790 protein-coding genes, 15 tRNA genes, 2 other RNA genes and 65 pseudogenes (2 of these 872 cut by a window edge) are annotated in these 922,746 nt (G+C 34.1%); 452 read left to right on the forward strand and 420 right to left on the reverse strand.

The features are described 5' to 3' along the window. The 9 genes from ABWU33_RS00650 to ABWU33_RS00690 form a co-directional block, all read right to left on the reverse strand. Window positions 1–1,117 carry the 5' portion of an MFS transporter gene (locus ABWU33_RS00650; RefSeq protein WP_250126895.1) on the reverse strand. Its footprint begins 80 nt before the window's first position, so 1,117 of the gene's 1,197 nt are visible here — the first part of the coding sequence; its start codon is at window positions 1,115–1,117; its stop codon lies beyond the left edge, outside the window. A gap of 305 nt (window positions 1,118–1,422) precedes the next feature. Next, a complete protein-coding gene (gene uvrB / locus ABWU33_RS00655; protein ID WP_211907502.1) occupies window positions 1,423–3,357 on the reverse strand; it encodes an excinuclease ABC subunit UvrB in 1,935 nt (644 codons plus the stop codon). An 86-nt stretch (window positions 3,358–3,443) separates the two neighbouring features. After that, entirely contained in the window at window positions 3,444–4,205 is a 762-nt protein-coding gene (locus ABWU33_RS00660) for a cytochrome c1 (protein ID WP_211907501.1), read from the reverse strand. Continuing rightward, window positions 4,205–5,431 carry a cytochrome b gene (locus ABWU33_RS00665; protein ID WP_211907500.1) on the reverse strand — a complete coding sequence of 409 codons (1,227 nt, stop codon included), beginning with the start codon at window positions 5,429–5,431 and terminating at the stop codon, window positions 4,205–4,207. The genes ABWU33_RS00660 and ABWU33_RS00665 overlap by 1 nt, the downstream gene beginning before the upstream one ends. Before the next feature lie 130 nt (window positions 5,432–5,561). Beyond that, window positions 5,562–6,734, reverse strand: a complete 1,173-nt coding sequence (locus ABWU33_RS00670) for an ankyrin repeat domain-containing protein (RefSeq protein WP_353280817.1) — start codon at window positions 6,732–6,734, stop codon at window positions 5,562–5,564. 275 nt (window positions 6,735–7,009) lie between these two features. Beyond that, on the reverse strand, window positions 7,010–8,179 hold the full coding sequence (locus ABWU33_RS00675) for an ankyrin repeat domain-containing protein (RefSeq protein WP_353280818.1): 1,170 nt from the start codon (window positions 8,177–8,179) through the stop codon (window positions 7,010–7,012). A 259-nt stretch (window positions 8,180–8,438) separates the two neighbouring features. After that, the gene (locus ABWU33_RS00680) at window positions 8,439–9,479 is read right to left on the reverse strand and encodes an ankyrin repeat domain-containing protein (RefSeq protein ID WP_353280820.1); all 1,041 of its coding nucleotides are present in this window, start codon (window positions 9,477–9,479) and stop codon (window positions 8,439–8,441) included. 257 nt (window positions 9,480–9,736) lie between these two features. Beyond that, a complete protein-coding gene (locus ABWU33_RS00685) occupies window positions 9,737–10,816 on the reverse strand; it encodes an ankyrin repeat domain-containing protein (RefSeq protein WP_353280821.1) in 1,080 nt (359 codons plus the stop codon). A gap of 90 nt (window positions 10,817–10,906) precedes the next feature. After that, on the reverse strand, window positions 10,907–11,185 hold the full coding sequence (locus tag ABWU33_RS00690) for a J domain-containing protein (RefSeq protein ID WP_353280823.1): 279 nt from the start codon (window positions 11,183–11,185) through the stop codon (window positions 10,907–10,909). A 142-nt stretch (window positions 11,186–11,327) separates the two neighbouring features. On the opposite strand from ABWU33_RS00690, the gene ABWU33_RS00695 reads away from it, so the two are divergent. Then, window positions 11,328–11,900, forward strand: a complete 573-nt coding sequence (locus ABWU33_RS00695; protein WP_211907497.1) for a NifU family protein — start codon at window positions 11,328–11,330, stop codon at window positions 11,898–11,900. After that, window positions 11,897–13,120: a histidine--tRNA ligase gene (hisS, locus tag ABWU33_RS00700; RefSeq protein WP_211907496.1), complete on the forward strand. Its 1,224-nt coding sequence runs from the start codon at window positions 11,897–11,899 to the stop codon at window positions 13,118–13,120. The genes ABWU33_RS00695 and hisS overlap by 4 nt, the downstream gene beginning before the upstream one ends. Here hisS and surE read toward each other — a convergent pair. Together surE and ABWU33_RS00710 are read right to left on the reverse strand one after the other, a co-directional pair. Continuing rightward, window positions 13,117–13,887 (reverse strand): 5'/3'-nucleotidase SurE, encoded by a 771-nt coding sequence (gene surE / locus ABWU33_RS00705; RefSeq protein ID WP_250120102.1) that lies wholly within the window; start codon window positions 13,885–13,887, stop codon window positions 13,117–13,119. The two genes, hisS and surE, sit on opposite strands and share 4 nt — an antisense overlap. A 202-nt stretch (window positions 13,888–14,089) precedes the next feature. Continuing rightward, window positions 14,090–15,499 (reverse strand): hypothetical protein, encoded by a 1,410-nt coding sequence (locus ABWU33_RS00710; protein ID WP_353280826.1) that lies wholly within the window; start codon window positions 15,497–15,499, stop codon window positions 14,090–14,092. Between the two features lie 145 nt (window positions 15,500–15,644). On the opposite strand from ABWU33_RS00710, the gene ABWU33_RS00715 reads away from it, so the two are divergent. After that, a complete protein-coding gene (locus ABWU33_RS00715) occupies window positions 15,645–16,919 on the forward strand; it encodes an APC family permease (protein WP_353280828.1) in 1,275 nt (424 codons plus the stop codon). A 70-nt stretch (window positions 16,920–16,989) separates the two neighbouring features. Next, a complete protein-coding gene (locus ABWU33_RS00720; protein WP_211907492.1) occupies window positions 16,990–18,276 on the forward strand; it encodes an APC family permease in 1,287 nt (428 codons plus the stop codon). A 28-nt stretch (window positions 18,277–18,304) separates the two neighbouring features. On the opposite strand, the gene ABWU33_RS00725 is transcribed toward ABWU33_RS00720, so the two are convergent. Beyond that, entirely contained in the window at window positions 18,305–18,730 is a 426-nt protein-coding gene (locus ABWU33_RS00725) for a hypothetical protein (protein WP_353280830.1), read from the reverse strand. A 137-nt stretch (window positions 18,731–18,867) separates the two neighbouring features. On the opposite strand from ABWU33_RS00725, the gene ABWU33_RS00730 reads away from it, so the two are divergent. Continuing rightward, window positions 18,868–19,896, forward strand: a complete 1,029-nt coding sequence (locus ABWU33_RS00730) for an aspartate-semialdehyde dehydrogenase (protein WP_211907490.1) — start codon at window positions 18,868–18,870, stop codon at window positions 19,894–19,896. A 1-nt stretch (window position 19,897) separates the two neighbouring features. On the opposite strand, the gene ABWU33_RS00735 is transcribed toward ABWU33_RS00730, so the two are convergent. Continuing rightward, window positions 19,898–20,974, reverse strand: a complete 1,077-nt coding sequence (locus ABWU33_RS00735) for a 5-(carboxyamino)imidazole ribonucleotide synthase (protein ID WP_211908734.1) — start codon at window positions 20,972–20,974, stop codon at window positions 19,898–19,900. Between the two features lie 106 nt (window positions 20,975–21,080). Between ABWU33_RS00735 and apaG the strand changes: the two genes are divergently transcribed. Next, window positions 21,081–21,485, forward strand: coding sequence for a Co2+/Mg2+ efflux protein ApaG (gene apaG / locus ABWU33_RS00740; RefSeq protein WP_211907489.1), 405 nt, complete (start codon window positions 21,081–21,083; stop codon window positions 21,483–21,485). 202 nt (window positions 21,486–21,687) lie between these two features. Here the strand turns inward: apaG and ABWU33_RS00745 are convergent, their stop codons facing one another. Continuing rightward, on the reverse strand, window positions 21,688–23,286 hold the full coding sequence (locus tag ABWU33_RS00745; RefSeq protein WP_353280831.1) for an ABC transporter permease: 1,599 nt from the start codon (window positions 23,284–23,286) through the stop codon (window positions 21,688–21,690). 130 nt (window positions 23,287–23,416) lie between these two features. Between ABWU33_RS00745 and ABWU33_RS00750 the strand changes: the two genes are divergently transcribed. Then, the gene (locus ABWU33_RS00750) at window positions 23,417–24,262 is read left to right on the forward strand and encodes a rhodanese-related sulfurtransferase (protein ID WP_211907487.1); all 846 of its coding nucleotides are present in this window, start codon (window positions 23,417–23,419) and stop codon (window positions 24,260–24,262) included. Here the strand turns inward: ABWU33_RS00750 and ABWU33_RS00755 are convergent. Further along, window positions 24,259–24,659, reverse strand: a pseudogene (locus ABWU33_RS00755) (hypothetical protein). The gene ABWU33_RS00750 and the pseudogene ABWU33_RS00755 overlap by 4 nt on opposite strands. 138 nt (window positions 24,660–24,797) lie before the next feature. Between ABWU33_RS00755 and ABWU33_RS00760 the strand changes: the two are divergent. After that, window positions 24,798–24,956 (forward strand): type II toxin-antitoxin system RelE family toxin, encoded by a 159-nt coding sequence (locus ABWU33_RS00760; RefSeq protein WP_019236727.1) that lies wholly within the window; start codon window positions 24,798–24,800, stop codon window positions 24,954–24,956. Between the two features lie 319 nt (window positions 24,957–25,275). Here the strand turns inward: ABWU33_RS00760 and ABWU33_RS00765 are convergent, their stop codons facing one another. Beyond that, complete coding sequence (locus tag ABWU33_RS00765) at window positions 25,276–25,575, reverse strand: type II toxin-antitoxin system RelE family toxin (protein ID WP_250120098.1); 300 nt, start codon at window positions 25,573–25,575, stop codon at window positions 25,276–25,278. Next, entirely contained in the window at window positions 25,551–25,781 is a 231-nt protein-coding gene (locus tag ABWU33_RS00770) for a hypothetical protein (protein ID WP_250120097.1), read from the reverse strand. Before ABWU33_RS00770 ends, ABWU33_RS00765 begins: the two co-directional genes overlap by 25 nt. 156 nt (window positions 25,782–25,937) lie before the next feature. Here ABWU33_RS00770 and ABWU33_RS00775 point away from each other — a divergent pair, with 156 nt between their 5' ends. Further along, a complete protein-coding gene (locus ABWU33_RS00775; protein ID WP_211907484.1) occupies window positions 25,938–26,312 on the forward strand; it encodes a hypothetical protein in 375 nt (124 codons plus the stop codon). Between the two features lie 320 nt (window positions 26,313–26,632). Here ABWU33_RS00775 and ABWU33_RS00780 read toward each other — a convergent pair. After that, window positions 26,633–26,719, reverse strand: a tRNA-Ser gene (locus ABWU33_RS00780). Window positions 26,720–26,750: 31 nt separating this feature from the next. Then, a complete protein-coding gene (locus ABWU33_RS00785; protein WP_211908670.1) occupies window positions 26,751–27,548 on the reverse strand; it encodes a DUF2163 domain-containing protein in 798 nt (265 codons plus the stop codon). A gap of 85 nt (window positions 27,549–27,633) precedes the next feature. On the opposite strand from ABWU33_RS00785, the gene ABWU33_RS00790 reads away from it, so the two are divergent. Further along, the gene (locus ABWU33_RS00790) at window positions 27,634–27,819 is read left to right on the forward strand and encodes a hypothetical protein (RefSeq protein WP_211908668.1); all 186 of its coding nucleotides are present in this window, start codon (window positions 27,634–27,636) and stop codon (window positions 27,817–27,819) included. A 120-nt stretch (window positions 27,820–27,939) separates the two neighbouring features. On the opposite strand, the gene ABWU33_RS00795 is transcribed toward ABWU33_RS00790, so the two are convergent. Beyond that, window positions 27,940–29,982 carry a porin gene (locus ABWU33_RS00795; protein WP_211908666.1) on the reverse strand — a complete coding sequence of 681 codons (2,043 nt, stop codon included), beginning with the start codon at window positions 29,980–29,982 and terminating at the stop codon, window positions 27,940–27,942. 331 nt (window positions 29,983–30,313) lie between these two features. Here ABWU33_RS00795 and ABWU33_RS00800 point away from each other — a divergent pair, with 331 nt between their 5' ends. Next, window positions 30,314–31,627, forward strand: coding sequence for a lipase family protein (locus ABWU33_RS00800; RefSeq protein WP_353280835.1), 1,314 nt, complete (start codon window positions 30,314–30,316; stop codon window positions 31,625–31,627). Between the two features lie 42 nt (window positions 31,628–31,669). On the opposite strand, the gene ABWU33_RS00805 is transcribed toward ABWU33_RS00800, so the two are convergent. The 4 genes from ABWU33_RS00805 to ABWU33_RS00820 form a co-directional block, all read right to left on the reverse strand. Next, complete coding sequence (locus ABWU33_RS00805) at window positions 31,670–32,497, reverse strand: 3'-5' exonuclease (RefSeq protein WP_211908662.1); 828 nt, start codon at window positions 32,495–32,497, stop codon at window positions 31,670–31,672. Next, a complete protein-coding gene (gene era / locus ABWU33_RS00810) occupies window positions 32,490–33,374 on the reverse strand; it encodes a GTPase Era (RefSeq protein ID WP_353280836.1) in 885 nt (294 codons plus the stop codon). The genes ABWU33_RS00805 and era overlap by 8 nt, the downstream gene beginning before the upstream one ends. 51 nt (window positions 33,375–33,425) lie before the next feature. Further along, entirely contained in the window at window positions 33,426–33,899 is a 474-nt protein-coding gene (locus ABWU33_RS00815) for a hypothetical protein (RefSeq protein WP_353280837.1), read from the reverse strand. Window positions 33,900–34,004: 105 nt separating this feature from the next. Further along, a tRNA-Gly gene (locus ABWU33_RS00820) sits at window positions 34,005–34,077 on the reverse strand. 151 nt (window positions 34,078–34,228) lie between these two features. Here ABWU33_RS00820 and ABWU33_RS00825 point away from each other — a divergent pair. From ABWU33_RS00825 to ABWU33_RS00840, 4 genes are all read left to right on the forward strand, one after another. Next, window positions 34,229–34,849: a ribonuclease D gene (locus tag ABWU33_RS00825; RefSeq protein ID WP_250120026.1), complete on the forward strand. Its 621-nt coding sequence runs from the start codon at window positions 34,229–34,231 to the stop codon at window positions 34,847–34,849. 79 nt (window positions 34,850–34,928) lie between these two features. Further along, on the forward strand, window positions 34,929–35,255 hold the full coding sequence (trxA, locus tag ABWU33_RS00830) for a thioredoxin (RefSeq protein WP_064085368.1): 327 nt from the start codon (window positions 34,929–34,931) through the stop codon (window positions 35,253–35,255). 39 nt (window positions 35,256–35,294) lie between these two features. Continuing rightward, a tRNA-Ile gene (locus tag ABWU33_RS00835) sits at window positions 35,295–35,368 on the forward strand. Window positions 35,369–35,842: 474 nt separating this feature from the next. After that, window positions 35,843–36,088 (forward strand): hypothetical protein, encoded by a 246-nt coding sequence (locus tag ABWU33_RS00840; protein WP_246433250.1) that lies wholly within the window; start codon window positions 35,843–35,845, stop codon window positions 36,086–36,088. 15 nt (window positions 36,089–36,103) lie between these two features. Here the strand turns inward: ABWU33_RS00840 and ABWU33_RS00845 are convergent, their stop codons facing one another. After that, window positions 36,104–37,237: an alpha/beta hydrolase gene (locus tag ABWU33_RS00845; RefSeq protein WP_211908652.1), complete on the reverse strand. Its 1,134-nt coding sequence runs from the start codon at window positions 37,235–37,237 to the stop codon at window positions 36,104–36,106. Between the two features lie 180 nt (window positions 37,238–37,417). On the opposite strand from ABWU33_RS00845, the gene ABWU33_RS00850 reads away from it, so the two are divergent. From ABWU33_RS00850 to ABWU33_RS00865, 4 genes are read left to right on the forward strand one after another with little or no spacing between them, the layout of a single operon-like run. Continuing rightward, complete coding sequence (locus tag ABWU33_RS00850; protein ID WP_250120027.1) at window positions 37,418–38,077, forward strand: CADD family putative folate metabolism protein; 660 nt, start codon at window positions 37,418–37,420, stop codon at window positions 38,075–38,077. A gap of 22 nt (window positions 38,078–38,099) precedes the next feature. Further along, the gene (locus tag ABWU33_RS00855) at window positions 38,100–38,486 is read left to right on the forward strand and encodes a dihydroneopterin aldolase (RefSeq protein ID WP_052264775.1); all 387 of its coding nucleotides are present in this window, start codon (window positions 38,100–38,102) and stop codon (window positions 38,484–38,486) included. Continuing rightward, a complete protein-coding gene (folP, locus tag ABWU33_RS00860; RefSeq protein ID WP_250120028.1) occupies window positions 38,483–39,736 on the forward strand; it encodes a dihydropteroate synthase in 1,254 nt (417 codons plus the stop codon). Before ABWU33_RS00855 ends, folP begins: the two co-directional genes overlap by 4 nt. Continuing rightward, window positions 39,733–40,212: a dihydrofolate reductase gene (locus ABWU33_RS00865; protein ID WP_064085991.1), complete on the forward strand. Its 480-nt coding sequence runs from the start codon at window positions 39,733–39,735 to the stop codon at window positions 40,210–40,212. Before folP ends, ABWU33_RS00865 begins: the two co-directional genes overlap by 4 nt. 184 nt (window positions 40,213–40,396) lie before the next feature. On the opposite strand, the gene ABWU33_RS00870 is transcribed toward ABWU33_RS00865, so the two are convergent. From ABWU33_RS00870 to ABWU33_RS00900, 7 genes are all read right to left on the reverse strand, one after another. Then, entirely contained in the window at window positions 40,397–40,885 is a 489-nt protein-coding gene (locus ABWU33_RS00870; RefSeq protein WP_246433088.1) for a transposase, read from the reverse strand. Window positions 40,886–40,961: 76 nt separating this feature from the next. Beyond that, window positions 40,962–41,429 carry a transposase gene (locus tag ABWU33_RS00875; RefSeq protein ID WP_353280801.1) on the reverse strand — a complete coding sequence of 156 codons (468 nt, stop codon included), beginning with the start codon at window positions 41,427–41,429 and terminating at the stop codon, window positions 40,962–40,964. Window positions 41,430–41,682: 253 nt separating this feature from the next. Further along, a complete protein-coding gene (ppa, locus tag ABWU33_RS00880) occupies window positions 41,683–42,189 on the reverse strand; it encodes an inorganic diphosphatase (RefSeq protein WP_211907522.1) in 507 nt (168 codons plus the stop codon). An 80-nt stretch (window positions 42,190–42,269) separates the two neighbouring features. Continuing rightward, window positions 42,270–43,568: a hypothetical protein gene (locus ABWU33_RS00885; protein ID WP_353280841.1), complete on the reverse strand. Its 1,299-nt coding sequence runs from the start codon at window positions 43,566–43,568 to the stop codon at window positions 42,270–42,272. A gap of 112 nt (window positions 43,569–43,680) precedes the next feature. After that, window positions 43,681–44,787 carry a tRNA 2-thiouridine(34) synthase MnmA gene (gene mnmA, locus ABWU33_RS00890; RefSeq protein ID WP_019236778.1) on the reverse strand — a complete coding sequence of 369 codons (1,107 nt, stop codon included), beginning with the start codon at window positions 44,785–44,787 and terminating at the stop codon, window positions 43,681–43,683. 226 nt (window positions 44,788–45,013) lie between these two features. Then, on the reverse strand, window positions 45,014–46,081 hold the full coding sequence (locus tag ABWU33_RS00895; RefSeq protein WP_007302210.1) for a rod shape-determining protein: 1,068 nt from the start codon (window positions 46,079–46,081) through the stop codon (window positions 45,014–45,016). Window positions 46,082–46,101: 20 nt separating this feature from the next. Further along, window positions 46,102–47,520 carry a carboxypeptidase gene (locus tag ABWU33_RS00900; protein WP_211907524.1) on the reverse strand — a complete coding sequence of 473 codons (1,419 nt, stop codon included), beginning with the start codon at window positions 47,518–47,520 and terminating at the stop codon, window positions 46,102–46,104. Between the two features lie 274 nt (window positions 47,521–47,794). Between ABWU33_RS00900 and ABWU33_RS00905 the strand changes: the two genes are divergently transcribed. The 3 genes from ABWU33_RS00905 to ftsH all read left to right on the forward strand — a co-directional run bounded on the left by ABWU33_RS00905 (window position 47,795) and on the right by ftsH (window position 51,551). Beyond that, on the forward strand, window positions 47,795–48,274 hold the full coding sequence (locus tag ABWU33_RS00905) for an OmpA family protein (RefSeq protein ID WP_007302208.1): 480 nt from the start codon (window positions 47,795–47,797) through the stop codon (window positions 48,272–48,274). A gap of 142 nt (window positions 48,275–48,416) precedes the next feature. After that, window positions 48,417–49,709 (forward strand): tRNA lysidine(34) synthetase TilS, encoded by a 1,293-nt coding sequence (gene tilS / locus ABWU33_RS00910; protein WP_250120119.1) that lies wholly within the window; start codon window positions 48,417–48,419, stop codon window positions 49,707–49,709. A 12-nt stretch (window positions 49,710–49,721) separates the two neighbouring features. Beyond that, a complete protein-coding gene (ftsH, locus tag ABWU33_RS00915) occupies window positions 49,722–51,551 on the forward strand; it encodes an ATP-dependent zinc metalloprotease FtsH (protein WP_250120120.1) in 1,830 nt (609 codons plus the stop codon). 124 nt (window positions 51,552–51,675) lie between these two features. On the opposite strand, the pseudogene ABWU33_RS08145 reads toward ftsH, so the two are convergent. Continuing rightward, window positions 51,676–52,547, reverse strand: a pseudogene (locus tag ABWU33_RS08145) (hypothetical protein). A 263-nt stretch (window positions 52,548–52,810) separates the two neighbouring features. Here ABWU33_RS08145 and ABWU33_RS00930 point away from each other — a divergent pair. The 3 genes from ABWU33_RS00930 (at window position 52,811) to ABWU33_RS00940 (ending at window position 55,644) form a co-directional block, all read left to right on the forward strand. Continuing rightward, window positions 52,811–53,278 (forward strand): hypothetical protein, encoded by a 468-nt coding sequence (locus ABWU33_RS00930; protein ID WP_246433093.1) that lies wholly within the window; start codon window positions 52,811–52,813, stop codon window positions 53,276–53,278. Between the two features lie 284 nt (window positions 53,279–53,562). Further along, window positions 53,563–54,825: a pyruvate dehydrogenase complex dihydrolipoamide acetyltransferase gene (locus ABWU33_RS00935; protein WP_211907528.1), complete on the forward strand. Its 1,263-nt coding sequence runs from the start codon at window positions 53,563–53,565 to the stop codon at window positions 54,823–54,825. A 57-nt stretch (window positions 54,826–54,882) separates the two neighbouring features. After that, window positions 54,883–55,644, forward strand: coding sequence for a hypothetical protein (locus ABWU33_RS00940; RefSeq protein ID WP_211907529.1), 762 nt, complete (start codon window positions 54,883–54,885; stop codon window positions 55,642–55,644). Window positions 55,645–55,743: 99 nt separating this feature from the next. Here the strand turns inward: ABWU33_RS00940 and ABWU33_RS00945 are convergent, their stop codons facing one another. From ABWU33_RS00945 to ABWU33_RS00965, 5 genes are all read right to left on the reverse strand, one after another. Next, window positions 55,744–57,489 carry a type I secretion system permease/ATPase gene (locus ABWU33_RS00945; protein ID WP_211907530.1) on the reverse strand — a complete coding sequence of 582 codons (1,746 nt, stop codon included), beginning with the start codon at window positions 57,487–57,489 and terminating at the stop codon, window positions 55,744–55,746. Between the two features lie 205 nt (window positions 57,490–57,694). Continuing rightward, entirely contained in the window at window positions 57,695–61,411 is a 3,717-nt protein-coding gene (locus ABWU33_RS00950) for an ankyrin repeat domain-containing protein (RefSeq protein ID WP_353280843.1), read from the reverse strand. A 118-nt stretch (window positions 61,412–61,529) separates the two neighbouring features. Then, window positions 61,530–62,540, reverse strand: coding sequence for a tRNA (adenosine(37)-N6)-threonylcarbamoyltransferase complex transferase subunit TsaD (tsaD, locus tag ABWU33_RS00955; protein ID WP_211907531.1), 1,011 nt, complete (start codon window positions 62,538–62,540; stop codon window positions 61,530–61,532). 71 nt (window positions 62,541–62,611) lie between these two features. After that, the gene (locus tag ABWU33_RS00960; RefSeq protein WP_353280844.1) at window positions 62,612–63,349 is read right to left on the reverse strand and encodes a hypothetical protein; all 738 of its coding nucleotides are present in this window, start codon (window positions 63,347–63,349) and stop codon (window positions 62,612–62,614) included. Window positions 63,350–63,525: 176 nt separating this feature from the next. After that, the gene (locus ABWU33_RS00965; RefSeq protein WP_211907533.1) at window positions 63,526–64,953 is read right to left on the reverse strand and encodes a sensor histidine kinase; all 1,428 of its coding nucleotides are present in this window, start codon (window positions 64,951–64,953) and stop codon (window positions 63,526–63,528) included. Between the two features lie 64 nt (window positions 64,954–65,017). Here ABWU33_RS00965 and ABWU33_RS00970 point away from each other — a divergent pair, with 64 nt between their 5' ends. Then, window positions 65,018–66,187 (forward strand): aspartate aminotransferase family protein, encoded by a 1,170-nt coding sequence (locus ABWU33_RS00970; protein WP_353280846.1) that lies wholly within the window; start codon window positions 65,018–65,020, stop codon window positions 66,185–66,187. Here ABWU33_RS00970 and ABWU33_RS00975 read toward each other — a convergent pair. From ABWU33_RS00975 to ABWU33_RS00985, 3 genes are all read right to left on the reverse strand, one after another. Next, the gene (locus tag ABWU33_RS00975) at window positions 66,184–66,561 is read right to left on the reverse strand and encodes a hypothetical protein (RefSeq protein ID WP_353280848.1); all 378 of its coding nucleotides are present in this window, start codon (window positions 66,559–66,561) and stop codon (window positions 66,184–66,186) included. The genes ABWU33_RS00970 and ABWU33_RS00975 overlap by 4 nt on opposite strands. Before the next feature lie 568 nt (window positions 66,562–67,129). Further along, a complete protein-coding gene (locus ABWU33_RS00980) occupies window positions 67,130–68,083 on the reverse strand; it encodes a hypothetical protein (RefSeq protein WP_353280849.1) in 954 nt (317 codons plus the stop codon). After that, the gene (locus tag ABWU33_RS00985) at window positions 68,017–69,639 is read right to left on the reverse strand and encodes a DEAD/DEAH box helicase (RefSeq protein ID WP_353280851.1); all 1,623 of its coding nucleotides are present in this window, start codon (window positions 69,637–69,639) and stop codon (window positions 68,017–68,019) included. Before ABWU33_RS00985 ends, ABWU33_RS00980 begins: the two co-directional genes overlap by 67 nt. Before the next feature lie 83 nt (window positions 69,640–69,722). Between ABWU33_RS00985 and ABWU33_RS00990 the strand changes: the two genes are divergently transcribed. Next, a complete protein-coding gene (locus ABWU33_RS00990) occupies window positions 69,723–70,022 on the forward strand; it encodes a transposase (RefSeq protein ID WP_353280344.1) in 300 nt (99 codons plus the stop codon). Further along, window positions 69,998–70,876: an IS3 family transposase gene (locus tag ABWU33_RS00995; protein ID WP_353273672.1), complete on the forward strand. Its 879-nt coding sequence runs from the start codon at window positions 69,998–70,000 to the stop codon at window positions 70,874–70,876. Before ABWU33_RS00990 ends, ABWU33_RS00995 begins: the two co-directional genes overlap by 25 nt. On the opposite strand, the gene ABWU33_RS01000 is transcribed toward ABWU33_RS00995, so the two are convergent. Further along, a complete protein-coding gene (locus tag ABWU33_RS01000; protein WP_353280853.1) occupies window positions 70,871–71,107 on the reverse strand; it encodes a hypothetical protein in 237 nt (78 codons plus the stop codon). The two genes, ABWU33_RS00995 and ABWU33_RS01000, sit on opposite strands and share 6 nt — an antisense overlap. Window positions 71,108–71,204: 97 nt before the next feature. Here ABWU33_RS01000 and rimM point away from each other — a divergent pair, with 97 nt between their 5' ends. Genes rimM through ABWU33_RS01015 form a run of 3 tightly spaced genes read left to right on the forward strand, consistent with a single transcriptional unit; the run spans window position 71,205 to window position 73,024 of the window. After that, on the forward strand, window positions 71,205–71,705 hold the full coding sequence (gene rimM / locus ABWU33_RS01005) for a ribosome maturation factor RimM (RefSeq protein ID WP_006014540.1): 501 nt from the start codon (window positions 71,205–71,207) through the stop codon (window positions 71,703–71,705). Window positions 71,706–71,764: 59 nt separating this feature from the next. Further along, entirely contained in the window at window positions 71,765–72,331 is a 567-nt protein-coding gene (gene efp, locus ABWU33_RS01010) for an elongation factor P (RefSeq protein WP_211907535.1), read from the forward strand. Continuing rightward, complete coding sequence (locus ABWU33_RS01015; RefSeq protein WP_211907536.1) at window positions 72,332–73,024, forward strand: inositol monophosphatase family protein; 693 nt, start codon at window positions 72,332–72,334, stop codon at window positions 73,022–73,024. It abuts the gene before it with no gap. Between the two features lie 321 nt (window positions 73,025–73,345). On the opposite strand, the gene hemA is transcribed toward ABWU33_RS01015, so the two are convergent. The 5 genes from hemA to ABWU33_RS01040 all read right to left on the reverse strand — a co-directional run bounded on the left by hemA (window position 73,346) and on the right by ABWU33_RS01040 (window position 78,012). Then, window positions 73,346–74,542: a 5-aminolevulinate synthase gene (hemA, locus tag ABWU33_RS01020; RefSeq protein WP_211908736.1), complete on the reverse strand. Its 1,197-nt coding sequence runs from the start codon at window positions 74,540–74,542 to the stop codon at window positions 73,346–73,348. Between the two features lie 64 nt (window positions 74,543–74,606). Further along, a complete protein-coding gene (locus ABWU33_RS01025; RefSeq protein ID WP_264337737.1) occupies window positions 74,607–76,439 on the reverse strand; it encodes an ankyrin repeat domain-containing protein in 1,833 nt (610 codons plus the stop codon). 152 nt (window positions 76,440–76,591) lie between these two features. Then, window positions 76,592–76,753, reverse strand: a complete 162-nt coding sequence (locus tag ABWU33_RS01030; RefSeq protein WP_353280856.1) for a hypothetical protein — start codon at window positions 76,751–76,753, stop codon at window positions 76,592–76,594. A gap of 105 nt (window positions 76,754–76,858) precedes the next feature. After that, complete coding sequence (locus ABWU33_RS01035) at window positions 76,859–77,737, reverse strand: IS3 family transposase (RefSeq protein ID WP_353273672.1); 879 nt, start codon at window positions 77,735–77,737, stop codon at window positions 76,859–76,861. Further along, a complete protein-coding gene (locus ABWU33_RS01040) occupies window positions 77,713–78,012 on the reverse strand; it encodes a transposase (protein WP_353280344.1) in 300 nt (99 codons plus the stop codon). The genes ABWU33_RS01035 and ABWU33_RS01040 overlap by 25 nt, the downstream gene beginning before the upstream one ends. Window positions 78,013–78,095: 83 nt before the next feature. On the opposite strand from ABWU33_RS01040, the pseudogene ABWU33_RS01045 reads away from it, so the two are divergent. The 3 genes and pseudogenes from ABWU33_RS01045 to ABWU33_RS01055 form a co-directional block, all read left to right on the forward strand. Continuing rightward, window positions 78,096–78,848 (forward strand): annotated as a pseudogene (locus tag ABWU33_RS01045) (phage portal protein); the annotation flags it as partial. Window positions 78,849–78,899: 51 nt separating this feature from the next. Next, entirely contained in the window at window positions 78,900–79,892 is a 993-nt protein-coding gene (locus ABWU33_RS01050) for an ankyrin repeat domain-containing protein (RefSeq protein WP_211908623.1), read from the forward strand. Between the two features lie 129 nt (window positions 79,893–80,021). Beyond that, a complete protein-coding gene (locus ABWU33_RS01055; RefSeq protein ID WP_211908622.1) occupies window positions 80,022–80,471 on the forward strand; it encodes an ankyrin repeat domain-containing protein in 450 nt (149 codons plus the stop codon). 69 nt (window positions 80,472–80,540) lie between these two features. On the opposite strand, the gene ABWU33_RS01060 is transcribed toward ABWU33_RS01055, so the two are convergent. Together ABWU33_RS01060 and murJ are read right to left on the reverse strand one after the other, a co-directional pair. Next, window positions 80,541–83,039 (reverse strand): AsmA-like C-terminal region-containing protein, encoded by a 2,499-nt coding sequence (locus tag ABWU33_RS01060; RefSeq protein ID WP_264337694.1) that lies wholly within the window; start codon window positions 83,037–83,039, stop codon window positions 80,541–80,543. A 383-nt stretch (window positions 83,040–83,422) separates the two neighbouring features. Further along, complete coding sequence (gene murJ, locus ABWU33_RS01065) at window positions 83,423–84,919, reverse strand: murein biosynthesis integral membrane protein MurJ (protein ID WP_211908620.1); 1,497 nt, start codon at window positions 84,917–84,919, stop codon at window positions 83,423–83,425. 131 nt (window positions 84,920–85,050) lie between these two features. On the opposite strand from murJ, the gene ABWU33_RS01070 reads away from it, so the two are divergent. From ABWU33_RS01070 to ABWU33_RS01110, 9 genes are all read left to right on the forward strand, one after another. After that, window positions 85,051–85,126: transfer RNA gene (locus ABWU33_RS01070), tRNA-His, on the forward strand. 147 nt (window positions 85,127–85,273) lie between these two features. After that, window positions 85,274–85,804 (forward strand): hypothetical protein, encoded by a 531-nt coding sequence (locus ABWU33_RS01075; RefSeq protein WP_211908619.1) that lies wholly within the window; start codon window positions 85,274–85,276, stop codon window positions 85,802–85,804. 89 nt (window positions 85,805–85,893) lie between these two features. Further along, window positions 85,894–87,942 (forward strand): tRNA uridine-5-carboxymethylaminomethyl(34) synthesis enzyme MnmG, encoded by a 2,049-nt coding sequence (mnmG, locus tag ABWU33_RS01080; protein WP_250120039.1) that lies wholly within the window; start codon window positions 85,894–85,896, stop codon window positions 87,940–87,942. Between the two features lie 8 nt (window positions 87,943–87,950). Then, on the forward strand, window positions 87,951–89,747 hold the full coding sequence (locus tag ABWU33_RS01085) for an aminopeptidase P family protein (protein WP_211908617.1): 1,797 nt from the start codon (window positions 87,951–87,953) through the stop codon (window positions 89,745–89,747). A 94-nt stretch (window positions 89,748–89,841) separates the two neighbouring features. After that, on the forward strand, window positions 89,842–90,207 hold the full coding sequence (locus tag ABWU33_RS01090) for an arsenical pump-driving ATPase GET3 (RefSeq protein WP_250120040.1): 366 nt from the start codon (window positions 89,842–89,844) through the stop codon (window positions 90,205–90,207). 162 nt (window positions 90,208–90,369) lie between these two features. Continuing rightward, window positions 90,370–91,695 (forward strand): ankyrin repeat domain-containing protein, encoded by a 1,326-nt coding sequence (locus ABWU33_RS01095; protein WP_353280860.1) that lies wholly within the window; start codon window positions 90,370–90,372, stop codon window positions 91,693–91,695. A gap of 208 nt (window positions 91,696–91,903) precedes the next feature. Beyond that, window positions 91,904–92,548 carry an alpha/beta hydrolase gene (locus ABWU33_RS01100; protein WP_353281075.1) on the forward strand — a complete coding sequence of 215 codons (645 nt, stop codon included), beginning with the start codon at window positions 91,904–91,906 and terminating at the stop codon, window positions 92,546–92,548. Window positions 92,549–92,553: 5 nt separating this feature from the next. After that, window positions 92,554–93,333 (forward strand): SDR family oxidoreductase, encoded by a 780-nt coding sequence (locus ABWU33_RS01105; protein ID WP_007302062.1) that lies wholly within the window; start codon window positions 92,554–92,556, stop codon window positions 93,331–93,333. A gap of 90 nt (window positions 93,334–93,423) precedes the next feature. After that, window positions 93,424–94,497, forward strand: coding sequence for an ankyrin repeat domain-containing protein (locus ABWU33_RS01110; protein WP_211908612.1), 1,074 nt, complete (start codon window positions 93,424–93,426; stop codon window positions 94,495–94,497). A 231-nt stretch (window positions 94,498–94,728) separates the two neighbouring features. Here ABWU33_RS01110 and ABWU33_RS01115 read toward each other — a convergent pair whose 3' ends face one another. From ABWU33_RS01115 to ABWU33_RS01150, 8 genes are all read right to left on the reverse strand, one after another. Continuing rightward, the gene (locus ABWU33_RS01115) at window positions 94,729–97,548 is read right to left on the reverse strand and encodes a hypothetical protein (protein ID WP_353280862.1); all 2,820 of its coding nucleotides are present in this window, start codon (window positions 97,546–97,548) and stop codon (window positions 94,729–94,731) included. Beyond that, window positions 97,529–99,883, reverse strand: coding sequence for a type VI secretion protein (locus tag ABWU33_RS01120; RefSeq protein WP_353280863.1), 2,355 nt, complete (start codon window positions 99,881–99,883; stop codon window positions 97,529–97,531). Before ABWU33_RS01120 ends, ABWU33_RS01115 begins: the two co-directional genes overlap by 20 nt. A gap of 51 nt (window positions 99,884–99,934) precedes the next feature. Further along, window positions 99,935–100,300: a hypothetical protein gene (locus tag ABWU33_RS01125; protein WP_211908607.1), complete on the reverse strand. Its 366-nt coding sequence runs from the start codon at window positions 100,298–100,300 to the stop codon at window positions 99,935–99,937. Window positions 100,301–100,504: 204 nt separating this feature from the next. After that, window positions 100,505–101,383, reverse strand: coding sequence for an IS3 family transposase (locus ABWU33_RS01130; protein WP_353273672.1), 879 nt, complete (start codon window positions 101,381–101,383; stop codon window positions 100,505–100,507). Continuing rightward, window positions 101,359–101,658, reverse strand: coding sequence for a transposase (locus tag ABWU33_RS01135; protein ID WP_353280344.1), 300 nt, complete (start codon window positions 101,656–101,658; stop codon window positions 101,359–101,361). The genes ABWU33_RS01130 and ABWU33_RS01135 overlap by 25 nt, the downstream gene beginning before the upstream one ends. 57 nt (window positions 101,659–101,715) lie before the next feature. Then, window positions 101,716–102,924: a DUF350 domain-containing protein gene (locus ABWU33_RS01140; RefSeq protein ID WP_353280866.1), complete on the reverse strand. Its 1,209-nt coding sequence runs from the start codon at window positions 102,922–102,924 to the stop codon at window positions 101,716–101,718. 132 nt (window positions 102,925–103,056) lie between these two features. Next, window positions 103,057–104,052 carry an NAD(P)H-dependent flavin oxidoreductase gene (locus ABWU33_RS01145; protein WP_353280867.1) on the reverse strand — a complete coding sequence of 332 codons (996 nt, stop codon included), beginning with the start codon at window positions 104,050–104,052 and terminating at the stop codon, window positions 103,057–103,059. A gap of 5 nt (window positions 104,053–104,057) precedes the next feature. Then, window positions 104,058–104,579, reverse strand: coding sequence for a cytochrome b (locus tag ABWU33_RS01150; RefSeq protein WP_211908601.1), 522 nt, complete (start codon window positions 104,577–104,579; stop codon window positions 104,058–104,060). Window positions 104,580–104,843: 264 nt separating this feature from the next. Here ABWU33_RS01150 and ABWU33_RS01155 point away from each other — a divergent pair, with 264 nt between their 5' ends. Next, window positions 104,844–106,016, forward strand: coding sequence for an NADH-quinone oxidoreductase subunit D (locus ABWU33_RS01155; RefSeq protein WP_211908599.1), 1,173 nt, complete (start codon window positions 104,844–104,846; stop codon window positions 106,014–106,016). Window positions 106,017–106,034: 18 nt separating this feature from the next. On the opposite strand, the gene recJ is transcribed toward ABWU33_RS01155, so the two are convergent. After that, on the reverse strand, window positions 106,035–107,774 hold the full coding sequence (gene recJ, locus ABWU33_RS01160; RefSeq protein ID WP_353280870.1) for a single-stranded-DNA-specific exonuclease RecJ: 1,740 nt from the start codon (window positions 107,772–107,774) through the stop codon (window positions 106,035–106,037). Window positions 107,775–108,433: 659 nt separating this feature from the next. On the opposite strand from recJ, the gene miaB reads away from it, so the two are divergent. Then, the gene (gene miaB, locus ABWU33_RS01165) at window positions 108,434–109,750 is read left to right on the forward strand and encodes a tRNA (N6-isopentenyl adenosine(37)-C2)-methylthiotransferase MiaB (protein ID WP_211908595.1); all 1,317 of its coding nucleotides are present in this window, start codon (window positions 108,434–108,436) and stop codon (window positions 109,748–109,750) included. Window positions 109,751–109,813: 63 nt separating this feature from the next. On the opposite strand, the gene ABWU33_RS01170 is transcribed toward miaB, so the two are convergent. After that, entirely contained in the window at window positions 109,814–110,047 is a 234-nt protein-coding gene (locus tag ABWU33_RS01170) for a hypothetical protein (RefSeq protein ID WP_246433244.1), read from the reverse strand. A gap of 138 nt (window positions 110,048–110,185) precedes the next feature. Between ABWU33_RS01170 and ileS the strand changes: the two genes are divergently transcribed. Then, window positions 110,186–113,356 carry an isoleucine--tRNA ligase gene (ileS, locus tag ABWU33_RS01175; RefSeq protein WP_353280871.1) on the forward strand — a complete coding sequence of 1,057 codons (3,171 nt, stop codon included), beginning with the start codon at window positions 110,186–110,188 and terminating at the stop codon, window positions 113,354–113,356. A 44-nt stretch (window positions 113,357–113,400) separates the two neighbouring features. Beyond that, window positions 113,401–116,166: a hypothetical protein gene (locus ABWU33_RS01180; RefSeq protein WP_353280872.1), complete on the forward strand. Its 2,766-nt coding sequence runs from the start codon at window positions 113,401–113,403 to the stop codon at window positions 116,164–116,166. On the opposite strand, the gene pheT is transcribed toward ABWU33_RS01180, so the two are convergent. Beyond that, a complete protein-coding gene (gene pheT, locus ABWU33_RS01185; protein ID WP_250120049.1) occupies window positions 116,163–118,502 on the reverse strand; it encodes a phenylalanine--tRNA ligase subunit beta in 2,340 nt (779 codons plus the stop codon). The genes ABWU33_RS01180 and pheT overlap by 4 nt on opposite strands. Window positions 118,503–118,613: 111 nt before the next feature. Next, entirely contained in the window at window positions 118,614–118,895 is a 282-nt protein-coding gene (locus ABWU33_RS01190) for a hypothetical protein (protein ID WP_250120050.1), read from the reverse strand. Window positions 118,896–119,134: 239 nt separating this feature from the next. Between ABWU33_RS01190 and ABWU33_RS01195 the strand changes: the two genes are divergently transcribed. Genes ABWU33_RS01195 through ABWU33_RS01220 form a run of 6 tightly spaced genes read left to right on the forward strand, consistent with a single transcriptional unit; the run spans window position 119,135 to window position 123,688 of the window. Next, the gene (locus ABWU33_RS01195; protein WP_211908586.1) at window positions 119,135–119,860 is read left to right on the forward strand and encodes a F0F1 ATP synthase subunit A; all 726 of its coding nucleotides are present in this window, start codon (window positions 119,135–119,137) and stop codon (window positions 119,858–119,860) included. Window positions 119,861–119,920: 60 nt separating this feature from the next. Beyond that, on the forward strand, window positions 119,921–120,142 hold the full coding sequence (locus ABWU33_RS01200) for a F0F1 ATP synthase subunit C (protein ID WP_143689781.1): 222 nt from the start codon (window positions 119,921–119,923) through the stop codon (window positions 120,140–120,142). A 10-nt stretch (window positions 120,143–120,152) separates the two neighbouring features. Continuing rightward, window positions 120,153–120,632, forward strand: coding sequence for a hypothetical protein (locus ABWU33_RS01205; RefSeq protein ID WP_250120051.1), 480 nt, complete (start codon window positions 120,153–120,155; stop codon window positions 120,630–120,632). Window positions 120,633–120,639: 7 nt separating this feature from the next. Further along, on the forward strand, window positions 120,640–121,116 hold the full coding sequence (locus tag ABWU33_RS01210) for a hypothetical protein (RefSeq protein WP_211908584.1): 477 nt from the start codon (window positions 120,640–120,642) through the stop codon (window positions 121,114–121,116). A 5-nt stretch (window positions 121,117–121,121) separates the two neighbouring features. Beyond that, complete coding sequence (locus tag ABWU33_RS01215; RefSeq protein ID WP_211908583.1) at window positions 121,122–122,711, forward strand: glycosyltransferase family 2 protein; 1,590 nt, start codon at window positions 121,122–121,124, stop codon at window positions 122,709–122,711. Next, entirely contained in the window at window positions 122,693–123,688 is a 996-nt protein-coding gene (locus tag ABWU33_RS01220) for a COX15/CtaA family protein (RefSeq protein ID WP_353280874.1), read from the forward strand. The genes ABWU33_RS01215 and ABWU33_RS01220 overlap by 19 nt, the downstream gene beginning before the upstream one ends. Here ABWU33_RS01220 and ABWU33_RS01225 read toward each other — a convergent pair. Both ABWU33_RS01225 and ABWU33_RS01230 read right to left on the reverse strand, forming a co-directional pair. Further along, window positions 123,671–125,650: a biotin carboxylase N-terminal domain-containing protein gene (locus ABWU33_RS01225; RefSeq protein ID WP_250120054.1), complete on the reverse strand. Its 1,980-nt coding sequence runs from the start codon at window positions 125,648–125,650 to the stop codon at window positions 123,671–123,673. The two genes, ABWU33_RS01220 and ABWU33_RS01225, sit on opposite strands and share 18 nt — an antisense overlap. Before the next feature lie 61 nt (window positions 125,651–125,711). Continuing rightward, entirely contained in the window at window positions 125,712–126,380 is a 669-nt protein-coding gene (locus tag ABWU33_RS01230) for an ankyrin repeat domain-containing protein (RefSeq protein ID WP_353280875.1), read from the reverse strand. A 151-nt stretch (window positions 126,381–126,531) separates the two neighbouring features. Here ABWU33_RS01230 and gltX (ABWU33_RS01235) point away from each other — a divergent pair, with 151 nt between their 5' ends. After that, window positions 126,532–127,884 carry a glutamate--tRNA ligase gene (gene gltX, locus ABWU33_RS01235; protein ID WP_250120055.1) on the forward strand — a complete coding sequence of 451 codons (1,353 nt, stop codon included), beginning with the start codon at window positions 126,532–126,534 and terminating at the stop codon, window positions 127,882–127,884. An 864-nt stretch (window positions 127,885–128,748) separates the two neighbouring features. On the opposite strand, the gene ABWU33_RS01240 is transcribed toward gltX (ABWU33_RS01235), so the two are convergent. Next, the gene (locus ABWU33_RS01240) at window positions 128,749–129,204 is read right to left on the reverse strand and encodes an Hsp20/alpha crystallin family protein (RefSeq protein ID WP_211908576.1); all 456 of its coding nucleotides are present in this window, start codon (window positions 129,202–129,204) and stop codon (window positions 128,749–128,751) included. A gap of 372 nt (window positions 129,205–129,576) precedes the next feature. Between ABWU33_RS01240 and ABWU33_RS01245 the strand changes: the two genes are divergently transcribed. Continuing rightward, window positions 129,577–130,284 (forward strand): pyridoxine 5'-phosphate synthase, encoded by a 708-nt coding sequence (locus ABWU33_RS01245; RefSeq protein WP_211908572.1) that lies wholly within the window; start codon window positions 129,577–129,579, stop codon window positions 130,282–130,284. Here the strand turns inward: ABWU33_RS01245 and ABWU33_RS01250 are convergent. The 3 genes from ABWU33_RS01250 to rplM all read right to left on the reverse strand — a co-directional run bounded on the left by ABWU33_RS01250 (window position 130,277) and on the right by rplM (window position 131,641). After that, window positions 130,277–130,588, reverse strand: a complete 312-nt coding sequence (locus ABWU33_RS01250; RefSeq protein WP_353280877.1) for an HU family DNA-binding protein — start codon at window positions 130,586–130,588, stop codon at window positions 130,277–130,279. The genes ABWU33_RS01245 and ABWU33_RS01250 overlap by 8 nt on opposite strands. 145 nt (window positions 130,589–130,733) lie before the next feature. Beyond that, on the reverse strand, window positions 130,734–131,135 hold the full coding sequence (gene rpsI / locus ABWU33_RS01255) for a 30S ribosomal protein S9 (protein WP_172793449.1): 402 nt from the start codon (window positions 131,133–131,135) through the stop codon (window positions 130,734–130,736). A 47-nt stretch (window positions 131,136–131,182) separates the two neighbouring features. Then, window positions 131,183–131,641: a 50S ribosomal protein L13 gene (rplM, locus tag ABWU33_RS01260; protein ID WP_211908568.1), complete on the reverse strand. Its 459-nt coding sequence runs from the start codon at window positions 131,639–131,641 to the stop codon at window positions 131,183–131,185. A 104-nt stretch (window positions 131,642–131,745) separates the two neighbouring features. On the opposite strand from rplM, the gene ABWU33_RS01265 reads away from it, so the two are divergent. The 4 genes from ABWU33_RS01265 (at window position 131,746) to ABWU33_RS01280 (ending at window position 135,285) form a co-directional block, all read left to right on the forward strand. Then, on the forward strand, window positions 131,746–132,996 hold the full coding sequence (locus ABWU33_RS01265) for a TolC family protein (RefSeq protein WP_353280880.1): 1,251 nt from the start codon (window positions 131,746–131,748) through the stop codon (window positions 132,994–132,996). Window positions 132,997–133,006: 10 nt separating this feature from the next. Then, window positions 133,007–133,522 (forward strand): PopZ family protein, encoded by a 516-nt coding sequence (locus ABWU33_RS01270; protein ID WP_211908566.1) that lies wholly within the window; start codon window positions 133,007–133,009, stop codon window positions 133,520–133,522. A 75-nt stretch (window positions 133,523–133,597) separates the two neighbouring features. Next, entirely contained in the window at window positions 133,598–134,176 is a 579-nt protein-coding gene (locus ABWU33_RS01275) for an RlmE family RNA methyltransferase (RefSeq protein ID WP_353280882.1), read from the forward strand. Between the two features lie 179 nt (window positions 134,177–134,355). Further along, a complete protein-coding gene (locus ABWU33_RS01280) occupies window positions 134,356–135,285 on the forward strand; it encodes an ankyrin repeat domain-containing protein (RefSeq protein ID WP_353280883.1) in 930 nt (309 codons plus the stop codon). A 568-nt stretch (window positions 135,286–135,853) separates the two neighbouring features. On the opposite strand, the gene ABWU33_RS01285 is transcribed toward ABWU33_RS01280, so the two are convergent. Then, window positions 135,854–137,431 (reverse strand): lysine--tRNA ligase, encoded by a 1,578-nt coding sequence (locus tag ABWU33_RS01285; RefSeq protein WP_264337677.1) that lies wholly within the window; start codon window positions 137,429–137,431, stop codon window positions 135,854–135,856. 64 nt (window positions 137,432–137,495) lie between these two features. Here ABWU33_RS01285 and ABWU33_RS01290 point away from each other — a divergent pair, with 64 nt between their 5' ends. From ABWU33_RS01290 to ABWU33_RS01330, 9 genes are all read left to right on the forward strand, one after another. Then, window positions 137,496–137,792, forward strand: coding sequence for a type IV secretion system protein VirB3 (locus ABWU33_RS01290; protein ID WP_211908558.1), 297 nt, complete (start codon window positions 137,496–137,498; stop codon window positions 137,790–137,792). A 9-nt stretch (window positions 137,793–137,801) separates the two neighbouring features. After that, complete coding sequence (locus ABWU33_RS01295) at window positions 137,802–140,207, forward strand: VirB4 family type IV secretion/conjugal transfer ATPase (protein WP_250120002.1); 2,406 nt, start codon at window positions 137,802–137,804, stop codon at window positions 140,205–140,207. Then, the gene (locus ABWU33_RS01300; RefSeq protein ID WP_353280886.1) at window positions 140,200–142,785 is read left to right on the forward strand and encodes a type IV secretion system protein; all 2,586 of its coding nucleotides are present in this window, start codon (window positions 140,200–140,202) and stop codon (window positions 142,783–142,785) included. The genes ABWU33_RS01295 and ABWU33_RS01300 overlap by 8 nt, the downstream gene beginning before the upstream one ends. 17 nt (window positions 142,786–142,802) lie before the next feature. Continuing rightward, complete coding sequence (locus ABWU33_RS01305) at window positions 142,803–145,175, forward strand: type IV secretion system protein (protein WP_250120001.1); 2,373 nt, start codon at window positions 142,803–142,805, stop codon at window positions 145,173–145,175. After that, complete coding sequence (locus ABWU33_RS01310; RefSeq protein ID WP_353280888.1) at window positions 145,172–148,045, forward strand: type IV secretion system protein; 2,874 nt, start codon at window positions 145,172–145,174, stop codon at window positions 148,043–148,045. Before ABWU33_RS01305 ends, ABWU33_RS01310 begins: the two co-directional genes overlap by 4 nt. Before the next feature lie 81 nt (window positions 148,046–148,126). Further along, on the forward strand, window positions 148,127–151,369 hold the full coding sequence (locus ABWU33_RS01315; RefSeq protein ID WP_353280890.1) for a type IV secretion system protein: 3,243 nt from the start codon (window positions 148,127–148,129) through the stop codon (window positions 151,367–151,369). Beyond that, the gene (locus ABWU33_RS01320) at window positions 151,353–151,982 is read left to right on the forward strand and encodes a hypothetical protein (RefSeq protein ID WP_250119998.1); all 630 of its coding nucleotides are present in this window, start codon (window positions 151,353–151,355) and stop codon (window positions 151,980–151,982) included. Before ABWU33_RS01315 ends, ABWU33_RS01320 begins: the two co-directional genes overlap by 17 nt. A gap of 104 nt (window positions 151,983–152,086) precedes the next feature. Further along, window positions 152,087–152,635: a 16S rRNA (guanine(966)-N(2))-methyltransferase RsmD gene (rsmD, locus tag ABWU33_RS01325; RefSeq protein ID WP_068652427.1), complete on the forward strand. Its 549-nt coding sequence runs from the start codon at window positions 152,087–152,089 to the stop codon at window positions 152,633–152,635. An 87-nt stretch (window positions 152,636–152,722) separates the two neighbouring features. Further along, complete coding sequence (locus ABWU33_RS01330) at window positions 152,723–153,040, forward strand: hypothetical protein (protein WP_211908544.1); 318 nt, start codon at window positions 152,723–152,725, stop codon at window positions 153,038–153,040. 302 nt (window positions 153,041–153,342) lie between these two features. Here ABWU33_RS01330 and ABWU33_RS01335 read toward each other — a convergent pair whose 3' ends face one another. Continuing rightward, the gene (locus ABWU33_RS01335; protein WP_211908543.1) at window positions 153,343–153,876 is read right to left on the reverse strand and encodes a hypothetical protein; all 534 of its coding nucleotides are present in this window, start codon (window positions 153,874–153,876) and stop codon (window positions 153,343–153,345) included. A 135-nt stretch (window positions 153,877–154,011) separates the two neighbouring features. Here ABWU33_RS01335 and ABWU33_RS01340 point away from each other — a divergent pair, with 135 nt between their 5' ends. Continuing rightward, window positions 154,012–154,620, forward strand: a complete 609-nt coding sequence (locus ABWU33_RS01340; RefSeq protein WP_353280893.1) for a superoxide dismutase — start codon at window positions 154,012–154,014, stop codon at window positions 154,618–154,620. Window position 154,621: 1 nt separating this feature from the next. After that, entirely contained in the window at window positions 154,622–155,896 is a 1,275-nt protein-coding gene (locus ABWU33_RS01345) for a M16 family metallopeptidase (RefSeq protein WP_211908541.1), read from the forward strand. A gap of 309 nt (window positions 155,897–156,205) precedes the next feature. On the opposite strand, the gene tgt is transcribed toward ABWU33_RS01345, so the two are convergent. Together tgt and nuoE are read right to left on the reverse strand one after the other, a co-directional pair. Further along, window positions 156,206–157,417 (reverse strand): tRNA guanosine(34) transglycosylase Tgt, encoded by a 1,212-nt coding sequence (gene tgt / locus ABWU33_RS01350; protein WP_211908539.1) that lies wholly within the window; start codon window positions 157,415–157,417, stop codon window positions 156,206–156,208. Continuing rightward, window positions 157,418–157,918: an NADH-quinone oxidoreductase subunit NuoE gene (gene nuoE, locus ABWU33_RS01355; RefSeq protein ID WP_211908538.1), complete on the reverse strand. Its 501-nt coding sequence runs from the start codon at window positions 157,916–157,918 to the stop codon at window positions 157,418–157,420. A gap of 257 nt (window positions 157,919–158,175) precedes the next feature. Here nuoE and ABWU33_RS01360 point away from each other — a divergent pair, with 257 nt between their 5' ends. The 3 genes from ABWU33_RS01360 (at window position 158,176) to rnpB (ending at window position 160,820) form a co-directional block, all read left to right on the forward strand. Further along, a complete protein-coding gene (locus ABWU33_RS01360) occupies window positions 158,176–158,856 on the forward strand; it encodes a hypothetical protein (RefSeq protein WP_250119996.1) in 681 nt (226 codons plus the stop codon). A 99-nt stretch (window positions 158,857–158,955) separates the two neighbouring features. Then, window positions 158,956–160,314, forward strand: coding sequence for a hypothetical protein (locus ABWU33_RS01365; protein WP_353280895.1), 1,359 nt, complete (start codon window positions 158,956–158,958; stop codon window positions 160,312–160,314). 157 nt (window positions 160,315–160,471) lie between these two features. After that, an RNA gene (gene rnpB / locus ABWU33_RS01370) (RNase P RNA component class A) lies at window positions 160,472–160,820 on the forward strand. Here the strand turns inward: rnpB and ABWU33_RS01375 are convergent. After that, on the reverse strand, window positions 160,809–160,949 hold the full coding sequence (locus ABWU33_RS01375; protein ID WP_250119994.1) for a hypothetical protein: 141 nt from the start codon (window positions 160,947–160,949) through the stop codon (window positions 160,809–160,811). The genes rnpB and ABWU33_RS01375 overlap by 12 nt on opposite strands. Before the next feature lie 225 nt (window positions 160,950–161,174). Then, window positions 161,175–161,945, reverse strand: a complete 771-nt coding sequence (locus ABWU33_RS01380; protein ID WP_250119993.1) for a response regulator transcription factor — start codon at window positions 161,943–161,945, stop codon at window positions 161,175–161,177. 323 nt (window positions 161,946–162,268) lie between these two features. Between ABWU33_RS01380 and ABWU33_RS01385 the strand changes: the two genes are divergently transcribed. From ABWU33_RS01385 to ABWU33_RS01400, 4 genes are read left to right on the forward strand one after another with little or no spacing between them, the layout of a single operon-like run. Beyond that, window positions 162,269–163,246, forward strand: coding sequence for an NAD(P)H-dependent glycerol-3-phosphate dehydrogenase (locus ABWU33_RS01385; RefSeq protein ID WP_211908535.1), 978 nt, complete (start codon window positions 162,269–162,271; stop codon window positions 163,244–163,246). A 19-nt stretch (window positions 163,247–163,265) separates the two neighbouring features. Continuing rightward, window positions 163,266–163,748, forward strand: coding sequence for a phosphatidylglycerophosphatase A (locus ABWU33_RS01390; RefSeq protein ID WP_012481861.1), 483 nt, complete (start codon window positions 163,266–163,268; stop codon window positions 163,746–163,748). After that, a complete protein-coding gene (locus ABWU33_RS01395) occupies window positions 163,738–164,529 on the forward strand; it encodes a GNAT family N-acetyltransferase (protein WP_211908531.1) in 792 nt (263 codons plus the stop codon). Before ABWU33_RS01390 ends, ABWU33_RS01395 begins: the two co-directional genes overlap by 11 nt. A 35-nt stretch (window positions 164,530–164,564) precedes the next feature. Then, complete coding sequence (locus ABWU33_RS01400; RefSeq protein WP_052264787.1) at window positions 164,565–165,701, forward strand: hypothetical protein; 1,137 nt, start codon at window positions 164,565–164,567, stop codon at window positions 165,699–165,701. 3 nt (window positions 165,702–165,704) lie between these two features. On the opposite strand, the gene ABWU33_RS01405 is transcribed toward ABWU33_RS01400, so the two are convergent. The 7 genes and pseudogenes from ABWU33_RS01405 to ABWU33_RS01445 all read right to left on the reverse strand — a co-directional run bounded on the left by ABWU33_RS01405 (window position 165,705) and on the right by ABWU33_RS01445 (window position 172,668). After that, the gene (locus tag ABWU33_RS01405) at window positions 165,705–166,493 is read right to left on the reverse strand and encodes a succinate dehydrogenase iron-sulfur subunit (protein WP_353280898.1); all 789 of its coding nucleotides are present in this window, start codon (window positions 166,491–166,493) and stop codon (window positions 165,705–165,707) included. 54 nt (window positions 166,494–166,547) lie between these two features. Further along, on the reverse strand, window positions 166,548–167,006 hold the full coding sequence (gene ybeY, locus ABWU33_RS01410; protein WP_015587883.1) for an rRNA maturation RNase YbeY: 459 nt from the start codon (window positions 167,004–167,006) through the stop codon (window positions 166,548–166,550). Between the two features lie 339 nt (window positions 167,007–167,345). After that, window positions 167,346–167,744 carry an EVE domain-containing protein gene (locus ABWU33_RS01420; RefSeq protein WP_211908525.1) on the reverse strand — a complete coding sequence of 133 codons (399 nt, stop codon included), beginning with the start codon at window positions 167,742–167,744 and terminating at the stop codon, window positions 167,346–167,348. Then, window positions 167,744–168,928 (reverse strand): cell division protein FtsZ, encoded by a 1,185-nt coding sequence (ftsZ, locus tag ABWU33_RS01425; protein ID WP_211908523.1) that lies wholly within the window; start codon window positions 168,926–168,928, stop codon window positions 167,744–167,746. Before ftsZ ends, ABWU33_RS01420 begins: the two co-directional genes overlap by 1 nt. A gap of 207 nt (window positions 168,929–169,135) precedes the next feature. Continuing rightward, window positions 169,136–169,582: a hypothetical protein gene (locus ABWU33_RS01430; protein ID WP_353280902.1), complete on the reverse strand. Its 447-nt coding sequence runs from the start codon at window positions 169,580–169,582 to the stop codon at window positions 169,136–169,138. 77 nt (window positions 169,583–169,659) lie between these two features. Continuing rightward, window positions 169,660–171,116, reverse strand: a pseudogene (locus ABWU33_RS01435) (YifB family Mg chelatase-like AAA ATPase). After that, entirely contained in the window at window positions 171,037–172,668 is a 1,632-nt protein-coding gene (locus ABWU33_RS01445) for a recombinase family protein (protein WP_353280904.1), read from the reverse strand. The pseudogene ABWU33_RS01435 and the gene ABWU33_RS01445 overlap by 80 nt, the downstream one beginning before the upstream one ends. A 318-nt stretch (window positions 172,669–172,986) precedes the next feature. Here ABWU33_RS01445 and ABWU33_RS01450 point away from each other — a divergent pair, with 318 nt between their 5' ends. Together ABWU33_RS01450 and ABWU33_RS01455 are read left to right on the forward strand one after the other, a co-directional pair. Beyond that, on the forward strand, window positions 172,987–174,183 hold the full coding sequence (locus tag ABWU33_RS01450) for a hypothetical protein (protein ID WP_226079480.1): 1,197 nt from the start codon (window positions 172,987–172,989) through the stop codon (window positions 174,181–174,183). Next, window positions 174,149–175,258, forward strand: coding sequence for a hypothetical protein (locus ABWU33_RS01455; protein WP_264377340.1), 1,110 nt, complete (start codon window positions 174,149–174,151; stop codon window positions 175,256–175,258). The genes ABWU33_RS01450 and ABWU33_RS01455 overlap by 35 nt, the downstream gene beginning before the upstream one ends. Before the next feature lie 12 nt (window positions 175,259–175,270). On the opposite strand, the gene ABWU33_RS01460 is transcribed toward ABWU33_RS01455, so the two are convergent. The 5 genes from ABWU33_RS01460 to ABWU33_RS01480 are packed head-to-tail and all read right to left on the reverse strand — an operon-like array spanning window position 175,271 to window position 180,390. Then, the gene (locus ABWU33_RS01460; protein ID WP_264377341.1) at window positions 175,271–177,292 is read right to left on the reverse strand and encodes an AAA family ATPase; all 2,022 of its coding nucleotides are present in this window, start codon (window positions 177,290–177,292) and stop codon (window positions 175,271–175,273) included. Window positions 177,293–177,314: 22 nt separating this feature from the next. Beyond that, window positions 177,315–178,541 carry an AAA family ATPase gene (locus tag ABWU33_RS01465; protein WP_264377342.1) on the reverse strand — a complete coding sequence of 409 codons (1,227 nt, stop codon included), beginning with the start codon at window positions 178,539–178,541 and terminating at the stop codon, window positions 177,315–177,317. Next, entirely contained in the window at window positions 178,538–179,026 is a 489-nt protein-coding gene (locus tag ABWU33_RS01470) for a hypothetical protein (protein WP_015587751.1), read from the reverse strand. The genes ABWU33_RS01465 and ABWU33_RS01470 overlap by 4 nt, the downstream gene beginning before the upstream one ends. A gap of 23 nt (window positions 179,027–179,049) precedes the next feature. After that, window positions 179,050–179,847: an ATP-binding protein gene (locus ABWU33_RS01475; RefSeq protein WP_265014483.1), complete on the reverse strand. Its 798-nt coding sequence runs from the start codon at window positions 179,845–179,847 to the stop codon at window positions 179,050–179,052. A gap of 51 nt (window positions 179,848–179,898) precedes the next feature. Beyond that, window positions 179,899–180,390, reverse strand: coding sequence for a sigma-70 family RNA polymerase sigma factor (locus ABWU33_RS01480; RefSeq protein ID WP_264377344.1), 492 nt, complete (start codon window positions 180,388–180,390; stop codon window positions 179,899–179,901). Between the two features lie 872 nt (window positions 180,391–181,262). On the opposite strand from ABWU33_RS01480, the gene ABWU33_RS01485 reads away from it, so the two are divergent. The 25 genes and pseudogenes from ABWU33_RS01485 to ABWU33_RS01605 form a co-directional block, all read left to right on the forward strand. Next, on the forward strand, window positions 181,263–181,733 hold the full coding sequence (locus ABWU33_RS01485) for a Holliday junction resolvase (RefSeq protein ID WP_264377345.1): 471 nt from the start codon (window positions 181,263–181,265) through the stop codon (window positions 181,731–181,733). 133 nt (window positions 181,734–181,866) lie between these two features. Then, the gene (locus ABWU33_RS01490) at window positions 181,867–182,337 is read left to right on the forward strand and encodes a hypothetical protein (RefSeq protein WP_226079475.1); all 471 of its coding nucleotides are present in this window, start codon (window positions 181,867–181,869) and stop codon (window positions 182,335–182,337) included. 19 nt (window positions 182,338–182,356) lie between these two features. Next, window positions 182,357–183,850 carry an ankyrin repeat domain-containing protein gene (locus ABWU33_RS01495; protein WP_264377346.1) on the forward strand — a complete coding sequence of 498 codons (1,494 nt, stop codon included), beginning with the start codon at window positions 182,357–182,359 and terminating at the stop codon, window positions 183,848–183,850. Further along, a complete protein-coding gene (locus ABWU33_RS01500) occupies window positions 183,847–185,676 on the forward strand; it encodes a phage terminase large subunit family protein (RefSeq protein ID WP_265014498.1) in 1,830 nt (609 codons plus the stop codon). Before ABWU33_RS01495 ends, ABWU33_RS01500 begins: the two co-directional genes overlap by 4 nt. Then, entirely contained in the window at window positions 185,669–185,893 is a 225-nt protein-coding gene (locus tag ABWU33_RS01505; protein WP_143689022.1) for a gpW family head-tail joining protein, read from the forward strand. Before ABWU33_RS01500 ends, ABWU33_RS01505 begins: the two co-directional genes overlap by 8 nt. Beyond that, the gene (locus tag ABWU33_RS01510; RefSeq protein ID WP_208571635.1) at window positions 185,894–187,321 is read left to right on the forward strand and encodes a phage portal protein; all 1,428 of its coding nucleotides are present in this window, start codon (window positions 185,894–185,896) and stop codon (window positions 187,319–187,321) included. Further along, window positions 187,318–188,424, forward strand: a complete 1,107-nt coding sequence (locus ABWU33_RS01515) for a S49 family peptidase (RefSeq protein WP_264377348.1) — start codon at window positions 187,318–187,320, stop codon at window positions 188,422–188,424. Before ABWU33_RS01510 ends, ABWU33_RS01515 begins: the two co-directional genes overlap by 4 nt. After that, window positions 188,399–188,770: a head decoration protein gene (locus ABWU33_RS01520; protein WP_264377349.1), complete on the forward strand. Its 372-nt coding sequence runs from the start codon at window positions 188,399–188,401 to the stop codon at window positions 188,768–188,770. Before ABWU33_RS01515 ends, ABWU33_RS01520 begins: the two co-directional genes overlap by 26 nt. Before the next feature lie 33 nt (window positions 188,771–188,803). Beyond that, a complete protein-coding gene (locus tag ABWU33_RS01525) occupies window positions 188,804–189,808 on the forward strand; it encodes a major capsid protein (RefSeq protein ID WP_264377372.1) in 1,005 nt (334 codons plus the stop codon). 91 nt (window positions 189,809–189,899) lie between these two features. Then, a complete protein-coding gene (locus ABWU33_RS01530; protein ID WP_264377373.1) occupies window positions 189,900–190,220 on the forward strand; it encodes a hypothetical protein in 321 nt (106 codons plus the stop codon). Further along, the gene (locus ABWU33_RS01535) at window positions 190,213–190,701 is read left to right on the forward strand and encodes a phage tail protein (RefSeq protein WP_264377374.1); all 489 of its coding nucleotides are present in this window, start codon (window positions 190,213–190,215) and stop codon (window positions 190,699–190,701) included. The genes ABWU33_RS01530 and ABWU33_RS01535 overlap by 8 nt, the downstream gene beginning before the upstream one ends. Next, the gene (locus ABWU33_RS01540; protein ID WP_065094331.1) at window positions 190,682–191,155 is read left to right on the forward strand and encodes a hypothetical protein; all 474 of its coding nucleotides are present in this window, start codon (window positions 190,682–190,684) and stop codon (window positions 191,153–191,155) included. The genes ABWU33_RS01535 and ABWU33_RS01540 overlap by 20 nt, the downstream gene beginning before the upstream one ends. Then, window positions 191,142–191,597, forward strand: a complete 456-nt coding sequence (locus tag ABWU33_RS01545; protein WP_264683012.1) for a phage baseplate assembly protein V — start codon at window positions 191,142–191,144, stop codon at window positions 191,595–191,597. Before ABWU33_RS01540 ends, ABWU33_RS01545 begins: the two co-directional genes overlap by 14 nt. An 8-nt stretch (window positions 191,598–191,605) precedes the next feature. Continuing rightward, window positions 191,606–191,860 (forward strand): PAAR domain-containing protein, encoded by a 255-nt coding sequence (locus tag ABWU33_RS01550; protein ID WP_065094333.1) that lies wholly within the window; start codon window positions 191,606–191,608, stop codon window positions 191,858–191,860. Between the two features lie 5 nt (window positions 191,861–191,865). After that, window positions 191,866–192,201, forward strand: coding sequence for a GPW/gp25 family protein (locus tag ABWU33_RS01555; RefSeq protein ID WP_264683014.1), 336 nt, complete (start codon window positions 191,866–191,868; stop codon window positions 192,199–192,201). 9 nt (window positions 192,202–192,210) lie between these two features. Beyond that, window positions 192,211–193,008, forward strand: a complete 798-nt coding sequence (locus ABWU33_RS01560; protein ID WP_264683015.1) for a baseplate J/gp47 family protein — start codon at window positions 192,211–192,213, stop codon at window positions 193,006–193,008. A gap of 6 nt (window positions 193,009–193,014) precedes the next feature. Next, the gene (locus tag ABWU33_RS01565) at window positions 193,015–194,232 is read left to right on the forward strand and encodes a phage tail protein (protein WP_264683017.1); all 1,218 of its coding nucleotides are present in this window, start codon (window positions 193,015–193,017) and stop codon (window positions 194,230–194,232) included. A 20-nt stretch (window positions 194,233–194,252) separates the two neighbouring features. Next, entirely contained in the window at window positions 194,253–194,939 is a 687-nt protein-coding gene (locus tag ABWU33_RS01570) for a hypothetical protein (protein WP_265014484.1), read from the forward strand. Window positions 194,940–194,955: 16 nt separating this feature from the next. Further along, complete coding sequence (locus tag ABWU33_RS01575; protein WP_265014485.1) at window positions 194,956–196,893, forward strand: DUF4815 domain-containing protein; 1,938 nt, start codon at window positions 194,956–194,958, stop codon at window positions 196,891–196,893. 11 nt (window positions 196,894–196,904) lie between these two features. Beyond that, complete coding sequence (locus ABWU33_RS01580; protein ID WP_265014486.1) at window positions 196,905–198,095, forward strand: hypothetical protein; 1,191 nt, start codon at window positions 196,905–196,907, stop codon at window positions 198,093–198,095. Further along, on the forward strand, window positions 198,095–198,289 hold the full coding sequence (locus tag ABWU33_RS01585) for a hypothetical protein (RefSeq protein ID WP_265014487.1): 195 nt from the start codon (window positions 198,095–198,097) through the stop codon (window positions 198,287–198,289). The genes ABWU33_RS01580 and ABWU33_RS01585 overlap by 1 nt, the downstream gene beginning before the upstream one ends. After that, complete coding sequence (locus ABWU33_RS01590) at window positions 198,286–199,707, forward strand: hypothetical protein (RefSeq protein ID WP_264683024.1); 1,422 nt, start codon at window positions 198,286–198,288, stop codon at window positions 199,705–199,707. The genes ABWU33_RS01585 and ABWU33_RS01590 overlap by 4 nt, the downstream gene beginning before the upstream one ends. Window positions 199,708–199,713: 6 nt before the next feature. After that, window positions 199,714–200,271: a hypothetical protein gene (locus tag ABWU33_RS01595; protein WP_264683025.1), complete on the forward strand. Its 558-nt coding sequence runs from the start codon at window positions 199,714–199,716 to the stop codon at window positions 200,269–200,271. A gap of 15 nt (window positions 200,272–200,286) precedes the next feature. After that, complete coding sequence (locus ABWU33_RS01600) at window positions 200,287–201,447, forward strand: phage tail sheath subtilisin-like domain-containing protein (RefSeq protein WP_264683027.1); 1,161 nt, start codon at window positions 200,287–200,289, stop codon at window positions 201,445–201,447. A 14-nt stretch (window positions 201,448–201,461) separates the two neighbouring features. Continuing rightward, window positions 201,462–201,611 (forward strand): annotated as a pseudogene (locus ABWU33_RS01605) (phage major tail tube protein); the annotation flags it as partial. 6 nt (window positions 201,612–201,617) lie between these two features. Here ABWU33_RS01605 and ABWU33_RS01610 read toward each other — a convergent pair. After that, a complete protein-coding gene (locus ABWU33_RS01610; RefSeq protein ID WP_264686125.1) occupies window positions 201,618–203,030 on the reverse strand; it encodes an IS4-like element ISWosp2 family transposase in 1,413 nt (470 codons plus the stop codon). Between the two features lie 12 nt (window positions 203,031–203,042). Here ABWU33_RS01610 and ABWU33_RS01615 point away from each other — a divergent pair, with 12 nt between their 5' ends. The 6 genes from ABWU33_RS01615 to ABWU33_RS01640 all read left to right on the forward strand — a co-directional run bounded on the left by ABWU33_RS01615 (window position 203,043) and on the right by ABWU33_RS01640 (window position 207,609). After that, window positions 203,043–203,471 (forward strand): phage major tail tube protein, encoded by a 429-nt coding sequence (locus ABWU33_RS01615; protein ID WP_353272078.1) that lies wholly within the window; start codon window positions 203,043–203,045, stop codon window positions 203,469–203,471. A 16-nt stretch (window positions 203,472–203,487) separates the two neighbouring features. After that, entirely contained in the window at window positions 203,488–203,739 is a 252-nt protein-coding gene (locus ABWU33_RS01620) for a phage tail assembly protein (RefSeq protein ID WP_015588509.1), read from the forward strand. Between the two features lie 112 nt (window positions 203,740–203,851). Further along, window positions 203,852–206,023, forward strand: coding sequence for a phage tail tape measure protein (locus tag ABWU33_RS01625; RefSeq protein WP_226079606.1), 2,172 nt, complete (start codon window positions 203,852–203,854; stop codon window positions 206,021–206,023). A gap of 3 nt (window positions 206,024–206,026) precedes the next feature. After that, window positions 206,027–206,443, forward strand: coding sequence for a phage tail protein (locus ABWU33_RS01630; protein WP_191110947.1), 417 nt, complete (start codon window positions 206,027–206,029; stop codon window positions 206,441–206,443). 10 nt (window positions 206,444–206,453) lie between these two features. Then, complete coding sequence (locus tag ABWU33_RS01635; RefSeq protein ID WP_255586148.1) at window positions 206,454–206,627, forward strand: tail protein X; 174 nt, start codon at window positions 206,454–206,456, stop codon at window positions 206,625–206,627. 1 nt (window position 206,628) lies between these two features. After that, window positions 206,629–207,609 (forward strand): phage late control D family protein, encoded by a 981-nt coding sequence (locus tag ABWU33_RS01640; protein ID WP_226079607.1) that lies wholly within the window; start codon window positions 206,629–206,631, stop codon window positions 207,607–207,609. Here ABWU33_RS01640 and ABWU33_RS01645 read toward each other — a convergent pair. Next, window positions 207,575–208,111 (reverse strand): ankyrin repeat domain-containing protein, encoded by a 537-nt coding sequence (locus tag ABWU33_RS01645; RefSeq protein ID WP_208571646.1) that lies wholly within the window; start codon window positions 208,109–208,111, stop codon window positions 207,575–207,577. The genes ABWU33_RS01640 and ABWU33_RS01645 overlap by 35 nt on opposite strands. A gap of 124 nt (window positions 208,112–208,235) precedes the next feature. Between ABWU33_RS01645 and ABWU33_RS01650 the strand changes: the two genes are divergently transcribed. Continuing rightward, a complete protein-coding gene (locus ABWU33_RS01650; RefSeq protein ID WP_012673232.1) occupies window positions 208,236–208,454 on the forward strand; it encodes a hypothetical protein in 219 nt (72 codons plus the stop codon). Window positions 208,455–208,458: 4 nt separating this feature from the next. Next, a complete protein-coding gene (locus tag ABWU33_RS01655; protein ID WP_226079692.1) occupies window positions 208,459–209,379 on the forward strand; it encodes a patatin-like phospholipase family protein in 921 nt (306 codons plus the stop codon). 201 nt (window positions 209,380–209,580) lie between these two features. On the opposite strand, the gene ABWU33_RS01660 is transcribed toward ABWU33_RS01655, so the two are convergent. Further along, window positions 209,581–209,724: a hypothetical protein gene (locus ABWU33_RS01660; RefSeq protein WP_226079608.1), complete on the reverse strand. Its 144-nt coding sequence runs from the start codon at window positions 209,722–209,724 to the stop codon at window positions 209,581–209,583. A 530-nt stretch (window positions 209,725–210,254) separates the two neighbouring features. Between ABWU33_RS01660 and ABWU33_RS01665 the strand changes: the two genes are divergently transcribed. From ABWU33_RS01665 to ABWU33_RS01720, 12 genes are all read left to right on the forward strand, one after another. Then, on the forward strand, window positions 210,255–212,855 hold the full coding sequence (locus tag ABWU33_RS01665) for an ankyrin repeat domain-containing protein (protein WP_226079609.1): 2,601 nt from the start codon (window positions 210,255–210,257) through the stop codon (window positions 212,853–212,855). A gap of 95 nt (window positions 212,856–212,950) precedes the next feature. Further along, window positions 212,951–214,030 carry an ankyrin repeat domain-containing protein gene (locus ABWU33_RS01670; RefSeq protein ID WP_174516910.1) on the forward strand — a complete coding sequence of 360 codons (1,080 nt, stop codon included), beginning with the start codon at window positions 212,951–212,953 and terminating at the stop codon, window positions 214,028–214,030. 372 nt (window positions 214,031–214,402) lie between these two features. Continuing rightward, a complete protein-coding gene (locus tag ABWU33_RS01675; RefSeq protein ID WP_265014488.1) occupies window positions 214,403–221,827 on the forward strand; it encodes an ankyrin repeat domain-containing protein in 7,425 nt (2,474 codons plus the stop codon). Between the two features lie 121 nt (window positions 221,828–221,948). Then, a complete protein-coding gene (locus ABWU33_RS01680) occupies window positions 221,949–222,698 on the forward strand; it encodes an NTP transferase domain-containing protein (RefSeq protein WP_226079610.1) in 750 nt (249 codons plus the stop codon). A gap of 125 nt (window positions 222,699–222,823) precedes the next feature. Continuing rightward, window positions 222,824–223,777 (forward strand): NAD-dependent epimerase/dehydratase family protein, encoded by a 954-nt coding sequence (locus ABWU33_RS01685; RefSeq protein ID WP_353280908.1) that lies wholly within the window; start codon window positions 222,824–222,826, stop codon window positions 223,775–223,777. Continuing rightward, entirely contained in the window at window positions 223,734–226,061 is a 2,328-nt protein-coding gene (locus ABWU33_RS01690) for a glycosyltransferase (RefSeq protein WP_353280909.1), read from the forward strand. Before ABWU33_RS01685 ends, ABWU33_RS01690 begins: the two co-directional genes overlap by 44 nt. Then, complete coding sequence (locus ABWU33_RS01695; protein WP_353280911.1) at window positions 226,022–227,689, forward strand: WG repeat-containing protein; 1,668 nt, start codon at window positions 226,022–226,024, stop codon at window positions 227,687–227,689. The genes ABWU33_RS01690 and ABWU33_RS01695 overlap by 40 nt, the downstream gene beginning before the upstream one ends. Before the next feature lie 4 nt (window positions 227,690–227,693). Further along, a complete protein-coding gene (locus ABWU33_RS01700; RefSeq protein ID WP_026097217.1) occupies window positions 227,694–228,683 on the forward strand; it encodes a phytanoyl-CoA dioxygenase family protein in 990 nt (329 codons plus the stop codon). Next, on the forward strand, window positions 228,684–230,459 hold the full coding sequence (locus ABWU33_RS01705; protein ID WP_019236560.1) for an ABC transporter ATP-binding protein: 1,776 nt from the start codon (window positions 228,684–228,686) through the stop codon (window positions 230,457–230,459). It abuts the gene before it with no gap. A gap of 1 nt (window position 230,460) precedes the next feature. Then, entirely contained in the window at window positions 230,461–231,510 is a 1,050-nt protein-coding gene (locus tag ABWU33_RS01710; protein WP_026097216.1) for a threonine aldolase family protein, read from the forward strand. Further along, window positions 231,507–232,550, forward strand: a complete 1,044-nt coding sequence (locus tag ABWU33_RS01715) for a threonine aldolase family protein (protein ID WP_019236558.1) — start codon at window positions 231,507–231,509, stop codon at window positions 232,548–232,550. Before ABWU33_RS01710 ends, ABWU33_RS01715 begins: the two co-directional genes overlap by 4 nt. Before the next feature lie 140 nt (window positions 232,551–232,690). Next, window positions 232,691–233,836, forward strand: a complete 1,146-nt coding sequence (locus ABWU33_RS01720) for an MFS transporter (RefSeq protein WP_019236557.1) — start codon at window positions 232,691–232,693, stop codon at window positions 233,834–233,836. 17 nt (window positions 233,837–233,853) lie between these two features. On the opposite strand, the gene ABWU33_RS01725 is transcribed toward ABWU33_RS01720, so the two are convergent. Together ABWU33_RS01725 and ABWU33_RS01730 are read right to left on the reverse strand one after the other, a co-directional pair. Beyond that, window positions 233,854–235,161 carry a UDP-glucose dehydrogenase family protein gene (locus ABWU33_RS01725; protein ID WP_019236556.1) on the reverse strand — a complete coding sequence of 436 codons (1,308 nt, stop codon included), beginning with the start codon at window positions 235,159–235,161 and terminating at the stop codon, window positions 233,854–233,856. A gap of 47 nt (window positions 235,162–235,208) precedes the next feature. Further along, window positions 235,209–236,108: a DMT family transporter gene (locus ABWU33_RS01730; RefSeq protein ID WP_226079616.1), complete on the reverse strand. Its 900-nt coding sequence runs from the start codon at window positions 236,106–236,108 to the stop codon at window positions 235,209–235,211. A gap of 408 nt (window positions 236,109–236,516) precedes the next feature. Here ABWU33_RS01730 and ABWU33_RS01735 point away from each other — a divergent pair, with 408 nt between their 5' ends. Continuing rightward, entirely contained in the window at window positions 236,517–237,989 is a 1,473-nt protein-coding gene (locus tag ABWU33_RS01735; protein ID WP_077188281.1) for a hypothetical protein, read from the forward strand. 8 nt (window positions 237,990–237,997) lie between these two features. After that, a complete protein-coding gene (locus ABWU33_RS01740; protein ID WP_226079617.1) occupies window positions 237,998–240,088 on the forward strand; it encodes a PD-(D/E)XK nuclease domain-containing protein in 2,091 nt (696 codons plus the stop codon). A 667-nt stretch (window positions 240,089–240,755) separates the two neighbouring features. On the opposite strand, the pseudogene ABWU33_RS01745 reads toward ABWU33_RS01740, so the two are convergent. The 4 genes and pseudogenes from ABWU33_RS01745 to ABWU33_RS01760 all read right to left on the reverse strand — a co-directional run bounded on the left by ABWU33_RS01745 (window position 240,756) and on the right by ABWU33_RS01760 (window position 243,934). Beyond that, window positions 240,756–241,855: pseudogene (locus ABWU33_RS01745) on the reverse strand (IS3 family transposase). Between the two features lie 377 nt (window positions 241,856–242,232). After that, window positions 242,233–242,607: a helix-turn-helix domain-containing protein gene (locus ABWU33_RS01750; protein WP_007549999.1), complete on the reverse strand. Its 375-nt coding sequence runs from the start codon at window positions 242,605–242,607 to the stop codon at window positions 242,233–242,235. A gap of 22 nt (window positions 242,608–242,629) precedes the next feature. After that, window positions 242,630–242,959: a helix-turn-helix domain-containing protein gene (locus tag ABWU33_RS01755; RefSeq protein WP_007549995.1), complete on the reverse strand. Its 330-nt coding sequence runs from the start codon at window positions 242,957–242,959 to the stop codon at window positions 242,630–242,632. 51 nt (window positions 242,960–243,010) lie between these two features. Further along, on the reverse strand, window positions 243,011–243,934 hold the full coding sequence (locus ABWU33_RS01760) for a hypothetical protein (protein ID WP_012673225.1): 924 nt from the start codon (window positions 243,932–243,934) through the stop codon (window positions 243,011–243,013). Window positions 243,935–244,338: 404 nt separating this feature from the next. Between ABWU33_RS01760 and ABWU33_RS01765 the strand changes: the two genes are divergently transcribed. Beyond that, on the forward strand, window positions 244,339–245,214 hold the full coding sequence (locus ABWU33_RS01765) for a hypothetical protein (RefSeq protein ID WP_353280914.1): 876 nt from the start codon (window positions 244,339–244,341) through the stop codon (window positions 245,212–245,214). 136 nt (window positions 245,215–245,350) lie between these two features. On the opposite strand, the gene ABWU33_RS01770 is transcribed toward ABWU33_RS01765, so the two are convergent. The 4 genes from ABWU33_RS01770 to ABWU33_RS01785 all read right to left on the reverse strand — a co-directional run bounded on the left by ABWU33_RS01770 (window position 245,351) and on the right by ABWU33_RS01785 (window position 247,059). Next, complete coding sequence (locus ABWU33_RS01770) at window positions 245,351–245,722, reverse strand: helix-turn-helix domain-containing protein (RefSeq protein WP_041582616.1); 372 nt, start codon at window positions 245,720–245,722, stop codon at window positions 245,351–245,353. 34 nt (window positions 245,723–245,756) lie between these two features. Next, window positions 245,757–246,089, reverse strand: a complete 333-nt coding sequence (locus tag ABWU33_RS01775; protein ID WP_041582615.1) for a helix-turn-helix domain-containing protein — start codon at window positions 246,087–246,089, stop codon at window positions 245,757–245,759. Window positions 246,090–246,192: 103 nt separating this feature from the next. Continuing rightward, window positions 246,193–246,852, reverse strand: a complete 660-nt coding sequence (locus tag ABWU33_RS01780; protein WP_012673223.1) for a RadC family protein — start codon at window positions 246,850–246,852, stop codon at window positions 246,193–246,195. An 84-nt stretch (window positions 246,853–246,936) separates the two neighbouring features. Continuing rightward, window positions 246,937–247,059, reverse strand: a complete 123-nt coding sequence (locus ABWU33_RS01785) for a hypothetical protein (RefSeq protein WP_264337643.1) — start codon at window positions 247,057–247,059, stop codon at window positions 246,937–246,939. A 120-nt stretch (window positions 247,060–247,179) separates the two neighbouring features. On the opposite strand from ABWU33_RS01785, the gene ABWU33_RS01790 reads away from it, so the two are divergent. Together ABWU33_RS01790 and ABWU33_RS01795 are read left to right on the forward strand one after the other, a co-directional pair. After that, the gene (locus tag ABWU33_RS01790; protein WP_211908517.1) at window positions 247,180–248,016 is read left to right on the forward strand and encodes a polysaccharide deacetylase family protein; all 837 of its coding nucleotides are present in this window, start codon (window positions 247,180–247,182) and stop codon (window positions 248,014–248,016) included. After that, window positions 247,971–249,527, forward strand: a complete 1,557-nt coding sequence (locus tag ABWU33_RS01795; RefSeq protein WP_211908515.1) for a penicillin-binding transpeptidase domain-containing protein — start codon at window positions 247,971–247,973, stop codon at window positions 249,525–249,527. Before ABWU33_RS01790 ends, ABWU33_RS01795 begins: the two co-directional genes overlap by 46 nt. 100 nt (window positions 249,528–249,627) lie before the next feature. Here ABWU33_RS01795 and lon read toward each other — a convergent pair whose 3' ends face one another. The 5 genes from lon to ABWU33_RS01820 form a co-directional block, all read right to left on the reverse strand. After that, a complete protein-coding gene (gene lon / locus ABWU33_RS01800; protein ID WP_353280916.1) occupies window positions 249,628–252,081 on the reverse strand; it encodes an endopeptidase La in 2,454 nt (817 codons plus the stop codon). Window positions 252,082–252,096: 15 nt separating this feature from the next. Then, the gene (gene clpX / locus ABWU33_RS01805) at window positions 252,097–253,374 is read right to left on the reverse strand and encodes an ATP-dependent Clp protease ATP-binding subunit ClpX (protein ID WP_353280917.1); all 1,278 of its coding nucleotides are present in this window, start codon (window positions 253,372–253,374) and stop codon (window positions 252,097–252,099) included. Further along, on the reverse strand, window positions 253,374–254,000 hold the full coding sequence (clpP, locus tag ABWU33_RS01810) for an ATP-dependent Clp endopeptidase proteolytic subunit ClpP (protein WP_007301999.1): 627 nt from the start codon (window positions 253,998–254,000) through the stop codon (window positions 253,374–253,376). The genes clpX and clpP overlap by 1 nt, the downstream gene beginning before the upstream one ends. Before the next feature lie 11 nt (window positions 254,001–254,011). Further along, a complete protein-coding gene (gene tig / locus ABWU33_RS01815; protein WP_353280918.1) occupies window positions 254,012–255,355 on the reverse strand; it encodes a trigger factor in 1,344 nt (447 codons plus the stop codon). Between the two features lie 155 nt (window positions 255,356–255,510). Beyond that, window positions 255,511–255,592 (reverse strand) — tRNA-Leu (locus ABWU33_RS01820). 256 nt (window positions 255,593–255,848) lie between these two features. On the opposite strand from ABWU33_RS01820, the gene ABWU33_RS01825 reads away from it, so the two are divergent. Then, complete coding sequence (locus ABWU33_RS01825; RefSeq protein WP_211908509.1) at window positions 255,849–256,448, forward strand: BON domain-containing protein; 600 nt, start codon at window positions 255,849–255,851, stop codon at window positions 256,446–256,448. Window positions 256,449–256,654: 206 nt separating this feature from the next. On the opposite strand, the pseudogene ABWU33_RS01830 reads toward ABWU33_RS01825, so the two are convergent. Continuing rightward, window positions 256,655–257,007, reverse strand: a pseudogene (locus tag ABWU33_RS01830) (transposase); the annotation flags it as partial. An 81-nt stretch (window positions 257,008–257,088) separates the two neighbouring features. Further along, window positions 257,089–257,940 carry a peptide chain release factor N(5)-glutamine methyltransferase gene (prmC, locus tag ABWU33_RS01835; RefSeq protein WP_353280920.1) on the reverse strand — a complete coding sequence of 284 codons (852 nt, stop codon included), beginning with the start codon at window positions 257,938–257,940 and terminating at the stop codon, window positions 257,089–257,091. Window positions 257,941–258,373: 433 nt separating this feature from the next. Here prmC and rpsL point away from each other — a divergent pair, with 433 nt between their 5' ends. The 12 genes from rpsL (at window position 258,374) to ABWU33_RS01895 (ending at window position 274,281) form a co-directional block, all read left to right on the forward strand. Continuing rightward, complete coding sequence (gene rpsL, locus ABWU33_RS01840) at window positions 258,374–258,748, forward strand: 30S ribosomal protein S12 (RefSeq protein ID WP_010406837.1); 375 nt, start codon at window positions 258,374–258,376, stop codon at window positions 258,746–258,748. Window positions 258,749–258,753: 5 nt separating this feature from the next. Continuing rightward, window positions 258,754–259,230, forward strand: a complete 477-nt coding sequence (gene rpsG, locus ABWU33_RS01845; RefSeq protein ID WP_211908503.1) for a 30S ribosomal protein S7 — start codon at window positions 258,754–258,756, stop codon at window positions 259,228–259,230. A 21-nt stretch (window positions 259,231–259,251) separates the two neighbouring features. Next, a complete protein-coding gene (gene fusA, locus ABWU33_RS01850; protein ID WP_211908501.1) occupies window positions 259,252–261,327 on the forward strand; it encodes an elongation factor G in 2,076 nt (691 codons plus the stop codon). A gap of 12 nt (window positions 261,328–261,339) precedes the next feature. After that, a complete protein-coding gene (tuf, locus tag ABWU33_RS01855; RefSeq protein WP_211907845.1) occupies window positions 261,340–262,512 on the forward strand; it encodes an elongation factor Tu in 1,173 nt (390 codons plus the stop codon). Between the two features lie 12 nt (window positions 262,513–262,524). Then, window positions 262,525–262,597 (forward strand) — tRNA-Trp (locus ABWU33_RS01860). Window positions 262,598–262,649: 52 nt separating this feature from the next. Further along, the gene (gene secE / locus ABWU33_RS01865) at window positions 262,650–262,817 is read left to right on the forward strand and encodes a preprotein translocase subunit SecE (protein WP_246433261.1); all 168 of its coding nucleotides are present in this window, start codon (window positions 262,650–262,652) and stop codon (window positions 262,815–262,817) included. Continuing rightward, window positions 262,807–263,643 (forward strand): transcription termination/antitermination protein NusG, encoded by an 837-nt coding sequence (nusG, locus tag ABWU33_RS01870; protein WP_353280922.1) that lies wholly within the window; start codon window positions 262,807–262,809, stop codon window positions 263,641–263,643. The genes secE and nusG overlap by 11 nt, the downstream gene beginning before the upstream one ends. Before the next feature lie 2 nt (window positions 263,644–263,645). Next, window positions 263,646–264,086 (forward strand): 50S ribosomal protein L11, encoded by a 441-nt coding sequence (locus ABWU33_RS01875; RefSeq protein WP_250120083.1) that lies wholly within the window; start codon window positions 263,646–263,648, stop codon window positions 264,084–264,086. A gap of 4 nt (window positions 264,087–264,090) precedes the next feature. Further along, on the forward strand, window positions 264,091–264,744 hold the full coding sequence (gene rplA / locus ABWU33_RS01880) for a 50S ribosomal protein L1 (RefSeq protein WP_250120082.1): 654 nt from the start codon (window positions 264,091–264,093) through the stop codon (window positions 264,742–264,744). A 12-nt stretch (window positions 264,745–264,756) separates the two neighbouring features. Further along, complete coding sequence (gene rplJ / locus ABWU33_RS01885; RefSeq protein ID WP_007301987.1) at window positions 264,757–265,275, forward strand: 50S ribosomal protein L10; 519 nt, start codon at window positions 264,757–264,759, stop codon at window positions 265,273–265,275. A gap of 26 nt (window positions 265,276–265,301) precedes the next feature. Next, the gene (gene rplL / locus ABWU33_RS01890) at window positions 265,302–265,703 is read left to right on the forward strand and encodes a 50S ribosomal protein L7/L12 (protein WP_007301986.1); all 402 of its coding nucleotides are present in this window, start codon (window positions 265,302–265,304) and stop codon (window positions 265,701–265,703) included. A gap of 58 nt (window positions 265,704–265,761) precedes the next feature. Further along, complete coding sequence (locus ABWU33_RS01895) at window positions 265,762–274,281, forward strand: DNA-directed RNA polymerase subunit beta/beta' (RefSeq protein WP_353280925.1); 8,520 nt, start codon at window positions 265,762–265,764, stop codon at window positions 274,279–274,281. A 34-nt stretch (window positions 274,282–274,315) separates the two neighbouring features. Here ABWU33_RS01895 and dusB read toward each other — a convergent pair whose 3' ends face one another. After that, window positions 274,316–275,293, reverse strand: a complete 978-nt coding sequence (gene dusB, locus ABWU33_RS01900; RefSeq protein WP_410542181.1) for a tRNA dihydrouridine synthase DusB — start codon at window positions 275,291–275,293, stop codon at window positions 274,316–274,318. Beyond that, window positions 275,274–276,782: a hypothetical protein gene (locus tag ABWU33_RS01905; protein ID WP_353280927.1), complete on the reverse strand. Its 1,509-nt coding sequence runs from the start codon at window positions 276,780–276,782 to the stop codon at window positions 275,274–275,276. The genes dusB and ABWU33_RS01905 overlap by 20 nt, the downstream gene beginning before the upstream one ends. Before the next feature lie 127 nt (window positions 276,783–276,909). On the opposite strand from ABWU33_RS01905, the gene serS reads away from it, so the two are divergent. Together serS and purD are read left to right on the forward strand one after the other, a co-directional pair. Continuing rightward, the gene (gene serS, locus ABWU33_RS01910) at window positions 276,910–278,190 is read left to right on the forward strand and encodes a serine--tRNA ligase (RefSeq protein WP_264337884.1); all 1,281 of its coding nucleotides are present in this window, start codon (window positions 276,910–276,912) and stop codon (window positions 278,188–278,190) included. Between the two features lie 31 nt (window positions 278,191–278,221). Beyond that, complete coding sequence (gene purD, locus ABWU33_RS01915) at window positions 278,222–279,493, forward strand: phosphoribosylamine--glycine ligase (RefSeq protein WP_250120079.1); 1,272 nt, start codon at window positions 278,222–278,224, stop codon at window positions 279,491–279,493. 323 nt (window positions 279,494–279,816) lie between these two features. Here purD and ABWU33_RS01920 read toward each other — a convergent pair whose 3' ends face one another. Then, window positions 279,817–280,374 (reverse strand): RDD family protein, encoded by a 558-nt coding sequence (locus ABWU33_RS01920; protein WP_250120078.1) that lies wholly within the window; start codon window positions 280,372–280,374, stop codon window positions 279,817–279,819. A gap of 89 nt (window positions 280,375–280,463) precedes the next feature. Between ABWU33_RS01920 and icd the strand changes: the two genes are divergently transcribed. From icd to ABWU33_RS01935, 3 genes and pseudogenes are all read left to right on the forward strand, one after another. Continuing rightward, window positions 280,464–281,882 carry an isocitrate dehydrogenase gene (gene icd / locus ABWU33_RS01925; RefSeq protein WP_353280930.1) on the forward strand — a complete coding sequence of 473 codons (1,419 nt, stop codon included), beginning with the start codon at window positions 280,464–280,466 and terminating at the stop codon, window positions 281,880–281,882. A gap of 82 nt (window positions 281,883–281,964) precedes the next feature. Further along, window positions 281,965–283,266 (forward strand): molecular chaperone DnaJ, encoded by a 1,302-nt coding sequence (locus ABWU33_RS01930; RefSeq protein ID WP_211908487.1) that lies wholly within the window; start codon window positions 281,965–281,967, stop codon window positions 283,264–283,266. 21 nt (window positions 283,267–283,287) lie between these two features. Further along, window positions 283,288–283,524, forward strand: a pseudogene (locus ABWU33_RS01935) (endonuclease III domain-containing protein); the annotation flags it as partial. Between the two features lie 198 nt (window positions 283,525–283,722). Here ABWU33_RS01935 and ABWU33_RS01940 read toward each other — a convergent pair. Beyond that, window positions 283,723–284,671: pseudogene (locus tag ABWU33_RS01940) on the reverse strand (IS110 family transposase). Window positions 284,672–284,890: 219 nt separating this feature from the next. Between ABWU33_RS01940 and ABWU33_RS01945 the strand changes: the two are divergent. From ABWU33_RS01945 to tnpA (ABWU33_RS01970), 6 genes and pseudogenes are all read left to right on the forward strand, one after another. Continuing rightward, window positions 284,891–285,307 (forward strand): annotated as a pseudogene (locus ABWU33_RS01945) (endonuclease III domain-containing protein); the annotation flags it as partial. Window positions 285,308–285,586: 279 nt separating this feature from the next. After that, window positions 285,587–285,701: pseudogene (locus ABWU33_RS01950) on the forward strand (IS5/IS1182 family transposase); the annotation flags it as partial. A gap of 114 nt (window positions 285,702–285,815) precedes the next feature. Further along, a complete protein-coding gene (locus tag ABWU33_RS01955) occupies window positions 285,816–286,421 on the forward strand; it encodes a cell cycle transcriptional regulator TrcR (RefSeq protein ID WP_264337633.1) in 606 nt (201 codons plus the stop codon). A gap of 194 nt (window positions 286,422–286,615) precedes the next feature. Next, complete coding sequence (gene rho / locus ABWU33_RS01960; RefSeq protein ID WP_250120075.1) at window positions 286,616–288,022, forward strand: transcription termination factor Rho; 1,407 nt, start codon at window positions 286,616–286,618, stop codon at window positions 288,020–288,022. Window positions 288,023–288,312: 290 nt separating this feature from the next. Beyond that, on the forward strand, window positions 288,313–288,750 hold the full coding sequence (gene tnpA / locus ABWU33_RS01965) for an IS200/IS605 family transposase (protein WP_265024376.1): 438 nt from the start codon (window positions 288,313–288,315) through the stop codon (window positions 288,748–288,750). Window positions 288,751–288,904: 154 nt separating this feature from the next. Then, window positions 288,905–289,342 (forward strand): IS200/IS605 family transposase, encoded by a 438-nt coding sequence (gene tnpA / locus ABWU33_RS01970; RefSeq protein ID WP_265024376.1) that lies wholly within the window; start codon window positions 288,905–288,907, stop codon window positions 289,340–289,342. Between the two features lie 136 nt (window positions 289,343–289,478). Here tnpA (ABWU33_RS01970) and guaB read toward each other — a convergent pair whose 3' ends face one another. Continuing rightward, window positions 289,479–290,966: an IMP dehydrogenase gene (gene guaB, locus ABWU33_RS01975; protein ID WP_353280933.1), complete on the reverse strand. Its 1,488-nt coding sequence runs from the start codon at window positions 290,964–290,966 to the stop codon at window positions 289,479–289,481. Between the two features lie 123 nt (window positions 290,967–291,089). Then, window positions 291,090–291,884, reverse strand: a complete 795-nt coding sequence (rsmA, locus tag ABWU33_RS01980; protein ID WP_211908479.1) for a 16S rRNA (adenine(1518)-N(6)/adenine(1519)-N(6))-dimethyltransferase RsmA — start codon at window positions 291,882–291,884, stop codon at window positions 291,090–291,092. A 77-nt stretch (window positions 291,885–291,961) separates the two neighbouring features. Between rsmA and ABWU33_RS01985 the strand changes: the two genes are divergently transcribed. From ABWU33_RS01985 to ABWU33_RS02000, 4 genes are all read left to right on the forward strand, one after another. Then, a tRNA-Thr gene (locus ABWU33_RS01985) sits at window positions 291,962–292,034 on the forward strand. 24 nt (window positions 292,035–292,058) lie between these two features. Further along, window positions 292,059–292,769, forward strand: coding sequence for a triosephosphate isomerase (locus ABWU33_RS01990; protein WP_264337631.1), 711 nt, complete (start codon window positions 292,059–292,061; stop codon window positions 292,767–292,769). Window positions 292,770–292,919: 150 nt separating this feature from the next. Then, entirely contained in the window at window positions 292,920–294,452 is a 1,533-nt protein-coding gene (murD, locus tag ABWU33_RS01995) for a UDP-N-acetylmuramoyl-L-alanine--D-glutamate ligase (RefSeq protein WP_353280934.1), read from the forward strand. Between the two features lie 18 nt (window positions 294,453–294,470). Beyond that, on the forward strand, window positions 294,471–295,061 hold the full coding sequence (locus tag ABWU33_RS02000) for a COQ9 family protein (protein WP_250120073.1): 591 nt from the start codon (window positions 294,471–294,473) through the stop codon (window positions 295,059–295,061). A 357-nt stretch (window positions 295,062–295,418) separates the two neighbouring features. Here ABWU33_RS02000 and ABWU33_RS02005 read toward each other — a convergent pair whose 3' ends face one another. Beyond that, window positions 295,419–295,604, reverse strand: a complete 186-nt coding sequence (locus tag ABWU33_RS02005; protein ID WP_006013526.1) for an ankyrin repeat domain-containing protein — start codon at window positions 295,602–295,604, stop codon at window positions 295,419–295,421. A gap of 421 nt (window positions 295,605–296,025) precedes the next feature. Between ABWU33_RS02005 and ABWU33_RS02010 the strand changes: the two genes are divergently transcribed. Continuing rightward, window positions 296,026–297,366, forward strand: coding sequence for an ankyrin repeat domain-containing protein (locus ABWU33_RS02010; RefSeq protein WP_264337630.1), 1,341 nt, complete (start codon window positions 296,026–296,028; stop codon window positions 297,364–297,366). Between the two features lie 938 nt (window positions 297,367–298,304). Here ABWU33_RS02010 and ABWU33_RS02015 read toward each other — a convergent pair. Then, a complete protein-coding gene (locus ABWU33_RS02015) occupies window positions 298,305–299,333 on the reverse strand; it encodes a class I SAM-dependent methyltransferase (protein WP_211908473.1) in 1,029 nt (342 codons plus the stop codon). A gap of 95 nt (window positions 299,334–299,428) precedes the next feature. Between ABWU33_RS02015 and ABWU33_RS02020 the strand changes: the two genes are divergently transcribed. Then, window positions 299,429–299,800 carry a hypothetical protein gene (locus tag ABWU33_RS02020; RefSeq protein WP_211908472.1) on the forward strand — a complete coding sequence of 124 codons (372 nt, stop codon included), beginning with the start codon at window positions 299,429–299,431 and terminating at the stop codon, window positions 299,798–299,800. Continuing rightward, window positions 299,801–300,082: a DUF2610 domain-containing protein gene (locus ABWU33_RS02025; RefSeq protein WP_010406917.1), complete on the forward strand. Its 282-nt coding sequence runs from the start codon at window positions 299,801–299,803 to the stop codon at window positions 300,080–300,082. Here ABWU33_RS02025 and dapD read toward each other — a convergent pair whose 3' ends face one another. Further along, entirely contained in the window at window positions 300,083–300,925 is an 843-nt protein-coding gene (dapD, locus tag ABWU33_RS02030) for a 2,3,4,5-tetrahydropyridine-2,6-dicarboxylate N-succinyltransferase (RefSeq protein WP_264337629.1), read from the reverse strand. It lies immediately after the preceding gene. Between the two features lie 38 nt (window positions 300,926–300,963). Between dapD and ABWU33_RS02035 the strand changes: the two genes are divergently transcribed. Further along, window positions 300,964–301,374, forward strand: coding sequence for a zinc-ribbon domain-containing protein (locus tag ABWU33_RS02035; RefSeq protein ID WP_010406912.1), 411 nt, complete (start codon window positions 300,964–300,966; stop codon window positions 301,372–301,374). Between the two features lie 208 nt (window positions 301,375–301,582). Next, window positions 301,583–303,382 carry a succinate dehydrogenase flavoprotein subunit gene (gene sdhA / locus ABWU33_RS02040; protein ID WP_353280937.1) on the forward strand — a complete coding sequence of 600 codons (1,800 nt, stop codon included), beginning with the start codon at window positions 301,583–301,585 and terminating at the stop codon, window positions 303,380–303,382. On the opposite strand, the gene ABWU33_RS02045 is transcribed toward sdhA, so the two are convergent. The 9 genes from ABWU33_RS02045 to rpmE all read right to left on the reverse strand — a co-directional run bounded on the left by ABWU33_RS02045 (window position 303,354) and on the right by rpmE (window position 314,233). Continuing rightward, window positions 303,354–305,390 carry an ankyrin repeat domain-containing protein gene (locus ABWU33_RS02045; protein ID WP_250120068.1) on the reverse strand — a complete coding sequence of 679 codons (2,037 nt, stop codon included), beginning with the start codon at window positions 305,388–305,390 and terminating at the stop codon, window positions 303,354–303,356. The two genes, sdhA and ABWU33_RS02045, sit on opposite strands and share 29 nt — an antisense overlap. Before the next feature lie 244 nt (window positions 305,391–305,634). Beyond that, entirely contained in the window at window positions 305,635–306,243 is a 609-nt protein-coding gene (gmk, locus tag ABWU33_RS02050) for a guanylate kinase (protein WP_211908465.1), read from the reverse strand. A gap of 35 nt (window positions 306,244–306,278) precedes the next feature. Continuing rightward, window positions 306,279–308,066 carry a pentapeptide repeat-containing protein gene (locus ABWU33_RS02055; RefSeq protein WP_211908463.1) on the reverse strand — a complete coding sequence of 596 codons (1,788 nt, stop codon included), beginning with the start codon at window positions 308,064–308,066 and terminating at the stop codon, window positions 306,279–306,281. Further along, window positions 308,050–309,084 (reverse strand): ankyrin repeat domain-containing protein, encoded by a 1,035-nt coding sequence (locus ABWU33_RS02060; protein WP_353280940.1) that lies wholly within the window; start codon window positions 309,082–309,084, stop codon window positions 308,050–308,052. Before ABWU33_RS02060 ends, ABWU33_RS02055 begins: the two co-directional genes overlap by 17 nt. A gap of 688 nt (window positions 309,085–309,772) precedes the next feature. Next, entirely contained in the window at window positions 309,773–310,660 is an 888-nt protein-coding gene (locus ABWU33_RS02065; RefSeq protein WP_264337625.1) for an aspartate carbamoyltransferase catalytic subunit, read from the reverse strand. 80 nt (window positions 310,661–310,740) lie between these two features. Continuing rightward, entirely contained in the window at window positions 310,741–311,757 is a 1,017-nt protein-coding gene (locus ABWU33_RS02070; protein ID WP_250120066.1) for an extracellular solute-binding protein, read from the reverse strand. A 123-nt stretch (window positions 311,758–311,880) separates the two neighbouring features. Next, window positions 311,881–313,131, reverse strand: a complete 1,251-nt coding sequence (locus ABWU33_RS02075; RefSeq protein ID WP_211908459.1) for a hypothetical protein — start codon at window positions 313,129–313,131, stop codon at window positions 311,881–311,883. Between the two features lie 83 nt (window positions 313,132–313,214). After that, window positions 313,215–314,000 carry an NAD kinase gene (locus tag ABWU33_RS02080; RefSeq protein WP_211908458.1) on the reverse strand — a complete coding sequence of 262 codons (786 nt, stop codon included), beginning with the start codon at window positions 313,998–314,000 and terminating at the stop codon, window positions 313,215–313,217. A gap of 20 nt (window positions 314,001–314,020) precedes the next feature. Beyond that, window positions 314,021–314,233 (reverse strand): 50S ribosomal protein L31, encoded by a 213-nt coding sequence (gene rpmE / locus ABWU33_RS02085; RefSeq protein ID WP_068651074.1) that lies wholly within the window; start codon window positions 314,231–314,233, stop codon window positions 314,021–314,023. 125 nt (window positions 314,234–314,358) lie between these two features. Between rpmE and fabD the strand changes: the two genes are divergently transcribed. Next, complete coding sequence (gene fabD, locus ABWU33_RS02090) at window positions 314,359–315,324, forward strand: ACP S-malonyltransferase (RefSeq protein WP_211908720.1); 966 nt, start codon at window positions 314,359–314,361, stop codon at window positions 315,322–315,324. A gap of 439 nt (window positions 315,325–315,763) precedes the next feature. On the opposite strand, the gene gpmI is transcribed toward fabD, so the two are convergent. Beyond that, window positions 315,764–317,260, reverse strand: a complete 1,497-nt coding sequence (gpmI, locus tag ABWU33_RS02095) for a 2,3-bisphosphoglycerate-independent phosphoglycerate mutase (RefSeq protein ID WP_353280944.1) — start codon at window positions 317,258–317,260, stop codon at window positions 315,764–315,766. Window positions 317,261–317,456: 196 nt separating this feature from the next. Here gpmI and ABWU33_RS02100 point away from each other — a divergent pair, with 196 nt between their 5' ends. Continuing rightward, a complete protein-coding gene (locus ABWU33_RS02100; RefSeq protein ID WP_211908456.1) occupies window positions 317,457–318,191 on the forward strand; it encodes a hypothetical protein in 735 nt (244 codons plus the stop codon). An 86-nt stretch (window positions 318,192–318,277) separates the two neighbouring features. On the opposite strand, the gene ABWU33_RS02105 is transcribed toward ABWU33_RS02100, so the two are convergent. After that, a tRNA-Asn gene (locus ABWU33_RS02105) sits at window positions 318,278–318,349 on the reverse strand. A gap of 211 nt (window positions 318,350–318,560) precedes the next feature. Beyond that, window positions 318,561–321,134, reverse strand: coding sequence for an alanine--tRNA ligase (alaS, locus tag ABWU33_RS02110; protein ID WP_250120434.1), 2,574 nt, complete (start codon window positions 321,132–321,134; stop codon window positions 318,561–318,563). 218 nt (window positions 321,135–321,352) lie between these two features. Here alaS and ABWU33_RS02115 point away from each other — a divergent pair, with 218 nt between their 5' ends. The 6 genes from ABWU33_RS02115 to fmt all read left to right on the forward strand — a co-directional run bounded on the left by ABWU33_RS02115 (window position 321,353) and on the right by fmt (window position 325,628). Further along, window positions 321,353–322,309, forward strand: coding sequence for a hypothetical protein (locus tag ABWU33_RS02115; protein ID WP_211908452.1), 957 nt, complete (start codon window positions 321,353–321,355; stop codon window positions 322,307–322,309). 288 nt (window positions 322,310–322,597) lie between these two features. Further along, the gene (locus ABWU33_RS02120; RefSeq protein WP_264331294.1) at window positions 322,598–323,362 is read left to right on the forward strand and encodes a hypothetical protein; all 765 of its coding nucleotides are present in this window, start codon (window positions 322,598–322,600) and stop codon (window positions 323,360–323,362) included. 211 nt (window positions 323,363–323,573) lie between these two features. Next, on the forward strand, window positions 323,574–324,017 hold the full coding sequence (locus ABWU33_RS02125) for a PAS domain-containing protein (RefSeq protein WP_019236701.1): 444 nt from the start codon (window positions 323,574–323,576) through the stop codon (window positions 324,015–324,017). A 98-nt stretch (window positions 324,018–324,115) separates the two neighbouring features. Next, window positions 324,116–324,322 carry a 50S ribosomal protein L35 gene (gene rpmI, locus ABWU33_RS02130; RefSeq protein ID WP_006013548.1) on the forward strand — a complete coding sequence of 69 codons (207 nt, stop codon included), beginning with the start codon at window positions 324,116–324,118 and terminating at the stop codon, window positions 324,320–324,322. 21 nt (window positions 324,323–324,343) lie between these two features. Next, window positions 324,344–324,709, forward strand: coding sequence for a 50S ribosomal protein L20 (gene rplT / locus ABWU33_RS02135; protein WP_211908450.1), 366 nt, complete (start codon window positions 324,344–324,346; stop codon window positions 324,707–324,709). A gap of 19 nt (window positions 324,710–324,728) precedes the next feature. Next, window positions 324,729–325,628, forward strand: coding sequence for a methionyl-tRNA formyltransferase (gene fmt / locus ABWU33_RS02140; RefSeq protein WP_211908448.1), 900 nt, complete (start codon window positions 324,729–324,731; stop codon window positions 325,626–325,628). A gap of 141 nt (window positions 325,629–325,769) precedes the next feature. Here fmt and ABWU33_RS08150 read toward each other — a convergent pair. Continuing rightward, a pseudogene (locus ABWU33_RS08150) lies at window positions 325,770–325,922 on the reverse strand (WPE palindromic element domain-containing protein); the annotation flags it as partial. 76 nt (window positions 325,923–325,998) lie between these two features. On the opposite strand from ABWU33_RS08150, the gene purH reads away from it, so the two are divergent. The 3 genes from purH (at window position 325,999) to ABWU33_RS02160 (ending at window position 328,892) form a co-directional block, all read left to right on the forward strand. Beyond that, the gene (gene purH / locus ABWU33_RS02150) at window positions 325,999–327,519 is read left to right on the forward strand and encodes a bifunctional phosphoribosylaminoimidazolecarboxamide formyltransferase/IMP cyclohydrolase (protein WP_211908446.1); all 1,521 of its coding nucleotides are present in this window, start codon (window positions 325,999–326,001) and stop codon (window positions 327,517–327,519) included. Window positions 327,520–327,877: 358 nt separating this feature from the next. Next, on the forward strand, window positions 327,878–328,195 hold the full coding sequence (locus tag ABWU33_RS02155) for a hypothetical protein (RefSeq protein ID WP_264337618.1): 318 nt from the start codon (window positions 327,878–327,880) through the stop codon (window positions 328,193–328,195). A gap of 349 nt (window positions 328,196–328,544) precedes the next feature. Further along, window positions 328,545–328,892 (forward strand): transposase, encoded by a 348-nt coding sequence (locus ABWU33_RS02160; RefSeq protein ID WP_353280949.1) that lies wholly within the window; start codon window positions 328,545–328,547, stop codon window positions 328,890–328,892. 129 nt (window positions 328,893–329,021) lie between these two features. Here the strand turns inward: ABWU33_RS02160 and nth are convergent, their stop codons facing one another. The 3 genes and pseudogenes from nth to ABWU33_RS02175 form a co-directional block, all read right to left on the reverse strand. Then, window positions 329,022–329,660 (reverse strand): endonuclease III, encoded by a 639-nt coding sequence (nth, locus tag ABWU33_RS02165; RefSeq protein ID WP_211908444.1) that lies wholly within the window; start codon window positions 329,658–329,660, stop codon window positions 329,022–329,024. Between the two features lie 21 nt (window positions 329,661–329,681). Further along, window positions 329,682–330,080 (reverse strand): hypothetical protein, encoded by a 399-nt coding sequence (locus ABWU33_RS02170; RefSeq protein WP_353280951.1) that lies wholly within the window; start codon window positions 330,078–330,080, stop codon window positions 329,682–329,684. After that, window positions 330,077–330,846: pseudogene (locus tag ABWU33_RS02175) on the reverse strand (IS5 family transposase). The gene ABWU33_RS02170 and the pseudogene ABWU33_RS02175 overlap by 4 nt, the downstream one beginning before the upstream one ends. Window positions 330,847–331,035: 189 nt before the next feature. On the opposite strand from ABWU33_RS02175, the gene ABWU33_RS02180 reads away from it, so the two are divergent. From ABWU33_RS02180 to trpS, 5 genes are all read left to right on the forward strand, one after another. Further along, on the forward strand, window positions 331,036–332,835 hold the full coding sequence (locus tag ABWU33_RS02180) for a peptidylprolyl isomerase (RefSeq protein WP_250120095.1): 1,800 nt from the start codon (window positions 331,036–331,038) through the stop codon (window positions 332,833–332,835). 134 nt (window positions 332,836–332,969) lie between these two features. Continuing rightward, window positions 332,970–333,284, forward strand: a complete 315-nt coding sequence (gene rpsP / locus ABWU33_RS02185; RefSeq protein ID WP_006015540.1) for a 30S ribosomal protein S16 — start codon at window positions 332,970–332,972, stop codon at window positions 333,282–333,284. Window positions 333,285–333,294: 10 nt separating this feature from the next. Then, complete coding sequence (locus tag ABWU33_RS02190) at window positions 333,295–334,281, forward strand: polyprenyl synthetase family protein (RefSeq protein ID WP_353280952.1); 987 nt, start codon at window positions 333,295–333,297, stop codon at window positions 334,279–334,281. A gap of 62 nt (window positions 334,282–334,343) precedes the next feature. Next, window positions 334,344–334,904 carry a nucleotide exchange factor GrpE gene (locus tag ABWU33_RS02195; RefSeq protein ID WP_010402249.1) on the forward strand — a complete coding sequence of 187 codons (561 nt, stop codon included), beginning with the start codon at window positions 334,344–334,346 and terminating at the stop codon, window positions 334,902–334,904. A 15-nt stretch (window positions 334,905–334,919) separates the two neighbouring features. Continuing rightward, the gene (gene trpS, locus ABWU33_RS02200) at window positions 334,920–335,918 is read left to right on the forward strand and encodes a tryptophan--tRNA ligase (RefSeq protein ID WP_353280954.1); all 999 of its coding nucleotides are present in this window, start codon (window positions 334,920–334,922) and stop codon (window positions 335,916–335,918) included. Between the two features lie 7 nt (window positions 335,919–335,925). On the opposite strand, the gene ABWU33_RS02205 is transcribed toward trpS, so the two are convergent. Beyond that, complete coding sequence (locus ABWU33_RS02205) at window positions 335,926–337,293, reverse strand: hypothetical protein (RefSeq protein ID WP_211908438.1); 1,368 nt, start codon at window positions 337,291–337,293, stop codon at window positions 335,926–335,928. A 392-nt stretch (window positions 337,294–337,685) separates the two neighbouring features. Here ABWU33_RS02205 and ABWU33_RS02210 point away from each other — a divergent pair, with 392 nt between their 5' ends. Beyond that, entirely contained in the window at window positions 337,686–340,352 is a 2,667-nt protein-coding gene (locus tag ABWU33_RS02210; RefSeq protein ID WP_211908437.1) for a 2-oxoglutarate dehydrogenase E1 component, read from the forward strand. Between the two features lie 221 nt (window positions 340,353–340,573). Then, window positions 340,574–341,335, forward strand: coding sequence for a hypothetical protein (locus tag ABWU33_RS02215; protein ID WP_250120094.1), 762 nt, complete (start codon window positions 340,574–340,576; stop codon window positions 341,333–341,335). A 73-nt stretch (window positions 341,336–341,408) separates the two neighbouring features. Here the strand turns inward: ABWU33_RS02215 and ABWU33_RS02220 are convergent, their stop codons facing one another. From ABWU33_RS02220 to ABWU33_RS02235, 4 genes are all read right to left on the reverse strand, one after another. Next, on the reverse strand, window positions 341,409–342,002 hold the full coding sequence (locus ABWU33_RS02220; RefSeq protein ID WP_010405410.1) for a TIGR02217 family protein: 594 nt from the start codon (window positions 342,000–342,002) through the stop codon (window positions 341,409–341,411). Between the two features lie 53 nt (window positions 342,003–342,055). Beyond that, window positions 342,056–342,934, reverse strand: coding sequence for a hypothetical protein (locus ABWU33_RS02225; protein WP_246433235.1), 879 nt, complete (start codon window positions 342,932–342,934; stop codon window positions 342,056–342,058). Window positions 342,935–343,120: 186 nt separating this feature from the next. After that, window positions 343,121–343,300: a hypothetical protein gene (locus tag ABWU33_RS02230; protein ID WP_246433234.1), complete on the reverse strand. Its 180-nt coding sequence runs from the start codon at window positions 343,298–343,300 to the stop codon at window positions 343,121–343,123. A 191-nt stretch (window positions 343,301–343,491) separates the two neighbouring features. Next, a complete protein-coding gene (locus ABWU33_RS02235) occupies window positions 343,492–344,232 on the reverse strand; it encodes a DsbA family protein (RefSeq protein WP_250120091.1) in 741 nt (246 codons plus the stop codon). A gap of 378 nt (window positions 344,233–344,610) precedes the next feature. Here ABWU33_RS02235 and ABWU33_RS02240 point away from each other — a divergent pair, with 378 nt between their 5' ends. The 4 genes and pseudogenes from ABWU33_RS02240 to ABWU33_RS02255 all read left to right on the forward strand — a co-directional run bounded on the left by ABWU33_RS02240 (window position 344,611) and on the right by ABWU33_RS02255 (window position 349,225). Beyond that, window positions 344,611–346,494, forward strand: a complete 1,884-nt coding sequence (locus tag ABWU33_RS02240; protein ID WP_353280956.1) for a DUF3857 domain-containing protein — start codon at window positions 344,611–344,613, stop codon at window positions 346,492–346,494. Between the two features lie 47 nt (window positions 346,495–346,541). Beyond that, on the forward strand, window positions 346,542–348,029 hold the full coding sequence (locus ABWU33_RS02245; RefSeq protein WP_211908430.1) for a UbiD family decarboxylase: 1,488 nt from the start codon (window positions 346,542–346,544) through the stop codon (window positions 348,027–348,029). Between the two features lie 40 nt (window positions 348,030–348,069). Continuing rightward, window positions 348,070–348,598, forward strand: a pseudogene (locus ABWU33_RS02250) (phospholipase D family protein). A gap of 84 nt (window positions 348,599–348,682) precedes the next feature. Beyond that, the gene (locus tag ABWU33_RS02255; RefSeq protein ID WP_211908426.1) at window positions 348,683–349,225 is read left to right on the forward strand and encodes a hypothetical protein; all 543 of its coding nucleotides are present in this window, start codon (window positions 348,683–348,685) and stop codon (window positions 349,223–349,225) included. 214 nt (window positions 349,226–349,439) lie between these two features. Here the strand turns inward: ABWU33_RS02255 and lgt are convergent, their stop codons facing one another. From lgt to ABWU33_RS02270, 3 genes are all read right to left on the reverse strand, one after another. Further along, on the reverse strand, window positions 349,440–350,231 hold the full coding sequence (gene lgt, locus ABWU33_RS02260) for a prolipoprotein diacylglyceryl transferase (RefSeq protein WP_114517403.1): 792 nt from the start codon (window positions 350,229–350,231) through the stop codon (window positions 349,440–349,442). Between the two features lie 6 nt (window positions 350,232–350,237). Beyond that, the gene (gene smpB, locus ABWU33_RS02265) at window positions 350,238–350,687 is read right to left on the reverse strand and encodes an SsrA-binding protein SmpB (RefSeq protein WP_007301946.1); all 450 of its coding nucleotides are present in this window, start codon (window positions 350,685–350,687) and stop codon (window positions 350,238–350,240) included. A gap of 88 nt (window positions 350,688–350,775) precedes the next feature. Continuing rightward, the gene (locus ABWU33_RS02270; RefSeq protein ID WP_211908425.1) at window positions 350,776–351,687 is read right to left on the reverse strand and encodes an ankyrin repeat domain-containing protein; all 912 of its coding nucleotides are present in this window, start codon (window positions 351,685–351,687) and stop codon (window positions 350,776–350,778) included. A 103-nt stretch (window positions 351,688–351,790) separates the two neighbouring features. On the opposite strand from ABWU33_RS02270, the gene ABWU33_RS02275 reads away from it, so the two are divergent. Further along, on the forward strand, window positions 351,791–352,312 hold the full coding sequence (locus ABWU33_RS02275; protein WP_006015458.1) for a Na+/H+ antiporter subunit E: 522 nt from the start codon (window positions 351,791–351,793) through the stop codon (window positions 352,310–352,312). On the opposite strand, the gene ABWU33_RS02280 is transcribed toward ABWU33_RS02275, so the two are convergent. Continuing rightward, window positions 352,305–352,721 carry a hypothetical protein gene (locus ABWU33_RS02280; RefSeq protein WP_007301944.1) on the reverse strand — a complete coding sequence of 139 codons (417 nt, stop codon included), beginning with the start codon at window positions 352,719–352,721 and terminating at the stop codon, window positions 352,305–352,307. The two genes, ABWU33_RS02275 and ABWU33_RS02280, sit on opposite strands and share 8 nt — an antisense overlap. Before the next feature lie 266 nt (window positions 352,722–352,987). Here ABWU33_RS02280 and purN point away from each other — a divergent pair, with 266 nt between their 5' ends. Continuing rightward, window positions 352,988–353,554, forward strand: a complete 567-nt coding sequence (gene purN / locus ABWU33_RS02285; RefSeq protein ID WP_010402201.1) for a phosphoribosylglycinamide formyltransferase — start codon at window positions 352,988–352,990, stop codon at window positions 353,552–353,554. Here the strand turns inward: purN and ABWU33_RS02290 are convergent. The 4 genes from ABWU33_RS02290 to ribF are packed head-to-tail and all read right to left on the reverse strand — an operon-like array spanning window position 353,548 to window position 357,598. Then, complete coding sequence (locus ABWU33_RS02290) at window positions 353,548–354,870, reverse strand: M16 family metallopeptidase (protein WP_250120438.1); 1,323 nt, start codon at window positions 354,868–354,870, stop codon at window positions 353,548–353,550. The genes purN and ABWU33_RS02290 overlap by 7 nt on opposite strands. Beyond that, complete coding sequence (locus ABWU33_RS02295) at window positions 354,857–356,188, reverse strand: M16 family metallopeptidase (RefSeq protein WP_264337881.1); 1,332 nt, start codon at window positions 356,186–356,188, stop codon at window positions 354,857–354,859. Before ABWU33_RS02295 ends, ABWU33_RS02290 begins: the two co-directional genes overlap by 14 nt. A 4-nt stretch (window positions 356,189–356,192) precedes the next feature. Further along, window positions 356,193–356,669: a signal peptidase II gene (gene lspA / locus ABWU33_RS02300; RefSeq protein WP_007301940.1), complete on the reverse strand. Its 477-nt coding sequence runs from the start codon at window positions 356,667–356,669 to the stop codon at window positions 356,193–356,195. After that, window positions 356,666–357,598, reverse strand: coding sequence for a riboflavin biosynthesis protein RibF (ribF, locus tag ABWU33_RS02305; RefSeq protein ID WP_063630547.1), 933 nt, complete (start codon window positions 357,596–357,598; stop codon window positions 356,666–356,668). Before ribF ends, lspA begins: the two co-directional genes overlap by 4 nt. Window positions 357,599–357,666: 68 nt before the next feature. On the opposite strand from ribF, the gene ABWU33_RS02310 reads away from it, so the two are divergent. Together ABWU33_RS02310 and ABWU33_RS02315 are read left to right on the forward strand one after the other, a co-directional pair. Further along, window positions 357,667–358,038: a glutaredoxin gene (locus ABWU33_RS02310; protein ID WP_006015443.1), complete on the forward strand. Its 372-nt coding sequence runs from the start codon at window positions 357,667–357,669 to the stop codon at window positions 358,036–358,038. A 95-nt stretch (window positions 358,039–358,133) separates the two neighbouring features. Then, window positions 358,134–359,006: a hypothetical protein gene (locus tag ABWU33_RS02315; protein ID WP_353280957.1), complete on the forward strand. Its 873-nt coding sequence runs from the start codon at window positions 358,134–358,136 to the stop codon at window positions 359,004–359,006. Between the two features lie 239 nt (window positions 359,007–359,245). Here the strand turns inward: ABWU33_RS02315 and lepA are convergent, their stop codons facing one another. The 4 genes from lepA to ABWU33_RS02335 form a co-directional block, all read right to left on the reverse strand. After that, window positions 359,246–361,042 (reverse strand): translation elongation factor 4, encoded by a 1,797-nt coding sequence (lepA, locus tag ABWU33_RS02320; protein ID WP_211908422.1) that lies wholly within the window; start codon window positions 361,040–361,042, stop codon window positions 359,246–359,248. 81 nt (window positions 361,043–361,123) lie between these two features. After that, window positions 361,124–361,972, reverse strand: a complete 849-nt coding sequence (locus ABWU33_RS02325; protein ID WP_353280958.1) for a hypothetical protein — start codon at window positions 361,970–361,972, stop codon at window positions 361,124–361,126. Window positions 361,973–361,981: 9 nt separating this feature from the next. Beyond that, entirely contained in the window at window positions 361,982–362,134 is a 153-nt protein-coding gene (locus ABWU33_RS02330; protein WP_353280960.1) for a hypothetical protein, read from the reverse strand. Between the two features lie 85 nt (window positions 362,135–362,219). Beyond that, entirely contained in the window at window positions 362,220–363,596 is a 1,377-nt protein-coding gene (locus tag ABWU33_RS02335) for a malonyl-CoA decarboxylase (protein ID WP_250119982.1), read from the reverse strand. A gap of 283 nt (window positions 363,597–363,879) precedes the next feature. Between ABWU33_RS02335 and ABWU33_RS02340 the strand changes: the two genes are divergently transcribed. Next, window positions 363,880–364,572 (forward strand): TerC family protein, encoded by a 693-nt coding sequence (locus ABWU33_RS02340; protein ID WP_211908418.1) that lies wholly within the window; start codon window positions 363,880–363,882, stop codon window positions 364,570–364,572. A gap of 229 nt (window positions 364,573–364,801) precedes the next feature. On the opposite strand, the gene guaA is transcribed toward ABWU33_RS02340, so the two are convergent. The 4 genes from guaA to ccmC form a co-directional block, all read right to left on the reverse strand. Further along, window positions 364,802–366,364: a glutamine-hydrolyzing GMP synthase gene (gene guaA / locus ABWU33_RS02345; protein ID WP_211908416.1), complete on the reverse strand. Its 1,563-nt coding sequence runs from the start codon at window positions 366,362–366,364 to the stop codon at window positions 364,802–364,804. 227 nt (window positions 366,365–366,591) lie between these two features. Next, window positions 366,592–368,067 carry a type II secretion system protein GspD gene (locus ABWU33_RS02350; protein WP_353280963.1) on the reverse strand — a complete coding sequence of 492 codons (1,476 nt, stop codon included), beginning with the start codon at window positions 368,065–368,067 and terminating at the stop codon, window positions 366,592–366,594. 564 nt (window positions 368,068–368,631) lie between these two features. Next, a complete protein-coding gene (locus ABWU33_RS02355) occupies window positions 368,632–369,672 on the reverse strand; it encodes a hypothetical protein (RefSeq protein WP_211908412.1) in 1,041 nt (346 codons plus the stop codon). 384 nt (window positions 369,673–370,056) lie between these two features. Next, window positions 370,057–370,767, reverse strand: a complete 711-nt coding sequence (ccmC, locus tag ABWU33_RS02360) for a heme ABC transporter permease CcmC (RefSeq protein WP_211908410.1) — start codon at window positions 370,765–370,767, stop codon at window positions 370,057–370,059. A gap of 142 nt (window positions 370,768–370,909) precedes the next feature. On the opposite strand from ccmC, the gene ABWU33_RS02365 reads away from it, so the two are divergent. Together ABWU33_RS02365 and ykgO are read left to right on the forward strand one after the other, a co-directional pair. Next, window positions 370,910–371,728, forward strand: a complete 819-nt coding sequence (locus ABWU33_RS02365; RefSeq protein ID WP_010402159.1) for a pyruvate, water dikinase regulatory protein — start codon at window positions 370,910–370,912, stop codon at window positions 371,726–371,728. 69 nt (window positions 371,729–371,797) lie between these two features. Then, window positions 371,798–371,926 carry a type B 50S ribosomal protein L36 gene (gene ykgO, locus ABWU33_RS02370; protein ID WP_006015378.1) on the forward strand — a complete coding sequence of 43 codons (129 nt, stop codon included), beginning with the start codon at window positions 371,798–371,800 and terminating at the stop codon, window positions 371,924–371,926. Between the two features lie 220 nt (window positions 371,927–372,146). On the opposite strand, the gene ABWU33_RS02375 is transcribed toward ykgO, so the two are convergent. Further along, entirely contained in the window at window positions 372,147–372,341 is a 195-nt protein-coding gene (locus ABWU33_RS02375; protein WP_010402151.1) for a hypothetical protein, read from the reverse strand. A gap of 329 nt (window positions 372,342–372,670) precedes the next feature. Next, window positions 372,671–374,710 (reverse strand): ATP-dependent DNA helicase RecG, encoded by a 2,040-nt coding sequence (recG, locus tag ABWU33_RS02380; RefSeq protein ID WP_211908408.1) that lies wholly within the window; start codon window positions 374,708–374,710, stop codon window positions 372,671–372,673. A gap of 144 nt (window positions 374,711–374,854) precedes the next feature. On the opposite strand from recG, the pseudogene ABWU33_RS02390 reads away from it, so the two are divergent. From ABWU33_RS02390 to ABWU33_RS02410, 5 genes and pseudogenes are all read left to right on the forward strand, one after another. After that, window positions 374,855–375,872: pseudogene (locus ABWU33_RS02390) on the forward strand (hypothetical protein). Window positions 375,873–376,074: 202 nt separating this feature from the next. Next, the gene (locus ABWU33_RS02395) at window positions 376,075–376,290 is read left to right on the forward strand and encodes a hypothetical protein (protein ID WP_211908407.1); all 216 of its coding nucleotides are present in this window, start codon (window positions 376,075–376,077) and stop codon (window positions 376,288–376,290) included. Window positions 376,291–376,402: 112 nt separating this feature from the next. Continuing rightward, window positions 376,403–377,629 (forward strand): tRNA (N(6)-L-threonylcarbamoyladenosine(37)-C(2))-methylthiotransferase MtaB, encoded by a 1,227-nt coding sequence (gene mtaB / locus ABWU33_RS02400; protein WP_211908406.1) that lies wholly within the window; start codon window positions 376,403–376,405, stop codon window positions 377,627–377,629. A gap of 59 nt (window positions 377,630–377,688) precedes the next feature. Beyond that, window positions 377,689–378,630 carry an outer membrane protein gene (locus ABWU33_RS02405; protein WP_211908405.1) on the forward strand — a complete coding sequence of 314 codons (942 nt, stop codon included), beginning with the start codon at window positions 377,689–377,691 and terminating at the stop codon, window positions 378,628–378,630. Window positions 378,631–378,744: 114 nt separating this feature from the next. Further along, window positions 378,745–378,981, forward strand: a pseudogene (locus tag ABWU33_RS02410) (transposase family protein); the annotation flags it as partial. A gap of 199 nt (window positions 378,982–379,180) precedes the next feature. On the opposite strand, the gene ABWU33_RS02415 reads toward ABWU33_RS02410, so the two are convergent. The 3 genes from ABWU33_RS02415 to ABWU33_RS02425 form a co-directional block, all read right to left on the reverse strand. Next, window positions 379,181–379,432 carry a transposase gene (locus ABWU33_RS02415; RefSeq protein WP_211908401.1) on the reverse strand — a complete coding sequence of 84 codons (252 nt, stop codon included), beginning with the start codon at window positions 379,430–379,432 and terminating at the stop codon, window positions 379,181–379,183. A gap of 537 nt (window positions 379,433–379,969) precedes the next feature. After that, window positions 379,970–381,484 (reverse strand): protein translocase subunit SecD, encoded by a 1,515-nt coding sequence (gene secD, locus ABWU33_RS02420; protein ID WP_211908399.1) that lies wholly within the window; start codon window positions 381,482–381,484, stop codon window positions 379,970–379,972. A 184-nt stretch (window positions 381,485–381,668) separates the two neighbouring features. Continuing rightward, window positions 381,669–381,953 (reverse strand): hypothetical protein, encoded by a 285-nt coding sequence (locus tag ABWU33_RS02425; protein ID WP_246433229.1) that lies wholly within the window; start codon window positions 381,951–381,953, stop codon window positions 381,669–381,671. A gap of 119 nt (window positions 381,954–382,072) precedes the next feature. On the opposite strand from ABWU33_RS02425, the gene hemC reads away from it, so the two are divergent. From hemC to pyrE, 4 genes are all read left to right on the forward strand, one after another. Further along, entirely contained in the window at window positions 382,073–382,951 is an 879-nt protein-coding gene (hemC, locus tag ABWU33_RS02430) for a hydroxymethylbilane synthase (RefSeq protein ID WP_211908397.1), read from the forward strand. Continuing rightward, complete coding sequence (murB, locus tag ABWU33_RS02435) at window positions 382,942–383,826, forward strand: UDP-N-acetylmuramate dehydrogenase (RefSeq protein ID WP_211908394.1); 885 nt, start codon at window positions 382,942–382,944, stop codon at window positions 383,824–383,826. Before hemC ends, murB begins: the two co-directional genes overlap by 10 nt. Window positions 383,827–383,894: 68 nt before the next feature. Then, the gene (locus ABWU33_RS02440; RefSeq protein WP_353280967.1) at window positions 383,895–385,079 is read left to right on the forward strand and encodes a dicarboxylate/amino acid:cation symporter; all 1,185 of its coding nucleotides are present in this window, start codon (window positions 383,895–383,897) and stop codon (window positions 385,077–385,079) included. Beyond that, window positions 385,076–385,666, forward strand: a complete 591-nt coding sequence (gene pyrE, locus ABWU33_RS02445) for an orotate phosphoribosyltransferase (RefSeq protein WP_211908390.1) — start codon at window positions 385,076–385,078, stop codon at window positions 385,664–385,666. Before ABWU33_RS02440 ends, pyrE begins: the two co-directional genes overlap by 4 nt. 520 nt (window positions 385,667–386,186) lie before the next feature. On the opposite strand, the gene ABWU33_RS02450 is transcribed toward pyrE, so the two are convergent. Beyond that, window positions 386,187–386,687, reverse strand: coding sequence for a hypothetical protein (locus ABWU33_RS02450; RefSeq protein ID WP_264337609.1), 501 nt, complete (start codon window positions 386,685–386,687; stop codon window positions 386,187–386,189). Between the two features lie 8 nt (window positions 386,688–386,695). Then, a complete protein-coding gene (locus ABWU33_RS02455) occupies window positions 386,696–386,890 on the reverse strand; it encodes a hypothetical protein (protein ID WP_246433227.1) in 195 nt (64 codons plus the stop codon). 154 nt (window positions 386,891–387,044) lie between these two features. Here ABWU33_RS02455 and ligA point away from each other — a divergent pair, with 154 nt between their 5' ends. After that, window positions 387,045–389,000 carry an NAD-dependent DNA ligase LigA gene (gene ligA / locus ABWU33_RS02460; protein WP_353280970.1) on the forward strand — a complete coding sequence of 652 codons (1,956 nt, stop codon included), beginning with the start codon at window positions 387,045–387,047 and terminating at the stop codon, window positions 388,998–389,000. 231 nt (window positions 389,001–389,231) lie between these two features. Then, window positions 389,232–390,181 (forward strand): annotated as a pseudogene (locus tag ABWU33_RS02465) (helix-turn-helix domain-containing protein); the annotation flags it as partial. Window positions 390,182–390,265: 84 nt separating this feature from the next. Here ABWU33_RS02465 and ABWU33_RS02470 read toward each other — a convergent pair. Then, complete coding sequence (locus tag ABWU33_RS02470; RefSeq protein ID WP_353280971.1) at window positions 390,266–392,467, reverse strand: coiled-coil domain-containing protein; 2,202 nt, start codon at window positions 392,465–392,467, stop codon at window positions 390,266–390,268. 790 nt (window positions 392,468–393,257) lie between these two features. Between ABWU33_RS02470 and ABWU33_RS02475 the strand changes: the two genes are divergently transcribed. Further along, window positions 393,258–394,505, forward strand: coding sequence for a hypothetical protein (locus ABWU33_RS02475; protein ID WP_264686106.1), 1,248 nt, complete (start codon window positions 393,258–393,260; stop codon window positions 394,503–394,505). A 202-nt stretch (window positions 394,506–394,707) separates the two neighbouring features. After that, a complete protein-coding gene (locus ABWU33_RS02480) occupies window positions 394,708–403,938 on the forward strand; it encodes an ankyrin repeat domain-containing protein (protein WP_341814053.1) in 9,231 nt (3,076 codons plus the stop codon). Window positions 403,939–404,294: 356 nt separating this feature from the next. On the opposite strand, the gene ABWU33_RS02485 is transcribed toward ABWU33_RS02480, so the two are convergent. Then, entirely contained in the window at window positions 404,295–405,188 is an 894-nt protein-coding gene (locus ABWU33_RS02485; RefSeq protein ID WP_264686103.1) for an Rpn family recombination-promoting nuclease/putative transposase, read from the reverse strand. 416 nt (window positions 405,189–405,604) lie between these two features. Here ABWU33_RS02485 and rnhA (ABWU33_RS02490) point away from each other — a divergent pair. The 7 genes and pseudogenes from rnhA (ABWU33_RS02490) to ABWU33_RS02520 all read left to right on the forward strand — a co-directional run. After that, window positions 405,605–406,028 (forward strand): annotated as a pseudogene (gene rnhA, locus ABWU33_RS02490) (ribonuclease HI); the annotation flags it as partial. A 92-nt stretch (window positions 406,029–406,120) separates the two neighbouring features. Then, window positions 406,121–407,911: a DNA mismatch repair endonuclease MutL gene (mutL, locus tag ABWU33_RS02495; RefSeq protein ID WP_264377091.1), complete on the forward strand. Its 1,791-nt coding sequence runs from the start codon at window positions 406,121–406,123 to the stop codon at window positions 407,909–407,911. Window positions 407,912–407,979: 68 nt separating this feature from the next. After that, a complete protein-coding gene (locus ABWU33_RS02500) occupies window positions 407,980–408,918 on the forward strand; it encodes a helix-turn-helix domain-containing protein (protein ID WP_264377092.1) in 939 nt (312 codons plus the stop codon). 169 nt (window positions 408,919–409,087) lie between these two features. Continuing rightward, window positions 409,088–409,753: a RadC family protein gene (locus ABWU33_RS02505; RefSeq protein WP_264377377.1), complete on the forward strand. Its 666-nt coding sequence runs from the start codon at window positions 409,088–409,090 to the stop codon at window positions 409,751–409,753. A 186-nt stretch (window positions 409,754–409,939) separates the two neighbouring features. Beyond that, window positions 409,940–411,142, forward strand: a complete 1,203-nt coding sequence (locus tag ABWU33_RS02510) for a hypothetical protein (RefSeq protein WP_264377094.1) — start codon at window positions 409,940–409,942, stop codon at window positions 411,140–411,142. Window positions 411,143–411,207: 65 nt separating this feature from the next. Then, window positions 411,208–412,128 (forward strand): helix-turn-helix domain-containing protein, encoded by a 921-nt coding sequence (locus ABWU33_RS02515; protein WP_264686027.1) that lies wholly within the window; start codon window positions 411,208–411,210, stop codon window positions 412,126–412,128. A 46-nt stretch (window positions 412,129–412,174) separates the two neighbouring features. Continuing rightward, entirely contained in the window at window positions 412,175–413,152 is a 978-nt protein-coding gene (locus tag ABWU33_RS02520; RefSeq protein WP_264686056.1) for a helix-turn-helix domain-containing protein, read from the forward strand. A gap of 39 nt (window positions 413,153–413,191) precedes the next feature. Here ABWU33_RS02520 and ABWU33_RS02525 read toward each other — a convergent pair whose 3' ends face one another. After that, entirely contained in the window at window positions 413,192–414,121 is a 930-nt protein-coding gene (locus ABWU33_RS02525) for a patatin-like phospholipase family protein (protein ID WP_264377097.1), read from the reverse strand. Between ABWU33_RS02525 and ABWU33_RS02530 the strand changes: the two genes are divergently transcribed. Beyond that, entirely contained in the window at window positions 414,108–414,641 is a 534-nt protein-coding gene (locus tag ABWU33_RS02530) for a phospholipase D family protein (RefSeq protein WP_353280975.1), read from the forward strand. The genes ABWU33_RS02525 and ABWU33_RS02530 overlap by 14 nt on opposite strands. Here ABWU33_RS02530 and ABWU33_RS02535 read toward each other — a convergent pair whose 3' ends face one another. The 15 genes from ABWU33_RS02535 to ABWU33_RS02605 form a co-directional block, all read right to left on the reverse strand. Further along, window positions 414,642–414,851 carry a hypothetical protein gene (locus ABWU33_RS02535; protein ID WP_262986488.1) on the reverse strand — a complete coding sequence of 70 codons (210 nt, stop codon included), beginning with the start codon at window positions 414,849–414,851 and terminating at the stop codon, window positions 414,642–414,644. Window positions 414,852–414,918: 67 nt separating this feature from the next. Continuing rightward, a complete protein-coding gene (locus ABWU33_RS02540) occupies window positions 414,919–415,437 on the reverse strand; it encodes an ankyrin repeat domain-containing protein (protein WP_262986489.1) in 519 nt (172 codons plus the stop codon). 48 nt (window positions 415,438–415,485) lie between these two features. After that, a complete protein-coding gene (locus ABWU33_RS02545; RefSeq protein WP_264377099.1) occupies window positions 415,486–416,451 on the reverse strand; it encodes a phage late control D family protein in 966 nt (321 codons plus the stop codon). After that, window positions 416,448–416,627, reverse strand: coding sequence for a tail protein X (locus ABWU33_RS02550; RefSeq protein WP_214303299.1), 180 nt, complete (start codon window positions 416,625–416,627; stop codon window positions 416,448–416,450). Before ABWU33_RS02550 ends, ABWU33_RS02545 begins: the two co-directional genes overlap by 4 nt. A gap of 26 nt (window positions 416,628–416,653) precedes the next feature. After that, window positions 416,654–417,001, reverse strand: coding sequence for a phage tail protein (locus ABWU33_RS02555; protein ID WP_262986492.1), 348 nt, complete (start codon window positions 416,999–417,001; stop codon window positions 416,654–416,656). Beyond that, window positions 417,001–419,292 (reverse strand): phage tail tape measure protein, encoded by a 2,292-nt coding sequence (locus tag ABWU33_RS02560; protein WP_262986493.1) that lies wholly within the window; start codon window positions 419,290–419,292, stop codon window positions 417,001–417,003. Before ABWU33_RS02560 ends, ABWU33_RS02555 begins: the two co-directional genes overlap by 1 nt. 109 nt (window positions 419,293–419,401) lie before the next feature. After that, entirely contained in the window at window positions 419,402–419,659 is a 258-nt protein-coding gene (locus ABWU33_RS02565; protein ID WP_264686026.1) for a phage tail assembly protein, read from the reverse strand. 83 nt (window positions 419,660–419,742) lie between these two features. Further along, a complete protein-coding gene (locus ABWU33_RS02570; RefSeq protein ID WP_265028097.1) occupies window positions 419,743–420,249 on the reverse strand; it encodes a phage major tail tube protein in 507 nt (168 codons plus the stop codon). A 15-nt stretch (window positions 420,250–420,264) separates the two neighbouring features. Then, window positions 420,265–421,440, reverse strand: coding sequence for a phage tail sheath subtilisin-like domain-containing protein (locus ABWU33_RS02575; RefSeq protein WP_264686023.1), 1,176 nt, complete (start codon window positions 421,438–421,440; stop codon window positions 420,265–420,267). Between the two features lie 33 nt (window positions 421,441–421,473). Next, a complete protein-coding gene (locus ABWU33_RS02580; RefSeq protein ID WP_264377284.1) occupies window positions 421,474–422,028 on the reverse strand; it encodes a hypothetical protein in 555 nt (184 codons plus the stop codon). A gap of 6 nt (window positions 422,029–422,034) precedes the next feature. Next, on the reverse strand, window positions 422,035–423,306 hold the full coding sequence (locus ABWU33_RS02585; protein ID WP_230609034.1) for a hypothetical protein: 1,272 nt from the start codon (window positions 423,304–423,306) through the stop codon (window positions 422,035–422,037). Further along, entirely contained in the window at window positions 423,303–423,503 is a 201-nt protein-coding gene (locus tag ABWU33_RS02590) for a hypothetical protein (RefSeq protein WP_353280977.1), read from the reverse strand. Before ABWU33_RS02590 ends, ABWU33_RS02585 begins: the two co-directional genes overlap by 4 nt. 4 nt (window positions 423,504–423,507) lie before the next feature. Further along, window positions 423,508–424,692 (reverse strand): hypothetical protein, encoded by a 1,185-nt coding sequence (locus tag ABWU33_RS02595; RefSeq protein ID WP_264377286.1) that lies wholly within the window; start codon window positions 424,690–424,692, stop codon window positions 423,508–423,510. 11 nt (window positions 424,693–424,703) lie between these two features. Next, window positions 424,704–426,641 (reverse strand): DUF4815 domain-containing protein, encoded by a 1,938-nt coding sequence (locus ABWU33_RS02600; protein WP_264377287.1) that lies wholly within the window; start codon window positions 426,639–426,641, stop codon window positions 424,704–424,706. A gap of 6 nt (window positions 426,642–426,647) precedes the next feature. Then, entirely contained in the window at window positions 426,648–427,331 is a 684-nt protein-coding gene (locus ABWU33_RS02605) for a hypothetical protein (protein WP_264377288.1), read from the reverse strand. Window positions 427,332–427,471: 140 nt separating this feature from the next. Here ABWU33_RS02605 and ABWU33_RS02610 point away from each other — a divergent pair, with 140 nt between their 5' ends. Together ABWU33_RS02610 and ABWU33_RS02615 are read left to right on the forward strand one after the other, a co-directional pair. Continuing rightward, on the forward strand, window positions 427,472–428,683 hold the full coding sequence (locus tag ABWU33_RS02610) for a hypothetical protein (protein WP_007301877.1): 1,212 nt from the start codon (window positions 427,472–427,474) through the stop codon (window positions 428,681–428,683). Then, window positions 428,625–429,761 carry a hypothetical protein gene (locus ABWU33_RS02615; RefSeq protein WP_007303017.1) on the forward strand — a complete coding sequence of 379 codons (1,137 nt, stop codon included), beginning with the start codon at window positions 428,625–428,627 and terminating at the stop codon, window positions 429,759–429,761. Before ABWU33_RS02610 ends, ABWU33_RS02615 begins: the two co-directional genes overlap by 59 nt. Window positions 429,762–429,767: 6 nt before the next feature. Here the strand turns inward: ABWU33_RS02615 and ABWU33_RS02620 are convergent, their stop codons facing one another. From ABWU33_RS02620 to ABWU33_RS02645, 6 genes are all read right to left on the reverse strand, one after another. Further along, window positions 429,768–431,516 carry an AAA family ATPase gene (locus ABWU33_RS02620; protein ID WP_012482040.1) on the reverse strand — a complete coding sequence of 583 codons (1,749 nt, stop codon included), beginning with the start codon at window positions 431,514–431,516 and terminating at the stop codon, window positions 429,768–429,770. A gap of 42 nt (window positions 431,517–431,558) precedes the next feature. Further along, on the reverse strand, window positions 431,559–432,059 hold the full coding sequence (locus ABWU33_RS02625) for a hypothetical protein (RefSeq protein WP_007301871.1): 501 nt from the start codon (window positions 432,057–432,059) through the stop codon (window positions 431,559–431,561). 39 nt (window positions 432,060–432,098) lie between these two features. Further along, window positions 432,099–432,905 carry an AAA family ATPase gene (locus tag ABWU33_RS02630; protein WP_264377289.1) on the reverse strand — a complete coding sequence of 269 codons (807 nt, stop codon included), beginning with the start codon at window positions 432,903–432,905 and terminating at the stop codon, window positions 432,099–432,101. A gap of 16 nt (window positions 432,906–432,921) precedes the next feature. Further along, a complete protein-coding gene (locus ABWU33_RS02635) occupies window positions 432,922–433,746 on the reverse strand; it encodes an ATP-binding protein (RefSeq protein WP_012482039.1) in 825 nt (274 codons plus the stop codon). 60 nt (window positions 433,747–433,806) lie between these two features. Next, complete coding sequence (locus ABWU33_RS02640) at window positions 433,807–434,331, reverse strand: sigma-70 family RNA polymerase sigma factor (RefSeq protein WP_007301868.1); 525 nt, start codon at window positions 434,329–434,331, stop codon at window positions 433,807–433,809. A gap of 1,361 nt (window positions 434,332–435,692) precedes the next feature. Beyond that, the gene (locus tag ABWU33_RS02645; protein WP_264377290.1) at window positions 435,693–437,807 is read right to left on the reverse strand and encodes an AAA family ATPase; all 2,115 of its coding nucleotides are present in this window, start codon (window positions 437,805–437,807) and stop codon (window positions 435,693–435,695) included. Between the two features lie 263 nt (window positions 437,808–438,070). Between ABWU33_RS02645 and ABWU33_RS02650 the strand changes: the two genes are divergently transcribed. From ABWU33_RS02650 to ABWU33_RS02700, 11 genes are all read left to right on the forward strand, one after another. Beyond that, window positions 438,071–438,520 carry a crossover junction endodeoxyribonuclease RuvC gene (locus ABWU33_RS02650; RefSeq protein WP_264377085.1) on the forward strand — a complete coding sequence of 150 codons (450 nt, stop codon included), beginning with the start codon at window positions 438,071–438,073 and terminating at the stop codon, window positions 438,518–438,520. A 120-nt stretch (window positions 438,521–438,640) separates the two neighbouring features. Beyond that, complete coding sequence (locus ABWU33_RS02655; protein ID WP_264686022.1) at window positions 438,641–439,867, forward strand: DNA modification methylase; 1,227 nt, start codon at window positions 438,641–438,643, stop codon at window positions 439,865–439,867. Continuing rightward, window positions 439,864–440,340: a hypothetical protein gene (locus ABWU33_RS02660; protein WP_264374889.1), complete on the forward strand. Its 477-nt coding sequence runs from the start codon at window positions 439,864–439,866 to the stop codon at window positions 440,338–440,340. Before ABWU33_RS02655 ends, ABWU33_RS02660 begins: the two co-directional genes overlap by 4 nt. 7 nt (window positions 440,341–440,347) lie before the next feature. Further along, on the forward strand, window positions 440,348–441,838 hold the full coding sequence (locus ABWU33_RS02665) for an ankyrin repeat domain-containing protein (protein ID WP_264685685.1): 1,491 nt from the start codon (window positions 440,348–440,350) through the stop codon (window positions 441,836–441,838). Beyond that, window positions 441,835–443,664: a phage terminase large subunit family protein gene (locus ABWU33_RS02670; RefSeq protein ID WP_264686021.1), complete on the forward strand. Its 1,830-nt coding sequence runs from the start codon at window positions 441,835–441,837 to the stop codon at window positions 443,662–443,664. Before ABWU33_RS02665 ends, ABWU33_RS02670 begins: the two co-directional genes overlap by 4 nt. Beyond that, on the forward strand, window positions 443,657–443,881 hold the full coding sequence (locus ABWU33_RS02675) for a gpW family protein (RefSeq protein WP_230609214.1): 225 nt from the start codon (window positions 443,657–443,659) through the stop codon (window positions 443,879–443,881). Before ABWU33_RS02670 ends, ABWU33_RS02675 begins: the two co-directional genes overlap by 8 nt. After that, window positions 443,878–444,576 (forward strand): glycoside hydrolase family 25 protein, encoded by a 699-nt coding sequence (locus ABWU33_RS02680; protein ID WP_230609216.1) that lies wholly within the window; start codon window positions 443,878–443,880, stop codon window positions 444,574–444,576. Before ABWU33_RS02675 ends, ABWU33_RS02680 begins: the two co-directional genes overlap by 4 nt. Then, window positions 444,570–445,979, forward strand: coding sequence for a phage portal protein (locus tag ABWU33_RS02685; protein ID WP_230609218.1), 1,410 nt, complete (start codon window positions 444,570–444,572; stop codon window positions 445,977–445,979). The genes ABWU33_RS02680 and ABWU33_RS02685 overlap by 7 nt, the downstream gene beginning before the upstream one ends. A 14-nt stretch (window positions 445,980–445,993) precedes the next feature. Further along, complete coding sequence (locus ABWU33_RS02690) at window positions 445,994–447,070, forward strand: S49 family peptidase (protein WP_264377306.1); 1,077 nt, start codon at window positions 445,994–445,996, stop codon at window positions 447,068–447,070. Between the two features lie 45 nt (window positions 447,071–447,115). Then, window positions 447,116–447,487: a head decoration protein gene (locus ABWU33_RS02695; protein ID WP_230609220.1), complete on the forward strand. Its 372-nt coding sequence runs from the start codon at window positions 447,116–447,118 to the stop codon at window positions 447,485–447,487. Window positions 447,488–447,518: 31 nt separating this feature from the next. Further along, window positions 447,519–448,523 carry a major capsid protein gene (locus tag ABWU33_RS02700; protein WP_264376214.1) on the forward strand — a complete coding sequence of 335 codons (1,005 nt, stop codon included), beginning with the start codon at window positions 447,519–447,521 and terminating at the stop codon, window positions 448,521–448,523. A 259-nt stretch (window positions 448,524–448,782) separates the two neighbouring features. Here the strand turns inward: ABWU33_RS02700 and tnpA (ABWU33_RS02705) are convergent, their stop codons facing one another. Continuing rightward, entirely contained in the window at window positions 448,783–449,220 is a 438-nt protein-coding gene (gene tnpA / locus ABWU33_RS02705; protein WP_265024376.1) for an IS200/IS605 family transposase, read from the reverse strand. 106 nt (window positions 449,221–449,326) lie between these two features. Between tnpA (ABWU33_RS02705) and ABWU33_RS02710 the strand changes: the two genes are divergently transcribed. The 13 genes and pseudogenes from ABWU33_RS02710 to ABWU33_RS02770 all read left to right on the forward strand — a co-directional run bounded on the left by ABWU33_RS02710 (window position 449,327) and on the right by ABWU33_RS02770 (window position 457,044). Beyond that, the gene (locus ABWU33_RS02710) at window positions 449,327–449,545 is read left to right on the forward strand and encodes a hypothetical protein (RefSeq protein WP_353280981.1); all 219 of its coding nucleotides are present in this window, start codon (window positions 449,327–449,329) and stop codon (window positions 449,543–449,545) included. Then, entirely contained in the window at window positions 449,546–450,043 is a 498-nt protein-coding gene (locus ABWU33_RS02715) for a phage tail protein (protein ID WP_230609226.1), read from the forward strand. Continuing rightward, entirely contained in the window at window positions 450,040–450,513 is a 474-nt protein-coding gene (locus ABWU33_RS02720) for a hypothetical protein (protein ID WP_230609227.1), read from the forward strand. Before ABWU33_RS02715 ends, ABWU33_RS02720 begins: the two co-directional genes overlap by 4 nt. After that, a complete protein-coding gene (locus ABWU33_RS02725) occupies window positions 450,500–450,964 on the forward strand; it encodes a phage baseplate assembly protein V (protein ID WP_230609229.1) in 465 nt (154 codons plus the stop codon). The genes ABWU33_RS02720 and ABWU33_RS02725 overlap by 14 nt, the downstream gene beginning before the upstream one ends. Beyond that, window positions 450,961–451,207 (forward strand): annotated as a pseudogene (locus tag ABWU33_RS02730) (PAAR domain-containing protein). The gene ABWU33_RS02725 and the pseudogene ABWU33_RS02730 overlap by 4 nt, the downstream one beginning before the upstream one ends. A 2-nt stretch (window positions 451,208–451,209) precedes the next feature. Next, window positions 451,210–451,545 (forward strand): GPW/gp25 family protein, encoded by a 336-nt coding sequence (locus tag ABWU33_RS02735; protein WP_264374884.1) that lies wholly within the window; start codon window positions 451,210–451,212, stop codon window positions 451,543–451,545. A gap of 2 nt (window positions 451,546–451,547) precedes the next feature. Further along, entirely contained in the window at window positions 451,548–452,339 is a 792-nt protein-coding gene (locus ABWU33_RS02740; RefSeq protein WP_230609231.1) for a baseplate J/gp47 family protein, read from the forward strand. Next, on the forward strand, window positions 452,339–453,499 hold the full coding sequence (locus ABWU33_RS02745) for a phage tail protein (RefSeq protein ID WP_353280983.1): 1,161 nt from the start codon (window positions 452,339–452,341) through the stop codon (window positions 453,497–453,499). The genes ABWU33_RS02740 and ABWU33_RS02745 overlap by 1 nt, the downstream gene beginning before the upstream one ends. A 168-nt stretch (window positions 453,500–453,667) precedes the next feature. Further along, window positions 453,668–454,381: an ankyrin repeat domain-containing protein gene (locus tag ABWU33_RS02750; RefSeq protein ID WP_353280638.1), complete on the forward strand. Its 714-nt coding sequence runs from the start codon at window positions 453,668–453,670 to the stop codon at window positions 454,379–454,381. Between the two features lie 38 nt (window positions 454,382–454,419). Beyond that, window positions 454,420–454,884 (forward strand): ankyrin repeat domain-containing protein, encoded by a 465-nt coding sequence (locus tag ABWU33_RS02755; protein WP_353280636.1) that lies wholly within the window; start codon window positions 454,420–454,422, stop codon window positions 454,882–454,884. 4 nt (window positions 454,885–454,888) lie between these two features. Continuing rightward, a complete protein-coding gene (locus ABWU33_RS02760; RefSeq protein ID WP_230609237.1) occupies window positions 454,889–455,323 on the forward strand; it encodes a DUF2924 domain-containing protein in 435 nt (144 codons plus the stop codon). Further along, the gene (locus ABWU33_RS02765; protein WP_230609239.1) at window positions 455,317–456,807 is read left to right on the forward strand and encodes a recombinase family protein; all 1,491 of its coding nucleotides are present in this window, start codon (window positions 455,317–455,319) and stop codon (window positions 456,805–456,807) included. The genes ABWU33_RS02760 and ABWU33_RS02765 overlap by 7 nt, the downstream gene beginning before the upstream one ends. Window positions 456,808–456,900: 93 nt before the next feature. Beyond that, entirely contained in the window at window positions 456,901–457,044 is a 144-nt protein-coding gene (locus ABWU33_RS02770; protein ID WP_230609241.1) for a hypothetical protein, read from the forward strand. 297 nt (window positions 457,045–457,341) lie between these two features. Here ABWU33_RS02770 and ABWU33_RS02775 read toward each other — a convergent pair whose 3' ends face one another. Beyond that, complete coding sequence (locus ABWU33_RS02775) at window positions 457,342–459,348, reverse strand: ankyrin repeat domain-containing protein (RefSeq protein ID WP_353280634.1); 2,007 nt, start codon at window positions 459,346–459,348, stop codon at window positions 457,342–457,344. Between the two features lie 147 nt (window positions 459,349–459,495). After that, on the reverse strand, window positions 459,496–460,935 hold the full coding sequence (locus ABWU33_RS02780) for a hypothetical protein (protein WP_353280632.1): 1,440 nt from the start codon (window positions 460,933–460,935) through the stop codon (window positions 459,496–459,498). 966 nt (window positions 460,936–461,901) lie between these two features. On the opposite strand from ABWU33_RS02780, the gene ABWU33_RS02785 reads away from it, so the two are divergent. Both ABWU33_RS02785 and ABWU33_RS02790 read left to right on the forward strand, forming a co-directional pair. Next, on the forward strand, window positions 461,902–463,149 hold the full coding sequence (locus ABWU33_RS02785) for a hypothetical protein (RefSeq protein ID WP_264686106.1): 1,248 nt from the start codon (window positions 461,902–461,904) through the stop codon (window positions 463,147–463,149). Window positions 463,150–463,351: 202 nt separating this feature from the next. Then, window positions 463,352–472,582 (forward strand): ankyrin repeat domain-containing protein, encoded by a 9,231-nt coding sequence (locus tag ABWU33_RS02790; RefSeq protein ID WP_341814053.1) that lies wholly within the window; start codon window positions 463,352–463,354, stop codon window positions 472,580–472,582. 356 nt (window positions 472,583–472,938) lie between these two features. Here the strand turns inward: ABWU33_RS02790 and ABWU33_RS02795 are convergent, their stop codons facing one another. Continuing rightward, window positions 472,939–473,832: an Rpn family recombination-promoting nuclease/putative transposase gene (locus tag ABWU33_RS02795; protein ID WP_264686103.1), complete on the reverse strand. Its 894-nt coding sequence runs from the start codon at window positions 473,830–473,832 to the stop codon at window positions 472,939–472,941. A gap of 416 nt (window positions 473,833–474,248) precedes the next feature. Between ABWU33_RS02795 and rnhA (ABWU33_RS02800) the strand changes: the two are divergent. The 7 genes and pseudogenes from rnhA (ABWU33_RS02800) to ABWU33_RS02830 form a co-directional block, all read left to right on the forward strand. Next, window positions 474,249–474,672 (forward strand): annotated as a pseudogene (gene rnhA, locus ABWU33_RS02800) (ribonuclease HI); the annotation flags it as partial. 92 nt (window positions 474,673–474,764) lie between these two features. Next, window positions 474,765–476,555, forward strand: coding sequence for a DNA mismatch repair endonuclease MutL (gene mutL / locus ABWU33_RS02805; protein ID WP_264377091.1), 1,791 nt, complete (start codon window positions 474,765–474,767; stop codon window positions 476,553–476,555). Window positions 476,556–476,623: 68 nt separating this feature from the next. Then, window positions 476,624–477,562 carry a helix-turn-helix domain-containing protein gene (locus tag ABWU33_RS02810; protein ID WP_264377092.1) on the forward strand — a complete coding sequence of 313 codons (939 nt, stop codon included), beginning with the start codon at window positions 476,624–476,626 and terminating at the stop codon, window positions 477,560–477,562. A 169-nt stretch (window positions 477,563–477,731) separates the two neighbouring features. Then, on the forward strand, window positions 477,732–478,397 hold the full coding sequence (locus tag ABWU33_RS02815; RefSeq protein ID WP_264377377.1) for a RadC family protein: 666 nt from the start codon (window positions 477,732–477,734) through the stop codon (window positions 478,395–478,397). 186 nt (window positions 478,398–478,583) lie between these two features. Further along, window positions 478,584–479,786, forward strand: a complete 1,203-nt coding sequence (locus ABWU33_RS02820) for a hypothetical protein (protein WP_264377094.1) — start codon at window positions 478,584–478,586, stop codon at window positions 479,784–479,786. A 65-nt stretch (window positions 479,787–479,851) separates the two neighbouring features. Beyond that, window positions 479,852–480,772 (forward strand): helix-turn-helix domain-containing protein, encoded by a 921-nt coding sequence (locus ABWU33_RS02825; protein ID WP_264686027.1) that lies wholly within the window; start codon window positions 479,852–479,854, stop codon window positions 480,770–480,772. 46 nt (window positions 480,773–480,818) lie between these two features. Next, window positions 480,819–481,796 carry a helix-turn-helix domain-containing protein gene (locus ABWU33_RS02830; RefSeq protein ID WP_264686056.1) on the forward strand — a complete coding sequence of 326 codons (978 nt, stop codon included), beginning with the start codon at window positions 480,819–480,821 and terminating at the stop codon, window positions 481,794–481,796. A gap of 39 nt (window positions 481,797–481,835) precedes the next feature. On the opposite strand, the gene ABWU33_RS02835 is transcribed toward ABWU33_RS02830, so the two are convergent. After that, window positions 481,836–482,765 (reverse strand): patatin-like phospholipase family protein, encoded by a 930-nt coding sequence (locus tag ABWU33_RS02835; RefSeq protein ID WP_264377097.1) that lies wholly within the window; start codon window positions 482,763–482,765, stop codon window positions 481,836–481,838. Between ABWU33_RS02835 and ABWU33_RS02840 the strand changes: the two genes are divergently transcribed. Continuing rightward, window positions 482,752–483,285: a phospholipase D family protein gene (locus ABWU33_RS02840; RefSeq protein ID WP_353280975.1), complete on the forward strand. Its 534-nt coding sequence runs from the start codon at window positions 482,752–482,754 to the stop codon at window positions 483,283–483,285. The two genes, ABWU33_RS02835 and ABWU33_RS02840, sit on opposite strands and share 14 nt — an antisense overlap. On the opposite strand, the gene ABWU33_RS02845 is transcribed toward ABWU33_RS02840, so the two are convergent. From ABWU33_RS02845 to ABWU33_RS02915, 15 genes are all read right to left on the reverse strand, one after another. Next, window positions 483,286–483,495, reverse strand: coding sequence for a hypothetical protein (locus ABWU33_RS02845; protein ID WP_262986488.1), 210 nt, complete (start codon window positions 483,493–483,495; stop codon window positions 483,286–483,288). 67 nt (window positions 483,496–483,562) lie between these two features. Then, window positions 483,563–484,081: an ankyrin repeat domain-containing protein gene (locus ABWU33_RS02850; RefSeq protein WP_262986489.1), complete on the reverse strand. Its 519-nt coding sequence runs from the start codon at window positions 484,079–484,081 to the stop codon at window positions 483,563–483,565. A 48-nt stretch (window positions 484,082–484,129) separates the two neighbouring features. After that, window positions 484,130–485,095 (reverse strand): phage late control D family protein, encoded by a 966-nt coding sequence (locus ABWU33_RS02855; protein WP_264377099.1) that lies wholly within the window; start codon window positions 485,093–485,095, stop codon window positions 484,130–484,132. Beyond that, window positions 485,092–485,271: a tail protein X gene (locus ABWU33_RS02860; RefSeq protein WP_214303299.1), complete on the reverse strand. Its 180-nt coding sequence runs from the start codon at window positions 485,269–485,271 to the stop codon at window positions 485,092–485,094. Before ABWU33_RS02860 ends, ABWU33_RS02855 begins: the two co-directional genes overlap by 4 nt. A 26-nt stretch (window positions 485,272–485,297) precedes the next feature. Further along, window positions 485,298–485,645, reverse strand: coding sequence for a phage tail protein (locus ABWU33_RS02865; protein WP_262986492.1), 348 nt, complete (start codon window positions 485,643–485,645; stop codon window positions 485,298–485,300). Then, window positions 485,645–487,936, reverse strand: coding sequence for a phage tail tape measure protein (locus tag ABWU33_RS02870; RefSeq protein ID WP_262986493.1), 2,292 nt, complete (start codon window positions 487,934–487,936; stop codon window positions 485,645–485,647). Before ABWU33_RS02870 ends, ABWU33_RS02865 begins: the two co-directional genes overlap by 1 nt. A gap of 109 nt (window positions 487,937–488,045) precedes the next feature. Continuing rightward, window positions 488,046–488,303, reverse strand: a complete 258-nt coding sequence (locus tag ABWU33_RS02875) for a phage tail assembly protein (RefSeq protein ID WP_264686026.1) — start codon at window positions 488,301–488,303, stop codon at window positions 488,046–488,048. An 83-nt stretch (window positions 488,304–488,386) separates the two neighbouring features. Further along, complete coding sequence (locus ABWU33_RS02880; RefSeq protein WP_265028097.1) at window positions 488,387–488,893, reverse strand: phage major tail tube protein; 507 nt, start codon at window positions 488,891–488,893, stop codon at window positions 488,387–488,389. A gap of 15 nt (window positions 488,894–488,908) precedes the next feature. Then, window positions 488,909–490,084: a phage tail sheath subtilisin-like domain-containing protein gene (locus ABWU33_RS02885; RefSeq protein WP_264686023.1), complete on the reverse strand. Its 1,176-nt coding sequence runs from the start codon at window positions 490,082–490,084 to the stop codon at window positions 488,909–488,911. Window positions 490,085–490,117: 33 nt separating this feature from the next. Then, window positions 490,118–490,672, reverse strand: coding sequence for a hypothetical protein (locus tag ABWU33_RS02890; RefSeq protein WP_264377284.1), 555 nt, complete (start codon window positions 490,670–490,672; stop codon window positions 490,118–490,120). A 6-nt stretch (window positions 490,673–490,678) separates the two neighbouring features. Then, the gene (locus tag ABWU33_RS02895) at window positions 490,679–491,950 is read right to left on the reverse strand and encodes a hypothetical protein (RefSeq protein WP_230609034.1); all 1,272 of its coding nucleotides are present in this window, start codon (window positions 491,948–491,950) and stop codon (window positions 490,679–490,681) included. After that, a complete protein-coding gene (locus ABWU33_RS02900) occupies window positions 491,947–492,147 on the reverse strand; it encodes a hypothetical protein (protein ID WP_353280977.1) in 201 nt (66 codons plus the stop codon). The genes ABWU33_RS02895 and ABWU33_RS02900 overlap by 4 nt, the downstream gene beginning before the upstream one ends. Before the next feature lie 4 nt (window positions 492,148–492,151). After that, on the reverse strand, window positions 492,152–493,336 hold the full coding sequence (locus ABWU33_RS02905; RefSeq protein ID WP_264377286.1) for a hypothetical protein: 1,185 nt from the start codon (window positions 493,334–493,336) through the stop codon (window positions 492,152–492,154). Between the two features lie 11 nt (window positions 493,337–493,347). Next, window positions 493,348–495,285, reverse strand: a complete 1,938-nt coding sequence (locus tag ABWU33_RS02910; protein WP_264377287.1) for a DUF4815 domain-containing protein — start codon at window positions 495,283–495,285, stop codon at window positions 493,348–493,350. A gap of 6 nt (window positions 495,286–495,291) precedes the next feature. Next, window positions 495,292–495,975, reverse strand: a complete 684-nt coding sequence (locus ABWU33_RS02915) for a hypothetical protein (protein ID WP_264377288.1) — start codon at window positions 495,973–495,975, stop codon at window positions 495,292–495,294. Between the two features lie 140 nt (window positions 495,976–496,115). Between ABWU33_RS02915 and ABWU33_RS02920 the strand changes: the two genes are divergently transcribed. Next, complete coding sequence (locus ABWU33_RS02920) at window positions 496,116–497,327, forward strand: hypothetical protein (protein WP_007301877.1); 1,212 nt, start codon at window positions 496,116–496,118, stop codon at window positions 497,325–497,327. Beyond that, window positions 497,269–498,405: a hypothetical protein gene (locus ABWU33_RS02925; RefSeq protein WP_007303017.1), complete on the forward strand. Its 1,137-nt coding sequence runs from the start codon at window positions 497,269–497,271 to the stop codon at window positions 498,403–498,405. The genes ABWU33_RS02920 and ABWU33_RS02925 overlap by 59 nt, the downstream gene beginning before the upstream one ends. A 6-nt stretch (window positions 498,406–498,411) precedes the next feature. On the opposite strand, the gene ABWU33_RS02930 is transcribed toward ABWU33_RS02925, so the two are convergent. From ABWU33_RS02930 to ABWU33_RS02955, 6 genes are all read right to left on the reverse strand, one after another. Continuing rightward, window positions 498,412–500,160, reverse strand: coding sequence for an AAA family ATPase (locus tag ABWU33_RS02930; protein ID WP_012482040.1), 1,749 nt, complete (start codon window positions 500,158–500,160; stop codon window positions 498,412–498,414). A gap of 42 nt (window positions 500,161–500,202) precedes the next feature. Further along, complete coding sequence (locus ABWU33_RS02935) at window positions 500,203–500,703, reverse strand: hypothetical protein (protein ID WP_007301871.1); 501 nt, start codon at window positions 500,701–500,703, stop codon at window positions 500,203–500,205. 39 nt (window positions 500,704–500,742) lie between these two features. Next, window positions 500,743–501,549, reverse strand: a complete 807-nt coding sequence (locus ABWU33_RS02940) for an AAA family ATPase (protein ID WP_264377289.1) — start codon at window positions 501,547–501,549, stop codon at window positions 500,743–500,745. Between the two features lie 16 nt (window positions 501,550–501,565). Next, window positions 501,566–502,390, reverse strand: coding sequence for an ATP-binding protein (locus tag ABWU33_RS02945; protein ID WP_012482039.1), 825 nt, complete (start codon window positions 502,388–502,390; stop codon window positions 501,566–501,568). 60 nt (window positions 502,391–502,450) lie between these two features. Then, window positions 502,451–502,975 (reverse strand): sigma-70 family RNA polymerase sigma factor, encoded by a 525-nt coding sequence (locus ABWU33_RS02950; protein ID WP_007301868.1) that lies wholly within the window; start codon window positions 502,973–502,975, stop codon window positions 502,451–502,453. Between the two features lie 1,361 nt (window positions 502,976–504,336). After that, complete coding sequence (locus ABWU33_RS02955) at window positions 504,337–506,451, reverse strand: AAA family ATPase (protein WP_264377290.1); 2,115 nt, start codon at window positions 506,449–506,451, stop codon at window positions 504,337–504,339. 263 nt (window positions 506,452–506,714) lie between these two features. On the opposite strand from ABWU33_RS02955, the gene ABWU33_RS02960 reads away from it, so the two are divergent. The 11 genes from ABWU33_RS02960 to ABWU33_RS03010 all read left to right on the forward strand — a co-directional run bounded on the left by ABWU33_RS02960 (window position 506,715) and on the right by ABWU33_RS03010 (window position 517,167). Next, the gene (locus ABWU33_RS02960) at window positions 506,715–507,164 is read left to right on the forward strand and encodes a crossover junction endodeoxyribonuclease RuvC (protein ID WP_264377085.1); all 450 of its coding nucleotides are present in this window, start codon (window positions 506,715–506,717) and stop codon (window positions 507,162–507,164) included. A gap of 120 nt (window positions 507,165–507,284) precedes the next feature. After that, entirely contained in the window at window positions 507,285–508,511 is a 1,227-nt protein-coding gene (locus tag ABWU33_RS02965) for a DNA modification methylase (RefSeq protein WP_264686022.1), read from the forward strand. Further along, a complete protein-coding gene (locus ABWU33_RS02970; protein ID WP_264374889.1) occupies window positions 508,508–508,984 on the forward strand; it encodes a hypothetical protein in 477 nt (158 codons plus the stop codon). Before ABWU33_RS02965 ends, ABWU33_RS02970 begins: the two co-directional genes overlap by 4 nt. Window positions 508,985–508,991: 7 nt before the next feature. Then, window positions 508,992–510,482: an ankyrin repeat domain-containing protein gene (locus ABWU33_RS02975; protein ID WP_264685685.1), complete on the forward strand. Its 1,491-nt coding sequence runs from the start codon at window positions 508,992–508,994 to the stop codon at window positions 510,480–510,482. Beyond that, window positions 510,479–512,308 (forward strand): phage terminase large subunit family protein, encoded by a 1,830-nt coding sequence (locus ABWU33_RS02980; RefSeq protein WP_264686021.1) that lies wholly within the window; start codon window positions 510,479–510,481, stop codon window positions 512,306–512,308. Before ABWU33_RS02975 ends, ABWU33_RS02980 begins: the two co-directional genes overlap by 4 nt. Then, window positions 512,301–512,525, forward strand: a complete 225-nt coding sequence (locus tag ABWU33_RS02985; protein WP_230609214.1) for a gpW family protein — start codon at window positions 512,301–512,303, stop codon at window positions 512,523–512,525. Before ABWU33_RS02980 ends, ABWU33_RS02985 begins: the two co-directional genes overlap by 8 nt. Beyond that, the gene (locus tag ABWU33_RS02990) at window positions 512,522–513,220 is read left to right on the forward strand and encodes a glycoside hydrolase family 25 protein (protein WP_230609216.1); all 699 of its coding nucleotides are present in this window, start codon (window positions 512,522–512,524) and stop codon (window positions 513,218–513,220) included. Before ABWU33_RS02985 ends, ABWU33_RS02990 begins: the two co-directional genes overlap by 4 nt. After that, entirely contained in the window at window positions 513,214–514,623 is a 1,410-nt protein-coding gene (locus ABWU33_RS02995; protein ID WP_230609218.1) for a phage portal protein, read from the forward strand. The genes ABWU33_RS02990 and ABWU33_RS02995 overlap by 7 nt, the downstream gene beginning before the upstream one ends. Before the next feature lie 14 nt (window positions 514,624–514,637). After that, a complete protein-coding gene (locus ABWU33_RS03000; RefSeq protein ID WP_264377306.1) occupies window positions 514,638–515,714 on the forward strand; it encodes a S49 family peptidase in 1,077 nt (358 codons plus the stop codon). A gap of 45 nt (window positions 515,715–515,759) precedes the next feature. After that, a complete protein-coding gene (locus ABWU33_RS03005) occupies window positions 515,760–516,131 on the forward strand; it encodes a head decoration protein (protein WP_230609220.1) in 372 nt (123 codons plus the stop codon). A 31-nt stretch (window positions 516,132–516,162) separates the two neighbouring features. Continuing rightward, complete coding sequence (locus ABWU33_RS03010; protein WP_264376214.1) at window positions 516,163–517,167, forward strand: major capsid protein; 1,005 nt, start codon at window positions 516,163–516,165, stop codon at window positions 517,165–517,167. A gap of 259 nt (window positions 517,168–517,426) precedes the next feature. On the opposite strand, the gene tnpA (ABWU33_RS03015) is transcribed toward ABWU33_RS03010, so the two are convergent. Next, a complete protein-coding gene (gene tnpA, locus ABWU33_RS03015) occupies window positions 517,427–517,864 on the reverse strand; it encodes an IS200/IS605 family transposase (protein ID WP_265024376.1) in 438 nt (145 codons plus the stop codon). Between the two features lie 106 nt (window positions 517,865–517,970). Between tnpA (ABWU33_RS03015) and ABWU33_RS03020 the strand changes: the two genes are divergently transcribed. The 13 genes and pseudogenes from ABWU33_RS03020 to ABWU33_RS03080 all read left to right on the forward strand — a co-directional run bounded on the left by ABWU33_RS03020 (window position 517,971) and on the right by ABWU33_RS03080 (window position 525,688). Further along, window positions 517,971–518,189 (forward strand): hypothetical protein, encoded by a 219-nt coding sequence (locus tag ABWU33_RS03020; RefSeq protein ID WP_353280981.1) that lies wholly within the window; start codon window positions 517,971–517,973, stop codon window positions 518,187–518,189. Next, a complete protein-coding gene (locus ABWU33_RS03025; RefSeq protein ID WP_230609226.1) occupies window positions 518,190–518,687 on the forward strand; it encodes a phage tail protein in 498 nt (165 codons plus the stop codon). Beyond that, window positions 518,684–519,157, forward strand: a complete 474-nt coding sequence (locus ABWU33_RS03030; RefSeq protein WP_230609227.1) for a hypothetical protein — start codon at window positions 518,684–518,686, stop codon at window positions 519,155–519,157. The genes ABWU33_RS03025 and ABWU33_RS03030 overlap by 4 nt, the downstream gene beginning before the upstream one ends. Beyond that, window positions 519,144–519,608, forward strand: coding sequence for a phage baseplate assembly protein V (locus ABWU33_RS03035; RefSeq protein ID WP_230609229.1), 465 nt, complete (start codon window positions 519,144–519,146; stop codon window positions 519,606–519,608). Before ABWU33_RS03030 ends, ABWU33_RS03035 begins: the two co-directional genes overlap by 14 nt. After that, a pseudogene (locus ABWU33_RS03040) lies at window positions 519,605–519,851 on the forward strand (PAAR domain-containing protein). Before ABWU33_RS03035 ends, ABWU33_RS03040 begins: the two are co-directional and overlap by 4 nt. Before the next feature lie 2 nt (window positions 519,852–519,853). Then, window positions 519,854–520,189, forward strand: coding sequence for a GPW/gp25 family protein (locus ABWU33_RS03045; protein ID WP_264374884.1), 336 nt, complete (start codon window positions 519,854–519,856; stop codon window positions 520,187–520,189). Window positions 520,190–520,191: 2 nt separating this feature from the next. Continuing rightward, the gene (locus tag ABWU33_RS03050; protein ID WP_230609231.1) at window positions 520,192–520,983 is read left to right on the forward strand and encodes a baseplate J/gp47 family protein; all 792 of its coding nucleotides are present in this window, start codon (window positions 520,192–520,194) and stop codon (window positions 520,981–520,983) included. Next, window positions 520,983–522,143, forward strand: coding sequence for a phage tail protein (locus tag ABWU33_RS03055; RefSeq protein WP_353280983.1), 1,161 nt, complete (start codon window positions 520,983–520,985; stop codon window positions 522,141–522,143). The genes ABWU33_RS03050 and ABWU33_RS03055 overlap by 1 nt, the downstream gene beginning before the upstream one ends. Window positions 522,144–522,311: 168 nt before the next feature. Next, a complete protein-coding gene (locus tag ABWU33_RS03060) occupies window positions 522,312–523,025 on the forward strand; it encodes an ankyrin repeat domain-containing protein (protein ID WP_353280638.1) in 714 nt (237 codons plus the stop codon). A gap of 38 nt (window positions 523,026–523,063) precedes the next feature. Then, on the forward strand, window positions 523,064–523,528 hold the full coding sequence (locus ABWU33_RS03065) for an ankyrin repeat domain-containing protein (RefSeq protein ID WP_353280636.1): 465 nt from the start codon (window positions 523,064–523,066) through the stop codon (window positions 523,526–523,528). A gap of 4 nt (window positions 523,529–523,532) precedes the next feature. Continuing rightward, the gene (locus ABWU33_RS03070; protein WP_230609237.1) at window positions 523,533–523,967 is read left to right on the forward strand and encodes a DUF2924 domain-containing protein; all 435 of its coding nucleotides are present in this window, start codon (window positions 523,533–523,535) and stop codon (window positions 523,965–523,967) included. After that, window positions 523,961–525,451 carry a recombinase family protein gene (locus tag ABWU33_RS03075; protein WP_230609239.1) on the forward strand — a complete coding sequence of 497 codons (1,491 nt, stop codon included), beginning with the start codon at window positions 523,961–523,963 and terminating at the stop codon, window positions 525,449–525,451. Before ABWU33_RS03070 ends, ABWU33_RS03075 begins: the two co-directional genes overlap by 7 nt. A 93-nt stretch (window positions 525,452–525,544) precedes the next feature. Further along, complete coding sequence (locus ABWU33_RS03080; protein WP_230609241.1) at window positions 525,545–525,688, forward strand: hypothetical protein; 144 nt, start codon at window positions 525,545–525,547, stop codon at window positions 525,686–525,688. A gap of 297 nt (window positions 525,689–525,985) precedes the next feature. Here ABWU33_RS03080 and ABWU33_RS03085 read toward each other — a convergent pair whose 3' ends face one another. Both ABWU33_RS03085 and ABWU33_RS03090 read right to left on the reverse strand, forming a co-directional pair. Continuing rightward, complete coding sequence (locus ABWU33_RS03085) at window positions 525,986–527,992, reverse strand: ankyrin repeat domain-containing protein (protein WP_353280634.1); 2,007 nt, start codon at window positions 527,990–527,992, stop codon at window positions 525,986–525,988. A 147-nt stretch (window positions 527,993–528,139) separates the two neighbouring features. Then, window positions 528,140–529,579: a hypothetical protein gene (locus tag ABWU33_RS03090; RefSeq protein ID WP_353280632.1), complete on the reverse strand. Its 1,440-nt coding sequence runs from the start codon at window positions 529,577–529,579 to the stop codon at window positions 528,140–528,142. Between the two features lie 930 nt (window positions 529,580–530,509). Here ABWU33_RS03090 and ABWU33_RS03095 point away from each other — a divergent pair. After that, a complete protein-coding gene (locus ABWU33_RS03095) occupies window positions 530,510–531,766 on the forward strand; it encodes a hypothetical protein (RefSeq protein WP_264376371.1) in 1,257 nt (418 codons plus the stop codon). 188 nt (window positions 531,767–531,954) lie between these two features. Then, window positions 531,955–540,993 (forward strand): ankyrin repeat domain-containing protein, encoded by a 9,039-nt coding sequence (locus ABWU33_RS03100; protein WP_353280986.1) that lies wholly within the window; start codon window positions 531,955–531,957, stop codon window positions 540,991–540,993. A gap of 347 nt (window positions 540,994–541,340) precedes the next feature. On the opposite strand, the gene ABWU33_RS03105 is transcribed toward ABWU33_RS03100, so the two are convergent. Continuing rightward, window positions 541,341–542,270 (reverse strand): Rpn family recombination-promoting nuclease/putative transposase, encoded by a 930-nt coding sequence (locus ABWU33_RS03105; RefSeq protein WP_262986565.1) that lies wholly within the window; start codon window positions 542,268–542,270, stop codon window positions 541,341–541,343. 129 nt (window positions 542,271–542,399) lie between these two features. Here ABWU33_RS03105 and ABWU33_RS03110 point away from each other — a divergent pair, with 129 nt between their 5' ends. The 7 genes and pseudogenes from ABWU33_RS03110 to ABWU33_RS03140 all read left to right on the forward strand — a co-directional run bounded on the left by ABWU33_RS03110 (window position 542,400) and on the right by ABWU33_RS03140 (window position 548,844). Beyond that, window positions 542,400–543,311 (forward strand): helix-turn-helix domain-containing protein, encoded by a 912-nt coding sequence (locus ABWU33_RS03110; RefSeq protein WP_264376373.1) that lies wholly within the window; start codon window positions 542,400–542,402, stop codon window positions 543,309–543,311. A gap of 164 nt (window positions 543,312–543,475) precedes the next feature. Beyond that, window positions 543,476–544,138, forward strand: a complete 663-nt coding sequence (locus ABWU33_RS03115; protein WP_230609182.1) for a RadC family protein — start codon at window positions 543,476–543,478, stop codon at window positions 544,136–544,138. A gap of 107 nt (window positions 544,139–544,245) precedes the next feature. After that, window positions 544,246–544,704, forward strand: a pseudogene (locus tag ABWU33_RS03120) (hypothetical protein); the annotation flags it as partial. A gap of 113 nt (window positions 544,705–544,817) precedes the next feature. Continuing rightward, window positions 544,818–545,786 carry a transposase gene (locus ABWU33_RS03125; protein ID WP_141456909.1) on the forward strand — a complete coding sequence of 323 codons (969 nt, stop codon included), beginning with the start codon at window positions 544,818–544,820 and terminating at the stop codon, window positions 545,784–545,786. Window positions 545,787–546,151: 365 nt separating this feature from the next. Then, a pseudogene (locus ABWU33_RS03130) lies at window positions 546,152–546,898 on the forward strand (hypothetical protein); the annotation flags it as partial. Window positions 546,899–546,983: 85 nt separating this feature from the next. Beyond that, entirely contained in the window at window positions 546,984–547,901 is a 918-nt protein-coding gene (locus ABWU33_RS03135; RefSeq protein WP_141456911.1) for a helix-turn-helix domain-containing protein, read from the forward strand. A gap of 49 nt (window positions 547,902–547,950) precedes the next feature. Beyond that, a complete protein-coding gene (locus ABWU33_RS03140; protein ID WP_141456913.1) occupies window positions 547,951–548,844 on the forward strand; it encodes a helix-turn-helix domain-containing protein in 894 nt (297 codons plus the stop codon). Between the two features lie 92 nt (window positions 548,845–548,936). Here ABWU33_RS03140 and ABWU33_RS03145 read toward each other — a convergent pair whose 3' ends face one another. Next, window positions 548,937–549,854: a patatin-like phospholipase family protein gene (locus ABWU33_RS03145; RefSeq protein ID WP_264374795.1), complete on the reverse strand. Its 918-nt coding sequence runs from the start codon at window positions 549,852–549,854 to the stop codon at window positions 548,937–548,939. A gap of 114 nt (window positions 549,855–549,968) precedes the next feature. Here ABWU33_RS03145 and tnpA (ABWU33_RS03150) point away from each other — a divergent pair, with 114 nt between their 5' ends. Both tnpA (ABWU33_RS03150) and ABWU33_RS03155 read left to right on the forward strand, forming a co-directional pair. Then, window positions 549,969–550,406 (forward strand): IS200/IS605 family transposase, encoded by a 438-nt coding sequence (gene tnpA / locus ABWU33_RS03150; RefSeq protein ID WP_265024376.1) that lies wholly within the window; start codon window positions 549,969–549,971, stop codon window positions 550,404–550,406. A 62-nt stretch (window positions 550,407–550,468) separates the two neighbouring features. After that, a complete protein-coding gene (locus ABWU33_RS03155; protein WP_265024111.1) occupies window positions 550,469–550,966 on the forward strand; it encodes a phospholipase D family protein in 498 nt (165 codons plus the stop codon). Here ABWU33_RS03155 and ABWU33_RS03160 read toward each other — a convergent pair whose 3' ends face one another. From ABWU33_RS03160 to ABWU33_RS03200, 9 genes are all read right to left on the reverse strand, one after another. Beyond that, window positions 550,967–551,176, reverse strand: a complete 210-nt coding sequence (locus ABWU33_RS03160) for a hypothetical protein (RefSeq protein WP_264374793.1) — start codon at window positions 551,174–551,176, stop codon at window positions 550,967–550,969. A 67-nt stretch (window positions 551,177–551,243) separates the two neighbouring features. Next, window positions 551,244–551,774, reverse strand: a complete 531-nt coding sequence (locus ABWU33_RS03165; RefSeq protein WP_230609188.1) for an ankyrin repeat domain-containing protein — start codon at window positions 551,772–551,774, stop codon at window positions 551,244–551,246. Window positions 551,775–551,807: 33 nt separating this feature from the next. Then, entirely contained in the window at window positions 551,808–552,758 is a 951-nt protein-coding gene (locus tag ABWU33_RS03170) for a contractile injection system protein, VgrG/Pvc8 family (RefSeq protein ID WP_264374792.1), read from the reverse strand. After that, complete coding sequence (locus ABWU33_RS03175) at window positions 552,759–552,968, reverse strand: tail protein X (protein ID WP_064085527.1); 210 nt, start codon at window positions 552,966–552,968, stop codon at window positions 552,759–552,761. It abuts the gene before it with no gap. Then, on the reverse strand, window positions 552,965–553,312 hold the full coding sequence (locus ABWU33_RS03180) for a phage tail protein (protein WP_230609191.1): 348 nt from the start codon (window positions 553,310–553,312) through the stop codon (window positions 552,965–552,967). Before ABWU33_RS03180 ends, ABWU33_RS03175 begins: the two co-directional genes overlap by 4 nt. Window positions 553,313–553,341: 29 nt before the next feature. After that, complete coding sequence (locus ABWU33_RS03185) at window positions 553,342–555,645, reverse strand: phage tail tape measure protein (protein WP_353280989.1); 2,304 nt, start codon at window positions 555,643–555,645, stop codon at window positions 553,342–553,344. A gap of 109 nt (window positions 555,646–555,754) precedes the next feature. Next, window positions 555,755–556,012 carry a phage tail assembly protein gene (locus tag ABWU33_RS03190; protein ID WP_353280990.1) on the reverse strand — a complete coding sequence of 86 codons (258 nt, stop codon included), beginning with the start codon at window positions 556,010–556,012 and terminating at the stop codon, window positions 555,755–555,757. A 46-nt stretch (window positions 556,013–556,058) separates the two neighbouring features. Continuing rightward, window positions 556,059–556,565: a phage major tail tube protein gene (locus ABWU33_RS03195; RefSeq protein WP_262986552.1), complete on the reverse strand. Its 507-nt coding sequence runs from the start codon at window positions 556,563–556,565 to the stop codon at window positions 556,059–556,061. A 17-nt stretch (window positions 556,566–556,582) separates the two neighbouring features. Further along, on the reverse strand, window positions 556,583–557,743 hold the full coding sequence (locus tag ABWU33_RS03200) for a phage tail sheath subtilisin-like domain-containing protein (protein ID WP_353280992.1): 1,161 nt from the start codon (window positions 557,741–557,743) through the stop codon (window positions 556,583–556,585). A 210-nt stretch (window positions 557,744–557,953) separates the two neighbouring features. Here ABWU33_RS03200 and ABWU33_RS03205 point away from each other — a divergent pair. From ABWU33_RS03205 to ABWU33_RS03215, 3 genes and pseudogenes are all read left to right on the forward strand, one after another. Continuing rightward, window positions 557,954–558,460 (forward strand): annotated as a pseudogene (locus tag ABWU33_RS03205) (IS110 family transposase); the annotation flags it as partial. Between the two features lie 84 nt (window positions 558,461–558,544). Continuing rightward, window positions 558,545–558,982 carry an IS200/IS605 family transposase gene (gene tnpA / locus ABWU33_RS03210; protein ID WP_265024376.1) on the forward strand — a complete coding sequence of 146 codons (438 nt, stop codon included), beginning with the start codon at window positions 558,545–558,547 and terminating at the stop codon, window positions 558,980–558,982. 61 nt (window positions 558,983–559,043) lie between these two features. Then, window positions 559,044–559,493: pseudogene (locus ABWU33_RS03215) on the forward strand (transposase); the annotation flags it as partial. A 561-nt stretch (window positions 559,494–560,054) separates the two neighbouring features. Here ABWU33_RS03215 and ABWU33_RS03220 read toward each other — a convergent pair. Then, on the reverse strand, window positions 560,055–561,074 hold the full coding sequence (locus ABWU33_RS03220; protein ID WP_214303242.1) for an IS110 family transposase: 1,020 nt from the start codon (window positions 561,072–561,074) through the stop codon (window positions 560,055–560,057). A gap of 393 nt (window positions 561,075–561,467) precedes the next feature. On the opposite strand from ABWU33_RS03220, the gene ABWU33_RS03225 reads away from it, so the two are divergent. Both ABWU33_RS03225 and ABWU33_RS03230 read left to right on the forward strand, forming a co-directional pair. Continuing rightward, complete coding sequence (locus ABWU33_RS03225) at window positions 561,468–562,988, forward strand: hypothetical protein (RefSeq protein WP_353280994.1); 1,521 nt, start codon at window positions 561,468–561,470, stop codon at window positions 562,986–562,988. A gap of 8 nt (window positions 562,989–562,996) precedes the next feature. Beyond that, window positions 562,997–569,839 carry a latrotoxin-related protein gene (locus tag ABWU33_RS03230; protein WP_353280996.1) on the forward strand — a complete coding sequence of 2,281 codons (6,843 nt, stop codon included), beginning with the start codon at window positions 562,997–562,999 and terminating at the stop codon, window positions 569,837–569,839. Window positions 569,840–570,113: 274 nt separating this feature from the next. Here ABWU33_RS03230 and ABWU33_RS03235 read toward each other — a convergent pair whose 3' ends face one another. After that, entirely contained in the window at window positions 570,114–571,043 is a 930-nt protein-coding gene (locus tag ABWU33_RS03235) for an Rpn family recombination-promoting nuclease/putative transposase (RefSeq protein ID WP_353280998.1), read from the reverse strand. 318 nt (window positions 571,044–571,361) lie between these two features. Here ABWU33_RS03235 and rnhA (ABWU33_RS03240) point away from each other — a divergent pair, with 318 nt between their 5' ends. Together rnhA (ABWU33_RS03240) and mutL (ABWU33_RS03245) are read left to right on the forward strand one after the other, a co-directional pair. Beyond that, on the forward strand, window positions 571,362–571,898 hold the full coding sequence (gene rnhA, locus ABWU33_RS03240; RefSeq protein ID WP_406719608.1) for a ribonuclease HI: 537 nt from the start codon (window positions 571,362–571,364) through the stop codon (window positions 571,896–571,898). Further along, window positions 571,889–573,688: a DNA mismatch repair endonuclease MutL gene (mutL, locus tag ABWU33_RS03245; RefSeq protein ID WP_253309277.1), complete on the forward strand. Its 1,800-nt coding sequence runs from the start codon at window positions 571,889–571,891 to the stop codon at window positions 573,686–573,688. The genes rnhA (ABWU33_RS03240) and mutL (ABWU33_RS03245) overlap by 10 nt, the downstream gene beginning before the upstream one ends. Window positions 573,689–573,726: 38 nt before the next feature. Here the strand turns inward: mutL (ABWU33_RS03245) and ABWU33_RS03250 are convergent. Then, window positions 573,727–573,963: pseudogene (locus tag ABWU33_RS03250) on the reverse strand (PD-(D/E)XK nuclease family transposase); the annotation flags it as partial. A 129-nt stretch (window positions 573,964–574,092) separates the two neighbouring features. Between ABWU33_RS03250 and ABWU33_RS03255 the strand changes: the two are divergent. From ABWU33_RS03255 to ABWU33_RS03285, 7 genes and pseudogenes are all read left to right on the forward strand, one after another. Beyond that, window positions 574,093–575,004, forward strand: a complete 912-nt coding sequence (locus ABWU33_RS03255) for a helix-turn-helix domain-containing protein (RefSeq protein WP_264376373.1) — start codon at window positions 574,093–574,095, stop codon at window positions 575,002–575,004. A 164-nt stretch (window positions 575,005–575,168) separates the two neighbouring features. Beyond that, window positions 575,169–575,831 (forward strand): RadC family protein, encoded by a 663-nt coding sequence (locus ABWU33_RS03260; RefSeq protein ID WP_230609182.1) that lies wholly within the window; start codon window positions 575,169–575,171, stop codon window positions 575,829–575,831. A 107-nt stretch (window positions 575,832–575,938) separates the two neighbouring features. Next, window positions 575,939–576,397, forward strand: a pseudogene (locus tag ABWU33_RS03265) (hypothetical protein); the annotation flags it as partial. Between the two features lie 113 nt (window positions 576,398–576,510). Then, the gene (locus ABWU33_RS03270) at window positions 576,511–577,479 is read left to right on the forward strand and encodes a transposase (RefSeq protein ID WP_141456909.1); all 969 of its coding nucleotides are present in this window, start codon (window positions 576,511–576,513) and stop codon (window positions 577,477–577,479) included. 365 nt (window positions 577,480–577,844) lie between these two features. Then, a pseudogene (locus ABWU33_RS03275) lies at window positions 577,845–578,591 on the forward strand (hypothetical protein); the annotation flags it as partial. 85 nt (window positions 578,592–578,676) lie between these two features. Further along, entirely contained in the window at window positions 578,677–579,594 is a 918-nt protein-coding gene (locus ABWU33_RS03280; RefSeq protein ID WP_141456911.1) for a helix-turn-helix domain-containing protein, read from the forward strand. 49 nt (window positions 579,595–579,643) lie between these two features. After that, window positions 579,644–580,537, forward strand: coding sequence for a helix-turn-helix domain-containing protein (locus tag ABWU33_RS03285; protein ID WP_141456913.1), 894 nt, complete (start codon window positions 579,644–579,646; stop codon window positions 580,535–580,537). Window positions 580,538–580,629: 92 nt separating this feature from the next. On the opposite strand, the gene ABWU33_RS03290 is transcribed toward ABWU33_RS03285, so the two are convergent. Then, the gene (locus ABWU33_RS03290) at window positions 580,630–581,547 is read right to left on the reverse strand and encodes a patatin-like phospholipase family protein (RefSeq protein WP_264374795.1); all 918 of its coding nucleotides are present in this window, start codon (window positions 581,545–581,547) and stop codon (window positions 580,630–580,632) included. Window positions 581,548–581,661: 114 nt separating this feature from the next. Between ABWU33_RS03290 and tnpA (ABWU33_RS03295) the strand changes: the two genes are divergently transcribed. Next, the gene (tnpA, locus tag ABWU33_RS03295) at window positions 581,662–582,099 is read left to right on the forward strand and encodes an IS200/IS605 family transposase (RefSeq protein WP_265024376.1); all 438 of its coding nucleotides are present in this window, start codon (window positions 581,662–581,664) and stop codon (window positions 582,097–582,099) included. A 62-nt stretch (window positions 582,100–582,161) separates the two neighbouring features. Next, window positions 582,162–582,659 carry a phospholipase D family protein gene (locus ABWU33_RS03300; RefSeq protein WP_265024111.1) on the forward strand — a complete coding sequence of 166 codons (498 nt, stop codon included), beginning with the start codon at window positions 582,162–582,164 and terminating at the stop codon, window positions 582,657–582,659. On the opposite strand, the gene ABWU33_RS03305 is transcribed toward ABWU33_RS03300, so the two are convergent. From ABWU33_RS03305 to ABWU33_RS03360, 12 genes are all read right to left on the reverse strand, one after another. Further along, complete coding sequence (locus ABWU33_RS03305) at window positions 582,660–582,869, reverse strand: hypothetical protein (RefSeq protein ID WP_264374793.1); 210 nt, start codon at window positions 582,867–582,869, stop codon at window positions 582,660–582,662. A 67-nt stretch (window positions 582,870–582,936) separates the two neighbouring features. After that, window positions 582,937–583,467: an ankyrin repeat domain-containing protein gene (locus ABWU33_RS03310; protein WP_230609188.1), complete on the reverse strand. Its 531-nt coding sequence runs from the start codon at window positions 583,465–583,467 to the stop codon at window positions 582,937–582,939. A 33-nt stretch (window positions 583,468–583,500) separates the two neighbouring features. Continuing rightward, on the reverse strand, window positions 583,501–584,451 hold the full coding sequence (locus ABWU33_RS03315) for a contractile injection system protein, VgrG/Pvc8 family (protein ID WP_264374792.1): 951 nt from the start codon (window positions 584,449–584,451) through the stop codon (window positions 583,501–583,503). Beyond that, entirely contained in the window at window positions 584,452–584,661 is a 210-nt protein-coding gene (locus tag ABWU33_RS03320; RefSeq protein ID WP_064085527.1) for a tail protein X, read from the reverse strand. After that, on the reverse strand, window positions 584,658–585,005 hold the full coding sequence (locus ABWU33_RS03325) for a phage tail protein (protein ID WP_230609191.1): 348 nt from the start codon (window positions 585,003–585,005) through the stop codon (window positions 584,658–584,660). Before ABWU33_RS03325 ends, ABWU33_RS03320 begins: the two co-directional genes overlap by 4 nt. 29 nt (window positions 585,006–585,034) lie before the next feature. After that, window positions 585,035–587,338, reverse strand: coding sequence for a phage tail tape measure protein (locus ABWU33_RS03330; RefSeq protein ID WP_353280989.1), 2,304 nt, complete (start codon window positions 587,336–587,338; stop codon window positions 585,035–585,037). A 109-nt stretch (window positions 587,339–587,447) separates the two neighbouring features. After that, window positions 587,448–587,705 (reverse strand): phage tail assembly protein, encoded by a 258-nt coding sequence (locus ABWU33_RS03335; RefSeq protein ID WP_264374790.1) that lies wholly within the window; start codon window positions 587,703–587,705, stop codon window positions 587,448–587,450. A 121-nt stretch (window positions 587,706–587,826) separates the two neighbouring features. Further along, window positions 587,827–588,687 carry an Rpn family recombination-promoting nuclease/putative transposase gene (locus ABWU33_RS03340; RefSeq protein WP_264374813.1) on the reverse strand — a complete coding sequence of 287 codons (861 nt, stop codon included), beginning with the start codon at window positions 588,685–588,687 and terminating at the stop codon, window positions 587,827–587,829. A gap of 603 nt (window positions 588,688–589,290) precedes the next feature. Then, window positions 589,291–590,169 carry an IS3 family transposase gene (locus tag ABWU33_RS03345; protein ID WP_353273672.1) on the reverse strand — a complete coding sequence of 293 codons (879 nt, stop codon included), beginning with the start codon at window positions 590,167–590,169 and terminating at the stop codon, window positions 589,291–589,293. Next, a complete protein-coding gene (locus ABWU33_RS03350) occupies window positions 590,145–590,444 on the reverse strand; it encodes a transposase (RefSeq protein ID WP_353280344.1) in 300 nt (99 codons plus the stop codon). Before ABWU33_RS03350 ends, ABWU33_RS03345 begins: the two co-directional genes overlap by 25 nt. Before the next feature lie 57 nt (window positions 590,445–590,501). Then, a complete protein-coding gene (locus tag ABWU33_RS03355; RefSeq protein ID WP_353281000.1) occupies window positions 590,502–590,678 on the reverse strand; it encodes a hypothetical protein in 177 nt (58 codons plus the stop codon). 281 nt (window positions 590,679–590,959) lie between these two features. Then, window positions 590,960–591,736, reverse strand: coding sequence for an enoyl-ACP reductase (locus ABWU33_RS03360; RefSeq protein ID WP_063630452.1), 777 nt, complete (start codon window positions 591,734–591,736; stop codon window positions 590,960–590,962). Window positions 591,737–591,931: 195 nt separating this feature from the next. On the opposite strand from ABWU33_RS03360, the gene ABWU33_RS03365 reads away from it, so the two are divergent. The 4 genes and pseudogenes from ABWU33_RS03365 (at window position 591,932) to ABWU33_RS03380 (ending at window position 595,754) form a co-directional block, all read left to right on the forward strand. Beyond that, complete coding sequence (locus ABWU33_RS03365; RefSeq protein WP_264686125.1) at window positions 591,932–593,344, forward strand: IS4-like element ISWosp2 family transposase; 1,413 nt, start codon at window positions 591,932–591,934, stop codon at window positions 593,342–593,344. A 524-nt stretch (window positions 593,345–593,868) separates the two neighbouring features. Further along, a pseudogene (locus tag ABWU33_RS03370) lies at window positions 593,869–594,523 on the forward strand (helix-turn-helix domain-containing protein); the annotation flags it as partial. 77 nt (window positions 594,524–594,600) lie between these two features. Continuing rightward, window positions 594,601–594,900 (forward strand): transposase, encoded by a 300-nt coding sequence (locus ABWU33_RS03375; protein WP_353280344.1) that lies wholly within the window; start codon window positions 594,601–594,603, stop codon window positions 594,898–594,900. Continuing rightward, window positions 594,876–595,754 (forward strand): IS3 family transposase, encoded by an 879-nt coding sequence (locus tag ABWU33_RS03380; protein WP_353273672.1) that lies wholly within the window; start codon window positions 594,876–594,878, stop codon window positions 595,752–595,754. The genes ABWU33_RS03375 and ABWU33_RS03380 overlap by 25 nt, the downstream gene beginning before the upstream one ends. 40 nt (window positions 595,755–595,794) lie before the next feature. Here the strand turns inward: ABWU33_RS03380 and ABWU33_RS03385 are convergent. From ABWU33_RS03385 to ABWU33_RS03435, 11 genes and pseudogenes are all read right to left on the reverse strand, one after another. Next, a pseudogene (locus ABWU33_RS03385) lies at window positions 595,795–596,370 on the reverse strand (major capsid protein); the annotation flags it as partial. 25 nt (window positions 596,371–596,395) lie between these two features. Next, on the reverse strand, window positions 596,396–596,767 hold the full coding sequence (locus tag ABWU33_RS03390; RefSeq protein WP_214303461.1) for a head decoration protein: 372 nt from the start codon (window positions 596,765–596,767) through the stop codon (window positions 596,396–596,398). A gap of 142 nt (window positions 596,768–596,909) precedes the next feature. Further along, window positions 596,910–597,941, reverse strand: coding sequence for a S49 family peptidase (locus tag ABWU33_RS03395; protein ID WP_353281002.1), 1,032 nt, complete (start codon window positions 597,939–597,941; stop codon window positions 596,910–596,912). Next, window positions 597,941–599,350, reverse strand: a complete 1,410-nt coding sequence (locus ABWU33_RS03400; protein ID WP_226080683.1) for a phage portal protein — start codon at window positions 599,348–599,350, stop codon at window positions 597,941–597,943. The genes ABWU33_RS03395 and ABWU33_RS03400 overlap by 1 nt, the downstream gene beginning before the upstream one ends. Beyond that, entirely contained in the window at window positions 599,350–600,381 is a 1,032-nt protein-coding gene (locus ABWU33_RS03405; RefSeq protein ID WP_096097252.1) for a YhcG family protein, read from the reverse strand. Before ABWU33_RS03405 ends, ABWU33_RS03400 begins: the two co-directional genes overlap by 1 nt. Window positions 600,382–600,407: 26 nt before the next feature. Next, window positions 600,408–600,632, reverse strand: coding sequence for a gpW family head-tail joining protein (locus ABWU33_RS03410; RefSeq protein WP_007302777.1), 225 nt, complete (start codon window positions 600,630–600,632; stop codon window positions 600,408–600,410). Further along, window positions 600,625–602,457 (reverse strand): phage terminase large subunit family protein, encoded by a 1,833-nt coding sequence (locus ABWU33_RS03415; protein WP_353281005.1) that lies wholly within the window; start codon window positions 602,455–602,457, stop codon window positions 600,625–600,627. The genes ABWU33_RS03410 and ABWU33_RS03415 overlap by 8 nt, the downstream gene beginning before the upstream one ends. Next, entirely contained in the window at window positions 602,454–603,950 is a 1,497-nt protein-coding gene (locus ABWU33_RS03420; protein WP_353281007.1) for an ankyrin repeat domain-containing protein, read from the reverse strand. The genes ABWU33_RS03415 and ABWU33_RS03420 overlap by 4 nt, the downstream gene beginning before the upstream one ends. A gap of 7 nt (window positions 603,951–603,957) precedes the next feature. Beyond that, complete coding sequence (locus ABWU33_RS03425; RefSeq protein ID WP_353280166.1) at window positions 603,958–604,437, reverse strand: hypothetical protein; 480 nt, start codon at window positions 604,435–604,437, stop codon at window positions 603,958–603,960. Window positions 604,438–604,460: 23 nt separating this feature from the next. Continuing rightward, window positions 604,461–605,675 carry a DNA modification methylase gene (locus ABWU33_RS03430; RefSeq protein WP_353280168.1) on the reverse strand — a complete coding sequence of 405 codons (1,215 nt, stop codon included), beginning with the start codon at window positions 605,673–605,675 and terminating at the stop codon, window positions 604,461–604,463. 103 nt (window positions 605,676–605,778) lie between these two features. Beyond that, complete coding sequence (locus ABWU33_RS03435; RefSeq protein WP_353280169.1) at window positions 605,779–606,234, reverse strand: Holliday junction resolvase; 456 nt, start codon at window positions 606,232–606,234, stop codon at window positions 605,779–605,781. A 133-nt stretch (window positions 606,235–606,367) separates the two neighbouring features. Here ABWU33_RS03435 and ABWU33_RS03440 point away from each other — a divergent pair, with 133 nt between their 5' ends. Beyond that, window positions 606,368–606,817, forward strand: coding sequence for a hypothetical protein (locus ABWU33_RS03440; protein WP_211908246.1), 450 nt, complete (start codon window positions 606,368–606,370; stop codon window positions 606,815–606,817). A 1,085-nt stretch (window positions 606,818–607,902) separates the two neighbouring features. Here ABWU33_RS03440 and ABWU33_RS03445 read toward each other — a convergent pair. From ABWU33_RS03445 to ABWU33_RS03460, 4 genes and pseudogenes are all read right to left on the reverse strand, one after another. After that, window positions 607,903–609,999 (reverse strand): annotated as a pseudogene (locus ABWU33_RS03445) (AAA family ATPase). 35 nt (window positions 610,000–610,034) lie between these two features. Then, a complete protein-coding gene (locus ABWU33_RS03450; RefSeq protein ID WP_353281010.1) occupies window positions 610,035–611,219 on the reverse strand; it encodes an AAA family ATPase in 1,185 nt (394 codons plus the stop codon). After that, window positions 611,216–611,707 carry a hypothetical protein gene (locus ABWU33_RS03455; RefSeq protein WP_353281012.1) on the reverse strand — a complete coding sequence of 164 codons (492 nt, stop codon included), beginning with the start codon at window positions 611,705–611,707 and terminating at the stop codon, window positions 611,216–611,218. The genes ABWU33_RS03450 and ABWU33_RS03455 overlap by 4 nt, the downstream gene beginning before the upstream one ends. A 32-nt stretch (window positions 611,708–611,739) precedes the next feature. Further along, on the reverse strand, window positions 611,740–612,546 hold the full coding sequence (locus ABWU33_RS03460) for a helicase RepA family protein (protein WP_262986572.1): 807 nt from the start codon (window positions 612,544–612,546) through the stop codon (window positions 611,740–611,742). A gap of 239 nt (window positions 612,547–612,785) precedes the next feature. Here ABWU33_RS03460 and ABWU33_RS03465 point away from each other — a divergent pair, with 239 nt between their 5' ends. Then, window positions 612,786–613,085, forward strand: coding sequence for a transposase (locus ABWU33_RS03465; RefSeq protein WP_353280344.1), 300 nt, complete (start codon window positions 612,786–612,788; stop codon window positions 613,083–613,085). Further along, a complete protein-coding gene (locus tag ABWU33_RS03470) occupies window positions 613,061–613,939 on the forward strand; it encodes an IS3 family transposase (RefSeq protein ID WP_353273672.1) in 879 nt (292 codons plus the stop codon). The genes ABWU33_RS03465 and ABWU33_RS03470 overlap by 25 nt, the downstream gene beginning before the upstream one ends. Before the next feature lie 41 nt (window positions 613,940–613,980). Here ABWU33_RS03470 and ABWU33_RS03475 read toward each other — a convergent pair whose 3' ends face one another. Beyond that, entirely contained in the window at window positions 613,981–614,679 is a 699-nt protein-coding gene (locus tag ABWU33_RS03475) for a glycoside hydrolase family 113 (RefSeq protein ID WP_353281014.1), read from the reverse strand. A gap of 268 nt (window positions 614,680–614,947) precedes the next feature. Here ABWU33_RS03475 and ABWU33_RS03480 point away from each other — a divergent pair. Continuing rightward, window positions 614,948–615,687: pseudogene (locus tag ABWU33_RS03480) on the forward strand (IS982 family transposase). 264 nt (window positions 615,688–615,951) lie between these two features. On the opposite strand, the gene ABWU33_RS03485 reads toward ABWU33_RS03480, so the two are convergent. From ABWU33_RS03485 to ABWU33_RS03505, 5 genes are all read right to left on the reverse strand, one after another. After that, entirely contained in the window at window positions 615,952–616,209 is a 258-nt protein-coding gene (locus ABWU33_RS03485) for a hypothetical protein (RefSeq protein WP_250120408.1), read from the reverse strand. A 425-nt stretch (window positions 616,210–616,634) separates the two neighbouring features. After that, on the reverse strand, window positions 616,635–617,123 hold the full coding sequence (locus ABWU33_RS03490; protein ID WP_246433088.1) for a transposase: 489 nt from the start codon (window positions 617,121–617,123) through the stop codon (window positions 616,635–616,637). Window positions 617,124–617,199: 76 nt separating this feature from the next. After that, a complete protein-coding gene (locus ABWU33_RS03495) occupies window positions 617,200–617,688 on the reverse strand; it encodes a transposase (protein ID WP_246433222.1) in 489 nt (162 codons plus the stop codon). A 58-nt stretch (window positions 617,689–617,746) separates the two neighbouring features. Further along, on the reverse strand, window positions 617,747–618,685 hold the full coding sequence (locus tag ABWU33_RS03500; protein WP_211908358.1) for a gamma-glutamyl-gamma-aminobutyrate hydrolase family protein: 939 nt from the start codon (window positions 618,683–618,685) through the stop codon (window positions 617,747–617,749). A gap of 60 nt (window positions 618,686–618,745) precedes the next feature. Then, window positions 618,746–618,818: transfer RNA gene (locus tag ABWU33_RS03505), tRNA-Phe, on the reverse strand. Between the two features lie 74 nt (window positions 618,819–618,892). Between ABWU33_RS03505 and coaD the strand changes: the two genes are divergently transcribed. Next, a complete protein-coding gene (gene coaD, locus ABWU33_RS03510; RefSeq protein ID WP_015587724.1) occupies window positions 618,893–619,399 on the forward strand; it encodes a pantetheine-phosphate adenylyltransferase in 507 nt (168 codons plus the stop codon). A 71-nt stretch (window positions 619,400–619,470) separates the two neighbouring features. Next, window positions 619,471–619,680, forward strand: a complete 210-nt coding sequence (locus ABWU33_RS03515; RefSeq protein WP_211908360.1) for a zinc-finger domain-containing protein — start codon at window positions 619,471–619,473, stop codon at window positions 619,678–619,680. A 14-nt stretch (window positions 619,681–619,694) separates the two neighbouring features. Here the strand turns inward: ABWU33_RS03515 and ABWU33_RS03520 are convergent, their stop codons facing one another. From ABWU33_RS03520 to ABWU33_RS03530, 3 genes are all read right to left on the reverse strand, one after another. Further along, window positions 619,695–620,321 carry a phosphatidate cytidylyltransferase gene (locus tag ABWU33_RS03520; RefSeq protein WP_250120409.1) on the reverse strand — a complete coding sequence of 209 codons (627 nt, stop codon included), beginning with the start codon at window positions 620,319–620,321 and terminating at the stop codon, window positions 619,695–619,697. Then, window positions 620,311–621,006, reverse strand: coding sequence for a polyprenyl diphosphate synthase (gene uppS / locus ABWU33_RS03525; RefSeq protein WP_211908364.1), 696 nt, complete (start codon window positions 621,004–621,006; stop codon window positions 620,311–620,313). The genes ABWU33_RS03520 and uppS overlap by 11 nt, the downstream gene beginning before the upstream one ends. A gap of 235 nt (window positions 621,007–621,241) precedes the next feature. After that, window positions 621,242–623,284, reverse strand: coding sequence for a hypothetical protein (locus tag ABWU33_RS03530; RefSeq protein ID WP_353281018.1), 2,043 nt, complete (start codon window positions 623,282–623,284; stop codon window positions 621,242–621,244). A 151-nt stretch (window positions 623,285–623,435) separates the two neighbouring features. Here ABWU33_RS03530 and odhB point away from each other — a divergent pair, with 151 nt between their 5' ends. Both odhB and ABWU33_RS03540 read left to right on the forward strand, forming a co-directional pair. After that, window positions 623,436–624,608, forward strand: a complete 1,173-nt coding sequence (gene odhB, locus ABWU33_RS03535; protein WP_211908367.1) for a 2-oxoglutarate dehydrogenase complex dihydrolipoyllysine-residue succinyltransferase — start codon at window positions 623,436–623,438, stop codon at window positions 624,606–624,608. 627 nt (window positions 624,609–625,235) lie between these two features. Beyond that, a complete protein-coding gene (locus tag ABWU33_RS03540; RefSeq protein WP_353281019.1) occupies window positions 625,236–625,790 on the forward strand; it encodes a hypothetical protein in 555 nt (184 codons plus the stop codon). 29 nt (window positions 625,791–625,819) lie between these two features. Here ABWU33_RS03540 and ABWU33_RS03545 read toward each other — a convergent pair. The 3 genes and pseudogenes from ABWU33_RS03545 to ABWU33_RS03555 all read right to left on the reverse strand — a co-directional run. Beyond that, window positions 625,820–626,252: pseudogene (locus ABWU33_RS03545) on the reverse strand (integrase core domain-containing protein); the annotation flags it as partial. A 43-nt stretch (window positions 626,253–626,295) separates the two neighbouring features. After that, on the reverse strand, window positions 626,296–627,174 hold the full coding sequence (locus ABWU33_RS03550) for an IS3 family transposase (protein ID WP_353273672.1): 879 nt from the start codon (window positions 627,172–627,174) through the stop codon (window positions 626,296–626,298). Then, window positions 627,150–627,449, reverse strand: coding sequence for a transposase (locus tag ABWU33_RS03555; RefSeq protein WP_353280344.1), 300 nt, complete (start codon window positions 627,447–627,449; stop codon window positions 627,150–627,152). Before ABWU33_RS03555 ends, ABWU33_RS03550 begins: the two co-directional genes overlap by 25 nt. Window positions 627,450–627,527: 78 nt before the next feature. On the opposite strand from ABWU33_RS03555, the pseudogene ABWU33_RS03560 reads away from it, so the two are divergent. Continuing rightward, window positions 627,528–627,668 (forward strand): annotated as a pseudogene (locus ABWU33_RS03560) (gamma carbonic anhydrase family protein); the annotation flags it as partial. Here ABWU33_RS03560 and ABWU33_RS03565 read toward each other — a convergent pair. Both ABWU33_RS03565 and ABWU33_RS03570 read right to left on the reverse strand, forming a co-directional pair. Beyond that, a complete protein-coding gene (locus tag ABWU33_RS03565) occupies window positions 627,658–628,698 on the reverse strand; it encodes a hypothetical protein (RefSeq protein WP_250120327.1) in 1,041 nt (346 codons plus the stop codon). The pseudogene ABWU33_RS03560 and the gene ABWU33_RS03565 sit on opposite strands and share 11 nt — an antisense overlap. Before the next feature lie 227 nt (window positions 628,699–628,925). Further along, window positions 628,926–629,675 carry a hypothetical protein gene (locus ABWU33_RS03570; RefSeq protein ID WP_211907927.1) on the reverse strand — a complete coding sequence of 250 codons (750 nt, stop codon included), beginning with the start codon at window positions 629,673–629,675 and terminating at the stop codon, window positions 628,926–628,928. Window positions 629,676–629,888: 213 nt separating this feature from the next. On the opposite strand from ABWU33_RS03570, the pseudogene ABWU33_RS03575 reads away from it, so the two are divergent. Then, window positions 629,889–630,042, forward strand: a pseudogene (locus ABWU33_RS03575) (IS481 family transposase); the annotation flags it as partial. Window positions 630,043–630,308: 266 nt separating this feature from the next. Here the strand turns inward: ABWU33_RS03575 and glmS are convergent. The 3 genes from glmS to ABWU33_RS03590 all read right to left on the reverse strand — a co-directional run bounded on the left by glmS (window position 630,309) and on the right by ABWU33_RS03590 (window position 632,749). Beyond that, window positions 630,309–632,120: a glutamine--fructose-6-phosphate transaminase (isomerizing) gene (gene glmS / locus ABWU33_RS03580; protein ID WP_211907929.1), complete on the reverse strand. Its 1,812-nt coding sequence runs from the start codon at window positions 632,118–632,120 to the stop codon at window positions 630,309–630,311. Between the two features lie 8 nt (window positions 632,121–632,128). Further along, the gene (gene yajC, locus ABWU33_RS03585) at window positions 632,129–632,542 is read right to left on the reverse strand and encodes a preprotein translocase subunit YajC (protein WP_006012489.1); all 414 of its coding nucleotides are present in this window, start codon (window positions 632,540–632,542) and stop codon (window positions 632,129–632,131) included. Between the two features lie 130 nt (window positions 632,543–632,672). After that, window positions 632,673–632,749 (reverse strand) — tRNA-Asp (locus ABWU33_RS03590). Window positions 632,750–632,930: 181 nt separating this feature from the next. Here ABWU33_RS03590 and rpsB point away from each other — a divergent pair. The 5 genes from rpsB to ABWU33_RS03615 all read left to right on the forward strand — a co-directional run bounded on the left by rpsB (window position 632,931) and on the right by ABWU33_RS03615 (window position 637,089). Further along, on the forward strand, window positions 632,931–633,746 hold the full coding sequence (gene rpsB, locus ABWU33_RS03595; protein WP_211908765.1) for a 30S ribosomal protein S2: 816 nt from the start codon (window positions 632,931–632,933) through the stop codon (window positions 633,744–633,746). After that, window positions 633,743–634,588: a translation elongation factor Ts gene (gene tsf, locus ABWU33_RS03600; RefSeq protein ID WP_250120328.1), complete on the forward strand. Its 846-nt coding sequence runs from the start codon at window positions 633,743–633,745 to the stop codon at window positions 634,586–634,588. The genes rpsB and tsf overlap by 4 nt, the downstream gene beginning before the upstream one ends. Continuing rightward, entirely contained in the window at window positions 634,572–635,315 is a 744-nt protein-coding gene (gene pyrH, locus ABWU33_RS03605) for a UMP kinase (RefSeq protein WP_015588403.1), read from the forward strand. Before tsf ends, pyrH begins: the two co-directional genes overlap by 17 nt. Before the next feature lie 7 nt (window positions 635,316–635,322). Then, the gene (gene frr / locus ABWU33_RS03610) at window positions 635,323–635,880 is read left to right on the forward strand and encodes a ribosome recycling factor (RefSeq protein WP_211907935.1); all 558 of its coding nucleotides are present in this window, start codon (window positions 635,323–635,325) and stop codon (window positions 635,878–635,880) included. 192 nt (window positions 635,881–636,072) lie between these two features. Next, complete coding sequence (locus ABWU33_RS03615; protein WP_135352867.1) at window positions 636,073–637,089, forward strand: substrate-binding domain-containing protein; 1,017 nt, start codon at window positions 636,073–636,075, stop codon at window positions 637,087–637,089. Window positions 637,090–637,204: 115 nt separating this feature from the next. Here ABWU33_RS03615 and ABWU33_RS03620 read toward each other — a convergent pair whose 3' ends face one another. Together ABWU33_RS03620 and tnpA (ABWU33_RS03625) are read right to left on the reverse strand one after the other, a co-directional pair. Continuing rightward, entirely contained in the window at window positions 637,205–638,068 is an 864-nt protein-coding gene (locus ABWU33_RS03620) for a hypothetical protein (protein WP_353281023.1), read from the reverse strand. Window positions 638,069–638,305: 237 nt separating this feature from the next. Continuing rightward, window positions 638,306–638,743: an IS200/IS605 family transposase gene (gene tnpA / locus ABWU33_RS03625; RefSeq protein ID WP_265024376.1), complete on the reverse strand. Its 438-nt coding sequence runs from the start codon at window positions 638,741–638,743 to the stop codon at window positions 638,306–638,308. Between the two features lie 152 nt (window positions 638,744–638,895). Between tnpA (ABWU33_RS03625) and ABWU33_RS03630 the strand changes: the two genes are divergently transcribed. After that, window positions 638,896–640,353, forward strand: coding sequence for a TrkH family potassium uptake protein (locus ABWU33_RS03630; RefSeq protein ID WP_250120329.1), 1,458 nt, complete (start codon window positions 638,896–638,898; stop codon window positions 640,351–640,353). A gap of 71 nt (window positions 640,354–640,424) precedes the next feature. Beyond that, complete coding sequence (dcd, locus tag ABWU33_RS03635; RefSeq protein WP_006012513.1) at window positions 640,425–640,982, forward strand: dCTP deaminase; 558 nt, start codon at window positions 640,425–640,427, stop codon at window positions 640,980–640,982. Between the two features lie 5 nt (window positions 640,983–640,987). Here dcd and ABWU33_RS03640 read toward each other — a convergent pair whose 3' ends face one another. The 3 genes and pseudogenes from ABWU33_RS03640 to ABWU33_RS03650 all read right to left on the reverse strand — a co-directional run bounded on the left by ABWU33_RS03640 (window position 640,988) and on the right by ABWU33_RS03650 (window position 643,847). Further along, window positions 640,988–642,001 carry a hypothetical protein gene (locus ABWU33_RS03640; protein WP_250120331.1) on the reverse strand — a complete coding sequence of 338 codons (1,014 nt, stop codon included), beginning with the start codon at window positions 641,999–642,001 and terminating at the stop codon, window positions 640,988–640,990. A 253-nt stretch (window positions 642,002–642,254) separates the two neighbouring features. Further along, a pseudogene (locus ABWU33_RS03645) lies at window positions 642,255–642,596 on the reverse strand (transposase); the annotation flags it as partial. Between the two features lie 15 nt (window positions 642,597–642,611). Further along, window positions 642,612–643,847 (reverse strand): metallophosphoesterase family protein, encoded by a 1,236-nt coding sequence (locus tag ABWU33_RS03650; RefSeq protein ID WP_353281026.1) that lies wholly within the window; start codon window positions 643,845–643,847, stop codon window positions 642,612–642,614. Between the two features lie 190 nt (window positions 643,848–644,037). On the opposite strand from ABWU33_RS03650, the gene ABWU33_RS03655 reads away from it, so the two are divergent. From ABWU33_RS03655 to ABWU33_RS03690, 8 genes are all read left to right on the forward strand, one after another. Further along, window positions 644,038–644,125 (forward strand) — tRNA-Leu (locus ABWU33_RS03655). Window positions 644,126–644,145: 20 nt separating this feature from the next. Continuing rightward, on the forward strand, window positions 644,146–645,231 hold the full coding sequence (locus ABWU33_RS03660; RefSeq protein ID WP_353281027.1) for a GTP cyclohydrolase II: 1,086 nt from the start codon (window positions 644,146–644,148) through the stop codon (window positions 645,229–645,231). Window positions 645,232–645,303: 72 nt separating this feature from the next. Next, window positions 645,304–645,984, forward strand: a complete 681-nt coding sequence (locus tag ABWU33_RS03665) for a virB8 family protein (RefSeq protein WP_211907953.1) — start codon at window positions 645,304–645,306, stop codon at window positions 645,982–645,984. Further along, on the forward strand, window positions 645,971–646,762 hold the full coding sequence (virB9, locus tag ABWU33_RS03670; RefSeq protein ID WP_019236950.1) for a P-type conjugative transfer protein VirB9: 792 nt from the start codon (window positions 645,971–645,973) through the stop codon (window positions 646,760–646,762). The genes ABWU33_RS03665 and virB9 overlap by 14 nt, the downstream gene beginning before the upstream one ends. Window positions 646,763–646,778: 16 nt before the next feature. Then, window positions 646,779–648,290 carry a TrbI/VirB10 family protein gene (locus ABWU33_RS03675; protein ID WP_211907955.1) on the forward strand — a complete coding sequence of 504 codons (1,512 nt, stop codon included), beginning with the start codon at window positions 646,779–646,781 and terminating at the stop codon, window positions 648,288–648,290. Between the two features lies 1 nt (window position 648,291). Then, window positions 648,292–649,284, forward strand: a complete 993-nt coding sequence (gene virB11 / locus ABWU33_RS03680; protein WP_019236952.1) for a P-type DNA transfer ATPase VirB11 — start codon at window positions 648,292–648,294, stop codon at window positions 649,282–649,284. Between the two features lie 30 nt (window positions 649,285–649,314). Beyond that, window positions 649,315–651,333, forward strand: coding sequence for a type IV secretory system conjugative DNA transfer family protein (locus ABWU33_RS03685; protein WP_211907957.1), 2,019 nt, complete (start codon window positions 649,315–649,317; stop codon window positions 651,331–651,333). 100 nt (window positions 651,334–651,433) lie between these two features. Further along, on the forward strand, window positions 651,434–652,267 hold the full coding sequence (locus ABWU33_RS03690; protein WP_353281029.1) for a P44/Msp2 family outer membrane protein: 834 nt from the start codon (window positions 651,434–651,436) through the stop codon (window positions 652,265–652,267). Between the two features lie 2 nt (window positions 652,268–652,269). Here the strand turns inward: ABWU33_RS03690 and tnpA (ABWU33_RS03695) are convergent, their stop codons facing one another. Then, window positions 652,270–652,707: an IS200/IS605 family transposase gene (tnpA, locus tag ABWU33_RS03695; protein WP_265024376.1), complete on the reverse strand. Its 438-nt coding sequence runs from the start codon at window positions 652,705–652,707 to the stop codon at window positions 652,270–652,272. A gap of 80 nt (window positions 652,708–652,787) precedes the next feature. On the opposite strand from tnpA (ABWU33_RS03695), the gene ABWU33_RS03700 reads away from it, so the two are divergent. After that, window positions 652,788–652,910 carry a hypothetical protein gene (locus ABWU33_RS03700; protein ID WP_353281031.1) on the forward strand — a complete coding sequence of 41 codons (123 nt, stop codon included), beginning with the start codon at window positions 652,788–652,790 and terminating at the stop codon, window positions 652,908–652,910. Between the two features lie 184 nt (window positions 652,911–653,094). Here the strand turns inward: ABWU33_RS03700 and topA are convergent, their stop codons facing one another. The 3 genes from topA to ABWU33_RS03715 form a co-directional block, all read right to left on the reverse strand. Then, window positions 653,095–655,545 (reverse strand): type I DNA topoisomerase, encoded by a 2,451-nt coding sequence (gene topA, locus ABWU33_RS03705; protein WP_211907961.1) that lies wholly within the window; start codon window positions 655,543–655,545, stop codon window positions 653,095–653,097. A 397-nt stretch (window positions 655,546–655,942) separates the two neighbouring features. Then, a complete protein-coding gene (locus ABWU33_RS03710) occupies window positions 655,943–656,821 on the reverse strand; it encodes an IS3 family transposase (RefSeq protein ID WP_353273672.1) in 879 nt (292 codons plus the stop codon). Then, window positions 656,797–657,096, reverse strand: a complete 300-nt coding sequence (locus ABWU33_RS03715) for a transposase (protein WP_353280344.1) — start codon at window positions 657,094–657,096, stop codon at window positions 656,797–656,799. The genes ABWU33_RS03710 and ABWU33_RS03715 overlap by 25 nt, the downstream gene beginning before the upstream one ends. 164 nt (window positions 657,097–657,260) lie before the next feature. Here ABWU33_RS03715 and ABWU33_RS03720 point away from each other — a divergent pair, with 164 nt between their 5' ends. Continuing rightward, a complete protein-coding gene (locus ABWU33_RS03720; protein ID WP_353281033.1) occupies window positions 657,261–658,535 on the forward strand; it encodes a hypothetical protein in 1,275 nt (424 codons plus the stop codon). Between the two features lie 73 nt (window positions 658,536–658,608). Further along, window positions 658,609–658,896 carry a hypothetical protein gene (locus ABWU33_RS03725; protein WP_353281034.1) on the forward strand — a complete coding sequence of 96 codons (288 nt, stop codon included), beginning with the start codon at window positions 658,609–658,611 and terminating at the stop codon, window positions 658,894–658,896. Window positions 658,897–659,428: 532 nt separating this feature from the next. On the opposite strand, the gene ABWU33_RS03730 is transcribed toward ABWU33_RS03725, so the two are convergent. The 6 genes and pseudogenes from ABWU33_RS03730 to ABWU33_RS03755 form a co-directional block, all read right to left on the reverse strand. After that, window positions 659,429–660,493, reverse strand: a complete 1,065-nt coding sequence (locus ABWU33_RS03730; protein WP_353281035.1) for a hypothetical protein — start codon at window positions 660,491–660,493, stop codon at window positions 659,429–659,431. Window positions 660,494–660,666: 173 nt separating this feature from the next. Next, on the reverse strand, window positions 660,667–661,557 hold the full coding sequence (locus ABWU33_RS03735; protein WP_264337318.1) for an Rpn family recombination-promoting nuclease/putative transposase: 891 nt from the start codon (window positions 661,555–661,557) through the stop codon (window positions 660,667–660,669). A 165-nt stretch (window positions 661,558–661,722) separates the two neighbouring features. Then, a pseudogene (gene tnpC / locus ABWU33_RS03740) lies at window positions 661,723–663,067 on the reverse strand (IS66 family transposase). Window positions 663,068–663,197: 130 nt separating this feature from the next. Further along, window positions 663,198–663,842, reverse strand: a complete 645-nt coding sequence (locus ABWU33_RS03745; RefSeq protein ID WP_353281037.1) for a DnaB-like helicase C-terminal domain-containing protein — start codon at window positions 663,840–663,842, stop codon at window positions 663,198–663,200. A 340-nt stretch (window positions 663,843–664,182) separates the two neighbouring features. After that, window positions 664,183–664,458: a type II toxin-antitoxin system RelE family toxin gene (locus tag ABWU33_RS03750; protein WP_353281039.1), complete on the reverse strand. Its 276-nt coding sequence runs from the start codon at window positions 664,456–664,458 to the stop codon at window positions 664,183–664,185. Then, entirely contained in the window at window positions 664,449–664,664 is a 216-nt protein-coding gene (locus tag ABWU33_RS03755) for a hypothetical protein (protein WP_108784357.1), read from the reverse strand. Before ABWU33_RS03755 ends, ABWU33_RS03750 begins: the two co-directional genes overlap by 10 nt. Before the next feature lie 130 nt (window positions 664,665–664,794). On the opposite strand from ABWU33_RS03755, the gene ABWU33_RS03760 reads away from it, so the two are divergent. Genes ABWU33_RS03760 through ABWU33_RS03770 form a run of 3 tightly spaced genes read left to right on the forward strand, consistent with a single transcriptional unit; the run spans window position 664,795 to window position 668,136 of the window. Beyond that, complete coding sequence (locus tag ABWU33_RS03760; protein ID WP_353281040.1) at window positions 664,795–667,311, forward strand: hypothetical protein; 2,517 nt, start codon at window positions 664,795–664,797, stop codon at window positions 667,309–667,311. A 31-nt stretch (window positions 667,312–667,342) separates the two neighbouring features. Beyond that, window positions 667,343–667,843 (forward strand): hypothetical protein, encoded by a 501-nt coding sequence (locus ABWU33_RS03765; protein WP_264337314.1) that lies wholly within the window; start codon window positions 667,343–667,345, stop codon window positions 667,841–667,843. After that, a complete protein-coding gene (locus tag ABWU33_RS03770) occupies window positions 667,843–668,136 on the forward strand; it encodes a hypothetical protein (RefSeq protein WP_353281042.1) in 294 nt (97 codons plus the stop codon). Before ABWU33_RS03765 ends, ABWU33_RS03770 begins: the two co-directional genes overlap by 1 nt. A 22-nt stretch (window positions 668,137–668,158) precedes the next feature. Here the strand turns inward: ABWU33_RS03770 and ABWU33_RS03775 are convergent, their stop codons facing one another. Together ABWU33_RS03775 and ABWU33_RS03780 are read right to left on the reverse strand one after the other, a co-directional pair. Next, window positions 668,159–669,037 carry an IS3 family transposase gene (locus tag ABWU33_RS03775; RefSeq protein WP_353273672.1) on the reverse strand — a complete coding sequence of 293 codons (879 nt, stop codon included), beginning with the start codon at window positions 669,035–669,037 and terminating at the stop codon, window positions 668,159–668,161. Continuing rightward, entirely contained in the window at window positions 669,013–669,312 is a 300-nt protein-coding gene (locus tag ABWU33_RS03780) for a transposase (RefSeq protein WP_353280344.1), read from the reverse strand. The genes ABWU33_RS03775 and ABWU33_RS03780 overlap by 25 nt, the downstream gene beginning before the upstream one ends. A 463-nt stretch (window positions 669,313–669,775) precedes the next feature. On the opposite strand from ABWU33_RS03780, the gene ABWU33_RS03785 reads away from it, so the two are divergent. After that, window positions 669,776–671,047 (forward strand): MFS transporter, encoded by a 1,272-nt coding sequence (locus ABWU33_RS03785; RefSeq protein ID WP_353281044.1) that lies wholly within the window; start codon window positions 669,776–669,778, stop codon window positions 671,045–671,047. A gap of 66 nt (window positions 671,048–671,113) precedes the next feature. Continuing rightward, window positions 671,114–672,457, forward strand: a complete 1,344-nt coding sequence (gene radA / locus ABWU33_RS03790; RefSeq protein ID WP_250120339.1) for a DNA repair protein RadA — start codon at window positions 671,114–671,116, stop codon at window positions 672,455–672,457. 1,079 nt (window positions 672,458–673,536) lie between these two features. Here the strand turns inward: radA and ftsY are convergent. After that, entirely contained in the window at window positions 673,537–674,448 is a 912-nt protein-coding gene (ftsY, locus tag ABWU33_RS03795; protein ID WP_211907967.1) for a signal recognition particle-docking protein FtsY, read from the reverse strand. Window positions 674,449–674,624: 176 nt separating this feature from the next. On the opposite strand from ftsY, the gene iscU reads away from it, so the two are divergent. From iscU to ABWU33_RS03815, 4 genes are read left to right on the forward strand one after another with little or no spacing between them, the layout of a single operon-like run. Beyond that, a complete protein-coding gene (iscU, locus tag ABWU33_RS03800; protein WP_007302620.1) occupies window positions 674,625–675,008 on the forward strand; it encodes a Fe-S cluster assembly scaffold IscU in 384 nt (127 codons plus the stop codon). 5 nt (window positions 675,009–675,013) lie between these two features. After that, window positions 675,014–675,400 carry a HesB/IscA family protein gene (locus ABWU33_RS03805; RefSeq protein WP_006012614.1) on the forward strand — a complete coding sequence of 129 codons (387 nt, stop codon included), beginning with the start codon at window positions 675,014–675,016 and terminating at the stop codon, window positions 675,398–675,400. Beyond that, window positions 675,393–675,851, forward strand: coding sequence for an iron-sulfur cluster co-chaperone HscB C-terminal domain-containing protein (locus ABWU33_RS03810; protein WP_250120340.1), 459 nt, complete (start codon window positions 675,393–675,395; stop codon window positions 675,849–675,851). Before ABWU33_RS03805 ends, ABWU33_RS03810 begins: the two co-directional genes overlap by 8 nt. After that, on the forward strand, window positions 675,829–677,730 hold the full coding sequence (locus ABWU33_RS03815; protein ID WP_353281046.1) for an Hsp70 family protein: 1,902 nt from the start codon (window positions 675,829–675,831) through the stop codon (window positions 677,728–677,730). Before ABWU33_RS03810 ends, ABWU33_RS03815 begins: the two co-directional genes overlap by 23 nt. Window positions 677,731–677,733: 3 nt before the next feature. Here the strand turns inward: ABWU33_RS03815 and lepB are convergent, their stop codons facing one another. After that, window positions 677,734–678,519 (reverse strand): signal peptidase I, encoded by a 786-nt coding sequence (gene lepB, locus ABWU33_RS03820; protein WP_064085447.1) that lies wholly within the window; start codon window positions 678,517–678,519, stop codon window positions 677,734–677,736. Window positions 678,520–678,717: 198 nt separating this feature from the next. Between lepB and ABWU33_RS03825 the strand changes: the two genes are divergently transcribed. Then, window positions 678,718–679,074 carry a TrbC/VirB2 family protein gene (locus tag ABWU33_RS03825; protein ID WP_007302624.1) on the forward strand — a complete coding sequence of 119 codons (357 nt, stop codon included), beginning with the start codon at window positions 678,718–678,720 and terminating at the stop codon, window positions 679,072–679,074. A gap of 2 nt (window positions 679,075–679,076) precedes the next feature. Here ABWU33_RS03825 and ABWU33_RS03830 read toward each other — a convergent pair whose 3' ends face one another. Together ABWU33_RS03830 and ABWU33_RS03835 are read right to left on the reverse strand one after the other, a co-directional pair. After that, window positions 679,077–680,075, reverse strand: a complete 999-nt coding sequence (locus tag ABWU33_RS03830) for a pyruvate dehydrogenase complex E1 component subunit beta (protein WP_211907975.1) — start codon at window positions 680,073–680,075, stop codon at window positions 679,077–679,079. Between the two features lie 60 nt (window positions 680,076–680,135). Beyond that, the gene (locus ABWU33_RS03835) at window positions 680,136–681,473 is read right to left on the reverse strand and encodes an ankyrin repeat domain-containing protein (RefSeq protein ID WP_211907977.1); all 1,338 of its coding nucleotides are present in this window, start codon (window positions 681,471–681,473) and stop codon (window positions 680,136–680,138) included. Between the two features lie 325 nt (window positions 681,474–681,798). On the opposite strand from ABWU33_RS03835, the gene uvrA reads away from it, so the two are divergent. Both uvrA and ABWU33_RS03845 read left to right on the forward strand, forming a co-directional pair. Beyond that, window positions 681,799–684,612, forward strand: a complete 2,814-nt coding sequence (gene uvrA, locus ABWU33_RS03840; protein ID WP_211907979.1) for an excinuclease ABC subunit UvrA — start codon at window positions 681,799–681,801, stop codon at window positions 684,610–684,612. A 51-nt stretch (window positions 684,613–684,663) separates the two neighbouring features. Continuing rightward, on the forward strand, window positions 684,664–685,368 hold the full coding sequence (locus ABWU33_RS03845) for a ComF family protein (RefSeq protein WP_211907982.1): 705 nt from the start codon (window positions 684,664–684,666) through the stop codon (window positions 685,366–685,368). 165 nt (window positions 685,369–685,533) lie between these two features. Here the strand turns inward: ABWU33_RS03845 and ABWU33_RS03850 are convergent. Then, window positions 685,534–685,765, reverse strand: a pseudogene (locus tag ABWU33_RS03850) (transposase); the annotation flags it as partial. Between the two features lie 483 nt (window positions 685,766–686,248). Between ABWU33_RS03850 and ABWU33_RS03855 the strand changes: the two are divergent. From ABWU33_RS03855 to ABWU33_RS03870, 4 genes are all read left to right on the forward strand, one after another. Then, window positions 686,249–687,307 carry an ankyrin repeat domain-containing protein gene (locus tag ABWU33_RS03855; protein WP_264337363.1) on the forward strand — a complete coding sequence of 353 codons (1,059 nt, stop codon included), beginning with the start codon at window positions 686,249–686,251 and terminating at the stop codon, window positions 687,305–687,307. Window positions 687,308–687,624: 317 nt separating this feature from the next. Continuing rightward, on the forward strand, window positions 687,625–688,932 hold the full coding sequence (locus ABWU33_RS03860; RefSeq protein WP_353281050.1) for an AAA family ATPase: 1,308 nt from the start codon (window positions 687,625–687,627) through the stop codon (window positions 688,930–688,932). A gap of 65 nt (window positions 688,933–688,997) precedes the next feature. Next, a complete protein-coding gene (locus ABWU33_RS03865; RefSeq protein WP_264337361.1) occupies window positions 688,998–689,486 on the forward strand; it encodes a transposase in 489 nt (162 codons plus the stop codon). Window positions 689,487–689,562: 76 nt separating this feature from the next. After that, window positions 689,563–690,051, forward strand: a complete 489-nt coding sequence (locus tag ABWU33_RS03870) for a transposase (RefSeq protein WP_246433088.1) — start codon at window positions 689,563–689,565, stop codon at window positions 690,049–690,051. Window positions 690,052–690,262: 211 nt separating this feature from the next. Here the strand turns inward: ABWU33_RS03870 and ubiH are convergent, their stop codons facing one another. Then, window positions 690,263–691,411, reverse strand: a complete 1,149-nt coding sequence (ubiH, locus tag ABWU33_RS03875) for a 2-octaprenyl-6-methoxyphenyl hydroxylase (RefSeq protein WP_264337540.1) — start codon at window positions 691,409–691,411, stop codon at window positions 690,263–690,265. A gap of 161 nt (window positions 691,412–691,572) precedes the next feature. Here ubiH and ABWU33_RS03880 point away from each other — a divergent pair, with 161 nt between their 5' ends. Next, window positions 691,573–692,208 (forward strand): hypothetical protein, encoded by a 636-nt coding sequence (locus tag ABWU33_RS03880; RefSeq protein WP_250120345.1) that lies wholly within the window; start codon window positions 691,573–691,575, stop codon window positions 692,206–692,208. 224 nt (window positions 692,209–692,432) lie between these two features. Here ABWU33_RS03880 and ABWU33_RS03885 read toward each other — a convergent pair whose 3' ends face one another. Beyond that, complete coding sequence (locus ABWU33_RS03885) at window positions 692,433–693,101, reverse strand: septal ring lytic transglycosylase RlpA family protein (protein ID WP_012481726.1); 669 nt, start codon at window positions 693,099–693,101, stop codon at window positions 692,433–692,435. Window positions 693,102–693,127: 26 nt separating this feature from the next. On the opposite strand from ABWU33_RS03885, the pseudogene ABWU33_RS03890 reads away from it, so the two are divergent. Next, window positions 693,128–693,956 (forward strand): annotated as a pseudogene (locus ABWU33_RS03890) (Mur ligase domain-containing protein); the annotation flags it as partial. Between the two features lie 440 nt (window positions 693,957–694,396). Here ABWU33_RS03890 and ABWU33_RS03895 read toward each other — a convergent pair. Then, window positions 694,397–695,557 carry a multidrug effflux MFS transporter gene (locus ABWU33_RS03895; protein ID WP_211908350.1) on the reverse strand — a complete coding sequence of 387 codons (1,161 nt, stop codon included), beginning with the start codon at window positions 695,555–695,557 and terminating at the stop codon, window positions 694,397–694,399. A 16-nt stretch (window positions 695,558–695,573) separates the two neighbouring features. Here ABWU33_RS03895 and ABWU33_RS03900 point away from each other — a divergent pair, with 16 nt between their 5' ends. Together ABWU33_RS03900 and ABWU33_RS03905 are read left to right on the forward strand one after the other, a co-directional pair. Beyond that, the gene (locus ABWU33_RS03900; protein WP_211908348.1) at window positions 695,574–696,131 is read left to right on the forward strand and encodes a GNAT family N-acetyltransferase; all 558 of its coding nucleotides are present in this window, start codon (window positions 695,574–695,576) and stop codon (window positions 696,129–696,131) included. 253 nt (window positions 696,132–696,384) lie between these two features. Next, on the forward strand, window positions 696,385–697,314 hold the full coding sequence (locus ABWU33_RS03905) for an AEC family transporter (protein WP_353281054.1): 930 nt from the start codon (window positions 696,385–696,387) through the stop codon (window positions 697,312–697,314). A gap of 363 nt (window positions 697,315–697,677) precedes the next feature. On the opposite strand, the gene ABWU33_RS03910 is transcribed toward ABWU33_RS03905, so the two are convergent. From ABWU33_RS03910 to prfA, 3 genes are all read right to left on the reverse strand, one after another. Then, complete coding sequence (locus ABWU33_RS03910) at window positions 697,678–697,854, reverse strand: hypothetical protein (protein ID WP_246433220.1); 177 nt, start codon at window positions 697,852–697,854, stop codon at window positions 697,678–697,680. Continuing rightward, the gene (locus tag ABWU33_RS03915; RefSeq protein ID WP_246433219.1) at window positions 697,847–698,122 is read right to left on the reverse strand and encodes a hypothetical protein; all 276 of its coding nucleotides are present in this window, start codon (window positions 698,120–698,122) and stop codon (window positions 697,847–697,849) included. Before ABWU33_RS03915 ends, ABWU33_RS03910 begins: the two co-directional genes overlap by 8 nt. A 118-nt stretch (window positions 698,123–698,240) precedes the next feature. After that, window positions 698,241–699,332: a peptide chain release factor 1 gene (prfA, locus tag ABWU33_RS03920; RefSeq protein WP_010401258.1), complete on the reverse strand. Its 1,092-nt coding sequence runs from the start codon at window positions 699,330–699,332 to the stop codon at window positions 698,241–698,243. A 110-nt stretch (window positions 699,333–699,442) separates the two neighbouring features. On the opposite strand from prfA, the gene yihA reads away from it, so the two are divergent. Together yihA and argB are read left to right on the forward strand one after the other, a co-directional pair. Then, window positions 699,443–700,039, forward strand: coding sequence for a ribosome biogenesis GTP-binding protein YihA/YsxC (gene yihA / locus ABWU33_RS03925; protein WP_369800778.1), 597 nt, complete (start codon window positions 699,443–699,445; stop codon window positions 700,037–700,039). After that, window positions 700,014–700,952 carry an acetylglutamate kinase gene (gene argB, locus ABWU33_RS03930; protein WP_353281055.1) on the forward strand — a complete coding sequence of 313 codons (939 nt, stop codon included), beginning with the start codon at window positions 700,014–700,016 and terminating at the stop codon, window positions 700,950–700,952. Before yihA ends, argB begins: the two co-directional genes overlap by 26 nt. Before the next feature lie 371 nt (window positions 700,953–701,323). Here the strand turns inward: argB and ABWU33_RS03935 are convergent, their stop codons facing one another. Further along, on the reverse strand, window positions 701,324–702,856 hold the full coding sequence (locus ABWU33_RS03935; protein WP_250120348.1) for a hypothetical protein: 1,533 nt from the start codon (window positions 702,854–702,856) through the stop codon (window positions 701,324–701,326). Window positions 702,857–703,036: 180 nt separating this feature from the next. Between ABWU33_RS03935 and ABWU33_RS03940 the strand changes: the two genes are divergently transcribed. From ABWU33_RS03940 to ABWU33_RS03965, 4 genes and pseudogenes are all read left to right on the forward strand, one after another. After that, window positions 703,037–704,314: an adenylosuccinate synthase gene (locus ABWU33_RS03940; RefSeq protein WP_353281056.1), complete on the forward strand. Its 1,278-nt coding sequence runs from the start codon at window positions 703,037–703,039 to the stop codon at window positions 704,312–704,314. 218 nt (window positions 704,315–704,532) lie between these two features. Beyond that, window positions 704,533–706,603: pseudogene (locus tag ABWU33_RS08155) on the forward strand (hypothetical protein). A 71-nt stretch (window positions 706,604–706,674) separates the two neighbouring features. After that, window positions 706,675–706,911, forward strand: a complete 237-nt coding sequence (gene infA / locus ABWU33_RS03960) for a translation initiation factor IF-1 (protein WP_007302820.1) — start codon at window positions 706,675–706,677, stop codon at window positions 706,909–706,911. Then, window positions 706,908–707,498, forward strand: a complete 591-nt coding sequence (locus tag ABWU33_RS03965) for a Maf family nucleotide pyrophosphatase (RefSeq protein WP_211908342.1) — start codon at window positions 706,908–706,910, stop codon at window positions 707,496–707,498. The genes infA and ABWU33_RS03965 overlap by 4 nt, the downstream gene beginning before the upstream one ends. Here the strand turns inward: ABWU33_RS03965 and ABWU33_RS03970 are convergent. The 7 genes from ABWU33_RS03970 to ABWU33_RS04000 form a co-directional block, all read right to left on the reverse strand. Further along, window positions 707,485–709,725, reverse strand: coding sequence for a hypothetical protein (locus ABWU33_RS03970; RefSeq protein WP_250120352.1), 2,241 nt, complete (start codon window positions 709,723–709,725; stop codon window positions 707,485–707,487). The genes ABWU33_RS03965 and ABWU33_RS03970 overlap by 14 nt on opposite strands. A gap of 392 nt (window positions 709,726–710,117) precedes the next feature. Continuing rightward, a complete protein-coding gene (locus tag ABWU33_RS03975; RefSeq protein WP_264337546.1) occupies window positions 710,118–711,443 on the reverse strand; it encodes an alanine:cation symporter family protein in 1,326 nt (441 codons plus the stop codon). A gap of 108 nt (window positions 711,444–711,551) precedes the next feature. After that, window positions 711,552–711,824 (reverse strand): protein-disulfide reductase DsbD domain-containing protein, encoded by a 273-nt coding sequence (locus tag ABWU33_RS03980; protein WP_353281062.1) that lies wholly within the window; start codon window positions 711,822–711,824, stop codon window positions 711,552–711,554. A 131-nt stretch (window positions 711,825–711,955) separates the two neighbouring features. Continuing rightward, window positions 711,956–712,903 (reverse strand): hypothetical protein, encoded by a 948-nt coding sequence (locus ABWU33_RS03985; protein ID WP_353281057.1) that lies wholly within the window; start codon window positions 712,901–712,903, stop codon window positions 711,956–711,958. A gap of 127 nt (window positions 712,904–713,030) precedes the next feature. After that, entirely contained in the window at window positions 713,031–713,534 is a 504-nt protein-coding gene (locus tag ABWU33_RS03990; protein ID WP_353281058.1) for a protein-disulfide reductase DsbD domain-containing protein, read from the reverse strand. Window positions 713,535–713,820: 286 nt separating this feature from the next. Then, window positions 713,821–715,479: a chaperonin GroEL gene (gene groL, locus ABWU33_RS03995; RefSeq protein ID WP_007302814.1), complete on the reverse strand. Its 1,659-nt coding sequence runs from the start codon at window positions 715,477–715,479 to the stop codon at window positions 713,821–713,823. 89 nt (window positions 715,480–715,568) lie between these two features. Continuing rightward, window positions 715,569–715,859, reverse strand: coding sequence for a co-chaperone GroES (locus ABWU33_RS04000; RefSeq protein ID WP_007302813.1), 291 nt, complete (start codon window positions 715,857–715,859; stop codon window positions 715,569–715,571). Window positions 715,860–715,971: 112 nt separating this feature from the next. Between ABWU33_RS04000 and ABWU33_RS04005 the strand changes: the two genes are divergently transcribed. Beyond that, window positions 715,972–716,769, forward strand: coding sequence for a YgfZ/GcvT domain-containing protein (locus tag ABWU33_RS04005; protein ID WP_353281059.1), 798 nt, complete (start codon window positions 715,972–715,974; stop codon window positions 716,767–716,769). A 711-nt stretch (window positions 716,770–717,480) separates the two neighbouring features. Here the strand turns inward: ABWU33_RS04005 and ABWU33_RS04010 are convergent. Then, entirely contained in the window at window positions 717,481–717,876 is a 396-nt protein-coding gene (locus tag ABWU33_RS04010) for an ankyrin repeat domain-containing protein (protein WP_211908336.1), read from the reverse strand. A 131-nt stretch (window positions 717,877–718,007) separates the two neighbouring features. Then, window positions 718,008–718,997 (reverse strand): ribonucleotide-diphosphate reductase subunit beta, encoded by a 990-nt coding sequence (locus tag ABWU33_RS04015; protein ID WP_250120355.1) that lies wholly within the window; start codon window positions 718,995–718,997, stop codon window positions 718,008–718,010. A 129-nt stretch (window positions 718,998–719,126) separates the two neighbouring features. Here ABWU33_RS04015 and ABWU33_RS04020 point away from each other — a divergent pair, with 129 nt between their 5' ends. Continuing rightward, complete coding sequence (locus ABWU33_RS04020; protein WP_250120356.1) at window positions 719,127–719,465, forward strand: outer membrane protein assembly factor BamE; 339 nt, start codon at window positions 719,127–719,129, stop codon at window positions 719,463–719,465. A gap of 56 nt (window positions 719,466–719,521) precedes the next feature. Here the strand turns inward: ABWU33_RS04020 and tnpA (ABWU33_RS04025) are convergent. Continuing rightward, window positions 719,522–719,968 (reverse strand): annotated as a pseudogene (tnpA, locus tag ABWU33_RS04025) (IS200/IS605 family transposase). Between the two features lie 219 nt (window positions 719,969–720,187). On the opposite strand from tnpA (ABWU33_RS04025), the gene ABWU33_RS04030 reads away from it, so the two are divergent. From ABWU33_RS04030 to tnpA (ABWU33_RS04050), 5 genes are all read left to right on the forward strand, one after another. After that, entirely contained in the window at window positions 720,188–720,595 is a 408-nt protein-coding gene (locus ABWU33_RS04030) for a hypothetical protein (RefSeq protein WP_353281060.1), read from the forward strand. A gap of 194 nt (window positions 720,596–720,789) precedes the next feature. Beyond that, window positions 720,790–720,987: a hypothetical protein gene (locus ABWU33_RS04035; RefSeq protein WP_211908331.1), complete on the forward strand. Its 198-nt coding sequence runs from the start codon at window positions 720,790–720,792 to the stop codon at window positions 720,985–720,987. 1 nt (window position 720,988) lies between these two features. Beyond that, a complete protein-coding gene (locus ABWU33_RS04040; protein WP_246433213.1) occupies window positions 720,989–721,177 on the forward strand; it encodes a hypothetical protein in 189 nt (62 codons plus the stop codon). Window positions 721,178–721,267: 90 nt separating this feature from the next. Beyond that, entirely contained in the window at window positions 721,268–721,501 is a 234-nt protein-coding gene (locus ABWU33_RS04045; protein ID WP_246433212.1) for a hypothetical protein, read from the forward strand. A 131-nt stretch (window positions 721,502–721,632) separates the two neighbouring features. Next, the gene (gene tnpA / locus ABWU33_RS04050) at window positions 721,633–721,983 is read left to right on the forward strand and encodes an IS200/IS605 family transposase (RefSeq protein ID WP_353280351.1); all 351 of its coding nucleotides are present in this window, start codon (window positions 721,633–721,635) and stop codon (window positions 721,981–721,983) included. Here tnpA (ABWU33_RS04050) and ABWU33_RS04055 read toward each other — a convergent pair. Continuing rightward, on the reverse strand, window positions 721,936–723,348 hold the full coding sequence (locus ABWU33_RS04055) for an IS4-like element ISWosp2 family transposase (RefSeq protein ID WP_264686125.1): 1,413 nt from the start codon (window positions 723,346–723,348) through the stop codon (window positions 721,936–721,938). The genes tnpA (ABWU33_RS04050) and ABWU33_RS04055 overlap by 48 nt on opposite strands. Before the next feature lie 12 nt (window positions 723,349–723,360). Here ABWU33_RS04055 and ABWU33_RS04060 point away from each other — a divergent pair, with 12 nt between their 5' ends. Beyond that, on the forward strand, window positions 723,361–723,579 hold the full coding sequence (locus ABWU33_RS04060; RefSeq protein ID WP_353280353.1) for a transposase: 219 nt from the start codon (window positions 723,361–723,363) through the stop codon (window positions 723,577–723,579). A gap of 140 nt (window positions 723,580–723,719) precedes the next feature. Here the strand turns inward: ABWU33_RS04060 and metG are convergent, their stop codons facing one another. The 3 genes from metG to ABWU33_RS04075 all read right to left on the reverse strand — a co-directional run bounded on the left by metG (window position 723,720) and on the right by ABWU33_RS04075 (window position 727,766). Further along, the gene (gene metG, locus ABWU33_RS04065) at window positions 723,720–725,249 is read right to left on the reverse strand and encodes a methionine--tRNA ligase (RefSeq protein ID WP_250120358.1); all 1,530 of its coding nucleotides are present in this window, start codon (window positions 725,247–725,249) and stop codon (window positions 723,720–723,722) included. A gap of 123 nt (window positions 725,250–725,372) precedes the next feature. Beyond that, complete coding sequence (locus ABWU33_RS04070) at window positions 725,373–726,281, reverse strand: hypothetical protein (RefSeq protein WP_353280338.1); 909 nt, start codon at window positions 726,279–726,281, stop codon at window positions 725,373–725,375. A gap of 81 nt (window positions 726,282–726,362) precedes the next feature. Further along, window positions 726,363–727,766: an NAD(P)H-dependent flavin oxidoreductase gene (locus ABWU33_RS04075; RefSeq protein ID WP_250120360.1), complete on the reverse strand. Its 1,404-nt coding sequence runs from the start codon at window positions 727,764–727,766 to the stop codon at window positions 726,363–726,365. A gap of 135 nt (window positions 727,767–727,901) precedes the next feature. On the opposite strand from ABWU33_RS04075, the gene coaE reads away from it, so the two are divergent. Next, window positions 727,902–728,480 carry a dephospho-CoA kinase gene (coaE, locus tag ABWU33_RS04080; RefSeq protein WP_353280341.1) on the forward strand — a complete coding sequence of 193 codons (579 nt, stop codon included), beginning with the start codon at window positions 727,902–727,904 and terminating at the stop codon, window positions 728,478–728,480. On the opposite strand, the gene ABWU33_RS04085 is transcribed toward coaE, so the two are convergent. The 8 genes from ABWU33_RS04085 to ABWU33_RS04120 all read right to left on the reverse strand — a co-directional run bounded on the left by ABWU33_RS04085 (window position 728,470) and on the right by ABWU33_RS04120 (window position 735,703). Next, a complete protein-coding gene (locus ABWU33_RS04085; protein ID WP_211908325.1) occupies window positions 728,470–729,654 on the reverse strand; it encodes a ribonuclease D in 1,185 nt (394 codons plus the stop codon). The genes coaE and ABWU33_RS04085 overlap by 11 nt on opposite strands. A gap of 84 nt (window positions 729,655–729,738) precedes the next feature. Further along, entirely contained in the window at window positions 729,739–731,064 is a 1,326-nt protein-coding gene (locus ABWU33_RS04090) for a dihydroorotase (RefSeq protein ID WP_211908323.1), read from the reverse strand. Between the two features lie 127 nt (window positions 731,065–731,191). Beyond that, window positions 731,192–731,632 (reverse strand): hypothetical protein, encoded by a 441-nt coding sequence (locus ABWU33_RS04095; RefSeq protein WP_410542178.1) that lies wholly within the window; start codon window positions 731,630–731,632, stop codon window positions 731,192–731,194. 114 nt (window positions 731,633–731,746) lie between these two features. Continuing rightward, on the reverse strand, window positions 731,747–732,625 hold the full coding sequence (locus ABWU33_RS04100) for an IS3 family transposase (RefSeq protein WP_353273672.1): 879 nt from the start codon (window positions 732,623–732,625) through the stop codon (window positions 731,747–731,749). After that, window positions 732,601–732,900: a transposase gene (locus ABWU33_RS04105; RefSeq protein WP_353280344.1), complete on the reverse strand. Its 300-nt coding sequence runs from the start codon at window positions 732,898–732,900 to the stop codon at window positions 732,601–732,603. Before ABWU33_RS04105 ends, ABWU33_RS04100 begins: the two co-directional genes overlap by 25 nt. 57 nt (window positions 732,901–732,957) lie before the next feature. Next, the gene (locus ABWU33_RS04110) at window positions 732,958–734,982 is read right to left on the reverse strand and encodes a lipase family protein (RefSeq protein WP_353280346.1); all 2,025 of its coding nucleotides are present in this window, start codon (window positions 734,980–734,982) and stop codon (window positions 732,958–732,960) included. Between the two features lie 12 nt (window positions 734,983–734,994). Continuing rightward, window positions 734,995–735,597, reverse strand: a complete 603-nt coding sequence (locus tag ABWU33_RS04115) for an RDD family protein (RefSeq protein ID WP_211908320.1) — start codon at window positions 735,595–735,597, stop codon at window positions 734,995–734,997. A gap of 23 nt (window positions 735,598–735,620) precedes the next feature. After that, window positions 735,621–735,703: transfer RNA gene (locus ABWU33_RS04120), tRNA-Leu, on the reverse strand. A gap of 102 nt (window positions 735,704–735,805) precedes the next feature. On the opposite strand from ABWU33_RS04120, the gene ABWU33_RS04125 reads away from it, so the two are divergent. Next, entirely contained in the window at window positions 735,806–737,248 is a 1,443-nt protein-coding gene (locus ABWU33_RS04125) for a replicative DNA helicase (RefSeq protein ID WP_211908318.1), read from the forward strand. Between the two features lie 335 nt (window positions 737,249–737,583). Then, on the forward strand, window positions 737,584–739,083 hold the full coding sequence (locus ABWU33_RS04130; protein ID WP_410542179.1) for a proton-conducting transporter membrane subunit: 1,500 nt from the start codon (window positions 737,584–737,586) through the stop codon (window positions 739,081–739,083). A gap of 14 nt (window positions 739,084–739,097) precedes the next feature. On the opposite strand, the gene ABWU33_RS04135 is transcribed toward ABWU33_RS04130, so the two are convergent. The 7 genes from ABWU33_RS04135 to ABWU33_RS04165 all read right to left on the reverse strand — a co-directional run bounded on the left by ABWU33_RS04135 (window position 739,098) and on the right by ABWU33_RS04165 (window position 744,447). After that, window positions 739,098–739,757, reverse strand: coding sequence for a VirB8/TrbF family protein (locus tag ABWU33_RS04135; protein ID WP_211908314.1), 660 nt, complete (start codon window positions 739,755–739,757; stop codon window positions 739,098–739,100). A gap of 44 nt (window positions 739,758–739,801) precedes the next feature. Beyond that, the gene (locus ABWU33_RS04140) at window positions 739,802–740,596 is read right to left on the reverse strand and encodes a hypothetical protein (RefSeq protein ID WP_010407430.1); all 795 of its coding nucleotides are present in this window, start codon (window positions 740,594–740,596) and stop codon (window positions 739,802–739,804) included. 36 nt (window positions 740,597–740,632) lie between these two features. Then, window positions 740,633–741,484, reverse strand: a complete 852-nt coding sequence (locus ABWU33_RS04145; protein WP_211908312.1) for a DNA polymerase III subunit delta' — start codon at window positions 741,482–741,484, stop codon at window positions 740,633–740,635. A 17-nt stretch (window positions 741,485–741,501) separates the two neighbouring features. Continuing rightward, window positions 741,502–742,089 carry an L-threonylcarbamoyladenylate synthase gene (locus ABWU33_RS04150; protein ID WP_006013379.1) on the reverse strand — a complete coding sequence of 196 codons (588 nt, stop codon included), beginning with the start codon at window positions 742,087–742,089 and terminating at the stop codon, window positions 741,502–741,504. Between the two features lie 48 nt (window positions 742,090–742,137). Beyond that, entirely contained in the window at window positions 742,138–742,959 is an 822-nt protein-coding gene (locus ABWU33_RS04155; protein ID WP_353280349.1) for a zinc ribbon domain-containing protein, read from the reverse strand. Between the two features lie 334 nt (window positions 742,960–743,293). Beyond that, window positions 743,294–744,172 (reverse strand): IS3 family transposase, encoded by an 879-nt coding sequence (locus ABWU33_RS04160; RefSeq protein ID WP_353273672.1) that lies wholly within the window; start codon window positions 744,170–744,172, stop codon window positions 743,294–743,296. Next, complete coding sequence (locus ABWU33_RS04165) at window positions 744,148–744,447, reverse strand: transposase (protein ID WP_353280344.1); 300 nt, start codon at window positions 744,445–744,447, stop codon at window positions 744,148–744,150. The genes ABWU33_RS04160 and ABWU33_RS04165 overlap by 25 nt, the downstream gene beginning before the upstream one ends. Window positions 744,448–744,632: 185 nt before the next feature. Between ABWU33_RS04165 and ABWU33_RS04170 the strand changes: the two genes are divergently transcribed. The 4 genes and pseudogenes from ABWU33_RS04170 to tnpA (ABWU33_RS04185) all read left to right on the forward strand — a co-directional run bounded on the left by ABWU33_RS04170 (window position 744,633) and on the right by tnpA (ABWU33_RS04185) (window position 748,477). Next, window positions 744,633–745,850: a phage tail protein gene (locus tag ABWU33_RS04170; protein ID WP_353281064.1), complete on the forward strand. Its 1,218-nt coding sequence runs from the start codon at window positions 744,633–744,635 to the stop codon at window positions 745,848–745,850. Window positions 745,851–745,870: 20 nt separating this feature from the next. After that, window positions 745,871–746,557, forward strand: coding sequence for a hypothetical protein (locus tag ABWU33_RS04175; protein WP_264378050.1), 687 nt, complete (start codon window positions 745,871–745,873; stop codon window positions 746,555–746,557). Between the two features lie 6 nt (window positions 746,558–746,563). Further along, a pseudogene (locus ABWU33_RS04180) lies at window positions 746,564–748,039 on the forward strand (DUF4815 domain-containing protein); the annotation flags it as partial. An 87-nt stretch (window positions 748,040–748,126) separates the two neighbouring features. Beyond that, the gene (gene tnpA / locus ABWU33_RS04185; RefSeq protein ID WP_353280351.1) at window positions 748,127–748,477 is read left to right on the forward strand and encodes an IS200/IS605 family transposase; all 351 of its coding nucleotides are present in this window, start codon (window positions 748,127–748,129) and stop codon (window positions 748,475–748,477) included. Here the strand turns inward: tnpA (ABWU33_RS04185) and ABWU33_RS04190 are convergent. After that, window positions 748,430–749,842 (reverse strand): IS4-like element ISWosp2 family transposase, encoded by a 1,413-nt coding sequence (locus ABWU33_RS04190; RefSeq protein ID WP_264686125.1) that lies wholly within the window; start codon window positions 749,840–749,842, stop codon window positions 748,430–748,432. The two genes, tnpA (ABWU33_RS04185) and ABWU33_RS04190, sit on opposite strands and share 48 nt — an antisense overlap. 12 nt (window positions 749,843–749,854) lie before the next feature. Here ABWU33_RS04190 and ABWU33_RS04195 point away from each other — a divergent pair, with 12 nt between their 5' ends. The 6 genes and pseudogenes from ABWU33_RS04195 to ABWU33_RS04220 form a co-directional block, all read left to right on the forward strand. Continuing rightward, a complete protein-coding gene (locus tag ABWU33_RS04195) occupies window positions 749,855–750,073 on the forward strand; it encodes a transposase (protein ID WP_353280353.1) in 219 nt (72 codons plus the stop codon). A 61-nt stretch (window positions 750,074–750,134) separates the two neighbouring features. After that, window positions 750,135–750,593, forward strand: a pseudogene (locus ABWU33_RS04200) (DUF4815 domain-containing protein); the annotation flags it as partial. Between the two features lie 7 nt (window positions 750,594–750,600). Further along, window positions 750,601–751,131 (forward strand): annotated as a pseudogene (locus ABWU33_RS04205) (hypothetical protein); the annotation flags it as partial. Between the two features lie 78 nt (window positions 751,132–751,209). Next, entirely contained in the window at window positions 751,210–751,509 is a 300-nt protein-coding gene (locus tag ABWU33_RS04210) for a transposase (protein ID WP_353280344.1), read from the forward strand. Next, window positions 751,485–752,363, forward strand: coding sequence for an IS3 family transposase (locus ABWU33_RS04215; RefSeq protein ID WP_353273672.1), 879 nt, complete (start codon window positions 751,485–751,487; stop codon window positions 752,361–752,363). The genes ABWU33_RS04210 and ABWU33_RS04215 overlap by 25 nt, the downstream gene beginning before the upstream one ends. A gap of 42 nt (window positions 752,364–752,405) precedes the next feature. Further along, a pseudogene (locus ABWU33_RS04220) lies at window positions 752,406–752,618 on the forward strand (hypothetical protein); the annotation flags it as partial. 23 nt (window positions 752,619–752,641) lie between these two features. On the opposite strand, the pseudogene ABWU33_RS04225 reads toward ABWU33_RS04220, so the two are convergent. Further along, window positions 752,642–753,484 (reverse strand): annotated as a pseudogene (locus tag ABWU33_RS04225) (UDP-glucose dehydrogenase family protein); the annotation flags it as partial. Between the two features lie 47 nt (window positions 753,485–753,531). Continuing rightward, window positions 753,532–754,431 carry a DMT family transporter gene (locus ABWU33_RS04230; protein WP_226079616.1) on the reverse strand — a complete coding sequence of 300 codons (900 nt, stop codon included), beginning with the start codon at window positions 754,429–754,431 and terminating at the stop codon, window positions 753,532–753,534. Between the two features lie 408 nt (window positions 754,432–754,839). Here ABWU33_RS04230 and ABWU33_RS04235 point away from each other — a divergent pair, with 408 nt between their 5' ends. Both ABWU33_RS04235 and ABWU33_RS04240 read left to right on the forward strand, forming a co-directional pair. Beyond that, window positions 754,840–756,312, forward strand: a complete 1,473-nt coding sequence (locus ABWU33_RS04235) for a hypothetical protein (protein ID WP_077188281.1) — start codon at window positions 754,840–754,842, stop codon at window positions 756,310–756,312. Between the two features lie 8 nt (window positions 756,313–756,320). Further along, window positions 756,321–758,411, forward strand: a complete 2,091-nt coding sequence (locus ABWU33_RS04240) for a PD-(D/E)XK nuclease domain-containing protein (protein ID WP_226079617.1) — start codon at window positions 756,321–756,323, stop codon at window positions 758,409–758,411. A 667-nt stretch (window positions 758,412–759,078) separates the two neighbouring features. Here ABWU33_RS04240 and ABWU33_RS04245 read toward each other — a convergent pair. Then, a pseudogene (locus tag ABWU33_RS04245) lies at window positions 759,079–759,565 on the reverse strand (transposase); the annotation flags it as partial. Between the two features lie 66 nt (window positions 759,566–759,631). Then, window positions 759,632–759,850: a transposase gene (locus ABWU33_RS04250; RefSeq protein ID WP_353280353.1), complete on the reverse strand. Its 219-nt coding sequence runs from the start codon at window positions 759,848–759,850 to the stop codon at window positions 759,632–759,634. A 12-nt stretch (window positions 759,851–759,862) separates the two neighbouring features. Here ABWU33_RS04250 and ABWU33_RS04255 point away from each other — a divergent pair, with 12 nt between their 5' ends. After that, window positions 759,863–761,275 carry an IS4-like element ISWosp2 family transposase gene (locus ABWU33_RS04255; protein WP_264686125.1) on the forward strand — a complete coding sequence of 471 codons (1,413 nt, stop codon included), beginning with the start codon at window positions 759,863–759,865 and terminating at the stop codon, window positions 761,273–761,275. On the opposite strand, the gene tnpA (ABWU33_RS04260) is transcribed toward ABWU33_RS04255, so the two are convergent. The 7 genes and pseudogenes from tnpA (ABWU33_RS04260) to ABWU33_RS04290 form a co-directional block, all read right to left on the reverse strand. Beyond that, window positions 761,228–761,578 (reverse strand): IS200/IS605 family transposase, encoded by a 351-nt coding sequence (tnpA, locus tag ABWU33_RS04260; protein WP_353280351.1) that lies wholly within the window; start codon window positions 761,576–761,578, stop codon window positions 761,228–761,230. The genes ABWU33_RS04255 and tnpA (ABWU33_RS04260) overlap by 48 nt on opposite strands. An 85-nt stretch (window positions 761,579–761,663) precedes the next feature. Next, window positions 761,664–762,280: pseudogene (locus ABWU33_RS04265) on the reverse strand (IS3 family transposase); the annotation flags it as partial. An 84-nt stretch (window positions 762,281–762,364) separates the two neighbouring features. After that, window positions 762,365–762,592: an ankyrin repeat domain-containing protein gene (locus tag ABWU33_RS04270; protein ID WP_082246108.1), complete on the reverse strand. Its 228-nt coding sequence runs from the start codon at window positions 762,590–762,592 to the stop codon at window positions 762,365–762,367. 3 nt (window positions 762,593–762,595) lie between these two features. Continuing rightward, the gene (locus tag ABWU33_RS04275; protein WP_007551899.1) at window positions 762,596–762,727 is read right to left on the reverse strand and encodes an ankyrin repeat domain-containing protein; all 132 of its coding nucleotides are present in this window, start codon (window positions 762,725–762,727) and stop codon (window positions 762,596–762,598) included. 297 nt (window positions 762,728–763,024) lie between these two features. Beyond that, window positions 763,025–763,399 (reverse strand): helix-turn-helix domain-containing protein, encoded by a 375-nt coding sequence (locus ABWU33_RS04280; protein ID WP_007549999.1) that lies wholly within the window; start codon window positions 763,397–763,399, stop codon window positions 763,025–763,027. Window positions 763,400–763,421: 22 nt separating this feature from the next. Then, a complete protein-coding gene (locus ABWU33_RS04285) occupies window positions 763,422–763,751 on the reverse strand; it encodes a helix-turn-helix domain-containing protein (RefSeq protein WP_007549995.1) in 330 nt (109 codons plus the stop codon). Between the two features lie 51 nt (window positions 763,752–763,802). Next, entirely contained in the window at window positions 763,803–764,726 is a 924-nt protein-coding gene (locus ABWU33_RS04290) for a hypothetical protein (RefSeq protein ID WP_012673225.1), read from the reverse strand. A gap of 404 nt (window positions 764,727–765,130) precedes the next feature. Here ABWU33_RS04290 and ABWU33_RS04295 point away from each other — a divergent pair, with 404 nt between their 5' ends. Then, window positions 765,131–765,736: a hypothetical protein gene (locus ABWU33_RS04295; protein ID WP_353280355.1), complete on the forward strand. Its 606-nt coding sequence runs from the start codon at window positions 765,131–765,133 to the stop codon at window positions 765,734–765,736. Window positions 765,737–766,025: 289 nt separating this feature from the next. Continuing rightward, complete coding sequence (locus ABWU33_RS04300; RefSeq protein ID WP_353280357.1) at window positions 766,026–767,687, forward strand: recombinase family protein; 1,662 nt, start codon at window positions 766,026–766,028, stop codon at window positions 767,685–767,687. On the opposite strand, the gene ABWU33_RS04305 is transcribed toward ABWU33_RS04300, so the two are convergent. Together ABWU33_RS04305 and ABWU33_RS04310 are read right to left on the reverse strand one after the other, a co-directional pair. After that, on the reverse strand, window positions 767,604–768,218 hold the full coding sequence (locus tag ABWU33_RS04305; protein WP_353280359.1) for a RadC family protein: 615 nt from the start codon (window positions 768,216–768,218) through the stop codon (window positions 767,604–767,606). The two genes, ABWU33_RS04300 and ABWU33_RS04305, sit on opposite strands and share 84 nt — an antisense overlap. A gap of 127 nt (window positions 768,219–768,345) precedes the next feature. After that, the gene (locus ABWU33_RS04310; protein WP_250120365.1) at window positions 768,346–768,816 is read right to left on the reverse strand and encodes a hypothetical protein; all 471 of its coding nucleotides are present in this window, start codon (window positions 768,814–768,816) and stop codon (window positions 768,346–768,348) included. A 75-nt stretch (window positions 768,817–768,891) separates the two neighbouring features. On the opposite strand from ABWU33_RS04310, the gene miaA reads away from it, so the two are divergent. Next, window positions 768,892–769,776 (forward strand): tRNA (adenosine(37)-N6)-dimethylallyltransferase MiaA, encoded by an 885-nt coding sequence (gene miaA / locus ABWU33_RS04315; protein ID WP_353280361.1) that lies wholly within the window; start codon window positions 768,892–768,894, stop codon window positions 769,774–769,776. A gap of 367 nt (window positions 769,777–770,143) precedes the next feature. Here miaA and ABWU33_RS04320 read toward each other — a convergent pair whose 3' ends face one another. The 5 genes from ABWU33_RS04320 to ABWU33_RS04340 form a co-directional block, all read right to left on the reverse strand. Continuing rightward, on the reverse strand, window positions 770,144–771,706 hold the full coding sequence (locus ABWU33_RS04320) for a Mur ligase family protein (RefSeq protein WP_264337328.1): 1,563 nt from the start codon (window positions 771,704–771,706) through the stop codon (window positions 770,144–770,146). After that, the gene (gene metC / locus ABWU33_RS04325; RefSeq protein ID WP_353280363.1) at window positions 771,675–772,907 is read right to left on the reverse strand and encodes a cystathionine beta-lyase; all 1,233 of its coding nucleotides are present in this window, start codon (window positions 772,905–772,907) and stop codon (window positions 771,675–771,677) included. The genes ABWU33_RS04320 and metC overlap by 32 nt, the downstream gene beginning before the upstream one ends. 7 nt (window positions 772,908–772,914) lie before the next feature. Continuing rightward, the gene (locus tag ABWU33_RS04330; protein ID WP_064085813.1) at window positions 772,915–773,199 is read right to left on the reverse strand and encodes a BolA family protein; all 285 of its coding nucleotides are present in this window, start codon (window positions 773,197–773,199) and stop codon (window positions 772,915–772,917) included. A 72-nt stretch (window positions 773,200–773,271) separates the two neighbouring features. Further along, window positions 773,272–775,185, reverse strand: coding sequence for a molecular chaperone DnaK (gene dnaK, locus ABWU33_RS04335; RefSeq protein WP_353280365.1), 1,914 nt, complete (start codon window positions 775,183–775,185; stop codon window positions 773,272–773,274). A 73-nt stretch (window positions 775,186–775,258) separates the two neighbouring features. Next, the gene (locus ABWU33_RS04340) at window positions 775,259–777,016 is read right to left on the reverse strand and encodes an Rne/Rng family ribonuclease (RefSeq protein ID WP_211908302.1); all 1,758 of its coding nucleotides are present in this window, start codon (window positions 777,014–777,016) and stop codon (window positions 775,259–775,261) included. Between the two features lie 148 nt (window positions 777,017–777,164). On the opposite strand from ABWU33_RS04340, the gene rpmG reads away from it, so the two are divergent. Both rpmG and ABWU33_RS04350 read left to right on the forward strand, forming a co-directional pair. Continuing rightward, window positions 777,165–777,365 carry a 50S ribosomal protein L33 gene (gene rpmG, locus ABWU33_RS04345; protein WP_012481745.1) on the forward strand — a complete coding sequence of 67 codons (201 nt, stop codon included), beginning with the start codon at window positions 777,165–777,167 and terminating at the stop codon, window positions 777,363–777,365. 957 nt (window positions 777,366–778,322) lie between these two features. Further along, a complete protein-coding gene (locus ABWU33_RS04350) occupies window positions 778,323–778,619 on the forward strand; it encodes a hypothetical protein (protein WP_211908300.1) in 297 nt (98 codons plus the stop codon). Window positions 778,620–778,986: 367 nt separating this feature from the next. On the opposite strand, the gene ABWU33_RS04355 is transcribed toward ABWU33_RS04350, so the two are convergent. Then, window positions 778,987–779,862 carry a zinc ABC transporter substrate-binding protein gene (locus ABWU33_RS04355; protein WP_211908298.1) on the reverse strand — a complete coding sequence of 292 codons (876 nt, stop codon included), beginning with the start codon at window positions 779,860–779,862 and terminating at the stop codon, window positions 778,987–778,989. On the opposite strand from ABWU33_RS04355, the gene ABWU33_RS04360 reads away from it, so the two are divergent. Both ABWU33_RS04360 and ubiB read left to right on the forward strand, forming a co-directional pair. Further along, window positions 779,854–780,585, forward strand: coding sequence for a metal ABC transporter ATP-binding protein (locus ABWU33_RS04360; protein WP_211908296.1), 732 nt, complete (start codon window positions 779,854–779,856; stop codon window positions 780,583–780,585). The two genes, ABWU33_RS04355 and ABWU33_RS04360, sit on opposite strands and share 9 nt — an antisense overlap. Then, the gene (gene ubiB, locus ABWU33_RS04365) at window positions 780,582–782,003 is read left to right on the forward strand and encodes a 2-polyprenylphenol 6-hydroxylase (RefSeq protein WP_353280368.1); all 1,422 of its coding nucleotides are present in this window, start codon (window positions 780,582–780,584) and stop codon (window positions 782,001–782,003) included. The genes ABWU33_RS04360 and ubiB overlap by 4 nt, the downstream gene beginning before the upstream one ends. 142 nt (window positions 782,004–782,145) lie before the next feature. Here the strand turns inward: ubiB and ABWU33_RS04370 are convergent, their stop codons facing one another. The 12 genes and pseudogenes from ABWU33_RS04370 to gap form a co-directional block, all read right to left on the reverse strand. Further along, window positions 782,146–782,976, reverse strand: a complete 831-nt coding sequence (locus ABWU33_RS04370; RefSeq protein ID WP_353280370.1) for a hypothetical protein — start codon at window positions 782,974–782,976, stop codon at window positions 782,146–782,148. Window positions 782,977–783,038: 62 nt separating this feature from the next. Continuing rightward, on the reverse strand, window positions 783,039–783,476 hold the full coding sequence (gene tnpA / locus ABWU33_RS04375) for an IS200/IS605 family transposase (protein ID WP_265024376.1): 438 nt from the start codon (window positions 783,474–783,476) through the stop codon (window positions 783,039–783,041). Between the two features lie 53 nt (window positions 783,477–783,529). Beyond that, window positions 783,530–784,240, reverse strand: coding sequence for an ankyrin repeat domain-containing protein (locus ABWU33_RS04380; protein WP_353280373.1), 711 nt, complete (start codon window positions 784,238–784,240; stop codon window positions 783,530–783,532). A gap of 90 nt (window positions 784,241–784,330) precedes the next feature. Further along, window positions 784,331–785,278: a thioredoxin-disulfide reductase gene (gene trxB / locus ABWU33_RS04385; RefSeq protein WP_211908290.1), complete on the reverse strand. Its 948-nt coding sequence runs from the start codon at window positions 785,276–785,278 to the stop codon at window positions 784,331–784,333. Further along, window positions 785,265–785,864: a peroxiredoxin gene (locus tag ABWU33_RS04390; protein WP_010401485.1), complete on the reverse strand. Its 600-nt coding sequence runs from the start codon at window positions 785,862–785,864 to the stop codon at window positions 785,265–785,267. Before ABWU33_RS04390 ends, trxB begins: the two co-directional genes overlap by 14 nt. Window positions 785,865–786,021: 157 nt before the next feature. Continuing rightward, window positions 786,022–786,402: a hypothetical protein gene (locus ABWU33_RS04395; protein ID WP_246433210.1), complete on the reverse strand. Its 381-nt coding sequence runs from the start codon at window positions 786,400–786,402 to the stop codon at window positions 786,022–786,024. A gap of 81 nt (window positions 786,403–786,483) precedes the next feature. Continuing rightward, the gene (locus ABWU33_RS04400) at window positions 786,484–787,029 is read right to left on the reverse strand and encodes a hypothetical protein (RefSeq protein WP_246433209.1); all 546 of its coding nucleotides are present in this window, start codon (window positions 787,027–787,029) and stop codon (window positions 786,484–786,486) included. A 323-nt stretch (window positions 787,030–787,352) separates the two neighbouring features. Continuing rightward, the gene (locus ABWU33_RS04405; protein WP_246433208.1) at window positions 787,353–787,718 is read right to left on the reverse strand and encodes a hypothetical protein; all 366 of its coding nucleotides are present in this window, start codon (window positions 787,716–787,718) and stop codon (window positions 787,353–787,355) included. 57 nt (window positions 787,719–787,775) lie between these two features. Beyond that, a pseudogene (locus tag ABWU33_RS08160) lies at window positions 787,776–787,928 on the reverse strand (IS630 family transposase); the annotation flags it as partial. A gap of 63 nt (window positions 787,929–787,991) precedes the next feature. Beyond that, the gene (locus tag ABWU33_RS04415; RefSeq protein WP_353280376.1) at window positions 787,992–788,804 is read right to left on the reverse strand and encodes an AAA family ATPase; all 813 of its coding nucleotides are present in this window, start codon (window positions 788,802–788,804) and stop codon (window positions 787,992–787,994) included. 134 nt (window positions 788,805–788,938) lie between these two features. Next, window positions 788,939–789,697 (reverse strand): twin-arginine translocase subunit TatC, encoded by a 759-nt coding sequence (tatC, locus tag ABWU33_RS04420; RefSeq protein ID WP_211908050.1) that lies wholly within the window; start codon window positions 789,695–789,697, stop codon window positions 788,939–788,941. 3 nt (window positions 789,698–789,700) lie between these two features. Beyond that, window positions 789,701–790,672 carry a type I glyceraldehyde-3-phosphate dehydrogenase gene (gap, locus tag ABWU33_RS04425; protein WP_211908049.1) on the reverse strand — a complete coding sequence of 324 codons (972 nt, stop codon included), beginning with the start codon at window positions 790,670–790,672 and terminating at the stop codon, window positions 789,701–789,703. Between the two features lie 159 nt (window positions 790,673–790,831). Between gap and ABWU33_RS04430 the strand changes: the two genes are divergently transcribed. The 6 genes from ABWU33_RS04430 to ABWU33_RS04455 all read left to right on the forward strand — a co-directional run bounded on the left by ABWU33_RS04430 (window position 790,832) and on the right by ABWU33_RS04455 (window position 795,960). Next, a complete protein-coding gene (locus ABWU33_RS04430; protein WP_211908048.1) occupies window positions 790,832–791,191 on the forward strand; it encodes a hypothetical protein in 360 nt (119 codons plus the stop codon). 241 nt (window positions 791,192–791,432) lie between these two features. Next, on the forward strand, window positions 791,433–792,281 hold the full coding sequence (locus tag ABWU33_RS04435) for a hypothetical protein (protein ID WP_264337335.1): 849 nt from the start codon (window positions 791,433–791,435) through the stop codon (window positions 792,279–792,281). Between the two features lie 264 nt (window positions 792,282–792,545). After that, window positions 792,546–792,674: a hypothetical protein gene (locus ABWU33_RS04440; protein WP_256438227.1), complete on the forward strand. Its 129-nt coding sequence runs from the start codon at window positions 792,546–792,548 to the stop codon at window positions 792,672–792,674. Then, window positions 792,661–792,867, forward strand: coding sequence for a hypothetical protein (locus tag ABWU33_RS04445; protein ID WP_211908044.1), 207 nt, complete (start codon window positions 792,661–792,663; stop codon window positions 792,865–792,867). Before ABWU33_RS04440 ends, ABWU33_RS04445 begins: the two co-directional genes overlap by 14 nt. 175 nt (window positions 792,868–793,042) lie before the next feature. Next, on the forward strand, window positions 793,043–793,576 hold the full coding sequence (locus ABWU33_RS04450) for an HK97 family phage prohead protease (RefSeq protein WP_264337336.1): 534 nt from the start codon (window positions 793,043–793,045) through the stop codon (window positions 793,574–793,576). 101 nt (window positions 793,577–793,677) lie between these two features. After that, entirely contained in the window at window positions 793,678–795,960 is a 2,283-nt protein-coding gene (locus ABWU33_RS04455; RefSeq protein WP_353280380.1) for a hypothetical protein, read from the forward strand. Here the strand turns inward: ABWU33_RS04455 and ABWU33_RS04460 are convergent. Both ABWU33_RS04460 and typA read right to left on the reverse strand, forming a co-directional pair. After that, window positions 795,953–797,179 (reverse strand): CCA tRNA nucleotidyltransferase, encoded by a 1,227-nt coding sequence (locus tag ABWU33_RS04460; protein ID WP_250120383.1) that lies wholly within the window; start codon window positions 797,177–797,179, stop codon window positions 795,953–795,955. The two genes, ABWU33_RS04455 and ABWU33_RS04460, sit on opposite strands and share 8 nt — an antisense overlap. Window positions 797,180–797,519: 340 nt before the next feature. Continuing rightward, window positions 797,520–799,349, reverse strand: coding sequence for a translational GTPase TypA (gene typA, locus ABWU33_RS04465; RefSeq protein WP_211908041.1), 1,830 nt, complete (start codon window positions 799,347–799,349; stop codon window positions 797,520–797,522). Window positions 799,350–799,571: 222 nt separating this feature from the next. Here typA and gltX (ABWU33_RS04470) point away from each other — a divergent pair, with 222 nt between their 5' ends. Next, window positions 799,572–800,921, forward strand: coding sequence for a glutamate--tRNA ligase (gene gltX, locus ABWU33_RS04470; RefSeq protein WP_353280382.1), 1,350 nt, complete (start codon window positions 799,572–799,574; stop codon window positions 800,919–800,921). 207 nt (window positions 800,922–801,128) lie between these two features. Here gltX (ABWU33_RS04470) and holA read toward each other — a convergent pair whose 3' ends face one another. The 5 genes from holA to ABWU33_RS04495 all read right to left on the reverse strand — a co-directional run bounded on the left by holA (window position 801,129) and on the right by ABWU33_RS04495 (window position 804,471). Next, window positions 801,129–802,148, reverse strand: coding sequence for a DNA polymerase III subunit delta (gene holA / locus ABWU33_RS04475; RefSeq protein WP_211908039.1), 1,020 nt, complete (start codon window positions 802,146–802,148; stop codon window positions 801,129–801,131). A gap of 5 nt (window positions 802,149–802,153) precedes the next feature. Beyond that, window positions 802,154–802,336, reverse strand: a complete 183-nt coding sequence (locus ABWU33_RS04480; protein ID WP_015588477.1) for a hypothetical protein — start codon at window positions 802,334–802,336, stop codon at window positions 802,154–802,156. Between the two features lie 114 nt (window positions 802,337–802,450). Beyond that, window positions 802,451–803,260 (reverse strand): metal ABC transporter permease, encoded by an 810-nt coding sequence (locus tag ABWU33_RS04485; protein ID WP_015588476.1) that lies wholly within the window; start codon window positions 803,258–803,260, stop codon window positions 802,451–802,453. Then, window positions 803,254–803,601: an Mth938-like domain-containing protein gene (locus ABWU33_RS04490; RefSeq protein WP_211908037.1), complete on the reverse strand. Its 348-nt coding sequence runs from the start codon at window positions 803,599–803,601 to the stop codon at window positions 803,254–803,256. Before ABWU33_RS04490 ends, ABWU33_RS04485 begins: the two co-directional genes overlap by 7 nt. 3 nt (window positions 803,602–803,604) lie before the next feature. Further along, the gene (locus ABWU33_RS04495) at window positions 803,605–804,471 is read right to left on the reverse strand and encodes a 4-(cytidine 5'-diphospho)-2-C-methyl-D-erythritol kinase (RefSeq protein ID WP_353280384.1); all 867 of its coding nucleotides are present in this window, start codon (window positions 804,469–804,471) and stop codon (window positions 803,605–803,607) included. A 74-nt stretch (window positions 804,472–804,545) separates the two neighbouring features. On the opposite strand from ABWU33_RS04495, the gene ABWU33_RS04500 reads away from it, so the two are divergent. After that, window positions 804,546–807,815, forward strand: a complete 3,270-nt coding sequence (locus ABWU33_RS04500) for a UvrD-helicase domain-containing protein (RefSeq protein ID WP_353280386.1) — start codon at window positions 804,546–804,548, stop codon at window positions 807,813–807,815. Between the two features lie 59 nt (window positions 807,816–807,874). Here the strand turns inward: ABWU33_RS04500 and ABWU33_RS04505 are convergent, their stop codons facing one another. The 5 genes from ABWU33_RS04505 to dnaG all read right to left on the reverse strand — a co-directional run bounded on the left by ABWU33_RS04505 (window position 807,875) and on the right by dnaG (window position 813,121). After that, a complete protein-coding gene (locus tag ABWU33_RS04505) occupies window positions 807,875–808,276 on the reverse strand; it encodes a cytochrome c-type biogenesis protein CcmH (RefSeq protein ID WP_010401557.1) in 402 nt (133 codons plus the stop codon). Next, the gene (locus ABWU33_RS04510) at window positions 808,260–809,273 is read right to left on the reverse strand and encodes a hypothetical protein (protein WP_353280388.1); all 1,014 of its coding nucleotides are present in this window, start codon (window positions 809,271–809,273) and stop codon (window positions 808,260–808,262) included. The genes ABWU33_RS04505 and ABWU33_RS04510 overlap by 17 nt, the downstream gene beginning before the upstream one ends. Window positions 809,274–809,280: 7 nt before the next feature. Next, window positions 809,281–809,628 carry a ferredoxin family 2Fe-2S iron-sulfur cluster binding protein gene (locus tag ABWU33_RS04515; RefSeq protein ID WP_211908032.1) on the reverse strand — a complete coding sequence of 116 codons (348 nt, stop codon included), beginning with the start codon at window positions 809,626–809,628 and terminating at the stop codon, window positions 809,281–809,283. 362 nt (window positions 809,629–809,990) lie between these two features. Next, on the reverse strand, window positions 809,991–811,289 hold the full coding sequence (locus tag ABWU33_RS04520) for a Na+/H+ antiporter NhaC family protein (RefSeq protein WP_353280390.1): 1,299 nt from the start codon (window positions 811,287–811,289) through the stop codon (window positions 809,991–809,993). A 98-nt stretch (window positions 811,290–811,387) separates the two neighbouring features. Further along, complete coding sequence (gene dnaG, locus ABWU33_RS04525) at window positions 811,388–813,121, reverse strand: DNA primase (protein WP_211908030.1); 1,734 nt, start codon at window positions 813,119–813,121, stop codon at window positions 811,388–811,390. A gap of 145 nt (window positions 813,122–813,266) precedes the next feature. Here dnaG and ubiG point away from each other — a divergent pair, with 145 nt between their 5' ends. From ubiG to tsaB, 3 genes are all read left to right on the forward strand, one after another. After that, window positions 813,267–814,433: a bifunctional 2-polyprenyl-6-hydroxyphenol methylase/3-demethylubiquinol 3-O-methyltransferase UbiG gene (gene ubiG / locus ABWU33_RS04530; protein WP_353280392.1), complete on the forward strand. Its 1,167-nt coding sequence runs from the start codon at window positions 813,267–813,269 to the stop codon at window positions 814,431–814,433. A 107-nt stretch (window positions 814,434–814,540) separates the two neighbouring features. Beyond that, window positions 814,541–815,671: a cation:dicarboxylate symporter family transporter gene (locus ABWU33_RS04535; RefSeq protein WP_211908028.1), complete on the forward strand. Its 1,131-nt coding sequence runs from the start codon at window positions 814,541–814,543 to the stop codon at window positions 815,669–815,671. Further along, the gene (gene tsaB / locus ABWU33_RS04540) at window positions 815,671–816,276 is read left to right on the forward strand and encodes a tRNA (adenosine(37)-N6)-threonylcarbamoyltransferase complex dimerization subunit type 1 TsaB (RefSeq protein WP_007302675.1); all 606 of its coding nucleotides are present in this window, start codon (window positions 815,671–815,673) and stop codon (window positions 816,274–816,276) included. Before ABWU33_RS04535 ends, tsaB begins: the two co-directional genes overlap by 1 nt. Here tsaB and ABWU33_RS04545 read toward each other — a convergent pair. Continuing rightward, window positions 816,246–816,830 (reverse strand): AAA family ATPase, encoded by a 585-nt coding sequence (locus ABWU33_RS04545; protein WP_250120390.1) that lies wholly within the window; start codon window positions 816,828–816,830, stop codon window positions 816,246–816,248. The genes tsaB and ABWU33_RS04545 overlap by 31 nt on opposite strands. Window positions 816,831–817,053: 223 nt before the next feature. Here ABWU33_RS04545 and ABWU33_RS04550 point away from each other — a divergent pair, with 223 nt between their 5' ends. Next, window positions 817,054–817,764, forward strand: a complete 711-nt coding sequence (locus ABWU33_RS04550; RefSeq protein ID WP_353280395.1) for a class II aldolase/adducin family protein — start codon at window positions 817,054–817,056, stop codon at window positions 817,762–817,764. 176 nt (window positions 817,765–817,940) lie between these two features. On the opposite strand, the gene ABWU33_RS04555 is transcribed toward ABWU33_RS04550, so the two are convergent. After that, window positions 817,941–818,588, reverse strand: a complete 648-nt coding sequence (locus ABWU33_RS04555; RefSeq protein ID WP_353280397.1) for a heme exporter protein CcmB — start codon at window positions 818,586–818,588, stop codon at window positions 817,941–817,943. A 108-nt stretch (window positions 818,589–818,696) separates the two neighbouring features. Here ABWU33_RS04555 and ABWU33_RS04560 point away from each other — a divergent pair, with 108 nt between their 5' ends. Further along, window positions 818,697–819,074, forward strand: a complete 378-nt coding sequence (locus ABWU33_RS04560; protein WP_007302671.1) for a TraR/DksA family transcriptional regulator — start codon at window positions 818,697–818,699, stop codon at window positions 819,072–819,074. A 6-nt stretch (window positions 819,075–819,080) separates the two neighbouring features. Here ABWU33_RS04560 and ABWU33_RS04565 read toward each other — a convergent pair. The 21 genes and pseudogenes from ABWU33_RS04565 to ABWU33_RS04665 all read right to left on the reverse strand — a co-directional run. Further along, a pseudogene (locus ABWU33_RS04565) lies at window positions 819,081–819,407 on the reverse strand (IS5 family transposase); the annotation flags it as partial. A 111-nt stretch (window positions 819,408–819,518) separates the two neighbouring features. After that, a complete protein-coding gene (locus tag ABWU33_RS04570) occupies window positions 819,519–819,662 on the reverse strand; it encodes a hypothetical protein (protein WP_353280399.1) in 144 nt (47 codons plus the stop codon). A 13-nt stretch (window positions 819,663–819,675) separates the two neighbouring features. Continuing rightward, window positions 819,676–820,725, reverse strand: a complete 1,050-nt coding sequence (locus ABWU33_RS04575) for an ankyrin repeat domain-containing protein (RefSeq protein ID WP_370107311.1) — start codon at window positions 820,723–820,725, stop codon at window positions 819,676–819,678. A gap of 250 nt (window positions 820,726–820,975) precedes the next feature. Next, window positions 820,976–822,256, reverse strand: a complete 1,281-nt coding sequence (gene ispG / locus ABWU33_RS04580) for a flavodoxin-dependent (E)-4-hydroxy-3-methylbut-2-enyl-diphosphate synthase (protein WP_250120392.1) — start codon at window positions 822,254–822,256, stop codon at window positions 820,976–820,978. Window positions 822,257–822,272: 16 nt separating this feature from the next. After that, complete coding sequence (locus ABWU33_RS04585; protein WP_353280402.1) at window positions 822,273–822,899, reverse strand: TRP75-related protein; 627 nt, start codon at window positions 822,897–822,899, stop codon at window positions 822,273–822,275. Window positions 822,900–823,075: 176 nt separating this feature from the next. After that, complete coding sequence (locus ABWU33_RS04590) at window positions 823,076–823,624, reverse strand: hypothetical protein (protein WP_250120393.1); 549 nt, start codon at window positions 823,622–823,624, stop codon at window positions 823,076–823,078. Between the two features lie 119 nt (window positions 823,625–823,743). Continuing rightward, window positions 823,744–825,852, reverse strand: coding sequence for an FtsK/SpoIIIE family DNA translocase (locus ABWU33_RS04595; RefSeq protein ID WP_264337346.1), 2,109 nt, complete (start codon window positions 825,850–825,852; stop codon window positions 823,744–823,746). Beyond that, on the reverse strand, window positions 825,853–826,131 hold the full coding sequence (locus ABWU33_RS04600; RefSeq protein ID WP_250120395.1) for a YggT family protein: 279 nt from the start codon (window positions 826,129–826,131) through the stop codon (window positions 825,853–825,855). 48 nt (window positions 826,132–826,179) lie between these two features. Then, the gene (locus tag ABWU33_RS04605) at window positions 826,180–827,379 is read right to left on the reverse strand and encodes a hypothetical protein (RefSeq protein ID WP_211908012.1); all 1,200 of its coding nucleotides are present in this window, start codon (window positions 827,377–827,379) and stop codon (window positions 826,180–826,182) included. A 513-nt stretch (window positions 827,380–827,892) separates the two neighbouring features. Continuing rightward, a pseudogene (locus tag ABWU33_RS04610) lies at window positions 827,893–828,210 on the reverse strand (ClpXP protease specificity-enhancing factor SspB); the annotation flags it as partial. A 59-nt stretch (window positions 828,211–828,269) separates the two neighbouring features. Next, window positions 828,270–828,707 carry an IS200/IS605 family transposase gene (gene tnpA / locus ABWU33_RS04615; protein WP_265024376.1) on the reverse strand — a complete coding sequence of 146 codons (438 nt, stop codon included), beginning with the start codon at window positions 828,705–828,707 and terminating at the stop codon, window positions 828,270–828,272. Between the two features lie 86 nt (window positions 828,708–828,793). Continuing rightward, window positions 828,794–828,913, reverse strand: a pseudogene (locus tag ABWU33_RS04620) (stringent starvation protein B domain protein); the annotation flags it as partial. Between the two features lie 16 nt (window positions 828,914–828,929). Next, window positions 828,930–829,265: a transfer-messenger RNA gene (gene ssrA / locus ABWU33_RS04625) on the reverse strand. Window positions 829,266–829,713: 448 nt separating this feature from the next. After that, the gene (gene cgtA / locus ABWU33_RS04630) at window positions 829,714–830,727 is read right to left on the reverse strand and encodes an Obg family GTPase CgtA (RefSeq protein WP_211908008.1); all 1,014 of its coding nucleotides are present in this window, start codon (window positions 830,725–830,727) and stop codon (window positions 829,714–829,716) included. Then, on the reverse strand, window positions 830,715–831,989 hold the full coding sequence (gene eno, locus ABWU33_RS04635) for a phosphopyruvate hydratase (RefSeq protein ID WP_211908007.1): 1,275 nt from the start codon (window positions 831,987–831,989) through the stop codon (window positions 830,715–830,717). Before eno ends, cgtA begins: the two co-directional genes overlap by 13 nt. Further along, window positions 831,986–832,237: a WPE palindromic element domain-containing protein gene (locus tag ABWU33_RS04640; protein WP_246433163.1), complete on the reverse strand. Its 252-nt coding sequence runs from the start codon at window positions 832,235–832,237 to the stop codon at window positions 831,986–831,988. The genes eno and ABWU33_RS04640 overlap by 4 nt, the downstream gene beginning before the upstream one ends. Window positions 832,238–832,324: 87 nt before the next feature. Beyond that, complete coding sequence (locus ABWU33_RS04645; protein WP_211908005.1) at window positions 832,325–833,323, reverse strand: glutamate ligase domain-containing protein; 999 nt, start codon at window positions 833,321–833,323, stop codon at window positions 832,325–832,327. A gap of 9 nt (window positions 833,324–833,332) precedes the next feature. Next, complete coding sequence (locus ABWU33_RS04650) at window positions 833,333–833,944, reverse strand: SURF1 family protein (RefSeq protein ID WP_052264983.1); 612 nt, start codon at window positions 833,942–833,944, stop codon at window positions 833,333–833,335. Between the two features lies 1 nt (window position 833,945). Continuing rightward, window positions 833,946–834,422, reverse strand: a complete 477-nt coding sequence (gene bfr / locus ABWU33_RS04655) for a bacterioferritin (RefSeq protein WP_010406741.1) — start codon at window positions 834,420–834,422, stop codon at window positions 833,946–833,948. 53 nt (window positions 834,423–834,475) lie between these two features. Next, a complete protein-coding gene (locus ABWU33_RS04660) occupies window positions 834,476–834,949 on the reverse strand; it encodes an RDD family protein (RefSeq protein WP_064085312.1) in 474 nt (157 codons plus the stop codon). Next, a complete protein-coding gene (locus tag ABWU33_RS04665) occupies window positions 834,949–835,590 on the reverse strand; it encodes an HAD family hydrolase (protein ID WP_211908004.1) in 642 nt (213 codons plus the stop codon). The genes ABWU33_RS04660 and ABWU33_RS04665 overlap by 1 nt, the downstream gene beginning before the upstream one ends. A 142-nt stretch (window positions 835,591–835,732) precedes the next feature. On the opposite strand from ABWU33_RS04665, the gene ABWU33_RS04670 reads away from it, so the two are divergent. The 3 genes from ABWU33_RS04670 (at window position 835,733) to ABWU33_RS04680 (ending at window position 838,612) form a co-directional block, all read left to right on the forward strand. Further along, window positions 835,733–836,917, forward strand: coding sequence for a hypothetical protein (locus ABWU33_RS04670; protein ID WP_264337350.1), 1,185 nt, complete (start codon window positions 835,733–835,735; stop codon window positions 836,915–836,917). Window positions 836,918–837,371: 454 nt separating this feature from the next. Next, window positions 837,372–837,950, forward strand: a complete 579-nt coding sequence (locus ABWU33_RS04675; protein ID WP_264337351.1) for a hypothetical protein — start codon at window positions 837,372–837,374, stop codon at window positions 837,948–837,950. Window positions 837,951–837,991: 41 nt separating this feature from the next. Next, the gene (locus tag ABWU33_RS04680; protein ID WP_353280406.1) at window positions 837,992–838,612 is read left to right on the forward strand and encodes a hypothetical protein; all 621 of its coding nucleotides are present in this window, start codon (window positions 837,992–837,994) and stop codon (window positions 838,610–838,612) included. 20 nt (window positions 838,613–838,632) lie between these two features. On the opposite strand, the gene fumC is transcribed toward ABWU33_RS04680, so the two are convergent. Continuing rightward, the gene (gene fumC, locus ABWU33_RS04685; protein ID WP_211908003.1) at window positions 838,633–840,021 is read right to left on the reverse strand and encodes a class II fumarate hydratase; all 1,389 of its coding nucleotides are present in this window, start codon (window positions 840,019–840,021) and stop codon (window positions 838,633–838,635) included. Window positions 840,022–840,302: 281 nt separating this feature from the next. Between fumC and ABWU33_RS04690 the strand changes: the two genes are divergently transcribed. Both ABWU33_RS04690 and ABWU33_RS04695 read left to right on the forward strand, forming a co-directional pair. Next, window positions 840,303–840,602 carry a transposase gene (locus tag ABWU33_RS04690; RefSeq protein WP_353280344.1) on the forward strand — a complete coding sequence of 100 codons (300 nt, stop codon included), beginning with the start codon at window positions 840,303–840,305 and terminating at the stop codon, window positions 840,600–840,602. Continuing rightward, complete coding sequence (locus ABWU33_RS04695; protein WP_353273672.1) at window positions 840,578–841,456, forward strand: IS3 family transposase; 879 nt, start codon at window positions 840,578–840,580, stop codon at window positions 841,454–841,456. Before ABWU33_RS04690 ends, ABWU33_RS04695 begins: the two co-directional genes overlap by 25 nt. 41 nt (window positions 841,457–841,497) lie before the next feature. On the opposite strand, the gene ABWU33_RS04700 is transcribed toward ABWU33_RS04695, so the two are convergent. Together ABWU33_RS04700 and ABWU33_RS04705 are read right to left on the reverse strand one after the other, a co-directional pair. Further along, window positions 841,498–842,424 (reverse strand): ankyrin repeat domain-containing protein, encoded by a 927-nt coding sequence (locus ABWU33_RS04700; RefSeq protein ID WP_353280409.1) that lies wholly within the window; start codon window positions 842,422–842,424, stop codon window positions 841,498–841,500. A gap of 214 nt (window positions 842,425–842,638) precedes the next feature. Further along, window positions 842,639–845,557 (reverse strand): PD-(D/E)XK nuclease family protein, encoded by a 2,919-nt coding sequence (locus tag ABWU33_RS04705; protein WP_353280411.1) that lies wholly within the window; start codon window positions 845,555–845,557, stop codon window positions 842,639–842,641. A 108-nt stretch (window positions 845,558–845,665) separates the two neighbouring features. Between ABWU33_RS04705 and ABWU33_RS04710 the strand changes: the two genes are divergently transcribed. The 6 genes from ABWU33_RS04710 (at window position 845,666) to ABWU33_RS04735 (ending at window position 854,390) form a co-directional block, all read left to right on the forward strand. Next, window positions 845,666–848,752 (forward strand): phosphoribosylformylglycinamidine synthase subunit PurL, encoded by a 3,087-nt coding sequence (locus tag ABWU33_RS04710; protein ID WP_211907998.1) that lies wholly within the window; start codon window positions 845,666–845,668, stop codon window positions 848,750–848,752. A gap of 281 nt (window positions 848,753–849,033) precedes the next feature. Further along, a complete protein-coding gene (locus ABWU33_RS04715) occupies window positions 849,034–849,342 on the forward strand; it encodes a hypothetical protein (RefSeq protein WP_264337356.1) in 309 nt (102 codons plus the stop codon). Between the two features lie 262 nt (window positions 849,343–849,604). Next, a tRNA-Arg gene (locus ABWU33_RS04720) sits at window positions 849,605–849,682 on the forward strand. Window positions 849,683–849,764: 82 nt separating this feature from the next. After that, complete coding sequence (gene dnaJ / locus ABWU33_RS04725) at window positions 849,765–850,883, forward strand: molecular chaperone DnaJ (RefSeq protein WP_006012700.1); 1,119 nt, start codon at window positions 849,765–849,767, stop codon at window positions 850,881–850,883. A gap of 169 nt (window positions 850,884–851,052) precedes the next feature. Further along, on the forward strand, window positions 851,053–852,687 hold the full coding sequence (locus ABWU33_RS04730; protein WP_211907995.1) for a ribonuclease J: 1,635 nt from the start codon (window positions 851,053–851,055) through the stop codon (window positions 852,685–852,687). A gap of 446 nt (window positions 852,688–853,133) precedes the next feature. Continuing rightward, window positions 853,134–854,390 carry a protein TolB gene (locus tag ABWU33_RS04735; RefSeq protein WP_353281065.1) on the forward strand — a complete coding sequence of 419 codons (1,257 nt, stop codon included), beginning with the start codon at window positions 853,134–853,136 and terminating at the stop codon, window positions 854,388–854,390. Between the two features lie 38 nt (window positions 854,391–854,428). On the opposite strand, the gene gatC is transcribed toward ABWU33_RS04735, so the two are convergent. Both gatC and ABWU33_RS04745 read right to left on the reverse strand, forming a co-directional pair. Further along, entirely contained in the window at window positions 854,429–854,782 is a 354-nt protein-coding gene (gene gatC, locus ABWU33_RS04740) for an Asp-tRNA(Asn)/Glu-tRNA(Gln) amidotransferase subunit GatC (RefSeq protein WP_211907994.1), read from the reverse strand. Next, on the reverse strand, window positions 854,772–855,692 hold the full coding sequence (locus ABWU33_RS04745; RefSeq protein WP_353280415.1) for a ribose-phosphate diphosphokinase: 921 nt from the start codon (window positions 855,690–855,692) through the stop codon (window positions 854,772–854,774). Before ABWU33_RS04745 ends, gatC begins: the two co-directional genes overlap by 11 nt. A gap of 286 nt (window positions 855,693–855,978) precedes the next feature. Here ABWU33_RS04745 and ABWU33_RS04750 point away from each other — a divergent pair, with 286 nt between their 5' ends. The 4 genes and pseudogenes from ABWU33_RS04750 to ABWU33_RS04765 form a co-directional block, all read left to right on the forward strand. Continuing rightward, window positions 855,979–856,173, forward strand: a complete 195-nt coding sequence (locus tag ABWU33_RS04750) for a leucine-rich repeat domain-containing protein (RefSeq protein ID WP_246433159.1) — start codon at window positions 855,979–855,981, stop codon at window positions 856,171–856,173. Window positions 856,174–856,175: 2 nt separating this feature from the next. Further along, the gene (locus tag ABWU33_RS04755) at window positions 856,176–857,021 is read left to right on the forward strand and encodes an ATP-binding protein (protein WP_246433158.1); all 846 of its coding nucleotides are present in this window, start codon (window positions 856,176–856,178) and stop codon (window positions 857,019–857,021) included. Between the two features lie 206 nt (window positions 857,022–857,227). Further along, a pseudogene (locus ABWU33_RS04760) lies at window positions 857,228–858,176 on the forward strand (IS110 family transposase). A gap of 201 nt (window positions 858,177–858,377) precedes the next feature. Then, window positions 858,378–859,223 (forward strand): annotated as a pseudogene (locus ABWU33_RS04765) (AAA family ATPase); the annotation flags it as partial. Between the two features lie 354 nt (window positions 859,224–859,577). Here ABWU33_RS04765 and tkt read toward each other — a convergent pair. After that, a complete protein-coding gene (gene tkt, locus ABWU33_RS04770) occupies window positions 859,578–861,542 on the reverse strand; it encodes a transketolase (protein ID WP_353280417.1) in 1,965 nt (654 codons plus the stop codon). A gap of 113 nt (window positions 861,543–861,655) precedes the next feature. Here tkt and rpsD point away from each other — a divergent pair, with 113 nt between their 5' ends. The 6 genes from rpsD (at window position 861,656) to lipA (ending at window position 864,402) form a co-directional block, all read left to right on the forward strand. Next, window positions 861,656–862,270, forward strand: a complete 615-nt coding sequence (rpsD, locus tag ABWU33_RS04775) for a 30S ribosomal protein S4 (protein ID WP_006012690.1) — start codon at window positions 861,656–861,658, stop codon at window positions 862,268–862,270. A gap of 5 nt (window positions 862,271–862,275) precedes the next feature. Then, window positions 862,276–862,362 (forward strand) — tRNA-Leu (locus ABWU33_RS04780). Between the two features lie 20 nt (window positions 862,363–862,382). Continuing rightward, window positions 862,383–862,577, forward strand: a complete 195-nt coding sequence (gene iscX, locus ABWU33_RS04785; RefSeq protein ID WP_007302643.1) for a Fe-S cluster assembly protein IscX — start codon at window positions 862,383–862,385, stop codon at window positions 862,575–862,577. A 267-nt stretch (window positions 862,578–862,844) separates the two neighbouring features. Next, window positions 862,845–863,168 (forward strand): DUF721 domain-containing protein, encoded by a 324-nt coding sequence (locus tag ABWU33_RS04790; protein ID WP_143689050.1) that lies wholly within the window; start codon window positions 862,845–862,847, stop codon window positions 863,166–863,168. Between the two features lie 54 nt (window positions 863,169–863,222). Beyond that, window positions 863,223–863,537, forward strand: coding sequence for a 50S ribosomal protein L28 (gene rpmB / locus ABWU33_RS04795; protein ID WP_015588578.1), 315 nt, complete (start codon window positions 863,223–863,225; stop codon window positions 863,535–863,537). Beyond that, a complete protein-coding gene (gene lipA / locus ABWU33_RS04800; protein ID WP_250120402.1) occupies window positions 863,530–864,402 on the forward strand; it encodes a lipoyl synthase in 873 nt (290 codons plus the stop codon). The genes rpmB and lipA overlap by 8 nt, the downstream gene beginning before the upstream one ends. Window positions 864,403–864,788: 386 nt before the next feature. Here lipA and ABWU33_RS04805 read toward each other — a convergent pair whose 3' ends face one another. From ABWU33_RS04805 to ABWU33_RS08175, 4 genes and pseudogenes are all read right to left on the reverse strand, one after another. Continuing rightward, complete coding sequence (locus ABWU33_RS04805) at window positions 864,789–865,607, reverse strand: hypothetical protein (RefSeq protein ID WP_264337359.1); 819 nt, start codon at window positions 865,605–865,607, stop codon at window positions 864,789–864,791. A 120-nt stretch (window positions 865,608–865,727) separates the two neighbouring features. Then, window positions 865,728–866,524, reverse strand: a pseudogene (locus tag ABWU33_RS08165) (hypothetical protein). Between the two features lie 119 nt (window positions 866,525–866,643). After that, window positions 866,644–867,788, reverse strand: a pseudogene (locus tag ABWU33_RS08170) (hypothetical protein). Window positions 867,789–867,864: 76 nt separating this feature from the next. Beyond that, window positions 867,865–869,637, reverse strand: a pseudogene (locus ABWU33_RS08175) (glycoside hydrolase TIM-barrel-like domain-containing protein); the annotation flags it as partial. An 81-nt stretch (window positions 869,638–869,718) separates the two neighbouring features. Between ABWU33_RS08175 and ABWU33_RS04835 the strand changes: the two are divergent. The 4 genes and pseudogenes from ABWU33_RS04835 (at window position 869,719) to ABWU33_RS04850 (ending at window position 873,301) form a co-directional block, all read left to right on the forward strand. After that, window positions 869,719–870,018: a transposase gene (locus tag ABWU33_RS04835; protein ID WP_353280344.1), complete on the forward strand. Its 300-nt coding sequence runs from the start codon at window positions 869,719–869,721 to the stop codon at window positions 870,016–870,018. Next, window positions 869,994–870,872: an IS3 family transposase gene (locus ABWU33_RS04840; protein ID WP_353273672.1), complete on the forward strand. Its 879-nt coding sequence runs from the start codon at window positions 869,994–869,996 to the stop codon at window positions 870,870–870,872. Before ABWU33_RS04835 ends, ABWU33_RS04840 begins: the two co-directional genes overlap by 25 nt. 43 nt (window positions 870,873–870,915) lie before the next feature. Then, window positions 870,916–871,989 (forward strand): annotated as a pseudogene (locus ABWU33_RS04845) (recombinase family protein); the annotation flags it as partial. Between the two features lie 310 nt (window positions 871,990–872,299). After that, window positions 872,300–873,301: a hypothetical protein gene (locus ABWU33_RS04850; protein WP_353280425.1), complete on the forward strand. Its 1,002-nt coding sequence runs from the start codon at window positions 872,300–872,302 to the stop codon at window positions 873,299–873,301. Window positions 873,302–873,631: 330 nt separating this feature from the next. Here the strand turns inward: ABWU33_RS04850 and ABWU33_RS04855 are convergent, their stop codons facing one another. From ABWU33_RS04855 to ABWU33_RS04875, 5 genes are read right to left on the reverse strand one after another with little or no spacing between them, the layout of a single operon-like run. Continuing rightward, entirely contained in the window at window positions 873,632–873,859 is a 228-nt protein-coding gene (locus ABWU33_RS04855; RefSeq protein WP_353280427.1) for a hypothetical protein, read from the reverse strand. Window positions 873,860–873,904: 45 nt separating this feature from the next. After that, window positions 873,905–874,582 carry a hypothetical protein gene (locus tag ABWU33_RS04860; RefSeq protein ID WP_353280429.1) on the reverse strand — a complete coding sequence of 226 codons (678 nt, stop codon included), beginning with the start codon at window positions 874,580–874,582 and terminating at the stop codon, window positions 873,905–873,907. Further along, on the reverse strand, window positions 874,555–874,875 hold the full coding sequence (locus ABWU33_RS04865; RefSeq protein WP_353280431.1) for a hypothetical protein: 321 nt from the start codon (window positions 874,873–874,875) through the stop codon (window positions 874,555–874,557). Before ABWU33_RS04865 ends, ABWU33_RS04860 begins: the two co-directional genes overlap by 28 nt. Window positions 874,876–874,879: 4 nt before the next feature. After that, window positions 874,880–878,632, reverse strand: a complete 3,753-nt coding sequence (locus tag ABWU33_RS04870; protein WP_353280433.1) for a collagen-like protein — start codon at window positions 878,630–878,632, stop codon at window positions 874,880–874,882. A 41-nt stretch (window positions 878,633–878,673) separates the two neighbouring features. Further along, window positions 878,674–880,926 (reverse strand): coiled-coil domain-containing protein, encoded by a 2,253-nt coding sequence (locus ABWU33_RS04875; protein WP_353280435.1) that lies wholly within the window; start codon window positions 880,924–880,926, stop codon window positions 878,674–878,676. Between the two features lie 305 nt (window positions 880,927–881,231). On the opposite strand from ABWU33_RS04875, the pseudogene ABWU33_RS04880 reads away from it, so the two are divergent. The 11 genes and pseudogenes from ABWU33_RS04880 to ABWU33_RS04930 form a co-directional block, all read left to right on the forward strand. Then, window positions 881,232–881,750, forward strand: a pseudogene (locus tag ABWU33_RS04880) (baseplate J/gp47 family protein); the annotation flags it as partial. Window positions 881,751–882,021: 271 nt separating this feature from the next. Further along, window positions 882,022–883,047 (forward strand): annotated as a pseudogene (locus ABWU33_RS04885) (phage tail protein). Window positions 883,048–883,130: 83 nt separating this feature from the next. Beyond that, window positions 883,131–887,927, forward strand: a complete 4,797-nt coding sequence (locus ABWU33_RS04890) for an ankyrin repeat domain-containing protein (protein ID WP_353280437.1) — start codon at window positions 883,131–883,133, stop codon at window positions 887,925–887,927. Between the two features lie 532 nt (window positions 887,928–888,459). Then, window positions 888,460–889,408: pseudogene (locus tag ABWU33_RS04895) on the forward strand (IS110 family transposase). A 200-nt stretch (window positions 889,409–889,608) separates the two neighbouring features. Next, window positions 889,609–889,743: pseudogene (locus tag ABWU33_RS04900) on the forward strand (phage baseplate assembly protein V); the annotation flags it as partial. Continuing rightward, window positions 889,744–889,998, forward strand: a complete 255-nt coding sequence (locus ABWU33_RS04905; protein ID WP_353280439.1) for a PAAR domain-containing protein — start codon at window positions 889,744–889,746, stop codon at window positions 889,996–889,998. 921 nt (window positions 889,999–890,919) lie between these two features. Then, window positions 890,920–891,981 carry a hypothetical protein gene (locus ABWU33_RS04910; RefSeq protein WP_353280441.1) on the forward strand — a complete coding sequence of 354 codons (1,062 nt, stop codon included), beginning with the start codon at window positions 890,920–890,922 and terminating at the stop codon, window positions 891,979–891,981. 383 nt (window positions 891,982–892,364) lie between these two features. After that, the gene (locus ABWU33_RS04915; protein WP_353280443.1) at window positions 892,365–892,709 is read left to right on the forward strand and encodes a hypothetical protein; all 345 of its coding nucleotides are present in this window, start codon (window positions 892,365–892,367) and stop codon (window positions 892,707–892,709) included. Between the two features lie 307 nt (window positions 892,710–893,016). After that, window positions 893,017–893,842 (forward strand): annotated as a pseudogene (locus ABWU33_RS04920) (transposase family protein). Window positions 893,843–893,981: 139 nt separating this feature from the next. After that, window positions 893,982–894,107: a hypothetical protein gene (locus tag ABWU33_RS04925; protein ID WP_255702879.1), complete on the forward strand. Its 126-nt coding sequence runs from the start codon at window positions 893,982–893,984 to the stop codon at window positions 894,105–894,107. A gap of 14 nt (window positions 894,108–894,121) precedes the next feature. Continuing rightward, a complete protein-coding gene (locus ABWU33_RS04930; RefSeq protein WP_264690065.1) occupies window positions 894,122–894,331 on the forward strand; it encodes an ankyrin repeat domain-containing protein in 210 nt (69 codons plus the stop codon). On the opposite strand, the gene ABWU33_RS04935 is transcribed toward ABWU33_RS04930, so the two are convergent. Further along, window positions 894,297–894,890: an IS5 family transposase gene (locus tag ABWU33_RS04935; protein WP_230609172.1), complete on the reverse strand. Its 594-nt coding sequence runs from the start codon at window positions 894,888–894,890 to the stop codon at window positions 894,297–894,299. The two genes, ABWU33_RS04930 and ABWU33_RS04935, sit on opposite strands and share 35 nt — an antisense overlap. Before the next feature lie 473 nt (window positions 894,891–895,363). Further along, window positions 895,364–896,752, reverse strand: a complete 1,389-nt coding sequence (locus ABWU33_RS04940; RefSeq protein ID WP_353280444.1) for a hypothetical protein — start codon at window positions 896,750–896,752, stop codon at window positions 895,364–895,366. A gap of 237 nt (window positions 896,753–896,989) precedes the next feature. On the opposite strand from ABWU33_RS04940, the pseudogene ABWU33_RS04945 reads away from it, so the two are divergent. The 3 genes and pseudogenes from ABWU33_RS04945 to ABWU33_RS04955 form a co-directional block, all read left to right on the forward strand. Then, window positions 896,990–897,067, forward strand: a pseudogene (locus tag ABWU33_RS04945) (hypothetical protein); the annotation flags it as partial. A gap of 155 nt (window positions 897,068–897,222) precedes the next feature. Next, window positions 897,223–897,770, forward strand: a pseudogene (locus ABWU33_RS04950) (IS630 family transposase); the annotation flags it as partial. A gap of 330 nt (window positions 897,771–898,100) precedes the next feature. Further along, window positions 898,101–899,048: an IS110 family transposase gene (locus ABWU33_RS04955; RefSeq protein WP_214303303.1), complete on the forward strand. Its 948-nt coding sequence runs from the start codon at window positions 898,101–898,103 to the stop codon at window positions 899,046–899,048. A 561-nt stretch (window positions 899,049–899,609) separates the two neighbouring features. On the opposite strand, the gene ABWU33_RS04960 is transcribed toward ABWU33_RS04955, so the two are convergent. The 3 genes from ABWU33_RS04960 to ABWU33_RS04970 all read right to left on the reverse strand — a co-directional run bounded on the left by ABWU33_RS04960 (window position 899,610) and on the right by ABWU33_RS04970 (window position 902,901). Further along, on the reverse strand, window positions 899,610–900,629 hold the full coding sequence (locus tag ABWU33_RS04960) for an IS110 family transposase (RefSeq protein ID WP_214303242.1): 1,020 nt from the start codon (window positions 900,627–900,629) through the stop codon (window positions 899,610–899,612). Window positions 900,630–900,966: 337 nt separating this feature from the next. Further along, entirely contained in the window at window positions 900,967–901,521 is a 555-nt protein-coding gene (locus tag ABWU33_RS04965; RefSeq protein WP_353280447.1) for a hypothetical protein, read from the reverse strand. A 15-nt stretch (window positions 901,522–901,536) separates the two neighbouring features. Continuing rightward, complete coding sequence (locus ABWU33_RS04970) at window positions 901,537–902,901, reverse strand: hypothetical protein (RefSeq protein ID WP_353280449.1); 1,365 nt, start codon at window positions 902,899–902,901, stop codon at window positions 901,537–901,539. A gap of 83 nt (window positions 902,902–902,984) precedes the next feature. On the opposite strand from ABWU33_RS04970, the gene ABWU33_RS04975 reads away from it, so the two are divergent. From ABWU33_RS04975 to ABWU33_RS04995, 5 genes are all read left to right on the forward strand, one after another. Next, the gene (locus tag ABWU33_RS04975; protein WP_353280344.1) at window positions 902,985–903,284 is read left to right on the forward strand and encodes a transposase; all 300 of its coding nucleotides are present in this window, start codon (window positions 902,985–902,987) and stop codon (window positions 903,282–903,284) included. After that, entirely contained in the window at window positions 903,260–904,138 is an 879-nt protein-coding gene (locus tag ABWU33_RS04980) for an IS3 family transposase (protein ID WP_353273672.1), read from the forward strand. The genes ABWU33_RS04975 and ABWU33_RS04980 overlap by 25 nt, the downstream gene beginning before the upstream one ends. 56 nt (window positions 904,139–904,194) lie before the next feature. Beyond that, the gene (gene ltrA / locus ABWU33_RS04985) at window positions 904,195–905,430 is read left to right on the forward strand and encodes a group II intron reverse transcriptase/maturase (protein ID WP_353280450.1); all 1,236 of its coding nucleotides are present in this window, start codon (window positions 904,195–904,197) and stop codon (window positions 905,428–905,430) included. Window positions 905,431–905,750: 320 nt separating this feature from the next. Beyond that, the gene (locus tag ABWU33_RS04990) at window positions 905,751–906,125 is read left to right on the forward strand and encodes a helix-turn-helix domain-containing protein (RefSeq protein ID WP_353280452.1); all 375 of its coding nucleotides are present in this window, start codon (window positions 905,751–905,753) and stop codon (window positions 906,123–906,125) included. Between the two features lie 811 nt (window positions 906,126–906,936). Next, the gene (locus tag ABWU33_RS04995) at window positions 906,937–912,846 is read left to right on the forward strand and encodes an ankyrin repeat domain-containing protein (protein WP_353280453.1); all 5,910 of its coding nucleotides are present in this window, start codon (window positions 906,937–906,939) and stop codon (window positions 912,844–912,846) included. A 116-nt stretch (window positions 912,847–912,962) separates the two neighbouring features. Here ABWU33_RS04995 and ABWU33_RS05000 read toward each other — a convergent pair whose 3' ends face one another. Both ABWU33_RS05000 and ABWU33_RS05005 read right to left on the reverse strand, forming a co-directional pair. After that, a complete protein-coding gene (locus tag ABWU33_RS05000; protein ID WP_211908242.1) occupies window positions 912,963–913,109 on the reverse strand; it encodes a hypothetical protein in 147 nt (48 codons plus the stop codon). 424 nt (window positions 913,110–913,533) lie between these two features. Beyond that, complete coding sequence (locus tag ABWU33_RS05005) at window positions 913,534–914,985, reverse strand: hypothetical protein (protein ID WP_353280455.1); 1,452 nt, start codon at window positions 914,983–914,985, stop codon at window positions 913,534–913,536. Between the two features lie 102 nt (window positions 914,986–915,087). Between ABWU33_RS05005 and ychF the strand changes: the two genes are divergently transcribed. Then, window positions 915,088–916,182: a redox-regulated ATPase YchF gene (gene ychF, locus ABWU33_RS05010; RefSeq protein WP_250120377.1), complete on the forward strand. Its 1,095-nt coding sequence runs from the start codon at window positions 915,088–915,090 to the stop codon at window positions 916,180–916,182. 5 nt (window positions 916,183–916,187) lie between these two features. Here the strand turns inward: ychF and ABWU33_RS05015 are convergent, their stop codons facing one another. Then, window positions 916,188–917,441, reverse strand: coding sequence for a hypothetical protein (locus ABWU33_RS05015; RefSeq protein WP_246433197.1), 1,254 nt, complete (start codon window positions 917,439–917,441; stop codon window positions 916,188–916,190). Between the two features lie 331 nt (window positions 917,442–917,772). Continuing rightward, window positions 917,773–918,696, reverse strand: a complete 924-nt coding sequence (gene glpX / locus ABWU33_RS05020; protein ID WP_250120430.1) for a class II fructose-bisphosphatase — start codon at window positions 918,694–918,696, stop codon at window positions 917,773–917,775. Window positions 918,697–918,815: 119 nt separating this feature from the next. On the opposite strand from glpX, the gene ABWU33_RS05025 reads away from it, so the two are divergent. Continuing rightward, complete coding sequence (locus ABWU33_RS05025; protein WP_353280458.1) at window positions 918,816–920,636, forward strand: ankyrin repeat domain-containing protein; 1,821 nt, start codon at window positions 918,816–918,818, stop codon at window positions 920,634–920,636. Window positions 920,637–920,713: 77 nt separating this feature from the next. Here ABWU33_RS05025 and ABWU33_RS05030 read toward each other — a convergent pair. Next, window positions 920,714–920,787: transfer RNA gene (locus tag ABWU33_RS05030), tRNA-Arg, on the reverse strand. A 151-nt stretch (window positions 920,788–920,938) separates the two neighbouring features. Between ABWU33_RS05030 and ABWU33_RS05035 the strand changes: the two genes are divergently transcribed. From ABWU33_RS05035 to ABWU33_RS05045, 3 genes are all read left to right on the forward strand, one after another. Further along, window positions 920,939–921,676, forward strand: coding sequence for an ABC transporter ATP-binding protein (locus ABWU33_RS05035; protein ID WP_211908236.1), 738 nt, complete (start codon window positions 920,939–920,941; stop codon window positions 921,674–921,676). 140 nt (window positions 921,677–921,816) lie between these two features. After that, the gene (locus ABWU33_RS05040) at window positions 921,817–921,984 is read left to right on the forward strand and encodes a twin-arginine translocase TatA/TatE family subunit (protein ID WP_006013840.1); all 168 of its coding nucleotides are present in this window, start codon (window positions 921,817–921,819) and stop codon (window positions 921,982–921,984) included. 126 nt (window positions 921,985–922,110) lie between these two features. Next, window positions 922,111–922,746 carry the 5' portion of an exopolysaccharide biosynthesis protein gene (locus ABWU33_RS05045; RefSeq protein ID WP_353280460.1) on the forward strand. Its footprint extends 18 nt past the window's final position, so only the first 636 of its 654 coding nucleotides appear in the window; the start codon lies at window positions 922,111–922,113; its stop codon lies off the right edge, out of view.

The raw sequence follows: 922,746 nt of genomic DNA on the forward strand, positions 1-922,746 counted from the left end.
ATATTGTGAAAAGCGCCATTTGATGATCTGAAAAAAGTGCTAAAATTGACACTAAAATTCCACTCATAACAAACATAAATCCATTGATAATGGATGATGATGTGCTAATATACTTCTGCTCAACAACCTCACTACCAACAGTAAAATTAAGCATATGTCCTCCTGCAAAAAAACCAAACATTAACATACAAAAGTATATAATATGAACTGTTAAATTGCCGCACAGTAAAATAATAGCTGAAATACTTTGCAATGTGGCAAAAGCAGAGATTACGTGCCTTCTATTTTTAAATAGATTTGAGATTAGATCTGCAATTGGAGCACCAACTGCAAGACCAAGCCACAATATTGCAGTTGCCACACCTAACTCCATTGTATTGAGTTCTAAGTTGCTTAGTAACCTTGGTGCCCACAGCATATTAAGCGCTAAAAATGTTCCAAAAGTAATAGCACCCACTATTGAGGTTATCCAGATATCTCTTAATTTTAGCACTGTTAGTACAGAACATATTACTGTTTTTATAGAGCTCTTTATTGTGTACTCCCCCAAATTTTTTTTTGAAAGTCCTTTCGGATAAAAAAACATAAGTACAAATATCGATACGCCAAATAATATTACGCATACAATAAGATTTTTCCAATCTGCACCTTCGGCAAGCAAGCTAGAGAAGCACATTTGAATCATCAAAGCAGAAAGACTTGAAATTGTCTGCACTAGTGAGAACATCAGTCCAAATTGAGTAAGGGGAAAATATGTGCTACTTACATGAGCAGCGCCAATAAAACCAAACGATGCTCCAATTGCGATCAAAAATTGAGATAAAATTAAATGGGCAAAATTGTCACTCTTGATAAGGACAAAAAAACCAAAGAGCATGATTGACAATGAGAAAAAATAAATTTTTTTGCTGGAAAAAACATTAAACATTGCCCCACTAAAAAATTGTGAGATAGCAAAAGTCCAAGTATATGCTGAATTAGCTAGTGCAACTTGCGCGATTGTGAGCTCAAGTTCTTTTTCAAGATTCACGCTTATAAAGGTGTAGATTATCTGCATATTGCTGAATACAACAATCAAGTTACTGATGAGCCAAATGAACCAAGCTTTATTTTCCATAAGATTTTTTATAAATAGTCCATTGATAATAAACCTCTTTTAGGCTCTGATTATTGTTAAAACAATTGCAATTATAGTATGATATAAAAGCTATGAAACAACAAATTTGTTGTGAGATTTAATTTGTTAGAGTTTGTACATAATCTCGAGAAAGAAATAAGTTCAACAATCATTACCTATAAGATAAAAGGTGAAAATTTGAAATTATCATGAACTGGCTCATTTTTCTGCCACTCGAATGATGTTCTTTCAATTGTTGGTAAATCAAAGTCAGTTTAACTATTAATTATTTATCTTTTTTCTAGTTATGCAACGGGCCTATTATTAAATCTTTCAATAATACCTTTTATTTTTGCCGCCTCTTCAAACTCTAAATTTTCAGCATGCTTCAACATTTGCTTTTTCAGACTATTTAGATCATCCTGACTAAAATTCTCAACTACCACTTTTTCCTGTAAAGTATTTGATATAGGCTTTATTATAGTTTTTGGTACAATATTATGCAGTGTATTATGCTCTGTCTGTTTCTTTCTTCTCCTTTCAGTTTCTTTCAGTGCACGATCCATAGAATTAGTAATTTTGTCTGCATATAAAATTACTCTGCCCTCAACATTTCGTGCAGCACGACCTATCGTTTGAATGAGCGAAGTCTCTGATCGTAAAAACCCTTCTTTGTCAGCATCTAAAATTGCAACTAATCCACACTCGGGAATATCAAGACCTTCCCGCAACAAGTTAACGCCAACAAGAACATCTATTTCTTTAGATCTTAATTTGCATATAATTTCAATTCTTTCCAGTGCACCAATATCTGAATGTAGGTAAGTTACTTTCATACTGAGCTCACTCATATGCTCAGCTAGTTTTTCAGCCATTTTTTTTGTCAATGTGGTAATTAGAATACAAAACCCTTTTTTTATCGTCACTTGTGCCTCATGAATCACATCATCAACCTGACTCCCTGTTGGTTTTATGATGCAGATGGGATCTGTCAGTCCTGTTGGGCGGATAACTTGCTCTATAAATGCGTGATTAGTCTTTTCTAATTCATATTTTCCTGGAGTAGCCGAAACGTAAATAGTCTGTGGCCGTATTGCCTCCCACTCTTCCAATTTTAATGGACGGTTATCAAAAGCAGAAGGTAGCCTAAAACCATAATCTATCAATTTCTTTTTACGTGCTTCATTACCGCTATACATTGCACCTATCTGGGGAACGGTTACATGGCTTTCATCAACAAATAAAATTACATCTTTAGGTAAATACTCAAACAATGTAGGCGGTGGATCTCCAGCTTTCATTCCGTAAAGATAACGCGAATAATTTTCAATACCTTTACACACTCCCGTTGCCATCATCATTTCAATATCAAAATTAGTACGCTGCTCAAGGCGTTTTGCTTCAACAATTTTGTTCTGTGAATAGTAATAATCCAGGCGTTCATGTAGTTCTTTTTTAATCAATTGAACTGCTTGCAAAAGAGTCTCACGTGATGTAGTGTAATAGCTATTTGGAAAAATGGTGACTGTATCTATGCGTCTGATAATATTGCCGTTCATGGCATCAATCTCAGAAATTTCCTCTATTTCATCACCAAACAATGATAAACGCCAAGCTTTATTTTCATAATAGGCAGGAAATATATCAATAATATCGCCGCGCACTCTGAAATATCCTCGCTCAAATCTGACATCAGAACGTTTATATTGGAGATTAACTAAATTATTCAGAAAGTCATTAACATGAATCTTATCTCCAGCACTTAAAGTCAAGGTCATGCTGAGATAGCTCTCAGGCGAACCAAGACCGTATATACAAGAAACACTCGCAACTACAATCGTGTCCCTACGCTCCAAAAGAGAGCATATAGCAGAATAGCGTAGCATATCAATTCTTTCATTTATTAAAGAGTCTTTTTCAATATAAGTGTCTGTTTGTGGCGAATAAGCCTCAGGCTGATAATAATCATAATAAGAAATGAAGTATCCAACAGCATTGTGGGGGAAAAATCCTCTCATCTCCTCGTAAAGCTGTGCCGCTAAAGTTTTATTATGCGCCATAATTAACGCAGGCCTGTTTGTTCTTGCAATAACATTTGCCATAGTAAAAGTTTTTCCAGAGCCAGTTACTCCAAGTAAAACCTGATCTCTTTTTTTGTTATTTAGTCCTTCAACTAAACTATCTATTGCTTGTGGTTGATCCCCAGCTGGCTGAAAATTTGTAACTATTTGAAATGCCATAATCCCTATACTTTCATAATATATTTATCATTACATAATACACATGATATTATGAGTAAGGTATAAAAACGAGCGTAAATGAAGTTCTATTTTCCTTTTTTATAGAGTTGGCTCCAAACTCTATTGTTAGTGAGAACAAAAAATACCGTCAAAGTTATAAAATATGTCACTATTTTTAGCCCAAGTTTATGTCGGCGCTCCAGTTCTGGCTCTGCTGCCCATTGTAAGAAATTTACCACATCATATGCCATATTTTCAACTGTGGCTTGCCTTGTACCATCATATTCTACCATTCCTTCAGAGAGTGGTGGTGCCATAGCTAACCTGCCTGTTGAAAAATATGGATTAAAATATAAACCGTTCTCATCATGTTCACCGTTTTGATAACCAATTAGTAGTGAATAGACATAATTTGCACCATCATGTCTTGCTTTGACAATTAATGATAAGTCCGGTGGAATTGCTCCATTGTTGCTTGCTGCAGCTGCTTCTTTTGTATCAAAAGGTGCAATAAAATAATCCGAAGACACTCCCGGTCTATCAAACATTTCACCCAAATCATTCGGACCATCTTTAACTTGGTAAGAGGCTGCAATTTGTTTTACATCCTCTTCAGAAAAACCAACATCTTGCAAATTACGAAACGCTATTCTATTCATTGAATGGCAAGCAGCACAGACTTCCTTGTATACTTTATAGCCACGCTGAATTGACTCTCTATCGAAAGATCCAGTAATTCCATCAAAACTCCAGTCGATTTTCTTATTTGGTAAAGGTTTAAACTCCTCTGCAGACAAAGAATTAGTGAGAAATAATATACAAAATACAGCAACTTTAACCAACAGCATCACTTCATCTCCGGAACGGAATCGCTTATTGTTTTTGGTAATTTTTTTGGTTTCTCATACTTACTAAGTAAAGGTAAAACTATCACAAAATATGAAAAATAATAAAGAGTTGAGAGCCTACTTAAAGTAATATAAGGCTCTTTAACTTCCTGCCCCCCAAGCCAAGCAAGAAATGCAAAATTTATTGCAAAAACCCAAAAAAATTTCTTAAATAATGGGCGATAAGCACCACTTTTAACCTTTGATTTATCAAGCCAAGGCAAAAGAAACCAAACTAAAATAGATCCAAACATGGTAAGTACACCAATAAGCTTATTTGGAATTGAGCGCAACATCGCATAAAAAGGTAGGAAATACCACTCTGGTACTATGTGTACTGGAGTTACCATAGGATCAGCTTCTATATAATTATCAGGATGACCAAGATAATTAGGGGCATAAAAAACAAATCCAAACAAAATTATAAAAAATAAACCAAAAGTTATGCAGTCCTTTGCTATATAATAAGGATAAAAAGGAATAGTGTCCTTACCTGACCTTACTTCTATTCCACTTGGGTTATTAGAGCCAAATCTATGCAGAGCAACAACATGCAACATAGCTAAAGCAATAATAATGAAGGGCAGAAGATAATGAAGGGCAAAAAAACGATTAAGTGTTGGGTTATCAACGGAAAAACCACCCCACAACCATATAACTATTTTATTGCCAATTAAAGGTATGGCTGAAAATAAGTTAGTTATAACTGTTGCACCCCAAAAGCTCATTTGTCCCCATGGAAGAACATACCCCATAAAGGCAGTTGCCATCATTGCAAAAAATATAAATATGCCAATAAACCACACCATTTCTCGCGGTCTCTTATAAGATCCGTAATATAATCCACGCATGATATGAACATAGACCACCATAAAGAAGAGTGACGCCCCAACAGCATGAGTATAACGTATCAGCCATCCATAACTTACGTCACGCATTATACGCTCCACACTATTAAATGCATGATCAACATGCGGAGTGTAGTGCATGGCAAGAAATATACCTGTTATTATCTGCAAAATTAGTGCTATACCAGCCAAAGAACCAAAATTCCAAGCATAATTTAAATTTTTTGGTACTTGATAAGAAGCGGTATGTTTTAGAAAAGAAAATATAGGCAGTCTATACTCTATCCAACCTAATATACCTTTTTCTTCTGTTATTTCTTTCTTGCTATCATCTTCCATAACTTAAAGTTTTTTCATCTTAACTCATTTTATTGTAACAACTTACCTACAACGCACAATAAAAAGTTTAATTTAAATAATAGATTTCACGAAAACAAGCACTAAGACTTGAGTGCTTGTTTTAACTGATTTAGAGGGATTTTTGATGACATACACCTTTAGATATTGTTGAATTGCTTAATAAACTTCGAGGACATTGATCAAGTTTTTCAAACTCACTAATTACCATCTTAATATCCCTTTCTATAGCACTAACCTTTCTTTCTCTAATTTGCTCCAATGTCAAAAGTGAATCATCCAATGGTCTTGAATATTTCCTCCCGATAAACTTTCTGATTACCACGTCAGCTAGCAGAGCTGTTCCATTAAAATCAACTTGCGAAAAATCAATTGGGCTTCCAGTCAAATGTGCAACAGATTGCTGTGCGGGAGGTAAAGCAGGGGCACTCTGAAATAAGCTACTGAGTGCAGCAGTTGTTGAAGTTCCCATCCAACTAAATACACTATTAATAAAAGAAGAAGGCCTTACTGCACTGCTTGGTGCAGGATCTGGATTTACATTGATACTCTCTGCCTCTGCAGCAATTTCTTTTATCGTTTTACCTGGATAAAATAACTTAACATAATCTGATGGTGTCTCGTTCCTTATATTCTTAACATTATCAATATCAGCACCATTATCGTATAATAGCTTAATTATTTTTGGACGTTTTGAACTAATAGCCAAATATATAGGTGTTTGTCCCTGTTCGTTTTGAACATTGACATTAGCACGATATTCAATAAGAAGCTCAACTATTCTTGAGTAGTTTTTTTCAATAGCAGCATGTAGGCATGAATTTTGTGAATAAGCAAGAAGATCAAATTTGCCGTTTGGGCTAGCACCATGTTTAAGTAAGACCTCCACTTTTTCCGGACTATTCTTGTCTATAACCCAACCTACAAGAGTGCGTTTTTTATCAGCATATGAAAAATAACCACTAATGCTTGCTCCTTTATCGATTAGAAGCTCTATCATTTCTGTGGTGCCCTTTGTAACAGCATAGTATATAGGAGGCAAACGAAAAAAGTCCTCAATATTAACATCTGCGCCATTCTCAATTAAAAACCTCATCATTTCTAAATCTTGTTTACTAACAGCAATCGATAAAGGTGAGTTACCATTTCTATCTTTAGAGTTAATAACATTAGTAGTATGTGTCTTTCCTTCTCTAATATACTTCTCAGCTTTTTGAAAATCATGTTCCTTTACTGCAGAACGTAGCCCGTCTCTCCATTTTTCAACTTCTGTTTTTGTAACCATAACCCCTCCTAAAGAGTAAAACTTTTGATTGTATATCACATAATTTATGCATATACTAGTAAAATTTATATGTAAAGCTAAAGAAATTCCACAACGCAAGAGATTATTTATTTCATTGTGTATACCGTGCTACATTTAGTTTTTGTACAAAACGCTATAAGTTTCCTTAATTTACTTAAATTTCGTAGCAGCTTATTCCCAACATATAAGAGCTTAAACTTAAAGAGGATTATACGAAAATAAGCACTCGAATTAGAGTGCTTAGTTTAACTGATTTAAAGGGACTTTTGATGCATACCTTTAGATATCGTAAAATTGCTTAATGAACTTTCAGGACATTGATAAAGTTTTTTACACTTACTAAGTGCTGTCTCGAAGTTTTTTTCTATAGTGTTAAGCTTTCTTTCTCTAATTTCTTCTATTGTGAGAAGTGAATTGTCCAGTGTCCTTGAATATTTTTTTCCTGTGAACTTATTTATTGCTGCGGCAGTTAGCAGAATTATTCCATTACAATCAACTTGTGAAGAACTAATTGGGCTACCATCTAAGTGGTCAACAGATTGCTGTGCAGGAGGTAAAGCAGGAGCACTGCTGAATAAGTCGCTGAGTGTGTCAGTGGTTACCCAACTAAATATACTATTGATAAAAGAAGAAGGTTTTACTGCGCCGCTTGTGATGCTGCTAGCTTCTTTAAAATCTGCTCTGGTAGGAGTGGAGGAAGAGTTCACTGTGCTACTTGCCAAGTTTTTGGTATTACTAACTTCCAATGCTATCTTAATTGCTTTGGTAGGGGATAATTGAATACTCGCTGCACTACTTACCGAATCTGTGCCCTTGTTAGCGTCTAACCCTACCTTAATACCTGCTTTTATAGAAGTTAATTTTGCTTCACAGTCAGCTTCAGTAGCACTGCTCAATACAGATTCTATTTTTTGAATTTCACTACTACTACATTCATCTTTTCTAGCATTTCCAACAACATCTAATGCTGTTTTGCCGTAACGACTTTGAATACTAGCATCAGCACCTCTACAGAGTAGGAGTTTTACCATATCTAAATGACAATCATTAGATGCTAAGTACAAAGGTGTAAAGCCTTTATAATTTGTAGCATTGATGTTAGCATCACGATCAAGTAAAAACTTTGCTATTTCTAGTTTGTCATGTCTAGCAGCAATGTGCAAGGGAGTACTCAAATATCGATTACTAATAGTAGTATTAACATCAGCACCGCTGTTACATAAAAACTCTAATATCTTTAAATTACCCAAGAGAGTAGCATGATGTATAGGTTTCATATAGTATCTTTCATAATTCAAAACTTCATTTTTTATTTGTTTATACTCTATCTCTTTAATACATTCTTTAACTTTCTGAAAATCACCTCTGCTTATAGCAGAAACTAATTTTCTTCCTAAAATCTCAATTATTTTTTGTTTTTCCATCAAATACCTCCTAAAAGAGAATGCTCCCGGCTTTATATCATGCAACTTAATATGTGCAAGCAAAATTTACAGAGAAAAATTTCAATAATTAAAAATTAGGTCTTCAGCAATCTACCACGTTAACTTTTGTACAAAATATGCTGAGCTTCATTATTCAAATTTTTTTGCTCTTAATGAGAAGCAATCTGCTTTAGAAAAGGAAATAAGGGATAAGTTTTGTAAACTAAGCACTCGAATTAGAGTGCTTAGTTTAACTGATTTAAAGGGACTTTTGATGCATACCTTTAGATATCGTTAAATTACTTAATGAACTTTCAGGACATTGATAAAGTTTTTCACACTTACTAAGTGCTGTCTCGAAGTTTTTTTCTATAGTGTTAAGCTTTCTTTCTCTAACTTCTTCTATTGTGAGAAGTGAATCTTCTAGTAGGCTTGAGTATTTTTTCCCTGTGAACTTTCTGATCATTACATCAGTTAGTAGAGCTGTTCCATTAAAATCAACTTGTGAAGAACCAATTGGGCTACCATCTAAGTGGTCAACAGATTGCTGTGCAGAAGGTAAAGCAGGAGCACTGCTGAATAAGCTGCTGAGTGTGGCAGTGGTTACCCAACTAAGTATATTATTAATAAAAGAAGAAGGTTTTACTGTGCCGCTTAACACACTTGTACTATTATGATAGCTAGAGTGATTACTCGCTTCTATTACCTTAGGATTTGCTCTAGAAGCTAATGTCTGACAATTAACTTCTTTATCAGCGCATTCTAATATAAATATTATTTTTTGCCTTGTATTACTAATACATATAGATTTTGGATCATCTCCCACAACATCTAGTGGTATTCTACCACCCGCATCTCTTATATAAATATTAGCATCATGCTTGATAAGAAGTTCCACCATTGCCACTTGGCAATGGAAAGACGCTAAGTGCAAAGGCACCTTACCCATTATATCTTGCAAATTGATCTGAGCATAACGACTAAGTAGAAGCTGTCCTGCATCTTCTCTGCCATATTCAGCAGCGACGTGCAATGCAACTCTCAAACTTTCACTACTAGCAGCATTAACATCGGCGCCGTTATTAACCAAAAACCTCAATATCTTGAAGCTATTTTCTTTCACAGCAAAACTTATAGGTTTCATACCGTATTTTTCACCAATAAAAATCTGCTTTCTTAGGTTCATGTACGCTGCACTTCTGATACATATGTTAGCTTTTAGAAGACTATGCTCTTTTATGGCAATAAATAACTCATCTATGAAGTTCTCAGTTTTTATCTTTCCTTGCATCTCTTTCATCAAATACCTCCTAAAAGACAACGTTCCCGATTTTGTATCACACAATTTGATATATACAAGTGAAATTTATAGAAAAATTTCAATAATTAAAAATTAGGTCTTCAGCAACCTACCACGTTAACTTTTGTACAAAATATGCTGAGCTTCATTATTCAAATTTTTTTGCTCTTAATGAGAAGCAATCTGCTTTAGAAAAGGAAATAAGGGATAAGTTTTGTAAACTAAGCACTCGAATTAGAGTGCTTAGTTTAACTGATTTAAAGGGACTTTTGATGCATACCTTTAGATATCGTAAAATTGCTTAATGAACTTTCAGGACATTGATAAAGTTTTTCACAACTACTAATTGCCGTCTCGAGTTTTTTTTCTATAATAGAAAGTCTTGTCAGAGGTGGATTGTCCAGTAGCCTTGAATACTTTTTCCCTGTGAACTTTTTGACCACTACATCAACTAGTAGAGCTATTGCATTAAAATCAACTTGTGAAGAACCAATTGGGCTACCAGCCAAGTGATCAACAGATTGCTGTGCAGGAAGTAAAGTAGGAGCACTGCTGAATAAGCCATTGAGTGTGGCAGTGGTTACCCAACTAAATATACTATTAATAAAAGAAAAAGGTTTTACTGCACTGCTTGGTGCAGGATCTGGAGTATCAACAGCTTCCAATCCTATCTTAGTATTTGCCCTGGTGGAGGCTGAGAAAGGGTTCGCTGTACTACTTGCTGCATCTGGAGTATCAACAGCTTCTAATTCTAACTTAGTATTTATTCTAGCAGAGAGTAATAGTTCTGTACAATTATTTTTATGAAATTTTGATAAATCTAAGTATATTTTGCTCATGTCACAGCCATCACTGCAAAAACTTTCATAACCTGGTATAACCTCAAATGCCGTTTTGCCATTTGCATTTCTAATATTAACATTAATAATGTTATTATTGAGCAGAAGATTCGCGATATCTAATCGACAATAAAAAAAGGCTAAGTGTAAAGCTGTAAAACCTTGTATTACTTGGGAAGTGGTACTACTAGTACAATGATATATCATTTCTTTTATTTCTGTTTTGCTACTCATGGTAGTAACGTACGAGTAAGGAACAAGACATCCATCACTAACAGCATTAATATTAGCATTATTTTTAAGCAAAAACCGCACTATCTCTAAGCTACCTTTATAAACAGCAAGATGTATAGGTGCCATACCATCTTTTTTACCATTAATAATCTCTTTTTCTTTATTTATATATCTTGCCTTTTTAACATATCTTTTAACTTTCTTAATATTAAGCTCATCTATAGCCGCAAATAAATTCTTTCTCAATCTCTCAAGTTTTTTCATCAAATACCTCCTAAAGAATAATGTTTCCGGCTTTATATCATGCAACTTAATATGTACAAGCAAAATTTACAGAGAAAACAATGGTTAAAATTAGGTCTTCATCAACCTATCACGTGCTGCGTTTAACTTTTGTGCAAAATATTCCGATCCTCCCTTGTCTGGATGGACCAGTTTCATTAAATTTTGGTATGCCTTATTGATTTCATTTTGGCTTGCCTCGGAATTCAGCCCCAGTATTTTTAATGCTTCATCTTTGGACATATTATCACCAGTGTAATTTTTGGTGTAACTTTTACTGCTGTTAAATTCGTTCAAAAACTTACTTAATATAGAGTTCATCATAAAACTTATGTTATTTCTCTTTGCCAAAAAGAGAAAAAATACAACAACGCTAGGTAAAACAAACGTGATTATTGTGAATATCAAAAAAAGGAAGAAGATGAATGACATGTATATTTTTTTATCATTTTATGATTAAATAGTAACAATTATAATTGTCATGGTAAATAACATGTTTATCCAGATTGAAGAAACACCAAACCCAAACACGCTGAAATTTCTTCCTGGTTTTGAAATTCTGAGCGAAGGAGAAACAGCTGATTTTTCAAATGCAGATGAAATAAAGAACTCCAAACTAGCAGTAAATCTTTTTCAAATAGAACATGTTGTAAGAGTATTTTTTGGTCATGATTTTATTTCGGTAACAAAATCAGATAGAATGAATTGGGATATAGTAAAGGTGGAAATTTTAACTACAATTATGGATCACTTTACTTCTGGTGGAAAAGCATTTGATAAAGAAGGAGTAAGTGATAATAAAATGCTAGAGGAAGAATTCTTTAATGAAAATGATATAGAAATTGTAAATAGAATAAAAGAATTGATGGAAAGTTATATTAAACCTGCAGTTGCTCAAGATGGTGGTGATATCAAGTTCCGTGGCTATAAATACGGAATAGTTTACGTTGAACTGCAAGGAGCTTGCTCTGGGTGCCCAAGTGCTGCAATTACCTTAAAACAAGGAGTGCAGAATATGCTAAGCTATCACATACCAGAAGTTTCAGGTATAGAGACTATGCTATGACTAATCAAACAGTTAGAGGAACGAAAGATCTTCTGTTTGATGAATGGTATAAATTTAAATACATAGAGCAAACAGCAAATAGAATCTCAAGTTTATACGGCTTTTTAACTGTTCAAACTCCGATATTTGAATACACAGAAGTCTTTACAAAGACTTTAGGTGATAGCTCAGATATTATCACTAAAGAGATGTATACTTTTATTGATAAAGGGGGAAAGAGCATAACTCTGCGTCCTGAGTTCACTGCAGCTATTGTTAGGTTACTCATTGAAAAAAAACTGCAAACACCAATAAAATTATTCTCAACAGGACCTACATTCCGCTATGAAAGACCACAAAAAGGACGACAAAGACAATTTCATCAGATAAATTTTGAGGTTTTTGGTATAGAAGATCTAAGAGTTGATATTGAATTGATATCACTTGCTCAGCACCTACTAACTGAATTTGGCATCAATAGGAATGTAAAACTAGAAATTAATTCTTTGGGCGATGGTGAAACAATAACTAAATATAGAGAAGCTTTGATATCGTATTTAAAAAAGTTTCAAAATGACCTATCAGAAGATAGTCAAAATAGATTGATTAAAAATCCACTCAGAATATTAGACTCTAAGGATAAGACAGATAAAGAAATAATCTCTGACGCACCAAAAATCAGTGATTATTATACAAAAGAATCTTCATATTTCTTTGACCAGGTGTTAAATGGACTGCAAGCTCTTGGCATACCTTACACTGTAGATAGCAAATTAGTTCGAGGTCTAGACTATTATTGTCACACAGTATTTGAATTTGTCACAGAAGATTTAGGTGCACAAGGGGCAGTTTTTGCCGGTGGAAGATACGATAATCTAGTATCTTCAGTAGGTGGAAAACACACTCCAGCGATAGGATTTGCAGGAGGTATTGAACGCATAATGGAGTTAATCAATTATTCTCCGAAAGAAGAGCGACCTATTTACCTAATTCCAATTGGTAGAGAGGCTGGAGAACATGCTCTAACACTTGCAAATGAATTACGCAGGAATGGTTTATACGTAGCTTATGAACATAGTGGAACTCTAAAAACCCGAATGAAAAAAGCAAATCAAGCAAATGCAAAAGTTGTATTAATCTTTGGTGATGAAGAGCTAAGCAGTAAAACTTTAAAAATTAAAAACATGGACACGGGTGAAGAAAAAATGATTGCTCGCGATAAAATCGTAGAAAATATCTAATCAGAAGCAATAGGAGTGTTAGCTATAGAAGAAAATTCCTCTGCATAAGAATTTTTCATAGCATTTAATATATCATAATCTGTAAAATCTAATTTTATTGGTGTAATAGTAATAAAACCTCCTTTTATTTTATTTATACTACCATTGCCTGAGTGCTCTCGAGACCAATTTAAGCTCAAAGAACCATTCAAGTTTTCAGTAAAAGTTAAATCACCATCAATGTTATATTCACCTTGTTCAGCAAATTCGACCCCTTTCACTTTTTCTGTAGCAGGAAAATTTATACTCATCACTATATCTTTAGGCCAACCAACTTTCATTAGCTTGGCAATAACCTTTGGTGCAAAAATCTTTGTATTGTTCCAGTCTATTTTACCATGATAAACTTGGCTCAGCGCAATAGAAGGTATAGATCTTGCAGCACCTTCCATTGCAGCACCAATTGTGCCTGAATAACAAATATCATCTCCGACATTTGATCCAATATTTACTCCAGATAATATTAAGTCTGGTTTCTTATTCATAATTTTATTTAACGCGATAATAACACAATCTGCGGGAGTACCAGACACACTAAACTCCCTTTCACTATGTTGGTTTATTCTAATAGATTGTTTCACTGGGTAATCAAGAGATCTTGCAGATCCACTCCTGTCAGTATCTGGTGCCACTATCCATACTTCCGATGCAAAATTGTGTGCAATTTCTTTAAGTAGTCTTATTCCTTCACTGTCAAAACCATCATCATTTGTTATCAATATTATCATATTTAACACTCACCTATCAAAGTATACTAATGAGGTTTGAAGTTTCTTTTCATAACCATAACAAAGAACCTGCTACAAATCAATAAGGAAAAATTAGAAGGCGGCCAGATTGCCATCACCTAGGTTGCTGTGAGTTAATTGTAAATATCAATTTTAGCTTCACGCCTAACTCACAATCAAAATTTAGACAAGTCTTAGAGCTTTAAGCAGCAGAGAATCTTGTATGCCCTGCAAAAAATGCTTTCATCTTTTCAAGATAAGTAGATGGTTTTTCAGGGATTTCTATATTATCTATTACAGCACTTACTGCTTCCTTGATATCCTCATCTGTAATTAGTTCTTTCAATTTCTGCTTTATAGGACCCCTTCCAACTTCTTGGCCATATCTATTATAGTAATCGACATACAACTTATTAAAGACAAATTGCTTTGCCTCTTCCATCAACTTACCCATACTATCTTTTACTTCAGGATCCATACCATTCTCAAAGTAGAAATTGTTAAAATTATTCTTTAAAATCTTCATCTTTTTGCTTTCATAATGGTTGAGAAACTCTTCCGTAATGCTTGGCATTCTTTCGTATACTTGAGCATTTACCTCAACTGTAAAGTTATTTTTTGCTTCAAGGCAACTAAGCGAATAAATAATACGATTAAACATTCCAAGATGACATGCACCACTTCCTTCTTGTAAACGCATGAGTAACATGCATTTTAGTAAATCTACATCTAACTTTTGATTCTTGGCTGCAGCTAAAACTAAGTTTGCAGTTTGTGTTAGCGTTAATTCAGTTCTTGATTCTCTATAAGTTGCTCCATTGGAACCATTAAAGTTAAGATAAAGTTTTAATTGTTCTTTTTGATTCCCTGTCAACTCATCTGAATTATTTATGTAATCTTCAAACTCTTTATTGAGTACATTTGATTGATTCCCAAATTTCTGCTTTAAATCTTGAGCGCATTGGAGAATGCTATACTCAAAACTACTAGTATGGACGCTCTGACTGCCAGTACCTACATCACTTACATTAAACAAAAAGCTCATTTGCTTTACACTTAAACCCAGAGGCGAGAAGAGCTTTATTAATGGATACTTTATTAACTCAAGAAGTGCTACTGGGATCAATAATATAGTATTAATAAGCACTAAACATATTCTAAGACCCAACGCTCTACTATTTGATAATGTTCTGCTAAGCTCTGATATCTTCGATGAACAATACAAAAATGGTAATTGGATACAATATATTAAGTATATAGAAAAAAATAAAATCTTATCTTTCAACCCTATTGTCGGGTCATTATATACTTCAGAAAAAATGTTATCATCACTATTTTCATTTTTGAAAGATTGATAGCTACTTGTAATCTTTTCTGTAAAAATAGAACAGAGCTTATGCAGTCCGTAGCACAAAACACAAGTGGCAAGTAAAACTGCAAGTGTTCCAAAAGCAGCTAACACCTCACTTGAAGTTTTGGCAAGAAGGAATGCATAAAGCGCATCAATAAAGATCTCAAGTAAGTAGTCAAATAAAAAAATTGCTCCAATAGCAGCACCAACTAATAGAACATACCCACAAACAACCAAAAATGTTTTTAACCTCGGATTCATAAACCACTTCTTAATAACCTATTAATATACTCGTCATTATATGCTTAAATTAAAAAAATGCAAATTTTTATACAAAAAAGATCAATTGAAATTTTCGAGCTTCAGCTATATTGTTAATATATTCAGATAAAAATTAAACATTGTCGTGTCAAATAAAATAGGCTTTTTGGCTATTTTCGCCTTGGTGATCAGTAGCCAAATCGGCTCTGGAATTTTTATGCTCCCAATTAGCCTTGCACCATACGGCGCTTATAGCCTCATAAGCTGGGTTATATCAGGATTTGGTGCTATATCTCTTGCTTTAGTTTTTGCTTCACTCTGCGCAAAATTTCCAGAAACGGGTGGTCCTCATATTTATGTGAAACATGCCTTTGGCTCTACAGCAGCTTTTTTTGTTGGCTGGACATATTGGGTAAGCTCGTGGGTAAGCTCAACAGCTGTGACAATTGCAAGTATCGGTTATTTAGCCCCACTTTTTCATAATGATATACAAGATATACGTTTGCTTTTAGAAATAACATTGATTTTAGCTATTATGCTAATAAACTTAAGGGGAGTAACTACTGCTGGGCATGTTGAGCTTCTGCTGACCATTGTTAAAATTATTGCACTTCTCGCAATACCTATCGCAGGGTTGTTTTTCTTTGATAAAAATAATTTTATTGTAAGCGAGGAAGTATCAAACTTTACAATATCACAAACTCTTGCTCGTTCTACACTCCTTACTCTATGGTGTTTTATTGGACTTGAATCAGCAACAGCACCTGCAGGATCCGTCAATAATCCAGCTAAGACAATACCAAGAGCTATAGTGCTTGGAACAGTCTGTGTTGCTGTGATATATTTCATCAATAGTCTTTCAATTATGGGATTGATAAGTGGTAATGAACTAGCTAGTTCAAAAGCACCATATGTTGATGCGATAAAAATTATGTTTTCTGGTAATTGGCATTTAATTATTTCTGTTGTTGCCTTTATCGTTTCTGTAAGTAATTTAAATGCTTGGTTTTTAGCTGATGGACAGGTCACCTTAGGCCTTGCAAAAGACAAGTTAATGCCGCAATTTTTTGGCAAAAAAAATAAGCATGATGCTCCATTATGGGGAATAATACTCAGTACTTTGGGGGTGTTAGTTTTACTTATCCTAACGTCAAACAAAAGTTTTGCTGAGCAAGTAACTTCAATAATTGATATCTCTGTGGTGTCATTTTTGTTTATCTACTTAGCATGTAGCCTTGCTTTTCTCAAAGTTAATATACAAGACAAAAGCTACAGCAAATTTTTAATTGGAGGTGTGGCTGTATCTTTTTGCTGTTGGATAATATACGAGACTTCTATAAAAACATTGTTAATATCAAGTCTATTCCCTTTAAGCGGAACACTTATTTATCTACTTTGGTATCATAAACTAAAAACTTAACTTAAATTTTTTATTTGCTAAAATTCTTAAGCTATACTACTGGCTTACATTAATAGAATTAAGAGGTATTGTGTCAAATAAAATAGGTTTTTGGGCTGTTTTTGCTTTAGTCATTAGTAGTCAGATCGGCTCTGGGGTTTTTATGCTTCCAATTAGCCTTGCTCCATATGGCGCTTATAGCCTTATAAGTTGGATGATATCAGGAGCTGGTGCTGTGTCTCTTGCGCTAGTTTTTGCTACGCTATGTGCAAAGTTTCCAGAAACAGGAGGTCCTCACGTTTATGTGAAACATACTTTTGGTCCTGCTGCAGCGTTCTTTGTTGGTTGGACATATTGGGTAATCTCATGGGTTAGTACAACAGCTTTAATAGTTGTGGGTGTTGGCTATCTTACACCATTTTTCCATGAAGATATCAAAAGTATACGTTTATTTTTAGAGCTGTTGTTATTTACAATCATTACATTAATAAATTTAAGGGGAATAGCTACTGCAGGGCACGTTGAGTTTCTGCTCACGGTTGTGAAGGTTGCTGTATTGCTTGCAATACCTGTAGCAGCGTTGTTTTTTTTCGATAGAAATAATTTTATCATAAGTGAAGAAATATTAAGTCTTACAACATCGCAAATTCTTGCCCGCTCTACACTCCTTACTTTATGGTGTTTTATTGGACTTGAATTGGCAACAGCACCTGCAGGGTCAGTTGATAATCCAGCTAAAACTATACCAAAAGCTGTGGTGCTTGGCACAGTTTGTGTTGCTGTTATATATTTTATCAACAATTTTGCAATTATGGGATTGATCAATGGCAACAATTTAGCAAGTTCAAGAGCACCATATGTTGATGCGATAAAAATTATGTTTTCTGGTAATTGGCATTTAATTGTTTCTATAGTTGCATTCATTTTTTGTGTTGGCAGTCTAAACGCTTGGGTTTTATCTAGTGGACAAGTTGCTTTTGGTCTTGCAGAAGATAGACTAATGCCAAAATTCTTTGCTAAAAGGAACAAGCATGGCTCTCCTTTTTGGGGAATAACAGTTAGTTCAATTGGAACTGCAATTTTACTAATTCTCACTTCAAACAACAATTTTGCCCAGCAGATTACGTCGATTATTGACTTTTCTGTAATTTCATTTTTGTTCGTTTATCTTGCGTGCTGTTTTGCCTTTCTAAAGGTTATTATACAGGAGAGGAGTTGTTATAAGCTTTTAATTGGTAGCATAGCAACAACCTTTTGTTGTTGGGTGATATTAGAAACCCCTGTAGGTACTCTGCTGATTTCGAGCCTGTTCACTGCAAGTGGCATACCCATTTATTTATTTTGGTACTGCAAAACTTCTGTGCAACAAATTCAGTAGTGAGAGATACACTGTAAATGGTTAATATTTATGGGCCAAGATTTTTTTTCTCTTTATCTACTTGTTCAATATTACCATTCTCAAGTTTGCTACCTACTTCTTCTGTGCGTTTATTATCTATGTAGATCTCATTTTTTGCTTTATTAGAAAGACCTATTTGCGATTGCAGTTTTTTATACTCTTCTTTTTCAGGCGTGAAAATTTTCACTAAAAATCTTCCCATTATTGGTATTGAACTTAAAAAATCTCTTAATCCAAAAGATTCTTGCTTCTTGTTTGAAAGATGCTGGTCTATCTTAGAAATTTTCACACCATACTTTTTATCATCAAAATTTATCGCTGTCTTGCTTTTTTTCGAAAGAACATTTTGAATCTCTAATCTATTGACTTTTTCAGGCTTTTGAAATTCAGATACTGCAGGTTTGACCTTAGTGTCATCATGTTTTTTACTCATTTCATTCTACCATGCAATATTACTAGTATCTTATAATTATAACTAAATTATGGTTAATTGCAAGGGAAAAATATTAAAGTAATTGTAAATTTTATCAGTAAAAATATAATATAGCTTTAAAGTCAGAGGTTTATCTAATGGGATATAAAATTGCTGTTATTGGAGCAACAGGAAGAGTAGGGCGTGAGGTATTAAGCGCGCTTGCCGAGTTTCAAGACGAAGGAAAAATTTCAATAGATTCTGTTATTGTATTTGCATCAAAAAAATCAGAGGGAAAAAAGGTAAGTTTCGGCGATGAAGAATTAACTGTCTTAGACCTTGAGAACTACGATTTTGTTGGAATTAATATAGCAATTTTCTGTGCTGGGTCTCATGTTTCCGAGAGATACGTACCGATTGCAACTGAAGCTGGATGTATTGTCGTAGATAATACCTCTCGTTTTAGGATGAAAGAAGGCGTGCCACTAGTTATTCCAGAGATCAATAAAGATAAAATTACGGAATATAAGAATCACAACATAATATCTAACCCAAATTGTACTACAATACAGATGTTGTTGGCATTGCATTTATTGCACCAAAAAGCAAAAATAAAGAGAATCGTTGCTTCAACTTATCAATCAACTTCTGGTGCAGGTAAAGCAGCAATGGATGAACTCTACAACCAGACAAAAAAAATATTCATGAACGAAGCTAAAAAATCTGAAATATTTCCTAAGCAAATAGCATTTAATTGCATTCCCCATATAGGAGGGTTCATGGAAGATGGCTCTACAGAAGAGGAATGGAAAATGCAAGAGGAAACAAAAAAAATTTTAGGAGAGAATATAAAAGTGACTACAACTTGTGTAAGAGTGCCTGTCTTTATTGGACACGCTATTGCGGTAAATGTAGAATTTGATCAGCATATAACTGAAAAGGAAGCTCGTGAAATGCTCAGTGAAGCCGAAGATAGTGGAATTTTAGTGTACGATAGGCGTGAAGACGGTGAATATACGACTCAGATTGATACTGTACAGGAGGATGCTGTATATGTATCGCGTATCAGACAAGACAGTACCATAAAATATGGACTCAATATGTGGATAGTAGCTGATAATCTACGCAAAGGTGCAGCACTAAATATAGTGCAGATCTTGGAGATCTTGATCAAAGAGCATTTATAGCTCAATAACTTAAATCTATATTGACATGTCCCATTTTACGCTTGTCCCTAACCTCTTTTTTCCCATATATGGTTAAACTAGCTTTTTCGTTGCTCAAATATTTGTGAGAATTATATATATCATTACCTATTATATTTTTTGTCATGCAAGGAAAGCGTAATACTACTTCCTGCATAGATAGCCCGCATATTATCCTAACTAGCTGCTCGAATTGACTAACGTTGCATGCATCCAAGCTCCAGTGGCAAGAATTGTGGGGTCTTGGGGCCAGTTCATTAACTAGTAATTCATGATTTTGAGTGATGAAAAATTCAATAGCTAGAATTCCTACTACATCAAGCGCAGTTACTATTTTCTCTGCAGTTTTTTGTACCTCTTGGGCTAATTTATTATCTATTTTAGCTGGTGCTATTGAAGTATTAAGTATTCCGTCAACGTGGTGATTCTCTGCTATGGGAAAAAAAGCTACTTTACCGTTTTTATCTCTTGCAACGACTATTGAAACCTCTTTCAGTAAATCAACACTTGCTTCAAGAATGTACTCTTTATTCCAATCGAAGGAAGCAAATTGCTTCAGTTCAGAATCATTTTCAATCACATATTGTCCTTTTCCATCATAACCCATTTCTGTTGTTTTTAGCCTCACTGGATAGCTAAAAGTTTCACTACTTTCTAGTAGCTGATTATAATTTTGTATACTTTTGTAATCAGCAGTTTTTATGCTTAAATCTCTAATAAAATCTTTCTCTCTCAGCCTATTTTGCGAAATGTGTAATGCCTTTTTGCCTGGATAAAAATCTGTATGCTGCGACACAATATCAATTGCACTACATGGAATATTTTCAGACTCAATAGTGACTAAATCCACACTCTGTGCAAAAGATTCAAGTGCTCTCTTATCACAGAAGTCTGCTATTGTTAAGTCATCAGCAACAGAACAAGCTGGATCGTTTTTAGCACTGGCAAAAATATGCGTTTTGTGCCCAAGTTTTATTGCAGCGATAGCAGTCATTTTACCCAATTGCCCACTTCCTATTATTCCTATCACTTTTTTATCCAGTGGATCTGTTTTGTTCATCATGTAAATTAATACTTCCTAGTTAGAGTACGATAATATGCTTGGAAAATCCATGAAAAAAGTGTATAATTGAAGTGTGTTAAATTTTTATCATGAACACTTTACGATGACCATGAAATACACACTTATTACTAATTCTGTTGAAGTTACAGTTTTGCCAATTTACATTGAAGAGCAATCCATTCCTTATGAAAATTGTTACGTATGGATGTATAATGTTAAGATAAAAAATAAAAGCTCATCAACCATTCAATTATTAAGTCGCTATTGGCGAATAATAGATCATAAGGGCAAAATAAATGAAATTGCCGGATTTGGTGTTATTGGAGAACAACCTGTAATAAAATCTGGAGAGGTATTCAAATATACAAGTGGAACATACTTAAATACACCATCAGGAATAATGCAGGGTAAATATGAATTTCTGAACGAAGAGAGCATAAAAACCTTTGATGTTATGGTACCACCCTTTTCCTTAGATAGTCCATACGTTAACACTAGACCTCATTGATCATCAAGATAGTGTATTTGTTTAAGTGCATCTGAAACCAGTGCTTCTTGTTTTGTCATTTGAACTTCCATAATGTCATCCGAGTAGCTGATACTGAGATCCAACTAAGTTGATAAACACGAAAGCACTGACCATTTGCTTCTATAGTTGTCTTTTTTCGTCTATCTTATTTTGTTACTCTGCTGAACAGATGCAAAATAGTTTATTTTTGATTCTTATCATCAAGTGTGAATAAGATTATTGTAGAGGTTAAACCTATAATAACTATCATTAACGAAAATGGGGCAGCTTCTCTGTAACGCTCATCGCTGACAAGTTCATATACTCTAGTTGATATAGTTTCAAAATTAAATGGTCTGATAATTAGTGTTGCCGTGAGTTCTTTTACCGTATCCATAAACACGAGCAGAAATCCCGATAGTATGCTTTTCTTGATAAGGGGAATATGAATATTCAGGCACGTGGAAATAGGCCCATGACCCATAGTATATGCAGTCCATTCAATTTCATTTGGTGTTTTTTTGAGTCCCGACTCTATCGCCTTGAAAGATATAGCAAAAAAACGAAATAAATATGAGTAAACTAATGCGCCAATAGTTCCTACCAAGCTAATTTCTACAATATATTGAGTAATGAAAGAAGATATTCTGCTTAAAAATATTATTATGCTAATCGCAATAATTGCATTTGGAATTGCATATCCAAGAGAAATGAGACGTGCTATATTGCTTATTACCTTATTTTTACGTGCTGTATATCCAATAATTATTGCAATGCTGATCGAGATTAGCGCGGTAATAAATGATAAACTAATACTGTTTGTTATTATATTGTAAAATCTTGCTTCGTATATGAAAAAGCCTTTCTCTATGCTCCAATATATAAGTGGAATCATTGGTAAAATAAAGCCTATTAATATCGGCAATAAACACATAAGATAAGAAAAGATCAACGATATAGAACCGTTTATACTACGTTTATTGTGATAATCTGCATTAGTATTGATTGAAGAGTAAGATATTTCTCTTTTTTGTAGTTTTTTCTCGATAACTATTAGTGTTGCAACGAAAATCAGTTCTGCAACTGCCAAAACAGTAGTTGAATATTTGTCATGCAATAAAAACCAAGTACGGTATATTCCTGTCGTGAAAGTATCGATAGCAAGAAACTGTGGTGTGCCGAAATCTGTAATTACTTCCATTAGTACCAAGGATAACCCAGCTATAATTGATGGACGTATGGAGGGTATGATGACAGAAAACAGACTCTGTAATGAGGAGAACCCAAGTGTTGATGCAATAGTGACTGAGTTACTAACGCTCTTTAGACTTGAGCGGACCAACATATAAACGTATGGATATAGACTAAATCCCATTACTAATATTCCACCACCTAGGGATTTGATCTCGGGAAACCAATAGTCACCTTTGCCCAATTGAAAAGTATCTCTTAACAAGCTCTGAATCGGACCTGAAAACTCTAGCGTATTTACATAAACAAACGATACTATATATCCAGGAATTGATATCGGAAAGAATAAGGCAATCTCAAAAATTCTACTTCCGGGAAACGAAAAAAATGTAGTAAGCCAAGCTGGAATTACTCCAAATATAAAGGATATTAACCCTACTCCTACCATCAAAATTAACGTATTGAGTATATATTCAGTAAAAAGTCTACTAATTACCCATCCAGAGTTTGCTGATTCTGTAAATAGAATCGATATTAACGATAGTATAGGGCAGACAAATAATACACTTACTAAAAACAAGAATATATTTTTAAATACTCTCAGAAACATTAACTTGAATCTATATTTGATATTAAAATGTTATATGCAAAAACTAAAGATATCCAGTAATTAACAGCCGTCCTATTGAATATCTTCATAATTTTATATATTATGTTTTAAATCGATAAACTAATTAATTATGAGTTTTGTCATTGCAACTTTCTATCATTTTGTAAAACTCTCTAATTATTATGACATGAAAGATGAAATAAAAGTTGCATGCGACAATGTCGAATTAAAGGGTACTATACTCCTTGCAGAAGAGGGTATTAATGCAACCGTATCTGGTGAAAGAAACGCGATTGATAAAATATTAGATTTTCTATGTTCTGATTATAGACTAAGGGACCTTACATGGAAAGAGAGTGCAGCAGAATATCAACCATTTAGTAAGATGAAAGTGAGATTAAAAAGAGAAATTGTGAATCTTGGTGTAAGTAATCTCGATACTTCCGTTAGAGGTCAGTACATTGATCCAGATTATTGGGATGATTTTATCTCTCAACCTGATGTTTTAGTGATAGACACACGAAATGATTACGAAGTAAAACTAGGCAAGTTTAAAAATGCAATCAATCCACATACTCAGCGTTTTCGAGATTTTCCTCAGTGGGCAGAGTCATTTTCTGAGAGTAAAGACCTGAAAGTGGCTATGTACTGCACTGGTGGAATCAGATGTGAGAAATCTACAGCATATATGAAAAGCCTTGGATTTAACGATGTTTATCACCTTAAAGGCGGTATTCTTTCCTACCTTGAAAAAACTCACAACAAAAGTGGTAGTTGGGAGGGCGAGTGTTTTGTTTTTGATGATAGAATTGCTGTTGATCATTCACTCGCCCCAAGTGATAAAATAAAATGCATATTCTGCTCAAGTAAAGTTTCAACTGATGAGCTGAAATCAGTTCCACGTGGCCAGGTAGTTTGCTCTGATTGTAAATCTTTAAGTATTGAAAGAAATTCAGAATACAACACGAACCTTTAATAATTTATTTCTCTTTGCATATTTGTAACCTTAATTTTATCAAGGCATTTACCTACAACATAGCCCGCTCCAGCTCCAAGTAACGCACCAACTATAGCAAATGCAATCAACACTACACCAGAACCGCCAATAAGAGCTAAAGTTTCTTGCACTAAACAACATGCTGCAACTAGACCAGCAACTAAACCAATTCCTACACCTATGCACCTAAGTTTCATGTTATTACTAATATTGTAACCTCTTCTATGCTTTAGGCTATGACTAGTATTGTTACTTATCCAATCAAAGATTTCGACATTTGGGTTTTTGTCCAAAAAATCGAAAGCTCACCTATTGTTTTGTTACGCAAACTATCTAAAAATATAACTTTATCTTTTACATTTTGTTTACGTGTCATTTTATTTTTCCATACTATTAGAATATATTTTTACTACACTTAATGTCTTAATAATTGGTAAATTCCCATACAAGAATAAGTAGATAATCTTACCACTATAGGTGGGACTAAAGCGGTATAAGATTAAATTCCTGAAAAATGTTGGTAAGAAGAGCTTTTCCAAAAACAATAAAGTTAAGAGTTGAAGAGATAGTAAAAGAGCGACTTACAGTTAATCCAATTGATTTTGGTGAATCGTTTTGTTACAAACTCAAAGGATACAGAAGATTGAGAACTGGTGATTATCGTATCATGTAAATGCTGCAAAGTATGAAGTAACCATTGTTTCAATAAAACACAGAAAAGACATTTACGAGTCTGAGGCTTCATACTAATATCCTTCCAGTATTAACTTACTGTAACCTTTCCGGTTGAGCCACTGCGATTCTTTGCAACGTTTATCTCTAATCCGTTATTAGCATCGATTTTATAGTCTGTAGAGTAGTAAAATTATAGGGGGTAGCGAAAAAAATGAGTTATTTTTGAGCTGAGCAAAGCCACCTAAGGTGAAGAATGGATCAGGAAGGAGGGCTGTATAATAATATATTTATAATTTCCTTACTTAACGAAACAGAGTTTATTGAAAAACATAGTTATTTAGTACTTTAAGAGCCTTCTCGTAAATAGTGTCTCTATGTCCTATTGTAACGATAGTTACTTCATGTTTTTTGGTGTCTGTATAATACATGATACGATAGTCGCCAACCCTTAGTCTTCTGAACCCTTTGAGTTTGTAACAAAACGATTCACCAAAATCAATTGGATTAACTGTAAGTCGCTCTTTTATTGCATCTATAGCTCTTGACCGTACTTTTTTTGGAAGATTTGGAAGATCTTCTTCAAGAACACTGTCTAGGAAGATAATAGTGTATTCCAATCCACGTCCTCACTTTTAGTTTTTTTTTCATTTTCAATATCATATTGATCAGCAACTACAGATAGTAAAAAATCTTCCATTTCACGATCTATTGCTTCTTTAAATAGCCTGTCTGCTAATTCTTGAGTGGGCTGCTTAGTGAGCTCAACTAGCTTAGCAAAATGCTGTAAAGTTTCTTTACTGAAAGCTAAATTAGCGTTTGCCATAAGTTTTACCGAAATCTACTAATAATTATAAAACATTTTTCTGAAATTTTCAATAAAGAATTGTTAAGGTGAAGAGGAAGAAGGGGTGTATAATATATATTACTTGTTTTAGCTTTTGTAAAAAACTATATTACAAAGTTGTTGTTCTATGGAGTTATGAAGTTGTTTGAGGATACAGAAAAAGAGTATTTCGGATTAGGTAGGAAAAGAAGAATGCTCTTTAGAAAACTGGATAAAGCAAAAAACATAGTTCTTAAAGAGAGTAAAAACGTTTTTTTGCTAGAAGATTATAAAAAGAGTGGAATTCCTGTATTGTTAAATCACGAAACGTTTGGTCCTATAATTGGAATTTTCATTGTACTTGATGGAGATTGCAAAGAACAATATGAGCTGATTTTAATCGCCCACGATTGTATTTCTAAGTCAGGTATAGAATATTCTAGTGTAACTACGATATATGAAGGAAATTTAATTCTGTTTATGCATAGAAATATAGAGAGGTGGTTTTTAGAAATGGAGGAAAAATACTAAAATAAAAGTTTGACAGTTAATTCTCGAGCTAGTACATACCAGTTTGCTGATGCTCGTGAGAAATGACACAGACTAAGTATAGTATTGCAAGAGATTATTAGGAATAGGGAAGGTATGCTGGCTACTGGATGTATTTCTATGATAACAACTACTCTTCGTCATCAAAAATCAAGAAGGCTCTGCAACTTGATGAACATCAACTCTATTCTTTTATTGACGTAGATGACTCTGAAAAATTGCGGAGCTGAAGTGCTAATGCTATATGGTTATTACGTTCAAGAACAAAACGGAAAATCCTATGTTACACTAGAAATAATGTGCGGAAAAGGGGGGATTCGAACCCCCGACATATTTTCATATGTGCACGCTTTCCAAGCGTGTGCTTTAGACCGCTCAGCCACCTTTCCATACTTATTCATAATATTAAAAATTATGCTGCTAAACAACTGGTATATATGGTTCGCCACGGAAATTCACAGTATTGTTAAACTTGTTTTTGCACGTTAAAAACGCTTTATCACAACCTGCAAGTATCGAATATTTATCTCCGGTAGAAATTTGATATGGAGGAGAAGCAAATAATGTAACTACTTTATTTTTGTATTCTTTAACTACAACTTCAAATGTTGCTGAACTAAAGAATTTTACCACTCCGTGCTTATAATATCCATCGCTTTCGATTAAATTAGTGTCTTCAAATCTTCTTTCATCTATCACTTTAGTAATTGTGCTCATTCTACTAAACTTTTTAGCATCAGCTTTACATCTATCATCGCAAAATTGTGCCCTGCATACAGGAGAATATAGCTCTGTTATGCTTCTCTCAAGCTTTGTCGCAAGACCTCTAATTTCAGCGATAAACCTCCCACTATTTAATGTTACTTTACCAAAAGTTCCTGCATGCAAATTCATAATTCCCTGACTCAAATCTTTATAATTCACAAGAAATATTTCAATATTTGCAAAGTCATGCCTTCCTGATAAAACATCTTTTTCTTTAATATCAGCACTATTTAATATTCCTTCAATTTCTATATTATCAGTTCTCAAATCGCTATTTAATATTATACTGCTGGCTATAAAACCGCTTGAAGATTTATAGAGTATATTATTGAGATTTAAATCTTCATCATAGTCAGTGAATCCCATTACCTCCCCACTTACAAGTGTTAATTTCCAGCAAGTAGCGATGGTAAGTAATTCTCCAGTTAAATGGTTTTTTAGTTTGGTTTGCATACTGCTTAATTGATTGAATTTGAAAACGTTCGATAGGTAAGGGATTATGATAATTTATCCATTATCTGAGTAGCCATAGGGTGTCATGCCAGCTCCCATACATTGGCATCCAGTTAAATTTACGAGTATAAAAGTAATGTTAAAATACAACGTTTCTGATGATGATGGAAAAATGGATCCTAGTGTCAAGCACTGGGATGACACCATTTACTATGCAAATTGCCACAATTTTCGTACAGCTGTGACTGGGATGACATTACTTATTGTGTGAATAGAATAAATACCCGTAGAGTTTGTTACGCACTGGCTTATGTTTATTTGATCGACAAATAAACACTAACAGACAAGACACACACCACATTCAAGTTGTGGTGTGTATTACTAGAACAAATTAGAAAGAAAACTTCACACCAGTTAGTAGAAGAATTCCTTGGTTAGAAGGTACATCAGTACCTTTTTGGTCTTTCAGCGCACCTTTTTCATCAGTCATAAAATAATGTAAGGCTGCATAAGGAACAAACTTGCTCTTATTGCAAGAAGATAGATCATACTGAACACCAAGTGCAACATCATGAAGCATATCTTTATCATTCATTGTACTGCCAAAGTATGTCAAGCTTGTATAAACATTCTCATATTGATAACCAGCACCTGCAGTCCAATACATGGTGTCCTTGTCATTAAATTGCTTTAAGCCATTTTTTCTAGCAATATCAGTAGTCTCTTTATATTCTTTTGAAGCAGGGTCGAGTTCCTTGATACTCTTCGGTTGACCAGATTTGCCTAAATATGCAAAAGAAGCAGCGAATTTTATATTTTGACCTTCATCAATCTTATAATCAGCGCTTACACCCAAATTAACACCCATCAGGTCATTGTACTCTACAAATTCCTTATAAAGATGCTTATCTTTACTCGGTTGCTTTGAAACCCCATATTCACCAACTACGGAAGTTTTAACTTTTACATTATGTTTACTAAAGTCATATTCATATGATGCACCAGCACTTATTATATGCTGGTAATCTGGTCCAACATGTCTTAACGTTTCCTCATTCTTTACCCCTGTTACCTTATTATTTGAATCTTTGAGGAAATCTGGAGCTATTTCTTTTACAACGGATAAACCACTATCGTAGCGAGGTGAGTAGCTAAGACCAAATCTTGCACCCATATAATTCGGCGAGTAGTAAGCAGCTCTAAATGGCAATGTGGTCATAACCTCTTTGTTGTATTTTCCTGCCATACGGAAGGAGAGTTTTTCGCTCTCGCTCGAGAAGCTTTCAGTGTAAAGACGTGGTGTTACGTAAAATGGAAAGTTTGCAGCACTTCCTTCTAAGTTTACTTTTCTGAACCAGTCACTATCTGCAGCTCCATCAACAGTTGCAATTCTTGTTGCATCAAGTCTCATCAGAGACTCAGGACCAAACTGATAGCCAAGTTTCAGATCACCATATTGTGAATTTAAGAATACATGCGCACTTCTACCTCTTGCAGCATTTACGCCTTGTGAAGCTCCTTTACCTTCAGTAACTGGAACATGGAATTGTACATCGGCACCATAACGAAGACCAATATCCTCATTTTTATTTTCAGCTCTTAAGTGCAATATTGCATCTGAAATCATGCCCATGTTTTCACTGTAATCACCAATATTCCCTATCCCTTTAGGAAATATTGGATTTGCTCCTTTTATACTATCTGGAGTATTGTTAAAATAATCTGTAGATTTACCTGGCATAATATTATAATGGTTATAGCCACTTAGCCCATGGTTACCATAACCTTGAGAATCAACAACGCCACCGAAAGTTATTCTTAAACCATCCCCTTGATTGGTATTGATAATATCAACCCCACCAACTGAAACAACAGGACTTGCCTTACCTTTTTCCTCTGTATTGCTGTTAACAACTTTTACATCCTTTTTTATATCTTTAGCTTCAATTTTAGCATTCTTAGTTTTAGAACCCTTAATTTTTGACTTTTCTACATTAGAATTTTTAGTGCTTAGAGCTTTCGCCTTTGAATCCTCTATAAACTTTGCTTTTTTCTCTTTTGCTAGCCTAATTTCATCTTTTTTCTTTTGTTTTGCTACTAATTTTAACTCTTCTTTTTTCTTCTTTTGTTCAGCTGCTAATTTTAACTCCTCTTTTTTCTTCTGCTCAGCTGCTAATCTTAGTTCTTCTTTTTTCTTAAGCTCCTCGGCTTTTTTTCTTGGATCAGCATTACATATCCTGTCCATTTTTTCTTTTAGTTTCTTATTTGACGTCTTCATCACTTCCATCTTTCCAGAAGTTTTGATTGACTCGTTACTCTCTTGCTTTTTTACTTCCTTCATACTCTCGTCAGAAAAGTCAGCAGCAAAGCCACTGAAAGAACATAAAGTCAATAGAGAAGCTAGAGCAGTTCTAGTATAAATAGATTTTTTCATGAAGTGCCCCCAAAAAATTTTAAAATCATAACATAAATAGTATAAAGGTGTTGAAAATCCAACTTAAAGCAACCTTATAGCGAAAATAAAAGTAAAATGCAATACTTTAAAAGCAACTTTCTTAATACGCTCAACGCTTATATTAACCAAAATTTAGTACAGAGGTTTGCTTGTTAGTGTATTATAACTCTATACTTATTCTATGGAAGTAAAATTTACTCAAAGTAAAAGCATAAAAAGATTAAATTATTAATATAAATTGTTGACAATAATATTAATTTGTATTATAGTTGGTAGATTATTGTTTTATTTTTGACAGATTGGGGTACTTATGGATTTTAGTTTTTTACGCAATTGGTTTAGCACTACAGGTGCTGCTACAGGCTCAGAGCCAGGTAATACTGAACAGCCAGACTCTATTTCAGTAGATGATGGCAAATACGAGATGAAAGAATATGACGATGAATTTGAGATCATTGAAGATTATGAATTTATAAATCGTGCTGATCCAAATGAGCCATGTTCTTTACCTTCTGACTATAAAATAGATGAAAGTATTGTAAAAATTGCAGGATTTGATAGAGAGAAATTATTAGAAATGGGTAATTTCTGCAAGATAAGCTATGGCGATGATGATGGTAAATTAAGTAAAAAAAGATGTAACAACCTAGCTCAAAGAGTATACAAAACTGAATTTGAAATTGTAGAAGATTTTGAAATTGTTCCATCTACTGAAAAAATGTATAAAACTAGAGCTGAACTCATCAGCGAAGGTTATGAAATTATTCCATTTGGTAATAGCTTTGAAAAAGATGCTGGTCACGTTTTTATAAAAGGTAAAGAAATAACAATAGCCTACCATGGTACTCGTCTGAGCCAGAGTTTTAATGATGGAATTACTGATATAAATGTACTTTTTGCTACTTCGGAATTTTTACCTGAAGGTGGAAGAATTCATTGTGGTTTCTATAATTCATTTATGGATTCATGGCCTAATCTGTATGGCATTTTAAAATCTCATGCTGAAAAACAGGGATCAGAAATCAAGGATTTTAAAATTAATCTCACAGGTCACAGTATGGGAGGAGCTATTGCTAAGATAGCTGCTTTATGCCTCAATAAAACAGAAGGAGCTGAAGATGTTCATGTTGCAACTTTTGGTGATCCACGAGTTTTTGATCTTACTGCTAGTGAATTTTATAATGATGTTCTTCAAGAAAAAACCATTAGAGTAACTCAACATAGACAAGACCCAGTACCAGCGGTATCACCTGGTATTTGTGGTTATGCTCATGTAGGTGCACAATTGAGAATATCAGTACCTGAAGGATATTTTGTTCATCAAATAGATGGTTATCATGAAGCCATTAAAATAATGGATGAAGAGGATTTCCGATCGAACAATAACGTTTCTCTCTTTTATTACCCTTCGAGAATATTAAGTCGAATTAACTGTGCAGTTTTAGGTAATGCTCAATATTATGCTGCTAATTTAGGTAATTATATTCTTGGTGGACAAAATTTTTTCGAGAAAGTAAAAAAGGAATACCAAGATAAAAACTTAGAAAATTTTTCTAAGCTTGAACAAGCAGAAGTTAAGCAAAGGGTACATCAAAATGTCTTTTCTACTACAAGGAGTTTATAACTACTATACAGAGCAATCATTAGATTGCTCTGTAGCATCTACTCATTTAAATTCAATATAAAAATTTTCACCAGAAGTTATTTTCCATTCTTCTTTAAATTTCTTTAGGTGTTCTTTTTTTTCGCATTCTAAAAGCAGTTCTTCTATGCTCTTATTATAGCTTTCTGTAGTAATTCTTCCTTGATGATGCATGAACTTCAAGTAAATCAAATAGGTGTTAATCACATCTGTTTCGCAATAATCGCGAATCTCTTGTATTTTTCCACTATCGTATAAATCCATAACTTGTGAACCATCAACTCCAATCTTACCGGGAAGATTAAGTGCTGCGCAAACTTCGTTCATCTTCATTCTTGCAGAAGCTCCAAAATCAGAGAGAGATTCAAGCAAATCACAATGCCAATCACTACTGTACCTCTGATTGTAACTATTCCACTTATCGCCAGCTTTGTGAAAATATTCTGCTTGAGTGCCATGAACCATAGCACGGTACTTCAGTACCGGTATATCAAAAGTGCGCCCATTGAACGAAACTAGTCTTGGCTTTTTCTCTGATATGTAGTTAAAAAATCCCTTTACTAGCTCTTTTTCATTGGAGTTTACTGTGCCTCCAGATCTTATTTCTTGTAGTGTGAACATTTCATAACCGCTCTGGCGTGTTATATTACAAAGTAAAAAACTAATAACTACAACAAGGTGGAAGGGCTGACGCAGAAAAGAGTTTTGCCCGTTTGTTATTTCAAGATGATATTTTGTTAATGCGTTCCTCTTTTCTTCTACACTGCTATCATCACTAATATTTAGTAAATTCTTGCAGGAATTTACATCTGGTATAGTTTCAATATCAAATACCAACAAAGAATTAAGCATTACTTATATATTCCTCAGGGCGATCAGTCCAAGGTCGCACTTTTACGAACAAAAAGAGATGAACTTTACACTCAAATAACTTTTCCAATTCTGTACGCGCCTCGATATTAATTTTTTTTATGCTACTGCCGTCTTTTCCTAGCACTATTTTCTTATGATTATCTTTCAATACAAATATGATCTGTTTTATGACTAAACTCTTATCTTTTTTTTCCTCAAATTGTTCAGTTATAACAGCTGTAGAGTATGGCAATTCTTCACGTAGGTTCAAGAATAACTTCTCTCTTGTAATTTCTGCTGATAAAAAATCAGCTGAGGAATCGGTTACTTGATCTTCTTCATAGAACCAAGGGCTTATCGGTGCAATTTCAGATAAGTAATTCATCAAATTAGAAAGTCCATCATTCTTCAGTGCCGATATCGTAAAAATTTTTTCAAACTTATAAAGCAAATTTAGGTGCTCATGTGCCATCTTGAGCTCTGATTTCTTTACTAAATCAGTTTTATTGATAACCAAAATGCATCTGCCTTTTGTGCGCTCCAGTCGTGCAAATATCGTTTTTATTCTTTCTATATTTTTTAGGTAATTGTTTACATCAATAAGCAACAAAGTAATGTCACTATCCTTAACTGCTCCCCATGCAGATTTGACTAAAGCTTTTTCAAGATTTGTTTCTGCTGAAAACACTCCTGGAGAGTCAGTAAAAACAATTTGCGCATTGTTGCATATAGCAACACCCCTTACCTGCGTCCTTGTTGTCTGCACTTTAGGGGTGACAATTGCAATTTTCTTGCCTACGATGCTGTTAATTAGCGTTGACTTTCCAGCATTTGGCAAACCAGCTATCGTTACAAATAAGCATCTTTCTTCTTTCACAAAGGAAATTATAAAGAAAACTAAACGTTAACGTCAAACAACTTTTTTTAATTATTCTTTAACTAGCCCGTTTTCTTCCTCTTTTGAAGAAAAACATTTTCCAACTTTTTCAACTATACGTGATATAATATAATCATTCACTTTTTCAGCTATTGATTCAATAACACGTGTTACAAGTAACCCTGCGATTAATGCTATGGGTGCTATCACCGCACCTGCTAAAGCTGCCGATCCCATTCCAAGCATTGCACCAGGGAAAACAGCAGTTGCAGCAAGACTAACTCCAGTTGCAAAGCTTGCAGCACATAAACAAGCACCAATAAAAAAAACTTCTTTGGAAAAATTGTCATTATAAATTATTATACATGAAAGTAAGGCTACCGGAATTGCAGCAATAATTCCACCCATTACCAATGGTGATAAAGCTGTAAAACTGAGTCCTAAACCTGTAAGTGCTCCTATTGTTGTTGCTCCTATGCCTAAAACTGTTAAACGGGCTATAGCATCAGCATCATCTTTTTTCATATAATCTCCTTAAATATAAATTTCTAAAAAACTTTTCTAGTAGAGCTAAATTTCTTAGATAAATCAATTCATTTTTTTATGATTAAGTGTGATTAAAACTCAAAGAGCGGGAGAAGGGGTTCGAACCCTCGACCTCAACCTTGGCAAGGTTGCGCTCTACCAACTGAGCTACTCCCGCAGTTAAATTCTGCTTATTCTTATTATAGGTGCGTATCATAATTTGTAAACCCTACATGCATGAAAATCATGAGAGCCAATTTTCTATGATCTTTTCGTATACTTAAAGCTCATTTTTGATTATTATATGTGTCATAAAACATATTAAATTTATGAGAATATTTGTATATAAAGACGACCTGCCAGCCAGTGCAATACCAAGTGATATAAAATCTATAGCTGTTGATACAGAGGCAATGGGGCTACTGCATAGCAGAGATAGATTATGCCTTGTGCAGCTTTCTTTTGGTGATGGCAACGCTCATTTGATTCAATTCAAAAACGATTATACAGCTCCAAATTTGAGAAAAATATTAGAGGATAAAAATATAACCAAAATATTTCACTTTGCGCGATTTGATGTAAGCATAATACATTATTATTTAAAAACCTGGGCACTGCCTTGCTATTGCACGAAAATAGCCTCACGTTTAGTTCGCACTTATACAGATAGTCATAGCTTAAAAGAGTTGTGCTTAGAACTACTTGATATAAAACTAAACAAGCAACAACAATCTTCTGATTGGGGAAATGAAAATTTAACAGACAAGCAAAAAAGTTATGCTGCATCTGATGTTTTATATCTTCATAGAATAAAGGAAAAGCTAGATTTAATGCTAGAACGTGAAAATAGAAAAGAATTAGCCGAAAAGTGCTTTGCATTTCTTCCTACTCGTATTGAGCTAGATTCAATGGGTTGGGGGAGTGTAGATATCTTTAATCATCAGATGTAATCACTTCACTTGAATCCAGAAAAATTTAGTTGATCAGCTGTTAATTGATACGCTATATTTATAAAAATTTAGGTATTTTATGAGTGATGATATTAAAGCGGTAAATGATCAAAATTTCGAATCTGAAGTTGCTAACCACAAAGGATTTGTGCTGGTAGATTTTTGGGCAGAATGGTGTGGACCATGCAAAAGTCTGATGCCACGTATCGAGCAGTTAGCCAAGGATAGAAAAGACAAGATCAAAATCTGTAAGTTTGACATAGATGGAGAAACTGAAGTGCCAAGTAAGTATGGAGTTCAATCTATACCTACTTTAATCATATTTCAAGATGGTAAGGAAATTGCACGCAAAATTGGCGCAATAAATGATTTACACAGTTGGGTTGATAGTGAAATAAGCGAGTAGACAAATTTCCTTTTGCGTGTATTATAAGTGTTAATAAAAGGGATTGTAGCTCAGTCGGTTAGAGCAGTTCGCTCATAACGAATTGGTCGTAGGTTCGAGTCCTACCAATCCCACCGCTATTGATACAATTGCAAGGCCTACTCTCTTAGATAAGCTTTTTGCCTTATTAAAGTACTTGGTTGTTAGTGTTTGAAAATTCCATTATATAAAAATTACTTCCGCATATTTTCAATCTAATTATAATTGCGATTAGAGATATTTTAAGAGCTCAAAAATTTATCTTTGTCTGCAGACTTTCAATTAACTTTTCAATAAAAAACGTAGCGTATACACACGTCTGTCATATGTGCGCTGCATTTTTTTCTAATTTATACAGGAGGATTTTATGTCCAGAATTCCAGATATTTGACCTTTACCTTAGCTAATAAAAACCAACTGGCGCCTTTGGTTTTTATAAAGAAAATCTAGGAAATAACCAAAAACTGTTTCCAGGCATAAATTTGCCGTGTATACCTAAAAAGTAATGATATTAGCATAATGTTCATATTTGTATGCTAATATTAATATCATTTAAATTGAAGAGTATTATGGAACAACAAGCATCAAACAAAGAGAAAGGGATTGAATTTAGATATAATCAATGTAAGCAGAAATGCCATTCCTACAAAACAAAACGGACAGACCAAGAATGCCTAGATAAATGCTATGAGAAGTACGTTTCTAAACTTTATCCACAAATTAGTGAGAAATTATTAGCTAGTGAAAACAATCTCTATGATGAAAGCACAAAATTATCACTTATGGCAGATACTCTAGATGCAATGTTTTTTTAATCACAAAAGAAACACTTATTTCAATATTTGCAGAGATGTTAGCTTTTTAGATATACTTTGACTTATTGAATAATTCTTTAAATTGGTAAAATACTGTTTCTTTTCCTCTATTTCTTTTTCACTATTCTTTCCACATATCGCTTCTGTTTTTATCTCTGGTTGTTTCTCTTGATTGAGAGAGCCCTTCTTTTCAAAATAATTATCTGTGAATTCTAAAAAGAGTGAAATCAGCTCAGGAATAGTGTATTTGTGTTCACTTGATGAGCACAATTCTGTAATCGAAGAAAAGTGAATATCATCTGCCTTAATAGGTAGTAACGATAGAAACTTATTCCAGCATTTTTTCATTATTCCAACTTCAGGTTCAAGGTTTTTTATTTTAGCTAAGTTGGCATGCTCCATAAAAAACTCTTTATATTGCTCAAAACCTTCAAAAGTTTCTTTTTTTTGGTAGTTTTTTTTCCTATGACTTTTTTCTATGTCAGCAATTTTAGTACCTATATTTGCCTGCTTACTAATAAAGCCATCGTTCTCTAAGTTAAAACAAATTGTGTATGGAGTAATGTCGTTTACTATTGTGTGTGGCTTAAAGTGCCAACCAAAGCATTTGAGTATGAATTTTATTATAGGAGGAAATAGCCATTTAGGTTTTGATATGTGTAGTAATTTCACTACAAGTTTTTTGAATGAGCTAAAGGATTTATTGATAATGCATCTTAAATGAATATTGTCATCTTTTTTAAACTTTTTATAAACCTCCGCAGCTATTGGTCCTCCAGCACAGCTTCCATACAGTACTATATTGTCTGGGTGAATGCCTTGCTTTAGAAGATCTGAAATGACTCCAATTCCTGCATTTACTCGATTTCGACCGTTTAAAGAATGGCCTTTGCTTTTTCCAGAACCAGGAAAATTAATAAGGTGAACATCCATACCTGCTTCAGCTGCCCAATTCCATTCACTTTTGTCTTCATTTGGCTCTTTTTCAAAAGTATATGTAAGCCCTGGAAAGTAAACTATATGCTTTTTCTTTCTGCTATCTGCACTGCTCTTCGAGTTTGACATCACTATCTTTTGAATTCGCATTCCATTTTGAACTTCTACGAACTCTTCCCTAATTTTTATTGTATTTTCTTCTGTTACTTTCATTTTGCGTTTTTCATTATATTGATTTAATAATACATAAAATTTTAGAAAAAATCAATTTTACTAAAAAATTAACTTATAGCATATCTATCTTTATATTTATTGGAATTAAAGTAGTAGTGAGAAATGCCTCTTGACATTTGATAAACCTAAACGTAGCCTAAAACAATTTACTATTTATTTATGACATTTGTTCAATCACTTAATAATCAATTAGATAGTTTACACTTATTAAAGCACCCGTTTTACGAGTCATGGAATGAAGGTAGCTTAAGCCTGCAGGCTCTGCAAACCTACGCTAAGGAATATTATCACCATGTTGCTGCTTTTCCTCGTTATATCAGCGGTATACATTCCTTGTGTCCAAATTTGAAAATGCGGCAAGTTTTACTTGGTAATTTAATAGAGGAAGAACAAGGCGACGAGAATCACCCAGAATTATGGCAGCGTTTTGCTGAAGGACTGGGAGTAGCACGATCTCAACTTCTTGAGGATGCACAGGTTAAGGAGACACGAGAATTAGTTGACGGTTACTTTGATATTGTAAGATCAGGTTTTGTAGAAGGTCTTGGAGCTCTGTACGCTTATGAACGTCAAACTCCAGAGGTTTCTAAATCTAAAATTGAAGGTCTGAAAAAACACTATTCAATAAATGATGAGCGTTCTCTCAAATTTTTTACCGTTCATATGGAAGCTGATGAGTGGCATTCTGAAGAATGTGCAAACCTTATTGCAGATTTAAACGAAGAAGAACAAGAGAAAGTTATGCAAGGCGCTGAAAAAGGAGCAAAACTCTTATGGGGTTTTCTTGATGGCATGATGAATGTTGATGTTTGTCATTAATTATAAGTAGATACTAAATTCAGTGGTAGCATGTAATCTTCTTATATCTGATTTACGGCTTTGGGTTCATTTGGGATGTAGTGCAGAAGAGAAGTCTTCTCCCCAATTGGTGAGTATTGACGTTGATTTCACTTTTAAATCTCCTCCTTCAGGGCTTACAACTGATCAACTTAAAGATACTATCTGCTATTTGGAAGTAGTGCAAAATATTCAATCTCTTGTTCAGGGCAAGCAATTTAATTTAATCGAGCATTTAACTCATGAGATATACAGAGCCATTAATAACCTTTTGCTGCGAAAGAAGCATATTATTTCTTCTGTCAGGGTGACTACTCACAAAATCGCACCACCAGTTCCTGGTGTGCATGGGGGCGTTTTTTTTACTTACTGTAATGAATTGCAAGAATGATCTATATTTCTATTGGATCAAATATAGGGAATCGCCTTTCCCATTTACAAAGAGCTACTGAGTTAATAAAGAAGCGCTATTTAAAAGACTTAAAGTCTTCGATCATTCTAGAAACTAAGGCTATTTTACCAAATGGTGCTCCACCTGATTGGAACAAGCCATTTCTCAACATGATTGTCTATGGAAGTTGTTCTTCTTCTCCTGAGGAGCTACTAAAAGGCTTAAAACAAATCGAATGTGATATTGGTCGTCCACAAGTCTACGAAAAATGGGCACCTCGTGTTATTGATTTAGATATTTTGTTATGGGATGATCTAACGCTTGATATACCTGACCTTAAAATTCCTCACCCAGAATTAGTAAATAGACCATTTTTGCTCCACTTGATGGCAATGGTTAACAAAACCTTTGCTTTCAATGTTCAAGACTGTTTTTCAAAGAGTTTTACGCTTTCACCAAAGCTTATGGGTATCGTCAATATTACCCCTGATTCATTTTCAGATGGTGGTCTTTATTATGATGCGAATCGAGCAACCAAGCAGGCATTGCAGCTGGTATCAGATGGTGCAAGCATAGTTGATCTTGGAGCTCAATCAACAAGGCCTGGAGCTTCAATAAAGACGCCAGAGGAAGAGTATGAACGTCTAAAACCAGTACTTGATAATCTTAGCGACTATATGAAAAATGGTGATATTGAAGTCAGCATTGATAGTTTTTTGCCAGACGTTATTTTAAACGTTTTGAAGCACTACAATATTGCCTGGGTAAATGATCAGAAGGGAGATCTGAGTAGTAATACCTTAAAAGAAGTTGCTAGTAGTGGGTGTAGTGTCGTTATTATGCATTCACTTTCGATACCACCACATAAGGACAATATTATTCCACATGACACTGACCCAATTGATATCATAAATAATTGGGCAGAGAAGAGCATTAACAAACTACTAGGCCTGGGTTTTGATGAAAATTCAATAATTATTGACCCTGGTATTGGTTTTGGCAAATCTATGTATCAGAATATTCAGATTTTACGCAGTATAGAAACTTTACAAAATTTTGGCTGCAAGGTTTTAGTTGGCCATTCCAGAAAGTCATTTATTTCCTCTTTTTCCATAGAATCTCCCTCTAATAGAGATTTAGAAACAATTGCTACATCTGCTGTACTGCAAAATAAGGTTGATTTCCTTAGAGTGCATAATGTACGCGACCACATGAGATTTTTTGTAGCCCAAGCTGTCTTAAAAGGATGAAGATTATTGGAATTATGGCTGTTGACCCTAATGGGGTAATTGGAATAAATAATGATTTGCCCTGGCGTTATCCAAGTGAGTTTAAACATTTTTGTCAAGTGACCGACAAACAAATTATTGTGATGGGAAGAAAGACATTTGAAACCGTGCCTCAAAGCATACTAAAGAATCGTACACCTATTGTTTTCTCCCGTAACAAGTGTTTTAATAGAGGTCCAAAATGTACTGTTGTCTCTTCCATGCAAGAATTTCTGTCAATTCAAAGTAGTTCTCAAGTCTTTGTGATTGGTGGGGCACAAATAGCACACCTTTTTTTAGAGCATAACCTAATCTCAGAATTTATTATAACTGAAATTCACAAGCCCTATAAGGGTGATACATACCTCAATTTAGCATTTTTTGATGGATGGAATAAAACTATTCTCGTCAGAACAGAAGACTATACTATATTCAATTGTATCCGTTCGGCAGAGTAGTAAAATAAGAAAAAGAGAAAAGACGACTAGAGGAATAAATGATGTCATTCAAGTAGCTGACACTGATTCCTTTATGGTGATGTCATGCCATTGTCAGCTACTTGGATAACATTCCACTCCAGCACTTGATTCTGGAATGGCTTTGTTGCATCACTCTTCGGATAATAGGTAACGTGGAATAAATTCATGAAGCTATCTCAAATTTAGCCATGCCTATATCAGTAAATTTGTTAAGCAAATAACACTTGAGTAGCAGTTCTCTCTCACGATTAACCTCAGATTTGTTTCTAAAACTAAACCCAAATGTTTGCTTCAGTCGCGAGAAAAAACTTTCTATATAAGATCTCTTCCCATAATTTATCTCTTTTTTCCACCTCTTCATACCATCTTCATCATATGACTTTATGAGCTTGATTGTAGAATTTCTCTCATCCATATAATCCAACTTTGGATGCTCTATTGCATTATTTTGCGGAGGAATCCTTGTCTTTATGTCAAGCTCATCGCACAGTTTGTATAACTTCTTTCGATTATATGCCCTGTCTGCATATAGTGTGCTTATATTATATTTAACATCAATCCTTGCAATAAGATCACATGCTCCATAGTGGTCAGAATAAACTCCGCCACTGTATTTTGCTGCTATAACTTTTTTGCTACCTATCTCTAGCATTACATGCAGTTTTCTTGTTTGCTCATAGCAGCGATACTTTCTATCTGTACCATTTGCCTTGCTATGACCTGGAATATTATTGTAGATCAGTACTATCTATGGCAATCTCAATATCTTCTGTATTATTTTTATCATGTCTTCGATCATTAATTTTGATGTTAAGTTTTTTAAGCCTTCTTGAGGCCTGGGAATAGCTAATAACTTGCAAGTTTTTCCTTACTTGCTCAAGGTACCCTGCTATAAATCCCGCTGTTTGTCTCAGATCTATTCTAAATAAATAAGTTATTATGTGAACCAGAATCACGACCTTATCGCTATAAATATAGTTGCCACCAGCCATTTTTGGACCTTTTTCGTACCAATTTTCTATGGCATCATTGACGTAATAAAAAATATTTCCCCTCTCTTGGAGAAATTTGTTATATTCATGGCAGTTACTGACTCTCATTTTTTGTGGCATATTTTTCTTTAGTAGGTTAAATGCTTGTCTTATAGTGAATTTTGTCAGTAACTGCCAGTTCTTTTTATTTGACCTATGCAACAAAGCCCACTGGAATCCAGGAATTTTGATTCTAAATTAGGTATTGGTCTTAAATTAAAATAAACGTTTGTGATGAGATTATATGAAAAACTGGATCCCAGTGTCGGAGCACTGGGATGACACCATTTGTTGTAAACTCACTTTTACTCTATGGTTATACTACCTTGCCGCTATCCTGAACGGATACCAATATTTACCCATTAAAAACAACAACATTTTTCCGAATAACTGTAATTTAAGGCTAAATCAACGCAAACTAATTTCTACTTTTTTCAATGATTTTTTTTGCTTCTTCTACATCAGCCCATTCTCCAACTGTCACCGTTTTTCCCTTTTCTAAATCTTTATAATGAGAAAAGAAATGAGCTATTTTATCTAGTAAGCTTTTAGGTAGGTCAGAATAGTTGTTTATATTGTCATAATAGCTATCAACACTAGAGATAGGTACGGCTAATATTTTTTCATCCTCTCCTTTCTCGTCTTTGGTAAGTAATGCACCTACTGGACGCACTGATATCAAAACTCCAGACGCTAAAGGAAATTGAGTGAGCACCAAAACATCCACAGGATCACCATCACCTGCACATGTATTTGGTACAAATCCATAATTGCAAGGATAAGTCATTGAAGTAGACAAAAATCTGTCAACTTGTAATAATCCGAGCTCTTTATTAAATTCATACTTTACGGGTTCAGCATTTGCGCCTATTTCAATTACTACATTTATTTCATCTGGTTTTGTTGTTACTTTGCTTAAATCCATGGATTACCTCGTTATTCAAGAGAAGATATTATATAGCATACACTTTAAAAGTGCTACATTTATCATTCATAAGTAGAGATTCATGATTGCATAGGACCATTTGCAAAACTGTTAATAGTTGTATCATTGATCGTTGAATGTGGCGGTTCTTGAGGTGATTTTAGTAGTTGAAATAAAGCATATACTATTACGATAGTAAGTACTGCAGCAACTATGAAATTGATGAGATTATTTTGTGGCAAAATATTTGTTATTGAGTTGAATAACTTTTGCTCCATAAAGAAATAATCAGCAGTATATAATCCAATAGACAATATAAACATACCTAAAGCTAATTTACAAAATGTGTTTTTATGATTTTTGTTTTTTTTGTTACTGATAGTAGAGTTTAGTCTGCATTCACTTTGTGGCACTGAGTAATACGTATTCTCAGGGTTTGTTACTAATTGTTCAAATGCATCACTATTTTGGTTTTTTAGTAGTTGCTCTAGAGTACGTTTGATATTTTTAGGATATAGAGAATCTTGACTGTCTTGCTCTCTTGCAGCTGTAAATGTCCCGTTCAATTCACTTATACCTCTATAATTAAGTGTATACTTGGTGAATCCATTTCTATACGGTAACTCAATTTTGCTTAATACGTTTATTAACTGTAAGATGTAACTGTAATATAGTGGTGTGTTGATTACTCTAGCTTTCTCATTAATATATTGATTGAGTGATAAAATATCTCCATTTCCAGTACATGTAGAAAATATACCATAACTAGAAAATAGTAATGCTATGTCTTTATCTATTTTTATACTGTGAATCGAGTAATAATGATTTATTACCTCTTTACATAAGCTAAACTCTTTATCAAATTCATTTGCATAGCTTATTTTGAGTAACTTTTTAACATTATTGAGTACTTGTTTCTCAAAGTCATCATTATTGTTAAATAGAGCTTCACCTTTCGGATTTGCTAGAATATTAAAAAGCTTTAGTTTTTTTTGATCTTCTGTCAATTCTACTTGATCTACAATTTCCCTTAGCAGTTTCTTCGAAGTGTCACAAAGAGTAGGTATTTTTTTACTTTCAACTGCAGCATATATTTTATCAATTACTTCTTGAGTATTGAACTGAGCATTTTCTGCAAGAACTCTATAAGCTTGAACATAAATTAAAAACAATCCTTGTAGACTAAATTTTAAGTTAAAATATTTATCTAATGGCTCTTGTTCTTTTTTATTAATGAATTCGGATAGACCTATATGATTTCTGCAATCCATGCAATGATGTAAGTCAGCATGTTGAAAACTGCCCAAACGAATAAATGCGGCCTCTAGTAAATTGCCCTTACCAACAATTTTTATTAACTCTTCAACTTCTTTAACCATCCCTCTAGTCCACAATATAATAATTATCTTTATAGTATAAAGAATATAGGATAAAACAGCAATAAATTTTATTGTATGTTTACATTCTGCATTAAAAAATTAAACCACCAAGTTAGGAGCATATCCAACCTCCACCTATAACTTGTTCGCCCTTATATGCTACACAGGCTTGACCTGGACTGATGCCAAAGTAATCGTCGTTTAAAATTACACAGGCTTTGTTCTTTTCGTCAGTTGAATATATTGTCGCTAAGCTTCCTGCATGTGATGACCTAAGCTTCACAGTTACTTCCATGCCTTCTTTTGGTTGTTCTAACCAATTTAACTCTTTGACCAATATCTTTTTTTGCATTAGAGCATTGATCGGGCCTACTACAACTTCATTATTTTCTGTATTAATTTTTATCACGTAAAGAGGCTCATTGTGTGCGATGCAGAGGCCTCTTCTCTGTCCCACTGTAAAATTTACTATGCCGCTGTGCTCACCTAGCACTTTTCCATGAATATCTACTATTTTACCTTTCTGTACAGATTGTGGAGCTAATTTAGCTATTGTTTTACTATAGCTTTCGGAAACAAAGCATATATCTTGACTATCCGGCTTTTCAGAAATTTGTAAGCCAAAATACTTTGCTAATTTTCTTATATCACTTTTATAGAACCCACCTAATGGAAATCGCAAAAGCTTTAACTGCTCCTCAGTAGTTGCAAACAAAAAATAACTTTGATCTTTACTTTTATCGATGCTTCTACACAATTTTACCTCACCATTTTCTTCTAATCTTCTTACGTAATGTCCTGTTACGAGCACATCCGCACCAAGATTTTTTGTAACTTGCAATAGATCGCGAAATTTTACTGTTTGGTTACACCTTACGCACGGTATGGGAGTTTCTCCACGCATATAGGTATTTGCAAAATCCTCTATTACTTCCTTTTTGAATATTTCCTCGTAGTTTAAAATATAGTGGGGAAAGCCAACACTTTCAGCCACGTATTTGGCATCATAAATATCCTGTCCAGCGCAGCATGCACCCTTTCTCGCATTACCATCACTGCCATAGAGCTGAAGAGTCACACCTATCACTTCGTACCCAAGGTTATACAGCAGTGCTGCAGCAACGGAGCTATCAACTCCCCCGGACATTGCAACAATAGCCTTAGTTTGATGCGGAGCTTTATCTTTTAATAAAGGTTCAATTTCAAATTCTTTTAGCATATAATTTATAAACACAAACCTGTGTCAAGCACTGGAATCCAGTTTCTATTACACAATTTCATCGAAACAGCATACTTATTTGTAGTCAAGTTCCAGTGTCAAGCGCTGGGATGACACCCCTTCCTGCTGGAAGTTGCCTTTAAATTACTTGGTGCGTGACACTGGGATCTCATTTATATTACATAATTCCATCAAAACAATTCGATAAACTGCCTTCAAAAACAATTTAATCTTGCTTGAATAAAACATGGCCAAAATAGTCCATGTTTTCAAGTACTTTTCCGCTACCCAGGGCAACACAACAAAGTGGATCATCTGCAACACGAACTGGTAATTTTGTTGTTTCACTAATAACTTTACTCAAGTTGCGCAATAACCCACCTCCACCAGATAAAATTATTCCTCTATCAACTATATCAGAAGAAAGTTCGGGTGGAGTACTCTCCAGTGCAGTTCTAATAGCAGAAATTATCTGATGTACAGGCTCTATTAGGCTCTCTGCAACTTGATATTCTGATAAAAGCATTTCTTTTGGCATACCACTCACTAAATCCCTGCCTTTAATTATCATTCCCTCTTTGTTGTTTTCAACTGGCAGACTGGCTGAACCGACGTTTTTCTTAATTTTTTCAGCAGTTGTTTCGCCAATCAATAACTTATGATTTTCACGAATGTATGACTTTATTGCCTCATCCATAATATCACCACCTACTCTGGCAGAACGTGAATAAACAATTCCACCTAAAGAAATAATTGCAACTTCAGTTGTACCACCTCCTATGTCAACAATCATAGAACCTTCAGGTTCGGTAACTGGAAGTCCAGCCCCAATTGCTGCAGCCATTGGTTCTTCAATTAAGAATACTTCATTTGCACCAGCACTTTCTGCTGCATCTTGTATAGCACGCCTTTCAACTGGTGTAGATCCAGATGGAACACATATGATAATACTAGGCTTATTAACAGTGAATCTTGTGTTTGCGCTGCGTATGAAATATTTTAACATTTCTTCCGCGCTTTTAAAATCAGCAATAACTCCGTCTTTCAAGGGTCTTATCGCTTCTATTTCTCCAGGTGTTTTTCCGAGCATCATCTTAGCTTTTTTGCCAAAAGCATAAGGAACGTAACTTCCTTTTTCTTTTACTCTTGCTACAACTGAGGGTTCATCAAGCACTATCCCCTGACTTTTCTGATAAACTAAAGTATTTGCAGTACCAAGATCTATAGCAATATCGCTAGCAAATAAACCTTTGAAAGTAAAAAAATTTCTGATTAAATTCTGAACAAAACTCATACACAACTCAAGAAAACCATTTATTGAGACAAATTATACTTTTCAGATAAGTAACTAGTGTAGCACTCAATATCTAAATCCCTACCTGTTACCTTTTTTAGCTGTTCCAAAAAGCCATAATTTGCACTATATACATTTTTAGAGAACCAATCGATAAGTAAACTGAAATCTCCTTTTACTATAGAATCTAAAAATCCGTAATGATTTTTCTTAATGAAAGAAAAAAACTGCACAGCAGCGATTAACGCTATGACTTTAATAGGAAAGTAGCCTATAACACCACTTATCCAATACTCATCTTGAAAATAAGTGTCTAGCTCATTTTTAGCTTTTACTGAAATCTTGTAATGCTTCATACCTTCCAACCATTTATCGTGTAGATCTTTAACTTCTAACGTACCATTTATTAGATCTTGTTCTAATTTAGTTCTTAGCATAATGTGAGCCAATAAACTAAATTCATCCGCATTCTTCAAAAAAGATGAAAGATTTACTTTATTGAAAATCAAATACAAATTTTCAACACTACTATTAATTTTGCCTTTTGTAGAAAGTTTCTCCTTTATGTGTGGTTGAATGAACTCAATAAATTCTCTGGATGTTCCAATGATCCTTTCCATGAATAACCCTTGAGTTTCATACATAATATGTTTTGTAATTGAGCTCTTTATAGAATTTTGCGCTAAACATTTTTGATGAATTGCATAACCAGTATGCCGTAAAAGTAAAAATAAACCATAACAAAGGTCAGATTCATCATAATCGATAGGATCGTAATAAGAAATGGAAATCTCATTTGGTGTAACACTCATTTGCTGTAAGAATAAGGAACCAAGTTCAATCTGTCTCTGAACCGTAACTTTTTGTATATTAGTAACCTTATCCTTCTTCTGCTTTTGAGTTACTTTCTCTACATTTTCACTAAAAAATTTACCTAGCTTAGGAAATATTTCCTTTATGTTCTTTTCTGTGATATTAGAGTCATAGTCAGCAAGCAATGACTCATAGTTTGAGCGCTTTAATTGCTGCGATTTTATAGAAGCTGCTTCACGAGTAAGCTTAATTAGGTTAGTAAAGCATTCTTTCAGCTTTTCTAAGTTACTAATTTCAGAATTAGTTAGCCTCCATAAGTTTTGGCATTCAATCTTAGCTTTGGACAAAGATTTTACTAAATCAACAGGAATAGCACTGCTGCTTTTGTGTATCCCCTCTATTAACTTTAGCTGCTGAATATTCGCACTCTTTTTATTCTTAAGAGCATTCGCTAATGATTCCTTTATTGCATCATGAGAGATAATTTCATGTCTGATTTCCTCTAGAAGACACATTTGCTCGATCTTATCCTCTATATCCAGTTGGCTTTTGCTTAGTAGTTTTAGTATGTTTTCGATATTCCTTACCTTATGTAATACTTCCTCTAGAAACTTATAAGATCTCATTTTTATTCATTGCTTTGAAACATCCGCTTAATATCGTAATAGATTAATAATAAAGTTAAAAGTATATTTGCTTAAAGTACAATAAAAAATTGTATTTTTATTCTTTTATTGTACTTCATTGCTAAGAATTGAGCATCTTATCAGAAAATTAATTATAAGATTGTAAAGAAAACATTTAGTATTTTATTTCCCTTGACTCTATTCTAGTATAGAGGGATTATTAGTACTAAAATTAAAATTACGCACTATATTTTAAATTTATGGAGGTTTAGTGATGTGGAGTAGACTGATTATAATGTGTTGTTTTTGTTTACTGCTTACTGGTGTAAGTTCTTGCCCTAAAAAAGGAGTAAATACGACAAATAAAATGAATGCTGTTGTTAAGCAGATAGGTGATAAAAGAGTTTTCTTTGGTTATGATGAATCTAGTATCAGTGAAGTGAGTGCAGATGCATTACTTGACGTGATGGAAGTGTTACAAAATAATCCTGACGCAAAGGTCACTTTAACTGGTCATACTGACAATCGTGGTTCTCACGAGTATAATCTTGCACTAGGAGCTAGAAGAGCAGATGCAGCTAAAAAATTTATGGTCAGCTGTACACCTTATCTAGAAAATAGAATAAAAACTGCTTCTAAAGGTGAAACTGAGCCTTTGGTTAATGTAAAAGATGATTCTAGAAATTCTAAATATGAAAAAGAGCATGCTAAAAATCGTAGAGTGGAATTTTCATTTTCTGGAATAAAGAAGTAGTTTCTTGCATTAAAACCTGGATCCCAGTGTCAAGCACTGGGATGACAAAAGAGAGCAATTCCGCTACTTGTTAGCGGGATCTATATATACCACAAATAAGTCGCTGTATGACGTAGAGACTATCTGGCCATCAAGAAACATAATGAAATTAGAGTTATTATTTCAAAATATAGCTAATAGCTTTGCTTTCCATAACCAAATCGCAGTCGCAGTATCAGGTGGTGTAGATAGTATAGTCTTACTGCACTTAATGACTAACTGGGCAAAAAAAAACAAGCTTTCACTTCCTATAGCATTAACAGTAAATCATGGGTTACGTTCAGAGTCCCAAAAAGAAGCTGATTTTGTTATAAGTTATGCAAAAGAACTTGGAGCAAAGGAATCGTTCATATTAAATTGGGAGAAGCAAAATATTAAAGGTAATATTCAGTTACAGGCACGAAAAGCACGATATAAGTTACTAGAAGAGTGGTGTAAAAACAATAATGTTAAATGTTTGCTCGTTGCTCATCACAAAGATGATCAAGCAGAAACGTTCTTATTAAGATTGGAGCGAGGTAGTGGCGTAGATGGATTATCATCAATGGATTACAAATCTTTCTTAAATGGTATTTATATATTTAGGCCGTTATTAAATTTTAGTCGTAGTGAAATAGAAAAGTACGCTAATCTTCACCGGTTAAAATGGATCGAAGATAGAAGCAATTATGACTTAAAATACAGACGAACTTTATACCGTAACTTACTTAAAGCAAGTGACAATCAAGAGATTTTAACAGAGCGAATATGCCTCACAGCCCTTCATATGAAAAGAGCTGCAAAAGCGTTGATGCACTACACACGCCTTGCACTTAATGACTGCGTTAATATTCATGATCTTGGTTATATTGAAATTAAACTAGATGAACTTTATAAACTGCCAGAGGAAATAGCTTTAAGGCTTCTTCTTTATTCTATAATGGCAATTGTCAACAAGCACTATAAGCCAAGGTACCGTAGCCTTATCGCAATATTTAACAAAATATCGCAAAAAGATAGTGATATTAACTGTACACTCTCTGGGTGCAAAATAAGAAAATATGGAGGGAGCATCTTGATAATGAGAGAATCATCAAAGATACAGGAAATTACTGTACACCTAACATTAAATGTCCCTATTGAATGGGACAATAGATTTAGCTGTACAATACTTAGCAATCAGAAGTGTTCAGTAACTATTGCTCCGCTAAAAAAAACACAAAAAGTTCCTGAATTTCTGAAGGATTACAACTGCTGCCCTGAAGTTTTCTACTCTTTGCCTACAGTACAAAAAGATGGAAAGGTGCTTGCTTATCCTGATATAAATTATAACGGAAAAAATACCAATGACGATAAAGTTCAATGCATTATTAATAGCACAATAAAGCAAAATTTGGTAAGCTTGATTAGTATTTAATTAGAAATGTAAATGAAAAAATTTTTAGAAGGCTTATTGATCTGGTTAGTGATTATTGTTCTTATTTCAGTTGCTTATATTCAATTTAGCGGAAGTATAAGTAAGAGTAAAACAACCATACCTTTTTCAGAATTTTTAACTAGACTAGAAGATAATGATATAGAAAATATTACAATAAGAAACCAAAGCATCGAAGGGAAGTTTAGGGATGGGTCAGCCTTTAACTCAAGTGGTGTTATATATAGTGACTTAATAAAAAGTTTGCATGATAGGAAAGTGAAGTTCTCCTTTTCAATTGGAGACTCTGCAATAGGTATAATTGGTGGATTACTTATTCAATGGGTTCCGACGCTTATCTTTATCGGTTTATTACTTTTCCTTTTTAAACAAATGCAAGCAGGAGGTAATAGAACTATAAGCTTTGGCAAATCAAAAGCTAGGCTTATGACTACTGGAAAAAAAGTGACATTTGATGATGTTGCTGGGATTGATGAAGCAAAAGAAGAGTTGGTTGAAATTGTTGATTTTCTTAAACAAAGGCAAAAATTTCAAGTGTTAGGTGGGAAGATACCAAAAGGATGTCTTTTAATTGGTTCCCCTGGAACTGGTAAAACTCTACTTGCTCGTGCAATTGCAGGTGAAGCTAATGTACCGTTTTTTAGTATTTCTGGATCTGATTTCGTTGAAATGTTTGTCGGTGTTGGTGCAAGCCGTGTCCGGGATATGTTTGATCAAGGCAAGAAAAATGCTCCTTGTATAATTTTCATAGACGAAATAGATGCAGTAGGTAGGCATCGCGGCATCGGTCTTGGTGGCGGTAACGACGAAAGGGAACAAACATTAAACCAGTTACTGGTTGAGATGGATGGTTTCGAGTCTAATGAAGGTGTGATAATAGTTGCTGCAACTAACCGTCCAGACGTCCTAGATCCAGCACTACTTAGACCTGGTCGTTTCGATCGACAGATTACTATTTCTTTACCTGATATAAATGGGCGTGAGAGAATATTAAATACGCATATAAAGAAAATATCGATAGCACCAGATGTAAACGTAAAAACAGTTGCGAGGGGAACGCCAGGTTTTTCAGGGGCTGATCTAGCAAATTTAGTGAATGAGTCTGCGCTTATTGCTGCAAGAAGAAATAAGAAAATTGTTACCATGGATGATTTTGAGTATGCACGTGATAAAGTGATGATGGGCATGGAAAGAAGGTCCTTAGTCATTACAGAAGAAGAAAAAAAGCTTACTGCTTACCATGAAGCTGGTCATGCAGTAGTTGCAGTTAATATGCCTGCTTCTGATCCTATACACAAAGCAACAATTATTCCACGTGGTAGAGCACTCGGTTTAGTTATGAGACTACCAGAAACAGATAGAGTGTCCCTCACAAGAGAAAAGATGCTAGCAGATATAACTGTTGCAATGGGTGGACGTGTGGCAGAAGAGCTAATTTTTGGCTATGATAAAGTCACAAGCGGTGCATCTTCAGATATAAAACTAGCATCAGATTTATCACGTTCTATGGTGACAAAATGGGGAATGAGCGACAAAATAGGTCCGATCTATCATAATCGCGAACAAATCACACATGATTCTGAGACAATTTCTGAAGATACGTTAAGACTTATAGATGAGGAAGTAAAGAAAGTCGTATTTTCTTGCTATGAAAAAGCAAAAGACATTTTAACCAAGCGTAGGAAAGACTTGGAGCTCATTGCTGAAAATCTACTGGAGTTTGAAACTTTAACAGGAGATGAAATAAGAGACATATTAAGTGGAAAAAAAATTGTTAGAAATGAAAATGAAGGTAAAGAAGAGATAAGAAGATCCTCTCTCTAATAAGATCTGGCTTTATTTAACCGCTAAAACAAAAATTTTTAATTAATTAGCTTAAGTTGTAAGATCATAGTTAAGCCGATGTATTTTATAAATGGACTTTTTTGAACATTCTTCCAATTTTTTTCTAAATAACTCTTTGCCTATTTAAATAAGCATATTCAGTATTAGAGCTTTCCAGACCGCTACTAGGAGAAAGATTAGGTTCTTGACCTTTAAACATCTCTATTAGCTTTAATACAGGAGCAGTTCCTGCTACAATAGCTCCTATAACAGCAGTAGCACCCATGATGAGAAGAATCGGTTCTGCAGTGGTGATTACACAAAGCTCAATACATAAACCAGCAATGACCATACCAACCATTATACCAATGAAAGCACCTACAATTATGGATGAAACTACACCAATTAATTGTCCTATTTTTGAACTAAGTGGTACTTCTCTTTCACGTCTAATACGCCTAATATAGCGTGACCTCATTTGTCCTCTCATTATTACATTTTCATCCCTGTTTCCAAAGAGATTCAATGACGCTTCTCTTTCTCTAATAAAATTTGGCCACATTTGTTGTTCTCTTGCCCTTCTTCGCTCTCTCATTATTATGTTTTCCTCAAAGAGGTTTAGTGGTACTTCTCTCTCTCACCTCTAATTCTAACATGATTTAGCTGTGCTTGTTCTACTAATAATCTTATTGTACTTTTTATTTCATTTAGCGGTGCTCTTCCTCCAATATCCTTAATTGCCTTCTCAAATTTTAATAGCGACTTGTTATTTAGTCTGACATTATTCTGAGAATCACAAACAATAACCCAATCTAAAATTGGCTTTTTTTAACCACCATACTCTATATCATCATTAATGTGTTCCTTTAGTTTTTTAATTATCTCTACTGCTCTTGTTTCCATAGCTTCCATGGCGCTATCTTCACTTTCTATGAGTATATTGAAAACAATTCCTAATAACTCCTGTTGTAAATCCTTTCGTTCTTTAATATTCATAATTAGCCTCAACTTTTATATGCTATTTTGCCAAAATAATTTTACCAAATAAGTAATATATATACAATAATTCTCATTTAAAAATTTTTTTACATTGGCCTATCTAAGTTATGTTTTAGGATGTAAAAGATTCTTACTTTAATACTTTATTAAAGTAAACCATATATGGATTGCTATTTAGGAGCAGCTGTTGTACTTTAATCATAAGGTACAGTAATGTAAGAAGGAGGTACTTTATGTCTTTAAAAAATGAAATTTCTTAGTTGATAGAGCAACAGCTTGGCATTAAATATCATGACAATTGCTTAGCTTACACTATACATAATTCGGCTGCAGGTGAAATATCCGATTCTATTGCTCTTTGCATAGTTGGCTGTGGCGATTGTGAGATTAAGTATCAAGGTATTGCTAATTCATTTAACATAACGAAAGAAGAAATTAACCAAAGTAATATAGAAAGCATAAAAAATAAGATAGAAAGTGAAGCTAGAAAAGAAGGTAGTGAATTTTCCGAGTTGATTTCTAGAATGGATCAATCGCTGAAAGAACAAAGTGAAAAGTCTATTATACAGATTTTAAATTCATCTGCTGAAGAGATGTTAAGGAGTTTTTGTGGTAGTTCTATACAGAGAACAGAGGATAAAGAAGTTAGTCTGTCCTCTGCTTCACATGAAGAGCCTGCTACAGAAGATTCGGAAACTACTATTAATTCTGATCTTTTATCAATTTAACCAGCTCCTCATATAAATTTTTTCTGTACCTAAGCTATATGTTTGTGAGAGGATAGTAAGCACTACATTTTTCTATTTCCATTATAACAGATTCGTCTATTTTCATGATGATCTTACTATTTGTACTCTTTCTAGGACTAAGCAATAGAAATAGTAGGATAACAGTAGTCAACCAAGATTCCAGCATCACGTACTAGGATGATATAAGTATCATAATTTACGATTAGATTGACATAGGGTAAAGAGTAAATTAAAAATTAAATAGATCTTTTAATGCAGAATAAATGCCTATAGAAATATTGATGCCCGCTCTTTCCCCAACAATGAGTAAAACTGGAGGAAAAATTGTAAAGTGGTGTAAAAAAGAACAAGATAAAGTTGAAATAGGTGATGTAATCGCTGAAATTGAGACTGATAAAGCCATAATGGAGTTTGAATCTGTCGATGAAGGAGTTTTAGCAAAAATTTTAGTGTCGGAAGGAACAAGTGGTGTGCCTGTAAATCAACTGATAGCTCTAATGTTAGAGGAAGGGGAAGATAAAAGCGCACTTGATTTAGCTTCTGCCATCAATACCAAGGTTGAGAAGGAGGTTGAAGCCGATTTTTCAGTATCATCCAACCCTTCGATTTCATCTAGCTCTTCAATGTCATCCCAGTGCGTGACACTGGGATCTAAAAAAGAGGATAGAGCAACAGAAAATAGAATAAAAGTAAGCCCCTTAGCTAAAAAAATAGCTCAAAATGAAGGTGTTGATATAAAGCGATTAAAAGGTACAGGTCCATATGGTCGTATCATCAAAGCTGATGTATTAGAATTTTTAGATCAAACTAAAAGCTATGAGAGATTTGAGGAAAATACAACAGTTGAAGTAAGTAATATGCGCCAAGTGATAGCGCAGCGCCTAGTTGAATCTAAGCAAAATATTCCACACTTTTATTTAACTATAGACTGCCACTTTGATAAGCTAATATCGCTCAAAAATGAGGTTAATTCAGCAAATGAGAACAATAAAGTAACAATTAATGACTTAATTATAAAAGCTGTGGCTTTCAGCATGAAAAAATTTCCTGATATAAACTCATCGTGGATAGATACTAAAATAGTAAGATACTCAAATATAGATATCTCAATTGCTGTAGCGCTTGAGGATGGACTGATTACTCCTATAGTAAAAAATGCTGATGAAAAAAGTGTTTTATCTATATCAAAAGAAGTGAAAGATTTAGTAAATAGGGCAAGATCTGGAAAACTAAAGCCTGAAGAATTTCAAGGAGGAGGATTTACTATCTCCAACTTAGGCATGTTTGGTATAAAAACTTTCAGCGCTATAATCAATCCACCGCAATCTTGCATTATGGCTGTTGGTGAATCTAAAAAACAGCCGGTTGTCATAGGTGAAAAAATAGAGATAGCAGAGATAATGACAGTTACTCTCTCTGTTGACCACAGAGCAGTTGATGGAGCACTCGGAGCAAAATTTTTAAATGCCTTTAAGTACTATATAGAAAACCCTACGGTGATGCTTCTTGAGCCTTTATTATTATAATAAAATTAATACCTCTTAGTTTATACTTTTGTTAGTTAATAGGTTTAGAGGTAAAATATGACTGATAAAAAGATAGAAAAACGTAGTATATCTTTTGATGCTACAAAATCAAAATTTTCAAACGATAGGTTTCAAATAGATTCCTCATCTAATGAGTCAATAGATACCATTGGTAAAAAATTTAAGTATGAAGTGAAACTTCCAGGTGTTATTCACACTACAACAAGAAAAAATAATGTTGGAAGCGGATTAAATGAGTTAGATCTAAGAAAGAAAAATGAAAACTCTTTCAAGACACCAATAAAGAATATTGAAGAATCAGATAGTAAGAGAAACCAAAGTCATTTGCTGTTTCAGGAGGACTCATTTCCAGAACTACCAGCATGTGCATATAAGCCAGCACTGCTGCCAAAACCATCAAAAGAAAAAATAAAGGAAGCTGTAGATAAAATGCGCAATAATAGAAAAGCTCATAATTCTGCAAGTGTTGAAAATGGTGTTAGTTCAGACAGGTTCAAAGTGCGCCCGTTCTTATGTAGTGATATAGATGGATATGTAGCTCCTGGCAAACGTGACCGTAATCTAGAAAGGTGTAGGGTTACACATGATAGCAGTAAGCTTGAAGCACAAATGGAAAGAAAGCATGGGTTTCAATCAGATCCAAGTGTTAAGCATGTAAAGGCTGATACTGTAGTATGTTCTATTACTAAAGGTCATGACAAAAAAGGCGTTAAATCTGATGTCTCATATACACAAGAGCCTACATCAGAAATGTCTAAGGTCAATGTGAGAGAATTAGCAAATAGGTTCCGCGGCTAATCATTATTGGATTTTTCGAATAACAATTGCTTAAGATTTTATAAACTGTGCATATAGTACTCTATAAGAGAAAGAGAAGTGTGACAGCTTCTCTCTTTCTTAACCACTTGCTGAAGAACGTTTATCTTCTGTGGCATCTGGTGATGGAGCAACTAATCTGCTCAAAATCTCATCTTTTGGTCCCATATCATAAATAACACCATCTGACATGATAATCACTTTATCAACTACGGATAGTAACGGTAGCTTATGAGTGATGATAACAGTGGTAGTATTTTGCTCTCTCGCAACATTGATTGCATTAATCAAGCGCGCCTCTCCATTACTGTCTAAGTTAGCATTCGGTTCATCAAGCACTAAAAGCTTAGTATTACCATAAAAAGCCCTTGCAAGTCCAAGAAGCTGTTTTTGGCCACCAGAGAGTATTACTCCTCCAGGTCCTCCTATTGTTGTATCATACCCATTTGGTAAGCTCAGTATTAATTCATGTATTCCTGCAATTTTTGCTGCTTTGATTATTTCTTCAGGATTTGGATCTGGTCTCATGCGGGCAATATTAGCTTTAACGCTCGTGTTAAATAACTCAATATCTTGAGGTAAGTAACCAACATAATTACCAAAGTTTTCTCGATTCCAAGTATATACATCAGCACCATCTAGTCTGACTACACCTGATATGGGTTTCCAAACACCAACGGTTAGTTTTGCAATGGTCGACTTACCAGAAGCACTTGCACCAATAACACCAACAACATCCCCTGGTTCTATTACAAATGAGATTCCTTTTACTGTTGGCTTATTGCTCCCATAAGGAGTAAAAAATACCCTATCAAATTCCAACTTCCCTTCAGGCTCTGGTAGAGCCATAGTTTGCTCTCTTTTTGGAGATGTTAGGATAAGCCTTTGCAGCCTGCCATATGACATCTTGGCTTGATTTAAAAATTTCCAAGTATGAACTGCTGCATCAAATGGAGCCAATACTCTACCCATCAAAATCGAGGCAGCAATAATGCTACCGGCAGTTTTGTGAGCTGTGATTGCAAGTAATGCACCTGTTCCAATTACTGAAATTTGGAGAGTTGAACGTAAAAATTTAGTAATACCAGTAATTACATTAGAACGATTCTGTGCTGTGACTTGCATTGCACGATTTTGATCATTCCGTTTACACCAATCAGAAACTATAAATTCTGACATACCCATAGCCTCAACCACCTCTGCATTTCTTGTTGCAACATCTATAGCATTAATATTACGTATAGTTTCTTCATTGGTTTCTCGCAATATACGCTTAGTGGCAAGTTCATTCCATACTGCCATTGAAACTAATATAATGATCCCGGCAATAGCTATAAACCCTGTAGAGGTATGTATCATAAAGATCACAACAAGGTAAATTAGCGACCATGGAGTATCGAACAGTGAAAATATACCATTTCCTGTAATGAAATTTTTTATTACTCCAAGATCTCGTATTGCTTCACCACTTGAAGTTGAGCTTTGTACTGATGTTAACCTGATTGACCTTACTATTAGATCTGGTGTTGCAGTTTTATCAATCCAATCACCAATTTTAGCCATAGCTAAATATCGACAAGTTTCAAGCATTGCAGAACATGCAAACGCAGATAAAGTAATAATCGTCAGCATAACTAGTGTTGACACACTCTCGCTCGATATCACTCGATCAAGTACCTGAGAGGTATAAAGTGGCAAAAATAACATTAACGCATTAATCCCTGAGCTAAACCAGAAAATAAACCAAAACGCACTCTTGCACTTCTCTAGACAAGTATATAGTATACTTTGCTTTAATTCCTTTTTTATTGACGGAGTGATTTCCACAATCTTCCTTTTTATTTAATTATATTTACCATATATAGTTTTTATTTCAAAAGTATTAACAGTTATTGCCTTGCCATATCATTAATGTAATAAAATATTAATGATATGCAAATATAAACTTTTTCATGGAAATTTAGCAAGGCGATCTAATTTCTTCTCTACTATAACCTTATACGATAGCCTTGCCAATTGTTCTACGTTTTTCTTATCTACTACTAAATGACAGTTTACTAGAATGCTTACTATCACTCCTCTGAAAGTTGATGCTATCAGAGTCAGTGACTACAATCTGCATCTCTTTTCTTCTTTCTATATGATCAGGAAGTATTATATATTCCAATGATCTAGCTGTAATTGCTCTTTTTCTCACACAAGATGGACTTGAATATACCCTTGGTCTATATCTTTCGAATTTAAAACAGTCAACAGTAATTCCCTCCTCAAAGTTAGAAAGTATTAGAGATGGAGATTTACTAACTTCCTTATCACTCACAGAATTATTTGCACTACCATAACTCACATGACGCGCTGCACTATGATTGTTACCACACTCTTCTCTTGAGGTTGAACCGCTTGGATTAAAAGGAGTCGAAAATATTGAATACCCATTGGTATCACCAAATCGTTTTATCAACCCACAGTTTTCTTCATTCATTTTTGTAATATTCTCGTGATTAGCACCTTCTGATAAGCTTGATGAAGCAATAAGATCTTCTTTTTTCTTACTAAAGATATTGCCTATTTTTAGCTTAGTTGCAACATTCTTGAATTTGTTTTTCGGAGCTTTTGGTTTAATTTCTGGATGCTCATTTATAGTAATTACACATGATGGATTATCTAACTTGTCCATTGTATTTTGTACTCTACTGTTGCGTCTTGAATACAGACTAAGTTTTGTTGTTAAATCATTCAAAACAGGTGAACTTTTTCTACCTTCTAAAGACTTATTCGAACATAGTACTACACTACCACCCCTACTCATTTTCTGAGGAGAAATATTGAGTTTGTCTTTACTCTCTAATCTAGTCTCATGCGTAAACTTGTAAAGTTCATTTTCCAATCGTGAAATATCTTCTGCATTCTTTATTAATAGTTCCAATATTGAGTTGTATTCCTCCAAATCATGATCTCCTACTTTTGTCTTAGCTAACTTTCCTGTAGCCTCTTCAATTCTGTTCATTTTTTCAGTATAGTTTTCTATCTTACGTTTAACAGGTTCTTTTTGAAGGCCAATCACTAAGTTGTATAAGATAAGTAAAAATGATATCGAAGAAAATGCAATGGAAATCCAGGTAGGAATTTCTTCCTTTTCAGATTCTGCATTATTATACTTAACGCAAACAGAAATAATCACACTTGATATTGACATGGCCAGATTATAGTAGTCTAGAAGCTTTTTGCTTCTTTCTTGATCTTCCATATTAAGTTTATCATATTTCCTTTTTTTGTTTTCCCTTATTTCATAAAAGAAATCTAAAAATAACCTCAAGATATTTGTGTCACCATATTTAAAAGCATAATCTAAAGCTGTTTTTTTTGCATTATCCTTTATATCAAAATTTATCTTCTTATTTACAGTTTTCTCTCCGGTGCTGATTGTTAGGTAGAATAAGGCTTTAATAGCTTTTTCCCTTAAGTGCTCATTTTGTTTACGCTTTTCTAAAACCAACTTTTTCAAAAATTGACCTTGCTTAAAATCCTCATTTATAGTTTTTTCAAAATCATTATCACTCATTACAAGATAGTGTAATGCTGTTCTTCCAGATTTAGATACAACATTTAACATTTTCTTATTATAGGGGTAATGATTATCTGTCATAAAATATTCTATTAACTCAGCATTAAGGCTCATGGCAGCTAAATGTAGAGGTATAAGCCCTTGACTGTTTGTGTTAAAAAGTGGTACTGTATTCCTAATAGTTGACTTGGCAATACTTTCAATAACATACTGAGAGAATTCTATGTCGTCGGCAAGAGCAGCCATGTGTAACGGTGTATTGTCATTTTCATCATATAACACTTTGATGCTAGCAGCCACCTTTTTACCTACAAGTTCTTTTGACACAAATTCAAGACATTCCTTATTGCTGCTCAAAATAGCTGCAAATAACAACCTTTTTTGTGTATTTTGTTCTAAAAAAATACCCTTTGGGCTTTTTTTTACCAAATACTTAACGCATTCTACTCTTCCACTGAGAATAGATAAGTGTAGTAAAGTTTGTCCATCCTTATTTTTCTTACTTAATATTTCTCCCACTCTCTCTTTTTTAAAAAGGTGCTCAAGGCATGATTTATTACCAACACGTGCTGCCATATGAAAGACGGTGTCACCGTTGCTATTCTCACGCAAAACCTCTTGATAAACGTCAAATTTCTTCTCTTCCAACTTTTTTTCTATCATGCTTAAAAACGATAAATCAAGTTGGGCAGCAAAATGTAAAGGGGTGTTTCCTTCATTATTACTCTTATTTACTTGCATGCTTCTGTCTACTAATAGACTCACACATTTTTTTCTTAGTTCTGTTTCTGTATTACTCGATAGAGCTAAGTGTAGGGCCATATTTCCTTTGCGTGTTTCTGTGCTTAAATCGTAATCAGGAAATTTCTTGAGTAAAGATGTTAGACAATCATACTTCCCGTACATTGCAGCTAAATGTACAAGATCTCTTCCATAATCACCTTTGGATTGAAGTATGCTATTTCCTATATTTTCATAAAATAGCTCTATACAATATGAATTACCATGTATAATAGCAATATGTAAGGGGGTGTTACCTTGTTTATTCTGAACAATTTTTGCACCTGATTTAATAAACAATTTCATTAGCTGGTTATTTCCATGTTTTGCAGCTATATGCAATGGGGTGTTACCATCTACATTTTCTTGATTAATTTCACTTTTTAGTCTACCTAAAAATTTTAGATGCTCTATAAGAAAATTTATGGCATTTTCTTGAGTTTCTGAGTTACCTACAACCTTATGAAAAGGATTCTCATTATATTTATTTTTTAAAAATTGTACTTGATTATCAATGAAGAATTCTATGCACTCAGCATTTCCAGATTGCACAGCATAGTGTAATGCGTTATTTCCATATTTATCTGTTTTAATTTTCTCTCTATCAAAAATTCCTTTTGCTGTCAATATTTCTTTTAAATATTCTAGGAGGTTAGGACTTCCGCTTCTGGCAGCATAGTGTAACTCGGTTTTATTATTGGCAGTGCAACTAAAATCTGCTTCATTTTCTATGAGAATTTTCAAGCATTCTTTATTGCCAGATTTAGCCGCATAGTGTAGTGGTGTTTTACCATCTCTATCTTTATTCCTTACTGCTTCTTTAATGTTAAAATTAGAATTTTCTATCACAAAACATAAAATATCTTCTTTACCCGACTCAGCTAAATAATGTAGAAGTGTTTTATCATTACTATCTGCAAAATTCTCCAATTTTATAATCAATTCTCTGCCCATACCAAGAATTAGAGATACAGCTATTTCAACATGAATATCATAATTCCTATTTTTCTTTTGTTCTTTCCCAATTCTTTCAATAGCCACTGTTAATAGCGAAGAACCATCATTACTTGTTATATTCCATCCATCTTGACGAAATTTTTCAGCTAATGAATCACTTATATTTTCTGCTAAAATCCTGCTTTTTATACAATCAAGATTATTAGTACATATATTATAGTTTTCTTCTTGAGTTACTTTATTAATATAATCATATATGATTATTAGGTCTTGCTTATTGACTTTATCTTCTGAATTGCCTTGTAATGAAGAGAGGTCTATCTTACTAATTGCTCTGACCATACCAACGTTTCCCGCAACAAATAAACCTGAACTGAGTGTCTTTGCGCTTGTACTAGATTTAGCTTTGAAAACACTAGTAACTGTGTCAAATTTATTTTTGAACATACTGTACCTCATAAATAATAATGCCGGTAGTGAATAAGGCTTTAGTAGATACCACTGTAATTTTTAAGCCTACAAAAATTCACCAGCGGCCGCATTATATAGTAGATAATTTTTTGTGCTAGTAATATTTTTCTAATTCCCACTTTTGCCTTGGTGCAAAGTCAAGAGAGTCTACATAGTTTCTCTGTAACCTTTCAATTCCTGTCCATCCAACCATCACTGCATTGTCTGTACATAAATTGCTTGGAGGAGAAAGCACGTTCAAGTCTATGTGCTTTTTTAATCTCTCTTTCAGGAAATTATTTGCTGCAACTCCACCAGTAATTACAAAATCATTGATTTTAATATTTAAAGATACAGCGATACCAATAGCATTTCTGACTCTATCAAGTAATATGTCGCTAATACACTCTTGAAACGAAGCACACATATCACACACATCCTGTTCACTCATTACAAATTCTCGTGCTAAGTTTTTTACCGCTGTTTTAATTCCAGAAAATGAAAAGTCACATCCAGAACGTTTTATCATTGCTCTTGGCAGCTTAAATCTCATACCATCACCTTTTTTAGCTAACTCTTCAATTAATGGACCTCCTGGATAGCTTAGACCCAGCATCTTAGCGACTTTGTCAAATGCTTCTCCTAATGAGTCATCAAGCGTTTCTCCAAGTTTGATGTATTTACCTACATCCTGTGCAATTAAAAATTGGCAGTGACCACCTGATATCAGCAGGACTAAAAACGGAAATTTAACCTCATATAGTAGCCTAACAACTAACGCATGTGCTTCTAAGTGATTAACTGCAATAAACGGTTTTTGTGTTACGTGTGCAATTGCTTTAGCTATCATTGTACCAACTATTAATCCACCTATGAGTCCTGGTCCTGATGTTGCTGCAATTGCATCCAAATCACAAAAATTAAGGTTATATTTTTCCATAGCACTTTTTATTAAACCACTTAAATGCTTCATATGAGCACGTGAAGCTATTTCAGGTATTACCCCACCGCGTTTTTTGTGCTCCTCCTGAGAAAGAATTTCGTGAGCAAGGACTTGCTTATTACTATTTACAATTGCTGCTGCAGTTTCATCACAGCTTGTTTCAACAGCTAATATAGTTTTCATATATATTTGAACTCTTTAATTGTGAGAACTATAACTTGAAATGTTGAAGAAGTGAACTTTGTTCTGTTAAGCTAATTATCATCTCCAAATATAGAACCAATTTTTTTACTCCCAGAGGAAAATTTATTAGTCCAACTGCTTTGTACTTTGTTTATATCTTTAAAGGCAGTTTTATCGCTATATTCCTTTACTTCTTTATCTATTCTCTCCATTATTTGTAGATCCAGGTAGCTCTTTTTCCATTGGTTAGTAGCAAGAAATACTTTATTTAAATCTTGAGTGCGAATTAGATATTCTTTATCTTTAGGATAAACTTCCTGAGCCCAAGCAAACAGCTCAAAATAGCGTGCGAATAACTCAGACGCACGTGATTTTGGAGTTTGATAAGCTTGTATCTCTTCAAATATAATTTGACCAATAATTTTTTGTACCAGAATATTTGACTGCTTTAAGTTCTGCTCAATATCCTGATAAACTTTATAGAGAAATTCTTGCTCTAAGCTTAAGTTCAGTTCATTTTCAACCATATGTGAAAGTTCATGTACTATGATGTAAGGATTTGACCTTCTTAGCACAATAACATACTTATTTAAACCAGAAGAACGAATTGTCTTACACACTCCCTCTTCCATATCCAATAATCCTTCTTGATATATTTCAAACGAGAGTCTATTTTGCTTTATTAGTGACAAAGTGAGGTTTAATGTATTTCTAAACTTCTCAAATTGATAGAGATATTTGACATATTGTATTACGTTTTCACTATTTCCTACTTGAGTTGCTTGTTTTATTAAGTTCCTGATTAGCATGCTTCATTATTAAAGGAATTTTCTTTATGCTCAAGAATTATAAAGTGTTTTCAGGAAGTATAGCTAAAAAAGTTTAATTTACTTACATTCCGCTACTTATTATTAGCCAAGAGGTATCACGTCAGTATGACTTAGGAATGTGCTAGATATAAAAGTGTAATATCAAATATATTTTACTAAAAATCAATCAACTTTTCACATGTTTGCTCTTCATAAAAGAAGCTCAATGTTATCGTAGTACCAAGTTTTGCTTCACTTTGAATGTTGAAAGTCCCACCCATTAACTCTACTAATTTCTTGCTTAGAGGTAATCCGATACCTGTGCCTTCGTTTCTATATCCCGAATCTGCTTGGCCAAAAACGGACATAACTTTATATATGTCCTGCTGCATTATCCCTATTCCATTATCATGAAACTCAATAGTTAATAAATTTTTTTCTATATTCTCTTTAATAATCATTCTTATTAAACCACCTTGAGGAGTGAACTTGATTGCATTTGATAACAAATTTATTATAACTTGCTTCATTCTTTTGGGATCGGCGATAACTAATAATTGTTTATCAGATATCTCTTTCTTTAAACTAATACCTGTTTCTTTTAGTTTAGGTGATAACATTTTTAAGCACGAATCTATTATCTTATTCAGATTAAACTTCACTTTCTCTACTGTTAAACTACTTGATTCAGCTTTAGAAAAATCGAGCACATCATTAATCAAAGCAAGTAAATGTGTACCAGCATTATATATATCGTCTACGTATTCCTTGTATTCAGAGTGATCTACCGAACCTAAAGTTTCATTTTTGATCAACTTTGCAAATCCAATAATAGCATTAAGAGGTGTACGCAACTCATGTGTAACACTTGCAAAAAATTTTATCTTATTTGCATTTTCTTGCTCTAATGCCTCTTTAACCCTTTGTAATTCAATATTAGTTTTATGCTGCTTGGCTAGCATTTGGGTGTTGGAAAAGTGCAAATAAAGCATTATTAGTATTAAGATAACCAGTAATAAGCCAATTAATATTGAAAATAGACTATATACCATAATATAAGAGTCATTATAGCTTTGAATGATCTTCAAAAAAAATGAAGGCTTAATGTCATCTTCATGAAATATAGGGAAAGTAGAAGTTAATGTATTTCCTGTAGCGTAAAATATTTCTTGATTGCTTAGCAATTTATCAATTTCATCATTTGTAAGCAACTGCTCATAGTCATGACCTTGAGTATTAAAATTACTGAAAATTACTCTGGCATTTTGATCATACAGTATTAAGCTAAAATTTCTTACTTTGCTTACTGATTGTAACAATTCAGCACGCAATTTTACCAACTGGTTTATGTAATCAAAACTGTTATATTTAATATGATGTTTTTCTATTAGTAAATAATGATATTTTTTTATTATACTATTTTCCAATAGATCTTTTAAGTTTGCATTTGAATTACGGTAAAAAGAAAGAAAATTATTCTTTAATGAATAATTGCGATATATTGTGCCCAATAAAACCACAAAAATTAATAAGAATAGCGAGATAATTTTTGTATATCTATTTGTTTTTAGTGTAGTAAACATTAATTTACTTAATTTATACATATTCTTCTCATTGTGAAATAACGTCTTTTATGGTATTAATAAAAAATTAGCATATCATACTTTTATGACAATTTCTCCTATCTTGCCAGTTTATTCTCCTACTAACATAAATTTTTCTTATGGCAAAGGTATTTACTTGTATGATATCGATAATAAGCGCTATATAGATTTTCACTCTGGAATAGCTGTTAGCAGTTTAGGTCATGCCAACCCACGATTAACTGATGTCCTAAAATTACAAGGAGAAAAACTATGGCATATATCAAATACCTATAATATATCTACTGCCAACAAATTTGCAGAAAATTTAATAAACAACAGCTTTGCTAATACTGTATTTTTTGCAAATTCTGGATCAGAAGCAGTGGAATGTGGACTTAAAATCGCTAGGGCCTATCAAAATGGAAAAGGTAATAAAAATCGCTATAGAATTCTAACATTTCATGGTGCATTTCATGGAAGGACATTTTTAACTTGTGCAACAAACGATAGACAGAAATTTTCTGAATTACTGAATCCTTATATTGACTGGTGTGATAACATAGAGCCCAATATTGAGAGTGTAAAGAAAGCAATTTCTAATGGCATAGGTGTTATATTAATAGAACCAATACAGGGACAAGGTGGTATTAAAGTAATGAGTGAAGTCTTCATGAAAGAGCTAAGAGAACTATGTAACGAAAACGACATACTGCTATTTTTTGATTGCGTTCAGTGCGGTGCTGGCAGGACAGGAAAGTTATTTGCATATGAACACATAGGAATTAAGCCTGACATATGTGCTCTTGCAAAAGGAATAGGAGGAGGTTTCCCTCTGGGGGCTTGTCTTGCAACTGAAAAGGTTGCTAAGTACATGGCGGTCGGTATGCATGGTTCTACTTTTGGTGGTAATCCACTTGCAACTTCAGTAGGTAATGCTGTATTGGATGAATTGCTCAGCCCTGGCTTCTTAGAAAATGTTGAAGTTAGAGGTAAGTCTTTAAAAAACAAACTAGAGGACTTAGCAAGCAAGTTTCCAATGATAGAAGAAGTGAGAGGGAAAGGGTTGATGCTAGGAATAAAAGTAAAAATGAATAACCAAAAATTTGCAGAAGAGCTAAGTCAACGTGGTTTACTTACTGTTGGAGTAACATCAGATAATGTTCTGAGAATCTTGCCTCCACTCATTATCACTGAAAAAGAGATTGATGAAGGCATTGAAATCCTCACTCAGTATTTATCTGAAAAGTTCTAGTTAAAAATTAAACCTTCCTGCTCACTAGTTGTTGGCTGTATCAAAATTGCAGATAAAGCAGTAGCTACAACTTTATCAGCTACTTCATTTGTACACTTTGCCTTTTCCTGTTCTCTTATCAGTGTAAGCTCATTTATATCACTTAGTGAGTCAAATTTTGTTATATCCTCAAATATAAACGATTGCACGATGTCTTTCGGAATATTGAAAAAAGCCGAGTTACCAAGCGATAATGTCATATCTAACAAACTTTTCATTGAGCCGTTTCTCAAAACACATTTAGACAGTTCTCCTAAAAGAATTGGCACTCCAAAAATAAAAAATGCTCCTCTCACTAAATAGGTCGTTATTTCATATAACAATGCACCACACAAGAGTGACAGTGGTCCAAATACTATAAAACCGCAAAGTAAAGGCAATGGTCTGACCTGATGATATTCTACCTATAAGCTCCATTGAAATTATGGACCCAATAAGTAACATAGCTCTACCTAGATATGTCCTTTCTTTAGAGCGTTTGTTAAAGTTTTTCTCACGTAACTTAGAAAAATCATTGTTAACTCTGACTTCAAAAATATTATGGTTGATTTTTAATTTTAGCTCTAAGTCCTCTATTCCATGATGCCACTTATGACACCTTACAATTTCATCAATTATCGTACTAACTTGATTATTGATTTTGTATAATTTGCTTTCTTAATATAAGTTGCCTTGATAATATTTTTCTCTCAAGTCTACACAATTTAAATTCTTTAAATCACATAAAAAATCTTCGATTTCTTGTGCCATTTTATTAGCATCATCTTTGTAGCCTACAGCTTTCAAAATTGTTACCAAGTGTTTATTTTCAATTTGAGCAATTGTTCTATCTAATGCACGTATATATTGCTTGGATTGAAAATATGAGATGATTTTTTCTTTACATCTATCCTCATTGCCTTCTTACAAACTATTTCTTTTGAAACTGCTGTCATGTTCTTTGGCAATTTCTAATGCATGAACCAATACATTTTGCGCCTTCACACTACTTTCACAGTGACAGTTTCTGATTATGTGTACATACGCTCTTGCACTGGTATCTCCAGATTTATCTATATTGTACGCTTTAGCCAAAAAGACTAAATAGTCAAACCCTGCCCAAAGATAATACATTACCTTTGTTATAGCACTCCCCACAGAAAATAAAGCTGAGCGTGTGCAAGATAATTTACCGTTGTTTTTAATTCTGTTCTCATATGAACGAAGGTATGCCTCTGTACTTTTTAAAATCCTATGTGAATCTTGTTCTGTCTTTTTGACATCAAAATCATTTATATCATGAACTTTTTCATACATTTCTTTTATCAAATCACTAGAAAACTTCTTCAGAGCTGAATCATCAATATTTCCTAATGCATCAATATTTTTACTAATATAGATTTCTATTTTTCTTCCAAGTTCTTCTCCCATTCTATTTTTTAGCAACTTATTGTATTTATTAGTAGCTGGAAACAAAACTTTCTGACAAAATTTCTGTGGTTCGTTTTTAAAATTTGCTAAGATCTTATTCACAAATAGCTCAACTTTTTCACCTGCAGCAGCGAAAAACCATGATTGTCTGCTCTCATTACGCTCTCTATTTCTTCCAAGATTCTGTAGGGCTTCAGATGGATTATTGAACTGACTAACCGAATCTGCAAATATTGATGCAACATGATTATATTCACTATCAAATCCACGACCTTTCGATCCATCTATAACCGTTGTCAACGCATATTTAGCCAATGAATCAAAATCTCTTTTTTCATAATCACAATAAAGAGCTCGATATTTACCTATTTGATTACGTATTATCGCTGAAAAGGGTCTATTTTCTCCAATACCAAGATCATTTTCCCAATTCCTGCAAAGATACATTTATTTTGTTTGCAGAAATCAATGAGACTATGTAGTATACCTTCCTCTTTTTCCATGAGGTCATGGAGCTCTTTGCTTAAGCGCCAATTATCAACTATTAAGCTGCATTGCTCATTATCACTTTTACTCAGTGCTTCAATTACTGTCTTTATTTGCAGTAAGAGCTCATCTCTAGCAAATTGCTCACTAAAGCCTTTTCTCTCTAGGTAGCTTATAATATTGTTATCATTAGTGGTGCTAACATTCTTTTTAACATCTTCTATCAATTCACTCAAACCTTCTCTTCTTTTTTTATCTAAGGTAATATTATCACACTTCATTAAATATAAGAGAGTAAGATCGATCATTGAATGCATTACTCTATATTTTAGATATTCAGCAGTACTACTGAAATCCACCTTTTCTTTTAATTCAGATATCTGCTCTTCTGTCAAACTAGGATGTTGCTTTTTAACGCAGTTTATAAAGTTTAATTGACGTAATTGGAGCCTGTAGTCTTGATATGACATTCCTTCAGGCTGAAATTTATTATACACTTTATAACGTGTACTACCTTCATATACTAAATTATCTCTACCCTGCAACGCAAAGTTAAGGTTAACTATACTATTTACATCATCAACTAAAAGCAGAGCACTTTCTCCAATTGGGCTTTGCACATTCCATCTTATAGAAGTTAATAAATCATTGTTATCGACAAGTTTACTGTAATTAAAAACTTCTTCGCTTTCTTCAACATACTCATGAGCTGGACTGGATTTTTCTCTAGTAAATAAGCTACGCACGTTAGCAAGAAATCTAGAGAGCAGTTCTCTTGATTCCACTCCAGTTGATTTAGTTAGCACCCACCAAACTGGCAACACTACCATACCAAATATAAACATAGAAATTGTATAGTATAGCTGCCCAATCAAAGCAGAATACAGCCAATAATCTGAAGTGAAACCAATTACGGCAGCAACATTACTATTTATAATAGGAAACAATATAGCTAAAGATATGATGGAGGTAGCAATGTTCACTACAAGTGCTTGATTGAAATTTGTTATCCTATTGGTTTTTGCAATAACACTTGCTGTTTCGATGGCGTTTGCAATACAACGTCTACTCAATCTTGTCGGGCTGATAACTTTTCCGCATCTATTTAAAATCCTTCTCTTTGGTGTTGCAGTGAGGTAAGTCGTAGGATATTTCTCATCAAGCTTGCACATGTTCTCAAAATCCTGCTGCTTGTTAATACTGTCTGCTTCATCAACACTAATCCACAACTTGGTATTTTGGTCTTTAAATTTACGATCATTTTCTTGCTGTAATAACAGGTCATGTGTCACTATAATTGTTGTAGGTTTAGTTGCCTTCAGTGCATTTTTAATTTCCTCAGCAGTTTTAGGTGTCCTAATGTTTACAGTAAATGCACTGCTCATCATTTTTTTAGCTTGATTCACTAGGTCACTACTTGGTACTGCAACCAGATGATGAAATCCTGCTTGGGCTAGTACATGACTCAGTATTCCAATGTCGTAAGTCTTACCAAATCCAGTTTCTGCATCGATCATACATTGACCTTACCCAGAAAAAGTAGACAGAAAGTTAAGACGTTTTTGAAGTAAAATAAAACGTTTTTTCAAAGAGGTGTGGTATGACAAAAAGAAAAGAATATACAGCAGAATTCAAAATTGAAGCTATAAGACTAGTAAAAGAAACAGGTCAATCATCAGCAAAAATAGCAAGAGATTTGGGTATTAGCGGTGATTCATTAAGCAGATGGGTAAAAACATACAATGATAGAATGTCTGGAGTAGATGCGTTTCCAGGAAAAGGGAAAGTAGCTCATTGTGACAAAGAAAAGTTTTATTTAAAGAAAGAGCTGGCAAGAGTAACGAGGGAAAGAGACATTTTAAAAAAAGCCCTGGGATATTTTGCAAACCAAAAAGAGTAAAATATTCTTTTATAAAAGAACATGAAAACTGCTATAAAATACGGGAATTATGCAGATTTTTGAACGTATCTGCTTGTGGTTATTATAAATGGATTACTAAGGAAAAAAACAACAAAAAATCAATAAGAGAAGAGCTCATACAAGATATTCAGAAGGTATATCGAGCATCACAATGCAGATACGGAGCTCCTAAAATTCACGCTGAATTAAAGGCTTTAGGTAAAAATTATAACATCAAAACAGTGCAAAATGTTATGCAGAAAAATGGCATTCAAGCTAAGCTTAGACGAAAGTTTAAAAGTAAAAAACCACAAATAGACAATAGAGTTATAACTCCTAACATATTAAATCAGAATTTCATCGCTGATCAACCTAACAAGATATGGGTAACTGATATTACGTACATAAAAACTAATGAAGGATGGTTATATTTGGCAGCAATAATAGATTTATATTCACGCATGGTGATTGGCTGGTCAATGAGTAATGCAGTAAATAGGCAATTAGTTATAGATGCGTTATTCATGGCTATTGGTAGGCGCAAATCTGCTAAAAATCTACTATTTCATAGCGATCAAGGATCGCAATACACCTCTAAAAATTATCAATTTTTACTAAGTACAAAAAATATTACTTCTAGTATGAGTCACAAAGGTTGTTGTTATGATAATGCTGTTTCAGAGAGCTTTTTTAGTTCACTTAAGAGAGAGTTACTCATTGATACTTCACAACACTCTGCACAACAAGCTAAAACCGCAATATTTGAATATATAGAAATTTTTTACAATAAACAGCGTAGACATTCTACTATTAACTATTGCATTCCTGAGCTTTTTGATTCATCATTCTCATAGCAAAAACGTCTTAACTTTCTGTCTACTTTTTCTGGGTAAGGTCACATTACAGTTAGCAATGGAAGGGTTTTTGAGATGTTCCAATATCCCTTTAACAACAGATTTACGACGTGCTACTATTATAGATTCCTTTGTATCATCAAGTTTTATAGATTCACCTTTTAGCTTGCAGTTGATTTTTTCTAAGCTACTTATAATACTTTGCCTTTCTTGATTACTGATAGAACTCACACATTACCCGCTATAATTATTACAATATTAATTGTATGTTAATTCAATAAATTGCCAATTCTATGGACAAAAAGCTGATTTCAACTATCATATTAATATGAATATATGCCTCGGAATAATTACTTCTCCCCATGGAATCAAAGGAGCTGTCAAAATAAAAACCTTTACTGAAAAGCCCGAAAATATTTTCCTATATGGTGAACTAATAATCGGAAGTGAAAATTATAAAATAAGCTTGGTGTCTGTTGTCAGTAATAATTTAGTAATAGCAACAATTAGCGGTGTGAATTCCCGTAATGAAGCAGAGCTTTTAAGAAATAAAAAGTTATATATAGAAAGAGATAAGCTACCACAGTTAAATGATGAGGATGAATTTTACCAAGATGATCTTGTGAATATGGAAGTAAGACTAGAGAGTAATGAATTATATGGCTATGTGAAGTCTGTGAATAATTTCGGCTCGGGGGATATATTAGAAATTTTGGTTATCAGCACAAAAAAAAACATTATGTTATCTTTTACTAAAGAAGTATTTCCATACATCAACATGAAGGAAAGGTATATAGTAATCAACATGCCAGAATTCATTGGCCAATAAAAATTTTGATATTTGTATAAAGTGATTTATAATAATCAGACCAAATTAAAAGTGTAATTATGGCAGAAAGGGCTAATGATATCAGGCCAGGTCAGGTACTAGAACATAACGGTGGATTGTTTTTGGTTGTAAGTATTATGCATACTCAACCTGGTAAAGGTGGTGCATATATACAAGCTGAAATGAAAAATATCCAAACAGGAGCAAAGTACTATGAGAGGTTTCGCTCTGATGCAACAATCAGAAGGGCAATTTTAGATGAAGAGGAATATGTTTATCTCTTTACTGAAGGGAATATCGTAAATCTTATGCATCCAAGTAGTTACGAGCAGATTGTTATAAATTTAGACTTATTAGGGGAAAAGAAGGCTTATTTGCAAGATAATATGAAAATTAAAGTAGTAACTTATCAAGATAAAATAATTTCTGCACATGTGCCTGATCACGTTACACTAACTGTAAAAGAGACAGAGTCTGTTATCAAAGGTCAGACTGTTACTGCTTCTTATAAGCCTGCAATTTTGGAAAACGGAATACGTGTTAACGTGCCTCAATTTATAAAAGAAGGGGATAAAATTGTATTACATACTCTTGATAACAGCTATTACGAAAGAGTAAAAGAGTAAATGGCCATTTCATCACCACGAATCAATGTGATGCTTGATTCTGTACGCAGTGCCTCCAAGCAGCTTATACGTGATTTTAATGAATTGCAAATTTCAAGCGTTAAGTCAGCAGACTTTATCAATAAAACTTATTCGAAATCCAAGCAACTTATGTACGATTGCTTGAAAAACTACAACCAGAACTATGACTTTATTTTTGAAGACAATGTAGGCCAAGATCTAAAAGAAGGCAGTTATACTTGGTTTATTATGCCTATAGAAGGCAAGGAAAACCTTTTTAGTTGTATGGTTTATTTTGCAGTATCAGTTTGTCTCATTCATAAAAACAGAGTTGTAGCAGCTGTGATTGATGCTCCAGCCCTTAGAGAAACTTTCTGGGCAGAGGAAAAGAAAGGAGCTTTTCTTGAAGATTTCAAATCTCGCCATGTAAAAATGCGGATGAAAGCTCGTGAAGGGGGAATAATAGACATAAGTGGTAATTTGTTAAATAAATTACCACTTGACAATAATAATCTACGCTCCCTTGGCTCAACGGTACTAGGTTTTGCATATCTTGCTGCCGGAAGATACAATGGAATAATTTACTCTGGAATTAATAAATATAAAACTTCACTCGGTAGGCTTTTTCTGCAAGAAAGCGGTGGGAGATTAAGGGAAGATAACGCGCTTGTCATTGCTGGAGATATAAACTAAAGTTCATTCAAAAGAGCAAAAGTCACGTAGTGAAAATAATAAATGGTCTTACCTACCCCTCATTGCAGCAGGGTGGCAAAATAAGATAGACGAGAAAAGACAACTATAGGAACAAATAGGTGTCATTCCAGCACGTGACACTAGAATCCAGATTGTTTAGACTGGATCCTATGGTCAAGCCATAGGATGACAAAAGAGTAAACTTTACCTGTGTGAGCTATAGATCCCAGTGTTAGCTACTTTCATGATAAGAAATAAAGCACTGATTTTGTACATTAACTATGCTTTTAAATAGATACCTTATTCTTGGCAACTTTAAACTCAACAACAGACACAAACAGATAATTTCTCAAAAACTTTTACAAGAGATTTTGTTAAATGCTCTATCATTTCATTTGTATGGTAAGGCGTAGGAGTAATACGGAAGCGCTCAGTCCCCTTTGAAACTGTTGGGTAATTTATATGTTGTACATATATTCCATACTCATCAAATAACAATTTTGATGCTTTTTTGGACAACTCAGGATCGCCAATTATGATTGGAATTATATGAGTTTCTGTTTGCATAAAATTCACTCCTGCGTTTCTCAGTGAGTCTTTTACCTTTTCAACAGACTGCTTTTGCTTCTCTCTTTCAACATTGCTCGATTTTAAATGCTCAACGCTTGCCTTTGCTGCTGCTGCTAAAACGGGTGACATAGCAGTAGTAAAAATAAATCCTGGGGCTGAACTTCTTATTACATCCACCAAGCTCTTTGAAGACGCTATATATCCACCCATCACTCCAAAAGCCTTTGATAATGTACCCTGAATAACAGTTATTCTATCCATCAAACCTTCTCTTTCTGCAATTCCGCCACCGCGCGGTCCATACATGCCAACTGCGTGTACCTCATCCAAATAGGTAATTGCATTATACTGATCTGCTAGATCACATATCGCTTCAAGCGGTGCTACATCACCATCCATTGAGTATACAGATTCAAGTGCTATTATTTTCGGCGTTTTTATATCTATAGACTTTAGCAACTGCTCTAAGTGATCAACATCATTATGCCTAAATATGTGCTTCGGTCTTTTTCCTGATTTTATACCTTCTATCATTGAAGAATGGTTTTTCTCATCTGAAAAAATTACCACGCCCGGAATAACAGACGATAAAGTACTAAGTGTAGTTTGGTTGGCAAGATAGCCACAAGCAAAAGTTAAAGCAGCTTCTTTTTGATGCAAGTCAGCCAAAGACTTCTCGAGCTCAACAACTTCCTTTGTTGTACCTGATATATTTCTTGTTCCTCCAGCACCAACAGATGAATTTTGAATAGCAGCAATGACACTATCGTTTTGTGACATTCCCAGATAATTATTACTGCACCAGACAATAACCTCTCTATTTCTTTCATAATCCATAATATAGGGAAGTTTGCCAGGTAATGACGCAAAATGCGTGAATTCACGATAGCGCCCTTCTTCTTTTATATCTTTGATTTTATTTAAGAATATTTCTTCGTAGTCTACCAAGTTTTTATCTATTAACAACCAATATAATTATAATAAATTATTAAATGATAGACTACTATATTTATTACTTAGACTGACATTCTTCTGTCTGCATAACCTTTTTGACCTGATTATCCTCAACTAAGCTTTTAGGCCTATAGCAGTACGTAATTGTAGCTGCAATAAGACAACAAACTGCAACTGCTATTCCTATTGCTAACATTTCCAAGTAAACTGCAACAGCTGCTCCTAAGGCAATAACAGTTATTGCAAGCGCAGAAGCAGCTACGACATACTTTTTTGTGTTTTGTGGATCATTCTTTAAATTTCTTGGTACGGTTGCTGAATAGCCTAAAAATGACATAAATTCCAAAAATCCCTTATTTCCTCGTTTTTTTGCCATATCTAAAGAGCTTTCTTTCAAAAGAGTATCTAATGGTGTATTAATAATTGGATCATTTTCTAAATACGGGCTTGCACCATTGTCTAGTAGCAATTTTGCAGATTTTTTACGCCCTTCATTTATTTCTCGATTATAAGCTATAACATGCAACGCAGTACCAATATTATTGCTTTGCATATTAACATACCTTTCTTTATCTTCTGCTGCACTTATTAAAATAGCAACTACATCAGGATGGCCATTATCAGCAGCTAAGTGCAGTGCAGTTTCATCATTATTATTCTGTAAATAAAGATCTGCATTGTTTTGTAAAAGTAATTCCACCATTGCCGAATTACCTTCTGCAGAAGCGTACATCAAAGGAGTAAAGTTATACCGATCTTTAGCATCAACTGTTGCGCCACGATCTATTAGCAATTCCGCAACATCTAAATGTCCATAATACACTGCTTCATATAAAGGAGTTACTCCGCTGCCTGTACTACTCACTGAATTAACATTTGCACCGTTATCAAGTAAAAGCTTCACAAAATCTTTATGACCATTTCTAGCAGCTAAATGAAGTGCAGTGTCACCACCTACTTTTGTTTTTGATTTAATCTCAATATTTGCACCACATTCTAGTAAACGCCTGCCAAGCTCAACATTACCTTTTTGTGCTGCAACGTGTAAACGAATAAATCCATCATTATCATAATCTGTGAAACGTTCATTAATATCGTCTAGTAAACTTTCCCTACCAGCTTTTAATTCCTCAGGAATGATAAGTGTTACTTTACCATTTTCATACTCTACTTCACCGTTATGAAATTTAAGTGTGAACTCTAAAATAGCATCAACCCTGCATATTTCCCTATTTGTATCAAGTTCCCTGACAGGCATACTTGGACAATACTGAATATTGAGAGAACCTTGGCTATTATATACAATACTTATCTTTCTATCGTTGGCATGAGGCAAGCTTAGTTTATGCTTAGAGAATATAGGAGAGAGCTGCATTAACAAAGAACCATCATACCCAGCCTGATTGCAACTAGTAATTAACTCTTCCAGTATATAGTCATTTGGAACTTCTGCTTTAGCATATTTAAAAATTTCCGTAAAAACATACTTTGCAAACAGACGTTTATCATCTCCCTCATTATATTTATCATATAACCCTTTAATGAAACTATTATCTATAGTGCGATCATTGATTACAAAAAAATCCGTTCTATATAGGTCTTGATAAGCTGTGTTACCAGACTTTACATCTTCATCATTCTCATTTGCCTTTACTTGACCCAGCAGAGATTGTGTTAGCTGAAATTCTAACGTAGTTACTGCACTAGATTTAGTATCAGAATTATTAACGCCAGATTCCTCTTGACTTTCATTACCTGAATCCTCAGAACGACGGCGCTCTTTTTCCTCTCGTTCTAAAATTTCAAACCCTTCTTCAGTTCCCGAATCCCTAGAATCTGATTTCTTTAAAATTTTGTTTGATTCCTGTGATACAAAATCTGAACCTAACATGTTTTTCCTCCTAATTAGTAGCTAAGCTAAGTGTAGCATTAAATGGCAATTTTGTCAACTTAGCAAGCATCTCTTCGTAGTCCACCAAGTTTTTATCTATTAACAATCAATATAATTATAATAAATTATTAAATGATAGACTACTATATTTATTACTTAGACTGACATTCTTCTGTCTGCATAACCTTTTTGACCTGATTATCCTCAATTAAGCTTTTAGGTCTACAGCAGTATGTAACTGTAGCTGCAATAAGACAACAAGCTGCAACTGCTATTCCTACCGCTAACATTTCCAAGTAAACTGCAACAGCCACCCCTGAAACAATACCGGCTATTGCAAGCGCAGAAGCAGCTACAACATACTTCTTTGTATTTTGACCTTACCCAGAAAAAGTAGACAGAAAGTTAAGACGTTTTTGCTATGAGAATGATGAATCAAAAAGCTCAGGAATGCAATAGTTAATAGTAGAATGTCTACGCTGTTTATTGTAAAAAATTTCTATATATTCAAATATTGCGGTTTTAGCTTGTTGTGCAGAGTGTTGTGAAGTATCAATGAGTAACTCTCTCTTAAGTGAACTAAAAAAGCTCTCTGAAACAGCATTATCATAACAACAACCTTTGTGACTCATACTAGAAGTAATATTTTTTGTACTTAGTAAAAATTGATAATTTTTAGAGGTGTATTGCGATCCTTGATCGCTATGAAATAGTAGATTTTTAGCAGATTTGCGCCTACCAATAGCCATGAATAACGCATCTATAACTAATTGCCTATTTACTGCATTACTCATTGACCAGCCAATCACCATGCGTGAATATAAATCTATTATTGCTGCCAAATATAACCATCCTTCATTAGTTTTTATGTACGTAATATCAGTTACCCATATCTTGTTAGGTTGATCAGCGATGAAATTCTGATTTAATATGTTAGGAGTTATAACTCTATTGTCTATTTGTGGTTTTTTACTTTTAAACTTTCGTCTAAGCTTAGCTTGAATGCCATTTTTCTGCATAACATTTTGCACTGTTTTGATGTTATAATTTTTACCTAAAGCCTTTAATTCAGCGTGAATTTTAGGAGCTCCGTATCTGCATTGTGATGCTCGATATACCTTCTGAATATCTTGTATGAGCTCTTCTCTTATTGATTTTTTGTTGTTTTTTTCCTTAGTAATCCATTTATAATAACCACAAGCAGATACGTTCAAAAATCTGCATAATTCCCGTATTTTATAGCAGTTTTCATGTTCTTTTATAAAAGAATATTTTACTCTTTTTGGTTTGCAAAATATCCCAGGGCTTTTTTTAAAATGTCTCTTTCCCTCGTTACTCTTGCCAGCTCTTTCTTTAAATAAAACTTTTCTTTGTCACAATGAGCTACTTTCCCTTTTCCTGGAAACGCATCTACTCCAGACATTCTATCATTGTATGTTTTTACCCATCTGCTTAATGAATCACCGCTAATACCCAAATCTCTTGCTATTTTTGCTGATGATTGACCTGTTTCTTTTACTAGTCTTATAGCTTCAATTTTGAATTCTGCTGTATATTCTTTTCTTTTTGTCATACCACACCTCTTTGAAAAAACGTTTTATTTTACTTCAAAAACGTCTTAACTTTCTGTCTACTTTTTCTGGGTAAGGTCATTCTGCCTATCGTTATACCGTAAATAACAACAGTTATGACTTTAAAGTTGATAAATTGACTGGGCGTTCAACAGTACTGCATCTTAAAACCTTTAACCCTTTGAATGATTGGTATGGACTATCACCAATTGAGGCAGCTGCATATAGTATAGATCAGCATAACCAAGCGGGAGCTTGGAATCAGGCAATGCTGCAAAATGGAGCAAGACCAAGTGGTGCAATAGTTGTAAAATCAGAAAAGGATGGAAGTGGTGGAAACTTAAGTCAAGAGCAGTACCAACGCTTAAAAGGACAGATAAATGATCATTACTCAGGTCCTGTCAATGCTGGAAGACCTATATTGCTTGAAGGGGGCCTAGAGTGGAAGGAAATGAGCTTATCACCGAGGGATATGGATTTTATTGAGTCAAAACATAGCTCAGCTCGTGATATTGCTCTAGCTTTTGGCGTTCCGCCGCAGTTGCTTGGCATACCAGGTGATAATACTTATAGCAATTTGATCGAAGCACATCTTTCCCTTTGGGAACAGACGATTTTACCAACACTAGAAAATATTATTTGTCACTTAAATTCTTGGCTAGTGCCCAAGTTTGGCAAAGATTTATGTTTGTCATATGATAAAGACGCGATAGAAATTCTAATGGAGAAAAGACAAAAGATGTGGAAATACGTGCAAAACGCAAGCTTCATGACGCTTAATGAAAAAAGAGAAGCTTTTGGCTTGCAACCGTTACCCGGTGGTGATAAATTGGGTTGATATTATTTTTTTGCATATTAAATTAACTACAATGAAATTGTGGGGTAAATTATGAATGAAAGGGAACAAAGAGAATTGGATGAACTATTAATGAATTCTTCTAAAGGAGAGAATATACAGCAGATTACGGAGTTGATAGAAGCTGGAGCAAATATTAATGCAGTAACAACTGTGCAAAAGGAGACTCCTTTACATATTGCAGTTAGGTATGGTCATAAGGAAGTAGAAGAATTGCTGCTTAATAAAGGGGCAAATGTTAATGCAATAGAAAGGCGAAAGTGGACTCCTTTACATACTGCAGTTAGGTATGGTCATAAGGAAGTAGCAGAATTGCTGCTTGATAGAGGAGCAAATGTTAATGCAGTAGATAATCTGGATATGACTCCTTTACATTTTGCACTTAAGTATGATCGGGAGGAATTAGTAAGGTTGCTGCTTGATAGAGGAGCAAATGTTAATGCAGTAGACAAGACAGGAAGGACCCCTTTATCTATTGTAGCTAGTGATGATTACAAAATAGGGTATTGCGATAAACCGATGGTAGTAAGAACTATAATTGCATATGCTGTGGTACATAGTGGTATCACAACGAAACCAGAGTGTATTGTCAAAAATATTGAATTGTCCAAATTTTGGGATGATTATCAGAATGAGATGATGAACGTCAGGCTTAGTAACAGCAATATATCGTTATATCAGTTTCTGCGAGAGACTGATGAGAATAAATTAGCAGGTTATTTGTCTGATAGAGAATATGATGAAATAAGGTGTTCTGACGCATTGGAATATATATCAGAATTTCCTGAACACGTTGATACAATAGTAAGCCAATTTGATAAGGCATCGGACAGAAGGGATTTATTAGATAAAAGTAAAGCAGCTATAGAGAATTCTAATTTGCGGGTGTTACATCAAGTTTTTGACGAAATAACTTATCACTTAACAGATAAAGAGTTAAAGAACATTATAGAGGCATTTCCAAGTCAGAATTTGGATAATCCAAGTGCTGAACAACTTCAAGCAGCTGCTCAAGCTCATAATTAGAGTAATGTACACAGGCCTATGCTCATTATAAAAGGAGAAACTTTTACCGTTACCCGGTGGTGATGCGTTGAATTGATATTTATATAGTGTAGATATTTATACTAAGCTGTAAGAAATTAGAGGTATTTTATGTATCAAGAACAAGAAAATTCAGTAGGTAATTCTCGATTTATTCTTCCTCATATAGAATTGTCATCGAGACGCAAAGCAAATATTAATGCAGCAGATCGTAATGGTGAAACTCCTTTACATTACGCTGCTAAAAGAAATCGCTTAGAGCAAGTGAAATTATTGCTTAAAAAAGGAGCAGTTATTGATATAAAAAATCGTTTCGGTTATACTCCTTTATACCATGCTGTTCGTGAAGGCCACACAAGTATGGTAAAATTATTGCTTGAAAAAGGAGCAGATATTAATATATCAAGTAATTCTTGTATTACTGTTTTACATTTATCTGTTCTCAAAGACTATAGGGAGATAACACGTTTATTGCTTGGAGAGACAGAGAGTCCAAGCACAAGCTGCAGCGACGCAAACATTGAGAAGGTACAAACAATCAATCAGTTTTATCATTGGTGAGAGTGGAACATCTTTTACTAAGGTCTAACTTAAAGACAGATGGTCCCTTAAATCCTACATCTAAATGAGTTAACTATTTTTCTTGCTAACTAAGGTGTTGTAAATTTGGTCTACATCAAAACTCATCTTAGGGCACCAAATAGGGCCATCTAAGTGTGCCTCGATATAAAGAGGACTATTATGATTTGGTAGTATGAAAAAGAGTCTGAATATAGAAGTTAAGGAGAAATTAGATAAGATTAAATTAGAAGAGATAGAACCTGATGCTTGATCGGTACTAAACTGTGAACTAGTTGAACATACACCACTGTTAATACTTACTTTTCCATTAATATTTTCAAAAAGCGTACTGCCATTATATATATCAACGTAAGCAAGCTTGGAAATTTCAGGTTTATTCTTACTACTTAACAACTTAGTGATGAATGAATTAAAATCCACATTTGTAAACTCTATTTTCTGTGCTTGAAAGTTTACATTTCCTGATAAGTTACTAGCCCAATCATCAAAGCTTGTTCCTTGAGTTTTGATTTCACCACTTAAGCTTATCTTGCCATTTATGTTATTAACTCCTATAACTTCCTTGGTGTCCAAATTTGCAATAGAAAATTTTGTGTGAATTGAGCCTGCTTTTAGATAACCCTGAAAAAACATTTGTCCATGTTCTAGTATGTAACTTATCTGTTTGATAGTGATAGTGTTGTTTCTTATCACTGTATCCAAGTTAAAATCTTTTAAGACGTTTTGCCCAATTTTAAATTCTGTAGTTTTGATTTGCACGTTTGCATCAAAATCTCCTTTCTCATCTAAAAAATTAAGCTGCTTTGTTGACCATTGAATTTGATTTATTTCATTTCTTGAGTTTCTTTTTACCTCTAATAGTTTTGGTAATTTAAAGATATTTCCATTAAATTTATTACCTGTAAGGTTTACGTCTAATAAAGGCTTAGTGTATTTTTGATCCACTAATATTTTTACACTACCGGTAATGTCGAAATCTTCTCCGAATAACTTTATTTTATCTGCAAATAGCTTGTTCTCTTGTATTTTTAATGAAAAATCCAAATCTTCAATTTTTGTACCATTGAATATAGAATCTTTAACACTAGTTCTTATATTTACATCATATTTAAGATTTTTCAGCCATTGCACTTTGCTGAATAATGAATAATCATATTTATCTATATTAATGTTATGCATGCTAAATTTGCTATCGATCATATTGTGTTTTTTTGTGTGATTTACCTTAATTGATCCTTGCCAAGATTCTTTGTTATTTAGCAATCTGATATCTGAAAGAGATAATATTCTAGGTGCTAAATATAGTTTAGAACTTGCTGTAAATTGACTTTTCTCTCTTTCTTGCATCTTGATAGAAGGTAAAATATGTGAAATGAACGACTCACCCTTTATCAATATATCACCATTAAATTCAGACAAGTTGCCATTGTTTGAAACTCTTCCTGATAAGCGAGATATATTATTGGTTCCAGGAAATTGAAGAAGAGTATCAACGTTTATTTCGCCATTAGCAAATTTTAGCGTAGCATGAAATTTGTCCAATATCCTGTTTTGATATTGAATATTTGAAGCTTCCATATTAAAATCCAAGCTCAGGTTCTTTGGCACAACCTCTCTAAAAGATTCTAAAAGACCCTTCATATCTGTTGTTTTGTGTGAGCCGTTTTTTAGGTCGACTTTACTAAAACTAATATTGATATTAGTATGATCACTTTTTCTATCATTTTGTATTATACCAGTGCCTTGCATGCTTTTGGACTCAATTTTTAAATCAGTTGCCGTAAATTCGCTTTCATTGAGATTGATATTGGATGATATCTCAATATTTTCGCTGGGAATCACATAAGAAAGGAAGCTAAGATTAATGATTTTTGCCAAGTCGCTCATAGAATCAGAATTATTATTAATCGTCAATACTAAATTGCCCTTGAGCTCTTCTTGATTTCTATTACCTTTAAATAGCAAATTTGCAAAATTTGAATCAACACTAATGTGTACATTATTTTTTGTGACATTAACCTTTCCAGAAAAATCGTAATTGTTGTCACCAATCTGTACTTCACCAAAAAACTTCTTATTTTTTTTTATAGCAACTTCCTTGATGTTAATAGTATCGGCGTTAAAACTTATTTGGCTGTCCTTTATTAATATATCAACTATATTATCATTGGCTTTCGTATTTATAATATTAAGTAAATTTTCTTTGTTGCTTTTCATGCCCAAAAATGAGATTGACTTTGGTTGCAATGAAAATGAAAACAACGATAATAGCGATGGCCTTATTTCAATTTTTTTTGCACTAATTAAATCTGATAATTTTTGTTCCTTGTTTTTGTTATATTGTACATATACATTGTAAATAGTAAGTTTTGGAGTAATGAGCGAAACTTCAATTTTTCCTCCAACATGTACTTTAGCATCATACGTCTTCTCTAACTCTTTTACGATATATTCTCTGTAGCCACTCCAATCCTTAAAAGTTGCAGCAACGTGCATGAGAATTAATAGCAACGAGATTGATAATATGGCGTATAAAGAAAGTTTCATAATAGACCTCTCATTCCAGCATCCCTTCTCTTCTTGTCATCCCAGTGCTTGACACTGGGATCCAGGAAATTTGATTAGACATTAAGTTAATTAGCAAAAAAGTAGCTATTCTTATGTTAAAACACAGCATTTTTACATGAGAAGCTGGTCTGATGAGCACTGGGTTCCCAGTGGAAATTGCTCTCAAACCACAACACTCATACAGTTGTGTGTGTGACACTGTGATCCAGTGTGACTTAAATAAGGTTTTCCAGATTATATAATCAACAAAATTTCTGGATCCCAGTGCTTGACACTGGGATGAAAGGAATAGGTTATGGGATGAAAGGAGTGGATATTGGAATAGTAGCTGAAATGACATATAGCAATACAAAGGGTGTAATTTATACATATTTCAAATTATTCAAATTTCCTCTAAAAATTAGGTAAAGAGTGCTAGAATAAATAATAACACTCAAAGCTATTAAAGTTACTAAATAAACAATACGAGCTAGCCCTCTATCGCAAAACAACCCTGCTGATAAGTAATTAGAGAGATAAAGAACTATTGACATAACCAATGTTGCAGTGAGAATTTTTACAATATTTAGTAATAATGCTTGGCTAATCTTATACATCTTATTTATTGTTAAATAATTAATCAATAAAATAGAATTTATCCAAGTGGAAATGGAAGTAGCAATAGCAATTCCTATATGTTGGTATTTGTTCATTAATATGAGATTTAGTATTACATTAATTCCAAGGCACGTTAATGAGAACATAGTTGGTATTTTTAGCTTTCCCCTAGCAAAGAATGTGGGTAGCAATACTTTATTTATAATAAATGCGGGTAAAGAAAGAGAAAATGCTACTAATGTAGGAACAGTTTGCTGCACTGCATAATAATCAAATCGGCCGTAAGAAAAAAGCGTAAGTAAAATTATGTCAGGAATAATGATAAAAGCAGCAGTTATTGGCATAATTAATATTAACCCTATATTAAGGGCCTTGTTCTGTATTTTGACTATATTCTCAGTATCATTTATTCGTTTTGAAATCAGAGGAAGAAGTACTGTACCAATTGCAGTGCCAATTACTCCTTGCGGTAGTTGATTTAGTCTATCGGCATAATATATATAAGAAACTGCATTTGGTATAAAACTTGCCATGATTGTGTCAATCCATACACTTATTTGTATTACACAATTGTTGATAATTGCAGGTATCACACGTTTAAAAAATAATTTTACTTCGTTACTTAATTCTAAACTAAAAGAAAAGAAAGCCTTTAATTTGTATGCACTAAATATTATTAAAAGTAGCTGCAAAATCCCTCCAATCAGGACGGCTATAGAAAGGTTATGAGCCGGTGTTTCAATGTAAGGTAAAAACAAACTGATGATTAAACAGAGGTTCAAAATGATTGGTGAAATAGCTGTTGAAGCAAAATGCTGTTTTACTTGCAACATTCCACCAATAAGTGATGCGATTGACACGAAGATTATGTAGGGCATCATAATTTTCGACAAAGTTACAGTAAAGGTAAATTTATTTTGGTCAAATCCAGGAGTGAAGATTTTGATCATGTAGGGGAAGAAGGTTTGTGTGATAAGGCAAAAAATTACTAGAATAATAAACGTAATGGATATTACACTACTTGCGAAATTAAATGCCTTTTTATTATCATATGACTCTGCAGAGTATAATGGTATGAATGAGGTAGTAAATGCCCCCTCTGCAAAAAACGATCGAAATAAATTAGCAAAGCGAAACGAGGAAAAGAATATATCTGCAAGAGAGGTTGCACCAATAACCGTAGCAATCAATACATCTCTTATTAGCCCTGAGATTCTTGAAATAGCTGTAAAAAAACTAAATGTGAAAATACTTTTAAACATATCACGGTGTCAATACGATTGAGTATAATGATAAAAGCATGAATGAAAATATTTAAAACCCTCTGCAAAAGGAGGTAGCTTAAATAATCAATTGACTATTTGTGCTCGTATGTTAAAAATTTTATATCTTGGCGGGCGTAGCTCAGTTGGTAGAGCGTCAGTTTGTGGTACTGAATGTCGCCAGTTCAATCCTGGTCGCTCGCCCCACTCAAAATTTCCACTTTACATAAATATAAACATTAGATATTTTTGCACGGCCGTTAGCATTCCTTGTTGCTCTAGTATTTAGATGGCGGAGGGAAAGTTTGCAATTTAGAGTAAAAATGATGCCTATTAATTAGTGAGAGGGATTGTATGTATATTTGTTTGTTAGCTTATAGTATAGTGTCAGCACTAGGAGTATTAGCTTGTTGGTTAAGTTTTGACACTTCATCACCTTTAGCCATGGGTGCAATTGCTGGTTCTATGGCTCTAGTATTGATTGCGGTTTTGCACGTAGGATGTTTGCTATATAGGTTTTGCAAAAGAGATCCTATTGAGGAAGATCATGGAAAAATAGCAATTTTTTTGGGTATGGCTATACCTATAAGTACTATGATTGGGGCAGTGCTTAATGCAAGTGTGATTGCTGTTCTTCCTAATCCAGTAGTAACAGTGATTATCTTAGTAAGTGCAATAACAGGGCTAATAGCAACAATTATGGGGGTTTATGTAGCCACATCTTTAGTGCATTGTGCAGATGAAGCAGCAATTACATTTGCAGCAAGTGCAACTTCGATTACAGATTCTAAATATGTTGGAATATCTCAGGAAGAAGAAGTGGATGAGTGTATTACCTCTCCTACAGTTGAAAGATTTTCTTCTGTAAAAGAGACGATAATTTGAGCTAAGTTAGTGTGTAACACTGGAATCTGTAAAATTTGACATCAATCACTGATAGTTGGAATATTATAGAGTAGGAATTACTCAAGAAGATGCATAAGTACGACGTAGTGGTAGTAGGTGGCGGTCATGCCGGGTGTGAAGCAGCTACAGCTGCAGCACGCCTTGGTGCAAGCACGCTACTTATAACTCACAAAATTTCAACTATAGGAGAAATGTCTTGTAATCCAGCAATTGGAGGAGTTGCAAAGGGTGTTGTAGTTAGGGAAGTGGATGCCCTTGATGGAATAATGGGAAGAGCTATCGACCGAGCAAGCATACACTCGGTCGTTTTAAATGGCAGCAGAGGCGCAGCGGTATGGGGCCCACGTGCACAGGCAGACCGAAAATTATACAAAAAAGCAATACAGGAAATTATTCTAAATTATCACAACTTGAAAGTAAAAGAAGAGTCAGTTGACGATTTTCTTATCGAAAGTGATAGCAATGGAGAATCTTATATAAAAGCTGTAATAACAGACTCAGGTGAACGTATACTGACAAGCAGAGTTGTTTTGACTACAGGGACTTTTTTACGTGGTGTGATTCATATAGGAGAGCAAACAACTCCTTCTGGAAGAATGGGAGATAAACCTGCAATAGAGCTTGCAAACACGCTAAAGAAGTATGATTTTAAACTGGGCAGATTACGTACCGGAACTCCACCGAGGCTTGATCGTGGCACTATAAACTGGTCGGTATTACAAGAACAAGTGGGTGACAATCCACCTACACCATTTTCTTATCTTACAGAGAAAATTAACCAGCCTCAGGTTTCATGTTTTATTACTCATACTAATGAACATACACACAGAGTAATTCGAGAGAATCTTCACAGATCAGCTTCTTCATATTTAGATAACGTTATTGCACCAAGATACTGCCCATCAATTGAAACTAAAGTTAAAAAATTTGCAGAAAAAAATAATCACCAAATATTTCTAGAACCAGAAGGGATTGATGATAACACTATATATCCAAATGGAATTTCAAATTCATTGCCCATCGAAGTGCAGTATGAAATGATAAAGAGTATAAAAGGGCTTGAAAATGCAGAAATATTAAGACCTGGATATGCAGTTGAATACGATTATATCGATCCACGAGAGCTATTTCATACTCTCGAAACTAAGAAAGTTAAAGGACTATATTTTGCTGGTCAAATTAATGGTACCACTGGATATGAAGAAGCAGCTGGGCAGGGAATTATTGCCGGAATCAATGCAGCACTCTCTTTATCTCAAAAAAGTTTTGTTCTTCATCGTACAGACTCATATATCGGTGTAATGATAGACGACTTGGTCACTAAGGGAATTGCTGAGCCTTACAGATTATTCACCTCGCGTGCAGAATATAGACTGGCAATCAGGTCAGATAATGCAGATAGAAGATTGACACAAAAAGGTTATGACATCTCTCTTGTGTCGCATGAGAGATACTCTGTTTTGCAGGGTAAACTTAAATCCATTAAGCAACTTGAGGAGAAATTAGAGAGCCTAACAATTACTCCTGAGCAGCTCAGGTCCTATGGCATTAAAATATCTTATGATGGAATAAGAAAAACAGCATTAGATTTGCTCGGTTATCCAAATATTGACTGGAATAAATTACGAGAAATATGGCCAGAGTTAAACATGGATTCCAGTGTCAGCTACTTGCATAACACCAAAGCACCTCTTCCTGTCATCCCAGTGCTTGACACTGGGATCCAGTACTTGAATGATGATAGAATGGATGCAGTTGACACTGAAAAAAATGTAGATTCCAGCGTCATGTGGTGGAATAACACTATAACTGATAGCATAGCCAAGAATGAAATATATGAAGCAGTTGCAATTGAAGCAAAATACAAGCCTTATTTAGTAAGACAAGAAGCCGATATGAAGTTTCTACAAGAGGAAGTTAATACTCAAATTCCAACTAATTTCAACTACTCACAGATTAAAGGCTTGTCAACTGAAGTGATAGAGAAGTTGCAATCAATAAAACCAGCAACAATTGGCATTGCAAAGCAAATACAGGGCATCACTCCAGCAGCAATAGTTAGCATATTAGTGTACCTTAGGAATAAGAAAACGAAAATAGCTGCTAATTCTGCGTAAGGTATTCCATGTCAAAAATCGAAGAATTTCGCTCTTTTATGCACGAAATAAATGTTGATGCATTTATGTTGCATACTAAAGACGAGTATTTAAATGAATATTCAAAAGAGTTAGCAGAGTTATGTGGCTTCACGGGAACAAATGGGCTACTTATCGTTACAAAGAGTAATAAGTGCCCATTTTTTACAGATGGACGCTATATCACACAAGCTCGCAGTCAGCTCGATCAGGGCAGTTTTCGAGTATATAATATACAAGAAGAGGATCCACACAAATGGGTAAAAGCAAACTTAACATTGACTACCTCACTGGGTTACTATCCGCAATATTTTACTATGAAGGACATAAGAAAATATGAAGGCATTTGTAAACTAGTACCATACTTAATTAAAAAAGATAGTAGTCATAAAGCACAAACAATAGTCTCACATGTATCTGGTGAGAGTAGTAAGGATAAATGTGAAAGAGTAGCTAAAAACATAGAGGCTGAAGCAGTTCTTCTGACTGATCCAAATTCAATTTCGTGGTTATTAAATTTAAGAAATGAAAGTGCGGAATATACTCCTTGTATATTGGGTCGTGCTATATTGTATAAAAATGCCAATGTTGATTTATTTATTCAAGATAAAAAACATTCAACTATAGAAGCAAATTTTGATAACCATATAAATGTTTTTGATATTAGTGAGCTAGAAAATTCACTACATAAGTTAAATTTGGTGGTGATAGATCCAAGCACGACTCCAATGAGCATTATGAATGCAATAGATTCCTTGTATAACCATTATTTAAATGAAAAATCAGCTTCGGTGTCATTCCAGTGCTTGACCAGAAATAAAAAAGCATGGATCCCAGTGTCAAGCACTGAGATGACAATAAGTAATGAAAGAGGTCTAATAGAAAATAAGCAGATAATTGAGAAGGAGGATCCTTGTTTGATTCACAAAGCAGTAAAAAATCAAACTGAAATAACTGGAGCTATAAGTGCGCACATCAAAGATGGAGTAGCAGTTACAAATTTTCTATATTGGCTTGAAAACAATATTGACAGTGAAATTACTGAGCTTGAAGCTGAAGAAAAAGTTTTAGAATACAGAAAAGAGCAGAATTTGTTTAAGCAATCGAGTTTTCCAACAATTTCAGCATTTAACGAGAATGGAGCAATCATTCATTACCGTGCAAGCAATAAGACAAATAAAGTCATTCAAGAAGATGGGCTGTATTTAATTGACTCTGGTGGTCAGTACCTTGATGGCACAACCGATGTTACAAGAACTATAGCAATTGGTAGTCCAACCAATGAGCAACGAGCTCACTACACAATAGTATTAAAAGCTCACATTGCGATAGCAAGTGCGGTCTTTCCTTCTGGCACCACTGGTGGGGAATTGGACATATTAGCGCGTATACATTTATGGAAATTTGGAATGGATTACATGCACGGTACAGGACATGGAGTAGGAAGTTACCTTTCGGTACACGAAGGACCGCAGGCAATATCAAGAGGAAATAAAGTGGAACTCATTCCAGGCATGATACTTTCTAACGAGCCTGGTTATTATATTCCAGGAAAGTATGGAATAAGAATTGAGAATCTGATGTATATTGAAAGGCGAGAAAACGTCTTTTTAAGCTTTAAACAATTGACCTCTGTTCCTTATGATAAAAAGCTAATAGATATACAAATGCTTACTGAAGATGAAGTTAAATGGATAAATAGCTATCACCAATTTGTTTATAAAAATATAGAAAATGGCATAAAAGATAAGGAATGGTTAAAGAGAGTATGTGAACCTTTAAAATAGTTAATTTGTCATTTAATCAAGTATTAATATAGTTGTTCTTGTATTGTTTTTAATTAAAAACAATATATAATATTAGTTTCAAATAGGTGTAATTATGACAGATAAAGTGCAAGATGATGAATTTATGAAGCAGTACATGGATACTTGCAAAGAGCAAATAGAAAAATTGGCAAGCGACCCTAATTTGCTTCAACAGACCTTAAAGCCATTCATGCAAATGTCTCAGCAACTTATGGCTGGTGGTATGCTAGAAGGAAATATGCCTAGCATGATACCTGATATGGGTGGTATGGATATCAACAAGATGATTGCTCAGATGAAGGAGATGTATGATTACATAAAGAGTAATCACAAAGAGCTCATGGGAAAAGATCCTTCACAAATTCAAGAGCTTGATGATTCCAGCAGAAGATTGAGAGGCTTGGTCAAGAAATTGATAGAGAAAGTTGAAGCTAAGTAGTTTTTATTACAAGTAGTATTCAAAGAGCTATGGCAGTAGTGAGGTTGCTCTCATTCCAATTTTAAATAAAAGGCATAAGTATTAAAAGAAAAAGTCTACAAAATGCTTTCATTCCTTAATAGGGGTTAAGATGGTTTCGAAGTTTATTCAGGGGGCTAGTAAATGGTGTATAATTTTAACAATAAAGCAATACTTGATGCTTTGTTAGAATATTATGGTATAAATAGAGAAATTGAAGAAAGTGACAAATCTAATACTGTAAAAAATTTATTGAATTGTTTCACAAAAGAGAATCTTAATTATTTCACACATGTAGCTCCTTGGCTAAAAAATCTTGTACCAAAATTAGAAGGTGATACTCAAGAATTGAGACAACCTTCTACGTTACAAGCATTATCAATTGCACGAATAGTTAGAAGTCGTACTGAGCTACTTTCTAAATTATTTTCATCTGCCAAAAATGGTGATTTAGAGGCAGTGAAATACCTGGTAGAAAGAGCAGAAGTGGATGTTAATGCACAAGATATGTTTGAATTCACTTCTCTAATGTTTGCTGCTGAAAGTGGTCATTTGGATGTAGTAAAGTATCTAGTAAAAGAAGCAAAAGTAGATGTTAATGCAGGAAATGAATTTGGAAACACTCCTCTAATATTTGCTGCTGAAGATGGTCATTTGGATGTAGTAAAGTATCTAGTAAAAGAAGCGAAAGCAAATGTTAATGCAAAAAATGAATTTGGGGAAACTGCTCTAATGTTTGCTGCTAAAAATGGTCATTTGGATGTAGTAAAGTATCTAGTAAAAGAAGCGAAAGCAAATGTTAATGCAAGAAATGACTGTGAAGATACTCCTCTAATATTTGCTGCTGAAAAGGGTCATTTAGGTATAGTAAAGTGCCTGGTAGAGGCAAAAGCAGATGTTAATGCAAGAAGTAATGGTAGACGCTTTGAAGAAACAACTGCTCTAATATCAGCTATATATAAGGTTCATTTGGATGTAGTAAAGTATCTAGTAAAAGAAGGAAATACAGATGTTAATACGCAAGATAGAAAAGGAAACACTCCTCTAATGCTAGCTGCTCAGAGAAGTGATTTAGGTATAGTAAAGTGCCTGGTAGAAGCAAAAGCAGATGCTAACACAAAAAACTACTATGGAGCAACTGCTCTAACACGTACTACTCAAGATGTAAGAAAGTACTTGAAAAATCATGTACGAAAAATTAATGAAATAGAACTTCGGAAGGAGCGTGTCTGCATTAGCGTTTGTGGTGCAGTAGGTTTTATTACAGGTTTTGCGGTAGCATATAATACACAAGCAGCTATTGCAACGTGTGCAACATCAGCTGTTACTGGTTTATTATTGGGTGCAGTAGTTGGTTATTTAGCTATAAAAGTAAAAAGAGAAAAACGTGAAGATCCAGATATAGCAGTAGTTACTGCACTTAAAAATATCCTTACTATTCAATGGAGTACCTGGCCGACAGTATGCTAAGGACGAGAAGCTCGGATTTAAATAACAATAAAAAAGTATTTGAAAAGATATAGCTCTTTTGAGATACTGCTTTGTTTTTAAATAGGATTTTTATCTTTAAAATAGTATTTTACCTTTTTGGGTGATGTGGAAATTCTTGAATTTTATAGAATTTTGTTTAATATTAATGCATGAGTCAGTTTTACAAAAAAACATAAACACAAAAGAGATGATTAAACTACAAAGCCAAGAAATTTGCCCAAATGAAAATAAGAAAAATTTGATTATTTTTTTTCATGGTTGGGGCTCAAGTGGCGATAATTTCATGCATCTTGCTAAAGTTATGAGCAAGTTTTTGCCTGATTCATATTTAGTAGTTCCCAATGCTCCATTTGAAAGAGAAATAGGTGATGGTTATCAGTGGTTTAGTTTAGAGGATCGTAGTGAGGAAGCACTATATAATGGGGTGAAAAATGCTGCATCAATTGTAAATCATTTTATTGGTACAAAATTAAAGGAGCTTAATTTAAAAGATACTCAGCTTTCTTTAGTTGGATTTTCTCAAGGGGCAATGCTTGCAATGCATGTAGCTCTTACCCGGCTTCAGTCTTGTGCATCGGTTGTTGCATATTCTGGTAGGTTTCTTTCACCTTCAAAAATTGCACCGGAGATCAAATCAAAACCCAGCATATGTGTTATTCATGGTGACGCTGATGATGTGGTACCTTTTTCTTCCCTTGATTTAGCGGTTAAAGCTCTGAAAGAAAATGGAGTAAACGCTCAAGGATACCCAATTCATGGATTAGGCCATATTATTAATGAAGAAGGAATAAGGTTAGGGGTTGAGTTTATCAAGAAGAATTTTGGAAATTAATTTCCATGCACTTGTTTTGCTTTGGTTACGGATATGTAGCTAAATTTCTATCGAAAAAATTGCTAAACTTAGGCTGGAAAGTTAACGGTACATCAAGAAATAAAGATATACAACTTTTTGATTATGAAAAGGTTGATCAAGATCTGCTTAAAAGCGTAACGCATGTTTTAGTTTCTATTCCTCCAGACGGCGATGATGTTATGGAGAGATACGGTCATTGTCTGGAGAATATTAAATGGCTTGGTTATCTGTCTGCAACTAATGTTTATGGTGACCACTGTGGTAATTGGGTGAATGAGGAATCTGAAACAAAGCCTATAGAAATTAGAGGAGAAAAGCGCCTTGAGTCTGAAAAGAAGTGGCTAAGTAGCAAATTGCCTGTACATATTTTTCGTTTGGCTGGGATATATGGTCCTGGTAGAAATGCGCTAATTGACCTGCAGCTTGGCAAAGCAAGAAATGTGAAAAAAATTTTTTCTCGTGTTCATGTTGAAGATATATCGAATATTTTATTTTCTTCCATGCAAAATATAAAGCCTTATGAGATATACAATTGTGCAGATGATTTACCTGCTACGCAATCTGAAGTGGTCACGTATGCAGCCGAGCTTCTCAATATTAGCCCTCCAGAGCCAGTTGAGATTTCTTCCGTACCAAATTACGCACGGGGTTTTTATTTAGGGTCAAAAAAAGTAAGCAATACTAAAATTAAAAAAGATCTTGGTGTCTCTCTAGTTTATCCTGATTACAAGGTGGGTTTAAAGAGTTTGTATATATTAGAATAGAGAAAATAGATTGCCAGATGCAAAAATTTTTCTTGAATGTTCCTTGTTTTGATGTAGTACCACTAGGCATACTATTATATAGAGGTAAATATGTTCAGCACTCAATCGCTTCCGGTTGAAAATATTCTATTACATCAAGCCGCTTATAACGGTAACATAAATGAAGTTAGGTTATTACTTAATGTAAAAACTGATATCAATATCAAGGATAAAAAAGGATTTACAGCCTTGCATTTTGCTGTTTATTCAGGACATTTAGACGTAGTAAAGTTACTAATCAGTAAAGAAGCTAATATTCATGCAAGAACTACTAAAGGCAGTACAGTTTTACACTTTGCTGTTGTAGCTAAAAGCAAAGCTATAGTAGAGGAGTTAATTAAAGCGGGAGCTGATCCCAATATAAAAGACTGTACTGATGGTAAGACACCTTTACATATTGCTGCTCAAAATGGACTTGTAGAAGTTGTAAAGGTGTTACTTAATACTCAAGAAATTAAGATTGATGCTAAAGACAATGAATTTGGTATAACAGCTCTGTACTTAGCCTCTCAGAACGGACATACTGAAATAGTTGAACTATTAATTAGCACAAAAAATGCTGATGTTAACATAGTAGATAAAAAAAATAATGTCACACCCTTGTATCTAGCTGCTCAGAATGGGCATGCAGCAGTAGTTAAGTTGCTTCTTGATAATGGTGCTAAAGTCAATGGCTGTGATACCAGTATGAATCCTTTGTGTGTAGCTATTAATAATGGCCATGACGAGGTAGCTCAATTATTACTTAGTGTAGGAGGGGTGAATGTCAATATTGGCAATCAGCTTGGCAATACACCTCTACATATAGCAGCTATGAAAGGTAATGAAAAAATGGCAAGATTACTGCTAGAAAAAGGTGCTGATCCTAATATTAAAAACCTTTCAGGAGATACTTCCTTACAAGCTGCTGAATACGTAAGAAACATTAGCTGGCATGATAATCCTCCAAATGTACAAGGAGGATTCTTCGTGTTAGTTGGCTCGAATGGAATATATTCATTTCAGCAATTTTATGAGCAAAAAAAAATTATGGAGCTTTTGGTACAACATATAAAGGACAGCAGACCTAGCTCATCAGTAGATGAAATTGACGTATCTGTTCAGCAGAGTAGCAAAATAAGATAGATGGGAAAACTAGTTTGTGACATTGGCGTCCAGTTAAATTTACATGGATTCCAGTGTCACGCACTGGAATGACATCTTCAATGTTCTGTACAGCTGTGCATTATGCACTGGGATGACATTATGAGAACTGAGATACAAAAAAAGAAACACTGGTTTCACATGCATCTGAACAGATACTCTCAGTGATGTAAATTCAACTTTACCCCATTTGCAACCATCAGGGTTCTTTGACTATAGACCTAACAATTCTTTTCTAATTTCTTCTTTAATTGTATCAATAATCTTTTTATCAAGTTTATTTATTAAGGAATCATCAATACCTGTGATGTCATCTGGATTTTGTATCATTTTTTCAATAGCATCATCTATTTTTTTTACTCTTTCTTTATTAATTTCATCAAATATAGGTTTAATTTTCACATAACCAGGAGCGCCCTTGCTATAACTTTTGCTGTTTTCGTTGATACAACCACCAGCACCATATGTTTTATTCACGTAGTTTTTACTACATTTTGTTACATCTTTATACCCAATCTCACCATTTTCTATATATGCTATTTTATTATCTTTACTAGAGTTTAGCTTGTCCCCTTTCTTAATTTCTTCTTTTAATTTTAAACTTTGTTCATGAATTATTGTATCTTTGTAATTCTTTCCCCCATAGGTTCTGTATGTACCTCCACCTGCAACAGTAATTAAATCTTTACAAATTGTTTCTGAAAGGTCTCTGCACATTTTTACTAAAGTAGGTCCCCCATCCTTGTTAGATTTATCATTTTCTTGTCCACCACCTCCTTCTGTTACTTTTACTTTAATATATGGATAACTAGGGTTGACTCTCAGTTTAGCTTTAATGTAATCACCTGGCATTCCTGGTCTATTTTCTGTAGACTGAGCTTTATCAGCTATATGACCAGCTTCACCACCTCCCCATGCTTCTATTTCAACGTAATCATACATTGACAGATCATCTGTATAGCCATCTCCAAGCTCATAAAGTTTTTGATCCCTGTCTTCAATAATCTGCTTCTTATGTTTCAATTGTGCTATTATTATTTCACGCAATCTCTTTTTTAAACCATCTAAATCGAATCTGCATAATTTATCAGCAAAAAAGACTTCTGTTCTATTTGCTTTAATTGGATGATCTAACTTCTTTACAACTCCATTTTCATCCTGTGAAACTCTTAAGTAAAAAGGCTTGTTGTCCTTGTTCACATGCTGTGTTGAGCGACTACACACTCCATCAAAGCAGAGGCAACCATCATCACCGTGATTACAGTTTTTTTCTTCATACTTTCCATCTGTTAACTCATATACTATTTTGCATTTGTCACAATTTTGTTTTGTATCTACCTCTTTATCCTCTTTTGCCATGCAATTATCTCTAGGCTTATTTTCTTCAGGAATAGAAATATATCCTTTCTTATTGAATATTATTTCATCTAGTGCATCTTGTGGCTTTGCTAAAACATCAACTAATTCAATAATTTCCCCTTTTTTGCAAGGAAAATAATAAGATTGATTTGATTCTTTCGAGTAAACAGTATTGTGTTTAGCATAGCTTGCTCTCATTGACTTCAGTGATATTAGCTCACTTCCTTTTTCAAGAACGAATTCCTCCGGTTCTGGCTGCCAACCAGAAAGGCATAGCATTTTGCTTTTAGGATTTTCTTTATATTTTACTTCTATTTTAGGATATCCTAAATTATCCAGTTTGCACTTATTTCCCTGAAACTCTTTACATTCTGCTTCGATATCGGGAACATACCCATATTTTTCTAGAACTTCAAATTGCGAATTATTTTTTAATATACCTTCTATTATGTTATCGATATCGCTTTTTATGTTACCGGTACCAGTTGTTTTTTCTACTATTGCCGGCTTTACTACTTTTAAGAATAGAGGGCCGACTTCTATAGAGCGACTGGTGTCAGCATTAACATTAAAAGTACAGACTCCATTATTGTGAGTTCCACGTGCCCTCTCAGTACAAACTCTCTCATCCATCTTCATTTTTACCTCTAGCGTATTTTCATTTACTACCTTTATTTCCTCAGGCTTTGGAGCAGTTGGTGATGGAAAACAACGGGCAGGAAATTGTAATTTTCTTTTTGATTCTTCTTTTTCAGTGCCATAATATTCAGCGCAGAGCTGATCTTTCTTTCTATAGGTTTTGAAATAATGGATAGTATCTTTATCTGGAATAGTATATGCCCAACTTGGAATATTCTTGTGATTTGAAACAGCAGATGGAACATATATCTCCCTTCTTTCTTTCAGCTTACCAATAATGACTCCAACTCTTGGATGGAAATAATCATTTTCTTCATTTGTTATAGGAACAATTTTAACTTGTGGTGGTGACATCGCAAGTTGTTCACAAAATGCAGGTGGGCCAGGTGCAAGTTGCACAGGGGCACACTTTACTTTTGTTTGATAGCATGTATCACAAGCTTTTTCCATCTCTCCAGGACGAAAAATATTTTCCCCAGAAAATACTCTAGAGTCCCATGAAGAAATTCCTGACATACAAGCCCCCTTTTGACTACAAGCGCATATTTTAGGGGCATTAGCAAATTTTACTTTTTCTTCATCAGTAACACCATCTGCCCATTCCCATCCAAGACCTTGGGCAATTTCTCCTCCAGCTTTTGTTTTATCTCCTTCCCAATCGATAAAAGCTGCTGCAGAAACTCCAGCTCCTGTACTCTGCGTTCCATATATCTGGCGGCAGAATGTTCCACTGGATAATATATAACAGTTGTCGTTCCCTTCGTAATCGCAGACCTTAATCTTTGGATCGAAGTAACCTTCTGGTCCCTGATTATTTACTGCTGTAACTTTAATAAATTGCAATAATTTTTCGTCAAAATCTAAATCGCTCCACTTGCCTTTAAAAAAATTCGCAATACCTTTTCCTGCTTTACTTCCTGTAGCTTCAATTTCAGTATTACTTTTTACAAATGTTGGACAATCAGCATATCCTTGATAAGAAAGACAAAATATCAAGGAGAATATCAATAAAAAATTAAGCTTTACATTTTTCATAGAACGCCGGTAACCACTTACTCACTTTTTCGCCTTTTTCCTTTATTGCTTCATACATATACTTTATAGTCTCTTTATTAGCTGAAAGTACATGTATTTCTTTCATATTCTTCAAATCTAGATTTAAAGTTACTAAACCTTTGTATTGCTTTATCAAAAATAAACCTTCCTGTGTTGGTGTTTGCAAAATGACATTCAGTTCCTCTTTCGACAGAGAAAATGCTTTCATGTATAACCTGTTTGCATTTATGTTCGGCATCAGGATTCTCGTATCGACATGCTTATCTAAATATTGAGTAAACTTGCTAGCAAATGCTAGGTTTAAGTTTTCAGTACTTAGAATTACTACAACATTTAACTTTGTCATTCTTTGCATCCAGTCGTCAAACTCTCCCTCTGTAGGAAAAATATTACTTATCTCCCATGCTTCATCCAAAACAAGTATTGCAGGTGAGCCATCACATTTTGCTTCGAAAGAGTATAAGAAATAGTAAAGTATCACGGACATACATTCTTTTTGCTTAGTGAGATTTGCAGTATTGAGGGATATAGTTTTTGTTCCCCAGTCAATGTCTGACTCATCACCATCTTGGAATAAGTAAGCAAATTCACCATCACCACACCATTTACTTATTTTACCCCCAAGAAGTAAAAGCACTTCAGAAATTTGAGAAATAGATCGCGATTCTCTTGGTATAGCAAATATAGAATCTACAATTTTTTTTGTCTTTTCTTCTACGTCTACCAAACTTGCATCTGCAACCATCCTTTTGATCAATTCAACAAGCATATTGCGATTAGAAGCACTATTTTCAATGTTCAGTGGGTTGAATTTTAGACTTTTATCTTTATATTTTGGATCAATTATGTAATATTGACCGCTTACTGCTTTAGTAAATATTATTGATTTTCCAGTATTATCCAATATAACAATCCTAGGGTTAAATTTTCTTGATTCCGAAAGTAAGAAATTGATCAGTGAGGTTCTACCTGAATTTGGAGCTCCAAGTATTGTGGTATGACCATTATTTTTCTTTCCATGAAAGTTAAAAAAGTAAGGACTGCCTTTTTTTGAAAAAAAAACTGTTACTGCTTCTTTCCATCTTCCTCCTTTTAACGTACCTGATGTAAAATCATGCAACATAGCAAAGCTGCAAGCATATTTTTCTAATATATTTTTTGGTTGTGTAACAAAAGCAAAGTTTCCAGGAAGCTGTGCCCAAAAATGATTTTCCATGTGCAGATCAGTTCTAAACATCATCAACCCGATTAACGACATTACAGAGGATAAATCGCTGATATTTTTAGCTAACCTATTCTTATCATCTGCAAAGATTGTAACAATAATTTTCTGTTGACAAAAATCCATAGCAGAAATTTTTTCAAGCTCTATTATTTCATTTATTCCTGAGTTTTGAAGTAAGGTATTGTCCTCACTGATTTGCAGTATATTAATTTGTTTTTTAAATTCTTTTACTGCTTTATTATTACTAGTAAATATTATTATTTCTGTGATGATAAGCTCAGAGTCAAGTTGCAAACACCTATCTATATTTTCTAAGGGGATTTCTCGATATTCCTTTATGCAAAAAATAGAACCAAACTTCTGTTGACCTTCAAACGATGTTTGAAATTTATTGAAACCAAAAGCTACTTTTAAATTTTTAACATGCTGCGATAGATCCCTTTCACATATTGGATAATCTTTGTGCGTTAATGTAATAATGTAATGGAGAAATTCCATCATTTGAGAATATATTTTGCCTTCACTAGACCTAAGGCCCAGTTTTTTAGCTCCAAAAGGTTCTAAATCTTTTTGAATCAGGTCAGTTATTTTTTGTAATTCTTGATGATTTTTTTGTAAAAATAACTTGTGCCTATTCTTTATCCCGCCAAAAAAAAATGCATTATTAATATGTTTGCCAAAATCACTAAGTAACACCACAATGTACAATTCATTTATATACTGTAGTTTACTATCAACTAGTTTATTAAACCACGTTGAGTGTAGCTGATCGGAAAAGTCTGCAGTTTTATTCCACTGTAAGCTCAGTTTATTGCGCTTACGGACAGTGTGAATCCAAACGGTAAAATATAAACTCTTGATATTTTTTGATATACTTTTTCTAATTTCAGTTCTAAGATCACCATAGTTATCAACTGAAGAATAGTCTTCTAATTTGATTATTTTTAATAATTCCCCCTGTTTTGTTAGTATAGTTTCTTCATCGTATTGGCAAGCATAAGGGATAAAATCTAAATTAATACTTTCTAGTAACGCTAAATTGTTCTTTTTTTCAGAATTAGAGCTAGTGGCTGGTACTTTTGGTTGCATATAATATCATGCGTATTCAATAAAAAGATAATAAAGAATCATCTATCTTACTTAATCCTTATCTTCTTTTTTGTTATTGGATTGTAACTGTATGTCCTTTGCAAAGTTGAATTTTTCTTTCAGGTAATCTGTTGCCTTTTCTGTGCTTCCAAACATCATGATCAGTACGCCAAATATTATCATGAAAAGAATTAGGCCTCTGAACACTACTGCAAGTATCACTGTAGCTATACATAAACCTATAATTGTTGAGGGACTCATATTTTCTACAGTATCTTTAACTGAAAATGAAGAAATAAGTTCTTTCAACGTTCCTGGTATATTTTTCAATTCATCACTTGCTTTGCTAGAACATGACATGAAGATAAAACTTAACAGGGCTACAATAGCAAAAACTCTACCCAATTGAATATGCATCAGCTAAATACCTTTAAGATACTCCTCAAATGTAACAATTTTTACATCAATAGGCAAGAACCGAATTCACTTGCTCACCATAAGTAACTCATATTTAACTTTTATCACCGTGTTAGCTCTTTATTATCAACAAGAGGACTCACACTAATGGATGTCAATTTGACCTTACCCAGAAAAAGTAGACAGAAAGTTAAGACGTTTTTGCTATGAGAATGATGAATCAAAAAGCTCAGGAATGCAATAGTTAATAGTAGAATGTCTACGCTGTTTATTATAAAAAATTTCTATATATTCAAATATTGCGGTTTTAGCTTGTTGTGCAGAGTGTTGTGAAGTATCAATGAGTAACTCTCTCTTAAGTGAACTAAAAAAGCTCTCTGAAACAGCATTATCATAACAACAACCTTTGTGACTCATACTAGAAGTAATATTTTTTGTACTTAGTAAAAATTGATAATTTTTAGAGGTGTATTGCGATCCTTGATCGCTATGAAATAGTAGATTTTTAGCAGATTTGCGCCTACCAATAGCCATGAATAACGCATCTATAACTAATTGCCTATTTACTGCATTACTCATTGACCAGCCAATCACCATGCGTGAATATAAATCTATTATTGCTGCCAAATATAACCATCCTTCATTAGTTTTTATGTACGTAATATCAGTTACCCATATCTTGTTAGGTTGATCAGCGATGAAATTCTGATTTAATATGTTAGGAGTTATAACTCTATTGTCTATTTGTGGTTTTTTACTTTTAAACTTTCGTCTAAGCTTAGCTTGAATGCCATTTTTCTGCATAACATTTTGCACTGTTTTGATGTTATAATTTTTACCTAAAGCCTTTAATTCAGCGTGAATTTTAGGAGCTCCGTATCTGCATTGTGATGCTCGATATACCTTCTGAATATCTTGTATGAGCTCTTCTCTTATTGATTTTTTGTTGTTTTTTTCCTTAGTAATCCATTTATAATAACCACAAGCAGATACGTTCAAAAATCTGCATAATTCCCGTATTTTATAGCAGTTTTCATGTTCTTTTATAAAAGAATATTTTACTCTTTTTGGTTTGCAAAATATCCCAGGGCTTTTTTTAAAATGTCTCTTTCCCTCGTTACTCTTGCCAGCTCTTTCTTTAAATAAAACTTTTCTTTGTCACAATGAGCTACTTTCCCTTTTCCTGGAAACGCATCTACTCCAGACATTCTATCATTGTATGTTTTTACCCATCTGCTTAATGAATCACCGCTAATACCCAAATCTCTTGCTATTTTTGCTGATGATTGACCTGTTTCTTTTACTAGTCTTATAGCTTCAATTTTGAATTCTGCTGTATATTCTTTTCTTTTTGTCATACCACACCTCTTTGAAAAAACGTTTTATTTTACTTCAAAAACGTCTTAACTTTCTGTCTACTTTTTCTGGGTAAGGTCAATTTTACTTGACAGAATATTTGAACAAAATTCAGCAGCAGCTGCTGTAGCAAACACTGCAGCCACCACAAACAGTCCTGCTCCTACTAATCCTGATGTCATTGCTCCTGCAACAATGCACCCTATTGCTAAGAGAGCAGAACTTGTTACAAGTGCGACGTGAAGATTTTTGTTTTTACTACTATTTTTATAATTATTGGATTGCATTGTATCTTTTACCTTACTGCCTGTCACTGAGATCACACAATGAGGCCCTTCTTCAGTCTTCTTATAATGTTTAGAAGGGGATATTCTGCCGCTTGGGCCTTTGGGCCTTGTTTTGTTCGGATGTGCTAATTTTGTTTTTCCTTCATCTTCTAGTTGCAAACTATTATCTTCCTCAGCAGGGTTTAATTTTAAGTGTACACTTTCCTCAGATGAAATGCTTGTTACTGAAGTTAAGCTGTTCCTTCTGCTACTTGATGCCAAGCTAGATGAATTTATTCCACTATCTAAATCACTACTACTACTGAGTTTAGAAGTATTTGCACCGCTTGGCACTTCTACAGGACCTCTTGCTTGCAATTGTTCTGATGTAGGAGTTGTTAAAGCACCATAACAACCTGAACTTCTCAAGGGATTATATATTCCAGGGGTTCCTTTTCCACTTACACCCTTAGCTAAAGAATCCTTTTCCAGAGGATTAATACCTGAATTTTTGGGAATTTCAACTTCACCAGAAAGACTTTGTTTGTTAAATAGTTCCATAGCATTACCTTGTCTATCTTTTTGATTTTGAATAACGCTACTAGAATGATTTTTGTCACTACTTTTATTAGTAATCCTTGAAATTATTCCTAATATTTTTCCTCTTCTTGTTGGTGATCCTTGTGATTGTTCTATTTCATTCTTAAATACTGGAAGTCCGACTTCTGATCCCATTACTTCTTTTTCCAATTCTGGAAGAAATTTCTCGGTGTAATAATTATAATATTTTTCTTGTTTTCTCAATGACTTTTCTAATTCAATTAATACGTTGGGAGCAGCTCCTTTGTTGAACAACTCTATGCATTTTGCGATAGTTCCATCTCCCTTTTTTGGACTTTCATTATTATGTGTTTTTTTTGTGACCTTTTTGTATATAGCATTGTACAATTGTTGATTAATATCTTCTTTACTCTTCTGATGTTTTGCAAAACGACTTAGCATAACATTTCTCCATACATAACAAAATGTATGAATACCTCTTTAGCGTTAATTTTACATTAAAACTGGGCAGTTATGCCTTATTGCAGATAATTATAGCAATTTGCTAACTATTTTCTTTGCTGATTACTGATTTTACATTTCAACATAATTGCTTGCCTGTTGAACTAGTATATCTATTACTTCTTTTACAGGCTTTTCTCTATCAACCATGCCAACACTTTGACCAGCCATTAAAGATCCTGTTTCAACATCTCCATCAATTACTGCTCTTCTTAAAGCTCCAGCCCAGAACTTTTCTATTTCAAGTTGCCCCTCTTCTTTTGAGATTTCTCCATTCTGATATTTATCGATAATGTCTCTTTGATGCTTCATAAAATCATCACTTGCTTTGTTGGCTATAGCTCTTACTGGAATTACAGGGAAATCAGCACTAATCTGCACAGAAGATACAGCATTACGCGCAGCTGATTTGATGAATACTTCTTTAAAATTTTTGTGAGCGATTGACTCATTCGTGCAGACAAATAATGTACCTATTTGACAGCCACTTGCTCCCATTTCTAGGTAGTTCACTATCATTTCGCCTCTTCCTATTCCACCTGCAACAAACACCGGTGTTTTCTCATTTTTAAAATGAGGTAATATCTCTTGTGCGAGAACAGAAGTGCTAACAGGACCGATATGTCCTCCTGCTTCCATACCTTCTATTATTAACGCATCTACTCCCATGTTTACTAACCTTTTCGCAAGGCTTAATGCTGGTGCAAAGCACATAACTTTAATGCCTGCATTCTTGATTTTTGCTATATTAGGTTTTGTTGGTAATCCGCCAGCAAGAACTACATGGCTTACTTTTGTTTCAATGCATATATCTATTAACTCACTCAAATTTGGGTGCATAGTAATTAGATTGACACCAAATGGCTTATGAGTTAATTTCTGTGTCTCTATGATTTCTTTTTTCAGTAAGTCTGGAAACATTGCACCACATGCAATTACACCAAAACCACCGGCATTTGAGATTGCTGAAACTAAATTTCTCTCTGAAACCCAGCTCATAGCACCACCCATTACTGCAAACTCACTACCGAGAAAATTCGTTCCTTTCTTCCAAAGGTTGCTCAACATATAGCCTATATCATACGTTTAAAAATGTTTTGTTTATCTATAAATGTGTGTTTTAAAGCACCAAGTATATGCAAGGTTATAAAGACTATCATAAGATATGCAAGCATCGAATGTAGCTGATTAGCTGCACTAGCTAGCTCTTTGTTTTCATTGATTAACAAAGGGATATGAACAAAATATTTGATCTCTTTACTAGAAGCAGAAGACATGACATAACCAGATAATGGCATTAGCACCATCAAAAAATACAAACCAAAGTGTATCGTTTTGCTCGCATTAATTACGAACCGAGAAAAACTTGCCGGTAATTGAGGAACATAAGTAAAGACACGAAAAAATATACGTACTATAATTAATCCAAAAACGGTGATACCACAAGCCTTATGAATAGCGTATATGCTGAATTTAATTTCACTGCTAATCGGCAAACTTTTCATGTACAGTCCAGAATAAAGCATACCAATAATAAGAGCAGACATTAACCAATGAATGATCCTTAAGCCTAAACTATATTTATTGTTTTTCATTAATTTTGATTACTCTAAAGTAGAATTTATATAGTAGAAAAACTATTTCTCAATCAAAATTATCTATACATAATTTCGCTGCCTTGATCAACATAAGTGCAATAATTGTATGTGACACATAAACATTGTCTATCAGATCATGAAGAAGTGGTGAAGTTTTTGAGAGTTTTTCTATTGTAACGATGAGTTATAGCTTGTACAAGAAGCCTATTGACTTTAAGCACATTTTACCCTATACAATTTTAATATCTTAAACTTCCAAACATGCCAGATCTAAAGACAATGATGCTAAACTTTGGCCCTCAGCACCCAGCTGCACATGGGGTGCTACGTCTTGTTTTAGAAATGGATGGTGAAGTGATCGAGAGGGCAGATCCCCACATTGGACTTTTGCATCGCGGCACTGAGAAGTTAATAGAACATAAAACGTATCTTCAAGCTCTGCCTTATTTTGACCGCCTTGATTATGTGTCACCAATGTCACAAGAGCATGCATATTCGTTATGTGTAGAAAAATTATTGCAGTGCGAAGTTCCGATTAGGGCAAAATATTTGCGTGTTCTATTTTGTGAGCTGACAAGAATACTAAATCATTTACTAAATATCTCTTCCCAAGCACTTGATGTTGGGGCGATGACTCCTCTTTTATGGCTCTTTGAAGAGAGAGAAAAAATACTCGAGTTCTATGAAAGGGCCTCAGGTGCAAGATTTCACGCAGCTTATATAAGGCCAGGTGGACTTGCAGCAGATATCCCAGAAGGTTTGATTGAAGATATTGCAAAATTTATAGAGCAATTTCCAAGGTATATAGATGATGTTGATGAGCTTCTAACAGAAAATAGGATATGGAAGCAACGCACTGTAGGAATTAGTGAAATATCAATAAAACAGGCGCTTGATTGGGGCTTTACTGGACCAATGCTCCGTGCTGCTGGACTTGCTTGGGACTTGCGAAAAAGCCAGCCATATGAGATATATGATCAGTTAGATTTTGATATACCAATCGGTCAAAATGGTGACTGTTATGACCGTTATTTAGTAAGAATGGCGGAGATTAGGCAATCTATCAGCTTGGTGAAGCAATGCATAGAGAAGATACCTGAAGGGCCAATAAAAACTGAAGATAGAAAAATTTCTCCACCGCCAAGAGCGGAAATGAAAGAATCCATGGAAGCTATGATTCATCATTTTAAGCTTTATTCAGAAGGATATCACGTGCCAGAGGGTGAGGCTTACGTAGCTGTTGAAGCGCCAAAAGGTGAGTTTGGAGTATATATAGTTTCAGATGGTACCAATAGACCTTATAGATGTCGAATAAGAGCACCTGGCTTTGCGCATTTACAGGCCTTAGATTTCATGGCAAAAGGACACATGCTTGCTGACATTGCAGCAATTATCGGTTCACTCGACATAGTCTTTGGTGAGATTGATAGGTAATTATTGTAAAATAGTAACTTAACTAATGGTTAAGACATCTTCTATCATAAATTGTATAAATTCATTGCCATTCCAGTAATTCATAGAGATTTTACCCAAAATGGCTTTAACATTACCCTGCATAATAGCAGAGCCAAGCTCAGTATTTGCACAGCGAAACGCAATAGCTTTGACCATAACATTATCGTCAGCAATAAAACATTTTATATGGTCAACTCCTATAACTTCCGGCTTTCTTATCTTTGCTCCTTGAATGATGAATCTCGGTTCAGGATTGCCAACACCAAATGGCTCTAAGCGTTGCAATTGATTCCAAAGGGATAAGTTTATTGCTTTAGCTGTTACTATGCCATCGGCTTTTATGATTTTGTCATTTGTAGAGTTTGCAAATCTTTCAGTAAAAAAATCATGTAGATCACTTATTTTATCTTCTTCAATCGAAAATCCTGCTGCCATACTGTGACCACCACCTTCAATGATTAGGTTGGTAAATTTTGCAGAAAGAACCGCAGCACCAATATCTACTCCAGAAATTGACCTACAGCTTGCTTTTCCTATTCCATTGTTTAAAGATATCACTATCGTTGGTAAGTGAAACTGCTCTTTTAGTCTTGATGCAATGATACCAATTATTCCCTGGTGCCAATTACCACTTACCATTATAAAATTTACACCTAAGTGGGCAAAATTTTCCGCTTGTGTTGTAGCTTCCAAAATAGCCTCATTTTCTAGCATTTTTCTTGCATTATTCAAATCTATTAGTTTTAGCGCGATTGAATGCGCCTTTTCTTCATCATCAGTGGAAAGCAACCTTGCACCGAGCGATGCTTCTCCAATTCTTCCTCCGGCATTTATACATGGCCCAATACTAAACCCTAATCGTGAAACACTTGGTTTTTCAAGGATTCCCAAAGCGTCAAACAAAACACGTAAGCCAACATTTTTTCTTGCTGACATAACTTTTAATCCTTGTAAAACAAAAGCCCTATTTAGGCCTGTAATCTGCATAACATCGCAAACAGTTCCAAGAGCAACCAAATCCAGTAGATCAAATAAATCTGGTTCTTTTTTGTTGGTAAAAAATCCTTGCTCACGTAGGCTTCTGTTAAGAGCAACAATTAGCAGAAATGACACTCCAACTGCTGCTAAGTTATTATAAGGAGAGCTCTCATCAAGGCGGTTGGGATTAACAACTGCTACAGCACTTGGTAATTTTTCTATACCAAGGTGATGATCGATAACTATAATATCAAGTCCAAAAACCCTTGCCTCTTCTATTGGTTGATATGCAAGCGTACCGCAATCAACAGAAATACATAAATCAATACCATTCTTTTTAAGTTGTAATAAAGCATCTGTGTTCAATCCATAGCCCTCATCAACACGATCTGGAATATAGATTATAGAGTGTGTCCCAATCGCTCTTAGGTATCTATTAATCAATGCTGATGACGTTGCACCATCAACATCGTAATCACCAAATATTGCAATATTCTCATTATTGTTTATTGCTTTTATTATGCGAGAAACAGCTTTATCCATATCAAGGAGGTGAAAGGGATCTGGTAATAGCGATCTGATTAGTGGGTGTAAGAAGTCATGTGCATTTTCTATGTTAACACCACGAGCAACTAATATTCTTGCTAATATTTCTGGCAACTCAAATCTCTGTATAAGAGTAAAAATCTCCCTTTGATCTGCTTCTTGTAACTTCCACAGTGCATTTGTTATGCTGCGTTTTTCAATATCAAGTAGCATGCTCTTTATAAATAAAACTACTTTACCAGAACTTTTAAGCTTGTTCTATAATTGTGTTAGACTTCTGTATAACCTAAAGAAGGATATAAGAGAGTGTCACTCGAAAGGAATCACATTTATTTTGACAAAGAGCATCTGTAAAATCTAATACTTCTTCTTGCATAACATGCTCTTTAATTAGTATTATATCTATATTGGCATATAAGTGTGAACATTATATTAATGTAATTACTTTTTAAGTATGCATCGCAAATTTATGCCTGGAAACAGTTTTTGGTTACTCAAACCTTTTCTACCTTTATTTCATATTCTTTAAAGTATTTTTTGCACTTTCTTTATAAAAACCATAGGTACCAATCGGTTTTTAGCTTAAGAATAAAGGTCAAGTATCTGGAATTCTGGACATAAAATCCCCCTGAAAGATTAGAAAAAAAATACAGCGCACATACTACAGTATACACTGAAGAAGATACGCTACACTTTTTATTGAGAAATTGACTGAAAAGCCTGCAGACGGAGATAGATTTTTGAGCTCTTAAAATACCTCTACTGTTAGGGTAAGGAAAGCGAGAAGGTTTGTCAAGCAATCTTTATTGGCTGTTGTACTAGAATTCAGTTTTTCGTATAATTTGCTAGAATTTGTGTGAAGAATTTTAAATATGAAAGGCCTATACATTAAAACTTACGGCTGTCAGATGAACGTTTATGACTCCATTTTAATGGAGAATATAGTTAAGCCTCTAGGATTCAACGTTGTTAGTGATGTAGAACAAGCTGATTTGGTGATATTGAATACTTGTCATATTAGAGAAAAGGCAGCAGAAAAGCTTTATTCAGAGCTTGGAAGAATTCATTCGTCAAGAAAAGAAAGGACCATAGTAGTGGCTGGATGTGTAGCGCAAGCAGAAGGGGAAGAGGTATTCAAAAGAGCTCCTTTTGTTGATATTGTTGTTGGTCCACAGAGTATCGCTGCTTTACCGGAATTGATAGTCAAAGCAAGTAGAAGTAAAGGTCATATAATAAATACTGACTTTCTTGAAGTTGCAAAGTTTGATAAATTGCCGGATGAATGTTATGGCAATAGCCAGGGGTCTTCTGCGTTTCTTGCCATACAAGAAGGTTGTGATAAATTTTGTACGTTTTGTGTGGTGCCTTACACTCGCGGGGCTGAGTATTCACGACCAGTAAATGAAATATTCCGTGAAATATTGAAGTTAGTTGCAAATGGGGCAAGGGAAATCAATTTGCTCGGTCAAAATGTTAATGCTTATCATGGAGAGTGCGAAGAAGAGGTCTGGGATTTAGGAAAATTAATTAGTCACATTGCTAAAATTGAAAACCTAGAAAGAATCCGCTACACAACTTCTCATCCAAGAGATATGCACGAATCTCTCTACTTGGTGCATGCGGAAGAGCCAAAACTCATGCCGTTTGTTCACCTACCTGTGCAGTCAGGTTCGAATAAAATATTGCATGCAATGAACAGGAAACACACTGCAGAGGAGTATTTGGAAATAATAGACAGATTTCGCAAATTGAAACCTGAAATCGAATTTTCTTCTGATTTTATTGTTGGTTTTCCTGGAGAAACTGAAAAAGATTTTGAGGAAACTATGAAGTTAGTAGAAAAAGTAAAGTACGCTCAGGCTTATAGTTTTAAATATAGCCCAAGGCCAGGAACGCCAGGGGCGGAAAGAAAAGATCAAGTACCAGAAGAGGTTAAAACAGAGCGTCTTCTTCGGTTACAGGAATTAATTAGCAAGCAACAACTTGAATTTAATCAGAGTATGATAGGAAAAACTATTCCTGTTCTATTCAGTGATAAAAAAGGTAAACACCAAAATCAAATTATTGGTAAAAGCCCATACATGCAATCAGTATGCGTTGATGATCCTGACGATAAATACAAAGATAAAATAGTAAATGTAAGGATATTGGAAGCTCGGCAAAATAGTTTGTTGGGATGCGCTGCCTAATTAGAGAAAAGTGCTCCCATGGTCTCATGTAGAAGTACTTTGTGTGTTTTATAAGTTTATAAGCTATCTAGATTTAATCCTTAAAGGACTACAGCTCTCTGTTACGCAATCATATGAGACTTGATATAATAGATTCGCGGGATTTTTTTTCTTTTCCCACTGATAGCGTATTCTCTCAATCTCTCCAGAATTGTTGTATTCATAAGAAAGCGATTTCCAAATAAAGCTACTTTTACTATTATTTTTGTTAGCATCATGAAATTTATGATAAGGCCAACTTCTATTGTCTTTATTCATCTTCAACCTCAATAAATAAGTCTAATGAATTAATATGTTGTATAATGATGTCAATACCTATCTATGTTTATAGAAACAGAGTTTTTGAATTTGTAATTTTCCAGAAAGCTCTATATTCTTTGATTTTATCCAGTTAAAATGAATATGAAGTATTATCCTGATACAAGCAGCAGTCCTGATTTTTCATTGCTAGAAAAGGAAATCATAAAATTTTGGCAGGAAAATAAAATTTTTGAGCAGTCAGTCAAGAAACGTTCCAAGGGTCATTGTTTTGTATTTTATGATGGGCCTCCGTTTGCAAATGGACTTCCGCATTACGGACACTTGCTTACTGGTTTTATAAAAGATGCATTTGCAAGATATCAAACTATGCTGCAAAAAAGGGTTGAACGTAGATTTGGTTGGGATTGCCATGGCTTACCAGCTGAGATGGGTGCAGAAAAGGAACTTGGAATATCTGGTAGAACTGAGATAGAGAAGTTTGGCATTGAAAAATTCAATAATCATTGCCGTACTTCTGTGATGAAATTTTCATCAGAATGGGAGAAGTATGTAAATAGACAAGCAAGATGGGTAGATTTTCACAATGACTATAAGACTATGGATAAGTCATTCATGGAGTCGGTCATGTGGGCATTTAAGCAGCTTTATGATAAAGGTCTGGTGTATGAATCAATACGCGTTGTTCCCTATAGCTGGGCGTGCGAAACTCCACTCTCTAATTTTGAAACAAGACTAGATAATGCTTATAGAGAAAAAGCTAGCAAGGCTGTAACTGTTGCGTTTGAACTTTTAGAAAACCCAAAGCAATTTAAACAAAAATGTAAGTTGCTTGCTTGGACTACAACCCCTTGGACGTTGCCAAGCAACCTCGCACTGGCAGTAGGGGAGGATATTGAGTATTGTATGGTGTTAGTAAATGGTGAAGTTTGCATCTTTGCTGAAAGTTATTTAGAGAAATTTGTCAGCCACTGTGAACAAAGCAATATTCAATATGAAAACTGTAATATAAAACTTAAAGCAAGTGATCTTGCAGGTCTTCCTTATAGACCACTGTTTGATTACTTTAAAGATACAAAGAATGCGTTCCGTGTTTTCATTGCCGATTATGTTACAGCAGAAGATGGTACTGGTGTTGTGCACACTGCTCCTGGATTTGGTGAAGAAGATTTTTACCTTTGCCAAAGCCATGATATTCGAGCTGTTTGTCCAGTTGATAACGCTGGAAAATTTACTACTGAAGTTTCAGATTTGGCAGGAGTTCATGTTTTTGATGCCAATGATACAGTAATCAAGAAATTAAAAAGGCAGGGGAGCTGGTTTAAAACTGAGCAATATATTCACAATTATCCACACTGCTGGAGAACTGACACTCCTTTAATCTACCGCACTATGCCTTCTTGGTATGTTGCTGTGACAAAATTTAAGGGAAGAATGACAGAGCTAAATAAGAGAGTTAATTGGATGCCAAATCATATAAGAGATGGTCAATTTGGAAAATGGCTTGAAGGAGCGCACGACTGGTCTATTTCACGCAATCGATTCTGGGGTACTCCAATTCCTGTGTGGAAATCAGACGATGCAAAATATCCAAGAGTGGATGTGTATGGCTCAATAGCAGAACTAGAGCGAGACTTTAATGTTAAGATAGATGACTTGCACAGACCGTTTATCGATACTTTGACGAGACCAAATCCTGATGATCCAACAGGAAAATCAGTTATGCGTCGTGTGCCTGATGTGTTTGATTGTTGGTTTGAGTCTGGCTCGATGCCGTTCGCGCAAGTTCACTATCCGTTTGAAAATAAAGAATGGTTCGAGAAAAATTTCCCTGCGGATTTTATCACTGAATATATAGCACAAACAAGAGGATGGTTCTATACGCTTTTTGTGCTTTCCACTGCTTTATTTGACAGTGAGCCATTTAAGAACTGCATATGCCACGGTGTGGTTCTTGATGTGAAAGGGCAGAAATTATCCAAACGTCTGAATAATTATGCGGACCCAATGGAAGTGTTTGACAAATATGGTTCTGATGCGCTGCGTTTTCTTATGCTGTCTGGTTCCATTGTCTGCGGTGGTAATTTACTACTCGACAAAGAAGGAAATTTAGTGCGTGATGTTCTGAAAAACGTAATAAAACCTATTTGGAACAGTTATCACTTTTTTACTATGTATGCAAATGCAGATGGAATTAAAGCTGAGATTTGTAGGGATTATCAGAATACTATTGATTGCTACATGATTTCAAAATGTTTTGAAGCTGTGGAAGGTATGCGAGCTTCTATGAACAACTATAACTCTCAGGAAGCTTGCAAAATCTTGACAGATTTTTTTGAAGTGCTAAATAATTGGTATATTCGTCGCAGTCGCGAGCGTTTTTGGAAAAGTGACTTAGATCAAGATAAAACCGACGCTTATAATGTTCTGTACACAGTTTTTTATTACATACTACGGGCTGCAGCTCCTTTGTTGCCACTTATAACAGAGACTATATGGCAGGGGCTGAAGTATAAAGAAACATCTGTTCATTTGGCTGATTTTCCACAATTAGATAGATATAATAGTGAACTCATTGCCAATATGGATTTGGTAAGGGAAATATGTAATGCTGCACTCTCTATTAGAAACATGTTTAACATACGTATAAGGCAGCCACTTGGTAGCATGACTATTTATCATAAGTCTTCCTGCAATTTTCTTGAAGATGAATATCAAGAGATGGTAAGAGATGAGGTGAATGTAAAAGAACTAGAAATAGTAAGTGAATTGAAAGAGGTTGCATCACTAGAGTTAAAATTAAATTTTCCTGTGCTTGGAAGAAAAGTTCCAGACAAAATCAAGAAACTAGTTCAATACGTTAAGGAAGGAAAGTGGAAGCAAGTTGAGAATGAGCAAATATTTCTGGGGGATGAAACAGAGAGCTATACTATGGAAAAAGGTGAATATGAACTATTATTAAAAGCAAACAGTGAATATTCTGCTGTGTTTGATAATAACAAAGGAGTTGTTATTCTAAATACTGAATTAAATAATGAACTAATTCTAGAAGGGCTGGCAAGAGATATTGTGAGGCTTATTCAAGAAACTAGAAAACAGGCTGATTTTTATATATCAGATAGAATCAGAGTAATAATCAAAGCAGAAGATGAGAAAGTTAAAGAGGCAATAAACAGGTGGGATGAGTATATAAAAGAGCAGACCCTTGCCTTATCTTTGGACACTAATAAAGAGATCGAGGCCGATTTCTATTCTAAGGAATACCAAGGTTTGACAGTTGGTATTAAGTTAATAAAGTTGCGAAGTTAGTAATGTTTATGCTATACTTAAATTACTTTAAGTAGGGTGGTGATATGAATCAAGTTGTTGCAGATGGTCATAGAGAAGTTATTGATTTAAATAACAACAGTGATGGTTCAGGTGAAGTAAAATCTACTTCCGATGTTACTTCGGAAGAAGAAGAGGAGTTTTTTGATGCTATGGAAGATGTTTCTAATGTAGAAGAAGGGAATGATTTAGGTCTTGCTAATTCAGAAGAGGAAGAAGAGTTTTTTGATGCTGTAAGTAAGCAGGATTGGTTAATTAAACAAATAGCTGCTTTTAATGTTCCACTCAGTATATTTCATTATAAAGATTATAATTCTGAGTTTTTTACTTCCTGGTATAATATGTCAAGTGAAATATTTAAGGAAATAAACAGAGCTTGTCCAGAGAAGAAAGTATTAAATTTAGCTCTGTCAGTTTTAATGCTTCCTTATATTGCTTTTACTGCGCTGGGATTGGTCATATACAATAGATTGAGAATAAACAGTAAGACACAAGAAGGTGTAGGAGAAGATAAGACACAAAAGAGTGAGGCAAGTGTACCAAAAAGACTGGCATATGGCGTTCTTGCTGCAATAGCAATTTTTGTTAATGTGGCTGTGCTAACAGCCTTAGTTATTCCTGCAACAGTTGCTTTGGCTACTTTTTATCTTTTAAATAGAGATTTACCTCACTCTTTAGTTACTGCTCTTAAAATAACTATGGGGCAGTATTCTAATAAGCACCAAAATATAGAGGTATCTTTTCATGAAATGGAGGTTTCTGAGTCAAGCATTGCATATGATATGAAAATAAAGTTTCCACCGCAATTTAAACAATTACTTAGAGATTTATGCGATAATGAAAATAATCAGTGGTTTAGTGTAACGCGGGATTCAGAGCGCAATATCATACTGAAATTGTCAACTAACATCAATTTAAAAAATGGTCTTAAGCCCTTACATAGTGAAATCAAGAATGTGCTTGCAACTTCGATTCAAGAATGCGCAAGAACTATGGAAGAGCTGATGAAGCTAAAAAAGAAAGATATTACACATGATAAACTGAAGGAATTATTGAGTGAATTCAGGCTGAAAGTGGTGAGTAGCATAGATTCTAAGTTGACAACTCACTTAATAGAAAATGCTTATCAAGTTGCTTTTATACAAGCAATTAAGTTTCAGCAAAATAGACGGGGAGAAGATTTTTCACTGGAGGATGAGCTAAAAAATACTTTAGTGAAACAGAAATTAGAAAGTCAAGGTAAGGAATTACCGAATGAGAAAGAGATGATAATAAAAGATCTGAGAGAAGCAGGAGCAAAAGTACCAGATATCTTAGAAGATAGTGAATTTCCTGTATTTAAAGCAGAATGGGAACGGCTTAAAGAAGAAGGGAAAATAGCTAAGAGGACAATCATTGATGTTTATAAAGAGAAGTATCATGAAGAAACAGGAACAGCCCTAAATAGTGCTAAAAAAGAGATTGAGAATTTAAGAAAGGCAGGGCATGAAAGGTATCAAAGTGTACGTCAAGAATTAGAAAAAATGTATGATGATAAAGAGGGAAATAACTCAATAAATGATGATTTAAAAAGGAAATCAGAGGATCTTTTTAAGTTCGAGTATAATGATCAAGAAGTTGAGCAAAAGCTAATAAAATCAGTAATGAAAAAAGCAAAGAGTGAGTTAGATCGATTAGTCATGCTTAGCTTAATAGATCAGTTTCAAAGTTTAGAAAAGAAGATAAAACATCCTTCTAGCAAGAAAAGTTTAAAAGAAGCTTTAGATGAAGTGAATGATTTTATAGCAAAGATGTATTTAGAAATAACGAAACGTAAAACGCAAGATTTGTTTAAAAGTCAAGCAAAGGGTATAGAGAATTCATGTAAGCTGTTAGAGGAAAAGGAGCCGGATTTAGTACAGAGGATTAATGTGCACCGAGTGAAAATTGCAGAATGCTTAGATCAACCTATATCGTTAAGAGAAGTAATAGAAGAAAGTGAGGATTTAAATAAGTACTTAGAAGATGAGCGAAAGAGAAAAGGAGAAAAGCATCCAAGTACAAAATTAATAGAGAAGCACTTGCAAAATAACCAAGAAATTCTAAAAGCATTAAAACAGTTAGAATTAGAAAAAGAAGGATTGTTGATAAATAAAAAAACAAAAAATGATTATAGAGAAGAACTAGAATCTCGTGAAAAAATAAAATTTGCAATAATAGAAGATGCTTTACTGAAAGCATTCGAGCATGAAACTTTTGATGAAGAAGCAATTAAGAAGTTATTAGAAGAAGCGGAACTTGAGTACTACTTGGCAGAAAAGTGCATAAAAACTCCTATTATTAAAATAAAAAATAATATCAAACACTTTTGTCAAGATTTATTGTCTCCTCTAGTAGATAGATTAGCAAATCTTATAATAAATAATGTACCAAAAGATAATGAGAGTGGTTTGTGGAGGATTTGGAACTCTCTCAAAGTTGGTTTTAATTATAATGTGATTGGATGGTCAGCTACTGTAAACAAAGATAATAGCACAGAAGGGAAAGCATTGAGTGTGGCACATGATACTCATAAGGAAGTAGAGACATTTCTTCAACATTTTCAATCAAGTTATGAAGAAATTGGAGTTTTTTTAGGTAATTTATTTTCTGATGATGGAACGACATTTAAAAATGATGTCTGGCCTAAAGTAGAAGAGCATTTGCATGGAATGTGGGATAGGTTTTTCAAGGATATTGGATTCAAGATAGAAAATAAATTGGATGAAGTAAACGTGACACAGCAAAATCAGGAAACGGCGATTACGGCTTAATAATGAGCTCTCAAAGTTCCTTCAGTATTTTTACACACTAAGTTGACTATCATATTTGATTCTTTTTGGATTTCCTCTTCAGTTAAAGTGTGAGTTGGAGAGCAGAAAGTAACTGAAAATGCTATAGACATCTTATTCGATTCTATATTGTTTCCATGATATACATCAAATATCAAAACTTCTGTGATGAGCTCTGAGCTTTTTTTCACCATATTGATTATACTACCTGCTTCTATATCTTTATTTACAATAAACGCAAAATCGCGTTTTACACTTTGATATTTATAATTGATAAATTTTTTTCTACTTATAGGTAAATTTTCGATATTTTCTAATATCAACTCAAAGCCTACAATTTTTTGTTTGATGTTAAAAAAATCCAATATACTCGGATGCAATTCTCCAAAATAACCAACTATTTTACTTCTAAAAGATAAGGAGCCTGATTTTCCTGGGTGATAATATTCTTTTTCTGCTCTCTTTATTGCTAAATTATCACAATTGATATTAAAAAGTTCCAAAGCTGTTATGAGGTCAGCCTTTGCGTCAAAAACATCTATTTTCCTGTCAGTGTTATAATGGTTTCGTGGTAGATTATTTCCTGACCTGATTCCGCTTAAAACATACTTAGACTGAGCTTCATCATTATAAATTGGCCCAATTTCAAAAATTGCACAATCAGGTGTACCATGGGCAGTATTATCTGCAGTAACTTTTAACAAATTTGGTATGATGCTTGGTCTCATTATGTTAAAGTCATTATTAAATGGGTTGTCGATAATAAATAATTTATTCAAGTAACCAAACTTTTCAGCTATTGATTCACTCATAAAAGACCAAGTTATCACTTCATGAAACCCTCTGCTTGTCATTAAAATGCGTAAATCATCTTGTGTCTCTTCTTCTACTGTAACGTCTTCTGCTAGTTGCTCTTCCTTTATTTTATCATAGCCGTATATTCTTACTGCCTCTTCAACTAAGTCAGCAGGTATGGTTACGTCCGGTCTCCAGCTTGGTACTTGTATATTCCAATTACCTTCGGTTTTTTTATCGATACTAAACCCTAGCTTTGTTAAAATATCGAATACCTCATTAGGTGATGCAGATACACTTCCAAGTTTGTTTGCATTCTGATAATCAAAATTTATCTTGGTATCAGCCTTATTCAAATTGCCAGCAGACACTATGCTTGACACTTCTCCGCCACATAAATCTAAAATCATCTGGGCTGCAAGATTGAGTCCATCAAGGGTAAAACTAGGGTCAACTGAACGTGCAAACCTGTAACTTGAGTCTGTGGAGATGCCTAGTTGCCTTGAAGATTTAGTGATAGAGATAGGATCAAACCAAGTAGACTCTAAAAAAATATCAGTAGTCTCAAGAGTGCATTCACTGTACTTACTACCTATAATTCCAGCAATTGCATGAACATTTTTATCATCAGAAATAACACTTATGTCTTTATTTAATGAGTATTCTTTATCATTTAAACCAATAAATTTTTCTCCATCGTTTGCTTTACGTACTGTGAGCTCTCCTTCTATTTTTTTTGCATTATATGCATGCATTGGGCGATTAAAGGATATCATGATGTAATTAGTAATATCAACTATTGCAGAAATGGAGCGCATTCCTATAGATTCCAATTTATCTTTTAACCATTTTGGGCTCTCTCTATTTTTTACATTGGTGATGTATATTCCACTAATAAAGCTCTCCCCGTCGGTAACTTTGACGTTTACTGGTGAATTTATAGAGCAGGTAAGTTGTGGAATGATTAAAGTCTTTAACGTTCCAATTCCAGTTGCTGCTAGATCACGTGCTATTCCATAAACACCTAGGCAATCTCCACGATTTGGAGTGACATTTATATCAATTACAGGATCGCAATTAAAAAATTTATCCCCTACTTTATAATCGTCAGAAAGCTCAATTATTCCTTCACTTTCATTTTGAGTCAACGCAAGTTCGAAAGCAGAGCAGAGCATCCCTTCACTTAGCACTCCTCTTATTTTTTTAGGCTTAATTGTAAAGTTGCTTTCTGGCAATGTGCTACCAAGAGGTGCAAGTACAGTCTTCATGCCTTCTTTAACATTTTTTACTCCGCAGACTATCTGCAGAACTTTACTTCCATCATTTACTTTACATAATTTTAATTTATCAGCATTTGGATGAGGTGTGACTTCTAATACTTTTGCAATAACAAACTCGGCCAATTTGGTATTGTTGACCACATCTTCTACTTCCAATCCTATGTGAGTTAGCTTATCAGTAATTTCTTCTAAACTGGCATTGGTTTCTAAGTACTCTAATAACCAAGATAATGTGAATTTCATCTATCTAACAAGAAACAAAAATTTATTGTAATGTAAAATGTGATGCTTTTAAAGTTTGTTGTAGTGGAATACCTCTACATCACGAGCAGTGATGTAGAAGCTATTGTAATTTTATATATTTTTGTGAAGAAAGCTTATCTTCTCTATATCACCTTTTAAATCTACTTCCATAGAAAATTTGAGATTCATATTGTGATTATCTTCATAGAAATTACAAATGTAACCATCAATAGTTAAGTTTCCTATCATATTATGACTTTCATCTAGTATTTCGCTTCCTATTTGATAATGGCCAGTGTATTCGTTAAAGGAACCATCTGTCAATTTGATATATCCGTTACCAAACTCCTGTTCTAAATTTAAAGGCTGATTAATAAAATCTATTCCATCCATAATAATACCTCAACTAAAAGTTAAATTATAATTAAAATAAGATGTTAAGTCAAGGTATTAAGTAACTTAATAAGATTAGTGAATTTTTAAATGGAACGCTGGCTATAATTAGCATTCTAATCACATACTTTGTTGATATATTTATGCCATAATGGTATGGATCTTCTATCTTAATTCTTGACTTTACCCTATAAAATCTATATTTTACTTACTATTATAGTTTAATTATATAAATCAAGATGGCGTTAAATCCGCTAGAACAATTTAAAGTATATACAATAATAGAACTACCAAAATTATTTGGGTATGACATAAACTTTACCAACTCATCTCTTTTTATGATGATCTCGGTGATATTAATGGTACTGTTTTTGCTCCTTGGAATAAGAAAAGGTGCAGTAATACCAGGATATTTGCAAGCTGCAGTTGAATATGTATATGATTTTGTTATTTCAATAATAGAAAGTAACACTGGAAGCAAAGGTTTGGAGCACATTCCTTTGATATTTACAGTATTTATTTTCATTTTATCGTGTAATTTAGTTGGTGTTCTTCCTTATAGTTTCACGGTCACAAGTCATGTGATAGTTACCTTCGCTTTATCAATGGTGGTTTTTACTTATATAACGATTGTTGGTTTTAAAGAAAGAGGAGTAGAATTTTTACGCATATTGCTACCAAAAGGAACTCCTTCGTGGCTTGCACCTATAATCATCATTATTAAATTATTTGCTTATTTAGTAAGACCGATTAGTTTATCAATAAGGCTTGCAGCAAATATGATTGCAGGTCATACAATTATCAAAGTGATAGCAGGATTCGTCATAAATATGAACATATTTCTTACTCCTGCACCTTTTTTGTTTATAATTGCACTAATAGGATTTGAAGTTTTTGTTGCAGTTTTACAAGCTTATATATTTACTATATTAACGTGCGTATATTTGTCAGATACAGTAAAGTGAGTGCTTGACTTACCTGTAGAACATTTTATAATATTATTAAGGAATAGTTAAAGGTAGTATATGGATTTAGTAGCTTTAAAATTTGTAGCGGTTGGTTTGATGGCGTTTGCTATGTTAGGTGCTGGTTTGGGTGTAGCTAATATTTTCTCTACTATGCTAAGTGGGATTGCGAGAAACCCTGAATCGGAAGGTCAAATGAAAACTTACGTTTATGTTGGTGCTGCTATGGTTGAGATTATGGGATTTCTTGCGTTTGTAATTGCGATGATATTAATATTGTAGTGTTTGACACATGCCGCAGCTTGATGTTTCCACTTTCTTTTCTCAAGTTTTTTGGTTTTTAATTTTTTTCTCTTCACTTTTTTTTGTAGTAAGTTGTTTGTTCTTACCAAGGTTAGATGAAATAATAAACACTAGGAGTAAGGGGATATTAGATTCTTTTAATAGTTCTGTTCACCTTTTAAGACTTACAGAAGAGCAAATTGCCAAGTATAATGCAGCTTTAAATCAAGCTAGAGTACGGGCAAAAAAAATCATAGATGATGCATTTGCTCAAGTAGAAGAAATGAGAGCGAATGTTAAGGATATATTGGAAGAGGAAGACAAGAAGATGATTAAACTTGTTGAAGAAAAGGTAGTACAATTTAAATCTAAGTATATTAGTGAATTAAAACAAATGGCTACTAGTATTGCTTTGATTTACTATACTAAGTTAACTAATTCTGAGATTGAAGAGGAATTTGTTGCTGATTTGGTATCCAAAGAATTTTAGGGTTTTTATGTCTACATTACTAGTTATAAGCCTTGCTTTTTTAGTAGGTTTTATCCTCTCGTATAAATTGCTAAGGAAGGTAATAAAAAACGCGCTTAACAATAAACGTAACAAAAGCAAGTTTTCAAGTGAAGAAACTGAAAAATTCAGAAAAGATATGTTGGAGTATTACAAAAAATCTTCTGAAAAATACAAAAAATTAGATGTAGAAGTTAACAAAATGATGAATGAAGCACTTGATAAGGCTAATAGTATTATTAAGCATAATAGACAGCAACTCGATCAAACGTTAGATGAAAATGCCCATTCTAATTTGAAGAAAGTTACTGACCAAGTTGAAAAAGCTCTTGGGGATTTACAAGCTAACACAGCGAGTATAGCTGCTGATGCTGTAAAAAAAATAATGCATGAACGTAAAGATGATAAGCGTAGTAGTGAGGTTATATCTTCGTTTTCACGTGACTTGAGCAAAAAGTTGCATTAAGTTTAATGCCTGTACTTCAAACTGATAATGTAGAAAAAATTAAATTTGATTCTAGTTTATGCAAAGAACAAGAGAAACTTTTCTACTATAGGTTTAATATAATTCCTTGGCAAAATTTAAATGATACTACTTTTTTTATGGTTGAAGACATAAGCCAAGATATCAATCTTTGGGTCGAATCTCATTACGGTATTGAATATGTATTGATAAAAGTAGATAGCAAACAGATTTTAAATCTTCTTAACTCACACTTTGGTATTTCAGAATTTGCAAGTAACTACTTATATTATAAGAATCCTAATTTTTCAGCTAAAAGCATTAGGCTCAGTTCAATCTTTTTTTCCTCTTTCTTTGTTATGATTTCAACTTTAACACTGACAAAAAAATATGCATATTTTGCTTTGATGTTGATATTTATAATCGGATGTTCTAGTTCTTTATTCAAATTTGTAACTAAAATTTTTGGCTTGCGTAAAATTTCTAACCAAAAAGCAGATTATGATAAGATGAATGAACCTATATATACTATTTTATTGCCTGCTTTTAAAGAGAATGCGGTTATAAAGCAATTGATTAAGAGCATTGAAAGTTTGGATTATCCAAAATCAAAATTAGATGTAAAGCTTGTGATAGATAGCGATGACCAAGAAATGTTGGCAGCTATAGAAAAGTGCACTTTACCACAGTATTTTGAAGTAATAAAAGTGCCTCATTCTCTGCCTAGAACAAAAGCTAAGTCATGCAATTATGCTATGAGCTTTGCTAGAGGAAAGTATGTGGTAATATATGATGCAGATGACAAGCCAGATCCGTTGCAGTTAAAAAAAGCACTAATTGAATTTAATAAGGGCGACGAAAAGTTGGCTTGTGTACAGGCGAAATTAAATTACTATAACTTTGGTTGCAATTTTCTTACAAAATTCTTTTCTCTCGAGTATATGAACTGGTTTCAATATTTTTTGCCTGGATTTCAAAAAATGAACATGCCAATACCTTTGGGTGGTAGCAGTAACCATTTTTCAGTGGAAATTTTAAAGAAAGTGCTTTTTTGGGATGCTTACAATGTCACTGAAGACGCTGACCTTGGTTTGAGACTTGCGCAAATGGGATATAAAACCAGGATTATTGATTCAGAAACATTGGAAGAATCACCAACTACTGTGTTTGCTTGGATCAAACAAAGAGCACGCTGGATTAAAGGTTATATGCAAACTTATATCGTTCATTTAAAAAATATAAAATTACTTTTTAAGCACACTGGGCTTAAGGGAGTTTTGCTATTAAACCTTTTTGTTGGTTCCTCAGCTTTTATATTTTTCACGACTCCTTTTTTGTTACTTTCATTGGTGCTGACTCAAATTTTGAATGAATTATTCTTATATTATTTTATAATAGTATACGGTATTAACTTGATTTTTTTGATAATAGCTATCAGACAACAAAAAATGCCTTTTTATTTTTATATAGTATCAATATTTTTTCCCGTCTATAGTCTACTACATAGCGTTGCAGCTTTTCTAGCTTTGTGGGAATTTGTTATTCACCCTCAGCAATGGAATAAAACTCAGCATGGATTATGGAAGCAAAACCTGTAGCTATTTGGCTTTTTCTCTGCTCTCTCATGGTGATTTGCATGGTGGGAATTGGTGGATTTACCAGACTTTCAAAAGCAGGATTGTCAATCACGGAATGGAAACCAATTACCGGAACATTGCCACCGCTGAGTGAACAAGACTGGCTAAAAGAAAAATCAAAATATGAAGCTACACCTGAATATAAAGCATTTAATTATGGTATGAGTATGGAAGAGTTTCGCACCATATACTTAATAGAATATGTGCACAGGTTAATTGCAAGGCTGACAGGTTTAGTTTTTATTTTACCATTTATATACTTTACACTAAAAAAAAGAATACCTAAAAATGCAGTAATAAGGTTATCTACAGTACTATTATTTGGAATTTTACAAGCTTTTGCCGGTTGGTATATGGTTAAAAGCGGTTTGGTATCTAATCCTCATGTTAGTCACTATAAGCTCGCACTTCACTTACTGCTTGCATTGGTTATCTTTGCATTATTGTCATATCAATTTTTTGATTACCAAATCAAACCAAAACAGATAATTAAAATTAATAGCAACATTACATGTTACATATGGATAATTTTAATCCTAGTTACAATACAAATAATCTTCGGTGCATTTGTTGCAGGGCTAAATGCTGGTTTAATTTATAATACCTTTCCACTAATGGATGGACAAATTGTTCCAGAAGATTTATTTTACTTACAGCCTGCTTGGCTAAATATCTTTGAAAATAGAGTAACAGTGCAATTCATACACCGGGCATTGGCATTGCTGATATTAGTTCTGACAGCAATACTCACAATAAAAAATGCCAGTATAAAGCCATTATATGTTATGCTATTCTCTGTCATCATTCAGGTAATTCTAGGAGTAGTCACTTTGTTGCTGCATATACCAATGGCCATTGCTATAGCCCATCAAATGTTTTCATTTATCTTATTTGGATCAGGTTTATACTGCTTGCGTTATTTAAGAAATCAGATCTAATACCAAATCACCAGCATGTATATTTTTTCCTTCTTTAACAGGGATATTTTTTATCACCATTTCTGATTCAGCACATATTATATTTTCCATTTTCATTGCCTCTACAACAAATAGAGGTTGTCCTACCTCTACCTGATCTCCAGCATTGACGTGTAATTTAACCAATAAACCTGATATTGGAGATTTTACAGCATCTACTGAAATCCCTTCTGTTTTGTTGTTTAGCATTAATTTGCTTAGTTCAGCTACATGAGGTTTCAATACACAACATTTAGCTTTCATACCTGCGTGTCTTATAAAGTATTTGCTGCCTTGCCTTTCTATTTTAAGTGCTATATTGGTATCATCATTAATTGTTATATATAACAACCTGTAACTTGGTTTCCACTTACCTACCACGGAGTATTTATTGTGGTTATATACTGTTGTTAATGTGTTATCTTGATATTTTGCATTTACGGAGTACTCATTATCGTCTATTTTCACTATGAATGCTTCATCTATTGACTTACTGTAATACTTTCCCTCATTTTCTAAGTGAACATACAGTGCAATAAAAATAAATATTTTAATATATTCCTCTGTAATAAAATCACCTTGAAACCCGCTAGGGTAATGATCTGGAATGAATCTCGTGTGGAGCTTTGCTGCAATAAAATTTGGATTATGGAAGATGGATTCTAGAAATTCTATGTTGTTTATTACTTCCCCTATATAGCACTCAGACAAAGCTTTTTGCATTCTGCTGATCGCCTCTATTCTATCTTTTCCATAGGTTATAATTTTTGCAATCATTGAGTCGTAGAACATGCTGATTTCTGAACCGCTAGCTACTCCATCATCTATTCTTACATGACCATTTTCATCTGGTTTGTCGTAATATTTGATTCTTCCGCTGGAAGGAAAAAATCTCTTTGATGGATCTTCAGCGCAAATTCTGCTTTCTATTGCAGAGCCAATAAGTTTAATATCATTCTGACCAAATCTTAATTTTTCTCCGCAAGAAATTCTGATCATCTCTTCCACTATATCTATTCCAGTGACAAATTCTGTTACTGGATGCTCAACTTGTAATCTCGTATTTACCTCAAGAAAATAGAAGTTTTGGTTCTTATCTACAACAAACTCGACAGTACCTGCTGAAAAATAATCAACTTGCTTTGCCAAAGAAACACATTGAGCATACATTTTTTGTCTTACTTCTTCACTAATAAATGGGCTTGGTGTTTCTTCTATTATTTTCTGGTTATTCCTCTGTACCGAGCACTCTCTCTCCCCAAGACACACTATATTGCCGTATTTATCTGCAATAATTTGTATTTCGATGTGTCTTGGTAGTTCTATATATTTTTCTATGAAAATACTACCATCTTTAAAACTTTTCTCTGCTTCATTTGTTGCTGATGTAAATGCTAGTTCAATTTCTTTTTTGGAATATACAATTCGCATTCCTTTGCCACCACCACCTGATGCAGCTTTGAGCATAACGGGAAAACCAATCTCTTCAGCAACGATGGCTGCGTGGGCAGCATCTTCGATCTTACCCATATATCCTGGCACTACATTTACTCCAGCTTTTCTTGCCTCTTCTTTTGCTGTTATTTTATTGGCTGTAACTTCTATTGTTTCTGCACTTGGACCAATGAAATCTATGTTATGTTTTTCCAGAGCACGGGGAAAATCTGGATTTTCTGCTAAAAACCCATAGCCAGGATGAACCGCCTCGGCACCTGTTTCAACTGCTACTTCGCATATTTTTTCGATATTTAAGTAACTAAGATAAGCAGGCGAAGGGCCAATGTGCCTTGACTCATCTGCTTGCTTTACATGCACAGAATTTGCATCTGCATCTGAGTACACAGACACACAAGATATGCCCATCTTGTGCGCAGTTTTGATTATCCTGCAGGTAATCTCCCCTCTGTTCGCTACTAAAATCTTACTATACTTCTTTCTTATCATCTTATCAGTATACTTTCTTAAGTTAAGAAAGTAAATTTCTATATTACTACCTGCAAATACTTCACACTGGGGCTAAACCACTATCTAAAAGTTGCATAACATCAGGATCTGTCACTATAGTACTTTCGTTATAGAGGCCATATACTTCATTACATGCCTTAAATAACAGATATGAAGATCCTCCAGAAGCTATTGTTGCTATTGAAGCCAATGCAAGAGATTGAGAAGCCGAAAATAGAAGATACAAAGATACACACATAGTGATAGCACACACTATAGCTCCTACTATATATAAGCATATATGAAACTTCTTATTACATATAAAGCCACATTTTATATCTGCAATTTGCTTAACTTCCTTCCGCTCTGCAGGGTCCAAGAAATAAAGGGGTGATACTGCCTTCTTCCCGTCATCCTTAATATAGCTTTTATCGAGGAGTGCTTCCTTAATATATTTCTTATTATTCTTAAGTTCCTTTTCTAATCTTTTTACTTCTTCCCAATCTTTAGCTTTCTTGACTTTGTTCTCAGTATCTTCTTCTAAATACTTTATGATCTCCTGTAACGCAGATAATAGAAACCCTTTACTTGCTGCTATATGAAATGGGTTTCCATTTTCATCAATTCTATGCTTAGCTACACAAGCAACTCTTTTCTTGCAAGCTTCAATAAATTTATTTTCATCCTCTTTTGTGACAACTCCTCTTGCAATTTTAAATAAATTATCCATATATACACCTCACTGCATTCACTAATATTAAATTATACAATGCAGTTTGTTAAAAATAAATGTAAATTGATCTTTCAAATTTACTATAGTTCCACGTTGTTGCAAGTGCAAATTTTAGTTATCATCGGTTACGTTATCACAATAGACAAATATGCCAGGTATAGTCACTAGATTCGCTCCATCACCAACAGGATTTTTACATATTGGAGGAGCTCGCACAGCTTTATTTAATTGGCTCTATGCGCAGCGTCATGGTGGCCAGTTTTTACTAAGGATTGAGGATACCGACAGAAAACGTTCAACACAGGAAGCAATTGATGCAATAATAGATGGGTTAAAATGGCTTGGAATAAACTATGATGGGGAAATAATATATCAATCAAAAAAAATAGAGCAGCACATTGAGGTTGCAAATCTTTTAGTTGAAAAGGGTAGGGCGTATCATTGTTACTGCCCCGAGAATGAAGTTGCGGAGAAGAAAATAAGAGCAAGAGAAGAAGGAAAAATATATAAGCATAAGTGTACTCATTCGACATCAAATGCAGAGCCTGTTGTTCGCTTTAAAGTGCCAGACTCAGAAAATATTGTTGTTGACGATAAAATATACGGCCAAGTTACAATAAGTAGCGATCAGCTTGATGACATAGTAATCTTGCGCTCTGACAATACTCCAACATATATTTTTGCTGTAGTGGTTGATGACCATGATGCCGGAATAACCGATATTATACGTGGCTCTGATCATCTCACTAATACCTTCAAACAATTACTAATATATCAGGCTCTTGATTTTGATGTTCCACGCTTTGCACATGTACCGCTAATTCATGGAGAAGACGGGAATAAGCTATCTAAAAGGCATGGGGCTACAAGTGTTTGCGATTATGAAAAGATGGGAATATTGCCACAGGCAATGCGTAATTACTTGCTAAGACTTGGCTGGAGTCATGGCAACGATGAGATTATTAGCGATGAGCAAGCAATAGAGTGGTTTAATTTAGAAAGCATCGGTCGTTCACCTGCACGGCTCGATTTCAAAAAACTGGAGCATTTGAATAACCACTATATTAGTAATATGAGCAATGAAGATATTCTGACTCTAATGCTTAGAGAAAATACTCTAACTGACAAAAAAAAGGGCTATTTACTGCAGGGACTGACAGAGCTGAAAAAAAGAGCAAACTATCTGACCGAATTATTGGATTTAGCAAAATTTTATATTCAAGTTGATTTTAGTGAAGAAGCTGAGAGAATTGTCAAGTCTAACCTCAATATAATTAAGTTACTTGCAGCATTTTTCTCGAGTATAGGAGATGAAGATTGGAATAAGAATTTTTTATCTTCTCAGATTAAGGAATTTTCAAAATTACATAATATAAAAATGAGCGATATATACCACTCATTACGCGCCCCAATAACTGGAATAATGGATGCGCCTGGAATCATCGATATCATGGTAATTCTTGGTAAAGATGAGTGTATAAAAAGATTGCGAGCAGTTTAAATAAAAAATTACTTGACAGACTCTGGTGGCTTTATTATAGTGGAGAATGAAGGTTTTTTAGGATCCAAAGTCTACCTTCACCTGCAGGTTTTTTCACCAAATAATCAAATTTCAGCAAAAAATATATAAGTTTATTTTTGCTAGCTCTTTATTCATATAGGAGGGTTTATGTCTAGAATTCCTGATACTTGACTTTTATTTTTAAGTTAAAAAAACAATTGGCGCCTATGGTTTTCACATTAAATCATTTTAAATTGTTAAAGTTAATACGGGCTTTTTTTGCCTTTTTTTATTGGTATTTTTTTCATATTTTATTATATCATTATACTGTGGTACCATATAGACTTCAGTTTCATGATAAGGGGAGCAGGCAGAGTAGCTCCGCCTCAGCTATGGAATTAAAAAATGACTATGCATAAGATCTAATGGTGTGTCTAATCTATAGATAATTTTTTGTATTGCTAAGTTAATATTTTGCATATCTGTTCAGCAAAGTGGCAAAAAAGACAAGTAAATGAGTATCATGAAAGTAGCTTACACATAGCTGTAGGAATATTCATTTTTTAAGGTAAATTACACAGCAAATATTGTCATTCAAGTAGCTGACACTGTAATTCCAGCTTCTATAATGTCATGCCAGTGCTCGACACTGGCATCGAGCAAAATTTATCACAAACAAGACAACATTTTCAATTAAAAAATCAGTGTCTGGGTGCTAAGATGACACCTTCATAAGGGAGCCAGCATCAGCTACTTTCATGACACTCATTTAGTTGTCTTTCTCGTTTACCTTATTTTGCCACTTTGCTGAACAGATATTAAAATAGCAAGCCTCAAGGTCAGAAGCCTGCTATTACTTACTGGTTACTTTACATCAATTTTCTTGATGTGTTTCTCTGACTTAGGTATGGTTACATGCAATACCCCATCTAAAAAGTTGGCAGATACCTTATCTTGCTCTACATTCGTTGGAAGTTGAATAGATCTATAGAAAGAACCATAGTACCTTTCTTTATGGTAAAACTGCTTATCTTTTGATTCATTATCACATGTTTTTTCACCCTTCACTATTAAGCTATCGCCAGATATACTAATATCTATGCTTTCTTTAGGAATACCTGGTAATTCTAATGATAGGCAATAGCTTTCCTTTGTTTCATAAAAATCACAAACTGGTAGTAGACTACTGCCTCTTTTGGAAAGCTCTGGGTTCCATCCTGTAAAAAAGCTATCAAATATGTCATCAACGGCTCTTTGTAACCCTCTTACACTAAAATTATCACGATTATTGTTTTTATTTAAATGAACTATATTACTCATGTTGTACCTCCTTTTACTAATACATGAACTACATAATCATTCCACTTATTAATTTCAATCCTAAATCTAAAATTTTTTAGATGCGAAAAATTTTCCCCGTTTACTATAACTTGATTATGAGAAAAAATCTTATTTGGATTACCACGAGTAGTTCTATAAACTAGATTAACTGTAAAAAAGGGCAAGTGTATGCAAATTTATTACTTCTCTTTCCACTTCCACAATCAAACAATTTTGAATGTTTCTTATTTGACTTGTCAACAATGAGAATTGGTATAACTGCTAGCTCCGTCTTTCAGCTATGGCATTAAACAATGACATGCATAAGATCTAATAATATGTATAATTTATAAATAATTTTTGAGGTAAATTGTGAAATTGGGCGTTAATATTGATCACGTTGCAACCCTTCGCAACGCACGTGGAGCTTCTTATCCAGATCCATTAAAAGCAGCAAAAATAGCTATTGATGCTGGAGCAGATTTTATCACCGTACACTTACGAGAAGACAGAAGGCATATCAGGGATGAGGATGTATTCAATCTAAAACAAAACATTAGCACTGAGTTAAATCTTGAAATCGCAGCTACGGAAGAAATGCTCAACATAGCAAAAGAAGTAAAACCCTATTCGATTTGTATAGTACCAGAAAAAAGAGAAGAATTAACAACCGAAGGTGGCCTGGATATCGTGAATATGCACAGTAAACTTTCTGGTATAATAGAGGAAATGAACAGCTTTGACATAAAAGTCTCACTGTTTATTGATCCAAATATTAATCAACTAAAATATCTTGAGAAGCTAGAAAGAAAGCCTGACATAATAGAAATTCACACAGGGGATTACTGTGATAATCCATCAGAAGAAAAATTGAAACTTATTACTAACTCTGCAGAATACATTAATAAGCTAGGAATAGAATGCCAGGTAGGGCATGGCATAAATTATAAACATGCTAAAAGAATAAAAGAGATACCTCACATCTCAGCTCTTAATATAGGCCATTCTTTAATCAGCGAGGCTGTATTTCATGGCTTACACAGTGTAACTAAAAAGATGAAAATGACTATATCTAAATAGCTGATGCTTTCTCTTTGTTATTTAAAGTACTTGAAAGAGCTTGACTTGCTGTAAACTTTACCCTTTTCTTTTCAGGAACGGTCATAATCTCACCATTTTGAGGATTACGGCATTGTCTTTCCTTACTTATAGCAGTAGAGAATGTCCCTATTCCATGTAAACGTATTTCACCTTTACGATTTAGATCGTTCTTGATTGTTTCCATAAAAATATCATGAAGCTTACCCAAACTAGCTTTTGTTATATCTATACCTTGACTAGAGCACTCTTTACTCAGTTGGTTTACTATATCTTCTTTACTCATAAATTACCTTAATATTGAAAAATTACATAAACAGCATATTATGCTAATGCCAATAGTCAACTAAATTCGTCATAAAAAGAGAAAATGTCATAAACCCTTGTAAGAACTTGTATAATATTTACAAAAAAATACCATTATGAAACAATTATCTCTTAGAAAACTGACATTTTTTCCGAGCTTTATGTTGACCATATTTCTTACGCTCAACAACACGTGAATCTCTAGTTAGGAATCCACCTTTACGTAATATAGAGTGTAGATCTTGACTTATACTACTTAAAGCTCTGCTTATTCCATGAGCTAAGGCACCTGCTTGGCCAGATAGTCCTCCACCTTTTACAGTTGCAAACACATCATACCTATCTAACATAGAAGTTACTATGAATGGCGCTTTAATCATTTGACACACTGATTCTCTTTTAAAATAAGAAATTAAATCATCTTTTTTATTAACACTAAATTTTCCACTTCCTGGCTTCATCCATACTCTTGCTACAGATTCTTTCCTTCGACCTGTGGCATATGAACGACCAAGTGAGTCAATCATTGCCTTTTTTGGCTGATCATTATTGTTTATTTTCACTTTTTACTCCATTATTTCTTATTTTTACGATTTAAAGAGGCAAAATCTATTTTTTCAGGTTGCTGTCCTTGATGCTTATGTTCTGAACCAGAATAAACATACAAATTTTCAAACCTTCTACGTGCCATAGGACCATCATCAAGCATTCTTTTTACTGCCATTTTTATCACACGCTCAGGGAATTTGCCATTTAAAATATTATCTGGAGTAGTTTTCTTTAAACCACCAGAATAACCTGTATGCCTATAGTAGATTTTATCTTTAAGTTTCTTTCCGGTAAAATGTACCTTTTCTGCATTAACAATGATTACATTATCACCACAGTCCATATGAGGTGTATATTCAGGTTTATGTTTTCCACGCAATAACATTGCTACAAATGCTGCAAGCCTTCCTACTACTAATCCTTCTGCATCTATAACAAGCCATTTTTTATTAATTTGTTTCTCTTTTAAGAAAAAAGTTTTCATATATCAATACATAACAGTAGGTTATGATATACTAAGTTGCTTGATAGTGTCAACAACATTAGTTATTGATTATTAAAGTAATTTATGCTAATAACTTAAACAACATGCTAGAAAGCAAAATGTTTCGATTGATTATTATATTTGTAATTGCTTTTTGTACCATAGGTTGCTATGCAATTGATTTGGAGGAAGCTATAAGCAAAGCTATCAAAAACAGCTCAAAAATAAAGTCTCGATTTTACCAATATAAGAGTGCTGAAAAACAACTAAAATCTTCTGGATTGGCTGGGTTTTTACCTGACATCAATTTACAATATAATTTCGATAGTAATTTTAATATTATTAACGGTCTACAAAACTCTGGAAAACGTCTAACATTAAGTCAAAGAATAATAGATGGTGGTGGCACTTTTGCTACATTCAGCCGATCAAATCATCTTCTCAAAGCAGCAAAAATTAGATTTCAGCAATCTAAGCAAGAAGTTGCACTCAGGGCTGTGAAAGCATATGTTAACGTTTTACAAAAGGCAGAAATATTAAAATTGGGGGAACATAAAGAACGTGTTTCTTTAGAACACTTGTCAGCTATGAAAAAACGCTTTTCTCTTGGAGAAGTTACTAATGCTGAAGTTTTGTTCGCAAAAGCAAAATTTTCATCTTCTATATCCAAAAGAGTTGATGCTGAAGGTGAATTAAAGCTCGCTAATATTGCTTACTATCATTTAATTGGTGAAGATGCTGATAATCTTCACGAGACTAATGGTAAACTACCTTCTATACCAGAATTAAATGAATGTTTACAGTTAGCAAAAACCAACAACTTGTCCCTAAAAGCAGCTATTTATAAAAAAAGAGCTGCTGGAATGGAAGTGATTGCTGAAAGTTCCAAGTGGCTTCCTTCTTTGAATCTAAGCGCAAGTAAAAATTTTGGAAAGGACAATATAAAATTAGACACGTTACTAGAAAATGTGAATGTTGTCTTTACTCTTGATATTCCGATCTTTAAAAGAGGAGTTAATGTTTTTGGTGTTAGTAGAGCTAAAATGGATGCAAAACAATCCACTTACGATTATTACGAAGCAGTAAAAAATATAGAACAAGCAGTTATAAATGCTTGGAATAACGTGCTGACAGCAAAAGCTATTATTAAAGCAAGTCAAGAAGCAGAAAAAGCGGCAGCTTTAGCATTAGAAGGAGTTGAGCAAGAAGTAAACTTGCATTTAAAGAGTACAACTGATCTTTTGGATACTGAAGATGAATTATTTAAAGCACGTTCCGATCTAATTCAGGCAAAAAGCAATTATGTAATTAGTGTTTACAATTTGCTTTTTATGATAAATAGTATAAACCTTTAAATTTAATGGTATGAGCGATAATCAATCTGTAAAAGATATACTAGAAGATATAAAAAAAGCTATATCGGGTAAAAATCCAAGCGGCGATAGAGCAGAAATAATAGATGAAGATGATGACGTATTATGCCTTGAAGAGGAGTACCCAGAAGACATCGAAGAAAAAGAAAATAGTGAAGAAGAGAATAATTGCCAAAGTGAGAAAATGAATAACCAATTTAATAGTTACAACTCAGAAGAGAAAAATTTGTATAATAATATCCAAATGAGTAGTAACAAAGTGAGCTATCAAGAACAAAGTAACGAGCATTTAGTTTTAAAAGAAAATATGGAGGAAATTAAAACATTGCTTGAAAAGATGCAAAGCGAACTACGGCATAAACAACAAAAAAGAGCGGATCTTACTGTTGAAGAATTAGTTGTATCTCTTTTAAAACCTCAGCTTTCAGAGTGGCTGAATAAGTATCTACATGCATTGGTAAAAGAAGTAGTTGAAAAAGAGCTCAAAGATATAATCAATAATAAGTAGGTTATTAGTATAAAGACCAGAGTAAAAACAGCTAGAGGTAGAAAATTATCTTCAACAAGATGGCTACATCGCCATTTGAATGATCAGTATGTGCAAAAAACCAATAAGGACGGTTATAGATCGCGCTCGGCATATAAGTTAATAGAAATAGACGATAAATTTAAACTACTCCAACAAGGGCAAAAAATTATTGATCTTGGCGCTTTTCCTGGTGGATGGTCACAAGTTGCATCTAAGAAAGAAGCGAGTGTGATTGCTGTTGACATAAAACCAATAAACGCAATTAGTGGAGTAGAGTGTATACAGTGTGATATTATCAGCGAACTTGAAATTTTAAGAGAAAAATTCAAGGATCACAAATTTGATGTAATTTTATCTGATATGGCACCAGAATCTTGCGGTTTAAAATCGTTAGATCATATCAGAATTATGCTTTTATGCGAAGCAGCGCTCAATTTTGCAAAGCATTTTTTGAATCATGATGGCAAATTTGTAGTAAAAATTTTTCAAGGAGAATCTGATAAAGATTTCTGCAATGAGCTAAAAAAAATGTTCAAAACAGTAAGATACTTCAAACCAAAATCAAGTAGATCTGAATCTACAGAAATGTATTTAGTAAGTTTAGGCTTTATTGGTGGCAACTATTCTGTATAGCAGGTACTTACAGAAATGTTGACGAATCTTATCCTATTAAACTGAAGATTAATAACGCTCGCACAAAAGCCCCTTTTTCTTGTTTAAATATTTATGATAGTTAATTAAATTCTTGACTTTATTGCTTAGATATATAATAATTAAAGTATATTATTATTATTTTTATAGGAGAGTTTGATGTGTATTTAGAATTGTTGAAACAGATATTAAGTATAGTAAATCGTGAAAATGATTTGAATGGTAATAACATAGTTGAAAAAATAGGAAAGCAACTACAAGAAAGAGAACTATCTACTTATAAAGAATGGGAGAAGAAAAATTGTGATATAAATTATAAATTTAGTAATAATAATTATTATGGCAAAGAAGAATTAACATTATTACGTGTAGCATTTCTAGATAATCAAGAAAATGTAGTAAAAGCTCTATTAGCAGTAAAAGGTATAGATGTTAATTTGCAAGATGTATATGGAAAAGCTCCTTTACATTTGGCTATTGAAAAAGGTAATGAAAATATAGTAAAAGCTCTATTAAATAAGGGGGCTAGTTTGAATTTGCGAGATAAAAGTGAAAGCACCCCTTTATCTCGTGCTGCTGAGAAAGGCAAAATGGAGATAGTAGAGGCTATATTAGCTAATGGGCCTAACGATATTAATTTGCCAGATACATGTGGATACACTCCTTTGTGTATTGCTGCTTATAAGAGTCATCACAAGATAGTAAGAGCTCTATTAAAAGCAGGTGCTGATCCTTTAGTAAAAGGTCGTTGTAACAAAGATCTAGCAGAAATGGTTACTGAAGACGCGATTATGAGAGGAATAGTCTGTGGTGTTGGTATATTTATTATTACATCTATTGTAGCTGCTATAGTAGTTACTTCTGCATATTTTATTGGTGTGTCATTATCAGTAGGTGCTATGGCTGGGATAGCTGTGGCTGCTGCTGTACTCACAGGACTTGTTGCTGGTGGTATTACGTATGAAGTGTATAAGCCTTGTGATGAGTTAAAGGAGGCTATTGCTGAAAAAAAACGTCAAGTCTTAGTCAGCCAGCTAAATGTAGTTAATGTACAATCAGAAGTTTCTTCAGAGTTAGGCGCAACAGTGTAGTTAAGTAGAAGGAAGAAGTCCCTTCTTCCTTTTCAAGTAGCTGACACTGGTTTCTTACCAAGAAAAACTTAGCATAACTTTTGTGCTCAAAAAAACTTCTGGATTCCAGCATCAAGTGCTGGAATGACATGGTGAAATATTATTAAAGTAGCCTCTGTCCCAGTGTCCATTTGGTGTCATTCAAGTCAGCTCTCTTCTTGTCATCCCAGTACTGGGATTCAGAAAACTGACCAGGTTGGTCACGCGCTGGCTCTCTAAAATTACTTTAGTTGTAAATATTAAGAAATTTACTAAATAAAAAAAGACAAAAGAATCCTCGTATAGCGAGTTTTAATAATGTAAATTGATAATGTGCTAACAAGCGCGATTTGGCTGAATGTAGAAAAATAAAAAAAGCCGCTATAATTTTATGTAATTTGCCAATAAATATCTGAGTTTTTTACTGAATTTTGTCGTTGAGACCGCGTGTATCAAAAACAAGGATAAATACTCTTGTTGATATGATAAGAAAAGTGGGAAAGTTTGTCAAGTAATAACACTAGAGAGCTCAAATGGAAGAAGGTAAACTCTAAAGTGTACGTTCAGTAGCACTTTCTATAAGAGAGATTGTATTATCTATCCCATAAAGCTTGATAAAAGATCCCATCCTAGGACCGGTTTTTTGTCCAAGTAATGTTTCATACAAAAACTGAAACCAATCGCGTAAGTTATTGTAATTATGTTTTTTTCCGATGGAGAAAACCTGAGATTGAATCTCTTCAGCAGTGGCTGTAATAGGCAGGGAATGTAGGTTGTTCTTTAAATCTAGTAACGCTTCTTTCTCTTTTTCGTTTGAAGCTTTATACGCTTTTGTTGGCTTGATAAAGTCGTGATAATACCTAACTGCAAAATCCGAAAGCCTATCTAGCATTTTGTTGCTTTCTGGTGTAACGTTTGGTGCATAAGTTGATATAAAACCCCAAAGAATCTCTTTATTTTCAGCATTACAAGCTGCTGCCAGGTTTAAAAGTAACGAAAAATTTATGCCTGAAGTTTCTACGTTTGGAACTTTACCCTGGTGGATGTGCCATACAGGGCTATTTACATCCTTTTCTTCACTCTCATTGTAACGCTTAGCAAACTCTAAATATTCATCAGTTGATTTTGGTATCACATCAAAATATAAACGTTTAGCTTTTTTAGGACTCTGAAAGATGTATAACGCTAAACTCTCTGTGGGTGAATAAGTTAGCCACTCCTCAATTGAAATACCATTTCCTTTTGATTTTGATATCTTCTTTCCTTCTTTATCAAGAAATAACTCATAGCAAAACAAAAGCGGTGGCTTTTCTCCAAGTATTTTACATATTTGACTTGAAAGCACAGCAGATGGAGTCAAATCCTTTCCATGAGCTTCGTAATTAACTCCGAATGCAGCCCACCTCATCCCCCAATCAGGTTTCCATTGCAGTTTACATTTTCCTTTTGTCACTGGAACTTCTATTTTTTCCCCGTTTCGGTCTTCATACGTGATTGTTCCTTTATCTGTATTTGTTTCAACTACTGGAACTTGTAAAACTTGGGAAGTTTTTGGGCATATCGGCAAGAATGGACTGTAAGTCTGCTGCCTTTCTTCCCGAAATGATGGAAGCATTACGTCCATCACTTTATCATAATTTTTCAGCAGGAGTAAAAGTTTTTCATCGTAAACGCCAGATTTATAACACTCTGTTGCACTCCTAAATTCGTATTCAAATCCAAACAAATCAAGAAATTTACACAACAACGAATTCATGTGATGACCATAACTCTCATGAGTGCCAAATGGGTCAGGTATCATGGTTAATGGCTTGTTCAGATTCTCTCTTAGCATTTCCTGATTTGGTACATTATCTGGTATTTTTCGCAAACCATCCATATCGTCGGAAACTGCAATGATTTTGGTTTTTATACTAGGAGCTATTTTTTTTAGAGCGTTTGCAATAACTGTGGTACGAAAAACTTCCCCAAAAGTACCAATATGTGGTAAACCCGAGGGACCATAACCAGTCTCAAATATTATCTCTTTTTTATTAGGGAATTCTTGTAGTATTTTTTCTGCTTCTTGAAATGGCCAGCTTATAATCATTGAATTTAAATTAATTATCTTACCTAAAGTGCTATTCATTTCAATAGATTTTTAATTAATGATGTAGTATTAGTGTTAGAGCTCTTATTAGAAGGTTAAAGATATGTCTACTGGCAGCGTACAAACGAATCAATTATTTAAAGGTCTTACAAGACCTGCAATGCTCTTTGGTGTGAGTTATATGTTTGCAATATTAAACGTTCTAATTTGCATGCTAATTTTCATTAATACAAATGATCTTAGAGTAATTCTCCTGATGTTACCAGGTATACATGGACTTGGCTATATAGCTTCTGCAAAGGAACCGTTGTTTATTGAGTTATTTATGGTAAAGTTGGGAAAATGCTCCAAATGTTTAAATCGATTTTATCATGGAGCCAATTCTTATGACATTACTTGATGTTATGCAATGTTGAGATTTAGAGCTATTCAATCAAAGAATAAATCTATTCTAAGTAGAGAGGTTCACGCTGCCGAATTTATACCTTATTCTTGCTATTGGAATAGTACAACCTTGATAACAAAGCAGAATTGGTTAGTTAAATTTATAAAATTAAATGGCTTTGCGTTTGAAACGGCCGATGATGAAGACTTGGTGATACAAAATAATATCAGAAATCAGATGCTAAGAAGCATTTCATCTCCAGCATTTAGTTTGTACTTTCATACCATCAGACGTAAGAAAAATATTTTTTCTGATGAATTTGCAAATCAGAGTTTACCAAATTTTTTTGCTAACCATGTAAATCTAAAATGGAGAGAAAAACACGCAACTAGGCAATCTTTTATTAATGATTTATACATTACGATTATTCGTAGGGCAGATACAAAGGGAGTAGAATTTTTATCACATCTACTGAAAAAATTTGGGCATGTAACTTCAAAACATGCTTGGGAAAGTGATATGCGTGATACCTATGAAGATTTAGAGGAAACGACAAATCGTATAGTAACAAGCCTTAGGAATTATTCGCCTAAAGTCCTTGGAGTAAAAGAAACTCCAAACGGACTGTTTTGTGAAATAATGGAGTTTCTGTCTAGAATTGTAAATTGTGGCTTTGTTACAAATACGCTTTTTCCACTAAAAACTGAAATATCAAGATACTTACCAGTTCATAGGTTATTTTTTGGCCATAAGATGATACAGGTTGTGACTCATAATGAAAGTAAATATGCTGGAATAGTTAGTATCAAAGAATATGGAAATAATACTTCTGCAGGAATGCTTGATTCTTTTTTACAACTTCCTTATGAATTTATTATCACGCAGTCTTTTCAATTTACAAATAGGCAAATGGCAATTGCGAAAATGCAGATACAGCAAAATCGTATGATACAATCTGCAGATAAAGCTATTTCTCAAATAGCAGAAATTTCTCATGCGCTTGATGATGCAATGAGTGGTAAAATTGCTTTTGGTGAACACCATTTAACTATCTTATGTATAGAAAAAAGTCCTAAATCATTGGACAATGCTTTATCATTGGTTGAATCGGAGCTTTCTAATTGTGGTGTTTATCCTGTTCGTGAGAGGGTTAATCTAGAACCAGCATTTTGGGCGCAAATTCCTGGTAATTTTGATTATATAGTAAGAAAAGGTACAATAAGTAGTCTTAATTTGGCCGGTTTTGCATCTCAACATAATTATCCTACTGGTAAAAAATTCAATAACCACTGGGGAGATGCTGTTACAGTTTTTGATACAACATCTGGCACTCCATTTTTCTTCAACTTTCATATAAGGGATGTTGGACATACTATGATAATTGGGCCAACAGGTGCTGGCAAAACTGTTTTAATGAATTTTTTATGTGCTCAAGCAATGAAATTTTCTCCAAGAATATTCTTTTTTGATAAAGATCGCGGTGCAGAAATTTTTTTAAGAGCACTTGGTGGTATCTATACTATAATAGAACCAAGAACTAAGACAAATTTTAATCCTCTGCAACTTGACGATACTCCTGATAATAAAACATTTTTGATGGAATGGATAAAATCTTTAATTTTAGTGTACAACGATAAATTCACTTCAGAAGATATTGCTAGAATTAATGATGCAATTGAGGGAAATTTTAAATTAAAAAAAGAAGACAGATTTTTGAGAAATCTTGTACCATTTTTAGGACTTGCGGGCCCTGATACTCTAGCTGGAGCAATATCTATGTGGCATGATGATGGCTCTCATGCTGCAATATTTGACAATAAAGAAGATTTGCTAGATTTTTCAAAAGCAAGAGTGTTTGGCTTTGAAATGGCTAGCTTGCTAAAAGATCCTGTTGCTCTTGGGCCGGTCTTGATTTATTTGTTTCATAGGATTAGTATATCGCTTGATGGCACTCCATCTATTATTGTTCTTGATGAAGCATGGGCGTTAATAGATAATCCAGTTTTTGCACCTAAGATAAAAGACTGGTTGAAAGTGCTGAGAAAGTTAAATGCTTTTGTGATTTTTGCTACTCAGAGTGTTGAAGATGCAAGTAAAAGTGCTATTAGTGATACGCTTGTACAGCAGACAGCAACACAAATTTTTTTGCCAAATCTGAAAGCTACTAGTGTCTATCGAGATGTTTTTATGTTAACTGAACGTGAGTATATACTGATCAAACACACAGATCCAAGTACTAGATTCTTTTTAGTAAAGCAGGGAGTTAATGCTGTAGTAGCTAGAATAGATCTGAAAGATTTGGATGATGTGGTCAACGTGTTATCTGGACGTGCAGAAAGTGTCCTATTGTTACATGATATATTGAAAGAACTCGGAGATGATCCAAAGATGTGGTTGCCTGTGTTTTATCAAAAGGTGAAAAATGTTTAAAACTAAACTGTCATTACTGTTAGTTGCGATATTTTTATTAAATATAGATTTTTTACTCTCATATCCAGTATTTGCAGATGTAGTAAGTGGTACTGAAAAGACAGAATTTGTTAGCAGGTTTAATTCTAATGGTAGTTTTAGCCGTGCCTCTGATCCTGACTGTAAGGCGTTTGAAACAGCTGCAGCAGTTGCTGGGATAGCAATTGCTATTGGTGCAATATTTACTGGTATTGTTTTGATTGTCTCTTCTGCTGGTTTATTTACTGCTCTTGTTATCGTTGGAATGATAGCTGCAATTGTTGGAGTCTGGAAGGCAGTTGGGGGACTTATTGTTTGTCAGCATAGTTTTGTTAGGCATCCAGTTGCATACGATAATGATGGGAGATATAAAAATTTTAAACTAAAAGATACAGGTTATAGTGGTGATACAGATAAAAATTATCGAACAGAAGATGAATATTTTTCTGCATTACAGAAAAGATCAGGAAAAGATGGAAAACAAACAGAGAAAGATATTTTAAACTTTACTGATTGGGATGTTGTGAATGTTGATAGGGAACACTACTACTGGCCAAAAAATGGGGTGCAATATAGTGAATACATAGAAGTATGTCATCGCAATCCTTTAACATTTGGCAACCTTTTCAAGACGAATGACTTTAATTTCAGAGGGGAAGATGGATACATAGACTTTGATATCAGAGAGAAAGATACTGGATATGAAAGTGGGTCATGGTCTCCGAAGGTTGATGGCGATCTAGAATGTAAAGTGCTTAAATCTGGACAGAGCGAAGAAATATATGGATCAACGTTCAGGGCACTGAGAAAAATGGGTAGGTTATGTGTGGAATTGGCTGAAGTTAGGGCAGCTGGAACTGCTTGGCCGCAAGGAATTGATATAGGATGCACGGAATTACCGCCTGATCGGATTGCTCCTATGTGTGAACAATCTGTGATATTATTCAAAAATAAAGATGGTACAGGTGGTGAAGAAAGGAGTTTTATCAACAGGGATGACGATTATAAAACTCTTATCAGGAAAAAAGAAAAAGAAGGAAAAATTTTTGTAGGTTATGACAATAAAAGCTGTTTTAGCTCGTATGTCTCTGAAGCTTGCTACAATCAAGCGGGAAGTAAGTCATTATCTCCTATTCCTATAACTTCTATGATAGTGCAATGCATTAAGGAATCGTTAGATAATTTAGTTGCAGGTATTGACTCAAATGGTGATAAGCTAAAATATGAAGATGGAGAAAAAAAAGGACAGGAGAAGGGTAGTTTTTTATCTGTAGCACAAGGAAGGTTGAAAAATACTGTAACTGCTGTTCTAGTTTTAGCTTTAATACTGTTCTCTATAAAAGTTATGTCTGGTGGAGTGCGTAGTCCGCAAGAAATGTACATGTTGATCATTAAATTCGCTTTAGTGATTTACTTTACGACAGGTAGCACTATGTCTCATTATTACGGGGAATTAACAAAGCTTTCAAATGGTTTGTCAGAGATAGTGCTTAAAGCGTCATCTGAAAGTAAAAATATATGTAATTATGAGTCAGGTACAGATTATGAATACGATCGCGCAGGAAAGAGGGTATCTTACAGTTATCTTGCACCTTGGGATAGGCTTGATTGCAGAATTTTATTTTATTTAGGTGCCCCTTTAGATGGAATTGGTGGCAAAATTGGTACTGGAGGTGTTGCAACGTTAGCGGTTTTGCTTGGCGCTGCTCCTGTCTTGTTAGTTGCAGGTTCGGTGATTGGTATTATTTTCGCTGGTGGACAGATCTTAGTAGCTCTTGTCTGTATATTTATGGCCATTTTGATGATGATGGTTATTTTGTGGATGTGCTATGTATTTATCTTATCTTTAGTTGCGCTTAGTGTAATTATCATCTTATCGCCTTTATTCATTCCTATGGTTTTGTTTCAACATACTAAGGGATATTTTGATGGTTGGCTAAAAGAGTTAATTACCTACAGTTTATACCCAGTTATCCTTTTTGCATTTCTATCTTTTATGTTCATAGCATGTGATAAAATCTATTTTAAAAATTTAAATTTTAAACTGGACGAGTCATATAAAAATGAACAACCAGACAAGTCATATGAAAAGAAACAAGCAGAAATCTCATATAGTAAGAAAAAACAGTGGTTTAAATTGAAAGATGGGGAATGTGATAAAAATGAAACTACTCTCGCATGTATGATGCAAAATTATAGCTTTAAAAAGAGCAGCATACTTGGTCTATTCGACTTTACATACATGGAGTTTGGCAGCTCTCTAATCGGAGAATTATTAAAATTGTGTTTAGTATTATTCCTCTTTTACCACTTTTTAAACGTTCTTCCCGGCATGGCTGCTGAGCTTGCTGGTAATCACAGAGCAGCACTTGGTTCAGGTAGCACTCCTGCACAAATGGTGAATAAAGCTTTATCTGCTGCCAAAGCTGCTGCTGGAGGTGCTGGTCAAGTTGCTGCTGCGGCTGTAAATAAGGCAAGAGGGGCTATTGGAGGAGGTGGAGATGATAATAAGGGATCGGGATCTTCCTCTAGTGAATCTATAAAACCAGGTGGAGAGTGAGCGCAGGTGAGTAACAGATGTTTGAACATTTGAGCAACCAAAACTTGGTTAAGCTATGCATAAGTTTTGTGATACTCTTTTTATTATCTGGGTGCGGGTGTATTAAGCCAGAAGATTCATCAGGCTTGCGTGAGAAATTGGATATAGTGTCAACAGAGCAGAAATGGGTTGATTCTGGAGTCTATATTTCGGATAAAATAAAAGTAACAGAGATTAATATAGTACCTAATAAGGTTAATTTTTGTTCGCAATATAAAGATTTTGCAATTGAACCTGGAGTAAGAAACGTTACATTACCGTTTGCGCTTAAAGCTGGTGATGCGATAAGCTTTAGTGTTGTTGGAAGTAAAATGTGTAAAAACAATAATGGCATGGTCACCTACAAAAAAATTGACGAAAATTGCGGTGAAGGGGAAAAGGAGTATTTTTCACATGTTTTAAATCAAGAGAAGTGTCAAGGTGAAATATGTCCTAATAAATATGAAATAGGCAATGCACAATGGTTAAATGGAAAAGAGTACTGGTCTTCAGAATTAGATCAAAGTGAAAGAGAGGAAATTAGAAATGTCATCGACTCTATAAAACAGCAAGGGGAAAATGTAGACTGTAGCAAGCTTTCAGAGAGCAGTGCAAGTAAGATAGATACGCGCATTTTAAATTTACTCTGTGGACGTATATGTAAATTTTCTTTCGGCAGCGGAGAAAAAGGTTGCTTATATATTGAATACAATAGTATAGAAGGTGAGATATTCAATACTTTAAATTCTAGAGGTGAATCTGTTATTGCTGAAATTATTGATAACGTATTAAAGGAAAAACGGGTAAAAACTGACATTACACTATTACGTGTTCACATGGATAATGAGGAATTTGAACACATTCCAGGAGGCGGTATATGTATTAACTGTGATCATAAGATAGATCGTAACCATCCAAAACCAGAGTTAACTTTTAGTTTAGGTGATGGTAAGGGCAAGGGTGGTTTCAACATAAGAGTAACAAGAATCCCTAATTTAGAAAAAAGCTTATATATAAGCGTTTCTGACAAATTTCCTGAGCGTGAGCCCGATGAAACTCAGGGAGATATACTTTTAGACATTAGCAAAGTTTATAATACTCAATATATGGAAGGCTTAAAAGAAAAGCTAAAGGACAAGAGTGGCACTATATATTACGGAATAAGAGATCATGGCTGTGATTATAAGAAAAATGAGGGTCAGTTTAGCATTAACCTTACAACTAAAGAGCCACCTGTAAGAACTTTTAGTGCGATATATAATTTTTTTGATGAAAAAGTAAAAACTGCATTTTTCGGTTCTAGCTACAAAGACACTAATGCGATTCACTCTGATACTAGCCCTGTGAAGTCTCTTTATCAAAGTTTTGTAGCATCAAATAGAACAAATACCATCAGATCTACAATAGTGTCGTTATTAGTATTATATATAGTTTTATACACCCTTTATTACTTTTTTGGATTGTCTCATGCTTCTATATATGAATTTTTAATTATATGTGTAAAGATAGGAGTTATTACCCAATTGCTGAACGATAACAGTTGGAGTTTTTTTTATAACAATGCATTTTCTATTTTTGTTAATGCTCCAAAACAGTTAATAGAAATAGCAAATTTCAGAGGTACAACATCAAATGTTTTTGAATTTCTTGATTTACCGCTCAATAGGTTTTTATCAGCACACTCAGTGTTACTAATAGTATCTCTTATATTCTCCGGTCCTTTGGGTATTGTATCGTTTTGCTTGGTGATTTGGGGTTTGATAACAGTGAGCTTATCGATGTTTAACGCCTTATTTTCTTTTATCACATCTATAGCAATAGTTGCATTATTGCTTTCTTTGGCGCCTCTTTTTATTATTTGCCTTCTATTTGGATATACTAGACAGATGTTTCACAATTGGGTCAAAAATTTAGCAAGATTTGCAATTCATCCGGTAGTGCTTTTAATTTTTATATCATTAATAAGCCAGGTTATGGATTATATTGTGTATTCGGTCTTTAATTTTGAGGTCTGCCCTACATGTATACTTAATCTTAACTTAAAGATTTTTAATCCTTGTATTATTTATGGTTATGCTTCCAAACATGCACCTGACATCACAGCTATGATGGCTTTTGTGATTTTGGGACATGCTATGAAAGCTTTAGTTGAGGCATCTTCAACAATATCTGATTCGTTGTTTGGTGTTTATGTGGCAAGCGAACCAGGAAGGCAATATCAGCAAAGCTTAATGGGAACAGTAGGTTTAGATGAACAAAGTATCCAAAGAAGAGCAGGTCAGCAATCTGGTACACCAAGTCGAAGACCTCAAATACCACAATCAGCTCAAAGATCAGCACCTAAAATACCGACAAACACAGGAAATCAATGATGAGCAGAAAATCATTATTATTGATACTATGTCTTGTAATTACTGGCTGCACAATGGATTGTGTTGAACCTGGGCTGCAGAGCAGAAATACTAGTGTCAGTATAGATGTTCCAGTTCGTGAAGCTGGCGAAGGAGTTAAAATTCATTGGGTTGATTCTGGTCAAGTAATTAGCAAGGATGAAAAAATCAAATTTACTCTTGGTGGGTCAGTAAATTTTTGTCCTCTTAAAGAAGGGAAAAATCCAAAGAGAGTACTTGTGCCCGCTGTATTTTGTGCTAATGATTTAATACCAAATTACAGTAATAAGTTAATTGATAATGCTAGTCTTGATGAACGAGAAATATGTGGGAATATAGGCTTTGGAAATAATGAATTCTATAGCAATAGACGTTATGTAGATACCGGAATTAAAGCAAATCCTGGTGATAAGTTAAGCTTTAGCTTAGTTCCCAGAGAGATAACGATTCATTATGACAATCCGGAAGGGAAAGGTATCAGCTTTGATGACAATTGCTATAGAGCTGAAGAAAATGATAAAAAAGACAAAGCTACAATAAAAGACATGCTCAATGGAGGAACGTTCTTTTGTGGAGAAAGTGGTAAGAGGACTAAAGTAGAATTTCCTAAGATTAATAAAGAGAACATAGAAGAAAGAAGAGTGCTAGTTGGTAATGGCTACACTCCATATGATAATAAGGTACATTTTAATAAGGATTATATTCAAAATTCATGGATAAATGGTGCATTGTTAGATTTACGACGAACTAAAATAGGACTGGATAAATTATGTAATGGGAAAAAATGTGATTTTAATGAGATAAGCAAGTACAGCTCTTATGAGCTTAATTGTTACTATCAGAAGATATGTTATGCTAAACAAGGTATAGATTTTAATGGAAATTGTGTTTCTTCTGTAAGGTACAAAAATTATGATAAGAACAACAAATGTGATATGTATTCTCATCTTAAAGGAGTTGAAGATAAACTTAAAAAGATTGAAGAAAATAAAGATAACACTGATTTTATATCAAACATTGAAGAAGAAACTGAAGATATCTCCTGGGCCGAAGCTCTTGTTGCAAAAATTGGCGATCTTGATGATCAGAATACTGTTCAATGTTTTCCAAAAAGAAAAGAAACAAGTGATGGCCTAGTATGCTCAAAAATAAGTGATAATTTTAGGGATTTTTCCTTAAAGTTAAATCATGACTATGGGATAAATAAAAAGGTGAAACCTGGTAGTAGTGTAATGCTTGCTATAGCAAGCAATGGCAATTACTTTCTTCATAGAGGTGGATATCATGTTGAAGTAACTAGATCATGTAACTTCGATAGTGGCAAAAAATTGTATATGTACTTGGGTGATAGCCCGCCAGAAGATCCATCTGCTCGAAAGACTAATAATTTCAAAAAAGTAAAGAAATTAGATAAAATAACAGAGGATAATGTAGACTATTACATAATAGATGGAAGTCATTTAAAGGATAAAGAGTCTAAAAAGATATACTTTGGTATTAATGTAGAAAACGTAAAGAAAGATGATATTACGGACAAAGAAGGCAAATATTATGAAGATAACAAATACACAGTAAATTTATTTTTAAAAAGAAAAATAAACGATTTTATTTCATCAACTGTAAACAAGATTTTTGATTTCATAACAGACGGGGGTGAAGACGGAATTAAAATTCCATATGAAGGATATAGAAAGGGGCTTCTACAAGGAATAAGAGCTTTGCTTATTCTATACGTTACATTTACTGTTGTTGGCTATATGCTTGGAACAATACAATTAAGTAAATTCGATTTTATTATAAGAATATTCAAAATAGCATTTATAGCTTTTGCTTTTAGTGATAGAAGTTGGGAATTCTTTGGTACAACTTTGTCTGGGCTTTTTGTTGATGGTAGCATTTATTTAGTTGATAGTTTTTCTGGCTATATAGGAGAAGGAGGTAAAAAATTTGCATTCTTAGATTTAACAGCGGGAGTATTATTTACAGGAGAAACATGGCTGAAATTTTTGTCTTTAATGCTATCAGGATCTTTTGGCTTTATTGCATTTTTGGCAATACTTTATGCTACTTTTGTGTTTTTAAGATGCATTATTAGTGCTACGTTTAAGTATGTAATATCTACTGTTTTAGTGGCATTTTTATTGTCATTAGCACCTTTATTTATCGTATTTATTCTATTTCAACAAACTAAAACATTATTTGATAATTGGATAAAAACGCTGGCTCATGTTTCATTGCAACCAGTCATTTTATTTTCATCCTTGTCTCTTTTAAACCAGTTAATGTATTCAGTTCTATACAACCTCACAAATTTTTCTGCATGCTATCAATGCTTAATTAGTGTAAATTTTTTATCGTATGATCTGTGTCTTATGAAATCAATATTACCTCTTGGGTATAGTCCTGGTACTAGTGTTGATGTTGCGCTCAGTACTGGAGAAAGGGCTGGTGGGCACTTTGCAGCATTACCTATAGATCTAATCCAGGCATTTATATATCTCATCATTGCTAGTGCAATGGAAGCTTTTGTTTCTATATCAGAAACTATGGCGCAGGCGTTGTTCAGCTCTGGTTATGGAGTTGCTCAAAGTGTTAGTCATATTTCTAGGAGCGCATCACAAGCTATGCTGTCAACTGTTGGCCTTGATGATAGAACCCAAAATATGATACATAACATCAAGCAGGGAATGAGTAAAGATCGTAGCAAAATTGAAGCTAAATTGCCTGATACACCAAAGCAAGCAGATGGGAAAGCGAGTACTGGCAGAGAAATGAGCAAATCTGAAACACTAAGCCAGCCAGATAAGCAAAAGGATTCTGATAAAACAAAAGGACAAGTCAAGGAAGATTGATGAGATATATGGAGTAACTAATTAAAAAGATATTTGAAGTAAGGTTTTAGAAATTTATTCTGTATTGGAAAAAGTTTAGGTATGCAATCACGCTTAGGCAAATGTTGGTTTAGGTTATTAATTTTGGTAATCTGTGTGCTGGTTACAGGTTGTAGTAAGAATGATATGCCTTTTCCAAGATGTATATCTGCTGATTATTTTGGTCCTGAACCGGTTGCAGTTGGTGCTCATTTTTCAAGAGATCACGATGCCTTTGTTCCCGAAGATCAGGAAATTATTGACTATGATACTGGTGAAGTCAATTATGGTTTTCACTCTAATCAAGTGGTGAAGTGGAAAGATACTGGATTTGAAACCAATGGAGATAGTTTAGTAGTACGAGTAAATGGTGCATGGACATCTTGGAGTAATAGTAATAAGAAAGAATCTAAAGGTAGTTATAATTTGCAAAGCTTGGAACAGCTAAAATATGCGACTAAGTTTGAAGGTAAACAAGGCGATAATAGTTTGCCTGACTTTCGCTTAATTTGTAATGATTACAAATCTAGTACACAAAAAATTTCAAGTAATCCTAATGCAAGTTGTACTGTAAATTGCAAGTGTATTAGTGAAGATGATAACAGAGAAAAACGCGGTGTTCCATGTTGGTTTACTAACGGACATGGTGCTTATCTTTTATTTAAAAGGCCTAGCGATTCTAGTCCTAACGAAAATTTAAAATCCATGCGTAACCCTGAGTCTCCTACTGTACATCTAGGTTACAATTCCGTAGCGGAAGATGGAAGTGGGCTTTTTACTTTAGACAGAGATAACACCACATTACAGGACAGGAATTGTAATACGGTGAGGTTAGAAAAAGGATGGAAAATATATGTAAAGATATTAGATAGATATTATCTAGATAATGCAGGTGGCTACTCTTTTGAATTTTTGAGCGGAGTGCAGAAACCAAGTAACTTTGGATTTTTTGATTACGTTTATAACTATCTAAAATGTGTATTATTGATTAACGAAAATTGTAAAAAGCATTTTGATAGCAATGATCCTGCAGCTGCACAAGCGATGTTTCAAAATATAGCTGAAAAAAGTACGAGCTTTCACAATTTTGTTCTTTCCTTGCTTGTTCTATTTATAGTGATTTCATCGCTTCTTTATCTTTTTGGAATGATAAGAGAAACTAAGCATGATATGCTCATCAGAATGATGAAAATCACCCTAGTAATAGTGCTTATATCTCCTGGAAGTTTTAGATTTTTCTATGATCATTTTCTTGTTTTATTTGTTAAAGGTCTTGAACAATTGATAAGCATAATTACTAATTTTGCTCCCAACATGAACACCGGAGGTAATTCAAACGTTGCTCAAGGAAATGAAGCTAAATTGTTTAGCTTCATGGAGGATATGTTTAATAAGTTTTTTGCTTACTCTGTTTGGAAAAAGTTTGCAGCATTTTTACATTATCAAATGTGGGCAAGTCTCCTTATGATACCGGCAATTTTTATAGGGATTGTCTTATATTTCCTGCTGTGTATGTATGCTTACATAATATTCCTTTCTGGTTTTATGGGTATAGCTTTTCTTGTAGCTATAATGCCGCTATTCCTAATCTCTATTTTATTTTCACCACTGAAAAGTCTATTTGAGGGTTGGATAAAATTCTGTATTAGTTTCTGTTTGCAATCAATTATGATATTTACCCTGCTGTCATTACTTGCTGCGATGATAATGAATACCTTTTATAAACAGTTAGGCTTTACTGTGTGCTATAATAAATGGCTTGAAATAAAGTTATGTGCTCCAAAATGGGTATTTGGTGGTTTTTGTATAATTGATAAAGAATACTTTAGCTGGACTCCAGGGCAAATTTTTGTACCTTATGCTATTGGAGAGGCTTCTCCATTGAACGTAGATAAGAATATAGAAGGTATAGAAAAACTAAGCAGAATAGGTGGTACAGTAAAGTTTACTGGTGGAGCTGGATATATCCCTCTTCCACCAGATTACATTAATAAAGGTTTTCGTTATATAGATTATCCTTTCTTTAATCCAATTCCTGGAACTAAAGATAATCCAGCAGACCACTATATTGCGGAAAGTGATATGATAGTTAGTAATGGCTGTAGTGCAAAAGATCTAGTACGCTTAACAAATAGTTTATCTCATGCATCAGAGAGGGCAGACATTATATTACTGATCAACAATATAGAGAAAAGGATAGGTGATGTTAGTGAAATAATAAAACGCTACTGTCAAGATATAAATAAATGCAATAGTTATAGGGAAATAATTAATGAAATAAGATCTTTAGTGCGGAGTGCGATAAAAAAACAAGGTTGTAGAATACTGAAACTTCATGATTTATATAAGGATCCCAACAGTGAATACTGTCAGAAATGTAAAGATTGTGAGGATTGCAAAAATTATAAAGAAAATAGTGATTACCAAAGGGTGCAAGACATACAGAGAGGTTATTTAATCAACGCAGGAGAGATCTTTGTATTGTTCTTGCTTTCGTTTTTGATGTTTTCTTTGAAGGAGTTTGTACAGCAGATGGGCTCAAGCATTGCCGGTGGTGGGTTTGGTGTTTACAATATATCTAGTATGTATCAAGCATCACCTGTGACTGGTTTAATGCAGGGATTAAAACAACAGATGCAAGATAAAATTGGTGGAGGGCTAGAGTCTTTAGGTAATTGGGCTACTCATGTACCGGACAGATTAGCTGGAGGTACAGCTAATTTGCTAGATAGAATACCAGGAGTTGGGGGTGTGCTGAAATATGCTATTAATGTGCCACGTAAGCTTGTAGGTGCTACTATTGAAGCAACAAAATTTGCAACATCACCTAAAGATGATGTTGATAAGCTTGAGGAAAAAATCTACAGGGCGTTTGGAATTGATAAAGAAGATATTGCACATAGAAGAATTGATAAATATTTAGAATATTATAAAGGATATGTAGGATCACATTTGGGATATACAATAGAAGATGCTATGAAGTTTACTTGGGAACATGGTCTCGACTCTATAGGAATTAACCCTGCTACAGGAGAAAAGGATGGTTACCAGCATAATCTACTCTATAGAGCAAAAACATATAGACGGGAATTTCTTGAGAAGCTTCATGACTACACTATTGGCCGCAAGAGAGAACCAGAAGAAGATGAATCATCAAAAGAAAATAAGCCTAATCAATCAAATCGAAAATTAGGTACGGAACCAGAAACCCTAAAAAACACTACAGAAGCTATACGTGCCGGAGAAGATAGAGAGCGTCAAGATAATGAAAGGAATGAGAACATAGAGAATGATGAAGAATCGTAATTTCAAAGGGCTAAATTATTATGGTCTTCAGCAAGACGAAGATGGTAATATCAAGTTAAACGATTACAATGATGTTTTAAATGCGCGCAGAGCGAGGGTAGATTTGTTACTAGATAGCACTAAGCAAGGTGATGTTAGTCTTTCAAAGCTAAATAAAGCTCTGAATGAGAGACTTATAGATGATAAAGGGCTATCGTCAGAATTTGACAAAGAAGACAAAGAAATTGCACAGAAGGAGCTTAAGATGTTCTCTATTTTAGACGATCTTGATAATCTTGCAAACATTGAAAGTGAAGATCTATTAGAGGTTAGTTTGTTACTATCAGATCTTAGTTTTATAGAGAGAAATATTGTGTTGAATGCCGATCAGAGTTCTGATCTAATAGGGTTCAAAAGTCTATTTATAGAAAAAAAAGCATCTGGTGAGGAATATAGTGATGAAGAGTGTCACAATTTCCTCGATAGTATAGAGAAAATCAATACTTTAATTAAGTTAGAGTTAGAAAGTAGAATTGAAGGGATGGGTCATGATGAAAAAAACAACCATGATGATTTACAAGACGAGATTGGTCGTGCAATCAGTATAGAAAATAAATCAAAGAAAAGCGATTGATCTTGCGTTCCTCCACAAGCAACCTTCTTTCTATTAGACTGCTGAAGCTATGTTGACATTAAATGTGTATTATAAATAATTAGTTAACTTCGAACTTGTTTTATATGTTACGTGTTATTGCGGGTAAATATCGTGGAAGAAAAATAACTACAGGCAAGAATTTATCTGCACGGCCCACTATGAGTAGTGTCCGAGAAGCAATATTTAGTATACTTTCTTCAAGAAAACCTATTTATAACCTAAATGTACTTGATTTGTTCTGCGGAAGTGGCTCTTTTTCATTTGAAGCACTTTCTCGAGGTGCTAAACATGCATTCATGGTAGATTCAGATTATTACAATTTGCAACTGCCTAAAAAAACAGCAGAAGATCTTGGAATTACGAACGATATCACGTTAATTTGTTGCAATGCTAACGGATTACCAAGACCTATTTCAAAGTGCGATATAGTTTTTATGGACCCACCTTATAATATCAATCTGGTTAACTCAACTTTAGACGAGTTAGCTCACTCAGGCTGGTTAAATGATAATGCGTTAATAATTCTAGAAATGAGGAAAAATGAAGGTTTTGAGTGCAATAAAAACTTCAATATAGTTGTGGAGCGTACCTACGGTATTGCAAAAATAATTTTTCTTTCTTCACTCACTTGAATTTCTTTTGTAAACATCTATAGCTAAGCTAAGTAAGATTTTTCCGAGGACTGAAAGAAAAAATCAATTCGTTTTGGTGGGAATAGGGTGTGTAACAGCAAATCAATACGAGTTGATATACTAGAAGAAGCAGTATGGAAAGAAATGAAGATGGTACTCAAAGAACCAGAGGCAATGACAAAGGTTAGACTTTTAAAATATGAAAATAAGCAGGCAAAGGATGAGATTGAAAAAAGCGCAGATAAAATAGAACAAGGTATAGAAAGATTAGCTTATGTATATGCAAGGGGTCATATAACGAAGGAAAAGTATGACTTAGAAGTTGAGAGCATGGAAAAGGAGTTAAAGGAATCAGAGATCAAAGGGAAGAAGCTATCGATGAAAAGAGGCTACAGAGAGAATTAGATTTTATCACAAACAGTGTAGAAAGTTTTTCCTCTGAGAGAGCTTAATCAGGCAGATTGGGAAACTAAACTTGAGATAATAAGAAAATTAGTTCAACGCATTGAAATTGATGATGATAACGTGCATGTAGTGTTTCGGTTGAAAGAACTCGCTCTCGAAAGGCAAAAAAATGTTCAACATTCTATCGGGATGCCAGTGTCACGCACTGGCATGACATCCTCTTGCTTCTATAGGTGTCTTTATCTCGTCTACTTTATTTTGCCACACAGATACAATGGTTTCACATGTACTTGGTAGGCTATCTATTTTGAAAAAGAAGGACTACCAACACCTTCACTTTTTGCATCACTAAACTTACTTGCTACTTTATCAATAGTCCAAACTAGTGGTGTAATAACAAGCGCAGCAGCCCAAATGACAGTACTAACAGCATAACTCAAAACTGCGTTAACAAATGTAGCTAATGTATCACTGTGATTCCGTGCCTTATTTGATAACATAGATGAATAATCTATCAATGATCTTGTATTGCACTTAAGATCATAACTATCTGTTACTTTCGCTAACCCTTTTGCCGTCCAGTATGACAAATACGCCAATGCTAGATATAAAGGTTGCAGAATTACACTAGCTAACGCAAAAGTAATAATCCAAATCATAGGAGGATTTTTTTTGTAACTACCAAGAGCTACATTCTTCACTGGCCCAATAACACTATTAATATAATGAACGGATTTATAGAAATTATTTTGTGGAACTTCGTTACCTCGAACGCTTTTGGTAGGAACATCTCCGAATTTAACATATTTCTTAAAATTACTATATGAACTTGACATATTACCCCTATAAAATAAAAACATAATTATCTTACTAATATCGCTTGTTTTAGAATAAATGCAATCACTACCTAACTAAATTATCTGTTGCGCAAAAGCACATATTACTATACCATCGAAAATAAAGAGGTCAGCATGAGTTTTACTTTACCTGAGTTGCCGTATGATAAAACAGCTTTAGAGCCTTATATATCTGTAAAGACATTAGATTTTCATTATGATAAGCACCATAAGGGATATTTAAATAAACTCAACGAACTGGTTGAAAACACAGATTATCAACATATGGAAATTGAGGAATTAGTAACGAAAGTTCATGGAAATAATAATACAGTTCCTATTTTTAACAATGCAGCACAAGTTTGGAATCACACTTTTTATTGGAATTCAATGAAAAAGAATGGTGGTGGTAAGCCTCAAGATGATGGTCTTCTAGCAAAAAAAATTCAAGATGATATTGGTGGCTTTGACAAATTTTGTGAAGAATTTTCACATTATGGAGTAAGCCAATTTGGTAGTGGATGGGTGTGGTTAGTGCTTGAAAAAGGAAAACTCAAAATCACTAAAACTCCAAATGCGGATCTACCGCTAATTTATGGCCAGGTGCCACTACTTACTATGGATGTATGGGAGCATGCATACTATTTGGATTGCCAAAATCGCAGAATTGACTACATAAAAGTTTTTCTTGATCATTTGATCAATTGGGATTTTGTAGAAGAGAATTTAAAGAAGAATATATAAGATGAATATACCACAAGTAACAAAACTAGATAATGGTCTGCGCATAATAACTGAGCGAGTGCATGAAGTTGATTCCGTAGCTTTAAATATACGAGTTGGTGTTGGCAGTAGAGCTGAAAGTGCAAGTCAAAATGGAATATCTCATTTCCTAGAGCACATGGCTTTCAAAGGAACAAAGACAAGAACTGCATTTGAAATTGCGAAAGCTTTTGATGATATAGGTGGAGTTTTCAATGCCTGCACCGGTAGAGAAAGCACCAGTTATTACGCAAAGGTTCTTAGAAAAGATATAAAAACTGGCATTGATATATTAATAGATATATTAATGAATTCTACATTTCCAGAGGATGAATTGGAACGCGAAAAGGGTGTTGTAATACAAGAGATTTTTCAAACTAATGATTCACCGAGCGATATCATTTTTGATAAGTATTTTGAAGCAGCTTATAAAGATCAACCATTTGGTAGGTCAATCTTGGGTACGCAAGATACTGTCAAATCTTTTACTCGAGCTAATCTAGATAACTACATAAATGAGCATTACTTTAGCGAGAACATTATATTTGCTGTTGCAGGAAATGTTGAACATGAGGAAGTTGTTCAATTAATCAAAGACTTTCTCTCAAAGATTCATTCAAAAGAGCTGAAAAAAAGCGAGAATGCAAGTTATACCGGTGGTGAGTATTTAGAACATCGTAAATTAGATCAAGTACATTTATTAATTGGTCTACCTAGTGTTTCTCGTGATGATAATAGATATCACACATTCAAAGTTCTTGATGCCATACTGGGAAGTGGCATGTCATCACGCCTGTTTCAGGAAGTAAGAGAAAAGCAGGGGCTTGCTTATTCCATTTACTCATTCAACTCTAGCTATGCTGATACAGGAATGCTTTCGATTTTTGCTGGTACAGATAGCAATAATCTAGATAAGCTTTTGAAAGCCATAACGACAGAGTTGAAGAAATTGTCTACAGATGATTTAAAGGAAGAAGAAGTAAATAGAGTAAAAGAACGAGTAAAATCTCAAATTTTAATGTCACGCGAAAGTGTTAGCTCGCGTGCTGAAACGTTAGGACACTACTACGGTAACTATAATAAATACATCAGTAAAAACGAATTAATAGAAAAAATTAGTGCTGTTACTATTTACGATATAAAAAAAGCAGCAGAAGAATTGCTATCTCAGCATGAAAGAATTACTTTAGCTGCGATTGGAGAAATTAATTCATTGCCAAGTTACGATAAAGTGGTTTCTATGCTCAGTGTACTTTAGTTATGTTGCTTATGCTCACTAAAAAGTTCAATGAATGGTTGCAAAATCCTTTCTATAAAAAGTTTGCTTTCTGGTTCATCGCGTATACCACTAATCATTTTATTGAAAGTTTTTTCGCTGTTTTGTAAAAATAAATAGCTTTCTACTAAGAGTGTAAAGGCTGAAACGCAAAACGCTATTTAATGTTTTTCTTTATTTTTAACCATAAATGCCTCACAAAATTATATTTCTAGTATACCCGTATATATACGGTACTGTCAAGTTTTTAAAGAAGATTAAAAAATGCAACGCACATGTACAAAATATGAACTAGGTATATAATTCACAATGCAGCGGTATTTCACTAATCCAATTGTTTTTTTCCTGATCTAGCCTATCATTCAATATTGCTTGTCTTATTGATTCCATCAACTTATTCATGAAGAAAACATTGTGAATGGTAACGAGTGTGTAAGCCAGCAATTCCTTCGCTTTTAGTAAATGGTGTATATAGGCTCTTGAATGTTTTCTGCAAGTAAAGCACAAACAGTCATTTTCAATTGGGTTATCATCTAGTTCGAATCGTTGATTTCGCAAATTAATATGCTCTTTACACTTTGAAGAAATAGAATCTCTGTTTTTTACTTTAACAAGTGCGCCACCATGTCTTGCGAGGCGAGTTGGATGCACACAATCAAATGTGTCAACACCAAGCTCTACTCCACGAAAAATGTCCACAATTCCACCAATACCAAGCAAATGAGTAGGCCTCTCTTTTTTTAAACGTTCCATAGTAAAGGAAACTACGTCATACATCTGCTCTTTACTCTGACCAAGCGATCCACCTATTGCTTGACCAAAAAATGGCAAATTGTTGATAAAGTCACAACTTTCCCCACGTAAATCTTGATACACTCCGCCTTGGCTAATTCCATACAGCGCCTGTTTGCCATCATTATTTTTTTCAAACTCATTTAAAGAACGTTCAGCCCATCTATGGCTCATGAGCATTGATTTTCTTGTGTATTCTTTACTGACATGGAATGGAGTACATTCATCTAAAACTAGGATTAAATCTGCACCTAATTTTTGTTGAATTTGTATAGACTTTTCAGGAGTTAGACAATAAGTTTTACCATTTATGTAAGAACGAAAAATTGCCCCATCTTCGTTAATTTTGATCAGAGTTTTTTGCTTCTGTCTTATTCCCTTTATTTCTTCCGAAACTGACCCGTGCCCTAAACTAAATATCTGGTATCCACCAGAATCAGTGAGCATTGGTCCACTCCATCCCATCATCTTGTGCAAGCCACCAAGTTTTGCCACAGTATCCTCTCCAGGTTGAAGCATTAGGTGATAAGTGTTGGAAAGTATTATCTGAGTACCTGCTTCTCTGATTCTTTCGATATCTGCAGCTTTAATGGCAGCTTTGGTTGCACAAAATATAAATGCTGGTGTTTCTATGTTTCCATTTGGAGTTTTAATTGTACCAACTCTTGCAGAACCTGATTGCTTGGTTATCCTAAACGAAAACTTTTCCATCTATTTGCTTGAAAGCTCTGCTATGATATTTTCCACTTTTTCAGGAGTGAGGTTTTCATAAAAGTCATTATTGATCTGCACCACAGGGGCATTAACGCATGCACCAAGACATTCAACTTCCTTTAAAGTAAATAGATTATCTTTAGTAGTTTCACCGATATTGATTCCTAGTTTCTTTTTAAAGGTATTTAACACTTCTTCACTATTGCACAACCAGCAAGGAGTTGTTCTACAAATTTGTATGAGATATTTACCTACTGGTTTTAAATTATACATGGTGTAAAAATTTGCCACTTCATATACACGAATATGTGGAATATGAAGCATGTCAGCAACGCAGCGCATGGCAGATTCAGGAACCCATCCGCATTGTTCTTGAACCAGGTATAGTAAAGGCATGACGGCACTACCTTCTCTGCCTTTAGGATACATCTCTATAGACTTTTTCGCTTTTCTGAGGTTGTCTGATGTAAAACTAAACTGTTCTTCTTTCTCTTTCATCTAATAAGGTTCGTGTAAATCTCAACAAATTATACTTGAAGAGTTAACAATTGCAATTGTTGGTTTTTTGAGCTCTACAATATTATATTTGTAGAGTGGGTGCATTCAATTTGTGAATTCTTTACTGCTACTCATTTTCCATATTTCGCTTTGCAGATTATAAAGGTATTAATTTCTTAACTTTAGTTAAAATTTTCATTGACATTAACACATAGGAGTAATCATAATGATATTTTATTAAAATTTTAAATAAAATTATGTCTATATTAAGTAGATTATTTGGAGTTAATACAACTATACTAAAAGTTAAAGAAGCGATAGGTTTTAACCCAAAAAACGTAGGGTTGATTGAAGGAAATGGAGTTACTTATGGACTCAGCTATCAAGATAACGGCAATGGAAGCAGTAGAGTAAAGTTACTTATTAGCTCACTATATCAATCAAAAACATACGAGTGTGATACAGGTGTCAACGTAGCAAATGAATTTAAGGGCCAATTATCTCCCACACTAATAGAAAATTCAGCTGAAGTAGATAAAGTTGGAGTTATCTTTCCTACAGAAGAAATTAACCAAGAAGGAAAAAAATACATAAAAAGTTTAATATTTAACACTTATAAAATTCAACATTCAACTAATGCACCCTCAGTTGAGCATTCAGGAAAAGTAAAATTACAAAAAAACATTAATAACCATAATGATGCAAATAAAGGCAATAGCTACTTTCAACCAAAAGCAGTAAAAGTTAGTACTGGTAATGTCATTGTAATCGCTCATAACTTAAAGGATCAAGCTTTAGTTTCTTGGTATTTACAATCAGACACGAATGGAAAGTTCAGAGCTTTACCTGGAGCAAAACACACCATAGAAAGAAAATTATTCAAGTTTAATAATCCAGGGCAATTAGTATTGGATGAAAATACGATGCTTTATACGTAGATAAAGACTACTAAAAACCAAGAAGTAAGAACAAATATCTTTAAATTCGACTTGATTGACGTGGCTCAGAAGCTGAAAGATAGAAAAGAAGATGAATGTTTGCTTAAGAAAGAATGCCAATTAAATATAGCACCATCTACTATCTATAATCCAGGAAAAATAAACTTTTTACAGTATGTAAGACGAACTGAAGGTGATGATTTAGTTGCTTTTCTTGCGAAAAAACAATCTTCTAATACGCAAGAATTGCATTTAGCAAGGCTTGCTAAGAGAGTACCAAAATCAAATTTTACTGTTTGTGAATGTGAAGATCCTATAGAACAATTGTATGTTAAAGACAATGGCCAAGGAGGTTTTATCGTCACTGCGGTAAGTGGAGAGAGTATTATAACTTTTAATAGAGAGAGCTCTGGAAAATCTTCTGAAGCAACGATAATATCGACAAGCAGTATCAAAGCTCTCAGTGATTTTGTTAATATCATTAACGGCCAATTGATGCCTAGTATTATTTCCAGCAGTACTGTATCTCCTATAACTGTTACAGAGACGGTTGTGACTTCTAAGAAAACGACGACTGCTGCAATTACTAGCACAACAGAAACCGACACTGTAAAGACTACCAAGTTAACAACAGAAGCATCAACTATCATTGTACCAACTTCCACAATGAGTAAATCTTCAACAGAGTCAACAATTCAAACAAGTACAGTAACAGTGGGGCCAACAACAGTAGCAAAAACAACTACTACTCCACAAGCGACCACAGTTGCTACAACGTCAACTAGTGCACCGATAGTAACTTCAGAAACTGAGACAAGTACTGTAAAATCTACAGCAGCGACTGTTGAGTCAACTTTTACAGCAAGCAGTACTACGATGAGTAAGCCTTTAACAGAATTAACAACTAAAATAAGTACGGCATCAGAATCAACAACAGTAGCTGAAACTATTACAACCTCACAATCGACTATGATCACTATAATGCCAACTAATGTGCCAACAACAAACTCAGAGGCAACTATACAAACAGTGTCCACTATATCAAATACTGGAACAAAGGTAACAACTCCTTTGTTCACTACAACTTTACTTCCTCAAACTACTCCTTCACCACAGCCCACTCAGCTTGCTATAGAGTCTAATAGGGCAGGAATGATAGGTGGGTCTTTGGTTGGAGCGATAATAAGTATTGCTGGAATTATAGGATTCATAGCATACAAATATGTTAAGGGTCGTAATTCTGCCCCTGTGTTAGAACTAACTAATTTCAATGATAGAAGGCGATCATCTTCAAGTGGCAATAGCGATGAAGAAATTTTTATCGCTAATAACAGAATGAGACATATATCTATGCGAACTATGGATCAATCTGAAACAGTGCTAAACAGTATATCGGTGGAGAGTAGTAGTCGGTCAAGAAGTAGCTCATCGTCTTCAAGCGGTGGACCAGGATCTTGACTGACTGAGCTAGAGTCTAAAAGTGAAAAAAGCTTATCTTGGGATAGTGATGATGTACCGGAATATCACCTTTAGCTATTTGTCTGAATGTTTTTAGTATGTAGACTGTTAGGAAATTTTCTTTTGCTTTTGTGATTTTAATGTTAAAGTATAATTTCTAGGTGAAATAAGTAGCTGCTGTTGTGTGATAAACACAGCAGAGGAAAGTCCGAGCTCCAAGAAAAGGTAGTGACGGGTAACGCCCGCCGGAGGTAACTCCAGTTATAGGGCTACAGAAAATTACCGCCTAAATATTATTAGGCAAGGGTGAAAAGGTGTGGTAAGAGCACACCATAACAATGGCAACATTGGTAGTCAAGTAACCAACACTAGGAGCAAGATTAAATAGAAGTAGATTTTATGTTTTTCTCATATCTACTCGGGTAAATCGCATGAAGTAAATGGTAACATTTACTCCAGATAAATAGCTACATAAACAGAACTCGGCTTATATTTCACCTAGGCAATGCATGAATGTCAGCCATACTATGTAAATGTATCAAACATTTCACATACCCTGTACGCTCAATTTGACCACCTATATTCATTTTACTTCTTGGCTTATCTCTTTTCTTATTTCCTTTTGAACTTAACAAAGCTTGAATTTTAACCGAGCTTTTCCTTTAACTCGTCATTCTCTATCTCTAAAGCCTTACTTTCTTACCTATAACTTTTTAGCTCCGCTTCCAACTTTTCTATCTTTTGTTGTAAATCTTTGTAAAGTTCTAAAAGACTGACCACGTTACCTCACTTTTAGGATTAGTTTTTATCTTACTAAATCTACCTTTTTGCTTCTTCAATCAACAAGTAAATAAAGCATTTCATGCGCTGTCCTTCACTTGTTCTGCTTGATAGTCACTACTGCTTTCGCTTATATTAGCACTAGAGTATTCTTCATCGTCAACATACTCTTTTAGAACATATCCTCTACCCCAAACGGTTTCTATGTGGCTTATTCCATCATTTGCACTTTCAAGTTTTTTACGTAATTTACACATAAAAACATCAACTATTTTGTTGTCTGAAGGTTCGTCCAAGCCATTGTAAAGATGGTTTAAAAACATTTCTTTTGTCAACACTGCTCCTTTACGCAATGCCAGCAATTCTATCATGGAATACTCTTTGTTAGTAAGGTGAACTGTTTTGCCTTTTACCTCAACAATCCTGTGATCAAAATTGATATTCATATTACCAATTTTTATCACTGATTCGGGATGACCTTTAGTACGTCGGACTATGGCCTTAATTCGAGCTAATAATTCGCTCTTGTGAAATGGCTTGGTTAAGTAATCGTCGGCACCATACCCAAGTCCTTTAGCTTTATGGTTGGCAGCGGAGATACACGAAAGTATTAAAACAGGAACTTTGATTTTTGCACTTCTTAATCTTAACAGTATATCATATCCATCAATATCACCAGGCAGGTGTATATCTAGAATAACTAGATCGTAATAGTCTCCACCCGAGGAAACCATATTATTGTTATAATCTTGTGCAGAAGTAACAACGTCGCAAAAATGTCCATCAGAAGTTAAGGCATTAACTACAGTCCTTGCACTTACTTGATCATCTTCAATTAATAATATACGCATATTTTACACCCCATAAATAATTTATAATTTTAGTAATATATATAACCAAGGAAAGTAACAAATCAAATTTTTATTAATGAATAATAGAAATTACACTTATTAATTAATAGTTAATGTGTCGTTCCAAAATTATACAAATAGATCTAAAATACAATAGATATACTATAATAATACTATTTTTAGTAAATATTGAATAGAAGCTATTTTTATTAAAAGAATACTTAGGTTAATAGATATTTAAACTATTTTATACTTTTATGTTATATTTTTAATTTACTTATTCTACAGTTTTAAATTATAAGTAATACTTTCAGGAATATTGAGTGGTAATATCAGTTTTAGGTGCTGGCGCATGGGGTACAGCAATTGCGATTTCATTAAGTAGTAAGAAAAATGTAATTTTGTGGACTCGCAATAAGGCCATGTTTGAATCAATTAAAGAGAAAAGAGAAAGTGACAAGCTACCTGATTGTCCAATTTCTGATAATGTATCAGTAAAATTAGCTATTGAAGATGCAGTGAATGCTTCAGTAATAATTTTAGCTGTTCCCACTCAGTCTCTAAGGGAGATATGTCATCAATTGAATGATTGTAACCTAAAAAAAAATGTAGCAATAATTTTGGCTTGTAAGGGAATAGAAAAATCTACATTAAAATTACCTAGTGAAGTAGTCAATGAAGTTTTACCTAATAATCCTCTTGCTGTTTTTTCTGGTCCTAGCTTTGCTATAGAAGTTGCAAGAAAATTACCATATTCGATGGTTCTTGCATGTCAAAATGAAGTATTAGGTTTAAAATTAATATCAGAGCTACAGCAAGAAAATATTAAATTGTACCTTAGTAGCGATGTTATAGGAATACAGGTTTGTGCAGCGTTAAAGAATGTTTTTGCTATAGCATGTGGGGTTGTTCTAGGTAGGTTTGGGTTTAATGCTCATGCAGCATTAATTACGAAAAGTATGAGTGAAATTAAGGCTTTATACTCAGCAAAAGTTGGTGACGGCAATGTAGATATAAATACACTACTTGGACCAGCATGCTTAGGCGATTTGGTTGTGACATGCACATCATTAAATTCAAGAAATCTATCTTTTGGATCTAAAGTAGCTAATAGTAATGGTTCTAGTGCTCAGCAGATTTTATCAGAAGGTAAGTCGGTAATTGAAGGTTTTAACACTGCTAAGTCTGCATTTGATTTAGCAGAAAAGCTAAAGATAAAAATGCCCATATGTGAAGCGATCTATAGATTGCTATATGAAAATACTTCTATAGAAGATACTATTTCTGTTCTTGTAAATTAGTTTTATATTTCGGTATATTGTGAAATTTTTATATAAATTAATATCAACATGGTGGCTATCTGGCACGGTAAAACACATGCCAGGTACTATAGGCAGCTTGGCTGCTTACCCAATTGTTCCTATATTACTCAATGACAGAATTTTAGGTACAGCAATTATTTTTTTTTTATTCTTAGTTGGATTATGGTCTACAGGCAATTATATACAACATTACAAAGCTCCGCATGATCCAAAAGAGGTAGTAATTGATGAAGTAGTTGGTCAATTGCTGACAGTACTTCTAGTTTCAATATTATTAGAACAAGAAATGAATAGCTCTGTATTGTTGGTGTGCTTTTTCTCCTTTAGGTTTTTTGATATAATAAAAGTGTGGCCTATAAATTTGATTGATAAAAATACAAAAGGTCCTTTAGGTATTATGCTAGATGATGTTGTAGCTGCAATTTTAGCCTTTGTTTTTATAGGAGCCTTTTATTGTTTATTGTTGATTTATGCAGAATAAAAAAATTTGTTATTCACGCTTAATTATTCAGAACCTAAAGGATTATATACTTTATGCAACGAATTTGTCCAAGTGGGAAATACATGACGAATTTGATAATGTTATATTTACAGTAAATGGTACCAGAGAATCGTTATTTAATTTTGTGTTTTGTGAAGATCAATGTACTGAGCTTTCCATATGCAGAACTCTAGATTATCTCAAAGCACGAAATATAGAAGCAACATGGATAATAAGTCCACGTATAAAAATAGGGGGTATTTTAGAAAAATGCGAAATAAAACACGTTAGCACACCAAAAAAAGTTTTACTCAATATAAAAGATTATTTTTTGCCTGATGATGCTGTTCCAAATTTGAAGTTCAATGTTGTAAATAGTAGTGAGCTCTTAGAGCAATTAGATTTACACACTTCTAAAATTTTTTATCACAGAATTAGTATTGTTAGCACATTTTTTCGCCAATTATCGAATTATGATGATAAGAGCTCAAGGTTAAGATTTTTTCTTGTAATGCTAAATAACGAAATTGTTGGAACATGCGGTCTTTATATTCAAGACAGCATAGCTGGTTTTTATAGCGATGGAGTTTTACCAATTTACAGAGGTCGTGGAATAGGAACTCAAATGGTTCTAGAAAGAATAAAGATAGCTAGGCAATTTGAATGCAAATACATAGTAGCACATTGCATGAAACCTTCTGTAAACCTTTATAAGAGATTAGGCTTTAGGGTATTGGGCAATCTTCACTTATATACCTCTTCAGTACAATCTCTTTGCTGAGAGGTTACAAATTTTTATATTTGTTTTAGAATACTATGTTTTTTTTGTATGAAATAGTTTTACTACTAATTCTAGTATTCTTCTTTTTCTCATATTCTAAATTAAAAATTAGTAATAAAATTAAGGACTTACAACATCAAAATGTTATCATAAATAATTTAATAGATACTGTGAATGATGGATTTTATATTTGGGACGCAAAAAAACGTATAGAAAAATTTTCTCCCAATTTACTAATTTTGCTTAATACTGTTTTTTATTCATTTAATGAGTTTGTAAATTTTTTTGAGCAATCAGAAAGCTTAATTAAAAGTTTTGCTGAGGCAAAGGAAATAAATAAATCTTTTACTCTAGATTTAAAGTCAAAAGACAGTGAGGTTTATTGCACATGTTATGGTAAAAGCATAATAGATTATTCTAATAATGTGATTGGTGTGTTGTTATGGATAAGGAATATCTCCGATTATAAGATAAAAGCTAATGAACTTGAGTTAGAAAATAGTAAGCTTATGCGAGAATTGGAGAACTATAAAAAAATTTTTGACTCTTTACCATTTCCAATACTGAAGTACAATAAGAATAAAAAAGTAAGGTTTTATAACTTATTTTATGATAAATATATAGGCAGCTCTAAAAAATTTACTGTTGCAAGTGGCTCCTATAACGTAAAACCAGGAGAGTGTGTAATAACTTACAAGAATGAACCTAAGGTTTTTAATTTTGTTGAAGTTCCAATGCAAAATTCTAATAGCATAGTAATGTATGGAAAAGATATTAGTGATGAAAAAAAATTACATACTGAGCTAAGCAATTGTTTAGCTGCACAAGAAAGTTTGCTTGAGAAGCTATCGATTGCTGTAGCGATATATAGTAAGAATCAAAAGCTAAAATTTTATAATAATGCTTTTATAAAAACTTTTCAGTTTGATCCAAAATTTTTGGAGTCTTATCCAACTTATCACGAGATTATGCTTCACCTATTTGAATCTAAAAAGCTTTTAGGAAAAAAGGATTTTCAAACTATTAATAATCAAAGACATGAATTGTTTAAAAGATTACTGGAATCATATGGTGAAACAATACATTTCATGAATGGAAGAACGTTTAGAGTATTAACAATACCCTATGCTTCAGAGGGTCTACTATTTTCTTACGAAGAGTGCCAGAAATAACACTCAAATTCCTTCTCTCTCTACCATGAGCTGTTTTACTTTTGCTATCGCTTTTGCTGGGTTAAGACCTTTCGGACAGGTTTTTGTACAATTCATTATTGTATGACAGCGATACAACTTAAATGGGTCGTTTAAAGAAGCAAGTCTTTCTTCTTTCTTATTATCACGACTGTCAGCAATCCATCTATAAGCTTGCAGTAATACCGCTGGCCCTAAAAATTTATCACCATTCCACCAATAGCTTGGGCAACCAGTCGAACAGCAAGCACATAGTATACAATCAGACAGACCATCCAATTTTTTTCTATCTTCAGGAGATTGAAAGTATTCTTTATTTTGTAAGGCAGATTTATCTGTTTGTAACCAAGGTTTAATCGATTTGTATTGCTCATAAAATTGGCTTAGATCTGGAACTAGATCCTTTACTATATACATATGAGGTAGTGGATATATTTTTACTTCACCTTTTATATCATGTATAGATTTAGTGCATGCAACAGTGTTGGTACCATCAATATTCATTGCACAAGATCCGCATATTCCTTCTCTGCAAGAGCGTCTAAAAGTTAAGGTTGAATCTATTTCATCCTTTATTTTTATTAATACATCAAGTACCATAGGGCCACAATTATCCATATCGATAAAAAATGTGTCTATTCTTGGATTTTTATCATCATCAGCAGACCAACGATAAATTTGAAATCTTCTAATATTTTTTGCTCCAGTAGGAGTAGGATAAACCTTGCCCTTTTTATTAACTTTAGAATTTTTTGGTAAAGAAAACTGAACCATATTGCTTACCTTTTACAGCTAAAACCCCTTTTTTGTAAATAACATATTTTGGTATTATCTACCATACTTTTCCTTTTCAAATTCAAGCAAAGCTAAAATCTTGCTCTCTAAACTTTTCATTATAATTTCTTCATCTTCTTTTTGATGATCATAGCCAAGTAAATGCAGCAATCCATGAACTAACATGTGTGCAGTGTGAGTGAGGATAGATATACAGTACTCATGAGACTCTCTTTCTATTGTATCTACTGCAATTGCTATGTCTCCTAGATCACATTCACTAGATAACTGTTCGCATGGAAATGATAGTACATTAGTTGGCTTATCTATTTCTCTAAACTTGAGATTAAGTTGATGTAGCAAGTTATCATCAGCGAGAGCTATTGATATATTTGGTTTATAATGATCTATTTTTAATTCTTTTAGAGAAGCGTTAATAATATTTAATACAAAACTCTGTGGGTCCTTCGTAATACTATGCCACCTCTTATCAAGAATATTTACTTCTAACATGAATAAAGCACCAGAAAGGACATTATCCCATCACTTGACATTGGAACCCAAAAAAGAAGAATTATAGACCATCGTATCATACACACAACTATACGAATATTGTACACTAGAAGTATGTCATCCCAGTGCTCCAACATTGGGATCCAGGAATTCTGATTAGACATTAGGTGAGTGAATATAAAAGCTATATTAAAACACAACATTTTTAATGTGGTTGCATTACAGCTGGATTCCAGTGTCAAGCACTGCTTTGTGTTTGATGAAAAATCGGCTACTTCGAAACAAACACTCATACAGCTGTATGTTGTGTGCTGAGGTAATATTGTTTGGCAACAGGTATTACACATCACTCATCCTTATTATTTCATTCCACTCAGTCTCTAAAACTGGAGAAACTGATAAACGTGATTGTTTTAATATAACCATATTTTTCAAAAGTGGGTTTTGTTTTATACTGTTTAACGTCACTTGGTTACTTAAAGGTTTCAAAAGTTTTACATTCACTAGTCCAAATTTGGAATTATAAACATGATAATACTCCTTTAATACTTCAACTATTCCAAGTATAACTCTCTCTTTACCTGTATGATAAAAAAATGCAAGATCACCTAATTTCATAGCTCTCATGTAATTTTGAGCTTGATAATTGCATACACCATTCCACTGCGTCACCTGCTCCTTTCTCATTTTTTGCCACGAGTATTCACTTGGCTCTGACTTGAGTAGCCAAAATTGCATTATTTTTTTCTTCTTAAATAAGCTGGTATATCATAAACATTGCTGCCCCACTTAACTCTTTCGTTTGTTTGCTCAGTTGAAGCATATTCTTTTGTTTCTAATATTGGAATTTGATTATAAGGCCATTTAAAATTTTTTTCCTCTGCTGGGATCTTGTTTTGATTAACAGATGAATTGTCGTTACAGCTATCAATGCCAGTTGCAAGAACAGAAACTCTAACTCTTCCCTCCATCGCCTGATCAAAAGTGGCACCAAATATTATATTTGCATTTTCATCCACTTCTTCACGCACTCTATTGGCTGCAGCATCAACTTCAAATAGAGTCATATCTCCACCACCAGTAATATTAATCAATATTCCTTGTGCACCTTTCATTGATACATTATCAAGTAATGGATTAGATATCGCAGCCTCTGCAGCACTAATTGCCCTATCTTCTCCTTCTGCCTCTCCAGTACCAATCATTGCTTTACCCATCTCACTCATGACTGTTTCTATATCAGCAAAATCAAGATTAATCAGTCCTGGCATGATCATCAAATCAGTTACTCCTCTTATGCCAATATGCAGAACATTATCGGCGAGTTGAAATGCGTCAGCAAATGTAGTTTTCTCGTTAGCAATTCTAAATAAATTTTGATTGGGAATGACAATAAGTGTATCTACGTATTTTTGCAACTCTTCAAGTCCAAGCTCTGCAATGCGCATACGCCGCACACCTTCAAAACCGAACGGCTTAGTTACGACTCCAACAGTCAGTATCTTTTTTTCTTTTGCTCCTTTATCTTTAACTACCGCTCTTGCTTCTCTGGCTGCTTTTGCAATTACCGGTGCAGCACCTGTTCCAGTACCACCACCCATCCCTGCTGTGATAAAGAGCATATGGCTATCTTTTATATGCTCCATAATTTCGTCAATTGATTCTTCTGCTGCACCTTTACCAACATCAGGCAAAGCACCAGCACCAAGGCCCTTAGTTAAGTTAATACCAAGCTGAATTTTTTTATCACATAATGACTTCTCTAACGCTTGAGCATCGGTATTTGCTACAACAAAATTTACTCCTTGTAAATTGGATTGAATCATGTTGTTCACAGCATTTCCACCAGCACCACCCACTCCCACAACGGTAATCCTTGGGTGCAATATGGGTAATTCTGGTAAACTAAGGTCAATTGACATTTAAATTACTCAAATATTAGTGAATTCACTTGATAACAAGTTACTGCTTTTTTAACAATATGCAAACATTTTTCATTTTGATATATGCAAATAGTGAACAAGATTTACTTATTCTTAACATTATTAACCAGTAGATATAATGATTAAGATGCAAAAAAAAACTGTAAAAAGGGACAGAAGCCTATCCCTTTTTATTGGAAGTTGCTACTAATTAAACAGTAGATGTTGATTGCTGGACCCAAGTATTTTTTGAATTTCACCTACTTTTATCTCGCTGCTTGGTTCTTGATTCTCAACTAATTCACTTACTTTTTCAATTTGAGCTGCCTTATTACTGTTTTTATATGCATACACAGGTGCAGTTATTAAAGCTGCTACTGCAGCAAGAACTACCAAACTAGCAACAAGTGGATGAGCAACTGCAAATGCAGACATTGTAGTAATAGCAGGACTAACAAGTGTTGCAGCTTTTGTTCCAACTGTACCAACAAAAGTTGCATAAGCTGGACTTAAGAAATAAGCAGCCGTAAGCGAAGCTACTGTTGCAATTGCTACAAAAGTGGCAGCTGTTTTATACGGATGTTTTGTTACAAAACCATAACCCTGATTATAAACTTCTTTAACTTTATCTTTGATTGTTTTTACTGTCGGCATAACTGTACTCCTAAAATATTAAAATTTCACTAATGGTAGTATATGGCAAAAAAAAGTTTTCTGTCAAGCAGATTAATTTATTTATACATTCTTATTCTGTAATTCAGCGCTTCTGCAATGTGTGCTTTCTTTACCTCTTCACTTTTTACAAGATCTGCAATGGTTCTTGCGACTCTTAATACGCGTGTGTAGCCTCGATTGGAAATGTAATTTTCTTTCAGTACGTATTTTAGCAATTCTAACCCTTCCTGATCTGGTTCAGTGAATTTATTTAATGCTTCACCACTGACTTCTGCATTGCAACGAATATTAAATTTACTATAACGCTCAGTTTGAATTTTTCTCGCTGCTATCACCCTTCCTCTTATAACCTCGGTACTTTCTCCCTCCACAGAGATTTCAGGAGAAAGTATTCTAACGTTTGGCATTTCAATGCATATGTCTATTCTATCAAGCAAAGGTCCTGATATTTTATTTCTATAATCTGTGCCGCATTTTGGAGCTTTGTTGCACGATCTACTTGCATCACCTAAGTAACCGCACCTGCAGGGATTCATTGCAGCTATAAGTTGAAAATTAGCTGGATAAGTAATGTGAGCATTTGCACGTGCAATAGTAACTTTTCTATCTTCAAGTGGTTGGCATAGAGAATCAAGCACAAGCCTTGGAAATTCAGGTAGCTCATCAAGAAATAACACACCATTGTGAGCCATGGTGATTTCCCCAGGCTTTGCATTTTTCCCTCCTCCTATCATCGCTGACATCGAGCATGAGTGATGAGGTTCACGAAAGGGACGAGTTACTTTAAATGTTTCGTTACCGGCTTTTGTTATGCTAGAGATGATATTAACATCAATCATCTCTTGTTCAGTCAAATCGGGTAATAGCCCTATAAATCGCTTAGCAAGCATTGACTTTCCAGTACCAGGAGGTCCAACAAGAAGCATATTGTGTCCACCTGCTGCTGCAATTTCAGCTGCTCTTTTTGCAACAACTTGACCTTTAATATCCTTTATATCTGGAACTGAATTTTTTTCTTTGGGTGCAGCGCTATAGTTAAAAGTTACCGGCTGAATTAACTGCTCACCCTTAAAATGTCTGATAATATCCGTTAATTTCTCTATAGCCAGAATAGGAACATTCTTTACCCATAAAGCTTCTACTCCATTTCCCCTTGGGCAAATTACTCCTTTATTTACCTGTTTTGCACTCCTGAGATTGGTATGACTCTGCTGTCTAGTGCAAGCTCACCCATAATGATATAAGACTGAACTTTTTCAACTGGTATCACATTCATTACAACAAGTAATCCAACAGCAATAGCTAAGTCATAATGACTACCTTCTTTAAGCAAATCCGCAGGGGAAAGATTAACCGTAATCCTTTTTGGAGGTAACAGAAGATTGATTGAATTTAACGCTGCTCTGATACGCTCTCTGGATTCTGCAACAGTTTTATCCGGCAAGCCAACAATATTGACTGCCAGTACAACATTGCATAATTCTATTATGGCTATTTTGATCAAAATTTGCAAGACTTTTTATGCGAAATACTATATACAAGTGATTGTGATTGATTTCAATTTGATGAATTAACATTCTAATAATATTTTGCTTAGTCTGCCAATCCACTTGATCAAGCTTTGATTCAACACTTGAGGAAAAGTTTTTCAAGCTATCTGTAACAAGGCTCAATTCTTGTTGTAGTTTTTTTTGATCAAGCGTTCTTTCTTTCTCTTCTTCAATTTCTTTCAAATGCTGTTTCATTGTTGTGATTCTTGGTTCAAATTCTTCTTGGCTTATAAACCCTTTAGCATAGCTATCAATAAATTTTTTGATACTTAATCTTAACTTACTTTCTTGCTTTTCACGTGTTTGATTATGTAAAGGTTTTTTGTTCTCTGATAATCTACGTTGATATTCATTTGCAATCCTATCTGGCTCTTTCAAGATACTCTTGACTTCTTCCCATATAACTCCATCTAATATATCAGTGCGTATTGATTTATTATCGCAGATTTTATTGCCATTGAATTTGCTAGAGTTTGTACCAGAGCAACGATAGTAATAATATGTCGACTTTTTATGAACGTGGTTTGTACCACAATAAGTATATTGACAACGTTGACATACCATTAAACCTTGCAATAAATATGTTTCTCTTCTTTGTCGTACTCTTGCTCTTTGCCTATTTTCAGTTAGTTGTGCCTGCACTGAATCAAATAAATGCTCATTGATTATTTTTGGTACTGGAATATAAGTCCAATTCTCTTTATCACTATTAAAGCGACCACTTTTAAGTTTACCACAAGTTCCTTTTTTTGATTTTTTTACTTGTGGTTTTGAGCATGTCCTAGTTTTACCATAAGCTGCTTGTCCTATATAAGCAGGATTTTTTAACATGTTCCAAATAGTGCTCCTTTTCCAATACCTTTTTCCTGTTCGTGTTATTACCGGTATCTTATTCAGTTCATGTACAACTTCTCCTATACTTGCTCTTTCTTGGCCAACCCGACTAAATATTTTACGCACTATATTTGCCTCTTCTTCATCAACCTCAAATTGAGCACTTCCTTCACCTACATGTTTTGCTATGTAGCGATAACCGTAAGGCGCCCTACCCATCACACTTATACACCCAGCTTTGGCCGCATGAAGTTTACCTCTACGGTTTCGTTCCATAATCTTTGCACGTTCATACTCTGCTATTGCTCCCTGAATCTGTAGAAATAAATGGGAATCCGGATTATCATCAAACTTATGATTCAAAAATACTATTTCAGATCCAGCCTTTTTAAACTCTTCGAGTAAGATCATTTGATATGAAAATTTACGTGATAGCCGATCAGGTGAATGAATATATATCTTATCAATCTTACCTTCTGCTACTCTATCACGTAAATTTTCTAAGCCAGGACGTTCTAAATTTGATCCACTATAACCATTATCGACAAACTTATGCTCATCTAATAACTCATGTCCATCGCTACTAATGCGACGCTCCAATTCTACAATCTGACTCTCTATCGTATTCTCCTGTGCTTGTTGTCTTGATGAAACTCTTGCATATAAGCTTACTGTTGTCATTTTCTTTCACCTCCTTTATTTTACATTTCAATAATTGTTCATAAGCATCTGCTAGATATGTATCTGCCAATCGATTAGGCTTATAACCCCAATAAATAGCCAACTCTCCTTTTTGCATGTTTTTCTTCCTGTGAATTTTTTTATAGGTTAGGAGACTTCTATTAAACTAAACCAATGCACACCTTATGTCTCGTTTAAGAAAGCTATCTAGTTCACACAAATTCTCCCTAATAAATATACAAGATTTGAAGAAATTATGTCCAAAAAATCTTTGCCTAAATCATCATATTATGTATAACATGGCTTATTTAATATGTTATGGAGATTTATCCAAGTCATAAATTCTGGGAGAGCGACTTAGAAGTTCCTGTTAACCTTTTATTAGATCGTTTTCAGGATTCTAATATACGTCAGTCTTGGTTAGATTCCCTTTCTGGTAAACAACTGAGCATTATTTTTCAGCATTGCTTTAAAAATCATTTAAATGGACAACTTTTTCAAGACGGAGACTACGATGATAGATCCACTCAACAAAAACGTAAGATACTTGCCAGTTACTCTGACTCTCTTTTTAACTATTATCTCATTAGCTACTTTGATCGTACGAAACTTGAAGCTACAGTCAGTGAAGTAGCAAGATTTGCCCTCACTCAAGAGTTAATGAGATCGTACCTGATAAAAAATAATACTAAGTATGATAAAAGATCCTTGTTATTTTTACTGTTTCACATAAATTGTGAACTTCTAAAATCTGTCTATCACTTTGATAAAGTACAAAAGAGAGGTTTCGTATCATTTGCTCTACAGAAATCACCAAGACAAATAAACACTTCATTCAAGGAATTTATGTCACAAGAAGCTGTAGAGCAGATACTGAAGTTTGAAAACCAATTGCAGGGTTTTTTCCATCATCAAGATCGGATATATATGTTTGTACGTCGAGGAAGTGACATGGATTTACTGCTTAATTCAAACAAAGTTGTTCATGGCCATAAACCTGAGTGGATGATTTTAGATTTTTCGATTGATGGTACAAAGGTTAATCTCTGTGCTAAAAATACCAATAAAGCTGTGGAAATAGCAAATAGTATTGTAAGTGGTTATTTTAACTGCGAATGTACTTTTGTAAATATACAGGATAAGAACTTTCTACTACAAGTGCATAAATTCCTTCAAGCATGTATAGAGGGTTCTGACCCTAATATTTGTATATTTGAGTTAAATTTTAAGTCAGATTATTTTAAAAATAGTAATACATATCTTACTTTAAGTGTAAAGCCGTACGATCCTATTGCACCAGAGTTACATATTTTAAAGCCGTCTATTGGCAACATACTACAATCTATTCAATCAGCTAAAGTAATGTTCCAAAACAAAAAGGTAACATTTTCTTTCAAATCAAGTGGGGAAATTTATTATTCAGAGCATCCGCTCAATAAAAAAGAAAGAGAGGACCTGAAGAAACATATGGAACAATCTTATGGTCTTAAAATCCTTTCACGAGCAAATTGCTGATCTTTTAAGTTCAAATAGTTCTTGGGTTAATCCAAGTCAAAATCACATTAAAGCAGCAAGATACTTATTTGATCTTGGATTGATAAAAATGCAAGAAAGGTACTATATTGTTTGCTCTCGTGAAGAAGATCATCTTGATTGGCCAAATGTAATTGATCCAAGTTGTAGCAATGAGATTTTTATCGATCCAGACTTTGATGAAGCATGTGATGACGCTATTTGTGAAAACTGTTCTCGTCATATTTTGCCTAATACTTATAAAAAACAGAGATTTCATCTCTTATCCATATACTTAAATATAGAGAAAATCATAGACTGGTTTGAAACAAAGTTGAATGATTCAAGACTTATGTGGGAAAAAGTGGAAAAAGGAGTTTATTATATTTGTAATCAAGGTCGTATTGTAAATCTAATAATCCTTGATTTTTGTACTGATGCGATATTTTTAACTATAGATAAACTTAGAGTCCATCCGACAGTTCTCATCACTCTAAAAAAAGATATACCAAATCTATTGCTGAATCTATATGTAGTGCCAATGGTGAAACTGTTTTGTCAGCTTAAGACTGTAACTGAGATATTCCAAGAGGCAGATAAAAGAGGAGTACCAGAGGTGGTAGAAAATACTTCTTTGCAAGTTTTACCAGCTTCATATATTTCGCTTAAACGTGTTGAACCAATTATACCAACAAAACTTTTGGAGTTACAAGTAGTTAAAGGTATGGTATATGTTAATAGTATTGAAGTTATAAATAAAAAAGCTGCATCATGCCTTAATATTTTTCGAATATTGTTCAAGCAATTTTTACATGACTGTGAGAAAGAATTACCACCTGAAAAACATACACTTCTCAATATTAATCAGTTAGAAAAACTCTTGGGACTTAGTTTAGAAGCAGATTTAGAACATCAAATCAGAAAACCATTAAACAAGATGCAAAAAACGATCAAAGCTACATTGGCTGAGAAATTAGGATTAAGTATTGAACGTGATGATGTAATACAAACCCTTGGTTGGCAAAGATCATCACATGGTTATCGTATTAACCCTTTTACTTTGACTATAAAAAAATAGAGTTTTTTGTTATCAAAAATAGTTTTTTTCAGCTCCATGAATAAATTTTCCCACTCCACGTGCAAATGGTCCTGTTTTAATATCGAGCCATTTATCCTCTTTTGAACCATTAGCCATTCCTTTAACTATTTGCTTTGCCTGTAAAAGCTCTTGCACTATACGCTCTAATCTATCTCTTCCCATACTATGAAAAACTTCAGGCAGTCTATGTCGTTGTTTATGTATTCCTGCACTTCCTGTGTGAGTAAATGGATGTCCTGAAATAGCAGCTCGCGCAATTGAATCAATAAGATATATTTTAAGATCTTTATCGCTAATATTTTGAGCTTTTAATTGTTCAGTGATGTCTTCCAATAGCCCTGTTTCTTCATTTCTTAGGTAAGTGCGTATGGTACGATCAGCCAGGCCATTTGCTTTAACAACAGCTCCATAAAATAGTGCATTTTGTCTTGGGATTTTTCTAATTGACCTAAAAATCATTGGTTTAGTCATATCTTCAACAGGCCAAAAAGCAAAAGAACACCTGACTCCATTTACGAGAGCAGAAGTGCCTCGAATAGCATCTCGTGCTTGCTCTACTGTTGATATAGGCTTTTCTCCCTTCAGCTTTCTCATATGATGTGCAGTAATTATTGAAGCTCCAGTGCTACATGCTAAATCAGATAATAAACACATGAGATAATCCCCTACTGCTGGATCAGCATTTAAATCTGCATGAATGAAAGAAGCAAGGGGATCAAATATAATGAGCTTTAAATCCTTTATCCTGCTCAGCTGCTTCATTACCGACTCAAATTCTGGAGAGATTTCTACAACTTTACCGCGAACGTTCTTAAGTATGGTAAGAGATCCTCCGATGTTTGGTAATGGTACAATAAATAGCCTACCTTTATATTTCAATCTCTCGCATTTTGGATCAAGTCGTTCTAAGCGACGATGTATTTCATTTGTATCATCCTCCGCAGAAAATACCACCACAGATCCATGTTCAGTAACAAGTGGACCAAATCCGCATACCTGATCTATGCTACCTGCAACCTTGAGGGCTAGGTCAAGAAGTAGCATACCTTTGCCTGTATCTCCCATTGCAGCCAAAATGGAGGTTACACCCAAAGGAAATAATCCTTCAACCAAGAATCTTTGCTTTGGTACTGGGCCTACAAAACGCTCTACGCTCCAGCTAAAAATATCAAGTGGTGGTTTAATAATTATTTTTCTTGAGTTTTTTTCGATAAATTCTTCAATATTTATTCCCTCTAACACACAATCAGCAGCATCCCAACTCTTTGGTTTATTCGGTGGAATCTTAAGCGTAGCAAGTGATGCAACACCAAGTTCTAAAAGTCTCTTTTCAGCGTTTTTGGTATATTTATTACCTGCTTCATCGTTGTCTGGCCAAATAATAATATGCTTGCCCTTAAGCGGAGTCCAATCTGTTTTATCAATAGGCGCATTTGCTCCAAACATTGCTGTTGTTGCAGTTATTCCTTTCTCTATAAGTGCTTCTGCGCATTTTTCTCCTTCAACCAGAACAACCTTATCAGATTTTAAAATACCTGGAATGTTGTAGAGTGGCCTTATTTCTGGCTCTTTGAATCTTTGTTTTTTAACATCAAATGGTTTAAACTGTTTTTTCTCTAAAGGAGGATCATAACGGTAGACTATTACAATCAATTGGTTATTTTCATCGTAGTAGTTCCAACTACAAGTTAAGTATTGTTCTAAATTTCTCTGTTCTTTGAAGTTGGTTTTTCCAAGCCATTCACTTATTGAGAGCATTACTTCAGGAAACTCTATTCTCGCATTCTTCCCGTGTACCGTTGCCCAAAGATCAATAATGTCACCACCTTCTCCAGTTGCAAAATCTTTCCATAATCCGGCTCTTTCGCCTGTTAACTCTATTACAGTACTTTTGCCCTTGTTACCCTGTACATCACCTACATAAAACTTATCACCACGAAATGTCCCTCTTGGTAAAAGATGAAAAAGACAAGATCTGATGTTTTGCAAAAGCTGAGTTTTTAGCTCTAGCATAGTGTCGGTTTTTGTGGATAAATTAAGCCGTAGCTATAACTTTAGAGTTCTGCCAACGCCCATTTACTCTGCTAATGAATTTTGCTGGTATTGATTTACCGTTTCTTAGCTCATATACTACTTGCAAGACATTTGTACGTTTATTTGGTTGAAACATTACCATACCAGATGTATAAAAACTTCTTAAAGCATTAGCACCAATTAAAGCTTGAAAAGGACTTTTTGCGAGTGTAGCTGTGGATACTTTTCTGGTATGACGTGTAATAATGATTCCAGCCATAGGATTAATTACAGAACGTAGTTTTTCTACTCTGCTTTGCAGGCCAGAAAACATATTTTCATAGTCAAGAGAATCCAAAACGATAAGATCTATCGTTTTAAATTTTTCTCCTATTATATCTTTTATTCTCTCTATACCTTCATCATTTAAAGTTAATCTCATCTTTGTAGTAACAATCAAGTTTTCCTCTGCTAGATTTGGCAGCCTTTGATTAGTTATGATTTGTTGTATGCGTTCCCTGATATAATTGTACTCCATCTCATTTTGCAGATAGATTATTTTTAGTGGCCTTGCTGACTTCATCTTAAGAAACGACACTCCTGCTGCAAGATGTGCAAGCAAAGAGAGAAGAAAATAACTTTTGCCAACCTTTGGCGTACCACCAATGACTAAAAGACCACCTGGAGTGAGAATTCGTGGAGCTATTATATCTTCTGGTATTGGTGATTGATCACTTAAGTACTGCTTTACAGAAAATATTTTTTCTTCTCTTTTCCGCCCTTTTTTTTCTCCACTCTTTGATTTTTTATTGAGCCACTTTCTAGCAGAATATATATCACCCTTAATTAAAATCCAAAGATCAATAATATCACCACCAGTTCCTTCAGTAAAATTACGCCAATCACCAGCTTCCTTACCTACTATTTTAACTGTAATTGTATTTCCATTTAAGTCTCCAATATAAGTTTTTTCTCGGTAAAACTCACCATTTGGAAGTAGGTAAGAAACACACTCCTTGATATTATCAATCAATAACATCTTTAACTCTTTTTGCTTTTTAGACATAAAATTCCCATACATATTTTTCATACGTGTAAAGTTGAGATTAGCTAGCTCACAAACAGTTTCAAAAGATTTTGAATTCAGCCAATTAATTGCTTCTTCTCTTAGCTTTGGGTTTTTTCCTACTGCGTCCTGAATACCTCTAGTAACGACAGCAGACCAAAGCTTTTCCTCGTCGTACTTCAAAATGGTACTCTGTCAATTTCATAATTTTTGCGGTATTCTGGAGTAACTACCGAGGCAATTTTGTTCTTCTCTCCATATTCATCAGTTATAACACCTACCTTTACTGTAAACTCTAAGCCATTTAATTCTGCAACTGAATTTAACTTACGAGCAAGGATTGCATTTTCTGAGTTATCATGTGGATGAATGTCACGTGCCGATTCCAAGATACTGCGAAGCATAGAACGACCCATTTCTCCCCAAGTATCTTCTGCTTTACTACTTTTAATACCAATTATTTGATAAATTTTGTGCTTTGCGTATGGGCCTTCAATAACGGTAAATTCTGTATTTAAATAAATGCTACCGGTAGTGGGGCTTTTAGTAAACCAATGCTCATAACCTCCAGGCTTGATTGTCATTTTTACTTTTACTATTGTCCCTTTAGGTATCAATCTACTTTGCGGTTTTACAGTGTTAAAATCAGTTAATAGGTTTTGTAACATATATCACTCTCCATGTTTAAATTTTAAAACTTGCTTTTAATCTTTGTAAGCAGCTTACCTAAGTGTGGTTCTTCAACCATACTCAGGCGTCCACTACGGTCCTTAGCTGGGTATCCCCAAGGGTTTAAAGTGTGGCAAACAAAAGAGCGCTTCTCCGTTCCATCATCTTTCTTGATTCCAATCATACTGATTACTTCGTCAACTATCCCAGGAATTTCACTAGCAGTTTTAGCCCCTTCGCATTGAGGTAGCCAAATTGGACGATTGAAATCATCGAGATATTGACCTAAAGTGCCAACTATGATGATGTCTTTGTCTCTGATGTGTTGAAATTGATTGAGCCAAGCCATCATTTCCTGAGCAAGTAATCCATATGCAGCTCTCATGTCCTGTTTTCCCGATCTCTCAGAAAAAGCCTCAGGTTGCATTTTTGCCCATAATAGACATAAACGTGAAGCAACGGTTATACTATCTACAAAGATGCATCGGTATTTAGAAAACTCAGGGAAAAGATCTTTGTACTTACCAGATACATGTTCATGGTGTCTTTGGCTATATGCTTGATCAGACTTCAGCGCAGGATTAGGCCCCCCTATAAGACAAGCAATATCTCTAGCTTCATTCCAAGTGCGAAGACTAATTGAATCTCCTTGCCAATCTTGAACAGCAAGAAGCCCTGCTTCAAAATCAAGGCAAAGTGTTGGTTCATCTACGGTCTTTAGGAGACTTGTTTTACCAATACCATAAGGACCAAAGATGACCATTTTTACAGTTGATATTGTTTGCAATCTTTCATTATTATTCAAAATTTTAAGAACCATTATTTATCCATGCTACGATGTATATATATACAAGAAAGGCAAAAATTTTGTTCAATTTTTCTTTTTGCCTTCGTAGTAAATAGGAGAAAGTTTGGCACGTATCTTCTTGATAATATTGTTTAAAGTGGTTCTTGAAACGTTGTTCATTTTGGCAACTTCATGTAAGTTAAAAAATTTAAGTTGCTCACATATATTTTGCCATTCCTTTGGTAAAACCGAGATCATATAGTCTACATCAATGCGTTTTGTTATTTCACCCTCAAGTAGCTCTGTTACATCAATGCTAATATAGTTATTGATATTACGTTTTGCACATTGCTGTTTCTTTAACATGTTAATAGCTTTATTTTCAGTTAATCTTGCTACAAAGGTGTTAAAACTACTTTTATCTTCATCATACTGATCAAGACATGGCCAAATTTCACAGAAGAGTTCTTGCTCAAGGTCTTCGTTATTCTCATCAATAAAGCACTTGGCAAGTTTTAGTCTATAGGCTTGGTATTTTACGTTTTTAACAATTATAGCTATATTTTTTAATTTCATGGTTTTCCCTAAAACAAATTAATGCTTTAAGGATGGAAGTTATTAATGCCCTTATGTAGGACAGGAGCAAAAATAAATAATACTGATGCAATTTTTAATCTATTGATATTCTATTGTTTTTTTTTGAGAATAATACTGATACAATTTAAAATAATACAGTTCAGGTTTTTGGAACCTATTTTGAATGGATTTCAATATTTTTAAGAATGGGTAGCTCAGGCTTCCTAAAGTTATATTAAAAACATATAAGAATTTCATATTTTGAAATTCAATATCACCTAAAGAGCTAAAAATGTGGATTTCGCTATTAAAAGAATAGCTTAAATTTTTAAGAGGAAAATAGTTGAAAAGTATGCTCTCTATAACCTTAAGTTCCGTTCCTAATTACTGGCTTCCTAAATCAGGAATTAGGAAGCAGGAATCTAGAATTAGCCTGTATGGCGGGTTTTCACCATGCGTTCCTAAAACCGTTCCTAGGAACGGCATATCTGAAGTCCGCCAATATGGAGGATTCTAGCTTCCTGAAACCCTTATATATAATATATATATAATACATATATAAAAATATACACATATATAAAAACATATAAAATATAAGAGTAGAATAATAAAAACCTCTAAAAGTAGAGAAACCCGTTTGAAAGGTCTTCAAATTCAAGAATTATAAAAAAAAATTCCTAAAAATTTGAAGATTTTTTGGACGAAAATTTTTCAAATCTTGTATATATATGTACACAACAATTGAAAGGCTTGGTAAACAAACTGGCTGTAAAAGAGTTTTTATGTTAGTTGTTAAATTTCGAAAATTAAAGATTTTTTGGACGTAATTTTTTCAAATCTTGTATATATATGTACTCGGCAATTGAAAGGAAATGCTCACCCTAGATCTTGGCAAACAAACCGGCTGGACTATTTTAAATGATGGAATAGTGCAAAGTGGAAGTAAGAGTTTTCATGTTAGCAGGTTTAGTGGTGGTGGAATGCAGTTTTTAAATTTTCGTAATTGGCTTAATTCACTTAAGTATAAATTTCCAGGCATTGAAGTTGTATACTTTGAAGAAGTGAGAAGACACTTGGGAACTGATGCTGCACATATCTATGGAGGGTTTTTAGCACACCTTTCTGCTTGGTGTGAAGAAAGTAATATTCCCTATCAAGGTGTTTCGGTTAAGACTATTAAACGTTTTATAACTGGCAAGGGCAATGCAAGTAAAGCTGATGTAATTGAAGCAGTGCAGGAAAAGGGTTTTTGTCCAACAGATGATAATGAAGCAGATTCTTTAGCATTAATGTTCTATGTTATGAATTTTAGTAAAGATTTTAATATGTTGGAAATATCATAAAAAGTGGGTCCTTTTGGCCAAGCTGGAGGGTTTGGTGGTCCCGACCTCGGGCCTTCTTTAGCGTTAGATATATTTCAAATGTTAACTACTTACGAAATTATAGCTGAGCAGTGCTAAAAAAGGAGAAAAAAAGGTGAGAATTACGCAAGCAGAATGGGCAAGGGAAAAAGGGTTTTCGAGGCAATATGTCTGTTCTTTAGTAAAAAAAGGAATAGTTGAGCTGGAAGATGGACTTATTGACCGAGAACAAGCAAATGAAGCGGTAGCAGCAATAAGAGATCCAAGTCAACCACTTAGGAGAAAAGAGCGCGGAGAAACACTTTCAACGATATTGCTAAAAACGCGAATAAAAAATGAAACCGAGCGTGGTAAACTTTTGGAAGCTAAAGTGAAAGCTGAAATAGGCAAATTTGTGTCAATTGAAGAGGTAAAAACTGAAGCATTTAACGTAGCAAGAGTTGTCCGTAATAATTTGCTTAATATTCCAAATAGAGTTTCAGCACTGCTTGCATCACTGAGTGACACTGAAAAGATTCATATGGCGCTAACTGAAGAGATTACAAACTCATTACAAGAATTATCTAATACTAAATTTCAAATATAAAAAAGATTTTGAATATAAAATGACTGATAACTTAAGTTTGGAGTTAATAAAGTGTCTCATTAATCAACCTGGATTAGATGTTAATGTCAGAGGATTAAATGGAAAGACACCACTACATTGTGCTATAGAATTTGATGAATTAAGCATGGTGGATTTATTACTCACGAAGAAGAATATTAATCCTTTTGTGGAGGATAATGAAGGTAAAACATCTCTTGATTACGCCAAAGAAGGGAAAAAAGCAGAAATATTACAAGCGCTAATTAATAACAAGTACGGGTCAGAACAAGATAGCTTACTTCATTTAGCTGCAATGATAGGTGAAGTTAATGCAGTTAGATATTTGATCAGAAAAGGTATTGACGTTAATGTACGAAATGCTCTGCATCATACTCCATTACATCTAGCAGCAGGCATAGGACATGAAAATGTTGTCAAAATTTTAGTGAAAGAAGGAAATGCTGAAATAGATGTCTTTGATGCACGAAATCAGACACCAATGCACTATGCAGTTAATAACAAAAAGCTGGAGATAGTAAAGTTACTACTGAGACTAGGAGCAGATGTGAATAGCGCGCGCATGGGACAAAACTCAATGAAATTGTCACCTGTTCATATAGCTGTAAGTAATACTAATTACGATGAAAGAGACTTATGTCTTGATATCCTCAAATGCTTAATAAAGGAGCCTAATGCTCAAGTAAATTTGCAGGACTACGAAAATAAAACACCACTACATTATGCTGAAAGACTGAAAACAATAGAAGTTTTACTAACGCGAGAAGATATAGACCCTCTGGTAAAAGACGATAGCGGTAAAACACCATTTGATTACGCTAAACCTGAGATAAAGAAGGCTTTGATGAGTAATAAATACGGTTCTGAAAAGAATAGTCTACTCCATTTAGCTGCACAAAGAGGAGAAATTGAGATTGTAGATGCAATTTTAAAAGAAGAAATCAATATTGATATTGTAAATAATAAAGGTCACTCTCCGATTTACCTTGCTGCAGAAAGAGGACATTTACATGTAGTAAAATTACTACTGAAAAAAGGAGCAAATTATACACCTGTTCTGCACTTAGCAATCAAATCAAATAATTTGGAGTTACTTAAAGTTTTATTTACTGAAAAAAATGGGTCATTGCTCTGCAGAGATACCGTTATTAATTTTCCAACCCTTCATAATAAATATATAGCACAGAGAGAAATAGCAGATAAAAGGACGAAAAAACATAATAATATTATCTGCATCTATACTACATTCAGCGCAATAGCAGTAGCAGTATATATAGGGTTGATAACAACAACAATAAGCAGTGCAATCATTTTTGCAACAATAACAGGGATATTTGCTTTTGTTATAGCAATAATGGTAAGTGAGATGAGCAAAAGATATATAGAAAACGAATTTCAGAAAAAGATGTTTATGGAATTGGAGGAGTGTGGAGGAATAAACTCTACTGTTAACAATATTGAGATAGAACCAATTATGAGTAGATGCAGACAATGATATACGCCACATCTTTTTCTGAAGGTTTAAAACCAGATCCAGAGCTTAAAGTATCAGAGTGGGCGAATGAGTATCGAGTTTTAGCGCCAACTGCAGCATCAGAGCCAGGTAAATGGAGAACAGAAAGAACTCCTTATTTAAAAGAAATCATGGATTCACTATCTCCTTCTTCACAGGCTGAAAAAGTAGTATTCATGAAAGGAGCGCAGATTGGAGGAACAGAAGCTGGTAACAATTGGATTGGCTATATTATCGATCAAACACCAGGACCAATGCTAGTAGTACAGCCAACAGTTGAAATGGGAAAGCGTTGGTCAAAGGGAAGATTTGCACCGTTAATAGAGAGTACGCCATGTTTAAAGAGTAAAGTAAAAGACCCAAGATCAAGAGATTCAGGGAATACTGTACAAAGTAAGGAATTTCCAGGTGGAATAGTTGTGATTACTGGAGCAAACAGCAGTGTAGGTCTCAGGTCTATGCCAGTAAAGTATCTCTTTCTTGATGAGATTGATGCTTATCCAGGAGATTCAGGAGGAGAAGGAGATCCAGTACTGCTTAGTATTGCTCGAACTAATACCTTTGCAAGGCGAAAGATTTTTTTAGTGTCAACACCAACGATTCATGGAATAAGCAGAATTGAGAAAGAATTTGAAGTAACAGATAAGAGATATTTTTTTGTACCATGTCCGCATTGTAATTACTATCAAGTTCTAAAATGGTCACAAATAAAATGGGAAGATAAAAATCCAAATACAGCACACTATATATGTATAGAATGTGGTAAAAAGATAGAAAATCATCAAAAGACAGGAATTCTTGAGCGTGGAGAATGGAGAGCTACAAATCCAATAAAAGGTGAGAAAAAAGGATTTCATCTTTCAAGTCTTTATAGCCCAGTTGGCTGGTATAGTTGGACTCAAGCAGTAGAGGATTTTCTCCATGCGAAAGAAAGTGAACAATTACTGAAAGTTTGGATAAATACTACGCTTGGAGAAACCTGGGTAGATAAAGGAGAAGTACCGGACTGGAAGCAATTATTTAACAGGAGAGAATTTTTTCAGATTGGCACAGTACCAAAAGGCGAAGTAGTTCTCACAGCAGGAGTAGATGTTCAAAAAGATCGCTTGGAAGTAGAAGTTGTAGCCTGGGGAAAAGGCAGAGAAAATTGGTCAATAGACTACCGAGTATTTGAAGGAGATACAGGAGGTAGGGAAGTATGGGGAAAACTCTCTGAGCTCTTAAATCATCATTTTATCGGTGAAAATGGGCTTGAGTATATGATAAGCATGATGGCAGTAGATGCAGGATATGCGACACAAGAAGTATACAATTGGGTGAGAAGTCATCAAGGCTGTGGAAGAGTAATGGCAGTCAAAGGTGTAAATAAAGCACTAGTACCACTTAGCAGCCCAAGTAGAGTAGATATAACAGTTGGTGGTCAAAAGCTAAAGAGAGGAATAAAGCTCTGGCCAGTAGGAGTATCGATATTAAAATCAGAGCTTTTTCAATTACTTAATATTTTAAAAGAAGAAGAGGGAAAAGCTCTACCTGGATACTGTCATTTTCCTGAGTACGCACCTGAATATTTTAAGCAGCTAACAGCAGAGCAGTTAGTCAGCAAGGTAGTAAAGGGATACACCAAACAGGAGTGGCAAAAGGTAAGAGAAAGAAACGAAGTGCTAGATTGCCGAATTTATGCGAGAGCTGCATCTATTGCGCTTGGAATTGATAGGTGGCAAGAAAATAAATGGAATAGTTTGAGTGGAAAAATGGAAAGTAAAAAACCTAAAAAAGTGAGACAGAGTAAGTGGTTGGAAAATGTATAACGAAGAGTATTTAGTTCAAATTGAAGAAGCGATAAAGAAGCTTCAGAGTGGCGAAAGAGTAGTATCAATTGCATATGGTGATCATGTGGTGAGATATGCTGAAGTTCAGATAAATGATTTACTAAACTTAAGACAACGTATTAAAGCTGAGCTAAAGATTGTTGGAATGAAACCGAAGAGAAAGATTGTTTTTTCAACGAGTAAAGGAATTTTATAAATGCTGCTAAAAACCTTCAAGCAATTATTTAACAAACCAAAGATAAAAAGCTCAGCATGGGATGCAGCAGGCTCAGGAAGAAGATTTTTTCACTTTCAACCAGAGTTAGGAAGTATAAACAATTTGCTGTCTCAAAACCTTGAAACTTTACGTAGTCGATCACGTGATATGGTGAGAAAAAATCCATATGCAGCAAATATCATTGATACGATAGTGAGTAACTCTATTGGGACAGGAATAAAACCGCAATCAAAAGCAAGAGATGGAGAATTTCGAAAGAAAGTACAAGAATTATGGCTAAGATGGACAGATGAAGCAGATAGTAACGGAGTAAGTGATTTTTATGGATTACAAGCTCTAGTATGCAGAAGTATGATAGAGGGAGGAGAATGTTTTGTACGCCTCCGAAATCGTAAACTCGAAGATGGATTTTCTGTACCATTACAACTGCAAGTACTTGAGTCTGAACATTTAGATAATAAAACAAATCAAACTTTAGGAAATGGTAATGTAATAAGAAACGGGATTGAGTTTAACAGGCTTGGGCAAAGAGAAGCATACTACCTATTTAAAGAACACCCTGGTGAAAGTATGTTTGGAGAATCAGTGAGAGTGCCAGCAAATGATGTTTTACATATTTATAGACCATTAAGACCTGGGCAAATCAGAGGGGAGCCTTGGCTTTCTAATATACTGCTGAAGCTTTATGAGCTTGATCAATATGATGATGCAGAGCTGGTGAGAAAGAAAACTGCAGCAATGTTTGCAGGGTTTATTACAAGACTTGATCCTGAAGCAAATATTTTAGGAGAAAGTGAAAGTAATGAGCAAGGAGTAGCACTATCTGGTTTAGAGCCAGGAACAATGCAGCTTTTAGACCCAGGAGAAGACATAAAATTTTCAGAGCCGTCAGATGTAGGAGGAAGTTATGAAGCGTTTATGAAACAGCAACTCAGGGCAATAGCGATTGGTACAGGGATAACATATGAGCAACTAACAGGAGATTTAACCGGTGTTAATTATTCATCAATTAGAGCAGGATTAATAGAGTTTCGTAGGAGATGTACAATGTTACAGCATAACATAATGGTATTTCAGTTTTGCCGTCCTGTATGGGATAGGTGGTTAGAGTTAGCACTACTTTCTGGAGAGCTAGACATAGGTGAAGAATGGACAAAGGGAAAAGAAGGAGCAAAAAAAGAAGTAAAATGGATACCACAGGGATTTGATTGGGTCGATCCGCTAAAAGATCAGCAAGCACAGCAAATGGCAGTAAGAAATGGATTCAAGAGTCGAGCGGAAGTAGTATCAGAAATGGGTTATGATGTAGAAGAAATTGACCAAGAAATAGCAGAAGATCAAAGACGTGCAAGTGAACTGGGCTTAAGTTTTGATTCTGACGTTACGGCCAATCAAGAGGTGATATGAAACAACAATGGCTAAACAGATGTGTAATGGTAGAACCAAGGAGTTTTGAGTTACTGTCACTACAAACAGGAAAGCAGCCTATCTTTAAAAATATAAAACATGCAGTAAGAAATAGTGAAAGAGGAATAATACCGATACATGGCATTTTAACTAAAAAACCTGGTGCATTTGATGAAATGCTCGGAATGACATCATATGAGCAAATAGAAGAACAAATTACACAAGCATTAGCAGATAGTAGCATAGAGACAATTATACTGGAAATAGATAGCCCCGGAGGAGAGGTAAACGGTATATTTGACCTAGCTGACTTTATTTATGAATCAAGAGGAAAAAAGAGGATAATAGCGATAGCAAATGATGATGCATATTCTGCTGCGTACGCTATAGCTTCTAGCGCTGAAAAGATTTTTCTCACCCGCACTTCAGGAGTTGGGAGTATAGGAGTAATAGCAAGTCATATAGATCAAAGTGGATTTGATGAAAAATGTGGAATAAAATATACCACAGTGTTTGCAGGAAGTAGAAAAAATGATTTAAATCCACATGAGCCAATAACTTCTGAGAGTTTAGAAAATCTAAAAAGCGAAGTGAATCGTTTATATGAAATGCTGGTTGAGCTAATAGCACGCAATAGAAACCTTTCTGTAGAGGCAATCAAATCAACAGAAGCAGGGCTATATTTTGGCGAGAAAGCAGTAGAAATAGGTCTTGCAGATGGAATTACAATTCTTTCAGAGTTTAAATATATTAATAAAAACAGGAGTATTACTATGAACGAACAAACTATAACTGACCTAAAAGAAGAAACTAATAATTTAACTAAGTATCGTACTGAAGTTCTTGAATTAATACGTTTATGTAATATATCAAAGATGCCAGAAAAGATAGGAGAATTTATTGAGCAGGGCGTAAGTGTTGAGCAAGCAAGGGAGGTTTTAATGGAATTACTTGCAGAGCAAACGAAAAAGACAGAGATACTGAGTGCAATACCACAGAATTCAGGAGAAGAGTTGATGATGCAGGTAGCGAAAAGTCGTAGGCATTTAAAATATATAACAAAAGGAGAAAAGCAAAATGAGTACTATAACCGAACAAAATAATCTAGGTGACTTATTAAAGTATGAGGCATCAAGCCTGTATTCAAGAGACTCAATAGCAGTAGCTAAAGGTCAAAATCTTAAACTTGGTACAGTTGTTGGTCGTGATAAAGACAACATGATTAAGGTAATAAATCCAACTGCCACAGATGGCACACAAACAGCGATAGGTGTAATAACAAGCGATGTAAATAGCAAAGATGGAGATACTAAAGCAGTAATAATTACTCGTATTGCTCTTCTTGCCGATCATGCAATTGTATGGCCAGCAAATATCACTGAAGAACAGAAAGCTGAAGCAATAAAGCAACTTGAAGTACGAGGGATCATTATCCGCAAGGGAGTTTAACTAAAATTAATAAGAAAAAAAGGAGAGAAAGAAATGCAAAATCCATTTACAAATACAGCATTTAGTATGACGGCACTAACAAATGCGATGAATATATTGCCGATAAATTATGGACGTGTTGAAAATTTAAATTTATTTCCAAGTAGGTCAGTAAGATTTCGACATATTACTATAGAAGAACACAACGGAGTATTGAGTTTACTGCCAACACAAGTACCCGGAGCACCAGCAACAGTAGGAAAAAGAGGAAAAAGAAAGGTAAGAACATTTACGATTCCACATATTCCACATGATGATGTAGTGTTACCAGAGGAAGTACAGGGAATAAGGGCATTTGGATCAGAGAGTGAACTTAAAGCGCTGGCAGATGTAATAACGGACCATTTGCAATTGATGAGAAACAAACATGCGATAACGTTGGAACATTTGCGGATGGGAGCGCTGAAGGGAATAATTTTAGATGCTGATGGGTCAGAATTATTAAATTTGTACAACGAATTTGAAATAACACCAAAAGTAGTAAATTTTGCACTGGGAACAGCAACAACAGATGTAAAACGTAAGTGTCTGGAAGTATTGCGGCACATAGAAGATAATCTAAGTGGTGAATATATGACAGGAATTCATGCTTTGGTAAGCCCTGAGTTTTTTGATGCACTTACTTCTCATACTAAAGTGAAAGAAGCATATGAGAGATGGCAAGAAGGAGCAGCGCTAAGGAATGATATGAGGTCAGGATTTACGTTCTGTGGCATAACATTTGAGGAATATAGAGGGCAAGCAACTGACCCTGAAGGAACGGTGAGAAGATTTATTGACAAAGATACAGGGCACTGTTTTCCAGTAGGAACAGCAAGCACATTTACAACATACTTTGCACCAGCAGATTTTAATGAGACAGTGAATACTCTTGGACAGCCACTATATGCAAAGCAAGAACCAAGGAGGTTTGATAGAGGGACTGATTTACATACGCAGTCAAACCCTCTGCCAATGTGTCACAGACCTGGGGTATTAGTCAGGGTTGTTGCAACATAACAACACAGGTAGAGCAATTATAAAGCAGTGTGAGGTAGAAGAATGCTTTACCTCTTCTTAGCATGTAAATGTTAGTATATAACGGAGAAATGTGCAAGAAAATATTAAGCGATTATTTAAAGATTGTTTTGCCCATTTAGGAGAAGTGGCTTTATATAAATCAAAGGATAAGTCATATATTGTACAGGTATTAAAGCAACAGCCAGATAAATTATACGAGATTGGTGAAGGACAATTTGTGGGAGAGATGCTTTTTCTTGAGGTAAATGTTTTTGATGTACTGAGGCCAATGGTGGGAGATATTTTTGTTATTGATGGCCGTAAATATAAAGTATATTCTCCACCACTGCGAGATAATTCAGGAATAGTATGGAATATAAAATGTACAGTACTTGGAGAGAAGGATGTTTAACATTGAGGTTAATGAAAATATTGAGAGAATTATTCACAACATTGATGCTAACAAAGCCAAAATAGAATTGGCAGCGGTAAGAGCGCTAAACAAAACGGCATTATGGTTAAAATCTCAGGCTGTCCGAGAAATCAGTGAAGAAAAGCAAATTAGGCTAAAAGTAATTAGAAAAAGACTAAGAATTATCAAGGCAAGGAAAAGCACTTTGAAGGTTTTAATTAGAGCATATCTGTATGATATAAATATAAAACAAGCAAAAATAAGAACAGCATTTAATGATGCATTTATGGCAACGATGCCAAGAGGCTATCGTGGTATTTTTAAACGTGTAGGAAGAACAGCACTACCGATACAGGAGGTTAAACTACCACTTGAACCTGAGGCTTCAAGGATAATAGAAAATCTTGTTAATTATGAAGTTGAAAGGATATTTGAAAAATATTTTACACATAAGTTATTTTATGACGGCATTTTGGACTAATTTACATGAGGCAATCTGTAATACGCTAAAGGCAGAGATACCAGCAATTCAAACTTGTGAGGTTTATCCAGCAATAAGGAAAGAGTTAGCAGCTCCAGCGGTATTTATAGAATTGTCAAGTCTAGAGCAAGGAAAAGATCCAGGAACAGAGGAGCTAGCGCTGAGAGCAAAATTTGAGGCACGAATAGTGATCGATAGCACAATAGAAAATGCCCCTATTATTGTCAGATCATTAGCTGCTGAGGTTGCCAGAGTAGTAAATAAAAATACTTGGAACGTGAAAAATGTTTCACCAGGAGAATTTATATCAGGAGGAGGAGATGATTTTAGGCCAGAGCTCGATGCATATTTAGTGTGGATGGTAGACTGGGCGCACGAATTGCATGTAGGGCGATCGATTTGGGAAGTGAGTAAAATAAAACCTCATTTAATCGATGTGAATGTTGGAAAGTAATTTTGCAATTTCAGAATTGCGGAGGAAATTGGCCAACATTGTCCGTATAGGCATTGTCGAAAAAATAGATTATGAAAAAGCTAAAGTAAAAGTTAAAATAGGTGAACTTGTAACAGATTTTCTTCCATGGATAACAAATAGAGCTGAAAGTTGGTCACCACCAAATATTGATGAACAGGTAATAGTATTATCACCATTGGGAGAATTGTCTTTGGGGGTGGTGTTACCGGCAATATATCAGGAAAAATACCCTCCTCCAGAGAATAAAAAGGAAGTAAATAATGTAAAATTTCAAGATGGGACAAGATTTACATATGATAAAGAGAAACATCATTTAGAGATTGAAGTAGTAGACAAGATAACACTGAATGTTGGGGAATCAAGTGTAGAGATAACAAAGAGCGAAATAAAACTAAAAGCAAAAAGAGTAAATCTAAATTAGGGAAAGGAATGAATAAATCAGTTATACGCCTAGGAGATCACTGTGAAGGAGCGTTGCTGCATTTTTGTATAAGTGGAAGCAGAGATGTATTTATAAACGGAAGACCTGTCTGTAGGCAAGGAGATAATTTTAGTGAAGGAAAAGTAATGACACAAGGGTCGAAAGCAGTGTTTGTAAATGGCAAAGCCATTGCTCGTACTGGTGACCTAATTTCCTGTGGAGCAATAGCAGAAGAAGGGAGTGATAACGTTTTTGCAGGGTAAATAATATGCGTGGTATGAGTTCTGAAACTGGTAAAACAATAAGTGGTATAGAGCATTTAAAACAATCAATAGTTGATATTTTAACTACGCCAATTGGCACTCGTGTTATGCGCCGAGATTACGGATCAAGGTTATTTGAGCTGATTGATCATCCAATTGTACCTGGTTTTGCACAAGAACTTTATGCAGCAGTTGCAGAAGCATTAGAAAAGTGGGAGCGTCGATTTAAGCTTAAACGTGTACAAATAACAGAAATAAAAGAAGGTAAAGTAACTCTCATTTTAGAGGGAACCTATCTACCAAATGGAGAGCCGATCCGCCTTGATGGTATTATAGTATAAGGTAGTAGGATGAAAACACCAAATATTGTCGAAACATTAAAATTTGAGGAAATCTTTTCGCGAATGAAAGAAGAGTTAGTGCGTCGGAATGCAAGTTTTTCTGCACTAACTGAGAGTGATCCAGCAATAAAGATACTGGAAGTAGCAGCCTGGCGTGAACTTTTGCTTAGGCAAAGGATTGATGATGCAGCACAGGCAAATTTACTTGCTTTTGCAAGAGGTAATGACCTTGATCACTTGGCTGAATTTTATGGTGTGCTGAGAAAGGAGTCAGAGAATGATGAATCCTTAAGGAAGCGGGTAAAAGCCAAAATTGTTGGTTGGTCAACAGCAGGGAGTAAGGAGCATTATCGCTATCATGCATTATCTGCTGACACGAGAGTAAAAGATGCGCAAGTGGTATCACCTATACCAGGAAGTGTACAGATTTCAATACTTTCCACAGAAAATGGTGGAGTACCTTCAGAAGAATTGCTAGAGATCGTCAGAAATCACGTTATTCGCGATGATATTCGTGTATTAACAGATACGCTTACAGTTATTGGCTGTGGTATTATTCCCATTACTATTCATGCTAAAGTGCATATTTACCCTACTGCATCCAAAGATGTTATCGAAGCTGCAAAGGAACAATTTATCAAAGATCTTGAATCTGCTAAAGGTTTAGGGTGGAATGTTACCAGATCATGGATTATTGCCCACCTCTTTATAGAAGGTATGCAGAATATAGAGCTTACAGAGCCGATAGAAGACATCGTCGTGCAAGATAATGAATGCGTTACTTTAAATAATTTAAGTGTTAGGTAAAAATTGGTGATACTTCCTCCAAATGCTTCAAAGCAAGAGCAAATACTTACAGACATAATTAATTATTCTTTTGATGCAAATTCTCTACGGGGATTTAAATTTAACCCACAGACTGAAATGTTGCCGTGGCTAGTAGCGGAATACGGCTTGGGAGAAATTTTATCCTGGGGTAAGAAAGCTACTAAGAGTGTATTAAAAGAATGGGTCTTAGCTAAGCAAAACGGAATAAGATTTCAACGTTTGCGCGGTACACCACAGTCACTGAAGATGGCGCTGAAGTGGGCAAACATTGATAATATTACCATTCAAGAAGAACCACCAGGAGAGCATTTTGCTGAATTTCAAATTGGCATCTCTGATGTTCCTAATGACTTTTTTGTCGATAGTGTAATTGCTCTGGCAAAACTTTCTGCACCGGTAAGATCTCGATTAATGCGAATATTCAATGACTATTACAATGCTCAGCGGTTTATGTTAGATGAAAGTATTTTTGGAGATCTTCTTTCAGACTACTCAGGTGTAAAAATAGCAAAAGAAGGACCAGTATTATCGTTTGGAAGAAAAAACTCATTTGAGCTGAAAATAGGAAATCCAAGATTTAAATTTGGCACTTTTAGATCACATTATGATAGAAGTTACAGTAATGATTTATATAGGTTAGATGTTGCAACATTAGGAGAGACAGAGCCTCACACGAAGAATTACAACGGTACATATGAAAGAAATCATGAGTGGTACAACTTAGAAGCACTATATCCTCTACCACAGAGTTTATTGCCAGAAATTAAGTTTGCTAAAGCATTGATAGTATTGTCAGATAGTTGGAATTTAGGGGATATCAATGCTTGTTTTGCATCAACTACTTATGAAGAAATAGAGCATACATTTCACTTAAGTGAAGATAAACTTTCTGAGCAGATTTGGAATTTTCAACGTACACCAATTTTAGAGCGATTTAGTATAACTTATTACTATGAAGCGAAGAATTTTACTGATCAAAAAATAATAGAGTCTAATTTAGTGGAATATCACGTTGATTGTAAAAATGATTCAGATTCAAAACAGAAAGATCCCATTCATGAGCTAGAAAATTACGTAGCAGCATTCTATCTAGGTATGGTTACTTGGCATGAACATCGCCACTTACATCGCCCTTGGAAAGATTTTGATCCTATTATTGCAAAAAAATTGGACGTTTTTTCTACGGATCTTGTATATACATAATATCAACTGCACAATCAACTATGTCAGTACTCACACAATCAGGCAGAGCAGCTATTGCTGCGAGCATAAAAGAGCAACCGATACATCTTGCTTGGGGATCTGGAGATTCTACCTGGGAAAGCAGCTACAAAGTTGAAAAAACTTTTGCAGCAGGCGGCAAGATAAGTTTAGATCACCACACTATTAAAGATGTAAAAGTTTATACAGGGCAAACAATTTATCAGTCAAGCATAGATTATATAGTTGATAGTAGCTCAGGCACTATTGAGCGTGTAGAAAATGGTGCAATTATAGCAGATAGCGTAATCACTATAGAGTACACTCAAGACACACCACCGGAACTAATTACTTCTGCAACATTAATTAAGGAAGTTGGACGTCGTGTTGTTGATGAGATACTCTTTTGTACTGGTGATGATGATGGAGAGCTTCTAACTCCCACAGGTAGGTTTAAACCCTCAAATGTACCAACCAATAATTTGTACCTTAAATTTACTTTCGATTTCACGGATGCAGCAAATCAAGTTATCAGGGAGCTTGGGGTTATGGTTGGTACTAAAGTAAAAAAAGAATTACCTAGAGGACAGAGATATTTTGAACCTCAAGATATAGAAGACCTTGGAATTTTGTTAGTTTTAGAACACACCGTACCACTTATCAGAACAGCTGCAACCCGGGAAACTTTTTCATTTGTTGTAACCTTTTGAATTTTTCTAGCATAAAATGACTTTAAACGCCTATTATAACCGCTTTAATCCTGACAAAGAATACGAAAAAAGCTTGTTCCTGGCAGGAAGAGGTTTACAGTCTGCAGAATTAAACGAAACTCAGGAGTATGCTCTCTCTAAGCTTAAAGGCATAGGCGATGCAATATTTCGTGATGGTGATGTTATAACAGGAAGCAATTGTATTATAGATAGAGAAACTGGTAAAGTTACGCTTGAATCAGGAAAAATCTATCTTCGTGGAGCAGTTAGAAAAGTCGAAAAAGAAGAATTTGTTATTCCACTGAGTACCACAGTTCGCATAGGTGTTTATTATGTAGAATCTACGATTACAGAACTTGAGGATGAAAACCTTCGTGATCCTGCTGTTGGTACAAGAAACTATCAGGAAGTAGGAGCTGCAAGGCTTAAAGTTTCTACCATTTGGGGTTATCAATCTGAAGGTGTTTCTTCCCCTTTTTCTGTAAATGGAGAATTTTACCCAATTTACAATATTGAAAATGGAGTATTGATAGAACATTCACCACCACCACAAGCAAATATAGTAACTACTGCGCTTGCTCGTTATGATAAAGAAGCAAATGGTTCCTACGTCGTAAATGGTCTTGAAGTAATGTTCCTGCAAAAGGAAGAGGGAGAAGGAGGAAAAAAAATATTTGTGATTAATGAGGGCAAAGCTCATGTTGATGGCTATGAAATTGAGTTACCTCACAGTATTCGTGTTTCTTTTGATGAAGATCCGGATATAAAATCAGTTGAATCAGAGCCACATACTTTTCAGCCAAATAGCCAAAGAGTAATGGAACTGAAGGTTAATGATTTTCCAATAAGTGAAATCAAAAAAGTAGATATAACTGTTCAAAAAACTATTACCATTACTCACGGTTCATATTCAGGAGCCATTGATCCGATACCTGACTCTGCAGTACTTGAAATTATTCAAATTAAACAAGGCAATGTTATTTATGAAAATAGTATAGATTACAAATTAAACGCAGGAAACGTTGATTGGTCATTACCTGGTAAAGAGCCAGCTCCTGGAAGTAGTTATCAAATAACTTACCGCTGTCGTACTCATGTAAGCCCTGAAGATATAAGTGAAGAGGGATGTAAAGTAAGAGGTGCCGTTGATAACAGCTTGGTTTTGATTGATTACACCTGGAAAATGCCCCGCTATGATTTAATTACTATCGATAGCAAAGGAGCAGTAAGGAGAATAAAAGGTATAGCTCACCCTTGGCGACCATCAATGCCTAAAGCACCTAGCGGACAACTTTTGCTCTGCTACATTCATCAGACATGGAAAAACGGAGAAAAAGAAGGGGTAAAAATAGTGAATAATGCTATTCATGCTGTACCGATGAATGAGCTTGAAGCAATGAAAAAAGGAATAAATGATCTTTATGCTCTTGTTGCACAGGAACGTCTACGCAATGATGCAAATTCAAGAGAGCCAACCACGAAAAAAGGAGTATTTGTTGATTCGTTTTTTGACGATGATATGCGTGATCAAGGAATTTCGCAGTCTGCAGCGATAGTAAACAAGGAACTAATTTTACCAATAGATGTAACTATTGCTGATATTGATGGAGGAGAAAAAACTTATTTGTTGCCGTATGAACTTGAACCGGTACTGGAGCAGCTTTTACAGACCAAAGGAGAAAAGATCAATCCATATCAAGCTTTTGATCCAGTACCGGCACAAATTACTCTAAATAAAAATATAGATCACTGGACGGAGGTAAAAACAAATTGGAAAAGTCCAGTAACAAGAGTATTTAATGTTAAAGAAACGACAGAGCTGCTGTCAAGTACTTCATACGAAACTGAATTTATGAGAGAAGCAGTACAGAATTTTGAAATTGAAGGTTTTGAGCCAGATGAAAAGCTTAAGGAAATAAAATTTGATGGCATTTCTATTATACCTATGGCATAGAGGAAAAAAAAGTGGAAAAAAGAGCTAACAACCAGGGAAAATTAAAGGGAAAGGTGAAAGTACCAGCAAATATTCCAGCAGGTACTAAATTAGTACAGTTTTATGGGGATAAAGGAAGCTATGGAGAGGCAACTTATACTGGTAAAAAAACTATTACCATAGAAGAGAGAAGAAGAGTTATCGCAGCAAGAAGAGTTGATCCTTTAGCGCAAACATTTACTCTGAATGAGAGTAGGCACATAGGAGGTCTAGATTTATGGTTCACAAATAGCGGCAAAAAACGTGTTGTTGTGCAGATTAGAGAAACAGCAGTGGGAATGCCCTCACAAACTGTCATTGCTGAAAGTTATATTGAGCCAAAAGATATAAAGATAGATGGCACAGCAACACGTATTACTTGGTCACCAGTGTTTTGCCATGCAGGACAAGAATATGCAATAGTTTTACTTACCGATGATTCAGAGACAACAGTCAAAATAGCAGAACTTGGCAAATATGATGCAGTAAATAGCCGTTGGGTAACAAGTCAGCCATATCAAGTAGGAGTATTACTCTCATCTAGTAACGCAAGTACTTGGACTCCACATCAGAACTTAGACTTAACGTTTCGGCTTTTGGCTGCAAAATTTAGCGAAGTTTCTCACATTATTGATCTTGGCAAGGTTACTGCAAATAACGTATCAGATTTAATTGTTTTGACGAACGTCGAAAAAGTAGCATTTGATACCAATGTGGAATTTATCTTAACAGATGAAGAGGGAAAAGAGAACTTTTTGTCTGATAATTTGCCACTTGCACTGCGTGAAAGATTATCTGGAGAGCTAACAGTAAAGGCAAATTTAAAAGGGTCAAAAGAAAAAAGTCCAGTGCTATATCCTGGGTTACAGCTAGTTATGGGTAATATAGGGGAAAAAGGAGATTATGTTACAAGAAGCATTACAGCAGGAGCTAACACTAAAATTACCATAACATATGATGCGCTAATACCTGGCACTGCAGACATTAAAACTTATGTAGAGAAAAACGTGGGAGAATGGCAATTAGTAAATTTAACATCAGGAAAACCAATTGGAGAAAATTTGGTAGAGAGAACTCATGTGCTGACAAACTTTAATGGCAATGAGACAAGGATAAAATTAGTTTTAAGTGGAACAGTTGTTTATCGCCCTAAGGTAAAAAATCTCAGAGTGATTGTCACATAATGACTGTTGACCAAGCCAAACGAGGATATCCACTGCCTCATCCAGAAAATATTGCAGTTCAAGATGTGGTACGTATTCGAAGAGCTATAGAAAAAATAGATGAAGATATTACCGAAAGAGAAGATGAGCATAATCAACTAAAAAATAATTTTAAACGATTTAGATTTGAAACTTTTTTGAATTTTTGGGAATGAAAGAAGCAATATACCAAAGGATAAAGGATTTAGCAGCAAACAGTACACCTGATCAACTGGCATATCTTGCAAAATCGCTGGAATTGATAGCAGATAAAAAAGCTATTTCCAACGTTGTGCAGATGACTGAAGTAAAAGGAATAATTGATGCACTACAAAAGAGGCTTAAGGATTTAGCAGCAAACAGTACACCAGATCAATTAGCATATCTTGCTAAAGCATTGGAATCAATAGTCGACAAAAGTGCAGTTTCTGAAATTGTACAGATGACTGATGGTAAGCTAAAAGAGCTTCTTGATAGTGCAAAAAAACACTTAACTGATCTGGATAATAAAAAAGCTAGTTCTTTAGCAGTGATCTCTGAATCAGAGAAGCAGTTATTAAAGAGAATTGATGAAAAAGGAACAACAAATTTATCGCTACTTGATACGAGAAAGAATGCCAATATTGCAGCAATAAATAGCATTAGTAATAGTCATAAAGATGGTCTTAAAGGTTTAGTAGAAGATTTTCGTGCTGTTAATAATGTACCACCTGGCTCATCAATTATAGGAGAAATAGAAACTCGAATTGAAAACATCTCTAATGAGGTAAAAACTCGGGATGAACAGTTAAAAGTGTCTCTTATAAATGAAATAAGAAAGCGCAACATGGTTGAACCAGGGTCATTACCTTTCTTATTTGGTGTACTTGGCAGAAAAAATAATTATTTTGGCCACGGAACTTTTACGACAGAGCTTGGAAAGTGGAGTAGTGATATAACAAAAACTGACTATATGTTACAACTACTAGCAGGTAGCCATACGTACAATACAGATTACGTTAGTTTTTATCGGCCAAGACAACTAAGTTTTATAGAGGGAAGTAAAGGAACATTTATTTACGGAGAGTTATGCACAAAAAGTTTTTCTGGTAGTTATGATGAGATATACTATTATCCGTATGCTGCACTTGGAGTAGTATTTGTAAAAAATACAACCAATGTGAACATAAATAAGACAATAGAATTTGTTGGATCATCGTATTCGAGTACGGAGTATGGGGGAGCAGGATTATTTGTGGGAACTCCTGATAACACTAATTCTAATAAATCAAGTATTTCAAAAATAGTATGGAAAAATGTTTACCAATACATGAGTTCTGATAGCAAGTTAGCTGGATCTGGTAATGTGGAGATTCCAGCAGGAAAAACAGTTGCAATATTACTTTACACATCATCTTACCTGTATTCCAGGACACAAGTTAGTCAAGGTATGCTTGCATCAAATTATGTACACAACTATGGTCAATTTATTCAGTGGGGGATTTATAACATACGTAGCAATGTTCTAACTACAGGACTTGAAGTAGATGTGGAGAGAACGCTAAAAGCTTGGCAATGTCCAGGATTATCTAACACGTATGAGATTTGGAGGTAACAAACAATGTCTATCTACATTAGATTTGAAAATGATAAACAAGTAGAAACAACAACACTTGAAAGCAAGCCAACTGAAAATGATTGGTATGAAGCACCAGAAGATTTTGATTGGCAAAAAAGCTATTGTTTAACAGAAGGAGGCAAAATTGCTCAGCGGAATCAAGAAGATATTGAATTGGAGTTACTACAAAATGCGAAGTTTTCTGCACTTTCTAATCTTCATGCTTATTATGATAACTATACTCACCAATACTCAGGATATTCTCATCAGAAGTCTAAGTCGTACGAAATACAAGCAAAAGCCGCAGAGAACATTTTAGCAGCACCAGAATCTATAGACAAAAAAGATGCAGAAATTATAGAGCCATTAGCAAAAGTCCGAGGAATTTCAGTAGTAGAAATGGCAAGAATAATTCAGGAAAAAGCAAAAAGAGCGAAAAAAGCAATAATCAAGTGCGAAGAATTGGTGGATATAGCTGAAAGGGAAATCGGTGAAGCTAAAAGTAAGGAAGAGCTGCAAACTTTGCTAGATGATTGTAAACAAAAAATGCAAGAAAGTTGAAAAGGGGAAAAAGAAATGACAGAACAGTTTCTACATGGAGTAAATGTTATCGAGGTTACCTCAGGAGCGAGGACAGTACGAACAGCTAAATCATCGGTAATTGGAGTAATTGGTACTGCACCTGATGCTGACGGGCAAAAGTTTCCACTAAATAAACCAATATTAATAGCAGGAAGCTTAAAAGAAGCAGCAAAACTTGGTCAATCTGGGACTTTGCCTTCAGCTATTAATGCAATTTTTTCCCAAATTGGTGCAACAGTAGTAGTTATTCGAGTTGAGGAGAAAGTAGAAGAGACGCTCAGCAATGTCATTGGTGGAGTTAACGAAGAAACTGGAGAATATCAGGGAATTCAAGCGTTCTTAAGCAGTGAAAGCATAGTTCATGTTGCTCCAAGAATATTAATTGCACCTCAGTTTACTCATCAGTTACCTGAAATAGATGGAGTAAATCCAGTAGTGAGTGCTTTAATTTCCATAGCAGAAAAATTAAGAGCAATTATTGTTGCAGACGGACCAAATACTAATGATGAAGAAGCAATAAAATGGAGAAAAAGTGTAGGCAGCTCAAGAGTTTACGTAGTTGACCCATGGATTAAGTTATTTATTGAAGGAAAAGAAAAAATCTTGCCATCGAGTCCATTTGTAGCTGGTTTAATAGCTAAGATAGACAGCGAGCAAGGCTTCTGGCACTCACCTTCAAATAAAGAAATAAATGGTATTGTTGGAACAAGCAGGCCTATTGATTTTACGCTCGGTAATACAAATTGTAGAGCAAACCATTTAAATGAAAATGAAGTAACAACGATAATTCATCAAAATGGCTATAGGCTTTGGGGAAATAGAACATGTTCAAATGACTCAAAATGGGCTTTTTTGTCAGTGAGAAGGACTGCAGATTTAATCAACGATAGTCTACTTCGAGCTCATTTATGGGCAGTTGATCGCAATATTACCAAAACTTATATAGATGATGTGATTGAGGGGGTAAATTCTTATCTTGCAAATTTAAAAGCGCAAGGGGCGATTATTAGCGGAAAATGTTATGCAACTCCAGAGCTCAATACACCAACAAATATTGCAAGCGGAAAAGTGTCTTTTGATTTTGAGTTCACGCCACCATATCCAGCTGAACAGATTACTTTCAGGTCACACCTTGTGAGTGGCGCAATATTGTAAAAGGAGAAAGAGAGATGTTACCAAAGATCCTAAAGAATTTTAACGTATTTGTTGATGGTCGTGGCTATGCAGGAAAAATAGATGAAGTAACCTTGCCAAAACTTACCATAAAAACAGAAGAATACAGAGCTGGTGGTATGGATATTCCAATAAATATTGATATCTTACTATTACCCACAAATATAAAGTTCGTGAGCAAGTCGCCATCCTTCTGCTAGATCAAAGAGACGTCTCCATCCTTTCCAAATAGTAATGGGTCCTGGTTCTAGATCATTTTTTCTAGCCAAATGTCCTCCAAGTTGAGCAACCCATGAAACAGCTTCTTTTATAGTAGGAGTTGCATTTGAACATGGTTTTCTATGTATTTTTACATATAGAACTTTCCATTCTTCTTCGGCTAATAAGGTAGTACACGGTAATGTTGGATCAGTTCTTGCAATTGTTGTAATAAAGAAAATTCTCCAAGCAATAATACTCATTACTGTTAAATATCGCATCAACCTTTCTGCTGTTCCAAGCCTACATTCTTCAACTTTGAGACCAGATTTTAAAATTTTATGTAATATTTCTATTTTCCATCTAAGACAATACCACCTAACTTTTTCAACAGCTTCATCAAAGGTATTGACTGGAAGATTTGTTAAAAGCATCCACTCTAGCGGACTTGTTTCAGAAGGAAAGTCTTTTTCAACAACGTAAACTGCATAGTGTGGTAATTTAAGTAATTCTTCTTTCTTATGCCTAATACTATTCTTAGATGGATGCATAATAAACTTTCCGAATCTAACTTCCAAATGTGCTGTTCTTTTTGGCTTATTATCTTTTGCAGGAACTTCAACTTTTACCGTACCTGCACAATGAGAGGATTTAATAAATTCCCATAACTTCTGCTCACCTTTTTCAGGATATCGAGATTTTCTATTTACTGCCCTATCTTTGGAAGCTCTAACTAACACTGCCGAATTAAGATTATGTGCAAGCTCAAAAAACTCATATATATCTGCTTCTCTATCGCATATAGTTATAGTCTCAGTTTGAGTTGAATCAATAATGTTGTTTGTGTTGCTTAAAGTTTCTAACCATTTTATACTCTCTTTATCTTCAATGCGGATACTGTCATTGTTCTTTTTTTTTATGTTTTCAGATTCTTCAGGTCTTGAATAAATTTTTTGATCTAGTATCCCTAGTACCAAACCTTCTATACTAACAGCTAGAGCTGTATGCATTATAATACCTTGACTATGTTTTCTTGTAATAACTCCCAATCCACTTGTTTTTTCATGGTCTGTGTATGAAATATAACTTGTATCTTGGATCACAAAAATTTTTTTATGGGCTTTTGTTCTTTCAACTGTTTTAGCAACGTGTGAAGCTAGAATATCGCCTTCTTTCACGTTCTCATTTTGAAAAAAACGATATGCTGCTTTTGCTTCTGACCAACTTCCACACGCCTGATTGATTGAGCTTTCAGGTAAACTTGTAAAACTATCAGCAATATTTACTAATCGGTCAGTTAACCTTTTATCTCCAAGTACAGCATCTCCAAATTCATTTTCAGCCCATTCATTATTCCTGTTTGCCATTTTTTACCCTCAATGTTTGCAAACTTTAATGTTGTAATACTTTATTTTTATGTCCATTTATATTTGTGGGTAATAGTAAGTATTGATATGGGCATGGAAAAGCTTGAAGCAGATTTCACTTTTTCTGAATATGACTCTGAGCTCTTTAGACTTTTCGGATTGATAAACAATAATGCTGTTTCTCTTACTTTAAGAGGAGGTTTGCAGGGAAGTAGTGATGCCGAATCAGTAGTAATTAACTTAAGAGGGCTCTTTAAGGAACTTGATTTTGGTAACTGGAAGGCTGCTGAAAAAGCAACACTAAAATGTATAATTGCTGCCAACTATTATAAGCTTACCATTGATGGCAGAGAATTGATTGAAATTGACGCTGAGAATATGATTCGCAAGATCGATGGTGTTGATCAAATGACTTCTATGCGCACAGCTTTAGGAATTTAACTAAAAGGGTAAAACAATGCAAAAAATTAAATTAACTGAACCAATAAAAATCGATGGAATTTTAGTTTCAGAGCTAACTCTACGCCGTCCAAAAGTTCGAGATCGTTTAGCTGTTGAACGTATGGGTAATAGCGATGCAGAGAAAGAAGTAGCACTGATTGCAAATCTTGCAAGTATTTCAAGAGAAGCAGTAGAAGAATTTGATTTAGCAGACTACAATAAGATTCAAGAAACGTTACAAGGTTTTTTGTCTCAGCAGAAGAATTGAGGTTGAGCATATTATCACTTAGCTCAATGGTTGGTGGTGGAATCAATCAGTGGCTTGATATGGATATTGAAGAATTTATTACTTGGTTTGAAAGTAGCGGAAAATTATACAAATGAAGGCAATTTCTATAGTAATTGGAGCAACACTGCAAAGCAGTTTTAATAGTACGATAGCAGGTAGCACGAAGCAACTTTCTCGTATTGGTAGTACGATAAAACAACTTGAATCATCAAGTAAATCAGTATTCAAGTTTAAACAATTAAGCCACGATGCTCTGCTTGCTAGGCGTTCTTGGAATGAACTAGAAATAAAAACAAAATCTCTTGCTCAGCAGATAAAAAATACAGGAGCACCAAGTAAGAGCCTGCAAAACGAGTTTACAAGGTCTAAAACTGCAGCGCTGAAAGCTAAAACAGCTTATTTACAAAAAAGAAGTGCTCTCCACCATTTACGCACGGAGTTCAGTAAAAGTGGTAGAGATATAAAATCTCTTATTGGAGATCAAGTTAAACTTGGCTCTTCTATTGAAAAGCTTAAAAATAACTATACAGCTTTAAATTCCGTAATGCAAAAACGTAAAGGAGTTTTAGCACAAAGAGCAAATTTCAAAGCTCAAATGATGGATGCTGTGGCACTTGGCCTCACCCTTGCAGCACCACTTAAGGCTGCAATTAGTTTTGAGAGTGCCATGGCTGATGTAAAGAAAGTTGTAAAGTTTGAAGATACAGATGTAAATGGCTTAACAAAACTTGGGGAAACATTAAAGGAAATGTCGCGTACAATTCCGCTATCTGCGGCAGAACTTGCGCAAATTACTGCAAGTGGTGGTCAACTTGGTATTAAAGCTAAAGATCTTACGACTTTTACAGACACTGTGGCCAAAATGGCAACTGCATTTGATATGTCAGCAGAAGAAGCAGGAGACGCTATTGCTAAACTTTCTAATATTTATCAAATTGAAATTGGTGAAATGAAAGGCATTGGTGATGCAATAAACCATATCTCTGATAACACTGCAGCAAAAGCTAAAGACATTGTTCCTGCATTAAACAGAATCGGTGGTACAGCAAGGCAATTTGGCTTAACTGCAGTAGAAGCGGGAGCTTTAGCAAGTAGCTTCATTAGTCTTGGTAAGACCCCCGAAAAAGCAGGTACAGCAATTAATGCGATGCTCAGTAAGTTGCAAACAGCAAGTAAGCAAGGTGGCAATTTTCAAAAAGCTTTTCAGCAGCTAAAAATAAATGCTAAGGAATTTGAAAAAGCAATTGGCAAGAATGCACAAGGCACATTAGTTAAGTTTTTAGAAACAATTGCAAAACTAGGTAAGCAAGAACGTTCTAGCGTTCTTTTTGATCTCTTTGGTCTTGAATATCAAGACGATATAGCACTACTCATTGGTAGTCTTGACGAGTACAAAAAATCTTTACGATTAATAAACGGGGAATATAAGGGCTCAATGCAAAGAGAGTTTGAAAATAGAGCAAATACTACAGCAAATAATCTTCAGCTACTTAAGAATTCAATAGCAGAAGTAGGAATGAATCTTGGTTCTGTATTATTACCACCTTTAAATTTTACTGTTAATCTTCTGAGGTCAGCAACTACACAAGTAGCACTTTATGCCAAGGAATATCCAGTATTGACTACAGTAATCATGAGTACTACTACAGCGTTGATTAGCATTAAAATAGCAGCTATATCTCTTGGCTATGCTTGGACTTTTGTAAAAGGTTCCTTATTCGCTTTTTTGTCTACTTGGAAAATGTTTGGATCTGTTATTACTTTAGTAAAAATAGGTCTTTCTGCAGTTTTTCCAGCAATTATTGTTGGATTTAAAGCATTGACAATTGCTTTAATGAGTAATCCTATGGGACTCGTTATTGGCGGTCTTGCTGTTGCTGCAACTTTGATAATTACCAAATGGCAAGTGGTAAAGAACTTTTTTGTTACTATCTGGGAATCAGTGAAAATTGTATGGAAATCTTTTTCTGATTGGGTAGGAAAATTTTGGAATAATATTACTCAGCCCTTTAGAACAATCAGTAATCTGTGGAATAAAAGAAATGAGTCTAAACTAGAAGTTAAGTCTGTAAATAACGTTATAAGTGATTCTCTTAAGTACCCCATTGCGGCACACAGTAAAGCTGTAGAGAATAAAACTCAAAATAATCACTTCAGTATTAATATTCATTCAACCCCTGGGCAAGATACACGTAGCATTGCTGATGAAGTAATGGAGCGAATTAGAGAGCAATTTAGTGGCGCACTTTATGATATAAATTAAATTATGCTGTCTCTTGGTCCATATAGATTTTCATTAACTGAGCGAGGTTTCACACGCAGGAATGAATATCGCTGGCCTGCACTTGAGCGTATTGGAGAAAAGCCATTACTTCAAAGTATTGGTCCTGGAGAGGACGTTATTGAGCTTGCGGGAGTAATCTATTCAGGAGGACTGGGGCAAATAAATAATATGCGAAATTTATCGAAACCTCTTTTACTCATTGATGGCCAAGGTAACATTTTAGGCCATTTTGTTATTGTGAAAATAGAAGAAACGCAGAGATATTTTTTTCCAAATGGTGAAGCAAGAAAGATTGAGTTTCACTTAAGTTTGAAGCACTATGATAACGTGTTGTCAGACGGATCACTAAATAATCCAGTTGATGATATACAACTTGATAATGATATATTACAAAACTAAGGAAAATGATATGTTAGATTTAATCTGCTGGAACTACTATGGATTCAGCTCAGGAGCAGTTGAGATTGTGTTAAGAGCTAATCCTGGGCTTTCAGAGTACGAACTTCTTCCTGCAGGATTAATCATTAAACTTCCTGTTATTCAAAAAGAGACACAAAAGCAAGTAGTAAAACTATGGGATTAAAATGACACCAGACTTTAGTATTTCAGTAGAGGGAATTTTAATCACTGAGTTGATAAAAAGTCGGTTAGTATCAATGCATATTACTGATGAAGCTGGAGTAATAAGTGATACTGCTGTAATTCATCTTGATGACCGTGATTCATTATTTGAAATTCCTAGAACTGGGGCAAAGCTAAATATTTTACTTGGGTATAAAGAAACTGGCATTGTGCCGATGGGAGATTACATAGTGAATGAAATTACGCTACAAGGCCCGCCACAAGGACTAAAAATCAAGAGTCATGCAGCGGATCTAAAAGAGTCATTAAAGGAACAAGTGTTTAATGAGTGGCATCAAATCACCTTAAATGATTTGGTAAAAAAGATTGCAGACAAACATGGCTATCAAGCTAAGGTTGCTGCAGAGTTTGTAAATATCATGATATCACATATTGATCAAACTGCAGAGAGCGATATGCATTTTTTAACCAGGCTTGCTCAAATTTATGGAGCAATAGCAAAACCTGCAGGAGGATATTTACTGTTTGTTTCAAAAGGAAAAGCAAAATCAGTTACCGGAAAAACTTTAAGCACTATTACTTTAACACCTAGAGATATTACAAATTGGAAAGTAAAATTTAATGAGCGTAATCAATATGGCTCGGTTATTGCTTACTGGTATGATTATGAAAAAGCAGAGACAATAACGGAAAAAGTAGGTGATCAAGAACCAAGCTATATTTTGCGAGATATTTATGCAAGTAGTGATTTGGCACAAAGTGCAGCATCTGCGAAGTTGAATCAGCTGATGAGTAATGCAGCAACACTCAATGTCACAATGCCAGGAAATCCTGAATTATTTGCTGAAGCAAAGATTAATCTTTCTGGATTTCGCAAAGGAGTTTATGGTAAATGGATAATAAATAGGGCTGAGCATGTAATTGATAACCTTGGCTATCGTACTATTGTTACGGGAATAATTGATAGTTGGAAAGTAAATTGATAATTTCCTCATAGATATCTTCTTTATTATTGTTTAATTCCTCTACAGCAAGATCTAAAGGAGTTTTTTTATCTTTGTTTTTAGCAGAAGGATTTGCTCCATTTTTCAGTAGAAATTTAGCAATTTCCAGATGTCCTTTTCGTACAGCATAGTGCAGAGCTGTCCAGCTAAAAGCATCAGTAGTATTTACATCAATGCCTTCTTCAATTAGAAATTTTACGACTTCTAAACAGCCTCCGCTTGTAGCATAGTGTAATGATGTTGCACCAAAATGATGAGTAGCATTGATATCTACTACATTTTTTATTAAGGATCTTACAGTATCTAAATTACATTTTTCAGCTGCAGTAGATAATGTTTCCAGATCATTGCCACTTGCCTTACTTTTTATTGGCACATCTTTTGATAATTGGTCTGTACTAAAGTGCTGATACAGAACAATAACGCATATTATCGGTATTATTGAACTTGTTAACAATTTCCAAAAAAGGCTAGATTTCATGTTGATTATATTATTTACATCGCTTGTTTAGTGCAACTAATTAACTTTATTTTAGAAAAGATTTTTTGGACGTATTTTTGATGAATCTTGTATATGTATATATACAACTTTTCCTTTAAAAAAGATGACAAACACAGGAAAGATCCCTGTAGCAGTAATTGCTACTATGGTGATACAAACAATAGCATTGATCTGGTGGCTAGCTAAGCTCGACTTAAGAGTGCATATGCATGATAAATTTATAGAGCAAAATCAAAGGACTACAGAAATCATCTATCGCCTTGAAGAAAGGGTCAAAAACCTTGCTGAGGAAGTTAATGAACTTGAGCAGAGACAAAAATAAAAAAGTGGCAAAGTATATTTTATCTGTTGATGGAGGTGGAATCAGAGGAATAATTCCTGCCATTATTCTAGCAGAAATTGAATCTAGGACAAAAAAGCCAATTTCCCAGATTTTTGATTTAATGGCAGGCACCTCAACCGGTGGGATTATTGTTGCTGGACTTTGTAAAAGCAATAAACCTCAATACTCTGCCAATGATTTAGTTGGACTTTACCAAGAGTATGGAGCTTATATCTTTCAATCATCATTTTGGAGAAAATCAATTGCTTCTTGGCTGAGTGGTTCTCAGTACTCGTATAGAAATATGGAATTTATTCTCAACAAATACTTTGGTGAAAGTACTATGGCCGATGTTGCAAGTAATCTACTGCTCACCAGTTATGACATTCACAATAGTTGTGAATTTTTCTTCAAAAGTTGGAAAGAAAAAAACATTAAGTTGAAAGATGCACTCAGAGCTACAACAGCTGCTCCAACGTACTTCACACCAAAACGTCTGAAAATTAGCCAAACAGAGAGAGTGTTGATAGATGGCGGAGTGTTTGCTAATAATCCAGCAGCTTGTGCATATGCAAGTGGCAAGAGATTATTTCCAAATGATGAGATTATACTGCTATCAATAGGCACTGGTGGAACAAATAGAAGTATAAAGTATGCTAACTCAAGGAGATTTGGCAAAATAGGGTGGATCAAGCCACTACTGAATGTGATGTTTGCTTCTGGATTGGATTGCGTTGATTATCAACTAGAACAAGTAATAGATGATAAATACATAAGAATACAATCGCAATTGAAAGTAGCATCGACTGAGATGGACAATATTACACTCAAAAATATCAAATTTCTTCAGCAAGAGGCAAGTAAAATGATAGAGGATAACCAGAAAGTGATAGACAAATTCTGCAAGCAAAATCCAAAACTATAACTGAGCTAGAAAAACGAAATAAGCGAGTTTCTAGTATCTACTTTAATAAATTTACTAAAATATTTTTTTAATATTATATATTGAATACAGAAGCACAAGAATTTCATTCAGCAATGCAGATAATTAATTATGTAATTACCTTTGTTGATATTTTAATATATTGTATAGAAATCAGTAAACTAATGTTGCTTTTAATTCAGGTTAAGTTTTGGAAGCGTGATTTTCAAGTTCCTCAATAGATAAATCTGTTATTTTAGAAATAGCATCAACAGAAACGTCCAACATACGTAGATTATTTGCAACCTTTATTGACTCTGCTTTGTAAATCGGGAATGTTGCTACCAAATGTTGACATTAAACTTTATGATATGAGGTATCTTTGATGTTTTTACGCTACTAAATTCATGATATCCATCTCTTGGCGATTTAAGCCTATTTTTAGAGTATTGATAAAAAGACGATAAGACCCCTTCTACATCTAAAGCCTAAAATGCAATTCTCAGATGATCTCTGACAGACGTTTTTTTCATCAACACATTCAAAACAATAAAAAGATTGAATATTTCTTCACAATTGTGTATAATTATTAATGCTTTGGTGCACGTAACGATTATACTTTAAAAAGAATGTTGGCTACTGAGAAGAATGAAGACATCATCATCAGCGAAAAAAAAGGGGCAAAAACAGAGAAAATTGACGTAGCTACTTAAGGCAGGTGTCTCTATTGCAGCTGAGACAACTGATCTACTCATGATCAAATGAAGAAGTTATAAGCATACAGATTGGATTACAGTATCTTTTTTAAGAAGAAGATTTATCTTGCTTAAAAACTTGTAGATACTATATTTTATATAAATTCTTCATGCGAGGCCTTTATGTTTACTAATAGAATATCTAATAATCTGGATCAGCTGCAATTTTTTGTAGAGTTTTTAAATGAAAATTATGAAATTCAGAAACATCTTAGTCTTACACCACTACATTTAGCAGCAGGAAATGGTCAGTTGGATTTAGTCAACACTTTATTAGGAGAAGGTTTAGATATTAATTCAGAGATTAAGTACGATGGCTTTACGCCACTGTATTTTTCAATTGCAAAAAATCGCTTAGAGATGGTTAACTTTCTTATTGCTCATGGAGCAGATGTAAACCATAAGACCATTCTAGGCTTTACACCTTTAAGTTTTGCATCCCAGCAAGGATATTTAGATATAGTCAACACCTTGATTGCAAATGGAGCAGATCTTAGTACTAAAACAGATAAACTTAATACACCTTTACACCTAGCAGCAGAGAATGGTCATCTAGATATAGTAAATGTTTTTATTGAAAAGGGATTAGATGTTAATGCTGTAAATAATGATCGAGCAAGACCTTTGCATTCTGCAGTACAAAATGGTAACCTCGAAGTAGTTAAAGCTCTTATTTCACAAGGGTCTAATATTAACGCTGGATCTTCAGGCATAGGTAATCATAAAGTTGATGCAAACATTACACCCTTACATCTGGGAACACAAACTGGTAGGTTAGATATAGTTAAAGTTCTGCTTGAAGCGGGAGCAAACGTTAATGCAAAAACAGATGATAAGATTACACCTCTACATTTAGCGTCTCAAAATGGCTTTTTAGAGTTAGTAGACATTTTACTAAAAGCAAAATCTAATGTTAATGCTAAGGATTATGAGAATCTTACACCTCTACATTTAGCAGCAGAACGTAATCACTTTGGAGTAGTTAAGTCTCTTCTTCTCGTAAGGGGAATTGATGTTAATGCTAAGGACCACGATAATTCCACAGCTTTACATATAGGATCTCAGAATGGTCACTTAGAAGTAGTGAAGCTACTAATAGAGAAAAAAGCCAATGTTAATGCTAAAAAAAACGAAGGTTTTACACCTTTGCATCTAGCAATTCAGCAAAGTCATTTCGAGGTGAGTGATTTTTTAATTAAAAATGGAGCAAACATTAACACCGTGGATGATCAGAATTGGACTCCTTTACATAATGCAGCATATAATGGTTTTTCTTTAAAAATAGTAGAGAGCTTAATTGCAAAAGGAGCAAATATAAATGCAAAGATGGATGATGGTAGAAGAGCTCTACATTTGGCAGCAGAACATAATCACTTGGAAATAATGAATTTCTTGATTGAAAATGGAGCAGATATTAATGCTCTAGATAACAGAAGTTGGACTCCTCTACATTGTGCAGCATATGATGGTAATTTAGAAGTTGCTAAATCTTTGCTTGATAAAGGAGCAGACATTAATGCTAAAACAGTTAAAAGTACTACACCTCTACACTTTGCAGTAGACCATGATCATTTAGAGGTGGTTGAATTGCTCTTAGAAAAGGAAGCAGATATTAATGCTTTAGATCACACAAATTGGACTCCTTTACATTTTGCAGCAGAAAAAGGTTATGATCAGATAGCAACCGTTCTATTGAAACATGGTGCTGATGTAAATGTAAAAGAAAATCAAAATAAAGGCACAGCCCTACATCTTGCAGCTCAATATGGTCATCCTAAGGTAGTTAAAACTCTTATTATAAATGGAGCGGATGTTAATGCAAAAATGGATAAAAATGCTACGCCTTTACACTTAGGGGCACAAATTGGTAATTTAGATATAGTTAGGTCTCTACTTATGAGCGGAGCATACTTTAATGCTAGAGCTGAAGGAGGTAGATATGTTTTACCATTACACTTTGCGGAAAGAAGAGGAAACCCAGAAGTAATAAAATTACTAAAATTGGTTGAGAAGTTATTTAAGGCTATAGAAGATAATAATTATTTAGGAATTGAGAGTTCCATTAGAGATGGAGCAATCATTGATTCGAAGAACGTGGATGGAAGAACGCCATTACATTATGCTGTTAATAATGGGCACATAAAAGTTGTAAATATCTTGCTAGCAAATGGAGCTGATGCTACTCAAGTTACTAACAAGGGTAATACACCATTACACACTGCTGCTTCCAAAGGTCATAAAGAAATTATTGAAGCTTTGTTACAACGTGTAAGCCACAATAAATTGAGTGATTTTATTAATGCTAAAACTACTTCTAGTGGTACTACATCACTTCATGTTGCAGCTAAAGGTGGCTCCTTGGAAGTTGTAAAATCTTTATTAAAACATGGTGCAATTTATAACATCAAGAATAAAGAAGGTAAAGCACCACTTGATCTTTCTCGAGACCAAAATATTACTAACCTATTGAAATTAGTAGAAGAGCTGTTTGAGAATGCAAAAAATGGTAATGTTGAAATTATCAGTAAGCTGAAAGCAATAAAACCTGATGAGCGCGTAGCTGTAACAAATGCTCGTAATGATCAAGACAAGTCATTAATCCAGGTTGCAGTAATCAATAAACACTCAAACCTTGCAAGTAGATTATTAGAAATATTAAAAAGTCCAGATCAGAGTTTACAAGATGTCAGCGTAGAAAATCGAGTAAAGAGTTTAAAGTTATAGCTCTCTTAAATGAAACTCTAATGAGGGTGCCAAGATCTAGAAAATATACAAAAATTTTGTTACAAAATAGTGAAATTTAGGAGGATTTTAAAAATATGCTAAATAATAATATTAACAAAGAATTAGAAAAAGCAGTCTATGAACGAAACTTAGAAAAAGTTAAAGCTCTTTTGTCTGCAGGTGCTAATGCTAACCTTAGAGTAGAAAGGAATAGAGATACGTTACTTCATACTACTAGTAGTGTAGAAATTACTAAAGAGCTTTTGTTAGGTGGTGCCGAAGTCAATTCAAGAAACATGTATAGTGAAACTCCACTACATTCTGCTATAACACTGGGGAAGGAATTAGAATTAGTTAGAGAACTTCTGAAACATGGTGCTGATGTAAATGCAACAAACCGTAAAGGCAATACTGCACTGAACCATGCTGTAAAAAAAAGTGGTAAAAATCTGGAAGTAGTTAAAGAACTATTAGAATATGGAGCTGATATTAATATAAGAAATCGTGAACGACGGCTTTATGATAATTGTTCCACATCTTTAGATAACGCTGTAAGTGATCTAGCATGCGCTAAATTGTTGATTAAATTTACTTTAGTAAGGAACTTCAATAAGGATTACGGAAAAATTATTGACTTATCTCCTTATAAAGGATGCAGTAATTACAGTAAATTATCAAGTTATCTAGATGACTGTGTTTGTGAAATTCTTCAAATGAAAACAGATGAAATAAAAGATAGCCTTCCACTATATGAATTTGTTACAAATAACTTCAACATACATGTACTATATAATAATCAATTATCTGTAAGACTAGCAAAAATTGATTATTCCATACGCTATCCTATATATAATGATATCATATTAGATAAGGTAAAACCTTTTTTAGAAAGAGCAGATTTGTTAAATAAGTTAAGTAAGATACAATTTTATACTAAATTAGATGTGGCAGATCAAGATGCCAAAGAAAAGAAAATTATTCTGGATCATGATTCTACATATAATATAACTGAATATCTATCTAATGATAACTTGTTAAACTTTATAGTAGCGTTTGATGATTCCAATAAACGTACTTTTCAATCTTTAAGTTCCTTAAATAATCTCGTAGAGCCTGGTACAAGACTTTATGAAACTTCTATAAGTAATGATACCAAACGTGCAAGATTAGAATAAATACATTTTTTGTCAGTACTAGAGTTTTTTATGAACAACAATTAGTCGTATGGTTCCAGAGAGGTGATACATAAGAGATTGCTATAATGCCAAAACACTAAACTTAGTGCTTTTTTATGTAAGTTGATCATCATTTCTCTTTGTTGTTTTCAAACGGGTTATTATTAGTAGGTGTTACTAATAATTTAAACAACCAACACATTTCCCACACCCAAAATCAAATGTTGTGAAGGCTTTTCGTCCTGAAATTGCAGGATTAGTAGATATTCTCTCAAAAATATTTTATTAACAAAAGATGCTATTTTAATTTTTGCCATATTAAGTAAACTTTGCTATTCTAATACTGGTGTAAATATATCTCAGAGAGGGTTTATGCATGTACCTAAACAACAAACCAGTTTTTATCAAGAAGATAAACAGTTTTTATCACGTTCTTACACATCAAAAGAGGAGTTTATTAGAGAATATAAAAAGCTCTACCGCAGAAAAGCAAAAGCTGAAGAACTTTATCTCCTGGTTTTAACTGAACTCGAAGAGGCAATATCAGATGGTAATGTCGACAGCTTAAAAAAATTAAGCAATTTTATTGATTACATAAGTGATGCAGAAGATCAAGTAACTTTGAGAGACTATTATGATAATGCTAACAATCCTGTTAAGAGTACTAACTTAGTTATCTTAGCTTGTAAACACAATAAGGTAAAGATTTTAGAATACCTACTTGGCAATAATAGTAAAATTCTCAGTAATTTATCTGTTGGCATCAGAGAAACTACTATATTACCAGATGATGAGGATGAAACATGCCATAATGCGTTTTATTATGCTATACGTTCAGGTAATGTTGAACTTCTTGATACACTCATTAATAAATGGCCAGGTAATTATTTTGCTGTTCATTTCAGGGAATTAGATGAAATTCTTTCACGAGCTTATGAGGAATTAAAACTAAAGAACGTATTCTTGTCAGAAGAGATAGAAATTTTTGTTGAAAATAAGTTGATAAACCTCCGTTTTTTCTCTAGTGCTTCTGGACAAGATCAGAATGTGAAGAGTTATCTTAATAACATAAGAGAGCGGATTGAGTTAGTACTTCAAAATATTAGCCTGTTAAAGGCAGAGTATTCAAACACAGAAAAAGTAGATGAAAAGTTTTTATTCATAGCAAAATTTATTGCACAAAATATTCATATATTAAAGCGGCAGTTGAAATCAACCTACGATAGACTACCTTGGGAAGAAATGGAATTTTGTTTGATCAGTTTTGTTTCTTCTCACATAAAACGACAGGAAATGAATCTATTCTATAATGCCACATTGAATAAAAGTAAAATACTAGACCACTTGGAAAATTTTGCAAAGAAACTTAAAGAAGAAAAAGATATTATAGAAGGTGTGGACATTGGTAAATTTGCTGATCTCCCGAAGTTAAAACGTGAGAGGGTTGTTGCAGAGATCGTTAGCAATTATCCTCAATTTGGAGAGTTGTATAGCGATTATCAACAAATTAGGGATATTCATTCTTTAGAGAAAATAAGTGATTATATAAAGTTGGCATTATCAGCTAATCCTAAAGAAAGGGAAGGACAGTTAATTATTACAAGGGTTTTACAGGTTATTGGTGAATATTTAAAAAACACTCTAGAATCTCCCAAGTTATCTAGCACTACAAGCGAGCTTCTTCTACTATCATTACCAAAGAACACAAGAGAAGTCATTATAGATTTACGTAACTCACTATCACATGCTTACTCGCTCTCTAAAAGAACAGAGATTGAGGAAAATACAGATGTTAACTTTTTTATTGGTGTTCAAAATGATACTAAAAGAATCGATAATGTAATTACTGATATTCTTTACAATAACAAGATTAAAATAGTCATAATATTGCTAAAGAAAATTACCAGTAGTGAAAACTTAGACGAGATAAAAGAAGTTGCTGGAATATTTAGTAACGTTGAATTAGATGAAATGATTACAGAGAGTTTTAAAGTGATGGAACATGATAAGCTTGAAAAACTCATAAAAGAATTAAGCAATAATATAACTGAAAAGACGAATTATGAAAAGGAGCTGTTTAATAAAATTGATAACATAATCAATTTTGCAAAAACTAAATCAAAAAATATCAGAACTGATTATGTTACGGCGTTTATATCATTAAAGAGCTTAGATGTTGGTTTGAATGACAATAAGATTGACCATAATGTTATTAGAGGAATAAAATTCTTTGCTAATAAAACACTAGAGAATATTCCTTCCCAAATAGAGTCTCACAATCTTAAAGAAATAGCCGAACTATCAATGAAAATTTCTCATAGTGTTAGGTCAAGAATACAGGATGACAACCTTGATAAAGTAAATAGATTAACTTGTGAGATTTTTTACATTGCTGAACTTGGAACAGGTGACCTTAAATGGATTGAGGAATTAAGAAACAAGTTGAATGAGAAAGGTTCGTTTATTCCTATACATAAACAAAGGAAGGCTTACAACATAACAGAAGAAAAATACAATAACCAGCTTGAACTGAAGTTATCTGAACTGAAAAGTATTTTGAGGAATAACGCATTAAGTGGCAAGTTAACTGAAAAGCTTCCTTCCTACAAGAGGAATAAAAAGTTGCAAGCAGTAGTAGAAATGCTTGTTCTGGATATAATGTCAATTTTAGGTAGATCAGAGAAGCATCTAGAAAACAATCTACTTTTTTTAGATGATAACACTCCTTTATTAACTGGAAAATGTTTGCGTAATCATTTAGCACACGATAATACCTTAGTTGATGTATTGTTATCTGATCCCTCAATAGCAGTTATCTTGAACGCTAAAAAACTTATTTCAGAAAATGTAATAAAAAGTAAGAAGAAAATTGGCAAGTCGGTAAGAGATGATCCTTCCAAGCTGAAAGATAAATACGATCAAAACCTTATCACTATTACTAATCAGGAAAAAATGTTTGCTGCGTTGGAAGAAGGAAATCTTGAAGACTTAAAGAGTTATCTCAAAAAAGGAGCAGACATCAATGCTAGAAGTATTAACTCATGGACTACATTACATTTTGCTGCTAAGGGACCTAGTCTTGAAATTATAAAATTTGTTCTTAATCAAAATTTAGACGTTAATGTTAAAGATATTAATGGTCAAAGCCCACTACATATTGCTGCTGCATATGGAAGGAAAAATATTGTGGAATTTTTTATAGGAAAAACAGGTGTATATGTTGATGATCTAGATAATAGTGGCAAAACATCACTACATATTGCAGCTAAAAATGGTCACAAAGATGCTGTTGAAATTCTACTAAAAAATAATGCTAATACTAATACCAAAGATATAGCTGGTTTTTCACCTTTACACTATGCAATAAAAAACAATCATATTGATGTTGCTAAGATTATGCTGGAAAAAGAAGCGAATGTTGACATCAACGAAACTATGGGTGGCTTTACTTCACTACATATAGCTGCAGAAAGTGGTTATCTAGGGCTAGTTAATTTTTTACTGAAAAATGAGGCAAATGTTAATGCAAGAAACGATAAGGAGGGAATACCATTACATACAGCAGCACTAAATGGCCACCTAGAAGTAGTGAATGCTTTAATTCTCAAAGGAGCCGATGTTAACTCCAGAGTTATAGATGGTTGTACACCATTACACTATGCAATAGAAAACGGTCATGAAAAGATAGCTAATATTTTATTGAAGCATGGAGCTAATGTTAATGTTGTTGACAAAACCTATAATAACACACCTTTGCACTACGCAGCAAAAGATGGACATGAGAAAATTGTTAAGGCTTTACTGACAAATAAGGCAAATGCTAGTATTGCCACTGTGGAAGGTATAACCCCACTACATTTTGCAGTGCAGAGTGGCCACTTGAAGATAGTTGTTGCTCTTCTCGAGCATGGGGTTAACATTCGCGCTAAAGATAAAAATAATGCTACGCCATTACACTATGCAGCAGAGAGTGGTCATAAGGCAGTTGCTGAGCTTTTAATAAAAAATGGAGTAGAAATCAATGATAAAGCCAATAATAATCTAACACCATTACATGTAGCTGCTCTGAAAGGTCACAAAGATATTATTGAACTCCTAATAAGAAATAAAGCTGAAGTTAGAGCTCAAGATATTAAGGGTAGTACACCATTACATGCAGCTGCGATGAATGGTAGCAAAGATATTATTGATCTTCTAATAAAAAATAAAGCTGAAGTTGATGCTAGAACTAATGATGGCATGACGCCATTGCATGTAGCTGCTCTAAGTGGACATAAAGACGCTATTGCTTTTCTAATCAAAAGTAAAGCTGAAGTCAATACTAGTGCTAATTATGGCCTTACACCTTTACATGCAGCTATTGTGGGAGGTCACAAAGATATTGTGAATCTTTTAATAAAAAATAAAGCTAAAGTTAACACAGAAGGTATTGCAGGTAGTACACCATTACATGTAGCTGTGGAAGGAGGTCATAAGGAAATCGTTGGAATTTTGGTAGCAAATAGAGCCAGTGTTAATGTTAAGAGTAACAACCTAACACCATTGCTTTCTGCTATTAAGCATAATCATAAGGAGATCGTTGAAGTTCTTGTAGAAAATGGAGCTAGTGTTAATGCAGAAGGTGGTGAACCTTTATCATTAGCAGTACTCGCTGGTTATAGGGATATTGTAGAGATTTTGCTAAAAGACAAGGCCCATATTGATATAAAAGGTCCTGAAGATGCTACACTATTACATTTGGCTGCTAAAAGAGGACATAAGGGGATAGTAAATGCTCTGATAGAAAGGGGAGCCAATGTTGATGCTATGACTATTAATAGTATAACACCATTATATCTTGCGGCACAAGAAGGCCATGAAGAAATTGCTGAAGTTTTGATAGCAAACAAGGCTAATGTTAACTTTGTAAATGTTGAAGGTACTCCACTACATATAGCTGCAGGACACGGCCATGTTAATGTTGTTGAAGTCCTATTAAGTAATGGAGCAAAAGTTAATGTTAAGGATAATAAGAGCAGAACACCTTTAGAATTAGCAGTTGCACATGGTCATTTGCAAGTGGTTAAAATGTTACTGCAGTATAAAAAAGTAGATATGAATGCTAAAGGCAATGATGATTGGACTATACTGCACATTGCTTCACAGGAAAGTAACTTGGAAATGGTAAAATGTCTAGTAGATGAAGGGTCTAATATTAATGCTAAAAATGCCTCTGGATCAAAGCCTATACACATTGCAGCTAGAGAAGGTTATAAAGATACCGTAGAGTTTTTCCTTAGCAAGGGGTTGAGTATTAATGAGCTTGGTACAGCTAACCAGACATTACTACACTATGCTGCAATGAAAGGTCGGTTAGAAGTTGTAAAGTATTTGATAGCACAAGGTGCTGACGTTAATGCTAAAGATACTAATGGCTTAACCCCTATGCATATTGCTGCTAATTTTGGTTATAAAGACGTTATTGAAGTTTTATTAAAAAATGGTGCAGTTTATAACGCTGTTGACAAGCTTTGTAGAAGACCATTAGAAATGACTAACGATAAAGACGTTATCAATCTATTAGCATCAACTGAGAAATTATTTGAGGCTGTAAAACGTAATAGCTCTTCAGAGGTTGAGAATTACATTAAAGCAGGAGCGTTTGTTAATGCCAAAAATGCTGATAGTGTAACACCATTATATTATGCTGCATGGAAGGGCTATGATGGAGTTGTCAATATTCTATTACAAAATAAAGCTAATCCTAATGTGGTTGGTAACAAGGGGTTTACTCCTCTGCATTATGCTGCTAAGTTCTCTCACTTAAAAGTTGTAAAGGCCCTATTATCTAATGGTGCAGTATACAATGCTGTCTCTGACAGTGGGAAAACACCATCAGATTTTACTGTGGATAAAAGTATAACTAGCTTATTTAAACTAGTCAGTGAATCATTTAAAAAGGTTAAAGATGGTAATGCTCAAGTTATTAATGACCTAAATAAGATAAAGGATATTGATACAGTAAAAGCAGTGATGAGTGCTCGTAATAGAGAGAACAAAACGTTAGTAGTTGCTGCAGTACATAGTAACTTTTCAAAAGTCGAGCAGTTGAAGCAGATATCGCAAAGTGACGTATCCGCTCAGATTGATACAGCTTTAGTGCTCTTGAATCAAGGCAATTACCAAAAAGCCTTAAGTATTTTCAGAAGCGCATTTGAAAGAAGAAAAGAAATACTAGGACCAGACAATCCTGGTACTTTAGATATTCAGACATATATAGCCAAAGTGCTATATAAGCAAGGAATTTACCAAGAAGCTTTAAATATGCTTAAAGAGATTTTTCAGAAACAAAAAGAAATGCTGGGTTTAAACGATAAGGATACTTTAAGTACAAGAAGTACAATCGCTTTAGTGCTGCATAGACAGGGGAAAGATGAAGAAGCTTTTAATATTTATCAAGAAGTCTATCAGAGACAAAAGGAAATACTAGGGTCAAATCATTCAGATACCTTAAATACTCAGTTTCACATGGCATTAGTATTAGATAAACAGGGAAAATATGAAGAAGCGTTAAATATCAATAGGGCAGTTTTTGAAAAGAGGAAAGAAACACTAGGTACACATGATCTAGCCACTGTGAGTGCCAAAAATAATATAGCAATGGTACTAGCTAACCAAGGTAAATACGAAGAGTCCTTAAAAATCTATAAAGAGGTTTTTGAAAAGAAGAAAATAATTTTAGGTATTAATCATGCTGATACCTTGAGAACGTTACATAACATTGCTGGGGTACTCTTCAATCAAAATAAATATCATGAAGCCTTGAAAGCTTTTCAAGAGGTTTTAAATATCCAGAAAAAAGCTTTACAACAAAATCACCCAGAAACCTTGAATACTCAATACAACATAGCAAATGTACTTTTTGCTCAAGGGAAATGGATCAGCGCACTTAAAGTCTACAGAGAAAGTTTAGATCAAAGAAAAGCTGTTTTTGGACCAAGTCATCCGAGTGTTTTAGATATTTTAAAAAAGATAGAGATGATTAATTTTAGATTTAAGCTTGAGGGTAGCGAAGCATCAGAGGTTCTCCAGCATCTGCAGAAAGATATCAACATTGCTGCTAGTAAAGGTGATATACGAACTGTTCAGCGTCTGTTAAAAGATGGAGCTGATGCCAACGATAAAGATATTGATGGAAGAACACCGTTGCATTACGCTGTTAGCAATGGACACATAGATATTGTAAACATCTTACTAACAAATGGAGCTAACGTTAGTCAAGTTACTAATAAAGGTAATACACCATTACACACTGCTACTTCCAAATGTTACAAAGAAATTGTTGAGGTTCTGTTACAACATATCAGTCGTGATAAATTAAATGACTTTGTTAATGCTAAAACTACTTCTAGTGGTACTACATCACTTCATGTTGCAGCTAAAGGTGGCTCCTTGGAAGTTGTAAAATCTTTATTAAAACATGGTGCAATTTATAACATCAAGAATAAAGAAGGTAAAGCACCACTTGATCTTTCTCGAGACCAAAATATTACTAACCTATTGAAATTAGTAGAAGAGCTGTTTGAGAATGCAAAAAATGGTAATGTTGAAATTATCAGTAAGCTGAAAGCAATAAAACCTGATGAGCGCGTAGCTGTAACAAATGCTCGTAATGATCAAGACAAGTCATTAATCCAGGTTGCAGTAATCAATAAACACTCAAACCTTGCAAGTAGATTATTAGAAATATTAAAAAGTCCAGATCAGAGTTTACAAGATGTCAGCGTAGAAAATCGAGTAAAGAGTTTAAAGTTATAGCTCTCTTAAATGAAACTCTAATGAGGGTGCCAAGATCTAGAAAATATATAAAAATTACAGTGGACTTTACATCTTACTAATTATAAATTAACTTACTACCTAATCAATTCCTGAGTTATGTATGAGTAACATTTTGATAATATTAGCAGCAGGAAAGAGCAGTAGAATGAATTCTGAATATTCAAAAGCGTTGCACCAAGTGGGAAATCTTACTCTTTTAGAACATATAATTTCTAATGCAAAATCGCTGAGTCTAAAAAGCTTATCAATTGTTGTTAACAACTCCCTTCTAAAAGATTTAGAAAACTTTGATACTCTAAAAAGTATAATCGATCAATACAATATAAAACTAATAATTCAAGAAGATATTACAGGCACTGGCACTGCAGTTAAAATTGCTCTAGAAAATCTGGAGGAGTTATCTGATCAAGACATAGTTTTAATACAGTATGGAGACACTCCTTTTATATCTAGCGATACAGTTATGAAAATGACTGATTGTTTAAAGTATAATAATTTAGTTCTTCTTGGATTCAATAGTCAAGATGAACAATATGGAAGATTAGTAATTGATAATTACGGCAATGTTCAAAAAATCCTAAAAAATGGAGATAAAATGCTTCTTGCAAACTCTGGAATAATAGCTTCATATGCTAAAGATCTCTTTACCTTAGTAAAAGAAATAAAATTTAATAATTCGACCAATGAATATTGTCTTAATGATATAGTACCCATTGCAGCAAACAATAACTTGAGTGTAGGTTATGTAGTTTCTGATGAAAGAGAAGCAATGGGAGTAAATAATAAAGAGGATTTGATTAAAGCCGAACACTATTTTCAAAAAAAAAGGCAGCCAACTTTTCTTTCATAACTACATTTTTTTATTCATTAATTTAAGTTGACATTTATTTTATACTTGTTTTATAATACCTTTTAATTCTTACTTGTAAGATAATTGGTACGACAAATTTTCCTATTTGTAGTGAGAGGGTATACATGGGGATATTAATAACAGGTGCTGCAGGTTTGATAGGGTCAACCTTGGTGAAAAAGTTAGAAAACCAAGGCCATGAAGTAATAAGCTGCGATATTAGGTTTCGCGATAATCCACTCAGTTTTTTTTCAGAAGATATAGTACCACTACTTGCTCAGTGTACAGGAATCATTCATCTGGCTGCAATTTCTAGAGTTATACATGGTGAACTTTATCCTACACTGTGTCAAAAAATTAATGTTGATGGTACAATGCGGTTTTTAGGGTTATGTAAGTCACTTCCAAATAAACCGTGGTTTATATATGCAAGTAGTAGGGAAGTTTATGGAGAGCAGAAGGAACTGCCAGTTACAGAATCTGCTAGTATCGATCCAATAAATAATTATGCCAAAGGTAAAGCATTTATTGAGGAACAAATAACAAGTTCAAAAGATTTTAATGTAGCAATATTACGCTTTTCAAATGTATACGGTGGTTTACTAGATCATAACAGTAGAGTAATTCCTGCACTCTGTATTAATGCATTAAGAGGTGATCCAATTAAAATAGAAGGTAAAGAATGTGTTTTTGATTTTACCTATTTGGATGATGTTATAGAGGGTATATGCTTAACTGTTAAATATTTACAAAGCGAAAAATCTTCCCTTCCTGCTATTCATCTTACTACTAATAGCCCATGTACTTTAGAAAACTTAGCAAAAACAATATTAAAAGTCACGAAAAGTGATTCTAGAATTGATTTTTATCCTCCAAGAAATTTTGATGTAACTAAGTTCCATGGTGATTTTACTAGAGCTAAAGAGCTACTTGGTTGGTCTCCAAAACATTCATTAGAAGTAGGATTAAGTAAATTTATAAAAAGTCTACAAAACAATACACAACAATATCCTAACAATATAGATATGGTAATATATGAAAATATTAAAAGTTATTCATGGTTACCCTCCTTATTATAGTGCTGGTTCAGAGGTTTATAGCCAAACTCTTGCTCATGAACTAGCAAATAACAATGAGGTACAAGTATTTACTAGGTATGAAAATAGCTTTTTACCTGATTTTTATTACACTACAGTCCTAGATCGTAGTGATTCCAGAATCTTACTGCATTTAATTAATATACCCATAGCTAAATATCGTTACAAATTTATCAATGAAGAAGTAGATATACAATTTAAAAGAGTAATAGATAACTTTCAGCCAGATCTTATACATTTTGGTCATCTTAATCATCTATCAATTACTTTACCAGAAATTGCTTTTAAAGAAAATATACCTACAATTTTTACGCTACATGACTTTTGGTTAATGTGTCCAAGAGGAAGGTTTATTCAACGTAATTCTGAAGATTTATTACAGCTTTGTGATGGACAAAAGGATCAAAAATGTGCAACCCAATGTTACAAGGGATATTTTACAGGAGATGAAGAATTCCTGAATTCAGACATAAATTATTGGGAACAATGGGTTGCAACTAGAATGAAGCACACAAGGAAAATAATAGACTATATAGATTACTTTATTTCCCCATCGAAATTCTTGATGGACAAATTTACTCAGGATTTTAATGTTCCGATAAACAAAATTTCTTATCTTGATTATGGTTTTGATCTCAATCGTCTTAAGAATAGAAATAGAGCACAAGAAAAAGAGTTTATTTTCGGTTATATTGGTACTCATACTCCCGAAAAAGGTATTGATCTATTATTGAAAGCTTTTTCTCACTTATCATCTAAAGTAAAACTTAGAATTTGGGGAGCAGCAAGAGAAGAAACTAAAGCCTTAAAAGCGATTGCCAATCAGTTTTCACCTGTTGTTAAAGAAAGAATAGAATGGATGGGAAGTTATGATAATAAGAATATAGTTACTGACGTATTTAATAAAGTCGATGCAATAGTCGTTCCTTCAATTTGGGGTGAAAATTCACCGTTAGTAATACATGAAGCACAGCAACTTAGAATACCAGTTATAACAGCCGATTATGGTGGCATGGCAGAATATGTAAGAGATGGACTATTATTTAAGCACAGAGATGCAAGTAGTTTGTCAGAAAAAATGCAAGTCCTATCTACAGATCAGGAGTTATATAATAAACTTACCCAAAAAGGCTATCCTTATACTGAAAATGGAAATATACCTTCTATAGGTGAGCATACTGAGAAACTTAACAAGATTTACCGTAATGCTATTGAAAAGAAAGGCAAATCAGTAGCTGTGAAACCTGGTCCTTGGAGAATTACTTTTGATACTAATCCAGATTACTGCAATTTTGCTTGTATAATGTGCGAATGTTTTTCACCATACAGCAAAGTTAAAGAAGAGAAGAAAGCTAAAGGAATAAAACCTAAGATACTGTCGATAGAAACTATCAGAAAAGTAATTAAGGAAGCAGCTGGCACACCTTTAAGGGAAATCATTCCTTCTACTATGGGTGAGCCTTTAATGTATAAAAGCTTTGATGAAATAATCAATTTGTGCCATGAGTTCGGCCTTAAGCTTAACCTCACAACCAATGGTTCTTTTCCCATTAAAGGAGCTAGAAAATGGGCTGAACTATTGGTACCAATTTTATCTGATGTTAAGATTTCCTGGAATGGGGCAACTAAAGAAACTCATGAAAGAATCATGAAAGGTTCAAAATGGGAAGTAGTGACAGAAAATTTAAAAACTTTCCTTGAAGTTAGAGATAAATACTTTAGCGATACAGGTGAAAGGTGTACCGTTACTTTACAATTAACATTTTTGGAAAGTAATTTACATGAACTCTATGACATAGTTAAGATGGCCATAAAAAATGGCATAGATAGAGTTAAAGGACATCATCTTTGGGCACATTTTGAGGAAATTAAGGATCTATCTATGAGAAGAGATGAGTTAGCAATTAGTAGATGGAATACAGAGGTGAGAAGGTTATATGAGCTTAGAGATAATATGCTATTACCAAATGGTAAAAAGATAAAATTAGAAAATTTTACAATTCTTTCTCAAGAAGGTATTAAGGATTTGGCTCCAGGTGGTCAATGCCCATTTTTAGGTAAAGAAGCATGGATAAACAATGAAGGAAAGTTTAGTCCTTGCTGTGCTCCAGATGAACTCCGTAAGACATTAGGAAATTTTGGTAATGTTAATGAGGTTAAACTCGAGGAAATATGGCAGAGTAGTGAGTACCTAAGCTTACAAAAGAATTATTTAAATTACAAATTATGCAAAACATGCAACATGAGAAAACCTTTGATCAATTAATCAAAGATAATCTTAGATCTATTAAAATTTCACCGTGTGAGAGCTTTCACGAATTACTAGGAAATCCTTTGTATGAAAATAGGTTTATAAAGGTTGGTAAATTTCATGAGCCCGGTCTTGCACCGGTTTATGATCAGACAGGTGCTTATCATATCAATGTAAGAGGAGAAGCAGTTTATCATAATAGATTTCTAAAAACTTTTGGATTCTACTTTAATAGAGCAGCCGTAGAAGATGATACAGGGTGTTACCATATTGATTCATTTGGATGTAGAGTATACAAACAGTCTTATCAATGGATTGGAAATTATCAGGAAGATGCTTGTGTAGTTAGAAGACATGATAAATGTTTTCATATTAATTTAAATGGCAACAGGATTTATCAGGAGGAATATGATTATGTTGGAGATTTTAAGGATGGTATCGCTGTAGTCTATAAGGATGGTAAAGCTACACATATTAATCATCATGGAAAGTTAGTACATAATAAATGGTATAAAAAACTTAATGTTTTTCATAAAGGTTATTCTATTGCAGAAGATCAACATGGTTGGTTTCATATAGATATTAATGGTGATCCTGTTTACCAGCAGAGATTTAAAATGGTAGAAGCATTCTATAATGGGATGGCAAAAGTTGAAACTTTTGAAGGTGTGTTAGGACAAATCGATATTACCGGAAATGTAAAGTTTAATATTTTTGATTTAGGTAAAGAATCTCAAGTGCATAGGATTTCTGCAGAACTTTCAGCCTTTTGGAAAACGTACCTAACAAACGTTGCTATTGAACTTGATTTGTTAAATATTTTACCTGCAACTGTGCCGTTTTTATCTAAAAAGTTAAACATTATCGTACCAAATCTAGAAAGGCTGTTAAGGGCGTTGTGGGAAATAGGGTTTATTGATTATGATAAGGACGAGGACTTATGGAAACTATCATCAAAAGGTAAGTGTTTTAAGGAAATACCATTTTTGCCAAAAGCAGCAACAATGTGGGCAAGAGTTGCCGCTGAAAAGAATTGGTTAAATATTGCCGATATACTAAAACAGAAGTCAATCTCTTCATTTGAATCTTTTAAGGAAAGAGAATCATCAGAAGATAAGAAAATAGCGTTTTACCAAGCATTGCTAGGATATTCTAGGTTTGATACTAAAGAGTTTAATTCTAGGATTAATATAGATGGTGCTAAGAATATATTGCTATTTGGTGTACACTCTTTATTTCTTGCTTATTCTGATATACACAATAAAGGTTCCATAGGCCTATATAACGAACATAAAGTGCCAAGACAGTTAGTAGAAAATTTAAAAGTCAAACTTATAACTCAGGAAGAACTATCAGCTACAAATTATGAATTAGGTGTCTTTTGCCGCTTTCTACAGCATTATGATGATGTATCTTATTTAAAATTGGTCAAAGGAATATCTCGTATTTTATTGATAGAAACTATTTTAGATTACCGCTCTCCAGATGGAGGCTCTGTAGATATTAATGTAATGGTTGAAACAGGAGGTAAACTAAGAACATTAAGCAATTGGGAAAAAATACTCAAACAAGTAAAAGGATTCAAAATTTTTGCTGTTATACCTTTAACAGATTACTTATCAGTTATTGATGTCAGGTGTTAATCATATGGAAACATTACAAAAAAATGGTTTTTTTATTATCAAAAATCTGGTTCCTTTAGAGCTAATAACTCAGTCTTTAAGTGATATAACAAATAAGATATCAAAGCTATCCCAAGAACTAAGTGTTTCAACTTCTGACTACTTAAACTGTACCGGCAGATGGGGCACGTCATCTCAAGTAACTAGAATTATCTCTCAAGCATTAGATGAAATTATTAAAAATTACCTTGAAAAGTCACTTCAGTGTCAGATACTGCAGAAAAAATCAAATGTTATATGTAAAACTGCTGATTTAATAGATGCAGTTCCCTTCCATCAAGACATCTCCTATAGTTTCAATGATCCTTACCACTTTTCTGTTTGGTTAGCTTTGAATAATGTAAGTGAAACTTCAGGTGCACTGCAAATTATAGAAAACAGTCATAAATGGGAAATACAGCCTTTAGTTGATTTTTGGTACCCATATTTTTTTGATCAGTACTCAAGTAATCGGGAAAATTACAAAATTAAGTCACTACCTATTTCAGCAGGAGATGCGATAGTTTTTGATTCACGGTTATGGCATGGTAGTGATAAGAATACAGATGCTAAAGATAGATTTGCTTATGTAACAAGGTGGATTGTAAAAGATCAAGATCTTCCCTATGTGCCAAAACCTCAGCCTTCAGTTTTTGGTATACTCAATTGTGGTGGGTTAACAGAATCTATACTGAGAGAATGCTTGTCATTATTTTGCTACCAGGAAAGTATAAAAGTAAAAAACATGGAAGAACTTATCAAGAGCTGGTTAGCCTTTATTACAGACACAACTACAAATATTTCTGAGATCGACACTACTGAGGCTAAGCGAGATTTATATAAGCTACTTATTCTGAATCGAGCATCAGCACTACATGATGCTGGAGACATCTCAGGAAAAATATACAAAAATTTATGGTTTTCACTACTTGTATTTCTCAATAAAAAAGTCAACGTAGTGGAGCTAGCATTATAAATGAACAGAAGTAGAGTTGATAGCTTCAAATGTGTATTGATGTTCATCTTGAATATAGCATCTAAATTCAAACTTAATGTACTTATAATGTCTTTAGTTGCCCTGGTGGTAGCTGTTGATTTGTCTTTTAGAAAGTATTTAGTAAAAAATATTCTAGATACAGCTGTAAAATATCAGGAAGGTAATGTAATTGAAAATCTTTTATTACCTGTAAGCGCTTATCTTGGTATGGCATTACTTATCACTACTGCTTTTAGATTCTATGGCTATTTTGTTGACATTCAAATGTTTACCTTAATGCGTCAAAAGATAGCTGATATATCTTTTTGTAGGCTACTCCAACAAGACCATTCCTATTATCAGAACAATTTATCTGGAAGCTTAGTACATAAGGTCAGTAGCTTAATGGATAGTGTGATAGAGTTAATAAGATTGCTTATAGATTGTTTTTTCGGTTACAGTATAGCATTAGTCTTAGCTATTTATACCTTATCATTAGTAAACATAAAGTTTGCAATCGCTACATTCACTTGGGTAAGCATTTTTATTTTAGTCTCGATTTTCAGCTTTCGTGTGCTTACTGAATTAGCTGATAATTACTCTAAACAAAATTCACAGGTAATAGCTAGTATAGCAGATAGTATTTTAAATGTTATATCAGTAAGGTTATTTTCTCAGCAAGCACATGAGAGACACAAATTTTTTCAAATATGCAAGAAAAGAACTATTGCAGAGAGAAAATTACAATGGGCATACTTTTGGCTTTGGTTTATATACGGCTATTCATTTGATATACTCCAAGCAGTAAACTTGTATTTTTTAATTCATGATTATCAATTGAACAAAATCGCAATAGGAGATATTGTTCTTGTACTTGGAATTAATATATCGATTATAGAGTTTCTTAACCATCTAACTAGGAATCTTACCCAATTTTCTACTCATTTCGGCAAAGTTTCAGATGCATTGCCAATCTTGACTACCGTACCAGAAATTCAAGATAAGGAAAATGCTAAAGAATTAAATTTATTAAGTGGAAGAATAACGTTTAACAATGTTTCTTTTTCTTATGAAGGTCAGGAGCCATTATTTCAAGATTTCTCAGTTACCATTAATCCTTGCGAAAAGGTAGGTCTAGTTGGTTATTCTGGAGGTGGTAAATCTACTTTTATAAACTTAATTCTAAGGCTATTTGATGTTAAAAAAGGTAATATACAGATTGATAATCAAATAGTATCAGAAGTTACACAGAGTTCTTTGAGGCAACAAATATCTGTAATACCTCAAGACCCATTGTTATTTCATGATACTATTTTAGCAAACATCATATATGGTAAACTTCAATCTACTATCGAAGAAATAATGAGAGCTGCAAAGCTGGCTGGTATTCACGATTTCATTATGACTCTACCAGATCAATATGGAACTACAGTTGGAGAAAAAGGCATCAAGCTATCTGGAGGAGAAAGACAAAGAATAATAATAGCAAGGGCATTTTTAAAAAACGCTCCAATATTATTTCTCGATGAACCAACTAGTCAGTTAGATTCTATAACAGAAAAAACAATTCAAATGAGTTTATTCAAATTGATGAAAAATAAAACTACGATTACTATAGCACACCGTATTTCTACACTTTTACACATGGACCGAATTATAGTATTTAACAAAGGAAAAATTGTCCAAGATGGTAAACACGCTGAATTAGTTTCTAAGCAAGGTCTTTACAAGGAACTTTGGAATGCTCAAATTGGTTGTTTGAATGGCAAGAAATAAGATGGAAAAAATTATTGATCTGAGAAGTGACACTACAACTCTGCAGAGCTCCAACGTTATACATGCAATAAGTAATGCAACTGTTGGAGATTTTGCTTATGGTGAAGACAAAAGCTGTAATGACTTATCAGAATATTGCAAACAATTATTCAAAGTAGAAGAAGCATTATTTGTAACCAGCGGTATGCTTGCAAATAGATTAGCCATTGCCATTCAAACAAGTCCTGGTGATGAACTAATAACTAATTATAATTATCACATTAATTTTTTCGATAGTGCAGGCAATGCAAAAGTAAATAATATCGTATTTAATTGTATTAGAAATAATAGCGGAATCTTAGATGTTGATGAAGTAGAATATGCTATTAATTCTAAGCCGAGGTATAAAATTTTTGCTCAGGTGAGTCTTGTTTCTATAGAAAATAGTATAAATGGGTTTAATGGTAAAATTTATCCTTTTGAAAAACAAGTCGAGTTATATCACTTTTTAAAAGCTCACAATGTAAATCTTCATTTAGACGGTGCAAGAATATTTAATGCTCATATCGAAACAAATATTGCTTTAGCAGATTATGCTAAATATGTGGATACAATGAGCTTTTCTTTTACTAAAGGACTTGGCGCTCCTTTTGGTTCAATGCTTATGGGTAAAAGAGAGATAATTGAAAGGGCTAAAAAGCTACAGGTTTGGCTAGGTAGTGGTTATCATCAGATAGGGTATTGTGCTAATGCAGCAAAATACGTACTACAGAATAATATCTCTAGGCTTAAAGAAGATAATAAGCTCGCTAAATTGTTTGCAGATAAGATTAAAGAAATTCCACACATAAAACTGGTACTACCTTATCCAGAAACTAATATAGTAAGCTTTAGTATAAAAGCACTAAATGTAACTAATGAGGTTTTCTTGAGTAAGTGCCAAGCTTATGGTTTATTGCTTTTTCCTTGGCTCGAGTCTCATATAAGAGCAGTTACCCATCTTGGCACAAAGGAAACAGACATCATGAAAGCTGCTGAAATTATAAAGGAAGTTGTGTTAAATTTAATATGAGAATAAAAATAGATTTCTTTAGCGATTCAAACACTGACCCTTCAGCTAAAATGAGGGAAGCGATGGCTAAAGCAAAAGTTGGAAACGAAGCTGCATGTGAAGATCCAACTGTGAACGAATTAGTGGCAACCGCATGTAAAATATTAGGTAAACCTGCAGGAATCTTTTTGATTTCAGGAACGATGTCCAATGTAATTGCTTATAAAGTACACATTCAAAGACCTGGTGATTACTTGCTGCTTGATGAAACTTCACATCCGCTCATAGTACAATCTGGCTTGATCGCAGCCCAGGCACATGCCACTCCTTTGCCCATCAAAGGTACGAGAGGAATATTTACTGGAGAACAAATTGTTGAGTTTATTACTCGTCCTAGTTTAAGAAATATTCCGAGAGTTGGGCTTGTTTCTATCGAACAAACGACAAATTTTGGTGGTGGAGCTGTGTGGCCTTTAGAATATATTCAAGAGATCTCAAGTCTCTGCAAAGAGAATGACGTATTCACTCATTTAGATGGAGCAAGACTGTTCAACGCTTGTGCTCATACTAAAATATCTCCAAAAGAGTATGCAAGTTATTTTGATTCGGTATTCATTGATTTTAGTAAAGGATTAGGTGCTCCAATGGGCGCAATATTGCTTGGAAGTGAAGAGTTTATTGAAAAAGCTTGGTACTATAAGTTTCAAATTGGCGGAGGTATGCACCAAGCTGGCATTATTTCAGCTGCATGTTTATATGCTTTACATAATAATATAAATTGTTTAGAGGAAGATCATAAAAAGATGCAGCACCTTATAGAAGGCCTAGACTCCATAGATCAAGTTATAATTGATATCGACCTATACAAAACTAATATAGCGTATTTTTCATTACGTACTAATTGTATATCTACTCAAGAATTAATAAACGTACTAGTTACAAATTATGGAATTAGAATGGCTAACATAAGAGGTAAAATCAGAGCTATAACACATAGAGATATAAGCTATGAAGATATTAATACTACTGTATCTGCTATAAGAAAGATACTAAGTAAGTAATTTTCTGCACTAATTGTTTGCAAACTTCTTGTCAAACAATATTATACCAATATAGTATTATGCTAGCATCTGCATAGAGCTATTTGGGAATAGGTGTGAACTTTGTCTTCTTTCAATATTTGCTATTCTTCTGTGGATATATGCTGCTTTATTTATCAAGACAAAGTATACCAATTGCTCTACCACTGTTAATAGATACTGACCATGTAAAATTAAGCTATTTTTTTGCCTGCTTTTCTTTTTTTTATGGAGTATCAAAATTCGTTAATGGAATAATCATGGACTCCAAAAATAATCCATTATTTATGTTTGGGCTATGCAATATTGCAACTGGATTATTAACCATTGGTATAACTTTATCATATAATAATCTAACTTTATTACTGTTAACATTAATATTATTAGCTTGGACACAAGGGTTAGGTTGGCCAGCTATTACCAAGTTTATGGTTACAAACTCTAGCATCTCTTCAATTGCATCATCATGGGGAGTTATGAGCGCATCTCAGCAACTTGGTTCTTGTATTACTTTAATTGTATTACCAAGTATAATTAAAATATATGATGCAAAAAGTGCATTTTTGTACTCTGGTCTCTTATGCTTACTTTTTGGAATTTATATAATATTAAAAGCATATTACAAAGAAAGTGCCAACTTTACTACCTATTATAAGGTGCAGAAATCTCAGATAGGTGTCAAAGTGAAAAGTTCCATATGGTTTCTATGTTGTGCTACTTTTTGTGCTTATATTATAAAAATGGGAATCTTCTTTTGGTTTCCTATAATTTTAAGGGATAAATTACAAATTTCTCTTGTACAATCCTCACTAATAACAGGCGTATATGATTTAGGTGGAATCCTTGGAACTTTAATCACAGGAAGAATTAGTGATATGTACTTTTTTCAAAATAGAAGCTTGCTGGCATTACTTTACATGTTGGGTATAGCACTCACTTTTATTGCAATGAACTTTGGCCAAAACATAATTCTTATGAACCTTGGTGCAATCTTATCAGGATTCTTTATATTTGGAGTTCAAGTACTGACAGGTGTTATAGCTGTAGAAATTGCTCCACAAAATAATGTATGTGCAATTGTAAGCTTAACAGGATTATTTGGGTATATTGCAAGTTCAATATTTTCATGTCTGCTCTTAGGAGTACTTGTTAAGCACTGTGGTAACAGTATTATGTTTTCATTTTTTTCCATTTGCTCTGTTGTTGCACTCGTTTGCTTTTCCATACTATCAAGCAAAGATCTTAAAAAACTAAGTAAAGCGGTGTAAAAAAAATTTCTCAACAGTTAAACTTTGTAGATAGATTTTTTACCCAAGGAATAAATATGGTAACCATATCTTAGTAATAGCTCGCTATCTAATAAATTACGGAAATCAAAAATATTAGGTGCAGCCATAATACTCTTTAAACTTGCAAAATCTTGATTTTTAAATTCTTTCCACTCCGTTAATAATAATAAGGCTTCCGCGTCTCTTGCAGCTCCTATAGCGCTGTCCGCGTACTCTATATCCTTTAGAACTTGCCTAGCATTATCCATCCCCATTGGATCATATGCAGTAATTTTAGCCTTGTTATTCACTAGCAATTTTGCAACGTCTATAGCTGGGCTATTTCTTACATCATCAGTACCAGACTTAAAAGTTAGCCCCCATATCGCTATTTTTTTATTTTGGACTCCATTTAATACATATTCTACCTTTTTAGCAATGTTTGTTATATGATTATAGTTAGATTCCTTAACTGAATTTAAAATTTGTAGCTTGACATTGTGATCTTCAGCAAGCCTTATTAAAGCTGACAAATCTTTAGGAAAACATGATCCTCCAAATCCTGGACCAGCTTTGAGAAATTCCTTACCTATTCTATGGTCCATTCCCATACTGTTAGCTAAAAGGTCAATGTCTGCTCCTAATAGCTCACATAAACCTGCCATCTCATTGATAAAAGCAACCTTTGTTGCTAGAAAAGCATTAGAAGCATATTTAATCATTTCAGCAGTAACTGTATCAGTGACTATTAACGGAATATTCTTATCTATAAATGATCTATATATAACTTCTAGTTTTGCCCTAGCTAGCTTAGTTTTTACTCCTATTATTATCCTATCTGGGTATAAAAAATCTGATACTGCAGAGCCTTGCTTGAGAAACTCTGGATTAACTCCCAAATCAAAGTTATAGCCCTTATTAGATAAATAATTATGTATATTTTCTGCAGTACCAGGAGGAATAGTTGACTTTATCACTATTAAGCAATCTTGATTAACCCTCTCAGAAACTTCACTTACTGCATTATATACATTCTTTAAATTTGCATTTCCTAGGGAGTCTGATGGAGTATCTACAGTTACAAATACTACTTCTGTATTGGGATTTATTTGAGAATACGAATCAAAAAATCTTATCCTTTGTGACTTTATATTATTCTCTAAATAATCTGCTAATCCAGGTTCATATAGAGGAATTTTCCCTGATTTCAAAAGTTCAATCTTCTCAGTATTTATGTCAATGCAATCAACTTTATGGCCCTGCTCCGATAACATTGTACCAGATACTAAGCCTACATACCCTACTCCTATAATAGTTATGTGCATTTTACTATCACCTTAAAAATGTAGCTTAGCATCTAAAATAAATACCATTAACAATTATAAACTTTTGTTGTTACATTATTTTTCTTAATTGCCTTACCTTCCGAATAAGCTATAAATAAGGTTGATGGTATTAATATCAAAGTACCATATAAAGCACTTTTATCAGGTAATTCATTAAATATAACGTATGTTACTATTGCAGAAATTATTAGCTCTATGTATCTATACGGTGCAAGTGCAGTAGCATCAGTAAGAGCAAAAGCTTTTAACATGAAGAACAGAATTAGGTTTGAACTTATTCCTAAAATCAGCAGTAATACTAACTCCAACAAGGAAGGCATATGCCAATAAAATAACAAAGGTGGAGTAGAAAAAATAGTTGTCGTTAGAGCTGAATAAAATAACATACTTATTACTGACTCTTTTATCACAAGTTTCTTATTAAGTATGTCTAATATAGCAAAGATTAACGCAGATACAATAAAAATAAGAATTTTAGGATTAAAGTCTTCACTATGAGCTTTGGTGGTAATAGCAATACCAACAAAACCAATAATAGTTACTATCCATCTTTGCCAAATTATATTTTCGTTTAGTAAAGGGATTGCAAGAAGTATAACAAATAATGGTATAGAAAAACTTATAATCGTTGCAGTTACTATGGGGAAAACAGTCAACCCGTAAGTCCATAAGGTCATTCCACAAAACAACAACCCACCCCTGGTTATTTGAGTAGATATTTGACTTGTTTTAAAAGTTTCTATTCCATAGTAAAACATAAAAGGTACAAGGGTAATAGTGGTAAACAGAAAGCGGAAAAAAATTATTTCAAAACTCTGAAGATGTAAACTTAGATATTTTGATATAGTATCATTAGCTACACTACTAAGTAAGCTAAGTATAAACCAGATAACCCCAAACAAATAAGCTCTCAATCTGTAATCCATAAAGCTTCTGATTTAATAGATACGATGTACTCATATAATTTTACTACAAAACTAATAATATAAAAGTTTTCTGATGTACGTCCCCAGAATGTGATCGTAAGGGTTCATTATAAATAATTCGGGAAATTTCGTCTCTTTAGACATATTAAGAGCTATGTAACGAACGTTTATATTTGTGAGTAATAGTAAGGCTCAAGGTAAGGAAAATGCTAGTGAGGTAAAGTAGAATAACGTTAATTTGATAATTTAAGCTCATTCCCTCTTGCTACATCTCTCTTTAATATCTCCTCTTTTGCAGCAGGTCTATAATTACTGCTTAAATTTAGGTGCACACTAATTTTTCGATTTATATATTATTCTAATGCTTGTATAATACCTTCATTGAATATTTGATTTTGAGGTAATTAGATGCCAAAAAGTAAAACTAAACGTGGAACGGAAGATTTGAAGGGTAATGCAGGCCCAAGCAAAAGATCTCGTCTCAGTTCTGATCCTAAAAAAAATAAAGAGATTATCTCTAGCAAAGTAATAAGTAAGCTGAAGGATGTTGTTAAAGGTGATAGAACTTCAGCTATTGAGGAATGGGTCAAGGCTCACCCTGTAACAGTAGAGGGTCTAACCGTTGAGCAATCGGACCTCTTATGTAATGCGTTTCGTGATGAATCTTGTTGGTCAGGTGCGACACTAGATGTTGCTAAATTGGTAGGAGAATTAGCTAAATCAGGTGTGTTGAATCCATTTGCTATATATAAAATAGCATGTATTGAGTGTGTAGAGAGTGAAATTAAGCAATTATTTGACAAGGCGTTAGAGTCTTTTAGATCTGACTTATCTCATAAAGGTGCATGTGAGGAAGATAGGAATTTAGCTTGCAGTGATAAGCTTGCAAGAGTTGAATTGTTAAGTTCCATGGGAAGACGTGATCCTGTTTTCAATTTCTGGATTGATCAAGAATCAGGTAACCTTAGAGAAAATATAGAAGCAGAAGATGGATTTAATAAGGCTGTAGATTTCAAGTGGAGTAAGGGAGTGGAACACTTCTATAATCGTCTGTGTTCTGAAGAAAAATTAGTGAAAGAAGAGAGAGAAAAATTGCTAGTTTCTGCTATTGCAAAATTATCTCCATTGCAATCTAGCTATAAACTTGCTTCTACCTTAAGTTCCCTTCTAGGTAAAGTCATAAGCGCAAAAGTAGATCATAAGTCACTACTTGGGCTACCGAATAAGAAAGATAGGGGTGTGATCTATCGTCCTCTTAGTTACTTAGTAGAGCACGGTTTTCTTTGCACAACTAAGTATGTTATCCAGTACTTGAGCGAGGGATGTTCAAGATCTGAAGTAGAGAAAATGCTTTCACCTAGAGGATATGCACATCTTCTCTCATCGCTTTCATTTGTTGTAGTTTCTAAAGATTATGACTTGGATAACAGGAATGAAGCAAGGTCAGCTATTAGCAGTCTTTGGGAATCTAGTGTATTTAACCAAAATAAAATAAATGTTGTCGATCCTTTTAAAGATAGGATTGCTTTTGTTGCAATGGAAAATGCAATTTCAAATTTGATTGTAGATCAGGAGAACAGCAAGGATACTCAAAGTGCTGGCGATGGTGAAAAAGTTGATTTGGTCTTGAGTATTTTAAAGTTTGCTAAAGATTGTTGTTCAGACAAAAGCTTTAAATCATTAAAAGAGAGGATAGCAAATAGTTTAGATAAAACAAGGAATTCTAAGATGATAGATGCAACTAGCTCCTGCAATTTAATAGAAGAGTTGTGTAAGTCAGCGAGAAATTTGAATTTATTCTCTGCTAGCACTGAAGGTCCTCAATCTACGTTAGTGGGTACTAATGTTAGTATTTCGCCTGCTGCAGTTGTTAACAAATAGGAGTATTTATGCATGGTAATAATGAAGATCGTGAATTAGTTAGGGCTTTATTAAGTGGAGGTTGTGATGAGTTTAGTAGACAATTTGTAGGTTTTTTAAACAACTGTCCATCTTTTTTGCATTCGGCTAATAAGCCTGGCTTTTTTCCTACATTCTTTTTTGGTATGTTTTCTACTGCACATGATGCAGGTATATTAGTTGAAGATGAAAGAGTCTATTTTCGTTTTGACAATTATGGAAATCTAAAAGTTGCTGTTCTCACTAATAAAGAAAATAGAAGAATAGTCAGGTGTTATACTGTTGCTGATAATGAGAACAGCCCTGGGTCAAGGTTTAGTGCAGAAGAGAAGCAGCAGGTAGAAGAGAATCTTCCACAAGAATTACAGGAAGATAAGGATCTGGATTGGGAAGAGTATAAAATATTTCGGTTTGGAGAAGAATGTAGGTTTATTCATGAAATAGATAGATTTCCTCAACGTGATGAACCTGGAGCTCCAATTTTTCATGAAATTAACCCAATCAGAGAACAAGGTGAATTGTTAGACCTGATGAGTGAGTTGGCAAATGATGATACAGGAGAAGTGCGTACTAATGTTAAAAGAATTTTGGAATATGTTATTGATATCCATGATGAACATGAAGATAGCTTAGTGTTTCGTGCAGAGTCTGATTACCACGGTTTTCTGTGTGGGTTTTTAGTAAATTTTAGATACCGAGCTGTGGCTGATTTCTACCCAGAGCTACTTATAGGAAAAGGTTATGCAGATGTTGTTTTGCTTGTTCGTGGTGTTGATCAGACAAATGATTCGGTTCCAATTATAATTGAGTTGAAGGTTGGTGATGAGGAAGGATTAGAGCAAGCTAAAGATTATGCTAAAAGTTGTTCTGTTTCGTCTTTGCCTATTCATACCTCATCACCAAGTGCTGTTTGTGTAGCGTTAAATTTTCAATTACGTGGAGGTGCTGGTCTCCGAACTTCTGTGCAGGCCTTTTCAGAAGGTGGTCTTTCCTTAATACCGGGTTTACTACATCCTCATGGAAATGGAGTTAGGGGAAATGTAAAACGTTTTTTACAACCCATAGCATCAGAGTTCACTCAATCGCCTCATTGTAACACTTTTTCCTGTACGTCATCGTTTGTTTTTGGAAATGTTTTATCTACAAGGAGGGACTTAGAAACAAATGATGGGCGGGAGGTAAGGGTTACCAAGTATCTATTTAACCACTCTCAGGGAGAGAAAATGAAACGTACAGGTGGTAGGGGAGATGCAGCAGATATTGTAAGCCATGCGTTAACTTTAGCTCTATTTTTATCAAATATTGGTTTTGTTGTGCTTCACATTTTTCGTCGTTTAAAGTGGCAGACTTTACCAGACAAAGCATTGAACCTGTCGTTACTGCCTCAAGCCACAGATGATGCTAAGGTGCGTCAAGTACTTTGTGAAGTAGATGTCCAGGGTCATCTGGAAGTGGCTTCTGCAAAGAAATTCGAATCACTACGTGCTTACTCACGTTCTCATAGTGAAGGTTATTTCGAGGGAAGGTTTTCAGAACAAATGGGTAATGTTAGGAATTTACATCAACTTGCAGATCAGTTGATGAGTGCTGAGCCTAATTTTGGTAATGATGGTAATGTTAATGGTGAGTACAGGGCTAGGTATGAAGTTTTATTTAATGAGATTTCTCGTCTGTTGTCTCCGTTATTAAATGGAAACCGTCTACTCGTGAACAATGAAGCTAAATTTCAGGCTTTGTTGCGTGGGATATTTCAAAGTTGCGATAATCCTGCCAAGGTAATTATTGAGTTCCAGCTACAGAGAGGAAGGAAAATAGACCTAGTATTATCAAAATCTGCGGAAAATGATGATACTCATCCAATTGGAATAGAGTTGAAGTATGCTAACACCGCAGAACAAGTTGAACGAAAAAGGGTGGAGGCAAATCGACAGTTAAGTGAATACGAATTTTGTGGAGGATGCAAGCGTATTACTGGGGGAGATGCGATGGTTTTGTTATACGCTATATTAAATGCTGTAGGACAAGAGCAGGATCTGATATTGATTGGTGGGCTTCGTAGAGCATCTGGGTTTTCTAGATGACTTGTAACTAATAAAAGTACCAAAGATAAGGTTGTTTATGGGTAAAATTATGCATTAAGCTAGAGTACGTTTGAGTAAGGTTGGAGAAAAAGCAAGGTCTTTGAGCAAGAAAATTTGATTTATGTTTTCTTAAGTTAAAGTTAACCTGATGAAGTTTGCATAATTTATTGTTGGAGTTTTTTTGTTCTATTTTTACTGTAAGTTCAATCTGCTCTATCTTTGGTCTTTTTTTCTTAGTTTTGCGGCAAGTCTAATATTTTTACTACTTAATGGAATAACTTGCAGAAAGTGGAGATATAATGCTAAGGCAGAGGAGCTCAGACAGTTATCTTAAACAATAAAGAAATACTAAAGGCAAAAGATACGCTTGCGTAGTTCGAAAGCTTTCTATAGGATAAGCCTCACCTGATTTACAAATAGAATTGTTATGTTAGATGTTTGCTATTTATTCTTAAGCTCATTTTAACAGCATTTTGCTTTTTTTAGTATGTAGGGGTTTTCTAGGAATTATCCTACTGAATTCTATGATATTATTTTTTGTAACATTGTTATACATTATAATGCACCCATTTGTCTAGACCATTTTTTTCAAAGTGATCCGATTTTTAAAATGAATATGTTGATAAATACGTCGACACACATTTAAAGTATTTATCAATATATTCATTTACTGTTTATGATAATAAAGATCAGCAGGAACTTTATAATGTAGAGTCTGATGTCGCCTTCTATAGTTATACCAAGAAACAAAATCATTTATTATAAGATTTAAATCTCTGATACTATTTGGTCTATAATAATATATAGCTTCTTGCTTTAAAGTTCTCCATAAGCGCTCAACAAATATATTGTCGAAGCAACGTCCTTTATGGTCCATACTGATTTTAATATTAGCACGCTCTAATTCCATAATAAAGTTGTAGCTAGTAAACTGCACCCCCTGATCACTATTAAAAATCTCAGGTTTACCTTGTTTTAGAGCTTCTTTGAGAGTATAAAGGCAAAATCCAGCATCGAGATATGGTGATAATGAATGAGCAATAATATAGCGACTATACAAGTCCATTATTGCCACAAAATAGATAAACTTACCTTCTACCATAATATATAGTAGCCCATACCTGATTAACTCTACAAATAATCAAATCTTTGAGTAAATAAGGATATATTTTATGCTTTTTTTCTTTAATACTTGTATTACATCTTTTTCTACAATACAGCCCACTAATCTTCATTTTTTTCATAATTCTTAAGATTTTTTTGTGATTGACTACTACTCCACTCGCTATGATCTCAGCAGTAATTTTACGATATCCATAACGGCAATCAGAAGCCAAATATACTTCTTGAATCAAATTTCACTTTCGTTATTAATTATAGGCCTATAATATAGGCTAGATCTGCAAATCCCCAGTAAATCAGCCTGTTTCCTAATTGACAGATCAGAATCTTTTTCTATAAATCTTACTCTATCTTTTTTGCTTATTTCAGTAATTTTTTTTTCAAATAACTATTTTCCACTGTCAATTCTCCTATTACTTTATGTAAACTTTCTATTTCTTGCGCTAAGATTCTTTGTTTTCTCGCACTTTCACTTTCTTCAACAAATAGGTCTTTTAACCTTGCCAATACTCTATCACGCCAATCATATAGATTTGTTGATGGTATTTTATATTCACTACATATCTCAGCTGTGCTTCTTTGATTTTTTATTGCTTCCAAAGCTATCTTTGCTTTTAACTCTGGTTCATATTTTTTTGTTGCCATACTTTTACCCCTTTACTTTCCTACTCGGATCAACCATTTTTTTTTGGTCTAGTTTATGGGGTGCATTATAGCACAGCCACCTTGACCAAAAAATCATCCCCCTATCGCGTTCTTATCATTATGCCTTATACGCTGTATTACACCTTCAGATATAGTCATTGCTAACCTCCAACATCCTTGCTAATAAACCCTCGCTAAAACTGCCGAAAAGACTTTATAAGTTAATATTCTAAATCTCAATATTTTATGGTGCAGGTTTTTATTTTTAAAACATTATACTTTGTGTAGGGTATAACTACACGCATCAAAGTGAAAGAAAAGCAAAATGATGAAGAAAATGAAAGTTTAAGTTTTCTTCAACGACTCAAGGAGAGAATTTATGCTTTAAAGCCTGTATTAGCAAGAGCCTTAATCACTAAATGAACAATGTCACGCAGAGTTTCATCCTCAATTTTTCTATATTCCCTCACTAGCCTTGATATTTCTTCGCTGCCTACATCGCTATGGAAGGCCTTATCATGTAAGTCTTCAGAGGCTTTGGTAAAAAAATACGACATATCAACCGATAGTACTTCTGCTAATTTATATAACCTATCAACTACAAGCCTAATCTCTCCGCTTTCATATCCTTGTACATGCTGAAATGAAATTTCAAGCTTTTTTCCTAAGTCTCTTTGACTAAAACCACACATTAGCCTTCTTTTCCTTATTCTTTCCCCTATTTGTTTATCGATAGGATGTTGTATAGTCATTTTACGTATCAGGTAATATTAACTATGTATTATCACTTTGAGAAAAAGATTTTACCAATATATAAACTGCACTACGTAACCTTTTGCTCTTAATTTCGTTATATCCTTTGACTAACTTTAGTATTTCTTCATCATAAGCTTCATGTGAGTCAGTGTGCATATCAGTAAAAAAGTTAGCAACATCTATCGATAGTGCTTTTGCTAAATCATATAATCTACTGGCCAAAACACAATTTGAACCATTTTCGTACTTTTGTATCTGTCTATACGAAACACCTATTCTCTTTCCCAATTCGGTCTGTGTCAAAGCACGATCTAACCTAAGTTGTTTTATTTTTTTACCTAATTGCACTTTTCACCTCTTATTCAAATTTACAACAAATTTTATGAAGTGGAAAAAAAGCTAGCAAAGTAATTGCTTTAATAATTTCTGCCTCTCGCTAATTAAATCGTTTGGCCTTACGTATTTTTTCTCAATTTCCCTCATCTCTTTTTCTCGTTCTGCAATGCTATTTCGTATTACTTCAGCCGAGTATCTGCTTTTGCCACTTGCAAACTCTGATCTTAATCTTCTAACCTTGTATTCGAGCTCAGCAAATCTTTCGTGTTGCTCAAGAAGTTCTATCATATGACTAATTTCAGAGTTTAGCTTTTTTTCCTCAACATCTCTTACAATAAAAGAAAGTAGAAGCTTATCTATTTGGTAATCAATATTTGGTTGAGCAGCAAATAGATCAATTATGGCTTTTACGTCAGTAGGATTTGTAACTAGTAAGTTAAAATTACTACATAAAAAACTATAGAACTTTATCGTCTTCTCAAGATAATTTTTCATATCTTGTGATAATTGCAATTCTTTGTGAATTCCTGACAGCAATATTTTCAATTCTTCCAAGTATTTCGTGTCAAAATTACTTACTTCTGTAGGTGAAAGGATCATTAGCAGCTTTTTTACAAGCTCAACATCATTTAACTTTACTGCATTATAAAGAGCTTTTTCTTTATCTTCTTTTAAATCATAAAGCTCTGATGAGTTATCTATGCTGAATAGATATTCAGTATTTCCTTGAGGAGAGTAGATTAAAATGTCCACTTCTCTTAGCGGGTGATCATCATTAAACTTTTCTAGTAACTGCTTATCGGTAGTTTCCTCTATTGCTACAACTGCTTTGCTTACCTCTTTCAACTTTGCAATATCATCTCTTGAGTTTTCAAGTATATCTTTAGCCTTGTCTAGCAGCTGCTCATATAGAACTATTTTTTCTTCATCATCAAGTAGCTGACAATGCTTTTTCAGCTTTTCAGTAGAGTAAGATAGGATATCCATTTTTTTCAATTTTACGATTACGATACCCCATTTTTGTTGAAACTGAAATAATTTTTATAGGATGTGTTTTTCTAGTGTAGATGCCCGCAAAACTTGTTATTATAATATACAGTAAATCAATAAGTCGTATAATATTAACAATTAAATAATATTTATCACGATATGATCGAATAGTAATGAAATTAAGTGAGGGTTACAATGAAAAAAATAAATGGTAAAAAATTGTCTAGTAAAATGTTAAAAGCGGTAGAGCGAATAGCAAAAGAAGGGTTATACCTAATTTTATAAAAGCTGCTCCAACAGCAAATAAAAAGATTAGTAAATTACCTGTCTTAACATATCCTGAGGAGCTCAATCCATTTCGATCAGCTTTATGCAAGATAAGGCTAAGTGAATATGAAAATGTGAAATTAAATGAATTCTTGGAAAAAGCTATTGCAGCTGAAAATCTAGACAAATTAAGTAAAATCGTCGATGAAGCTTTGGATTTAGGAATAAGAGTAAACGCTCGCAACGAAGATGGCTTTAGCTTCACTAACGTTACAATGTTTAAGATGTATCGTGATGAATTCAAAGAAAATAAACAAGAAGATATAATCAGAAAGTTAGCCTTACATGGAGCAGATTTTAATGTACAAGTTGATAAGAAAATAGCTGAAATGTATCAAAAAGTGCAAAAAGAAATTGAGCCACAAATATATAGTAGGCTCAAGAAACTTAGGGAAGTTGGAGAAGACGCTACTATAGAAGGAACTGTTGAAGATGTAGAAATCGATAATAAGACCTTCTATATTGAATTTTCACATAGCTGCATAGTTGATGTTGCCAAAGTTGTAGAAGGTGCAAAAAATTTGGGCTTAAGTAAAGGAGACTTAAACCTTGGCGGTAGTATCATAAAAATAGGTGATGGTGAAGTTGAGGTCAAAACTGGGAAAGACGGTAAAAGAAATTACGTAGATATATCCGATAACAGCGCTTTTACAGTAACACTTTGCACTAGCCTAGGAGAGCTAAATTTAATGGTATATCATGACACAGAAGACTATCATCAAGTACAAGTTGAGGTAGAAGATGAAGAAATGTGGAACGAGTTGCAAGAAATAGGAGAAATCGTAGGAAAGGGTTGTTTATTTGGTGGAATGTCTGTTAAAGAAGTAGTGGAAAAAGGCAGCTTTACTAGATGTGGAAGGTGGGGCGACCAAAATTCTAAAAGTAGTGAGACCTTTTCTTGGGTGAGCAAATTAAAAGATACCAAAACGACATCTTTAGGACGTTCTTGATTGGTGGCTATGTTTTTACATAGCCATAATTATTGCAAAGTAAAGTAGTTCTTGAAATTTAATCAAAATTACCATAAAAAATTTACCTTAACTAGCATTGCTTGTAGAAGTGGATTGAAGATATATTCAGGCAATATTATTTATTGGCAAGCGCTTTTATCACTGAATGCACAATATCACGCAACGTTTCATCCTTAATTTTCCTGTATTCCCTCACTAGCCTTGATATTTCTTCACTACCCACATCGCTACAAAAGGCCTTATCGTGTAAGTCTTCAGAAGCTTTGGTAAAAAAATATGACATATCAACGGACAAAGCTTCTGCCAAATTATACAATCTATCAATTACAAGCCTTACCTCTCCAGTTTCATATCCTTGTATATGCTGAAATGAAATTCCGAGCTTTTTTCCTAAGTCTCTTTGGCTAAAACCGCATATTAACCTTCTCTTCCTTATTCTTTCACCTATTTGTTTATCAATAGGATGTTGTTCATCTTGTACAATCATTTATTAATATATTAACTGAGGTATTGAAGCAATACTAACTCTCATTGTAACTTTGAGAAAAAGATTTTACCAATATATAAACTACGCTACGTAACCTTTTGCTTTTAATTTCATTATATCCTTTGACTAATTTTAGTATTTCTTCATCATAAGTTTCATGTGAGTCGACATGCACATCAGTAAAAAAATCAGCCACATTAATCGATAGTGCTTTTGCTAAGTCGTATAGCCTACTGGCCAAAATTTGGTTTGAACTATTTTCGTACCTTTGTATTTGTCTATACGAAACGCCTATTTTCTTTCCCAACTCAGTTTGTGTTAAACCACAGTATAATCTAAGTTCTTTTATTTTTTTGCCTAATTCCACCTTTCATTACTAATTTTAGCTGCTCAAGCTTATATTGAATTTTTTAATTTATGAAGTAGAAAAAAAGAAGGAAAGTTGGAGAACTTTCCTTCCGGTCTACAGATTACAATAAACCACTATCATAAAAACTAAAGTGGCTCTTCTGTGTTACGATTATGTGATCTATTAATTTCATTCCTACATTTTCGCAGGTTGCAGCTAATGTAAGTGTGTTATCCTCATCCTCCTTTGATGGTTCTGTATCTCCACTTGGATGATTATGTGAAATTGCAATAGATGATGCATCGATCAGTAATCCCTGTTTGATTATTTCTCTCACATATAGAGGTACTCTGTCTATAGTTCCACAGTCTTGAATATACTCGTATATCAAATGACCACTTCGATCTAAGTATATTACTCGCAAGCTTTCCTTTCGTGACTGCCCTATTGCTGTTTTAAAGTATTTTAGTAGCTCTTCTCTGTTATCAAGAATCGACAGCTTTTTTAACTTACCTTTCAGTATCCTATCGAAAATCTCTTTCAGACAAAAGATACTTGCTATTGCTCCATCATTCATTCCTGTAACATTTTTTAGCTCATGAAAGTCAGCGTTAATTACCCTTCCTAAACTACTAAAGAGCTCTATTAGCTTTTTGGCCACTTCTCTTCCTTCTTCACATTCAGATAGAGTACGTTCCAGTAGCTCATGGTCAAGTAAAGACCTGCCTCTACTTGATAAAATGCGAGTTTCCAATTTTTCTTTTCTCTCACTATTATTCATAAAAACCTCCAAGGTCAACATTATATACAAATTCAACGCCAACTTTCTGACGCAGTAGTTCTCGAGGAATAACCCTTTTGAACTCTAAATTTGCAATGTTGTCCTTGTTGCTTTAAAAGCTGGAATACCATTTGCCATGTGAATTTGTGCATTAACATTTACTGTGCTGGTTCCCTGAAGTGCAACGGTATTTATATTTGCAATCATACTATATTATATAAAGTTATTAATATAATATATTGATAAAGTAACGAAGTAAACAGTAGCTGTTAAAAGTGGTTTAATTTAGCAAAAAAGTGTAGTACTCTATCACTTTGCTGATTATATATGTTTATAAGAATAATCGCTTTTCTTTTGCTATATTCAAGCGCAGTTTTCTGTAGTGATTGTAACTTTAACTTACCATATCGTGGGCTCAGTTGTGATTTGGATCTATCATATAGAAATTTAAGTAATATAAAGAAATTATTGAATAACAAAGATAAGTTCGTTGCACTTACGTTTGATGATGGACCGTCTTATAATAGAGCAGGAGATATTATTAATATTCTAGAGAGCAATGAAACAAAAGCGACATTTTTTGTGCTTGGTGAGCGTATAAATAAAAAAACATCTGAAATAGTAAACAAAATCCATAAAGCAGGTCATGAATTAGGTAATCATTCTTGGTCGCATAGGAAGTTGACATCACTTTCAAGTGAGGAGCAATTGCAAGAACTGGAAAAGACAAATGTGGCAATTAAAAATGCAACAGAACAGAATGTAAAATGGTTTCGTCCACCATATGGATGTCACAATGATAATTTGATCGAAAATACTAATCGATTAAATATGTGTTCCATACTATGGACAGTTGATTCTCTGGACTGGCAAGGCGATAAATCAGAGATTCTGGTTGAAAGAGTTTTAAGCAATGTACATAATGGAGCGATTATATTGTTCCATGATCACGATAACAAATCAAATACAGTTGAAGCTTTACCTCAGATTATTAAAATACTAAAAAAATGGGGTTATGAGCTTGTTACCTTAAGTGATTGGGAAAAGAGGATTTGTGATGTGGTGAAAGCTAGAAATATGCCAATAAAAGGAGAAGGAGTGCATTCTAAAGGAATTCTATGTGGACAAAAAACAAGGTCTTCAACCGCAGGGCATTCATATTAGGTGGTATTCAGCTTACTATTTCTGCTATTTTTAGTTATAGGTTGTATACTTTACAAGTACGAGATAGACAAAAATATGAAGTGCTATCCAATAATAATAGGACAAAAGTTGTTACTATTGTGCCTAAACGAGGCAGGATTTTGGATAGGAATAGCGTTGAACTCGCAGTAAACAAAATTTCGTATATTGTTTTATTTGATGGGCAAAAAACCTTTACTAGGGAAGTTGATTTGCAGATGTTATCAGAAATTAAACCTGATACAACAAAATCATCAGATACAAAAATAACTGCTCTTTATAAACGTTATTACCCGTTTGGTTCGATATGTTCTCATATAATCGGATATACAAAAAAACAGCAAGACATAAATGAAGCAGGGGTTAGTGGAATTGAATATACATATGATCATGTATTAAAAGGCAAGACCGGAAAATCTGAGCAGGAAATAAATTCTAAGAAGCGTATCATGAGAGAGTTATCTAGCATACCGCAGCAAGATGGACAAGATATACAGCTAACAATTGATGTTGATTTACAGAAGAAAATTGCAGAGATATTTAAAGACCACCAAGGTTCCACAGTGGTAATTGATGTAAATAACGGAGAAATTTTAGCATTATATAATTCACCTTCTTACGATAATAATCTTTTCACTAGCAGATTATCAAATGAAACTTGGAAAAATTTAAACAATCCTTCATTACCGCTTGTAAACCGTGCATTATCATATCAAATTCCACCTGGTTCAATATTTAAAATAATAGATGCGCTTGCGGGTTTAAAAGATGGAATAATAACACCAGAAGAAAAGTTCTCGTGTAGGGGATATATGAAAATAGGTGAACGAAAATTTCGTTGCCTAAAAAGCAAAGTCCATGGATATGTATCTTTAAACGAGGCAATGGCCTTCTCATGCAACACTTACTTTTATAATATAGGAAAAAAAATAAATGTAGATTCTCTACTAGAAATGGCTAGCAAATTTGGTATAGGAAGTGGACCATTAATTGGAATGTTTAAGGAAGAAGCTCCGGGATTGTTGCCTGATGTGGATTGGCGTGCACGCAAGCTATATTCAGAGTGGTATTTAGGTGATACCATTAACTTAGTTATAGGACAAGGGTATTTACTTACAACGCCATTACAGCTTGCGGTTCTTGCAGCGAGGGTTGCAACAGGAAAGGAGGTAATTCCCCACATTGAGATGAGTAAACCAGGGCAAGACTTTCTTGATATTGATGTGAATCATGAGCATCTTAGTGTGGTTCGAAAAGCTATGTTTGACGTGGTGAATTCTAACTATAGAAAAGGACTAGGCAGTATACAAATTGCTGGCAAAACCGGTACACCAGAGATAAACTCTAAAGGTGAAAGTCATAAATTGTTTATCGCTTATGGCCCCTACCATGATCCGCGCTATGCAATCTCAGTGTTTATAGAACATGGCAAAACTCCACGCCAAGATGTTGCAATTGCTAGTGAGATATTGCAATATATGCTTGAAAAATGAACTTATGAAATTGCCATATATGTTACTTGTAATTTATGTATTCAAATCAGAGCTTTGAGGTTAAAAAAAAAGAAACGAAAATTGCATAAACCTTTTCAATTTAGTGCTTTAATGTTTCTAACGCAGAGAAGGTACTATCTTTATTTTCTATGGAGGAAGGTAGACTATTTTGACTATCACCATCAATTGAAGTAATAGGGCGAGTTAAAGCAATTTTTATAACTTCATCAATATTCTTAACAAAAATTACGTTGATCCCTTCTTTAATATTTGCGGGAATCTCCTGCATATCTTTCTCATTTTCACTTGGTATAATCACAGTTTTGATTGATCCTCTTAGCGCAGCAAGCAATTTTTCTCTCAAGCCCCCGATAGCCAAAACTCTACCGCGCAATGTTACTTCGCCTGTCATAGCAACACTTTTGTTAACTGATATATTTGTCATGAGAGAAACAATAGACGTACATACTGCACTGCCAGCAGAGGGACCATCTTTTGGCACAGCACCTTCAGGTACATGCAAATGTATATCATTATTTTGAAATTTTTCGGGCTTTATACCGAAAAATAAACAATTTGATCGCACATAACTATACGCAGCTTTTATAGACTCTTGCATAACTTCTCCAAGCTTTCCTGTATATTTTATCTCCCCTTTACCAGGAATTAGGACTGACTCTATCATCAAAATATCACCACCTGTTTCAGTATAGGCAAGACCAGTTACTATCCCTACCAAACTCTCATTTTCTGCAATGCCAAAGGTATACTTACGTACCCCTAGATAATCTTGTAAATTACCAATCTCTACAGATATTTTCTTATTTTTATCAGTTAATATTGCTTTAACTGCTTTTCTCATGAGTTTTGCAAGTTCCCTTTCCATGCTTCGCACGCCGCTTTCACGTGTATATAAACGTATCAACTCGTATAATGCTTCATTGGTTATTTCCCACTCCTTCTGATGCAAACCATGCTCTTTTTTTAATTTTGGAATAAGGTGATGTGTAGCAATACTGATCTTCTCGTCTTCGGTATACCCAGATAATTGTATAATTTCCATCCTATCACGCAAAGGATGCGGTAAATTTAAGCTATTTGCTGTGGCTACAAACATTACACTTGAAAGATCAAACTCAACTTCCAAGTAATGATCTGTAAAATGTTTATTGTGCTCAGTATCCAAAACCTCAAGTAATGCAGATGCAGGATCACCACGCGAATCAGAACCCATCTTATCTATTTCATCAAGAAGGAAAAGCGGGTTGCATGAATTAGCTTTTTTCATGTGTTGAATGATTTTACCAGGCATTGAGCCAATATAAGTTTTCCTGTGTCCTCGTATTTCAGACTCATCACGTATACCACCAAGAGATATGCGAACAAAATCTCTTCCTACTGCTTTTGCCATAGACTTAGCTAAAGAAGTTTTACCAACACCAGGTGGTCCAACTAAGCAAAGTATAGGACCCTTTATCTCTTTTACTCTCTTTAATACTGCTAAAAATTCTATTATTCTATCTTTTACTTTCTCTATGCCATAATGATTTTCATCTAAGATTTTTTTAGCCGCATTTAAGTTAATTTTTGCATCTTTGTACTTTCTCCATGGTAAATCAAGCAACCAATGCAAGTAACTAGATATAACTGTTGCTTCAGGAGAAATGGGATTCATTTTCTTATATCTCTTTAAGTCAGTTATGGCTTTCTCTTTTGCTTCTTCAGAAAGCTTTGTTTCATTTATCTTTTTTTCAAATTCATTGAGTATATTCCCTTCATCTCCATTTTCAAACTCACCTAATTCTTTCTGTATAGCTTTTAATTGCTCATTAAGGTAAACTCTTTGAGTACTTTCAACCTGTGATTTAATTGTCTTATACAAGCGGTTTTGTGCACTCAAAATACTTATTTCTCTCTCAATAAGAGCAAAAACTTTTTTTAAACGCTCTTTTGGGTTATAAACTTCAAGTATGTTTTGCTTATCTGATACCTTTATATTTAAGTGCGAAGCTATCATATCTACAATTTGATTAACCTCTTTAACTTGATCAATGGGGTCAATAATAATCTCGGGCCGACTTTTCTTGCTTAGTTTACACCAATTGTCGAATGCATCTATAACAGAACGCCTTAAAGCTTCTAAATCAATATTGTCTTCATTTTCTCCATACTCATAATGACCATCCAACGCTACTCTGGCCTCTAACAAAGTGTGAGAGCTAATATATTCTATAACTCTTCCCCTTCTTACCCCATGAATCATGACTTTTACTGCATTGTCAGGCAGTTTTATTAATGGTTGTATAATATTTGCTAACACGCCTACTTCATAAAGATTCTCTGGCTCTGGATTATCAATAGAACCATCTTTTTGTGCTATGAGAAAAATCTCGTTTTGGTGACTACTGCTACTTATTGCATACTCTAGTGCATGAACAGATTTTTCTCTACCTACGAATAAAGGCAGCATTATATTTGGAAAAATTACTACATCTCTTAGAGGTAATACTGGTAATACAGTAGAATTAAAGTTTACAGCATGTCCAATATTCATAATATATGCCTCAAATTAATCATTAACCGTTATAACACTACCCTTATTATTATGATTAATCGTCGCTTTGCCTAATTCTACCATTTTCTTAGTAACCGTTATAGTTCTACCTTCAAAACCTCCGTTGCCGGATATATACATAACATCAAGCAAAAGTGACTCTAAGATAGCACGTAACATCCTTGCACCTGTTTTATAGCTTATAGCTTTTTTAGCAATAGCTGATATTGCTTCATCTGAAAACTCAAGGTTTACTTTACTAAATGCAAGCAATGCTTTATATTGTTTTACTAGCGCATTTCTTGGCTCTGTCAACACATGTATTAAATCCTCGTGATCAAGCTCATCTAGAACGGCAGTTATTGGAACCCGTCCTACAAATTCGGGTATCAAACCGAATTTGATTAAGTCCTCAGGTTGAGCATCGCGTAAAGCATTTTTTTTCTTTTGTGCTTTAGACTGACTTATATCCGCTCCAAAGCCAACTGATGTTCCCTTTTTTCTTGCCTCAATAATTTTATTTAGGCCTTCAAAAGCTCCTCCACAAATAAATAGTATGTTACTAGTGTCTACTTGTATAAACTCTTGTTGCGGGTGTTTTCGCCCTCCTTGTGGAGGAACATAAGCAACCGTACCTTCCATGATTTTTAGTAGAGCTTGTTGGACCCCTTCACCTGAAACATCACGGGTTATTGAAGCGCTTTCAGACTTTCTTGTGATCTTGTCTATTTCATCGATAAACACTATACCATGCTGTGCCTTTGCAACATCATAATTTGCAGCTTGTAATAGACGTGACAACACGCTTTCTACATCATCACCTACATAACCTGCCTCAGTCAAAGTTGTCGCATCGGCCATAGCAAATGGCACATCTGAAACTTTAGCAAGTGTTTTTGCTAGCAAAGTCTTACCAGAACCAGTAGGGCCAATAAGCATTATATTTGACTTCTCAATTTCAATATCACTTATAGAATGAAGTTGCACCATGGATTGACAATGGTTATACATAGCCACAGATAAAACGTGTTGCGCATGTTCCTGACCTACAACATGCTTACTAAGAAAATTTTTTATATCTTCAGGTTTCTTTAGTAATAGCTTCATATCAGATATATGATCTGAATTAAAAGCTCTCTCTTTCTTTTGACTTATTGCTTTATGGGATAACTCTATGCATTCATTACAAATGAACACCTTTAAACCATCTGAAGAGTTAGTAATCAATTTATCTACTTCGTTTTGTGCCTTGTTACAAAAAGAACAGTAGTGTAAATCATTATTGTTATCCATTAAACTACCTTTTGTTTAACTTTAATATTTTCAATCTTCATATCTTTACGCTCAGCTATTACTCTGTCAATTAAGCCAGTTTTCATTGCTTCTTCAGGATCCATGAATTTATCTCTTTCCATCATTTCTTCAATTTTCTTTAGTGAATTTCCAGTATGTTTTTCATAAATTTGATTTAATTTTTTCTTAACTCGCAAAATTTCATTAGCATGTATTTCTATATCAGTTGCTTGCCCATGATAACCACCAGATGGCTGATGTATCATAATTCTTGAATGAGGTAGCGAGTAACGTTTACCCTCTGCACCAGCTGTAAGCAACAAAGAACCCATAGATGCAGCTTGACCTATACACAAAGTTGAAACGTCTGGATTTATATACTGCATTGTATCGTAGATCGACAAACCAGCAGTTACAACACCACCTGGTGAGTTAATATACATACAAATGTCTTTATCGGGATTTTCCGATTCTAAAAATAAAAGCTGTGCTACTATTACGCTGGCCATGTTGTCTTCAATAGGGCCAGTTACGAAAATTATTCTTTCTTTTACTAGCCTTGAATATATGTCATAAGCCCGCTCACCGCGACTAGTTTGTTCAACTACAATTGGTATAAGAGTCATACCTTTTCCTATCAAATATTATCAAATAATTCCTTTAATTCTTTCACAGAAACAATCTGTTCTTCTTTACTAGCTTTTTCTATCATATAATCTGTCACTTTATACTCAAGCGCTTGCCCTCTAACTAATTCCTGAAATTGTCCGTCTGATTTAAAATGTTTAAATACTCTGTCAAATGATACATCTTTACTGACATATTGATTTACAATAACATTCATAATATCACTTTGAGTTAATGATATTTCATGTTCTTTACTGAACTCCATAAATAGCATTGCAAGCTTTACGCGTCTTTCAGCTTCTTTACAAGAATCATCTTTAGCATTCAACTCTCTTTCCACTCTCTGCTGTTCCTGTTTTACTACTTCTATAGGCAAATCAAAACTATAACTAGCATCCAAACAATCAAATAGCTCTTTCTTAATTAAGAGATCTCCCATTTCTTTACACTGATTATCAATTACTTCTTTTACATGATTTATTAGCGAAGAATGATCTTCAAAACCAATTCTCCTAGCTATTTCATTATCACTTTGCAAATCTTTGGCAATCTGAATATCATTAACTCGAACAGAAAAAGCAGCCTCCTGCCCCGCAAGGGAAATTACCTGATAATCTTCAGGAAATCTCAACTTAAAGCTTTTTGTTTCCCCTTTTTTCATGCCAATTAATTGATCTTCAAAACCATTTATAAATGTTCCAGATCCTAAATTAACAGTAAAATTTTTGCCACTTCCACCTTGAAAGAGCTTATTTCTAATTCGCCCTTCAAAGTCAATTATCAGTTTATCCTCGTTTTTTGCTTGATAAGAAGCATCATTAACAGAGACAAGGTTAGGAAATTTTGTTTTTATAGAATCAATAAATTCTTTTATGTCTCCTTCTTTGATTTTTGCCTTAACTTTCTTCAAATTTATTTTATCAAGATCTATTACTGGCACTTTTGGCATCGATTCAAAAGATAATTTGTACAGAAAGTCGCCTTTTTCATCCTTTTTATCCAGGTTTGGTAATGACATAATATCAACCTTAGGATGGATGTTAGACTTAACTTCGATTTTTTTCATTAAATCACTTGAGCAATAGTCAATCGTATCTTGTATCACATATTCCAAAGCTTCGTTTTTATAATTTGTAACAACAAGATCGTAAGGCATCTTTCCAGATCTAAATCCAGGCAGTTTTGCATCCTTCGCTATTTCTTGTAATCTAGAGTTTATCTTTTGTTCTATATAATCACTACTAACTGTGATTTCATACTCATACTTTAGTTTATCTACACTAAGTTCCTTATAGGTATATATATTACTTAATGTATCTGCTTCGACTGCATTTTGAGTTATATTACTAGACATTACAACCTGTTATCAATATTTTATTTATGTTTTAATAAAGCCATTTTACCAGAATTTAAGTTAAATACAATCCTTAAGAACAGGTTCTTATACAAACAAAAGTGTACTTAGTAATTATAAATTTTCTCTTAAAACCTGAGTTACATGACTTTAAGTGCGGATAGAGGGACTTGAACCCCCACGAGCAAGCTCACCAGGACCTAAACCTGGCGCGTCTACCAATTTCGCCATATCCGCAAGAACCCTTCATTAACTTATAGATAACCACTTCTGTCATCTTATGCAATTTAAAGATTAGATTTTAATACTACAGACTGAACTTATAATACTGGTTAACTCCACTATGAATCTAAGCCTGAATTACTTTAACTAACATTATTAAGATAAGTACTGTCTTAGAAATATTCAAGGCTTATTCAATTTATAGTATTTACACAATAAAAAAAGCTTATTAATATTCTTTAATTAAAGCTCTAAACTCTGGAGATTAATAATGAGATTAATAGCAAGCTTCTTACTCGCAATTTTTCTGATTACACAGAGTGGCTGTACGACTCTTGTGAGTGGTATAGTGGTAACAGCAACTGCAGCGGCTACAGCAATAACAATGCAAGATAAATCCTTGGGAAACATTATTGATGATACAACTATAGTAATAAGAATCAATAAGGGACTCTTAAAACACGGACTATTCTCATCTATAAAAGTTAAAGTGAGTGAAGGAAGAGTATTACTCATTGGAAATGTTGATAATCATGAAAAGCAACTCACGGCAGAGAAAATAGCTTGGCAGCAAAAAGAGATTAAAGAAGTGATAAATGAAATAAGAGTTACACCAATTAAAATGTCTTCTATGCTAGATGTTACTGTCGATGGTATGATAACAGCAGAGATAAGCACGAGGCTTCTGGGAAAAAGAAATATTAAATCAATTAATTATAGCGTTAATACAGTTGATAGAGTCGTTTATTTGATGGGTATAGCTCAAAATAAGGCGGAATTAAAAGCTGTAATAGCAATTGCAAGAAAAGTAAAAGGAGTAAAGCAAGTTGTAAGCTATGTGAGATATAGACATAGCAAATTGCGTCATTGATGAAAATTTACTTGAGTGTCAGTATCATGTAGCTAAGCCATAAAACTCCTTTAGAAATTTCGTCAGTTCACTCTTATGGTATGTATAACAATGTTACAAAAAATAATATCATAGAATTCAATAGAATAATTCCTAGAAAATCTCTACATACTAAAAAAAGTAAAATGCTATTTAAATAAGCTTAAGAATAAATAGCAAACATCTATATCTTGTGCGATATGGCGTTTTATTCCTGAGATTTTTTTACCAGAGTCATAGCCTTTTTCTTCATCAGTGTCTGCGTTCTTTACACTCTGAGCGTCAATTATGCAAAAGCTGGTTTTTTCTTTCCTTTTACTTTTTCACTCCATTTTTGAAATAATCATAACAATTGCGCCGTCTTGGAAACTCTTTTGGTAGCATCCTCCATTGATAACCACTTTTTAGGGTGTACAATACTCCGCAAAATATATCATACAAATCAAGTTTTCTTGGTTTTGTTTTTTCCACAAGACTCCAGATCTGGTGAAATAATCTCAAACTTCTCTCGACTTATGTCACTTGGGTATACACTCCTCATATATCCTAATTTATACACTCTATTTCTTACTTTATGCCTTTCTTGAGATTATGAACAGGTTCTTAGAAAGCTAGCGTTCTACTAGTCATGTTCTTTATCTTGCTTTACAACAATGCATCTTTTCATTCCAGCCAAGTCGTATACGTATTCCTGAAAAGCCAGTCCATATAAGGGTATTATTTTGTCAATATTGCTTTGATCTTCGCCTATTTCCAGTATCGCAAACCCATCTTTTTTAAGGCACTTTTTCAATATTGGAAAAATACTCAGGTAACAGCTCAATCCATCGATACCACCATCAAGAGCAATTCTTGGCTCTTTTTGTACTTCAGCTTGCAGATCTTTTAACTTACTTCTTTTGATATATGGAGGATTGCTTATTATGAGATCAAATAAATCTCTACATTCTGTCCACGAATTTGGAAATATTTTAGCTCTGTTGAGAAGATTATGTTTCTTTGTGTTCTGGCAGGTAATTTTGTATGCTTCCAGGCTTTTTTCAAAACCAACTCCAATAGCATATTCATACTCACTAAGTATGGAGATCAACAAACAGCCTGTGCCTGTGCCAAAATCTGCAATTTTTATTTTTTGCTTCTTATTTTGGTAATATTTTAACACTGTTGAAATTACTGTTTCACTATCTGGTCTTGGATCTAGAACATGTTGGTTAACTATAAAATTTTTACTCCAGAATTCACGATTACCTATTATTTGCGATATTGGATATCTTTCTGCTCTTTTTTTTGTTAATTGCCAGAATAGAAGTTCTTTGTTTCTTGGTACCTGATTGGTGTGATTCATGATTGTGAATGATCTTTCTACTCCAAGTACGTACTGCATGATGATTTCACAATCCAAATGTGGTGATTCAATTCTATGTGATGATAGTAGCTTTGACCCTTCTTTAATTAAAGCGCTGATTGTTTTCATTATTCTAAAAACGTGTTCCTTGTATACAAGAACAGCAAAATTGAGTATAGAATTTTGAACTTAGGGTAGCTGCATTAAATCTAAGTGTCAAGAGTAGGATTGTAAAAATCATCTGGCTTTACTGGTAATTCGGTTAGTATTTTTGCATTAATGTTAGAAGCTCTTGGCTCTATTATAAGGATTATTTTCTGCATATTCTTTGATAGCTATCACAGTATATTACTTGTTCCATATCTATATTAATTCGACCACAGCAAGTGATAATTTCTTAATATTAAAACCAATATGCGCTTTAGCATATAATTATCGGTAGCTTTCAAAGCAATTAGGCTGAGATTATTAGAGTAGTAATGTTTATTTTTATATTGACTATTGAGGTTTATTATTTTATAACTAAGACTTAGTTGTTTTCAGAGTTTTAAATTTACAGTATATGCCTACGATAAATCAATTAATATGTAAAGGTAGATCAGGGTTAACTCGCAAGAAGAAGGTGCCAGCTTTGGGAAAATGCAATCCTCAAAGAAGGGGTGTTTGCACTAAGGTATATACTACAACTCCTAGAAAGCCTAATTCAGCACTACGTAAGGTAGCTAGAGTAAAGATTAGTGGATACGGTGAAGTGACGGCTTATATACCTGGCGAAGGTCATAATTTACAAGAGCATTCCGTTGTTTTAATACGTGGTGGGCGAGTTAAGGATTTGCCGGGTGTACGTTATCACATAATAAGAGGTGCTCTTGATCTGCGTGGTGTGCAAAATCGAAAGAAAGCTCGTTCAAAATATGGTGTAAAGAAATCTGGTTAAAATTTATGGCACGTCGTAATAAAGCAAAAAAAAGAACAAGCCCTGACTCTCGTTATGGTAGTGTCTTGCTTATGCGTTTTATTAATATAATTATGAAATGTGGTAAAAAATCTATTGCAGAAAAGATTGCTTATAGTGCTTTGTCCTTAGCTGAAAAGAAAATAGGCAAAGATGCCTTATCAATTTTTGAAACAGCAGTAGAAAATGTTACCCCTTCTATAGAAGTACGCTCTCGGCGTATTGGTGGTGCAACTTATCAAGTCCCTGTTGAAATTCGTCAAGATAGAGCAATTTCTTTGGCATTAAGGTGGATTGCTAGAGCAACTTCTGCTGCTCGAAAAAAGAGCGGTAGAACTACTATTTATTGTTTGCAGTCTGAAATATTAGATGCTTATAATAAATGTGGTGGTGCATTTAAGATGTGTGAAGAAAAGTATAAAATGGCTGAAGCTAATAAGGCATTTTCTCATCTTCGTTTTTAATATTAGCTGATTGATTGTGGTATGGAAGTTTTAATATCTAGGTATAGAAATATAGGAATAATGGCTCATATAGATGCTGGCAAGACCACCACAACAGAGCGTATTTTATTTTATACTGGTAAACAAAATAGGATTGGTGAAGTGCACGATGGTGCGGCTTCTATGGATTGGATGGAGCAAGAGAAGGAGCGTGGCATTACAATTACCTCTGCTGCAACAACATGTTTTTGGAATGATCATAGGATTAATATAATAGATACTCCTGGTCATGTTGATTTCACTATTGAGGTTGAGAGATCTTTGAGGGTTTTGGATGGTGCAGTTGCTGTATTTGATGGAGTTGCTGGAGTTGAGCCTCAGTCTGAGACAGTTTGGCGTCAAGCTGATAAATATACCGTTCCTCGTATCTGCTTTGTTAATAAAATGGATAGAATCGGGGCAAATTTTTATCGATGTGTCGATATGATAAAAACAAAGCTTGGCGCATCACCTTTAGTTATTCAGTTGCCAATAGGAAGTGAGAAAGATTTTAAAGGCATAATCGATCTTATTTCTATGAAAGCTATTATATGGCAAGAAGAAACATTGGGCGCTAAATTTTCTTATGAAGATATTCCTTCCGATTTGCTTGATAAGGCTCAAGAGTATCGAAATCTTTTATTAGATGCTGCAGCTGAAATGGATGATGAGGCGATAAATACTTACTTTGAATCTAACGATCTGCCAATTGATTTATTGAAAAAGTGTGTGAGAAATGGGACCATTAAAAGAAAATTTGTCCCTGTATTATGTGGGTCAGCTTTTAAAAACAAAGGCGTGCAATCACTTTTAGATGGTGTGGTTGATTTTTTACCCTCTCCTATTGATATTGATGTAATTATTGGAACTGATCCTAAAGATTCAGAAAAGAAAATTGAGATCAAACCTTCAGAAAAAGAGAAATTCGTTGCTCTTGCGTTTAAAGTGATGACGGATAAATTTGTAGGTAGCTTGACGTTTATTCGTATTTATTCTGGTAAGTTAAAATCTAAATCTGCTGTGTTAAATGCTGGAAAGAATGAGACTGAAGGAATTGGTAGAATGTTGCTTATGCATGCAAATAACAGAGAAGATATAAACGAAGCTAAAGTTGGCGATATAGTTGCCTTAGTTGGATTAAAGAAAACAATTACTGGTGATACTTTATGTTCATCTGATTTTCCTATACTATTAGAGCGTATGGAATTTCCTGATCCTGTTATTGAAACTGCTATAGAACCGAAAACTACCTCAGATCAGGAAAAATTAGGTGTTGCTTTGAATAGATTGGTTGCAGAAGATCCTTCTTTAAGGATGTCAGTAAATGCGGAGAGTGGGCAGACTATATTGAAAGGTATGGGTGAGCTGCATCTTGAGATTATTATTGATAGAATGAAGCGCGAGTTTAATGTTGAAGCTAACGTTGGTGCGCCTCAAGTTGCATATCGTGAAACTATCACTAAATCTGTTGAAATTGATTATACTCATAAAAAACAATCAGGTGGTGCTGGTCAGTTTGCTAAAGTTAAAATAAAATTCGAACCTCTTGAGCCTGGTTTTGGCTTTCAGTTTGAAAGTAAAATTGTAGGCGGTGCTATTCCAAAAGAGTATATACCTGGAGTGCAAAATGGCTTAGAGTTGATAAAAGAAGGTGGTATAATTTCTGGCTTTCCATTGATTGATTTTAAGGCTACTCTTCTTGATGGTGCTTTTCATGATGTTGATTCTAGTCCTTTGGCTTTTGAACTTGCTGCTAAAGGTGCTTTTAAGGAAATGGCAAATAAAGCTGGTCCAAAAATGCTAGAACCTATAATGAAAGTGGAAATCATTACTCCTGAAGAATATATGGGTGATGTTATGGGTGATATAAATAGTAGAAGAGGCAGTGTTGTTGATATGCTGGATTTAGGTAATAATAGCAAAATAATTACTGCTTCGGTTCCTCTTGCCAATATGTTTGGTTATATAAATGTTTTGCGTTCTATATCTCAGGGAAGAGCTCAGTATAGTATGCATTTTTCTTGTTATGAACAAGTGCCACAATATGTGGTTGATGAGTTAAAGTTAAAGTATAATTAAAGGTTAGTAATTATGACAGCGATAGTAGAAGCATTTGGAAAGCCGCATGTAAACGTGGGAACGATAGGACATGTGGATCATGGGAAGACAACGTTAACAGCGGCGATAACAAAGCATTATGGTAATTTTGTAGCATATGATCAAATAGATAAAGCGCCAGAAGAGAGAAAGAGAGGTATAACAATAGCAACAGCGCATGTTGAATATCAAACAGAAAAGAGACACTATGCACACGTTGATTGCCCTGGACATGCTGATTATGTAAAGAATATGATAGTAGGTGCAGCACAGATGGATGCAGCGATATTGGTAGTGTCAGGGGTTGATGGGCCGATGCCACAAACGAGAGAGCATATATTGCTGGCAAAACAGGTGGGTGTTGGATATATCGTGGTATATATAAATAAAGCTGATGTTGCTGATGCTGATATGATAGATTTGGTAGAAATGGAAGTGAGAGAGTTGCTGAGTAAGTATGGATTTCCAGGTGATGAAGTGCCTATGATAGTTGGGTCTGCGTTAAAAGCATTAGAGGATGATAGTAGTGAGTATGGAAAGAAATCAATAGATAAATTGATGGAGAAGTTAGATGAGTATGTGGCAGTACCTCCAAGGCCTATAGATTTGCCGTTTTTGTTGCCAATAGAAGATGTATTTTCAATATCGGGCCGAGGGACGGTAGTAACAGGAAGAATAGAGAAGGGGGAGATAAAGACAGGGGACGAGATAGAGATAATAGGTCTGAAAGGGACGCAAAAGACGATATGTACTGGTGTTGAGATGTTTAAGAAGTTGCTAGATAAGGGAAGTGCAGGACTCAATGTAGGAATACTACTAAGAGGAACAAAGAGAGAAGAAGTGGAGAGAGGGCAAGTATTGGCAAAACCAGGGACAATAACCCCGCATAAGAAATTTAATGCGGAGGTGTATATATTGAAGAAAGAAGAAGGAGGAAGGCATACACCATTTTTTGGAAATTATCAGCCACAGTTTTATTTAAGGACAACGGATGTAACTGGGAGCATAAAATTGCTAGATGGAAAGGAGATGGTAATGCCAGGGGACAATGTAAGTATAGAAGTGGAGTTGCAAGTACCAATAGCAATGGATAAAGGATTGCGTTTTGCGATAAGAGAAGGTGGTAGAACTGTTGGTTCTGGGGTTGTTTCGGAAATTTTAGAGTAAACTTTGAATTATAGGAGTGTAGCTCAATCGGTAGAGCGCTGGTCTCCAAAACCAGAGGTTGTAGGTTCAATTCCTATCGCTCCTGCATTAATATTATGGTAGAAATGTTAAAAAACCTGTATGTTTTTTTTTGCGATATGAAGCAAGAAATAAGGAGAATTGCTTGGATAAAAAAACAGCAAGTATTGTCATCTTTGTTTATTGTAATAATTGTTATATTATGCTTTTCGATTTTCTTTTGCTTCGTAGATTTTATGTCTCTTTACATAATTAAGACTTTATTTGGAATTATTTATGGAATATAAGTATAAATGGTATATCATTAAAGTCGATTACGGGTATGAGAAGGATATATGCGAGTTGGCAATCAATACTGTTTACTTTAAGGAGGTGTTTATTCCTTATCAGACAGTATGTGATGTAAAATCTGATATAAAAGAGTTATGTGAAGTATATATATGTATGCATCTGTGTGATGAAAGCAAAAATATTTTGAATCAAATGACTGGGTTTTGTGGTGATGAGTCTGGTCATTTTGAGATGATTTCAGATGATGAAGTAATTTTAAAACGTAAGGAATTTAATAGGTATAAGTGGTACATTTTAAGAGTTGCCTCTAATTATGAAGAGAAAGTGCGCCAATATATATTAGAAAATTCTATGAGATTGAATATTAATAATTATTTTAATAGGGTTTTTATTCCTTGTGAAGAATTAAGTGAGATGGATTTAAAATTTAAAAAAAATGCTAAACGAAGGAAGTCCTTTCCTGGTTATGTCTTTTTATACATGAATTTATGCGATGAGGTATTAAATTTTATTAATAATATACCAAAATCTCTTAAGGTTTATGGATTTTTGAAAAATGGTAATGTTCCAAAGGTGATTGAGGATAATGAGATTCGCTCAATGTGTAGTGCGCTTTACAATGCTCAAGAAACGAAAAAGTTGAGTTATGGTTATGAGAAAGGTGAAAAAGTAAAAATTAATGATGGTCTTTTTCAAAATTTTACTGGTAAGGTAGATATGGTAAATGACGAGAAAAAAATTATTAATGTTGAAGTATCAATCTTAGGTAAGCCAACAATAATAGAGCTTGATTTGGCTCAAGTAGAGAAAATAGAGGATTAATTATGAGTAATATAGTTGCTAAGATTAACTTACTTATGGAAGCTGGGAAAGCAGTTCCAGGACCGAAAATTGCTTCAGTACTTGGCCCGCGTGGTATACCTGTTCCTAAATTTTGTGAAGCTTTTAATAAAGCTACTAGCGCTGCTAACGCTAGTCATAAAGTAGGTGATTTAGTAACAGTGAGAATTTCCATAAAGGATGATCGCTCTCATGATTTTACTGTCAGCGGTCCACCTGTGGCTTATTTGCTTAAGCAGGAAGCTAAATTAAGTAAAGGTTCTGGTAATTCTGGTAAAGAATTAGTGGCTAAATTATCTATGTCTGCTATCATTAAAGTGGCAAAGTGTAAGATGGTTGATATGAAAGTGGATAATGAAGATTCAGCAGTGAAGATGGTTATAGGCACTGCAAAATCTATGGGTATAGAAGTTGTGGAAGGTTAGGTAAATGAGTACATATAATGATAATTCTAAGCAGTGTTTGGAGAAGATTGTTGAGTCTGCTTCAGCAAAATTTAATGAATCAGTTGATATCGCAGTCAATTTAGGTGTAGATTCACGTAAATCTGAAGAGCAGGTGCGTGGTACAGTAGTTTTGCCTAAAGGTATCGGGAAGAATATTAAAGTAGCTGTTTTTGCTCAAGATAAACATTTATTAGAAGCTGAAAAAGCTGGTGCTGATATTACAGGAGGAGAAGATTTGGTTGAAGAGATAAAAAAAGGTAGAAAGTTGAATGTTGATTGGTGCATCACTACTCCTGATTTCATGGCAAAAATCACTTCTATTGCAAAAATATTGGGTGCTAAAGGGCTGATGCCTAACCCTAAATTTGGTACTGTGACTTCTAACATTGCGGAAGCTACTAAAACCATTAAGTCTGGTCAAATAAAATTCAGGACGGATAAAAATGGTGTTATTCATGGTAAATTAGGAAGTATTAAATTTGATATTGATGATTTGCTGGAAAATTTAAAAGCCTTTCTTAAAGTAATTAGAGACAATAAACCTGCTTCTGTGAAAGGAGTTTACTTTAAAAGCGTTTTTTTAAATTCAACTATGGGTAAAGCTCATAAAATAAACAAAGTAGAAGATATAATTTAAGGGAGCGAAATTGTGAAGCGTAAAGATAAGGATGAATTTATACAAAACATAATGAATGTGTTTGTAAATAATGATTTCTTAATATTGGTAAATTTCAAGTCTATGAATGTTAGCAATTCATTAATTCTTAGGAATAGTCTAAAATCTGTAATGGGTGGGATGTTAGTAGTTAAAAATACTCTAGCTTGCTTGGCTTTGGAAAGGACTGGTAAATTTTCTTATTTATCAGGTAAATTTTCTGGTTCTGTTGCTATTATATACTCTAGCGCTATAGTAGAAGCTGCAAAGTTAATAGTTGATTTTATTAATGCTAACAAAGAAAAAATGTCTGTGATTTGTGCGGCTCATATAAATGAATTATTAACAGTGGAAGATGTTAATAAATTGGCTAAGCTTCCCTCTCTGGATGAATTACGTGTTAAAATTATGCGTTTAATATCTTATGATATTCCTGCTCGGTTAGCATTGTCTATTAATTCATCTTCTATGAGGCTTATGAGAGTTTTGGATTACTATAGTTCTAAAAAATAAATTTGTTGTTAAATAAGGTGGTCAGTATGAATAATGTAACAAGTGATTTGGTTGATAAAATATTATCTTTAAATCTATTAGAAGCTTCTGAACTTGTAAAAGTTCTAGAAGAAAAAATAGGGTTGCCTAGTGGTTCTTTTCTTGGTGGAGCTGTTGGTGCTGGGGTGCCTATTAGTGATAATGCTAATGCTCCTGTTGCTCAAGAAAAAGCTGAATATAAAGTTGTAATCAAAGAGATTGATGCAAGCAAAAAAATAGGAGTGATTAAAGCTATTAGAGAAGTTAATTCTACATTGAATTTAAAAGAAGCGAAAGAATTAGTTGAGTCTTTACCCAAAGATTTGACTGCTAATGTTTCTAAAGACGAAGCAGAAAAAATAAAGCAAAAACTTATTGAAGCAGGAGCAACTAAAGTTGAGCTTGAATAAAATGTTAGTATATTAATTTTATGTTGATATAGCTCTTTTAATTAGTGAAGGTATTTTAATGGTTGATTCTTCTTATATGTGTGCTTCTAGTGCTTTTGTTCCTAGAGTTTCTTATTCCAGGTCGATTGATTTAAAAGATTCTTTGTTGGATTTGGTTAAAGTCCAAAAGGGGTCATATAATTCCTTTACTCCTAATGATGAGAGTAATGAAAGACTTGAAGCTATCTTTCATACAATTTTTCCAATATCTGATCCTTTGCATAGGGCTACTATCGAATTTTTGAATTGTAGGGTAGATGATCTTAAGTATAGTGAATCTGAATGTATAAAACGTGGTATAACTTTTTCTGCTCAGGTTATTGCTTCTATACGTCTTGTTATTATGCAGGATGGTGTTTCTCTTGAAAAATATCAAGAGATTAAAGAAGATGATGATCATTCTAAGCTTGCAACTGTTATAAAATCTGCTGAAGAGCAGGAGGTTCGCTTTTGTGAACTGCCTATGATGACTGATAAAGGTACTTTCATCATCAATGGCGTAGAGAAAGTTATCGTTTCACAAATGCATAGATCTCCTGGAGTGTTTTTTGATAGTGATAAGGGAAAAACTTACAATTCTGGCAAATTAATCTATTCTGCTAGAGTTATTCCTTATAGAGGTTCTTGGCTTGATATTGAGTTTGATGTTAAAGATCATTTGTATTTTCGTATTGATAGAAAGAGAAAGTTGCCAATATCAGTTTTATTAAAGGCTTTGGGCTTATCAAACAATGACATACTTAATAAATTTTATGAAAAAATAGAGTATATAAAACATAAAAGTGGCTGGAGAGTACCTTTTTCCCCTGATAAATTCAAGGGAGTGAGGCTTCCTTTTGATTTAAAGAATGTTGAAGGCAATGTGTTACTTAAAGCTAATGTTCGTATTACTTCAAAATTAGCTAAAAATCTATATGATAACGGATTGAAAGAGTATCTAATTACTTATGATTCTATATGTGGTTTATTTCTTGCAGAAGATTTAATAGATAGTGCTAGTTCTACAAAAGTCTTATCTGCTGGTGAATCTATAAAATTAGAGGATATAAAAAAGCTTGAATTATTATCTATAGATAAAATATCAGTGTTGAACATAGATAATGTTTCTGTTGGACCTTACATATTAAACACACTTTTCTTAGATGAAAACATGTCTTATGAGAACGCTCTATATGAAATATATAAGGTTTTGCGTCCTGGTGAAGTTCCTGTTTTAAAGATAGTAGAGGAGTTTTTTCGTAATCTTTTCTTCAGTTCGGAATATTATGATTTGTCTAACATTGGTAGATTAAAACTTAACTCTTGCCTTGGGTTAAATTATGAGGAAAATTTAACTACTTTAACACATGAAGACATTATTGAAATTATAAGAAAAATAGTATTGTTACGTGATGGTCAAGGATCTGTAGATGATATTGATCATTTAGCAAATAGAAGAGTCCGTTCAGTTGGAGAGTTTATAGAAAATCAATTTAGAACTGGATTATTAAAATTGGGACGGGCAGTAGTTGATTCTATGTCTACTTCTAGTTTAGATAAAGTCTCTCCATCTGATTTTATAAATCCAAAAGTGTTAACCAATGTCTTAAGAGATTTTTTCAACTCTTCCCAATTATCTCAATTTATGGATCAGACTAATCCATTATCTGAAATAACACATAAAAGAAGGTTGTCAGCGTTAGGTCCTGGTGGTTTAACAAGAGAGAGGGCGGGATTTGAAGTGCGTGATGTTCATCCAACTCATTACGGAAGAATTTGCCCTATTGAAACTCCTGAGGGGCAGAATATAGGCTTAATTAACAGCTTAGCTATATACGCTCGTATTAATAAATATGGGTTCATTGAAAGTCCTTATAGGAAAGTAGTTAATAAGGTTGTTACTGATCAAATTGAGTATCTGTCTGCTATAGATGAAGGTTTATATTATATAGCCGATACCAGCGCAAAGCTTGATGAGAACAACTGCTTTGTTGATGATATGTTATACTGTAGGTATGCTGGTACCTTTGTAATGGTAAATAGTAGTCAAGTAAGTTACATTGATTTATCTCCTAAGCAGGTAATATCGGTTGCTGCTTCTTTAATTCCATTTTTAGAAAATGATGATGCTAATAGAGCGTTAATGGGTTCAAATATGCAGCGTCAAGCTGTACCTTTATTGAAGCCTACTGCTCCTTTGGTTGCTACTGGCATGGAATCTTTCGTAGCTTCTGGCTCTGGTGCTGTAGTTTTAGCAAAACGTGGTGGCATAGTTGACAGCTCAGATAGTAACTCTATAGTTATACGTGCTTTTGACAAAGGAGGAATTAACTACTTGGATGTAGATATTTATCATCTAAGAAAATTTCAGCGTTCTAACCATAATACTTGTATTAACCAGAAACCACTGGTGCATGTAGGTGATTGTGTTAAGGAAGGTGATGTGATAGCTGATGGTCCTGCTATTAATAACGGTGAATTGGCACTTGGCCAAAACTTGCTAGTCGCTTTTATGTCTTGGCAAGGTTATAATTTTGAAGACTCAATCATTATTTCTAGTGAAGTTGTTAAAAAAGATCTATTTACTTCTATTCATATAGAAGAATTTGAATGTGTTGTACATGACACTCCTTTAGGGTCGGAAAAAATAACTCGTGCCATACCCGGTGTTAATGAAGAAAATCTTTATCACTTGGATGATAGTGGTATAGTAAAGGTTGGTACAAGAGTTGGTCCAGGTTATATTTTGGTGGGGAAAGTTACACCTAAGCATTCTCTTTCATTGCCTCCTGAGACAAAATTGTTAATGACAATTTTTGGTGAAAAGTCATTTGATTGTGTGGATTCCTCTTTATATACATCTCCAGATATTGAAGGGATAGTAATTGATGTGCAGGTCTTTACACGCAGAGGGGAAGAAGAAAACGAAAGGGCATTTCTTATTAAACAAAAAGAGGCAAACGACTTTGAGAAAGAACGAGACCATATAATCAATGTTATTAATCAATATTTCTATGATGAATTAAGAAAAATTCTTATTAATTCTGGCTCTCAAGATCGAGAAAGTATTAATTTTATTGAACGTGAGGGATGGTGGGATATAGGATTGAAAAACCAATCTATTTCTAAGCAAGTTGAGAGCTTAAAAAAAGATTTTGATGAAAAAGTATCACATGCGATAGCAAACTTTAAGCGAAAAGTAGAAAAATTGCATGAAGGCTATGATCTGCCTCAAGGTGTGTCGATGTCAGTAAAAGTTTTTATTGCTGTAAAACATAGTTTGCAGCCAGGGGATAAAATGGCTGGTAGACATGGAAATAAAGGTGTGATTTCTCGAGTTGTTCCAGTAGAAGATATGCCTTATTTAGAAGATGGTACTCCTATTGATATTATTCTTAACCCTCTTGGCGTTCCTTCGCGAATGAATGTAGGTCAAATATTGGAAACGCATGTAGGTTGGGCTTGTAAAAAATTAGGAGAAAAAGTAGGCAATATTCTTGATGAGATCAATAAAATCAAACGTGCTTTTTGTGAGGCAATTAGATCTCTCAGTGATGATGATTTTGAAAAATTTGCAGCATTATATCTTGATAATAAAAAATTTGAGGATATTAATGATGATGAAATAACGGCTTCTATTTTAGATACGCCTAATAAGGATGAATTAAATAATGAATTGACTACATTAGTAGAGAATTATTTCAACTCTTGTAAAGATGCACACAGTAGTTTACGTCACTTCCTGATTGAGGTTTATAGTTGTGGCAGTAATTTATCTATTTGTAATAACATTCGCGATATTAATGATAATCACCTCATTGAATTTGCGTATAAGTTGCGTGATGGCATTCCTGTTACTGCACCTGTATTTGAAGGTCCAAAAGATGAACAAATAGTAAAGCTATTTGAACTTGCTGGATTGGATAACTCTGGGCAAGTTGTATTATATGATGGTTGCTCGGGTGAGAAGTTTGATCGCAAAGTTACAGTTGGTTACATGTACATGCTTAAGTTGCATCACTTAGTAGATGGTAAAATTCATGCGCGTTCAGTAGGACCTTATAGTTTGGTTACTCAACAACCTCTTGGAGGAAAGTCTCATTTTGGTGGTCAGCGTTTTGGTGAAATGGAATGTTGGGCATTGCAAGCCTATGGTGCTGCTTACACTTTGCAGGAAATGTTAACTGTGAAGTCTGATGATATTAATGGCAGGGTTAAGATTTATGAATCGGTAATAAAAGGTGACAGTAACTTTGAATGTGGAATTCCTGAATCCTTTAATGTCATGATAAAAGAGTTGCGTTCCTTGTGTTTTAATGTGGATTTGAAGCAAAATGACATAGTAATTGAAGATATATCTCACACTAATATCGCACAATCTTTTAATGAGGTTAGCATTTCCATTGCTAGCCCTGAAAGTATTAAACGTATGTCTTATGGAGAGATAACAGATGTTTCAACTGCAAACTACCGTACATTCAAAGTTGAGAAAGGTGGATTATTTTGTCCTAAAATTTTTGGTCCTGTCAATGATGATGAATGTTTATGTGGAAAGTACAAAAAAAGAAGACATAGGGGCCGTATATGCGAAAAATGTGGAGTAGAAGTTACATCTTCTAAAGTAAGAAGAGAAAGAATGGGTCATATAGAGCTTGCATCTCCTGTTGCTCATATATGGTTTTTGAAGTCACTTCCTTCAAGAATTGGAGCATTATTAGATATGTCTCTTAGAGATATCGAAAGTATTTTGTATAGTGATAATTATGTTGTAATAGATCCTCTTGTTTCCTCTTTTGAAAAAGGTGAAATTATTAGTGAGAAAGCTTATAATGAAGCTAAAGATAGCTATGGGGTCGATAGCTTTATAGCTATGCAAGGTGTTGAAGCTATAAGAGAATTGCTAATACGCCTTGATTTACATGAAATTAGGAAGAATTTAAGACAGGAGTTAGAGTCTGTTGCTTCTGAAATGAGAAGAAAGAAAATTATAAAGAGATTACGTATTGTTGAAAATTTTATCAAGTCTGGAAACAGACCTGAGTGGATGATACTTACAGCTATACCTATTTTACCACCTGACTTGCGTCCCTTGGTATCCCTTGAAAGTGGTCGACCTGCAGTTTCTGATTTAAATCATCATTATAGAACTATTATTAATAGAAATAATAGATTGAGAAAATTGTTAAGTTTAAATCCTCCTGAGATTATGATTCGTAATGAGAAAAGAATGTTACAAGAGGCAGTTGATTCTCTTTTTGATAATAGTCGTCGTAATGCTCTGGTAAATAAAGCTGGCGCTACTGGATATAAAAAGTCTATTAGCGATATGCTGAAAGGAAAGCAAGGTCGTTTCCGTCAGAATCTTTTAGGAAAAAGGGTAGATTACTCTGGACGTTCTGTAATAGTTGTTGGTCCAACTTTGAAACTAAATCAGTGTGGATTACCGAAAAGAATGGCTCTTGAGTTATTCAAACCTTTTGTTTACTCAAGGCTTAAAATATATGGAATGGCTCCAACTATTAAATTTGCTAGTAAGTTAATAAGAGCAGAAAAGCCAGAAGTCTGGGATATGCTTGAAGAAGTAATAAAAGAGCATCCTGTTTTGCTAAATAGAGCGCCTACGCTACATAGGCTTGGTATTCAGGCTTTTGAGCCAGTCCTTATTGAAGGTAAAGCAATACAGCTTCATCCACTTGTTTGTACAGCATTTAACGCTGACTTTGATGGTGATCAAATGGCGGTACATGTGCCAATTTCATTGGAAGCTCAACTTGAAGCTAGAGTGTTGATGATGTCAATTAATAACGTTTTAAGTCCTTCTAATGGAAGACCGATTATAGTTCCTAGTAAAGATATAGTGCTTGGTATATACTACCTAACTTTACAGCAACTTAAGGAGGATGATTTACCACTTTTCTGTGCCTTTTGTGAAGTTGAGCATTCCTTAAACAACGGTACTCTACATATTCATTCTCATATAAAGTACAAAATGGAATACATCAATAGCGATGGAAACATTCAGTATAAAACTATTTTTACAACTCCTGGACGTTTAATATTATGGCAGATTTTTCCTAAACATAAGAATCTAAGCTTCGATTTAATAAATCAGGTATTAACAGTTAAGGAAATAACTAGCATTGTTGATTTAGTATATCGTAGCTGCGGTCAAAGTGCTACAGTGGTATTTTCTGATAAATTGATGACACTTGGCTTTGAGTATGCTACATTTTCCGGTACTTCTTTTAGTCGTTGCGATATGGTCATACCTGAAACTAAAGCTACACACGTTGATTATACAAGGGGTGAAATTAAGAAATTTTCTGCACAGTATCAAGACGGACTAATCACTAAAAGTGAGAGGTATAATAAAGTTATAGATGAGTGGTCTAAGTGCACAGATATAATAGCGAATGATATGTTAAAAGCGATATCTCTGTATGATGAAAATAGTAAGTACAATTCAATATATATGATGGTTAGCTCCGGTGCAAGAGGTTCTACTTCCCAGATGAAGCAGTTAGCAGGAATGCGAGGGTTAATGACCAAACCTTCTGGTGAAATTATAGAAACACCTATAATTTCTAATTTTCGCGAAGGATTAAATGTATTTGAATACTTTAATTCTACTCACGGTGCGCGTAAAGGTTTAGCTGATACTGCACTTAAAACTGCAAACTCTGGATACTTAACTCGTCGCTTGGTTGATGTATCTCAAAATTGCATAGTTACAAAACATGACTGTAAAACGAAAAATGGCCTTATTGTAAGAGCTATAGTTGAAGGTAGTACTATAGTTGCATCTCTAGAGAGTGTTGTACTGGGTAGAACAGCTGCAAATGATATATATAACCCAGTAACCAAAGAGTTATTATTAAAAGCAGGAGAACTAATTGATGAAGATAAAGTAAAGCAAATCAACATTGCAGGTCTTGATGCTATAAAAATTAGATCGCCTTTAACTTGTGAAATAAGTCCTGGTGTGTGTTCTTTGTGTTATGGAAGAGACCTTGCAACTGGTAAAATTGTTTCAATAGGTGAAGCAGTTGGTGTTATCGCTGCTCAATCTGTTGGAGAGCCAGGTACTCAGTTAACGATGCGTACTTTCCATATAGGTGGGGTAATGACTAGAGGTGTTGAATCCTCAAATATTATAGCTTCTATTAATGCTAGAATAAAACTAAACAATAGTAATATAATTATAGATAAAAACGGAAATAAAATTGTGATAAGCCGTTCCTGTGAAGTCGTTTTAATTGATAGCCTTGGTAGTGAAAAATTGAAGCACAGTGTGCCTTATGGTGCTAAACTTTATGTAAATGAGGGTGAGTTAGTAAAAATTGGTGATAAAGTTGCGGAATGGGATCCGTATACACTACCTATTATTACGGAAAAGAGTGGTACAATATCTTACCAGGATTTAAAAGATGGAATTTCAATCACTGAAGTGATGGATGAATCTACAGGAATATCAAATAGAGTAGTAAAAGATTGGAAATTGCACTCTGGTGTAGCTAATTTACGTCCTCGTATTGCACTGCTTGATGATAATGAAAAAGTAATAACACTTTCAAGTGGTGTGGAAGCATGTTACTTTATACCAGTTGGTGCAGTGCTTAATGTACAGGATGGCCAAAAGGTTCATGTAGGTGATGTTATCACAAGAACGCCGAGAGAGTCAGTTAGAACTCGTGATATTACTGGTGGCTTGCCTAAGGTTATAGAATTATTTGAAGCACGTCGTCCTAAAGAGCATGCTATCGTTAGTGAAATAGATGGCTATGTAACGTTCTCTGAAAAAGACCGTAGAGGAAAACGCAGTATAGTAATTAAACCTTTAGATGAGCAAGCTTCTCCAGTTGAGTATTTAGTATCAAGAAGTAAGCATGTAATAGTCAATGAAGGTGATTTTGTGCGTAAAGGTGATTTATTGATGGATGGCGATCCTGATCTTCATGATATTCTACGTGTGCTTGGGTTAGAAGCGTTAGCACACTATATGATTTCTGAAATACAGCAAGTTTATAGATTGCAAGGTGTGCGCATAGATAACAAGCATTTAGAAGTGATCTTAAAGCAAATGCTACAAAAAGTAGAAATTACCGATCCTGGTGATACTATGTACTTAATTGGAGAAAATATCGACAGGCTGGAAATTGATAGAGAAAATGATGCTATGAATAACTCTGGAAAACGACCTGCTCATTATCTTCCTATTCTGCAGGGAATTACTAGAGCAAGCCTTGAAACTAATTCCTTTATTTCTGCTGCCTCTTTCCAAGAAACAACAAAAGTACTTACGGAAGCAGCATTTTGTGGAAAGAGTGATCCTTTGAGTGGGTTAAAAGAAAATGTTATAGTAGGAAGATTAATTCCTGCTGGTACGGGTTTGGTTATGAATAAGGTGAAAGCACTTTCGCTTTGTGAAAATATAGATAAATATGAAAAATATTTTGATATTGAGACTTATGACGAAAAATTGCTGAGTGATAATAGTTATCAATTACATTCTGATGAAGAAGAGAGTGTGGTGGTATCGCACTATGATCAGTCAAGTTGAATATAGCTAATGAGGTAGTATGTTTAATCTGTTTTTAACTAAAAAAATCAATTATATTTTCTTTCACCTCTGTGCTGTCTATTATGTTATTTACTCTTACACGAAATTCAGATGAGTTTTGAAGCCCGCTACTGTACCATCCTATATGTTTGCGGGCCATCTTTATTCCTGTATCGCTTCCATAGTACTCAAGAATACTGTCATAATGCTTGAGTATTATGCTTAATCTCTCTGAGGCTGTTGGCTCAGAAACTTTATTTCCACTCAAAAAGTTTATTGCTTGATTAATCAGCCAAGGTTTGCCGTAAGCACCACGACCTATCATTACTCCATCTGCTCCAGATTCTTTAAGTGCACTTTGAACATCATTCAAACTCTTAATATCTCCATTTACTATAACTGGAATTTTTACCTGCTCTTTAACATTTCTAACGAATTTCCAATCTGCTTGACCATTATAAAGCTGTGCCCTTGTCCTTCCATGTACAGTAATCATCTTTGCTCCCAAATCTTCTGCAATTTTTGCCAAGCGCGGAGCATTACGATTTTCGTCATTCCATCCAGTACGCATTTTTACTGTAACTGGCACACTCACTGCCTTGACTACAGCTTCTATTATCTCAGCAGCCTTTTTTTCATCACGCATAAGTGCTGACCCTGCGTAACCGTTTACAACTTTTTTAACTGGACAACCAAAATTTATATCTATGATTTTTGCACCCATGCCCTCATTTAACTTTGCAGCTTCCGCCATAACATCAGGCTCACAACCAGCAAGTTGTACAGCGGTTAGTTCATCGACTTTTGCTTTTTGCATGCTCTGGCGAGTTTGCATGATCATAGCTCTGCTTGCAATCATTTCTGAGACTAGCAAACTTGCACCAAGTTTCTTTACAATACTCCTAAATGGATAGTCAGTCACTCCAGACATTGGCGCTAAAATAACTGGAGAATCAATAGTTAGATTTCCTACTTGGAGAGACACAGGCTTTCTAGTTGCTAAAAAATGCATTTTTGACACTGTTATAAGCTGTTATTATAACATCTTGCACAAATGAACTTGTGGTAGGTTGTGTTTCCTCTTTCTTACTATCTTCAAGACTAAGCTGCTGTAGAGCATCATGTAAAATTCCACCTTCAGCAATAGCTTCTTTCCACTCTTCGTCCTCCATAAGTGCTTTTGTAAACTCTCTTCTTTTCTTTTGCAATTGTTCTGAACTAGGTTTGTATTTTGATAACTCTCTGTCAATTTCATCAAATGATTTATCCTCGTTGAACATTTGCGTAATCCTATGAGCATTTTCTAAAGCAAACACTCCACAATTACAGCCATCTTTTTGCTGCTTAGTTGGTGAGCTTCTTATGTTGTCATCATTTCCTATCTCCAACGTTTCCTGCAATATACTCACTATATAATTGCCATCAATTTGCTTACTAACTAATTTGTTTTTGTGTTTTCTTGCGCAATTTAATGTTTCTTGAACATCATCTTTTTTTTCCTTAAGGATGACATTGTCTGGATTATTTTCTTTTTCCCTTATCAAATCTCCGATTTCATTGTCTAAAGGCTCCACACATTCCGCAGTAATCTCATTAGCAAGACTTATATTATCTTTTATTGTTCCATCAATCTTATTTGGTAATTGAGTGCCAAATGAGTCACAATAGTAAGCTCTAAATTGTTTATTTGTTGATTCATATGTACCGACTAATGTTACCCAATGATAATTTCCTATATTAACAACTGCAGTAAATGTTTTTTTTGAGTTTTCCCGCTTTACTTCATTTTTGTACTCTTTTAACCTTTCATTTAATGAGTTTACATCTCCAGGAATAGAGAAAAATACATTATTCGTGGAGGATTCTGAATATCCATATTTCACTCTTGCAATATGCGCAATATCATGCTGCCGCAACAAGTAATCATATTTTTTGAGATTTGTCTGATGCATAAGAGTTTGTAAATCTCCATGAAACTCTTTGCCACCCAAACCACTATCTCCTGAAGCATTAGAATTTCTACGACTATTGTTACTTGAGGCAGGTTCACTTCCTGGTGCAATACCACTATCTGTAGATGGAGAATAGGAATTTCTACGTACCCTCTTATCCGAATCATTTGTTTGTCTTGATATAGTATCTAGTCCACTATCCAGTGATTTACTTCTTGTGAATTTTTGCTCTTTTGGACTCTTTTCTTCCTTTACAGTTCCTTTTTCATCAACATAACCTTTTACCAAGTAAAATAAAGGTTCAATAACCATCTTGTATGTCGCTGCAAGCACTATTCCCATTAAGATCCAAGCTATAGGGTTGGAGATGAGCATAGCAAGTGGTAAGGTTAAGAGGAAAGATCCCATTATCAATCCCAAACAGCCAATGGTAAATGTAGTCGCCAAATATATACAAAAAGCGTAGACAGCAAATCTTCCACTAGCCTTAAGTTTAGTGAAGTGAGTACTCTCTTTAGATTTATTGTATCTTTCTATGATGGCTAACATATTATATTTCAAGTTTATCAATTCTAGCAAATTATGAAGGTAAAATCAATATTAGCATTTATATGTAAAAATATTGAGCATTCAAAGCTTTTGAAGTAGAGTAATGATGTTAGTAATAGCACAACATATGCATGATATAGAACATATACGCAAAAACCCTAAAGGATTTGAAAAAGCAATAAAAAGCAGAGGGGTGAAAGAATTTACTACAGAAGAAATATTAGAGATAGACCATAAAAAAAGATTACTGACTACTAAATTGCAAGCTTTAAATAAGCAACGAAACGAGGTCACGGAAGAAATAAAGAGGCTTAAAATGAACAAAAGCCCATGTGAAGAACAAGTAAAGTTATCAAAAAGCATCACAAGTGAGATAGAGACAATCAGCCTCAAGGAGCAAACAGAAAAAAATAAGTTAGTGGATATTTTATCTAACTTACCAAATATTTCTGCACAAAATGTACCAATAGGTGAAGATGAGAGCTCCAACGTAGAAATCAGAAAATATGGAGAAAAAAGGCAATTTAGTTTTATGCCAAAATTTCATTATGAACTCGGAGAAAGGTTAGGCTTGATGGATTTTGAGCAAGCAGCAAAAATTTCTGGATCAAGGTTTACAATATTAAAAGGACAGTTAGCTAAGCTTGGACGAGCATTAATAAATTTTATGCTGGAAACACATGTTAATGAATTTGCCTATACTGAGGTTTATCACCCAGCCTTGGTGAAAAACGAGGCGATGTATAACGTTGGTCAGCTACCAAAATTTTCTGATGACTCATATTTAACTACCGATAAATTAAGATTAATTCCCACAAGTGAAGTAGTTTTAACAAATTTAGTTGCTGACAAAATAATAGAAGAAAAAGAACTGCCTATTCGTTTTACTGCATATTCAGAATGTTTTCGTAAAGAAGCTGGCAGTGCAGGACGAGATACAAGAGGTATGATAAGGCAACACCAATTTGGTAAAGTAGAATTAGTAAGCATCACAACTGAAGACCAGTCAAATGATGAGCTTGAACGCATGACAAATGCTGCTGAGGAAATATTAAAAAAATTAGAACTACCGTATAGAATAATGCTGCTTTGTAGTGGTGATATGGGCTTTGCTGCACAAAAGACTTATGATATAGAGGTATGGTTACCTGAGCAAAATAAGTACAGAGAAATATCAAGCTGCTCAAATTGCGGTACGTTCCAGGCAAGAAGAATGAACACTAAATACTTCTTAGAAACTGACAGAAAAACAAAAAAATACGTTCACACTTTAAACGGCTCAGCTTTAGCCATAGGAAGAACAATTGTTGCCATAATGGAGAACTATCAAAATTCCGATGGGTCAGTTACAATACCAAACGTGTTGCAAAGATACATGAGTAATGATACTGTTATAAGCAAACAATAATTTTGACATATAGAAAAGCGAGGAAATAAAGATGAAGGTTTTGGTTATAGGTTCTGGTGGGCGTGAGCATGCTTTACTTTGGGCTTTAAAGAAGTCTCCTACCTTGACTAAGTTATATGTTACTCCTGGTCGCCCGGCCATGGAGAATTTTGGAGTTCTTGTGAATATAGATATTCAAGATTCAGTGGATGTTACACAATTTTGCAAGAAAGAAAATATAGAGCTAGTGATTATTGGTCCAGAGCAGCCGATAATTAATGGCCTTGCTGATGATTTAACTGCGGAGGGGATAAACGTTTTTGCTCCAAGTCAAGCAGCTGCAAAACTTGAGGCATCAAAGTCTTTTACGAAGGAACTATGTAAACAATATGGTATACCGACCGCCAAGTATGAACGTTTTATTGATGAAAGGTTAGCTAAAAATTTTGTCCGTAGTAATAAAATAAAATTTCCGCTTGTAATTAAAGCAAATGGAATTGCAGCAGGGAAAGGCGTCATAATATGCCACACAGAAAATGAAGCTTTTTCAGCAATAGATTCAATGCTAGTGGAGAAAAATCTTGGTGAGTCAGGTGAAGAAATAATCATAGAAGAGTTTTTAATTGGAGAGGAAGTAAGTTTTTTTGCTCTTATTGATGGGTTGAAGGTAGTAACCCTTGGGTGTGCAAAAGATTACAAGAGAGTTGGTGAAAATAACGAGGGACAAAATACTGGAGGCATGGGGTCATACTCATCACCTTCGATTATAAGTAAGGAGATGGAGCAAAAAATTATTCAAAAAATAATATATCCTACAATTCAAGCACTGACTAACATGGGAACATCCTATAAAGGCGTACTCTTTGCTGGTTTAATGATTTGCAAAGATAGTCCAAAGCTTCTTGAGTATAATGTTAGGTTTGGGGATCCGGAAATACAATCTATTTTACCTAGACTTGATCCAAATTGTGATTTGTTAAAGTTGATGTTGTCAGTTGCAGAAGGCAAGTTAAATACAAAAATGGTGGAGTTTAATCACAAAACTACAGTTTGTGTAGTTGTTGCAAGTAAAGGCTATCCTGGTGATTATCAAAAAGGAGAGGTAATTAAAGGATTGGATAAAATTGAAAACATTCCTGGTGTGCTAGTTTTTCATGCTGGTACTAAGTTGGATGAAAGTGGTAATTGGATTTCCGATGGCGGAAGAGTGCTAAATATAGTAGGAGAAGGAAACACTGTGGAAGAAGCTAAAAGTAAAGTGTACTCAGCGTTAAATTTTCTAGAATGGTCAGGTGGGTTCTTCAGGTATGATATTGGTAGTTAATTTAGCTCATGCAGAAACAAAAAAAGTCACTTTGTAAGCAGTAAACTAAAGAAAAACATGATATCTGTTCAGATTCATGTGAAACCAGTGCTTCTTTTCTTGTCATGAAAGTAGCTGACACTGGGATCCAGGTTGATGAAAGCACACTAGCATAGAAAGTGGTTACAACGTTTTCGATGAGATTATATGGAAAACTGGATTCCAGTGTCAAGCACTGGAATGACACCCTCTATTATGCAAATTACCTGCTAATTGCAATGTTCGTACAGATGTGGGTCACGCGCTAGAATAACACCCTTGGTGGTAACAACTAAAGAAAAATATCAACTAGGTTTATAGTATACCACTACTGTTTTTGCAATTTTGTCATAAAATGTTTGTTTGTGCTGGTCGAATATTGTAAACATTAAAACTGAGGTTAGTACAATAAAAAAACATCCAGAAACATAATCAGGCAGAGGATAAGATAGCAAATTACAAATAGTCCACATGCCGTCCTTAAAAAAATATCTTCTTATTGCTTGTTTTAGAGTAACATTTTTAAATGTGTTTGAATCTTTTATATATATTCCGCACAGTAATTTCCCTGGAGTGCCACCAAATCTTATTGTCATTAGCATATTAAAAATTATATATATTGGTAGTATCACCATAAAAACTGTCATGCGGATAACTATCTTGTAAGTATTGTCTGCATCGTTGTATGATGTAGATGAATGATGTAGAGAATATAGAAAAAATAATATAATAAAGGCTATTATTACCCATAAAACACAATCAATTACAGATGCGAAGTCTCGCCTAAACATCCCTGCATAACTTATTTTAGTATCCATACACTTTCCATATTTTGCAATGCTATAACCAGTATAAAAGTTCATTATTAAATAACCGTAAATATGCTATTTTAGCAACATTGACCCACTTTATTATTTGAATTAACATTAAATCATTTACAATTAAGGAAGTTATGTCAACATCAGTCACAGTTGCGTATGGTGATGGTATCGGACCAGAAATTATGGAAGCGGTGCTGTCGATATTGCGTGAAGCGAAAGCAAAGATCTCAATAGATATTATTGAAATAGGGGAGCGTGTTTATAGTAAGGAATGGTCTCATGGAATTTCTCCGAGTGGTTGGGAATCTATCGAAAGGACAAAGATATTACTCAAATCTCCAACAACAACCCCTCAAGGTAAAGGGCACAAAAGCTTAAACGTTGCACTCAGAAAGAACTTAGGGCTGTATGCAAACATTAGACCATGCATTTCGTATCACCCTGTTATAGAAAATAAATTCGATAAATTTGATGTTGTTGTAATACGTGAAAATGAAGAGGACGTTTATACGGGAATAGAGCATAGGCTCACTGGTGACTCGTACCAATGCACTAAAATTATTACTAGATCTGGTTCAGAAAAAATATGCAGGTACGCTTTTGAATATGCGAAAAAACATAACAGAAAAAAAGTAACTTGCCTGACTAAAGACAACATAATGAAAATGACTGACGGCGCTTTTCATGCAGCGTTTGATCGTATTGCAAAAGAATACCCAAATATAAAGATAGAACATTATATAGTTGATATTGGAATGGCAAAAGTTGCTACAGAGCCCGAGAATTTCGATGTTATAGTAACTGAAAATCTATATGGCGACATATTATCAGACATAGTGGCACAAACCTCAGGTTCTGTAGGGCTTGCAGGAAGTAGCAATATAGGTAATGAATATGCAATGTTTGAAGCAGTGCACGGTTCTGCTCCTGATATTGCAGGAAAAAACATGGCTAATCCTTCTGGTCTTTTAAATGCCGCAGTACATATGTTGGTCTATATTGGTCAAGTGAGTACTGCAAAACTAATCTATGATGCATGGCTGAAGACTTTGGAGGATGGAATACACACTGCCGATTTATATAAGAAGAAAAGGAGTAAGCAGAAAGTTGGTACCAAAGAATTTGCAAAAGCTGTTATAGATAATCTAGGGAAAAAACCCACAACGTTATCTGAGCTTATAATTAGCAGTGATTCGGATAGTAAAATAAATAAAGTACAAGACAATTACGAACAAGATTACAAAGTTAAAAAGCTAGTGGGTAGTGATATAACGCTTGCCTGGGATAAATCCAACAATTTTGATCAAATAGTTAGGTTATTTGAATCGAGTAATCTGAAAATGATAGCAATATACTCAAAAGGACTTGCAATTTGGCCAGGAGGATCAAAGTCTTCAAGTGACCAAATAACCTGCAGGTTCATTGCAAATAATGAAATTACAAATAGTGATGTGAATAACTTGCTAGTCAAATTTGAGGAACATAATTTTGATGTGGTGAGAATGGATAAGTTGTATTTGTATGATGGGAAAGGGGGTTTCTTCTCTTAGTGGTTGCTTGATATTTTTATGCTTTTGTGAAACATTAAATATATTATACTAATAGTATCGTGTATTTATGTGAGGTGTAGTAATGAGTCAACATTTTAAGTTAACTGGTCAGGAGTTTTATGATAATAATGATCTGTTTAACGTACTAGAGATAAAAGCTGAACAAATTGTAGGTAAGGATTATCAAGCTCTTAGCAAGTTTCTGGAAAAACAATATAATAAATTGATACTTGTAAACCATCCTGACAAAGGTGGAGACAAAAATAGATTTGATCAGATTTATAAAGCTTATCAAGATCTAAAAAAGTACATTGAACCTTTGGAGTCAGGAAATCCTTGTGTTAAAGTCAGTGTTGTTGCTGAAAGTAATGGACGTTTAACGGCAAGAGAGTTTCACTATAGGAGAAAGTTGTTTAACGAGCTAAAAATCAGTGAGGAAGAAGCTGTAGGTAAAGATTTTGATGGGTTGATTGCTATACTAAAAAGAAATGATTGTTCGTTTGGAGAAGACCTAAAAAGCTATAATGAACTTCAAGCTCAAATAGAGAGGATTTTGCTAAATCCAAATTTAGATAATTCTCAGAAGAGTGTACAAAGTGCAAAGTTAATGCAAGAGTTATATCAATATATAGCAAAGCCAAGCATACAATTATTCAATTATATTACTCCTCTAAAAGAAAAGAGAAGCCTAATTGAAGAAGATAAAAAGACATTAGCATTGAAATTTATAGAGCGCAAAAATGCTCTAATGTTAGTACCAAAAATAAGTTTTCTGCCTTTAGCTATATTAACTACAATTACTATAGGTTGCTATTTTTCATGGTGGATCATAGCACTTAATATCATTATTAATAACGCCTCTCGTTTATTAGTAGGTCATTATATGAAAAAGTATGCCAATTCAGAAATTTCTATTGATGAATTCATAAGTAAGATGAGCTATATCGAGCTAAGCAGTAAATTTCTTATCAACTATCCTTTAGCTGCTTTTTCTGTTTATTTAGTTACAATAAATTTCATTGCTAATGGATTAACTGTTGGTGGAGCTGTACTTGGTTCACTATTGTTATTGGCAGTATTAATTGAAATGTTAGCTCCTGTTTTCTCAAAAGGCTGTGAAATATATGCTGAAAAGCACGCAAAAGATTTATTAGAGGAAGATCCAAGAGATAGAGTACAAAAGGAAACTAATCTGTTAGGACGGTATGATCCACGAAGGCTATTAATGCCGATAATTATGCCTCTTGTTAGAAAGTGTTTTGCAGAAGTGGCAAGCGAATTTGCTGAAAGGAATTTTGATGAGGTAAAAACTGATATGTCTGATGTTAATACTGAAGGACTATCTAATCCTCAAGCAATTGAATTTGCACAGCAAACAGTATAGTATAAGCTTTTAGCTCTATGCATGGACTCAAAAAAAGTAGAATTAATATTTGAAAAATTTCAACAGTCAAATCCTGCGCCAAAAATAGAGCTAAATTATACCAATCATTTTACGTTATTAGTTGCAATAGTTCTGTCAGCACGGACGACCGATATAAGTGTTAATAAAATTACAAAGGAGCTATTTAGTATCGCTGATACGCCAGAAAAAATGTTGAATCTTGGGCAAAGTGAGCTGAGAAAATACATAAGCAGTATCAACTATGTTTTTTAAAAAGTTTTTTATTGTGTAATTTTGCAACTTGATCCAATCATGTAGGTAATAAAAATCCATTCGTCATAGGAATAGAATTTTATGTCAAACAGCTATTGCCTGCTTAAGCCAATGAATATGTGAATAAGCACTTTAAGTTTGTGTGGACGCACAATATTCATTTCAATTACTGCTATGTAAATTTTAAACATTCAAATTAATTGCCTCTTTAAGCCTTGCATTAGCAATTACTATAATTTTACGCATTAGAGCTGTTATAGCTACCATCTTCTTCTTACCACTTTCAACAAGCTTAGAATAAAAGGTGCCAAGTGCAGATTTGGACCTTGCAGCAGACATGGCAGATGTAAAGAGCTTTGAACGAACATTACTTCTACCTCCTATAATCCTTCGGTAACCAACAGTTTTACCACTTTCCCTAGGATGAGGTGCTACTCCGGCAAGACTTGCTACTTCTTTTCTACTTAAGTAGCCAAGCTCTGGCATTAAACACAAAAAATCTTGTGATAACTTTTTGCCTATTCCAGGAACTGTTTTAAGGATTTTTTGACGTTGTTGTAGCTCATGGCTTTCATCAATAATTTTTTGTATAGTGTCATTGAGTTCGTTTATTTGATTATTGAAAAATTCAATGGTCTTCTGGCAACTTTCCTTTATATGGTCATTTTCAGGAGCTTCCAGTCTACACTTTTCCTGAGCTCTCATTTGCGTAATGTCATCACGACGTTGACAAAGTGCAACCAGGGTTGATTGTTCTTTTGATTGTAGGTACAAATAGAGAGAGAGTTCTATGGCGTTCAAATCCATATTGAGCAAGAGCCCTCGCATCTGATTTATCAGACTTTGCTACAGTTCCGTGAGACAAGATAAAGCTTTTTACTTTACGAGTATTAGCTCGATGTACTGCAATATTCTTGTCAATAAGAAAATGTGACAAACCAAGCTCATATTTTCCTGTGTTTTCCAAAGTTACTAAAGAATTAGGTAGAATATCTGAAAACTTTTGAAATAATTGTTGCCAAACATCAGAATCATTGTCAAATTTGACAGCGTTCTTCTGTTTGTGAATTGCAACGACATTTTTAAATTTTCCGATATCAATGCCAATAAAATTTTGATAAGATGTAACCATAACAAACCTCGATAGTTTTAGTTAATTTAAGATTGTAAACGGGTGCATATATATGTCCCAAGCAACTATTCAAACGTATCGAGAGATGGGCTAGTGTACCTTGATTTAAACGGTTGTAATACCAATTGGTTTTCGGTCGCACACGCCCGTGATAACTCTATTCCTATAGTGAGTAGAGTTATCTTCCCTCTTACTTCATTTATATCATGTTTTTAACTTACAATTGGTTTATATAATTCCAAAGCAAAAAATATAATCGGGCTCAGCAAAATATTGATTGAGAGGTACAATAGCAAAGTGCCTACTAATTTCGATGATTTGGTATCTTTACCAGGGGTTGGGAGAAAGAGCGCTAATGTGTTCTTAAATTCAGGGCTTGGTATTCCAACATTGGCAATTGATACTCATGTTTTTAGAGTAAGCAATAGAGTTGGGCTTGTGAAAGAAAAAGATATATTTAAAACAGAGCAATCTCTTTTGAATGTGGTTCCAAAAAAATACCTGCTTTATGCTCATCATTGGCTAGTTTTACACGGTAGATACATTTGCAAGGCACAAAAACCTTTGTGTGAAACATGCATAATTCATGATTTATGTGAGTTTGAATGCAAGAGGTTAGTATCTCTTCTTTTTTAATTCAAGTAGCTCACAGAGGTGAAAAAGATTACTTTACACATTTTTCCATTTTCCTTATCATAAGACTGAAGGTATTTTATTATCTTCAATCTGTGCAGATTAAACGACAAAAGTATTATACAGTTGGCGTCTTATTTTTAATTTTTTGCACTACGTGCACCTTATGTCTTCACAATATTTCTAGGTTTTTACCTACATAAGCTGAAACGAGCTTATAAAACGTTTAAGACAGTATAGAACGCCAATTTTCAGGATTAGAGAGTAACAACTAGCTAACGTGAGAGATCTTTTGCCTGGTTGGAAAAATGTAGGCGACTTTGGAAAAATTGCGAGCGTAAACTTAATACTAGCCTACAAATTTGCTTTTACTTCTTTCCTCCTCAAAAGATTATGAACAGGTTCTAAGAGATAAGAAATATAAACCAAAAAGCCATTGGATGACAAAGTTAATGCTTTTTTAGTTTTAATGGTTTATATTTTATTTCTATAACAGTAAAGGAATATTAAAATGGGAGATGTTTTTTCGATGTCAATGGAATCTTCTAAAGACAATAAAGATAGAAATGAACAATTTCTCATGCAAGTAGCCGCTTGGTTGGTTGATAACACTAGCTTAACTTTTGATCAAATAGCACAATGTTGCAAGTTATCCCTTGAAAAAGTACAAGACATAGCTGATGAGGAAATAGAAGTTGAAAAGTATGACCCTATTATTTCTGAAATAATTACTGAAAAAGAAATCGATAATTGCAAAAAAAATCCAAATCGTGTACCAAATTTGATTATAAAAAATATGAAAAAAAGTGCAAAGACGATTAGCTTTCTTGCCTTTGCTTCCACAGCAAGGCGTAGAGATAAACCTAATGCGATTTATTATTTGGTAAAAAAATTTCCTATCTTGAACAATAATGTGATAGCTAAGCTAGTTGGTACAACAAATTACACAGTTGAGCAGGTAAGAAATAGATCTCATCATAACATACTCAATATCAAACCTCAAGATCCTGTACTACTTGGTTTATGTAGCCAGGAAAATTTAGAAGCGGAAGTAGAAAAAGCGAAAGTAGAAGAAGAGAAGAAACAAAGATTAAAAAATATAAATAATAGCTATTGATGATTCTCAAATTCTTGTACTTTGTTAATATTAAATTGACTTGACTTGTTAGTTTTTATCAGTATAATATGAGTAAAGTATCTAGTTTAATAATAATTAAGTCTAAATACGCACTAAAAACTAGCTCAGCCTAATTTATTGTTTTATACTCACATTTTAGGTTAGTAAGCATCAATTAAAATTTTTGGAGGATTATGACAACAATCAATGAAGATGTCTTAGCAAAAGGAGAGGTTGTAGGTCAACCTGAAAAAAGCGAACAAATTCATAATGCTGACGCAGTAAAACAAATTACCAGTGAAGGTGCTGAAAAAAACAAGAAAACGTTGGACCTGAGCGAATTGAAAGAGAAAACAGCAGAAGAATTGTTAGAGCTAGCTGAAGAAAGAAAAATTTCAACTAGTGGTAAAGGCAATGGCAGGATGCTAAAACAGGAAATGATATTCAGTTTAATGAAGAAAATGAGTGAAGAAGGAGGCATAACCACAGGAAGTGGAGTAGTGGAAATATTGCCTGATGGTTTTGGTTTCTTACGTTCATCAAGTGCAAATTATGCTCCAAGTACCGATGATGTTTATATTTCCAATGGCCAAATAAAGAAGTTTAATTTACGTACAGGAGATATGGCATGTGGAGAAATAAGGCCACCTGGTGATAAGGAAAGATATTTTACTTTAACTAAGGTTCACAGTATAAACTCTACTGAAATCAGTGAATTAAGAAAGTACGTACATTTTGATAATTTGCTTCCACTTTATCCTGAAAAAAGCCTCATCCTTGAAAACAACAGTAGCGGAGATAATAAAAAAGATATAAACATGCGTGCTGTAGATATAGTTACACCTCTTGGAAAAGGACAAAGAGCATTGATAGTTGCTCCACCTCGTACAGGAAAAACGATATTGCTTCAGCAAATGGCTCACTCTATAGCTACAAATCATCCTGAAATAGAACTAATAGTATTACTTATAGATGAAAGACCCGAAGAGGTGACAGATATGATACGCTCTGTAAAGGGTGAAGTGGTAAGCTCTACATTTGATGAGCCTGCCTACCGTCATGTCCAACTTGCTGAAATAGTAATAGAAAAAGCTAAAAGAATGGTTGAACACAAAAAAGATGTAGTGATTTTGCTTGATTCTATAACTCGCCTTGCACGTGCTTATAATGCAGTTATTCCTTCGTCTGGAAAGGTTCTAACCGGTGGTGTAGATTCAAATGCGCTGCAAAGACCAAAACGCTTTTTTGGAGCAGCTCGTAATATTGAAAATGGTGGTTCTTTGACAATCATCGCTACAGCCCTTATAGAAACTGGTTCAAAAATGGATGATGTTATTTTTGAAGAGTTTAAAGGCACAGGTAATGCTGAAATTATACTAGATAGAAAACTTGCTGATAAACGTATATTCCCTGCTATTGATATTACCAAATCCGGAACAAGGAAGGAAGAGCTATTAGTTGATAAGGCCATACTAAATAAAATATGGGTATTGCGTAGGATACTTAACCCTATGGGATCTGTTGAAGCAATGGAGTTTTTACGTGACAAATTACTTTTAACAAAGAGCAATGCTGACTTTTTTAACTCCATGAATCACTAAAAGTAAGCCAATTCTAATAGAGCAAAAAAGCAAAGCTCTCTTATAGCTAAAATAATTTGGATTCATTAAAATATATTAAGCTGGCAATCTGCCTTAAGTTGCTATTCCAACTTATAGCACTGATTTTGATCAAAAATTTTATGTAGTCAGTTTATTTACAATCGATTTTCCAGTGTCAGCCACTTAGATGACATCTTTTTGACTTTCCATAAGATGGTACAAGCCTCCACCTTCTAGGTGGAGAAACTTTAGTTTGTCAATGTCATAACTGTACTTTATAAAGTATAGTTATGACGGAATATGACAAAGGAAAACACACTGTATTTTATCATAGGTACCATATAGTCTGGATTACAAAATATCGGTACAGAGTATTAACTAAGGCTATGAAGGAGAGAATACGAACAATCATAGCAGAAGTATCTGAAGAAATGGGGATTAAGATAGAAAACGGAGTAATATCATCAGATCATTTACATTTATTCGTAGTAATACCTCCTCATATAGCTGTGAGTGATTTTGTTCAAAGAGCCAAAGGCAGGTCTTCACGCAAAATTCAACAAGAATTTCCAGAGCTAAATAAAATGTACTGGGGAAAGCGTTTTTGGGGAAGAGGATACTTTAGTGCTACCAGCGGACATATCACAGATGAAGTCATTAATGAGTACATCAATAAACATACAGATGCACATCAGCCTCATTCTATATCTAGTATAAGATTGGAGTAGCTTTAGCTTCTCACCGCGCTTCCAGCGCTATATCCAACCTTTCGGCTCTCAGCCGATAGTGGTTGAGTTTCCATAAGATGGTACAAGCCTCCACCTTCTAGGTGGAGAAACTTTAGTTTGTCAATGTCATAACTGTACTTTATAAAGTATAGTTATGACGGAATATGACAAAGGAAAACACACTGTATTTTATCATAGGTACCATATAGTCTGGATTACAAAATATCGGTACAGAGTATTAACTAAGGCTATGAAGGAGAGAATACGAACAATCATAGCAGAAGTATCTGAAGAAATGGGGATTAAGATAGAAAACGGAGTAATATCATCAGATCATTTACATTTATTCGTAGTAATACCTCCTCATATAGCTGTGAGTGATTTTGTTCAAAGAGCCAAAGGCAGGTCTTCACGCAAAATTCAACAAGAATTTCCAGAGCTAAATAAAATGTACTGGGGAAAGCGTTTTTGGGGAAGAGGATACTTTAGTGCTACCAGCGGACATATCACAGATGAAGTCATTAATGAGTACATCAATAAACATACAGATGCACATCAGCCTCATTCTATATCTAGTATAAGATTGGAGTAGCTTTAGCTTCTCACCGCGCTTCCAGCGCTATATCCAACCTTTCGGCTCTCAGCCGATAGTGGTTGAGTCTTAATATTAATATGTTTATACAATTGTGTACCAGTGTTGAAATGACACACTCAAAAGGGGATTGTATTTACTCTGAATCAGATGATAAATTAGATGCTTGGTAAGCGTAATTTGGAGCTTCCTGTGTAATGATTATATCATGAGCATGACTTTCTCTTAACCCTGATGAAGTAATAGTGACAAATTTGCAGTTTTTTTTCATCTCTTCTATATTACGGTTGCCAGTGTAACCCATTGCAGCTTGCAACCCACCAATTAACTGACAGATCACTCCTGAAGCTGGACCTTTAAAAGGAACTCTTGCTTCTACTCCTTGTGGGACTAAATCGAGTTTTGAATCTTGAAAATAACGGCTAGCTGACCCTCGTTTCATTGCACTAATAGATCCCATTCCTCGATATTCCTTATATGCTCTACCCTTATACATGATAATCTCACCTGGGCTTTCCTCAGTACCAGCAAAGATTGAACCTATCATCACAGTATCAGCACCAGCTGCAATAGCTTTTGCAACATCTCCCGAATATTTTATTCCACCATCAGCAATTAGTCTGACGTTTTTTGTTTTACAAACCTCTGCAATATTCTTGATCGCAGAGAATTGTGGCATACCAACGCCTGTAACTATTCTGGTAGTACAAATTGATCCTGGCCCTATTCCAACTTTCACTGTATCAACACCAGCATCAATCAACGCTTCAGCAGCCTCTGTTGTTGTGATATTTCCGCCGATTAATTGAGTATTCGGATACATCTTTTTTATTTCCTTAATAGTACTGATAACGTTCTGGGAATGACCGTGAGCGGTATCTACAATAACCGCATCAACTTCTTCTTCGATCAAAGCTTCACATCTTTCTATACCGTCTTTTTTACCAGTACCAATTGCAGCGGCAACTCTGAGTCGACCTTTACTGTCTTTACATGAATTTGGATATCTATTGTATTTTTCGATGTCTTTAACTGTGATTAGACCTATGCAACAAGAATTTTCATCAACAACCAAAAGCTTCTCTATTCTATTTGCATGCAACAATTTCATTGCTGAGGCGCTGTTTACTGCCTGCTCTCGAACTGTTACTAACTTATCTTTTGTCATTACCTCGGAAACTTTTATATTCATGTTCTGGTCTTCAATAAACCTCACATCTCGATTAGTTAAAATTCCCACTAACTTGCGTTGATCAACTACAGGAATGCCGGAATAATTATACTCTCTCATTAATGAAACTGCTTCTGCAACTGTTTTATCTGGGGAAATTGTAATTGGGTTATACACGATCCAGCTTTCATATTTTTTCACCCTTCTTACTTCTAACACTTGTTCATCTATTGATAAATTCTTATGTATGCAACCTATTCCACCATGTTGGGCAATAGCTATTGCAAAGCCTGATTCAGTGACAGTGTCCATTGCAGAGGATATGAGAGGGATATTTAGTTCTATATTATTTGTTAGATAAGTTCTTGTGTCTGCATCACGAGGCAATACATCAGAATAGGCCGGTAAGAGAAGTACATCGTCAAACGAATAACAAGCTTCCATTTTTTTCATATGCTTTATTTAAAGCTTATACGCCAATTAATGAAATTGCAATAGAGCTTTTGCAAAATTAGCCTGGATCCAGCTATTTTTAGATCAAAATAGGATAGAAGAGGTATGTAGCTCCTAATATATTTATCGCAAAATTACATTATTTGCTAGCAAACAGAACTGCTCAATAGTTAAGCTTTCTGGACGTTCGTCTCCACTCAGTTTAGCATTCTCAAGAGTAGTTGAGACATCACTAGTTATACTTTGCAAGCTATTTCTCAGCATCTTTCTTCTTTGAGCGAACACAGCACGTGTTAGCTTTGTTAAGGTTTCTAAATTTACTGCAAATCTTGGAGTGGGTAAAGGTTTTACTGTAATTACTGAAGAATATACTTTTGGTCTTGGAAAAAATTCCTTAGGTTCAATATCAAATTCCTTTTTTATGTCGCATAGTAACTGGCTTAGCACTGATAGGGAACCATAATCTTTAGAATTAGGTTCTGCTGTAATACGCTCTGCTACCTCCTTTTGGAACATTAACGTCAAATTCGTAAAAAATTTTATATTATTTAACCACTTTAAAAATAACGCTACTGAGATATTGTAAGGCAAGTTAGCAATGACTTTGACTGGACATTCTACCAGCTCTTTTTCTACAACATTAAGTGCATCTGCTTCTATAATTCTATATTTTCCCTGATGCTCATTTAGCAATTGTTCGTGATGTTTCACTAAACTACTATCTTTTTCTATAGAAAGTAGAAACTTTGGATTATACGCCAATATTTCTCTTGTTAACGCACCATACCCAGGACCAATTTCAATAACATTAAAATCTTTCAGGCTACCAGCTAAAGCAACTATTCTTTTTGTTATCTCATTCGATAAAATAAAATTTTGTCCTAGACTCTTTTTTGGCTTCAGTGAAAATTTTTTCATATGATCTTAGTATGCAGTATTTTAAAAATTAGTTGACGAAAATTCATCAATAATTGTATATTGTCAGTGTATTTAATGCCGGCTTAGCTCAATTGGTAGAGCAACTGACTTGTAATCAGTAGGTTGTCAGTTCAAGTCCGACAGCCGGCACTCTTATCCATACAAGTAAAGTTGATGTCCTTTTTAATAGTAGCAAATTGGAAAATGAATGGAACACGTTCTTCATTTGTTAACTTTATAGGCAAACTTAACAACAAGAGCAACGAAATTACCTCTAAATTAGTAATTTGCCCTCCTTTTACATCATTTCCAAGCAGTATAGAGTTGAACAATAATATTAAAATAGGAGGACAGAATTGTCATCATAAAGAGTTCGGTTCTTACACAGGTGAAATTAGTGCAGGAATGTTGAAGGAACTAGGATGTAGTTACGTAATACTTGGACATTCTGAAAGGGCTCATGAAAAAGATAGTGAAATAAAACTTAAATCGAAAACAGCAATAGAATCAGGATTACACCCAATCATCTGTGTAGGTGAAAACTCAGAAGATTATAAAAATAAAAAAACAAAAGAAGTAATAGAATATCAATGCAAAAACCGTTTGCCAACACAAGGTGAATATACCATAGCATACGAACCGATATGGGCAATAGGAACAGGAAATGTGCCAAATAATGACGCAATTGCTGAGGTGATAGAGATAATAAAATTGTGTACTGGTAAAAAACACATTATATATGGTGGCTCAGTCAGCTCAGAAAATATAGGAAACTTGCTCAGTATTCCAAATCTATTAGGAGTTTTAATTGGTAGTGCAAGCTTAGATTTTGATCACTTTTATCAAATTATACAACAAGTCGAGAAAAAACTTTCTCTTAATTAATTCTAAAGGATAAATACTCTTATTGTCATGGTAAGGGAGTTGGCAAAATGTGTCAAGGAGTTTTCTATTGGCTAAGGTTGTGACAATAAAGTTAAGCACTGCCAAAAACTATGGAAGAAGTCATTATAATTTGTATTATATCTTTATAAAATGGTTCGCATAAGTTATCTAGAAGTGCAACTAAACAAATACAAAAATCAAAGTGTTGCGGTTTTCGGCCTTGGTAAAACTGGTTTGTCCGTTATTAATGCTCTAACAAAAAGCAGTGCAAAAATATATGCATGGGATGATAATAAAGAGCAAATAGCAAATGCAAAAAAGATATATAAAGAGTGTAACTATACTCATCCCAATGAGTATAATTGGCATGAGATAAGCACACTAATTTTGAGCCCTGGAGTGCCAATACCAACGCATTGGGTAGTAAAACTTGCAAGAAGCTTTGACTGCAAAATAAAATCAGACATTGAGCTATTTCTCGAAACTAAAACTACAAGCCAGAAGGTTGTAGGCATCACCGGAACAAATGGCAAATCAACCACCACGTCACTAATAGGGCACATATTAAAATCCACAGGGAAAAAAGTAGCTATTGGCGGGAATTTAGGTGTGCCTATTTTGGATTTAGAAAGAGATGCAGAAATTTATGTAATTGAATTCTCCTCTTTTCAATTGGAGCTAATAAATAAAATTAATGTAGACATTTCTGTATTGCTCAACATCACACCAGACCACATAGATAGACATGGAAGTATGAATAACTACATAGCAACTAAATTAAAACTGATAAACAGTAGCAAGATTGCCGTGATAGGATGTGATAACAAAATTACCGCTGATGTATTCAATAAATTCACTGGGAACAAAATTCCAATTTCAGTAACATATTCCCTGGTGTCATTCCAGCGCATGACCAGAAAAGAAAAACCATTGCCAACTACTCAGATGATAGAGGGTAGTGCAAGAGATCTAATATCATTGGCAGATAACAATTTGCTTGATTATAGTGAACAGATTACTGGTATAGATCGAAATTATCTGGATCCCAGTTTCAGCTACTTGGATGACAAAAGGAGTGCTGAGATTCAGGAGATCTCGATAAAATTAGAGAATCACAACTTATCAATGAGTGATATGAAAGTAAACCTAGTATCCAATGTAGAAAATATAGTAGCTGCACACGCTGTGTGCAAGTTACTTGGAGTAGATAGCAGCACTATTGTCAATGAAATCAAATCCTTTCCAGGGCTAAGACACAGAAATGAATTTCTTGGCAAAATACATAATGTACTTTTTATCAACGATAGCAAAGCAACCAATGCAGAATCGACCGAAAAGGCAATTTTATCTTATAAAAACATATATTGGATTGTTGGCGGAAAAAGCAAAAAAGGCGGAATAGAATCATTAAGCAAGCATTTCACCAAGATTAGAAAAGCTTTTCTTATTGGAGAATCAACTGAAGTTTTTGCAAACATTATGGAGAACAAAATAGATTATATGAAGTGCTATAATCTAGAAAACGCATTTAAACTGGCTTTTGAAGAGGCCATAAATAGCAAAGAAGAAGTAGCGATATTACTTTCTCCTGCATGTTCTTCTTTTGATCAGTGGAAAAATTTTGAAGAGCGCGGTGAAGCATTTTGCAGAATGTTTGAAAATCTCAGGTACAATTATATGTGATGTTTAGTATAGTATTGTATGGAACAAAAGTTAATAGTAGATGAGCTGATTAAGGTTATTCCATTTGAAGGAATAAGTGATGCAACCTTATTGAAAGTGTGCACGAACCTTAACCTAGCCAATAGTTTTTGTAAATTTCAAAATGGAATATATAGTGCTTTGGAGTACATAGCAGAGGACTTAAATAGCTCAATAGAAACTGAACTTTGGAATTCCAATTTAGAAGATATGAAGGTAAGAGAGCGGATAAAGTTAGCTGTCCAAATACGCCTTTCAAACTATGCTAAGTTACAAAATTACAGAGAGTTTTTAAAAAATGTTTTATCATTCTCTATATTACCCCAAAATACATATTTTTCTAGTAAACTCTTGTACAGAACTGTTAGCGCGATTTGGTATGGCATTCATGATCAATCAACAGATTTTAACTACTATACAAAAAGAGCAATATTAGCTGGAGTGTACTTAAGTACGATACTTTTTTTTATCAATGATTATTCAGAAGATTTTGCAGATACCCTGTCGTTTCTTGACAAACGTATCAACAATGTCATGACATTTCAAAAGTTTAAAACCCGTTTGAATAGAATGGTAAGAAACTTCTTATAGCCTCTTTACTTATACGAGTTACTCGTATTTATACCTAAAGCTGCCTTGATTTTTATGTTAAGATAATTGAACATCCACTAACAGTGAGCTTAACAAAGAACTTGATTGAAAGCAATACATTAGAAAGTAGTTTTGCTGGAAACTTGAAGTAGACAGAGTTGATACACATAAAGCTGATTCATGTACAAAAGTATCTGTTCAGATACACGACTAATGCTGTGTGATCCATAGAGGTTATTACAATAAGAATGTAAGATCAAATAGAAATTTGGATTTGCAGTAGTTTATAGACCTTATTACAATTGCAAAGGATAAATTAGTTAATCTAGGGTTAAACTACGTCTGAGTTGGATAAAACTATACAAAATGACTACTTTTAGCAGCAAACATTAGAGCAGTTTTTTCATAGTCAAAATGAGGTAGACTAAGAGTACTAACTACATAATTAACACCTGCGTTTGCTATTTCTACTAAGTATTTTACTACATCCAAGTGACCTGCTTGAGCAGCATCAAGTAAAAAGAGTGGAGCAACTATCTCCATGAGGCTTCTTTTGCCTTTTTTTGCTTGCTTAATATTTATAGCTAAAGCTTCAGGGTGTCATTTCAGTGCGTGACGCAGAGATGTACGGAGATTGAAGATCAGTGCTTGACACTGGAATCCAGAAATTTTTTGAGAACAAAAGTTATGCTAAGTTTTTGTTGGTAAGAAAGGCTGGTGTCTGGGCACTGGGATGAAAGTAGTGTGAAATGGGGCTACTTGGGGATGACAAAAAAGAATGTACTGGGATGACAAGAAATAGGGCAAATGTATAAAAATAAATATTTCTATATTCAGGAAATTGTGGACTTTAATATATCGGAATTTAGTAACTTCAATAAATTGTGATATATCTTTTACAGATTCATTCAAACTTAATTAAGTGGGAGTATTGTTAATGCGAAAAGGGTTTAATTAAAATGGTATGGCGTGTGAGGAAGACATACATCAATTGGTAGAAAGTGGATTTGATATTAACTCAAAAGATGTAAGCGGAGTCACTCTCTTGCATAAGTTTACAAAAGAAGGCGATTTAGTTGGAGTAAAATCATTATTAGAGCACGAAGCTGACTTTAATGTTGTGGACAACGAAAATAGAAATCCACTGCATTATGCTATTATGCATGGACACAAAAAAATTGCTAAACTTCTTGTTAATCAACTGACAATTAATTCTAGAGATAAAAATGGATTTACTCCACTTCACCTTGCTACACTACAAGATGACACAGAATTAATGGATTTTTTAATAACAAAAGGCGCAAAAATTAATGAAAAAGATGCTGAGAAAGGCTATACTCCTCTTCACATAGCTTCATTATACGGTTCTAAAAAGAGCGTCCAGATTTTAATTGATAGCGGAGCAAATCTTGAATGTGAAGATAACAACTTTCGTACTCCTTTATTTTTGACCATTTATCAATGTACTACACATTATGAAAGTAGAGCAGAGATTATAGAATATCTGATAAAGAAAGGTGCAAACATAGAAGCAAAAGATGCAGAAAATAATACTACGCTTTTTCTAGCAGCATATAACAACAAAATGCAACTGGTAAAGCTTATTGTAAAGCAAGCAAAAGCTAAGTTAAAAGAGTTTATTTGCACAAAAAATAAACATGGTTTTGATGCACTGGATTGCGCTATTAAGAATAATAATAGGCAAATGGTAACATTTCTTGTTTCAAAGGGAATAGAAGCAGATGACCAAGATTGTAGCGGTAACACCAGGTTACATAAAGCTAGCTATAATGGTGATACTAAAGCAGTTAAGTTCTTATTGGAGCTTAAGGTAAACGTTAATGCCGTCACTAGATGCAACAGAACTCCTCTGCTACTTGCAGCTAAAAAAGGCCATGTAGAAATTGTAAGAATGTTGTTAGCAGTAAAAGCCAATATGAATATTTGTGATCAACAAGGTTTTACACCTCTGCATCTTACTATTCAAAAGGATTATTTTGATATAGCTCAGCTATTAATAGAAAAAGGGGCAATTAATTGTAGTAATGATTATACTGCAATAGATATGTTTATTGACAAGGCTCATAGCAAAAAAAATATTGAAGAAAATTACAAAAAATTTTGTAGGTTTTTGATGCTTTACTTGAAAGAGCTACATAGTAAACACAAAGCCTTTTGTGTACTTTCAATCCTAGCTCTAAGCTTAACAATTATAGGTTTACCATTTATTTTCAAGCCTATTATTAAATATAGAGAAAGAAGTAAAATATATAAAAAAATTAGGGCTATGCTGATTTATATTTAAGTATAACAGGAGAACTAAGCTAATATATGACAATTATCTGCTCGATAAAAATGGAATTAAATGTATCCGTTTAGCAGAGTGGCAAAATAAAATAGACAAAACCATAAAAATAAATGGTGTCATGCAATTTGAGCTTCGGCATAGATCCCACATAAATTTTTTGGTACATATTTTTTCAACATTAATTTCGTATTCCATTCAAAGAATATTAATATTGGCATATAAGTATGAATATTATGCTAATATAATTACTTTTTAGGTATACATGGCAAATTTATGCCTGGAAACAGTTTTTAGTTATTTCCTAGACTTTCTTTATAAAAATCACAGGCGCCTGTTATTAGCTAAAGTAAAGGTCAAGTATCTGGAATTCTGGACATAAAATCCTCCTGTATAAAAAGATTAGAAAAAAATGCAGCGCACATATGACAGACGTGTGTATACGCTGAAAAAGATACGCTACGTTTTTTATTGAAAAGTTAACTGAAAGTCTGCAGACAAAGATAGATTTTGAGCTCTTAAAATATCTCTAATTGTCATTATAATCAGATTCAAAATATGCGGAAGTAATTTTTTTGACAATAGATTTCTTGCATAACCAAGTGTTATTCCAGCTGGGATCCAGCTAAGTTGGTAAACACTTTACAACGTTTTTTGCGCGAAAAGGCTGGATGCCAGTGTCAGCTACTTGCATGACATCGTCTTGGATGAAAATCAGTACGTGATGCACCAAAAATTGTGCATCAAAAGGGTGTCATTTGAGTAACTTTTTTGTTGTCATGCCAGTGTCAGCTACTTGCATGACACCTATTTGTTCCTATGATAGTCTTATCTGTCTATCTTATTTTGCTACTCTGCTGAACAGATACGTTTCTTTTACCTTTTTTATTCTGTAAATTTTTTAGTATTTGTATGTTTAACATAAGAACTACACAAGACTACAAATGGTGAATCAGCATTACCTTAAAGAGAGTACCCATATTTTCAGTTAACCTTAAAAATTCACTGAAGATCTTATTCTTCTGTTCATTACTTGCATTTTTCATTAAAGCTTGCGCTCTTTCCTTTATACCAAACAAATATAAAAATTCTCTTTGAGTTAAAATCTCACAATTTAAGTATTTTAATGAATCTTTTAACGCTTGAAAGTTTACAAGTGCAGTAATATCACTGTTACCAATATTTTCAAGAAAATTAGCATACTGATGCTGCCTTATCGATTGCAAAGTGCTCTTGTATGAAGGATATAAATAACCATAATCTATAATCAGGGCAGCTCCTCCGTTATTGACTATCTTATTCTCAAGTTTCTTTAATATTTCGATTCCGGCTAGGCATACTTCCACTACTGCACCATTGAAACCCCCTGTCATTCCAGTCTGGAGTCCAGTTTTTGGTCTGGTTAAGCACTGGAGTGACAATGAAAGACTGCCATCATCTTGTTTTATTACTCTATTTTCATACCACTGCCCATCACGATAAACAAACTGATCAATTGGAAGAGCATCAAAGAACTCATTTGAAAAAAAAATAGTTGGCTGATTTGGTAAGTTGTCGACATCTGTGTGCCAATTAATATCTAATCCCTTTAATTTTTCCTTTTGTATTTTCTGTAAAATAGGGCTTATCTCAACTAGATGAATGTCCATTGAGCTAAAAAAACAGCTATATTTTTTGGTGACTCTTATTACATCATGAATGAGTGTTCCTTTACCTGGCCCAAGTTCAGCTAGAGAAAATTTTGATGGCTTTCCTAATTTTTCCCATGTATCCATTATCCAAACTGCAGTTGTTTCACCAAACAGCTGACTAATTTCAGGTGCAGTAATGAAATCACCATCTTTGCCAAGTGGTAATTTATTCATGTAATAGCCGTACTCTTTATGATATAGAGCAGCATTCATAAAATTACTGATGGATATTGATCCTTGGCTTTTATCAATTAATTCGTGTATATAAGTAAGCATATTATTAATAAATGTTTAACTATAGCGTGCCATACTATAAAATAGTGGAGTATTTATATATATAATATAAGTTTAAAGGCGATAGTGCTTTGGTTATGAATAGTCAAGATACGGATTATGTTACCCTTATACCTCAAGATGATGGTGTTGAATATAAATTTGAAGAAATTGTCAATTTTGTAGAAAATAAGGTTGTAGGTGCTGATGGATTAACTTTAGCGGAGGTATTTCAAGCATTAGTTAAAATGCTGAATGGTGACCTAGAGTTAGTAAAAAAAGTGTTAGCATATGCTAATATTATGGTAAAGTATGGAATGAGGTTAGCAAAAGAGTCACAATTGAGCAGAGCTGATATTCGCAGAGCTTTAGAAGGGGAAGAAAGTGTTTTCAATAGGCAAGATTTTATCAAAAAACCACCTCTTGTACCTTCTATAAAATCGGTTAAAAAGAAAAGCAGAGGTCTTTAAATGGTTGAGTCTATAAAAAAATTTACTGTACAGTGTGATTTCAAAGGGCAAAGTTCACCTTTTGCAATATACATAGGAGATCCAAAGAGTGATACTCATCCAATTCACTATCAAGATTCCTGGCTTGCAAAGGAGCGTGGAGGAAACATACCTAATAGAGTCAAAGAAAGTCTGCAAAAATTATATAAGTTATCTAAAGAAAATGGAATCTCTTTCTCAGAATTATGTGCATATGCTATTACTGTAGTTAGTAATAATGATAAAAAAAATGACTGCAAGTAGTTAGGTTCTCAATATTTCATTTATAAAAGTTTTTGATCTCGTCTTCTCGTCCACTTTTTTTACTATAACTGCACAATAGGTTGAAATGTTATTTTTAGGTGGAGTAGATCCTGGTACAACTACAGAGTAAGGTGGTACTTCACCATAAAATACCTTGCTTGTTTCTCTGTCAATAATTTTTGTTGATGCTCCAATAAACACACCCATGCCAAGGACTGATCCTTCTCTTATTATAACACCTTCGGCTACCTCACTACGCGCTCCAATGAAGCAATTATCTTCTATAATGACTGGAGAAGCTTGAATGGGCTCAAGAACTCCGCCTATTCCCACTCCACCGGAAATATGGCAATTTTTCCCTATTTGTGCACAACTACCAACTGTTGACCAAGTGTCTATCATTGTGCCAGAATCAATGTATGCACCAACGTTGATAAAGCTTGGCATTAGAACAACATTTTTACCTATGTAAGCAGATTGGCGGACAAAACACCCAGGAACTGCTCTAATTTTTGAATGGTAAAATTTTTCTTCATTCCATTCACTAAACTTACTACCGATTTTGTCAAACCAGCAATTGGTGTTGTCTATTATTTTGCTTTCCTCAGTGAGGAAATGTAATAATATTGACTGCTTTATCCACTTATGTACTATCCATTCTCCACTTGATAGCTTTTCTGCTACTCTAATTTTACCACTGTCAAGTAACTCAATTACCTCTTTGATTATTAATCTTGCTTCGTGTTTTAGATTATAGTCGTTAAGTTTTTCTTTATCTTTCCAAATATTTTCTATCTCATCTTGTAATTTTTTAGTTGCAAATTTTTCATTTATTATATACATATTGATATCAAATTTATATTATTTTATACGTAAGCACTATGAAAATACAATGTCATAATTGTACTAAAACTTACTTAGTATCTCGTGGGCAAATAGGTGAATCTGGAAGAAAAGTGAAATGTACAAACTGCAATCACATGTGGCATGAGTATCTAAAAGAAATGTCAAGTGAATTGTGCCCTGCTGGTATACAAGAAAAAAAAGCTAACTGGAGGCAAAGTTTAACTCTAGCTTTTGCAACAGTTGCAGGGTTATGCGTTATAATTGTTGGTGGTATCTTTCCAGGAGAGGTAAGTAAGATATATAAAGCAGTTAGTGCATATAAAGATTCAATAAGCCATAAATTAGGATACAAAAAAGTGCAAACGGAAAATTCAAGTGCGAGAGAACTTGTTGTAAATGAGTTTTATCAAGATTACCTTTTTCTATCTAATTTTAGATCTAATTAAATAGGCATAAGTCATCAATGTTATGCAAATAACTACACTTATTCCTTTATGATAGTGTCATTCCAATTTCAGCTACCTTCATGACGCCCTATGATTGTTATTACATCGTTTACTATAGATTTGTTTCAGAAGCTTACATCCAGAAAACTTGTATAGATTTTTTCTACTTCTGTGATATTATAAGCCTGTGATGATAAAATAAGTGGATATGGATAAGTCAGCGTATGAAATCATAGAGCATGAGTATGATGTGGTGATAGTAGGTGCAGGTGGAGCAGGGCTTAGAGCAACACTTGGAATGGCTGCAACTAATTTTTCAGTTGCCTGCATTTCTAAAATTTTCCCTACACGAAGTCATACAGTTGCAGCGCAAGGAGGAATTAGTGCAGCTTTGAGTAATATTGCTGAAGATGACTGGCGCTGGCATGCATATGATACAATAAAAGGTTCAGACTGGCTTGGCGATCAAGATGCAATAGAGTATATGTGTAAAAATGCTGCCAAAGCTGTGATTGAACTTGAAAATTTTGGTGTACCCTTTTCTCGTACGGAAGATGGAAAAATATATCAGCGTGCCTTTGGTGGAATGACAACTCACTTTGGTAAAGGAAAATCGGCTCAGCGTACTTGTGCAGCAGCAGATAAAACTGGGCATGCAATTCTTCATACTCTATATCAGCAATGTCTTAAATTTAACGCTGAATTTTTTGTCGAATATTTTGTAATCGATTTGATTATGGACAAAGGTACATGCTGTGGGGTGATAGCTTGGTCGCTGTGTGATGGTACGTTGCATAGATTTCGTGCACATTCTGTGGTAATAGCAACAGGTGGTTATGGACGTGTTTATTTTTCTGCAACAAGTGCACACACCTGCACAGGTGATGGTAATGGCATGGTGGTAAGAGCTGGGTTGCCACTTGAAGATATGGAGTTTGTGCAATTTCATCCAACAGGAATATATGGCTCAGGGTGCTTGATGACGGAAGGATGCCGCGGTGAAGGTGGGTACCTCGTTAATTCTCAGGGTGAGAAGTTTATGGAACGTTATGCGCCAAAGGCAAAAGATTTGGCTTCTCGTGATGTAGTAAGTCGAGCAATGACAATTGAAATTAGAGAGGGAAGGGGAGTTGGGCCAAAGAAAGATCACATGTACTTGAATATAGCTCATCTTGATCCGGAAGTAATAAAGCTCAGATTGCCAGGTATTAGTGAAACAGCAAAGACCTTTGCAGGAGTTGATGTTACTAAAGATCCGATACCTGTTATTCCAACTGTTCACTATAACATGGGAGGTATTCCAACCAACTATCATGGAGAAGTGATCACGTTGCAAAAAGGTGAAGAAGAAGTGGTAGAAGGATTATTTGCAATAGGAGAAGCAGCATGTGTTTCTGTACATGGTGCAAATCGACTAGGTTCCAACTCGCTTCTTGATCTTGTGGTTTTTGGTAGAGCTGCCGCGCTTAGGGCAAAAGAAAAATTGAAACCTGATACACCACATAAAAAATTGCATTCAGACTGCACAGACTTGATAGTAGATAGATTTAATAAAATGCGATTTGCTTCTGGAGAGTTCAAAGTAGCAAAAATACGAAGTGAAATGCAGCACACTATGCAGAAATATGCATCGGTATTCCGTGTTGCTGAAGTTTTAGAGGAAGGTAAAAAAGCTATAAAAGAAGTAGCAAAAATGATGCCTAACATTGCAGTTGAAGATCGCAGTATGATATGGAATAGTGATTTGGTTGAAGCGCTGGAGCTTGCCAATATGATTCCACAAGCAGTTATTACCATGGAATGCGCAGCTAATCGCGAGGAAAGCAGGGGTGCTCATGCTCGTGAAGATTTCCCTGAACGTGATGATAAAAACTGGATGAAGCATACTATAGCATGGCTTAAAGAAAAGAAAAACCAAGTCAGTGTAGAGATTGACTATAAAAAAGTTGCTGAAAAAACTTTGAGCGATGAGATTGATTTCATCGCCCCGGAAAAGAGAATTTATTAGTCAATTCATCTAGTTTATTTATAAATCGTAGTATTGATATATCGCTCATTTTAGTAGCTGGGCTCTCTGTATGTTCTGACTGCTCTTGTGCTGCTGAGTTGTTAGCTAAATTTTGTTGTTCAGTAACATTTTCAGGTTGTGTTGCAGTTTGGAGATTATCTTTACTGGTTTGCTGATCATTGGTTAATTCTTTAACATGTTTCCTAATGCCGCTAAGTCCCAAAGTGAATATCAGACAGACCACTCCTGTTATAGCTATGATGGGTAACGCTGCTCCAATTGCAATTTGTCCTTGAAAGCAAGAAAGTGTTACCATTGTAATAATAGTAGTTGCTACTGTGATTGCTAACAATACACTAGCTCTCCTACCCGGATCAATGCATTTCCATACAGCAGATGCTCCTTTTTTTACACCAGAACCTAGCTTTTTAATGCCTGATTGACATTTTTTCGAAGCAGTTCCACAGTGGTATTTTTCCTCAAGCTTCTCTTTTAGTTCTTTAGCTTTCTCCTGTGCTTTCTGTGGAGTACTTGAACAATCTTTTAGATCTCGTAAAGTTAAATAGTACTTTTTAGTATGGAGTTCTGGATCTTCTAACCATAAAGAATCAGGGTTAGCACCGTTTTGTAATAATGCTGCACAAAACTTTGTTGTATTATCATAATTAGTGGCTAAATCAAAAATTGTTTCTTGCAATAGGTATTCGATACTTTTTTTTTCTGCTTTTTTCTTTAGTGCTAATTCTAGAGGTGTATTGCCTTGCCTGTTAGTTGCTTTTATAGCTTCATCTAATTTATCTTCAGATATTTTTCTTTCTTTTACTAAGGCTGATATTAATTTCAAGCATGTAACTTTTTGCTTCCCTGTCAGCAAGGCAATATGGTGTAAAGCATTATTGCCATTTGCATCTTTAAGGTTAATATCTGCTCCTTTTTTCAATAATTCCTTAAAAGATTTTTTATCTTTATCTTTAATTGCTAAATGTAGTTGATAATTATCATTACTATCTGGAGTATTTATGGTATGTGGTATAATTTCTTTAATTTTTGTTCTTATTTCTGATTTTAACTCAGGTTTCTTTACTGACTTTGCTAATTTTTCTAAGAAATCACAATAGTATGTCTTTTGCTCTTCTTTTAAGTATTGTAATTCTTTTGTAGATAATCCTAAATTGTCAGAGCTGGCTCCATACTCTAGCAATTTTGTAAGAAACTTAAGTGTTTTATCGTTATCTTGGATTGTGTGAGAATCATGTTTCCCTTTTATTATCTTGTTAATTAGTGCTACCTGAAAAGGAGTCTTTCCTTCTTGATTTTCACTATCAACAAGTTGTGCTAGATCTTCCTTGGTGACCGTTTTTATTAGGGTACCTAGAAACTTGCATTTCTGTTCCTTTTCGAGCGATGCAATAAGATGTAAAATATTATTTCCTTTTTCATCTTTTATGCTGTTAACATTTGTGCAATCTTTTAGATATTTTCTAAATTTCCTGCTATTTCCATTTTTGATTGCTTTTAGTAATTGAACATCATTATCAGAATCTGATATTCCGTTTACTTCATTTTCAAAATTGCTACAGTAACCACTTTCTGACTCATTGTCCTTGCGATTTTTATTAGAGTGACTTTTAGTGACTTCAGAAATTGCTTGCCTTACTTGGTTTTTTGTTTCATCTGATATTTTTTTTAATTGTTCGATTACTTCACCTAGCACTGGAAGGAAACATTGGACATAATATCTGTGATATTTTCCCTGTTCTCTAAGAGATTCTTCTAATTTAGTTAATACTTCAGGACTAGCGCCTTCCTTAAATAACCTTTTACATTCCTTGAGTGTTCCATCTCGACTTCTTGGTTTTTCATGCTTATGTTTTTCTTTTTTTACCTTTCTCTCTATAATATTATACAATTGCTTGTCTTTTTTATCTTGCTCTTGTTTTTCATTTTTGTTTATATATTTATCTAGTTTGTTTGCATTAGTAACTAATACACTTAGATCTATACTCATATTAAAACCTCAATATTAAAAGCTATTTGGCGTTAACGAATTGGATTAAACTTTTAAATTGAGCTAGATGTTATCGAAATATAGGTGAAAAGGCAGAAAACTAGTTTCTATTAGAAAATCTATTGTCATATTCAAATCCCCACTTTAGCACTTGTCTACTATTTTAACTATTTTATCTTAAAAAATAATAAATGTGGCTAAACTGTGAAGCATGAGTGCTACTGAAAGAGGTAAACCAATGTTTTTATAGATCTTTCAAACTTGGTTTTTCTTCTAATTTTTTAAGCATTCCTTTACTTAGTATTGATTTTATCTCTTCTACGCTTTTATCAAGATCATCATTAATTATTACGTAATCATATTTATTACTTTTACTTATCTCTTTTTGCGCTTCGGCTAATCTCCGCTCTATTTCAATTTCATCATCACTATTACGCCTTTGTAGACGCAGTCTAAGCTCTTCCATTGAGGGAGGTAGTATAAAAACACTTACAACTTTTTCTCTTAAGATTTCAAATAAATGAAATGCTCCTTGCCAATCTATATTCAGTAAAACACTTATGCCACTACTCAGGTTTTGTTCTATAAAATCTTTTGGTATACCGTAAAAATTTTCAAAAACTTTAGCATATTCAAGCATTTGACCAGCCTTACATAGTTCATGAAACTTTTCTTCAGTAACGAAAAAATAGTCTTTTCCATTTACTTCACCGGGACGAGGTTTGCGTGTAGTCATAGAAACAGACATAACTAAATCGGTTGATTGCTCAAGTAATTTTTCTGATATAGTAGTTTTTCCAGCTCCAGAAGGAGAGGATAGAATCAGTAGTATGCCCTCATTTTTTACGGTCATTTTTCTTTATTTAACAAGTACATTATAGAGCTTTTTTAAGACTTTGTATTTTTTGAATCAAAGTTTAAAAGACTAGAGCCCTCTAAATTAGAATTTGATAAATTGGTATCAATAAGAGAGGAATTATCAAAGACAGTATAACGTAAATCGGCTTTTTCAAGATTTGCCTTATTCAAATTAACGTTTACAAACTTTGCTCTACTTAATATTGAATTAGAAAAATTAGCATTTTCTAAATTCATGTCTTTAAACTCAAAGTAAGAATAATTTACATCAAATTTTTCACCCTGCGATATTTTCTCTTGCAGATCTTTAATTGAAGTTATAGCACTCTCTAGACCTGTAATTTTGCTCTGTCCCTGATTGTCAATCAAAATTGAATTATCAAATTTGCAATCTGTTAAATGAATATCAGCAATTGAACTTTTATATATGCTTGAAGAGAGAAAAGACATATCACTTATTGTCGAATCACTCAAATTGCTAAGAAAAAAACTAGTCTTTCTAAAGGTATTATCATAAAACACGGAGGATTTGAAATCACTTTCAATAAAATTTGAATTAGTGACTTTTAAGTTAGACCAGCTCGAATTATCAGCTAATAATTTGAAGAATATTGAATTTTTTATCTCACTGAAGTCAATACTATGGTGGGAAAGAGTACTATTATAAATTTGAGAGTCTTGAATTTTTGTCTTATACATTGAAGTTGTGCAAAGATCTGAATCTTCTATTTTTGCAGAGGTAAACAATGAATGGTCAAAGAACGAACCATTCATGTCAGAATTCACAACTTTAGTATTATGAAACTTTCCGTGACAAATGTTAGCATCATAGGCGTTAACTTTATACAATTCACTAAAACTAAAATCAATATTAGATAAGTCAGCATCCTGAAGGTCTGATTCAAAAACATATGCATGTTTTATCTTGGAACCATTTAGTATAGATTTAATGAAGTTTGAATTATCCCCTTTCACATAGGAAATTTGTGAATTGCTTAAATTGGCTTTTTCAAAGTTACTATCAACTATAATAGAAGCATTAAAATAGGCGTTCGAAAGATTGCTACCTGTAAAATCCAATTTTTTTATTTTAGCACCGTATATATTAGCGTTTTTTAGTGAAGAGAATTGTATCTTGAGCTTGTGTGCATCCACTCCAAAGAAACTTGCATTGTCGAAATTATTCTTCTGCATAACAGTGTCGTTTATTTCACTATCACTAAAATTTATGTAGCTAGCATTTGAGTTTGATAAATCGGATAAATTCATTTTTACATTCAAAAATTTGGTATGCAAACCAATTATATTACGCATACTTACTTTGTTGAGATTAGAATTGACAAAATCAGCATAACTGATATTAGATTGATCAAATATGATATCTGTTAGATTTGTAGAAGCAAATTTTGAAAAACTTAAATTTGTGCCTTGTATTTTAACACCATGTAAATTAGCATTGGAAAAATTAGCACCACGTAAATCAACATCGATAAAAGACACATCTGATAAATCGGTGTTAGAAAAATCAGCACCAATTAAACTTACTCCCTCAAAAATAGATTTATTTAAATATAATTGACTAAAATTAGCCCCATTCAAATTAGAGCCAAAACCTTTCTTAAAATCTTGTGGTATTCCTGCTTTATTACAATGTACTAAAAATTTAGCGAAATCTTTTTTATTGTAAGATACGTATTTTACATCGTGCAGAGCGCTTAAAAAATCATTGATTGGATTTTTTTCATCATCTATTTCATTTCCATAGCATAAATGACCAACTAGAAAAGTTAATATCAAAAGTCTAATTATCTTTTGCATCGCAGGTACTTTCTTTTGTTTTTATAGCAAAGTTATACATCTCTGAGTCTTCTTCATTGTTTATTTCTTTATCCTCTAAAAGGTATGGCATCATTTCGGCAATTGCGTTTATTATGTTGATCTGCTTCCTTTCGATTGCTATTTCAATAGGGGACTTAAAATTATTATCAACTACTCTAGGATCAGCACCTTGTAATAAGAGAAAGCGAACTGTGTCTATTTCACCTTGTTTCACTGCATAAATTAGAGGAGTATCACCCAATTTATTTCTAAATCTTAGTATTTCTTGAATTGTTAATCCAATTTTTTCTAGCTTATTTATTACTCCTCTTAGACAAATTAAGTTGCCCTTCTTTATGCAGTAAAAAAATTGCTTACTGTAATCATCAGTAAATATAGTTTTAGGAAGGTGCTCATTTAGGCTATCATATTGTCTTTTATATATAGACTTGCTTTTATGGTTCCATTCTTTTTTTATTTCTTTGTTTAGCTTTGTCCATTTTTCGCTTTTTTCATTTTCTTTGTTCACAGGTGTTATATTGTCAGGCTGTTCTTCTTTCTTTTTCTCTGTTAATTGGCTTGTTGAAAGTTCGGTGTCTTTTTTGCTAATCTCCTCTTCAGGCTGTAGGTTTGTTTGATTATTGTGACTGATTTTCTTCTCTTCAGGTTCTTCTTTTTTTTCTTCTGATAAAGGACTTGTTAGAGCTTTGGTATCTTTTATATTATTCCCCTCTTCAGGCTGTAGGTTTGTTTGTATATTTTCATTACTTGAAGGTACTTCTTCATTGATTACATTTTGGGTTGTGCTTTCTTTTGGCTCGCTGGAAGGTATTTCGACTACATTTGTTGAGTCTGTGCTTTCTTTTAGTTCGCTCAGAAGCGGAGAAGTTTTTTCAGCATCAGTATTGCTTTTCGATACGTCTTCTTGATTTATATTTTCTTCAGACTGCTCTACAGCAAACAAGTTGGATGATAAAAATATAGCAACTAATAGTATCAAATATAAAGTGTTCTTCATAGATATTGCAGTCATAAGCTTAATTAGAATGATACTATAATCAAATGATTAATCTACAGTAAAAAATGCCTTAAGGTTTTATTTATAAAAAACATTTGTATTACCTTTTCTATACGAGTAGAATTTTGCAAAGACTGAATATCAAAGTTTTTCCCATTTATTTAGATTTTACCTTAAATTGTCATTGGAGTAGCTGACACTGTTTTTTTCTCGATTCCAGCGTCACGCGCTGGAATGACTACCTTCATAATGTTATTCCATTTCTCTTGTCATCCCAGTACTTGATACTGGGATCCAGAGGACTGACCAGATAATAAGAACTGGTCACGCGCTGGAATGATAAAGGAGGAAGTGCTGGTTTGAAATTAAATTTTCTGGACTTTAGTGTCACGCATTGACCCTATAGTTTTCTTTTCTCGTCTACCTGATTCTATCACTCTCCTGAACGGATATAAATTACTTGACACATTTGGTAGTTTGATTATTATTAGTGAAAATGAGGGTATTTTAGAGCTCGAAATTCACCTTATTCAAGTCTGCAGACTTTTCAACTAATCTCTCAATAAAAAAATATAGCACAGTCTACTTCAGTACATACTTAATTTCTGTCATGAGGTGTGTTATATTTTTCTAAATCGTTTTTTATAGGAGGATCATTACGTCTAAAATTCCTTAAAATTAATTAAAGTTAAACATTAATTAAATAGTGCAGTACTGCCTTACGAGTTGCTAATCCAAACTTTACTTGCTGTAAAATAACACAATCTGCTACATCATTGCTAATCTCAATACCTCTGTTTATTGGTCCTGGGTGCATAACAATTGCATCGGGTTTTGCATGCGATAGTTTTTGTTCATCAAGTCCATACAAATGAAAATATTCTTTTTCTGAAGAATTATTATTCATGCGCTCTTTCTGCAACCTCAAGAGCATAATTACATCAGCATCCTTTATACCTTCAGTTAATGAATAGTGAAGTGAATCTACTTCAGAAAAATGCTTACAAATCAAAGCTGGTGGTGCAACTAAGCTTATTTTTGCTCCAAACATTTTTAGCAATCTTATATTTGATCTTGCAACTCTACCGTGCAAAATATCTCCACATATCACAATTTTGAGGTTTTTTATTTGCTTTTTATGACTGATAATTACGAGATAATCTGCAAGAGCTTGAGTTGGGTGTTCACTGCTTCCATCGCCTGCGTTGATTAGCGAGCAGTTGACATGCTTTGCCAATGTATTAATAATACCACTACTTTTATGCCTGATTATCATATAGTCAGGATTCATTGCATTTAGTGTTTTTATCATATCTTTTAGATCTTCCCCTTTGTTAATAGAAGAAGATTTTATTGGTAAAGTTATAACATTTGCTCCAAGGCTTTTTGCTGCTATTTCAAAAGATGCGAGCGTACGTGTTGAATCTTCAAAGAATAGGTTTATGACTATTTTATTTTTCAGAACATGACTATTTTCAACTTTTTCTTCAAGGTATTGGTTGGCTAATTTAGTTATATTTTCTACATCACCGATTGTGAGGTCTGAGATATTTAATAAATTCCTTCTCTTGTCCATAGCTCCTTTTTTGAGCTTATTCTACTTTCTTAATTTCAATTACACAACTGTAAAGTAAAGTAGAAGGAAGCTATAAAATTTTATTTCCACTTACATTCATCTGCTATCATAACAGCCTCAAAGAGATGCTTCTCAAGCTCACTTATAGGCAGAGTACTTTGTAGGTAATTTCCCCAAGATTTTAACACATCAGAAGTTTCAATACCTTCAACAATAGGATATTCTTGATTTTTTTTAGCATATAGCTCTTGAGCCTGTTTGCTTACAAAAAACTCCAATAAAGCTATGGCATTTTCTCTGTGTTTTGCGTTTTTTGTTACTGCTGCACCACTAAGATTCACCATTACACCATCATTAGGAAAGAAAGCTCCTAACTTTTCTGTGGTATTCTTTTTATTTTCTGATGAAAGGATTCTTGCAAAGTAGTAGCTATTTACTATTGCAATATCTCCTTCACCAGCGGCTACAGCATAAATTTGATCTGTGTCACCACCGCTTGGTTTTCTTGCCATGTTGCTTACAATTCCACTCACCCATTCTTTTGTTTTTTCAAAACCATTTTTTGCAATCATAAAAGCGATCAATGATCGGTTATATGGACTTGTGGAAGAGCGTACTAATATTTTCCCTTTCCATTTTTCATTCGCTAAATCTTCATAGGTACTTAATTCCTTAGGATCTACTGATTCTTTATTGTAAACCAATATTCTAGCTCTTTTTGTGAGACCAAACCAATAATCTTCATTATCTCTAAATTTTGCAGGTATGGCATTTTTTAGAGTCTCTGAATCCACTTGAGATAAGAGCCCTCTTTTTTTGGCTAAAATCAAATTCACTGCATCTGCAGTTAAAAACAAATCAGCTTCACCACCATTTTCCATACGTGAAAGCAATTGGGAATAATCGTCAATGATATAACGTACCTTGATGCCAGTGGTTTTTGTAAAATCATCAAACAAACTATGTACTAATTCTTCTTTACGAGATGAATAAACGTTTACTACTTGTGAATCATCAATTCCGCTATTTTTATATAAAAAATTAACGACTATCAATAAAGCCGCTACTAAAGATATAAATATTAAACCTTTTTTCATAAACAAAACCCTTCCTTGTCATCATCTCAAGCTATCAAAATAGCAAGGTCTTAGCAAGTGTAAATCTTCAAAACGTTGCAGTTACAGTACTGGAATAGCGATAAAAAGAAGTACGAGCCAGATTTAATTAATAATATAAGTAATATCTGGATGGCCACATCGTTCAGCAACTACTTGTAACAATTTTGAACTAATCTTTTCTTGACTGCTTTTTACAGTTTTAATAGCTGTTTCATTAGGATTTTCACTATTAGCATCTTTTGTATCTAATAACAAGTAATCTTTAAAATCAGTTTTGCTCCAATGATGAATTGTGCAAGCTAAAGTGAAAAGCAGTAGAGTGCCTGAAATTGCAACGATTGGCCAGTAAATAGTAGGATTTGTGTATGAACTTACTATGTTGCTCAAACCACCTGTTGAATAAAGTGCTAAAGGGAAGGTTATGTTTCCAGTAATAAGAACTGTTCCTAAGATAGGAAGCCATATTCTATCATTGATTAATGAATTTACTTTACTCTTGTAATAGATTGGCTGGCCTGTAAGTTCTACGATCTTCGGATCACTTTTTGCTTCTTCTGGAAGAGAATGAAATGTAAAGTAAACGCGATTACCGTTGCTATATTTTAATACCAAAGACTTGATGCATTTCTTGTCTTTTGAAAGTGTATTTGATATCTCATCTAAAACTTCTTGAGTATCTCTTTTTGTGATCTTGTGCTCCTTAGTACGGACTGCTTGCATAAGTTCCCACATAATTCCCAAGGCTAAACAAGACGCTAATACTCCGCCAAATATAGTTACAGGATTTATGCTGCCGATGAATCCAATGAATTCTCTTTGCTTCACAGCTAAAACGATTGACGTAATACAACATGCCGTAACAAGACCTACGAAAGGCATTGTAACTTTCTTCTTTTGCATCGTATACTTTACTTTCTGTAAAAATCTGTTTGTCTTTTTATTATCTTCAAGCAAGGAGTTTTCAGAGTCATCTGTTTTATATGATGGTGGAGGAGTTGTATGTGCCTTCATTAATTTTTCTAAAGTTTCTGATGTTTTTTGACTATTCCAAGGTTCGCTATATACTGTTTTTTGAGAAGGTGATCTGCTTAGAGTTGGATGTTGACTATCTATTTGATTATCACGACTCTTTTTTGGAGATTTTGTATTTGGATCTATGGATGCATAAATAGGTTCTATATTTGCACCATTCGATTCTTCTTGCCTTTCTTCATAAGAACTTGATTCGCTAGCCGAACTTGTTTGTAACGCTGTGTTTCTAGGTGCTGGTGTTGGTGAAGTTGCTGCACTATTTTCACTCACCGTTGTATGAGAAACCAGTGTGACGTTATCTTTATTTCCTGATCCAGGCATATTCGCTCCAAAATTAATTACAATGTTATGTTGATTACGCTATAGTTATTAAGATATAGTGAATACTAATTTAAGAATAAATATTAGTATAAGAACTGCTGATCAAAGATCCTTTCATTCAAAGGGCAATCTTTGTCAAAAAGTAGAGTGACTGTATTTTCGTGATCTTTCTGTATTTTTACCTGCGATATGTCGTGAAATTCCTTGTAATCTGATACTACAAGTGCTGGACGATTTTTCACATCATTGATATCAATTTGCACTATTGTATCATTTGAGATTAGCGCTCCATTCCAACGCCTTGGGTAGTAGCTATTAATGGAAGTCAGTGCAAGTAAATTTGAATTAAGTGGTAAGATTGGCCCACCGGCAGAGAAGTTATATGCAGTGCTACCTGTTGGGGTAGACAATATAATTCCATCTCCTCTGAATTTTTCTACTTTTAGCTTATCATTAATGGTAATATTCATCTCCACTATTTGATTTGCATTTCTAAAGACATACACTTCATTTACTGCGATGTAATGGTGTTTTTTGCCACTTATGTCTGTGGCTTCCATTTTTAGTAAAGTTAGCTGAGTAGGAACTGCATGTTCTATATGATCAATTAGATCTTTAAAACATTTATTCATTAAAAACCCGACATTACCGGTATTTATTCCATACACATGTATATCTTTATTTCCTATGACGTGGTTGTGTAGGGTGCGTAGCATAAAACCATCGCCACCAACAACTATCAGCAGATCAACTTCATGCTTACCTGCTTCTGCTATATTGATAAAATTGAGTTTCTGTAGTAGTTTAGATACTTCCTGAGACTTGGGTAGCGAAGAAGCAATATAGCCTACATTTTTATATTTATACATGTAAATAAAGAGGGGAGGAACTAAAAAAGACTCCCGTATTTATCATTAAACTTAGCTATTTTACTATCCTTCTCCCCTGAACCGCTTGTCAAACTTCCAGTCCATGCAGGATGAGTAAGAGGATCTCTATCAAGCTTTATTTTTTGACCTTCTTTTCCATAAGTGGAATAAGTTTCAAACTCTTGACCATCTGTCATAACTATAGTAACTTTGTGATAATCGATTTCTGCCATTGTTCTTACAAATTTCTTACCAGCTAAGATTTTAGTGAATCTGGTTCATTTGGTCAATCATTATTGTGAAATATTGACAAAAAATAAATAAAGTAGTATTCTCAATGAAGAATGAAAAATTTTTTATGATTTTTGCTTTTCCTGGTCAGGGCTCCCAATTTGTAGGAATGGGAAAGAGCTTATATGATGAATTTTCAGTTGCAAGGAACGTATTTGATGAAGTAGATGACAGATTGGGTAGAAAGCTGTCTCATTTGATTTTCAATGGCCCTATTGAGAAATTAACCATCACGGAAAACGCTCAGCCAGCTATAATGGCAGTGTCAATTGCAACGCTACGTGTTATGAAGCACGTATTTGGTGAATCTCTTTACAGCGTTCAGTATGTTTGTGGGCATTCAGTTGGCGAGTATACAGCGCTGTGTGCTGCAGGGGCATTGACGCTTGAGTCTGCAGTCAAATTGCTAAAAGTTCGTAGCGAAGCAATGCATGAAGCTTCACTAAAATGCAAAGGTGGAATGTTTGCTCTACTTGGAGCAGAAATAAGTGAAGTAGAAGGTATATTAAAATCAGCTCAAATTGATTGTGAAATTGCAAACGATAATGGTGGTGGGCAGGTAGTGGTGAGTGGTACTGCAGAGGCTCTTGAGGTCTTACCTGATTTATTCAAAAACTCAAGTGTCAAGAAAATGATAAAATTACAAGTTAGTGGGCCTTTTCACTCATCTTTTATGAAACCTGCTGATGAAAAACTTCTGGAATTTTTAAAAAGCATCAACATAACTCGCCCTTCGATTCCTTTTGTATCAAACGTTACAGTTAAGGAAGAAAGTGATCCAGAGATCATAAGAGCTTTGCTCGCTAAGCAAGTTGTAAGTAGAGTAAGATGGAGAGAGATGGTTTTATATATGACAAGCCATGGCACTAATAAGTTTGTTGAAGTTGGCCCTAACAAAGTTTTATCTAATCTAGTTAAAAGAATTGACCAATCTATCAGTGTGAAAAATATAGATAGTATTGGTGATATTAATAGCTTCTTTGATGAATCATTAGTACTAACAGCGAAAAATTTAAAAGTTGGGTTAAGTTAAAGCATATCTATTTAATATCATTCAAGTAGCTAACACTAGTTCCTTTATGATGGTGTCATCCCAGTGCTTGGCACTGGGATCCAGATTGGGCATTAAGTTGGTAAACACTTTACAACGTTTTTTGTATAAAAGGACTGGATGCCAGTGTCAAGCACTGGGATGACACCGAATAGGCTACTTGAATAATACCGAAAGAGCTACTGGAACGACAAGGTGCTACTGAATGACACCTCTGGGCACTGCCATCATAAAGTTGCTACTTTTTAGATGAACAAAGATGGTCAGCGCGTGACTCTGGAATCCAGGAGTCAAGAAGAATGGGATCCCAGCACTGGGATGACACTGAAGGGGCTACTGAAATAACACCGGTACTACTTTGAGTGACACCCTTACGATGTTTCAAACTACAACAGCTGTGCATAGAGAGTAATGCGAAAAATTATACAATCAACGAACTACCTGTCATTTCATTTGGCTTTTTGAGCCCAAGTAGCTGTAAAATAGTGGGGGCAATATCAGATAATTTTCCATCTCTTAGTTTTAGATTGTTACAAGATATAATGAATGGAACTTTGTTTAGAGTGTGTGCTGTATGAGGTGTGTTATTTTCTTCATCGAACATACATTCTACATTGCCATGGTCTGCTGTAATAATGAGTGCGGTGTTACCAACTTCTTCAGCAGCACTTAGCACTTTTGCAAGGCAATCGTCTACAGCGAGTACTGCTTTCTCAGCTGTTTTTATATTACCTGTGTGTCCCACCATATCAGGATTAGCATAGTTTGCAACTATCAGCGCAAATTCTTGAGAATGAATTTTTTTTACAAGTTCTTCTGTGAGCTCAAAGGCTGACATTTTAGGCTGCAAATCATAAGTTTTAACTTTTGGTGAAGGAATTAGTATTCTTTCTTCACCAGAAAAAGGTTCTTCTCTTCCACAATTAAAAAAGAAAGTCACATGAGCATATTTCTCAGTTTCTGCAATGCGCAGTTGCCGTAATTTATTGTCTTCTATTATCTGTCCCAAAGTGTTGGCAAAAGATTCAGGAGGAAAGAGATAAGGGATTTTTAAGTCCGCTTTATATTGCATCATACTTAAAATTGAAGAGAATTTTGCCACTTCAGTATAGCCTGCTTTACCAAGACAAATACTTGCCAATTGTATCATTCGATCAGCACGAAAGTTAGCCAATAGCAATCCATCTTCTGGTTTTATACCTTGATAATCGCCTATTACTGCGGGCCTGATAAATTCATCGGTTATATTATTTTGATAATTTTCATCAATAAGCGATACTGCATCATCATAACGAGGCGCCTTTGCAAATGCGATGGCTTCATAAGCTTCAATTGTTCTTTCCCACCTACTATCACGGTCCATAGCATAATAACGTCCAGAGACAGTGGCAATTTTTATATCATTGTCTTTTATACTCTCTGTAAATTCTTGAATGCATCTTTTCCCTGAATTTGGAAATGTGTCTCTGCCATCTAAAAATGCGTGTATTACAACTTTAATTCCGCGCTGTGATATTTTGTTTGCTAAAGATGAAATGTGCTTTTGATGCGAATGAACACCGCCATCTGATATCAATCCCATTATATGGCATATGCCATTCTTACTTTTTAGATCATTAATAAAATTCTGTAGATTTGCATTATTTTCTATCGTTTCGATTTCTTGATTAATACGCTGAAGGCTTTGCATTACCACTCTACCACTGCCAATATTCATATGGCCAACTTCTGAATTGCCTATTTGACCATCTGGTAATCCAACATCAGTGCCACAGGCAGATAGACTGCATTTTGGATAATTAGAGCTAATATATTGCCAGCAAGGGAGATTTGCATTGCTAATAGCGTTGTATTTATTATTTTCTATTCCATTACCCCAGCCATCTAATATACATAAAACGACTGATTTAAAGTTCATATAAAAGTTATCATCGAGAACCTCCGATGATACCAAAAACAAACTCTTCTCACAACTTTTGTGTTAAAATAAGAGATATAAAAAGCTGCTTGGAGGCAATGGTATATGAAGTTTTTCATAAAATATTTTATTAAAGTGATTGACAGTTGCTGAAGTGTTTACTAAAACACTTGCATAGCTTTAATAGTGAGGTCAAATGAGTTATAGCCAATATATAAAGGATAATACTTTAGCAACATCAGGTGCTATAATTAATGTTGATAGATTAGTAAACTTTTTAAAAAGCAATACAAAGATTACAAGACTTATTTTACGATGTTCAAAAATTAATTATGAGGTTATAAAAGAATTAGCTCAGCTTTCTCATCTTACTTCACTTGATCTAAGTTGCAGTTATGTTGGTACAGAAGGTGCAAAGATTTTAGCAAGCGGGAATCTTATAAATCTTACTTCGCTTGATTTAGGAGGAAACGAAATTGGTGATGAAGGTGTAGAGGCTTTAGCAAGTGGAAATCTTACAAGTCTTACTGAGCTTAAATTATATGATAATAAAATTGGCGATAGGGGGGCAAAAGCTTTAGCGAGTGGAAATCTTACAAATCTTACGTTGCTTAGTTTAGGATGGAATGAAATCAGTGAAAAAGGTGCAGAGGCTTTAGCGAGTGGGAATCTTATAAATCTTATTACACTTAAAGTATATGATAACAGCATTAATTACAGAGGTTCACAGACTTTGGCGAGTGGAAATTTGGTGCATCTTACTTCAATTATTTTTAATTATTGTTATATTGATAGCACGTTCCCTAAAAATGTCCTGCCTTCACTGCAAAGTAGGTGTAATAGAAGAAAAATAGGGGAAGAATCAGGTAGTAAGCTAAGTGAGGTACAGGCATCTTTGCATTTTGAAAGTAAAGGTTTTAAAGCTATATAACTCCACAGTTTTGTCTGTTTAAGAGACAGAGAAAAGTTAGTGAATTCTGGGCTAAAAATGAAATGTACAGATTGTATAAAACAATGCTCCCCGGGCCGGATTCGAACCAGCGACCAATTGGTTAACAGCCAACTGCTCTACCACTGAGCTACCGAGGAATAAACTGTTTTTAATTTATCATATTGAACGTAGATTGTAAATGATTTTTATGTAGACTTTAAACCTAGATATCATTCCAGAGCATGGAGCTGTAATCCAGTTCTTATTACCTGATATGCTCATTTGACAGTTAAGTCTTCTCTACCCTTATTTGCATAATACCTTGACGATTCCGTTCACGGTTAAAAGATACCGAGGTAGTAGGGTGTATTAGTTTTTGCAAGCTGTTATTTTGCTATGGATTGCTGTAATGGCATCATCTATTTTATTGTTATCACAGCCTGTTTGGGCAAGTTCGGCATTTCCACCGCAATCCCTTCTGGTTACAGTAGATACTAGCTCTTTTGCATTGATCTTATTAGTTAAATCTTTACTTACTTTGACAATCAAAACTGTTTTATCTTTTTCTGTTACCATGAAAGCTATTACAGTTTTCGGTTTTTGTTGCTGTAGAGCAAATTCCCTTATTATACTTCCTGGAACGTTATTGAAAGTGTGGCTTACGAAATTTATTCCATTTATTTCGGTACTTTTTACAGTTTCTACACTGATAAGCTTTTTATAAAGATTTTTTATTTTGACTTCAAATTCTTTGCGCTCCTGGCTTAAAATACTGAGTCGACTTATTATTTCATTTACTGGTGCTTTTACGCATTCTGCAACTTTTTTTAAGCTAATTTCGTTATTGCGTACATAATTAATTGCTTCTTGACCGGTTAAAGCTTCAATTCTTCTTACTCGAGATGCAACGGAACATTCTGCTGCTATCTTAAACAAACCAATTTCTCCGGTACGCTCCACGTGTGTACCACCACATAATTCTTTTGAATCTCCAATTTTTACAACCCTAACATTATCACCATATTTTTCACCAAATAAGGCCATCGCTCCTTCGTCTATTGCCTCATCCATACCTTGAACTTTTGTGGACGTAGAAAGATTTTCTCTGATTAGAGAGTTTACTATATCTTCTACTGAAGACAGCTGATCCTGAGTGACTGGCTTATTGTGACTAAAGTCAAATCTTAGTCTATTTGGTGCGACTAGAGAACCTTTTTGAGTAACGTGATCACCTAAGATTTTTCTGAGTGCAAAGTGTAGAAGATGTGTAGCTGAATGATTTCTTCTTAAGTCTTGTCTTCTTTTTTTGTTAATACTAGCTGTAACTGTGTTACCTTTACAAATTGAGCCGACGCACCTGTGCAAATACAAGTCATTAATCTTGTTGGTATTTTCGACTGTTACCATACTTCCATCAGACTGTATAAGATTTCCAATATCTCCCACTTGTCCACCTGACTCTCCATAAAAAGGTGTTTTATCAAGTATAATAGTTATCTTTTCTCCTTCTTTTGCAGAATCAATTACTTCATTTTTAGAGGAAATTATTGCGAGTACTGTTGCATCTTTTACTTCATCACGTTCATAACCAACAAATTCCGTTTTGCCAAACTGATCGATTAAATTAAACCATACTTGTTCAACAGACTTTTCACCAGATCCAGTCCAATTAGCACGTGCTCTTTCTTTTTGCTCTTTCATTGCATTATCAAAACCTTTTTGGTCAAAATTTATTTTTCTTTCTTTCAAAATATCAAGTGTGATATCCAAAGGAAATCCATAAGTGTCATATAGTTTGAATGCTGATTCTCCAGATAGAGTGTCACCTGATTTTAAATCTGCAGTGAATTTGTCCAAGAGATTAATGCCTTTCATTAAAGTGTCTTTAAAGTTTTCTTCCTCTGATTTTAACGTTGTTTCTATTAAGCTTTTAGCTCTGATTAGCTCTGGATAAGCATCTCCCATATAAGCCAAACTTGTGCCATCTATGAGTGCAGGAAAAACAAGGTTCAATAGAGAATCATTATATCCAAGTAGGTGGATATAACGTACTGCTCTCCTGATCAATCTGCGTAGTACATAATTTCTTCCTTCATTTCCAGGAAGCACTCCTTCTGCGATAAGAAATGCAGCTGCACGAAGGTGATCTGCGATAATCTTATGAGCTACTTTATTTTCCGTATTTCCACAGTACTCTTGCGATTTACTTACCAGAGCAGAAAATAAGTCAATATCATAGTTATCATGAACGTTCTGCATAACAGCTGCTATTCTTTCAAGGCCCATTCCGGTATCGATGCATTTTTTTGGTAATTTTTGTAAATTACCTTCTTCATCTTTATTAAATTCCATGAACACCAGGTTCCAAATTTCAACAATTCTGTCGTCTTCATGCAAATCCTGATTTGCATGATCGTAAAAGATTTCAGAACATGGGCCACATGGACCAGTATTGCCCATGCTCCAAAAGTTATCATCTGTTGTAATTCTTATGATTTTATCATCTGAAAAGCCACTTATCTTACGCCAAATTTCATATGCTTCATCATCAGTGTGGTAAACAGTTATGGATAGTCTGTTTTTATCAAGAGACAATTCTTCAGTAATAAATTTCCACGCAAATTCTATCGCAGTTTCTTTAAAGTAATCACCAAAGCTAAAATTTCCGAGCATTTCAAAAAATGTGTGATGCCGAGATGTATAGCCAACATTTTCAAGATCATTGTGTTTACCACCTGCTCTGAGACACTTTTGACTTGAGACGGCACGTTTCATTTCAGTTTTTTGCGTGCCGGTAAAGATGTTTTTGAACTGTACCATACCAGCATTTGTAAACATGAGTGTTGGATCGTTCTCTGGAATCAAAGGAGAAGAAGGAACTTGCTCATGATTATTATTTACAAAAAATTTTATAAATCTTTCTCTAATTTCGTTTAGCTTCATCGTTTTTACTGAGGTTATCTATGCATAATAAGTTGTAACAGAAGTAAAATCAATTTATCAATCTAAATATTAATATATACATTACTTAGTATAATAAAAGTAACTTTTACATAAAAATTTTAATAAAAAGATATAGGTTTAAATATTTTATCCACTAACATAGAGAAGTATTTATTAATTCAAATAATACTTTTATTAATTAATTTAAGGAGTGTGAAATGCCAAAAAAATTCCAAAACACTAAGAATAGCATGCGAAAGAGAGAAACAAAAAATAAGCAGGAGATGGATGGTCCAACAATTAGAATTGTATCTGACTTGGAAAGTATAAAACAAAACAGAAGGGTAGAATTTTTAATTAAAGGAGAGAATTTAACAGTAAAAGACCTCTCTATATCTTCTAGAGCAGCTGAGATAGGCTTGGTTACAGGAATAGTAAATTCAATAGACATTCCTCAAGCAATTCGTGAATCGACAATAGATAGAATTATTTTAGGTCTTAAGAGTGGAGAAATAGAAAAAGGTAAAGAATATAATTATAGAGAATTTAAGAAAATATATCTACAAAACCTTGTAGATGAATTGGGTAAGGATAGTTCAAAAAAGCTAAAAGAAAGAACTGATGAAAATAGCCAATTGAGAGGATCTACTACTGAAGAAATTGATTATCAGATGAAGGAAGGTGTAACTATCGAATCAGCTTCTTTAACAAAACAAGAATTCGATTTTGCATCAAGCAAAGTAACTACTAAAGAGATTAATGACGTAATAAATGAAATAGAAGAATCAAACGCTAGTTATGGAATGACACCTGAAGGTATAAGTAGTGTTTCCCGTTTTGATAGTAATTCACAAGAAGTATTAGATCATTCTATATTTAATAGCACAGATGTGGAAGGGCCTAAATTACCCGAAATAAATGGAGGACAGTATATAGGAATAGCAGGGATTGCTGGTGGTATATTGGGTGGAGTGCTAGCAGTAGCTTTTGCAGGATTAGGATACTTTGTATGGCATAGAAAAAATAGGGAAGGTAGCTACGATGTTGAAAAAGCTATGAAAAACCTTCCTGAACAAACTCAACTTGAGCATTCCGGATCTACATCAGAAATAGAATCTTTGCTCAGCAATGCTACATCGGTAGCACATCTATCTTCTCAGATTAGTGTTGAGTAAAATTCCAGAGTTTGATGGCACAACAGTGCCATCAACTTAGCGCTTACAGCACTTATATGCTCTGGAACCAAAGGAGAAGAAATTTTCCTGTCTTACACAAAATTTATAATTCTTTCTCTAATTTTATATCATTTTTACTAAGGTATAATAAATTGCAATGAGAAATTCAGATATTAATATATGTATTATTTAGTATAATAAAAATATAAAAATCTTAGTGAAAAGATGTGGACTTAAATAATTTATCTTTTATACATAAGGAAATATTGGTCAGCTTGGGGGTCATATATGTCAAGAAGATTTAAAAATACTGTAGGAAAAAAAAGATCAATCAATAAGGAAAAAAGGAATAGATGGATTAGTATTGAATCAGAATTGCGAGATGTAGAACAAAACAGAACAATATATTTTCTATTGGGAGGAGGTGATTTAAAACTTAAGTATGTATGTATGCTTGACGATACATCTTATCGTATTCTTGTTGCTGAAGGAGAAATAGTGCATGCAGAAAATCCAAAAGTGATGATTGATGATATTGTTTCTGATCTCAAGAGTGGAAAAATACGAAGTTATAAAAGATATAATGCCAAAGAGTTTTATGAAAAGTATCTCAAAGAGTTTTTGAGTAATGAGAATTTGCAAAAGCTGGAAGCTGTTGATATTGAAAGTACAACAACAGAACTACCAAACTTAAAACAAGTAATGGAAGAAATGAAAAAATCAAACGCTAGTAATGGAATTACAATTCAAAATATAGGAAATGTTAAAAATACGACAAATATTTTGGGTAATCCTATGATTCATGATAGGAACTTGAGAAGATTTAAATTATTGGAAACATCTCGATCAAATAAGGAAAATATGGGAGTGTTAACAGTAGATATGTTAGCAATGGGAGTAGTCTTGTTAGCAGCTATCGCAGCAGCTGTACCATTTAAATGTTGGTTTTATAATAGAAAAAATAAAAGCCATAGTAGTTCTAAGGAAGAAACTTCATCTAGTAATTTATTAAGTGCAATAACCTTAGAAAGTAGAGGTAATAGTATTATTTAGTCACAATATTGCAAAAATAGAATTTTTTTATTATTTTTTTACAGTTTCCTCATTTAATAATTTTTATGCTCTAATTATTATACTTAATTTATCATTACCTGTTGTGTAAACAGGATGAGAATTTTCAATAATCTACATCCTTTAGTAAGAAAAAATCAATACATTCACGATAAATTTACCTCATATCTGTGTTTTATATGTGGAATTTCGAATGGAAAATTATGCAGGCAAAGAAAGAAGAATAGTGAATATAGTTACTCAACATTGGAGTGATATAAAAGGATCAGATAGAGAATGGCCAGAAAGACATGAAATAGACACTGCAGAAATCATGGAGTCATGGCAGCATTGTTTTATCATTGAAGTTAAAGATCGAGGTTATATTTGTGAAAATGCAGGAGAAAAAGCTATTGAATTCTATGGTTTTGAAAAAAAGATGTACATCGATGATAAGTATGCAATTGATGCACCATTTTTGCGGTTATATAAAATAGATGCAGTTATTGATAAACTTGAGACTGTAATAGAGAGTAAATGCTCAATTAACGAAGAGGAAGAAAGTGAAAGTGTTAAAATAAGGCAAGTATTGCTACCAATTGGGAATGAAGAAGGTATAACACATATACTGGGTGTGATTACATTCAAGCTGCTTTAAAATACAATTTTAATTTGATTCTTTAATAAAATTATCTATACTCATACTTAATTACTAATAAAGAACTAAATAGTGGTGTTTGTAAATTTGTTTAGAATATGACGAAAATAAAATTAAAAACCAAATCTTCTGTCAAAAAGCGCTTTCACCTTACAGCTAAGGGTAAAGTCATCTCTACTCAGTCAGGTAAGAGACATGGCATGGTAAAGAGAAGTAAATCTAATATTCGTAATCAACGCGGTACAACGATTCTCAATAAATCTGACTCGCGTATAGTTAAACTTTATATGCCTTATGGTATTTAATAAAATGGAGGTAAGATAAAAATGGCTCGGATAAAGCGTGGAGTCGCTACTCATGCTCGTCATAAAAAGGTATTAAAATTAGCAAAGGGTTATAGAGGACGGGCAAAGAATTGTTATAGAATTGCATTACAAAGGGTTGAAAAAGCACTACAGTATGCTTATAGAGACAGAAGAAATCGCAAGCGTGATTTTCGTGGTTTGTGGATAATACGTATTAATGCAGCGGCAAGAGAACATGGACTTACTTATGGTAGGTTTATGTATGGTCTTAAACTTGTTGGAGTTGATTTGAATAGAAAAATTCTTGCTGAGATGGCTGTTAATCATAAGGATGATTTTGCTAAATTAATAGAAACTGTAAATATTAAGTTAGCAGAAAATTCCTAAAGCAAACACACCTGAAAACATGAGAATTATTTTCATGGGGTCACCGGGGTTTGCTGTTGGTGCGTTAAACTTACTATTGAAATTACAGAGTGAAATAGTAGCAGTATATACTAAAGCTCCAAAGCCTTCTGGACGTGGGCAGAGGTTAACAAAATCGCCAGTACACATCGTTGCTGAAAAAAGTGACATAGAGGTATGTACTCCTACCTCTTTAAAATCTTCGATAGAGCAAGAAAAGTTTGGAAATTTTAAGCCAGACGTTGCAGTTGTTGCTGCGTATGGATTGATACTTCCAAAAGAAATTTTAAATATTCCCAAATATGGTTGTATTAATATTCATCCATCATTGCTGCCTAGGTGGCGCGGTGCAGCTCCGATACAGCACACAATTTTAGCCGGAGATCAAGAAACCGGAGTTAGCATTATGCAGCTAGATGAAGGATTAGATTCTGGCCCTATTTTAAAACAGAAAAAATTTCTTATTGAAAAAAGCGATAATTATAAGACGTTGTATGATAAATTGTCTGAATTAGGTAGTGATTTACTGCTGAAAGTACTAAACGAAATTGAAAAGCAAGTTCCCTTAAAACAGAGCGATAACGATGCGTGCTATGCTGACAAAGTAAAAGACTATAAAATTTACGCAAGTGACGCCTGTGAAATTGCTTATAGAAAGGTTAAAGCATTTTATCCAAAAGCATTCATTAAGGTAGAGAATAAACGTATCAAGATACTTGATGCTGAATTTGAAGCCTTCACTTCAGGACAAGGTGAGATCATTAATGATAATATGCATATAAGTTTAAAAGGTGGTACTTTAATTCCTAAAGTTGTACAAATGGAAGGAAGAAATCCTTGCGATATTAAAGATTTTGTTCGTGGCTTAAAATCAAGTTTAACAAAAAAATTTATAGAATAGACTACTTTGAAGGGAGGGTGAGAAGAGCTAAAGCAACTTCTACAATTTGGTATTCCGCTGCTTGTTAGCGGAATCTACAACAAGATAACGCGTTTTGGTGTACGAACATTGCAATTTGCAGGTAATTTGAGTAGTAGATGGTGTCATTCCAGTGCTTGACAATGGAATCCAGTTTCTATTGTACAGCCACCTGGTGCGTTCATTTAAAGTGAAGTTTTCTGGATCCCAGTGTCTGGGCACTGGGATGACATCTTTTTTGGTCTCTTGTATCACAATGTTCGTACAGTTGTGGATAACGTGGCGGTATGACGTAGTAGCTATATATAGACAAATTTTCTTTTCTTAGATATAATCTTAAGAAACCTTCCATATGAAAATTAAAAGAGCTTTAATATCAGTATACGATAAGACAAATATAATTGAACTTGCATCGTTTTTGATGCAGCAACAAATAGAAATTCTCTCAACAGGGAATACTTATAAAGTGCTATCAGATGCGGGAATAAAAACGCAAGAAGTTTCAGATTACACACAATTTCCAGAAATACTAGATGGCAGAGTGAAAACTTTACATCCTAAAATTCATGGAGGAATACTCTGTGATCGAAAAAGGCACGAAAAGGAAATGCAGAATCTAGAAATTAAGCCGATAGATCTGCTTATAACTAACTTATATCCATTTTGGAAAACGGTTAATAGCAACTCAAGTGAGAAGCAAATCATAGAACAAATAGATATAGGTGGAGTAGCATTAATTAGAGCTACAGCAAAAAACTTTCATTTCACTTCAGTGATTTCTAGCATTCAAGATTACGAAACACTGAAAGCTGAGATGATCAAAAATAACAATCAGACAACATTAGAATATAGAAAACATCTAGCAACTAAAGCATTTGCTCTGACTGCACAGTATGATTCTAATATTTACAATTGGTTTTTATCACAGGGTAAAAGCAATGAGTTACCAGAGTTTTTTACTTTATATGGATGTAAAGCACAAGGACTCAGGTATGGTGAAAATCCTCATCAAAAAGCTGCATTTTATAGCAATCAATTTAGCAAGTATCCACTGGAGAAAATACATGGAAAAGAGTTGAGCTATAATAATATAGTCGACATAGAGTCTTCACTTAACATAATTTCTGAGTTTCAAGAACCTGCAGCAGTGATAATAAAGCACAATAATCCATGTGGCGCTGCTGTTAGTGATAGTGCTTTAAAAGCATATGAAAAAGCTCTATCATGTGATGAAATAAGCAGTTTTGGTGGAATAGTTGCTTTCAATCGGGAGATAGATTTAAAGCTAGCAGAGAAATTAAACGAGATATTTTTGGAAGTGGTGATAGCACCATCGGTAAACAATGAGGCACTAAAAATTTTACAAAAAAAGAAAAATTTAAGAGTGATTATTCATCAATCTCTTCAGCAAAATGCAAAATATCAAATCAAAAATGTTGTTGGCGGGTTCTTAGTGCAAGAAAATAATAACCATACAGTAAAAGTAGAAGAAATAAACCGAGTGACAGAATGCACTACAACAAAAAAAGAGAAGGAAGATCTTATTTTTGCTTGGAAAATATGTAAACATGTAAAATCCAATGCAATAGTGATAGCAAAAGACGGTTGTGCTATTGGCATCGGTGCAGGACAAACAAGCAGAATAGATAGTGTGAATATTGCAGTAAAAAAAGCAGGTGAAAAATGTAAAGGCGCAGCGCTTGCTTCAGATGCATTTTTTCCATTTCCAGATAGTATAGTAGAGAGTGCAAAGCATGGAATTACAGCTATAATTCAGCCAGGTGGCTCATTGAAAGATCAAGACGTGATAGCAGCTGCAAATGAGAATAAAATTGCCATGTTTTTCACTGATGTTCGTAACTTTCTCCATTAAGCTTTGTATCCTGTCAAAATTATACCCACACAGGGCTTTGTTGCATAGCAGCTTATAGGTTTGAAAATTGTAGTAAATTGATGTAGTTACTTTAAACTCAACTATACCTATCTGTAATTGTAAGCTGTACTCTTGAGCTCCTGATGCGATTATAGCAAATCCTAAAATGCCTTGCTGTTTTTCCTTATAGACATTCAGCTTACCTTGTATATTAGTCTATCTGGATGATATTTTACTTTTTCTAGAATATAATAATTCCCTAGAAATTACCCTACTCAATTCTATTGTACCTTGTTTAACATTGAAACATGAGTCTGGAATCTAGAAATTTTTTAAGAACAAAAGTTATTCTAAGTTTTTGTTGGTAAGAAAGACTGGATTCCAGTGGGCTTTGTTGCATAGCTCAGATAAAAAGAACTGGAAGTTACTGACGAAATTCACTATAAAACAGGCATTTAACCTACGAAAGAAAAATATGCCAACTAAAATGAAGGTCAGTAACTGCCATGGATATAACAGATTTCTACAAGAAAGAGGAAATATTTTTCATTTTATTAATGAGGCAATAGAAAGTTGGTACGAAAATAGCCCCAAAATGCGAGGTGGAAATTATATTTATAGTAATAAAGTTGTGATTTTAGTGCATATGTCGCTAGTCTCTTTAGAATTGGCTTAAGACAAACGGTAGGGTTTATAAAAGGATATTTGCAGCAAGTAGTTAGCAGTCATTAGCTATTCGCAGGCTTCAAGAAGGTTTCAATATTAAGATCAATGATTGCAGAGTTGATAAAAACAATATGGAAGATATTGAAATTGCCATAGACAGTACAAGTATCAGATAATACCCCTGGTCACAGTAAGGAAAATAGCGAAGTATCGCAGTTATAAACAGGTAAGAAAGCTACACGTAATATTGAGTATAAATAGTAAAAAAGCTATAGCTGCACAATATAGCAATGGTGCCTACTCCGACCATTATAGTGCTTGTGACTTGCTCAGCTTTCAGCATGCTATAAAAGCATTATATGCAGACAGAGCCTATCAAGCTTTATAAATTGTGCAAAAAATATGATATAAAGACAAAAATTTTACCGAAAAATCGTGCAGCGGAGCATACAAAATTGGATTATATGGCTGAAAGGAATGTTGCCATTAGATTATGTGTTAAAGACGGTGTGAAAGAGTGGAAGGAGGAAGCGGTTTATGGAAAAAGGTCATATATTGAAGGATTTTTTTCAAGATTAAAGCAAATATTTGGGTTTAGTTTTAGAAATAGATCTGAAGTAAATCGAGAAAAAGAGTTGCTAATAAAATGTTACTTACTCAATAAATTTACTGATATTGGCATGGCTAAATTTGAGGTAGTTTCATGAATTTTTTATGCTTTACCCACTATCCGATAAGCGATGCAACAAAGCTATCCCAGTGTCAGCTACTCGGTTGACACCATCATAGAGATCAGCTACTTGGATGATAAAAGTAAGAAATATCGAAGTGTTGTGCTAGACTTTATACCTCTTGCATTCAAACTCACATAAATCATGAATTATGCATGTTTCACACAAAGGTTTTTGTGCCTTGCAAATGTATCTACCGTGTAAAACTAGCCAATGATGAGCATAAAGCAGGTATTTTTTTGGAACCACATTCAAAAGAGATTGCTCTGTTTTAAATATATCTTTTTCTTTCACAAGCCCAACTCTATTGCTTACTCTAAAAACATGAGTATCAATTGCCAATGTTGGAATACCAAGCCCTGAATTTAAGAACACATTAGCGCTCTTTCTCCCAACCCCTGGTAAAGATACCAAATCATCGAAATTAGTAGGCACTTTGCTATTGTACCTCTCAATCAATATTTTGCTGAGCCCGATTATATTTTTTGCTTTGGAATTATATAAACCAATACTGCTTATGCATTTTCTCAGCTCACTTTGCCCAAGATTCAACATTTTTTCTGGCGTATCAGCAATACTAAATAGCTCCTTTGTAATTTTATTAACACTTATATCGGTCGTCCGCGCTGACAGAACTATTGCAACTAATAACGTAAAATGATTGGTATAATTTAGCTCTATTTTTGGCGCAGGATTTGACTGTTGAAATTTTTCAAATATTAATTCTACTTTTTTTGAGTCCATGCATAGAGCTAAAAGCTTATACTATACTGTTTGCTGTGCAAATTCAATTGCTTGAGGATTAGATAGTCCTTCAGTATTAACATCAGACATATCAGTTTTTACCTCATCAAAATTCCTTTCAGCAAATTCGCTTGCCACTTCTGCAAAACACTTTCTAACAAGAGGCATAATTATCGGCATTAATAGCCTTCGTGGATCATACCGTCCTAACAGATTAGTTTCCTTTTTTACTCTATCTCTTGGATCTTCCTCAAGTAAATCTTTCATGTGTTTTTCAGTGTATATTTCACAACCTTTTGAAAATGTAGGACTAAATATCTCAGTAGCTAGCAGTGCTAACAATGACAAAGTACCAAATATTGTCACATCAACATAAAGACTATTAGAAATAAACCCTCTATCATCAAAGAACCTGTTCATAATCTTTTGAGGAGGAAAGAAGTAAAAGCAAATTTGTAGGCTAGTATTAAGTTTACGCTCGCAATTTTTCCAAAGTCGCCTACATTTTTCCAACCAGGCAAAAGAAGATCTCTCAACAACCCATCTTTTTGGCAATACAGCAAAGGTGTGTAATTCGCTTCACCTCAACAGTTGCACCAATAGTTACTTTTATCTGTGTTGCAAAATTTTCTCCAGTGTAGCCTGCATCAACCAGTATGTTTTTAACTTCAGAGAGACTTTCTTTAGCATTTTTAACCATTGTCAAAGCACTGCTACGATCAGTTATTTCTGCCGTTGTTATATGAATTGCGTGTGTCAAACCTTGTGTATCAACTGCGATATGACGCTTTATTACTGAAATTTTCTTGCCAGCATCATAACCTTTTTCTTCAGCATTATCGGTATTTTTTACACTTTGGGCATCAATGATGCAGAAGCTTGTTTTGGTATTCCGACCACTGTTCTCTCCAACCAATTTTTTTAAGACAATTTCTAGAACACTTTCTCTATCTTCATTCGTTTTTTTACTCCATTTCTTAAAGTAATCGTAACAATTTCGCCATCTTGGAAACTCTTTTGGAAGCATTCGCCATTGACAGCCACTTTTTAGTACATAAAGCACACCACAAAATAACTCATATAAACCTAATCTTCTTGGCTTTGTTTTCTTTCGCACACTTTCTAAAATTAGTCTAATCTTTTCGAATTTTTCACAACTTATGTCACTTGGATATGTATTCCTCATACTTTACCTCATGTCAACTATACCTCATCTTACCATATTCAGAGATCACTTACAGGCTCTTAGGTTAATATAAGCTTCCATTCAATTTAATACACTACAATATTACATATATTAGCTAATTTGTTAATAGATTTACAAAGATTAAATTATTGCTATTCTAAATTTAAGTGTTAGTTAACTGAGTTTACAATGAGTATTAGAAATTTTTTTACCAAGGCAATCGTTCTCCTTTTAGTTTGCTTATTAATCTTTATGGGGATTGGCAATTTTTTATCAAATGATGATGAAAGGAAAGAATTAGCTAAAGTAGGAAAGGAAGTTATAACATCAGATGAATATAAATTACTATATCAAAATTATGAAAAGCAAATTTCTGGATCTGATGTAAGTAAAGAACAAGTAAAAAAGCTGAAATATGATTTACTTAACGCACTTATAGAGCAAAAACTATTGTTTAACCTAATTAGCGAACTTGGATTAAAAGTTGGAGAAGAATCTATCAAAAGCCATATAAAAAATACCAAGTACTTTCAGGACGATAAAGGAGAATTTGACCATAATAAATTCCATCAAACTCTAAATAGCCTGCATATAACAGAAAAGGAATATATAGAAAAACTAGAGAAAATCCTGCCTGCAATGATGTTCATGACTTCGTTATTTAAAGATAATTATCCGGTAACTTTTGGTGAGGGTGTTGATGAGCAGATATACAAAAATCGCTACCAAACTAGAGTAGTTGATATTGTTAAAATAACTGAGGATGCAATTACAGACGTTCCTGAACCAGATGATCAAGCCTTACTTGATTTGTATGAAAGAAATAAGTCCAATTTTTATTACCCTGAGTATCGAACTGCGCAATACATTTCTCTGGATCAAAAATATTTTGAAGATCAAATCAGAATTTCAGATGAAGAGGTTGATAGTATAATAGAACATCAGGAACTTAAAAATCAAAGAGACATATTCAATGTGATATTTCCTACCAAAGAAAAAGCTGAAATAGCAAGAAGAGCACTTGAAGAAAGTAAAGCAAGCTTTGAACAAATAATAGAAGAGTTTAATAAAGTGAAACTCGATGAAACCAGAGTAAATAATATAACTAAGGATTTCTTACCTGAAAATATGAGAGAAAAGGTATTTGCTCTCAAAACAGGTGAAGTAAGTGAAGTTTTAACAAGCAATTTTGGATGGCACGTAATAAAGGTAGAAAGCATACATCAAATCTCTGATGAAGACTTGGTTGATTTAAAAAAAGACATAAGGTCAGTTTTAACCAATCAAAAGTCTTTTGAAAAAGTCAATGATTTCATAAATCAAGTGAATTATAAGATATACAATGGTGCAACGATTGAAGAAATCTCCAATAATTACAATTTACCTATACAAACCATTGGTCCAGTAGATGCTAGTGGAAAAGACCAAAGTGGTAATGAAGTAGGAAATTCCAGTGATTTCATTTCTTTCATTTTTTCACGCGAGAAAGATCAGAAGAATTATTTTAAGGGTGTTGGAGATACTGTTGTTAGTGTAAAAATCAGTGATATCGTTCCTCCTAAATTACAAAATTTTGAAGAAAGTAGGGAATCAGCCATAAAGCTTTGGCGTAGTGAATTTATAAAAGAAAGAATGTTTAAAATGGGACAAGAAGTAGCAGTTCAACTAAGAGAAAAGACAGATTTGGAAGAAATGCAAGGTATAAAATTGGTTAAAGGCCAGCAAATACAACGCAATGAACAAAACTACCCTTTTTCTTTCATAGAAGAGATTTTCAATATGAAAACAACTAATTCGGTAACAGATCCTATTCAATACAATAATGAAATTATAATAGGCGTTCTAAAACAAATGCATTCATCAAATGGTAAATTAAACATGCTTGACACCGGAAAACGTGTGATGATATCGCTAAAGGAACAGTTAATTAGCTATCTAAAATCAAAGTATAGAGTAGAAGTTAATCATGCTATGATTGATGATATATAAAAAAGTTTATTATCTTCCTTTTATGAGTGATTGGAGGGGGCTATATTGTATTTTTAGGTAAAAGAGGTACAATTAGTTTGACTTGAGCTGTTTATTGTATTTAAATTGTAATTAATATATGAATAAAGGTTGACATGGCAGTTAAAATAAGGTTAGCAAGGTTTGGGGCAAAGAAACGTCCTTTTTATAGGATAGTTGTAGCCGACTCACGAGCACCAAGAGATGGGCGCTTTATTGAGAGAATAGGACAATATGATCCAATGTTGCCAAAAGACAATAAAAATCGTGTTGTGGTAAAAGCTGATAGATTAAAACATTGGCTAAGTGTAGGAGCGCAAGCAACTGAAAGGGTAATGTGGTTCATTAAAAAAGGCATAGTAGATTTAGAAACAGAATCGAAAAAAATAGAAAAGAAAAAAGTTGAGAAAGTACAAGGGCAAGAAGCATAAGTCCTCTTAAATGCTAAACACTGATTTAACAAAAAGTAGTAAATTAGATGATATTTTATCTTCTGACTTATTGGCTATGAATGACTTTATCTTCAAAAATGTCAATGATGAAGGTACTAAGCTTGCTACCGATATTACATCTCATCTTATTAATTCAGGAGGAAAAAAGATAAGGCCTAAGCTCATTTTTATTATGTGTAAAATGCTGAATTACTCTGGAGAGAGTAGGGTCAACATTGCTGCATCGGTAGAATTTATACACAACGCTACTTTACTTCATGATGATGTGCTTGATGAAAGTAAGGCACGCCATGGAGTTGCAACAGCAAATAAAATTTGGGGAAATAAATCAAGCATTTTAGTTGGTGATCTATTATTGACCTTAGCATTTAGATGGCTTATAGAATGTGGGAATTTAAGTGTTCTCTCTATTTTATCTAAGGCATCTAATTTGCTTGTCAAGGGTGAGATAAAGCAGATGACAACGCGTTTTGACCCTAACACAATTAGGAAAAATTATTTTAATATCATTGGAGAAAAGACAGCATCTTTATTTTCTGCATGCTGCGAGGCTGCATCAGTATTATCTGGAGCCACAAGTGACGAAACAGAGAGGCTAAGGAATTTCGGGTTTAATTTTGGTATGGCATTCCAAATAATTGATGACGTGCTAGATTATACTGCTAATCAAGGCACTTTAGGAAAGCAACTTGGAAAAGATTTCTTTGAAGGTAAAGTTACTTTACCTTCTATTATAGCATATGAAAAAGGCAGCCCATCAGAACAAAAATTCTGGGAGAAATCTTTTTCTTCAGCTAGACACAATTTTGACCAAGCATTACAATATATTAATCATCATAATGCCATTCATGTTTCTATAGAAGAAGCTAAACACTATATTAATATGGCGCAAAGTAATATTGATACTTTTTCTGATTCTCTTTATAAAACTGCTTTGATTGACTTTTTAAATGCAAGCATAGAAAGACAAGGATAGCTAACGCTTGATATTTTTAGATTGATTGTTATATATTTATTAAGTTTGTAAGGGTGAATGATATGTCAGATAGTAATAAAGAGAAAAAAAAGAAATTTGCAGATATGGTCAGTAAACGAAAAGGGGATGATCAAGAAGATCAGCAAACAGGTGATTTAAGTGAAGAGCTTAATATATTAAAAGAACGTGCAGTTCAGCTTGAAGATCATTTACGTCGCGCTGTTGCGGATAATGAAAACGTTAAACGTATAATGCAAAAGCAAATTAGCGATGCAAGTGATTATGCAGTCACAAAATTTGCACGTGATATGATCGACTCTTGTGACAATTTAAAAAAAGCAATGGAAAACTTGAAAGATGATGATCCTATTCATGAAGGAATAAAAGTGGCGCACCAAAAGATTGTGAGTGATCTAAAAAAACATGGAATAGAAGAAATAGATCCAATAGGTAACTCTTTTGACAGCAATTTACATCAAGCTGTTGTGGAAAGAGAAGATAATGAAAAAGAGCCTGGCACTATTGTAGAAGTACTACAAACTGGTTATACAATTAAAAATAGGTTGCTTCGTCCTGCAATGGTTATTCTTTCTAAAAAATCTGCTGATTGCGAAAGTAACTAATAAAACACTCAAGGTATGGAAGAAGTTATCTTCTCAGGTATTCAGCCAAGTGGAGTATTACATTTGGGCAATTATCTTGGTGCAATTAAGCAGTGGATAGGGTTGCAGGATAAATATAAATCTCTTTTTTGTGTTGTTGATCTGCATGCAATCACAGCAAATAAGCTTCCCGCAAATGAATTAAAAAATAATATTTTTAAAGCAGCAGCAACTTATATTGCATGTGGAATAGATCCGGAAAAGTCGATTATTTTCAATCAATCCGCAGTTAGTGGTCATGCAGAATTGGGCTGGCTGCTAGGGTGCTATACACCAATTGGTTGGCTTAATCGTATGACTCAATTTAAAGATAAGGCTGGAAGCGATAGACAAAAAGCTTCTCTTGGGTTATATAGCTACCCAGTACTTATGGCTGCGGATATATTGCTGTATCAAACTAAATATGTTCCTGTTGGCGATGATCAAAAACAGCATTTAGAACTTGCACGTGATATTGCATCAGCTTTTAACAATCATTATAAATGTAGTCATTTCATCATACCTGAAATCTTAACTTTGGATTGTACATCAAGGATAATGAGCTTAAGAGATGGAGCAAGCAAGATGAGCAAATCTGATTCTTCAGAATACTCATGCATTAACCTTGACGATACAAATGACTTGATTGTCAAGAAAATAGAAAAAGCAAAAACAGATTCAATTCCAGGCTTTGATTTTGCTACTTTAAAGTGCCGTCCAGAAGTAAACAATTTGGTAAACATTTATTCAGTGCTTAGTGATTTAAATGTGGAAAAAGTGTGTGAAGAAGTGAATAAACATGATATGAAACACTTTAAAAAAGAGTTAGCTGGCTTAATCATCAGTGTTATATCACCCATACGTGAGAAGTTGAAAGGTCTTTTGAAGGATCAGCTCCATTTACATAAAATATTAAAAGAAGGTACAGAAAAAGCAGCAGAGATTGCAAATAACAATATAAAAAAGATCAAGGATATTATAGGGTTTGTTCAATAGGTTACAACTATTTCTTTCCATGGCTTTCAAATCGTGCAGCTATTTTCTTTACACTAACATGAGTGAGAAGAGGTTTTTTACTAACCGGAAGTTTAGAATCGGACTTTGCTGTTATGGGGTTCATTTTAGATCTTTTATTTCCTACCGGAAATGAGTGAGATTGGGAGGCAGTTTTTTGCGATGGTGCAGGATCTTTCTTCATACCGATATCTGCTTGTGTTGCAGGGGTGGCTTTGCTCTTAGCAACTTGGTTTTGCTCAAATTTTCCTACTATTGACTTTACTCTACCGTCCTTCTTGCTATTTACTTTTTCTTTTATAATAACCGCTTTTACTTCTGATGCTGCTTTATCAGCAGATTTTTTGAGGATTGGTTTACTTTCAGCTGATTTTTGCGAAGTCACTTCTACTATTATTGGTTTCGTGCTCACTTGTTGATCAACAATATCTAGCCTTTTAGGATTTGACAGTATTTCAGATTTATCTTCTTTAGTTTCTTGCCTAATTTCTTGATTGGTAGCGTTTAGCGCTAGTGGCTCTGGAGCCTGTCTCTTTTTATATCCTCTTCTTGTTCCTGCATTTTTCTTAGGTTTCGTTTTGTGAGTTGGCTCCTTTTTAGCTAACTTTGAGTCTTCCGAATCTTTTGTTGAAGATTTACTACTTTTCTCTTGATAATTTGATATTTCCTCATGTCCAGACTCTTCACTTAATGAACTTTCATAGCCTGAATCTTCAGGAGATACGTTCTCTATTTCTGGTTTAAAGTGTACCTTTTTTGAGGCAGTAGGAGGTGGCGGAGGTGCTGTTGTTGGCCGTTTTATTCTCTTCATAACTAATTTTCCTACCGGCTGTTTTCCTTCTTGCAGCTTAGGAGTATCTTCCTTCTGCTTTGATGTCGTTTTATTTTCCGTGCTTACTTCGTATGATTTATGTTCTTTATTGCCTTTTCCACTCTGTTTCGAATCTAAAATTTCTTTAAGTCCTTTCTTGAATAGATTAATTGTACTTAAAATATTTGTGTATTCGGCTGCTTTTTCTATAGTGAAACCTGATAATTCATCACCAACAAAATTTTTTATGTCATTATCATTAGTTGGAATATCTTTTCCCAAGACTCTATCTAATATCCCTTTTAATGTTCCAATAAAACCGAGTGGCTTTGTGATCAAAGGTTCTACATAATTATTCAAGTCGCTATATATAACAAATTTGGCTACATCTTTTGCGTTGTTTGTAAAATTCTTCAGAGCTTGAGATAAATCTTTCAGTGTTTCATCATATTGTTCATTAATTTTTTTTGTATCCTTCAGCTTTATGACTCTTATCAAAGAATTGAGATTTTTATCATAACTGTCACTTTTAAATAGATCACTCATACCAATTACTGTTTATCGTTTACTTAAATATAAATTCAAAGTCTTAAGATCGAGTAAATGTTATATGACTTATCCTCTGACTCATAAACGCTTGCGTTCCTTAATGTGCAAAAAAATTTCAATAATCTTCAATCAGCAATAGTATAGAAATCCAAAAAACAAGTAGCTAACACTGGAACCTAGGAATTATGATTTGGCACAAGTTGATGAGTATAGTTGTTTTATGTTGAAATACAGCATTTATGGAAAGATTAGATGTCAGTCTAGAATGACACCCTTTCTGGAAAACTCGGATTACAGTGTTTGTATAACTTAATAATTAGAAACTAAAGGAGTTCTTTTTTAAAAAACTTAAGTTATACTCATAAGTATTTGATACTTTTGTAGTGATTATGTCCAGTTTTAAAAATAACTCCTGTTTTTATGGCGATAATGTCGAATTTGTGGAAGAAATTTATAGCCGTTACTTGCAAGGCGATAAATCAATTGGAGAAGATTGGTACAGAATTTTTTCGAGCAATTTAGAAGTTAATAAAGCAGAACCCTGCAGAGCACAGAATGAAGCTAAGGTAGATGCTGATGATTTAGCAAATTTTTTCAGATTTTATGGTCACTTTTTTGCAGACTTAAATCCATTATCACCGAATGTAAATAAGGAAATAGATTATCAAAAATACTTGAATCTTTCTCCTACAAGTGACACTAGAATCTACAGAGATATTTACTGCAAGAATATCGGTTTTGAATTTATGCATATTTCCTCTTATGAGGAAAGAGTTTGGCTGCAGGAGAAAATTGAAAATCAGGTCTATACGCTAAGCCCTCAGGATAAAAAAGAAATACTAAGGCACTTGATTGAATCTGAGATGTTCGAGCAATTTCTCCATATGAAATTTCCTGGATATAAGCGTTTTTCTATCGAAGGTGGGGAGTCAGCCATTGTTGCAATTGAAAGAGTTATTAGTGATTCTGCAGCTTTTGGTATTGAAGAAATAGTTCTTGGTATGGCCCACCGAGGACGGCTCAATGTTCTAACCAAAGTGATGGGAAAAGATTATGCGGCAATGCTGTCTGAATTTCAAGGCAACCTTGCATATCCAAGTGGTCTTGAGGTGTCTGGTGATGTCAAATATCACCTTGGTTACTCTTCTGATCGAGCACTTGCTGGTGGTAAAAAAATACACTTAAGTTTATGTCCTAACCCATCTCACCTTGAGGCGGTAAATCCGGTTCTAGCTGGAAGAGTAAGGGCAAAACAAAATACGAGATCTGTGCTTGGAATATCAATTCATGGTGATGCAGCTTTTATCGGGCAGGGAGTGGTTGCTGAAACCCTGACTTTGAGCAACATTGAAGGTTATAAAGTTGGTGGTATCGTGCATATTGTCATCAATAACCAAGTTGGTTTTACTGCGAATCCTCGTTGTGCACGCTCTTCTTTTTATTGTACTGATGTAGCAAAATCAATAGAAGCTCCAATATTTCATGTTAATGGAGATAATCCAGAAGCCGTGAGTTTTGCCGCGAGTTTGGCAATGGAGTATGTGCAGAAATTTAAAAAGGATGTGGTGATTGACATAATATGCTACCGCAAATATGGCCATAATGAAGGTGATGAACCAAATTTTACTCAGCCACTTATGTATAAAGCAATATCAAGGCATAAAACTCCGGGAACAATTTACGAAGAGAAGCTGGCTGCAGAGAAAGTCCTAATTAGTGATGAAGTAAGTAAATTGCGCAGCGAATTTAGGGTAAGGTTGGATAAAAGTCTTGCTGAGTCAGTGACTTACACTCCAAAAAAAGCTGATTGGTTTGATGGAGTGTGGTCGAAATTGAGAAGAGCAAAGTTGAACGATTTGAGTGAATATTATACGGAATCTGGTGTTTCACCAGATGAGCTAAAAAAATTAGGTGTACACATAAATAGCAATATTCCAAGTAGTTTTAATCTCAATAATAAAGTGAGGAAAATACTTGATGGCAGAATAGAAAGTATAAATTCCGGTAGCAATATAGACTGGGCCACTGGTGAAAGTCTTGCATTTGCGTCATTGCTTAAAGAAGAAATAGGAGTGCGCTTGTCAGGACAAGATTCTGGTCGTGGTACCTTCTCGCACCGTCATTCAAGGCTTGTTGATCAAGTAACGGAAGAAGATTTTATTCCACTAAACAACATAAGTGAGAAGCAAGCTCGCTTTGAAGTTATAGATAGCGCACTATCTGAGTATGCTGTGATGGGTTTTGAATATGGATATAGCCTTGACTCTCCATATTCACTGGTGCTCTGGGAAGGGCAATTTGGTGATTTTGCAAATGGTGCGCAAATCATGATCGACCAGTTTATTGCATCAGCAGAAACAAAGTGGTTGCGATCAAGTGGTCTAGTTTTACTTTTGCCTCATGGTTATGAAGGGCAGGGGCCTGAGCATAGTTCTGCTCGTATAGAGAGGTTTTTGCAACTCTGTGCAGAGGATAATATGCAGGTGGTTAATTGTTCTACTCCTGCGAATTATTTTCATGTTTTACGCCGACAAATTAATCGAGATTTTCGTAAGCCTTTAGTGGTGTTTACACCTAAATCACTATTGCGTCATAAAAGCGCAGTTTCTAACCTTTCTGACTTTGAAGGAAAATTTCTTACGGTAATTCGAGAGTGTAGAACAGGTTTAGTTGCAAGTGATAAAATACGTAAAGTTGTAATATGTAGTGGTAAAGTTTATTACGACATAATTGAAATGCTTGAAGCACAAAAAATAAACGATATAGCAGTAGTGCGTTTAGAACAATTTTATCCATTCCCGGCTGATAAACTAAACAATGAACTCGAAAAATATAAGAACGCTGAAATTATATGGTGTCAAGAGGAACCAAAAAATATGGGAGGATGGTTTTTTGTTAATCCGTTAATAGAAGAGGTTCTATCTAATCTAGACACTCAAGCAAAAAGGCCTAAGTGTGTTGCAAGACCTGCTGCTGCATCTCCTGCATGCGGTTATGCTAATGTCCATGCTCAACAACAAGCAGAAATTTTGAAGCAAGTTGTGCAGGGTATCTAGCACAATCTTGCAGATATTGAAGCGAAAGCTAGCAAGCGAACATTGTTCTTAATATTTGGCACTGCAGCCGGGTGCGATAGAAAATATATCACAACAATCAAACTGCTTGTATACTCATACAAATATAAAAAGACTTTACTTTTTTAATAAAAGCTTAATATTTATTAACATTTTCATTTATTTTTCTTAATATAGTTAATATTAACTATATTAAGATATATATGAATACAGAAGTATTTGAGAGGTTAATAGGGCAAACTAGGCTACGCAGCAATAGTAAGGCTGAAATCATACAATTAAATAGAAGCGAGAAGGCTTTTATAGATGAGGATAAAAAGTCTATCGAATTGGCTAAGGCTATTTTTGCAGAAAATAATATGTTTCGTTTTCGCAAACCAGGTTCTGCTACAGATTACATTTTGCACAAACTAATAAATGATAAAAAGCTTCTAGAGGAAATGAAAGATAGAGGTACAAGTATAATACGTCTTTTTTCTTTGCTATCAATGTATCGTAATCTTCCCGATTGCTATGTTGTGAGAAAAGAAGGGTGTATTACTGAGTTTGGAATACTTACTGATGTTAACGAATGTTTAGAATCAGTACCTTTAGAAGACTTTATACTTATTGAGTCTGCTTCGTACCTAGAGTACATTTTGTTTGAGAATGATGATATTAGAAATAGGTTAGCTGAAGATAAAACAAAATTAGATATTTTCGTAAATGGAATTTTAGCAATAAGTAGCTCGGATTTAGTATTATCTTGTATCAACACAATCGAGGCTTTTAATGAGGAAGCTAGAAATTTTGTCAATCACATACAGAAAACCAATAGGATGGACTACCTCTTTAAGGAAAATGGTACAACACTTGTAAAGTTAGTTCTAAAAGAATTATTAAAACTTTCTATTTTACAAGAAAGAGAAAACACTACATTAGAATTTCCTCAAATTTCGAGTGTGGAACATTGTAATGGGCGATAGACTTTAAAATGTGCAAGGCTCATTTAAATATGAGCCTCAGTATCGCTTAACTTTTATGGAGCATACTTTAACTTTATTTCACTTCCACCAAGGGAATATTGTTCCAGCTATTGCTGCCATAGTTATCAATAGAAGCGTTTAGGTAATCTGTATCAAATCGTACTGGCACATCAAATTCGAAGCTTGCGGTGATTATTGTGCCTTTTGCTGGTGGTTTCATAAATGCTATTTCTCCAGTTGAATAATTCACTGAATATTTTTCTGTCTTTTCACCATCTAGGTAAATTTTTATTGTATCATGCACTGGCTTTTTAATAGTTCGTGTATGCTTGTCTTTTCCACTTATGTAAGTTTTCATCAGTTGAAAGATCGTTTTTTTATCGTCTCCTATGCCAATTTCTTGATTGATAACTGTAAAGTCTGACCAATCCTTAAAACGAAACCCTATTGCTTTACCTTTTCGTGCCTGAAAAAATGTTATGAGTTCTGTTAGCTGCTCGTTTGACCTGACTCCATAAGCTATGTTATACCTGGCACGTGCACGAGACCAATTAATATTGCGCTGCTCACAACCATTATGAGTTGTTACAACGTCAGTGGAAAATTCAGGTCCTCCAGTGGAACCATAAGATATATTTTCTGGAAATCTAATTTCTGTAAATGACATATGCCCTCCTGTAAAAATAAAATTGAGTTGATATAGATGAAGTAGGAAAGATCTTAAATTTTTGAAGCTGCTTTATCAATCAGGCTATAAATTTTAAATCCCGTTTCTTCTAAAAAAGTAAAGGTGTTGTTTTCTCCTACCTTACCTTTCAGTTCGTTAATGTCTTGATGACTCTGCGTTAACTGATATACACAAACACATGCAATGGCTAAAGCAACTCCAGCAAGACATGCTAAAGGAATTGGTTGGGTAAAAATAGCAACTGTAGCAAATGCTGTGAATGCTATAGCTGTTATTACAGCAGCTATGCTATAAATAGCTTCTCTTCTGTAACTATTGATTAATTTCTTTTCTATTGCCTCTTGTTGTGTTTCTTGCCCTTGTTGATGAGAAATAGTAATTACTGTATCTGTATGAATTGGCTCACTAGCGCTGGTATCAATTCTCTCTTTTTGTGTTTTTTGTTCTTTATGATCTTGCGCAATTGCTGCTTTGCTAGTTCTGATATTATATTGTTCTTCTTGCTCTGATTGATCAGAAGCAGGAACTTCTGTCACTTCACCAAAGATTTCTTCATTAGAAACTGGTTGACTTTCTGTTATATCTTCAGAAATTTCACTTAGGAGTGGCACAAAATGCCTCATGTAATTCACTACTCCTACAGTTTTTTTGCTACTATCTATCTCTAGTTGATTGAGATTTATATCTTGTATAAAAACTTCTGGATCATCATCATGTGCTGTAATTTTAGTTACTGTAATTTTTTGACTATCTTCCTCTATTGAATAAACACGGAGCTCCACTTTGTACTTGTCGCATATCATTCTGCCTTCAATGTTTGAACGACCCCATATAGGTGAAGAATCAGTTTCTGTAACCGTATTTTCAATGTCTTTTAAGTATTTACGAAAAGTCTTCTCTTCATCTATCATATTTATTTTAGTTTTTGGGTTTTGTATAGGACCATACGGACCTTCTAGTGCAACAAAGTAGTCACCAATAGCAGCGTCTTTTATTATTGCTTTATAGGTCCAACTATCTTGTTCACCATGTTGCTTAGCATAATCTGCACAATCTTTTCTTAATGATTTTGCGGTAAAATGATGACCGAGTCTTAACTAGTTCAATCCTTGAGCCACAGAGTCAAAAAAGCAATCTCCTGTCTTTATAGCAGCTCCTATTTTTAGCTTTTCAGGATGAGCGCTCTTTAGATTATGCAATAAATCACTTGATTTTTTATTTTCTTTGATTTGTTGAAAAAGAGCAATTGGCTCTCTTACATAGTTAGAATCTCTCATGTTATAACTCCAAAATAATGATTGTATTTTAATAGATTAATCAGCCTAGGAAGGCTAATTACTTAAGGTCATGCTATGTTGCAAGCAGACATCAACTATTCTTCTTGAACTAATATGTAGCATATACATATTGTTACTTAGTATATTTTAACTATACTTAAACTCTCTTGTGCTGTCAAGCAGGGAATTTATTAATCTTTTAACTCATCCACTTTTTTGCGTAGCACATTTAAATCAGTTGCTCCTACAAAAAGACTATCTCCAATTATCAAAAAAGGTGTACCGCCTACTCCTAAATTCCTTACTAAAAGTTTGCTGTTGTTTATCATTTGCTCAATTTTGTCTGCATTATTTTTCATAGAATTATTAAAGTCGTTCTCGTTAACCCCTATATTTTTCACTATACCTAATATAGTTTTATCTGAAAATTCTCCTCTGTGATCTAGTGCAGCATAGTGAAAATCTAAGTACTTTTCTTTATCGATAAAATAAGTTGCTAAAGCACCTTTTGCTGCCTTTAAAGAATTGTTACCAAGTATTGGAGCATCTCTAAAGATATACTTAATTTTGCCATCATTGATCAATTGTTTTACATCGTTCTTTATAGCTTTGCAATATCCACAAGAATAGTCAAAAAAACCTACAGCTATGACATTGCTATTTTCATTTCCTGAGTAAGGATAAGTGGAGTCGAATATTTCATTTTTATGCTGAGAAATTTTATTTTTGGTTGCATTAGCATAACTATTTTTAGCTGACTCTTCCTGGAGAGTTTTTATGATCTTATCAAAATTTTTACTTATGTAGTCATCTAATCTCTCACTTATATGATCATCGTTTAAGACTTGACTGCGATGTGAAAGCCAATTGTTTATTACTGGTAAACTTGCTACTGCAAATATAAAAATCAATAAAAGTGGTATCTTAGACATATACTTACCTAAGGGAAATAATAAGACATATTATAGTAAAAAAATGTTCAATGTTAAAACATTTACATTAAGAAGCGCAAACTTTACACAGTAGAAAACTTGGCGATGTGCAAAATTGAGCATTTAAGAGATTTTAGATATTCCTTACCGCTGCGTATAACAATTGTAACCGCGGCGGTAAAAAAGTTGATTATTTTATAACCGCCGCATATAATGATGACAAACACGGCGGTAAATTATACGGAACCAATAATTGGTAGAGAGAAAGAAATAGCCATTCTAGAAAATAAGCTTCTTTCCCAATCTGCTGAGTTTATTCCTGTTTACACTGTGAACAAAATTGCATGGATTTAATGGTTCAATAAGTGTAGGGACATAATGAAATTTTTAAAAACTCTCTTTAACTTAGCATTACTAGTATTTTTCATGTCTACTATAGCTGAAGCAAGGTGGAGCAAGTACGAAGATGCTTCTGTTGAGGTTAAGTTTTCTAATGTTAACATTAATGTTAATAGAGATGGTACCTACGAAACGGAAGTAGAACTTCAAGCAAAAATACTCAAAGAATCTGGACGTGATAGATTCTCTCTATACAGTCTTGTTTACAATGATGATGGTGCAGATTTTACTGTTTTAGAGGCTAAAGCAGCTTATAATGGAGAGGAATATATAGTTACTGAAGATATGATTGAGGATAAGCCACTGGCTAGTCCTGGCAAAGGCTTTGATCAGCTAAGGCAAGTAACCATACCATTTCCCAAAATAGAAATTGGCACAGAAGTATATTTAAGATATAAAAAAGTTAACAAAAAGGTTCCTGTTGATAATTTTTATGGCTTGAGCTTCTCTTATTATGGAGATTATTTACAAGCAGAAAATACTAAAATCAACTCTGAATTGCCTCTAGAGATTAAAGTGAATGATCCAAGAAAAGTATTAGAGATTGCTGAGGAAAAAAAGGATAGTGTACATTATATAAACATTACCTTAAAGAAAGCAATTTATGAAAACACAATAAATGAACCACATAATGGAATATTGAATATTAAACATAACACTTGGGTATCACTGTCGAGCCTATCTAAATGGGAGGATTTGGCTAAAAAATTAGCCCCTGGATATCATAGCATCATTAACCAGCCACTTCCTGCAACTTTTAAAGCTATAGCAGAATCTGCTACCAGTGAGAGTACTGATGAAGATAAGATCAATGCTGTTACTTCTTTATTGAATGAAAAAGTTCAGTACATGGGAGACTGGAGTACAGTATCAGGAAAATATTTCCCGAGAGATTTAGAGAAAATTGCTGATTCTCAAATTGGGGATTGCAAAGACTTTTCTGCTAGCACGGCTGCTATTTTACAAGAACTTGGTTACAAAGTTCAACCTATTTTAGTTATGAGAGGAACTACTAATACTTCTAATCCTGAAGCGTTACCCAATATGGGTAATTTTAATCATGTGATGCTTAGAGTAATGAATGAAGATGGAAAAATATACTGGATTGATCCAACTAATACCATCAGTATGGCGCAGGGTATTTTTCCAGACATTGCTGATAGGAACGCTCTAGTACTGGATTCTGAGGAAGCTAGTTACATAAAAATTCCTGCTGTACAAGGTGAAAATTCAAAAGTGATATCCCATAGTGAATTAACTATAGAAGATAACGTTGTAAATGAATATGGCCAGCTTACCGTGCAAGGGGAAGCAGCCTTAGGCTTAACAGGTGTTGGATTATATTATTCAGATGAGCAATTAAGAGATTCTGTTTTTCGTATGATTAGTGGAGTATATCTTGATGAAGAAGAAAAGAAGTTCTTAGAATTGCCTGACCTTACCTTGCGTAATGTAGAGGATCTTACAATAAAATATGAGTTCCAGCAAAAAAATAAGATTTTCAAGACAAATCTAGGGCCGGCTTTGAATTTAGGAGATAATTGGCTTAATGATGTTGTCAATACAGCTTCTGACCAAGTGTCAGACCTTTTTATTGGTGTTCCTAAAACTAAGGAAAGCCATATGATAATAAAAGATATCAAAATTAAAAACTGTGAAAATTTGAATTTTGAAATAGATTCTCCTTGGTTATATGTAAATAGGTTCTGTAAATATAAAAATGATGGAACCGAATTTAGCAATTTAATAACCATAAAGAAAAGCTTTATTACCAATGAAGAATTAAAGACTGCTGAATATAAAAACTTAAAAAGCGAATTGGAGAATAATTTTTCTAGAGCCTCTATAATAATAAGTGAATGAGTTGTGCTGGGAAAAGCACTTCTTAAAAGGCTTAAAATTTTTAAAATATGTACAATAACTTACGCGACTTCATCAGAGCATTAGAAGAAAAAAAAGATCTAATTAGAATTAAAAAAGAAGTTTCAACTATTCTTGAAATGACAGAAATTCATCGTAGGGTTTTGTCAAACAAGGGACCAGCTATCATCTTTGAAAATGTTGTCACAGAAAATGGCAAAAATTCAATTCCCGTTTTAGTGAATTTATTTGGTACTATTGAGAGAATTGCATTCGGACTTGGTATAAATTCTGATGAATTAAGGGATCTGGGTAAACTTCTAGCATTTTTGCGATCACCTGAGCCGCCAAAAACCTTCAAAGATGCTGTGAAAATGTTTCCTCTACTAAAAGTTGTATTGTCGATGCGGAGCAAAGTTGTGAGCAAAGCCCCATGTCAAGAGGTGGTGCTAACTGGGGATAAGGTGGATCTTAGTTTGCTACCTATTCAGACATGCTGGCCAAACGAGCCTGCACCGCTTATCACTTGGCCACTTGTGGTAACAAAAGGACCAACAGCAGACAAGCAAGATAATTTCAATCTTGGAATATATCGTATGCAGGTTGTGAATAAAAAAACGACTCTCATGCGCTGGCTTGCACATCGTGGTGGTGCAGGTCACCATAAACGGTGGAAGGAGAGGGGACAAAATATGAAGTTTCCTGCGGCTGCTGTGATTGGTAGCGATCCTGCAACGATTATTGCTGCGGTAACTCCGGTGCCGGAGACTTTATCAGAATACCAATTTGCCGGGCTGCTGCGAAAAAAAACACTTGAGCTTGTAAATTGTAAAACTATTCCTCTTCAGGTTCCAGCTCATGCAGAAATTGTTTTGGAAGGATATGTAAGTTTGGATAATTACCAAGATGAAGGGCCATATGGAGACCATACCGGTTACTATAATGCTGTTGAACAGTTTCCTGAGTTTAACATCACTGCAATTACAATGCGCAAAGATCCAATTTATCTCAGCACTTTTACTGGCAAACCACCTGATGAACCATCAATTCTTGGTGAAGCACTCAACGAAATCTTTGTGCCGATTCTCATCAATCAGTTTCCGGAAATAGTAGATTTTTATCTGCCCCCAGAAGGTTGTTCATATAGAATAGCGGTAGTGTCGATAAAAAAGGCTTATCCAGGGCATGCAAAAAGAATTGTTATGGGCACACTATCTTTTCTCAAACAGTTCTTATACACGAAATTTATTATAGTTGTTGATTATGATATAAATATACGTGATTGGAAGGAAGTAATGTGGGCAGTTTCAACAAGAATGGACCCTGTACGTGATACAATCATGATAGAGAATGCTCCAATTGATTATTTAGACTTCGCTTCTCCTGAAAGTGGTCTCGGAGGTAAAATAGGGTTTGATGCAACAAACAAACTTCCACCTGAAACCAAACGAGAATGGGGAAGAAAAATTGAAATGAGCGAGGAAATAATAAAGAAAGTTACAGAGAAGTGGAAGGAATATGGGTTGACAGATGATTAAACTATGATGTAGACTACCGCCGTGTATTTAGGTGTGGTTTGTGAGGCTTTTATATCTTTTATTTTTGTCGGCATGTTTTTCTCTGTATTACTATGTGGGTCCTACATTCTCGCCTTGCCCAAAAGCAACAGTTTGCTTCTCACCTGAACAAGACTGTGCTGTACCGATAATCAGCGAGATAGACCAATCTAAAGAATCTATCTTAGTTCAAGAATATACATTTACTCTTGGAACAGTTGCAAAATCTTTGATTAACGCCAAAGAGCGTGGTGTTGATGTTAAAGTCGTCTTAGATAAATCACAACTCCATTCAAAATATAGTGTCATAAGCGAATTGTTTTCAAATGGAATACCGATTTGGATCGATAATAAGCCAAAAATTGCTCATAATAAGGTAATAATTGTTGATAATCAAAAAGTCATCACAGGATCGTTTAACCTCAGTAAGACAGCTGAAAAGGGAAACGCTGAAAATTTATTAATTATTTGAAAATTATCCTGAATTAGTCCAGCAGTATGTGAAGAACTGGGAAATACGAATGTCACAATCCTATCAATATGCTCCCTAGATACTTGATATCAAAAAAAGTCTTTTTATTGATAGATGTAATTTCTTGTGATATAATAAATTAAAAGGTTTTAAGGGGTAGGTAGTGGATTACATAAATGATGCTGCTGATAGTTACGCTGCCATTCATGATTTTTTTCAAAATAATGGTGTTGGAGATTACAAAGTTCAATGCAATTATGGTGGTGTACCGTATGCTACTGACGAATATGTACATTCTGGAGACAAATTTTGGAGCAATAATTTTATAGACTCACATTTTGGAAAGGAAATAAAAATGTATCCTCAAAGTGAGCTTTTAGCTAAAGAGTATGCTGGGAATACACTACCGGTTTCAATATCACTAAACGAGGATCTAATAAAAATAAAAGAATGTCAGAAAAAAACTAAATTTGTAGAACTAGAAGGGGAATCAGGTGATATAGTATATGATAAGCAAAAACATATAAAGTGCTACACGACAAAGTTATCATATGACGATGTTTCTGTTCATAATAAAAACAAATTTTCAATACTGAATATTAGATATGACATGCCAAATGATTCGAGATACAGTTTAAACATAGCCTTCACAAAGGTTAATGATAATCAACCAGGGTTTTGGCAAAAATTTAAAAATATGTTTTAATAAAGTAGCTTCTCAATCAGGAATATTCTGGTGGAAAATGAATATCTACTTAGTAATGAATTTGGTCAGTAGCTACTAAGTTTTTCTTATAGCTATACAACGAAGGTTTGCTGGTCTTACATTTATTCTCTGCAAGACAAAAAATTCACATAATTGTACATAGTATGGAATAAATAAACTTCCACTATATTTTTCGATTAAACTCACCTTTTCTCTATTGAACAGATTTCGTATTAAATCTTAAGTTCAACGCACCTAAATATATAAGCATTCCCAGCAAAATCATAGGTATAGAAAGAAATTGTCCCATAGTTAAATTGAACCATAAATAGCCAATTTGATAGTCTGGCTCGCGGAAAAATTCAACCACAAAACGTGCTATTCCATACCACATAACTGCAATACCAGTTGTTGCACCGTAATACAGTTTCACTCTAGTCAAGAAAAACAGTGAATTTGCAACTACAAAAAGTAGCGCTCCTTCAAAAAATGCCTCATAAAGTTGGCTTGGATGGCGCAATAAATTATCACCATTTTCTGGAAATACCATACCCCACGGCATATTTGTAACCCTGCCAAATAACTCTCCATTTATAAAATTACCTATGCGGCCTAGAAGTAAACCTATCGGAACTCCACAAGAAATTAGATCCAGTGTGTAAAATATAGGAATGTTATGTCTTCTACAGGAGATTATTACTGCAAGCAAAACTCCTATAGCACCGCCATGAAATGACATACCTCCTTCCCAGGTCTTTAGTATTTCGATAGGATTGCTTATATAGAGAACTGGATCATATATCAATACGTACCCAAGCCTACCTCCAAGGATAATGCCTATAATAACGGCTGTTAATAACGAATCGTAAAAATTCTTAGTAAATATTTTTTGATTGTCTAGCTTATGTAAATACCAATATGCAAAAACTATACCCAAAACATATGCTAAAGAGTACCAATATATAGAAACAGGACCGATGCTAAAAATAACTGGACTTAAAGACATATTTTACTACAAATTATTCTTAGACAATCTACTTTTCTCACGTTCCCACTCTCTCTGCTTTATGGTTGCTCTCTTATCATAGAGTTTTTTTCCTTTCACAATGGCAATTTTAGTTTTTGCCAACCCTTTATCATTAAAATAGATAGAAAGTGGCACAACAGTTATTCCAGAGGTTTTAATTTGACCAATTAGCTTATTTATCTCTTTTTTATGCAAAAGCAATTTTCGTTCTCTTTTTGGCTTGTGATTCTTTTGGTTTGCAGCTTTATACTCTGCGATATGCATATTGTTTAGCCATATTTCACCTTTTTTTTCAGTAACGTAAGCATCAGAAATGTTTGCTTTTCTTTCCCTTAGTGATTTCACTTCACTACTTAAGAGGATCATACCTGCTTCAAATTCTTCTAAGATAAAGTATTCAAACCTTGCTTTTCTATTTTCTGCAATAACTTCCATATCTAAAGATATCTTTAAGCTTCAATATATTACAGAACTTTTGGTTTAATTCATAACAAAACAATTATCTCAGTAAATGCAAGTTTGGTTAAAAAAGCTCCAATCTTCCTGCAAGTGTAATTTGTTCCACTCTTCCTACTGCCATTTCAGCCCTAGGACTAGCATTACCTGACAAAGAACTTATCACATCTTTGCAGCCCCATTCAATAGCAAAGTGTAAAGGAGCATATCTATTATTGTTCTGTTTACTAACATATGCCCCACTTTCAATTAAAATATCTCTTATACTTTCATGATCGCTAGCAAAATGCAAAGGAGTGCGTCCACAACTATCCCACACATTAACACATGCTCCATGTTCAATCAGAGTTCTTACTATGTTTTCATTATCACTTTCAGCAGCAAAATGCAAGGGAGTGCTTCTATAATTATCCCACGCATCGACATATGCTCCGTGTTCAATTAGAGCTATTACTATGTTCTCATAGCCACTCTTAGTAGCAAAATGTAGAGGAGTGTGTCCATCATTGTTCTGCGCGTTAACATCTGCTCCACATGCAATTAGAGCTCTTACTACACTTTCATTCCCACCTTCGGTAGCAAGATGTAAAGGTGTACATACATCATTGTCCCACGCATTAACATTTGCTCCACTTTCAATTAAAATATCTAATATGCCTTTGTGGTTCCATTCAGCAGCAAAATGTAAAGGAGTGCATCCATCGCTGTCCCATGCATCAACATATGCTCCATATTCAATTAGAGCTATTACTATGTTCTCATAGCCACTCTTAGCAGCAAAATGCAACAATGTAGTTTCTACAGGATCTAGATCACTATGTGTAGTGAATATATGATTGATATTAAATCCACTATCTTTCCACCTCCGTAAATCAATTCTTTCTAATTTTATTTTTATTCGTTCAACTATGTTGTTCTTGCTTAAACCTGAAGTATCATTTATTTCTTCAAGCATTTTTAGAAAATCATCAAGCGTCATAATCTCCACTACTTATTAAAATAACTTGGTTATTATGTTCTTTGACACAAAAATCAAGAACTTTTTATTTTCCTAAAAAATCATTTAAGTTATACTCCAAATCATGAAAGTCAGGCAAAATATTAAGTTTTTTTCTCTATCATTTGTGATTTTGTCTTCTCTATGGATTACATTGTCTGGTTATTTTGAGCCTTTTTTTATTCTCTGTGGAGTATTTTCTTCTGTGTTCACATTGATTATCTTTAAAAGGTTAATTGATGCTGAAAGTGCCCTTAGTCAAATTCTAAATGATAGTGGTAGGCTGTCACTTTATCAGCTTATAAGTTATATACCTTGGCTAATTTACCAAATTATTTTTTCAAGTATTTATGTAACAAAAAAGGTGCTACGATTCAAATCTACAGTTGAGCCAATTGTTATTGTAAGAGAATGCATAGGACATAATGATAAGACCATTGCATTATTTGCTAACTCGGTTACGATTACTCCTGGAACTTTAACTATCAATGTTGAAAAGAAGCAGAAAACATATTTATCTACCATATGTTTGATAGATAAAGATCTTGAAAGTGGCATTTCTGAAATAGAAGGTAAAGTCTTAAAAATGCTACACCTAGTTAAGTAATTGCTTTAAATAAGTTAACAGCGTCTCTGTATTCTCTTCTTAAGCTCTCAAGCATTTCTTTTGGAAGGCTATCAATAACAGTAGAACATAAATAATTGTACAAATCTTCTAGCCTTGATATGTTATTTTTCTTCTTGCTGTTGAATTTGTACGGAAAAATGCCCTCCATAATTTCAATATCAACAACCTTATTTAAAAATGCATTTTCACTTGTTATGCTTATTCTTGTAAGTATAGTATTAATTTCAGGTTCATTACTCGTATAAATATCTGATAATTCTGCCATTTTAATGACGTATAAAGTTACGACTTTTGATAAACAATTATCAGAATATTCACAATTTTTTATTACCTCCCACTGAGTAACCTGAGACTTGCTTGTTTTTGCATTGCTTGGTAATTTATTCATTGAATTTTCTCCATTTAATTCAGTGTAGTAGATTATACTAATACTTTGTTAAATAAATAATAACGCAGCCATAAAAATATGCATTTATTTACCATAAATTGTATAATATTCCTAAAATTAAATGTTAAAGTTACTTCAAACTGAATGATTTCTTTAATTCCATATTATCCAGCAGTGTAAAATATTGCTACACAATAGTATTTATTCTAAAATAAACTTTCCTTTTGAGCTATTTTATTAATATCCATTCTTACGTCTGCACTAAAATGAAAAAGATAAAACTCGGAATACTAATTTCAGGTAGAGGATCAAACATGCAGGCTTTAATAGAAGCATGTCAAGATCAGAATTTCCCTGCTGAAACTGTGTGTGTTATCACAAATAATAGTGAAGCTGGAGGCCTTAAAATAGCAAAGCAAGCAGGAGTTTCAGCGTTTGTTGTTGAAGATAAGCCACTTGATACTGATAAAATTCATGAAATACTTGTTCAACATAAGGTTGATTTAATTTGCCTTGCAGGGTTTATGAGAATTATAAAGGCCAATTTCCTGAATAAATGGCATAACAAAGTTATAAATATTCATCCCTCTTTACTTCCGTCATTTAAGGGCCTAAATGCTCAGGAGCAAGCTCTGAAAGCGGGTGTAAAAATTACAGGATGTACTGTGCATTATGTTACTCCTGAAATTGATGCTGGAGCCATAATCGCTCAAGCTACTGTTCCAGTGTTACCAAATGATGATGTTCACAGTCTCTCAGAGCGCATTCTAGCTGAAGAGCATAAGTGTTATGTAAAAGCAGTAAGATCAATAGCAGAAGGTATTAACTATTGACCTTGAGCGTTTCTTCCAACTTCAACAAAAAATAAATTTTCAGGATTCAGTAAAGAACTTGCCAGCTTGTTTACTTTTTCCAATTGAACATCATTAATGATATTTGCATAATTATTTATATGGTTAATATCACGATCATCTATCTGCATACTATCCAGTAACGTTGCTATATTCGCATTATTGGATAGAAAAGAGAAGATAAGGTTATTTACTAAACTGGTTTTTGCATCCTTGAATAATTGTTCGTCAATTCCTTCCTCTTTTATTCTGCTAAATGTATCTTTTACTGCTGATATAGCTTTGCTAGCAGTGGAACTATCAGTACTCATAAATCCAGATATAATATTTCCATGCTTATTAGGAACATTACGTGCACTAACACCATAAGTAATACCTAGATTTTGTCTCAACTCTTTCATCAGTATTGAGTTTAGACTCATACTACCAAGCGCATTAATCAAAACACTAGCATTATAGTAATTAGGGTCTTCATATGCTATGCCTTTTTGAGCAAAAAGTATTACACTCTGTGGTATATCCATAAAAACGCTCTTACTTTCTGCAGGCCCAAATTCATTTTTTACAGATACCTTCCTAACTTTCGATCTTTTTGATGGTAACTTAGATAAATATTTATCGAGCAGCGTACTAACTTCTTCTTTTGTTGCACAACCAACAATACTAATAACGATATTATCCTTAGTAAAACTACGCTTTATGTATGTTAAAACATCGTCTCTAGTAATGCTCATTATAGTGTCTAGAGTTCCATATGGATCTCTTGAGTAAGGATGTTTTTTGAACAACAACGTATCCAACTCTTTTGCAGCAATAAAATAAGGATCTTTTTCAAAATTATTAAAGTTTACTTTGGCTTTTTCAAAAACTCTATTCAATCCTTCAGGATCAACTTTAGGACGCATTATAGCATCACTTAGTAGTGAAATTGCATCCTCTAGATTCTCAGATAAAGTGTTTAATGAAACCCTAAATGCTTCTAAACCAGCAGTAAAATTTAAACTAATTCCTTTATCCTCAAGCTTTTTTACAAAATCTTTGGCATCATTTTTTCCTGCTCCTTCTTGAATTACAAGAGAAGTAAACCAAGCAAGCCCCTGCTTTTCTGCACTTTCATACACGTAACCTGCATCTTTGAATGATATATTGAGTGAAACTTTTGGTAGATCACGGTTTTCAATAAACAAAAACTTAAGCCCTTTATTAGTAGTAACCTCCTCTATATTTAGGTAGCTGCTCGCCTGCAAATTAAAGACCAGACAGAAAAAAAGTAGAAATACAAGCTTACTTATTCTCATCATCATTACCTCCTTTTGGTAACAAACGGCCGACTAATTTATTAGTAGAAAAAATAGTACGAATTTTGTGATTTACATCTTTCAGATTGACATCATTAATTTTGCTATGTGAAATGTCTATTTCATCAAGTGGGATACCTAGTGCTAGACGTGGTATATAAAACATTGCTACACTAGTTAAATCAGATAGATTATCAAACTGTGCTGCTTTGTATTTAGACTTTGTGCTTTGCAACTCTTCACTTGTTATTTCTTCAGAGGTAAAGTGATTAATAGAATTTTCTAACTCTCTTGCAACAGCATCCAAATTCACCCCGCTTTTTGGAGTTACCCGAATCTCAATGTAACCATTACTAAAAGCTAAGCTATTATAATAAGCAAACACTTCTACTGCTACATTCTTATCTAGAACTAAATCTTTATATAGCTTACTAGACTTGCCATGCCCCAAAACATCAACTGCCAAATCAACAGGAAAAGTTTCACTTATTTGCTCAAATAAAGGAACACTATAGCGAAAGTATAAAACTGGCTCTTTTACTTCAGTGCTTTCTAAAATTACCGATATATCTGCATTATGTATTGAATCTTGGTTCGGATAATGCTTAACTAAAGGCTCAGCTTTAATTGCACCATATTTTTCCTTTGCTAATCCTGCTACTTCTTCAAATTCTACATCACCAACAACGAGCAGTATAGCATTACCTGGATGATAATAGTTATCATGAAACCTTGTTATGTCATCTTGATTGTAAGTTTTAATATCGCTCTCCCAACCAATAACAGACCTACCATAGCCATTACGATAAAATGCACTGTTCATTTCCTCCCATAGTAAAGCTTCAGGATTATTATCAAATCTCATCTTTCTTTCTTCTAATACGATATTTTTTTCTCTATCTATTTTGTCTTGAGTAACATCAAAATTGCCCATTCTATCTGCTTCAATTTCCATTGCTAGTGGTAAATCTTTTTTGAGAACTAATTCGTAGTAGCAGGTGTATTCTTTAGTGGTAAAAGCATTAAATTGGGCCCCAATGCTGCCCAAAGTGGATTCTATGTCTTTAAATTTTCCTGTAGTTTCAAACATTAAGTGTTCAAAGTAGTGAGCCAAGCCTGTTTTGCCAATTGGGTCATCCATTCCCCCAACTTTATATATTATTGCATGAAAAACAGCTGGAATTCGGTGATTAGGTACTACATAAACATCCAATCCGTTACTGAGCTTAGCATGCTTTATGATTTCAGCTTCCAAAGAAATCGGACAAATGAAAAAAAACACAGATAGTATAAAAAAACTAAAGAATTTGCGAAGCATTATTTCATTCCTCATTTTGCTTAGAGATAGACCTATCATATATATACCACTTATATAACAATGTACACATTCCACAAACTATAGATAGATCTGCTAAATTAAAGGCTGGCCAATACCAATCATTGATATGAAAATATATGAAGTCATATACAGCTCCCCAATAGATTCTATCAATTACATTTCCGATCGCTCCACCAATCATCAGAGAAAAACTAAGGTAAATTGACTTATCATTAGATTTATATATCAAGTATGCAAGTATACCAATTATTAATATTGAACATGCTGAAAAAAAGAAGCTGCCATGCGGCAGAGTACTACACATTCCAAAGCTAATGCCTGAATTCCAAACTTCAACTAATTTCATAAAACTAGTAATCTCGATTGACTCCCCCTCATCAATCAAAGAGTTTATATACAATTTACTTGTTTGATCGAATGATACTATAATCAATATAATAACTAAACATATCCTTTTCATAAATTTATCTTTAACTGGTAGGCCTTCATTATATCACGATCTATCTGTTTTGTTAACTCGTTAATACTATGGAATTTTTTTTCTGCCCTAATAAATTTTAAAAGTTGTATGTCAACCTTAAAATTGTATACATTTTCGTTGAAGTCAAATATATGCATTTCTACTATAGGTTTTTTTAAGTCCTTAAATGTAGGTCTCATACCAATGTTGACTACTCCATATAGCCAACTTGAACTATTTTCAGAAAATGCAACTTTGGCGTAATATGTACCAAGCTTAGGTTTTATCATGTAATCTTCTATCGGAATGTTTATGGTTGGAAACCCTATTTCTCTACCTCTACATGCACCTTTTGTTACAATACCAGAAACTTGATAAGACCTACCAAGTAATTTATTAGCAATTTCTATTTCGCCTTTTTGTAAACACTCCCTGATTGAGGAAGAAGAGCAAATTTTTCTATCGATTATCAATGGCTCTAATTTAGTTAAAGAATATTCATACATCTGAGAATATTTTTCTAGAGTTAATATGTTACCCAATCGTTTGTGACCAAAAGTACAACTTTCTCCAACAGTTATATGTTTAGCACCATACTTCTTTACCAAAATCTTACCAATAAAGTCATCGCAGCTAACCTCAGAAAAACCTCTACTAAAATTAATAATATACAAGTAATCTATACCATAGCTGCTGATTAGTTCCTTTTTTTGTTCTTGGTCTATCAACCTAAAATTGTTCCTACTAAATAAAACAGTTGATGGGTGAGGCTCAAAAGTTAAAACTGCAGAGGGTAATCCTCTTTCTTGTGCTACCTTCTTTAGATTGGAAATTGCAAACTTATGTCCTAAATGAACGCCATCGAAATTTCCGAAAGTTAGTGCCACATTATCTTTTATCCCTTGCTCACAGTTGTAAATAATTTTCATACAATTTGATATTTTATATATATTTTTTATATATAATAGTTGTATTTTATAAACTATGGAGATAAATCATGAAAAACACTAAAGGAAAAGTTGTAATATATGTGAAGAAGTACTGCCCATTCTGCAAGAAAGCAAAAGAGTTATTGGATGAAAAAGGTGTGAAATACGAAGAAATTGATGTACTTAGAAACTCGGATTTGTTTGACGGTATAAAATCAAAATATAACGTCAGGACAGTTCCACAAATTTTTATTACTGATGAAAATGGTGATTATGTACATCATATTGCTGGATGTGACAAATTGATGGATCTTGAAAAAGAAGGAAAGTTGGATAATATGTTAAATAACAATGAAGATAGCATTAATGCAACAGCTTACACAAGCGGCAGTGATGAACACGAGGGATGTAATATAATACATAATGAAGATTTTATGTGATTTTTTTGTCTTACTGTTGCTGGCATACCCACTTTAAACAATTTTTAATGAATTAAAAATACAATTCATCTAGTGAGTTTTTTTAGTGGGAAAAAATGATAAAAAATATTATAATTGTTAGCAAAAACTTAATTAGTATTGAATTAATTAACAAACAAGATTTAGAGAGTTTCATCAAGATTTTCACAGTGCTTGATAAGAATATAGCAGCTAAAACTCTTTTTACAGAAGAAGTGACAATAGAGTATAAACAACACAATTGCATAGAAGTTGTTGAATTGATAAAAGATACAGGTTTTACATATCATGATGTTGAGAATGTGTTAAATCACCTAAGTAATCATGGAATGAAAGTACCAAGTAGCGTTATAGCAAGCACCCTTTCTTCTTCATACAATCACGCACTTGAGTCTAAGGATGTAGCATTTGCCTGTTCTAAAGGGTTGCCACAATTTTACATCAGGGTAAATAAGAATACCTTTATAATGACTCCTATAAGTGAAGAGAATCTGGAATTGAATTCGCAAAATAGCAAAATGCTTATAGAGTCATTAAAGAGCGAAAAAAGCACTTATGATTGCATAGTGGAAGAAAATATCATCAAAGTTATAGTGCATTCTGAAATACATCAGGCTATAAACTCGATTATAAAATCACTGATAAAGTCTTGCCTTTTAGCAAGAGATGAAGAAGAAAAATTCAAAGAGAAATTGAGACAACTTGCTTTTAAAGATCAAGCTTTCGTTGAGTATTCTAGCATCAAAACCATTCATAGATATCCGAATAACCATCCTCTGAGAAAGCATGAAAGTGTTATTAAAGATATAGAAAATATTTTATGTGATTTCATAATAAATGAGAACAGCGGGTTTGCTATAGAGCGGTTAAATAGACTGGGCTCAGAAGTCTCTCCAAATACTCCAAGAATCATCACTAAAACTATAGATAAGCTTGTTAAGTTTCACTAAAATGTTGTTGGAATGGTTTTAGCCAATGTCTACATATATCTGATTTTTAATGATTGAGTGGAGCAATTGAGCTGCTCTCTGTCATCCCAGCGTTTAACACTGGGATGATTTCGTTGTATGGTATCTTGTATAGTGTTTTACAAATTCACATAGCTATTTCAAATTTACCTATATCAATGTCAGTAAATTTATTGAGAAAATATCACTTAGTTCTTTAAATTTATGTTTTTGGATATATATTAATCATTTATTTTCAAAGCCTCAATAAAAGCATTTTGTGGGATGTTTATGTTTCCCACAGAATGCAATCTTTTCTTACCTTTCTTCTGCTTTTCAAGCAGCTTCATCCTTCGTGTGACGTCTCCACCATAGAGCTTGGCTGTTACATCTTTTCTATACGGGTTAATCGTTTCTCTAGCAATAATTTTTCCGCCTACTGCCGCTTGAATCGCGATTTTATATTGCTGGCGTGGTATCAAGTCTTTCAAACGTGCACATATTTCGCGGCCTCTTTTTTCTGCCCTGCTTTTATGAACAATGCAGGCTAACGCATCCACAGGTTCTCCATTAACTAAAAAACTTAATTTATCTATCTGACTTTCCTGATAATCGGATATTTCCCAATCTAAACTTGCATATCCCTTGGAAATTGATTTTAGTCTATCGTAAAAATCAAAAACAACCTCAGACAGCGGTAATTTATACTTCAGTAGTGCTGTTGTCGTATTACCAACATAAGATAAATCCTGCTGTTCTCCTCTCCTCTCTTCACACAGAGATAGAATCTCTCCTAAATATTGATCAGGTACCATTATAGTTGCAGTGATCCACGGTTCTTCCACTATTTCAATTTTTGTAGGGTCTGGCATATCGCTTGGGTTATGGATATTTAAAACTTTACCATTTTGTATTGCAACTTTATATATAACACTCGGTGCAGTTGCTGTTAGATCTAAATCAAATTCTCTTTCGAGTCTTTCTTGAATGACTTCAAGATGTAGCATTCCTAAGAAACCGCAACGAAATCCATAACCTAGGGCATTTGACGTTTCAGCATCAAATGTAAAACTAGCATCATTTAAATGTAATTTTTCTAGTGCTTCCCTTAAATATTTAAAATCATCTGTGTTATTGGGAAAAATACTGCAAAATACTACAGGATGTACTTCTTTAAAGCCAGGTAATGCCTTGCTGCACGGCCTTTTCTCTTCAGTAATAGTGTCTCCTACTTTGCAGTCTGCTACTTCTTTCATTGAAGCAGTTATAAAACCAACTTCACCTGCTGAAAGTTCACCAGTCATAACTTTTTTAGGAGTGAAAATACCGATATTATCGACCTGATATGTAGCATTATTAGACATCATAACGATTCTCATGCCTTTTTTTAGTACTCCATTTTTAACTCGCACTAAAATTACTACTCCTAGGTAAGGATCATACCAACTATCAACTAAAATTGCTTGCAGTGGAGCATTTGTATCACCTTGAGGAGCGGGAAGTTTTGTCACTATAGCTTCAAGTACATCCTTTATCCCAAGACCAGTTTTTGCCGATATCAAAATTGACTCACTTGCATCAATACCAATTACTTCTTCAATCTGAAGCTTTACCTTTTCTGGATCTGCAGCAGGAAGGTCAACTTTATTGAGCACAACTATTATCTCATGATTATTGTCAATTGCCTTGTACACATTTGCCAGAGTCTGAGCTTCAACTCCTTGGCTGCTGTCCACCACCAAAAGTGAGCCTTCACATGCAGCTAAGCTTCGGCTGACTTCATATGAAAAGTCAACATGACCTGGTGTGTCCATGAGGTTGAGGCAATATTTATTACCATTATTTGCAGTGTAATTGAGTCTTACCGTTTGTGCTTTGATTGTGATTCCGCGTTCACGCTCTATATCCATTGAGTCAAGTACCTGATTGGTCATTTCCCTTGTCTCAAGACCGTTACATTCTTCTATCAAACGATCAGCAAGAGTTGACTTCCCATGATCTATATGTGCTATTATTGCAAAATTTCTTATATTGTTCATAGATCTACTTATTTAAGTAGATCTATTTTACATTTTAAGTATTACAAGAGCAATTATTTATATCTCTTTTTGCTAAAAACATTAAGCTGAAGTCCTTGCCAATGGCCGGCAATGCTCATTAGCTGATGCTTGCTTCACTGTGCTACTTGGATCTTCTTGCTGTCTACACGTTTTTACTGCATCAGCAAGGCTTAGGTAACCAAGGACAGGAACTTTAATTTTTACATCTTTATTTTTTTCTAAATCTTTATCATCTGGTTTATTACTTACTATTTTAATACTGCCATCGCTAGCACTTAATGTGATGCTACATTCCCTTTCACCTACATACCAGTTAAACTTTATTCCATATTGAGCTGCAGTACCTAAATTATAATATCTAACCCCCTCATGTATGTAGCCACTGATAGGTTCTTTTTGATCTCCACTTGAAAGAAGAAAACCGGCAATATTGTTTTCTTTACAAAATTCACTATTTAAAAATTCGCTTACCCTAATATCTGTGTTTTTATTGTCGTCTTTTAGCTTGATTGTTGCATAAAGAGAATTTTGATCCTTACGCTTTTCAATTGACACCGCATCAATGGTGCCATTTTTTATGTACTTGCCAAACTCCTCTTTAGCTTTCTCTTCTAACTCTTTTTGCCTTGCTGCACTTTGTTGTTGTTGCGTTTTTTCTAGCGCTTCTTCCATTTTTTTCTTAAGTGATTCGATATCACAAATTAACACAGATTCATCAATGTTGGGGATCGCTGATTCTTGGCCCACTCCTGTCTTCAATCCTTTAATTATGTTTACTATCTTTAAGATAGACTCTAAGTTTTGATAATATACATCAATTTTTTTACTATTTAGGCTACCCTTATTTTTATCCCAGTCATCACTGATGTGAGAAAACATTGAATCAAGCCCTTTGTAAATTGTTCCCAATTCACTTGATTACTCTAGGCTTATTCCATCACATTTAATACTACTAACACAATCATTGAATGACTTTATTTCTTCAGGATCTATAAAGAGACTGTGCAGTTCCTTACGCTCTACTCTATCTTGTATTTTTTGTTTTATTGCTTTTAATATCTTACTATTCATATATTTTACCTCATAAAGCTATTCAATATTATATACATAAAGATTAGGAAATGTTAAAACTTTCTACATTCTTGCATACTTCCTATTATTCTTTTAACATAGACGATACTTTTTTTGAATGAGAAGTCGCTTTATTAATCATATAATTCTCATGATTGTTATCTATTTTAGGCAGCTCATACAGATAATTCACCATTATTCCGGCTGACTGACTAATGCCTTTTTCAGAAGTATCAGCCATCCAGTTGATTTGTTTTATTGATGCACCATTGCTTAAATGAAAGTGTGCTACTGGATCATAAGCACCCCCACCACTGCTTTTAACCTTTAGCAAATAATGTGCACAAAGTTTCAGTAGGGACTGTTTTTCGCATTCAATGTTAGTTTTTATGCTTTCTAAAATTTCTGTACCTGATTGTTTTATATTAAGCTTACCTAATAAAGCTACGTCTTGATTTTTTAGCCATTTTGTAAATCCAGGAACTGGAGAAAGAGTTGCATACACTTTTACGCTTTTAAATTCTTGCGATAGTTTTTCTACGACTCTCTTTATTAAAAAGTTACCGAGGCTAATTCCAGATAAACCAGTTTGAGTGTTTGATATTGAATAGAATATAGCAGTACTTGCACTGCTTGGGTCACTTGAAGGAACTGACTCGTCCAAAACGTGTTGAATACTATCTGCAATCTCATTCATCAGTGCAACCTCTACAAAAATTAAAGGTTCATTTGGTATTTTGTAATGAAAGAAAGCAAAACAGAGACGATCAGAATCTAGTCTGTTTTTTAAGTCATCCCAAGAGGAAATTTTATGTACAGCTTCATATTTTATAAGTTTTTCCAACAATGATGCAGGTGAATCCCAAGTGATTTGATGAAGATCAAGTAGATCAACATCAACCAAAGTACAAAGTATACTTTTTAATTCGTTTTCTAGTGGACTTAGACTTTTATATTGATTCTTCAGCTTGAGTACATCAGAACGCATATCAACAATAAACTTAAGGCCCTCCGGTAAGGAGATAAACTGCTTCAATATTTTAGAGCGTGGTGATTCAAGGACTTTTATTAAGTCTTGTTCAAACTTATAGCTCGACTCAGAATCTTGATTTTTCTTATATACTTTTATTTCTTCATCTATTTTCGTTTTATCCGGATTGAACTTTTCTGCCAGGGTTTGTAAAAATTTTATTTGACCTGCCTCTGATAAACTCAAGTACAAATTACCAAGAGATACGGTGTTCTTACGTGCTGAGACTTCACCCCCCTTTGGGTTTAAGCATTCGTTCATCTTCAAGACTAAACTATCGACATCGCGACTACTACTTAAATCAGGGCTAATATTGCCAACCCATGACCTTACAGCATCTGCTACTTCACCTAATATTTTAAAAAAGCCCTTTGGTGCTTTCTTATCTTCAACTTTTACTATATCAGTTTTTGCTAATGACTCTTTTATCATATTTCCTTTTATCGTGTATCTATCTTAATTTAAAGAAAAATCTTAGTCTACAAAGAAGGCATATATTTTCATGGTACAACTATTTTACAATCTATTTAAAATTTTCGTAAAGAGAGTTAGATTTTTAATTTCATTATTTCTCTTACAAAAGTACTTTTATTATAAAAATGCTCTTTTTTCTCTCCCCCTTTTCCGGGTAAGGCTGATTTTTTAATTACCTAGTCGAAGTTACTTAATTTTTACACATCTATTGTAAAGTACAAAGGCTGACTTTGGAATGAAAATGCTAGCTGATGCTTGGACTTTATTGATACTTACGCTACTTGAAACTATACTTGGTATAGACAATTTAATCTTTATTTCTCTAGCAATAGATAAGGTGCCAAATCTGCTGAGAGAAAGAGCCCGCCTGATAGGTTTTGGCTTGGCGCTATTGATGCGTTTTGTAATATTATTTTTTATATCACATATATTATCAATGGAAAAGCCTATATTTTACTCTGTATCACTAGATATTTCAGTAAAAGATTTGCTTATGATTGCAGGAGGGTTATTTCTTATTGTTAAAAGTTCTATGGAGTTATGGAGCGAAATTTTTGTACATAAGGAGAACAAAACAAAGGCAAACGTTAAATCACAATTTTTTTTAGTTGTGCTACAAATTATATTAATAGATTTAGTTTTTTCTGTTGATTCAATATTAACTGCTATAGCATTAACTCATAATATGATAATCATTGCTATAGCATTTACATTTTCCATATTAGCAATGCTATTTTCATCAAGTTATACCGCTAAGTTAATAAAATCCAGCCCAAGCTTAAAAGTAATTGCCATTCTATTTATGTTACTCATCGGTATATATTTAATACTTGAAGGACTTCACATAGAGCTACCAAAAGCATATTTGTATTCTTCATTTATGTTTGCAATGCTTGTGGAAGCTATAAGCAAAATAAAGAAAATGCGGCCTTGAAATTATTTTGCACAAAGCAAAAGTCTAATTTTTATTCCGGTGTGTGACGAATATCTGTACGAACATTTCGATGTCATCCGAGTAGCTGACACTGGGATCCATTATTCTTTTTTTCTGGATTCCAGCGTCACGCGCTGGAATGACATTAAATAGTTTTCCTTAAAATTTGAGCTATGCAAGCAGCCTCTTTGGTGTGATTCGAGTAGCTGAAACTGGAATGAAATTATTGCTACTCCCACTCAATAGTTGCTGGTGGCTTGGAAGTTAAATCATACACAACTCGATTTACTCCAGAAACTTTGTTAACAATTATACTACTGATGTCTTGCAAAAACCTCCAAAATACTAACGAATGTTGATCTTTATTTTCAAATGGAAATGCATCAGCTGTCATGCCATCAGATGAAGTCACAGCCCTTAAAGCGCAAACATATCCGTATGTACGATTATCTCCCATAACTCCCACAGTTTTTACTGGTAACAGTACAGCAAAAGCCTGCCATATTTTATCATACAGATCATAATTTTTCATTGTGTTGATATATATTTCATCTACTTCTTGCAATATTCGTACCTTTTCTTCATCAACCTCACCTATGATCCTCACTGCAAGTCCAGGTCCAGGAAATGGATGTTGCAATATTATCTCATCTGAAAGCCCAATTTCTTTGCCAAGCAGCCTTACTTCATCTTTAAAGAGATAGCGTAAAGGTTCTACTAGTTTCAGATTCATTTTTTCTGGCAACCCACCAACATTGTGATGAGATTTAATTGTACTAGTGTTTCCTGAAGCGTGCCCTGATTCAACTACATCAGAGTAAATGGTGCCTTGCATTAAAAAATCCACATCACCTATTTTTTTTGCCTCTTCTTCAAATACTTCGATAAAAGTATTGCCGATAATTTTTCGCTTTTCTTCCGGATCAGTTATTCCCCTTAACCTACTTAAAAACAAGTTTGATTTATCAACGTAATTTATTGGAATTTCTTTTAACATAGCAGTGGTCTGGCTCTTACGCAATAACCCAGTATCGATAAAAATACAGTTTAATTGTTTTCCTATAGCTTTGTGTGTAAGAACTGCTGCAACACTTGAATCAACTCCCCCACTTACTGCAGCAATTACTTTTTTCTCCCCTACTAAGTTTTGAATTTTTTCCTTCTGTTTTTCAATGAATGACTTCATTGTCCAATCTCTCTCACAATTTGCAATATCTAAGAAATTAGAGAGAAGTTTACTACCATTTGTCGTAGGCTTAACTTCAGGATGGAACTGAGTACAGTAAATCTTCCGCTGTTCGTTGGCAATTATTGCGATTGTTTGATTTATTATACCTGAGGCAATAGCAGTAAATCCTTGCGGTATAGTTTCGACACTGTCTGCATGGTTCATTAGCACATCGATTTCGGAATTAACGTCCCAAGTATCCTTTATAATTGGGGATTCTTTTAGTATCTTGATTTTAGTTTTGCCAAATTCCTGATTGAATTCTTTTCTTACCTTTGCCCCGAAATAATGACAAATGAGTTGCTGTCCATAACATATTCCAAGTATAGGAGTGTTTATTGTTTCGTTAAGTTTTATAATTTTATGTGCTACTTCACTTACTTCAGAGCAATTGTCATTTACAGATTGCGGTCCTCCAGAAAAAATAAATCCATTGAATTTTGATACTGTTTTGAAATCGATATTGCTTGGAAATATTTCACAGTAAACGCCCATTTCCCTGATTTGTCTTGCAATAAGCTGTGTAAACTGTGAACCAAAATCAATAACGGCAATTGCTGACAATGTGCTCCTCCATATTATTTAAAGCAATATTTGATAATAAAGAAAACAATAAAGTAAGTAAACTAAGACCTGTTTAAAAACTTTAATAAATGACTAAAGTAACTTAAATTTACTGCAAAAGCTTTATGATTAAGCTGTCTTAATTATCATTCCGATACTCTCTTCTTATCATAATAGCAACCCCAACATCTTTCCTTAAGTTGATGCCATTGCCTGAACGGATACGTTTAATATATATATAAATTCCTATCTTTTGTATCTAATAAACCAAGTGTTGGTACGATTGTTGCTTTCAGGAAGATGACGGTTTCTACTGTCTTAGCCAGTTTTTTTGACTTTTGATGCAATAAGTTTTGGTTATCTTTTCTATGCTCTATAAGCCCACCAATTACCATAACTTCGCCGCTCTTAATTTTTAACGTAGAGTGCATTTCTCTGGTTTCAATAATTGGAATGTCACTATTTAATTTCATTTTATTCTGTTGTGCGACATATTCTATATTTGGGTCTTTAGTGTAATCGTTAATTCTTGATAAGGTTGGGTGTATATCCATGAATATTTCATTAGTATCAATGTTAATGCTTGGGTGGATTATTAACACCACACCTATTGGAGTGCTATTCATCTTGGTAATTAATGCATGATTAGAATTTTTGGTATTTTTCTGTATATCGGAAGTAAAATAGATATGGTTTTTAGTAAATGAAATCATTGCTTGCTGATTATTTATAGCATGTACTCTAGGGCTTGAAATTACGGTTGAAGTGCCAAATTTGCCTAAATTTTTTACTAAATCTCCTAAATCACTAACACTAGAGTTAATTGCTAGGTCAATAATAGAGTTACCTTGATTTGTTATAGATTTGGTTTCATTATGCAAATCATTTAAGTTGATACCAGAAAGGTATTTATCGTCTAATAAAACTTCAACTATTTTGGCCTCGATCATTACTTGAGAAGACGCCAATTTCTTAACTTTATTAATATATTCTTCAACAGCTTTGTGAATATCTTTTCTAGCATTTAGAATAATGACACCAGCTTCTCTGTTGGATGAAAGAAACTCACCATCATCTACTCCGTTAACATCCATTATTGCATTTAAGCCTTTTTCTAATGAATTCCATAAATCACTACTATATTGAGATTTCATATAGTTTCTATCACCATCACTGTCGGTAATATTGTTACCAATGATAAAACTCCTTTGCGCAGAGTGTTGAATATTGATGAAGTCTACGTAATAATTTTGTGCATATGGCAAATCTTGTTCAATTCTAATTACACCATTATTCATTGAGTAACGCAATTTGGCGCTGTTGGCTATATTCTGAATTACTTCGTTTACGTTCTTATCTTTTAGTTTTAAAGTAATATTACCTGATATTTTGGGGTCTATGTCTAAGTTAATGTCAGAAAGTTTTCCTATCTCAATCAGTAAATCCTTTACTGGTACTTTTTCATCAACATTAATCGAAAGAAACTGATTACTGGTTGTAAGATCGGGAAACTCTACCGGTAAAGGTATCATTTCTGGTATTGCTGGTTCGTTATTCTTCAAAGGAGTATTATATTGTTGCAACGAATAATCGTGCTTATAATTGTCTATATTAACAGAATGTTGCTTATTAGGTAGATGTGTACAAGAAATAATGAAAAGGAGTATTAAACATTTTAAAATAGCCATGAGGGCAGCATACAAATCTATACTAATAGTTTTCTATAAAAATGTTAAAAATGTATTTAATTGTATCCGTTCAGGGGAGTGGTTTAAGAAATGATAGATAGGAGATTATGAAAAGGGTTTAGCCGCATGGAAGTGGGATGAAAAGAAGCACTGGTTTCACATGCGTCTGAACAGACACCATTTTACAGCATTTTAAATTTGTCCTGTGCAATGTTTGTACAGTTGCGATAAAAATTACTTGACAAATTTTGACAGCTTTGTTATTTTGATAGTGAAGATATTCTAGAGCTCGAAATCTATCTTCGTCTGCAGACTTTTCAACTTCATTAATTTATAATCTCTAGTTAAAGTATATTGTACTTATGTATAGATAACTTCTATCATAGCTATATACATTTTTCTGAGTTTTTTTGTATTACTTAGGAGGGTCATCATGTTTAAAATCATGGATTACGCATATCATTGACATAAATGCCTTAAAAGGACAGATGGTACCTACGTCCTCTTTATATAGATTATGTATTTGTTCAGATACGACTAAATTGTGTCTAGTGTAGAAAAAATTAGACAAATTCAGCGTTATATAGAACCAAATTCAACGGAAGTAGAATTATCCTCATTTCCATAATAGTAAGGATTTGCCTCTTGCGTATTATTAACAGCAGTTTTTAATAGTACTTCCTTATCACTATTCCATGCAACTTTCTCCATAATTGGAATATAATCCTTACACTTTTGATTATCTCCACAATCCTTGATTTTACCATCATCATTTAGATAACGCTTCAATGCATCATAGTATACTTTAGTGTTATTACCCTCTTTATCTACCATTTGTCCTAAGGTATTAACAAGTATCAATGGTGCAACTTGTTTTGCTTTTACAACACTTGTTTCACTGGACTCTCTAAAGAGATTAGGGCATGATCCTCTAGAAAAAAAGCTCTTGTTGAATTCTGGATTACTACGGTAAACGTTCGGGTAACAGAAACTCTTAATCTCTTCTTCTCGACACGCTAACTCTATTTGATCATCCACACATTTTTCACATTCTATATTACCAAGCCAGGATATTGAATTAAGATCCTCTGTAAAGGCAAATTTAAAATTTACTGCACCATAATTACCATTTGCTCCCTCTTCTATATATTTTGCAATCTTAGGATTACTGTACATCTCAGGATATAATTCCTTTAGTAAATCAGATGCACTAAAACCTTGACAACCTATCTTATTATCAACTTTATAAAAATGAGAATACGGCCCACAATTTTCATACTTGGAACAATCTGAGGTTACTTTTCGAGATGTAATTTCTCCATTTTCATTTTCTCCTTCATCGTTAACAGGTTCGCCCGTACCACTTCCTTTTTTACATTCTTCAGCTATTTTTTTATACCACTCAGTCTCTGCTTTTGCTCGCTTAACCTCCTCTTCACATTTCGTAAGCTTCTTTTCTACTAGTTCAAAATCCTCTTTTACTACGGAACTATTTGTAAATTCCTTCTCAGTCGTAGTTTCACCCTCAGTGATCTCATCTATATCCTCTTCACCATAAAAAAGTTTGTTGTTATATAAATAACTATTATTAATTTGGTTACTATAGGTGTTTTTTGACATCGGCACCTCCTCTACAGTCAAAATTGAAATTGTATTAAAATAAAAAAACTACAAATTTAATGTGAGTAAAAGAAACCACATTTCAAGAAACTTCATGGTAACTTAGGAGCTATTATAAGCTAAAGTAATTAAAAATTTAATAACTTGCATTATAAATATAGCATATCTATCAATAAAAATTTTCTTTCAATTTCTAACGTATCTTTGCTAATTTTGCATACAGTTCACCTTAGAGAGTCATGATTCTTCTACTTTCATGTGATTAATCACTATAATCTTGAAGTGTGGTTTGTACGTAATTAGTTCTGGAACTTGCTAATGGATGATTGCTCTACATTTTAATCTCTGTCGCTGTTCACAACATTACACTCTGGAACTGCATACCTAATATCGCATACTGATTTCTCTCTTTATCTTCTGCAAATTAATTAAATGAAGGGCATTAAGTATCCACACTACTAAAAAGAATGTTGCACAAAATATAAACATTGCAATGAGTGGCAGCAGTAAAGAACCTTCTATTGCTACTCCACCTTTTCTAAAAATACTTGCTGGCTGATGAAGAGTAGACCATAAATTCACAGAAAATTTTACTATGGGAATATTTATAGCACTAAAAATGGCAAATACTGCTGATGATTTCTCTGCTCTTGCTTGATTATCAAAAGCGCTCCACAATGAAAGATAACCAACATACAGAAAAAACAAAATCAGCATTGAAGTAAGCCTTGCATCCCATACCCACCAAGTACCCCATGTTCCTTTTCCCCAGATGCTACCTGTGATTAAACATATTGCCGAAAAGACTGTCCCTGCAGGAGCAGCAGCATGTGCCAAAACACTAGCAACGCTATTGTTCCACACCAATGAAATGAAACTGAGTGATGCAATGAGTCCGTATATTCCAAGAGCAAGCCATGCAGAAGGCACATGAAGATACATAATTCGTACGATTTCTCCTTGTTTATAATCTCCTGGGGAGAAGAATAATGCCAAGAACATTCCAATTAAAAAACATGCGAAACAAATAACCCCAAGCCAAGGTAGAGCTTTTTTAGTAAAAGAAGTGAAATTTGTAGGCTTTAATAAAAACATTCGTTTTGAGAATAATTGTGTTAAGAATTTATCAATTAGTTTGAGTTTTATCAACAAGATAGTTTTTCTATATTTACGTAGTATAATAAATTAGCACAATTTCAGTACCAGATTGCTTGCTATTATTTTTAGTATAACGTTGATGATCCTTAAAAAGCTTAACCTACACTTAGTGTCAGATTCAAGTGGTGAAACTGTTATATCAGTTGCAAAATCAGCTCTGAAACACTTTCGTTCTGTAGAAACGATCGAATATGTTTGGTCTTTCGTAAAAGGAGAAGAGCAGATTGACAAAATTTTAGAGGAAATTAATAGAAAAAGTGATGAGCATAATTTTGTTATATGCACTATTACTAATGATGAGCTAAGAAAATATCTAAAAAATAATTGTATAAAGCTAAAAATTCCCTACAGAGCGATATTATCACACATTATTAGGGAAATCTCATCCTATCTTGAAATTGAAAAAGACGAAAAACTTGACTTACATGCTGAGATAAATAACGAATATTTTCAGCGCATTGAGGCAATAAACTATACCATTAATCATGATGATGGACAAAATATTCAAGATATTGATAAAGCCGATATAATTTTGGTTGGAGTTTCACGCACATCAAAATCTCCCACCAGTATGTATTTAGCTTACCGAGGCTATAAAGTTGCAAATGTTCCTTTTGTTAGCGAGATACCCTTTTACGTCGACTTAGCAAAATTAAAAAATAAACTGACTATAGGAGTAACAATAGACGTAAGAAGGCTAATAGAAATACGCAAAAATAGACTGACTTCAATTAATAATGAAGGTAATAATATATATGCTGACCCTAGAAAAGTAGAAAAGGAAATTAAAGAAGCAGAGGAGTTCTTTAAGCAAAATAACTGGCCAATTATTGATGTCACGCAAAGGTCAATCGAAGAAGTATCAGCAACAATTATACAGTATTTTAATAAAATGTGAAAAATTTATCAATTGACTAACTCTCTGTCAGTGATCATAATGTAAGGTAATTCTATTCTTACTGTAGATATGAAAGTTAAAGGGTCACTAAAATCTCATCGTAACAGAGATAAAAATTGTAAAGTTGTGAAAAGGGGTGGTAAGGTTTATATTATAAATAAGGTAAAGCCAAGATGTAAAGCGCGTCAAGGTTCTTAGCTTTTTGTTTTCCTTTTTATGTCATATGTTTTTCATATGGAAGCATGGTTAGAAAGAAACAAAAATTGTTGTATTTAACCATAGCACTGCCCATTTCTTCTCTTACATTATATTTTGGTATTAACATGATTACAGGCAGACGTGGCTTGTTAACATTAATTAACTTAAAAAAAAGAAATTAATTACGTGCGTCAACAAGTCCATGAATTTTAGTTCCACCCTAAGCCCTCTTGAGCTTGAGAATTTTTTCTATATATAGGCTCAGCATGAATGACATCTGATCATCAATTATGCAAATCTGGATCTTGTTGTGCATACTTAAGTCATTTTGCCAAAATTCCCTTTTTGCATCACCTTTTAAACCTCTTGTGTATACTTCTGTAATTGTGGTAAATTTTTGATCATTGGCAGCCACTTCTCCACACTGCTTCCATACATATTCTCAACTTCTTCTCGCTTTTACTGTGTATTCCTTTTGTGCTCTTTAAAACGGTACCTTCTATATATATATTGATTGTCATTAGGCTAAGTTACTGCTTTTTTTCCATTTTTATACTTCCTGCCCTTGATTAATTTGACCTGCTAACATTTTGTTTACAGGGCCTGCTATTAACTCTGCACAATTTATTCTTATGGTAAAAACTTCTTCTTCACTCTTATTTTTCCTTAACTTGACGCATATGGTTTGTTAAATACTCCCGTCTGTCAAGGAATTTCTACTCATGAAGGTTATGGCTTGGAAGATTACTGAAATTTTGAAAAATGTAGTCTACTTCTATATTCAAATATATCAAGCAGTAATTCAAAATTAGCTATTGTACCTTTTGCACTATTATATGCAAGGTTGAGCAATTCTCTGTCCTCATATAAATCAGCAAATTTAAACTCCATGCACCCTGATTGTTTTGTGCCTAGAATATCTCCGCTACCCCTCAGCATCATATCCTTTTCAGCAATATAAAATCCATCTTGTGACTCACACATAATCTTTAACTTTGAATACGAACTTTTACTGAGATTGTCATATAACAGTACACAAAAAGACGGTTTATTTCCTCGTCCTACTCTACCTCTTAACTGATGTAATTGCGATAACCCGAACTGCTCTGCATTCTCTATAATCATAATAGTTGCATCTGGTACATCTATACCAACTTCTATCACAGTGGTTGCAACAAGCAGAGAAAACTCATTCCTCTTGAAGGAAAACATCACTTGATCTTTCTGCTCTTGAGTTAGTTTTCCGTGTATTATTCCAACTCTATCAAAAAATGTCTTTTGTAGTTCCTGAAAGCGCATTTCTGCTGCGGCAATATTGAGTTCTTCGTTTTCTTCTATATATGGACAAATCCAATATGCTTTTTCGCCTCTATTTATAGCATCTTTCAGTCTTTGAATAATATCTGATACTTTTTTAACGTTCATAATAACGGTTTTTATTGGCAATCTAGATTTTGGTTTTTCTCTTAAAATAGAACATTCAACATCACCATACATAGCTTGCTGCAAGGTTCTTGGAATGGGAGTTGCAGTAACAAAAAGTATATCGGTATTTTCTCCTTTTCCTACCAACCGATTCCTCTGTATCACTCCAAATCGCTGTTGTTCGTCTATGACTGCGAGTCCTAAATTTTTAAATGTAACGTTGGCTTGAAATAATGCATGAGTACCAATTACTATATTTAGAATACCATTTGCAAGTTCGTTCATGATAGTCTTTCTTTCCTTGCGCGCAGTTTTACCAGTAAGCAGAGCAACTTTTATATCAGTACAAGATAGAGCTTCTTCGATCCAATTATAATGTTGCTCAGCCAAGATAGTAGTTGGTGCCATTAGAGCTGCTTGCATGTTATTTTCTACCACATTCAGCATCGCAAAGAGTGCAACTACAGTTTTGCCACTCCCAACGTCACCTTGCAGCAGACTTACCATGCGGTATCTGGATTTTTGTCTTTCTGAGATTTCATCTATCGCTCGAATTTGATCATTTGTTAATTGGAACGGTAATTCATTTAAGACCTGCTCTTTGTATTTACTCAATATTATAAATTCTTTTCCCTCTTTTTTTACATGATTTTCCCTTGCAAGCTTTAGTGCCAACTGGTACGCAAATAGCTCATCATAAGCAAGTCTTTCTCTGCAAACTTCTGCTTCTGCGAGTGAGCTCGGTCTGTGCAATCTTATGATGCTTTCTTTCCAATTCAGCCATTTCTTTTGCTTGATTAATGTTTCATCTATCCACTCTGGCAAATCAGGCAAATCTTTTAGATTAGAACTTATTATGTTTCTAATGCTCTTGTTAGTAATACCGCGACATAATTGGTAAACTGGCTCTATGCAGGCTATTTCTTTAAATAGATTGATATCAGACAACATGTAATCTGGGTGAGTAATTTGCCAATGTTCGGCAAACTTTTCAAGTTTACCACTGATTACTATATCTGTTCCAACTGGAAATAATTTATACAAATATTTAACTGAGTAATTAAAAAAAACTATAAATAAATACTGACTTTCACTTTCAACGATTATTTTATATGGCCTACCTCTAACAGTGGGGCGCTGGTGCTCATACACTTTTGCCACAAAAGTTGTAAATTCTCCCACTTGAGCATCAGGTAGTGATTTACTTCTATCCACATAGCTGAGCGGCCTATAAAACAGCAAGTTCATTACTCTTTCTCCACCGCAAAGTTTAGGCAATATTGCGGAATAAAACCTTGGTATATTCTCAATTTTACTATTTAGAAAAGTCAGCACACTTGACTGCTCATCAACATTCATACTGTATAAAACCGTTTATTCATAATAGAGCCTTACTAAAATCCTGTCACCCTATTATGACTGTCTATGTTAAGTATATTATTGACATATTAACTATTTTTATGTATTATTATACTATCAGCAATTCATATCAAAGTATTAACAATGAACAACTCTATACAGGAAAAAAAGGGAAATCCAGTAGTTACGCTAAAGGCTCAAGCGGAAAAGTTTGATTTTAGCAGGTTAAGGGCTGATAAAACCAATGAGTCAGCAAACACTGGTGAGCAGATGTATGAAGATTTTCGAAGAATGAGATTTGTTATTAACAGCAAAAATCTAGACGAAAGTTTAATTGGTGCATTGATAGACGGAGCTAAGCAATACAATTTTGATGAAGTTTGGGATAGGTATTATAAAAATCAAGGGATACCTGGCAATAAAAAAACCGACCAATATTAAAGAGGAGTTTGAAAAGTTTTATAATCTAGGTAAAGGGTACGCTCATCTATTACCAAAAGAAGGAGATGAAAATAAAAGTTATCGTGCGTTTGGAAAAGAAGTTTTCAAGGCAATGTTCAAATATGCTGAAGCTCAAGTTCCAAGCGATTCTATCTTAAAAGAACTAGTTACTAACTGTAACCAAGCTGCTTATGTAGGTGCATTATATAATGAGGATAGTCCTCTTTTTCATGTAACTAAAATACATGAATTAACTTTCAGCTCCAGTCATACAACATATATTAATTGCAGTAATTCAGAACGTGTAGAAGTCACAGTTAAAGAGCTAATCTCTGCCACCGTACTTGTAAAGCCAAATGAAGAATTATGTAAATTGAACAGCTCACTAGAATTCGCACTTGAATCTCAAGATGGGAAAGATGATGTGATATATAAAGATGGCAAATTGTCACTTACTGTGCCCCGAAAATTGAGAGACTACAAAATTGATGGCAGAAGTTTATTTGATACCATTAAAGAATATTTCTACAAATTCTGCGAGAAGTTAGGATTCAAGTTTGAAGTAGAAATAGAACACAATTTTGAAGAAGAAGATTCTTTATATGAAGGTGAGGAGTATAACTTTGAGGGAGCACGTCTTGTGTTTCAAGAACAACCTCAAAACTATATAGAAGATCCAGATGTGGATCCTCTTAATAAAAAACGTGAAACTTCACCTTGATAATAATTAAAATATCTCAAGTTCTGTTAGCTTATTTGCATAGTCAGTTGTACTAGACGCAACTTAATCTGACAGAAAAACTAATATCACTCTCTATAAACAAAATATACTTAGCCAAGATAGAATAAAGACAAAATTTGAAGAAAAGCTAGGAAAAGAGAGAATTGAAGAGATACTCCAAGCTAAGCCTGAAAAAGATATAATGTGTGCAATACTTTATTCTAAACCTGAAAAGTCGTATTTTTTTGAGCAAAACATTGCTCAGCTTGCTTTTATCCGTGAATTAAGAGATATGGCTCAATCATATGATGTTAACTTTATTGAAAATGGTGGTGAGTATCTCGCCCAGGGAGAAAAGATCGATAATCAAAGGGTTGGCCACAATGATGTTTCTTGGTGTAAAGATCTTTATATTTAAAAAGAAGAAAGTGAGATTGATGGTATTTTTGCACTAGTTATACATTTATCCACCAAAAAATAGTCATTTTGCTTGGATATTTGATATAATTTAGATCTATTAAAGCAAAAGCATGAATGAAGTGATAACGTTTGGTTGTCGTCTAAACTTTTACGAGAGCGAGTTAATCAAAGAAGCATTAAAAAAAGCAAAGAGAGAAAATGTTGTTGTAGTGCATAGCTGTGCAGTGACAAACGAAGCAGAACGCCAAGTGAAGCAAAAAATACGTAAGATCTATAAAAACGACCCAAGTAAAGAAATTATCGTAGTTGGCTGCGCTGTTCAATTAGATCCTAAATCATATAGTGATATTCCTGGTGTAAGTAAAGTGCTAGGTAATCAAGACAAGCTAAGAGCTGAAAATTATCTACTAAATAATGATGAAATCTTAGTCAGTGATAACCAAGTAGAACCTATTCTCATTAATGGATTTGAAGATAAATCAAGGGCATTTATTGAAATTCAAAATGGTTGTAATCATAGTTGTACATTTTGCTCAATTACTGAGGCAAGAGGAAATAATCGATCTGTGCCAGTAAACAATATTATAGGGCAAATTAAGATTTTTATAGAAAATGGGTATCAAGAAGTGGTGTTTACAGGTGTTGATATTACTGACTTTGGTACAGATTTGTTTGGTAAGCAATCACTCAGTTCAATGATTAGAAGAGTTTTAAAGGATATACCACAGTTAAAGAGACTAAGACTTTCCTCTATTGATGTTGCTGAAGTTGATGATGAACTAATGGATTTAATAGCTAATGAGTCAAGACTTATGCCTCACTTACACTTGAGTCTACAGTCTGGTAATAATTTAATACTAAAGAGAATGAAACGTCGTCACAACAGAGAACAAGTGATAGAATTTTGTCATAAAATGAAGAGCTTAAGACCTAATATAGCATTTGGCGCTGATATTATTGCTGGATTTCCAACAGAAACTGATGAAATGTTTCAGGATACAGTTGATTTACTGAAAAAAATAAATGTAGTTTATCTACATGCTTTTCCATATTCAGAGCGGAAAAACACACCTGCTGCACGGATGCCACAAATACCAGAGAATGTACGTAAAGAACGAGTAAAGCATCTAAGAGAAATAAATAAAGAAATGATGAGCAGTTTTTATCAATCTTTGCTCGGCACTGAGCAAAGCGTTTTGGTTGAGCAGAATAATATTGGTAGAACAGAAAATTTTGCATTAACAAAACTTACATCAAGAGTTCAAGCTAAAAGTATTGTGAAAGCTCATGTTAAAGGAATAGAAAATAATTGTTTAATTGGAAATATTATTTCTTAATTTTTGTACATTAAAGGAATATATGATATAGTAGTTATACTATAAGTGATAATTCATTTATGATAATTAGAGTATCTATTGCTTTATTTTTTATCTTCATTCCGTGTGTCTATTTTTTTATTACTTATATCAGTAACAATACACACATTGAGCAAGTACAACCGTTAAAATTAGAAACAGATAATAATGAAAGTGTAATACGTTCTGAAGAGGTTGCTGAAAAAGAAATACCAATAAAATATCAAGAACTTAAAAGTAGTTCACCTTCTGTTTTCCAAGTAGCTAATCAGAAAAATATGTGGCCAAGTATTGCAGATCAAGCTGAGCCTACAAAGGAAAAATCAAAAAAACTTGATTTCTATGTTAGTGCTAACGGTGGTAAGATATGCCATGATAATTCAGAAACATTTGTAAAGGGTATAAAGGCAATAGGAGAAAGGTTTATTAATTTAATCAATACAGCTAATCCTAATCTTTCTTTGCAAGAAAAAGTAGTATCATTGTTTATCAAAGCGGGATTAGTGGATGAAATTCAGAGTATAGAGAAATTTAACGGCAAAATTGATTTCCAGTGGCTTAGGAGCGTATCTTTAGGTTACTATGCTGGGGAAAATGGCCGAGTTGATTTTGAAGCTATGTATTCTACAGCCAATATTGAAGATAGTAATTCTCCTCCGGTATTTGAGAAATCAGCAAGGGTGTTTGCATTTTTATTAAACTTCTATTATAACTCCAGCATTCGAGATACACAATTTGCTCCGTATATTGGTCTTGGTATAGGGCCAACAGTTTTTAGATTAAAAAAGATTAATGGATCACTAGAAAATTCAATGCCACTGAATGTTCCTTGGTTTGCTTATCAAATAAAGCTTGGTGTTGACTACTCAATAATCCCAGAAGTTAAAACCTTTTTCGGCTATCGTTACTTTAGTATCCCAATACCTATTGCAGATGATATATCCACTCATAATATTGAAGTTGGTTTGATGTTTAATTTTTAGTAATAATATCTGTTCAAGGGCATCTGAAGCAAAAGTGGTCAGTGCTTCTTTTCTTGCCATTAGACTTCTTGGATAACTTAAGAAACAAGTAGTAGAAGCAATATTAGGGAAGGTATAAATTTTGAGCAGGTAAGTAAACTTGATGAAGAGAAGCTTCGAAGACTAAGAGGAGTAAAAAGAAAAACATTGGAAAAATAATAGAAATTTTAATAGAGGAAGAGGCCAAGAAAAAGGCAAGAGGAGGAAAACCAAATAAACAATGCATGTTTGTTAATAGCACTAGAATATTTGCGTAAATACCGTACATATTTCCATATAGCGAAAAGTTATGGAATAAGTGAAAGTATTGCTAACGGCTGAATAGAAGATGCATTGATAAAACATTCAGATTTCAGGAAGATAAAGAGCTATTAAAGTCAAATGTAGAATACGAGATTTTAGTGATATAGCTAACCGAAGTAAGATCTGCTCGAGCACTGAAAGACAAAATCAATAGCCGAATTAATATTGGGCCAAAAGGTTTGTAGAGCCTTTCTTATGGAGTGCTTGATCAGAACTTCTCAATTGGATTTAAATCTGGCGAGTATGGAGACAAGAACAAAATTTTACACTCAATATTTTCTATCAAATTTTTCGTCCTTGCAGATTTATAAAAACTCGCATTGTCGAGAACAATAGTCTGTCCAGGTTTAAATACAGGGACAAGTACATTTTCTACATAAGCATCAAAAATCTCGCTGTTGCAGTAGCCATCAATTATCCATGGTGCTTTAACTTTTCCTTCATTCAGTGCTCCAATCATGCTTACCTTCTTTCTTTTGAACCCTGGGCAAATAACCTCTTGCCTCTTTGAGAACACCCATATTCATAAAATTCATTGTCCTCTATTCCAGACTCATCTATGTATATCAAGTTTTCTTTATTTATTTCTTCTACTTTTTTTATGAACTCTTTGCGTTTCTCTTTATCTCTTTCTCGATAAAGAAAAGTTTTTTTTATATGTATAGTTTACTTTGCTAAGGTAGTTATATACTGTGCTTCTACACATATTACCAAATTCTTCAATTATCTTTTCAATTCTAATATCCTGATTTCCATTCAGAAATTTGATAAATCTATCCATATCTTTAATCTTATGGCCATATCCTTTGTGATAGCCTGAAGATGGTTTCTGTTTCTTTTTTCCTTTTCCTCCACAAATATATTGGTTTTATGCTCACTAAATTGGTAAGCATGTTACAAAGTTTTTGACGACGAAAAGACTGGATAGCTACTTGCATGACAACCATTTAGTTGTCTTTTCTCGTCTATCTTATTTTGTCACTCTGCTGAACAGATACTAAAGTACTAGCTTTTGTGGGTTGATGCACAATTCTATCAGAAGTTTTGTGACTATAATTGCAGAAAACATCGAGCATAAAACTCCTATCGATAAAGTGACAGAAAACCCTCTAATTGCTCCGCTACCAATAATGAACATTATTCCTGCAGCAATCAGTGTAGTGAGATTTGAATCAAGAATTGTTTTTATTGCATTTTTAAACCCTTCTTCAATGGCACGAGCTGTTCTTTTTCCTGCTCTTATTTCTTCGCGGATGCGTTCAAATATTAAAACATTTGCATCCACCGACATGCCAACAGTTAGTGCAATTCCAGCAATTCCAGGGAGAGTAAGAGTTGCTTCAAGTAAGGTAAGAATGAGTAGTATAGAGATTACATTAAAAACGAGTGCAACAGACGCTAACAAGCCTAATTTGCCGTAAGTAATGATTATAGATAAACCAACGGCTATGATAGAAATTATTGCTGCAATTTCTCCCGCTTTTATTGACTCTTCTCCAAGGCTTGGACCAATGTTTTTTTCTTCAATTATTTTAAGTGGTGCAGGTAGTGCACCTGATTTTAAAAGTATTGCAAGTTCACTCGCTTGTTTTTCAGTGAAATTACCGCTAATTTCTCCCTCTCCATTTAGAATAGGTTCACGTATTGTTGGTACAGTTAAGACTGTGTTATCTAAAACAATTGCAAAAGGCTTTCCTACATTTTCTTTAGTAATTTTTGCAAATTTTTTGCTTGCTATGCTGTCGAATTTGAAATGTACTGTTGGTTTACCTAAATTGCCAAATCTAACTGATGCGTTAACTAATGAATCACCGCCTATTTCAGTTTTGCGGAATATCGGGTAGGAATTACCCAAAGAATCCTTGAGCATAATCGTAGTGTCATGATCGATATCTTGCATTTTAGCTACATTGGTGTTTGCCAAATGGAAGGCCAGCTTGGCTGTTTTGCCAAGCAGAGATTTTATCTGCTGAGTGTCTTCTACTCCAGGAACTTGGACTAATATCTTATTTTGTCCTTGTTTTTGCACACTTACTTCCTTAGTACCAAGCTTATCTAAGCGTCTTTGAACATTAACTATTGACTCTGAAACTACTTCATTGATTAATGAATTCTTATAATGCGGTTTATATGAAATGAAAATTGCAGTATTTTTTCTACTCAATTCTAAATTTGGGTTTATTTTATGTATTAACGTTGAAACTTTTTTGTAATCATCAATATTATTTAAAGTTACAACCACTTGTTTATCGTTTTTTGCGCTAAATTCAATCTTTTGTGTTAACAGACCTTCTTTTATTTCATCGGTTAGCATGCTTAGTTTCTCTTTGAAGTAAAAATCTAAGTCTACGTTCAGGAGTATAGATGATCCACCTTTCAGGTCGAGCCCTAGATTTATCCTCTTTTTTGAGGTGAGAAACTTATTATCAAAGAAGTTTGGCAGTATTATATATAAAGATAACAAAGAAATTAGCAATACTGAAAGAGATTTAACTGTGAGCTTGTTTAGCATAAATTTAAACTATACTTAGGTACAGTGTAAACTGGATGGTTGCTAATCACAAGCACCTAAATGAAAAGGTCCGTGAAAGATAAAAAACAAGCCTAGAACCAATATCTCTATAATTGATTTTGTTCTTCTAGAACATCATTTATTGAAGCAGTATAAACACATGTATTAGGTTCAGAGTTGGCTCTCAGATTCTCTGTTTGTTTTGTCTAATTTTGTCAATTGCAAGGTAAGTGCATAAACCAAGTGTTAAGAAAATAACTATGCTAAGTGGTATGTGATTAGCAAGAAATTTATTATAACTTAAATCTTTCCAACCGAGAGGACTAGATAGAGAGGGGTGAGAGGAAAATCTGGGAATTGCTACTACTGCACTTAATGCTGTTAGAATAATAGCGACAGTGGCACCTACAAGAGGTAAAATATTCTTTTTATTAAATCTGCCATTAGAATCTTTTAAAATATCAAACATACATACTCGTCGATTACTAAATGTTCGTGATACTATGCACTAATTATAAAGTATTCAATAACTAAACTGGAGATAATAAAAAATGGACATAGAATATAGACATATAATATGAAGGATATATGCTAGTTAAAATAGGTACGAGAGGAAGCGACCTTGCGATCATCCAAGCTTTGGAAGCAAAACAAAGATTATTAGAGTCTTTTCCTAATCTATCCGTTGAGATCATTAAAATCAAAACTTCTGGTGATAAATATGCTAATGTAACCCTTGCTGAAATAGGAGGTAAAGGACTGTTCCTCAGGGAGATTGAGGCTGAATTACTCAAAAATAATATAGATATGGCGGTTCATTCGCTAAAAGATGTACCTGCGTTTTTCTCGAAGGACTTAACAATTCCTTGTGTTTTAGAGAGGCTAAGTCCATGTGATGTATTTATTTCTCATAAATATAAGAGCCTAAAAACTTTGCCACAGCAGGCTACAATTGCAACTTCTTCAATAAGAAGAAAAGTTCAGCTGTTAAATCTCAGGCCAGACTTAAATGTAGTGTCACTGCGTGGAAATGTGACAACTAGACTGCAAAATCAGAATTTTGATGGAATGATTTTAGCTGAAGCAGGGCTGATAAGATTAAAAAAATATCACTTAATTACAGAGGTATTGCCACCAAAAGTCATGTTAAGCGCAGTAGGGCAGGGGGCAATTTGCATTCAATGCCGAAAGAATGATATAAAAGTTATCGATCTTTTAGAGAAAATTAATAATAATATGTCTTTTATAAGGGCAAAATCAGAGCGCAGTTTCATGAAGACAGTAAATGGTTCATGCTTTACACCGCTTGCAGCTTTAGCAGAATATGTGAGTGAAAACATGCTACATCTTTATTGTATGTTAGCGGGCGAGAGAGTTATATACTTTACTGAACGCACTTCGTTTGTAGAAGATGCAGAAAAAATGGGTATGGATGCAGGATTAGAGTTAAAATCAAAATGCTTATAAGCTTACCTAAAGTATGTGGAATCTACCGTTATAATGTTTCAATGTCTAAAATGACTTGGTTAAATGTTGGTGGCCAAGCTGATGTACTATTTAAACCACGTGACGTTGAAGATCTAATGTGCTTGATAAAAGATACTGAGTTACCAATTAGCATTATCGGTGCAACATCTAACATAATAGTGCAAGATAGTGGCATTCGAGGAATAACGGTGAAATTAGGCAAGGAATTTGCATATATAAAATGTAAAGATAATAACTCCATTGTTGCAGGTGGTGCTGCATTGCTTAGTAACCTTGCATACTTTGCCGGGGAACAGCAAATTAGTGGGCTTGAGTTTCTTGCTGGAATTCCAGGAACAGTTGGCGGTGGGATAGAGATGAATGCAGGTGCATATGGTAGTGATATTGCGAGTGTTGTAAAGTTTATAAGGGCAGTGAATCTAGAAGATGGAAATTTATATGAATTTTCCAGTGAAGAAATGGGATATTTTTATCGTGGACATAGTCTAAAAGGCAGGTGGATTTTTATTGAAGCTGAATTTAAAGGAGTAAGTTCAGAGTATGAGCTTATATTGCAAAGATTGAAAGAAGTTATTGATAAAAAAAATAAAAGTCAACCAGTAAGAGGAAAAACTGCTGGTTGTATGTTCAAAAATCCAATAGGCTGCAAGGCATGGAAACTGATTGATGAGTCTGGCTGCCGAGGATTAAGTAACGGTAGAGCTAAAATTTCTAAGAAACATTGTAATTTTCTGCTCAATTACAATAACGCAACTGCATTCGACTTAGAAAACCTTGGCAACAGAGTAAAAGATGCAGTAAAAGATAAATTTAACATTGAACTTGAGTGGGAGATAAGAGTGTTAGGTAGATAGCTGCTGCTGATTATCTTAACCTAATTCCAAAAATTATTGTATAATATCATTTTGAGGTTTTATTTTCAATGCGCAAACTTGCAATGTTCTTTTCTATACTATTTGCAGTTGTCGCTTACTATTTAGATAATGAAGTGATATTTGAAGTAGCAAATCTATTTAGTGATATATTCATCAGTTTGTTGAAATTAATCAGTTTACCTTTGGTTTTTCTATCTATCGTGTCCACAATTTTAGGGTTTAAAGACTCAATTGAAATTAAAGTATTACTTAAGAAGACGCTGTTTTATACGCTGCTTACAACCATTATAGCTGCATTTGTTGCGCTATCTTTCTATTTATTTATAGATCCAGTAAGAAAAAATTTCATAAGTAACACAATAGAAAGTGTGAGTGACAGCAACCACAATTACTTTTCATACTTAAAATCACTCATTCCATCAAATTTTGTGCAAGTTTTTCTTGAAAATAACGTTATTGGCAGCATATTGATTGCTTTTTTGATGGGTGGAGCTATTATTTCGCTCTCAAAAGAAAAACAAGATATATTACACCAAATATTTTCTGCACTATTTGATACACTTCTTAGAATTGCTCAAGGGTTATTAAAGTTTATTCCTCTTGCTGTATGGTCTTTTATCACATGTTTTTTATACGAGTTAAAAGGTGGCAGCGAATTCCATAGTCTTTTTTGGTATTTTGCTTGCATAATGTCTGCAAATTTCGTGCAAGCATTTGTGATTTTGCCACTACTCATGTGGCATAAAGGTATATCACCAATTCAAACGATGAAAGGTGTTATGCCAGCACTTACACTTGCATTTTTTTCTAAATCATCTAGTGCAACGCTGCCTACAACTATAGAATGTGTGCAAAATCAGCTAAAGGTACCAAAGAAATTGTCATCTTTTATTCTACCAATATGCACAACAGTCAATATGAATGCGTGTGCTGCATTTATTTTAATCACAGTGATGTTTGTTGCAGAGATGAATGGGCACACATTTTCCTTAAGTGAGATGTTCATATGGATTTTTTTAGCTACAGGAGCTGCAATTGGTAACGCTGGAGTGCCGATGGGGTGCTATTTTATGGCAACTAGTTATTTGGTATCAATGAATGTTCCTTTGTACATTATGGGATTGATTGTGCCTATTTATACAATCATTGATATGTTTGAAACTGCAATAAATGTGTGGTCTGATATCTGTATAACACAGATAATTAATAAAGAATTTAAAACTCAAGAATGATATTAGATAATACAATAATAAAAGAATTTGAAGAGGCTGGTGCGATTTTGCACGGACATTTTGTACTCTCATCAGGGCTGCACAGCAACACTTACATACAATGCGCTAAAATTTTTGAAAATCCAAGCAGAGCAATGAACGTTTGTGAGCTATTGGCGAATAAAATAAGAAAAGAGCTTATTGAACCCATAGATTTAATACTATCTCCTGCAATTGGTGGAATAATCGTGGGTTATGAGATTGGTAGACAGCTTGGAATCCGAACAATATTTTGCGAACGTGTTAATGGTAAATTTGAATTACGCCGTGGATTTGAGATTAAACAAGGTGAGAAGATATTACTAATTGAAGATGTGATTACCACAGGTAAATCTTCACTTGAAGCAGTAAAATGTGCAGAAGAGAAGGGAGGTAAAGTTGTTGCTGGAGCTTCTTTGATCAAGAGAAATAGTGAAACAAAACTACCTTTTCCTATCATATCTTTGATTGAACTAAATATCAAAAACTATAGCGAGGAAGAACTGCCAAGTGAATTAAAACAATTACCCATAATGAAACCTGGGAGTAGAGAATATTTAACAAAATAATTCTATATATGGCTAAAGTGATTCAGTAACTTTTACGTGTTATATGTTGATCTTTTTGCATCAAAGTTAGATATTACAGTTTATTTTCCTGTATTCGTTCAACAGAATGGCAAAATAAGATAGACAAATAAAGATATAAAGTAAAAACAATAATAGTTGTCATTCCGGTTTGTGACACTTGCTTTATGTAGTTTCATTGCAAACGTTGTTTTTATTATAATACCTCCTATGATTAGTTTGCTTGTGAGCACCAGTGTCTAGGCACTGGAATGAAAAGAAAAGGCTAATTGAATGACAGGAAAGGAAGTACTAAAAACAAATAGGTGTCATTCCAGCGCGTGACGCTGTAATCCAGAAAGGAACAATGGATCCCAGTGTCTGAGCACTGGGATGAAACCTTTTTGCTTCAATATTTTGCACAGTAGCCATGCAACTTAACAGATATTTTTCTCTTCATTTATCCTCAGGTTTTTATGGGTTAAAAAAAACATAAAAACCTTATATAAAACCCCTGTTGTGATTAAAAATACACTAAATCTTGGTTTTCACATATTTCATCTTGTGCAGCAAAAGACAATAATTTTGCGCTCTCAAGGAAACTTTTTGCACTAGCTTCTAAGATATTAGATTTTATTTCTGTAAGTTCACATTTAATCTGATCTATTTTCCCATTCAAATTTTTATGTGCATCTTCGATTAATTTATTCATTTCATCTTCTAAAAGTATTCTTATTTCTTTGCTTTGTGAAGTGACAATATCGGCTATTTTGTCTGTGATTTCAGGTTTTATAAGGCTTTCAATTTTTTCTTCAGTGTATTTTTTTACTGCTTCTTCTACCTGAGTTTTTATTTCTGGCTTTAGCAGATCTGCAACTTCCGGTCCTACTTTTTTCACTGCTTTTTTAGCATTTGCTTCTACTGACTTTACTGTCTTATCAATTGAAGTCGATATTTTTTTTTCTATTTGATTAGCTTTTTCGGTAGCTATTTTGTTAGCTTTCTCTTCAGCTAAAGTTAGCATTTTTCCTTCTATTTTTTTACTTCATCTTGAGCTGCTTTTCTAGCTTCTAGTTTTAAATCGTTACCCATTTTAGATATTACTTGATTCGCAGCTTCTTTTGCTGTTTTGCTTATACCAAGAATTTTATCAAACATTCCTGCACGATACACTTGAGAGCCGAAGTTTGATTCGTCAGCCAAATTTTTGTAATTGTATTCTTTCATAATGTACTCCTTAATTTAAAGACTATACTAACATTAATATACAAGTACAAAAATTATATTAATATTAGTATAGTTTTTCAGGGCAGTAGTATAAATTTATAGTACCTTTTGAAAAAATTCATGACTTGACGACAAAGAGCATTATATTGGTATCATGACTGACTTGGAAAAGATGAGAGAAAAACTGCAAAATCAAATTAATTATCATAATATCTTATATTATCAAAAAAGTAAGCCAGAGATAAGTGATGCTGAATATGATGAACTGAAGAAAAAGTTAGCTGCAATAGAGCCAGAAGCTTATGCAACACAAGATAGTGTTGGTGCTCCGCCTGATGAGAGATTTTCTAAGGTGGAACATCAAGAACCTATGCTTTCTCTCGAGAATGCTTATGATGAGCAAGGTGTAGAAAAATTTTTGTCTAAAATAAAGAGATTTTTAATTGCAGATGAAATAGAAATACTATGTGAGCCAAAAATTGATGGATTGTCATTTTCTGCAATTTATGAAGATGGGAAATTTGTTAAAGCTGCAACTCGAGGTGACGGTTTTGTAGGAGAGGATGTTACTCACAATGTTGCAACAATAAAAGACTTTCCTAAGTTTTTACAAGATGTGCAAGGAAGACTAGAAGTAAGGGGTGAAATATATATCAGTAACAGCGACTTTTTAAAGTTAAATGAAAATAATGAATTCGCTAATCCTCGAAATGCAGCTGCTGGTTCTTTAAAGCAATTGAATGCGAACATTACAGCAAAAAGGCCTCTTAGATATTTTGCTTATTCTTTAATTGGTGGAATAGAGAAAAGTCAAAGTGAGATACTAGAAAAGCTTGAGAAATTTGGTTTTTGCGTAAATGAGCATCGTTCCTTAACAAGTAGTTTGAATGGAATGCTAAAGTTCTATAACGAGATCTATGATTGTCGTTATAACTTGGATTATGATATCGATGGGATAGTCTATAAAGTGAATGATTTGGTGCTACAAAGTCGTCTGGGAAGTACACACAAAGCTCCACGCTCAGCACTTGCATATAAGTTTTCTGCGATTTATGCGAAGACAAAGTTAAATAAAATATTTATACAGGTGGGTAGAACGGGGGTTTTAACTCCAGTTGCAGATTTAGTACCAGTCAATATTGGTGGAGTATTAGTTAGCAGAGCAAGTCTACATAACCAAGATGAGATAAAACGTAAAGATATAAGAGAGGGAGATGTTGTAACAATTAAAAGGGCTGGGGATGTAATTCCTCAAATTGTCAAAGTAGATGAAGGTTCTCGTCATACAAATATGCCTGAATTTGTTTTTCCTGACATATGTCCTGAATGTGGCAGTAAAGTGCAGATTGAAGGAGTGGCAGTAAGATGTCCTGAAGAATTTAATTGCAAGGCTCAAATAGTAGAAAAACTAAAACATTTTGTGTCAAAAGATGCATTTGACATTGTTGGCCTTGGTGAAAAACAAATAAAGTTTTTTTATGATCTTAGCATAATAAGACAAATTCCAGACATTTTTATTTTAGAGGAAAGATTAAAAGAGTTTTCCTTAAAAGAGCATCATGGTTGGGGCGAGAAGTCAATAGCTAATCTATTAAGTGCTATACAAAACAGAAGAGTAATCACTCTAGATAGGTTCATATTTTCTTTGGGTATCAGATTTATCGGCCAAGTTGCAGCAGAATTGCTCGCAAATTATTATGTATCTTATGATAACTGGTATAATTCGATGTCATCAAATGATGTTGAGTTGGTAGGTATAGATGGTATAGGAGAAAAAGTAGCTGAATCTTTAAAATCGTTTTTTTCTCAGGAACGTAACATTAAAATGTTAAATGACCTTACTGCATATCTGCAAATTCTTCCCGTGAGCTCCAACTCTAGCAATTCTTTTTTGAATAACAAAATTATAGTGTTTACTGGTAAGCTACGTGCTATGAGCAGAGGGGAGGCAAAAGTAAGAGCTAAAGTTTTAGGGGCAAAGATCAGTTCAAGCCTTTCTACTAAAACTGACTATTTAATTGCAGGAGAAGATCCAGGTTCAAAATATAAAAAAGCAATGGAATTGGGTGTGGAAATTTTAGATGAAGAACAGTGGAACAAATTGTGCTAAACACAACTTAATCTGACGGGAATGAATTAACTGATAGAAGAATTGAAAACTAATATCAGACTCTTATTTAATACAATTGAACACTCCCTGCTCTTTATAAACATTTATGCAACAAAGCCAGTTAAATAGCTAAGCACCCCTCTAATATATGATTTCTCTGTATTAAACAAGATTTAATCTGACACTTTAAAAAAGTAAGTTATAAAATAATAAAAGAAAGGAGTGTTAGAAATGAATACAATACAAACAAAAATATTAAAACCAAAACTAGGTTTATTAGAGCTAGCAAAACAGCTAGGGAATGTATCTCAAGCGTGCAAGGTAATGGGATATTCAAGAGATACGTTTTATAGATTCAAGGAGTTATACGAAAATGGAGGAGAAGAGGCGTTACATGAAATCAGCAAGAAAAAAACCGCTGTTTGCAAACAGAGTTTCCGAAGATATAGAAAGAGCAGTAGTAAATATTGCAACAGAATTTCCAGCATATGGACAGCAAAGAGCTGCAAATGAGCTGAGAAAAGAGGTATCCGAAGGTGGTTGTATAAGCTAAGAAACGACATTGAAACGTTCAAAAAAAGACTTAAAGCCCTTGAAGCAAAGGTTGCACAAGATGGCATAATTTTAACTGAAGAGCAACTTGCAGCTTTAGAGAAAGTGAAAGAACAAAGATGGTGAAATTGAAACACTTATTATGTAGGCAATATCAAAGGTATAGGAAGGATCTACCAGCAAACTTTCATTGATACCTATTCAAGGGTTGCTATGGCAAACAGACAAAACTGCAATCACTGCTGCAGATCTTCTTAATATACCATTCTTTGATGGACAAAATGTGCCATTATCACGCATTTTGACTGATAGGGACTGTGGCAAACCAGAGAATCATGCTTATCAGCTTTATTTGGGAATTGAAAACATTGATCATTCAAGAACTAAGGCCAATTCTCCACAAACTAATGGAATATGCGAGAGGTTTCATAAAACTATGCAAGATGAGTGTTACAATATTATCTTTAGAAAGAAAATCTACAGCTCTTTGAAAGATTTGCAGATTGATGTTGATCATTGGCTGCGTTCTTACAATGAGACAAGGCCTCATTCAGGCAAATATTGCTATGCCTATGCAAACTTTTCTTGATAGCAAACAAATTGCTTTTCAGAAAAATATTAGTAACATTAAACAAAAGACTGATATTAGTTTTCAATTCTTCTGTAAGTTAATTCTCGCCTGTCAGATTAAGTTGTGTCTAGTACAATTTATATTAACTCCCTCTAGGAAAGCTAGATGGATTTTCCATTGTACAATCTGACTGTCTAATAGTCTTACCTAACTCTTTAAAAGCACTACTATTTCTTTCGAAATACCCATTTTCTATAGCTGTCAAAACACTTTTCCCACCTAACAGACAACTCTGCCCTAAACTTGATTTATTCTCTAACTTGTTAAATCTTACTTCATCGACAAGCCTCACTTCTATTTTATTACTATCTTTCTCACTAGGACATAGATGAATACTGATCTCTCCTACTTCAGTGGTAAAAGACATTTCAATGATATCTCCCGAGAACTCTGTATAATTTCTCCTTCCTCCTATATTTTCAACTCTAATTATACTGTTTCCAACTTGAAGTATACCAATGTTTAGATTTAAATCTTTAGCTTTTTGATTATTTAATATCCTTGCAACTTCAACAATACTATTTTGTGGATAATCTATGCAAAAATATCCATTATCTATTTCTAGTTCAAAGTCATATTCATCAATTTGCTCACTTTTATTCATAATACTTTCAAGTGCTAATTCCTTAAGCTTTGAAAGGTTTTCGGATCGTTTACTCAAAGTGTCTAAATCTGAACAAATTATGTTCACAAAATCTTCATGCTCTTCGTCGCTCGATCTATTTAAAGATGCACCTTCTGATATTACCTGAAATATTTTTCTCTTGTGTAAGAACTCATGAATTCGAGTAGTGTCAGCAGATAAATATAGCTTTTGAAATGTGTCAGCTATACGATCTATCAAGGACATACCAGATTTATATGGAAAAGTGAACATTATTCCTTGTTCCAGTGCTGCGCTTATAACTTTATCAAGTTCTTTTTCGCACTCCTCATAATCTTCTTCGCTACCAGAGTAACCTAAAATGTCTAGATAATCATGAATCTTATTTATTTTTTGCCAAATACTTTCATACTTTTCTTCTTCTCTTGTATTCAGCTTTACCTTTGTTAGAGAAAAAGAGTCTTTTTGACGGATTAAAAGAAAAGTATCTTTTCCTTTTTCTTTACGGGTTATCTCGTCAGTATAGAATAGTTGACTGTAACGCCTACCAAAACTTTCATCATAATCAGGGCAAGGGCTAACATTGTCTTCATCTTCACTATCCGTTCCATTCCATACTTCAATCGGGAAATCGGTATTTTCAAGGTTTTTATCTTCACTTGTTAGACAATTTTCTGTTTTTCCATATAGCCGAGTTGATTTATGATCATCGCTACTTTCATTATCAGCTTCATTCCATACTCCAATCTCGTAGTCAGTATCTTCAGAGTCTTTATCTTCACTTGTTTTATCATATTGATTATTTTCTCCTTCTCTACATAGCCAGGTTGGTTCTTGATCATCATTATCTTTAATACACCTGGTTTCTACTTCAGGTATAGACTGAGTTCTCGCTATTTCTTTTCTTACGTTTTCTTTGTTTATTTCATCTGCAAGAGACACTTCATTACTAATATAGAAATTTTTCTGTTTTAAACTCTCGTTTTCCTTCTGCAGACTACTGAATTCTGCAAATAGCTCTTTATACTCTGATAAATAAATACACAATTGATCTCTTATATCATTAAGTTCCTTCTTTTTTTCTAGTATCTGATTTTCATAATTACCTTTCAAATCCTCTATACTGTTTATCAGCACTGTACTTTCTTTTCTTACTCTGTTTAACTCAGCTTCAGTCAAATCCAGTTTTTGCTGTAACTCTTCATTTATTTTGTCTGTTAACTGAATTTCATTCTTTGCCTCTTTTAATTGGTTATTTAAGTTCTTAATTACATCACTTTTGTTCTGAGTTTCTAATAATAATATTTCTACTTTCTGTTTTAGCTGTTCGATGTCTTGATCATTTTCAGTTAAACTTCTTGTACTTTTTTGTAATTTAACTTCAAGCTTTTTAATTTTCCCTTCTAGGGTTTGCATTTCTCTGGTAAGTTCACTTACTTCTTCGTAATACTCTTCTACTCTTTTCTTATAGTGTTTTTGTAACTCTACATTTTTTTTAAGATCAAAATTTTCCTGTTGTAGATTTTCTATTTTGCTTTCTAAACTATCTATTACTTGATTTTCTTCACTGCTAATCTCAAATACCTCTTCAGGAAAATGTGCAAATTTACAAGATGAAATGCCTTCAAGGACGTTACTACCAAATAAATTATATTGTACTACCTGCTTCGAACTAAACATACCTATACCCCCTACTAAAATAAACAAGTAATATATTGTATACGCTATATATCATAAATACAATCGGTTTGAATATAATCTATTTACTAATTCGTATTGTGAATTTTTATAGAATAGATTTAGGTGTAAAATATTATGATACCATTAAAGTAGATGGATAAAGCACAGTTTTTTTGAGAGGATAAATTTAATGAAAAGACCATACTAATTAGTGTTATAAGGAATTTGATCATTTACTCTTTCCAAAAATCACAAGAAAGTACCTACCTTCGTGAGAACAATTTAAATAAAAGCGGCGTTATGAAAATAGAAGCTTGAAATTTTTGCAACAAAGCCAAGTAAATTGGTTCGTATGTAAATATGGCTGAAGTAGGCTAATATAGCTGCTTTTATGATATAGCAGAATTACTATAAAGAAAAGTTCGTACGGTACATTTGGTAGTCCAACGCATCCCAAAACAAACTCTTCTCTCATTAGCTGGTTTTGAGTTCTGGAAATGGTTATCTTACTTAAGATCTTAATAATACATTCTGCTAAATTAATACTAGTTTATTTTAGAATAATAACTAAGGTAGACTTATAAAAAACAGAATTTAAAATAAACAAAACGTCATGTATCTCTCATATTAAGAGGCTTTTGTTGAGAGTTATTCAAGTCTAAAAAAATTTTTCAAATTGAGGATTGACAAAACTTAGAAAAGGGATATCTTACTCGAAATGGTATCAAGTTACTATAGTGTATGTTAGACGTAACAGTTTCCATGTTTTTCCATTCATAGAGGGGTAATTATGCTGCGTTCAGATATTCCAAAAGTTTTGTTTTCGTCTATTAAAGAGGATGATCCCTATAGAGCATCTAAGCTTTTTCAAATTGAGCGCTGGTGTTATGCAAATTGGGACTTGCACAAAAGGGGTGGTAAAAAGAGGCACAATTTTCTTTCACAAGTGCTATCTAATGAGGATTGTTGGAAGAAAGTAGACAATTTACATAAAGTTAAACTTGATAGGCAGGTGATAGGTAAAAAGCTGATAATGCCAGGCAGTCCCTTTAGTAACCCTAGCTATGAAATTGCCTGTAGGTGCTGCTTAGAGGAAGATATTATTGCTTTATTTGAGGAAAGAAAAAAAAGATTATCAGCTCAAGGTAAAAGTAGTCTGTTGGAGTATGGTCACTTAGTTAAATCTTTAACAAGCGACCTTTTAACAGGTTTTTGGTCACATTTTGTTAGCGGTTACATCTCTAAACTAAATCTAGATGGTCGTCATCCATATGAATATGGACTTAAATGTGCTATAGATTTGAAACAAGCGGAAGCAGTAGAATTCTTCTGGAATAAAATAAAGTCATTACCTGAAGATGAAATGGGCTCACAGAAAAAGGATGAGATCTTCATGAAGACAGCAGTGTATGCAGCAGGTAGTCGTTGTAATAGTTATCCTGAAATATTCGAGTTTTGTTTTAGTCAAATAAGTCCTGATAAATATCCAGAACTTCTAAAAAGAGACTTAGCTGAAAATGGTTATTATGGTAGTTTGAATACACTACAGGGTGCACTTCGCTTTGATAAATTTCAGGAATTATTTGATTGTTTAAAGCCAAATGATGTTCCAGAAGATGATTATAATATCTGGTTAGACATGGAAATCAAAAAACATTCAGAGCCTTATGTAAGTGAAAGTGTAAAGCTTTTTATGCATATGTGGATGAAGGAAGGATTTGATAGCCATCGTGCTTTAGTGATAAGAGAGGAACTAGAGGATAAATCACCTCTTTTCTGTACAGTTTTATTAACACCTTTAGTAGAAAAGGGCTGTATGGAACCAGTATGGGCGTTATTAAATAAAGCTAATTCTGATCAGGTTAAAGAGTTTATGTGTTCTAAACAGGCAGGCTACATACGATCTATATTGGAAAAAAGAGATGCTGATTCATTGAATAAGTTTCTAGCATATAGAAAGTCTACAGATGAAGAGTTCACTAGCTTAACTGAAGTTGAATTAAGCAAAGCATGTGAGCAATTAGGGTTAGGCAATTAAGGTATTATAAGGCAATTCTATAAAGTAGGTGGTGGTTTCTTGTTACTACTTTAGCTTCTGTCAAAAAGATGTTGCATTGTAATACAAATGTTATATACACAAGTCAGCATGTAGGCAAAAATAGCTTTTATTATTGATATCTCTGATGGTTATACAATAAGCTTGGTATAGTGGGTTTAGTATAATATAATGAAGGGGGTTTGTGTTCAAGATACAATATCCAACAGATCATCTAAAAAAAGAAGATGTTAATTCAAAGATTACTGAATTATCGGATGAAGTGCAATATATAGAGCAAGCTAGAGAATTTTCTCAACTTAAGCGTTATCGGAGATCTGATGTTGATTCCGAAAGTGGAAGTCAGATTAAGAGAATCGATGTTCCAGGAGACGGTAGTTGCTTGTTTTGGTCTGTTACTATGGCTTACTTAATACCCGTCAGAAACGACGATGCTTTATTTCGACAAAGGTATGAAGTACTATTTGGAAATGATGGAACTGTAACCCAAAATTTAGATCATATTAGAGGTTTGGTTCGGAATTTAGGTGCTGCGAATTATGATGATACATTTGCAAATTTAGTAAGAAACTTATTTCGTAATCGAGTAGTTGATCACATAAGTTCTTATAGAAATGAGTTCAGAGATTTTGTTGAAGGTGATTTTGAGCGTTACTTGGAAAACATGAGGAACCCTGATACTTGGGGAGGTGAACCTGAAATAAGAGCAATGAGTGGAATGCTTAGCGCAACGATTAGTGTTTCTGGTGAAGTTGAGACTCAATATGGTAATGGGGATATTCAAATACAATTATTTCATGTTGGTGCACCAGGTAAACGAAACCATTATAATTTTGGTCTTGAAAGGAATATTATTGATAATGATAAAGAGCTTGCAAAAGGCTTAAAAAGAGTCATGGGTAAAGTAAGACCACAAGACTTTGAGTTAATACAGTTATTGATAGAGGAAGCAGATAAAGAAGTTGGTATAAGCCGGCAAGATGAGGATTTTAAATCTTTTGAACCGAGATTTCAGTCATTTGTGGATCAGATTCCATCTTATTTACACTCTGTAGAAAAAGCAGGGTTTTTTACACACTTCTTCCTAGGTAGTTTTTCTACTTTGTTGGATACAGAGATGGCAAAAAAGCTAGACATCAAGGAGATTTATTTTAGCTTTGACGGTGCAAAGACTTTGAAGGTAGCTATTATAAAAAATGGTGAAATGAAGAGTCAAAAAGATGTGATCGATAAAGTAAAATTATTTGTTATATCAGAAAGTGGTTCTCATTCTTACACTCAAGAGTTTGATCAAGGTGAATTGAAGGAGGTATTAGGCAAGCTTTACTCTCTTATTGAAAATAACCTAGATAAAATTAAAGTTAAATCAATAAAAATCATTAAAGATGCCGGTCATCAGGGAGAAATAGTTGTTGATGTGAAAGATAAAGGAGTAGACATAGAACATAATTCTGAAGTTCAATTTAAAAAAGTGAGAAAAGGGTTATGGAGGGATCCCGAAGTCGATATAGCGAAGCTAGCTATTTCCAATCAGCGAACAGTTAAAGCATCTTTAAGGAGAATTCTTGATAAGATTTACACAATTCACTCCGAATATGCAGACTCACTAATCTATGCTAGCAGAGCACGTGAAGCAGCACATCATGGATTTATGGTAGGCGTTTTCATGAATTTCCACTATAGGTATAATCTTAGAGTTTATCCAGAGCAATTTGCAGGAAGGGGTTATGCAGATATTATCCTGCTAGCTCGTGGTCCTGATCGTGCATTAAACTCTATTCCCATTATTATTGAATTAAAAGCAGGGGCAGGTCCTAATGCCACTCCAGATAAGGCTTTGCAACAAGCAGAGAGGTATGCACAAGGCTTCCAACCAAATGTTATGCGGGTTTTAACCACTGCGGACGAAATTTTATGTGTTGGTGTCAATCTTGATAGTTCATCTCCTATTTCTAATATCGGAGGGTCGAGCCGTGAGGGGAGAGTAATTCCTCTTTTTCAAGATATATTAAAGTCTGCTGATGATTGGGATACGCAAGAAATCTACACAAATGCGCTAAAAAAACGAATAAAAAATAATATGGAACGTATCTATCACACGTTTCCTGGTACACCGGAAAAGGGAGATAATCATTATTTTAGTAGGTTTTTACTAGGGCAATTGTTATTATTAAGTGAAGATTCAGGAACAAGTTTAAAAAAATACATTTTTATCTATGGAGGCAATATACCTACTGAAGTGCATCCTAATCTTCGTAGGCTTAGACGTCCAGCAGCTGAAAGAGCCAGAGAAAGACTATCGGCTAATCTTGATGCAAGCCATGCAGTTGTAACAATGGTGCTTATTCCAGAAAATACAGAGAAATTGGTTTATGTGATAAATATTATTGAAGCTAACAGAAAAGATGTTCTGAACATGCTAAATGAAGTACTCCCTCTTGATAGATTAAATAGAGAAATAGGGAATAGGGAAATAGTCGAATTAAATCTTAATTTTGATACTAGATACAAGTCAGATTTTAGAAGATATCTTACTATTTGGACTGAAAAATATAATTCTTTACAAGAGTACAACAACGGAGCTGAGAGATTTCAAGGTACTTTCAAAGAAGTTCCTTATCCTAATGAGTTAAAAGAAACATTTGATAAAGCACTAGATATCCAATCCTTATCAATAAAAGGATATAGTGGATTATTAGAAAAAATTGGAGAAGGAATATTCCCTTTTAAGAGTCTCGTTAATAAAGAAGCTCATTTCCAGGGAATATTGAATGGAGTATTTAGTTATTATAGCGACCTAAAATTACAAGAATCACCAGAAACTAGAGCATTAGTTTTAACTGAGTTTCAAACTGGTAGAGGGGAACGCATTGATATGCTAGTTCATGGTATTAAGTTTGTAGCTCAAGGTGGAAATGCTGAGGAGTACACTCCAATAGGATTAGAACTTAAGACATCAAGGCAGGGCAAAGGAGCTAAAGCTTTATTGAGGGAAGCAAATGATCAAATAAATGAAGAGTATAAAGAGGGCGTTACCTATAAAACACTCACAGATGGTGATGAGGTGAAATTTATCGGTGTTGTTTTCGATAAAGGATCTAATAATCCAAATAAACTTATTTTAACAAGTAGGACAGCTAAGGAAGGATTTATTCCTGTTGGTGTAGTTCATAGTTCAGTTCATATGTTACCTACTGTAGGGCAGTGTTCTAAAGGAGAAAAAAGAGAACCTTCATCACCAGAGTATCCACCAAGTAAAAAACCAAGAAGAGAAAGAAGTGTAAATATGGCCTGCAAGGATTCGTTTGATGAAGAAGAGATTACAGAAGAGGAAAAAGAACAACGTATCAAAGAGTTGTTTAATGCTGACAAGGTAGCAGAAAGAGTAAAGAATATTGAGTTTTATGATCAGCTTTTCAAGGTTTCTGAGCGAATATCTAGAGGTGAAACTATAGACCAAAATGTTGAAGAAGCATTTATCGCAAAAGTTAAAAATATAGATCTAAGTTCAATAGATCCAGAGATTAGGGATATTGTGAAGGAGATGAAGGACAACATAGAAAATAAAGAAGAAATGAAAAATATCCTGAGAAGGTCTGGAGTAGCAGAAAAAATAGGGAAAGTAGCAGAAGGTGCAGGTCTTGCCTTTACGGTATTTTTAGTTGGTAAACATATAGCAAATGGAGATGTAGAAGGGCTAGGTTATGATGCATTAAATCTCTGGGTAATGCCAAAGATTGGTGAAAAAATCTCTGGAAAAATGTTAGAGTTAGGAACAAAGCTTGATTCTCAGATGCTAAAGGGATTTGCTCCAGTTATGGGACGTGCTATAGGTAACTTTGCAGCATTTTTAGGGTTAGCGGAGTCGATAAAAGCAAGGGAAAATGCAACAGATCCTGTAGATGTAAAGATTGCTGACCTAAACATCGCAACTAATTCCATTTTTATAGCTGCAGATGTACCTGCAGTTGTTACTGAAACAATGTCGGCTATAGGTATGGAAGCTGGAGTAATAGGAGAATTTGCCGGTCCGGTTGGAGCTGCTATTTCAGTTGCTGTTATTATCATATCACAATTTGTAGAAGCAGAGCTTGAAGTAGAAAAGTTAACAGAACAAATGAGTCTTACAGATCAGGAAAAGCATGATCTTTATTGGGATTTCTTTCTTAGTAAAAAACTACCAGATTATATAGGAAATGATCTGCAAGCAGAAGAAATATATAAACAGTATATATCAAAGATCTTAGATCAATTTAAGGGTAGTTATGATAAAATAGCCATATCATTACCTTCTATACTTCTTACAGAAGAAAAATACCTTGATGGGTCTATTTTCAGGAGAAAAAGAGAGGTGATGCAATCAGATGATGCTTCTGCGTATTTGGGAATAACTCCTTGTTTCCGTCACACAAGAATAGTTGATAATAAATTTGATTTTCGATTGATAACACGTGTTTCAGATATCTCTCTCAATGTAAAGAGTGGTAACAACCATATTAGCAGGCTTCTTCCAAGTACAATGAAAAATTATAGTGCTATTTGTGGTCCTAAAGGGGATGATGTTGATCTAACAGTGATAAGTGAAAAAACCTTACAAAGAGTAGAAGGTGTGGCACAATGCGGTTACAGATCAGAGTATGAGAATATGGTATTGTCTACAACAGTGAAAAAAGTTTCTTTAAAAGAGTATCTGCCTGGTTGCCAGAATGCAATTATGTATAGTAAAAGCAGTTCTTCTAGGCTGCCTGCAAATATGTTGTTTTACATACCTAATAATGATGCTTTTATAAATGTGACTTCTAATTATACTATTGATGTTATTTTTAATGGTAAGAATATACTACTTAATAGTTATGGAATCGATAATCAGGGGTCTAGTGTACAGAACAGGTATTATTTTACAGATCAGTTAAGTAATTGTGATATTCATAAACAAGGAACAAATTTCTTCTACATAGCAAAGGATAATTTTGTATGTAATTTAGGTGGATCTTCTACTGGACAAAATAATATAGTTGTAACACGAGGTAATTTTGCAGATTCAGAGAATATACACTCTGTCATTGGAAGTAGCAAAGCTAATCATATAGAAGTTTCTCATGCAGGTTATGTAGACGGTAAAGGTGGAAATGATGTAATAACAGCAAAAAACTTTACTACAATAAAAGGTTATTTTGGTGACTCTATTCGTGGAAAAGGGTTGGTGTTATTGCCAATAAATTTTAGTGATATAGGTAGTATGACTCATGCTAATAATATAACAAATATCTACAATAAAAGTGGAGCTTTTATAAGTGTAGATAAACAAACATCAGTAAAAACAGCAGATGGTTTGTTTGTAACTCCAACAAAAGTAGACATTAATACTGATAGAGTAACAAATGTGCACATAACAAAATTAGATAATAAGTTGGATAATCTGCAAAAAATGGACAATTCAAACTTTAATATTACAAAGCAATTATTAAACACTAATTATCATGGTGTTGTAGGTAGTTCTAGTAATCATATTTTTTACCCTGATGAGGATCACCATAATTTTTACTGGAAAGCTCCAAGTAATATAAGCCATCTTTATCTTTTCGATAACAGAAACGCTAATATTATGATTGCTCAAGCAAATGGTATATTAGATTTTAGTCTACTAAATAGTACGTTAAATGATATGCCATTTATAGAAGATAATAAAGGAGAAATAAAGATTAACAAAAATGGCCTAAATATAACCCTGCTATCAAATTATAAAGATGTTACAGTTACATTTAATGGGGAAGAATATTACAAACTTCAGAATGGAGAATTAGAGCGAGATTATTGCTCTCATAGCTTAAAAGTAGATGGAAGATTTAGTGTTAATGGTACTAACCTTTTAAATCATCATAATTGTTTCACATTTGACTCAGAAAAAGTTCTTTTTTTGAAGCTAAATAATGATTTGCTATTGTTATCAGATAGAGGAGCATTATCAATATCGGATTACTATTCTTCTGTTCATAAAAACTGGGATTTATCCATAGAGTTGAGCGACAAAATTATGGAACCAGAAGAATTTGGAGAAAGAGCTGATGAATTTAGTTCTTTCAGATATTATAAGCCAGATGAGCAAGGGTTACAGATTTATCATAATCAACCTGTTAACAAGAATGATATTGGTTTAGTTGATTTGAAAGATAAGTCTATATTAGATTTCAATATGAGAGTTATAAATGATACCTTATTGCTATCACATAAAAATAACACTCTTGTAAAAGTAGAGAACTGGAATACTTATCAACCGGCAAGAGAAATGATGTTTGCTTTTAATGATGCAATAGTTTCTAACTCAAAGTGTATAGCTTCTATTTGTAACTCAGAAGATGTTATAGTGGAATTTAATAAAGAAAAAGCAATTCTATCTACAGAGCAACTGTTTGATGCTGTGAGACGAAATAATCTTAGTGAAGTTAAGAATCTTCTCAGTATGGGTGCAGATGTTAATATTAGAGATAGGCGTGGTTGGGCACCTTTGCACTATGCTTCTGATAACGATAATAAGCTTGATACATCCAGGGCAATTTTAAATCGAAATGCTAATATTGAGGCTAAAACTAATATTGGAGAAACACCGTTACATATAGCAAATGCTTATGGTCAATTGAAAATAATTGAGCTTCTTATAGATAAAAGGGCTAACATTGAAGCTAAAACTAATGATGGTTTAACACCTTTGCATGTGGCTATTCAGCACAATAATACTACACCTAAAATAATTGAATTTCTTATAGATAAAGGTGTTAACATTGAAGCTAAAATCAAAGATGACCAGACACCTTTACATCATGCAGTTTTCAAAGACAGGCTTGATATAGTTAGAGTACTTTCAAGTCGAGGGGCTAATATTGAAGCTAAAACTAGCGATGGAAAAACACCTTTAGACTTGGCTATTCAAGGGAATTATACAGACATAGTAGGATTTTTAAAACAAACAGAATTAGACAAAAAATTATTGACTGCCACAGAAAATGGAGATCTCTCTGAAGTCAAAAAATTTGTTGGTCAGGGTGCTAGTGTTAATGCTATAGAAGTGGGCATTTTTGGTAGGAAACCTATACACATTGCTGCTGAAAAGAATTACAAAGATATTATAGAGTTCCTTCTCGGTAAGGAGGTAAGCGTTGATGATACCAGTAACTATGGTTGGACACCGCTACATTATACAGCGTCGAAAGGCTGTTTAGAAGTTGCAAAGTTTCTCATTGACAAAGGGGCTAGTATTAATGCTCAAAACGTTTATGGCAGAGAGCCTATACACATTGCTGCTGAGCACGATAATAAAAATATTATAGAACTTCTTCTTAATAAAGGAGTAAGTGTTAATGAGGTTGACAAAGACGGCTGGATGTCTCTGCACTGGGCTTCTTGGAATGGCCATCTTAATATAATAGAATACCTGGTAGGTAAGGGAGCCAATGTCAATGCTAAAGATAGGAATGGTAAAACACCGCTAGATCTTGCTAGAGATAAAGGATATAATAATGTTGTAGAATACTTACAACAAACACAATTAGGTCTAGATAGGCAGTTGTTAACTGCAGTACAAGGTGGTAATCTTAATGAAGTTAAGGATTTTGTAGTTCGAGGCGCTAGCTTAGATACTCAAGATAGTAATAATGGTTGGACACCTATAATCTATGCCGCTCAGGGAAGTAAATGGGATGCGGTCAAGTTCCTTATAGCTCAGGGTGCCAAGTTTAATAATGAGATCACATATCAAGGAACACCCTTGCACTTTGCAGCTCAAGAAGGTAATTCAAATATGGTTCAATTTCTTCTTGACAAAGGTGCTAATATTGAGGCTCAAGATGCATACAATAGGAAACCTTTGCATATTGCTGTTGATGTAAACAGGTTGAATGTAGTAAATCTACTTCTTGACAGGGGTGCTAACTTAAAGGCTACAGACATGTACGGCAAGACATCCTTAGACCTAGCTATTCAAAAGGGTTACGAAGATATAGTAGAAGTTTTGAAACAAAAACAATTAAATCTAGATAAAGAATTATTAATTGCTGCAGAAAAAGGAGATCTTGAAAAAGTGAGAGAAAGTATCAGACGAGGTGCTAATGTTAATATTCAAGATAGGCAGGGTTGGACTCCTTTATTTTGGGCCATTCAAAAGAATAATTTTAATATAATTGAACTTCTTTTAGATAACAGTGCTGATATTAAGGTCAAAGATAATGAAGGTTGGACACCTCTTCATTGGGCTGTTCAATTGGGTTCATTAAATGTAGTTAAATATTTTGTTGAAAAGGGTGCTGATGTCAATGCTTTAACTGCTGACGGTAGAGCACCTCTAGATATTGCTAAAGATAAGGGGCACAATAAGATTGTGGAATATTTAGAAGAAAAGCTCAGTGAAGGAAGAGGAGGACGCAAACGCCGTCATCATCATGGAGATCATAGTCGTCATCACTTATCACGTAAACCTCTTGCTATAAATTCAAGTAATCAACCTGAAATAGCAGCAAGCAGTGGTATAAGACCATTTTCATGGATAAATTATTGTATTTCTTTGGTGAAAAGCTCTGTAGGTAGATTATTGAGTTCTCAATCTGAGGGGACTGCAAGTTCAGTATCACAATTTGATGGGCAATTTGCCAAAGCGTCGATAAGTAATAGTAGTCTCACAGGTACCACATTACCATCTGATGATACAGATAAAAGACAAAAAAATGGAGGTTTCTTTCGAGACAACGTCGATTATGTAAATGCAAATCTAAAACGAATGTGTGAAAGGCAAGCACCTGTTAAATTTAAGCCTAAGGGTAGAAATACAATATTAGAAATGGGAGATCACTATCTATCACAGGTTGACTTTAATGGTACAATAATTTTATTTGACTTATTGATTAGAAGATTTACAGGTCAGAAGTATATTTCTACAGTAGATCAGTCTATATCTCCACTAGAAGCACAGGGCTATGCACTCAATATTACAAAGGGATTTGAGAAAGTAGTAGAGCAAGCTGGATTAAAAAGTGGTGTATCAATGCATCGATTAAATATTGATTATATGGGAATGCAGAAAGATATTGTTAGAAAAGTCGTAAGAGGTCAATTTAATGAGATCTCAGGAGTTTTAAGCTCGTATTTAGAGAAAGCATGTCCTAGTAGAGAAGCAGGATGTCCTGGTAAATTAAGTTCTAAAAAGTTTGACAAGTTTATAGCTCAATTTAATAATGGGCTGCTAAGTCAATCAATAGAGCAGATATTACACAACGGAGATGGTAGATTAGAAGTTGATGGTGCAAAGCAAATGAATTTAGAGCCTCAAAGTTATTTAAGTAATGCTTCAGTTCACAGCTATTCAGAAGTATCAAATTGTCTTTCTGAGATAGGAGTAACCAAACTTGGAGGTAATCTCAATAGGTAGGTTATAATATAAGAGGTGGAGCTATAATATGCCAAGTAGTGGAAAATTTAAAGTGAGGGTAGCCAAAATAATTAGGGATACCAGACTAAGTTTGATGATCCCAATACTAAAATGGATGAAATAGGAATAAGAAATACAAGACTAGAATTGGTAAATAAGTGGTTAATGTGTTTTCCATATTGAACTTACAGCACGTAGCTTTGATATAGAAGTTTGGGTAATGTTATGATAGTAATTTATATAATTCTATGTGCAATCTTTATAGCCATTTTAGACAGTTCACTAGATTCTTAATTAGGGGATATGTCTAACTTAGGAAAGATTTTCATCAATGTTGAAGTGAATAAGTAGGGATATTATGTTTTTTCTTTGAGTTGTGAAATTTCAGAATGAGAGAGACCAGTAATTTGAGCTATAACATCTATAGAAACACCGGCCTTGAGCGAGTTTTTTGCTACTTCAATTTTACCTTCAATTTTACCTTTTTGATGGCCGATTTGGATGCCTTCATGTTTAGCATCATCAAGTTTTTGTTCCAAGATAGCAGCTTCTTTCTGTAAATCCATTACCCTTTCTTCATAAGCTAATAGGTCCTTCTCATTCCAATGGAACTTATCTAATTCATCATATGCTAGCTTTATTATTGGTGATTTTTCTGCTATTTTTCTTAAATCTTCATCAGTTGTTTCTTCTGCATATTTAAAGAAAAATAGCCAACGATCTACTACATTTTCTAGCTGCTCTTCTCTACTTTTGGGAAACTTTGGTAACTCAATGAAGATAAATTGAAAATCTTTTAAGTCATGCTCATTAGTTTTTTCATCTCTTATGGTATGGCTAGATATATAATCAAGCTTATCAGGAAATAAATTACAATTAGAAATAGCAATAAAGAAAACCTTCTTTAAATCAATGTACTTACCACCTTTATCAGCCTGCCTTGAGTAAGCCTTAGCAGCATATAATTGAGCCCGTTTTTCGAAGCCTTTATCACGAGCGAGTTGCATCTCAATCACGTATCTGGCCCCAGTGGAATCTCTGCACAGAACATCAACAATACTCTGCTTATCAGAGGCAATTTCAGGGTCCATAATGGTGCTAAGGAATTCAACTTCTTGTATAGTATTTATTTCAGTAAACCCCAAAATATCATTCAAAAAGTGAATAAGGATATTCTTATTTTTTTCAGTACCGAATATTTTCTTAAATGTTAAATCAAGCTTAGGATCTAAAAATTTTGAAAGAGCCATAGGGAATCGACTTAAAAAGCATTAATAATTATACACAATTGTGAAGAAATATTCAACGTTTTTGTGCTAAAGTCTATTAAAGTTAGCTAAATTTCAAGAGTTGGCAAAAAACTACCTTCATAGATGACCATAGAATGCTACTGCGCACCTTAGCTGTTTATTTTATCATCTTTTACAACTCCCTCCATAAACCCCAGCAAATGAATTCATGAGCTATAAAGAGCTTTAAAAACACTTATTTTGGGTGTGAGAGATTAACCTCCTAATAAAAATACAAGCCCAAAAGCTCAATTACGATTTACCTAATATCGTGAGGACAGGTTCATTAATCTCCCACACCTTTACATGATAAAGATCTTGAAACTTAGTGTCAACATTTCAGTAGCAAATTTATGTTAAATCTATATCCTGTCAATATGGACAAAAAGAAGGTTATAATATATACAGATGGATGGAAATCCGGGGCCTGGTGGATGGGCAGCCGTGGTGATGTATGAAAATAAAAGTATCTTTATCAAAAAACGCATCTCTGGAGGTGAAGAAAACACAACGAATAACAAAATGGAGTTAAAGGCTGTGATTAACGGGCTAAAGATGTTGAAAGTTTCTTGCAAAGTTGTTTTACACACTGATAGTCAGTATATTAAACAAGGTATAACAGAGTGGATCAACAAGTGGAAAACAAATGGTTGGAAGACAGCTGATAAAAAGCCAGTAAAGAACAAGGAATTATGGAAGGAATTGAATGAAATTGTCTTGCAGCATGATATTAACTGGAAGTGGGTTAAGGCTCACAGTGGTAATACCTATAATAAAGAAGCAGATAGACTTGCTAGAAAGAAATCTAAAAAGCTAAAATATAGAGATTGTGAGATCAAGAAATCACAAAAAAATAGAGGGAGCTCTAAGTTTTATAGATTGGAGGGAGTGTTATGGCAATAATTCTTTTAGACACAAAAACTATAAATCGTATAGCAGCGGGAGAGGTAATAGAAAGGCCAGCGAGTGTAGTAAAGGAATTAGTAGAAAATGCAATAGATGCTGGAAGTTCAGAGATAGAGATCAAAATAGAAAGTGGTGGGCGTAATCTTATAACTGTAACAGACGATGGAAATGGAATAGAAAAGGAAGATTTGGAACTTGCGTTTATGCGCCACGCTACTTCAAAATTAAGCGATAGTGAGTTAATAGAAATCAAACATCTTGGCTTTAGAGGAGAAGCTTTGCCTTCAATTGCAGCAGTAAGTAGAATGAAATTATCGTCTAAGGCAAGTGGAGCAAAGGAAGCATGGTCTATAAGATATGAGGGAGGAGAAAAAATAAGAGAGATTACCCCTTGTTCTTTGTTGCAAGGTACATATATTGAAGTTCGTGACTTATTTTTTGCTACACCAAATAGACTAAAGTTTCTAAAAACCGAAAGGGCAGAAACACAAAGTATTGTTGATATTGTGAATAACTTAGCGATGATTAATTATAGTATTGGGTTTACTCTCACTTCTGGTAATAAAAAGCTCTTAAAATATGTTAAGCAAACTTCGCTGTTCAACAGATTATGTGAAATAGAAGAAGAATTTCAAAGCAATTCACTGGAAGTTAAAGAGGAAGAAGAAGGCATCAAACTTAAGGGACACATCTGTAAACCTAATGTCAATCGTGGCAACTCAACTCAAATTTATACGTTTGTTAATGGAAGGCCAATAAAAGAGAATCTACTTGTTGGTGTAATTAGATATGCGTATCACGATTTTATTCCAAACAATAGGTATCCTTTTGCAGTGTTGCATTTAGAAGTACCATATGACCAAGTAGATGTAAATGTGCATCCAAATAAATCGGAAGTAAGATTTCAGAATAAAAGGCTAATATATGAAATAGTGAGAAGAGGGATAATAAAAACACTATCAACGAGATTTGCAGCGGGTGATCAAGGTATTGAAGAGGAGCTAATTTTTAATGATAGTAAAAGCCAAGAGCAGGTTGATAGTCAAGAGAAAAAAGATCAAAAAGAATTTTATGAAAAGAGGCCAAGTCTTTTAGAAAATCATTTAATGAAAGAATTCAATGCACCAGATGAAAGAAGGCAAAGCTTACCAGAAACGTTTAAATATGGAGAATCTCCAACCCAAAAGGGAACGATGGTTCTAGAAAAGAAGCAAATTGATTTGATAGAGGATCACCCTCTAGGATATGCACGCTGTCAGGTCTACAATACTTACATTATTGCTGAGGCTGGAGATAGGCTGATTATAGTAGATCAACATGCAGCCTATGAGAGATTGATATACGAGTGCTTAACAAGCATAAAAAGACAAAAACTTCTCATTCCTGAAATAGTTGAAATTAAAAACCAAGCTGGAATGGAGATGGTTAAAACTTATAAAGATAAGCTTTTTGAAATGGGTTTTGGTATTGAAATAGAATCAGAAGATAAAGTAAGGGTAAAAGAAATACCTGCAATCTTGGGAACAATAGATATAAAAGAGATGCTAGTTGATATAGTAGATAAGTTAATGGAAATAGAAGATACGCTACCAATAGAGGATAAGGTGAACAAAATATCATCCATAATCGCTTGCCACGGAGCAGGAAGAAAAATGAAATTGGAAGAGATGAATGAGATACTAAGACAAATTGAGAAAACTCCATATTCTGATCACGGAAGACCAACGTATATAGAAATGAAACTAAGTGATATAGAAAAATTGTTTGAAAGGAGATGAGTTCAGTTTGTCAAAAAGGTTGCCAATTAAGTATACGTAACAGCTCTTCTGGTTATGGAGTATAAAATGTGAAAAAAGAGAATAAATGCTCTAATTTTTTAGATTACAAAGTAATAGGACAGGAAGTAAGAAATCGTAGATTAGCAAAGGGCTATACTCAAAAAGATTTAGCAAAAAAAATCGATACAACATATCAGGTAATACTGCAATATGAAAAAGGAACACGCAGAATTTCAATTAAGAAGTTATATGAATTAGCAGAAGCATTATCAACAACTGCTAGAGATCTAGCTTGCGGACAAGAAGTATCAAATGAGGAAAAGTACGAGGGAGAAGAGGTATTAAATCTAGTAAGAAGACATAAAGAGATTAAGGATCAAGAATTACGTGAAACGTTTTATTTATTAACCAAATTCATCCGTATTAGTGAGGAAGAAAGTGGAAAGGCAGTAAAAGTAGAGGTGGCAAAGGGTTTAGTTAAGGAAGGAGTTTCTGCTCATGTTATCTCTCGAACAACCAATTTATCTATTGATGAATATGATAATGATGAGAAAAAAATTTCTATTCCGTATAAAGTAGGTCAAAGAATAAAAGAATGGAGGTTGAGAAGAGGATACACTCAGGAAGATTTAGCAAGTAAAGTGGGTATAATAAATCAAAGAATATATGAATATGAACAAGGACGAGCTGCTGTTTCACTTGAAATGTTAGATGAAATAGCAAAGGTACTATCAATTAGTATTACAGACCTACTTCCAGAAACAACAGAAAATGAGAATAGTGAAGCAGAGCTATCAAAGTTAATAGAAGAATACAAAAAGATTAAAAGCCAAGAACTACGTAATGTACTAATAAAATCTCTGTTTGAAAGTATACAAGTTTGCAAAGAGAAAGTGGAGAGAGTAGAAAGGATGAAAATTGCAAAGAATTTAGTTAAGGAAGGAATTTCTATCAATATTATTTTAAAAACAGTAGGCATCTCTTTAGACGAAATTCAACAAATTTAAAATAAAAAATCAGTATCTATTAATATCTTTATTTTTTGATGAAAAAATAAGTAAAAAAGATTGAAAAATTGATTTGACTTCACTCAAAAGCTATGGCCTTATGCCAAGACTGCTAAAAAATGGCAGTAAATATATAAAAACATTTTGTTATTAGTGAAGGGTAATTTTTATGAATAATAAGAAAGATCGTAGAGAAGAAATAGAATTCAGAGCATTAGAAAGCAACGGTAAAGCTCTACTTGATCGTGAAGTAATAGAAACGTTTCTAAGTGCAGTGCATGACAGGGAAGAAGCTCGAATTATTGCTAGAAAGCTAATAGATAGTTTTGGAATAGGAGGAGTTTTAGGCCAGGAAATAGATGACTTGAAAACTATAGAAGGGATAACTGACTCTACAGTAGCAGTAATTTTATGCCTAAAGGAAGCTGCAAAGAGAGTACCAAGAGAAGAGTTAAAGAAAGGACCTGTAATGGATAACTTGGAAACCATAGTAAAATATTTAAGGGTGAGTATTGGTTATTCGGAGGAGGAAAAGATGAAAATAATATATTTTGATCAAAAGTGCCATTTAAAGGGGGAAGAAGTGTTCACTGGTACAGTGGATAAGGTACCTTTTTACATAAGAGAAGTAACAAGAAAGGCATTAATAAGGAAAGCGACGTCAATAATAATATCGCATAACCACCCAGAAGGAAGGTTAAAGCCATCTGATGAGGATGAAGCTGTAACTAAAGACTTGGCTAAAGCTTGTCAGACTATAGGGATTAGGTTACTGGATCACATTATCATTACAAGTGTTGGATATTTTAGTTTTAAAGAGCAAGGACTGTTATAAAGCAGATGTTTGAAGTAGATGAAGAGTCTTACTTTTCATGAGTTATTTAGCTACTTGAATGAAGAAAGTATTTGCAAATACATTAATTCTTGTTTATAATTAATGAGAAAGTATATATTAAATTAATTATAAAGTAATAAAGTCGGTTATAGACTTAGTAAAATATATTTAATAGCGGAGGCTAATATGAGTAATAAAATAATTGTACCTTTTGATGATCAAGAAGGAGGTACTTACGAGTTAAACATTGATCTTGATAGATTATCAAAAGGTGAGGTGTTAAATGCGATTATAGGAATTGGTCGTACTAAGGAGCAATCCACCTTTGTAAGCAAAATTAATAAGGCTAAAAAGCCTGAGGAAATAGCACCTTTCCCTGGTAGAGAAGTTCGCGAAAACAAAATCAACTGTGGGAAAGGATTTGACTATGTTTATGGCACAAAACCTGCAAGTGATCAAGAAGATAAAAATCCATTTACCTCTGCCTTGCAAAAAATAAAGCCAAGTATAAGCGAAAGTGAAAAGTTGAGCTGGTTTAAGAGTGGAGTGGTAAAAGCAAAAACCCCAAAAGAGATGAACAAAGTTATAGATGAAGTAATAGGTGATGGAACAAGGCTAAATGCATGTAATGATGGGGAATGGAGTTTCTCAGAGTATGTAGTATTAGGTACACATTTTCATAAATTTGATAAGGTTGATCGTAAAAAGGTAATACGTAAATTAATGTTAAGCGGTGCAGAGTTTCATGATACTCTACTACAGAATAAACTGATAGGTGAAATCTATGATGAGCTACAACCAGAAGTTCAGCCACAGATAGATAAGCAACTAGAAGAACTAGAAAAAGCTGGCGAAAGTGCTGTTCAAGAAGGATCCTTAATAGATCTCGAGATAGACAATACAACATCATATATAGAATTTTCTGATAATAGCAAGGTAGAGGTAGCCAAAATACTGGAAGCAAACAGAAAGTTAGGAAGTAATATTTTAAAAATTGGTAATGATGCAGTTGAGGTTAAAAGCGAGAAGGGAGGTATAAGAAACTATATCGATATGTCAGATGAAAGCTCTATTATATTACAATTTCCTACAAGCATTGGTCAGCTAAATATTATATTGTACCACGATGTAAAAAAATATGATCAAGTACAAGTCAGAGTAGAAAACAAGGAAATGTGGGCTGAGTTACAAAAAAGAGGCGAAGAAATAGGAAAAAACTGCCTTTTTGGGGGAGTGAAACTTCAAGAAGCAGTAGAGAAAGGTAATTTCACTAGATGTGGCATATGGAATGAAAAGTATGCTATAAAAGAGATTAGCAATGATGAAGTATTGTCTTCATGGGTAAATAGGGTATGTGGAGGTAGTAAAGAAACCTTTAGGGAACTTTAATTCATTTATTTTAAGGTTCCAGAGTTTACTGGAGCCTTTGAGCTATAGTAGAAAATATTATATATATGGTTTTTTGCGTGGAAAAAAGTCTAGATTATGAAGTAGGACAAAAAGTAAAAAGTTGGAGGTTAGAGCGAGGTTATACTCAGAAGGGTTTAGCTGAGAAAATTGGTGTAAAGTACTGGGTAATACTGCAATATGAGAAAGGGAACCGTAAAATTCCAATTAAGAAGTTATATGCTATAGCAGAAGCATTATCAGTAAATGTTAAAGGTCTAGTTTGTGGAGAGACGCTACCAAATGAAAAAAGATATTTTGAAGATAAAGAAATATTAAATTTAGTAAAGGGGTATAAGGATAAAGAATTAAGCGAGGTATTTTATTTATTAACCAAATTTATTCGTTTGAGTGAGGAAAGAAGCAGAAAAGCGGTAAAAATGGAAGTAGCAAGGGGTTTGATGAAAGTAGGAGTTTCTGCTCATGTTATCTCTCGAACAACTAACTTATCTATTGGTGAGTATGAGGAGAACAAAATTCCCATTCCATACAAAGTAGGGCAAAGGATAAAAGAGTGGAGATTGATACGAGGATATACTCAAAAAGATTTAGCGAATAAAGTTGGCATAACAAATCAAGGAATATACGAATATGAACAAGGGCGAGCTGCTGTCTCACTTGAAATGTTAGATGAAATAGCAAAGGTATTATCAATCAGTATCATAGATCTACTTCCCGAATCAGATGAGGATAGTGAAGCGGAAGAAAAGCTATCAAACTTGATAGAAGAATACAAAAAGATTGAGAGTCGGGAATTACGCGATATGCTAATCAAGTCTTTATTTAAAAGTATACATGTTTGTAGAGAAAAGGTCAGAGAGGAAAAGAAGATTGAAGTTGCAAGGAATTTAGTGAAAGAAGGAATTTCTGTTGATATTATCTTGCAAACGACAGGCTTATCAAATTATATGATTGAGAAATTTTTGTGATTTCATAAAAACTTAGCCAATGGTGGATTTTTTTGTGATAGAATATATGTTTGCTTCTGTAGGAAAAACAGCTTTTAGAGGATTTATCTATGATAATTCAGAGCATATTGGCTCAGCAAGCTACGAGCTGGGGAAAAAAATAGAAGGTTGTAGGATAGTACAAGGGTATACTCAGGCAAAATTAGCAAGCAAAATTGGTTTAACACATAAGGAAATACATAACTTTGAACTAGGGTGCAAGGCTATTACAATCAAAGAATCGTATATAATAGCAGGAGCATTGTCAGTTAATGTTATAGATCTACTTCCAGGACCAACAGTACTAAGAGAAAACAGTTGGTATGAAGATGAGGATAAAGAAATAGTCTATCTAACAAAAATACATAGAGAAATTAAGGATCAGGAATTACGAAAGAAACTGTATCCATTAGTAAGGTTTGTATATATTAGCGAAAAAATTAGTCAAGAAGAAGCGAAAATAGAAGTAGCAAAGAATCTAGTGAAAGAAGGAGTTTCAGTTGATATTATTTCCCAAGTGACTCGCTTATCTACTTATGAGTATGATGATATAGAGAAAGAAATTTGTACTGATTCTATACTCTACAAAGTGGGGAAAAGGATAAAAGAGCAGAGATTAATACGGGAATACACTCAGGAGGACTTGGCAAATAAAATAGGTTCAACACCTAAAGAAATACACGACTATGAACGAGGATATACAGACATTCCAATTGAAATATTATATAAGATAGCAAAGACATTATCAGTTAACATTAAAGCTCTTGGACTAACAGAATATGAAAATGAGCCAGTTTTGAGGTTTGTAGGTAAATGCGAAAAAATTGAGGATCAAGAATTACTGGATACGGTAGCCAGATCTTTATCTGAAGGAATGCAAACTGGTAAAGAAAAGGTTAAAAAAGCAGAGAAAATCAAGATTGCAAAAGATCTAGTTAAGGAAGGTGTTGCTATTGATATTATTGTGCGAGCAAGTGGCCTAACTGCTGATGAGTGTGAAAATTGAATTGTGTTAAACAATATATTAAGATGTAAGTAAAGATAGTTATATATTTAATATTTCTATACAGAATTTTTCTATCACTTTCTGATTGTCCTCTATCATTGCCTTTGCCTCCTGTTGAAGAAATTTGATATTTTTTGATGTAATGTTATCCATGTCAGCCGACGCTAGCTTCAATTGCGATTGTATTCTTACGTATCTATTGCCTATTACTTGATTCATCTGATAATTTACGCAGTCCAATCCAGAGGCAAACATCACATTTAACAAAGGTTTTATCCAGCCTATTTTTCCAAATCTCTTTGAATTGGCATACTCTATGCTTCTGTCTGTTCTTCCAGTACCTATCGATAACAGTAGAATATCATCATTTGGAAATAACCTCTTACCACTTGCATATGCACAAGCCGCTGGATTATTGGCAAACACCCCACCATCCACTAATACTCTGTTTATCTGGTTAATTTTTAGATGTTTTGGTATGAAATAAGTAGGTGCAGCCGTTGCAGCTCTGAGTGCATCTTTCAGCTTAATATTACCTTCTTTCCAGCTTTTGAAGAAAAATGGGCAGTTATTGTGAATATCGTAACTCGTAATCAACACATCACTTAAAGTGTTTTTAAGGATATCATCGCCAAAATATTTATCCAGTACAAATTCAATATTTTTATGTGGGTATTGTGTGCAATTAAGCCAAGAAAATATTGATCTTCTCAAAAATGAAGATTTAAAAATATATGACCCGTATTTTTGGTAAAGCTCGACTAAATCATTGGCTGAATATTGAGGGTTTCCTTGTTTATCTTTTTTACATAATCCTGCTATAACAATTCCACCGGTTGAGGTTCCTGCCACTAAATCAAAGATTTCAGCTATCGGTTTCCTTGCCCTCTTTTCTATTTCTGCTAGTATAATGGCTGGTATGATGCCTCTTATGCCTCCGCCGTCAACTGAAAGGATGTATTTTGCCATGGTTAGGTATTTATTGATTTTATTAACTTGTTCGCTTTTATCGGGATGTGTTTCCTGCCCAAAAGCCACAGTCTGCTTCACGCCTGGAGAAAATTGCACCAACCTAATAATTGATTCCGTAGACTATGCTAAAAAATCTGTGTTGGTTCAGGCATACCAATTTACCTCAAAGCCTATTGCTGAATCCTTGGTTCAAGCTAAAAAGCGTGGAGTTGATATTAAGGTTATTCTAGATGAATCACAAACTAGTTCAAAACATAGTGTAATTAACGAATTATTTGAGCACAAAATCCCGATATGGATTGACTTTAAACCAGCGATTGCTCATAGTAAAATAATGATTATTGATGATAACAAAATAATAACTGGCTCTTTTAATTTCACCTATGCAGCTGAATCAAGAAATGCTGAGAATCTACTGATTATAACAGGGGATCCTCAATTAGTTGAGCAATACATCGAAAACTGGAAGGATCGTCAATCTCAATCTGATCCTTATACACCAAAAGTAGAAGAATAATTACTTTAAATCAGCTTTAAGTTCATCCAATTCCTCAGAAAGATTTTTTACCCTTTCCTCAAGTACTAACACTTTTTCCATTAAACCATATTCAATGAGTTTATCGTGAAATTGTACCCTTGAGTCTAGCTTGGATAACCACCATATCAATGCTACGGTTTGGATTAATATGGTAATAATTACCGTAATTGGGATTTTTTGCTTTTTCATGTGAAAATATTAACTTGTTATGGATAGTTTTAGAAATTTATGTATAGATTATAGAAAACTTACAGCTTTAGTGATTACTTTTTGTTGATTCGTATTGATCCTCTGCTTTAGCAAGTAGCTTTATGATTTCTCTATATGTTTTGCCTTTGTTTTTATCATATCGCAATTCCACTACAGCCATATCTCTTGGTCTTCTTCCATCTCGATCTGTAGCTATAGGATTTGATCCTTTATCTAATAAGAATTTGACAATTTCTAAATGTCCATTATCTGCAGCATAATGTAGTGCTGTTCGCTTAAATTTATTGGCAGTATTTATATCAACATCCTTTTCTACTAAAAATTTTATAATTTCTAAACATCCTTTTTCTGCAGCATAATGCAATGCTTTTTCGCCAATATTTACATTATTTTGTATCAAGAGCTCGATATTTTCTAGGTCACAAGTTTCAGATGCAATCTCTAATTTAGTAATGCTATCTTTATATCTCTTTTCAGATAAGGAAATACATACGATTACAATACATACTGCTAGTGCTATTAATAAAATTAGTCTATTTTTATATATGATCGAATTTATGTTCATGTATTATATATTTATTTGGAATTAAATGACCATTTGCTTAAGTTTCACTTAAACAGCTTTGCTCACTGTTGCCTCTACTATAGTTTGATATCCTCTATTATTCAGAATATGTTCTGCCTTGCTAATTATCCATTCACCTTCAATTTCCTGACAAAATCCTGAAAGGCTGATCTTAGCTTCTGCAAATAATTCTGGATTACCAGGAACAGTTACATTTAAATTTGATGTACTACGTTTTAGTTGTTTTAACTTAGCTGCTGCTGCACTAATTGCTGATTCTGCGGTAGAGTAAAGCGTTTGCAGGGTATAACTTGGACCCTCATTTCCCACTTTCTCTTCTATAGTTTCTCCCTTTTCATAACTGTGCCATTTTGCAATAACAGATCCATATTTGTTACGCACATTAAAATTTACCTCCCAATTTATAATATCTTTAGGTGTTAATACTGTTGTACCTAACATCTTTCCAGTCGCTGATCTTGCTTCTCCCTTTGGAATAAAAATTATATATCCTCCTGCTGGTTTTACTAGTGCATCATATTTTTTGCCTAATCCTTCCAAAAAACTCATGTCGCTTTCATCTGCTTGAATGGTATGTGGTATAAATGTATTTTCAAATCTTTCAGCGACTTTACCTTCATACCCATGTTCTTGTGCTATTTCTTTAATCAAATCTTCCAAGGTAATGTCTTTCCATTCCTTTGATTTTCTTTCCTTTAATGATCCTCTTAAACTTGCAGCGTCACATTTTATTCTTAAAGTTTGTGGTGGACTTTGTATTGTAATTTGATTTGCCTTATATACCCCCATAGGTAATAAACCTGTTTCTTTATATCCTAGAAAAACCTGTAAATTACCCTTAAGTTCTAAAGCGCTAGAGTTATAACTAATATATATCTCAGCTTCGTCACTTGTAGTACCGGATCCATCAGTAACACGTAATAATATTAAACTCTTTTTTAAAACCTCTGTTACTGGGTTATTTTTTGCTACTATATCAAAGTCTGGCGTCATTCATCTAAAATATTTATGACAGATTCTTTCGATATTTTCTGAATTTTAGGAAGCTTAATTCTTAATCCAGCGGGCAAAAAGCTTGCGTATTCTGCAAGGCCTGGATTTTCAAGCAATACTTCCTCCACTGCTCCACTACTGTATCCATAATGTTTCCAGCAAATGTAATCCAACATTTCGTTTTCTTTCGTGTAATAATAAATCACTTACTGTAACTTTTTAACTTCAAAATAAACTCAACTTTTCTCGGTTTTCCATCAGGAAAAAATAATATCTGCTTTTCTTCTACATTAGTAATGACAAAATTTCCAAATACACTTCCTGAATTATCAACTAGAACGTGTGGTTCTTGAGTGTTACGTATATTTTTTAGCTGTTCTAAGCCATTACTCTGATAACGTGAATAAATCACTCCTGTTAAATCAATACATTCAATTCCTGAACCAATGTTTTGTAGCGACGTTTTTTCAATACATTCAATTGTATACCACCTTTTTTCTTTACTGTATCTTAGGCTTATTGGTTCAAGCTTACATTTTCCAAGCAACATCAATGTAACTCTTCAACTATATCAAAAAGTGCCCCACGTGCTTGTTCTCTAAATCGTTCTATTACTGCATCAGCAACGCTGCGGACATCTTCAGACTTAATGTTGATATTAAACGTTTGATAGAATGCTTGGTTATATACTTTAGATTCCCTATTTTCATATCTACTTTTCTTGAATGCTTTCTCAATTTCTTCTTGTTCTATAGCTCTTTTTTCTTCTATAACACCTTTAACTTTAAAACTCTCAAAATTGCCTTTACTATTTTCTGAAAATTGTTTAATAGCACTATTACTTGTCAATGGGTTTCCGTTACTGAAAATGCTATTTTTAGAAAGCTTATTAACAAAATTTCCATTATTTTCAAATTTTCTAATCGGGTTATTCTCAGCAAATATGCTACTAACTGTATTTCCCATCCATGAAAAAGCTTTTCCTATAGGTTCAATGAGTGATTTCCAAAAGCTAGAGAAAAAGTCTTTCACTTTTTGCCAGTTAGTTAGAACATAAGCTGCACCAGAAACAAGACTCGCTATTAAAAGTCCAATTGGGTTAGTCATTACAGCTAGTGTTATTGCTCTTAGCCCTGTTATTACTGCAGGGAAAACTATAGCTGATAAAAATGAAAATGTTGCCAATATCGTTGCTTTAAGACCAAAAATTGTACTTCCTAATAAAGTAATTCCATAGCCTACTCCCACTACTAAGACTTTCAAACTTATCAAAGCTGCTAAAGTACTCATGATTACTGTAGTTAAAGTTGGATATTTTTCTGCAAAAGAAGCTATACGCTCTGTTATTGCTTTCAAACTTCCAGCTACATAATTTAAAGTAGGCAACATCACTGACCCTAGATTCATTCCAGCTTCAAATACTGCATTTTTAAGTAATTGTAATTTATTAGCTGTAGTGTTTGCCCGATTTTCAAATTCTTTCTGCATTGAGGAGCGGTACTTTCCTTTATCAGCTACCTGTTCAATAGCTTTCTTATAAATGTCTAAGCTTCCTACTAAAAGAGCAATGTCATCTTGAAACCCAGCGCCAAATAGATTCATAAGAATACCGGCACGCTCTTGATCGTCTATTCTTTTTAAAGTTTCAAGGAATTGTAATATTGCCTCTTGAGGATTTTTTTTAATGGTTTGTTCGAGCTCTTCTATACTTGTTCCCATCTCATCTAATGCATCGTGAAATTCAGGACTTTGCTCTCTTGCAGTCTGTAGTTTACTAAGAAAGTTATTTATAGCAGTTGCTGCTTTTTCAGGTTGTTTACCTAAACTTATGAACGTACTTGCTAAGCTACTTGCTTGATCAACTTCTAAACCAAACTGTTTAGCATTACCACCAATTCTATTTAATGTAAGAACCACTTCTTGTGCTTTAGCAGCGGTATTGTCTGAGAGATGGTTTATTATGTTACCTACATTTTCCATACCATCAACTTTAATTCCATAGACGTTGGATATTTTCGCAATAGCATTACCAGCTTCTTCTGCCGACATATCAAACGCTGTGGTCATTTTGGCAACTACTGTTGTAAACTTAATAAGATCATTTTTGTCAATACCAAGTTGACCACCACTTGCAGCTATTTGTGCTAATTCTGCAGCTGACAAGGGTATCTCCCGAGATAATTTCTTTAACTCTTTAGCAAACTTTAATGCTTCATCTTTAGTGTCATTTTGCACAAATTTTACTACTTTCTTTACATCAGCCATAGCCGATTCAAAATCAACAGCAACTTTAATTGGCGCTGCAAGCGTTAGCCCTAGCCCAATAGTCTCTATAATTTGTGACTTAAAATGTGCTTTGCTTGCTAAAAAACTTTGGTGACTACGTATTGCAGACCCAAGCTTACCATACTTACCTTTTAGCACTTCAATAGAAGAACCAAGTTTATATTGATCACTTACTAATGACTTAATATTTCTTCCACTTTTTCTTACTGCTTCATTAAATGAATGCAAAGCATCTCTCTTTTTCAAATATGCTTCTTTTGCTTTTATTGCGGAGGTTTTGGCCTTGTCAAATTCTGCTTTTAAGGTTTTGCTCGGTTTCTCTATTGCCTTCATTTGTTTAGCTAAAGATTTTACTTGATCTTCAAAGCCCTTCCACGACCTCCTGCTAGTCAAAACATCATGACCCAACTGCTTAAATTTTGATACTGATTTTAAAGATGAGTCAAGCTTCCTTATGTTCTCACCAAGATAAGTAAGTTGATTACTACTGCCCTTTATTACAGTATTAAAACTGCCATCTAAAACAGCTCCGATTTTTATAGATAACGTTGACATTTAAGCTCCCTTGCTAATTTGCTCCATGAAATAAATTCACTAATCTCCATATCAAGAATGTGCTCAACTCCACCACCTATGATAGAGCCAAGCACTAGTATTTCTGATCTCAAGTTTTTTGGATAATCGGTGAAAAAAAATCCTTTAATACCTCTTGCACTTTTACATAATCAGCAATATCTAATTCTTCAATTGCTTCTTTTGCAACTGATGTCAGATTGGCAGTCAAAGTTACTTCCTTATTTAGGTCACTACCACTAATGCGTTCTATTGCCAAATAGTCTCTAACTTTTGGACGTCTAACGGTAAGTTCTGAAACAGAAATTCCATCAACTGTAATTGGGTTGTTTAGTGTTATAGTTTGCATAAAATTCTCCTATAAAAAATAAAATCTTGTAAAACATTTATAACTATTTGATCAACATCTAAAAAATATAATTCTAAAAATCTTCATATTCCAAGTACCGTCTGAAGTAGTGCCATCTGATCAACACCGTTAATCTTACGGATCATATTTTCAGCATCGATCTCTATTAATTCATTACCACCTATAGTAAGTTTATAATAATGCGCAGCTACAGTGCATTTGAGAGTGGCTTTTTCAGCAGGTTTCCAGCTACCAAAATCAAATTCTTTAAAAATGCCTCTTAAATTGATTATTACTCCTTCAATATCATTGCTACCACTACCTTGCATTCCACCACGGAGCGTCAAAGCTACTGAATTCCCATTTATCAGCCCAAATAGCCGAAAGAGCTCTGTATCGTATTCAGCAAAAGTGAAATCTGCTTCAAGCTTTTCCATGCCCATGTCAATATTTATTGGGATATCCATACCACCAGCACGATATTCTTCGGTTTTTATGGTGAGCTTTGGTAACGTTATCTCATCAATTTTTCCTGCATAACCCCGACCATCTACGAATACATTAAAATTCTTTAAAATCTTCGGTAACATCTCTTTCTCCCATTTTTATAATATTGTACCACTCACAAGATGTGACCTGAAAGTAATCTGTTCTGCTGGATATGGTGGTGTAAATTCGAAATCAAAATATACTTTCCCGCTTGCAATATTTGCCGGTGTATTGAGTTCAGGTGTTGCATAACATTTTCCGCTAATAATAGCTCCTTGTGCTTTTAAATTGGCCAAATAAGAATTCACCCCCTCAATTACATCATCTATATAAGTTTTGGTAATATTGCGATCAACTGCCCATAGATGAGCTCGAAGTAGACTATCGTTGATTAAATCTGCAGTTCTTCTTACTGACAGAAAAGCCCATTTTGAGTCATTTGAACATGTTCTATTGCCCCAAAGCCTATAGCCGTTTTGATGAATTATCGTTGTTACTTCATTTTCATTTAAGTGGTTTGCTCTGCAATTTGTATTACCGAGCGTAAAATCAATAGGCCTGCTTGTTCCAACAATACCATTTATCTCTTTATTTGAAGGTGAATGCCAGAAGCCTTGTTCGCTGTCTATTTTAGCTATTAAACCAGCTACAAATGGGCTTGCCGGTTTTTCTTCCCCTTCAAATACCTTAACCCATGGATCAACTACGTAAACTCTTGAGCTGCCTACACTTTTTCTCCATTTTATTGCTTCTTCATCATTAGTATTTGGTCCATCTGCAACAATAATTGCTCTTAATTTTTCTGCTATGGAAATTAAAGCACTCACTACTGGATTTACTCCATCTATTTCAGGTAACTGATGAGTAAACTGAGGTGCAATTAATATTTTTGGAGCAATATGAACTATGCTTTCACTACTGAGGAATGCCTCTATCCCCTGATACTCTCCAGTCTCTTTATCAACACCGCCAATTATATTTTGGATAGTTTCACTTTCTTTGAGCTTTGAATCGCTGTTTTCACTTTCTTTAACTCGAATAACTACTACTGTTGCACCAATTTGGGAAAATATTCCGTTTGTTGCAGAAGGTAAACTGCCACTCTTTCCAAGTCTTGCTGCTTCTTTTAAGCTTCCTGCAATTAACACTGGTTTATTTAGCGGAAATTTTTGCTCATCTGCTTCAGGTGCAGTACCAATTACACCTATCACTGATGATTTAGCCGTACGTACTGCCCTTGCTCCAGAGGTTACCTCTATAACATTTACTCCGTGCAAAAATTCTTCTGTCATTTTTTTCCTTGCACGCTGATTTTTGAAAAGAATTTAAGTTTCTAGGTTTTGCATTTTTTGTTTACAATCATCTAGCAAAGTTTGCAGTTCTTCTTCACTTTTAGCTTCTTCAATTTTCCTCTTCGCCATGTCTTCCAACTCCTCGCATTTCACTATCGCTTTTACTGCTTTTTTCACTTTTTCCTCGATTATCCTTGCCATTTCGATAACTGTAATACCACGGACTTTTGCTAAAGGTTCTATAATTTCTTTATCCTTTTCATCTTGGTCTGCTAGAATGCTTTTTGCGGCTTTCGCTTGTATCGCATACGACTTAGACTTCTGGTGAGAATGTCCTGTGTATTGGTTAGTATAGTTATCATAATAAGCACGAAGATTAGAAAGTGCAGAAAATTTCGCATTTTGCAATAACTCCAATTCAATATCTTCTTGATTCCGCTGAGCAATTTTGCCTCCTTCTGTTAAACAATAGCTTTTTTGCCAATCAAAATCTTTTGGCGCTTCATACCAATTTTTACCTTTTGGCTTGCTTTCAAGTATTGTTGTTTCTACTTGTTTATCATTTTCAAATCTAATGTAGATAGACATTGTTTGTTACCTCCAAATCTCATGCGTGTTAGATAATCCAGGACATTGCCAAGCTTTTAGAGTTCTTTCCACATCTATCTCAAGCCCTGTAGTTAAAAAATTGCTCCGAAAGTTATAAATACTCCACCTCATAAACCAACTGTAATGGTGATAATCAGATGTGTAAAAATATGGCGATGCGTAAAATAAAATTGCTATTGTCTTATTTGCTGGCACAGTAATATTATTTGAACTACTAAATACTGCGGAATTAGTTGAGTAGTTGTAAATATTTGTCCAAGTTATTCCTGAGATTGCCGATTTATTAGTATTAACGTGACTAGGTGTTCCTACGAATAACCCTGCTCCTTCATATCCTGAACTCCAACGTGATGAACCACTAAAATGAAGCGTTCGCGTTTTATCGCTGTTTGTAGTGTTTTTTACAAATATTACTCCAAGTAGTGCATATGGGTAACTGTATTGATCTGAGCTGTGACTACGACGTAAAAATGCTTTTCTGTACAGAAATTTACCGTTACTTCCTTGTAAGAAGTACAACTGTGGTGGATGATAAAAACTAGAATACGTACAATCATAAGTATTACTACCTGCAAGGAGCTGCAGCATATAGTCGGTTTTTGCTGTATCTTTATACCACTGCCCTAATTCTGTTTTGAAATAGCCATTATCATCAGACCAACCATAGTCATTATATCGATTAAGAATGCCGAACAGAAAAGGTAATGATTCAGGTTCAACCATATTGCGCTTTCTTATCTCTTTTATAATTGATGACCCATTTGGCACATCATTAATCGAGTTAAATTTAGTTGTGAGTGTTTTTAATTGGTCTTCTCTGGTTTTTATTTCCTTCATAATTGATGAACCAGTTGGTATATCGCTTATGGCTTTAAGGCTATTTAATGTGTTTCTTATGCTATTTAAGTCTCCGGCATTATTGATGGTGGCAACATGTGAATCTTTTCTGCTATCAAGTAGTGATAAGTTTGTAATTCCTTTTTCATCTATTTTCTTTAACGACTTTCCTTCTAATTCAGAGATTGCCGCTAATGCATTGTTTTTACTACTATCTAATTTATTTAAATGACTTGTGCTACTGTCAAGAAGCTCTTTTAATTTTGCATCAGTCATCTGTACAATATCAAGTACTGTACTTTGCCCAGCAATAGACTCTAGAGATTTTGCGAGATAGGCGAGTTGATCAGGGGTAGCATTTACAGATAGATCTTTCAGTCTCTGATGCAATGCATAAACTACTTCTTTGGCAATTGTCATTCATTACCCCACAAATTTAAAAAAGATTCAAAGCTAAATCTTTCAAAATTACTTTTAAGTTGATTATGTTTATCTTCTCTTTCGGTAATATCTTCATCTATTTTTTCTATAGCTTTTCGAATACGTACTACATCTTCCACTGCAATATTTTCTGGATTTGGCAAAGGATATCCTCGTTTGGTTTGGTCATTTGGCATTGATTCAAGTAATAATCACTCGCAAATTTTTTACTTTAGGACGATAGATAACCGTTCCACTTAAAACTAATTTTATTCTTGTCTCATTAGCATTAAAGTTTGTCAGTACATGAGTCCTCTCTACCCAATTTTCCCCTATTGGTTTTCCTGATGTTAAATTTACTAATTGCCAATCCACATTTTTTTGCACATATGCTTTAACGTCTGCAGTGCTAGGTATTAGCGCATCATATGTTATGGTGATCTTAGTATTAGCCCCTGCTGTAATGCTTCTTGTAACATAATCTCCAGACTCTGAAAGATTACCCATAACTAGCTGTAACCCAGGATATAGCACTGGACTTTTCTCTCGCCCTCCTTTTAGGCTTGCTTTTACCGTTAGCTCTCCAGATAATCTTTCACGCAGTGCGAGCGGCAAATTATCAGACAAAAAGTTTTCTCTTCCCTCTTCATCTGTTAAGATAAATTCTACATTGGTATCAAATGCTACTTTTTCGACGTTCGTCAAAACAATTAAATCTGATACATTATTTACAGTAACTTTGCCCAGATCAATAACGTGAGAACTTTCGCTAAATTTTGCAGCTAGTAATCGAAACGTTAAATCTAAATTCTGATGCGGTGTCCAGGTACTTGCATTGCTCGATGATAATAATACTCCTACTTGATAAGGCTGACTCGTTACCCAGCGGCTATTTACTGCATCATATTTGCCAAGTTCTGCTATTTTGACTGTTGTCTCTGAATCATCGGTAAGTAAAACTATTGCATACTCTTCTCCTGCATGGCAAAACACTGGTGACCACTCTATACGTGTTGCTGTGCCATCTATCTTTATATCTTTTGGCTCAATATAGCTTTCAGCAATGACAGTTTGCGAGGGCACTCCCACTGCTGTTTCTCTAATCTGCACAACAACACGTTTTTTGCCTTTATTTATAAACCATAGCTCCACACCTCCTATGTGCCTACTTTCATTTAAAGTAAACGTTTGCGCTAAAGGATCAACTCTTCTTGCTGCGATAACTCTTCTTCTTTCCTCTATGGTAATTGTTTTTTTACCAGTATAAGTTGCTTCTCCATAACTGCCTTTATCACCGTAAAACTGTACTAATTTAGTACCTGCTGGAATGTTTGCTGGCACTTTCACCTTTCCCTTTAATTTTCCCTGGTTGTTAGCTGTGAGCATATTTTTACCTCTTACGCAGTAGGCTGAATGAAGATACCATCGAACTTCACCTCCTTGAGCTTTTCATTTGGCTCAAAACCTTCGATCTCAAAATTCTGTATTGCTTCTCTCATAAATTCAGTTTCGTATGAAGTACTTGACAGCAGCTCTGTCGTTTCTTTAACATTAAATACTCTGGTTACTGGACTTTTCCAATTAGTGGTAACCTCTGTCCAGTGGTCAATGTTTTTATTTAGAGTAATTTGTGCCGGGACTGGATCAAAAGCTTGATATGGATTAATTTTTTCACTTTTAGTCTGTAAAAGCTGCTCCAGTACCGGTTCAAGTTTATAAGGTAAAAGATAAGGTTCTTTACCTCTTTCAACATCAATAATTTCCACATCTATAGGTAAAATTAATTCTTTGTTTACTATTGCTGCAGACTGCGAAATTCCTTGATCGCGCATATCATCATCAAAGAATGAATCAACAAATACTCCTTTTTTGGTGGTAGGTTCTCTTGAATTTGCATCACTGCGTAAACGCTCCTGTGCAACCAGCGCATAAAGATCATTTATTCCTTTTTTCATTGCTTCAAGCTCATTCATCGGTACAGCATGAATAGCATTATTCACTATTTTTACCCCTTCTTTTTCTCCGTTTTTCCATGTCTGATGAATGTAGCAGAGCAAAAGTTGTCCGCTAGGTGCTTTAGGCATTGATGGTCGCCAAGGGTGAGCTATACCTTTTATTCTCCTTACTGCTCCTTTGCTATCGATAGTAATTAAATCATAGCGTGGCATTTTCCAGGTGTAATCAATCAGAACCAGACTGTTATCAACGGCACCTCTTACTTTACATCCCTCTTCATTTATATCTTCAGGACTTACCTGAGTGCGACAGCGATAGGTTATAAGGTAACTACTTCCAGGTGCTGGTTCTTTGCCGGGTAATGACCAATCAACGTTTCCTGCATTTAACTTATAGTCTATACTATTTTCATAAATAACATTGCCTTGTTTAATTTGAATAATCTCAAGTACCGCAGAGTCAGGTATTGGATCAACAGCTCCTGAGTATGAACCGTGAGTAATGGTAATGGTTTTTTGAACAGTTATATCTACTTTTTTAATTTCACTTATTGGAAAATCATTCACCTTCAGTTCCATTACTCTTTGGCTATTTGGCTGAAAAGTATGTGGTTCTGATTCAACTGATTTTATATCTGGATCGTCATCAAAAGAAACACGAATACTGTGAGGAAGTTCAATCTCATAGCCATCAACATGAGCTTTGCCCTCATTAATCACAAATATTTTTTTCCCCTTTTCGTCCCCTTCTTCTCTCTGCAAACAAATTACTTCTAGACCGTTTACTACGTAAGATCCATTTGCTTCTTTATCATAACGAGCAAGAGCTGTAGTTACTATGTTTGCTTGTGGTGGCGGTGAATGTTCTATTAATACTCCATTTTCAATGTTATAAATTGGATAAAATTCTCCTTCAGAAAAACGTGGAGAAAGACCTTCTGCTTGATAACCCCAAATGGTGGAAACTTTAAGCCTTGCAGCTCCTACTTCCTGATAGTTTCTTGTACCAACTGCAGGATCACGAAGATTTTCGTCCTCAAGTTCTGTAATTGTAGATTCTAGATAATAAACACCTATACGAACTGTGGTACTCAGTGGAATAACAAACTCTTCTTTTTCGACTTTTCTAACTGCTCCACGAAGATAGATTTTTCCTCTTTCAAGTGTAACTTTACCAGTTTCTCTATCTATAATACAATTACTTCCTGTTACAACATCACCATCACGAAATATTGCATCTCCTATGCCTTTAAGCTTAGAAAGAGCATACTCCTGAGTTTCATTTAATTCTGCAGACTGTAAACCTCTTCCTGCCAGGAACAAGCTTTTTTCGTATTCTTTGTCAGGATTAAAACGGTTATAATAGGCGTTTAAAGTCATTTTGTTTCAAAAAGTTACAACAAATGAAAAAGTTTCCCGAGTTGCAGATGTTCTGATAAGTGGTACGGTATGTTCCAAAACCAATAAAATCCCATGGTCTTCTATATCTTGAGGTTCAAAATATCTCTGTCCTTCAGGTAATTCTTTTTTTACTTTAGTACCAACCATAACCCCTAGCTCTCTGATTACTCGATTTGCTGCATCCGTGAAATCGAAAGTGAATTTGAGAAAAAGATTATTGGTTGGTACATCAGAAGGCCTAAACCTTCCAGAAGGAGTTATAAGTTCGCCGTTTTCATCACCTGTGCAGAATAGCACTTCATCTGCAGTACGTCTGCCAAGTTCATTCAAGAGCTTTATAGAATTTATAGGTTCAGGTGGTGTGCTTTGAATGTACTCTATGGTAACTTTATCACTTACTGGAATAGAGCTATTTTCCGTACGTTTAATTACACCAGTACTGCTATCAACTGTATAGTCAACACTTGGCTGATGCATTGTTTGTCCTGTAACAACCTTCACATCTTTAACAGGTTGATGATCAAGTTTTATTTCACCCTTAACGAAAGTTTTTTCTACTTTATGGCTATTTCCAGAGCTTCCATCACCACTTCCCCAAGCAAGATGGATAGATTGCTTTTTTATGCTGGCTGCTATTGCTGCTCTGCCTGATTGCGTTAGAATTGACATTATCTGTTTTCAACCCTCCTATTATATATAATCGCTTTTTCTCTTCAATTTGTTCAATTTTTTTTTATTATTTTTTTATGGTAGTATTGACGCAACTGTTTAATATACTACAGTTGTCATAATATTTTTTCTTTTGGATAATGATTGCCAATCAAGAATTCTGGGAAGATGATCTTGAAGTTCCTGCTACTGAGTTACTATTGAGTTTTCAAAATCCTGATTTGTGCAAAAGTTGGATTAACTCTCTTAATAATAAGCAATTAAATGTTATTCTTAAACAACACTTCAATTATCAACAGCATTTGTTTGATAATAGTCCTTATTATGACTATAGGTCAGTTCAGCAAAAGCGTAAATTCCTTATCGACAGCAACCTTGATTATTTACCTAATTATTATTTAATCAGCTACTTTAGCCGTTTGAAGTCTGATTCAGCCATAATTGAGATAGCAAAGCCTATATTGAGTGGCGATGTAAAATATGATAAAAAATCTATACTATTTACTCTCTTTCTTATTGACCATAACTTGCTGAAGCACGTCTTTCTTTTTAATAAAGTTCAAAAAAGAAGTTTTTCATCATTTATTTTAAATAATCCTCCAAGACAAAGACAGAGCTCATTTAAAGATTTTTTGTCGAAAGAGGTACTGCGAGAGATATTAACTCAACATGATTCTCTAGCAAATGACAACTTTGAAAGTAAGTTCAAAGGTTTTTTTTACTACCAAGACCGCATTTACTTATTTATACGTCGTGCTAGTGATTCAGACCTGGTACTTAGCTCAAACCAAGTAATACACGGTTACAAACCTGACTGGATTATTCTTGACTTCTCTTTAAATAGCAATCAGGTAAATTTGTGTACTAAAAACCTCAAACGTGGCTTAGAAATAGCAAACAGCATTGCCAGTCGATATTTTCAACGTGAATGCTCATTTATTAATCTACGTAATCAGAATAAAGTTGCCCAAGTGCGTACATTCTTGACTGACTGTGTACATGAATTAATAAAAGACATCAAATTAATTGAATTAAAGTTTACGTCACCTGAACCAAGCACTTATTTTACATTAAACACAAATTCCATAGAAAAGTGGTTAAAGGTGTTAGAGCCTTCAATTGGCAGTATAATCTACAATATTAGTCTTGTTCAACATATAAAGGTGATATTTAGAAACAAAAAAGTTACTCTATCTTTTCATGCCAATACAGACTATATAGCGATCAATTATTCAGAACACGTACTTGATAAAAAAGAACGTGAAGATTTTAAGTTAATGTTTTCCAATACTTATGGACTTACCATTCTGTCAAAAGCAAAATCCAACTTTCTACAGGCAAATAGTTACTAATCTGCTACGGTGGAGTGACTCTTATGATACACCTAGCAGAGATTATTTAGAAGTTGCACAATACCTGTCAAGTCTTGGGTTTGTAAATTTAAGAGAATATTACTTTATAATCTGTGCTAATGATGAAGATGAGTTTGATTTTCATGTAATAAATCCTTTCTGCAACAATAGATTAGAAATTGTCAGCGATTATGATGAAGATTATGATAACCCAATAATGTGTGACCTCTGTGAACGTGATATTTTACCTGATACTTATAAAAAACAGCGTTACTTTTCTTTAGAGGTAAAAGTTAATCATTTGAAAGTTATAGAATGGTTTGAAAAGCAATTAGCAAGTTTAAAGATTACTTGTAATAAAGTAGCAACCGGAGTTTATTATGTTATTGTTGACACAAGCCTTATCAGCTTAATTATTCCCGAATGCTGTCCTGATAACTCATACTCTGCTGTGGATAAGTTAAAAACCACCCCTACTGCTTTAATAACTTTTAATAAGGAGAGTCTTAAGCCACCACTGAATCTACACATTGTTCCTATAGCAGATCTAATTTGCGAAGATCAAAGTTTAAATGAAGTATTGCATCAAACAGTAGAAAAAGGAGTACCAGAATTATTACCTAATGTTTCTTTTCAGGCATTCAATTGCTATTCTTACATTCCATTGCAACAGACTAAGTCTACTCCAGCAGAAAAGACTTTTCAGCTCCATATTAAAGGCAATGACATTTGTGTTAATGGTATAGGAGTTATCGAAACACAGTCAAAGTCTGGAAGAATATTTTTTATTTTCTTAGATCAATTTTTTCATGACTTTAAAAGTGGAATTTCTCCAGAGCAATACAAAACTTTAAACGTTGGAGAAATTGCAAATCGCTTAGAAAACATTCACGATGTTGAACAACAAATTCGCAAACCAATAAATAGAATGCAAAAAACTATAGCAGAGAAATTGGCTATAACTTTAGGTTTAAATGTCAAAAAAGACGATATTATTCAAACTCTGCCATGGTCAGGGATAGGTACTAAGGAATATGGCTACAGGCTTAATCCTTTTACTATTGTTCTTAAAAAATGAGTGTTATTAAATATCTCTCCTCGTTAAATGCTCAGCCACTTTCATAACTTTTACGCGCTCTGGTATTTCTTTTTCATAGAATTTAATATAACCTGAAGCAACTAATGCGTTAACATATCTACGAATGGAATGACAACTCTTCAAACCAAATGTATCTTCAAATAAATAGCAAAATTGGCTTTTAGTATAAAATTTTCCCTTAGCTGCTCTCTCATTAATTAACCGTAAAATGATGTCATAACTTTTTTTTCGACGTTGTTTTACAGTTGGTTTTTCTGATACAGTTTGCCAACTGTCATTTACTTTTTCGATCTGCATAGGTAAAATAGATTTACCATTTCTAAGTTCAAATATCAATTGACGAGTATTTTGTTCTCCGTTTGGCTTGATCATCATTATCCCTGAAGTATAAAAACTTCTTAAAGCCGATGCTCCGCTAAAGTTTTGAAATGGTTCCTCTACTAATGACTTTTTCGATACCTTGTTAGTATTGTGCGTTAAAATGATTCCACAACTAGGGTTTGTTATAGACCTCAATTTTTCAACTCTATCTTTTAAAAAACAAAACATCGAGCTATTACTATTTTCTCCTTTATATTGATTGAAATCAAAAACACCACGTAGTGTATCTATAGCAATGATATCAACTGTTTTAACGTCTAGTCTCTCTGCTATAATATCTTTTACTTCTTCTACTCCTTGAGAATTCAAAAGTAAGCTTGTTTTTGGTGTAATAATTAAATTTTTTGATATTAATTCTAGAGATTTATCATCAAATTTCAATTGTTGTAGCCGTTCCTTAATGTAGGGATATTCAAGATCAGTTTGAAGATAAAAGATCTTTAATGGTCTAATTGGAACCATACTCAAAAACGGTAGTCCCGCTGACAGATGTGCTAACCAAGAAAGCAGTAGATCAGTCTTGCCAACCTTTGGAGCTCCTCCAAGTAGTAAAAGTCCTCCAGGAGTAAGAATTCTCGGTAAAATTATATCCTCTGGTGATGGAGATTTATCATTTAGATAATGACTAGCAGGAAATGCTTTTTTCTCAGATAATACACTTAAACTTTCACGGTTCTCAGATGATATACCTAAACTTTCAGGATTCTCACAGGACATACCTAAATTGTCTAGTTCCACTGCTACTTTTTTAACATATTGTTCATCTTTTTCCGGCCAAATTATTATATGCTTATCTGTTAGCATAGACCAATCCGTTTTCTCAATATCATCATCTATTGCAGTTGTTGCTGTAAAACCTCTCTTTATTAAACTATCAGCACGGTTTTCACCTTTAACTATAATCACTTCATCAGACTTAATAATACCGGGAATGTTATATAATGGCTTCAGACCATTCCTAGAGGTTCTTAGATTCCATATATGTCTATAATTGTTTTTATACAAATAAACATAAGCTATAGCCTCATTATTTTTATCAAGGTAGCTATATTTTGCTATTATACGCTCACTAAGCCACTTGGTTATAAGGCTGGTAATCTCAGAAAAATCAGTTTTATTGGTTATTATGCTCCAGAGTTCAATAATATCTCCGTTAGTTTTCTTATCACAGTTATACCAAGTGCCAGTTTGCTTACCTTCTGCCACTACCATCAAGTGGTCTTTATTAATATTTCCAGAATAGAACCCATAACCAAATTTACCACCAGGCAATAAGTAAGACAGACACTCTTTAATATTGTGAGCCAATAACATTTTTATCTCTTGTCTTGATTCAGTAATGCAAAACTCCATGTAACCTCCGATTAATTTACTATAAAAATAGTTGCAATTTATTTAGAATGGTATCCAATCAGCGTCTGAATTTTTCTCTTGTTCAGGAGTAATGACCGTAGCAATTCTGTTCCTATCTCCATAGGTATTATTAGCCTCAATGCCTACTTTTGCTGTGAACTCCAGGCCGTTTAAATCTGCAATTGAGTTGATTTTTCGCGCAAGAACTGCTTTTTCTGATGTGTCATTTGTATGAATATTACGAGCTGACTCTAAAATACTGCGAATCATAGAACGTCCAGATTCTCCCCAAGTATCTTCTTTACCTTCTGATTTGCCACTTTTAATACCAATTATTTGGTAAATCTTACATTTTGCGTATGGACCTTCAATGACGGTAAATTCAGCGTTTAAATAGATGCTGCCAGTATCATAGCTTTTAGTGAACCAATTTTCGTAACCACCAGGCTTAATTGCCATTTTTACCTTGACTATTGTACCTTTAGGTATTAAACTACTCTGTAGTTTCGCATTATTGAAATCAGTTAAAAAATCTTGCAGCATAAGTTGCCCCCTATATATCAATTGATTTTTAAAAAAAGCTCAGTTATTCCATTGATCAAGAAGCTGCCAGCTACCGTTGATCTTATCGATAAGTTTATTTGGCACACGTTCACCATTGCGTAGCTCAAATACTATTTGACGTCTGGTACTTTCCTCATCATAAGCAACCATCACCATGCCAGTAGTGTAAAATCCCCTGAGAGATCCAGCACCACTTAAGCCCTGAAATGGATCTTCTTCGAGCATTTTCTTGGATAATTTTTTCGTGTGATGCGTTAATATTATTCCAGCATTTGGGTTAATAGCATTACGTAGTTTTTCAAGAGTTTTTTGCAGAAAGAATAGCATAGCGCTATTATCGTTTTCATTGCCATACTCACTACTAAAGATTTTGCGCAGAGGGTCCACTGCCAAAATATCAGGCTTAAAGCGTTCCTTCGCAATTTCTTTTATGTAATTTATTTCTTCATGGCAAAATGATAAATGCACTTTTGGCGTAATTATTAGGTTATTAGCAGCTATTGCCAAAAGTTCTGGATCAAGTTGAAGACATTGCAAACGTTCCTTCATATATTCGTATTCAATTTCAGTTTGCATGTAGAAGATTTTCAAAGGTCTACTTGGAGTCATACCAAGAAAAGAAACACCTGCAGCCATATGGACAAGCCAAGAGATCAAAAAGTCACTTTTACCTATTTTAGGAGGGCCACCTAGAACCAATAAACTTCTCTGAGTTAAAATTCTTGGTGAGACGATGTCTTTCGGTATAGGTGATTGGTCATTCAAATATTCTTTCATACTGAAAAAGGGAATCTTTTGACCAGTAGTTAAAAAGTCTTGTAACATATGTAACCTCCAAAAGTTAGTTGTGTGGCATAAATTGAGTAGAAGTAGAAAAGGTTTTAGTTTTGATTTTTGTAAGTAATTTACCTAAATGCGGCTCTTCAACCATATCAAGGCAACCACTACGATCTTTAGCAGGATATCCCCAAGAATTAATAGTATGGCAAACAAAGGAACGTACCTCTGTACCATCATCCTTCTTGATGCTTACCATGCTAATTACTTCATCAACAATACCAGGTATTTCACTGGCAGTTTTAGCTCCTTCGCATTGTGGTAGCCAAGTTGGGCGATTGAAGTCATCTAAATATTGACCTAACGTACCAACTGTAATGATATCTTTATTGGGAATATGTTGAAACTGATTGAGCCAAGCCATCATTTCTTGAGCAAGTAACCCGTATGCAGCTCTCATGTCTTGTTTGCCATTTCTGTCAGAGAAAGCTTCTGGTTGCATTTTTGCCCATAAAAGACATAACCGCGAGGCTACTGTAATACTGTCGATAAAAATACAGCTATATTTAGAGAATTCTAGATCTTTGTACTTACTGAATACATGCTCATAGTGTCTTTGACTATATGCTGAATCAGATTTTAATGCAGGATTAGGTCCACCAATTAGGCAGGCAATATCGCGAGCTTGATTCCAGGTACGAATACTTATAGAATCCCCTTGCCAATCTTGAACAGCAAGTAGCCCAGCTTCAAAATCAAGACAAAGTGTCGGTTCATTCAAAGTTTTAAGCAGACTGGTCTTACCAATTCCATATGGTCCGAAGATTACTATCTTCACACCTGTTACCATTTTTACTCTTTGTTCACTATTTATTATTTTTAAAGTCATAGTTTTATTACCCCTTCATAATATGTAATCGCAAAATGACGACGATTTGTTCAAAAATTTTCATAAATATATTTTGAGATGAGCAAGTTTAGCGCGTATTTGTTCTCTAATGTCATAGATGGTTGTTCTAGATATTCCATGTATTTCTGCGATTTCAGAGATACTATGAGATTCAAGCTGATAACAAATGTCCTGCCAGAGCTTTGGTAGTTTTGAAATTGCTTCGTTTATATCAACACTAGCTGCTACTTTATCTGCAAAATTACTATTTTCATCAATAACATCATCCAAGTCAGTAATATCAACAAATGCTACGCCTGCTTTACTACCACGTTTAGCACAGGATTGTTTGCGTAGAAGGCTTATTGCATGGTTTTTTATGACACTATGAATAAATGCATTTCTACCACTTTCTTCACCATTATACTGGCTTAAATCAGACCAAGTTTCACATAAGAGCTGCTGCTTTATATCTTCAATATCAGAATTAACACAGCATTTATAAGATTTAATTTGTCTAGCACGTTTTCGTATTTGTTTAATGATTGAAGGATCAATACCAGGATATTTATTTTTAGATTGCATATAGCACTCCATGAAAGATTGAAAGGAATAAGGATGAAGGGTTTTAACCTCACTTTGTACGGCATGGGAAAAATTCGTTCCCCCATATGAAAAAATAAAACTATTGATATTCTGGCCTTTTTTCTTGAAGCATCCCCCATGTGAAAAATTTGTTCAGACATGGTTCGGTGAAAAGAAGAAAAATAGGTTGATCCAATAAGATTTCTACTAAAGAATTAAAGATTTTATAAAACTTTTTTAACCCTATAAAGAAAGGTGAATTTTTTTGTCAGGCTTGTAAGAAATTTCTTTACAAACAACAAGCGTTATTGCATAGAGGTGGTATAATTCATTACAGAATCGTCTTGAAACGCAATTGAAGGTCATTTTATTTTTTTCTAAGCATTTGTTTAACCGCTTCTTTCTGGAGCATCTAAAATTCATAGTCCTCTATAATAATTATACCGGATTAGTCACAACTTTTTCCGGAAATTTTTCAAAAAAAGTTTAAATAATTTTAAAATTGGTTCGATAAAGCTCATCAAAAAGACAAAAATGATTAGGCCTTTTAAATCTACTAAAGACTTTGATTTTAAAACTCAGCATGTTTATCCTTCCACTGTTTGTTAGGTTTTTTATGTTCTTTCAAGTTAATTCAGCTTTAAAAAAAATTTCTTTATAACTAAAATAAAACATGATAAAGTTGGGTAGGAATCTTTTGCGAAGTTAAAATGTAGTGTTAATTGCCTTTTAATCGGTTTTAATGTGGTTTATAAGCGTTCTTTAGTTCAAGGTAGTATAATTGACCTTAAAGTCGTAGAATCTTTTAAAAACGCTATTGTCAGTCATTTGTTCTTTTTTATTCAATTTAAATATCTTAGTAATATTTTTGTAGTCTTTTTACTTTCATTAACATTTTATACTGTTTGTAATTTACTATTATTTATATTTATTATTACTTTTATTTATTACTCATATATATTATATAATAATATAAGGGTTTTAGGAACGTAGAATCAGCCATAATGGCCAACTTTAGAGGGGTGCTTTCTAGGAACACTTTTAGGAATAGAGAGTATAAAGTTTAGGTTTCTAGAGGTATTTTTCATTCCTTAATTTCTGATTACTGATTCAGTAACGCAGGAATAGGAACATAATTCAATTATTAGTGGTATGATTTTTTATATATTCTATCAACTTCTAGTTGAAGTTATAATATATAATGTATTCCAATGCTTGTAATAAAAAAATAGGGTAAACCCTCAGATGCTTGAAGAGCTTACCCGTAATTTTATCTACAACTAATTTTGTTATTGGAAAGACAAATAGAACATATTATGAATTTGCTTAAACTCTTCAATTATAGTCAAAAAGGGCTGTTTCTAATTTGTCTTGTTAGAAATGAGATTTGGTATAATACCTTCAGCTCCATGAGTAAATTTTCCAACACCACGAGCAAAAGGGCCTTCTCTAACATCAAGCCATTTATCTTCTCTCGAGCCTGTAGACATTCCTTTTACTAACTTCTTTGTTTGTAGAAGTTCTTGTACTATACGCTCTAGTCTATCTCTCCCTAGACCATGAAGAATATCAGGTAATCTGTGCCGTTGTTTGTATACTCCTGTATTTCCTGTATGAGTGAATGGATGCCCTGCAACAGCAGATCTTGCAATTGCATCAACAAGATACATTTTAAGGTCTTTTTCACTAGCATTTTTACCTTTTAGTTGCACTGTTATATCTTCTAATAGCCCTGTTTCTTGGTTTCTCAGGTAAGTACGTACAGTTCGGTCAGCTAAACCATTTGCCTTAACAACTGCTCCATAAAATAACGCATTCTGTCTTGGAGCTTCTCCTATTGATTGAAAGATCTCTGGCTTAGCTGTACCTTCTACTGGCCAAAAAGCATATGAGCATCTGACACCATTAACAAGAGCAGATGTGCCTCTAATTGCATCACGTGCTTGTTCAGCAGTTAATATAGGCTTTTCTCCTTTTGGTTTTCTCAGATGATGAGCAGTAACTATCGAAGCTCCGGTACTACATGCTAAATCAGACAATAAACACATTAGATAATCTCCTACAGCAGGATCAGCATTTATGTCTGCATGAATAAACGATGCAAGAGGATCAAACACAACTAATTTCAGATCTTTAATTTTATCAAGTTGTTTTATTATAGACTCAAATTCAGGCGAAACTTCAATAATTTTACCACGAATACTTCTCAGTATTGTCAGTGATCCTCTTACGTTTGGTAGTGGTACTATAAACAGCTTATCTTTAAATTTTAATCTTTTACATTCAGGATCAAGACGTTCAAGCCGACGGTGTACCTCGCCTGCATCATCTTCTGCTGAAAAGATTACTACTGATCCATGTTCAGTAACAGGTGAACCAAAACCACATATCTGATCTGTGTCACTTGCAACCTTAAGCGCCAAATCGAGGAGTAGCATACCCTTACCTGTATCTCCCATAGCAGCTACTATTGAAGTAACACCCAAAGGAAATATTCCTTCAACAAGAAACTTTTGCTCTGGTACTGGACCTACAAAACGATCTGCACTCCAGTCTAAAATGTTCAGTGGTGGTCTAATAATTACCTTTTTCAAGTTATTTTCAATGAAGTCAGAAACATTTGTGTTTTCTTGTACATAGTCCGCAGCATCCCAACCTTTTGGTTTACCTTCTGGAATTTTGACTATAGAAAGCGATGCAATACCTAAGCTGAGAAGTTTTGTAGTAGCATTTTCAGCATATTGTTTACCAGGCTCATCGTTATCCGGCCAAATAACAATATGCTTGCCTTTAAGTTGTGACCAGTCAGTTTTGTCCGCATCTGCATTTGCTCCAGACATTGTGGTTGTTGCAGTAATTCCTTTTTCTATTAGTGCTTCTGCGCATTTTTCACCTTCAACAAGAATGATTTTATCAGACTTCAAAATACCAGGGATATTGTATAGTGGTCTTGTATCAGGTGCTTTATAACTCAACGTTTTAACATTAAAAGGCTTGTATACTTTTTTCTTTCCAGGAAAATCAGAACGGTAAACTTTTACAATCACCTGACCATTTTCATCATAATAATTCCAACTGTAGGTAATAAATTTCTCAAAGTCTTCGTCAATGTATTGCTTCTCTGTATATTTTTTGTTATACCCAAGCCACTCAGCTATAGAAGCCATTATCTCATGAAATTCTGTTTTGGAGTGTACTTCTGCCCAAAGATCAATAATATCACCACCTTGATTTGTTGCAAAATCTTTCCAAAGCCCAGCTTTACTACCAGTTAATTCTACTACTAAACTTTTTCCTCGATTACCATGTACATCACCTACATAAAACCTATTACCATGAAAAACCCCATTTGGTAGCAAGTAAGAAAGACAAGATCTGAGATCGGCCAGAAGCCTTAATTTTATGTTCGCTGTTTCTTCTGATGATGGTAGATAACTTTGTGAAATAGTATTGTTGAAATCGCATGAAATATTCATAAATTCTCCATTAAAACTTATCAGGGATTTTTTCTGTTTCCTCATAAGTAATTAATCGCAAAATGAAATGAATTTGTTCAGCGTAATTTGAAAAAACATAAAAAATAATATTTTTTTGAACATTCTGTGAAGTTTTTGCGATATATAATTAGTAGAGGGGTATGAAAGTTTGAAACTCGTAATTTTCACTCCCACTATTTTCAAGAGGTAACTTAAGTGTCCATGTTATTGCTTAGGCTACCTCCAAACAAATATCTTACAGAATGTCAATACTAACACTAGATTTAGGGAAACAAACCGGATGGGCTATTCTACATGATGGAATAGTTCAAAGTGGCAGTGAGAGTTTTCATACTAGTCGTTTTAGTGGAGGTGGCATGGTATTTCTAAATTTTCGTAAGTGGTTGAATGAAATGAAAGAAAAATTTCCAAGTATTGAAACAGTTTATTTTGAGGAAGTGAGAAGACACCTTGGAACTGATGCAGCGCATTGTTATGGTGGTTTTCTTGCAGTTCTCTCTGCTTGGTGTGAAGAGAATCATATTCCCTATCAGAGTGTTCCTGTTAAGACTATAAAACGCTTTATCACAGGCAAAGGCAATGCAAGTAAGAGTGAAGTTATTGAAGCGATACGTGAAAAAGGTTTTTCACCTAGAGATGATAATCAAGCAGATGCTTTAGCTTTGATGTTCTATGTTATGGAAAGATATTAATAAGCTCATAAAAAGTGGGTCCTTTCGGCCATAATGGCGGGTTTGGTGGTGCTGACCCCAGGCCTTCTTTAGCGTCAGAGATATTTTGAATATTAACTTTTTAATTAGTACAGTAATTATATGAATTTAGCAATCCACTATTATCCTACTCAAAATCTCATCGAATATGAGCGTAATCCACGTAAAAATGACGATGTAGTAAATAGAATGTGTGCTTCAATCAGGGAATTCGGCTTTCGTATACCAATAGTTGCAAAAAGCGATGGAACTGTGGTTGATGGTCATTTAAGACTGAAAGCAGCAAGAAAACTTGGTATAGAAAGTATTCCTGTGGTTTTAAGTGATAATTTAAATGAACCACAAACTAAAGCTTTTCGATTACTGGCAAATCAATCAGCTAATTGGGCAAAGTGGGATGATGAGCTTTTGAAAGTAGAAATTCAAGAGTTAGAAGATTTACAGTTTGATCTTAAAATGACTGGATTTGAATTAGAAAAAGTTCAACATTTCCTTGATGATTTAGATAGTGAAAAAGAAGATCTTTCTGACTTAGCTATTGATGACAAAAAAGTAACAAAACCAGGTGATCTTTGGATTTTAGGTGATCATAGAATCTATTGTGGTGATAGCTCTGTAGTTGAATCATATAAAGCGCTGTTAGATGATAAAATGGCAGATATTACTGTGTGTGATCCTCCGTATAACGTAGCATATGGTAACAGTCAAGAGAGAGAAGACAAAAAGATATTAAACGATAATCAAGGTGAAAAGTACGAACTTTTTCTCTACTACATCTGTTCCAATATTTTAGCATATACGAAAGGTGCAATTTACATCTGCACATCATCATCAGAGTTTTCGACGTTGCAAAAAGCATTTGAGGAAGCAGGTGGTCGTTGGTCAACATTTATCATTTGGGCAAAGAATCACTTTACGCTAGGAAGATCAGATTATCAAAGACAATACGAAGCAATGCTTTATGGATGGAAAAGTGGCAATAAACGTGAGTGGTATGGAGGTAGAAATCAAAGTGACCTCTGGTTTTATGATAAGCCAACACATAATACACTACATCCAACGATGAAGCCAGTAGAGCTAATGGAGAGAGCGATAGTAAACAGCAGCAGATCTGGAGACATAGTACTTGATCCATTTAGCGGTTCTGGCAGCACACTGATTGCATGTGAGAGAACAGGAAGAATTTGTAGAACAATAGAGCTAGATTCAAAGTTTGTAGATGTAACGATAAAACGTTGGCAAGTGTATACAGGCAGGGAGGCAATTCTTTCTGGTGCTGGTAAAACTTTTCAAGAGATTCAAGAAGAAAAAAAGGAGCAAAAAAAGTGAAATTAATAACACAAACAGAATGGGCAAGAGAACAAGGATTTTCAAAGCAATATGTCTGTTATTTAGTAAAAAAAGGAATAGTTGAGTTGGAGAATGGTTTGATCAATAGAGAACAGGCAAATGAAGCGGTGGCAGCAATAAGAGATCCAAGTCAACCATTGAGAAGAAAAAACTATTCAGAAAACGGAGAAAAACTTTCCACAATGTTGCTAAAAACGCGAATAAAAAATGAAATGGAACGAGGTAAACTGCTTGAGGCGAAAGCTAAGGCTGAAATAGGAGAGCTTGTAGCAGTAGAGGAAGTGAAAAACGAAGCATTTAATGTAGCAAGAGTTGTACGTAATAATCTGCTTAATATTCCAAATAGAGTTTCAGCGCTGCTTGCATCACTGAGTGACACTGAAAAGATTCATATGGCGCTAACTGAAGAAATTACAAACTCGCTTGAAGAATTATCTAACACTAAATTTTAAATATAAAATGTCTGCTCACTTAAGTTTAGAATTAATAAAGTGCCTCATTAATCAACCTGGATTAGATGTTAATGTTAGAGGATTAAATGGCAAGACACCACTACATTGCGCTATAGAATTTGACGAATTAAGCATGGTGGATCTGCTACTTACGAAGAAGAACATTAATCCTTTTGTAGAAGATAATGACGGCAAAACATCTCTTGATTACGCTAAAGAAGGAAAAAAAGCAGAAATATTAAAAGCGCTAATTAATAATAAATACGGGTCAGAACAAGATAGCTTACTTCATTTAGCTGCAATGGTGGGTGAGGTAAATGCTGTAAGGTACCTAATAAATAGAGGCATCGATGTTAATTCGCGTAATGCAATATTTCATACACCATTACATTTGGCAGCTGGTATTGGACATGTAGAAGTTGTAAAGATTTTAGTCAGAGAAGGAAATGCTGAAATCGAGGTTTTTGATGCACGAAATCAGACACCGATGCACTATGCAGTTAACAACAAAAAATTAGAGATAGTAAAGTTATTACTGGAGCTAGGAGCAGATGTAAATAGCGCACGTGTAGGACAAAATTCAATGAAATTATCACCTATTCATATAGCTGTAAGTAATACTAATTACGATGAAAGAGATTTGTGTCTCGATATTCTCAAATGCTTAATAAAGGAGCCTAATGCTCAAGTAAATTTGCAAGACTACGAAAATAAAACGCCACTACATTACGCTGAAAGACTTAAAACAATAGAGGTTTTACTAACGCGAGAAGATATAGATCCTCTGGTAAAAGACGATAGTGGCAAGACACCATTTGATTACGCTAAACCTGAGATAAAGAAGGCTTTGATAAGTAATAAATACGGTTCTGAAAAGAATAGTCTACTCCATTTAGCTGCACAAAGAGGAGAAATTGAGCTTGTAGAGTCTATCTTAAAAGAAGAAATTGATATTGATATTTCAAATAATAAGAGTCTATCACCGATCTATCTTGCTGCGGAAAAAGGGCATTTACATGTAGTAAAGTTATTGCTGAAAAAAGGAGCAAATTATACACCTGTTTTACATTTAGCAATCAAATCAAACAATTTAGAGTTACTAAAAACTTTATTTAAAGAAAAGAGCATCAAATTACCAGATGAGATAGGCAGATCTGTACCAATTTATTATAGGTGTATGGAGCATAGAGATGCAAAAGTAAGAAAATACAATAGTGCGATCTGTGTTTTTACCTCAGTAAGTGCAGTAGCAATAGCGGTATATATAGGGTTAACAGCAACAACAATAAGCAGTGCAATCATTTTTGCAACAACAACAGGGATATTTGCGATTATTATAGCACTAATGATAAGTGAGATGAGCAGAAGATATATAGAAAACAAATTTCAGAAAAAGATGTTTATGGAGATGGAGAAGTGTAGTTCTATTGTTGAGGAGTGTAGTTCTATTGTTAATGATGTCGAGATAGAACCAGTTATGAGTAGATGCATACAATGATATACGCCACATCTTTTTCTGAAGGTTTGAAACCAGATCCAGAGCTTAAGGTGTCAGAGTGGGCAAATGAGTATCGAGTTTTAGCAGCAACTGCAGCATCAGAGCCAGGAAAATGGAGAACAGAGAGAACACCATACCTTAAAGAAATCATGGATTCACTATCTCCGTCCTCGCCAGTAGAAAAAGTGGTATTCATGAAAGGAGCACAAATTGGAGGAACAGAGGCTGGAAATAACTGGATTGGCTATATTATCGATCAAACACCAGGGCCAATGCTAGTAGTACAGCCAACAGTTGAAATGGGAAAGCGTTGGTCAAAAGGAAGATTTGCGCCACTTATTGAAAGTACACCATGTTTAAAAAGTAAAGTAAAAGACCCAAGATCAAGAGATTCAGGAAATACTGTACAAAGTAAGGAATTTCCAGGTGGAATAGTAGTAATAACTGGAGCAAATAGCAGTGTAGGACTTCGCTCTATGCCAGTAAAATACCTCTTTCTTGATGAAATAGATGCATATCCAGGAGACTCAGGAGGAGAAGGAGATCCAGTACTGCTCAGCATAGCTCGTACCAATACATTTGCACGGCGAAAGATTTTTTTAGTATCAACACCAACGATTCATGGAATAAGCAGAATTGAGAAAGAATTTGAAGCAACAGATAAGAGATATTTTTTTGTTCCCTGTCCGCATTGTAATTACTATCAAGTTCTAAAATGGTCACAAATAAAGTGGGAGAACAATGATGCAAAAACAGCACATTATGTCTGCACTGAATGTAGTGGCAAAATAGAAAATCATCAAAAGACAGAAATGCTTGAACGTGGAGAATGGAGAGCTACAAATCAAACCTCAAGTAACAAAATAGCAGGTTTTCATCTATCAAGTCTTTATAGTCCTGTTGGCTGGTATAGTTGGAATCAAGCAGTAGAGGATTTTCTGCATAGTAAAGAAAGTGAGCAATTGTTAAAGGTTTGGATAAATACAACGCTTGGAGAAACTTGGGTAGATAAAGGAGAAGTACCAGATTGGAAGCAATTATTTAACAGGAGAGAATCTTATCAAATTGGCACAGTACCAAAGGGTGAAGTAGTTCTCACAGCAGGAGTAGATGTACAAAAAGATCGGTTAGAAGTAGAAGTTGTAGCATGGGGAAAAAGCCGCGAAAGTTGGTCAATAGACTACCGAGTATTTGAAGGTGATACTGGAAGAGTAGAAGTATGGGGAAAGCTTTCGGAGCTTCTGAGTCATCATTTTATCGGTGAAAATGGGCTTGAGTATATGATAAGTATGATGGCAGTAGATGCTGGATATGCAACACAAGAAGTATACAATTGGGTAAGAGGCCATCAAGGCTCTGGAAGAGTAATGGCAGTCAAAGGTGTAAATAAAGCACTAGTACCACTTAGCAGCCCAAGTAGAGTAGATATAACAGTTGGAGGGCAAAAGCTGAAAAGAGGAATAAAGCTCTGGCCAGCAGGAGTATCGATATTAAAGTCAGAGCTTTTTCAATTACTTAATGTTTTAAAAGAAGGTGAAGAAGCTCCAGCAGGATACTGTCATTTTCCTGAGTATGCACCTGAATATTTTAAGCAGCTAACAGCAGAGCAATTAGTCAGCAAAGTGGTAAAAGGATATACCAAACAAGAGTGGCAAAAGGTAAGAGAAAGAAATGAAGTACTAGATTGCCGAATTTATGCGAGAGCTGCATCTATTGCGCTTGGAATCGATCGATGGCCAGAGAGTAAATGGAATAGTTTGAGTGGGAAAATGGAAAGTAAAAAACCTAAAAAAGTAAGACAGAGTAAGTGGTTGAAAAATGTATAACGAAGAGTATTTGTTTCAAGTTGAACAAGCAATAAAGAAGCTGCAAAGCGGAGAGCGAGTAGTATCAATTGCATATGGTGACCATGTAGTGAGATATGCTGAAGTGCAAATAAACGATCTTTTAAACTTAAGACAAAGAATCAAGGCTGAGCTCAAGGTTGAAGGTCAAAAACCAAAAAGAAAGATTGTTATTTCAACGAATAAAGGAGTGGTATGAGAAGTTGCATGATAGAAAATGGATACCCAGATTTTCTAGAGCATTTGAGGTATATGATAGCTACCGCTACACCAGGTATGCTTATAAATGCAGTAATAGATTTGTCGCACTGGAATCAGGAGATAGATTTTAGATTAACAAAAGAAGATGGCATAGTAGGCATAATTCACAAAGCCACCCAGGGGGTAAAGTACGTAGATCCTGAATATACAAAAAGGAAAAAAGCCGCTGAAAAAGAGGAATTGCTTTGGGGTGCATACCATTTTGGTGTCGGGGAAAAAAGCGGCAAAGACCAAGCTGAGCATTTTCTCGAAACAATTGGTGATAGTTCAAATATATTGTTAGCCCTTGACATTGAGGAAAACAAAGATGGAAAAAGCATAATGCCAAAACAAGCAGAGGACTTTGTAAATAGGGTCTATTTAGTAACCGGACGTTTGCCGTTAATTTATGGAAGCCCTAGTTTTCTCAAGGATTTTGCCACCCCAACTTTAACAGAATGTCCACTATGGTTAGCAAAATGGGGAACAAAACTGACATTACCAATAGGATGGAGGAACTGGACTCTATGGCAATATACCGACGGTCAAACAGGAGCAAAGCCGCATGAAGTAGAAGGAATCGGAAAATGTGACAGAAACAAATTTAACGGAACTTTGAAAGAATTAAGAGAATTTTGGTTATCAGGATGTTAAAAACCTTCAAACAATTATTTGGCAAGCCAAAAATCAAAAGTTCTGCATGGGATGCAGCAGGCTCAGGAAGAAGGGTAATGTATTGGCAAGGAGAAGCAGGAAGCATAAATAATTTGCTTTCTCAAAGCCTTGAGCACTTGCGTAGCCGCTCTCGTGATATGGTAAGAAAAAATCCATATGCAGCAAATATTATTGATACAATAGTAAGTAACTCTATTGGAACAGGAATAAAACCACAATCAAAAGCAAGGAATGCAGAATTTCGAAAGAAAGTACAAGAATTATGGCTACGTTGGACAGACGAAGCAGATAGCTGTGGAATAAGTGATTTTTATGGATTACAAGCTCTAGTATGCAGAAGTATGATAGAGGGAGGAGAATGTTTTGTACGTTTAAGAACGAGAAGGCTGGAAGATAGATTTTCTGTGCCATTACAACTGCAAGTGCTTGAGTCTGAACATTTAGATAATAAAACAAATCAAACTTTAGGAAATGGTAATGTAATAAGAAGCGGGATTGAGTTTAATAGGCTTGGGCAAAGAGAAGCATATTATTTATTTAGAGAGCACCCAGGAGAAGGCTCATTTGGAGAGTCAGTTAGAGTACCGGCAAATGATGTTTTACATATTTATAGACCATTAAGACCTGGACAAATTAGAGGGGAGCCTTGGCTTTCTAACGTGCTTTTGAAGCTTTACGAACTTGACCAGTACGATGATGCAGAATTAGTACGAAAAAAGACTGCAGCAATGTTTGCAGGGTTTATTACGAGACTTGATCCAGAAGCAAATATTTTAGGAGAAGGTGAAAGTAATGAGCAAGGAGTAGCACTATCAGGTTTAGAGCCAGGAACTATGCAGCTTTTAGACCCAGGAGAAGACATAAAATTTTCAGAGCCGTCTGATGTTGGAGGAAGTTATGAAGCATTCATGAGACAGCAACTGAGGGCAATAGCAATAGGCACAGGGATAACATATGAGCAACTAACAGGAGATTTAACGGGTGTTAATTATTCATCAATCAGAGCAGGACTGATAGAGTTTCGTCGTAGATGCGCTATGCTGCAACACAACATTATGGTATTTCAATTTTGCAGACCAGTATGGAATAGATGGCTAGAGTTAGCAGTACTGTGTGGAGAACTCTGTATAGATGAAAAAGTGGCAAAAGCAGCGAAAGAAGAAGTAAAATGGATACCACAGGGATTTGATTGGGTGGATCCACTGAAAGACCAGCAAGCACAGCAAATGGCAGTAAGGAATGGATTTAAGAGTCGATCGGAAGTAGTATCAGAAATGGGTTACGATGTAGAAGAAATTGACCAAGAAATAGCAGAAGATCAAAAGCGTTCTGATTCTTTCAACCTTTTCTTTGATTCTGATGTCAGGACACAAACAAAATAAATCTCGTTTACTTTATGGAAATTTTACAAACCAACTGGCTATGTAGGCCGATGATGATAGAGCAAAAAAGCTTTGACCTGTTGTCGCTATATAACGGAAAACAACCTATCTTTAAAAACGTAAAACACTATGTAAAGAACAATATAGAAAAGACAGCAATAATACCAATACATGGAATTTTAACCAAAAAACCAGGAGCTTTTGATGATTTTCTAGGCATGACATCGTATGAGAAAATTCAAGAAGAAGTAGAAGAAGCATTATCAAACAAAGATATAGAAACTATTCTGCTTGATATAGATAGTTCAGGCGGAGAAGTAAACGGTTTATTCGACTTGGCTGATTTTATTTACGAATCAAGAGCAAAAAAGAGAATTGTGGCAATAGCAAATGATGATGCGTACTCTGCTGCATATGCTATAGCTTCAAGCGCTGAAAAGGTATTTGTGAGCAGAACTTCTGGTGTTGGCAGTATAGGAGTAATAGCAAGTCATATAGATCAAAGTAGGTTTGATGAAAAGCAAGGTATTAAGTACACCACAATCTTTGCTGGTAGTCGAAAGAATGATTTAAACCCACATGAGCCAATAACGTCTGAAAGTCTGGAAAGCTTACAAAAAGAAGTAGACCGACTATATGAAATGTTTGTGCAGCTAATAGCAAGAAATAGAGGTCTTTCAATTGAAAAGATTCGATCAACAGAAGCAGGTCTATATTTTGGTGAGAAAGCAGTGGAAATAGGTCTTGCAGATGGAGTTACAACATTTTTTGAATTTATTAACAAAGGAGAAAATACTATGAATAAACAAATTACAACTGACCTAGAAATTGATGACCTAGAAACTGATAATTTAACTAAGTATCGTACTGAAATTATTGAATTAATACGTTTATGTAACTTATCACGAATGCCAGAGAAAATAGGAGAATTTATTGAGCAGGGTGTAAGTATTGAGCAAGCAAGGGAAGTTTTAATGGAATTACTTGCAGAGAGAACGAAGAAGACAGAGATACTGAGTGCAATACCACAGAATTTAGGAGAAGATTTGATGATGCAAGTAGCAAGAAGTCGTGCGCAATCAGGTATTTAAAATATTCGCAGTATAATAAAAGTAGAAAGTAAAGGAGAAAATTTTATGAATTGTATAACTGAAACAAATAATTTAGGAGATCTTCTAAAATATGAAGCATCAAATTTATATTCACGAGATCAAATAATTGTTGCCAAAGGACAGAATCTCAAGCTTGGTGCAGTAGTTGCTAAAAAGACTGAAGATGGTTTTATTAGGGTCTTGAATCCAACAGCAACCGATGGCACACAAACCGCAATAGGTGTTATTGCAAGTGATGTAAACGCAAAGGAAAATGCTAAAGGAGTAATTATTGCTCGCGGTGCAATGCTAGCAGATCATGCAGTTGTATGGCCAGCAAATATAACTGAAGAGCAGAAAACTGCAGCAATAAAGCAACTTGAAGGACGAGGGATCATTATCCGCAAGGGAGCTTAAAAAAACTATTAAAAACACAAAAGGGGGAAAAATGCAAAATCCATTTACAAATACAGCATTTAGCATGACGGCACTAACAAATGCGATAAATATATTGCCGATAAATTATGGACGAGTTGAAAATTTAAATTTATTTCCAAGTAGGTCAGTAAGATTTAGACATATTACCATAGAAGAGCGAAACGGAGTATTAAGTTTACTACCAACACAAGTTCCAGGAGCACCAGCAACAGTAGGAAAACGCGGCAAAAGAAAGGTAAGAACATTTACGGTTCCGCATATTCCACATGATGATGTAGTGTTACCAGAGGAAGTACAGGGAATAAGGGCATTTGGATCAGAAAGTGAACTGAAAGCGCTGGCAGACGTAATAACTGACCATTTACAGCTAATGAGAAACAAACACGCAATAACATTAGAGCATTTACGAATGGGAGCGCTGAAGGGAATTATTCTTGATGCTGACGGGTCAGAATTACTAAATCTGTACAACGAATTTGAAATAACACCAAAAATAGTAAATTTTGCCCTTGGAACAGCAACAACAGATGTCAAGCGTAAGTGTCTGGAAGTACTCCGGCATATAGAAGATAATCTAAGTGGTGAATATATGACCGGAATTCATGCCTTGGTAAGTCCTGAGTTTTTTGATGCACTAACTTCTCATGCTAAAGTAAAAGAAGCATATGAGAGATGGCAAGAAGGAGCAGCGCTAAGGAACGATATGAGGTCAGGATTTACGTTTTGTGGAATTACATTTGAGGAATATAGAGGGCAAGCAACTGATCCTGAAGGAACCGTAAGAAGATTTATAGAAAGAGATACGGGACACTGTTTTCCACTAGGAACAGCAAGCACATTTACAACATATTTTGCACCAGCAGATTTTAATGAAACAGTAAATACTCTTGGACAGCCACTATATGCAAAACAAGAACCAAGGAGATTTGATAGAGGAACTGATTTACATACGCAGTCGAATCCATTGCCAATGTGCCACCGTCCGTCCGTTTTGGTAAAAATAGTAACAACATAGTAGAGCCCTCACGTAGAAAACTCTACTTATGGTTTTAATATGTGTTGAGTATGCTAAAAAAATATAAGGATGCAATATATTTTTAGAAGCCTTTAGAAGTGAATTTGAATGAATAGAAAATGGTATGCAGGAAAATGTAAAGAGGTTATTGAAAGATTGTCTTATCCATTTAGGGGAGATAGCTTTATATGACTCAACCACTATCGGCTGAGAGCCGAAAGGTTGGATATAGCGCTGGAAGCGCGGTGAGAAGCTAAAGCTACTCCAATCTTATACTAGATATAGAATGAGGCTGATGTGCATCTGTATGTTTATTGATGTACTCATTAATGACTTCATCTGTGATATGTCCGCTGGTAGCACTAAAGTATCCTCTTCCCCAAAAACGCTTTCCCCAGTACATTTTATTTAGCTCTGGAAATTCTTGTTGAATTTTGCGTGAAGACCTGCCTTTGGCTCTTTGAACAAAATCACTCACAGCTATATGAGGAGGTATTACTACGAATAAATGTAAATGATCTGATGATATTACTCCGTTTTCTATCTTAATCCCCATTTCTTCAGATACTTCTGCTATGATTGTTCGTATTCTCTCCTTCATAGCCTTAGTTAATACTCTGTACCGATATTTTGTAATCCAGACTATATGGTACCTATGATAAAATACAGTGTGTTTTCCTTTGTCATATTCCGTCATAACTATACTTTATAAAGTACAGTTATGACATTGACAAACTAAAGTTTCTCCACCTAGAAGGTGGAGGCTTGTACCATCTTATGGAAAGTCAAAGGATAAGTCATATATGGTACAAGTATTAAAGCAACAGCCAGATAAATTATACGAGATTGGTGAAGGACAATTTGTGGAAGAAACTTTAGCGTTAGAAGTAAGTGCGTTTGATGTGTTAAGGCCAATAGTAGGAGATGTTTTTGTTATAGGTGACCGTAAATATAAAGTATATTCTCCACCGCTGCAAGATAATTCAGGAATGATATGGAAAATTCGAGCGTCAGGAGTATAAATGCGTACCGGTAGTATTATACAAAGTATAGATGCTGAAAGGAAAAAAGTGGAAAAAGCAATGGTGAGTGCATTAAACAAAACAGCAATATGGCTAAAATCAAAAGCAGCTAAGGAAATCAGTGAGGAAAAGAGAATAAACTTAGGTTTGATAAGAAAGAGATTAAGAATTTTTAAGGCGAAAACTAGCAGATTAGAAGTGTTAATTAGAGCAAATCTCTATGACATTAGAGCATCGACAATTGGCAAAATACAAAAAACAAGAAGAGGATCGAAAGTAGGAAAGCATGAGTTTATAGGAGGATTTGCAGCAGTTATGCCAAAAGGAAATAGCGGTATTTTTAAACGTGAAGGAAGAACAGCCCTGCCAATAAAGGAAATTAAGTTGCTACTAGAACCTGAGGCTTCAAGGATAATAGAGAATCTTGTTAATTATGAAGTTGAAAAGGTATTTGAAAAATTCTTCCACCGCGAATTAAGTTACATTACACCTATATGAATTTGCAAGATTTACATCAAGCAATCTGCACTAAGTTAAAAGAAGAAATATCAGCAATACAGACGTGTGAAATTTATCCAGCAATAAGAAAAGAATTAGTAGCGCCAGCGGTGTTTGTGGAACTAGCAAGTTTAGAACCAGGTAAAGATCCAGGTACTGAACAATTAGCTCTAAAAGCAAGATTTGAAGCTAGAATAGTAGTTGATAGCACAATAGAAAATGCTCCTCTCATTGTCAGATCATTAGCTGCTGAGGTTGCAAGAGTAGTGAACAAGAATACCTGGGAAAAGAATGTATCTCCGGCTGAATTTCTTTCTGCAGAGCCTGATGGATTTAGACCCGAATTAGATGCATATTTGGTGTGGATGGTTGATTGGAGTCATCAGCTTCATTTAGGTAAATCAGTATGGGAAGAAGGAAAAATTAAGCCACATACCATAAACGTAGGAAATATAAATGTTGGATCATAGTTTTGCGATTTCAGAGCTGAATAGGAAGCTAGCAAACATTGTACGAATAGGGCTTGTAAAAGAGGTAGATTATGACAAAGCAAAAGTAAGAGTAAAAATAGGAGAACTTTTAACAGATTATTTACCTTGGATAACGAGCAAAGCAGGAAAAGATAGAGATTGGTCTCCGCCAGATATCGATGAACAAGTAATGGTATTTTCTCCTCTTGGTGAACTATCATTAGGAGTAGTGTTAGCAGGAATATATCAGGAAAAATACCCTGCACCAGAGAATAAAAAAGAAATAAATAGTGTAAAATTTCAAGATGGGACAAGATTATTATATGATAAAGAGAAGCATAATTTAGAGATTGAAGTAGTAGACAAAATAACACTTAAGGCTGGGGGATCAAGTATAGAAATGACAAAAAGTGGAATAAAACTGAAAGCAGAAAGGATCGACTTAAATTGAACAAAGGAATAGTGAGGTTAGGAGACTACTGTGGAGAAGCTATACCACATTTCTGCATTAGCGGAAGTAATAATGTTTTTGTAAACGGTAAGTCAATATGTAGACAAGGAGACAGTTTTAGTGAAGGAAGAGCATTAACTGAAGGATCAAAAACAGTGTTTGCAAATGGTCTTAGTGTAGGAAGAGTAGGAGATATGTGGGTTTAAAGTAATAAAAGGCAGTGAAAGCGTTTTTGCAAAATAGAAATGAAGGGTATGGATGCTAAAACAGGAAAAGCGTTAGAAGGAATAGAACACTTAAAGCAATCAATAATTGATATACTGACCACTCCTATTAAGAGTAGAATAATGAGAAGAGATTATGGATCAAGATTATTTGAGTTAGTAGATAAGCCAATAAATAGGGATTTAACTTTGGAAATTTACGCAGCAACTGCAGAAGCTTTGGAAAAATGGGAAAAAAGATTTAAGTTAGAAAAAGTAAAAATAACAGAAGTGAAAGAAGGAAAAGTAACGCTTGACCTAGAAGGATTGTACTTACCAAGTGGAAAAAATATTCGCTTTGATGGAGTTGTGGTATAAAGATGGAGCAGCCTAACATTATTGAGCCACTGAACTTCGAAGAAATTCTGTCTCGGATGAGGGAAGAGTTGGTGAAGCGTGACGCAAGTTTTACAGCATTAGTTGAAAGTGATCCAGCGATAAAGATTCTGGAGGTAGCAGCATGGAGAGAACTTTTGCTCAGACAAAGGATAAACGAAGCTGTAAAGGGTAATTTACTTAAATTTGCGATAGGAGAAGATCTTGATAATTTGGCTGAATTTTATGGAGTAGAGAGAGAAAAAGAAGAAGATGACGAACGATTTAGAAAGAGGGTAAAAGCAAAAGTAAAAGGCTGGAGCACATGTGGGAGCAAGGAGTATTATAGGTATTATGCACTGTCAGCAGATAGTAGAGTAAAAGATGCACTAGTGGAATCACCTATACCAGGGAAAGTACAAATTTCAATCTTATCAACACAAACTGGCATAGCGTTAGAAGAGCTACTTGAAATTGTAAGAAAGCAAGTTACTAGAGATGATATAAGGGTTTTAACCGATACAGTAACAGTGATAGGTTGCAATATTACGGAAGTAGATATCCACAGCAGAATGAGCATAAGTCCTTTAATATCAGAGGAAGAAATCAAGAAGCAGTTTATTGAGAAGTTTGAATTAGCAAAAAGATTAGGATGGAATGTAACAAGATCTTGGATAATAGCAAACCTATTTGTAGAGGGTGTAGAGAATGTAGAATTAATCGAGCCAAAAGAAGATGTTGTGGTGCTAGGTAATGAGTGTGCTGCTTTAAGAAACTTAGAGATTGAGTTGAATTAATGTTATTGCCACCAAATGCAACAAAACAGGAAAAAGCGCTAGTAGATGCAACGGATTATAAAGTTGATCCAAGTTGCATCAGAGGGTTTAAGTTTAGTCTTAAAGAAGAAACATTGCCGTGGTTGATTGAGGAATATGAATTGGGGGAGATACTACGCTGGGTAAAAGATAAAAGAAGAGCGATAGTAGAAGGAGTAAAGTTTCAAAGACTGAGAGGAACCCCAGAATCACTCAAAATAGCACTAAAATGGGCAAATATAGAAGATATTACAATTATCGAAGAACCACCTGGAAAACATTTTTTTGAGCTGCAAATTGGAATAAAGGATGTGCCAAATGACTTTTTTGTAGATGCAGTTGTAGAATTGGCAAAGCTGTCATTACCAGCAAGATCAAGGCTAATGAGGATTTTCAATGACCACTACAACATTGATAGGTTTATTTTAGATGAAAGCTTTTTTGGAAGTTTGTTATCGGATTACTCGGGGATAAAAATTGAAAAAGATGGACCAGTACTGTCATTCGGTAGAAAGAACACATTTGAGCTAAAAAGCTTAAATCCAAATTTTAAGTTTAGCACTTTTCGGATTCATTATGAGCAAGCATTTAGTAATGACATATATCGGTTGAATGTAGCAGTGCTTGGGGAAACAGAGCCTCACACAAAGGATTACAAAGGCATTTATGAAAGAAGTCATCAGTGGTATAACTTAAAAGCCCTGTATCCTCTAACTCAAAGCTTATTACCGTCGATTAAATTTGCAAAAGCGCAGATTGTACTGTCAGATAGCTGGAAATTAGGAGAAATAAATAGCTGTTTTCCGGTTGGTAGAATAGAAGAAGAAGGAAATAAATTTGTATTGGGAAACGATAAACTTTCAGGGCAACGTTGGAATTTAAAACACAAGCCAATTTTAGAAAGGTTTAGCGTTACTCACCACTACAAAATAGAAAATTATACAGATCAGAAGGTCAGAAAATATGTTTTAGCAGAACACAACATTTACTATAAAAACGACTTATATTCAGAGCAAAAAGACTCAATACACGAATTAGAAAAGCACATTTTAGTGTTTTACCCGGGAGTACTGAAATGGCACGAACATCGACATTTGCACAGAAGTTGGAAAAATAGTCAAGTAATATGTCTAATAAGTTAAGTATTTATATTTAGATCCTCATATATTATATTAATAATAGGTAAAAGTGTATGAAATAAAAAGAAAAGGACTTGCTTTCTCATGCTAAAAAGGACATGACTTGAATAGCGGCAGGTAAATATAAGAAATTTGTCTGGCGCTAGAAAAGCTAATTTTATGAGGTATGAAATGAGTTTTAGCAAGAGTAAGTTTTTTAAAGAAGTATCAAGTAACGGATTTAAAAATATTAACAAAAAAAATGAAGAAGGAGAGACGATCTTGCATCAAGCAGTAGAAATCTCTGATTACAAAACAGTGAGATTATTAATAAAAAAAGGATCAGAGGTAAATGCAAGAGATAAAAAGGGTTATACACCACTACACTGTGCAGTATTTGCGAAAAGCTTAGAAAATGTAAAAGTGTTGCTAAGGTCGGGAGCGGAAGTAAATGCCACTCAATATGTCACTGGATGTACGCCACTACACTCTGCGTGCAAAATAGGAGGAGTTGAAATAATAAAAGAGCTAGTAAAAGCAGGAGCTGAGGTTAATCAACTGAATAAATATGGTGCAACACCAATGTATTACATTTGGGAAAGTGAAAAGTATTGCCTATGTGATAGCAAAGAAAGTGAAAAGGCGAGCAAATTTCTGAGAGAAAAAGGTGGAGTAACAAAAAGTAGAGAACTGACGTGCTATGGAATAGAGAGGCTAGTGGGAGAAATAGCAGACATGTTGAATGGAAGCTACATGCCGGAGCTAAAAATAATAGAGATAGGAGAAATAAGGAAGAGAGACAAATCACTAATAAAGGAAGAATGTGAAAATTTAGCAAGCAAAATAATGAGCCAAGTAAGTGAAATGATAGATGAGGTAGAAAATGTAGTAGGAAGAAAGGCTTAAAAAGGGGACTTGATTTTAAAGAAAAGGTGAGGTGGATTATGTTAAAGCTTGGCAAATTTAATAAGTCAGCAGAAGAATTATTAGAGAACTCACATGAAAATATTTATGCAAGAGACGAGAAGGAACTGCATTATGCGGTAGACGCAAAAACAGTGAAGTTATTAGTCGAAAAAGGAGCGAATGTGAATGCTAAAGATATAGAAGGACACACAGCACTGCACCTAGCGGTAACGGAGAAACGTCTAGAAATCGTGAGGGAATTGATAAAATCAGGAGCAGACGTAAATGCTGAGGAATATGGAAATAAATGCATACCTCTACACCTTGCGTGCATGGTAGGTGAAAAAGAAATAGTGGAGGAGCTAGTGAAAGCTGGAGGAGAAATAGAGCAAGCGGATAAATTTGGAATGACAGCGATGGATTATGCGAAAAATAGCAAAAAGATAACCGAGGTATTAAAGAAAGAAACAGACAGAATTGAGAAGCTATTTATGAAGGGCTAAAAATATGGAGAAAGAAATAGAAAAGAAAGTAATGAATTTAGAGAAAAAACCTTTGAATGAGCTGAGAAAAATATGGAAGAAGGTATTTGTGGAAGAAGCACCTAGATACTCAAAGAAATATCTGATACCAAGATTAGCTTATAGAATGCAGGAAAAAGCGTATGGAGAAATGTCAAGAAAGGGGACAAAAAGACTAGAGTATCTGGCAGATCGGCTAGAGAAGGGAAAAAGAATAAGTAGCGATAAATTACCAGTAGAAGGAACAGAATTAATACTAGAGAGAGGAGAAGAGACGCATGCGGTAATGGTGACAGATAAGGGTTTAATCTACCGAGAAGAATTTTTCACGTCATTGTCAGCAGTAGCAGGAAAAATAATGGGAATGAGCTACAATGGGCCGCTTCTATTTGGAATGAGAGATAAGGAGAAAGAATGCTGAAAGAGGTAAGATGTGCGATATATACAAGAAAATCAAATGAGGATGGTCTCGAGCAGAAGTTTAATAGCCTTGATGCCCAGCGAGTAGCATGTGAAAAGTATATAAAGAGCAAAGAAGGCTGGGTAGCATTGGCAAAAAAGTACGATGATGGAGGATATTCAGGAAAAAATTTAGAAAGACCAGCGATAAAGGAATTATTTGAAGATGTCAGAGGAGGAGAGATAGACTGTGTAGTAGTATATACACTAGATAGGTTATCAAGAGAAACAAAAGACAGCATAGAAGTAACGTCATTTTTTAGAAGGCACCGAGTAAATTTTGTAGCAGTAACACAGATATTTGACAATAATACGCCAATGGGAAAATTCGTACAGACAGTATTATCAGGAGCAGCACAACTAGAAAGAGAGATGATAGTAGAGAGAGTAAAAAATAAAATAGCAACATCAAAAGAACAAGGTTTATGGATGGGAGGAACTTTACCGCTTGGGTATGATGTAAAAGATAAGGAATTAATAATAAATGAAAAAGAAGCAAAAACAGTGCAGCATATATTTGAAAGATATTTGGAGCTGAAGTCAATGGCAGAGTTGGCAAGAGAGTTAAACAGGGAAGGATACCGAACAAAAGCAAAAACGGATATCTTTAAAAAAGCAACGGTGAGAAGAATAATAACAAATCCAATATATGTGGGAAAGATAAGACATTATGACAAACAGTATGAGGGAAAGCACGATGCGATAATAGAAGAGGAAAAGTGGAAAAAAGCACAAGAATTGATAAGTAATCAACCGTATCGAGGAGTAAAATATGAGGAAGCGCTACTAAAGGGAATAATTAAATGTAAGAGCTGTGATGTAAATATGACGCTGACATACTCAAAAAAAGAGAATAAGAGATATCGATATTACGTATGCAACAATCATTTAAGGGGAAAGGGTTGTGAATCAGGAAGCCGAAATGTAATAGCAGGAGAAGTAGAAAAAGAAGTAATGAAGAGAGCAGAAGATTTATATGAAAAATGGGGAGAAAAAGCAGAAGAATGGAAAAATTTAAGTTTTGGAAAGCAGAAAGAAGTAGTGAAAAAGTTAATAAAAGGAGTAATGATAAAAGAAGATGGAATAGAGGTGAGTTTAGAGGATAAGGTGGAATTTATACCAATAAAAAAGAAAGGAAAGAAATGCACAGTAACTGAGCCAGAAGGCAAAACAAACAATGCACTACTGAAAGCAGTGGTAAGAGCCCATCTGTGGAAACGGCAACTAGAAGAGGGAAAATATGCAAGTGTAGGAGAGCTGAGTGCCAAAATTAATATAGGTACAAGACGTATACAACAAATTTTAAGGTTGAATTATTTAGCACCAAAGATTAAGGAAGACATAGTAAATGGGAGACAGCCAAGAGGTTTGAAGCTATCTGATTTGAAAGAAATACCGATGTTGTGGAGCGAGCAATTAGAGAAATTTTATGGATTAGCATCTTAATTTACAAAAGCAACGGGAGATTGAAAAGAGTATGTGCAAGAAGGAGCTGCTACAAAGGGCCATGCCAAAAGATATTGAGATTGATGTAAGTCGATGTTACAAAATCAATTATGCGAAAATATTAATATAGATGATGAAGATTTTAGCATACTAGATGCAACAGTGGTAGACAATGTATACAATTTAGCTGCATATTTTAATAGTATAGCTTTTCTTATAGTAGTCCGAACAGGGTAAGATATGTGTTTATGGCTATAGTAGGCCAGTAGCATATTATGATTTATTTGGATTATTGTGAAAAGAGCTATAGATCTGGAAAAAAAATTCTGTAAAAGGTCGGCTCAGCCAATCGTGTTTTAATACAGTCTCATATCCTGAAAATACACCTTGTGGCCAGCTCCTGTACAATGACATCTCATTTTCCTGAAAAACAACATAAAAGAGTATTCTTAAAAGATTATTGATATCGATTCGACTCCTTTGCAATAATTTATTAACTGTAGTAATTTATATTTAAATAATAATTTTCAACTTTTATGGTAAATTAGCAATTTTTTCCCTAGAATCAGAAACTCTTCTTAATTCTTCACGTTTTACCCATGAACCCTTCTGCTTATTGGATTCGCTTATTAATTCAGGACGCATTAACCCACCAGATCTAGCAAAAACACCTCGGTCTATGGCTTCAATGACTGATAAACCTCCCAGTAAGCAATTTTGTCCTATTTCTTCATAATTTTCTATTCCCTCATTACAATCTTCTATTGCTTCATTATAACTTTCTATTTTATCAAGTAGAAGTAGGCCTTCTTCACTCACCTCTACTTTTATCCAATTTTTATTTTTCTCATCAGGATATAACCTAACTTCTAATTCTCCCAAACTAGTATAGAAAGTTAATACTACATCGCTGCCTTCTGTAAGATCTGTGTAATTCCTTATGCCATCTTCAATTTTAATTTCTACTTCACTATTACCGATCTTTACTATATTTCTTCCACACTTTACATCTCCATCTGTTAGACCTAAATCCCTTGCCCCATCTGTTATCTTTATAATGTCTATTTTACTATCTTTAGAATATTCTAAGTAAAAAACGGAGTTGTCTACTCTTACATCTTTTAGCTCGCTATTGGTTGCATTTTTTGCGATTTCAATAAACTTATGAGAATTGCTAACATAATCTATATAAGCTTTTTTTAGGTTAGTTTTATGCTCTTTAAATTCTGGTGTCAGTGTGTTAGCATCAACTGTATTACCAAACACTGCCCCTTTTGATACTAATTGACATATTATATTACTAGCAACTTTAGGATTTTTTTCCAACTCACTGATTTTTTTCATCACATAATCGGTAAAAGTGTATTCATTACCTGAAAAGAAATCTTGTGAAAGAGAATAGTTTAATCGTACACCAGACTTTATAGCATCGTTTACAATCTCTTCAAGTTCAGCCATATTTTGAGCTTGAAACATCTTATCAGAAAACTTATTTAACTTCTCCTTTTGATTTGAGGTTAAATTAACGAGTAATTTGCTGACCTGTCCTTTCTTTTGCTGACGATAAATAATATTTTTATCATAATCTAATGCTCCTGCTTCTAGAAATATTTTTCTTAACTCTTGAGCAAGATCTTCATTGTCCCAAGCAAAACGTTCAACATATGAGAACACTTTTGACTCACCCATTCCGTGCCGAATATTTAGCACCACTTTTAGGTCTGAGTCTCTTTTATGCTTACTTAAAAACTCCTTTAAATTTTTAGTGCAGTCTGAATCTAGTGCAAGTAAGTCATACAATTCCTTATTCATCTTTTTCTGTTTATCAGTTAAAAATAATTCTTCTATATTATAGCAGAGTTTATTAGTTGCTATTTGTTGTGGAGTTTTACCCTTTCTACTTGTTATATTAGGGTTAGCTCCTTTTGAGAGGAGAGAGTTTGTATTATCGTAATGACCTTTGGCAGCAGCAAGGCATAATGGTGTTTTTCCTTTATTATCTTGTATGTTAGGATCTGCGCCTGCTTCTAAGAGTAAATCTATAGCCTGATTTCCTATGCGACGAAATCCACCAATATTTGCTCCTGCAATCGCATGCAATACTGTTGATTGAGATTCTCCTCTTCTTAGGTTAAGAATCACTTTTAAATCTTTATTGTTTTTATTATCATGTAAAAATTCTTCAAGGGGCTCAGTATTATCAAATGAACCACAGTTAGAAGCTAAACATTTTAGAGCACTAAGTAACTTTTTGTTTAAAATTTTTTGACTTGGCGTAAGATCATGGTCCAGAGCAAACCAAACACAAATTTGTTCACTTAATCCAAGTTTGCTATCTATCAAAGATAATGGTTCATTATAGTTTCTGACTGATGGTAAGTCTCCTGAGTACCACATATCATTCATCAGCTCATTTAATAAATGCTCTTTAGATGATAGATGTTCTATAATGGACTCATATTCGAAATCATATAGTTCTGATTTGGATTTTGGCTTTAGTAGATTGATGATAGATTTTACCATCCCAGTAGACTCACTCATACTTACCCCTTAAGCTAAGATATATGATATATTGTATGCGATATGTAACATTAAGTCAATAACCATAATCTTTTTACTACTTATGTCGTTTGTTAAGTTTTTATGGTGAGTAATATAAGATCTTTAGACAATCAAGCAGTTTAGCATTTACCCTACAGTACGGCTTGTTGTCTGTTTTGAATTTGTTACTATCTCACACCAACTATTTTTTTTCTTTTCATTAGATAAGGTAATTTTTTCAGAAGATTGACGTAGTGTTTCATGTTTTTCAAAATATCCTCGTTTAATCGCATCATGTACTGAATATCCACCAAGTAAGCAATTTTCTCCTATTTCTTCCTTATCTTTTAATTGATCAAGTTTCTTCTTGTCATCGTCACTTATCTTTACTTCAATTTTATTGTTGTCTTTATCACTAGAACGTAGATGAATACTAATCTTTCCTACTTCAGTAGTAAAAGACATTTCAATGCCACCTTCTAAAACGTCTGTATAATTTCTTTTTCCTCCTACATTTTCAACTCTTACTATACTCTTTCCAACATGAAATATATGATGTCTAAAACTTAAATCTTTCACTTTTGGATTATTTATAACTTTTGCAACCTCAACAGTGCTATCTTGCGAATATTTTACATAAAAATATCCATTATCCATTTCTACGTGTAAAGCTTTGCCTTGGGCACTACTGTTTATAATACCTTCATCTGCTACGCTTTTTAGCTTGTTATCGATTTCTTCACGTTCTGCAAAAATCTCATAACTGAACCCATAAGTTGCATACAATAACTTATCATCATAAAAGGAACTGCATTTTACTCTTCCACCTTTTAATAGTAAATTACTCATGATATTGCGTATAATACCTATATTTTTATCATCTGATACACCCTCGTAGGCAGGAATATCTCTTATTCCCTTAGAAACTAAACTTGTTATAGTCTCACTATCGTCTGATAAACTCTCATAAGGTGGTAATCCCTTATGCTGTCGTATTCTATCAGGGATATTTCTTATTTCCTTAAAAATTAAACTTGTTATAGTATACTTATCATCGTTATATTTTGAATTGAGTCTTATCCCTTTTTGCAAATATTTATTTGTTATGCACTCTATACGCTCTAAAGCAGTGTTTGTAAAATTTTCATGCTTATCCCTATAACCTTGATCATTTTTTGTTACTACATCTTTTAACTCTTTACGAAATTCATCAATTAGACTTCTCTCACTTTCAGTCAGTAGTAGATCTAACTTAATTAAAGCAGAGTCTCTTGGACTAATAGGGTAATTTTTCCAATATAAATCACTATCATCAGTTTCACTCTGATACGACAATGTATGTTTTACACATGTGTCAACAGCCTCCCTAGTTTCATGTCTCTGATCAAGGTCATAACATTCCGAAGGATTACTTATTCCTTGAACAAACAAACTATAATCATCTAAATCTGTTATGTCATCTTCAGGCGTTGGTCCCTCATTGCTATTACACTCAATTTTTGAATGCCATGGCTCAGTATTTAATTCCTCTCCTAGCTTTTGTTCACTGATAGATTCTACAACATATTTTACTGACTCTGTATCCATACTACCTCCTAGCCTAGATATAGAATATATTATGTACAATATATAATATTGGTCAAGCTAATTTCAACACAATCTTTTTACTACTCATATTTTTGTTAAGTTTTTATGGTGAGTAACAATGGAGTATGTAGATAGGTTAAAAGTTGCTTATGACTGCAAATTTGAGCTAATTTTACTATAGATTAAAATAGTTAAGACCTATATTTGATATCACTATTATTAAGAGCGTGATGGATTATGCTTTAAAGGAGTACGGAAACTGCTGAAGTTTTTACAGCAAACCTGTATGGAGCAACTTCAGCAGAATAAACAAACACATGCCAGTATTAGTAGAGAATTATTTATAAGTCAATTAACTTTTTCAAAAAATATTTTAGTGAAGATACCATGCTAGCTAGTGTTATAAACAATTCAATTGTTTACTCCTTCAAAAAAGATCGTATATTTTTGAGAACAAGTTGCGTAAAAATAAGGTTATAAAAATAGAAGATTTAAATTATTTCCATAAGCTTAGGCAAAACAGTTCGTATGTATATATGGATAAAATGGGCTAATATGGCTAGTTTTAGCGTATAGCAAAGTCAGAATACAAAAAAGTTCGTATGTATCGCGCGGTAGTCCAACGCATCCCAAAACAAACTCTTCTCTCATTAGCTGGTTTTGAGTTCTGGAAATGGTTATCTTACTTAAGATCTTAATAATACATTCTGCTAAATTAATACTAGTTTATTTTAGAATAATAACTAAGGTAGACTTATAAAAAACAGAATTTAAAATAAACAAAACGTCATGTATCTCTCATATTAAGAGGCTTTTGTTGAGAGTTATTCAAGTCTAAAAAAATTTTTCAAATTGAGGATTGACAAAACTTAGAAAAGGGATATCTTACTCGAAATGGTATCAAGTTACTATAGTGTATGTTAGACGTAACAGTTTCCATGTTTTTCCATTCATAGAGGGGTAATTATGCTGCGTTCAGATATTCCAAAAGTTTTGTTTTCGTCTATTAAAGAGGATGATCCCTATAGAGCATCTAAGCTTTTTCAAATTGAGCGCTGGTGTTATGCAAATTGGGACTTGCACAAAAGGGGTGGTAAAAAGAGGCACAATTTTCTTTCACAAGTGCTATCTAATGAGGATTGTTGGAAGAAAGTAGACAATTTACATAAAGTTAAACTTGATAGGCAGGTGATAGGTAAAAAGCTGATAATGCCAGGCAGTCCCTTTAGTAACCCTAGCTATGAAATTGCCTGTAGGTGCTGCTTAGAGGAAGATATTATTGCTTTATTTGAGGAAAGAAAAAAAAGATTATCAGCTCAAGGTAAAAGTAGTCTGTTGGAGTATGGTCACTTAGTTAAATCTTTAACAAGCGACCTTTTAACAGGTTTTTGGTCACATTTTGTTAGCGGTTACATCTCTAAACTAAATCTAGATGGTCGTCATCCATATGAATATGGACTTAAATGTGCTATAGATTTGAAACAAGCGGAAGCAGTAGAATTCTTCTGGAATAAAATAAAGTCATTACCTGAAGATGAAATGGGCTCACAGAAAAAGGATGAGATCTTCATGAAGACAGCAGTGTATGCAGCAGGTAGTCGTTGTAATAGTTATCCTGAAATATTCGAGTTTTGTTTTAGTCAAATAAGTCCTGATAAATATCCAGAACTTCTAAAAAGAGACTTAGCTGAAAATGGTTATTATGGTAGTTTGAATACACTACAGGGTGCACTTCGCTTTGATAAATTTCAGGAATTATTTGATTGTTTAAAGCCAAATGATGTTCCAGAAGATGATTATAATATCTGGTTAGACATGGAAATCAAAAAACATTCAGAGCCTTATGTAAGTGAAAGTGTAAAGCTTTTTATGCATATGTGGATGAAGGAAGGATTTGATAGCCATCGTGCTTTAGTGATAAGAGAGGAACTAGAGGATAAATCACCTCTTTTCTGTACAGTTTTATTAACACCTTTAGTAGAAAAGGGCTGTATGGAACCAGTATGGGCGTTATTAAATAAAGCTAATTCTGATCAGGTTAAAGAGTTTATGTGTTCTAAACAGGCAGGCTACATACGATCTATATTGGAAAAAAGAGATGCTGATTCATTGAATAAGTTTCTAGCATATAGAAAGTCTACAGATGAAGAGTTCACTAGCTTAACTGAAGTTGAATTAAGCAAAGCATGTGAGCAATTAGGGTTAGGCAATTAAGGTATTATAAGGCAATTCTATAAAGTAGGTGGTGGTTTCTTGTTACTACTTTAGCTTCTGTCAAAAAGATGTTGCATTGTAATACAAATGTTATATACACAAGTCAGCATGTAGGCAAAAATAGCTTTTATTATTGATATCTCTGATGGTTATACAATAAGCTTGGTATAGTGGGTTTAGTATAATATAATGAAGGGGGTTTGTGTTCAAGATACAATATCCAACAGATCATCTAAAAAAAGAAGATGTTAATTCAAAGATTACTGAATTATCGGATGAAGTGCAATATATAGAGCAAGCTAGAGAATTTTCTCAACTTAAGCGTTATCGGAGATCTGATGTTGATTCCGAAAGTGGAAGTCAGATTAAGAGAATCGATGTTCCAGGAGACGGTAGTTGCTTGTTTTGGTCTGTTACTATGGCTTACTTAATACCCGTCAGAAACGACGATGCTTTATTTCGACAAAGGTATGAAGTACTATTTGGAAATGATGGAACTGTAACCCAAAATTTAGATCATATTAGAGGTTTGGTTCGGAATTTAGGTGCTGCGAATTATGATGATACATTTGCAAATTTAGTAAGAAACTTATTTCGTAATCGAGTAGTTGATCACATAAGTTCTTATAGAAATGAGTTCAGAGATTTTGTTGAAGGTGATTTTGAGCGTTACTTGGAAAACATGAGGAACCCTGATACTTGGGGAGGTGAACCTGAAATAAGAGCAATGAGTGGAATGCTTAGCGCAACGATTAGTGTTTCTGGTGAAGTTGAGACTCAATATGGTAATGGGGATATTCAAATACAATTATTTCATGTTGGTGCACCAGGTAAACGAAACCATTATAATTTTGGTCTTGAAAGGAATATTATTGATAATGATAAAGAGCTTGCAAAAGGCTTAAAAAGAGTCATGGGTAAAGTAAGACCACAAGACTTTGAGTTAATACAGTTATTGATAGAGGAAGCAGATAAAGAAGTTGGTATAAGCCGGCAAGATGAGGATTTTAAATCTTTTGAACCGAGATTTCAGTCATTTGTGGATCAGATTCCATCTTATTTACACTCTGTAGAAAAAGCAGGGTTTTTTACACACTTCTTCCTAGGTAGTTTTTCTACTTTGTTGGATACAGAGATGGCAAAAAAGCTAGACATCAAGGAGATTTATTTTAGCTTTGACGGTGCAAAGACTTTGAAGGTAGCTATTATAAAAAATGGTGAAATGAAGAGTCAAAAAGATGTGATCGATAAAGTAAAATTATTTGTTATATCAGAAAGTGGTTCTCATTCTTACACTCAAGAGTTTGATCAAGGTGAATTGAAGGAGGTATTAGGCAAGCTTTACTCTCTTATTGAAAATAACCTAGATAAAATTAAAGTTAAATCAATAAAAATCATTAAAGATGCCGGTCATCAGGGAGAAATAGTTGTTGATGTGAAAGATAAAGGAGTAGACATAGAACATAATTCTGAAGTTCAATTTAAAAAAGTGAGAAAAGGGTTATGGAGGGATCCCGAAGTCGATATAGCGAAGCTAGCTATTTCCAATCAGCGAACAGTTAAAGCATCTTTAAGGAGAATTCTTGATAAGATTTACACAATTCACTCCGAATATGCAGACTCACTAATCTATGCTAGCAGAGCACGTGAAGCAGCACATCATGGATTTATGGTAGGCGTTTTCATGAATTTCCACTATAGGTATAATCTTAGAGTTTATCCAGAGCAATTTGCAGGAAGGGGTTATGCAGATATTATCCTGCTAGCTCGTGGTCCTGATCGTGCATTAAACTCTATTCCCATTATTATTGAATTAAAAGCAGGGGCAGGTCCTAATGCCACTCCAGATAAGGCTTTGCAACAAGCAGAGAGGTATGCACAAGGCTTCCAACCAAATGTTATGCGGGTTTTAACCACTGCGGACGAAATTTTATGTGTTGGTGTCAATCTTGATAGTTCATCTCCTATTTCTAATATCGGAGGGTCGAGCCGTGAGGGGAGAGTAATTCCTCTTTTTCAAGATATATTAAAGTCTGCTGATGATTGGGATACGCAAGAAATCTACACAAATGCGCTAAAAAAACGAATAAAAAATAATATGGAACGTATCTATCACACGTTTCCTGGTACACCGGAAAAGGGAGATAATCATTATTTTAGTAGGTTTTTACTAGGGCAATTGTTATTATTAAGTGAAGATTCAGGAACAAGTTTAAAAAAATACATTTTTATCTATGGAGGCAATATACCTACTGAAGTGCATCCTAATCTTCGTAGGCTTAGACGTCCAGCAGCTGAAAGAGCCAGAGAAAGACTATCGGCTAATCTTGATGCAAGCCATGCAGTTGTAACAATGGTGCTTATTCCAGAAAATACAGAGAAATTGGTTTATGTGATAAATATTATTGAAGCTAACAGAAAAGATGTTCTGAACATGCTAAATGAAGTACTCCCTCTTGATAGATTAAATAGAGAAATAGGGAATAGGGAAATAGTCGAATTAAATCTTAATTTTGATACTAGATACAAGTCAGATTTTAGAAGATATCTTACTATTTGGACTGAAAAATATAATTCTTTACAAGAGTACAACAACGGAGCTGAGAGATTTCAAGGTACTTTCAAAGAAGTTCCTTATCCTAATGAGTTAAAAGAAACATTTGATAAAGCACTAGATATCCAATCCTTATCAATAAAAGGATATAGTGGATTATTAGAAAAAATTGGAGAAGGAATATTCCCTTTTAAGAGTCTCGTTAATAAAGAAGCTCATTTCCAGGGAATATTGAATGGAGTATTTAGTTATTATAGCGACCTAAAATTACAAGAATCACCAGAAACTAGAGCATTAGTTTTAACTGAGTTTCAAACTGGTAGAGGGGAACGCATTGATATGCTAGTTCATGGTATTAAGTTTGTAGCTCAAGGTGGAAATGCTGAGGAGTACACTCCAATAGGATTAGAACTTAAGACATCAAGGCAGGGCAAAGGAGCTAAAGCTTTATTGAGGGAAGCAAATGATCAAATAAATGAAGAGTATAAAGAGGGCGTTACCTATAAAACACTCACAGATGGTGATGAGGTGAAATTTATCGGTGTTGTTTTCGATAAAGGATCTAATAATCCAAATAAACTTATTTTAACAAGTAGGACAGCTAAGGAAGGATTTATTCCTGTTGGTGTAGTTCATAGTTCAGTTCATATGTTACCTACTGTAGGGCAGTGTTCTAAAGGAGAAAAAAGAGAACCTTCATCACCAGAGTATCCACCAAGTAAAAAACCAAGAAGAGAAAGAAGTGTAAATATGGCCTGCAAGGATTCGTTTGATGAAGAAGAGATTACAGAAGAGGAAAAAGAACAACGTATCAAAGAGTTGTTTAATGCTGACAAGGTAGCAGAAAGAGTAAAGAATATTGAGTTTTATGATCAGCTTTTCAAGGTTTCTGAGCGAATATCTAGAGGTGAAACTATAGACCAAAATGTTGAAGAAGCATTTATCGCAAAAGTTAAAAATATAGATCTAAGTTCAATAGATCCAGAGATTAGGGATATTGTGAAGGAGATGAAGGACAACATAGAAAATAAAGAAGAAATGAAAAATATCCTGAGAAGGTCTGGAGTAGCAGAAAAAATAGGGAAAGTAGCAGAAGGTGCAGGTCTTGCCTTTACGGTATTTTTAGTTGGTAAACATATAGCAAATGGAGATGTAGAAGGGCTAGGTTATGATGCATTAAATCTCTGGGTAATGCCAAAGATTGGTGAAAAAATCTCTGGAAAAATGTTAGAGTTAGGAACAAAGCTTGATTCTCAGATGCTAAAGGGATTTGCTCCAGTTATGGGACGTGCTATAGGTAACTTTGCAGCATTTTTAGGGTTAGCGGAGTCGATAAAAGCAAGGGAAAATGCAACAGATCCTGTAGATGTAAAGATTGCTGACCTAAACATCGCAACTAATTCCATTTTTATAGCTGCAGATGTACCTGCAGTTGTTACTGAAACAATGTCGGCTATAGGTATGGAAGCTGGAGTAATAGGAGAATTTGCCGGTCCGGTTGGAGCTGCTATTTCAGTTGCTGTTATTATCATATCACAATTTGTAGAAGCAGAGCTTGAAGTAGAAAAGTTAACAGAACAAATGAGTCTTACAGATCAGGAAAAGCATGATCTTTATTGGGATTTCTTTCTTAGTAAAAAACTACCAGATTATATAGGAAATGATCTGCAAGCAGAAGAAATATATAAACAGTATATATCAAAGATCTTAGATCAATTTAAGGGTAGTTATGATAAAATAGCCATATCATTACCTTCTATACTTCTTACAGAAGAAAAATACCTTGATGGGTCTATTTTCAGGAGAAAAAGAGAGGTGATGCAATCAGATGATGCTTCTGCGTATTTGGGAATAACTCCTTGTTTCCGTCACACAAGAATAGTTGATAATAAATTTGATTTTCGATTGATAACACGTGTTTCAGATATCTCTCTCAATGTAAAGAGTGGTAACAACCATATTAGCAGGCTTCTTCCAAGTACAATGAAAAATTATAGTGCTATTTGTGGTCCTAAAGGGGATGATGTTGATCTAACAGTGATAAGTGAAAAAACCTTACAAAGAGTAGAAGGTGTGGCACAATGCGGTTACAGATCAGAGTATGAGAATATGGTATTGTCTACAACAGTGAAAAAAGTTTCTTTAAAAGAGTATCTGCCTGGTTGCCAGAATGCAATTATGTATAGTAAAAGCAGTTCTTCTAGGCTGCCTGCAAATATGTTGTTTTACATACCTAATAATGATGCTTTTATAAATGTGACTTCTAATTATACTATTGATGTTATTTTTAATGGTAAGAATATACTACTTAATAGTTATGGAATCGATAATCAGGGGTCTAGTGTACAGAACAGGTATTATTTTACAGATCAGTTAAGTAATTGTGATATTCATAAACAAGGAACAAATTTCTTCTACATAGCAAAGGATAATTTTGTATGTAATTTAGGTGGATCTTCTACTGGACAAAATAATATAGTTGTAACACGAGGTAATTTTGCAGATTCAGAGAATATACACTCTGTCATTGGAAGTAGCAAAGCTAATCATATAGAAGTTTCTCATGCAGGTTATGTAGACGGTAAAGGTGGAAATGATGTAATAACAGCAAAAAACTTTACTACAATAAAAGGTTATTTTGGTGACTCTATTCGTGGAAAAGGGTTGGTGTTATTGCCAATAAATTTTAGTGATATAGGTAGTATGACTCATGCTAATAATATAACAAATATCTACAATAAAAGTGGAGCTTTTATAAGTGTAGATAAACAAACATCAGTAAAAACAGCAGATGGTTTGTTTGTAACTCCAACAAAAGTAGACATTAATACTGATAGAGTAACAAATGTGCACATAACAAAATTAGATAATAAGTTGGATAATCTGCAAAAAATGGACAATTCAAACTTTAATATTACAAAGCAATTATTAAACACTAATTATCATGGTGTTGTAGGTAGTTCTAGTAATCATATTTTTTACCCTGATGAGGATCACCATAATTTTTACTGGAAAGCTCCAAGTAATATAAGCCATCTTTATCTTTTCGATAACAGAAACGCTAATATTATGATTGCTCAAGCAAATGGTATATTAGATTTTAGTCTACTAAATAGTACGTTAAATGATATGCCATTTATAGAAGATAATAAAGGAGAAATAAAGATTAACAAAAATGGCCTAAATATAACCCTGCTATCAAATTATAAAGATGTTACAGTTACATTTAATGGGGAAGAATATTACAAACTTCAGAATGGAGAATTAGAGCGAGATTATTGCTCTCATAGCTTAAAAGTAGATGGAAGATTTAGTGTTAATGGTACTAACCTTTTAAATCATCATAATTGTTTCACATTTGACTCAGAAAAAGTTCTTTTTTTGAAGCTAAATAATGATTTGCTATTGTTATCAGATAGAGGAGCATTATCAATATCGGATTACTATTCTTCTGTTCATAAAAACTGGGATTTATCCATAGAGTTGAGCGACAAAATTATGGAACCAGAAGAATTTGGAGAAAGAGCTGATGAATTTAGTTCTTTCAGATATTATAAGCCAGATGAGCAAGGGTTACAGATTTATCATAATCAACCTGTTAACAAGAATGATATTGGTTTAGTTGATTTGAAAGATAAGTCTATATTAGATTTCAATATGAGAGTTATAAATGATACCTTATTGCTATCACATAAAAATAACACTCTTGTAAAAGTAGAGAACTGGAATACTTATCAACCGGCAAGAGAAATGATGTTTGCTTTTAATGATGCAATAGTTTCTAACTCAAAGTGTATAGCTTCTATTTGTAACTCAGAAGATGTTATAGTGGAATTTAATAAAGAAAAAGCAATTCTATCTACAGAGCAACTGTTTGATGCTGTGAGACGAAATAATCTTAGTGAAGTTAAGAATCTTCTCAGTATGGGTGCAGATGTTAATATTAGAGATAGGCGTGGTTGGGCACCTTTGCACTATGCTTCTGATAACGATAATAAGCTTGATACATCCAGGGCAATTTTAAATCGAAATGCTAATATTGAGGCTAAAACTAATATTGGAGAAACACCGTTACATATAGCAAATGCTTATGGTCAATTGAAAATAATTGAGCTTCTTATAGATAAAAGGGCTAACATTGAAGCTAAAACTAATGATGGTTTAACACCTTTGCATGTGGCTATTCAGCACAATAATACTACACCTAAAATAATTGAATTTCTTATAGATAAAGGTGTTAACATTGAAGCTAAAATCAAAGATGACCAGACACCTTTACATCATGCAGTTTTCAAAGACAGGCTTGATATAGTTAGAGTACTTTCAAGTCGAGGGGCTAATATTGAAGCTAAAACTAGCGATGGAAAAACACCTTTAGACTTGGCTATTCAAGGGAATTATACAGACATAGTAGGATTTTTAAAACAAACAGAATTAGACAAAAAATTATTGACTGCCACAGAAAATGGAGATCTCTCTGAAGTCAAAAAATTTGTTGGTCAGGGTGCTAGTGTTAATGCTATAGAAGTGGGCATTTTTGGTAGGAAACCTATACACATTGCTGCTGAAAAGAATTACAAAGATATTATAGAGTTCCTTCTCGGTAAGGAGGTAAGCGTTGATGATACCAGTAACTATGGTTGGACACCGCTACATTATACAGCGTCGAAAGGCTGTTTAGAAGTTGCAAAGTTTCTCATTGACAAAGGGGCTAGTATTAATGCTCAAAACGTTTATGGCAGAGAGCCTATACACATTGCTGCTGAGCACGATAATAAAAATATTATAGAACTTCTTCTTAATAAAGGAGTAAGTGTTAATGAGGTTGACAAAGACGGCTGGATGTCTCTGCACTGGGCTTCTTGGAATGGCCATCTTAATATAATAGAATACCTGGTAGGTAAGGGAGCCAATGTCAATGCTAAAGATAGGAATGGTAAAACACCGCTAGATCTTGCTAGAGATAAAGGATATAATAATGTTGTAGAATACTTACAACAAACACAATTAGGTCTAGATAGGCAGTTGTTAACTGCAGTACAAGGTGGTAATCTTAATGAAGTTAAGGATTTTGTAGTTCGAGGCGCTAGCTTAGATACTCAAGATAGTAATAATGGTTGGACACCTATAATCTATGCCGCTCAGGGAAGTAAATGGGATGCGGTCAAGTTCCTTATAGCTCAGGGTGCCAAGTTTAATAATGAGATCACATATCAAGGAACACCCTTGCACTTTGCAGCTCAAGAAGGTAATTCAAATATGGTTCAATTTCTTCTTGACAAAGGTGCTAATATTGAGGCTCAAGATGCATACAATAGGAAACCTTTGCATATTGCTGTTGATGTAAACAGGTTGAATGTAGTAAATCTACTTCTTGACAGGGGTGCTAACTTAAAGGCTACAGACATGTACGGCAAGACATCCTTAGACCTAGCTATTCAAAAGGGTTACGAAGATATAGTAGAAGTTTTGAAACAAAAACAATTAAATCTAGATAAAGAATTATTAATTGCTGCAGAAAAAGGAGATCTTGAAAAAGTGAGAGAAAGTATCAGACGAGGTGCTAATGTTAATATTCAAGATAGGCAGGGTTGGACTCCTTTATTTTGGGCCATTCAAAAGAATAATTTTAATATAATTGAACTTCTTTTAGATAACAGTGCTGATATTAAGGTCAAAGATAATGAAGGTTGGACACCTCTTCATTGGGCTGTTCAATTGGGTTCATTAAATGTAGTTAAATATTTTGTTGAAAAGGGTGCTGATGTCAATGCTTTAACTGCTGACGGTAGAGCACCTCTAGATATTGCTAAAGATAAGGGGCACAATAAGATTGTGGAATATTTAGAAGAAAAGCTCAGTGAAGGAAGAGGAGGACGCAAACGCCGTCATCATCATGGAGATCATAGTCGTCATCACTTATCACGTAAACCTCTTGCTATAAATTCAAGTAATCAACCTGAAATAGCAGCAAGCAGTGGTATAAGACCATTTTCATGGATAAATTATTGTATTTCTTTGGTGAAAAGCTCTGTAGGTAGATTATTGAGTTCTCAATCTGAGGGGACTGCAAGTTCAGTATCACAATTTGATGGGCAATTTGCCAAAGCGTCGATAAGTAATAGTAGTCTCACAGGTACCACATTACCATCTGATGATACAGATAAAAGACAAAAAAATGGAGGTTTCTTTCGAGACAACGTCGATTATGTAAATGCAAATCTAAAACGAATGTGTGAAAGGCAAGCACCTGTTAAATTTAAGCCTAAGGGTAGAAATACAATATTAGAAATGGGAGATCACTATCTATCACAGGTTGACTTTAATGGTACAATAATTTTATTTGACTTATTGATTAGAAGATTTACAGGTCAGAAGTATATTTCTACAGTAGATCAGTCTATATCTCCACTAGAAGCACAGGGCTATGCACTCAATATTACAAAGGGATTTGAGAAAGTAGTAGAGCAAGCTGGATTAAAAAGTGGTGTATCAATGCATCGATTAAATATTGATTATATGGGAATGCAGAAAGATATTGTTAGAAAAGTCGTAAGAGGTCAATTTAATGAGATCTCAGGAGTTTTAAGCTCGTATTTAGAGAAAGCATGTCCTAGTAGAGAAGCAGGATGTCCTGGTAAATTAAGTTCTAAAAAGTTTGACAAGTTTATAGCTCAATTTAATAATGGGCTGCTAAGTCAATCAATAGAGCAGATATTACACAACGGAGATGGTAGATTAGAAGTTGATGGTGCAAAGCAAATGAATTTAGAGCCTCAAAGTTATTTAAGTAATGCTTCAGTTCACAGCTATTCAGAAGTATCAAATTGTCTTTCTGAGATAGGAGTAACCAAACTTGGAGGTAATCTCAATAGGTAGGTTATAATATAAGAGGTGGAGCTATAATATGCCAAGTAGTGGAAAATTTAAAGTGAGGGTAGCCAAAATAATTAGGGATACCAGACTAAGTTTGATGATCCCAATACTAAAATGGATGAAATAGGAATAAGAAATACAAGACTAGAATTGGTAAATAAGTGGTTAATGTGTTTTCCATATTGAACTTACAGCACGTAGCTTTGATATAGAAGTTTGGGTAATGTTATGATAGTAATTTATATAATTCTATGTGCAATCTTTATAGCCATTTTAGACAGTTCACTAGATTCTTAATTAGGGGATATGTCTAACTTAGGAAAGATTTTCATCAATGTTGAAGTGAATAAGTAGGGATATTATGTTTTTTCTTTGAGTTGTGAAATTTCAGAATGAGAGAGACCAGTAATTTGAGCTATAACATCTATAGAAACACCGGCCTTGAGCGAGTTTTTTGCTACTTCAATTTTACCTTCAATTTTACCTTTTTGATGGCCGATTTGGATGCCTTCATGTTTAGCATCATCAAGTTTTTGTTCCAAGATAGCAGCTTCTTTCTGTAAATCCATTACCCTTTCTTCATAAGCTAATAGGTCCTTCTCATTCCAATGGAACTTATCTAATTCATCATATGCTAGCTTTATTATTGGTGATTTTTCTGCTATTTTTCTTAAATCTTCATCAGTTGTTTCTTCTGCATATTTAAAGAAAAATAGCCAACGATCTACTACATTTTCTAGCTGCTCTTCTCTACTTTTGGGAAACTTTGGTAACTCAATGAAGATAAATTGAAAATCTTTTAAGTCATGCTCATTAGTTTTTTCATCTCTTATGGTATGGCTAGATATATAATCAAGCTTATCAGGAAATAAATTACAATTAGAAATAGCAATAAAGAAAACCTTCTTTAAATCAATGTACTTACCACCTTTATCAGCCTGCCTTGAGTAAGCCTTAGCAGCATATAATTGAGCCCGTTTTTCGAAGCCTTTATCACGAGCGAGTTGCATCTCAATCACGTATCTGGCCCCAGTGGAATCTCTGCACAGAACATCAACAATACTCTGCTTATCAGAGGCAATTTCAGGGTCCATAATGGTGCTAAGGAATTCAACTTCTTGTATAGTATTTATTTCAGTAAACCCCAAAATATCATTCAAAAAGTGAATAAGGATATTCTTATTTTTTTCAGTACCGAATATTTTCTTAAATGTTAAATCAAGCTTAGGATCTAAAAATTTTGAAAGAGCCATAGGGAATCGACTTAAAAAGCATTAATAATTATACACAATTGTGAAGAAATATTCAACGTTTTTGTGCTAAAGTCTATTAAAGTTAGCTAAATTTCAAGAGTTGGCAAAAAACTACCTTCATAGATGACCATAGAATGCTACTGCGCACCTTAGCTGTTTATTTTATCATCTTTTACAACTCCCTCCATAAACCCCAGCAAATGAATTCATGAGCTATAAAGAGCTTTAAAAACACTTATTTTGGGTGTGAGAGATTAACCTCCTAATAAAAATACAAGCCCAAAAGCTCAATTACGATTTACCTAATATCGTGAGGACAGGTTCATTAATCTCCCACACCTTTACATGATAAAGATCTTGAAACTTAGTGTCAACATTTCAGTAGCAAATTTATGTTAAATCTATATCCTGTCAATATGGACAAAAAGAAGGTTATAATATATACAGATGGATGGAAATCCGGGGCCTGGTGGATGGGCAGCCGTGGTGATGTATGAAAATAAAAGTATCTTTATCAAAAAACGCATCTCTGGAGGTGAAGAAAACACAACGAATAACAAAATGGAGTTAAAGGCTGTGATTAACGGGCTAAAGATGTTGAAAGTTTCTTGCAAAGTTGTTTTACACACTGATAGTCAGTATATTAAACAAGGTATAACAGAGTGGATCAACAAGTGGAAAACAAATGGTTGGAAGACAGCTGATAAAAAGCCAGTAAAGAACAAGGAATTATGGAAGGAATTGAATGAAATTGTCTTGCAGCATGATATTAACTGGAAGTGGGTTAAGGCTCACAGTGGTAATACCTATAATAAAGAAGCAGATAGACTTGCTAGAAAGAAATCTAAAAAGCTAAAATATAGAGATTGTGAGATCAAGAAATCACAAAAAAATAGAGGGAGCTCTAAGTTTTATAGATTGGAGGGAGTGTTATGGCAATAATTCTTTTAGACACAAAAACTATAAATCGTATAGCAGCGGGAGAGGTAATAGAAAGGCCAGCGAGTGTAGTAAAGGAATTAGTAGAAAATGCAATAGATGCTGGAAGTTCAGAGATAGAGATCAAAATAGAAAGTGGTGGGCGTAATCTTATAACTGTAACAGACGATGGAAATGGAATAGAAAAGGAAGATTTGGAACTTGCGTTTATGCGCCACGCTACTTCAAAATTAAGCGATAGTGAGTTAATAGAAATCAAACATCTTGGCTTTAGAGGAGAAGCTTTGCCTTCAATTGCAGCAGTAAGTAGAATGAAATTATCGTCTAAGGCAAGTGGAGCAAAGGAAGCATGGTCTATAAGATATGAGGGAGGAGAAAAAATAAGAGAGATTACCCCTTGTTCTTTGTTGCAAGGTACATATATTGAAGTTCGTGACTTATTTTTTGCTACACCAAATAGACTAAAGTTTCTAAAAACCGAAAGGGCAGAAACACAAAGTATTGTTGATATTGTGAATAACTTAGCGATGATTAATTATAGTATTGGGTTTACTCTCACTTCTGGTAATAAAAAGCTCTTAAAATATGTTAAGCAAACTTCGCTGTTCAACAGATTATGTGAAATAGAAGAAGAATTTCAAAGCAATTCACTGGAAGTTAAAGAGGAAGAAGAAGGCATCAAACTTAAGGGACACATCTGTAAACCTAATGTCAATCGTGGCAACTCAACTCAAATTTATACGTTTGTTAATGGAAGGCCAATAAAAGAGAATCTACTTGTTGGTGTAATTAGATATGCGTATCACGATTTTATTCCAAACAATAGGTATCCTTTTGCAGTGTTGCATTTAGAAGTACCATATGACCAAGTAGATGTAAATGTGCATCCAAATAAATCGGAAGTAAGATTTCAGAATAAAAGGCTAATATATGAAATAGTGAGAAGAGGGATAATAAAAACACTATCAACGAGATTTGCAGCGGGTGATCAAGGTATTGAAGAGGAGCTAATTTTTAATGATAGTAAAAGCCAAGAGCAGGTTGATAGTCAAGAGAAAAAAGATCAAAAAGAATTTTATGAAAAGAGGCCAAGTCTTTTAGAAAATCATTTAATGAAAGAATTCAATGCACCAGATGAAAGAAGGCAAAGCTTACCAGAAACGTTTAAATATGGAGAATCTCCAACCCAAAAGGGAACGATGGTTCTAGAAAAGAAGCAAATTGATTTGATAGAGGATCACCCTCTAGGATATGCACGCTGTCAGGTCTACAATACTTACATTATTGCTGAGGCTGGAGATAGGCTGATTATAGTAGATCAACATGCAGCCTATGAGAGATTGATATACGAGTGCTTAACAAGCATAAAAAGACAAAAACTTCTCATTCCTGAAATAGTTGAAATTAAAAACCAAGCTGGAATGGAGATGGTTAAAACTTATAAAGATAAGCTTTTTGAAATGGGTTTTGGTATTGAAATAGAATCAGAAGATAAAGTAAGGGTAAAAGAAATACCTGCAATCTTGGGAACAATAGATATAAAAGAGATGCTAGTTGATATAGTAGATAAGTTAATGGAAATAGAAGATACGCTACCAATAGAGGATAAGGTGAACAAAATATCATCCATAATCGCTTGCCACGGAGCAGGAAGAAAAATGAAATTGGAAGAGATGAATGAGATACTAAGACAAATTGAGAAAACTCCATATTCTGATCACGGAAGACCAACGTATATAGAAATGAAACTAAGTGATATAGAAAAATTGTTTGAAAGGAGATGAGTTCAGTTTGTCAAAAAGGTTGCCAATTAAGTATACGTAACAGCTCTTCTGGTTATGGAGTATAAAATGTGAAAAAAGAGAATAAATGCTCTAATTTTTTAGATTACAAAGTAATAGGACAGGAAGTAAGAAATCGTAGATTAGCAAAGGGCTATACTCAAAAAGATTTAGCAAAAAAAATCGATACAACATATCAGGTAATACTGCAATATGAAAAAGGAACACGCAGAATTTCAATTAAGAAGTTATATGAATTAGCAGAAGCATTATCAACAACTGCTAGAGATCTAGCTTGCGGACAAGAAGTATCAAATGAGGAAAAGTACGAGGGAGAAGAGGTATTAAATCTAGTAAGAAGACATAAAGAGATTAAGGATCAAGAATTACGTGAAACGTTTTATTTATTAACCAAATTCATCCGTATTAGTGAGGAAGAAAGTGGAAAGGCAGTAAAAGTAGAGGTGGCAAAGGGTTTAGTTAAGGAAGGAGTTTCTGCTCATGTTATCTCTCGAACAACCAATTTATCTATTGATGAATATGATAATGATGAGAAAAAAATTTCTATTCCGTATAAAGTAGGTCAAAGAATAAAAGAATGGAGGTTGAGAAGAGGATACACTCAGGAAGATTTAGCAAGTAAAGTGGGTATAATAAATCAAAGAATATATGAATATGAACAAGGACGAGCTGCTGTTTCACTTGAAATGTTAGATGAAATAGCAAAGGTACTATCAATTAGTATTACAGACCTACTTCCAGAAACAACAGAAAATGAGAATAGTGAAGCAGAGCTATCAAAGTTAATAGAAGAATACAAAAAGATTAAAAGCCAAGAACTACGTAATGTACTAATAAAATCTCTGTTTGAAAGTATACAAGTTTGCAAAGAGAAAGTGGAGAGAGTAGAAAGGATGAAAATTGCAAAGAATTTAGTTAAGGAAGGAATTTCTATCAATATTATTTTAAAAACAGTAGGCATCTCTTTAGACGAAATTCAACAAATTTAAAATAAAAAATCAGTATCTATTAATATCTTTATTTTTTGATGAAAAAATAAGTAAAAAAGATTGAAAAATTGATTTGACTTCACTCAAAAGCTATGGCCTTATGCCAAGACTGCTAAAAAATGGCAGTAAATATATAAAAACATTTTGTTATTAGTGAAGGGTAATTTTTATGAATAATAAGAAAGATCGTAGAGAAGAAATAGAATTCAGAGCATTAGAAAGCAACGGTAAAGCTCTACTTGATCGTGAAGTAATAGAAACGTTTCTAAGTGCAGTGCATGACAGGGAAGAAGCTCGAATTATTGCTAGAAAGCTAATAGATAGTTTTGGAATAGGAGGAGTTTTAGGCCAGGAAATAGATGACTTGAAAACTATAGAAGGGATAACTGACTCTACAGTAGCAGTAATTTTATGCCTAAAGGAAGCTGCAAAGAGAGTACCAAGAGAAGAGTTAAAGAAAGGACCTGTAATGGATAACTTGGAAACCATAGTAAAATATTTAAGGGTGAGTATTGGTTATTCGGAGGAGGAAAAGATGAAAATAATATATTTTGATCAAAAGTGCCATTTAAAGGGGGAAGAAGTGTTCACTGGTACAGTGGATAAGGTACCTTTTTACATAAGAGAAGTAACAAGAAAGGCATTAATAAGGAAAGCGACGTCAATAATAATATCGCATAACCACCCAGAAGGAAGGTTAAAGCCATCTGATGAGGATGAAGCTGTAACTAAAGACTTGGCTAAAGCTTGTCAGACTATAGGGATTAGGTTACTGGATCACATTATCATTACAAGTGTTGGATATTTTAGTTTTAAAGAGCAAGGACTGTTATAAAGCAGATGTTTGAAGTAGATGAAGAGTCTTACTTTTCATGAGTTATTTAGCTACTTGAATGAAGAAAGTATTTGCAAATACATTAATTCTTGTTTATAATTAATGAGAAAGTATATATTAAATTAATTATAAAGTAATAAAGTCGGTTATAGACTTAGTAAAATATATTTAATAGCGGAGGCTAATATGAGTAATAAAATAATTGTACCTTTTGATGATCAAGAAGGAGGTACTTACGAGTTAAACATTGATCTTGATAGATTATCAAAAGGTGAGGTGTTAAATGCGATTATAGGAATTGGTCGTACTAAGGAGCAATCCACCTTTGTAAGCAAAATTAATAAGGCTAAAAAGCCTGAGGAAATAGCACCTTTCCCTGGTAGAGAAGTTCGCGAAAACAAAATCAACTGTGGGAAAGGATTTGACTATGTTTATGGCACAAAACCTGCAAGTGATCAAGAAGATAAAAATCCATTTACCTCTGCCTTGCAAAAAATAAAGCCAAGTATAAGCGAAAGTGAAAAGTTGAGCTGGTTTAAGAGTGGAGTGGTAAAAGCAAAAACCCCAAAAGAGATGAACAAAGTTATAGATGAAGTAATAGGTGATGGAACAAGGCTAAATGCATGTAATGATGGGGAATGGAGTTTCTCAGAGTATGTAGTATTAGGTACACATTTTCATAAATTTGATAAGGTTGATCGTAAAAAGGTAATACGTAAATTAATGTTAAGCGGTGCAGAGTTTCATGATACTCTACTACAGAATAAACTGATAGGTGAAATCTATGATGAGCTACAACCAGAAGTTCAGCCACAGATAGATAAGCAACTAGAAGAACTAGAAAAAGCTGGCGAAAGTGCTGTTCAAGAAGGATCCTTAATAGATCTCGAGATAGACAATACAACATCATATATAGAATTTTCTGATAATAGCAAGGTAGAGGTAGCCAAAATACTGGAAGCAAACAGAAAGTTAGGAAGTAATATTTTAAAAATTGGTAATGATGCAGTTGAGGTTAAAAGCGAGAAGGGAGGTATAAGAAACTATATCGATATGTCAGATGAAAGCTCTATTATATTACAATTTCCTACAAGCATTGGTCAGCTAAATATTATATTGTACCACGATGTAAAAAAATATGATCAAGTACAAGTCAGAGTAGAAAACAAGGAAATGTGGGCTGAGTTACAAAAAAGAGGCGAAGAAATAGGAAAAAACTGCCTTTTTGGGGGAGTGAAACTTCAAGAAGCAGTAGAGAAAGGTAATTTCACTAGATGTGGCATATGGAATGAAAAGTATGCTATAAAAGAGATTAGCAATGATGAAGTATTGTCTTCATGGGTAAATAGGGTATGTGGAGGTAGTAAAGAAACCTTTAGGGAACTTTAATTCATTTATTTTAAGGTTCCAGAGTTTACTGGAGCCTTTGAGCTATAGTAGAAAATATTATATATATGGTTTTTTGCGTGGAAAAAAGTCTAGATTATGAAGTAGGACAAAAAGTAAAAAGTTGGAGGTTAGAGCGAGGTTATACTCAGAAGGGTTTAGCTGAGAAAATTGGTGTAAAGTACTGGGTAATACTGCAATATGAGAAAGGGAACCGTAAAATTCCAATTAAGAAGTTATATGCTATAGCAGAAGCATTATCAGTAAATGTTAAAGGTCTAGTTTGTGGAGAGACGCTACCAAATGAAAAAAGATATTTTGAAGATAAAGAAATATTAAATTTAGTAAAGGGGTATAAGGATAAAGAATTAAGCGAGGTATTTTATTTATTAACCAAATTTATTCGTTTGAGTGAGGAAAGAAGCAGAAAAGCGGTAAAAATGGAAGTAGCAAGGGGTTTGATGAAAGTAGGAGTTTCTGCTCATGTTATCTCTCGAACAACTAACTTATCTATTGGTGAGTATGAGGAGAACAAAATTCCCATTCCATACAAAGTAGGGCAAAGGATAAAAGAGTGGAGATTGATACGAGGATATACTCAAAAAGATTTAGCGAATAAAGTTGGCATAACAAATCAAGGAATATACGAATATGAACAAGGGCGAGCTGCTGTCTCACTTGAAATGTTAGATGAAATAGCAAAGGTATTATCAATCAGTATCATAGATCTACTTCCCGAATCAGATGAGGATAGTGAAGCGGAAGAAAAGCTATCAAACTTGATAGAAGAATACAAAAAGATTGAGAGTCGGGAATTACGCGATATGCTAATCAAGTCTTTATTTAAAAGTATACATGTTTGTAGAGAAAAGGTCAGAGAGGAAAAGAAGATTGAAGTTGCAAGGAATTTAGTGAAAGAAGGAATTTCTGTTGATATTATCTTGCAAACGACAGGCTTATCAAATTATATGATTGAGAAATTTTTGTGATTTCATAAAAACTTAGCCAATGGTGGATTTTTTTGTGATAGAATATATGTTTGCTTCTGTAGGAAAAACAGCTTTTAGAGGATTTATCTATGATAATTCAGAGCATATTGGCTCAGCAAGCTACGAGCTGGGGAAAAAAATAGAAGGTTGTAGGATAGTACAAGGGTATACTCAGGCAAAATTAGCAAGCAAAATTGGTTTAACACATAAGGAAATACATAACTTTGAACTAGGGTGCAAGGCTATTACAATCAAAGAATCGTATATAATAGCAGGAGCATTGTCAGTTAATGTTATAGATCTACTTCCAGGACCAACAGTACTAAGAGAAAACAGTTGGTATGAAGATGAGGATAAAGAAATAGTCTATCTAACAAAAATACATAGAGAAATTAAGGATCAGGAATTACGAAAGAAACTGTATCCATTAGTAAGGTTTGTATATATTAGCGAAAAAATTAGTCAAGAAGAAGCGAAAATAGAAGTAGCAAAGAATCTAGTGAAAGAAGGAGTTTCAGTTGATATTATTTCCCAAGTGACTCGCTTATCTACTTATGAGTATGATGATATAGAGAAAGAAATTTGTACTGATTCTATACTCTACAAAGTGGGGAAAAGGATAAAAGAGCAGAGATTAATACGGGAATACACTCAGGAGGACTTGGCAAATAAAATAGGTTCAACACCTAAAGAAATACACGACTATGAACGAGGATATACAGACATTCCAATTGAAATATTATATAAGATAGCAAAGACATTATCAGTTAACATTAAAGCTCTTGGACTAACAGAATATGAAAATGAGCCAGTTTTGAGGTTTGTAGGTAAATGCGAAAAAATTGAGGATCAAGAATTACTGGATACGGTAGCCAGATCTTTATCTGAAGGAATGCAAACTGGTAAAGAAAAGGTTAAAAAAGCAGAGAAAATCAAGATTGCAAAAGATCTAGTTAAGGAAGGTGTTGCTATTGATATTATTGTGCGAGCAAGTGGCCTAACTGCTGATGAGTGTGAAAATTGAATTGTGTTAAACAATATATTAAGATGTAAGTAAAGATAGTTATATATTTAATATTTCTATACAGAATTTTTCTATCACTTTCTGATTGTCCTCTATCATTGCCTTTGCCTCCTGTTGAAGAAATTTGATATTTTTTGATGTAATGTTATCCATGTCAGCCGACGCTAGCTTCAATTGCGATTGTATTCTTACGTATCTATTGCCTATTACTTGATTCATCTGATAATTTACGCAGTCCAATCCAGAGGCAAACATCACATTTAACAAAGGTTTTATCCAGCCTATTTTTCCAAATCTCTTTGAATTGGCATACTCTATGCTTCTGTCTGTTCTTCCAGTACCTATCGATAACAGTAGAATATCATCATTTGGAAATAACCTCTTACCACTTGCATATGCACAAGCCGCTGGATTATTGGCAAACACCCCACCATCCACTAATACTCTGTTTATCTGGTTAATTTTTAGATGTTTTGGTATGAAATAAGTAGGTGCAGCCGTTGCAGCTCTGAGTGCATCTTTCAGCTTAATATTACCTTCTTTCCAGCTTTTGAAGAAAAATGGGCAGTTATTGTGAATATCGTAACTCGTAATCAACACATCACTTAAAGTGTTTTTAAGGATATCATCGCCAAAATATTTATCCAGTACAAATTCAATATTTTTATGTGGGTATTGTGTGCAATTAAGCCAAGAAAATATTGATCTTCTCAAAAATGAAGATTTAAAAATATATGACCCGTATTTTTGGTAAAGCTCGACTAAATCATTGGCTGAATATTGAGGGTTTCCTTGTTTATCTTTTTTACATAATCCTGCTATAACAATTCCACCGGTTGAGGTTCCTGCCACTAAATCAAAGATTTCAGCTATCGGTTTCCTTGCCCTCTTTTCTATTTCTGCTAGTATAATGGCTGGTATGATGCCTCTTATGCCTCCGCCGTCAACTGAAAGGATGTATTTTGCCATGGTTAGGTATTTATTGATTTTATTAACTTGTTCGCTTTTATCGGGATGTGTTTCCTGCCCAAAAGCCACAGTCTGCTTCACGCCTGGAGAAAATTGCACCAACCTAATAATTGATTCCGTAGACTATGCTAAAAAATCTGTGTTGGTTCAGGCATACCAATTTACCTCAAAGCCTATTGCTGAATCCTTGGTTCAAGCTAAAAAGCGTGGAGTTGATATTAAGGTTATTCTAGATGAATCACAAACTAGTTCAAAACATAGTGTAATTAACGAATTATTTGAGCACAAAATCCCGATATGGATTGACTTTAAACCAGCGATTGCTCATAGTAAAATAATGATTATTGATGATAACAAAATAATAACTGGCTCTTTTAATTTCACCTATGCAGCTGAATCAAGAAATGCTGAGAATCTACTGATTATAACAGGGGATCCTCAATTAGTTGAGCAATACATCGAAAACTGGAAGGATCGTCAATCTCAATCTGATCCTTATACACCAAAAGTAGAAGAATAATTACTTTAAATCAGCTTTAAGTTCATCCAATTCCTCAGAAAGATTTTTTACCCTTTCCTCAAGTACTAACACTTTTTCCATTAAACCATATTCAATGAGTTTATCGTGAAATTGTACCCTTGAGTCTAGCTTGGATAACCACCATATCAATGCTACGGTTTGGATTAATATGGTAATAATTACCGTAATTGGGATTTTTTGCTTTTTCATGTGAAAATATTAACTTGTTATGGATAGTTTTAGAAATTTATGTATAGATTATAGAAAACTTACAGCTTTAGTGATTACTTTTTGTTGATTCGTATTGATCCTCTGCTTTAGCAAGTAGCTTTATGATTTCTCTATATGTTTTGCCTTTGTTTTTATCATATCGCAATTCCACTACAGCCATATCTCTTGGTCTTCTTCCATCTCGATCTGTAGCTATAGGATTTGATCCTTTATCTAATAAGAATTTGACAATTTCTAAATGTCCATTATCTGCAGCATAATGTAGTGCTGTTCGCTTAAATTTATTGGCAGTATTTATATCAACATCCTTTTCTACTAAAAATTTTATAATTTCTAAACATCCTTTTTCTGCAGCATAATGCAATGCTTTTTCGCCAATATTTACATTATTTTGTATCAAGAGCTCGATATTTTCTAGGTCACAAGTTTCAGATGCAATCTCTAATTTAGTAATGCTATCTTTATATCTCTTTTCAGATAAGGAAATACATACGATTACAATACATACTGCTAGTGCTATTAATAAAATTAGTCTATTTTTATATATGATCGAATTTATGTTCATGTATTATATATTTATTTGGAATTAAATGACCATTTGCTTAAGTTTCACTTAAACAGCTTTGCTCACTGTTGCCTCTACTATAGTTTGATATCCTCTATTATTCAGAATATGTTCTGCCTTGCTAATTATCCATTCACCTTCAATTTCCTGACAAAATCCTGAAAGGCTGATCTTAGCTTCTGCAAATAATTCTGGATTACCAGGAACAGTTACATTTAAATTTGATGTACTACGTTTTAGTTGTTTTAACTTAGCTGCTGCTGCACTAATTGCTGATTCTGCGGTAGAGTAAAGCGTTTGCAGGGTATAACTTGGACCCTCATTTCCCACTTTCTCTTCTATAGTTTCTCCCTTTTCATAACTGTGCCATTTTGCAATAACAGATCCATATTTGTTACGCACATTAAAATTTACCTCCCAATTTATAATATCTTTAGGTGTTAATACTGTTGTACCTAACATCTTTCCAGTCGCTGATCTTGCTTCTCCCTTTGGAATAAAAATTATATATCCTCCTGCTGGTTTTACTAGTGCATCATATTTTTTGCCTAATCCTTCCAAAAAACTCATGTCGCTTTCATCTGCTTGAATGGTATGTGGTATAAATGTATTTTCAAATCTTTCAGCGACTTTACCTTCATACCCATGTTCTTGTGCTATTTCTTTAATCAAATCTTCCAAGGTAATGTCTTTCCATTCCTTTGATTTTCTTTCCTTTAATGATCCTCTTAAACTTGCAGCGTCACATTTTATTCTTAAAGTTTGTGGTGGACTTTGTATTGTAATTTGATTTGCCTTATATACCCCCATAGGTAATAAACCTGTTTCTTTATATCCTAGAAAAACCTGTAAATTACCCTTAAGTTCTAAAGCGCTAGAGTTATAACTAATATATATCTCAGCTTCGTCACTTGTAGTACCGGATCCATCAGTAACACGTAATAATATTAAACTCTTTTTTAAAACCTCTGTTACTGGGTTATTTTTTGCTACTATATCAAAGTCTGGCGTCATTCATCTAAAATATTTATGACAGATTCTTTCGATATTTTCTGAATTTTAGGAAGCTTAATTCTTAATCCAGCGGGCAAAAAGCTTGCGTATTCTGCAAGGCCTGGATTTTCAAGCAATACTTCCTCCACTGCTCCACTACTGTATCCATAATGTTTCCAGCAAATGTAATCCAACATTTCGTTTTCTTTCGTGTAATAATAAATCACTTACTGTAACTTTTTAACTTCAAAATAAACTCAACTTTTCTCGGTTTTCCATCAGGAAAAAATAATATCTGCTTTTCTTCTACATTAGTAATGACAAAATTTCCAAATACACTTCCTGAATTATCAACTAGAACGTGTGGTTCTTGAGTGTTACGTATATTTTTTAGCTGTTCTAAGCCATTACTCTGATAACGTGAATAAATCACTCCTGTTAAATCAATACATTCAATTCCTGAACCAATGTTTTGTAGCGACGTTTTTTCAATACATTCAATTGTATACCACCTTTTTTCTTTACTGTATCTTAGGCTTATTGGTTCAAGCTTACATTTTCCAAGCAACATCAATGTAACTCTTCAACTATATCAAAAAGTGCCCCACGTGCTTGTTCTCTAAATCGTTCTATTACTGCATCAGCAACGCTGCGGACATCTTCAGACTTAATGTTGATATTAAACGTTTGATAGAATGCTTGGTTATATACTTTAGATTCCCTATTTTCATATCTACTTTTCTTGAATGCTTTCTCAATTTCTTCTTGTTCTATAGCTCTTTTTTCTTCTATAACACCTTTAACTTTAAAACTCTCAAAATTGCCTTTACTATTTTCTGAAAATTGTTTAATAGCACTATTACTTGTCAATGGGTTTCCGTTACTGAAAATGCTATTTTTAGAAAGCTTATTAACAAAATTTCCATTATTTTCAAATTTTCTAATCGGGTTATTCTCAGCAAATATGCTACTAACTGTATTTCCCATCCATGAAAAAGCTTTTCCTATAGGTTCAATGAGTGATTTCCAAAAGCTAGAGAAAAAGTCTTTCACTTTTTGCCAGTTAGTTAGAACATAAGCTGCACCAGAAACAAGACTCGCTATTAAAAGTCCAATTGGGTTAGTCATTACAGCTAGTGTTATTGCTCTTAGCCCTGTTATTACTGCAGGGAAAACTATAGCTGATAAAAATGAAAATGTTGCCAATATCGTTGCTTTAAGACCAAAAATTGTACTTCCTAATAAAGTAATTCCATAGCCTACTCCCACTACTAAGACTTTCAAACTTATCAAAGCTGCTAAAGTACTCATGATTACTGTAGTTAAAGTTGGATATTTTTCTGCAAAAGAAGCTATACGCTCTGTTATTGCTTTCAAACTTCCAGCTACATAATTTAAAGTAGGCAACATCACTGACCCTAGATTCATTCCAGCTTCAAATACTGCATTTTTAAGTAATTGTAATTTATTAGCTGTAGTGTTTGCCCGATTTTCAAATTCTTTCTGCATTGAGGAGCGGTACTTTCCTTTATCAGCTACCTGTTCAATAGCTTTCTTATAAATGTCTAAGCTTCCTACTAAAAGAGCAATGTCATCTTGAAACCCAGCGCCAAATAGATTCATAAGAATACCGGCACGCTCTTGATCGTCTATTCTTTTTAAAGTTTCAAGGAATTGTAATATTGCCTCTTGAGGATTTTTTTTAATGGTTTGTTCGAGCTCTTCTATACTTGTTCCCATCTCATCTAATGCATCGTGAAATTCAGGACTTTGCTCTCTTGCAGTCTGTAGTTTACTAAGAAAGTTATTTATAGCAGTTGCTGCTTTTTCAGGTTGTTTACCTAAACTTATGAACGTACTTGCTAAGCTACTTGCTTGATCAACTTCTAAACCAAACTGTTTAGCATTACCACCAATTCTATTTAATGTAAGAACCACTTCTTGTGCTTTAGCAGCGGTATTGTCTGAGAGATGGTTTATTATGTTACCTACATTTTCCATACCATCAACTTTAATTCCATAGACGTTGGATATTTTCGCAATAGCATTACCAGCTTCTTCTGCCGACATATCAAACGCTGTGGTCATTTTGGCAACTACTGTTGTAAACTTAATAAGATCATTTTTGTCAATACCAAGTTGACCACCACTTGCAGCTATTTGTGCTAATTCTGCAGCTGACAAGGGTATCTCCCGAGATAATTTCTTTAACTCTTTAGCAAACTTTAATGCTTCATCTTTAGTGTCATTTTGCACAAATTTTACTACTTTCTTTACATCAGCCATAGCCGATTCAAAATCAACAGCAACTTTAATTGGCGCTGCAAGCGTTAGCCCTAGCCCAATAGTCTCTATAATTTGTGACTTAAAATGTGCTTTGCTTGCTAAAAAACTTTGGTGACTACGTATTGCAGACCCAAGCTTACCATACTTACCTTTTAGCACTTCAATAGAAGAACCAAGTTTATATTGATCACTTACTAATGACTTAATATTTCTTCCACTTTTTCTTACTGCTTCATTAAATGAATGCAAAGCATCTCTCTTTTTCAAATATGCTTCTTTTGCTTTTATTGCGGAGGTTTTGGCCTTGTCAAATTCTGCTTTTAAGGTTTTGCTCGGTTTCTCTATTGCCTTCATTTGTTTAGCTAAAGATTTTACTTGATCTTCAAAGCCCTTCCACGACCTCCTGCTAGTCAAAACATCATGACCCAACTGCTTAAATTTTGATACTGATTTTAAAGATGAGTCAAGCTTCCTTATGTTCTCACCAAGATAAGTAAGTTGATTACTACTGCCCTTTATTACAGTATTAAAACTGCCATCTAAAACAGCTCCGATTTTTATAGATAACGTTGACATTTAAGCTCCCTTGCTAATTTGCTCCATGAAATAAATTCACTAATCTCCATATCAAGAATGTGCTCAACTCCACCACCTATGATAGAGCCAAGCACTAGTATTTCTGATCTCAAGTTTTTTGGATAATCGGTGAAAAAAAATCCTTTAATACCTCTTGCACTTTTACATAATCAGCAATATCTAATTCTTCAATTGCTTCTTTTGCAACTGATGTCAGATTGGCAGTCAAAGTTACTTCCTTATTTAGGTCACTACCACTAATGCGTTCTATTGCCAAATAGTCTCTAACTTTTGGACGTCTAACGGTAAGTTCTGAAACAGAAATTCCATCAACTGTAATTGGGTTGTTTAGTGTTATAGTTTGCATAAAATTCTCCTATAAAAAATAAAATCTTGTAAAACATTTATAACTATTTGATCAACATCTAAAAAATATAATTCTAAAAATCTTCATATTCCAAGTACCGTCTGAAGTAGTGCCATCTGATCAACACCGTTAATCTTACGGATCATATTTTCAGCATCGATCTCTATTAATTCATTACCACCTATAGTAAGTTTATAATAATGCGCAGCTACAGTGCATTTGAGAGTGGCTTTTTCAGCAGGTTTCCAGCTACCAAAATCAAATTCTTTAAAAATGCCTCTTAAATTGATTATTACTCCTTCAATATCATTGCTACCACTACCTTGCATTCCACCACGGAGCGTCAAAGCTACTGAATTCCCATTTATCAGCCCAAATAGCCGAAAGAGCTCTGTATCGTATTCAGCAAAAGTGAAATCTGCTTCAAGCTTTTCCATGCCCATGTCAATATTTATTGGGATATCCATACCACCAGCACGATATTCTTCGGTTTTTATGGTGAGCTTTGGTAACGTTATCTCATCAATTTTTCCTGCATAACCCCGACCATCTACGAATACATTAAAATTCTTTAAAATCTTCGGTAACATCTCTTTCTCCCATTTTTATAATATTGTACCACTCACAAGATGTGACCTGAAAGTAATCTGTTCTGCTGGATATGGTGGTGTAAATTCGAAATCAAAATATACTTTCCCGCTTGCAATATTTGCCGGTGTATTGAGTTCAGGTGTTGCATAACATTTTCCGCTAATAATAGCTCCTTGTGCTTTTAAATTGGCCAAATAAGAATTCACCCCCTCAATTACATCATCTATATAAGTTTTGGTAATATTGCGATCAACTGCCCATAGATGAGCTCGAAGTAGACTATCGTTGATTAAATCTGCAGTTCTTCTTACTGACAGAAAAGCCCATTTTGAGTCATTTGAACATGTTCTATTGCCCCAAAGCCTATAGCCGTTTTGATGAATTATCGTTGTTACTTCATTTTCATTTAAGTGGTTTGCTCTGCAATTTGTATTACCGAGCGTAAAATCAATAGGCCTGCTTGTTCCAACAATACCATTTATCTCTTTATTTGAAGGTGAATGCCAGAAGCCTTGTTCGCTGTCTATTTTAGCTATTAAACCAGCTACAAATGGGCTTGCCGGTTTTTCTTCCCCTTCAAATACCTTAACCCATGGATCAACTACGTAAACTCTTGAGCTGCCTACACTTTTTCTCCATTTTATTGCTTCTTCATCATTAGTATTTGGTCCATCTGCAACAATAATTGCTCTTAATTTTTCTGCTATGGAAATTAAAGCACTCACTACTGGATTTACTCCATCTATTTCAGGTAACTGATGAGTAAACTGAGGTGCAATTAATATTTTTGGAGCAATATGAACTATGCTTTCACTACTGAGGAATGCCTCTATCCCCTGATACTCTCCAGTCTCTTTATCAACACCGCCAATTATATTTTGGATAGTTTCACTTTCTTTGAGCTTTGAATCGCTGTTTTCACTTTCTTTAACTCGAATAACTACTACTGTTGCACCAATTTGGGAAAATATTCCGTTTGTTGCAGAAGGTAAACTGCCACTCTTTCCAAGTCTTGCTGCTTCTTTTAAGCTTCCTGCAATTAACACTGGTTTATTTAGCGGAAATTTTTGCTCATCTGCTTCAGGTGCAGTACCAATTACACCTATCACTGATGATTTAGCCGTACGTACTGCCCTTGCTCCAGAGGTTACCTCTATAACATTTACTCCGTGCAAAAATTCTTCTGTCATTTTTTTCCTTGCACGCTGATTTTTGAAAAGAATTTAAGTTTCTAGGTTTTGCATTTTTTGTTTACAATCATCTAGCAAAGTTTGCAGTTCTTCTTCACTTTTAGCTTCTTCAATTTTCCTCTTCGCCATGTCTTCCAACTCCTCGCATTTCACTATCGCTTTTACTGCTTTTTTCACTTTTTCCTCGATTATCCTTGCCATTTCGATAACTGTAATACCACGGACTTTTGCTAAAGGTTCTATAATTTCTTTATCCTTTTCATCTTGGTCTGCTAGAATGCTTTTTGCGGCTTTCGCTTGTATCGCATACGACTTAGACTTCTGGTGAGAATGTCCTGTGTATTGGTTAGTATAGTTATCATAATAAGCACGAAGATTAGAAAGTGCAGAAAATTTCGCATTTTGCAATAACTCCAATTCAATATCTTCTTGATTCCGCTGAGCAATTTTGCCTCCTTCTGTTAAACAATAGCTTTTTTGCCAATCAAAATCTTTTGGCGCTTCATACCAATTTTTACCTTTTGGCTTGCTTTCAAGTATTGTTGTTTCTACTTGTTTATCATTTTCAAATCTAATGTAGATAGACATTGTTTGTTACCTCCAAATCTCATGCGTGTTAGATAATCCAGGACATTGCCAAGCTTTTAGAGTTCTTTCCACATCTATCTCAAGCCCTGTAGTTAAAAAATTGCTCCGAAAGTTATAAATACTCCACCTCATAAACCAACTGTAATGGTGATAATCAGATGTGTAAAAATATGGCGATGCGTAAAATAAAATTGCTATTGTCTTATTTGCTGGCACAGTAATATTATTTGAACTACTAAATACTGCGGAATTAGTTGAGTAGTTGTAAATATTTGTCCAAGTTATTCCTGAGATTGCCGATTTATTAGTATTAACGTGACTAGGTGTTCCTACGAATAACCCTGCTCCTTCATATCCTGAACTCCAACGTGATGAACCACTAAAATGAAGCGTTCGCGTTTTATCGCTGTTTGTAGTGTTTTTTACAAATATTACTCCAAGTAGTGCATATGGGTAACTGTATTGATCTGAGCTGTGACTACGACGTAAAAATGCTTTTCTGTACAGAAATTTACCGTTACTTCCTTGTAAGAAGTACAACTGTGGTGGATGATAAAAACTAGAATACGTACAATCATAAGTATTACTACCTGCAAGGAGCTGCAGCATATAGTCGGTTTTTGCTGTATCTTTATACCACTGCCCTAATTCTGTTTTGAAATAGCCATTATCATCAGACCAACCATAGTCATTATATCGATTAAGAATGCCGAACAGAAAAGGTAATGATTCAGGTTCAACCATATTGCGCTTTCTTATCTCTTTTATAATTGATGACCCATTTGGCACATCATTAATCGAGTTAAATTTAGTTGTGAGTGTTTTTAATTGGTCTTCTCTGGTTTTTATTTCCTTCATAATTGATGAACCAGTTGGTATATCGCTTATGGCTTTAAGGCTATTTAATGTGTTTCTTATGCTATTTAAGTCTCCGGCATTATTGATGGTGGCAACATGTGAATCTTTTCTGCTATCAAGTAGTGATAAGTTTGTAATTCCTTTTTCATCTATTTTCTTTAACGACTTTCCTTCTAATTCAGAGATTGCCGCTAATGCATTGTTTTTACTACTATCTAATTTATTTAAATGACTTGTGCTACTGTCAAGAAGCTCTTTTAATTTTGCATCAGTCATCTGTACAATATCAAGTACTGTACTTTGCCCAGCAATAGACTCTAGAGATTTTGCGAGATAGGCGAGTTGATCAGGGGTAGCATTTACAGATAGATCTTTCAGTCTCTGATGCAATGCATAAACTACTTCTTTGGCAATTGTCATTCATTACCCCACAAATTTAAAAAAGATTCAAAGCTAAATCTTTCAAAATTACTTTTAAGTTGATTATGTTTATCTTCTCTTTCGGTAATATCTTCATCTATTTTTTCTATAGCTTTTCGAATACGTACTACATCTTCCACTGCAATATTTTCTGGATTTGGCAAAGGATATCCTCGTTTGGTTTGGTCATTTGGCATTGATTCAAGTAATAATCACTCGCAAATTTTTTACTTTAGGACGATAGATAACCGTTCCACTTAAAACTAATTTTATTCTTGTCTCATTAGCATTAAAGTTTGTCAGTACATGAGTCCTCTCTACCCAATTTTCCCCTATTGGTTTTCCTGATGTTAAATTTACTAATTGCCAATCCACATTTTTTTGCACATATGCTTTAACGTCTGCAGTGCTAGGTATTAGCGCATCATATGTTATGGTGATCTTAGTATTAGCCCCTGCTGTAATGCTTCTTGTAACATAATCTCCAGACTCTGAAAGATTACCCATAACTAGCTGTAACCCAGGATATAGCACTGGACTTTTCTCTCGCCCTCCTTTTAGGCTTGCTTTTACCGTTAGCTCTCCAGATAATCTTTCACGCAGTGCGAGCGGCAAATTATCAGACAAAAAGTTTTCTCTTCCCTCTTCATCTGTTAAGATAAATTCTACATTGGTATCAAATGCTACTTTTTCGACGTTCGTCAAAACAATTAAATCTGATACATTATTTACAGTAACTTTGCCCAGATCAATAACGTGAGAACTTTCGCTAAATTTTGCAGCTAGTAATCGAAACGTTAAATCTAAATTCTGATGCGGTGTCCAGGTACTTGCATTGCTCGATGATAATAATACTCCTACTTGATAAGGCTGACTCGTTACCCAGCGGCTATTTACTGCATCATATTTGCCAAGTTCTGCTATTTTGACTGTTGTCTCTGAATCATCGGTAAGTAAAACTATTGCATACTCTTCTCCTGCATGGCAAAACACTGGTGACCACTCTATACGTGTTGCTGTGCCATCTATCTTTATATCTTTTGGCTCAATATAGCTTTCAGCAATGACAGTTTGCGAGGGCACTCCCACTGCTGTTTCTCTAATCTGCACAACAACACGTTTTTTGCCTTTATTTATAAACCATAGCTCCACACCTCCTATGTGCCTACTTTCATTTAAAGTAAACGTTTGCGCTAAAGGATCAACTCTTCTTGCTGCGATAACTCTTCTTCTTTCCTCTATGGTAATTGTTTTTTTACCAGTATAAGTTGCTTCTCCATAACTGCCTTTATCACCGTAAAACTGTACTAATTTAGTACCTGCTGGAATGTTTGCTGGCACTTTCACCTTTCCCTTTAATTTTCCCTGGTTGTTAGCTGTGAGCATATTTTTACCTCTTACGCAGTAGGCTGAATGAAGATACCATCGAACTTCACCTCCTTGAGCTTTTCATTTGGCTCAAAACCTTCGATCTCAAAATTCTGTATTGCTTCTCTCATAAATTCAGTTTCGTATGAAGTACTTGACAGCAGCTCTGTCGTTTCTTTAACATTAAATACTCTGGTTACTGGACTTTTCCAATTAGTGGTAACCTCTGTCCAGTGGTCAATGTTTTTATTTAGAGTAATTTGTGCCGGGACTGGATCAAAAGCTTGATATGGATTAATTTTTTCACTTTTAGTCTGTAAAAGCTGCTCCAGTACCGGTTCAAGTTTATAAGGTAAAAGATAAGGTTCTTTACCTCTTTCAACATCAATAATTTCCACATCTATAGGTAAAATTAATTCTTTGTTTACTATTGCTGCAGACTGCGAAATTCCTTGATCGCGCATATCATCATCAAAGAATGAATCAACAAATACTCCTTTTTTGGTGGTAGGTTCTCTTGAATTTGCATCACTGCGTAAACGCTCCTGTGCAACCAGCGCATAAAGATCATTTATTCCTTTTTTCATTGCTTCAAGCTCATTCATCGGTACAGCATGAATAGCATTATTCACTATTTTTACCCCTTCTTTTTCTCCGTTTTTCCATGTCTGATGAATGTAGCAGAGCAAAAGTTGTCCGCTAGGTGCTTTAGGCATTGATGGTCGCCAAGGGTGAGCTATACCTTTTATTCTCCTTACTGCTCCTTTGCTATCGATAGTAATTAAATCATAGCGTGGCATTTTCCAGGTGTAATCAATCAGAACCAGACTGTTATCAACGGCACCTCTTACTTTACATCCCTCTTCATTTATATCTTCAGGACTTACCTGAGTGCGACAGCGATAGGTTATAAGGTAACTACTTCCAGGTGCTGGTTCTTTGCCGGGTAATGACCAATCAACGTTTCCTGCATTTAACTTATAGTCTATACTATTTTCATAAATAACATTGCCTTGTTTAATTTGAATAATCTCAAGTACCGCAGAGTCAGGTATTGGATCAACAGCTCCTGAGTATGAACCGTGAGTAATGGTAATGGTTTTTTGAACAGTTATATCTACTTTTTTAATTTCACTTATTGGAAAATCATTCACCTTCAGTTCCATTACTCTTTGGCTATTTGGCTGAAAAGTATGTGGTTCTGATTCAACTGATTTTATATCTGGATCGTCATCAAAAGAAACACGAATACTGTGAGGAAGTTCAATCTCATAGCCATCAACATGAGCTTTGCCCTCATTAATCACAAATATTTTTTTCCCCTTTTCGTCCCCTTCTTCTCTCTGCAAACAAATTACTTCTAGACCGTTTACTACGTAAGATCCATTTGCTTCTTTATCATAACGAGCAAGAGCTGTAGTTACTATGTTTGCTTGTGGTGGCGGTGAATGTTCTATTAATACTCCATTTTCAATGTTATAAATTGGATAAAATTCTCCTTCAGAAAAACGTGGAGAAAGACCTTCTGCTTGATAACCCCAAATGGTGGAAACTTTAAGCCTTGCAGCTCCTACTTCCTGATAGTTTCTTGTACCAACTGCAGGATCACGAAGATTTTCGTCCTCAAGTTCTGTAATTGTAGATTCTAGATAATAAACACCTATACGAACTGTGGTACTCAGTGGAATAACAAACTCTTCTTTTTCGACTTTTCTAACTGCTCCACGAAGATAGATTTTTCCTCTTTCAAGTGTAACTTTACCAGTTTCTCTATCTATAATACAATTACTTCCTGTTACAACATCACCATCACGAAATATTGCATCTCCTATGCCTTTAAGCTTAGAAAGAGCATACTCCTGAGTTTCATTTAATTCTGCAGACTGTAAACCTCTTCCTGCCAGGAACAAGCTTTTTTCGTATTCTTTGTCAGGATTAAAACGGTTATAATAGGCGTTTAAAGTCATTTTGTTTCAAAAAGTTACAACAAATGAAAAAGTTTCCCGAGTTGCAGATGTTCTGATAAGTGGTACGGTATGTTCCAAAACCAATAAAATCCCATGGTCTTCTATATCTTGAGGTTCAAAATATCTCTGTCCTTCAGGTAATTCTTTTTTTACTTTAGTACCAACCATAACCCCTAGCTCTCTGATTACTCGATTTGCTGCATCCGTGAAATCGAAAGTGAATTTGAGAAAAAGATTATTGGTTGGTACATCAGAAGGCCTAAACCTTCCAGAAGGAGTTATAAGTTCGCCGTTTTCATCACCTGTGCAGAATAGCACTTCATCTGCAGTACGTCTGCCAAGTTCATTCAAGAGCTTTATAGAATTTATAGGTTCAGGTGGTGTGCTTTGAATGTACTCTATGGTAACTTTATCACTTACTGGAATAGAGCTATTTTCCGTACGTTTAATTACACCAGTACTGCTATCAACTGTATAGTCAACACTTGGCTGATGCATTGTTTGTCCTGTAACAACCTTCACATCTTTAACAGGTTGATGATCAAGTTTTATTTCACCCTTAACGAAAGTTTTTTCTACTTTATGGCTATTTCCAGAGCTTCCATCACCACTTCCCCAAGCAAGATGGATAGATTGCTTTTTTATGCTGGCTGCTATTGCTGCTCTGCCTGATTGCGTTAGAATTGACATTATCTGTTTTCAACCCTCCTATTATATATAATCGCTTTTTCTCTTCAATTTGTTCAATTTTTTTTTATTATTTTTTTATGGTAGTATTGACGCAACTGTTTAATATACTACAGTTGTCATAATATTTTTTCTTTTGGATAATGATTGCCAATCAAGAATTCTGGGAAGATGATCTTGAAGTTCCTGCTACTGAGTTACTATTGAGTTTTCAAAATCCTGATTTGTGCAAAAGTTGGATTAACTCTCTTAATAATAAGCAATTAAATGTTATTCTTAAACAACACTTCAATTATCAACAGCATTTGTTTGATAATAGTCCTTATTATGACTATAGGTCAGTTCAGCAAAAGCGTAAATTCCTTATCGACAGCAACCTTGATTATTTACCTAATTATTATTTAATCAGCTACTTTAGCCGTTTGAAGTCTGATTCAGCCATAATTGAGATAGCAAAGCCTATATTGAGTGGCGATGTAAAATATGATAAAAAATCTATACTATTTACTCTCTTTCTTATTGACCATAACTTGCTGAAGCACGTCTTTCTTTTTAATAAAGTTCAAAAAAGAAGTTTTTCATCATTTATTTTAAATAATCCTCCAAGACAAAGACAGAGCTCATTTAAAGATTTTTTGTCGAAAGAGGTACTGCGAGAGATATTAACTCAACATGATTCTCTAGCAAATGACAACTTTGAAAGTAAGTTCAAAGGTTTTTTTTACTACCAAGACCGCATTTACTTATTTATACGTCGTGCTAGTGATTCAGACCTGGTACTTAGCTCAAACCAAGTAATACACGGTTACAAACCTGACTGGATTATTCTTGACTTCTCTTTAAATAGCAATCAGGTAAATTTGTGTACTAAAAACCTCAAACGTGGCTTAGAAATAGCAAACAGCATTGCCAGTCGATATTTTCAACGTGAATGCTCATTTATTAATCTACGTAATCAGAATAAAGTTGCCCAAGTGCGTACATTCTTGACTGACTGTGTACATGAATTAATAAAAGACATCAAATTAATTGAATTAAAGTTTACGTCACCTGAACCAAGCACTTATTTTACATTAAACACAAATTCCATAGAAAAGTGGTTAAAGGTGTTAGAGCCTTCAATTGGCAGTATAATCTACAATATTAGTCTTGTTCAACATATAAAGGTGATATTTAGAAACAAAAAAGTTACTCTATCTTTTCATGCCAATACAGACTATATAGCGATCAATTATTCAGAACACGTACTTGATAAAAAAGAACGTGAAGATTTTAAGTTAATGTTTTCCAATACTTATGGACTTACCATTCTGTCAAAAGCAAAATCCAACTTTCTACAGGCAAATAGTTACTAATCTGCTACGGTGGAGTGACTCTTATGATACACCTAGCAGAGATTATTTAGAAGTTGCACAATACCTGTCAAGTCTTGGGTTTGTAAATTTAAGAGAATATTACTTTATAATCTGTGCTAATGATGAAGATGAGTTTGATTTTCATGTAATAAATCCTTTCTGCAACAATAGATTAGAAATTGTCAGCGATTATGATGAAGATTATGATAACCCAATAATGTGTGACCTCTGTGAACGTGATATTTTACCTGATACTTATAAAAAACAGCGTTACTTTTCTTTAGAGGTAAAAGTTAATCATTTGAAAGTTATAGAATGGTTTGAAAAGCAATTAGCAAGTTTAAAGATTACTTGTAATAAAGTAGCAACCGGAGTTTATTATGTTATTGTTGACACAAGCCTTATCAGCTTAATTATTCCCGAATGCTGTCCTGATAACTCATACTCTGCTGTGGATAAGTTAAAAACCACCCCTACTGCTTTAATAACTTTTAATAAGGAGAGTCTTAAGCCACCACTGAATCTACACATTGTTCCTATAGCAGATCTAATTTGCGAAGATCAAAGTTTAAATGAAGTATTGCATCAAACAGTAGAAAAAGGAGTACCAGAATTATTACCTAATGTTTCTTTTCAGGCATTCAATTGCTATTCTTACATTCCATTGCAACAGACTAAGTCTACTCCAGCAGAAAAGACTTTTCAGCTCCATATTAAAGGCAATGACATTTGTGTTAATGGTATAGGAGTTATCGAAACACAGTCAAAGTCTGGAAGAATATTTTTTATTTTCTTAGATCAATTTTTTCATGACTTTAAAAGTGGAATTTCTCCAGAGCAATACAAAACTTTAAACGTTGGAGAAATTGCAAATCGCTTAGAAAACATTCACGATGTTGAACAACAAATTCGCAAACCAATAAATAGAATGCAAAAAACTATAGCAGAGAAATTGGCTATAACTTTAGGTTTAAATGTCAAAAAAGACGATATTATTCAAACTCTGCCATGGTCAGGGATAGGTACTAAGGAATATGGCTACAGGCTTAATCCTTTTACTATTGTTCTTAAAAAATGAGTGTTATTAAATATCTCTCCTCGTTAAATGCTCAGCCACTTTCATAACTTTTACGCGCTCTGGTATTTCTTTTTCATAGAATTTAATATAACCTGAAGCAACTAATGCGTTAACATATCTACGAATGGAATGACAACTCTTCAAACCAAATGTATCTTCAAATAAATAGCAAAATTGGCTTTTAGTATAAAATTTTCCCTTAGCTGCTCTCTCATTAATTAACCGTAAAATGATGTCATAACTTTTTTTTCGACGTTGTTTTACAGTTGGTTTTTCTGATACAGTTTGCCAACTGTCATTTACTTTTTCGATCTGCATAGGTAAAATAGATTTACCATTTCTAAGTTCAAATATCAATTGACGAGTATTTTGTTCTCCGTTTGGCTTGATCATCATTATCCCTGAAGTATAAAAACTTCTTAAAGCCGATGCTCCGCTAAAGTTTTGAAATGGTTCCTCTACTAATGACTTTTTCGATACCTTGTTAGTATTGTGCGTTAAAATGATTCCACAACTAGGGTTTGTTATAGACCTCAATTTTTCAACTCTATCTTTTAAAAAACAAAACATCGAGCTATTACTATTTTCTCCTTTATATTGATTGAAATCAAAAACACCACGTAGTGTATCTATAGCAATGATATCAACTGTTTTAACGTCTAGTCTCTCTGCTATAATATCTTTTACTTCTTCTACTCCTTGAGAATTCAAAAGTAAGCTTGTTTTTGGTGTAATAATTAAATTTTTTGATATTAATTCTAGAGATTTATCATCAAATTTCAATTGTTGTAGCCGTTCCTTAATGTAGGGATATTCAAGATCAGTTTGAAGATAAAAGATCTTTAATGGTCTAATTGGAACCATACTCAAAAACGGTAGTCCCGCTGACAGATGTGCTAACCAAGAAAGCAGTAGATCAGTCTTGCCAACCTTTGGAGCTCCTCCAAGTAGTAAAAGTCCTCCAGGAGTAAGAATTCTCGGTAAAATTATATCCTCTGGTGATGGAGATTTATCATTTAGATAATGACTAGCAGGAAATGCTTTTTTCTCAGATAATACACTTAAACTTTCACGGTTCTCAGATGATATACCTAAACTTTCAGGATTCTCACAGGACATACCTAAATTGTCTAGTTCCACTGCTACTTTTTTAACATATTGTTCATCTTTTTCCGGCCAAATTATTATATGCTTATCTGTTAGCATAGACCAATCCGTTTTCTCAATATCATCATCTATTGCAGTTGTTGCTGTAAAACCTCTCTTTATTAAACTATCAGCACGGTTTTCACCTTTAACTATAATCACTTCATCAGACTTAATAATACCGGGAATGTTATATAATGGCTTCAGACCATTCCTAGAGGTTCTTAGATTCCATATATGTCTATAATTGTTTTTATACAAATAAACATAAGCTATAGCCTCATTATTTTTATCAAGGTAGCTATATTTTGCTATTATACGCTCACTAAGCCACTTGGTTATAAGGCTGGTAATCTCAGAAAAATCAGTTTTATTGGTTATTATGCTCCAGAGTTCAATAATATCTCCGTTAGTTTTCTTATCACAGTTATACCAAGTGCCAGTTTGCTTACCTTCTGCCACTACCATCAAGTGGTCTTTATTAATATTTCCAGAATAGAACCCATAACCAAATTTACCACCAGGCAATAAGTAAGACAGACACTCTTTAATATTGTGAGCCAATAACATTTTTATCTCTTGTCTTGATTCAGTAATGCAAAACTCCATGTAACCTCCGATTAATTTACTATAAAAATAGTTGCAATTTATTTAGAATGGTATCCAATCAGCGTCTGAATTTTTCTCTTGTTCAGGAGTAATGACCGTAGCAATTCTGTTCCTATCTCCATAGGTATTATTAGCCTCAATGCCTACTTTTGCTGTGAACTCCAGGCCGTTTAAATCTGCAATTGAGTTGATTTTTCGCGCAAGAACTGCTTTTTCTGATGTGTCATTTGTATGAATATTACGAGCTGACTCTAAAATACTGCGAATCATAGAACGTCCAGATTCTCCCCAAGTATCTTCTTTACCTTCTGATTTGCCACTTTTAATACCAATTATTTGGTAAATCTTACATTTTGCGTATGGACCTTCAATGACGGTAAATTCAGCGTTTAAATAGATGCTGCCAGTATCATAGCTTTTAGTGAACCAATTTTCGTAACCACCAGGCTTAATTGCCATTTTTACCTTGACTATTGTACCTTTAGGTATTAAACTACTCTGTAGTTTCGCATTATTGAAATCAGTTAAAAAATCTTGCAGCATAAGTTGCCCCCTATATATCAATTGATTTTTAAAAAAAGCTCAGTTATTCCATTGATCAAGAAGCTGCCAGCTACCGTTGATCTTATCGATAAGTTTATTTGGCACACGTTCACCATTGCGTAGCTCAAATACTATTTGACGTCTGGTACTTTCCTCATCATAAGCAACCATCACCATGCCAGTAGTGTAAAATCCCCTGAGAGATCCAGCACCACTTAAGCCCTGAAATGGATCTTCTTCGAGCATTTTCTTGGATAATTTTTTCGTGTGATGCGTTAATATTATTCCAGCATTTGGGTTAATAGCATTACGTAGTTTTTCAAGAGTTTTTTGCAGAAAGAATAGCATAGCGCTATTATCGTTTTCATTGCCATACTCACTACTAAAGATTTTGCGCAGAGGGTCCACTGCCAAAATATCAGGCTTAAAGCGTTCCTTCGCAATTTCTTTTATGTAATTTATTTCTTCATGGCAAAATGATAAATGCACTTTTGGCGTAATTATTAGGTTATTAGCAGCTATTGCCAAAAGTTCTGGATCAAGTTGAAGACATTGCAAACGTTCCTTCATATATTCGTATTCAATTTCAGTTTGCATGTAGAAGATTTTCAAAGGTCTACTTGGAGTCATACCAAGAAAAGAAACACCTGCAGCCATATGGACAAGCCAAGAGATCAAAAAGTCACTTTTACCTATTTTAGGAGGGCCACCTAGAACCAATAAACTTCTCTGAGTTAAAATTCTTGGTGAGACGATGTCTTTCGGTATAGGTGATTGGTCATTCAAATATTCTTTCATACTGAAAAAGGGAATCTTTTGACCAGTAGTTAAAAAGTCTTGTAACATATGTAACCTCCAAAAGTTAGTTGTGTGGCATAAATTGAGTAGAAGTAGAAAAGGTTTTAGTTTTGATTTTTGTAAGTAATTTACCTAAATGCGGCTCTTCAACCATATCAAGGCAACCACTACGATCTTTAGCAGGATATCCCCAAGAATTAATAGTATGGCAAACAAAGGAACGTACCTCTGTACCATCATCCTTCTTGATGCTTACCATGCTAATTACTTCATCAACAATACCAGGTATTTCACTGGCAGTTTTAGCTCCTTCGCATTGTGGTAGCCAAGTTGGGCGATTGAAGTCATCTAAATATTGACCTAACGTACCAACTGTAATGATATCTTTATTGGGAATATGTTGAAACTGATTGAGCCAAGCCATCATTTCTTGAGCAAGTAACCCGTATGCAGCTCTCATGTCTTGTTTGCCATTTCTGTCAGAGAAAGCTTCTGGTTGCATTTTTGCCCATAAAAGACATAACCGCGAGGCTACTGTAATACTGTCGATAAAAATACAGCTATATTTAGAGAATTCTAGATCTTTGTACTTACTGAATACATGCTCATAGTGTCTTTGACTATATGCTGAATCAGATTTTAATGCAGGATTAGGTCCACCAATTAGGCAGGCAATATCGCGAGCTTGATTCCAGGTACGAATACTTATAGAATCCCCTTGCCAATCTTGAACAGCAAGTAGCCCAGCTTCAAAATCAAGACAAAGTGTCGGTTCATTCAAAGTTTTAAGCAGACTGGTCTTACCAATTCCATATGGTCCGAAGATTACTATCTTCACACCTGTTACCATTTTTACTCTTTGTTCACTATTTATTATTTTTAAAGTCATAGTTTTATTACCCCTTCATAATATGTAATCGCAAAATGACGACGATTTGTTCAAAAATTTTCATAAATATATTTTGAGATGAGCAAGTTTAGCGCGTATTTGTTCTCTAATGTCATAGATGGTTGTTCTAGATATTCCATGTATTTCTGCGATTTCAGAGATACTATGAGATTCAAGCTGATAACAAATGTCCTGCCAGAGCTTTGGTAGTTTTGAAATTGCTTCGTTTATATCAACACTAGCTGCTACTTTATCTGCAAAATTACTATTTTCATCAATAACATCATCCAAGTCAGTAATATCAACAAATGCTACGCCTGCTTTACTACCACGTTTAGCACAGGATTGTTTGCGTAGAAGGCTTATTGCATGGTTTTTTATGACACTATGAATAAATGCATTTCTACCACTTTCTTCACCATTATACTGGCTTAAATCAGACCAAGTTTCACATAAGAGCTGCTGCTTTATATCTTCAATATCAGAATTAACACAGCATTTATAAGATTTAATTTGTCTAGCACGTTTTCGTATTTGTTTAATGATTGAAGGATCAATACCAGGATATTTATTTTTAGATTGCATATAGCACTCCATGAAAGATTGAAAGGAATAAGGATGAAGGGTTTTAACCTCACTTTGTACGGCATGGGAAAAATTCGTTCCCCCATATGAAAAAATAAAACTATTGATATTCTGGCCTTTTTTCTTGAAGCATCCCCCATGTGAAAAATTTGTTCAGACATGGTTCGGTGAAAAGAAGAAAAATAGGTTGATCCAATAAGATTTCTACTAAAGAATTAAAGATTTTATAAAACTTTTTTAACCCTATAAAGAAAGGTGAATTTTTTTGTCAGGCTTGTAAGAAATTTCTTTACAAACAACAAGCGTTATTGCATAGAGGTGGTATAATTCATTACAGAATCGTCTTGAAACGCAATTGAAGGTCATTTTATTTTTTTCTAAGCATTTGTTTAACCGCTTCTTTCTGGAGCATCTAAAATTCATAGTCCTCTATAATAATTATACCGGATTAGTCACAACTTTTTCCGGAAATTTTTCAAAAAAAGTTTAAATAATTTTAAAATTGGTTCGATAAAGCTCATCAAAAAGACAAAAATGATTAGGCCTTTTAAATCTACTAAAGACTTTGATTTTAAAACTCAGCATGTTTATCCTTCCACTGTTTGTTAGGTTTTTTATGTTCTTTCAAGTTAATTCAGCTTTAAAAAAAATTTCTTTATAACTAAAATAAAACATGATAAAGTTGGGTAGGAATCTTTTGCGAAGTTAAAATGTAGTGTTAATTGCCTTTTAATCGGTTTTAATGTGGTTTATAAGCGTTCTTTAGTTCAAGGTAGTATAATTGACCTTAAAGTCGTAGAATCTTTTAAAAACGCTATTGTCAGTCATTTGTTCTTTTTTATTCAATTTAAATATCTTAGTAATATTTTTGTAGTCTTTTTACTTTCATTAACATTTTATACTGTTTGTAATTTACTATTATTTATATTTATTATTACTTTTATTTATTACTCATATATATTATATAATAATATAAGGGTTTTAGGAACGTAGAATCAGCCATAATGGCCAACTTTAGAGGGGTGCTTTCTAGGAACACTTTTAGGAATAGAGAGTATAAAGTTTAGGTTTCTAGAGGTATTTTTCATTCCTTAATTTCTGATTACTGATTCAGTAACGCAGGAATAGGAACATAATTCAATTATTAGTGGTATGATTTTTTATATATTCTATCAACTTCTAGTTGAAGTTATAATATATAATGTATTCCAATGCTTGTAATAAAAAAATAGGGTAAACCCTCAGATGCTTGAAGAGCTTACCCGTAATTTTATCTACAACTAATTTTGTTATTGGAAAGACAAATAGAACATATTATGAATTTGCTTAAACTCTTCAATTATAGTCAAAAAGGGCTGTTTCTAATTTGTCTTGTTAGAAATGAGATTTGGTATAATACCTTCAGCTCCATGAGTAAATTTTCCAACACCACGAGCAAAAGGGCCTTCTCTAACATCAAGCCATTTATCTTCTCTCGAGCCTGTAGACATTCCTTTTACTAACTTCTTTGTTTGTAGAAGTTCTTGTACTATACGCTCTAGTCTATCTCTCCCTAGACCATGAAGAATATCAGGTAATCTGTGCCGTTGTTTGTATACTCCTGTATTTCCTGTATGAGTGAATGGATGCCCTGCAACAGCAGATCTTGCAATTGCATCAACAAGATACATTTTAAGGTCTTTTTCACTAGCATTTTTACCTTTTAGTTGCACTGTTATATCTTCTAATAGCCCTGTTTCTTGGTTTCTCAGGTAAGTACGTACAGTTCGGTCAGCTAAACCATTTGCCTTAACAACTGCTCCATAAAATAACGCATTCTGTCTTGGAGCTTCTCCTATTGATTGAAAGATCTCTGGCTTAGCTGTACCTTCTACTGGCCAAAAAGCATATGAGCATCTGACACCATTAACAAGAGCAGATGTGCCTCTAATTGCATCACGTGCTTGTTCAGCAGTTAATATAGGCTTTTCTCCTTTTGGTTTTCTCAGATGATGAGCAGTAACTATCGAAGCTCCGGTACTACATGCTAAATCAGACAATAAACACATTAGATAATCTCCTACAGCAGGATCAGCATTTATGTCTGCATGAATAAACGATGCAAGAGGATCAAACACAACTAATTTCAGATCTTTAATTTTATCAAGTTGTTTTATTATAGACTCAAATTCAGGCGAAACTTCAATAATTTTACCACGAATACTTCTCAGTATTGTCAGTGATCCTCTTACGTTTGGTAGTGGTACTATAAACAGCTTATCTTTAAATTTTAATCTTTTACATTCAGGATCAAGACGTTCAAGCCGACGGTGTACCTCGCCTGCATCATCTTCTGCTGAAAAGATTACTACTGATCCATGTTCAGTAACAGGTGAACCAAAACCACATATCTGATCTGTGTCACTTGCAACCTTAAGCGCCAAATCGAGGAGTAGCATACCCTTACCTGTATCTCCCATAGCAGCTACTATTGAAGTAACACCCAAAGGAAATATTCCTTCAACAAGAAACTTTTGCTCTGGTACTGGACCTACAAAACGATCTGCACTCCAGTCTAAAATGTTCAGTGGTGGTCTAATAATTACCTTTTTCAAGTTATTTTCAATGAAGTCAGAAACATTTGTGTTTTCTTGTACATAGTCCGCAGCATCCCAACCTTTTGGTTTACCTTCTGGAATTTTGACTATAGAAAGCGATGCAATACCTAAGCTGAGAAGTTTTGTAGTAGCATTTTCAGCATATTGTTTACCAGGCTCATCGTTATCCGGCCAAATAACAATATGCTTGCCTTTAAGTTGTGACCAGTCAGTTTTGTCCGCATCTGCATTTGCTCCAGACATTGTGGTTGTTGCAGTAATTCCTTTTTCTATTAGTGCTTCTGCGCATTTTTCACCTTCAACAAGAATGATTTTATCAGACTTCAAAATACCAGGGATATTGTATAGTGGTCTTGTATCAGGTGCTTTATAACTCAACGTTTTAACATTAAAAGGCTTGTATACTTTTTTCTTTCCAGGAAAATCAGAACGGTAAACTTTTACAATCACCTGACCATTTTCATCATAATAATTCCAACTGTAGGTAATAAATTTCTCAAAGTCTTCGTCAATGTATTGCTTCTCTGTATATTTTTTGTTATACCCAAGCCACTCAGCTATAGAAGCCATTATCTCATGAAATTCTGTTTTGGAGTGTACTTCTGCCCAAAGATCAATAATATCACCACCTTGATTTGTTGCAAAATCTTTCCAAAGCCCAGCTTTACTACCAGTTAATTCTACTACTAAACTTTTTCCTCGATTACCATGTACATCACCTACATAAAACCTATTACCATGAAAAACCCCATTTGGTAGCAAGTAAGAAAGACAAGATCTGAGATCGGCCAGAAGCCTTAATTTTATGTTCGCTGTTTCTTCTGATGATGGTAGATAACTTTGTGAAATAGTATTGTTGAAATCGCATGAAATATTCATAAATTCTCCATTAAAACTTATCAGGGATTTTTTCTGTTTCCTCATAAGTAATTAATCGCAAAATGAAATGAATTTGTTCAGCGTAATTTGAAAAAACATAAAAAATAATATTTTTTTGAACATTCTGTGAAGTTTTTGCGATATATAATTAGTAGAGGGGTATGAAAGTTTGAAACTCGTAATTTTCACTCCCACTATTTTCAAGAGGTAACTTAAGTGTCCATGTTATTGCTTAGGCTACCTCCAAACAAATATCTTACAGAATGTCAATACTAACACTAGATTTAGGGAAACAAACCGGATGGGCTATTCTACATGATGGAATAGTTCAAAGTGGCAGTGAGAGTTTTCATACTAGTCGTTTTAGTGGAGGTGGCATGGTATTTCTAAATTTTCGTAAGTGGTTGAATGAAATGAAAGAAAAATTTCCAAGTATTGAAACAGTTTATTTTGAGGAAGTGAGAAGACACCTTGGAACTGATGCAGCGCATTGTTATGGTGGTTTTCTTGCAGTTCTCTCTGCTTGGTGTGAAGAGAATCATATTCCCTATCAGAGTGTTCCTGTTAAGACTATAAAACGCTTTATCACAGGCAAAGGCAATGCAAGTAAGAGTGAAGTTATTGAAGCGATACGTGAAAAAGGTTTTTCACCTAGAGATGATAATCAAGCAGATGCTTTAGCTTTGATGTTCTATGTTATGGAAAGATATTAATAAGCTCATAAAAAGTGGGTCCTTTCGGCCATAATGGCGGGTTTGGTGGTGCTGACCCCAGGCCTTCTTTAGCGTCAGAGATATTTTGAATATTAACTTTTTAATTAGTACAGTAATTATATGAATTTAGCAATCCACTATTATCCTACTCAAAATCTCATCGAATATGAGCGTAATCCACGTAAAAATGACGATGTAGTAAATAGAATGTGTGCTTCAATCAGGGAATTCGGCTTTCGTATACCAATAGTTGCAAAAAGCGATGGAACTGTGGTTGATGGTCATTTAAGACTGAAAGCAGCAAGAAAACTTGGTATAGAAAGTATTCCTGTGGTTTTAAGTGATAATTTAAATGAACCACAAACTAAAGCTTTTCGATTACTGGCAAATCAATCAGCTAATTGGGCAAAGTGGGATGATGAGCTTTTGAAAGTAGAAATTCAAGAGTTAGAAGATTTACAGTTTGATCTTAAAATGACTGGATTTGAATTAGAAAAAGTTCAACATTTCCTTGATGATTTAGATAGTGAAAAAGAAGATCTTTCTGACTTAGCTATTGATGACAAAAAAGTAACAAAACCAGGTGATCTTTGGATTTTAGGTGATCATAGAATCTATTGTGGTGATAGCTCTGTAGTTGAATCATATAAAGCGCTGTTAGATGATAAAATGGCAGATATTACTGTGTGTGATCCTCCGTATAACGTAGCATATGGTAACAGTCAAGAGAGAGAAGACAAAAAGATATTAAACGATAATCAAGGTGAAAAGTACGAACTTTTTCTCTACTACATCTGTTCCAATATTTTAGCATATACGAAAGGTGCAATTTACATCTGCACATCATCATCAGAGTTTTCGACGTTGCAAAAAGCATTTGAGGAAGCAGGTGGTCGTTGGTCAACATTTATCATTTGGGCAAAGAATCACTTTACGCTAGGAAGATCAGATTATCAAAGACAATACGAAGCAATGCTTTATGGATGGAAAAGTGGCAATAAACGTGAGTGGTATGGAGGTAGAAATCAAAGTGACCTCTGGTTTTATGATAAGCCAACACATAATACACTACATCCAACGATGAAGCCAGTAGAGCTAATGGAGAGAGCGATAGTAAACAGCAGCAGATCTGGAGACATAGTACTTGATCCATTTAGCGGTTCTGGCAGCACACTGATTGCATGTGAGAGAACAGGAAGAATTTGTAGAACAATAGAGCTAGATTCAAAGTTTGTAGATGTAACGATAAAACGTTGGCAAGTGTATACAGGCAGGGAGGCAATTCTTTCTGGTGCTGGTAAAACTTTTCAAGAGATTCAAGAAGAAAAAAAGGAGCAAAAAAAGTGAAATTAATAACACAAACAGAATGGGCAAGAGAACAAGGATTTTCAAAGCAATATGTCTGTTATTTAGTAAAAAAAGGAATAGTTGAGTTGGAGAATGGTTTGATCAATAGAGAACAGGCAAATGAAGCGGTGGCAGCAATAAGAGATCCAAGTCAACCATTGAGAAGAAAAAACTATTCAGAAAACGGAGAAAAACTTTCCACAATGTTGCTAAAAACGCGAATAAAAAATGAAATGGAACGAGGTAAACTGCTTGAGGCGAAAGCTAAGGCTGAAATAGGAGAGCTTGTAGCAGTAGAGGAAGTGAAAAACGAAGCATTTAATGTAGCAAGAGTTGTACGTAATAATCTGCTTAATATTCCAAATAGAGTTTCAGCGCTGCTTGCATCACTGAGTGACACTGAAAAGATTCATATGGCGCTAACTGAAGAAATTACAAACTCGCTTGAAGAATTATCTAACACTAAATTTTAAATATAAAATGTCTGCTCACTTAAGTTTAGAATTAATAAAGTGCCTCATTAATCAACCTGGATTAGATGTTAATGTTAGAGGATTAAATGGCAAGACACCACTACATTGCGCTATAGAATTTGACGAATTAAGCATGGTGGATCTGCTACTTACGAAGAAGAACATTAATCCTTTTGTAGAAGATAATGACGGCAAAACATCTCTTGATTACGCTAAAGAAGGAAAAAAAGCAGAAATATTAAAAGCGCTAATTAATAATAAATACGGGTCAGAACAAGATAGCTTACTTCATTTAGCTGCAATGGTGGGTGAGGTAAATGCTGTAAGGTACCTAATAAATAGAGGCATCGATGTTAATTCGCGTAATGCAATATTTCATACACCATTACATTTGGCAGCTGGTATTGGACATGTAGAAGTTGTAAAGATTTTAGTCAGAGAAGGAAATGCTGAAATCGAGGTTTTTGATGCACGAAATCAGACACCGATGCACTATGCAGTTAACAACAAAAAATTAGAGATAGTAAAGTTATTACTGGAGCTAGGAGCAGATGTAAATAGCGCACGTGTAGGACAAAATTCAATGAAATTATCACCTATTCATATAGCTGTAAGTAATACTAATTACGATGAAAGAGATTTGTGTCTCGATATTCTCAAATGCTTAATAAAGGAGCCTAATGCTCAAGTAAATTTGCAAGACTACGAAAATAAAACGCCACTACATTACGCTGAAAGACTTAAAACAATAGAGGTTTTACTAACGCGAGAAGATATAGATCCTCTGGTAAAAGACGATAGTGGCAAGACACCATTTGATTACGCTAAACCTGAGATAAAGAAGGCTTTGATAAGTAATAAATACGGTTCTGAAAAGAATAGTCTACTCCATTTAGCTGCACAAAGAGGAGAAATTGAGCTTGTAGAGTCTATCTTAAAAGAAGAAATTGATATTGATATTTCAAATAATAAGAGTCTATCACCGATCTATCTTGCTGCGGAAAAAGGGCATTTACATGTAGTAAAGTTATTGCTGAAAAAAGGAGCAAATTATACACCTGTTTTACATTTAGCAATCAAATCAAACAATTTAGAGTTACTAAAAACTTTATTTAAAGAAAAGAGCATCAAATTACCAGATGAGATAGGCAGATCTGTACCAATTTATTATAGGTGTATGGAGCATAGAGATGCAAAAGTAAGAAAATACAATAGTGCGATCTGTGTTTTTACCTCAGTAAGTGCAGTAGCAATAGCGGTATATATAGGGTTAACAGCAACAACAATAAGCAGTGCAATCATTTTTGCAACAACAACAGGGATATTTGCGATTATTATAGCACTAATGATAAGTGAGATGAGCAGAAGATATATAGAAAACAAATTTCAGAAAAAGATGTTTATGGAGATGGAGAAGTGTAGTTCTATTGTTGAGGAGTGTAGTTCTATTGTTAATGATGTCGAGATAGAACCAGTTATGAGTAGATGCATACAATGATATACGCCACATCTTTTTCTGAAGGTTTGAAACCAGATCCAGAGCTTAAGGTGTCAGAGTGGGCAAATGAGTATCGAGTTTTAGCAGCAACTGCAGCATCAGAGCCAGGAAAATGGAGAACAGAGAGAACACCATACCTTAAAGAAATCATGGATTCACTATCTCCGTCCTCGCCAGTAGAAAAAGTGGTATTCATGAAAGGAGCACAAATTGGAGGAACAGAGGCTGGAAATAACTGGATTGGCTATATTATCGATCAAACACCAGGGCCAATGCTAGTAGTACAGCCAACAGTTGAAATGGGAAAGCGTTGGTCAAAAGGAAGATTTGCGCCACTTATTGAAAGTACACCATGTTTAAAAAGTAAAGTAAAAGACCCAAGATCAAGAGATTCAGGAAATACTGTACAAAGTAAGGAATTTCCAGGTGGAATAGTAGTAATAACTGGAGCAAATAGCAGTGTAGGACTTCGCTCTATGCCAGTAAAATACCTCTTTCTTGATGAAATAGATGCATATCCAGGAGACTCAGGAGGAGAAGGAGATCCAGTACTGCTCAGCATAGCTCGTACCAATACATTTGCACGGCGAAAGATTTTTTTAGTATCAACACCAACGATTCATGGAATAAGCAGAATTGAGAAAGAATTTGAAGCAACAGATAAGAGATATTTTTTTGTTCCCTGTCCGCATTGTAATTACTATCAAGTTCTAAAATGGTCACAAATAAAGTGGGAGAACAATGATGCAAAAACAGCACATTATGTCTGCACTGAATGTAGTGGCAAAATAGAAAATCATCAAAAGACAGAAATGCTTGAACGTGGAGAATGGAGAGCTACAAATCAAACCTCAAGTAACAAAATAGCAGGTTTTCATCTATCAAGTCTTTATAGTCCTGTTGGCTGGTATAGTTGGAATCAAGCAGTAGAGGATTTTCTGCATAGTAAAGAAAGTGAGCAATTGTTAAAGGTTTGGATAAATACAACGCTTGGAGAAACTTGGGTAGATAAAGGAGAAGTACCAGATTGGAAGCAATTATTTAACAGGAGAGAATCTTATCAAATTGGCACAGTACCAAAGGGTGAAGTAGTTCTCACAGCAGGAGTAGATGTACAAAAAGATCGGTTAGAAGTAGAAGTTGTAGCATGGGGAAAAAGCCGCGAAAGTTGGTCAATAGACTACCGAGTATTTGAAGGTGATACTGGAAGAGTAGAAGTATGGGGAAAGCTTTCGGAGCTTCTGAGTCATCATTTTATCGGTGAAAATGGGCTTGAGTATATGATAAGTATGATGGCAGTAGATGCTGGATATGCAACACAAGAAGTATACAATTGGGTAAGAGGCCATCAAGGCTCTGGAAGAGTAATGGCAGTCAAAGGTGTAAATAAAGCACTAGTACCACTTAGCAGCCCAAGTAGAGTAGATATAACAGTTGGAGGGCAAAAGCTGAAAAGAGGAATAAAGCTCTGGCCAGCAGGAGTATCGATATTAAAGTCAGAGCTTTTTCAATTACTTAATGTTTTAAAAGAAGGTGAAGAAGCTCCAGCAGGATACTGTCATTTTCCTGAGTATGCACCTGAATATTTTAAGCAGCTAACAGCAGAGCAATTAGTCAGCAAAGTGGTAAAAGGATATACCAAACAAGAGTGGCAAAAGGTAAGAGAAAGAAATGAAGTACTAGATTGCCGAATTTATGCGAGAGCTGCATCTATTGCGCTTGGAATCGATCGATGGCCAGAGAGTAAATGGAATAGTTTGAGTGGGAAAATGGAAAGTAAAAAACCTAAAAAAGTAAGACAGAGTAAGTGGTTGAAAAATGTATAACGAAGAGTATTTGTTTCAAGTTGAACAAGCAATAAAGAAGCTGCAAAGCGGAGAGCGAGTAGTATCAATTGCATATGGTGACCATGTAGTGAGATATGCTGAAGTGCAAATAAACGATCTTTTAAACTTAAGACAAAGAATCAAGGCTGAGCTCAAGGTTGAAGGTCAAAAACCAAAAAGAAAGATTGTTATTTCAACGAATAAAGGAGTGGTATGAGAAGTTGCATGATAGAAAATGGATACCCAGATTTTCTAGAGCATTTGAGGTATATGATAGCTACCGCTACACCAGGTATGCTTATAAATGCAGTAATAGATTTGTCGCACTGGAATCAGGAGATAGATTTTAGATTAACAAAAGAAGATGGCATAGTAGGCATAATTCACAAAGCCACCCAGGGGGTAAAGTACGTAGATCCTGAATATACAAAAAGGAAAAAAGCCGCTGAAAAAGAGGAATTGCTTTGGGGTGCATACCATTTTGGTGTCGGGGAAAAAAGCGGCAAAGACCAAGCTGAGCATTTTCTCGAAACAATTGGTGATAGTTCAAATATATTGTTAGCCCTTGACATTGAGGAAAACAAAGATGGAAAAAGCATAATGCCAAAACAAGCAGAGGACTTTGTAAATAGGGTCTATTTAGTAACCGGACGTTTGCCGTTAATTTATGGAAGCCCTAGTTTTCTCAAGGATTTTGCCACCCCAACTTTAACAGAATGTCCACTATGGTTAGCAAAATGGGGAACAAAACTGACATTACCAATAGGATGGAGGAACTGGACTCTATGGCAATATACCGACGGTCAAACAGGAGCAAAGCCGCATGAAGTAGAAGGAATCGGAAAATGTGACAGAAACAAATTTAACGGAACTTTGAAAGAATTAAGAGAATTTTGGTTATCAGGATGTTAAAAACCTTCAAACAATTATTTGGCAAGCCAAAAATCAAAAGTTCTGCATGGGATGCAGCAGGCTCAGGAAGAAGGGTAATGTATTGGCAAGGAGAAGCAGGAAGCATAAATAATTTGCTTTCTCAAAGCCTTGAGCACTTGCGTAGCCGCTCTCGTGATATGGTAAGAAAAAATCCATATGCAGCAAATATTATTGATACAATAGTAAGTAACTCTATTGGAACAGGAATAAAACCACAATCAAAAGCAAGGAATGCAGAATTTCGAAAGAAAGTACAAGAATTATGGCTACGTTGGACAGACGAAGCAGATAGCTGTGGAATAAGTGATTTTTATGGATTACAAGCTCTAGTATGCAGAAGTATGATAGAGGGAGGAGAATGTTTTGTACGTTTAAGAACGAGAAGGCTGGAAGATAGATTTTCTGTGCCATTACAACTGCAAGTGCTTGAGTCTGAACATTTAGATAATAAAACAAATCAAACTTTAGGAAATGGTAATGTAATAAGAAGCGGGATTGAGTTTAATAGGCTTGGGCAAAGAGAAGCATATTATTTATTTAGAGAGCACCCAGGAGAAGGCTCATTTGGAGAGTCAGTTAGAGTACCGGCAAATGATGTTTTACATATTTATAGACCATTAAGACCTGGACAAATTAGAGGGGAGCCTTGGCTTTCTAACGTGCTTTTGAAGCTTTACGAACTTGACCAGTACGATGATGCAGAATTAGTACGAAAAAAGACTGCAGCAATGTTTGCAGGGTTTATTACGAGACTTGATCCAGAAGCAAATATTTTAGGAGAAGGTGAAAGTAATGAGCAAGGAGTAGCACTATCAGGTTTAGAGCCAGGAACTATGCAGCTTTTAGACCCAGGAGAAGACATAAAATTTTCAGAGCCGTCTGATGTTGGAGGAAGTTATGAAGCATTCATGAGACAGCAACTGAGGGCAATAGCAATAGGCACAGGGATAACATATGAGCAACTAACAGGAGATTTAACGGGTGTTAATTATTCATCAATCAGAGCAGGACTGATAGAGTTTCGTCGTAGATGCGCTATGCTGCAACACAACATTATGGTATTTCAATTTTGCAGACCAGTATGGAATAGATGGCTAGAGTTAGCAGTACTGTGTGGAGAACTCTGTATAGATGAAAAAGTGGCAAAAGCAGCGAAAGAAGAAGTAAAATGGATACCACAGGGATTTGATTGGGTGGATCCACTGAAAGACCAGCAAGCACAGCAAATGGCAGTAAGGAATGGATTTAAGAGTCGATCGGAAGTAGTATCAGAAATGGGTTACGATGTAGAAGAAATTGACCAAGAAATAGCAGAAGATCAAAAGCGTTCTGATTCTTTCAACCTTTTCTTTGATTCTGATGTCAGGACACAAACAAAATAAATCTCGTTTACTTTATGGAAATTTTACAAACCAACTGGCTATGTAGGCCGATGATGATAGAGCAAAAAAGCTTTGACCTGTTGTCGCTATATAACGGAAAACAACCTATCTTTAAAAACGTAAAACACTATGTAAAGAACAATATAGAAAAGACAGCAATAATACCAATACATGGAATTTTAACCAAAAAACCAGGAGCTTTTGATGATTTTCTAGGCATGACATCGTATGAGAAAATTCAAGAAGAAGTAGAAGAAGCATTATCAAACAAAGATATAGAAACTATTCTGCTTGATATAGATAGTTCAGGCGGAGAAGTAAACGGTTTATTCGACTTGGCTGATTTTATTTACGAATCAAGAGCAAAAAAGAGAATTGTGGCAATAGCAAATGATGATGCGTACTCTGCTGCATATGCTATAGCTTCAAGCGCTGAAAAGGTATTTGTGAGCAGAACTTCTGGTGTTGGCAGTATAGGAGTAATAGCAAGTCATATAGATCAAAGTAGGTTTGATGAAAAGCAAGGTATTAAGTACACCACAATCTTTGCTGGTAGTCGAAAGAATGATTTAAACCCACATGAGCCAATAACGTCTGAAAGTCTGGAAAGCTTACAAAAAGAAGTAGACCGACTATATGAAATGTTTGTGCAGCTAATAGCAAGAAATAGAGGTCTTTCAATTGAAAAGATTCGATCAACAGAAGCAGGTCTATATTTTGGTGAGAAAGCAGTGGAAATAGGTCTTGCAGATGGAGTTACAACATTTTTTGAATTTATTAACAAAGGAGAAAATACTATGAATAAACAAATTACAACTGACCTAGAAATTGATGACCTAGAAACTGATAATTTAACTAAGTATCGTACTGAAATTATTGAATTAATACGTTTATGTAACTTATCACGAATGCCAGAGAAAATAGGAGAATTTATTGAGCAGGGTGTAAGTATTGAGCAAGCAAGGGAAGTTTTAATGGAATTACTTGCAGAGAGAACGAAGAAGACAGAGATACTGAGTGCAATACCACAGAATTTAGGAGAAGATTTGATGATGCAAGTAGCAAGAAGTCGTGCGCAATCAGGTATTTAAAATATTCGCAGTATAATAAAAGTAGAAAGTAAAGGAGAAAATTTTATGAATTGTATAACTGAAACAAATAATTTAGGAGATCTTCTAAAATATGAAGCATCAAATTTATATTCACGAGATCAAATAATTGTTGCCAAAGGACAGAATCTCAAGCTTGGTGCAGTAGTTGCTAAAAAGACTGAAGATGGTTTTATTAGGGTCTTGAATCCAACAGCAACCGATGGCACACAAACCGCAATAGGTGTTATTGCAAGTGATGTAAACGCAAAGGAAAATGCTAAAGGAGTAATTATTGCTCGCGGTGCAATGCTAGCAGATCATGCAGTTGTATGGCCAGCAAATATAACTGAAGAGCAGAAAACTGCAGCAATAAAGCAACTTGAAGGACGAGGGATCATTATCCGCAAGGGAGCTTAAAAAAACTATTAAAAACACAAAAGGGGGAAAAATGCAAAATCCATTTACAAATACAGCATTTAGCATGACGGCACTAACAAATGCGATAAATATATTGCCGATAAATTATGGACGAGTTGAAAATTTAAATTTATTTCCAAGTAGGTCAGTAAGATTTAGACATATTACCATAGAAGAGCGAAACGGAGTATTAAGTTTACTACCAACACAAGTTCCAGGAGCACCAGCAACAGTAGGAAAACGCGGCAAAAGAAAGGTAAGAACATTTACGGTTCCGCATATTCCACATGATGATGTAGTGTTACCAGAGGAAGTACAGGGAATAAGGGCATTTGGATCAGAAAGTGAACTGAAAGCGCTGGCAGACGTAATAACTGACCATTTACAGCTAATGAGAAACAAACACGCAATAACATTAGAGCATTTACGAATGGGAGCGCTGAAGGGAATTATTCTTGATGCTGACGGGTCAGAATTACTAAATCTGTACAACGAATTTGAAATAACACCAAAAATAGTAAATTTTGCCCTTGGAACAGCAACAACAGATGTCAAGCGTAAGTGTCTGGAAGTACTCCGGCATATAGAAGATAATCTAAGTGGTGAATATATGACCGGAATTCATGCCTTGGTAAGTCCTGAGTTTTTTGATGCACTAACTTCTCATGCTAAAGTAAAAGAAGCATATGAGAGATGGCAAGAAGGAGCAGCGCTAAGGAACGATATGAGGTCAGGATTTACGTTTTGTGGAATTACATTTGAGGAATATAGAGGGCAAGCAACTGATCCTGAAGGAACCGTAAGAAGATTTATAGAAAGAGATACGGGACACTGTTTTCCACTAGGAACAGCAAGCACATTTACAACATATTTTGCACCAGCAGATTTTAATGAAACAGTAAATACTCTTGGACAGCCACTATATGCAAAACAAGAACCAAGGAGATTTGATAGAGGAACTGATTTACATACGCAGTCGAATCCATTGCCAATGTGCCACCGTCCGTCCGTTTTGGTAAAAATAGTAACAACATAGTAGAGCCCTCACGTAGAAAACTCTACTTATGGTTTTAATATGTGTTGAGTATGCTAAAAAAATATAAGGATGCAATATATTTTTAGAAGCCTTTAGAAGTGAATTTGAATGAATAGAAAATGGTATGCAGGAAAATGTAAAGAGGTTATTGAAAGATTGTCTTATCCATTTAGGGGAGATAGCTTTATATGACTCAACCACTATCGGCTGAGAGCCGAAAGGTTGGATATAGCGCTGGAAGCGCGGTGAGAAGCTAAAGCTACTCCAATCTTATACTAGATATAGAATGAGGCTGATGTGCATCTGTATGTTTATTGATGTACTCATTAATGACTTCATCTGTGATATGTCCGCTGGTAGCACTAAAGTATCCTCTTCCCCAAAAACGCTTTCCCCAGTACATTTTATTTAGCTCTGGAAATTCTTGTTGAATTTTGCGTGAAGACCTGCCTTTGGCTCTTTGAACAAAATCACTCACAGCTATATGAGGAGGTATTACTACGAATAAATGTAAATGATCTGATGATATTACTCCGTTTTCTATCTTAATCCCCATTTCTTCAGATACTTCTGCTATGATTGTTCGTATTCTCTCCTTCATAGCCTTAGTTAATACTCTGTACCGATATTTTGTAATCCAGACTATATGGTACCTATGATAAAATACAGTGTGTTTTCCTTTGTCATATTCCGTCATAACTATACTTTATAAAGTACAGTTATGACATTGACAAACTAAAGTTTCTCCACCTAGAAGGTGGAGGCTTGTACCATCTTATGGAAAGTCAAAGGATAAGTCATATATGGTACAAGTATTAAAGCAACAGCCAGATAAATTATACGAGATTGGTGAAGGACAATTTGTGGAAGAAACTTTAGCGTTAGAAGTAAGTGCGTTTGATGTGTTAAGGCCAATAGTAGGAGATGTTTTTGTTATAGGTGACCGTAAATATAAAGTATATTCTCCACCGCTGCAAGATAATTCAGGAATGATATGGAAAATTCGAGCGTCAGGAGTATAAATGCGTACCGGTAGTATTATACAAAGTATAGATGCTGAAAGGAAAAAAGTGGAAAAAGCAATGGTGAGTGCATTAAACAAAACAGCAATATGGCTAAAATCAAAAGCAGCTAAGGAAATCAGTGAGGAAAAGAGAATAAACTTAGGTTTGATAAGAAAGAGATTAAGAATTTTTAAGGCGAAAACTAGCAGATTAGAAGTGTTAATTAGAGCAAATCTCTATGACATTAGAGCATCGACAATTGGCAAAATACAAAAAACAAGAAGAGGATCGAAAGTAGGAAAGCATGAGTTTATAGGAGGATTTGCAGCAGTTATGCCAAAAGGAAATAGCGGTATTTTTAAACGTGAAGGAAGAACAGCCCTGCCAATAAAGGAAATTAAGTTGCTACTAGAACCTGAGGCTTCAAGGATAATAGAGAATCTTGTTAATTATGAAGTTGAAAAGGTATTTGAAAAATTCTTCCACCGCGAATTAAGTTACATTACACCTATATGAATTTGCAAGATTTACATCAAGCAATCTGCACTAAGTTAAAAGAAGAAATATCAGCAATACAGACGTGTGAAATTTATCCAGCAATAAGAAAAGAATTAGTAGCGCCAGCGGTGTTTGTGGAACTAGCAAGTTTAGAACCAGGTAAAGATCCAGGTACTGAACAATTAGCTCTAAAAGCAAGATTTGAAGCTAGAATAGTAGTTGATAGCACAATAGAAAATGCTCCTCTCATTGTCAGATCATTAGCTGCTGAGGTTGCAAGAGTAGTGAACAAGAATACCTGGGAAAAGAATGTATCTCCGGCTGAATTTCTTTCTGCAGAGCCTGATGGATTTAGACCCGAATTAGATGCATATTTGGTGTGGATGGTTGATTGGAGTCATCAGCTTCATTTAGGTAAATCAGTATGGGAAGAAGGAAAAATTAAGCCACATACCATAAACGTAGGAAATATAAATGTTGGATCATAGTTTTGCGATTTCAGAGCTGAATAGGAAGCTAGCAAACATTGTACGAATAGGGCTTGTAAAAGAGGTAGATTATGACAAAGCAAAAGTAAGAGTAAAAATAGGAGAACTTTTAACAGATTATTTACCTTGGATAACGAGCAAAGCAGGAAAAGATAGAGATTGGTCTCCGCCAGATATCGATGAACAAGTAATGGTATTTTCTCCTCTTGGTGAACTATCATTAGGAGTAGTGTTAGCAGGAATATATCAGGAAAAATACCCTGCACCAGAGAATAAAAAAGAAATAAATAGTGTAAAATTTCAAGATGGGACAAGATTATTATATGATAAAGAGAAGCATAATTTAGAGATTGAAGTAGTAGACAAAATAACACTTAAGGCTGGGGGATCAAGTATAGAAATGACAAAAAGTGGAATAAAACTGAAAGCAGAAAGGATCGACTTAAATTGAACAAAGGAATAGTGAGGTTAGGAGACTACTGTGGAGAAGCTATACCACATTTCTGCATTAGCGGAAGTAATAATGTTTTTGTAAACGGTAAGTCAATATGTAGACAAGGAGACAGTTTTAGTGAAGGAAGAGCATTAACTGAAGGATCAAAAACAGTGTTTGCAAATGGTCTTAGTGTAGGAAGAGTAGGAGATATGTGGGTTTAAAGTAATAAAAGGCAGTGAAAGCGTTTTTGCAAAATAGAAATGAAGGGTATGGATGCTAAAACAGGAAAAGCGTTAGAAGGAATAGAACACTTAAAGCAATCAATAATTGATATACTGACCACTCCTATTAAGAGTAGAATAATGAGAAGAGATTATGGATCAAGATTATTTGAGTTAGTAGATAAGCCAATAAATAGGGATTTAACTTTGGAAATTTACGCAGCAACTGCAGAAGCTTTGGAAAAATGGGAAAAAAGATTTAAGTTAGAAAAAGTAAAAATAACAGAAGTGAAAGAAGGAAAAGTAACGCTTGACCTAGAAGGATTGTACTTACCAAGTGGAAAAAATATTCGCTTTGATGGAGTTGTGGTATAAAGATGGAGCAGCCTAACATTATTGAGCCACTGAACTTCGAAGAAATTCTGTCTCGGATGAGGGAAGAGTTGGTGAAGCGTGACGCAAGTTTTACAGCATTAGTTGAAAGTGATCCAGCGATAAAGATTCTGGAGGTAGCAGCATGGAGAGAACTTTTGCTCAGACAAAGGATAAACGAAGCTGTAAAGGGTAATTTACTTAAATTTGCGATAGGAGAAGATCTTGATAATTTGGCTGAATTTTATGGAGTAGAGAGAGAAAAAGAAGAAGATGACGAACGATTTAGAAAGAGGGTAAAAGCAAAAGTAAAAGGCTGGAGCACATGTGGGAGCAAGGAGTATTATAGGTATTATGCACTGTCAGCAGATAGTAGAGTAAAAGATGCACTAGTGGAATCACCTATACCAGGGAAAGTACAAATTTCAATCTTATCAACACAAACTGGCATAGCGTTAGAAGAGCTACTTGAAATTGTAAGAAAGCAAGTTACTAGAGATGATATAAGGGTTTTAACCGATACAGTAACAGTGATAGGTTGCAATATTACGGAAGTAGATATCCACAGCAGAATGAGCATAAGTCCTTTAATATCAGAGGAAGAAATCAAGAAGCAGTTTATTGAGAAGTTTGAATTAGCAAAAAGATTAGGATGGAATGTAACAAGATCTTGGATAATAGCAAACCTATTTGTAGAGGGTGTAGAGAATGTAGAATTAATCGAGCCAAAAGAAGATGTTGTGGTGCTAGGTAATGAGTGTGCTGCTTTAAGAAACTTAGAGATTGAGTTGAATTAATGTTATTGCCACCAAATGCAACAAAACAGGAAAAAGCGCTAGTAGATGCAACGGATTATAAAGTTGATCCAAGTTGCATCAGAGGGTTTAAGTTTAGTCTTAAAGAAGAAACATTGCCGTGGTTGATTGAGGAATATGAATTGGGGGAGATACTACGCTGGGTAAAAGATAAAAGAAGAGCGATAGTAGAAGGAGTAAAGTTTCAAAGACTGAGAGGAACCCCAGAATCACTCAAAATAGCACTAAAATGGGCAAATATAGAAGATATTACAATTATCGAAGAACCACCTGGAAAACATTTTTTTGAGCTGCAAATTGGAATAAAGGATGTGCCAAATGACTTTTTTGTAGATGCAGTTGTAGAATTGGCAAAGCTGTCATTACCAGCAAGATCAAGGCTAATGAGGATTTTCAATGACCACTACAACATTGATAGGTTTATTTTAGATGAAAGCTTTTTTGGAAGTTTGTTATCGGATTACTCGGGGATAAAAATTGAAAAAGATGGACCAGTACTGTCATTCGGTAGAAAGAACACATTTGAGCTAAAAAGCTTAAATCCAAATTTTAAGTTTAGCACTTTTCGGATTCATTATGAGCAAGCATTTAGTAATGACATATATCGGTTGAATGTAGCAGTGCTTGGGGAAACAGAGCCTCACACAAAGGATTACAAAGGCATTTATGAAAGAAGTCATCAGTGGTATAACTTAAAAGCCCTGTATCCTCTAACTCAAAGCTTATTACCGTCGATTAAATTTGCAAAAGCGCAGATTGTACTGTCAGATAGCTGGAAATTAGGAGAAATAAATAGCTGTTTTCCGGTTGGTAGAATAGAAGAAGAAGGAAATAAATTTGTATTGGGAAACGATAAACTTTCAGGGCAACGTTGGAATTTAAAACACAAGCCAATTTTAGAAAGGTTTAGCGTTACTCACCACTACAAAATAGAAAATTATACAGATCAGAAGGTCAGAAAATATGTTTTAGCAGAACACAACATTTACTATAAAAACGACTTATATTCAGAGCAAAAAGACTCAATACACGAATTAGAAAAGCACATTTTAGTGTTTTACCCGGGAGTACTGAAATGGCACGAACATCGACATTTGCACAGAAGTTGGAAAAATAGTCAAGTAATATGTCTAATAAGTTAAGTATTTATATTTAGATCCTCATATATTATATTAATAATAGGTAAAAGTGTATGAAATAAAAAGAAAAGGACTTGCTTTCTCATGCTAAAAAGGACATGACTTGAATAGCGGCAGGTAAATATAAGAAATTTGTCTGGCGCTAGAAAAGCTAATTTTATGAGGTATGAAATGAGTTTTAGCAAGAGTAAGTTTTTTAAAGAAGTATCAAGTAACGGATTTAAAAATATTAACAAAAAAAATGAAGAAGGAGAGACGATCTTGCATCAAGCAGTAGAAATCTCTGATTACAAAACAGTGAGATTATTAATAAAAAAAGGATCAGAGGTAAATGCAAGAGATAAAAAGGGTTATACACCACTACACTGTGCAGTATTTGCGAAAAGCTTAGAAAATGTAAAAGTGTTGCTAAGGTCGGGAGCGGAAGTAAATGCCACTCAATATGTCACTGGATGTACGCCACTACACTCTGCGTGCAAAATAGGAGGAGTTGAAATAATAAAAGAGCTAGTAAAAGCAGGAGCTGAGGTTAATCAACTGAATAAATATGGTGCAACACCAATGTATTACATTTGGGAAAGTGAAAAGTATTGCCTATGTGATAGCAAAGAAAGTGAAAAGGCGAGCAAATTTCTGAGAGAAAAAGGTGGAGTAACAAAAAGTAGAGAACTGACGTGCTATGGAATAGAGAGGCTAGTGGGAGAAATAGCAGACATGTTGAATGGAAGCTACATGCCGGAGCTAAAAATAATAGAGATAGGAGAAATAAGGAAGAGAGACAAATCACTAATAAAGGAAGAATGTGAAAATTTAGCAAGCAAAATAATGAGCCAAGTAAGTGAAATGATAGATGAGGTAGAAAATGTAGTAGGAAGAAAGGCTTAAAAAGGGGACTTGATTTTAAAGAAAAGGTGAGGTGGATTATGTTAAAGCTTGGCAAATTTAATAAGTCAGCAGAAGAATTATTAGAGAACTCACATGAAAATATTTATGCAAGAGACGAGAAGGAACTGCATTATGCGGTAGACGCAAAAACAGTGAAGTTATTAGTCGAAAAAGGAGCGAATGTGAATGCTAAAGATATAGAAGGACACACAGCACTGCACCTAGCGGTAACGGAGAAACGTCTAGAAATCGTGAGGGAATTGATAAAATCAGGAGCAGACGTAAATGCTGAGGAATATGGAAATAAATGCATACCTCTACACCTTGCGTGCATGGTAGGTGAAAAAGAAATAGTGGAGGAGCTAGTGAAAGCTGGAGGAGAAATAGAGCAAGCGGATAAATTTGGAATGACAGCGATGGATTATGCGAAAAATAGCAAAAAGATAACCGAGGTATTAAAGAAAGAAACAGACAGAATTGAGAAGCTATTTATGAAGGGCTAAAAATATGGAGAAAGAAATAGAAAAGAAAGTAATGAATTTAGAGAAAAAACCTTTGAATGAGCTGAGAAAAATATGGAAGAAGGTATTTGTGGAAGAAGCACCTAGATACTCAAAGAAATATCTGATACCAAGATTAGCTTATAGAATGCAGGAAAAAGCGTATGGAGAAATGTCAAGAAAGGGGACAAAAAGACTAGAGTATCTGGCAGATCGGCTAGAGAAGGGAAAAAGAATAAGTAGCGATAAATTACCAGTAGAAGGAACAGAATTAATACTAGAGAGAGGAGAAGAGACGCATGCGGTAATGGTGACAGATAAGGGTTTAATCTACCGAGAAGAATTTTTCACGTCATTGTCAGCAGTAGCAGGAAAAATAATGGGAATGAGCTACAATGGGCCGCTTCTATTTGGAATGAGAGATAAGGAGAAAGAATGCTGAAAGAGGTAAGATGTGCGATATATACAAGAAAATCAAATGAGGATGGTCTCGAGCAGAAGTTTAATAGCCTTGATGCCCAGCGAGTAGCATGTGAAAAGTATATAAAGAGCAAAGAAGGCTGGGTAGCATTGGCAAAAAAGTACGATGATGGAGGATATTCAGGAAAAAATTTAGAAAGACCAGCGATAAAGGAATTATTTGAAGATGTCAGAGGAGGAGAGATAGACTGTGTAGTAGTATATACACTAGATAGGTTATCAAGAGAAACAAAAGACAGCATAGAAGTAACGTCATTTTTTAGAAGGCACCGAGTAAATTTTGTAGCAGTAACACAGATATTTGACAATAATACGCCAATGGGAAAATTCGTACAGACAGTATTATCAGGAGCAGCACAACTAGAAAGAGAGATGATAGTAGAGAGAGTAAAAAATAAAATAGCAACATCAAAAGAACAAGGTTTATGGATGGGAGGAACTTTACCGCTTGGGTATGATGTAAAAGATAAGGAATTAATAATAAATGAAAAAGAAGCAAAAACAGTGCAGCATATATTTGAAAGATATTTGGAGCTGAAGTCAATGGCAGAGTTGGCAAGAGAGTTAAACAGGGAAGGATACCGAACAAAAGCAAAAACGGATATCTTTAAAAAAGCAACGGTGAGAAGAATAATAACAAATCCAATATATGTGGGAAAGATAAGACATTATGACAAACAGTATGAGGGAAAGCACGATGCGATAATAGAAGAGGAAAAGTGGAAAAAAGCACAAGAATTGATAAGTAATCAACCGTATCGAGGAGTAAAATATGAGGAAGCGCTACTAAAGGGAATAATTAAATGTAAGAGCTGTGATGTAAATATGACGCTGACATACTCAAAAAAAGAGAATAAGAGATATCGATATTACGTATGCAACAATCATTTAAGGGGAAAGGGTTGTGAATCAGGAAGCCGAAATGTAATAGCAGGAGAAGTAGAAAAAGAAGTAATGAAGAGAGCAGAAGATTTATATGAAAAATGGGGAGAAAAAGCAGAAGAATGGAAAAATTTAAGTTTTGGAAAGCAGAAAGAAGTAGTGAAAAAGTTAATAAAAGGAGTAATGATAAAAGAAGATGGAATAGAGGTGAGTTTAGAGGATAAGGTGGAATTTATACCAATAAAAAAGAAAGGAAAGAAATGCACAGTAACTGAGCCAGAAGGCAAAACAAACAATGCACTACTGAAAGCAGTGGTAAGAGCCCATCTGTGGAAACGGCAACTAGAAGAGGGAAAATATGCAAGTGTAGGAGAGCTGAGTGCCAAAATTAATATAGGTACAAGACGTATACAACAAATTTTAAGGTTGAATTATTTAGCACCAAAGATTAAGGAAGACATAGTAAATGGGAGACAGCCAAGAGGTTTGAAGCTATCTGATTTGAAAGAAATACCGATGTTGTGGAGCGAGCAATTAGAGAAATTTTATGGATTAGCATCTTAATTTACAAAAGCAACGGGAGATTGAAAAGAGTATGTGCAAGAAGGAGCTGCTACAAAGGGCCATGCCAAAAGATATTGAGATTGATGTAAGTCGATGTTACAAAATCAATTATGCGAAAATATTAATATAGATGATGAAGATTTTAGCATACTAGATGCAACAGTGGTAGACAATGTATACAATTTAGCTGCATATTTTAATAGTATAGCTTTTCTTATAGTAGTCCGAACAGGGTAAGATATGTGTTTATGGCTATAGTAGGCCAGTAGCATATTATGATTTATTTGGATTATTGTGAAAAGAGCTATAGATCTGGAAAAAAAATTCTGTAAAAGGTCGGCTCAGCCAATCGTGTTTTAATACAGTCTCATATCCTGAAAATACACCTTGTGGCCAGCTCCTGTACAATGACATCTCATTTTCCTGAAAAACAACATAAAAGAGTATTCTTAAAAGATTATTGATATCGATTCGACTCCTTTGCAATAATTTATTAACTGTAGTAATTTATATTTAAATAATAATTTTCAACTTTTATGGTAAATTAGCAATTTTTTCCCTAGAATCAGAAACTCTTCTTAATTCTTCACGTTTTACCCATGAACCCTTCTGCTTATTGGATTCGCTTATTAATTCAGGACGCATTAACCCACCAGATCTAGCAAAAACACCTCGGTCTATGGCTTCAATGACTGATAAACCTCCCAGTAAGCAATTTTGTCCTATTTCTTCATAATTTTCTATTCCCTCATTACAATCTTCTATTGCTTCATTATAACTTTCTATTTTATCAAGTAGAAGTAGGCCTTCTTCACTCACCTCTACTTTTATCCAATTTTTATTTTTCTCATCAGGATATAACCTAACTTCTAATTCTCCCAAACTAGTATAGAAAGTTAATACTACATCGCTGCCTTCTGTAAGATCTGTGTAATTCCTTATGCCATCTTCAATTTTAATTTCTACTTCACTATTACCGATCTTTACTATATTTCTTCCACACTTTACATCTCCATCTGTTAGACCTAAATCCCTTGCCCCATCTGTTATCTTTATAATGTCTATTTTACTATCTTTAGAATATTCTAAGTAAAAAACGGAGTTGTCTACTCTTACATCTTTTAGCTCGCTATTGGTTGCATTTTTTGCGATTTCAATAAACTTATGAGAATTGCTAACATAATCTATATAAGCTTTTTTTAGGTTAGTTTTATGCTCTTTAAATTCTGGTGTCAGTGTGTTAGCATCAACTGTATTACCAAACACTGCCCCTTTTGATACTAATTGACATATTATATTACTAGCAACTTTAGGATTTTTTTCCAACTCACTGATTTTTTTCATCACATAATCGGTAAAAGTGTATTCATTACCTGAAAAGAAATCTTGTGAAAGAGAATAGTTTAATCGTACACCAGACTTTATAGCATCGTTTACAATCTCTTCAAGTTCAGCCATATTTTGAGCTTGAAACATCTTATCAGAAAACTTATTTAACTTCTCCTTTTGATTTGAGGTTAAATTAACGAGTAATTTGCTGACCTGTCCTTTCTTTTGCTGACGATAAATAATATTTTTATCATAATCTAATGCTCCTGCTTCTAGAAATATTTTTCTTAACTCTTGAGCAAGATCTTCATTGTCCCAAGCAAAACGTTCAACATATGAGAACACTTTTGACTCACCCATTCCGTGCCGAATATTTAGCACCACTTTTAGGTCTGAGTCTCTTTTATGCTTACTTAAAAACTCCTTTAAATTTTTAGTGCAGTCTGAATCTAGTGCAAGTAAGTCATACAATTCCTTATTCATCTTTTTCTGTTTATCAGTTAAAAATAATTCTTCTATATTATAGCAGAGTTTATTAGTTGCTATTTGTTGTGGAGTTTTACCCTTTCTACTTGTTATATTAGGGTTAGCTCCTTTTGAGAGGAGAGAGTTTGTATTATCGTAATGACCTTTGGCAGCAGCAAGGCATAATGGTGTTTTTCCTTTATTATCTTGTATGTTAGGATCTGCGCCTGCTTCTAAGAGTAAATCTATAGCCTGATTTCCTATGCGACGAAATCCACCAATATTTGCTCCTGCAATCGCATGCAATACTGTTGATTGAGATTCTCCTCTTCTTAGGTTAAGAATCACTTTTAAATCTTTATTGTTTTTATTATCATGTAAAAATTCTTCAAGGGGCTCAGTATTATCAAATGAACCACAGTTAGAAGCTAAACATTTTAGAGCACTAAGTAACTTTTTGTTTAAAATTTTTTGACTTGGCGTAAGATCATGGTCCAGAGCAAACCAAACACAAATTTGTTCACTTAATCCAAGTTTGCTATCTATCAAAGATAATGGTTCATTATAGTTTCTGACTGATGGTAAGTCTCCTGAGTACCACATATCATTCATCAGCTCATTTAATAAATGCTCTTTAGATGATAGATGTTCTATAATGGACTCATATTCGAAATCATATAGTTCTGATTTGGATTTTGGCTTTAGTAGATTGATGATAGATTTTACCATCCCAGTAGACTCACTCATACTTACCCCTTAAGCTAAGATATATGATATATTGTATGCGATATGTAACATTAAGTCAATAACCATAATCTTTTTACTACTTATGTCGTTTGTTAAGTTTTTATGGTGAGTAATATAAGATCTTTAGACAATCAAGCAGTTTAGCATTTACCCTACAGTACGGCTTGTTGTCTGTTTTGAATTTGTTACTATCTCACACCAACTATTTTTTTTCTTTTCATTAGATAAGGTAATTTTTTCAGAAGATTGACGTAGTGTTTCATGTTTTTCAAAATATCCTCGTTTAATCGCATCATGTACTGAATATCCACCAAGTAAGCAATTTTCTCCTATTTCTTCCTTATCTTTTAATTGATCAAGTTTCTTCTTGTCATCGTCACTTATCTTTACTTCAATTTTATTGTTGTCTTTATCACTAGAACGTAGATGAATACTAATCTTTCCTACTTCAGTAGTAAAAGACATTTCAATGCCACCTTCTAAAACGTCTGTATAATTTCTTTTTCCTCCTACATTTTCAACTCTTACTATACTCTTTCCAACATGAAATATATGATGTCTAAAACTTAAATCTTTCACTTTTGGATTATTTATAACTTTTGCAACCTCAACAGTGCTATCTTGCGAATATTTTACATAAAAATATCCATTATCCATTTCTACGTGTAAAGCTTTGCCTTGGGCACTACTGTTTATAATACCTTCATCTGCTACGCTTTTTAGCTTGTTATCGATTTCTTCACGTTCTGCAAAAATCTCATAACTGAACCCATAAGTTGCATACAATAACTTATCATCATAAAAGGAACTGCATTTTACTCTTCCACCTTTTAATAGTAAATTACTCATGATATTGCGTATAATACCTATATTTTTATCATCTGATACACCCTCGTAGGCAGGAATATCTCTTATTCCCTTAGAAACTAAACTTGTTATAGTCTCACTATCGTCTGATAAACTCTCATAAGGTGGTAATCCCTTATGCTGTCGTATTCTATCAGGGATATTTCTTATTTCCTTAAAAATTAAACTTGTTATAGTATACTTATCATCGTTATATTTTGAATTGAGTCTTATCCCTTTTTGCAAATATTTATTTGTTATGCACTCTATACGCTCTAAAGCAGTGTTTGTAAAATTTTCATGCTTATCCCTATAACCTTGATCATTTTTTGTTACTACATCTTTTAACTCTTTACGAAATTCATCAATTAGACTTCTCTCACTTTCAGTCAGTAGTAGATCTAACTTAATTAAAGCAGAGTCTCTTGGACTAATAGGGTAATTTTTCCAATATAAATCACTATCATCAGTTTCACTCTGATACGACAATGTATGTTTTACACATGTGTCAACAGCCTCCCTAGTTTCATGTCTCTGATCAAGGTCATAACATTCCGAAGGATTACTTATTCCTTGAACAAACAAACTATAATCATCTAAATCTGTTATGTCATCTTCAGGCGTTGGTCCCTCATTGCTATTACACTCAATTTTTGAATGCCATGGCTCAGTATTTAATTCCTCTCCTAGCTTTTGTTCACTGATAGATTCTACAACATATTTTACTGACTCTGTATCCATACTACCTCCTAGCCTAGATATAGAATATATTATGTACAATATATAATATTGGTCAAGCTAATTTCAACACAATCTTTTTACTACTCATATTTTTGTTAAGTTTTTATGGTGAGTAACAATGGAGTATGTAGATAGGTTAAAAGTTGCTTATGACTGCAAATTTGAGCTAATTTTACTATAGATTAAAATAGTTAAGACCTATATTTGATATCACTATTATTAAGAGCGTGATGGATTATGCTTTAAAGGAGTACGGAAACTGCTGAAGTTTTTACAGCAAACCTGTATGGAGCAACTTCAGCAGAATAAACAAACACATGCCAGTATTAGTAGAGAATTATTTATAAGTCAATTAACTTTTTCAAAAAATATTTTAGTGAAGATACCATGCTAGCTAGTGTTATAAACAATTCAATTGTTTACTCCTTCAAAAAAGATCGTATATTTTTGAGAACAAGTTGCGTAAAAATAAGGTTATAAAAATAGAAGATTTAAATTATTTCCATAAGCTTAGGCAAAACAGTTCGTATGTATATATGGATAAAATGGGCTAATATGGCTAGTTTTAGCGTATAGCAAAGTCAGAATACAAAAAAGTTCGTATGTATCGCGCGGTAGACCAACTGATTCCAAGAAAAATTGTTCTCACCGTCCCTGGTTTTGAGCACTGAAAATGGCTATATTATTTAAGCTATTAGTAAAATACGTTGTTAGATTAATACTAATTTTCTTAAGGAGGAATTTAAGGCAAACTCATAATGAAAACAGAATTTGAAGGTAAAGAAAAATCCCGTACCGACCTTCTTAAGAGACTTTTGCCTAAAACTACTTTGGGTTAGAAAATTTTCTACAATAATGATTGACAAGTTTTAAAGATAGAATACTATACTTAAAATGTAATTGATAATCTAATTAATTAAGGTAGTGGCTATGTTGCGTTCAGATATTCCAAAAGTTTTGTTTTCGTCTATTAAAGAGGATGATCCCCATAGAGCATCTAAGCTTTTTCAAATTGAACGCTGGTGCTATGCAAATTGGCGTCTGCACCAAAAAAGTGGCAAAAAAGGACGTAATTTTCTTGCACAGGTATTGTCTAGCGAGGATTGTTGGAAAAAAGTAGACAATTTACACGGAGTTAAGCTTGATAGGCAAATGGTAGGTAAAAAATTGATTGTGCAAAATTCAAATAGTCCTTTTAGTACTGATAAAAGATATGAGATTGCCTGTCGTTATTGCCTGGAAGAAGATATTATTGCTCTATTTGAAGAGAGAAAAAATAAACTATCAGCTCAAGGTAAGAGCAGTCTGTTGGAGTATGGTCACTTAGTTAAGACTCTAGGAGGCAACCTTTTAATAGTTTTTTGGTCACATTTTGTTAGTGGTTACATCTCTAAACTAAATTTAGATGGCTGTCATCCATATGAGTACGGGCTTAAATGTGCTGTGAGTCTTAAGCAAGAGCAGGCAGTGGAATTCTTCTGGAATAAAATAAAATCATTACCTGAAAGTGAGATGAGCGAACAGAAAAAGGATGAAATCTTGATGAAGACAGCAGTATATGTAGCAGGGAACCGTTGTAATAGTTATCCTGAAATATTCGAGTTTTATTTTAGTCAAATAAGTCCTGATAAATATCCAGAACTTCTAAAAAGAGACTTAGCTGAAAATGGTTATTATGGTAGTCTAAACACGCTACAGGGTGCACTTCGCTTTGATCAATTTCAAGCATTGTTTGACTATTTGAAACCAAGTAATGTTTCAGAAGATAAATATCTTGTCTGGCTACACTATATAAAAACAGAAAACAGCTCATATTATGCTGGTGAAGGTGCAAAGCTTTTCATGCATATGTGGAGAAAGGAGGGATTTGATAGCCATCGTACTTATGTGCTGAAGGAAGAAGTTTGTAATAGATCTTGCTTTCTTGTTACAAGTTTATTAGTACCTTGGGTAAATCAAAATTACATGGAACCGGTATGGGCAATATTAGATAAGGCTAATTCTGATCAAATTAAAGAATTTATGGATTCTAGGCAAGCGGAGTATATACGATCTGTGTTAGAGCAAAGAGATATTGATTCATTAAATAAATTTTTATCATACGGTAAGTCTACAGCTGAAGGGTTTACTAGCTTGACTGAGGTTAAATTAAGCAAAGCATGTGAGCAATTAGGGTTGGGCAATTAAGGTATTATAAGGCAATTCTATAAAACAGGTGATGGTTTCTTGTTACTACTTTAGCTTCTGTCAAAAAGGCGTTGCATTATAATATAAATGTTATATATCCAAGTTAGTATGCAGGTAAAAATAGCTTATATTGTTGATATCTCTGATAATAAATAGTGGATTTGGTATAATGTAATGAAGGGGGCTTTATGTTTAAGACACAATATCTAACAGATCACCTAAAAAAAGAAGGCGTTAATTCAAAGATTACCGAATTATCGGATCAAATACAATATATAGAGCAAGCTAAAGAATTTTATCAACTTAAGCGTTATCGTAGATCTGATGTTGATTCCGAAAGTGGAAGTCAGGTTAAGAGAATCGATGTTCCAGGAGACGGTAGTTGCTTATTTTGGTCTGTTACTATGGCTTACTTAATACCCGTCAGAAACGACGATGCTTTATTTCGACAAAGGTATGAAGTACTATTTGGAAATGATGGAACTGTAACCCAAAATTTAGATCATATTAGAGGTTTGGTTCGGAATTTAGGTGCTGCGAATTATGATGATACATTTGCAAATTTAGTAAGAAACGTATTTCGTAATCGAGTAGTTGATCACATAAGTTCTTATAGAAATGAGTTCAGAGATTTTGTTGAAGGTGATTTTGAGCGTTACTTGGAAAACATGAGGAACCCTGATACTTGGGGAGGTGAACCTGAAATAAGAGCAATGAGTGGAATGCTTAGCGCAACGATTAGTGTTTCTGGTGAGGTTGAAACTCAATATGGTAATGGAAATACTCAAATACAGTTATTTCATGTTGGTGCACCAGGTAAACGAAACCATTATAATTTTGGTCTTGAAAGGAATATTATTGATAATGATAAAGAGCTTGCAAAAGGCTTAAAAAGAGTCATGGGTAAAGTAAGACCACAAGACTTTGAGTTAATACAGTTATTGATAGAGGAAGCAAGTAAAGAAGTTGGTATAAGCCAGCAAGATGAGGATTTTAAATCTTTTGAACCGAGATTTCAGTCATTTGTGGATCAGATTCCATCTTATTTACACTCTGTAGAAAAAGCAGGATTTTTTACACACTTCTTCCTAGGGAGCTTTTCTACTTTGCCAGATATAAAAATTGCAGAAAAGTTAAATATTAAAAAGATTTATTTTAGTTTTGATACTTCAAAAACTTTAAAAGTAGCTATTGTTAAAAATGGTCAAATTGGAAATGCTGAAGATGCTATTAATAATATAGATTTATTTTCCATTTCAGAAGGTAAGCGTGGCCATCAGTTTACTGTTAATGAGTTGGAGAACATATTAAGAAAGAATATAGATAGGAGTAAGATTAGAGATCGGGATGTTGAGAATGAGATCCTAAATATTAAGAATGAAATTCAAGATAGAATAAAATCTAGATTAGTACAGATCTATAAAGGAAAGGGTGATATTTTTGTTAATATGGAAGCTAAAGAGATACTTGATTCTGCTACTAGCAAGGAATTTTATGAAATAGAAAAAGGAATATGGAATAATCCGGAAGGTGATATAGCGAAGCTATCTGATTCTGATGCGCAAACAGTTAGCAGGTCTTTAAAAAAAGTTCTTGAAAAAATTAATAACGTTCATTCTGAGTATGTAGGATCAGTAGTCTATGATAATAGTGCACGTGAAGCAGCACATCATGGATTTATGGTAGGCGTTTTCATGAATTTCCACTATAGGTATAATCTTAGAGTTTACCCAGAGCAATTTGCAGGAAGGGGTTATGCAGATATTATCTTGCTGGCTCGTGGTCCTGATCGTGCATTGGATTCTATTCCCATTATTATTGAATTAAAAGCGGGAGCAGGTTCTAATGCTACTCCAGATAAGGCTTTGCAGCAAGCAGAAAGGTATGCACAAGGTTTCCAACCAAATGTTCAGCGAGTTTTAACTACTGCAGATAACATTTTATATGTTGGTGTCAACCTTGATAATCCGTCTCCTATCTCTGATATTAAAGTATCAAATCGTGGAGAAGAAATAATTCCTCTTTTTCAAGATATGTTAAAATCCTCTGATGATTGGGATACGCAAGAGATTGGTAAAAGAGAATTAAAAGAACAGATAAAAGATAATATGGAACGTATTTATCATACGTTTCCTGGTACATCAGAGAAGGGAGATAATCATTATTTTAGTAGGTTTTTACTAGGGCAATCATTATTATTAAGTGAAGATTCAGGAACAAGTTTAAAAAAGTATATTTTTATCTATGGAGACAATATACCTACTGAAGTGCATCCTAATCTTCGTAGGCTTGGACGTCCGGCAGCTCAAAGAGCCAGAGAAAGACTGTCAGCTAACCTTGATGCAAGCCATGCAGTTGTAACAATGGTGCTCATCCCAGAAAATACAGAGAAGTTGGTTTATGTGATGAATATTGTTGAAGCTAACAGAAAAGATGTTTTGAACGGGCTGAATGAAGTTCTTCCTCTTGATAGATTAAATAGAGAAATAGGGAATAGGGAAATAATCGAATTAAGTCTTAATTTTGATACTAGATACAAGTCAGATTTTAAAAGATATCTTACTATTTGGGCTGAAAAATACAATTCTTTACAAGAGTACAACAACGGAGATAATAGATTTCAAGGTACTTTTAAAGAAGTTACTTATCCTAATGAGTTAAAAGAAACATTTGATAAAGCACTAGATATCCAATCCTTATCAATAAGAGGATATAGTAGATTATTAGAAAAAATTGGAGAAGGAATCTTTCCTTTTAAGAGTCTCGTTAATAAAGAAGCTCATTTCCAGGGAATATTGAATGGAGTGTTTAGTTATTATAGTGACTTAAAATTACAGGAATCACCAGAAACTAGAGCATTAGTTTTAACTGAGTTTCAAACTGGTAGAGGGGAACGTATTGACATGCTAGTTCATGGTATTAAGTTTGTGGCTCAAGGTGGAAATGCTGAGGAGTACACTCCAATAGGGTTAGAACTTAAGGCATCAAGGCAGGGTAAAGGGGCTCAAGCTTTATTGAGGGAAGCAAATGATCAAATAAATGAAGAGTACAAAGAAGGTGTTACCTATAAAACACTTACAGATGGTGATGAGGTAAAATTTATCGGTGTTGTTTTCGATAAAGGATCTAATAATCCGAATAAACTTATTTTAACAAGTAGGACAACCAAGGAAGGATTTATTCCTGTTGAAGTAGTTCATAGTTCAGTTCATATGCTGCCTACTGGTGAAGCAACACAATCTTTGAATAAGTTAAATCTTAATGGCTGTGCAAAGCAAAGCAATAGAAAGAAGAGAAGTATTAAATGTTTATTTTCAAAGGATGATGTGGAAAAGTTTAGTAAAGGAAGGGTAGATAAAAATAATGTAGGTAAGGTTATAATTGATAGTGAAAAGTTCCTAACTTATGTTAAAAGCAGTCAAGATGAAGGGAAAAATGCTCAGCTAATAGAGTTTATTGGAAACAAAAATATTGAGGGTGACTATAAATATTTAGTTGATAAGGTGATTGGAGACCAAGGGTATGAGCGCTATATTCAGAATGAGCGTATCAAGGATTTATATGGTGACGTTTTACAGCAAAACAGTGATTTAACAAAAAACCCGAAATTAAAAAGCAGATTAATGAATGCTGCAGGTGGAATACAATTAATAAGAGGAATTCATGGTGCTATTGTATCTTGCAAGGATGGAACAGCAACGGATTGTGGATTAAATCTAGGTGGAATAGGATGGTCTTTTGCGTCTCAACCAATTGAGAATGTAATGGTTAAAATTGCTCCAAAAGTTGTAACATCAGCTGAAAAAGTTGTAGGAAGGATTATACCGGGTACTTTAGGTAAGCAGACAAAATTTGTTGTTCAAGTTGCAGGAGTAAAATTTGGAAGTAAAATAGCGAAAGGCACGGCAGGAGCTATAGCTGGTATATTTGATATTATTGATATAGGCATATCAGCAAATAACCTTGTAGACTGTAAAAATAGAGAAGATAGTAATAATCCATGTGGAGAAAAGGAGATAAGAGATAATATAGCTTCTATAGCCTTTTCTGGTGTGTCATTTGTTTCTGGTGTTGCTCTTACAGCAGCTAGTCTGCCTGGAGTTGGTATTGGAGTTGGATTTGGACTCATGGTAACTCATGGAGTTTATAGTGGTATTAGCAATATTATAGAGTATGAAAAGAAGTATGATACAACTCATGGTGAGAATTTCGATATCTTTTTGCATACGCTTTTACTTTCATCTATGCCATATGATCTGGAACACCTTGCAGCCAGAAATAATATGGTTAATAGTCAAGCTAAAAGAGCCTGGAAAGCTTTAAGTGATAGCCCTAATGATGTAGTTGCCTATGGAGTTGGTTTTGGGGTGGATAGCGACACGCCATCTCTTCATGCAGGGTATGGAAAGATTCTAATGAATAGAACAGATGCTGATACAACAAACCTTTCACGTGTTATACCTGACCCAATTCAAAATGCTACGATGATTTGCTTACCACAAGTCACTAGCGAAATTTATGAAAAAGGTATTAAAAAATCAGTTCCAACAGCTGTGCATCACTGTGAAAATACAATGGTTATTGCTGATAGAAGAAGAATGCAAAATGGTACAATAATTCTTTATAATTTAGAAAGCATAGATGAAGGTACCATTGTTGGAAGTAATACATTAAATAACTACTTCTTGATTTTTAGAGGAAACACAGGAATAACTGGTGGTAATAATACTGTTAACAAATTTATTCTTGTGAAACCTGGAGGTTTTTCGGGTAAAATTATTGGTGGAAGTAATGCTACTAATATACTTGACCTAAGTCAATCAACAGAATACGACTTTGTACAAGCAAAAATTGACTATCGTTTTAGACCTAACGCTCCCGGTCTTTTAAGGTTAACAACAAATCTTCATCGATTGATCAATGATTATGTTGATAGCAATGTCGATGCTTTCAGGTATAGCTATATTGGAAGGCAAAATAAGACAGATAATGTTTTATGTACATATAATTCTAGGCGCCTTACTAGAAACGATAATCGTGACGTCTTTATAAATAGTGGTGGAGGTTTGAGCAAAAATGAGAAGGATACAGTTGATAATTGTAAAAAAGTAGCTATTGCGCCATACACTAAAGTTACAGGTGCAGAAAATGATTATACCTTTTATATAAAAACCACAGATTACGAGGCTAAAGATTTATATTCAGAAATTGATGTAAAAGGAACGGGAACTGTAATCTTTCCGGAAACTAATCTGCTAGATGATTGTGATGAAATATCTTATTTCTCGACTAATAATACTTTATCTTTAAAAATAGGGCTGGGTCAAGGTAATCAATATACCCTTGATATTAAAAATTATATTAAGCAAGGCAGTAATCAACCTAATTTTATGCTGATAGATAAAAATGGTAGTAATATTATTCCTAAAATTGAGAAACTAGAATCATCCATTACAAAAATTAACTCGTTCGAGTTACATACAGAACATTCTCTTGATAGCTTTGATGCTGCAGAAAATCATTACAAGGAAATACTCATTAATAATAAGGACTATAAAGTCTTTGGTGTTGTTAGAGCAAAACTACAAAGCAATAGCGCATTCCAACATATGGTATTTGGTTCTTCAGGAGAAGATATAATAAATTTTGACCAAAGGAGTATGTTTGCTAGAGGTGGAAATGGAAGTGATATGTATGTTATTGATAGCAACACAGAGAAAAGAGAGATTATTATTGATAATAACTCAGGTGATAAAAAATTAGATATGTTGGTTATGCCAGAAGTTCCTGAGGAGTTTTCAATTCAACAGTGTAACTTGCATTTAAACTATAGTAATACTCATGTTCAAGTAAGAAATTATCTTAAGGGTAACAGCTATAGGCACCTTATGGTTATGAACAGTAAAGGAGAAACCTTTATTCCTTATGTACAATCAATGTCATGTGCTGGCTCTTCCGTAGAAAGTGGCAAATTATCTCCCTTTTTCCATGCCACACAGACTCAGAATATGTTTTTGTTGCCTAAGGATTTTGAAGGTGATCATTTAGTGATTGATTCTAATCTTGAAGATATCGAGAAATATAAAGATGAAGATGATCTCTTATTAACAAGAGAAGGTGAGATTCCTTTTATTATTAGAGTAGAAGATTTTTATAATGACCAAAGTAAATGGAGAGATGTTAATTTTCTTCTGTGGAACAATGGTAATTTTTTTCCATATTTAGGTTTACAGCAAGAGGTTGATGGAATAATGGACTATCAAGATAAACTTAAGAATGATTATGAAAAAATTATAAAAGAATATGTTATAGATTTCACTAAGTCTATCAGTATCACACATAATCAAGATGGCACTTTAACTTCGGTGGGGCAAGATGAAGAACGCATAGGAGTAGTGATATTAAAAGATATTACTCCAGATCAGATTAGGGTTTCCAGTAGTAATACAGATTTGGTGTTTTCCGACGAAGTATCTAACCATGTAATCAATGTAAAAAATTGGAATAATTCTGAGTCTTATAGGATTTCTACATTGGAATTCGATTTAGGGTTAGAACCAATAATAATCGGGAGATTAGACAGGTTTAGTTTGTCTGATATAGCAGAAATACAAGGTCTGATTAATAAAGCTTCAGAGATTTGCCAAAAGAAGGCTGGGTGCGAAGCTAACATTGAAGCTAAAAATAACGATGGCCAAACACTTTTTCATGTTGCTGCTCAAGAAGGCAAATTGCGTTCTATTAGGTTTCTTATAGGTAAAATTGAAAGTATGAATTTTGAAGATAATTTGTATTCAGAACCTGATGAACTAGTAAAAGCAGTTCGCCAAAGAGAAAGATTAAAGTCTCTCATAAATGAAAAAGATAAGTTCGGTTATACACCGCTACAATATGCTGCTAAAAATGGCAAGTGGGATATAGTTAATCTTTTCCTTGATAAAACTGCTGAAAGAAATCAAGATGACGTTGCAGATAAAGATAAATTCTCAACAAGCTGGACTACCGTGCACTATGCCGTTTACAATGGTAATATGAGTCTATTTAATGATATATTTCAATTTCTTTCAGATAAAGAAACTATGATTAATACTAAAGACAGTAGTGATTGGACACCTCTACACTATGCTGTATATTACAATGCTTTAGATGTGGTAAAATTTCTTGTGAACAAAGGAGCTGATATCAGTGTTAAAGATAAGGATAGTAAAACACCTTTAGACTTAGCTGCTCAAGAGAATGACACAAATGTAGCAGAGTTTCTAAAGCAAACGGAATTAGATAAAAAATTGTTAGCTGCAGTGCAAGATGCAGGTCTTAATGAAGTTAAAGATCTTATTAATCAGAAGGCTAATATTAATGCTAAAGACATGTACGGTTGGACGCTTTTACACTTTGCTGCTTCTCGTGATAAACTTAGTGTAGTTGAGTTTCTCTTCAATAACAATGCTAATATTAATGCTAAAGATGTGTATGGTAATACACCATTACATGTAGCTGCCCAGTACAGTAGTAGTCTTGAAATAGTTAAGTTTCTTTTAGACAAGGATATTAGCGGTATTAATAATATAACCAATAATGGTTGGACACCATTGCATGTAGCTATACAAGGAAACAAATTAAATACAGTCGAACTCCTTCTTGGCAGAGGTGCTGATATTGAAGTTAGAGATATTTATAACCAAACATCTTTAGATTTGGCTACTCGAAAAGGTTACCTAGATATAGCAGGAATTTTGAAGCAAGTACAATTAGATAGAAAATTGTTGACTATTGTGGAAAGCGGTGGTTTTAATGAAGCTAAAGGTCTTATTGCTCAGGGTGCTAACATTGATACCAATGACAAGAACGGTAATACACTACTGTATTCAGCTGCTGAAATCGGTGATTTAAACCTAGTTAAACTCCTTCTTGATAACGGTGCTAATATTGAAGCTAAAAACGGAGAATATCAAGCAACTCCATTGCATGGAGCGGTTGAAAACTACAGGATAGATGTAGTCAAATTACTTCTTAATCGTGGTGCAAATGTTAACGCTGAAGACAAAGACAATTGGACACCTTTACATTATGGTGCTGATACCAACAGTCCTGATATAGTAAAAGTTCTTGTCGATGCTCATGCTAATCTTGGTGCTAAAGGTAATTACGGTAAAACACCGCTAGATATTGCGAAAGACAAGGGGCACAATAATATTGTGGAATACTTAGAAAAAAAGCTCAGGGGAGGAAGAGGAGAACGCAAACGCCGTCATCACCATGGAGATCACAATTCTCATAACTTATCACGCAAACCCCTTGCTATAGACCAACCTCAGATAGCAACAAGCAGTGGCGCAAAACCATCTTCATGGATAAATGATTTATTTAGTCGGGTGAAAAGCTCTGTAGGTAGATTATTGAGTTCTAAATCTGAGGGGACTGCAAGTTCATTATCACAAGTTGATGGGCAATTTGCCAAAGCGTCGATAAGTAATAGTAGTTTCACAGGTACCACACTACCATCTGATGGTACAGATAAAAGACAAGAAAATGGAGGTTTCTTTCGAGACAACGTCGATTATGTAAATGCAAATCTAAAACGAATGTGTGAAAGGCAAGCACCTGTTAAATTTAAGCCTAAGGATAGAAATACAATATTAGAAATGGGAGATCACTATCTATCACAGGTTGACTTTAATGGTACAATAACTTTATTTGACTTATTGATTAGAAGGGTTACAGGTCAAAAGTATATTTCTACAATAGATCAGTCTATATCTCCACTAGAGGCACAGGAATATACACTCAATATTACAAAGGGATTTGAGAAAGTAGTAGAGCAAGCTGGATTAAAAAGTGGTGTGTCAATGCATCGATTAAATATTGATTTTGTGGAAATACAGAAAGAAGTTACAGGAAAAATCATGAGTGGTAAATTTGATGAGATTTCGGGGATTTTCAACTCATATGTAGAGAAAGCATGTTCTGGTAAAGAAGCTGGTAAATTAAGTCCGAAGAAATTTGAAAAGTTTATAGCTCAATTTAATAAGGGTCTGCTAAATCAATCAATAGAGCAGATATTACACAACAGAGATGGTAGATTAGAAGTTGATGGTACAAAAAAACAGCAGATAAGTTTAGAGCCTCAAAGTTATTTAAGTAATGCTTCAGTTCACAGCCATTCAGAAGTATCAACTTGTCTTTCTGAGATAGGAGTAACCAAGCTTGGAGGTAATATCAATAGGTAGGTTATAATATAAGAGGTGCAGCTATAAAATGCCAAGTAGTGAAAATTTTAAAGTGAAGGTAGCAAAATTAGCCAAAATAATTAGGGAAACCAGTAGCAAGTTTGATGGTCCTAATACTAAAATGGATGAAGTAGACATTAAATACTAAGTGGTTAATGTGTTTTCCATATTGAACTTACAGCACGTAGCTTTGATATAGAAGTTTGAGTAACGTTATGATAGTAATTTATATAATTCTATGTGCAATCCTTATAGCTATTTTAGACAGTTCATTAGATTCTTAATTAGGGAATATATCTAACTTAAAGAAGATTTTCATAAATGTTGAAGTGAATAAGTTGTAGTATTTATGTTTTTTCCCTGAGTTGTAAAATTTCAGAATGAGAGAGACCGGTAATTTGAGCTATAACATCTATAGGGACATCGGCCTTGAGTGAATTTTTTGCAACTTCAATTTTACCTTCAATTTTACCTTTTTCATGGCCGATTTGGATGCCTTCTTTCCTGCCTTTCTCTTCTCCAATTTGGATTCCTTCATGTTTAGCATCATCGAGTTTTTGAGCAAGGATAGCGTTTTCTTTCTGCACGCTCAATATTCTTTCTTCATATGCGATCAAATCCTTTTCATTCCAGCGAAACCTGTCTAATTCATCATATGCTAGCTTTATTATCGGAGCTTCTGCTGCTATCTTTTTTAGATCTTCTTCAGTTGTATCTTCTGCGTATTTAAAAAAGAAACACCATCTCTCTGTAGTATTCTCTAATTGCTCTACCTTATTTTTTGTAAATTTAGGCAACTCAATAAAGACAAATTGTAAATCTTTCAAGTAATGCCCATTGGTTTTGATATCGCGTATATTATGAGTAGAAATATAGTCAACTTCTTCAGGCAGAAGGTTACAATTGGAAATAGCAATAAAGAAGACTTTCTGAAGATGAATGTAATTACCAGATTTATCTAATTGCCGAGAGTAAGCTTTAGCAGCATAAAGTTGAGCACGTTTCTCAAAGCCTTTATCACGAGCGAGTTGCATTTCGATAACAAATCTATTACCAATAGAGTCTTTGCAAAGAACATCAACAATGCTTTGTTTGTCAGAGGCAATTTCAGGATCCATAATGGTACTAAGGAATTCAATTTCCATTATTTGATCAGAAGTAGAAAAACCTAAGATATCGTTGAGGAAGTGAATTAAGATATTTTTATTCTTTTCAGAGCCAAAGATCTTTTTAAAGCTCAAGTCATTTTTGGGATCAAGAAATTTCGAAAGAGCCATGACGAATTAACCTAAAAAGCATTAGTAATTATACACAATTGTGAAGAAATATTCAACTAAAATTCAAACATAGAAAGAAGCATCCCTTTTGTATATCTTTATTTGGTAGTATTAAACTGTATAATATTTATGGCAAATATCTCTATAAGGTATCAGATAGCACAAAAAGTAAGGAGCTGGAGGTTAAAGCGAGGCTATACTCAAAAAGATTTAGCGGGAAAAATCGGCGTAACATATCAAATAGTACTACAATATGAAAAAGGAACACGAAAAATTTCGATTGAAAAGTTGTGCGCTATAGCAAAGGTGTTATCAATTAATATTACGGATCTTATTCCTGTATCAAATGAAAAAATCTGTTTTGAAGATAAGGGAGAGGAAATATTAAATCTAGTAAGAAAATATAAAACGATTAATGATCAAGAGTTGCGCAAGGTGTTTTACTTGCTAACAAAATTTACCCGAGTTGGTGAGAAAAGTAGTAAAAAAGCAGAGAAAGTAAAAATTGCAAAGGGCCTGGTTAAAGCAGGGATTTCTGTTGATATTGTTTCACAAGCAATTGGCCTCTCTGCTGATGAATGTGTTGAAGAAAAAATAGGTTCTATATACTGCAAAATAGGAAAGAAGATAAAAGAATGGAGACTAGTGCGGGAATATACTCAGAAGGATTTAGCAAAGAAAATGAGTACAACACGTGATGAAATAAGCAACTATGAACAAGGAAGAACTGCTGTTCCACTGGGAAGATTATATGAGATAGCAAAGGCGTTATCGATTAATATCATGGACCTACTTGAACTAACAGAGGATGCAGATGATAAAGTGGTACCTAATTTAATTGAAGAATACAAAAAAATTGAAAGCCAAGAACTACGTCATGCACTAATGAAATCTCTGTTTGAAAGCATACAAATTTGCGAAGAGAAAGTGAAAAGAGCAGAAAAGATGAAAATTGCAAAGGATTTAGTTAAGGAAGGAATTTCTATCAATATTATTTTAAAAACAGTAGGCATCTCTTTAGACGAAATTCAACAAATTTAAAATAAAAAATCAGTATCTATTAATATCTTTACTTTTTGATGAAAAAATAAGTAAAAAAGATTGAAAAATTGATTTGACTTCACTCGGAAGCTATGGCTCTATGCCAATGCTGATAAAGCAGTAAATATTAAAAAAAAGTTTGTTGTTAGTGAAGGGTAAATTATATGAATAATAATAAGAATAAAGAAGAAATAGAATTCAGAATATTAGAAAGCAAAGGCAAAGCACTACTTGATCGTGAAATAATGGAAACATTTTTAAGTGCAGTACATGAAAGGCCGCAAGCTCAAGAAATTGCTAAAAATCTGGTGAATACTTATGCAGGAGTAGGAAGGATTTTAGGTAGAGAAATGGATGACCTGAAAGTTATAGAAGGAGTAACTGATTCTGCAGTAGCAATGATTATGTGTGTTAAGGAAACACTAGAAAGGGTACTGAGAGAAAAGCTCAAAAGTGAGCCAATAATGGACTTACAAGGGCTAGTAGAGTACTTAAACGTAAGTATAGGACACTCAGAAAGGGAATGTGTAAAAATACTGTACTTGAATAAAAGGCGTCAACTAATTGGAGAAGAATCCTATATTGGTGAAATGGAAAAAGCACCAGTATACATAAAGGAAATTACAAGAAAAGCATTAATAAAGAATGCAACATTAGTAATAATGTCACACAACCACCCTGGGGGAAGTTTAGAACCTTCAGAAGAAGATCAAGAAGTAACAAAGAGCTTAGCAGCAGCATGTAGTACTGTAAGCGTTAGATTATTTGATCATATTATCATTACAAGTGGGGGTTATTTTAGCTTTAGAGAAAACGGATTGTTATAGCAGAAAGTATTTGCAAATCTACTCACTATAATTTATAATGAGTAATATAATGTATAATAATAAAGTTTATTGTACGCTTAAAAAGTATTTTTAATAGTGGAGGTAATATGGGTAATAAAATAATCGTACCTTTTGGTGATAAGGAAGGAGGTATCTACGAGTTAAACGTTGATCTTGATAAATTGTCAAAAGGTGAGATGTTAAATGCTATTGTAGGAATTGGTCGTACTAGCCAGCAGCCTACTTTTGTAAGCAAAATTAATAAGGCTAAAAAGCTTGTAGATAAAGAAGTAGTACCTTTCCCTGGTAGAGAAGTTCGCGAAAACAAAATCAACTATGGGAAAGGACTTGACTACATATATGGTACAAAACCTGTAAGTGATCAAGAAGATAAAAATCCATTTGCTTCAGCTTTGAAAAAAATAAAGCCAAGTGCAGAAAAGTTGAGCTGGTTTAAGAGTGCTGTGGTAAGAGCAAAAAGTCCAAATGAACTGCACAAGGTTGTAGACGAAGCACTAGCTGCTGGAGCAAGGCTAAATGCATGTAATGATGGAGAGTGGAGATTTTGCTCTCCCTCTCAATAGGGTTAAAAGACTGAACAGTATCTTTGGAATTATATCCCGTATTTACAAGGTTAGTCTAAACTCTCAACCTAATTTATAGTCTTGGAGGCAATTTTATGCAAGCAAATGCTGTTTTAGGTGTGGACATTTCTAAAAAGAAATTTGATGTTTGTTTATTGGTAGGCAACAAAGAACGGTACAAAGTCTTTCAAAATAATCATGATGGTTTTGAAAAGCTTGTGGCTTGGTGCAATCATCATGGAGCAGAACTTATTCATCTGTGTCTCGAAGCAACCGGTTGTTATAGTGAAGATATAGTTAATTTTATGTATGACTTGGAGCATAATGTAAGTGTGGTAAACCCAGCCCAAATCAAAGCTTTTGGCAGAAGTGAGCTACTTAGAAACAAAACAGATAAGTCAGATGCTGCCATGATTGCTAGGTTTTGTATTGCTAACAAACCTAATCTTTGGAAACCTGCTCCTCCCGAAGTTAGGCGTTTAAGAGACCTTTATCGTTGTTTGCAAGCATTTAAAGATGACAAGCTACAACAGATGAATCGCTTGGAAAATAAAAATACGGATTCCCATTGTAAACAAGCAATACTTGAGGTCATTGCTACAATAGACACACAAACTGCTGCTCTAGAGAAAGAAATTAATGAACATGTTAATAACCATTTGCATCTAAAAAATATAACAGAAAAGATCAAGACTATAAAAGGCGTAGGACATCTTACAGCTGTTGCTGTTGTTGCAGAAATGCCATCAGTTGATAATTTTGATAATGCCAGACAATTCACAGCTTTTGCTGGTCTAAACCCAGAACATTATCAATCAGGATCATCCGTAAGTAAAAAAAGTCGAATATGTAAAATAGGATCTGAGCGTATTCGCAAAGCTCTTTATATGCCAGCTATAGTAGTCAAGAATCATAATTCTTACTTTCAAAAGTTTTGTCAGCGTTTAGCAAGTAAAGGAAAATGTCCAAAGGTTATAATTGTTGCTTTAATGAGAAAACTAATGCATGTATTTTTTGGTATTCTTAAAAATGATCAACCATTCAATGGTAATTTAGTGAGATAATTTTGACAGTAAAAGCTTGGATCTTATGCTCAACTGTTTAGGATGTAATTTAACATGTACTTTGAGTTATAATATGTATCATTTTGATTTTAACTGAGCTCTGTACTTTGTAAAACTATTCTCAGAAGATTAAGAAGATATGGTCCTATAACTGTGGATAAATACGTCCACACACACTTAAAGTATTTATCCACAGTTACACTAATTTATAGAAAATGCAGATAAATTTTTTGTTGTTTTATAGCTAAATAACTTGTTGACAATAAAGACAGTATCTCCACTACGGCCTTACTGGCATTAGCTTCGCTACGGCTTCACCCTCTCCTATAAGATATTTTAGCTCTAATACCTTACATTATAAAGATACAAGCTTCGCGGAATATGTGATACTGGGCACACATTTTCATAAATTTGATAAGGCTGATCGTAAAAAGCTAATACGTAAATTAATGCTAAGTGGTGCAGAGTTTCATGATACTCTACTGCAGAATAAACTGATAGGTGAAATCTATAATGAGCTACAGCCAGAAGTTCAGCCACAGATAGATAAGCAACTAGAAGAGCTAGAGGAAGCTGGCGAAAATGCTGTGCAAGAAGGAGAATTAATAGATGTTGAGATAGATAATACAACATCGTATATAGAATTTTCTGGGAATAGTAAGGTAGAGGTAGCCAAAATACTGGAAGCAAACAGAAAGTTAGGAAGTAATATCTTAAAAATTGGTAATGATGCAGTTGAAGTTAAAAGTGAGAAGGGAGGTATAAGAAACTATACCGATATTTCAGATGGCAGCTCTGTCATGTTAGAATTTCCTACGAGCATTGGTAAGCTAAATATTGTGTTGTACCAAGAGGCAGATCAGGTGCAAGTGAGAGTAGAAAATAAGGAAATGTGGGCTGAGTTACAAAAAAGAGACGAAGAAATAGGAAAAAACTGCCTTTTTGGGGGAGTAAAACTTCAAGAAGCAGTAGAGAAAGGTAATTTCACTAGATGTGGCATATGGAGTGAAAAGTATGCTATAAAAGAGATTAGCAATGATGAAGTATTGTCTCCGTCTTCATGGGTAAATAGGGTATGTGGAGGTAGTAAAGAAACCTTTCGGGAACTTTAATGCGTCTACAGGCAACTTTAAGGTTCCAGAGGTTTTTTTTACCATTATATCTGGAGCCTTTGAGCTATAGTAGAAAATATTATATATGGTTCTTTGCGTGGAAAGAAGTCTAGATTATAAAGTGGGAGAAAAATTAAAAAGTTGGAGGTTAGAGCGAGGGTACACTCAGAAAGATTTAGCAGAGAAAATTGGTGTAAAATACTGGGTGATATTGCAATATGAGAAAGGGAATCGTAGAGTTCCAATTGAAAGGTTGTATGCTATAACTGAGGCACTATCAATCAGTATTACGGATCTTATTCCTGTATCAAAAAGCTGTCTTGAAGATGAAGAAGAAATATTAAATCTAGTAAGAGAATATAAAAAGATTAACGATCAGGAGTTACGTAAGATGTTTTGTTTGCTAACCAAATTTGTCCAAGTTAGTGAGAAAAGTAGTAGAAAATCGGAAAAAATAAAAATTGCAAAGAGTCTGGTTAAAGCAGGAGTTTCTGTTGATATTGTTGCAAAAACAATTGGTCTGTCTGCTGATGAATGTGTTGAAGAAAAAGTTGGTTCTATCTACTACCAAATAGGCAAAAAGATAAAGGAATGGAGACTAGTGAGAGAGTATACTCAAAAGGATTTAGCGGAGAAAATGAGTACAACACGTGACGAAATAAGCAACTATGAACAAGGACGCGTAGCTACTCCACTGGGAAAATTATATGAGATAGCAGAAACATTATCGATTAGTATTACAGATCTACTAACAGAGGAAGATGAAGGTAGTAAAGTGGAAAATGAGCTACCGAATTTGATTAAAGAATACAAAGAAATTGAGAGCCAAGAACTACGTCATGCACTAATAAAATCTTTGTTTGAAGGGATACGTATTTGTGAGGGGAAAGTGAGAGAGATAGAAAGGATTAAAGTTGCAAAGGATCTAGTAAAAGGGGGAATTTCTATTGATACTATTTTGCAAGCGGTAGGTTTATCTATTGATATGGTTTTAGATGGATAGCTCGTAAAAAAATTATAGCAATAAAGTTTTTTTCTTAAATGGAGGATAAATGTTTGTTTCTGCAAGCAATGTTAGTTACGGAATAGGGCAAAGAATAGAAAATTGTAGGTTAATGCGAGGGCATACTCAAATAGGATTAGCAAGTCAAATAGGTTTAACATACCAAGAAGTAAACAGCTATGAAGATGGGTATATTCCTATTCCAATTGAAGTACTATATATAATAGCAAGAGTATTATCAGTTGACGTTGTAGATTTATTACCTGAACCAGTAATAGTAAGGGAAGACAGCTATGAAGACGAGGAAATACTCTATCTAACGAAAATATACGAGAATCAAAAGTTAGGCAAAATAGTACCTTCATTAATCAGGTTTGTTCATATTAGCGAGAAAATCAATCAAGAGGAGGCAAGATTAGAAGTAGCAAAAAATCTAGTTAAAGAAGGAGTTTCAGTTGACATAATTTCCCAAGCAACCGGCTTATCTATTTACGAGTATGATAATACAGAGAGAGAAATCTGCACTGATTCTATATATTACAGAGTAGGGCAAAGAATAAGAGAATGGAGATTGATAAGAAGGTATACTCAAAAAGATTTGGCGGATAAAGTTGGTGTAACACTCAAGGAAATACACGAATATGAAAAAGGATATACTGAAATATCATTTGATAAATTATATGAAATAGCAGGGGAATTATCAGTGAATATTAAAGTTCTGCTGCCTAAAACAAGAGAAAGCAAAAAGCTATTGAGTTTAATGGATGAGTACGGAGAACAAGAATCATTAGTCAAATCTCTATCTGAAGATATGAAAAGTGGCAAGGAAAAAGTTAAAAAAACAGAAAGGATCAAGGTTGCAAAAAATCTAGCAAAGGAAGGTGTTGCTATTGATATTATTGTGCGAGCAAGTGGCCTAACTGCCGATGAGTGTGAAAATTGAATTGTGTTTAAGATATAAGTAAAAATGGTTAATATATTATCTATTCTAAACCCTTATTTAGCTCTGCAGAATTTTTTTGGCATTTCTACGTATCAAGATAAAACATCACAGAATTTATCGACTACTTTTTGATTTTCCTCTATCATTGCATTTGCTTCTTGCTGAAGAGATTTGATATTTTTTGATGTAATATTATCCATGTCAGGTGATGCTATTTTTAGTTGCGATTGTATACGTATATATTTATCAGCTATAACTTGATCAAGTTGGTAATTTACTGCATCTAAACTTGAGGCAAACATTACGTTCAACAGAGGTTTTATCCAACCTATCTTTCCAAATCTCCTTGAATTAGCTATGCTTCTATCTCTTCTTCCAGTACCTATTGATAACAGTAGAATATCATCATTTGGAAATAACCTCTTACCACTTGCATATGCACAAGCCGCTGGATTATTGGCAAACACCCCACCATCCACTAATACTCTTTTTATCTGGTTAATTTTGAGATGTTTTGGCATGAAATAAGTAGGTGCAGCCGTTGCAGCTCTGAGTGCATCTTTCAGCTTAATATTACCTTCTTTCCAGCTTTTAAAGAAAAATGGACGATTATTGTGAATATCATAACTTGTTATCAGTACCTTACTTAATGTGTTTTTTAGAATATCCTCTCCAAAATATTTATCCAGTACAGATTCAATATTTTTATGTGGGTATTGTGCGCAGTTAAACCAAGATAATATTGATCTCCTAAAAAATGAAGACTTAAAAATATATGCTCCGTACTCTTGGTAAAGCTCAACTAAATCATTGGCTGAATATTGGGGATTTCCTCGTTCATCTTTTCTACATAATCCCGCTACAACAATTCCACCGGTTGAAGTACCTGCTATAAGATCAAAGATTTCAGCTATAGTTCTTCTTGTTCTTTTTTCTATTTCTGCTAGTATAATGGCTGGTATGATGCCCCTTATGCCTCCACCGTCAACTGAAAGAATATATTTGGCCATGTTTAGATATTTATTGATTTTTTTGACTTTCCATAAGATGGTACAAGCCTCCACCTTCTAGGTGGAGAAACTTTAGTTTGTCAATGTCATAACTGTACTTTATAAAGTATAGTTATGACGGAATATGACAAAGGAAAACACACTGTATTTTATCATAGGTACCATATAGTCTGGATTACAAAATATCGGTACAGAGTATTAACTAAGGCTATGAAGGAGAGAATACGAACAATCATAGCAGAAGTATCTGAAGAAATGGGGATTAAGATAGAAAACGGAGTAATATCATCAGATCATTTACATTTATTCGTAGTAATACCTCCTCATATAGCTGTGAGTGATTTTGTTCAAAGAGCCAAAGGCAGGTCTTCACGCAAAATTCAACAAGAATTTCCAGAGCTAAATAAAATGTACTGGGGAAAGCGTTTTTGGGGAAGAGGATACTTTAGTGCTACCAGCGGACATATCACAGATGAAGTCATTAATGAGTACATCAATAAACATACAGATGCACATCAGCCTCATTCTATATCTAGTATAAGATTGGAGTAGCTTTAGCTTCTCACCGCGCTTCCAGCGCTATATCCAACCTTTCGGCTCTCAGCCGATAGTGGTTGAGTTGTTTGCTTTTATCAGGTTGTGTTTCTTGTCCAAGTACTACTGTATGTTTCACTCCTAGAGAAAATTGCACCAACCTAATAATTGATTCCGTGGATCATGCTAAAAAATCCGTGTTGGTTCAGGCATACCAATTTACCTCAAAGCCTATTGCTGAATCCTTAGTTCAAGCTAAAAAGCGTGGAGTTGATGTCATGGTTATTCTCGACGAATCGCAAGTTAGCTCAAAGTATAGTGTTATTAATGAACTGTTTCATCAAAAAATCCCAATATACATAGACTATAAACCTGCAATTTCACACAGTAAAATTATGATTATTGATGAGCAAAAAATCATAACTGGATCTTTCAATTTCTCTGACGCCGCGCAGAAAAAAAACGCTGAGAATCTACTGATTATAACAGGAGACCCTACATTAGTTGAGCAATACATCGAAAACTGGAAGGATCGTCAATCTCAATCTGATCCTTATACACCAAAAGTAGAAGAATAATTACTTTAAATCAGCTTTAAGCTCATCCAATTCCTCAGAAAGATTTTTTACCCTTTCCTCAAGTACTAATACTTTTTCCATTAAACCATATTCAATAAGTTTATCGTGAAATTGTACCCTTGAGTCTAGCTTGGATAACCACCATATGATTGCTACGGTTTGGATTAATATGGTAATAATTACCGTAATTGGGATTTTTTGCTTTTTCATGTGAAAATATTAACTTGTTATGGATAGTTTTAGAAGTTTATATACAGATTATAGAAAACTTACAGCTTTAGTGATTACTTTTTGTTGATTCGTATTGATCCTCTGCTTTAGCAAGTAGCTTTATGATTTTATCGTAATGTTTGTTATTTTTATTGTGTCGCGATTCCACTACAGCCATATTTCTAGGTCTTCTTCCGTCTTGGGCTGTAGCTGTAGGATTTGCTCCTTTGCTTAGTAAAAACTCAACGATTTCCAAATGTCCCTTATCTGCTGCATGGTGCAAAGCTGTCCATCCCATATACCCACCTGTAGCATTTATATTTGCTTTTTCTTTCACTAAAAACTCAACAATTCTTAGACACCCAGAATCAGATGCATGATGTAATGCTGTTAACTTATTAATCTGTACGCTAGTATCTAACAAATTTTCTACTGAGAATTTAACAATCTCTAAGTTACAATTTTCAGATGCAATTTGTAATATTGTTTTATAATTATCTGTAGCTTTTGCTTTCATATAGCAATAAGTAATAATAACACATACTACTGTTACTATAAACCACCAAAAATGTAGCTTATTTCTTGAGTCTCTATTCATATTCAATACCTTTTTCAATATTAAACATTTGTTTTACTGATTTTTTCTTAACGTTGATGCTGATAACATAGTGCGATAACCTGAACCATCTAACATGTGTTCTGCTCTGTCAATTATCCATTCACCGTCTATATCTTGATGAAACCCTAACAAGCTAAGTTTTGCCTCTGCAAATAGTTCTGGATTACCAGGGATAGTGATATCCAATACTGCATTATTTCGCTTTAGTTGTTTTAACTTAGCATTTGCTGCACTTAGTGCTGATTCTACATTAGAGTAAAGCGTTTGTATAGTATAACTTGGACTACCAGAACCAGCTATTTCTGATATAGTTTCACCTTTTTCATAGCTATGCCATTTTGCAATTACTGAGTTGTACCTACTCACGGTAAAGTGAACCTTCCAATTTATTGTGTCTTGAGGTCTAATAGCTATTGTTCCTAAAGCTTTTCCAGTTGCCGACTTTGCTTTGCCTTTTGGAATAAAAAGTATGTATCCGCCAGCTAACTTTGCCATTGCCTCGCGTTCTATTGCTATTTTTGTTAGTAAACTTATATCACTTTCTTCTGTTTGGTTAATATATGGAATCAACACATTTTCAAATTCTTCTGCAACTCTGCACCCATATCCGTGCTTTTCTGCTATTTCCTTAACCAAGCTACCTAGAGTAATTTGATGCCATTCTTTAGATGCTTTCTCCTTTAATGATAGTCTTAAATTTGTTGCATGAGCTTTGATTAGTAGAGTCTTAGGTGGACTTTGTATTGTAACTTCGTTGACTGTATATATGCCCATTGGTAAGACTCCAGTTTCTCTGTAACCTAGAGCGATATTTAATTCATTCGGAACATCTGTGTTTTCATCCCTATAATCAACATGTACTTCAACTACATCATCTATAGTTCCAGATTCATCTGTAAGGCGCAATGATATAACTCTATCTCTAATTGATTCACATTTATCTATTATAAAATCTGGCTGCATTTATTCCCATACTTTTAATTTTGACTTTTGTAGAGGTTTTTCTGTTACAGGCAATTTAATTTTTAGTCCTACCGGTAAAAAACTTCCATGTTCTGCAAGGCCTGGATTTTTAAGCAATACTTCCTCCACTATTCCATCGGTAAATCCATAATGTTTCCAGCAAATCAGATCTAGCATTTCTCCTTCTTTAGTTAAGTAATATATAGTCATCTATAGCTCTTCAAACTCAAACTAAATTCAACTTTTCTTGGTAGTCCATTAGGTAAAAAATACATCTGCTTTTCTTCTAACCTAGTAATTACGAATTGTCCTAAAATATTACCTAGACTATCTACTAAAACATGCGGTTTTTCAGCTTCTTTCATATTCTTTAATTGATTTACTCTGTTGAGAATATTAAGGTAAATAACTCCTTCTATATCTACATTTTCCACTCCTCGACCAATATTTTGTAGTGACGGCATTTTATCGATACATTCAATTACACTCCAACGATTTTCTTTACTATACTTCAAACTTATCGGAGTAAATTTATATGGACCAAGAGATAACACAAATAAAAAATTTTTAAAAACATAGTTGATCAATAAAACGTCTCTACTGTATCAAATAAAACATCACGTGATTTTTCTCTTATCCTTTTTATTACTTCATCTGCAAGACTACGAACATCTTGATTTGGCTCTGCTTTAATGCTGATAGTGTAATTATTAGTGATGTTCTGAGTTTTATTTTGTTCTTTATTTTCAAATTTACTCCTTCCAAAATCTGCAAATATCTTATCATTATCGCTCTCTGTAAACTTTTTCTCCTCAATAAGGCTTTTGATTCTGAAATTATTCTGATTTCTCTTGGAAAATTCTTTAATTATACTGTTACTTAGCAAAGGATTTCCACTGTTGAGAATATTACTCTTTATGGGAGTATGGACTGCTTTTATTTCAGTTTTTCTTTTTTCAAATTCTTTCAGTGGGCTATTCCCTAATACTTTTCCAAATACACTTTCCCCTATCCATGAAAAAGCTTCTTCTATGGGTTTTATTATCGATTTCCAAAAGCTAGAGAAAAAGTCTTTCACCTTTTGCCAGTTAGTGATAACAAGAGCTGCGCCAGTAACAAGTCCAGCAATTAAAAGCCCTATAGGATTACTCATTACAGCAAGCGTTATTGCTCTTAGTCCTGTTACTACTGCAGGAAAAACTGTAGCTGATAAAAATGAAAATACTCCAAGTAGGTTTGCTTTCAGACCAAAAATCGTACTTCCTAGCAATGTAAATCCGTATCCTAGTCCTACTGCTGCAATTTTTAAACTTATCAAAGCTGCTACAGTACCCATGATCGTCGTGGTTAAAGTTGGATATTTTTCTGCAAAAGAAGCTATATGCTCTGTTATTGTTTTCAAACTTCCAGCTACATAATTCAAGGTAGGTAACATTACTGACCCTAGATTCATGCCAGCTTCAACTATTGCATTTTTAAGTAATTGTAATTTATTAGCTGTAGTGTCTGCACGATTTTTGAATTCTTCTTGCAGAGAGCTTCCGTACTTTTCTGTATTAGCCAGTAACTTTATTGCATCCTCATACTTATTAAAACTTCCAGCTAATAATGCAATATCATCTTGATATTCCTGACCGAAAAGTTTCATCAGGATTGTAGAACGCTCCTGATTATCCATTTTCTTTAGAGTTTGAAAAAAGTGAAGTAGTGCTTCTTCTCCGCTTTCACTGATCCTTTGTACCATTTCTTCCGCGGTTATGCCCATTTCTTCTAGTGCTGCTTTGAATTCTTTTCCTTGACCTTCAGCAGTTTGAAGTTTGCTAAGCAGTGCATTTATAGCAGTTGCAGCTTTTGCTGGTTGTTTACCTAAACTAATAAAAGCATTTACTAAGCTGCTTGTTTGTTCAAACTTTAATCCAAACTGCTTTGCAGTACCACCAACTGTTGCTAGAGCTTCAACCATATCTTTTGCTTTAGCAGCAGTGTTATCTGATAAGTGGTTTATTATATTACCTACATTTTCCATATCGTTAACTCCAATCCCATAAACATTAGAGATTTTTGCTATAGCATTACCAGCTTCTTCCGCTGACATATCAAATGCTGTAGACATTTTAGCAACTACTGTTGTAAATTTTATTAGATCATCTTTAGCAATACCAAGTTGGCCACCACTTGAAGCTATTTGTGCTAATCCTGCAGCTGATAATGGTATTTCACGAGATAATTTTTTGAGTTCTTGAGCAAATTCTGATGCTTCATCTTTGGTTTTATCTTTTGTAAATTTTACCACCTTCTTTACATCAGCCATGGCACTCTCAAAATCAATAGCAACCTTAATTGGAGCTGCAAGTGAGAGTCCAAGCCCAACTGTCTCTATGATTTGTGACTTAAAATGTGCCTTACTTGCTAAAAAACTCTGATGACTACGTATTACAGACCCAAGTTTACTATATTTACCCTTTAATACTTCAATGGACGAGCCAAGTTTATATTGATCACTCACTAAGGACTTAATATTTTTTCCACTTTTTCTGACTTCCTCATTTAATGAGTGCAATGAATCTCTCTTTTTTAAATATGCATCTTTTGCTTTCGTTGCAGAAATTTTAGCCTTATCAAATTCAGCTTTCAAAGTTTTGCTTGGTTTTTCCACTGCTTTTATCTGTTGAGCTAAGGATTTTACCTGATCCTCGAAACCTTTCCAGGATTTCTTGGCAGCAAATACATCAGAACCCAATTGTTTAAATTTAGATACTGATTTTAAAGATGAATCAAGCTGTCTGATATTTTCACCAAGACGAGTAAGCTGACTGCTACTTCCCTTTATTGCAGTATTAAAGCTGCCATCTAGGACTGCTCCAATTTTTATAGATAACGTTGACATTGTACCTTCCTCGCTGCTTCATTCCATAGGATAAATTCATTAATTTCCATTTCAAGTATTTGCTCAACCCCGCCCCCTACAACAGAGCTGAACATTAATACTTCTGACCTCAAGTCCTTTGAATAACTGGTGAAAAAAAATCCTTTAATACCTCTTGCACTTTTACATAATCAGCAATATCTAACTCTTCAATTGCTTCTTTTGCAACTGATGTCAAATTGGCAGTCAAAGTTACTTCCTTACTCAGATCACTACCATTAAGGCGTTCTATTGCCAAATAGTCTCTAACTTTTGGACGTCTAACAGTAAGTTCTGAGACAGAAATACCATCAACTGTTATTGGATTATCAAGTTTTACTGTTGTCATACTTTCTCCTAAAAAATAAAATTCTAAAATCTTTTTAAAACTAAACCTAAATACCTAAAACCGTTTGCAGCAAGGCCATCTGATCAACACCATTTATCTTTCTAATCATATTTTCAGCATCGATTTCTATTAATTCATTACCACCTATAGTAAGTTTGTAGTAATGGGCAGCTACAGTACACTTTAGCGTTGCTTTTTCAGCAGGTTTCCAGCTACCAAAGTCAAATTCTTTGAATATTCCCCTGAGATTGATTACTACAGCTTCAATATCGTTACTACCACTCCCTTGCATTCCACCACGGAGCGTCAAAGATACCGAATTTCCATTTATCAAGCCAAATAGCCGAAAGAGCTCTGTATCGTATTCAGCAAAAGTGAAATCTGCTTCAAGCTTCTCAATGCCCATATCAATATTTATTGGAATATCCATACCACCAGCACGGTACTCCTCTGTTTTTATGGTAAGCTTCGGCAAAGTTATTTCATCTATTTTTCCTGCATAGCCTCTACCATCAACAAATACGTTAAAATTTCTCAGTATTTTCGGTAACATTTGTTTTTCTCCTTTTCTTACAGTACTTCGCTATTGATCAAGTGTGATCTAAAAGTAATCTGTTCTGCTGGATACGGTGGTGTAAACTCAAAGTCAAAATATACTTTCCCGCTTGCAATGTTTGCCGGTGTGTTGAGTTCTGGAGTTGCATAACATTTTCCACTGATAATAGCTCCTTGAGCTTTCAAATTTGCAAGATAAGAATTCACCCCCTCAATCACATCATCTATGTAAGTTTTGGTGATATTGCGATCAACTGCCCAGAGATGAGCTCGAAGTAAACTATCATTAATTAAATCTGCAGTCCTTCTCACTGATAAAAAAGCCCATTTTGAGTCATTTGAACATGTTCTATTTCCCCAAAGCCTATAGCCATTTTGATGAATTATCGTTGTTACTTCATTTTCATTTAAATGGTTTGCTCTACAATTTGTATTACCGAGCGTAAAATCAATAGGCCTGCTTGTTCCAACAATACCATTTATCTCTTTATTTGAAGGTGAGTGCCAAAATCCTTGCTCGCTATCTATTTTAGCTATTAAACCTGCTACAAATGGGCTTGCCGGTTTTTCTTCCCCTTCAAACACCTTAACCCATGGATCAACTACGTAAACTCTTGAATTACTGATGCTTTTTCGCCATTTTATTGCTTCTTCATCATTGGTATTTGGTCCATCTGCTACTATTATGCTTCTCAGCTTTTCTGCTATAGGAATCAAAGCGCCAACCACCGGATTTTTGCCATCTTCTGGTAATTGGTGAGTAAATTGAGGTGCAATCAGTATTCTTGGCGCAACATGAACTATGCTTTCACTGCTAAGGAATGCTTGTACGCCCAGATATTCTCCGGTTTCTTCATCAACACCGCCAATTATATTCTTCAGCGTCTCTTCTTCTTTTAATTTTGGATCACTTTCCTCAACTCGAATAACTACTACTGTTGCACCAATTTGGGAAAATATTCCGTTTATTGCAGAAGGTAAACTTCCATTCTTTCCAAGTCTTGCTGCTTCTTTTAAGCTTCCTGCTATCAGTACCGGTTTATTCAGTGGAAATTTTTGCTCATCAGCTTCAGGTGCAGTACCAATTACACCTATCACTGATGATTTAGCTGTACGTACTGTTTTTGCTCCTGAGGTTACCTCAATAACATTTACTCCGTGTTGTAAGTTAAACATATGATATAAATAAATAAGAGAGAAAGATAACCCTACTCACTATAGGAATAGGGCTATTATGGGCATGTGCTACCGTCTCCGTGTTGGTGTTTTACAACCGTTTTTATCAAGGTACACTAGCCCTATCTCTCGATACGTTTGAATAGTTGCATGGGACATATGTATGCACCCGTTTACAACCTTAAATTAATTAAACTATCGGAGATTATTATGATTACATCTTATCAAAATTTTATTGGCATTGATATCGGAAAATTTAAAAATGTTGCTGCAGTGCACAACCAAAAGAACACTATCAAGTTTGATAATAATTCTGCTGGTTGGCAACAATTGTTTCAAGAATTTTCAAATATTCTACCTAATGCTTTTGTAACTTTGGAAAATACAGGAAAATATGAGCTTGGCTTAGCACATTTTCTTGTTGGTAAGAATGTTGCTATACATCGAGCTAATACTCGCAAAGTAAAAAGTTTTACCTTATCTCATGGAACTTTAGCAAAGTCTGATCAATCAGATGCAAGAACCCTTGCCCAATATGGATTTGAACGCTATAGTACTCTATCTCTATTTGTGCCTATGTCAAAGGAACAAACAACCTTAGTCGCACTTTGCCAACGTCGTGATGACATTACGCAAATGAGAGTTCAAGAGAAATGTAGATTAGCAGCACCTGAAAACGACTATATAAAAGAAAGTTGCCAAAAGGCTGTTGACTTTCCATAAGATGGTACAAGCCTCCACCTTCTAGGTGGAGAAACTTTAGTTTGTCAATGTCATAACTGTACTTTATAAAGTATAGTTATGACGGAATATGACAAAGGAAAACACACTGTATTTTATCATAGGTACCATATAGTCTGGATTACAAAATATCGGTACAGAGTATTAACTAAGGCTATGAAGGAGAGAATACGAACAATCATAGCAGAAGTATCTGAAGAAATGGGGATTAAGATAGAAAACGGAGTAATATCATCAGATCATTTACATTTATTCGTAGTAATACCTCCTCATATAGCTGTGAGTGATTTTGTTCAAAGAGCCAAAGGCAGGTCTTCACGCAAAATTCAACAAGAATTTCCAGAGCTAAATAAAATGTACTGGGGAAAGCGTTTTTGGGGAAGAGGATACTTTAGTGCTACCAGCGGACATATCACAGATGAAGTCATTAATGAGTACATCAATAAACATACAGATGCACATCAGCCTCATTCTATATCTAGTATAAGATTGGAGTAGCTTTAGCTTCTCACCGCGCTTCCAGCGCTATATCCAACCTTTCGGCTCTCAGCCGATAGTGGTTGAGTTTTTTAACAATCAGATAAATGAACTCAACGATTCTATACAAAAAATTATTGATGGAAATCCAGAGTTACAAAAGCGCCAAAAAATCATAAGAACAGTACCAGGAATAGGTATAAAATTATCTCAAGACTTTGTGTGTCTGATGCCAGAGCTTGGCCATTTAAACAAAAAAGAAGTTGCAAGTCTCGCTGGAGTTGCACCGCATCCAAAAGAAAGTGGAAAAACTATTGGCTACAGAAGAATAACGGGTGGTAGAAGTAATGTCCGTAGAAAGCTTTTTACGGCTGCAATGGCTGCTGCAAAGTCCAAATCTGCACTTGGTGCCTTTTATTCTAAGCTTGTTGAAAGTGGCAAGAAGAAGATGGTAGCTATAACAGCTCTAATGCGTAAAATTATAGTTATTGCCAATGCCAGGCTTAAAGAAGCAATTAATTTGCATATTTAAAATTTACACAGCAGTAACTGAAATGGGTTAATGAATATTGTGAATAAGTTCTCTAATTGCATAAAAGTCAACAATAATTTTTTGTATCATGAAAAATATTTTTTGATGTAAAATTCAGCTCTAATACAACCTTTTATTTATTATTGTATTATCTTATTCAATCAAAAGAGGTTTTATTGGCAATAAAAACATCAACACTAATTTCCAATTAATCTCTTTTAAACTATGTAGCCAATGAATATGTGGATAAATACGTCCACACAAACTTAAAGTATTTATCCACATATTCATTAAGCTTATAAAAACTAAGGTATCATTCTTTTCCTCTATAGTCTTAATGATTTTACATAAGTTAAAAGTAGCATGCTTCCATTGTTCTCTCCGCGGTCTAATATGGCTAATTCATATTGTAGCCAAGCCGCACTATACTTGTTAGGCGGAAGTGGACGGCAACATGTACGCCACGAAGTCTATGCTTCAACTTATCCTCTTGCTTATCCCTTCCATCGGCATTGCTATCTTTACTTTCAGTAAAATTATTGTTTTATACTTCTTTAGTGTTTATTGATAGCAAAACTCTTTTCTATCGATTAGCATCTTATGCATAATCACGGCTAATTTTCTTGCTACTGCAACAATTGCTTTTTTCATGCCCTTTTTCTTTTTAAGCTTCAATCCCCAGCTTCTTAATTTAAATGTCCTTTTACATTTTACCAGTAAGACCTGCGCGGCTTCATATAACATATTCCTACAGTCCACTGGTCCCATTTTTGATATACTTCCGTGTCGATCAATCTCACCAGAAGCGTACTGTCTTGGACTTAATCCCATATAGGCTCCAACTGTATAAGATGTTTCAAACCTATGCAGATCATCTATTGCAGCTTTATATGTCATTGCTACTATAATACCAACTCCTGGAACAGTAGTTAATAATTTACAATCCTCATCTTTTTTGCTTTGTTCTGAGAGCATTTTATCAAGTTTTCTTATTGATTCTTCTATTATTTCTAAACTATGTACTAATGATTCAATTGAGGTTTGGCTAATTTCATCTAGATTATTAACCATTTCTTGCACTTTTAAAGCAAAGTTTGCAGAACTAAGACGTTGATTAACTTTTATCCCGTATATTTTCAGTAATCCCCTTATTGTTCCCGCAATTTGCTCTCTGCAACGTATTAATTGTCTTCTGCTTCCAAGTATTATTTTAACCTGACAAGCTTCGTCTGATTTTACTAATACCTCCTTAAATAGCCCAACTCTCATCATTTGTGCTATGCCTCTTGCATCATTTTTATCATTCTTATTGATTCTCGCAGATAATGCTGCTGCCATATGCCTTGCATCTACACAAGTTACTGGTAATCCAAGATTCCTCAACTCTTTGCACATCGATATTGATAATTGCCCGCTTTCTATTCCTATGGACTCGTATTTTTTGTTTTGACCAAGCAGAAACTCAGCTATTGCACTGCTTTCACTTGCAACAACCCCTTCTTTAACAATTTTTCCTTTCTCATCAATGATACTAATAAAAGTTTCTTTGAGTGAGACATCTAACCCGCTATAATGTTTCATGAGACTACTCCTACTGTAAAAGTTTAAATTATTCTTGAAGAACTAATTCATTGAATTTGTTACTTCGTGCTAAAATAATGGAGTATGTCTCTCCATCATTCAATAGCAATTACAGTATGTACGCTCACACAGACTTAAAGTACTTATTCACAATATTCATTGACTTAAGCAGAAATTGTCGTAGTAGCTGCTTGACATAAAGTCCTATTTCTATGACAAACGGGTTTTTATTGCCCATATAATTTGCAAAACTACACAATAAAAAATTTTTAAAAAACATAGTTGATAATAGAATTTTTTTGTGCCGTTAAACTTTACACAATTTTTTAGCTGTGTTTTATCTTGAACCGATAGAAAATCATAGTATATTGAGTATTTTAATCGGGTTAGGTAATGAATTACACTCTAATGCCATCACTTAAGCATAAAGCTCTTGTGGAAATAGCTATTACGTTATGGAATCAAGATGATGCCTGGGATTTAGCGTCAAAGTTTTACTTCTCATCACCAATCCTAAATGTCAGTGAAAGAAAAAGAGAATGGCAAAAGGTAGAGGATGAAGTGATAAAAAAGGTACTAAAACTTCCGCTGCCAGAATTGTTAAAAAAGGAACTATCAAGTTTTGTTGAAGCAATAGGTTGGCAGATACTCATATGGAAACAATATCATAAAAATCTTTTAGGTGGCAAAGATGCTAGAGCAAGCTTAAGCAAGCTTTGTTGGACACCACAAGGCACTATTGATAAAGAGAAAACAGCAAAGATATTAGTGCAAGATGAAAATTTAGATATTGCTAAGCGCTATAGATTAGCATGCACTTATTGTTTAGAAGATAACATTCTCACCCTATGGAAACAAATCAGTGGTAGGAAACTCTATGGAAAAGATCTTAGGAAAATAAGAATAAATGAATCACCTCTAGTATCGTTCTGGTCCCATCATATAGAAGAAGAAACAGCTCAGTTAGGCGATATAATAAGAAGATATTGTCAAGATGATAGTGTTACTCATTATGAGTATGCATTTCGACGTTCAGCAGTTAGTGGCAATGAAGCAGCAACCAGATATTTCCTACAAAAGTTAACTCCTGAAGAAAAAGATAAGGTCTTAGTAAGAACTGCAGAATATGTGGCAAAAAGACGTTGTGACTGTGTTAGTGAGTTTACAGATTTTTCCAGGGAGAATTATATTGATGTTTTGTGCTTTTTACTTTCAGAAATGGATAGAGAACAACAAATGGAAGTGTTCAAGAGCTGCTCTTATGAAGTGCTAAAGTGCTTTTTGGATTGGCCATGGCAGAGTTTTTTTATGGAAACAGCGCAGCATATGTGGGCTTTCCTTTCTGAAGAAGGTTATGATTGTTTATTGAGAGTAATCGTTAATAAGATGATAGATGGTAATAAAGATTACAATTATCAAAAGCTCTTTGGAATATTTTGGCAGAAAGGTCCTAGTACTCACACAAAACATGTAATAGATAAATGCGGATCAGGTGGGTTATTATTACTAGACTTATTTAAGGTTGAAGATGTGGAAAATATCAAACTGATCTTTCAAGATGCAACTCCCAAAGAGAAAGAAAGGCTTATTTTTTGTAGTAGGGGGCAAGATATTTGCCAAGATTTGATTTATGGTGATAGGGGGGGATTTATTGAGTTCTTCATTCGAGAATGTATATCATCAAAAAATGAAATGGTAAAATTTAGGGAGGAATTTAAAGAACGTATAACATGGTGTTGTTCAAGAGAGGAATTTACAAAGAGGAAAGATAAATGGGATAAGTTTTTTCAATTACTGGATAATCTTATTCAAGAAAATGATAAAAAGAGAGGAATAGAAGGAGAAGAAAGTAGTCCAGCAAAGAAACTTCGTAGTATAGAACTTGAGGAAGTGACACACAGTATGAAGAAATAGATAAGAAAATGCCAAGAGCAACAGCTGAAGCGAAACATATTGAACACAAGCTTGAGTTAATAGAATTATTAATCACTGAACCAATTAATCCAGGTAACAGTAAGGGTAACCCTGTTCTCTCAGTAAATTTCGATGCACCTAAGGGATTTGCTGAAAAGTTTAGTTTATTTCTTCGTGAAACTCCAAATATTGGTTCAACATCTAGTCCTGAGTTTTTTATTCATAGCATATTAGGATCGATTTTAACCCTTCCTAATAGTGGTCTAGTAGAAAAGCTTGGCATCAATAAGGTGTATATTAAGCGTACTAATTTGAAAGTAGAGGGATTGAAAAATGAGATTAGCATTGTAAAACTATGCTTTTTTCTTGAAAAAAGTGGAAGAAAACAAGTGGTTCTTAGAGCTTTTACAAATGATCAAATTACAGGTTATGGGGATTTAAAACGGAAATATTGTTATAATGATGATGAACTTAAAGAGATAGCAAAAACACTAGAGATCTCTGACATAGATAACACAGATATAAATGAGTATTCGTTTCATATGCGTACTGAAGAAGATTTAGGCAACCTGTCATTCGAACTATATAGAGAACAAAGAGATAGAGTAAAAGAAAAATTTAAGGATTTGGTGTCTTCTCCATCTCAAACTAGTGAATTTGAGGAGATCAATATAGGTCGGTCTACAAGTCTTGAAGGTGCATTTAAACAGCTTTCTGATAAGAGTATAGATCAAGTAATAGTTGGTATTAGAGAAATTTTTCTTGAACTGGCCGAAATATACAAAAGTAATCAGGGAAAGTTTTCACTGGGCAACTCAGAAGCAGCATATCATGGGTTTGTTTATGGAACTTTAGCATTAAATTTTAAATATCGTTATGGTCTTAATTGTTATGTTGAACGTGCTGCAGGTAACGGACGTGCAGATTTAATACTTATGTCACGTACAAAAGATGCAAATGGTAGGATAAATCCTAAACCTGTTCCAGTAGTTGTTGAGTTTAAAGGAGAAGGTCATACTGCTGATGAAGCTATAACACAGATCAAGAACAAAGGTTATTTGTATAACCTCAGCATTAGAACTAAAGCAGAAGAGGCGGTTATAGTGGGAATTAGTTATGCTGAAGTAAAGACAGAACAAGCTAAGATTTTTCAATCCCAAGGTTTTGTGCATCAATTATTAGAAGGTGCTAAAGATTTTGATGGCAATGAAGCAAAGGAAAATTTAAAGGCAGAACTAAAGAACTTATATCACTTGATACCAAGTAAGGATAAAAACTATTTAAGCAAACTAGTGTTCGGACAGATTTTAGCTATGGATAGTATAGATAAAAATATTTTCACTTATCAGAATGAAGATAGAAGTATAGGAAGAGAGGCTACTACATTTCTACTATTCAATCAAGGGGAAGATAGAGCAGTAATATTAAATATTATAGAACGTAGTGGTGAATTAAGAGAACTTAGAAGGCAAAAGAGATTTGACAGTAATAAAATTCCTCCAATTGATGAACTGGATATTGATTCTGCAGTTAAAATCGACCTGATAATAAACACAGGAGTAAAGAATAACCTAGGTGGGTTTGAAGTAGGAGAAAGAAAAGATAAGTCTTATTTTCAGGATATAAATATAAAAGAAGTCTCTCATAACTCTAAAAATAGATACAAGGGTAAATTTGAAAGAATAGGGAATGTTGACGTAAATAGCTTAATTGAACAATTACGTGGAATTGATGTTGTAGACTTGCTTAAGGAAAGTAAAGATGAAGAGATGATGGGAAATAAGTTAAAAGAGTCACTATCTCCTTTAGTAGAAGCTTTATTGCCTTTTAAGGAATTAATAAAAAGAGAAGTGGACTTTCAAGCAATAATGCACGGGTTATTGATAAATGGAAAAACGCAAGATGGTAAAGAGATTAAAGTGTATGTGGAATCTAATATATCTTCATTAGGGAAAATGGACCTGGCGCTATCTTTTACATATTTGCAAGGAGATGAATCTACTATTGAGGAAGATGAACCAATTATCATAGAATTAAAATGTGCTAATAGTAGTGTAAAGAAAAAATTAGGACATGCAGAAAAACAGATGAGTGACAAATATAAAGTTCTTAGATCTTTTACTGATAAGAGAACAGCCAAGTTTTTAGCCATGGTTTTTAATCAATCTAGTAGGTCCGATAAAGATTTAATTACAGCAAGCATAAAAAGTATTGAAGTCTATCATACCACATCTCAAGGTGAGATTAGCTCTCCCGAAAGAGGTGGTGCAAGAAAAAGGCTAAGGCTTGAAACTGGGCCTCAAATGGAATGTTTAGAAGCTAAAAGAAGAAAAATAAGAAATATAGGCATGTACTGCATAGACTCACGTGATGAAGAAAATATTACAGAGGAAGAAAAAGAGCAACGTATTAAAGAGTTGTTTAATGCTAACAAGGTAGCGGAAAGAGTAAAGAATATTGAGTTTTATGATCAGCTTTTCAAAGTTTCTGAACGAATCTCTAGAGGTGAAGCTACAGACCAAAATGTTGAAGAAGCATTTATTGCAAAGGTTAAAAATGTAGATCTAAATTCAATAGACCCAGAGATCAAGGATATTGTAAAGGAGATGAAAGAAAATAAAGAAGAAATCAAAAATATTCTCAGAGGATATGGGGTAGCAGAAAAAATAGGGAAAGTAGCAGAAAGTGCAGGTTTTGCCTTTACAGTATTTTTAGTTGGTAAACATATAGCAAATGGAGATGTAGAAGGCCTAGGTTATGATGCATTAAATCTCTGGGTAATGCCAAAGATTGGTGAGAAAATCTCTGGAAAAATATTAGGATTAGGAGAAAAACTTGATTCTCAAATGCTAAAGGGGTTTGCCCCAGTTATGGGACCTGCTATAGGTAACTTTGCAGCATTTTTAGGGTTAGCAGAGTCGATAAAAGCTCGGGAAAGTGCAACGAATCCTGTAGATATAAAGATTGCTGACCTAAACATCGCAACTAACTCCATTTTTATAGCTGCAGATGTACCTGCGATTGTTACTGAGACAATGTCAGCCGTAGGAATAGAAGCTGGAGTAATGGGAGAATTTGCTGGTCCAGTTGGTACTGCTATTTCAGTTGCTGTTATTATTATATCGCAATTTGTAGAAGCAGAGCTTGAGGTAGAGAAATTGGAAGAGCACATAAATCTTACAGATCAGGAGAAGCATGATTTGTATTGGGATTTCTTTCTTGGTAAAAAAGTACCAGATTATATAGAAAATGATATAGAGGCAGAAAGTATATATAAACAATATGTATTAAAGCTCATAAGCCAATATAAAGGTAATTATGATAAAATAGTTATGTCGCTGCCTTATATATTGGTTACAAAGGAAAAGCGTGTTTATGGGGAAATACAACTCCTCAGAGTTTATTGTCGTACTAACACAAAAATAGTTGATACTAAGTTTGATTTTGGATTCAATACGAATGTTACATATCCATTTCATATCAGTGATATTAATTCTAGAGTGATTCCTACGAACATTGAAAGTTATAGTGTCGTTTGCGGACCACACGATAGCGATATTAAAGTACAAATTGATAATCCTCCCTGTACTGACTGTGTTGTAAATGGAATTGGCTCAGGATGTGATAACTTATATGATCATAGTAATGTATTACTAAATAGAACATTTGAAAAGTGGTTTTTACAAGAATACCCTAGCGACTGTTATAATGCGGTTATATACAGAAATAAGAATTTCCGTGGGTATGGAAGCGTATACTATATAACAGCTCAAAATGCTAATATTAATGTTGTTTTTCAAGAAAAGGATATTTTAAATGGTGATCGAGGTAGAAGAGGTAAGGTAGAAAATAGGTACTATTTTGAAAAGTCATTAGATAGTTGCAAGGTGTATAACTCAGGTAGAAATTTCTTTTACATAGCAGGGAAGTTCTCTTGTGATTTAGGAGCAGATAGACAAAAGAATATAGTTATAACACAAGGTAATCTTACTACAGATTCAATAAACATACATTCTATTATCGGCAGTAATAGAACTAATTATATAAAGTTCTCTAATGCAGATTATGTAGATGGTAAGGGTGGAAATGATATAATAACAGCAAAAAACTTTGCTACAATAAAAGGTTATTTTGGTGATTCTATTCACGGAAGTGGCTTAGTATTATTGCCGGTAAATTTTAGTGATATAGATAAAATAACTCATGTTAACGACAGAACAAATATTTATAATAAAAGTGGAGATTCTATAAGTGTAGATAAACAGACATTAATAAAAACAGCAGATGGTTTGTTTGTAACTCCAACGAAAGTAGAGAGTAATACTGGAACAGTAGCAAGTCTACAAATAACAAAAAGCGTTGGTAGTGATGTTATATTAGATGATGAGTTAGATAAGTTGCAAACAATAGATAATCGGAACTTTAATATTACAAAGCAATTATCAAGTACTAATTATCGTAGTACTATAGGTAGTTTTAGTAATCATATTTTTTATCCTGATAAAGAGCACCATAATTTTTACTGGGAAGCTCCAAGTAATATAAACCATCTTTATCTTTTCGATGAAAAAAGTGCTAATATTACGATTGCTCAAGCAAATGGTATATTAGACTTTAGTCAATTAAATAGCACATTAAATGATATACAATTTGCAGAGAATAATGAAGGAGAAATAAAGATTAACAAAAGTAGACTAAATGTAACCCTGCTACCAGATTATAAAGATGTTACGGTAACATTTGATAGGGAAAAATATTATAAACTTCAGAATGGTGAACTAGAGCGTGATTATTGTTCTCATAGCTTAAAAATAGATGGAAGATTTAGCGTTAATGGTACTGATCTGTTAAATCATTATAATTGTTTCACATTTGATTCAGATAAGGTGCTTTTTTTAAAACTCAATAATGATTTGCTATTGTTATCAGATAAAGGAGCATTATCAATATCAGATTACTATTCTTTTGTTCATAGAAACTGGGATTTATCTATAGAACTAAACAATAGAATTATAGAACCAGAAGAATTTGGAGAAAGAGCTGATGATTTTAGTTCTTTCAGGTATTATAAACCAGATGAACAAGGGTTACAGATTTATCATAATCAGCCTATTAATAAGAATGATATTGGTTTAGTTGATTTGAAAGGTAAGTCTATATTAGATTTCGATATGAAAGTTATGAATGATACCTTATTGCTATCACATAAAAATAACACTCTTGTAAAAGTAGAGAACTGGAATACTTATCAACCAGCAAGAGAAATGATGTTTGCTTTTAATGATACAATAGTTTCTAACTCAAAATGTATAGCTTCTACTTGCAATCCACAAGATGTTATAATGGACTTTAATAAAGAAAAACAGAAACAGTATTCTCAGCTAATAAAAACCTCAGGGCCTGAAGAAGCAAAGTCACTTATAAGAAAAGCTATCCAGGAGAATAAGTCGAACTTGCTTGAAGCTCTTCTTGATGGTATGAGAAACAGGGATGATAGATATACTCTTATCAATGCTAAAAACGATTTCGGCGAGACATTTCTGCACCTTGCTATCTCTCAGTGTTTTGTTGATAACGGCGTTAATAACCTAAAAGATACTAAGTTAAAGATTGTAGAGCTGCTGCTTAACAGTGGTATTGATGTTAATGCTCAGGATACCCAGGGCAAGACGTCTTTGCACCGCGTTGTCCTTCTAATGGGTTATTTAGTTCAAAATAATCATGATTTTAGTTTGTTACAACTTCTGATTTTTAAAAATGCTGATGTTAATATTCGTGACAATAATAGTAAGAAGCCTTTAGATATTGCAAGAGATAAAGGTTTCACAAACATAATTTCCTTTTTAGAGAAGGCAGAAAGAAGAAATGAATACGTTGCACCAAAGCATATACGTCATCATAAAAGACATGCTTATCATAGAGGGAACCGTCATCGTTATTCACCTATTGAAAAGACAACAAAAGCTAGAATAGAAGGAAAAGCTATAGTAGGTAAAATTGAGTCTATGATAGATGAAAAAAGTCCTACAGTAGGATATGATGATGTAGAGGTTATGGTAGTAGGTGGCATAGAGATTGCTGCAATAAATAGAAAAAAAATCAAAGTGAATAAGGCAGAAGAGGTGTGCTATAAGAAAGCTACAAGCAGAGCAAGTGCACTATCTTCATGGATAAACAGTTTGTTCGGTTCAGTAAAAACCTCAATAGGTCGGTTATTAGATTCTAAACCTACATTGTCTGACGGAGTATCAAGTACTACAAGTCCAATCTCACAAGTTGATTCACCAGTAGATATAAACGGCACAATCATGTTACTTGATGTGCTTATTAGAAAAGTTACAGGTCAAAAATACATTTCTACAGCAGATCAGCACGTATCATTACTGGAAGCGCAGGGCTATGCATTAAATATTACAGAGGAATTTGAGAAAGTAGTAGAACAAGCTGCATTAAAAAGTGGCATATCAATGCATCGGTTAAATATTGATTTTGTTGAAATACAGAAAGAAGTTACAGGAAAAATCATGAGTGGTAAATTTGATGAGATTTCGGGGATTTTCAACTCATATGTAGAGAAAGCATGTTCTGGTAAAGAAGCTGGTAAATTAAGTCCGAAGAAATTTGAAAAGTTTATAGCTCAATTTAATAAGGGTCTGCTAAATCAATCAATAGAGCAGATATTACACAACAGAGATGGTAGATTAGTTGATGGTACAAAAAAACAGCAGATAAGTTTAGAGCCTCAAAGTTATTTAAGTAATGCTTCAGTTCACAGCCATTCAAAGGACAAAGTATCAACTTGTCTTTCTGATGTAGGAGTAACCAAGCTTGGAGGTAATCTCAATAGGTAAGTTATAATATAAGGGGTAATATGCCAAGTAGTGGAAAATTTAAAGTGAAGGTAGCCAAAATAATTAGGGAAACCAGTAGCAAGTTTGATGGTCCTAATACTAAAGTAGCTTTGATATAGAAGTTTGGGTAACGTTATGATAGTAATTTATATAATTCTATGTGCAATCTTTATAGCTGTTTTAGACAGTTCATTAGACTCTTAATTAAGGGGTATGTCTAACTTAGGAAAGATTTTCATAAATGTTGAAAAGTAAAATGAATAAGTTGTAGTATTTATGTTTTTTCCCTGAGTTGTAAAATTTCAGAATGAGAGAGACCGGTAATTTGAGCTATAACATCAATAGAGACACCGGCCTTGAGTGAGTTTTTTGCAACTTCAATATCCCTTTCTTTTCGACCTTCAATTTTACCTTTTTCATGGCCAATTTGGATGCCTTCTTGTCTACCTTTTTCTTGACCTACTTTAAGACCCTCATCAAATTTTTGAGCTAAAGCAGCTACCTCATCCATTATGCGTTTTTTCATTTGTTCATATGCTAGTAACTCTTCTTCTGACCAATTAAACTTATTCATCTCTTCATAAGCTCGTTTTATTATTACGTCACTACCAACTATTTTATCTAGGTCTTCTTCGTTTGTTTCTGCTGCATATCGGAAAAAATAACACCATTTTTCTACTATATTTTCTAGTTGGTCTTCTTTTGTCTTTGTAAATTTAGGTAGTTCTATGAATACGAAGTAAAAATCCTTTAAGTCATGTTCAAAGCTATTTTGATCTAAAATGACATGATTAGATTTGTACTCAGCCTTATCTGGAAAAATAATACAATCAGCAACAGCTATGAAGATAATTTCCTTGAGATTATGATAATTATCACCTTGATCAGCTTGACTTGAGTAGGCTTTAGCAGCATAATACTGAGCACGCTTTTCGAAGCCTTTGGTCTTAGTAAACTGCATTTCTATGATGTATCTTGAACCTTGAGAGTCTTTACAAAGAACATCGACAATACTTTGCTTTTTAGCGGCAATCTCAGGATCCAAAATGGTAGCTAAGAATTCAACATCGTGAATAGCAGCTAAGCCAGTAAAGCCTAAAATATCGTTCAAGAAATGAATGAGAATATCTTTGTTTTTCTCAGTGCCAAATATTCTTTTAAAGGCATAATCATTGCGTGCATCAAGAAACTTAGAAAGAGCCATGAGAAAGTAAGATAAAAAGCATTAATGATTATACACAATTGTGAGGAAATGTTCAATCTTTTTATTGTTTTAAATGTGTTGATGAAAAAACGTCTGTTAGAGATCATCTGAGAATTGCATTTAAGGCTTTAGATGTAGATTTTGGATCATCTTTTTATAATTGCCTTATAAAATACCTTAAAAACCCCAGCAAATGAATTGATAAGCTATGAAGAGCTTAAAAATACTTATTTTCAGTGTGAGAGACTAATCTCCTAATAAAAACACGAGCCCAAAAGCTCAATTACGATTTACCTAACATCGTGAGATCCTGTAAGTATGGGCGAAAAAAAGAAGGTTATAATATATACAGATGGAGCATGTTCTGGAAATCCGGGGCCTGGTGGATGGGCAGCCGTGGTGATGTATGAAAATAAAAGTGTCTTTATCAAAAAACGCATCTCTGGAGGTGAAGAAAACACAACGAATAACAAAATGGAATTAAAGGCTGTGATTAATGGGCTAAAGATGTTGAAAGTTTCTTGCAAAGTTATTTTACACACTGATAGTCGTTATATTAAGCAAGGTATAACAGAGTGGATCAATAAATGGAAGGTAAATGGTTGGAAGACAACCGATAAAAAGCCAGTGAAGAACAGGGAATTATGGCAGGAACTAGATGAAGTTGCTTTGCAGCATGATATTAATTGGAAGTGGGTTAGAGCTCACAACGGTAATATGTACAATGAGGAGGCAGATAGACTTGCTAGAAAGGAATCTAAAAAGCTAAAATATAGAGATTGTGAGGTCAAGAAATCACCAAAAAATAGAGGGAACTCTAAGTTTCATAGATTGGGTGGAGTATTATGGCAATAATTCTTTTAGACACAAAAACTATAAATCGTATAGCAGCGGGAGAGGTAATAGAGAGGCCAGCAAGTGTAGTAAAGGAATTAGTTGAAAATGCAATAGATGCTGGAAGTTCAGAGATAGAGATCAAAATAGAAAGTGGTGGGCGTAATCTTATAACTGTGACAGATAATGGAAATGGAATAGAAAAGGAAGATTTGGAACTTGCGTTTATGCGCTACGCTACTTCAAAATTAAGCGATAGTGAGTTAATAGAGATCAAGCACCTTGGGTTTAGAGGAGAAGCTTTACCTTCAATTGCAGCAGTAAGCAGAATGAAATTATCGTCTAAGGCAAGTGGAGCAAAGGAAGCATGGTCTATAAGGTATGAGGGAGGAGAAAAAATAAGAGAGATTACACCTTGTTCTTTGCTACAGGGTACATATATTGAAGTTCGTGACTTATTTTTTGCCACTCCAAATAGATTAAAATTTCTAAAAACCGAGAGGGCAGAAACACAAAGCATTGTTGACATTGTAAATAACTTAGCAATGATTAACTATAGTATTGGGTTTACTCTCACTTCCGGTAATAAAAAGCTCTTAAAATATGTTAAGCAAACTTCATTATTTAACAGATTATGTGAAACAGAAGAAGAATTTCAGAGCAATTCGCTGGAAGTTAAAGAGGAAGAAGACGGCATCAAACTTACGGGACACATCTGTAAACCAACTATTAGTCGTGGCAATTCAACTCAGATCTATACGTTTGTTAATGGAAGGCCAATAAAAGATAATCTACTTATTGGTGCAATTAGATATGCGTATCAAGATTTTATTCTAAGTGGGAGGTATCCTTTTGCAGTGCTGCACTTAGAGATACCATACGATCAAGTAGATGTAAATGTGCATCCAAATAAATCGGAAGTAAGATTTCAGAATAAAAGGCTAATATATGAAATAGTGAGAAGAGGGATAATAAAAGCATTATCAACGAGGTTTGCAGCAAGTGGTCAAGGTATTGAAGAGGAGCTAATTTTTAATGATAGTAAAAGCCAAGAGCAGGTTGATAGTAAAGAGAAAAAGAATCAAAAAGAGTTTTATGAAAAGAGACCAAGTCTTTTAGAAAATCGTCTAATGAAAGAATTCAATGCACCAGATGAAAGAAGGCAAAGCTTACCAGAAACGTTTAAGTATGGAGAATCTCCACCCCAAAAGGGAGCGATGGTTCTAGAAAGGGAGCAAATTGATTTAATAGAGGATCATCCTCTAGGGTATGCACGCTGTCAGGTCCACAGTACTTACATTATTGCTGAGGCTAAAGGCAAATTAATTATAGTAGATCAGCACGCAGCTCATGAAAGATTGATATACGAGTGCTTAAAGCAAAAATCAAGCATAAAAAGACAGAAACTTCTTCTTCCTGAAACAGTTAAAATCAAAAACCAAGCTGGAATGGGGATGATTGAAACTTATAAAGATGAGCTTTTTGAAATGGGTTTTGGTATTGAAATAGAATCAGAAGATAAAGTAAGGGTGAAAGAAATACCTGCAATCTTAGGAACAATAGATATAAAAGAGATGCTAGTTGATATAGTAGATAAGTTAACGGAAATGGAAGATACGTTGCCAATAGAGGATAAGGTGAATAAAATATCAGCTACAATCGCTTGCCATGGAGCAGGAAGAAAAATGAAATTGGAAGAGATGAATGAGATACTAAGACAAATTGAGAAAACTCCATATTCTGGTCATGAAAGACCAACTTATATAGAAATGAAACTAAGTGATATAGAAAAATTGTTTGAAAGGAGATGAGTTCAGTTTGTCAAAAAGGTTCTCAATTAAGCATACGTAACAGCTCTTCTGGTTATAGAGTCTTTGCAAAGAACATCAACAATGCTTTGTTTGTCAGAGGCAATTTCAGGATCCATAATGGTACTAAGGAATTCAATTTCCATTATTTGATCAGAAGTAGAAAAACCTAAGATATCGTTGAGGAAGTGAATTAAGATATTTTTATTCTTTTCAGAGCCAAAGATCTTTTTAAAGCTCAAGTCATTTTTGGGATCAAGAAATTTCGAAAGAGCCATGACGAATTAACCTAAAAAGCATTAGTAATTATACACAATTGTGAAGAAATATTCAACTAAAATTCAAACATAGAAAGAAGCATCCCTTTTGTATATCTTTATTTGGTAGTATTAAACTGTATAATATTTATGGCAAATATCTCTATAAGGTATCAGATAGCACAAAAAGTAAGGAGCTGGAGGTTAAAGCGAGGCTATACTCAAAAAGATTTAGCGGGAAAAATCGGCGTAACATATCAAATAGTACTACAATATGAAAAAGGAACACGAAAAATTTCGATTGAAAAGTTGTGCGCTATAGCAAAGGTGTTATCAATTAATATTACGGATCTTATTCCTGTATCAAATGAAAAAATCTGTTTTGAAGATAAGGGAGAGGAAATATTAAATCTAGTAAGAAAATATAAAACGATTAATGATCAAGAGTTGCGCAAGGTGTTTTACTTGCTAACAAAATTTACCCGAGTTGGTGAGAAAAGTAGTAAAAAAGCAGAGAAAGTAAAAATTGCAAAGGGCCTGGTTAAAGCAGGGATTTCTGTTGATATTGTTTCACAAGCAATTGGCCTCTCTGCTGATGAATGTGTTGAAGAAAAAATAGGTTCTATATACTGCAAAATAGGAAAGAAGATAAAAGAATGGAGACTAGTGCGGGAATATACTCAGAAGGATTTAGCAAAGAAAATGAGTACAACACGTGATGAAATAAGCAACTATGAACAAGGAAGAACTGCTGTTCCACTGGGAAGATTATATGAGATAGCAAAGGCGTTATCGATTAATATCATGGACCTACTTGAACTAACAGAGGATGCAGATGATAAAGTGGTACCTAATTTAATTGAAGAATACAAAAAAATTGAAAGCCAAGAACTACGTCATGCACTAATGAAATCTCTGTTTGAAAGCATACAAATTTGCGAAGAGAAAGTGAAAAGAGCAGAAAAGATGAAAATTGCAAAGGATTTAGTTAAGGAAGGAATTTCTATCAATATTATTTTAAAAACAGTAGGCATCTCTTTAGACGAAATTCAACAAATTTAAAATAAAAAATCAGTATCTATTAATATCTTTACTTTTTGATGAAAAAATAAGTAAAAAAGATTGAAAAATTGATTTGACTTCACTCGGAAGCTATGGCTCTATGCCAATGCTGATAAAGCAGTAAATATTAAAAAAAAGTTTGTTGTTAGTGAAGGGTAAATTATATGAATAATAATAAGAATAAAGAAGAAATAGAATTCAGAATATTAGAAAGCAAAGGCAAAGCACTACTTGATCGTGAAATAATGGAAACATTTTTAAGTGCAGTACATGAAAGGCCGCAAGCTCAAGAAATTGCTAAAAATCTGGTGAATACTTATGCAGGAGTAGGAAGGATTTTAGGTAGAGAAATGGATGACCTGAAAGTTATAGAAGGAGTAACTGATTCTGCAGTAGCAATGATTATGTGTGTTAAGGAAACACTAGAAAGGGTACTGAGAGAAAAGCTCAAAAGTGAGCCAATAATGGACTTACAAGGGCTAGTAGAGTACTTAAACGTAAGTATAGGACACTCAGAAAGGGAATGTGTAAAAATACTGTACTTGAATAAAAGGCGTCAACTAATTGGAGAAGAATCCTATATTGGTGAAATGGAAAAAGCACCAGTATACATAAAGGAAATTACAAGAAAAGCATTAATAAAGAATGCAACATTAGTAATAATGTCACACAACCACCCTGGGGGAAGTTTAGAACCTTCAGAAGAAGATCAAGAAGTAACAAAGAGCTTAGCAGCAGCATGTAGTACTGTAAGCGTTAGATTATTTGATCATATTATCATTACAAGTGGGGGTTATTTTAGCTTTAGAGAAAACGGATTGTTATAGCAGAAAGTATTTGCAAATCTACTCACTATAATTTATAATGAGTAATATAATGTATAATAATAAAGTTTATTGTACGCTTAAAAAGTATTTTTAATAGTGGAGGTAATATGGGTAATAAAATAATCGTACCTTTTGGTGATAAGGAAGGAGGTATCTACGAGTTAAACGTTGATCTTGATAAATTGTCAAAAGGTGAGATGTTAAATGCTATTGTAGGAATTGGTCGTACTAGCCAGCAGCCTACTTTTGTAAGCAAAATTAATAAGGCTAAAAAGCTTGTAGATAAAGAAGTAGTACCTTTCCCTGGTAGAGAAGTTCGCGAAAACAAAATCAACTATGGGAAAGGACTTGACTACATATATGGTACAAAACCTGTAAGTGATCAAGAAGATAAAAATCCATTTGCTTCAGCTTTGAAAAAAATAAAGCCAAGTGCAGAAAAGTTGAGCTGGTTTAAGAGTGCTGTGGTAAGAGCAAAAAGTCCAAATGAACTGCACAAGGTTGTAGACGAAGCACTAGCTGCTGGAGCAAGGCTAAATGCATGTAATGATGGAGAGTGGAGATTTTGCTCTCCCTCTCAATAGGGTTAAAAGACTGAACAGTATCTTTGGAATTATATCCCGTATTTACAAGGTTAGTCTAAACTCTCAACCTAATTTATAGTCTTGGAGGCAATTTTATGCAAGCAAATGCTGTTTTAGGTGTGGACATTTCTAAAAAGAAATTTGATGTTTGTTTATTGGTAGGCAACAAAGAACGGTACAAAGTCTTTCAAAATAATCATGATGGTTTTGAAAAGCTTGTGGCTTGGTGCAATCATCATGGAGCAGAACTTATTCATCTGTGTCTCGAAGCAACCGGTTGTTATAGTGAAGATATAGTTAATTTTATGTATGACTTGGAGCATAATGTAAGTGTGGTAAACCCAGCCCAAATCAAAGCTTTTGGCAGAAGTGAGCTACTTAGAAACAAAACAGATAAGTCAGATGCTGCCATGATTGCTAGGTTTTGTATTGCTAACAAACCTAATCTTTGGAAACCTGCTCCTCCCGAAGTTAGGCGTTTAAGAGACCTTTATCGTTGTTTGCAAGCATTTAAAGATGACAAGCTACAACAGATGAATCGCTTGGAAAATAAAAATACGGATTCCCATTGTAAACAAGCAATACTTGAGGTCATTGCTACAATAGACACACAAACTGCTGCTCTAGAGAAAGAAATTAATGAACATGTTAATAACCATTTGCATCTAAAAAATATAACAGAAAAGATCAAGACTATAAAAGGCGTAGGACATCTTACAGCTGTTGCTGTTGTTGCAGAAATGCCATCAGTTGATAATTTTGATAATGCCAGACAATTCACAGCTTTTGCTGGTCTAAACCCAGAACATTATCAATCAGGATCATCCGTAAGTAAAAAAAGTCGAATATGTAAAATAGGATCTGAGCGTATTCGCAAAGCTCTTTATATGCCAGCTATAGTAGTCAAGAATCATAATTCTTACTTTCAAAAGTTTTGTCAGCGTTTAGCAAGTAAAGGAAAATGTCCAAAGGTTATAATTGTTGCTTTAATGAGAAAACTAATGCATGTATTTTTTGGTATTCTTAAAAATGATCAACCATTCAATGGTAATTTAGTGAGATAATTTTGACAGTAAAAGCTTGGATCTTATGCTCAACTGTTTAGGATGTAATTTAACATGTACTTTGAGTTATAATATGTATCATTTTGATTTTAACTGAGCTCTGTACTTTGTAAAACTATTCTCAGAAGATTAAGAAGATATGGTCCTATAACTGTGGATAAATACGTCCACACACACTTAAAGTATTTATCCACAGTTACACTAATTTATAGAAAATGCAGATAAATTTTTTGTTGTTTTATAGCTAAATAACTTGTTGACAATAAAGACAGTATCTCCACTACGGCCTTACTGGCATTAGCTTCGCTACGGCTTCACCCTCTCCTATAAGATATTTTAGCTCTAATACCTTACATTATAAAGATACAAGCTTCGCGGAATATGTGATACTGGGCACACATTTTCATAAATTTGATAAGGCTGATCGTAAAAAGCTAATACGTAAATTAATGCTAAGTGGTGCAGAGTTTCATGATACTCTACTGCAGAATAAACTGATAGGTGAAATCTATAATGAGCTACAGCCAGAAGTTCAGCCACAGATAGATAAGCAACTAGAAGAGCTAGAGGAAGCTGGCGAAAATGCTGTGCAAGAAGGAGAATTAATAGATGTTGAGATAGATAATACAACATCGTATATAGAATTTTCTGGGAATAGTAAGGTAGAGGTAGCCAAAATACTGGAAGCAAACAGAAAGTTAGGAAGTAATATCTTAAAAATTGGTAATGATGCAGTTGAAGTTAAAAGTGAGAAGGGAGGTATAAGAAACTATACCGATATTTCAGATGGCAGCTCTGTCATGTTAGAATTTCCTACGAGCATTGGTAAGCTAAATATTGTGTTGTACCAAGAGGCAGATCAGGTGCAAGTGAGAGTAGAAAATAAGGAAATGTGGGCTGAGTTACAAAAAAGAGACGAAGAAATAGGAAAAAACTGCCTTTTTGGGGGAGTAAAACTTCAAGAAGCAGTAGAGAAAGGTAATTTCACTAGATGTGGCATATGGAGTGAAAAGTATGCTATAAAAGAGATTAGCAATGATGAAGTATTGTCTCCGTCTTCATGGGTAAATAGGGTATGTGGAGGTAGTAAAGAAACCTTTCGGGAACTTTAATGCGTCTACAGGCAACTTTAAGGTTCCAGAGGTTTTTTTTACCATTATATCTGGAGCCTTTGAGCTATAGTAGAAAATATTATATATGGTTCTTTGCGTGGAAAGAAGTCTAGATTATAAAGTGGGAGAAAAATTAAAAAGTTGGAGGTTAGAGCGAGGGTACACTCAGAAAGATTTAGCAGAGAAAATTGGTGTAAAATACTGGGTGATATTGCAATATGAGAAAGGGAATCGTAGAGTTCCAATTGAAAGGTTGTATGCTATAACTGAGGCACTATCAATCAGTATTACGGATCTTATTCCTGTATCAAAAAGCTGTCTTGAAGATGAAGAAGAAATATTAAATCTAGTAAGAGAATATAAAAAGATTAACGATCAGGAGTTACGTAAGATGTTTTGTTTGCTAACCAAATTTGTCCAAGTTAGTGAGAAAAGTAGTAGAAAATCGGAAAAAATAAAAATTGCAAAGAGTCTGGTTAAAGCAGGAGTTTCTGTTGATATTGTTGCAAAAACAATTGGTCTGTCTGCTGATGAATGTGTTGAAGAAAAAGTTGGTTCTATCTACTACCAAATAGGCAAAAAGATAAAGGAATGGAGACTAGTGAGAGAGTATACTCAAAAGGATTTAGCGGAGAAAATGAGTACAACACGTGACGAAATAAGCAACTATGAACAAGGACGCGTAGCTACTCCACTGGGAAAATTATATGAGATAGCAGAAACATTATCGATTAGTATTACAGATCTACTAACAGAGGAAGATGAAGGTAGTAAAGTGGAAAATGAGCTACCGAATTTGATTAAAGAATACAAAGAAATTGAGAGCCAAGAACTACGTCATGCACTAATAAAATCTTTGTTTGAAGGGATACGTATTTGTGAGGGGAAAGTGAGAGAGATAGAAAGGATTAAAGTTGCAAAGGATCTAGTAAAAGGGGGAATTTCTATTGATACTATTTTGCAAGCGGTAGGTTTATCTATTGATATGGTTTTAGATGGATAGCTCGTAAAAAAATTATAGCAATAAAGTTTTTTTCTTAAATGGAGGATAAATGTTTGTTTCTGCAAGCAATGTTAGTTACGGAATAGGGCAAAGAATAGAAAATTGTAGGTTAATGCGAGGGCATACTCAAATAGGATTAGCAAGTCAAATAGGTTTAACATACCAAGAAGTAAACAGCTATGAAGATGGGTATATTCCTATTCCAATTGAAGTACTATATATAATAGCAAGAGTATTATCAGTTGACGTTGTAGATTTATTACCTGAACCAGTAATAGTAAGGGAAGACAGCTATGAAGACGAGGAAATACTCTATCTAACGAAAATATACGAGAATCAAAAGTTAGGCAAAATAGTACCTTCATTAATCAGGTTTGTTCATATTAGCGAGAAAATCAATCAAGAGGAGGCAAGATTAGAAGTAGCAAAAAATCTAGTTAAAGAAGGAGTTTCAGTTGACATAATTTCCCAAGCAACCGGCTTATCTATTTACGAGTATGATAATACAGAGAGAGAAATCTGCACTGATTCTATATATTACAGAGTAGGGCAAAGAATAAGAGAATGGAGATTGATAAGAAGGTATACTCAAAAAGATTTGGCGGATAAAGTTGGTGTAACACTCAAGGAAATACACGAATATGAAAAAGGATATACTGAAATATCATTTGATAAATTATATGAAATAGCAGGGGAATTATCAGTGAATATTAAAGTTCTGCTGCCTAAAACAAGAGAAAGCAAAAAGCTATTGAGTTTAATGGATGAGTACGGAGAACAAGAATCATTAGTCAAATCTCTATCTGAAGATATGAAAAGTGGCAAGGAAAAAGTTAAAAAAACAGAAAGGATCAAGGTTGCAAAAAATCTAGCAAAGGAAGGTGTTGCTATTGATATTATTGTGCGAGCAAGTGGCCTAACTGCCGATGAGTGTGAAAATTGAATTGTGTTTAAGATATAAGTAAAAATGGTTAATATATTATCTATTCTAAACCCTTATTTAGCTCTGCAGAATTTTTTTGGCATTTCTACGTATCAAGATAAAACATCACAGAATTTATCGACTACTTTTTGATTTTCCTCTATCATTGCATTTGCTTCTTGCTGAAGAGATTTGATATTTTTTGATGTAATATTATCCATGTCAGGTGATGCTATTTTTAGTTGCGATTGTATACGTATATATTTATCAGCTATAACTTGATCAAGTTGGTAATTTACTGCATCTAAACTTGAGGCAAACATTACGTTCAACAGAGGTTTTATCCAACCTATCTTTCCAAATCTCCTTGAATTAGCTATGCTTCTATCTCTTCTTCCAGTACCTATTGATAACAGTAGAATATCATCATTTGGAAATAACCTCTTACCACTTGCATATGCACAAGCCGCTGGATTATTGGCAAACACCCCACCATCCACTAATACTCTTTTTATCTGGTTAATTTTGAGATGTTTTGGCATGAAATAAGTAGGTGCAGCCGTTGCAGCTCTGAGTGCATCTTTCAGCTTAATATTACCTTCTTTCCAGCTTTTAAAGAAAAATGGACGATTATTGTGAATATCATAACTTGTTATCAGTACCTTACTTAATGTGTTTTTTAGAATATCCTCTCCAAAATATTTATCCAGTACAGATTCAATATTTTTATGTGGGTATTGTGCGCAGTTAAACCAAGATAATATTGATCTCCTAAAAAATGAAGACTTAAAAATATATGCTCCGTACTCTTGGTAAAGCTCAACTAAATCATTGGCTGAATATTGGGGATTTCCTCGTTCATCTTTTCTACATAATCCCGCTACAACAATTCCACCGGTTGAAGTACCTGCTATAAGATCAAAGATTTCAGCTATAGTTCTTCTTGTTCTTTTTTCTATTTCTGCTAGTATAATGGCTGGTATGATGCCCCTTATGCCTCCACCGTCAACTGAAAGAATATATTTGGCCATGTTTAGATATTTATTGATTTTTTTGACTTTCCATAAGATGGTACAAGCCTCCACCTTCTAGGTGGAGAAACTTTAGTTTGTCAATGTCATAACTGTACTTTATAAAGTATAGTTATGACGGAATATGACAAAGGAAAACACACTGTATTTTATCATAGGTACCATATAGTCTGGATTACAAAATATCGGTACAGAGTATTAACTAAGGCTATGAAGGAGAGAATACGAACAATCATAGCAGAAGTATCTGAAGAAATGGGGATTAAGATAGAAAACGGAGTAATATCATCAGATCATTTACATTTATTCGTAGTAATACCTCCTCATATAGCTGTGAGTGATTTTGTTCAAAGAGCCAAAGGCAGGTCTTCACGCAAAATTCAACAAGAATTTCCAGAGCTAAATAAAATGTACTGGGGAAAGCGTTTTTGGGGAAGAGGATACTTTAGTGCTACCAGCGGACATATCACAGATGAAGTCATTAATGAGTACATCAATAAACATACAGATGCACATCAGCCTCATTCTATATCTAGTATAAGATTGGAGTAGCTTTAGCTTCTCACCGCGCTTCCAGCGCTATATCCAACCTTTCGGCTCTCAGCCGATAGTGGTTGAGTTGTTTGCTTTTATCAGGTTGTGTTTCTTGTCCAAGTACTACTGTATGTTTCACTCCTAGAGAAAATTGCACCAACCTAATAATTGATTCCGTGGATCATGCTAAAAAATCCGTGTTGGTTCAGGCATACCAATTTACCTCAAAGCCTATTGCTGAATCCTTAGTTCAAGCTAAAAAGCGTGGAGTTGATGTCATGGTTATTCTCGACGAATCGCAAGTTAGCTCAAAGTATAGTGTTATTAATGAACTGTTTCATCAAAAAATCCCAATATACATAGACTATAAACCTGCAATTTCACACAGTAAAATTATGATTATTGATGAGCAAAAAATCATAACTGGATCTTTCAATTTCTCTGACGCCGCGCAGAAAAAAAACGCTGAGAATCTACTGATTATAACAGGAGACCCTACATTAGTTGAGCAATACATCGAAAACTGGAAGGATCGTCAATCTCAATCTGATCCTTATACACCAAAAGTAGAAGAATAATTACTTTAAATCAGCTTTAAGCTCATCCAATTCCTCAGAAAGATTTTTTACCCTTTCCTCAAGTACTAATACTTTTTCCATTAAACCATATTCAATAAGTTTATCGTGAAATTGTACCCTTGAGTCTAGCTTGGATAACCACCATATGATTGCTACGGTTTGGATTAATATGGTAATAATTACCGTAATTGGGATTTTTTGCTTTTTCATGTGAAAATATTAACTTGTTATGGATAGTTTTAGAAGTTTATATACAGATTATAGAAAACTTACAGCTTTAGTGATTACTTTTTGTTGATTCGTATTGATCCTCTGCTTTAGCAAGTAGCTTTATGATTTTATCGTAATGTTTGTTATTTTTATTGTGTCGCGATTCCACTACAGCCATATTTCTAGGTCTTCTTCCGTCTTGGGCTGTAGCTGTAGGATTTGCTCCTTTGCTTAGTAAAAACTCAACGATTTCCAAATGTCCCTTATCTGCTGCATGGTGCAAAGCTGTCCATCCCATATACCCACCTGTAGCATTTATATTTGCTTTTTCTTTCACTAAAAACTCAACAATTCTTAGACACCCAGAATCAGATGCATGATGTAATGCTGTTAACTTATTAATCTGTACGCTAGTATCTAACAAATTTTCTACTGAGAATTTAACAATCTCTAAGTTACAATTTTCAGATGCAATTTGTAATATTGTTTTATAATTATCTGTAGCTTTTGCTTTCATATAGCAATAAGTAATAATAACACATACTACTGTTACTATAAACCACCAAAAATGTAGCTTATTTCTTGAGTCTCTATTCATATTCAATACCTTTTTCAATATTAAACATTTGTTTTACTGATTTTTTCTTAACGTTGATGCTGATAACATAGTGCGATAACCTGAACCATCTAACATGTGTTCTGCTCTGTCAATTATCCATTCACCGTCTATATCTTGATGAAACCCTAACAAGCTAAGTTTTGCCTCTGCAAATAGTTCTGGATTACCAGGGATAGTGATATCCAATACTGCATTATTTCGCTTTAGTTGTTTTAACTTAGCATTTGCTGCACTTAGTGCTGATTCTACATTAGAGTAAAGCGTTTGTATAGTATAACTTGGACTACCAGAACCAGCTATTTCTGATATAGTTTCACCTTTTTCATAGCTATGCCATTTTGCAATTACTGAGTTGTACCTACTCACGGTAAAGTGAACCTTCCAATTTATTGTGTCTTGAGGTCTAATAGCTATTGTTCCTAAAGCTTTTCCAGTTGCCGACTTTGCTTTGCCTTTTGGAATAAAAAGTATGTATCCGCCAGCTAACTTTGCCATTGCCTCGCGTTCTATTGCTATTTTTGTTAGTAAACTTATATCACTTTCTTCTGTTTGGTTAATATATGGAATCAACACATTTTCAAATTCTTCTGCAACTCTGCACCCATATCCGTGCTTTTCTGCTATTTCCTTAACCAAGCTACCTAGAGTAATTTGATGCCATTCTTTAGATGCTTTCTCCTTTAATGATAGTCTTAAATTTGTTGCATGAGCTTTGATTAGTAGAGTCTTAGGTGGACTTTGTATTGTAACTTCGTTGACTGTATATATGCCCATTGGTAAGACTCCAGTTTCTCTGTAACCTAGAGCGATATTTAATTCATTCGGAACATCTGTGTTTTCATCCCTATAATCAACATGTACTTCAACTACATCATCTATAGTTCCAGATTCATCTGTAAGGCGCAATGATATAACTCTATCTCTAATTGATTCACATTTATCTATTATAAAATCTGGCTGCATTTATTCCCATACTTTTAATTTTGACTTTTGTAGAGGTTTTTCTGTTACAGGCAATTTAATTTTTAGTCCTACCGGTAAAAAACTTCCATGTTCTGCAAGGCCTGGATTTTTAAGCAATACTTCCTCCACTATTCCATCGGTAAATCCATAATGTTTCCAGCAAATCAGATCTAGCATTTCTCCTTCTTTAGTTAAGTAATATATAGTCATCTATAGCTCTTCAAACTCAAACTAAATTCAACTTTTCTTGGTAGTCCATTAGGTAAAAAATACATCTGCTTTTCTTCTAACCTAGTAATTACGAATTGTCCTAAAATATTACCTAGACTATCTACTAAAACATGCGGTTTTTCAGCTTCTTTCATATTCTTTAATTGATTTACTCTGTTGAGAATATTAAGGTAAATAACTCCTTCTATATCTACATTTTCCACTCCTCGACCAATATTTTGTAGTGACGGCATTTTATCGATACATTCAATTACACTCCAACGATTTTCTTTACTATACTTCAAACTTATCGGAGTAAATTTATATGGACCAAGAGATAACACAAATAAAAAATTTTTAAAAACATAGTTGATCAATAAAACGTCTCTACTGTATCAAATAAAACATCACGTGATTTTTCTCTTATCCTTTTTATTACTTCATCTGCAAGACTACGAACATCTTGATTTGGCTCTGCTTTAATGCTGATAGTGTAATTATTAGTGATGTTCTGAGTTTTATTTTGTTCTTTATTTTCAAATTTACTCCTTCCAAAATCTGCAAATATCTTATCATTATCGCTCTCTGTAAACTTTTTCTCCTCAATAAGGCTTTTGATTCTGAAATTATTCTGATTTCTCTTGGAAAATTCTTTAATTATACTGTTACTTAGCAAAGGATTTCCACTGTTGAGAATATTACTCTTTATGGGAGTATGGACTGCTTTTATTTCAGTTTTTCTTTTTTCAAATTCTTTCAGTGGGCTATTCCCTAATACTTTTCCAAATACACTTTCCCCTATCCATGAAAAAGCTTCTTCTATGGGTTTTATTATCGATTTCCAAAAGCTAGAGAAAAAGTCTTTCACCTTTTGCCAGTTAGTGATAACAAGAGCTGCGCCAGTAACAAGTCCAGCAATTAAAAGCCCTATAGGATTACTCATTACAGCAAGCGTTATTGCTCTTAGTCCTGTTACTACTGCAGGAAAAACTGTAGCTGATAAAAATGAAAATACTCCAAGTAGGTTTGCTTTCAGACCAAAAATCGTACTTCCTAGCAATGTAAATCCGTATCCTAGTCCTACTGCTGCAATTTTTAAACTTATCAAAGCTGCTACAGTACCCATGATCGTCGTGGTTAAAGTTGGATATTTTTCTGCAAAAGAAGCTATATGCTCTGTTATTGTTTTCAAACTTCCAGCTACATAATTCAAGGTAGGTAACATTACTGACCCTAGATTCATGCCAGCTTCAACTATTGCATTTTTAAGTAATTGTAATTTATTAGCTGTAGTGTCTGCACGATTTTTGAATTCTTCTTGCAGAGAGCTTCCGTACTTTTCTGTATTAGCCAGTAACTTTATTGCATCCTCATACTTATTAAAACTTCCAGCTAATAATGCAATATCATCTTGATATTCCTGACCGAAAAGTTTCATCAGGATTGTAGAACGCTCCTGATTATCCATTTTCTTTAGAGTTTGAAAAAAGTGAAGTAGTGCTTCTTCTCCGCTTTCACTGATCCTTTGTACCATTTCTTCCGCGGTTATGCCCATTTCTTCTAGTGCTGCTTTGAATTCTTTTCCTTGACCTTCAGCAGTTTGAAGTTTGCTAAGCAGTGCATTTATAGCAGTTGCAGCTTTTGCTGGTTGTTTACCTAAACTAATAAAAGCATTTACTAAGCTGCTTGTTTGTTCAAACTTTAATCCAAACTGCTTTGCAGTACCACCAACTGTTGCTAGAGCTTCAACCATATCTTTTGCTTTAGCAGCAGTGTTATCTGATAAGTGGTTTATTATATTACCTACATTTTCCATATCGTTAACTCCAATCCCATAAACATTAGAGATTTTTGCTATAGCATTACCAGCTTCTTCCGCTGACATATCAAATGCTGTAGACATTTTAGCAACTACTGTTGTAAATTTTATTAGATCATCTTTAGCAATACCAAGTTGGCCACCACTTGAAGCTATTTGTGCTAATCCTGCAGCTGATAATGGTATTTCACGAGATAATTTTTTGAGTTCTTGAGCAAATTCTGATGCTTCATCTTTGGTTTTATCTTTTGTAAATTTTACCACCTTCTTTACATCAGCCATGGCACTCTCAAAATCAATAGCAACCTTAATTGGAGCTGCAAGTGAGAGTCCAAGCCCAACTGTCTCTATGATTTGTGACTTAAAATGTGCCTTACTTGCTAAAAAACTCTGATGACTACGTATTACAGACCCAAGTTTACTATATTTACCCTTTAATACTTCAATGGACGAGCCAAGTTTATATTGATCACTCACTAAGGACTTAATATTTTTTCCACTTTTTCTGACTTCCTCATTTAATGAGTGCAATGAATCTCTCTTTTTTAAATATGCATCTTTTGCTTTCGTTGCAGAAATTTTAGCCTTATCAAATTCAGCTTTCAAAGTTTTGCTTGGTTTTTCCACTGCTTTTATCTGTTGAGCTAAGGATTTTACCTGATCCTCGAAACCTTTCCAGGATTTCTTGGCAGCAAATACATCAGAACCCAATTGTTTAAATTTAGATACTGATTTTAAAGATGAATCAAGCTGTCTGATATTTTCACCAAGACGAGTAAGCTGACTGCTACTTCCCTTTATTGCAGTATTAAAGCTGCCATCTAGGACTGCTCCAATTTTTATAGATAACGTTGACATTGTACCTTCCTCGCTGCTTCATTCCATAGGATAAATTCATTAATTTCCATTTCAAGCAAAGGCTCAATTCCACTACCAATAATAGAACTGAGCTCGGTTACTTCTGACCTCAAGTTTTTTGGATAATTGGTGAAAAAAAATCTTTTAATACCTCTTGCACTTTTACATAATCAGCAATATCTAACTCTTCAATCGCTTCTTTTGCAACTGATGTCAAATTGGCAGTCAAAGTTACTTCCTTATTTAGGTCACTACCATTAAGGCGTTCTATTACCAAATAGTCTCTAACTTTTGGACGTCTAACAGTAAGTTCTGAGACAGAAATACCATCAACTGTTATTGGGTTATTAAGTGTTATAGCTTGCATGTTCCTCCTTAAAAAGTTAATTAAATAAAAGTCTATACCGGCTTTTACATAACTAATTTTTTTTATTACAGTTTTTATGTTTGATTGAAGAGATAACCTAATATAAAAGTTGTAGTAGGGATTATTTCCTTTCCACTTGGATTAATTCTTGAACTTCATCGACAGAAAGACCTGTACACTTGACAATAGTGCTAATATCAACATTATTAGTCAACATCGCTTTTGCAACTTCAATCTTTCCTTCTTTTTTGGCATCATCAAGTTTTTGAGCAAGGACAGCCTGTTCATCACGAATACGCTTGGTCTCCTGTTCATATGCTATAAACTCTTTTTCTGACCAGTTAAACCTGTTTAGCTCTTCATACGCTTTTTTGATTATTACGTCACTTCCTGTTATTCTTTCCAATTCTTCTTCACTTGTTTCATCAGCGTACTTAAAAAAATACACCCACTTCTCAACTATATTTGAAAGCTGATCTTCTTTAGTTTTGGAAAATTTAGGCAGTTCAATAAATACAAAGTAAAAATCTTTTAGATCATGTTCATTAGTATCTTCATCCCGAATGGTGTGTTTTGATTTATACTCAGACTTATCCGGAAATAGTATACAGTCTGCTATAGCAATAAAGATAATTTCCTTAAGGTCATGGTATTGATCACCTTTATCTGCTTGTCTTGAATAGGCTTTAGCAGCGTAATATTGGGCACGTTTTTCAAAGCCTTTGGTTTTAGCAACCTGCATCTCAATTATCCATTGTACTCCTGTTGAATCTTTACATAGCACATCAACAATACTTTGCTTTTTAGCGGCAATTTCGGGATCTTGAATAGTACTTAAAAACTCTATATCCTGTATTGCATTTTTGCCAGTAAAGCTCAGAATATCATTGAGGAAGTGAATGAGGATGTCTTTATTCTTTTCTGTACCAAGTGCGTCCAGAGAAGGTGAGTATTGTTCAGTAGGAGATAGACCTACCAGGATAAAAGTCGGAATCCTGTAGCTTGGGTAGCAGCATGGAGGGAAACCAAAATGTTGAAGCCTACCGACAACATTATCGTAGGATAATGGCGAATTACCAGGCCGTAGCGAAAGCGAATACACAGATTGCCTCGAAAGAAATATTCTGAAGGTCGAGCCATCTTGGTACTGGCGAAGACAGGATAGACCAGACGAAAAACGGATGAAACGATTGGTCTACTTCAGCGGGGTGTTAGTAACGGCATGGCAATGAGGACATACAAAGCAACTGGAGAAGCCCTCCTCATCCCAAGGAGAAATACCTTGGAGAGATAGGTTCTATAACTGGAAAACAGGAAGTGAACCGAAGATGAGAGGGTGGCGGATGGGTGCGTAGTAGTGAAGAAGTGAGGTAACGCTCATGGAGCAAAGGCACCCTGCTAGTAGAAATCTTTTAACAAAAGGAAGGTAAAGGTAAAAATGATAAAAATGCCAATAAAATTACAAGACCTGAGAAGAAAGATATATATCAAAGCGAAAGCAGAACCGGAATGGCGATTCTGGGGAATCTATGTTCACTGACTGACCTTACCCAGAAAAAGTAGACAGAAAGTTAAGACGTTTTTGCTATGAGAATGATGAATCAAAAAGCTCAGGAATGCAATAGTTAATAGTAGAATGTCTACGCTGTTTATTATAAAAAATTTCTATATATTCAAATATTGCGGTTTTAGCTTGTTGTGCAGAGTGTTGTGAAGTATCAATGAGTAACTCTCTCTTAAGTGAACTAAAAAAGCTCTCTGAAACAGCATTATCATAACAACAACCTTTGTGACTCATACTAGAAGTAATATTTTTTGTACTTAGTAAAAATTGATAATTTTTAGAGGTGTATTGCGATCCTTGATCGCTATGAAATAGTAGATTTTTAGCAGATTTGCGCCTACCAATAGCCATGAATAACGCATCTATAACTAATTGCCTATTTACTGCATTACTCATTGACCAGCCAATCACCATGCGTGAATATAAATCTATTATTGCTGCCAAATATAACCATCCTTCATTAGTTTTTATGTACGTAATATCAGTTACCCATATCTTGTTAGGTTGATCAGCGATGAAATTCTGATTTAATATGTTAGGAGTTATAACTCTATTGTCTATTTGTGGTTTTTTACTTTTAAACTTTCGTCTAAGCTTAGCTTGAATGCCATTTTTCTGCATAACATTTTGCACTGTTTTGATGTTATAATTTTTACCTAAAGCCTTTAATTCAGCGTGAATTTTAGGAGCTCCGTATCTGCATTGTGATGCTCGATATACCTTCTGAATATCTTGTATGAGCTCTTCTCTTATTGATTTTTTGTTGTTTTTTTCCTTAGTAATCCATTTATAATAACCACAAGCAGATACGTTCAAAAATCTGCATAATTCCCGTATTTTATAGCAGTTTTCATGTTCTTTTATAAAAGAATATTTTACTCTTTTTGGTTTGCAAAATATCCCAGGGCTTTTTTTAAAATGTCTCTTTCCCTCGTTACTCTTGCCAGCTCTTTCTTTAAATAAAACTTTTCTTTGTCACAATGAGCTACTTTCCCTTTTCCTGGAAACGCATCTACTCCAGACATTCTATCATTGTATGTTTTTACCCATCTGCTTAATGAATCACCGCTAATACCCAAATCTCTTGCTATTTTTGCTGATGATTGACCTGTTTCTTTTACTAGTCTTATAGCTTCAATTTTGAATTCTGCTGTATATTCTTTTCTTTTTGTCATACCACACCTCTTTGAAAAAACGTTTTATTTTACTTCAAAAACGTCTTAACTTTCTGTCTACTTTTTCTGGGTAAGGTCATCCTTCATGCTGTCTTCCATGGCCATGAAAATGTCGACCTCTATGTCTTCAGGTATTTCGGAACTCAATCCCTTCACTTTCGTTGTACCCTGCATTGTCCATCCCACTAGCTCTATTACACTCGTTACCTCATGCAACATAGTGGTCTGTTCCAAACTGTTGGCTAGACTTTGTTTGTGTTGGATTTTTACCAACTGTTCTCCAAGCACTTCTTGGCGCACCAAGAGCAACCCTCACGCACAATCTCTTAACCCAAATGGAAGAAGTAAAAATAGAAGATCAGCGGCAATAAATACTTTTAAAATAATAACTCTATGGTTAATATGCGAAGATTTAAGTAAAAAATGTTGTCATTCTAGTAGCTGATACTGGGCTCCAATGTCAATTACTAGGATAACAAAAAAACACAGGCTTCACATGCATCTGCAGTACTGTATTAGTCTACTATCTTCATTCCCACAACATTATACCCTGAATCAACATGTAAAATTTCTCCAGTTGTACCACTACTCAGGTCGCTTAATAAGTATAGTGCTGCCTTGCCAACATCTTCTATTGTAACATTGCGTCTAAGTGGAGAATTACTTCTATTCCATTCCGATATGGAGTGAAAGTCACTTATTCCAGAAGATGCCAAAGTTCTGATTGGACCAGCAGAAATTGCATTTACTCTGATGTTCTGTGGTCCGAGATCACATGCTATATATTTTACACTTGCTTCAAGTGCTGCTTTACATAAACCCATCACATTATAATTTGGCATAACTTTTTCAGCACCATAGTAAGATAAAGTAAGTAAACTACCGCCATTTAACATCATTTTTTCCGCTCTTTGCGCTAAAGCAGTAAAAGAATAGCACGATATATGCATTGCATTAATAAAGTTGTTTAGTGAAGTATTGACATATTTACCATTTAGCTCATTTTTATCGGAGAATGCTATTGCATGTACCAAAAAATCAATAGCACCCCACTTCTCCTTTATTTCCTTAAAAGCATTATCTATAGTTTCCTCATTTGAAACATTACAGTGCAATATTAACTCTACATTTAATTCACTTGCTATTGGTAATAATTTCTCTTTTATTGTTTCATTTTGATAAGTGATTGCAAGCTCAGCTCCATGTTCTGAGAGGGTCTTTGCTATACCATATGCTATTGACCTCTTATTTATTATTCCGGTTATTAACCCTTTTTTGCCCTGCAATATCATAGAAATTATTTGCCTTTTTTATAATTTGAAATATTAACTAGGCAAAGTCAATTATGTTTTAACTGTAGCTAACGTATAAAAATTACTTCCGCATATTTCCAACCTCATTATAATTCTTACTATTACCCACAAATATAAATGGACATAAAAATAAAGTATTACAACATTAAAGTTTGCAAACATTGAGGGTAAAAAATGGCAAACAGGAATAATGAATGGGCTGAAAATGAATTTGGAGATGCTGTACTTGGAGATAAAAGGTTAACTGACCGATTAGTAAATATTGCTGATAGTTTTACAAGTTTACCTGAAAGCTCAATCAATCAGGCGTGTGGAAGTTGGTCAGAAGCAAAAGCAGCATATCGTTTTTTTCAAAATGAGAACGTGAAAGAAGGCGATATTCTAGCTTCACACGTTGCTAAAACAGTTGAAAGAACAAAAGCCCATAAAAAAATTTTTGTGATCCAAGATACAAGTTATATTTCATACACAGACCATGAAAAAACAAGTGGATTGGGAGTTATTACAAGAAAACATAGTCAAGGTATTATAATGCATACAGCTCTAGCTGTTAGTATAGAAGGTTTGGTACTAGGGATACTAGATCAAAAAATTTATTCAAGACCTGAAGAATCTGAAAACATAAAAAAAAAGAACAATGACAGTATCCGCATTGAAGATAAAGAGAGTATAAAATGGTTAGAAACTTTAAGCAACACAAACAACATTATTGATTCAACTCAAACTGAGACTATAACTATATGCGATAGAGAAGCAGATATATATGAGTTTTTTGAGCTTGCACATAATCTTAATTCGGCAGTGTTAGTTAGAGCTTCCAAAGATAGGGCAGTAAATAGAAAATCTCGATATCCTGAAAAAGGTGAGCAGAAGTTATGGGAATTTATTAAATCCTCTCATTGTGCAGGTACGGTAAAAGTTGAAGTTCCTGCAAAAGATAATAAGCCAAAAAGAACAGCACATTTGGAAGTTAGATTCGGAAAGTTTATTATGCATCCATCTAAGAATAGTATTAGGCATAAGAAAGAAGAATTACTTAAATTACCACACTATGCAGTTTACGTTGTTGAAAAAGACTTTCCTTCTGAAACAAGTCCGCTAGAGTGGATGCTTTTAACAAATCTTCCAGTCAATACCTTTGATGAAGCTGTTGAAAAAGTTAGGTGGTATTGTCTTAGATGGAAAATAGAAATATTACATAAAATTTTAAAATCTGGTCTCAAAGTTGAAGAATGTAGGCTTGGAACAGCAGAAAGGTTGATGCGATATTTAACAGTAATGAGTATTATTGCTTGGAGAATTTTCTTTATTACAACAATTGCAAGAACTGATCCAACATTACCGTGTACTACCTTATTAGCCGAAGAAGAATGGAAAGTTCTATATGTAAAAATACATAGAAAACCATGTTCAAATGCAACTCCTACTATAAAAGAAGCTGTTTCATGGGTTGCTCAACTTGGAGGACATTTGGCTAGAAAAAATGATCTAGAACCAGGACCCATTACTATTTGGAAAGGATGGAGACGTCTCTTTGATCTAGCAGAAGGATGGCGACTTGCTCACGAACTTTATATTTGTGGGTAATAGTAAGATTATAATTACAATTAGAGATATTTTAAGAGCTCAAAATCTATCTTTAGTCTGCAGATTTTTTAATCAAACTTATTAAAAAATATATTCTTCAGTGTATATCTGTCGTATATGCACCGCATTTTTTTCTAACTTTTTTTACACAGGAGGATTTTATGTCCAGAATTCCAGATACTTGACCTTTACTTTAAAACCAACTGGCGCCTATGGTTTTTATAAAAAGATTACAGGAAATAAAAACACTCTAGAGAACATGAAATAAGGATACTGAAATATAAGCTGCCTACATTTGCAAGCAGCTCATAAAGTCTTCTTATTTACTTACTCCTTGAGCAGAAGAAAGTTGTTTTGATATAGTCACACTTTCCATACTTGTTGAAGGATTCTGTGAAACTTTTACTATTTCAGAACCTTCTTTACGTAAGTAGGATAGTGCATCTATGTAATAGTTTAGACTTGATCTGACAAGCAAACAAAGTAAGATAAAAATATAAACAAGTTTTAAAGGAGTGTCAGATATGAATACAACACAAGAAAAAATACTAAAACCAAAGTTGGGATTGCTAGAACTTGCAAAGCAATTAGGAAATGTATCACAGGCGTGTAAAGTAATGGGATATTCAAGGGATACATTTTACCGCTTCAAAGAACTGTATGAAACAGGAGGAGAAGAGGCTTTACACGAGATAAGCAAAAGCAAGCCATTGTATGCAAATAGAGTGTCGGAGGATATAGAAAAAGCAGTAGTTGAAATAGCAATAGAGTTTCCAGCATACGGACAAGAAAGAGCAGCAAACGAACTGAAAAAGAGAGGAATTCTCATCTCTGCAAGTGGAATAAGATCAGTGTGGCAAAGAAACGATCTTGAAAATTTTAAAAAGAGGTTAAAGGCATTAGAAGCAAAAGTAGCTCAGGATGGTATCATTTTAACAGAAGAACAGATAACAGCTCTAGAAAAGGCTAAGGAAGAATAAAGAGGCCCATGGAGAAATTGAAACAGAGCATCCAGGATACTTAGGTAGCCAAGACAGTTATTATGTTGGTAATATCAAAGGTATTGGACGAATTTACCAGCAAACCTTTGTTGATACCTATTCCAGAGTTGCTTTTGCTAAGCTTTACACAGAAAGGACTGCTATCACAGCTGCAGATCTTCTTAATGATAGGGTAGTGACCTTACCCAGAAAAAGTAGACAGAAAGTTAAGACGTTTTTGAAGTAAAATAAAACGTTTTTTCAAAGAGGTGTGGTATGACAAAAAGAAAAGAATATACAGCAGAATTCAAAATTGAAGCTATAAGACTAGTAAAAGAAACAGGTCAATCATCAGCAAAAATAGCAAGAGATTTGGGTATTAGCGGTGATTCATTAAGCAGATGGGTAAAAACATACAATGATAGAATGTCTGGAGTAGATGCGTTTCCAGGAAAAGGGAAAGTAGCTCATTGTGACAAAGAAAAGTTTTATTTAAAGAAAGAGCTGGCAAGAGTAACGAGGGAAAGAGACATTTTAAAAAAAGCCCTGGGATATTTTGCAAACCAAAAAGAGTAAAATATTCTTTTATAAAAGAACATGAAAACTGCTATAAAATACGGGAATTATGCAGATTTTTGAACGTATCTGCTTGTGGTTATTATAAATGGATTACTAAGGAAAAAAACAACAAAAAATCAATAAGAGAAGAGCTCATACAAGATATTCAGAAGGTATATCGAGCATCACAATGCAGATACGGAGCTCCTAAAATTCACGCTGAATTAAAGGCTTTAGGTAAAAATTATAACATCAAAACAGTGCAAAATGTTATGCAGAAAAATGGCATTCAAGCTAAGCTTAGACGAAAGTTTAAAAGTAAAAAACCACAAATAGACAATAGAGTTATAACTCCTAACATATTAAATCAGAATTTCATCGCTGATCAACCTAACAAGATATGGGTAACTGATATTACGTACATAAAAACTAATGAAGGATGGTTATATTTGGCAGCAATAATAGATTTATATTCACGCATGGTGATTGGCTGGTCAATGAGTAATGCAGTAAATAGGCAATTAGTTATAGATGCGTTATTCATGGCTATTGGTAGGCGCAAATCTGCTAAAAATCTACTATTTCATAGCGATCAAGGATCGCAATACACCTCTAAAAATTATCAATTTTTACTAAGTACAAAAAATATTACTTCTAGTATGAGTCACAAAGGTTGTTGTTATGATAATGCTGTTTCAGAGAGCTTTTTTAGTTCACTTAAGAGAGAGTTACTCATTGATACTTCACAACACTCTGCACAACAAGCTAAAACCGCAATATTTGAATATATAGAAATTTTTTATAATAAACAGCGTAGACATTCTACTATTAACTATTGCATTCCTGAGCTTTTTGATTCATCATTCTCATAGCAAAAACGTCTTAACTTTCTGTCTACTTTTTCTGGGTAAGGTCACCACTTAAGTTGTCTTCAATATGCCGCAATACTTCCAGACACTTACGTTTTACATCTGTTGTTGCTGTTCCAAGGGCAAAATTTACTACTTTTGGTGTTATTTTAAATTCGTTGTACAGATTTAATAATTCTGACCCATCAGCATCTAAAATTATTCCTTTCAGCGCTCCCATACGCAAATGCTCCAACGTTATTGCATGTTTATTTCTCATTAGCTGCAAATGGTCAGTTATTACATCTGCCAGCGCTTTCAGTTCACTCTCTGATCCAAATGCCCTTATTCCTTGTACTTCTTCTGGTAACACCACATCATCATGAGGAATATGAGGAATGGTAAATGTCCTTACCTTTCTTTTACCACGTTTTCCTACTGTTGCTGGTGCCCCTGGTACTTGCGTTGGTAGTAGACTTAAAACTCCATTATGTTCTTCTATTGTAATATGTCTAAATCTTACTGACCTACTTGGAAACAAATTTAGATTTTCAACTCGTCCATAATTTATCGGCAATATATTCATCGCATTTGTTAGTGCCGTCATGCTAAATGCTGTATTTGTAAATGGATTTTGCATTCTTTTTCCCCCTTATTAATTTAAGTTACACTCCCTTGCGGACAATGATCCCTCGTCCTTCAAGTTGCTTTATTGCTTCAGCTTTCTGTTCTTCAGTGATATTTGCTGGCCACACAACTGCATGATCTGCTAGTATTGCACCACGAGTAATAATTACTGCTTTGGCATTTTCTGTCGCATTTACATCACTTACTATTGCACCTATTGCTGTTTGTGTGCCATCTGTTCCAGCAGGATTAAGTACTCTAATAAAACCATCTTCCGTCTTTTTGGCAACTACTGCACCAAGCTTAAGATTTTGACCTTTAGCTACTGTTATTTGGTCTCTTGAATATAGGTTGGACACTTCATATTTCAGAAGATCGCCTAAATTATTTCCTTCAGTTATACTTATCATGTCTTTTTCTCTCCTTTTTTTATTTTTTTTACCGCCGTGTTTATAACTGCTATACACTGCGGTTATTACCTTATAATTAGCCATTATGGCGCATTTTGGACACTTATTTACCGCAGAGCACTATATATGGCGGTTATAAAATTTAAATGCACCGACTTTTCGCTACCTGTGTCATCAAATCTTCCTGCGAATTCTGTGGTATTGCACTCAGTATCTCTGTCTTCTTCGTTCTCTCTGCAAGTAATTCCATTAAAACCTCCCTTGCTTGCTCAACACTTACGCCCTGCTCAATAAATTCTCCTATTTTCTCTGGCATTCGTGATAAGTTACATAAACGTATTAATTCAACAACTTCAGTACGATACTTAGTTAAATTATCAGTTTCTAGGTCAGTTGTAGTTTGTTTATTCATAGTATTTTCTCCTTTGTTAATAAATTCAAAAAATGTTGTAACTCCATCTGCAAGACCTATTTCTACTGCTTTCTCGCCAAAATATAGACCTGCTTCTGTTGATCGAATCTTTTCAATTGCAAGACCTCTGTTTCTTGCTATTAGCTGCACAAACATTTCATATAGTCGGTCTACTTCTTTTTGTAAGCTTTCCAGACTTTCAGACGTCATTGGCTCATGTGGATTTAAATCATTCTTTCTCTTGCCTGCAAAAATAGTTGTGTATTTTATTCCTTGCTTTTCATCAAAACCGCTTTGGTCAATGTGACTTGCAATAACACCTATACTTCCAACACCAGAGGTTCTACACACAAAAACCTTTTCAGCGCTTGAAGCTATAGCATATGCAGCAGAGTACGCATCATCATTTGCTATCGCTATTATCCTCTTTTTTGCTCTTGATTCATAAATAAAATCAGCTAGGTCAAAGACACCGTTTACTTCTCCTCCTGGACTGTCTATGTCAAGTAGAATCGTTTCTATGCTTTTATCTTCTAAAGCGCTCTCTATCTCTTCATGAATATTTTCATACGAAGTCATATCTAAAATATGATCAAAAGCTTCTGTTTTTTTTGTCAACACTCCATAAATACGTATTATTGCTATTCCTTTTGGGTTTATATGAAAATGCTTTAAGTTCTTAAAGATAGGTTGTTTGCTATTATATAATGATAATAGTTCAAAGCTTCTTCTCTCTACCATTACTGGTTTATTTATCCACATCACCTTCCTTCCCTTTGATGATTAACGTCAGAATCGAAACAAAGTCCAAAAGAATCAGCACGCTTTTTATCTTCTGCTATTTCTTGATCAATTTCTTCTACATCGTAACCCATTTCTGATACTACCTCTGCTCGACTCTTAAATCCATTTCTTACTGCCATTTGCTGTGCTTGTTGATCTTTTAAAGGATCCACCCAATCAAACCCCTGTGGTATCCATTTTACATCTTTAAATATTTGATTATTTGTTGTAGAAAGCTCTCCAGATAAAGTGGCAAGTTCTAGCCATCTACTCCATACTGGTCTGCAAAATTGAAATACCATAATGTTATGTTGCAGCATAGCGCATCTACGACGAAACTCTATTAATCCTGCTCTGATTGATGAATAATTAACACCGGTTAAATCTCCTGTTAGCTGTTCATATGTTATCCCTGTACCTATTGCTATTGCCCTTAGCTGCTGTCTCATAAACGCTTCATAACTTCCTCCAACATCTGACGGCTCTGAAAATTTTATGTCCTCACCTGGGTCTAAAAGCTGCATTGTTCCAGGTTCTAGGCCAGATAGTGCTACTCCTTGCTCATTGCTTTCACCTTCTCCCATAATATTTGCTTCAGGATCGAGTCTCGTAATAAATCCCGCAAACATTGCTGCAGTTTTCTTTCTTACCAGCTCTGCATCATCGTATTGATCAAGCTCATAAAGCTTCAGCAGTATATTAGAAAGCCAAGGTTCCCCTCTAATTTGTCCAGGTCTTAAAGGTTTATAGATATGTAAAACATCATTTGCTGGTACTCTAACTGATTCTCCAAACGAGCTTTCTCCTGGATGTTCTCTAAATAAGTAATATGCCTCTCTTTGCCCAAGCCTGTTAAACTCAATGCCATTACGGATTATGTTACCATTTGCTAAAGTTTGATTTGTTTTATTATCTAAATGTTCAGATTCAAGTACTTGTAATTGCAGAGGTACACACAGACCATCTTCAGGTTTTCGGATCCGCAGACGTACAAAACATTCTCCTCCCTCTATCATACTTCTGCATACTAGAGCTTGTAATCCATAAAAATCACTTATTCCACAGCTATCTGCTTCATCTGTCCATTTTAGCCATAATTCTTGTACTTTTTTGCGAAATTCTCCATCTCTTGCTTTTGATTGTGGTTTTATTCCTGTTCCAATAGAGTTACTTACTATCGTATCAATTATATTTGCTGCATATGGATTTTTTCTCACCATATCACGTGATCTACTACGCAGGTGCTCAAGGCTTTGAGAAAGCAAATTATTTATGCTTCCCGCTTCTCCTTGCCAATACATTACCCTTCTTCCTGAGCCCGCTGCATCCCATGCTAAACTTTTTATCTTTGGTTTGCTAAATAATTGCTTGAACGATTTTAACAGCATTACTTTTCCTTATCTGAAACTTTGGATAACTCAGCCTCTAGCTCTTCTATTGTTGGCAAGGCTGTCTTTACATTCTCTGGTAGATTTTCAGTAATTTTATATTCTGCCAACCCTATCGGTTTATTTATGTCTTTCAGTGTATACTTAGCTAGCACGTTATCCTTTGACTTGCATAAAATTAATCCTATAGATGGTTGATCTGTCTCGTGCTTTAGTAAATCATCAACGGCTGAAAGATAAAAATTCATTTTACCTGCATATTCTGGCTTGAAATCTTTGTCTTTTAGCTCAATTACTACAAAGCAACGTAACTTTAAATGGTAAAACAATAAATCAATATAGAAGTCTTTATTTCCAACATCTAAGTGAAATTGCCTACCTACAAATGCAAATCCTTCCCCTAGCTCAAGCAAAAACTTCTCTACATGGCCTACAAGACCTTTTTCTACTTCTCTTTCATGAGCGTCATCTCCTATACTCAAAAAATCAAAAATATATGGATCTTTTAATGTATAATGTGCTAAATCTGACTGGGGAGAAGGTAACTTATCTTTGAAGTTAGTAACAGCTTTTCCTTGACGTTTGTGCAATTCACGTTCGATTTGCATCACCATTATACTACGTGACCAACCGTGCTCTATAGCTTTTTGAAAATAAAATAGTCTTTCTTTTGGATCTTTTACTTTATCTAAAATAACTACAATATGAAACCAAGGCAATTGTGCAGCAACCTGCTGCGTAAATTCAGTATCTTGATATTCTGCAGCAAATTGACGCATATAAGTAAGATTCCTAGCACTAAATCCCTTCATTTCTGGAAATGCGCTTCTCAAATCCTTACTTAGCTGATCTATGATTTTAGCACCCCAACCATGTTCTTTTTGGCGCCTTAAGATCTCTGTACCAATATAGTGATAAAGCACAATGAGTTTGCTATTTACTGCTAGTGCTGCTTTATAACGACTAGTAGCAATCTGTTCTTTGAGCTGCTCTAAAAATTCTGTATATTCTTTTGCTATAATTTTTGTCATACGGTTCCTTTTAACGATTTTTATCATTATATGATCCCTTTACTCGTTGAAAAAACAATCTTTCTCTTCGGTTTCATTCCAACAATCTTTAGCTCAGCTTTAATACGTTGTCTTAAGTTTAGTAAATCATTTATCTGAACTTCAGCATATCTCACTACATGGTCACCATATGCAATTGATACTACTCGCTCTCCGTTTTGCAGCTTCTTTATCGCTTCTTCGACTTGAACTAAATACTCTTCGTTATACATTTTCCAGCCACTTACTCTGTCTTACTTTCTTAGGTTTTTTACTTTCTATTTTTCCACTTAAACTATTCCATTTACTCTCTGGCCAACGATCAATCCCAAGTGCTATTGATGCTGCTCTTGCGTAAATTCGGCAATCTAGTACTTCATTTCTTTCTCTTACCTTTTGCCACTCTTGTTTGGTATAACCTTTTACTACTTTGCTGACTAATTGCTCTGCCGTTAGCTGCTTAAAATATTCAGGTGCATACTCCGGAAAATGACAATATCCTGCTGGCACTTTTTCTTTTTCCCCGTTTTTTAAAACATTAAGTAGTTGAAAAAGCTCTGATTTTAATATCGATACTCCTACTGGCCAGAGCTTTATTCCTCTTTTTAGCTTTTGACCACCAACTGTTATATCAACTCTACTTGGGCTGCTAAGTGGTACTAATGCTTTATTTACACCTTTTACTGCCATTACTCTTCCAGAGCCTTGATGACCTCTTACCCAATTGTATACTTCTTGTGTCGCATACCCAGCATCAACCGCCATCATACTTATCATGTATTCAAGACCATTTTCACCGATAAAATGATGATTGAGGAGCTCCGAAAGTTTTCCCCATACTTCTCCTCCTCCAGTATCACCTTCAAATACCTGGTAGTCTATTGACCAACTTTCACGACTTTTTCCCCATGCTACAACTTCCACCTCTAGACGATCTTTTTGTACATCTACTCCTGCTGTGAGAACTACTTCACCCTTTGGTACTGTGCCAATTTGATAAGATTCTCTCCTGTTAAATAATTGCTTCCAGTCCGGTACTTCTCCTTTGTCTACCCAGGTTTCTCCAAGCGTTGTATTTATCCAAACTTTCAGTAATTGTTCACTTTCTTTGGCATGGAGAAAATCTTCTACTGCTTGTTGCCAACTATACCAGCCAACTGGACTATAAAGACTTGAAAGATGAAATCCTTTTTTCTCACCTTTTACTCTATTAGTAGGTCTCCATTCTCCACGCTCAAGCATCTCTGTCTTTTGATGATTTTCTATTTTGCCGCTACATTCAGTGCAGACATAATGTGCTGTTTTCGAATCGTTATTTTCCCATTTTATTTGTGACCATTTTAGAACTTGATAGTAATTACAATATGGACATGGTACAAAAAAATATCTCTTATCTGTTGCTTCAAATTCCTTTTCAATTCTGCTTATTCCATGAATCGTTGGTGTTGACACTAAAAAAATCTTTCGCCTTGCAAATGTATTAGTTCGGGCAATACTGAGCAGCACTGGATCTCCTTCTCCTCCTGAATCTCCTGGATAGGCATCTATTTCATCAAGAAAGAGATATTTTACTGGCATGGATCTAAGTCCTACACTGCTATTCGCTCCAGTTATTACTACTATTCCACCTGGAAACTCCTTACTTTGTACAGTATTGCCTGAGTCTCTTGATCTTGGGTCTTTTACTTTACTCTTTAAACATGGTGTACTCTCTATCAACGGTGCAAATCTTCCCTTCGACCAACGTTTTCCCATTTCGACTGTTGGCTGTACTACTAGCATTGGTCCTGGTGTTTGATCGATGATATAGCCAATCCAATTGTTGCCAGCTTCTGTTCCCCCAATCTGCGCTCCTTTCATGAATACTACTTTTTCAGCCGGTGAAGAAGGAGATAGTGAATCCATGATTTCTTTTAAATAAGGAGTTCTTTCCGTTCTCCATTTACCTGGCTCTGACGCTGCAGTTGGCGCTAAAACTCGATACTCATTTGCCCACTCTGATACTTTAAGCTCTGGATCTGGTTTTAAACCTTCAGAAAAAGCTCTAGCGTATATCATTGTCTGCATTTACTCATAATTGGTTCTATCTCAATATTGTTAACAGTAGAGTTTATTCCTCCACACTCCTCCAATTCCATAAACATCTTTTTCTGAAACTCTTTTTCTATATATCTTTTGCTCATCTCACTTATCATTAGTGCTATAATAAGCGCAAATACCCCTGTTATTGTTGCAAAAATGATTGCACTGCTTATTGTTGTTGCTGTTAACCCTATATATGCTGCCATTGCTACTGCACTTACTGAAGTAAAAATGCAGATCACATTATTGTATTTTCTTACTTTTACTTCTCTATGTTCTATACACCTATTCAGAGCACAATAAACTGGTGAATTTATTACAGATACTCTCCTTTCGTCTGGTAATTTGACGTTCTTTTCTTTAAACAAAGCTTTAAGTAACTCTAAATTATTTGACTTGATTGCTAAATGCAAAACAGGTGTGTAATTTGCTCCTTTTTTCAGCAGTAACTTTACTACATGTAAATGCCCTTTTTCTGCAGCAAGGTAAATCGGTGATAGACCTTTATTATTTGAAACGTCAATATCAATTTCTTCTTTTAAAATAGACTCTACAATCTCAATTTCTCCTCTTTGTGCAGCTAAATGGAGTAGACTATTCTTTTCAGAACCGTATTTATTACTTATCAAAGCCTTCTTTATCTCAGGTTTAGCGTAATCAAATGGTGTCTTGCCGCTATCGTCTTTTACCAATGGATCTATATCTTCTCGCGTTAGTAAAACTTCTATTGTTTTAAGTCTTTCAGCATAATGTAGTGGTGTTTTATTTTCATAGTCTTGCAAATTGACTTGAGCATTAGGCTCCTTTATTAAGGATTTGAGGATATCAAGACATAAGTCTCTTTCATCATAATTAGTATTACTTACAGCTATATGCACAGGCGACAATTTCATTGAGTTTTGTCCTACACGTGCGCTATTTACATCTGCTCCTAGCTCCAGTAATAACTTTACTATCTCCAACTTCTTGTTATTAACTGCATAGTGCATTGGTGTCTGATTTCGTGCATCAAAAACCTCGATTTCAGCTTTTCCTTCTCTTATCAAAATCTTTACAACTTCTGCATGTCCTATTCCTGCTGCTAGATGTAATGGAGTATGATGCAAAGCATTTCGTACATTAACGTCAATACCTTTTCCTATCAAATATCTAACTGCATTAACTTCACCTATCATTGCAGCTAAATGAAGTAAGCTATCTTCCTCAGAGCCATATTTATTATTGACTAATGCCTCTAATATCCTTGTCTTTTCACCTTCTTTTGCATAATCTAAAGAGGTTTTGCCTTCATTGTCTTCAACAAAAGGATTAATATTCTTCTTTGTTAGTAACAAATCCACCATGCTTAATTCGTCAAATTCTATAGCGCAATGTAGTGGTGTCTTGCCATTTAATCCTCTAACATTAACATCTAATCCAGGTTGATTAATGAGGCACTTTATTAATTCTAAACTTAAGTGAGCAGACATTTTATATTTAAAATTTAGTGTTAGATAATTCTTCAAGCGAGTTTGTAATCTCTTCAGTTAGCGCCATATGAATCTTTTCAGTATCACTCAGTGATGCAAGTAGTGCTGAAACTCTATTTGGAATATTAAGCAAATTATTACGGACAACTCTTGCTACATTAAATGCTTCAGTTTTTACTTCTTCTACTGAGACAAGTTCTCCTATCTCAGCCTTAGCCTTCGCCTCAAGAAGTTTACCTCGTTCCATTTCATTTTTTATTCGAGTTTTAAGCAACATTGTGGAGAGGTTACTTGTATTTTCGTTTTCTGGATTTTTCCTCCTAAGTGGCTGACTTGGATCTCGTATTGTTGCCACTGCTTCATTTGCTTGTTCTCTATTGATTAAACCATCCTCCAACTCAATTATTCCTTTTTTTACTAAATAACAGACGTATTGCTTTGATACTCCTATCTCTCTTGCCCATTCTGTTTGTGTGATTTTTTCCACTCTTTTCCTCCTTTGCCTCTTTTCTACGAATTTTCTTCTTGAATCTCTGAAAAGGTTTTACCAGTACTGGCTAAAATGGCATCTCTTCCCGTGTATACTTGCCAACGCTTTATGGTTACATCTACAAATTTTGAATCTAGCTCTATTGTTCTGCAGATTCTTCCTGTTCTCTCGCATGCAATTAGTGTGCTGCCAGAACCGCTAAATGGATCAAGTACTATGTCTCCTGGTCTACTGCTATTAACTATTGCTCTTTCCATTAATTCTACTGGCTTCATCGTTGGATGTAGTGTATTGTGCGTTGGCTTATCATAAAACCACAGATCGCTTTGATTTCTACCTCCATGCCACTCACGTTTATTACCGCTTTTCCAACCGTAGAGCATTGCTTCGTATTGTCTTTGATAATCTGATCTTCCTAGCGTAAAATGATTCTTTGCCCAAATGATAAATGTTGACCATTTTCCTCCTGCCTCCTCAAATGCTTTTTGCAACGTTGAAAACTCTGATGATGATATGCAGATGTAAATTGCACCTTTCGTATATGCTAAAATATGGGAACAGATGTCATAGAGAAAAAGCTCGTACTTTTCACCTTGATTATCGTTTAGTATCTTTTTGTCCTCTCTTTCTTGACTAGCGCCATAATCAACGTTATACGGAGGATCACATACAGTAATGTCTGCCATTTTATCATCTAACAGCGCTTTATATGATTCAACTACAGAGCTATCACCACAATAGATTCGATGATCACCTAAAATCCAAAGATCACCTGGTTTTGTTACCTTTTTGTCATCAACAGCTAAGTCAGAAAGATCTTCTTTTTCACTATCTAAATCATCAAGGAAATGTTGAACTTTTTCTAATTCAAATCCAGTCATTTTAAGGTCAAACTGTAAATCTTCTAGTTCTTGAATTTCCACCTTCAAAAGCTCATCATCCCACTTTGCCCAATTAGCTGATTGATTGGCCAGTAATCGAAAAGCTTTAATTTGTGGTTCATTTAAATTATCACTTAAAACCACTGGTATACTTTCCATACCAAGTTTTCTTGCTGCTTTAAGTCTTAAATGACCATCAACCACAGTACCATCGCTTTTTGCAACTATTGGAATACGAAAGCCAAATTCCCGAATTGAAGCACACATTCTGTTTACTACATCGTCATTCTTACGAGGGTTACGCTTATATTCGACGAGGTTTTCAACAGGATAGTAGTGGATTGCTAAATTCATATCTTAATAATTAAAAAGTTAATATTCAAAATATCTCTGACGCTAAAGAAGGCCTGGGGTCAACCCTACCAAACCCTCTAGCCTGGCCGAAAGGACCCATTTTCTATGGGCTTTTTAACGTGTTAAAATCTTTACTAATATAGAACATTAATGCCAAAGCATCCCCCTCATTATCATCTCTAGGTACAAAACCTTTTTCACGTATCGCTTCAATAACTTCACTCTTACTTGCATTGCCTTTGCCTGCTATAAAGCGTTTTATAGTTTTAACATTAACACCTTGGTAGGGAATACTGTTCTCCTCACACCAGGCAGAGAGAACGGCAAGAAAACCGCCGTAGCAATGCGCTGCATCAGTTCCTAAGTGTCTTCTTACTTCCTCAAAATACACTGCAGAAATGTCTTTCAAAGAATTGAGCCAATTACGAAAATTCAAGAAGCACATACCACCTCCACTGAAACGACTACCATGAAAACTTTTGCTTCCACTTTCAATTACTCCATCTGTCAGAATTGCCCAGCCAGTTTGTTTGCCGAGGTCGAGTGTTAAGATTGACATTACTAGAAATTAGAGGTACGTTGTAGTGTGTACATAATATATATACACGGTAACTTCAAAATTCGTCCAAAAAATTCTACTTTTTTATTGAAAATATACTATAATAAGTTTATTAAACATAATAAGTTAATAAATGTTGCTCGTTCCATCCACTGAGCTATCTCAGCCTAAGATACTACATTTGCATATTATAAATAACTCAATCTACATAAATAACATTCAAATTATCAGTAAGCATTCAGTAGCACGCCTTGGTATTATGCACGTTTTGTTAGCTCAGTTTTGGCAAGATTTCAAAAGCGGATTGCCAGCAGAAAAATATAAGTTCCTTAATATCAATCAACTAGGAGAGCACTTGGGTTTTAATTCAGAAATTCACAATTTAGAGTACAAGATTAGAAGGCCACTAAATAGAATGATTAAAGCAATAAAAGAAATTTTATCCAAAGAGCTTGGTGCAAATTGTAACGACGTTATTGAAAACATTGGCTGGCCAGGATATTCTTGCAAAGACCATGGTTATCGTCTCAATCCTTTTATACTTTCTTTAGGTGCTGCTAAGTCTACAGGACGTTTTTTGTAGCAATTTACTTGAGTTAATCTCAAAACTCTAACTTATTCATCTCTTATAATGGATTACATTCATATAGAGTTTGTATGCCTTTTATTCGCATTTTTAGCGGTATTATAGAGGCTCTTTAGTATAAGATAGAAACACACAAACCTAAACTCATAAAATGCTTTAAAACACTGTATTTGCTTCTTTTTACTTTTGTATCTTTAATCAGTAGTTTATAGTAAGGTAGAAAAGGAAAACAAGGCCTTCAACACAAAGCATTCCGTCTCGCAGTCGCTTCTGTTCTTTGCCGTTTATCTGGTTTATTATTTTGAAAAAATATTTTACAACGAATAAAAAACGTGATAGGCTAGACAAGGATTTCTTTTACAAAGATTAAAGTTTAAAGCAAAAGAAATGCCTCGTAATTGAGTTTTAAGCTATCCTGCATGAGCAATTTAGGTCTCAGTGGTATAATTGTACCCTAAAGTGGTAGAATCATTTTAAACCCGCATTAAAGGATATTTCTTGTACTTATGAATATTTTAAAACTTTTCCAATTCCCTTAACTTCTTTTTTTTCATTACCTAGGTATTACTTTTTAACCTTATTAATTCATTATACTTTCATATTGTTTATTATTATTTCCTATTATTATTTATTATTAGTATATATATATGTATAGTATTATTTACATATTATAATAATATATAAGATTTTCGGAAAGTGGAAAGCTAGCTACTGTGGCAGGTTTTAGGGTGATCTGATTTATTAAGTCTTTTGGAACTGGAAAGATAAAATCTTATAGATATTGAATGAATAAAAATAAGGAATTTCAATAGTTTAGGTGTATTATATTTTTGTTTCTTTATTTTGAAATTTTGCCGGAAATCACGGAAACTATAAAACTCAGATCGGCTTAACCAAAGTAATGAAACACATCAAGCTTGCCTATAGTTGCGGAATTTGTATTCCCAATTTGGCTTAAATGCTTTTTGTATGACCCATTTTTCAAATAAAAGTTTTTTCAAGTCTGTAATCCTCTTAAAACCCTAAAAACCTTTTATTATAGCAGATTTATGCTGTCACAGAAGCATGGCTGTAAACTGTTTTTAAAGACTATTAGCAACTTTGAATTTCCCTGCACCTAGCTTAAATTTACCTTCACCCCTTGCAAAAGGACCAGTTGGAACATCAAGCCACTTATCTTCTTTTGAATCTGCAGCCATACCTTTTACTACCCTATTGTCATTTAGTAAACTCTGTACTAAACGTTCAAGTTTATGTCTGCTAACATTATGAAACATAGGTGGTAATTTATGACGTTGTTTGAAAATTCCAGGACCACCTGTATGCGTAAATGGATGGCCTTCGTGGGCTGAAAGTTTAATGTAGTGAATAAGTATATTTTTTAACTCTTTATCAGAGGACTTAATAGCATTAATTTGTTCAGATATGTCTTCTAGCAAGCCTGTTGGTGAACGCAAATAAGTTCTTACACTTCTGTCTGCTGCCCCATTGGACTTAACCACTGCTCCCTGATAAATTGTACTATGAGTTCTTTCAAGCTTTAGTGTATTACACACTGAATTTTGATGTTCTACTGGTGCAGGCCATAATGCAAAAGAGCATCTAACTCCATCAACAAGTGCAGTTGTACCTCTTATTGCATCTCTTGCTTGTTCTACGGTTGTAATTGATCCACATTTAGGTTTTCTCATATGATGTGCAGCAATTACAGTAGCTCCTGTTTCAGTTGCTAAACTTGCAAGCAATCCTGTTGAATATCACCCAAGTTCTGGATCTGAATTTATATCAGCATGGACAAACGATACTAATGGATCAAAAATAATCAATTTTAAATTTTCAATCGCATTTAATTGTTCACTAATACCTTCAAATTTTTCTGAAGTTTCAGGACATTTACCACGCGTATTGGTTTTTATTATAGAAAATGGTCCTCCTGTGTTTGGCATAGGTACAATAAATACACGATCCTGGTACTTTGCTCTATTACCTTCAGGATCAAGACGTTCTAAGCGACGATGTATCTCATCTGCATCATCTTCTGCTGAAAAAATTACCACTGATCCGTGCTCTTTTACAAGCGAACCAAAACCACAGATCTGATCTATATCACTTGCAACTTTGAGAGCTAAATCAAGTAGCAGCATTCCTTTGCCTGTATCTCCCATAGCAGCTATTATTGAAGTAACGCCTAAAGGAAATAACCCTTCAACTAGGAATCTTTGTGTTGGTACTTCACCTAAATAACGGCTGAGATTCCAATCTAAAATATTGAATTGAGCATTTTTCTTTAACCTCCTTTCAATAAACTCAGAAGCTCTTATTCCTTCTAACACACAATCAGCAGCATCCCAGCCTTTTGGTTTATTTTGTGGAATATTAAGAACAATAAGTGATGCAACTCCGATCTCTAAAAGCTTTTTTTTAACATTTTCAGCATACTTTTTACCTGGTTCATCATTATCTGGCCAAATAATAATATTTTTACCTTTAAGTGGAGTCCAATCTGTTTTCTCAATAAGTGCATTTGCTCCAGACATTGCTGTTGTTGCTGTAATACCTTGTTTTATCAGAGCTTCTGCACATTTTTCTCCTTCAACCAGAATAACTTTATCAGACTTTAAGATTTCTGGAATGTTGTATAGAGGCCTTACTTCTGGTGCAGTAAAAATAGATTTTTTCACATCAAAAGGACGATATTCTTTTCCTTCGGGAAGATCATAACGGTTGACTATGACAATAACTTGATTGTTTTCATCGTAGTAGTTCCAACTGCATGTTAAAAATTGTTCTAGATATTCGATACTTTTATATTTCCTAGCATGTTTTTTTCCAAGCCACTCAGCTATAGAAGCCATTACTTCAGGAAACTCTATTCTTGTACTTTTTCTATTTACTCCCGCCCAAAGGTCGATAATGTCACCACCTTCTCCTGTTGCAAAATCATGCCATAGGCCAGCTTCACTGCCACTTAATTCTACTACTAGACTCTTGCCTTTATCACCTTGTATATTGCCTACATAAAACTTATCACCACGAAAAATCCCTCTTGGTAATAGGTATGAAAGACAAGATCTGATATTTAGTAAAAGTTGATCTTTTAGCTGTTCTTTCTCTTCTGATAATTTAGAACTTCCATTTTTTTTGGAAGGCACAGTATTAAAATCACAATAGATATCCATAAAATCTCCAATATGTTTAAAGTTTAGAAATTTGGTTAAGCTGTAGCTATCCAGCGTCCGTTAACCATATTTATGAATTTTGTTGGTATTGGTTTGCCGTTTTTAAGTTCGTACATCAATTGCAGAGTATTCCTTTCTGGCCTAAATATCATTATTCCAGATGTATATAAACTTCTTAAAACATTAGCACCACTCAATGCTTGAAATGGATTCTTTTTTAACGTGGTTGTTGACACTTTTTTGGTGTAATGTGTAACTATTACTCCAGCCATAGGATTAGTGATAGAGCGTAGTTCATCAATACTATTTTGCAGAAAAGAGATCATACTCCTATAATCAAAAAGAGAGTCTATCACTATAAGATCAACTGTTTTTACATCGAGATTTTCCGACATAATTTCTTTTATTTTTTCCACATTCAAAGTTAACTGTACTTTTTTAGTAATAACTAAGTTTTCTGTTCCTTCATCAAGGATTTTCTTGCTGATTCTTAGCTTCTGTAAGCGCTCTCTTATGTAATCATATTCCATTTCATTCTGTAGATAGAATATCTTAAGTGGCTTTGCAGGCTTCATACCAAGAAATGATACTCCAGCAGCTAAATGTACTAACATGGAAAGTAGAAAATTACTTTTCCCTATTTTTGGAGTTCCACCTATGACCAAAAGACCACTTGGAGTTAGAATTCTTGGGCCTATTATATCTTTTGGCATTGGTGATTTATCATTTAAGTAATGCCTTGCTAAAAACGATGTAATTTTATGTTCTGTTGTGTTTTCTTTAGTATTTAACCACTTCTTAGTGGAATTTATATCACCTTTCACTAAAGTCCAAAGATCAATGATATCACCACTGATTCCTTTAGTAAAATTACGCCAATTTCCAGCTTCTTTACCCACTATTTTAACTGTAATCGTATCCCCATCACAATTGCCAACATAAGTCCTCTCTCGATAAAAATTACCGTTTGGAATTAGGTAAGGTACACACTTCTTAATATTATCAATCAATAATCCTTTTATTTCCTTTCTCTGCATAAAACCCCCATACATACTCTTCATACGTTTAGAGCTGAGATTAGCTAGCTCACAAACAGTTTCAAAAGACTCTGAATCAAACCATTTTATTGCTTCTTTCTTTAGCTCTAGATTTTTTCCTGCTGCATCTTTGATAGCTCTCTCAATTACAGCAATCCAGAGCTTCTCTTCGTCGTACTTCAAAATGGCAACCAATCAACTTCAGATTGTTCTGGAGTAATAACAGTAGCAATCTTGTTTTTTTCTCCATACCGATCAGATTCAATACCAACTTTTGCAGTAAACTCTAACCCGTTAAAATCAGCTATAGAGTTGATTTTTCTAGCAGTAACCGCTTTCTCTGAAGTGTCATGTGCATGAATATTTCGTGCTGACTCCAAAATGCTTCTAAGCATAGAACGACCAGATTCTCCCCAAGTATCTTCTCCTTCAACGCTTGCTTTGCCACTTTTAATACCAATTACTTGAAAAATCTTACGTTTTGCATATTGACCTTCAGTGACGGTAAATTCAGCGTTTAAATAGATGCTGCCGGTAGCATAGCTTTTAGTGAACCAATTTTCATAACCTCCAGGCTTTATTACCATTTTTACCTTGACTATTGTACCTTTCGGTATTAAATTGCTCTGCAGTTTTGCGTTATTAAAATCAGTTAAAAAATCTGTTAGCATATTGTTCCCTATAAATTAAGTAAAAAAAAGAATCAACTCCATTGGTCTACAACCTTCCAATGACCATTTATCTTATCGACAAGCTTGCTTGCCACACGTTCACCATTTCGCAGCTCAAACACTATTTGACGGGTAGTGCTTTCTTCATCATGAGCAAACATCACCATGCCAGTGCTATAAAATCCACGTAAAGATCCAGCACCGCTTAGGCCTTGAAATGGATCTTCTTCCAGCATCTTTTTGGACAGTTTTTTTGTGTGGTGAGTGAGGATTATACCTGCATCTGGATTAATAATGTTCCTCAGTCTTTCAAGCGTTTTTTGCAAAAAGAATAGCATAGCGCTGTTGTCATTTTCATTGCCATATTCACTTGAGTTAAAAATGTTACGAAGAGGATCGATTGCAATAATATCAGGTTTAAAACGCTCTTTAATAACATTTTTAATTTCATCTATTTCTTCACTGCTGAAAGATAATTGTACTCTTGGTGTAATGATTAAGTTATTGGCAGCTATATTCAAAAGTTCGTTATCCAGTTGAAGTTGTTGCAAACGTTCTTTCATATATTCATATTCAATTTCAGTTTGCAGATAGAAAATTTTCATAGGTTTGCTTGGAGTCATACCCAAAAATGAAACTCCAGCTGCCATATGAATAAGCCAAGAGATCAAAAAGTCACTTTTGCCAATTTTAGGTGGGCCACCCAGTACCAATAGACCTCTTTTTGTCAAAATTCTTGGTGAGATTATATCTTCTGGTATTGGCGTTTGATCACTTAAATACTCCTTTACGCTGAAAAAAGGAATTTTTTGACCGATATTGAAAAAGCTTTGTTCCATATTACTCCTTTTAAAATTAGGCAACAGAAGCCAAGGTTTTGGCTTTAATTTTCGCAAGTAATCTACCAAGATGCGGTTCTTCAACCATGTTAAGACAACCACTTCGATCTTTAGCAGGGTATCCCCAAGAATTAATCGTCTGACAGACAAATGAACGAACTGACCTTACCCAGAAAAAGTAGACAGAAAGTTAAGACGTTTTTGAAGTAAAATAAAACGTTTTTTCAAAGAGGTGTGGTATGACAAAAAGAAAAGAATATACAGCAGAATTCAAAATTGAAGCTATAAGACTAGTAAAAGAAACAGGTCAATCATCAGCAAAAATAGCAAGAGATTTGGGTATTAGCGGTGATTCATTAAGCAGATGGGTAAAAACATACAATGATAGAATGTCTGGAGTAGATGCGTTTCCAGGAAAAGGGAAAGTAGCTCATTGTGACAAAGAAAAGTTTTATTTAAAGAAAGAGCTGGCAAGAGTAACGAGGGAAAGAGACATTTTAAAAAAAGCCCTGGGATATTTTGCAAACCAAAAAGAGTAAAATATTCTTTTATAAAAGAACATGAAAACTGCTATAAAATACGGGAATTATGCAGATTTTTGAACGTATCTGCTTGTGGTTATTATAAATGGATTACTAAGGAAAAAAACAACAAAAAATCAATAAGAGAAGAGCTCATACAAGATATTCAGAAGGTATATCGAGCATCACAATGCAGATACGGAGCTCCTAAAATTCACGCTGAATTAAAGGCTTTAGGTAAAAATTATAACATCAAAACAGTGCAAAATGTTATGCAGAAAAATGGCATTCAAGCTAAGCTTAGACGAAAGTTTAAAAGTAAAAAACCACAAATAGACAATAGAGTTATAACTCCTAACATATTAAATCAGAATTTCATCGCTGATCAACCTAACAAGATATGGGTAACTGATATTACGTACATAAAAACTAATGAAGGATGGTTATATTTGGCAGCAATAATAGATTTATATTCACGCATGGTGATTGGCTGGTCAATGAGTAATGCAGTAAATAGGCAATTAGTTATAGATGCGTTATTCATGGCTATTGGTAGGCGCAAATCTGCTAAAAATCTACTATTTCATAGCGATCAAGGATCGCAATACACCTCTAAAAATTATCAATTTTTACTAAGTACAAAAAATATTACTTCTAGTATGAGTCACAAAGGTTGTTGTTATGATAATGCTGTTTCAGAGAGCTTTTTTAGTTCACTTAAGAGAGAGTTACTCATTGATACTTCACAACACTCTGCACAACAAGCTAAAACCGCAATATTTGAATATATAGAAATTTTTTATAATAAACAGCGTAGACATTCTACTATTAACTATTGCATTCCTGAGCTTTTTGATTCATCATTCTCATAGCAAAAACGTCTTAACTTTCTGTCTACTTTTTCTGGGTAAGGTCACCCTTCCACTTTAGTTTGTTTGGCAATGCTCGTGTAATGCTCTATGAATTTGCTATACTGATTCTCAAAAAAATCACTTATATCCTGAGGAGTACCGCTCAATTTTCCTCGCCACTCTTTGTTTTTTGTGTCAAGCAAGAGCATTGGATAGAGCATCACCTTATAACCTCTGCTATGCAGCTCTTCTATATATCTTATTAGTGCTGCATCGCTAACTGTACCACCATATCTTGGATTGCCATGATTATCTTTTGAAATGAGCTGGGCATTATCCCTGGTTATATTTCCTACTTGCCAATCATCAGGCACTATAGCAGAATCGTCTTGAAATTCAACTGCAGGATATATTTTACAATCTTTGATATTCAAACTGCTTGCAAACCAATTAACCACTACCGATGCCCATTCAACATTTGGTAAACTTTCCTTCAATTGGTCCAAAGAAAGCATAGCATCGCTCTTTTTTGTGTGATTATTGTGATTTACTCTTTGTGCCGGTCCATAGGGAATATATTGACTACTGCTTATTTTTTCTCGTGCAATTTTCTTCTGTATTTTCGTATCATACACAAACTCCCCTGAACCTGGTATGATATTGATATTTTTAATGTTTTCTGCTACTGAGAATCCACTGAGCTTCAGTGCAGTTTGCACTTCAAATGTAAACACCGGAACACGATTACTATAGTCTGCCAAAGGAAAATTTTTGATGACTATGTAAGATATTCCTCTATAACCCCAGTTATGGATTAGAAAACAGATAAAAGTAGAATTAATAAAGAGGGAAATAGGGTAAACTCAAGTATTTTAGCAATAATTTAAGAGGTTACCCATGAAGAAAGATATTACAGAACTTTACTGCTGAGTCGAGGATTTTTGTCGTGTAGTAGATGAAAATTTTGCAAATAAGTTCTTATCAAATGGCAAAAAACCAACCAGAGTACCAGAAATAGCGCACTCAGAAATGCTAACCATAATCCTGTTATACCACCAATCGCCATGTAAAAACTTCAAGGCTTTTTATCTTTGTTACCTTAAGTTACTCTATAGATCAGAATTTTCAAAGATGCCTTCATATCACAGATTTATTGCCTTAAAGCCGAGAGTTTTACGGTATTTAGCATTACTTCTTCAATGGTTCTGCGAACAAGCGAAAATGACAGGTACTTCCTACATTGACACTTCTACGATTGCCATTTGCCACAAGAAAAGGATCTCTAGGAACAAAGTTTTTGATGGTTTAGCAGAAATTGGTAAGAGCACGTATGGTTGGTTTTTTGGCTTTAAATTGCACTTGGTGATTAACGAAATTGGAGAAATTCAATCACTTACTCTAACCAAAGGTAACGTTGATGACAGAAAACCTGTGCCAACTATAACTAAAAGACTGACAGGACTTTTGTTCGGAGATAAAGGCTATATCAAGAAGGAGCTCTTTGAGGAACTCTTCGATAGAGGTTTAAAGCTTGTCACTAAAGTGAAAAAAGGCATGAAAAACGCACTAATCTCACTAAAAGAGAAGTCTTTATTGAGAAAAAGGTCGATTATTGAGACAGTCTTTGGTTGTTTAAAAAATAAATTTGAGCTTGAAAATACACGGCACAGATCGCCAATAAATTTTCTGGTACATATTTTTCTACATTAATTTCATATTCCATGCAGTCAAAAAAGCCTTCTATTTCTAAGCCTTACTGTGTTGGTTAATCCATAACTGGGGTTATAAGCTGTACATTCTTCTCACCTTCAATTGATAACATAAACGGATCAGGGTTTTGGTCTTCTCTGCCGTGGTAAAAAGTATAATCTATTTGGTCAAAGCTAAGCGATTTTGTACCCGCCCAGATTCTATTTAATTTTTTCTACTTTCCCCTTGCAAATTGCAATTGCGAGTGTTGCATAGTAGTTATATGTAATATTTATACCTCTTCCTGTTTTATTTTGAGTGGTTATCGCCTCCTCTTTTATTGGCTATGACCAAATAATGTTTCCAGCAACGCGAGCAGTGCCATAGATAATTGGAATTGCTTTGCCATAAGTTGAGGTTTGAACTTGCAGATTTTTCAGCCTCGCCTCATGCGTTATCTTTTGCTCGGCATCAAGACCAAATATTGCATTATCAAGCTGTGCACCAAGCAGAGCACCGAGTTCTGAGCCGACAATCTGGCCAATTGGACCAAAAATACTGCCCGCTTTACTTAAAATTGATGATAAAATTATTGTAGACATAATATTCTCCTTTTTGATAGATTATTTTGAATTTTTGAAAGAAGATCCCAGACTGGGATGAAATTGGGACTTACTATATGGTAGTGTCATGCGACTGGTATCCAGGAAAAAAAGGATGTCATCCGAGTAGCTGACACTGGGATCAATTGTTCTTTATTTCTGGATTCCAGAGTCACGCGCTGGAATGACATTAAATGATTTTTCTTTGAATTTGAGTTATGCAAGCAGCCCCTTTGTTGTCATGCAAGTAGCCCCTTCGATGTCACCCGAGTAGCCCTCTTTCTGTCATCCCAGTGCTTGTGACACTGGGATCCAGCCTTTCTTACCAACAAAAAACTTGGCATAACTTGCGTGCTCAAAAAATTCCTGGATTCCAGCAGGCTTTGTTGCATTACTCTTCGGATAATAGGTAACGTGGAATAAATTCATGAAGCTATCTCAAATTTAGCCATGCCTATATCAGTAAATTTGTTAAGCAAATAACACTTGAGTAGCAGTTCTCTCTCACGATTAACCTCAGATTTGTTTCTAAAACTAAACCCAAATGTTTGCTTCAGTCGCGAGAAAAAACTTTCTATATAAGATCTCTTCCCATAATTTATCTCTTTTTTCCACCTCTTCATACCATCTTCATCATATGACTTTATGAGCTTGATTGTAGAATTTCTCTCATCCATATAATCCAACTTTGGATGCTCTATTGCATTATTTTGCGGAGGAATCCTTGTCTTTATGTCAAGCTCATCGCACAGTTTGTATAACTTCTTTCGATTATATGCCCTGTCTGCATATAGTGTGCTTATATTATATTTAACATCAATCCTTGCAATAAGATCACATGCTCCATAGTGGTCAGAATAAACTCCGCCACTGTATTTTGCTGCTATAACTTTTTTGCTACCTATCTCTAGCATTACATGCAGTTTTCTTGTTTGCTCATAGCAGCGATACTTTCTATCTGTACCATTTGCCTTGCTATGACCTGGAATATTATTGTAGATCAGTACTATCTATGGCAATCTCAATATCTTCTGTATTATTTTTATCATGTCTTCGATCATTAATTTTGATGTTAAGTTTTTTAAGCCTTCTTGAGGCCTGGGAATAGCTAATAACTTGCAAGTTTTTCCTTACTTGCTCAAGGTACCCTGCTATAAATCCCGCTGTTTGTCTCAGATCTATTCTAAATAAATAAGTTATTATGTGAACCAGAATCACGACCTTATCGCTATAAATATAGTTGCCACCAGCCATTTTTGGACCTTTTTCGTACCAATTTTCTATGGCATCATTGACGTAATAAAAAATATTTCCCCTCTCTTGGAGAAATTTGTTATATTCATGGCAGTTACTGACTCTCATTTTTTGTGGCATATTTTTCTTTAGTAGGTTAAATGCTTGTCTTATAGTGAATTTTGTCAGTAACTGCCAGTTCTTTTTATTTGACCTGTGCAACAAAGCCATTCCAGCATCACGCACTGGAATGACAAGAAAAAGAGTACTGGCATGACATTAAATGATTTTCCTTATTTTAGCATTAAACGCGATGAAGAAAATCATTTATAATCGCTATAGCAACTAGTGTTGAAACCTGACGTACCTTTTGGCTTGACAAACGAGAGTTTTTATCTGATTTGACAACAAGGGCTTCTAGATGACTTTGAAAGTAAATATTACTATGCTTATCTTCGATAGCTTCTATTAACCCGTCATTGGCAAATGCTGCAATTTTATATCCAAGTAGCTCTAGCCTTCTTCTATTCTCTGTAGTATTACTTACTGTACCTGAATGAGCATTCGGAAAATAAGTTGAAAACCAGCCATTTTGATTAGGTAGTAAAAATCTAGCTACCACTTTTTCCAAACTACTACCTGGAACAATTTTTATCTGCTGAAGAGGTATATTCTCTTTTTGTGGATAGGATGCTGATTTTAAATGATTCTTCTCATCATTAACAACATTTGTTATTTCAATTTCTTTTGCATGCATAATGTCTTGTAAACCACCGCATATGGTAAGCAAATGAATTGTAGGATTGTCATCTACTATTTTTACAATTGCTTCATTCACAAGCTGGCGGTAAGGTTTAAGAGCTGAATGAAAGTTATCTGAAATAAATATTCTGTTTATCTTTTGCTCTTTGATAAATTTTGCAACTTCAACCTTTATTCGATCTAGTATCAGCTTTTTTGCCAATATTTCATCTTGTTTTGCGAACTCTTCTTGGATTTCTTTTAGATTAATTATTTTGTCGTAGTCAATAAATATAGTTTTAACCCCAAAATTATTGAATATCTCATAGATATTTTGAGATTCATCTGTTTGCAATAAACCAACAATTATATTGTAATTTACTGCATTTTCCGCTGTCAAAGCAGATAATTCTTTGTTTACTTTTTCACTATAAGCGATATTACTTAATAGTAGAAATGTAATTAACAGTATATTAAATATTCTATTGTAACATTTAGACATTATTTCCTAAATAATTGTATTAATATTATAATATATTATAGAACATTAAGAAAAAGAATGTGGCCTGAGCAGGAATCGAACCAGCGACACAAGGATTTTCAGTCCTTTGCTCTACCAACTGAGCTATCAGGCCAACTACGTACTTTTATTTTTAGACAAAAAACGTTATTATGTCCATCAAAAGTTTTTGAAGTATAGAAACAAAAAATGAACATTAATAACAAAATAGGAATTTATCCTGGTACGTTTGATCCTATAACTTTTGGGCACCTTGACATAATAAAAAGAGCATGTAAGCTAGTCGATAAGTTGATAGTTGGTGTTGCAGAAAATGTTAACAAACATACTACCTTTAACATAAAGCTACGCACAAGCATGGCTGAAAATGAAGTTAAAGGAGCAGAAATTAATGCAGATGTTATATCTTTTAATGGGTTGCTCGTGAAGTTTGCCAAAGAGCAAAATGCCTCTGTTATTATCAGAGGACTGAGGGCAGTATCAGATTTTGATTATGAATTTCAAATGAGTTGGGTAAATTATAAGCTCTCCCATGAAATCGAAACCATATTTCTTCCTGCATCTGAAGATACTCAATTTATCTCATCAAGTTTTGTGAAAGAAATAGCGAGATTAGGAGAAGATGTTAGCAGCTTTGTATCACAAAATGTCCAAACCGAATTGATTAATCTAAATAGGGTAAAAAATGGAGAATAAGTATTTATTGTCTTTTTTATTCCCAAACGAGTATGTTCGATGTATAAAATACTATAAATTAAAGGAGCGAAATGTCAGAAGTGAGGGATAATAATCTAATAGTTTGCTGCCGTGGTGATGAGAATGATGATGGTTCTGGTCATCCAGTAGTATATTTACATAAAGAAGGAGAAATGTATTGTCCTTATTGCAGTAAGCCCATGAGTGAAATAGTAAACTCCGAAGAATTTCAATCTGTTGAGGTGAAAGCATTGAATAAAAAGGAAAGGACCAAAGGTTAATAGCACTTCATTCTTTAGCTTATGTAAATAGCAATAAAGGGGGCAGTAAAGATGAAACTGTCCATACGGTCAAGTACTCCTCCATGGCCAGGTATTATACCTCCACTATCTTTAACATTGTAAACTCTTTTTATGAGTGATTCAGTAAAGTCTCCAAGTTGGGCTAGAATAGCAATTGTAAAGCCAATTATTGGGGAATAGAAAATTGGAAATAAACTCAAAAATATTGAGCCAAAAATTGTACAAAATACTCCAGCTAAAACTGCACCTAAAAGCCCTGACCAAGTCTTTCCAGGACTAATAATTGGGCAAATTTTAGCACCACCAAAGTTTTTACCAAATAGGTAAGCGGTAATATCGATGCTCCAAATGGTTAAGATAAGCCATATTAATTCATATTTTCCCTGTGGTAGATTATATAAGTATATCAGCGATGCATTTGGTAGTGCAATGAGTAGTAATGCAAAAATGTATAAGATTCTATTGCCTTTAGTTAGGTTATACCATTCAAAAGAAGATAGAACCGCAATTGAAAAAATTAGTAGATAAAATGATAAATCACTGAAATATGTAGCAAAAGAAAATATCAGTAATATTACTATTGAAGACAGTGTTCTCACCATAAAATTATTATCTACCATATTTTTTCTCTCTCTTTGTATAATCTGCTAATGCTTTACTCAAATCTTGACAAGAAAAATCAGGCCACAAAGTATCACAAAAATACAATTCAGCATAAGCTGCTTGCCATAGTAAAAAATTGCTTAACCTTTTCTCGCCACCAGTGCGAATTAATAAATCCAGTTTTGGTAAATCTTTAGTATACAGAAATTTTTCAAATTCCTCTTCCAATACGCAATCAATATTTCCTTTTATGACGTTGTTGATAGCATGTATAATTTCCTGCTTTGCTCCATAACTAACTGCAACAGTGAGTAATAGACCATCGTTCTTATGTGTCACTTCTTCTGCTTTTTTGATTTGATCGAATATTTTACTGGGCAATAGACTTAAATTGCCAATAAAATTTAACTTAATGTTACAATTGTAAATGAATTTCATTTTATCTTCATTAGTTAAAGTGGAGTAAAATAAATTAAATAGGTAGTCTGTTTCGTTTTCAGACCTGAGCCAATTTTCCATGGAAAATGCATACAAAGTTAAGTAAGGTATGGCCAGGACTGTGCAATGCTTAGCAATATCAAATGCAACCTCACTGCCTTTTCTATAGCCATCAATTTTTACCCTTCCTTGATTGTTTGCCCACCTACCATTACCATCCATAATAATTGCTAGATGTTTTGGCAGAGATTCTAGATTCAACATTTGAATTCAACCTGTTCTAATTAGCTTGATTTCTATATCTCTGTATGAAACGTTCACTATATCCACCTAAAACTATATTATTACTGAAAAATCATTGATAGTCTATATTACAAAAATTTTCTCAACCTCGGTGTCAGCTGCCAGTGATTTTACCAAGAAAATATAGTAAAAATAGTCTGATATAGATGGTTTTACGATATAGTAAAATTATTATAAATAAATGAATTTGGTGTTATTAGAAATACCTAGCTCTTTTATGTGGATTGATATTCTCAATAACCTGCTCTAAAGATAAATTATATAATTTTGACACAGGTTCTTTGCATTCAATATATCTTTCAAATGTAAGGAATGGTACAAGTGAATTTATATTTATGTCCTGCTCTTGAGGAAGATCTTTACCGCCTAAGAAAATCCCTGGGAAAGGATATTGAGTATATATGCTCAGCTCTTGGGGAACATATTTAATTATATCTTCGTAAATACGTTCCTTGTTGTTCAAATAATCGATATTAATATCTGTAATTTTACCAGCTTTACGCAGGAGTATAGCAAGCCTCAAAGTCGACTTTACGCTAGGTTTAAAATTTTTAAATATATTGACAAATACCTTACCAGTAACATTATCTGTTATTGCTTTTAGCTCTTTAGTGGTAACAGAATTGATCTTCTCAACAGCATTTTGATCTTTTAGTAGTGTTATAATCCTTTTGTCATTCAAGCTTGCATTATCAAGTAGAAGTCGAAATTTTTCAGTATCAATAGAATCGATAAAATTCCGACTTTTTAGTAAATCCATAACCATGGAGCGATCAAATTTACTACTACTAGATATAAGTTCAAGTTTTTCAAGATCGATAGAATTGACTCGAACGAATAGACTCTGATCTTTTAGTATTTCTCTAACATCTGTAGAATCAAACTTAATGCTTTTGCATATAATTTTTAATCTATTACCATCAATAGAATGGAGTTGAGGTAATGAAGTCTTTAGTATTGCTACAATCTCTTTATCTGTAAAAAAATAATCACTTTTCATGATACTCACTTTACTTTCATCAAGAGAATTGATTTGATCAAATAAACTCTGATCTTTCAGTAAATTCATAATATATCCTTGATCAGAATACTTAAATATTAAGTCAAATATTTTACGATTCATCGAATTGATGCGTTCAACAACTTCCTGATTTTTTAGTAATTCTATAATAATGGTATAATCAAATTTCCTAAATACGGATTTAGATTTTCTAGGATCAATCAAATCGATAAGCTTAACAAATTCTCGGTCTTTTAGTACTTTTATAATATATTCACTACTAAACCTATCACTTTTAACTATGTATTTAAGCAGTTCTTCACTAATAATATTGATGTTCTTAGCAACTTTCTTATTTTTTAGTAATTCTACAATAATATTAATATCATCAAACTTACCACTATTAAGTATGAGTTGAAATCTTTCAGGAGCAATCGAATTGATGCGTTCAAGAATTTCCTGATCTTCCAGTAATTTTATGATATCTTTAAGACTAAATTTATCATTCTCAATTATATATTTCAACGTTTCTTTATCAATAAGATCGATGTTCCTAGCAGCATTTTGACTTTCTAGTAATCCTATAATACTGGTACCATTAAACTTACCACTATTAAGTATGAGTTGAAATCTTTCAGGAGCAACCGAATTGATGCGTTCAAGAATTTCCTTGTTTTCTAATAATTTTGTAACATCTTCATCACTAAGCTTACCACTTTCAAATATACATTTTAGTATTTCTTCATTAAGATAAAACTGAACATCATCAACACGTTTTTCATTAGTTCCTTTATCTCCTAATGCTTCTTTCGCGAAGTTATTCGGATCATTTTTTTCATCTTCCTCGTAATAATAATTATCATAATATCCATAATCTTCTTCATTCTCCTCACTATCACTACTTTCGAATTCATTGTTGATATTGCAAACCTTCCCACCTTTTAGTATTTCTAGAATATTGTGCTCCGCAGGTGCATCATTTAGCATGGACCTAAACATTTCATCATCATAATCGTTGATGTGATTAACAATGCTCTCATCTAATAGTAATTCTTCAATACCTTTGTGACTAAACTTATTATGATACTTGCATAAGATTTTAAGCTTACTGTAATCCATTGAATTGATGCCATCAACAACTCTTTGATTTGATAGTAATTCTCTGTTATAAGTCTTACATATCAGTTGAAGTTTTTCGTTATATAAGTCTTCTGCATTGCCTGCCTTATCAAAATCCATAATCTTATTTCAATTTACTTAGTATTTTAATTTTGCATGTATTAGGAGGAAATAATCAAGCATTATGATAAAAGGCCTAATGAATTTATTAGTTTATTTATGTTTCTTTTCATGTATAAATTTATAGAAAGTTTTATGTAGAAGTTATTTTATGAGCAAAATTATAGAAATCAGAGCGCCAAAAACTCTTGGTGGTGAATCAGTTACGGAAGGTATAGTAAAAATAAAGAAAAATATCGGCGAAGCAGTAAAAGTAGATGACTTGATCTTTGAAATTGAAACTGATAAAACGGCGCTAGAACTAACTGCAGAAGCTTCAGGACAAATAACTGAATTTTTTGTGAAAGAGGATGATGTAATTAGCTCTGATCAATTACTGGCAAAACTTGCTGTAGGAGAAGTAAAAGAAGAAGTGAAAAAAGAAGATAAAGGCGAAAGCGCTGATAAAAAAGATGCCCCTTCAGCTCGTAAAATTATGGAAGAAAATGCAATTAGTGCAGAAAATGTAAAAGGAACTGGCATGGGAGGCAGAATAACTAAAGCGGATGTGATAGACCATATGAGTAAAGCTGAACAACCTCCGGTAAAACAATATGAATCGCCAAAAAGTGTAGTAAGTGGAGAGAGAAGAGAAGAGCGAGTGAAAATGAGCAAAATAAGGCAAGTAATAGCTGCTCGTTTGAAAGCATCGCAAAATACTGCTGCAATACTGACCACGTTCAATGAAATTGACATGAAAAACGTCATGGATCTGAGGGCAAAGTATAAAGAAACTTTTGAAAAGAAATATGGAATAAAACTGGGTTTCATGTCGTTTTTTATAAAGGCAGCAGTGCAAGCACTAAAAGAAATTCGTGAGATTAACGCTGAGATTTCAGGTGATGAAATTGTATATAAAAATTACTATGACATAGGTGTTGCTGTTGGCACTGACAAAGGTCTTGTTGTACCAGTTATTCGTGATGCTGATCAAATGTCATTTGCTGAAATTGAACTAACTTTAGTTGCTCTTGGCAAAAAAGCACGAGAAGGTAAGCTGCAAGTATCGGAAATGGAAGGTGCAACATTTACTATCTCAAACGGTGGTGTGTATGGTTCACTTCTTTCTACTCCGATAATAAACCCTCCGCAATCTGGAATACTTGGCATGCACTCAATACAAAATAGACCAGTTGCTGTGAGTAGCTCAATTGAAATCAGACCTATGATGTACATTGCCCTCTCTTACGACCACAGAATAGTTGATGGTAAAGGAGCAGTTACTTTCCTTGTTAAAATAAAAAATTACATAGAAGATCCAAATAGATTGGTTTTGGAAGTTTAAACAAGTTAAAAACGGCAGGTAAGTTTTTCTGAAGTTTTCAAGGTGGGTGTTACAGCTGTGCAAACATTTGTTTATAAAGGTAACTTATACAAAAAATGGTCAGTGCTTACTGTACGAGCATTGTGATTTAGGCCTAAAAAATGCGAGTAGCCCATTTGGTGTTATCCAAGTAGCTGACACTTGGGATCCAAATTGCAAGTAATGCATTAGGTTGGGTGAGTATAGGTCTTGCGTTATAGAATGGTGATGTCATTCCAGTGCTTGACACTGGAATCCAGAAAAATTTACAAGCAAACTAAGCTTATGCTAAATTTGATGAGATAAAATGAAAAACTGGATTCCAGTGTCAAGCACTGGAATGACATCATTTACTATGTGCCATATTGCAATGTTTGTAAAGTTGTGTGTGTGGTCCACCAAAAGGGTGTCAGCTACTTGCATGACACTATCTGCTATTTTTCCTTGTCTGAATGAATACAAAACGGTTTTTGGTTACTCACGAAATAGATTTGTCCATTTTGCTCTTATTATTTAAAACGCTTTTGTGCCAAATATGTCAAAATTTTTATTTGACATATGTTAAAAACATTCTAAGGTAAGGCTATTTATAGAATAAGGGGGTATATAATGTTAAGTAATTCTTCTAAAGAAAAAAACTCTGAGGTTGTTCAAGGAATACCTGGACCAGTGTCAAGTGATAAATGGAATAGGACTTTCAATTTTCCTCCGAATAATAGGGTGAGAGCAGATGATCATCCATTTTTAGGTACCAAGCATGACCGCAAAATTGAATATTTAGATTGTGATGATGAAGAGTCAAAAAGGCGAATTCTTGCTGATAGCTCTTCTTATAATTCAGAAAATGAAAATCACGGTAAATATCTAAAAGGCAAGATTATTGATGAAACTAAGCAAGAAATTGCTCAACACATAGAAAACAGTGATGTAGAATCTGTACAGCTTAGAGTGAGAAGTCCAATTAGAACTATGTTGACTGCAAGAATTGTGCTGAATGATAATAAAGGAAAAATAAACATTAGTAATATTTTAACTAATGATTTTTTTGAAAGCAATAGGATAACGGCGGTTACATTGTTGCTACCTGGAGATGAAAAAAGAGGAATGCGTGGACGAGTTGATGAGCATGGAGTAAGAATTTATGAAGTAGCTAATGGCTTGTAATAGTTTAGACTTGATCTGACAGGCATGAATTATCTGACAGAAGAATTGACAAAGTCAAAACCGATATCAGCATCCTGTTTAATGCTATCAATATTTTTCTGATAAGCAATATGCATACTATCAAAAAAGGTTTGCATAGGCATAGCAATATTTACCTGAATGTGGTCTAGATCTATTGTAAGAATGCACCCAATGGTCTACGTCTAACTGAAGTTCTGCCAAAGAGGTGTAAATTTTCTTTCTAAAGATAATATTGTAACATTCATCTTGCATAGTTCTATGGAACCTTTCACATATGCCATTAGTCTGTGGAGAACGAGCTTTGGTTCGAGAATGATCAATATTTTCTACCCCTAAATATAGCTGGTAAACGTGATTTTCAGGTCTGCCACAATACTCTGTACCACGATCCGTCAAAACACGTAGCAATGATACTTTCTGTTCATCAAAGAACGGTACTATGACCTTACCCAGAAAAAGTAGACAGAAAGTTAAGACGTTTTTGCTATGAGAATGATGAATCAAAAAGCTCAGGAATGCAATAGTTAATAGTAGAATGTCTACGCTGTTTATTATAAAAAATTTCTATATATTCAAATATTGCGGTTTTAGCTTGTTGTGCAGAGTGTTGTGAAGTATCAATGAGTAACTCTCTCTTAAGTGAACTAAAAAAGCTCTCTGAAACAGCATTATCATAACAACAACCTTTGTGACTCATACTAGAAGTAATATTTTTTGTACTTAGTAAAAATTGATAATTTTTAGAGGTGTATTGCGATCCTTGATCGCTATGAAATAGTAGATTTTTAGCAGATTTGCGCCTACCAATAGCCATGAATAACGCATCTATAACTAATTGCCTATTTACTGCATTACTCATTGACCAGCCAATCACCATGCGTGAATATAAATCTATTATTGCTGCCAAATATAACCATCCTTCATTAGTTTTTATGTACGTAATATCAGTTACCCATATCTTGTTAGGTTGATCAGCGATGAAATTCTGATTTAATATGTTAGGAGTTATAACTCTATTGTCTATTTGTGGTTTTTTACTTTTAAACTTTCGTCTAAGCTTAGCTTGAATGCCATTTTTCTGCATAACATTTTGCACTGTTTTGATGTTATAATTTTTACCTAAAGCCTTTAATTCAGCGTGAATTTTAGGAGCTCCGTATCTGCATTGTGATGCTCGATATACCTTCTGAATATCTTGTATGAGCTCTTCTCTTATTGATTTTTTGTTGTTTTTTTCCTTAGTAATCCATTTATAATAACCACAAGCAGATACGTTCAAAAATCTGCATAATTCCCGTATTTTATAGCAGTTTTCATGTTCTTTTATAAAAGAATATTTTACTCTTTTTGGTTTGCAAAATATCCCAGGGCTTTTTTTAAAATGTCTCTTTCCCTCGTTACTCTTGCCAGCTCTTTCTTTAAATAAAACTTTTCTTTGTCACAATGAGCTACTTTCCCTTTTCCTGGAAACGCATCTACTCCAGACATTCTATCATTGTATGTTTTTACCCATCTGCTTAATGAATCACCGCTAATACCCAAATCTCTTGCTATTTTTGCTGATGATTGACCTGTTTCTTTTACTAGTCTTATAGCTTCAATTTTGAATTCTGCTGTATATTCTTTTCTTTTTGTCATACCACACCTCTTTGAAAAAACGTTTTATTTTACTTCAAAAACGTCTTAACTTTCTGTCTACTTTTTCTGGGTAAGGTCAAAGTGATAAAAAGTGGTGAAGTATGGGCTGGCAGGCCAGCACAATTCTTCAAAAAAATGTCAAATGAAGAAATAAAACATATTACACAATCTGCACAAAATTATATCATGCTGATGAAAGAATATAAGGCTATATGCTAGGTTGAGAAATCTTCAGCTCTGATGAACATTCTACGTTAACTACTTCAAAAGTTTCTTCAACTATATAATGCTTATCAATATAAGGCTCAATCACTTTTTCAACTCTAGTTTGCTTATCAATACGCTGATTAATAAAACTACCTCTGACTATAATATCCTTTATTGGCCAGTTTGTTTCTGTTGGAGTACCTGATGATTTAGCTGCAAGTTTTATCAGTTCTGATGTTAGAAAAAGAGATATAGTATTGTTTGAGTTAAGAGAGAAATTTACATGACTCCTGCAGTATTCAAGCGATTTGCCCACTGGATAATCTGGTATTTCACCTACAACCTTTCTTATTAGCCAATTGCACTCTTTGGTAAGTATGCTTGCTTCTTTTGGAACTTGTAGCGGTATTATAATATCATTGCTAATTCTATTTTCTTCTTGAGAAAAAAGTTCGGTGTAAGCTCCTTTTTTACTGTGTTTCTCAAAATACTTAGGAAAATAAATATTGAGATATTCAGAGTGTAATTCTATTCGATTTTTCTGATCATTTTCTAAGACAAACGTATATTTATCACCATTTTGCTTAAGTTCGCATAACTTAAATTTACTAAGGTCAGAGTCTGGAAATGGCTTTTCAATTTCAAAAGCAAGTGTAAGAGTGTGCGTTGTGTGATCAAATTCATTTTTTTCTTGTAGACCATCTTGTAGACTATAGTACTTATTTTTTTCATATTCCTTTTTTTCTCTATTAGCATTAACTTCCTGTTCATTAAAACTTTCAACAGCATAAAAAAATTCTTCTTCATCTAGCTCTTCTCCTGTTAGAGCATCCTCAAACACATCCTGTTCATCCTCTAAATCAATCTCATTACCTTTCGTTTCTATTTTATTCTCTATACTTATTTTTTTTGTATGGTCATTTCCATTGCTAGCAGTTGTTTGATGATGTGTATCGTTAGTTTGAAAAAAGCTCTTTACTTTTGATATTAAGCTAATCCATGAAAGTCTGACTTGATTAAGTAGCCATTTAAAACTCTTCATTGTTTTACCTCAACCTAATTAGTAAAAATTGTAACAGAATAAATTAAATATGTCAATAAGATACACAAATTGTACTAACTGGGAATTAGTGGCAGCACTTAACATCTGTGTAAATTTTGACATAGGCGTTTTCTGCATTTTAACCAAATCAGTAAGGAGGACACCATTGATATTCTCCTTTTAGAAGCAACTTGAATAAAACTGATAAAGTTTGAATTAAAGTGTGATTAGGAAAGTGAGTGATGAGAACTCTTTATTTGGACTTCTTTTGATTCATCTATTTTAGTATTAGGTCTTAGTGCTTCATATGTAGCACCACCAGCTACGAGTGCAGATGCTGTAGCTATGCCAATTATTGCTAATATACTTAGTCTAGTTGTATGTTCAAGTATAGTACTTGCTACCAGCCCAACAGCAAGACCAACACCAATAACAGCAGTGTACAACATTCTAGGATTATTTGAATTAGGCATATAGCTCACTAACTCTCTGCAACACTTTTCTGATTCTTTCTTTATGTCCTCGAGCTTATTTAGATCTTCTTTTTCTATTTTAGCATTTAATTCTAGTTTCTTACATAATTCTTGCATTTCTTTTACTTGTTTTTCTAATTTTTTAAAAAAATTTATTATTTTTGTTCCTTGTAATTTTATTATTGTTTCCTTAAGTAGTAACGTTGATATTGGCATTGCTATTTCTTCTATCTCTTTTTCTGTTTTCCTTTCCAATTCCACTACTTTTTCTATTCCTTCTTCTGATATTTTAGTGTCTTTTTTTAGTTCTATTTCAAACTTTCTTTTTTTCAACTCTGATTTTGCTTCTTCTAATGATTCTAATACATTCCATAGCTTTTCACCAGAATTCTGGCTCCGTTTTGGTGACATATACTGACTGCCTTTGAACTTTTTTGGTGATATGGGCTGATTTTTACCATCTTTAAGCTTTTTTGAGTTTTCACCAGCACTTACTTTAGCCATAATAAACCTCACATATTAAATAATGCTATTACATAATATCTTTAAAGCTCAATGTCAAATAGTATCTTTACATAATATAACTCATAAACAGAAAATTTTAGTATAAAATGCCATATTTACTTTGTGCTATGGTTTGAGGTAGAATAACAACTTGCTTCAAATATGGAAAGGCAGTACAACTCTATAATCAAGTTACTGAACTCTCATTTACTCCTCTTTTTTTGTAAAACAATCTACAATTTATTAGAAGATCTTCAGATAGACGTTGATCATTGGTTGCGTTTTTACAGTGAGACAAGACCTCATTCTAGTAAATATTGTTATGGCGATGTAGACTTTCCTGAATAGAAAACATATTGCTTTTTAGAAAAATATTAGTAGCATTACATTAAGAAACTGATATTAGTTTTCAATTTTTCTGTTAGTTAATTCTTGCTTGCTAGGTTAAGTTGTCTCTGGTAACCATAATGGCAAATCTTGTTAATTTGAGGCGTGGATTTTAGCCTCTCTCATCCTTACATTAGTTACATATTCTTTCGCAGAGGGCTAATGATAGCAATGAATTTATTAGTAAAATTCAGTAATTTATAACTGACAATTAGAGCTGTTAATTAGCAACTCACTTTAAATAGGTTACTCAACTGTGACAGATTTAGCTAAATTTCTCGGACAATCTACATCTAACCCTTTTTTTTCTGCAATAGAATAAGCAAGAAATTGCATAGCAACACTGTAGATAATTGGAGAAACAAAATTGTCAACTTCTGGAAGTTGCACCACATCTATGCAAATTCCCTTTAAGAGCGGTGCTCCTTGCTTATCACTAAAGGCAATTACTTTACCTTTTCTTGCAATAATCTCTTGTATATTGGATAGCGTTTTAAAGAATAAATTATCGTAAGGAATAATTGCGATAACAAGTACAGTAGAGTCTATCAAAGCGATAGAACCGTGCTTCATTTCTCCCGCTGCAATACCAATTGTGTTGATATATGAAAGCTCTTTTATCTTCAATGCACCTTCCATTGCAACTCCATATGAGCTTCCTCTCCCAATTATAATTATATTATTGTGCTCTAATATACTGCCTGATATATGTTGTATTTCCATCACATTCAAAACATGCTCAACATGTTCGGGAATAGAATTAATAGCACCGCTTAGTTCCTTTATCCTCTCTCTACCCAGTATACCTTTTATTTTTCCAAGTTCTACAGCAAAGCATGCTAAAATTGCAAGCTGCGTAGAAAAGGTTTTTGTCGAAGCAACACCAATCTCAGGTCCAGCAAGAGTATGCAATATAATATCTGAGGCTTTTTCTATGCTGCTATTAAATGTATTAATTATGCTAATGATCATTTGTTTCTGCAATCTCGCATAACGTAGTGCTTCCATAGTATCTGCAGTTTCACCAGATTGAGAAATGAATAAGCCAATACTACCTTCTTCGAGCTTGACGCTGCTATACCTAAATTCTGACGAGATTTCTAGATATACCCGAATTTGAGCAATACTTTCCAGCCAACACTTTGCTATTAGTCCAGCAAAATAGGATGAACCGCATCCAACTATAGTAATGTAACCTAGTTCAGAAAATAATTCTTTGTTGATTTCTTTATATTGTTTATAAAATTGATTTATTGTTTTGTTTAATGCATATGGTTGCTCAAAAATTTCTTTTAGCATAAAGCTAGGGTAACCATTTTTACTAATTAGAAAATTTCTTGGACTGCTATTTTCTGTTCTACGTTTAACTTGTGTACCATTATTATATATACTAAATTCGTTAGATTTTATTACTGCAATATCATTATCTTCTAAATGCAATATTTTTTCTACAAATGAACTCAAAGCATTAGTATCAGAGGCAGCAAATACTTTATTACAGTTATATCCTATTGCTAAAGGCAAATTTCTTTTTGCAACAAATAAAGTATCTGGATATTCTGCAAATAATAAAGCCAAAGCAAGTGAACCTTGTAAATTGTTTAGACACTGTAATATAGAATCAACTGGTGACAATCCTTCATTAAGATATGCAGTTAATATGTTTGGTATTACTTCTGTATCAGTGTCGGTATGAAAAGATACTCCCTTTTCCTCCAGATCCTTTTTTAATATATTGTAATTTTCAATCATGCCATTATGAGCAACAACAACATTATTTATATAAATGGGATGAGCATTTTTAAGATTTGGAACTCCATGTGTAGCCCAACGAGTATGTGCTATACCAACTTTGCTACTAGATATCTTGCTCTCATGAACAACTTCACATAATCTTTCAACTTTACCTTCTGATTTTTTGACTTCTATCTTACCTCTATTATTTATAATTGCTATACCTGAAGAGTCATACCCTCTGTATTCCAATTTTTGCAACGCGGTTAGTAAAGTTGGTATTACTGAATCACCGCTACTTACTATACCTAGTATTCCACACACTTCGTAAATTATGAAGCATTTTTGTCTTTTTTACTTTCCTCTAGTTTATTTTTCTTGCCATTCTTTTCAACTTTGCTTTTTTCAATAGATTTAGCTACTGGCTTTTGAATTTCTTTATTTAAGATTTCAGATATAGCAGACTTTAGGATTTTTATTTCAATTTTTGGTGCTATTTCTAGTATTAGTTGTGCATTTACTTCGTCAACTTTGTTTACTTCACCTATTATTCCACTAGAAGTAATAACCGTATCACCACGTTTTATTTGATCTATCATCCTTCTATGTTCTTTTAGTTTTTTGTGATTGGGGCGAATAATGAGAAAATAAAATACTACAAATATTAAAATGAGTGGAATAAAGCTAGCAACAGATGCTGATACATTGTTAGTCGCATCTGCCGCAAAAACCTCAGAAATAAACATATTTAATCCCAATTATTAACGATAAAATTAAATAGATTAAGCAGCAATTACAATATCATGTCAAGTCTCTGAAAGAAATTAATTCAAATTAATAAGAAACTTAAAGAATTTTAAGGTGTTTCTGCTGTAATGGCGGGAGTGATGAGACTTGAACTCACGACCTCATGCGTGACAGGCATGCGCTCTAACCAACTGAGCTACACCCCCCATTGCTTTTTAACGTTTGCAACTTTAAAGCTAATCAACGTGTTGCCACTTGTCAATATTTTTTGTTTGCGCTTTTTTGTCTTTTTTATTACTATGTAAATAACTTAATTTCACACATGGCTTATGCAAATAGTCCCATTAGGGTTATGCCATGGAAGGTAAACTATTTGGAGGAGTAAATATGATAAATTTGCCTAAAGTTACTATACGTGATTTAGCTGAATCTGGTGTGCATTTTGGCCATAAAGTTAGTCGCTGGAATGCGAAAATGGCCCCATATATATATGGTATACATCAACAGAATCGTATACACATAATAGACTTACGAAAAACATTACCATTGTTAGAGGTGGCGATGAAAGCTTTATACGATGTTGCATCTCAAGATGGTCGCATTTTATTTGTTGGTACGAAATTTCAAGCTTTAGATATTGTTGCAAGTGAAGCAGTTCGTTGTGGTCAGTATTATGTAAATGATCGATGGCTTGGTGGTATGCTTACTAATTGGAACACTGTTTCTTCTTCGATAAAAACTTTGATACAATATGAGAAAATATCCAATGATGAAGATAGCATCTTAACAAAAAAAGAATTAGGAAACATTGAAAAGAAAAGAAAAAAGCTTGATAAAGAATTGGGTGGAATTAGAGAAATGGGAGCAGTTCCTGATATTTTATTTATTATTGATACTAACAAAGAGCATATAGCGGTTAAAGAGGCTAAAAAACTGGGTATTCCTGTAGTTGGAGTACTTGATACCAATTCTGACCCAGATGGTATTGCCTATCCTATACCAGGAAATGATGATTCAAGAAAATCAATAGAGCTCTATTGTAAATTAGTTGCTGATTCTATATTAGCTGGAATAGAGTCTAGTTTGACAAGGTCTAGAGTTAAGGATGATGAGCTTATTCAAGAAAAAGAAGAGGATACTGTGCAAACTAAAAAGAAGCGTATTAAGGTTGAAACAGAAAGGGAGGTAATAGTAAGTAAATGAAGATGGATTCAAGTAGTATAAGGGAATTACGCGATAGAACAGGGCTTGGCTTAAGCGATTGTAAGAAAGCGTTAGAAGAGTGCGATGGTGATATTAAGAAAGCCGTTGATAGGTTACGTACAATAGGATTTGCTAAAGCTGACAAAAAGTCTGATAGAGTAGCTTCGGATGGGCTTATTGCTATGTGCTTGGCTAAAAATTATGGTGTATTGGTTAAAGTCAATTGTGAAACTGATTTTGTTGCTAGAAATGAGAAGTTCATAGCATTAGTTTCAAATTTAGCATCAATTGCTTGTCAAGAACGTTGTACTAGTCTTGATGAGTTAAAAAATGCCAAATATGAAGATGTTGGTACAGTGCAGGAAGCTATTATGAGTGGTACATCGGTTCTTGGTGAGAAGTTAGAGTTAAGCAATCTTTGCTACCTAGAGACTAAGGATGGGATTATTGCTGGCTATGTACATGGTGATATGAATGGCTTAGGTAAGATTGGTGCTTTAGTAGCATTGCAATCATCTGGTGATAAACAAGAGATTGGAAAGCAAATAGCTATGCATGTAGTTGCTATGAAACCTGAAGCTTTATCTATAGATGATTTAGATCAAGAAAAATTAAACAATGAGCGTTCTATAATTGAGGAGCAAGTAAAGAGCTTAAATAAACCTGAAGAGGTAGCGAAAAAAATAGTAGATGGACGAATGGCTAAATACTATGAAGAAGTTGTTCTGCTAGAGCAGAAGTTTATAAAAGATGATAAAATGAAGATTGCTGATTTTATAGAATCAAGTGCTGTTAAATTAGCTAATTATAAGTTACTTACTTTGGATGGTGCAAATAAGTAACAAAACTTCAGAAGTAAAATACCCCAGAGTGTTATTCAAAATCTCTGGGGAGGCTTTGATGGGATCAAAGCTATTTGGCCATGATATGGAAGTGATAGATAAACTATCCAAAGACATAGTTGAAGTTTGTAATCTCGGAGTTCAAGTTTGTATTGTTGTTGGTGGTGGGAATATTTTTCGTGGTGCATCAGCATCTTTAAGTGGCTGTGAAAGAGCAAGCAGTGATTATATTGGAATGCTTGGCACTGTCATTAATGCTTTAATTTTGCAAAATTTTTTAGAAAAAAGCTCTATAGTCTCTAGGGTGTTGTCTGCTATACCTATGACTACTATATGTGAGCCTTATATAAGAAGGAAGGCTATTCATCATTTAGAAGAGGGCAGGGTGATAATTTTTGCAGCAGGAACGGGTAATCCATTTTTTACTACGGATACAGCTGCAGCTTTACGCGCTGTTGAAATGAATTGTAATGTTATTTTAAAAGGTACGCAAGTAAGTGGCGTGTATTCTGCTGATCCAAAAAAAAATGAGAATGCTGTAATGTACGATAGGCTTTCTTACACAGATTTGTTAACTCGTGATTTGAAGGTTATGGATGCGTCAGCAATTTCACTTGCTCGTGAAAATTCTATTCCAATTGTAGTTTTTTCTTTGAAAAGTGAAAAAATGGTCAATATTATTAAAGGTCAAGGTACTTATACTATAGTCTCAGATTATAAACATTAGGTAATTTATGTTAAACGAAATAAAAGCTAAAACAAGAGAAAGAATGCTAAAAACTATTCAGTCTTTTCATGATGATATGAAAGGTGTACGTACTGGTAGAGCTAACTCATCATTACTTGATGGTATAGTTGTAAATATCTATGGTGGACATCAAAAACTGAACCAAGTTGCAGGCGTTTCAGCTATAGATAACAAAACTCTATCAGTTAAAGTTTGGGATGCTACTGTTATCGGTGAAGTAAAAAATGCGATAATCAATGCTAACCTGAATTTAAATCCTGTTGTTGAAGGAAATACTATACGTATAGTTCTTCCAGACTTAACACAAGAAACCCGTGAGAAGTTAGTGAAGTTATTGCATCAATTTTCTGAAAATGCACGAGTTGCGATTAGAAATATACGCAGAGATATTATGGAAGAAATAGAGGAAATGAAGAAAAATAAGGAAATCTCAGAAGATGATTTTCATGTTGCCAAAAAGGAAATACAAAACATTACTGATGATAATGTAAAAAAAGTCGATGACGACTTATCTATTAAAGAAAAGGATATATTGCATCATTAAGTTAATATGGAAGAATTTTCAGTGTTGAAAAACATACAAGGATTCGATACATATGCAACTGTATGAATGCTGTGATTCAGATCTCATCATTACGCACACATTTGATCGTTATACCTTTTGAAATCTAGAAAAAAAGCTTTTCAGTTTGATTTTTTATTACGATAATTAAGTTTACACTCTTGAGCGAAAACGATGCTGAAACGCCTTTTCCTTATTTTTGCATTTGTATTACTCATCCCACTGTCAAATGTTGATGCCAGAAGATATATCAGAATTGTTGGATCTTCAACTGTTTTTCCTTTTATCTCATTTATATCTGAAGAATTCAGCCGTATATTTTCCTTTAAAACTCCGGTTGTAGAATCGATAGGAAGTGGATCAGGGTTCAAAATGTTTTGTTCAGGAATAGGGGAAGGCACACCAGATATCACTACTTCATCTCGCCCTATGAAGGAAGTAGAGAGAGAATTATGTAAAAGAAATAAAGTGAATGAAGTAATAGAGATCATAATTGGCTATGATGGAATTGTTATTGCAAATTCAAATCAAAGCCATAGATTTGATTTTACAAAAAATGACCTGTTTGAAACTTTATCTTCATATTCTGAAGACAATGATAGATTAGTAAAGAATAACAAGAAATTTTGGTCTGATGTAAATCAAGCTCTACCAAAAACAGAAATTAAAATCTATGGCCCACATCAAAATACAGGTACACATGAAACTTTGATTAATTTTATTATGCTTGATCAATATTCATGTATGAACTCAAGGATTTTCAAAGAGAATTATCAAGACCAAGAAAAAAGAAAGAAAGCATGTAGTAATATCAGAGATGATGGAAGATATATAGAAGTTGGAATTAATGAAAACATAATAATACAAAAGTTGAAGAGCAATAAAAATGCTTTAGGAATATTTAGCTTCAGCTTTTTAGCGAAAAACCAAGATGAGATTCAAGGAAGCACAATCGCAGGAATTGAGCCAACTTATAAAAATATATCATCGGGGGAGTATATGTTAGCAAGGCCTTTATATCTTTATATCAAGAAAGAACACTTAGATACTGTTGATGGATTAAGGGAATTCATTAGAGAAGTTGTAGATTCTATTAGTACTGAAGGTGGATATCTATCTAGGCTTGGTCTAATTCCACTTTCAAGTGAAAATATGAAGAAAGTCTTGGAAAAGGTTCGTGATATAATATGATGACTTTGATATTTTTTTATTCTGGATACTAGGTTAACAATAGAACGTTTAAATTTCTTGTTTTTATTGTTATCATACTTAGCTTTCCTAAGCACTCATTTACTACAAAAACTTTCTACGAAATATAACAGGCTCTATTTGTGCTCACTTTAGAAAGTTGCGCGTTTTGCAGAACACATTTGGTGATAGGTTTCTCTATGGCTATTTCACAATTTTCTTTTATGCTTTTTTGTTCTTTGTAATCCTTAACTTCTTGAATAAAATCTTCAAGCCACTTCTCACTACCTATCTTGGCATGCCGTTGTTGCTCACCTTTAAGAAGTTTTATTACAGCTGCATCTTGATTTTCAGGCACTCTTTGATATTTAAGCCACAAGTCACGAATATCAGGAGAAGCTTTTTTCAAATGAGCTTCAAAGGTTGCTTTTGTGTCTTTTGTACTTTCTTCTTGTTGATCTTGATGGAATTTAAACCAGAAATCGCGAATCTCAGGAGAAGCTTTATCCCAAAGAAGTTTAGTAATTTCTTTTATATTTCTCAGATCTTCTTGTTTCAATCTTTTACCATCACCTATATATCGTTTATTAAGACCAACTTGCAGAGGATAAAGTAAAAGGGTAGTTTTGCTCTGTGAATGTATAGGTCTATTTAAAATCATTGCTAGATTTGTATCACAATCTTCTAATACTGCTTTAACTTTTTTAACATCTAAATAATCTATTGTTTGACGTAATTTGTGGTGAAGATCACTTATTCTCTTTAAGTTTTTCACTTTTTGCATATGCGAATCATCACTTCCTTTCGCTTCTTGTATAGCTATATCACACGAAATACTCTCAATTTTTTGCTCCATTTTCTGTATACATTGATTAATTTCCTTTTGATTTTTTTGGAATATAATAAATTGTGAAGTGGTACAAGGATTAGGTAGATCGCCTTTAAACTCTTCTTGTATATTACTAGGTAATTCGTTTTTCAAAACTTCTTGTATATCGCTATCGTGATTATTTTTTATATTCTCAAAGTTGCCTTTTATAGCTTCACTAATTAATGAATCTCGAATTTTTTTTTGTCTGTCAGTTAATAACATACCTTACCTCTATCTCTTATGGCAAATTTAGCGCTATAATTATACTTATTTATAATCAACTCAACCACTATCGGCTGAGAGCCGAAAGGTTGGATATAGCGCTGGAAGCGCGGTGAGAAGCTAAAGCTACTCCAATCTTATACTAGATATAGAATGAGGCTGATGTGCATCTGTATGTTTATTGATGTACTCATTAATGACTTCATCTGTGATATGTCCGCTGGTAGCACTAAAGTATCCTCTTCCCCAAAAACGCTTTCCCCAGTACATTTTATTTAGCTCTGGAAATTCTTGTTGAATTTTGCGTGAAGACCTGCCTTTGGCTCTTTGAACAAAATCACTCACAGCTATATGAGGAGGTATTACTACGAATAAATGTAAATGATCTGATGATATTACTCCGTTTTCTATCTTAATCCCCATTTCTTCAGATACTTCTGCTATGATTGTTCGTATTCTCTCCTTCATAGCCTTAGTTAATACTCTGTACCGATATTTTGTAATCCAGACTATATGGTACCTATGATAAAATACAGTGTGTTTTCCTTTGTCATATTCCGTCATAACTATACTTTATAAAGTACAGTTATGACATTGACAAACTAAAGTTTCTCCACCTAGAAGGTGGAGGCTTGTACCATCTTATGGAAAGTCAAGAGAAAAAATTAGCAAAGCGGTTGAAGTTTTAATAACATATAGCTTTCAAAGTACTGTCTATGGAAAGTCTGCAAGTTTTACGTTCAATTGCGTTTATTGTGGGAATTTTTCTATTGTTGTTTGGCGTAGCAATGCTTATTCCTGCTATTACTAATAATTATCTAGGTTACGAATGGAAAAATTTTCTGGTTGGATTTATAGTTACCTGCATATTTAGTGCGATTTTTATTCTATTGGGTAAACTAAGTAGGTTACATGGAATGCCGGCAATTTTTGCGATTACCAGTTGTACCTGGATTGCATTATCTCTATTTGCAGCTATTCCATTTTATCTTGATAGTTTAAGCTACATTGATGCACTGTTTGAAGCAGTATCTGGGATTACAACCACAGGAGCAACTGTTCTAAGTTACATCGAGCAACAATCTCCGGGGATACTACTGTGGAGAGCAATGCTGCACGGTATAGGTGGTTTTGGAGTAATTACAGTAGGAATTGCAATTTTTCCCATATTTAAGGTTTTGAGCTTAAATAATTTACTCTATTCTGAGTACTCAGATGCTCTTAAAAGAAAGTTACCACATACGCGAAGCGTAGTAATACATATTGCAGAAATATATTACTGCCTAATTTTATTGTGCATATTTTCCTACTATCTAGCTGGCATGCCATTATTTGACGCAGTATGTCACGGAATGTCCGCTGTATCAACTGGTGGATTTGCTAACTATAACGATTCTATAGGCTACTACAATAACCCTATATTGGAGGTCATAACAATTATCTTTATGATTTTAGGCTCTTTACCTTTTCTGAGCTATTTAAAAATTATAAGACGATTAGACGTTTGTTATGATGAACAGGTCTCTTACTTTATTAAGATAGTTGTTATCTCATCTTTGCTTGCTTGTTTTTGGTTATATAAAAATTTTGACTTAGGAGTATTTTTATCATTTAGGTACAGCACATTCACCATTACCTCCTTTATCACATCAACTGGCTATGTAATGTGCAACTACTTGAATTGGAGCTTTATTTCAGTCTTAGCTTTCTTTTCAGCCTTTATTGGTGGATGTGGTGGTTCTGCTAGTGGTGGAATCAAAATCTTCCGTTTAGTCATTTTTCTAAAATCTATAAGGAATTACTTTAGCTCTTTATTAAATCCAAGTGAAAGCGATAGAGTAAAACTCAATGGTAAAATACTGGAAAATGATGAAGTTCAATCCGTCTTTACGTTTTTTGCGATTTACATGTTAACGTTCACTATATCATCAATAGTGATGTCTTACTTGAGCAATGCGGACTTTATAATTAGCATCAGCTCTGTTTCTGCAATGCTTACAAATTCTGGCCCAGGGTTTAGTAACCTAATAGGTCCTTCAGGTAATTATTCCTCCTTTAGTGGTGGAGTAAAGCTATTTCTATCGTTTTTGATGCTGCTTGGCAGGCTTGAAATATTGCCAATTTATTTTTGTATAGGTAGTTTATACTGGAAACTTTGCCATTCAAGAGTGTAACGCGAATTCAGGTTTACATTTAAATTCTATTACATATTATTATAAGTATTACAAAACTTTAAAGGACAATTATGGCAGTTATGCCAGATAAATGGATAAGGGAAAAGGCTGAAAACTCTAGAATGATAGAGCCTTTTGTGAATCATAAAAGCAGTAAGGGTGTTGTATCTTTCGGATTATCATCTTATGGCTATGATGCAAGAGTTAGTAATAAGTTTAAGATTTTTACTAATGTTAATTCAGCTATTGTAGACCCCAAGAATTTTTCTGAGAATAGTTTCATAGATAAGGAAACAGATGTATGTATAATCCCACCAAATAGTTTTGTACTTGCCAGCACGGTGGAATATTTTCGTATACCAAGGAATGTACTGGTAATTTGTGTTGGTAAATCAACTTATGCAAGATGTGGTATTATAGTAAACGTCACACCTTTAGAGCCTGGATGGGAAGGTCACGTCACACTTGAATTCTCTAACACTACTCCACTTCCTGCAAAAATTTACGCTAATGAAGGAGCATGCCAATTTGTGTTTTTAAGCGGCGAAAGTGAATGCGAGAAATCATACGATGATATGAAAGGAAAATATATGAATCAACATGGTATCACTTTGCCGTTAGTTAAGTGATTACTTTAGATAAAGCTAGATATTGATTCTTTGTATTGAAGATTAGCAAAATTTTCTTTTATTAGTTCATCACATTTTTTATCACCTAAAACTGCACGTGCAGAGTGATTTTTAAATGATTCTATAAAGCTAATAAAGAAATTTGTAGAAGGATTACTTAAAGCTTTTGCAACTTCTTTTTTTTCTTCATCATTGGCAAGCTGATTAAATAATTCTTCACCTTTTTTTTGTAGCTCATTTTGAAATTCTTGTTTTACAGTAGCCTTATCCGCTCTTTGCAAGAAGGAAAACTCTTCAAAAGTGTACAAGGAAGAGACAATACTGTTAAAGGTACCAGTAAAACATGCACTGCCAACAAGTACTCCGTATTCTGTTTGCGATTCTACTAAATGTTTAACCAGTTGATATTTTCTCTGTGATATGCGGGTATTAATATCTATATTATTATCAGTACTTTTTTTATTTTTATCCTTACAAGCTTTCCAAACCAAACTTAAAACTTGCTTCAATCTTAATCCACTTCCACTATGTGAATCAGGGTCATTTTTTATACGCTTTAGGCACTCAAGCGCATGTTTTTGCTCATCTGCTGTGAGTTGATCTTTATCTACAGCTTTTTGTGTGCCATTTGCTATGCACTCTAACTGATCAATAAATCCTTCTATTTCCTTTATAAACTTATCATCAACATAAGGCTCGCCATAGTTTTCTTTTAGCTTTTGAACGTTAATATTAATTGCATCATTTACATTAGTATCATGCGTTGTTTGTGGGATACGCGCTGCCTCCATAAATGCTTCAGTTCTTTGATCTAACCATTCTGGTAATTTGCCTCCTGCAAGAACATATAGCTTACTCAATGCTTGAGCGACTAGAGTTAATGCTAGAACAAGAACAATAGATGCTATGAGTAATACTACAGCTAAACCAATGACTAGCCACCTCACAGGGGCTAGTAAAATATCTCTTAATTTTGACGTTCTTTGTATGTTACCTGGTGTATTTACTACCACTGGCATAATTAATTTTAAATAGTATCACTATCGTCAATATATTATATTTCTCTTATTTTGTCAACTCACATTTCTACTTCTGTACTTTTTCATTCTTTCTTCTAATTACTATAGATGCATTTCTTTATTAATTGATATCCTCTCAAGCAGCTAAAACTGATTGCATTCGCCTAGTTACAAAAAAATGTCTGTGCTAAAACATGCTCATATATAGCTCTTTTTCTAATAGTTTGAATAGCTGGATATTCTTTCTGGCTCAATTTTTTATAGCAAACCAATGGTTTGATTAAAATCAGGAGAATATGGAGGCAGATATATAACTTCAGCACCGATACTTTTAACAAATTCACTTATTTTCTATAAAAAGTTGCATTATCCAAAATCACCCAGCAATAAAGCTTGAACTAGCTATTAAAAACGTCTGTATCGCAGTAGCCTTCAAAAATCATAGGCGCCATAATTTTTCCCTTATTCAAAGCTGCAATCATACTAATACGCTGACTTTTGTGTTATCAATTCCAGATTAGTCGATATATACAAGAATTTCAGTGTTTTTTGTTGCTATGAGTTTTTTAAGCTCAGCACGTTTTTTCTGCGTCCTTAAATAGTCCTAATTTTAATTTGTTTTGAGTTTAAAGTCTTTCGTTAGGTTTGCAGAATACATTTCCTTATTATCTTGGTTATAGAAAGTAAATTTGTGATCGTCTAAACCTAATATTGCAAAGCCAAAGCCGAAAAAGTTTCTAACTTCGTGTGCTAAGTAATTTCTACTATTTGGATAGTTAAATTCTACGTTTTGATAAACAGGTTCTTGATCTTGAGCGTGTAATAATGCACCGCCGTTTCCAACTATAATCTGATCTGGAACATTATCCATTAATAAAATCTGGGCTATATGAATGTGGCCAGAAACTATGGTAGTAACATTGCTTGGAAATTTATCTCCAAAAGCTTCAATTTGTGTAAGATTACCATGGCTTTTTAATGTCAAAAATTCTTTTTTTGGAGATCTCCAAAGTGGTTTATGAGTCAAAAACCACGTGGGCTTATCTTGTATCAATTTATCAAACTGCCTCTCAAAAGCATCAACTGTGCTTTGGGTTGTAAAAATTTCCTCACCGGATGAAGAGTCGAAGATAAAAAACTTCATCGGCCCAGCATCTAAGAACCAACTGGAAATAAGATCTTCACATTTTTGAGGGAAAAAGGGGTATGAATCTAAATATCTGAACCATCCTTCATAAGCTCTATTACAACTCTCATGATTTCCACGAACAAAAAGAAAAGGAGATTGTGTTAAAATATCTTTTGCAGGCTCAAACCAATCAGCGTACCAAGCTTCTTTGCTATATCCATAAATATCGCCGCACTTTTTTGTGTTTCTACATTTTGTTTGTCTATAATGATAATCACCAACATGGATAATTAAATCTGGTTTATGAAAAGCGATTGAATCTAAATTTTTTTTCAAAGGCCAGTTATCTACAGAATTACATTCTTGCTGAAATAACATATTTATTCTACATCCTGTATCGCCAATGAAGGCAATTTTGCTGATCTTTTCCGCTAATACGGGAACTTTTATATTGTCAATACTAATGTTTTGAGCATTTGTTTCTACTATCAGTTCACAAACTGTTTCGGTATTGTTAATTGAGCTGCGATTTAGCATTTCTACTGCCTTATTATCGACGTAAGCAATGGGACACATGTTATTGTCTATAATCGCACGTATGCTTAATTTATTTTCTGGAATGATTTGAGACCATGTGTACAATATTTGTGCATGAGTGGGGTAAAAGCTAATTGTAAGAGATAGAATTAAAAAAATGAAGATATTAGCTATTTTCATTTGTATAAAGACCTAAATTAAGAATTAGCAGTAAGATTATCTTAAATGATTAAAGTTTGTAACCATAAAATTCATAGTTAAATTATACAGGCATTTCCTAAATTATCCTAGTATCAGATTGACACTTTAGATGAAAAATCCTAAAATGATTAAGTAATTTAAAGTAATTATATAGAAACTAGAATAAAGTGCGGTCGTGGTGGAATTGGTAGACACGCAGCGTTGAGGTCGCTGTGGCTCACAAAGCCTTGGAAGTTCAAGTCTTCTCGACCGCACCAAGTTGTTTGGTGTAGGTGAAATGTTTATAGGAAATCAAAGTAGAAATAAAGTAGAAAGGGCCATCAGTGAAGTCAGGCGTGGTCTTCCAATTTTAATATATGATGATGAAAATAACTATCTATTGCTTGCTGCTGCTGAAACTTTAGAAAAAAATTTATTTAGTCAATATAAGCTTATATCAGGTAATGTGTATGTTACTTTGACTGCAAGTAAGGTAAAATACATATGTCAGAGTAAAGAACATAGTAGCAAACGTCTGTTGATAAGCAATTTTGATGAACTGCTCCATTTAATAAACTGTTCAAAGGAAGATTGGATAAAAGAGTTGCAATGCTCAAAGACAATAGATGCTTATGCTGTTGCCTTGCTTAAGTTCTCAGAATTATTGCCATACGCGTTAGTGGCTGATATGACTTTTGAGAATAAACATGAAATGCGAAATTGGTGTGAAGAAAATGACATTATTGCACTAAATACGTTACTTGTGAATGATTTTCAACAAAATCATAGTGTGTATGAAGTGTGCAAAACATCATTATTTTTAAAACAGACTCAAGAAGTAGATATCATATCTTATAGAACCAAAAGTGGCGGAAGAGAACATTATGCAATTATCATTGGCAATTCAGATAAAGATAATGAGCCATTAGTGAGAATTCATTCTTCATGCTATACAGGAGACTTATTAGACAGCTTATCATGTGATTGCAGAAGCCAGTTACATCAAGCGATTCAAATAATGACCGACTTTGGGAATGGCATTATATTATACTTGATGCAAGATGGGAGAGGCATTGGTTTAACTAATAAGTTAAGAGCATACAGTATGCAAAGAAAATATAATCTTGATACTGTTGATGCAAATAGAGTATTGGGTTTTGAAGATGATGAAAGGAGCTTTGCTGTTGCAGCTAAAATACTTAAGAAATTGAACATTAACAAAATACAATTACTTACAAACAATGGTAGAAAGTTATCAGAGTTGAAAAATAACGGTATAGAAGTTACAAAGTGTATACCACTTATTATGGAACGCAATGAATATAATGATTCATATATGGAAACAAAATTTGGCAAGTTAGGCCATGGATTAAGGGTTTATTAGCTTTTTTGTTATAACTACTTTGTTAGCTTGCTATGTTAATTAATATAAGTTAAGATTTTTAAGAATATTGAGATGCTGAAATTTTTAAAACAAGAAAAAAGTAATGATTCATTGGATAAGGATATAAATTGGAATTCAAGTCGCTATAGCACAGTTGTTGCTCAGAGAAATACTTTACTTTTATTTACATTAATATTACTAGTTGCAATTTCTATAAGCATATTAGCTATATTTAAAATTAGCACAAGTAGCACTATTGAGCCATTCGTTATAGAAATTGATAAAAAGTCAGGAATAGTGCAATTGGTTGATCCTGTTACAGTAAAACAATATTCTGCAAATGAAACGCTGAACGATTATTTTATTTCAGAGTATATAAAAGCAAGGGAGGTTTTTGATCCATATAATTATAATTATAATTATTATACAAAAGTAAGGTTGTTTTCTTCGCCTAGTGTATATAGTGAATTTAGCAATTATATAAAATCGCAGAATATGAATGACCTTTTTAATTTATATTCAGATGCTAAAGGTGAGTTGAAAATTCGTTCAATTCAAAAATTAGGTAACGATGCTCTTCAAGTGAGATTTTCTATAGAATTTACACGAAAAGATGGAAATTCCTCAAGGAAAAATAAGATAGTTGTGATGTCGTATAAATATGCATCGCTTGAAATGAATGATCAGCAAAGATATATTAACCCGTTAGGGTTTCAAGTTATTTCATATAGAGTAGATGATGAATATGTGTAGGATATTGTTAGTTTTAGCTTTACTAATAAGTGGCAACTTAAATGCATCTATTAATAATAAACCTATTTCTGTAGATAGTAGAATAAAGACTTTTGTATATAGCCCTAATGAGGTGTTTACAGTAATTTTTAGTCAAGGTTACTATTCTTATATTGAGTTTGCAGAAGGGGAAAAAGTCAAAAATATTGCTGTTGGTGATGCATCAAGTTGGAAAATTAATCCTTATGATAATAAACTGCTTGTCATGCCATTTGAAGTCAGTAGTCGCACTAACATGATTATTACGACAACTAAAAAGAGAAATTACATTTTTGATCTAATTTCAAGACCAAATTACGATAAATACCCAGATACTGATGCTAAAAAAGTGGATCATGATTATTCCGTTGAAAAGGATATATCTTACGTAATACGTTTTTATTATCCTCAAGAAGAAGATGAATTTGATGTTGATTTAGATGAGGTTTCTTTACCTACTCAAATGCAATACATTACAGAAAAGCCAGAAAAAATAATACAAGAAAATAATACGAGGTACAACTATACATATATTGATGAAGGTGGTAACGTAGATATAGTTCCAATTGAGTTATTCGATGATGGTTATTTAACCTATTTAAAGTTTAGAAATAGTAATAAAATTCCTCAGATTTTTATAGAAGGCGAATCCTGTAAAAGGCTGTTATTTGATGATTATGTTGTAATAAAAGGAGTACATAAAAAGCTATTAATGCGTTATGAAGGTAGTGAAGTTGAAGTTATAAATAGGTCACTTTAGTTGTGGTACATATAATATGAGTAAAGAAAGGCATAATAGTGTAGAAGATGAATCAGAGATAGAAAGCAAGGTAGTAACAGTTGGCTCTAATCAAGGTTATAAGGCATTGATGATAGTTATGGTAGCGCTCTTAGTTGGTGGAGTGTACTATCTTTATTTTAGTCCTTCTAATAAAGAGGGTCCAGAGATTGTTAAAAAAGAGGAAACAAAGCAAAACATTCAAGAATTGAAAGGAAAGTTAGAACAAGTTCCAGATAATGCAATAGTTTCCGAAAGAGTAGTAACTGATCTCTTGCCACCCTTACCTCCTCTTCCTATTCCACAAGTCATACCAGAAGTAAAACAAATCAAAAAAGAGGAAGTGACAAAAAAAGAAGAGCAACTAAAAGAAATTCCCTTGTCAAATATACCTGTTTTACCAAAGCAAAATTTTCCTTCTGGTAATGTTATTAGCAATTTGCCTACTTCATTTCCTACAATAGGGGGTGGCGGTTATCCTAGAGACAGACGTAGTGCACAAATGTTAGCAATTTCAGGTAGTAGTGGGGAAGGTAAAGCTACAGATGCTGTTTTATCCAATACCTCAGCACAATCGAGCAAAGCTACCAAAGCTGGAAAGCTTGGTTTAATGATTATTCAAGGTAAAGTTATTGACGCTATTCTTGAAACTGCAATAAGTTCTGACTTACAAGGAATGCTCCGTGCTGTTGTTAGTAGAGACGTTTATGCAGAAACTGGTGATACAATTTTAATACCAAAAGGTTCAAGGTTAATAGGTGGTTATTCATTCGACTCAAATGTTGCAAAAGCCCGCGTGAACATAAATTGGAATAGGATCATTCTTCCTCATGGTATAGATGTTGCTATTGCATCATCTGGTACCGATGAGCTTGGAAGGGCAGGGATAGCTGGAATAGTTGATAATAAAATAGCAAGTGCATTATTCTCTTCAGTGGCACTTGCTGGTGTTTCGATTGGTTCAGCTGTTGTAGGACAAAAAGCCTCTAATCTTATCGATGCGCTAACTGCCATGGATGCAGTGAAGTCTATTACTGCAACTGAAATAGATATTTCTTCTCTCAAAGGGGCTATTGTTGAGAGATTGGAGAATTCTATAAAAACTGAAGTTGGGAAGGTAGGAGACGAAAAATGGAAATTGGGTATTAGGGCTATTGAAAAAATTCGAAATGCTAAAAGTGATCAGGATTTGCTGAGAATAATAAAGGAAGAAATAGTAAGTGTGATAAAAAGTTCTGGAGCTAGTGGAGTTGATGCAATTACTAGTGATAATATCGGTATAACTTTAGACGATGTACGTCAACTGTTGAGGCAAACTCAGAAAAGAAGCAAATCTGTTTATGATGAAGCAATAGGGAAGTCAATCAATGATTTTTCCAAAGACATGCGAGATATAGTTGATAGGAGTGTAGATAAAAAACCAACTATTTATGTTAATCAAGGAACTTCATTGAAAGTATTTGTTAACCAAGATATAGTATTTCCTCCACAGTCAATATTAAATAACTGAAATGAACTATGCTGCACTTGATACATATTTGGAGCCATTACAAGGCATATTTCAAGAGGAAGGTGTAAATGAAATATCAATAAATAAACCGAAGGAAGTATGGATTGAAAATCGCGGTGAAATAAGATGCGAAAAGTTAGAAATATTTGATCTTAATCATTTAAAATCTCTTAGCAGGTTGATTGCTCAAGCTACAGAACAAAAACTGAGCGAAGAGACACCGCTGCTTTCAGCTACATTACCAAATGGTTATCGTATACAGATAGTGTTTCCTCCAGCATGTGAGCCTGATAAAGTAGTCATTTCAATTCGTAAACCTTCTTCTATGCAATTGGCATTGGATGATTATGAAAAAATGGGGGCTTTTTCTGAAACTGTTATAGGAGTGACCGATAATCCAGTAGATCGTCATCTAGATTTGCTACTGAAACAAAAAAAAATAAAAGAGTTTTTAGAATATGCTGTAATAAGTAAGAAAAATATCATAATTAGTGGTGGAACTTCCACTGGTAAAACCACTTTTACTAATGCTACTTTGCGTGCTATTCCATCTGAAGAAAGAATTATTACTGTTGAAGATGCAAGAGAGATAGTTTTGAATGATCATCCCAATAAAGTCCATTTAATTGCTTCTAAAGGAGGGCAAGGCAGGGCAAAAGTGACCACTCAAGATTTGATAGAGGCATGTTTACGTTTAAGACCAGATAGAATAATAGTTGGTGAGCTGCGTGGAGCAGAAGCTTTTAGTTTTCTTAGAGCAATAAACACTGGCCACCCAGGGTCAATATCAACTCTTCATGCGGATAGTCCGGCAATGGCTCTTGAGCAAATAAAACTTATGGTTATGCAAGCAAATCTTGGCATTCCCCCAGATCAGATCATACCATACATTAGAAATGTAATTGACATTGTTATTCAACTCAAAAGGACCAGTGGTGGAAAAAGAAGCATTTCTGAAATATTATTTACTAGATCTTCAAATGAAAATACTTAAATTTATACGTAAGTTAAGAAAAAGTAGTTTATGAGTAATGGAAATCACCTACGCAATATTCTCATAGGAGGTGTAGTATCTTTTAGCATACTTGAATTTTGCTTCTATTTGTCTGGTATATTATTCTATCTGTTTGTTGACGGTCCAGATGGTGTAGATTTTAGAGCAATTAATCCTAGCTTGACACCTTTTCCTCAAGCTCTCTGGCCGACAATTTTTGATCATATACAATATTGTTGGCATCATCCAGAGCTATATAGCTTTGAGCTCAAAATTAAATTAGTTGTATCTTCTGTACTGCCTCAAATTGTTTTGATGATTATTTTGTGGAATGTGAGAGAAAGACTAATTGAGTGGCGGCCATTTAAAAAGAAAGAATCACTTCATGGAGATTCACAGTGGGCATCAGAGAAAGACATACGAAAAGCGGGATTAAGAAGCAAAAAAGGTCTATTGCTTGGTAAAGATAAGAGAGGATATTTTATTGCTGATGGGTTTCAGCATGCATTGCTCTTTGCACCTACGGGCTCTGGTAAAGGTGTTGGTTTTGTAATTCCTAATTTGTTATTTTGGAATGATTCGGTAATTGTGCATGATATAAAATTAGAGAACTATGAAATAACAAGTGGTTGGCGAGAGCGACAAGGACAAAAAGTATATGTATGGAACCCAGCGCAGCCAGATGGGGTAAGCCATTGTTATAATCCACTGGAATGGATTAGTGAAAAACCTGGACAGATGGTTGACGATGTGCAAAAAATAGCTAACCTAATCATGCCTGAACAAGATTTTTGGCAAAACGAAGCAAGAAGCTTATTTGTTGGGGTGGTACTATATTTACTTGCTGCACCAGAGAAAGTTAAATCTTTTGGTGAGGTTGTGCGTACGATGCGTAGCGATGACGTAGTTTACAATCTTGCTGTAGTTTTGGACACAATGGGTAAAATAATACATCCGGTAGCGTATATGAACATTGCAGCTTTTTTGCAAAAGGCTGACAAAGAAAGATCAGGTGTTGTGTCAACTATGAACTCGTCGCTTGAATTGTGGGCAAACCCATTGATCGATACTGCAACTGCATCAAGTGATTTTAATATTTTGGATTTTAAAAAGAAGAAAACTACAGTTTATGTTGGTTTAACTCCTGATAACTTAACTAGGCTCAGGCCTTTAATGCAGGTTTTTTACCAACAGGCAACTGAGTTTTTATGTAGAAAATTGCCATCGGATGACGAGCCTTACGGCGTATTATTTTTAATGGATGAGTTTCCAACACTTGGAAAAATGGAGCAATTTCAAACGGGCATCGCATACTTTCGTGGCTATCGAGTAAGGTTATTTTTAATCGTTCAAGATACTGAACAGCTTAAAGGAATATATGAAGAAGCAGGAATGAACTCCTTTTTATCAAACTCAACCTATAGAATAACTTTTGCAGCCAATAATATTGAAACGGCTAATTTGATATCTCAGCTTATAGGAAACAAAACTGTACAACAAGAATCATTAAACAAACCTAAATTTTTAGACTTGAATCCTGCATCAAGATCATTGCATATCTCTGAAACACAGAGAGCATTGCTCTTACCTCAAGAAATTATTATGCTGCCACGTGATGATCAAATAATTTTGATAGAATCGACTTATCCAATTAAGTCAAAGAAAATTTTGTACTATAGTGATAGCACATTCACAAGGAGGCTGATTAAACCAACACGTGTGCCTACACAAGAGCCATATGATCCAAACAAGGTCTTTTCTGCTGCTAACAAAGATAAGATTAGTAATGAAGAAGAGAGTAATGCTATTGAAGCTGCTGATTATCCTGTTGAAGCTAAAACTGAAGATGCAATATACGATGAGCCAGAGATTGAAGATGGATTTGAAGACGAGGATATTGATGATAAATTTGAAGGTGGTGATGGTTTTGATGATGAGGAAGACGATGATGGGTTTGATGATGAAGACAGTAAGGATGAATTTGACGATGATGATGAATTTGAAGATGAGGACAAACTAGACGGCAATAAAATCGAGGATAGAGGTTAATTTTACCTATTTTTTAGTTTAGAAAATAATTAGTTTTTTCATATTAAATCATTTTTAATTAATTAGTACTAGATTAGCTATTTTAACTAGAGGAATAGTCATGATGAGTAAAAAAACATTAGCAGTTACGGCACTTGCTTTATTGTTGTCACAACAATCTTTTGCAAGTGAAACAGAAGGATTTTACTTTGGTGGTGGATATTACGGTCAATATTTGAACTTGGGTAAGTTGAAAGCAAAAATTGGAGGCAAAGATGCTACAGATGATAACCGTGTATCTATAAATGACATAGATGCTCAGAGAACAGAAGGTCAGTTAATAAGTAAGTATAAAGGAGATTATAACCCACCTTTTGCTGCAAATGTAACGTTTGGTTACACAGGAGAACTAGGCAATAATAGCTATAGAGCTGAATTGGAAGGGATGTACTCTTCTGTAAAAGTAGATAATGTTGGTTTATCAAGTAATCAAGTAACTGTTTCGTATCTAAAAGACGTTGGTGAGAGTGCTAATAAAAAAACTTATATGTATAAAACTGTAATTAATCATGACCAAGTAGAAAACGCATCTGTAATGGCAAATGTTTATCATTATTGGAAAAGTGATAGTTTCTCTTTTTCTCCTTACGTTGGTATTGGAGTTGGTGCAACAAGAATGACAATGTTTGAAAAATCGTCAATAAGACCTGCAGGTCAATTGAAAGCTGGCTTTGATTATCGTATAAACGAAGATATAAATATGCACATCGGATATAGAGGTTTTGGTGTTCTTGGTAGTAATGTTGATTTTGAAGCAGAGGTGTTAGGAGAAATGAAAGCAAAGCAACAGGTAAACCCAGATGGAAAAAAGATATTAGAATTGAATAAAACTCAACCACTATCGGCTGAGAGCCGAAAGGTTGGATATAGCGCTGGAAGCGCGGTGAGAAGCTAAAGCTACTCCAATCTTATACTAGATATAGAATGAGGCTGATGTGCATCTGTATGTTTATTGATGTACTCATTAATGACTTCATCTGTGATATGTCCGCTGGTAGCACTAAAGTATCCTCTTCCCCAAAAACGCTTTCCCCAGTACATTTTATTTAGCTCTGGAAATTCTTGTTGAATTTTGCGTGAAGACCTGCCTTTGGCTCTTTGAACAAAATCACTCACAGCTATATGAGGAGGTATTACTACGAATAAATGTAAATGATCTGATGATATTACTCCGTTTTCTATCTTAATCCCCATTTCTTCAGATACTTCTGCTATGATTGTTCGTATTCTCTCCTTCATAGCCTTAGTTAATACTCTGTACCGATATTTTGTAATCCAGACTATATGGTACCTATGATAAAATACAGTGTGTTTTCCTTTGTCATATTCCGTCATAACTATACTTTATAAAGTACAGTTATGACATTGACAAACTAAAGTTTCTCCACCTAGAAGGTGGAGGCTTGTACCATCTTATGGAAAGTCAAAAACCATCGGACCAGAAGTTACACAAAGAAAGTATCAGTATAGGCAATCAAGTGTTTCACACACACGGTATAGAAGCTGGTCTTACTTTTCATTTTGCAAGCAAAGCTTAACTCTGATAGAGACTATTTTCCTGGTAGCATGTCTGCGTCACACGACTGTAGCTGCTAACCAGGTGACAACTTTCTCGTTATCTGAATATTTTCTTTCTTGTAATTCAGGCTCTTTTTTCTCAGTTCCAGCGTGTAGGGCTGGAACAACAATAAAGAACATATAAAGAATGGTTATGCAAGAAGTCTACTTTTTATTCTTAATTAACTCTAAAGCCTTCTTCAGATCTATACTTTCAATATCTGCATTCTTGCCCAAAGCAACGTTTGTTTTACCGCATTTTATATAGAATCCGTACCTACCGTTGCAGATAAAAACTTCTTTTCCCTTTTCATTAAAACCAAGAGATTTTAGCTCTTTGCGTGGGCTGCTCTCAATAATTTGTATAGCTTCGTTTAATTGTGTGTCTAATACCTCCTTAGAGCTTTTTTTAAGAGAAAAGTATCGACCATCATAGAGAATATAGTATCCAAATCGTCCAAGACCTATTTTTACTTCCTTTCCAGTTTCTGGGTGTTCTCCGATTATTTTCGGCAGGGAAAGTAATCGAGTGGCGGTATTTAGGTCAATATCATTAACATTTATATCTTTTGGTACAGAAATCTTTTTTTTCTTTTCTGACTCACTATTAAACTCCAGATAAAGTCCAAAAGGACCTTTTTTGATCATTACCTCTTGGCCTGTCACATCATCTATACCCAAACTTTTTGGATATTCTGAATTGTCATTACTGTCCGTAATTTCTTTTGTATGATTGCATGCAGGATAGTTAGAACATCCAAGAAACACACCGGCTTTTCCAAAATTTAATTTCAATATACCACCAGAGCAATTAGGACATTTTTTACCTATTTCTTCCTTTCCTTCCTCTGAGCAAAACCAATTGACTACCAAATCATGAATACCACTAAAAATCTCATCATGTGTCATTTGCTTAACAGAATTTACATGATTAAAAAATGGCACCCAAAAATAGCCTAGTTCTTTTTTCCAATCTGCATGTCCATTTGAGATTGAATCAAGCCTTTCTTCCATTTGTGCTGTAAAGTCATACTCTACACAACGCTGAAAAAAAGTTTCCAAAAATATAGTCACGATCTTACCGCGGCTGCTTGGAATAAATCTTTTGTTATCCAATGAAACATATTCACGATCTTGTAATACCGAAATAATTGTTGCATAAGTTGATGGGCGACCTATACCGACTTCTTCCATTTTTTTTACTATACTCGCTTCACTATAACGAGGTGGCGGTTGAGTAAAATGCTGTTTCGGATCAACAGAAATCAACTTGCACGCTTCCTCTTCCTTCATGGAAGGTAGCAGGCCTTCATTTTCGGCTTCTATGTTATCTTGATAGACTTTATAAAAACCATCAAAGAATATACTTGATCCACTTGCTCGCAGAATCACTTTCTGGTCAATAGAACTAATTTCAACTACCACTTGATCAAGAATCGCCGATTCCATTTGACTTGCGATGGTTCTTTTCCAGATTAAATCGTACAATTTAAATTGCTCTGGCGTTAAGTAATCCTTAATACTACCCGGCGTTCTATTAATATCAGTTGGCCGGATTGCTTCATGTGCTTCTTGAGCATTTTTGACCTTTTTTACATATTTACGAGGAGAATGCGGTAAATATTTATCACCATATAATGACTTAATTGATCCCCTGATTGAGTTTATAGCCTCATCTGCAATATGAAACCCATCTGTACGCATGTAAGTTATCAATCCTACGGTTTCACCACCAATATTGATACCTTCATATAAATTTTGCGCTACTCGCATAACATTTTTCACATTAAAATACAGTTTATTCACTGCATCTTGCTGAAGACTTGAGGTGATAAATGGAGGAAGCGGGTTTCTCTTAACTTGCTTGCGTTCTACTGTGCTTACAGCATACTGCCTTGACTCGATCTCCCTGACTAAGTTCTTTGCCTCTTCTTCATTCTTAATATCAAATTTTTCTAGCTTTTTATTGTCATAGTGGCTTAGCATAGCAAAAAAAGCCTCATCTTTGCTATTTTGCATTTCTGCCTTTATGCTCCAATACTCCTGTGTTATAAACTTACTGATTTCATCCTCTCGTTCGCATATAAGCTTTAATGCAACAGACTGCACTCGCCCTGCAGATTTGCTTCCCGACAATTTTGTCCACAGCAGCGGTGACAAGCTAAATCCAACTAGATAATCCAAAGCTCTGCGTGTTTGCTGTGCACGCACTAAGTCCATATTAATTTCACGTGGATTTTTTATAGCTTCTTGCACTGCTCTTTTTGTTATTTCGTTAAAGACTACTCTATGAATGTTGCTTTCATCATTGATTGCTTTTCTTTCCTTTAGTGCCTCTATCACATTCCAAGCTATTGCTTCTCCTTCTCTGTCTGGATCTGTTGCAAGGTATATATCTGATGTTTTACTAGCTTCCTTGACTAACTCTTTTACATACTTTTCTGCTTTTTCAATAATCTCATACTTCATGGCAAAGTCATTATCAGGATCAACAGAACCATTCTTCGCTGGCAGATCTCTGACGTGGCCAAAAGATGCAGCCACTTTGAATTCTTTACTCAAATATTTACCTATCGTCTTTGCCTTTGCTGGCGACTCAACTATTAATAATGCCATAATTATTAGTACTTAAAGGTAATATGTTGAAATATATAGAATAAAAAGTAAAAAAATATTTTAATGGTCTTTCCAATTTTTCTAAGTAATTATTTGATGTTCGCAAAAAAACTAATGAAAGAACCTGCTTTATAAATTTTTTCAACTCCCTTACCATAAGGATAACGCTATACTATTTATCTTCGTCTGTGCAGATTAAACGACAAAAGCATAACGCAGTTGTCGTCTTATTTTTAATTTTTTGCACTATGTGCATCTTATTTCTTTACAAAACTTCCAGTTTTTTAACCATATAAGCTGAAACGGGTTGTTTAAGACAGGCCAATTTTCAGGATTAGAGCTAGCTAATAGGGTGACCTTACCCAGAAAAAGTAGACAGAAAGTTAAGACGTTTTTGCTATGAGAATGATGAATCAAAAAGCTCAGGAATGCAATAGTTAATAGTAGAATGTCTACGCTGTTTATTATAAAAAATTTCTATATATTCAAATATTGCGGTTTTAGCTTGTTGTGCAGAGTGTTGTGAAGTATCAATGAGTAACTCTCTCTTAAGTGAACTAAAAAAGCTCTCTGAAACAGCATTATCATAACAACAACCTTTGTGACTCATACTAGAAGTAATATTTTTTGTACTTAGTAAAAATTGATAATTTTTAGAGGTGTATTGCGATCCTTGATCGCTATGAAATAGTAGATTTTTAGCAGATTTGCGCCTACCAATAGCCATGAATAACGCATCTATAACTAATTGCCTATTTACTGCATTACTCATTGACCAGCCAATCACCATGCGTGAATATAAATCTATTATTGCTGCCAAATATAACCATCCTTCATTAGTTTTTATGTACGTAATATCAGTTACCCATATCTTGTTAGGTTGATCAGCGATGAAATTCTGATTTAATATGTTAGGAGTTATAACTCTATTGTCTATTTGTGGTTTTTTACTTTTAAACTTTCGTCTAAGCTTAGCTTGAATGCCATTTTTCTGCATAACATTTTGCACTGTTTTGATGTTATAATTTTTACCTAAAGCCTTTAATTCAGCGTGAATTTTAGGAGCTCCGTATCTGCATTGTGATGCTCGATATACCTTCTGAATATCTTGTATGAGCTCTTCTCTTATTGATTTTTTGTTGTTTTTTTCCTTAGTAATCCATTTATAATAACCACAAGCAGATACGTTCAAAAATCTGCATAATTCCCGTATTTTATAGCAGTTTTCATGTTCTTTTATAAAAGAATATTTTACTCTTTTTGGTTTGCAAAATATCCCAGGGCTTTTTTTAAAATGTCTCTTTCCCTCGTTACTCTTGCCAGCTCTTTCTTTAAATAAAACTTTTCTTTGTCACAATGAGCTACTTTCCCTTTTCCTGGAAACGCATCTACTCCAGACATTCTATCATTGTATGTTTTTACCCATCTGCTTAATGAATCACCGCTAATACCCAAATCTCTTGCTATTTTTGCTGATGATTGACCTGTTTCTTTTACTAGTCTTATAGCTTCAATTTTGAATTCTGCTGTATATTCTTTTCTTTTTGTCATACCACACCTCTTTGAAAAAACGTTTTATTTTACTTCAAAAACGTCTTAACTTTCTGTCTACTTTTTCTGGGTAAGGTCACATACCGCCCCGTTGCGCTAAGACGACGCTCGGTTTTATCTTTCATGTAGCTTTTGCCCTTGGCAATAATCCAAGGGCAAAATTTATGTACATCACTCATCAACGGGATTTAATGCGTGAGAAGATGAATGAACTGCACATTGTTCTTGAGTCTCCATTTTATAAGCAAGTTTTTCCCAACGTCAAGATAGTTGGGCGCAGAAGTACAAGAGTGATCAGAACCAAGGAAGGAGGTTTTGTTAATGGCTTTTCAATATCAGGGCATGTGACAGGTACTGGAGCTGGGGACAGCTCACTTGATTTTGATGAAGGTCGAAAGTATGGTGGCTGCATTATTCTTGATGACTTGCACGATGCAAGCTGCGCTTATAGCAGGGTATCACTGATCAGTGCCTGTCAGAAGTTTGAGCAATGTATAACCTCAAGGCGCAACACTGCTGATACACCATTTTTGGTGATTGGGCAGAGAATCTCTGTGTACGACATCTTTGGTTATTTGGATAAAAAGTCAGAGCGGCGGTTTGAAAAGATCATCATTCCAGCAGTGCTCGAAGATGGAACCAGCATTGATGAAAACAGGCTGCCGATGGCGGAGCTAAGAATTAAGGAAAAAGCAGAACCTTATGTCTATCAATCGCAATATATGCAAGACCCTCCAGAGCCAAAATGGCAAATATTTAATGAAAAATATTTTAAGAAAATAGATTTTGCTTATGAGACGATTGGCGAAAAAGATCTGGTGGCATTTATCGATCTCAACAGCGGTTCACTTAAAACACTTGATAGAACAGCGGTAGGAGTGTTTCAGCCGTTCTTTACGAAGAGTGAGTTTGCGCATCAGCCAAAAAGATGTGGAGTATGGGTGGATTTACTGGCAAGAAAGCTTGACCCGAGTTCAGTTGAACACGATATTCATGAGTTTCTCAGTAAATATGAGCATAGGCTGCACGCAGTAGTTGTGGAAGAACATGGTATCGGATTTAAGGTGATAGCGGATCTGAGGACCATAATGCCAAACACACTTATTTTAGGTTCAAGAAGAACGAGGTCAAAGATGGAAGTGTTTCAGTCTTGTAGTCAGTTTGTTGAGCAAGGTCACATCTTTCTTGAGAAAGCGGAAAGAGATTTTCATTATTTGATATTTGATGAGTTTGAAAAGATTCATACTGAAACTGAGTTCACCGATGATATCGCTGATGTCCTCAGTGAATTTATCATGTGGTTTCCTGAGAGAAATCGTCTAGGGATACCTTGTCCAGATGATCTGTATAATTATACGATTTTGAAGAACGACGCTAAAAACGATGTTTCTGTGCGAGCAAAAGCTCCTTTTTCTTGTTTGAGTGTTTGTGATCTTTAGTTAAATTCTTGACTTTATTATTTAAATATATCATAATTAAAGTATATTATTATTTTTAGTAGGAGAGTTTGATATGGCGTTAACAGCAGAACAAGCAGCTAAGAAAGGAATGAAATTTGGTGCTATTGGTGGTGCTATAACTGCATTGGCGGTTGGGTTAGGATTGTATTTTGGTACTGGTGCTGCATTAACGGTATTGCCAACTATAATTGGTATAGCTTTAGTCGCTGCATTAGTAGTTGGAGCTACGATTTTCGCTATTACGTTTGATGTTTTAAAGCCTGATAGTAAGATAGATACCTTTTATAAGGTAAAAGGGTTTGACGCTATAAAACAAGAAGCTAATACAGCGGCAAAGTAATTAAGTAAAAGGAAGAAGAGACTTCTTCCTTTTTTTAAAGTTTTTTATTTAGTGAGGTATCTAAAATACCTAGGTATCAGGATACCCCATTCGCAATAGTTGGTGATCAAAAAGGTGATCGTATTCAACTGTCACCTTTTTCTTACTTAATTATCTATGATAATTTTTAGTTATTCACAGAATTGTTAATAACTAAGTTGATAACCTAATAGAGTATATAATTTTACATTTCTGAGTACTTTGGAGATTTATAATAAATATGATCTCCAAATACTAATATATATATAATTGAGAACAAAAAAACTGTGGATAACTCTGAAAAAGATCAAAAAAGACATCAAAAAGAGTATGATTAGATTGAAATATTTACAGAAAAACTTACTCAATTGATAAATATCTTAACGTTTTTTAAGAAACGTTTTTTAAGAAAAGACAAATAGAGGGTCGTATTGGAGCTAAAGGTTGAAATTTTAAGTGTTTTTAAAGTAGCAATTTAATCTTAAAGAGGTACTTTAATAGTTCCTTTTAAGTACTAATCCGGAGGTTCAACAGGTTGTTGTTTAAAAGATTGGGAAATGTTTTTGTTAGTATTGAAAATTACATAATGTGTATTACGCAAATAGCATAAAAGTCCTCTTCGATAAAGGCTTCTGTATCTTTTATTGAAGAGAAAGGGGAGGTGCCTCTGTACAATGAGAAAAAAATCTTTTCTAGTAATGATCCCCATATTAGACATTTTATTTTTAAAACTATTAAAGTGATACTTTAATAACTTACATAGCTTCTTTTCAATGTATACTTTAAGAAAGTAGCCGCCACGAACTGCTAAAATACCTATACGATAAAGATTAGCTCCCTGAATTTTTCTTAGGGTGCAATACACTTCATGGGGTGTTGCTCCTAATTCCAGTAATTGTTCGATCTTTTCTTGACTAGTGTTTTTAATGATAAGGTTAATATGGTGATCAACCCTTTCTTTCATGCCTTCAATATTGTACAAATGTTTATCGTAAATTATCCATAAATTTTTAATGTAGACCATTATTGCCTTAATTTCATGGTGATTTTGAAATTTTTCAAAAACTTTTCTTATAATATTTTCTCTGATAGGAATTAAATCCGTGATTTTTGACCTTTTAAAACTGTAAAATTTATCGATCATTAGCTCAATAAAGTATTGAGCTGCTTCTTTTTGTGCTTGATTAGCGTAGATTTTTTTTGCTTTATGTGGATTAAAGTGCCCTGAAACATACGTGCTACGTCCTTTTAATTGAGCAGAAATTCCATTTTTAAACTCCTGTACTTCCTTGTTTTTAATAACTTGCAGTAACTCACGAGAGGTGAGATGAGTTTCATCATTGAAAGTTCTAATCGAAAGCTTAAGCTCAACTGATTTTTCTCGCGCTTTTATTCTTCTTCTGGAATTGATCCGTGCTCGAAGATGTTTGCTATTGGTATTAATTACGTGAGAGCTACCACACACGTGAAAGTTATGGAATTTACAGTAAAAAGAGGTTTTCTTACTTTTTTTTACTTGACTTTCTTTTTTATTATGGTGAAAATTTGCATGCATGGCAGTGCTGGTAATCTTTTTCAATTGACAAGAAGTGATTACTATAAAATTTAAGTTGTGTAAAGGATAAAAAGTTATCCTTTACACAGAGTCCCTTCCCAAATTAGCAATTCCAATCCATTTCCATGTGGTAAGTTTAATACGAGTTAATACTATGTAAAGCATAATTTTATGTTTACATGAATTTTTCTGAAAGTTCAATTTAGTATTAGCTTTTCAATCTCATCAATTTCAAGACCAGTCGATTTAGCTATTAATTCAATAGATACACCAGCTTTAAGTAGGTTTTTTGCTATTTCAACTTCTCTTGTCTTTTTGCCTTCCTCTCTACCTTCCTCTCTACCTTCCTCTTTAGCATCATCAAGTTTTTGAGCGAGAACAGCCTTTTCATCACGAATACGCTTTATTTCTTGCTCATAGGCTATAAATTCTTTCTCTGACCAGTTAAATCTATCTAACTCTTCATATGCTTTTTTGATTATTACATCACTTCCTATTATTCTTTCTAATTCCCTTTCACTGGTTTCTTCTGCGTATTTAAAAAAGTAGATCCATTTTTCAACTATATTTTCTAGTTGATCTTCCTTGTTTTTGGGAAATTTTGGCAGTTCAATAAATGTAAAATAAAAATCTTTTAAATCGTGTTCATTAGTCTCTTCATCTCGAATAGTATGCTTTGATTTATACTCAGACTTATTTGGAAACAGAACACAGTCTGCTATAGCAATAAAGATAATTTCTTTAAGGTCATGATATTGATCACCTTTATCAGCTTGTCTTGAATACGCTTTAGCAGCGTAATATTGAGCACGTTTTTCAAAGCCTTTAGTTTTTGCAACTTGCATTTCGACTATTACTTGTACTCCATTTTCATCTCTGCAGAGAACATCAACAATGCTTTGTTTTTTAGAGGCAATTTCAGCGTCCATTATAGTACTAAGAAACTCTATTTCTTTTATTTGATCTTTGCCAGTAAAGCCCAGAATATCATTGAGAAAGTGAATAAGAATATCTTTATTCTTTTCAGTACCAAAGATACGCCGAAAGGCAACGTCATTCTTTGGATCGAGAAATTTAGAAAAAGCCATAAGGAATTCGCTTTAAAATTATTAATATTATACACTATTTTCTATGATTTATCAATTTAATATCCTACCAGTATTAACTTGATAAGGTACTGTAACTTTGCCTGTTGAGCCACTTCTATTCTTTGCAACGTTTATCTCCAGTTCGTGTCCGTTCAGAGGTGTGGCTTAAGAAACAACAGCCAGCAGGTTTTGAAAAGGGTTTAGCTCCTTTTGTCTCCAAGTCAGATACAACGAAATTATTCGTTCAAGGAATCTATTCCCTCGCTCTGACTGTGCAAAATATGAATTCTTACGATAAACAACATAATGCCGTATTTGTCGCTCAACATGATTATTCGTTAATGGAATATTCCATGGGTCATCCAAAAATGTCCACATCATTGGCTCGGATTTTATAATACCCTTTACTGTTCGTGAAGCTCCTTTTGCTTCAAGTATATAAGATATTTTTATCATGCAGTACTGTATGTATCTTCGTAACTCTTTGGCTTAACTTTGAAATACTAATTTCATTTTCTGATAAAGCGTTTCTTAATACAAACAATCCATTAGCTGCATCTTTTAAACAATGGCCAAGTCTCATTACTTCACTATTCCAACTATGAGATAACCTCTCGAAATTTCTCAATAAGTGAGCCCAACAAATTTGTCGTTTTTCATCACTGAAGTGGTTGTAAACTGCATATCTGTCGGTAATTACCAGGTTTTTGTAATCACAAAATGTACTATTCTTTAAAAATTTCATTCCTCTTGTATCTGCTAACTTCATAAGACTTGCTTTATTGTTGGCAAACATCCAGCACCATTCCAATTTGCCTTTGTTGTAGTGACTGGTTTCATCAATATGCAAAATTTCGCCTGCTTTTACCTCTTCCTCTATTTGTTCATAGGCTTCTTTACATTTTGACGAAACCCTTGCTTCACTATTGGATATACTACCAACACTTATACTCATGTTAAAGATGTCTTTCATAATATTTGTTATTTCTTGCTTTGAGTTCTTGTAAAACCCACTCAATGCCGCAATTACTGACTTAACTCTAGGACCAAAGGTATCAGATGTAACTCCTTCTGGTAGTTTGCTGCTTTTTCTTTTTCCACACTTACAACAGCGACCGTGCTCTAGTTGATATTCAACAACATAAGGCTTAATCTCTGGCAGATCAACTTTTTGATAAATATAGGGCTTTCCTGATATTGCAATTTCTCCACCACACTTGCATTTATTTTGTAACTCCACTTTTACTACCTCATCTGCTTCCATTTTAGATCGATAATTTCCTTTATGTCCGATCTGACCACCTATCTTTCTATTACTTTCTGACTTATCTTTTAATGTATCTTTTTTTATTTTATATAGCTCTTTAGAAGTTGGTATTGATGAATTCCTTGAATTTAGACCAAGTCTTTCTCTCAGCTCAGCATTCTCTATTTTTAAGATCTTATTTTTCTCTTCAAGCTTTACTACTTTCTGCTCTAAGTTTTTACATAACTCTACAATACTGATCAACAATTGGAGCATCTAGCCTTACCTTACTATCAACATTTTATGTTATTATTACTTTAGTATATTATGTCAATTATTTTTTATCCTTACCACACCTCTGAACGGATACTCCAGTTCGTTATTAGAGCCTATTTTATAGTAGCTGTCTCTGTAGAGCAGCAAAAACTATGTCAGCGTCTTGTTCGATGCTCCCTGACTCTCGCAGGTCTGCTAGTTGCGGTCTTTTGTTTTGCCTTTCTTCTACTCTGCGACTAATTTGTGATAGCGCGACAACAGGAACTTCAAAATCCTTGGCGATGTTCTTTAATGTTCTGCTGATTTCTGTCACTTCAAGCGTTCTGTTCTCTGTTCTTCCTGATCCTCTGAGGAGCTGCAGATAGTCAATGTAGATGCATTTGATGCTGTGTTTTTCACAGATTGATGCAATCTTTCTCCTCAGCACATTTAAATCCATACTTCCTGAACTATCGACAAGGAGATTTAAGAAAGCAAGCTCACTCAATCCTTGGTAGAGAAGCTCCATATTCTTGTTTTTAATGATAGTGTTGACTGTCTCATTGACTTTGATGCTGATGATTCTGTTGATGAGTTGATTGGCTGACATTTCGAGCGAGAAGAAGCAGACATACTCGTGGTCATTTAAGAGCTTTGCGGCCTCTAGAGCCATGTGTAGTGCTATTGAGGTCTTGCCAATTGAAGTGCGTGCTGCAAGCACAGAGAGCTCTCCTTCCTTGAAGCCACCTGTTATCGTGTCAAGCTCCTTTATTCCTGTGGTCATTCCTTCTATTTCGTCGGGGTTTGCTAGCCGTTTATCGATGTATTCTCTGTAGTCTTTGAGATAATCAAATATTGGCCTTACGTCCTCATCGACCCTGAGCCCTTCTTCCTGATCCATTCTTCACCTAAAACCGGAGGCTCCTCAAACTCAAGATCTTGTTTTCGTCGCCTCTCCCAATGAGTTATATTATATTATATATAAATAATATAATATAATATAACTTATAGTGGGGGGTACCCAAAAAAATGGTTATTTTTGAGCTGAGCAAAGCCGCCTAAGGTGAAGAATGGATCAGGAAGAAGGGCTGTATAATTAAATATACTATGCTTATAGGAAGGTTCTAACTTTTATAGATGTATTCTCTATGCTCTATTGCAGTAATTATTACCGTACGTTCTAATTTACTTATCCTGTAAACCAAACGATAATCACCAGATCGTATTCTACGATGTCCTTTGAACTCACCGAGCAAGGGATCTCCTGCCTTTTCAGGAGAAAGTGTAAGACGCTCTTTTACAATTTCTTTTATCCTCGACCATATTGTCTTTGGAAGGTTTGGTAAATCTCTCTCAACAACACTTTTGAGAGACTTAACTTTATAATGCTCTAATCCCACTTAATATCTTCAAAATCGACTGTTTCTGCACCTTCAACATCACGCTCATCAGAAATTTTAGACACTAAAAAGTCTTCAATTTCAAGCTCGATTGCTTCTTTAAGTAGTTTTTCTGCTAATGCTTGAGCAGGTTGCTTAGTAAGTTCAGATAATTCAGCAAGATGCTGTAAAGTTTCTTTACTGAAAGCTAAATTAGCGTTTGCCATGAGTTTTACCGAGTTCTACTACTCTATAATTATACAACATTTTCATGAAATTTTCAATAAAGAATTATATTGACAGATTATGGTAGGTTGAGTATACAGAGTCATTGGCTTTTGCTGATGCTCGGGAGAAATGACACAGAAGTTAATACTAAGTATAGTATTGCAAGACATTATTAGGAATAGAGAGGGTATGCCAGCCGCTGGCTACTGGATGTATTTCTATGACAAGAAGAGTCCGACAACTCTTCGTAATGCCTATTACAAAAATAAAGAAGGAAATGTCGTACCAGCACCAAATCCTCTGCAACTTGATGAAAATGGTGCATTGCCCCACAAACTCTACTATTTTGTTGATGTAGACGACTCCGAAGACCGTTACATTGTGGAGCTGAAGTGCTGTTATGGCAATGCTGCGGCTCCTGAGATTGTTTTTGACAACCTTCCATATTTTCAGGAGCAGCGGAAAGCCGATCCAACTAGCGCTATCATATCTGATAATTTGTTTATCGATGGGCAGTTTAATATTGGTCTCCAAATCGATGATCGAGGGCAGGGACCTGGCTATGTTTCACCTCTGTTTTCACAAGTGCCAATTGCTGGACTTTCATGGCAGTTTTTCAGAATTTATGCTGATTCAGTTGCGATGCAGGATAGAACTGATATCGATAGGGTTTTCATTAAGGACATTACTGAAGCTGAACGAATTGATGAAGGCAATCCTCGTTTTTATTTAAATGTTATTTGTGAAAAGTTCAGTGAGCCTCTTGAGAAAGCGATAGTATTTAAGCATTCTAATGCCTTGTGGAATGCTATTTCCGGAACATTTAGGCTCAAGTTCTATGCTTGGAAAGGTGGTGATAATCTAGTTGTTAAATTAATAGCAGTTCGTGATTTTGGTGCAAAGTCGTCAACACCGCCTAAATCTCATATAGTGGATGAATTTTTAATTGATTCTGATTCACCAAAAGTTTATGACACTCGTTTAAATTTAATTGACTTTGTCATACCTTCTGATATTGGTGATGATCAGAGTTTGACGTTGAAGTTTTTATTGCCGAAAGATAGGACATTTAATTTTAAAGCAACGAACTTTTATTGCGCAGAAGTTTCAGCGCCAATTTCAGCTATTGATTTTAAATATCCAACAGAAAATTCTGATTTAGCAAAATCTCATTTATTATTCTCGTCGTTTAAAGCAAATAAATACAGCATTGATAACAATTACAATGAGCTAGTTTTTGCAATTGATGGTCTTAAGTTTGTTGATAATATCGGTGAACTAGTTTCCTATCCAAAAGGAGCAAAAGTTGATGAGGGAAAAATAAATCTGCTCAAGTGCGATGGTCGCACACTTGATTCAAGAGAAATGAGTCCACTCGGCATTGAATACAAAAGGCTATATGAAAAGCTCGATCATGCACCAGTGACATTTGATATGCTGCAAACCAAGGATATTCCAAATTGGTTTAATGCGATCTCAAGTGAGTACATTAAAAGGTTTGTTCTAAACAATAAAGTTAAAGTTGCTTTTGAAGGAGAGGGAGTAGTGAATGGAGAGCCAGAAGGTGACGATATTGGTCATCTGTGGCTGGAGACTACGTTTCATGCTAATGAGGCTGTGAACTATGATTTTCAGTATGTTGCAGCAGAAAATGTTACTACTTGTTGCCATTCGTTTGATGTTAGCCCTAAGTACTCGAACAATCAGTTTCTATTGGCTAACAACAATGCAAAAACGGTGAAGTTCGCAAATTCTAACACTGATTTTCCAGGGTATTTTCGCACTTTGAGTAATTCAAATTTGATTTATCGGTGTAGAGAAGCGGCAATACCATATGAGAAAGGTATTGATAATGTCACTAAAGAAACTAAAGCAAATTTTTCTATTAAGGAAGGATTTTTTTATTTAACAATGAATCTTGATTACGTTGGATCTAAATATCCTTCTGGTTCACGTTCTTTTTTTAATCCAGTTTATTTTAAAAAAAGGGTGTATGATATTGGGTTTCCTTTGATTATTCCAAAAGGGAGCGCTACTTTTCTGCAAGACGAATATATAGAAGGATCTAGCAATATTTCGCAAAATTATTTTTTGTTTTCACCGTGGCATATAGATTCAATCTCTGCTTTGTGTGGTTCCTATCTTCATTCTTCTTCTGAACCATATGAAATTCGACTTTTTAATTCTAGCGGTCAATACCTCCCCATCAAAACATGGAGTAATCACGTTATTTACAAGCAAAAAGCGGAGGAGGAAAGAACTCCAGGAAAACCAAATGTGCTGTTTGCTGAGAAAAACTCAGTGATAACTTATGCGATGCAGCATAAAGCGCTGTTTACGCAAAGGTGCCTCTATGTGATCAAATTTAAAGAAGTGAAAGCAGGAGACTTTATCGGTCTTAAAACTTACAACAATGTAAATACTCGTAACAATTTTGATATGGTTATTTGGTGGAGTGTGGGTGGCGAAGGAAAAGCTCCAACTGATGTTAATTCCAGGGAATTTAAAGAAATCAAAGCAACCAAGGAGACAACACCAGAAGAGCTCGCAGATATGATTGCAAGTAGCATCAATAATAAGGGAACAACGATGTTCAATGTTCCAACTATTAATGACAAAACTTATGACTATTACATAAGGTACTAACATGAAATAATTTTAAAAACAGGAGAAAAACATGATCGAACAAAACAACGAAATAAACGATGATTTCTATGCAGAAACTGTAGAAAAAACAAAAAGCATTCTTGATGAAGCAATAGCCAAGGGGCATACGATCAGTGATGATGATCGTCAAACTCTAGAGATGGTTAAAGCCAATGAGCAGTTTGCTGAAAAAGTTCTAAATGGTGAAGATTATCAGGATCTACAAGATTTTTGCGATACACTCACTGTCAGCAAAGTTCGTTATATTAATGAGCAGATAGCAAAAGGCAAAAATAAGACTTCTTTTGTTAAAAAGATAGCTGACATTGCCAAAGATGGTAAGTTAGCAGAGGAGCTGCGTAGTAAGCCACTGTCTAAATTTAAAGAAGAAGTGGGCAGCTTAAAAGAGGGGCTACACAAAAGTAGTAAAGCAACTGCGATACCAACTAATTACCAGCATAGCAATGTGCCGAATGACTTCGAAGAAGAGTTCAAAGAAGTACAAAATTATTTTCGCACTAGGGGGTACTGATGCCTATTACCTCAGATTCAACTTATTACAGAACAACGCTACTCTCGCAAAGGCTTATTGAAATAGTACTCTTTTCAAGTCCACTGCTCGCTTTTACTGGCTCTGGGGCTGATGATATTCCAAATCGTTACTCGGGAAAGGATAGCTTTTTAATTCAGCCTCCTTTTATCTCGACAGAGGGAGGATTAATCAGTGATGACAGATTCATGGATGAAAAAGATGGTATTCATACCGTCAAACAAAAAACCATGAGAATTGACTACAAAAGGGTTGACCTTACCCAGAAAAAGTAGACAGAAAGTTAAGACGTTTTTGCTATGAGAATGATGAATCAAAAAGCTCAGGAATGCAATAGTTAATAGTAGAATGTCTACGCTGTTTATTATAAAAAATTTCTATATATTCAAATATTGCGGTTTTAGCTTGTTGTGCAGAGTGTTGTGAAGTATCAATGAGTAACTCTCTCTTAAGTGAACTAAAAAAGCTCTCTGAAACAGCATTATCATAACAACAACCTTTGTGACTCATACTAGAAGTAATATTTTTTGTACTTAGTAAAAATTGATAATTTTTAGAGGTGTATTGCGATCCTTGATCGCTATGAAATAGTAGATTTTTAGCAGATTTGCGCCTACCAATAGCCATGAATAACGCATCTATAACTAATTGCCTATTTACTGCATTACTCATTGACCAGCCAATCACCATGCGTGAATATAAATCTATTATTGCTGCCAAATATAACCATCCTTCATTAGTTTTTATGTACGTAATATCAGTTACCCATATCTTGTTAGGTTGATCAGCGATGAAATTCTGATTTAATATGTTAGGAGTTATAACTCTATTGTCTATTTGTGGTTTTTTACTTTTAAACTTTCGTCTAAGCTTAGCTTGAATGCCATTTTTCTGCATAACATTTTGCACTGTTTTGATGTTATAATTTTTACCTAAAGCCTTTAATTCAGCGTGAATTTTAGGAGCTCCGTATCTGCATTGTGATGCTCGATATACCTTCTGAATATCTTGTATGAGCTCTTCTCTTATTGATTTTTTGTTGTTTTTTTCCTTAGTAATCCATTTATAATAACCACAAGCAGATACGTTCAAAAATCTGCATAATTCCCGTATTTTATAGCAGTTTTCATGTTCTTTTATAAAAGAATATTTTACTCTTTTTGGTTTGCAAAATATCCCAGGGCTTTTTTTAAAATGTCTCTTTCCCTCGTTACTCTTGCCAGCTCTTTCTTTAAATAAAACTTTTCTTTGTCACAATGAGCTACTTTCCCTTTTCCTGGAAACGCATCTACTCCAGACATTCTATCATTGTATGTTTTTACCCATCTGCTTAATGAATCACCGCTAATACCCAAATCTCTTGCTATTTTTGCTGATGATTGACCTGTTTCTTTTACTAGTCTTATAGCTTCAATTTTGAATTCTGCTGTATATTCTTTTCTTTTTGTCATACCACACCTCTTTGAAAAAACGTTTTATTTTACTTCAAAAACGTCTTAACTTTCTGTCTACTTTTTCTGGGTAAGGTCAGGGGGTTTCTTTTGTCTTTTTTCTACTTGGTAAATTTCTTGATATTTGTAGCTAAAGTAATTTAAGAGAGGTGTCATCCCAGTGCTCCGACACTGGGATCCAGTTAAATTTACGAGTATAAAAGTAATCAACGTTTCTGATGATGGAAAAATGGATCCCAGTGTCGGAGCACTGGGATGACAAGAAAAGGAGTACTGGAATGACAAGAAGGACATTCCACCATTTCATTCCAGCGGATGACCAGATTTTTTTATTTGATCCCAGACTGGCTGGTTATGCAAGTTCCAATTTTAATAATATTTACACATAAGCCATACGCTTGAGTTGCAAAGTTCTAAAAAGCAGCCAAAATAAAAATAAGTAGACATTTACAAATTAAACTAAGTGTACAATCAACAAACAAGAGTATTGATTGCAACAATACTCTGTAGAATCGCAATATGGTATGACCATATGCTCTTTATTGATCTGGTTAATATAATGAGTAGAGAATTTTGTTATGCAAAAGATATCTACTACAGCATATTGCAATTGTTTGGAATTGCAGGAATGGGTGCAATGGTAAGACCACTTGGTGCATCTGTATTTGGTCACATTGGTGATAGGTATGGAAGGAGAATGGCGTTAACGATTGCTATCTTGCTAATATCGATTCCTTCTAGTCTCGTTGCGTTTATTCCAAGTTATAGTAAAATAGGAATAACCTCTACTATGTTGCTTCTTACAATCCATCTGATACAAGGGGTTGCACTTGGCGCTGAGCAAGGAGGTAGCTCTGTTTATCTCATAGAGCATTTACCTAATAAGAAAAAACTAGGAATGTTTTTTGGAATAATAAGTTTTGGTCGCTCCATTGGCATATTGCTCTCTGTGGCTGCAGTGATCATCTGTAAAAAAACCACTGATTTTAACGCTTGGGGTTGGAGGCTGCCGTTTATTTTTTCAGCCATTTTAGGATTAATAAGCGCATATAGTATATATACACTAGGAGAAACTCCAGCGTATGAAAAAAATCGAGAACAAAGAAATTTACCTAATTTACCAATAATAGAGCTTACAAAACGCTATAAGAGAGCCCTGATACTTGCCATTTTAATATCTGTACCTGTTAATGTTGCTGTTGGATTTACCATATTTCTTAGAACAATTGCAAAAGAAATAGTGTCTGTTGAAACTTATGTAACAACGTATGTCAACGAAGTTGTACTCATTATAACCAGTATATTAATGCCGATATTTTCAATAGTGCTTGGAATTTTAGCTGATAAAACAGGAAGAGAACGCACTGCAATCTTATTTATAGTGATAACAATGGTATTATGTTGTCCTATGTTATCTATTGCATATTACTATAAAAGCTATCTTATAATCATGTTGAGTGTGATGGCTCTTTCTATAATCGAGAGGGGTATTAATCCTATAGGGATAGTTACTGCTGAGCTTTTTCCTACTAATGTTAGATTTAGTGGTGTTAGCTTATCACGCAACATCTCTTTTGCCTTGCATGGAGGATTTACTCCTATGATATGCACTTGGTTTACTATAATGTTTCCTAAAATAGACTTTGCTGCTGGGCTTTATGTAATTTTTTGCTTATTAGTCAGCTTAGTAGCAATATTGCAAATAAAACCACAAGATAAAAAGTGTGATTGGTAATTTTCTCTATTTAAATTTATTTCACTTATTTAGCTAATTTTTATTACAATTATAATTTTGGCTTTTATGAAAACTGCATACGTATGTCAATTCTGCGGTCATAGCACTGGAAGGTGGGTAGGAAGGTGTATTGCATGTGACAGTTGGGATACGGTTGTCGAAGAAATAGTACTAAAAACAGAAACGAGAAGTACATCTGCACCAATTTCAATAAAAGCGTTATCAGATAGTGAAATTATTACCCCCGATCGTTTTTTAACAGGAATAGAAGAGTTAGATAGAGTTTTTGGTGGAGGTATCGTTCAAGGTGCTAGCATTTTAATTGGTGGTGAACCTGGAATTGGAAAATCTACTCTTTTGCTTAGGATTGCAGCTAATGTTGTACAACTTTCCTCTTTTGAATGTCTTTATGTATCTGGCGAGGAATCTTTAGAGCAAGTGAGCCTCAGAGCAAAGCGTCTTAAGATAAATGAACCTAAAATTAAGCTTTTATCTACAGTATCTTTAACTGATGTAGTAGCAACAATAAGGAAAAATAAAAGTATTAAGTTCTTGATAATTGATTCTATACAAACTATGTATGATAGCAAAGTCACATCAGCACCAGGAACTGTAACTCAAGTCCGTACCTGCGCTCATGAATTGACTGTTCTTGCAAAGCAATATGGTGTTTCTCTCTTAATAGTTGGCCATATAACGAAAGATGGACAAATAGCGGGACCTAAAACCCTGGAGCATATGGTAGATACAGTACTATATTTTGAGGGTGAAAATAGTAATCAATATCGCATTTTACGTACTATTAAAAATAGATTTGGCCCTGCAAATGAAATTGGTGTTTTTGAGATGTCTAAAGCAGGACTCATGCCTGTTGATAATCCATCATCATTATTCTTGACCGTACATGATAGAGAAGTAGTTGGCAGCGCCGTATTTGCAGGAGTTGAAGGCTCAAGACCAATCTTAATGGAAGTGCAAGCATTAATAGCAAGGACTAATATGGCAACTCCAAGAAGAGCAGTAGTCGGTTGGGATATTAATAGATTAGCTATGATAATCGCGGTTCTAAGTGCTCGTTGTAAAATGTTTTTGCATGATAAAGAAGTATACCTAAACATTGCGGGAGGACTCAAAATACAGGAACCATCAGCTGACCTTGCTGTTGCTGCTTCCCTTATTTCAAGTTTAGTAAATTTACCGCTACCAACTTCTTCAATAATCTGCGGTGAAGTTGCACTTTCAGGAGAAATTAGAAACGTTTCGCATGCTGATCTCAGACTAAAAGAAGCACAGAAATTAGGATTCAAAAAAGCGATTATGCCTAAAAATGGTAATTATTCTTCTCATGATATTGAGATAATTAAGCTTGGTCATATAAAAGAGTTAAAAGAGGTCTTCAATCAAAGTTAAATATTATCTGCATGAACATTGTGCTTGTGAGAAGGATGTCATCCCAGCTTCCATAATGTCATCTGAGTAGGTGACATAGGCTTCTTTTTTTCTGGATTCCAGTGTCAAGCACTGGAATGACACCATCATACCTGTTGGAGTATGTATGTAGCCTTATCTCACACTCCTGTCATGTCAGTGCCCAGACACTGGCATCCAGTCTTTTCGTCATCAAAAAAATTGTAAAGTGTTTACCAAATTAGCTGGATTCCAGTTTCACGCACTGACCATTTGCTGTTTTTACTCATAACTACCTTGTCTGGACGAATACGAAAACAAGTAGCTAATTATCGCATAAAAAAAAGAAGATGTAGAATATCTTCTTTTTTATGATTAAAGATACATTAAATCTTGATTGTGTATTTCCTCTGCTATAAGCAATAATTTTTCGCTCTCATCAAAGAGACTTTTTGCGCTAGCTGCTAATTTCTCACTAATTTGTGGTAGACATTGTCATAATATACTCCTTAAATTTTTAAAATATATTTATGTTAGTATACAAGTATCAATATTACATTAATATAATTACTTTTTAGGCATGAGTGACAAGCTGAAGTGGTTTTTGGTTGCCCACAAAACATATTAGATCCTTATTTCATATTCTTTAAAATATTTTTTTTCTTATACTTTCTTTATAAAAACCATGGGCGCCCATTGATTTTTATTGGCTAAAGTAAAGATCAAGTATCTGGAATTCTGGACATAAAATCCTCCTGTATAAAAAAGAGTTAGAAAAAAAATGCAGTGCACATACGACAGATATACACTGAAGAATACATTTTTTAATAAGTTTGATTAAAAAGTCTGCAGACTAAAGATAGATTTTGAGCTCTTAAAATATCTCTATTTGTAATTATAATGAGATTGAAAATATGCGGAAGTAATTTTTATACGTTAGCTATCTATAACGGCTCACCCAACCCACTTGCAATCTGGATCCCAGACTGGGATGGCAAGAAAAGGCTACTCGGATAGGAAGTACTGGAATGACACCATCTAAAAATTGAAGCTTGGTCATATGAAAAAGTTAAAGGAAATCTTCAATCACATTTAAACAGCGCTTCAGCAAACTCTTTGCCAGTAAATTCCCTCAGGTCTTCTATACTTTCACCAATTCCTATAGCGTGTAATTTCACCTTATAAGCTTCTGCAAGCCCAATCACTACTCCACCTTTGGCAGTACCATCTAGCTTTGTTACAATTAACCCGGTAACACCAACCATTTTACTAAACGCCTCTAATTGGCTATAAGCATTTTGGCCAGTAGTTGCATCAAGAACTAAAATAACATCATGAGGAGCAGTATCATCCAATTTCTTTATCGTTCTATGTATTTTTGACAGCTCTTGCATGAGATTTACATTGTTTTGTAGCCTTCCTGCTGTATCAATCAAAACAACATCAACGCTCTCTTTTATCGCTTGATTTACAGCTCTATATGCCACACTTGCAGAATCGCTACCGTGCTCTCCAGTAACAATAGAGCAATCAGAACGTTCTGCCCAAATATTTAATTGCTCACTCGCAGCAGCTCTGAATGTGTCGCACGCAACAAGCATAACGGATTTTCCTTTTTCCTTATATTTATGGGCAAGTTTACCTATAGTTGTAGTTTTTCCATTACCATTCACTCCGCATACCATTATTATGTGTGGTTTTTTATTCAAAATGAGCGGCTGCACAACAGGGTTTAATATTGTTTTTATTTCGCTCATTAACTGCTGTGTGATAATGTTATGTTCAACTTCTGATTCAAATTTGATACTTGCGAGCTTATCAATAAGCAATCTAGAAGTTTTATGACCTATATCCATGCTAATCAGCAGCTCTTCCAGATCATCTAAAAGCGACTGATCTAATTTTTTTTTGCCAGAAAAAATATTTTTTACTCCATCACTAAAACGGGAGGAGGTTTTTAATAGTCCTTGATAAAGATTACTGAATAAACTCAAGAAATACTCCTTCTAAAATTACCATATAAAGAATGACATGCACTATATGTATTTGTAAAGTAAATACACTCGTAACCTATATATTTTATGAGTAAAATGTACCGCTTGCTAGTGTATTTTACTTTAGTTTTTAACCTAAATATGTTATAATGTAAGTAATGGTTTACGGGTAATCTATGAGTTATAATGAGAAAATTTTAGATCATTACGAAAATCCAAGGAATGTTGGTTCTCTGGATAAAAATGATCCAAATGTTGGTACTGGTTTAGTTGGTGCACCATCATGCGGAGATGTAATGAAACTGCAAATAAAGGTCAACGATAAAGGTGTTATTGAAGACGCAAAATTTAAAACTTTTGGTTGTGGTTCTGCTATAGCTTCAAGTTCTTTGCTTACAGAAATGATCAAAGGAAAAACTATTGAGAATGTAACAAAGATAAAGAATACTCAAATAGTGGAAGAATTGTCTTTGCCGCCAGTAAAGATACACTGTTCAGTACTTGCTGAGGATGCTATAAAAGCTGCTATTCATGATTATCAAAATAAACAAAAACATTGAGGAATATGAGTGAATTTCAAGGAGTAAATTCTGTTAAAAAACCTATCACTCTAACTGCAAATGCAGTAGAGAGGGTAAGGTTTTTATTGGACAAAAAGAAGCATGCTAACCTTGAAGAAGCAATAGGAATAAGAGTTCTAATTAAGCAAAAAGGATGCTCTGGTTTAAAATATGATATTGAATATGCATATGATGTTCGTCCTTTGGAGTCGGTAATTGAAGAAAGCTGCAGTGATGATCAAAAAGTCAAGGTGCTGATCGATCCAAAATCTATCATGTTTATCCTTGGCTCTGAAATGGATTATGTAGAGGAAAAATTCTCATCAGGTTTTATTTTCAAAAATCCTAATGAGAAAGGAAAATGTGGTTGTGGAGAGAGTTTTCATGTCTAGCAACCATTTCACATTATTTGGAATTGAACCGGCTTTTAACATCAGCTTTGATGAGCTGGAGAAAAAATATATTGAGCTAAGCAAAACTGATATAAATGAAAGAGAGTCCAAAAATATGGAAAATATCAACAAAGCTTATCAGGTACTGAAGTCACCGCTAAAGCGTGCCGAACATTTGTTGGATCTTTTTGACGTACAAAGCAAAAAAGAGCATCTTGATCCTGAAATATTAAATGAATCAATGGAAATAAGAGAATACTTTCTAGACTGCGATGATTTACAATTTGCAAGTAGGATGATTGATGAAAAGGTAAAAGATTGTACTAAAAACCTAATTAATGCTTTTGCTACAAAAAATTTTGATGAAGCTTCTACGCAAGTTTTTAGATTGAGATATTTATATAAGTCATTTGAGGAGATAAAGGAAAATGCGGCCAGTTCAAATTTCTGAACCAAGTTCAAATGAGGTAGTTTTTGGTATAGATCTTGGAACTACTAACTCTTTAATTGCCATGGTAAATAAAGCTGGCAATGTAGAAATATTTAAAGATGAGCAAGGTCGTGAACTATTACCTTCTGTCATTTCATATGAAAAGGATGTACTAAAAGTAGGCTACGATGTTGGCGAAAACGCTATCTGCTCTATAAAACGCTTAATGGGTAAAAGTGTTAAAGACTTGCATAAAGAAGGTATCAATTGTGAAATAGATAACGAAAGTGAAAAAGTTATTAGGGTAAAATGCTCAGAAGAAAAGTATCTCACTCCTATTGAGATCTCTGCTGAGATACTAAAAACTCTATGCAAGAGGGTAAAAAAATTCACAGGGATGAAAGTTAACAAAGCAGTGATTACTGTACCAGCTTATTTTGATGATTCAGCACGTAACGCAACCAAATATGCAGCAAAATTAGCTGGCATAGATGTTCTTCGCCTCATTAATGAACCAACCGCTGCAGCACTTTCTTACTCCATTGAAAAGAACAATAACAGTGGCATATATGCAGTTTATGACCTCGGTGGTGGAACATTTGACATTTCAATATTAAAATTACATCAAGGAGTGTTTCAAGTTCTTGCAGTTGGTGGTGATACTAAACTTGGTGGTGATGATTTTGATCATCTACTTAGTTTAATCGTGCTTGAAAAGTATAGAGAACGGGTAGGTTTAAATAAAAAATGCTCTAGTGTCATCCCAGTGCTCCGATACTGGGATCCAGAAAGTTTGATTGCAAGTGAACACACCAGAAAGTTATATAATAAGAACTGGATTCCAGTGTCAAGCACTGGAATGACACCATCTGATACAACTACCTACAAATTACAACATTCATACACTAAAACTGGTATCTGCAATATACGTGCTATAAAAGAGTACCTAAGTGAAGATACCTCTGGCACTTTTGAATTCAGCATCAATGGTGAATTATTTAAGTGCAAAATTACCAAAGAAGAATTCGAGCAAGCAATCAGTCCTTTGGTTAATAAGACTATAAATATAGTTACTCGTACTATAAGCAACATAGATCTTAAAATCGATGATATAAAAGGGGTAATTTTAGTTGGTGGCGCAACTAGAGTGCCATTAGTGCAAAATTCACTAATCAAGCTCTTTGGCAATAAAGTGCTGAATGATGTGGATCCGGACAAAGCAGTTGCCAATGGGGCAGCTTTGCAGGCTCATTATTTAACTTCAAACTCAAAAGATAGGAATATTCTCCTTGATGTGCTGCCTTTATCACTTGGCATAGAAACTATGGGGGGAATAGTTGAAAAAATTATACCAAGAAATACACCACTACCAGTTTCAGAAATAAAAGAGTTTACAACTTACGCTAACGGGCAAACAGCAATGAAAATTCACGTTTGTCAAGGAGAACGTGAAATGATAAAAGATAATAAATCTCTAGCACGATTTGAACTCAAAGGTATACCACAATTGCCTGCAGGTTCTGCAAAAGTTGAAATAGGATTTACAGTTAGCATTGATGGAATATTGACTGTCACTGCAAGAGAAAAAACTACTGGAGTCGAACAGACAGTTGAAATAAATTCAAGCTCTGGCTTAAGTGAAGAAGATATTCAAGATATGGTCAATCAGTCAGTAAGTAACTTTGATGAAGACATGAAGGCTCGTTCCCTTGCAGAGGCTAAAATTAACGGTAACAAGCTCATACATCTAGTTGAAAATGTTTCCATTGAGCAAAAGTTAAAAATTTTACTACAGAACGCAAAAGACGCTTTACAGGAAAATGACTTAGACAACATTAATAATGCTATCTCTGAGTTAGAAAACTCTGCTTTAGAGTTATGCGAATCAGAAGACAGATAGAGTTCATAAAACTTTGTGAAGTACCCTGTCAAATCTCAGAGCAATAGGTAACCTAAAATCAAACGGTAACCAATCAACTTTGCCTAATTTAAACGATAAACCAACCATGCTTACGCGCCCAACTATATTTTCAGTTGGTATTAACCCAATTTCAGAAAACCTGCTATCAAAAGAATTATTTCTATTGTCTCCCATAACAAAAAATTGATCATCAGGCACATAATAAACTGGAGTATTGTATGATAACTTGTTAGAAAGATTATCTATTAGAATTTCATGCTCCTTGCCGCTCGGGAGTGTTTCGATGTATCTTGCTATATTACGCTTTGACTCATAATCAAAAAAATTTTCAATTTGTCTTCGCTTTACTTTCTGATCATTTAAATATAACTCCCCCTCTATCATTTGCACTTTATCGCCCGGTATTCCTATTACCCGCTTAACAAATCTAATGCTGTCATTTCTTGTAGGCTTGAAAACTATTATATCACCACGCTCCGGAGGGGTATAAAAGATTCTACCGCTAAAGATGTTTGGAGAAAATGGAAAAGAGTGTTTACTATAACCATATGAATATTTACTAGTAAAAATATAATCTCCCTCAAGTAGAGTGCTTTTCATTGAACCAGAAGGAATATGAAATGGCTCAAATAAAAAACTACGTATTGATAGCGCAATTAGTAGCAAAAAAAACAGTGAAGATAAAAACTTTCTCGTTCTTGCTATCCGGTTCTCTCTCAATTCTTTCAATTTTATTTTCTTTATAAATTTAAGCTTATCATAACACATAAAAGTGGTAATGTGAAATTTTACTCATGGGTGTTATTGCTCTTTTCGAAAGTCGAAATAAGCCCTTAAGTAATTGACAGTGATTGATAACCAGTAGACATCATTTGCTATGCAATATTGTATAAATCACAATGCTAGTTTTACTGAAAATTATACTATTTTAGATATAATTATAATATTTAAACTTAAGGTATAGGGATGAACCCTACAATTAGAAAGGTTTTTTGTATTCTACTTATAGTATTATTTATTTCTTTTTCTCATGTTGGAAGTGCTGCTAACTCTAATGACGATACAACTGCTCAAGTAATATGTAATATTATTGGCTACGTTTGGGGAATAGGTGGACCGCTTATGACCGTAGTGATAATAGGAGCAGCTTTACTTGCAATATTTGGTAGAATGCCGTGGCCTGCTCTTTTCGCCCTCGGTGTATTTTGCGCTGTGTTTTTTGGCGCTAAAACTATTGTCATAAAAGTAATGGGTGGTATAAACTCTACAAATGCCTCTTTTATGGAAGAATGTGGAACGGGAGATAAAAAAAAGAGTCAATAGGACTATTTCTTTCTAAAGCAGACTTGGTGCACAGCTTCAACTATATTTTCCACTTGTGGTAATGCTTTCTTTTCTAGGTTTGCAGCATAAGGTAAGGGGACATCCTTGCCGGTTACCCGTACAACCGGAGCGTCAAGGTAGTCAAATCCTTGTTCCATAACCATGGCTGAGAGTTCTGCTCCTATTCCTGCAAATGGCCAACCCTCTTCTATGCTTACTAATCTATTGGTCTTCTTAATAGAGTTAATAACTGTTTCAGTGTCAAGTGGTCTTAAGGTTCTGAGGTCGATAACTTCAGCTTCTATTCCTTCACTAGAGAGTAAATCTGCTGCATTTAACGCATCCATTAGTTTCAATGAAAAAGCAGTGATAGTTACATCCTTTCCTTCCCGTATAACAGCAGCTTTGCCTATCTCAAGTAGATAATCTTTATTTGATAGCTCAGAATCAGGAATCTCATGTTCATGCCCATAAGCGATCTCGTTTTCTAGAAATATTACTGGATTAGGATCACGAATTGCAGCTTTAAGCAGACCTCTGCAATCAGAGGCAAAGTAAGGTGCTATTACTTTCAAACCTGGAACATGCGAATACCAAGATGCAAAGCACTGAGAATGTTGTGCGGCAACTCTTGCTGCAGCTCCATTTGGTCCACGAAACACTATAGGGCATCCAAGTTGTCCACCTGACATATAATTTGTTTTTGTTGCGGAATTCACAATTTGGTCAATAGCTTGCATAGAAAAATTAAAAGTCATAAACTCAACAATAGGTTTGAGCCCAGCAAACGCTGCTCCAACAGCAAGACCAGCAAATCCATGTTCGGTAATAGGTGTATCAACTACCCTATTTTCTCCGAACTCTTTCAGTAATCCTTTTGTTACTTTATAAGCACCATCATACTCTGCAACTTCTTCACCCATGATAAATACATCAGGGTCATTTTGCATTTCTTCTCTGATTGCCGTGCATAACGCTTCTCTTACACTTAAGCTTGCCATTTGTAAATCTGTAAATTTCAACTGAAATAACTATATCAAAATTACCAGGAAGCGCACAAGTTAAGTTTTACAAGCATCATGTTGCATTGAGCATTGAATACTTACTTCTTTTAATTCAGTAGGTTGCGGTGATAGTGCGTATGTAACTCCACCGACTATCAATGAAGACATCACAGAAGTTGCAATCATCAATAGAATTGGTAATTGGAAGGCTACACTAAAGGCAACACCTACTGTCAACATGATTGCAAAGTTTACAGAAGCAATTTTTAAGAAAGACAGTTGTGCTTTTTCTGTTTTTTCTAGTAATACTTTATTTGCTTTGGTTTTGCTTAATTCACTATTAAGTGTTGTATTTTTACTTTTTAGATCTTGTATTTGTTGTTTTAGTGATTGATTCTCTTCACTGAGTTTATCAAGTACTTCTAACCTATTCTCATGTCCAGCTAAGTCACTCTTTAATTTTTCTAGTTCTTTCTCAACATGTTTTAATTCTTTACCTGGCTTTTCTAACTTCCGAATTTGTCTATCTTGCAACTGAATTTGAGGTTGCAGACTTTCTAAAATTTGGTCATTAACTTCATTAGCTGCTCCATCGTTATTTATTTCAGAGCAGAAAGAAGTATCAAATGTAGCCTCAGACTCTAGACCGCTGTCGTCACTACTAACACTTTCACCAGTAATAGAATGAGAAGCGATTTGCTCACTCTGAATATTATCATTATTCCCTTTCCTTCTTTCATTCCACATTTGTATTTCCACTGCTATTGATTTTTCTCTATCATTTCCTAATTTAGTAATTCCATTCACAAATGAACTGACTCGAGTTATATTATCATTCTGAGATGAGTGGTCACAACTTCCTTCTCCAACTTGGATGTGAAAGCCTTTTATCTTCTTTCGCGAATGATTTTCTTCTGCCTCCTCTAACATTTGTACTATCGCTTCCTTATTTTCTGTATTACCTACCACCTCCCTTGGAGTCTTATTTTTACTTTTTAATGAAGGATTCACTCGATCATCACTTAGTAGTTGTTTTACCATGCTTTCATGTCCACAAGAAGCAGCAATATGCAAAGCAGTTATTCCATCATTTCTAGATCCATCTTTTACTCGAGCGCTAACACTTGCTTTCTTTTTCATTAGAAATTCCGCTATCAAAAGATTGTTGCATGCTGTAGCAAGATGTAACAACGTCCAATCTTCTGCAGCTTCTTCTGAAATTTTTATACTAAATTGATGTTCTTTACTAAAATTTTTACTAAACTTGTTGTACTCTCCTGCATCTTTTCCTTTTAACTCATTCTTTATTTTTTCAAGTAAATTATCTTCATCCAAATCGCTACTTTCACTTACCTCATTTATTATTTCAAAAAACTTCTCCTTCTCTATTGCCATAACCTTTCCCTCTAAATTTATTTTTATCTCTGCATAATCTCACAAAAAAGTTAAATTTATCAAAATTCTATATTTTATATAAAATAAAATTTCCTGTTTCCAAAAATTGGTAAGCATGTTTTTGATGAGATTGTAGAAAACATACTTTTATGACACCATTTATTGTACGAACTAACTTGGCGAAAACAGATGTTTATATAGTTGTGTGGCAAAATGTTTTGCACTAGTTGTGCTATCTCGTTTTCCGTAATAGTTGAAAAAATTAGTAGAAAGTTGTTGTAAGTTTATGTATTTTGAGGCTGTAATGGTCAAAGGTACATGAAGTATGATCAGAGTTAAAGGTGCAAGAGAGCATAATTTGCAGGGTATTGATGTCAATATACCAAAAAATAAGTTAGTTGTTATAACTGGACTAAGTGGTTCTGGTAAGTCTAGCCTCGCATTCGATACGATTTATGCAGAAGGCCAACGCCGATACGTCGAAAGTCTATCGGCTTATGCACGTCAATTTCTTAATATTCAAGATAAACCAGATGTTGAGTCAATCACAGGCCTCTCTCCTGCAATATCAATTAATCAAAAGTCGATCTCAAAAAATCCAAGATCAACTGTTGGAACCGTTACTGAAATTTACGATTATGTACGTTTGATATATGCACGAGTAGGAATACCTTATTCGCCTGTAACTGGGTTGCCAATAACGAAACAGGCTGTATCTCAAATTGTAGATACTATTATAGCATTACCTTTAGAAACTAAAATATATATACTTGCTCCTATTGTGCGTGGCAGAAAAGGAGAGCACTTCAAAGAGATATTGGAAATTAAAAAGCAGGGTTACGTGAGACTAAAAATAGATGGTGAAACATACAATATAGATGACTTGCCTAAACTCGATAAAAACAAGAAACATGATATTTTTGTTATTGCAGATAGAATCTCCATATCAGATGATATAGGAAATCGACTACCAAGCAGTGTAGAATCAGCATTGAGTCTGGGCCATGGCTTAATGTATGCAGAAATAGTGAACTTACCTGATAACCACAATTCCGAGTATAAAAATGGTCAAACTTTAACTTTCTCAGAGAATTTTGCATGTCCTGAGTCTGGCTTTACTCTTGAAGAAATAGAGCCAAGATTGTTTTCTTTTAACAGCCCCTACGGTGCATGCAGTTCATGCAATGGGCTCGGTAAAAAACTAAGTGTTGATGCAAAGCTAATAGTGCCAGATGAAACGCTCTCGATATCTGAAGGTGCTTTAAAGCCAATTGGATCAATATTCCGTCAAGTGCATACAAACTATGGATTGCTAAAAAATGCAATTCTATCACTGGCTGAAAATTGCAAATTTAGCCTTGATGTTCCGTGGAAGAATATAGACCAAAAAGTGAAGGATTTAATACTTTTTGGCTCTAGAGAAATGAAATTTCAAGGTTTGGTCAGTATCCTAGAACGCCAGATGGATTACGATGCATCACTTATTGATAGGTATTGTTCTGTTACTGACTGCAAAGAATGTGCTGGCTATAGATTGAGAAAAGAAGCACTTACAGTGAAAATTGATGAAAAACATATAGGTGAAATATCAAGGCTCAGCATCGATGAATCCCTTAAGTGGTTTGGAAATTTATCAGATAAACTTACAGAACAACAAAGGCAAATTTCAAATAAAATATTAAACGAAATAATCAAAAGGCTGACATTTTTAAAGAATGTAGGGCTAAATTACCTTACACTTGACCGTGAATCTAGCACTCTCTCTGGTGGTGAAAGCCAGAGGATCAGGCTTGCTTCGCAAATTGGTTCTGGTTTAACAGGAGTGCTATACGTGCTTGACGAACCCTCAATTGGCCTTCATCAATGTGATAATGATCGATTAATTGCCACACTTAAAAATCTGAGAGACATGGGTAATACTGTGATTGTTGTTGAACATGATGAAGACACAATAATGGCTGCTGATTATGTGATTGATATTGGTCCTGGAGCTGGCGTGAATGGAGGAAAAATCGTTGCAGAAGGAACACCACATCAGGTACAAAAAAATTCAGAGAGCATAACAGGACAGTATTTAAGTGGAAAGAAGGAAATTTCAATTTCAAAAAGAAGAAAGCAAACAACTCAGTTCATAAAGGTAGTTAACGCATGTGAGAATAACTTAAAAAATATAAATGTTGAATTTCCTATAGGGAATCTTATTTGTGTTACTGGAATATCAGGAGGAGGAAAATCAAGTTTAGTAATAGAAACACTATATAAATACTCAGCACAGAAGATAAATCATTCATCTGCAAAGCATGGTAAATGCGATAAAATAGAAGGCCTTGAGTATATAGATAAAATTATAGAAGTTGATCAGTCACCAATTGGTAGGACCCCAGCATCAAATCCAGCAACATATGTTGGTATGTTTACTCACATCAGAAATTGGTTTGCAGGTCTCCCAGAGTCGAAGGCACGAGGTTACAATATAGGCCGATTTTCATTTAATACCAAGGGAGGAAGATGTGAAGCTTGTAAAGGTGATGGGCATTTAAAGATCGAGATGCATTTCCTACCGGACGTTTATGTGAAATGTGAGCAATGTAGAGGACAGAGGTATAACCGAGAAACATTGGAAGTTACTTACAAGGGAAAATCAATTTCTGATGTGCTTGATATGACAATAGATCAAGCATGTGACTTTTTTGAAAATCTTCCAATGATAAAGGAAAAGTTGATTTCTTTACAGGAAGTAGGGCTTGGTTATATAACGCTTGGACAGTCGTCAACAACGTTGTCCGGGGGTGAAGCACAACGAATAAAGCTGTCTAAGGAACTATCAAAGCGATTTACCGGGAAAACATTGTATATTCTCGATGAGCCAACAACTGGGTTACATTTTGAAGATGTAAATAATTTACTGAAAATACTCCATAGGCTAGTTGATTTAGGAAATACTGTTATAGTTATTGAGCACAATTTACATGTTATAAAAACTGCTGATTACATAATAGATATTGGTCCAGAGGGTGGAGTAAAAGGTGGCGAAGTGGTTGCTGTAGGAACTCCAGAAAAAGTTGCACAGACTCCAAAAAGCGTTACAGGCAAGTATCTTAAAACATATTTATTGGATCAAGTATCGACTATTTCTTAATAATTAGGTTATGAGGAGCATTTTAAAAGGTATACCTAACATATTTAATTCATGAATCTTCTCTTATTAAAAAAAGCTACAGATCTCATATTTCCAAACGTATGCGTAAGTTGTGAACGTATAATTGATAAAAGTTATGATTTATGTAGTGAATGCAATAAAAAAATCAATTTTTTAACTAAGCATTACTGTAATGTTTGTGGTGTAGTAATTCCAGATAACATTGATACATGTGGTAGATGCATCAGTAACCCTTCACCATTTAAAGTATTAAGATCAGTTTTTGCCTACGATGAACATAGCAAAAATATGATTATAAATTTTAAATTTTTTGATAACTTAAACTACATGAAAGTCTACGCAAAGTGGATGTACAAAGCTAACAAAGACATGTTTCAAAATGCAGAGGTCATAATTCCCATACCGCTACATAAAATACGCTTATTTAAACGTAAATATAATCAAGCAGCATTGCTCGCGAAGGAATTAAGTAAGTTATCTTACTTATCTTATACACCATTTGCAATAAAACGTATTCGTCACACTGTACCTCAAGCTGGTCTTTCACTTAAAAGGCGTGAAAAAAATTTGAGAAAGGCTTTTAAAATAAGCAACAGCGAAATTATCAAAAACAAAATCGTGATATTGGTTGATGATGTAGTAACAACTGGTGCAACTGCAAGGTCTTGCTCTCAGGAAATTTTAAACTCTGGTGCAAGAGAAGTGAGAGTACTATCGCTTGCAAGAACTGTATGAAAATCAGCTTTAAGGTATAATTTTCATTTTTGAAAACTGTTTAGTTTCTTAGTACTAACTTCTGTATCATTTCTCTTAAAAAAATTCTAGTTATAGTGTATACTGAGCCTATAATTATAGCCCTTTTTCTAATAGTTCGAATAGCTGGATATTCTTTCTGGCTCAATTTTTTATAGCAAACCAATGGTTTGATTAAAATCAGGAGAATATGGAGGCAGATATATAACTTCAGCACCGATACTTTTAACAAATTCACTTATTTTCTATAAAAAGTTGCATTATCCAAAATCACCCAGCAATAAAGCTTGAACTAGCTATTAAAAACGTCTGTATCGCAATAGCCTTCAAAAATCATAGGCGCCATAATTTTTCCCTTATTCAAAGCTGCAATCATATTTTTGAATACTCACTGCATTCAGAAAAAAATAGGTACATGCTAGTGTAATAGCAGTGGATATAATAATTGGAACAAGTAAAAAAGCCTCTATTAGTTTTCTTATAGAGCTGGCTGGTTTAATGCTGTTATTATTCAATGATGCAAAATAATTTTCACTAAGGTTGGCCATCCATTTTGCGCCAGATAAGACCCTCTCACTATTTTTTTTAGATAAGTTGACTTGTATTTGCTTTCCCATGTTTATAATTATGCTAATAATAAACATGATAAGATCAATATAAATTTTTTACTTCCGTGTTTTTTCTATTGTTGTTTATAATGACTATAGTTACATCACATATTTCTTTCAATTAAATGGATCAGTTATTTATTGCAAATCACTGACTTTTTTAATGGATTCTTTTTCTAAATAATTTCCAAAAATGTGTTTACTTTTGTTTGTAATTGTGTAGTAACTGCAACGTAAAGTTATAGGAGGTAAAGATGGATTTTGAAAATCTGAAAAAGATATTAAGTGCAATTGATAAAGATGCAAGTGTAAATAAAGATAACGTAATTAATAAAATAAAAGAAGTATTGCGAAGGGAAGATACAATAGCGTATCAAGAGTGGGAAAATAAAAATTTTAGTATAAATCATAGATTCATCCAAAGTGATCCTGATGCCGAATTTACATTATTAATTGCAGCTGCAGCAGCTGGCTGTAAGGATTTAGTGAATGTTTTATTAGATAGGCATGCGGATGTTCATGTAGAAGGTGAAAATAGAGAGACTGCTTTGCATCATGCCGTTTATAGTCGATGTGTAGGTGTAGTAAATGCTCTACTAAAAAAAGGTGCTGATGTTAATGTAAAAGACAGAGGTGGTAGTACTCCTTTGCATTATGCTACTATATATGAACTCATAGATGTAGTAAATGTTCTACTAAAAACAGGTGCAGATATTAATGTAAAAGATGAAAATGGTAGTACTCCTTTGCATTATGCTACTTTAAGTAACCATGTAGAGGTAGTAGATGCTCTGTTAGCTGAAGGCGCAAGTGTTCATGTAAAAGATAGAAATGGTAGTACTCCTTTGCATTATGCTGCTAAAAATGGCTATTTAGAGATAGTAGATGCTCTACTAGACAGAGGTGCAGATGTTTATGAAAAAGATAGTTTGCAGAAAACTCCTTTGTATTATGCCATTATAAATCACCAAGAAGATACGGTAGAGAGTATAAAAGGGTTTTTAAAAAATAAAGTAGTTCAAGGTAGTGTAGTTGTTGGTGGCTTAGTTGCCATGTTAGGGAATTTTGTAACATCGACGCTTTTTATAACCGAGACAATGGAAATTACATTAACATCTGTTACGGCAGCAATAGCTGTATCTGCATCAACAGCATTAACATCTGGTTATGCTAAATATCTAATGTCAAAATTCGATAACGAAATAAAAGAAATAAAAGAGCGACAAAACGTAATGGAAGGGAGGCAAAGCTTAACAGAAGGGTGGCAAAGTGTAGATCTACAAAGCATACGTATACATAATGCTCTTTCGTAACTTTTTACTTCCGCACTTCTTTAGTGTTGCTTATAATAACTATAGATTTAGATCTTAATTAGAGGCTTTAATTACCTACTTTAAGTTATTGAATTTCTTATCATAGCATCTATCATTCCAGTACCCTGGAATGAAAGAAAAAGAACACTGAATTAAAAATACAACATACCATCTTATATCTTAATACTGCATAATACCTCGATTATAGATTGATTAAGGACACCTTGAGTTATCTCTTTATTTAGTCTTGCTTTACTATGAAAAGCTTGTACTCTTTAAATGTATTATTTATAAATTCACTGTTTATAAGCTAAAATATGTCTAGTAGAGCTAATATACCTTTTTTTATAGCTGGTGCTATTGCTTCTCTTACATTAATTACATCTGGAGTTTTTGCTGTAGCTCCTTACGTTGCATTTTTATCTTCAGTTGCAGCTTTAAATATAGCTCCCCCTGTTATTTTTATTTTGTTTGCGCTTTCTGCAGTAGTAATTGTGTTTTCATATAAAATGATTGAGCAAAGTAAAAAATCTCAAGAAAACTCGAAAGCTGAAGTCAAAGAGCTAAATAAAGAGTCAAGTAAAGAAGAATTAGAGAATGAAGAGGCTAAAGAAAATAAAAAGAAGCTTAGTGATCTAGAAAAAAAAGTCGAGAGAATTTCAGATAGTTTTGTAACGAAAGATAAAGTGGAGGGGTTAGAAAAAGTGGTTGGTGACCTTTCTGCACAGTTAATTAATAGTACTGCAATAGATGAAGTAGAAGAAAAGTTGAGTATGGAATTTTATGCAAAAGGTGAAGAAAGAGGGTGGAATACAACATTTAGTGATATTATATTACCAAATAACATAAAAGAAAAATTGAAAGGGATTTGTAAGTTACAAGGCAGAGGATATCTCTTGTACGGTCCACCAGGAACTGGTAAGACTAGTATTAGTAAGGCAATTGCAAATCAAACTAAATCTCTGTTTGCGTTTATGTCTGTTTCTGCATCTTGCTTGTCTAATCAATCAAATATAGATCAGGTTTTTGAGAAAGCAGAGGCAAACAGTCCGTGTATAATTTTTATAGATGAGATTGACGGCATTGGCAAAAAGCGCACTTCCATTGAAAATGCAGGACCTTTAACTCATTTACTCACTAAATTGGATGGAGAGTTTTTATCCTCAAAAAATATAACGGTAGTTGCTGCAACTAATCATAAGAATCATTTAGATCCTGCGCTTATTAGGGGTGGTCGTTTGGAGTGTATTGAGGTTCCTGGGCTGGATAAAGACGATACACGTCAAAAAATGTTACAAGAACGGCTCGAAAAATTAAAAGATAGCGATATGAAAATTCTTGTACAGGCTAGTAAGGGATTCGCAATGGCAAATCTGATTTGCTTAATCAATAAAATAAACGAAACTACAGAAAAGGAAGGCGAAATAAAATATCTTCGCACTTTCTGTAAAAATTTCAAAAAGGAGCATAACATAAAAGATGAGCTAGATAAGAAACATAGTAACGGAAAAACTAAAAACAAGGATATAAGGCTATCATCTGGAAGCTTATCTAGAAGTTCATCAGTAAGCTCTTCATTGAGTGATGTATCTTCTCGAGTAAGTAAGCGGCAAATCAAGGAATAAAGAGAATTACTACACAGTCTGGGATGACGCCATGCAAGTGACACAATTCGAATCATGTCATTCCAGTGCGTGACACTGGAATGGCTTTGTTGCATAGGTCAAATAAAAAGAACTGGCAGTTACTGACAAAATTCACTATAAGACAAGCATTTAACCTACTAAAGAAAAATATGCCACAAAAAATGAGAGTCAGTAACTGCCATGAATATAACAAATTTCTCCAAGAGAGGGGAAATATTTTTTATTACGTCAATGATGCCATAGAAAATTGGTACGAAAAAGGTCCAAAAATGGCTGGTGGCAACTATATTTATAGCGATAAGGTCGTGATTCTGGTTCACATAATAACTTATTTATTTAGAATAGATCTGAGACAAACAGCGGGATTTATAGCAGGGTACCTTGAGCAAGTAAGGAAAAACTTGCAAGTTATTAGCTATTCCCAGGCCTCAAGAAGGCTTAAAAAACTTAACATCAAAATTAATGATCGAAGACATGATAAAAATAATACAGAAGATATTGAGATTGCCATAGATAGTACTGATCTACAATAATATTCCAGGTCATAGCAAGGCAAATGGTACAGATAGAAAGTATCGCTGCTATGAGCAAACAAGAAAACTGCATGTAATGCTAGAGATAGGTAGCAAAAAAGTTATAGCAGCAAAATACAGTGGCGGAGTTTATTCTGACCACTATGGAGCATGTGATCTTATTGCAAGGATTGATGTTAAATATAATATAAGCACACTATATGCAGACAGGGCATATAATCGAAAGAAGTTATACAAACTGTGCGATGAGCTTGACATAAAGACAAGGATTCCTCCGCAAAATAATGCAATAGAGCATCCAAAGTTGGATTATATGGATGAGAGAAATTCTACAATCAAGCTCATAAAGTCATATGATGAAGATGGTATGAAGAGGTGGAAAAAAGAGATAAATTATGGGAAGAGATCTTATATAGAAAGTTTTTTCTCGCGACTGAAGCAAACATTTGGGTTTAGTTTTAGAAACAAATCTGAGGTTAATCGTGAGAGAGAACTGCTACTCAAGTGTTATTTGCTTAACAAATTTACTGATATAGGCATGGCTAAATTTGAGATAGCTTCATGAATTTATTCCACGTTACCTATTATCCGAAGAGTAATGCAACAAAGCCTGCTGGAATCCAGTTTTTCATTTCATCAAATTTAGCATAAGCTCAAGTTTGCTTATAAATTTTTCTGGATGCCAGTGTCTGGGCACTGGCATGACATTATGGAATTTGGGCTCCAGTGTCAACTACTCTAATGACACCTGATTATGATGAAAGAAATCTAATGATTTATATAAACCCCATAGCGTGGCGAATGAAGCGTTTTTTAAGAAAATTTGAATTTTCAACTATCATTAAACCAAATGCTCTAGCGCAAAATATTCTGTTGGAAAATATCCTATTTAGTCCATCAGTTGCAAGTGCCATAGTAAAATTATCAAAGTATCTGTCACGTGAAATTTTCTTCAATAGATAATTACTGCCAACATCAATGCCAGACGCTTTTGCAGTAGTTATTTGTCTAATAACACTCTCTACATCTCTCATTCCAAGATTAAGTCCTTGACCTGCAACTGGATGGATTGAATGTGCTGCATCGCCAATAAGCAAAATTCTGCTTTTATGCAGCTTTCTCGCAAAAGTAAAACTCAAAGGATAAAGTCTTCTTTCACCCTCTAATTCAATTTCTCCCAAATAAGAACCAAATCTTTTTTTGAGTTCTGTGACAAATTCCTCTTCGGATAAGCTCATCAGCATTTTTGAAATTTCGCATTTTTCTGTCCAAACTATTGAAGAAGTATAGCCACCTTTCATTGGCAAAATTGCAAATGGACCACCAGGAAAAAACCGCTCTACAGCTAAGTTTTGGTGATGTAGTTCATGTTTTACATTAAATACCATGCTATTTTGTTTATAACCAAATTTTATCATTGGTATAGAAAACAGCTCTGGCAGCTTAGAGTTTTTACCTTCAGCGCAGATAAATAGCGATGATATCAATTTTTGATCATTATCAAGAGTAACTTCCACGTATCCTTCGTCACAAGAAATTGTTTTATAGGAACGTGGAGAATATATATTGAGTTTATGCAAAAAATTATTATTGATTGCATTCCATATAATAGCGCTCTTGATTACATAGCCCATTGGCTCTTCACCGACCATTTTATGGTCATAATGCACAGTAAATGGACTATCTCCATCTAATATGCATATATCAAGTATTGGTTCAGCTTCGCCTTCTAAGAGTCCCCAAATCCCTAATTTTTCTAGTATTTTTTTTGATCCTTGAGAAATAGCGAATGCTCGATTATCATCAATTGCACGTGGTAAACTATTTTTCTCAATTACGGCTACAGATACAGAGTCATTACTCAGGCCAATAGCAGTAATAAGACCAATTAGCCCACTACCTGAAATGATTACATCGTAATTCATTTTATTAACCTAAAATTACATTCTACCCATTTTTAAAATAGTTTAAACGAACTTTGTAGATACTGAACTTCTCATTACTATCTTAGTTATAACCAAAATAGTAATAAAATATTAATTATTTTACACTAGATTAGGTCTAATTTTATTAAAGGAGCTAGATTATGACTACAGATTGCAAAAAAGAATTACTAAATTGCATTAACAAGTACAGAGAAGAACTTGCAGAAAATAAAGCAGCAATTAGACAAACTTTAACTAGCGATAAAATTAATATAAGCGATTACTTTTATCAGGGTGATAAAATCTGTAACAAAGAGCTGTTTAACATAGGAAGTGAGTGTCAGGATACAAAATATGGTAGTCGACAAGAATATACGTATGATGAGTGGAAGGAAAAAATTGAAAAACCTCATGCTAAAGATTTGCTAAAGATGTTACAAAATGAAGTAAAAGGTAAAATATTAAAAAGTTTTGAAGATTATGAAAAATATCATAAAAATGCTACTGAAGCTATAAAAAGAGAATTAGACATAGATTCAAAATTAAAGGCAATACTCAAAGAAAAGCAACAACCAGAAACTGATGTAACTCGAGCATATTATGACGTTATACGAGGTTTATATGAAAATGGAGACATGCGCTCTCAACTAAAGTGCAATGATCTTGATTGTTTTAATAGAACAATAGAAGATAATCTATCTCAAAAACAATCCGAGCTAGCTGCTATAAAGGATGACTTTTTGGATAATACGCAAAATATTTTTCAACATATTCAAGTTGAAGATAGTATTTTTTAGAGAAATAAGATTATGCTATTTTTTTAATGAAATTTCTTAAGTGGTAGATTATTTTTTACAGCTATAGCTGAGGTAGCTGTCACTACCTGAAATGTAACAAATAAAATACCAATCTTAAATATTGCTATATTTCACGATAGTTTCTCAACTTGACGCACATGCTTTTGGAACATTCTCATTTGTCAAATAGTTTCTGGCATGCTACACAATCTGTAATGCAGGTTTTAACTTACTTTTACGCAATATTGATCATTCTTGAAAAGCAATCTAACATTTTCTATTCCTTGATTACGAAGCTTTGATGCAGCTGATTTAGCTACCTGAGCGTTTACAAAAAATGCTACATATCCCTTACTTTCTGCATTGTTTTGTTTTGGGTGACGTTTCTGCATTTCTTTTTCATATTGCCTTTTGTAATGAGGAGTATTTTGTATCAATTGTTCTGACCTCTTTCTTAAGTACTCGACTTTTACCTTAGCAAGCCCAGACTTATGAAGTCCTAAAACTTGTGCTGCTTTTTCTGACAAGTCTATTATTCTACCTTCAACAAATGGCCCTCTATCATTAACTCTTATAACAAGCTTCCTTCCATTTTCTAAATTAGTAACACGAACAAAGCAGGGTAGGGGCAAGGTCTTATGTGCTGCAGAAATCAAGTGACGATTAAACACTTCACCGTTAGCTGTAATTGTGCCATGATCTTCTATTCCATACCACGATGCTATTCCTACTTCCTCATAACAGCTACAGTATTTTGGGTGGTAGGTGATACCATTTATTGTATAGCTATTGCCAATTTTATAATGACCTGCGGTGTGATTACACCTATTGCTAAAACTACAACTACTCATCAAAACGAATATTAGACATAGAAAGGCTAGTTTTTTTATCATTGTACTTAGTGAAATGGTTCGATACCATGAGGGTTTTAAATTATACTATAATAAATTTAGTAATAAGTAAACGTCTACTGCCAAATATGCACAGCACTAAAAAAGAAGTAATACATATAATCGGTATAGGTGGAATTGGAATGAGCGCAATTGCTGAAATTCTTCATAATTCCAGTTATAAAGTTCAAGGCAGTGATACGCGATCAAACGACAATATAGACAGGTTACAAAAATTAGGTATAGAGGTCTATATTGGTCACAATGCAAGTAGTATTAGACAAGCTCAAATAGTTGTACATTCTTCCGCAATAAAACCTGATAATGTGGAGCTAGTTGCAGCAAGAAATAGCAATAAAACCGTTTTGCATAGGTCAGACATGCTGGTTAAAATTATGAAAGGTAAATATGTGATAGCAGTTTCAGGTTCAAGTGGCAAGACGACGACGACAGCTATGATTGCTTCCATTTTTGATCATTCTGGTGATGACGCCACTGTAATTGTTGGAGGAATATTAAATTCCTATCAGAGTAATGCAAAACTTGGCAAAAGTGACATTTTCTTAATTGAGGCTGATGAGTCTGATGGAACTATGTTAAAAATTCCTGCAGATATTGCTGTTGTAACAAGTATTAATGACGACCATATAGACCATTACGGTACATTTAACGACATCAAAAATGCGTTTTCTAGATTTGTAAACAGCGCGAATTTTGCTATTTTGCCTGATTCTGCAGACATCAATCATGATGCGAGTCATTCTATAAAGTTTTGGTTTGGAAATGGTAAAATTAGAGCTAGCAACATCAAACAACACAATAATAGCATAGAATTTGACGTGCTGATTAGTATAAACGAAAGTAATCGTATTCCATTGTCCACTACTCGAGTAGTTGAGAGGGATGGAATAAAAGCAGCCCTTTCTTCATCACCTCAATGCTTGAAACTGGATTCTCGTTTCAATGTTAAACAAGATACTATAGAATTTAAGAGGACAATCCCTAGAAAATCTCTACATTCAAAAAAAGTAAATCGTACTAATGCTATTTGAACAAGCTAGCGTAAAAGTAAGCTAAATTTTTTAAGGTACAAAAATAGCAAGAAACAGTTGTTTGAAAAAAATTGGAATTTGATTGGATTGCTGAAATTTGGCTCTCAAACTTTAGATGCATGAGCAAGATAATACTCTTTAACTAATATAGATTAGGTGATTTGGAAGAGATACATCTAGAGCAGCTGGCAAAGTTACAATACATATTACCGCAATAACTAGAAATGAGAAGGATCTATATGGTGATTATAGATTTTTCCAGATCTTGAAAACAATAAATAGACAGTAAATTAGAACTACTGCAAAAAAAACAAGAATAGCTACACTGGTTGCTTGACCATCGTAAACGTAGCTTGTTAAGCCGATAAAAATAGCCATGATAGAAGCTCTAATAAATGAAATTGCAGAAGAAGTTGTGCCTTTCATTTCAGGGAAAATATTTAATGATGCATTGAAAATGACTGCTTGACAAATTCCACAGCCAATACAAAAAATAGCCATAGACAGCGTTACTAAGTAGTAAGCACTGGGCATGATTATACTGAATATTAAAAGTGATAGGGATCCAATAGCAATTACGCCTGTACCGGAAATTACACACCAAATTGCTCCAAGTTTCTTTAAGATCTTACTGGAAAACAGGCTAATTAGTGAGAAAGATCCAACCATTGCACCTTGATGTAGCGCATAAATAGTGCTGGATAAACCAAAAGTTTCCATATACAAAAAAGGGCCACAAGTAATGAATGACATATAAGCCGCAGAAAAAAGGCTCTGTGCCAAAGACAACACCATAAATTTTGAACTTGATAATAATTTTTTATAGTCTTTCATCATTTTTTTTAGACTAAAAATATCACGGTCCTTTTTTGTTTCTGGTAACAGAAAAAGCAGCAAAACCCAAGAGATGAAACAAAGTATTGCAACACTTGCATAGTTGCCACGCCACCCAACAATTTTGTTGATGAAACTGCCTAATACTGGTGCAATTGCTATGAGAACTGTGAGAATAGAATTCATGATTCCAATAAATTTTACTGCTTCGTTGCCTTTATAGCTGTCTGCAATAATTGCAAACACAACTACAGATGTGCTAACACCAATGCCTTGAATAAAGCGAGAGATTAAAAGCCAAGAAACTGACAGCGCAAAAATACAGCCAACAGCACCGATGAGTAGCAAAGTGTTGCCTATGATCATCATCCTTCTTCTTCCATAGCATTCAGACAATGGACCAAAAAATAACCCTCCTATGCAAACGCCTAAAAAATTATAAGCAATAGTTAATTGAATTGTGCCTTCCGGTATGTTAAAATAGCGTACTATATCAGGAAAACTAGGTACAGAAATATCAATTTCAATGAACTTAGCAATTAGAGATAGAATTAATAAAAACGGTAGTAACACTTAAAATCTTTAATTAATGAATAAAAATATCACATTTAAAGCGTTGAAAGAAGAACATTTTTCACTATTATTAAAATGGGTAGAAACACACCATATAAAGAAGTGGTGGGATGCGGATATAAATTGGACACCAGAGTTAATTGAGAAAAAATATAGCAACTACGTTAAAGGATTCAAACGTTTGAAATCTAAGACACAAATTATTGAAAAACCAATGCACGCATTCATTATTAATTGTGATGGAGTTGATATTGGTTATATTCAATATTACAACAAACATGATTTCCCACCTGAACAGGTCTATAACACTTTAGAACTTCCAGAAAGTTGTGCTGCTATAGACTGGTATATCGGAGAGCTGAATTATGTAGGTAAAGGAGTTGGTTCACAAGCTTTGAATATATTTTTAAACAAATTTGTCTTTAAAGTTTATGAGAATGCCTTTGTCGACCCAGGTATAGCAAATGTTTGTGCAATCCGTGTTTACGAAAAAGTTGGCTTTAAAAAAATTATGGAAAGTGATAGTGCGATTTTAATGATTAAGGCAAGAATTCCTGAGAACCATTCAAGATGAGTGTTTTTTCAACAATCTACCTAAATTACTACAAGTGGTTTATAACAATATACAAGGAGCTTTATACAAACTTAACATAATTTAATCATAAAAATATCATTATTAAGTCCTATATAAGAACAAATTTTGGCACTCAGTGAATCTTTTTTAACTAACTATGAACTTGATTAATTGGAAAATAAATTTTACTTACTTTTACAATACCTTAAAATCTAATATCACTTTATCAGCAAAGATATCACAATAGGCTAGTATGTTCTTTACTCTTTTCCTCAAAATATTACCTATTTACATTACAATACTTATTGGTTACTTAGCAGGAAGATATCTTAAAATTGATAGAAATACTATATCTCAAATACTCTTTTATATAGCTAATCCAATAGTGATTTTATACGGAGTATCTCATACAGAAGTTAATTTAAAAGTAATTTCTCTGCCGATTTTGATATGGTTTATAGGTAGTACTATATCTTTATCAGTGTATTATCTTTCTTCTTTTTTATTTAAGGACAACACGAGAAACATATTAGCGTTTAGCTCGGGCAGCACAAGTATGGGTTATTTTGGTCTACCGATTGCCATTGCTTTATTTGATGAAGATTCAGTGTCTGTGTATGTTGTCTGTTACATAGGAATGGCACTATTTGAAAATAGCTTGGGATTTTATATAGCTGCAAATGGTATCTATACTGCAAAAGAATGCGTATTAAAGTTACTCAAACTTCCCTCATTATATGCAATGATTCTAGGTTTCTTTTTAAGTATATATGATATACAAATACCCACTTTTTTGACAGATGTTATGATAAATATCAGAAGTACATTTATCACATTAGGAATGGTGCTGCTTGGAGTAAGTATTGCACAAATTACAAATTTTAAAGTAGATTGGAAGCTTGCCTTGACCACTATTGTAGCAAAGTACATATTCTGGCCGTTATTTGTTTTGGGAATTATCTTGCTAGACAAGCATGTTACAGGTATATACGATGAAAGCATCTATAAAGCACTGATGTTACTGGCTATTATTCCGATTTCTGGATCCAGTATAATACTTGCTAATATTTTAAATTACCAACCAGATAAAGCTACTTTATTGCTCCTAATTAGTACTGCAGTGGGACTATTTTATGTTCCACTTATAATATCATTATTTTTTACTAAACTTGTCCCTTTTTGATCAAAAATTTAAGCGCTAGGCCTATTCACAAAACTTGAATTTAGAATAGACTTCTTGGATAATCATAAAAGAAACTAATCCTTTTTTCCTCTCCTTTCTTATTTTTTTACACAGAATAGGAAGTTATCAATTGATGGAATTTTCGCAATAATGTCAATAGCAGTAAGATTTCCTACACCTTTTAGCAGGTCTATAGTTGAATTTGGATGTTCTATGAGCAGCAACAAATAAATGTAACTTGCCTTTTTCTATATGATGCTATTAACCGAATAGGTATTCGCTTGACATTTCCATATCTTTGTTATCATTAGTAATACTAAAGGGAAAACTAAACTTAATAAGATTTGGAAGCATATTGTTGTTCTATGATTCACGTAATGCTGCTATGCCTTCTTTGCAAACGTTATCATAAAGTAAATTAAATTCTTTAATATTTGAAAAACTACCACCCCTTAGCGCACTCATTAATATTATTCTACTTTCAACATCAATATCATTAGAAATTAAATCAAGTTTAACAAGATTTGGAAAGTTACCCATTCTTTAACAATTTAGTGATTGCTATTGAGCCTTCTGCGCCAATAATGCTAGAAGTTAATTTACACTCAGTAATATTTGGAAGATTAATATTCTCTAATGCTTCATTTAAAACTTCTCCGCACTGAGCATCAATATAACAATTAGATAAAGTCAAGCTTGTAATATTTTGCTTTTTCTGTAAAAAGTTTACTAGCTTTTCCATATATACATATAGATTATTTAACTCTAAGGTGTTACTATTAACATATTGATTCAATTCAACTTCCATGGTTTCTGTAAGTTATAGAGCTGCTAATTACAGCATAAATTTAAATAATTGTCAACCTTATGAACAACTAACTTTACTTCTTTTTAACCTGATACCTATGCTTTGTTTCAAATTTCCATCAAAAAGTAACATTACCCCCTCCAGTCAACCTTTCTGCTTCATTTCGTGAAATCAATGCCTCAATAAATTCATCTAGTTCACCTTCTTTTATAATCTGTTCTAGTCGATGTGAAGTGAGATTAATTCTATGATCTGTTATTCTTGATTGTGGAAAGTTATAAGTTCTTATACGTTCAGAGCGATCTCCAGAACCAATTTGGCTTTTCCTCATTGTTGACCTTTCCATTTCTTTTTTTTGTCTTTCAATTTCGTATAGCCTTGCTCTCAACACTTTGAGCGCTTTAGCCTTATTTTTGTGCTGCGATTTTTCATCTTGCTGTATTACAACTATCCCTGTTGGCAAGTGGGTGACCCTTACTGCACTGTCAGTTGTATTCACTGATTGCCCTCCAGGACCACTGGATCTATAAACATCTATGCGTAAATCTTTTTCTTCTATTTCAAAGTCAACCTCTTCTACTTCAGGTAATATTGCAACAGTAGCTGCGGAAGTGTGCAATCTTCCTGAGGATTCAGTTTCTGGCACTCTTTGTACTCTGTGCACCCCTGACTCAAATTTCAGTCTTGCAAAAACTTCTGTTCCATTAATGAGTGCAGAAGCTTCCTTATAGCCACCTATACCTGTATTAGAAATACTTATTGGCTCAAACTTCCAATTTCTTCTTTCTGCATATTTTTGATACATACGAAATAACATCGCTGCAAATAATGCTGCTTCTTCTCCGCCTGTGCCTGCTCTAATTTCTAATATTGCATTTCTTGAGTCATCTTCATCTTTGGGTAATAATGCCAACTTTAGTTTTGCTTTTACTTTTGGTAATAGTATCTTTTGCTTCTCAAGAAGTTCTTCTTTTGCTAACTCTTTTATATCACCATCGCTGTTCTCATCTTTCATGATTTCTTCTAAATCTGAAATTTCCTCTTTTAATATATTATATTCATCGATTATCTCGATAATTGGTCTGAGTTCAGAGTATTCCTTTGAAAAACTAACGAATTCTTTTTGACTCAAATTGGTAGGGTTTTCCAGATTTCTCTCTACATCAGAAAACTTTTTTTTTAAGTCTTGTAAATTATTCTCTATATCCATATAGTACAGGCCTAGTTTTCAGCTGTTTAAGTAAGTAATATATACTGAAATAAAAAATTTCTTATATCAAGCAATAACACTATAATTGTCTCGAATATTTCTACCTAAGTATAATGGCAAAACAGATAACATCAATCTGCAGCTTCATATTTGGAGCTTCAGACAAAAAATCATTACCAGATGAGTCGGCTCCAGAGATTGCATTTGCTGGTAGATCAAACGTAGGAAAATCAAGTTTAATCAACCTGCTGATAAACAGCAAAAAAGCTGCAAGAGTTTCTTCTAAACCTGGATGCACTAGACAAATAAATTTTTACTCTATGTACAATGATAAGTTTAGGATTGTCGACCTACCGGGTTATGGCTATTCTTGTGCAAGCAAGGAAGAAGCAGTACAATACTTAAACCTAATTGAGTACTATCTAATTCACAGGAGAAATCTAAAAAGAGTCTTTGTGCTTATAGATAGCAAGGTAGGATTAAAAGAAATAGACAAAGACTTTGTTTATTGGTTAATATGTAATAATATTAACTTTAATATTGTGCTAACAAAAATAGATAAAGTGAATCAGGAAAGTCTAGATGCTATTCTAGAAAATACTCAAAAGTGGGTTAATAATGAACATGTATCAATTCATCAAATAAGCATTCGTGTTAAGCATAAAATCACCAAGGTAAGAGATGAGTTTTTCAAATTTACAAGATAAAAAAATGAAAAGTGATGAATCTTTAAATGGTAAGATGCCATTGAAGGAAAAAACAGAAATATTATTTGAAGTTCTGTCTAACATACCTAAATTTGTAGGCGAAACTTTTATCATCAAATGCAGCAGTGTAATAATCTCAGATGAAACGCTGCTTAGTGCTTTTGCGCATAATGTTGTTCTGTTGAAACAGCTTGGTATAAATCCGGTGGTAGTTCATGACGGAGAATATGAAATTAACTTAGTGTTAAAAATGCTAGGTATGAATGATAAGTTTATAAATGGTGTCAGACTTACAGACAAAAGCACTATGAAAATCATTGAAATGGCACTGTGTGGTTCAATTAATAAAAAAATTGTTCAGCATATAAATTCTGCTGGTGGTTCAGCTATTGGACTATGTGGAAAAGATGGCAACCTCATAAAAGCTGAAAAGATAAGCACTACGCTTAGGGAAAATAGATTAAATAATATTGAAAAAATACTAGACATGGGATTTATCGGTAGACCAACTGAAATCAATCCTGATATATTATTCTTTATTGAAGAATCAGATTCTATACCAGTTATTGCACCTATCGGTTATGGAAAAAATGGAGAAACATATCATATTGATACTGATAGCACTGCAAGTGCAATTGCACTTTCAGTTTACGCATCTAAAATGATAATCTTGACTGATACAGATGAAGAAATAAACAAAGTTGGCAATAGAAGAGTCTTGATTAAAAATTTAAAAGAATCGATTGATTGTGGAAAAATTAAAGGAGAAAAATTTGTTGAAAGGCTTATGTCATATACTAAAATGGTAGAAGAATGTGCAGGGGTTGTTCACATAGTTGATGGTAGAGTACCTAACATTATACTTGATTTATTTACTGAGAATAATTCAGGTATATCAATAATGGATGATTAATAGCTGTACTGCTTATAACCATATGAACATTGAAAATTTGGGAATAGCTTATGTCAAATTCCTATTCTCTTTTCCAGTTTTTTAGTTTTTTTTTTCTTGCAAGCATAATAGTTTCGTATACATAATGAAACCAAATGGTATTTTTAGCTTGATAACAGAGGAAAATAAAGAGGGCTTGGGTGTAACACTCAAATAATGATTTACCTTATGGATACCGCTAGAAAAGTTGACTAAGGTATACAATTCTCTCTGCGTCAAGTTACTCAAGATATCGAATCTACAAACGCTTTGGATTGAGTGTGTTTGGTCAATTTGAGTGCTTTAAATGAAAGGCGAAAATTGAGCATACTACGCCTCTGTACACAGTATCTTTAATGCAAATGCCCATGTGATTCCATAGATAATCTCTGTTTTTTTATTTTATCTGTCCATTTATCATTTTCTATATCTTGTTTGTTGGTTGCTCTTTTTTCTTGCTCAACAATTGCCTTATCTATCTTCTGATGAATTGCATCAATTGCATTAATTGCATTTTTTTCTTTGTATACTTCGCTTTTTCCTTCAACAATTAAATTGGTAAAAATATTTACAACAAACTGCACTTGATTATGATTAACCTGACCTTTTATCGAAGAAGGTAAAGAGTTTAATTCCATCAATACTTCTGATGCTGTTTTATCTTGAGTGGAAAGCCCTAAATTATCTGCTACTTCACTTATTAATAACTCTCTGTTTTCTTTATTATCTTCCAATTTAGTATAATCACGCAGTAGATCCATAACTGTAGATACTCTGACTTCAATAATATCATCAACATCTTCATCTCCTAGAGCAACTCCTGATCCCAATAACCTCTCTCTGAGATTTTTCTTTAAAAGATTGGTAAATTTTTCATTTGCATCCGATCCTGTAGTAGATATTGTACCATCTAAATAGTTGTTTACTTTGATTTGAGTACCTAAGCTATGCTCTATTTGTATTTTTGCCTCAGGTTTAAATCCTAATTTTGCACGGAATTTCTGAAAATATTCTTTAATAGTGTCAAACAAGGTCTTGCCATTGTCTTTATAGTTTTTCAACTCTTCAGGAATAGTAAGTGATAATTTACCATCTCCATATTTTACAAGGTCTTCACCATATTGAGACTCAAGTGTAAATTCTAATGAGCTGGATAGGTCGCATATTTTCTCTTTCGGATTGTTAAGCGTGGTTATAGGCATTGCCATATCAGACTTCACTTTTATGTGGTTGTGATCAGTGCAGTAAATGTTTAGCGCTTTTTTAGGACTATGTGGAATCAAGCTACAACTACTGAGTGCTGCATGAGATTCATTAAATATACCAGCTTCATACCCTGCTTGATTACAATTGGTGACTAGCTCTTCTAAAATAGCATTACTTGGAACTTCTGCTCCAGCATACCTGAACATTTCCTTGAAAATTTCCTTTGCTAATGCACGGTAATCTTTTTTGGAGAATAGATGATAAGAGCTTCTCCCTGCGTTATAAAATCTCTCAAATTCCTTTCTATATTCATCAATTTTTTTCTCATCAGCAATTGTAGGGCTATTACAATGATTTTCCCAAACTTCAGATAGTCTATCTTGATCAAGCTCCTTAAGTACTGGTTCCATAAAAGCTTTACCTTCTTCGGAGAGGTTATCAAAATTATCACGGTTAAAAATCTCATTTTTATAATCTTTATCTCCTTCCTTAAATGCAATAATAAAATTTTTATCTATTTCTTTTTTATTAATAATAAAATTCATCCTTTGAAAATCCAAGAACATTGTTTCACCAGAATTTGCTAATTTATTATCTTGATCTGCTCTTAATTTACCAAAATTGAACTCTTTAGCTGTGGCCTTTAATCTAACTACTGGACTCTCCTTTGCCTCTTTCATAATTAACACCTTACTATAAATATACTGTAAGTTGTATCATATAATGATGAATAATTTGATAACATATAAAAAAAGTCGATAGTATATTTCTTTATTTAATAGGTGTAGGAAAGGCGTAGATTTCTCTTTTCATTTGTAGCATGCTGCATTAATATTTACGTATTAATCTAGAAAATAGTGATGAATAATATTGTAATTGTTGGTCTGCAATGGGGTGACGAAGGCAAGGGTAAAATAGTAGATTATCTTTCTGAGAATGCAGATGTAGTTGTGAGATTTCAGGGAGGAAATAATGCAGGGCACACTATAGTAATAGATGATGAGGTTTATAAATTAAATTTACTGCCCTCTGCTGTTTTGAGGTCAGGAAAAATATCTATCATAGGAAATGGCGTTGCTCTTGATTCACAAGCTCTAATATCAGAAATAGAATCATTGAAAGTTAAAGGAGTGGACGTAAACTATAACAACTTGATGGTATCCGAGAGCTGTCCATTAATACTTAGCGTACATAAGGACAAGGAAAAGCTATTTGAAGATTTAAACGGAAATTGCAAAATTGGCACAACAAACAAAGGAATAGGGCCATGTTATGAAGATAAAGTTGGAAGGAGAGCTATACGCATTTGTGACTTAGAAAACGCAGATGAGCTCAATCAAAGAGTGGATGCTCTCCTGAGTTACCATAATTCTATCAGAAAAGGCCTTAACTACCAGGTGGTTGAAAAAGAAGAAATATTAAAGGAAATTCGACAGATTTCAGAAAAAATTCTTTCATATAAAAAACCTGTGTGGAAGATACTAAATGATTTTATGAAAGAAGGTAAGAAAATAATATTTGAAGGCGCTCAAGGCACATTTTTAGATATCGACCACGGAACTTACCCTTTTGTTACTTCAAGTAATACCGTAGCATCGCAAGCGATAACAGGCTCAGGATTATCCTACAATGCTCACATTATTGGTGTAGCAAAAGCGTATACAACAAGAGTGGGTAATGGTCCATTTCCTACTGAACAAAATAACGAGATTGGAGACAGCTTATTTTCTATAGGTAAGGAACTTGGAACAGTAAGCAATAGAAGAAGGCGCTGCGGATGGTTTGACGCAGTTTTAGTGCGCCAGGCCGTACAACTCTCTGGAGTTTCAAGCATTGTATTAACCAAATTAGATATTCTTGATTCTTTTGATACTATTAAAATAGGCACTGGTTATAAGTATGGCGGAAAAATGTATGATTATTTACCCGCATCACATTCAATACAAAAAGAATTAGAGCCAATATATGAAGAATTTCCTGGTTGGAAAGAGAAAACTCAAGGCAAAAGGTCAGTTAAGGAATTACCTGCAAATTTGATGAAATATGTGAGAAAAATAGAAGAATTAATAGGCGTATCAATTCATCTAATTTCAACTAGTCCCAATAGAGAGGATGTTATTAAGCTTAAAAATCTATGAAAACGTCTTATTAACTTTTATCTAATAAAAAACGATACTTGTGTGACTTCAAGCAATCTATTATGCAAAGTAGCAGCGTAAACGTACAGTGAGCAGTGTGATTTTTCTTAAATACATGTTGATTGTTATAATATAAACATAGTTAAAGTAGGCGTATTATGATTGCAGGTTTGACTAAGGGAGACAAAGCAATAAAAGCGGAAAAAACAAGTGATTAGCTGAGAGAATTGTCAGTTGCAGAATATGTAGTTAAGTCAATACATGACTTGCAAAAATTGCATAATAGATTATGTTCATCACAGGGCAACAATTGTGTTAATGATAGAGAGAAGTTTGTCCAAGATAGTGATGGGCTTGGTATATTTCAATTTCTCAAAAGCTATATTAATGATGTAGAAAAAAATGAGCCTTCCATTAAGAACCTTACTATAATGAAATTTCTTTGCTCAATTATAGAAGATAGAGAACTGTATAAAAAGTTATGCAGTTTCGATGATTTTCTCGATTGTGAGTTAGAAAATTTGAGAGATAAGATAAGCTTATTAGCGCTTTTGAGAGAAAAGATGGACTTTACTGATATACAAAAAGCTTATGGTAATTGGCGTTTTAGTAATCTAATAGGTGATAATGATTTTAAGCGAATGTATGTGGATGAAGCAGTAAAAGTAAAGAGAAAAGCCTGTTAATGAGGACTTTGAGAAAAATATAGGTAAATACATAGAGTTAGTAAAGGAAGGAAAAGAAGTTGCAAGTAGGTATTTTGGAAAATGGAAAGAGGACTTTCAAGTTTACTGTGAAGAAATTGACAATAATAATAAAGTTTTGAATATTAACCTTACTCATTACGACAATAGTGAGCCAACAAAGATTAGTGACGTTTTACAGCAAGAGAAAGATATTAAAGAACTGAATATCTATTGCAATAAAAAACATGAAATACACGCTCATAAAAAAGATAAGAAAAGATATTATGAATTTAAAGAAGGTGCATATTATGAAATGACAAGCACTTGGGCTGCAAAAGATGGATCAAGAATGTGTACCATGATTATGAATGTGAGTAGCGATGGCATAACTGAAATACTAAAATTTAATGGTGAAGATTTTGTTTCATCGAAGTAGATTCTAGAATTAATAAAGCAAAACGATGAATTATATATTCAAGGTCTCTCCTTATATGATGCTGTAATGGAATCACTAGAAGAGAATAGGGCTACTCCTATTAATCTTTACAATGAATCTATGGTGGCTTATCAAGGTAAGGAACCAGAGGGGAAGTTAGATCATAAAGTTGATGCTGATAATAGCCTTCCTTCTTCTCCTTCTATTAATAGCAATGCATTGGAAGCCAATTTACAGCACACTGAAACTCAACCAGAAATTGCTTCACAACAAATAACTGATTTACAAAACAGTTTTGGAAAAGAAGAGCGAAAAAACACGGAATTGCAAACTGAACTGGCACAAAAAGATGAAAAGTTAGCAAGCGTGTTAGCAGAGTTACAAGAGAAAGCACAAGAACTTAAAAATGTATGTGAAGCAAAAGGAAAGCTAGAGGGTAAGCTAAAAGGTGTTAATACAGAAAAGAAGGAGTTAGAAGACAAATTAAAAGAAGCAGCACACATAATGAAGGAAAAGGAGCAGTATATAAGCAATTTAAAACTTCAAGTGCAAGAGTTGAAAGATGAGCATAAAGCACAACTGGAATCTTATGAACAAGGGATATGCAAACTAGCATGGGAAGTTGAAGAGTTAAGAAGCAAGCTAGAGTGTGAGAATGAATGGGATGATAAAGTTGTAGAAATAGCTGATGGACTGGGAGAAAAAATTCATGCTGATGAACAAAGAAGCCTCAATAATCAATTTTATACTCCAACAAGAAATATTTTTAATGAGACTAATAATGAGTCTTGTGTTCCACTGGAAGAAAAGATGACGTTACTCAGATCTTCAAGCTCTGATGGCGGATATGGTAGTGATAATGGTTTATCTTCTAACATGAGTTCTATTGAACAAAGAAGCTTCAATCATCAATTTTATACTCTAGCAGGAAACGTTTTTAGTGAACCTGATAGTGCCTCACAAAAGAAGACAGAGTTATCCAGATCTTCAAGTTTTGATAGTGGACTTGATAGCGATGAGGAAAATTGTGATAATGATTTATCTTCTAATATAAGTTCTATTGAGAAGGTAGTAGAGAGTAGAAGCGTAGGTAGCTCGCTTTCCTCTTGCATTGTTAAGGAGATGATTGGAGTTAAGTTGCAAGAGCAATACTCAAGTAGAGTATAAAAATCTCCTGTATTGATAATAATTTAAAATCTATAGTAGACTGAAAAAGATTATTAAATTATAATACGACAATGATAAAAGAAGACAAATCAAAAACAATTTTTGAAGTGGAAGGGGCAGTAACTGCTTTACTACCTGCAGCAGAATTTAGAGTGAAGCTGGACAATGAACATGAGATTATCTGTCATGTATCAGGAAGAGTGAGAAGAAGTAAAATACGTATCATTATAGGCGATAGAGTGTTAGTTGAGATGAGTATTTATGATAGGAATGCAAGAAAGGGTAGGATAATAAAAAGGCTCAAGTGATAGAACAATCTCTAGATAATCTTATTCTTGCTTCATCATCAGAAAGGCGAGTAGCCTTACTAAAACAAATAAATATTAAGCCAGGTTTAGTTTTGCCAGCAGATACAGATGAATCGCCTTTGAAGAAAGAGCTGCCAAAAGATTACTCAATCCGTATGGCAAAAAGTAAAGCCGAGAAAATACAAAGTGCAAATCTAAATTACTTTGTGCTTGGTGTTGATACAGTTGTTGCTTGTGGTAGAAGGATACTGCTCAAAGCTGAAAACGTTGAGCAAGCAGAAAAATGCGTTCGCTTGTTATCAGGAAGAAGGCATAGAGTATACACCAGTGTGTGTTTATTAACTCCTGATCAATCTAAACAGCATATTAGGACTGTAGTTACAATAGTGAAATTTAAGCGTCTCAGCGAACAAGAAATTAAATATTATTTAGCATCAGAAGAGTGGAAAAACAGGGCAGGGGGGTGCAACATACAAGGTCTTGCAGGAATGTTTGTATTATTTTTACGTGGCTCATACTCTTCTGTAATAGGGTTACCATTACATGAAACCCATTGCTTGCTAAGTAATTACTTTAACCTATACTAATACCATTGTCCTTTTTTTGTTTTTCTTCAGCAATAAGTTTAGCCCATATTCTATTTCTATTTGCTAATGCAATTCTATTGCGATCAGGACTATCATTGCGTTCTGTTAAAGTATCTTTTCTTTCCTCTTCTACTATTCCAGCTTTCAGTTGTGCTGCATCTTTTTCTAGCAATTTATATAGTTCGCTATTTTTGTCTATAGTCAGATTAGTATTATCATTTTCTTGTTCTGCTTCTTGTTCTGCCACTTTTCTTTCTAATAACTTACGTACAGGGTCATATTTTTTACCTTCTTTTATTTCTTTCAACATACTTTCTGAGAATAAATCTTTAGTAGCCTGGTGTGAAGGTTCTCTCAATCCTTTATTCAATTTTTCCAATGTATCTTTTGGTTCAATGGTTTCTAATCTCTTCTCTAATTGCTCAGAATTGACCTGAAAATTATAGTGGCTAGTGTAAGTTGGAGATGAGTAACCTGAGTCGTTTATTTCTTTCTCCGCTGCATTGTCTTTTAGCAATCCAGCTGCTAATAAATGTTCTTTTGTTTGCCCACTCATTTTCTTTTGATTTACTGGTTTTAGCAGGAATTTCTGAGTTTCTTTATCCAACTTACTGGTAAATTCCGTAAGTAGGGTATCATCTCTTTGTTCAACATTCATTAGGCTCGCTTTTAACTGTCCAGAATTTACTCGAGATTTTTCATGATTAGAGTGAGTTGGAGATGAATAGCCCGAATCGTTTGTTTTTATGTCTGTTGAGCTATATTCTAGAGATTCATTTTCTTGTAATTTATCTTCGGTTTCTTTTTGTTTATCGTTTCCTCTTTCTTCGTTTTCCTTAGTGCTAAGATAATCTTTTTCTTGTTTATAATCTGATTGAGGATTTGAAAGCGTTATATACTCATCTTCGTTATCGCTCCAACCATCTTCGAAGTCAGAAAATTCTTCATCATACTCACTTTCACTACGTAATAACTCATTTTTTGCTTTCCATGCAAGAATCGAAGCTACATCATTTAGTGGTTGCTTATTTCCAGTATTGCGTGATTCTTTAACTTTTTTGAATGCAACGTCTTGTGCTGGTGCAGCGCTTTCAGTAGCTGTAGGATCAAAAATTGCACCTTTTTGCCGGTTATTAGATATTTGCTCACTTTCATCTGATTTTCGGCTTCCAGGTACAGCATGTCCAAATGTAGCAAATGTAGGATTGTCATACCGTTCATCCTCTTGTGTATTATCTTGATTGTAGATTACAGACTTGGTGAAAATAGTACTGCTTGAAGAAGCATCAGAATATGGAGAATTGTAGTTATTTCTACTATTAATCCGTATTGGCTGATACTCATCTTTTTTCTGATTATTAGGTAATGAACTAGCTCTAGGTGGCAGTGACGGTGGAATCTTTTTAGCAGATGCGTTATTAGAATTTGTAGTGCTAGTCGTTGCATGCTTAAACTCAACTTCTTGATCTTGAGTAGCTTGAACGCCAACACCTTTACTGATATCACTTTCTATGAAAGTTTCAGATGATTGTTGATTCTCTTGTTCTTGTCCTTTCTCCTTGAATTGTATTTGATATAGGAATAAGCCACCTATTTTTACATCTGTGTTTGCTTTTAATTGTTCCTCAGCAACACCATTACGTTCAGTGAGATCTACACCATCTTTATCAATCTTGATTTTGATAGTACATTTTTTTCCATTTTTGTCATGCCAATTCAAAGTCATTTCATATGAACCATCGGTTACAACATAATGCCTTATTCTTTTCTCTCCTTCTTCGGCAACAAAACCGTGCATTCCGCTCTTTCCATCACTATGCAGCGTTGAAAATCCCGAAATTCCTTTCTTCTGACAAAAGTCACTATTTAAAAACTCGCTGATTTTAAACTCTTTTTTGTCATCTCCCAGTGTAATACTTGCGTGATCGCCATATATTGAAACTCCTGCGATATCATCAACATACTCTTTTAACCTTGCTTTAACTTCACTTTCAAGCTTTTGTTCGGCTTTCTTTATCTTGTTCTGCTCTGGAAGAATAACTTCATAAGCTTTATTTTTGTCTTCATCTGTCTCCAAATTCCAGATGGAGTGCTTTATTAGAAACTTTACTGCATTAAAACCAACTCTGGAATTATAAATTGGGTCGTCTTCCTTTTTTATTTCATCGAATAAAGTAAAAAATCCTCGAATGAATTCATGATATTGTTGTGTGCTTTGAGTATTCATATTTTCCCTCACTAATAACCCTCTGCCTTTTAGCCTTAGCTAGTACAATTATTACGGGAATTGATTTAGTTTTTATTAAAGAAGTTGTATTGCTAACGTGATGACATGAGCTATTTTATGTTCACATCAAGCAATTTAAGTTGTCATTCCAGTCTGGAATCTAGATTTTTCTAGACTTGATCCTATAGTCAAATTCATAACTACAAACGTTGTAATATAAGAGTAATTTTCACCAAAAAATATGTCATTTGAGTAGCTGACACTGGGATCCAGTGGCACTCAGTTAGTGAGCATAAAAGTATTATGTTAAAACATAACATTTTTGATGAAGTTCATGAAAGGCTGGATTCCAGACTGGGATGATAACTTAAAATATTGCTTTAGCTCTGTTTTTACAACTTCAAGTATTTGCTACTCATAGTAAATACTTCTGGATCTTGAGAAGTGAGCTTGAGTATAGCAAGTATGTTTATGAGCAGCAAAGCAGCAATTGAAATATCAGCGATATCCCAGAGTAACTTAACTCCACCGATTGCACCAAATGGAATGACTAAGGTAAAAACTACAGTCCAGATTTTAGTGTATTTATTATCCATAGATACATAGCGTATTGTTTGTTTTGAACAAAAAAACCAAGTAAAGATAGTAGTAAAGGCAAAACAAAACATTATAGCCATAATTAAATAGTCAGTATAGGGCCAATTCATAGCTTTTCTAAAAGCAAAAATGCACATGTTAGTGCTCTCTAAATCAGTAATCCAAGAATCTGTGACAAGCAGTACCATTGCTGTAATGAACACTATGAGTGCAACTATAAAAGGAGATATTATTGTGATTAGACTCTGTTCAATGATAAATTTATTGTTATTTTTTTTAGGAGTAATCGAGGAGTGTACAATTCCTTCGAGGCCAAGTCCTATATCTGTTGCAAAAATACCTCGCAGAGTTCCTACTTGAATAATAGTCAACATTTCTAAAATTAAACCTAAAGATAAGCCAGAGTTAAAGCTACTAGTTGTAAAAAAATTGCTTGTTATTAGTTTTAGAGAAGGAAGAATATTTTCACTAAACTTAAATAATATGATACCGCAAAGTGTGAGGTAACTTACCGTCATTATCGGTATCATAGCCGATATAAAAATTTTAATTTTTTTTAAGCTGAGAGCTGCAACAACAAAAAATATTATGGCCATTACAATGCCGCCAATGACTACAGGTATATCTACCATGCTGAGTGGTATTGATAGAGAATTTACCTGAACAAGGTTACCAACTGTTATTGAAACCATCATCATAATAACTAGAAACACAACTGTAGCTTTTCTAGAATTAAATGCATCAGTCATGTAGGCTACAGGTCCACCTATAAACCGTCCATTTTTTTCTTTTCTGGTTTTTATACTTAGGTAACAAGTAACATATTTTATCACAGAAGTAACAACAATAATTATTGCCATCCATAGAATGGATCCTGGTCCTCCGGTTTTTAGAGCAACAGCAGTGCCTGAAACGTTTCCTACTCCTAAATTTCCTCCTAAGATTGTAAACAGGGCGGCTATAGAAGAAAATTTATTTTCTCCTCTTTTAGCTCCAATAAGTGAAACGGCATACGGTAGTCTAAACACCTGTAACCATTTTAGTTTAACCGATAGGTAAACACCAGCAACTAGTATGAGTAGTATTGTTGGCAGTAATAAAACAAACTTTACTGTATCCATCTGTAAAAGAGAGATTTTTACTCGAGTATATAGCAAAAATTGAAAAATACCTAACTTATTGTTTATGAGAAGTAACACTATAAAAGCTATAGTAAGCCTGCTAAAATCCTATTTTTCATACCACTCATTTATGAGTTTATTGATATCGGAATCCATAAAATCCTTTAGTGGTTGACTGGTTTTTATCTCGGCATTTTTAGGGATACACCTATCTTTACATATTGCGTACTTTATATGAAAGTTAATATCAGCGTATTTCTGATTTGGAATGATATTAGTTTTAAAGGGAAATAACACCATATCTTCATATATGTTACTAACAAATGTAACTTCCCCAACTTTATCTTCATGTTCCTTGGGAGTAGGCCAATGAATATCTATATTGTATGTTTATAGCTGAAAGGAAAGAGAGTAGGTATCAAACCTTATAAAAAAGTTAAAATACCTAAGCTTATTTTTGTATCATGAAAATTGTAGCAATAAAACTTTTCTTGAGCGTACATTCAAGAAAATTATAGCACATAATCATTACTGTAGTTATAGCTAGGGAGCTCTTCGTTATCAGTAGTTATCTCATCACTCTTTTGAATTACGCTCTCACTTTTACTAGGAGAACCTAAACATCTTATATTACCAGTGTCAGGAATTATCAACTTTACTTCTTTGTCGAAAGTCCATAAAACTTTATCTTTTAATTCAATTAATTCAGTGGGTTTCTTAGTGAGGTTCTTATAAATTGCACAGTTGTTTTTAGGATCATCTTTAAGCTTGCCGTCAAAAGTTAAGAAGTGCTCTAAGTGAAGATAGGGTATTTTAGTATTGTTGCCATCTTTATCTATTATCATATTACTCTTATCAACAATTATTAAAGGTGATACCAATTTTGCAACTATAGTTTTACCTGCACATTCTTTTAGCTCTTCTACGCTACGATCTAATACTAGATTAGGACACGTTGTATTCCAGAAGAAATTTTTGTTATGAAGTGCATTTTTATTAAAATCTTTACTGTGATAACATGCACTTTTATTGTTATTATCAGCAGAGAGCTCATTGTAAGGATAACCCTTACCGCTAGTATTTGTTTTACCTTTTCCACTACACCATATACCGCTAGGTAAAAAGTTTGTATAATCTATTGCATTTCCACACTTTGCATCTTCCTTACATTCAAATGTTATAGCAAAATTTGCTGCATAGTATTCCTTAACAGGGTTTGGGTTAGTATAATGCATGATGTTTTCATTGTGTATTAATTCAGGAAAAAATTCCTCCAATAGGTCCTTTATAAACCAACCAGGTTGACAAATGTGCTTAGTAAGAGTAGAATAATTTGCACGTTTTACGCAGTTGTGCATATCATCTGAAGCGTGTGCTGTAGTAATAATCACACCTTCTATTCCTTCTTCTTTTTTTTGATTAGCAGTTTCATTTATTATGTGTTTACATTGATGAGTCATAATTTTATATCAAAAAATTAATATTACTATATTAACATAATATAGTAAATAATTAATGATTTTAATTGCACATAAGGCTTTTAAAGCTCTTTCTCAACTATAGTTGTTAAGCTTTTGCTTTTTAACCTTACTTCTTGTACCACTCATTTATGAGTTTATTGATATCGGAATCCATAAAATCCTTTAGTGGTTGACTGGTTTTTATCTCGGCATTTTTAGGGATACACCTATCTTTACATATTGCGTACTTTATATGAAAGTTAATATCAGCGTATTTCTGATTTGGAATGATATTAGTTTTAAAGGGAAATAACACCATATCTTCATATATGTTACTAACAAATGTAACTTCCCCAACTTTATCTTCATGTTCCTTGGGAGTAGGCCAATGAATATCTATATTTGATATGTTACCCTGACAGTCAAAGGAAGTAGGAAGGCCGAAATCTCCAGGGTCTTTGTAATATATATGCCAACCTGGTTTTATTGTAACCTTTATTGCGCCTTCAATGGTGAGGTTTGCTTTATTTACCTTACCAATGAGCAGATCAAATTTTGCAACTTCTTCTTCAGCACACAATTGAGTGCAAGCAAAAAGTAAAAGTAGGATTGAGTATATACGTATTTTCATAAATACTCTATTTATGAAGAAAATAATTTAAGTTCTATCTATTATAATAAAAATATTATATAAATAATTTGTTAATATAATATTCTACTAATAGAAATATACTAGCAATTATAACTTTCATATATTATTTTTTTATTTTTAAGCAGTTATAATGTTAAAAAGACGTAACAAATATAAATAGTAGTGGCTTTGCATAGAAAATCACAAATTTATTTCCTTTATAAATGTAAGACTTTTTAGAACTAGAAAGATACCTTGGAGCAATTGCTCCAAGGCTCTTGTTTACTTAGAATCCACCCATTCCGCCCATTGCTCCTGCACCCATAGGTGATGAAGCATTTTCTTCTTTGTTTGGTAGATCAACTATCATAGATTCAGTAGTAATAAGTGCGCTTGCTACAGACACTGCCGTTTCAAAAGCAATACGAACTACTTTTGCCGGATCAATTACACCAGCTGTTGATGCATTAGCGTAGTTCATAGCCTCAACGTTGTATATAAGCTCTTTATCATTCTGCTTAATCAAATAGTCAATTATAACAGCAGATTCAAGACCAGCATTTTTAACCAATCTTTTGATTGGGGCACTGAGAACTTTTTTGACAATGTTGATACCTATTTGCTCTTCATCGCTTGAAGCTTTTAGCTTGTCAAGAGCAGATGCAGCGTAAAGAAGTGCAACTCCTCCACCTGGAACTATCCCTTCTTCAATTGCAGCTCTTGTTGCATGAAGTGCATCTTCAACTCTATCTCTGCGTTCTTTTACTTCTACTTCGGTTGCTCCACCAACTTTGAGCACAGCAACGCCGCCTGATAATTTCGCTAAACGCTCTCTCAGCTTTTCTTTATCATAATCAGAGGTTGAAGTTTCAATCTGAGATTTAATCTGGTTAATTCTAGCATTTACTCTGTTTTGTTTATCACAGTCGCTGTCTTCACTAACAATTGTGGTATTGTCTTTAGTGATTTTAACATTTTTAGCAGTACCAAGATCTTCAAGAGTCAAATCTTCCATCTTGATTCCAAGCTCATCTTTTATGACATACTTAGCACCTGTTAAAGCTGCTATGTCTTCGAGCATCTCCTTTCTCCTATCACCAAAACCTGGAGCTTTTACTGCAGCAACTTTTAGACCACGTAATTTGTTGATCACTAAAGTGCTTAATGCTTCACCTTCAACATCTTCTGCAATGATAAACAAAGGTTTACCAGACTTAAAAATAGCCTCAAGAATAGGAAGTAAAGGTTGAATAATATTAAGTTTTTTTTCTGTAATCAGCAAATATGGATCATCAAGCTCCACGCTCATCTTTTCATTATTTGTAACAAAGTATGGAGAGAGATAACCACGGTCAAACTGCATACCAGTTGTAAGTTCAACTTCTAATTCTTTTGAACCCTTACTCTCTTCAACAGTGATGACGCCTTCTTTTCCAACCTTTTTAACAGCATCAGCAATGCTATTACCAATATCTTTATCACCATTTGCAGAAATTATTGCAACTTGTGCAACTTCATCCATTTTCTCTAAAGAAATTGTGCGAGACATTGATGTAATTTCCTTTAATATCACATCTTTTGCCTTCTGTATTCCATTTTTGATACAAATACGATCATTTCCAGCTGCAATTGACTTTGAAGCTTCCATTATCATATTGCTAGTCAGTATTGAGCATGTTGTGGTACCATCACCAACTTTGTCATTACACTGAGAAGCACTTTGAGCAATGGTGCTTACTATCGCAGAGTGTAATGGTTTTTCAGGCTTTATACCTTTCATTACCTTATAGCCATCCTTTGTGACCTCTGGTCCACCATATGGCTTGCTAATTCCTATTGTATTTCCCCTAGGCCCTGCAGTTGCTCCCACCGTTGAGTCAACCATTGCTGCAACTTCACGAAAGGCTTCTTGCAACTGTTCGCCTGATACTACTATGTTAGCCATTTTTATCACTCCTTAAATTAATAAAAAATTTAGAATATTAAAATACATAATGCACTATATAGCGCATTAGTTTAGTAAAATAGGGATACCTACTTGATAACAGCAAGTAGGTCTGACTCCTTCATCACGACATACTTTTCATTATCATGCTCTACTTCTGTTCCAGCCCACTGCCTGTAGAAAACCTTATCACCAGTTTTTACAGTTAAAGCTATACGCTCTCCGCTTGAGTTGCGTGAACCACTACCAATTGCTATAACTTCACCTTTAGTAGGCTTCTTTTCAGCACTTGATGGTAGTACAATTCCACCTTGTTTTTCTTCAGTAATAGGCTTTATTAGCACGTTATCATCTAATACATTCAAATTTACACTTGACATTTATGTTTCCTCATTAATAGATTAACCTATAATTCTATGTAGTCATCTAAAGGTTACATTTCAAGGGTTGGAGTTAGTAAAAGTGTATAATTAAGGTTTGAACAGAAGTTTTATGGGTTACATACCGCTAGCAAACCGTAGTCTAATATCTTTATACGGACTAGATACGAGAGATTTTCTTCAGGGTGTTATAACAAATGATATTAATAAACTAAGTAGCCAGCAGGCAATTTACTCTTTATTACTCAACCCTCAGGGAAAATATCTGTACGATTTTTTCCTCATTGAGCATGATAAATATATTTATTTGGAGTGTGAAAATGCCCATCTACAGCAAATAATTGAAAAATTAGACTTGCTCAAAACTTACCTTAGAGTGAGGATTAAAGACATTAGTTCACTATATAAGGTTGGAGTTTTGTTTGATGCTAAGTTGACGGAGTGTAGTAGTAAGTCACAAGTTATTTTTCAAGATCCAAGGCACAAGCTGCTAGGAATGAGGATCATGCATGAAGATGAAATAAAAGAACCGGTTGGAGATTTTATTCAGTATGAAAAAGTTAGAATTAAAAACCTTGTCCCAGATGGAGCAAAAGATATGGTGCAAAATTCATCATTTCCGCTGCAATATTTAATCGATAAGATAAATGGTATAAGCTTTAATAAAGGGTGCTATATAGGTCAGGAAGTTGTAAATCGAATGAGCAGACAAGAAAAATTCAGAAGGAAACTTTACCTTGTTGAGGGAAAAAATGCACTTCCAAATATTGGCACTAAAGTAATCAGTGAACATAATGAAGAAGTAGGAGAACTACGCTCTAGTGTCGACAATATTGGACTTGCATTGCTTAATACTGGAAAAAGCCACGCAAATTTATATGTCGGTGGAGTTAGTATTAAGACGTTATAAAATATCTATTCGAGTAAAAGCCCCTTTTTCTTGTTTAAGTGTTTGTGATAGTTATCCACAGTATTGTGAATAACTCAGTTGATAACCCAGAGAAATACATATTTTACGCATTATGAGTACTTCGGAGATTCATAATAAAGTGGACAACTCTAAAAAATTATATCAACTTTAATCTTTTTTAGTTGTGATTTTGATATTTTTCTAATAAGAGCCAATAAGGGAGTAAGGAATGGTCTTTAAGTGAAGATTTTAAATACTCTTAAAATAATACTTGAGTGTTTTTGGATGCTAATCTGGGAGTTCAACAGGAACTTTTTTATGCTGTTTTAGAAGAGCAAAAATTGCATTTTCTCTTGCTGAAAGCTTGTGTTTCTTATATTTTCCATAATACACATTATGTAATTTTCAATACTAACAAAAACATTTCCCAATCTTTTAAACAACAACCTGTTGAACCTCCGGATTAGTACTTAAAAGGAACTATTAAAGTACCTCTTTAAGATTAAATTGCTACTTTAAAAACACTTAAAATTTCAACCTTTAGCTCCAATACGACCCTCTATTTGTCTTTTCTTAAAAAACGTTTCTTAAAAAACGTTAAGATATTTATCAATTGAGTAAGTTTTTCTGTAAATATTTCAATCTAATCATACTCTTTTTGATGTCTTTTTTGATCTTTTTCAGAGTTATCCACAGTTTTTTTATTCTCAATTATATATATAAAGCTGCGCCAATAAAAGCCGATATTAGTAATGAAAGACCAGCAGCAGCAAAAAGTCCACTACCAACTCCCATTCCAGCCGTAATACCAACAATAGCACCAAATTTCATTGTTTTATGCTTGTATTTATCTTCTGCCTTTTTTAAAAGCTGCTCTGATTCATCACGGGCATGTTTTCTTGCAGTCATTCCATAATGATCCTTTATAAAAAGATTAGCACCTGCATCTAGTAAAATTTGTGTTACCTCTTTGTCATGACTATTGTGCAAAGAAGTTTTTCCAAAAGAATCTCGTGCATTAACATTAGCACCTTTGTCTAATAAATATCGTATTAACTTCTTCTTCTCCTCCTCTAAGCAATCAAAATCTCCAACTATTACATGCAATAATGTAACCTTATATCTATACTCTCTTTTCTCTAGGCTAAATAGATGATTTATATCAAATTCTTCCTCCTTCCACCTTTGATATGTATCGCAAGCTTCCGTTGAAACGATAAAAAAGGGTGAAGTTACTGCTATTCACTTTTTGTATCGTTTTTAGCAAAAGCTTCCTCCCAAGTGCCTTGAGTTGCTGCACGGCTATACTCTGTTACTCTATTTTCAAAGAAATTTGTATGTTCCACGCCATTTAGTATTTCATCAAGCCACGGAATAGGGTTATCTTTAACATTATATATAGATTTAAGACCTAATTGCGTTAACCTTCTGTTTGCTATGTAACGTATATAATTGCGCACTTCCCCTGCAGATAGCCCTTCAACATCTCCTAAATCAAAAGCAAGACTTATAAATTCATCTTCAAGTTCAACAATAGTGCGACATGCAGAATATAATTCTTCTTTGAACTCGTCATTCCAAATTTCATTATTCTCTTTAATAAACGTATTGAACAAATTGATAATTGAATTGGTGTGCAAGGTTTCGTCACGTGCTGACCAAGCAATTATTTGCCCCATACCTTTCATTTTTCCAAACCGTTGAAAATTGAGCAAAATTGCAAATGATGCAAATAACTGCAATCCTTCAGTGAAGGCACCAAATACTGCTAAAGTTTTAGCAACATGTTTTTTATCGTGCTTTTTACTTTCCTCAAATTCTAACATGTATTCATACTTCTTTCTCATAGCATCATATTTTAAGAATGCTTGATATTCACTTTCTGGCATACCAATCGTATCTAGAAGGTATGAATAGGCTGCAATGTGTATAGTCTCCATATTGGAAAAGCTTGCAAGCATCATACATATTTCTGTTGGCTTAAATATATTTGAATAATGCCTCATATAGCAGTTATTTACTTCAATATCTGCTTGAGTAAAAAACCTAAAAATCTGGGTCAATAAATTTTTCTCTACATTCGAAAGTTTAGTTTTCCAATCTTTCACATCATCAGCAAGCGGAACTTCTTCAGGTATCCAGTGTATCCTTTGTTGCTGCAACCATGCATCATATGCCCAAGGATAATTAAAAGGCTTGTATATTGGATCTGCTTCTAGCAATGACATAAGGTACCTAATTATTTTGAAGTAAATATTATATTAAATGATATTGAGAATCAGTCAATTTAACTTTTTTGAAATTTGACGACAGATAGTTTATCAGTGTATTATGATTTCAAATAATTAATTGACGAAATGCGAGTATTAATATCTTTTATTTTATTATTTACAGTGAGCTGCACTCACACTATTCACAATCACGGAGTTCCTGGCATTAATGTTGAACTGTGGAGCAAAATAAAAGTAGGTGATGATAGAGAAAAAGTGGTTCATACTTTAGGATCGCCAACATTAGTATCAAAGTTCGACGAAAATGTTTGGTACTATGTCTCATATAAAATTAAACAAGCTAACTTCTTGGGAAAAAGGAAGTACAGTAGTAAGTCTCTGCAAATTTCGTTTAATCAGAATGACGAAGTTACAGATATAAGAGAAATCAACGTTGCAGAAAGGTCTTTAGCTGTTGTTGATTGAAAATTTGCTGATCTATTTTTCATCACAAGTAACTAATTTAGGTAACGTAAATTCACCTATTTAGATTCAACCACTATGGATTGAAATCCAAAGATTGAGAGAGAGCATATAATGCTAACTTTTGACTTACCAAATTTATCTTCTTTTTTAGAGTAATTTTCAATATAATTTTTTATCATTTCGTCAGTTACATTTCCGCTAGTCCTGACAAATGTCCATAACCCAGTATCTTTTTTTCAGCTCTGGAAAGTTTTGCTGGATTTTTTTCTGGAACTTTTTCCTTTTATTAACTGCACTAACTTACTAATACTTAAGTATGGGGGTACAGAAACGTATACATGTTGACGCAACTCTACCTCTCTAATTGATTATTTGCACATACTTCTTGTACAACTTCTTTAGCTTTCTGTCCAATATCTCCAACTAATACTGGATATCGATATTTTGTTATCCACACTATGTGATATATATACAGAGTGACTGCTTTTTCTATAATATTCCACATTCTTTGAGATTTTTCACCTTAAAATTATATTCTTAAAAGGATGGTCCAGGGTTTTTCTCCCAAATTTGGAACAATAAAAATTTTCTAAGTTCATACAAAACAAGAAAAAGCAGATTCTCTACAAAAGAGAAAACTTATATTAAAATATTAATTTGTTTTAAAACTAAATTAATGTTAAGATATAAAGTATATAGCTTAATTTTTTTTACAAAAAGCAATGAATATCAATGATTTTAACATAAAGAACTTAACAACAATTTCTATAGTACAAGAAATAAAGAATGGCGTTAGGCTTGTTCCAGACATAATCAAACCTGGAATACAGGGTATATTTTACGCTGCAGGAGGAGCATTATTTACATACGCTTATGGTTTTTTTGCACAACAAAAAAATTATGAAGATGGTTATATGGATGGCTACAAAAAAGGCTACAGTGAAGGATTTAACCAAGGTTATAACAAAGACTTTAATCAAATTGCCTTAATTGCTGGAGCTGCTTGTGTTGGAGCTGGTATTGGAGCTGCATCTATTATGTATTGTACTAAATGTAAACAACAAGATACTCATATTGCTAACGCTCAAATAAACCAGGTAATTTCTAATAACTTAGCTTTAGTTGAGTAAAACCAAGCTAAAAAGCAATCTCATAATCATTATGCTGAGAAAAAATTCATTGTGTAACCAGAAAAAATAGAGATAATGTTTTCTGATATGTTGTAGTGGATTAGGTTCAGGTCCCAGTAGGAGCGAGTTTAAATACTACATAGACTTGTAGCTTTTTTTGCTACCTTTACTGTAAAAAAAAAGGGGTAGTAACTTTGTTAGCATCAGGAGTGTTTGCTGCAGCTCCTTATGTTAGTTTCTTAGCTCCAGTTGCAGCGTTAAGTGTTGGCCTTCCATTTATTATTAGTGGTACTGTATTTTCTGCTCTAGTTTTTGCGCTTTCAGCTGCACTGCAAAGAGCTAACAATTACTTCTTCTTGTTTAGATGCTCAAAATGTCAAAGAAAAAGCTAAAATGCAAAAACAACTAGATAAAAAGGTAGAATACATTATTAATTCTGATGAAGATGCTAAGAAAATGCATCAAGAGCGTAAAAAAAGAAATCAAGAAGAAGTTTTAGATTCTGAAGCTCTTAGCAATTTATTTAAAGAAGAAGGTAATCAACCAAAATTGCATGCAGTAGCAAAAGAAACAGGTGATTAACCGAAACTAAAAGATAGAACAACTCAGATTGTAAAATTTAGTAGTATTGCAACGTACGCATCAGTTATAGTAGCAGCTTTAGCATCAAAGTTGTTTCCAACTCTCGTATGTACTTTAGATCCTGCTTCTGGATTATCTGAGCAGCAGGCACATCTAGGCCAAGCTGATGGTAATTCTACTGTAAATTTACCATCAGCTCACCATGTACCTACTCCACAGACTATGTTGAAAAGTAAAGTTGATGAGTCTCACGAAATGTTAAATTCTTCTTTTAAGAGTGCTAAAAATAATTTCGGTGCATCTCAATCATTTCTTCCAAAGTAGATAACGGTATAGATACATCAAAACGCCAAGGCACTTTTTTTGACTTTCCATAAGATGGTACAAGCCTCCACCTTCTAGGTGGAGAAACTTTAGTTTGTCAATGTCATAACTGTACTTTATAAAGTATAGTTATGACGGAATATGACAAAGGAAAACACACTGTATTTTATCATAGGTACCATATAGTCTGGATTACAAAATATCGGTACAGAGTATTAACTAAGGCTATGAAGGAGAGAATACGAACAATCATAGCAGAAGTATCTGAAGAAATGGGGATTAAGATAGAAAACGGAGTAATATCATCAGATCATTTACATTTATTCGTAGTAATACCTCCTCATATAGCTGTGAGTGATTTTGTTCAAAGAGCCAAAGGCAGGTCTTCACGCAAAATTCAACAAGAATTTCCAGAGCTAAATAAAATCTTACTATTACCCACAAATATAAAGTTCGTGAGCAAGTCGCCATCCTTCTGCTAGATCAAAGAGACGTCTCCATCCTTTCCAAATAGTAATGGGTCCTGGTTCTAGATCATTTTTTCTAGCCAAATGTCCTCCAAGTTGAGCAACCCATGAAACAGCTTCTTTTATAGTAGGAGTTGCATTTGAACATGGTTTTCTATGTATTTTTACATATAGAACTTTCCATTCTTCTTCGGCTAATAAGGTAGTACACGGTAATGTTGGATCAGTTCTTGCAATTGTTGTAATAAAGAAAATTCTCCAAGCAATAATACTCATTACTGTTAAATATCGCATCAACCTTTCTGCTGTTCCAAGCCTACATTCTTCAACTTTGAGACCAGATTTTAAAATTTTATGTAATATTTCTATTTTCCATCTAAGACAATACCACCTAACTTTTTCAACAGCTTCATCAAAGGTATTGACTGGAAGATTTGTTAAAAGCATCCACTCTAGCGGACTTGTTTCAGAAGGAAAGTCTTTTTCAACAACGTAAACTGCATAGTGTGGTAATTTAAGTAATTCTTCTTTCTTATGCCTAATACTATTCTTAGATGGATGCATAATAAACTTTCCGAATCTAACTTCCAAATGTGCTGTTCTTTTTGGCTTATTATCTTTTGCAGGAACTTCAACTTTTACCGTACCTGCACAATGAGAGGATTTAATAAATTCCCATAACTTCTGCTCACCTTTTTCAGGATATCGAGATTTTCTATTTACTGCCCTATCTTTGGAAGCTCTAACTAACACTGCCGAATTAAGATTATGTGCAAGCTCAAAAAACTCATATATATCTGCTTCTCTATCGCATATAGTTATAGTCTCAGTTTGAGTTGAATCAATAATGTTGTTTGTGTTGCTTAAAGTTTCTAACCATTTTATACTCTCTTTATCTTCAATGCGGATACTGTCATTGTTCTTTTTTTTTATGTTTTCAGATTCTTCAGGTCTTGAATAAATTTTTTGATCTAGTATCCCTAGTACCAAACCTTCTATACTAACAGCTAGAGCTGTATGCATTATAATACCTTGACTATGTTTTCTTGTAATAACTCCCAATCCACTTGTTTTTTCATGGTCTGTGTATGAAATATAACTTGTATCTTGGATCACAAAAATTTTTTTATGGGCTTTTGTTCTTTCAACTGTTTTAGCAACGTGTGAAGCTAGAATATCGCCTTCTTTCACGTTCTCATTTTGAAAAAAACGATATGCTGCTTTTGCTTCTGACCAACTTCCACACGCCTGATTGATTGAGCTTTCAGGTAAACTTGTAAAACTATCAGCAATATTTACTAATCGGTCAGTTAACCTTTTATCTCCAAGTACAGCATCTCCAAATTCATTTTCAGCCCATTCATTATTCCTGTTTGCCATTTTTTACCCTCAATGTTTGCAAACTTTAATGTTGTAATACTTTATTTTTATGTCCATTTATATTTGTGGGTAATAGTAAGAAATAAAATGTACTGGGGAAAGCGTTTTTGGGGAAGAGGATACTTTAGTGCTACCAGCGGACATATCACAGATGAAGTCATTAATGAGTACATCAATAAACATACAGATGCACATCAGCCTCATTCTATATCTAGTATAAGATTGGAGTAGCTTTAGCTTCTCACCGCGCTTCCAGCGCTATATCCAACCTTTCGGCTCTCAGCCGATAGTGGTTGAGTCTGTTGAATTAAAAAGGCTAACTACAGAACGGCCAACTCAGTCTGGTCTTGTAACGGCTTACTAAGGATTTTTTAAATATCGATCCTCAAAAAAATCGGCGTAGGTTTAGGCAGTGTAATGTCTAAACCTACGTATGCGTTGCACAGAGATTTTAAATCACGTTGTTCTTTTGGAATTTGCAACTGATCGAGTATCATTTTTGCTGACTTTGGAGCAATTGGCTGCAGCAAAATGCCAATTATCCTTATAAATTCCAGTAATTTGTAGATTACTAAATCCATGAGCTTTCTATCGGTTTTTCTTAACGTCCAGGGTGCACTTTTATCTATGTAAGCATTGGCCTTGGAAGAGATATTGATAATCAGGAGTATAATCTGGTTAAATTCATACTTTGATAGATGATCCATTACTTGATCAATTATGGCTTTGCAATTTGGTAAACTCTCATCATCTTTAAGCAAATTGCGATCGACCACTGGTACAACTCCAAAGCATTGCTTGTGCAGAAATGAAATTGTTCTTTGCACTAAATTGCCTATATTGTTTGCCAGCTCTGAGTTTATGCGGCTGATCATGTTCTTCTTACTGAAATTACCATCTTGACCGAAACTTGCTTCCCGAAGGAGAAAATAGCGTAGTTGATCAACACCAAACTCTTCTGCCAGACCAATTGGATCTATAACGTTACCAAGGGATTTGGATATTTTTTCCCCCTCGTTCAGCCACCAACCATGAACTGCAATTTGCTTTGGCAGTGATAAATCTGCTGCAAGAAGAATAGCTGGCCAGTATACAGCATGAAAACGCAATATGTCTTTACCGATCACATGAACGTTGAAGGAGTTTGTCCAAAACTTCTTATATTCCTCATCTTCTATATTAGGAAAGCCTATTGATGTGAGATAGTTAGTGAGCGCATCTATCCAAACATAAATTACGTGCTTGTCATTCCCTGGTACTTTTATTCCCCAATTAAAACTAGTACGAGAAATCGAAAGGTCAGTAAGTCCTGATTTTACAAACGATACCACTTCATTTTTTCTGCTCTCAGGAAAGATGAAATTCGGCTGATTTTCATATAACTCTAGCAATTTGTTTTGCCAATTTGACAAGCGAAAAAAATAGCTCTCTTCTTTTATCCACTGAACTTCAGCACCTGTTGGTGCTCTGCCATCTATCAACTCTGATTCCTGATAAAACGCTTCATCACGAACTGAATACCAACCTGAGTAAGAATCCAGATATATTTGCCCTCTCTCTTCAAGCCTATTCCATAGAACTATGACTGCTTTTTCATGACGTTCTTCTGTGGTGCGAATAAAATCATCATAATCAAAGTTCATTAGCTCAGCTAATTTTTTGAATGTAACATTTATTTCATCTGTAAATTCTTTTGGCTCTATTCCCTTTACCTTAGCCGCTTTTTCAATTTTCTGTCCATGTTCATCTGTACCAGTAGTAAATTTGACGTTCTTTCCAGCTAATTTCATAAATCTAGCTGTAACATCACAGATAAGGGAAGTATATGCGTGGCCGATATGTGGCTTGTCGTTTACGTAATATATTGGCGTAGTGACGTAAAAGCTCTCAAATTGCTCCATTTTGTACTGTTTAAAGCTTTATCGTATCTGCACTAGTAATAAAAATCAATATATATCCTATCGTATAAGCAATCTGAAAAGCCATTATACCGCTGCGTTTTGCAGCGGTATCCTGTAAGTGATTTACGCTTTAGAGTAAGCAGTTTGCTGTCCATAACCTCCAAAATGTTGTTCTGGATAAGAATTATCAAATGCACCTTTAGGAGGAGCAGTTGGAGCAGTACTATGCTCTTCAAAAGGGTAAGGAGGTGGTGCAACACCATGAGAATAATTTCCATAACCATACCCTTTTCTAGGATAGCTACCTACCGCCTCTTTAGCTCTCTCAATATTTTCTGACTCTTTCTCATGCTTCATATGAAAAGCCACACTACCAGCAAGACACACAAGAGAATTAATGCCAAGAATGACTAAACCCCAAACTGGTAAGACTGGGTTAATAGCACAACCTATCAAAGCTGCTAAAGAAATTGCACCAACTGCAAATTCTATATTTCTGAACATTTTAAGTTTATTATCCAGGTAATCTACCTTTTCTGATTTTCTAGCCGTTTTTTCGCTACTGTTGTACCAAACACACATTAAAGCATGGAAAGCAACACACACAACTACAGCTGCTATACCTAAAGCTAATAATTTCCTGTTGTCTTCTGAGTCTTTTTTCTTATCTTCTCTACTTAGCTGGCCACCACTAATGAAACCAGGATTGTTTATAACTGTAGTACGACCACTAAACAGGTTGCTAAGTAGTAAATAATCCCAAAAATCTAAACCTCTGTTATTGTGTACATATACGTGTGTAGCCTGAGGGCTTGTAGGTTGTTGCCTACTATCACGTCGATCACTTCCTATATTGTGTTCATTAGTTGGGTTATAGCGCCTAAATTCCTTATACGCATTTTCAAAATTTTTATCACTCCAGTCCTCAATATTTTGCATACCACGAGAACGTAAAAATTCTTGAACACCATTGTCACTGCCAGTTTCTTTTATATAGGCAAGTGCATACCTTTTTAAAACACTATCACGCATAAAAGTTACCCCTAAATTAAGATTAAATTAATAAACATTTATTATAGCAAAGTAAAGTTTAATTGTCAATTCAACCATAACCTAATACCCAGTTAATATCCTTTCCACCAGTTCTGTTACTGTCGGTATGTAGCCATTCTCATAAAATGGGTCTTGCTTAAATTTGTACACATTGTGTCCAGAAAACATAAGTTCATTTTCAACATTGCCGTCATGTACAATGTTTTGCAGTGTCTTTTGTATACAGAAACTCCGTGGATCTGGCTTTCGCCCTGTTGAATGGTCACCATGATCTTTCCAATTGCTAAACAGACAATGGCTCAAACATCCCATGCAATTAATTTGATCTTGTCTTATCTCCGCAAATTTGTCTGGTGTCACAAAAATAACAGTTGCATCTGGAGTTTTCATTACCTCTATATACCCTGCTTTAATCCATGCATTTGCTAGCTCTTTGTCTTTTGCAGTGAGGTAAATCTTTCTACCTCTGCTACCTATTGCAAATTCATTATTAAACTCTCCACTCGCACTTTCTGAAAATTTTATTTGACGTGAATTTCGTTCCTGTAGCTCATGTATGAAGCTATTTCTTACTGCAGATGAGTAAAATCCTGTCGGACTAAATTTGTTTAAAAATACGTCACCTTCTTCTAAAGTGAGTAATTTCTTTTTCCACTCCGTAGAAATCGGACTTTCTTTTGTTAAAAGTGGACGAGTGCCAAACTGAAAAGCTATTGGTCCAATTTGTAAATTGTCAAACCAATGTTCCCAATCCTTCAAATTCCACACTCCCCCCGCCATAACAATTGGCGTTTCAGAAAGACCGACTTCATTCATGAAAGATCTAAGCTCTGCAACTCTTTCAAATGGAGCCTGTGATAATTCTGGATCTTCACTATTACTGAGTCCATTGTGACCACCAGCAAGCCACGGATCCTCATATACTACTCCACCAAGTAAAAAAGAAGATATTTTTTGGTAAGCACGTTTCCACAACGCTTTAAAAGCGCGCGCCGATGAGATAATAGGGTAGTAATAAACTTGATATTTAGCTGCAATTTCTCCAAGCCTGTAAGGCATACCAGCACCGCAAGTGATGCCATGAACTAAGCCTTTTGCTTTTTCTAATATGCCATGAAGGACTTGCTCTGCTGCTCCCATTTCCCAAAGCACATTCATATGTATTCTTCCACGGCCTTTTGATATTTCATTCGCTATTTTTGCTTGACTAACTCCAGCCTCGATACTATACTCAATTAACTCCTTGTGTTTGTCATTTCTTGTTTTACCTTTATAAATTAGTGGCACTAACTCGCCGTTATTATCGATAAGTTTAGCATTTGCACCAGAAAATGTACCAACAGCATCTGCTGCAGCAAATGCTCCACTTGATCTTCCGTCACTAATTGCAATGCCTTTGCCACCTTCGATAATCGGCCACACTTCTTTTCCTGAAATCACTATCTTTTTTATCTTATTTTTCAAAATTTCCTCTTAATCTTTCACTCTATTTTACTTAATTACTAAAAAAATAATAGCTTTTCTTTTTTATACCTATGCATTCAGTTTTAAATAGGCATAGGAGATGCTATAAATATAGTTTTATAAGAAATTTGCTATATGATCATAGGTTTAACAGGTGGGATTGCAGTTGGAAAGAGCTTTGTAGCCAATTGCTTTAAAGAATTTGGTGCCGCTTTGTTTGATGCCGACTCTGTCGTGCACCAGCTTTATAAAGTAAACAAAAACATAATAAGTTACGCAGAAGAAAAATTTCCTGGAGTGATAGTAAATGGAAAAATAGATAGAACAGTATTATCTAAATATTTTTTAGCTTATGATGAAAATTGGAAGCAATTTCAGTCTTTAGTGCATTCCGCTGTGCGAAATGAATTAGAAATTTTTATTGCTCAGAAGAAAGAAAATGACGGAAAGTTTCTAGTTCTAGACATTCCACTCCTGCTGGAAACTAGATTCCGTTTATATTGCGATTTTATTGTCTTTATCCATGCAGATAGCGCTGTACAAGCTCAAAGGATCAGTGAGCGTAATATGGATAAAAAAAAGCTGGATCTAATGTCTAGTATTCAGCTACCTATTGAAGAAAAAAAGCAAATGAGCGACTTTATCATCGATACCAGTGCAAATGTTCTTTCTCAAGTGAAAGATATAATAAACTCGTTAGACCTCAACACGTGATACGGTTATTCTCCACAAGATTACTCCGAATTTTAGCTATACTATCAGCAGATTTTACCATTAAAATTTCAAACCTTGAGCCTGCATTCAAAAACGATTCTACTGATCTGCCGAAAAAATCATATCTCCATCCCTTGAATAGTTTATCTATCTGCCCAGATATTGAGCCAGCTAACTCATCTTTTGATGAAATTAACTTTCTTGATATGTTATTTTCCTTACATTTGCTCTCCAAAATAATCGAGAGTATATCAAATACAGATTTATCATAATTATCTGACAGAGTATAATTTTGCTGCACAAATTCCTTCTCATTCTCATTGAAAATATCTATAAATTCTAATAAATCTTCCTCTTTTATATTTTTTGTGTTTCTCTTAAGGTCATCTAAAATGTCATCAATATGTTCCACGTTTTTTTCAATTAAACCAGTTATTACGGCATTATTGACTACCTTATTACGATTTATATTGTAACGCTGTGCTAAGATCTCTTGCCACTCACTAACTGCTTTAACAGTTAACATCAACTTTGGATTTGCTTCATAATTAAATTTAATCCTCTTCCATGCATCTTTTGGATTATGCAAATACTTATTAACATCAACTATTGATTCCATCTCTTCTTGAAACCAGCCTATCCTATTATTTTCTTCAAGTTTATTGCACAATATTTGGTGTAGGTCATATAGGTGTATCACGTCATTTACTGCATAATCTAATTGATCCTCAGATAATGGCCGTTTTAACCAATCTGAATTTTTAGCTTTAATTTTATCCAGCGCTACCCCCTGATATTGCTCTACTACTTTTGAATAACCAATAAAGTCGTGATAATAATGACAAAACATAGCAGCAACTTGGGTATCAAAAATGGGAGTAGGAACACATTTAAGCACGGTGAGTAAGGATTCTATGTCTTGCCGACAACTATGAAAAACTTTGGTTATTTCTCGATTCAGCATTATTTTCTTAATAAGCGATAAGTCAATTCCCGGTACTAACACATCTACAATAAAACTCTTCTCTCCGTAAGAAATTTGAATTAGTGATAATCTAGGATAGTAGGTTAAATTGTTTCTAATGAACTCTGTGTCCACTGCTATAAATTTTGGATCTTTTGCCATCAATTCTTCACATGCATTCTCCAGCTCCGATGTCGTACTAATTAGCATATATTTTTCATTCAGTGGCTATATTTTACCACTTATATTGAATATTTACAATTGATTGAAATTGAGAACGCAACTGTATGATAACTAATCCTTCTGTAAATATACAGTTTTGCCAGACACAACGGTACGTATTACGCGCCCTTTCACTTTGCGTCCATCGAAAGGGGAATTTTTTGATTTACTAGCAAAGTTGTCAACTTTAATTTTCCATTCATGATCCAAATCAACTAAAATTAAGTCCGCTGCAAGGTTTTTCTGTATGCGGCCACGTGGCACATGTATGATATCTGCAGGCTTATATGTCAATTTTGCAAGCACATCAAGTAGAACCATTTGTCCACTGTGATATAGTTCAAGTGAAATGGGCAGCATTGTTTCAAGGCCAACAATACCAAATGCAGCATTTTCAAGTGGCAAATCTTTAGAACTAAGATCATGCGGAGCATGATCGGTTGCAATACAATCAATCACACCTGTCTTTAAACCTTCAATCATAGCTAAACGATCTTCCTCTGTACGAAGTGGCGGATTCATTTTTGCGATTGCTCCATGTTGCTTTACTATATCTTCAGTTAAAGTAAAGTGATGAGGAGTTACTTCACATGTAACATTTAACCCCAAATCTTTTGCTCGTTTAATAGCATCAAGTGAATCTTTTGAAGAGACATGCAAAATATGGTAGTGTACATTTTCTATGTCCTTCATTAGTAGTATATCACGAGTTACCATAACCGATTCTGATGCACTCAAGATTCCTTTTACTCCCAATTCTTCAGAAATCTTACCCTCATTAATTGCGCCACCAGCAGATAGATTTAAATCTTCTGCATGTTGAGCAATAGGAACATCAAGCATACTTGAATAAAGCAGTGCCTGTCTCATAATCATTGGATTCATAACTGGCATACCATCATCGGTGAACCCAACCGCACCTGCTTCCTTTAAAAGCGCCATTTCAGTTAATTTTTCTTTCGAAGTGGTAATTTTGGCGTAAAATTCAACATTCACATGTGAAGTTTCAAGTGCTCTATATTTCAAATATTTAGCCAAGACAACACTATCAATCGCTGGAACAGTGTTTGGCTGGCAAACTACAGTTGTAACGCCTCCTACAGCTGCAGATTTGCTACCCGTATGTATAGTTTCTTTATGCTCTTGACCTGGTTCACGAAAATGCACGTGAATGTCAATAAGTCCTGGCATTAGAACAAGCCCTTTACAGTCTATTGTTTCATCAACTCCACTTGTTGAAAGTAATGATTCGCTAAAATCAACAATTTTATCCCCTTCAGTTAACAATGAACCTTTTATATCAAATTTAGTTTCCGGGTCAATAATACGAGCATTGATATACGCAATTTTATAGCCTTCCTTTTGGCCTTTCTGCAATAAATTCCAAGATTGTGTCATTATATTTAAGTATCAATTACAAAATAAATCTAAAGTTTTTTTAGTAAAACACAACCAAATTAAAGTGATGTTACAATAACTAGCAATGAAGAATATTTAAATTAATACTCAAGCAGCTACTCTACAACTAAACTAAAGAATGACTAAGATCATTCCCGATTTGACTAACTTCAACATTATTAAGTGCGGTATTTGCGTTATAAGAACAGTAACATCCTACTGCAAGAAAAGTTAATGCAGCTACAGCAAGCGAAACACACATTGCTAAATGAACCATTGTTAAACTTGTACCAACAGCAAATGCTCCAGATAATACAAAAGAAACAGAAGCATAATTACCTTGCCTTTTACTGTAAGTTCTTGCTTTCAAGAATTTTTCACTTAGCTCTTCATTCTTGCTTTCAAATTGCTTCTGTAGACTCTTCTCTAGTACTTCACTTTTGTTTTCAATTTCTTGCAGCTTTGTCTTTAAGTCGTTATTTTCATTTTCGCGTTGCATTATTTGATCAGCGAACGATTGTCTTGCATCATCCAGCTGCCCTTCCAACTGATCATTTTGTGTAGTCAATTGAGCTACCCGACCATTTAGCGTATCAGCAACCTGTGTTAATCGGGTTACTTCATCAGTTTTATCAGTTTGACCTTACCCAGAAAAAGTAGACAGAAAGTTAAGACGTTTTTGCTATGAGAATGATGAATCAAAAAGCTCAGGAATGCAATAGTTAATAGTAGAATGTCTACGCTGTTTATTATAAAAAATTTCTATATATTCAAATATTGCGGTTTTAGCTTGTTGTGCAGAGTGTTGTGAAGTATCAATGAGTAACTCTCTCTTAAGTGAACTAAAAAAGCTCTCTGAAACAGCATTATCATAACAACAACCTTTGTGACTCATACTAGAAGTAATATTTTTTGTACTTAGTAAAAATTGATAATTTTTAGAGGTGTATTGCGATCCTTGATCGCTATGAAATAGTAGATTTTTAGCAGATTTGCGCCTACCAATAGCCATGAATAACGCATCTATAACTAATTGCCTATTTACTGCATTACTCATTGACCAGCCAATCACCATGCGTGAATATAAATCTATTATTGCTGCCAAATATAACCATCCTTCATTAGTTTTTATGTACGTAATATCAGTTACCCATATCTTGTTAGGTTGATCAGCGATGAAATTCTGATTTAATATGTTAGGAGTTATAACTCTATTGTCTATTTGTGGTTTTTTACTTTTAAACTTTCGTCTAAGCTTAGCTTGAATGCCATTTTTCTGCATAACATTTTGCACTGTTTTGATGTTATAATTTTTACCTAAAGCCTTTAATTCAGCGTGAATTTTAGGAGCTCCGTATCTGCATTGTGATGCTCGATATACCTTCTGAATATCTTGTATGAGCTCTTCTCTTATTGATTTTTTGTTGTTTTTTTCCTTAGTAATCCATTTATAATAACCACAAGCAGATACGTTCAAAAATCTGCATAATTCCCGTATTTTATAGCAGTTTTCATGTTCTTTTATAAAAGAATATTTTACTCTTTTTGGTTTGCAAAATATCCCAGGGCTTTTTTTAAAATGTCTCTTTCCCTCGTTACTCTTGCCAGCTCTTTCTTTAAATAAAACTTTTCTTTGTCACAATGAGCTACTTTCCCTTTTCCTGGAAACGCATCTACTCCAGACATTCTATCATTGTATGTTTTTACCCATCTGCTTAATGAATCACCGCTAATACCCAAATCTCTTGCTATTTTTGCTGATGATTGACCTGTTTCTTTTACTAGTCTTATAGCTTCAATTTTGAATTCTGCTGTATATTCTTTTCTTTTTGTCATACCACACCTCTTTGAAAAAACGTTTTATTTTACTTCAAAAACGTCTTAACTTTCTGTCTACTTTTTCTGGGTAAGGTCAGTTAGACCTTGCTTTGCATCATCCAGCTGCCCTTCCAATTGATTGTTTTGTATAGTCATTTGATCTACTTGATCTTTTAGCTTTCCAATCTCTTTTTTCTTCTTTTCAAGCTGAGCTCTTGCTTCATTAGATTCTTTGCTAAGTTGCATGACTTTACTAGTTTCTTCAGCTAGTTTTTGCTCTGATTCTACAAGTTGAACTTCTGTTTGCTCACATTTCCCTTCAAGCTCCCTTGCTTGACTAGACAAATTACTATTTTCCTGTTCAAGTTGAGCTTTTACTTCCCTTAGCCCTCTCTCACTCTCTCTGAATTGAGCTTTAGCATCCCTCAGCTCTTTTTCTGCAAATTCTACCTTTTCTTCTAGCTTAGTTTTTGCTTCCTCAAGTTTCTCCAGTCGATTAGCCAGATTACTATTCTTTCTTTCTAATTCAGCATTTGTTTCCTTAAGTTCCTTTATAGTATCATTAAGCTTGGTTACTGTTCTAGTTTGTTCATCCAGCTCTGCTTTCTTTTCTGCAAGCTGATCTTTTGTCCCTTTAAATTCTGCAGTAAGTTTATCTATTTGATCATTGAGTTGATTAGTCTCCTGTTGTTCTTGTGTTAATTTTCCTTTTTCATCATCTAGCTCTTTAGTTTTTCCAACCAAACTTTGTTGTATACTCTTTAACCTTCCCTCTAATTGAGTTTTGTCATTAGTAGGCTTAGCTACTTCTTGTTCTAGTAGTTTAATTTTCTCTTCTAATTTTGGAGCATATTGAATTGGTATCTCAGAAAGCTTAATGTCTTTATTTTCTTCCTCAACTTTTTTAAAGAACTCCTTATCATTCACATCGACATATGACAAAACTGCATGGTAAAATAGGCCAAAAATATAAGCAATATGACGATACTTAGATGGATTGTTATCTGATTTAAAATTTTCCTGCTCTACTTCCCGAACAAGGTTATAATAGATATTAATTCTATGATAGTGCAGTTCTAAGTACTCCAGAGTTTTACCTGTTTCTAATTTTAATGATTTACCTACATGTTTATAGTGCATACCAGCATTACCATGTGGCAAACATGGTACCGGATCTGATTGACAAGCTACTCTAATAGTCTTATTTCCAAGACACTGATTGTAAACTTCAGCGGCACCATTGTAGAAAACTCTTGGAGAGCCAAAAGTTGCAACATGAACATCTTCGGCATCTTCTGTTTTATTAAGACATAAAGCAGCGATATTAGCAAGAGCACCTCCCATGCTATGACCTGTAACATTAATTTTCAAATCTTTGATTGCTAATCCTTTATCATTAGCATGCCCTTTTAATATCTTATGCACACTGGGCCAAGAGCGTTTGAATAAAGAGTAAAAACCAGAGTGTACACGATGATCTTCAGGTAAAAATGACAATTTAGCTAAAGATGCACGAAGATCTTCCTTTACATCATTTAAATCACGAGTACCATGGTAAGCTATAGTTACTTCCTGACCTTTAATAAAAACATAACCAGCATCTCGATTATATGAATTGCTACTCATTAAAGCATAACCGACATCTTGTTGCTCTAATTTATAGTCAGTATCCGAGCAATATTTGTCTTCAATGAGTTCATTGTCGTAAAATTTTATAATTTGATAACCTTCTTCTTCAAATTGCCTTTTAGTTTTGTACTCATCTTGCTTTAATTTTCTGTCCACATTACCGTAGGAAATCTTGCTAAAAGTACACATTTCTTGTAATTTTTCTTTATTAAATCCTGCAATTTGCCCTTTTATCAGATCAGCAAGGTCAAAAGCATCCTTTAATCCAGCACCTTTAAAATCTTCTATCTTCTTCCATGCTTTAATTAGGTCAGAAGTTCCTAGCCCATTAAGGTCAAAACTTTGAGCTTCTAATTCGTTCTTAAATGGTTCTAGCGCTTCAATTGCGCATTCTTTTATTTCATTACCACCAATATGTACAATACTATCGCTAATAGAATCCATACTTTGACCATGAGTAATACTTGGCATATTTTTTACCTACTATTTCATTTTATCAGGCTTAAGACTCTTATTTGTGACAACCACCGTATTTGCAATCTTATCATGCCAAGTTTGGCAACGTTTGTCGAAGCTTGCCCATATGAAACCTAAGAATAGTGGTGCAGTTGACAATATAAAGGAAAAAAACCTCTTTATTGCTTGTTTTAGAGTCAATTTTTCAAAAGTTTGTGCATTTACAACTCTGAGTCCAAGTAATAACTTTCCAGGTGTAGCGCCAAATCTTATCCACATATATGCTACATAACTAAAAAGCATAATAAATTGAACTATCTGATTTAGAACTAGTAACTTGATTAGCTTACTCTGCATTGCTGTTTCCTCTGCAGATAGTGGTACCTGCATTTGATATTTTGCAGCAATTTGGCCTAATATTTTACTGCTCTCTGAGCTCATGAAGAGTTGATTTAAGGTCTGACCGCAAAACTGCAAAAATAAAACGATGATGATTAAATCAAGCAGCACTGACAAATAGCGTCTAAGTCCCGTTACATAGCATATTCCATTATCATCCTTTTTCACTTTTTGAATAGCATTTATAGAAGAAAGAATGGAAAATAAACGATTAAAAATTTTATGTAACATATATGCATTTTCCAATGTTTGAGTGCCCCTGGCCGGACTTGAACCAGCATGCTTTTGCAAGCAACAGATTTTGAGTCTGCCGTGTCTACCATTCCACCACAGGGGCCTACTTTAATGCTATAAGCAACACAAGATTAGTCAAATTTTTTATCTTTTAAGTAAGGACTGAATATTCTACAATAATCAATCATTACTCTGAAAACTTAAAATGAATGAATTAGCTAATCTTATTGATTCAAGAGAAGAAATATGTAAATTGCCACACAATTTAGAAGCAGAGCAAATGCTCATTGGTGCAATGATTCGTGATAATAGAATTTGTGATGCAGTTGAAGATATAATTGCAGCAGACAATTTCTATGATCCACTACATCAAAGCATTTTTACCCAGATATCTAAAACCAGAAAACACGGCATAGTTGCCAATGAACTAAGCCTTAAGATGTTTTTTGAAAATGATAAAGCATTTGCCGAATGTGGTGGAGTTGAGTACCTAGCAAAACTTGCAGCAAAGGCAAGCATTGCGCTTGATATCTATAGCTTGACCAGAATAATCCGTGATACTTATTTAAGGAGATGCTTAATCAAGCTCGGGCAGGAGATAGTTGACGATAGTTACAACTACAACATTGAAAATCCTGCACAGGTACAAATTGAGCAGGCAATGACAAAGTTGTTCAACTTAGTAGTAAAAAAGCAAGGTGATAAGACATATATAAAGCTTGCAAGTTCAATTAAAGATGTGGTTGAGAAGATCAGCAAGCTGAAGAATAACCCAGAGGCTCTAGGTATTACAACCGGACTTCAAGACCTAAACCAGCTCCTTGGTGGTTTGCAGAAATCTGATCTGTTAATTATAGCTGCAAGGCCCTCAATGGGAAAGACAGCATTGGCGCTGAACATCGCACTTAATGCTTGTAAGATTTTGCAAAAAAGAACAGATAAACAACACTACGTAGCGTTTTTCTCACTTGAAATGTCAGCAGAGCAATTGACTGCAAGATTGATTACTATAGATTCAGGCATTGGTTATTATAAGGCACTGACTGGGAGAATTAGTGATTTTGAATTACACGAATTCATTAATGCTAGTACAGATCTATCCGAATTACCTTTCATCATAGATGACACTCCTGCATTATCAATTAGTGCTCTTCGTACCAGAATACGTCTTCTCTATCAACTATATAATGTAGAGGTGGTCTTTATCGATTATCTGCAGTTAATTCGAGGAACAACAAAAAGGAGTAGTGAAAATAGAGTGCAAGAAATCTCAGAAGTGACGCAGGGTTTAAAAGCAATTGCAAAGGAACTAAATATTCCCATTGTTGCACTATCACAGCTCTCTCGTTCTGTTGAGCAAAGGGATGATAAAAAACCACAACTTTCTGATTTACGTGATTCAGGAAGCATAGAGCAGGATGCGGATATAGTAATGTTCCTCTATAGAGAAGAATATTATGAATTAAGAAAGCAACCAAATGAAGGAAGTAATAAACATCGAGAGTGGCAAGAGAAAATGGAGAAAATTAGAAATATTGCAGAGCTGATCATTGCAAAACAAAGAAACGGGCCAATTGGCAGTGTGAAGCTACATTTTGACTCCAATAGAGGTGCATTTAAAGATTATACAGAAAGATATAGTCTGTAGCGGTTTTGAGTAATTCTGGAAGTGTTTAACAAACCATACGTGCCAAATTAAGAAGCTATCGTGAAACATAGCAATATTTAAGATTGGCATTTTATTTGTTACATTTATTTTTTTAGGAAATTCTTATCTAGGATAAGATAATTTTTTAGAAAGATCTATAAATTACTAACTTTATTACTTAATATATAAAATAGTTTTTTCCTATTTCCTTTCTTCCTTACGCCACTTTTTCTTAACTTGATGCGTATGGTTTATTTAACACTTCCGATATACAACTAAAAAATAGCAAATTCTCTATAACTTGAATATAATTTTAGCTTTACCTAAACAGAAAGATGAATTACTTAATGGATTTTGTTTTAATATCTCTTTCCTTGCCACTTTTTATTACTGAGAATTATTTGTTAATTGCTGCGTTGATTCCACTTTTAAGTGCATTAGCTATTTCTTTTACTAGTAAATGGCCCAGATTGAACAATAGCATTACTGTTGTTTCTTCTATGCTTCTATTTGCGTATACATCTCTATGCACTTTATATTTGGTGTATGGTGATCATTCTCAATTTATTCTCATGGACTTTGGTAATAATTTGCATATTAGTTTAAAGTTAGAGTCTAGTGGAGCAATATTCAGTTTATTAATATCATTTTTGTGGGTACTAACCAGTATGTATGCAATATGTTATATGCGAAATAACTATGCTGATAGTAACTACTCGAGTTTTCTATGCTTTTTTTCAATAGCGATTAGCTGTGCAATGTTTATTGCTTTTTCTGGAGATTTGCTCACTACATTTGTCTTTTACGAGCTTCTAACTATTAGTACATACCCTCTGATTACTTACAACTCAACAAATGAATCAGTAATTGCAGGACGCTATTACTTTGGTTTACTATTTTTCTCTTCTTTAGTGTTATTTTTTCCTGCAATAGGCCTCTTATATAATGAATTCCATACTTTAGACTTTGTAAGAGGTGGAATATTCAAGTTTGATACTTCGTTCATAACTTTTATTGCAGTGTGTTTTGCTATGCTGATTTATGGAATAGGAAAAGCTGCATTAATGCCAATGCATTTTTGGTTGCCAAAAGCAATGGTTGCACCAACTCCTGTAAGCGCACTACTACATGCTGTTGCTGTTGTGAAATCAGGAGTGTTCATCATCATCAAAGTTATATTATACACTTTTGGCATCGATAATATGCAACGTTTTGCACAGCAAAGTTGGTTTGCTGGAGGATGGCTTCCGTACGCTGCTGGATTTACTATTATTACTGCATCGTTAATTGCATTAAAGCAAAAGGAATTAAAGAAATTGCTTGCTTATTCTACCATCTCTCAGTTGTCATATATTATATTGTTTGCTTCAATTTTTAGTGAATTCAGCATGAGGGTTGCAATTTTTCAATTAGTTTGCCACGCATTTGCAAAAATCACTTTGTTTTTCACTGCTGGAGCAATAATAACGAAAACAGGTGAGAAATACATAGATAGAATTCACGGTATAGGACGTAGTATGCCAATTAGTATGATAGCATTTACTATAGGTGCATTGTCCATGATAGGGGTACCACCTGCTCCGACTTTTTGGAGCAAATTTTTCATTTTTCAAGCTGTTTTTAACTCTAGTAATGTAACACTTTCTGTATTTGTAGCTCTGGTGTTAATTGTCAGTACTATACTCAACGCTCTATACTTCTTACCGATAATTTACAATGCCTTTTTCTTAAAACCTTCTAGAAATTATTTTATTAAAAAGACACCAATGCTTCTAATTTTACCTCCAGTTGTTACTGCTGTATGCACTTTAGTTATTTTTTTAGCTACCAAGTAATTTTTTAAATGTAATCACCTGTATTTATAGCCGTTAACAATAAATTTAAATGGTATTATACCAGTTAGAGTTGCTTTCATGTTTGATAAAGTAAATCTAACCTCCACAGCATAGTCTTTCATTTTCTTATTTTGCTCAGCTGCAAAAACTACAGTGGCATTTCCAGCAAATGTAACTAAGTCCTTGATCGATCGGTCAATAGATAGTGTTGTTACGTTTGTGTTGGTAATTTTTCTTGTGGATGAAACAGCTTCATTGTTTACTTTTTCCTGAAAGTCTTGATAGATTTTATATATAGAATTGTTTTTTATAAAATTTTCTTGATACTTTGGCTCAACAGTCCGAGAGGACTCATATGTTTCAATATATTTACTTATTAAATACCTTGCTATGGAAATGTACTCATCTTCTTTTTTACTAAAACTAAGTTTATGTATTGCAGAGAACTCATCTTCTGTGTGGTTCATATACTTCACAAAATTTAAATCTTTTTTAACAGGAAGTAATAGGTATATGTTTAGTAGTGATAAAAATAAACATACTAAGAGAAGTAACGCTATTAACGCCATCCAAGATCTTTCTACAACGCAGAACAGGTATCTGTGGCAATACCATTCAACTGCTTTCCTGAAGTAACTTTTGTTTTTTACTGATTCAAGTAATTTATCTTCCATAATACAAACCCAATTATATAATATACTGGATACTCTAAAAAACTTTAAAATATGTCTAAATTTTCCAAAATAGGATGAATTATTATATCACCTTGTTCTGCAATAAGGTGAAATTTATCAATTTTGCTCACATCTAAATTTATCATTTTTACACTGAAGCTTTCAGGATCATAAGTATTACTTTCTGCACTTTTGTGATAATTATAGTAGTGTAATTTATTTTGATCATCAAAATAACCAAATTCATCAGCAAGAGTTCCCACTTTTTTGCCTTTACCGTCTCTGACTAGCTCAAATAGATCAATTACATGGTTTTCAGATCCAGGCTCAATAGATCCTTCTACAGCAAAAAATTTAGGTGCATGACCAACATACTCCTTAAGTTTTAGATTATTAGTCTTTTTTATACTACCAAAATCCATGAGTTTATATTCATCTGAAAGACCAGAATATTGTGGATCATACTTTTTATATTCAAAAAACTCATTACCTAAAAAATTACAAAACGTTAATTTACAATCATCGTGATTGGATTTAACAACTTTAAAGTAATGAAAATCTCTAGGGATCTTTACTTCCTCTTTTGTAATATGATTACGTACAACAAGTTCATCATTAATCATATGATAGCCAATTCTTGGCAAAGTAGCTATATTGATTGCCTTGTTTAGCTTAAAATTTGCCTCATAGATGCCACTTGATAGCTCCTTCCCTTTTTCTAAAGTGACGTCTTGATCTAAAGATGTATTCTTGATTAAACTCAATTCTTTCTGCATGTTCAGTATAGTGTTTGTTAAAACTTCTATTGATTGCCATACAGTTAATTTATTATCATTCAAGTTATATACTTTCAGTATTAAATTAGCAGAATTTTATCATAAATTTATGTTAAAAGTATTACATTTTTGTGTCATGATGTTAACTACATTAGCTAAAACATGCTTTTTATCTAAGCGAAATTGCTTTGCAGCAACGAAAAGTTCATCTATTTCTTTCCATTGACTTAGTAGAATTTCAACATTATTTACTTCTTTCTTTATACTTTCTAAAATGGAGGTTTGAATTATATGTGATGCTAGTTCTAGCTCAATCTCACTATTAATTATTTTATTAACTATATCAGAATTATTTAGATTACGGAAAAATGTATAAAAATGCTTATGTGACTCATAAGCACCACTGTTTATTGCATTTATTATTACTCCCGGAGTTCCAGGAAACAAAGTAATGATCTCACTAAATATTTTATCGTCGAATTTACACTGAGATGAAACAACCTGCTTTGTTTCATCGTAAGTTAATGGAAGTAAATTCAGCTGAAAACACCTACACCGGATGGTGGTTTGTACATCATATGGCTTATGGCTAATTACAAATATTTTAGAATTTTGTGGCGGCTCCTCTAATATTTTTAATATTGCATTTTTAGCATTATTAGTCATTGACTCTAAGCTATCTATTATAGCTATTTTATATTCTGATTGAATGGGGCTTAAGTGCAAAAAGTTTTTCATTTCTCTCACCTTTTCCACTCCTATTGTATCACCTTCAACAATGTGTAAGTCTAATGCTACTTCATCGTAATTTTTTATAAGAAACCAATTAGAAAAGGATTTTGCGAATGTTGCTTTTCCTATACCTTTTTTACCACAGATCAGCCAAGATTGAACAGACAAGTTGTTCATTATCTTTTTTTTTGCTTGGTTGTGGCCTATCACCTTTTTCATTCTTTCTCCTATAGATCTTAGTTTGAAAATTCGTTATTTATTGTTTGTAATGAAATTTTACCTTTTCTTAAAACCTTAATCTTGTCTCCAGTTAAGTCAATAATAGTAGATTCTATACCAGAAACTAATTCATCATCTTCAATTACTGCAGATAAGTGTTGCTTAATAGACTGAGGTATATCTCTTGCTTTGCATATACTTTTTTCTCCTGAAATGTTAATACTAGTTGCAACTACTGGAGTTTTCAGTTCATTTAATATTGAAATCGCAATAGGATGATCAGGAATTCTTATGCCTATACTATCTTTAAAGAACTCATTTGGTAATATACTGTTATCTTGAAGTGGTAAAATATAGGTCATTGGTCCAGGAGAAAAATAGTTTATTAAATCGATATACTCTTCCTTTACCTTTGCTATATTTATCAAACTATCAATATTACTAACAAATACAGAGAGCGGCTTGTTTTGAGAACGCTTTTTTATTCGATATATTTTTTCTATAGATTCGTTACCTAGCGCATTACAAGAAAGAGCATATACTGTCTCTGTTGGAAAGCATGCTAACAAATTATTTTTTATTGCATTTATTACTTCAAATACCATATAGCTAAAACTTATGTCTACAATAGCTCTGGGTTTACCGTTATCTCCCTATATGGTAGCAATTAAGATACCGAAATGGCTAGCACGCATCTGTTGTATACTTACAGTAAATTTTATTAGCAACTGCTCGTTTTGACTGCTAGTACAACATTGCATAATTCTATTATGGCTATTTTGATCAAAATTTGCAAGACTTTTTATGCGAAATACTATGTATAAGTGGTTGTGGTTGATTTCAATTTGATGAATTAACATTCTAATAATATTTTGCTTAGTCTGCCAATCTACTTGATCAAGCTTTGATTCAACACTTGAGGAAAAGTTTTTCAAGCTATCTGTAACAAGGCTCAATTCTTGTTGTAACTTCTTTTGATCGAGTGTTCTTTCTTTCTCTTCTTCAATTTCTTTCAAATGTTGTTTCATTGTTGTAATTCTTGGCTCAAATTCTTCTTGGCTTATAAACCCTTTGGCATAGCTATCAATAAATTTTTTGATACTTAATCTTAACTTACTTTCTTGCTTTTCACGTGTTTGATTATGTAAAGGTTTTTTGTTCTCTGACAATCTACGTTGATATTCATTTGCAATCCTATCTGGCTCTTTTAATATACTCTTAACTTCCTCCCATACGACTGTATCGAGTACATCAGTGCGTATTGATTTATTATCGCAGATTTTATTGCCATTAAATTTGCTAGAGTTTGTACCAGAGCAACGATAGTAATAATATGTCGACTTTTTATGAACGTGGTTTGTACCACAATAAGTATATTGACAACGTTGGCATACCATTAAACCTTGTAATAAATATGTTTCTCTTCTTTGCCGTACTCTTGCTCTTTGTCTATTTTCAGCTAATTGTGTTTGCACTGAATCAAATAAATTTTCATTGATTATTTGTAGGGTCGAGAACTGGCGCGCCTTCTTTAGGGTTTAGTGGCTATTCCGTCGTTTTCACTGTGGGCCTCAATCCAAATTCCCATGTTAACGTTTCCAGCTCCCGCCTCGTCAAACGCAGCATGCGGTTTTCCCGCACTACGCTTTCCTAGCAAGTTCTTTACCAAAGTTTATCACATATTGTGTTGGTGATGCTTTCGGTCTGTAATACCTTATTCTGTAATCTGAATATAGATCCAGCGTTTTGTATATCCATTCGCTACTGACCTTACCCAGAAAAAGTAGACAGAAAGTTAAGACGTTTTTGCTATGAGAATGATGAATCAAAAAGCTCAGGAATGCAATAGTTAATAGTAGAATGTCTACGCTGTTTATTATAAAAAATTTCTATATATTCAAATATTGCGGTTTTAGCTTGTTGTGCAGAGTGTTGTGAAGTATCAATGAGTAACTCTCTCTTAAGTGAACTAAAAAAGCTCTCTGAAACAGCATTATCATAACAACAACCTTTGTGACTCATACTAGAAGTAATATTTTTTGTACTTAGTAAAAATTGATAATTTTTAGAGGTGTATTGCGATCCTTGATCGCTATGAAATAGTAGATTTTTAGCAGATTTGCGCCTACCAATAGCCATGAATAACGCATCTATAACTAATTGCCTATTTACTGCATTACTCATTGACCAGCCAATCACCATGCGTGAATATAAATCTATTATTGCTGCCAAATATAACCATCCTTCATTAGTTTTTATGTACGTAATATCAGTTACCCATATCTTGTTAGGTTGATCAGCGATGAAATTCTGATTTAATATGTTAGGAGTTATAACTCTATTGTCTATTTGTGGTTTTTTACTTTTAAACTTTCGTCTAAGCTTAGCTTGAATGCCATTTTTCTGCATAACATTTTGCACTGTTTTGATGTTATAATTTTTACCTAAAGCCTTTAATTCAGCGTGAATTTTAGGAGCTCCGTATCTGCATTGTGATGCTCGATATACCTTCTGAATATCTTGTATGAGCTCTTCTCTTATTGATTTTTTGTTGTTTTTTTCCTTAGTAATCCATTTATAATAACCACAAGCAGATACGTTCAAAAATCTGCATAATTCCCGTATTTTATAGCAGTTTTCATGTTCTTTTATAAAAGAATATTTTACTCTTTTTGGTTTGCAAAATATCCCAGGGCTTTTTTTAAAATGTCTCTTTCCCTCGTTACTCTTGCCAGCTCTTTCTTTAAATAAAACTTTTCTTTGTCACAATGAGCTACTTTCCCTTTTCCTGGAAACGCATCTACTCCAGACATTCTATCATTGTATGTTTTTACCCATCTGCTTAATGAATCACCGCTAATACCCAAATCTCTTGCTATTTTTGCTGATGATTGACCTGTTTCTTTTACTAGTCTTATAGCTTCAATTTTGAATTCTGCTGTATATTCTTTTCTTTTTGTCATACCACACCTCTTTGAAAAAACGTTTTATTTTACTTCAAAAACGTCTTAACTTTCTGTCTACTTTTTCTGGGTAAGGTCATATAGAAGGTATGCAGAATATAGAGCTTACAGAACCGATAGAAGACATCGTCGTGCAAGATAATGAATGCGTTACTTTAAATAATTTAAGTGTTAGGTAAAAATTGGTGATACTTCCTCCAAATGCTTCAAAGCAAGAGCAAATACTTACAGACATAATTAATTATTCTTTTGATGCAAATTCTCTACGGGGATTTAAATTTAACCCACAGACTGAAATGTTGCCGTGGCTAGTAGCGGAATACGGTTTGGGAGAAATTTTATCCTGGGGTAAGAAAGCTACTAAGAGTGCATTAAAAGAATGGGTCTCAGCTAAGCAAAACGGAATAAGATTTCAACGTTTGCGCGGTACACCACAGTCACTGAAGATGGCGCTGAAGTGGGCAAACATTGATAATATTACCATTCAAGAAGAACCACCAGGAGAGCATTTTGCTGAATTTCAAATTGGCATCTCTGATGTTCCTAATGACTTTTTTGTCGATAGTGTAATTGCTCTGGCAAAACTTTCTGCACCGGCAAGATCTCGATTAATGCGAATATTCAATGACTATTACAATGCTCAGCGATTTATGTTAGATGAAAGTATTTTTGGAGATCTTCTTTCAGACTACTCAGGTGTAAAAATAGCAAAAGAAGGACCAGTATTATCGTTTGGAAGAAAAAACTCATTTGAGCTGAAAATGGGAAATCCAAGATTTAAATTTGGCACTTTTAGATCACATTATGATAGAAGTTACAGTAATGATTTATATAGGTTAGATGTTGCAATATTAGGAGAGAAAGAGCCTCACACGAAGAATTACAACGGTATATATGAAAGAAATCATGAGTGGTACAACTTAAAAGCACTATATCCTCTACCACAGAGTTTATTGCCAGAAATTAAATTTGCTAAAGCGTTGGTAGTATTGTCAGATAGTTGGAACTTAGGGGATATAAATGCTTGTTTTGCATCAACTACTTATGAAGAAATAGAGCATACACTTCACTTAAGTGAAGATAAACTTTCTGAGCAGATTTGGAATTTTCAACGTACACCAATTTTAGAGCGATTTAGTATAACTTATTACTATGAAGCGAAGAATTTTACTGATCAAAAAATAATAGAGTCTAATTTAGTGGAATATCACGTTGATTGTAAAAATGATTCAGATTCAAAACAGAAAGATCCCATTCATGAGCTAGAAAATTACGTAGCAGCATTCTATCTAGGTATGGTTACTTGGCATGAACATCGCCACTTAAATCGCCCTTGGAAAGATTTTGATCCTATTATTGCAAAAAAATTGGACGTTTTTTCTACGGATCTTGTATATACATAATATCAACTGCACAATCAACTATGTCAGTACTCACACAATCAGGCAGAGCAGCTATTGCTGCGAGCATAAAAGAGCAACCGATACATCTTGCTTGGGGATCTGGAGATTCTACCTGGGAAAGCAGCTACAAAGTTGAAAAAACTTTTGCAGCAGGCGGCAAGATAAGTTTAGATCACCACACTATTAAAGATGTAAAAGTTTATACAGGGCAAACAATTTATCAGTCAAGCATAGATTATATAGTTGATAGTAGCTCAGGCACTATTGAGCGTGTAGAAAATGGTGCAATTATAGCAGATAGCGTAATCACTATAGAGTACACTCAAGACACACCACCGGAACTAATTACTTCTGCAACATTAATTAAGGAAGTTGGACGTCGTGTTGTTGATGAGATACTCTTTTGTACTGGTGATGATGATGGAGAGCTTCTAACTCCCACAGGTAGGTTTAAACCCTCTAATGTACCAACTAATAATCTCTATCTTAAATTTACTTTCGATTTCACGGACGCAGCAAATCAAGTAATAAGGGAGCTCGGGGTTATGGTTGGTACAAAGGTAAAGGAAAAAGTGTCATCTGGGCAGAGATATTTTGAGCCAAAAGACGTGGAAAATCCTGGAATTTTGTTAGTTTTAGAACACACCGTGCCACTTATCAGAACATCTGCAACTCGGGAAACTTTTTCATTTGTTGTAACTTTTTGAAACAAAATGACCTTAAATAGTTATTATAACCGCTTTAATCCTGACAAAGAATATGAGAAAAGCTTATTTCTTGCAGGAAGAGGTTTGCAATCTGCAGAATTAAACGAGACTCAGGAGTATGCTCTTTCTAAGCTTAAAGACATAGGTGATGCAATATTTCGTGATGGTGATGTTATAACAGGAAGCAATTGTATTATAGATAGAGAAACTGGTAAAGTTACGCTTGAATCAGGAAAAATCTATCTTCGTGGAGCAGTTAGAAAAGTCGAAAAAGAAGAATTTATTATTCCACTGAGTACCACAGTTCGTATAGGTGTTTTTTTCACCCTATCTACTATTACAGAACTTGAGGATGAGGATCTTCGTGATCCTGCTGTTGGTACAAGAAATTATCAAGAAGTAGGGGCTGCAAGGCTTAAAGTTTCCACCATTTGGGGATACCAAATAGAAAGTGTTACTGTTAACTCTACAAATGGCGAATTTTACCCAATTTACCATATTGAAAATGGAGTATTGATAGAACATTCACCGCCACCACAAGCAAATATAGTAACTACTGCTCTTGCTCGTTATGACAAAGAAGCAAATGGTTCCTACGTCGTAAATGGTCTTGAAGTAATGTTCCTGCAAAAGGAAGAGGGAGAAGGAGGAAAAAAAATATTTGTGATTAATGAGGGCAAAGCTCATGTTGATGGCTATGAAATTGAGTTACCTCACAGTATTCGTGTTTCTTTTGATGAAGATCCGGATATAAAATCAGTTGAATCAGAACCACATACTTTTCAGCCAAATAGCCAAAGGGTAATGGAACTGAAGGTTAATGATTTTCCAATAAGTGAAATCAAAAAAGTAGATATAACTGTTCAAAAAACTATTACCATTACTCACGGTTCATACTCAGGAGCTGTTGATCCAATACCTGACTCTGCGGTACTTGAGATTATTCAAATTAAACAAGGCAATGTTATTTATGAAAATAGTACAGATTACAAACTAAACGCAGGAAACGTTGATTGGTCATTACCCGGCAAAGAGCTAGCTCCTGGAAGTAGTTATCAAATAACTTACCGCTGTCGTACTCATGTAAGCCCTGAAGATATAAGTGAACAGGGATGCAAAGTAAAAGGTGCAGTTGATAACAGCTTGGTTCTGATTGATTACACCTGGAAAATGCCACGCTATGATTTAATTACTATCGATAGCAAAGGAGTGGTAAGAAGAATAAAAGGCATAGCTCACCCTTGGAGACCGTCAATGCCTAAAGCACCCTCTGGACAACTTTTGCTCTGCTACATTCACCAAACATGGAAAAACGGAGAAGGGGTGAAAATAGTGAATAATGCTATTCATGCTGTACCAATGAATGAGCTTGAAGCAATGAAAAGGGGAATAAATGATCTTATGCTACTTATTGCAGAGGAACGTCTACGCAGTGATGCAAATTCAAGAGAACCTACTACCAAAAAAGGAGTATTTGTTGACTTTCCATAAGATGGTACAAGCCTCCACCTTCTAGGTGGAGAAACTTTAGTTTGTCAATGTCATAACTGTACTTTATAAAGTATAGTTATGACGGAATATGACAAAGGAAAACACACTGTATTTTATCATAGGTACCATATAGTCTGGATTACAAAATATCGGTACAGAGTATTAACTAAGGCTATGAAGGAGAGAATACGAACAATCATAGCAGAAGTATCTGAAGAAATGGGGATTAAGATAGAAAACGGAGTAATATCATCAGATCATTTACATTTATTCGTAGTAATACCTCCTCATATAGCTGTGAGTGATTTTGTTCAAAGAGCCAAAGGCAGGTCTTCACGCAAAATTCAACAAGAATTTCCAGAGCTAAATAAAATCTTACTATTACCCACAAATATAAAGTTCGTGAGCAAGTCGCCATCCTTCTGCTAGATCAAAGAGACGTCTCCATCCTTTCCAAATAGTAATGGGTCCTGGTTCTAGATCATTTTTTCTAGCCAAATGTCCTCCAAGTTGAGCAACCCATGAAACAGCTTCTTTTATAGTAGGAGTTGCATTTGAACATGGTTTTCTATGTATTTTTACATATAGAACTTTCCATTCTTCTTCGGCTAATAAGGTAGTACACGGTAATGTTGGATCAGTTCTTGCAATTGTTGTAATAAAGAAAATTCTCCAAGCAATAATACTCATTACTGTTAAATATCGCATCAACCTTTCTGCTGTTCCAAGCCTACATTCTTCAACTTTGAGACCAGATTTTAAAATTTTATGTAATATTTCTATTTTCCATCTAAGACAATACCACCTAACTTTTTCAACAGCTTCATCAAAGGTATTGACTGGAAGATTTGTTAAAAGCATCCACTCTAGCGGACTTGTTTCAGAAGGAAAGTCTTTTTCAACAACGTAAACTGCATAGTGTGGTAATTTAAGTAATTCTTCTTTCTTATGCCTAATACTATTCTTAGATGGATGCATAATAAACTTTCCGAATCTAACTTCCAAATGTGCTGTTCTTTTTGGCTTATTATCTTTTGCAGGAACTTCAACTTTTACCGTACCTGCACAATGAGAGGATTTAATAAATTCCCATAACTTCTGCTCACCTTTTTCAGGATATCGAGATTTTCTATTTACTGCCCTATCTTTGGAAGCTCTAACTAACACTGCCGAATTAAGATTATGTGCAAGCTCAAAAAACTCATATATATCTGCTTCTCTATCGCATATAGTTATAGTCTCAGTTTGAGTTGAATCAATAATGTTGTTTGTGTTGCTTAAAGTTTCTAACCATTTTATACTCTCTTTATCTTCAATGCGGATACTGTCATTGTTCTTTTTTTTTATGTTTTCAGATTCTTCAGGTCTTGAATAAATTTTTTGATCTAGTATCCCTAGTACCAAACCTTCTATACTAACAGCTAGAGCTGTATGCATTATAATACCTTGACTATGTTTTCTTGTAATAACTCCCAATCCACTTGTTTTTTCATGGTCTGTGTATGAAATATAACTTGTATCTTGGATCACAAAAATTTTTTTATGGGCTTTTGTTCTTTCAACTGTTTTAGCAACGTGTGAAGCTAGAATATCGCCTTCTTTCACGTTCTCATTTTGAAAAAAACGATATGCTGCTTTTGCTTCTGACCAACTTCCACACGCCTGATTGATTGAGCTTTCAGGTAAACTTGTAAAACTATCAGCAATATTTACTAATCGGTCAGTTAACCTTTTATCTCCAAGTACAGCATCTCCAAATTCATTTTCAGCCCATTCATTATTCCTGTTTGCCATTTTTTACCCTCAATGTTTGCAAACTTTAATGTTGTAATACTTTATTTTTATGTCCATTTATATTTGTGGGTAATAGTAAGAAATAAAATGTACTGGGGAAAGCGTTTTTGGGGAAGAGGATACTTTAGTGCTACCAGCGGACATATCACAGATGAAGTCATTAATGAGTACATCAATAAACATACAGATGCACATCAGCCTCATTCTATATCTAGTATAAGATTGGAGTAGCTTTAGCTTCTCACCGCGCTTCCAGCGCTATATCCAACCTTTCGGCTCTCAGCCGATAGTGGTTGAGCCATTCTTTGATGATGATATGCGTGATCAAGGAATTTCGCAGTCTGCAGCAATAGTAAATAGAGAGCTAGTTCTGCCAATAGATGTAGAAGTTGCAGATATTGAAAAAGGTGGGGAAAGATATCTTTTGCCGTATGAACTTGAACCGGTACTGGAGCAGCTTTTACAGACTAAAGGAGAAAAGATCAATCCATACCAAGCTTTTGATCCAGTACCGGCACAAATTACTCTAAATAAAAACATTGACCACTGGACAGAGGTTACCACGAATTGGAAAAGTCCAGTAACAAGAGTATTTAATGTTAAAGAAACGACAGAGCTGCTGTCAAGTACTTCATACGAAACTGAATTTATGAGAGAAGCAATACAGAATTTTGAGATCGAAGGTTTTGAACCAGATGAAAAGCTTAAGGAAGTAAAATTTGATGGCCTAAGTATTCAACCAATAGCATAGAAGGCAAGTGGAAAAAAGAGCTAACAACCAGGGAAAATTAAAGGGAAAGGTGAAAGTACCAGCAAACATTCCAGCCGGTACTAAATTAGTGCAATTTTATGGGAATAAAGGAAGCTATGGAGAAGCAACTTATACTGGTAAAAAAACAATTACCATAGAAGAAAGAAGAAGAGTTATCGCAGCAAGACGAGTTGACCCTTTAGCCCAAACATTTACTCTAAATGAAAGCAGACACATAGGAGGTGTAGAGCTATGGTTCATAAATAAAGGCAAAAAACGTGTTGTTGTGCAGATTAGAGAAACAGCAGTGGGAATGCCATCGCAGACTGTTATTGCTGAAAGCTATATTGAGCCGAAAGATATAAAAGTAGATGGCACAGCAACACGTATAGAGTGGTCACCAGTGTTTTGCCATGCAGGAGAGGAGTATGCAATAGTACTGCTTACTGATGATCCTGGTACTGCAGTAAAAATAGCAGAACTTGGCAAATATGATGCAGTAAACAGCCGTTGGGTAACAAGTCAACCATATCAAGTTGACCTTACCCAGAAAAAGTAGACAGAAAGTTAAGACGTTTTTGAAGTAAAATAAAACGTTTTTTCAAAGAGGTGTGGTATGACAAAAAGAAAAGAATATACAGCAGAATTCAAAATTGAAGCTATAAGACTAGTAAAAGAAACAGGTCAATCATCAGCAAAAATAGCAAGAGATTTGGGTATTAGCGGTGATTCATTAAGCAGATGGGTAAAAACATACAATGATAGAATGTCTGGAGTAGATGCGTTTCCAGGAAAAGGGAAAGTAGCTCATTGTGACAAAGAAAAGTTTTATTTAAAGAAAGAGCTGGCAAGAGTAACGAGGGAAAGAGACATTTTAAAAAAAGCCCTGGGATATTTTGCAAACCAAAAAGAGTAAAATATTCTTTTATAAAAGAACATGAAAACTGCTATAAAATACGGGAATTATGCAGATTTTTGAACGTATCTGCTTGTGGTTATTATAAATGGATTACTAAGGAAAAAAACAACAAAAAATCAATAAGAGAAGAGCTCATACAAGATATTCAGAAGGTATATCGAGCATCACAATGCAGATACGGAGCTCCTAAAATTCACGCTGAATTAAAGGCTTTAGGTAAAAATTATAACATCAAAACAGTGCAAAATGTTATGCAGAAAAATGGCATTCAAGCTAAGCTTAGACGAAAGTTTAAAAGTAAAAAACCACAAATAGACAATAGAGTTATAACTCCTAACATATTAAATCAGAATTTCATCGCTGATCAACCTAACAAGATATGGGTAACTGATATTACGTACATAAAAACTAATGAAGGATGGTTATATTTGGCAGCAATAATAGATTTATATTCACGCATGGTGATTGGCTGGTCAATGAGTAATGCAGTAAATAGGCAATTAGTTATAGATGCGTTATTCATGGCTATTGGTAGGCGCAAATCTGCTAAAAATCTACTATTTCATAGCGATCAAGGATCGCAATACACCTCTAAAAATTATCAATTTTTACTAAGTACAAAAAATATTACTTCTAGTATGAGTCACAAAGGTTGTTGTTATGATAATGCTGTTTCAGAGAGCTTTTTTAGTTCACTTAAGAGAGAGTTACTCATTGATACTTCACAACACTCTGCACAACAAGCTAAAACCGCAATATTTGAATATATAGAAATTTTTTATAATAAACAGCGTAGACATTCTACTATTAACTATTGCATTCCTGAGCTTTTTGATTCATCATTCTCATAGCAAAAACGTCTTAACTTTCTGTCTACTTTTTCTGGGTAAGGTCAAGTAGGAGTATTACTGTCATCTAGCAATGCAAGCACCTGGACACCGCATCAGAATTTAGATTTAACGTTTCGGCTTTTAGCTGCAAAATTTAGTGAAGTTTCTCATGTTGTTGATCTGGGCAAAGTTACTGTAAATAACGTATCAGATTTAATTGTTTTGACGAACGTCGAAAAAGTAGCATTTGATACCAATGTGGAATTTATCTTAACGTTAGATTCTTTAACTGAATTTAAAATTTGTAGCTTAACATTGTAGTCTTCAGCAAGCCTTAATAAAGCTGACAAATCCTTAGGAAAACATGATCCTCCAAATCCTGGACCAGCTTTGAGAAATTCCTTACCTATTCTATGGTCCATTCCCATACTGTTAGCTAAAAGGTCAATGTCTGCTCCTAATAGCTCACATAAACCTGCCATCTCATTGATAAAAGCAACCTTTGTTGCTAGAAAAGCATTAGAAGCATATTTAATCATTTCAGCAGTAACTGTATCAGTGACTATTAACGGAATATTCTTATCTATAAATGATCTATATATAACTTCTAGTTTTGCCCTAGCTAGCTTAGTTTTTACTCCTATTATTATCCTATCTGGGTATAAAAAATCTGATACTGCAGAGCCTTGCTTGAGAAACTCTGGATTAACTCCCAAATCAAAGTTATAGCCCTTATTAGATAAATAATTATGTATATTTTCTGCAGTACCAGGAGGAATAGTTGACTTTATCACTATTAAGCAATCTTGATTAACCCTCTCAGAAACTTCACTTACTGCATTATATACATTCTTTAAATTTGCATTTCCTAGGGAGTCTGATGGAGTATCTACAGTTACAAATACTACTTCTGTATTGGGATTTATTTGAGAATACGAATCAAAAAATCTTATCCTTTGTGACTTTATATTATTCTCTAAATAATCTGCTAATCCAGGTTCATATAGAGGAATTTTCCCTGATTTCAAAAGTTCAATCTTCTCAGTATTTATGTCAATGCAATCAACTTTATGGCCCTGCTCCGATAACATTGTACCAGATACTAAGCCTACATACCCTACTCCTATAATAGTTATGTGCATTTTACTATCACCTTAAAAATGTAGCTTAGCATCTAAAATAAATACCATTAACAATTATAAACTTTTGTTGTTACATTATTTTTCTTAATTGCCTTACCTTCCGAATAAGCTATAAATAAGGTTGATGGTATTAATATCAAAGTACCATATAAAGCACTTTTATCAGGTAATTCATTAAATATAACGTATGTTACTATTGCAGAAATTATTAGCTCTATGTATCTATACGGTGCAAGTGCAGTAGCATCAGTAAGAGCAAAAGCTTTTAACATGAAGAACAGAATTAGGTTTGAACTTATTCCTAAAATCAGCAGTAATACTAACTCCAACAAGGAAGGCATATGCCAATAAAATAACAAAGGTGGAGTAGAAAAAATAGTTGTCGTTAGAGCTGAATAAAATAACATACTTATTACTGACTCTTTTATCACAAGTTTCTTATTAAGTATGTCTAATATAGCAAAGATTAACGCAGATACAATAAAAATAAGAATTTTAGGATTAAAGTCTTCACTATGAGCTTTGGTGGTAATAGCAATACCAACAAAACCAATAATAGTTACTATCCATCTTTGCCAAATTATATTTTCGTTTAGTAAAGGGATTGCAAGAAGTATAACAAATAATGGTATAGAAAAACTTATAATCGTTGCAGTTACTATGGGGAAAACAGTCAACCCGTAAGTCCATAAGGTCATTCCACAAAACAACAACCCACCCCTGGTTATTTGAGTAGATATTTGACTTGTTTTAAAAGTTTCTATTCCATAGTAAAACATAAAAGGTACAAGGGTAATAGTGGTAAACAGAAAGCGGAAAAAAATTATTTCAAAACTCTGAAGATGTAAACTTAGATATTTTGATATAGTATCATTAGCTACACTACTAAGTAAGCTAAGTATAAACCAGATAACCCCAAACAAATAAGCTCTCAATCTGTAATCCATAAAGCTTCTGATTTAATAGATACGATGTACTCATATAATTTTACTACAAAACTAATAATATAAAAGTTTTCTGATGTACGTCCCCAGAATGTGATCGTAAGGGTTCATTATAAATAATTCGGGAAATTTCGTCTCTTTAGACATATTAAGAGCTATGTAACGAACGTTTATATTTGTGAGTAATAGTAAGGCTCAAGGTAAGGAAAATGCTAGTGAGGTAAAGTAGAATAACGTTAATTTGATAATTTAAGCTCATTCCCTCTTGCTACATCTCTCTTTAATATCTCCTCTTTTGCAGCAGGTCTATAATTACTGCTTAAATTTAGGTGCACACTAATTTTTCGATTTATATATTATTCTAATGCTTGTATAATACCTTCATTGAATATTTGATTTTGAGGTAATTAGATGCCAAAAAGTAAAACTAAACGTGGAACGGAAGATTTGAAGGGTAATGCAGGCCCAAGCAAAAGATCTCGTCTCAGTTCTGATCCTAAAAAAAATAAAGAGATTATCTCTAGCAAAGTAATAAGTAAGCTGAAGGATGTTGTTAAAGGTGATAGAACTTCAGCTATTGAGGAATGGGTCAAGGCTCACCCTGTAACAGTAGAGGGTCTAACCGTTGAGCAATCGGACCTCTTATGTAATGCGTTTCGTGATGAATCTTGTTGGTCAGGTGCGACACTAGATGTTGCTAAATTGGTAGGAGAATTAGCTAAATCAGGTGTGTTGAATCCATTTGCTATATATAAAATAGCATGTATTGAGTGTGTAGAGAGTGAAATTAAGCAATTATTTGACAAGGCGTTAGAGTCTTTTAGATCTGACTTATCTCATAAAGGTGCATGTGAGGAAGATAGGAATTTAGCTTGCAGTGATAAGCTTGCAAGAGTTGAATTGTTAAGTTCCATGGGAAGACGTGATCCTGTTTTCAATTTCTGGATTGATCAAGAATCAGGTAACCTTAGAGAAAATATAGAAGCAGAAGATGGATTTAATAAGGCTGTAGATTTCAAGTGGAGTAAGGGAGTGGAACACTTCTATAATCGTCTGTGTTCTGAAGAAAAATTAGTGAAAGAAGAGAGAGAAAAATTGCTAGTTTCTGCTATTGCAAAATTATCTCCATTGCAATCTAGCTATAAACTTGCTTCTACCTTAAGTTCCCTTCTAGGTAAAGTCATAAGCGCAAAAGTAGATCATAAGTCACTACTTGGGCTACCGAATAAGAAAGATAGGGGTGTGATCTATCGTCCTCTTAGTTACTTAGTAGAGCACGGTTTTCTTTGCACAACTAAGTATGTTATCCAGTACTTGAGCGAGGGATGTTCAAGATCTGAAGTAGAGAAAATGCTTTCACCTAGAGGATATGCACATCTTCTCTCATCGCTTTCATTTGTTGTAGTTTCTAAAGATTATGACTTGGATAACAGGAATGAAGCAAGGTCAGCTATTAGCAGTCTTTGGGAATCTAGTGTATTTAACCAAAATAAAATAAATGTTGTCGATCCTTTTAAAGATAGGATTGCTTTTGTTGCAATGGAAAATGCAATTTCAAATTTGATTGTAGATCAGGAGAACAGCAAGGATACTCAAAGTGCTGGCGATGGTGAAAAAGTTGATTTGGTCTTGAGTATTTTAAAGTTTGCTAAAGATTGTTGTTCAGACAAAAGCTTTAAATCATTAAAAGAGAGGATAGCAAATAGTTTAGATAAAACAAGGAATTCTAAGATGATAGATGCAACTAGCTCCTGCAATTTAATAGAAGAGTTGTGTAAGTCAGCGAGAAATTTGAATTTATTCTCTGCTAGCACTGAAGGTCCTCAATCTACGTTAGTGGGTACTAATGTTAGTATTTCGCCTGCTGCAGTTGTTAACAAATAGGAGTATTTATGCATGGTAATAATGAAGATCGTGAATTAGTTAGGGCTTTATTAAGTGGAGGTTGTGATGAGTTTAGTAGACAATTTGTAGGTTTTTTAAACAACTGTCCATCTTTTTTGCATTCGGCTAATAAGCCTGGCTTTTTTCCTACATTCTTTTTTGGTATGTTTTCTACTGCACATGATGCAGGTATATTAGTTGAAGATGAAAGAGTCTATTTTCGTTTTGACAATTATGGAAATCTAAAAGTTGCTGTTCTCACTAATAAAGAAAATAGAAGAATAGTCAGGTGTTATACTGTTGCTGATAATGAGAACAGCCCTGGGTCAAGGTTTAGTGCAGAAGAGAAGCAGCAGGTAGAAGAGAATCTTCCACAAGAATTACAGGAAGATAAGGATCTGGATTGGGAAGAGTATAAAATATTTCGGTTTGGAGAAGAATGTAGGTTTATTCATGAAATAGATAGATTTCCTCAACGTGATGAACCTGGAGCTCCAATTTTTCATGAAATTAACCCAATCAGAGAACAAGGTGAATTGTTAGACCTGATGAGTGAGTTGGCAAATGATGATACAGGAGAAGTGCGTACTAATGTTAAAAGAATTTTGGAATATGTTATTGATATCCATGATGAACATGAAGATAGCTTAGTGTTTCGTGCAGAGTCTGATTACCACGGTTTTCTGTGTGGGTTTTTAGTAAATTTTAGATACCGAGCTGTGGCTGATTTCTACCCAGAGCTACTTATAGGAAAAGGTTATGCAGATGTTGTTTTGCTTGTTCGTGGTGTTGATCAGACAAATGATTCGGTTCCAATTATAATTGAGTTGAAGGTTGGTGATGAGGAAGGATTAGAGCAAGCTAAAGATTATGCTAAAAGTTGTTCTGTTTCGTCTTTGCCTATTCATACCTCATCACCAAGTGCTGTTTGTGTAGCGTTAAATTTTCAATTACGTGGAGGTGCTGGTCTCCGAACTTCTGTGCAGGCCTTTTCAGAAGGTGGTCTTTCCTTAATACCGGGTTTACTACATCCTCATGGAAATGGAGTTAGGGGAAATGTAAAACGTTTTTTACAACCCATAGCATCAGAGTTCACTCAATCGCCTCATTGTAACACTTTTTCCTGTACGTCATCGTTTGTTTTTGGAAATGTTTTATCTACAAGGAGGGACTTAGAAACAAATGATGGGCGGGAGGTAAGGGTTACCAAGTATCTATTTAACCACTCTCAGGGAGAGAAAATGAAACGTACAGGTGGTAGGGGAGATGCAGCAGATATTGTAAGCCATGCGTTAACTTTAGCTCTATTTTTATCAAATATTGGTTTTGTTGTGCTTCACATTTTTCGTCGTTTAAAGTGGCAGACTTTACCAGACAAAGCATTGAACCTGTCGTTACTGCCTCAAGCCACAGATGATGCTAAGGTGCGTCAAGTACTTTGTGAAGTAGATGTCCAGGGTCATCTGGAAGTGGCTTCTGCAAAGAAATTCGAATCACTACGTGCTTACTCACGTTCTCATAGTGAAGGTTATTTCGAGGGAAGGTTTTCAGAACAAATGGGTAATGTTAGGAATTTACATCAACTTGCAGATCAGTTGATGAGTGCTGAGCCTAATTTTGGTAATGATGGTAATGTTAATGGTGAGTACAGGGCTAGGTATGAAGTTTTATTTAATGAGATTTCTCGTCTGTTGTCTCCGTTATTAAATGGAAACCGTCTACTCGTGAACAATGAAGCTAAATTTCAGGCTTTGTTGCGTGGGATATTTCAAAGTTGCGATAATCCTGCCAAGGTAATTATTGAGTTCCAGCTACAGAGAGGAAGGAAAATAGACCTAGTATTATCAAAATCTGCGGAAAATGATGATACTCATCCAATTGGAATAGAGTTGAAGTATGCTAACACCGCAGAACAAGTTGAACGAAAAAGGGTGGAGGCAAATCGACAGTTAAGTGAATACGAATTTTGTGGAGGATGCAAGCGTATTACTGGGGGAGATGCGATGGTTTTGTTATACGCTATATTAAATGCTGTAGGACAAGAGCAGGATCTGATATTGATTGGTGGGCTTCGTAGAGCATCTGGGTTTTCTAGATGACTTGTAACTAATAAAAGTACCAAAGATAAGGTTGTTTATGGGTAAAATTATGCATTAAGCTAGAGTACGTTTGAGTAAGGTTGGAGAAAAAGCAAGGTCTTTGAGCAAGAAAATTTGATTTATGTTTTCTTAAGTTAAAGTTAACCTGATGAAGTTTGTATAATTTATTGTTGGAGTTTTTTTGTTCTATTTTTACTGTAAGTTCGATCTGCTCTATCTTTGGTCTTTTTTTCTTAGTTTTGCGGCAAGTCTAATATTTTTACTACTTAATGGAATAACTTGCAGAAAGTGGAGATATAATGCTAAGGCAGAGGAGCTCAGACAGTTATCTTAAACAATAAAGAAATACTAAAGGCAAAAGATACGCTTGCGTAGTTCGAAAGCTTTCTATAGGATAAGCCTCACCTGATTTACAAATAGAATTGTTATGTTAGATGTTTGCTATTTATTCTTAAGCTCATTTTAACAGCATTTTGCTTTTTTTAGTATGTAGGGGTTTTCTAGGAATTATCCTACTGAATTCTATGATATTATTTTTTGTAACATTGTTATACATTATAATGCACCCATTTGTCTAGACCATTTTTTTCAAAGTGATCCGATTTTTAAAATGAATATGTTGATAAATACGTCGACACATATTTAAAGTATTTATGAATATATTCATTTACTGTTTATGATAATAGAGATCAGCAGGAACTTTATAATGTAGAGTCTGATGTCGCCTTCTATAGTTATACCAAGCAACAAAATCGTTTATTATAAGATTCAAATCTCTGATACTATTTGGTCTATAATAATATATAGCTTCTTGCTTTAAAGTTCTCCATAAGCGCTCAACAAATATATTGTCGAAGCAACGTCCTTTATGGTCCATACTGATTTTAATATTAGCACGCTCTAATTCCATAATAAAGTTGTAGCTAGTAAACTGCACCCCTTGATCACTATTAAAAATCTCAGGTTTACCTTGTTTTAGAGCTTCTTTGAGAGTATAAAGGCAAAATCCAGCATCGAGATATGGTGATAATGAATGAGCAATAATATAGCGACTATACAAGTCCATTATTGCCACAAAATAGATAAACTTACCTTCTACCATAATATATAGTAGCCCATACCTGATTAACTCTACAAATAATCAAATCTTTGACTCAACCACTATCGGCTGAGAGCCGAAAGGTTGGATATAGCGCTGGAAGCGCGGTGAGAAGCTAAAGCTACTCCAATCTTATACTAGATATAGAATGAGGCTGATGTGCATCTGTATGTTTATTGATGTACTCATTAATGACTTCATCTGTGATATGTCCGCTGGTAGCACTAAAGTATCCTCTTCCCCAAAAACGCTTTCCCCAGTACATTTTATTTCTTACTATTACCCACAAATATAAATGGACATAAAAATAAAGTATTACAACATTAAAGTTTGCAAACATTGAGGGTAAAAAATGGCAAACAGGAATAATGAATGGGCTGAAAATGAATTTGGAGATGCTGTACTTGGAGATAAAAGGTTAACTGACCGATTAGTAAATATTGCTGATAGTTTTACAAGTTTACCTGAAAGCTCAATCAATCAGGCGTGTGGAAGTTGGTCAGAAGCAAAAGCAGCATATCGTTTTTTTCAAAATGAGAACGTGAAAGAAGGCGATATTCTAGCTTCACACGTTGCTAAAACAGTTGAAAGAACAAAAGCCCATAAAAAAATTTTTGTGATCCAAGATACAAGTTATATTTCATACACAGACCATGAAAAAACAAGTGGATTGGGAGTTATTACAAGAAAACATAGTCAAGGTATTATAATGCATACAGCTCTAGCTGTTAGTATAGAAGGTTTGGTACTAGGGATACTAGATCAAAAAATTTATTCAAGACCTGAAGAATCTGAAAACATAAAAAAAAAGAACAATGACAGTATCCGCATTGAAGATAAAGAGAGTATAAAATGGTTAGAAACTTTAAGCAACACAAACAACATTATTGATTCAACTCAAACTGAGACTATAACTATATGCGATAGAGAAGCAGATATATATGAGTTTTTTGAGCTTGCACATAATCTTAATTCGGCAGTGTTAGTTAGAGCTTCCAAAGATAGGGCAGTAAATAGAAAATCTCGATATCCTGAAAAAGGTGAGCAGAAGTTATGGGAATTTATTAAATCCTCTCATTGTGCAGGTACGGTAAAAGTTGAAGTTCCTGCAAAAGATAATAAGCCAAAAAGAACAGCACATTTGGAAGTTAGATTCGGAAAGTTTATTATGCATCCATCTAAGAATAGTATTAGGCATAAGAAAGAAGAATTACTTAAATTACCACACTATGCAGTTTACGTTGTTGAAAAAGACTTTCCTTCTGAAACAAGTCCGCTAGAGTGGATGCTTTTAACAAATCTTCCAGTCAATACCTTTGATGAAGCTGTTGAAAAAGTTAGGTGGTATTGTCTTAGATGGAAAATAGAAATATTACATAAAATTTTAAAATCTGGTCTCAAAGTTGAAGAATGTAGGCTTGGAACAGCAGAAAGGTTGATGCGATATTTAACAGTAATGAGTATTATTGCTTGGAGAATTTTCTTTATTACAACAATTGCAAGAACTGATCCAACATTACCGTGTACTACCTTATTAGCCGAAGAAGAATGGAAAGTTCTATATGTAAAAATACATAGAAAACCATGTTCAAATGCAACTCCTACTATAAAAGAAGCTGTTTCATGGGTTGCTCAACTTGGAGGACATTTGGCTAGAAAAAATGATCTAGAACCAGGACCCATTACTATTTGGAAAGGATGGAGACGTCTCTTTGATCTAGCAGAAGGATGGCGACTTGCTCACGAACTTTATATTTGTGGGTAATAGTAAGATTTTATTTAGCTCTGGAAATTCTTGTTGAATTTTGCGTGAAGACCTGCCTTTGGCTCTTTGAACAAAATCACTCACAGCTATATGAGGAGGTATTACTACGAATAAATGTAAATGATCTGATGATATTACTCCGTTTTCTATCTTAATCCCCATTTCTTCAGATACTTCTGCTATGATTGTTCGTATTCTCTCCTTCATAGCCTTAGTTAATACTCTGTACCGATATTTTGTAATCCAGACTATATGGTACCTATGATAAAATACAGTGTGTTTTCCTTTGTCATATTCCGTCATAACTATACTTTATAAAGTACAGTTATGACATTGACAAACTAAAGTTTCTCCACCTAGAAGGTGGAGGCTTGTACCATCTTATGGAAAGTAAATAAGGATATATTTTATGCTTTTTTTCTTTAATACTTGTATTACATCTTTTTCTACAATACAGCCCACTAATCTTCATTTTTTTCATAATTCTTAAGATTTTTTTGTGATTGACTACTACTCCACTCGCTATGATCTCAGCAGTAATTTTACGATATCCATAACGGCAATCAGAAGCCAAATATACTTCTTGAATCAAATTTCACTTTCGTTATTAATTATAGGCCTATAATATAGGCTAGATCTGCAAATCCCCAGTAAATCAGCCTGTTTCCTAATTGACAGATCAGAATCTTTTTCTATAAATCTTACTCTATCTTTTTTGCTTATTTCAGTAATTTTTTTTTTCAAATAACTATTTTCCACTGTCAATTCTCCTATTACTTTATGTAAACTTTCTATTTCTTGCGCTAAGATTCTTTGTTTTCTCGCACTTTCACTTTCTTCAACAAATAGGTCTTTTAACCTTGCCAATACTCTATCACGCCAATCATATAGATTTGTTGATGGTATTTTATATTCACTACATATCTCAGCTGTGCTTCTTTGATTTTTTATTGCTTCCAAAGCTATCTTTGCTTTTAACTCTGGTTCATATTTTTTTGTTGCCATACTTTTACCCCTTTACTTTCCTACTCGGATCAACCATTTTTTTTTGGTCTAGTTTATGGGGTGCATTATATTCTATGAGAAATTCTACAGATGGTAAATGGCCTTCCTTGGCAGCATAGTAGACTGATCTGTAGTTTTAGAATTATTAATATTAGAATTATTAATAAATGATTCTTGTTGTTGCTTTTCTATTAGAAGCTTTACAATTCCTAGATATCCTTTATTGGTAGCATAATGCAAAGGAGTCCAATTGTTTTTACCTTTTGTACCAACTTCTACTCCCTTATTAAGAGAAAATTTTACAATATCGATATTTCAAAAATCAGCTGCAATATGAATAGGCTTGTTTTCGTCATTAGTTTTAGCGTTAAAACTTACACCTTTATTATTTACTAAAAATTTTGTTACTTCTAAGCTATCAAACTTAGCTGGATGGTGCACAGCCACCTTGACCAAAAAATCATCCCCCTATCGCGTTCTTATCATTATGCCTTATACGCTGTATTACACCTTCAGATATAGTCATTGCTAACCTCCAACATCCTTGCTAATAAACCCTCGCTAAAACTGCCGAAAAGACTTTATAAGTTAATATTCTAAATCTCAATATTTTATGGTGCAGGTTTTTATTTTTAAAACATTATACTTTGTGTAGGGTATAACTACACGCATCAAAGTGAAAGAAAAGCAAAATGATGAAGAAAATGAAAGTTTAAGTTTTCTTCAACGACTCAAGGAGAGAATTTATGCTTTAAAGCCTGTATTAGCAAGAGCCTTAATCACTAAATGAACAATGTCACGCAGAGTTTCATCCTCAATTTTTCTATATTCCCTCACTAGCCTTGATATTTCTTCGCTGCCTACATCGCTATGGAAGGCCTTATCATGTAAGTCTTCAGAGGCTTTGGTAAAAAAATACGACATATCAACCGATAGTACTTCTGCTAATTTATATAACCTATCAACTACAAGCCTAATCTCTCCGCTTTCATATCCTTGTACATGCTGAAATGAAATTTCAAGCTTTTTTCCTAAGTCTCTTTGACTAAAACCACACATTAGCCTTCTTTTCCTTATTCTTTCCCCTATTTGTTTATCGATAGGATGTTGTATAGTCATTTTACGTATCAGGTAATATTAACTATGTATTATCACTTTGAGAAAAAGATTTTACCAATATATAAACTGCACTACGTAACCTTTTGCTCTTAATTTCGTTATATCCTTTGACTAACTTTAGTATTTCTTCATCATAAGCTTCATGTGAGTCAGTGTGCATATCAGTAAAAAAGTTAGCAACATCTATCGATAGTGCTTTTGCTAAATCATATAATCTACTGGCCAAAACACAATTTGAACCATTTTCGTACTTTTGTATCTGTCTATACGAAACACCTATTCTCTTTCCCAATTCGGTCTGTGTCAAAGCACGATCTAACCTAAGTTGTTTTATTTTTTTACCTAATTGCACTTTTCACCTCTTATTCAAATTTACAACAAATTTTATGAAGTGGAAAAAAAGCTAGCAAAGTAATTGCTTTAATAATTTCTGCCTCTCGCTAATTAAATCGTTTGGCCTTACGTATTTTTTCTCAATTTCCCTCATCTCTTTTTCTCGTTCTGCAATGCTATTTCGTATTACTTCAGCCGAGTATCTGCTTTTGCCACTTGCAAACTCTGATCTTAATCTTCTAACCTTGTATTCGAGCTCAGCAAATCTTTCGTGTTGCTCAAGAAGTTCTATCATATGACTAATTTCAGAGTTTAGCTTTTTTTCCTCAACATCTCTTACAATAAAAGAAAGTAGAAGCTTATCTATTTGGTAATCAATATTTGGTTGAGCAGCAAATAGATCAATTATGGCTTTTACGTCAGTAGGATTTGTAACTAGTAAGTTAAAATTACTACATAAAAAACTATAGAACTTTATCGTCTTCTCAAGATAATTTTTCATATCTTGTGATAATTGCAATTCTTTGTGAATTCCTGACAGCAATATTTTCAATTCTTCCAAGTATTTCGTGTCAAAATTACTTACTTCTGTAGGTGAAAGGATCATTAGCAGCTTTTTTACAAGCTCAACATCATTTAACTTTACTGCATTATAAAGAGCTTTTTCTTTATCTTCTTTTAAATCATAAAGCTCTGATGAGTTATCTATGCTGAATAGATATTCAGTATTTCCTTGAGGAGAGTAGATTAAAATGTCCACTTCTCTTAGCGGGTGATCATCATTAAACTTTTCTAGTAACTGCTTATCGGTAGTTTCCTCTATTGCTACAACTGCTTTGCTTACCTCTTTCAACTTTGCAATATCATCTCTTGAGTTTTCAAGTATATCTTTAGCCTTGTCTAGCAGCTGCTCATATAGAACTATTTTTTCTTCATCATCAAGTAGCTGACAATGCTTTTTCAGCTTTTCAGTAGAGTAAGATAGGATATCCATTTTTTTCAATTTTACGATTACGATACCCCATTTTTGTTGAAACTGAAATAATTTTTATAGGATGTGTTTTTCTAGTGTAGATGCCCGCAAAACTTGTTATTATAATATACAGTAAATCAATAAGTCGTATAATATTAACAATTAAATAATATTTATCACGATATGATCGAATAGTAATGAAATTAAGTGAGGGTTACAATGAAAAAAATAAATGGTAAAAAATTGTCTAGTAAAATGTTAAAAGCGGTAGAGCGAATAGCAAAAGAAGGGTTATACCTAATTTTATAAAAGCTGCTCCAACAGCAAATAAAAAGATTAGTAAATTACCTGTCTTAACATATCCTGAGGAGCTCAATCCATTTCGATCAGCTTTATGCAAGATAAGGCTAAGTGAATATGAAAATGTGAAATTAAATGAATTCTTGGAAAAAGCTATTGCAGCTGAAAATCTAGACAAATTAAGTAAAATCGTCGATGAAGCTTTGGATTTAGGAATAAGAGTAAACGCTCGCAACGAAGATGGCTTTAGCTTCACTAACGTTACAATGTTTAAGATGTATCGTGATGAATTCAAAGAAAATAAACAAGAAGATATAATCAGAAAGTTAGCCTTACATGGAGCAGATTTTAATGTACAAGTTGATAAGAAAATAGCTGAAATGTATCAAAAAGTGCAAAAAGAAATTGAGCCACAAATATATAGTAGGCTCAAGAAACTTAGGGAAGTTGGAGAAGACGCTACTATAGAAGGAACTGTTGAAGATGTAGAAATCGATAATAAGACCTTCTATATTGAATTTTCACATAGCTGCATAGTTGATGTTGCCAAAGTTGTAGAAGGTGCAAAAAATTTGGGCTTAAGTAAAGGAGACTTAAACCTTGGCGGTAGTATCATAAAAATAGGTGATGGTGAAGTTGAGGTCAAAACTGGGAAAGACGGTAAAAGAAATTACGTAGATATATCCGATAACAGCGCTTTTACACTACCGACAATGTTGCAAAAAACATAAAAATAAAACTAGAGAAAACCATTTCTCGAAAACTTCTGTGTCCAGAACCAAGAGTCCGATTTACTTATAGCGCTAATAATCAATTAACCATCGGCTTTAAGGAATGATATGAACATATTATTTCAAGGAAAAGTCATGAGAAACAAGAGATTAGCTATCCAAATTAGCTGTAGCTATGAACCTAATCGGTTAGCAGAACAATGCTTATCAGATGCTTATGAAAAGGTAGTGTCAAAGGAAATAAGTCAAAAAAACTTAAAACATAAAAATGGGATTCAAGGAGGGTCAAATGGTAACAGTATGTTTATATGCGAGAGTTTCTTCGGGGAAACAAGTAGAAGGAAATACGATAGAAAGTCAAATTGCAGCTTTAGAGAAGCAAATTAATCTGGACGGATACAGATTGTTAAGTGAGTATAAATTTATTGATAACGGCTACAGTGGATCTCATTTAGTCCGCCCTGATTTAGAAAAATTACGTGATAAAGTAACAGAAGGTAAAATTGATAAGATTTACATTCATTCTCCTGATCGTTTATCTAGAAAATATGCATATCAAATGGTGCTGATTGAAGAATTTGAAAAAGCAGGAGCAAAAGTGGTTTTTTTAAATTATGAGATTAACGGTAACCCAGAATCTCAATTACTGTTACAAATGCAAGGTATGATAGCAGAATATGAACGTGCGAAAATTATGGAACGAAGTCGTCGTGGTAAAATCTATGCAGCTAACAAAGGCTATGTAAATGTAATGGGAGGAGCTCCTTATGGTTATCGTTATATAGATAAGCATATGGGAGGAGGACAAGCTTTATTTGAGATTAACGAAAAAGAAGCTGATGTCGTTCGTAAAGTATTTTTGTGGATAGGCAGAGAAAGAACAAGTATTGGGGAAGTATGTCGTCGGCTAAATACTATGTCCATTAAGACACAAAAAGGAAAAGAACGCTGGAATAAAGGTACAATTTGGAGTATGTTGAAAAACCCTGCTTACAAAGGACAAGCAGCTTTTGGTAGAAGAAGGTTAGGAGTAAGATTAAAGCAAGTAAGACCACAGAAAGGCTCTTGTGAGCAGCCAAAAAGTAACCACTCTGTCTATCCTGTTGAAAAAGCAAATTGGATTTATATTAAAGTGCCAAATATAGTAGATGAAGATATATTTGATATTGTTCAAGAACAATTAGCTGAAAATAGAAAAGTAGCAAGGACAAGAAAAAGAGGAGCAAAGTACTTACTACAAGGTTTAGTCATATGTAAGCGTTGTAATTACGGATGTTACGGAACTTGCATGAGAAGTAGACGAGAAGAAGAAGGTGGTCATTATGCATATTACCGTTGTAGTGGTAAAGATTCTTACCGTTTTGGTGGTAATAAGATTTGTGACAATAAACCCATTCGCTCAGATGCATTAGAAACAGCTGTGTGGGAAGAGGTTAAGCAGTTATTGAAAAATCCAAACAGGATTTTAGAAGAATACAAGCGTAGGCTTTCAGAACTAAAAAAATCATCATTGGATCAAAAAAGTGACCTGCTAGAGAAACAAGAAAATAAATTAAAACGTGGTATTGCTAGACTTATCGATAGTTATGCTCAAGAATATATCAATCAAGAGGAATTTGAACCACGAATTAAAGCAATGAAACAAAGCTTAAAAACAATTAAAGAAGAGAAGAAAAAGATATTTTATCAAAAGGAATTAGAACAGGAGGTAACTCTGGTTGTGGCCAATTTAGAAGACTTTTCTTCCAATATTACGTTAAACCTTGATAACGCAGACTGGTTAACTAAACGTGATATTATCAGAACATTGGTCAAGAGAATTGAAATTAACCTTGAGGACGTAAATGTGGTATTTCGCGTAAAAGAGCTACCGAACTCTTCTGGACATAATGGAAAGGAAAATAAAAATTTGCAACATTGTCGTAGGTGTATTATCCTCATCCTCCTTTGATGGTTCTGTATCTCCACTTGGATGATTATGTGAAATTGCAATAGATGATGCATCGATCAGTAATCCCTGTTTGATTATTTCTCTCACATATAGAGGTACTCTGTCTATAGTTCCACAGTCTTGAATATACTCGTATATCAAATGACCACTTCGATCTAAGTATATTACTCGCAAGCTTTCCTTTCGTGACTGCCCTATTGCTGTTTTAAAGTATTTTAGTAGCTCTTCTCTGTTATCAAGAATCGACAGCTTTTTTAACTTACCTTTCAGTATCCTATCGAAAATCTCCTTCAGACAAAAGATACTTGCTATTGCTCCATCATTCATTCCTGTAACATTTTTTAGCTCATGAAAGTCAGCGTTAATTACCCTTCCTAAACTACTAAAGAGCTCTATTAGCTTTTTGGCCACTTCTCTTCCTTCTTCACATTCAGATAGAGTACGTTCCAGTAGCTCATGGTCAAGTAAAGACCTGCCTCTACTTGATAAAATGCGAGTTTCCAATTTTTCTTTTCTCTCACTATTATTCATAAAAACCTCCAAGGTCAACATTATATACAAATTCAACGCCAGCTTTCTGACGCAGTAGTTCTCGAGGAATAACCCTTTTGAACTCTAAATTTGCAATGTTGTCCTTGTTGCTTTTACAACAGATTTACTACAATCCGAACTCCTCATTGATTTTATCGACTATCGTCTGTGGTGGATCATCTCCCCATCCTGAATATAAAATCTCTCCATAATCTGCAACATCTATAGAGCCAGTTCTACTTTTTGCCAGAAACATTTCTCTTTTATCTTTATCAATTAATACATAGTGCCAAGCTGATCTTCCTCGATCTTTACCACGAACTAGATATATGAGATCTGATCTACTTCTTCTTGTTGCATCAGCAAAGGATCTTTCGTTGATAGTTCTGCTTTTACTCTTTATGCCGCCACTTTCAGAAAAAGCTTCCTTGGCTTCAGCTTTTTTGTTTGCCAATTCAGAAATTTTTCCTTTTGCTCCTAGTGCATGTTCTTTGGTATTTTGAGATGAATACTTACTGGAAAAACCTCCTCTTGTCTCATTAGAGGTCCTATTTGTAAAACGCTTAGTAAACGAGTTATCGTTATCATTTTCTGCCATAAAAGTCTCCAAATTTTAGATTGTAGAATCCAAATTTTTACTACACCCTATCATAGGTTAGTTATATTAATATGAATGAAGGATAATATAGTAATTATTACAGGAATTACAGCCTCAGGTAAATCAGAATTATGCGATAACTTGATAAAAAAGTATAAAAACATTAGCATAATAAACTGTGACTCAAAGCAGGTATACAAAGAGATTCCCGTAATTACTGCTCAACCACCAAAGCAGAAAGAATTTTATAGGCTATACGGTTATGTTTCAGCAAGAGAAAATTATTCCGTAGGTTTATGGCTAGAGGATTTAAAGAGGGAAGTTAACAACGCGCTGAAAAATTCACGAATACCCATCATCACTGGAGGAAGTGGGCTTTACATTAGCAGCTTAATCAAGGGATTATCATCGATTCCACAAATAAGCCAGGAAGTGAGAGAAAACGTAAATGAACTTAGGAAAAATTTAAGTAAAGAGGAATTCTACAAATTAGTGCTAAGCAAAGATCCAAGGATTCAAGGTAAAATATTTATTAATGACTCACATCGCCTCTCAAGAGCACTTGAAGTTATCACTGAAACTGGCAAGACAATCTTTGTATGGCAAGAAAATAGACAGCCTCCTTTGTTCAATAATTTTAAGGTATATACAATTCTACCTAAACGTGAGGATATATACCGAAAAATAAATTCTCGTTTTATTGAAATGGTTGAAAATGGAGCAATTGATGAAGTAAAAAACCTACTTAGCATGAACCCATCTCCACATTTGCCAGCTATGAAAGCACATGGAGTACCAGAAATTATAAGATACTTAAAAGGGGAGATTACTTTAGACGAAACAATACAGATTGCTCAAACAAACACAAGGCATTATGCAAAACGCCAGTACACTTGGTTTAAAAATCAATTTCCGAATTCTCAAGTGATTGACTGTGCAAATAAATTGACAGAATTTTAGATATTTTAATTATTATGTATTATATTGCTATGCCTATGCAAACTTTTCTTGATAGTATTAAACTTTTTTCTTAAAGAACTTTCATCATTGCCTAAATTGTGATTATTAAATTCTTTGTAAAAATATTCTTACTTATGAAGCGCTACTATACCTGTAAGAGCCTTTATCACTAAATGAACTATATCACGCAATATTTCATCCTCAATTTTTCTATATTCTCTCACTAATCTTGTAACCACAATCTCCACTTTCATATCCTTGTATAGCTCTTCTCATAATAGTAGGAACAAGATAAGATAGTGATTTAGTGTAACAAGAAGGTAAAAATGCCAGCAGCGTACAGTTATGACTTAAGGAAAAAAGCCATTCAGGCGTTGGATGAAGGAGAGAGCAAAACAGCAGTAGCAAATTTTTGGCCCTCTCTAATAACTTCAACATCACTAAATTCAAGGGATTGGCCTTCTATTATTTGGAATCTTTCATGTCCTTTTCCTGCAACTAGCAGAATCATATTTTCATCATGTGCTATATTTATACCTTTCTCTATAGCTTTTTTTCTATCTCCTATCTCCAGTGCATCAGGGCAATGTAACAAAATATCGTGACGAATTTTCCCCGGATCTTCATCACGCGGATTGTCATCTGTGACTATAACTTTACCTGCAAGCATTTGTGCTATTTTACCCATCTCTGCACGTTTTGTTTGATCACGATTCCCGCCACAACCGAACACTAGAACTATCTTTTTATTGAAGTGCCATTTTAAAGACAACAGAGCTTGTTTGAGTGCACTTGGAGTATGAGCGTAATCGACAAATGCAAAAGTGTTCACTTTTTCCATTCTTCCAGATGGATAAGCGAGTTTATCTATACACATTCTTTGATAGTCCATACCAGATGAAATAACTATACCGATTGCACACAACAAATTATATGCTTGAAATTGCCCAAAAATCGGAAAAAATGCGTTATAAATTTCATCACCGATTTGAATTGTCAGGTATTGACCATTGGCAGTGGGTATCTGCTTTAATAAAGTAATGTCAGAGTTTTTTTTTCCGTAGGTTATAACTTTGTTGCCACGCTTTTCAGCTATGTTGAGCAACTCTCCATATTCGCCTATATCTGCATTTAAAATCGCTGTTTTTTCTTTTGGCAATACCTCATCAAACAACCTTTTCTTGGCCTCAAAATACTCATCAATACTTTTGTGATAGTCCAAATGATCTTGAGAGAAATTAGTAAAAGCTGCAGCATTGAGCCTGAGTCCATGGATTCTGTATTGATCGATTCCATGGCTTGAAGCTTCTAATGCTAAGTGTTCTACGTTCTTATTATTTATGTCACGCAATGTGGAATAAAGATCATCTGCACTTGGCGTTGTAAGGCTATTATCTTTTCTATTATTATTGACACATGTTCCCAGTGTTCCTATAGACGCTGCATTATCTTGCCAAATCTGGCGACAAAATTCCACCACTGAAGTTTTACCATTCGTACCAGTTACAGCAGCAACATATTTAGGTTGTTTGAATTGATAAAACCTGCTGACTATTTCACTGTATATTCCTTGAGGGTCCGAATGGTAAAGCACTGCAAAACTTGGAGTACTTGTCATTCCAGTGCTTGACACTGGAATCCAGTTTTCATTATACAATTGTCTAGTATGCTTGTTTACAATCAAATTTTCTGGATCCCAGTGCCTGAGCACTGGGATGACATCTTTCTTGGCCCCTTGTATTACAACGTCTACACAGTTGTGTACACATCCATTAGGAAGACATGTTACGTGTTCTTTACTCCTTTCTGACACACAAACAAAAAGGTAACCTTCTTTAACTGTCTTAGGATTACATGTGACGCCTTTGATTTCAATATCAAAGTCAGTATTTACAATGTTATGCAGTAGCTCTTTCAGTCTCACAATCATCTTTAACACTTGAACATGGCAGTCTTATTAATGCAGTATTCAAGTCAAAAATCAAATCTTCAGGATCTTCTAGTCCGCAAAATATTCGCACAAAACTTCCACCATAATCTGAATTCATGACAGATCTCGACATAGATTTATGACCTATTGGTAGTATCAAACTGTCACATCCTCCCCAAGAAGCACCGATGCCGAAAACTTTCATGTGATCAACCATACAGCCTAGTTCTTCACATGAATATTCTCTATCGAGTACTATACTAAATACGCTACTTGCCCCTTTGAAATAACTTTTCCATAAATCATGCTGAGAATAGGAAAAAAGTGCGGGGTATAAGACTTTTTTGATTTTTGGATGTTTTTCCAGCCACTTTGCCACTTGCATTGCTGTACTTTGATGCTTCCTCATGCGTGTTTGCAGTGTTCTAAGTCCCCTGTGTGCAAGGTAACAGTCATGCGATTGAATGGTGACTCCATAATTTTTATAGCTCTCATAAAGCAATTTAAAAATTTTACTTTCAGCAACCATAGCTCCCATCACTAGATCTGAGTGACCGGCTAGATACTTTGTCACCGCGTATAGTGCAACATCAATTCCATAATCAAGCGGCTTAAACAACAAAGGAGTGGCCCATGAATTGTCACAAACGGTTACGATTCCACGTGCTTTAGCAACTTTTACTATATGCTCTATATTTGAAATCTCAAACGTTATAGAACCAGGAGTCTCAATCATGATGAGTGAAGTATTACTCTGAACTAAATCAGTTATATCCTGTGTCGGATTATAAAAAGTTACTTCTACTCCTCTTTTTGGTAGTTCATTTTCGGCAAATCTCTTTAGCCTATAATAACTATTATCTTGTATCAGGACATGTGAACCTGCTTTAGTGAAAGTCAAAATAGCAAAAGTAAGTGCAAGTAATCCAGAAGGGTAGATGAGTGCTTGTCCCCTACCCTCAATTTCAGCCAGTGCATTTGAAAAATAATGAACAGTAGGCGTACCAACATTACTGTAACTGTAATCCCTTGCAACACCATCATTGATTACATCGTATATACTTTCTCCATTTGCTGCATTTAAGTAGTCCTTGTAAGTAGGAAATAATATAGTAGAAGAATGATAAACTGGTGGGTTCATCGACCCTTTATAATCATTAAATTTTCTTCCTGCTTTAACTAATAAAGACTCTTCGTTCATATTTTTATTATTTATTTTTTAGATTGTATTCGCTTTGCGTATACAAGTGAAGAGAAATCGCATGTAATCGCTCTATTTCACTCTTTAATAATTCATAGATCAATTTATGCCTCTTTAAAGAGCTCATTCCAGAAAAGTCGTTAGATATTAATACTAATTTGATATGTGAAGGTAGTGTCGAAGAAGAAGCAAAATAATGATCTACATGCTTTGCTGATTCATCGATAATATTAATATCAATTACACCTATTGAATCGCGTAATTTTTCTTCTATTGTCTTAATAATATCCACAATAGTTCCTTTAAGCAACAATACGCTCCTCTTGTCATCCCACAGTATCTGGGCACTGGGATGACAATCGAATTACTTATTCTCTTCTTTATTATCCATGTCTTGATAATCAGAATCTACTACTTTTTCTTCCTCATTATTTGTTGTGGATGAGCTTTCTCCACCTTGTTGTTGTTGAGATTCCTTATACATAGCTTCTCCAAGTTTCATAGATAACTGAGAGAGGTTAGTAACTTTCTGTTGTATTGAATCAGCATCATCAATGTTGTCAGATTTACTCACTTCCTTTAACTCATTAACTGCATTTTCAATAGCAGATTTATCTTCTGGAGAAATTTTATCACCATATTCTGTTAGAGATTTTTCTGTAGAATGAACTAAACTATCCGCTTGATTCTTCACTTCAATAAATTTCTTACGCTTTTCATCTTCTTGTGCTTTTTCCTCAGCTTCTCTCACCATCCGATTTATTTCATCCTCCGATAAACCACCTGAAGACTGAATACGTATTTTTTGCTCTTTTCCAGTAGCTTTATCCTTTGCAGAAACATGCGCTATTCCATTTGCATCTATATCAAATGTCACCTCAATTTGAGGAACCCCGCGAGGAGCAGGTGGTATTCCTTCTAAACTAAACTGACCAAGCAGTTTATTATCAATCGCCAATTTTCTTTCACCTTGATGTACCTTAATTGTAACGGCTGTTTGGTTATCTTCTGCAGTTGAAAACACCTGAGATTTTTTTGTGGGAATAGTAGTATTACGTTCAATAAGTGGAGTGAACACTCCCCCTAGAGTTTCAATACCAAGAGAAAGTGGAGTTACGTCAAGTAGTAACACATCTCTTACATCACCTTGAATAATTCCTGCTTGTATTGCAGCCCCAATTGCTACAACTTCATCAGGGTTAACTCCTCTATGTGGATCTTTGCCAAAGAATTCTTTAACTTTCTCTATGACTTTTGGCATACGAGTCATGCCACCAACAAGAACTACTTCACCAATTTGACTAGCAGACAAACCAGCATCTTCAAGAGCTTTTTTGCAAGGAATTATAGTCCTTTCAATTAAATCATTCACTAAACTTTCAAGCTTTGCTCTTGTTAGCTTCATATTTAAGTGTTTTGGGCCACTTGCATCAGCTGTAACAAACGGTAGATTTACTTCTGTTTCCATTGCACTTGACAATTCTACCTTTGCTTTTTCTGCAGCTTCTTTGATTCTTTGCATAGCCATTGGATCGTTTTTCAAATCAATGCCATTACTTTTCTTGAATTCACCCAGTAAATAATTTACTACTGCATTATCGAAGTCTTCCCCTCCAAGGTGAGTATCACCATTTGTAGCCTTTACTTCAAAAACTCCGTCACCTATTTCAAGAACTGAAACATCAAATGTACCACCACCAAGATCATACACTACTATTGTGTGTCCGTGCTTTTTATCAAGACCATAAGCAAGTGCTGCAGCAGTTGGTTCGTTAATTATTCTGAGGACATTTAATCCAGCAATTTTTCCTGCATCTTTTGTTGCTTGACGTTGAGAATCATTGAAGTACGCCGGCACTGTTATCACAGCATCCTTTACTTCTTCCCCAAGATAAGCCTCAGCTGCTTCTTTCAGGTTTTGTAGTATAAATGCACCAATTTGACTAGGAGAGTATTCTTTACTATCAGTTGTTTTAACCCATGCATCACCATTTTTTGCTGCAAATACCTTATACGGTACACCTAGATTCTTCATTTCAGGATCGCTATATTGGCGACCTATCAATCTCTTAGTTGCAAAAAAAGTATTATTTGCATTGGTAGTTGCTTGCCTTTTTGCTGGAGCACCAATCAACCTTTCTCTAGACGAAGTAAATGCAACTATAGACGGAGTAGTTCTTGCTCCTTCTTTATTCTCGATTACTTTTGCATCCTTGCCTTGCATTATTGCAACACAAGAATTTGTTGTTCCAAGATCTATACCTATTGCTCTTCCCATAATGAATACTCCCTTTTAAATATTATCTGATGTAAAATATATAAGTATAAAACTCGTTAATTACAAGTCCCGTTTAGTTGTTAGAGCCCAAAAGGCGCGAAAGCCATTTAGTTAACCAAAAGTTGCCCGGTAGTTTATCTGAACTACCAGCTTCTTTATCCCTGCTATTCACAATTTGACATCCAGAATTCTGCAATGGCTTATAATCATTAAAATTAATATGGTCTCCTTGCTTTAAAATAAATGTATCTGCATCTAAACTATTATCAATACTAACATTTAATGTAATATTGAACTCTTTTTCGATTGTAGAAACCATATCACGCTTATTATTAAAAATGTGCGCTATAACTGCACTGCGTGCTATTAAATCAAAGGACTTATTTTGATTTTTATTAGCAATATGTTGCAAATCCCTTAGTATCGATGCAACAACCACTTCGTTTGATTTCACTCTTCCAATACCTTTACAGCGTAAGCACTCTGTAGTATTAATTTCCTGTATATTTGGTTTAATTCTTTGTCTTGAAAAGACCATTAAACCAAAGTCATTGATAAAGCTAAATTGAACTTTAGCTCTATCATCTTTAAACGCCTGCTTGATAGCAAATTCAACATTTTTGCAATACTCAAGTTTCAACATGTCAATAAAATCAACAACTATTAACCCTGATAAGCCCCTGAGATTCGCTTGCCTTGATATTTCAGATAATGCCTCCATATTAGTTCTATAAGCTGTTTTTTCTATGTTATCTTCTCCTGTCATTTTCCCTGAATTTACGTCTATTGAAACAAATGCCTCAGTTAAGGTTATCACCAAAGACCCACCAGATGGTAATTCTACTCTATTGCTATATAATTCAGAAATTTGATCTTCGACTCGATAGTAAGTAAAGATTGGAACAGAACCTCTATATAATCTAGGACGTAATTTTCCTTGTAACACATTTTTAGTGTATTTTCTTACCGCTTCACAAACTTCTCTATCAGATACTATAATTTCTGTATCATTACTACAAAAGTCACGTACAGATCTCATAACTACATCTGCTTCGTTGTAAATTAATGATGGAACATTTAAAGAAGAGAAGTTTTGCTGGATATCTTGCCATAATAAGGTCAAATTATCGTAATCTTGCTCAATTTCTTTCTTACTTTTTCCTGCACCAACAGTTCTTACTATTAAACCTGAGCCTTTTGGTAAATTTATTGAATTTAATATATCCTTTAACTGTTTTCTAACGTTGGTATCTTCAATTCTGCGAGATACTCCACCCCTACTTATGGAATTGGGCATGAAAACACAGTATCTACCAACCAAAGTTACGTATGTTGTAAATGAAGCTCCTTTATTTCCTCGTTCTTCTTTAGTTAATTGAACCAATAACTTTTGATTTACTGAAATCACATCTTGTAACTTATATTTTCTATGTAAAGGTACCTCCCTCACAAAACCACTGCTGGATTCATTACTAGCTGTAGAATCTAGGCCTTCTTCTGTGCAATTATCATTTGAACAGTCCACATCGCTCGAATAGCCTGCGTCAGGGAAAATTTCCTTCTCTTTTTCTGGAATATTAAAGTAATTTAGAGATATCTCAGAAAAAGACAAAAAACCTTGCTTATTTTTTCCATACTCAATGAACACGGCCTGCAAAGCAGGCTCTATACGCTTTACATAAGCAACGTATATATTACCTCTTAATTGTCTTTTTTCCTTGAATTCTTGTTCAAACTCTACAACCCTACCATTAACTAGTAGGGCAACCCTTACCTCGTTAGAACAGGTAGTACTTTCTATCAATAATAACCTTTTGCCATCACTTGCCACTTATTTACCGTCTGCTTTTCATTCTGAAATGTTCTTATACTACTTAATATATTATTGATTGTCAAGAATTTTGCGACCTGCATTATTGGGTTGACTTTCAGTGTTTTGCGTTCTAAACTTGCATAGAATTTATTATATCACTACAATTATGGCGAAAAAAAATGCTTCTTTGCTTGTCAAGCTAGTTAGCACCGCAACCAAAACAACAAAAACTGGAGAAGAGAAACTAACAGGCTATTTTTGTGTAAAAAAACGTAATCCTAAGAACCTTCCCAAGAAGCTCGAGTTTAGAAAGTATGACCCAGTGGTCAGAAGACACGTATTATTTAAAGAAGAAAAATTAAAGTAAGTATATTATCATGCAAAGCTTACAGCTAAAAGGAGTGTAGCTTATTGCTCACTAGTTATACTGTTTTGCATTAGAGAAAGTCTATTTGAGGTTTTGAAAGATTACGGTAACTTGTATAAGTTATGGGGATTGAGCCACCTGAATAAGGGCTGAAAATGGTAGCGTTTTTGTCCTGATCTGGCCTTTTTATTGCTTAAATGGAAAAAAGTCATTAGAAAGCTTGGCAAGTGTAGAAGTTTTAGTATAAATTTACTGTTTTTAATGTACACTAAAGGTACTAGATAGGCTACTTCTTTTTATTTTAAAAAATTACCCACAGTATTATGTATAAATGCACATAATTATAGTTCTTATAGTATGTTCTTACTAAAGAAGTCGAAAGTGCCCCTATAAAAATTAAAGGTCAGTTATCAACAACTTAGTTCTTCAATTTATTAAATAAGACTTGATCTGACACTTTAAATGATCCAGATAGTCTATATACCATCACACTCTGTGACCATACACTTAGAGGTTGTTCACAAACTTTTGAATTCTTTTGTTAAACTTTTACAGAAAAAAATTGCTTGCGCATATTTTAAATCTGACTATAATCATATTCAAAGATATTTTAAGAGCTCAAAATCTATCTTTATCTGCAGACTTTTTTCATTAAACAATCAAACTCATTAAAAAATGTGGCGTATCTTCTTCAGCGTACGTGGGTGCACACACATACTTAATCTCTGTCGTATGTGCGCCGCACTTTTTTTCTAATCTTTTTTACACAGGAGGATTTTATGTCCAGTATGCCAGATACTTGATCTTTACTTTAGCTAAAAACCAATAGGCGCCTATGGTTTTTATAAAGAAAGTTTAGAAAATAACCAAAAACCACTTGCCATAAAAAGTAACTATATGAGTATAATATTCACATTTATATGTTAATATAGATATAATAAGATTAAGGAGTATATTATGGTAAAATTTACACAAGATTCTGCTTCATTGACAGTGCATGGTGTTGATTTACTTAATTTGTGCCACAGACAGTGTGAAAATAAATACGAGGGTAATGATTTCTTGACAAAAATTAATAGATCTTGGTGTAAGGCTGACTGTAATAGAAAATTAAAAGCTCCTGAACACCATTCACCAGAAAAAGTAACACTTAGTGAACAGTTAACAGATATTGCAAGTAATCTCCGTTTTGAGAGCATAAAATTATCGCTTATATCAGATGAAATAGACAATTACAATTCAATGTCTTTTTAATTAGAGTAAAAGAAGATATTGGTTATCTTCTTTTTTTTATACGATTATTTCTATAATTAACTACTTGAAATTAAGTTCGTTCAGGCAAGATAATTATGAGTAAAAATAGCAGATGCAAGTAGCTGGCACACAGCTGTACGAGCATTCATTTTTGAGGGCATAGCAAATGGTGTCATTCAAGTAGCTGACATTGGCTTGCCCTAGTCTCATCAAGAACGTTGTGCTTTAACATAATATTTTTATGCTTACCAACTTAACTGAATCCCAGACTGGGATGATATACTTCTGGTAGATAATGTCGGTATAGTTGTGATTGGAATAGAAAGCACTAAGTTTGCAATGCTATCTGAATAGATAAAAGAACTCATTACTCAGTGAAACAAGACTTGAAATTTTGTGCAATGCTGCTGATTATATCTAGATATGCATCCTTTCCAGGCTCTACATCTGATCCAATAGGATCAAGAATCACCATTTTTACGTCACTAGAAAAGACATTAGGCTTTATGCTATCCTCTCGTGAATGAGAAACAATACATTTAACGTTTTCCTCTTTCATTACCTTTTTTAATTTCATTAAACTCTTCATACCTATGTAAGAATCCTCTTCTATAGAAAGAACGGCGCTTGGGTAACTTAAATCAAAATATTTTTCGAAATATTGATAAGCATCGTGAGTAACTATGTATTTTTGATTTTTTAACTCATCCAATTCTTTCGTAATTTTTTCTACTTCTTGGTCTATCTTTCTTATAGCCTCCTCTGCGTTAGTATTGTATCGATAGGCATTTTCTTTATCTATATTAGATAATGTTGCACTGATAGAAAGTATCATACTTTTTGCATTTTCAGGACTCAGCCAAATATGCAAATCTTTTTCATCTTGAATGTGACTAGAAAATGAATGTGGTCGAGCAGGAAGTAGATCGATTGCACTTGATAGCGGTATTAACTTCTTATTTTCTTTAGCGAAAGTTTTAATGAATGTTTCCAAAGAATCATCGATATAAAATATAATATTACTAGATTCTAATTTACTTGCGTCTGAAGGCCTGAGCATGTAGTTATGTTCAGACACTACTTCGTACATTAGTAGTTCTGGCTTTGAAATTCCATCTGTAACAGAAGCTACAAGTGAGTGTATAGGTTTGATTGTAGCTACAATTTTTAAATTGGATGAAAAGGCACTATTGTAGTATAATGTAAATAAAAGTAATAGAAAAAAAAACAGTAAATGTCTCATATAAATGTTGAGAAGAAGTCAATTTTTGCCAAAAAATTAAGTGGTGTCAATAACTGCATTCTAAAAATAGAAAACCTTACTCTTTCATACGGTAATAAAAAAGTTCTTGATAATATCAACATATCAGTACAAAGAGGAGATATAGTTACAATACTTGGTCCAAATGGCGGAGGTAAAACCTCTTTAGTGAAAGCAGTTGCTGGTATAAATAAAGGTTTTATTGGAAGTATTGTATTCGCTGACAATATAAAAATTAGCTATATGCCACAAAATTTTAGTATTGGTAATTTGATGCCAATAACAGTTGAGTCTTTCCTTTTCAATAGCTCCTCGAAGAAATTGAAGAAAAATCAACCCATTGTTACAGAAGCAATAGAATTGGTTGGTATCGGTAACATCCTAAAAAATCAAGTATTAGAAATCTCTGCAGGACAAACACAATTACTGCTGCTTGCACGCTGTTTAATTTCAGAATCTGATTTGATCATTTTAGATGAGCCAGTCAGTGCAATGGATATTAACGCACGAGCTAAATTTTATGATATTATAAATAAAATCGCAAAAGAACGATCAGTATCGATTCTCATGACTTCTCATGACCTTAACTCTGCTCTACCATCCTCAGATTACATAATTTGCATAAATAATACTATCTATTATCAAGGTAAACCTGATGAAATTATGGAGATAAATGAAATATTTGGCAGTTACGCAGCGAAATGATTCAAAATATTCTACGTCTTCTGCAAATAACTACAGTGCTAACACGCTACAATGTGTTACCTTATTTACTTCCACCATCAAAAAAATCAATAAATAAAATACAAGGTCATAAACTAAAGCGTGCTCTTGAAAGATTAGGTCCGGTGTTCATTAAATTTGGGCAATCCATTTCATCACGCACTGATATTTTAAATGAGGACATAACAAATAACTTGCTATTGATATGTGATAGATTGCCATCATTTTCGTATAAAATAGCAGTTAAAACTATAGAAAGTGAGTTTAATTGTAAATTAAGCGACATTTTTTCAAGTTTTTCTGAAAAGCCAATTGCAGCAGCATCAATTTCTCAGGTGCATAGAGCAGTTACAATTGAGGGTAAGGAAGTTGCTGTAAAGGTTTTGAGGCCAAATATTGAGAAAACATTCTCAAGGGATATAAAAATGCTTTCTTGGCTTGCAGAAATTGCAGAAAAATTTAGCGAACAATCAAAAAGGCTGAAGCCAGTTGAATTAGTCAAAACTTTTGCTGAAATTTGCCGATTAGAGTTAGATCTACGTTTTGAGGCTGCCCACTCTTCGGAACTGAAGGAAAATACTAAACATGACAGAGGTTTCTACTTACCTGAAATAGATTGGAGTAGAACTTCAAAAAAGGTTTTAACATTAGAATGGATGGAAGCTATACCAATATACGAAGTTGAAAAGCTGAATAACCGAAAGCAAATAGCTATCAATCTTATAGAATCTTTTTGTAATCAGGTATATAGGGATTGTTTTTTTCATGCTGATATGCATCCTGGAAATTTAATGATCGATAGTAATAACAATATTATTGCCCTGGATTGTGGAATCATGGGTAGAATAGATCGTGAGACATGCTATTACGTTATAGAGATACTCAAAGGCTTTTTAAATAGGGATTATGATCACGTTGCAAAAATGCACTTTAGAGCCGGTTATGTTCCATCACAGCATAGAAATTTTGTTACAGCTTGCAGAGCAATAGGTGAGCCCATTGTTGGACAGCCTATACAGAAGATTTCATTTGCTCGATTACTTACTCAGCTATTAAAAATAACTGGTGATTTTGATATGAAAGTTCAAACACAATTGTTATTGCTGCAGAAAACTATGATTTTATTAGAAGGAACATGTAGGAAAGTCTATCCAGAAATCAATATGTGGAAAGTAGTTGAAACATGGATAAACAGTCAACATGAAAGTAAAATAGGGTATAGGGAAAAAATTAAAAGCTCTTATCCCATCAAAACAATCCAAGGAATATTTAGCCTTATAGAAAAATTAAACCTAATAGCTGACAAAAAATTACAGGTGAAAAATAAATCAAATGGAAAAGCCTACTTTTTACTTTGGTCTGTAATTATAATTCTCATCGTTAAACTTTTAATTTCTTGAACTAAAAGATAATAAAAGCAAGTTTACAACAACTATTTAAGTCTTGAAACCACTCAGGTTCACATTCACTCGAATTATCAAGGTATTTTCAGGATGTATAAAACTTTCAGTAGAGTTTAGAGAAGAAGTAAAAACCTTAACTCTATCTTAAACTGATAACATTACCAAATTCAGTGCTTGTCACATCACTCAGTACTGTACTTGCTTTATATGAACAGTAGCACCCAATTGCAATGAAAACAGATGCAGCTACAGCAAGTGAAATACATATTTCTAAATTCGATATTGTTAAACATGTACCAACAGCAAACGCTCCAGATAACACAAAAGAAGCAGAGGCATAGTTACTTTGCCTTCTATTATAAATGTTTGCTTCTGAAAGTTTTCTGTTTTTGTTCTTTAAGTCTTGATTTTGAGCTTGAAGTTCTAATCTCTCTTGCCTAAAATCCCTTTCTAACTGTGAAATTTTGTTAGTGTCTCTTGTTCTTTCACTTACGGCCTTATTCAGCTCTTGCTCTTTTTTTCTAAGTTGAGTTTTTGTTCTTTCAAACTCATCTCTAAGGTTTTCAAGTTGACTTTTTTCTCTAGTAAGTCGAGCCTTTGTTCTTTCAAGTTCATTTCTAAGGTTTTCGAGCTGCTGCAACTCTCGAGCAATAAACTCATCGTTTATTGCTGGTTGAACATTATGTGTATTTGCTACAGGTTGCTCTGCACTTGTAGGGAATTTTTCATTTAGATATTCTCTGACAGGATTAAAACTTTTAAGCACCTCAATAACAATTTGATCATTCATAAAGCAATTATTTTCTACTAATTCTTTTACATCATCCAAATCTTTTCTATTAATAGCATCAGTTAATCGCTCCTTCATAACTTGCTCAATGATTTGCTTCAATCGTGAATTTTGCTCTATAGCTGGTATTGGCTTTATTTGACTAAAATCTAGCTCCTTATGTTTTAAAAGTTTACTCAACCACTATCGGCTGAGAGCCGAAAGGTTGGATATAGCGCTGGAAGCGCGGTGAGAAGCTAAAGCTACTCCAATCTTATACTAGATATAGAATGAGGCTGATGTGCATCTGTATGTTTATTGATGTACTCATTAATGACTTCATCTGTGATATGTCCGCTGGTAGCACTAAAGTATCCTCTTCCCCAAAAACGCTTTCCCCAGTACATTTTATTTAGCTCTGGAAATTCTTGTTGAATTTTGCGTGAAGACCTGCCTTTGGCTCTTTGAACAAAATCACTCACAGCTATATGAGGAGGTATTACTACGAATAAATGTAAATGATCTGATGATATTACTCCGTTTTCTATCTTAATCCCCATTTCTTCAGATACTTCTGCTATGATTGTTCGTATTCTCTCCTTCATAGCCTTAGTTAATACTCTGTACCGATATTTTGTAATCCAGACTATATGGTACCTATGATAAAATACAGTGTGTTTTCCTTTGTCATATTCCGTCATAACTATACTTTATAAAGTACAGTTATGACATTGACAAACTAAAGTTTCTCCACCTAGAAGGTGGAGGCTTGTACCATCTTATGGAAAGTCAATACTTCTTCATTTTCTTGTGTTATTCCTTGTAAACATGATTTGATAATCAGGCTAAGTGGTGTTTCTATTTCTCCATTTGAATTTCTTTTCCAACAATTAGGGTTGAGTTCTTGATTCAATAGTCTTTTTGCTTGGTCAATATTTCTGTTAGAAAGAGCATTTAATAATTCTTTTCCTGTTTTTGCTTTTTGTATTTCTATTATCAAATACTTAGCACAACTTGTTCTAACAAATTGCTCAGGATTTTGAAAACTTTTATTTTGTAGATAAATACTTATTCTCGGATGACTTAGTAAGAGTTGTAACACTTTCTTTTGAAGAAAACACATTGCTAGATGCAAAGCTGTATTGCCATCACGTTTTTCATGAATATTAACATCTATGCTTTGGTGAAGTAGAAGTAACCTAATCATACTCTGATATTCTTTCTCTGCTCCAGAGCCTGAAGATAAATTACTAATTATAGATATCAAAGGTGTCATGCCTTCTTCATTAAACGTATTAACATTCGCACCTTCTTCCAGAGCTCGCTCAAAATCTCCTAGATTTTCATCATAAATAGCTTCAAATAATTTTGTTGTTGATTGTCCTGAAGTTGTTTGATTTTGAGCTCGTAATCCTACATCACTAACAACCCTTCTTCCAAAATCTACATTACTTCTCGAAAGCATACTAAATTCTCCCCAACCTATAATTTATTGACATAATTATAAAAAAACAAAGAAAATTGCAAGTAATTTAGTTAAAAATTTTAGAATTAATTATGATTCCAAAAACTTTTCCGCATCAAGTGCAGCCATGCACCCTGTTCCTGCGGCAACTACTGCCTGGCGATATACCTTATCTTGAACATCACCAGCAGCAAACACCCCTGCCCTACTGGTTAGAGTTGTTCCAGGTTTCGTAATTATATAACCTTGCTGATCCATTTCAACAAAGCCCTTAAAAATACCTGTATTTGGTGCATGCCCAATTGCAATGAACACTCCATCTACTTTCAATTCCTGGGTTTTATTGATGTCTGTTGATTTAATTGTAATGCCAGTAACTTTTTTAGGATTTTCTTCTCCAAGAATCTGCTCTACGGTATGATTCCATATTACCTTTATCTTATCATTTTTAAAGAGCCTGTCTTGCATTACTTTCTCTGCTCTTAACTTATCACGCCTGTGTATCAGTATAACTTTCTTAGCAAATCGAGTTAAAAATATTGCTTCTTCAACAGCAGTATTTCCACCACCAACCACAGCTACAACTTTATTTCTAAAAAATGCACCATCACAAGTTGCGCATGCCGAAACTCCGTAACCTTGAAATTTCTTTTCACTCTCCAGGCCAAGCCACTTCGCTTGCGCACCAGCTGCGATTATAATTGCATTCGAATAGTAGTCACTAGCATTACCACAAGATCTAAATCTATACTTATTAGAATCCTCAAGTTGTTCAACGCTTTTTATTTCGTCATCTATTATCCTTGCCCCCACCTTCTCTGCATGCAACCTCTTTTGTTCCATGAGTTCTGGACCTTGTATAGAAATAAAACCTGGATAGTTTTCAACATCCGTAGTAATTGTAAGCTGACCACCAGGTTGCATTCCTGTTACTACAATTGGCTCTAAATTTGCACGTGCTGCATATATAGCAGCAGCATAACCCGCTGCTCCAGATCCAATAATAAGAACTTTTGTACTCAATTTATAATTCTGCACTGTGTGAGTTTAGATAATCAGCCACTCCTTCATCGCTTGCCTGCATTGCTGGCTTACCTTTTTTCCACCCTGCTGGACATACTTCACCATGCTCTTCATTATGTTTTATTGCATCAATAATTCTAATAAACTCATCGATATTACGCCCTAAAGGAAAATCATTTATCGATTGATGACGTACAACAAACTTATCATCAATAACAAAAGTTGCTCTTAGTGCAATTGAGTCATCATATAAGACCCCATAGTCTCTTGATATAGACTTTTTGATATCAGACACTAAATTGTAGCTAACCTCTCCAATACCACCATCATTAACTGGAGTGTTTCGCCATTTATAGTGTGAAAATTTTGAATCTATACTTATTCCTATCACTTCAACATTACGTTTTGAAAAATCTTCTATTTTGTTGCTAAATGATATCAACTCAGTTGGACAGACAAAAGTAAAATCAAGTGGATAGAAAAAAAGGACAGCATACTTATCCTTTATATGTTTACTTAAACAGAAATCATCAACTATTTTTCCACTAGCAAGAACAGCCGAAGCAGTAAAATCGATAGCGGATTTTGTTACAAGATTCATAACTAACCTATTCATTCTTAATATTTATAATTTTATACCTTGATACATTTACATGCAAGTTTTCTTTAGCCCCAATCCTATAAAAACTTCCTCTTATGGCTGTAAAAATGTTATGATAAGAGCTAATTTTTATGAGTAGGGAAATACCCAAATATTACTATCTTTCACCTTTTCTCCCTTCAAATTTTTTAACCATTTCTTTTACACTTACATTCGTGGAAGGTAAATTTTTGCTGGCAAGATGGTTGATCGAAGATTTTTTATTCCCTACTGGAAATGAACGAGATTGTTTTCTCTTCACACTGATATCCGTTTGTGTTACTGAAGCAGTTTTGTTTTCAGCAGGCAACACGTTCTTTACTTGATTTCGCTCAAATCTTTCTTTTAATGCCTTTACTTTACTACTCTCGCGAGTCACTTCTTTTTTCATAGCAACTACTAGTACTTTTGGTCCATCAGCTTTTTTTGCTGATTCTTTACCATCTTGATTTTCAGATTTTAGTGGTAGTGTAGGGCTACTCTCAGCTGATTTTTCCACTACTATTTTTTGCTCTGTGCTTACTTTTTCGCCTAAATCTTTAGGCTTTGGTGGTACTGCAGGTTTATCTTTTTTCGGTTCTTATCTAATTTTTTGATTGATAGTAAACATTTTCTCTGGTACTTGTGGTACTCTTGGTGGTTTTGGTGGTGCAAGAGATTGAAGTTGTTGTTTCTTCCTATGTTCTCTTTTTGCTTCTATATGTTCTTTAGAGATTGTTGCATAAATCGGCTCTTCTTTAATTGATTGTAGATTACGCAAATCTTTTGTTAAAGATTTACTTTTTTCCTCTTGATAATTTGATATTTCTTCATACTCAGGATCTTCGTTTAATGAACCTCCATAACCTGAATCTTCTCGCTCATATAAGAGATTTTTCTTTTGCTGTCTATTTTCTAAATTTATTCCATATGACCTATATTTATCTTGACTTCTTTCTATTCGCTCTAAATCTGAAATTTTTTGAATAACATCTGTATATTCGATTGCTGTTCTAGCAGTTGAAGGAGGCAATTTATCTTTTATAAAATTACTTATATTCCTAATCGAAACATCTCTTCCTAATATTCTATTGAATATCCTAAGAATTAATGGCTTTTTATTTGCCTTCTTTATACAATTATTCAAGTCATCACGTATAACAAGCTTAGCTACATCTTCTGCCTTATCTGTAAAACCCTCTAAAGCATGAGATAAATCTGTTACTGTTTTATCATATTGTTTCTCTGAATTTCCTAGCTTTATAGCTTTGATCAGAGAATCAAGATTTTTTTATAATCCTCACTTTTAAATGGATCATGCATACTAATTGTAATATTTTATTGAAATATAGATCTAAAATATTAAGATCTAGTGAGTATTACTTTTTTAGTTCATATATAGCTATAGTTACACGGCGATAATGCGTAGCAGAATAACGATTTTGTCATTCTAGTGTCTGCTGTTATCCCTTATCTAGGTGTGTAAAAGTGAAATCTAGTTTCGCTATATAACACAGTCTCATACAAGTAGCTTCTCGATTGAGAGTTGTCTTCTGCATTGAGCTCAACATTATTTACTACTTTTTCAGTAATAATTTCGGCAAACTCAGGAGAAAGTTCTTTTGCAGAAAATGCAGCATGTACATCATTTTTAACAAAGAAACACGTAGCAAGTGCAAATACTGCTGTTGGTACACAGCACCAAGGAGAAGCTATACTAAAAAAAGTTGTAGAAGCTACTAAAGTAAATATTGCTTGAAGCATAATATACTGTTTATCAATGCCAACATATTCAGCCATCAATTTTCTAATTTTGTTATTGCTGCCGTATGGCAAAAAAATATCTTAATAAAAGCTGTTACACTATTACTAGCAAGATATCAATCACGCTCTATTGGATCTATATTTTGATTTAAAATCGCCTATTTTCTTGCACCTTTTTGCCATTCATAGAATGTTAACTTTAAACCTCTTGGCTACAAATGCTCTACTTTCCCCTACATCCAATGCTTTTTTCCTTAAATCATAACTATATGCTGCTGGCATTCACATCTCCTCGCTACTTTACCTATTCCATCATGTTCCGACTATTAGGATTTGATTGGTTTCTTATTTCTCTAAAGTTTTAATGTATTCCGTTAAAACCCTGAATCCAATGTTAGAAACTGTATCTTTTGTTATAAAGGCTATTTCCCTCAATTTTTGATGTAAACTAGGTGGCAACCTTAACACTGACTGTGCTGGCTCTGATTTTCTAACAGTAGATAAGGCTTCCTCATAAACAGATTCAATTTCCCTAATTGCTTTTAAATCTAATGGTTTATATTCAACAATTGCCATACCTTCGCCAGAGGCGTCTTGAACTGCAGCTCGCCAACTTAAAAAACTATCGAACCTTGTTAAGTTGTCAAATTCACTTAAAAAATCATCACATTCTTCAATGTGTTTTTTAGCTGCACCTGGATTGGTGTGTACTCCATTAAATAGCACTCTTGCTTTAAAGGTTTTATTACAACTTTGAGTACCGTTAACTAAGTTGCTCAGAGTGTCAAACGTCCACATATCAATCCCAGATGGATTAATGGGAAATATAGCTAGATTAGCTAATGATAAGGCAGCCCTTAAAGTTTCATCTGCTCTTCTTGCGTCAACAATAATATCTTGATATTTGGACTGTAAAGCTTGTAGCTCATTTCTGATTACTACACTAATGTTAATTTGGCCTAACACCTTGTGAATACTGTTAATTTTCGGTAAACTTTTGTCCTTGTCTCGCAGGGATGCCCACAAGGTAGCTAGCATTAATGGGTCAAGATCATAGAGAAGGACATTTCTACCTTCCCTAGCACGCATCACCGCTATATTTGTGGCTATGGTCGTTTTACCAGTACCACCTTTTTGACCACCAACAACTATTATCATAACACACCTCGTAATATTTTAATTCACTTGGCGTCTACTAAAAAATCAATAAGGGCAGTTTACATAATCCCACTTCAATGTTCAAGAAAAAGTGCTCCGGTGCTCATTCTTTGTTTATAAATAATATTCTTGATTCAATCCTTTGCTTTCTTCTCAATATATCTACATATCAGGATAGAGAGCTCATATAATACCAACATTGGAATTGCAAGCCCTACTTGGCTTAGTACATCAGGTGGAGTTAAGATTGCAGCAATAATGAAAATTACCACTATCGCAATTCTCCGTTTATTTGACAAACTTTGTGCAGTGATTAGCCCTACTCTTACCATTAAGGTGAGTATAACTGGAATTTGAAATGCAGTGCCAAATGCAAACATAAATTGAAGAACAAGGTCTAAATATTCACTAACTGATGGCATAAACTCTATTGGTATACCGAAAGATTTACCGCTATGTTCAAAAGCAATAAAAAATTTCCAGGCTAAGGGAAATATGTAGTAGTAAACTACAGCGGCTCCCGTTACAAACAAAACCGGTGTTGCAATTAAGTATGGCAATAACACTGCCCTTTCTCTTTTATATAAGCCAGGTGCTAGAAATATGTAGAATTGCCATGCAAACACAGGAAAAGAAAACAACAGTGCACTCATTATTGCAACCCTGAGATATACAAAAAACGCTTCTGTTAAGTCTGTATAGATTAGAGAAAAATCATTGCTATCTTTTGTAACTTCTATTAAAGGTGCAAGTAAAAAGCGGTATATATTTTCTTTAAAGTAGTAACAAAACCCGAAGGTAACACAAAAAAATAGAAAGCAAAAAATAACCCTTTTTCTAAGTTCCGCAAAGTGCTCATAAAATGAAGCATATTTTTGTGAGTTTTCGTTCATACTTTACAATAACGCTATGTCTAACATTCTCAGTGAAAAAGCCCATTCATTATCGTACCACGCTGCAACTCTACAGATATCACCTGTGACATATGTACCAGCTAAATCCACAATTGCACTATAAGGGTTATGGACAAAGTCTATTGAAACTAAAGGCTCGTTACATACGGAAAGCACATGATTTGCTGAATTCTTAAATATTTCGTTTATTTCCTTAGTTGTTGCTCTCTTATCAGCTAAAAATTTAAAATCAACCATAGAAACGTTGCTAACCGGAACTCTAATAGCAGTACCATCTAGCTTACCCTTTAACTGAGGAATGACAGAACCAATTGTTTTTGCTGCTCCAGTTGTAGTTGGCACCATAGAAAGGCCACAAGCTCTTGCCCTACGTAAGTCTCTATGGTTGCCATCAAGAATATTTTGATCATTCGTATAGGCATGTATAGTGGTCATAAAACCGCTTTTTATGCCTAAATTGGAGTGTAAAACGTGTACAATCGGAGCCAGACAGTTTGTAGTACAAGAACCTGCTGAGATCACTTTATGCTCCTTTTTTAGCATATCGTTATTTACGCCGTAAACTACAGTTACATCAGCATCTGAAACTGGAGCAGAGACAATTACTCTCTCTGCATTATGCTTTGCTGCTTCCGCACGCTTGTTGAATGCACCAGTGCATTCAAGCACTACATCAACATTCCAAGGAATATTTTCAGGGCTACGTTCTCTATATAAAGAAAATTTCCTGCCATTTATAGATAGCCAATTTTCAGACTCGTTAAAATCAATATCGCCGTTAAATTTGCCATGAACAGAGTCATATTTAATCAAATGTGCATGCTGCTCAGCACTGAGCGACCCATTTACCGCCACAACTTCTATTTGCTCGCTATAGTTTTCTACTTCAAAAATAGCACGCAATACACTTCTGCCTATTCTACCAAGACCATTAATTCCTACACGAATTGTCATTTTTCCATCTTAAAAGTTTAATTATAGAGGATATTGCCTGATATTTCATTCTATTCTTTTGGTTGTTAATCCTAATGTTATAATATATTGATGCTTATCTTGACTAAAGAAACTGTATCACTTAATTAATAATATCTAAATTTTAACTTGAAGTAGGTTATGCATGGATTACCAATGACAAATTCAGATAATCAGTATCAGCAAAGAAAAATAGAAGCATTGCAAAAAGAAAATAAAGGACTGTCAGAAAAAGTGAAAACACTACAGAAAATGTCAGTGCTGCACAATGAAATGCTAGTAATGCTACAGTGGAAATCAATAACAGAGAAACTGCGCACAGAAATATTAAAAAAACTGCTAGAAACACCTCAAGAAGCAGCAGCATTTCAATTAGAAGAAAAAGATGAAGATCAGCAAGTAATAGAAGACATACTGGATATGCAAGAAGAATTTGAATCTTTACAAAATTTGGAAAGTACTACTATTGAACAAACAAATATTCAAGGACAGAGCATATAGCTCTTTCCTACTCTTCAGAGTTAGCTAAATAGCTGACTCTGAAAAGTAGATAACATTCTTTTACCTTTTTTATTTAGTAAATTCCTTAATATTTCTAATTATAAAGAACCCGTCAGTTATTTTTGTATTTTACGGCTAAGGATATTACTCTTTGGTATCTTATACTTTAATATCTTAATAATTAACTTGATTAAGTAACTATAGTACCATATTATTTAACTCAATATTAATGATAATTATTATGGATTTAAAAAACTTACAACAAGAGTTGCTTGGAATAATTTTTCTCATACTTGCACCAATTAATGCAGAAGAAGAAAAAGATATGAAAGAGCGAGCATTAAAGATTATCGATGAATTAAAAGATCATATTAATGATGATATAGAAATGAGTGATCTGAGAATGACAATTTTAGACTACATTATCCTTTGTGATAGTCAAGATAACGTAAGGTTAAATAACAGATCATTGTTAGACTTAGAAGATGCCGTCAAAAGTATTGGAGGGAAAACTTCACAAGAGTTAGGGCGAGTAAATCAGATTCCACAGCAACCAAATAGTATTGGGTTAGCGTTAGCAGAAGCTACAATACAATATGAGGCGCATGTGAGAGAAATGGAAGAGAGAAATCTAAGGATTATCACCTCAATTGGAGTATTAGGTATAACAGCCTTAGGAGTTAATCTTGGAAAATCAAAAGTGAGTGAAATTATTGGTACAACACTTGGAGGACTATTATCCATTCCAATAATGGTCATATTACCAGTATCAATAGCAGTAGCGTTAAAAAACAGGAATTCAGGGCTTAGAGAAGTAGTACAATATTCTCTTGATGCAACAAGTAAACCGTCAAGGATTCGGTTAGTAGCAGCCTTAGGAGCAGGCGCGATAATGTTAACTAACAATATAACTAGCAGCAGCACTGAAACAAATATGGAATTATTAGGCCCTGGTTTTATAGCTGCAATTGGAGCTGGAATTGGTGCTACATTGTCAACGGCTTTAGCGAGAAGGATGTTTGCTCCTATCTCTACAAATTTGGAAAATGCTACCACTGAACAACAAAATATTCAAGGACAGAGCATATAAACTTGTAATAGTTTTAAACTATTACATATAACTTTCTCTACTTCCTTCTTTATCGTTACCCCGGGTGTTGTAAAACTGGGGTAACACCTTCCGCTACGCAAATCACCTACAAAACACAATCTTTTTATTCCCCTAAACAATTAGTTGTGAATTTAAGCAATCATATTAATATAGTAAATATTTACTTAATATACTAGTATTTACCTTGACTAAACAATTATAGTGCTGTATGATTTGTACTTAAGCTTTAATAGTGAGGTGTTGATGGACGCACAAGAATTAGAAAACTTACAGAAAAGTTCATCAACAAAATCCCAAGATGCTGGGGAGAAAACATCAGAAGAGTTGGAAAGAAATTTAAACCCGAGTGAAGCCAATAATGATATATTCTAAAATCTATCAAGAATACGAGGGAGAAACATGGACAGAGTCATTAATGAATGGTTTTATAGCCGCTGTTTCTTTGGGATTTGGCTTCCTTCTAGGAAAAATAATTACTCCTACAAACGAAGCTGTTTCTACAAATCTAGAAAACGCTGCTGTTGAACAACCCAATGTGCAACAAACCCTACCCTTATGTATATAAAATGACAAATTTTATAACTAAAAAAGTACTTCCCCATTTTCAAAGCACTGCATACAATAGAATTATATTGTAGTGCCTTATACTCATCCTGAGATATAGGAAAACAATCTATACAACATTTTAAGCTGGCTCAGAGCGCTGGCAAACCCAATACCATAATTTACAAGGAGGACTTATGAATAAGAAATTTCTCTATTCACCATTGTCAATAAAAAGCATAGAAGAAAACGGAGTATTTTCTGGCTATGCGAGCGTTTTTAATATAGTTGATAAGCAAAATGATCTGATATTACCAGGAGCATTGAAGAACAACTTAAATAAAAGTCAGATAAAACTTCTTTGGCAGCACAACCCAAGTGAGCCTATAGGTAATATTACAGATATTTGCGAAAATGATATTGGCCTATATATAACTGCACATTTGCTTTTTGGTATTCAAAAAGCAGAGGAAGCATATTTAATGCTAAAAACTGGAACTATTAACGGGCTTTCGATTGGCTATATACCAATAGAGTATGATGTTGATCATGAAAGCGGAGCTCGAGTGTTAAAACAAGTGGAGCTATGGGAAGTTAGTTTAGTCACTTTTCCTGCAAATTTGTCAGCTCAGGTAATCAATGTGAAGAATCATTACAATGAACAAGAAATGTTAGCAAGAGCAATAGAAAAAGCAAATTCTGTGCTTACGCACATGTGTATTTCTACTTAAAATCTATAAAAATTTTCATACAATTTAACATTTATATTATTATTTATTTAATAATTATATTAATATATATAACTTCAATACTTTGAAAATTAGGTAATTTTATGCTGAATGCTAACAATAAGGTTAATTACGAACCTAGTATTAAACAAAAGGAAAAAAAATACAGCTTATCCACTGTGCTTGCTTGGCTATATCTAAAAACAATTGGACGAATGTGGCCAGAAAAGTGGAATCAATGGGCAAAGAGTATCCTACATTACAATATTGCAGATAATGTGGTTCAGACTGATGATCTTTTAAATTCTAACAGAGAAAAGGAATTGAAGGATGAAAATGAGAGATTAAAAGAAAAGTTGAAAGAAGGTAGTAAGAAGGAGGAAAATCAGTCAAATTTAAATCAGGAATTAACTAAAAAAGAGAAAGAAATTACTAAACTTAAAGAACAAGTAAAATCATTAGGAGAGGAAAAAGAAATATTTGCTAAATTTTTTGCAGCACAAGCACAGCAGATTGAAGACTTAGAATTAGAAAATGAAGAGTTAAAGTCTAAACTTGCAGGACTTAAAAAGAACTATAGTGAATTGGTAGAAATTGCACAAAAAAGAGGAGAAGAATTTTTAGCACAGTTCAAGGAAAAGTCTGAGGAGATATTACATTTGAATAAAGAATTAATTAACCTCAGCACAAAATTTGCGAATGAAAAAGAAAGGCTTTTATTAGACGTAGAAGAAAAAGACTCAAAAATTAATAACTTAATGCAGTTAAATGAAATATTAGATCAATCTAAGAAAGCAATGGAGATTGAAAAGAACGAACAACAGCAAACTATATTTACAAAAGACCAAAAAATAAAAGAACAAGAGGATTTAATAAAGTCATTTCATGAAAATAAAGATATAAATAAAACTGTGAGGAAAGAGAATGAAAACCTACGAGTGCAAAAAACAGAACTTGAGAATGAAGTTAGTAAGTTAAAAAACGAATCTGATACTCAAATAAAGCAATTAGAAAATCAACTTAAGCAACAACAAGCAGAATTAAAACAAGCTGAGGAAAAAAATGCTGAATTTAGAAAAAAATTGGAAAGTACTCAGCAACAATTAGAGCAAGAAAAGACTAATCTAAATACCATTGAAAAAAAGAAACAAGATTTAGAAAGTGAAATTAATGAATTGAAAGAACAAGCTAGGGGAAAAGATGCTGAAGTAGAGAATCTTAAACAACAATTAGAGAAAGAAAAGACTAATCTAAATACCATTGAAAAAGAGAAAAAAGAATTAGAAAGTGAAATTAACGAATTGAAAGAAAAAGTACAGAAATTAAAAGAAAGTAACGTTGAAATAAAGAAACAAAAGGCAGATTTGGAGGGAAAATTAAAATCTTCACAAGGGGAAAATAAAAAGCTACAAAAACAAGTTGAACATCCAAGTGCAAAAAAAACAGAAAATATTACAACATTTTCTACTAGAAATAATAAAGAAATACCTAATCAAAGTTTGACATCAAAAGATAAACAAACTGAAGTTTCAAGACCTGAAAGTGGACAACAAAAGTTAAAAAATGAGCAAAAAGATGCTGGTAAAAAGTCAGAAGGTATGAATAAAAAAACTAAAGCACAAGTAAAAACTAAAGAGTTAGATGCAATTAGTATAGTATCTACTGCAAAATCAACCACTTCAAAATTTTTGAAGCATTCCAAGAATCTTTTTGTGAATAAGAATAAGAGTCTCAAAGATTTTTTATCTGATCAAAATGCAAAGTTGAAAGAAGGTTTTCCTGAACTTGAAGGAAAACACTTTTGCCATAAAGTGCTTGAGGAAACTATAAAATCTCTATCACATCAAAATGGTTATAAATTTAAAAGTGATCAGTTACTTGAGTTGTTGGAAAGTAATTTGACAAGATCCGCAAGGGATATCATAGAAGCTGAAGTTAAAGGAGTTGTCAAAAAATATTGTAATATTGGAAATATAGATAAGGAGTTACGTGATGGTGTGTTAAAAGACAAGCTGTTACTTTCTATTAAAAAATGCATGAAAAATTTAAGTTGGGATGAGGAAGCTGCTAATGCAATTACAGATTCTGTCTTGAACAACTTTCATAGCAAAGATAATAGCAATCTCCAAGAAATTGTTTCGGAGGAGTTAATAAAAGGTAGAATGAAATGTTTTTCAGATAAGATTCAAGAATTACAACTAGCATCAAGTATAAGAGATAAATTTTTATCCCCAGATCAGGGAATGTGTAATCAGACTCAAGGAGGAGTAAACGAGTATCAATTAACAGAAAAAGCTAAAAAAGAATACAAATTAACACCTAATTCTTCCATGAGTCACACTAATAGCACTCCGGTAAGTGTGAAGCAAGAAGCAACGTCTAGATAAAACTTTTAGCATAAAGTATCAGCTCCTCCTTTGTTAAAGTGTAGGAGCTGTCTTCCCAATGTTGTCGTAGCAATTCCAAGTTTCTACCTAAATTTTTTCCTGGTTGATGACCTATAATTATTAAATCATTCCCAGATAAAGGAAATTTTGGAATGTTAAACATCTTAGCAAATGAAATATACTCATCAACATTTATTCCAGACTCAATACCACAAATCTTCATTAAGTCACAATATAATTCCTTACCAAATAAAGATATGTATTTCTTTTGCTCTTTTTCTGAAAGCTCTGTTTTGATATTGTTTGATAATAAAAATAATATTTTTTTCTTTTGCTTATTTGAAAGACGTAAAAACTTGCTCACTTCTTCCCCAAGACTAACTCTATCTTCAGCAGTCCTAATAAGCAACGCTAATTTTGTTAGTGCATCGATTGTGGGATCTAGGAAAGGCGTATGGACATACGCTGAGGATTTTGTCAGAGGTTTAGTGTTGATAAGAAGTGGTGAAGATAAAATTTCACATTTTACTTCTTTTGGAATGATTTTTTGTAAAACATCAGATTTTTGCATGCTCTTAAATGTCGGAGCAGGATTATCACATTCCAGCAATTTAAATATTTCTTCTCTTATTCTCTCTCCAGAGAGGTTTTGAATCATGTGCGAATGCTTTTTGCACACATCCAATATTTCATCACTTAAATCTCCTATGCATATTTTAGCGTGAAAACGAAACGCTCTTAAAATACGTAGATAGTCTTCCTTAATCCTATCTTCAGCGTTACCTATAAAGTTTAACTTTCGTGCTTTTAAGTCCTGAATGCCACCAAAGTAGTCGTATATATGGCCATGCTTGTCTGCATAAAGAGCATTAAACGTAAAGTCGCGCCTTGAAGCATCAGCTTGCCAATCATTAGTAAACTCTACCTTCGCATGTCTACCGTCACACTTTACATCATGCCTTAGCGTTGTAATCTCAAAGGACCTCTTGTGTAAAATTGCAGTGATAGTTCCATGTTTCAGGCCAGTTGGAATACTCTTTATATTGCAAAGCTTGAGCGCTTTAATTGTTTGATTAGGCAGAAGATTAGTAGCAAGATCAATATCGTGAATTTCACGCTGCAAAATTGAATCTCTAACACACCCACCAACAAGCCTTGCCTCACCACCAAATTTCTCTATTGCCTCAATAATTACACTAGTTTCGTGATCAATTTGCATTTAGGTTACACATACTGAAAATCATGTTACAAAAAATGCGAAACTTTTGCAAAAAGCCTCATATAAAAATATATAGGCAGGAGAGTGGTAAAATAAGAGGGTAAAGTGATAGAGTAAATAGTAAGTCTACAACAAATCCAGTGCCTAGAAACTTATAAGTATAAAAGTAATGTTAAAATACAATGTTTTCGATGATTATAAAAAATCTGGATGAGCTACTTGCATGACACCTTTGTAGCCTTCTCTTGTCATCCCAGTACCTGCTCAAGTAACTGACACTGGTTCCCTTTATGATGGTGTTATCCGAGTAGCTCATCCAGATTTTTATCAGGAACGTTGATTACTCTTTATTCTTCGCCCTTCCTGCACGTTTACGTTCATTTGGATCGAGGAACTTCTTACGCAAACGTATAGATTTTGGAGTTACTTCTACCAATTCATCATCGTCTATATATGCTATCATATCCTCCAGTGTCATTATTTTTGGTGGAGTAAGCTTTATAGCTTCATCGCTACCTGAAGCTCTTACGTTTGTTAATTGCTTACCTTTAAGTACATTTATTTCTAAATCATTGTCACGACTATGCTGACCGACGATCATGCCACAATATACTTTATCCTGTGGCTTAATAAACATAATTCCCCTATCTTGCAGATTGAAAATTGCATACGCTACTGCTTCACCTTTGTCTGTTGAAATTAAAACCCCATTACGCCTTCCGGAAATTGAACCTTTATGTGGAGCATAACTGTGAAATAAACGGTTGATTATACCAGTGCCGCGAGAATCAGTTAAAAATTCTCCTTGATAGCCAATTAATCCCCTTGATGGCACTAAAAATGTCAACCTAGTTCTGCCACTACCAGAAGGTCTCATGTCAGTTACTTCACCTTTTCGAAAGCTAAGTTTTTCCATGATGATTCCACTATACTCATCATCTACATCAATTACTACTTCCTCTATAGGTTCAAGTTTTTTGCCATCTTCTTCTTTAAACAGCACTCGAGGCCGTGAAACTGAAAGTTCAAAACCTTCCCTTCTCATATTTTCAATCAGTACCCCAAGCTGCAACTCACCACGTCCACCTACTTCAAATGCTTCACCACTTGGAGCCAAAGTTACAGTAATTGCAACGTTTGTTTCTGCTTCTGCATATAAACGATCTTTTATAACAGTTGAGGTAAGTTTTGTTCCCTCTTGACCAGCAAAAGGTGAGTCATTAACGCTTATAGTAATCGCCATTGTTGGCGGGTCAACTGGAGTTGAGCTGATCGCAGTTGTAACTTCTGGTGCTGCTATAGTGTCTGAAACTGAAGCTTTCTCAAGTCCTGCAATGGCAATGATATCACCAGCTACAGCTTGCTCTACTGGAACGCGTTTTAAGCCAGAAAATGAGAGTAACTTAGTTAATCTCCCTCGCTCAACCACTTGACCATCAAGATCAATTACCTTAAGATCTGAGTTAACTTGCGCGATTCCTTGGTAGATCTTTCCTGTCAATATTCTGCCAAGAAATTTATCAGATTCAAGTAAAGTAACTAGCATAGCAAAAGGTGCATTTTGATCATAAACGGAAGGTTTTATGTAATCTATCACCGTTGAAAATAATGGGCTTAAATCTTTTCTCTCATCAGATAGCTCCTTAGCACACCAACCATTTCTACCTGAAGCATAGAGTACTGGAAAATCTAGTTGCTCGTTGGTTGCATCAAGGTTAAAAAATAACTCATATATTTCATTTAGTACTTCATCAATTCTGCTGTCTGGTCGATCAACCTTATTGATTATCACAATCGGTTTTAAATTTGCCTTTAGTGCTTTTGACAACACAAACTTAGTCTGTGGCATTGGACCTTCTGCAGCATCAACCAGTAGTAATACACCATCTGCCATGCAGAGCACCCTTTCCACTTCTCCACCAAAATCCGCATGTCCTGGTGTATCAATGATATTGATTTTCTCATCACCCCACATTATTGACGTACATTTTGCAAGTATTGTAATCCCACGTTCACGTTCTTGATCACCACTATCCATCACTCGTTCTTGAACTTCTTGATTCTCACGAAACGTGCCACTTTGTTTTAACATGTTATCAAGTAAAGTAGTTTTTCCGTGGTCAACGTGTGCAATTATTGCAATATTGCGGATTGATTTAAATTCACTCATTTCTTATCATTTCAAATTTAATTTAATAACAAGTATACGTATAATATATTTAGAGTAAATAACTAAAGCCGTGCTTTCAGAGTATTTTAGGCAGATCATGGAACTCTAACAAAAAGGTTTCATGTTCGCTGTACTTTGTAGCAACTAACACCAAGACAAAGAAGAATCTTGCTTTAGCAGTACATTTATATAAAATTAAAATAAACTAAAGTAATCATTTAAATGCTAACAAGATTCGCTCCAAGCCCAACTGGCTACCTACATGTAGGAAACATACGCACTGCACTCATTTGTTGGATGTACACACGTAATCAAAATGGAAAATTTTTACTACGTTTTGATGATACTGATCTTGAGCGTTCAGATATCAAATATGTAGATAATATCATAGAAGACCTAAAATGGATTGGCATAAATTGGAATTCAAGTTTTAAGCAATCAGAGCGTTTTGAGCGCTATAACGAGGTGTTCTTACAGTTAATGAAAGAAGGTCATATTTATGCATGTTATGAAACAAGAGAAGAATTAGACAATAAACGAAAATTGCAATTAAAACAAGGTCTTCCCCCTATTTACAATAAAGGTGCGTTGCTTTTAACTGAGCAAGAGAAAATTCGTTATGAGCAAGAAGGGCGAAAACCACATTTCAGATTTAAATTGGATAGAAATAAAACTGTAAAATGGAATGATGGAGTTAAAGGCGAAATAAATATTGCAACAATTCATATCAGCGATCCTGTAGTAAAAAGAGAAGATGGAATTTATACGTACATGCTACCTTCTGTTATTGATGACATTGACTTTAATGTAACCCATGTTGTACGTGGGGAAGATCATGTAACTAATACCGCAGTTCAGATTCAAATGATTCAAGCATTAAAAGCGAAAATTCCTATCTTTGCCCACCTTCCCCTACTACACTTTGATGATAGCAAAATATCGAAACGGAAAGGCGGGCTGGATGTCAAGTCCATAAGAGAAGATGAGATTGAACCAATGGCGCTAATTAGCTATTTAGCAAAACTTGGAACATCTGATCCAATAGAAGCTCATGTTGATATGCAGCCTTTAATTGACTCATTTGATATCAAAAAATTTAGCTCAGCATCTTTACAATTCAGCTTGAGTGAAATGTATAAGCTAAATAGCAAAGTGCTGCAACAAATGCCATTTGAAATGGTGCAAGATCGTTTAAGTCAAATTGGTTCAGAGTTTTGGTATTTTATAAGAAACAACATAAACAGGTTTTCTGAGGTGGCCAAATGGTGGCAAGTATGTAAATCCAATATAGAGCCTGTGGTTATTAATAAAGAATTTATAAAAATAGCGCTAAGTACATTACCTCAAGGTGATTGTAATGAAAACACATTATCAGAGTGGGTTAAAAATATTCGACAGACAGTTGATATAAAGGCAAAAGATCTATTTATGCAGTTGCGCCTCGCTTTAACAGGAACAGAAACAGGTCCAAAACTCGCTAAATTATTAATTTTTATCGGTAGAGAGAGCATCGTTGCAAGGTTAGAAGAAAATCATACAAAAGGTTTAAATGCACCGAATGTATTTGAATGACACCAATAAGTATTGTTCAGGAAATGTGCAAATATTAGATTTCTTGTCATTCCAGTTTCTGCTCCTGTCATTCCAGTGCTTGACACTGGAATCCATAATCTCGCCAAAACGTTGTATTTTAAAATAACTTCTATACATATCCCATATTTCTGGATCCCAGTGTCAGCTACTTTCATGACAACATTTAGTTGTTTTTTCTCGTCTACCTTATTTTACTACTCTGCTGAACGAATAACACCAATAGTTAATCTCATGCTGAAAGATCATTTTATGGTCCAAGTCAGTTCTTTTACAGGTCACTTCCAAGCTCATCAAATTTTCTAAGATCTTCTTAAGTTCTGAAAGTTGCAAACTTTTCAAATGAGATTTAAAACTCTGCAATTGTTTGAAGAACAATGGAGGACTCAGCTGGTCAATTGCAGCTTGTTCATTCATTCCATTTTGTATTAACAGCAAAACGCTTTCTAGCCGTAGAAAATAATTTGATATAATACGGATTAATGCTATCGGTGAAAAATTCTCTTGTAATATCAATACATCGGAAATTTTGATGAATTGTCCCATGTCTTTACTCACTATTGCAGAGCACAGATTATCAAGTGTAACATAATCATTGCCGGAGGTTGAAAAGCATAGATCTATATCAGCAAGTTTAAGATCTTTTCTTTTTCCTAGATATAAAACTAATTTTTCAAGCTCTGAATATATAGGCAGTTTGCTATGATTAAAATAAGACTGCAAGTGGTAGATTATCTCACTTGTGCACTCTATATCATTTTGTTTCAAGTAACTTGATATAATATCACAAAGATTACTACCGCTGTCCTTATAGCAGGTAATGACACCGAAAATTTTTGAGCTTTCCATATAACTTTTAGTTGTAGAACTATATGGAAGATCATTTGCTATCATTACTATATAATGATCGCCTATATTATTATCCAATATGTTTCTTAACTCTTTAGATATACTTCCACTGACATTTATCAGCTTAACTAACCTTTTTTTAGTAAACATCGAAATGTTTGCCAACTCGGAAAATAACAAGCCAGGCGACTTATTCACTACTGCAAAATCCATCACCTGAACTGAATACTCATTCAAGTTGGCAATTATTTCCTGTACAAAAATATCGACCTTACTATTGTCACTCCCATGAATTAATACACCACTTAAAGTATCGGGTTTCTCAAGGAATTTTTTAACTTTAGATGGCGTGATTCTCATGCCATCTATATTATATTATCACTACTTGGTGGTACATCATTTGATTGCACATCAGTTTCCAACAATTCTGAGCTTTCTTGATTTGCTGTATTCTGCATATCATCAGACACTTCTTTCTTTCCCGTAACATAATTATAAAAATTTTTTATAGGCTGTCCTATATATCTAGAAAAAAATCCTTCGGCCATATCTTTCACTCCACAAATTAACAATTAGCACATAAAAACAACGTAGCAAAAACTACTTTACGCTCAGATAGTTACACTCATTTGTTAATGAATTATGAACTTCCGAGACCAAAATTAAGTCGATCTACTTAACACCAATCTTATAAAATAAGCAATGATTAAATACACAGCTGCGATAAGTATAATTGCAGGTCCAGTTAATAAGTCAAAACTTGCAGATAATATCAAACCTGATACTCCAGAAATCACAGAAAAAACTGTTGCAACAATAATCATTTGCATTGGAGTTTTTGAAATGAGTCTTGCTGATGCAGCAGGTATTAACAAAAATGCAGCAATGAGTAATATTCCTATTAATTGAGCAGAAATTGCAATAAAGATAGCGAGTATAATCAAAAATTCTAGCCTAACAAAATTAACATTTACTTTCTCAACTGTTGCCAAATCTTGATTAATCGAAATCATCAGCCAATAGCGCCATCTAAATATTAATATCAAAGTAACTATTACGGAGGTTAGAAAAATTGATATTATATTACTTTGGTCAATCATTAATATGTCACCAAAAAGTGAGCTAATAATACTATTATTACCTGATGGAAGAAAAGACATAAGTATTAAACTCGATGATAAAACTACATTGGTAACTATGTTCAATATCGTATCAGCAGAGTATAATTTATTAAAATTAAGAGAAAGTAGTATAGCAAACATAATTGCAATGAGCATTATACTTACTGATGGGCTGATATTAAAGATCAAAGCAAGTGCAATACCAAGCAATGAAGAATGGGACAAACTATCACCCAAATACGATAACCTTTGCCATATCATAAATGACCCTAGAGCTCCTGTGACTAGGCTAATCATAATTACCGCAATTAGACTGTTTATAAAAAAACTCTGTGTAAATATCTCTAACATGCTATCAGATAACTGACAACAAATCTATCTTCAGATATTAAAACGTTATGGGTTCTGCATGCAGAACCCGTCGTCATAAATTCAAAATTTAAATTCTTTTGCTCCATAAGATAAGACTTCATTGAACAATCGCGTATCTTACCAGTACCTATTATCAAAATCTCTATTTCCTCTGTCAAAAAAGATTTAAAATACTCCTTGTTATTTATATCACTTTCTTTCAATTCAATCACCTTTTCAGGAAAAATTATAATTGAGCTATGATATTCTTGATTATTTACCCAAAATCTTTCTTCCCTGTAACCATCTATAAGATTTTTCTTCTTGGAAATTAAGGGCATAAATCAAACTATTAATTCCGTGTCGCACACCCACCATTCTGGATATTCCTTTTTGATATTTGCCGCTGCAGCTTTTGCACTTTCTTCACTATCAAACATTCCAAAACACGCTACACCACTACCTGACATACGAGAAAGTATAGAGCCTTCTTGTGACTCTAGTGTTGATATTACATTCTGAATTTCAGGTACAAGACTTATTGCTGCTTCTTGCAGGTCATTTTTTGTCTCTTTAAGAAGCTCTAACAAATTCTCCTCAGTGTTATCACTCCACTTAATTGGCTGAGAGAAATCCTCTTTATACTTGGAAAATACTTCTGATGTATTCAAAAACTTTTTTTTCGGTTTCACAAGTACCAGACTTGTGGGTAAAGAGCATTGTTTAATGGGGCATAATTCCTCACCAACACCTCTGACAAAAACTGGCTTACTATCTATACTTGCAGGCACATCAGCACCAACGCTTAAAGCTATATCATTTAAAATTTGCCTATCAATGTTCCAAAGCTCTCCTAGCATGCGTATCACAGCTCCAGCATCTGAGGAACCACTACCAAATCCCGCAGCAATTGGTACATTTTTTACAACCTTCACAGTGACTTTAGTGCGTACAGGAGCATGCCTAAGCAGTAGAATCACTGCTTTCGTTATAGTATTATATCGATAATTTATTCTAAACTCAGAATTTACAAATTCAACTGTAGAGTTACCATATCTAAAGTTTTTTTCTCCTACTTTTATCTCTAAAAAATTAGAAAGTTTAGCAAAGACAACCAAACTTTCAATTAAATGATACCCTCTTTCTTCTCTATTTATAATATGTAAAAAAAGATTGATCTTTGCAGGAGCCTTTACACAAAAACTTTCCATCTGTATATCTTCACTAACACTATCTTATTTACTATACTTGAAATGCCACTTCAGTCAAACCTTATACACTCCTAATGAGATCAAATGCCATAAATCCTAACTTCTCTGTATGGGTAAGTGCATCAGCTGGTACAGGTAAAACAAAGATCTTAATAGACAGAGTATTAAGACTTCTATTAGAGAATAAGAGAAATATTCTCTGCTTAACATTTACCAATGCTGCAGCAAATGAAATGGAGGATCGCATTTACAGTACACTTAGTAAGTGGGCAATATGTCCAGAGGGTATATTGGTCGCAGATTTAGAACAATTAGCCCAGTGTGTGACCAGAGAAAATAAAGATTATTTAACAAGAGCAAGAAGGCTTTTTTCTGAACTGGAAAATCTTGGTCTTAATATTCAAACTATACACGCCTTTTGTTACAAATTAATCTCCAGCTTTCCTACAGAAGCTGGTATCGCTCCAAATTGTACGTTGAGCGAATGTAAAGAATTGCATTCCATCGTATTTGAAAAAACGCTTCATAATGAAACTGTGCAGGACGATATAAATATCATTGCAGCTGAAATTGATGAAAACAAGCTGAGTGATTTGCTCTATACCTTATGTATAAAGAGATCAGCTCTAGAAAATAATTTAGGGTATATCAAAGATAAACTAAGTGCCCCAGATAAGATTCACGATTTACAGAGTGAAACGATTGAGCAGATAAAAAGATTAGCTAAAATATTAAGTGAGGGCAGCAAAAGAGATCAGAGTTACAGTGCGATACTTTATGATTGGTGTAATAGCACAAAATCGTCCGTACCAAATGTTGTCATCCCAGTGCTTGACACTGGGATCCATATTTCTTTTTTTCTGGATCCCAGTGTCAAGCACTGGGATGACAACAAGATAGAGAACTTAGCTAAAGTATTTCTCAAATCAGAATCGTACGAAAAAAAGAGCATATCATCCATTATAACAAAGGGTGCTTTGGAAAAATTTGAAGACGTAGAGCAAATGATAGAAAGCATTCAAAATGCATTGTTTACCCATGTAAAGGATATAAATTCTTATCAAATATTCGCAAGAACCAGTAGTTTACTTAGTATATTTAAAGTATATGTTGATCTATATAATAGTGAAAAATCAAAGAATGCACTGCTTGATTATGATGATATCATCAATTTAGCAACAAATCTCCTTAGCAATCCAGGCTATAAAGATTGGATATTGTTTAATCTAGATCAAAAAATAGACCACATTCTTGTTGACGAGGCACAAGACAATAGTATCAGTCAATGGAAAATTATAACAAATCTCTGCAATGAATTTTTTACCGGTGGTGACGAAAAGAGAACTTTATTCGTTGTTGGCGATGTAAAACAATCAATTTACAGATTTCAAGGAGCAAATCCCCATCTATTTAATTACATGCAGCAATATTTTCACACGAAAACCGGTGGCAGAGATTGGGTATCATGTCAACTTGAAAAGTCATTTCGCTCAACTCCAGAAGTTTTGATGCTTGTAGACAGAATATTTAACAATTTTCGTGAAGAAATATCTTTCAATGATAACAAGATAAAACATATTCCATATAGAGAAAACGATCAAGGATACATTGAAATTTGGCCGTTACTGCCAGGATATGAAGAGGAAGAGCAGCAAGCCTTACAAATTCATTTAACACAGAGGAAAGATTATGTAGTAAAGGATCGATTACTTGCTCAGGCAATAGCCCAAAGAATTCACAATTGGTTAAACGAAGGGCGGATTTTAGTCGCCAAAGATCGCCATATAGAACCAAGGGACATTATGATTTTGGTACGGCAACGAAATGCGCTAGTTGACTACATAATAAGTGAACTAAAAAAAGTAAATGTACCAGTTATAGGCCGAGATTATTTTAGAATTATGGATTACATAGCTGTGCAAGACTTAATAGCTTTAGCTGAATTTTTGCTCCTCCAGGCAAATGATCTTGCTCTTGCAAATGTTTTAAAATCACCGCTATTTAACTTCACTGAGGATGATTTATTCAATATTGCATACGATCGTAAAGAACAGTCGTTGTGGGAAAAACTTCAAGATTATCAGGAGATTATCTCTAATGAATTAAACTATCTAATTAATTTATCTCAGACAGAATCCCCCCTTACACTATTCACGCATATATTGCGCACAGGCAAGAAGAAATTTGCTGCAAGGCTAGGTCTTGAGTGCTTCGAGATTCTAGACGAATTTATGAACCTCATATTGCAATTTGAGCACCCATCTCTTCAAGCATTTGTTCAGTGGATCAAAGAAAATAATCCTGAGATTAAAAACGATATGCAATCAGAACTCAATGCTGTACGAATAATGACAATTCATAAATCAAAAGGTCTACAAGCTCCAATAGTGTTTTTAGTTGACACAAATACAGTACCAAGAAACAGCGAAAATATTTTGTTTGATGCAACGGAAGCACCTTTTTGGTGTGGCAAAAATAGTAATGCTTATTGTAATCAAGTAAAAAGAGAGAAAAAACTAGAGGATTATAACGAATATTTGCGTTTGCTGTACGTGGCACTTACGCGTGCTGAAGATGAGTTATACATTTTAGGCAAAGAGCCAGTGCAAAAGGGCTCTTGGTATGATCTAGTTATTCAATATGGAGCATTATATGAGAGGAAAAAACTATACTTACAGCCGATATTTAAAGAAAAAGTTGAAGTGCTATGCATGAATGCAAACTACCCTTCTATTTATAAAAAACGTGATTATTTTGATGTTCCAGTGATTTCACCTCCATCAAACCTATCAATTTCATTGCAGCACGTGACTCTGGAACCTGGAGAAAAAAAGCCATTGTCAAGCACTGGGATGACAGATGAGAATGCTGGAATGACAAAAAGGAGCATTGGGATGACAGACAGCTATGCAAGAGGCTTAATAATTCACAGTATATTGCAATATATGCCCCAGATAGAGAAAGACAGGAGAAAAAATTGGGTCAGGAAATATCTTGATAGCATAAACACTAGTGAAGATAAGGATGAAATTTACAGCAAAATATTAACCTTTAATGAAAAATATGATTACCTGTTCGACTTGGAGGGCAAATCAGAAATTCTACTTAGTGGAACAATTGACGGAAAACCAGTATTAGTGCGGCTAGACAGACTGTGCATAACAGAAGACAAAGCAATCATAATTGACTATAAATCACACCATAATGTTTCTATTTCCTCATCAAATGAAATAAAAAAGCAAATGTTGATCTATAAAACCTTAGTGCAAGAAGTCTACCCAGATAAGCAGGTAGAGTGCGTGGTTATTTGGATGGAAGATTTAACCTTACAATCTTTGATCTAAACTCAAATGTTCGTATAGTAGCTACTTGCATTTGTTGTAAACTCACTTTTACTCTATAGTTATCTTTTTACTACCTTATCTATTTTCTGAACTGATTTTCGTATTAGAAAACATCCAATAAGAAGAATTATAAAAGGAATAAACCATAAAATGTAGGTACTAGATTTTACAGGTGGTACAATGATAATTGAATCTCCATAAGAATTTTTTAACTCTGAAACTATTTGCTCGTTAGTATATCCATCACTGATCTTCTTGCGAATTGTCTTACGCATACCATATGCAACTTGAGACTCAGATTCGGATAATAATTCACCAGAGCATACTGGACACTTTATTACTGCAAATAAGCTACTTGCTCGCTCTTCCATGCTTTCGTCTCTTAGTTTATCATCCAAAGTAAAAGCATTTATGCTTAAATGGAATATCAATGTAAAAAGTAAGCTAATTACTATTCTCATTCTTGGTGAATTGAGTGATAAAATCAGTAGTGGATAATTTTCCAATAAAGCCTGAACCTACATTATTGTCGTACTTTATTGAAAATTGAATGTCGTTATTAGTGATTTTTTCTGATAAGGAAGATATTGATTTTTCCAATTTATCTGCAGTCTTTGAATCATTAGTCACAAACGAAATTAATTCTTTATAATTTGATATGGCTACATTGATTTTATCTTCAAATGAAGATGTAACTAAATTGTAATTACTTACCCCACCATTTGCAGCAATAGAAAAGTTATTACTCTCAATCAAAAATTTTTCTATGTTGAAATTAATCTTAGAAGCTGAAATATGGTTTACAAATTCATAATCTAATTTAGCGTCGACACTAAGGTAATTTTCAGGACTTGCAGTATGTTTATAACGGTAAGTATAAAAATCAAATTCTAGTTTAGTATTTTCATTCAGTTCTTTATCAAAGTGAAATTGAATGTAATTACTTTTATCATTCACTTCAGTTATAACACTTTGCTGATTTTCTAAAACATCACATCTTAATCCATAATCTTCGTAACGAAATGTATCTATATAGTCTATTACAGTGCTATTTCTGTTGAATTTTAATGAAGATAGTAAATCATTTAGTTTAACAACAAAGTGGCTACTCACGTGTGTGTGACACTTTATATTCTTTTTCTCATCACTACGGACAGCAATGTTTACTTTATTGCTTGGTATATAGATATATACTGACTTATCAAATAATCTGTTTTTTATCATTAAAGCTTCAGATGAAACAGTTAATTGCTCATTAGAAAATTTTGGATTCGTTACACGAAAAACTAGGTTAAAAGGAAACCCCTTAAAATCATGTGAAATATCAACTTTTTCGTCATTAATGTAATCAGTTAAAAGACTTTTTACCTTAAATGCAGAAAAATACCAAAAACCACTATACGCTAGAGGAATAAACAAAGGTAAGGAGATGAGAATATAGATAAAAATTTTACGCATTATCCTCTTATTTATCTAATGATATATTTCTTGTACCTCTGGGCACGGTTATGCACAAACCGTCAATATCTTTTGTGATTTTTATTTGGCATCCAAGCCTCGATGTCTCTGTTAAACCGAAAGCTAGATCCAGCATGTCATTCTCCTCATCAGATATAGGATTATGTGTTTCTACAACATCATAAAATTTTGGATCAACAATCACATGGCATGTAGAGCAAGCAAGAGAACCTTCACATGCACCTTCAAGCAGATCTGGATCACTTCTATGGGCTAAATTAAGAAGAGTTTCTCCCTCTGTAGCTTCATAACTTTTCTTACTTCCATCAGGTAAAATAAAAGTAATGGATGGCATACTATTAAAATCTCTACTAATTTCTCTATATTCTACAAATAATAACTAATATTTGCAAACTCTTTGTAATTCCATTGCCTATCTCTTGTAATCTGTATTCCTATTAGGACCTATATTTACTATCATATCTCATATAGTATTTCCTATTGCATTTATAATAAATAACAAGTTCGTAAAGATCATTTGGTAGAGCAAAAAAACTCAAAACCCTTTATGAATTTATATGTTCCCAGTATTCCTGAATTATTAATACCAAATCCCTATAATGATACTCTCAAACCATATGTCTGTTAGTACTATGCAAGAAAACCATCCATGGTTAGCATAACTTACACAAAGCTACAGAAAGAGTTGTGGTATATTTATGATAGTTGAGAAGCTAAAACCGCATGACGTCTGCCGTTAATAACTATTTCACTTATTGCAACTGCTGCAAAAACAAAACAATAATATACTTTTGTCAGTACAGCAATAGGTGAAAGAGAGGCAATGCTGCTTGCTAGCAATATTTGAGAACCATAAGGTAAGATACTTTTTGTGATCGCAGTAAATATTTCTAATAAATACGCACTACGGTGTGGTGCAATGTTATATCTTTGTGCAAGTCTTTTCGCAATATTACTAGTTAATAAAATAGCAACAACATTGCTGGAAACTAAAATAGTAAACATACATGATATTCCTGCAATCATAAGTTCAGCTTGACTTCTTGTGAGATTCACCTCATCGGTGAATTTATCTATCTTTTTCTGACTGTATTCGTACATTAAGTGGCTTAATCCACTACTGAAAAGAATAAATATCATTACCTCATTCATCTTATTAAAACCCCTACATATATCATGAGAATAATCAATAATAGAATAATCAAAAAAAGCTATTCCTAATATTCCAGCAACAACCATATTAACAGCTAATGTTACCAGTGTGTTTATTTCAAATAAACCCATAATTATTAAAGATATATAAGGGATAATTTTGACTATGGATAAATAATTCAGACTTGAGATAGAAACAACTTCTGTACTATTTGAAATTATTACTAGATAAATAAGTATTATAAGACCTGTAACAGATCCTGTCTTGAAAGTGAGTTTTATTTTATCCTTTACTGAAGCTCCTTGTGAAGAAGTAGCAGCAATAGTGGTGTCAGATATCATTGAAAGGTTGCTGCCAAACATAGACCCACCTATCACAGCTCCAACGCCCACCGCACAATCAAAAGCTCCATTTTGTGCTAGATTCACAGCTATTGGTGTTATAAGTGCAATAACTCCGATTGATGTGCCTATTGCACTTGCAATAAACGCAGAAATTAAAAACATTCCAGGAAGTAATAATTGTGCTGGAAGAAAGCAAATAGTTAAGCTAGCAATAACATTTATACTACCAAGCGATTGAGTAACAGTAGAAAATGCCCCAGCAAGGAGAAAAATCAAACACACGGTAAGAGTAGTTTTATTCCCCATACCTTTTATAAGAGTATCAACGCTATGCTGAATTTTGTTTTTATTGAATAGAATAGCAAAAAATAATGCTGGTAATAAGCAAACTAACGGTGAAATTTGATGAAGAGGATTGTCAAGTCCTATAAAGGAAAAATAAGTACCACTACCAAGATATAAGGTTAAAAAAATAATGAGAGGGAGAAATGCAAACACTTGTCGTAATTAAATAAATTGAAAATATACTAGAATAAGCTATTTTAAGCAACTACTAATACAGTGTTTTTCTAATAATTTTGAACATCTTAAGCCATCTACTTTTGAATAAATTCCATTTGCATTTCTTGTATACTATCCTCTATTTGCTTTATTTGTTCTATTAGCCTTTCCTCTAAGTCAAAATTACCGCCCAGCCTTGCTTTAATTTTTTCTTCTTGTAATACATTTAATTCTTTCCGTAATACTATGTTATTCCAGACAGTTTCTGCCGATCTCTTCTCACTTAATTGACTATTTAGTACGCTAGTTTTTTCAAATATAAACTTTATAACACTAGACTCCTGTAGCAGAATTTCTTTATTAAAGTTGCTCTCATTAGTTACCATATTAATTACGCACTGTTGTAATTTTTTCATCTCATTAGTAAATTCGAAATGAGAAAATTGCTCAAAAAATATAGGACGGTTCAAGATTTCAGGAAATTCTACGGCTATACGCAAAATTATGGCCTGATTTTGCTCTGCTTCAATTAGCTCTGGAGATTTATTGTAAAGATACTCACCTTTTGTTGCTTTGCTATTAAAAATCAGCTTTTTAAAGTTTCTTCTTAATTCACTGACCTTATTGTAAAAATAATCTCTATAATACCTTCTAATACTGCTGTTACCGATAGCATTGACATATTTCATGAATTTGTGCTCAAGAATTGAATATTTTTCCGGAGCAAATTTTTCATAATTTTGCAAATTGCTACCAATTATGTGATGCCATAAATATTCAGAGTGCAGTTCTGTTGAGCGGTTAAAAGCGGATAGTACATCTTCCGTCTTATATTCTAGTTCATTGCATATATCGTATGGGTCCTTGTTGCTTGGCAAAGTCACGAACTTCAATGTGTATCCAGGCTCCAGTATCGGTAGAACAAGTTCTGCAATTCGAATAGCAGCATGACATCCAGGACTATCGCCATCCATACAGATAGAAATTTCTTTAGCAAATCTCCATAGATTTTTTATCTGCTCTGCAGAAATTGCGGTACCAAGCGGAGCAACTGTATTGCTAATTCCCGCTTGATGTAGTGCTATTACATCCATATATCCTTCAACAACAAATAGATGCTGTTTTTTGCGTATTTCACTCAAAGCAAAGTTTAATCCATATAAATTTTCTCTTTTCTTAAAGAGCTGACTCTCTGGGCTATTTAAATATTTTGGTTGTTGATCAGAACTCAACGCACGTCCACCAAAGCCAATAACTTTTCCTGCAATGTTCTTTATAGGAAACATGAGTCGATCATAGAAATAATCACGAGAATTTCTATTTATCAACCCAACATTAGCCAAAATTTTGTCTTCAATACCTGAAGAGTTCAAATATTCTCTCAAACCAGAGCTTGGTGCATAACCTATTCTAAATTTATCTATGATTTTGAGTGAAATCTTGCGTTGCTTTAAATAACCTACAACTCCCTGATTTTTTTGTGTAAACCAATTTGCAGCTAAATTCAGTGCTGAAAACAGTTTGTCATTTTCTTTAGCAAAGCTGAGGTTTGTGGGTAACTCAACACCTGCAACAGATGCCAATTTTTCCAACGCTTCCTTAAAACTTAAGCCCTCAGTTTGTGAAATAAATTCAAACGCATCACCATGAGCTGAGCAACCGAAACAGTAATATAAGCCCTTAACATTGCTGACCGAAAAAGATGGAGTTTTTTCGTTATGAAATGGGCAGAGTCCAACAAAACTATCTCCTCTTTTTATTAACCTAACTTTTTTTCCTACTATGTCGGACAACAATAATTTTGACTTTATAATATCTATATGATCCATTTTACCGAATTAGTAGTGGTAGGATAAAAATTATATAGAATTTATGCATATCTGACTCGAAATTTATTCAGAAAGATCAGGAGAGCTTGACAAAAAGCTCAAAATAAATTACCCATATAAATACCCTTAATTTGCAATTTCTTATATGTCAGATGTGATATCAGTTGCTTCAGACCACGCAGGTTATGAACTAAAATCAGAAATAAAGGCTTACTTGGAAACTTTAGATTATACAGTGATAGACCGTGGATGCACTGCTGAACAAAAGAGTGTAGACTACCCTGACTATGCTGCTGAAGTTGTAGAAGATATAACAAACAAAAAAGCAAATTATGGAATATTAATTTGCGGTACAGGTTTGGGCATGAGTACTGTGGCAAATCGTTTTGAAGGAATCTATGCTGCTTTATGTAATAGTGTTGAGATCGCAAAATTAGCTCGCGAGCATGGCAACGCGAATATACTTTGTCTTGGTGCAGGGTTTACTGCGAGTGGATTAGCAAAAGACATAGTCAAACAATTCCTCGAAACAGAATTTTCAAAAGAAAGTAGACATAAAGAACGCCTTGATAAACTTAGCAATATTAGCAAGAAAAAAAACACAAAAACTTATAACGAAGATGAAATATCAAAATTCGCTAAAATAGCAGGTGAATGGTGGAATGAGAATGGCAAATTCAAGCCATTGCACATGATGAATCCTGTGAGAGTATCATACATCGTTGAGAAAATAAAAGAATTAAAAAAATGCGATTTAAAAGAACTATCATTGCTCGATGTTGGTTGTGGTGGTGGCATTTTGTCAGAGTCAATGGCGCGTATTGGTATTAGGGTTGCGGGAATAGATGTATGTGAGGAAAACATAAAAGTGGCACAGTCGCATGCGAAGAAAGTAGGGTTAAATATAGAATACACACACACTAGCATTGAAGAGCTAAGCAATGACAAGAAGTATGACGTGGTTTTGTTGATGGAAGTGGTTGAACATGTCGATAATTTAGAGTTTTTCATGAAAAAAGCAATAGAGCTGTTGAAGCCAGAAGGGCTAATTTTTATATCGACGATAAATAGAACTATTAAATCCTTCTGTCTTGCAATAGTCGGCGCAGAGTACATATTAAACTGGCTGCCAAAAGGCACACATAATTGGAATAAATTTCTCAAGCCATCAGAAATTGCAAATCATCTAAGGGAAAACAATGTAACACTACAAGATATGACTGGTATGGAATATAATGTAATAAAGCGTGAATGGAACTTGACCAAAGGTGTGGATGTTAATTATATACTTTGTGGAAACGTTGTAATTTGAAATCTCATTCAAGTACTAGAAGGTAATGCAAATATTTTAGGCAGTTTTACTTTACTTAGCAGCTAATTTATCATATGTATTTCCATAGGATATCGCTATATTAGAATATGTTACAATTACTAACCTTACTTGCTGTTATCACTTCGATTGTATTTTTTGGTCATCTAGTTCCAATGGAAGTGAAAGCCTTCTTGTATTCAATAAGCCTTAGTATAAAAGAGATCTTACTATTTATAATGCCTTTTATTGTTTTTGCATTAATCTTTAGTAGTGTTAACAATCTTAAGCAGTCGGCTATAAAGTTTATATTGTTACTTATTATAACGATTTTCTTGTCGAATCTAGCTTCAAGTTTAATAGCTTATTCTGTTGGGCATTTCATCACACAAAACACTTATTCAATACAAGATATAACATATGAAGAAACAATTGTTCCTTTATGGTCATTTAGGATACCTGCATTGCTTTCTAATTTTTATGCCCTTGCTTGTGGATTTGTGTTAAGCATATTAGTGTCCACAATATTACCAAAAAAAAGCAAAGAGCTCTCGAACAAAATGTCAGATTTAACTCTCTTTATTTTGAAGACATTTTTGATGCCAATTATTCCAATGTTTGTACTTGGTCTTGCTTTAAAAATGGAACATGATCAGGTTTTACCCATAATATTTAAGGATTACTCAATAATTTTTATTATTATATCATCTGCAACCTACCTTTATGTTTTTCTCTTATATGGAGCAGCAAATTCATTTAAGATCACAAGTTGGATAGCTAGTATAGGCAATATGATACCTTCATTTATTACTTCAATGAGCACAATGTCTAGTAATATAGCTATGCCGCTTACTCTTGAAGGAAGCAAAAAAAATGTAAAGCAGCATGATATAGCATCGTCTGTTGTGCCAATAACTGCTAGCTTTCATTTAGTAGGTGATTGCTTTTTTATTATAATACTATCAATGATAATGACTTTTGGTGGTGCATTGTCTGCAACAGACTATGTGACTTTCCTTCTCTACTTTCTGTTATTTAAATTTGCTATTGTTGCAGTTCCAGCGGGAGGGATTATGGTAATGTTGCCTGTTCTTGAGAAGTATCTTAAATTCTCCCCAGAGATGCTTTCATTAATTACAGCATTGTATATAGTGTTTGACCCAGTAATAACTTCAGCAAATGTTATGGGTAACGGTGCGTTCACTATGATGTTTACAAAGCTCTATGATAAGCTTAAGTGATGTCCATTCTAGCAATTAATACTGTAGGTGCTGGTAGTTCAATAGCAGTAATTGATTACGATGGTAATTGTTTTGTAGAACGCAATTCTGCAAACAATAGTCATGCAGAATCATTTTTTCAAATACTCAATACTTTGTTTGATAAGCATAATTACAGCTACGATAAAATAGACCATTTAGCAGTGATAGTTGGACCAGGAAGTTTTACTGGAATCAGAGTTGGTATATCAACTGCACAAGGTATAAATCTTGCTACAAATAAGCCGTTATATGGGGTTAGTGCGCTGGAAGCTCAAGCATATGCAATATCGCTACTTTGTACAAATAGCAAAAAAAATATTAAAGCTATAATCGAAGATGATCAAAAGTTTTATACGCAGTTATTTGATTTCAATTTGTTACCGCTATCAAATCCTGCTGTAGTAAGTGAACTCCAGCCTGAAACGCACTGCATTACATATATGGATTGCAGTTTACCAAAGTTGGATGCTAGCCATGCAGGGCTATTAGTCCGTTATAGACTAAAAAATAAACAAAAATTAAATGGAGTTGAGGCTCTATATTTAAATGAGCCTCAGTATATGAAATCGTTGCCTATTGCGTAAACACTATTAATTTGGCCAAGTTTGTACATCTGACTTACTATTTCTTCTGCTACTTCTTTTATACTCATATTTGAATTTTCTACCTCTATAGCATTTTGTGGTACAAATAAATCTTCCTCCCTAAATTTAATACTATTTATATTAGTAACCTTCCTATTTTTTCTTTGCTTTTTTGATATAGTACGCTCTTGTAATATCAATGGATTGCACCTAAGTACTATAGGGAGGATTTTTGTGCTCATTTTTTTACTAAGTTCTACTACTGAGTTATATATTCTTATGTTGTAATCATTATTTTTAATTAATTCATCAACAAATATATAATTTTTTGAGTCAATAGGATAGGCTTCTATTGCCTGAAACATAACATGTGTAGTGTTATATATTCTATCTCGAGCTTCTTTGGAAGTTTGATTATATTCAAGTCCACTTACAATTACTGCATTTATCATACTAGATAATACTATTGCTGTAGAAAGTTTACCACTTCCTGGAAGACCAGTGATATATATGAAAAATTTTGTTAGCTGTTTTTTTATGTCAACGTTTATCATATTATTTTTAATATTAAAACCTACAATTATAATAACATAAAAACAAGGCTTTAAAACATATGAAATATTACATAAAAAGTCGTTTTTATAGTTAAAATATTATGTAATCTAGAAATGTAAACTCTAATCACCTAAGGCAAGTTATTTTAACGTAGGTTCACCTTTTAGTTTGTAATAAACTTTTTTTTACGTATAAATCTTTAGAAAATTTTAGTCAAGAGCTATGTTATTAACAAATAGTGAGTTGAAAAGAGACCTAGTTAACGCCTATCAAATTTTATCTTATCTTAAATTAGATGATCATACGTATACTCATCTCTCTGTACGTTCTGAAGATAAAAAATCATTTTATGTTTATCCTTTTGGTATACGTTTTTATGAAGTAGATGAAAGTTCATTGATGAAAGTATCGTTTGATGGGAATATAATTGAAGGCAAAGAATATCAATATAATAAAACTGGCTATGTAATCCATGGCTTCATTTATCAAGCAAGGAAAGATATTCAAGCAATTTTTCATCTACATACACCTTCTATTGTAGCAGTTTCTTCTCTCAAGGATGGATTACTCCCAATAAGTCAGTGGGCGCTGCACTTTTATAATAAGTTATCTTACCATGATTATAATTCCCTGGCACTTGATGATACAGAAGGAAAAAGATTAATAGCTGATTTGAAAGAAAATTTTGTGATGTTAATGCACAATCATGGATCTATAACATGTGGTCAGACTATACAAGAAGCAATGTTTTATACGTATCACTTAGAACAAGCTTGTAAAACTCAATGCCTGACGCTAGCAATGAATAGGGAGTTGTCAATTCCAAGTGAAGAAATTTGCTCAAAAGCCGTAAAGGATCTTCTGTCTTTCGAAAGCAATCTTGGTAAGAGAGATTGGCACGCATGGGTTAGGTTGATTAAAGGTAAGTTATAAAAGTTTCTGACTCTTCGATAGATATTAGATTTCTTGCATAACCAGCCAGTCTGAAATCCAATAATGGTTTCACACGCTGTAACTCTTCAATTCATGTAAGAAGTTTAATGTCTCCATCTCTACTTAAGTTAACACCCTTAACTAAGCAGATACAAGTAAATAACTAGTAAGTTTTTTCAATCCTGCTCCACAGCAAATTTTAATGCTATGTGAGTAGTTATAGTGCTGTTAACAATTAAAATGACAAAAATTAAGATGGTGATTAGTAGTGTATAAATATTCAAGGATAAATTTTCAAATTGAGTTAGCAATTTGAAATATACAAAAGTTGGCATTATCATTGGCAAAACAAGAATTTGCGACACTCCTGATGCTAAGTTATTTCGACCAATCATCAATGCATTTCCAGTAGCTGAAATATTAATGATTATCAGCGTATTAAATAATAAAGACACTCCAACTGCTATTGAATGTTCAATATTATTGCCTAGAATTGCAAAGCTGAACATGAAAGAAATCACTGAAATCGGTAACCCAAATAACAACCAGTGAGCGAAGATTTTATAAGCAACTATCAGCCTAGAAGAGAGTGGCTGTAAAAAGATTTGCTCTAATATTCCATCATGATAATCAGATGTAAATAAATTATTTGTAGAGATCTGCAAAACAAATGTAGCACATATCCATGTTAATGTTAATATGACTTCTTGTTTACTGTTGTTTTCAAGTGTATATGAAGATAAACTTAACATTATAATAAAAATACATACTATATAAGTAAGATTATTATCATTTATTACTAATTTTTTTACCAAATTAATCATACCAGGATTTTAAATGTTTATTATAAATTATAGTGTTTACTTTGAGGGTAGTATAATTTTTTGTGTTTACAAGTTATATAAGTTTTAATATATTTTATTGATAATGCTATGGAAAAATTAATAAAAATAAAGTTACCGGAAGATTACGTTCCTTCAGAAAATGAAGAATATATGAACGTAAAACAACTGGAATACTTTAGCTTAAAGTTACAATCAATACTCTCTGAACTGGAGAAACAAGATCTAGAAGATAGTAGTATTTATTCTGATAGTGAAAATGGAGAATTAATTAAGCGCCGAAAAGATAGAAAAGAAAAAATTAAGGAGGCGTTGGAAAAAATAAAATTAGGCATTTATGGTTACTGCGATGGAACGGGAGAAGAAATAGGAGTCGAAAGACTTAAAGCTAATCCGCTTGCTATGTATTGTATTGAAGAACAAGAGAGAATAGAAAAAGAAAAGAACGTGTATAACATTAATGATTAGAACTTGTCAGGGAATTGATAAACTCAAGCATATTTCTCTCCTTAACATAACTCTACTCATAGCCAGATATATGAAATTTTCAGTGAGTAAATCTTATTCTTTCGATAGTCTTCTATTCCTAAAGCAAAAGTCCTTTCTACAACCCACCTTCTTGGCTGTACTTTAAATCCCTCATTGGTAGTAGCTAAGGCGGTGTGTCTTTGTTGACTTAGAACCTACATGAAGGCCTTTTGACAATCTCAATATCCATACCATATTCTTCCTTTATATGATTTTTTAAATCTTCTCCTTGGTATCCCATCACATTTTTTTAACTATAGTATATTTTTTTCTTACTTTCCTGTATGATACTCTGGAATAGCTTTCTATTCTTGTCCATTCCCTTTGACTTAGGTCTGCTGGATGCTTTTTTCTCATCTTTACCCAGTACTAAAACTTTAGGTATTATAGCCTTTTACTAATCCCTGGACAAGCTCTAGCTTCGGTAAACTCAGTAGAAGGTTCTTTTGCAAAAAATGCAGCATGTACAGCATTTTTAATAAAAAAACATGCAGCAAGTGCAAATATTGCTGTCGGTACATAGCGCAAAGGAGAAGCTATACTAAAAAGTAGCAGAAGCGACGATTAAGCAACAACAAGTCAGTATTGCTTGATCACGTAGATAACGTCTATCAACTCCACCGTATTCAGCCATCAACCCTTTAACTTTATCATTGCTACCGTATGGCAGAGTAAGCGTTTTAATCAAATTCATTACACCATTATTAGTGAAATATGGAGCACACTCTATAACTCTGGAGCCATTAACCTTCTGATTAGGATCTGCACCATACTTTAGAAGCAACTCTAAATATTTTTCGCGTTTATCGTTGTCACAATTGATTGCTTGATATAATGGACCTCGACCATTTTCATCTAACATATTAGGATTAGCACCATATTTCAAAAGTATTTCCATAGTATGATCATCATCACACAAAAACGCTTCAAACAACGGATTTTTACCATTTCTATCTACCATATTAGGGTCAGCACCATATTGTAACAATAACTCTACAATTCTGCTGTCGTTGAGAACCATATAATAGCATAACGAAGCTTCATTATTATTGAGTAGCCTTATGTTAGGGTCAGCAACATTTTCTAAAAGAAGTCTCAAAATACTATAATCTCTTGAATTTTTGGCTTGCATTAAATCAATAGATAATGGAAAGTAAATACAAATAAGTTCTTCATTGATGTAATCACCAAATCTTCCATCTTTACTGCTTTTGAATTTGGAAAAAAGCTTTTCAAGAAACTTTATATCCTGATTATATAGAGCTCTATATAAGTAAAACCTCAAATCTCCAGGTGAATTAATTTCATTTAAATTTTCGTCAGTTAGATTTTTAACCCCTTCTATATTTTCCTTAGTGAGAAATTCATATGCAGTACCTAGCTTTTTAAATTTCTCCTCATTTTGTTTCTTTACAGCTTCTGAATGTTTATCAGGATGATATTTCAAGGCTAATTTTCTATACGCTGATTTAATTTCTTGTTCACTGGGCACATCGCTTGATTCAAAACCTAATATTTTTAAAGCTTCCTTTCTACTTACAATAAATTCCCCACTGAAATATGTTAAATTAAACGTAACCCAAAATTTCAAAAAGTAAAGCCTTTATGTCAAATTGCATCTATTTCATAACTGTACAAATATTGTAGATCAGGAAACTTCAGTCCTTGATACTGGAATAACATCTCTATACTACTCCGGGCCAATCTAAATATTAAGAAATTTACCATATAAAAAAAAGGCAGAAGAAACCCTATTATCTATTTTTTAAATTTACGTTCTTTATTGTCTCATTTGACGTTCACTAAACAGAATGTAGTCTAAGTACAAACTTGTGAAAGGCTTATGTGTAATGCTTCTCCACATAATCACTAATAATTTCCTTAAATTCTTCAAAAATATTATCACCTTGTAAAGTTTTGAAATATTTGCCGTCTTTGTAGACTGCTGAAACAGGTTTTTCTCCATACCCAGGCAGGCTGATCCCCAGATTTGCATGTTTGCTCTCTCCAGGACCATTTACTATGCATCCCATAACAGCAACTTTCATATACTCTACACCAGGATTATTTTTCTTCCATACCGGCATATGAGTTTTTATGTAGCCATTTACTTCCTTAGTTAATATACGAAAACGATCGCTACTTGTGCGTCCACAACCAGGACATGAACTCACCTGAGGGTTAAAGTAGCGCAAACCTATAGACTGCAGTATTTCCTGACATACTACCACCTCATTAGTGCGTGATTCACCAGGGCGCTGAGTTAAAGAAGCCCGGATAGTGTCTCCAATACCATTTTGCAATAAATAAGTAAGCCCTGCTGTGGTATTTACTACGCCTTTGTTACCCATACCAGCTTCGGTTAAACCCAAATGCAGCGCATAATTGGAAGATTTTGCAAGTGCCGTATAAACTAAAATTAAATCCTGCACTCTACTGACTTTACATGAAATGATTATTTTCTCTGCATTAAGGCCAATCTTTTCAGCTTTTTTTGCACTACCAAGAGCAGACATTACAAGCGTCTTACGTAATATAACATCAGAAGTTTTTGGATTACTAGACAAGGAGTTTTCATCCATTAATTTTTGTGAAAGGTACTTATCAAGACTACCCCAATTTACTCCAATTCTGACAGGAAGATCATGCGTTATTGCATACTCTATAATTTTTTCAAATTTTTCATCACGTTTATCACCAAAGCCTATATTACCTGGATTTATCCTAATTTTACCCAGAATTTTAATGTTGTCTGGATAATCCTGAATCAGCCTGTAGAGCTCATATTGTCCACAGCCTACTAATATCTTACCATCAAAGCCTTCTTTATTTATTTCCTCTACTATATAAGGTATTGTTTTTGCTACTTCCTCTGAGTTCAAAGCAATTCGCACCAACTCTGAACCTGCATGCGCTAGTTCTATTACTTCTTTTGCATATTTCTGAGCACTGCTTTTTATGTTGTCAGAATCTATATGTGCACCAAGTGCCATGGATTGAACAACTATAGGATTATTTCCACCTATCTTCACTTGTCCAACTTTTACAGCATGAGTTTTATGCCTGGAAACCGGCGATGACTCATATGCATCATCACTCAATGTCAGGTCTCTATCTAGCATATTATTAATCGTGACACTATTTTACTGTGTCAACTACACTGCCAAATGAACTTGAACCATTTAAACTATGCTGTGGTGTTCTATTTAGGTCAGTAATAGAATCATGAGAGCACGTTCTTCTTGATGTACTTTCTTTTATAGTAACATTTATAGGGGAAACTTTTTTTTCTCGTGTTGAAGTAACATTTTTCCCTTTTTGTTGTTCACTTTTATGCTGCTTACTTTCATACTGAGAAACTGGCTCTTGATCTATAAATACAGCACCCTTTAAACGTGCAAGATTAATACCATGCTGATTGATCATAGCATCCTCTTCATCTTCAACTATGCAAGCTCCCACGTTGTTTGGCTCATTATCAAGGCTAGCAATTTTTTTTTCTTTTAATTTTTTGATTAGATCTTCTTTATTTATGTTAGCATTAATTTGACCTTGTAACTTTTTTTTCTTAAGGAGCGCCCTACGCTTTTCGTATAATTTATACGACTCAGCAAAATCCTCATCTACATGAAAATTTGCACCACCAGGGTTACCAGGAGGTATGTACCTTTTACTGAGCTTCACTTTAGACTTAGCTTCAGCGTTATGTATAGCAAAGAACCCAAAAATTAATATAAATAAAATCTTAGAAAAGAACTTGAACATACTATAATGAATATCGTACCTTAGAAGATAACAATTAACGAGCTTTAAGTAAATCAGAATCTCTACCAACTTTATAATACAAACATCTTTCTAAAAAATTTACTACCAAAACCTACATAATCTAAAGGAAATTTAAGGTGTTACAAATTTTACGTAACACCCTTTCAAAAAGAGCATTACACTCTTCCTTGCTGTAAGTTATTCTTCAGTTTTTCGGTATCATTCACATTATTAAACTTTCCGCTTGGCATATCTTGAGACAAGTCGTTTTTCTTCTCTTTATCAAGCTTAACTCCCTGATAGATACAGAATGCAACAAAACTAGTTACAGCTATTGCAGCAACAGCACTGACTATGGCACAAGTTAATATTGCTTGTTCTTGTCCCCCTACCATGTCTGCAAATGTTTCTACTTTTTCTTCTAAGCCTGTAAATTTTTCTTGCAAGCCGCTTAAGTGCTCTTGCATAGCTTGAAACTGCTCAGTACCAATCTTGTCTTCTAATGCACCAAAAACTTTTTCAAACTGCTCAACATCTATCTTTTGAGCTTCTTGCCACTCTTTTAATGCACTAAATACCTCTTCAAACTGTTTAGCATCAATATTTTGAGCTTCTTGCCATTTTTTTAATTCACCAAAAACTTTTTCAAACTTCTCAGCATCTATCTTTTGACTTTCTTGCAATTCTGTTATACCTAACCAATTGCGGAAAATTCCTTTTACCATTTTAACCCCCTAGCTAATTAATATATTATAATTTTACATTCCCAATGTTTAAATTATTATTAAATTAACTATCATTATACATTGATCTTAAAATAACTTTCCTTGGTTTAAGTTAGCAATTATTCTACCAATATCTCTCTCTTTCCTGAGTAACTCGGAGCACTGACAATACCTTCTTTCTCCATTCTTTCAACAATATTTGCAGCTCTGTTATAGCCTATTCTAAGTTGCCTTTGAATGTAACTAGTTGAAACCTTTTGATCTCTCTGAATGATGGCCACTGCTTGCTTGTATAGATCGTTCTCTTCATCTTCTGTTTCACCTTCTGATTCCGCGAAAGAATTTTCATCTTCTTGAGTGATTTCCTCCATGTAGTTTGGCTCACCTTGCGTTTTTAGATGATCAGCTATATTTTGCACCTCATCATCACTTACAAATGGACCGTGAACTCGAATAATCTTACCACCAGAGGCCATATAAAGCATATCACCCATACCGAGCAATTGTTCAGCCCCTTGTTCACCAAGTATTGTACGGCTATCTATCTTAGAAGTAACAGCAAAACTAATTCTCGTTGGAAAGTTTGCTTTTATCACACCTGTTATCACATCTACAGATGGGCGTTGTGTTGCCATTATGATGTGTATCCCTGCAGCACGAGCCATCTGAGCTAAACGTTGAATAGAGCATTCTATATCTTTGCCAGCAACAAGCATTAAATCTGCCATTTCATCTACAATCACCACAATATACGGAAATGTCTCCATTTTAATCGGTATTTTTTCAAACAAAGGTTTACCAGTTGTTGAGTTAAAGCCAATCTGTACAACACGTTCCAATTCTATTCCGCTATTCATCGCTTCTGTAATTTTTTGATTATAGTTTATTACATTCCGCACATTTAAATATGACATCATACGATAGCGATTTTCCATCTCTTTCACGCTCCACTTAAGAGCAATAACAGCTTTTTTTGGCTCTGTTACCACTGGTGTTATTAGATGCGGTATTGCATCATATATTGAAAGCTCAAGCATTTTTGGATCGATCATTATCATCTTGCATTCATCAGGACTTAGTCGATAAACAAGCGACAGAATCATCGTGTTAATTGCAACCGACTTACCTGACCCTGTAGTTCCGGCAACAAGCAAGTGGGGCATTTTAGTCAGATCTGCAATAACTGGTTTTCCGCTTATTTCCTTGCCAAGCGCAATTGGAAGATTTAAGTTTGCATTTTGGTATTCTGGCGATTCAAGTAAATCACGCAGCATCACAATCTCTCGCTCCTTGTTTGGCAATTCTATTCCCATGGCATTTTGTCCACGAATTATTGAAATACGTGCAGAAAGTGCACTCATTGAACGTGCAATATCATCTGCAAGACCAATCACTCTTGCAGATTTTGTACCTGCTTGTGGTTCAAGTTTGTATAAAGTCACAACCGGTCCATAACATACACTTATAATTTTTCCTTGCACGCCAAAATCACTCAGCACCTGTTCGAGCAGAGATAAATTCTTATTGCTCTCTAATGCATTCAACTGTTTTCTCTGCATAGATTCTTCCACTTTAGAAAGTAAGTGAATGCTTGGAAACTCAAACTCGCTAGAAGGTGGTTTAAAAATCTCTTCGGTAGCTTTCTTCTGTCTTTCTTTTGGTTGTTGTCTAATGGTTCTATATTTTCCCTCTATTACTAATGGTGCTATTGAATAATCAGTAGTTTTACGTAACCTGAAAAACAGAACCTTTGTAAAAAGGGAAAATATTTTTTTACATAGGAAAAGCAAAGAATAAACCGTTCTCTTCCAACCAATCAATCCTACAATACCTATTGATACTACTACTGTGAATATGTAAAACGGGCAGTGGCTAATTAGAGTATTGCCGACTATTCCACTGTGCATGTACCTAGTAGTGATACCGAGCGAAAGTTGCTCTAATGTAGCACATATTCCTAAATTGATTAATATTAAATAGAGAATTTTCAGCAGCCTTTTTGATATCAAAAAGTAAACTATGGTTGTAGCTATTGTAATACTAGCGAGTCCAAAAAATTGAACTAATATATCAGCTAAATATGAACCTACTATTCCACCTAAATTTGTTACTTCCTCATTTGTAGATGTATTTAAGGATGGATCTTTATAATTATAGCTAAAAACCGATATATATATATACATTAAGAATAACAGGTATATCGCTGATTTTAGCTGTTTTTTTAACATCTACTTAAAGTAATAAGTAATTGTATATTTTACAAAGTGAATTGCTATTATCAATATCATCACGGATAAATCTAATCCATTGAATGGTTGTATATACCTTCTGATAACCTTTAGTGGAGGATAAGTGAGTCTGTTTAAAGTTTGCATTATGCTGCTTACAATCTCATTATACATGTTAACCACATTCAATTTAACCAACAAATCGAGAACAACTGAGCATATTAGAATGAAGCTGTAAAGATCTAGTAGCAGGTTAAGTAAGTATATGATTGGATGCATATTACTAATTTATACTAAAACCTATTATGTGTAGTGATAGATATAAAATCAAGCCCCACAATAATAAATAGGTGCAAACAATAACTGATTAGTCTGTTTATCAACAGAGATGTCCACTATTTGCTGCCTTGGATTCCCTCTACTGTAAAATTCTTCAACTTCCTGCAGCGCCAATGTTACATCTCGAAGCAAAATTAATGTGTCACAGCTATGTGGAACTTGCTCTCTAAAATATCCACTGGCTGAATAATACCAGATGGCAAGGTTTATCAAATCAAGCACATCATTTAGTTCTAATTGCGCAATGCCTGTTTTAGAACAAAAACCAACCACTCCAATATTAGCGTCAAAAAATATGTACCTACTATTTTCTCCCTTATATATTAGCATAGCATGCCCATCTTTACTGAGCTTTTCATCTTTATAATAATAACTGCGGCGGCAGCTAAACATTATATAATGCTCTGATTTTGTGTTATCTAATGCATGCTCAAGTTGCTCTTGAGAAATGGAAGCTTGTTTTTTTGTTTTAGGATCAAAGAAAAATTTTTGTTTATTTAGCAAGATGTTGTCAGAGAAAACAAATTTTTTACTCTTTTTAGCATCATAAAAACATAAAATAGGTAAGCACTCCGATAGAACTAGTATCAAATGTAACTGCCGTTCTTTTTCTTCCTTGCCATTAAGGTAATCTATAATATCTTGCTCGGTTATTTCGTTATTTAGTCTATTAAAAAAGCTTAAAAAGTCTTCTCTACTTTCTAGCTTCATAGAAACAATTAAGTTACTTAATGGGTTACATAATCCGTTTCTAGGATTAAAGCCTAGAATTTTTTTATACCATCCACTCAATGTTGGCATATTCCCTATGGCTGTGGAAATATGTCGATTTAATTTGAACATGATACCATCTTCTCTCTTAAATTTTTGTGTATACTCTTCATAAGCCAACTTTACCTGAGTATATGATATTATTTCTGTGTAGTGATATTTCCCTTTGCTGTCTTTATAAATTCCTTTTATATTACAAGCAATGCTATTCTCTATATCTTGCGTGATAACAAAGTCTTCAGTTTCAATAGTTTGGTTTAAAAATTCTGCAATATCTCTTTTTGAGAAAGTTCGATCAAAAGTTTTTCCATTATCATTTTTGAAAAAGACTCTGACCTTGTCTTCCTTAAGAAGATGAATTTTTGATATTTGCGATCCACAAATATCGTTGACGTACTCTTTTATATATGTTGACATTACTGCTACCTAATATTTTAATAATATACTAAGTATGACATAAAATATTAAAATTTTAAAGATTTTTATTAAAATTTAACAAGATATTGTAATCTTTGATTCCACGTGGATAAAAAACTTATTGATAAGTTAACGGAGAGATGTATACAATATAAGTATCTGTTCAGCAGAGTGGCAAAATAAGATAGATAAGACAATCACAGAAATAGACGTTATCATGCCAGTGCTTGATACCTTTGTGTTTGAGGCAAAATCTGCTATAATATTTAACACACTGCTTTCACAAACGAATGTTCATACAATTCTGTGTCTGAGCACTGAGATAACGCCATTACAAAGGAACCAGCATCAGCTACTTGCATAACAAGAAAGAAAGCACTGGTTTAAATATTTGCACATTAGCCATACACCTGAATGGATATCTATATGACAAGATAAGTATTCAGAACCATTTTCCTTATTTTAATTACCCATTACTTAATGAGATCACTTCTTTTAATTGATATTATAAAACTACTTATCGTAAAGTTGATCTATAGATATAATACTACCATTTGATGACTTTTCAGCACATTTCTCACTTTCATATTCTTTATCAGAATCAACGCTAAATACTAAAGTATCTCCTGAAATTTTATCATGAAACTCACTAATAGCAAAAAACGGTACAGTGACTTGTTCTTGTTTTCCACGAAAGCTCAAACTGACACTAAACTTATCCTCAAAAACTTTTAGACTATAAAATTAGTGCTGTAATATAATAAGCATTTGAGTAGGATATGATTCTTTCAAGTAGTCTGGTATGGCAACACCATTAAATCGACTCAACCACTATCGGCTGAGAGCCGAAAGGTTGGATATAGCGCTGGAAGCGCGGTGAGAAGCTAAAGCTACTCCAATCTTATACTAGATATAGAATGAGGCTGATGTGCATCTGTATGTTTATTGATGTACTCATTAATGACTTCATCTGTGATATGTCCGCTGGTAGCACTAAAGTATCCTCTTCCCCAAAAACGCTTTCCCCAGTACATTTTATTTAGCTCTGGAAATTCTTGTTGAATTTTGCGTGAAGACCTGCCTTTGGCTCTTTGAACAAAATCACTCACAGCTATATGAGGAGGTATTACTACGAATAAATGTAAATGATCTGATGATATTACTCCGTTTTCTATCTTAATCCCCATTTCTTCAGATACTTCTGCTATGATTGTTCGTATTCTCTCCTTCATAGCCTTAGTTAATACTCTGTACCGATATTTTGTAATCCAGACTATATGGTACCTATGATAAAATACAGTGTGTTTTCCTTTGTCATATTCCGTCATAACTATACTTTATAAAGTACAGTTATGACATTGACAAACTAAAGTTTCTCCACCTAGAAGGTGGAGGCTTGTACCATCTTATGGAAAGTAAAAAACAGTATCTCTAAGTGAGGAGTAAAAACATTATCTAATATAGTATCTAGAGCCTTTTTGATAACTTGAAATTTAGCATGACTAAGCGACTTCTGATAATCTGTTTTATCCATATAACCCTTACATGTTTGGGGAAACTTCTGTTACCCGGCGTTCCCTAAACCGTGCTTATAGCAATGAAGTTATAGTGCCTAAATTAAGCAGCTAATGCAACATTGTCTTCAGCAGCAAAGTTATCGTTTGCATCTAAATTGTGAACTCTTAGCGGTGGTATCTAACCGAGCAAAGCTACCATCTTTACTATGCATGTCGATCCTTACTCGCCCCCGTATCAATCAAAAAATATGGTGGAGGCGCCGAGTACTGCCCTCGGGTCCAATACACCTATTACAAGGTAATTTTATTGCCATAGTACAAAAAATGCACATCTTTATTATACAGTAGTATTGAATAAATGTCAAGTTGTTGAACGTAAAATCGGTTGTAAGCTAAAAAATTAATATAAAAATTACTTCGCCTATTTATCTAATCTTAGTATAATCAAAGTAGAGGTATTTTTAGAGCTCAAAATCTATCTTCGTCTGCAGACTTTTTTATCAAATAATCAAACTCAGTAAAGAATGTAGCGTATCTTCTTCAGCGCAAATGGGTGCACACATATGCTTAATCTCTGTCGTATGTGCGTTACATTTTTTCTGTTCTTTATTAATAAATATGGGGGATTCTATGCCTAATTCTTAACAAAAAACTACTCAAATGCTTTTGTAGCTATTGAATTTCTGAATTCAAGAAAGCAAGAGACAGTGTGAGAAATGGCACAAGCCGAAAAAAAGATAAGTTGTGGAACAAAAAATGCAGACAACTGTGGAAAATTACCCACTGGAATCCAGACTTTGATTGTCAAATAAAAAATTCACATCTTAAAAGGATCATATACATCAATTTCCTTAGTTTTCACTTTCTCGTTTAATAATCTCAAGATGGGCTGTAAATCATCGTCGATTGATAAGCACAGTACTTCTCTATCAAGAAAACCGGCTAGGTGATTCCTTTTCTCAAGGATTTCTGTTTCTTCCAATAAGTCACATTTATTTAACACTACAATTTCCTCTTTTTCAATAAGATCGCTATTGTAAAGCTTCAGTTCATTATGTGTACAATTATAAGCTGAAATAATGTCATCGCGCGTTACATCAATTAAATGCAGTAAAATTTTGCACCTTTCTATGTGCCTTAAAAATTTGTGTCCGAGCCCAACTCCAAGATGAGCATCAGCGATTATTCCAGGAATATCTGCTATCACAATTTCGCTATAATCCACTTTTGCTACACCTAAATGTGGTCTTATAGTAGTAAATTCATAATCGCCTACTTTCGTATCAGAATTCGAGCAGCGGGTTAAAAATTTAGATTTACCTACATTTGGCATACCAATAATGCCAACATCAGATAAAACTTTTAGCTTCAATATTATATTTCTTTCTTCGCCGGGCTGACCATGGGTAAAATGTCTTGGTGCCCTATTAGTAGCAGATTTAAAGTTAGTATTTCCAAGCCCACCTTTTCCACCTTTCACTACTTGAAATTCCATGTCAGGTTTATCAAGATCTACTATTATTTCCTCACTTTCTTCATCGATTATTTGTGTACCAACTGGAACTTTAAGTATAATATCTTTTCCTGCTGTGCCAGATTTATCTCTACTCGTACCACTTTTTCCACTACTCGCTTTAATATGTCTTCGACAACGAAAATTAAGCAAAGTGTTGAGATTTGCATCACTGATGAAAATTATGTCTCCTCCCCTGCCCCCATTACCACCGTTTGGGCCACCAAATTCAACGAATTTTTCTCGACGAAAACTAGCACAGCCATCGCCACCATCACCTGCTTTTAAATATAATTTAACTTCATCTATGAAATCCATGCCAACCCGCGATAATATTTAGCATTTTCTCCTAATGAACTTTCTATTCTCATTAATTCATTATACTTTGCAAGCCTATCAGAACGCGACAGCGAGCCAGTCTTTATCTGCCCACAATTCGACGCAACTGATATGTGGGATATCGTTGTATCTTCTGTTTCACCTGAGCGGTGAGAAATAATAGCCCTGTAGCCATTTAATTTTGCCATTTCAATAGCAGCAAAAGTTTCCGTAAGTGTTCCTATCTGGTTTGGCTTGATTAGTACAGCATTTGCCATTTTCTCCTCTATTCCTTTACTTATTAGTTCACAATTTGTAACAAATAAATCATCTCCAACCAATTGAACTTTATTCCCAAGTTTTACAGTAAGTAATTTCCAACCTTCATAGTCGTCTTCATTCATTGCATCTTCTATAGAAATTATTGGATATTTGCCTACAAGGTCAAAATAATACTGAACCAATTCCTCTGAAGTGAGTTCTCTGTTTTCAAATTTATAAACTCCATCTTCATAAAAAGTAGATGCAGCAACATCAAGACCCAGTGCAAAGTGATTTTTCATCGAATAACCGGCAGATTCAACAGCCTGAATTATCAAATTAAGAGCTTCTTCAGTGCTTCCAATGTTTGGTGCAAAACCACCTTCATCTCCTACGTTTGTGCTATAACCTTTTTTCTTAAGAATGCTGCGCAAGTTATGAAATACCTCTGCAGATATTCTGATTGCTTCACTGAAAGTTTCAGCACCAACCGGAAGAATCATAAATTCTTGAAAATCGAGTTTATTATCTGCATGTACTCCACCATTAATGACGTTAATTAGCGGAACTGGCATCTGCTCTTCCCCTACTCCCAAATACTTATATAACGGCATTTTAAAGCTGTTTGCTGCTGCTTTTGCAACAGCAAGAGACACACCCAAAGTTGTATTTGCTCCAAGTTTAGATTTATTTTTTGTTCCATCTAGTTCAATTAAAACTTTATCAATTGCACTCTGGTTTGCTGCATCCATGCCAATGATTTTATTTGCTATCACTCCACTTACAGATTGAACAGCTTTCAGCACTCCTTTACCACAATACCTTTTTTCATCTTGATCTCTCAGCTCCAATGCTTCTAGTTTACCGGTCGAAGCCCCAGAAGGGACAGCGGCTCTACCTGTTGCTCCATCACATAGTTCTATTTCTACCTCAATTGTTGGGTAACCCCTGCTATCTAAAATTTCTCTTGCAAATACACTGCTGATCGTCTTTTTCATCATGCTAAACCTCCACTAGATTCACAATTGTGTTCACGTTCGGGAAATGTCACCCCAGCGCTGTAACATTTCAGTGTACGAACATTGTAACCTACAGATAAACAGATAATTTGAGTAACAGATGGTGTCATTCCAGTGCTTGACACTGGAATCCAGTTTTTATTATACAGCCACTTATTTAAAGTTAAGTCTTCTGGATCCCAGTGTCTGGGCACTGGGATGACACCATTCTTAATGGAAGCTATCCCCATATCGCAATGTCTGTACAGTTGTTTTCCTAGACACTGGAATCCAGTTTTACTACACAATTTTATCATATAAATCACCAATGCTTAAGTTTATTTTACTAGCAGCAGCTTTGCAGTTTCTTTCGCTAGTTTAGCTATATTACTACCAGCACCAATAAATAATACTACATCTCCTGAACTTGTCGAATTACTAATAAAATGTGAAATGAGTAAAGCATCATTCATCATCTTCACATCATTAAACCCATTACTGATCAAGGCTTTTTGTATATCATCAATTCCACAGCCAGGAATAGGCTTATCTTCTGGAGGATGGACAGGAGTGAGAATTACATAATCAAACATCATGAAAATTCGTACGAACTCATCAAAAAAATTACGAATACGAGCAAAACGAAGCGGCTCGATAATTCCTGTTACCTTTCCTTTAGTGGTCAAACGTGCTGCTGCCAGGGTTGCTTGTATTTCATTTGGATGATGAGCATAGTCCTCAATTAACTTAACACCTTTAATATCGGCAATTAAAGAAAATCTCCTTGCTACTCCTTTAAATTCCAAAAGACCTTTTTTAATCTCTTCATCACTAATTCCAAGTTTCACTGCAACTGATATTGCAGCCAGGGCATTGCTAACTTTATGCATTCCTATTGCATTTGATAGCACTACATTCTTTATAATTCTGGTACAAGGTTGAATATCTTCTTTTTGTCTTTCGAGAGCGAGTTCTTTTAATCGAAACACCATATGTACATTATCATCATCAATTTCAATACGCTGAACTAACTTTCTAATTATATTAAATTTAGTCTCCCAATCTACCTCTGATAAATCACACTTTTCCTTCGTTATATGCCCTCTTAACATCTTCACTTCTTCCCATACTACCCCTTCTAGTATATCTGCGAGTATTGATTTGCTGTTACATTCACCAAAACGTTTTCCAGGACAACGATAGTAACTTCTTCCTCCCTTAGCATTACTCATTCCATAATAAACGGATTTGCAACACTGACATATCACTAACCCTTGTAATAAGTATTTTCTTCCACTTTGTTGCATTTTTTCTATTTGTAGCTTTTCTTTTTCCACACTGTATCTCTACGACTTATATATATTTTGCCTATAGTAAAATACGCACATAATGAGCCAAATCAAGGAAAGTGCAAACCAAGTAATTGCGTATTCAAGATGCTTTATTGGCTGTATAGTCAATTTGCCACCAAAATTATCTTGCCACAATATACATTTCTCTAGCTTAATACCTAGATCATTGGAGATTTCTTCTGTACTTAGGGTAAACCATGTATTTGAAGCAATATCATTTTTGATAAACCAATTTTTGCTACCATCACAATACAAAACGCCATCAGCAGCTACTTTTTCAATTTTTGCTTTTTCTTCTTTTTTTTCTCTGACTATTCCTTTATTTATTAACATGTAATGTCCATTGATAAGCAACATAGGAGACAGCACATGATAGCCACGTTGACCTGCGAAAACATATAGTTCTATATCACTTAAAATTCCGTCGATTTTAACGTTTCTGTAGTTAAACTTTGAAAGATTATCACTAGGCAGTAGATGAATAACTGGAAGATCCATATTTTTGATAATATTATTCTTCCAGCTCAATCTAAATAACTGCCATAACCCGAGTGAAAAAAGAAGTAAAAAAGGTATAATGAAAATAAATACTGTTTTTCTTAACACTCTATATTTGTGTTCTCAAGTAATTTTCAATACCCATAAGCTCAATAAGGTCAATCTGTTCTTTGATCCAATGTAAGTGCTCTTCCTCATTTTTCAGTAGTCCTTCTAATAACATTACACTCACGAAATCCTTTTCTTTTTCAGCAACGGAAATTGCCTCTTTGATTCCCTTGATACCTTCTTCTTCTAAGTTAGAATTATCTTCTAAGATTTTCTGCATTGTATCTTTTGTGAACTTTCCTTCATACTTTGAGATTTTATTTGTATCTTGAAAATTTGGCATGCCCTTAAGCAGTAAAATTCTTTCTGCCAGCCTATTTGCATGCTCAAGTTCTTCATTAAGCTCCTTTCTCATCTTTTCTGCAAGTTTATTGATTCCGCTATTTTTAAGAATCGCAGAATGCAAAAGATACTGGCGTACAGAAGTCAGCTCATTTGTAAGTAATTTATTTAAATGTTCTACTATTTCTTTATTCATAACCTTTCTTTAGCTAATATACCAATGTAATCTACATAACAATCAAAGCAACATCAATTCATTTTTCTCACAACAATCGTATCAAATAGCACATCATGAAATGCCTGTTTCCTCTGAGAGAAGCAAGCAACTAAATACCAACTGAAGGTAAGCATCACTATAATCACTTCTAGTGTACTTAAAGCATTTACTGATGTTTGAAAAAGTTTGATAAAGGTGATAATTGAATTATTTAGCATAGGAAGGAAAAACTGAGAGATAGTGCGATCAAATGCTAAGCTCAAACCTATTTTAGAACTATCTAAAGTGATAGTATATATATTCATTAACTGTTGACCAGGAGTTGCTTGAGCTGTTGAAGATATAAAATATGTAAAGTAGCCACAATTTATACACATGTATGACAGGTGCAAAATTAATGGAAAATCCCCTAATGACAACACAATTAGTAAGGTTGGAATTAATAAAATTGCTACATCTATTAAATATGCGCAAAAGCGCCTGTGTACACTAGCGATCTCTGTCATTACCACCTATCTTTCAAATACTTTACTATGAATTCTGTAAGTTTATTAAAATGTTGAAAATATAACAAATCTTCATAACCTCTTATTGATTGTCCGTATACAATAGGTAAGCAATTTGCATTTTGTGCACATAGAATGTCTGTGATGCTGTCACCAACAAAAAACACATTTTCTCTATTTACAGGTAGCGTACTCTCCTCCAGTGCAAACAGCAGTGGAGTTGCAGATGGTTTATCTTCTGCAGTATCACATGAGCCAACTACTCTTTCAAAGTAAGAATCTAGTTTAAAATAGGCAACTTCTTGACGTAAATTAGTATTTTTCTTATTGCTAACTATCGCTAGGTAAATATTGTGGCTTTTCAGTGTCTGCAGCATTTTCTCTACTCCTTCATTCAGAGTAATATTTTGTAACAATGCATTATCTAGGTATTTTTGATATATCTGGTTCGCTTTTTTCCACTGATCACCAAACAAATTGACCATGTAGCTCTTTCTTGATTCATGAGAATTTCTATCAACAACTTTACTGCCAGATCCCATCAAATCTAAAGTATGCTTAATGGCATTAGAAATATTATCTTGAGTATCAACTAAGGTATTATCCCAATCGAATACTACCGCTAATGGGCTATTTTTCATTTTTATATTGTTACGTATTTTAAGCTAATAAGTAAATGATATTTTGATGAAAAAAGCATAAATGAGGTGCTCCTTGTGTCTTAACCATTTTTACATAATTAACTAATATACTGATTTTAGTATAAGCTTTTATTTAGTAGGTATGACACAGCTTAAAGATACACCAGATATTGAGAAGAAATTCAAGGATGTCTTTGCTGGTGCTTTTCCAGAAGGTACGTCGCTGGAAGATAAAGTGAAGATTATCAATGAGTTCCGCCAGGAACTTAAAGCTCACAAAAGGCAAGTAACCAAAGAAAATCTCGAGAAAAGGTTAAAAGATATTTCTGCAGCAGATAATTTTTCACTAGAAGATAAAATCAAGACTATTGCAAAATTAAATCGTAGTCTTAGAGATCGAATGAACCGTGCAGCTAAAAAAGTAGCTAAAGATTTTGAAAAGATCGTCGAATTGAATCGGGAACTTAAAGATGTTTTTCCAGAAAATTCTTCATTGGAAGATAAAGTAAAAATTATTTTTGAATTGCACCGAGAGCTTAAAGCTCAAAAAGGGCGTAAAGATGAAGTGAAGATTATTAAAAAATTGATTCATAATCTTGAAGGTCGAATGGATCGTGCAGCAAAAAAAATAGCTGAAGATTTTAAAAAGATTGCTGGATTTAAACAGAAATTCGAAGGAAAAGACGTTTTTACAAGTAAAAAAGTTGCAGAGTTTGAAAGTAATAAAAAATCTCAAACTACATTAGAAGGCAAAATTTCTGATCAAAATAAACAAGAAAAGACCTCTGTACAAAAAGACAAAATTCGTGACTCAGTTAGTGAGGCAGATACTTCTGAAAAAGTTGCTTCAGAAAATAAAAACTTTGAACAAAAAAAGATTTCTTTTCAAACAGATACAGTAACTAAGTTACAACCTTCAGTAAGCAAAGATCCTATAAAAGATAAACCTAGCGACAAAAAGCCTGAAATTTCGTTAAAACAAGTCTCAGTGGATAGGAATGCTACAGAAAAAAAATCTAATAATAAAAAATCTCAGTTGAGTGAAAAGAAAAATATATCTCAACCGAAAGAAAATCAAAAAGAAGAAGGCTTTTTGGTACGTTTTCTGCAGAAAATATTCAAAAAACTTTTTGGTGAAGATAAAAAGAGTGTAGAGGATATAAAAGGAACTACTCAAAAAAGTACGCCAAATGATGAAGGGCAACAACAAAATAAGCTCCTTTCAAATCAAGACCAAAGCGCAAGTGAAAGTTTAAAGCAAATTGATAATCCATTGTTAACTCCTGTCACGAAAGTAGAAAAAACAAATACAGACCATAAAAGATAATTCGCCTTAGATTTCTTGCATAGTCTGGGGTCCAATTTGTCATCCTATGGCTTGACCATAGCTAAAAATCTAGATTCCAACGTCACACACTAACTTAAATTATTCATAAAATTTGTTTCGGTAAACCTAATTTGGGTTAGCTATAGAAGGCAAAACAGACACAAATCAGGAAAATAAAAAAAATTATAGATTTTCTATTTTTATTATAAAAATAATTAATTTTTAAATACTTTATATTGATTTTGTCATCAAAGTTCATATAATATTAATATATTAACTTTGATGGTGGTAAAGAAATGCATGGTAGTATAAGCGACGAAGTGGTGAAAAATTTAGACAAGTTCACTTCTTATAGACAAGTAAATAAATTTAAAAAGATATTCAATAATCTTACCACTAACCATAAAATGAATATATAGAGTATGTTAAAGCAAAGCCTCAAGGCTCTAAAGCTATGTACGGCATACTAAATGCACTAGACAAGGAAGAAGCACTTTTAATCTTTAATCAGTTGCTTCAAGAGAATGAAAAGTTTGCTTTCAATACACTCGATTGTATTCATCCCAAATATACTTTATTTAAAATTCTATTTAATCAACTGAATCCCCAGCAAAAAGAAGATTATAAAGTAAATTTAGAGACAAAATCAACTGTCAAAGCTAAGCTTGTCCTAAAGAATTTTTACTTAAGCAATAAAGAGAGTTCAAGCAACTTAAGCACTGAAAACTCCAATGAACCGTTAGTACAAAACAGAGATGATTTGCCAGCAGCACATTTCTCTCTTATATCTCTTCCATCAGAGGAAACAGTTGTTGAACATCCATTTGATACTAGACTAGAACTTTCTTCTGACAAAGAGGATCAATCATGTAGCCAAACAGTAATTCCATTTCTGGGTTTTGCTGAATTCGATAATCAATTCTGCAATACTGTAACAGAAAATTCGACAGTTAGTAGTAGTTTAACGTCGAATTATAATATATCAGATAGCCTAGAAGGTGAGCAATTATCCCCAGAGTATTTAACTATTTGATAAATGGAGTAACTAGTCTGCAATCCTCAATTGTGGATGATTTGCCAGAGTTAAATTTATCTCCTATAACTCCTGAATTCGAGGAAACAGTTGTTGAACATACATTTGATAGTAGACCAGACTTTTCTTATGAAAATGAACCGTTAGTAAACAAAAGAAAAAGAGCTGAAGAGAATCAATTATATAGCCAAATAATTCGTTCAATAACTGGAAAACAGCGATCACAAGACTTGTGTTTTACAGCGTATAATAGTCTTACAGAATGTGAATTAGAAGAAATATGCACAGTGGAGCCACCAGCAAAGCGCCAATGCATATCAGTACCTTCATTTGAGGGTTTTGCTGAATTCGATAATCAATTCTGCAATATAGTACCAGAAGATTCAATAGTTAATGATAGTGCAGTGCCAGAAGAACATACTAGCCTGGAAGGTAAGCTAACTTTCCTAGACTCTCAAATAAATGGCGGAGAGCCATTAACTAGTCTGCAATCCTCAAATGTGAATCCATTGCCAGAGTTCAGTTTCTCTCTAAGCTCTGTTACACTAGATGAAATGGTTAAGAGATATGGCTTTAATCACAATGACCACGCTCTAAGTGATTTAGAAGAGGTATATGTAAAGCAACCAGCAAAGTTCCATACATATTACCACAATAACTAGGGACAAAAAAAGGTGGTAGTTTAACCTACCATCTCCTCTGGTTTCACTATCCTTTCAAACTCCTCCTCAGTGAGCAGTTGAAGTTTTGCTGCTGCTTCTTTTAGAGTGATATTTTCTTTATAAGCAAGCTTCGCTATTTTTGCTGCATTGTCATATCCTATATGCGTATTTAATATAGTAACTAGCATTAACGACTGATTTAGTAAATCCTTTATTCTTTCTTCGTTTGCTCTAATATCAACTACGCATTTCTCTGCAAAATTTAAACTTGCATCAGCTAAAAGTCTTATAGACTGCAAAACATTGTAAATTATCACCGGCTTAAACACGTTCAATTCAAAGTGACCATTTGAGCCACCAATTGTCACGGCAACATGATTTCCCATAACTTGAGCACATACCATAGTCACCGCTTCGCATTGAGTTGGATTCACCTTACCCGGCATGATTGAAGAGCCAGGCTCATTTTCTGGTAACATTATTTCTCCAATTCCGCATCTTGGACCAGAACCAAGTAGCCTTATATCATTTGCAATTTTCATCAAGCTTACTGCTACTGTATTGAGTGCTCCACTGAGCTCAACTAAAGCATCATTTGCTGCTAGTGCTTCAAACTTATTTTTTGCTGAAATAAATGGAAAATTAGTGATTTTTGCCACTTCTTTAGCAAAATCCTCAGCAAAACCCTTTTTAGTATTGATTCCCGTGCCAACCGCGGTGCCACCTTGTGCAAGTTCATATACATTGATCAGAGTTGACTTTACTCTCTCTATTCCCTTTTTAATCTGAACTGCATAGCCAGAAAATTCCTGCCCAAGTGTTAGAGGAGTTGCATCTTGCAGATGAGTACGCCCTACTTTTATTATATCTTTAAATTCATGAACCTTATTATTTAGCGCTTTATATAATTCTTCAAGATTGGGAATAAGCAAGCGGTTTATTTGCTCTGTTACTGCTATATGCATTGCTGTTGGAAAAGTGTCATTTGATGACTGACCACAGTTTACATGATCATTTGGATGCACTGGAGACTTACTACCTAAATCACCGCCCAAAATTTCTATTGCACGATTGCTGATCACTTCATTCATATTCATGTTAGTCTGAGTTCCAGACCCGGTTTGCCAAACAACAAGTGGAAATTGATTATTAAATTTACCGTCTATTATTTCCTTTGCAGCTGAGCAGATTGCATCCCCTACTCTATTATCTATGCTACCCTGCTTCATGTTAACACGTGCTGCTGCAAGTTTTACTATTGCTAGCGCTTTAATCAGAAACTCTGGCATTTTCTCTGTACCAATTTTGAAATTTTCCAAAGAACGCTGAGTCTGCGCTCCCCAGTAATGTTCACTTGGTACTTTTACTTCTCCTAAGCTATCTGATTCTATTCTAACTTTTTTATCCATATTTCCTCATTCTAGTGTTTGACATTACCTACATATATGATTAGTTAAATCAAATTGTATTTCAGTGTCAAGTTGAGACATTTTTAGTGAAGACCTTAGAAAACTTTCAAGCCATATCTTTTGCTTCTATTATTTTTTTATTGTTATTAAGGCAATCATGCAACCTTAATCAATAAACCTACTTTCACTCTCTATAAGGCTATGACCTTACCCAGAAAAAGTAGACAGAAAGTTAAGACGTTTTTGAAGTAAAATAAAACGTTTTTTCAAAGAGGTGTGGTATGACAAAAAGAAAAGAATATACAGCAGAATTCAAAATTGAAGCTATAAGACTAGTAAAAGAAACAGGTCAATCATCAGCAAAAATAGCAAGAGATTTGGGTATTAGCGGTGATTCATTAAGCAGATGGGTAAAAACATACAATGATAGAATGTCTGGAGTAGATGCGTTTCCAGGAAAAGGGAAAGTAGCTCATTGTGACAAAGAAAAGTTTTATTTAAAGAAAGAGCTGGCAAGAGTAACGAGGGAAAGAGACATTTTAAAAAAAGCCCTGGGATATTTTGCAAACCAAAAAGAGTAAAATATTCTTTTATAAAAGAACATGAAAACTGCTATAAAATACGGGAATTATGCAGATTTTTGAACGTATCTGCTTGTGGTTATTATAAATGGATTACTAAGGAAAAAAACAACAAAAAATCAATAAGAGAAGAGCTCATACAAGATATTCAGAAGGTATATCGAGCATCACAATGCAGATACGGAGCTCCTAAAATTCACGCTGAATTAAAGGCTTTAGGTAAAAATTATAACATCAAAACAGTGCAAAATGTTATGCAGAAAAATGGCATTCAAGCTAAGCTTAGACGAAAGTTTAAAAGTAAAAAACCACAAATAGACAATAGAGTTATAACTCCTAACATATTAAATCAGAATTTCATCGCTGATCAACCTAACAAGATATGGGTAACTGATATTACGTACATAAAAACTAATGAAGGATGGTTATATTTGGCAGCAATAATAGATTTATATTCACGCATGGTGATTGGCTGGTCAATGAGTAATGCAGTAAATAGGCAATTAGTTATAGATGCGTTATTCATGGCTATTGGTAGGCGCAAATCTGCTAAAAATCTACTATTTCATAGCGATCAAGGATCGCAATACACCTCTAAAAATTATCAATTTTTACTAAGTACAAAAAATATTACTTCTAGTATGAGTCACAAAGGTTGTTGTTATGATAATGCTGTTTCAGAGAGCTTTTTTAGTTCACTTAAGAGAGAGTTACTCATTGATACTTCACAACACTCTGCACAACAAGCTAAAACCGCAATATTTGAATATATAGAAATTTTTTATAATAAACAGCGTAGACATTCTACTATTAACTATTGCATTCCTGAGCTTTTTGATTCATCATTCTCATAGCAAAAACGTCTTAACTTTCTGTCTACTTTTTCTGGGTAAGGTCACCTTCTCTGGACGCACTTGGCAGCTGAAAATAATCCTGCATGATTGTTAATCATTTGTGCAAATGATAATGTTTTTAGTTTAGGGGATTGTAACTCTTGAGTATTAAAGTTTAATTGTGCTGGAACAATTTCTACTTCAAGCTCTACATGTTCTCTTGTGAAACGATCAAGTAGGCTTTTTACCTGATCAATTGTTTGAATTCTTACCTTATAATACCGCAATAAAGAATTGATTATTTCCCTGTTGTTAAGAAAAAATATCACTAATTCTATTTTACCTGTTAAATCTTTAGCATAAATTGAGTATTCTATATTTAATCTATCTTGTGAAATATTTTGTATTGTCTCACTCCCTGTCCAAATTCTTACCTGGTCATCAATGCCCTTACTTACAAGAAAATTATATAATTCACTATCTTCTTCCTTCATTTTATTGAGCTCATCCTTACAGTTATACCAATAAGATGATAACTCTGGTATACAAGTAGGAAGAGGCAAGCGAGGTATTGACATATCAAGATTAGCTATTAAATGATATCTAGTTAGAAGCTTTGCTACCTCCTTATGGCCATTTACAATAGCATATGTTAGGGCAGAGAATTGACCTTTACGTTTTTTCACATTTAAATCAGCTCCATTTGCTATTAGAAGTTGTACTACCTCAAGATGACCATGGGCAGCAGCATGAATTAGAGCAGTTATGTTTCCCGGAGATTCTGCATTAACATTTGCTCCCTCTTCTATCAAGTATTGTAATATCTCTAGTTGACCATTTTCAGCAGCCCATATTAAAGCAGTTCTCCCATAATCATCATCTATTGTATTAATAATTGCTCCACCCTGTATAGCTTGCTGAACAAAATCTAGCTGTCCTTTTTTAGCAGCATCAATTAGCTGCGCATTTAGCTGTTTTTGTGATGGCATATACCCCTCCTAAAAAAATATACAATTTAAAGCTATTTTAGCCACTATTCAAGTTTTAATGGCTAAAATTGATTGAATCACTTTTTAGTGTTTTTTTATGGTTGTTTGAATCTAGCAAAGATGAGTCTATATCACAATCTAGTAATTCTCCTACTGCACTTAGTAAACCAGCTGTACAACCAGCTATTTTGATCTGGATGAGAGGAGATATAATTTATAACCACTCCCCTATCCTTTCTAGTTGTTTGTAGCTGTTAAATCTCAGGAATTTATCAAAATAAGGAGAGGCAATGAAGGGAGTAGTATCTCTTAAATAATTAGATAAGAAATCTGGTAGAATATTCTGAAATTCATGCATTTTTTGTCTATAATCTTTCAAAGCAATAACCTTTATTTTATCATAATCAAGTTTCCAATAAGCAAGCTCCGAGACTTCTTTTTTTGTTGTGTATTCCACTGCTAAAGCTTGTAAAATTAATTGCGGGAAAAATCCTGACATAACTTCCTCATTGGAAGGTGGTGAACCAAGTTTATAGTCTATAATTGCTACTTGCCCACCTGGTAGATACTCAACTCTATCACATCTTGCTGTCAGTGAAATTTCTTCTGTCATTCGAGTATCTGACCAGCTCTTATTACACAATTGTCTGGTGTGTTCATTTGCAATCAAATTTTCTGGATCCAAGTAGTCAAGCACTGGGATGACACCCTTCTTCTTAGTGGAAGTTGTACAGCATCCGCGCAGTTGTGTGTCACGCGCTGGAATATGAAATATCGGATAGGAAAAGCTCTTCTCCAACTCAACTTGATTGTTTCCAGTCCTATCAAACTCAACAAAAGATTGAATTATCCTCTGCAACCTTACCCACCACATATTTGAAAAGTGGAATCGATTAGACGAGAATATTTCTCGTGTAATACTCATCAGCGACTTTTCGTTGCGTAAATATCTTGCAAAAATATTGTGTACCATAGTGCCAAACTCCAATATCGATGGCTTAAAATTTAAGTCTTTCAACTGTCTAAGGTTCAGTATGTATTCAACATAAAATGAATAAGGGTTACGAATCAGTTTTTCTACCGCACTGCAAGACATCACTTGCATTTTTTCTTCTCTGACTTTGGCTTGAGGTTTTGGCATAGGCTGAGTACATGGAACAATGCACTCAGGTGTATTTAATATTCTTAGCCAATTGCGATAAGGATATTTTGGTTCTTGTAACAGAACCTCCAAACGGCGCAATAGAATTGATTTTCTATCACTCACTAGCCTCGTAATATAAACCTTGCCGGCACCAAATAAATTGCGCAAAGTATACAAAAAGTACCCTTGCTCTTCTTGCACAGAAGGAAGGTTAAATTTTTCTCTATTCAGTGCACTCAAAAACGGATTCTGAAAATTTGGTATATCATTAAATCCAGCAAGTATTACAACTTTATTTTGATATAAGCTAAATTTATCAAAGTTATTTTCTGGAGAAAAAAACTTCCTTTTTAAAAATAATATCAGGATTTGACTATATAACTCTAAGGAACACTCAATTGCTATACCGTCACATGCATTTAAGAAATCACGAGTAAAATTACCTATTTCACCATTTAGCTCTAGAAAATTCACATTAGAAAGCACATTAACACACTGTAAATGAGCTGCTGCTATATCAGAAATAGGATAATTTATAAGATTAAGTAAAAGATTAAATATAGTTTCTAATCTACTGATAATAATTAATATATCTTCTTTATATCTTAGCTTTTTACAAGTACTAATAGCGTTGATAATATCCTTAAGACCACTTATATCAAAGCTACGCAATACTTCTATCTCAAACTCAGATAAAATACGAGTGTACTTTTCTTGAGCGTAACCAAAAGTCACTAGCCTATGTTTAAGAAGAGAAAGCAATGCTACACCGTTCCATTTTGAGTTCAAAATCTCAATACTATAAAGCAGAAGCGTCACATAAGAATAGTTTTTCGATATGGGGCACACCATACGAACTGCAAGTAATTTATCAAAAACAAACAAAGAAACGTTTTCATAACCTTCATTCTCCATAATTAGTGACGTCACCTGTGCTTCTTCCTCTCTGGAATCACAAGTGATGACTTCAATATTGCCAATATATCCATTACTAACTTTACTTAGATCGGCAGTTGTATCAAAGACATAATCTAGTTCAGGACTGCCTGTCATCCCAGCCCTCTGATTTTTAGTGTACGAACATTGTAATTTGCAGGTAATTTGAGTAGTAGATGATGTCATTCCAGTGCTTGACACTGGAATCCAGTTTCTATTGTACAGCCACCTGGTGCACTCATTTAAAGTTAAGTTTTCTGGATCCGAGTGTCTGGGTACTGGAATGACATCAGAACACGCTTCTGGCAGAAAACTTACATCCTCTCTGCCTATACTTAAATAATCGAGCAGATCTTTCAGGCAATATTGATAATGTTTTTTATCAAGTGATTGCCAATCTTTCTCTTTAATTTTCAAATTCAGATTAGGTAAAATTATCTTTCCAAATGGCAGGTCGTATACAGCTTTAATCAACAACTTATAAATCTCCTCCTTTCCAATTCCAATAAAGATCATATGCTGATCTTTCTTCAGGGAAGCTATCATATTGTTTATGTAGTCACTCTTATGCTTTAGTATATCTACTACTCCTAAATTTTTTAAAGTATTACTCCAAGTTTTGATAAGTAAGTTTATGAAATTCTCCATTTTCTTCGAATGCTCATCAAGCTGATAACAATCCGCTATTTGGGTATATTGAAGTAATGACGGCAAACTGTAAACTAGATCGATTGGAAAACTATCATTGTGTTTTTTATTCCACTCCAATGTAAATTGAATGAGTAGCAGCGTTCTCTTTGTCGGGTTAATAACTTTAACTCTATCAAGATTTAATATTAAATCTTCTTCATCAATGTTTTCTAGTGAAACTATCTCTGGCAAAATTATAGTTCTGTAATTCTTGAATGCACTCAGCAATGCTATCACATCCCTCTTGCAGGGAAGTATGATCTTTATCTCGGGAATTTTTTCTCTTTCATATTCAGAAAATATGTGCTGAACCAGAACATCAAAAAGGGACTCATTCACATTAACAGTAAAAACTCTTCCCACTAACAGTAACAATTAATACAACACTTTTATTGTATAGAAATTATTTAAAATATAAATGTGCTCGCAGTTTCTTATGCTATGATATATTAAAGTCTTTTACAATATTACATGGCAAACATCAGAATAGAAGTTTTTAATAAATGTGAACAAGTTGGCCGCAGAAGGGTAGTTAATGTTTACTTGATTTACATAAGCAAAGAATTACCATCAAAATTACATGAAGAAATTTGTGGGCTATTTTATAATAAAGTCATACAAGACTGCCGTTATTATTCCTACAATGAAAACCTTGAAAAAGTTCAATATAACTTCATAGAATCACAAGCAAAATGGGGCTTGGAGATAAGCTTTTTACCTGGCATGACCGATAACGTAGGAAACACGGCAAAACAAATTGTTAGAGAATATCTAATGAGCAAAGGCCACATTGATGAAAGTGTTTCTATCAAGGCAAGAAGTTCAAAATTGATTCTAAGTCAAGGAGGTTTTCCAACCGAAGATGACATAAAACAGGAATTCAATCCTATTACTGAATATTGCACACTTGTCTATAAAGAAAACGGCAATTGCCATTGGAAGTATTACAGTAAACCAAATACCCCACCTGGTGTCATTACAGCGCGTGACCAGGAAAAAAAAGAATGGATTCCAGTGTCAAGCACTGGGATGACACCAGGTAATAATGGAGCAAAATCTGTCAAACTCAATGTAAGTGACCAAGAGCTTGAAAAAATCAGCAGAGATGGAATCGATGGTAATGGCACGTTAGGGCTCTCGCTGGCAGCAATGAAAGCTATAAAGGATTACTTTGAAAAACTCGGTAGAAATCCATATGATATTGAACTTGAGTCTCTGGCACAGACTTGGTCTGAACATTGTAAACACAATATTTTTTGCTCCCCTATTGATGAAATAAAAGATGGTCTATATGCTCATTATATTAAGCGTGCAACGCGTGAGATAAATTCTAACATATGCGTGTCAGTTTTCTCCGACAACGCAGGAGGAATAATTTTTGATGACGATTACTTGATTGTAGATAAAGTTGAAACTCACAATAGTCCTTCAGCTCTCGATCCGTTCGGTGGAGCAATGACTGGAGTGCTTGGAGTTAATCGAGATATAGTCGGTTTTGGCAAAGGTGCAGAACCTATAATGAATACTTATTACTTTTGCTTTGCCAAAGAATCAAAAGGCAAACTTTATAGAGATAAAGAGCGTACTGATAAAATCTTACCACCAAAATATATAATGAAAGAAGTGATTCACGGTGTTAATGTTGCTGGTAATTGCTCCGGTATTCCAACGCAACTTGGATCGGTATACTTTGACGATAGATTCTGTGGAAAGCCATTAGTTTTTGTTGGAAGCATCGGAATTATTCCACGGAATATAAATAATGCACCTTCACACATAAAAGAACCCAAAAACGGTGATAAAATCGTAATTATTGGTGGAAGAGTTGGAAGGGACGGAATTCACGGTGCAACTTTTTCTTCAGAGGCATTGTCGGGAAATAGCCCTTCAACAATTGTGCAAATTGGTGATCCTATAACACAAAAAAAATTATCCAACGCCGTCGTAAAAGCAAGAGATCTTGGTCTTTATAATGCAATAACGGATAATGGAGCAGGCGGTCTATCATCGTCCATTGGTGAAATGGGAAAAGACGGATTTGAAGTTGATTTGAGCAAGGTTCTCCTTAAAAACGATGGTATGGCTCCGTGGGAAATATGGATATCAGAATCACAAGAGAGAATGACCTTAGCAGTGCCAGAAGAAAATCTTCCTGCGTTTAAGCAAATCATGAAAACACATGATGTGGAGGTCTGTGTAATTGGAGAATTCAACAAAAGTGGCAAAGCCGTTGTTAAATGTCCCCCAGGGGCAGTAATAATGGACATCGAAACTGAATTTCTGCATGATGGTAATCCTAAAATGCATTTACAGACAAATCCATGGTCTGGAAAATCTAACCCATACGCTGTCATTCCAGAATTCTCTCCTGTTATCCCAGTGCTTGACACTGGAACCCAGCAGGCTTTTTCTGCAAATAAATCTAAAACTTTATGTAAAAATACGTGCGATGGCAGAGTTGAGCTTGAGATAGATTCCAGTGTCAAGCACTGGAATGACACCTTTGCACTAAAAGAAATGCTAAGCAGACCAAACATACGCAGCAAAGAGTTTATAGTGGTGCAATATGACCATGAGGTTCAAGGATCGTCAATACTGAAACCACTGCAAGGCAAGGGAAGAGTGTGCAGTGAAGCTGTTGTCTCGAGGCCAGTCCTTTCTTCAAACAAAGGTGTTGTAAAATCGCAGGGATTTGGCTCAAGTTATGGAGAAATTGACACTTATCACATGGCAGCATGTGCGATTGACACTGCAATACGTAACTACGTAGCTGCAGGAGGAAATATAAATCATCTAGCGTTGCTCGACAATTTTTGCTGGTGTGATGCTTATAATCCAGAAAGGCTGTGGCAACTAAAGAGAGCTGCAGAGGCTTGTTACAACTTTGCAACTGCATTTAAAACGCCATTTATATCCGGAAAAGATAGTATGTTTAACGACTTTAAGGGATATGATGAAAATGGCGAGAAAGTGATGATATCTGCACCACCTTCACTACTCATTTCAGCAATTGGAGTTATAGACAATATTGAAAATGCGGTATCGCTTGATGTGAAAATGCCAGGGGACTTGATATATGTGCTTGGTACAACCCACGATGAGCTTGGTAAATCTGAATATCAGTTATATAGTGGAATAGATAATAACAACGTGCCAAAAGTTAATGCAAAGAGCGCTAGGAAGTTGTATGAACGTTACAACCAGGCAATAAAAGATGGCATAATTGTCTCTGCAATTGCACCAAACTTAGGCGGCTTAATTATTGCTCTGGCAAAATCGCTAATTGCAGGAGACCTTGGTGCTGAAATTGATCTTTCACTAGTACCAATAGGAAAAACACAAAATACAGACATAATAAACAAGATAATAATGTTTTCTGAATCGCAAAGTAGAATATTAGTAACCATTGCCCCGCAAAATCAGCGGAAGTTTGAAGAATTGTTTAAAGGTATAGTTTTTTCATGTATTGGAAAAGTGACAAAGGAGAAAGCTCTCAATATAAAGGATATTATAAGAATAGATTTGAAAGACTTAGGTACTAGTTTAAATAACTTTTGATTACGCTAGACAAATTTTTCATTATGTGTAATGTCTGATTAAAGTAAATGCATGTTATTAAATTTGGGTAGGTGATTATGTCCATTTTATCAATACTCTTGCTTATCAGTCTTTCTTTACTTAACACTTCAAATAAATTAATGATATGTGCTACCTTATTTGTGGGAGCTACTTTAGTTGTAAACTCAATGGTTGAGTTTCATGGTAGAAGCAAAGCTACTTACAGCTTAATAGTGTGTACAGTGATATGCTGTCTTTTTAAATTGCAAAATTTTAGTTTTATGATACTGGTTCTATATACTGCAATTTTAATCTCTCTTCTCTCAAGCATAGTTGTTTTTGAAGAACTAAAGTCGAAATTGAATTTTCATATGGCAAATTTCATCACTTTAATTATAGCATCGGTCATTGATAGTACGATTATTTGTGTTGGACTACTATACAAAATTTCTGCAGGTAAATGCTTATCAATATATATTAAAGATTTAATTTTCAAGTTTTCCTATGCATCGATATTGAGTATCTGCTTGTTTATAGGAATGTATTTATTCTCCTTGGCAAGCAAGAAGTATTTTAAGGTTTCTGCATAACCCGTCTTCTGATATAGCCAAAATAGTTTAGATTTAACTATAACCGTCATTCCGCTATTTGTTAGCAGTTTGGCAGTATAATGTGAAAAGCTCTTATTCGGATAGCGGTTCTAAAATCAAAGTAATTGGAAACTGTTAACTTAAGTTATCCTTTAAGAGAGCTAGTACAATTTCTTACAGGTTTCATACATGATAAGAGTTTTATTTTTAGCTAAACCAATTGAAATAAGCTATAAAATCTGTTAAAGTCAACTTTGTGCAAGCACCCTTAGCTCAGTTGGATTAGAGCATTTGACTACGGATCAAAAGGTCGGGCGTTCAAGTCGCTCAGGGTGCACCATATTTTATAGGAAATAGAGGTCATGCTTGAAATTCATATGTGTAATACCTATCTTTAAAGGTAAAATACTGAGCTATTATATATGAACAAAAAAGACTATTATGATCTGCTAGAAGTGAGCAGAAATGCTAGTACTGACGAGATAAAAAAAGCATATAAAAAACTAGCATTAAAATATCATCCTGACAGAAATCCTGGTAATAAGGAAGCAGAGGAAAAATTTAAAGAAGTAACAGCTGCATATGAAGTTCTATCTGACTCTGAAAAAAGAGCAGGTTATGATCGTTATGGTCACGATGGTGCTTCTGGTGGATTTGATTTCAGCCAAGCTGGAGGGGATTTTAGCGATATATTTAACGATTTTTTTGGTGGAGGATTCGGCGGCAGTACAAGTAGGTCAAGAACAAAAAGAAGTACAACAGGAGTATCTGGATCAGATCTGCGCTACGATCTTAAAATTACCTTAGAAGATGCATTTAAAGGAATACAAGCACCTATACATTATGTGACAAATATAAAATGTAATACATGCCAAGGCACAGGTAGCGAAGGAGCAATCAAACCAGTTCAGTGCAACACATGCCAGGGAAGCGGTAGAATTAGAACTCAACAGGGCTTTTTTACCATTGAAAGAACGTGTACTACATGCTATGGGGAAGGAGAAATAATACAAAATAAATGTAAGAAATGCGGTGGAAGTGGGCGTAAAAGAGATGAAGTAAATATCTCCGTTTCAATTCCAAAAGGCATAGAAGAAGGAGCTAAGGTAAGGGTCAGTGGTAAAGGAGAAGCTGGAGCAAGAGGTGGAAAAAGCGGAGATTTATACGTATGTGTGAAAATAGCTACTCATCAGATCTTCACTCGCAATAGAGCAGATTTACACTGTAAAGTGCCTATAAGAATGACACTAGCAGTACTTGGTGGTGAAATCGATATTCAATCAATTGATGGAGCTAAAATAAAAGTAAAGGTCCCTGAAGGCACTCAAACTGGTACCAAATTACGTTGTAGGGAAAAGGGTATGCCATATATGAACTCACATGCTCGTGGTGATTTATACGTACAGGTAATAGTTGAGACTTTAAATCCAAAGAATTTAACCCAAAAGCAGATTGAGCTATTAAAAGCGCTTGAGGAAGAGGAACATGAAAGTGTAGAGCAGAAATCTGAAGGATTCTTTGGAAAAGTAAAAAAAAAATGAGAAATTTGCTAAATGATATAAAGAGGTAGCTGTCTACACTTAATTCTTTTTACCAATTTGAAAGCCTTCTCTTTTAGTGAAAAGATTTTTTAAAGTTATGCAAAAGTGATAAATTCCTTTATTTAAGGTCGAAGTTTTGCTATCCTCGCATTTTAATAATTTAAAATTAATGAACATAAACAAAAATGAGTTTTTATTTCTTCCTCTTGGAGGAGTAGGAAGAATTGGGATGAACGTTAGCCTATATCATTATCAAGGCAAGTGGATTATGATCGACCTTGGTATCGGTTTTGCAGATGAAACTATGCCAGGTGTTGAGCTACTCATTGCTGATGTAGATTTTATTGCTCAAAGAAAAAAAGATTTGCTTGGAATAATAATTACACATGCACATGAAGATCACTGTGGTGCAGTGCCTCATCTGTGGGAAGATTTGCAATGTCCCATATATACAACAAAGTTTACAGTTAATTTTCTCAAGGAGAAACTAAAGGAGTTTCGATTGGAAGGTGTGGTACCTGTGAAAGAGGTAGACATAAATGGCAGCATAAATTTGGGTCCTTTTACCGTTGAGTTTATAAATGTAACTCACTCAATTCCTGAGGCAAATTCAATATTAATTAGCACTGAAGCAGGTAGTGCACTTCATACTGGGGACTGGAAATTTGATCCAAAACCTGTTGTTGGATTAATTTCTAATATAGAGCGTTTAAAAGAAATTGGCGATAAAGGTGATCTACTTGCAGCAATTTGTGATTCAACAAACATACTGAGCAAACACGACCCTGAATCAGAAAGTGAAATTTATGATAATATTTACAATATAATAAAGCGGTCTAAAAAATTGATTGCTGTATCGCTATTTGCCTCAAATGTGGCGCGAATTGAGACTATCGCTAAAGCTGCACAAGCACTAAATAGAAAAGTGGTTTTACTTGGCAGATCTTTATGGAGAATAGTGAAAGTTGCTCAGGATAGTGGTTATTTAACTGATTCTCCTGAGTTTCTAGAAGCAAAGGAGGCAGTAAATTTTCCAAGGGAAAAGCTGGTGCTACTTTGCACAGGTTGTCAAGGTGAGCCACTGGCAGCAACCTCAAGGCTTGCTAATAAGAGTCATCAAGCATTTAAAATGCAGCAAGGTGATACCATAATCTTTTCATCAAAAATCATTCCTGGCAATGAAACTCGTGCACATAACATGCTCAATGCCTTTATTGAGATGGGAGTGGAAGTTATTACTGAAAAAACAGAGAATGTTCATGCTTCCGGACATCCAGTAAAAGCAGAGCTAAGGGAAATGTATTCTTTGATAAAACCTAAGATAGCTATTCCAGTTCATGGTGAGTATATTCATACGGATGCACATGTAAAGTTCGCTAAAGAGTGCGGTGTGAAAAAAGCAATAATGATTGCACCAGGTGATATTGTTAATTTGGAGAATGGAGAAAAAGTTAGTTCAATTGATGTTGACTACTTTGGTATTGATGGTACGTTGCTACGCCATCCAGAATGCAGCGTTATAAAGATGCGTGAGAGAATGAGAGATGCTGGGGTTATTGTAGTAACAGCAATTGTGAATAAGAAAAACAAATTGCTCGCTAAGCCAAAAATATTTGCACCTGGTGTTTTCGAAGCGCAAGAAGATGCAGCCATTATGCAAAAGATCATAGAGAAGGTTGAGTCAGCATTTAGTCCACAACCGATAAAAAAAATAAGAAATAAGATTGAAAGTTCAATATTTAGTATCTTAAAGGAATATTTACTAAAAAGACCTATAGTTGAAGTCCAAATAGAACAGGTATAGAAATATACCTCTTTTTATTAACCATTATTTGAGTAAGAAGTTAACAATGTATTCTTTGATGTTATTTCAGCATGCAATACTGGAATCCGTAAAAAAAAATCAGTGTCAGATCACACAACTATACAAACATTGTGATTTGAATCTACCAGAAGGGTGCCATCTCAACGCCCAGGCAAACATTGTAGTTTTAGAGCAATCTCCACCAGTAGAGTGTCATCCCAGTGCTCTGACACTGGAATCCATTTTTTCATGCAACCTTGTCAAAGACGTTTATTTTAGAATAAAACAGCTACTTTTATGCTTGCCACCTCAGTGCACTTACTTGCAGTCAAATTTCTGGATTCCAGTGTCAAGTACTGCAGAAATTGATTTACTCTACTGTCATGCAGTTTAACTTCAAAAGTAAGCTATTTGCTGAGATGACAGGAGGTAATGCAAGAAATCTAATGAAGCTATTCGTTCAACTGGTGTTATTTATTTCGTTATTTATTCCTTATTCCACAAAAGCTGTTTTATATGTTGATATAAAAAAAAGCAATATTGGTAATATTGATCTTGTTGTATCTAAATGTGCATGCAAGACAGAAGTGGAAAGTGAGCTAAGTGAAAGCATCACAAAAGTAATTGAAACAAATCTATCTAATTGTGGCTTATTTAATGTGAAACGTAACACGAAAGTTGAGTCTTGGAAAAGCGATACTGTAGTCACAGTAAGTTTAAGTGAAGTATCAAACAGAAATTTAGAGCTATCTTTTCGTTTATCTGACAGCTTTACAAACAGAGAATTACTTACTCAGTCGGTTGTTTTTCTAGTAAAAGACTGGAGGAAAATTAGTCATCTTGTTTCAGATGTGATACACGATAGATTAATTGGTGAGAAAGGGCATTTCAATACAAAAATTACATATATCGCTGAAGAAAAAGATAGCAATTACAAATCCGTCCGTAAAATTGCTGTGATGAATCAAGATGGCAGTAATATAAAGTACTTAACAAATGGTGAGGAATTTGTGTCAACACCAAGATTTTCACCAAATGGAAAGGGTATTGTTTATATCTCATACACAAATGGTAAAAGTTATATAATATTAAAAAATTTAAAAGATAACACTGAATCAATAATCAGCGCATTTGAAGGAGTTATTTCTGCACCAAGATTTTCTCCTGATGGTAAATCTCTTTTTATTTCCCACTCATTGAGTGGTGAAACAAATATATTATCTCTAGACTTAAACAGTAAACGAACAAAAAAAATTACTAAAGGTTCAGCTATAAGTACTTCTCCCTCTTTGTCTCCAGATCAAAAGTACATGGTTTTTAGTTCTGATATAAGTGGAAGTCAGCAACTATATATCATAGATTTCACTAAAAAAAGCAAAAAACCCAAGAGAATTAGTTTTGGAAATGGAAGATATGCTACACCTGTTTGGTCGCCAAAAGGAGATCTGATAGCTTTTACAAAAATTCAGTCAGGAAAATTTTACATAGGAGTTATGAAGCCAGATGGCAAAGAAGAGCGCTTGCTTTCAGAGGGACATAAAATTGAATCTCCGGCATGGCTACCAAATGGCAGAGAAATTATCTTTACTAACGCAGAATCACCAAGCAACTCTAAATTATATTTAGTAGATTTAGTAAAGAAAAATCAAAAAATGGTTTTTACTCCAACGAATGCTTCTTTACCAGATTGGTCTTATTTTTGAAAGTAGATCTATAAAATCGGTATAAATCTTGCTTTATCTTAATCGTTTATAACCTTCGGTACTACGAAATACCCATGCTCCGATTTTGTATTGGATAATATTTCTTCTTTAATGTTTTGAGAATTTATAATACCATCGCGTACATGGACATCCTTATCTATAGTTCCATAACGCATAGGAGAAACACCTTCAGTATTAACTTTCAACAAAGTATCATGTATCCAATCCAGCATTGTCAGTTCTTTTGAGTAGTATTGAATCTCATCATCGGATAACTTAATCCTCACAAGCTGTGCAGTTTTAAGCATTTCTTCCTTAGTAATTGTTATTTTTCTCTTATTTGCAAATTCTATTAACGAAGTGATAACATCTTCTGTTGATCTAGCTGGCACTTTTACCTCCTTGCATAAAGCAAATTAAAATATTTGCAATTGAAACAACCTCTATCTTATCATTTTTTTCAAATTTGTGAAATACGGTGTCCGTAATTACTAATTTATCCAGAGAAGAGGAAGAGATTTTCTCAACTGCATTTCCTGAAAGTATTCCATGTGTAATGCACGAAACTACAGACTTTGCTCCTCGGTTTTTTAAAGCAAGAGCTGCATTACATAATGTTCCGCCAGAGTCAACTATATCATCAACAATGACGCAATTTTTGTTTGCAACTTCTCCGATTACATTCATTACCTCAGATGTACCTGCTTTTTCTCTATATTTATCTACTATAACAATATCATTATCCAACTTGTGTTTTTCCTCTAAAATCTTTGCAAAAGCACGAGCTCTGCCAATTGCTCCAACATCAGGCGCAACTATTGCCAAGTTTTCCTTGTATATAGAGTTAACAAATACTTCAAAACAGCTTAGATTAGTAACTGGTATATCAAAAAAACCTTCAATTTGACTTGAATGCAAATCAATAGCAGCAACACTGTTTGCACCAGCTGTTTGAATAAGATTTGCAGTTAATTTAGCACTTAAAGCAGATTGCATATTATTGTTTTTAATAACCCTATCCTGCCTACTGTATCCGTAATAAGGAATAATAGCTGTTATTCTCTTGGCTCCAGATCTCTTTGCTGCATCAATTGTAAGCAGAAGCTCCATAAGGTTATCATTTACAGGGGAAGAAATAGATTGTACTACGTATACTTCTTGATCACGTAGATCATTTGCTACTTCTACATTTACCTCACCATCGGCAAATCTTGACACCTGATTGGGGAATAGCTGAGCATTTAGCCCACTTGCTATTGAATCTCCTAATCGTTTACTAGCGCTACCTATTATTACCTTCATATATACCAATTAAGTTTTGAAAATTATACAGAAACCATGGAACGATTAAAACTTTATTCTTGCCGCCAAGTGGATCATAGAAACGAAAAAGTTACTCGAAACATTTCACCAGCTTTCTTATCATGCAACTCGTTTTCACAAAGGTACGTACTATTTTTCTACTTAAAAATAAAGTAAATTTTTTGTGATGCTAAGCATTTTCTATAATTTTTCATTAGATTTATTAAAAATTTGACAATTATTAAAATATAGGCTAAAATATCTATATATTTAATGGAGAAATGAAATGGATTTTAGTCAATTTGTTCAAGACGACTTTCTTGATTTGTACTCGAAAACAATAAACATAAGTGAATTAGTAAGCTTTTTACAGAGCAATCTTAGTATTACAAAGCTTAGTTTAAAAAGCTGTTATATTGGTGATGAAGGAGCAAAAGCTTTAGCTAATGGTAATCTTACAACCTTACTTCACTTTATGTAACTTTGAACAACATTGGTGATAAAGGAGCAAAAGCTTTAGCTGATCTTAAAAAAATTAATGTTAAAGGTATAGAAAATTTTAGAATAATAGATAGTTTTATAAATAGATTCACACAAAGTAACTCTTCAATAGAAATTTTTGATCCAGCTAAATCGGAAAGTAAAACAACACTTGATGATATTATAATTCCAGAAAGCTTTAAAAAGGAGCTAAACAAGATTCTTGGTATTATTCCAGAAAGAAATAAAGCATTACTTCAAAAGACAGGTTACAAACCAGAAAAAGGCTATCTTTTTTATGGTCCACCCGGAAATGGTAAAACCAAAATTGCTCGTGCAATTGCATGTCAAGCTAATGCAAAGTTTATTAGTGTTTCTGCATCTGAATTTCTGAAATCGTATGTTGGTGAAGGTGAAAAGTACGTAAGAGAAATTTTTAAAAAGGCAAGAGCAAATGCTCCTTGTATAATTTTTATAGATGAAATTGATTGTATTGCTACAAAACGTGGTAGCGGTGGTAGTTCTGGTCATGCTCAATCATGCGACAGCCTTGTGAATCAGTTTTTAACCGAGCTCGATGGTTTCAACCCACTAAAAGGTGTAACAGTAATTGCTGCAACTAATCGTAGAGATGTTTTAGACAAAGCGTTTATTAGGCCAGGCCGTCTCTATAATCATATTGAAATTCCTTTACCAGATAAGGCCCAGCGTAAGGATATATTGGACTTATATATAAAAACATTTAAAGATATTGAAGAGTTGGAAGTTAAAGTAAATACTGAAAAACTTGCAGATAAAACTGATGGTTTCTCGGGAGCTGAGTTAGAATATTGTAAGTTGAAAATGTGATATAAAAGAGGATAAGAGGGAAAGATAGCCCTACTCACTATAGGAATAGGACTATCATGGGCGTGTGCGACCGGAAGAATATTGGTACTACAACCGTTTAAATCAAGGTACACTAGCCCATCTCTCGATACGTTTGAATAGTTGCTTGGGACATATATATGCACCCGTTTACAATCTTAAATTAACTAAAACTATCGAGGTTTGTTATGGTTACATCTTATCAAAATTTTATTGGCATTGATATCGGAAAATTTAAAAATGTCGTTGCAATTCACAAACAGAAGAACGCTGTCAAATTTGACAATGATTCTGATGTTTGGCAACAATTATTTCAAAAGTTTTCAGATATTCTACCTAATTCTTTAGTAACTTTGGAAAACACAGGAAAATATGAGCTTGGTTTGTCACATTTTCTTATTGACAAGAATATTGCAGTACATCGAGCTAATACTCGTAAAGTAAAAAGCTTTATCTTGTCTCACGGAACTGTAGCAAAGTCTGATAAATCAGATGCGAGGGCTCTTGCTCAATATGGATTTGAACGCCATAGAACTCTCTCTCTATTTGTACCTACAATCAAAAGAACAATCAACCCTGGTTGCACTTTGTCAACGTCGTGATGACATTACGCAAATGAGAGCTCAGGAAAAGTGTAGACTGGAAGCTCCTGAAAATGACCATATAAAGGAAAGTTGCCAGAAGACCATTGAATTTTTCAATAATCAAATAAACGAACTCAATGACACTATACAAAAAATTATTGATGAAAGCCATGAGCTACAACAACGTCAAAAAATCCTTAAAACAGTTCCTGGAATAGGCAAAAAGTTATCACAAGATTTTTTGTGTTTAATGCCAGAGCTTGGCTACTTAAGTAGAAAAGAAGTAGCAAGTCTTGCCGGAGTAGCACCTCATCCTAGGGAAAGTGGTAAAACTGTTGGTTACCGAAGGATTATAGGAGGTAGAAGTAATGTTCGTTCAAAGCTCTTTACATCTGCCATGTCTGCTGCAAGGTCCAAATCTGCACTTGGCACCTTTTATTCTAAGCTTGTTGAAAGTGGTAAGAAGAAGATGGTAGCTATAACAGCTCTAATGCGTAAAATTATAGTAATTGCTAATGCAAGGCTTAAAGAGGCAATTAATTTGAATGTTTAAAATTTACATAGCAGTAATTGAAATGAATATTGTGCGTCCACACAAACTTAAAGTGCTTGTTCACATAGATTAAATGGAAATTGTTGCAGTAGCTGTTTGATATAGAATTCTGTTTCTATGACAAACGGGTTTTTATTATCTATATGGTTGGGTAAAGTTGCAAAATTATACAAATGAAAAATTAAAAAAAACATAGTTGATTTAATAAATAACACAGCATGGGATATTATATATTCTTCTAAAATTGAAGGAAAAATCACTATTAACACGAATCACTTCATTAAGGCAATTAAGAAGAAGAAATCTCAAGGGCCTGAAAGTGAGCAAGTTAATGGTGGTCTAGAATTACTTAATAGTCCTAAACCCAATTGTAGCAGTGATGTTAATATTGATAATGCAGATAATGTAGAAAGTCATAGCTCTGCAAATAGTAGTTCAGATGTTGTAGTTACTCAACAGTTGGCTAAAGTGACTAAATTACTTAATGGTATACAAACTAAAATTAATGCGCTACAGAAAGAACGTGAGGAAAGATTTGAAGAACTTGACTCTAGGAACAGTGACTTAGAACAGGGCCTAGATTCTGTAAGGAAAGACTTAATTAAAGTAACTCAATGTACTAAAGAATACACTCAATTAAAGGATAATCTAAAGACTATCAATGAAAAAAGTACTCAACTACAGAGTGAATTAGAGAGTATGGTAACAACCGAACTCAAGAAACATGAAAGCACATTAGAGAATCGTGTTAAAGATCTACAAAAACAATTTGAAGGTAAAAATAAAGAGCTAAATAGTAAATATGAAAAATTCTTAGGAGCAAGCAACAATAGTAAAAGGCAAGGTAGTTACGCCTCTATTTCTTTTGTATTGTCTGGAGCATCTGCTGTTGGTGCAAGTTTGACAATGTTTCATTTAGCAATGTGTCTTTCATTCACTGTAGCCGCATTAATTTTTCTTGCAGCAGGATGTTACTGTTTGTATAAGGCAAATACAACACTTAGTAATGTTGAAATTGATCAAACTCAAACTATACTGAGTTTTTAACTGCTTAAATGTTTTTTAAGGTTTTAAATCTGTACCTGTTTGGCAAGTTAAAAAGTCCTTGCTGGTGCTGTAGCTTAAATTGAAGAAAATGGCGGAAGTGTAGAGTGAGGTAGTTTTTGATCAAAAATTTAAGATATTTTTAAAAAAACCACCTTTCTTGACGCGTATGAACACTCCCAAATTTTTTATAGGTTTGACTTCACCTGATTTACAAATAGAAATTGGTTGAGTGTTTGCCATTTATTCTTATAAACAGCATTTTGCTTTTTTTAGCACGTAGTAATTCTTGAATTCTATGATATTATTTTTGTAACATTGTTATATATATCATAATAACGGCACTGGCTGAGTGCATTAAGTAACTTTATGCGCAGTGGAATGATAAAAAGCGTTTTCACAAACACATTTTACTACATAATCAGCGCTAATATTAAAATGCTTATAAAGAGCTTCATAAGGTGCTGATTCTCCAAAATTTTTCATGCCAATAAATATACCGTTTGAACCTATATATTTATGCCAACCCACTTCACTTCCAGCTTCAATTGCAACTTTAATACTGTCATTATTTAATACTACCCCTTTATATTCATCACTTTGCTCGTCAAAAAGCCTCCAACACGGCATAGAAATGACCCTTGTACCTACACCTTTTTCCTGTAATTTTTCTCTTGCCCCAACTGCAATTTCAACTTCAGATCCGGTAGCAAATATCGTCACTTCTAGCTTCCCTGAATATTCGCATAGTATATATGCACCAAATTTTGATAGGTTGGCCAATTGGTCAGTATAAGAGTGCATGTAATTAATATTTTGCCTTGAAAGCGCAAATAGTGCAGGTGACTCTTTTTTTTCAAGTGCAATGCTAATGCACTCTAAAGTTTCAATTGCATCAGCTGGCCTAAAAACATATAGATTTGGTATAACTCGCAAAGAGGCTAAATGCTCTACTGGCTGGTGAGTTGGACCATCTTCTCCTACTCCAATTGAGTCATGAGTCATTACATATATAACCTGCTGTTTCATCAAGGCTGAAAGACGTATAGCAGGGCGGCAGTAGTCGGAAAATACTAAAAAAGTTCCACCATAAGGAATAATCCCACCATGAAGAGCCATACCATTCATACAAGCTGCCATAGCGTGCTCTCTCACTCCATAGTGTACATAAGAGCCACTATAATTATTACTATCTATTGCCTGCATGTGCTTATATTTAGTACAATTTGAACCGGTAAGATCAGCAGAGCCACCAATTAGTTCTGGCATAGACTTAGTTAATAGTTCCATTACTCTGCCGAAAGAAGATCGAGTAGTTTCGTTTGGCATGAGCTCACATATTTGTTTCCTCAGGTTAGCCAAATCACTCTCGATGTTATTCGGCAAACGTTTCTCAAGTCTTCTTTGTAGTTCTTCATTGATCAAGGATGTATAGTTTTGTTTTGCCCTCTTAACTGTTTCCATCCAAGCGTTTTTCACATCTTCTGGTACATAAAATGGTTCATAGTTCCAATTCAATTTTTCTCTCATCTGTTTTACATCTTCCTCTGTAAAGGCACCACTATGAGCAGAAGATGTGCCAGCACGGCTTGAAAATTTTCCGATAATAGTTTTGCAACAGATTAGTGTAGGTTTATCAGACTTTTGCGCCTGCTCTATTGCAAGGGATATAGCATCAAAGTCATGCCCATCGATTTTGTCAACATTCCATCCATACGCTGAAAAACGCTTTTCTACATCATCAGAGCAAGAGAGGCTAGTAGAGCCGTCTATAGAGATGTCATTGTCGTCAAAAAGTGCTATCAGCTTATTTAATTTAAGATGCCCAGCAAGGGACGCTGCTTCATGGCTTATACCTTCCATAAGACAACCATCTCCTAGCATTACGTAAGTGTAGTGACTGATTTCAAACTGCTTTGCAAGAATCGATTCAGCAAGTGCCATGCCAACAGCAGTGGCAAATCCCTGACCAAGCGGGCCTGTTGTTGCTTCTATACCAAAAGTTAAGCCAAATTCTGGGTGACCTGGAGTTTTTGATGTAAGTTGCCTGAAGTTTTTTAGTTCATCTATACTAAGGTAGCCTGTCAGATATAATATAGAGTATTGCAACATTGAACCGTGACCATTTGATAGGACGAAACGATCTCTACTGATCCATTGAGAATCATCAGGGTTATGGTTTAGATATTTAGCAAATAATACAGTGGCAACATCTGCCATGCCAAGTGGCATACCTGGATGTCCAGAATTTGCTTTTTGTACTGCATCAATTGATAAAAAGCGGACAGCATTTGCCATGGATTTTAATAGTAGATGATTCATGTATTAATAGGAAAACTTAAAAGTGAAGTATACTATATCATAGTGGCAAAAACAAGTTGACACTTAATGTTAAAATCATTAATAATTTATAGTTAGATTGTGAGAATTTTTGTATGACAACTGTTATCAATAGAAAGTATAGAATCAGTCGCAGGCTTGGTGTAAACTTATGGGGTAGAGCAAAAGATTCGGTCAATAAAAGAAAATACCCTCCAGGTCAGCATGGTATTCTTGGATTTAAGAAGTTATCTGACTTTGGTAAGCAGTTTGCTGCACATAAAAAATTTAAGTTCTACTATGCAATTTCAAGCAAACAGCTTAGACGTACATTTTTAGATGCTTACAAAAGAAAAGGTTATACGGCTGATAATTTTATTGGTGCCTTAGAATCAAGGTTAAGTTCTGTTTTATATCACTCTGGTTTTGTGCCAACAATTTACTCGGCAAAACAGCTTATATCTCATAAACATGTTACAGTTAATGATAAGGTGGTTAACATATCAAGTTATAGAGTGAAGCCTGGTGATATAGTAAAAATAAGGGAAAGAGCAGCAAAAATTCCTATATTAATAGAGGCTGAACAAAAACAAGAACGTAAGGCTCCAGATTATTTAGAGGCAGATAGCAAAGCACTTTCAGTGAAGTATTTGAGAGCGCCTCAATATTCCGAAGTCCCATATTCAGCAGACATGGAAGTCAATTTAGTAGTAGAATTTTACTCTAGATAAATAAAGCCCGTGTGGCGGAATCGGTAGACGCAGCGGACTTAAAATCCGTGGGTTTTGCGACCTTGGGAGTTCAAGTCTCCCCATGGGCACCAGTTTAATTTATTAAAAAAGTATGAAATGGCTTGATATAGAAGATATTGCAGAAGCTCTAGAAGAGAAATTTCCAAATGAAGATATAATTAGTATTAGATTCACTGAACTTAAAAGAAAAGTCTTGGATTTAGAAGAGTTTGATGATGATGAAAAGTATTGTAATGAAAAAATATTAGAGGCCATTCAAGCAGCTTGGATTGCAGAAAGATCTTAAAAAACAGATAGCTATAAGAAAATTACGGCATACAGTAAAAAGATAATCTTCTTGGAAATACTATACTTTACTCGAATTTTACTTAGCTTCATAATAATTTAACAAATTAAAATTAAAAATGATTACAAGGTAGGAAACACAAAATTCTGGCAAATGCTAGATATACAAATACTGCTTTTTATGTGTGAGGCCGAGGGTCATGAAAACAATAAGTTAGTTTTTTGTATAAGAAAGTTGTAATATAATTTAATTTTAAGCACTGGAAAGATGTTTAAATATAGCGGGCCAAAGAAATTAAAATCTATAATAGAAAACTATGCATTAAAATGCATGAAAAATAAGATCAGCAAAAATGAAATACGTCTTATTTTAAACTGGAAAAGTATAGTTGGAGAGGAATTAGCAGAATGTACAAAACCACAAAAGATCTCATACGCACAAAACGTAAACTCTGGTGTGCTGTATCTGTTAGTAACAAATGGCAGTAAAGCATTAGAAATGCAGCATATGGTTTCTCTTGTAATAGAAAAAATTACAGTGTTTTTTGGCTATAAGGCAGTATATGGTATAAAAATCAAGCAAGGGAGTTGACTATTTAACTATATCAGGTTAACCTAGTTACATAGGATAAATTGGTATATTGAAGTGAGTAGAATTTGTGAGTTAACAAATAGAAAAAAGTCTTTTGGTAATAAGGTATCGCATTCAAATCGTAAAACAAAGCGTACCTTTCTCTTAAATTTACATAAAGTTACATTGACGAGTAATATATTAGACAAAAAGTTTAGCTTTCGTATAGCAACAAGAACTTTAAGAACTATAGACTATAAAGGTGATCTTGATGCTTTCTTGCTCAATACAAAAACAATTAAACTAAGTAAAGAAGCACAAAAGATAAAAAGAAGATTAAAGAAAGTTTTAGCAAAACAAGAGGTAGAATTAGCTGTTTCAGATGCATAGTAAGCCTATATGGCTCAGAGCAAAAGCTCCAGCTGGTAAAATATTCAATGAAACCTTAAACACTGTTAAGCTACATAACTTACATACAGTATGCGAAGAAGCTGCGTGTCCAAATATTGGTGAATGTTGGAATAAACGTCATGCTACTGTGATGATTCTCGGTTCTGTTTGTACTCGTGCTTGTGCGTTTTGCAACGTTGCAACTGGCATTCCTGATAAGCTCGATCCTCATGAACCAGAAAATTTAGCAAAAGCAATAAAAAAGTTAAATTTAAAGCACGTTGTCATTACCTCTGTTGACCGTGACGATTTACCAGATGGTGGTGCAAATCAGTTTATAAGGTGTATAGAAGAAATTAGAAAGATAACTTCGGAAACAACAATAGAGATCCTCACTCCTGATTTTTTAAATAAGAAAGGAGCGTTTGAAGCAATAGCTATTGCATCACCTGATGTTTATAACCACAACATCGAAACAGTACCAAGGCTGTATGCAAAAATAAGACCAAGAGCTCGTTATTTTCATTCACTATATTTGCTAAAGATGGTGAAACAGATTAATCCTAAACTTTTTACGAAGTCAGGGCTTATGGTTGGTCTTGGAGAAACAAAAGAAGAAATCTTTCAGGTTATGGATGATTTACGTAGCGCCGAAGTTGACTTCATTACAATTGGTCAATATTTGCAACCAACTCCAAAGCATGTAAAGGTTGATAGATATGTTACCCCAGAAGAGTTTGAGCATTATAAATATATTGCTTATTCCAAAGGCTTTTTGGTAGTTGCATCAAGCCCATTAACGCGGTCATCGTACCACGCTGAAGAAGATTTTAACAGACTTGCTGCTGCTAAAACTTCAACCTAATTAACCTATCTGTTCAAGGAAATGTGCAAGCCATTGCTCCCTTTCTTTTCATTCAAGTAGCCTCTTATCCTTCCAGTAGCCCATCGGTGTTATTTCAGTAACACCTGTTATTCGAGTAGCCTAACACTGAAATCAAGAGGACTGACCAGGCAATCAGAACTGGTCACGCGCTGGAATGACACCGTCATAAATTACTAAGCCTTCATACCAGTGCTTTGTCATCTCAGTGTTCTCTTTACTCTTGTCATCCCAGTACTTGATACTGGGATCCAGAACAGGCAATCAGAACTGGTCACGCGCTGGAATGACATCATTGTTTTTTGCATGAAAAGACTGAATGATAGCTACTTTCATGATACCCACTTATTAGTTTCGTCTAATTTATTTTACCACTCTGCTGAACGGATACATTCTAACTGAGAGCAAAGCACACTTACATCATTTAATACCTTCAGTGGCTCCCCTAGACTATGTTCCACTTTTATCTCAAATTTAAATCCCAAATTTCCAAAAAATTCTTGAAAATACTCAATAGTAATGTCACACAAACTTCTACCACTTGCTTTATGATTTTTCAGCTCTTTCGGAATATTAATAAGCACTTTACCATCTTCATATGTTACATTTCTACCCTTACAGTTCAGTTTAAATTCTACTGAACTGTAAAAACCTGGTGTTTTGATATCATTAGCAAGATCACTGCTAAGTACCCTTATACATTCCATGCTAAAACTGAGTTTTAGACAATTGGAACTATGACAATCCATACTATAAGTTATTATTATATCAGAATCTAACACAAGCAAGCCAAGTGGAAAAAGAGCCTTTAATAAATGCAGAAACAAAAAATGATTATATCCTTCTTGATGATAACTAGTTATCAATTCTTCTATAATAGGGTCATTTGGAACTGTTGCACCAACACGTATAAACATTTCCATAAAGACTACTTTAAGAAACAAACAATAGTTTCTTTTTCCTTTTTCATTCCCTAAAATGAGATCTTTATGTTTTGAATATAGCTCCTCGATAAGCTCATTAGGCACTTCTTTCTCATTAATAGTAAGGTTGTGTGATCTACCAAGGTCAATATATGTTTTGTAACTAAAGTTCCAATTATCTGATTTTATTGATATAGACTTTAAATCAGCATATTTGAGCTTTTTTACTTCAGATTTTAATGCATTAACTATTTTTTTTGACATATCACAATCTTATATTATATACGTATTACGTACTTTTCATCATAAGTAAAGGTTTTCTGTAAAACTTGATTTACTTTTTATTATACTCACCTTATTAAAAAAAGCAGAGATTTCAATATCTTATTTTAAATTCTTCAAGTTTAGATTCTTATCTTGGAATGTATTTATATCACTTAATGCTCCAAGTGGCTTATCCAGACTATGCTCAAATTTTTCCTCACAAAAGTGAAATCCAAATTTTTCGCAAAATTTCTGAAAATACTCAATAATAACATCAAACAAATTCTTATCATTTGCTTTGTAGTTTTTCAGCTCCTTAGGAATATAGTAAGAGACACCTTACCTTCTTCATACTTCACATTTTAGTTTAAACTCCACTGAGTTTTGTAAATCACATACTAAAATTTTATTATCGTTATATATGCCATCATTTACGCTAAAACTGAACTTCAGACAATTTCGATCTTCACAACTTATATAGGTCCTTTCTCTGTAAGAAGGAACTAAATAGTGGAATGAATACATGCACAATCCAAAAGAATGAAGTGCTTGACTTTGAGAAGAAAAGAATTGCTTGTACCCAGACCTGTTATAATAAGTTATCAATTCTTCCATAATAGAGTCATTTGGAACTGCTGCACCGGCGTGTTCCGTGAAGATTTGCTTAAGAAACAGACGATAACTCCCTTTTTTGTCCTTTGTAATGAGATTTTCATGTTTTAAATATAAATTTTAATGAAATCATTAGTTATTGCCTTCCCATTAATAACAAGGTCACAAACAAATTCATATTCACTATTGAAGTCCATATCCAAATCCTTATATGTTCTATAATCAGAACTTTCTGTAGACTTCAAATCAGCATATCTCCTCTCCCTCTCCTTATCTTTCAGTGCATTAACTATTTTTTTTGACATATTATTCCCTCTATCACATAGATTAATACTAGTATTATATTTTATTGACTGTCAATTATTTAGAACCTTTGCTTTAAAGGACTTTCTATTTTCAATATAGAAAAGTCCTTTAATAACTGTTATGTAAGCGATAGCTTTTCCATTGCTACCCTGTCTACTTCTGCTCCTTCCAGCTTGTTATCTACTCGTTCACGGTATAGATCTTTTCCTTTCATCCAGGATAAATCACTTTCTGCTAGAGTCATTCTATAGTTACCATTGTTCTCTCCAAAAGCAAATGACTTCCATTTGCTTTCTTCTTGACCAATTAATTTATCATGCACTATCCTCACAACATTTCGTTGACCTAAATTTGCTCCAAATTGGGTAAGGAAGGGAAAAAAAGCTTGTTCATATAACGTCGCTATTCTACCATTGCTTAAATCTTCTACACACCTTTCTGAATACTCTTTCTGATTCTTCACTTCTTTGATAATCCTTTTTATTTCATCTTTCTCTTCTTCCTTTTTCATCTCTTCCTCTTTTTCAAGCATACTGATGCAATCACCTAGTTTAATTATAGCTGAAGGTAAATACTCTACTAATTTACCGCACATTTCTTTTTGACTTAGTATTTCACTTTTATACTTAGATAAGATATCAACTGCTATGCTTAAATCATTTATCGCAATTAAGTCATTATTTAACTGTGTATAAACGATTTTTCCACTATCGTTAATACCTACAACAATCGGTCCCAACAATATCCCCTCAGAAATTTGTTATATCCTTCCCTATATGAGTGGGAATGGGTTTTAAAGAATCAAAGTCTATATATTGCACCTTTCTCTCCTGTCATTTTTTCTGAAAGAGCAAGAGCAATTAATCTAAAAGTATCTATTTCAATAGCAAAATACATCCTTTGCTCCTCCGACATATTATACATATTTTTGAAGAAATCCTTTATGCTAATGTCTTTACCATCTATTTTCCATCCTGTATCTATTTCGCTCCAGTCACATTGATGCAAGTCTATAACATGTACTCCTTCAATTCCTTTCAGCTCATGTTTTAAACTATCTATTTGATTTTCTTCAAATCCAGGACCATTTATAACCAGATATATGTCTCTCTCCTCTTTATTTGTTAATTTATGATTTTTAATTATTTCTAAATAATTCAGGGTACTATTTTTACCATTCGGTAAAGATGCACCATGCACTCTTGGCACCCATGTTAGTATTATTGGTGCTTTATTTGATAATTTTTTTACATTACCGATCATTATTTTACCTTACTATATTGCTATATTAATATTATAGTGGATTTTTTAATAAAGTGTAAATCAATATACCTGTTGGTTAGCTGAAGTTCTTGATCAATAGTTTCGCTTTCGTATTATCCAATGAGTCACCGTAGGTGACTGCTTTGAGATAAAACTTTTTACCCCTTTGTACTTTGAAAGAAATTATTGAATGATCAAGCAGAACGAATTTTTCACCTGCAGTGTGTTCATATTTCTTAGTGCCTTTTTGACCTCTAATTAGGTCACTCAATTTGTATTTATTCTTATCTATAAGCTTTGCACTTTGTAATTTTATTACCTCTTTGCCAATCAGTGCTAACGCAGTTGCATCTAGCTCACCAAAACGCAGCACTACTGTAATCTCCTCATTGCTAGATTCCATAACATATCCGTAAGTAGATTGTGTATTTGCGCTTGCGATAGGCTTATAATCTTTATCATCATACGAAATAAAGAGCGTTGCTCCTTTCCAACTTTCCTCTTCACTAATTAAAGTAAAGCTTGAGATATTATCTTTAATATACGGTAAATCTATCATTTCTACGATAGATTTACTGATGTGAGAAGGAGGGTATTCTTTAAGCATAAGTGATCTTGTTGAAGGAAAGGAGAGCTTGTATATAGAGGGATCATAACTAACTCCCATTACTTGAATGGACATGCTTTCAAACTTTGTTTTTATAATTCTCATCGTATGTCTTTTCTCGCCATCTGAAATTGCTATGACATCACTTGGTAAAAGCCATGCATATTTTATCGGGAGCTTAAAGTTGTATACATTTCTCTCTTACCACGAAGAATAAAGTAAAACTTCAGCTATATTTTGCGCCTCCCCTTCCTCCATAATGAGAGGTATTTCAACTGTTGCAGCATTGCCCTGCTTTGGCAGTTCAGCATATTTCACATCAATTGGATAGCCAAAATTGCGGTTAAAATAGACAACATTGACTTTACTATTTAAATCTAGCTGACTAATATTAACAAGTTTTGCAACGTTATTGGTAACCATCTCGCCAATTGGTATTTCAGTTGTCACTCCCCTGCCCTTTTGAATAAATTTCAGTTTTGAGTTCTGTTCAACCACATCAAAAAAATAGCACCTTCGCAGCATTTTAATAATTGAGCGTACGGGTTGCTGATCATTTATTACATACCCAGATAGTAATCCTTTAACATCACTTGTATCAAACTGATCGCCTTTGAGACCTACCTTTTGCAACAGATCAGACAAAACATCGTAAACATTAAGTTGTGAAATTTTTCCCTGAATCCAGTGCCCGGTCTGCCAGTTATGGCAGTCAGCCCACATATCACACAAGTTGGGAAAATAAGGAAATGGCCTTGCATCCCACGCCCAGAGGAACATTTTCTCCACCATTTCTGAGCTTTGCCACTTTTTTAATGTTCCTTCGATTGCAGTTTTCTGCGAAAGAAAGCTCACCTCTCCGTTTGAGTATCGTGGATATTTACTCTCTATACTACCTTTATCAACAAACACATTGGGCTCATTAGTGCAGCCGTTCATACTGGGAAATCCATATTCGGTAAACCATATTTTCTTCATTTTTGGTTGCCATTTTGTTTTACTACCACCTGGATTTACATGAACTTCACTCCACCATTTCTCGATATTTTTCCACGCATATTTGCTGTTATTATACTTTATTTTCTCAGGATCACTTTTTGAGTAATCGTAAAAATAATCATACCCTACCCCACTGCTCCAACCACCCGTTACATCTTTCGCAGAATAGCCAAAAGGAGGTTCTTCGCCATCGGTGAGTGGAAAATAAGCATCTATGCCAATAACATCGATGAACTGTGAAGACCTGACCTTACCCAGAAAAAGTAGACAGAAAGTTAAGACGTTTTTGAAGTAAAATAAAACGTTTTTTCAAAGAGGTGTGGTATGACAAAAAGAAAAGAATATACAGCAGAATTCAAAATTGAAGCTATAAGACTAGTAAAAGAAACAGGTCAATCATCAGCAAAAATAGCAAGAGATTTGGGTATTAGCGGTGATTCATTAAGCAGATGGGTAAAAACATACAATGATAGAATGTCTGGAGTAGATGCGTTTCCAGGAAAAGGGAAAGTAGCTCATTGTGACAAAGAAAAGTTTTATTTAAAGAAAGAGCTGGCAAGAGTAACGAGGGAAAGAGACATTTTAAAAAAAGCCCTGGGATATTTTGCAAACCAAAAAGAGTAAAATATTCTTTTATAAAAGAACATGAAAACTGCTATAAAATACGGGAATTATGCAGATTTTTGAACGTATCTGCTTGTGGTTATTATAAATGGATTACTAAGGAAAAAAACAACAAAAAATCAATAAGAGAAGAGCTCATACAAGATATTCAGAAGGTATATCGAGCATCACAATGCAGATACGGAGCTCCTAAAATTCACGCTGAATTAAAGGCTTTAGGTAAAAATTATAACATCAAAACAGTGCAAAATGTTATGCAGAAAAATGGCATTCAAGCTAAGCTTAGACGAAAGTTTAAAAGTAAAAAACCACAAATAGACAATAGAGTTATAACTCCTAACATATTAAATCAGAATTTCATCGCTGATCAACCTAACAAGATATGGGTAACTGATATTACGTACATAAAAACTAATGAAGGATGGTTATATTTGGCAGCAATAATAGATTTATATTCACGCATGGTGATTGGCTGGTCAATGAGTAATGCAGTAAATAGGCAATTAGTTATAGATGCGTTATTCATGGCTATTGGTAGGCGCAAATCTGCTAAAAATCTACTATTTCATAGCGATCAAGGATCGCAATACACCTCTAAAAATTATCAATTTTTACTAAGTACAAAAAATATTACTTCTAGTATGAGTCACAAAGGTTGTTGTTATGATAATGCTGTTTCAGAGAGCTTTTTTAGTTCACTTAAGAGAGAGTTACTCATTGATACTTCACAACACTCTGCACAACAAGCTAAAACCGCAATATTTGAATATATAGAAATTTTTTATAATAAACAGCGTAGACATTCTACTATTAACTATTGCATTCCTGAGCTTTTTGATTCATCATTCTCATAGCAAAAACGTCTTAACTTTCTGTCTACTTTTTCTGGGTAAGGTCAGAGAAATGATAGTAGAGAGAGTAAAAAATAAAATAGCAACATCAAAAGAACAAGGACTATGGATGGGTGGAACTTTGCCGCTGGGATATGATGTAAAAGATAAAGAATTAATAATAAATGAGAAAGAAGCGAAAACAGTAAAGCATATATTTGAAAGATATGTGGAGCTAAAGTCAATGGCAGAATTGGCAAGGGAGTTAAATAGAGAAGGTTACAGAACAAAATCAGATATCTTTAAAAAAGCGACGGTGAGAAGAATAATAACAAACCCAATATATATGGGAAAAATTAGGCATTACGAGAAACAATATGAAGGAAAACATGAAGCGATAATAGAAGAAGAAAAATGGCAAAAAGCACAGGAATTGATAAAGAATCAACCATATAGAAAGGCGAAATACGAGGAAGCGCTACTAAAGGGAATAATTAAGTGCAAGAGCTGTGATGTAAATATGACGCTGACATACTCAAAAAAAGAAAATAAAAGGTACCGATATTATGTGTGCAATAACCATTTAAGGGGGAAGGATTGTGGATCAGTGAACCGAACAATAGTTGCTGGAGAAGTGGAAAAAGAAGTAATGAAGAGAGCAGAAGATTTATATGAAAAATGGGGAGAAAAAGCGGAAGAGTGGAAAAATTTAAGTTTTGGAAAGCAAAAAGAAATAGTGAAAAAGTTAATAAAGGGAGTAATGGTTAAGGAAGATGGAATAGAAGTGAGTTCTGAATCAGAGGAAAAGTTTATACCAATAAGGAAGAAAGGAAATAAATGCACAGTAGTAGAACCAGAAGGTAAAACAAACAATGCATTACTGAAAGCAGTGGTAAGAGCCCATTCCTGGAAACGGCAACTAGAAGAGGGAAAATACGAAAGTGTGAAGGAGCTGAGTGCCAAAATTAATATAGGTACAAGACGTATACAGCAAATTTTAAGGTTGAATTATTTAGCTCCGAGAATTAAAGAAGACATAGTAAATGGGAGGCAGCCAAGAGATTTGAAATTAGTTGATTTGAGAGAAATACCGATGCTGTGGAGTGAGCAAGTGGAGAAATTTTATGGATTAGCAACCTAATTGAACAATTAATAAGTTGTTAATATAACTAATTTATAAAATTAAATATTGTAGAGCAAGGAAAGTAATGCCAAAGTTTTAAAAGATTAAGAACGCAAAAAATGTAATCTATGAGCTGGCAGGTGATCAGGATAATTTTACCAATGAAGATAAAAAAAAGCTTTTCAAGCTGTTAAAGAAGATAGAAAACGGTGAAAATATTAGTGGAAAATTTAATAAATCTAATTACAACACGCAGAAACTTCTTACAAAAAAAATAATTTACAAGGATGAGAAAAAGGAAGGGACTCTGACGCTACTGTGCCACTCTGTGTTCTATAAAAATAATCAAGCTTTTGAGGAGCTTTTACAAGAAGCAATAAATCAAGGAATCTTAAAGGATGTTCTTAGTGAGGAATTGATCCAAAAATTGCCGAATGGTCTAACAATAACTTACACTGCACTGGTATCCTGCATATTAGAGGAAGATAGTAAAGCTATTAGAGGAGTTCTAGAAGCTTCTAAAAAGAATGGTATTTTGAAAGAAATTCTCAACCAAAAAGTGAAAGTAAAGAAAGCAGAAGGTAAAGAGATAAGCCATACACTACTTGACTATGCTAATAAACACAATTGCAAAGAAAGTGCACTGATTCTGAAGGAGTTTGAGGAAATTCTGAATATAGAAGTTGAAGCTGCAAGTAGTAATGTTGAAACTAGATGTGAGGGTATCAATAAAGACTGTAGAGATCTTGAAATACACGAAACTATGTTTGCAAATAGTGAAGAAACCCAAAATATTTCAACAGGAAGCAAAGATATTAAGCCCACATGTGAAACCAGTGTAAAAGAGGAAAACAAAGGCGAAGAAAATTCTTTAAATTTTATTACTGATGAGCAAGAAGAAATCGTTAATATATTTGAGAAAGATGCAGAAAATAACACTGAGTGGCACAGAGAAAATCGTCATACAAATCAACCCATCTGTAAAATCAATAAGAAAGACCAAAATACTTTTACGCAAACTAATATGCAAGAGCCAAATAGGTCATTTCAAGCTGAACCATATTTTAATATTGGATATGGCATTACTAAAGATGGAAAATCATCAAATCAACCAATTTTAGCTGGAGTTATTGGTGCAGTGTTATTAGTAAGTGGTATTGTGTTTTATATTATGGAAATACATATACTAGGGATAGTTATTGGAATTGCTGGGTTAGCTTGCGTAAGTTTTGGATTGTGTAGTAATTTAGAGCCTAATACCAGGCTTGAAAAAGTAGAGCAGCCTACTATCCACTCTTCAAACCCGATTTCTGGATTAGATTTTAGATAAATTATTGAAAATCTCGATTTTTTTAGCTAAGTCTAATCGAATTTAAAAGATGCTCATTAACTTTTCCATCGTAAATCTCGTAATTATAAGTTATCGATCTCTTTTTAATTATTAATACATAATTTAGGTTTCAGAAGTTATAACCTTTCTTATAATAGTCCGAATGCGATAAGACATATGTTGATGGCTATATATAGCCAGTAGCGCATGATGATCTGTTGGGACTATTGTAAAAAGTTCTATAACTACTATTTTTGAGTTTGACCATACTTAGTTAAAAAAGTCAAAATTTTCAATAATTTATCTGAAATCTAATCCAGAATTCGAATTTTATGAGAGCAATACTTCTACGTTTGTATAGCAATCACAATCCTCGTTTAAAGAGTAAGATTGGTCAATTAATGTAGCCATTTTCCTACCTTTTCCACTACTTGTTAATTCATATATATCAGCTGAATAGTGACATGGACAATTTGAATTAGCAGTCCCTTCTGTGATAAAAAACGATGGCTTATGATTAAGCAACTTGCAGAAATTTGGTTTATATTCCTTTCTCATACAGTTTAAACTTATATACTTATATTCATCTGAAACGTTTGAGTATTATGGATCATACTTTTTATGTTCAAAAAACTCATTACCTAAGAAATTACAAAATGTTAATTGATAATCATCATTACTACTGGACTGAACAACTTTAAGGTAATGAAAATCTCTAGGAATTTCTACCTCTTTTTCTTTTGTAGTATAGTTATGTATGAGAAACTCATTGTTAAACATATGATAGACAATTTTCGGTAAAGTAGATATACACTCACCATTTTCTACTTCATACATATCATACTCCGATAACTTCTCTTCTTGCTGAAAAGTCAAACTCTGTCCGGCCTTAATTGAACTTTCTGTTGTTTCTAATATACTACACTCCTTAGTCTTAGTTAAGCTTTCTATTATTTTTGATATCTCACTGATTTCTATATCATGTTTATTTTTTGTGTATTGATATTTATAGCAACTACCATCTTTACACACCGGAAGACAGTTTCCATTTTTGTCTGATACAAAGATATTATCTTCTTCTATTGTAAAATAAAGCCTACCTTCTTCTCCTTTAATCTTCTGTAGTGCTGGATCATCTTCATTATAAAAATCAATGAAGGACAATATTCCAGTTAATGTACTCAAATCATCATTTAAATAAGATAATCCGAGAGCAAAGTCTGAGATACTACTCCCTTCCTTCAATACAATATTTATTTCTTGTGTTTTAATCGTTTCCAAAATATCACTTTTTTTTCACTAATAATATCTCCCTGCTCTATAACTAGGTCCTTTACTTCGCCATTTGTGTTGTGCACCTTCAGAGGCGAGGCTCCTTTATATAAAAATATTTTATCACCCTGCTTCTTTAACTTTAAACCATTAGTATCATCACCCAGCTCAGCCGTACCAATGTGTGAATGGATAGTATATTTGTTATTATTGTGCTTTAATCTGTAATATGTAGTAGGCAACTCAATTAGCTTTTTATAAAGTGGATTCTTATCGTCTATTTCAAATGTATACTTTTTCATGCTATTACCTTAAATAACCAACAACTTGCTGATTAATAGCACTGAGGCTACTAGGAGGAGAGACATAACTCATAAAACTCCTTGGCTGCTCATTATTTGCCACTATTTTTTCAGTATTAACGAAAGCTCTTTGCTGCTCATTGTCTTTTAATCTTTTTTCCATATGATCTTTAAAAGTAAACAAACATTTACTAGTTTGTTTGTAATTAGGGAGTGATTTTTTTGCAGTTATACACAAGAACTTCAACAACTCATTATGATTTTCATCATTAAGTAATGACTTATTGATAATGGTTGACTGCAGTTCCACTGGATCAAAATTTAGACTTTTCTTTGAAATGCCACATTTCACAGCTGTTGCTCCCAATACTTCTTCAAATTTTGTTACAACATCTGCTGCATCTACTATTTTTGCCACTTCCTGTATTTCATTTTTTACTTTATATTCGTCCTGTCCTACCGCAGGGTAAAAGAAATTTATTACTTGAGATATAAATGAAGTTGGTCTGCTTGCTCCGCTTGTCACTGGTGAGTTTATTATTTCCCTCTTATCTCTTTTCTCTATAACACAACTTGTATCATCAGGCTGTATTACACAGAACATCTTTTGTGTTTGACTATAAAAAGTTTGAGTATTAGATTCTGAGACAGATGCATCACTTGCAGATTTTTTGCTAGCATTGCAGAAAACTTCAGCTTTCTTTGTGAAGTTTTCTGTTTTATTGTGTAGTTCTATAATGTTATCATTAGCATTTTTAGCTTCTTTAGCAAAACTTTCTGAAGCATTTTTGGCTACCTCTGCTGAATCTTTAGCATTCAGAGTTTCATTCTTTACTTTTTTTATCTCATACAAAAACTTATCAGCTAATGCAGCACCTATTCCATCTTCTCCCTTGGGACCTGGTATTCCCGTTAGACCAGTATCTCCTTTACTACCCTTAAGACCAGATCTACCAACCTGACCTTTAGGTCCTTGCAAACCTATCTCTCCCTTAGGTCCTGGCAACCCATCTGATCCTTTTGGACCTTGCAATCCATTCGCACCTGGACCTCCTTTCTCACCTTTAGAACCTATCTCTCCTTTCTCACCCCTATCACCTTTTATTCCCATAGCCCCTTCTAATCCTTTAGGACCTATATCTCCTTTTTCCCCTTTTGGACCTTGGACTTCTCCTGGATTTTTCCTTAGTTCTTCTGAAATGCTTTGTGTTAGCTCGGTATTATTTGCAAGTTTTTCTACTAATGTATGATTAGCACCACGTAGTAACACATCTGCTAGCTCTTCCATTCTGTTATCAGCTAATGCAATAGCTATTCCTGTTTGAATATCTTGATTACTAATGATTCTTCCTGTAACTTGCTTCTCTAATACTAAATCTCCGCCTTGGTCACGGTATTCAAGCACCTCATTAGCAATAGTTCCATTATTAATTAATTTTTGTGCAACTTCTTCAGGACTTGTATCTCTACCTTTATCACCTTTAGAGCCAGTATCTCCTTTGAAACCAATATTTCCTTGATCACCTTTAAGACCAGGTACACCTGGAGCTCCAATATCTCCTTTAGGACCTAAGTCTCCTTTCGAACCTGGTAACCCATCTGATCCTCTTGGACCAATATCTCCTCTCTCACCTTTTAGACCTTTAGAACCAGGCTCACCTTTCCAACCCCTTGGTCCCTTCGTTCCACTTTCACCTCGCACACCTTTATCACCCTTTAGTCCAGGTGTACCTGGTCTTCCAGTATCTCCTTTCGTTTGTCCAGGATTTTTTCTCAACTCTTCTGCTACTCCTTTTTGTAAGGCCAGATCATTAACTAAGATCTTTTTACCTTGATTATCTTTTGCTTCTAGTACTGCTCTTCCTAGTTCACCTACTTTTTTAGTGTCAAGGAACTGATGAACAATATTTTCAATTATTGTTTTTGTTGCGCTTGCATTGCCTTTTAATTGAGCATAATCAAGCAAGGACTGAATTAATTTTTCCTCGTTTATTTCTTTCTTCACCATTTCTAGAGCTTTTATTTGCTCATTTAAATCACTATGAATCAGAAGATACTTAGCAAGTCCCCAATTACTTACCTTATCTTTTACAAGAGTTTGAGCTTCTTTCTCGCTCATACTACTTCTACGAACAAGTAGTTCAGCAAGCTTTTCTGCAAAATTTTCATATTTATTGAAGGCCATAGAGTCTGGATTATTTTTCTTTGTGGCATCACTTGTTACCTTACTCACAGTATCTTTTACAATGTTTTTTGCTTCCTCTAAAGAAAGTTTATTTACTACTCCTTCAGTAAATTTTACTGCATCAATTTTATTCACAAATTCCTGCGAGTGGATATTAATCTTATCGGCAATCTGAGTTGCAAGATTTTTACCTATGATACCCTTTGTATTAAGAACTGCTTCCACTAACTCAGCTTTTTTACTAGTAACTAATTCAGTTGCAATTTCTTGAGCATTTAGGGTATCCCCCTTATTCCCTTTTTGCCCAGGAGTCCCCGGTTTACCAGGAATACCATCAAGACCTGGAATACCCGGAGGACCAATAGGTCCGGGTTCACCTTTGTTACCTGGGTAACCCATTATTCCATGTTCACCCTTCGGACCTGGAAAACCTCTCTCTCCTTTCTCTCCAGGTCTACTATCCCATACTAATTCTCCGGGCTCACCTTTTTGGCCGTAGGAACCTGGAAGACCTCGCATACCCCTTTCACCTGGCTCACCTTTTAAACCGGGTACTAATGCTATGCTATTATTTAAATTTTTAACTATTCTTTCTAAATCTTCAATTCTTTGTTCTAATTTTTTATTATTCACAGTAACCTCCAGATCATGTAAATAGTAGTAATAAGCGTATAAATAGTGACTCTGCTGGTCAAACTCCTCCTCCTCATCATCATAATCTGTATAAGCATATTCTCCTTGCTCAAAGCTCTCAGGTGTCAGAGCATAAAATCTCTCACATTTACCATACTTACTTAACATGCATCCTACATAATTGTCATTATTCAATCTTTTTATTCTAAAACGAGGATTAGTCTTTTTAAGACTAAGATTAGCACCAAATTGATCTATGGTATCGATAGAAACATTTCCAGAGAATAGCTCTAATTTTTTATTACTAAAGCTAGTAGCAATATTATTCAATATCCCAATTTTATTACCACGTATACCATATACTTCAGCACTTTTATAAGTACTTGATAGCACTTCTTCTGGTCCCCTTAAAAAATTCTTTCCAACGCCTATTCTAAGTCTCTTATCAGGCAGCTTTTCAAGCTCTTTTAAGACAAAATCTATGTCTTGATTACTCATTATATCTTTTGGATCTACTAGAACCCTACTATTTATTAGCGGTACAAAATTGACTGAACACTCTCCATCATAAGAGAGAATATAATCCTGACCTTGATATTTTATGAAATTGCTAGGTATAGAATTAAAAGTAGCTATTTTGACAATATTTGTATCATTATAGTAAACATAATAATAATATTGATCTTCATTATTAACTAGAACCAACTTATAATCACTTTCTACTTTTTCTAGCTTTAAGTATAGCTCTTGTTGATAAAAATTAGTTAGTATACTGTTCGTAGGGTTCATCTTGAAATTAGAGATGATAAAATGGTGATGTTTATCAAAGATATATGACGTATAAGGTAAATTAATCTTTTCTTCATCATTTATTTTGACAGTTACAAGCTTATTTTTACCATCACAAAAAGCACCTCCCGGCTCTAAATTAAAACGCATCTTAACCCTCCTGGTTTCTATATCTTAATATATATTAACTATCATAATCCCCTACCATAAGCTCTTGCATTTACTTTTAGTAGCTGATTTCTATTAACTTCTTCTAAAAAGCTAGATGGATTTTCCATTGTACAATCTGACTGTCTAATAGTCTTACCTAACTCTTTAAAAGCACTACTATTTCTTTCGAAATACCCATTTTCTATAGCTGTCAAAACACTTTTCCCACCTAACAGACAACTCTGCCCTAAACTTGATTTATTCTCTAACTTGTTAAATCTTACTTCATCGACAAGCCTCACTTCTATTTTATTACTATCTTTCTCACTAGGACATAGATGAATACTGATCTCTCCTACTTCAGTGGTAAAAGACATTTCAATGATATCTCCCGAGAACTCTGTATAATTTCTCCTTCCTCCTATATTTTCAACTCTAATTATACTGTTTCCAACTTGAAGTATACCAATGTTTAGATTTAAATCTTTAGCTTTTTGATTATTTAATATCCTTGCAACTTCAACAATACTATTTTGTGGATAATCTATGCAAAAATATCCATTATCTATTTCTAGTTCAAAGTCATATTCATCAATTTGCTCACTTTTATTCATAATACTTTCAAGTGCTAATTCCTTAAGCTTTGAAAGGTTTTCGGATCGTTTACTCAAAGTGTCTAAATCTGAACAAATTATGTTCACAAAATCTTCATGCTCTTCGTCGCTCGATCTATTTAAAGATGCACCTTCTGATATTACCTGAAATATTTTTCTCTTGTGTAAGAACTCATGAATTCGAGTAGTGTCAGCAGATAAATATAGCTTTTGAAATGTGTCAGCTATACGATCTATCAAGGACATACCAGATTTATATGGAAAAGTGAACATTATTCCTTGTTCCAGTGCTGCGCTTATAACTTTATCAAGTTCTTTTTCGCACTCCTCATAATCTTCTTCGCTACCAGAGTAACCTAAAATGTCTAGATAATCATGAATCTTATTTATTTTTTGCCAAATACTTTCATACTTTTCTTCTTCTCTTGTATTCAGCTTTACCTTTGTTAGAGAAAAAGAGTCTTTTTGACGGATTAAAAGAAAAGTATCTTTTCCTTTTTCTTTACGGGTTATCTCGTCAGTATAGAATAGTTGACTGTAACGCCTACCAAAACTTTCATCATAATCAGGGCAAGGGCTAACATTGTCTTCATCTTCACTATCCGTTCCATTCCATACTTCAATCGGGAAATCGGTATTTTCAAGGTTTTTATCTTCACTTGTTAGACAATTTTCTGTTTTTCCATATAGCCGAGTTGATTTATGATCATCGCTACTTTCATTATCAGCTTCATTCCATACTCCAATCTCGTAGTCAGTATCTTCAGAGTCTTTATCTTCACTTGTTTTATCATATTGATTATTTTCTCCTTCTCTACATAGCCAGGTTGGTTCTTGATCATCATTATCTTTAATACACCTGGTTTCTACTTCAGGTATAGACTGAGTTCTCGCTATTTCTTTTCTTACGTTTTCTTTGTTTATTTCATCTGCAAGAGACACTTCATTACTAATATAGAAATTTTTCTGTTTTAAACTCTCGTTTTCCTTCTGCAGACTACTGAATTCTGCAAATAGCTCTTTATACTCTGATAAATAAATACACAATTGATCTCTTATATCATTAAGTTCCTTCTTTTTTTCTAGTATCTGATTTTCATAATTACCTTTCAAATCCTCTATACTGTTTATCAGCACTGTACTTTCTTTTCTTACTCTGTTTAACTCAGCTTCAGTCAAATCCAGTTTTTGCTGTAACTCTTCATTTATTTTGTCTGTTAACTGAATTTCATTCTTTGCCTCTTTTAATTGGTTATTTAAGTTCTTAATTACATCACTTTTGTTCTGAGTTTCTAATAATAATATTTCTACTTTCTGTTTTAGCTGTTCGATGTCTTGATCATTTTCAGTTAAACTTCTTGTACTTTTTTGTAATTTAACTTCAAGCTTTTTAATTTTCCCTTCTAGGGTTTGCATTTCTCTGGTAAGTTCACTTACTTCTTCGTAATACTCTTCTACTCTTTTCTTATAGTGTTTTTGTAACTCTACATTTTTTTTAAGATCAAAATTTTCCTGTTGTAGATTTTCTATTTTGCTTTCTAAACTATCTATTACTTGATTTTCTTCACTGCTAATCTCAAATACCTCTTCAGGAAAATGTGCAAATTTACAAGATGAAATGCCTTCAAGGACGTTACTACCAAATAAATTATATTGTACTACCTGCTTCGAACTAAACATACCTATACCCCCTACTAAAATAAACAAGTAATATATTGTATACGCTATATATCATAAATACAATCGGTTTGAATATAATCTATTTACTAATTCGTATTGTGAATTTTTATAGAATAGATTTAGGTGTAAAATATTATGATACCATTAAAGTAGATGGATAAAGCACAGTTTTTTTGAGAGGATAAATTTAATGAAAAGACCATACTAATTAGTGTTATAAGGAATTTGATCATTTACTCTTTCCAAAAATCACAAGAAAGTACCTACCTTCGTGAGAACAATTTAAATAAAAGCGGCGTTGTGTAAAAAAGAGGGTAAAAGCAAAAATAGCAGGTTGGTCAACAGGAGGAAGTAAGGAATATTATAAATATCATGCACTGTCAGCAGATAGTAGAGTAAAAGATGCACTAGTGGAATCACCTATACCAGGGAAAGTACAAATTTCAATCTTATCAACACAATTATCCACAACTGGCATAGCTTCAGAAGAGCTACTAGAAATTGTAAAAAAGCAGGTTACTAGAGATGATATAAGGGTTTTAACAGATACAGTAACAGTAATTGGTTGCAATATTACGGAAATAGATATTCACAGCAGAATGAGCATAAGTCCTGTAATATCAGAGGAAGAAATCAAGAAGCAGTTTATTAAGAAGTTTGAATTAGCAAAAAGATTAGGGTGGAGTGTAACAAGATCGTGGATAATAGCGAATCTATTTGTAGATGGTGTAGAAAACGTAGAATTAATCGAGCCAAAAGAGGATGTTGTAGTATTGGGGAATGAGTGTGCAGTGCTTGGCCATGTCAAGTTAGATAGGATTTAAAACGTATTTTTTTGTTTTGTGGAATCGTACCAGTGAGGGGATTGCGTGCAATAAGTGGTTTACTGGATCCAATGTTAGGGAGAGGAAAGTATTGATTTTCTTCCAGAAGTTGTAATTTGTTTTTTAAAGTATGGATAATATGGTCAAATATTAAGGAAAGTGTTTTCGATATTAAGAACATCTTTATTTTTGATCAGTTCTGCAATGATCTCTTGCTTACTCATAAGCTACCTAAATAAAGGAAATTAAAGCAACTTGAAAGAAAAGACAAATGAAAAGTTTATTACCGCCAAACGCAACAAAGCAAGAGCAAGCACTGGTTGATGCAATAGATTATAAGGTTGATCCAAGCTGTATAAGAGGGTTTAAGTTCAACCTGAAAGAAGAAACATTACCATGGATAATAGAAGAATATGGTTTAGAAGAGATACTGCGTTGGGTAAAAGATAGAAGAAAAGCCGTAGTAGAAGGAATAAAATTTCAGCGTTTAAGAGGAACACCTGCCTCACTGAAAATAGCATTAAAATGGGCAAATATAGAAGATATTACAATCATAGAAGAACCACCTGGTAAACATTTTTTCGAGTTGCAAATAGGAATAAAAGATGTTCCAAATGACTTTTTTGTGGATGCAGTAGTAGAACTTGCAAAACTATCACTACCAGCAAGATCGGGGCTAATGAGGATGTTTAATGATTACTACAACGTTGATAGGTTTATTTTAGATGAAAGCTTTTTTGGAAATTTGTTATCGGATTACTCAGGGATAAAGGTTGAAAAGGATGGACCAGTATTATCGTTTGGAAGAGTAAATTTTTTCAGGTTTAGTGGTACATCAATTAAGGTTATAGAGAGTTATCTACGTAACCATTATGAGCAAGCATTTAGTAATGACATATATCGATTAGATATAGCAGTACTTGGAGAAACAGAGGCTCATACAAAGGATTACAAAGGCATCTATGCAAGAAATCATCAGTGGTACAATTTAAAAGCACTATATCCATTACCACAAAGTTTATTACCAGAAATAAAGTTTGCTAAGGCACAAATAGTATTATCGGACAGTTGAAGATTAGGAGAAATAAACGCATGTTTTCCAGTTAGTAGTGTAGAGGAAAGAGGGAATAAATTTGTATTGGGAAGCGATAAACTTTCATGGCAACATTGGAGTTTAAAACACAAGCCAATTTTAGAAAGGTTTAGCGTTACTCACCACTACAAAGTAGAAAACTATACAGATCAGAAGATTACAATTGGTTTAGTTTTAAAAATACAAACTATAATAAAATGCTAAAACATGCAAAAAATTCTTGCCTTGTTAGATCTTTATTATTCATAATAAAGTTACATTTTACGTAATAAATATGTGGGAGTATTGTGTTAAAGACATTGAATTCTGTAAATTATTTTAAACAAGCAGTTAATCGATCTGAGTTAATAAGAGAGCAAAAAAAAGATACATTACCATCTAGTAGTCAACAAATACCTATTGGTTTAGATTTGCCAGAAGGTTTTACAATAGGGGAAGCTATTGGTAAGGGAGATTGTTTCTTTCACGCAGTTGCACAGGGGCTTGAACAGCTTAAACCTAATAGGGGCTTTACTGTAAAATCTTTAAGACGTATTTGTAGGCTGTTTGCAGAGAGTCAACTTAATATTGACTCGTCATGGCTTAAAGAAGCTTTAAAAAATGACTGTAGAATCATTTCTTATTATGTTCCACGCATTGGGTTTACCGCAAATGATATTGAGAAAGGATCTGAAGTAATAGATAGATTAAAATTAAATGTGCCTGTGTGGGGTCTACCAGAGATTGAGGGAAGAATAATTTGTATAGTATATAATGTAAGATTGCATTTTGTTGAAATAACCCTTAATGGGGATGAAGAAGTTGTAATAACGCATCACCTTATTGATAAGGAAGGTTACCAAAAGGATATATTAAATAGCGAGATTCTTAGTAAGAAAATTTACTATACAAAAGATACTATACATATAGTAAATCAAGGAGGTCTTCATTTTCAACCAATCTTAAGAGGGACAGTACAGCAAACGTCACTTTACTATTATAAAACCATGGCTAGTGAAAAAAAATTGGACAGTGAGTCTGTTTATTTTCGACAAAATTTCGAAGCAGAAATGAAAGATGTCACAGACAATCAAATGGACTGTGAAGACTATAAAGAATCTAGCCCTGGTGTAGAGGTGTTGCCTGATGAGTCAATAATGGAAGCAACAGTTGATTATGAAGACAGATTATCTGATGAAGAACTTCAGCATGAACGAAGTCAAGATAGTCCTAGAGTAACAAGAGCTTCATCTATAAGCAGCAGTAGTACATGGTATAGTGCATTGATTGATTGTAGGTTAACGGTAGAGGATATAGGTCTTACAGATGATGAAATAGTGAAAAGAGCAACTTTTTTTGTTAAGACTTTTGTTAAAGAATTCGAAAAAAAACTATTTCAATACTCTGAAGAAGTAAAATCAGGTTCAAAAATAAAAAAAACAGGTAAAATATTAGGTCTGGTTGATTCAACTATAAAGAGTGCTATTCCACCAGGTATGCGAGTAATTCCTGATAAAGCAATTGAAATGATAGGTTATCTTTCTGCAAAAGAGCATAAGAAAGGAGCAAAAAGTGTTTCTTCAACAGTTATGCCTTTAGAAGGTAGCACAAGAGAGATTTTAGTAGATGCTAGTTTGGAAATTTTTCAAAAATTTGAGGGGCAGTTTACTGGGATTATGGATGTTAGTAGCCTTTCTTGGGAGAGAGGGATTGAGAAATTAGCAATAGATGCTGTATCTAGAGTAATAAATTATATTTCAGCTAATAAAGAAGAACTTTCCGTTGATCTTATAACAAAAGGTGTTGTTTTAGGTGAATCAAAAGCGAGAACATTTGCTAAGCAAGTTTTAAAAAAACCAGCGAAACTTTTTAAGTCAGAAGCATTTCAGTCTGGATATAAAGTGAAAGATAAGCAAAGTGGTAAAATTTGGATAACCCCAGAATTATATACAGGAGTAGGAATAAAAAAAGTAAATTATGATACTACTGAATATTATCAGCTGAGGAAACATGATAATGCTGAAAAATATGGATATAGACTTCCTTTTACATGGGAATTAGAAAAGTGGTGGGAGGTAGACAAAAAGTATAGGCTTGTTAACTTACCTAAAGAAGAAGAGTATGTGCATATTTTAAATGAGAAAAAAAAGAAAGAATTGGCTGGTAATATATTAAAAGAGATTAATGGAAACGATTCAACGAAAAGAAAAGATATAGAAGAACTGTATGAAAAGATCAAGAATTTCCAAACAAAAAAAGAGGAAAGTGTACGTCCGTTTCTCTTTAATTTGGACCATTTACCACAATTCTTTGTAGAAAGAGGAAATATGTTAAAGATGTTAAACGAGAAGTTAGACATTAAAAAACAAGAAGAAATGCCACGAATGATCTTAATTCATGGAGGCTATGGAGTAGGAAAAAGTGAACTAGCTAAAAGCTATGCGCATAGTATAAAGAGTAAAGGTAACGTTATATGGATAAATGCCAAATCATGTAGCACCCTTTCAAATTCATTTTATAGTCTAGCTAAAAAATTAGGAATTTCTACAGGAGGTTATAAAGGTATACAAAAAATCAATTCTGATATGGAAGGTAAAGAGCAAGTAGATTACAATGATGTTCAAAAGAAAAGAATTGAATCTATTGTTGATAATGTATATGAGAAACTTCAGGATGTAGAAAGTTATTTTATTTTTGACAACGCCAGTCAATATGAGGAGATTAAAAAATTTTTACCGCCTTATGGTTTCATTTTTGGTGGAAAACAGCCTTACATCTTAATTACTTCTCGCAATAAGGATTGGAAAGAAGAGATAGAAAAGATAAATTTGGATAAAGGATTTTCTTCAGCAGAAGCCTTAATGTTTATTGAAAAAGCCTTAGGAATAGAGGATAACTCACACTTACAGATTTACGAGATGGTAAAGTTAGTAAAAGGGTTGAGTTACTTTCCATTAGCTTTAAAAGAAGCAACAAAATACATTAGAGAAGAAGGTATTAGTATTAGTCAATACCTAGAACGCTATAGTAAAGTAATGCAAGAATCAAATCTTGATTGTTTGGAGGAACAAGATATCTCCCCAGAATTATTTACGACTTTGAAGGTCAACTTTGACAAAATAAAAGAAGAAAAAGATATTGGACAACAATCGCATGATATTTTAGCCTCTATGGCTTACTTGAGTCCTGATCAAATTGATACAACAGAAATTTTTCTTCATAAGAAATCAGAAAACGATCAGCAAAAGGTTTTGGATGCACTTAATCTACTTGATAAGTTCTCAGTGATTGATTTAGAGGAATCAATAGCAAGAGTTCATATGGGAGTACAAAAAACAATAAGATTAGAGAAAGAACAAGCAGGAACAGAAGAAGAAATTTTAAGAGAGATTATGACATCATTTTGTCTTACAAATGCAAATCACGCTATATCTGTTTGGAGTCATGCAAGTAAATATGACAGGTTAGTTAATGAATTTATTGATTCTCTTTATGATGGAAGTACTATCTTACATTTACTAGCCAAAGATGGTAATGAGAAAGTTATTAAACGTATATTAAAGAAAGTAGATTCAAATAAATTAAGTAAAATTGTTAATGCTGTTGATAAAATGAAATTTACTTCTTTAGACTGTGCTGCCATGCATGGTCACTTAAAGATAGTTAAATGCTTTATAGAGAAAGGAAGTGATTTGGATGGAGATAATCGCGACCTTACCTCTTTACACTGGGCTGCTGTATGTGGTCAACTAGAAGTAGTTAAGCATTTTATTGACAATAAATATTGGGAGGTTGATAAGTTGAGTGGAGAGGGTGGTACTCCTTTACACTATGCTGTTATCAGTGGTAATATAGATATTATTAAATATCTTATAGAAAAAGGGGCCAATGTAAATCTACAAGATGAAAGTTCAGGGCCCTTGCATTTTGCTATTGAAGAGAATCGTTTAGATATTGTTGAATACCTTGTAGAGGAAGGAGCTGATGTAAATCTACATGATAAAAATGATATGAGTCCTTTACACTATGCTGTTATCAGTGGTAATATAGATATTGTTAAATGTCTTGTAGAAAAAAGTGCCAATGTAAATTCACATGACAGAAATGGTATAACTCCTTTGTACTTTGCTACTCAAAATAGTCGTTTAGATATTGTTATCTACCTTGTAGAGAAAGGTGCCAATGTAAATCTACAGGATAAAGATTATATGAGTCCTTTTTGCCATGCTGCTGAAAGTGTTAGATTAAATATTGCTAAATACCTTATAGAGAAAAAGATGTTTATTATAAGTGTAAATCCATATCATAAAAATGATATGAGTTCTGAATGCTATGCTACAGTGTGTAATCACTTAGATAATATTAAGCGCCTTATAACGCAAAGAACTATGGTAGATCCACGGAACAAAGGTAGTATGAGTCTTTTGCACTTTGCTGCCGTACGTGGTTATTTAAATGTTATTGACTATCTTGTAGGAGAGGAAGCTAATGTAAATGCACAGGACAAAGATGGTATGAGTCCTTTGCACTTTGCTGTCATATATGGTCACTCAGGTATTATTGACTATCTTGTAGGAAAGGGGGCTAATGTAAATCTACAGAATAAAAAAGGTGTGAGTCCTTTGCACCTTGCTGTCATATATGCTCACTTGGGTAGTGTTAAGTACCTTATAGGAAAAGGGGCTGATATAAATCTACAGGACGAAGGTGGTATGAGTCCTTTATTTTATGCTCTTACCATTACCATTAAACGCCTAGATATTGCTCGCGACCTTATTGAGTATTCTTCTCTTTTAACGCAACGAATTAATGTGAAATCTAAACTCAGGGATTGTTTGCATAAAAGACAACAGAGGAGATCTGCACATTTAAACGAGTCTAAAAAAAGAAAATTAGAAAATATTAGTGTAACATTTGAAGAAAATGCATCAAATATACAATTGCTTCAAGGTAGTCAGAATCTACCATCAGACATATCAATGCAATTTGAAGGTCTTGCTGATAGAACGGAAAGCATTGTTAATATAAATAGTGAGATTCCCGCATATTCATTTAATAGTGTTGCTGTAGAATCTGTGAATAACAAGAACTTAAAAGGAAGCTAATTTTACAGTAAGCTATTTAATTTCATTAGGGGAATTTCAAAAAAACAGAGAAATAAAGTAATAAATTGATATAAATTCGCGTAGAACAAGTGGTAGACCAACACATTCCAAGAAAAACTCTTCTCTCACTAGATGATTTTGGGTACTGAAAGTAGTGATATCATTTAGTACATTGCAGTAAAAAAAATAGAAGTGTTTTTGCAAGCACTGGCTTTAGTTTTAAAAATACAAACTAAAATAAAATGCTAAAAAAGTTCTTGTTCTGCTGATTTTATTGACCATAATGTAGCAATATTCAATATAACCAATTGTAAGTTAAAAACATGATATAAATGAAGTAAGAGGGAAGATAACTCTACTCACTATAGGAATAGAGTTATCACGGGCGTGTGCGACCGAAAACCAATTGGTATTACAACCGTTTGTATCAAGGTACACTAGCCCTATCTCTCGATACGTTTGAATAGTTGTTTGGGAAATATATATACGCCCGTTTACAATCTTAAATTAACTAAAACTATCGAGGTTTGTTATGGTTACATCTTATCAAAATTTTATTGGCATTGATATCGGAAAATTTAAAAATGTCGTTGCAATTCACAAACAGAAGAACGCTGTCAAATTTGACAATGATTCTGATGTTTGGCAACAATTATTTCAAAAGTTTTCAGATATTCTACCTAATTCTTTAGTAACTTTGGAAAACACAGGAAAATATGAGCTTGGTTTGTCACATTTTCTTATTGACAAGAATATTGCAGTACATCGAGCTAATACTCGTAAAGTAAAAAGCTTTATCTTGTCTCACGGAACTGTAGCAAAGTCTGATAAATCAGATGCGAGGGCTCTTGCTCAATATGGATTTGAACGCCATAGAACTCTCTCTCTATTTGTACCTACAATCAAAAGAACAATCAACCCTGGTTGCACTTTGTCAACGTCGTGATGACATTACGCAAATGAGAGCTCAGGAAAAGTGTAGACTGGAAGCTCCTGAAAATGACCATATAAAGGAAAGTTGCCAGAAGACCATTGAATTTTTCAATAATCAAATAAACGAACTCAATGACACTATACAAAAAATTATTGATGAAAGCCATGAGCTACAACAACGTCAAAAAATCCTTAAAACAGTTCCTGGAATAGGCAAAAAGTTATCACAAGATTTTTTGTGTTTAATGCCAGAGCTTGGCTACTTAAGTAGAAAAGAAGTAGCAAGTCTTGCCGGAGTAGCACCTCATCCTAGGGAAAGTGGTAAAACTGTTGGTTACCGAAGGATTATAGGAGGTAGAAGTAATGTTCGTTCAAAGCTCTTTACATCTGCCATGTCTGCTGCAAGGTCCAAATCTGCACTTGGCACCTTTTATTCTAAGCTTGTTGAAAGTGGTAAGAAGAAGATGGTAGCTATAACAGCTCTAATGCGTAAAATTATAGTAATTGCTAATGCAAGGCTTAAAGAGGCAATTAATTTGAATGTTTAAAATTTACATAGCAGTAATTGAAATGAATATTGTGCGTCCACACAAACTTAAAGTGCTTATTCACATATTCATTGGCTTAAGCAGGCAATAGCTGTTTGACATAAAATTCTATTCCTATGACGAATGGATTTTTATTACCTACATGATTGGATCAAGTTGCAAAATTACACAATAAAAAACTTTTTAAAAAACATAGTTGATTGTTATATGATAAGGAAAAACATCATTTAGAGATTGAAGTATTAGACAAAATAACACTGAAAGCTGGGGAATCGAGCATAGAGATGACGAAGAGCGAAATAAAACTGAAAGCAGATAGAATAAACCTTAATTAAATGAATAAATCAGTTGTGCGGTTAGGGGATTATTGTATAGAAACAACACCGCATTTTTGCATTAGTGGGAGTAACAATGTTTTTGTAGATGGTAAGCCAGTTTGCCGAAAAAGAGATAATTTTACAGAAGGTAGAGTATTAACTGAAGGATCAAAAACAGTATTTGCAAATGGTCTTAGTGTAGGAAGAGTTGGGGATTCAGTATCTTGTGGTTTCAAGGTAATAAGTGGAAGTAATAATGTTTTTTTAGGATAAAAATAAACCATCTGTTATACTTACCAAAAGTAAGGTTATGAACATGGATATAACTACTAGTCTATTAGGAGACATTAGTAATTTAATAGATAGAGCAAAGAATCATCTTTCTGTTCAATTCAACTCTACTCTAGTATTGTTAAACTATTACATATTATTACAAGCAAACAATAAACTAACGAAGCTCCCATAACAACAGAGCAGTCAATAATATGTGCTATGACACGTCTAGCTATTCCTGCATAATTTACTTTAGTATCGATCTATACTCCTTACATGTTCACCTAGTATGTAATATTAGCAATTAAATAATAGTAAAATTGGTTCTTTTATGTAGAAAACATGAGTTCCTTAGCATCACAACAAATTGAATTATTTACTCCTTCAAAAAAGGTCGTATATTTTTGAGAACAAGTTGCGTAAAAATAGGATTGTAAAAATAGAAGCTTGCAACCTTTGCAACGAAGTTAGGCAAACTAGCTCATATATAAATGTGGTGAAAGTAGGCTAATATAGCTGATTTCAGCGTATATTAAAATTATTATATTAAAAAGTTTGTACAGATCACATAGTAGACCAACGCATCCCAAAACAAACTCTTCTCTCACTAGTTGGTTGTTAGTGCTGAAAATAGTTATATTATTTAAGTTATCAATAATATATAATACCAAGTTAATATAATTTGTTTATAGATGACGGAAAAATTCATTGTAGATTTATATTAAAAAGTAGAACTAGATTCTTTTCTAGTATAATCATTTTTGTAAAAATATCCCTAACTTTCTCTCCACTTTTTCTGGGTAAGGTCAAAATTATTTACTGCTTGAATAATCCATAAAATTAATATTTATTAACTTTAAGTTATTAAATTTTTAATAAAAGTGATTTATAATATCGTATGCTTACAATATGGAGAAAACTATGCCTACAAATGATAATAATGAAGAGTTTAAAGATGCACCAGAATATACTTATACTTCACAGGATATTAAGCTGCAGAAAGCTATTCTCGATATACTAAAGAGTATTGCAAGATCATCTCCAAATGAAAAAGAAGAGGTTTTTCGAGCATTATCAGAACAAGTTGATCACATATACGCTCAGAACTTTACAATCAATGATGAGGGATTAAAAAGGCATACAAATAAGGAGGAATTTAAAAAATATATTGAAGATTCTATAAAAAATAAAAAAATAGCAGATCTTAATGAAAATGTGATAAAAGAGGCATTAACAAAGGTTAATGAAAGTGCATTAGAAAGGTTAAAGAAAGCATATAACAATGACATAAATAAAAACGATACAGAAAATATTTTAGATAGAGTAGGAAAGCTTGAGAGTTTGTATGGGGATGATCTAGCTAAAGAGATTATTCATATTATTGTGTTTTCTCCTTTCTATTTAATAGAAGCAGTGGTATCGATTATGGCTATCGGACTTCGTCACCTTGTCAAAGATGTCGAAAAAATAAGCAAAGAGGGTGGTAGAGAGGTAGTTCACCATTCTAAAAATATTCTTGATACTTTAAAGTTTTGGAAAGACACTCGACTTGAGAAATTTTTGTTAGATACTAAAGAGTTAGGAGATGAAAAATATCGTAGTTTTGCTGTTACTGGATATCAAGTTCCAGAAGAGCAAAGAAAATTTGCGGAGGTATATAGAGATAATCCTCTCATTCTTGATATAATTAAAGAAAAGATGGGTGAGGATAATTATTTGCAACTCAATATTGAAGGAGATGAAAAAATTGAGATTACAAAGTCAGATTGTGATAAATTTAAAGAGAAAGCTGCCAGCAAAGCAGGTGCTGATAAACAAGATTTTCGTGCGCTGCTTGGAGCTCTTTCATCTATAATGAAAGATCGTCCGTTATGGAAAGAAATACTTGATACGGCAAAAGAAAAAGCAGCTGTGACAAAACCAGATACAACATTAGGTAATATCAAAATTGATCAAAGCGAAGACAAAAGCCGGGGAAAGTAGATTACCAGCATACTGAGAAAAGCTATCAAGATGGTAAACAGTATGTTGGGAGTTATGAAAGTAATCGGTATTACAGTAGTAAGGACCTGAAAACAGTAAATAATTACGAGAACATAAAAAATTTTATAGCAATAGCTTTACCAGAGGTAGCAGTAGAAAAAATACCATCAGGTAGTGCTGATTTTGCGGAACTTAAGTTAACAAATTTTGTAAAAGAAGAAGACTCTTTCTCTTTAAATCTAAAAAGTGATACTATCTCTACTGAAATAAGTTTTGAGCAGCTTCGTGTATATAATCCTCTCTCACCTTCTAATTATCTTGAAGATGATAACGATATAATAATTTTGGTCAATTCGGATAGCATAAATATAAAAAGTACAGTTTTGAACAATCGTCTTGTAAAGCAGTACGTAAAACCTCAATACGATATGAATACAAGAGAATTTGATAAGTTTCCGATTGAAATATCAGTAGAAAGTATAAATTTAATTACAGACATAGATATTGAGAGTGTGAAAAAACCTCTCAACTTTGCGATGAGACCAATAGTAAATCAAGTTGTAAGTAAAGTACTAAACGGAAAAACGAAAATAGAGTTGCCAATAGAAAATATTTTATTTAATGGTAGGTTTCTGAACAAGTTGCAGACATCAAAAGAGGATAAACCATCAACAGAATTGAATGTAAAAAATATTAAAGTGCAAAAACAGGAAGAGCGTTCACTTTAAAACTCTAGAATATGGGTTTTCTAAAAATTGTATTAAACAAATAGCTGATTTTAGCGTGTAATAAAATTACCATATAAAAAAGTTCGTACAGATCACATGGTAGACCAATTGATTCCAAGAAAAACACTTCTCACCACCATTAGTTTTGAACACTGGAAATGGTCATATTGTTTAGGTTCTTAATAATACTTAATATTAAATTAACAGTAATCCATTTGAGAATAGCAAAAGACCTGCTGCAAAAGGTAATTGAAAAAGTGATGCGAGAGAGGTAGAAGAAGAATAAGCAGATCGAGTAAGGTAAAAAATGAGCTTTAGTTACTATAAAATGAAGAAGCACCCAAGAAACTTTCGTAATATAACAGGTTTAACTATAGAGGAGTTTGAAAAGGTGGTGGAAAAAGTGAGGTCTGAGTGGAAAAAACTTGAAAAACAGAAAAAGTGCCATGGTAGAAGATCACAACTACCAACTCTGGAAGATAAGTTATTTTGCGTAATTTTGTACTATCGCACTTACATAACACATAGATTTTTAGGGTGCCTGTTCAATATGCACAACGCAAATGTATGTAGGTTACTGAAGAAAATAGAGCCATTACTTGCCAAGAAAGTTACTATAACAAAAGATAGAAGTATGACATCAGAAAAAATACTAAAGATTCTGGCTGATGTTACAGAACAGCAAATACAGAGGCCAGAAGATAGTAAAAAACGGAAGAAGTCATATTCAGGAAAAAAAAGAACCAACACTATGAAAACTGAGATTGTTATCGAAGAAGATGGAAGAATTTTATCAGTGTCAAAGTCATATCGTGGTAGAATTAGTGATTTTCGCATAAGGAAACAAGGAAAATATCTACCACTCGATAGCATAAAATATGCCGATTCTGGATATCAAGGTTGGCAAAAATTGCAAAGTAATGTCATATAAAAAGTACCGTAAAAAGCCATTAACTTCAGAGCAGAAAGAGCATAATAGACGATTAGCATCATTTAGAATGAGAGTAGAAAATAAGATCCGTGAGGTAAAGATATTTAAGATTATGTCCCATGTTTACCGCAATTTTCAGAAAAAATATAACCTGAGGTTCAATATTATTGCTGGTATTGTGAATCTTAAGCACTCCTTTTAGTTAACCTTGATTTTAGTCACCCTCCTTCCCTTTTTTTATCGCTTGATTCGCAGCAGGTCTTATGCTATAGATACTCAAATTTATATAATTTAGTAACAGCTTTATAGTGTAAAGAAAGGTTAATATCATTGGGGGGTTTATGCAAATATCTGAGCTTACTACAGAAACTTCAACAACTATAACAGAGGTTTCTATTGAGAACCCAAACAGCGAATTATTTGATGCTGTAAAAAAGGTAACCTTGATAGAGTTAAGGAGCTTATAGAAAGAGGAGCCAGCATTAACACTAAAGGTAGTGATGGCAATACTCCTTTACACTTAGCTGCTAAAGTTGGTAATTTGAGTGTAGTAACCTATCTTGTGGGTGAAGAAAGAGCTGATATTTATGCAAAAAATCAATACGGACAAACACCTATATCTCTTGCTGCTAAAAATAATCACTTAGAGCATGTCTTCAAACCAAAAAATGAGCTAATTTGTGAAGTATAATAGTGATCATATTAAAGAAGATATTAGTTTTTGAAGTGAGGGGAGAATGCTCATAATCCTTGTTCATACGTCTAAAATTGGAAAGCCAGGCAAATGTCCGTTCTACAATCCAACGTTTAGGAATAATCTGAAATCCTGTATCAACCAATTTCTTGGCAATTGTTAGCAAACATCCAGTTTCCAATAAACATCGATTTTGTAATTTACCTGTGTACCCTTGATCGGCAAAAAACTTTCGTAAGGTTGGGGCTTTGCATTTAGCCTGAGCAAAAAGATCTAGAGCACTATCGCGATCTTGAATACTTGCACTGTGTACTTCAGCAGCAATTACAAGACCCACAGTATCTACAATGATATGGCGTTTTCTGCCCTTTATTTTCTTTCCAGCATCGTATCCCTCTCGATCCCCTTTTTGAGTCGTTTTTACTGACTGGCTGTCTATTATTCCCACTGATGGAGTTTCATTCTTACCGATTATCTCTCTTACTTTTTTAACTAGAAAATCATGAATTTCTTGCCATATTCCACTTTTTTTTAAGCGCGAATCACAACTATACACGGTTTTCCATGGTGGAAAATCTTTAGGCAGTTGTCTTCATTGACATCCTGTTCTCATCATATAGCGGATTGCGTTAACAATTGTTCTAATACTATGTTTTCTTGCTCTGCCGGTCTTTTAAGGTTCAAAATATGGCTCTATTATCTTCCATTCTTTGTCACTTATGTCGCTTGGTACATCTTAAAATATATCTTATACCATACTTCTTAACTTCTTTCTACTCAGTTTCAAGACGGGCTCTAACAACCCCAACTTTGATTTTAGTATTTTTTCTTGTGTTGTACTCATATCTGACACTCCTTTAAAATTTGTTTATATTTTTATCTTACTTTATTACCCTGTCAGATTAAGTCTAAACTATTACATCTGCAATCTCTCCTATTTGACCTACCAACAATGAGTATTGGTATTAGCAATGGGATAAAAAACAAATAGCAAACACTGAAATTAAATAAGTACATAAGCAAAGTGCTCTAGTTCGTTTGTGTATCCCTATAACTATCAAGGGCTCTCTCTGCTTTTACATTATTTTGAATATTAGAGCTAGGTTTATCTCCTTTTTCTTTCTCATATAATGACCACCCACATAGTCCAATTACTGCAGGTACAATAAGTGCTGCTAAAAATATATATGTTTGTGTCACAAATGCTAATGCTATAATCAAAGCTGAAAGAGATGCTGATAAAGTGAAATACACAGTTGACCTGTGACGTTGAATGTTTTGTGTCTTATTTTGTACTCTGTCAGATTTCACATTTTCTCCCTTGTAACAATTTTTATCTAGCACCTTTTCATTAAATGCTCCACTAAACATTAACACAGTTTCTCCTAACGTTCTTCTAGTAAGATTTTCCTCCACTGCAATATTACCTCGTGCGGATAATGCACCATTACCAACGTATCCAACTCCCTCACCCATTATAGATTCTGCAAACTTTCCTTCTTTTGATACCCTACTTGGCGCGCTAAGATCACCATAATTAATAGCAATGCTTTTGATGCCACTGTCGCTTATCAGCTTATTTAAATCTTGAGTATTTCCAGTATTGACAAATATCCCACAAAATCCTGAGTATTTTCCACTATCTTGCTCTATTTCCTTAGCAGCTTCTATTGCTGCATTGACAAAAGCTATTTTTGCTTCTTTTTGCTCATCATTACTCAAACCACTCAAAAAAGCATTAGGTACCACAATGCTTAATCCTTCTTTATGTTTGGCAGCCATTAAGGCATTCAGTTTTACTACGTTTTTAAACTTATCTTGTAGCTCAGATTTTCTGCTACCTATTAACTCTCGACTTCTAGCAAAATACTTGTAGTCTAAGGTATTTCCTTTTAACTTAGGAAAAGTAGTATAATGAACAACGCTTTCTATAGGATCATTCAGCAGCTTTCCTGAATGATCTAAATGTTGTGTTACTTCAGCCCTTATAACTATATAAGAAGATTTTTTCTGTAGCTCTCTCCTATAATCTTCAAAACTTTTATATTTAGATGGTATTGTTACTCTTTTACCAGCCTTAAGAAGCTGAATATCATGCACTTCTTTTGCGTCAATACGATCCTTATCATATATTAAATCTATTTTTTGTTGTTTATTTTTAATCTCTTTTGCATATACTGTTTTAGTTGTGTTATCTATTACTATATCCGCATCCACTCCTTGTGTAAGCTGCACAATAGGGGCTAATTTATTATCAGTTATCATGCACTTCCCAGTGTACGGATTAGAACAACAGCCTTTTTTAGACCCTAGCCCAAACATTTCCATTAGTGGCCTTCGAATTTCATAATGCAATGAATAAGGAGTTGTGCAAAATGGAATTTCTTTTGTTTCTTCCTGAATTAGTCTAAGATTCATAACCTCCTCACTTTACACATTGTAGTATCATTAATGATAGCATTTTATAAATCAGGAGTCAAGCATTCCAAACAAATATAAGCTACATATACAAAGCACAAAGATTTTTGAAAATAGCTCTAAATAGAACTCTTGTATTGTGAATCAGATAGCTAAAATGCTGCTAGATAATGGAGAAAATGCTAACTTGAAAATCAGGATTGTGTACCATTACACCTTGCAGCTCAAAAAGGTTACAGAGAAATTGTCGAAATTCTGTTAAACAATAATGCAGATCCTGAATGGCTTTGTTGCATAGCTGTCAATAAGATGTAGAGATGGAAGGAATTTACAAGGCAAATTCGAAAAGAGGCATACCGATATCAGTAAATTTATTAAGTAATACCAATTCCCATTCCCACTATACAAAGAACGGATAGACAATAATGGAAAAAAAGCCATACTAAAGTAAGTGAAGTAGCGAGGTTTAAATGGCATTAAGATCAAAATTATTGGATGAAAAAGTGAGCAAAAGAAATGCTGAAGAAAGTAAGGAACAATGCATATGTTTCAAAAAAACTAAATGCTGTAATTGCGGCAAAAAAGCATAGTATAACGGCTGTAGCAAAAATATATTGCATTTCAAGAAGCGCACTAACTTCGTGGATAAAATTCTTAAAATTTGGCAGAGAAGAAAAACTGTTTGCTCCTCCACAACGCCGTAAAAGAACTAAATTAAATCAGGCTCAACTACAGCAAGTTGAAGCATGGATAGAAGAAAATCCTAATATTACCATTAAAGAAATGAGAATAAGAATCCAGGAAAAGTTCGGATTAAATATCAGCAAATCTACAGTACACCGCCATATACAAAAGATGAAATTTTCATATATTACACCAAGACCAGTACACAACGTACAAGATAAAAGTAAACAAGAGGAATTCAAAAAAAAATCTCAATGAAGTTATTGGCAAGTATCCAGAAAAAGAGCTATTTTTCTTTGATGAATCAAGGTTTGGCACACATTCGAAAGTTGGGCTCTGTAATATCTTTCTTCATAGGTAATCTCCTAAATTGAAAGAATTACTTGGAGTTTACCCACTTTCCAGCCTTTTTTCACTTCTTTCTAACCCATAGTTGGGGTTGTAAGTTAAACATATGATATAAATAAATAAGAGAGAAAGATAACCCTACTCACTATAGGAATAGGGCTATTATGGGCATGTGCTACCGTCTCCGTGTTGGTGTTTTACAACCGTTTTTATCAAGGTACACTAGCCCTATCTCTCGATACGTTTGAATAGTTGCATGGGACATATGTATGCACCCGTTTACAACCTTAAATTAATTAAACTATCGGAGATTATTATGATTACATCTTATCAAAATTTTATTGGCATTGATATCGGAAAATTTAAAAATGTTGCTGCAGTGCACAACCAAAAGAACACTATCAAGTTTGATAATAATTCTGCTGGTTGGCAACAATTGTTTCAAGAATTTTCAAATATTCTACCTAATGCTTTTGTAACTTTGGAAAATACAGGAAAATATGAGCTTGGCTTAGCACATTTTCTTGTTGGTAAGAATGTTGCTATACATCGAGCTAATACTCGCAAAGTAAAAAGTTTTACCTTATCTCATGGAACTTTAGCAAAGTCTGATCAATCAGATGCAAGAACCCTTGCCCAATATGGATTTGAACGCTATAGTACTCTATCTCTATTTGTGCCTATGTCAAAGGAACAAACAACCTTAGTCGCACTTTGCCAACGTCGTGATGACATTACGCAAATGAGAGTTCAAGAGAAATGTAGATTAGCAGCACCTGAAAACGACTATATAAAAGAAAGTTGCCAAAAGGCTGTTGACTTTTTTAACAATCAGATAAATGAACTCAACGATTCTATACAAAAAATTATTGATGGAAATCCAGAGTTACAAAAGCGCCAAAAAATCATAAGAACAGTACCAGGAATAGGTATAAAATTATCTCAAGACTTTGTGTGTCTGATGCCAGAGCTTGGCCATTTAAACAAAAAAGAAGTTGCAAGTCTCGCTGGAGTTGCACCGCATCCAAAAGAAAGTGGAAAAACTATTGGCTACAGAAGAATAACGGGTGGTAGAAGTAATGTCCGTAGAAAGCTTTTTACGGCTGCAATGGCTGCTGCAAAGTCCAAATCTGCACTTGGTGCCTTTTATTCTAAGCTTGTTGAAAGTGGCAAGAAGAAGATGGTAGCTATAACAGCTCTAATGCGTAAAATTATAGTTATTGCCAATGCCAGGCTTAAAGAAGCAATTAATTTGCATATTTAAAATTTACACAGCAGTAACTGAAATGGGTTAATGAATATTGTGAATAAGTTCTCTAATTGCATAAAAGTCAACAATAATTTTTTGTATCATGAAAAATATTTTTTGATGTAAAATTCAGCTCTAATACAACCTTTTATTTATTATTGTATTATCTTATTCAATCAAAAGAGGTTTTATTGGCAATAAAAACATCAACACTAATTTCCAATTAATCTCTTTTAAACTATGTAGCCAATGAATATGTGGATAAATACGTCCACACAAACTTAAAGTATTTATCCACATATTCATTAAGCTTATAAAAACTAAGGTATCATTCTTTTCCTCTATAGTCTTAATGATTTTACATAAGTTAAAAGTAGCATGCTTCCATTGTTCTCTCCGCGGTCTAATATGGCTAATTCATATTGTAGCCAAGCCGCACTATACTTGTTAGGCGGAAGTGGACGGCAACATGTACGCCACGAAGTCTATGCTTCAACTTATCCTCTTGCTTATCCCTTCCATCGGCATTGCTATCTTTACTTTCAGTAAAATTATTGTTTTATACTTCTTTAGTGTTTATTGATAGCAAAACTCTTTTCTATCGATTAGCATCTTATGCATAATCACGGCTAATTTTCTTGCTACTGCAACAATTGCTTTTTTCATGCCCTTTTTCTTTTTAAGCTTCAATCCCCAGCTTCTTAATTTAAATGTCCTTTTACATTTTACCAGTAAGACCTGCGCGGCTTCATATAACATATTCCTACAGTCCACTGGTCCCATTTTTGATATACTTCCGTGTCGATCAATCTCACCAGAAGCGTACTGTCTTGGACTTAATCCCATATAGGCTCCAACTGTATAAGATGTTTCAAACCTATGCAGATCATCTATTGCAGCTTTATATGTCATTGCTACTATAATACCAACTCCTGGAACAGTAGTTAATAATTTACAATCCTCATCTTTTTTGCTTTGTTCTGAGAGCATTTTATCAAGTTTTCTTATTGATTCTTCTATTATTTCTAAACTATGTACTAATGATTCAATTGAGGTTTGGCTAATTTCATCTAGATTATTAACCATTTCTTGCACTTTTAAAGCAAAGTTTGCAGAACTAAGACGTTGATTAACTTTTATCCCGTATATTTTCAGTAATCCCCTTATTGTTCCCGCAATTTGCTCTCTGCAACGTATTAATTGTCTTCTGCTTCCAAGTATTATTTTAACCTGACAAGCTTCGTCTGATTTTACTAATACCTCCTTAAATAGCCCAACTCTCATCATTTGTGCTATGCCTCTTGCATCATTTTTATCATTCTTATTGATTCTCGCAGATAGTGCTGCTGCCATATGCCTTGCATCTACACAAGTTACTGGTAATCCAAGATTCCTCAACTCTTTGCACATCGATATTGATAATTGCCCGCTTTCTATTCCTATGGACTCGTATTTTTTGTTTTGACCAAGCAGAAACTCAGCTATTGCACTGCTTTCACTTGCAACAACCCCTTCTTTAACAATTTTTCCTTTCTCATCAATGATACTAATAAAAGTTTCTTTGAGTGAGACATCTAACCCGCTATAATGTTTCATGAGACTACTCCTACTGTAAAAGTTTAAATTATTCTTGAAGAACTAATTCATTGAATTTGTTACTTCGTGCTAAAATAATGGAGTATGTCTCTCCATCATTCAATAGCAATTACAGTATGTACGCTCACACAGACTTAAAGTACTTATTCACAATATTCATTGACTTAAGCAGAAATTGTCGTAGTAGCTGCTTGACATAAAGTCCTATTTCTATGACAAACGGGTTTTTATTGCCCATATAATTTGCAAAACTACACAATAAAAAATTTTTAAAAAACATAGTTGATAAAAATTGTTCTGTCATTTTTTTCCTTGTACGCTGATTTTTGAAAAGAATTTAATTTTCTAGGTTTTGCATTTTTTGTTTACAATCATCTAGCAAAGTTTGCAGTTCTCCTTTACTTTTAGCTTCACCGATTTCTCTTTCAGCTATATCCATCAATTCTTCACATTTAATTATTGCTTTTACTGCTTTTTTCACTTTTTCCTGAATCATTTCTGCCATCTCTACTACTGAAATTCCTCGTACTTTTGCTAAAGGCTCTATAATTTCTGCATCTTTTTCATCTTGGTCTGCTAGAATGCTTTTTGCGGCTTTCGCTTGAATCTCATAAGATTTAGCTTTTTGGTGAGAATGACCTGCGTATTGGTGAGTATAGTTATCATAATAAGCATGAAGATTAGAAAGTGCAGAAAACTTCGCATTTTGTAGTAACTCCAATTCAATATCTTCTTGATTCCGCTGAGCAATTTTGCCTCCTTCTGTTAAACAATAACTTTTTTGCCAGTCAAAATTCTTTGGCGCTTCATACCAATCATTTCCAGTTGGCTTACTTTCAAGCGTTGTTGTTTCTACTTGTTTGTTATGTTCAAATCTAATATAAATTGGCATTGGTTTTCTCCGTTTTTAATTCCAAATTTTATGAGTGGCATCTAATCCTGGGCATTGCCAAGCTCTTAGCGTTCTCTCTACGTCAACCTCAAGTCCTGTGGTGAGAAAATTGCTACGTATGTTATAAATTCCCCACTGAATAAATTGACCATAGGTGTACACATCACCTGAGAGCACACCTTCACTAACTTTTGTTCTGGAATATAAATAAGACGATGTGTAAAGTAATATTGCAACTGTTTTTCCTGCTGGAATTTCTACATTCCCAGATCCGGCTAACTTGCTATCAGAACTCGTGTATTGGTAAACATTTTTCCATACTATTTTTGAAATACTTGATTTATTAGAATTAGTATTATCTGATGTTCCCACAAATAGTCCTGCACCCCCGTACTCCGTACTAGAGTACGATGATCCAACAAATTCTATTGTTTTATTTATGTTCACATTCGTTGTATTTTTTACAAATACTACTCCAAGTGCAGCATACGGGTAATAGTATATTTGATCATAACTACCAGAAAAACTGTTTGTGTATAACTCTCCGTAAATAAATGTTCCTTTACTTCCCTCTATAAAACTGAGTTGTCTTGGTCGATAAAAACTAACGTAATCTGTATCGTATGTATGGCTACCTGCTAGTAGTTGTAACATATAGTCAGTTTTTGTTATATCACTACTCCACTTTCCAAGCTCTGTCATAAAAGTTCCATGGCCAAAGTAATTATTTTTTCTTCCAAGTACACCAAATAAGAAAGGTAATGACCCTGATTCAACCATGTTGCGCTTTCTTATTTCATTTATAAGAGACGCTTTTAACTGTTCATCCCGAGTTTTTACCTCATTAGAGATGTTTTCAATTCGAATTTCTATTTCTCCTATAATTGATGAGCCAGGTGGTACATTATTAATAGCACGAAAATCTTCTACTAAACCTTTAAGACCATCTTTATGACTGTTACTAATGCTATTTATTGCTGCAATATTTGCATTCTTTCTCGTATCAAGTAGCGATATATGTGAATCTGATGATGCTTTTAAAGTATTTAAGGAATTATCCCTAAGCTTGTTGATTTCATCAACGGAATCTGTTTTTACTGCAGTTATTGCTGATATTGAGGTTGTTTTATTGCTGTTTATATCATTTAGGTGTTTTTTTGCACTATCAAGAAGTTCTTTTAGCTTACCATCTGTCATCTGTACAATTTCAGAAACTGAACTTTTATCGACTATTGATTCCAATGCTTTAGCAAGATATGCTAATTGATCTGGAGTACTGTTTGCTACTAAATCCTTAAGTCTTTTTTGTAGTGCATCAATTATCTCTTTTACCTCAGTCATCTGCACAATGTCAGCAATAGCTTTTTTATCTGCTATCAACTCCTGACCTTACCCAGAAAAAGTAGACAGAAAGTTAAGACGTTTTTGAAGTAAAATAAAACGTTTTTTCAAAGAGGTGTGGTATGACAAAAAGAAAAGAATATACAGCAGAATTCAAAATTGAAGCTATAAGACTAGTAAAAGAAACAGGTCAATCATCAGCAAAAATAGCAAGAGATTTGGGTATTAGCGGTGATTCATTAAGCAGATGGGTAAAAACATACAATGATAGAATGTCTGGAGTAGATGCGTTTCCAGGAAAAGGGAAAGTAGCTCATTGTGACAAAGAAAAGTTTTATTTAAAGAAAGAGCTGGCAAGAGTAACGAGGGAAAGAGACATTTTAAAAAAAGCCCTGGGATATTTTGCAAACCAAAAAGAGTAAAATATTCTTTTATAAAAGAACATGAAAACTGCTATAAAATACGGGAATTATGCAGATTTTTGAACGTATCTGCTTGTGGTTATTATAAATGGATTACTAAGGAAAAAAACAACAAAAAATCAATAAGAGAAGAGCTCATACAAGATATTCAGAAGGTATATCGAGCATCACAATGCAGATACGGAGCTCCTAAAATTCACGCTGAATTAAAGGCTTTAGGTAAAAATTATAACATCAAAACAGTGCAAAATGTTATGCAGAAAAATGGCATTCAAGCTAAGCTTAGACGAAAGTTTAAAAGTAAAAAACCACAAATAGACAATAGAGTTATAACTCCTAACATATTAAATCAGAATTTCATCGCTGATCAACCTAACAAGATATGGGTAACTGATATTACGTACATAAAAACTAATGAAGGATGGTTATATTTGGCAGCAATAATAGATTTATATTCACGCATGGTGATTGGCTGGTCAATGAGTAATGCAGTAAATAGGCAATTAGTTATAGATGCGTTATTCATGGCTATTGGTAGGCGCAAATCTGCTAAAAATCTACTATTTCATAGCGATCAAGGATCGCAATACACCTCTAAAAATTATCAATTTTTACTAAGTACAAAAAATATTACTTCTAGTATGAGTCACAAAGGTTGTTGTTATGATAATGCTGTTTCAGAGAGCTTTTTTAGTTCACTTAAGAGAGAGTTACTCATTGATACTTCACAACACTCTGCACAACAAGCTAAAACCGCAATATTTGAATATATAGAAATTTTTTATAATAAACAGCGTAGACATTCTACTATTAACTATTGCATTCCTGAGCTTTTTGATTCATCATTCTCATAGCAAAAACGTCTTAACTTTCTGTCTACTTTTTCTGGGTAAGGTCACACGTCTGCAAGATGGAGACACTGGAAGAAGCATATAAGCTAACAAAGAAGAGTAATGGGGCACCAGGAATAGATGGGATGACATTCGAATCGATAGAGGCAGAAGGCTTAGAAAAGTATCTTCAACAAATAAGACACGGACTAATAACCAAGACCTATAGCCCAAGTAGGAACCGGCAGAAGGAAATACCAAAATCTGGAGGAAAATTCAGAAAGTTGAACATACCCTGCATCCGGGATAGAATAGTGCAAACAGCACTGAAGCTAATACTTGAACCGATATTCGAATCAGACTTCCAAAAAGGATCATACGGGTATAGACCTAAGCGTAATGCGCATGAAGCAGTACAAAAAGTAACGGAAGCAGCAATCAAAGGCAATACAAAAGTAATTGACGTAGATCTGAAATCCTACTTCGACAATGTGCGACATCATATTCTGATGGAAAAGATTGCCAAAAGAATAAATGACAAAGAAATCATGCACATGGTTAAGCTAATCCTCAAAACAGGAGGAAAACGAGGAATAGCACAAGGATCACCACTTTCGCCACTACTAAGCAATATATACCTAAATGAGGTAGATAAAATGTTGGAGAAAGCAAAAGGTGTGACCAAAGAAGGAAAGTACCAACGTATGGAATATGCCAGATGGGCAGAAGATTTAGTGATACTGATCAGAGAATACCCGAAACGGGAATGGCTAGAAAGAGCAGTATACAGAAGGTTGGAAGAAGAATTAGCAAAACTAGAAGTGAGCGTAAATGAAGAAAAGACAAAAGTCATCGACCTAAAGAAAGGAGAAACATTTAGCTTCCTAGGGTTTGATTTTCAAGAGAATATCACAAGACAAGGAAAGTGGAATGTCAGGAAAACACCGCAGATGAAAGCACGAACAAACCTGCTACGCAAGTTGAAGGAAATATTTCGGCGCCATAAATCGCAACCGATAAAAAGAGTGATAAATGACATCAATCCGATATTGAGAGGGTGGGTAAACTACTTTAGGATAGGGAACTCTGGTCGAAAGTTCAATTACGTAAAACATTGGGTGGAAAAGAAGGTAAGACGCAACTTAATGCGAGCCAGGAAAGCAAAGAAAGGGTTTGGGTGGAAGAAGTGGAGTAGCGAATGGATATACAAAACGCTGGATCTATATTCAGATTACAGAATAAGGTATTACAGACCGAAAGCATCACCAACACAATATGTGATAAACTTTGGTAAAGAACTTGCTAGGAAAGCGTAGTGCGGGAAAACCGCATGCTGCGTTTGACGAGGCGGGAGCTGGAAACGTTAACATGGGAATTTGGATTGAGGCCCACAGTGAAAACGACGGAATAGCCACTAAACCCTAAAGAAGGCGCGCCAGTTCTCGACCCTACAAATACGGCGAAAAGCTATATCATTGCGAGCATCAAGGAACTTCGAAAGAGCCATGAGAAAGTAAGATAAAAAGCATTGATCATTATACACAATTGTGAAGAAATATTCAACTAAAATTCAAACATAGAAAGAAGCATCCCTTTTGTATATCTTTATTTGGTAGTATTAACCTGTATAATATTTATGACAAACATCTCGATAAGGTACCAGATAGCACAAAAAGTAAGGAGCTGGAGGTTAAAGAGAAAATATACTCTAAAAGACTTAGTAGACAAAACAAGCATAAACTATCATACATTAATAAGATACGAGCAAGGAACATGTGGCATTCCAACTGAAAAGTTAAAAATCCTAGCAGAGGCGTTATCAATTCCTATTAGAAATCTCTTTCCAAGACGAAAAGTACTAAAAGAAGATAGTTGTTTCGACAAAGTCAAGACCGAGGAAATGTATAATTTCATAGAAAAAACAGGAGGACACAAAGCAATTTATGCATTTGTCCGAGCTGAAGAAGAAAGTAATATAAACATGCCGATGCTAGTAGAGAATTATTTATAAGTCAACTAACTTTTTTAAAAATATTTTAGTGAAGATACCATGCTAGTTAGTGTTATAAAGAATTGAATTATTGACTCTTTCTAAAATTACAAAAAAGATCGTATATTTGTGAGAACAAGCCACGTAAAAATAAGGTTATAAAAATAGAATTTTGAAATCTTTGCAACAAGATCAGGAAATCAGTTCACATGTGAATTTAGCTGAAGTAGGCTAATATAGCTATCTTTACGGTATAGTAGAATTATTATATAAAAAAGTTCGCACGAATCAAGCAGTAGTCCAACGCATCCCAAAACAAACTCTTCTCTCACTAGCTAGTTTTGGGTTCTGGAAATGGCTGTGTCGTTTAGGTTTTTAGTGATGTGTGAGATTAAGTGGGTATTAATTTATTTAAAAGTAGAAAGGATCAGTTAGTACATTAAAGTAAAAAAATAGAAGTATTTTTGCAAGCACTGGCTTTAGTTTAAAAAAAATACTAAAACATGCAAAAAGGTTCTTGTTCTGCTAGATTTCTTTAGCTATAGTGGACTTTAACATAATAAATACATGAGGTGTTGAGTCAGATGCATTGTATTATGTACATCATTCAGAAAGCAATCCTGGCTTTTTTAAGAATATATCTAGTTTAGTAAGAAATCAAAAGAAAAGCACACTGTTACTCAGCAATCAAAGTTACTTGGAATTAACTTAAGGTTTCTACAGCAAATTGTTTTGGTACAGCTGTATAAGAACCAAATGTTGAAACCAATCTTTAGAAAAGAGGTTTACGACAAAATCATCAAAATATGAATATTAAAATATAGGGGGCTTTATGTTAGGTAAAGAAAATACAAAGGAACAAGTAATAGATAATCAATCTAGGTTAATAAGAATGCAAAAAGAAGACACACTACTATCTAGCAGTCAGCAAATATTAAAGCTGCCAGAAGGTTTTACAATAGGAAAAGCAATTGGAGGAGGAGATTGTTTCTTTGATGCAGTTGCACAGGGACTTAGACAGCTTAGGCCTGGCATGGAATTTACTGTTAAGTCTTTACGTCAGGTTTGTAAGAAGCTAACTTTAAATGATCAACAATTAAGAAAGCAAGTTATACAGGATGCTAGAAACCGTGAAGATTCTACAGTAATACTTCCGCAGCCTGGTATTAATGATGATGAATTATGGAATGCTTACTTGGATAGCATAGAATATACTGTTGAAGATATAGAAAAAATGAAGAGCACAAATCTACCCTTGCATCAAGCATTAACTGGCTCAAAGTATGGAAGTACATTACAAGCTCCTATATGGGGTAGGGTTGAGATTGAGGGAAGGCTAATTTGTAAAAAGTATAATGTCAAGCTACATGTTATAGAGAGCAATCCATGGTATACTAATGATAATCAACAAGAGCCTTTTTTGCATCAATTAATAGATGATTCAGGTTTAAGAAATATAGGTGGATATGATAAAGTTGATTATAACGATGGTAGTATCTTGCATATAATAAATGGAGGATATTCTCATTTTGAGCCAATACTCAGAAAGGAAGTTCAGCAACCATTACCTTATTCTGACCTAACTCAAGTTCAGAGTATGTTGAAAGAACTGTCCTTGGAGCAAATATATGAAGAACTTATTAATACTATAGAGGACTGTAGTCTTTTAGAAATGGAAAAGCTTGAAAAGCTAAAAGTTTTTTTTAGAGCACATCCAAGGTTGGATGTTAATTGTCAGGTTAATCAACGTGGTGATACACTGTTACATATTGCTGTTTGTAATGACGAGTTAGAAATTATCAGGTTTCTATTGAGAAAAAGAGCTAACGCTAATATTTTAAACATGGAGGGTAAGACTTCCATAGACATCGCTAGAAGTAATAACAGGAAGGGTATTGCTAAGATACTGCAACCACTTGTTTCGTATAAAAGAATTGATGTCCCAGGAGATGGTAGTTGCCTATTTTGGTCTGTTGCTTTAGCTTATTTAACTCCTGTAAAATTTGACAATAATAAATTCTGCAAGAGATTTTACCAATTATTTGGAGACGGCCATGATGTACAAACAATCCAAAGGCTAATCCAAGGTGATGTACATATTTGCCAAAATGATATGCTAAGGTGGTTAGTAGAGAAAATATTTCGTGAAAGAGTTGTTGAAAAAATGCGTTCGTTTCAAGAGGAATTGAAAGACGAGATTAGTATGATAGACTTTTTTGAGAGTAAAAATGAAGGTTATATAACAAATGGTAGCTTTAAAGAAAAATTTCTTTCTGATTTTGGCTCTGAAATTGAAGTTAAGCAGCAGTATGGAATCGAGTCTAGTAAACTCCAGCCTAGCCACTTCAATAGTAATGCAGTAGATGACATTTGTATTGAGCTTGAGAAGATAAATAACCCTAAAAAGGTTCGTAAATTTCAATTTGAAGCATATTTAGAATGTATGAGGAGTCCTAAAGCTTGGGGTGGTACATATGAGATAAAAGCAATGTCCCAGCTATTAGAAACTGCAATAACAGTATGTAAGGAAAATTCATCCGAAACTTATGGTAAACAAAGAGAATGTCATAATAATGAAATACGCTTGTTTTATAAAAATAGGAATCACTGTCAATTTTACCAAACAGAATATTCAGATTTAGTAAAGTTTGTTCAGAGCTTTGTACAATCATTTGAAATGAAGCTTATTATATATTCTACATTTGGAGAGATGATAAGAAGGAAAAAAGAAGTGCTTCCACAAGAAGTAATTAACAAAGATTTCGTACGAAGCATCTTTGGATTTTCAGTATGTAGAGGTGTAAGGACAATAGGTGGTGAGAGAGCATATAGGAGCAGAAGTTTTTCTTGTCTATCAGATTTAATAGGAATGTTTGACAGTTGTAAGCTCATTTTTAGGAAAGTGTTAGTAGATGCTGGGTGTGATATTTTTCAAAGCTTTGAAGCACAACTTGAGAAAATTGGTTTTGATCAAGTTTCAAGTGTAGTAGAGGATATTGTGGATAAGATAATTCAATATTATATTCAAAAAGAATATGATAGGAGTGTAGATGGTGCAAGCATAGTTGAAGCTCTTGTTCTAGATAAATATTCACAGAAAATACATGGTAAAGTGGCACAGTATGGAAAGAGGAGTTATAATATCATAGATCTGTATGAAAATATTGGAATTGTAACGGGGAAAGAAGACTCTCTTATCTATTATGAAAAAAGAGATAAATCTAGTCAGTATGGTTATCGTCGTCTTTTTATATGTGAGAAGTTGAGAAAAGTGTATGATGAAGTAAAAACTACAAGTACGGAATTTGAGGATTACGTATATACTTTGGATCAACAAAGCTTTGTAAACACTGTGGAAGAGGTGTTCTCTATTGTTAATGAAGAGATTCAAATACCAAGTAGAGGAAAATGGAATAATCTTGTCGAACAGGTTAGATCACACATTGAGAAAGAAGCAGAGTCTTTATTTAAGGAAATTAAGTTTCTTCATAGAAAAAGAAAAACAAGCCTACTCTGTCGTCAAGAATCTTTAATCACAGCAGAAAAAAGAAAGCCCATTAGTGCTCGAGATACGGCAGCAAGCATAAAGCGGCTAAAAAAATCTGAAAAAAATCTTGAATATATGTCTTTAGTAAAAGACAGTCTAGTAAAGTTACAAGATTTAGCTTATTATTCTAAGCTAGAAAAAATATTTAAAAGCCATACTGAGGAAATTTTTCAAGAGTATAAGAAATCCTTTGAATTACATTATAATGACACAAAAAAAACTGATGGATTTCAGCTTAGTATAAAGGGAATTAATCAATCTTTCTTTTCTATAAAAAGATTTAAATCTAAATTGAAGAAACAGAAGCTTAAAGATGTGTGTCCCACAGTAGATGACTTTACAGGAAGGCAAGAGCAAGTAAAAAGGATATGTCAAGAACTGCAAAAGGAAAAAGGAGCAGTGGTAGTAATAACTGGTAAATATGGCATGGGCAAAACTCAACTGGCTAGAAAGTGTGCTGAGGAAAGTAGAGAAAGTTATAGCCATATCTATGAGATAGAAGACAGTAACATGTTACCTATAGAGAGGCGTTTTTCTTCTTTAACCAAAAGGAAGTTAGGTATATATATGGAAGAAAAAAAATCACTAATAGGAAGTAAAAAATGTCTAATTATTTGTCATAATGCTAAAAGAGAAGACATAGAAGAGGTTCTAGAGGTAGAGGATCGAGTAGGTTTTGATTTTTTATTCACTTTTCCTGATCAGCCTTGTAAAGGCGTAGTAGAAGTCGCTTTGGATGCTTTTGAAGAAGATCAAGCTGTACAACTTACTAAAAGAATTTTAGGAATAGTAGATAAATCACAAGACGAACAAATAAAAGTATTTGTAAAAAGGCTTGAAGGTTTTCCATTAGCTATAAAGCTAGCAGCAGCTTATATTAGAAATAGTAAGTTAAGTAATTCAAAAGAAGCATTTGGAATTCATGAATATTTAATAAAATATGAAGATCTTGATCAGGTAATTCCAAAAAATAATAAGCAGGACAAATATGATAGGGTTTTATTAGTAACAACAGGCATTTCCATGGAGGTAATGGAAAAGAAAAATGGTGGAGTACCTTTTAGGTGTTTGAAAGTTATGGCTCATTTGGGTAATAGCTACATTGACCCTGATATGTTTTTAGTTTTGGTTGAACTAGAGTCTACTTTCAAATTGATGGAAAATTATTCTCTGCTTGATATAGAAATGATAGGCAGAAAAAAAATGTATGTTATACATGAATCGATAAAAGAAGCCATACGTTCGCAAATCGCTGAAGATCAAAAGGAGGATATACTGCTAACTGCTGTGGAAATATTTGAAGATGAATTTAGCAATTTGTTGGAAAAAACTGATACTTTGCATCTTATAGCCTTAGTCGATTACCTTGGAAACTATAACACTTTTAAAGAAGAAGAGCCTTTTGTGATTAGATCTATCACACGTTTACATTTAGAGGGCGAGTATAAGGAAGTTGTCAGGCTTTCAACAAGAATATTGCCGATTATTGAATCTTCAACGGAAAATTCTTTAAAAATTAGATATTTACGTGCCCTTGCGTTAGTTGCATTAGAAGATTGTTCAGGGTTAAAAGAGCTTTTTGAACTCAGAAAAAGCAGCTACAGGGGTTATTTTGAGCAAATGCTTCTAGATCATTTTATAGTTATTACTTACACCATAGAGGAGAAGTATGATTGTGCATTAGATTATTTACGAAGTTGTGCTTCTCTACTTTCTGTCAGTGATAACTTATCAAGTAGATTGGCAACTCTATCAATTGATTTGGCTAGAGTATTTGTAATGAAGGAAGAGTATCTATGTGCATTTACAGTATTGTACTACGTTGAACATTTTAAAGTAGAATTTAATTCTACGGGAAAAGATAATTTCTATCAAGATTTTTTTAAAAACCATGACTTATTGTATTTTTCATACCTCAAATACACCCGGATCTTAGGAAAACTTTATAGCATTCAAGATGAAAAATACTTCTATCTTACAACAACATCGCCACATATCAACTTACATAAATTGAATTCATCGATTTTACAAGAATGTTTATTTGATATTCTAAAATACCAAAAGCAAAGTCCTTTCATACTTAGAAGTCCTTTTATTGAAAAAATGATAAGTATGAAAGATAAAAGAAATCTATTAGATGAAGTGTTAACGGAGTTCAACAACTTGATTAGCTCAGGTGAGTTGTATGAAAGCAATCATATAGGTTTTTATAAAAATCTTATACAATTATCTGTTGGGTATGCCTATCTTGGAAAAAAAGGGGCATCACAAGAACTTAAAAACATGCAAGAGTTACAGGAGAGAAGAATAGGGTTAAATCATCTTGGTACTACACAAAAAATGTCTACTGAAAGTGAAAGAAAAAAATGTTTAGAAAAGGAAATAGAGAAAAAATCATTTCTTCCACAATCCAAAGTAGTTGATTTTGCTGTTGGTAATACTTTATATGAAGATAGTGTAAATCTATATTGTAGAAACAGTATAAGCTTTTTACACTATGTTGTCACTGCTAGCTCAGATATTATTGAATACCTTACAGATAAATGGGCTAATATGAATCTAAAATTCAGTAGTCTCTTAAATATTATTCCTAGCCTTTTAGAGCAAGGAGCTTGCATAAATCTACAAGATAAGCGTGGTAGGGGGGTTCTGCACTATGCTGTTATTGCTGGTCACCTAAATATTGTTAAATACTTTGTAGAAAAAGGAGCTAATGTAAATCTACAGGATAGAAATGGTGTTAGTCCTCTACAATACGCTGTTATCGCTGGTCACTTAGATATTATTGAATACCTTTTAGAGCAAGGGGCTACTATGAATCTAGAATACAAAGATCTTTTGCGTTATTGTATTGCTATTCATGACCAAAATATTAAAGCGCAATCAATTATGTCCTCAGGCCCTTGTTCTTCAGACTTAAAAGTGCAATCACATAGAAAACAACAGAAGACAACTATACATTTAGGTAAGTCTAAGAAAAGAAGATTAGAAAATACAAGTGCAATATCTAATGAAAATACGCCGAATATACAACTGCTTCAAGATAACGTATCAGACACATCAATGCAATTTGAAGATCTTGATCATAGAATGCAAGGTGACATTTGTAATAAGTTAGAGGAAAAAGTTAATAGTCAATTGGAAAATAGTGACTCACAGCAGTTAGTTGACAATAGGTACTGGTGCATGCAATAAAATGAAGGAGCATAAGTGATAAGGTATCCGTACCTTCATTTAACAGAATGGCGCTAGATCAACACATTCCAAGAAAAACACTTCTCACGTCTCTTGATTTTGAGCGCTGGAAATGGTTATTTTGTTGTCCCAAACTTGGGACAACAAAATAGCCTAAAGATACAATATCTATAAAAGTTACTTGTATTATCGATTTCATTTACCTTTGCAAGTTCTAGCAATCCCAACTTTGGTTTTAGTATTTTTTCTTGTGTTGTATTCATATCTGACACTCCTTTAAAACTTGTTTATATTTTTATCTTACTTTGTTTGCTTGTCAGATCAAATCTAAACTATTATACCCCCCCCAAAGCCAAAAATACATTTTTCTTTATATGCATAAGAGGGACGACTGTGAAAACTAATATTGATGAGCCGTGTGCGGGAAATCTGCAAGCACGGTTCTTTAGGGGGAGTTGTAGTAATAAAACTCAAACGAGAGGAGTAAAGCTACAGCTTCTACCGAACAAGTTGCCTTGCAAGGAAAAAGTCTTTTTCCTCCCGATCTTGGAGTTGCTTTGCAAGCAAGAAATCCTATTGTTCTTATGTTTGTTTTGCTAAGACTTTATTCTTATTAAGCAGTGGTTAATAATGAGCATGGCTTTTATTATAGAATGCCCCCTATAGAAGTATATAGACTATGAAGACTTATCTTACAGGTTGTGGTACTTGTTGTTGATAAAATGTTTTTTCTACACGTGCTTCTTCCACACTGCACCTTCTTGATAAGACTGGCTCCTCAAGGCATTTTATACGTTGCTGTACATCATTAATGCACTGCCCTATAACATCACCAATTTTTCCATCAGCATTTTTTGCCAAGAACTCATCAAACCTCTTCTCAACCTCTGCTCTCTCAGAGATATCCTTTGAAAGGTTACAATACTCCAAAATTTCATCTAATTGAAGTTCTTTTGCTAATTGAAAGTCTTCTTGCTCTTGAATTTCCTTAGTTATAACCCTAGCTCTAGAGTAATGGTTTCCACCCAGGTATATTACTTCCTTCTTCTTATTGCCCCATAATTCATCTTTCCTTACATACTCAGGATTTATCATGTTTGGTTCTGGTTTATATATTGTCATACCTTCCTGACCCTCAAAATATGCTTCGATTTCAGTATTAGATAAAGAAGCTAAAATAGGGATTTCACCGTGAAAAACAAAATACCCTTGTTTTTGTATTGCTTTGAGATAAGTCTGATAGAAGTCTTTTTGACCAATAACTGAATCTAATATTCTGTCGTTATTAATTATATATTCCTCTTTATATTTTTCTTTAGTAAGCGTGGTGTCAAGTCTATATGCACAAGACTCAAGCTCTTCCTCTACCCTATTATACAATGTTTTCTCATTTTCTTTCTTTAGTAAATCTTCAACACTAAGTAAATCTCTTTGCTGCACATTACGCTCATTATATGCATTGGTAGCTTGCTTTATTACTTCATATATTTCATTACAAAATTTTTCATCTTCAGAAAACTTTTCTATAATGTTATTTTTTAAAGCTTTCGTTCTTTCAACACTTTCATTTATTATATCGTCAACTTTTTTATTTATTTCCTCAATGAGCTCTTTTATCTCTTTTGGTACATTAAGCACTTCCCCAGTGTTACTCAATAGATCTACAAAGAATGTTCTCAAGTGTTGCTTAAGAGCATTTGGCATTTTCGGATCATTCAATGATTTAAACTGATTTAAAAATTCGCGCCACTCTTTACGCATTGCTTGAGCTTTGTCAGTTTTGTATACATTAGAACTATTTTCACCAAACACGGCATGGAAAAAGCAATTGCCATCTCCTGCAGTATCATACTTAGCTACTTGACTGCTAGAAAGTTTTTGTTCCACATCACTAACGGACTGCCCTACAACATCACTAAGTTTACCTTCATAGAAATCGTTAGGGTAAGAATTACTATTTAAAGGAGTTATTTCTTGCCCAAAGCTCTTGAACCTTTTCGGACTTTCAACACCGTGAAGACCACTTGATGATTTCCGTTTCCTAGGTACATTCATTTGCCCTAATATCCTGGGCCTTTCTATTCCAACCTCAACATCATGAAAGTCACTTGGTAGTTTCCGTTTCTTAGCTGTAGTCATAGTTTTTACTTTAATTTAAGTTATATACCAACAAAATTGTAACTAATTAAGTATAGCAGAAATTTTTAAATTATGCAATAATTATTGCTTTAAATAACAAATATGAGCTTTAACTGTGGCATAGTTGGACTGCCAAATATAGGAAAATCAACCTTATTTAATGCACTTACAGAGTCAAGTGCAGCCGAAGCTGCAAACTATCCTTTCTGTACAATCGAGCCAAATGTTGGCAAAGTGCCAATACGAGATCAGCGTTTGAAACAAATTGCCGCGATTGCTCACTCAGGGAAAATAATCTACAATCAACTGGAAGTTGTCGATATTGCCGGCTTGGTTAAGGGTGCGAGCAAGGGTGAAGGACTAGGAAATAAATTTTTGAGTCATATCAGAGAAGTTGATGCCATTGTTCATCTGCTCAGGTGCTTTACGGATGACGATATCAGCCATGTAAACAGTAAAATAGATCCAATATCAGATGCTGAAATAGTGGAAATGGAGTTAATTCTAGCTGATATTGATAGCATAGAAAAAAGGCTTCCTCAATTGGAAAAGAAAGCAAAGCAAGGTGATAAAGAGCTAAAGAGACAACTTGAATTAATGCAAGAGGTATTAGCTACTTTAAAATTAGGTAAACCGGCAAGAAGCTTGGAGAATATCGATGAAGATGAGATGAAGTTGCTTCAATTGCTAACAACAAAGCCTGTTATGTATGTATGCAATATTGAAGATACGAATATCATAACTGGTAATGAACTATCTAAAAGGGTAGAAAAAATGGCGGAAGAAAATAAAAGCAAATTTTATTGTATTTCAGCGAAACTTGAAGCAGATATTGCAAATCTTGATAGTGAAGCGGAAAAACAGAATTTTTTATCAGAATTTGGCTTACAAGAATCAGGACTTGATGGAGTAGCACGTATTATGTATGAAGTGCTAAGTATGATAACTTTTTTTACTGTGGGCCCCAAAGAAGCACGTGCATGGCCAATAAAGATAGGATCAACAGCTGACAAAGCAGCAGGTGTAATTCACACTGATTTTGAAAAGGGCTTTATAAAAGCAGAAACCATAAGCTTTGAAGACTATATAAAATATGGAAGCGAGTTAGCTTGCAAAGATGCAGGGAAAATTCGCTTCGAAGGCAGAGATTATATCGTGCAAGATGGCGATATAATGCACTTTAGGTTTAATGTCTAATTAGTCTAGCACCTTCCTGATGTAGCCCGTGAATTTTTATATTCTCTTCTCTCTTCTTCCTCTATCTCCTCTTCAGATAAAGGAGAGAAAGAGAACTGCCCTATCTCCAGATTATCAAGTTTAGTTCCAGGAGTTTCATCACATCTCTTTATTATCTCTTCCTGTGATTGTACATCTTGCTCCAGATATCCTTCTAAAAATTCATGTAAAGCTTTACCTTCTATAAGCACATCTTCGCTTTGCTCAGCTAATTTCAAAATTTCGTCTAGTTCAACATCTTTACCATTAATAGTTGCCTGACCAATCTCAATTTCACTAGGATTTACATTTAAACTAATAAAGCAGTTAACAGAATTACCTTTCTCATCTTCTGCACTCCACCTAATTTTCATATCGCATGTTGCATCTTTTGCAAAGCGGTAATTTCTTTTTCCATTATCATTCTTCTCAACCGTTGCTATTCTTTTATCGTTACTGTATATTTCTACTATCTTTACCTCATTTTTATTTCTTTCCATCCCTTCAATTTTGTCAGTGAAAAGACGGCTGATTTCTAAGCTACACCCAGGCTTAGAAATATTAATACTAAGATGATCATAATGATTAAGAGAACGTTTTGCATATGCGCATGGCACATAACATCCATCAAAAAAGGCAACTGCACTATCAGTTTTGAGAAATTCCTGTCCGTTACTCATCCCTTCTTCGACTCGAAGAAGATATCTACCCAACCTCTTTTTAAAATTCTTTCGCTTGTCTTCAGGAATAGACTTTTCATTCAATATACTTATTATTTCTTTTTGCTTACTTAATACCACATAATTAAAAAGGAAAATGTTCTTATTCCATCGATAATAATTCGCTATTTTGTCAAATGGATCTGCAGGCCAGCCTTTATTATAATTTACGTTATCCTTATCATCTTTACACAAATTATCCTTAAGGCCAAAATTCAATTTTCTAAAATCTGATAATACTTCTTCTACCCTATCTTCAAAAAATTGAAGTTTATTTTGAAATTCTTTCCCATAATTCATTTTCTCATTTATTTTAAGAAGATATTCACTAAATTTCTTCCTAAAATTTTCTTGATCTTTGTGGGCAAGCCTCTGATCTAATATATCTGTTATGTATTTTCGCTTATTCAATATTACGTAGTTAAAAAGGTCACTTTTTTTCCTCCTTTCATAATCTTCTGCTATTTCGTTAAAACACTCATTACTGTTCTTAAAATCCAATTTTTCGAAGTCTTGGAGCACGTTTTTTACATCATCCTCACTAAATTGAAGATTTGTTTGAGGAGACGCGTCAGTTCTACTTTGATCATCAAGTTGAGGATTTTTTTTAGTAGATTGGACTAATAAACTTTCTGTGCTGTTAGAGAAAGAATGATTATTTTCTTCAGATTGAGAACTTTTCTTTTTAGACGTATTAGTGAACTAAACATTAAGCACCTCTTAGTATTACTATTTAACTATAACTTAATGCCAAATGTTGTAAAGCTAAAATTAATATGTAAATTCATTTTTTTAAGACAATTATAAGTATCTTCCTTCTATAAAAATTTTATAATCAGCATATGACAAATGTTTAAGATATTGATTTTGTTTGTATTTTTATTACTTTACCAGGCAATATTATTAATGAATTAGTCAGACAAATATCTTGGCCAAACTTTACTCCATCCACAAACTCTCCATTTGTTACTCCAGTTGCAATGAATACTGATTCACTTCTTGCCATGTCTTTCACGGTGTAGATTTTTTCTGGGTCAGTGATATTCAAATTTTTTGCTCTTTCTTTTAATTGATCCGTGTCAAATATTAATCTTCCTTCTATCTGCCCACCGATTGAGCTTAGCGCTGCTGCTGCAAGCACTCCTTCTGGAGCTCCTCCTGTGCCGATATACATATCGTGATTGCCATTTATTAGCGAAACTATGGCTGCAACATCACCATCATCTATTAATTTCACTTTTGCTCCTAGCTTCCTAATTTTTGCTATTAATTCATCATGTCTTTCACGTTTAAGTACAGTTACTATAAGATCACTTGCTTTACATCTTTTTGCCTTGGCTAAATTGTCCAGATTCTTCTCAATCCTATTTTTTAGTGAGACTACACCCTCTGGGAGATTTTTTCCCACTGCTATCTTTTCCATATAAACATCAGGTGCATGTAAAAAATTACCTTTTTTTGTTGCAGCAAGAACAGACATTGCCCCTTGTTTATAATGAGCGCAAATCGTAGTGCCTTCAAGTGGATCAACAGCGATGTCAATCTCAGGGCCACTTCCTGTGCCAACTTTTTCTCCGATATATAGCATCGGTGCTTCGTCCCTCTCCCCTTCCCCAATCACAATTGTACCATTTATTTCCATTGAGTTTAGCACCGTACGCATTGCATCAACTGCAACCTGATCGGCCTTTTTTTCATTACCAAGGCCTGCCAATTTATATGCAGCAAGTGCTGCAGCTTCGGTTACTTTCACTAACTTATAGGCTAAATCTTCTATCATTTGCTCGAGAATCATAAATCAATATATATCATGCCATTTGATACTGCAAGATTACTTGACTGAATAATGAAAAAGTTGATATAATAAGCGTATAGCAATAATAGTAAGATTTGAATATGATCGGTAATTTAACTTATGAAGATGTAAAGAAATTTGTAACTGATAATCCTAATATAGCTGCTCAGGAATTTGGTGAGAAGCTAAAACAAAGTGGGCCAACAGATGCAAAGATTTGTGATTTGTTTATGGATATTCTTCGCTCAGGGAAAAGCAGTATTTTAAATGATTATGATACATTTCTAAAAATTGTTGAATTGCTCGCAAAGTCAAATATTAAAATTGATATTAGAGATACTACTTCTAAAACTGTATTAGATTACGCTGTGTCAGGTGAAAAACCTAACGTTATAAAGATATTTTTGGATAGCGATAAATTTGATCAAGAAAGAAAATCGAATGCTTTGTTGACCGCCGTTAATGAAGGTAAAGTTCAAGAGTTTGAGATATTTTTAGATTACATAGATCATACGAAAATACTAGAGGTTCTTAACACAGCTCCTCACAATGAGAGCACTGAAGTTATGAAGATACTCTTGAATAACAAAAGATTTACTGGAGAAGAGAAAGTTCAGGCTTTGAGTAATGCCTCTGTAGATGGCGACCTACCAAAAGTTAAGTTACTTTTAAAGTATATGACAGGTATACCAGAAGATGGTATAAGAAATCTTCTAAAAATAATTGAAGAAGGGAAATTATCACTCAGAGAACAACTTCAAATAGATTCTGAGTTTAAAGTCGACTTCAGCAATTCTGATCACAATAAATATCTCTCAAGCTGTGTAATAATTGCACTGCTTAGATCAGCAATAAACAAAAAAGAGAAGCAAAACACACCTGATGGAGCAGAGTCCAATGTCAGTAATACAAGCACTGGTCTCACGCTAAATAATGATGACATTAGGAATCTGTGTCTTGATATAGATAGGGTTACAAAACAGGATAGCACAGTTACTAGTTTTGAAGATTTGCAAAAAAGGTTAAGAAGGAAGGGAATTAATCTTCAGAGCAAATGTGAAAAAAATGCTGTGCTAGAATATGCAATTAAAGATCAAAATTTGAACGTTATAAAATTTCTCTTACAAAATGGAATGACCATCATCAATGCAATCGGTCAAGAAGGAAGGTATTACGTTAGCAAAATTGAAGGAGACAAACCTATATTATGCTTTGTTGTCTCTTACACTGATGATGACAATGCTGAGATTCTGAGCACGTTACTGCAAAGTGTTAATGTAGAGCAATCAAAACTAGATCCTGAAAGTGAATTGTACAGATTATATCAACAGTTAAAGGATGATGCATTCTGCACTGCTTCTTCAAAAAAGAATTCTGTGGCAGCAACAGCACTGATACAAAATGATCGAGAAATAATTGTGCCGCATGGATCAGCAACAAATAAGGAACAAGAAACATTCCACATAGAAACAAATAGTGTATCCAATAGTAATAGAAATGTTATTAGTAGACCTGTAGCAACAGTGCTCCCTGTTAGTACTAATGGTAATAATAACAAAAATGAAGCACCTGTATCAACAAGGACTGGCCCAACTGTCACACCAAATAATGATAAGAAAGCTAACGGCTTTGTAGAGGCTCAATTTTCTCCACCACATGAAAAAGAAACTAAATACAAAAAAAGTAAGGAGAGTTTTTACGCCTCATTAAGGAGTGATGTTGTTGGAGTTGTTATTGCAGGATTGTTTGTTGCTGCTGCTGTGATGGTTCCATCTTTAGCTGGTGCATTAGTTTGCAGTGTCCTAGCTATTTTAGTTGTAATAGTAACTGGATTACATGTAAAAAATTCTACACTGCCAAGTTATAGAGCAATGGAAGAAAATAAGGTTGAGCATATAAACCCAAGCATGCAAACGCTGTAAGTTGAGAAACTGGGACTCTAACTCCTAGAACGGTGTTGTAAACCTGTGTTAGTTTCTTCTACTTTATTAAGATTAAGTGGGACTAGTGCGATTCGAACGCACGGCCTTCGGATTAGGAATCCAACGCTCTATCCTACTGAGCTATAGTCCCATGTCTTCTGCTATTTATGCAAAATTATAGCAAAAAGTCTCGCATTTTTCTAGGTACCCTGTACAATTAATTCACAATAATAAAAAATATTTCTGTATTTCTTGAATGTAATACTGTTATATTTAATAATACGATTCCAATTGAAAGATTAATGCTAGTTAACAATATTAGTTACTTTTATAGTAATCAAGATGGCTTTGCTTTAAGCAACATCAACATTCAAGTGAAGAAAGGAAGTGTTGCCTGTTTACTAGGTCATTCTGGCTGTGGCAAGTCAACAATTCTAAAATTAATCGCAGGAATAGAAAATCCAAAATCTGGAACCATTGTTATAAATGATAAATTAGTTGCAAGTAACAAAGTGTCAATTGCTATAGAGCGTAGAAATATCGGATTGATTTTTCAGCATTCTGCATTATTTCCTCATAAAACAGTAATAGAAAATATAACTTTTGCTATTTGCAGTACTTCTAAGAAAGAAAAATACCTTACTGCATTGGAAATCTTAAAGCTATTTAATATAGAAAAATATGAAAACATGTACCCTCATGCTTTATCAGGAGGACAGCAACAATTAGTTGCAATAGCAAGAGTAATGGCGCAAAATCCTGATGTTGTTTTGCTCGATGAACCATTTTCTAATTTAGATATACTGCTCAAATATCGAATAAGGCACCATATATTGTCACTTTTTAGAAGAAAAAATATTCCTGTACTCATGGTAACTCATGATCCGCAAGAAGCGTTGAAAGTTGCAGATTTTATTTACGTGATGAAAAATGGTAAAATTATTCAATCAGGAGTTCCTAGCTACATATACCACAGACCTAAAGATGATACGTTAGCAAAATTTTTTAGTGAGCTTCCTTTTACTCTACAGCTAAACTAAACTTAATGTTAGGCTAAAACTATTATAAGATAATTAAAAACTCTTGATTTATAATTCAATAAAAGTGATATAATTTATGTATCACTTGGCTTCAGTCAAGTTTTAATACCTAAAAATTAATATTTTCAACGGAGGTACAAATGAGTTTAGGTCCATGGCAGCTGTTTCTAGTCTTAATAATAATCTTAGTTCTGTTTGGTGCAGGTAGGTTACCACAAGTTATGGGTGATTTAGGCAAAGGCATTAAAAACCTTAAACAAGAACTTAAGGATTCAGAGAAACTATCATCTAATGAACCAGATCGTTAGCTTCCTTATGTTTCGTGACACGCACTTTAGTGCGTGTCATTTGTTTAAACAAGGCTAAAGAATTGAAGAGGTATGATTGAAGTACAGTAATAATTATGTTAGTTAGAATGTTATTAAAGGTTAATCGTGGAAGAAAGTGAGAAATTGACTGAAGATAAAAAATTGGCCTCTGATATTCTAAAAGAGGTTGCAGATACCAATAACAACGATAGTGATAAAGTAACATTGTTTGATATTAAAACAGCTTTACATGAACGTGGTTTTAGTATTTTAATAATCATCTTCTCTTTACCGCTATCAGTACCTATACCTGTTCCACCTGGCTATACAACCATTCTTTCTATACCTTTAATCTTATTTTCACTGCAGCTTCTATTTGGGTTTGATTCTCCTTGGATGCCTAATTGGCTAGAAAGGAAATCTTTTCAACGTTCAACACTAGCTCTCGTGGTAGAGAAAACTTCACCTACATTAAAAAAAATAGAAAAGTTCATGAAACCAAGAATGCCTTTTATTTTTCTTGGTCCGGGTGAAAAGATTCTAGCTTTTATGATGTTGCTTTGTGCAATAATAATAGCTCTTCCATTACCTTTTACTCACTTCCTTCCTGCAATTGGTATAACTCTTATTTCACTCGGCATTATGGGTAAAGATGGATTTTTATCTACGTTAGGAGTATTAGTTTCATTCTGTGCGTTATTGGTTACCCTTATTGTAATAGTTAAAGGACCAAAACTTATAGCCGGAACACTTTCTCTTCTT

Source organism: Wolbachia endosymbiont (group B) of Cyclophora punctaria (assembly GCF_964028235.1).
Classification (GTDB): Bacteria; Pseudomonadota; Alphaproteobacteria; order Rickettsiales; family Anaplasmataceae; genus Wolbachia.

Excerpts from the sequence above, each read along its gene's own strand:
- ABWU33_RS03715 (WP_353280344.1), bottom strand. The coding sequence starts at position 657,096 with ATGACAAAAAGAAAAGAATATACAGCAGAATTCAAAATTGAAGCTATA.
- ABWU33_RS03990 (WP_353281058.1), bottom strand. The coding sequence starts at position 713,534 with ATGAAAATACGTATATACTCAATCCTACTTTTACTTTTTGCTTGCACT.
- ABWU33_RS03810 (WP_250120340.1), top strand. The coding sequence starts at position 675,393 with ATGTCTAGCAACCATTTCACATTATTTGGAATTGAACCGGCTTTTAAC.
- ABWU33_RS03435 (WP_353280169.1), bottom strand. The coding sequence starts at position 606,234 with ATGTCAATCTTAACACTCGACCTCGGCAAACAAACTGGCTGGGCAATT.
- secE (WP_246433261.1), top strand. The coding sequence starts at position 262,650 with ATGAAGCAAGAAATAAGGAGAATTGCTTGGATAAAAAAACAGCAAGTA.
- ABWU33_RS03460 (WP_262986572.1), bottom strand. The coding sequence starts at position 612,546 with ATGGAACAAAGCTTTTTCAATATCGGTCAAAAAATTCCTTTTTTCAGC.
- hemC (WP_211908397.1), top strand. The coding sequence starts at position 382,073 with ATGCTAGTTAAAATAGGTACGAGAGGAAGCGACCTTGCGATCATCCAA.
- ABWU33_RS01125 (WP_211908607.1), bottom strand. The coding sequence starts at position 100,300 with ATGCATATTCAATTGGGTAGAGTTTTTGCTATTGTAGCCCTGTTAAGT.
- ABWU33_RS01170 (WP_246433244.1), bottom strand. The coding sequence starts at position 110,047 with ATGAATAAAGACAATAGAAGTTGGCCTTATCATAAATTTCATGATGCT.
- virB11 (WP_019236952.1), top strand. The coding sequence starts at position 648,292 with ATGAACTATGCTGCACTTGATACATATTTGGAGCCATTACAAGGCATA.
- ABWU33_RS03675 (WP_211907955.1), top strand. The coding sequence starts at position 646,779 with ATGAGTAAAGAAAGGCATAATAGTGTAGAAGATGAATCAGAGATAGAA.
- ABWU33_RS02170 (WP_353280951.1), bottom strand. The coding sequence starts at position 330,080 with ATGAACAGGTTCTTTGATGATAGAGGGTTTATTTCTAATAGTCTTTAT.
- ABWU33_RS04320 (WP_264337328.1), bottom strand. The coding sequence starts at position 771,706 with ATGATTGTGAGACTGAAAGAGCTACTGCATAACATTGTAAATACTGAC.
- ABWU33_RS02550 (WP_214303299.1), bottom strand. The coding sequence starts at position 416,627 with ATGTTGGATTACATTTGCTGGAAACATTATGGATACAGTAGTGGAGCA.
- pyrH (WP_015588403.1), top strand. The coding sequence starts at position 634,572 with ATGGTGCAAATAAGTAACAAAACTTCAGAAGTAAAATACCCCAGAGTG.
- ABWU33_RS04030 (WP_353281060.1), top strand. The coding sequence starts at position 720,188 with ATGAATATCAATGATTTTAACATAAAGAACTTAACAACAATTTCTATA.
- ABWU33_RS02870 (WP_262986493.1), bottom strand. The coding sequence starts at position 487,936 with ATGTCAACGTTATCTATAAAAATCGGAGCTGTTTTAGATGGCAGTTTT.
- ABWU33_RS01525 (WP_264377372.1), top strand. The coding sequence starts at position 188,804 with ATGCAAAATCCATTTACAAATACAGCATTTAGTATGACGGCACTAACA.
- cgtA (WP_211908008.1), bottom strand. The coding sequence starts at position 830,727 with ATGGATTTCATAGATGAAGTTAAATTATATTTAAAAGCAGGTGATGGT.
- ABWU33_RS01120 (WP_353280863.1), bottom strand. The coding sequence starts at position 99,883 with ATGCAACCAAAAGTACCAGCCACTAGCTCTAATTCTGAAAAAAAGAAC.
- ABWU33_RS02825 (WP_264686027.1), top strand. The coding sequence starts at position 479,852 with ATGGTTTTTTGCGTGGAAAAAAGTCTAGATTATGAAGTAGGACAAAAA.
- ABWU33_RS01025 (WP_264337737.1), bottom strand. The coding sequence starts at position 76,439 with ATGTTAGGTTCAGATTTTGTATCACAGGAATCAAACAAAATTTTAAAG.
- ABWU33_RS02735 (WP_264374884.1), top strand. The coding sequence starts at position 451,210 with ATGAAGGGTATGGATGCTAAAACAGGAAAAGCGTTAGAAGGAATAGAA.
- ABWU33_RS03310 (WP_230609188.1), bottom strand. The coding sequence starts at position 583,467 with ATGAATAGAGACTCAAGAAATAAGCTACATTTTTGGTGGTTTATAGTA.
- ABWU33_RS04660 (WP_064085312.1), bottom strand. The coding sequence starts at position 834,949 with ATGACAGAGATCGCTAGTGTACACAGGCGCTTTTGCGCATATTTAATA.
- ABWU33_RS00960 (WP_353280844.1), bottom strand. The coding sequence starts at position 63,349 with ATGCTAATCAGGAACTTAATAAAACAAGCAACTCAAGTAGGAAATAGT.
- virB9 (WP_019236950.1), top strand. The coding sequence starts at position 645,971 with ATGAATATGTGTAGGATATTGTTAGTTTTAGCTTTACTAATAAGTGGC.
- ABWU33_RS01500 (WP_265014498.1), top strand. The coding sequence starts at position 183,847 with ATGATATACGCCACATCTTTTTCTGAAGGTTTAAAACCAGATCCAGAG.
- ABWU33_RS02515 (WP_264686027.1), top strand. The coding sequence starts at position 411,208 with ATGGTTTTTTGCGTGGAAAAAAGTCTAGATTATGAAGTAGGACAAAAA.
- ABWU33_RS04605 (WP_211908012.1), bottom strand. The coding sequence starts at position 827,379 with ATGTCAACATATATAAAAGAGTACGTCAACGATATTTGTGGATCGCAA.
- ABWU33_RS02365 (WP_010402159.1), top strand. The coding sequence starts at position 370,910 with ATGATCCTTAAAAAGCTTAACCTACACTTAGTGTCAGATTCAAGTGGT.
- ABWU33_RS01750 (WP_007549999.1), bottom strand. The coding sequence starts at position 242,607 with ATGACTATACAACATCCTATCGATAAACAAATAGGGGAAAGAATAAGG.
- ABWU33_RS02555 (WP_262986492.1), bottom strand. The coding sequence starts at position 417,001 with ATGTTGCTTGGAAAATGTAAGCTTGAACCAATAAGCCTAAGATACAGT.
- ABWU33_RS02205 (WP_211908438.1), bottom strand. The coding sequence starts at position 337,293 with ATGAGTGATCTATTTAAAAGTGACAGTTATGATAAAAATCTCAATTCT.
- ABWU33_RS00805 (WP_211908662.1), bottom strand. The coding sequence starts at position 32,497 with ATGCTTAATTCTTTGTTGGTATTTGATATTGAAACTATACCAGATGTA.
- tnpA (WP_353280351.1), bottom strand. The coding sequence starts at position 761,578 with ATGACGGAATATGACAAAGGAAAACACACTGTATTTTATCATAGGTAC.
- lspA (WP_007301940.1), bottom strand. The coding sequence starts at position 356,669 with ATGAAAAGGATATGTTTAGTTATTATATTGATTATAGTATCATTCGAT.
- ABWU33_RS03315 (WP_264374792.1), bottom strand. The coding sequence starts at position 584,451 with ATGCAGCCAGATTTTATAATAGATAAATGTGAATCAATTAGAGATAGA.
- ABWU33_RS04745 (WP_353280415.1), bottom strand. The coding sequence starts at position 855,692 with ATGAAGGTAATAATAGGTAGCGCTAGTAAACGATTAGGAGATTCAATA.
- iscU (WP_007302620.1), top strand. The coding sequence starts at position 674,625 with ATGAGTTATAATGAGAAAATTTTAGATCATTACGAAAATCCAAGGAAT.
- ABWU33_RS00660 (WP_211907501.1), bottom strand. The coding sequence starts at position 4,205 with ATGCTGTTGGTTAAAGTTGCTGTATTTTGTATATTATTTCTCACTAAT.
- ABWU33_RS03095 (WP_264376371.1), top strand. The coding sequence starts at position 530,510 with ATGTTGCGTTCAGATATTCCAAAAGTTTTGTTTTCGTCTATTAAAGAG.
- ligA (WP_353280970.1), top strand. The coding sequence starts at position 387,045 with ATGACTGACTTGGAAAAGATGAGAGAAAAACTGCAAAATCAAATTAAT.
- odhB (WP_211908367.1), top strand. The coding sequence starts at position 623,436 with ATGAGCAAAATTATAGAAATCAGAGCGCCAAAAACTCTTGGTGGTGAA.
- ABWU33_RS02020 (WP_211908472.1), top strand. The coding sequence starts at position 299,429 with ATGAATAGTCAAGATACGGATTATGTTACCCTTATACCTCAAGATGAT.
- ABWU33_RS02245 (WP_211908430.1), top strand. The coding sequence starts at position 346,542 with ATGTACAATAACTTACGCGACTTCATCAGAGCATTAGAAGAAAAAAAA.
- ABWU33_RS03975 (WP_264337546.1), bottom strand. The coding sequence starts at position 711,443 with ATGGATACAGTAAAGTTTGTTTTATTACTGCCAACAATACTACTCATA.
- ABWU33_RS03230 (WP_353280996.1), top strand. The coding sequence starts at position 562,997 with ATGCCAAGAGCAACAGCTGAAGCGAAACATATTGAACACAAGCTTGAG.
- nusG (WP_353280922.1), top strand. The coding sequence starts at position 262,807 with ATGGAATATAAGTATAAATGGTATATCATTAAAGTCGATTACGGGTAT.
- ABWU33_RS00815 (WP_353280837.1), bottom strand. The coding sequence starts at position 33,899 with ATGAAAAAAGATGATGCTGATGCTATAGCCCGTTTAACAGTTTTAGGC.
- ABWU33_RS03020 (WP_353280981.1), top strand. The coding sequence starts at position 517,971 with ATGGTACAAGTATTAAAGCAACAGCCAGATAAATTATACGAGATTGGT.
- ABWU33_RS01740 (WP_226079617.1), top strand. The coding sequence starts at position 237,998 with ATGCATGGTAATAATGAAGATCGTGAATTAGTTAGGGCTTTATTAAGT.
- ABWU33_RS03885 (WP_012481726.1), bottom strand. The coding sequence starts at position 693,101 with ATGATAAAAAAACTAGCCTTTCTATGTCTAATATTCGTTTTGATGAGT.
- ABWU33_RS00790 (WP_211908668.1), top strand. The coding sequence starts at position 27,634 with ATGCCAGCTCCCATACATTGGCATCCAGTTAAATTTACGAGTATAAAA.
- ABWU33_RS01665 (WP_226079609.1), top strand. The coding sequence starts at position 210,255 with ATGTTTACTAATAGAATATCTAATAATCTGGATCAGCTGCAATTTTTT.
- ABWU33_RS01445 (WP_353280904.1), bottom strand. The coding sequence starts at position 172,668 with ATGACAACAGTAAGCTTATATGCAAGAGTTTCATCAAGACAACAAGCA.
- ABWU33_RS01480 (WP_264377344.1), bottom strand. The coding sequence starts at position 180,390 with ATGAAATTAAAAAATATAGCTATAATTGTTAAAAACGTAAAATACCAA.
- rpsG (WP_211908503.1), top strand. The coding sequence starts at position 258,754 with ATGGCACGTCGTAATAAAGCAAAAAAAAGAACAAGCCCTGACTCTCGT.
- ABWU33_RS01715 (WP_019236558.1), top strand. The coding sequence starts at position 231,507 with ATGAGAATAAAAATAGATTTCTTTAGCGATTCAAACACTGACCCTTCA.
- ABWU33_RS03855 (WP_264337363.1), top strand. The coding sequence starts at position 686,249 with ATGGATTTTGAAAATCTGAAAAAGATATTAAGTGCAATTGATAAAGAT.
- ABWU33_RS03685 (WP_211907957.1), top strand. The coding sequence starts at position 649,315 with ATGAGTAATGGAAATCACCTACGCAATATTCTCATAGGAGGTGTAGTA.
- murB (WP_211908394.1), top strand. The coding sequence starts at position 382,942 with ATGCTTATAAGCTTACCTAAAGTATGTGGAATCTACCGTTATAATGTT.
- tnpA (WP_265024376.1), top strand. The coding sequence starts at position 581,662 with ATGACGGAATATGACAAAGGAAAACACACTGTATTTTATCATAGGTAC.
- ABWU33_RS02230 (WP_246433234.1), bottom strand. The coding sequence starts at position 343,300 with ATGAGAGATTCTAACTATGTAAGAGAGCCAATTGCTCTTTTTCAACAA.
- ABWU33_RS01795 (WP_211908515.1), top strand. The coding sequence starts at position 247,971 with ATGTGGACAAAAAACAAGGTCTTCAACCGCAGGGCATTCATATTAGGT.
- ABWU33_RS01400 (WP_052264787.1), top strand. The coding sequence starts at position 164,565 with ATGTTTTTTTTGTATGAAATAGTTTTACTACTAATTCTAGTATTCTTC.
- ABWU33_RS02450 (WP_264337609.1), bottom strand. The coding sequence starts at position 386,687 with ATGCTAACTTTAGCTGAAGAGAAAGCTAACAAAATAGCTACCGAAAAA.
- ABWU33_RS03045 (WP_264374884.1), top strand. The coding sequence starts at position 519,854 with ATGAAGGGTATGGATGCTAAAACAGGAAAAGCGTTAGAAGGAATAGAA.
- ABWU33_RS01825 (WP_211908509.1), top strand. The coding sequence starts at position 255,849 with ATGAGATTAATAGCAAGCTTCTTACTCGCAATTTTTCTGATTACACAG.
- ABWU33_RS01335 (WP_211908543.1), bottom strand. The coding sequence starts at position 153,876 with ATGTCAAGTTCATATAGTAATTTTAAGAAATATGTTAAATTCGGAGAT.
- ABWU33_RS02820 (WP_264377094.1), top strand. The coding sequence starts at position 478,584 with ATGAGTAATAAAATAATTGTACCTTTTGATGATCAAGAAGGAGGTACT.
- ABWU33_RS03650 (WP_353281026.1), bottom strand. The coding sequence starts at position 643,847 with ATGAAAATAGCTAATATCTTCATTTTTTTAATTCTATCTCTTACAATT.
- ABWU33_RS02780 (WP_353280632.1), bottom strand. The coding sequence starts at position 460,935 with ATGGATACAGAGTCAGTAAAATATGTTGTAGAATCTATCAGTGAACAA.
- ABWU33_RS02280 (WP_007301944.1), bottom strand. The coding sequence starts at position 352,721 with ATGAATAAATTACCAAGCAATGCAAAAACAAGCAAGTCTCAGGTTACT.
- ABWU33_RS02315 (WP_353280957.1), top strand. The coding sequence starts at position 358,134 with ATGATAAAAAATATTATAATTGTTAGCAAAAACTTAATTAGTATTGAA.
- tnpA (WP_265024376.1), top strand. The coding sequence starts at position 558,545 with ATGACGGAATATGACAAAGGAAAACACACTGTATTTTATCATAGGTAC.
- ABWU33_RS01190 (WP_250120050.1), bottom strand. The coding sequence starts at position 118,895 with ATGGATGGAATAGATTTTATTAATCAGCCTTTAAATTTAGAACAGGAG.
- ABWU33_RS04805 (WP_264337359.1), bottom strand. The coding sequence starts at position 865,607 with ATGTCAAAAAAAATAGTTAATGCATTAAAATCTGAAGTAAAAAAGCTC.
- ABWU33_RS01315 (WP_353280890.1), top strand. The coding sequence starts at position 148,127 with ATGCAATCACGCTTAGGCAAATGTTGGTTTAGGTTATTAATTTTGGTA.
- ABWU33_RS02710 (WP_353280981.1), top strand. The coding sequence starts at position 449,327 with ATGGTACAAGTATTAAAGCAACAGCCAGATAAATTATACGAGATTGGT.
- ABWU33_RS00745 (WP_353280831.1), bottom strand. The coding sequence starts at position 23,286 with ATGTTTCTGAGAGTATTTAAAAATATATTCTTGTTTTTAGTAAGTGTA.
- radA (WP_250120339.1), top strand. The coding sequence starts at position 671,114 with ATGAAAACTGCATACGTATGTCAATTCTGCGGTCATAGCACTGGAAGG.
- argB (WP_353281055.1), top strand. The coding sequence starts at position 700,014 with ATGAGTTTTTCAAATTTACAAGATAAAAAAATGAAAAGTGATGAATCT.
- ABWU33_RS02340 (WP_211908418.1), top strand. The coding sequence starts at position 363,880 with ATGCTAGCTGATGCTTGGACTTTATTGATACTTACGCTACTTGAAACT.
- ABWU33_RS00675 (WP_353280818.1), bottom strand. The coding sequence starts at position 8,179 with ATGGAAAAACAAAAAATAATTGAGATTTTAGGAAGAAAATTAGTTTCT.
- ABWU33_RS02725 (WP_230609229.1), top strand. The coding sequence starts at position 450,500 with ATGTTGGATCATAGTTTTGCGATTTCAGAGCTGAATAGGAAGCTAGCA.
- ABWU33_RS02485 (WP_264686103.1), bottom strand. The coding sequence starts at position 405,188 with ATGGCTCTTTCAAAATTTTTAGATCCTAAGCTTGATTTAACATTTAAG.
- mutL (WP_253309277.1), top strand. The coding sequence starts at position 571,889 with ATGGCAATAATTCTTTTAGACACAAAAACTATAAATCGTATAGCAGCG.
- ABWU33_RS02520 (WP_264686056.1), top strand. The coding sequence starts at position 412,175 with ATGTTTGCTTCTGTAGGAAAAACAGCTTTTAGAGGATTTATCTATGAT.
- rpsD (WP_006012690.1), top strand. The coding sequence starts at position 861,656 with ATGACAACTGTTATCAATAGAAAGTATAGAATCAGTCGCAGGCTTGGT.
- tnpA (WP_353280351.1), top strand. The coding sequence starts at position 721,633 with ATGACGGAATATGACAAAGGAAAACACACTGTATTTTATCATAGGTAC.
- surE (WP_250120102.1), bottom strand. The coding sequence starts at position 13,887 with ATGATAATATTGATAACAAATGATGATGGTTTTGACAGTGAAGGAATA.
- ABWU33_RS00825 (WP_250120026.1), top strand. The coding sequence starts at position 34,229 with ATGAGAATATTTGTATATAAAGACGACCTGCCAGCCAGTGCAATACCA.
- ABWU33_RS02115 (WP_211908452.1), top strand. The coding sequence starts at position 321,353 with ATGCCAAAAAAATTCCAAAACACTAAGAATAGCATGCGAAAGAGAGAA.
- ABWU33_RS01200 (WP_143689781.1), top strand. The coding sequence starts at position 119,921 with ATGGATTTAGTAGCTTTAAAATTTGTAGCGGTTGGTTTGATGGCGTTT.
- ABWU33_RS02980 (WP_264686021.1), top strand. The coding sequence starts at position 510,479 with ATGATATACGCCACATCTTTTTCTGAAGGTTTGAAACCAGATCCAGAG.
- ABWU33_RS04995 (WP_353280453.1), top strand. The coding sequence starts at position 906,937 with ATGTTAGGTAAAGAAAATACAAAGGAACAAGTAATAGATAATCAATCT.
- ABWU33_RS00770 (WP_250120097.1), bottom strand. The coding sequence starts at position 25,781 with ATGGCAAACGCTAATTTAGCTTTCAGTAAAGAAACTTTACAGCATTTT.
- prfA (WP_010401258.1), bottom strand. The coding sequence starts at position 699,332 with ATGGATATAGAGAATAATTTACAAGACTTAAAAAAAAAGTTTTCTGAT.
- ABWU33_RS03905 (WP_353281054.1), top strand. The coding sequence starts at position 696,385 with ATGTTCTTTACTCTTTTCCTCAAAATATTACCTATTTACATTACAATA.
- ABWU33_RS04090 (WP_211908323.1), bottom strand. The coding sequence starts at position 731,064 with ATGACACAATCTTGGAATTTATTGCAGAAAGGCCAAAAGGAAGGCTAT.
- coaD (WP_015587724.1), top strand. The coding sequence starts at position 618,893 with ATGAACATTAATAACAAAATAGGAATTTATCCTGGTACGTTTGATCCT.
- ABWU33_RS00735 (WP_211908734.1), bottom strand. The coding sequence starts at position 20,974 with ATGAACAAAACAGATCCACTGGATAAAAAAGTGATAGGAATAATAGGA.
- ABWU33_RS01470 (WP_015587751.1), bottom strand. The coding sequence starts at position 179,026 with ATGTTACAAAACCTATTAACTGATTTTAACACTGTAAAACCGCAAAGT.
- ABWU33_RS02045 (WP_250120068.1), bottom strand. The coding sequence starts at position 305,390 with ATGAGTATAGATCTAAGTGTATTAGTTACTAATGCAAACAAACTAGAT.
- ABWU33_RS03690 (WP_353281029.1), top strand. The coding sequence starts at position 651,434 with ATGATGAGTAAAAAAACATTAGCAGTTACGGCACTTGCTTTATTGTTG.
- ABWU33_RS04115 (WP_211908320.1), bottom strand. The coding sequence starts at position 735,597 with ATGTTACATAAAATTTTTAATCGTTTATTTTCCATTCTTTCTTCTATA.
- ABWU33_RS01155 (WP_211908599.1), top strand. The coding sequence starts at position 104,844 with ATGCCAGATCTAAAGACAATGATGCTAAACTTTGGCCCTCAGCACCCA.
- ABWU33_RS02605 (WP_264377288.1), bottom strand. The coding sequence starts at position 427,331 with ATGTCAATTCTAACGCAATCAGGCAGAGCAGCAATAGCAGCCAGCATA.
- ABWU33_RS04240 (WP_226079617.1), top strand. The coding sequence starts at position 756,321 with ATGCATGGTAATAATGAAGATCGTGAATTAGTTAGGGCTTTATTAAGT.
- ABWU33_RS03970 (WP_250120352.1), bottom strand. The coding sequence starts at position 709,725 with ATGAATACTCAAAGCACACAACAATATCATGAATTCATTCGAGGATTT.
- ABWU33_RS01405 (WP_353280898.1), bottom strand. The coding sequence starts at position 166,493 with ATGGTTCAGTTTTCTTTACCAAAAAATTCTAAAGTTAATAAAAAGGGC.
- ABWU33_RS04085 (WP_211908325.1), bottom strand. The coding sequence starts at position 729,654 with ATGCTAATTAGTACGACATCGGAGCTGGAGAATGCATGTGAAGAATTG.
- ABWU33_RS04280 (WP_007549999.1), bottom strand. The coding sequence starts at position 763,399 with ATGACTATACAACATCCTATCGATAAACAAATAGGGGAAAGAATAAGG.
- ABWU33_RS05000 (WP_211908242.1), bottom strand. The coding sequence starts at position 913,109 with ATGAATACAACACAAGAAAAAATACTAAAACCAAAGTTGGGATTGCTA.
- ABWU33_RS00905 (WP_007302208.1), top strand. The coding sequence starts at position 47,795 with ATGTGGAGTAGACTGATTATAATGTGTTGTTTTTGTTTACTGCTTACT.
- efp (WP_211907535.1), top strand. The coding sequence starts at position 71,765 with ATGGCAGAAAGGGCTAATGATATCAGGCCAGGTCAGGTACTAGAACAT.
- ABWU33_RS03765 (WP_264337314.1), top strand. The coding sequence starts at position 667,343 with ATGATCGAACAAAACAACGAAATAAACGATGATTTCTATGCAGAAACT.
- ABWU33_RS01625 (WP_226079606.1), top strand. The coding sequence starts at position 203,852 with ATGAAGGCAATTTCTATAGTAATTGGAGCAACACTGCAAAGCAGTTTT.
- ABWU33_RS03630 (WP_250120329.1), top strand. The coding sequence starts at position 638,896 with ATGGAAAGTCTGCAAGTTTTACGTTCAATTGCGTTTATTGTGGGAATT.
- trxA (WP_064085368.1), top strand. The coding sequence starts at position 34,929 with ATGAGTGATGATATTAAAGCGGTAAATGATCAAAATTTCGAATCTGAA.
- ABWU33_RS03010 (WP_264376214.1), top strand. The coding sequence starts at position 516,163 with ATGCAAAATCCATTTACAAATACAGCATTTAGCATGACGGCACTAACA.
- ABWU33_RS02895 (WP_230609034.1), bottom strand. The coding sequence starts at position 491,950 with ATGACAATTGCCAAAGAAGTAGTTTATGCATTGCATCAGAGACTGAAA.
- dcd (WP_006012513.1), top strand. The coding sequence starts at position 640,425 with ATGGCAGTTATGCCAGATAAATGGATAAGGGAAAAGGCTGAAAACTCT.
- ABWU33_RS02560 (WP_262986493.1), bottom strand. The coding sequence starts at position 419,292 with ATGTCAACGTTATCTATAAAAATCGGAGCTGTTTTAGATGGCAGTTTT.
- tnpA (WP_265024376.1), bottom strand. The coding sequence starts at position 783,476 with ATGACGGAATATGACAAAGGAAAACACACTGTATTTTATCATAGGTAC.
- ABWU33_RS02955 (WP_264377290.1), bottom strand. The coding sequence starts at position 506,451 with ATGAATATTTCATGCGATTTCAACAATACTATTTCACAAAGTTATCTA.
- ABWU33_RS01285 (WP_264337677.1), bottom strand. The coding sequence starts at position 137,431 with ATGAATAGCACTTTAGGTAAGATAATTAATTTAAATTCAATGATTATA.
- fumC (WP_211908003.1), bottom strand. The coding sequence starts at position 840,021 with ATGGATAAAAAAGTTAGAATAGAATCAGATAGCTTAGGAGAAGTAAAA.
- ABWU33_RS01360 (WP_250119996.1), top strand. The coding sequence starts at position 158,176 with ATGTCTATATTAAGTAGATTATTTGGAGTTAATACAACTATACTAAAA.
- ABWU33_RS03220 (WP_214303242.1), bottom strand. The coding sequence starts at position 561,074 with ATGAAACATTATAGCGGGTTAGATGTCTCACTCAAAGAAACTTTTATT.
- ABWU33_RS02925 (WP_007303017.1), top strand. The coding sequence starts at position 497,269 with ATGGACTTACCATTCTGTCAAAAGCAAAATCCAACTTTCTACAGGCAA.
- ABWU33_RS04210 (WP_353280344.1), top strand. The coding sequence starts at position 751,210 with ATGACAAAAAGAAAAGAATATACAGCAGAATTCAAAATTGAAGCTATA.
- ABWU33_RS01145 (WP_353280867.1), bottom strand. The coding sequence starts at position 104,052 with ATGTTGAGCAACCTTTGGAAGAAAGGAACGAATTTTCTCGGTAGTGAG.
- ABWU33_RS03745 (WP_353281037.1), bottom strand. The coding sequence starts at position 663,842 with ATGACCACAGGAATAAAGGAGCTTGACACGATAACAGGTGGCTTCAAG.
- ABWU33_RS02650 (WP_264377085.1), top strand. The coding sequence starts at position 438,071 with ATGTCAATACTAACACTAGATTTAGGGAAACAAACCGGATGGGCTATT.
- ABWU33_RS05005 (WP_353280455.1), bottom strand. The coding sequence starts at position 914,985 with ATGACTACAGCTAAGAAACGGAAACTACCAAGTGACTTTCATGATGTT.
- ABWU33_RS04960 (WP_214303242.1), bottom strand. The coding sequence starts at position 900,629 with ATGAAACATTATAGCGGGTTAGATGTCTCACTCAAAGAAACTTTTATT.
- ABWU33_RS03290 (WP_264374795.1), bottom strand. The coding sequence starts at position 581,547 with ATGGCCAAATATATTCTTTCAGTTGACGGTGGAGGCATAAGGGGCATC.
- ABWU33_RS03285 (WP_141456913.1), top strand. The coding sequence starts at position 579,644 with ATGTTTGTTTCTGCAAGCAATGTTAGTTACGGAATAGGGCAAAGAATA.
- ABWU33_RS04835 (WP_353280344.1), top strand. The coding sequence starts at position 869,719 with ATGACAAAAAGAAAAGAATATACAGCAGAATTCAAAATTGAAGCTATA.
- rho (WP_250120075.1), top strand. The coding sequence starts at position 286,616 with ATGACAACAATCAATGAAGATGTCTTAGCAAAAGGAGAGGTTGTAGGT.
- ABWU33_RS04730 (WP_211907995.1), top strand. The coding sequence starts at position 851,053 with ATGAACATAAACAAAAATGAGTTTTTATTTCTTCCTCTTGGAGGAGTA.
- ABWU33_RS01535 (WP_264377374.1), top strand. The coding sequence starts at position 190,213 with ATGTTTAACATTGAGGTTAATGAAAATATTGAGAGAATTATTCACAAC.
- ABWU33_RS02065 (WP_264337625.1), bottom strand. The coding sequence starts at position 310,660 with ATGGACAAGAGAAGGAATTTATTAAATATCTCAGACCTCACAATCGGT.
- ABWU33_RS03320 (WP_064085527.1), bottom strand. The coding sequence starts at position 584,661 with ATGACTATATATTACTTAACTAAAGAAGGAGAAATGCTAGATCTGATT.
- ABWU33_RS04060 (WP_353280353.1), top strand. The coding sequence starts at position 723,361 with ATGTTTGCAAACTTTAATGTTGTAATACTTTATTTTTATGTCCATTTA.
- ABWU33_RS04175 (WP_264378050.1), top strand. The coding sequence starts at position 745,871 with ATGTCAGTACTCACACAATCAGGCAGAGCAGCTATTGCTGCGAGCATA.
- ABWU33_RS04435 (WP_264337335.1), top strand. The coding sequence starts at position 791,433 with ATGGATTTAAAAAACTTACAACAAGAGTTGCTTGGAATAATTTTTCTC.
- ABWU33_RS02690 (WP_264377306.1), top strand. The coding sequence starts at position 445,994 with ATGGAAATTTTACAAACCAACTGGCTATGTAGGCCGATGATGATAGAG.
- ABWU33_RS03565 (WP_250120327.1), bottom strand. The coding sequence starts at position 628,698 with ATGAAGAGTTTTAAATGGCTACTTAATCAAGTCAGACTTTCATGGATT.
- ABWU33_RS00850 (WP_250120027.1), top strand. The coding sequence starts at position 37,418 with ATGACATTTGTTCAATCACTTAATAATCAATTAGATAGTTTACACTTA.
- ABWU33_RS02595 (WP_264377286.1), bottom strand. The coding sequence starts at position 424,692 with ATGCTCACAGCTAACAACCAGGGAAAATTAAAGGGAAAGGTGAAAGTG.
- ABWU33_RS02985 (WP_230609214.1), top strand. The coding sequence starts at position 512,301 with ATGTATAACGAAGAGTATTTGTTTCAAGTTGAACAAGCAATAAAGAAG.
- ABWU33_RS01705 (WP_019236560.1), top strand. The coding sequence starts at position 228,684 with ATGAACAGAAGTAGAGTTGATAGCTTCAAATGTGTATTGATGTTCATC.
- tsf (WP_250120328.1), top strand. The coding sequence starts at position 633,743 with ATGAAGATGGATTCAAGTAGTATAAGGGAATTACGCGATAGAACAGGG.
- nuoE (WP_211908538.1), bottom strand. The coding sequence starts at position 157,918 with ATGAAAGAGAAAGAAGAACAGTTTAGTTTTACATCAGACAACCTCAGA.
- ABWU33_RS03135 (WP_141456911.1), top strand. The coding sequence starts at position 546,984 with ATGGTTCTTTGCGTGGAAAGAAGTCTAGATTATAAAGTGGGAGAAAAA.
- ftsZ (WP_211908523.1), bottom strand. The coding sequence starts at position 168,928 with ATGTCAATTGACCTTAGTTTACCAGAATTACCCATATTGCACCCAAGG.
- ABWU33_RS04450 (WP_264337336.1), top strand. The coding sequence starts at position 793,043 with ATGAATAAGAAATTTCTCTATTCACCATTGTCAATAAAAAGCATAGAA.
- ABWU33_RS03540 (WP_353281019.1), top strand. The coding sequence starts at position 625,236 with ATGTTAAGTAATTCTTCTAAAGAAAAAAACTCTGAGGTTGTTCAAGGA.
- ileS (WP_353280871.1), top strand. The coding sequence starts at position 110,186 with ATGAATATGAAGTATTATCCTGATACAAGCAGCAGTCCTGATTTTTCA.
- ABWU33_RS03985 (WP_353281057.1), bottom strand. The coding sequence starts at position 712,903 with ATGACTCATCAATGTAAACACATAATAAATGAAACTGCTAATCAAAAA.
- ABWU33_RS02760 (WP_230609237.1), top strand. The coding sequence starts at position 454,889 with ATGGAGAAAGAAATAGAAAAGAAAGTAATGAATTTAGAGAAAAAACCT.
- ABWU33_RS00710 (WP_353280826.1), bottom strand. The coding sequence starts at position 15,499 with ATGAATCCGAGGTTAAAAACATTTTTGGTTGTTTGTGGGTATGTTCTA.
- ABWU33_RS02075 (WP_211908459.1), bottom strand. The coding sequence starts at position 313,131 with ATGCCTGGATCAGGAAATAAAGATAACGTCACACTGGTTTCTCATACA.
- mnmG (WP_250120039.1), top strand. The coding sequence starts at position 85,894 with ATGCATAAGTACGACGTAGTGGTAGTAGGTGGCGGTCATGCCGGGTGT.
- folP (WP_250120028.1), top strand. The coding sequence starts at position 38,483 with ATGATCTATATTTCTATTGGATCAAATATAGGGAATCGCCTTTCCCAT.
- ABWU33_RS02775 (WP_353280634.1), bottom strand. The coding sequence starts at position 459,348 with ATGAGTGAGTCTACTGGGATGGTAAAATCTATCATCAATCTACTAAAG.
- dusB (WP_410542181.1), bottom strand. The coding sequence starts at position 275,293 with ATGCATTTTTTAGCAACTAGAAAGCCTGTGTCTCTCCAAGTAGGAAAT.
- ABWU33_RS02585 (WP_230609034.1), bottom strand. The coding sequence starts at position 423,306 with ATGACAATTGCCAAAGAAGTAGTTTATGCATTGCATCAGAGACTGAAA.
- lepB (WP_064085447.1), bottom strand. The coding sequence starts at position 678,519 with ATGTGTTATGATAAGCTTAAATTTATAAAGAAAATAAAATTGAAAGAA.
- tgt (WP_211908539.1), bottom strand. The coding sequence starts at position 157,417 with ATGGAAAAGTTTTCGTTTAGGATAACCAAGCAATCAGGTTCTGCAAGA.
- ABWU33_RS03365 (WP_264686125.1), top strand. The coding sequence starts at position 591,932 with ATGGCAAACAGGAATAATGAATGGGCTGAAAATGAATTTGGAGATGCT.
- uvrB (WP_211907502.1), bottom strand. The coding sequence starts at position 3,357 with ATGGCATTTCAAATAGTTACAAATTTTCAGCCAGCTGGGGATCAACCA.
- ABWU33_RS02665 (WP_264685685.1), top strand. The coding sequence starts at position 440,348 with ATGTCTGCTCACTTAAGTTTAGAATTAATAAAGTGCCTCATTAATCAA.
- ABWU33_RS02415 (WP_211908401.1), bottom strand. The coding sequence starts at position 379,432 with ATGATTGGAGCACTGAATGAAGGAAAAGTTAAAGCACCATGGATAATT.
- ABWU33_RS04750 (WP_246433159.1), top strand. The coding sequence starts at position 855,979 with ATGGATTTTAGTCAATTTGTTCAAGACGACTTTCTTGATTTGTACTCG.
- ABWU33_RS02815 (WP_264377377.1), top strand. The coding sequence starts at position 477,732 with ATGAATAATAAGAAAGATCGTAGAGAAGAAATAGAATTCAGAGCATTA.
- mutL (WP_264377091.1), top strand. The coding sequence starts at position 474,765 with ATGGCAATAATTCTTTTAGACACAAAAACTATAAATCGTATAGCAGCG.
- ABWU33_RS03140 (WP_141456913.1), top strand. The coding sequence starts at position 547,951 with ATGTTTGTTTCTGCAAGCAATGTTAGTTACGGAATAGGGCAAAGAATA.
- ABWU33_RS02195 (WP_010402249.1), top strand. The coding sequence starts at position 334,344 with ATGTCAGATAGTAATAAAGAGAAAAAAAAGAAATTTGCAGATATGGTC.
- ABWU33_RS03075 (WP_230609239.1), top strand. The coding sequence starts at position 523,961 with ATGCTGAAAGAGGTAAGATGTGCGATATATACAAGAAAATCAAATGAG.
- ABWU33_RS03305 (WP_264374793.1), bottom strand. The coding sequence starts at position 582,869 with ATGAAAAAGCAAAAAATCCCAATTACGGTAATTATTACCATATTAATC.
- ABWU33_RS04560 (WP_007302671.1), top strand. The coding sequence starts at position 818,697 with ATGGAAAAATTAATAAAAATAAAGTTACCGGAAGATTACGTTCCTTCA.
- ABWU33_RS00795 (WP_211908666.1), bottom strand. The coding sequence starts at position 29,982 with ATGAAAAAATCTATTTATACTAGAACTGCTCTAGCTTCTCTATTGACT.
- ABWU33_RS03530 (WP_353281018.1), bottom strand. The coding sequence starts at position 623,284 with ATGGATTTTGATAAGGCAGGCAATGCAGAAGACTTATATAACGAAAAA.
- ABWU33_RS02440 (WP_353280967.1), top strand. The coding sequence starts at position 383,895 with ATGCGCAAACTTGCAATGTTCTTTTCTATACTATTTGCAGTTGTCGCT.
- fusA (WP_211908501.1), top strand. The coding sequence starts at position 259,252 with ATGGAAGTTTTAATATCTAGGTATAGAAATATAGGAATAATGGCTCAT.
- ABWU33_RS01305 (WP_250120001.1), top strand. The coding sequence starts at position 142,803 with ATGTTTGAACATTTGAGCAACCAAAACTTGGTTAAGCTATGCATAAGT.
- ABWU33_RS01760 (WP_012673225.1), bottom strand. The coding sequence starts at position 243,934 with ATGGATATCCTATCTTACTCTACTGAAAAGCTGAAAAAGCATTGTCAG.
- holA (WP_211908039.1), bottom strand. The coding sequence starts at position 802,148 with ATGAGAATCACGCCATCTAAAGTTAAAAAATTCCTTGAGAAACCCGAT.
- topA (WP_211907961.1), bottom strand. The coding sequence starts at position 655,545 with ATGGCATTATTAATAGTTGAGTCGCCAGCAAAGGCAAAGACGATAGGT.
- ABWU33_RS02025 (WP_010406917.1), top strand. The coding sequence starts at position 299,801 with ATGGTTGAGTCTATAAAAAAATTTACTGTACAGTGTGATTTCAAAGGG.
- ccmC (WP_211908410.1), bottom strand. The coding sequence starts at position 370,767 with ATGTTTTTATTAAAGCCTACAAATTTCACTTCTTTTACTAAAAAAGCT.
- dnaK (WP_353280365.1), bottom strand. The coding sequence starts at position 775,185 with ATGGGAAGAGCAATAGGTATAGATCTTGGAACAACAAATTCTTGTGTT.
- ABWU33_RS04310 (WP_250120365.1), bottom strand. The coding sequence starts at position 768,816 with ATGGCAGAAAATGATAACGATAACTCGTTTACTAAGCGTTTTACAAAT.
- ABWU33_RS03350 (WP_353280344.1), bottom strand. The coding sequence starts at position 590,444 with ATGACAAAAAGAAAAGAATATACAGCAGAATTCAAAATTGAAGCTATA.
- ABWU33_RS03720 (WP_353281033.1), top strand. The coding sequence starts at position 657,261 with ATGTACATCACTCATCAACGGGATTTAATGCGTGAGAAGATGAATGAA.
- rplA (WP_250120082.1), top strand. The coding sequence starts at position 264,091 with ATGAGTACATATAATGATAATTCTAAGCAGTGTTTGGAGAAGATTGTT.
- ABWU33_RS01955 (WP_264337633.1), top strand. The coding sequence starts at position 285,816 with ATGGGAGATGTTTTTTCGATGTCAATGGAATCTTCTAAAGACAATAAA.
- trpS (WP_353280954.1), top strand. The coding sequence starts at position 334,920 with ATGGAAGAAGTTATCTTCTCAGGTATTCAGCCAAGTGGAGTATTACAT.
- ABWU33_RS03440 (WP_211908246.1), top strand. The coding sequence starts at position 606,368 with ATGTTGCTCGTTCCATCCACTGAGCTATCTCAGCCTAAGATACTACAT.
- ABWU33_RS02610 (WP_007301877.1), top strand. The coding sequence starts at position 427,472 with ATGATTGCCAATCAAGAATTCTGGGAAGATGATCTTGAAGTTCCTGCT.
- alaS (WP_250120434.1), bottom strand. The coding sequence starts at position 321,134 with ATGAAGCTAAACGAAATTAGAGAAAGATTTATAAAATTTTTTGTAAAT.
- ABWU33_RS02270 (WP_211908425.1), bottom strand. The coding sequence starts at position 351,687 with ATGACGCTTGATGATTTTCTAAAAATGCTTGAAGAAATAAATGATACT.
- ABWU33_RS02840 (WP_353280975.1), top strand. The coding sequence starts at position 482,752 with ATGTATTTTGCCATGGTTAGGTATTTATTGATTTTATTAACTTGTTCG.
- ABWU33_RS03735 (WP_264337318.1), bottom strand. The coding sequence starts at position 661,557 with ATGGCTTTTTCTAAATTTCTCGATCCAAAGAATGACGTTGCCTTTCGG.
- ABWU33_RS02905 (WP_264377286.1), bottom strand. The coding sequence starts at position 493,336 with ATGCTCACAGCTAACAACCAGGGAAAATTAAAGGGAAAGGTGAAAGTG.
- ABWU33_RS04595 (WP_264337346.1), bottom strand. The coding sequence starts at position 825,852 with ATGTTAAAAAAACAGCTAAAATCAGCGATATACCTGTTATTCTTAATG.
- ABWU33_RS01695 (WP_353280911.1), top strand. The coding sequence starts at position 226,022 with ATGCAAAACATGCAACATGAGAAAACCTTTGATCAATTAATCAAAGAT.
- rpmI (WP_006013548.1), top strand. The coding sequence starts at position 324,116 with ATGACGAAAATAAAATTAAAAACCAAATCTTCTGTCAAAAAGCGCTTT.
- ABWU33_RS02680 (WP_230609216.1), top strand. The coding sequence starts at position 443,878 with ATGAGAAGTTGCATGATAGAAAATGGATACCCAGATTTTCTAGAGCAT.
- ABWU33_RS02525 (WP_264377097.1), bottom strand. The coding sequence starts at position 414,121 with ATGGCAAAATACATCCTTTCAGTTGACGGCGGAGGCATAAGAGGCATC.
- ABWU33_RS04990 (WP_353280452.1), top strand. The coding sequence starts at position 905,751 with ATGACAAACATCTCGATAAGGTACCAGATAGCACAAAAAGTAAGGAGC.
- ABWU33_RS02845 (WP_262986488.1), bottom strand. The coding sequence starts at position 483,495 with ATGAAAAAGCAAAAAATCCCAATTACGGTAATTATTACCATATTAATC.
- lipA (WP_250120402.1), top strand. The coding sequence starts at position 863,530 with ATGCATAGTAAGCCTATATGGCTCAGAGCAAAAGCTCCAGCTGGTAAA.
- recJ (WP_353280870.1), bottom strand. The coding sequence starts at position 107,774 with ATGCTACTTGATATTGAAAAACGCAGCATAACAAATGCACTGTGGAAG.
- ABWU33_RS02695 (WP_230609220.1), top strand. The coding sequence starts at position 447,116 with ATGAATTGTATAACTGAAACAAATAATTTAGGAGATCTTCTAAAATAT.
- ABWU33_RS02275 (WP_006015458.1), top strand. The coding sequence starts at position 351,791 with ATGAAAGTCAGGCAAAATATTAAGTTTTTTTCTCTATCATTTGTGATT.
- ubiB (WP_353280368.1), top strand. The coding sequence starts at position 780,582 with ATGATTCAAAATATTCTACGTCTTCTGCAAATAACTACAGTGCTAACA.
- ABWU33_RS01770 (WP_041582616.1), bottom strand. The coding sequence starts at position 245,722 with ATGATTGTACAAGATGAACAACATCCTATTGATAAACAAATAGGTGAA.
- ABWU33_RS01540 (WP_065094331.1), top strand. The coding sequence starts at position 190,682 with ATGACGGCATTTTGGACTAATTTACATGAGGCAATCTGTAATACGCTA.
- ABWU33_RS03060 (WP_353280638.1), top strand. The coding sequence starts at position 522,312 with ATGAGTTTTAGCAAGAGTAAGTTTTTTAAAGAAGTATCAAGTAACGGA.
- ABWU33_RS04250 (WP_353280353.1), bottom strand. The coding sequence starts at position 759,850 with ATGTTTGCAAACTTTAATGTTGTAATACTTTATTTTTATGTCCATTTA.
- ABWU33_RS02295 (WP_264337881.1), bottom strand. The coding sequence starts at position 356,188 with ATGCTTCGCAAATTCTTTAGTTTTTTTATACTATCTGTGTTTTTTTTC.
- ABWU33_RS02475 (WP_264686106.1), top strand. The coding sequence starts at position 393,258 with ATGCTGCGTTCAGATATTCCAAAAGTTTTGTTTTCGTCTATTAAAGAG.
- ABWU33_RS01055 (WP_211908622.1), top strand. The coding sequence starts at position 80,022 with ATGTATCAAGAACAAGAAAATTCAGTAGGTAATTCTCGATTTATTCTT.
- ABWU33_RS02720 (WP_230609227.1), top strand. The coding sequence starts at position 450,040 with ATGAATTTGCAAGATTTACATCAAGCAATCTGCACTAAGTTAAAAGAA.
- ABWU33_RS03755 (WP_108784357.1), bottom strand. The coding sequence starts at position 664,664 with ATGGCAAACGCTAATTTAGCTTTCAGTAAAGAAACTTTACAGCATCTT.
- rpmG (WP_012481745.1), top strand. The coding sequence starts at position 777,165 with ATGGCGAAAAAAAATGCTTCTTTGCTTGTCAAGCTAGTTAGCACCGCA.
- ABWU33_RS00900 (WP_211907524.1), bottom strand. The coding sequence starts at position 47,520 with ATGAGATCTTATAAGTTTCTAGAGGAAGTATTACATAAGGTAAGGAAT.
- ABWU33_RS02715 (WP_230609226.1), top strand. The coding sequence starts at position 449,546 with ATGCGTACCGGTAGTATTATACAAAGTATAGATGCTGAAAGGAAAAAA.
- tnpA (WP_265024376.1), bottom strand. The coding sequence starts at position 828,707 with ATGACGGAATATGACAAAGGAAAACACACTGTATTTTATCATAGGTAC.
- ABWU33_RS01115 (WP_353280862.1), bottom strand. The coding sequence starts at position 97,548 with ATGAAAAATGTAAAGCTTAATTTTTTATTGATATTCTCCTTGATATTT.
- ABWU33_RS01785 (WP_264337643.1), bottom strand. The coding sequence starts at position 247,059 with ATGATTGCAAATATAAATACCGTTGCACTTCAGGGAACCAGCACAGTA.
- ABWU33_RS04925 (WP_255702879.1), top strand. The coding sequence starts at position 893,982 with ATGCAAATATCTGAGCTTACTACAGAAACTTCAACAACTATAACAGAG.
- ABWU33_RS02655 (WP_264686022.1), top strand. The coding sequence starts at position 438,641 with ATGAATTTAGCAATCCACTATTATCCTACTCAAAATCTCATCGAATAT.
- ABWU33_RS02950 (WP_007301868.1), bottom strand. The coding sequence starts at position 502,975 with ATGCAATCTAAAAATAAATATCCTGGTATTGATCCTTCAATCATTAAA.
- ABWU33_RS01630 (WP_191110947.1), top strand. The coding sequence starts at position 206,027 with ATGCTGTCTCTTGGTCCATATAGATTTTCATTAACTGAGCGAGGTTTC.
- ABWU33_RS02355 (WP_211908412.1), bottom strand. The coding sequence starts at position 369,672 with ATGTCAAAAAACACCTATAGTAACCAAATTAATAATAGTTATTTATAT.
- ABWU33_RS01430 (WP_353280902.1), bottom strand. The coding sequence starts at position 169,582 with ATGCCGACAGTAAAAACAATCAAAGATAAAGTTAAAGAAGTTTATAAT.
- ABWU33_RS00845 (WP_211908652.1), bottom strand. The coding sequence starts at position 37,237 with ATGAAAGTAACAGAAGAAAATACAATAAAAATTAGGGAAGAGTTCGTA.
- lepA (WP_211908422.1), bottom strand. The coding sequence starts at position 361,042 with ATGAACAATATAAGAAATTTTGCAATAATAGCACATATAGATCATGGG.
- ispG (WP_250120392.1), bottom strand. The coding sequence starts at position 822,256 with ATGCTAGATAGAGACCTGACATTGAGTGATGATGCATATGAGTCATCG.
- ABWU33_RS02535 (WP_262986488.1), bottom strand. The coding sequence starts at position 414,851 with ATGAAAAAGCAAAAAATCCCAATTACGGTAATTATTACCATATTAATC.
- ABWU33_RS01220 (WP_353280874.1), top strand. The coding sequence starts at position 122,693 with ATGGAAGCAAAACCTGTAGCTATTTGGCTTTTTCTCTGCTCTCTCATG.
- ABWU33_RS00665 (WP_211907500.1), bottom strand. The coding sequence starts at position 5,431 with ATGGAAGATGATAGCAAGAAAGAAATAACAGAAGAAAAAGGTATATTA.
- ABWU33_RS03390 (WP_214303461.1), bottom strand. The coding sequence starts at position 596,767 with ATGATAAGTATAACTGAAGGAAATAATTTAGGCGATCTTCTGAAATAT.
- ABWU33_RS04700 (WP_353280409.1), bottom strand. The coding sequence starts at position 842,424 with ATGCCATCACAAAAACAGCTAAATGCGCAGCTAATTGATGCTGCTAAA.
- ABWU33_RS01380 (WP_250119993.1), bottom strand. The coding sequence starts at position 161,945 with ATGCGTATATTATTAATTGAAGATGATCAAGTAAGTGCAAGGACTGTA.
- mtaB (WP_211908406.1), top strand. The coding sequence starts at position 376,403 with ATGAATGAAGTGATAACGTTTGGTTGTCGTCTAAACTTTTACGAGAGC.
- ABWU33_RS02425 (WP_246433229.1), bottom strand. The coding sequence starts at position 381,953 with ATGTTTGATATTTTAAAAGATTCTAATGGCAGATTTAATAAAAAGAAT.
- ABWU33_RS01505 (WP_143689022.1), top strand. The coding sequence starts at position 185,669 with ATGTATAACGAAGAGTATTTAGTTCAAATTGAAGAAGCGATAAAGAAG.
- ABWU33_RS00840 (WP_246433250.1), top strand. The coding sequence starts at position 35,843 with ATGGAACAACAAGCATCAAACAAAGAGAAAGGGATTGAATTTAGATAT.
- ABWU33_RS04500 (WP_353280386.1), top strand. The coding sequence starts at position 804,546 with ATGAGATCAAATGCCATAAATCCTAACTTCTCTGTATGGGTAAGTGCA.
- ABWU33_RS04490 (WP_211908037.1), bottom strand. The coding sequence starts at position 803,601 with ATGCCCTTAATTTCCAAGAAGAAAAATCTTATAGATGGTTACAGGGAA.
- ABWU33_RS02890 (WP_264377284.1), bottom strand. The coding sequence starts at position 490,672 with ATGTCTATCTACATTAGATTTGAAAATGATAAACAAGTAGAAACAACA.
- ABWU33_RS03660 (WP_353281027.1), top strand. The coding sequence starts at position 644,146 with ATGTTTATAGGAAATCAAAGTAGAAATAAAGTAGAAAGGGCCATCAGT.
- ABWU33_RS03900 (WP_211908348.1), top strand. The coding sequence starts at position 695,574 with ATGAATAAAAATATCACATTTAAAGCGTTGAAAGAAGAACATTTTTCA.
- ABWU33_RS04125 (WP_211908318.1), top strand. The coding sequence starts at position 735,806 with ATGAATGAATTAGCTAATCTTATTGATTCAAGAGAAGAAATATGTAAA.
- ABWU33_RS01905 (WP_353280927.1), bottom strand. The coding sequence starts at position 276,782 with ATGTTAGCCATCATAGAAAGATACAATAAATCTAAAGAGAGTACTCAC.
- ABWU33_RS02875 (WP_264686026.1), bottom strand. The coding sequence starts at position 488,303 with ATGCAAACTATAACACTAAACAACCCAATTACAGTTGATGGAATTTCT.
- ABWU33_RS04145 (WP_211908312.1), bottom strand. The coding sequence starts at position 741,484 with ATGAAAAAGGTGATAGGCCACAACCAAGCAAAAAAAAAGATAATGAAC.
- tig (WP_353280918.1), bottom strand. The coding sequence starts at position 255,355 with ATGTCTAGTAATATAACTCAAAATGCAGTCGAAGCAGATACATTAAGT.
- ABWU33_RS04710 (WP_211907998.1), top strand. The coding sequence starts at position 845,666 with ATGGCAAACATCAGAATAGAAGTTTTTAATAAATGTGAACAAGTTGGC.
- tnpA (WP_265024376.1), bottom strand. The coding sequence starts at position 638,743 with ATGACGGAATATGACAAAGGAAAACACACTGTATTTTATCATAGGTAC.
- ABWU33_RS02940 (WP_264377289.1), bottom strand. The coding sequence starts at position 501,549 with ATGTTACAAGACTTTTTAACTACTGGTCAAAAGATTCCCTTTTTCAGT.
- rpsB (WP_211908765.1), top strand. The coding sequence starts at position 632,931 with ATGATAAATTTGCCTAAAGTTACTATACGTGATTTAGCTGAATCTGGT.
- ABWU33_RS03090 (WP_353280632.1), bottom strand. The coding sequence starts at position 529,579 with ATGGATACAGAGTCAGTAAAATATGTTGTAGAATCTATCAGTGAACAA.
- ABWU33_RS03455 (WP_353281012.1), bottom strand. The coding sequence starts at position 611,707 with ATGCTAACAGATTTTTTAACTGATTTTAATAACGCAAAACTGCAGAGC.
- tnpA (WP_265024376.1), bottom strand. The coding sequence starts at position 449,220 with ATGACGGAATATGACAAAGGAAAACACACTGTATTTTATCATAGGTAC.
- ABWU33_RS02755 (WP_353280636.1), top strand. The coding sequence starts at position 454,420 with ATGTTAAAGCTTGGCAAATTTAATAAGTCAGCAGAAGAATTATTAGAG.
- ABWU33_RS01650 (WP_012673232.1), top strand. The coding sequence starts at position 208,236 with ATGACAAACACAGGAAAGATCCCTGTAGCAGTAATTGCTACTATGGTG.
- eno (WP_211908007.1), bottom strand. The coding sequence starts at position 831,989 with ATGATGAAAAAGACGATCAGCAGTGTATTTGCAAGAGAAATTTTAGAT.
- ABWU33_RS03185 (WP_353280989.1), bottom strand. The coding sequence starts at position 555,645 with ATGTCAACGTTATCTATAAAAATTGGAGCAGTCCTAGATGGCAGCTTT.
- ABWU33_RS04515 (WP_211908032.1), bottom strand. The coding sequence starts at position 809,628 with ATGCCATCCATTACTTTTATTTTACCTGATGGAAGTAAGAAAAGTTAT.
- ABWU33_RS01340 (WP_353280893.1), top strand. The coding sequence starts at position 154,012 with ATGAGTTTTACTTTACCTGAGTTGCCGTATGATAAAACAGCTTTAGAG.
- ABWU33_RS04380 (WP_353280373.1), bottom strand. The coding sequence starts at position 784,240 with ATGCTTTCGAGAAGTAATGTAGATTTTGGAAGAAGGGTTGTTAGTGAT.
- ABWU33_RS01780 (WP_012673223.1), bottom strand. The coding sequence starts at position 246,852 with ATGAATAATAGTGAGAGAAAAGAAAAATTGGAAACTCGCATTTTATCA.
- ABWU33_RS04590 (WP_250120393.1), bottom strand. The coding sequence starts at position 823,624 with ATGGTAAAAGGAATTTTCCGCAATTGGTTAGGTATAACAGAATTGCAA.
- ABWU33_RS02505 (WP_264377377.1), top strand. The coding sequence starts at position 409,088 with ATGAATAATAAGAAAGATCGTAGAGAAGAAATAGAATTCAGAGCATTA.
- ABWU33_RS04855 (WP_353280427.1), bottom strand. The coding sequence starts at position 873,859 with ATGAGAAAGGAATATAAACCAAATTTCTGCAAGTTGCTTAATCATAAG.
- ABWU33_RS03615 (WP_135352867.1), top strand. The coding sequence starts at position 636,073 with ATGCTGAAACGCCTTTTCCTTATTTTTGCATTTGTATTACTCATCCCA.
- ABWU33_RS02120 (WP_264331294.1), top strand. The coding sequence starts at position 322,598 with ATGTCAAGAAGATTTAAAAATACTGTAGGAAAAAAAAGATCAATCAAT.
- ABWU33_RS02455 (WP_246433227.1), bottom strand. The coding sequence starts at position 386,890 with ATGAAAGAATACAATTACAAAAATTTGGCTGACGAATCAAACTTCGGC.
- ABWU33_RS03805 (WP_006012614.1), top strand. The coding sequence starts at position 675,014 with ATGAGTGAATTTCAAGGAGTAAATTCTGTTAAAAAACCTATCACTCTA.
- ABWU33_RS03195 (WP_262986552.1), bottom strand. The coding sequence starts at position 556,565 with ATGTTACCGAAAATACTGAGAAATTTTAACGTATTTGTTGATGGTAGA.
- ABWU33_RS04055 (WP_264686125.1), bottom strand. The coding sequence starts at position 723,348 with ATGGCAAACAGGAATAATGAATGGGCTGAAAATGAATTTGGAGATGCT.
- ABWU33_RS00730 (WP_211907490.1), top strand. The coding sequence starts at position 18,868 with ATGGGATATAAAATTGCTGTTATTGGAGCAACAGGAAGAGTAGGGCGT.
- uppS (WP_211908364.1), bottom strand. The coding sequence starts at position 621,006 with ATGTTGAATCTAGAATCTCTGCCAAAACATCTAGCAATTATTATGGAT.
- ABWU33_RS01485 (WP_264377345.1), top strand. The coding sequence starts at position 181,263 with ATGCTCACCCTAGATCTTGGCAAACAAACCGGCTGGACTATTTTAAAT.
- ABWU33_RS04955 (WP_214303303.1), top strand. The coding sequence starts at position 898,101 with ATGATTACATCTTATCAAAATTTTATTGGCATTGATATCGGAAAATTT.
- ABWU33_RS02915 (WP_264377288.1), bottom strand. The coding sequence starts at position 495,975 with ATGTCAATTCTAACGCAATCAGGCAGAGCAGCAATAGCAGCCAGCATA.
- ABWU33_RS03570 (WP_211907927.1), bottom strand. The coding sequence starts at position 629,675 with ATGGCTAAAGTAAGTGCTGGTGAAAACTCAAAAAAGCTTAAAGATGGT.
- ABWU33_RS01075 (WP_211908619.1), top strand. The coding sequence starts at position 85,274 with ATGTATATTTGTTTGTTAGCTTATAGTATAGTGTCAGCACTAGGAGTA.
- ABWU33_RS02855 (WP_264377099.1), bottom strand. The coding sequence starts at position 485,095 with ATGACGCCAGACTTTGATATAGTAGCAAAAAATAACCCAGTAACAGAG.
- tkt (WP_353280417.1), bottom strand. The coding sequence starts at position 861,542 with ATGAATCATCTACTATTAAAATCCATGGCAAATGCTGTCCGCTTTTTA.
- ABWU33_RS01420 (WP_211908525.1), bottom strand. The coding sequence starts at position 167,744 with ATGCAATTTTGGCTACTCAAGTCAGAGCCAAGTGAATACTCGTGGCAA.
- ABWU33_RS03430 (WP_353280168.1), bottom strand. The coding sequence starts at position 605,675 with ATGAATTTAGCAATCCACTACTATCCTGTTGAAAACCTCGTCGAATAT.
- ABWU33_RS01595 (WP_264683025.1), top strand. The coding sequence starts at position 199,714 with ATGTCTATCTACATTAGATTTGAAAATGATAAACAAGTAGAAACAACA.
- pyrE (WP_211908390.1), top strand. The coding sequence starts at position 385,076 with ATGATATTAGATAATACAATAATAAAAGAATTTGAAGAGGCTGGTGCG.
- ABWU33_RS02620 (WP_012482040.1), bottom strand. The coding sequence starts at position 431,516 with ATGGAGTTTTGCATTACTGAATCAAGACAAGAGATAAAAATGTTATTG.
- ABWU33_RS01710 (WP_026097216.1), top strand. The coding sequence starts at position 230,461 with ATGGAAAAAATTATTGATCTGAGAAGTGACACTACAACTCTGCAGAGC.
- ABWU33_RS04555 (WP_353280397.1), bottom strand. The coding sequence starts at position 818,588 with ATGATTAATTTGGTAAAAAAATTAGTAATAAATGATAATAATCTTACT.
- mutL (WP_264377091.1), top strand. The coding sequence starts at position 406,121 with ATGGCAATAATTCTTTTAGACACAAAAACTATAAATCGTATAGCAGCG.
- ABWU33_RS02080 (WP_211908458.1), bottom strand. The coding sequence starts at position 314,000 with ATGTATAAATATAAAAATGTAGGCTATATTGCTTCTTCGCTACCCAAG.
- ABWU33_RS01875 (WP_250120083.1), top strand. The coding sequence starts at position 263,646 with ATGAGTAATATAGTTGCTAAGATTAACTTACTTATGGAAGCTGGGAAA.
- guaB (WP_353280933.1), bottom strand. The coding sequence starts at position 290,966 with ATGAAAAAAATGGAAGCTTGTTATTCGTTTGACGATGTACTTCTCTTA.
- ABWU33_RS03485 (WP_250120408.1), bottom strand. The coding sequence starts at position 616,209 with ATGTCTACAATAATTTTATCATCAATTTTAAGTAAAGCGGGCAGTATT.
- ABWU33_RS03555 (WP_353280344.1), bottom strand. The coding sequence starts at position 627,449 with ATGACAAAAAGAAAAGAATATACAGCAGAATTCAAAATTGAAGCTATA.
- ABWU33_RS03125 (WP_141456909.1), top strand. The coding sequence starts at position 544,818 with ATGCAAGCAAATGCTGTTTTAGGTGTGGACATTTCTAAAAAGAAATTT.
- fabD (WP_211908720.1), top strand. The coding sequence starts at position 314,359 with ATGATTTTTGCTTTTCCTGGTCAGGGCTCCCAATTTGTAGGAATGGGA.
- ABWU33_RS02330 (WP_353280960.1), bottom strand. The coding sequence starts at position 362,134 with ATGAATAGTAAGATATTAAAAGCAATAAAACAAAAAATACAAGATAGA.
- lon (WP_353280916.1), bottom strand. The coding sequence starts at position 252,081 with ATGAATATTGGACATGCTGTAAACTTTAATTCTACTGTATTACCAGTA.
- ABWU33_RS04255 (WP_264686125.1), top strand. The coding sequence starts at position 759,863 with ATGGCAAACAGGAATAATGAATGGGCTGAAAATGAATTTGGAGATGCT.
- ppa (WP_211907522.1), bottom strand. The coding sequence starts at position 42,189 with ATGGATTTAAGCAAAGTAACAACAAAACCAGATGAAATAAATGTAGTA.
- ABWU33_RS03100 (WP_353280986.1), top strand. The coding sequence starts at position 531,955 with ATGTTTAAGACACAATATCTAACAGATCACCTAAAAAAAGAAGGCGTT.
- ABWU33_RS01720 (WP_019236557.1), top strand. The coding sequence starts at position 232,691 with ATGCTGCTTTATTTATCAAGACAAAGTATACCAATTGCTCTACCACTG.
- rsmD (WP_068652427.1), top strand. The coding sequence starts at position 152,087 with ATGTTACGTGTTATTGCGGGTAAATATCGTGGAAGAAAAATAACTACA.
- ABWU33_RS00940 (WP_211907529.1), top strand. The coding sequence starts at position 54,883 with ATGACTGATAAAAAGATAGAAAAACGTAGTATATCTTTTGATGCTACA.
- ABWU33_RS02405 (WP_211908405.1), top strand. The coding sequence starts at position 377,689 with ATGATAATTAGAGTATCTATTGCTTTATTTTTTATCTTCATTCCGTGT.
- ABWU33_RS04165 (WP_353280344.1), bottom strand. The coding sequence starts at position 744,447 with ATGACAAAAAGAAAAGAATATACAGCAGAATTCAAAATTGAAGCTATA.
- ybeY (WP_015587883.1), bottom strand. The coding sequence starts at position 167,006 with ATGTTAGAAGTAAATATTCTTGATAAGAGGTGGCATAGTATTACGAAG.
- ABWU33_RS04135 (WP_211908314.1), bottom strand. The coding sequence starts at position 739,757 with ATGGAAGATAAATTACTTGAATCAGTAAAAAACAAAAGTTACTTCAGG.
- ABWU33_RS01100 (WP_353281075.1), top strand. The coding sequence starts at position 91,904 with ATGATTAAACTACAAAGCCAAGAAATTTGCCCAAATGAAAATAAGAAA.
- ABWU33_RS00785 (WP_211908670.1), bottom strand. The coding sequence starts at position 27,548 with ATGCAAACCAAACTAAAAAACCATTTAACTGGAGAATTACTTACCATC.
- ABWU33_RS05040 (WP_006013840.1), top strand. The coding sequence starts at position 921,817 with ATGAGTTTAGGTCCATGGCAGCTGTTTCTAGTCTTAATAATAATCTTA.
- apaG (WP_211907489.1), top strand. The coding sequence starts at position 21,081 with ATGACCATGAAATACACACTTATTACTAATTCTGTTGAAGTTACAGTT.
- gltX (WP_250120055.1), top strand. The coding sequence starts at position 126,532 with ATGCCAGGTATAGTCACTAGATTCGCTCCATCACCAACAGGATTTTTA.
- ABWU33_RS03725 (WP_353281034.1), top strand. The coding sequence starts at position 658,609 with ATGGCGTTAACAGCAGAACAAGCAGCTAAGAAAGGAATGAAATTTGGT.
- ABWU33_RS01040 (WP_353280344.1), bottom strand. The coding sequence starts at position 78,012 with ATGACAAAAAGAAAAGAATATACAGCAGAATTCAAAATTGAAGCTATA.
- ABWU33_RS02310 (WP_006015443.1), top strand. The coding sequence starts at position 357,667 with ATGAAAAACACTAAAGGAAAAGTTGTAATATATGTGAAGAAGTACTGC.
- tnpA (WP_265024376.1), top strand. The coding sequence starts at position 288,905 with ATGACGGAATATGACAAAGGAAAACACACTGTATTTTATCATAGGTAC.
- ABWU33_RS01150 (WP_211908601.1), bottom strand. The coding sequence starts at position 104,579 with ATGAAAAACAATAAATATAGTTTAGGCTTAAGGATCATTCATTGGTTA.
- ABWU33_RS02530 (WP_353280975.1), top strand. The coding sequence starts at position 414,108 with ATGTATTTTGCCATGGTTAGGTATTTATTGATTTTATTAACTTGTTCG.
- ABWU33_RS04675 (WP_264337351.1), top strand. The coding sequence starts at position 837,372 with ATGTACGGCATACTAAATGCACTAGACAAGGAAGAAGCACTTTTAATC.
- ABWU33_RS03050 (WP_230609231.1), top strand. The coding sequence starts at position 520,192 with ATGGAGCAGCCTAACATTATTGAGCCACTGAACTTCGAAGAAATTCTG.
- purN (WP_010402201.1), top strand. The coding sequence starts at position 352,988 with ATGAAAAAGATAAAACTCGGAATACTAATTTCAGGTAGAGGATCAAAC.
- ABWU33_RS03395 (WP_353281002.1), bottom strand. The coding sequence starts at position 597,941 with ATGTGGATAAATAAACCAGTAATGGTAGAGAGAAGAAGCTTTGAACTA.
- ABWU33_RS01730 (WP_226079616.1), bottom strand. The coding sequence starts at position 236,108 with ATGGATTACAGATTGAGAGCTTATTTGTTTGGGGTTATCTGGTTTATA.
- ABWU33_RS04415 (WP_353280376.1), bottom strand. The coding sequence starts at position 788,804 with ATGATAATAGTTGTTGGTGGTCAAAAAGGTGGTACTGGTAAAACGACC.
- ABWU33_RS03065 (WP_353280636.1), top strand. The coding sequence starts at position 523,064 with ATGTTAAAGCTTGGCAAATTTAATAAGTCAGCAGAAGAATTATTAGAG.
- ABWU33_RS03110 (WP_264376373.1), top strand. The coding sequence starts at position 542,400 with ATGGCAAATATCTCTATAAGGTATCAGATAGCACAAAAAGTAAGGAGC.
- ABWU33_RS02635 (WP_012482039.1), bottom strand. The coding sequence starts at position 433,746 with ATGACTTTAAAAATAATAAATAGTGAACAAAGAGTAAAAATGGTAACA.
- ABWU33_RS03860 (WP_353281050.1), top strand. The coding sequence starts at position 687,625 with ATGTCTAGTAGAGCTAATATACCTTTTTTTATAGCTGGTGCTATTGCT.
- ychF (WP_250120377.1), top strand. The coding sequence starts at position 915,088 with ATGAGCTTTAACTGTGGCATAGTTGGACTGCCAAATATAGGAAAATCA.
- ABWU33_RS02640 (WP_007301868.1), bottom strand. The coding sequence starts at position 434,331 with ATGCAATCTAAAAATAAATATCCTGGTATTGATCCTTCAATCATTAAA.
- ABWU33_RS02290 (WP_250120438.1), bottom strand. The coding sequence starts at position 354,870 with ATGAGAATAAGTAAGCTTGTATTTCTACTTTTTTTCTGTCTGGTCTTT.
- ABWU33_RS04965 (WP_353280447.1), bottom strand. The coding sequence starts at position 901,521 with ATGCCAATTTATATTAGATTTGAACATAACAAACAAGTAGAAACAACA.
- ABWU33_RS04690 (WP_353280344.1), top strand. The coding sequence starts at position 840,303 with ATGACAAAAAGAAAAGAATATACAGCAGAATTCAAAATTGAAGCTATA.
- ABWU33_RS01090 (WP_250120040.1), top strand. The coding sequence starts at position 89,842 with ATGACAGATAAAGTGCAAGATGATGAATTTATGAAGCAGTACATGGAT.
- nth (WP_211908444.1), bottom strand. The coding sequence starts at position 329,660 with ATGGACTCAAAAAAAGTAGAATTAATATTTGAAAAATTTCAACAGTCA.
- ABWU33_RS03700 (WP_353281031.1), top strand. The coding sequence starts at position 652,788 with ATGGAAAGTCAAAAACCATCGGACCAGAAGTTACACAAAGAAAGTATC.
- ABWU33_RS02685 (WP_230609218.1), top strand. The coding sequence starts at position 444,570 with ATGTTAAAAACCTTCAAACAATTATTTGGCAAGCCAAAAATCAAAAGT.
- ABWU33_RS02180 (WP_250120095.1), top strand. The coding sequence starts at position 331,036 with ATGAGTATTAGAAATTTTTTTACCAAGGCAATCGTTCTCCTTTTAGTT.
- rpmE (WP_068651074.1), bottom strand. The coding sequence starts at position 314,233 with ATGGCAGAAATCGATTATCACAAAGTTACTATAGTTATGACAGATGGT.
- fmt (WP_211908448.1), top strand. The coding sequence starts at position 324,729 with ATGAGAATTATTTTCATGGGGTCACCGGGGTTTGCTGTTGGTGCGTTA.
- ABWU33_RS03780 (WP_353280344.1), bottom strand. The coding sequence starts at position 669,312 with ATGACAAAAAGAAAAGAATATACAGCAGAATTCAAAATTGAAGCTATA.
- ABWU33_RS03165 (WP_230609188.1), bottom strand. The coding sequence starts at position 551,774 with ATGAATAGAGACTCAAGAAATAAGCTACATTTTTGGTGGTTTATAGTA.
- ABWU33_RS02750 (WP_353280638.1), top strand. The coding sequence starts at position 453,668 with ATGAGTTTTAGCAAGAGTAAGTTTTTTAAAGAAGTATCAAGTAACGGA.
- tnpA (WP_353280351.1), top strand. The coding sequence starts at position 748,127 with ATGACGGAATATGACAAAGGAAAACACACTGTATTTTATCATAGGTAC.
- ABWU33_RS04550 (WP_353280395.1), top strand. The coding sequence starts at position 817,054 with ATGTTATTAACAAATAGTGAGTTGAAAAGAGACCTAGTTAACGCCTAT.
- ABWU33_RS04865 (WP_353280431.1), bottom strand. The coding sequence starts at position 874,875 with ATGAAAAAGTATACATTTGAAATAGACGATAAGAATCCACTTTATAAA.
- ABWU33_RS01620 (WP_015588509.1), top strand. The coding sequence starts at position 203,488 with ATGCAAAAAATTAAATTAACTGAACCAATAAAAATCGATGGAATTTTA.
- ABWU33_RS01050 (WP_211908623.1), top strand. The coding sequence starts at position 78,900 with ATGAATGAAAGGGAACAAAGAGAATTGGATGAACTATTAATGAATTCT.
- ABWU33_RS02335 (WP_250119982.1), bottom strand. The coding sequence starts at position 363,596 with ATGATAAAAGAGTCATTAGCAAAAACTGATATAGTAAAAGTTGAAGAT.
- recG (WP_211908408.1), bottom strand. The coding sequence starts at position 374,710 with ATGAATGTTGATGAGCAGTCAAGTGTGCTGACTTTTCTAAATAGTAAA.
- tnpA (WP_265024376.1), bottom strand. The coding sequence starts at position 517,864 with ATGACGGAATATGACAAAGGAAAACACACTGTATTTTATCATAGGTAC.
- ABWU33_RS02565 (WP_264686026.1), bottom strand. The coding sequence starts at position 419,659 with ATGCAAACTATAACACTAAACAACCCAATTACAGTTGATGGAATTTCT.
- ABWU33_RS01180 (WP_353280872.1), top strand. The coding sequence starts at position 113,401 with ATGAATCAAGTTGTTGCAGATGGTCATAGAGAAGTTATTGATTTAAAT.
- ABWU33_RS01290 (WP_211908558.1), top strand. The coding sequence starts at position 137,496 with ATGTCTACTGGCAGCGTACAAACGAATCAATTATTTAAAGGTCTTACA.
- murD (WP_353280934.1), top strand. The coding sequence starts at position 292,920 with ATGGTTCGCATAAGTTATCTAGAAGTGCAACTAAACAAATACAAAAAT.
- ABWU33_RS04505 (WP_010401557.1), bottom strand. The coding sequence starts at position 808,276 with ATGAGAATAGTAATTAGCTTACTTTTTACATTGATATTCCATTTAAGC.
- ABWU33_RS02035 (WP_010406912.1), top strand. The coding sequence starts at position 300,964 with ATGAAAATACAATGTCATAATTGTACTAAAACTTACTTAGTATCTCGT.
- ABWU33_RS03080 (WP_230609241.1), top strand. The coding sequence starts at position 525,545 with ATGTTACAAAATCAATTATGCGAAAATATTAATATAGATGATGAAGAT.
- ABWU33_RS01645 (WP_208571646.1), bottom strand. The coding sequence starts at position 208,111 with ATGAAATCTAGCCTTTTTTGGAAATTGTTAACAAGTTCAATAATACCG.
- ribF (WP_063630547.1), bottom strand. The coding sequence starts at position 357,598 with ATGAAAATTATTTACAACTGTGAGCAAGGGATAAAAGATAATGTGGCA.
- ABWU33_RS01690 (WP_353280909.1), top strand. The coding sequence starts at position 223,734 with ATGAAAATATTAAAAGTTATTCATGGTTACCCTCCTTATTATAGTGCT.
- ABWU33_RS02835 (WP_264377097.1), bottom strand. The coding sequence starts at position 482,765 with ATGGCAAAATACATCCTTTCAGTTGACGGCGGAGGCATAAGAGGCATC.
- ABWU33_RS04735 (WP_353281065.1), top strand. The coding sequence starts at position 853,134 with ATGAAGCTATTCGTTCAACTGGTGTTATTTATTTCGTTATTTATTCCT.
- ABWU33_RS04940 (WP_353280444.1), bottom strand. The coding sequence starts at position 896,752 with ATGAATCTTAGACTAATTCAGGAAGAAACAAAAGAAATTCCATTTTGC.
- miaB (WP_211908595.1), top strand. The coding sequence starts at position 108,434 with ATGAAAGGCCTATACATTAAAACTTACGGCTGTCAGATGAACGTTTAT.
- ABWU33_RS01590 (WP_264683024.1), top strand. The coding sequence starts at position 198,286 with ATGAAAGAAGCAATATACCAAAGGATAAAGGATTTAGCAGCAAACAGT.
- ABWU33_RS01225 (WP_250120054.1), bottom strand. The coding sequence starts at position 125,650 with ATGATAAGAAAGAAGTATAGTAAGATTTTAGTAGCGAACAGAGGGGAG.
- ABWU33_RS03420 (WP_353281007.1), bottom strand. The coding sequence starts at position 603,950 with ATGTCTGCTCACTTAAGTTTAGAATTAATAAAGTGCCTCATTAATCAA.
- ABWU33_RS03025 (WP_230609226.1), top strand. The coding sequence starts at position 518,190 with ATGCGTACCGGTAGTATTATACAAAGTATAGATGCTGAAAGGAAAAAA.
- frr (WP_211907935.1), top strand. The coding sequence starts at position 635,323 with ATGTTAAACGAAATAAAAGCTAAAACAAGAGAAAGAATGCTAAAAACT.
- ABWU33_RS01095 (WP_353280860.1), top strand. The coding sequence starts at position 90,370 with ATGGTGTATAATTTTAACAATAAAGCAATACTTGATGCTTTGTTAGAA.
- ABWU33_RS02865 (WP_262986492.1), bottom strand. The coding sequence starts at position 485,645 with ATGTTGCTTGGAAAATGTAAGCTTGAACCAATAAGCCTAAGATACAGT.
- ABWU33_RS03825 (WP_007302624.1), top strand. The coding sequence starts at position 678,718 with ATGAACCCTACAATTAGAAAGGTTTTTTGTATTCTACTTATAGTATTA.
- ABWU33_RS04715 (WP_264337356.1), top strand. The coding sequence starts at position 849,034 with ATGATACTGGTTCTATATACTGCAATTTTAATCTCTCTTCTCTCAAGC.
- ABWU33_RS02015 (WP_211908473.1), bottom strand. The coding sequence starts at position 299,333 with ATGCTTACTTATATACACGAATTAATTGATAAAAGCCAAGGATCAATA.
- ABWU33_RS02580 (WP_264377284.1), bottom strand. The coding sequence starts at position 422,028 with ATGTCTATCTACATTAGATTTGAAAATGATAAACAAGTAGAAACAACA.
- ABWU33_RS02740 (WP_230609231.1), top strand. The coding sequence starts at position 451,548 with ATGGAGCAGCCTAACATTATTGAGCCACTGAACTTCGAAGAAATTCTG.
- gmk (WP_211908465.1), bottom strand. The coding sequence starts at position 306,243 with ATGACCGTAAAAAATGAGGGCATACTACTGATTCTATCCTCTCCTTCT.
- ABWU33_RS04130 (WP_410542179.1), top strand. The coding sequence starts at position 737,584 with ATGAATTACTTAATGGATTTTGTTTTAATATCTCTTTCCTTGCCACTT.
- ABWU33_RS00990 (WP_353280344.1), top strand. The coding sequence starts at position 69,723 with ATGACAAAAAGAAAAGAATATACAGCAGAATTCAAAATTGAAGCTATA.
- ABWU33_RS04015 (WP_250120355.1), bottom strand. The coding sequence starts at position 718,997 with ATGTCATTGCTAGAAGCAGATCCAATATACAAGCCTTTTAATTATCCT.
- murJ (WP_211908620.1), bottom strand. The coding sequence starts at position 84,919 with ATGTTTAAAAGTATTTTCACATTTAGTTTTTTTACAGCTATTTCAAGA.
- ABWU33_RS04600 (WP_250120395.1), bottom strand. The coding sequence starts at position 826,131 with ATGCATCCAATCATATACTTACTTAACCTGCTACTAGATCTTTACAGC.
- dnaJ (WP_006012700.1), top strand. The coding sequence starts at position 849,765 with ATGAACAAAAAAGACTATTATGATCTGCTAGAAGTGAGCAGAAATGCT.
- ABWU33_RS01585 (WP_265014487.1), top strand. The coding sequence starts at position 198,095 with ATGACTGTTGACCAAGCCAAACGAGGATATCCACTGCCTCATCCAGAA.
- ABWU33_RS04440 (WP_256438227.1), top strand. The coding sequence starts at position 792,546 with ATGGACGCACAAGAATTAGAAAACTTACAGAAAAGTTCATCAACAAAA.
- ABWU33_RS02220 (WP_010405410.1), bottom strand. The coding sequence starts at position 342,002 with ATGTCATTTACAGAAATTAGATTTCCAGAAAATATATCTTATGGTTCC.
- ABWU33_RS04005 (WP_353281059.1), top strand. The coding sequence starts at position 715,972 with ATGGGTTACATACCGCTAGCAAACCGTAGTCTAATATCTTTATACGGA.
- ABWU33_RS02995 (WP_230609218.1), top strand. The coding sequence starts at position 513,214 with ATGTTAAAAACCTTCAAACAATTATTTGGCAAGCCAAAAATCAAAAGT.
- ftsH (WP_250120120.1), top strand. The coding sequence starts at position 49,722 with ATGAAAAAATTTTTAGAAGGCTTATTGATCTGGTTAGTGATTATTGTT.
- ABWU33_RS00985 (WP_353280851.1), bottom strand. The coding sequence starts at position 69,639 with ATGATCGATGCAGAAACTGGATTTGGTAAGACTTACGACATTGGAATA.
- ABWU33_RS04305 (WP_353280359.1), bottom strand. The coding sequence starts at position 768,218 with ATGAATAATAGTGAGAGAAAAGAAAAATTGGAAACTCGCATTTTATCA.
- ABWU33_RS00685 (WP_353280821.1), bottom strand. The coding sequence starts at position 10,816 with ATGAAAAAACTTGAGAGATTGAGAAAGAATTTATTTGCGGCTATAGAT.
- ABWU33_RS02645 (WP_264377290.1), bottom strand. The coding sequence starts at position 437,807 with ATGAATATTTCATGCGATTTCAACAATACTATTTCACAAAGTTATCTA.
- ABWU33_RS04460 (WP_250120383.1), bottom strand. The coding sequence starts at position 797,179 with ATGCAAATTGATCACGAAACTAGTGTAATTATTGAGGCAATAGAGAAA.
- ABWU33_RS04020 (WP_250120356.1), top strand. The coding sequence starts at position 719,127 with ATGCGAGTATTAATATCTTTTATTTTATTATTTACAGTGAGCTGCACT.
- ABWU33_RS04665 (WP_211908004.1), bottom strand. The coding sequence starts at position 835,590 with ATGAAAAATAGCCCATTAGCGGTAGTATTCGATTGGGATAATACCTTA.
- ABWU33_RS03500 (WP_211908358.1), bottom strand. The coding sequence starts at position 618,685 with ATGTCTAAATGTTACAATAGAATATTTAATATACTGTTAATTACATTT.
- ABWU33_RS01295 (WP_250120002.1), top strand. The coding sequence starts at position 137,802 with ATGTTGAGATTTAGAGCTATTCAATCAAAGAATAAATCTATTCTAAGT.
- ABWU33_RS02910 (WP_264377287.1), bottom strand. The coding sequence starts at position 495,285 with ATGACTTTAAACGCCTATTATAACCGTTTTAATCCTGACAAAGAATAC.
- ABWU33_RS00680 (WP_353280820.1), bottom strand. The coding sequence starts at position 9,479 with ATGAAAGAGATGCAAGGAAAGATAAAAACTGAGAACTTCATAGATGAG.
- ABWU33_RS00980 (WP_353280849.1), bottom strand. The coding sequence starts at position 68,083 with ATGTATCTTTGCAGGAATTGGGAAAATGATCTTGGTATTGGAGAAAAT.
- ABWU33_RS02060 (WP_353280940.1), bottom strand. The coding sequence starts at position 309,084 with ATGAAGAACACTTTATATTTGATACTATTAGTTGCTATATTTTTATCA.
- ABWU33_RS02850 (WP_262986489.1), bottom strand. The coding sequence starts at position 484,081 with ATGAACATAAATTCGATCATATATAAAAATAGACTAATTTTATTAATA.
- ABWU33_RS03270 (WP_141456909.1), top strand. The coding sequence starts at position 576,511 with ATGCAAGCAAATGCTGTTTTAGGTGTGGACATTTCTAAAAAGAAATTT.
- ABWU33_RS04355 (WP_211908298.1), bottom strand. The coding sequence starts at position 779,862 with ATGAGACATTTACTGTTTTTTTTTCTATTACTTTTATTTACATTATAC.
- tnpA (WP_265024376.1), top strand. The coding sequence starts at position 288,313 with ATGACGGAATATGACAAAGGAAAACACACTGTATTTTATCATAGGTAC.
- ABWU33_RS00695 (WP_211907497.1), top strand. The coding sequence starts at position 11,328 with ATGTTTATCCAGATTGAAGAAACACCAAACCCAAACACGCTGAAATTT.
- metC (WP_353280363.1), bottom strand. The coding sequence starts at position 772,907 with ATGAACGAAGAGTCTTTATTAGTTAAAGCAGGAAGAAAATTTAATGAT.
- ABWU33_RS02225 (WP_246433235.1), bottom strand. The coding sequence starts at position 342,934 with ATGATAGATGAAGAGAAGACTTTTCGTAAATACTTAAAAGACATTGAA.
- ABWU33_RS01570 (WP_265014484.1), top strand. The coding sequence starts at position 194,253 with ATGTCAGTACTCACACAATCAGGCAGAGCAGCTATTGCTGCGAGCATA.
- ABWU33_RS04105 (WP_353280344.1), bottom strand. The coding sequence starts at position 732,900 with ATGACAAAAAGAAAAGAATATACAGCAGAATTCAAAATTGAAGCTATA.
- ABWU33_RS01510 (WP_208571635.1), top strand. The coding sequence starts at position 185,894 with ATGCTGCTAAAAACCTTCAAGCAATTATTTAACAAACCAAAGATAAAA.
- ABWU33_RS02000 (WP_250120073.1), top strand. The coding sequence starts at position 294,471 with ATGGAACAAAAGTTAATAGTAGATGAGCTGATTAAGGTTATTCCATTT.
- ABWU33_RS03175 (WP_064085527.1), bottom strand. The coding sequence starts at position 552,968 with ATGACTATATATTACTTAACTAAAGAAGGAGAAATGCTAGATCTGATT.
- ABWU33_RS02745 (WP_353280983.1), top strand. The coding sequence starts at position 452,339 with ATGTTATTGCCACCAAATGCAACAAAACAGGAAAAAGCGCTAGTAGAT.
- ABWU33_RS04150 (WP_006013379.1), bottom strand. The coding sequence starts at position 742,089 with ATGGTATTTGAAGTAATAAATGCAATAAAAAATAATTTGTTAGCATGC.
- coaE (WP_353280341.1), top strand. The coding sequence starts at position 727,902 with ATGATCATAGGTTTAACAGGTGGGATTGCAGTTGGAAAGAGCTTTGTA.
- ABWU33_RS03845 (WP_211907982.1), top strand. The coding sequence starts at position 684,664 with ATGAATCTTCTCTTATTAAAAAAAGCTACAGATCTCATATTTCCAAAC.
- ubiG (WP_353280392.1), top strand. The coding sequence starts at position 813,267 with ATGTCAGATGTGATATCAGTTGCTTCAGACCACGCAGGTTATGAACTA.
- rpsI (WP_172793449.1), bottom strand. The coding sequence starts at position 131,135 with ATGATTGACTCACTTGGTCGTTCATATGCCACAGGTCGAAGGAAAGAA.
- ABWU33_RS02975 (WP_264685685.1), top strand. The coding sequence starts at position 508,992 with ATGTCTGCTCACTTAAGTTTAGAATTAATAAAGTGCCTCATTAATCAA.
- ubiH (WP_264337540.1), bottom strand. The coding sequence starts at position 691,411 with ATGAATTACGATGTAATCATTTCAGGTAGTGGGCTAATTGGTCTTATT.
- ABWU33_RS01215 (WP_211908583.1), top strand. The coding sequence starts at position 121,122 with ATGCCTGTACTTCAAACTGATAATGTAGAAAAAATTAAATTTGATTCT.
- ABWU33_RS01210 (WP_211908584.1), top strand. The coding sequence starts at position 120,640 with ATGTCTACATTACTAGTTATAAGCCTTGCTTTTTTAGTAGGTTTTATC.
- ABWU33_RS02625 (WP_007301871.1), bottom strand. The coding sequence starts at position 432,059 with ATGCTGCAAGATTTTTTAACTGATTTCAATAATGCGAAACTACAGAGT.
- ABWU33_RS04040 (WP_246433213.1), top strand. The coding sequence starts at position 720,989 with ATGCAAAAACAACTAGATAAAAAGGTAGAATACATTATTAATTCTGAT.
- infA (WP_007302820.1), top strand. The coding sequence starts at position 706,675 with ATGATAAAAGAAGACAAATCAAAAACAATTTTTGAAGTGGAAGGGGCA.
- ABWU33_RS02470 (WP_353280971.1), bottom strand. The coding sequence starts at position 392,467 with ATGTTTAGTTCGAAGCAGGTAGTACAATATAATTTATTTGGTAGTAAC.
- ABWU33_RS03115 (WP_230609182.1), top strand. The coding sequence starts at position 543,476 with ATGAATAATAATAAGAATAAAGAAGAAATAGAATTCAGAATATTAGAA.
- ABWU33_RS03255 (WP_264376373.1), top strand. The coding sequence starts at position 574,093 with ATGGCAAATATCTCTATAAGGTATCAGATAGCACAAAAAGTAAGGAGC.
- ABWU33_RS04545 (WP_250120390.1), bottom strand. The coding sequence starts at position 816,830 with ATGATAAACGTTGACATAAAAAAACAGCTAACAAAATTTTTCATATAT.
- ABWU33_RS03280 (WP_141456911.1), top strand. The coding sequence starts at position 578,677 with ATGGTTCTTTGCGTGGAAAGAAGTCTAGATTATAAAGTGGGAGAAAAA.
- clpP (WP_007301999.1), bottom strand. The coding sequence starts at position 254,000 with ATGACTCTTATACCAATTGTAGTTGAACAAACTAGTCGCGGTGAGCGG.
- ABWU33_RS00970 (WP_353280846.1), top strand. The coding sequence starts at position 65,018 with ATGACAATTTCTCCTATCTTGCCAGTTTATTCTCCTACTAACATAAAT.
- ABWU33_RS03910 (WP_246433220.1), bottom strand. The coding sequence starts at position 697,854 with ATGGGTAACTTTCCAAATCTTGTTAAACTTGATTTAATTTCTAATGAT.
- ABWU33_RS03030 (WP_230609227.1), top strand. The coding sequence starts at position 518,684 with ATGAATTTGCAAGATTTACATCAAGCAATCTGCACTAAGTTAAAAGAA.
- ABWU33_RS02210 (WP_211908437.1), top strand. The coding sequence starts at position 337,686 with ATGTCCAGTTTTAAAAATAACTCCTGTTTTTATGGCGATAATGTCGAA.
- ABWU33_RS01685 (WP_353280908.1), top strand. The coding sequence starts at position 222,824 with ATGGGGATATTAATAACAGGTGCTGCAGGTTTGATAGGGTCAACCTTG.
- ABWU33_RS04905 (WP_353280439.1), top strand. The coding sequence starts at position 889,744 with ATGAATAAATCAGTTGTGCGGTTAGGGGATTATTGTATAGAAACAACA.
- prmC (WP_353280920.1), bottom strand. The coding sequence starts at position 257,940 with ATGAAAACAATCAGCGCTTTAATTAAAGAAGGGTCAAAGCTACTATCA.
- ABWU33_RS04480 (WP_015588477.1), bottom strand. The coding sequence starts at position 802,336 with ATGGCCGAAGGATTTTTTTCTAGATATATAGGACAGCCTATAAAAAAT.
- ABWU33_RS03360 (WP_063630452.1), bottom strand. The coding sequence starts at position 591,736 with ATGATATTGCAGGGCAAAAAAGGGTTAATAACCGGAATAATAAATAAG.
- mnmA (WP_019236778.1), bottom strand. The coding sequence starts at position 44,787 with ATGCTAAAAGAATTTGAAATTGAACCTTTATTAAAAGATAAAGCTCCG.
- rplT (WP_211908450.1), top strand. The coding sequence starts at position 324,344 with ATGGCTCGGATAAAGCGTGGAGTCGCTACTCATGCTCGTCATAAAAAG.
- ABWU33_RS04670 (WP_264337350.1), top strand. The coding sequence starts at position 835,733 with ATGACACAGCTTAAAGATACACCAGATATTGAGAAGAAATTCAAGGAT.
- ABWU33_RS02675 (WP_230609214.1), top strand. The coding sequence starts at position 443,657 with ATGTATAACGAAGAGTATTTGTTTCAAGTTGAACAAGCAATAAAGAAG.
- ABWU33_RS01060 (WP_264337694.1), bottom strand. The coding sequence starts at position 83,039 with ATGAAACTTTCTTTATACGCCATATTATCAATCTCGTTGCTATTAATT.
- dnaG (WP_211908030.1), bottom strand. The coding sequence starts at position 813,121 with ATGGATCATATAGATATTATAAAGTCAAAATTATTGTTGTCCGACATA.
- rplL (WP_007301986.1), top strand. The coding sequence starts at position 265,302 with ATGAATAATGTAACAAGTGATTTGGTTGATAAAATATTATCTTTAAAT.
- ABWU33_RS02005 (WP_006013526.1), bottom strand. The coding sequence starts at position 295,604 with ATGGAGATAGTTGCTCCACTCTTTTTACTTGATGCTGCTCAAGCAGGT.
- ABWU33_RS02900 (WP_353280977.1), bottom strand. The coding sequence starts at position 492,147 with ATGCCAAATGACCAAACCAAACGAGGATATCCTTTGCCAAATCCAGAA.
- ABWU33_RS00885 (WP_353280841.1), bottom strand. The coding sequence starts at position 43,568 with ATGGTTAAAGAAGTTGAAGAGTTAATAAAAATTGTTGGTAAGGGCAAT.
- ABWU33_RS03760 (WP_353281040.1), top strand. The coding sequence starts at position 664,795 with ATGACACAGAAGTTAATACTAAGTATAGTATTGCAAGACATTATTAGG.
- ABWU33_RS01395 (WP_211908531.1), top strand. The coding sequence starts at position 163,738 with ATGCAGAATAAAAAAATTTGTTATTCACGCTTAATTATTCAGAACCTA.
- ABWU33_RS02240 (WP_353280956.1), top strand. The coding sequence starts at position 344,611 with ATGAAATTTTTAAAAACTCTCTTTAACTTAGCATTACTAGTATTTTTC.
- ABWU33_RS04910 (WP_353280441.1), top strand. The coding sequence starts at position 890,920 with ATGCCTACAAATGATAATAATGAAGAGTTTAAAGATGCACCAGAATAT.
- ABWU33_RS04790 (WP_143689050.1), top strand. The coding sequence starts at position 862,845 with ATGTTTAAATATAGCGGGCCAAAGAAATTAAAATCTATAATAGAAAAC.
- ABWU33_RS00725 (WP_353280830.1), bottom strand. The coding sequence starts at position 18,730 with ATGAGTAAAAAACATGATGACACTAAGGTCAAACCTGCAGTATCTGAA.
- ABWU33_RS02510 (WP_264377094.1), top strand. The coding sequence starts at position 409,940 with ATGAGTAATAAAATAATTGTACCTTTTGATGATCAAGAAGGAGGTACT.
- ABWU33_RS00935 (WP_211907528.1), top strand. The coding sequence starts at position 53,563 with ATGCCTATAGAAATATTGATGCCCGCTCTTTCCCCAACAATGAGTAAA.
- ABWU33_RS02215 (WP_250120094.1), top strand. The coding sequence starts at position 340,574 with ATGAATACAGAAGTATTTGAGAGGTTAATAGGGCAAACTAGGCTACGC.
- ltrA (WP_353280450.1), top strand. The coding sequence starts at position 904,195 with ATGGAGACACTGGAAGAAGCATATAAGCTAACAAAGAAGAGTAATGGG.
- ABWU33_RS03170 (WP_264374792.1), bottom strand. The coding sequence starts at position 552,758 with ATGCAGCCAGATTTTATAATAGATAAATGTGAATCAATTAGAGATAGA.
- ABWU33_RS00865 (WP_064085991.1), top strand. The coding sequence starts at position 39,733 with ATGAAGATTATTGGAATTATGGCTGTTGACCCTAATGGGGTAATTGGA.
- ABWU33_RS03005 (WP_230609220.1), top strand. The coding sequence starts at position 515,760 with ATGAATTGTATAACTGAAACAAATAATTTAGGAGATCTTCTAAAATAT.
- ABWU33_RS03145 (WP_264374795.1), bottom strand. The coding sequence starts at position 549,854 with ATGGCCAAATATATTCTTTCAGTTGACGGTGGAGGCATAAGGGGCATC.
- ABWU33_RS03465 (WP_353280344.1), top strand. The coding sequence starts at position 612,786 with ATGACAAAAAGAAAAGAATATACAGCAGAATTCAAAATTGAAGCTATA.
- ABWU33_RS01495 (WP_264377346.1), top strand. The coding sequence starts at position 182,357 with ATGACTGATAACTTAAGTTTGGAGTTAATAAAGTGTCTCATTAATCAA.
- ABWU33_RS02795 (WP_264686103.1), bottom strand. The coding sequence starts at position 473,832 with ATGGCTCTTTCAAAATTTTTAGATCCTAAGCTTGATTTAACATTTAAG.
- tsaB (WP_007302675.1), top strand. The coding sequence starts at position 815,671 with ATGTCCATTCTAGCAATTAATACTGTAGGTGCTGGTAGTTCAATAGCA.
- ABWU33_RS04390 (WP_010401485.1), bottom strand. The coding sequence starts at position 785,864 with ATGAATCTTGTAACAAAATCCGCTATCGATTTTACTGCTTCGGCTGTT.
- ABWU33_RS01610 (WP_264686125.1), bottom strand. The coding sequence starts at position 203,030 with ATGGCAAACAGGAATAATGAATGGGCTGAAAATGAATTTGGAGATGCT.
- serS (WP_264337884.1), top strand. The coding sequence starts at position 276,910 with ATGCATGATATAGAACATATACGCAAAAACCCTAAAGGATTTGAAAAA.
- ABWU33_RS04535 (WP_211908028.1), top strand. The coding sequence starts at position 814,541 with ATGTTACAATTACTAACCTTACTTGCTGTTATCACTTCGATTGTATTT.
- ABWU33_RS01790 (WP_211908517.1), top strand. The coding sequence starts at position 247,180 with ATGTTTATAAGAATAATCGCTTTTCTTTTGCTATATTCAAGCGCAGTT.
- ABWU33_RS03410 (WP_007302777.1), bottom strand. The coding sequence starts at position 600,632 with ATGTATAACGAAGAGTATTTAGTTCAAGTCGAAGAAGCGATAAAGAAG.
- ABWU33_RS04870 (WP_353280433.1), bottom strand. The coding sequence starts at position 878,632 with ATGCGTTTTAATTTAGAGCCGGGAGGTGCTTTTTGTGATGGTAAAAAT.
- ABWU33_RS01205 (WP_250120051.1), top strand. The coding sequence starts at position 120,153 with ATGCCGCAGCTTGATGTTTCCACTTTCTTTTCTCAAGTTTTTTGGTTT.
- clpX (WP_353280917.1), bottom strand. The coding sequence starts at position 253,374 with ATGGATAACAATAATGATTTACACTACTGTTCTTTTTGTAACAAGGCA.
- ABWU33_RS02930 (WP_012482040.1), bottom strand. The coding sequence starts at position 500,160 with ATGGAGTTTTGCATTACTGAATCAAGACAAGAGATAAAAATGTTATTG.
- ABWU33_RS01545 (WP_264683012.1), top strand. The coding sequence starts at position 191,142 with ATGTTGGAAAGTAATTTTGCAATTTCAGAATTGCGGAGGAAATTGGCC.
- ABWU33_RS03515 (WP_211908360.1), top strand. The coding sequence starts at position 619,471 with ATGTCAGAAGTGAGGGATAATAATCTAATAGTTTGCTGCCGTGGTGAT.
- gap (WP_211908049.1), bottom strand. The coding sequence starts at position 790,672 with ATGACAATTCGTGTAGGAATTAATGGTCTTGGTAGAATAGGCAGAAGT.
- ABWU33_RS05025 (WP_353280458.1), top strand. The coding sequence starts at position 918,816 with ATGATCGGTAATTTAACTTATGAAGATGTAAAGAAATTTGTAACTGAT.
- ABWU33_RS04070 (WP_353280338.1), bottom strand. The coding sequence starts at position 726,281 with ATGCGTGATAGTGTTTTAAAAAGGTATGCACTTGCCTATATAAAAGAA.
- ABWU33_RS01085 (WP_211908617.1), top strand. The coding sequence starts at position 87,951 with ATGTCAAAAATCGAAGAATTTCGCTCTTTTATGCACGAAATAAATGTT.
- tilS (WP_250120119.1), top strand. The coding sequence starts at position 48,417 with ATGAAATTAGAGTTATTATTTCAAAATATAGCTAATAGCTTTGCTTTC.
- ABWU33_RS03770 (WP_353281042.1), top strand. The coding sequence starts at position 667,843 with ATGCCTATTACCTCAGATTCAACTTATTACAGAACAACGCTACTCTCG.
- ABWU33_RS01345 (WP_211908541.1), top strand. The coding sequence starts at position 154,622 with ATGAATATACCACAAGTAACAAAACTAGATAATGGTCTGCGCATAATA.
- ABWU33_RS01635 (WP_255586148.1), top strand. The coding sequence starts at position 206,454 with ATGTTAGATTTAATCTGCTGGAACTACTATGGATTCAGCTCAGGAGCA.
- ABWU33_RS02630 (WP_264377289.1), bottom strand. The coding sequence starts at position 432,905 with ATGTTACAAGACTTTTTAACTACTGGTCAAAAGATTCCCTTTTTCAGT.
- ABWU33_RS03490 (WP_246433088.1), bottom strand. The coding sequence starts at position 617,123 with ATGCTAGAGATAGGTAGCAAAAAAGTTATAGCAGCAAAATACAGTGGC.
- lgt (WP_114517403.1), bottom strand. The coding sequence starts at position 350,231 with ATGTCTTTAAGTCCAGTTATTTTTAGCATCGGTCCTGTTTCTATATAT.
- ABWU33_RS01670 (WP_174516910.1), top strand. The coding sequence starts at position 212,951 with ATGCTAAATAATAATATTAACAAAGAATTAGAAAAAGCAGTCTATGAA.
- ABWU33_RS04110 (WP_353280346.1), bottom strand. The coding sequence starts at position 734,982 with ATGCCAAGTATTACTCATGGTCAAAGTATGGATTCTATTAGCGATAGT.
- ABWU33_RS03880 (WP_250120345.1), top strand. The coding sequence starts at position 691,573 with ATGACTACAGATTGCAAAAAAGAATTACTAAATTGCATTAACAAGTAC.
- ABWU33_RS02545 (WP_264377099.1), bottom strand. The coding sequence starts at position 416,451 with ATGACGCCAGACTTTGATATAGTAGCAAAAAATAACCCAGTAACAGAG.
- ABWU33_RS01105 (WP_007302062.1), top strand. The coding sequence starts at position 92,554 with ATGCACTTGTTTTGCTTTGGTTACGGATATGTAGCTAAATTTCTATCG.
- ABWU33_RS00670 (WP_353280817.1), bottom strand. The coding sequence starts at position 6,734 with ATGGTTACAAAAACAGAAGTTGAAAAATGGAGAGACGGGCTACGTTCT.
- ABWU33_RS03330 (WP_353280989.1), bottom strand. The coding sequence starts at position 587,338 with ATGTCAACGTTATCTATAAAAATTGGAGCAGTCCTAGATGGCAGCTTT.
- ABWU33_RS01550 (WP_065094333.1), top strand. The coding sequence starts at position 191,606 with ATGAATAAATCAGTTATACGCCTAGGAGATCACTGTGAAGGAGCGTTG.
- ABWU33_RS03830 (WP_211907975.1), bottom strand. The coding sequence starts at position 680,075 with ATGGCAAGCTTAAGTGTAAGAGAAGCGTTATGCACGGCAATCAGAGAA.
- ABWU33_RS02860 (WP_214303299.1), bottom strand. The coding sequence starts at position 485,271 with ATGTTGGATTACATTTGCTGGAAACATTATGGATACAGTAGTGGAGCA.
- miaA (WP_353280361.1), top strand. The coding sequence starts at position 768,892 with ATGAAGGATAATATAGTAATTATTACAGGAATTACAGCCTCAGGTAAA.
- ABWU33_RS03070 (WP_230609237.1), top strand. The coding sequence starts at position 523,533 with ATGGAGAAAGAAATAGAAAAGAAAGTAATGAATTTAGAGAAAAAACCT.
- ABWU33_RS01460 (WP_264377341.1), bottom strand. The coding sequence starts at position 177,292 with ATGCTAGAGCTAAAAACTCAGCTTTTGCAAAACATCAGATCTTGTCTT.
- purD (WP_250120079.1), top strand. The coding sequence starts at position 278,222 with ATGAAGGTTTTGGTTATAGGTTCTGGTGGGCGTGAGCATGCTTTACTT.
- ABWU33_RS03815 (WP_353281046.1), top strand. The coding sequence starts at position 675,829 with ATGCGGCCAGTTCAAATTTCTGAACCAAGTTCAAATGAGGTAGTTTTT.
- gpmI (WP_353280944.1), bottom strand. The coding sequence starts at position 317,260 with ATGAACTTTAAATCAGTCGTTTTATGTATATTAGATGGCTGGGGTAAT.
- tnpA (WP_265024376.1), top strand. The coding sequence starts at position 549,969 with ATGACGGAATATGACAAAGGAAAACACACTGTATTTTATCATAGGTAC.
- ABWU33_RS02540 (WP_262986489.1), bottom strand. The coding sequence starts at position 415,437 with ATGAACATAAATTCGATCATATATAAAAATAGACTAATTTTATTAATA.
- ABWU33_RS03415 (WP_353281005.1), bottom strand. The coding sequence starts at position 602,457 with ATGATATACGCTAGAGCTTTTTCTGAAGGTTTAAAACCAGATCCAGAG.
- ABWU33_RS03915 (WP_246433219.1), bottom strand. The coding sequence starts at position 698,122 with ATGGAAGTTGAATTGAATCAATATGTTAATAGTAACACCTTAGAGTTA.
- ABWU33_RS04640 (WP_246433163.1), bottom strand. The coding sequence starts at position 832,237 with ATGGGGATAGCTTCCATTAAGAATGGTGTCATCCCAGTGCCCAGACAC.
- ABWU33_RS04350 (WP_211908300.1), top strand. The coding sequence starts at position 778,323 with ATGGTAAAATTTACACAAGATTCTGCTTCATTGACAGTGCATGGTGTT.
- ABWU33_RS01615 (WP_353272078.1), top strand. The coding sequence starts at position 203,043 with ATGTTTGCAAACTTTAATGTTGTAATACTTTATTTTTATGTCCATTTA.
- icd (WP_353280930.1), top strand. The coding sequence starts at position 280,464 with ATGTCAACATCAGTCACAGTTGCGTATGGTGATGGTATCGGACCAGAA.
- ABWU33_RS02100 (WP_211908456.1), top strand. The coding sequence starts at position 317,457 with ATGAGTTATAGCCAATATATAAAGGATAATACTTTAGCAACATCAGGT.
- ABWU33_RS02190 (WP_353280952.1), top strand. The coding sequence starts at position 333,295 with ATGCTAAACACTGATTTAACAAAAAGTAGTAAATTAGATGATATTTTA.
- ABWU33_RS01140 (WP_353280866.1), bottom strand. The coding sequence starts at position 102,924 with ATGCTAAGTCGTTTTGCAAAACATCAGAAGAGTAAAGAAGATATTAAT.
- ABWU33_RS02055 (WP_211908463.1), bottom strand. The coding sequence starts at position 308,066 with ATGCAAAAGATAATTAGACTTTTGATATTAACTTTTCTAGTTGGTCAT.
- ABWU33_RS02600 (WP_264377287.1), bottom strand. The coding sequence starts at position 426,641 with ATGACTTTAAACGCCTATTATAACCGTTTTAATCCTGACAAAGAATAC.
- typA (WP_211908041.1), bottom strand. The coding sequence starts at position 799,349 with ATGAGTGAATTTAAATCAATCCGCAATATTGCAATAATTGCACACGTT.
- ABWU33_RS04235 (WP_077188281.1), top strand. The coding sequence starts at position 754,840 with ATGCCAAAAAGTAAAACTAAACGTGGAACGGAAGATTTGAAGGGTAAT.
- dapD (WP_264337629.1), bottom strand. The coding sequence starts at position 300,925 with ATGTATATAATAAATGAAAAATTTGCAACTAAAAAATTACAAGATGAG.
- ABWU33_RS02160 (WP_353280949.1), top strand. The coding sequence starts at position 328,545 with ATGCAGACAGAGCCTATCAAGCTTTATAAATTGTGCAAAAAATATGAT.
- ABWU33_RS04290 (WP_012673225.1), bottom strand. The coding sequence starts at position 764,726 with ATGGATATCCTATCTTACTCTACTGAAAAGCTGAAAAAGCATTGTCAG.
- rsmA (WP_211908479.1), bottom strand. The coding sequence starts at position 291,884 with ATGAAAAAATTTTCACTGAAGCCAAAAAAGAGTCTAGGACAAAATTTT.
- ABWU33_RS01135 (WP_353280344.1), bottom strand. The coding sequence starts at position 101,658 with ATGACAAAAAGAAAAGAATATACAGCAGAATTCAAAATTGAAGCTATA.
- ABWU33_RS01930 (WP_211908487.1), top strand. The coding sequence starts at position 281,965 with ATGAGTCAACATTTTAAGTTAACTGGTCAGGAGTTTTATGATAATAAT.
- ABWU33_RS01725 (WP_019236556.1), bottom strand. The coding sequence starts at position 235,161 with ATGCACATAACTATTATAGGAGTAGGGTATGTAGGCTTAGTATCTGGT.
- ABWU33_RS03035 (WP_230609229.1), top strand. The coding sequence starts at position 519,144 with ATGTTGGATCATAGTTTTGCGATTTCAGAGCTGAATAGGAAGCTAGCA.
- ABWU33_RS04000 (WP_007302813.1), bottom strand. The coding sequence starts at position 715,859 with ATGTCAAGTGTAAATTTGAATGTATTAGATGATAACGTGCTAATAAAG.
- ABWU33_RS04190 (WP_264686125.1), bottom strand. The coding sequence starts at position 749,842 with ATGGCAAACAGGAATAATGAATGGGCTGAAAATGAATTTGGAGATGCT.
- ABWU33_RS01475 (WP_265014483.1), bottom strand. The coding sequence starts at position 179,847 with ATGGTTCTTAAAATTTTGAATAATAATGAAAGATTGCAAACAATATCA.
- ABWU33_RS01250 (WP_353280877.1), bottom strand. The coding sequence starts at position 130,588 with ATGAGTAAAGAAGATATAGTAAACCAACTGAGTAAAGAGTGCTCTAGT.
- ABWU33_RS00750 (WP_211907487.1), top strand. The coding sequence starts at position 23,417 with ATGAGTTTTGTCATTGCAACTTTCTATCATTTTGTAAAACTCTCTAAT.
- tuf (WP_211907845.1), top strand. The coding sequence starts at position 261,340 with ATGACAGCGATAGTAGAAGCATTTGGAAAGCCGCATGTAAACGTGGGA.
- ABWU33_RS00870 (WP_246433088.1), bottom strand. The coding sequence starts at position 40,885 with ATGCTAGAGATAGGTAGCAAAAAAGTTATAGCAGCAAAATACAGTGGC.
- ykgO (WP_006015378.1), top strand. The coding sequence starts at position 371,798 with ATGAAAGTTAAAGGGTCACTAAAATCTCATCGTAACAGAGATAAAAAT.
- ABWU33_RS03055 (WP_353280983.1), top strand. The coding sequence starts at position 520,983 with ATGTTATTGCCACCAAATGCAACAAAACAGGAAAAAGCGCTAGTAGAT.
- ABWU33_RS02785 (WP_264686106.1), top strand. The coding sequence starts at position 461,902 with ATGCTGCGTTCAGATATTCCAAAAGTTTTGTTTTCGTCTATTAAAGAG.
- ABWU33_RS01520 (WP_264377349.1), top strand. The coding sequence starts at position 188,399 with ATGAGTACTATAACCGAACAAAATAATCTAGGTGACTTATTAAAGTAT.
- ABWU33_RS03235 (WP_353280998.1), bottom strand. The coding sequence starts at position 571,043 with ATGGCTCTTTCTAAGTTTCTTGATGCACGCAATGATTATGCCTTTAAA.
- ABWU33_RS04495 (WP_353280384.1), bottom strand. The coding sequence starts at position 804,471 with ATGGAAAGTTTTTGTGTAAAGGCTCCTGCAAAGATCAATCTTTTTTTA.
- ABWU33_RS02770 (WP_230609241.1), top strand. The coding sequence starts at position 456,901 with ATGTTACAAAATCAATTATGCGAAAATATTAATATAGATGATGAAGAT.
- ABWU33_RS01920 (WP_250120078.1), bottom strand. The coding sequence starts at position 280,374 with ATGAACTTTTATACTGGTTATAGCATTGCAAAATATGGAAAGTGTATG.
- ABWU33_RS03835 (WP_211907977.1), bottom strand. The coding sequence starts at position 681,473 with ATGGCAATAGAGAAGGAGAAGTTTTTTGAAATAATAAATGAGGTAAGT.
- ABWU33_RS00965 (WP_211907533.1), bottom strand. The coding sequence starts at position 64,953 with ATGTATAAATTAAGTAAATTAATGTTTACTACACTAAAAACAAATAGA.
- ABWU33_RS02070 (WP_250120066.1), bottom strand. The coding sequence starts at position 311,757 with ATGAAAAAAGGTTTAATATTTATATCTTTAGTAGCGGCTTTATTGATA.
- ABWU33_RS02700 (WP_264376214.1), top strand. The coding sequence starts at position 447,519 with ATGCAAAATCCATTTACAAATACAGCATTTAGCATGACGGCACTAACA.
- bfr (WP_010406741.1), bottom strand. The coding sequence starts at position 834,422 with ATGAATAAAGAAATAGTAGAACATTTAAATAAATTACTTACAAATGAG.
- ABWU33_RS02570 (WP_265028097.1), bottom strand. The coding sequence starts at position 420,249 with ATGTTACCGAAGATTTTAAAGAATTTTAATGTATTCGTAGATGGTCGG.
- ABWU33_RS01300 (WP_353280886.1), top strand. The coding sequence starts at position 140,200 with ATGTTTAAAACTAAACTGTCATTACTGTTAGTTGCGATATTTTTATTA.
- ABWU33_RS02590 (WP_353280977.1), bottom strand. The coding sequence starts at position 423,503 with ATGCCAAATGACCAAACCAAACGAGGATATCCTTTGCCAAATCCAGAA.
- ABWU33_RS01560 (WP_264683015.1), top strand. The coding sequence starts at position 192,211 with ATGAAAACACCAAATATTGTCGAAACATTAAAATTTGAGGAAATCTTT.
- hisS (WP_211907496.1), top strand. The coding sequence starts at position 11,897 with ATGACTAATCAAACAGTTAGAGGAACGAAAGATCTTCTGTTTGATGAA.
- ABWU33_RS02615 (WP_007303017.1), top strand. The coding sequence starts at position 428,625 with ATGGACTTACCATTCTGTCAAAAGCAAAATCCAACTTTCTACAGGCAA.
- ABWU33_RS04455 (WP_353280380.1), top strand. The coding sequence starts at position 793,678 with ATGCTGAATGCTAACAATAAGGTTAATTACGAACCTAGTATTAAACAA.
- ABWU33_RS01735 (WP_077188281.1), top strand. The coding sequence starts at position 236,517 with ATGCCAAAAAGTAAAACTAAACGTGGAACGGAAGATTTGAAGGGTAAT.
- ABWU33_RS01270 (WP_211908566.1), top strand. The coding sequence starts at position 133,007 with ATGAGCGATAATCAATCTGTAAAAGATATACTAGAAGATATAAAAAAA.
- ABWU33_RS01230 (WP_353280875.1), bottom strand. The coding sequence starts at position 126,380 with ATGGATAATTTATTTAAAATTGCAAGAGGAGTTGTCACAAAAGAGGAT.
- ABWU33_RS01575 (WP_265014485.1), top strand. The coding sequence starts at position 194,956 with ATGACTTTAAACGCCTATTATAACCGCTTTAATCCTGACAAAGAATAC.
- ABWU33_RS00950 (WP_353280843.1), bottom strand. The coding sequence starts at position 61,411 with ATGTTCAAAAATAAATTTGACACAGTTACTAGTGTTTTCAAAGCTAAA.
- ABWU33_RS00760 (WP_019236727.1), top strand. The coding sequence starts at position 24,798 with ATGTTGGTAAGAAGAGCTTTTCCAAAAACAATAAAGTTAAGAGTTGAA.
- ABWU33_RS02670 (WP_264686021.1), top strand. The coding sequence starts at position 441,835 with ATGATATACGCCACATCTTTTTCTGAAGGTTTGAAACCAGATCCAGAG.
- ABWU33_RS03200 (WP_353280992.1), bottom strand. The coding sequence starts at position 557,743 with ATGTTTAACTTACAACACGGAGTAAATGTTATTGAGGTAACCTCAGGA.
- ABWU33_RS02830 (WP_264686056.1), top strand. The coding sequence starts at position 480,819 with ATGTTTGCTTCTGTAGGAAAAACAGCTTTTAGAGGATTTATCTATGAT.
- ABWU33_RS04300 (WP_353280357.1), top strand. The coding sequence starts at position 766,026 with ATGGTAACAGTATGTTTATATGCGAGAGTTTCTTCGGGGAAACAAGTA.
- ABWU33_RS03640 (WP_250120331.1), bottom strand. The coding sequence starts at position 642,001 with ATGCCAGTGGTAGTAAATACACCAGGTAACATACAAAGAACGTCAAAA.
- ABWU33_RS04975 (WP_353280344.1), top strand. The coding sequence starts at position 902,985 with ATGACAAAAAGAAAAGAATATACAGCAGAATTCAAAATTGAAGCTATA.
- ABWU33_RS03935 (WP_250120348.1), bottom strand. The coding sequence starts at position 702,856 with ATGAAAGAGGCAAAGGAGAGTCCAGTAGTTAGATTAAAGGCCACAGCT.
- rnhA (WP_406719608.1), top strand. The coding sequence starts at position 571,362 with ATGGGCGAAAAAAAGAAGGTTATAATATATACAGATGGAGCATGTTCT.
- ABWU33_RS01990 (WP_264337631.1), top strand. The coding sequence starts at position 292,059 with ATGTCCTTTTTAATAGTAGCAAATTGGAAAATGAATGGAACACGTTCT.
- ABWU33_RS01895 (WP_353280925.1), top strand. The coding sequence starts at position 265,762 with ATGGTTGATTCTTCTTATATGTGTGCTTCTAGTGCTTTTGTTCCTAGA.
- ABWU33_RS03000 (WP_264377306.1), top strand. The coding sequence starts at position 514,638 with ATGGAAATTTTACAAACCAACTGGCTATGTAGGCCGATGATGATAGAG.
- ABWU33_RS01240 (WP_211908576.1), bottom strand. The coding sequence starts at position 129,204 with ATGAGTAATATAGTTCATTTAAATAAAAACAATAATCGTGATAATTTT.
- ABWU33_RS03375 (WP_353280344.1), top strand. The coding sequence starts at position 594,601 with ATGACAAAAAGAAAAGAATATACAGCAGAATTCAAAATTGAAGCTATA.
- ABWU33_RS03665 (WP_211907953.1), top strand. The coding sequence starts at position 645,304 with ATGCTGAAATTTTTAAAACAAGAAAAAAGTAATGATTCATTGGATAAG.
- ABWU33_RS02965 (WP_264686022.1), top strand. The coding sequence starts at position 507,285 with ATGAATTTAGCAATCCACTATTATCCTACTCAAAATCTCATCGAATAT.
- ABWU33_RS01680 (WP_226079610.1), top strand. The coding sequence starts at position 221,949 with ATGAGTAACATTTTGATAATATTAGCAGCAGGAAAGAGCAGTAGAATG.
- ABWU33_RS02885 (WP_264686023.1), bottom strand. The coding sequence starts at position 490,084 with ATGACAGAAGAATTTTTGCACGGAGTAAATGTTATAGAGGTAACCTCT.
- iscX (WP_007302643.1), top strand. The coding sequence starts at position 862,383 with ATGAAATGGCTTGATATAGAAGATATTGCAGAAGCTCTAGAAGAGAAA.
- ABWU33_RS00775 (WP_211907484.1), top strand. The coding sequence starts at position 25,938 with ATGAAGTTGTTTGAGGATACAGAAAAAGAGTATTTCGGATTAGGTAGG.
- ABWU33_RS02235 (WP_250120091.1), bottom strand. The coding sequence starts at position 344,232 with ATGTCTAAGATACCACTTTTATTGATTTTTATATTTGCAGTAGCAAGT.
- yajC (WP_006012489.1), bottom strand. The coding sequence starts at position 632,542 with ATGTTTATTTCTGAGGTTTTTGCGGCAGATGCGACTAACAATGTATCA.
- ABWU33_RS02945 (WP_012482039.1), bottom strand. The coding sequence starts at position 502,390 with ATGACTTTAAAAATAATAAATAGTGAACAAAGAGTAAAAATGGTAACA.
- ABWU33_RS03105 (WP_262986565.1), bottom strand. The coding sequence starts at position 542,270 with ATGGCTCTTTCGAAATTTCTTGATCCCAAAAATGACTTGAGCTTTAAA.
- ABWU33_RS00895 (WP_007302210.1), bottom strand. The coding sequence starts at position 46,081 with ATGAGTTTTGTTCAGAATTTAATCAGAAATTTTTTTACTTTCAAAGGT.
- ABWU33_RS04430 (WP_211908048.1), top strand. The coding sequence starts at position 790,832 with ATGCATGGATTACCAATGACAAATTCAGATAATCAGTATCAGCAAAGA.
- ABWU33_RS03260 (WP_230609182.1), top strand. The coding sequence starts at position 575,169 with ATGAATAATAATAAGAATAAAGAAGAAATAGAATTCAGAATATTAGAA.
- ABWU33_RS02575 (WP_264686023.1), bottom strand. The coding sequence starts at position 421,440 with ATGACAGAAGAATTTTTGCACGGAGTAAATGTTATAGAGGTAACCTCT.
- ABWU33_RS01600 (WP_264683027.1), top strand. The coding sequence starts at position 200,287 with ATGACAGAACAGTTTCTACATGGAGTAAATGTTATCGAGGTTACCTCA.
- rplM (WP_211908568.1), bottom strand. The coding sequence starts at position 131,641 with ATGAAAACTTTTTTCTTAAAAGAGAAACAAATTAATAAAAAATGGCTT.
- ABWU33_RS03190 (WP_353280990.1), bottom strand. The coding sequence starts at position 556,012 with ATGACAACAGTAAAACTTGATAATCCAATAACAGTTGATGGTATTTCT.
- ABWU33_RS04445 (WP_211908044.1), top strand. The coding sequence starts at position 792,661 with ATGATATATTCTAAAATCTATCAAGAATACGAGGGAGAAACATGGACA.
- ABWU33_RS01310 (WP_353280888.1), top strand. The coding sequence starts at position 145,172 with ATGATGAGCAGAAAATCATTATTATTGATACTATGTCTTGTAATTACT.
- ABWU33_RS03085 (WP_353280634.1), bottom strand. The coding sequence starts at position 527,992 with ATGAGTGAGTCTACTGGGATGGTAAAATCTATCATCAATCTACTAAAG.
- rimM (WP_006014540.1), top strand. The coding sequence starts at position 71,205 with ATGAATATATGCCTCGGAATAATTACTTCTCCCCATGGAATCAAAGGA.
- ABWU33_RS03335 (WP_264374790.1), bottom strand. The coding sequence starts at position 587,705 with ATGCAAGCTATAACACTTAATAACCCAATAACAGTTGATGGTATTTCT.
- ABWU33_RS01110 (WP_211908612.1), top strand. The coding sequence starts at position 93,424 with ATGTTCAGCACTCAATCGCTTCCGGTTGAAAATATTCTATTACATCAA.
- ABWU33_RS01015 (WP_211907536.1), top strand. The coding sequence starts at position 72,332 with ATGGCCATTTCATCACCACGAATCAATGTGATGCTTGATTCTGTACGC.
- ABWU33_RS04875 (WP_353280435.1), bottom strand. The coding sequence starts at position 880,926 with ATGTTTAGTTCGAAGCAGGTAGTACAATATAATTTATTTGGTAGTAAC.
- ABWU33_RS01515 (WP_264377348.1), top strand. The coding sequence starts at position 187,318 with ATGAAACAACAATGGCTAAACAGATGTGTAATGGTAGAACCAAGGAGT.
- groL (WP_007302814.1), bottom strand. The coding sequence starts at position 715,479 with ATGGCTAACATAGTAGTATCAGGCGAACAGTTGCAAGAAGCCTTTCGT.
- ABWU33_RS02880 (WP_265028097.1), bottom strand. The coding sequence starts at position 488,893 with ATGTTACCGAAGATTTTAAAGAATTTTAATGTATTCGTAGATGGTCGG.
- ABWU33_RS01555 (WP_264683014.1), top strand. The coding sequence starts at position 191,866 with ATGCGTGGTATGAGTTCTGAAACTGGTAAAACAATAAGTGGTATAGAG.
- ABWU33_RS02765 (WP_230609239.1), top strand. The coding sequence starts at position 455,317 with ATGCTGAAAGAGGTAAGATGTGCGATATATACAAGAAAATCAAATGAG.
- metG (WP_250120358.1), bottom strand. The coding sequence starts at position 725,249 with ATGGAGCAATTTGAGAGCTTTTACGTCACTACGCCAATATATTACGTA.
- ABWU33_RS01450 (WP_226079480.1), top strand. The coding sequence starts at position 172,987 with ATGGAGATTTATCCAAGTCATAAATTCTGGGAGAGCGACTTAGAAGTT.
- ABWU33_RS02960 (WP_264377085.1), top strand. The coding sequence starts at position 506,715 with ATGTCAATACTAACACTAGATTTAGGGAAACAAACCGGATGGGCTATT.
- ABWU33_RS03160 (WP_264374793.1), bottom strand. The coding sequence starts at position 551,176 with ATGAAAAAGCAAAAAATCCCAATTACGGTAATTATTACCATATTAATC.
- gltX (WP_353280382.1), top strand. The coding sequence starts at position 799,572 with ATGCTAACAAGATTCGCTCCAAGCCCAACTGGCTACCTACATGTAGGA.
- sdhA (WP_353280937.1), top strand. The coding sequence starts at position 301,583 with ATGGATAAGTCAGCGTATGAAATCATAGAGCATGAGTATGATGTGGTG.
- uvrA (WP_211907979.1), top strand. The coding sequence starts at position 681,799 with ATGATCAGAGTTAAAGGTGCAAGAGAGCATAATTTGCAGGGTATTGAT.
- smpB (WP_007301946.1), bottom strand. The coding sequence starts at position 350,687 with ATGGAAGTTATTGCAGAAAATAGAAAAGCAAGGTTTGAATACTTTATC.
- ABWU33_RS03940 (WP_353281056.1), top strand. The coding sequence starts at position 703,037 with ATGAATAATATTGTAATTGTTGGTCTGCAATGGGGTGACGAAGGCAAG.
- ABWU33_RS01195 (WP_211908586.1), top strand. The coding sequence starts at position 119,135 with ATGGCGTTAAATCCGCTAGAACAATTTAAAGTATATACAATAATAGAA.
- ABWU33_RS01640 (WP_226079607.1), top strand. The coding sequence starts at position 206,629 with ATGACACCAGACTTTAGTATTTCAGTAGAGGGAATTTTAATCACTGAG.
- ABWU33_RS02010 (WP_264337630.1), top strand. The coding sequence starts at position 296,026 with ATGGCGTGTGAGGAAGACATACATCAATTGGTAGAAAGTGGATTTGAT.
- pheT (WP_250120049.1), bottom strand. The coding sequence starts at position 118,502 with ATGAAATTCACATTATCTTGGTTATTAGAGTACTTAGAAACCAATGCC.
- ABWU33_RS03520 (WP_250120409.1), bottom strand. The coding sequence starts at position 620,321 with ATGGTAGATAATAATTTTATGGTGAGAACACTGTCTTCAATAGTAATA.
- ABWU33_RS03870 (WP_246433088.1), top strand. The coding sequence starts at position 689,563 with ATGCTAGAGATAGGTAGCAAAAAAGTTATAGCAGCAAAATACAGTGGC.
- ABWU33_RS04510 (WP_353280388.1), bottom strand. The coding sequence starts at position 809,273 with ATGCGTAAAATTTTTATCTATATTCTCATCTCCTTACCTTTGTTTATT.
- ABWU33_RS02990 (WP_230609216.1), top strand. The coding sequence starts at position 512,522 with ATGAGAAGTTGCATGATAGAAAATGGATACCCAGATTTTCTAGAGCAT.
- ABWU33_RS02920 (WP_007301877.1), top strand. The coding sequence starts at position 496,116 with ATGATTGCCAATCAAGAATTCTGGGAAGATGATCTTGAAGTTCCTGCT.
- ABWU33_RS02125 (WP_019236701.1), top strand. The coding sequence starts at position 323,574 with ATGGAAAATTATGCAGGCAAAGAAAGAAGAATAGTGAATATAGTTACT.
- ABWU33_RS03225 (WP_353280994.1), top strand. The coding sequence starts at position 561,468 with ATGAATTACACTCTAATGCCATCACTTAAGCATAAAGCTCTTGTGGAA.
- ABWU33_RS01700 (WP_026097217.1), top strand. The coding sequence starts at position 227,694 with ATGGAAACATTACAAAAAAATGGTTTTTTTATTATCAAAAATCTGGTT.
- ABWU33_RS05035 (WP_211908236.1), top strand. The coding sequence starts at position 920,939 with ATGCTAGTTAACAATATTAGTTACTTTTATAGTAATCAAGATGGCTTT.
- ABWU33_RS04360 (WP_211908296.1), top strand. The coding sequence starts at position 779,854 with ATGTCTCATATAAATGTTGAGAAGAAGTCAATTTTTGCCAAAAAATTA.
- rpsP (WP_006015540.1), top strand. The coding sequence starts at position 332,970 with ATGGCAGTTAAAATAAGGTTAGCAAGGTTTGGGGCAAAGAAACGTCCT.
- tnpA (WP_265024376.1), bottom strand. The coding sequence starts at position 652,707 with ATGACGGAATATGACAAAGGAAAACACACTGTATTTTATCATAGGTAC.
- ABWU33_RS04195 (WP_353280353.1), top strand. The coding sequence starts at position 749,855 with ATGTTTGCAAACTTTAATGTTGTAATACTTTATTTTTATGTCCATTTA.
- ABWU33_RS03400 (WP_226080683.1), bottom strand. The coding sequence starts at position 599,350 with ATGCTGTTAAAATCGTTCAAGCAATTATTTAGCAAACCAAAGATAAAA.
- ABWU33_RS02935 (WP_007301871.1), bottom strand. The coding sequence starts at position 500,703 with ATGCTGCAAGATTTTTTAACTGATTTCAATAATGCGAAACTACAGAGT.
- ABWU33_RS00800 (WP_353280835.1), top strand. The coding sequence starts at position 30,314 with ATGGATTTTAGTTTTTTACGCAATTGGTTTAGCACTACAGGTGCTGCT.
- tatC (WP_211908050.1), bottom strand. The coding sequence starts at position 789,697 with ATGAACGAAAACTCACAAAAATATGCTTCATTTTATGAGCACTTTGCG.
- ABWU33_RS04485 (WP_015588476.1), bottom strand. The coding sequence starts at position 803,260 with ATGTTAGAGATATTTACACAGAGTTTTTTTATAAACAGTCTAATTGCG.
- ABWU33_RS02395 (WP_211908407.1), top strand. The coding sequence starts at position 376,075 with ATGTGTGCAATACTTTATTCTAAACCTGAAAAGTCGTATTTTTTTGAG.
- tsaD (WP_211907531.1), bottom strand. The coding sequence starts at position 62,540 with ATGAAAACTATATTAGCTGTTGAAACAAGCTGTGATGAAACTGCAGCA.
- purH (WP_211908446.1), top strand. The coding sequence starts at position 325,999 with ATGAAAATTAAAAGAGCTTTAATATCAGTATACGATAAGACAAATATA.
- ABWU33_RS01675 (WP_265014488.1), top strand. The coding sequence starts at position 214,403 with ATGCATGTACCTAAACAACAAACCAGTTTTTATCAAGAAGATAAACAG.
- ABWU33_RS04585 (WP_353280402.1), bottom strand. The coding sequence starts at position 822,899 with ATGTTCAAGTTCTTTTCTAAGATTTTATTTATATTAATTTTTGGGTTC.
- rpsL (WP_010406837.1), top strand. The coding sequence starts at position 258,374 with ATGCCTACGATAAATCAATTAATATGTAAAGGTAGATCAGGGTTAACT.
- secD (WP_211908399.1), bottom strand. The coding sequence starts at position 381,484 with ATGCTAAACAAGCTCACAGTTAAATCTCTTTCAGTATTGCTAATTTCT.
- ABWU33_RS01455 (WP_264377340.1), top strand. The coding sequence starts at position 174,149 with ATGGTCTTAAAATCCTTTCACGAGCAAATTGCTGATCTTTTAAGTTCA.
- ABWU33_RS01320 (WP_250119998.1), top strand. The coding sequence starts at position 151,353 with ATGATGAAGAATCGTAATTTCAAAGGGCTAAATTATTATGGTCTTCAG.
- ABWU33_RS03405 (WP_096097252.1), bottom strand. The coding sequence starts at position 600,381 with ATGACAAAAATTATAGCAAAAGAATATACAGAATTTTTAGAGCAGCTC.
- ABWU33_RS04230 (WP_226079616.1), bottom strand. The coding sequence starts at position 754,431 with ATGGATTACAGATTGAGAGCTTATTTGTTTGGGGTTATCTGGTTTATA.
- ABWU33_RS01265 (WP_353280880.1), top strand. The coding sequence starts at position 131,746 with ATGCTAGAAAGCAAAATGTTTCGATTGATTATTATATTTGTAATTGCT.